682 protein-coding genes, 14 tRNA genes, 1 rRNA gene, 1 other RNA gene and 2 riboswitches (1 of these 700 cut by a window edge) are annotated in these 716,848 nt (G+C 43.6%); of the genes, 363 read left to right on the forward strand and 335 right to left on the reverse strand.

Translation table 11 applies throughout. From position 1 onward, the window contains the following. From rsxD to OMP94_RS00900, 5 genes are all read right to left on the reverse strand, one after another. A protein-coding gene (rsxD, locus tag OMP94_RS00880) for an electron transport complex subunit RsxD (RefSeq protein WP_266274964.1) crosses the window boundary here: on the reverse strand, positions 1-587 show its 5' portion. It extends 439 nt beyond the left edge of the window; only the first 587 of its 1,026 coding nucleotides appear in the window; it begins with the start codon at positions 585-587; its stop codon lies off the left edge, out of view. Next, the gene (rsxC, locus tag OMP94_RS00885; protein WP_266274966.1) at positions 587-2,137 is read right to left on the reverse strand and encodes an electron transport complex subunit RsxC; all 1,551 of its coding nucleotides are present in this window, start codon (positions 2,135-2,137) and stop codon (positions 587-589) included. The genes rsxD and rsxC overlap by 1 nt, the downstream gene beginning before the upstream one ends. After that, positions 2,137-2,694: an electron transport complex subunit RsxB gene (rsxB, locus tag OMP94_RS00890; protein ID WP_266274968.1), complete on the reverse strand. Its 558-nt coding sequence runs from the start codon at positions 2,692-2,694 to the stop codon at positions 2,137-2,139. The genes rsxC and rsxB overlap by 1 nt, the downstream gene beginning before the upstream one ends. A gap of 15 nt (positions 2,695-2,709) precedes the next feature. Next, positions 2,710-3,291, reverse strand: a complete 582-nt coding sequence (gene rsxA, locus OMP94_RS00895) for an electron transport complex subunit RsxA (protein WP_266274970.1) — start codon at positions 3,289-3,291, stop codon at positions 2,710-2,712. A 200-nt stretch (positions 3,292-3,491) separates the two neighbouring features. Continuing rightward, positions 3,492-4,568: a 3-deoxy-7-phosphoheptulonate synthase gene (locus OMP94_RS00900; RefSeq protein ID WP_266274972.1), complete on the reverse strand. Its 1,077-nt coding sequence runs from the start codon at positions 4,566-4,568 to the stop codon at positions 3,492-3,494. A 218-nt stretch (positions 4,569-4,786) separates the two neighbouring features. On the opposite strand from OMP94_RS00900, the gene OMP94_RS00905 reads away from it, so the two are divergent. Then, entirely contained in the window at positions 4,787-5,467 is a 681-nt protein-coding gene (locus tag OMP94_RS00905; protein WP_266274974.1) for a MaoC family dehydratase, read from the forward strand. A 7-nt stretch (positions 5,468-5,474) separates the two neighbouring features. Here OMP94_RS00905 and nhaD read toward each other — a convergent pair whose 3' ends face one another. The 3 genes from nhaD to OMP94_RS00920 all read right to left on the reverse strand — a co-directional run bounded on the left by nhaD (position 5,475) and on the right by OMP94_RS00920 (position 8,385). Continuing rightward, on the reverse strand, positions 5,475-6,944 hold the full coding sequence (gene nhaD / locus OMP94_RS00910; protein ID WP_416240442.1) for a sodium:proton antiporter NhaD: 1,470 nt from the start codon (positions 6,942-6,944) through the stop codon (positions 5,475-5,477). Positions 6,945-7,021: 77 nt separating this feature from the next. Continuing rightward, positions 7,022-7,495, reverse strand: coding sequence for a low molecular weight protein-tyrosine-phosphatase (locus tag OMP94_RS00915; RefSeq protein WP_266274978.1), 474 nt, complete (start codon positions 7,493-7,495; stop codon positions 7,022-7,024). Positions 7,496-7,497: 2 nt separating this feature from the next. Further along, on the reverse strand, positions 7,498-8,385 hold the full coding sequence (locus OMP94_RS00920) for a fructosamine kinase family protein (RefSeq protein ID WP_266274980.1): 888 nt from the start codon (positions 8,383-8,385) through the stop codon (positions 7,498-7,500). An 86-nt stretch (positions 8,386-8,471) separates the two neighbouring features. Between OMP94_RS00920 and rpiA the strand changes: the two genes are divergently transcribed. Continuing rightward, complete coding sequence (gene rpiA, locus OMP94_RS00925) at positions 8,472-9,164, forward strand: ribose-5-phosphate isomerase RpiA (RefSeq protein ID WP_266274982.1); 693 nt, start codon at positions 8,472-8,474, stop codon at positions 9,162-9,164. 46 nt (positions 9,165-9,210) lie between these two features. On the opposite strand, the gene OMP94_RS00930 is transcribed toward rpiA, so the two are convergent. Further along, positions 9,211-9,723 carry a peroxiredoxin gene (locus tag OMP94_RS00930; RefSeq protein WP_266274984.1) on the reverse strand — a complete coding sequence of 171 codons (513 nt, stop codon included), beginning with the start codon at positions 9,721-9,723 and terminating at the stop codon, positions 9,211-9,213. A gap of 133 nt (positions 9,724-9,856) precedes the next feature. Between OMP94_RS00930 and OMP94_RS00935 the strand changes: the two genes are divergently transcribed. Next, on the forward strand, positions 9,857-10,861 hold the full coding sequence (locus OMP94_RS00935; protein WP_266274986.1) for a Gfo/Idh/MocA family protein: 1,005 nt from the start codon (positions 9,857-9,859) through the stop codon (positions 10,859-10,861). A gap of 39 nt (positions 10,862-10,900) precedes the next feature. After that, a complete protein-coding gene (locus OMP94_RS00940; protein ID WP_266274988.1) occupies positions 10,901-13,144 on the forward strand; it encodes a diguanylate cyclase in 2,244 nt (747 codons plus the stop codon). Positions 13,145-13,146: 2 nt separating this feature from the next. Here the strand turns inward: OMP94_RS00940 and OMP94_RS00945 are convergent, their stop codons facing one another. The 6 genes from OMP94_RS00945 to mfd form a co-directional block, all read right to left on the reverse strand. Next, on the reverse strand, positions 13,147-13,866 hold the full coding sequence (locus OMP94_RS00945; RefSeq protein ID WP_266274990.1) for an SIMPL domain-containing protein: 720 nt from the start codon (positions 13,864-13,866) through the stop codon (positions 13,147-13,149). Between the two features lie 26 nt (positions 13,867-13,892). After that, positions 13,893-14,879, reverse strand: coding sequence for an alpha-L-glutamate ligase-like protein (locus OMP94_RS00950; RefSeq protein WP_266274992.1), 987 nt, complete (start codon positions 14,877-14,879; stop codon positions 13,893-13,895). Beyond that, entirely contained in the window at positions 14,879-16,387 is a 1,509-nt protein-coding gene (locus OMP94_RS00955) for an inactive transglutaminase family protein (RefSeq protein ID WP_266274994.1), read from the reverse strand. The genes OMP94_RS00950 and OMP94_RS00955 overlap by 1 nt, the downstream gene beginning before the upstream one ends. 18 nt (positions 16,388-16,405) lie before the next feature. Continuing rightward, positions 16,406-17,227, reverse strand: a complete 822-nt coding sequence (locus OMP94_RS00960) for an ATP-dependent zinc protease (RefSeq protein WP_266274996.1) — start codon at positions 17,225-17,227, stop codon at positions 16,406-16,408. Between the two features lie 74 nt (positions 17,228-17,301). Continuing rightward, entirely contained in the window at positions 17,302-18,063 is a 762-nt protein-coding gene (locus OMP94_RS00965) for a methyltransferase domain-containing protein (RefSeq protein WP_266274998.1), read from the reverse strand. Then, on the reverse strand, positions 18,063-21,518 hold the full coding sequence (mfd, locus tag OMP94_RS00970) for a transcription-repair coupling factor (protein ID WP_266275000.1): 3,456 nt from the start codon (positions 21,516-21,518) through the stop codon (positions 18,063-18,065). Before mfd ends, OMP94_RS00965 begins: the two co-directional genes overlap by 1 nt. 149 nt (positions 21,519-21,667) lie before the next feature. On the opposite strand from mfd, the gene OMP94_RS00975 reads away from it, so the two are divergent. The 6 genes from OMP94_RS00975 to OMP94_RS01000 all read left to right on the forward strand — a co-directional run bounded on the left by OMP94_RS00975 (position 21,668) and on the right by OMP94_RS01000 (position 25,112). After that, positions 21,668-21,880, forward strand: coding sequence for a hypothetical protein (locus OMP94_RS00975; RefSeq protein WP_266275002.1), 213 nt, complete (start codon positions 21,668-21,670; stop codon positions 21,878-21,880). Next, positions 21,881-23,719, forward strand: coding sequence for an excinuclease ABC subunit UvrC (uvrC, locus tag OMP94_RS00980; RefSeq protein WP_266275004.1), 1,839 nt, complete (start codon positions 21,881-21,883; stop codon positions 23,717-23,719). Between the two features lie 49 nt (positions 23,720-23,768). Continuing rightward, positions 23,769-24,326: a CDP-diacylglycerol--glycerol-3-phosphate 3-phosphatidyltransferase gene (pgsA, locus tag OMP94_RS00985; RefSeq protein ID WP_266275006.1), complete on the forward strand. Its 558-nt coding sequence runs from the start codon at positions 23,769-23,771 to the stop codon at positions 24,324-24,326. Positions 24,327-24,364: 38 nt separating this feature from the next. Beyond that, positions 24,365-24,440, forward strand: a tRNA-Gly gene (locus OMP94_RS00990). A gap of 74 nt (positions 24,441-24,514) precedes the next feature. Continuing rightward, positions 24,515-24,588, forward strand: a tRNA-Cys gene (locus OMP94_RS00995). A 305-nt stretch (positions 24,589-24,893) separates the two neighbouring features. Next, positions 24,894-25,112 (forward strand): Arm DNA-binding domain-containing protein, encoded by a 219-nt coding sequence (locus OMP94_RS01000; protein ID WP_266275008.1) that lies wholly within the window; start codon positions 24,894-24,896, stop codon positions 25,110-25,112. A 43-nt stretch (positions 25,113-25,155) separates the two neighbouring features. On the opposite strand, the gene OMP94_RS01005 is transcribed toward OMP94_RS01000, so the two are convergent. Further along, positions 25,156-25,659: a hypothetical protein gene (locus OMP94_RS01005; RefSeq protein ID WP_266275010.1), complete on the reverse strand. Its 504-nt coding sequence runs from the start codon at positions 25,657-25,659 to the stop codon at positions 25,156-25,158. Between the two features lie 652 nt (positions 25,660-26,311). Here OMP94_RS01005 and OMP94_RS01010 point away from each other — a divergent pair. The 10 genes from OMP94_RS01010 (at position 26,312) to OMP94_RS01060 (ending at position 36,766) form a co-directional block, all read left to right on the forward strand. Then, on the forward strand, positions 26,312-26,605 hold the full coding sequence (locus OMP94_RS01010) for an STAS domain-containing protein (protein WP_266275012.1): 294 nt from the start codon (positions 26,312-26,314) through the stop codon (positions 26,603-26,605). Positions 26,606-26,623: 18 nt separating this feature from the next. Further along, positions 26,624-26,992: a response regulator gene (locus OMP94_RS01015; protein ID WP_416240443.1), complete on the forward strand. Its 369-nt coding sequence runs from the start codon at positions 26,624-26,626 to the stop codon at positions 26,990-26,992. Positions 26,993-27,061: 69 nt separating this feature from the next. Then, positions 27,062-29,128, forward strand: a complete 2,067-nt coding sequence (locus OMP94_RS01020) for a chemotaxis protein CheA (RefSeq protein WP_266275016.1) — start codon at positions 27,062-27,064, stop codon at positions 29,126-29,128. 2 nt (positions 29,129-29,130) lie between these two features. Beyond that, a complete protein-coding gene (locus OMP94_RS01025; protein ID WP_266275018.1) occupies positions 29,131-29,610 on the forward strand; it encodes a chemotaxis protein CheW in 480 nt (159 codons plus the stop codon). 70 nt (positions 29,611-29,680) lie between these two features. After that, positions 29,681-31,885, forward strand: coding sequence for a methyl-accepting chemotaxis protein (locus OMP94_RS11300; protein ID WP_323135047.1), 2,205 nt, complete (start codon positions 29,681-29,683; stop codon positions 31,883-31,885). Positions 31,886-31,919: 34 nt separating this feature from the next. Beyond that, entirely contained in the window at positions 31,920-32,756 is an 837-nt protein-coding gene (locus OMP94_RS01040; protein ID WP_266275020.1) for a CheR family methyltransferase, read from the forward strand. After that, entirely contained in the window at positions 32,753-33,382 is a 630-nt protein-coding gene (gene cheD / locus OMP94_RS01045) for a chemoreceptor glutamine deamidase CheD (RefSeq protein WP_266275022.1), read from the forward strand. The genes OMP94_RS01040 and cheD overlap by 4 nt, the downstream gene beginning before the upstream one ends. A gap of 16 nt (positions 33,383-33,398) precedes the next feature. Continuing rightward, on the forward strand, positions 33,399-34,427 hold the full coding sequence (locus OMP94_RS01050; protein ID WP_266275024.1) for a protein-glutamate methylesterase/protein-glutamine glutaminase: 1,029 nt from the start codon (positions 33,399-33,401) through the stop codon (positions 34,425-34,427). A gap of 22 nt (positions 34,428-34,449) precedes the next feature. Then, positions 34,450-35,625, forward strand: a complete 1,176-nt coding sequence (locus OMP94_RS01055) for a methyl-accepting chemotaxis protein (protein ID WP_266275026.1) — start codon at positions 34,450-34,452, stop codon at positions 35,623-35,625. Between the two features lie 154 nt (positions 35,626-35,779). Further along, positions 35,780-36,766 carry a hypothetical protein gene (locus OMP94_RS01060; protein WP_266275028.1) on the forward strand — a complete coding sequence of 329 codons (987 nt, stop codon included), beginning with the start codon at positions 35,780-35,782 and terminating at the stop codon, positions 36,764-36,766. Between the two features lie 4 nt (positions 36,767-36,770). On the opposite strand, the gene OMP94_RS01065 is transcribed toward OMP94_RS01060, so the two are convergent. Beyond that, the gene (locus OMP94_RS01065; protein ID WP_266275030.1) at positions 36,771-37,754 is read right to left on the reverse strand and encodes a PA2778 family cysteine peptidase; all 984 of its coding nucleotides are present in this window, start codon (positions 37,752-37,754) and stop codon (positions 36,771-36,773) included. A 21-nt stretch (positions 37,755-37,775) separates the two neighbouring features. Further along, positions 37,776-38,156 carry a DUF6627 family protein gene (locus tag OMP94_RS01070; protein ID WP_266275032.1) on the reverse strand — a complete coding sequence of 127 codons (381 nt, stop codon included), beginning with the start codon at positions 38,154-38,156 and terminating at the stop codon, positions 37,776-37,778. A gap of 243 nt (positions 38,157-38,399) precedes the next feature. Here OMP94_RS01070 and OMP94_RS01075 point away from each other — a divergent pair, with 243 nt between their 5' ends. The 3 genes from OMP94_RS01075 to OMP94_RS01085 all read left to right on the forward strand — a co-directional run bounded on the left by OMP94_RS01075 (position 38,400) and on the right by OMP94_RS01085 (position 44,275). Continuing rightward, positions 38,400-38,927: a methanogen output domain 1-containing protein gene (locus OMP94_RS01075; protein WP_266275034.1), complete on the forward strand. Its 528-nt coding sequence runs from the start codon at positions 38,400-38,402 to the stop codon at positions 38,925-38,927. An 11-nt stretch (positions 38,928-38,938) separates the two neighbouring features. Further along, positions 38,939-41,449, forward strand: coding sequence for a putative bifunctional diguanylate cyclase/phosphodiesterase (locus OMP94_RS01080; protein ID WP_266275036.1), 2,511 nt, complete (start codon positions 38,939-38,941; stop codon positions 41,447-41,449). A 78-nt stretch (positions 41,450-41,527) separates the two neighbouring features. Beyond that, a complete protein-coding gene (locus OMP94_RS01085) occupies positions 41,528-44,275 on the forward strand; it encodes a CHASE domain-containing protein (protein WP_266275038.1) in 2,748 nt (915 codons plus the stop codon). Here the strand turns inward: OMP94_RS01085 and OMP94_RS01090 are convergent. Further along, complete coding sequence (locus tag OMP94_RS01090) at positions 44,254-45,294, reverse strand: TIGR01620 family protein (RefSeq protein WP_266275040.1); 1,041 nt, start codon at positions 45,292-45,294, stop codon at positions 44,254-44,256. The genes OMP94_RS01085 and OMP94_RS01090 overlap by 22 nt on opposite strands. Next, positions 45,291-46,703, reverse strand: coding sequence for a YcjX family protein (locus OMP94_RS01095; protein ID WP_266275044.1), 1,413 nt, complete (start codon positions 46,701-46,703; stop codon positions 45,291-45,293). Before OMP94_RS01095 ends, OMP94_RS01090 begins: the two co-directional genes overlap by 4 nt. A 99-nt stretch (positions 46,704-46,802) precedes the next feature. Between OMP94_RS01095 and OMP94_RS01100 the strand changes: the two genes are divergently transcribed. From OMP94_RS01100 to OMP94_RS01130, 7 genes are all read left to right on the forward strand, one after another. Then, on the forward strand, positions 46,803-47,309 hold the full coding sequence (locus OMP94_RS01100; RefSeq protein WP_266275046.1) for a MarR family winged helix-turn-helix transcriptional regulator: 507 nt from the start codon (positions 46,803-46,805) through the stop codon (positions 47,307-47,309). Positions 47,310-47,325: 16 nt separating this feature from the next. Continuing rightward, positions 47,326-47,781, forward strand: coding sequence for an SgcJ/EcaC family oxidoreductase (locus tag OMP94_RS01105; RefSeq protein ID WP_266275048.1), 456 nt, complete (start codon positions 47,326-47,328; stop codon positions 47,779-47,781). A 336-nt stretch (positions 47,782-48,117) separates the two neighbouring features. After that, positions 48,118-48,972, forward strand: coding sequence for a nitrate- and nitrite sensing domain-containing protein (locus OMP94_RS01110; RefSeq protein WP_266275052.1), 855 nt, complete (start codon positions 48,118-48,120; stop codon positions 48,970-48,972). Beyond that, positions 48,956-49,582 carry an ANTAR domain-containing response regulator gene (locus OMP94_RS01115; protein ID WP_266275054.1) on the forward strand — a complete coding sequence of 209 codons (627 nt, stop codon included), beginning with the start codon at positions 48,956-48,958 and terminating at the stop codon, positions 49,580-49,582. Before OMP94_RS01110 ends, OMP94_RS01115 begins: the two co-directional genes overlap by 17 nt. 225 nt (positions 49,583-49,807) lie before the next feature. After that, on the forward strand, positions 49,808-50,050 hold the full coding sequence (locus tag OMP94_RS01120; RefSeq protein ID WP_266275056.1) for a hypothetical protein: 243 nt from the start codon (positions 49,808-49,810) through the stop codon (positions 50,048-50,050). Between the two features lie 39 nt (positions 50,051-50,089). Further along, the gene (locus OMP94_RS01125) at positions 50,090-51,358 is read left to right on the forward strand and encodes an EAL domain-containing protein (RefSeq protein WP_266275058.1); all 1,269 of its coding nucleotides are present in this window, start codon (positions 50,090-50,092) and stop codon (positions 51,356-51,358) included. 28 nt (positions 51,359-51,386) lie between these two features. Continuing rightward, positions 51,387-52,898 (forward strand): diguanylate cyclase domain-containing protein, encoded by a 1,512-nt coding sequence (locus tag OMP94_RS01130; RefSeq protein ID WP_266275060.1) that lies wholly within the window; start codon positions 51,387-51,389, stop codon positions 52,896-52,898. 9 nt (positions 52,899-52,907) lie between these two features. On the opposite strand, the gene OMP94_RS01135 is transcribed toward OMP94_RS01130, so the two are convergent. The 4 genes from OMP94_RS01135 to OMP94_RS01150 form a co-directional block, all read right to left on the reverse strand. Continuing rightward, the gene (locus OMP94_RS01135; RefSeq protein WP_266275062.1) at positions 52,908-53,084 is read right to left on the reverse strand and encodes a hypothetical protein; all 177 of its coding nucleotides are present in this window, start codon (positions 53,082-53,084) and stop codon (positions 52,908-52,910) included. 142 nt (positions 53,085-53,226) lie between these two features. Further along, a complete protein-coding gene (locus tag OMP94_RS01140; RefSeq protein WP_266275067.1) occupies positions 53,227-55,182 on the reverse strand; it encodes a PQQ-dependent sugar dehydrogenase in 1,956 nt (651 codons plus the stop codon). 27 nt (positions 55,183-55,209) lie between these two features. Beyond that, positions 55,210-56,199, reverse strand: a complete 990-nt coding sequence (locus OMP94_RS01145; protein WP_266275069.1) for a zinc-dependent alcohol dehydrogenase family protein — start codon at positions 56,197-56,199, stop codon at positions 55,210-55,212. 45 nt (positions 56,200-56,244) lie between these two features. Beyond that, positions 56,245-56,850: a TetR/AcrR family transcriptional regulator gene (locus OMP94_RS01150; RefSeq protein WP_266275071.1), complete on the reverse strand. Its 606-nt coding sequence runs from the start codon at positions 56,848-56,850 to the stop codon at positions 56,245-56,247. 259 nt (positions 56,851-57,109) lie between these two features. Here OMP94_RS01150 and OMP94_RS01155 point away from each other — a divergent pair, with 259 nt between their 5' ends. From OMP94_RS01155 to OMP94_RS01165, 3 genes are all read left to right on the forward strand, one after another. Next, positions 57,110-57,712 carry a cysteine hydrolase family protein gene (locus OMP94_RS01155; protein WP_266275073.1) on the forward strand — a complete coding sequence of 201 codons (603 nt, stop codon included), beginning with the start codon at positions 57,110-57,112 and terminating at the stop codon, positions 57,710-57,712. A 15-nt stretch (positions 57,713-57,727) separates the two neighbouring features. Beyond that, positions 57,728-59,470 (forward strand): pyrroloquinoline quinone-dependent dehydrogenase, encoded by a 1,743-nt coding sequence (locus OMP94_RS01160; protein ID WP_266275075.1) that lies wholly within the window; start codon positions 57,728-57,730, stop codon positions 59,468-59,470. Positions 59,471-59,568: 98 nt separating this feature from the next. Further along, the gene (locus tag OMP94_RS01165) at positions 59,569-60,987 is read left to right on the forward strand and encodes a diguanylate cyclase (protein WP_266275077.1); all 1,419 of its coding nucleotides are present in this window, start codon (positions 59,569-59,571) and stop codon (positions 60,985-60,987) included. On the opposite strand, the gene OMP94_RS01170 is transcribed toward OMP94_RS01165, so the two are convergent. The 10 genes from OMP94_RS01170 to OMP94_RS01215 form a co-directional block, all read right to left on the reverse strand. Then, complete coding sequence (locus tag OMP94_RS01170; protein ID WP_266275079.1) at positions 60,974-61,387, reverse strand: group I truncated hemoglobin; 414 nt, start codon at positions 61,385-61,387, stop codon at positions 60,974-60,976. The genes OMP94_RS01165 and OMP94_RS01170 overlap by 14 nt on opposite strands. Continuing rightward, positions 61,387-62,220, reverse strand: coding sequence for a DUF3034 family protein (locus OMP94_RS01175; RefSeq protein ID WP_266275081.1), 834 nt, complete (start codon positions 62,218-62,220; stop codon positions 61,387-61,389). The genes OMP94_RS01170 and OMP94_RS01175 overlap by 1 nt, the downstream gene beginning before the upstream one ends. Continuing rightward, a complete protein-coding gene (locus OMP94_RS01180) occupies positions 62,180-64,525 on the reverse strand; it encodes an EAL domain-containing protein (protein WP_266275083.1) in 2,346 nt (781 codons plus the stop codon). The genes OMP94_RS01175 and OMP94_RS01180 overlap by 41 nt, the downstream gene beginning before the upstream one ends. Continuing rightward, positions 64,509-65,162: a methylamine utilization protein gene (locus OMP94_RS01185; protein ID WP_266275085.1), complete on the reverse strand. Its 654-nt coding sequence runs from the start codon at positions 65,160-65,162 to the stop codon at positions 64,509-64,511. The genes OMP94_RS01180 and OMP94_RS01185 overlap by 17 nt, the downstream gene beginning before the upstream one ends. 133 nt (positions 65,163-65,295) lie before the next feature. Then, a complete protein-coding gene (locus OMP94_RS01190; protein ID WP_266275087.1) occupies positions 65,296-65,985 on the reverse strand; it encodes a lytic transglycosylase domain-containing protein in 690 nt (229 codons plus the stop codon). Positions 65,986-65,992: 7 nt separating this feature from the next. Beyond that, positions 65,993-66,454: a CopD family protein gene (locus OMP94_RS01195; RefSeq protein ID WP_266275089.1), complete on the reverse strand. Its 462-nt coding sequence runs from the start codon at positions 66,452-66,454 to the stop codon at positions 65,993-65,995. A gap of 11 nt (positions 66,455-66,465) precedes the next feature. After that, complete coding sequence (locus OMP94_RS01200; protein WP_266275091.1) at positions 66,466-67,995, reverse strand: fumarate hydratase; 1,530 nt, start codon at positions 67,993-67,995, stop codon at positions 66,466-66,468. A gap of 2 nt (positions 67,996-67,997) precedes the next feature. Further along, a complete protein-coding gene (locus tag OMP94_RS01205; protein WP_266275093.1) occupies positions 67,998-69,710 on the reverse strand; it encodes a proline--tRNA ligase in 1,713 nt (570 codons plus the stop codon). 73 nt (positions 69,711-69,783) lie between these two features. Further along, entirely contained in the window at positions 69,784-70,119 is a 336-nt protein-coding gene (locus tag OMP94_RS01210; RefSeq protein WP_266275095.1) for a phenylpyruvate tautomerase MIF-related protein, read from the reverse strand. Between the two features lie 13 nt (positions 70,120-70,132). Further along, positions 70,133-70,588, reverse strand: coding sequence for a DUF4124 domain-containing protein (locus OMP94_RS01215; protein ID WP_266275097.1), 456 nt, complete (start codon positions 70,586-70,588; stop codon positions 70,133-70,135). 54 nt (positions 70,589-70,642) lie between these two features. Here OMP94_RS01215 and OMP94_RS01220 point away from each other — a divergent pair, with 54 nt between their 5' ends. Beyond that, positions 70,643-71,479, forward strand: coding sequence for an RluA family pseudouridine synthase (locus OMP94_RS01220; RefSeq protein WP_266275099.1), 837 nt, complete (start codon positions 70,643-70,645; stop codon positions 71,477-71,479). A 32-nt stretch (positions 71,480-71,511) separates the two neighbouring features. Then, complete coding sequence (locus OMP94_RS01225) at positions 71,512-71,700, forward strand: hypothetical protein (RefSeq protein WP_266275101.1); 189 nt, start codon at positions 71,512-71,514, stop codon at positions 71,698-71,700. Here OMP94_RS01225 and OMP94_RS01230 read toward each other — a convergent pair. Both OMP94_RS01230 and OMP94_RS01235 read right to left on the reverse strand, forming a co-directional pair. Beyond that, entirely contained in the window at positions 71,697-73,016 is a 1,320-nt protein-coding gene (locus OMP94_RS01230; RefSeq protein ID WP_266275103.1) for an MATE family efflux transporter, read from the reverse strand. The genes OMP94_RS01225 and OMP94_RS01230 overlap by 4 nt on opposite strands. Before the next feature lie 98 nt (positions 73,017-73,114). Continuing rightward, positions 73,115-75,133, reverse strand: coding sequence for a sodium-translocating pyrophosphatase (locus OMP94_RS01235; protein WP_266275105.1), 2,019 nt, complete (start codon positions 75,131-75,133; stop codon positions 73,115-73,117). A 490-nt stretch (positions 75,134-75,623) separates the two neighbouring features. On the opposite strand from OMP94_RS01235, the gene ppa reads away from it, so the two are divergent. The 5 genes from ppa (at position 75,624) to clpA (ending at position 80,081) form a co-directional block, all read left to right on the forward strand. Continuing rightward, complete coding sequence (gene ppa / locus OMP94_RS01240) at positions 75,624-76,163, forward strand: inorganic diphosphatase (RefSeq protein ID WP_266275107.1); 540 nt, start codon at positions 75,624-75,626, stop codon at positions 76,161-76,163. A gap of 75 nt (positions 76,164-76,238) precedes the next feature. After that, positions 76,239-77,075 carry a phosphoserine phosphatase SerB gene (serB, locus tag OMP94_RS01245; protein ID WP_266275109.1) on the forward strand — a complete coding sequence of 279 codons (837 nt, stop codon included), beginning with the start codon at positions 76,239-76,241 and terminating at the stop codon, positions 77,073-77,075. 70 nt (positions 77,076-77,145) lie between these two features. After that, the gene (gene grxD / locus OMP94_RS01250) at positions 77,146-77,457 is read left to right on the forward strand and encodes a Grx4 family monothiol glutaredoxin (protein WP_266275111.1); all 312 of its coding nucleotides are present in this window, start codon (positions 77,146-77,148) and stop codon (positions 77,455-77,457) included. A gap of 6 nt (positions 77,458-77,463) precedes the next feature. Beyond that, positions 77,464-77,790, forward strand: coding sequence for an ATP-dependent Clp protease adapter ClpS (gene clpS / locus OMP94_RS01255; RefSeq protein ID WP_266275113.1), 327 nt, complete (start codon positions 77,464-77,466; stop codon positions 77,788-77,790). Between the two features lie 32 nt (positions 77,791-77,822). After that, on the forward strand, positions 77,823-80,081 hold the full coding sequence (gene clpA, locus OMP94_RS01260; RefSeq protein ID WP_266275115.1) for an ATP-dependent Clp protease ATP-binding subunit ClpA: 2,259 nt from the start codon (positions 77,823-77,825) through the stop codon (positions 80,079-80,081). Positions 80,082-80,431: 350 nt separating this feature from the next. Here the strand turns inward: clpA and cobO are convergent, their stop codons facing one another. Next, complete coding sequence (gene cobO / locus OMP94_RS01265) at positions 80,432-81,037, reverse strand: cob(I)yrinic acid a,c-diamide adenosyltransferase (protein ID WP_266275117.1); 606 nt, start codon at positions 81,035-81,037, stop codon at positions 80,432-80,434. Between the two features lie 76 nt (positions 81,038-81,113). Next, a riboswitch (cobalamin riboswitch) is annotated at positions 81,114-81,310 on the forward strand. A gap of 54 nt (positions 81,311-81,364) precedes the next feature. Between cobO and OMP94_RS01270 the strand changes: the two genes are divergently transcribed. From OMP94_RS01270 to greB, 6 genes are all read left to right on the forward strand, one after another. After that, positions 81,365-83,194 (forward strand): TonB-dependent receptor domain-containing protein, encoded by a 1,830-nt coding sequence (locus tag OMP94_RS01270; protein ID WP_266275119.1) that lies wholly within the window; start codon positions 81,365-81,367, stop codon positions 83,192-83,194. Between the two features lie 138 nt (positions 83,195-83,332). After that, on the forward strand, positions 83,333-84,520 hold the full coding sequence (locus tag OMP94_RS01275) for an O-succinylhomoserine sulfhydrylase (protein WP_266275121.1): 1,188 nt from the start codon (positions 83,333-83,335) through the stop codon (positions 84,518-84,520). Positions 84,521-84,640: 120 nt separating this feature from the next. Beyond that, positions 84,641-86,377 carry a vWA domain-containing protein gene (locus OMP94_RS01280; protein WP_266275123.1) on the forward strand — a complete coding sequence of 579 codons (1,737 nt, stop codon included), beginning with the start codon at positions 84,641-84,643 and terminating at the stop codon, positions 86,375-86,377. Then, on the forward strand, positions 86,378-89,236 hold the full coding sequence (locus OMP94_RS01285) for a hypothetical protein (protein WP_266275125.1): 2,859 nt from the start codon (positions 86,378-86,380) through the stop codon (positions 89,234-89,236). 76 nt (positions 89,237-89,312) lie between these two features. Beyond that, complete coding sequence (locus tag OMP94_RS01290) at positions 89,313-90,647, forward strand: FAD-dependent oxidoreductase (RefSeq protein ID WP_266275127.1); 1,335 nt, start codon at positions 89,313-89,315, stop codon at positions 90,645-90,647. Then, complete coding sequence (gene greB / locus OMP94_RS01295; RefSeq protein WP_266275129.1) at positions 90,647-91,114, forward strand: transcription elongation factor GreB; 468 nt, start codon at positions 90,647-90,649, stop codon at positions 91,112-91,114. Before OMP94_RS01290 ends, greB begins: the two co-directional genes overlap by 1 nt. Positions 91,115-91,119: 5 nt before the next feature. Here greB and OMP94_RS01300 read toward each other — a convergent pair whose 3' ends face one another. Together OMP94_RS01300 and OMP94_RS01305 are read right to left on the reverse strand one after the other, a co-directional pair. Next, positions 91,120-91,737 (reverse strand): hypothetical protein, encoded by a 618-nt coding sequence (locus OMP94_RS01300; RefSeq protein ID WP_266275131.1) that lies wholly within the window; start codon positions 91,735-91,737, stop codon positions 91,120-91,122. Continuing rightward, on the reverse strand, positions 91,727-92,296 hold the full coding sequence (locus OMP94_RS01305; protein WP_266275133.1) for a hypothetical protein: 570 nt from the start codon (positions 92,294-92,296) through the stop codon (positions 91,727-91,729). Before OMP94_RS01305 ends, OMP94_RS01300 begins: the two co-directional genes overlap by 11 nt. Positions 92,297-92,489: 193 nt before the next feature. Here OMP94_RS01305 and OMP94_RS01310 point away from each other — a divergent pair, with 193 nt between their 5' ends. The 3 genes from OMP94_RS01310 to OMP94_RS01320 are packed head-to-tail and all read left to right on the forward strand — an operon-like array spanning position 92,490 to position 94,751. Continuing rightward, positions 92,490-92,891: a TraR/DksA family transcriptional regulator gene (locus tag OMP94_RS01310; protein WP_266275135.1), complete on the forward strand. Its 402-nt coding sequence runs from the start codon at positions 92,490-92,492 to the stop codon at positions 92,889-92,891. Continuing rightward, positions 92,881-94,095 (forward strand): zinc metallochaperone GTPase ZigA, encoded by a 1,215-nt coding sequence (zigA, locus tag OMP94_RS01315; RefSeq protein ID WP_266275137.1) that lies wholly within the window; start codon positions 92,881-92,883, stop codon positions 94,093-94,095. The genes OMP94_RS01310 and zigA overlap by 11 nt, the downstream gene beginning before the upstream one ends. After that, positions 94,095-94,751 (forward strand): DUF1826 domain-containing protein, encoded by a 657-nt coding sequence (locus OMP94_RS01320; RefSeq protein WP_266275139.1) that lies wholly within the window; start codon positions 94,095-94,097, stop codon positions 94,749-94,751. Before zigA ends, OMP94_RS01320 begins: the two co-directional genes overlap by 1 nt. A 58-nt stretch (positions 94,752-94,809) precedes the next feature. On the opposite strand, the gene OMP94_RS01325 is transcribed toward OMP94_RS01320, so the two are convergent. The 5 genes from OMP94_RS01325 to OMP94_RS01345 all read right to left on the reverse strand — a co-directional run bounded on the left by OMP94_RS01325 (position 94,810) and on the right by OMP94_RS01345 (position 102,422). Next, the gene (locus OMP94_RS01325) at positions 94,810-95,916 is read right to left on the reverse strand and encodes a PQQ-dependent sugar dehydrogenase (RefSeq protein ID WP_266275141.1); all 1,107 of its coding nucleotides are present in this window, start codon (positions 95,914-95,916) and stop codon (positions 94,810-94,812) included. A 12-nt stretch (positions 95,917-95,928) separates the two neighbouring features. After that, complete coding sequence (locus OMP94_RS01330; protein ID WP_416240444.1) at positions 95,929-97,563, reverse strand: protein adenylyltransferase SelO; 1,635 nt, start codon at positions 97,561-97,563, stop codon at positions 95,929-95,931. Positions 97,564-97,659: 96 nt separating this feature from the next. Further along, positions 97,660-100,413 carry a valine--tRNA ligase gene (locus OMP94_RS01335; protein WP_266275145.1) on the reverse strand — a complete coding sequence of 918 codons (2,754 nt, stop codon included), beginning with the start codon at positions 100,411-100,413 and terminating at the stop codon, positions 97,660-97,662. Positions 100,414-100,490: 77 nt separating this feature from the next. Continuing rightward, positions 100,491-100,925: a DNA polymerase III subunit chi gene (locus OMP94_RS01340; RefSeq protein WP_266275147.1), complete on the reverse strand. Its 435-nt coding sequence runs from the start codon at positions 100,923-100,925 to the stop codon at positions 100,491-100,493. Positions 100,926-100,931: 6 nt separating this feature from the next. Next, positions 100,932-102,422 (reverse strand): leucyl aminopeptidase, encoded by a 1,491-nt coding sequence (locus OMP94_RS01345; RefSeq protein WP_266275149.1) that lies wholly within the window; start codon positions 102,420-102,422, stop codon positions 100,932-100,934. 85 nt (positions 102,423-102,507) lie between these two features. On the opposite strand from OMP94_RS01345, the gene lptF reads away from it, so the two are divergent. Then, positions 102,508-103,644: an LPS export ABC transporter permease LptF gene (gene lptF, locus OMP94_RS01350; RefSeq protein ID WP_266275153.1), complete on the forward strand. Its 1,137-nt coding sequence runs from the start codon at positions 102,508-102,510 to the stop codon at positions 103,642-103,644. Further along, complete coding sequence (gene lptG, locus OMP94_RS01355) at positions 103,641-104,702, forward strand: LPS export ABC transporter permease LptG (protein ID WP_266275155.1); 1,062 nt, start codon at positions 103,641-103,643, stop codon at positions 104,700-104,702. The genes lptF and lptG overlap by 4 nt, the downstream gene beginning before the upstream one ends. Here the strand turns inward: lptG and OMP94_RS01360 are convergent. From OMP94_RS01360 to OMP94_RS01370, 3 genes are all read right to left on the reverse strand, one after another. Further along, positions 104,699-105,211, reverse strand: a complete 513-nt coding sequence (locus OMP94_RS01360) for a hypothetical protein (RefSeq protein WP_266275157.1) — start codon at positions 105,209-105,211, stop codon at positions 104,699-104,701. The two genes, lptG and OMP94_RS01360, sit on opposite strands and share 4 nt — an antisense overlap. Before the next feature lie 124 nt (positions 105,212-105,335). Beyond that, a tRNA-Glu gene (locus OMP94_RS01365) sits at positions 105,336-105,411 on the reverse strand. A gap of 22 nt (positions 105,412-105,433) precedes the next feature. Beyond that, positions 105,434-105,509, reverse strand: a tRNA-Ala gene (locus OMP94_RS01370). Between the two features lie 272 nt (positions 105,510-105,781). On the opposite strand from OMP94_RS01370, the gene OMP94_RS01375 reads away from it, so the two are divergent. From OMP94_RS01375 to OMP94_RS01410, 8 genes are all read left to right on the forward strand, one after another. Continuing rightward, a complete protein-coding gene (locus OMP94_RS01375) occupies positions 105,782-108,043 on the forward strand; it encodes an LPS-assembly protein LptD (protein WP_266275162.1) in 2,262 nt (753 codons plus the stop codon). Positions 108,044-108,158: 115 nt separating this feature from the next. After that, positions 108,159-109,424, forward strand: coding sequence for a peptidylprolyl isomerase (locus tag OMP94_RS01380; protein WP_266275164.1), 1,266 nt, complete (start codon positions 108,159-108,161; stop codon positions 109,422-109,424). Continuing rightward, positions 109,424-110,404, forward strand: a complete 981-nt coding sequence (gene pdxA, locus OMP94_RS01385; protein ID WP_416240438.1) for a 4-hydroxythreonine-4-phosphate dehydrogenase PdxA — start codon at positions 109,424-109,426, stop codon at positions 110,402-110,404. Before OMP94_RS01380 ends, pdxA begins: the two co-directional genes overlap by 1 nt. A gap of 19 nt (positions 110,405-110,423) precedes the next feature. After that, on the forward strand, positions 110,424-111,203 hold the full coding sequence (rsmA, locus tag OMP94_RS01390; protein WP_266275171.1) for a 16S rRNA (adenine(1518)-N(6)/adenine(1519)-N(6))-dimethyltransferase RsmA: 780 nt from the start codon (positions 110,424-110,426) through the stop codon (positions 111,201-111,203). Positions 111,204-111,426: 223 nt separating this feature from the next. Beyond that, positions 111,427-111,699 carry an HU family DNA-binding protein gene (locus OMP94_RS01395; RefSeq protein WP_266275173.1) on the forward strand — a complete coding sequence of 91 codons (273 nt, stop codon included), beginning with the start codon at positions 111,427-111,429 and terminating at the stop codon, positions 111,697-111,699. Positions 111,700-111,711: 12 nt separating this feature from the next. Then, positions 111,712-111,787: transfer RNA gene (locus tag OMP94_RS01400), tRNA-Val, on the forward strand. Positions 111,788-111,796: 9 nt separating this feature from the next. Beyond that, positions 111,797-111,873, forward strand: a tRNA-Asp gene (locus OMP94_RS01405). Between the two features lie 80 nt (positions 111,874-111,953). Further along, positions 111,954-113,849: a SurA N-terminal domain-containing protein gene (locus OMP94_RS01410; RefSeq protein ID WP_266275175.1), complete on the forward strand. Its 1,896-nt coding sequence runs from the start codon at positions 111,954-111,956 to the stop codon at positions 113,847-113,849. 30 nt (positions 113,850-113,879) lie between these two features. Here OMP94_RS01410 and OMP94_RS01415 read toward each other — a convergent pair whose 3' ends face one another. After that, the gene (locus OMP94_RS01415; protein ID WP_266275177.1) at positions 113,880-115,097 is read right to left on the reverse strand and encodes a dicarboxylate/amino acid:cation symporter; all 1,218 of its coding nucleotides are present in this window, start codon (positions 115,095-115,097) and stop codon (positions 113,880-113,882) included. Between the two features lie 87 nt (positions 115,098-115,184). Beyond that, positions 115,185-115,973, reverse strand: coding sequence for an enoyl-ACP reductase FabI (locus OMP94_RS01420; protein ID WP_266275179.1), 789 nt, complete (start codon positions 115,971-115,973; stop codon positions 115,185-115,187). A gap of 119 nt (positions 115,974-116,092) precedes the next feature. Here OMP94_RS01420 and OMP94_RS01425 point away from each other — a divergent pair, with 119 nt between their 5' ends. From OMP94_RS01425 to folC, 13 genes are all read left to right on the forward strand, one after another. After that, a complete protein-coding gene (locus OMP94_RS01425; RefSeq protein ID WP_266275181.1) occupies positions 116,093-118,234 on the forward strand; it encodes an ABC transporter substrate-binding protein in 2,142 nt (713 codons plus the stop codon). 82 nt (positions 118,235-118,316) lie between these two features. Further along, positions 118,317-119,090 (forward strand): flagellar motor protein PomA, encoded by a 774-nt coding sequence (gene pomA / locus OMP94_RS01430; RefSeq protein ID WP_266275183.1) that lies wholly within the window; start codon positions 118,317-118,319, stop codon positions 119,088-119,090. 12 nt (positions 119,091-119,102) lie between these two features. Further along, the gene (locus OMP94_RS01435; protein ID WP_266275185.1) at positions 119,103-119,999 is read left to right on the forward strand and encodes a flagellar motor protein MotB; all 897 of its coding nucleotides are present in this window, start codon (positions 119,103-119,105) and stop codon (positions 119,997-119,999) included. A 26-nt stretch (positions 120,000-120,025) separates the two neighbouring features. Beyond that, entirely contained in the window at positions 120,026-120,664 is a 639-nt protein-coding gene (gene leuD, locus OMP94_RS01440) for a 3-isopropylmalate dehydratase small subunit (protein WP_266275187.1), read from the forward strand. 24 nt (positions 120,665-120,688) lie between these two features. After that, a complete protein-coding gene (leuB, locus tag OMP94_RS01445; RefSeq protein WP_266275189.1) occupies positions 120,689-121,759 on the forward strand; it encodes a 3-isopropylmalate dehydrogenase in 1,071 nt (356 codons plus the stop codon). A gap of 16 nt (positions 121,760-121,775) precedes the next feature. Continuing rightward, the gene (locus tag OMP94_RS01450) at positions 121,776-122,798 is read left to right on the forward strand and encodes an aspartate-semialdehyde dehydrogenase (RefSeq protein WP_266275191.1); all 1,023 of its coding nucleotides are present in this window, start codon (positions 121,776-121,778) and stop codon (positions 122,796-122,798) included. Between the two features lie 34 nt (positions 122,799-122,832). Further along, positions 122,833-125,337, forward strand: coding sequence for a FimV/HubP family polar landmark protein (locus OMP94_RS01455; protein WP_266275193.1), 2,505 nt, complete (start codon positions 122,833-122,835; stop codon positions 125,335-125,337). A 10-nt stretch (positions 125,338-125,347) separates the two neighbouring features. After that, on the forward strand, positions 125,348-126,127 hold the full coding sequence (gene truA / locus OMP94_RS01460; RefSeq protein ID WP_266275195.1) for a tRNA pseudouridine(38-40) synthase TruA: 780 nt from the start codon (positions 125,348-125,350) through the stop codon (positions 126,125-126,127). A gap of 36 nt (positions 126,128-126,163) precedes the next feature. Continuing rightward, positions 126,164-126,778 carry a phosphoribosylanthranilate isomerase gene (locus OMP94_RS01465; RefSeq protein WP_266275197.1) on the forward strand — a complete coding sequence of 205 codons (615 nt, stop codon included), beginning with the start codon at positions 126,164-126,166 and terminating at the stop codon, positions 126,776-126,778. Further along, a complete protein-coding gene (gene trpB, locus OMP94_RS01470; protein ID WP_266275199.1) occupies positions 126,771-127,991 on the forward strand; it encodes a tryptophan synthase subunit beta in 1,221 nt (406 codons plus the stop codon). Before OMP94_RS01465 ends, trpB begins: the two co-directional genes overlap by 8 nt. Before the next feature lie 8 nt (positions 127,992-127,999). Next, positions 128,000-128,821, forward strand: a complete 822-nt coding sequence (gene trpA / locus OMP94_RS01475; RefSeq protein WP_266275201.1) for a tryptophan synthase subunit alpha — start codon at positions 128,000-128,002, stop codon at positions 128,819-128,821. Between the two features lie 17 nt (positions 128,822-128,838). Further along, complete coding sequence (gene accD, locus OMP94_RS01480; RefSeq protein WP_266275203.1) at positions 128,839-129,696, forward strand: acetyl-CoA carboxylase, carboxyltransferase subunit beta; 858 nt, start codon at positions 128,839-128,841, stop codon at positions 129,694-129,696. An 11-nt stretch (positions 129,697-129,707) separates the two neighbouring features. Further along, entirely contained in the window at positions 129,708-131,015 is a 1,308-nt protein-coding gene (folC, locus tag OMP94_RS01485; protein WP_266275205.1) for a bifunctional tetrahydrofolate synthase/dihydrofolate synthase, read from the forward strand. Here folC and OMP94_RS01490 read toward each other — a convergent pair. The 3 genes from OMP94_RS01490 to trmB all read right to left on the reverse strand — a co-directional run bounded on the left by OMP94_RS01490 (position 131,012) and on the right by trmB (position 134,905). Then, positions 131,012-132,820: an AMP-dependent synthetase/ligase gene (locus OMP94_RS01490; protein ID WP_266275207.1), complete on the reverse strand. Its 1,809-nt coding sequence runs from the start codon at positions 132,818-132,820 to the stop codon at positions 131,012-131,014. The two genes, folC and OMP94_RS01490, sit on opposite strands and share 4 nt — an antisense overlap. Positions 132,821-132,828: 8 nt before the next feature. Next, positions 132,829-134,148, reverse strand: a complete 1,320-nt coding sequence (locus OMP94_RS01495; protein WP_266275209.1) for an OmpP1/FadL family transporter — start codon at positions 134,146-134,148, stop codon at positions 132,829-132,831. A 67-nt stretch (positions 134,149-134,215) separates the two neighbouring features. Next, entirely contained in the window at positions 134,216-134,905 is a 690-nt protein-coding gene (gene trmB / locus OMP94_RS01500) for a tRNA (guanosine(46)-N7)-methyltransferase TrmB (protein WP_266275211.1), read from the reverse strand. 298 nt (positions 134,906-135,203) lie between these two features. Here trmB and edd point away from each other — a divergent pair, with 298 nt between their 5' ends. Beyond that, positions 135,204-137,027, forward strand: coding sequence for a phosphogluconate dehydratase (gene edd / locus OMP94_RS01505; protein ID WP_266275213.1), 1,824 nt, complete (start codon positions 135,204-135,206; stop codon positions 137,025-137,027). A gap of 26 nt (positions 137,028-137,053) precedes the next feature. Next, positions 137,054-137,686: a bifunctional 4-hydroxy-2-oxoglutarate aldolase/2-dehydro-3-deoxy-phosphogluconate aldolase gene (locus OMP94_RS01510; protein ID WP_266275215.1), complete on the forward strand. Its 633-nt coding sequence runs from the start codon at positions 137,054-137,056 to the stop codon at positions 137,684-137,686. Between the two features lie 71 nt (positions 137,687-137,757). Here the strand turns inward: OMP94_RS01510 and OMP94_RS01515 are convergent, their stop codons facing one another. Continuing rightward, entirely contained in the window at positions 137,758-138,033 is a 276-nt protein-coding gene (locus OMP94_RS01515; RefSeq protein WP_266275217.1) for a cupin domain-containing protein, read from the reverse strand. Positions 138,034-138,176: 143 nt separating this feature from the next. Between OMP94_RS01515 and OMP94_RS01520 the strand changes: the two genes are divergently transcribed. Both OMP94_RS01520 and OMP94_RS01525 read left to right on the forward strand, forming a co-directional pair. Beyond that, a complete protein-coding gene (locus OMP94_RS01520; protein WP_266275219.1) occupies positions 138,177-138,527 on the forward strand; it encodes a DUF3147 family protein in 351 nt (116 codons plus the stop codon). 78 nt (positions 138,528-138,605) lie between these two features. Beyond that, positions 138,606-139,013 (forward strand): DUF6647 family protein, encoded by a 408-nt coding sequence (locus OMP94_RS01525; RefSeq protein ID WP_266275221.1) that lies wholly within the window; start codon positions 138,606-138,608, stop codon positions 139,011-139,013. A gap of 3 nt (positions 139,014-139,016) precedes the next feature. Here the strand turns inward: OMP94_RS01525 and OMP94_RS01530 are convergent, their stop codons facing one another. Continuing rightward, complete coding sequence (locus tag OMP94_RS01530; protein WP_266275223.1) at positions 139,017-140,702, reverse strand: NAD-dependent malic enzyme; 1,686 nt, start codon at positions 140,700-140,702, stop codon at positions 139,017-139,019. Between the two features lie 142 nt (positions 140,703-140,844). Here OMP94_RS01530 and OMP94_RS01535 point away from each other — a divergent pair, with 142 nt between their 5' ends. From OMP94_RS01535 to OMP94_RS01560, 6 genes are all read left to right on the forward strand, one after another. Then, positions 140,845-141,177, forward strand: a complete 333-nt coding sequence (locus OMP94_RS01535; protein WP_266275225.1) for a hypothetical protein — start codon at positions 140,845-140,847, stop codon at positions 141,175-141,177. A gap of 102 nt (positions 141,178-141,279) precedes the next feature. Beyond that, complete coding sequence (locus OMP94_RS01540; protein WP_266275227.1) at positions 141,280-141,606, forward strand: hypothetical protein; 327 nt, start codon at positions 141,280-141,282, stop codon at positions 141,604-141,606. Positions 141,607-141,697: 91 nt separating this feature from the next. After that, positions 141,698-143,575, forward strand: a complete 1,878-nt coding sequence (locus tag OMP94_RS01545) for a peptide-binding protein (RefSeq protein ID WP_266275229.1) — start codon at positions 141,698-141,700, stop codon at positions 143,573-143,575. Positions 143,576-143,581: 6 nt separating this feature from the next. Then, a complete protein-coding gene (locus OMP94_RS01550; protein WP_266275231.1) occupies positions 143,582-144,964 on the forward strand; it encodes an ABC transporter permease in 1,383 nt (460 codons plus the stop codon). After that, entirely contained in the window at positions 144,957-146,153 is a 1,197-nt protein-coding gene (locus tag OMP94_RS01555) for an ABC transporter permease (protein ID WP_266275233.1), read from the forward strand. Before OMP94_RS01550 ends, OMP94_RS01555 begins: the two co-directional genes overlap by 8 nt. After that, the gene (locus OMP94_RS01560) at positions 146,150-147,811 is read left to right on the forward strand and encodes an ABC transporter ATP-binding protein (protein ID WP_266275235.1); all 1,662 of its coding nucleotides are present in this window, start codon (positions 146,150-146,152) and stop codon (positions 147,809-147,811) included. Before OMP94_RS01555 ends, OMP94_RS01560 begins: the two co-directional genes overlap by 4 nt. Here the strand turns inward: OMP94_RS01560 and OMP94_RS01565 are convergent. Next, a complete protein-coding gene (locus OMP94_RS01565; protein ID WP_266275237.1) occupies positions 147,803-148,435 on the reverse strand; it encodes an arylesterase in 633 nt (210 codons plus the stop codon). The genes OMP94_RS01560 and OMP94_RS01565 overlap by 9 nt on opposite strands. Before the next feature lie 29 nt (positions 148,436-148,464). Between OMP94_RS01565 and OMP94_RS01570 the strand changes: the two genes are divergently transcribed. The 5 genes from OMP94_RS01570 (at position 148,465) to OMP94_RS01590 (ending at position 153,268) form a co-directional block, all read left to right on the forward strand. Continuing rightward, positions 148,465-149,166, forward strand: coding sequence for an ABC transporter ATP-binding protein (locus tag OMP94_RS01570; protein ID WP_266275242.1), 702 nt, complete (start codon positions 148,465-148,467; stop codon positions 149,164-149,166). Beyond that, positions 149,163-151,649, forward strand: coding sequence for an ABC transporter permease (locus tag OMP94_RS01575; RefSeq protein ID WP_266275244.1), 2,487 nt, complete (start codon positions 149,163-149,165; stop codon positions 151,647-151,649). The genes OMP94_RS01570 and OMP94_RS01575 overlap by 4 nt, the downstream gene beginning before the upstream one ends. A 47-nt stretch (positions 151,650-151,696) precedes the next feature. Further along, on the forward strand, positions 151,697-151,927 hold the full coding sequence (locus OMP94_RS01580; protein WP_266275246.1) for a DUF2789 domain-containing protein: 231 nt from the start codon (positions 151,697-151,699) through the stop codon (positions 151,925-151,927). 73 nt (positions 151,928-152,000) lie between these two features. Beyond that, on the forward strand, positions 152,001-152,699 hold the full coding sequence (gene mtgA, locus OMP94_RS01585) for a monofunctional biosynthetic peptidoglycan transglycosylase (protein ID WP_266275251.1): 699 nt from the start codon (positions 152,001-152,003) through the stop codon (positions 152,697-152,699). Between the two features lie 116 nt (positions 152,700-152,815). Beyond that, positions 152,816-153,268, forward strand: coding sequence for an RT0821/Lpp0805 family surface protein (locus OMP94_RS01590; protein WP_266275253.1), 453 nt, complete (start codon positions 152,816-152,818; stop codon positions 153,266-153,268). 55 nt (positions 153,269-153,323) lie between these two features. Here the strand turns inward: OMP94_RS01590 and secD are convergent, their stop codons facing one another. Beyond that, positions 153,324-155,846 carry a protein translocase subunit SecD gene (gene secD / locus OMP94_RS01595; protein WP_266275255.1) on the reverse strand — a complete coding sequence of 841 codons (2,523 nt, stop codon included), beginning with the start codon at positions 155,844-155,846 and terminating at the stop codon, positions 153,324-153,326. A 29-nt stretch (positions 155,847-155,875) separates the two neighbouring features. Continuing rightward, positions 155,876-156,265, reverse strand: coding sequence for a hypothetical protein (locus tag OMP94_RS01600; RefSeq protein ID WP_266275257.1), 390 nt, complete (start codon positions 156,263-156,265; stop codon positions 155,876-155,878). Between the two features lie 235 nt (positions 156,266-156,500). Between OMP94_RS01600 and OMP94_RS01605 the strand changes: the two genes are divergently transcribed. Beyond that, entirely contained in the window at positions 156,501-158,213 is a 1,713-nt protein-coding gene (locus OMP94_RS01605; RefSeq protein WP_266275262.1) for a diguanylate cyclase, read from the forward strand. Between the two features lie 61 nt (positions 158,214-158,274). Here the strand turns inward: OMP94_RS01605 and dacB are convergent, their stop codons facing one another. Further along, on the reverse strand, positions 158,275-159,681 hold the full coding sequence (gene dacB / locus OMP94_RS01610) for a D-alanyl-D-alanine carboxypeptidase/D-alanyl-D-alanine-endopeptidase (RefSeq protein WP_266275264.1): 1,407 nt from the start codon (positions 159,679-159,681) through the stop codon (positions 158,275-158,277). Between the two features lie 205 nt (positions 159,682-159,886). On the opposite strand from dacB, the gene OMP94_RS01615 reads away from it, so the two are divergent. The 6 genes from OMP94_RS01615 to OMP94_RS01640 all read left to right on the forward strand — a co-directional run bounded on the left by OMP94_RS01615 (position 159,887) and on the right by OMP94_RS01640 (position 167,087). Next, positions 159,887-160,378, forward strand: coding sequence for a hypothetical protein (locus tag OMP94_RS01615; protein WP_266275266.1), 492 nt, complete (start codon positions 159,887-159,889; stop codon positions 160,376-160,378). Between the two features lie 75 nt (positions 160,379-160,453). After that, positions 160,454-160,789: a hypothetical protein gene (locus OMP94_RS01620; protein ID WP_266275268.1), complete on the forward strand. Its 336-nt coding sequence runs from the start codon at positions 160,454-160,456 to the stop codon at positions 160,787-160,789. 65 nt (positions 160,790-160,854) lie between these two features. Continuing rightward, a complete protein-coding gene (locus OMP94_RS01625) occupies positions 160,855-162,132 on the forward strand; it encodes a TolC family protein (protein ID WP_266275270.1) in 1,278 nt (425 codons plus the stop codon). A gap of 3 nt (positions 162,133-162,135) precedes the next feature. Beyond that, positions 162,136-163,356, forward strand: a complete 1,221-nt coding sequence (locus OMP94_RS01630; RefSeq protein WP_266275272.1) for an efflux RND transporter periplasmic adaptor subunit — start codon at positions 162,136-162,138, stop codon at positions 163,354-163,356. Positions 163,357-163,366: 10 nt separating this feature from the next. After that, positions 163,367-166,495 carry an efflux RND transporter permease subunit gene (locus OMP94_RS01635; protein ID WP_266275274.1) on the forward strand — a complete coding sequence of 1,043 codons (3,129 nt, stop codon included), beginning with the start codon at positions 163,367-163,369 and terminating at the stop codon, positions 166,493-166,495. Positions 166,496-166,517: 22 nt separating this feature from the next. Further along, positions 166,518-167,087 (forward strand): manganese efflux pump MntP family protein, encoded by a 570-nt coding sequence (locus tag OMP94_RS01640; protein ID WP_266275276.1) that lies wholly within the window; start codon positions 166,518-166,520, stop codon positions 167,085-167,087. On the opposite strand, the gene OMP94_RS01645 is transcribed toward OMP94_RS01640, so the two are convergent. Further along, the gene (locus OMP94_RS01645) at positions 167,084-168,004 is read right to left on the reverse strand and encodes a LysR family transcriptional regulator (protein WP_266275278.1); all 921 of its coding nucleotides are present in this window, start codon (positions 168,002-168,004) and stop codon (positions 167,084-167,086) included. The genes OMP94_RS01640 and OMP94_RS01645 overlap by 4 nt on opposite strands. Positions 168,005-168,098: 94 nt before the next feature. Here OMP94_RS01645 and OMP94_RS01650 point away from each other — a divergent pair, with 94 nt between their 5' ends. From OMP94_RS01650 to OMP94_RS01670, 5 genes are all read left to right on the forward strand, one after another. Continuing rightward, complete coding sequence (locus tag OMP94_RS01650; RefSeq protein ID WP_266275280.1) at positions 168,099-170,297, forward strand: TonB-dependent receptor domain-containing protein; 2,199 nt, start codon at positions 168,099-168,101, stop codon at positions 170,295-170,297. Between the two features lie 70 nt (positions 170,298-170,367). After that, the gene (locus OMP94_RS01655; RefSeq protein ID WP_266275282.1) at positions 170,368-171,489 is read left to right on the forward strand and encodes a PepSY-associated TM helix domain-containing protein; all 1,122 of its coding nucleotides are present in this window, start codon (positions 170,368-170,370) and stop codon (positions 171,487-171,489) included. Positions 171,490-171,525: 36 nt separating this feature from the next. After that, positions 171,526-172,077, forward strand: a complete 552-nt coding sequence (gene fae, locus OMP94_RS01660) for a formaldehyde-activating enzyme (protein ID WP_266275284.1) — start codon at positions 171,526-171,528, stop codon at positions 172,075-172,077. A gap of 183 nt (positions 172,078-172,260) precedes the next feature. Then, positions 172,261-172,668: a nucleoside diphosphate kinase regulator gene (gene rnk, locus OMP94_RS01665; protein WP_266275286.1), complete on the forward strand. Its 408-nt coding sequence runs from the start codon at positions 172,261-172,263 to the stop codon at positions 172,666-172,668. Between the two features lie 70 nt (positions 172,669-172,738). Beyond that, entirely contained in the window at positions 172,739-173,206 is a 468-nt protein-coding gene (locus tag OMP94_RS01670; RefSeq protein ID WP_266275288.1) for a hypothetical protein, read from the forward strand. Positions 173,207-173,248: 42 nt separating this feature from the next. Here OMP94_RS01670 and OMP94_RS01675 read toward each other — a convergent pair whose 3' ends face one another. The 3 genes from OMP94_RS01675 to OMP94_RS01685 all read right to left on the reverse strand — a co-directional run bounded on the left by OMP94_RS01675 (position 173,249) and on the right by OMP94_RS01685 (position 174,780). Continuing rightward, positions 173,249-173,554 carry a hypothetical protein gene (locus OMP94_RS01675; RefSeq protein WP_266275290.1) on the reverse strand — a complete coding sequence of 102 codons (306 nt, stop codon included), beginning with the start codon at positions 173,552-173,554 and terminating at the stop codon, positions 173,249-173,251. Between the two features lie 146 nt (positions 173,555-173,700). After that, the gene (locus OMP94_RS01680; RefSeq protein ID WP_266275292.1) at positions 173,701-173,907 is read right to left on the reverse strand and encodes a hypothetical protein; all 207 of its coding nucleotides are present in this window, start codon (positions 173,905-173,907) and stop codon (positions 173,701-173,703) included. 129 nt (positions 173,908-174,036) lie between these two features. After that, a complete protein-coding gene (locus OMP94_RS01685) occupies positions 174,037-174,780 on the reverse strand; it encodes a dienelactone hydrolase family protein (RefSeq protein WP_266275294.1) in 744 nt (247 codons plus the stop codon). A gap of 303 nt (positions 174,781-175,083) precedes the next feature. On the opposite strand from OMP94_RS01685, the gene OMP94_RS01690 reads away from it, so the two are divergent. Continuing rightward, a complete protein-coding gene (locus OMP94_RS01690; RefSeq protein ID WP_266275296.1) occupies positions 175,084-177,303 on the forward strand; it encodes an NADP-dependent isocitrate dehydrogenase in 2,220 nt (739 codons plus the stop codon). Positions 177,304-177,353: 50 nt separating this feature from the next. Here the strand turns inward: OMP94_RS01690 and OMP94_RS01695 are convergent, their stop codons facing one another. Continuing rightward, positions 177,354-178,757, reverse strand: a complete 1,404-nt coding sequence (locus OMP94_RS01695; RefSeq protein WP_266275298.1) for a TonB-dependent receptor — start codon at positions 178,755-178,757, stop codon at positions 177,354-177,356. A gap of 314 nt (positions 178,758-179,071) precedes the next feature. Between OMP94_RS01695 and OMP94_RS01700 the strand changes: the two genes are divergently transcribed. Together OMP94_RS01700 and OMP94_RS01705 are read left to right on the forward strand one after the other, a co-directional pair. Beyond that, positions 179,072-182,416: a PAS domain S-box protein gene (locus OMP94_RS01700; RefSeq protein WP_266275300.1), complete on the forward strand. Its 3,345-nt coding sequence runs from the start codon at positions 179,072-179,074 to the stop codon at positions 182,414-182,416. Between the two features lie 2 nt (positions 182,417-182,418). Further along, positions 182,419-183,423, forward strand: coding sequence for a response regulator (locus OMP94_RS01705; RefSeq protein WP_266275302.1), 1,005 nt, complete (start codon positions 182,419-182,421; stop codon positions 183,421-183,423). A gap of 72 nt (positions 183,424-183,495) precedes the next feature. On the opposite strand, the gene OMP94_RS01710 is transcribed toward OMP94_RS01705, so the two are convergent. Beyond that, the gene (locus OMP94_RS01710; RefSeq protein WP_266275304.1) at positions 183,496-184,137 is read right to left on the reverse strand and encodes a hypothetical protein; all 642 of its coding nucleotides are present in this window, start codon (positions 184,135-184,137) and stop codon (positions 183,496-183,498) included. 353 nt (positions 184,138-184,490) lie between these two features. Here OMP94_RS01710 and nirB point away from each other — a divergent pair, with 353 nt between their 5' ends. The 9 genes from nirB (at position 184,491) to OMP94_RS01755 (ending at position 197,345) form a co-directional block, all read left to right on the forward strand. Next, entirely contained in the window at positions 184,491-186,923 is a 2,433-nt protein-coding gene (nirB, locus tag OMP94_RS01715) for a nitrite reductase large subunit NirB (protein ID WP_266275307.1), read from the forward strand. Between the two features lie 9 nt (positions 186,924-186,932). After that, positions 186,933-187,238 (forward strand): nitrite reductase small subunit NirD, encoded by a 306-nt coding sequence (nirD, locus tag OMP94_RS01720; RefSeq protein WP_266275309.1) that lies wholly within the window; start codon positions 186,933-186,935, stop codon positions 187,236-187,238. 9 nt (positions 187,239-187,247) lie between these two features. Further along, positions 187,248-189,893 (forward strand): nitrate reductase, encoded by a 2,646-nt coding sequence (locus tag OMP94_RS01725; protein ID WP_266275311.1) that lies wholly within the window; start codon positions 187,248-187,250, stop codon positions 189,891-189,893. A gap of 136 nt (positions 189,894-190,029) precedes the next feature. Beyond that, positions 190,030-191,304 carry an alginate export family protein gene (locus OMP94_RS01730; protein ID WP_266275313.1) on the forward strand — a complete coding sequence of 425 codons (1,275 nt, stop codon included), beginning with the start codon at positions 190,030-190,032 and terminating at the stop codon, positions 191,302-191,304. Positions 191,305-191,431: 127 nt separating this feature from the next. Continuing rightward, on the forward strand, positions 191,432-192,253 hold the full coding sequence (locus OMP94_RS01735; RefSeq protein ID WP_266275315.1) for a nitrate- and nitrite sensing domain-containing protein: 822 nt from the start codon (positions 191,432-191,434) through the stop codon (positions 192,251-192,253). Positions 192,254-192,648: 395 nt separating this feature from the next. After that, positions 192,649-194,055, forward strand: coding sequence for a CmpA/NrtA family ABC transporter substrate-binding protein (locus tag OMP94_RS01740; protein ID WP_266275317.1), 1,407 nt, complete (start codon positions 192,649-192,651; stop codon positions 194,053-194,055). Between the two features lie 73 nt (positions 194,056-194,128). Then, positions 194,129-195,151, forward strand: coding sequence for an ABC transporter permease (locus OMP94_RS01745; RefSeq protein WP_266275319.1), 1,023 nt, complete (start codon positions 194,129-194,131; stop codon positions 195,149-195,151). Between the two features lie 8 nt (positions 195,152-195,159). After that, positions 195,160-195,951, forward strand: a complete 792-nt coding sequence (locus tag OMP94_RS01750; RefSeq protein ID WP_266275321.1) for an ABC transporter ATP-binding protein — start codon at positions 195,160-195,162, stop codon at positions 195,949-195,951. 206 nt (positions 195,952-196,157) lie between these two features. Beyond that, positions 196,158-197,345, forward strand: a complete 1,188-nt coding sequence (locus OMP94_RS01755) for an MFS transporter (protein WP_266275323.1) — start codon at positions 196,158-196,160, stop codon at positions 197,343-197,345. Here OMP94_RS01755 and OMP94_RS01760 read toward each other — a convergent pair. Together OMP94_RS01760 and OMP94_RS01765 are read right to left on the reverse strand one after the other, a co-directional pair. Then, entirely contained in the window at positions 197,342-197,869 is a 528-nt protein-coding gene (locus OMP94_RS01760) for a hypothetical protein (RefSeq protein ID WP_266275325.1), read from the reverse strand. The genes OMP94_RS01755 and OMP94_RS01760 overlap by 4 nt on opposite strands. 35 nt (positions 197,870-197,904) lie before the next feature. Then, the gene (locus OMP94_RS01765) at positions 197,905-198,477 is read right to left on the reverse strand and encodes a YqaA family protein (RefSeq protein WP_266275327.1); all 573 of its coding nucleotides are present in this window, start codon (positions 198,475-198,477) and stop codon (positions 197,905-197,907) included. 287 nt (positions 198,478-198,764) lie between these two features. On the opposite strand from OMP94_RS01765, the gene OMP94_RS01770 reads away from it, so the two are divergent. Together OMP94_RS01770 and OMP94_RS01775 are read left to right on the forward strand one after the other, a co-directional pair. Beyond that, a complete protein-coding gene (locus tag OMP94_RS01770; RefSeq protein WP_266275329.1) occupies positions 198,765-199,238 on the forward strand; it encodes a cupin domain-containing protein in 474 nt (157 codons plus the stop codon). 124 nt (positions 199,239-199,362) lie between these two features. Next, positions 199,363-200,334, forward strand: coding sequence for an HPP family protein (locus OMP94_RS01775; protein WP_266275331.1), 972 nt, complete (start codon positions 199,363-199,365; stop codon positions 200,332-200,334). Here OMP94_RS01775 and OMP94_RS01780 read toward each other — a convergent pair. Then, a complete protein-coding gene (locus tag OMP94_RS01780; RefSeq protein WP_266275333.1) occupies positions 200,331-200,507 on the reverse strand; it encodes a carbon storage regulator in 177 nt (58 codons plus the stop codon). The genes OMP94_RS01775 and OMP94_RS01780 overlap by 4 nt on opposite strands. Positions 200,508-200,564: 57 nt before the next feature. Beyond that, a complete protein-coding gene (locus OMP94_RS01785; RefSeq protein ID WP_266275335.1) occupies positions 200,565-204,113 on the reverse strand; it encodes an autotransporter domain-containing protein in 3,549 nt (1,182 codons plus the stop codon). A 316-nt stretch (positions 204,114-204,429) separates the two neighbouring features. On the opposite strand from OMP94_RS01785, the gene OMP94_RS01790 reads away from it, so the two are divergent. Beyond that, on the forward strand, positions 204,430-205,215 hold the full coding sequence (locus OMP94_RS01790; protein WP_266275337.1) for a response regulator transcription factor: 786 nt from the start codon (positions 204,430-204,432) through the stop codon (positions 205,213-205,215). A gap of 158 nt (positions 205,216-205,373) precedes the next feature. Continuing rightward, complete coding sequence (sugE, locus tag OMP94_RS01795; protein WP_266275339.1) at positions 205,374-205,691, forward strand: quaternary ammonium compound efflux SMR transporter SugE; 318 nt, start codon at positions 205,374-205,376, stop codon at positions 205,689-205,691. Here sugE and OMP94_RS01800 read toward each other — a convergent pair whose 3' ends face one another. The 5 genes from OMP94_RS01800 to OMP94_RS01820 form a co-directional block, all read right to left on the reverse strand. Continuing rightward, on the reverse strand, positions 205,692-206,195 hold the full coding sequence (locus OMP94_RS01800) for a YgjP-like metallopeptidase domain-containing protein (protein WP_266275341.1): 504 nt from the start codon (positions 206,193-206,195) through the stop codon (positions 205,692-205,694). Positions 206,196-206,313: 118 nt separating this feature from the next. Further along, entirely contained in the window at positions 206,314-206,601 is a 288-nt protein-coding gene (locus tag OMP94_RS01805; RefSeq protein ID WP_266275344.1) for a DUF3144 domain-containing protein, read from the reverse strand. Positions 206,602-206,640: 39 nt separating this feature from the next. Continuing rightward, a complete protein-coding gene (locus OMP94_RS01810; RefSeq protein ID WP_266275347.1) occupies positions 206,641-206,991 on the reverse strand; it encodes a cupin domain-containing protein in 351 nt (116 codons plus the stop codon). A gap of 594 nt (positions 206,992-207,585) precedes the next feature. Next, positions 207,586-208,008 carry a hypothetical protein gene (locus OMP94_RS01815; protein ID WP_266275352.1) on the reverse strand — a complete coding sequence of 141 codons (423 nt, stop codon included), beginning with the start codon at positions 208,006-208,008 and terminating at the stop codon, positions 207,586-207,588. Then, positions 208,008-208,352, reverse strand: a complete 345-nt coding sequence (locus OMP94_RS01820) for a winged helix-turn-helix transcriptional regulator (RefSeq protein WP_266275354.1) — start codon at positions 208,350-208,352, stop codon at positions 208,008-208,010. The genes OMP94_RS01815 and OMP94_RS01820 overlap by 1 nt, the downstream gene beginning before the upstream one ends. A gap of 135 nt (positions 208,353-208,487) precedes the next feature. On the opposite strand from OMP94_RS01820, the gene OMP94_RS01825 reads away from it, so the two are divergent. Together OMP94_RS01825 and OMP94_RS01830 are read left to right on the forward strand one after the other, a co-directional pair. Continuing rightward, positions 208,488-208,814 (forward strand): hypothetical protein, encoded by a 327-nt coding sequence (locus OMP94_RS01825; RefSeq protein ID WP_266275356.1) that lies wholly within the window; start codon positions 208,488-208,490, stop codon positions 208,812-208,814. Continuing rightward, positions 208,811-209,593: an SDR family oxidoreductase gene (locus OMP94_RS01830; protein ID WP_266275360.1), complete on the forward strand. Its 783-nt coding sequence runs from the start codon at positions 208,811-208,813 to the stop codon at positions 209,591-209,593. The genes OMP94_RS01825 and OMP94_RS01830 overlap by 4 nt, the downstream gene beginning before the upstream one ends. Positions 209,594-209,657: 64 nt before the next feature. Here OMP94_RS01830 and OMP94_RS01835 read toward each other — a convergent pair whose 3' ends face one another. From OMP94_RS01835 to bcp, 7 genes are all read right to left on the reverse strand, one after another. After that, a complete protein-coding gene (locus OMP94_RS01835; protein WP_266275362.1) occupies positions 209,658-210,131 on the reverse strand; it encodes a cupin domain-containing protein in 474 nt (157 codons plus the stop codon). Between the two features lie 272 nt (positions 210,132-210,403). After that, a complete protein-coding gene (locus OMP94_RS01840) occupies positions 210,404-211,414 on the reverse strand; it encodes a catalase family peroxidase (protein WP_266275364.1) in 1,011 nt (336 codons plus the stop codon). A 509-nt stretch (positions 211,415-211,923) separates the two neighbouring features. Continuing rightward, entirely contained in the window at positions 211,924-213,081 is a 1,158-nt protein-coding gene (locus OMP94_RS01845) for a ribonucleotide-diphosphate reductase subunit beta (protein WP_266275366.1), read from the reverse strand. Then, a complete protein-coding gene (locus OMP94_RS01850; RefSeq protein ID WP_266275368.1) occupies positions 213,081-215,948 on the reverse strand; it encodes a ribonucleoside-diphosphate reductase subunit alpha in 2,868 nt (955 codons plus the stop codon). Before OMP94_RS01850 ends, OMP94_RS01845 begins: the two co-directional genes overlap by 1 nt. A 322-nt stretch (positions 215,949-216,270) precedes the next feature. Continuing rightward, positions 216,271-216,798, reverse strand: coding sequence for a hypothetical protein (locus OMP94_RS01855; protein ID WP_266275370.1), 528 nt, complete (start codon positions 216,796-216,798; stop codon positions 216,271-216,273). Between the two features lie 135 nt (positions 216,799-216,933). Beyond that, positions 216,934-219,096: a methyl-accepting chemotaxis protein gene (locus tag OMP94_RS01860; protein WP_266275372.1), complete on the reverse strand. Its 2,163-nt coding sequence runs from the start codon at positions 219,094-219,096 to the stop codon at positions 216,934-216,936. Positions 219,097-219,266: 170 nt separating this feature from the next. Continuing rightward, the gene (gene bcp / locus OMP94_RS01865; protein ID WP_266275374.1) at positions 219,267-219,734 is read right to left on the reverse strand and encodes a thioredoxin-dependent thiol peroxidase; all 468 of its coding nucleotides are present in this window, start codon (positions 219,732-219,734) and stop codon (positions 219,267-219,269) included. Positions 219,735-219,849: 115 nt separating this feature from the next. On the opposite strand from bcp, the gene dapA reads away from it, so the two are divergent. The 7 genes from dapA (at position 219,850) to OMP94_RS01900 (ending at position 224,006) form a co-directional block, all read left to right on the forward strand. After that, positions 219,850-220,731: a 4-hydroxy-tetrahydrodipicolinate synthase gene (gene dapA, locus OMP94_RS01870; RefSeq protein ID WP_266275376.1), complete on the forward strand. Its 882-nt coding sequence runs from the start codon at positions 219,850-219,852 to the stop codon at positions 220,729-220,731. A gap of 1 nt (position 220,732) precedes the next feature. Next, a complete protein-coding gene (gene bamC, locus OMP94_RS01875) occupies positions 220,733-221,782 on the forward strand; it encodes an outer membrane protein assembly factor BamC (RefSeq protein ID WP_266275378.1) in 1,050 nt (349 codons plus the stop codon). Beyond that, entirely contained in the window at positions 221,782-222,543 is a 762-nt protein-coding gene (locus tag OMP94_RS01880; RefSeq protein ID WP_266275380.1) for an MBL fold metallo-hydrolase, read from the forward strand. The genes bamC and OMP94_RS01880 overlap by 1 nt, the downstream gene beginning before the upstream one ends. A gap of 18 nt (positions 222,544-222,561) precedes the next feature. Next, on the forward strand, positions 222,562-223,272 hold the full coding sequence (gene purC, locus OMP94_RS01885) for a phosphoribosylaminoimidazolesuccinocarboxamide synthase (RefSeq protein ID WP_266275382.1): 711 nt from the start codon (positions 222,562-222,564) through the stop codon (positions 223,270-223,272). 163 nt (positions 223,273-223,435) lie between these two features. Then, a complete protein-coding gene (pqqA, locus tag OMP94_RS01890) occupies positions 223,436-223,507 on the forward strand; it encodes a pyrroloquinoline quinone precursor peptide PqqA (RefSeq protein ID WP_081443609.1) in 72 nt (23 codons plus the stop codon). A 102-nt stretch (positions 223,508-223,609) separates the two neighbouring features. Continuing rightward, positions 223,610-223,681 (forward strand): pyrroloquinoline quinone precursor peptide PqqA, encoded by a 72-nt coding sequence (gene pqqA / locus OMP94_RS01895; protein WP_081443609.1) that lies wholly within the window; start codon positions 223,610-223,612, stop codon positions 223,679-223,681. A gap of 184 nt (positions 223,682-223,865) precedes the next feature. Then, a complete protein-coding gene (locus tag OMP94_RS01900) occupies positions 223,866-224,006 on the forward strand; it encodes a hypothetical protein (protein ID WP_266275384.1) in 141 nt (46 codons plus the stop codon). 36 nt (positions 224,007-224,042) lie between these two features. Here OMP94_RS01900 and metG read toward each other — a convergent pair whose 3' ends face one another. Next, positions 224,043-226,067: a methionine--tRNA ligase gene (metG, locus tag OMP94_RS01905; RefSeq protein ID WP_266275386.1), complete on the reverse strand. Its 2,025-nt coding sequence runs from the start codon at positions 226,065-226,067 to the stop codon at positions 224,043-224,045. Between the two features lie 162 nt (positions 226,068-226,229). Here metG and OMP94_RS01910 point away from each other — a divergent pair, with 162 nt between their 5' ends. Genes OMP94_RS01910 through OMP94_RS01925 form a run of 4 tightly spaced genes read left to right on the forward strand, consistent with a single transcriptional unit; the run spans position 226,230 to position 229,982 of the window. After that, positions 226,230-226,733, forward strand: coding sequence for a hypothetical protein (locus OMP94_RS01910; RefSeq protein WP_266275388.1), 504 nt, complete (start codon positions 226,230-226,232; stop codon positions 226,731-226,733). Next, complete coding sequence (locus tag OMP94_RS01915) at positions 226,733-227,323, forward strand: succinate dehydrogenase (RefSeq protein WP_266275390.1); 591 nt, start codon at positions 226,733-226,735, stop codon at positions 227,321-227,323. The genes OMP94_RS01910 and OMP94_RS01915 overlap by 1 nt, the downstream gene beginning before the upstream one ends. Further along, the gene (locus OMP94_RS01920; protein ID WP_266275392.1) at positions 227,320-229,260 is read left to right on the forward strand and encodes a fumarate reductase/succinate dehydrogenase flavoprotein subunit; all 1,941 of its coding nucleotides are present in this window, start codon (positions 227,320-227,322) and stop codon (positions 229,258-229,260) included. Before OMP94_RS01915 ends, OMP94_RS01920 begins: the two co-directional genes overlap by 4 nt. Next, positions 229,257-229,982 (forward strand): succinate dehydrogenase/fumarate reductase iron-sulfur subunit, encoded by a 726-nt coding sequence (locus OMP94_RS01925; RefSeq protein ID WP_266275394.1) that lies wholly within the window; start codon positions 229,257-229,259, stop codon positions 229,980-229,982. The genes OMP94_RS01920 and OMP94_RS01925 overlap by 4 nt, the downstream gene beginning before the upstream one ends. A 3-nt stretch (positions 229,983-229,985) precedes the next feature. Here the strand turns inward: OMP94_RS01925 and OMP94_RS01930 are convergent, their stop codons facing one another. After that, on the reverse strand, positions 229,986-230,798 hold the full coding sequence (locus OMP94_RS01930) for a class I SAM-dependent methyltransferase (RefSeq protein WP_266275396.1): 813 nt from the start codon (positions 230,796-230,798) through the stop codon (positions 229,986-229,988). 202 nt (positions 230,799-231,000) lie between these two features. Between OMP94_RS01930 and OMP94_RS01935 the strand changes: the two genes are divergently transcribed. From OMP94_RS01935 to OMP94_RS01965, 7 genes are all read left to right on the forward strand, one after another. After that, complete coding sequence (locus OMP94_RS01935) at positions 231,001-233,151, forward strand: HAD-IIB family hydrolase (protein ID WP_266275398.1); 2,151 nt, start codon at positions 231,001-231,003, stop codon at positions 233,149-233,151. Continuing rightward, positions 233,148-234,005 (forward strand): HAD-IIB family hydrolase, encoded by an 858-nt coding sequence (locus OMP94_RS01940; protein WP_266275400.1) that lies wholly within the window; start codon positions 233,148-233,150, stop codon positions 234,003-234,005. The genes OMP94_RS01935 and OMP94_RS01940 overlap by 4 nt, the downstream gene beginning before the upstream one ends. Next, entirely contained in the window at positions 233,998-234,870 is an 873-nt protein-coding gene (locus tag OMP94_RS01945) for a carbohydrate kinase family protein (RefSeq protein WP_266275402.1), read from the forward strand. Before OMP94_RS01940 ends, OMP94_RS01945 begins: the two co-directional genes overlap by 8 nt. A 14-nt stretch (positions 234,871-234,884) precedes the next feature. Beyond that, positions 234,885-236,840, forward strand: a complete 1,956-nt coding sequence (locus OMP94_RS01950; RefSeq protein WP_266275404.1) for an alpha-amylase family glycosyl hydrolase — start codon at positions 234,885-234,887, stop codon at positions 236,838-236,840. A gap of 27 nt (positions 236,841-236,867) precedes the next feature. After that, the gene (locus OMP94_RS01955) at positions 236,868-238,181 is read left to right on the forward strand and encodes a DASH family cryptochrome (RefSeq protein WP_266275406.1); all 1,314 of its coding nucleotides are present in this window, start codon (positions 236,868-236,870) and stop codon (positions 238,179-238,181) included. Then, entirely contained in the window at positions 238,181-239,650 is a 1,470-nt protein-coding gene (locus OMP94_RS01960) for a cryptochrome/deoxyribodipyrimidine photo-lyase family protein (RefSeq protein ID WP_266275408.1), read from the forward strand. The genes OMP94_RS01955 and OMP94_RS01960 overlap by 1 nt, the downstream gene beginning before the upstream one ends. Before the next feature lie 68 nt (positions 239,651-239,718). Continuing rightward, complete coding sequence (locus OMP94_RS01965; RefSeq protein WP_266275410.1) at positions 239,719-240,690, forward strand: calcium/sodium antiporter; 972 nt, start codon at positions 239,719-239,721, stop codon at positions 240,688-240,690. A gap of 50 nt (positions 240,691-240,740) precedes the next feature. On the opposite strand, the gene rimO is transcribed toward OMP94_RS01965, so the two are convergent. The 4 genes from rimO to OMP94_RS01985 all read right to left on the reverse strand — a co-directional run bounded on the left by rimO (position 240,741) and on the right by OMP94_RS01985 (position 244,760). Beyond that, on the reverse strand, positions 240,741-242,051 hold the full coding sequence (rimO, locus tag OMP94_RS01970) for a 30S ribosomal protein S12 methylthiotransferase RimO (protein ID WP_266275412.1): 1,311 nt from the start codon (positions 242,049-242,051) through the stop codon (positions 240,741-240,743). 75 nt (positions 242,052-242,126) lie between these two features. Further along, complete coding sequence (amrA, locus tag OMP94_RS01975) at positions 242,127-242,684, reverse strand: AmmeMemoRadiSam system protein A (protein ID WP_266275414.1); 558 nt, start codon at positions 242,682-242,684, stop codon at positions 242,127-242,129. Between the two features lie 9 nt (positions 242,685-242,693). Continuing rightward, positions 242,694-243,500, reverse strand: coding sequence for an AmmeMemoRadiSam system protein B (gene amrB, locus OMP94_RS01980; RefSeq protein WP_266275416.1), 807 nt, complete (start codon positions 243,498-243,500; stop codon positions 242,694-242,696). Positions 243,501-243,851: 351 nt separating this feature from the next. Continuing rightward, positions 243,852-244,760 (reverse strand): LysR family transcriptional regulator, encoded by a 909-nt coding sequence (locus OMP94_RS01985; protein ID WP_266275418.1) that lies wholly within the window; start codon positions 244,758-244,760, stop codon positions 243,852-243,854. A 115-nt stretch (positions 244,761-244,875) separates the two neighbouring features. On the opposite strand from OMP94_RS01985, the gene OMP94_RS01990 reads away from it, so the two are divergent. Continuing rightward, positions 244,876-245,457: an FMN-dependent NADH-azoreductase gene (locus tag OMP94_RS01990; protein WP_266275420.1), complete on the forward strand. Its 582-nt coding sequence runs from the start codon at positions 244,876-244,878 to the stop codon at positions 245,455-245,457. 9 nt (positions 245,458-245,466) lie between these two features. Further along, complete coding sequence (locus tag OMP94_RS01995) at positions 245,467-246,309, forward strand: pirin family protein (RefSeq protein WP_266275422.1); 843 nt, start codon at positions 245,467-245,469, stop codon at positions 246,307-246,309. A gap of 110 nt (positions 246,310-246,419) precedes the next feature. Here the strand turns inward: OMP94_RS01995 and OMP94_RS02000 are convergent, their stop codons facing one another. Continuing rightward, positions 246,420-246,836, reverse strand: a complete 417-nt coding sequence (locus tag OMP94_RS02000; RefSeq protein ID WP_266275424.1) for a hypothetical protein — start codon at positions 246,834-246,836, stop codon at positions 246,420-246,422. Positions 246,837-246,954: 118 nt separating this feature from the next. On the opposite strand from OMP94_RS02000, the gene OMP94_RS02005 reads away from it, so the two are divergent. After that, positions 246,955-247,461: a methylated-DNA--[protein]-cysteine S-methyltransferase gene (locus OMP94_RS02005; protein WP_266275426.1), complete on the forward strand. Its 507-nt coding sequence runs from the start codon at positions 246,955-246,957 to the stop codon at positions 247,459-247,461. Next, positions 247,462-248,106, forward strand: coding sequence for a DNA oxidative demethylase AlkB (gene alkB / locus OMP94_RS02010; RefSeq protein WP_266275428.1), 645 nt, complete (start codon positions 247,462-247,464; stop codon positions 248,104-248,106). A gap of 3 nt (positions 248,107-248,109) precedes the next feature. Here the strand turns inward: alkB and OMP94_RS02015 are convergent, their stop codons facing one another. From OMP94_RS02015 to OMP94_RS02025, 3 genes are all read right to left on the reverse strand, one after another. Then, entirely contained in the window at positions 248,110-249,114 is a 1,005-nt protein-coding gene (locus tag OMP94_RS02015; RefSeq protein ID WP_266275430.1) for an ArsJ-associated glyceraldehyde-3-phosphate dehydrogenase, read from the reverse strand. Positions 249,115-249,123: 9 nt separating this feature from the next. Further along, positions 249,124-250,158 (reverse strand): ACR3 family arsenite efflux transporter, encoded by a 1,035-nt coding sequence (arsB, locus tag OMP94_RS02020; protein ID WP_266275432.1) that lies wholly within the window; start codon positions 250,156-250,158, stop codon positions 249,124-249,126. Positions 250,159-250,228: 70 nt separating this feature from the next. Further along, positions 250,229-250,447 carry an RNA-binding S4 domain-containing protein gene (locus tag OMP94_RS02025; protein WP_266275435.1) on the reverse strand — a complete coding sequence of 73 codons (219 nt, stop codon included), beginning with the start codon at positions 250,445-250,447 and terminating at the stop codon, positions 250,229-250,231. A gap of 88 nt (positions 250,448-250,535) precedes the next feature. On the opposite strand from OMP94_RS02025, the gene OMP94_RS02030 reads away from it, so the two are divergent. Then, the gene (locus tag OMP94_RS02030; RefSeq protein ID WP_266275442.1) at positions 250,536-250,844 is read left to right on the forward strand and encodes a hypothetical protein; all 309 of its coding nucleotides are present in this window, start codon (positions 250,536-250,538) and stop codon (positions 250,842-250,844) included. Between the two features lie 22 nt (positions 250,845-250,866). On the opposite strand, the gene OMP94_RS02035 is transcribed toward OMP94_RS02030, so the two are convergent. The 3 genes from OMP94_RS02035 to OMP94_RS02045 are packed head-to-tail and all read right to left on the reverse strand — an operon-like array spanning position 250,867 to position 254,096. Then, positions 250,867-252,006 carry a sodium ion-translocating decarboxylase subunit beta gene (locus OMP94_RS02035; protein ID WP_266275444.1) on the reverse strand — a complete coding sequence of 380 codons (1,140 nt, stop codon included), beginning with the start codon at positions 252,004-252,006 and terminating at the stop codon, positions 250,867-250,869. 9 nt (positions 252,007-252,015) lie between these two features. Then, positions 252,016-253,779, reverse strand: a complete 1,764-nt coding sequence (gene oadA / locus OMP94_RS02040; RefSeq protein WP_266275446.1) for a sodium-extruding oxaloacetate decarboxylase subunit alpha — start codon at positions 253,777-253,779, stop codon at positions 252,016-252,018. Positions 253,780-253,817: 38 nt separating this feature from the next. Then, complete coding sequence (locus tag OMP94_RS02045; RefSeq protein ID WP_266275448.1) at positions 253,818-254,096, reverse strand: OadG family protein; 279 nt, start codon at positions 254,094-254,096, stop codon at positions 253,818-253,820. A 282-nt stretch (positions 254,097-254,378) separates the two neighbouring features. Here OMP94_RS02045 and OMP94_RS02050 point away from each other — a divergent pair, with 282 nt between their 5' ends. Continuing rightward, the gene (locus OMP94_RS02050; protein WP_266275450.1) at positions 254,379-255,755 is read left to right on the forward strand and encodes a ribonuclease J; all 1,377 of its coding nucleotides are present in this window, start codon (positions 254,379-254,381) and stop codon (positions 255,753-255,755) included. Here OMP94_RS02050 and OMP94_RS02055 read toward each other — a convergent pair. Continuing rightward, entirely contained in the window at positions 255,752-255,967 is a 216-nt protein-coding gene (locus OMP94_RS02055) for a hypothetical protein (RefSeq protein WP_266275453.1), read from the reverse strand. The genes OMP94_RS02050 and OMP94_RS02055 overlap by 4 nt on opposite strands. Positions 255,968-256,207: 240 nt before the next feature. Between OMP94_RS02055 and OMP94_RS02060 the strand changes: the two genes are divergently transcribed. Both OMP94_RS02060 and OMP94_RS02065 read left to right on the forward strand, forming a co-directional pair. Further along, positions 256,208-258,331 carry a molybdopterin-containing oxidoreductase family protein gene (locus tag OMP94_RS02060; protein WP_266275459.1) on the forward strand — a complete coding sequence of 708 codons (2,124 nt, stop codon included), beginning with the start codon at positions 256,208-256,210 and terminating at the stop codon, positions 258,329-258,331. 80 nt (positions 258,332-258,411) lie between these two features. Then, complete coding sequence (locus OMP94_RS02065) at positions 258,412-258,945, forward strand: glutathione peroxidase (protein WP_266275461.1); 534 nt, start codon at positions 258,412-258,414, stop codon at positions 258,943-258,945. On the opposite strand, the gene OMP94_RS02070 is transcribed toward OMP94_RS02065, so the two are convergent. After that, the gene (locus tag OMP94_RS02070) at positions 258,946-259,665 is read right to left on the reverse strand and encodes a 4'-phosphopantetheinyl transferase family protein (protein ID WP_266275463.1); all 720 of its coding nucleotides are present in this window, start codon (positions 259,663-259,665) and stop codon (positions 258,946-258,948) included. It lies immediately after the preceding gene. 252 nt (positions 259,666-259,917) lie between these two features. On the opposite strand from OMP94_RS02070, the gene OMP94_RS02075 reads away from it, so the two are divergent. From OMP94_RS02075 to OMP94_RS02290, 44 genes are all read left to right on the forward strand, one after another. Beyond that, on the forward strand, positions 259,918-260,619 hold the full coding sequence (locus OMP94_RS02075) for a beta-ketoacyl synthase chain length factor (RefSeq protein WP_266275465.1): 702 nt from the start codon (positions 259,918-259,920) through the stop codon (positions 260,617-260,619). Beyond that, complete coding sequence (locus OMP94_RS02080) at positions 260,612-261,394, forward strand: lysophospholipid acyltransferase family protein (protein WP_266275467.1); 783 nt, start codon at positions 260,612-260,614, stop codon at positions 261,392-261,394. The genes OMP94_RS02075 and OMP94_RS02080 overlap by 8 nt, the downstream gene beginning before the upstream one ends. A 10-nt stretch (positions 261,395-261,404) precedes the next feature. Continuing rightward, positions 261,405-261,635 carry a phosphopantetheine-binding protein gene (locus OMP94_RS02085; protein WP_416240445.1) on the forward strand — a complete coding sequence of 77 codons (231 nt, stop codon included), beginning with the start codon at positions 261,405-261,407 and terminating at the stop codon, positions 261,633-261,635. 56 nt (positions 261,636-261,691) lie between these two features. After that, complete coding sequence (locus OMP94_RS02090; protein ID WP_266275471.1) at positions 261,692-262,237, forward strand: hypothetical protein; 546 nt, start codon at positions 261,692-261,694, stop codon at positions 262,235-262,237. Next, on the forward strand, positions 262,234-263,916 hold the full coding sequence (locus tag OMP94_RS02095; RefSeq protein WP_266275473.1) for an AMP-binding protein: 1,683 nt from the start codon (positions 262,234-262,236) through the stop codon (positions 263,914-263,916). Before OMP94_RS02090 ends, OMP94_RS02095 begins: the two co-directional genes overlap by 4 nt. Further along, on the forward strand, positions 263,906-264,655 hold the full coding sequence (locus tag OMP94_RS02100) for a glycosyltransferase family 2 protein (protein WP_266275475.1): 750 nt from the start codon (positions 263,906-263,908) through the stop codon (positions 264,653-264,655). Before OMP94_RS02095 ends, OMP94_RS02100 begins: the two co-directional genes overlap by 11 nt. Continuing rightward, on the forward strand, positions 264,648-265,592 hold the full coding sequence (locus tag OMP94_RS02105) for a hypothetical protein (RefSeq protein ID WP_266275477.1): 945 nt from the start codon (positions 264,648-264,650) through the stop codon (positions 265,590-265,592). The genes OMP94_RS02100 and OMP94_RS02105 overlap by 8 nt, the downstream gene beginning before the upstream one ends. A 2-nt stretch (positions 265,593-265,594) precedes the next feature. Beyond that, complete coding sequence (locus OMP94_RS02110; RefSeq protein ID WP_266275479.1) at positions 265,595-266,002, forward strand: acyl-CoA thioesterase; 408 nt, start codon at positions 265,595-265,597, stop codon at positions 266,000-266,002. Continuing rightward, the gene (locus OMP94_RS02115) at positions 265,999-266,562 is read left to right on the forward strand and encodes an outer membrane lipoprotein carrier protein LolA (RefSeq protein ID WP_266275481.1); all 564 of its coding nucleotides are present in this window, start codon (positions 265,999-266,001) and stop codon (positions 266,560-266,562) included. Before OMP94_RS02110 ends, OMP94_RS02115 begins: the two co-directional genes overlap by 4 nt. A gap of 104 nt (positions 266,563-266,666) precedes the next feature. Continuing rightward, entirely contained in the window at positions 266,667-268,883 is a 2,217-nt protein-coding gene (locus OMP94_RS02120; protein ID WP_266275483.1) for an MMPL family transporter, read from the forward strand. Beyond that, positions 268,870-270,096, forward strand: coding sequence for an NAD(P)/FAD-dependent oxidoreductase (locus tag OMP94_RS02125; protein ID WP_266275485.1), 1,227 nt, complete (start codon positions 268,870-268,872; stop codon positions 270,094-270,096). Before OMP94_RS02120 ends, OMP94_RS02125 begins: the two co-directional genes overlap by 14 nt. Beyond that, positions 270,084-270,647 carry a DUF3261 domain-containing protein gene (locus tag OMP94_RS02130; protein ID WP_266275487.1) on the forward strand — a complete coding sequence of 188 codons (564 nt, stop codon included), beginning with the start codon at positions 270,084-270,086 and terminating at the stop codon, positions 270,645-270,647. Before OMP94_RS02125 ends, OMP94_RS02130 begins: the two co-directional genes overlap by 13 nt. After that, a complete protein-coding gene (locus OMP94_RS02135; RefSeq protein WP_266275489.1) occupies positions 270,631-271,812 on the forward strand; it encodes a beta-ketoacyl-[acyl-carrier-protein] synthase family protein in 1,182 nt (393 codons plus the stop codon). The genes OMP94_RS02130 and OMP94_RS02135 overlap by 17 nt, the downstream gene beginning before the upstream one ends. After that, positions 271,809-272,264, forward strand: coding sequence for a hypothetical protein (locus OMP94_RS02140; protein ID WP_266275491.1), 456 nt, complete (start codon positions 271,809-271,811; stop codon positions 272,262-272,264). Before OMP94_RS02135 ends, OMP94_RS02140 begins: the two co-directional genes overlap by 4 nt. Continuing rightward, entirely contained in the window at positions 272,261-272,986 is a 726-nt protein-coding gene (locus OMP94_RS02145; protein WP_266275493.1) for a 3-ketoacyl-ACP reductase FabG2, read from the forward strand. Before OMP94_RS02140 ends, OMP94_RS02145 begins: the two co-directional genes overlap by 4 nt. Before the next feature lie 127 nt (positions 272,987-273,113). Beyond that, positions 273,114-273,452, forward strand: a complete 339-nt coding sequence (locus tag OMP94_RS02150; RefSeq protein ID WP_266275495.1) for an ArsR/SmtB family transcription factor — start codon at positions 273,114-273,116, stop codon at positions 273,450-273,452. A gap of 16 nt (positions 273,453-273,468) precedes the next feature. Continuing rightward, complete coding sequence (locus OMP94_RS02155; RefSeq protein WP_266275497.1) at positions 273,469-273,999, forward strand: rhodanese-like domain-containing protein; 531 nt, start codon at positions 273,469-273,471, stop codon at positions 273,997-273,999. Between the two features lie 13 nt (positions 274,000-274,012). Next, a complete protein-coding gene (locus OMP94_RS02160; RefSeq protein WP_266275500.1) occupies positions 274,013-274,852 on the forward strand; it encodes a sulfite exporter TauE/SafE family protein in 840 nt (279 codons plus the stop codon). Between the two features lie 4 nt (positions 274,853-274,856). Further along, complete coding sequence (locus OMP94_RS02165; RefSeq protein ID WP_266275502.1) at positions 274,857-275,564, forward strand: MBL fold metallo-hydrolase; 708 nt, start codon at positions 274,857-274,859, stop codon at positions 275,562-275,564. 223 nt (positions 275,565-275,787) lie between these two features. Further along, on the forward strand, positions 275,788-278,184 hold the full coding sequence (locus OMP94_RS02170) for a PAS domain S-box protein (RefSeq protein ID WP_266275504.1): 2,397 nt from the start codon (positions 275,788-275,790) through the stop codon (positions 278,182-278,184). 247 nt (positions 278,185-278,431) lie between these two features. Then, positions 278,432-279,085, forward strand: coding sequence for a response regulator transcription factor (locus OMP94_RS02175; protein WP_266275506.1), 654 nt, complete (start codon positions 278,432-278,434; stop codon positions 279,083-279,085). 27 nt (positions 279,086-279,112) lie between these two features. Next, complete coding sequence (locus OMP94_RS02180) at positions 279,113-280,495, forward strand: undecaprenyl-phosphate glucose phosphotransferase (RefSeq protein ID WP_266275508.1); 1,383 nt, start codon at positions 279,113-279,115, stop codon at positions 280,493-280,495. A 326-nt stretch (positions 280,496-280,821) separates the two neighbouring features. Beyond that, positions 280,822-281,745 (forward strand): EpsD family peptidyl-prolyl cis-trans isomerase, encoded by a 924-nt coding sequence (locus OMP94_RS02185; RefSeq protein ID WP_266275510.1) that lies wholly within the window; start codon positions 280,822-280,824, stop codon positions 281,743-281,745. A gap of 10 nt (positions 281,746-281,755) precedes the next feature. Further along, a complete protein-coding gene (gene epsL / locus OMP94_RS02190; protein ID WP_266275512.1) occupies positions 281,756-282,964 on the forward strand; it encodes an XrtB/PEP-CTERM-associated polysaccharide biosynthesis outer membrane protein EpsL in 1,209 nt (402 codons plus the stop codon). Between the two features lie 35 nt (positions 282,965-282,999). Continuing rightward, complete coding sequence (locus tag OMP94_RS02195) at positions 283,000-284,022, forward strand: SLBB domain-containing protein (protein ID WP_266275514.1); 1,023 nt, start codon at positions 283,000-283,002, stop codon at positions 284,020-284,022. 10 nt (positions 284,023-284,032) lie between these two features. Continuing rightward, positions 284,033-285,433, forward strand: a complete 1,401-nt coding sequence (gene epsF, locus OMP94_RS02200) for a chain length determinant protein EpsF (RefSeq protein WP_266275516.1) — start codon at positions 284,033-284,035, stop codon at positions 285,431-285,433. A 41-nt stretch (positions 285,434-285,474) separates the two neighbouring features. Continuing rightward, the gene (locus tag OMP94_RS02205; protein ID WP_266275518.1) at positions 285,475-286,176 is read left to right on the forward strand and encodes a polysaccharide biosynthesis tyrosine autokinase; all 702 of its coding nucleotides are present in this window, start codon (positions 285,475-285,477) and stop codon (positions 286,174-286,176) included. A 75-nt stretch (positions 286,177-286,251) separates the two neighbouring features. Continuing rightward, positions 286,252-286,752, forward strand: a complete 501-nt coding sequence (locus tag OMP94_RS02210; protein WP_266275520.1) for an FxDxF family PEP-CTERM protein — start codon at positions 286,252-286,254, stop codon at positions 286,750-286,752. A gap of 132 nt (positions 286,753-286,884) precedes the next feature. Then, entirely contained in the window at positions 286,885-287,748 is an 864-nt protein-coding gene (gene xrtB, locus OMP94_RS02215) for an exosortase B (RefSeq protein ID WP_266275522.1), read from the forward strand. A 21-nt stretch (positions 287,749-287,769) separates the two neighbouring features. Further along, positions 287,770-288,462, forward strand: a complete 693-nt coding sequence (locus OMP94_RS02220; protein WP_266275524.1) for an exosortase C-terminal domain/associated protein EpsI — start codon at positions 287,770-287,772, stop codon at positions 288,460-288,462. Positions 288,463-288,516: 54 nt separating this feature from the next. Continuing rightward, on the forward strand, positions 288,517-289,554 hold the full coding sequence (locus OMP94_RS02225) for a nitroreductase family protein (protein ID WP_266275526.1): 1,038 nt from the start codon (positions 288,517-288,519) through the stop codon (positions 289,552-289,554). Positions 289,555-289,600: 46 nt separating this feature from the next. Further along, entirely contained in the window at positions 289,601-291,055 is a 1,455-nt protein-coding gene (locus OMP94_RS02230) for a lipopolysaccharide biosynthesis protein (protein WP_266275528.1), read from the forward strand. After that, complete coding sequence (locus OMP94_RS02235) at positions 291,055-292,257, forward strand: polysaccharide pyruvyl transferase family protein (protein ID WP_266275530.1); 1,203 nt, start codon at positions 291,055-291,057, stop codon at positions 292,255-292,257. Before OMP94_RS02230 ends, OMP94_RS02235 begins: the two co-directional genes overlap by 1 nt. Before the next feature lie 145 nt (positions 292,258-292,402). Further along, positions 292,403-293,416 (forward strand): glycosyltransferase, encoded by a 1,014-nt coding sequence (locus OMP94_RS02240; protein ID WP_266275532.1) that lies wholly within the window; start codon positions 292,403-292,405, stop codon positions 293,414-293,416. 9 nt (positions 293,417-293,425) lie between these two features. Further along, positions 293,426-294,625: a glycosyltransferase family 4 protein gene (locus OMP94_RS02245; protein ID WP_266275534.1), complete on the forward strand. Its 1,200-nt coding sequence runs from the start codon at positions 293,426-293,428 to the stop codon at positions 294,623-294,625. 9 nt (positions 294,626-294,634) lie between these two features. Further along, positions 294,635-295,891 carry a hypothetical protein gene (locus tag OMP94_RS02250; protein WP_266275536.1) on the forward strand — a complete coding sequence of 419 codons (1,257 nt, stop codon included), beginning with the start codon at positions 294,635-294,637 and terminating at the stop codon, positions 295,889-295,891. Further along, positions 295,888-296,964, forward strand: coding sequence for an acyltransferase family protein (locus OMP94_RS02255; protein ID WP_266275538.1), 1,077 nt, complete (start codon positions 295,888-295,890; stop codon positions 296,962-296,964). Before OMP94_RS02250 ends, OMP94_RS02255 begins: the two co-directional genes overlap by 4 nt. Further along, positions 296,957-297,973: a glycoside hydrolase family 5 protein gene (locus OMP94_RS02260; RefSeq protein ID WP_266275540.1), complete on the forward strand. Its 1,017-nt coding sequence runs from the start codon at positions 296,957-296,959 to the stop codon at positions 297,971-297,973. The genes OMP94_RS02255 and OMP94_RS02260 overlap by 8 nt, the downstream gene beginning before the upstream one ends. A 35-nt stretch (positions 297,974-298,008) precedes the next feature. Beyond that, on the forward strand, positions 298,009-299,094 hold the full coding sequence (locus OMP94_RS02265) for a glycosyltransferase family 4 protein (RefSeq protein ID WP_266275542.1): 1,086 nt from the start codon (positions 298,009-298,011) through the stop codon (positions 299,092-299,094). Next, positions 299,078-299,821 (forward strand): WecB/TagA/CpsF family glycosyltransferase, encoded by a 744-nt coding sequence (locus tag OMP94_RS02270; RefSeq protein ID WP_266275544.1) that lies wholly within the window; start codon positions 299,078-299,080, stop codon positions 299,819-299,821. Before OMP94_RS02265 ends, OMP94_RS02270 begins: the two co-directional genes overlap by 17 nt. Positions 299,822-299,824: 3 nt before the next feature. Further along, positions 299,825-301,804: an acyltransferase family protein gene (locus OMP94_RS02275; RefSeq protein WP_266275548.1), complete on the forward strand. Its 1,980-nt coding sequence runs from the start codon at positions 299,825-299,827 to the stop codon at positions 301,802-301,804. Positions 301,805-301,865: 61 nt separating this feature from the next. After that, complete coding sequence (locus OMP94_RS02280) at positions 301,866-303,032, forward strand: nucleotide sugar dehydrogenase (RefSeq protein ID WP_266276432.1); 1,167 nt, start codon at positions 301,866-301,868, stop codon at positions 303,030-303,032. A gap of 54 nt (positions 303,033-303,086) precedes the next feature. Next, positions 303,087-304,487, forward strand: coding sequence for a mannose-1-phosphate guanylyltransferase/mannose-6-phosphate isomerase (locus tag OMP94_RS02285; protein ID WP_266275552.1), 1,401 nt, complete (start codon positions 303,087-303,089; stop codon positions 304,485-304,487). A gap of 29 nt (positions 304,488-304,516) precedes the next feature. After that, entirely contained in the window at positions 304,517-306,004 is a 1,488-nt protein-coding gene (locus tag OMP94_RS02290) for a phosphomannomutase (protein ID WP_266275554.1), read from the forward strand. A gap of 65 nt (positions 306,005-306,069) precedes the next feature. On the opposite strand, the gene OMP94_RS02295 is transcribed toward OMP94_RS02290, so the two are convergent. Then, on the reverse strand, positions 306,070-306,843 hold the full coding sequence (locus OMP94_RS02295) for an FAD-binding oxidoreductase (protein ID WP_266275556.1): 774 nt from the start codon (positions 306,841-306,843) through the stop codon (positions 306,070-306,072). Between the two features lie 110 nt (positions 306,844-306,953). On the opposite strand from OMP94_RS02295, the gene OMP94_RS02300 reads away from it, so the two are divergent. The 4 genes from OMP94_RS02300 to OMP94_RS02315 all read left to right on the forward strand — a co-directional run bounded on the left by OMP94_RS02300 (position 306,954) and on the right by OMP94_RS02315 (position 311,187). Then, positions 306,954-307,859 carry a LysR family transcriptional regulator gene (locus OMP94_RS02300; RefSeq protein ID WP_266275558.1) on the forward strand — a complete coding sequence of 302 codons (906 nt, stop codon included), beginning with the start codon at positions 306,954-306,956 and terminating at the stop codon, positions 307,857-307,859. A 388-nt stretch (positions 307,860-308,247) separates the two neighbouring features. Next, positions 308,248-309,225, forward strand: coding sequence for a DUF1852 domain-containing protein (locus OMP94_RS02305; RefSeq protein WP_266275560.1), 978 nt, complete (start codon positions 308,248-308,250; stop codon positions 309,223-309,225). 24 nt (positions 309,226-309,249) lie between these two features. Beyond that, positions 309,250-310,278 (forward strand): methionine synthase, encoded by a 1,029-nt coding sequence (locus tag OMP94_RS02310; protein ID WP_266275562.1) that lies wholly within the window; start codon positions 309,250-309,252, stop codon positions 310,276-310,278. 78 nt (positions 310,279-310,356) lie between these two features. Beyond that, positions 310,357-311,187, forward strand: a complete 831-nt coding sequence (locus OMP94_RS02315) for a sulfite exporter TauE/SafE family protein (protein WP_266275564.1) — start codon at positions 310,357-310,359, stop codon at positions 311,185-311,187. 128 nt (positions 311,188-311,315) lie between these two features. Here OMP94_RS02315 and OMP94_RS02320 read toward each other — a convergent pair. Continuing rightward, a tRNA-Leu gene (locus tag OMP94_RS02320) sits at positions 311,316-311,400 on the reverse strand. A 128-nt stretch (positions 311,401-311,528) separates the two neighbouring features. Between OMP94_RS02320 and queA the strand changes: the two genes are divergently transcribed. From queA to ahpF, 10 genes are all read left to right on the forward strand, one after another. Next, on the forward strand, positions 311,529-312,560 hold the full coding sequence (gene queA, locus OMP94_RS02325) for a tRNA preQ1(34) S-adenosylmethionine ribosyltransferase-isomerase QueA (RefSeq protein WP_266275568.1): 1,032 nt from the start codon (positions 311,529-311,531) through the stop codon (positions 312,558-312,560). Further along, positions 312,557-313,291 (forward strand): RNA methyltransferase, encoded by a 735-nt coding sequence (locus OMP94_RS02330; RefSeq protein ID WP_266275570.1) that lies wholly within the window; start codon positions 312,557-312,559, stop codon positions 313,289-313,291. Before queA ends, OMP94_RS02330 begins: the two co-directional genes overlap by 4 nt. Next, entirely contained in the window at positions 313,288-314,082 is a 795-nt protein-coding gene (gene cysE / locus OMP94_RS02335; protein WP_266275572.1) for a serine O-acetyltransferase, read from the forward strand. The genes OMP94_RS02330 and cysE overlap by 4 nt, the downstream gene beginning before the upstream one ends. A 51-nt stretch (positions 314,083-314,133) precedes the next feature. Beyond that, a complete protein-coding gene (locus OMP94_RS02340) occupies positions 314,134-314,580 on the forward strand; it encodes an Rrf2 family transcriptional regulator (RefSeq protein ID WP_266275574.1) in 447 nt (148 codons plus the stop codon). Positions 314,581-314,583: 3 nt separating this feature from the next. After that, entirely contained in the window at positions 314,584-315,726 is a 1,143-nt protein-coding gene (locus tag OMP94_RS02345; RefSeq protein ID WP_266275576.1) for a cysteine desulfurase family protein, read from the forward strand. 4 nt (positions 315,727-315,730) lie between these two features. After that, positions 315,731-316,060, forward strand: coding sequence for a HesB/IscA family protein (locus OMP94_RS02350; RefSeq protein ID WP_266275578.1), 330 nt, complete (start codon positions 315,731-315,733; stop codon positions 316,058-316,060). A gap of 72 nt (positions 316,061-316,132) precedes the next feature. Further along, on the forward strand, positions 316,133-317,452 hold the full coding sequence (gene bioA / locus OMP94_RS02355) for an adenosylmethionine--8-amino-7-oxononanoate transaminase (RefSeq protein WP_266275580.1): 1,320 nt from the start codon (positions 316,133-316,135) through the stop codon (positions 317,450-317,452). Next, positions 317,452-317,625: a hypothetical protein gene (locus OMP94_RS02360; RefSeq protein WP_266275581.1), complete on the forward strand. Its 174-nt coding sequence runs from the start codon at positions 317,452-317,454 to the stop codon at positions 317,623-317,625. The genes bioA and OMP94_RS02360 overlap by 1 nt, the downstream gene beginning before the upstream one ends. A gap of 85 nt (positions 317,626-317,710) precedes the next feature. After that, positions 317,711-318,277 (forward strand): alkyl hydroperoxide reductase subunit C, encoded by a 567-nt coding sequence (ahpC, locus tag OMP94_RS02365; RefSeq protein ID WP_266275583.1) that lies wholly within the window; start codon positions 317,711-317,713, stop codon positions 318,275-318,277. A 79-nt stretch (positions 318,278-318,356) separates the two neighbouring features. Further along, entirely contained in the window at positions 318,357-319,928 is a 1,572-nt protein-coding gene (ahpF, locus tag OMP94_RS02370; protein ID WP_266275585.1) for an alkyl hydroperoxide reductase subunit F, read from the forward strand. A gap of 12 nt (positions 319,929-319,940) precedes the next feature. On the opposite strand, the gene OMP94_RS02375 is transcribed toward ahpF, so the two are convergent. Further along, a complete protein-coding gene (locus tag OMP94_RS02375) occupies positions 319,941-320,603 on the reverse strand; it encodes a response regulator transcription factor (protein WP_266275587.1) in 663 nt (220 codons plus the stop codon). After that, complete coding sequence (locus OMP94_RS02380) at positions 320,603-321,964, reverse strand: sensor histidine kinase (protein ID WP_266275589.1); 1,362 nt, start codon at positions 321,962-321,964, stop codon at positions 320,603-320,605. The genes OMP94_RS02375 and OMP94_RS02380 overlap by 1 nt, the downstream gene beginning before the upstream one ends. Before the next feature lie 421 nt (positions 321,965-322,385). On the opposite strand from OMP94_RS02380, the gene OMP94_RS02385 reads away from it, so the two are divergent. The 24 genes from OMP94_RS02385 (at position 322,386) to OMP94_RS02500 (ending at position 349,094) form a co-directional block, all read left to right on the forward strand. Then, entirely contained in the window at positions 322,386-323,405 is a 1,020-nt protein-coding gene (locus OMP94_RS02385) for an AAA family ATPase (RefSeq protein ID WP_266275591.1), read from the forward strand. Between the two features lie 5 nt (positions 323,406-323,410). After that, positions 323,411-324,304: a DUF58 domain-containing protein gene (locus OMP94_RS02390; RefSeq protein WP_266275593.1), complete on the forward strand. Its 894-nt coding sequence runs from the start codon at positions 323,411-323,413 to the stop codon at positions 324,302-324,304. An 11-nt stretch (positions 324,305-324,315) separates the two neighbouring features. Continuing rightward, positions 324,316-325,182, forward strand: a complete 867-nt coding sequence (locus OMP94_RS02395; RefSeq protein ID WP_266275595.1) for a hypothetical protein — start codon at positions 324,316-324,318, stop codon at positions 325,180-325,182. After that, a complete protein-coding gene (locus OMP94_RS02400; RefSeq protein WP_266275597.1) occupies positions 325,179-326,195 on the forward strand; it encodes a vWA domain-containing protein in 1,017 nt (338 codons plus the stop codon). The genes OMP94_RS02395 and OMP94_RS02400 overlap by 4 nt, the downstream gene beginning before the upstream one ends. Further along, positions 326,188-326,727, forward strand: coding sequence for an MxaK protein (locus tag OMP94_RS02405; protein WP_266275599.1), 540 nt, complete (start codon positions 326,188-326,190; stop codon positions 326,725-326,727). Before OMP94_RS02400 ends, OMP94_RS02405 begins: the two co-directional genes overlap by 8 nt. Continuing rightward, positions 326,724-327,665 (forward strand): VWA domain-containing protein, encoded by a 942-nt coding sequence (locus tag OMP94_RS02410; RefSeq protein ID WP_266275601.1) that lies wholly within the window; start codon positions 326,724-326,726, stop codon positions 327,663-327,665. The genes OMP94_RS02405 and OMP94_RS02410 overlap by 4 nt, the downstream gene beginning before the upstream one ends. Positions 327,666-327,695: 30 nt before the next feature. After that, positions 327,696-328,712: a vWA domain-containing protein gene (locus OMP94_RS02415; protein ID WP_266275604.1), complete on the forward strand. Its 1,017-nt coding sequence runs from the start codon at positions 327,696-327,698 to the stop codon at positions 328,710-328,712. A gap of 66 nt (positions 328,713-328,778) precedes the next feature. Continuing rightward, positions 328,779-329,276: a L,D-transpeptidase family protein gene (locus tag OMP94_RS02420; protein ID WP_416240439.1), complete on the forward strand. Its 498-nt coding sequence runs from the start codon at positions 328,779-328,781 to the stop codon at positions 329,274-329,276. 9 nt (positions 329,277-329,285) lie between these two features. Beyond that, positions 329,286-330,332, forward strand: a complete 1,047-nt coding sequence (nagZ, locus tag OMP94_RS02425; RefSeq protein ID WP_266275606.1) for a beta-N-acetylhexosaminidase — start codon at positions 329,286-329,288, stop codon at positions 330,330-330,332. Between the two features lie 84 nt (positions 330,333-330,416). Further along, the gene (dnaE, locus tag OMP94_RS02430; RefSeq protein ID WP_266275608.1) at positions 330,417-333,893 is read left to right on the forward strand and encodes a DNA polymerase III subunit alpha; all 3,477 of its coding nucleotides are present in this window, start codon (positions 330,417-330,419) and stop codon (positions 333,891-333,893) included. A 58-nt stretch (positions 333,894-333,951) separates the two neighbouring features. Then, entirely contained in the window at positions 333,952-335,055 is a 1,104-nt protein-coding gene (locus OMP94_RS02435; protein WP_323135048.1) for a PilT/PilU family type 4a pilus ATPase, read from the forward strand. Between the two features lie 61 nt (positions 335,056-335,116). Further along, complete coding sequence (locus tag OMP94_RS02440) at positions 335,117-336,073, forward strand: acetyl-CoA carboxylase carboxyltransferase subunit alpha (protein WP_266275612.1); 957 nt, start codon at positions 335,117-335,119, stop codon at positions 336,071-336,073. Positions 336,074-336,085: 12 nt separating this feature from the next. Further along, the gene (gene tilS / locus OMP94_RS02445) at positions 336,086-337,402 is read left to right on the forward strand and encodes a tRNA lysidine(34) synthetase TilS (protein ID WP_266276436.1); all 1,317 of its coding nucleotides are present in this window, start codon (positions 336,086-336,088) and stop codon (positions 337,400-337,402) included. Positions 337,403-337,502: 100 nt separating this feature from the next. Next, positions 337,503-339,140 (forward strand): CTP synthase, encoded by a 1,638-nt coding sequence (locus OMP94_RS02450; protein WP_266275614.1) that lies wholly within the window; start codon positions 337,503-337,505, stop codon positions 339,138-339,140. After that, positions 339,140-339,976 (forward strand): 3-deoxy-8-phosphooctulonate synthase, encoded by an 837-nt coding sequence (kdsA, locus tag OMP94_RS02455; RefSeq protein ID WP_266275616.1) that lies wholly within the window; start codon positions 339,140-339,142, stop codon positions 339,974-339,976. Before OMP94_RS02450 ends, kdsA begins: the two co-directional genes overlap by 1 nt. A 43-nt stretch (positions 339,977-340,019) precedes the next feature. Next, positions 340,020-341,297 carry a phosphopyruvate hydratase gene (gene eno, locus OMP94_RS02460; protein ID WP_266275618.1) on the forward strand — a complete coding sequence of 426 codons (1,278 nt, stop codon included), beginning with the start codon at positions 340,020-340,022 and terminating at the stop codon, positions 341,295-341,297. Positions 341,298-341,310: 13 nt separating this feature from the next. Then, complete coding sequence (gene ftsB, locus OMP94_RS02465; protein WP_266275620.1) at positions 341,311-341,595, forward strand: cell division protein FtsB; 285 nt, start codon at positions 341,311-341,313, stop codon at positions 341,593-341,595. Further along, positions 341,588-342,295 carry a 2-C-methyl-D-erythritol 4-phosphate cytidylyltransferase gene (ispD, locus tag OMP94_RS02470; protein ID WP_266275622.1) on the forward strand — a complete coding sequence of 236 codons (708 nt, stop codon included), beginning with the start codon at positions 341,588-341,590 and terminating at the stop codon, positions 342,293-342,295. The genes ftsB and ispD overlap by 8 nt, the downstream gene beginning before the upstream one ends. Further along, on the forward strand, positions 342,292-342,774 hold the full coding sequence (ispF, locus tag OMP94_RS02475) for a 2-C-methyl-D-erythritol 2,4-cyclodiphosphate synthase (RefSeq protein ID WP_266275624.1): 483 nt from the start codon (positions 342,292-342,294) through the stop codon (positions 342,772-342,774). The genes ispD and ispF overlap by 4 nt, the downstream gene beginning before the upstream one ends. Next, positions 342,774-343,829 carry a tRNA pseudouridine(13) synthase TruD gene (gene truD, locus OMP94_RS02480; RefSeq protein WP_266275626.1) on the forward strand — a complete coding sequence of 352 codons (1,056 nt, stop codon included), beginning with the start codon at positions 342,774-342,776 and terminating at the stop codon, positions 343,827-343,829. Before ispF ends, truD begins: the two co-directional genes overlap by 1 nt. A 40-nt stretch (positions 343,830-343,869) precedes the next feature. Continuing rightward, entirely contained in the window at positions 343,870-344,649 is a 780-nt protein-coding gene (locus OMP94_RS02485) for a DUF1223 domain-containing protein (protein ID WP_266275628.1), read from the forward strand. Positions 344,650-344,656: 7 nt separating this feature from the next. After that, complete coding sequence (cysG, locus tag OMP94_RS02490) at positions 344,657-346,051, forward strand: siroheme synthase CysG (protein WP_266275630.1); 1,395 nt, start codon at positions 344,657-344,659, stop codon at positions 346,049-346,051. A gap of 136 nt (positions 346,052-346,187) precedes the next feature. Continuing rightward, positions 346,188-348,521 carry a TonB-dependent receptor gene (locus OMP94_RS02495; protein ID WP_266275632.1) on the forward strand — a complete coding sequence of 778 codons (2,334 nt, stop codon included), beginning with the start codon at positions 346,188-346,190 and terminating at the stop codon, positions 348,519-348,521. Between the two features lie 69 nt (positions 348,522-348,590). Continuing rightward, positions 348,591-349,094, forward strand: coding sequence for a PepSY domain-containing protein (locus OMP94_RS02500; RefSeq protein WP_266275634.1), 504 nt, complete (start codon positions 348,591-348,593; stop codon positions 349,092-349,094). Here OMP94_RS02500 and nadC read toward each other — a convergent pair. Then, entirely contained in the window at positions 349,091-349,933 is an 843-nt protein-coding gene (gene nadC / locus OMP94_RS02505) for a carboxylating nicotinate-nucleotide diphosphorylase (RefSeq protein ID WP_266275636.1), read from the reverse strand. The genes OMP94_RS02500 and nadC overlap by 4 nt on opposite strands. An 84-nt stretch (positions 349,934-350,017) precedes the next feature. On the opposite strand from nadC, the gene ampD reads away from it, so the two are divergent. Continuing rightward, positions 350,018-350,569, forward strand: coding sequence for a 1,6-anhydro-N-acetylmuramyl-L-alanine amidase AmpD (gene ampD / locus OMP94_RS02510; RefSeq protein ID WP_266275638.1), 552 nt, complete (start codon positions 350,018-350,020; stop codon positions 350,567-350,569). A 54-nt stretch (positions 350,570-350,623) separates the two neighbouring features. Here ampD and OMP94_RS02515 read toward each other — a convergent pair whose 3' ends face one another. Further along, positions 350,624-351,244: an FKBP-type peptidyl-prolyl cis-trans isomerase gene (locus tag OMP94_RS02515; RefSeq protein ID WP_266275640.1), complete on the reverse strand. Its 621-nt coding sequence runs from the start codon at positions 351,242-351,244 to the stop codon at positions 350,624-350,626. A 253-nt stretch (positions 351,245-351,497) separates the two neighbouring features. Here OMP94_RS02515 and OMP94_RS02520 point away from each other — a divergent pair, with 253 nt between their 5' ends. The 22 genes from OMP94_RS02520 (at position 351,498) to OMP94_RS02625 (ending at position 374,877) form a co-directional block, all read left to right on the forward strand. Then, complete coding sequence (locus tag OMP94_RS02520) at positions 351,498-351,977, forward strand: SUF system Fe-S cluster assembly regulator (protein ID WP_266275642.1); 480 nt, start codon at positions 351,498-351,500, stop codon at positions 351,975-351,977. Next, positions 351,970-353,424: a Fe-S cluster assembly protein SufB gene (gene sufB / locus OMP94_RS02525; RefSeq protein WP_266275644.1), complete on the forward strand. Its 1,455-nt coding sequence runs from the start codon at positions 351,970-351,972 to the stop codon at positions 353,422-353,424. The genes OMP94_RS02520 and sufB overlap by 8 nt, the downstream gene beginning before the upstream one ends. A gap of 49 nt (positions 353,425-353,473) precedes the next feature. Then, the gene (gene sufC, locus OMP94_RS02530) at positions 353,474-354,232 is read left to right on the forward strand and encodes a Fe-S cluster assembly ATPase SufC (RefSeq protein WP_266275646.1); all 759 of its coding nucleotides are present in this window, start codon (positions 353,474-353,476) and stop codon (positions 354,230-354,232) included. Further along, positions 354,229-355,521, forward strand: a complete 1,293-nt coding sequence (sufD, locus tag OMP94_RS02535) for a Fe-S cluster assembly protein SufD (protein ID WP_266275650.1) — start codon at positions 354,229-354,231, stop codon at positions 355,519-355,521. The genes sufC and sufD overlap by 4 nt, the downstream gene beginning before the upstream one ends. A 5-nt stretch (positions 355,522-355,526) precedes the next feature. Beyond that, entirely contained in the window at positions 355,527-356,750 is a 1,224-nt protein-coding gene (locus OMP94_RS02540; protein ID WP_323135049.1) for a cysteine desulfurase, read from the forward strand. Further along, a complete protein-coding gene (gene sufU, locus OMP94_RS02545; protein ID WP_266275652.1) occupies positions 356,750-357,196 on the forward strand; it encodes a Fe-S cluster assembly sulfur transfer protein SufU in 447 nt (148 codons plus the stop codon). Before OMP94_RS02540 ends, sufU begins: the two co-directional genes overlap by 1 nt. 4 nt (positions 357,197-357,200) lie before the next feature. Then, a complete protein-coding gene (locus tag OMP94_RS02550; protein WP_266275654.1) occupies positions 357,201-357,536 on the forward strand; it encodes an SUF system Fe-S cluster assembly protein in 336 nt (111 codons plus the stop codon). A 395-nt stretch (positions 357,537-357,931) separates the two neighbouring features. After that, positions 357,932-359,692 (forward strand): PglL family O-oligosaccharyltransferase, encoded by a 1,761-nt coding sequence (locus OMP94_RS02555; protein WP_266275659.1) that lies wholly within the window; start codon positions 357,932-357,934, stop codon positions 359,690-359,692. Positions 359,693-359,962: 270 nt separating this feature from the next. Beyond that, positions 359,963-360,157, forward strand: coding sequence for a hypothetical protein (locus OMP94_RS02560; RefSeq protein ID WP_266275661.1), 195 nt, complete (start codon positions 359,963-359,965; stop codon positions 360,155-360,157). Positions 360,158-360,322: 165 nt separating this feature from the next. Beyond that, positions 360,323-361,426 (forward strand): type II secretion system protein, encoded by a 1,104-nt coding sequence (locus OMP94_RS02565; RefSeq protein ID WP_266275663.1) that lies wholly within the window; start codon positions 360,323-360,325, stop codon positions 361,424-361,426. A 179-nt stretch (positions 361,427-361,605) separates the two neighbouring features. After that, entirely contained in the window at positions 361,606-362,460 is an 855-nt protein-coding gene (locus OMP94_RS02570; RefSeq protein WP_266275665.1) for a prepilin-type N-terminal cleavage/methylation domain-containing protein, read from the forward strand. A 6-nt stretch (positions 362,461-362,466) separates the two neighbouring features. After that, a complete protein-coding gene (locus tag OMP94_RS02575; protein ID WP_266275667.1) occupies positions 362,467-363,486 on the forward strand; it encodes a prepilin-type N-terminal cleavage/methylation domain-containing protein in 1,020 nt (339 codons plus the stop codon). Beyond that, the gene (locus OMP94_RS02580) at positions 363,483-365,249 is read left to right on the forward strand and encodes a hypothetical protein (RefSeq protein WP_266275669.1); all 1,767 of its coding nucleotides are present in this window, start codon (positions 363,483-363,485) and stop codon (positions 365,247-365,249) included. The genes OMP94_RS02575 and OMP94_RS02580 overlap by 4 nt, the downstream gene beginning before the upstream one ends. Further along, positions 365,246-365,917 (forward strand): hypothetical protein, encoded by a 672-nt coding sequence (locus OMP94_RS02585; RefSeq protein ID WP_266275671.1) that lies wholly within the window; start codon positions 365,246-365,248, stop codon positions 365,915-365,917. The genes OMP94_RS02580 and OMP94_RS02585 overlap by 4 nt, the downstream gene beginning before the upstream one ends. Before the next feature lie 11 nt (positions 365,918-365,928). Further along, positions 365,929-367,572: a GspE/PulE family protein gene (locus tag OMP94_RS02590; RefSeq protein WP_266275675.1), complete on the forward strand. Its 1,644-nt coding sequence runs from the start codon at positions 365,929-365,931 to the stop codon at positions 367,570-367,572. Position 367,573: 1 nt separating this feature from the next. Further along, positions 367,574-368,791, forward strand: a complete 1,218-nt coding sequence (locus OMP94_RS02595) for a type II secretion system F family protein (protein WP_266275677.1) — start codon at positions 367,574-367,576, stop codon at positions 368,789-368,791. Between the two features lie 3 nt (positions 368,792-368,794). Beyond that, positions 368,795-369,226: a hypothetical protein gene (locus OMP94_RS02600; protein WP_266275679.1), complete on the forward strand. Its 432-nt coding sequence runs from the start codon at positions 368,795-368,797 to the stop codon at positions 369,224-369,226. A gap of 8 nt (positions 369,227-369,234) precedes the next feature. Next, positions 369,235-371,424 carry a DUF3438 family protein gene (locus OMP94_RS02605; protein ID WP_266275681.1) on the forward strand — a complete coding sequence of 730 codons (2,190 nt, stop codon included), beginning with the start codon at positions 369,235-369,237 and terminating at the stop codon, positions 371,422-371,424. 22 nt (positions 371,425-371,446) lie between these two features. Further along, the gene (locus OMP94_RS02610; RefSeq protein ID WP_266275683.1) at positions 371,447-372,790 is read left to right on the forward strand and encodes an ATP-binding protein; all 1,344 of its coding nucleotides are present in this window, start codon (positions 371,447-371,449) and stop codon (positions 372,788-372,790) included. Next, entirely contained in the window at positions 372,771-373,433 is a 663-nt protein-coding gene (locus tag OMP94_RS02615; protein WP_266275685.1) for a response regulator, read from the forward strand. Before OMP94_RS02610 ends, OMP94_RS02615 begins: the two co-directional genes overlap by 20 nt. Positions 373,434-373,655: 222 nt before the next feature. Next, a complete protein-coding gene (gene lexA, locus OMP94_RS02620; RefSeq protein WP_266275687.1) occupies positions 373,656-374,258 on the forward strand; it encodes a transcriptional repressor LexA in 603 nt (200 codons plus the stop codon). Between the two features lie 34 nt (positions 374,259-374,292). Beyond that, positions 374,293-374,877: an NAD(P)H-dependent oxidoreductase gene (locus OMP94_RS02625; RefSeq protein WP_266275690.1), complete on the forward strand. Its 585-nt coding sequence runs from the start codon at positions 374,293-374,295 to the stop codon at positions 374,875-374,877. A gap of 168 nt (positions 374,878-375,045) precedes the next feature. On the opposite strand, the gene OMP94_RS02630 is transcribed toward OMP94_RS02625, so the two are convergent. Further along, positions 375,046-375,135 (reverse strand) — tRNA-Ser (locus tag OMP94_RS02630). A 158-nt stretch (positions 375,136-375,293) separates the two neighbouring features. Here OMP94_RS02630 and OMP94_RS02635 point away from each other — a divergent pair. From OMP94_RS02635 to OMP94_RS02655, 5 genes are all read left to right on the forward strand, one after another. Then, positions 375,294-375,965, forward strand: a complete 672-nt coding sequence (locus OMP94_RS02635; RefSeq protein WP_266275692.1) for a Bax inhibitor-1/YccA family protein — start codon at positions 375,294-375,296, stop codon at positions 375,963-375,965. A 69-nt stretch (positions 375,966-376,034) separates the two neighbouring features. Then, positions 376,035-376,247 carry a DUF2892 domain-containing protein gene (locus OMP94_RS02640; RefSeq protein WP_266275694.1) on the forward strand — a complete coding sequence of 71 codons (213 nt, stop codon included), beginning with the start codon at positions 376,035-376,037 and terminating at the stop codon, positions 376,245-376,247. A gap of 4 nt (positions 376,248-376,251) precedes the next feature. Further along, complete coding sequence (gene moaA, locus OMP94_RS02645) at positions 376,252-377,262, forward strand: GTP 3',8-cyclase MoaA (protein WP_266275695.1); 1,011 nt, start codon at positions 376,252-376,254, stop codon at positions 377,260-377,262. Continuing rightward, the gene (locus OMP94_RS02650) at positions 377,255-378,073 is read left to right on the forward strand and encodes a formate dehydrogenase accessory sulfurtransferase FdhD (protein ID WP_266275697.1); all 819 of its coding nucleotides are present in this window, start codon (positions 377,255-377,257) and stop codon (positions 378,071-378,073) included. The genes moaA and OMP94_RS02650 overlap by 8 nt, the downstream gene beginning before the upstream one ends. An 8-nt stretch (positions 378,074-378,081) precedes the next feature. Next, the gene (locus OMP94_RS02655) at positions 378,082-380,238 is read left to right on the forward strand and encodes a GGDEF domain-containing phosphodiesterase (protein WP_266275699.1); all 2,157 of its coding nucleotides are present in this window, start codon (positions 378,082-378,084) and stop codon (positions 380,236-380,238) included. Here the strand turns inward: OMP94_RS02655 and OMP94_RS02660 are convergent. From OMP94_RS02660 to OMP94_RS02675, 4 genes are all read right to left on the reverse strand, one after another. Beyond that, complete coding sequence (locus OMP94_RS02660; protein WP_266275701.1) at positions 380,235-380,642, reverse strand: MazG nucleotide pyrophosphohydrolase domain-containing protein; 408 nt, start codon at positions 380,640-380,642, stop codon at positions 380,235-380,237. The two genes, OMP94_RS02655 and OMP94_RS02660, sit on opposite strands and share 4 nt — an antisense overlap. Continuing rightward, positions 380,642-381,046: an RNA-binding S4 domain-containing protein gene (locus OMP94_RS02665; RefSeq protein WP_266275703.1), complete on the reverse strand. Its 405-nt coding sequence runs from the start codon at positions 381,044-381,046 to the stop codon at positions 380,642-380,644. Before OMP94_RS02665 ends, OMP94_RS02660 begins: the two co-directional genes overlap by 1 nt. 56 nt (positions 381,047-381,102) lie before the next feature. Continuing rightward, positions 381,103-383,067: an acetate--CoA ligase gene (gene acs, locus OMP94_RS02670; RefSeq protein WP_266275705.1), complete on the reverse strand. Its 1,965-nt coding sequence runs from the start codon at positions 383,065-383,067 to the stop codon at positions 381,103-381,105. A 120-nt stretch (positions 383,068-383,187) separates the two neighbouring features. Further along, positions 383,188-384,708, reverse strand: a complete 1,521-nt coding sequence (locus OMP94_RS02675) for an aldehyde dehydrogenase family protein (RefSeq protein ID WP_266275707.1) — start codon at positions 384,706-384,708, stop codon at positions 383,188-383,190. Positions 384,709-384,865: 157 nt separating this feature from the next. Here OMP94_RS02675 and OMP94_RS02680 point away from each other — a divergent pair, with 157 nt between their 5' ends. The 3 genes from OMP94_RS02680 (at position 384,866) to OMP94_RS02690 (ending at position 391,688) form a co-directional block, all read left to right on the forward strand. Continuing rightward, positions 384,866-385,801: a helix-turn-helix domain-containing protein gene (locus tag OMP94_RS02680; protein WP_266275709.1), complete on the forward strand. Its 936-nt coding sequence runs from the start codon at positions 384,866-384,868 to the stop codon at positions 385,799-385,801. A gap of 83 nt (positions 385,802-385,884) precedes the next feature. Beyond that, positions 385,885-387,654, forward strand: coding sequence for an autotransporter assembly complex protein TamA (locus OMP94_RS02685; RefSeq protein WP_266275711.1), 1,770 nt, complete (start codon positions 385,885-385,887; stop codon positions 387,652-387,654). Then, entirely contained in the window at positions 387,651-391,688 is a 4,038-nt protein-coding gene (locus OMP94_RS02690; protein WP_266275713.1) for a translocation/assembly module TamB domain-containing protein, read from the forward strand. The genes OMP94_RS02685 and OMP94_RS02690 overlap by 4 nt, the downstream gene beginning before the upstream one ends. 68 nt (positions 391,689-391,756) lie before the next feature. Here OMP94_RS02690 and dksA read toward each other — a convergent pair whose 3' ends face one another. Then, positions 391,757-392,179: an RNA polymerase-binding protein DksA gene (gene dksA, locus OMP94_RS02695; RefSeq protein WP_266275715.1), complete on the reverse strand. Its 423-nt coding sequence runs from the start codon at positions 392,177-392,179 to the stop codon at positions 391,757-391,759. A 113-nt stretch (positions 392,180-392,292) separates the two neighbouring features. Here dksA and OMP94_RS02700 point away from each other — a divergent pair, with 113 nt between their 5' ends. Genes OMP94_RS02700 through OMP94_RS02710 form a run of 3 tightly spaced genes read left to right on the forward strand, consistent with a single transcriptional unit; the run spans position 392,293 to position 394,424 of the window. Continuing rightward, the gene (locus OMP94_RS02700; protein WP_266275717.1) at positions 392,293-393,066 is read left to right on the forward strand and encodes an HAD family hydrolase; all 774 of its coding nucleotides are present in this window, start codon (positions 392,293-392,295) and stop codon (positions 393,064-393,066) included. Further along, positions 393,044-394,228: a pyridoxal phosphate-dependent aminotransferase gene (locus OMP94_RS02705; RefSeq protein ID WP_266275719.1), complete on the forward strand. Its 1,185-nt coding sequence runs from the start codon at positions 393,044-393,046 to the stop codon at positions 394,226-394,228. The genes OMP94_RS02700 and OMP94_RS02705 overlap by 23 nt, the downstream gene beginning before the upstream one ends. Beyond that, entirely contained in the window at positions 394,218-394,424 is a 207-nt protein-coding gene (locus OMP94_RS02710) for a (2Fe-2S)-binding protein (protein ID WP_266275721.1), read from the forward strand. The genes OMP94_RS02705 and OMP94_RS02710 overlap by 11 nt, the downstream gene beginning before the upstream one ends. On the opposite strand, the gene cysZ is transcribed toward OMP94_RS02710, so the two are convergent. From cysZ to queF, 3 genes are read right to left on the reverse strand one after another with little or no spacing between them, the layout of a single operon-like run. Then, positions 394,405-395,157 (reverse strand): sulfate transporter CysZ, encoded by a 753-nt coding sequence (gene cysZ / locus OMP94_RS02715; RefSeq protein ID WP_266275723.1) that lies wholly within the window; start codon positions 395,155-395,157, stop codon positions 394,405-394,407. The genes OMP94_RS02710 and cysZ overlap by 20 nt on opposite strands. Beyond that, positions 395,150-396,433 carry an FGGY-family carbohydrate kinase gene (locus tag OMP94_RS02720; protein WP_266275725.1) on the reverse strand — a complete coding sequence of 428 codons (1,284 nt, stop codon included), beginning with the start codon at positions 396,431-396,433 and terminating at the stop codon, positions 395,150-395,152. Before OMP94_RS02720 ends, cysZ begins: the two co-directional genes overlap by 8 nt. A 3-nt stretch (positions 396,434-396,436) precedes the next feature. Continuing rightward, the gene (queF, locus tag OMP94_RS02725) at positions 396,437-396,826 is read right to left on the reverse strand and encodes a preQ(1) synthase (protein WP_266275743.1); all 390 of its coding nucleotides are present in this window, start codon (positions 396,824-396,826) and stop codon (positions 396,437-396,439) included. 59 nt (positions 396,827-396,885) lie between these two features. On the opposite strand from queF, the gene zipA reads away from it, so the two are divergent. The 5 genes from zipA to yjgA are packed head-to-tail and all read left to right on the forward strand — an operon-like array spanning position 396,886 to position 401,658. Beyond that, entirely contained in the window at positions 396,886-397,674 is a 789-nt protein-coding gene (gene zipA / locus OMP94_RS02730; RefSeq protein ID WP_266275745.1) for a cell division protein ZipA, read from the forward strand. After that, positions 397,661-399,676 carry an NAD-dependent DNA ligase LigA gene (gene ligA, locus OMP94_RS02735; RefSeq protein WP_266275747.1) on the forward strand — a complete coding sequence of 672 codons (2,016 nt, stop codon included), beginning with the start codon at positions 397,661-397,663 and terminating at the stop codon, positions 399,674-399,676. Before zipA ends, ligA begins: the two co-directional genes overlap by 14 nt. Next, positions 399,673-400,716, forward strand: coding sequence for an anthranilate phosphoribosyltransferase (locus OMP94_RS02740; RefSeq protein WP_266275749.1), 1,044 nt, complete (start codon positions 399,673-399,675; stop codon positions 400,714-400,716). Before ligA ends, OMP94_RS02740 begins: the two co-directional genes overlap by 4 nt. Further along, positions 400,713-401,129, forward strand: a complete 417-nt coding sequence (locus OMP94_RS02745) for a secondary thiamine-phosphate synthase enzyme YjbQ (protein ID WP_266275751.1) — start codon at positions 400,713-400,715, stop codon at positions 401,127-401,129. Before OMP94_RS02740 ends, OMP94_RS02745 begins: the two co-directional genes overlap by 4 nt. Before the next feature lie 4 nt (positions 401,130-401,133). After that, on the forward strand, positions 401,134-401,658 hold the full coding sequence (gene yjgA, locus OMP94_RS02750; protein ID WP_266275753.1) for a ribosome biogenesis factor YjgA: 525 nt from the start codon (positions 401,134-401,136) through the stop codon (positions 401,656-401,658). Between the two features lie 6 nt (positions 401,659-401,664). Here yjgA and OMP94_RS02755 read toward each other — a convergent pair whose 3' ends face one another. The 9 genes from OMP94_RS02755 to yhbY form a co-directional block, all read right to left on the reverse strand. Then, positions 401,665-402,864: an ATP-binding protein gene (locus OMP94_RS02755; RefSeq protein WP_266275755.1), complete on the reverse strand. Its 1,200-nt coding sequence runs from the start codon at positions 402,862-402,864 to the stop codon at positions 401,665-401,667. Between the two features lie 145 nt (positions 402,865-403,009). Next, complete coding sequence (locus tag OMP94_RS02760; RefSeq protein ID WP_266275757.1) at positions 403,010-403,687, reverse strand: response regulator transcription factor; 678 nt, start codon at positions 403,685-403,687, stop codon at positions 403,010-403,012. Positions 403,688-403,696: 9 nt separating this feature from the next. After that, on the reverse strand, positions 403,697-403,984 hold the full coding sequence (locus tag OMP94_RS02765) for a PepSY domain-containing protein (RefSeq protein WP_266275759.1): 288 nt from the start codon (positions 403,982-403,984) through the stop codon (positions 403,697-403,699). An 84-nt stretch (positions 403,985-404,068) separates the two neighbouring features. Beyond that, positions 404,069-404,476, reverse strand: coding sequence for a c-type cytochrome (locus tag OMP94_RS02770; protein ID WP_266275761.1), 408 nt, complete (start codon positions 404,474-404,476; stop codon positions 404,069-404,071). Between the two features lie 115 nt (positions 404,477-404,591). Then, positions 404,592-405,134 carry a glycine zipper 2TM domain-containing protein gene (locus OMP94_RS02775; RefSeq protein WP_266275763.1) on the reverse strand — a complete coding sequence of 181 codons (543 nt, stop codon included), beginning with the start codon at positions 405,132-405,134 and terminating at the stop codon, positions 404,592-404,594. Between the two features lie 113 nt (positions 405,135-405,247). Further along, on the reverse strand, positions 405,248-409,105 hold the full coding sequence (gene hrpA / locus OMP94_RS02780) for an ATP-dependent RNA helicase HrpA (protein WP_266276440.1): 3,858 nt from the start codon (positions 409,103-409,105) through the stop codon (positions 405,248-405,250). Positions 409,106-409,277: 172 nt separating this feature from the next. Further along, on the reverse strand, positions 409,278-409,739 hold the full coding sequence (locus OMP94_RS02785; RefSeq protein ID WP_266275765.1) for a pentapeptide repeat-containing protein: 462 nt from the start codon (positions 409,737-409,739) through the stop codon (positions 409,278-409,280). 21 nt (positions 409,740-409,760) lie between these two features. Beyond that, on the reverse strand, positions 409,761-410,360 hold the full coding sequence (locus OMP94_RS02790; RefSeq protein WP_266275768.1) for a nitroreductase family protein: 600 nt from the start codon (positions 410,358-410,360) through the stop codon (positions 409,761-409,763). Between the two features lie 15 nt (positions 410,361-410,375). Beyond that, positions 410,376-410,669 carry a ribosome assembly RNA-binding protein YhbY gene (yhbY, locus tag OMP94_RS02795; RefSeq protein ID WP_266275770.1) on the reverse strand — a complete coding sequence of 98 codons (294 nt, stop codon included), beginning with the start codon at positions 410,667-410,669 and terminating at the stop codon, positions 410,376-410,378. Positions 410,670-410,717: 48 nt separating this feature from the next. Here yhbY and rlmKL point away from each other — a divergent pair, with 48 nt between their 5' ends. Then, a complete protein-coding gene (gene rlmKL / locus OMP94_RS02800) occupies positions 410,718-412,937 on the forward strand; it encodes a bifunctional 23S rRNA (guanine(2069)-N(7))-methyltransferase RlmK/23S rRNA (guanine(2445)-N(2))-methyltransferase RlmL (RefSeq protein ID WP_266275772.1) in 2,220 nt (739 codons plus the stop codon). On the opposite strand, the gene OMP94_RS02805 is transcribed toward rlmKL, so the two are convergent. The 3 genes from OMP94_RS02805 to OMP94_RS02815 form a co-directional block, all read right to left on the reverse strand. Next, positions 412,934-413,686, reverse strand: a complete 753-nt coding sequence (locus OMP94_RS02805) for a ParA family protein (protein ID WP_266275774.1) — start codon at positions 413,684-413,686, stop codon at positions 412,934-412,936. The two genes, rlmKL and OMP94_RS02805, sit on opposite strands and share 4 nt — an antisense overlap. After that, positions 413,686-415,767 (reverse strand): polyphosphate kinase 1, encoded by a 2,082-nt coding sequence (ppk1, locus tag OMP94_RS02810; protein ID WP_266275776.1) that lies wholly within the window; start codon positions 415,765-415,767, stop codon positions 413,686-413,688. Before ppk1 ends, OMP94_RS02805 begins: the two co-directional genes overlap by 1 nt. A gap of 145 nt (positions 415,768-415,912) precedes the next feature. Then, entirely contained in the window at positions 415,913-416,392 is a 480-nt protein-coding gene (locus OMP94_RS02815) for a DUF6231 family protein (protein WP_266275778.1), read from the reverse strand. On the opposite strand from OMP94_RS02815, the gene OMP94_RS02820 reads away from it, so the two are divergent. The 7 genes from OMP94_RS02820 (at position 416,391) to OMP94_RS02850 (ending at position 420,807) form a co-directional block, all read left to right on the forward strand. After that, on the forward strand, positions 416,391-416,864 hold the full coding sequence (locus OMP94_RS02820) for a YcgN family cysteine cluster protein (protein WP_266275780.1): 474 nt from the start codon (positions 416,391-416,393) through the stop codon (positions 416,862-416,864). The genes OMP94_RS02815 and OMP94_RS02820 overlap by 2 nt on opposite strands. Then, on the forward strand, positions 416,854-417,285 hold the full coding sequence (locus OMP94_RS02825) for a hypothetical protein (RefSeq protein ID WP_266275782.1): 432 nt from the start codon (positions 416,854-416,856) through the stop codon (positions 417,283-417,285). The genes OMP94_RS02820 and OMP94_RS02825 overlap by 11 nt, the downstream gene beginning before the upstream one ends. 21 nt (positions 417,286-417,306) lie before the next feature. Then, entirely contained in the window at positions 417,307-417,777 is a 471-nt protein-coding gene (locus OMP94_RS02830) for a hypothetical protein (RefSeq protein ID WP_266275784.1), read from the forward strand. 72 nt (positions 417,778-417,849) lie between these two features. Then, on the forward strand, positions 417,850-419,142 hold the full coding sequence (locus tag OMP94_RS02835; protein WP_266275786.1) for a M18 family aminopeptidase: 1,293 nt from the start codon (positions 417,850-417,852) through the stop codon (positions 419,140-419,142). A 17-nt stretch (positions 419,143-419,159) separates the two neighbouring features. Continuing rightward, complete coding sequence (locus tag OMP94_RS02840) at positions 419,160-419,444, forward strand: hypothetical protein (protein WP_266275788.1); 285 nt, start codon at positions 419,160-419,162, stop codon at positions 419,442-419,444. Beyond that, positions 419,429-420,169: a DUF445 family protein gene (locus OMP94_RS02845; RefSeq protein WP_266275790.1), complete on the forward strand. Its 741-nt coding sequence runs from the start codon at positions 419,429-419,431 to the stop codon at positions 420,167-420,169. Before OMP94_RS02840 ends, OMP94_RS02845 begins: the two co-directional genes overlap by 16 nt. A 98-nt stretch (positions 420,170-420,267) precedes the next feature. Next, the gene (locus OMP94_RS02850) at positions 420,268-420,807 is read left to right on the forward strand and encodes a class I SAM-dependent methyltransferase (RefSeq protein WP_266275792.1); all 540 of its coding nucleotides are present in this window, start codon (positions 420,268-420,270) and stop codon (positions 420,805-420,807) included. On the opposite strand, the gene OMP94_RS02855 is transcribed toward OMP94_RS02850, so the two are convergent. Further along, on the reverse strand, positions 420,804-421,379 hold the full coding sequence (locus OMP94_RS02855; RefSeq protein WP_266275794.1) for a YigZ family protein: 576 nt from the start codon (positions 421,377-421,379) through the stop codon (positions 420,804-420,806). The genes OMP94_RS02850 and OMP94_RS02855 overlap by 4 nt on opposite strands. Positions 421,380-421,499: 120 nt before the next feature. Between OMP94_RS02855 and rapA the strand changes: the two genes are divergently transcribed. The 4 genes from rapA to OMP94_RS02875 are packed head-to-tail and all read left to right on the forward strand — an operon-like array spanning position 421,500 to position 429,966. Further along, the gene (rapA, locus tag OMP94_RS02860; protein WP_266275796.1) at positions 421,500-424,349 is read left to right on the forward strand and encodes an RNA polymerase-associated protein RapA; all 2,850 of its coding nucleotides are present in this window, start codon (positions 421,500-421,502) and stop codon (positions 424,347-424,349) included. 22 nt (positions 424,350-424,371) lie between these two features. Then, positions 424,372-425,598: an efflux RND transporter periplasmic adaptor subunit gene (locus OMP94_RS02865; protein WP_266275798.1), complete on the forward strand. Its 1,227-nt coding sequence runs from the start codon at positions 424,372-424,374 to the stop codon at positions 425,596-425,598. After that, entirely contained in the window at positions 425,595-428,708 is a 3,114-nt protein-coding gene (locus OMP94_RS02870; RefSeq protein ID WP_266275800.1) for an efflux RND transporter permease subunit, read from the forward strand. The genes OMP94_RS02865 and OMP94_RS02870 overlap by 4 nt, the downstream gene beginning before the upstream one ends. Positions 428,709-428,748: 40 nt before the next feature. Then, positions 428,749-429,966 (forward strand): TolC family protein, encoded by a 1,218-nt coding sequence (locus OMP94_RS02875; RefSeq protein WP_266275802.1) that lies wholly within the window; start codon positions 428,749-428,751, stop codon positions 429,964-429,966. Here OMP94_RS02875 and OMP94_RS02880 read toward each other — a convergent pair whose 3' ends face one another. After that, complete coding sequence (locus OMP94_RS02880; protein ID WP_266275804.1) at positions 429,967-430,632, reverse strand: transglutaminase-like cysteine peptidase; 666 nt, start codon at positions 430,630-430,632, stop codon at positions 429,967-429,969. Positions 430,633-430,637: 5 nt separating this feature from the next. Continuing rightward, positions 430,638-432,536, reverse strand: a complete 1,899-nt coding sequence (locus tag OMP94_RS02885; RefSeq protein ID WP_266275806.1) for a LapD/MoxY N-terminal periplasmic domain-containing protein — start codon at positions 432,534-432,536, stop codon at positions 430,638-430,640. Between the two features lie 190 nt (positions 432,537-432,726). Here OMP94_RS02885 and OMP94_RS02890 point away from each other — a divergent pair, with 190 nt between their 5' ends. Beyond that, a complete protein-coding gene (locus tag OMP94_RS02890) occupies positions 432,727-433,641 on the forward strand; it encodes an AEC family transporter (RefSeq protein WP_266275808.1) in 915 nt (304 codons plus the stop codon). Here OMP94_RS02890 and OMP94_RS02895 read toward each other — a convergent pair. Next, positions 433,626-434,372: a competence/damage-inducible protein A gene (locus OMP94_RS02895; protein ID WP_266275810.1), complete on the reverse strand. Its 747-nt coding sequence runs from the start codon at positions 434,370-434,372 to the stop codon at positions 433,626-433,628. The two genes, OMP94_RS02890 and OMP94_RS02895, sit on opposite strands and share 16 nt — an antisense overlap. A 2-nt stretch (positions 434,373-434,374) precedes the next feature. Then, positions 434,375-434,764, reverse strand: coding sequence for a group II truncated hemoglobin (locus OMP94_RS02900; RefSeq protein ID WP_266275813.1), 390 nt, complete (start codon positions 434,762-434,764; stop codon positions 434,375-434,377). A gap of 129 nt (positions 434,765-434,893) precedes the next feature. Between OMP94_RS02900 and fae (OMP94_RS02905) the strand changes: the two genes are divergently transcribed. The 5 genes from fae (OMP94_RS02905) to OMP94_RS02925 all read left to right on the forward strand — a co-directional run bounded on the left by fae (OMP94_RS02905) (position 434,894) and on the right by OMP94_RS02925 (position 439,504). Continuing rightward, positions 434,894-435,442 carry a formaldehyde-activating enzyme gene (gene fae / locus OMP94_RS02905; protein ID WP_266275816.1) on the forward strand — a complete coding sequence of 183 codons (549 nt, stop codon included), beginning with the start codon at positions 434,894-434,896 and terminating at the stop codon, positions 435,440-435,442. Between the two features lie 120 nt (positions 435,443-435,562). Continuing rightward, positions 435,563-436,087 carry a hypothetical protein gene (locus tag OMP94_RS02910; RefSeq protein ID WP_266275818.1) on the forward strand — a complete coding sequence of 175 codons (525 nt, stop codon included), beginning with the start codon at positions 435,563-435,565 and terminating at the stop codon, positions 436,085-436,087. Positions 436,088-436,109: 22 nt separating this feature from the next. Next, positions 436,110-436,685, forward strand: a complete 576-nt coding sequence (locus OMP94_RS02915) for a LemA family protein (RefSeq protein WP_266275822.1) — start codon at positions 436,110-436,112, stop codon at positions 436,683-436,685. Further along, the gene (locus OMP94_RS02920; RefSeq protein ID WP_266275827.1) at positions 436,686-437,582 is read left to right on the forward strand and encodes a hypothetical protein; all 897 of its coding nucleotides are present in this window, start codon (positions 436,686-436,688) and stop codon (positions 437,580-437,582) included. Then, complete coding sequence (locus OMP94_RS02925) at positions 437,582-439,504, forward strand: ATP-dependent DNA helicase (RefSeq protein ID WP_266275829.1); 1,923 nt, start codon at positions 437,582-437,584, stop codon at positions 439,502-439,504. Before OMP94_RS02920 ends, OMP94_RS02925 begins: the two co-directional genes overlap by 1 nt. A gap of 37 nt (positions 439,505-439,541) precedes the next feature. On the opposite strand, the gene OMP94_RS02930 is transcribed toward OMP94_RS02925, so the two are convergent. The 6 genes from OMP94_RS02930 to OMP94_RS02955 all read right to left on the reverse strand — a co-directional run bounded on the left by OMP94_RS02930 (position 439,542) and on the right by OMP94_RS02955 (position 445,136). Further along, positions 439,542-439,928 carry a DUF2237 family protein gene (locus tag OMP94_RS02930; protein WP_266275831.1) on the reverse strand — a complete coding sequence of 129 codons (387 nt, stop codon included), beginning with the start codon at positions 439,926-439,928 and terminating at the stop codon, positions 439,542-439,544. Between the two features lie 2 nt (positions 439,929-439,930). Continuing rightward, the gene (locus tag OMP94_RS02935; RefSeq protein ID WP_266275833.1) at positions 439,931-440,137 is read right to left on the reverse strand and encodes a DUF6494 family protein; all 207 of its coding nucleotides are present in this window, start codon (positions 440,135-440,137) and stop codon (positions 439,931-439,933) included. Positions 440,138-440,149: 12 nt separating this feature from the next. Continuing rightward, positions 440,150-440,533: a 4a-hydroxytetrahydrobiopterin dehydratase gene (locus tag OMP94_RS02940; RefSeq protein ID WP_266275835.1), complete on the reverse strand. Its 384-nt coding sequence runs from the start codon at positions 440,531-440,533 to the stop codon at positions 440,150-440,152. Positions 440,534-441,104: 571 nt separating this feature from the next. After that, positions 441,105-442,259 carry a cysteine desulfurase family protein gene (locus OMP94_RS02945; protein WP_266275837.1) on the reverse strand — a complete coding sequence of 385 codons (1,155 nt, stop codon included), beginning with the start codon at positions 442,257-442,259 and terminating at the stop codon, positions 441,105-441,107. 30 nt (positions 442,260-442,289) lie between these two features. After that, entirely contained in the window at positions 442,290-443,705 is a 1,416-nt protein-coding gene (gene ccoG, locus OMP94_RS02950; RefSeq protein WP_266275838.1) for a cytochrome c oxidase accessory protein CcoG, read from the reverse strand. 33 nt (positions 443,706-443,738) lie between these two features. Next, positions 443,739-445,136, reverse strand: coding sequence for a PLP-dependent aminotransferase family protein (locus OMP94_RS02955; protein WP_266275840.1), 1,398 nt, complete (start codon positions 445,134-445,136; stop codon positions 443,739-443,741). Positions 445,137-445,563: 427 nt separating this feature from the next. Here OMP94_RS02955 and OMP94_RS02960 point away from each other — a divergent pair, with 427 nt between their 5' ends. Genes OMP94_RS02960 through OMP94_RS02970 form a run of 3 tightly spaced genes read left to right on the forward strand, consistent with a single transcriptional unit; the run spans position 445,564 to position 449,834 of the window. Then, positions 445,564-446,853: an ABC transporter substrate-binding protein gene (locus OMP94_RS02960; RefSeq protein ID WP_266275842.1), complete on the forward strand. Its 1,290-nt coding sequence runs from the start codon at positions 445,564-445,566 to the stop codon at positions 446,851-446,853. A gap of 33 nt (positions 446,854-446,886) precedes the next feature. After that, complete coding sequence (locus OMP94_RS02965) at positions 446,887-449,541, forward strand: ATP-binding protein (protein ID WP_266275844.1); 2,655 nt, start codon at positions 446,887-446,889, stop codon at positions 449,539-449,541. Positions 449,542-449,591: 50 nt separating this feature from the next. Then, positions 449,592-449,834 carry a hypothetical protein gene (locus tag OMP94_RS02970; protein ID WP_266275846.1) on the forward strand — a complete coding sequence of 81 codons (243 nt, stop codon included), beginning with the start codon at positions 449,592-449,594 and terminating at the stop codon, positions 449,832-449,834. Here the strand turns inward: OMP94_RS02970 and OMP94_RS02975 are convergent. The 4 genes from OMP94_RS02975 to OMP94_RS02990 form a co-directional block, all read right to left on the reverse strand. Further along, positions 449,831-450,715, reverse strand: coding sequence for a helix-turn-helix transcriptional regulator (locus tag OMP94_RS02975; RefSeq protein ID WP_266275848.1), 885 nt, complete (start codon positions 450,713-450,715; stop codon positions 449,831-449,833). The two genes, OMP94_RS02970 and OMP94_RS02975, sit on opposite strands and share 4 nt — an antisense overlap. 285 nt (positions 450,716-451,000) lie before the next feature. Next, positions 451,001-452,050 (reverse strand): NAD(P)-dependent alcohol dehydrogenase, encoded by a 1,050-nt coding sequence (locus OMP94_RS02980; RefSeq protein ID WP_266275850.1) that lies wholly within the window; start codon positions 452,048-452,050, stop codon positions 451,001-451,003. 51 nt (positions 452,051-452,101) lie between these two features. Next, positions 452,102-452,455 carry a cyclophilin-like fold protein gene (locus OMP94_RS02985; RefSeq protein WP_266275852.1) on the reverse strand — a complete coding sequence of 118 codons (354 nt, stop codon included), beginning with the start codon at positions 452,453-452,455 and terminating at the stop codon, positions 452,102-452,104. Between the two features lie 77 nt (positions 452,456-452,532). After that, positions 452,533-453,033 carry a cupin domain-containing protein gene (locus OMP94_RS02990; protein ID WP_266275854.1) on the reverse strand — a complete coding sequence of 167 codons (501 nt, stop codon included), beginning with the start codon at positions 453,031-453,033 and terminating at the stop codon, positions 452,533-452,535. A 194-nt stretch (positions 453,034-453,227) separates the two neighbouring features. Between OMP94_RS02990 and OMP94_RS02995 the strand changes: the two genes are divergently transcribed. Continuing rightward, positions 453,228-454,127, forward strand: coding sequence for a LysR family transcriptional regulator (locus OMP94_RS02995; RefSeq protein WP_266275856.1), 900 nt, complete (start codon positions 453,228-453,230; stop codon positions 454,125-454,127). Between the two features lie 2 nt (positions 454,128-454,129). On the opposite strand, the gene OMP94_RS03000 is transcribed toward OMP94_RS02995, so the two are convergent. From OMP94_RS03000 to OMP94_RS03010, 3 genes are read right to left on the reverse strand one after another with little or no spacing between them, the layout of a single operon-like run. Continuing rightward, positions 454,130-455,056, reverse strand: coding sequence for a diguanylate cyclase (locus tag OMP94_RS03000; RefSeq protein ID WP_266275858.1), 927 nt, complete (start codon positions 455,054-455,056; stop codon positions 454,130-454,132). 44 nt (positions 455,057-455,100) lie between these two features. After that, positions 455,101-455,439 (reverse strand): Hpt domain-containing protein, encoded by a 339-nt coding sequence (locus tag OMP94_RS03005; RefSeq protein WP_266275860.1) that lies wholly within the window; start codon positions 455,437-455,439, stop codon positions 455,101-455,103. Beyond that, positions 455,440-458,415, reverse strand: a complete 2,976-nt coding sequence (locus tag OMP94_RS03010) for a hybrid sensor histidine kinase/response regulator (protein WP_266275862.1) — start codon at positions 458,413-458,415, stop codon at positions 455,440-455,442. Positions 458,416-458,627: 212 nt separating this feature from the next. Here OMP94_RS03010 and OMP94_RS03015 point away from each other — a divergent pair, with 212 nt between their 5' ends. Next, positions 458,628-460,400 carry an SLC13 family permease gene (locus tag OMP94_RS03015; RefSeq protein ID WP_266275864.1) on the forward strand — a complete coding sequence of 591 codons (1,773 nt, stop codon included), beginning with the start codon at positions 458,628-458,630 and terminating at the stop codon, positions 460,398-460,400. 246 nt (positions 460,401-460,646) lie between these two features. On the opposite strand, the gene OMP94_RS03020 is transcribed toward OMP94_RS03015, so the two are convergent. The 27 genes from OMP94_RS03020 to OMP94_RS03150 all read right to left on the reverse strand — a co-directional run bounded on the left by OMP94_RS03020 (position 460,647) and on the right by OMP94_RS03150 (position 485,630). Next, positions 460,647-462,518: a methyl-accepting chemotaxis protein gene (locus OMP94_RS03020; protein ID WP_266275866.1), complete on the reverse strand. Its 1,872-nt coding sequence runs from the start codon at positions 462,516-462,518 to the stop codon at positions 460,647-460,649. A gap of 85 nt (positions 462,519-462,603) precedes the next feature. Then, entirely contained in the window at positions 462,604-463,239 is a 636-nt protein-coding gene (locus OMP94_RS03025; RefSeq protein WP_266275868.1) for an arylesterase, read from the reverse strand. Positions 463,240-463,242: 3 nt separating this feature from the next. Next, positions 463,243-464,019: a TatD family hydrolase gene (locus tag OMP94_RS03030; protein ID WP_266275870.1), complete on the reverse strand. Its 777-nt coding sequence runs from the start codon at positions 464,017-464,019 to the stop codon at positions 463,243-463,245. Between the two features lie 28 nt (positions 464,020-464,047). Beyond that, on the reverse strand, positions 464,048-464,401 hold the full coding sequence (locus OMP94_RS03035; protein WP_266275872.1) for a PilZ domain-containing protein: 354 nt from the start codon (positions 464,399-464,401) through the stop codon (positions 464,048-464,050). Next, a complete protein-coding gene (gene holB, locus OMP94_RS03040) occupies positions 464,398-465,366 on the reverse strand; it encodes a DNA polymerase III subunit delta' (RefSeq protein ID WP_266275874.1) in 969 nt (322 codons plus the stop codon). The genes OMP94_RS03035 and holB overlap by 4 nt, the downstream gene beginning before the upstream one ends. Beyond that, on the reverse strand, positions 465,363-465,998 hold the full coding sequence (gene tmk, locus OMP94_RS03045; protein ID WP_266275876.1) for a dTMP kinase: 636 nt from the start codon (positions 465,996-465,998) through the stop codon (positions 465,363-465,365). Before tmk ends, holB begins: the two co-directional genes overlap by 4 nt. Next, a complete protein-coding gene (gene mltG, locus OMP94_RS03050) occupies positions 465,995-467,011 on the reverse strand; it encodes an endolytic transglycosylase MltG (protein ID WP_266275878.1) in 1,017 nt (338 codons plus the stop codon). Before mltG ends, tmk begins: the two co-directional genes overlap by 4 nt. Continuing rightward, on the reverse strand, positions 467,008-467,838 hold the full coding sequence (gene pabC / locus OMP94_RS03055) for an aminodeoxychorismate lyase (protein ID WP_266275880.1): 831 nt from the start codon (positions 467,836-467,838) through the stop codon (positions 467,008-467,010). Before pabC ends, mltG begins: the two co-directional genes overlap by 4 nt. 10 nt (positions 467,839-467,848) lie before the next feature. Beyond that, on the reverse strand, positions 467,849-469,090 hold the full coding sequence (fabF, locus tag OMP94_RS03060) for a beta-ketoacyl-ACP synthase II (protein WP_266275882.1): 1,242 nt from the start codon (positions 469,088-469,090) through the stop codon (positions 467,849-467,851). Positions 469,091-469,185: 95 nt separating this feature from the next. After that, positions 469,186-469,422 carry an acyl carrier protein gene (acpP, locus tag OMP94_RS03065; RefSeq protein ID WP_266275884.1) on the reverse strand — a complete coding sequence of 79 codons (237 nt, stop codon included), beginning with the start codon at positions 469,420-469,422 and terminating at the stop codon, positions 469,186-469,188. Positions 469,423-469,560: 138 nt separating this feature from the next. Beyond that, positions 469,561-470,304, reverse strand: a complete 744-nt coding sequence (gene fabG / locus OMP94_RS03070; RefSeq protein WP_266275886.1) for a 3-oxoacyl-ACP reductase FabG — start codon at positions 470,302-470,304, stop codon at positions 469,561-469,563. Further along, positions 470,301-471,242 (reverse strand): ACP S-malonyltransferase, encoded by a 942-nt coding sequence (gene fabD / locus OMP94_RS03075; protein ID WP_266275888.1) that lies wholly within the window; start codon positions 471,240-471,242, stop codon positions 470,301-470,303. Before fabD ends, fabG begins: the two co-directional genes overlap by 4 nt. A 17-nt stretch (positions 471,243-471,259) precedes the next feature. Further along, positions 471,260-472,216, reverse strand: a complete 957-nt coding sequence (locus OMP94_RS03080) for a beta-ketoacyl-ACP synthase III (protein WP_266275890.1) — start codon at positions 472,214-472,216, stop codon at positions 471,260-471,262. Next, the gene (gene plsX / locus OMP94_RS03085; RefSeq protein ID WP_266275892.1) at positions 472,216-473,235 is read right to left on the reverse strand and encodes a phosphate acyltransferase PlsX; all 1,020 of its coding nucleotides are present in this window, start codon (positions 473,233-473,235) and stop codon (positions 472,216-472,218) included. The genes OMP94_RS03080 and plsX overlap by 1 nt, the downstream gene beginning before the upstream one ends. A gap of 11 nt (positions 473,236-473,246) precedes the next feature. Further along, on the reverse strand, positions 473,247-473,426 hold the full coding sequence (gene rpmF / locus OMP94_RS03090; protein WP_266275894.1) for a 50S ribosomal protein L32: 180 nt from the start codon (positions 473,424-473,426) through the stop codon (positions 473,247-473,249). Positions 473,427-473,457: 31 nt separating this feature from the next. Then, positions 473,458-473,976, reverse strand: a complete 519-nt coding sequence (locus OMP94_RS03095; RefSeq protein ID WP_266275896.1) for a YceD family protein — start codon at positions 473,974-473,976, stop codon at positions 473,458-473,460. Positions 473,977-474,076: 100 nt separating this feature from the next. Then, positions 474,077-475,585, reverse strand: coding sequence for an amidophosphoribosyltransferase (purF, locus tag OMP94_RS03100; protein ID WP_266275898.1), 1,509 nt, complete (start codon positions 475,583-475,585; stop codon positions 474,077-474,079). A 3-nt stretch (positions 475,586-475,588) separates the two neighbouring features. After that, positions 475,589-476,095, reverse strand: coding sequence for a CvpA family protein (locus tag OMP94_RS03105; RefSeq protein ID WP_266275900.1), 507 nt, complete (start codon positions 476,093-476,095; stop codon positions 475,589-475,591). A gap of 104 nt (positions 476,096-476,199) precedes the next feature. Then, complete coding sequence (locus OMP94_RS03110; RefSeq protein WP_266275902.1) at positions 476,200-476,844, reverse strand: SPOR domain-containing protein; 645 nt, start codon at positions 476,842-476,844, stop codon at positions 476,200-476,202. A 19-nt stretch (positions 476,845-476,863) separates the two neighbouring features. Then, the gene (gene lon / locus OMP94_RS03115) at positions 476,864-479,296 is read right to left on the reverse strand and encodes an endopeptidase La (RefSeq protein WP_266275904.1); all 2,433 of its coding nucleotides are present in this window, start codon (positions 479,294-479,296) and stop codon (positions 476,864-476,866) included. Positions 479,297-479,428: 132 nt separating this feature from the next. Beyond that, complete coding sequence (clpX, locus tag OMP94_RS03120) at positions 479,429-480,700, reverse strand: ATP-dependent protease ATP-binding subunit ClpX (protein ID WP_266275909.1); 1,272 nt, start codon at positions 480,698-480,700, stop codon at positions 479,429-479,431. 26 nt (positions 480,701-480,726) lie between these two features. Beyond that, entirely contained in the window at positions 480,727-481,362 is a 636-nt protein-coding gene (gene clpP / locus OMP94_RS03125; protein ID WP_266275911.1) for an ATP-dependent Clp endopeptidase proteolytic subunit ClpP, read from the reverse strand. Between the two features lie 87 nt (positions 481,363-481,449). Beyond that, the gene (gene tig / locus OMP94_RS03130; protein ID WP_266275913.1) at positions 481,450-482,748 is read right to left on the reverse strand and encodes a trigger factor; all 1,299 of its coding nucleotides are present in this window, start codon (positions 482,746-482,748) and stop codon (positions 481,450-481,452) included. A 58-nt stretch (positions 482,749-482,806) separates the two neighbouring features. Beyond that, positions 482,807-482,891, reverse strand: a tRNA-Leu gene (locus OMP94_RS03135). Between the two features lie 300 nt (positions 482,892-483,191). Further along, the gene (locus tag OMP94_RS03140) at positions 483,192-484,112 is read right to left on the reverse strand and encodes a 5'-nucleotidase (RefSeq protein ID WP_266275915.1); all 921 of its coding nucleotides are present in this window, start codon (positions 484,110-484,112) and stop codon (positions 483,192-483,194) included. 18 nt (positions 484,113-484,130) lie between these two features. Continuing rightward, positions 484,131-484,700, reverse strand: a complete 570-nt coding sequence (locus OMP94_RS03145) for an NERD domain-containing protein (protein WP_266275917.1) — start codon at positions 484,698-484,700, stop codon at positions 484,131-484,133. A gap of 81 nt (positions 484,701-484,781) precedes the next feature. Beyond that, positions 484,782-485,630 carry a cation diffusion facilitator family transporter gene (locus OMP94_RS03150; RefSeq protein ID WP_266275919.1) on the reverse strand — a complete coding sequence of 283 codons (849 nt, stop codon included), beginning with the start codon at positions 485,628-485,630 and terminating at the stop codon, positions 484,782-484,784. Positions 485,631-485,752: 122 nt separating this feature from the next. Here OMP94_RS03150 and OMP94_RS03155 point away from each other — a divergent pair, with 122 nt between their 5' ends. Together OMP94_RS03155 and OMP94_RS03160 are read left to right on the forward strand one after the other, a co-directional pair. Continuing rightward, a complete protein-coding gene (locus OMP94_RS03155; protein ID WP_266275924.1) occupies positions 485,753-487,387 on the forward strand; it encodes an alpha-D-glucose phosphate-specific phosphoglucomutase in 1,635 nt (544 codons plus the stop codon). A gap of 6 nt (positions 487,388-487,393) precedes the next feature. Beyond that, positions 487,394-487,975 (forward strand): Maf family protein, encoded by a 582-nt coding sequence (locus tag OMP94_RS03160; protein WP_266275926.1) that lies wholly within the window; start codon positions 487,394-487,396, stop codon positions 487,973-487,975. 3 nt (positions 487,976-487,978) lie between these two features. On the opposite strand, the gene OMP94_RS03165 is transcribed toward OMP94_RS03160, so the two are convergent. After that, positions 487,979-488,383 (reverse strand): hypothetical protein, encoded by a 405-nt coding sequence (locus tag OMP94_RS03165; RefSeq protein WP_266275928.1) that lies wholly within the window; start codon positions 488,381-488,383, stop codon positions 487,979-487,981. Between the two features lie 136 nt (positions 488,384-488,519). Here OMP94_RS03165 and OMP94_RS03170 point away from each other — a divergent pair, with 136 nt between their 5' ends. Further along, positions 488,520-489,509 (forward strand): aminoglycoside phosphotransferase family protein, encoded by a 990-nt coding sequence (locus OMP94_RS03170; protein WP_266275930.1) that lies wholly within the window; start codon positions 488,520-488,522, stop codon positions 489,507-489,509. Next, on the forward strand, positions 489,506-490,177 hold the full coding sequence (gene murU, locus OMP94_RS03175; protein ID WP_266275932.1) for an N-acetylmuramate alpha-1-phosphate uridylyltransferase MurU: 672 nt from the start codon (positions 489,506-489,508) through the stop codon (positions 490,175-490,177). Before OMP94_RS03170 ends, murU begins: the two co-directional genes overlap by 4 nt. Here murU and argF read toward each other — a convergent pair. From argF to OMP94_RS03225, 10 genes are all read right to left on the reverse strand, one after another. After that, complete coding sequence (gene argF, locus OMP94_RS03180; RefSeq protein ID WP_266275933.1) at positions 490,174-491,070, reverse strand: ornithine carbamoyltransferase; 897 nt, start codon at positions 491,068-491,070, stop codon at positions 490,174-490,176. The genes murU and argF overlap by 4 nt on opposite strands. Positions 491,071-491,072: 2 nt before the next feature. Further along, positions 491,073-492,272 carry an aspartate aminotransferase family protein gene (locus OMP94_RS03185; protein ID WP_266275935.1) on the reverse strand — a complete coding sequence of 400 codons (1,200 nt, stop codon included), beginning with the start codon at positions 492,270-492,272 and terminating at the stop codon, positions 491,073-491,075. A 136-nt stretch (positions 492,273-492,408) separates the two neighbouring features. Beyond that, positions 492,409-492,990: a superoxide dismutase [Fe] gene (sodB, locus tag OMP94_RS03190; protein ID WP_266275937.1), complete on the reverse strand. Its 582-nt coding sequence runs from the start codon at positions 492,988-492,990 to the stop codon at positions 492,409-492,411. Positions 492,991-493,060: 70 nt separating this feature from the next. Then, complete coding sequence (rimI, locus tag OMP94_RS03195) at positions 493,061-493,543, reverse strand: ribosomal protein S18-alanine N-acetyltransferase (RefSeq protein WP_266275939.1); 483 nt, start codon at positions 493,541-493,543, stop codon at positions 493,061-493,063. A gap of 4 nt (positions 493,544-493,547) precedes the next feature. Further along, complete coding sequence (locus tag OMP94_RS03200) at positions 493,548-493,982, reverse strand: DNA polymerase III subunit psi (RefSeq protein ID WP_266275941.1); 435 nt, start codon at positions 493,980-493,982, stop codon at positions 493,548-493,550. Positions 493,983-493,988: 6 nt separating this feature from the next. Next, a complete protein-coding gene (locus tag OMP94_RS03205) occupies positions 493,989-495,521 on the reverse strand; it encodes a 2-isopropylmalate synthase (RefSeq protein ID WP_266275943.1) in 1,533 nt (510 codons plus the stop codon). Between the two features lie 73 nt (positions 495,522-495,594). Continuing rightward, positions 495,595-496,338, reverse strand: a complete 744-nt coding sequence (pssA, locus tag OMP94_RS03210) for a CDP-diacylglycerol--serine O-phosphatidyltransferase (protein WP_266275945.1) — start codon at positions 496,336-496,338, stop codon at positions 495,595-495,597. A gap of 116 nt (positions 496,339-496,454) precedes the next feature. Beyond that, entirely contained in the window at positions 496,455-497,468 is a 1,014-nt protein-coding gene (gene ilvC, locus OMP94_RS03215) for a ketol-acid reductoisomerase (protein WP_266276442.1), read from the reverse strand. A 37-nt stretch (positions 497,469-497,505) separates the two neighbouring features. Further along, positions 497,506-498,000, reverse strand: a complete 495-nt coding sequence (ilvN, locus tag OMP94_RS03220; RefSeq protein WP_266275947.1) for an acetolactate synthase small subunit — start codon at positions 497,998-498,000, stop codon at positions 497,506-497,508. Beyond that, the gene (locus tag OMP94_RS03225; RefSeq protein WP_266275949.1) at positions 498,000-499,742 is read right to left on the reverse strand and encodes an acetolactate synthase 3 large subunit; all 1,743 of its coding nucleotides are present in this window, start codon (positions 499,740-499,742) and stop codon (positions 498,000-498,002) included. The genes ilvN and OMP94_RS03225 overlap by 1 nt, the downstream gene beginning before the upstream one ends. Positions 499,743-499,912: 170 nt before the next feature. Between OMP94_RS03225 and pyrC the strand changes: the two genes are divergently transcribed. Genes pyrC through OMP94_RS03240 form a run of 3 tightly spaced genes read left to right on the forward strand, consistent with a single transcriptional unit; the run spans position 499,913 to position 502,000 of the window. Next, a complete protein-coding gene (gene pyrC / locus OMP94_RS03230) occupies positions 499,913-500,965 on the forward strand; it encodes a dihydroorotase (protein WP_266275951.1) in 1,053 nt (350 codons plus the stop codon). Positions 500,966-501,016: 51 nt separating this feature from the next. After that, a complete protein-coding gene (locus OMP94_RS03235) occupies positions 501,017-501,694 on the forward strand; it encodes a type 1 glutamine amidotransferase domain-containing protein (protein ID WP_266275953.1) in 678 nt (225 codons plus the stop codon). A gap of 27 nt (positions 501,695-501,721) precedes the next feature. Further along, the gene (locus OMP94_RS03240) at positions 501,722-502,000 is read left to right on the forward strand and encodes a peptidylprolyl isomerase (protein WP_266275955.1); all 279 of its coding nucleotides are present in this window, start codon (positions 501,722-501,724) and stop codon (positions 501,998-502,000) included. 55 nt (positions 502,001-502,055) lie between these two features. Here OMP94_RS03240 and dinG read toward each other — a convergent pair whose 3' ends face one another. From dinG to OMP94_RS03275, 7 genes are read right to left on the reverse strand one after another with little or no spacing between them, the layout of a single operon-like run. Further along, complete coding sequence (dinG, locus tag OMP94_RS03245; RefSeq protein WP_266275957.1) at positions 502,056-504,134, reverse strand: ATP-dependent DNA helicase DinG; 2,079 nt, start codon at positions 504,132-504,134, stop codon at positions 502,056-502,058. Beyond that, entirely contained in the window at positions 504,131-505,858 is a 1,728-nt protein-coding gene (recJ, locus tag OMP94_RS03250) for a single-stranded-DNA-specific exonuclease RecJ (RefSeq protein ID WP_266275959.1), read from the reverse strand. The genes dinG and recJ overlap by 4 nt, the downstream gene beginning before the upstream one ends. Continuing rightward, positions 505,855-506,775: a hypothetical protein gene (locus OMP94_RS03255; protein WP_266275961.1), complete on the reverse strand. Its 921-nt coding sequence runs from the start codon at positions 506,773-506,775 to the stop codon at positions 505,855-505,857. The genes recJ and OMP94_RS03255 overlap by 4 nt, the downstream gene beginning before the upstream one ends. After that, a complete protein-coding gene (hda, locus tag OMP94_RS03260; protein WP_266275963.1) occupies positions 506,765-507,463 on the reverse strand; it encodes a DnaA regulatory inactivator Hda in 699 nt (232 codons plus the stop codon). Before hda ends, OMP94_RS03255 begins: the two co-directional genes overlap by 11 nt. Before the next feature lie 7 nt (positions 507,464-507,470). Further along, on the reverse strand, positions 507,471-508,538 hold the full coding sequence (locus OMP94_RS03265) for an AI-2E family transporter (RefSeq protein WP_266275965.1): 1,068 nt from the start codon (positions 508,536-508,538) through the stop codon (positions 507,471-507,473). A 51-nt stretch (positions 508,539-508,589) separates the two neighbouring features. Then, the gene (locus OMP94_RS03270; RefSeq protein WP_266275967.1) at positions 508,590-509,138 is read right to left on the reverse strand and encodes a CDP-alcohol phosphatidyltransferase family protein; all 549 of its coding nucleotides are present in this window, start codon (positions 509,136-509,138) and stop codon (positions 508,590-508,592) included. Then, complete coding sequence (locus tag OMP94_RS03275; protein ID WP_266275969.1) at positions 509,135-510,175, reverse strand: DUF2066 domain-containing protein; 1,041 nt, start codon at positions 510,173-510,175, stop codon at positions 509,135-509,137. Before OMP94_RS03275 ends, OMP94_RS03270 begins: the two co-directional genes overlap by 4 nt. Before the next feature lie 59 nt (positions 510,176-510,234). On the opposite strand from OMP94_RS03275, the gene purM reads away from it, so the two are divergent. The 8 genes from purM to OMP94_RS03315 all read left to right on the forward strand — a co-directional run bounded on the left by purM (position 510,235) and on the right by OMP94_RS03315 (position 516,604). After that, positions 510,235-511,296 (forward strand): phosphoribosylformylglycinamidine cyclo-ligase, encoded by a 1,062-nt coding sequence (gene purM / locus OMP94_RS03280; protein WP_266275971.1) that lies wholly within the window; start codon positions 510,235-510,237, stop codon positions 511,294-511,296. Beyond that, on the forward strand, positions 511,293-511,871 hold the full coding sequence (gene purN, locus OMP94_RS03285) for a phosphoribosylglycinamide formyltransferase (RefSeq protein ID WP_266275973.1): 579 nt from the start codon (positions 511,293-511,295) through the stop codon (positions 511,869-511,871). The genes purM and purN overlap by 4 nt, the downstream gene beginning before the upstream one ends. Positions 511,872-511,875: 4 nt before the next feature. Continuing rightward, entirely contained in the window at positions 511,876-512,628 is a 753-nt protein-coding gene (locus tag OMP94_RS03290; protein ID WP_266275975.1) for a DUF3108 domain-containing protein, read from the forward strand. Next, positions 512,615-513,229: an NUDIX domain-containing protein gene (locus OMP94_RS03295; RefSeq protein WP_266275977.1), complete on the forward strand. Its 615-nt coding sequence runs from the start codon at positions 512,615-512,617 to the stop codon at positions 513,227-513,229. Before OMP94_RS03290 ends, OMP94_RS03295 begins: the two co-directional genes overlap by 14 nt. A gap of 60 nt (positions 513,230-513,289) precedes the next feature. Then, positions 513,290-513,856 carry a glycine cleavage system protein R gene (locus OMP94_RS03300; protein WP_266275979.1) on the forward strand — a complete coding sequence of 189 codons (567 nt, stop codon included), beginning with the start codon at positions 513,290-513,292 and terminating at the stop codon, positions 513,854-513,856. A gap of 30 nt (positions 513,857-513,886) precedes the next feature. Continuing rightward, the gene (locus OMP94_RS03305) at positions 513,887-515,260 is read left to right on the forward strand and encodes a PFL family protein (RefSeq protein WP_266275981.1); all 1,374 of its coding nucleotides are present in this window, start codon (positions 513,887-513,889) and stop codon (positions 515,258-515,260) included. Between the two features lie 60 nt (positions 515,261-515,320). Then, a complete protein-coding gene (locus OMP94_RS03310) occupies positions 515,321-515,638 on the forward strand; it encodes a DUF2845 domain-containing protein (protein ID WP_266275984.1) in 318 nt (105 codons plus the stop codon). Between the two features lie 129 nt (positions 515,639-515,767). Continuing rightward, the gene (locus OMP94_RS03315; protein ID WP_266275986.1) at positions 515,768-516,604 is read left to right on the forward strand and encodes a 23S rRNA (adenine(2030)-N(6))-methyltransferase RlmJ; all 837 of its coding nucleotides are present in this window, start codon (positions 515,768-515,770) and stop codon (positions 516,602-516,604) included. A gap of 12 nt (positions 516,605-516,616) precedes the next feature. Here OMP94_RS03315 and OMP94_RS03320 read toward each other — a convergent pair whose 3' ends face one another. After that, a complete protein-coding gene (locus OMP94_RS03320) occupies positions 516,617-517,525 on the reverse strand; it encodes a D-hexose-6-phosphate mutarotase (protein WP_266275988.1) in 909 nt (302 codons plus the stop codon). A 68-nt stretch (positions 517,526-517,593) separates the two neighbouring features. Beyond that, positions 517,594-518,076: a peptidylprolyl isomerase gene (gene slyD, locus OMP94_RS03325; protein WP_266275990.1), complete on the reverse strand. Its 483-nt coding sequence runs from the start codon at positions 518,074-518,076 to the stop codon at positions 517,594-517,596. Between the two features lie 431 nt (positions 518,077-518,507). On the opposite strand from slyD, the gene OMP94_RS03330 reads away from it, so the two are divergent. The 5 genes from OMP94_RS03330 (at position 518,508) to OMP94_RS03350 (ending at position 521,928) form a co-directional block, all read left to right on the forward strand. Beyond that, positions 518,508-519,206, forward strand: coding sequence for a pseudouridine synthase (locus tag OMP94_RS03330; protein WP_266275992.1), 699 nt, complete (start codon positions 518,508-518,510; stop codon positions 519,204-519,206). Then, entirely contained in the window at positions 519,127-519,501 is a 375-nt protein-coding gene (locus OMP94_RS03335) for an NUDIX domain-containing protein (RefSeq protein ID WP_266275994.1), read from the forward strand. Before OMP94_RS03330 ends, OMP94_RS03335 begins: the two co-directional genes overlap by 80 nt. Before the next feature lie 5 nt (positions 519,502-519,506). Next, complete coding sequence (gene mnmA, locus OMP94_RS03340; RefSeq protein WP_266275996.1) at positions 519,507-520,610, forward strand: tRNA 2-thiouridine(34) synthase MnmA; 1,104 nt, start codon at positions 519,507-519,509, stop codon at positions 520,608-520,610. Beyond that, positions 520,607-521,239: a high frequency lysogenization protein HflD gene (gene hflD / locus OMP94_RS03345; protein ID WP_266275998.1), complete on the forward strand. Its 633-nt coding sequence runs from the start codon at positions 520,607-520,609 to the stop codon at positions 521,237-521,239. The genes mnmA and hflD overlap by 4 nt, the downstream gene beginning before the upstream one ends. Positions 521,240-521,406: 167 nt before the next feature. Further along, positions 521,407-521,928 carry a cytochrome b gene (locus tag OMP94_RS03350; protein ID WP_266276000.1) on the forward strand — a complete coding sequence of 174 codons (522 nt, stop codon included), beginning with the start codon at positions 521,407-521,409 and terminating at the stop codon, positions 521,926-521,928. Between the two features lie 76 nt (positions 521,929-522,004). On the opposite strand, the gene acnB is transcribed toward OMP94_RS03350, so the two are convergent. Continuing rightward, on the reverse strand, positions 522,005-524,542 hold the full coding sequence (gene acnB, locus OMP94_RS03355; protein ID WP_266276002.1) for a bifunctional aconitate hydratase 2/2-methylisocitrate dehydratase: 2,538 nt from the start codon (positions 524,540-524,542) through the stop codon (positions 522,005-522,007). Between the two features lie 137 nt (positions 524,543-524,679). Here acnB and purB point away from each other — a divergent pair, with 137 nt between their 5' ends. From purB to OMP94_RS03375, 4 genes are read left to right on the forward strand one after another with little or no spacing between them, the layout of a single operon-like run. Continuing rightward, positions 524,680-526,047, forward strand: a complete 1,368-nt coding sequence (purB, locus tag OMP94_RS03360; RefSeq protein WP_266276004.1) for an adenylosuccinate lyase — start codon at positions 524,680-524,682, stop codon at positions 526,045-526,047. After that, a complete protein-coding gene (locus tag OMP94_RS03365) occupies positions 526,047-526,550 on the forward strand; it encodes a hypothetical protein (protein ID WP_266276006.1) in 504 nt (167 codons plus the stop codon). The genes purB and OMP94_RS03365 overlap by 1 nt, the downstream gene beginning before the upstream one ends. Before the next feature lie 13 nt (positions 526,551-526,563). Beyond that, entirely contained in the window at positions 526,564-527,343 is a 780-nt protein-coding gene (locus OMP94_RS03370) for a hypothetical protein (protein ID WP_266276012.1), read from the forward strand. Between the two features lie 27 nt (positions 527,344-527,370). Beyond that, complete coding sequence (locus OMP94_RS03375; protein ID WP_266276014.1) at positions 527,371-527,973, forward strand: nitroreductase family protein; 603 nt, start codon at positions 527,371-527,373, stop codon at positions 527,971-527,973. Positions 527,974-527,976: 3 nt separating this feature from the next. Here the strand turns inward: OMP94_RS03375 and OMP94_RS03380 are convergent, their stop codons facing one another. The 10 genes from OMP94_RS03380 to OMP94_RS03425 form a co-directional block, all read right to left on the reverse strand. Further along, positions 527,977-529,014, reverse strand: coding sequence for a GGDEF domain-containing protein (locus OMP94_RS03380; RefSeq protein ID WP_266276016.1), 1,038 nt, complete (start codon positions 529,012-529,014; stop codon positions 527,977-527,979). 34 nt (positions 529,015-529,048) lie between these two features. Next, entirely contained in the window at positions 529,049-530,257 is a 1,209-nt protein-coding gene (locus OMP94_RS03385; RefSeq protein WP_266276018.1) for an argininosuccinate synthase, read from the reverse strand. A gap of 53 nt (positions 530,258-530,310) precedes the next feature. After that, positions 530,311-531,093, reverse strand: coding sequence for a DNA adenine methylase (locus tag OMP94_RS03390; RefSeq protein ID WP_266276020.1), 783 nt, complete (start codon positions 531,091-531,093; stop codon positions 530,311-530,313). Between the two features lie 82 nt (positions 531,094-531,175). Beyond that, complete coding sequence (gene lpdA / locus OMP94_RS03395; RefSeq protein ID WP_266276022.1) at positions 531,176-532,942, reverse strand: dihydrolipoyl dehydrogenase; 1,767 nt, start codon at positions 532,940-532,942, stop codon at positions 531,176-531,178. Continuing rightward, on the reverse strand, positions 532,939-534,255 hold the full coding sequence (gene aceF, locus OMP94_RS03400) for a dihydrolipoyllysine-residue acetyltransferase (protein WP_266276024.1): 1,317 nt from the start codon (positions 534,253-534,255) through the stop codon (positions 532,939-532,941). The genes lpdA and aceF overlap by 4 nt, the downstream gene beginning before the upstream one ends. 2 nt (positions 534,256-534,257) lie before the next feature. Beyond that, positions 534,258-536,912, reverse strand: a complete 2,655-nt coding sequence (aceE, locus tag OMP94_RS03405; RefSeq protein WP_266276444.1) for a pyruvate dehydrogenase (acetyl-transferring), homodimeric type — start codon at positions 536,910-536,912, stop codon at positions 534,258-534,260. A 164-nt stretch (positions 536,913-537,076) separates the two neighbouring features. Beyond that, on the reverse strand, positions 537,077-537,631 hold the full coding sequence (locus tag OMP94_RS03410) for a sulfite oxidase heme-binding subunit YedZ (RefSeq protein ID WP_266276026.1): 555 nt from the start codon (positions 537,629-537,631) through the stop codon (positions 537,077-537,079). A 53-nt stretch (positions 537,632-537,684) separates the two neighbouring features. Then, a complete protein-coding gene (msrP, locus tag OMP94_RS03415; protein ID WP_266276030.1) occupies positions 537,685-538,641 on the reverse strand; it encodes a protein-methionine-sulfoxide reductase catalytic subunit MsrP in 957 nt (318 codons plus the stop codon). A gap of 8 nt (positions 538,642-538,649) precedes the next feature. After that, complete coding sequence (locus OMP94_RS03420; protein ID WP_266276032.1) at positions 538,650-539,258, reverse strand: DoxX family protein; 609 nt, start codon at positions 539,256-539,258, stop codon at positions 538,650-538,652. 70 nt (positions 539,259-539,328) lie between these two features. Further along, positions 539,329-539,625 (reverse strand): low-complexity protein, encoded by a 297-nt coding sequence (locus OMP94_RS03425; protein WP_266276034.1) that lies wholly within the window; start codon positions 539,623-539,625, stop codon positions 539,329-539,331. A 215-nt stretch (positions 539,626-539,840) separates the two neighbouring features. Here OMP94_RS03425 and OMP94_RS03430 point away from each other — a divergent pair, with 215 nt between their 5' ends. Together OMP94_RS03430 and OMP94_RS03435 are read left to right on the forward strand one after the other, a co-directional pair. After that, complete coding sequence (locus OMP94_RS03430) at positions 539,841-540,458, forward strand: RNA polymerase sigma factor (RefSeq protein ID WP_266276036.1); 618 nt, start codon at positions 539,841-539,843, stop codon at positions 540,456-540,458. Continuing rightward, positions 540,459-540,710 (forward strand): anti-sigma factor family protein, encoded by a 252-nt coding sequence (locus OMP94_RS03435; RefSeq protein WP_266276038.1) that lies wholly within the window; start codon positions 540,459-540,461, stop codon positions 540,708-540,710. Here the strand turns inward: OMP94_RS03435 and OMP94_RS03440 are convergent. The 8 genes from OMP94_RS03440 to OMP94_RS03475 form a co-directional block, all read right to left on the reverse strand. Next, positions 540,701-540,946, reverse strand: coding sequence for a DUF1244 domain-containing protein (locus OMP94_RS03440; RefSeq protein WP_266276040.1), 246 nt, complete (start codon positions 540,944-540,946; stop codon positions 540,701-540,703). The two genes, OMP94_RS03435 and OMP94_RS03440, sit on opposite strands and share 10 nt — an antisense overlap. Continuing rightward, positions 540,939-542,960, reverse strand: a complete 2,022-nt coding sequence (locus OMP94_RS03445; protein ID WP_266276042.1) for an ABC transporter ATP-binding protein — start codon at positions 542,958-542,960, stop codon at positions 540,939-540,941. Before OMP94_RS03445 ends, OMP94_RS03440 begins: the two co-directional genes overlap by 8 nt. Beyond that, positions 542,957-544,366, reverse strand: coding sequence for an ABC transporter permease (locus OMP94_RS03450; RefSeq protein ID WP_266276044.1), 1,410 nt, complete (start codon positions 544,364-544,366; stop codon positions 542,957-542,959). Before OMP94_RS03450 ends, OMP94_RS03445 begins: the two co-directional genes overlap by 4 nt. A 12-nt stretch (positions 544,367-544,378) precedes the next feature. Next, positions 544,379-545,335, reverse strand: a complete 957-nt coding sequence (gene ispH / locus OMP94_RS03455; protein WP_266276046.1) for a 4-hydroxy-3-methylbut-2-enyl diphosphate reductase — start codon at positions 545,333-545,335, stop codon at positions 544,379-544,381. Next, positions 545,335-546,423, reverse strand: coding sequence for a prephenate dehydratase (pheA, locus tag OMP94_RS03460; protein ID WP_266276048.1), 1,089 nt, complete (start codon positions 546,421-546,423; stop codon positions 545,335-545,337). The genes ispH and pheA overlap by 1 nt, the downstream gene beginning before the upstream one ends. A 2-nt stretch (positions 546,424-546,425) precedes the next feature. After that, positions 546,426-547,505, reverse strand: coding sequence for a 3-phosphoserine/phosphohydroxythreonine transaminase (gene serC, locus OMP94_RS03465; protein ID WP_266276050.1), 1,080 nt, complete (start codon positions 547,503-547,505; stop codon positions 546,426-546,428). A gap of 3 nt (positions 547,506-547,508) precedes the next feature. Further along, positions 547,509-550,088 carry a DNA gyrase subunit A gene (gyrA, locus tag OMP94_RS03470; protein WP_266276052.1) on the reverse strand — a complete coding sequence of 860 codons (2,580 nt, stop codon included), beginning with the start codon at positions 550,086-550,088 and terminating at the stop codon, positions 547,509-547,511. Between the two features lie 95 nt (positions 550,089-550,183). After that, positions 550,184-550,828 (reverse strand): ABC-type transport auxiliary lipoprotein family protein, encoded by a 645-nt coding sequence (locus OMP94_RS03475; protein ID WP_266276054.1) that lies wholly within the window; start codon positions 550,826-550,828, stop codon positions 550,184-550,186. A 108-nt stretch (positions 550,829-550,936) separates the two neighbouring features. Here OMP94_RS03475 and OMP94_RS03480 point away from each other — a divergent pair, with 108 nt between their 5' ends. Then, a complete protein-coding gene (locus tag OMP94_RS03480) occupies positions 550,937-551,452 on the forward strand; it encodes an adenine phosphoribosyltransferase (RefSeq protein ID WP_266276056.1) in 516 nt (171 codons plus the stop codon). Here OMP94_RS03480 and thiE read toward each other — a convergent pair. The 5 genes from thiE to thiC are packed head-to-tail and all read right to left on the reverse strand — an operon-like array spanning position 551,429 to position 556,811. Next, the gene (gene thiE, locus OMP94_RS03485) at positions 551,429-552,916 is read right to left on the reverse strand and encodes a thiamine phosphate synthase (RefSeq protein WP_266276058.1); all 1,488 of its coding nucleotides are present in this window, start codon (positions 552,914-552,916) and stop codon (positions 551,429-551,431) included. The genes OMP94_RS03480 and thiE overlap by 24 nt on opposite strands. A gap of 4 nt (positions 552,917-552,920) precedes the next feature. Next, positions 552,921-553,715 carry a thiazole synthase gene (locus OMP94_RS03490; RefSeq protein WP_266276446.1) on the reverse strand — a complete coding sequence of 265 codons (795 nt, stop codon included), beginning with the start codon at positions 553,713-553,715 and terminating at the stop codon, positions 552,921-552,923. 2 nt (positions 553,716-553,717) lie between these two features. Next, positions 553,718-553,930 carry a sulfur carrier protein ThiS gene (gene thiS / locus OMP94_RS03495; protein WP_266276060.1) on the reverse strand — a complete coding sequence of 71 codons (213 nt, stop codon included), beginning with the start codon at positions 553,928-553,930 and terminating at the stop codon, positions 553,718-553,720. Beyond that, positions 553,920-554,984 carry an FAD-dependent oxidoreductase gene (locus OMP94_RS03500; RefSeq protein ID WP_266276062.1) on the reverse strand — a complete coding sequence of 355 codons (1,065 nt, stop codon included), beginning with the start codon at positions 554,982-554,984 and terminating at the stop codon, positions 553,920-553,922. Before OMP94_RS03500 ends, thiS begins: the two co-directional genes overlap by 11 nt. An 18-nt stretch (positions 554,985-555,002) precedes the next feature. Next, complete coding sequence (gene thiC / locus OMP94_RS03505; protein WP_266276064.1) at positions 555,003-556,811, reverse strand: phosphomethylpyrimidine synthase ThiC; 1,809 nt, start codon at positions 556,809-556,811, stop codon at positions 555,003-555,005. 104 nt (positions 556,812-556,915) lie between these two features. Beyond that, positions 556,916-557,018, reverse strand: a riboswitch (TPP riboswitch). 96 nt (positions 557,019-557,114) lie between these two features. On the opposite strand from thiC, the gene OMP94_RS03510 reads away from it, so the two are divergent. Next, on the forward strand, positions 557,115-557,669 hold the full coding sequence (locus tag OMP94_RS03510) for a Smr/MutS family protein (protein ID WP_266276066.1): 555 nt from the start codon (positions 557,115-557,117) through the stop codon (positions 557,667-557,669). On the opposite strand, the gene OMP94_RS03515 is transcribed toward OMP94_RS03510, so the two are convergent. The 5 genes from OMP94_RS03515 to purL form a co-directional block, all read right to left on the reverse strand. Then, positions 557,666-558,172 carry a hypothetical protein gene (locus OMP94_RS03515; RefSeq protein ID WP_266276068.1) on the reverse strand — a complete coding sequence of 169 codons (507 nt, stop codon included), beginning with the start codon at positions 558,170-558,172 and terminating at the stop codon, positions 557,666-557,668. The genes OMP94_RS03510 and OMP94_RS03515 overlap by 4 nt on opposite strands. Before the next feature lie 18 nt (positions 558,173-558,190). Beyond that, positions 558,191-559,453: a bifunctional diguanylate cyclase/phosphodiesterase gene (locus OMP94_RS03520; RefSeq protein WP_266276070.1), complete on the reverse strand. Its 1,263-nt coding sequence runs from the start codon at positions 559,451-559,453 to the stop codon at positions 558,191-558,193. Positions 559,454-559,526: 73 nt separating this feature from the next. After that, positions 559,527-560,039: a DUF3280 domain-containing protein gene (locus OMP94_RS03525; RefSeq protein ID WP_266276072.1), complete on the reverse strand. Its 513-nt coding sequence runs from the start codon at positions 560,037-560,039 to the stop codon at positions 559,527-559,529. A 137-nt stretch (positions 560,040-560,176) separates the two neighbouring features. Further along, positions 560,177-562,363 carry a GGDEF domain-containing protein gene (locus tag OMP94_RS03530; RefSeq protein WP_266276074.1) on the reverse strand — a complete coding sequence of 729 codons (2,187 nt, stop codon included), beginning with the start codon at positions 562,361-562,363 and terminating at the stop codon, positions 560,177-560,179. Then, positions 562,363-566,247, reverse strand: coding sequence for a phosphoribosylformylglycinamidine synthase (gene purL, locus OMP94_RS03535; protein ID WP_266276076.1), 3,885 nt, complete (start codon positions 566,245-566,247; stop codon positions 562,363-562,365). The genes OMP94_RS03530 and purL overlap by 1 nt, the downstream gene beginning before the upstream one ends. Positions 566,248-566,325: 78 nt before the next feature. Here purL and OMP94_RS03540 point away from each other — a divergent pair, with 78 nt between their 5' ends. Then, entirely contained in the window at positions 566,326-566,775 is a 450-nt protein-coding gene (locus tag OMP94_RS03540) for an RDD family protein (protein WP_266276078.1), read from the forward strand. Here OMP94_RS03540 and OMP94_RS03545 read toward each other — a convergent pair. The 21 genes from OMP94_RS03545 to OMP94_RS03645 all read right to left on the reverse strand — a co-directional run bounded on the left by OMP94_RS03545 (position 566,772) and on the right by OMP94_RS03645 (position 587,711). Beyond that, complete coding sequence (locus OMP94_RS03545; protein ID WP_266276080.1) at positions 566,772-566,996, reverse strand: DUF2835 domain-containing protein; 225 nt, start codon at positions 566,994-566,996, stop codon at positions 566,772-566,774. The two genes, OMP94_RS03540 and OMP94_RS03545, sit on opposite strands and share 4 nt — an antisense overlap. After that, the gene (locus OMP94_RS03550; RefSeq protein ID WP_266276082.1) at positions 566,974-567,411 is read right to left on the reverse strand and encodes an HIT domain-containing protein; all 438 of its coding nucleotides are present in this window, start codon (positions 567,409-567,411) and stop codon (positions 566,974-566,976) included. Before OMP94_RS03550 ends, OMP94_RS03545 begins: the two co-directional genes overlap by 23 nt. 2 nt (positions 567,412-567,413) lie before the next feature. Then, positions 567,414-570,062 (reverse strand): aminopeptidase N, encoded by a 2,649-nt coding sequence (pepN, locus tag OMP94_RS03555; RefSeq protein ID WP_266276084.1) that lies wholly within the window; start codon positions 570,060-570,062, stop codon positions 567,414-567,416. Continuing rightward, positions 570,063-570,386 carry an NGG1p interacting factor NIF3 gene (locus OMP94_RS03560; RefSeq protein ID WP_266276086.1) on the reverse strand — a complete coding sequence of 108 codons (324 nt, stop codon included), beginning with the start codon at positions 570,384-570,386 and terminating at the stop codon, positions 570,063-570,065. A 5-nt stretch (positions 570,387-570,391) separates the two neighbouring features. Continuing rightward, positions 570,392-571,423: a WD40 repeat domain-containing protein gene (locus tag OMP94_RS03565; protein WP_266276088.1), complete on the reverse strand. Its 1,032-nt coding sequence runs from the start codon at positions 571,421-571,423 to the stop codon at positions 570,392-570,394. Positions 571,424-571,440: 17 nt separating this feature from the next. After that, positions 571,441-572,004 carry a dCTP deaminase gene (dcd, locus tag OMP94_RS03570; protein WP_266276090.1) on the reverse strand — a complete coding sequence of 188 codons (564 nt, stop codon included), beginning with the start codon at positions 572,002-572,004 and terminating at the stop codon, positions 571,441-571,443. A 42-nt stretch (positions 572,005-572,046) separates the two neighbouring features. Beyond that, positions 572,047-573,114: an iron-sulfur cluster carrier protein ApbC gene (gene apbC, locus OMP94_RS03575; RefSeq protein WP_266276096.1), complete on the reverse strand. Its 1,068-nt coding sequence runs from the start codon at positions 573,112-573,114 to the stop codon at positions 572,047-572,049. Positions 573,115-573,243: 129 nt separating this feature from the next. Continuing rightward, entirely contained in the window at positions 573,244-574,119 is an 876-nt protein-coding gene (locus tag OMP94_RS03580; protein WP_266276098.1) for a carbon-nitrogen hydrolase family protein, read from the reverse strand. 46 nt (positions 574,120-574,165) lie between these two features. Then, positions 574,166-574,753: a GNAT family N-acetyltransferase gene (locus OMP94_RS03585; RefSeq protein ID WP_266276448.1), complete on the reverse strand. Its 588-nt coding sequence runs from the start codon at positions 574,751-574,753 to the stop codon at positions 574,166-574,168. A 70-nt stretch (positions 574,754-574,823) separates the two neighbouring features. Continuing rightward, positions 574,824-575,231: a ketosteroid isomerase-related protein gene (locus OMP94_RS03590; RefSeq protein ID WP_266276100.1), complete on the reverse strand. Its 408-nt coding sequence runs from the start codon at positions 575,229-575,231 to the stop codon at positions 574,824-574,826. A gap of 138 nt (positions 575,232-575,369) precedes the next feature. Next, entirely contained in the window at positions 575,370-576,251 is an 882-nt protein-coding gene (speB, locus tag OMP94_RS03595) for an agmatinase (protein WP_266276102.1), read from the reverse strand. Beyond that, positions 576,248-577,414, reverse strand: a complete 1,167-nt coding sequence (gene nspC, locus OMP94_RS03600) for a carboxynorspermidine decarboxylase (protein ID WP_266276104.1) — start codon at positions 577,412-577,414, stop codon at positions 576,248-576,250. The genes speB and nspC overlap by 4 nt, the downstream gene beginning before the upstream one ends. Positions 577,415-577,468: 54 nt before the next feature. Continuing rightward, entirely contained in the window at positions 577,469-578,668 is a 1,200-nt protein-coding gene (locus tag OMP94_RS03605; RefSeq protein WP_266276106.1) for a saccharopine dehydrogenase family protein, read from the reverse strand. Positions 578,669-578,733: 65 nt separating this feature from the next. Next, a complete protein-coding gene (gene speA, locus OMP94_RS03610; RefSeq protein ID WP_266276108.1) occupies positions 578,734-580,677 on the reverse strand; it encodes a biosynthetic arginine decarboxylase in 1,944 nt (647 codons plus the stop codon). A gap of 109 nt (positions 580,678-580,786) precedes the next feature. Beyond that, entirely contained in the window at positions 580,787-581,842 is a 1,056-nt protein-coding gene (locus OMP94_RS03615; protein ID WP_266276114.1) for a succinylglutamate desuccinylase/aspartoacylase family protein, read from the reverse strand. Beyond that, complete coding sequence (gene rimK / locus OMP94_RS03620) at positions 581,842-582,747, reverse strand: 30S ribosomal protein S6--L-glutamate ligase (protein ID WP_266276116.1); 906 nt, start codon at positions 582,745-582,747, stop codon at positions 581,842-581,844. The genes OMP94_RS03615 and rimK overlap by 1 nt, the downstream gene beginning before the upstream one ends. Further along, positions 582,744-583,244 carry an ATP-dependent zinc protease gene (locus OMP94_RS03625; RefSeq protein WP_266276118.1) on the reverse strand — a complete coding sequence of 167 codons (501 nt, stop codon included), beginning with the start codon at positions 583,242-583,244 and terminating at the stop codon, positions 582,744-582,746. The genes rimK and OMP94_RS03625 overlap by 4 nt, the downstream gene beginning before the upstream one ends. 176 nt (positions 583,245-583,420) lie before the next feature. Next, positions 583,421-583,615 carry a hypothetical protein gene (locus tag OMP94_RS03630; protein WP_266276120.1) on the reverse strand — a complete coding sequence of 65 codons (195 nt, stop codon included), beginning with the start codon at positions 583,613-583,615 and terminating at the stop codon, positions 583,421-583,423. 110 nt (positions 583,616-583,725) lie between these two features. Continuing rightward, positions 583,726-584,196 carry a pilin gene (locus tag OMP94_RS03635; RefSeq protein ID WP_266276122.1) on the reverse strand — a complete coding sequence of 157 codons (471 nt, stop codon included), beginning with the start codon at positions 584,194-584,196 and terminating at the stop codon, positions 583,726-583,728. Between the two features lie 162 nt (positions 584,197-584,358). After that, a complete protein-coding gene (locus OMP94_RS03640) occupies positions 584,359-586,068 on the reverse strand; it encodes a PglL family O-oligosaccharyltransferase (protein WP_266276124.1) in 1,710 nt (569 codons plus the stop codon). Positions 586,069-586,127: 59 nt separating this feature from the next. Continuing rightward, a complete protein-coding gene (locus tag OMP94_RS03645) occupies positions 586,128-587,711 on the reverse strand; it encodes a tetratricopeptide repeat protein (RefSeq protein WP_266276126.1) in 1,584 nt (527 codons plus the stop codon). Between the two features lie 115 nt (positions 587,712-587,826). Between OMP94_RS03645 and OMP94_RS03650 the strand changes: the two genes are divergently transcribed. After that, positions 587,827-588,828, forward strand: a complete 1,002-nt coding sequence (locus OMP94_RS03650) for a metal-dependent hydrolase (protein ID WP_266276128.1) — start codon at positions 587,827-587,829, stop codon at positions 588,826-588,828. On the opposite strand, the gene OMP94_RS03655 is transcribed toward OMP94_RS03650, so the two are convergent. The 4 genes from OMP94_RS03655 to OMP94_RS03670 are packed head-to-tail and all read right to left on the reverse strand — an operon-like array spanning position 588,825 to position 591,566. Further along, a complete protein-coding gene (locus OMP94_RS03655) occupies positions 588,825-589,562 on the reverse strand; it encodes a DNA-binding domain-containing protein (RefSeq protein WP_266276130.1) in 738 nt (245 codons plus the stop codon). The genes OMP94_RS03650 and OMP94_RS03655 overlap by 4 nt on opposite strands. A 2-nt stretch (positions 589,563-589,564) precedes the next feature. Next, positions 589,565-590,425 carry a DUF692 domain-containing protein gene (locus OMP94_RS03660; RefSeq protein WP_266276132.1) on the reverse strand — a complete coding sequence of 287 codons (861 nt, stop codon included), beginning with the start codon at positions 590,423-590,425 and terminating at the stop codon, positions 589,565-589,567. Between the two features lie 36 nt (positions 590,426-590,461). Then, entirely contained in the window at positions 590,462-591,217 is a 756-nt protein-coding gene (locus OMP94_RS03665; protein WP_266276134.1) for a hypothetical protein, read from the reverse strand. Beyond that, on the reverse strand, positions 591,210-591,566 hold the full coding sequence (locus tag OMP94_RS03670; RefSeq protein ID WP_266276136.1) for a rhodanese-like domain-containing protein: 357 nt from the start codon (positions 591,564-591,566) through the stop codon (positions 591,210-591,212). Before OMP94_RS03670 ends, OMP94_RS03665 begins: the two co-directional genes overlap by 8 nt. A 153-nt stretch (positions 591,567-591,719) precedes the next feature. On the opposite strand from OMP94_RS03670, the gene OMP94_RS03675 reads away from it, so the two are divergent. After that, the gene (locus OMP94_RS03675) at positions 591,720-592,700 is read left to right on the forward strand and encodes an ABC transporter permease (RefSeq protein WP_266276138.1); all 981 of its coding nucleotides are present in this window, start codon (positions 591,720-591,722) and stop codon (positions 592,698-592,700) included. After that, on the forward strand, positions 592,693-593,502 hold the full coding sequence (locus OMP94_RS03680; RefSeq protein WP_266276140.1) for a ferritin-like domain-containing protein: 810 nt from the start codon (positions 592,693-592,695) through the stop codon (positions 593,500-593,502). Before OMP94_RS03675 ends, OMP94_RS03680 begins: the two co-directional genes overlap by 8 nt. Here the strand turns inward: OMP94_RS03680 and OMP94_RS03685 are convergent. The 3 genes from OMP94_RS03685 to OMP94_RS03695 are packed head-to-tail and all read right to left on the reverse strand — an operon-like array spanning position 593,499 to position 595,637. Next, entirely contained in the window at positions 593,499-593,816 is a 318-nt protein-coding gene (locus tag OMP94_RS03685; protein ID WP_266276142.1) for an RnfH family protein, read from the reverse strand. The two genes, OMP94_RS03680 and OMP94_RS03685, sit on opposite strands and share 4 nt — an antisense overlap. Continuing rightward, the gene (locus OMP94_RS03690) at positions 593,809-594,243 is read right to left on the reverse strand and encodes a type II toxin-antitoxin system RatA family toxin (protein WP_266276143.1); all 435 of its coding nucleotides are present in this window, start codon (positions 594,241-594,243) and stop codon (positions 593,809-593,811) included. The genes OMP94_RS03685 and OMP94_RS03690 overlap by 8 nt, the downstream gene beginning before the upstream one ends. A gap of 26 nt (positions 594,244-594,269) precedes the next feature. Next, positions 594,270-595,637, reverse strand: a complete 1,368-nt coding sequence (locus OMP94_RS03695; RefSeq protein ID WP_266276145.1) for a sodium-dependent transporter — start codon at positions 595,635-595,637, stop codon at positions 594,270-594,272. Between the two features lie 92 nt (positions 595,638-595,729). On the opposite strand from OMP94_RS03695, the gene smpB reads away from it, so the two are divergent. From smpB to OMP94_RS03725, 6 genes are all read left to right on the forward strand, one after another. Then, positions 595,730-596,203: an SsrA-binding protein SmpB gene (gene smpB / locus OMP94_RS03700; protein WP_266276147.1), complete on the forward strand. Its 474-nt coding sequence runs from the start codon at positions 595,730-595,732 to the stop codon at positions 596,201-596,203. A 50-nt stretch (positions 596,204-596,253) separates the two neighbouring features. Continuing rightward, positions 596,254-596,614, forward strand: a transfer-messenger RNA (tmRNA) gene (gene ssrA, locus OMP94_RS03705). A gap of 156 nt (positions 596,615-596,770) precedes the next feature. After that, a complete protein-coding gene (locus tag OMP94_RS03710) occupies positions 596,771-597,139 on the forward strand; it encodes a helix-turn-helix domain-containing protein (RefSeq protein WP_266276149.1) in 369 nt (122 codons plus the stop codon). A 404-nt stretch (positions 597,140-597,543) separates the two neighbouring features. Beyond that, positions 597,544-597,747 carry a cold-shock protein gene (locus tag OMP94_RS03715; protein WP_266276151.1) on the forward strand — a complete coding sequence of 68 codons (204 nt, stop codon included), beginning with the start codon at positions 597,544-597,546 and terminating at the stop codon, positions 597,745-597,747. A gap of 259 nt (positions 597,748-598,006) precedes the next feature. Further along, complete coding sequence (locus tag OMP94_RS03720; RefSeq protein ID WP_266276153.1) at positions 598,007-599,257, forward strand: mechanosensitive ion channel family protein; 1,251 nt, start codon at positions 598,007-598,009, stop codon at positions 599,255-599,257. A 90-nt stretch (positions 599,258-599,347) separates the two neighbouring features. Beyond that, the gene (locus tag OMP94_RS03725) at positions 599,348-599,809 is read left to right on the forward strand and encodes a MarR family winged helix-turn-helix transcriptional regulator (RefSeq protein WP_266276155.1); all 462 of its coding nucleotides are present in this window, start codon (positions 599,348-599,350) and stop codon (positions 599,807-599,809) included. 17 nt (positions 599,810-599,826) lie between these two features. Here OMP94_RS03725 and OMP94_RS03730 read toward each other — a convergent pair whose 3' ends face one another. Then, entirely contained in the window at positions 599,827-600,615 is a 789-nt protein-coding gene (locus OMP94_RS03730; protein ID WP_266276157.1) for a hypothetical protein, read from the reverse strand. A gap of 190 nt (positions 600,616-600,805) precedes the next feature. On the opposite strand from OMP94_RS03730, the gene pqqA (OMP94_RS03735) reads away from it, so the two are divergent. Next, positions 600,806-600,877: a pyrroloquinoline quinone precursor peptide PqqA gene (pqqA, locus tag OMP94_RS03735; RefSeq protein WP_081443609.1), complete on the forward strand. Its 72-nt coding sequence runs from the start codon at positions 600,806-600,808 to the stop codon at positions 600,875-600,877. A gap of 50 nt (positions 600,878-600,927) precedes the next feature. On the opposite strand, the gene OMP94_RS03740 is transcribed toward pqqA (OMP94_RS03735), so the two are convergent. After that, positions 600,928-601,239, reverse strand: coding sequence for a hypothetical protein (locus OMP94_RS03740; RefSeq protein ID WP_266276159.1), 312 nt, complete (start codon positions 601,237-601,239; stop codon positions 600,928-600,930). Positions 601,240-601,339: 100 nt separating this feature from the next. Between OMP94_RS03740 and OMP94_RS03745 the strand changes: the two genes are divergently transcribed. The 6 genes from OMP94_RS03745 (at position 601,340) to OMP94_RS03770 (ending at position 604,505) form a co-directional block, all read left to right on the forward strand. Next, a complete protein-coding gene (locus tag OMP94_RS03745; RefSeq protein ID WP_266276161.1) occupies positions 601,340-601,711 on the forward strand; it encodes a hypothetical protein in 372 nt (123 codons plus the stop codon). Positions 601,712-601,800: 89 nt separating this feature from the next. Next, entirely contained in the window at positions 601,801-602,619 is an 819-nt protein-coding gene (locus OMP94_RS03750; RefSeq protein WP_266276163.1) for an ion transporter, read from the forward strand. A gap of 70 nt (positions 602,620-602,689) precedes the next feature. Next, on the forward strand, positions 602,690-603,232 hold the full coding sequence (locus tag OMP94_RS03755; protein WP_266276165.1) for a lipocalin family protein: 543 nt from the start codon (positions 602,690-602,692) through the stop codon (positions 603,230-603,232). A gap of 9 nt (positions 603,233-603,241) precedes the next feature. After that, a complete protein-coding gene (locus OMP94_RS03760) occupies positions 603,242-603,748 on the forward strand; it encodes a GNAT family N-acetyltransferase (protein ID WP_266276167.1) in 507 nt (168 codons plus the stop codon). Positions 603,749-603,825: 77 nt separating this feature from the next. Further along, positions 603,826-604,017 carry a CPXCG motif-containing cysteine-rich protein gene (locus tag OMP94_RS03765; RefSeq protein ID WP_266276169.1) on the forward strand — a complete coding sequence of 64 codons (192 nt, stop codon included), beginning with the start codon at positions 603,826-603,828 and terminating at the stop codon, positions 604,015-604,017. A 92-nt stretch (positions 604,018-604,109) separates the two neighbouring features. After that, on the forward strand, positions 604,110-604,505 hold the full coding sequence (locus OMP94_RS03770; protein WP_266276171.1) for a hypothetical protein: 396 nt from the start codon (positions 604,110-604,112) through the stop codon (positions 604,503-604,505). Here OMP94_RS03770 and cmoB read toward each other — a convergent pair. The 3 genes from cmoB to tsaB are packed head-to-tail and all read right to left on the reverse strand — an operon-like array spanning position 604,502 to position 606,890. Beyond that, positions 604,502-605,473, reverse strand: coding sequence for a tRNA 5-methoxyuridine(34)/uridine 5-oxyacetic acid(34) synthase CmoB (gene cmoB / locus OMP94_RS03775; RefSeq protein ID WP_266276173.1), 972 nt, complete (start codon positions 605,471-605,473; stop codon positions 604,502-604,504). The genes OMP94_RS03770 and cmoB overlap by 4 nt on opposite strands. Continuing rightward, positions 605,473-606,204: a carboxy-S-adenosyl-L-methionine synthase CmoA gene (gene cmoA / locus OMP94_RS03780; RefSeq protein ID WP_266276175.1), complete on the reverse strand. Its 732-nt coding sequence runs from the start codon at positions 606,202-606,204 to the stop codon at positions 605,473-605,475. Before cmoA ends, cmoB begins: the two co-directional genes overlap by 1 nt. Continuing rightward, complete coding sequence (gene tsaB / locus OMP94_RS03785) at positions 606,204-606,890, reverse strand: tRNA (adenosine(37)-N6)-threonylcarbamoyltransferase complex dimerization subunit type 1 TsaB (RefSeq protein ID WP_266276177.1); 687 nt, start codon at positions 606,888-606,890, stop codon at positions 606,204-606,206. Before tsaB ends, cmoA begins: the two co-directional genes overlap by 1 nt. A gap of 77 nt (positions 606,891-606,967) precedes the next feature. On the opposite strand from tsaB, the gene OMP94_RS03790 reads away from it, so the two are divergent. Both OMP94_RS03790 and OMP94_RS03795 read left to right on the forward strand, forming a co-directional pair. Then, on the forward strand, positions 606,968-607,093 hold the full coding sequence (locus tag OMP94_RS03790) for a hypothetical protein (RefSeq protein ID WP_266276179.1): 126 nt from the start codon (positions 606,968-606,970) through the stop codon (positions 607,091-607,093). A 50-nt stretch (positions 607,094-607,143) separates the two neighbouring features. Continuing rightward, positions 607,144-607,380: a hypothetical protein gene (locus OMP94_RS03795; RefSeq protein WP_266276181.1), complete on the forward strand. Its 237-nt coding sequence runs from the start codon at positions 607,144-607,146 to the stop codon at positions 607,378-607,380. Here the strand turns inward: OMP94_RS03795 and OMP94_RS03800 are convergent. From OMP94_RS03800 to OMP94_RS03815, 4 genes are all read right to left on the reverse strand, one after another. Next, positions 607,377-609,566, reverse strand: a complete 2,190-nt coding sequence (locus tag OMP94_RS03800) for a YgiQ family radical SAM protein (RefSeq protein ID WP_266276183.1) — start codon at positions 609,564-609,566, stop codon at positions 607,377-607,379. The genes OMP94_RS03795 and OMP94_RS03800 overlap by 4 nt on opposite strands. Before the next feature lie 75 nt (positions 609,567-609,641). Continuing rightward, positions 609,642-610,229: a L,D-transpeptidase family protein gene (locus tag OMP94_RS03805; RefSeq protein WP_266276185.1), complete on the reverse strand. Its 588-nt coding sequence runs from the start codon at positions 610,227-610,229 to the stop codon at positions 609,642-609,644. 80 nt (positions 610,230-610,309) lie between these two features. Next, the gene (locus OMP94_RS03810) at positions 610,310-611,116 is read right to left on the reverse strand and encodes a spermidine synthase (protein ID WP_266276187.1); all 807 of its coding nucleotides are present in this window, start codon (positions 611,114-611,116) and stop codon (positions 610,310-610,312) included. A gap of 8 nt (positions 611,117-611,124) precedes the next feature. Beyond that, the gene (locus OMP94_RS03815; RefSeq protein ID WP_266276189.1) at positions 611,125-612,045 is read right to left on the reverse strand and encodes a DUF3530 family protein; all 921 of its coding nucleotides are present in this window, start codon (positions 612,043-612,045) and stop codon (positions 611,125-611,127) included. Positions 612,046-612,186: 141 nt separating this feature from the next. Between OMP94_RS03815 and rpe the strand changes: the two genes are divergently transcribed. Genes rpe through trpC form a run of 5 tightly spaced genes read left to right on the forward strand, consistent with a single transcriptional unit; the run spans position 612,187 to position 616,863 of the window. Next, entirely contained in the window at positions 612,187-612,879 is a 693-nt protein-coding gene (rpe, locus tag OMP94_RS03820; RefSeq protein WP_266276191.1) for a ribulose-phosphate 3-epimerase, read from the forward strand. Positions 612,880-612,939: 60 nt separating this feature from the next. Further along, complete coding sequence (gene trpE, locus OMP94_RS03825; protein ID WP_266276193.1) at positions 612,940-614,436, forward strand: anthranilate synthase component I; 1,497 nt, start codon at positions 612,940-612,942, stop codon at positions 614,434-614,436. 13 nt (positions 614,437-614,449) lie between these two features. Further along, positions 614,450-615,037: an aminodeoxychorismate/anthranilate synthase component II gene (locus OMP94_RS03830; RefSeq protein WP_266276195.1), complete on the forward strand. Its 588-nt coding sequence runs from the start codon at positions 614,450-614,452 to the stop codon at positions 615,035-615,037. Then, the gene (trpD, locus tag OMP94_RS03835; protein ID WP_266276197.1) at positions 615,030-616,064 is read left to right on the forward strand and encodes an anthranilate phosphoribosyltransferase; all 1,035 of its coding nucleotides are present in this window, start codon (positions 615,030-615,032) and stop codon (positions 616,062-616,064) included. Before OMP94_RS03830 ends, trpD begins: the two co-directional genes overlap by 8 nt. 1 nt (position 616,065) lies before the next feature. After that, positions 616,066-616,863: an indole-3-glycerol phosphate synthase TrpC gene (gene trpC, locus OMP94_RS03840; RefSeq protein WP_266276200.1), complete on the forward strand. Its 798-nt coding sequence runs from the start codon at positions 616,066-616,068 to the stop codon at positions 616,861-616,863. Positions 616,864-616,876: 13 nt separating this feature from the next. On the opposite strand, the gene crp is transcribed toward trpC, so the two are convergent. Next, positions 616,877-617,566, reverse strand: coding sequence for a cAMP-activated global transcriptional regulator CRP (gene crp, locus OMP94_RS03845; protein WP_266276203.1), 690 nt, complete (start codon positions 617,564-617,566; stop codon positions 616,877-616,879). Positions 617,567-617,672: 106 nt separating this feature from the next. Between crp and OMP94_RS03850 the strand changes: the two genes are divergently transcribed. After that, positions 617,673-618,092 carry an OsmC family protein gene (locus tag OMP94_RS03850; protein WP_266276205.1) on the forward strand — a complete coding sequence of 140 codons (420 nt, stop codon included), beginning with the start codon at positions 617,673-617,675 and terminating at the stop codon, positions 618,090-618,092. An 8-nt stretch (positions 618,093-618,100) separates the two neighbouring features. Further along, the gene (locus OMP94_RS03855; RefSeq protein WP_266276210.1) at positions 618,101-618,376 is read left to right on the forward strand and encodes a YcgL domain-containing protein; all 276 of its coding nucleotides are present in this window, start codon (positions 618,101-618,103) and stop codon (positions 618,374-618,376) included. A 42-nt stretch (positions 618,377-618,418) separates the two neighbouring features. Here OMP94_RS03855 and mutS read toward each other — a convergent pair whose 3' ends face one another. Next, positions 618,419-620,989 (reverse strand): DNA mismatch repair protein MutS, encoded by a 2,571-nt coding sequence (mutS, locus tag OMP94_RS03860; protein WP_266276212.1) that lies wholly within the window; start codon positions 620,987-620,989, stop codon positions 618,419-618,421. A 12-nt stretch (positions 620,990-621,001) separates the two neighbouring features. Here mutS and OMP94_RS03865 point away from each other — a divergent pair, with 12 nt between their 5' ends. The 8 genes from OMP94_RS03865 (at position 621,002) to OMP94_RS03900 (ending at position 627,551) form a co-directional block, all read left to right on the forward strand. Next, on the forward strand, positions 621,002-621,502 hold the full coding sequence (locus tag OMP94_RS03865) for a CinA family protein (protein ID WP_323135051.1): 501 nt from the start codon (positions 621,002-621,004) through the stop codon (positions 621,500-621,502). A 59-nt stretch (positions 621,503-621,561) separates the two neighbouring features. After that, a complete protein-coding gene (gene recA, locus OMP94_RS03870; RefSeq protein WP_266276217.1) occupies positions 621,562-622,605 on the forward strand; it encodes a recombinase RecA in 1,044 nt (347 codons plus the stop codon). Beyond that, positions 622,602-623,045 (forward strand): recombination regulator RecX, encoded by a 444-nt coding sequence (gene recX, locus OMP94_RS03875; RefSeq protein ID WP_266276219.1) that lies wholly within the window; start codon positions 622,602-622,604, stop codon positions 623,043-623,045. Before recA ends, recX begins: the two co-directional genes overlap by 4 nt. Beyond that, positions 623,042-625,645 carry an alanine--tRNA ligase gene (gene alaS, locus OMP94_RS03880; RefSeq protein WP_266276221.1) on the forward strand — a complete coding sequence of 868 codons (2,604 nt, stop codon included), beginning with the start codon at positions 623,042-623,044 and terminating at the stop codon, positions 625,643-625,645. The genes recX and alaS overlap by 4 nt, the downstream gene beginning before the upstream one ends. Positions 625,646-625,648: 3 nt before the next feature. After that, positions 625,649-626,869, forward strand: a complete 1,221-nt coding sequence (locus tag OMP94_RS03885) for an aspartate kinase (protein ID WP_266276223.1) — start codon at positions 625,649-625,651, stop codon at positions 626,867-626,869. Positions 626,870-627,083: 214 nt separating this feature from the next. After that, a complete protein-coding gene (gene csrA, locus OMP94_RS03890; protein WP_266276225.1) occupies positions 627,084-627,269 on the forward strand; it encodes a carbon storage regulator CsrA in 186 nt (61 codons plus the stop codon). A 55-nt stretch (positions 627,270-627,324) separates the two neighbouring features. Further along, a tRNA-Ser gene (locus tag OMP94_RS03895) sits at positions 627,325-627,415 on the forward strand. A 59-nt stretch (positions 627,416-627,474) separates the two neighbouring features. Continuing rightward, a tRNA-Arg gene (locus OMP94_RS03900) sits at positions 627,475-627,551 on the forward strand. An 80-nt stretch (positions 627,552-627,631) separates the two neighbouring features. On the opposite strand, the gene OMP94_RS03905 is transcribed toward OMP94_RS03900, so the two are convergent. The 8 genes from OMP94_RS03905 to OMP94_RS03940 form a co-directional block, all read right to left on the reverse strand. After that, positions 627,632-628,336 carry a DUF2726 domain-containing protein gene (locus OMP94_RS03905; RefSeq protein WP_266276227.1) on the reverse strand — a complete coding sequence of 235 codons (705 nt, stop codon included), beginning with the start codon at positions 628,334-628,336 and terminating at the stop codon, positions 627,632-627,634. A gap of 25 nt (positions 628,337-628,361) precedes the next feature. Next, a complete protein-coding gene (locus OMP94_RS03910; RefSeq protein WP_266276229.1) occupies positions 628,362-629,150 on the reverse strand; it encodes an outer membrane protein OmpK in 789 nt (262 codons plus the stop codon). A gap of 9 nt (positions 629,151-629,159) precedes the next feature. Continuing rightward, entirely contained in the window at positions 629,160-631,157 is a 1,998-nt protein-coding gene (gene siaA, locus OMP94_RS03915; protein ID WP_266276231.1) for a biofilm regulation protein phosphatase SiaA, read from the reverse strand. Positions 631,158-631,181: 24 nt separating this feature from the next. Continuing rightward, positions 631,182-632,003: a biofilm regulation diguanylate cyclase SiaD gene (gene siaD, locus OMP94_RS03920; RefSeq protein ID WP_266276233.1), complete on the reverse strand. Its 822-nt coding sequence runs from the start codon at positions 632,001-632,003 to the stop codon at positions 631,182-631,184. A 42-nt stretch (positions 632,004-632,045) separates the two neighbouring features. Next, positions 632,046-632,426 (reverse strand): biofilm regulation phosphoprotein SiaC, encoded by a 381-nt coding sequence (gene siaC / locus OMP94_RS03925; protein WP_266276235.1) that lies wholly within the window; start codon positions 632,424-632,426, stop codon positions 632,046-632,048. Positions 632,427-632,439: 13 nt separating this feature from the next. Further along, on the reverse strand, positions 632,440-632,979 hold the full coding sequence (siaB, locus tag OMP94_RS03930) for a biofilm regulation protein kinase SiaB (protein WP_266276237.1): 540 nt from the start codon (positions 632,977-632,979) through the stop codon (positions 632,440-632,442). A 147-nt stretch (positions 632,980-633,126) separates the two neighbouring features. Then, positions 633,127-633,606, reverse strand: a complete 480-nt coding sequence (bfr, locus tag OMP94_RS03935) for a bacterioferritin (RefSeq protein ID WP_266276239.1) — start codon at positions 633,604-633,606, stop codon at positions 633,127-633,129. A gap of 229 nt (positions 633,607-633,835) precedes the next feature. Next, positions 633,836-634,045 (reverse strand): (2Fe-2S)-binding protein, encoded by a 210-nt coding sequence (locus OMP94_RS03940; protein WP_266276241.1) that lies wholly within the window; start codon positions 634,043-634,045, stop codon positions 633,836-633,838. A 160-nt stretch (positions 634,046-634,205) separates the two neighbouring features. Between OMP94_RS03940 and OMP94_RS03945 the strand changes: the two genes are divergently transcribed. Further along, entirely contained in the window at positions 634,206-634,904 is a 699-nt protein-coding gene (locus tag OMP94_RS03945) for a response regulator transcription factor (RefSeq protein ID WP_266276243.1), read from the forward strand. Position 634,905: 1 nt separating this feature from the next. Here OMP94_RS03945 and OMP94_RS03950 read toward each other — a convergent pair whose 3' ends face one another. The 8 genes from OMP94_RS03950 to OMP94_RS03985 are packed head-to-tail and all read right to left on the reverse strand — an operon-like array spanning position 634,906 to position 642,710. Continuing rightward, entirely contained in the window at positions 634,906-636,204 is a 1,299-nt protein-coding gene (locus OMP94_RS03950; RefSeq protein WP_266276245.1) for a sensor histidine kinase, read from the reverse strand. 3 nt (positions 636,205-636,207) lie between these two features. Continuing rightward, on the reverse strand, positions 636,208-637,242 hold the full coding sequence (locus OMP94_RS03955) for an SAM-dependent methyltransferase (protein ID WP_266276247.1): 1,035 nt from the start codon (positions 637,240-637,242) through the stop codon (positions 636,208-636,210). Beyond that, positions 637,229-638,002 (reverse strand): DUF1295 domain-containing protein, encoded by a 774-nt coding sequence (locus OMP94_RS03960; RefSeq protein WP_266276249.1) that lies wholly within the window; start codon positions 638,000-638,002, stop codon positions 637,229-637,231. Before OMP94_RS03960 ends, OMP94_RS03955 begins: the two co-directional genes overlap by 14 nt. Then, entirely contained in the window at positions 637,989-638,585 is a 597-nt protein-coding gene (locus tag OMP94_RS03965; RefSeq protein WP_266276251.1) for a DUF2878 domain-containing protein, read from the reverse strand. The genes OMP94_RS03960 and OMP94_RS03965 overlap by 14 nt, the downstream gene beginning before the upstream one ends. Continuing rightward, complete coding sequence (locus tag OMP94_RS03970; RefSeq protein ID WP_266276253.1) at positions 638,518-639,783, reverse strand: SAM-dependent methyltransferase; 1,266 nt, start codon at positions 639,781-639,783, stop codon at positions 638,518-638,520. The genes OMP94_RS03965 and OMP94_RS03970 overlap by 68 nt, the downstream gene beginning before the upstream one ends. Then, positions 639,780-640,556 (reverse strand): DUF1365 domain-containing protein, encoded by a 777-nt coding sequence (locus tag OMP94_RS03975; protein WP_266276255.1) that lies wholly within the window; start codon positions 640,554-640,556, stop codon positions 639,780-639,782. The genes OMP94_RS03970 and OMP94_RS03975 overlap by 4 nt, the downstream gene beginning before the upstream one ends. Then, positions 640,546-641,808, reverse strand: a complete 1,263-nt coding sequence (locus OMP94_RS03980) for an NAD(P)/FAD-dependent oxidoreductase (RefSeq protein ID WP_266276257.1) — start codon at positions 641,806-641,808, stop codon at positions 640,546-640,548. The genes OMP94_RS03975 and OMP94_RS03980 overlap by 11 nt, the downstream gene beginning before the upstream one ends. Further along, positions 641,805-642,710 carry an acyl-CoA desaturase gene (locus OMP94_RS03985; protein ID WP_266276259.1) on the reverse strand — a complete coding sequence of 302 codons (906 nt, stop codon included), beginning with the start codon at positions 642,708-642,710 and terminating at the stop codon, positions 641,805-641,807. Before OMP94_RS03985 ends, OMP94_RS03980 begins: the two co-directional genes overlap by 4 nt. Before the next feature lie 141 nt (positions 642,711-642,851). Between OMP94_RS03985 and OMP94_RS03990 the strand changes: the two genes are divergently transcribed. Further along, positions 642,852-643,412 (forward strand): nuclear transport factor 2 family protein, encoded by a 561-nt coding sequence (locus OMP94_RS03990; protein WP_266276261.1) that lies wholly within the window; start codon positions 642,852-642,854, stop codon positions 643,410-643,412. Further along, the gene (locus tag OMP94_RS03995) at positions 643,409-643,954 is read left to right on the forward strand and encodes a chalcone isomerase family protein (RefSeq protein ID WP_266276263.1); all 546 of its coding nucleotides are present in this window, start codon (positions 643,409-643,411) and stop codon (positions 643,952-643,954) included. The genes OMP94_RS03990 and OMP94_RS03995 overlap by 4 nt, the downstream gene beginning before the upstream one ends. 2 nt (positions 643,955-643,956) lie before the next feature. Here OMP94_RS03995 and OMP94_RS04000 read toward each other — a convergent pair whose 3' ends face one another. From OMP94_RS04000 to ectA, 5 genes are all read right to left on the reverse strand, one after another. Beyond that, complete coding sequence (locus tag OMP94_RS04000; protein ID WP_266276265.1) at positions 643,957-644,853, reverse strand: TPR end-of-group domain-containing protein; 897 nt, start codon at positions 644,851-644,853, stop codon at positions 643,957-643,959. Next, a complete protein-coding gene (locus OMP94_RS04005; protein WP_266276267.1) occupies positions 644,838-646,280 on the reverse strand; it encodes an aspartate kinase in 1,443 nt (480 codons plus the stop codon). Before OMP94_RS04005 ends, OMP94_RS04000 begins: the two co-directional genes overlap by 16 nt. 36 nt (positions 646,281-646,316) lie before the next feature. After that, the gene (locus OMP94_RS04010; protein ID WP_266276269.1) at positions 646,317-646,718 is read right to left on the reverse strand and encodes an ectoine synthase; all 402 of its coding nucleotides are present in this window, start codon (positions 646,716-646,718) and stop codon (positions 646,317-646,319) included. 69 nt (positions 646,719-646,787) lie between these two features. Next, a complete protein-coding gene (gene ectB, locus OMP94_RS04015; RefSeq protein WP_266276271.1) occupies positions 646,788-648,122 on the reverse strand; it encodes a diaminobutyrate--2-oxoglutarate transaminase in 1,335 nt (444 codons plus the stop codon). Positions 648,123-648,163: 41 nt separating this feature from the next. Then, positions 648,164-648,682, reverse strand: a complete 519-nt coding sequence (ectA, locus tag OMP94_RS04020; RefSeq protein WP_266276273.1) for a diaminobutyrate acetyltransferase — start codon at positions 648,680-648,682, stop codon at positions 648,164-648,166. Positions 648,683-648,949: 267 nt separating this feature from the next. Between ectA and OMP94_RS04025 the strand changes: the two genes are divergently transcribed. Continuing rightward, complete coding sequence (locus tag OMP94_RS04025; RefSeq protein WP_323135052.1) at positions 648,950-649,525, forward strand: MarR family winged helix-turn-helix transcriptional regulator; 576 nt, start codon at positions 648,950-648,952, stop codon at positions 649,523-649,525. Here OMP94_RS04025 and OMP94_RS04030 read toward each other — a convergent pair. From OMP94_RS04030 to OMP94_RS04120, 19 genes are all read right to left on the reverse strand, one after another. Then, positions 649,522-650,568, reverse strand: coding sequence for an NADP(H)-dependent aldo-keto reductase (locus tag OMP94_RS04030; protein ID WP_266276275.1), 1,047 nt, complete (start codon positions 650,566-650,568; stop codon positions 649,522-649,524). The genes OMP94_RS04025 and OMP94_RS04030 overlap by 4 nt on opposite strands. A 111-nt stretch (positions 650,569-650,679) precedes the next feature. Further along, on the reverse strand, positions 650,680-651,624 hold the full coding sequence (locus tag OMP94_RS04035) for a response regulator (RefSeq protein ID WP_266276277.1): 945 nt from the start codon (positions 651,622-651,624) through the stop codon (positions 650,680-650,682). After that, positions 651,617-655,024: an ATP-binding protein gene (locus OMP94_RS04040; RefSeq protein ID WP_266276279.1), complete on the reverse strand. Its 3,408-nt coding sequence runs from the start codon at positions 655,022-655,024 to the stop codon at positions 651,617-651,619. The genes OMP94_RS04035 and OMP94_RS04040 overlap by 8 nt, the downstream gene beginning before the upstream one ends. Positions 655,025-655,208: 184 nt before the next feature. Then, entirely contained in the window at positions 655,209-655,778 is a 570-nt protein-coding gene (locus OMP94_RS04045) for a HupE/UreJ family protein (RefSeq protein WP_266276281.1), read from the reverse strand. Positions 655,779-655,801: 23 nt separating this feature from the next. Then, positions 655,802-656,410: an urease accessory protein UreG gene (ureG, locus tag OMP94_RS04050; RefSeq protein ID WP_266276283.1), complete on the reverse strand. Its 609-nt coding sequence runs from the start codon at positions 656,408-656,410 to the stop codon at positions 655,802-655,804. Between the two features lie 16 nt (positions 656,411-656,426). Beyond that, positions 656,427-657,104, reverse strand: coding sequence for an urease accessory protein UreF (locus OMP94_RS04055; RefSeq protein WP_266276285.1), 678 nt, complete (start codon positions 657,102-657,104; stop codon positions 656,427-656,429). Between the two features lie 6 nt (positions 657,105-657,110). Then, entirely contained in the window at positions 657,111-657,614 is a 504-nt protein-coding gene (ureE, locus tag OMP94_RS04060; protein ID WP_266276288.1) for an urease accessory protein UreE, read from the reverse strand. An 8-nt stretch (positions 657,615-657,622) separates the two neighbouring features. Next, complete coding sequence (gene ureC, locus OMP94_RS04065) at positions 657,623-659,341, reverse strand: urease subunit alpha (RefSeq protein WP_266276290.1); 1,719 nt, start codon at positions 659,339-659,341, stop codon at positions 657,623-657,625. Beyond that, positions 659,338-659,646, reverse strand: coding sequence for an urease subunit beta (locus OMP94_RS04070; protein WP_266276454.1), 309 nt, complete (start codon positions 659,644-659,646; stop codon positions 659,338-659,340). The genes ureC and OMP94_RS04070 overlap by 4 nt, the downstream gene beginning before the upstream one ends. 11 nt (positions 659,647-659,657) lie before the next feature. Beyond that, complete coding sequence (gene ureA, locus OMP94_RS04075) at positions 659,658-659,960, reverse strand: urease subunit gamma (protein ID WP_266276292.1); 303 nt, start codon at positions 659,958-659,960, stop codon at positions 659,658-659,660. Between the two features lie 20 nt (positions 659,961-659,980). Further along, positions 659,981-660,871, reverse strand: coding sequence for an urease accessory protein UreD (locus OMP94_RS04080; RefSeq protein WP_266276294.1), 891 nt, complete (start codon positions 660,869-660,871; stop codon positions 659,981-659,983). Positions 660,872-660,933: 62 nt separating this feature from the next. Continuing rightward, positions 660,934-661,623, reverse strand: coding sequence for an urea ABC transporter ATP-binding subunit UrtE (gene urtE / locus OMP94_RS04085; RefSeq protein WP_266276296.1), 690 nt, complete (start codon positions 661,621-661,623; stop codon positions 660,934-660,936). A gap of 19 nt (positions 661,624-661,642) precedes the next feature. After that, positions 661,643-662,389, reverse strand: a complete 747-nt coding sequence (urtD, locus tag OMP94_RS04090) for an urea ABC transporter ATP-binding protein UrtD (RefSeq protein ID WP_266276298.1) — start codon at positions 662,387-662,389, stop codon at positions 661,643-661,645. Then, on the reverse strand, positions 662,389-663,558 hold the full coding sequence (gene urtC, locus OMP94_RS04095; RefSeq protein ID WP_266276300.1) for an urea ABC transporter permease subunit UrtC: 1,170 nt from the start codon (positions 663,556-663,558) through the stop codon (positions 662,389-662,391). The genes urtD and urtC overlap by 1 nt, the downstream gene beginning before the upstream one ends. Before the next feature lie 17 nt (positions 663,559-663,575). After that, a complete protein-coding gene (gene urtB, locus OMP94_RS04100; RefSeq protein ID WP_266276302.1) occupies positions 663,576-664,499 on the reverse strand; it encodes an urea ABC transporter permease subunit UrtB in 924 nt (307 codons plus the stop codon). A gap of 114 nt (positions 664,500-664,613) precedes the next feature. After that, positions 664,614-665,864, reverse strand: coding sequence for an urea ABC transporter substrate-binding protein (gene urtA, locus OMP94_RS04105; RefSeq protein ID WP_266276304.1), 1,251 nt, complete (start codon positions 665,862-665,864; stop codon positions 664,614-664,616). A 60-nt stretch (positions 665,865-665,924) separates the two neighbouring features. After that, positions 665,925-666,266, reverse strand: coding sequence for an FmdB family zinc ribbon protein (locus OMP94_RS04110; RefSeq protein WP_266276306.1), 342 nt, complete (start codon positions 666,264-666,266; stop codon positions 665,925-665,927). Positions 666,267-666,281: 15 nt separating this feature from the next. After that, positions 666,282-667,505, reverse strand: a complete 1,224-nt coding sequence (gene fmdA / locus OMP94_RS04115) for a formamidase (protein ID WP_266276308.1) — start codon at positions 667,503-667,505, stop codon at positions 666,282-666,284. A 43-nt stretch (positions 667,506-667,548) separates the two neighbouring features. Further along, positions 667,549-668,667 (reverse strand): porin, encoded by a 1,119-nt coding sequence (locus OMP94_RS04120; RefSeq protein WP_266276312.1) that lies wholly within the window; start codon positions 668,665-668,667, stop codon positions 667,549-667,551. Between the two features lie 191 nt (positions 668,668-668,858). Here OMP94_RS04120 and OMP94_RS04125 point away from each other — a divergent pair, with 191 nt between their 5' ends. Further along, positions 668,859-669,350: a hypothetical protein gene (locus OMP94_RS04125; RefSeq protein WP_266276315.1), complete on the forward strand. Its 492-nt coding sequence runs from the start codon at positions 668,859-668,861 to the stop codon at positions 669,348-669,350. Positions 669,351-669,683: 333 nt separating this feature from the next. Here OMP94_RS04125 and OMP94_RS04130 read toward each other — a convergent pair whose 3' ends face one another. After that, a complete protein-coding gene (locus tag OMP94_RS04130; RefSeq protein WP_266276317.1) occupies positions 669,684-672,908 on the reverse strand; it encodes a hypothetical protein in 3,225 nt (1,074 codons plus the stop codon). A 309-nt stretch (positions 672,909-673,217) separates the two neighbouring features. Between OMP94_RS04130 and OMP94_RS04135 the strand changes: the two genes are divergently transcribed. After that, complete coding sequence (locus OMP94_RS04135; protein WP_266276319.1) at positions 673,218-674,426, forward strand: hypothetical protein; 1,209 nt, start codon at positions 673,218-673,220, stop codon at positions 674,424-674,426. Positions 674,427-674,447: 21 nt separating this feature from the next. On the opposite strand, the gene OMP94_RS04140 is transcribed toward OMP94_RS04135, so the two are convergent. The 14 genes from OMP94_RS04140 to uvrB form a co-directional block, all read right to left on the reverse strand. Beyond that, complete coding sequence (locus OMP94_RS04140) at positions 674,448-674,576, reverse strand: hypothetical protein (protein WP_266276324.1); 129 nt, start codon at positions 674,574-674,576, stop codon at positions 674,448-674,450. Positions 674,577-674,847: 271 nt separating this feature from the next. Further along, positions 674,848-674,924, reverse strand: a tRNA-Pro gene (locus OMP94_RS04145). A gap of 78 nt (positions 674,925-675,002) precedes the next feature. Continuing rightward, positions 675,003-677,363, reverse strand: coding sequence for a phosphoenolpyruvate synthase (gene ppsA, locus OMP94_RS04150; protein WP_266276326.1), 2,361 nt, complete (start codon positions 677,361-677,363; stop codon positions 675,003-675,005). 5 nt (positions 677,364-677,368) lie between these two features. Beyond that, positions 677,369-678,259: a pyruvate, water dikinase regulatory protein gene (locus OMP94_RS04155; RefSeq protein WP_266276328.1), complete on the reverse strand. Its 891-nt coding sequence runs from the start codon at positions 678,257-678,259 to the stop codon at positions 677,369-677,371. 242 nt (positions 678,260-678,501) lie between these two features. Next, entirely contained in the window at positions 678,502-678,867 is a 366-nt protein-coding gene (locus OMP94_RS04160) for a MerR family transcriptional regulator (protein WP_266276330.1), read from the reverse strand. Continuing rightward, entirely contained in the window at positions 678,851-679,147 is a 297-nt protein-coding gene (gene ihfA / locus OMP94_RS04165) for an integration host factor subunit alpha (protein WP_266276332.1), read from the reverse strand. The genes OMP94_RS04160 and ihfA overlap by 17 nt, the downstream gene beginning before the upstream one ends. Before the next feature lie 33 nt (positions 679,148-679,180). Next, positions 679,181-681,556: a phenylalanine--tRNA ligase subunit beta gene (pheT, locus tag OMP94_RS04170; RefSeq protein ID WP_266276334.1), complete on the reverse strand. Its 2,376-nt coding sequence runs from the start codon at positions 681,554-681,556 to the stop codon at positions 679,181-679,183. A 14-nt stretch (positions 681,557-681,570) separates the two neighbouring features. After that, on the reverse strand, positions 681,571-682,608 hold the full coding sequence (pheS, locus tag OMP94_RS04175) for a phenylalanine--tRNA ligase subunit alpha (RefSeq protein WP_266276336.1): 1,038 nt from the start codon (positions 682,606-682,608) through the stop codon (positions 681,571-681,573). Between the two features lie 96 nt (positions 682,609-682,704). Beyond that, positions 682,705-683,064: a 50S ribosomal protein L20 gene (gene rplT / locus OMP94_RS04180; RefSeq protein WP_266276338.1), complete on the reverse strand. Its 360-nt coding sequence runs from the start codon at positions 683,062-683,064 to the stop codon at positions 682,705-682,707. 15 nt (positions 683,065-683,079) lie between these two features. Continuing rightward, positions 683,080-683,277 carry a 50S ribosomal protein L35 gene (rpmI, locus tag OMP94_RS04185; protein WP_266276340.1) on the reverse strand — a complete coding sequence of 66 codons (198 nt, stop codon included), beginning with the start codon at positions 683,275-683,277 and terminating at the stop codon, positions 683,080-683,082. 28 nt (positions 683,278-683,305) lie between these two features. Next, the gene (infC, locus tag OMP94_RS04190) at positions 683,306-683,833 is read right to left on the reverse strand and encodes a translation initiation factor IF-3 (protein ID WP_323135056.1); all 528 of its coding nucleotides are present in this window, start codon (positions 683,831-683,833) and stop codon (positions 683,306-683,308) included. After that, positions 683,829-685,754: a threonine--tRNA ligase gene (gene thrS, locus OMP94_RS04195; protein ID WP_266276342.1), complete on the reverse strand. Its 1,926-nt coding sequence runs from the start codon at positions 685,752-685,754 to the stop codon at positions 683,829-683,831. Before thrS ends, infC begins: the two co-directional genes overlap by 5 nt. A 72-nt stretch (positions 685,755-685,826) precedes the next feature. Then, positions 685,827-685,903 (reverse strand) — tRNA-Val (locus OMP94_RS04200). A 48-nt stretch (positions 685,904-685,951) separates the two neighbouring features. Beyond that, positions 685,952-687,961, reverse strand: coding sequence for an excinuclease ABC subunit UvrB (gene uvrB / locus OMP94_RS04205; RefSeq protein WP_266276344.1), 2,010 nt, complete (start codon positions 687,959-687,961; stop codon positions 685,952-685,954). A 73-nt stretch (positions 687,962-688,034) separates the two neighbouring features. Between uvrB and OMP94_RS04210 the strand changes: the two genes are divergently transcribed. From OMP94_RS04210 to OMP94_RS04220, 3 genes are all read left to right on the forward strand, one after another. Next, positions 688,035-689,219 (forward strand): pyridoxal phosphate-dependent aminotransferase, encoded by a 1,185-nt coding sequence (locus tag OMP94_RS04210; protein ID WP_266276346.1) that lies wholly within the window; start codon positions 688,035-688,037, stop codon positions 689,217-689,219. A 62-nt stretch (positions 689,220-689,281) separates the two neighbouring features. Next, positions 689,282-689,357, forward strand: a tRNA-Asn gene (locus OMP94_RS04215). 79 nt (positions 689,358-689,436) lie between these two features. After that, positions 689,437-690,015 carry a hypothetical protein gene (locus OMP94_RS04220; protein ID WP_266276348.1) on the forward strand — a complete coding sequence of 193 codons (579 nt, stop codon included), beginning with the start codon at positions 689,437-689,439 and terminating at the stop codon, positions 690,013-690,015. Here OMP94_RS04220 and OMP94_RS04225 read toward each other — a convergent pair. Next, entirely contained in the window at positions 690,012-690,521 is a 510-nt protein-coding gene (locus tag OMP94_RS04225) for a retropepsin-like aspartic protease family protein (RefSeq protein ID WP_266276350.1), read from the reverse strand. The two genes, OMP94_RS04220 and OMP94_RS04225, sit on opposite strands and share 4 nt — an antisense overlap. 148 nt (positions 690,522-690,669) lie before the next feature. Here OMP94_RS04225 and OMP94_RS04230 point away from each other — a divergent pair, with 148 nt between their 5' ends. Genes OMP94_RS04230 through OMP94_RS04240 form a run of 3 tightly spaced genes read left to right on the forward strand, consistent with a single transcriptional unit; the run spans position 690,670 to position 693,533 of the window. Further along, positions 690,670-692,253, forward strand: a complete 1,584-nt coding sequence (locus OMP94_RS04230) for a hypothetical protein (protein ID WP_266276352.1) — start codon at positions 690,670-690,672, stop codon at positions 692,251-692,253. Between the two features lie 39 nt (positions 692,254-692,292). Next, positions 692,293-693,072 (forward strand): SDR family NAD(P)-dependent oxidoreductase, encoded by a 780-nt coding sequence (locus tag OMP94_RS04235; RefSeq protein WP_266276354.1) that lies wholly within the window; start codon positions 692,293-692,295, stop codon positions 693,070-693,072. After that, entirely contained in the window at positions 693,069-693,533 is a 465-nt protein-coding gene (locus OMP94_RS04240) for a YchJ family protein (RefSeq protein WP_266276356.1), read from the forward strand. The genes OMP94_RS04235 and OMP94_RS04240 overlap by 4 nt, the downstream gene beginning before the upstream one ends. 2 nt (positions 693,534-693,535) lie before the next feature. Here the strand turns inward: OMP94_RS04240 and OMP94_RS04245 are convergent, their stop codons facing one another. From OMP94_RS04245 to glyA, 14 genes are all read right to left on the reverse strand, one after another. Beyond that, on the reverse strand, positions 693,536-695,239 hold the full coding sequence (locus tag OMP94_RS04245) for a lysophospholipid acyltransferase family protein (protein ID WP_266276358.1): 1,704 nt from the start codon (positions 695,237-695,239) through the stop codon (positions 693,536-693,538). A 111-nt stretch (positions 695,240-695,350) separates the two neighbouring features. After that, a complete protein-coding gene (gene panD, locus OMP94_RS04250; RefSeq protein ID WP_266276360.1) occupies positions 695,351-695,731 on the reverse strand; it encodes an aspartate 1-decarboxylase in 381 nt (126 codons plus the stop codon). Between the two features lie 40 nt (positions 695,732-695,771). After that, on the reverse strand, positions 695,772-696,635 hold the full coding sequence (gene panC / locus OMP94_RS04255) for a pantoate--beta-alanine ligase (protein ID WP_266276362.1): 864 nt from the start codon (positions 696,633-696,635) through the stop codon (positions 695,772-695,774). Further along, positions 696,635-697,429, reverse strand: a complete 795-nt coding sequence (gene panB, locus OMP94_RS04260) for a 3-methyl-2-oxobutanoate hydroxymethyltransferase (protein ID WP_266276364.1) — start codon at positions 697,427-697,429, stop codon at positions 696,635-696,637. Before panB ends, panC begins: the two co-directional genes overlap by 1 nt. Continuing rightward, on the reverse strand, positions 697,426-698,085 hold the full coding sequence (locus OMP94_RS04265) for a deoxynucleoside kinase (protein WP_266276366.1): 660 nt from the start codon (positions 698,083-698,085) through the stop codon (positions 697,426-697,428). Before OMP94_RS04265 ends, panB begins: the two co-directional genes overlap by 4 nt. Before the next feature lie 2 nt (positions 698,086-698,087). After that, entirely contained in the window at positions 698,088-698,570 is a 483-nt protein-coding gene (gene folK / locus OMP94_RS04270) for a 2-amino-4-hydroxy-6-hydroxymethyldihydropteridine diphosphokinase (RefSeq protein WP_266276368.1), read from the reverse strand. Further along, a complete protein-coding gene (gene pcnB, locus OMP94_RS04275) occupies positions 698,570-699,937 on the reverse strand; it encodes a polynucleotide adenylyltransferase PcnB (protein ID WP_266276370.1) in 1,368 nt (455 codons plus the stop codon). Before pcnB ends, folK begins: the two co-directional genes overlap by 1 nt. A 57-nt stretch (positions 699,938-699,994) precedes the next feature. Next, entirely contained in the window at positions 699,995-700,558 is a 564-nt protein-coding gene (rnhB, locus tag OMP94_RS04280) for a ribonuclease HII (protein ID WP_266276372.1), read from the reverse strand. Next, complete coding sequence (gene lpxB / locus OMP94_RS04285) at positions 700,558-701,706, reverse strand: lipid-A-disaccharide synthase (protein WP_266276374.1); 1,149 nt, start codon at positions 701,704-701,706, stop codon at positions 700,558-700,560. Before lpxB ends, rnhB begins: the two co-directional genes overlap by 1 nt. A 1-nt stretch (position 701,707) precedes the next feature. Beyond that, the gene (gene ribBA / locus OMP94_RS04290; RefSeq protein WP_266276376.1) at positions 701,708-702,817 is read right to left on the reverse strand and encodes a bifunctional 3,4-dihydroxy-2-butanone-4-phosphate synthase/GTP cyclohydrolase II; all 1,110 of its coding nucleotides are present in this window, start codon (positions 702,815-702,817) and stop codon (positions 701,708-701,710) included. Continuing rightward, a complete protein-coding gene (locus tag OMP94_RS04295) occupies positions 702,814-703,458 on the reverse strand; it encodes a riboflavin synthase (protein WP_266276378.1) in 645 nt (214 codons plus the stop codon). The genes ribBA and OMP94_RS04295 overlap by 4 nt, the downstream gene beginning before the upstream one ends. A gap of 3 nt (positions 703,459-703,461) precedes the next feature. Continuing rightward, positions 703,462-704,559 (reverse strand): bifunctional diaminohydroxyphosphoribosylaminopyrimidine deaminase/5-amino-6-(5-phosphoribosylamino)uracil reductase RibD, encoded by a 1,098-nt coding sequence (gene ribD, locus OMP94_RS04300; RefSeq protein ID WP_266276380.1) that lies wholly within the window; start codon positions 704,557-704,559, stop codon positions 703,462-703,464. A 50-nt stretch (positions 704,560-704,609) separates the two neighbouring features. Continuing rightward, positions 704,610-705,083 (reverse strand): transcriptional regulator NrdR, encoded by a 474-nt coding sequence (gene nrdR / locus OMP94_RS04305; protein WP_266276382.1) that lies wholly within the window; start codon positions 705,081-705,083, stop codon positions 704,610-704,612. Between the two features lie 15 nt (positions 705,084-705,098). Beyond that, a complete protein-coding gene (gene glyA / locus OMP94_RS04310) occupies positions 705,099-706,352 on the reverse strand; it encodes a serine hydroxymethyltransferase (RefSeq protein WP_323135053.1) in 1,254 nt (417 codons plus the stop codon). A 104-nt stretch (positions 706,353-706,456) separates the two neighbouring features. Here glyA and OMP94_RS04315 point away from each other — a divergent pair, with 104 nt between their 5' ends. Then, positions 706,457-707,320, forward strand: coding sequence for an NAD(P)-dependent oxidoreductase (locus tag OMP94_RS04315; RefSeq protein ID WP_266276384.1), 864 nt, complete (start codon positions 706,457-706,459; stop codon positions 707,318-707,320). A 30-nt stretch (positions 707,321-707,350) separates the two neighbouring features. On the opposite strand, the gene OMP94_RS04320 is transcribed toward OMP94_RS04315, so the two are convergent. The 9 genes from OMP94_RS04320 to rho all read right to left on the reverse strand — a co-directional run bounded on the left by OMP94_RS04320 (position 707,351) and on the right by rho (position 715,867). Further along, on the reverse strand, positions 707,351-708,646 hold the full coding sequence (locus tag OMP94_RS04320) for an adenylosuccinate synthase (protein WP_266276386.1): 1,296 nt from the start codon (positions 708,644-708,646) through the stop codon (positions 707,351-707,353). After that, a complete protein-coding gene (locus OMP94_RS04325) occupies positions 708,639-709,826 on the reverse strand; it encodes an ATP phosphoribosyltransferase regulatory subunit (protein WP_266276388.1) in 1,188 nt (395 codons plus the stop codon). Before OMP94_RS04325 ends, OMP94_RS04320 begins: the two co-directional genes overlap by 8 nt. Positions 709,827-709,830: 4 nt before the next feature. Beyond that, on the reverse strand, positions 709,831-710,028 hold the full coding sequence (locus tag OMP94_RS04330; protein ID WP_266276390.1) for a DUF2065 domain-containing protein: 198 nt from the start codon (positions 710,026-710,028) through the stop codon (positions 709,831-709,833). Next, positions 710,025-710,897 (reverse strand): protease modulator HflC, encoded by an 873-nt coding sequence (gene hflC, locus OMP94_RS04335; protein WP_266276392.1) that lies wholly within the window; start codon positions 710,895-710,897, stop codon positions 710,025-710,027. The genes OMP94_RS04330 and hflC overlap by 4 nt, the downstream gene beginning before the upstream one ends. A 2-nt stretch (positions 710,898-710,899) precedes the next feature. Beyond that, positions 710,900-712,099, reverse strand: a complete 1,200-nt coding sequence (hflK, locus tag OMP94_RS04340; RefSeq protein ID WP_266276394.1) for an FtsH protease activity modulator HflK — start codon at positions 712,097-712,099, stop codon at positions 710,900-710,902. 87 nt (positions 712,100-712,186) lie between these two features. Then, positions 712,187-713,332, reverse strand: coding sequence for a ribosome rescue GTPase HflX (gene hflX, locus OMP94_RS04345; RefSeq protein ID WP_266276396.1), 1,146 nt, complete (start codon positions 713,330-713,332; stop codon positions 712,187-712,189). A 15-nt stretch (positions 713,333-713,347) separates the two neighbouring features. After that, on the reverse strand, positions 713,348-713,572 hold the full coding sequence (gene hfq / locus OMP94_RS04350; RefSeq protein WP_266276398.1) for an RNA chaperone Hfq: 225 nt from the start codon (positions 713,570-713,572) through the stop codon (positions 713,348-713,350). Between the two features lie 72 nt (positions 713,573-713,644). Then, complete coding sequence (miaA, locus tag OMP94_RS04355) at positions 713,645-714,562, reverse strand: tRNA (adenosine(37)-N6)-dimethylallyltransferase MiaA (protein ID WP_266276400.1); 918 nt, start codon at positions 714,560-714,562, stop codon at positions 713,645-713,647. Between the two features lie 45 nt (positions 714,563-714,607). Continuing rightward, entirely contained in the window at positions 714,608-715,867 is a 1,260-nt protein-coding gene (gene rho / locus OMP94_RS04360) for a transcription termination factor Rho (RefSeq protein WP_266276402.1), read from the reverse strand. 241 nt (positions 715,868-716,108) lie between these two features. On the opposite strand from rho, the gene OMP94_RS04365 reads away from it, so the two are divergent. Further along, the gene (locus tag OMP94_RS04365; protein WP_266276404.1) at positions 716,109-716,666 is read left to right on the forward strand and encodes a Slp family lipoprotein; all 558 of its coding nucleotides are present in this window, start codon (positions 716,109-716,111) and stop codon (positions 716,664-716,666) included. Positions 716,667-716,747: 81 nt separating this feature from the next. Here the strand turns inward: OMP94_RS04365 and rrf are convergent. After that, positions 716,748-716,848: ribosomal RNA gene (gene rrf, locus OMP94_RS04370) — 5S ribosomal RNA — on the reverse strand; the annotation flags it as partial.

The raw sequence follows: 716,848 nt of genomic DNA on the forward strand, positions 1-716,848 counted from the left end.
TAATCAGGCGAACGCATCATGCTGATTTGGGTTTTCATATTGTCTAGTGGTGTGGCGCCGGATAAAGCATCCATTCCCAGACCTTGCCATTGACCTGTAAAAATGACATTTAGCGCAGTCATAAAGCCAACAGGTTGATCAGCAAGACTATTCACGGGCAACCATGTGGTCATTTCGACTGGAAATGAAATCAGCAGAAGCACATAACCGATCATGGCGGGGTTAAACGGGTTGTAGCCCAAACCACCATATAAGTGCTTAGCAAAAATAATCGCAAAACTGATACCAATCACTGTCAACCACCATGGTGATAGAGGCGGAATGGCGATCGCAAGCAATACGGCGGTCACGACAGCACTACCATCACTCAAAAAAGGCTTAAGCGGACGTCCACGTAAACGTAGCATCAGGGCTTCGCTGGCAACTGCGGTCACAGCTGCAATCGTGATGTTAATGAGTACCGCGGTACCAAAAAAGTACACCATCACAACAATGGCTGGAATCAATGCCAGCAACACTTGCAACATATGTGAAGTGACACGGTTAGCGCCAGCCAAAAACGGCGGGCTTAGCCGAAAAATTGGCATTAGTTTTTCTCCTCGGCAGCCGTACTTTCATCCGATTTTGGTTGGACTTTATCGCCTGCTGCTTTCTCTTTTGCTTCCTTAGCTGCAGCAGCTTTTTTCGATGCTTCTAACGCGGCTTTACGCTGCGCTTGACGCTCTTCTTTTTCAAGACGCTCGCGCTCAAGTCGCTCTAAACGACTTTCATGACGTTCACGTGCTAAGTCTGATTTACGTTGCTCACGCTCTTGGTTCATGATTTCCGTTTTGGCAAAACGGAAATACGACACCAAAGGAATTTTGCTCGGGCAAACGTAATCGCAGCAGCCACATTCAATACAATCAAACAGTTTGTAATCACGCGCAGTATCAAACTCTTTTGAGCGTGAATACCAATACAACTGTTGCGGTAACAAACTTGCCGGACAAACATCTGCACAATCACCACAGCGAATACATGGCAGTGGTTCGCTGGCAGGCGCCACATCTTCAACACCGACCAAAATGCAGTTTGCCGTTTTGGTAATAGGTAATTCATCACCTGCAAGGCTATAACCCATCATTGGGCCACCCTGAATAAAGGGCTCATCAGGCTGACGACGAGTCTCACAAAATGCCAGCAGGTCACTGATTGGCGTACCAAACAGCGTTTCAAAGTTACCTGCATGTGGAACGTCCGTTCCGGTGACCGTCACAATTCGTGAAATCAGCGGTTCACCGTAATTCACAGCACGCGCCACAGCATAAGCTGTACCCGGGTTATGACAGACAATACCAATATCAATCGGTAAACCGTTACTTGGTACTTCTTTACCGGTCACCACTTGAATTAACTGCTTTTCACCACCTGTTGGGTAGCGGGTTGGCACCACCACAACATCAATATTTTTAAGTTCTGTACGCGCAGCCAAAGCCAGTTGCATTGCTGAGATTGAAGCTGGCTTATTATCCTCGATGGCAATAATCACTTCTGCGGCATTCAAGGCATGACGCATAATTTCAATACCATCAATAATGCCTTCAGCCCGCTCACGCATTAGCATTGTGTCGCAAGTGATGTAAGGCTCACATTCGGCACCATTGATGAGCAGCAAATCGACTTGATGATGCACACCCGGGTTGAGCTTAATGAAACTCGGGAAGCCTGCACCACCTAAACCAACAATACCGGCATCACGCACGATTTGACGGATTTCATGTGCTGATAAAGTTTTGTAATCGGCAACTGGTTGACGCTCAACCCACCGATCTTCACCATCAGTTTCAATAATCACACAAAGTGCAGATAAACCTGATGGGTGTGGAATAGGGCGTTCTTCAATGGCAACAATTTTGCCTGAAGTTGGCGCATGCAAACAGACTGATACGTGACCTTCAGCACGACCAATTCGCTGACCTTTTAAGACTTCATCACCGACCTCAACAACAGGCACAGCGGCTTCCCCGATGTGCTGTTGAAGCGGCAGGATCAGTTGTTTGCTAATAGGCGTTTTACGAATCGGCGTTTGCGTAGAACGTTTTTTATGACCGGGTAAATGCAAACCACCAGGGAAGTCACTAACTGGTGTCCGCATTAACCTTTACTCCGTTCTAACTTAACGTGCGATGGATCTGGCCAGCGCCATGTGTGTGGATTTGGTTGGGTTTCAACCATATCAATACAATCAACAGGGCATGGCTCAACACAAAGCTCACAACCAGTACATTCGTTGGCAATTACTGTATGCATATGTTTTGCAGCACCCAAAATCGCATCAACCGGGCAAGCCTGAATACATAAAGTACAGCCGATGCAGCGCTCTTCATCGATAACAGCCAACATTTTCGGCTTTTCAACACCGCACTCTTCATCAAGTGGTTTTGGTTCGACATCAAGCAAATCAGCTAACGCTTGAATGGTCGCTTCACCACCTGGTGGGCAGCGATTGATGTCGACTTCACCTGCGGCAATAGCTTCAGCATAAGGGCGGCAACCGGCAAAGCTACATTGTCCGCATTGCGTTTGCGGCAGGATCTTGTCGATTTGATCGACAATAGGATCGCCTTCAACTTTGAAGCGAATCGAAGCATAGCCAAGCACTAAACCCAGCACTAAGGCCAGCAATGTAATAGCAATAATTGCAGTTAACATATCTTTTGGCCGTCCTTAAACCTTAACCAGACCTGCAAAGCCCATAAATGCCATAGACATTAAGCCAGCAGTGATAAGTCCGATTGCTGCACCTTGGAAGGCAACAGGTACGTCGGCAGCTGCTAAGCGTTCACGCATCGCGGCAAAAATAATCAGTACCATTGAGAAACCAACAGCAGCACCAAAGCCATATAGCGCTGACTCTAAAAAGCCATGTTGTTCTTGGACATTTAACAGAGCCACACCTAATACCGCACAGTTAGTGGTGATCAACGGTAAAAAAATCCCTAATACTTGGTAAAGCAGCGGACTGGTTTTGTGTACAACCATTTCGGTAAATTGCACCACGACAGCAATCACAAAAATAAAGCTAATCGTCCGTAAGAACTCGATACCAAACGGTGCCAGTAAAAACTCATTGATGAGATAACTGCTGATCGAAGACAGGGTTAAGACAAATGTCGTGGCTAACGCCATACCCATCGCCGTTTCTAATTTGCGTGAAACACCCATGAACGGACACAGGCCGAGGAATTTCACCAGCACAATGTTGTTCACCAGAATGGTGCTAATTAGAATTAGGGCGTAATCGGCCATTTAATAACCTACTGATTTTCTCAGGAATTAACTTAAATTTTATCGTTAAAACTCATGTAAATACGGCCAAAAAGCCGTTTGTAAGCAGGGCATTATAACGCAGCAGAGCTAGTTTTCATAAGGCAAAATATTGATTTGCTTATTTAAAAAAGCTATTTAGACAATCAGTCAGAAGATTTTAAAACAATAAAGCCAGCAAACTAACTGGCTTTAACTGCCTTATTTTTTTCACGTCGGGCGCGAACTGCAGCAGCAAGCTCACGCAGTAATGGGGCACTGTCATCCCATGCCATGCAAGCATCAGTGATACTTTGGCCGTAGGTCAGTGGTTTGCCGGGTTCTGCATTTTGGCGGCCACCAACCAAATTACTTTCCAGCATTAAACCAATAATTCTTGAGTCGCCATTAGCTACTTGTGCAGCAACATCACGTACTACAGTTGGTTGCTGTACATGGCTTTTACCGCTATTAGCATGACTACAGTCCACCATCAATCGAACAGGTTGACCACTTTGCGAAATGACCTCAGCTGCTTCGTTAATGCTTTCAGCATCGTAATTTGGTTTTTTTCCGCCACGCAAAATGACATGGCAATCCGGGTTGCCTGTCGTCGAAAAAATCGCTGAACGGCCAGATTTTGTTACTGACATAAAGTGATGAGGTCTTGATGCTGACAAACACGCATCAACGGCAATCTGTAAGCCACCGTCTGTCGCGTTTTTGAAACCTACAGGGCATGACAAACCTGATGCGAGCTCTCGGTGAGCCTGACTTTCAGTTGTTCGTGCACCAATAGCGCCCCAAGAAACCAAATCAGCAATATACTGTGGGCTGATTAGATCAAGGTATTCAGTAGCAGCAGGGATACCCATTTCAGCCAGATCGAGTAACAATTTGCGCGCGATATGCAAACCATCGTTGATTTTGAAACTACCATCTAGGTAAGGATCATTAATCAGACCTTTCCAACCAACAACAGAACGTGGCTTTTCAAAGTAAACGCGCATGATGATATGTAAATCATCAGCCAACTCAGTCATCAAATGCTGTAAACGCGTAGCGTAATCACGTGCTGCATTTGGGTCATGAATGGAACATGGGCCAATAATGACAATCAGTCGATCGTCTTGTTGATGCAAGATTGCTTGGGTCGCACTACGGGCGTTAAAAACCGTCTCCGAAGCGGGTTCGGTCAGAGGTAATTGTTCATGTAACTGTGCTGGCGGCAATACTTCTTGAATGCCGACAATACGTAAATCATCTGTGCTGAAAAGCATAATTGATGACGCCCGAGGTCAATAACAAAGCCGTAATTGTACCTGCTAGGCCATGTTTAGGCTATGACGAGCCGGCTTCAAATTTACGGTTTTTTTGAATGACAATAAGTGACTGTGTCAATAATTTAGCTGGCACGTTAACTGCTTAACATAATTGCTAAGGACAAAGGTGTCAGAATTTATTCAATAAGCTATATTGAACCATGGAAGGAGCAGTTATGCGATTAGTTGACTCATTAAAACAAAGTCAGGAAAAGATCGAATCCATGAATGCCGAGTTTAGGCTGAAGGTGGAGGAGAAACTGCGTGATTGGCCTCAGCGTCTAAATCGCACTCTGACTGACATGCGTAATTTATCGTTGCCTTGGGGCCAATTATGGTTTTGGCATGATGAGGGCACTATTGCTGAGCATGAGCAATTAGACCCACAAGTAGCCATGGCGCAGGTTAAAGCACGTATTGAGCAACAAATGATCGATACGGTGGATATCGGTGAGTGGTTTACCATCAATCAAAAAAGTATCGACAGATTTGCTGCTGTAACAGGTGATCAGCAATGGATCCATACCGATCCACAACGTGCAGCGCAAGAGTCACCGTTCAAATCTACTGTGGCACATGGGTTTTTGACCTTGTCGCTTATTCCCATGCTGACCGACAGCGTAGATCCACATAATAATCCTTACCCAGAAGCGAAAATGATCGTTAACTCTGGCATGGAACAAGTTCGGTTTCTGGCACCGGTTAAACCGGGGATGCGAATTCGTGCTTGTAGCAAGATTATTGAAATGCGTCCCGGTCGTCGCTGGATTGAGCTGGTTCGCGAAGTCACCATTGAAATCGAAAACAGTAAACGACCAGCTTGTGTTGCCGCGCTAGTGATTCGCCTATATTTTTAAGCAAATCTTAGTTTAGCGGTACACCATTAAATAATGACGCGTTTAACCATAAATGCACCCAGATGCTGACGGCATAACCTAAAGCAATTGCCCAAATCCATTTTAAGTGGCCAAAGAACGTGTAAATACCCCGTGCTTGCCCCATGACTGCCACACCGGCAGCTGAGCCAATTGATAACAATGAGCCACCGACACCAGCCGTTAGTGTGACTAATAACCATTGACCTTGGCTCATTTCCGGCATCATTGATAACACCGCAAACATTACCGGAATATTATCGATAACCGCTGAGATAAGGCCGACCAAGATATTGGCTTGGGTTGCACCTAAATCACCATAAAGTAATTGTGAGCCAACACTGAGATAGCCGATGGTACCTAAACCGCCAACACATAAAATGATGCCGTAGAAAAACATCAAGGTATCCCATTCGGCTTGTTGTAATTGTTTAAAAATATTAAACGGTTGCTGAGATTGGGTTTCATCCTGCAAGTTAAATGGTGTTTCACCATCATTTTCACGGCGGCTAAGGTGTTTTTTGTCACGCATTTTAAGCACATAACCGTAAAGTTTTAATAATCCTAAACCAGTCATCATGCCCATGACCGGGGGTAAATGCAGATAATGGTGACCGCTGGCTGCCATTGCAATTGTCAGGATAAATAACCCGACCACGACAAATGCACCTGGCTTTAATAAGGCTTTCTCTTGAATAGGTAATGCCGCGACATTACGAATAGCTAATGACATTAACAGGGCAGGGATTAACCAGTTCACTAAAGACGGTACAAACAAAGCAAAAAACTCGGTGAAATCAAGAACGCCTTTTTGCCAAACCATTAAGGTTGTAATGTCACCAAAGGGACTGAACGCACCACCGGCATTGGCAGCAACGACGATGTTGATACAAGCAACAGCAATAAACTTATGATTACCTGCAGCAACAGTCATCACTACTGTCGCCATCAACAATGCTGTTGTTAAATTATCGGCAACAGGTGAAATGAAAAATGCCATTAAACCGGTTAGCCAAAAGACGCTACGCAGCGTATAGCCCTGATTGACCAACCAAGCACGAATACCGTCGAAAACACCACGTTCACCCATGGTATTAATAAAAGTCATCGCGGCTAGCAAAAATAAGAACAGCTCGGCGTATTCCAATAAGTTATGGCGGATCATGGTTGCCGCTGTGTGATGGAATACTGGATCAGATTGTTGTGCGTAAATGACGGCAATTAAAGCCCAAATTAAACCGGCTGCGATGATCACCGGTTTAGATTTACGCATATGGATTTCTTCTTCGAGAATGACCAAAGCATAAGCAACGAAGAAGATAGCTAATGCTGCAAAGCCAACCCAATGCTGGGTTAAATCTAAAAGCGCAATTTCAGCATCTGAAGCGAAACCAGCGATGGGTAATAACAACAAACTCCAAAAAACAGCCCATTTTGCACTCAAATGAGCCTTAATCATCGCGTTTAGTTTCATGGTTATGTTTGGCCGGTCATTAAAAATCGCTTAATCATACGCCCTGTTTGTGGAATCGCAAGCTACGAAGACATCACCTTTTGGTAAAAGCCTTCCGAGGCATCGGTCACCAAATCAAAGACGTGTTCAAAGCCTTGAGGACCGCCATAATATGGATCAGGCACATCACGCTCATTGCGTTCCGGCGCGTAATCTAAAAACAGCTGCACTTTGTGTTGATACTCAGCAGGGCAAGCACGTTGCAGAATCTGCAAATTGTCAGAATCCATCGCCAGAATGTAGTCAAATTCTTCAAAGTCGCTATTTGAAAATTTACGGGCACGGATGAACGATAAATCAATGCCGCGTTGTCTGGCTGTTTGCTGGGCACGACTGTCAGGTTGTTCGCCAACATGGTAGGCATGTGTGCCAGCTGAATCGACTTGAAAGTGATTAAAGGTGTTTTTTTGCTTTAACAAATGGACGAAAACACCCTCAGCCGTTGGTGAACGACAAATGTTGCCCATACAAACGAATAGTACTTTGATCTGACGCATGTTTATCCTTTTACTTCTGCTAGTAATTGATGAGTCATTGACTCTGCTTGGCCAAAGTAACCACCACCAAATAAGTTAACGTGATTAAGAATATGATAAAGGTTATACAAAGTCTTACGAACACGATAACCCGCATCAATATTTCTCACTGAGCGGTAACCGGCAAAAAAATCACTACCAAAACCACCAAATAATTCCGTCATCGCTAAGTCGGCCTCGGCATCACCGTAATAACAAGCAGGATCAAATATCACTGGCTGACCAGCATCATCGGCAGCAGCATTACCACTCCACAAATCACCATGTAATAAAGACGGCTGTGGGGCGTAGTCAGTGAAAAAAGCCGGCACATTCTCAATAAGCAGCTCACCATTTTTTAATAACTGACCACCAAAGCCTCGTTTGGCAGCAAGTTGGTATTGATGTCGTAAACGTTGCTCTTGCCAGAAAGTAACCCAGTCATGTTGTCGGTCATTTGGTTGTGGTGTACTTCCAATGGTGTTGTCCATCGACCAGCCAAAGTAAGGCTGACCCTTCGCATGTAAATGCGCTAACTGCTCACCTAAAGTTGCATTAGCCTTACCGCGAAGGCTGCCTAAGGGAATATATTCCAGCACTAAAAAGCTATCGCTGGCAGTGCGGCCATGGCAAATCACGGTTGGTACGCGAACCGCACTAATTACACTCATCTCCTGTAAACCGATGGCTTCGGCTGCAAACATCTCGGTTAAGTCAGGTCTATTGACCTTAACGAAAAAATCGCCAGCCGGTGTTTCTAATAAATAAGCACTATTTATACAGCCGCCGCCAATACTGCGACTACTAAATGGCTGACAATTGTCACCGGTTGCCAATTCAATTTCTGTGACGATAGCTGCTAAATCTGTCATAGGTAAACTCCGTGCTAGTTCCCGACTTTGTCATAGCAACATGATAAGCTGTGAAAATAATTTGCCAACCTGTCAGGAGTGCTTGAATGTCTACAGCAACACCGTTAAATCCCAAGCAAATGGTCGCTGCCGCGGCTGCCGAAATGGTTGAAAACGGCATGATTGTCGGCCTTGGTACCGGCTCAACTGCGAACTTATTTATTGATGCATTAGCAAATCGTTGTCGTGAGCAAGAGCTACAGCTTCGCGTTGTAGCAAGTTCGATCATTAGTCACAACCGCGCTATTCAAGCAGGACTCAGTGTAATGAGTTTGAGTCAACTGACAGGATTGGATCTGTACATTGATGGTGCAGATGAAGTTGCCCCAGATTTGAGTTTACTTAAAGGACGTGGTCAGGATTTGGTCCGTGAAAAGCTGCTTGCACATCATGCCGATCAGTTTGTGGTGTTGGTTGATGATTCCAAATTAGTAGACACAATAGGTGACAAAAATCCGATCCCTATCGAAGTGAGTCCAGAGAATGGGCAATTGGTCAGAACGGCTTTGCAACAAGCGGGTGGTAGTGGTGATTTACGCCTGAATGCTGCTGGTGATAACGTTTTTTACAGTGCGTCAGGTTCGTTGGTTTTAGACATGAAATTTACGGATATGACGACCAAATCATTAGATCAATTACTTTCCGCTTTGCCGGGTGTAGTTGAACATGGCATTTTTTATCAGTTAGCCAGTGATGTATTGATTGGCCGTGCGGATGGGGTAGAGCGCTTAACTGCGTAGCAAATTGATAACAGCAGCGCCAAGTGGCGCTGCTGAATAAACAATATTATTTTTTGAGTTCTTCTAAAATCGTTTCAGCTTTTGATTTGCCAAATTCGCCTGAGCCTTCAACACCCAGATAAGTGACTTCACCATCTTTAATGATCATGGCAAAACGGTAAGCACGAATACCCATGCCACCACCAGTCAAATCGCGGTCTAAGCCCAAAGCTTTAACATATTCAGCACTGCCATCAGCCATCATGCGTACTTTGCCAGCCGCATTTTGCTCACGACCCCATGAAGCCATAACAAAAGCATCATTAACTGATAAACACCAGATTTCGTCAGCGCCAGCTGCTTTAATGTCATCAGCTAACGCAACAAAGCCAGGTAAATGCTGTGCGCTGCATAGAGGCGTGTAAGCACCTGGAACAGCAAACAAGACAATAGTTTTACCTTTTGCCATATCCATCACATCATGCGGTTGCGGATTCATTGGGCAACCATTGTGTGGATCAAACTCAACACATTCAGTCAGCTTACCTGCAGGCAGTGTTTGTCCTACTTCAATCGCCATATTGTGCTCCTTGTCTTTTTTATAGGGCCTCCAGCATAAGCTAATACGCATTTTTTCTAAACAGTAGGTTTTGTGATAAGCAGGTTCATGGTTATGATGGCGATACTGTTTTTTCAAGGAGCTAATAATAGGCATGCAAGAATCACTAAAATGGGGTGTCCTTGGCGCCGCGCGAGTCGTCGAAAAACTGATTCCAGCCATTATCGAAGCGGATAATGCTGTGCTGGTTGCTGTTGCTAGCCGTCGTCAAGGCGCAGCAGCAGAAGCCATTGAAAAATACGCACAAAATCAGCCTGTTGAAGCACTAGACGATCCCGAATCCCTATTAGAAAGGGATGATATTGATGCGATTTATTTGCCAATGGCAAATGAGGAACATGCTGAATGGGCTTTGAAAGCCATTGCTGCAGGCAAGCATGTATTAATTGAAAAACCGATGGCGTTAACAGTAAAAGATATTGATGCGATAGCTGAAGCCGCCGATAAAGCGAATGTGACCGTGATGGAAGGTTTTATGTATCGCTTTCATCCTCAACATGAAGTGGTACGCGACATTATTGAGTCAGGCGAGATTGGTGAGGTGAGAACGGTTAACACTCACTTTGCTTTTCCAATGAAACCGGCACGTTTGTACCGTGTTAATCGCAGTATCGACAATGGTGGTGGTGCCATGTGGGATATTGGCCCATACGCTGTCCATACCGCGAGATTATGGTTTGATAAAGAACCAAAAGCAGCTTTTGCGATGGCACATTTGAACGAACACATTGCTGATTTAAGTTTGGCTGGGCAGTTTGATTTTGGTGATGGTTGTTTTGCGCAGTTTGAAATGAGCTTCCAACATGCTCGTCGCAGTACTTATGAAATTATTGGTACGCTGGGGGGCATTAAGTGTCATCAGGTTTGGCAGCCAGCAGATGAAGAGGCTGTTATTTCATGGTGGACTGAAAGTGGTAAACAAGAGCAAATCACTGTGCCAGCAGCTGATCAATTCGTCAGAGAAATTGAACACTTTTCTGATTGTGCACTGAACCGAAAACCGCCAGTACTTAGCATGCAAGATGCGCGAGGTAATTGCGCTGCCATTGAGGCTGCATTACAGTCATTACGTGAGCAGCGCTTGGTTACGATGGACTAAACTGGTAACGTCACGTTTAACCTAAATTTCGGCGAAAATATGGCACAAAAACGCAGCCCGACAGACTCCATATCTGGCATTCGCAGCAGACTTATTATGCTGGCGCTTTTGTGTCTTTTGCCGATGGCATTGTTACTTCTTAATGTTGCCAACGAAAACCGTCGAATTACTTCCCAGCAGGCAATCGATAATCTTGCTACGTATCTTAATCTCATTGATGATGATTTTGATGATACGGTTTACTCAGCTTCACAGTTGCTCGCTTCGTTAGCACTATCCCAGGAACAATGGTTAGCTCCCTCGAAACAATGTAATCAAAGATTTTTCAATCTAAACAGCCAATATAGTCAGTACAGCAATATTTATTCTGTAGCGCTAAATGGCGATATTGTTTGTAGTGCCACAAATAATGAATTGACAGCCAATTTGGCGGATAGAAAATATATTCAAGAGGCATTAGCAGGGAAGCCTTTGGCTGTTGGCGCGGCGACTTTAGGCCGACTTTCTAAGAAGGTCATCATGCCTGTTGCTGCACCGCTGACAAATAGTTTTGGTGAGGTTGTTGGCGTGATTGCAGTGAGCATTGGTTTGGATGATTTGCTGAATGAGCAACACACTCTGTTTGATATGCAAAGGAGCAGCCTTGGTAATATCACCACAACCTTATGGCAAACAGATGGTACGGTCCTCGCCCGCGTCCCTGACACCATCGCCATTACGGGAAAAGTTGCTAAAGATAGTGTGTTATTTAAAACCCTTATTGAAAACCTTGGAAGTCATAAAACATTAGAGGTGAAAGGGCTCGATGACCAAGCGCGTTGGTATGCTTTTACACAGATCGGTGATAGAGATTCAGAGCTGGTCATGAGCGCTGGTCTCCCCACAAAGGAATTGTTTGCGAATGCCGATGAGGTCTATGAACACACCATCATCGTCTTGATATCAGCAAGTATTTTGATTCTTTTAGGCTCTTGGCTACTAGCTGAGATTGCTGTAAGGAGACCAGTAAGTCGACTTGCAACATTAGCGGAGCAAGTGTCGGAAGGGAAGCGTGGCATTCGTGTCGGACGGATTTATGGTGCTGATGAGTTGGTGACCTTGGGTAAATCTTTTGATGAGATGGTGAGTTATCTCGAAAAAAATGAACGCGAACAGGAAATTACTCAAGAGGCATTACAACAGGCCAAACAGGACTTAGAAGGTAAAGTTCTGGAGCGAACATTGGCCGTTGAAACGGCCAGTCAGCAAGCCATACAACGTGCAGAATTACTTGAACAGCAACGGCTTGAAATTATCATCATGAATGAGTTGACCGACATGCTTCAGGCTTGTCATACCTTGGATGATAGTTGGCCGGTTATTGGTCGTTCATTAGAAAATCTATTTGGTCACTCTTTTGGGGCAATTTATACCTATCGTGATAGTGGCAATGCGTTAGTAACGGGTGTTCGTTGGGGCGAAACTAATAACAATCACTTTGACACCTTTAGTCCGGAAGACTGTTGGGCATTGCGACTGGGACGAGCTTGGTTTTATGAAGCTGATTCTCGGCATCCACCATGTGAACATTTAGGTGAGGGGCATAGTAGCGATTACATCTGTGTTCCAATGTTGGCAGATGGTAAAACCTTAGGTGTGCTGCATATTGAGTTGCAAGGTGATGATATGACGGAGCAGGCAACTGCCGAGCTGGCTCAAGCCGTGGCCGGTCGTTTAGCCTTGGCTTTATCCAATATCAAACTCCGACAGACACTTCGTAATTTATCAATGCGAGATGTATTGACTGGGCTTTATAACCGACGTTTTGTTGATGAGGTTTTTGAGAATGAAATTGCGCGTTGTCAACGAAATGGGAAGTCATTATCGGTGTTGATGATTGACGTTGATCACTTCAAATTCTTTAACGATACATACGGGCATGAAGCGGGTGACGTTGTATTAAAAGCGATGGGTGGTCTATTAAGACAACACTTTCGTAAAACGGATTTGCCTTGCCGATTGGGAGGGGAAGAGTTTTTAGTGATCTTGCCTGAGTGTGATAGTGATGCGGCAATGATGTTGGCTGAAGCGCTACGTCAAAAAGTCGCTAACTTAGCCTTGGTACATAAAGGCAAAAGCTTGAGTACAGTAACGGCTTCTATCGGTATTGCCAGTTGGCCAGTACCATTTGATGATGAAACCTTATTGTTTAATGCCGCAGACGCCGCTTTGTATGCGGCGAAAAATGCAGGCCGTAACCAGGTTAGGCTTGCCCAGCTTCCTGATACAGAGGCAGAAGACTAATCTTAGTCAGATAAGTAATACTCAATCGTTGAAACAACCCGAACATTTTTAATATGGGGGTTGTTGTTATCGCGAGCACTAATACTGAACTGGCCTTGTGAAGCACGTTTGATTTTGCCTAAGTGGCTATTAGAATCAGCCGCAAACTTTTCGGCGACTTCACGAGCATTTTGCGTTGCTTCCTCGATCATCTGAGGTTTGATGTCATTTAAACGGGTAAATAGATATTCACTTTGCGCTTGATAGTTATCGCCGCTTAATACCAAGCCTTGTTTACCTAATTCAGATAAATCTGATATTGCCTCACGAACAACATCAATATTGCTCGAATAAACGGTAACCGTTTGCGTTGCCGTGTAACGAAACTCTGCTCGACTATTGCCACCATATTGTTGTGCTGATTTATCAGTAATGGCTGGTGAGTTGACCGTAATTTCATCTGCTTTGATGCCCCTGTCAGATAAAAATTGGTTAATTTTCTGCGTGCCTTTATCCATTGTTTGATACAGACGATTTAAATCATTATCTGCCTCGGTGAAGAGGATAGGCCAAATCACCACATCTGCTGGATATTCGTGTTCTGATAAGCCTTTTACCGTGACGCTACGCTCAAGCTGTTTCATATCGAGCAAGGCATGACCGAGTAGCCATCCCAAAGCACTAAGCCCTAAGAATAAGCTAATACCTAAAATCCAAGCTGGTACGACACGTTGTTCTGACATATCAAGCTCCTTTGCAGGATAGTTTTTTAGCGTGCTGAGAAGTGCTCTCTCGCATAAGCCACGCGATCTGCTGGCTTCATGCGTTGTTTTTTGCCCAAGTTCTCAATGTGCTGCAGGCGAGGTAATAAGCCACGACCATTGGCAATTTGGATGGTTAAACCCGGACGTGCATTAAGCTCAAGCAACATTGGTCCTTGGAATCTATCAAGCACTATATCTGTACCTAGATAACCAAGCCCAGACATTTCGTAGCAAGAGACGGCCAAATTGAGTAGATCATCCCACTGCGGAATTTGCAGCGACATTAAGTTCACACCCGTATCAGGGTGAAGCAGAATAGGGCGGTCAAATTGCACGGCACGTAAAGCATGACCATCACCAATATCTAAGCCGACACCCACAGCACCTTGGTGCAAGTTAGCTTTACCGTTGGAGTCACGCGTCGAAAGACGCATCATGGCCATGACTGGAAAGCCTTTAAATACGATTACGCGGGTATCTGGAACACCTTCAAAACTGTAGCCACTAAAGCAATCATCAAAGTGAATCAGATCTTCTATAATGGCGACGTCTGGTTTGCCACCCAGTGAAAAAAGGCCGGCTAGAATATTCGAAACATGGCGTTCTAAGTCACCAATTGTTGCGTATTGGCCGTTGGACTTTCGGTAGCCACTTTCGTCTTGACGCGTGACCACTAAAATACCTTTACCACCTGAACCATTAGCCGGTTTGATACAGAAACCAGATTCCGGCGGCAGCACTTCAATCAGCTTATTGACACTGTGTTGCGTGCTTACAGTACCCAATAAGTCAGGCACTTTGACGCCAGCATCCAAAGCAATTTCTTTGGTTTTTAACTTGTCATCGACCAGCGGATACAAATGCCGAGGATTGTAACGGCTAATGTAAGAAATATTGCGCTGGTTCATGCCCAGCACGCCAATTTGTTTTAGCTTGCTGGGATGAACATATTTTTCTTTGACTTCTTTGAACCACTCAAGCGGGCCGGTCATTATTTTTCAGCCTCTGTCAGTGGTTTAAAACGTTTCAACTCCAGTAGTCGGTATCCAGTGTAGCTACCCGCCATTAAAGTCAGGGCCATCAAAATCAGCTGAATACCGAGGAAGTTAAAGGTCAGGTGACGAACTAAGTCATTGTTCATGACTAAGAAGGCAATAATGGCAACTGCCAACGAACCACCACCTTGCAACATAACTTCTTTAGCACCTTCTTCTTCCCACAGAATCGACATACGCTCGATAGTCCATGCCAAGATGATCATTGGGAAGAAGGTGATTTTCATACCTTCAGTTAAGCCAACTTTATAGGCAATAATCGAGAACATCGCAATCATGCCTATAACCATAATGATAACGGCGGATATTCGAGCGACTAGCAGCAAGTTGAGATGCGATAGATAGGAACGAATAATCAGACCTGAACCAACAATCAACAAAAAGCCGACCAAGCCAGTCATTAAACTGGTTTGAATAAATGCCAATGCAATCAGAACTGGCATAAAGGTACCTGAGGTTTTCAGACCGATGAAAATACGCATCAGTACAACCATAAGCACACCGACTGGAATTAACAGGATATTTTTAAACAGTGCCTGCTCTTCAATTGGTAAGTCATACAGAGAAAAGTTAAGTAACTCGCGGTCAGCAAACTTTTGATTTAATGCCACGCCAAACGGTTGCTCTTGGGCAATCATCGAGAAAGTAACACTTGAGTTACTACCACCAATCACTTCAAGTACAGGGCCAGACTGATACTGCCAAAGCATTAAGTTTTCTGGTTGGCCTTGCTTACCAGTTTTCGGGTCAAACAGGGCATATTTTTCACCATCAAAGACTTGCAGATAATCAATGAGTGATTGACGGCGGCGGCCATCTTCGAGTTCGAGTGCATGAACTTGGCGTGCTGGTACACCAGATTGTTGTAATAGTTGAACCAACCAAGCTGTTCTTGGCTTTACCTGTGATAGTAATTCAGCAGTTTGTTTTTGATTATTAAACTCAACAATCAGCTCACGTGCGAGTGTATAAGCCGATGCTGAACGTGCTGTTGCACCGTCCAGAATTTGTTGTGCTGCTGTCGCATAGGGTTCTTTTTCAAGGACCGCTTTAATCGCTGGCGGTGTTATTGGTTGTGATGGAATCGCATACGGATCGACCAACATATCAACTTTGTAATAAAGCGATTGGCTACCGCCTGCTTCACGAATAGACCACTCTACACGACGACCGTTAGCTCGCTCTTCATAAGCCAAACCATAGCCAGGGCTTGCCGTTTGTTGGCTGAGTTGAGTAAAGCCTGGTTGTGTGCCTGGAATGGCGAGTGAAGCAATCACTTCTTCACCATCAGCAACAAAGTCAACTTTGGCTTCTATTGACCAAGTTTGCCGGGTTTCCCCGGGTAACCAAGGTATATCCAACGCCATATGGCGGTGTAATGTCAGACCAATGCCGGCAATAAATAAGATACCGACCAAAACATAAAACGGCGTACGTGAAGCCATACTTTTCCTTAACGATTATTAATTATTTTCGTCTGCGTCAGGAGCTGATGAAGGACGATCTTCGAGTGGTTCTGGTTTTGGCTGATGGTAGCTTTTTGCCACATCAATCAAAGCGATATCACGCAAGAACTCACGACCTAATAAAATCGGGTAGGTCATTGATGACCGATCGGTCAGCGTAAATTCTGCGGTATCCGTAAAGGTACCAATTTTAACGGTCATCTCGACGACAGGACGGCGATCAAGCTCTTGGCTTGAAGCCTGACGAATGCGTGCATAACGAACTAAAGGCGCTTCAACTTCATAGCTATCATCGACATCATCATCTGGCACCATGTTAAAGCGAACCCACTTTTTACCATCACGCTCAAATTCAACAATGTGGTGAGCTGACAAGGAAGAGGTTGTGGCACCTGAGTCAACACGGGCACGGAAAACACGGTTAACAGCCTCTAACCAGATCCACTCAGTGCGACCTAAAATGATTTTGTTATCAAAAGTCGCCGGGGTAACGGCTGGGCATTTTTGTGATGCTTGGGGAGAGGGTAAAACTACAGGGGCAGGTTGCTCGTCTAATTTGTCAATAATCGTGACTAAATGTCTTGACGTGGCGGCTTGTGAGGTTTGAATTTCATTAAGACTTGCTTGATGTTTTTTCTGAATATCATTAACACCAGCGCAGTACTCACGCCATGTTTCTTGGATGCGGTTTTCTGATTCTAGTAAAGCGGTTTGCAATTTAGCGGGAGTGACCACAGGTTGTTGTGGTTCGGCTCGAATACAACCGCTGAGTACGACAGATGCGAGGACCAAAACAAGCGGGGTTTTAAACTTAACCATGGTATTCCTATGTATTGTCGGTTAACGCTAGCTAATGTCAGATAGCAAATGGCAAATTGTACGCTCTGACCGCATCAACTTGCGGATTTTTTTGTGAGCAAGTGCACATAGCGACCTAAATCACGATAAGTGGGCAGGCGACAGTATTGCTTTTCTAATTGATATAACTGGTCCGCATCACTTGCTTCGCGTGCGCTTCGCGATAAATAGTCACTAAAAACGCGAATGCCACTATAACAAACGATCTCAAAATTATTTTCCAGCAACCATGATGTAACGGCATGAGGAAATAAAGGATGAGGTGGACTCAATCGATTTCCTTCTCCAATATAACGGTCGTCAATAATAGCTGGCAAGCGCCAACCGCCTCGCAAGACATTTTGATAGACCATTGCATTACGGTTATAGAACATCAGAGATAAGTGTCCGCCGGGCTTCACTTTATCGGTAAGCACCTGTAACCCCTGCATGGGATCTGCTAGCCATTCTAAAACTGCGTGATTAATGACCAAATCAAAGGCGGGGAGTTTTGGTGCAAGGCTTTGGGCTGACTGATGATAGAAATCGGCGCTGAGATTTGCTTGATGAAATTGCTGCTTTGCAGATGCCAGCAGTTTCTCCGAAATATCACATAACGTTAACTGATGACCATGCTCTGCTAGCCACAAGCTCATTTGACCTAAACCACAACCAGCATCCCAAACTGAGAGGTTTGGTTGATTCGCAAGGTCGGCCAAATCCTCTTTCAAAATTTCAAGTCTAAGCCGGCCCTTGTCTGTGTTGTAAATCTTCTCGCTGAAACGATCGGCCAAATCGTCGAAGTTACGATCTTCCATTAGGCTGCTGGCTTTAACAGACTATCTAACAAGTTATCTAAAGCTAATATGCGACTATCAGCATCTGGCATATCGCCGGTAAACTTCAACTTATCCTGACCATCAAGCTTAAAGCGGGCTGGTTGTTTCTGAATCAGTTCGATAATCTTTATCGGTTCAATATTAGGCTGCTCGTCGAAAATTAAGCGGCCACCTTGGTCGTAAACATCAATTTTACGGATACCAATGGCTTTGGCTTTTAGTCGCATCTCATGAACAGCAAATAAGGTTTTAACCTGATCTGGCAGCAATCCAAAGCGATCAACCATCTCCACCTGTAATTCATGTAAAGCTTCTTTATCAGCCGCCGCAATACGTTTGTACAGCACCAGTCGGTTATGCACATCTGGCAGATAATCAGCCGGAATCAATGCCGGAACATGTAAATCGATTTCTACCATGTGACGGTCAATGCTATCGACCGATGGTGTTTTGCCAGATTTTAGGGCTTTGACGGCGCGTTCTAGTAACTCATTATAAAGACCAAAGCCGATTTCCTGCATTTGACCACTTTGTTCATCACCCAGTAATTCGCCAGCTCCACGAATTTCCATATCGTGTGTTGCTAAGGTAAAGCCTGCGCCCAAGTCCTCAATCGACTCAATGGCTTCGAGTCGCTTAATGGCATCTGGTGTCATCGCTTTTTGATGTGGTGTAATTAAATAGGCATAAGCACGGTGATGACTTCGGCCGACACGCCCACGGATCTGATACAACTGCGCCAAACCCAATTTATCCGCACGATCAATAAAGATAGTGTTGGCAGACGGGACGTCGATACCGGTTTCAATAATGGTTGTACAGACCAAGACGTTAAAGCGTTGGTGATAGAAATCAAGCATCACTTGCTCAAGTTCACGTTCGCGCATTTGACCATGGGCAATACCCACACGTGCTTCTGGCATTAAAGCTTCGATTTCGCGGGCAACACGGTCAATATCATCAACCTTATTATGTAAGTAATAAACCTGACCGCCACGTTTGATTTCACGCAGCATGCCTTCGCGAACTTTTTCAGCTTGCCATTGCATAACAAAAGTCTTGATTGCCAGACGTCGTGCAGGTGCTGTCGCAATAATCGACAAGTCGCGAATACCGGAAATAGACATGTTTAATGTCCGTGGAATCGGTGTTGCCGTCAGCGTCAGTACATCAACATGGGTACGGTATTTTTTTAGCTGCTCTTTCTGGGTCACACCAAAGCGATGTTCTTCATCAAGAATAAACAGGCCAAGCCGTTTTGGCTGAATATCTTGCTGCAATAATTTATGAGTACCGATGATAATGTCAGCAGTACCGTCACTAATGGCATCTTTAACACTATCGAGCTGTTTCTTACTACGAAAGCGCGATAAGACTTCGACTTTAACCGGCCAATCAGCAAAACGATCTTTGAAGTTTTCATAATGCTGTTGTGCCAGCAGTGTGGTCGGTACTAATACCAATACTTGTTTGCCAGACTGTACCGCCAAAAAGGCTGCACGCATGGCAACTTCAGTTTTACCAAAGCCAACATCGCCACAGACCAAACGATCCATTGGGGTATCAGATTGCATATCGGCTGCCACAGCATCAATCGCATCTTGCTGATCTGGTGTGGTTTCAAATGGGAACGCAGCAGCAAAATTGAAATATTGATCGTCGGGTGCAGACATGGGTTCTTTTTTATTGGCAGCCCGTTTGGCGTAAATATCTAATAGCTCAGCAGCCACATCACGAGCTTTTTCAGCCGCTTTACGACGTGCTTTTTCCCACTGCGATGTTCCGAGTTGGTGGAGTGGGGCAAGCTCAGGCGCAGCACCGGAATAGCGACTAATCAGCTCTAAAGAAGCTACGGGTACATAAAGCTTGTCACCTTTGGCATATTCAAGCGTGACGTATTCAGCTTCAACGTCACCGACATCAAGGCTTTGTAAACCTAAATAACGACCAACACCATGGTCTTCATGGACAACGGCATCACCGATAGTCAGCTCAGCAAGGTTACGAATGATGGCGTCGCTATCACGCTTTTTACGGCTACGACGGCGCCGCTGCATAACTTGCTGACCAAATAATTGGGTTTCAGCAATAACGGCAATATTTAAACTCGGGCTATATAAGCCACGCTCCATTGGCGCGACAGTAATACAGAGCGGTGCTGTTTCTTGTAAAAACGCATCCCAGTTATCAACGGGCTTAGGTTGTAATTGGTTTTTACGCAGTAAATCCAACAAGGTTTCACGACGACCTGCTGATTCTGCGGCCAGTAAAACGCGGCCATTAAAACCGACGAGGAAGTTTTCTAACGCTTCGCAAGGTTTATCTTGTCGTGAGTTCAGCGTTAGCTGTGGTGGCATAACGCTGGCGTAGTTGTGATTGCCAGCCTTTTGATCTAACTCGAAGTTTTGGCATTGCAAACGATGCCAGCGTTTGAATTGAGAAAATAAATCTTCAGCAGGTACAAAAACCGTTGTCGGCGGCAACAAAGGCCGCTCAGGATCAACGCGATGTTGACGATAGCGCTCTTGAATTTCAGCCCAGACATTTTCTGCGGCTTGGGCTGTATCGTTACTGTGAACCAGTAGCGTATTGTCTGGCAGGTAGTCAGTCAGGCACGCGGTTTCTTCAAAAAACAGAGGTAAGTAAAACTCAATACCGCCCGGTAAGTTACCGTCTGTGACTTCACGATAAATCAGGCTACGCTGTGGATCGCCGTCAAATGCATCTCTAAATTGCTGACGGAACAACTTGATATTGTCGTCATTAATTGGAAACTCACGTGCTGGCAGTAAATTGATTTCATTAATTTCATCAATCGAGCGCTGCGTTTCCGGATCAAATGTCCGCAGGGTATCAACTTCATCATCAAACAAATCAATTCGGTACGGGCGTCGGCTCCCCATTGGAAACAAATCAACAATGGCACCACGAACCGCAAATTCACCATGCTCAACAACTTGAGAGACATTGCGATAACCTGACTTCTCCAGCCGTAATCGCCATGAGTCAATCTCAAAAGTATCACCAACTTTTAGTTGTAAACGATGACCCGCTAAGAAATTCGGCGGCGCAATGCGTTGCATAATCGTGGCAACGGGTACCAACAAAATACCGCGCTGAAAATTGGGTAAATGCTGCAGGGTTTGCAGTCGCTCAGAAATAATATCCTGATGTGGTGAGAAGGTATCGTAGGGGAGGGTTTCCCAGTCAGGAAAATGCAGAATAGGCAGTTTATCCTGGCCAAGGTAAAAGCGAATTTCACTTTCCAGCCGTTGGGCACTCGCCATATCATCCGTAATCACCAACAACGGGCCATCGTGCTGGCGGGCCGCCGTAGCCAATAATAACCCTGCCGCACTACCATAGAGTTGTCCGGCTAATTGTTTGTCACCGACTTTGGCCGGCAATGCTGGTTGCAGCAGACTGACTGACAAAAACAAACCCCTTTTGTGGCTTAAATCTGAAAAGCGCGTTATTTTCCCATAAATTAGCGCTGCCGGCAGCTTGCTATATTTTGCATAGCACTGATCTGCTAGGTTGATAATGCTATATTCATGTTAACTGCAAAGGGGCAAACGTAACTATGAAACGGATTGAAAATGTTGTGCTGCTGAAAGTGATTGGTAGTTGTGAGCTCATCGCGGCACTGGCAATGTTTTATTTTTATCATGAAGATGTGCCAGCCATTATTGGCGGTTTGATTCTGCTTGGTTTGTCTGCCAACAGTTTTTATCAGGCGCATAAATGTTATCAACGCCAATACGATCCTAATAACAAGCTTGATTTATCGGAATAAATGTCAGAAAGCCAGCAACATTCACCAGCGGAATTTGATGCCGCAGGTTTCGTAAAAAGTTTGACCAGTCGTCCCGGTGTCTACCGGATGGTCGATGCCGATGGTACGGTCATTTATGTCGGTAAAGCCAAAAATCTAAAAAAACGTGTTGGCAGCTACTTTCGTAAAACAGGGTTAACCTCAAAGACGCGGGTCATGGTGGCACAGATTGCCCACATCGACACCACCGTTACCCATACCGAAAACGAAGCATTAATTCTTGAGAACAATCTTATTAAAGAATTGATGCCGCGCTACAACGTGTTATTGCGTGACGACAAAACCTATCCTTATTTATTAGTATCAGGCGACAAGTTTCCTCGGTTAAGTGTGCATCGTGGTGCCAAACGCAAAGTAGGCCGCTATTTTGGCCCTTATCCCAGTGCGGGCGCTGTTCGCGAAAGCTTAAACTTGCTGCAAAAATTATTTCCTGTTCGTCAATGTGAAGACAGTTACTACGAAAACCGTAGCCGCCCATGTCTGCAATATCAGATAAAGCGTTGTACTGGCCCTTGTGTTGGCCTTGTATCTGAAGAAGATTATCAACGCGACGTGCAGCACACCATTATGTTTTTGGAAGGTAAAAACCAACAGGTAATGGATGACCTCAGCAAACAAATGAATGAAGCTGCTGAGGCATTACAATTTGAGCAAGCTGCTGCCGTCAGAGACAAAATTGTCAGCTTACGTCGTGTTCAAGAGCGGCAATATGTCAGTGCTACACAAGGTGATTTAGATGTGCTTGCTGCACTGGTTCGTGATGGCATGGCGGTCGTTGAAGTTAACTTCATTCGTGGCGGTCGTAGTTTAGGAAGTAAATCTTATTTCCCTAAAGGCTCTGCTGATCTGACCGAAGCAGAATTACTGTCAGCCTTTATTCCACAGTATTACCTTGGCAAAGATGTACCGGTTGAAATGTTGCTCAGCCATTTGCCAGAAGATGTGACGTTATTACAAGAAGTATTGCAATCCGAATCCGGCCATAAAGTTGTCTTACGTCAACCACAGCGAGGGAATGCCACCCGTTGGCTGCAAATGGCGATGACCAATGCCGATATCAGTTTGACCCAGCGTTTGAGTAGTCGAGCTAATTTGCTGCAACGATTTGAAGCACTGCAAGATGCACTACAACTTGATGAGTTACCCAAACGTATTGAGTGTTTTGATATTAGTCATACCCGTGGTGAAAAAACGGTTGCGTCCTGTGTGGTGTTTGGCCTTGAAGGAGCAATAAAAGCTGATTACCGAAAGTTTAATATTGAAGGCATAACCGGTGGTGATGACTACGCTGCTATGAATCAGGCTTTAAGTCGTCGATTCACCCGACTGCAAAAAGGCGAGGGCAAGCGTCCTGATTTATTATTAATAGATGGTGGTAAGGGACAGATCAAAGAAGCCAGAGAAGTACTGGCCGAATTAAACTTATCCGACTTACCTATTTTGGGTATCGCAAAAGGCCCAGAGCGTCGTCCTGGCGAAGAAACTTTATTCTTAGTTGGCCGAGAGGGCGAAGTCACGTTAACGTCCGACTCACCAGCTTTACACTTATTACAACAAGTGCGTGATGAAGCGCATCGATTTGCCATCACCGGCCATAGAGCGCGCCGTGCCAAAGCACGTAAGACATCTACCTTAGAAACCATTCCTGGACTTGGTGCTAAGCGCCGTCAAAAAATTCTGCAACAATTTGGCGGCCTACAAGAAGTCCAACGTGCAGGTGTAGAGGATTTAGCGAGAGTAGAAGGCATAAGTAAAGCATTGGCGCAAAAGATATATGACAGTTTTCATGGCGACAATTAGCAACAACGAAGTGCTACCATAAGCCATCCCAACGAAAGACGAATCAAAAATGCTGAATATTCCTAATCTACTCAGTCTGCTGCGTGTGGCGCTGATCCCTGTCCTGGTTATTTTGTACTTTGTGCCACATACAAGTGCGCCGATATGGGCAACTGCAGTATTTGTCATCGCAGCAGTCACCGATTGGTTAGATGGTTACCTAGCGCGTAAATGGCAGCAGATGTCAGCTTTTGGTGCTTTTATCGACCCTGTTGCCGATAAACTTATCGTGGTGGTTGCTTTATTACTGATTTTATTTAAGACGCCCACAGCAATAATCCTTATTCCAGTCATAATTATCGTATTTCGTGAAATAACAATTTCCGCATTACGCGAATGGATGGCCGAATTAGGTGCCCGAAATGTCGTCAAAGTATCATCAATGGGTAAGTGGAAAACGACCTTCCAAATGATTGCCATTGGTTGTTTGATTTTCTATAAACCGCTGTTTGGTTTACCCATTTTTCAGATCGGTGTGGTGCTGTTATATGTGGCGGCATTGCTGACATTGGTCTCTATGTTGAGCTACCTGAAAGCTGCTTTGCCAATATTGATGGATAAGGGTTGACAGATAATTTTAACTGCCTATAATGCACGACTTCCTAAGCGGGAATAGCTCAGCTGGTAGAGCACAACCTTGCCAAGGTTGGGGTCGCGAGTTCGAATCTCGTTTCCCGCTCCAAGAACATCTAAAAGCCGCGGTTAGAAAATTACTACTGCGGCTTTTTAGTCTTGGCTTCTAAAAGACTCACCCTCGGCTGGGTGGCAGAGTGGTTATGCAGCGGACTGCAACTCCGTGTACGCCGGTTCGATTCCGACCTCAGCCTCCATTTCTTATCCCCAAATTTTATTCAAAAAACATTTCAATTTTTTGACATGTTTATTAGCCTAATCTCGACATTGGCTAATGTGTAAGTTTATTCAGCCTAATTTAGGCCTTCGGTTCGATTCACGCCACCTCCACCAATACAAAGTCTCATAGAGACCAAGAAAGACCATAAAAGCCTGCATTTATGCGGGATTTCTTGTTTCTGGCGTCTTTGTCTGTCCATTAAAATCCATTGATATCTACCCCAAAATGGGGGGGGGGGGGGACTTTGGGGCAACAGGAAGTTGGATAAATGAGTTGCCCCCAATGCCACTGATCAACATGAAAGCTAATAACGCTAAGCCAGGTATCAAGCCAGACGGCACAGCCACAGATAAAAGATACAAACTTACTGACGAAAAAGGTCTCTATCTTGAAGTTGCCCCCGGCGGAGGAAAGTGGTGGCGATTTAAATACCGCTTCGATCTTAAACTCTTATGGATAAAGTTTGTTGCTCATTTTCACCTCTCTTATTGCCATATTTAATGGCTGAAAGGTGTCTAGTAAATTAGTGGCGATTCACAACTAGTTATTTTTCAGCCACTGCCTTTGCATGGTCGCAAGCAACCTTTCTCTTTTTCTCTATACTAGGGTTTGTGGTTTGTCTGGCTTCGAGTGTGAGCAATGAGCATTTTTGTTTTGCTTCCCAAACTTCAGTTTCTGCTTCGCTTGGTCTAGTTATGGTTGCAGTGATAGGCGCATATGACACTGCTGCGGTGCAATACATATTTTTTAACTTTGTGTATTTCCAGTGATTTTGAGGGTGTTGATTCAAATACTGACAAGTATCAGTGAACATAGCTTTAGCTGCATTTGTACAAGATGAGTACTCGTTAATTAGCTCAGTTTTTTTGCTGATACAGACTGATTCAGGTTTTATTTTCCAAAGCTGATATTGGTAATCGATGTTGTGATCCTGATACTCCACAACTTTAGCTTGAAGCTCTACACCCATAACATCAGAGATGTGGTTATGAGTAGAAGTAGTCATAGCGTTGAGAAAAGAAGAAAAAAGCATACTGACTGGGTCCATGTCACTCGGCTTCCTTGTGATAGAATTTTCAACAGAGTTTAGCTCTAATCTGTAATTATTAAAATCTGCCAGATAGAAACCTAATGACTATTTAGGTATGGGGCAACTCCGATTTATGGAATTTTAAAAGTTACACAATATCAATGTGCTGGTTCTAGTATTGGAGGGACGCCTCCTCAATCTATTCTTAGCCCAAATACTTTGATTCGACGATCAGAGCCTCAACTACTTGCTGTCCCTAACTTCAACTATTCGGTTTAAATTTTTCGCTCTACTCCTTATTTTTGTTTTGCACTAATTTTCTGTTTAACAATTTCTTAAGAATATTTATCTATATTCATTTCATCATTGAGCCTAGCTTTCATTCTTAGCGAAGTACTGCCGCCTATCTGTGAGCCGACTGTAATTTTGGCGTTCATTCCAAAATTTATCAGCAAATAGGCAGATATTTGCATCAGTTGATCTTGATCAATGAGTTTAAAAGATGTAACTAATATGCTTAATATAGGTTTAAAGGTAGCTTGATAGTTAAACCTGTTTATAACGACAGCCTAAAAAGTAAATGATTTTTTTTAATAAATTTCGCTGTAATCGTTAAAGGTTGAGAGGTTTTTACCGATAGTTGTTACAGGACACGATAAAAGGCTAGGTCATGACGGATATGAAGACGATGTCATTAGGCAGAGAGTTAACAGTGGCGCAAGTCGCTGAGCTCTATATCAAGAGTCTTCAATTACTCAGTGAAGATGGTGGTTTAGAAATTGAGATGAGTGACTTGCAGGTGGTTGATGCTGCGGGTGTTCAGTTTTTATTAGCACTTTCTTTGACAGCCCAAGAGTCAGGCTTACAGTTAAGAATGTCATCACCCAGTCCCGCATTAATAGAAACTGTAGATGTTTTGGGCTTACGTTCAGAGTTGGCACAAATAATTCATGTAGATAATTGATATATCAAGGAAGGAGCAATTATGGCCAATATTTTGGCGGTAGACGATTCGGCATCAATGCGACAAATGGTCTCATTTACTCTAAAAAGTGCTGGCCACACTGTGCAAGAAGCTGCTGACGGTCAACAAGCGCTAGCACTCGCTCAGCGGCAAGTATTTGATTTAGTGATAACGGACGTCAATATGCCAAACATGGATGGTTTAACACTGACCAAAGAATTGCGTCAGTTAAGTGCTTTTCGTTTTACGCCAATTTTGGTGTTAACCACTGAGTCAAATGCTGAAAAGAAACAACAGGGCAGAGCCGCCGGTGCTACCGGGTGGTTAGTTAAGCCATTTAACCCTGAGCAGTTACTGGCAACAGTTGCTAAAGTTGTTCGCAGTTAGATTCGCAAGTCATGAACCGTCTCCAGCCAACATTTAAGTCTATGCTCAGTGAGGAGCTCAGGAGTTTTTATGGCTATTGATGTTGGACAGTTTCATCAGGTTTTTTTTGAGGAAAGCCATGAAGGTCTGACTCAGATGGAGTCTATCCTGCTGGAAGCTAATGGTGGGGAACCTGATCCAGAAAGAATTAATGCGCTTTTCCGTGTTGTGCACTCCATTAAAGGCGGCGGTGGGACGTTTGGATTTAATGATCTGACAACATTTGCTCACGCCTTAGAAACGTTAATGGATGCAGTGAGACATAATGAAATTCCATGGACGGACGCGATCATACCGCTGCTTTTAGAGTCAGTGGATGTGCTGCGCCATATTCTGCAAGCATTAGAAAGCCAGTCTGAAATTGATGAGTCGATTACGTCGGATTTAACGAACCGTCTTAATGCTGTGTTATCGGAACATGAGCTTGTTGAGTCAACAGCAACGGTGGAAACGACTTCAGCAGCTGAGCCTGAGTCAGCCACACAACGTTTTCTGATTGATTTCAAACCGTATCGTCAGTTGTTTCATACCGGCAATGATCCTGCCCGATTGTTTAAAGAATTGGCGGAAATGGGTGAGGTGTCCGTCACAGCGAATATCAGCGAGTTACCGAGTTTTACCGATTTTGATCCAGAAGATTGTTTCCTGAGTTGGCAGCTTGTCATTACCACCGAGCAAGATGAAGCGGCCATTCGTGAAGTTTTTGACTGGGTGGAATTAGATTGTGATTTAACCGTAACGCGTCAGGATGAATCTGAAGATAAAACTGACGAAACAGCGGTTATTAAGGAAGAAAAAGCTATTGTCGAAAAAGTGAATGACACCACTTCAAACAATAGCGATGAAGCACGAGAAACCAAGGCTGCCGCAGCTGCGCCTGTCAGTCATTCTATTCGCGTGGAAACTGACAAAATTGATGCATTGATTAATATGGTTGGTGAGCTAGTCATCACACAATCAATGCTCGCTCAAATGGGTAAAGATCTGAGTGAGCAAACGCCTTCAATGATCATTGATGGTATTGAGGAGCTGGAACGTAATACACGCCACCTGCAAGAAGGCATTATGCAGATTCGGATGTTGCCGATCAGTTTTGCTTTTAATCGGTTCCCACGCTTGGTGCATGACTTAAGCGCCAAGATGGGTAAAAAAGTGCAGTTAAAAACCAGTGGTGAACAAACTGAACTGGATAAATCCGTCATGGAAAAGATTGGTGATCCATTGGTGCACTTAGTACGTAACTCTCTAGATCATGGTCTTGAGATGCCAGATAAGCGTGTTGAAAATGGCAAACCTGCCACAGGCACTATTTTACTGAATGCTTATCAGCAGGGCGGTAATATTGTTGTCGAAATCAGTGATGATGGGGCTGGGTTAAATACCCAAAAAATTCACCAAAAAGCTATCGAAAAAGGACTTGTAGAGGCAGGTGATCATCTCACCGACGATGATATTCATAATTTGATTTTCTTACCCGGTTTTTCTACAGCGGATGAAGTCAGCGATATTTCAGGTCGTGGTGTCGGCATGGATGTGGTGCGTAAGAATATAACCGGCCTCGGCGGTAGTGTGGATGTGAAGTCTGCTGCGGGTAAAGGTTCGACTTTTACGATTCGCCTGCCATTGACGCTAGCAATTATGGATGGACAGTCGGTCCAGGTTGCCGATCAAAAATACATTATTCCCTTACTGTCTATTGTCGAGTCTGTTGAAGTCAAAACGGGGGATATCAAACAGGTCTCTGGGCGCGGTGAGTTGTATCGTCATCGTCAAGAGTACATCCCCGTTATTCGGTTACAGCATATTTTTCAGTTGCCGAAAGTACCTAAGATTTCGCAATACCCTGATTTATTGGTGATTTTAGAAGATGGACGACGCAAGTTGGGTTTGCTTGTAGATGATCTTCACGGTCAGCAACAAGTTGTAATCAAAAGCCTTGAAACGAATTTTAGAAAAGTCGCGGGGATATCTGCCGCTACTATTTTAGGGGATGGTTCAGTTGCACTCATCCTAGATATCACGGGAATTTTGCAGCTGCATAAACAAGTGTCTGTAAAAGAAATAACTGACAAAGATACTAGCGTACAAGAGGCATAGCCATGAGTGAATTAGCTCAGAATAATGCAGTAGAAGATAGCGAAAGCAGCGAATACTTAAGCTTTGTATTGGGTGAAGAGCAATACGCGGTCGAAATTCTGCAGGTGCAGGAAATTCGTGGCTGGCAGCCTGTGACGCCGATTCCCAATACGCCAGATTACTTCTGCGGAGTGCTAAATTTGCGTGGGGCCATTATCCCGATTATCGATCTGCGGTTGAGATTGGGCATGCCTTTTCTTGAACATACTAAAACTACTGTCGTTGTGGTTTTGAAATTGAAAAATGAAAACAAGATCGTGGGTCTTGTCGTGGATGCTGTGTCGGATACCCACCAAGTTGATAAGTCTGCCATTCAGCCAATACCAGAACTTGGTGCGGGTGTAGAAACGCAATTTTCAGATGGCTTAGTTGAACTCAGTGGGCAAATGGTGATGTTGATTAATGTGACCAGTCTGCTGATGAAAGACGGGAAATTTTTATAACAATTAATAGTTACATTCTGCTTCGCTAAGGAAAAGTAACGAAACGTTAATGTTTTGAAGGAATATTAAGATGGCTACAGAAATAACAAATGAAAAAAGTGCCCCAGAAGCATTTCAAGTGCCAGAAGATGCCATTAATACTGCATTAACTGCAGTGATGATGGTGGATAAGGATCTCAATATTACGTTTGCGAATAAGGCGACTATTAGCATGCTCACTGAGCATGAGGCAACGTTGCAGAAAAGCTTCCCTAACTTTCAGGTAAAAAACCTTGTTGGTAGCAATATCGATATGTTTCATAAACATCCTGAACATCAACGACGTATATTAGCCGATCCGTCCAATTTGCCACACCGAGCAGAAATCAAGCTGGGGCCTTTGAGCTTTAAACTGAATGTTTCGGCTTTAATGCGTAATGGCGAACATTATGGAAGCATGCTCGAATGGACTGACATCACCTCTGAGAAATTAGCTTTAGCAGAGACAAATAGTCAGTTGGATGCCATTAGTAAAGCGATGGCGGTTATCAGCTTTCATCCTGATGGCACCATTATCGAAGCGAATCAAAACTTTCTCGATGCGACTGGCTACACGCTCGATGAGATAGCAGGTAAACATCACCGGATGTTTGTCGGGCCTGAATACGGCCGTAGCCCTGAATACATGAAGTTCTGGAATGATTTGGCAGATGGCTCAGTACAAATCGGCGAATATCAGCGCTTCAAAAAAGATGGCAGTGAGCTTTGGCTGCAAGCCAGTTATAACCCGATCTTTGATTTGCAGGGTAAAGTCGTCAAGGTCATCAAATACGCTTCAGATGTCACAAAAAACAAACAAGATCGTGCCAACTTTGAAGGCCAGATTGATGCCATCAATAAAGCAATGGCCGTTATCAGCTTCAATATGGACGGCATTATTACCGATGTTAACGATAACTTCTTGCAAGCTGTTGGCTACAGCCGTGGTGAAGTGGTTGGCAAACATCACCGTATGTTTGTGCAACAAGATGAAGCAAATAGCTACGAATACAAAGCTTTCTGGGAAAAACTCAATCATGGCGAGTTTGTCGGTGGTGAGTTCCAACGTGTTGGTAACGGTGGCAAAGAGATTTGGTTACAAGCAACCTACAATCCGATCTTGGATGTAAATGGCAAACCAAACCGTGTAGTGAAATATGCTTCTGATATTACTGCTCAGAAGAAATTACAAATGGACGTGGATCGTGTACTGCAATCAGTTACATCAGTAATGAATGCCATGTCTAAAGGTGACCTGACAGAGCTGATGTCTGGCGAATTTGAAGGTGAGTTTGCGGATTTCCAATCAACTGTGAATTCAACGGTAGAAAAAATTGCCAGCATCGTGGAAGAAATTAACGAGACTTGTGTCAGCTTGGCATCAGCTGCCTCAGAAATTTCTCAAGGCAATATGGATCTCAGCCAACGCACCGAAGAGCAGGCTTCTTCTCTACAAGAAACCGCTTCTAGTATGGAAGAGTTAACCAGTACGGTTCAGCAAAACTCTGAAAATACGCGTCAGGCAGAACAGTTGGCAGCGAGTGCACGTGAACAAGCTGAAAAAGGTGGCGATGTTCTGAAAGCGGCAATTGAAGCAATGAGCCAAATTAATGCTTCAAGTAAGAAAGTTGCCGATATTATCGGGGTTATCGATGAGATCGCTTTCCAAACTAACTTGTTAGCACTTAATGCTGCTGTTGAGGCTGCACGTGCAGGTGAGCAAGGTCGTGGTTTTGCTGTGGTGGCCGCTGAAGTACGTAACCTTGCCCAACGGTCTGCAACTGCTGCTAAGGAAATCAAAGGACTTATCAATGATAGTGGCGAGAAAGTGACTGAAGGCAGCAAGTTGGTTAATCAGTCTGGTGCAACCTTGGAAGAGATTGTTATCAGTGCGAAAAAAGTGGGTGACATTATTTCTGAAATCGCGGCTGCCAGTGAAGAGCAATCATCTGGTATCGGCCAAGTAAATAAAGCCGTCAGTCAAATGGATGAAATGACGCAACAAAATGCATCCCTAGTTGAACAAGCGGCAGCAGCCAGTAAGTCAATGGATGAGCAAACCCAGGATATGCGAAGCCGACTATCATTTTTCTACACAGGTGAAGTCGAGCCTGAACCAGTTGCACCAGTTCGTCGTCAAGCGCGGGTGGCAAGTAGACCAGCATCACGACCTGTGACTCAGCGAGAAGCGCCAAGACAACGTCCGGTTAAACCTGCACCTGCGCAGCATAATGATGATGAGTGGGAAGAGTTTTAAACCTTAGTTTGATTGACTCTGCCAAGGAATTTGAGTGAAGGAACGTGAGCTCAACTTTACCGACAAGCATTTTCAACGAATCCGGGCTTTTATTACTAAGCAGACTGGAATCGTTATTAATGAGTCGAAAGTCGATATGGTTTATGGTCGACTATCTCGGCACGTTAGGCAGAAACACGGCGGCAGTTTTGATGCTTTTTGTGATGCGTTTGAATCAAATACTGACAATCATCAAGAAATTCTGATTAATGCTATTACCACCAATCTAACGGCATTTTTTAGAGAAAAGCATCATTTCAGCTATTTGCAGCAGCAGGTATTTCCTTACCTGCTCAAAGCAAACAAAGTTAACCAGAAGATTAGAATCTGGTCGGCGGGCTGTTCTACTGGTGAAGAACCCTATTCGATTGCCATGACCATCATGCAGGCTATTCCTGATTGGCGGAATTGGGATATTCGCATTTTGGCAACTGATCTGGATAGTAATGTCGTTGAAACCGGTCGTGCTGGTGTTTATAGCCAAGAGCGACTCTCTGGCGTTGATGAGTCGATGGTCAGACGTTTTTTCTTTAAAGGGAAAGGTGAGCAAGCTGGGCTTGTCAGTGTTCGCCCTGAATTAAAAGAGTTGGTGACGTTTAAACGACTCAACTTGCTCCATGAATGGCCGATGCGTGGTTCATTTGACGTGATCTTTTGTCGAAATGTGGTTATCTATTTTGATAAAGAAACACAACGCAAGTTGTTTCAACGTTATGCCGATATCTTGGCGCCTCAAGGTCACTTGTTTATTGGCCACTCTGAATCACTACATAACATTTCTGATGCTTTCGACAATCTGGGGCAAACCATTTACCGGAAGCTGCCAATATGAACCAAGCATTACTTCCACCGAAGCCTTTGCCGGGGTTCGAAAATATCAATCGATATTGGGATAAGACACAAAACTGTTGGGCCGCAAAAATTTTACCAGGTGAAGTCTATGTGACTCGTAATCCTGATGAGGTCATCGTCACCACGCTTGGTTCATGTGTTTCTGCATGTGTACGTGATCCGGTTATCGGGGTTGGTGGTATGAATCACTTTATGTTGCCCGAACTACATGATAATGGACACAACAGTTGGTTAGATCTGGCGACGCGTTATGGCAGCTTTGCAATGGAAGTGTTGATCAACGAAATTATCAAACAAGGTGGGCATCGGCAGCATCTTGAGGTGAAACTGACCGGTGGCGGCAAGATAATTCCTCATATGAGTGATGTGGGGCATTCTAATATTTTGTTTGCTGAAAACTACTTGGAAAGGGAGAGCCTGCAACTCCTAGCGGAGGATGTTGGTGGTGACTATCCAAGAAAAGTCATGTATTACCCTACTAATGGGCGTTTGCGAGTTAAAAAACTCGCATGCCTGAAAAACGACACTATTTATCTACGTGAACAACAGTACCAAGAAAATCTGGCGCAAATGCCAGATGGTAACAGCGTTGAACTCTTTGATTAGGTGAGTCTTAAAGACTATGGCAATTAAAGTTCTGATAATTGATGACTCTGCACTGATAAGGAAGCTGCTGACAGAAATCATCAACAGCGATCCAGCTCTAGAAGTCATTGGTACGGCCTCTGACCCATATATGGCTAGAGACAAGATAAAAACTTTGAATCCTGATGTTTTGACCTTGGATGTCGAGATGCCAAAGATGGATGGCATCACTTTTTTACGCAACTTGATGCGTCTAAGACCTATGCCTGTCGTCATGATTTCAAGTCTGACAGAACATGGTGCTGATGTGACATTAGATGCCTTGTCGTTGGGTGCTTTTGATTTCGTTTCAAAACCTAAGTTAGATGTGGAGGCACAACTAACCGAGTACACAGAAGAGATCACTACTAAGGTTAAAGCGGCGTTTACGAATCAAGCAGGTAAAGTCATAGCAAGACAACCCCAAACGATTCAGCCACTGAAACAAAGTCACCTGCGGACAACGGAAAAAATTATTGCCATCGGGGCTTCGACTGGTGGAACTGAAGCGATACGTGAAGTGTTGTGTGCAATGCCAGCTGATGCGCCAGGTATTGTGATTACGCAGCATATTCCTGCCGCGTTTAGTAAAGCTTTTGCCAATCGAGTGAATGGTTTGGCAGCCATGAACGTGTCAGAAGCCAAAGACGGTCAACAGATTTTGCCGGGGCATGCTTATATCGCTCCAGGCGATCAACATCTTTATGTCATCAAAAGTGGTGCACGCTACATTTGCAAATTAGATGATGGTGATCCAGTTAATCGGCATAAACCCTCTGTTGAAGTTTTGTTTGATTCTGTCGCTAGATCGGTAGGGCCTAATGCTATTGGTGTGATGCTGACGGGAATGGGCGAGGATGGTGCAAAAGCGATGGTGAGAATGCGTGAAGCAGGAGCCATCAACTTGATTCAGGATGAAGCGACTTCAGTTGTTTGGGGGATGCCGGGGGCCGCTTTTAAATATGGTGCTGGAACGGATTTGGTTCCTTTACAAAAAATGGCTGAGAGAATTATCAAGCTAGTTTGATTGTAATGTCAGGATGAGGTGGATGAGTATGAAGAATTTCTCGAAAGCATGGATGTTATTAACCGTCTTCTGGATGGCGCTGGCCTTTATTCTCGCCGGTTGGCAGATGAGCCTAATGATATTGCTGACCGTTTTATCTGCTTATTTTCTTAAAGCAGGTCAAATAGCCTCCCCAACCAATGAAAGTGGTTTAAATACACCCATTTCAGACCATGCTGCATTATCTGATTTACTGGCTGAATCAAGCAGGATTTTTAAAGAACAATTGACACATATTGATACCGAACAGCAACAGATCACCTCTCTCATTAATGATGCGATTGAAAAGTTGAGTGACAACTTCCAGGCATTAAATAGTCAAGCAGATTCCCAACAAAAAATATTTCAGCAACTTTTTCAGGTCAATACCTCCGAGGAGATGACGCTGAACGAGTTTGTCGTTGAAGTTGAGAAATTACTGAATTATTTCTTGGACATGATTATTCATACCAGCCAAGAAAGTGATCAACTCATGCATCACCTTGATGATACGTCAGTTCGCGTGAACTCCGTGTTGGATCGTTTGGGCGATGTAAAAAATATCGCTTCTAGCATTAGCCTCTTATCACTCAACGCTTCCATTGAGGCTGCGCGTGCCGGGGAGGCTGGACGCGGGTTTTCTGTTGTCGCGGATGAGATCAGAAAATTATCCATTTCTGCAGATAAGGTCAGTGATGAAATCAACCGTCTTAGCAGCGAGGTGAGTGAAAAGCTAACCAATGTCACGGCTGTCATGCATCGGTTGGCTTCGGATGATATGAACGTCGCCATCGAAGGCAAAGATAAAGTTACTAAGATGACCACTTTCATTACAAAAGAAAATACAACGATTCAGCAAGCGGTTAATGATAGCAATTCAATCAATGCAGAAATTAGCGTTTCAGTGAACCAGGCTGTGCAGTCGATGCAATTTGAAGATATGTGTCGTCAGTTGCTTGAGCACATTGGTAAGCGGGTCGCGACACTACAAGAAATTGTCGACTACACCAATGACATTGGTCACTCCATCGACTCAGTTGAAAAAGACCCAAGTGGTTATGCGGCAACGCTGGCTAATTTAAAAACTCGGCTTGAGTCGTTAGAGCCTAAATTACAGTACATGGCACACAAATCGGTTGATCAAAATAGTTTGGATAGCGGTGATATCGAATTGTTTTGATGAGTGAAATGGCTATCAAATGTATTTGAGCTTAAACTTACTAAAAAGCTAAGGCTTTAACCTGTCTTGTAACTGTTCGGTTTTTATAGAATTTTTCGCATTTTTTGGGCTAACGTTCATAATATGCAGAATTGATTCTTTTCGGAGTTGTTTCGTGTTGTTTGCCAAACCTCGTTTGTTGCTTGCCACTAGCCTTATTATTCTTGGATTAGGGAGTGCTCATGCTGTTGCAACTATGCAGGCTGAGTCGGTTGCCAAAGGATTAGTTGAGGCACTTGTTGCCAAATTAAATCAAAGTGGTTGGCAGGTGCAGGTAGGGGAGATAAACGCTAGCCCTTACGATCGTAGTGTCGATATTGAAAATATCCGTATTTTAGATCAACAAGGGCGAGCACACTCCATTGATGCCATTACCCTGAAAAATATTGAATTAAATGCTGAGCGTGACTTTATTCAATCAATGCATGTGGAAACCCGTGATGCGGTAGTGACACTGATTAAACTTACCGAGCAATCAAATAAGTTTAATGAGCTGCATAGCTATTTACAGGCATTAGGTATTAATAGTGGCCGTATTGGTCACCGTCAGTTACTGGCGCTTGATTATGACAAGAAAAGTGCCCAACTCTTTGTCTCAATGGAAGGCCAACTGCATCATCCAGCCGATAATCGCGCGATGCCTTTAGTCGACTTTCATTGGCAGAGTCGTTTTAGCAAAGTGCCTGATTTAAAGCAGCAACTACTTATGTTGGGTAACCCTGAAAATCGCGCCGCCTTGGCGATTCCTTGGACTAACTTATCTCTGATTTCTGGTGAGTTGTCTATTCAAGATCAAGGTGCTTGGGAGCCATTAATGCGCTCTGCTGCTGAGCAAAATAATATGCCGGAAGCGGCATTTCGTCAGAAGTTAAAACAAGACTGGCAAAATGCCGTAAACGAATGGCGCTTGTTGCCTGATCCATTAAAACTACAAGCAACTCAGGCTGTCGGTTCGGCTGTTGATAGTTCACAACCTGCGATGTTGTTAAATGTCGATGCCACCAATCAACAAGGTAACAGTATTGCCATGGCGATGATGACAACGATGATTAGCCCGATGGTGTTGACGCAGTTGTTTGATATTACCTTGGAAGCTGAATAAACGATTATTCAGGGCAACTAATCACCGGGCAGTTTTCGGCATTAGTTGCACTGCTTTGCTGCATTTCTTCAACGGTTGACTGGATATTAGTATCATCAGGTGCGAGTGTTTGTGCGCATTGGGCAACTTGTTGCGCCACGATATCACAGCCCATTGCTTGAAGTGTGTAGGCGCGGTTATTCCAAAATACGGCTGTATTGGGACGAGTGGTTATCAAATCTGCATAGATAGCATCGGCTTTATTGAATTGTTGTTGTTCAAAATAAAGATTTGCCAAAGCAACACCTGGCTGCGCTGACTCCGGCCAGTTTTTAATCGCAGTTCGGTAGGCCTCTTCGGCGGTCTTCGCATAACCCGTTTGTTGTAGATCGTAAGCAGCCTGCATCCAATTTGTTAATGTTGCGTCTGCGGGCAGGTTATCTGGTGGCATAATCACTAAGCCCCAGTAATCACTTCTCGCCCAAGTGCGCTCAAAAGTGGCAAAACTCGTTCGCCAGCGTTTGGTTTCACCAGAACGTAAAATCAACTCGTTATTAGCAACATCAAAACCTACAACAACGGCATAGTGCCAGAAAGGCATCCATTGATAAGACAAGTTTTGCATGACCAAAACGGGATTACCTGCTTCGATCTGAGCCAAAAGGGCGGTGAGTTTTGGTGTAATCACGTATGGCACTAGGCCTTGCTCACGTGTTGCTGCCACCATTTCTATTTGCAGGCTGCCTTGTTTTTCTGGGATATAAACCTTGTCGACCAAATCATCGGGTAATACATTTTTACCCCGATATTGCAAAACAGTTGCGAGTGCTGCTGGCCCACATTGATATTCGGTTTGCGGGTAAAAGGGCACATCACTTAATTCTTTGGCCGCATCGGCAAAACTTGAGGATGACAACGCTTTTGTCTGTGGCGTATGGCTACAGGCAGATAAAAAAAGCGCTATAAAAAAAACACCCAGCCGGAGCTGGGTGTTTAGGCTGTTCAGCATAAAAGACATCTAAACTAGTTATTAGCGAATAGGGTGTACAAACGGGAAGATGTCAGTTGCACCCAGTACGTCAGTCACGACGAATACAACAAAAATCAACACAGCAGCACCCAACACGCCGCTACCTGCAGGCATGTCAGCGATTTGTTGATTTAATTGTGCAACTTCCGCGTCAGTCATTTTGCTAACACGATCTTTTACAGTTTCAGGTGCAACGCCATAATCAAGCAGTTGCTGTTGTACGTCTTCACGATCCAATAAATCAGCAAGTTGCTGACGTTCCTGTTGAGCTTGCTGGGATTGAAGAAAGTCTGGTGTAGTGACCATTGCTGCCTGAACTGGCAGCGTTACAAAACCCATAAATGCCCATAGGGCAATCCAACTCATCCACTTTTGTTTCATAAAGCCTCCGTTGATTTTCATCAAACCTGACCTGTCACTTTATTTACCATAACAAAAATTTCGCGACCATTCTCGGCCAAATCCCGCTTTTTGTGGCATAGATCAAGTTTCCGGCTTAGTTGATCTTGATCAATAAAGTAATGGTTTAAGGTTTATTTTCAACAATCTTTAGCGCCATAATTGTCGTGTACAAGGTATATATAATAATTCTTATAAAGTGCGTGTTTACTGGGAGGCACGACCATGTCTGAGCAACCGCTATCTGATTTACCTATCTCTTTAGAGAGAGATGTTTTTCTAAGAACATTATTACGTTATCTCGCCGGTAGCCTCGAAGAGGTCATCGGTCTTGATGATGCGTCAGGATTTATCAGTTATGTCGGTCAGCAAATGGGGGACGATATTGACCAAACTTATCGACAAGCCATCGGAGCAAGTCAGCTAACAAGAAGTGAAGTAGCGGCTGTTTTGGTTGATTTAAAACAACGTATTCAAGGCGATTTTTATATCGTCTCAGAAGATGACAATAAGATTGTGTTAGCGACGCACAGTTGTCCTTTTGGTGACAAAGTGAAAGGCAGGCCATCTCTTTGTATGATGACGTCAAATGTATTCGGGACCATTAGTGCAAATAATTTAGGTTATGCGAAAGTCGTTTTAAATGAAACGATTGCTAATGGCTATGCAGGCTGTCTTGTCACAGTACATCTAAAACAAGGTATGCTTGCTGACAAGGATGATGGTAATGAGTATTTTCGGGGAACACCTTGAAGATAGCGTTATTGGATAAAATTTCTCGGGCATTTACCGAAGGGGTCATTTTTTGTGATCCCAACGGTTGTATTTTGCATGTCAATGCGGTTGGCAAGCGTATCCTGAGCGCACATCCCAATATATTGTCTTGCAATAATTTATCGGCTATTTCTCAAGCGCCAGAATTGCATTTCACAGAAACAATTGGCCGTTACATTCGCAGCGGTCAAATGACACCAATCCCTAAATTTACATTTGAAGAGACTTTCCGTCACTGCCACTTTGAGGGGATGCGAATTTCATCACCTGAATTAGAAGCCCCGTATTTGCTGCTGATTAAATTTTGGGACCAAACAATTCGTGTTGATAGGTTTGCCGCGCTGAATATGAGTCGCTTGGAAAACCAACAAAATCAGCAGCGGTATTTGGAGGCCGTCAAACAAAACGAATCCAATATGCGTTTAGCACTGAGTAGTACGCAAGAAAGTATTTGGATGTTAGATGTTGCTAACAATACGTTTGAAAGTGCGCTTATTTGGGAAAAAGTCCTGGGATTTGAGGGGAAACCGAGACCCATTACCCTAGAGAGCTTGCTGAGTAATTTGCATCCTGATGATTCGCCTTTGATGCAACGGGCAATAGACAGACTGATCAAACACGATATGGTGCTGGATATTCAATATCGAATCTTTGATCAACACAAACGTCTATTTTGGTTTCACTTACGCGGCCGGGCAACAGCAAGGGATAATGCAGGTAAGGCAATCACGGTTTATGGCCTACATAGTGATATTACTAGCACTAAATTAATCGAACAAAAACTCAGTGATACTGATGCCAGTATGAACAGTTTGCTGCGTTCGATGGTCGATGGGGTCTTCATTGCCAGACAAGAACGCTTTATTTTTGCCAACGAGTCATTACTCAGCATCCTGGGTTACAACAAAAATAGCTTTTTAGGCTTGCCTTTTGAGCGTGTTGTTTATTCAGAAAATTTAGATGTTTGGAAAAAACGCTACCGAGCACGGTTGGATGGGAGAACGGATATTCCATCACGTTTTGAAACACGTTTGATGAAGTCCGATGGTAAAACCATTTGGGTCGAGCTGATTTCGACACAAATTGATTATCAAGGCCAGTCATGTGTGATGGGAATTATTCATGACATTACCCAGCATAAAGCGAGTGAGCAGCTTATCTGGCAGCAAGCCAATTATGATGCATTAACAGCATTAGCCAATCGGCAATATTTCGAAACTTTATTGCATCAAAAAATGATCCGTTCTCAGCGGTTGAATACGTCTTTTGCGTTGTTATTAATTGATCTAGACAATTTTAAAGATATTAACGATACCCAAGGCCATGACAGTGGTGATCAGATCCTGCTCCAAGTTGCGCAGCGCCTTTATAGTTTGATCGACAATAAAGGCGTAGTTGGCCGTTTCGGTGGTGATGAGTTTGTCATGTTGATTGATGATATTGCCATGCTGGAAAGCCTAGAGTCAGCGTTATATATGTTGCTCTCAACGATTAGAGCGCCTATTGCTGTTGCAGCTGCGCAATATACCTTAACTGCATCAATTGGGGTCAGTATGTATCCTAGTGATGCTAATTCGCCTTCGGTGTTATTACGTAATGCTGATCAGGCCATGTATGTCGCTAAGCGTACAGGACGAGATCGTTTTATGTTCTTCACGCCAGATATGCATGTCGCCGCGAACAATAAAGTCGTGCTGATTAATGATATGCGTGAGGCATCGCTCGAAAATCAGTGGATACTTCATTATCAGCCAATCATTGATTTGCAGCAGCACAATGTGGCAAAAGCTGAAGCATTAATTCGCTGGCAACACCCAACTAAAGGCCTTATTCCGCCAGATGAGTTTATTCCGGTGGCCGAAGAAAGTGGCCTAATCTTGCAGATTGGTCAGTGGGTTTTGAATGAGGCTATTATCACGGCAAGAGAGCTGAGAGATAAAGTTTCAAAAAACTTCCAGATGACAATTAACCAGTCTTCCAAACAGTTCCAGCAACATGATGATCGTGTTCAGGAGTTAACCGAAATTATTGCGCAACACCAAGTTGAACCGGACATGATTGTCATAGAAATCACAGAAAGTGCCTTGTTTGATGCGGGTGAAGTAGCAACTAAAAAGCTTGAGAAACTCCGGGATATGGGCATTGAGGTTGCTCTAGATGATTTTGGTACAGGCTATTCATCCTTGTCATACCTCAAAAAGCTAGATATTGATGTGCTTAAGATTGATCGTTCTTTTGTTGGACAATTAGAACGGGATACAAATGATCAGATATTGGTCGAAGCAATAATCTTGATGGCGCATAAATTGGGCTTGAGAGTCGTTGCAGAAGGGATTGAAACACTTGAACAATTACATATTTTGCTGAATGCAGGGTGTGACTATGGACAAGGTTATTTATTCTCAAAACCATTGCTCAAACAGGACTTAGAGCAGTTTATTGCGCAATTTGTATGGCCGTTGCCGACTGAAGCGCCGAAACAAGTGAACAGACCACAATGAGATTGGCTTTTTACTGACAGTTTACGTTATGAATGATTCATATCTTAAACTTTTGATACGCGAACTAAATGGACCGTAATGAATTTTAAAAGCCGTTTCGCCCAAGCGCTCAGTTTTAGAGGGATAAGCCCTAGCAAAATATTACTTCCACTGTCGATCCTCATCATTGGTATTTTGCTCACGCTACAGCAATATTTTACGGATAAGCAGCAATCTAAAGAGACGTTAGAGGCTCGTTTCAATACATACTTTATTGAGGTTTCTCATCATGTAACCGAGAAAATTGAAGCCTATGAACAGATGTTAAGAGCCACGCAGGGTTTGTTCTATGCTAGCAGAGATGTCTCCCGCCAAGAGTTTCGTGCGTTTACGCAACAGTTACAAATAGATGTTTTTTATCCAGGGCTGCAAGGTCTGGGCTATGCCCCAATCATCAAAACGGCAGATCGTGAAAGTCATATTAAGTCAGTCCGTGAGAATGGTTTCCCCAACTATGATATGCATCCAGAGGGTGAAAGGGATTTTTACACTTCGATTTTATATCTTGAACCCTTTGTTGACCGTAATATAAGGGCGTTTGGCTATGATATGGCTTCAGAAGCCAATCGTCGTGACGCCATGTTACGAGCCCGAGATACCCAAGAAGTTGCCTTATCGGCTGGTGTGAAGTTGGTCCAAGATCTCTCTGGCGAAACAGCCGTTGGGTTACTGATGTATCAACCATTATTTAAGAAGAGCACCATTTTGGGTGGAGATTCGACTCAATATGTGCAATCCCATACCGGTTGGGTTTACGCTGTTTTTCGGATTGATGATGTTGTAGAAAATACGCTGCTCAATTCTAGCTATGAAGTGCCATTTAAAGTAACGGATATAACTGGGGGTAATCGACAACTGTTGTATGCCTCATCAGAAGCTTTTGATAATGACTTAACGCTGAGTTATAGCGTGAAATTGGGTGGACGTTTATGGCAATTTGAAGCGCAACCAAGTGAGGAGTTTATTCATAAATACCAACCTGAACGGTCATACCAAGATTTGATAGTAGGGTTTTTTCTTTCAGTATTAATGTCACTGGTTTTTTGGTTAGTCATTAATAGCCGTTTGCGTGCTGAGCGACGAGCGATGCAAATGACGCGCAAACTACGTGAGCAAAATCAACGTCTTTCGCTAGCGACCACTACTGCCCGGATGGGTATTTGGGATTGGGATTTTGTCGAAGAGAAAGTGTCACTTGATGGCAGCCTTCCTAAGTTGATGTTGGGAGAGACGGATAAAAAACATGTGATTAGCACAGCGTCTTGGCTAGCGAAAATTGAGCCGAGTGAACGGCCACGCTTACTAAAATCGCTCGATGACTGTATTGCCAATAACCAAGATCTGAATATCGATGTGTTGCTTCAGACTCCAAACGATGAAGATACTCGCATGGTGCAGTTTAGCGGGGCATTACGGTTTGATAATGCAGGTCAAGCTGTAGGTATGCTGGGGGTAAGCTTTGATATCACAGACAGTTGGTTTAGTCAGCAGCAATTAACGCTAGCAGAAGCGCGCTGGAAGCATGCGCTGGAGGGCAGTGGTGAAGGTGTCTGGGATTGGTCTACATCTGATGACAAAGTGATTTATTCATCAATGTGGGTAGACATGTTGGGCTTCGAAACGGGAGAGCTGCAGCAGCATTTGGACGAATGGACGGATCGTATACACCCTGCGGATAGAGCGGATTTCTTTGCCGCGTTAGATAGCATGTTAGATGGCAGCAAACCAGATTTACGTATTGAGCACCGTTTACGTTGTAAAGGGGGGAGCTGGAAATGGGTAATGTGCCGTGGCACGGTGATCGAGCGTGATGCTGATAACAATCCGTTACGTGCTGTTGGCACCATTAGTGATATCACATGGCGTAAAGAAGCTGAAATCACGCTACAAATGAGCGAAGAGCGTTTTCGTAATGCATTTGATACCGCAGCAATTGGTATGGCGTTGGTGGATTTGGATGGTCGTTGGTTAGAAGTGAATGATGCGCTGTGTAATATGCTTGGTTACTCAGAAAGTGAGGTATTGAAGCTAACCTTTATGGATGTAACACATCCTGATGACTTAGATCTTGACCAACAATATGTAGAGAAATTGATTGATAGTGAACTTGATCACTACCAAATGGAAAAACGCTATATCTGCAAAGATGGTCAGATACTGGATGCCTTATTGAGCGTATCTGTAGTTCATGATGAGCATGGCAAAGTGAAACATTTTGTCTCGCAAATGCAGGATATTACTGCTCGTAAAAATGAACGTGAGCGTATGCGTTTAATGGCGTTTTACGATGCCTTAACTGGGTTGCCGAACCGACGCTTATTTGATGAGCGGATCAGTCATGCCGTGTTAAGTGCCAGACGTAATCAAAACTGTTTAGCCCTTATGTACATCGATGTGGATCACTTTAAACAAATCAATGACAGCTATGGTCATGATATTGGTGATGAGGTGATTAAAACGGTCGCCAAGCTGATGCACAATGAATTGCGTGCGAGTGATACTTTGGCTCGATTTGGTGGTGATGAATTTGTTGTATTGTTGACCGACGTCATGGACAAGGATTCGGTGATGAAAGTCGCTGAAAATTTACGAGCACCATTTAGTGAACCATTAACTATTGGTGAGCAAAACATTCGTGTCACGCTCAGTATCGGTATTGCCATTTGGTCAGCTGAAACCGATGAAAATATCGCCAGCTTTATGAAAAAAGCGGATATCGCCCTATACGAGGTGAAAGCGAAAGGTCGAAATGACGTTGCGATTTATCAATCATCTGAGGTTGATTGATTACGCAGTTTACTCAAACAACTTTTGGCAATATTGCTTAAAAAACGGTTTTTAGGCAAAGCACCTTCGTTAAATGGCACAGGACGTATTTGTTGCATAGCACTGAAGCCAATACGCGCTTGATATAAACCAACGCCAACACCTTGGGCGACACTTCCTGCAATTTTGCCACTCAAGCCTAGGCTGGTTTTTTCTGCCATCAATGTCAGGCCCGCCTGGGTACTGTATGAAAGCAAAGCAACTTTACAAACACGTAAATTCAGTTGCCATTGGGCAATAGTGCCGAGCCTGACACCGTATAACAGATGAATTTGGTTAACCATTTTCAGGGTTTTCCAAACCACCCAAAGTGTATCGACAATAGCTAACTGACTGACCGCGACCAACATGGCACTTTGCACACTATCACGTTGGATTAACGCTAAAGCTTGATGATCAAGCTTATTGAAAAAATGCTCATCAACATGCTGAACAACCTCGCCATCATGTAAGTAATCTGGCAACTGCTGTTTGGCTTCTTGCAGCAGGCTATGATGCGGTGTCTTGGCATAAAGTTTATCCAGTTCAACTAACCAAGCCTCTTGGCGACCACGGCTTTGTTCATGACGCATTTGGTCGGCAAAGTCTTGGAGCTCATTGACACGACGTAACTGTCGACGACTTCGCCAACCTAGCCAAAGTTGCTGACTGGTTAAAACCAATAAAATGGCAACAAGCAAAGCAAATATGCCAGCTAACCAGACATTGTTGGTTAACAACTCTTGCATTAGCTGCCACCAGTCGTAGCCCATCCAAACAACTAAAACAGCAATAAAACTATAGCACCATGCTTTTAGACCCCAACGCGATTTGCTGGTGGGCAAAGTGATATCAATGTCTATGTCTTCACTAACCGAGGCTGGTAAGGACAATTCTTGGTGTTTGTCTTTACGTACTGTAAAAAATGTCTCTGGATCCACTGCTTTTGCGGAGCGAGATTTTTTAGGTTTGTCTTTAAAGTAGGGATCTTGTTCACTCACTGGAATTTGTCTCCAATCAAGTCGCGTAGCACTTTATCCATTCGAATATGGGCTAGCCGACCACCTATCGCTAAATCTGGGTTTACAGGTGGTTGTAATTCATGGGGCTGCCAGTTGCTGAACTCTTGCCATTGCTGGGCATCAGGAATAGCAGACGGAATAGGGGGGTGCCGTAATTCACCATAACGACCATCAACTAGGGTCGCGGTTAAATAATCTTGATGATCACTGCTACTTCTGACGGCTGCGGCAATTTCTGTTTCGATCTGAATCTTATTACGAACTGATTGTGGCGTGATGCGTTGAATGATGTCATCCATCAACTGCCTTAAGGCTTCATGTTGATGCATTAAGAGGCGATCAGGTTTGGATGCGAGAAATAGCATTTTCTCTACTTCTGGAAATAATAATTGCCGCCACTGTGACGTGTAGCCAGCGTTGTAACTATCGATAATACGACTGTAAGCCATCAACATGTCATCAAAGCATGCTTTGCCATGGCTTAAGGCTTTAACAACATCAATTAACATGACTTGTCGATCAACACCGGTAAAAAACTGCTGATAAAACGGTTTTACCATATGTTTTAAATAGTCTTGATAGGCATTTGCCAGTTGCTTAAATAAACTAGTTTCATCTGCCTGATTAAGCTGTGCTTCACTAAAGTCCTGCAAATTCAGCAGTGGTAATACCGTCGGTAGTGGTTCATCATCGGTTAATAAGGCGCGACCGGGTTGTAGCAATGTCAGGCCATGCATTTTGCATTGTTTGAGAAAACTTTGATATCGATTAAACAAGGCTTTAATTACTGCTTCATCAGCTTCTGCTAATGGATCTAAAGCCGCTAAATCGCTTAGAAATGTTGGGTCAATATCGGCCCGAGGTGCTTGCTGAATAAGTCGTGCAGTGTCTAAACACCAATCGCGATAACCCAACGACAACATGGGTAAATCAACTAACCATTCGCCTGGATAGTCCCGAATATCTAAGGTCAGATGACGCTCATCGCCTAATAAACTCGACCACACTGATTTTTGTTTAAAAGCAATATTTAGTCTGGCCCCACTCATACGGCGTGTTGAGTCAGGCCAACGCGGCGGTTCAGCAGATAGCGCGGCGATACCACCAAGGTAATCAAATAACGGTAAGCCCGGGATTGGATCAAGTTTTACCGCTAATAAGCGACCATCTCTTGCTGGTAGAAATCCACCTAATCCTGTGTGATGCGAGAATTTAAGTTGATGAATTAGACTGGTGAGAAAGGTGGACTTACCGCTGCCACTGAAACCACTGATGCCAATTTTGAGGTGTCGATCAAACGCCCGCTGAATCAAGTTTTCACTTTGATGTTGTAGCTGCTGAAGCTGCTGTTTGATTTGTTGACTTAATTGCTCGGCTTGGTTTGCCATGCTTTCCCCAAAGGTTAAAACTTAAGCATATCAGACAGCTAACTGTCGTGAAATTTCCCGGTTGACATAGTTAGCCAGCTAACTATAATGGGACGTACTATGTTGCAGCTTAAAGATCTGCCCGATAAAGAAATCATTCGTCGTTTTGCTGAGCGTTATCCTCAGGCAAATGTTGATGCGGTTCTGTCGTTCCTGAAAGTGCTCCAAGTCGGCACTGACTTATCCCTTGCCCTTAATCAATACCTCGCTGAGTTTGACCTGCTTCAGGGACGCTGGTGGGTGCTGATCTTGCTGATGCGTGAAGAGGATAAAAGAGCAACACCATCAACCCTCGCCGAAAAAGCAGGGGTTTCGAGAGCGACCATGACAGGGTTGTTAGACGGGTTATTAAAAGAAAGATTGATAAGCCGAGAACATGCTCTAGTGGATAGGCGCCAAATAGAAATTAAATTGACCCAAGCTGGTCAAGATAAGTTAGATGAGGTTATGCCAGGTTATTACGAGCGTGTCAGCAAGCTTATGGCCACAATTGATTCTGATTTAAACCAACAAATGATTGAAGCATTGACGATATTGCACAACCATCGTCAACTATTTTTTAACTAAGAGAGTGGAGAGGTTTATGAAAAAATTTGCTAAGTGGTTAGCAGCAGGTTCATTAGTATTGGCGTTGGCTGCCTGCGGTGAAAGTGCACCTGTTGATACACAAGCTGTAGTTGATAATGCAAATGAAAGCTGGAATGCAGCCTTCAACAGTAGCGATAGCGAAGCATTAAGCGCGCTTTATGCAGAACAAGCAACATTGTCAGCAGGTGATGGCAAAGTATTAGCTGGTCGTGAGCAAATCGCAGCTTTATTCCAAAGCTTTTTTGATAATGGTTTGCACAATCACAAAATTGAAACCATCGCGAGCTATGGTTCACAAGGCCAAATTAGCCAATTGGCTAACTGGTCTGCCGATGTAAATAACGAAGCGGGTGAGACAGTAACTTACAGCGGTATTTTAGTGACTGTACTGCAACAAAAAGCTGATGGTGAGTGGGAAGTCGCTTCTCACGTATGGAACATGGCACCATAAAGCTACTTAAACAGTAGAATAATCAAGCCGTCGGTTGCTTTGCAGCCGGCGGCTTTTTTGTTTGTCATGCACCAGATTAGCGCGACTTTTTGGTCAGTTAACCAAATTAATGCACTTTTTAGTTTGAGGTTTTTTGTAACCAATTGAAAATGAAGTAAATATTCTATGGCACGGCTTATGCTAAACATAAATCGGAGCCCAACGAAGGAGGCCAAGTCATGGGATATTTGATTGATGCGTTTTACCTGATTAAAGAACTGTTCAAGTTACTGTTCATGGTGATTATTTCCCCGCTGGGATTAGCGGCAGGATTCTTCTTCAGCTGGCAATAGAATCATGACATTGATGTCGATCAGCGCTGCCAGCGCACTGTTGTTTGGTTCTGCAGTACGCTGGCAGCAACAACAAACTTTGCAACATAAAAAGCTGAGACAAGGGCTCTATTACCTTTCTCAGCTTCAGCAACTAATTATGACTAGCCAACAGCATCGCGCTATCAGCAGCGCTTTTCTCGATGGCGATAGTAGTCTTCAACCCGAATTACTTACTTTGCAGCGACAAATTGATGCTTTTATCAGTGACAAAGCTAATCAATCGTTGCAAAGCTTTGCCCAGTGGCAATCATTTGCAGATCATTGGCCGCGACTCAAGCAGGCAGTGTCTAATCAATCATTACCTGTCAGTCAGCTATTAAGACAACACGTTGCCATGATTGATACGCAATTAAAGTTACTTGATGTCGTTTGTCAGCATTATCACCTCTACGATTTGATGCTCGATAACATGACACGATTACCCGATATTTGTATCGACACACTTCACGTCGCTGAGGACATTGCTCAAATGCGTGCTGTGGGCACCGCATTGTGTCTGAAAGAAGAGATGTCAGACGATATCGCCCTTAGATTGGTACATCGTTCACTCAGTGCACGCATTCGTGCCTTACTTAAAGATTTACATGCGATCCAAAACCCGCAACTGCACGTTGTATTAAACAACCATTTGCTAGCGATGCAAACTGAGTTGCAGCAACTCATGCAGTTAGTCGAAAAAGAATTGCTTGATACGAAACAGCGAGCACTTCCACCACAAAGCTATTTTAACGCGGCTACTCGACCAATTAATGCGGTACAGGATTGCTTTAACGTTATTACCCAATTCGCAGTGAATAATTATGCAAAACTCATCTAAGCCATTAAAAAATCATACTTTTTCGCATCACACTTTGTTAGTGAGTAATCAATCTGACGTGGTTGAATCCATTAGCATGGCGTTAGCGGACAGTGAGTATGCAATTCAAGAGCCGTTGCAGAGTTTATCTCAGCTATCAATCAGCCAACACCTCACCAATATGACCATGCTGATTATTGCTGTTGATCGCTGTGATAGTGACATGATGATGATGATCGAGCTGCTGCTTTCAGAAAAGCCTTTGCCTATCGTTATATTTACTAAAACGTATGATGCTGTAGCACAACAAAAAGCGATTCAAATTGGGGTCGCAGCTTTTGTGGTGGATGGTCTGCAAACCAGTCGATTACTGCCATTATTACAATTGGCGACCATTCGTTTTGCACAACAACGCAGTTTGATGGAACAAGTTGATACGCTTCGCACCCAATTGGCTGAACGTAAAATTATTGATCGTGCCAAAGGCTTATTAATGCAGCAACGCCAATGTAGTGAAGATGAAGCCTACAAGTTGTTGAGAACAACAGCGATGAATAAAAACATGCGACTTGCAATGTTGGCTCAACAAGTCCTGTCTGCAGCAACATTACTAGAACCTGCGCATAGTTAGTTTATCTGTGCACTAGGTTGGTGCGTGGTAAGGCTTGTTATGTCCAAAGCAAAGCAGTTTTCTTCCAGGTATATTCTCCCGGAAGCTATGTAACTGTTTATTATAAATGGGTATTTAAAGATATTGTGCGTATGGCATATTTTCTGCAAATGAATTAACAACTATCGGTATGTCGACGGTGACGGTGCGCGATATTCATTCATTGTTAATCATTTGGAGATGACATTGTTTAAAGCACTAACCTTTTTAAACAAAGCAGAACCCTTGGTCTTATCTGCCTTGTTATTGCTGAGTACAGCGGTCGTCAGTCTGTTTATGCATACCGCCTCAGGTGATGCTGAAGTGGTCAATGAGTCCGTCAGTATTGAGGTGCAGGCAGTAAGGAGTAGCCTGTTTGATACTGTTATTGATAACCAACTGGATGGTGAGCAAGGTCCGCAGTATGTTTCTGCTGGTCAATATTACTAAGGCCACCTTAATTAAGTGTGGCGGGCTGGAAAGTGAACCATGTTACAAACCGCAATTGCGAGTCAGGCGGCGATGCCTGAGGCGCTATCAAACGCACTAAACAACGCAACCGTTTCAGCTGATTATCGTCAGCTGACACTACACAGTCATTTTCAACCTATTTTTAGTATTTCCCATCGTCGACCTGTTGGTTATGAAGGGTTAATTCGATGTAAAAATAAACAAGGTGAAAATCTTTCACCTGTGGAAGTCTTGCGTATTCCTCAAAATAGTCATGACAATCTGGCGTTAGATCGCCTCTGTCGTCGCTTACATATGCACAACTTTAGCCGTCAGGACAGTGATGAAGCGTGGTTATTTCTTAACCTAAACTCACAATGTCTGGTTGCCCAACGTCCTGATGCAGGTTTTATGCAAACCTTGTTTGATCAAACGGGCATTCCTGCTCATCGGATTGTAATTGAGATCTTAGAAAGCGAAATTCAGGACCGTGAGTATTTAAAAGATCTGATCATTCATTTCAGAAGCCTGGGCTGCCTAATTGCTATTGATGATTTTGGTGCTGGTCACTCCAACTTTGATCGTATTTGGGAGCTAGCGCCTGATATTGTCAAAATCGATCGCAGTTTGATTTATGGCGCCGGTCAATCAAGCAGGGTAGAACGAATCTTAACCGGCATTGTTTCGTTAATTCATGAAGCCGGTAGCTTGGTGATTATTGAGGGAGTTGAAACCGAACAAGAGGCGCTCATTGCCATCGCGTCTAATGCCGACATGGTTCAAGGCTTTTACTTTGGTAAACCACAACCATCAATAAAAATTGAGAATAGCTTTGCAGCAACCATTGATACTTTGTTGGCTGATCAGCAATCCAAACGTTTTAAAAACAGTCACCGTTTGAATTTGCATTACAAAAAAATTGAGACCTTGTTCCGTCAAGCGGTGAATCACTTTGCAATTAGCAATGCCTTTGATATCAGCAGTAATTTGTTATTTCAGGACAAGCGTGCAGTGCGTTGTTATTTATTAGATGAAGCTGGCTATCAGATGGCCAAAAATGTCTATTCCCCGAATTATCAACAACAACTCGATAAACGTTATACGCCATTGTTATCGGGTGACAACGCAAATTGGTCACACAAACACTATCATTTCCGGGCAATTGAGCACCCCGGTCAAATGCAGTTCAGCCGGCCTTATTTATCGGTGGCTGATTCTAGAATGTGTATTACGGTGTCACAGACGGTCGTTGTCGATGATAAGTTGTATGTTTTTTGTTGTGATTTGGACTGGCAAGACGGCACATAGATCTTAGCCAAGGGAGGCTAGAGCACGGATGACTGATAGCTTGTTGGAAATTTTAAGGAAATATCGTTTCTTTTTATTGCCACTTGGTTTAGTGGTAGTGCTCGATATCACCTTATTAGCGATGAATTATGTGATTTCTTCTCAGCTCGAAGTTTCATCAAATCACATTAACATCTCTGGTCGGCAGCGGATGTTATCGCAGAAAATGACCAAAGATGCATTGCTGATCGATTTTCAAAAAGCCGGTGAACAAGCCGATCCTGAGATTTATGAGGATCTGAAAAACTCGGTAACGCTTTTTGATAAAACACTTAATGCTTTTTATCTTGGTGGTGTGACGGAATCAGCTGATGGCACTCTGGTAGAGATTGAAGCGGAGCAAAACAGTGCTATTCGTGAAACCTTAACTGCTGCGATAGTGGTGTGGCAGCCGTTACGCGATAAGTTATTGAACATTGAGCCGCAATCAGACATATCAGCGACATTGGTGCAACAATTAGCGTTAGATAATCTGCAGTTACTTGCTCTCATGAACACACTCACTAACCAGCTTGAATTTCAGGCAAAGCAACAAACTTACTTATTGCGAGGCCTGCAAACGATTGTTGTGATGTTGATCTTGTTGTCATTTAGCTTGGCAATTCATCGTTTAGTAAGACGAGAGCAGTACTTTCAGAAACTGATGGAAAAAAGCTCTGATATTGTGCTGGGAATCGACTCAGGCACGAGCAAAATCACCTTTATCAGTTCATCGGTAAAACATTTGTTGCAATATGATGAGCACTATTACTCAGGACAAAGTTTTCGTCGTTTGTTTACCGAAAAATCAGCTGAGCGTATCTCTCATTTATTACTACTGGCAAAACGTTATAAGCCCTTACCGTATTCACGCTGCGAGGTTCAGTTAATTCGTGCTGACAATGAGGTTATTGATGCCGAGATGTTACTTCAGGTGACACGTAGTGAAGATGGTAGAAGCAGTGAGTTAAGTGCAGACATTCGCGATATTTCTGAGCGTAAGCAGCTAGAAAAAGCGTTAACAGTAATGGCTCATACCGATAGCCTAACGGGATTGCCTAACCGCAGCCAATTTAATGATATGGCCGAACAGGCCCTTCATGATGCGCGCATGAAAGAGCAGGGTGTTGCCATGATGTTTATTGACCTTGATGACTTTAAGTTGGTTAACGATGAAAAAGGACATCACATTGGCGATGCGTTATTACAAGAAATTGCCTGCCGAATGAAAAGCAATTTACGAACAGCAGATACGGTATTTCGTATTGGTGGCGATGAGTTTGTGGTGTTAATTCAAAACATGCCGCCGCCGGCGCATATTCAACTTGTTGCAAATAAGTTGATTGATTCTTTATCTGAAAAAATCACCATTGATTCGCACGTCTGCCAGGTTGGGGCAAGTATTGGTGTCGCTCGCTACCCGAATGATGGTCAGGATATTGATGCGTTACTGCGGGCAGCTGATCAGGCGATGTATCGGGTCAAACAATCTGGCAAAAACGCGGTCGCATTTGCTGCCTGAGACGAAGGTCTAAATTGGCAGACGTGCGTTTTTCAACTCAGCTAAGGGATCCTGATGTGGTTTCGTGAGAGATATCCAGCGTTTTTTGCAGAACATAATCGCTTCTTGAGTCATCAATACCAATGTCAGTAGAAAAAGCACGACGGATGAGATGGCACGGATCAAGAAAATAAAGAATGAAGTCATAAATTCACCTGTCAATGAGAGACTGTTTTGACGGAGTGAAAAGTAACAAATAAGTATGACAATGATTTGAAGATAAGATGACAGAAATAAAAAAAGCCGATGTCAGTGACACCGGCTTTTTTGTTGCTTTGCTAAAGTTAGATTAGCGAATTGGCAGATACCAAAGCTCACCAGCTTTCATATCCGGTACCAAAAGATGTTTACCATCAATTGAGACTGAAATATCAGCCGCCGCTTTAAAGCCATCTCTTAGCAGTAATGGTGTCGCTTTTGGCTCAATCAATTGCCATACACGACCGTTGCCCCAATCACTGATATACAACATGCCGTTGGTATCACGAACAAGGCCATCAGCTGCACCAAAACCAGTGTTCACTTTCGTGACTTTTCCAGTGGAGATTTGCAGTGTGTATAAGTCACCGGTGCCAAAGTCAGCAACCAACATTTGATTGGCACCATCCATCAGCAAACCATTTGGTTTTTTCACGCCAGAAGTATCATCAATCACGACTGAGACTTTGCCATCTAGAGTGACTTTGTAAACGCCACCATTTTTGCCATCGTCTTCACCACTGTCTGAAACATAAATGTTGCCGCTACCATCAATCTCAACGTCATTAAGAAAGACTGGTTTGTCTGGGAAAGCTGATGCTTTGGCAAGGACTTCAGACTGACCATCCAGCGTAACTTTAACCATGTGATCTACATCAGAGACGTAAAGCACGTTGTTAAACATGTCGATGCCTTTTGGATCATTCAAACCATCAACTAAGGTTTCAGTACTGCCATCGGTATTAACGATAGTGACTTTACCATCACCTTTTTTACCAAACTCACCAATTTCAGTGACAAACAGACGACCATCGGGATGCGCGATAACAGACTCTGGCATGGTCAGCGTAGTCAGTGTTTCTGTACTAATATCGGTTGAATTGTTGCTAGTTGATTTACTAGCGGTTGATAGATTTTCAGCACCATAGCTCACACGGTAAATCACACCGTTGTAATCATCTGATACCAAAATTGAACCATCAGGCATTTGCAGAACGTCAGTTGGACGGCCCCAAGCTTCACCATCATTTAACCAACCTTCAATGAATGGCTCATAACCAACAGCTTGATTGTTGTCGTCGAATTTCACACGAACTAATGAATAACCAACTGGCTCGGTACGATTCCAAGATCCATGCTGGGTGACGATAGCATCACCTTTGTATTCCGCTGGGAACTGGTTGCCGGTGTAAAACTTAAAGCCCAAGTTAGCACTATGTGCTTGAAACTCGACCTCAGGGAAAGTCACGTCTTTTGGTGGCGTTTTATCGGCCCAATCAGCATGACGCTCTTTACCACCCGCATAGTATGGAAAGCCAAAGTGCATACCTTTTTCAGGTGCAGCGTTAAGTTCACCCGGTGGAATATCATCACCCATCATGTCAGTGTTGTTATCGGTAAAGTACAACACACCTGTTTTAGGCTGGAAGTCGATACCAACTGAGTTTCTGACGCCTTCAGCAAAGATTTCAGCATCCGAACCATCTGGATTCATGCGAATAATGCTGCCTTCGATACCTTCAACATCACAGATGTTACAAGGTGCTCCGACAGTCACATACAGTTTGCCATCAGGGCCAAAATCAATATAACGCCAGCCATGGTGACCTTTATCTGGCAGATCTTCGTAAATCACTTCACGCATTTGGGCAAATGGCAGGTTGAGATCAAAACCAACTGCCGAATAACGGGCAATACGGTTTTGTTCGGCAACATAAAGATTACCTTCATGCATCGCAACGCCATTACCCACTTTGAGATCGCTCAAAATCGTAATCACTTCATCGGCCTTACGATCTTTGTTTTTATCGACAACGGCGTAGACATTTTCGTAGCGTGTACCAACAAAAACAGTACCTGTTGATTGTCCTAATGCCATTTGGCGGGCATCGGGTACTTCAGCATAAACCTCAATATTGAAACCTTCGGGTAGCTTAAGCTTTTGCAAGTTTCGTTCGACATCAGCAACGTCAGCGAATGCGGCAGTTGAGGCAAGTCCAAAAGCGGCTAACAACATGCCAGCTAAAGGTGTTTGGGATAACTTCATGGGAACTCCTCTTTGATGGGAAACGGATTAAGGGGTGACAATGATCTTGCCGAACTGCTGGTTCGATTCGAGATATTGATGTGCAGCGACAATGTCATCCAACTTGAAAGTTTTAGCGATTACAGGTTCTAGGCTGCCATTAGCGAGCCCTTGTTCGATAAAGGCAACGCCACGTGACAATCGTGGAGCATCCTGTGTGAATTCAAATAAGGTGTAACCGCGTAAAGTCAGACCTTTGCCTAAGGCGGCAAAAAGTGGGAAAGGTGTTGATTCTGTGCTCAGAGCACCGTATACAAATATTTGTGCAAAAGGTTTGCAGGCATCTGCTAATTCATTGAGTTGTGGTCCGGCGACAGGATCAAACACCATATCAACACCATTACCATCCGTGATTGCGGTAACTTGTTCAGTAATAGATTGTGACTCAGTGATAATGACGTGGGCTGCACCATGTTGTTTTAATTGCTCAGATTTTTCGGCTGTCCGTGTAATCGCAACAGGAATAGCACCAACTTGATTGGCAATTTGAATCGCCGCTAAACCAACACTACTGGAGGCAGCGGGAATTAAAATTACTTGGCCTTGTGACAGTTGGCCTAAATCAATTAATGCACCCCACGCGGTGAGATATTGCATCCAAACGGCGGCAGCTTGTTCTGGGCTGATATTGTCTGGACGCTTAACGACTGCTGAAACAGGCACGATGGCTTGTTCAGCATAAGTACCGTACTGATTCATTGAAAACGCTGGAATAACACTGACCATATCGCCAGGTTTAAACGCACATTGGTTACTACCGACTGATTCAACGATGCCAGCGGCTTCATAACCAATTGGAGCAGGTGGATTGGGGGCTTCCAAATATTGGCCTGTTCTAAACATGGCTTCAGCGCGGTTCAGCCCTATAGCTTCTATGCGAATTTTGAGTTCATCGGCACCAGGTTCACCAATATTAAGTTCTTCTACTTGCAGAACTTCAGGACCACCTGTTTGGTGAAATCGAACGACTTTGCTCATATCTTCTCCTAAGGTGTTGTAACAAATGTGTTTCGCTGCCTGAATTTAGGCGGCAGTTTTTGACTGCCCGTTAGTTAGGACATGTTTGAAAATCAAGCTGATGAACGCTTCAAGGGGTGTGATGCTTTGGTGCATTTTTGCCCGAAGAATGGCGCCTTGCCAGCCAGATAATAAAAACTCGGCCATTTCCATCACATTGGTATCAGCGGGGAGTTCACCAACGAGCTGTGCTTCATTGAGACAGCGACTAAATTGCTGTTTCCATCCTTCAAAAACAGCATCAAGACGAGCACGAAACGTTTCATTTTGGGTGGAAAGCTCTTGTCCCAATGTGCCAATTAAACACCCACGTTTACATTGACCATCACGAATGCGAACCAAGCCTGCTTGCAGGTAATTATTGATACGTGCCAGCGGGCTGAATTTTTCATCAGATAAATACCCATCAATAACAATGGCGTATTCCGTAGCGGTTTCATCAATGATGGCTAGACCAAAATCTTCTTTGCTTGCGAAGTAGTAATAAAACGATCCTTTGGGAACGCCTGCTGTTTGCAGCACAGTGTTTAAACCTGTGGTGTTAAAACCTTGGGAACCGATAACGCGAGTGCCCACATCAATTAATAAGCTTCGAGTTTCTGCACGTGTCATAACTATTAGACCAGTCGTCTAGTAAAGATGGTTTTAATAATAGACCGGTCGTCTAGTAAATGCAAATGCGTTATGAAAAACAGTCTTGAAAGAGGTGTTTAGTAAGTGCATGGACTTTGCGCGCTACTTAAACTGATTACAAAATTCTAGGTAAGTTTAAGTAGGAACTGTCAGGTTACAATCGTTTACTAACGTTAATCTGTTAATCTGCAGTGAGGTAGCAAGCCAAAGGTGGTTTGCCATTATCAAGGAGCTTGTTATGAATCAAAGCACAACCAGTTTGCGTGACATTATGGGGCTTGGTCATCGACCAACAAATCTGTCCGATTCGGCGTTGATTATGGTGGATTGCCAAAATACCTACCGTACCGGTGTGATGCAGCTTACTGGCGTAGAGCAGGCCATTGTTGAAGCCAAAAAATTACTGCAACGTGCCAGAGATTTACAGATCCCAATCATCCATATTCAGCATGATGGTGGCGCAGGCTCGCCTTATGATCTTGATACTGATATCGGCAAAATTTCTGATGAAGTGGCACCGATTGATGGCGAGACGGTTATCACCAAAAACTTTCCAAATGCGTTTGTACAGACGCCACTTGATGAGCACCTAAAATCTTTGGGTGTTGAGAATATTGTGTTGGCAGGTTTTATGACGCACATGTGTATTAACTCTACGGCTCACGGCGGATTTAATTTGGGATACCATCCCACTATTGTGGCCAGTACAACAGCAACAAGATCATTAGTCACCCCAAGTGGTAAAGTTGTCCTTGCAGAACAAGTTCATGACGCTGCCTTGGCCGCAACGCGCGATTTATATGCTGCGATTGTAGATAACGTTGCAGATTTACCAGCCTGATAAAACGAGTTACCTATGAAATCAATTCGACTATTCGCAACATGTTTGGTTTTTCTTCCTTTATCGTTAATGGCTGCTGATATCGAATGGCCTATTTATGGTGGTAATGAATTTCATCATCGTCACAGTGAAGCAATGCAAATTGATACAAGTAATGTCAACGCACTAAAGCCTGCATGGACTTTTAAAACAGGAAAAGACGCCACTTTCCAGGTGACGCCAGTAGTGCAAGATGGCGTAATGTATGTTTCGCTGCCATTTAATGATGTTGTTGCATTAGACGCTGTTACCGGTAAACAAATATGGCGTTACCAACATGATTTGATTAAGGATTATCCAATTTGTTGTGGTCCTGCTAATCGTGGTGTTGCTGTCGGTCAGGGTAAAGTGTTTATGGGCACAATCGATGCTCGATTGTTGGCCTTAGATGCAAAGACGGGAAAAAAACTCTGGGATCACAGTGTTGTTGGTAAAAACCGTGGTGTGCAGGAAGATGCATCTAGTATCTCTGAGGATTTTGGGGAAACGTCGGGTGTGTCTAGTGCTGGTATCAATATGGCCCCTGTTGTTTATCAAGATAAAGTCATTGTGGGTATTACCGGTGTTGGCTATGGCTTACATTTGGAGTCACCGGATGCTGATGCACCGCTAGGCGCCGTTGTTGGTATAGCTGGTGATTATGGTCGTATGGGGTTTTTAGCGGCTTATGACATCAATACTGGTGAACAGGTTTGGCAGTTTGACACTATTAAGCGTAATGGTTGGGAAGGTAAGTTTACGCAACAAACTGCTGATGGTGTGCTGTTACCGCGTGATATTGAAACTGAAAAAGCGACTTTAGACCAATATAAAGATGCGTGGCGTTATGGTGGTGGGTCAGCGTGGAGCACACCCGTCATTGATTTAAATACCGGCATTTTGCACTTTGGTACGGGGAATCCGTCTCCTCAAATGGAAGGTTCATCAAGGCCCGGTGATAACTTATATACCAGTTCTTTAGTTGCTGTTGATGCCGCAACAGGGGCTTACCGTTGGCATTACCAGCAAGTACCTCATGATAGCTGGGGCTATGACGTGGCGAGTCCCCCAGTGTTATTTAATATCACATTGAATGGTGAACCCGTTCCAGTTATTGGTCAGGCTGGTAAAACAGGCTGGTTTTATGTACACGATCGCCGTAACGGCAAGTTTTTATATAAAAGTGAAGCTTTTGTGCCTCAAAACAATATGTTCACCTTGCCTACTGAAGAAGGTAATGTCATCTACCCGGGGGTTTTAGGTGGTGCGAACTGGTCACCGGTCGCTTTGGATGCAAAAAAACGCCAAGTTTATATCGCAGCATTACATTGGCCAGTGGAGTACAAGCTGCATGAGCTGGCTGGTGAAAATGGTAAGCCGGGACTTCGTTATTCCTCTATGGCACCACTCGATAAGTCGACGAGCTACGGTTTATTGACTGCTATAAATATTGATACGGGCAAAATTGTCTGGCAATACCAAAGCGATAATCCATTGATTGGTGGTGTATTGAGCACAGCTGGCGGTTTGGTGTTTACAGGTGAGGGCAAAGGTGAGTTAATGGCTTTTGACGCCACGAGTGGTAAAAAGGTCTGGTCAGCTAACACTGATGCGGGGGTAAACGCGCCACCCATTACTTACCAGATTGATGATAAACAATACATTGCTGTGGCAGCAGGTGGTAACAAGATGTTTGGTTTTCCAGCCGGTCAAAGTCTAAAAGTTTGGGCTTTACCATAAGCCGTTGTAGTGGTTTATTTAAACAATGAGACTTTGCTTATTGATATTCAAGGATGAGTAAAGATTGATAATGGGCTTCATTCCAAAATGAGCACTTAATGAATCGGATCAAAGCTCGCATAATGCTAATTTGTACCGTATTGGTACTCCTTACTGTTGTGGCATTACAAGTTAGCAATTGGTGGTTTATTCGTAACTACCATCAACAACAATTAGCGCCTCAAGTTGAGATTGCTGGTCACTTTCTCCAACAATACATAACCAGTCGTGAAACCAACTTATTACGTTCAGCAAGCGTTGTCACCCAGGACTTTGGTTTTCGTCAGGCACTTTCTTCTGCTGATTTACCCACCATTACAAGTATGTTGGATAACCATAGCCAACGTTTATCGGTGGACTTATTTCTCATCACAAAGCCCAATGGTGAGTTTGTTGCTAGTAACCATGAGCTGGCCTACTCCGAACTCCTACAGCATTGGTTTGAAAATGATGTCGTGGTGGGAGAAGGAAAGTTTGTTGTTATTGGTGGCAAATTATTTCGTTGCTTTATCCTGCCGGTCAATGCGCCTAGGTTGATTGCTTATGCAATGGTGGGCTACGAATTAAACACCGAGGTGTTACAACAATTACAAAATAAAACCGGCTTGGCGTTGCATTTTGTGACCCACAATGGACAAAAAGTCTTTAGTTCAATGCCGGAAAAATGGCTTGATTTAGCCTCTCAGCCAAGACGAGAACATCATTTACAGAAGATGTTGTCAGACAATTCAATGATCGTATCAGAGGCACTGGCTGGGGTTGATGAGCATTTGCCGATAAAACTCTATCTACAGCCTGATATGCGTTATTTTGATGATCAGTTTCAGCAGCTGCATTATCGTTCATTATTAACGACGCTTATCATTTTGGTATTAGCTGTTTGGTTGAGTTCAATGCTAGCTAGACGACTAGGTGATCCGCTGTCGGTCATGTATCAAGATTTGTTTTATCGTGCCAATTACGATCAATTGACAGGCATACTAAATCGCCCAGCGAGTTTACTCAAAATTCAAGAAGAATTAGGTCGGTTAAACCGAAGTAACTCATTGTATTGTATTGCTTTATTTGATGTAGACAAATTTAAGAGTATCAACGATAACTACGGTCATGCAGTCGGTGACGTCGTGTTGAAAAAGTTTGCTGATCGAATCAAACGTGCGATGCGTGAGTTTGATGTATTTGGTCGGTTCGGGGGCGAAGAATTTATTATTGGGATGGCTGTTTCACCTCTTGAGGCTAACATGGCATTTGAACGGCTTCGTCATATTATTGATGAAACACCAATAGATTGCCGTCAGCACAAAATAACCGTTACAACCAGTTGTGGTGTTTGTAGTTTCTCAGCCAATCAGCCACAACCAACTTTAGATCAAATCCTTGAAACAGCAGATAAAGCTTTATACCAAGCAAAATCAAATGGTCGAAACCAAGTCGTGTTTGCAGAACTCGCCCCAACTGTGGTTACTAACGATAAATAATGTCTTGTCGTAACGGTGCCAGTCTGGCAATCAAACGATTTTGTGTACGGTGCGGGAGCTGCTCTTTTTCCATTGCGTTGTACAAAATATCAACGACACGATTAAAGTGATTTTCAGTGATATCCATGCCGACGTGAATATCAACCATGTTATCGCCAGTGTATTGGCAAGGGCCATCACTAATCGCGCATAGATGCTCAGTGATTTTTTCACGAAAACGGCTAACATGGCTGTCGGCAAAGTAGGGGAAGATCACGGGATCAGCCGCGAGCCCATGAATAAAGTTGTCGACGATAGCATCGACGCCTGAAGCGCCCCCTAAATCGTCATACAAAGTGGTTTTAGGCTGACTTGCACATGCTGACAATAAGAAGATTGTGAATATCAAGAATTGCCGCATTAGAAGTATCCCGTGATCGAGAAGTAATTACCACGTTGTGATTTTGCGCCAGCAATATCACCCAAATCGAGATAAGCGGCGGTAAGGCTCAAGTATTTATTGGGAAACCAGGCAATAAAGACATTGTGCCAGTCGTCTTCTTTCAAACCAAGGTTGTCGGGTTTTTGTCGATATTCAACACCAATGGCAAGATGCCGACTCAATAAAATAGCAGTAGATGCTTCCAATACGGTTTCACGTTGACTACCACCATCAATACTACCGAACCCCAATAAACCAGTTTGGTTGGCCTCTGTAGAGCGCGCTGCAATGTTCCAAAACCAGTTATATCCTGCGATTGCACCGAGATGTAATTTGCTGGCGGCTAGGTAAACATCAGTACCGCTGTCTTGATCAGCCCCAAGTAAATTGGCGACCAATGGATCATCTAGCTTTTTGTATTGGATACCAAGACTAATTTGTGGCCACCGGCTATAAACAATATCGCCATATAAACGTACTTTAGCGCCCAGCACTTTTTGTTCGATATTAAGATCAAGTGCATCAACATGAAATTGTTGCTTGGCGATTGATAACTCAAGGCGGTCATAGAGACCGAGCTGGGCGCCACAAACATTGAGATGGTAGTTGTCGGTATTGCCGCGACTACAAAATACATTGGCGGCAATTTCATCGCGACTACCGTAACCAGCCAACTGCGCCCAAGGCACAAAGCCACCACCTGCAGCACCCTCAATCTGTGAAACACCCGGAGTGGCAAGTAACTTGCCATCTGCAGCCCAAAGGTGACTACTAAGTAGCAGCGAGAAAAGGCATATGAAAAGCCGCATCATTATCCTCTAACCAAGTTTGAAGTTGAGCCGAGGCCATCGGCTTAGCAATATAATATCCTTGTACGAAATCACATTGCATTTCTATAAGTATTCTCATGCTTTCTGCGTTTTCCAAGCCCTCGGCGACGACTTTTAGCCCAAGACTGTGGGCCATTCCGATCGTGGCTTGAACAATTTTTTGATTTTTATCTGACTTATCCAATGTCATGATAAATTCTTTATCAAGTTTTAATTCATCTATTGGAAAGTCTTTTAGTTTGGCGAGCGTAGATTGCCCTACGCCATAGTCATCGAGTGCGATTTTGAAGCCTATTTTTTTTAGTGTTTTAAGCGTCATTAAGCCAACGGCTTCATCGTACATAATGTCCCGTTCGGTGATTTCAATCGTGCAGTATTTAGGCGCTATACCGGCATGAATAATGGACTGTTCCATCATTTGGCAAAACATTGGATGACAGATATCTTCAGCGGAAACATTTATTGCTGCTTCAAGGTGGATACCTTTGTTATGCCATTCCCTTAATTGCCGTAATGTTTTTTGAATAACCCAGCGTGTTAACGGCACAATCAAACCAGCTTGTTCAGCGAGATTGATGAAAATATCTGGTCTCACATTTCCGGTGCCGGGACGATGCCAACGAATTAATGTCTCAACTGCCGTGACCGAATTATTAATCAAATTTACTTTAGGCTGAAAATGTAGGTAAAGCTCATTGGAATTGGCTTTGAGTGCGGTATTCAGCGCTTCAACCATAGCCAATTGTTCTAAACGTGCCTCATCCTGTCCTGGTTCGTAGCAATGCAGACGTTTGTGTTGGCTACGGGCAAAATCTGCAGCAATATGGGTGCGTCTTAAAATTGTCCGTTGAACGGTGCCATGATCTGGGTAGAGGGTGATACCACAATAAAAACGGAGTTGAATTTCAATCTCTTTGATCATAAGCGGTTGTTCAAGATGATTGAGAATCGTCTCGCAAAGTTGGTTTGGTATCTGACTGCCATCCAGTTCAAAAACCGAAATAAATTCAATACCACCCATACGCGCATGAAATTGTCGAAGCGGATATTGAGGCTGTTGTAAGCGAGCGGCAACTACTTCAAGGCAGGCATTGGCAAAGTCGGGGCCCAGCTGATCATTAATTTGGCGAAAGTTGTCGATATAAAAGGCGATTTGCATCGACTGATGCATGGTTGGCAGTTCTTTATCCAATAAATCGCGAAGCTTTTGATCGTTAAGTAGTCCTGTTAAACGATCATGCTCCGCCTGATAAAGAATTTGTGTTTCCCTGGCCTGAATGTTTTGCCCCATAAACATTAGGGCATCTGACAGTGCGGCTATTTCAATGCTGCTGTTATCAACCTCAACAGTCTGTTGATAATCACCCCGAGAATATTTGTCTGCGACTTTTACCAAGTCTCTGATTGGATTTGAAATACGTTTAGCGAAAAACAAGCCGAAGATAATGGTGCCAATCATAATCGCAAAGGTGACAGCGATGATTTTTAGCGCCAGTGCATCATACTCTTTGTAAATGGGGCGTAAATCGGCGGTTAAAATCAGTCTAACCGGATTACTTTCGGGGGTGAGTGTTATTACCTCAGTGTTGATAAAAGCAGGGCGAGACCAGAAAAATTTCCGATACCTTTTTTCATTTAACGCTGTTAAAAAATCAGTGCTTGTCTCTGTCATCTGAACACTGGTTAATAACAGCTTATCGTTGGTTAAAAAGCTTAACTCCATTGTGGTGAGATGAGTGAGCTTATCTAAGATCTGCTGGTTAATTTCAAAGCCAATCATCGTATAAGCAACCAGTCTGGGTGCCATTACGGGTTGAATTATTAATTGATACAAACGATTGTCGATACTGACTAATTGAGCACGGTTAGGTGTTATCTGCAGTGAGTTGGTGAGTTTACCGAGACTAACTTGATCCGTTTGGATCAAGCCGGAATTTGCAATTAAATTACCGTTAGGCTCGGTCAGGATCATGACATCAGCCTTAATTCGCGTGGCATGATTATCGAGCATGCTAATCAAGGTGGATTTGTCTGCGGTGGCTACCGCACTTTTAAAGCCGAAGTCAGCTGTTAAAACACTTGCAGCAGTATTAAGTAATTCTTCACGTGTGATGATGTATTCATTGAGAATATCTTCCGCGTTGTTTGTTCTTTCTATAATTTGTGCATTATTGAAGCTATTTGCGGACCACCATGAAGTCAGCTGGATGCCGAGTACGGTAACTAGGACAAGTACAACAAAAAGTAAGATTATTTGTTGTCTGATGCTATTAATCGAAAGTCGCACGGAAAGTGTCTTCAAAAGTATCACGTGGTGCTGGTGGGCTAGTTTCAATAGTCACTAAATAATGGTCTGTCCCCGGCAGTGTTGTCAGCGTATTGGTTGAGAAAGTGGCTCTTTTTTCTAGTGTTAAGCTCTGGTCGGCATGCCAAACAGTAAATTGCGTATCCTCTGAGATAACTGGTAATGAGGCTATACCTGTCTCATTAGTTTTCACGATACGCCTATCTTTAGCAACATAAATATAACCGACCATCGAGTCGTGAATATTGCAGCCAAGAACCACCACCCCAGCCTGTTCGAAAGCCACAGGGTTTTCAGGTCGGTCAGCGTAGAGTTTTAGTTCAAATTGTTTGGCAGAGGAAAAAGAGTAAACGTGATGACGGATATTATCGCTATTGGGAAAATCGACTAACTGGCCTTGATTAACGATCAGTAACTCTGGCACAAAAGTTTTATCAATTTGATCCATTATGGCGATGCTTTTATTACTGCCAACTTGAGGTGTATCACTTATCACTTCTATGACCGCATCAGAGAGGGGATTGCCTTGCTGATCTTGAACCATAATTGTCACGTCAGCAAATGCGTAAGCATGGCTTAAGGCCAACACTAAACTAACAAAGTAGTGAGAGATACGCATTGAGCACCCTGTAATATTTTGGTTAACATAACTAAATCTTATAGAACTCTATCACGACCTAGCGATGTTTAAGAATATTTAGTCAGCAATTTGCCTGCTTTTGATCTGAAGTCGCTATCCCAGATGCTTGCCTTTAACTGGCATTTTTATATCGCTGGTGCAAAATGCCAACACGTTCCACATAAACTTCAGTTTCGGCGTAAGGCGGAATACCATTAAAACGTTTAACCGCCCCAGGCCCAGCATTGTAGGCAGCTGTAGCCAGTTTGATGTCGTTGTTAAAGGTTTCTAACAACCATGCAAGATATTTCACGCCACCTTCGATATTTTGTCTTGCATCAAAAGCATTGATGACGCCCATATCTTTTGCTGTGCCGGGCATTAATTGCATTAGACCTTGCGCACCTTTATTAGATAAAGCATTCACTTTAAATGCAGATTCAGCATGGATCACGGCACGAACTAATGCTGGGTCAACACGATATTTGATGGCTAACTGTTGAACATCATCTTTGTAGGCATGCGTGTTAAGTGCAATCGCATACCAGTCAATGGATGAGCCCGGGTTACAGGCATAACAGTCGTAGCGCAGTACTTCGAAATCACCGGCCAGCGGTTTCTGATCTGAAAAGACAATCCCATCTCCAGCATTATTGATGGATTTGTAGATGATGGTTTGACGGCTAGTATTAACCGGCGTGTTTGATGGGCTACCCGTATTGGTAAATTCAATAGAACCATCAGCGTTGGTCACTTGGCGAATTTGGTTGGCCGCCAGATTAGCGCTGAATACAGCAGAAATTAGCAGGAGCAACCAGCGCATTGAATGACTACCAATACCGGCCACTGCTGCCAATGACTATGACGATAAGGCCAAGGATCAAATTGGCACGAACGAATTTACGGATTTTGTCTAAGGCATCAGCACCCGTAATCCAATCATGTTCAGCGACTGCCCATTTCAATTTACGGTAAGGATTAAAAAAGACATGCATAAACAGCAGCATCATCAAAATGCCTAACAGCAGCATGATGTGCACATGCATGCCGACACCATCCACACCACCAAAGCCGCCGAGTCGGATAATCATATAGCCGCCAGTCACGATGATAGTGATAATGCTGGCCCACACCCATGGAAAGAACCGAGAAAAAATATTTGCCCAAAGTGGTAAGCGATGCTCAGGTGCCAACAATATGGCGGCAGCTGGTCTGAGATGCATAAAGGCAAACCAAAGACCACCAACCCAGATAACACTCGCTAATATATGCAAACTAATGGCAATACCCATGGCTGTTCCTTTTATGTATTTACCGATTTAACGGGGATGCCAGCAATACGTTGCTGCCACTGTTTAGGACCTGTTTTGTGGATAGATTGACCGCGACTATCGACAGCAACCGTGACAGGCATATTTTCGACATAAAATTCGCGAATTGCTTCCATGCCTAAGTCTTCAAAAGCGATAAGCCGTGAAGACTTAATAGCTTTTGAGACAAGATAAGCAGCGCCACCAACCGCAATCAAATACACCGAACCATATTTCTTAATTAGCCCAACTGTATTTTCACCACGTTCTGCTTTACCAATCATGCCTAACAGGCCTGTTTGGGCCAGCATGGTTTCTGTAAACTTATCCATACGCGTGGCAGTGGTAGGGCCTGCTGGACCAACCACTTCACCCTGAACTGGATCAACTGGGCCAACGTAGTAAATAAAACGGTTATGAAAGTCCAAACCCTCTGGTAGCGGTTCACCATTGGCGAGGAGATCGGCAATTTTCTTATGTGCGGCATCCCGACCAGTTAAAAAATGGCCAGTCAGTAGCAAGGTATCACCCGGTTGCCATTGTTGAATGTCTGCGGCGGTAACGGTATCTAGATTTATATGACGAGTATTTTCGGCTGCCTGCCAAGTGATGTCTGGCCAATCATCTAATGAGGGTGGGGTAAACTCGGCAAGGCCTGTGCCATCTAAAACAAAATGTATATGGCGGGTAGCTGCACAATTTGGAATCATCGCAACAGGTAATGAGGCTGCATGAGTAGGGAAGTCATTAATTTTGACATCCAATACTGTGGTCAAGCCGCCTAAGCCTTGGGCGCCAATACCTAACTTATTAACCTTGTCGTAAAGTTCAACACGCAGTTTTTCAGCAGCAGTTTGAGGGCCGCGGTCAATTAAGTCCTGAATATCAATCTCATCCATCAAACTTTGTTTGGCCATCAACATGGCTTTTTCAGCGGTACCACCGATACCAATACCCAACATGCCTGGCGGACACCAACCAGCCCCCATTTTGGGGACAGTTTCTAATACCCAATCAACGAGGCTGTCGCTGGGATTTAGAATAGTGAATTTGGCTTTGTTTTCGCTACCGCCACCTTTCGCAGCAATATCAATCTCGACCTTGTCACCAGCAACCATTTCTACATGAATGACTGCAGGTGTGTTATCACCAGTGTTTTTTCGGCTACCAATCGGATCAGCAACAATTGAGGCACGAAGTACATTATCAGGATGCTGATACGCCTTACGAACACCTTCGTTGATGAGATCTGCTAATGGACGCTGACTTTCCCATTGCACTTGCATGCCGACTTTGACAAAGACATTAACGATGCCGGTGTCTTGGCAAATCGGACGGTTATTTTCAGCGCACATCCGTGAGTTAACCAAAATCTGTGCGATAGCATCTTTTGCTGCCGGTGATTGCTCACGTTGATAGGCTGCAAACATCGCATCAATAAAGTCTTTGGGGTGGTAATTGGCAATAAATTGCAGTGCCCCAAAGACGCTATCAATCAGATCTTGTTCACGAATTAATGACATGCTTAATTTGCCAGACGTTGTTGAATATTTTGCACAACATCATTTAATGCAAACTCAGCCGAATCGCCCGTTGCACGATGTTTATATTCGATAACACCGTTATCAAGACCACGCTCACCCAAAATCAGGCGGTGTGGAATACCAATCAGATCCCAGTCAGCAAATGCGACACCAGGACGCAAGCCACGGTCATCAATAACTACATCAACACCAGCAGCGATTAATTGCTGATAAATTTCTTCTGCTTGGTCACGTACACGTTGAGATTTATGTGCATTCACTGGCACTAACACGACTTCAAATGGGGCAATCGCAGTTGGCCAAACGATACCGCTATCATCGTTGTGTTGTTCGATGGCAGCAGCCACAACACGTGACACGCCAATACCATAACAACCCATTGTAATAACCTTAGATTGTCCGGTTTCGGTCAAGACAACCGCATTCATTTTTTTGCTGTAGTTTTCACCAAGTTGGAAAATATGACCCACCTCGATACCACGAGCGATTTCCAGTGTGCCTTGACCATCAGGGCTTGGATCGCCAGCGACCACATTACGAATATCGACAGACTCAGTTAACGGTACGTCACGTTCCCAGTTAACGCCGGTCAGGTGTTTATCATCGGCATTGGCGCCACAAACAAAGTCAGCCAGTTGTGCTGCTGCATGATCAACTAACACCGAAATTGTTAAACCAACAGGCCCCACTGAACCAATATTGGCACCACTAGCTGTCAGTACTTGTTCTGGTGTCGCAAAAGTGAGCGGGGCAGCAACTAATGGGTGTTTTTCTGCTTTGATTGCATTAAGTTCATGATCACCACGAACCACTAGGGCAACAACAGAACCTTCTTCTGCACCCTCAACTAACAGCGTTTTAACGCATTGGCTGGCATCAACATTGAGGAACTTGCTGACGTCTTCAATGGTGTGTTGTTTTGGTGTATCGACGGTTTGCATTGCAGCGGTGGCTGCTGGGCGTGCTGCCTTTGGTTTGACGGCTTCAGCTAATTCAACATTAGCTGCATAGTCACTACTATTACTAAAGGCAATGGCATCTTCACCTGAGCTTGCCAATACATGGAATTCATGTGACGCATTACCACCAATACTACCGGTGTCAGCTTGCACTGGGCGGAAGTTCAAACCGATACGATTAAAGATATTGCAATACGCTGCATGCATTTGATCGTAGGTTTCTTGCAAAGAAGCGTGATCCAAATGGAAAGAGTAGGCATCTTTCATAAGGAACTCACGAGCACGCATCAAACCAAAACGAGGGCGAATTTCATCACGGAATTTTGTTTGGATTTGATAGAAATTAACTGGCAGTTGTTTGTAACTACGAATTTCCTGACGTACTAAGTCGGTAATAACTTCTTCATGTGTTGGGCCATAACAAAAGTCACGCTGGTGGCGATCAGTGATGCGTAAAAGTTCAGGACCATACTTTTCCCAACGCTGACTTTCTTGCCATAACTCAGCAGGTTGAACCGATGGCATTAATACTTCTTGCGCACCGGCTTTATCCATCTCATCACGGACGATTGCTTCAGTTTTGCGTAATACCCGAAGGCCAAGTGGCAGCCATGTATATAAACCTGAGGCTAAGCGGCGGATTAAACCCGCACGCAACATCAGCTGATGGCTGACAATTTCGGCATCTGCCGGTGTTTCTTTTAATGTTGAAATAAGCAGCTTTGAGGTACGCATGAAAAAGCTAAAGTCCTGTTGAATATTATTGTTGTTGAAATACGGCAGAGCAGACTGCCATCAAATAAAAGTTCTAAAACGTGCTGTGATCCCAGCCCCAGTTTTGGCGCTCACTGTCAGTCATACTGATATAAGTGCGGCTACCACTGACACCGATTTGTTGTTCAATCATTGTGCATAGAGCATCTGAAAAAGCTCGTCGGTCACTCGGTAAACCTAAAGAGCGATAATCTAGAATGGCTGCCGGCTCGGTACTACCACCAAATGACATACTTGCTTTTTGTTCAATGGCGATCATGACGTAGCTTTCAGGTTTACCGCTTGCTTTAGCGACGGTTTGGCTGGCAACTTTCAGTAATGCGGCTTCGTCTTCAATAGTTTGATTGGTGACTATGTTTAAGTAAGGCATGGGCGTCTCCTAATTAATCACAAAACTCATCAATTTTGTTTTGGTAATCGCTAATTTTTTCTTGGCGTTCTTCTTCGGTTGGTCGCGTGACTTCACCATCAGCATTCATGACGCGTCGGCCAGGATTATTAAGATATTGCTGATAATTACTACGCGCAGTCTCGCAGTTTTCTTGGCGTAAAGCTTCAGCGGCAGCTTGCTGTTCTTGCGCTGCTTGTTCTGCTGCTTCTTCTGCTTCAGCGGCTTCTTGATTTTCGATTAAGGTCTCAATCTCTTGTTGAGCAGCTTCTGGAGCAATTGGTGGCGGCGGCGGCGTTTTGATTTCTTCTGCCGGACGATCTGCAGGCGGTTGTTGGCTATAATTTATCTGGCCATTTTCGTCTGTCCATTTATAAATCTCTGCATGTACCCAGAAAGGTAAGCTGCAAAGTAGGGCAAGACAGCAAACACGCAATTGCGGTATAACCATAACCAATCCCTTTTAAATAAAAGCTAATTCTACGCCAAAGCGCGCCATCATCAAATGTCAGAAAGTCCAAGCCGAGTAGAACTTCACCATACCGTCGAACAATCAGGGCAAACCGCTCTCGATTGTTTAGCTGAAATTGGCACATTGTCGAAGCAACAAATTAAGCAATGTATGGCAAAGGGCGCGGTTTGGTTACAAAAAGGAAAACATCAACAGCGCTTACGACGGGTCAAAAAAACAGTCAGTTCAGGGGAGCAGTTACACCTGTATTTTGATGCACATATTTTGGCACAAACGGTACCAGAGGTTTCGCTGGTAATGGATTTAAAGCGTTACAGCGTTTGGAACAAACCTGCAGGCATGTTGGCACAAGGCACTATGTGGGGTGATCACGGTAGTTTATTGCGAGTCAGTGAGCAGTTTTTTACCCCACCAAGGCAGACATTTTTAGTGCATCGTTTAGACAGAGAAGCGAGTGGGCTGATGATGATTGCCCATGACAAACAAGCGGCAGCATTATTGTCAGCGTTATTCCAGTCTCGAAACGTTGATAAACAATACCATGTCACGGTGCAAGGCAAATTAGATGTTGCAGAGAAAACGATCGATCAATCCTTAGATGGTAAAAATGCCAGTACCACGTTGAAGGTTCGCTCTTACGATGCTGAAACAGATCAAACGCAATTATTGGTCAGTATTGATACTGGACGCAAACATCAGATCCGTAGACATTGTGCATCAATAGGTCACCCCGTTGTTGGTGATAGTCGTTATGGGCAAGCTCATCCAGATGGGTTGCAATTGCGAGCCGTAAGCCTTGGTTTTGATTGCCCAATTACTCACACGAAACAAAGATTATCGTTGATTGACAATCACTTATCCCGGGCGTAACGTCAAAGTTGTACGCAACTGGGAGAATCATCATGAGCGAAATAAATAAAACAAATTCGCCCTCGCAGCTAAATCAACCTAACCGTCGCAAAATGACTCGCCGCCAAGGTGTTGATCGTCGAGAGATGTTTAGGTTTGATTTAACTAAGACTGATCGTCGTTCAGGGCATGATCGTCGTGATAATGCTAATAATAGCTGGGGTAGTGACGATCCAATCTAATCTGTGGATGCCAGTCGTAAGATTTTAGGGATATAGAAGCTCTGTGTAAGGCCGCGCGCGATAAAAAGCGCTATTAGGGCTGCCCATAAGCCATGGTTTTCAAACCCTTGCAGCAGATACCAAGTCGGTAGGTAAATAACCAATGCTGAAACCAGCATGCAGTCACGCATTTCTTTACTGCGGGTTGCGCCGACAAATAAGCCATCAAATAAATACGACCAAACGGCAAAAATAGGGGTAATCACAACCCACCACAAATATTGATTGGCGACGGTGATAACCGTATCTAAATCAGTCAGCAGTAAAATAATTTGCTGTCCAAAATTGGCATAAATAACCACAAACAATATCGCCATTAACAGTGACCAAAACCCCGTCATGAGTAATGCTCGTTTCAGCTCATCCTGATTTTTACGGCCAATGGCTTTGCCAGCCAATACCTCGGTGGCGTTTGCAAAAGCGTCCAGTACAAATGCCATCAATGTAATGAAATTTAATAACACGCTATTGGCTGCCAGCACCGTATCACCTTGACGTGCGCCCTGAGTGGTGAAAAAAGCAAAACAAAGAATGAGCACCAAGGTACGCAACATAAAGTTACCGTGTACCTCAAGACCACTAAAACCATGACGCATGTTTTGCCAGCGACGAGCAAATTGCCATGCTTGTTGGTTAACGCCATAACGAGTCAATAAAACAATACCAGTTATAAGACCAAGATATTCTGCAACGACAGAGGCTAAGGCAACCCCATCTACATGCATGCCTAGAACGTTAACAAGCAATAAGTCGCCAACAATATTGGCAACATTGATAACGAGAACCATAAGAAGAGCCGCTTTTGAAGCTTCACGACCTATTAGCCAGCCGAGAATTGCATAATTGATTAGGGTGGCAGGTGCACTCCAGATACGGATATCAAAATACAGCGCGGCATAATGCTTTACTTCATCGGAGCTATTTACCAACCATAAAGCAATATCACGTATTGGGGCCTGAATAAGTAATAGCCCAAACGCGATAAAAACCGCTAACCATACCGCTTGAAACAAAACGGCTTGCATCTGTTTGTCATCATTACGGCCATAGGCTTGTGCATTCAGGCCGGTCGTGGCCATTCGTAAGAAGCCAAAACCCCAAAACACAAAAGTGAAGATCATGCTGCCAATGGCAACAGCTCCGAGATAATGTACGGCCGAGAGGTGACCAACGACGGCGGTATCGACCATGCCTAATAAGGGCGTGGAAATATTCGCCAGAATCATTGGCCCGGCAATTCGCCAGATTTGTTGATGTGTGATGGTTGGTTTCGACAAAATGGAATTTTTATTGATTAAAAAGTCGTTTGATTATACGTGCTAATAAAAAAGGCCACGTTACCGTGGCCTTATAAATGAAGCGTCAGCTTCTCTTGTTAAACAAGGAGTGGAGCAATAACAAGACTGACGATCGCCATGACATTAATCAAAATATTCATTGATGGGCCGGAGGTATCTTTTAATGGGTCACCAACGGTATCACCAACAACATTGGCTTTATGAACATCGGAGCCTTTGCCACCAAGATTGCCCTGTTCAACATACTTTTTGGCGTTATCCCATGCACCACCCGCATTTGCCATCATGAGTGCCATCAAGACGCAGACGATTAACCCGCCACCTAACATACCGCCTAATGCTTCTGGGCCTAAGCCAAAACCAACGACAATCGGTGCTAACACCGCCAATGTGCCTGGCAAGATCATTTTTCGTAGGGCGGCGCGCGTCGCTATATCCACACATCTTGCTGTGTCAGGTTTGCCTGTGCCTTCTAATAGGCCCGGAATTTCTCGAAACTGCCGACGAATTTCATGAATCATGTCAAAAGCAGCATCACCAACAGCAGTCATGGTCATTGAGCTGACCAAAAATGGAAATATGCCGCCGATAAACATGCCGACTAATACCACAGGATTAGTGATTAAAAGCGTTAATTCACCGCCGCTTTTTGCATTAACTGTTTCGATATAAGCACTGATAATCGCTAAAGCTGCCAAAGCGGCTGCTGAGATTGCAAAGCCTTTACCTATTGCCGCTGTGGTATTGCCTAATGAATCTAATGAGTCAGTAATTTCTCGTGTTTCTTTACCCATTTCTGCCATTTCTGCAATGCCGCCTGCATTATCTGCAACCGGGCCGTAGGCATCGATAGCCATAGTGATACCAACGGTACCCAACATGCCTACAGCGGCAATCGCAACACCATACAACCCGGCAAAATGACTGGCTGTAAAGATAATCGCCGCGATCGTAATAACCGGAATGGCAACCGATTGCATACCAAGCGCTAGACCACCGATGATGATGGTGGCAGGTCCCGTTTCGCCGCCTCGAGCTAACTTTCGAACTGGCGCGCCGCCTGTGTAATATTCGGTGACTAGGCCAACGATAATGCCGCCAACAGCACCCGCTAATACAGCAAACCAAATATGGGTGCTGGCCTCTAAAAACTGAATGAGTAAGTAAGACAATAAGATAAAAATGATGGATGCACCCAAAGTACCAAACCTTAGGGCTGCATCAGGTTTTTTACTTGAGAAAGCTTTTACCGTAAAGATACCGGCGATTGAGCAGAGTATGCCTAAAGAAGCTAACGCCAGTGGCATAAACATTAGGGTTTGTTGACTACCACCACCTAACTCATTAATGCTTAACAGCGTCATCGTAGACGCAATCGCAATACCGGCAATCATTGCGCCGCAGTATGATTCAAAAATATCCGAGCCCATACCGGCAACATCACCGACATTATCACCAACATTATCAGCGATAACGCCTGGGTTACGGGGATCATCTTCGGGAATACCGGCTTCGACTTTACCCACTAAATCGGCACCGACATCCGCACTCTTGGTAAAAATGCCACCGCCAACACGAGAGAAAAGGGCAACTGATGATGCGCCCATACCAAAGCCATGAATGGTATGCGCACTGTGTGGATCACTACCGTAAAACAGGTATAACAAGCCAAGTCCCAGCAAACCCATTGCAGCCACAGTTAAGCCCATGATTGAGCCACCATAAAAAGCAACGGTTAACGCTTGGGCTGCACCATTATCTCGGGCAGCGACAGCTGTTCGGGTATTGGCTTTAGTTGCCGAATACATACCAATAAAACCGGCTGCTGCTGATGCTGCTGCACCAATAAAAAAGGCCAGCGCGGTGTGCCAGCCTAAATCAGAGAGTCCTAATGCAACAATACAAATGAGGCAGAAGATAGCGAGTCTTGAATATTCGGCTCGCATAAAAACCATAGCGCCTAAATGGATCTGGTCACCAATCTCAACGACCTTGCCACTCCCTGCGGCGGCAGCTTTGACCTTATTAAAAATCAGTAATGCACAGATAAGTCCGAGCACACCCAGTACCACTGGAACGATATTGATAGACCACATAGGCTGACCTCTTTGTCATTGATTAAACTTACATTGAAAGAAAACACTCCTGGTTTCATTTGTTATCCATTTTGCTGCCAAGTAACAGTTATGGGCGAGCAATAATAGACACAGGTTTTAAGTTATTGATAAATATGGTTATACCGCTATCAATAAGGGCTGTAAAGTCATCTGTAACAGGAATTAAATATTACGTTTGATGATTGTGGGTGAATGCTCCTGTCAACAATCGTGCTTATGGCGCTAATTTGCTGACACCCAAAATCTTTTCGTTGAAAAGCTTAAAACTTTAAACCCCGTTGCCATTTAAGCCCAGACAACAATTCTGACCATTGTCTTCAAGACTTCATCAACAAACAAAAAAACAATTATTGATAACGCGACGGCTAGGACAGCCGATGTTCATAACTTAGTCAGTTTAAGTTTAATAAACAGCTAGTTTCTTATATAATGAGCGGATTTATCTATCCGCACTTGGAGCGCTTAATCAATGAATCTGGACCGCGTCACTTCTGGCAAAAATGTACCTGAAGATATCAACGTCATTATCGAAATTCCTTCACACTCAGATCCTGTGAAATATGAAGTCGATAAAGAAACGGGTGCGTTGTTTGTTGATCGTTTTATGAACACAGCTATGTTCTATCCATGCAACTATGGCTATGTACCACACACTTTGTCTGACGATGGTGACCCGGTTGACGTTTTGGTTATCAGCCCATATGCATTGATCAGTGGTTCTGTTGTGCAATGTCGCCCAGTTGGTATGCTGAAAATGACTGACGAGTCTGGTGAAGATGCCAAAGTATTGGCTGTTCCTCACGATAAAATGTATGACGATGTTCAGGATATCGGTGATGTATCAAACCGCCTGTTAGAACAATTGGCGCACTTCTTTGAACATTACAAAGATTTAGAGAAAAACAAGTGGGTTAAAGTTGATGGCTGGCTTGGTAAAGATGCTGCCAAAAAAGAAATTATGGACAGTGTAGACCGTTTTAAAGCGGCGCCGGTCAAACCACAATTTTAATCGGTTTTTCACTTTCTAAAGCGGCGAGCTGATGTAAATCAGACTCGCCGTTTGTGTTTTATCAGGCAAATCAAAATGGCAAAATTAATTCTTCAGGGTTCTGCACTAACACAAGCCTCAGCAGCCGAGGTTGCTCAAGCTGTTCACGGCAAACTGACTTGGTGTGATAGTTATGCTGCGATTGAGGCTGATGTCATTGACGCTGAAGTACAACTGCTCCGTGATCAATTTCAATTCGATATTAATGTCGTACCGGCAACATTTGATCCAAAACAGTGCAAATTACTGGTGATGGATATGGACTCAACTCTGATTAGTATTGAGTGCATTGATGAAATTGCTGACTGTTTAGGCATCAAGTCTCAAGTGTCAGAAATTACCGAAGCGGCAATGCGCGGTGAATTGGATTTTGAAGGTTCACTTCGCCAACGGGTTAAATTGTTGGCCGGTTTGCCAGTAGAAATGTTGGAGACAGTCTACGAGCAACGTTTGCAACTCAATCCGGGTGCGGAAGTTATGCTGGCGGGACTAAAACAATTAGGCATTAAAACCGCATTGGTTTCTGGTGGCTTTACTTTCTTTACCGAGCGCTTACAAAAACGCTTAAACCTCGATTTCACGCAGGCGAATTTACTGGGTGAAGCAGACGGCAAATTAACGGGTGAAGTTGTCGGCGATATTTGTGGTGCACAGGCTAAAGCTGACTTTCTGTTGGCGCGTTGTAAAGACCTGAATATTCAACCAAATCAAACCATTGCTATGGGTGATGGTGCTAATGATTTATTGATGATGGCAGAAGCTGGTTTAAGCATTGCGTATCACGCCAAACCAAAAGTACAAGAACAAGCAAATACTGCGCTGAATTTCTGTGGGTTAGAAGGGGTGCTTGGCCTCTTGCAGCAGTCTATCTGACAGGCGTAGTCTTGAATTATCAGCAGATGAACTCCATCTGCATTACGAATCAATTAACGAGGTATTTTCAATGGATATTATGGAGCGTATCACGCAGGCAATTGAAGGCAATGCTGTGATCTTATTTATGAAGGGCACACCTGAGTTTCCACAATGTGGTTTCTCTAGCAGAGCATCTCAAGCAGTTGCTGCATGTGGTTCAGAATTTGCTTATGTCAATGTACTGGCAGATCCTGATGTTCGTGCAAATTTACATCGATATGCCGACTGGCCAACTTTCCCACAGTTGTACATAAAAGGTGAATTAGTTGGTGGTTGCGACATCATCATGGAACTGTACGAGTCAGGTGAACTCCAAAAACTAGTTGATGCGGCGAGTTAATAAAGAATGACTGAGAAATCGGTACCAGATTGGGCAGCGGGTAACGGCTTTGCTGTTGCGCCTTCTAAGCCCGAGCTCAAACAGCCACCTAAGTATCGGGTGATTATGCTGAATGACGACTACACGCCGATGGATTTTGTCGTCGAAGTGCTGGAAAAACTCTTTGATATGGGACGTGAGAAAGCGACGCGGACCATGTTACAGGTCCACACAGAAGGGCAGGCACTGTGTGGTGTCTTTACTTTTGAAATTGCTGAGGCCAAAGTAGAGCAAGTCAATAGCTATGCCCAGCACCACGGGCATCCTTTACAGTGCACCATGGAGCAAGAGTAACCACGGTGACCAAAATACAGGCGAAATGACGTATGTTAAGTAAAGAATTAGAGCACACGCTAAGTCAGGCATTTAACTATGCAAGGCAACGTTCGCACGAGTTTCTAACGGTAGAGCATTTATTGCTGGCTCTGTTAGAAAACGGTCAAGCGTTAGCCGTGCTAAAAGCCTGTGAAGTTGATATTGCCGCTTTGCGTCAGGACTTAACCGACTTTCTTGCCGATAATTTGCCGACATTGCCGGAAGATACCGAACGTGAAACGCAGCCCACTTTAGCGTTTCAACGTATTTTGCAACGTGCTGTCATGCATGTGCAGTCGTCTGGTGGTGAAGAAGTCACAGGTGCTAATGTTTTGGTATCGATTTTCTCAGAGCAACAGTCACAAGCGGTTTTCTTGTTACAAAAACAAGATGTCACGCGTTTAGATGTCGTAAATGCGATCAGTCACGGCACAATCACTGACACGACAGAACAAGTCAAAGATGAAAAACCAGCAGCTGAAGAGGCGGAAGGTAGTAGTGAAAGTAAAAGTGCATTGGCACTTTACGCCAGTAACCTGAACGCTGAAGCTGAATTGGGTCGTATTGATCCTTTGATTGGTCGTGCTCATGAGATTGAACGCACGCTTCAGGTGTTATGTCGTCGCCGTAAAAACAACCCGCTGTTTGTTGGTGAGGCAGGCGTTGGAAAAACGGCTTTGGCTGAAGGTCTTGCTAAACGCATTGTCGATGGCGATGTGCCTGAGGTACTCGAAGACGCAGTGATTTATGCTCTGGATATGGGCGCATTAGTTGCCGGTACCAAGTATCGCGGTGACTTTGAAAAACGTCTGAAAGCTTTACTGCGTGAAGTGAAACAAAAAGAGCACGCGATTCTATTTATCGATGAGATCCACACTGTGATTGGGGCCGGTAGCGCTGGCAACAGTGCAATGGATGCTGCTAACTTATTAAAACCAATTTTGGCTAATGGTGAGTTGAAATGCATTGGTTCAACAACTTATCAAGAGTATCGCGGTATATTTGAGCATGACCGTGCTTTAGCACGTCGTTTCCAAAAAATCGATGTGCCAGAGCCAACGATTGCTGAGACTATTGAGATCCTGAAAGGTTTAAAACCAGGTCTTGAGTCACATCACAATGTCCGTTATTCCAACGCTGCGATTGAGCAGGCTGCAGAATTAGCTGCACGTCATATCAATGATCGATATTTGCCTGATAAGGCGATTGATGTGTTGGATGAAGTAGGAGCTGCACAACGACTGCTACCTAAGTCACGTCGTAAGAAGATGATTGGTGTGGGTGATGTACAGGAAATTGTCGCGAAAATTGCACGTATTCCGACCAAAACAGTGAGTAATGCTGATAAAGATAACCTGCGTAATTTAGAGCCAAATCTTAAGCACGTTATTTTTGGTCAGGATGAAGCGATTTCGGCTTTAAGTTCAGCCATCAAAATGGCGCGCTCAGGTTTAGGTCATCCAGAAAAGCCAACGGGTGCCTTCTTGTTTGCTGGCCCAACCGGTGTCGGTAAAACAGAAGTCACACGTCAACTGGCGCATATTCTTGGCGTAGAGTTGATTCGCTTTGATATGTCGGAATATATGGAAGCGCATACTGTCTCTCGTTTGATTGGTGCGCCGCCGGGTTATGTGGGCTTTGATCAAGGTGGTTTATTAACTGATGCCATCATCAAACAGCCACATGCGGTATTACTTCTTGATGAAATTGAGAAAGCCCATCCAGATGTCTTTAACTTGTTATTACAAGTGATGGATCACGGTACATTAACCGATAACAACGGCCGTAAAGCCGATTTCCGTCATGTGGTGTTGGTCTTAACTAGTAATGCGGGTGCTCAGGATATGAACCGTACTGGTATCGGCTTTACCAAGCAAGAAATGCATCAAAGCGATGGTATGGAAGCACTGAAACGTACTTTCACGCCAGAATTTCGTAATCGTTTAGATGGCATTATTCAATTTAAACCACTAAGCCGAGATGCCATTCTTCGTGTAGCAGATAAAGCGGTGCTTGAGCTGGAAATGCTATTACAAGACAAAAATGTCACTATCGAAATCGATAATGAGGCACGTGAATGGTTGGCTGAACATGGCTATGACATCCAAATGGGTGCCAGACCAATGGCTCGTTTAGTACAAGAACGTATTAAACGTCCACTTGCTGATGAGTTGTTATTTGGCAAACTCAGCGAAGGTGGTCATGTACGTGTTCTGCTTAAAGATAATGAATTAAGTCTCGACATTGTTAACGAAACAGAGTCTGTTTAAATACCTTCTTTTAGTCCGGTAGTGTTCACTACCGGACTTTTCCTTTTGTGAGCTATGTCTCAATATTTAGTTTCAGCATAATAGCGTGCTAGCAAGTTATGCACCTGTTTCACAACTTCTTCACATAAGCTTATAAAAGGTACACCTAAGTGATTGATTTAAGGTGTTCGGTATGTAAGTTGCTGATATTTATGGGGTAATTAATATTGGTTATTTTTTGACCAATTTGTGACTGCCCCTGCAATAAGAACAACTTAGCGATTAACCCCATTGTTAACCACAGACTTATCCACAGAAAATGTGAGTAACTTTACAGTCTGGTTACAGTGACTAAAAAATTAGAAGTTTTATTACAGTTCGATGCCTTTCTGAGCACGAATACCGGCGCGAAAAGCATGTTTCACATCATCGATACGACTTACCGTATCGGAAGCTGCTATGACCGCCTCAGGCGCGCCTCGGCCTGTAATAATCACATGCTGCATAGCTGGGCGAGCATTAATATCTTTTAGCACCTTATCTGAATCGAGATAATGCATTTTTAAAACAATATTTAATTCATCTAATAAAATGACGCCGATAGTAGGATCGGCCAACATCTTTTGAACAATTTCCCAACCTTTTTCAGCTGAGCGTTTGTCTTGTTCAAGATTTTGCGTATCCCAAGTAAATCCATCACCGACCACGTGATATTCCACTTGTTTAGGAAAGCGGCGGTAGAAAGCTTCCTCACCAGTGCTCATCGCGCCTTTAATAAACTGGACAATACCAACTTTCATATCATGTCCAAGGGCTCTGGCAATCATGCCAAAACCAGATGAGCTTTTGCCTTTGCCATTACCCGTAATACAAAGCAGTAAACCTTTGTCTTTATCAGCCTGCTGAATTTGGCTGTCGACAACTTCTTTTTGCTTTTGCATGCGTTTTGTGTGGCGTTGACTTAATTCATTATCCATTTGCTTTCCAGCTGTAATTATTTAAAAAAGTTCCCAAAGCGGTACTATAAATTTGACAGGTACCTGAACGATGCCTAGTATGGCGCGCTCTCTAGGTGCATTGCGCTGCAATGTTAAACGGGAAGTTGGTCAAAATCCAACACTGCCCCCGCAACGGTGATCGTTGATTGATGACCCCTTATGCCACCGCATTTTAAATGTGGGAAGGCGGGATTATCAGGTTTCTAAACCACAACGTAAGTCCGGATACCGGCCTAAGAGTTCGCCACGACTTTTGTCGTGAATATCCAACTCGGATCGCGGGTGAGCGTATCCATGGGAGACAATATGTCCTATCCAAAAAATAACGGTCTGCGTTTAACTGCGCTGGGCCTGATTGCCTTTACGCAATTTATTCCTTCTATTTCACAAGCCGAATCTTTTGACACCCTAACGGTTACCGGTAACCGTATGCAAACGCCAACATTGTTAGCGCCCAGTTCAGTAATTACCCGAACTGAGATTGAACGCCTACAAATCGATGATCTACCAACATTATTATCTCGTCAGGCTGGTATTAGTGTGACCAATAGTGGTGGTGTTGGTCAGCAAAGCAGCATTTTTATGCGCGGTACGGAATCTGATCACACCTTAATACTAGTGGATGGTGTGAAATGGTATTCCGCGACTTCGGGGGGCGCTGCGATCCAAGATTTTCCTGTAGATCAAATTGAGCGCATCGAAATTGTTCGTGGCCCACGCTCAGGTTTATATGGTGCAGAAGCGATTGGTGGTGTTATTAATATCATTACTCGCCAAGGTAATGGTGAAACATCACCATTTTTTAGTGCTGGTATTGGTAGTGACAGTACCCAAAAAGTCCAAGCTGGCCTGCAAGGTGGTAACGAGTCAACCCGCTATAACCTAAGTGTGGGTCATTATCATACTGATGGTATTGATGCACTCAAAACAGCAGAACCGGATGACGATGGTTATCGTAATAAAAATATATCTGGCAGTGTTAACCATCAGTTGACTGATAAGCTGGCTGTTCGTGCAAGAGTATTTCGTGCAGAGGCCAGAAATGAATATGATGATGAATACAATCCTAACGCTAATATTCGGAATTTGAATACGCAGCAGGTATTACAGGTTGGCACCAACTATCAAGTTTCTGATAGATGGTCTATGGACATTCAGTTGGCTGAATCACGTGATAAATCAACCACTGAGCAAAACCGTGATAAAACCTCAGAATTTAATACCCGTCATCGTCAGATTGACATCAAAAATACGTTTCTCTTAACTGATTCTCAATTTCTAAATGTTGGCCTTGAGTATGCAGAAGATGAAGTTGATGGCACGGTCGACTTTATTGAAGATAGTCGTGATAACCGCGCTGCTTATATTTCATGGGCTGGTCAATATGAACGCCATAATTGGTTAGTAAGTGCACGTCATGATAATAATGAAGCTTATGGTAGTTACACTTCAGGTAGTGCGGAATGGGGCTATGAACTCACTGAAGATTTGATGTTTGTTGCTAATGCAGGATCTGCGTTTAAAGCACCGACGTTTAATGATTTGTATTACCCTTTTTCGGGTAATCCGAACTTAGCACCAGAAAAGTCTCGTACCTATGGGGTGGGACTTAAAGGGGCCCAAAACTGGGGACAGTGGCATTTAAATAGTTACCAAACAGAAATTCGTGATCTAATTACTTATTCAAGCTCTTCTTCTTCCATGGAAAATATAAACAAAGCACGAATTCGCGGCGTTGAGCTCGATTTGAACACCGTTCTAGCAGGCTGGGATTTAGGCTTGAATCTGGGATATGTTGATGCTGATGATCGTGAAACTGATGAGCGTTTAATTCGCCGTGCTCGTAAGACAGCTAACCTTCATGCGGATAAAGCATTCGGTGATTGGTCATATGGTGCAAGTTGGCGTTTGAATGGTGATCGTCGTGATCTAGCGTATAACAATGTAACTGGCTTCAATGACGAAGAAATCGTTGGTGGTCATGGTATTGTTGACCTGAGAATGGCTTATCAAGTCAATAATGATTGGACAGTCCGTTTAAATGTTAATAATGCATTTGATAAAGACTATGAAACGGTCTATGGATACAACAGTCTGGATAGACAAGTTATGTTGAGTGTTAATTACACGCCATAATCGATTTGGTTGTTTGAAAACGAAAAAGCCATATCTTACGAGGTATGGCTTTTTTTATTGGTACATTTGGATGTTTGCTGGTCACTGACCCATTGCATCCGTTAAAATCTTCGCTATTCCCTAATATTCAAAGACACCATGACCAATAACTTTTCTGATAAAGGATTTGCTACTCGGGCCGTTCGTGCAGGTCATTTGCGCACGCCTGAAGGTGAGCAATCTGAGCCAATTTTCCCAACTTCTAGCTTTGTGTTTGATAGCGCAGAACAGGCTGCTGCTCGTTTTGGTGGTGATGAAAAAGGCAACATCTATTCTCGATTCACGAACCCTACGGTGCGTACGTTTGAACAACGTTTAGCCGCACTGGAAGGTGGTGAGGCTTGTGTTGCCACAGCTTCTGGCATGTCAGCAATTTTGTCGACGTTTATGGCTTTGCTCGAGTCAGGCGACCATGTGGTGTCTTCTCGCAGCATCTTCGGTACTACCCGAGTGTTGTTTGATAAGTATTTGGGCAAGTTTGGCTTACAAACAGATTATGTTGCATTGACCGATTTGGCCGCTTGGGAAAAGGCAATTAAGCCGAATACCAAAGCGTTGTTTTTAGAAACGCCGTCAAACCCGCTCAACGAAATTGCTGATTTAGTGGCATTGTCTGCCTTGGCGAAAAAACATGACTGTCTCCTGATTGTTGATAATTGTTTTTGTACGCCAGCTTTGCAGCAACCACTGAGCCTAGGCGCTGATATCGTTATTCACTCGGCGACGAAATACATCGACGGTCAAGGCCGTTGTATTGGTGGTGCGGTGGTCGGTGATGCGCAACGTGTTGGTGAGGAAGTATATGGTTTCTTGCGTACTGCTGGACCGACCATGAGCGCTTTCAATGCATGGACATTTTTGAAAGGTCTAGAAACACTAGAGCTTCGGATGAAAGCGCATTCATCGTCGGCATTAGAATTGGCTACTTGGCTAGAGCAGCATCCAAAAGTTAACAAAGTGTTTTACGCAGGTTTAGCAAGCCATCCACAACATGCTTTGGCAGCGAAACAACAGTCTGCCTTTGGTGGCATCATTGCATTTGAAATTGCGGGTGGCCGTGAAGCTGCTTGGAAAGTAGTGAATTCAACACAGTGGATTTCTATCACGGCAAATCTCGGCGACAGTAAAACGACGATTACCCATCCTGCGACAACAACCCATGGCCGTTTAAGTCCAGAGGCAAAAGCTGAAGCGGGTATTAGCGATGGTTTACTGCGTTTGTCTGTTGGACTTGAGACTGTGGCAGATATCAAAGCCGATTTACAACACGGATTGGATTTACTTTAAATTTAGTAAGTAATGTGCTGATAATCGGCACAAAATCTGCATAGACATAGTTCCAACTTAAAGACATGTCAGAAAATTGGCTCAGATTCTGAGCCAGACTTCTGCAAATGGAAAATGACTATGCGGCAAATTTGCATCATTTTTAGCCTGTTAGCAGTGCTTTTACCGTTGTCGGTAAATGCTACAACACCCGACGTTCGTGTGGTGATTGATGTTTCAGGCAGCATGAAACAAAACGATCCACAAAACCTTCGGGCGCCAGGTTTACGCTTGCTTAGCGGTTTATTGCCGCCCGATAGTGCATCGGGTGTCTGGACGTTTGCCTCTCAGGTAAACATGCTCGTGCCATGGCAAAGTGTCGATAATAAATGGCGTGATAATGCAAATAGTCAGTCGGCCAAAATTCACTCGCGTGGCTTATTCACTAATATCGAGCAGGCGTTGAAAGATGCCATTTCGACGGCGCCAGAAAATAGTGATCGCGCGCGTAGTATAATTTTATTATCTGATGGTTTAGTTGATCTAAAAGCTGGTGAACAAGCCAGTAAACAATCACGCCAGCGCATCATTGATCAGTTATTACCCAAACTACAAAAACTTGGTTTTAAGGTGCATACCATCGCCTTATCATCAACTGCCGATCATGCATTGCTAGAACAATTATCTCTCGCAACCAACGGTTGGTATCGCCAAGTAGATACAGCCGATCAGCTTGAGCGTGTGTTTCTGCATTTGTTTGAACAAGCAACGCAACGCGATAACGTTCCCATTAAAGATAATTATTTCAGCATTGATACCAGTGTTGAAGAAATGACAGTGCTGGTTTTCAGAGAACCAGATTCTGCAGCGGCAACGTTAATACAACCCGATCAACAAGTGCTCTCCGAAGCACAGCGTAGTGACCAATTACGCTGGCAGCATGAAAAGCATTATGACTTGATTACCATTGAGAAGCCGATGGCTGGTGACTGGTTTATTGATGCACGTTTAGATCCTGATAATCGCGTGATGGTAGTGACTGATCTTCAGTTGGAAACCAATGAGCTACCGAATAATGTATTGGTTGGTGAGCGTTTTGATATGACGGCAATGCTGACCGAAAATGGTGAGCCAATTAGCAAAGAAAACTTCTTAGCTTTAGTTGAGACTGAGCTCCAGCAGCTAGATCCTGATGGCGAGACTTTAACGAGTGAATTAGCACGAACCGCTGAAGATGCTACCTATCGTGTTGAATTGGGTCAGTTATTTTCCTCTGGTCGTAACGATATTGTGATCACCGCCAAAAGTGCGACTTTTGAGCGCCAACGTCGACAATCAATAAATGTCGTAGCTGTACCTTTAAATATTGAAGTTACGCAACTTACTGAAGCAAATCGTAGCCACCGTTTAAGTGTCACGGCAGATAGTGAATTACTTGATTTAGATAGTTTAGAAATGACGGCACTGTTAACTGCGGCAGATAATAGTGAGTTTTCATTTAATGTCATGCGTCAAGATACCAACCATTGGCAGCTGACACTGGCAGAGTTACAACCAAGTGTTGATTACCAGTTATCACTGCAAGTTCGAGGTTTAACGCCAGCTGGTCGTGATGTGTTTTTACAGCCACAAACACTGACGATAAAAGATTCACAGCAACTGGTTTCGATTGACTCAGATGTTGCAAATATTGCCATTCCTGACGTTATAGAAGAGACCCCTGAGAGTGACTTACCGTCTGAAAAATCGGCTACTGAATGGTTATCACCAAATGTAATTTTAATGATAGGCAATGGCGTAATGTTATTACTGCTATTGGCCGGTATTTTGTGGTGGCGTCGTTATCAGCGACCACCTACCCCCGAGGAGATGTTGTAAATGTCGTTAACAGATCCGGTTTTTGAATGGTTAGCCTTTGAGCTGGCAGGCATATTTGCCTTGTTGTTTGCGTGGACATTAATCCGTTTAGTCCGCAAAAATAAACAGATCCGTGAGGATTCAGCCAAAGCGGTAAAACTTATTAAACAAAAGCGTGAGGGGAGACGCCAGCAACTTGCTGTCATTTTGCAGACGCAATATGGCTTGAATGGTGAGTCGTTAGAAAGTGAGGTTGAGGCCTTACAACAGCGTGAGCGTGAGCTAAATAAAAACCTGCTTAGCCTCTACGTTACCCAAAACGGTAAAACGTTAAGTGCAATGCCTGACCAAATGGAGTCACTGCTAAACGCTGGTCTCGCACTAATGTCACCACAACGTGAGAATGAAGAGCAGCGCCAACAATTACAAACACTAGCCGCAGAAAATGCTGAACTGACAGCGACAGTAAGTCGTTTGCAACAGGCACTTGAAGAACAGGCATTAGCCGCTGAAGTTCCTGTCGATGAGTTTAATGAAGAAACTCAAGAAACAGACGATGAAGTGGAAGTTGTAGAGGAAACGGTTTTTTCTGATGATGTTGTTATTGCGTCAGTTTCAACTAGTGAAGCAGAGCCCGAAAACATTGAAGAATCATCAGTATTTGATGATGAAACATTAATGGAGACTCAGGAAGCAGAGCAACTCTATGCTGATGATGTAAATCAATTGCTTGATGGGTTTGAAATTGAGCTTGCAGATGCTACTCGCAATAGTGATGGCATCAGCAACGAAGCGCCGACAGTTGAAGATATTAACGTTGATATGTCTGAAGACGCTGCGCCTTCTGAGGTAACTGATGTCGAAGCTTTTCAAGATGAATTGAGCGATAACGTCGAAGATAGTGTTGATATTAGCGAATTCTCTGATGAAGTTATGACTGATGAACTTCAGGAGACTGATGAGCCTGTTAGTAAGAGTAAACAAAGTAGCTTGAGTAATTTTGCGAATTCCAACTGGCAGCCTGAAACGCCTGATGTTTATGGTAAGTATGTCCCAGAGCTTGAGCCAGAAATGGTGGTAGAAGCTGAACCTGAAATTACAGAAACCAAACCAAAGGCCAGCCTGAAGCAGTTTATGAATAGTAGTTGGCAGGCAACTACGCCACCTGTTTATGGACTTCATGCATCGATTTCAGAACCGCTTGAAGAAATCGAAGAACTAGATGAATTAGCCGCGGTTACTGAGACAAACCTATTAGATGAAAGCTTAAACGAAGAGCCTGAAGTTCAATCCGCACAGAATGTTGCTGAAGAGTGGGTCGATTTTAATGAGTTTGATCTTGGTGTAAGTGGATCAGACACTGCTGCCGAAGCCGAAGCCGAAGCCGAAGCCGAAGCCGAAGCCGAAGCCGAAGCCGAAGCCGAAGCCGAAGCCGAAGCCGAAGCCGAAGCCAAAGCGGCGATCTTTGATGATGAAGAGCTTATTGCTGAGGAGTCAAAACACGGCGGTCCAACGGGGGTAGAAAAATATATTCAGTCGCGGCTAGAGTCTTCACCTGTTGATGACTCTGATGAAACGAGAGTTGATGACGAATTTACGGTTTCTTTGGCCGATAACCAAAACATTTCTGAAGACGCTGAAGTAGTTAGAAATGAGGCTGAAACTGAAGCCGACAAACTAAGTCGTTTGATGGCGCAGCAGTCGGAAGTTAATGAAGTAGTCGAGCCGGAAGTAGCAGAACCATCAACAAATTCAACAGAAGATCAAGCAATTGAACAGTTGGATGAATTAGCAAGATTGCGTCGTCGACTACGCGAAAAAACGGAAGCGTTAAAAGCGGCTAAACCGATGGTTGTTGAAGAGCCAGAAGTTAGCGTTGACGTTAATCAAAGCGAAGCAACGGATATTGAGCCGCTAAATGAAATTCCCAAAAGCAATATTATTGAAATGGCAGGGTTTAGTTCGATTGCCCAAGATAATGACATTTTGGTTGAGGACTCTGACACAGGCGTATCAGAGGAAGATATTGCCAATGAAATAGATGAGCCTGATGTTGAGGTGAATCAAGAGTGGGATTTATCTTCAAAGCTGCAAGCAGGCGAGGACTTTACGTCTAGTGATGTTGAGCTATCAACAGTTGAGTCCGAAAATGAAATTGAAGAACTGGACTTATCTGCCGAGTTTGAACTGCCTGAAGCGCATGAAGAGCTGACTGCGAATGAATCAGATGTTGAAACGTTAGATTTGTCTTCGGAGTTTGCTTCAATAGAAGATGATTTTGCTGAAGATGATGTTTTATTAGACGTTATTATGGAAGAAGGAGAGGCAGATGCCGCCGAAGCAGCATCACAGTCTTCTGAAGAGAATGAATTAGACATGGATGCCTTAATGGCCTCAGCATCAGAGGTTGATGAAGTTGATACGTTTGAGTCTGATTCAGTGCTTGAAGAACAAGTCAAAGTTGATGACGTTGAAAACAAAACTACATCAAATGATATTGATGATTTTGCTGCAGCACTGGCTGCAGAAGCCGCACAAGCAGAGCAAGAACGTTTAGAAACTGAATCTCAAATTGCTGAATTTGATACTGAGTTGCAGCCGCCATTACCTGAGCAGGATGCGCTCAGTGATTTGATGTCTGAAGTCGGGGATTTACAACGTTTACAACCGGCAACATCAGAGCAAAATGATGACTTGAATGCCGCAGCTGATCTGCCATTACCGGATAACGCTTCGCTTAATAAATTGATGGAAGAGGTTAGAGAGTTACAACAAAACCCTGACTTTAAACCTGTCGAAGAAAAAGGCCAGCAGGACTTGCAGCAGATCTTGTCGCACATTCCACGCTTTGGCGGTAACCGGGATGGTGGCAAAAGCTAATACTGATGTCGTTGATTTTTTAACGCAAACAGCGTCAATTTGGTAAAATTTCCGGCTGACTTCAGCTGGAATTCCTATGACAGATAAGATTCATCAAGTCGCCATTGTCGGTGGTGGTGTTTGTGGCACAGCATTACTTTATATGTTGGCCGAGTATACCGATATCAATGATATTGTTTTGGTCGAGAAGTACGACTCTGTTGCGAAAGTAAATTCGCATAGTCGCAACAATAGTCAAACGATTCATTGTGGTGATATTGAAACTAATTACACACTGGAAAAAGCCAGTAAAGTAAAAGCCGCGGCACAAATGCTGGTGAATTTTGCTAAGCGTTTGCCAGAAGCCGACAAAATCATTTTTAAATATCCAAAAATGGTTTTAGGTGTCGGTGAGACAGAGTGTCGATTGTTGCGTCAGCGTTACCAAAGTTTCCGCGAAGTTTTTCCAGAAATGAAGTTACTGGAAAAAGCCGACATCGGTGCCGTCGAACCTAATGTGGTGATGGCAAATGGCACTATGCGTCCAGAACCTTGTGTTGCCTTAGCGGTTTTAGATGATTACAGCGCGGTGGATTACCAGCAGTTATCACAAGCATTTGTTCGTGAAGCAAAAAAACACACAGATAAAAGCCTGAATGTGGTGCTCAATAATCAGATCGAAGACATCGTTGAGCAAGATGGCGTCTTTACCTTAATCAGCAAAGATAATGTTATTAAGGCGCGTAGCGTCGTTGTCTCAGCTGGTGGCCACAGCTTGTTGTTGGCTCAACAAATGGGCTATGGCTTAGAGTTTTCATGCTTACCTGTTGCCGGTAGCTTTTATTTCACACCGCAAAAACTTAACGGCAAGGTGTATACCGTTCAAAACGATAAACTGCCGTTTGCTGCTGTTCACGGCGATCCGGATGTACTGGTTGAAGGTAAAACCCGTTTTGGGCCTACAGCTTTATTGTTACCGCTACTTGAGCGTTATAACAGCAGCACCTTCTTTGAGTTTTTACGGGTATTGAGGCTTGATAGCCGTGTCTTACGCGTATTTTGGGATCTATTCCGGGTTAAAGATATCCGTAACTACATCTTGAAAAACTTCCTGTTTGAAGTGCCTTTACTACGACGTTGGTTGTTTTTGAAAGATGCTCGCAAAATCGTGCCATCATTGGAATTGAAAGATATCCAATTTGCTAAAGGCTATGGTGGTGTCAGACCGCAATTGATTGATAAAGCTAATGCCAAGCTGATGCTGGGTGAGGCCAAAATCAATCCAGGTACCGGCATTATTTTTAATATGACGCCGTCACCAGGTGGTACGAGCTGTTTGGAAAATGCAGAAAAAGATATGCGTATTGTGGCGACACGCCTGCAAGCGCAGATCAATGAAGCCAAACTGGAAGAAACTCTTCGTAACGTCTAATGGCTAGCTCGCCATATATCACACCAAATGGCATGTTCCTGATGAATCAGGAACTCAGCCAGCGCTGGCAACGCCGTAGAGAGGTTGTTCAAGCCTTAGCGGCGGCTGCGGCTGAGGGCGATCGCAGCGAAAACGCTGAATATATTTATCGCAAAAAAGAGTTGCGAGAACTTGACCGGCGTATTCGTTATTTGCAAAAGCGCATTCCGGATTTAAAAGTTGTTCACGATATCCCAGATAATCCCGATAAGATTTTCTTTGCCGCTTACGTGACCCTGGAAACAGAGAGTGGCGATGAAGTTGAGTATCGTATTGTCGGGCCAGATGAAATTGATCATGAAAAAGGCAATATCAGTGTTGATTCACCTTTAGCGAGAGCCTTGTTAGCAAAAACCGTCGATGATGAAGTCGTGATTCATATTGCCGATGGTCGTAAGCAATACTTTGTTGTCTCTATTCGCTACTAAGCAAATCAATATAGGCTTGCAATAACATCAAGCTTTTCCGCTTCAGGAAATTGCATTAAAGATACTGTAACGTCATCTGCACTAACGTTTAGGGCAGCTATAGTTTCAGTGAGTTCATTAATAACTTCAATGTGTTTTACGGTATTAAATTCGTTACGAATATAGTGCAAGGTACCGATATAAATCACCCCCGCATCTTTCGGGACATCGAAGTAAAAACCTCCCGGAAACCATAAACGTTCTTGCTTTAGCGCATCTAAGAACATGAAGCCGCCATTTAACCATGTAGTGCGCTTATCAAGCTCTACCATAAATGGCTGGCCCCACTGGACTTCAATCGTTTGTTGCCAATCTGATCCACCTAATTGGGCGCTAGCCGGTTGGTTGTTAGGCCCCGTTGCCATAAAAACGGTATTAATAATTCGCTCATCACCAACCACGTTCCAATGTGTTTGTTGCTCAATGTCAGTTAAAACCGATGGTGTTAAAACAAAGCGTCCAATGACCACAACTTTATTTGGTGATGATACTTGGCCTTTTGTGGTGTGTTGAACCATTTTTGGCATGCCACAACCGGCAATAAATAGCGCGGTTACAAGCACACATAAAATTTTAAATTTCATGGGCGCGAATCGCGGCGCGAAGGCGGGCTTCAATCTCTGGTTTATCAGCAGCATCTGGCAACATCGCTTTCAGCATGTCGTATTCAGATGGACCATTCTCAACAGGATAAATATCAAATTGGTCTTGTTCGAATAAGCCCGTGTCGACTTCGACTAGTTTATAAGCACCTAGGTTATACACACCAGGTTCGGTTGCACGGACACGACCAATATCATCACCTTGTTTACCAAAGTCATAGTTGTAAATGGTGTTGCCACACAGACCGATACATTTTCTGCCGGTCGCACTACTTAACCCAAACGAACCATTTGGAAATGCGAAAGAGTAATAAAGAAAGCCGCCTTGGAATTCGACAACTTTAACATTGAAATAGGGTAGATCAGTTTTGGGTAGATATTGATAAATAGTGACGTTATGTAACTCATTGGCATCTACATCGCTGATATCAAGCCAGCCATAAATTGCTGATCTATCTGCGAAATTGGTAACACGCTCACCACCTGGTGTGACGCATGCAGAACTGAGAAGGGCGAAAAAAGAGATGGCTAACCATTTCATGGGAATGTGCAGTCCTTTGTCTGAGTTTTTAAAAATAGTATGGCGTATATGAAAAGGCATTCCAATTCATTATTGGATTTTTATATGACTATTTAATTAATAATGATATGTTGTATCATATCTAGTGTTGAGGTTGAAAAAGACACGCACCAAATTATAAGGCAGGTAATGATGAATAAAAGTGATGTACCAAATGGATGAAGAAACCATTTTGCAGGCATCCGAAGCGGATTACATGAATGCTGAGCAATTAACTTTTTTTGATTTGCGGCTTCGCAAGCTTCGCGAACAAACCCTGCGAGAAATCGAAAACATCAAACAAGAAATTGGCCATGGCAATCAAGTCAGTGATGTGAGTGATAGGGCAACACTTGAAGAGGAAGCGATGTTGGTGCTGCGAATTGCTGATCGTAAGCAGCATCTCATCCGAAAAATTGATGCGGCAAGACAACGTATTCGATCTCATGAATACGGCTACTGCTTAGAAAGTGGCGAGCCTATCGGTATTGCCCGATTGTTAATTCGGCCGACGGCAGAGTACTGCACAGAAATTAAAACGATAAATGAACAACGAGAGGGCTCATATGAAGATTAATCCAAGCGCACGTTTACCGGTGACAGTTTTGTCTGGATTTTTAGGCGCTGGCAAAACGACGGTACTGAATCATATTTTGAATAATCGTGAAAATCGTAAAGTCGCTGTTATCGTCAATGACATGAGCGAAATCAATATTGATGCCCGCCAAGTGAATCAAGATGTTCAACTCAATCGCTCAGAAGAAAAACTTGTAGAAATGAGTAATGGTTGTATCTGCTGCACATTACGCGAGGATTTATTGGTAGAGGTGAGGGCGTTAGCCGATGCTGGACGTTTTGATTATCTGGTCATTGAATCTACTGGTATTTCAGAGCCATTACCGGTGGCTGAAACATTTACTTTTGCAGATGAAGGTGGTGTGAGCTTATCGGATGTCGCAAGTCTAGACACCATGGTAACGGTGGTTGATGCGGTGAACTTTTTACAAGATTTCCGTCTGGCAAAACCTTTGCAGGAAACAGGAGAAAGTCTTGGTGAAGTTGATGAACGCAGTATTGCAGATCTGTTGGTTGAGCAAGTTGAGTTCTGTGATGTCATTTTGGTGAGTAAAACCGATCTGTGTTCGACAGCAGATTTGCAGGAATTAACGGCTATCTTAAAAAGCCTCAATACCGATGCTGAAATCATCGCGATTGAGCAGGGTAATGTGCCGTTAGATAAGGTTCTAGGCACAGGAAAATTTAACTTTGAAAAAGCAGAGCAGGCGCCCGGTTGGTTAAAAGAGTTACGCGGTGAGCATATACCCGAGACCGAAGAATATGGCATCAGTAGCTTTAGTTATGTGGCACGTCGACCTTTTCACCCGAAAAAGTTTTACGACTTTCTGCATCAGGACTGGCAGACCGGCAAGCTTATTCGCTCGAAAGGTTATTTCTGGCTAGCCAGCAGACCTCAGTTTGCAGGTAGCTGGAGTCAGGCGGGTGGTATTGCGCGTTATAGTTTTGCAGGCATGTTTTGGAAAGCCGTACCTGAAACGCGCTGGCCAGATGATGAGGCCTCGCGTGAAGTTATTATGGAAAATTGGGTAGAACCTTTCGGGGATATGCGCCAGGAATTAGTGTTTATTGGGCAAGGGTTGGATGAGGCGGCTGTAACTTCAGCATTAGATGAATGCCTGCTAGATGATGAGTTGTTATTGGCTGGTAAGGACGTATGGCAAACCTTGCCAGATCCTTTTCCGGCTTGGCGTGAGTCAGATTAATGTCGGCGTTACTAAAATCAGCAGCGCCGATGAGCGCTGGCAGTTTGTTCGGTAAAACGCCAGGCGTTTTGGCCGATATTTATCGATCAGACATTAATTTAGTGTGTTGGCAACGGGGTGTGACTGAAGATTGGCACTCAGATCTGCATACGCTGATGAGCCGAACGGCACTATCGATAAGGCAAGTGGTTGATATTGATGACGCGACAAACACATTGGTTGACTTATTAAATCTTGATAAAGAGAGTGCGTTAATAAACGACTTCCAACAACTTATCAGCATGTTTGCCGATTTGTTTATGCTCAACCGGATTGGTGTACGTTTAGAGAAAATTGATAAGACGATGTGTCCAAGATTTCATACTGACCGATTAATTTGTCGGCTGGTCACAACCTATCTGGGTAATGGTACCCAGTGGTTGGAAAATAGTTATGTAGACCGCACAAAACTGGGTGCCGGTGCACAAGGTTTACCTGATGAGCACTCGGGTATTTATCAGTCTGTTAAGGATATTAATTCAGCGGTTGCGGGTGATGTGTTGTTATTAAAAGGGGATGGTTGGCCTAAAGCCGAAAACGCAGGGGTTATTCATCGCTCACCACCTGCAGAGTCAGACACGCCTAGACTTTTGCTAACGTTGGATTTTGCGGACTAGTGTTGCAAACCTTAACAGAAGAAAGGTGGGCAACAATTTGCCCACCTAAATTACTGGCTTATTTTGCTGGTGCGATTTGTTTGATGTCACCATTATCTGTTGCGATATAAATAAAGCCGTTTGGCCCTTCAATCACATTACGAATTCGTTCTTCGTTATCTTCAAAATAACGGTGCTCAGCGACGGGTGTATTTCCATCCATTTCAATATGGTTCAGATGCTGTAACACCATAGCACCTGTTAGTAAGTCACCTTGTAGGTCTGGAAACGCGTCTCCTTTGTATTGCACTAAGCCACTGGGGGCAATCGATGGGACATAAACTTTGACGGCATCTTCCATGCCTGACAGTTGCTTTTCACCAATAGATACTGGGCCCCAGTATTCTTTGCCCAAAGAGACTTCTGGCCAGCCGTAGTTTTTACCCGCCTTAATGAGGTTTAATTCATCACCACCACGTGGGCCATGTTCGATTTCCCATAACGTATCTGTGTCACGGTCGTAAAACATACCTTGCGGGTTTCGATGACCATAACTCCAGATCTCTGGATGGGCATTTTTACGTTTCACAAATGGGTTATCTTCAGGAACAGTACCATCCAAATTTAGACGTAAAACTTTGCCATTGTGACGTGATAGATCTTGAGCACCTTCACGTACACCGCGATCGCCAACTCCAAAAAATACATGACCATCATTATCAAATACGATGCGGCTACCAAAATGGCGGCCTGTATCTGTACGAGAGTCTGTGACAAACACGTCTGTCCATTCAGTTAAGCTGTCACCATCAAGTTTGGCTTTCGCTAATGTGGTCGCACCTTGACCATCGACATTTTTACTGTAGGTAAAATAAATCCAGCCGCTTTCAGCAAAGTCGGGAGCGGTTGCGACATCTAAGAAGCCAGCCTGACCACTGGTGAAAATATCTTCTGGCAAGCCTTTAATAGCTGTTTTTTTTCCATCGTTTAAATTAACGCGGTTTAAGCTGCCAGCTTTACTGGTGACCAAAAATTGATTGTCACTAATAAACGCCATACCCCATGGCGTACCTAAACCTTCGGCAACGGTCGTTACAGAAATTTCTGCTGTATCGAGTGGGGCGGCTTGAACTGCTCCAATGAGTGAAGTTAGACCTAATGCCAACAAACTCAAACGTTTTTTCATTCTAAACTCCTGTTAGGAACTACAAGACAACATTGAGCAGCCAGGCTTTTGTCTCGCCCAGTCCGGACGTTTGCCAGCATACTCATCGTATTCGGGTTGTTCGTCGTAAGGGTGTCGCATGATTTCAAGTAACTTTATGACTTCACTAAAGTCGCCCGCTTCTGCTTTATCAATCGCTTGTTGCGCTAAGTAATTACGCAATATGAATTTAGGATTAACCTGATTCATGGCGGCTTTGCGATCTTTGTCTTTAGTACCATCTTGCTGGACGCGTGTTTGGTAGTGTTTTAGCCAAGCAACAATGTCGTCTTTGTCAGCTTTACTGAGGCTCTCTGGTGCATAAAAAGCTTCATCGAAAATCGACAATAATTCCGTATCGTTTATGGCGGTATCAGGCTCGCAAGGTACATCAGCCAGACGACGATAAAAAATGGTCATATCGGTTTCAGTCAACATCAAGATCTTTTGCAGTTCTTGATTCAGCGGTTGATCTGTTTCTTCAATAAATTGCTTTAACCCCAGCTTATCAGCACGCATTTGTTGCCAATGTTGGTTATAAAAATCGACAAAATCATTGAGTACTTGGCGAAGTGGTTCGGCATCTTCAATAAGCGGATAAAGCGCATTACCAAGCTGCAATAAATTCCACTGGGCAATTTGCGCTTGATGGCCAAAACGATAGCGTTTGCCTCCGGCATCGGTGGTATTTGGGGTCCAGTCGGGATCGTAATTATCAATCCAACCATAGGGTCCGTAATCAATCGTTAAGCCGAGGATGGAGGTGTTATCAGTGTTGAGTACGCCATGCACAAAGCCAACTCGCATCCAGTGAACGACAAGTTTGGCGGTGCGTTCACTGATTTCTTTAAACCATTTCAGGTAGGTTTCGGTTGATGGCTCACCCAAGTGGGCAAAATGATGACGAATCGTGTAGTTAATGAGGTGTCTTAAATTATCGAGTTCACCACGCGAGGCAAATAATTCGTAGTTACCAATTCGCAAAAATGAGGGGGCTACACGGCACACCACGGCGCCGGGTTCGGCTTTTGGGCGGCCATCATAAAACATGTCACGAATCACATCTTCACCCGTCCCCACCAAACTTAATGCTCGGGTGGTCGGAACACCAAGATGAAACATTGCTTCGCTGCATAAAAACTCACGAACCGAAGAGCGTAAAACGGCAAGGCCATCAGCACTTCGTGAATAGGGTGTTTCTCCGGCACCTTTGAGCTGTAGCATTTGCAACTCGCCATGGCGATCTTCAACTTCCCCAAGGTTAATGGCGCGTCCATCGCCAAGTTGACCTGCCCAGTTACCAAACTGATGACCGCCATAACACATGGCGTGGGGCTGCATGCCGTCGATTAATGCATTACCGACAAAGACGTTGGTAAATTCCAGTGATTCACAATCATGAGGACTGAGACCAATGTCTGCTGCGACTTCGGGAGAATAAGCAATTAAATAGGGGGCTGTAACAGGCGTCGGCTTAACAAAACTATAGCAGGCACCTAAAACCTGTCGACGATGGTTGTCGAGGTCAGGATCAGCAGGAAGTTCGGAAACAAAGCGATCGTGAATGTGTAAATTCAGTAAGGCTTCGCCACGCGTGTCATTTGGGTTGATGTCTGTTGGTGTATTCATGTCAGCCATTACAACAAAATGCTGCCGGCATTAACACCGGCAGATTGTATTGTTATTGACTAACGCGGTTGCGGAAGGTTTCGCGAAATCGTGAATTTACGCTAACGCCTGACGTTGACTGGTTAATTGGTTCAATGCTTGTTCCATTTCAGCCAGTTTTTCACGCTCTTTCGCGACAACATCAGCAGGGGCCTTGGCAACATAATTTTCGTTACTCAACTTGCCACTTGATTGCTTGATGATTTTGTCTAGCTTAGCAATTTCTTTGTCTAGTCGCGCAACTTCGGCTTCTTTATCAATCAGGCCTTCTAATGGAATCAGAATTTCCATTTTACCGACCAGTGCAGTTGCTGCCGCTGGTGCTTCGCCCACTAATAATTCAACAGACTCAAGGTTTGCCAATTTACTTATAAAGTCACGGTTTTGCTGTAAACGTTGCTGATCAATGTCAGCAGCGTCTTTGAGTAATACGGGCAGTTCTTTTTTCGGCGAAATGTTCATTTGTGAACGAATTGAACGGATACCGGTGATGAATTGCATCACCCATTCCATTTCAGCAACGGCTTCAGAGTCAATCTTGGTTTCATCTGCAACCGGGTAAGCTGCATTGATAATGGTTTCGCCATCTTTACCAGCTAATGGTGCAATGGTTTGCCAGATTTCTTCTGTTATAAATGGCATAAAGGGATGCGCCATACGCAAAGTCGCTTCTAAAACGCGAACCAAGGTGCGACGCGTACCACGTTTGGCTGCATCACTTGCAGTATCACTATTCAGAACCGGTTTCGACAGTTCTAAATACCAATCACAGTAGTTATCCCAAACAAACTCATAAATCGCCTGCGCTGCTAAGTCAAAGCGATAGCTATCAATAGCTTTGGTGACGGTTTGCTCAGTTTGTTGCAAGAGCGAAATGATCCAACGATCAGCTAAGCTCAACTCAACATCTGCATTAGTAACACCAGTGTCTTGACCTTCGGTATTCATCAAGACATAACGTGCTGCGTTCCAGATCTTGTTACAGAAATTTCGGTAACCGGCGATACGGTTCATATCAAAATTAATGTCACGACCTGTTGTTGCCAGTGAAGCAAAAGTGAAGCGTAGCGCATCCGTACCGTGCGGTGCGATACCTTCTGGGAATTCTTTACGGGTCGCTTTTTCGATTTTGGCCGCCAGTTGTGGCTGCATCATGCCGCTAGTACGTTTGGTAACCAATGTTTCCAAATCAATACCATCAATAATGTCGATAGGGTCGAGTACGTTACCTTTCGACTTCGACATTTTCTGACCATGCGCATCACGAACCAGACCGTGAATATAAACTTCTTTAAATGGCACATCACCAAGGAAGTGAATACCCATCATCATCATGCGGGCAACCCAGAAGAAGATGATGTCAAAACCCGTCACCAGCACACTACCCGGATACCATGTTTTTAGCGCCGCATCATCAGCTGGCCAGCCTAATGTTGAGAATGGCCAAAGTGCTGAAGAGAACCAGGTATCCAAGACATCTTCATCTTGCGTAATAACCACATCATCAGCCAATTGGTGTTTTTGACGAATAGAGGCTTCGTCTTCACCAACATAAATATTGCCGTCGGCGTCATACCAGGCTGGAATACGGTGTCCCCACCAGATTTGGCGAGAGATACACCAATCTTGAATACCGTCCATCCAGTTATAGAAGGTTTTATCCCAATTACCAGGAACAAATTTCACCTTGCCAGATTGAACAGCTTCCACCGCTGGCGCAGCCAAAACATCCGCTTTGACATACCATTGGTCGGTTAATAATGGCTCGATAACAGCGCCACTACGATCACCACGTGGCACCATTAATTTATGATCTTTAATGCCGTCTAACAGACCTAGTGCTTCTAAATCAGCAACGATTTGTTTACGCGCTTCATATCGATCCAAGCCCTGATATTTTTCAGGTGCATTGTCGTTAATTGCTGCATCAATTGTGAGAATGTTGATAACTGGTAAATCGTGACGTTTACCCATTTCAGCATCGTTAAAATCATGTGCTGGTGTAATTTTGACGCAACCGGTACCGAATTCGAGATCGACATAATCATCAGCAATGATCGGAATTTCGCGACCAACCAGTGGCAGGGTAATGGTTTTACCGATCAGGTTTTGATAACGGGCATCATCAGGGTGAACTGCAACAGCCGTATCACCTAGCATGGTTTCTGGACGAGTTGTCGCAACAACAAGGTGACCACTGCCATCAGTTAAGGGATAACGGAAATGCCAAAGATGACCGTTTTCTTCTTCTGATAAAACTTCCAGATCAGATACAGCTGTATGTAAAACCGGATCCCAGTTAACCAGACGTTTACCACGGTAAATCAAGCCCTCGTCATAAAGCTGAATAAAGACTTTTTGCACGGCAGCAGATAAATCTTCATCCATGGTAAAGCGGTTACGTGACCAGTCTAGTGATGAACCAAGACGACGTAATTGGCGAGTGATGTTACCGCCAGATTCTTCTTTCCATTCCCAAATGCGATCGATAAATTTTTCACGACCCAAGTCATGGCGCGTTTGGTTATTGGCATTTAGCTGACGCTCGACCACCATTTGCGTTGCAATACCCGCATGATCGGTACCTGGTTGCCAAAGCGTGTTATCGCCTTTCATGCGGTGATAACGGGTCAACAAATCCATGATGGTATTGTTAAAACCATGACCCATGTGCAGGCTGCCAGTGACGTTGGGTGGTGGCAACATGATGGCGTAAGGTGAGCCTTCGCCTGAAGGTTTAAATTCGCCACGTTGTTCCCAGAATTGGTACCAACGTTGTTCAATGGCTTCGGGGGTGTAGGTTTTATCCATGGATGATTTGTCGTGTTATTGGCAAAGAAAAGCGGGCATTATACCCGCTTGCGATGGTGCCGGTCATGGTCGCTGTATCAAAGCGTGTGGGTTTCTAGTTGATAACCCCGATCTTGATAAAACTTATAGCGCTGTCGACCGTGTTGTTTGATGTTTTCATTGTCATCAATAATTTCTGCCAGACGTTCAAACTGACTGAAAAATAAAGGCTGCTGAGGATGTAAGTTAATTAAAACATCCATTAGTCTTGGCGGTGCTTTAGCACCATGACTGATTAAGATTGGCGCATTGATATTGTTGGCATCTGCCGACTCAATAACTTGATGTGGCACAAAACTATCCGCACGAAAAGCCCACAAGGCTTTATCCATCTCTGCTGATTGTTCAGCATTTTCGGTATAAATAAAAACCTGATGACCTTGTTGCCAAGCTTTTTCCGCGAGCCGACAGGCAAATTGCTGTCGGCTTTGCGGATCTTGCGATTTGAGCAGGTAAAAGCTAACTCGTGTCATACGAGTTTATTCACCTAAACGGTTTAACAGATATTGCATCAGCAGGGTGACAGGGCGGCCTGTTGCACCTTTATCTTTGCCACCACTGTTCCAAGCCGTACCCGCGATATCCAAATGTGCCCATTTGAATTTTTCGGTAAAGCGCGCCAAGAAACAGGCTGCCGTGACACTGCCAGCTTCTTTACCACCAATGTTGGCGATGTCAGCGAAGTTGCTGTCCAATTGTTTTTGATAGTCATCCCAAATCGGTAACTGCCAAACACGGTCAAAACTGTCATTACCAGCTTTAATTAAGTCATCAGCTAGATCTTGGTTATTGGCCATTAAACCGCTCGCTTTGCTACCTAAAGCAACAATAATTGCGCCCGTTAGGGTAGCGATATCGATAACTGTATCTGGATCAAAACGCTCGCTGTAAGTCAGTGCATCACACAGGATCAGACGACCTTCAGCATCGGTATTTAAAATCTCAATGGTTTTACCTGACATGCTGGTTACAACGTCACCCGGTTTGTTGGCATCACCGTCTGGGAGGTTTTCAGAGCTTGGAACAACACCAATCAGGTTAATTGGCAGTTTCAATTCTGCAACGGCTTGTAACGTACCTAAAACACTGGCTGAACCACACATGTCGTATTTCATTTCATCCATGCCTGGTGCAGGTTTCAAAGAAATACCACCGGCATCAAATGTTAGACCTTTACCGACCAGAACAACGGGTTTGCTGTCACCGCCACCACCGTAATTCATCGTGATGAGTTTTGCCGGCTGACGACTGCCGCGGGAAACCGATAATAACGACCCCATACCCAACTCAGCCATATCTGCTTCTTCGAGCACATCGACTTTAATTGAAGGATATTGCTGACCAATTTTGATAGCTTGATCGGCAAGGTAGGTTGGGGTGCAAATGTTACCTGGCAGGTTGCCTAACTCACGAGCTAGGTTCATACCATGACCTGTCGCAGCACCAGTTTTAGCGGCTTTTTTATACGCCGATAAGTTAGCGTCGGTTGCCAAAAAGCCGAGTTTTTCTAGTGGTTTGTCAGTTGGGGTAAATTTACTCTTGGTTTGGCTGTATTGGTAAAGCGCCAACTCTGTATTCATTGCTGTTTGACGAATATTCCAAATGTCATCACGGTTGTTAACCGGAATTTCTGCAAGACAACTAATTGCTGATTGCGCCGCGGACTCATTCAGCCATTTTGCCATCGCTGTTGATGCGCTATTAAAGTCGTTTTCAGTGGTTTTACCTTGTTTACCACCACCAACTAACAAGACACGAGGGCTATTGATACCAGATAAGTCTTGTAGCAGTAACAGTTGACCGGCTTTACCAGCAATGTCGCCACGATCAAAACAACGCTTTAATGCGCCTTGGCTGGCTTTATCAAGGTTTTCGGCTGAAGGGCTTAATTGACCATCCTCAAAAACGGCAACGGCAATACAGTCGGTTGCTTGCGCTGATAAAACGTCGCTGCTTACAAAATACTGCATGAATTTCTCCTGTAGGTGTAGATGGTTTAGACTGCGCTTTTATTATCGCGATTTGTGACCCTATTCTAAACAAGACAGACCAATAATGCCCGTGCTTCGTCAGTTATTTGCTGTTCCATTCAGCTTGATAGACCGCTATATGCTGCGGGAGTTTTTGCTCAACCTTATCGCAGTGGTTGGCGTATTGTGGCTTATTTATGTCGCTACGCGGTTTGCTCGTTATCTTGCTGATGCCGCGGTGGGGAACTTACCTGCCGACGTTATCTTCAGTTTGTTATGGCTCAACTCTTTGGGCGCTTTATCGGTTCTCCTACCCATCGCAACGTTCCTTGCCGTTTTATTAGGCTTGGGTCGCATGAGCGCCGATAACGAACTGACGGTCATCGCTGCCTGCGGTATTCCGGGAAATCGTGTTCGCCGAAATGTATTGGTTTTTTCCGGTGTTATGGCCACGATTGTGGCGGTATTAGCTTTATTTATAGTGCCTGATGTTCTTTCAGGGCGATATCAACTCGAACAAAAAGCCAAAGTAACGGCGAATACTACCGGCCTAGTTGCAGGTAGTTTTAAAGAAAGCCAGCGAGGCGACTGGACCTTTTATTCTCAAGGTATTAGTGCTGAAACAGGTCAACTACAAAATGTTTTTATTGAGATCCAGCGCGAGCCAAAACCTCTCATTTTCCGGGCTGACCGTGGTCACTTTGAAGTCGATCCGAATAGCGGTGATAAATATCTGATTTTAGAAGAGGGTTACCGCTACGAAGGTGATGCCGGGGATCGTGATTTTGTCATTGCACAATATACCTCACATAGTTTGCTGGTGGAAAAAGGTGGTCAACAGCTATATCGCGAAAAAGCGAAAGCCACTCCAACATCAGTGCTTTTAGCACGAGGCAGTAATGAAGACTTGGCTGAAGTGCAATGGCGGGTAAGCAGTGCGGTGATGACTGTTATTTTAGGTCTTATAGCCATGACCTTATCTCATGCGGGACCACGACAAGGTCGGTATGCGGGCTTAATGCCAGCGGTTTTGGTTTATATCATCTATAGCAATTTAGTCGGTGTGAGTCGTGCTTGGGTTGAAAAAGGGGATATGTCGCCCTGGTTTGGTCTGTTGTGGGTGCATGTCTTAATGTTGTTTATTTGGTGGTTATTAACAAACCGACAACAGATAAGCCGTAAATTGCGATCACGAAAACTGAAGGAACAGCCAGCCAAATGATTCTGCAACGTTACATCAGCAAAACCATCATAACCAGCACATTACTTGTGCTCTTGGTGCTATTGGCGCTGTATACCTTTATGGATTTTATCGCCGAGCTTGATGATTTAGGCGAGGGTAGTTATGGCTTGATACAAATCTTGTCGTATCTTGCTATGACCATGCCGAAACGAATATACGAGCTATTACCGATCGCCGCTTTGCTTGGCAGTGTTTTGGGATTAGGCACTTTGGCTAGTCAGAGTGAGCTTGTGGCGATGCGTGCGGCAGGCGTTTCCGTCGGCGCTATTAACAAAGCCGTTATGTTTGTCGCGTTGGTATTACTGGTTGCTGCACTGTTTGTAGGTGAAGTATTACGGCCGATTGCCGAACAAAAAGCGATGTCTCTTCAAAACTTAGCCAAGACCGGTACAGAAGGCGCGCAGTCTGAATATGGTTTTTGGACACGAGATGGTGAGCACTTTAACCATATTGAACGTATTCATAGTGATGGTCGTTTCGAAGGCATCAAAATTTATGAGTTTGATGAGAGTCATCAATTGAGAATGGTCACGCGTGCAGCATCAGCACGTTATGACGAGGGCGAATGGGAATTAAGCGACGTTGTCCAAAGCCAAATTGATAAAGCGGGTATCGAGGTTCGGTCTATCGCTAGGGCGAAATGGCGCTCAAGATTAAACCCAGGAATGCTGAATATTGTTGTCGTTCCACCTGAGTTCTTGCCGGTATGGAGTCTGTTGGACTATGTCAGCTATTTAAAAGAAAACCATCAGGCTGTTAGTCAATATCAATTGGCTTTCTGGAGCAAAGTCATGATGCCATTAAGCTCTGCGGTAATGGTGTTTCTAGCGGTGCCATTCATCTTTGGACCACTAAGAAGTTCTCCGGTGGGCGCTCGAATTTTGGCGGGTGCTTTAGTGGGGATAGGGTTTCACTTATTTAACCAAACCTTCCAACATATCGGCTTAGTTTATGGCGTATTGCCATGGCTGGCAGCTTCATTACCCACCATCATCTTTGCCATCATCGGCATAGTAATGATTCGGCGAGTTCGCTAATTCAAACTGATTTCGCGAACTGCATCTTCGTTGCCATATTCTGCTAACAATGAGGCAATCAACTCATTATTGGTTTCGACTAGCGATGCAGCATTAGCGTAGGCATCGACATTGTTATCTCTAAAAGCAATCATCAATTGCGAAGCGATAGTACCCACAGCATTGAAAGCATCGATTGCTGCTTTAGCGTTCTCAATTTCGGCTGGCGCTGACGCTAACAAGGTTTGGTAATAACTAGATTGGGCGCTGTAATTCGGTGTAAAGCCGCGTAAATGCCAGACATTAAACCCCCGCGGATCACGCTTTTGTTGATATAGCTTATAAAAAGTAACCAGCGACTCTAATTGATTGTAATAGTCATCAGCGACTTGGCTGGTTAACTCGGCCACATTACTTTCTGTAATTTGCTGGATGTCGTTTTCGTCTGCATAAATTGGCTGGCTGAACATAAAGGCGGGTAAAAAAGCAGCAAAAAACAATCTAAAAAAGTATCGGTGAGCAAAAGCCATTTTGGTAATCCTAGTCTTAATTTGAAAGGGATTATTGAGGAGAGGGGGCTTATTTGTAAACCGTAGAAACAAAAAAGGCACCGCTCTGCGGTGCCTTTCGAGTAAGCCAATAAGTTGGCTAATATGGCGTCCCCAAGGGGATTCGAACCCCTGTTACCGCCGTGAAAGGGCGGTGTCCTAGGCCTCTAGACGATGGGGACCTAAAACTGTTTCTTTCGGTTTTGGTGGAGCTAGGCGGGATCGAACCGCCGACCTCTTGCATGCCATGCAAGCGCTCTCCCAGCTGAGCTATAGCCCCGAAAGGAAGCGCACACTATAGGGATTTGGACCTTAAGTGTCAACAATATTTTTGAAAAAAAATTCATGTCGGGCGGCATTAGCAGGCGCTTAACAAGGGGGTATTGTATCGTGATAAATATAAGTTATTGATGTGTTGGGTGAAATTAAAATTGCGCATCGTATGGTATGGCTGAGATTTGATGATTGGCTTTGAGTATGCGATAAATTGAAGATTAATTATTAGTCATTGGCGGCGCTAGTTAGGGCCGTGTCAGCTGTTTGAGGATACACATGCGCAAATTAATGTTATTAACTGCTGGCATTTGTGCCTGCTACGGCCAAAGTAGCTTTGCCTTCGACAATAATATTCTTCCTGCCCGATGTGATCGCCCCGATAACGATTTTTTCTTACCTGAAGGATTATCTCCAGATCTTAGCGAAGTGAATGTCGACGCAGATAATGCGCAGTTTGTTGAAAATGGCACATCCGTATTCACAGGTAATGTTGAAGTTTTACGTGGTAATCAAAAACTTAACGCTAATAGAGCAACCTATAGCCGTCTATATCAAGAAGTGACCGCGCAAGGCGATGTCACGTTGCGTGACAGTGACATGTATATAGAAGCTGAACAAGCAGAGTGGTCTTTATTAGATGATAAAGGCGCGATGATCGATGCCGAATATCGCATTCGTCTGCAAAATGCCCGGGGTAATGCGAGTTCGGTCTTTCGCCAAGGTACAGCAAAAACAGATTTAAAAAACGCAACCTACACGACGTGTGCAGAAGATGATGAGTTCTGGATTTTAGAGGCTGATGAAGTCAACCTTAACCATGAAACAGCGGTCGGTACGGCAGAAGATGTGGTTTTGCGTATGAAAGGCGTGCCAATTTTTTACACGCCTTATATTAGTTTCCCGTTAAGTGATGCACGTAAATCTGGTTTTTTAATCCCATCAATTGGTAATAGTGATGAAACCGGTTTTGATACCAGTATTCCGTATTACTGGAATATTGCCCCTAACCAAGATGCCACTATCACACCGCGTTATATGTCTGACCGTGGTTTATTGTTGAGCGGCGAATATCGTTATTTAACTGAAAACTCAGAAGGCACGTTAGATGCGGGTTACTTGAGTCGTGATAGCCTGCGCTATGACGGTGATGAGTTAAATCCTTATTATGATGAAGCACGTAACCATTTCAGTTGGCAACATCAAGGACGTTTCAATTCACGTTGGTCGAATGTCGTTGATTACAACTATGTGTCTGATCGTAACTACCTAGAAGATTTCAGCGGCAATCTAAGCCTGAGTAGTACCACGCATTTACGACGCATGGCGCGTGTCAATTACAGTGGTGATATTTGGCGTTTTGGCGCTATGGCACAAGGCTTCCAAACATTATTTGAAGATGTTCAGGAACCATACAAACAATTACCACAGTTAACACTTCGTGGTTTCTTACCCGATCAAGCGTTGGGTTTAACCTATGAACTTGAGACTGAATTCACGGCGTTTGATAGTGATGATCGTGTGACGGGGCAGCGTTTTGATTTTGAACCATCAATCAGTCTGCCGTGGGGTAATGCAGGGATGTTCGCTACGCCACGCGTAGCAATTAAACAAAGTAACTATTCTTTGGACAACCTTGAGCGGCAACCTCAATACCAAGAAAGCTCAATTAGCCGAACCGTGCCAATTCTAAGTATGGACAGTGGTTTGGTTTTTGAGAAGCCGCTGAAATTTAACAAAAAAAACTTTATTCAAACTTTGGAGCCTCGCGCATTCTATTTGTATATACCTGAGCGTGACCAAAGTGATATTCCGTTGTTTGATACCAATTTGCGGACATTCACCATGGGAAGTTTGTTTAGCCATGATCGTTTTACTGGTCCTGACCGTGTTGGTGATGCAAACCAATTATCGCTGGCGTTAACGAGTCGAATTATCGATCAAGAGACTGGTCGTGAACGATTGGCAGTGACCTTAGGGCAAATTCAATATTTTGATGACCGCAATGTGACGTTGCGAGCTAATCAGGCGAGTGAAGATCGTAGCGACTCAGATTATATCGCTGAGGTTATTGCCAGTATTACCAAGAACTGGACTGCAGCTGCCCAGTTACAGTGGGATCCAGATCAAAGCCGTACCTCAGTTGGCACAACCCAACTTCGTTACCGTGGTGATAACGGCGGAATCTTCAATATTTCACACCGTTACCGTCGAGAAGGTGAGCTGGATACACAATTCAGTAACATTATTGGGTTAGAACAAGTCGATATCTCTGCCAGTTTGCCAATTAACGACACTTGGAGTGTGATAGGTCGTTACTATCGTTCATTAGACGATCAACGTACTTTAGAAACATTGGCGGGTGTGGAATACAACAGTTGCTGTTGGGCGACACGATTTGTTTTCCGTGACTACATCAATGACGTTAGTAGCGAAGATCGTAATACCGCATTTTTTATCGAGATCCAACTGAAAGGTCTGGGTAGCTTTGGTAATAAGACCGATAGCTTGTTGCAAGACAGCATAATCGGCTACGAATAAAGTCAACTTTCGGTATGATGTTTGGTCAAATTGTTCTGCAGGTAACCTTAATTCAATATTCTGATGTAGGTAATACCGCATAATCTGAAATCCTAAACGGAGTACAGCATTTTTCATGATTAAGTATGTAATCGCCGGCCTGTTATTAGCTGGCAATGTAATGGCCGCACCGCTGGATCGGATTATCGCCGTAGTTAACGAAGATGTGGTTTTGGAAAGTGAATTACAGGCAATGACGCAAAATGTGCGTCAGCAAATTCGGCAACGAAATGGTGCAATGCCATCCTCAGATGTCTTACGCAGACAAGTTCTGGAACGTTTGATAATGCAGCGAATTCAACTGCAACGTGCCGAACAAACGGGTGTTCGTGTCTCTGATGATGCACTTAATGCTGCTTTAACTCAGATCGCTCAAAACAATAATATGACGCTCAGAGAGTTCCGTGATGTTATTGAGCAAGATGGTTATCGTTTCACTGATTTCCGTGAAAACATTCGTGAAGAAATGATCATCACACGTCTGCGCAAGGCACAAGTTGAAGACAGCATTGTCATTTCTGAACGTGAAGTCGATAACTTTTTAGCGACGCAAACTCTGCAAGGCGAGGCTGAAACTACCTATCGTCTGCAACATATTTTGGTTAGTGTACCCGAGGCCGCTTCACCAGAAGATATCCAAGATGCCGAGCAAAGATTAGCCCAAATCCAAACCTTATTAAGAGATGGTGGTGACTTTGCTGAAGTCGCTGCAGGGTACTCAGATGGCCAAAATGCATTAGAGGGTGGAGAGCTTGGTTGGCGTAAGCAGGGTGAATTACCATCATTATTTGCTAATGTGGTACCGACTTTAGCGAAAGGTGAAGTCAGTGATGTTATCCGTAGTGGTAGTGGTTTTCACTTGGTTCGTGTTGCTGATAAGAAAAGTGAAGAAACGCATTTGGTCAGTCAAACATTAGCTAGCCACATTCTGCTCAAAACGACAGAAGTTATGAGCGATGAAGAAGCACAAAGTCGCCTAGAACAGTTACGTGAGCGTCTGTTGAATGGCGAAGATTTTGCTGAGCTTGCTCGGGCGCATTCTGAAGATACTGGGTCGGCAATTGAAGGTGGTAGCTTAGGCTGGGTGAGTCCTGGTGTGATGGTTCCTGAGTTTGAAGAGAAAATGAACGGTTTGGCTGAGGGTGAGATCAGTGATGTTTTCCAGAGTCGCTTCGGTTGGCACTTAATTAAAGTTGAAGACCGCCGTGAAGAAAATATGGCAGAGGAATACAACCGTAACCAGGCGCGTGAACAATTACGTCAACGTAAAGTAGAAGAAGAATTAGAAAGCTGGTTACGTGCTTTACGTGATGAAGCTTATGTTGAATATCGCGAATCTTGATGACAATTAAGAGACTAGCCATCACGGCTGGTGAGCCAGCGGGTATTGGCCCCGACTTGGTATTAATGCTGGCTGCAAATAACTTTGAGCATGAATTGGTTGTTATTGCCGATCCGCTATTATTATCTGAGCGTGCCAAGCAACTTGGTATTACAGTTGAATTAATCCCGGTCAATTTAAAAGAACCTGCTGTAGCAAGTCAGTCAGGTGTCATTCGATATTTGCCTGTCTCTTTAGATTCGACAGTAACAGCAGGTAAATTAAATTCTGCAAATGCATCTTATGTTTTAGAGACGCTTAGGATTGCTGCCGAAGGATGCATGATAGGCCAATTTGATGGCGTGGTAACTGCCCCTGTTCACAAAGGCGTAATCAATGATGCCGGTATCAGCTTTAGTGGTCACACTGAGTTTTTTGCAGAACAAGCGGGCGTTGATAAAGTCGTTATGATGCTGGCAACGCCAGAGTTACGCGTGGCACTTGCCACAACGCATCTGCCATTAAACAAAGTTAGTGAAGCAATTACCCAGCCTGAACTGACTCAAATCATCAATATTATTCAACATAGTTTGCAACAACAATTCGACCTCGCTCAGCCCAAAATAGCGGTTTGTGGTTTAAATCCGCATGCAGGAGAGGGGGGCCATCTTGGTCGAGAAGAAATTGATGTTATCGAGCCCGTTATCCAGTCTGCAATGAAGGCGGGTATCGCTGCCTCAGGTCCATGGCCTGCCGACACGATTTTTGTTAAAAGCCGTTTGGATGATTATGACGTTGTGTTAGCGATGTATCATGACCAAGGGCTACCAGTGTTAAAGCATCAAGGCTTTGGTGAAGCAGTCAATATTACGCTAGGCTTACCTTTTATCCGAACATCAGTTGACCATGGCACCGCATTAGATCTAGCAGGAACTGGTAAAGCTGAAGTCGGTAGTTTGGTTGCTGCGGTTAATATGGCGTTATTAATGTCATCACATTAAATAGTGAGTCAAATTTTAGATGTACCCACAAGCTAGAAAACGTTTCGGACAAAACTTTTTACAAGATGATGCCATCATTGATTCAATTGTTGCGGCAATTAGTCCCGAAGGACATCAGCATCTTGTTGAAATTGGTCCAGGCCGGGGGGCATTAACAGCACCGTTGTTGGCTTCAGGTGCACAGCTTGATGTTATCGAATTAGATAGAGATCTTGTTCCCCTTTTGCAAAATCAATTCAACACCGCTGACAATCTGACGATGCACAATGCGGATGCGTTGCAATTTGATTATCGGCCGTTAGCTGCTGATGGTAAAAAGTTACGTGTGATTGGCAACTTGCCATATAACATCACAACGCCACTACTTTTCCACTTATTGTCTCAATCAGAAGTGATTGAAGACATGTGTTTTATGTTGCAGAAAGAAGTAGTTGAGCGCATATGTGCCGCACCAGGTAGTAAACAGTACGGTAGGCTAACAATTATGTTGCAATATCAATGTGCTGCTGAGAGCCTATTTAATGTGCCGCCAGAAGCATTTGAGCCAATGCCTAAAGTGGACTCAGCAATCATATACCTACAGCCGAGACAACAGCCTCTAGCTGGGCAAGTTGATAGTGAGCAACTTAACAAACTTGTGACACAGGCTTTTAGTCAACGCCGAAAAACAATCGCTAACACATTGAAAAAACTAGTAACTATTGAACAGCTTGAAGCCGCTGAAATAGCACCTGAACAGCGACCAGAAACTATATCTATAGAACAGTTTGTTCGCTTGGCCCAGATAGTCACGGATTAACTGACAAAATTTATGTTGCTAAGCTGCGGCTGTTTTCGCAGAAAGCATTGATAGATCTTGCTTTAGACCTTGTTCACAAATCCATTTAAATAACTGGTTAAAGCTCTTTCATTGTCTTGACACGCTGATTTTGCTGTAGTTAGATACACACAACCAATAGGCCCGTGGAATGGCGGCGATTGGGACTCGACGAAAAATATATAATGACATGAGGAATTAAGCTGTGAATAAATCTGAATTAATCGATGCAGTTGCTGCAGCTGCAGATATCTCTAAAGCAAAAGCGGCACAAGCAGTTGATGGTGTAACTGCTGCTGTCACGAAAGCCCTCAGCAAAGGTGATCAAGTTACTTTGGTTGGCTTTGGTACATTTTCTGTTCGTGAGCGTGCAGCTCGCACAGGCCGTAACCCACGCACTGGTGAAGAAATTAAAATCGCAGCTGCAAAAATTCCTGCATTTAAAGCTGGTAAAGCTCTGAAGGATGCTGTAAACTAGTCGTTTTTCTTGGGGTGCTTAGCTCAGCTGGGAGAGCATCGCCCTTACAAGGCGAGGGTCGGGGGTTCGAACCCCTCAGCACCCACCAGGAATAACAGGAGCGGTAGTTCAGCTGGTTAGAATGCTGGCCTGTCACGCCGGAGGTCGCGGGTTCGAGTCCCGTCCGCTCCGCCAATACGAAAGAAGGCGCATTCAATGCGCCTTTTTTTTTGCGCTGAATTTGACGCAATTTCATACATTAAAGGTTCGTCTTTATGTTGCATTTCATACGTGAAAAAGCCCAAGGGTGGGTTGCTTGGTTCATAGTTGGTCTGATTAGTATCCCGTTTGCTTTGTGGGGCTTAGATTCATATTTAACGGGCGAAACAAGTGTGACAGTCGCCACTGTAAATGGTGAAGAAATCACACAAGCAGATTTGCAACAGTCCATTCAGCAATACCGCGATCAAATGAGAAACACCATGGGTGATGAGTTTGATCCACAAATGTTTCAGGGCACCGCTGTTCGTTTAGCCATCATTGATGACTTAATCGAACAACGCTTATTACTTGATGCTTCTCAACAACTTGGCCAGCGCGTTCCTGATAGCCAAATCGCACAATTTGTACGTAATACCGAAGCTTTCCAAGTAGATGGCCAATTCAACTTGGAACAATATCAAATGGTGTTAGGCCGTGCTGGTTACACACCATCTATGTACGAAGCGCAATTACGCCAGGATTTACTCAGCCAACAATTAGTGCAAGTTATTGAACGTAGTGCTTTAGCCTCAAATCACGAGGTTCAGCGTTTATTACGCTTAGAAAACCAACAACGTGAAATAGCATTTGGTGTTTTACCGTTAAGTCAGTACCTAGAATCTGTTTCTTTAGATGAAGGTGCTGCACGTGAATACTATGAGGCGAATCAAGCTGCTTATACAGCACCTGAACAAGTCTCCATTAATTATTTACGTCTTTCAGCTGCAACGTTAGCTGACGAAATCAATGTAGATGATGGCGAACTTAAATCATTCTATGCTGACAACCGTGATCAATTTGTTGGTCCTGAGCAAAGACGTGCGAGTCATATCTTAATCGAAGGTGATGATGAGCAAGCAAAAGCTAAAATTGAAGAGATTGCGCAAAAATTAAAAGAGGGGGCTGATTTTGCAGAATTAGCAAAAGCCAACTCACAAGATCCAGGTTCAAGTGAGCAGGGTGGTGACTTAGGTTATTTCCAGCGTGATGTGATGGATGCTGATTTTGAAGCAGCAGCATTTGCACTAGAGGTTGGTGAGGTTTCTGAGCCAGTTAAGACAGAGTTTGGCTACCACTTAATTAAGGTGACTGATATCAGTGCTCCTGCCGGTGAAGACTTTGATGCTGCGAGAGAGAAAATCGAGCAACAATATCGTCTGCAAACGTCACGTAAGCAGTTCTACGATATGGCAGATCAATTAGCTAATCTGACATATGAAAATCCTGAAAGCCTTGATATTGCAGCCGAAGCATTGGGTTTAACTATTGAAACAACCCAATTATTTACTCGTAATGGAGGTAGTGATGATGTCACGTCATCTGCAGAGGTTATCGAAGCAGCATTTAGTGATGATGTTTTGAATCATGACTTAAATAGTCAAGCTCTTGAGCTTGGTGAAACAGACTTAATTGTTATTCGTAAAGAAAAGTATATTCCCGAAACACCACTTTCTTTTGACTCTGTAGGTCCTGCAATCGAAGAACAATTGCGTTATGAAGCTGCAGTTGACATGGCTGTTGAAGCTGGTGAAGCGAAAGTTGCTGAAATTGAGAATGGTAGTGCTGCAGATAGCGTGTTTGATGCTGGTCAATGGCAAGCTGCTAAGTTCTACGGTCGAGATAGCGAAGAAGTCAGTTATCAAGTTTTAGCGCATGCCTTTGCTATGCCATATACTGAGTCACAATCAGTGAGTGGCTTTACCGCTGAGAATGGTAATTACATTGTTGTGGTTCTGATTGATGTTCGTGATGGTTCAGATGCTGATGCGACAGAAGAGCAAAGACAAGGCATGACGATGAATTTGGCTCGCTTAAATGCTAATAGTGAGTTTGAATCATTTGTTGCCAGTTTGCGTGAAGCAGCTGATATTGAGATCTTCGAAGATCGTGTTGCTTCAGTAGCCCAATAAATTCTTCTTTAATGCGATAAAAAAGGCGCTTTAAGCGCCTTTTTTATTTATTCTGTGTCCAACTACCGCTGCACCAACTGTATCGCCCCAAACATTCACTACCGTTCGAAAACGGTCCAAGAACCAATCAACGGAAAGTAATAAAGCAATACCATCTAAAGGTAGACCAACTGCAGAAAGCACGATAACCATGGTCACCAGACCCGCCTCAGGGATACCTGCTGCACCAATAGCTGCCAGCGTGGCAGTAATAAATACAATGCATTGTTGAGCGAAGGTGAGTTCAATACCATATGCCTGAGCGATAAATAGGGCTGCAGCTGCTTCATAAAGTGCTGTGCCATTCATGTTTACAGTGCTACCTAATGGCAAAACAAACTTCACCGCTTTATCACTGACACCTTCTTGACGTGTATTTTCCATGGTTAATGGCAGTGTGGCGCTGGAACTGGCGGTACCAAATGCTGTTAACAACGCCTGACTTAAGCCTTTTAAATAGTTTAAGCCTCTACCCGTCAGCAATTTGAGAATGATGAACAGCGCAATAAAATGCACGAGTAATGCCGATAAAACCGTTACCACATGCATACCAACGGCTTTGATTTCGGCAAAAAATTCTGGGCCACCACCTGCCTGACCTAATCGTGCTGAAATAAGGGCAAATATACCAATAGGCGCCAAGTACATCACCCAAATAACCAGTTTCATCATGGCTTCATTGATGCCATCGAAAAGGCTAAATACAGGCTGGCCACGAGAACCTAACGTGCTTACAGCCAAGGCAAAGATAATGGCAAAAACAATAAGTGGTAGTAATTGCGTATTAGCGGCCGAAGCAATTAGATTTGGCGAAACCATCGACAAGACGATGTCCGATATTCCAGTGTCTTGTTTTTCGAGGATATAGGTGGGGACTGACTCATTGGACAGACTAATTCCTTCACCAGGTGCTATCCAGTTGACCATTAATAGTCCAATCAATACAGCAAGACCGCTGGTAAAAACGTAATAACCAACGGTTAAGCCGCCGAGGCGACCCATTTGACGAACGTCACCCAGCGCGCCAATTCCACTGATTACTGCTGCTAAAATTAGCGGAATAATGGTCATTTTTAAGGCGTTGAGAAATAGCGTGCCGAGCCAGCTTATTTGCTGGCTGAATTCTGGAAAAAACCAGCCACTTAAAACGCCACCTATAGCGCCGATAATAATGCCAAGCAATAAGATAGTTGCGTGTTTAGGTGACATGGTTAAAGTCCCTTAATTTTGTTTGGTCAAAAAAAAACAGGGCACTGAGTGCCCTGTTTTATTGTTGTTAAACCTTCATGGTTAAACTTACTTATCACCGATACCAACAATGTTGTAACCGGCATCAACGTAGGTAATTTCACCGGTAATACCTGACGCCAGATCAGAGCATAAGAAAGCACCAACATTACCGACTTCTTCAATTGTGACGTTGCGACGTAAAGGGGAGTTGCGTTCGCCGTAAGCTAACATTTTGCCAAAATCGCCGATGCCAGCAGCCGCTAATGTCTTGATAGGACCGGCTGAGACAGCATTAACACGAATACCTTCCGGACCCATTGAATAAGCCATGTAGCGTACGGTTGCTTCTAAAGCTGCTTTAGCAACACCCATCACGTTGTAGTTATCGATAGCACGTTCGGCGCCGAGATAACTTAATGTCAGTAATGAACCATTACGACCAGCCAACATTGATTTACCGGCTTTGGCTAATGCAGCAAAGCTGTAAGCACTAATGTCGTTAGCCATTGAGAAACCTTCGCGGGTTACGCTATCAACAAAGCTGCCTTGCAGTTGTTCACGTGGGGCGAATGCTACTGAGTGAACGATGCTATCTAAACCATCCCAATGCCCTGACAATGAATCAAAAACACCGTTAATTTCTTCATCAGAACTCACATCGCAAGGAAAGATCAGCGCTGGGTTTGCGCCACATTCTTCTGCGATCTTTTCTACACGGGATTTAAGTTTGTCATTCTGGTAGGTAAACGCTAGTTCAGCACCTTCACGTGCCATGGCTAGGGCGATACCCGCAGCAATAGAACGGTTGCTGGCTACGCCTACGATTAAAACGCGTTTGCCCTGTAAGAATCCCATGGGTGTCTCCTGAAAAGATAAAGGCAGTTAAATTACCCGATTTTGCCTTTTTCTGAAAGAGGCAGTAGCCTCACAATCTGGCTATAATCAAGGCGTGTTCAGCAGAAAGTCGGAGAGTTATGCGTATTTCAGGTCTGATGGTGTTGGTTTTTATTCCATGGTTATTCGGTTGCGACCAACAAGCAGTTAATTCGCCATACCCCGATCCTGATGCTGACGAAACTGTCATGTATTCGTCATTCAATCTGCGTCCCAAACATCTTGACCCTGCGCGATCCTACAGTGCAAATGAGTCACTGATAACTGGCCAAATATATGAGCCGCCATTTCAATACCATTATTTAAAACGGCCTTATCAATTAGAGCCCTTAACTGCAGAAGCTCTGCCGGAAATCACTTTGCTTGATAGTCAAGGTGAGCCTTTACCTAATGATGCTGATCCAAATGATATTGCGTTTAGTCGTTATACGATAACGATTCGCCCAGGTATTGCTTTTCAACCACACCCAGCATTTAGCCGTGATAAGCAAGGTAATTTTTTATATCACCAGCTTAGCGATGCTGAGGTTGATGATATTTCAACTCTGAATGATTTTAAAAAGCATAGTAGTCGTGAGTTACAGGCACAAGATTATGTTTATCAAATAAAGCGTTTAGCCCATCCACAAGTTCACTCACCCATTTTAGGTTTGATGAGTGAATACATTGTTGGTTTACGCGACTATGCCGAATTACTTGGCCAAGAATTGGCTGAAGGAAAATCAGTAGATCTTCGCGACTATCCATTGGCCGGTGTTAAGGTGATTGATAAGTATCGTTATCAAATAACGGTGTATGGCCAATATCCTCAATTAAAGTATTGGCTTGCCATGCCATTTTTTGCACCAGTACCATGGGAAGCGGTGACCTTTTATCAGCAACCGGGCCTGCAACGTAAAAACATGACCTTGGATTGGTATCCTGTTGGTACTGGCCCATATCACCTGATTGAAAACGATCCTAATAGACGCATGACATTAGTGAGAAACCCTTTCTTTCATGGTGAAAGATATCCATCTGAAGGCTCAGCTGGTGATAAAGCTGCAGGTTTACTCGTTGATGCCGGTAAGACAATGCCCTTTATCGACAGAATCGTGTTCACATTAGAAAAAGAAAGTACGGCGTATTGGAATAAGTTCTTACAAGGTTATTACGATATTAGTGCGCTCACCTCAGATAGTTTTGAGCAGGCAATTAATATTTCACCCTCTGGTGACTTTGGGTTGAGTGAGAGCATGAAAGAGCTTGGCATTGCTTTGCACTCAGCTGTCGGCACAACGACGTTTTACATGGGCTTTAATATGCTGGATCCCATTGTGGGGGGGTACACAGAAAAAGCGCGAAAGTTAAGGCATGCTATCGCTATCGCTGTTGATCAGGAAGAAAACATCAGTATTTTTGCAAACGGCCAAGGTATTCCTGCCCAAGGGCCAATTCCCCCCGGCATTTTTGGTTACAGAGATGACGAGAGTGGTATCGACAATTATGTCTATGACTGGGTCGAAGGTGAGCCAAGAACAAAGTCGATTAAATACGCGAAACAATTACTCGCTGAGGCGGGATATCCCAAAGGGCGTGATGCCGAAACTGGCGAGCCGTTAGTACTGTATTTTGATGTCACTAATCGTGGTCCAGATAGCAAAGCGCAATTTGATTGGGTGCGTAAGCAATTTCAGAAACTAAATATCCAACTTGTGGTTCGCAGTACTGACTACAATCGATTTCAGGAAAAAATGCGTAGTGGGAATGCACAGATTTTCCAGTGGGGGTGGAGTGCAGATTACCCCGACCCTGAGAACTTTTTATTCTTACTATATGGTCCGAATGGCAAACGTTTTTACAGTGGTGAAAATGCCGCTAACTATCAAAGTCCTGAATTTGATAGTCTCTTTGAGCAAATGCGTTTATTACCCGATGGCGATGCGCGTCAGAAGGTAATAGACCAAATGGTTGAAATCGCGCGTAACGATGCGCCGTGGATTTGGGGTTTTCATCCTAAGCGATTTACCTTGTTTCATGCGTGGAACAAGAATATCAAAACCCATTTGATGGCCAATAATACGATGAAGTATCAGCGGATTGATGTGACGCTACGCGATAAACTTCAGAAAGATTGGAATCAGCCGACTTGGTGGCCGATAGTTTTGTTTTTGCTAATGCTCATCATAGCCATATTGCCAGCATGGCGTTTGTATCAACGACGAAAATATCAAACGCGCTAAATTAGCTTGCATACCTGTTTGTTTCTAATCTCATTGGTTAGAATAAGTTTTTGCCGCGTCATCATTAAGGGAGTTATGTATCGTGGATTTAGCGACGCTACTGGGTTTTTTAATCGCCTGGACATTAATCATTCTGACAATTGCGTTAGGCGCCGCTGCCAGCACATTCCTGAATATGCCATCATTTCTTATTGTTTTTGGTGGCACCTTTGCTGTTGTAATGATGCGATTCACCCTGAAACAATTTATTAACTCGATTAAAACTACCTCAAAAGCGTTTCTTCACCGCAGTGTTCAACCTGATGAGATCATTACAGAAGTAGTCCGTCTCGCTGGTGTCGCTCGTAAAGAAGGTTTGTTGGCATTGGAACGCCAAGAAGTCTCCATTCCTGCATTATCTTTAGGCATCAGAATGTTGGTTGATGGACATGAACCAGCGGTTGTCCGAAAAGCGTTGGTGACAGAAATGAACGAAACCATTAACCGTCATCGAATTGGTCAACAGATCTTCCAACAAATCGGTGATGCTGCACCGGCGATGGGCATGATTGGTACCTTAGTCGGTCTGGTGCAAATGTTATCGAATATGTCAGACCCAAAAGCAATTGGTCCGGCCATGGCTGTGGCCTTACTTACCACGCTTTATGGTGCAATGATCGCCAATATGTTTGCATTGCCTATCGCGGATAAACTCTCACTAAGAAGTAATGAAGAGATGATGAATAAAAACATCATTGTCGAGAGTGTGATGGGAATTCAAGAAGGTCAAAACCCTAAAGTACTTGAAGAGCTTCTTAAAAATTATTTGCCAGCTTCAATGCGCGAAAGTGACGCTGAACCCGCTGGAACAGCTTAAGGTTAGCTCGCGATGGATGTCGAAACAAATCGCGTAGCGCAACAAGCCAAAAAAGGTTTACCAGCCTATTTGGCAACGTTTGCTGATCTGATGTCACTGCTAATGTGTTTCTTTGTCTTGTTGTTGTCATTTTCAGAAATTGATGCATTAAAGTTCAAAGAAGTCGTTAAATCAATGGAAAAGGCTTTTGGTGTCCAGCGCGATATCGTTGCTAATGAAATACCGCTTGGCACGAGTATTATTGCGCAAGAATTTAGTCCTGGAGAACCGAGACCAACGCCTCTGAATGTGGTTCAGCAAGAGACAATTGAAGATCCGCGTGAGGTGTTAAAAGTGACTATGGATGCGGAGGCGGCTGTTGAAGAAATCGCCAGACAAACCGCAGAAGAAGCGGAAGAATTCAAAAAAGCACTAAAAACTGAGATTGAAGATGGGCTTATTGAAGTTGAAAGTGAGCACAATCGAATCGTTATTCGAATCCGTGAAAAGGGTTCGTTTCCCTCAGGTGACGCAACGTTAAACCCTAACTTTGTACCTATCTTAAAGACGATTCATGATGTGCTCATTGAAACGGATGGCTTGATCGCAGTTGCCGGTCACACCGATAATATACCGATCAGCACGGCACGTTATCGTTCTAACTGGGAGCTTTCGACTTCGCGAGCAACCTCGGTTGTTCATGAGTTATTGAAATATAACCAAATCCCTGCCGAGCGTTTTATGTTGGAAGGCTATGCCGATACGCGGCCTTTGTTGCCTAACGATAGTGCCGCTAACCGTGCGCAAAACCGTCGTGTTGAAATTATTGTACTGAAATCGCCAATCGATAGTGGTGTAACCCAATCTATTGATGAGTTACGCAGACAGTATGATTCGATTGAGAGTGAAGTTCACACGATACAGCAATAGCTGTAAGGCAAAAGCTTGAGGATAAAATGCAAAAAATTTCTGTAGAAACGGGTGTCGTCATCCCTTTAGATAGACCCAATGTCGATACTGACGCGATTATTCCAAAACAGTTTTTAAAGTCGATCAAACGTAGTGGTTTCGGCCCTAATTTGTTTGATGAATGGCGTTATCTAGACCATGGTGAACCTGGTCAAGATTGTGCGAATCGCCCAAAAAATCCTGAATTTGTATTGAATCAGCTTCGCTATGCAGGCGGCACGATTTTGCTGGCTCGTGAAAACTTTGGCTGTGGCTCAAGCCGTGAACACGCTGTTTGGGCGCTGGCCGATTTCGGTATCAAAGTGATCATTGCACCAAGTTTTGCTGACATCTTTTTCAGCAACACCAGTAAAAATGGCATTTTGGCGATACCATTGGATGAAGCCACCGTAGATGCGTTGTTTGCAGCAGTTGAAGCCAATCCTGGTTATCAATTGACTGTTGATTTGCCATCACAAGAAATTCAGTTAGCAAATGGCGATAAAATCGCCTTTAGCATTGATAGTTTTAAAAAGCATTGTTTGTTGGAAGGCCTTGATGATATCGGCCTGACTTTACAACACACTGATGCTATCAAAGCCTACGAAGCTCGCCGTCAGGATGAAGCACCTTGGCTATTTACCTAATTTTAAATTTTAAAAGATACAAAAATGACACAAAAAATTGCTGTATTAGCCGGTGACGGTATTGGTCCTGAGATCGTTGCTGAAGCTGTAAAGGTTCTTAACGCCCTACAAAAAGATGGTTTAGATATCACGCTGGAAGAAGGTCTTATCGGTGGTGCGGCGTATGATGCAACTGGTACGCCATTACCTGCTGAAACTCTGACATTGGCCAAAGAATCTGATGCGATTTTATTAGGCGCTGTTGGTGGCTATAAATGGGAGTCACTAGATATCAGTGTTCGTCCAGAAAAAGGTTTGTTGGGTATTCGCTCAGAATTAGGCTTGTTTGCCAATCTACGCCCGGCGTTACTTTACCCACAATTGGCTGAAGCATCGACACTGAAAGCGGATGTCGTTGCTGGTTTAGATTTGATGATCGTACGTGAGCTGACTGGCGGTATTTATTTCGGTCAACCACGTGGTATTCGCACATTAGAAAATGGCGAAAAACAAGGTTTTAACACGCTGGTTTACAGTGAGAGTGAAATTGAGCGTATTGCCTGTGTGGCATTTGAAACAGCGCAACAACGTAACAAACGTGTTTGTTCAGTAGATAAAGCTAACGTGCTGGAATCAACTGAGCTTTGGCGGAATACGATGGAACGCATCAGCAAAGATTATCCAGATGTCGAATTGAGCCACATGTATGTCGATAACGCGGCAATGCAATTGGTACGTGCGCCAAAACAATTTGATGTCATGGTCACGACCAATATGTTTGGTGACATTTTGTCTGATTGCGCATCAATGCTGACGGGTTCTATTGGTATGTTGCCATCGGCTTCATTAGATGCAAACCGAAAAGGTATGTACGAGCCAATCCACGGTAGTGCACCGGATATAGCTGGACAAAATATCGCGAATCCACTGGCAACGATTTTGTCAGCTGCTATGATGCTGCGTTATACCCTGAATCAGCCAACCATGGCTGACAGAGTCGAACAAGCAGTCAGCGTGGTTCTGGATAAGGGGCTGAGAACTGCAGATATTTTCTCAGCGGGCATGACAAAAGTTTCGACCGCTGAAATGGGCGATGCCGTTGTGGCAGCGCTGTAATAAACAAAGGTGAATTGTGACTAAACAAGTAGATGTAGCAGTAGTTGGCGCCACTGGCGCAGTCGGTGAAGCCATGCTGGAAATTTTGCACCAGCGTAAATTCCCGGTTGGCAAAGTCTATGCACTTGCCAGTGAACGTTCTGCTGGTAGTACAGTCCAGTTTGGCAATAAATCACTGATCGTTGAAGATTTGGCTGAGTTTGACTTTTCTAAAGTCCAAGTTGGTCTGTTTTCACCAGGCGCAAGTGTTTCTGAAATTTATGCACCGAAAGCCGCTGCGGCAGGTTGTGTGGTTATAGATAACACTTCACAGTTCCGTTATGACGACGATGTGCCATTAGTGGTGCCAGAAGTAAATCCTGATGCGATTGCCGGCTACAAGCAACGTGGCATTATTGCCAACCCAAACTGTTCAACGATCCAGATGTTGGTTGCCTTAAAACCAATCTATGATGCGGTTGGTATTAAACGTGTCAATGTGTGTACTTACCAAGCAGTATCGGGCAGTGGTAAACCAGCGATGGATGAACTGGCTAAGCAAACTGCTGCACTGTTGAATGGTCGTTCTGTAGAAGCAGAAGTTTACCCAAAACAAATCGCTTTTAATGTGTTGCCACAAATCGATGTGTTCATGGATAACGGTTACACCAAAGAAGAAATGAAGATGGTTTGGGAAACCAAAAAAATCATGGGTGATGACAGCATTCAGGTGAACCCAACCGCTGTACGTGTTCCAGTTTTCTTTGGTCACTCAGAATCTGTTCATATCGAGACTCGCGACAAAATTACTGCAGAACAAGCGATGGCGCTTTATGAAAAAGCCCCTGGTGTGGTGTTATTAGATGATCGTAAAGACGGTGGTTATCCGACCGCAGTCACCGAAGCATCTGGTCAAGATCCAGTGTATATCGGTCGTATTCGTGAAGATATTTCACACCCTAATGGTTTGAATTTATGGGTGGTTGCGGATAATGTTCGTAAAGGCGCGGCATTAAATAGTGTGCAGATTGCTGAAGTTCTGGTAGAAAAATATCTGTAGCCAGTCTCTTGGCGTGCATGGAAGGACGGAATAAATGACGCAAAAACGCATTGTCAGTTTGTCAGTTGTAGCTGCTTTAGGGCTGCTTAATCCAGTCACTTCTTGGGCATTTGGTCTGGGGCAGATTTCGGTGAAATCAGCCCTTAACCAGCCCTTTAATGCTGAAATACCCGTTACGTCACTAAGGGCAACTGAACAAGGCAATCTAGATGTTAGATTAGCGTCAACGGCAGATTTTGACCGAGCCGGTATCGATAGAAGTCTTTTACTGACCCAGCTGCGTTTCGAAGTAATTGAAAATGGTGCCAATGCACGTATCAAAATTACCTCCCAAGTTCCGATTAAAGAACCATTCCTCGACTTTCTAGTGACTGCTTCGGCAGGAGAGGGTCGTATGTTACGTGAATACACGGTATTACTCGATCCGCCATCAGAAGTTTACCAACGCTCGACTACCAGCACCCAAGTGGCACCAAGCAGACCGACAACGAGTTCTGTACCAACAAGTCGCCCAAGTGCAACCGTAAATAGTTATCAAGTACGTCGTGGTGATACGTTGTGGCAAATTGCCCAAAACACCAAGCCTGCTGCAGATATTACGGCTCAGCAAATGATGATGGCATTATTGAATGCTAACCCAGATGCTTTTCAGTCAAACAATATCAATAGTCTTAAAGCCAACGTAACGCTGCAAATTCCTGATGCTGCAACGATTCGTCAGTTATCCGCTGCAGAAGCTACAGCAGCCGTTCAGACGCAGTCAACACAATGGCGAAACCGCTCACAGCAAGTTGTAGCGCCAGTTGCACCAACTCCTGCCAATGAAGCGCCAGCTGTTACAGAACAGGCAGCAATTGAATCAGCCTCAGAGACAGAAGCGACGGACCAACAGCCAGTTGATGATGGTTCACGATTGAAGTTAGTAGCTGCCGCTGAAGATGGTGAGTCAGAAGCTGACCCTGATCAGCTTGGTGACCCAGAAGTACGTCGATTGAATGAGCAGCTCACTTTGGCTCAAGAAACAATCGAAGCACAAACACAGGAAAATATTGATTTCAAAGAACGTATGGACGCCATGGAAGCCCAAATGGAAACCATGCGTCGCCTGTTATCTTTGAAAGATGAAGATATGGCTAGACTTCAAGCAATGCTTGAAGAGGAGTCAGTGACAGGTTCGGATGCCGCACAACAACCATTAGCGGCGCTTAATGCTGAAACAGCTGATACCAGCGAAAATTCGGATGTTGATACGACAACGGACGTTGCTGAAACGCAATCAGAAGTTGCAAGCCCTGTTGTAAACGACCCTAATAAACCTGCAGCGGCAAGTTATTTAGACAATGCCAAAACATTTATTGGTAATTACATTCTTGAAATTCTGTTGGGTGGCCTTTTAGTTTTACTGCTGGTTTGGTTAGTCATTAGAAACCGTCGCCAAGAAGAAACCTGGGATGAGGCCGTTGCTGAGGTCGAAGAAGAAAATCCAACTACACAAGTAATAACCGAAGCTGACGTTCTTGAAGATAACGATGCGACTGTTGCTGTGATGGCTGCTAACGCTGAACCTGTCGAAGCCACTAAGACCGTTGATGAACTCGTCGAACAAGCAGATATGTTTGTTGGTTATGCTGATTATGTACAAGCAAGAACGGCACTAGAACAAGCACGTCAGATGGCGCCTGATGATAAGTCTGTTGCGACTAAATTGTTATTTGTTTTATTCAAACAAAATAAATCAGCTGATTTTGAACAAGTGCTTGTTGACAGTGACATCAACGAAGATGATGCGCAGTGGGATGATGTTCGTACTTGGGGCTTAGCATTAATGCCCTATGATGCACGATTCCAATCAGACTCAGATGATAACGTTGATGATGTTATTGAAGATGACATCCCTGAATTGGATGAAACGACAGAAATCAATCTAAACCTTGATGATGTCGACGAGACAACGCAAGAAGAGATTGCTGAGCCAAAAGTTGATGACGATGGTGCTATCGACTTTGACTTGTCGCAATTTCAAGCTGATGTCAGCACAGATGATAATGAGCCTGAATCGATAACACCTACTGTTGAAGAACTTGAAGAAGATAACTTCGATGATCGCTTACAAGTACGTGATACCTATGTAAGTGAAACAGTGGATAGTGACGATATCACGCCAATTTCGCTTGATATTGATGACACTGACACTAACGATGTGTCGTGGGAAGAAGAGCCTAAACAACCAACTTTACGTGAAGATGTTATGCCCATTTCACTAGATTTGGATGATGACTCTGATGCCGTTGATGACATCGCTGAACCACAGCAAGCCGATATTCAAGAGCTAGACTTAAGTGATGTTCAAGATGACTTAGATTTTGACTTAAGCGGCTTTGATGAAATCGATGAAGCTGAAACGAAGCTAGATTTAGCTGCAGCCTATGTAGATATGGGTGATCCTGATGGTGCCCGTGGTATTTTGCAAGAAGTGCTTAATGAAGGCAGTGAAGAGCAAAAAGAACGAGCACGGACATTGCTCGCGACGCTAAACTAACGGTTCACTGATGCGGATTGCCTTGGGCGTCGAATACGACGGGACATTATTTAACGGCTGGCAAGCGCAACCGAACCAACGCACTGTTCAAGGCACACTAGAAGCAGCCATTTCGCAAGTCGCAAATTGTGACACAACGATTCACGCTGCAGGTCGGACTGATGCTGGTGTTCATGCGCTAAATCAAGTTATTCACTTTGATACCGATGCAGTGAGAAATGATCGCAGCTGGTTATTAGGCGTTAACGCAAATTTGCCCAATGATGTTGTTGTCAACTGGGTAAAACAAGTCAATGACGAGTTCCATTCTCGGTTTTCAGCTCAGCGTCGACAATACCGTTATATGGTATTAAATCGTCTTAGCCGCAGTGCAACCCAACATAAACGAATGTGGTGGTTTTATAAGCCACTTGATATCGAACAAATGCAACTAGCAGCCAACCGGTTGTTAGGTCAGCATGACTTCTCGGCGCTTCGTGCAAAAGAGTGCCAAGCTAAAAGCCCAATAAAAACCTTGGATGCTATTACGGTTACTCGGCGAGGTGATTGTATTGCTGTTGATGTTGTGGCGCGTTCATTTTTACATCACATGGTACGTAATATCATGGGGGTGCTTACTGCTGTTGGCGAGGGAAAACAGCCTGTTGATTGGGTTGATGCTGTAATAGCCAGTAAAAACCGTGATAAAGCAGGCGTAACTGCACCGCCTGAGGGCTTATACCTTAGCGATGTGATTTATCCTGACGAGTACGCATTGCCAACAGTGTCAGCTTTACCAGTGCTCTGGTAAAGTAGTGGGTCAATATTTGGAGTTTAATGACTCACGATGAGAACTCGTGTCAAAATTTGTGGCATAACACGTCGGCAAGATGCTGAATTTGCGATAAAAATGGGTGCTGATGCCTTGGGCTTTGTCTTTTATGCAGAGAGCCCAAGAGCTGTCACTATTGCGCAGGCAGCCGAAATTTGTCGCGGCTTACCACCTTTTGTTAGCTTGGTGGGCTTGTTTGTCAATGCGAGTGTTGAGCAAATTGAGGCAACAATTAAAGATGTTCCGCTGTCATTGTTACAATTCCATGGTGATGAGACACCGGCTTTTTGCCAGCAGTTTAATCATCCATATATGAAAGCTGTCCGTATGCAAACGGCAGATGATTTAACCAATGCAGCAGCCGACTATCAACAGGCAACGGCATTGTTATTAGATACATTTAAGGCTGGTGTGCCGGGTGGAACAGGGGAAACATTCGACTGGTCTATGGTGACACCAGTTGATAAGCCAGTTATTTTGGCGGGTGGCTTGTCAGATGCCAATGTGGCATCCGCTATTAAGCAAATACGCCCTTACGGGGTCGATGTCAGTGGTGGCGTCGAGTCGGCAAAGGGAATAAAAAATGAAGAAAAAATACGCGCGTTTATGCAAGAGGTAGCTAATGCCTGAAAATCTGAGCAAAGATTATTACCAGCACTATCCAGATGCCCGTGGGCATTTTGGACCATACGGTGGCCGCTTTGTCGGTGAGACACTGATGGGGGCTATTACGGAGTTGCAGGAAGCTTATCAGCAATATCGTAATGATCCTGATTTCTTGGTTGAAATGGATAAAGACTTGGCTGACTTTGTTGGTCGTCCTTCGCCAATCTATCTTGCTGAAAACTGGACTAAGAAATTAGGTGGCGCGCAAATCTATCTTAAGCGTGAAGATCTTAACCATACTGGTGCACACAAGGTAAATAACACCATTGGCCAAGCTTTATTGGCTAAACGTATGGGCAAAACACGCATTATTGCTGAAACGGGTGCAGGTCAACATGGTGTTGCCAGTGCAACGGTAGCGGCGCGTCTTGGCCTTGAGTGTGTTGTTTATATGGGCGCTGAAGACGTTGAGCGTCAAGCACAAAACGTTTATCGGATGAAGTTACTGGGTGCGACAGTTGTACCGGTTACTTCAGGGTCTAAAACCCTCAAAGATGCATTAAACGAAGCTTTACGTGATTGGGTAACTAACGTTGATAACACGTTCTATATCATTGGTACAGTAGCTGGACCGCATCCATATCCAGCGATGGTACGTGATTTTCAATCGATTATCGGTCGTGAAGCCAGAGCACAAATGCTGGAACGCACAGGTAAATTACCTGATGCATTAGTTGCCTGTATTGGCGGTGGCTCGAATGCGATTGGTTTGTTCCATCCCTTTATCGAAGATGAATCTGTTGCCATGTATGGTGTAGAAGGGGCAGGTCACGGACTTGCGACCGGACAACACTCAGCGCCATTATGTGCTGGTACGCCAGGTATTTTGCATGGCAACCGTACCTATTTGATGCAAGATGCTGCGGGTGAAATTATTGAAACACACTCTATTTCAGCTGGTTTGGATTATCCTGGTGTTGGCCCTGAGCATGCATGGTTAAAAGACATTGGTCGTGCAAATTATGTTGCTATTACCGATGACGAAGCATTAGCTGCTTTCCATGATTTAACGCGTTCTGAAGGCATTATTCCGGCATTAGAAACAAGTCATGCCCTTGCCTACGCTAGCAAACTCGCCCCAACCATGAGCAAAGATCAAAGCATCCTGATCAATGTGTCAGGTCGTGGGGATAAGGATATGCATACCGTCGCGGCAATGGCCGGTCTGAGTTTTTGAGGTATTAAATGAGTCGAATTAGTCAGTGTTTTCAAGGCTTGCGAGCTGATGGTCAAACGGCGTTAATTCCCTATATCACAGCTGGCGATCCTGAGCCTTGGGTAACCGTGCCTTTAATGCATGCATTGGTTGAAGCTGGTGCTGATGTGATTGAATTAGGCGTGCCTTTCTCAGATCCTGCGTCTGATGGTCCGGTTATTCAAAAAGCCTGCGAGCGGGCTTTGCAAAATGACGTTTCGCTCAATCATGTGTTGGAAATGGTCAGTCAATTTCGTGATAAGAACACGACAACACCTGTTGTTTTGATGGGATATGCCAATCCATTAGAAGCAATTGGCTATAAAACTTTTGCTGAAAAAGCACAAAAAGCGGGTGTTGATGGTGTGTTAACTGTCGATATGCCACCTGAAGAATCAGAAGCGTTTCGGGCTATTTTGGATGAGCACGAAATTGATACAATCTTCTTAGTTGCGCCAACAACATCACCAGCACGCATGAAAATGATTGCTGATGTTGCCAAAGGTTTTATTTACTACGTATCAATTAAAGGTGTGACGGGTACAGCAGCTGTTGATGTAGATGAAGTATCGGCTAAGCTGGACCAATTGCGCAGCCTAACTGATCTGCCTTTAGGCGTTGGTTTTGGTATTCGTGATGGTAAGTCTGCTGCTGCCGTTTCGACCGTTGCTGATGCAGTTGTTGTGGGTAGTGCGCTGATTCGTTGTGTAGAAGAACATGCAAACAGACCACAGGAGATTCCTGCGGCTGTTGCTAGTATGTTGGCTGAGATGCGCCACGCAATTAATGCCCGTGATATGGCGAACGCCTGAGATTTGAGGAAATAACAATGAGTTGGTTTGAAAAATTAATCCCTTCAAAAATCCGTACCACAGGTCGTAGTCGCTCTGTTCCAGAAGGGGTTTGGTGCAAATGTCCTGAATGTGACAACGTTTTATATCGTGCTGAATTAGAACGTAATTTGATGGTTTGTCCTAAATGTGATCACCATCAACGTATTAATGCCAGAGTGCGACTGCAAAGCTTTCTTGATGAAGACGGTCGCCAAGAAATTGGTACTGAGGTTAAGCCAATTGATACGTTGCGATTTAAAGACAGCAAGCGTTATAAAGACCGTATTGTTCAAGCGCAAAAATCTACCGGTGAAAACGATGCATTGTTAGCCATGCAAGGTAAATTAAAAAGCTTACCTATTGTTGCTGTTGCCTTTGACTTTAGCTTCATGGGCGGCTCAATGGGTTCTGTTGTTGGTGAAAAATTTGTTCGTGCAGCCCAAGTTGCATTAGACAAGAAAATCCCACTAGTTTGTTTCTCAGCAAGTGGTGGTGCGCGTATGCAAGAGGGGTTGTTCTCTCTTATGCAAATGGCTAAAACGAGTGCTGTTTTAACGCAATTAGCTAACGCCAAAGTACCATTTGTATCGGTAATGACTGACCCGACAATGGGCGGCGTCTCTGCCAGTTTGGCAATGTTGGGTGATATTAATGTCGCTGAGCCAAAAGCTTTAATTGGTTTTGCTGGTCCTCGCGTTATTGAACAAACTGTTCGTGAGAAGCTTCCAGAAGGTTTCCAACGCAGTGAGTTTTTGTTGGAGCACGGGGCGGTTGATTTAATTATCAATCGACGTGATATGCGTGATCGTCTGCACAACTTGCTGAGCATGATGCAACAGCGCACTGTCGCCTAAGCCGCACTTGTATGCGATTTAACAGCTTGCCTGAATGGCTGGCCTGGCAAGAAAAACTTCACTTTACTGAAATCGATCCCGGACTGACGCGTATTGCTGCAGTTTGGGAGCGCTTGTCTACAGGTAAGCCCTTACCATTTAAAGTTGTGACCGTTGCGGGTACCAATGGTAAAGGTTCATCCGTGGCTTTAATGACAGCGATTTTGCGTGCTGCTGGTTATAAAACCGGTAGTTACACCTCGCCACACTTACTGCGTTATAACGAGCGTATGGCGGTAAATGGCGAGCCAAGTACCGACGCACAAATTTGTCAGGCTTTCGCACAAATTGATGCAACTCGTGGCGAGATCTCATTAACCTATTTTGAATTTGCAACCTTAGCTGCTGCTCTGATCTTTATTGATCAAAAAGTTGACGTCGCTATATTAGAAGTTGGTATGGGTGGACGCCTCGATGCTGTCAATTTATTTGATGCTGATGTGGCCATCATTACCCCAATTGGCCTAGATCACATGCATTGGCTTGGTGATAATCGAGAAAAAATCGGTGCAGAAAAAGCCGGTATTTTGCGAGCAGGAAGACCTGTTGTTTGTAGTGAGGTGTCACCGCCACAAAGTGTTTTAGATATCGCAAATACCTTAGCGGCGCCGACATATATTGCTGGCCGTGACTATCTATATCATCAAACTAGTGACTCTTGGTCATGGCAACAAAAAGATATAGAAGCTTTTCAACAATTGCCTAGGCCTGCACTCAATGGTGAATACCAATTGCAAAATAGTGCGGCTGTAATTATGGCTGCACAATTACTTGCTCAAGAAGGCTTGGTAAATATTAACGAAGCAGCCGTTCGAAAAGGTTTAACAACGGTAAGACTGTCTGGTCGTTTCCAAGTTTTAGATGGGCCAATTCAACGTATTTTTGATGTGACCCATAATCAGCAGGGCGCTGAAAACCTTGAACGACTTTTGCTTGAAGCACCATGTCATGGAAAGACATTGGCAGTGATTGCAATGTTACGTGACAAAGACAGTGCAGCCGTTTTTACAGCCTTACAGACGGCTATCGATCATTGGTATTTGGGTGGTCTAACTGGAGAGAGGGGGCAAACTGCCAAAGACCTCGCAAACGGCTTAACTGCAGCAGTAACAACTGCGCAATTTAGTCAGCAAGATACCGTAGAACAGGCTTATCACTTAGCTATGCAACAAGCAAAAGCAGGTGATCGTGTTTTGATTTTTGGTTCATTTCATACCGTTGAAGCAGTGATGAGGCAAATTCCAGAATTAATGTCTGAAGGTTTAGCAGCTTCAGCTTAGTCTTTGCCATCAAATAACGCAGCAATTTCTCGCTGATATCTTGTCATTACCTCAGCACGTTTCACTTTTAATGTTGGCGTCAGTAAGCCATTTTCAATTGTCCAAGGCTGTAAACTCAAACAGACCCGACGAATACGGGCATAAGCAGGAAAAGCAGCCAGTGCTTCCCGAATCAACTTGATGACATACTGGTGTAGCTTTTTATCTTCGAGGCTACTATTTTGCATTGGATCTAACCCTAGAGACTGGGCTAATTCGGGCCATTGTTCACCATCAAATACAATTACAGCTGCAAGATATGATTGGCCTTCGCCGACAACTAACGCTTGCTCGAACAGTGTATTACTAACGATTGCTGACTCCATATCAGCAGGTGGTACTTTTTCACCGTTACTAAGCACCAGAATATCTTTGATACGACCAGTAATATAGATATGCCCGCTTTCTGAAATCTCTGCCTGATCGCCAGTGTGTAACCAACCTTGTGGATCGATCGTTTGTGCCGTGGCTTTATGATTATTCCAGTAACCAAGCATATTGCCCGGACCTTTTGCCAAGAGCTCTTGCTGTTCGCCTATTTTGACCTGAACGCCTTTAATCGGCAGGCCGACACTTGCTGGCTTATTGTTATCGGGCGGGTTCACACTAATAACAGGACTTGTTTCGGTGAGGCCGTAACCTTGAACCAGATTTAATTGCAAACCAATAAATAGTTTGGCTGCATACTCTGGAAGAGGGGCGCCTCCTGTAACAGCTAATCTAAGACGGCCACCCATGCGTTGCTTAAATGTGCCTACTACCAATTTGTTGAGTACTGGCCATAATAATTGGCTCAGAGACCAACGTCGATGGCCTTGTTGCCAGTGAAATCGTTGCCAACCAACTCGAACAGCTAAATTAAAGATTTGACGTCTCATAAAGGATTGCTGGCGAAGTTTTTGTTGCAGACGATCATGAATACGCTCAAAAATTCGGGGAACGGCAATCAATATAGTTGGTTGTACTTGCTTTAAGTCTTCAGCTAAGAGGGGAATGCTACGCGCATAGGCCACGCTTGAACCGGTCATGATTGGTAAGTAGTAACCCGCCGTTCGTTCTAATGAATGAGATAACGGCAAGAATGATAAAAACAGATCTGATGGATATATATCCATAAACTGCAATGCACCAAAAGCCACGGACAGCATGTTTTGATGACTGAGCATCACGCCTTTGGGACGACCTGTTGTTCCAGAGGTATAAATAATAGAAGCTAATTTATGACTATCTAAAGTCTGCTCAATTAAGGGACGGACAGGCTGACGAATAAATTCTTCACTGCTAACAGTCGCGATCTCGCCGTGCTCAAAATGGCTAGGATTTTGCAAAATAACTTTTTGCAAAGCATGTTGTTCACTAAGTGCAGATTTGAGTAAATGCCATTGCCGGTTGGATTGCAGTAAGACCAGCTTCACGTCTGCATCTTCCAGAATAAATGCCATGTTATCTGGCCGGTCATCTGGGTACAATGGAACGACAATCAACCCCAAACTTTGGGCTGCTAAATCAAAATAAACCCACTCTTTACAATTTCGGAGGTTTAAAGCAACCCGGTCTCCGGCTTGAAGGTTTTCTGCTAGCAGAGCTTGCTGCCAGCGAGCCATTTCAAAAGCGGCTTGCCGCCATGTTAAGTATTGCCAACTATTTTCATTGGCATCAAAAAAGCGATAGGCGGGATCGTTGGGCGAGCGGCGAACACGTTCAAAAAATAAGCCGGGTAGGCTGACAGCGACTTCCGGACTGATGTAATCGGTTTTTTGTTGCATAACAGGTGTTAATCAAACAACCAACGTACTTGAACACCGACAATATCTACATGCGTACGGAACTCACCTTGTAAGCGGTAGCCTTGTTCGTTTACTTCATCGACTTTACTATCTGACATAAACAAATGTGCATAGGCGGCATCAATCATCAGGTTGTCGCTGTAGGCATAGCTGGCACCAAAAGCAACCCATTTACGATCATTGTCGGCAATACGTGGGGTGCGACGTTGGGCGCTGGGTACAGGCGTTTCGTCATAGGCAATGCCTGCACGCCAAGACCAGCGGTCATTTGGTGTGTATTCAACACCCAGACCATAACGCATGGTGTTTTCCCAGTCTTGGTCTTTTTGTGAGTTAAGTCTCTCTACATCAGACTCGATACGTAACTCTTCAAAACGGCTCCAACGTGTCCATGTTGCATCCGCCATTACCACCCATTGGCTGTTAATTTGATGATGGAGTGCCAAGGAGACTGACTCAGGTAACGTTACACGGCCTTCGGCTTTACCATTTTGGAAGCCTCCACCATTAGCAACAGCCTGTACTGTTGGGTCATTAGGAATTCGGAACTCACCTTTACCTTCTAGATCATGGGTGATTTTTGAGCGGTAACTTAAGCCCGCGCGGGTTGCCTCAGTGAACTGATACGTTACGCCAAGGTTATAACCCCAGCTCCAGTCATCTGCGGTAACTTTTGCCTGACCATCAAAGTTTTGTGGTTGAGCGCATGGACCAACAGCTGCACGCAGACATGCAGTCCCAAAGTCCACTGCTTGTGATAATTCAATATCAGCATATTGCAGATTAATACCCGCGCCGACAGATAATTTATCTGTGGCTTTAAAACCAAAAGACGGGTTGATATTGATGGTTTTTAAATCTGAGCGACGTGCATGGTAACGACCTACCCAGTCATCGCTGTAATCGGTAACTAGACCAAACGGTGCGCCAACACCAATCCCCAAAACCAGTCTGTCATTAACAGGATGTGCGTAATAGAAATTAGGTACGATCGCGCTTTCCGTGGCATTACCGTTATCACCACCAGTGATATCACCTAAACCACTGGGTAATGTTGCACTATCTTTATCAAACTTGGCGTATGGCGCAATGAAATTGGCGCCAAAAATCACTTCTGATCTATCTAATTGGGTTAGGCCTGCCGGATTAAAAAAGATAGTACTGGCATCGTCTGCAACCGCGGCACTACCTGAAAATGCACGGCCTAAACCGGTAATACTTTGTTCGAGAATGGCATATCCAGCAGCATATGCTGAGGAAGAACCTGCTCCTAGCAGTATCAATAAACTCAATCTGGACAATGACATGGCGCATAAACCTCGAAACACATTAAACTCGTATTACGCTAATGCAAGCGCCACATCAAAGCAAGTTTTATTTATGACGCTCGAACAGTAAATCCCAAACACCATGACCTAATCGGTGACCACGCTGCTCGAATTTTGTCAGCGGTCGGTAGTCAGGTCTTTCAATATAACCATCAAACGTTCCGAGGTTGGTGAAGTCTTCACTGGCTGATAAATCCTGCAACATTTGTTCAGCGTAATCTTGCCAATCTGTCGCCATATGTAAGTTGCCACCAACAGCAATTTTTGCTGCTAACACATCTACAAAAGCCGGTTGAATAATGCGGCGTTTATGGTGACGTTTTTTATGCCAAGGATCAGGGAAATACAGTTGCACACGATGCAGTGCGCTATCTGCAATTCGGTTTTTTAGCATGGCTACTGCATCAGTACAGGCGACCCGTACATTTGTTAACTTACGATCATCAATCGATTTCAGAAGTTGACCCACGCCAGGACGGTGAACTTCAACACCAATAAAATCCATATCAGGTTGATTAGCAGCCATTTCGGCTAATGACGCACCATTGCCAAAACCAATTTCGAGAACTTTAGGGTTATCGCGGCCAAATAGCGCGTTAAGATCTATTGGCGTTTCGGCATCATCGATTCCCCAAAGCGGCCATAAATTGTCTAAGGCTTTTTGTTGTCCGGGGGTTAAGCGGCCTTCACGGCGCACAAAGCTCTTAATTTCGCGGCGCGGTTTTTCAGATTGCATAAGGATTTTGCCATTCACAAAAATGCCGCATATCATACCCGAGTTGGTAAATTTTCGGGGATTTGCCCAAGATGCAATCAGTAACGACGGTAAAAGCTCAAGTCCTTATTAGCCAGTCGTTTAAAGCCATTGCTAGTCCCAGATTTACCAGTCAAAATAGGGTTGATCGTGCCAATTTGGCTGTCACAGGCTATAATATTGGGTCTGGTTCGACAGTTCTGATGGATTAGCGCTGCGGTTCCAATAGCGGCCTCGGATCCAAAAACTACGAAAACACAAGCTACGAGAGAGACATAACATGGTTCATCCGGTCTTAGAATCGCTCACCAATGAAGTGATCGAGCGCAGTAAAAAATCGCGCACAGCCTACTTGGCGCGTGTCGATGAAGCTGCCGGTAAAGGTCCACATCGCCTAACGTTGGGTTGTGGCAATCTGGCGCATGGTTTTGCTGCATGCCCTGCCAGTGAAAAGTCAGACTTGGCAGGTAATATTAAAGCTAATGTCGGCATCATTACTTCGTACAATGACATGTTGTCTGCGCACGAACCGTACAAAGATTTCCCACCGATTATTAAAGAAGCTGCTCGTGAAGCGGGTGGTGTTGCGCAGGTTGCCGGTGGTGTACCCGCCATGTGTGATGGTGTGACACAAGGTCAGCCAGGTATGGATTTGTCTTTGTTCAGCCGTGACGTCATTGCTATGTCAACTGCTGTCGGTCTCAGCCACAACATGTTCGACGCTGCGATGATGCTGGGCGTATGTGACAAAATCGTTCCTGGTCTTCTGATTGGTGCATTAAGCTTTGGTCACTTACCAACTATTTTTGTCCCAGCAGGTCCAATGCCTAGCGGTCTGCCAAATAAAGAAAAGGTGCGTATACGCCAGCTTTACGCTGAAGGTAAAGTCGGTCGTGACGAATTACTAAAAGCAGAATCTGAGTCTTACCATAGTCCGGGTACATGTACTTTCTACGGTACGGCGAATAGTAATCAGATGATGGTTGAGATCATGGGCTTACACTTGCCTGGTGGTACATTCATCAATCCAAATACACCTTTACGTGATGAGCTGACTAAAGAAGCGGCTCGCCAAGTATTGAAATTCACTGCTTTAGGTGATGATTACCGTCCGATTGGTCACATGATTGATGAAAAAGCGATTATGAACGCCATCATCGGCTTGTTAGCTACGGGTGGTTCAACAAACCACACAATGCACATCGTCGCGATTGCTCGCGCAGCCGGTATCATCATTAACTGGGATGACTTTGACCGTCTGTCACAAATCATTCCACAAATGACTAAGGTTTATCCAAACGGTAGCGCTGACGTTAATCACTTCCAGGCCGCAGGTGGTATGGGCGTGTTGATTCGTGAGCTGTTGTCAGCAGGTTTATTGCACGAAGACATTATTACCGTTGGTAATGAAAAAGGTCTGAGTCAATACACCCAAGAGCCAAAACTGATTGATGGCAAACTGAAGTGGCAGGAAGCACCAGCGAAATCATTAGATCCAGAAGTTATTGGTAGCATCGCACAACCATTCTCTAAATCTGGTGGTGTTCACGTTATTAAAGGTAACTTAGGTCGCGGCGTTTCTAAGATTTCAGCGGTTGAGCCACAACATCGTGTTGTCGAAGCACCAGCTATGGTCTTTGATGATCAGGATGATGCGGTTGCTGCATTTAAACGTGGTGAAATGGAAAAAGACGTTATTGTCGTTTTGCGTTTCCAAGGTCCTAAATCAAACGGTATGCCAGAGCTTCACAAATTGAGCTCACCTTTAGGCGTACTGCAAGATCGTGGCTTTAAAGTCGCCTTGGTCACGGATGGTCGTATGTCTGGTGCTTCAGGTAAGGTACCTTCTGCGATTCAAATGTGCCCAGAGTCTGCTGATGGCGGCCCACTGACACGTATTAAAGATGGCGACATGATTCACCTTGATACCGAAAAAGGCATCATGAACGTATTGGTCGACGAAGAAGAATTTAACTCACGCTTGTCTTGCATGATGGCAAATACTGAACATCACTACGGTGCAGGTCGTGAACTGTTTGATAGCTTCCGTGCTGGTGTGTCTTCTGCAGAAGAAGGCGCTATCAATATGTTTAACGTCGAATAACTTCACCGAATAATCAGGAAAAACAAATGAGCAGAACCATTCACGAAATCATGAAAATTTCACCGATTGTACCGGTGATGGTTATCAATGATGCAGATCACGCTGTACCTCTGGCTAAAGCTTTGGTTAAAGGTGGCCTGAAAGTATTAGAAATCACTTTGCGTACTGATGCGGCTTTAGAGTCAATTCGTCGTATTAAAGCGGAAGTGCCTGATGCGGTTGTTGGTGCAGGTACCATTATCAATGTTGAAACATTGAATGCTGCTATCGATGCGGGTGCAGAATTTATCGTGAGCCCAGGCACAACAGATATATTGATTGATGCTGCTCTGAAAACAGGTGTGCCATTGCTGCCAGGTGTTGCTAACCCAAGCGAAGCAATGCGTTTATTAGAGCGTGGTATTACTGCTATGAAATTCTTCCCAGCTGAAGCTGCGGGCGGTGTACCGATGCTGAAATCAATTGGTGCGCCAATTCCACAAATTACATTCTGCCCAACTGGCGGTGTCAGCCAGAAGAATGTTAAGTCTTACTACAGCCTACCAAATGTTGCTTGTGTTGGTGGCTCGTGGATGTGTGCTGCTAGCTTGGTTGAAGCTGAAAACTGGGATGAAATTACCCGTTTAGCTGCTGAAGCGATCGATTTAGCAACAGCTTAATCTGTAGCAATTATCGCTAATAAAAAAGGCATCCTAGGATGCCTTTTTTGTTTTTGGACTAACGCAAAATACTAATCGTAGCTGTAATGCTTTTTCAGTGTTTTGGTGACTTTCCACATGCTTTTCAGACCCGCTGGGAATTCAGCATAGTCACCTGGCACGATAGTAACTGGTTGACCGCCATCTGGTGTGACGACAATTTCGCCTTCCAAAATATAGGCTTTTTCAGTTTCATCGAAATCCAAACGGAATTCGGTTACTGGACAGTCCCAAATTTCCCAACCTGGGATTCCTCTTTCTTGAATTTGGGCCTGAGTAAGATTTTTCTCAATAATAATTTCTGGCATAACAATCCTGAAGTGCTTAAATTGGAAGGAACGCACAATGCGTGTTGTGCCCACAAAGCAGGCATGTCAGCAAATGACTTGCGGATCATAGCAAAATCCACCTGTTACGGCGCATAAAATTTCGTTTCTGACGGAGGTGACGGATGGCTTGGCTGATTAGTAAATATATTATTACAGCGGGGATTGTGGTCTTACTCTCAGAAATTGTTAAACGCAGTGAGAAATTTGGTGCGTTGCTTACTGCCTTACCGATAATTGCTTTACTGACTATGTTTTGGCTTTATGTTGAGCATCAGCCGAATGAGAAAATCGGTCAGTATGCGGTTTACACCTTTTGGTATGTCTTACCGACGTTGCCGATGTTTTTGCTATTTCCATTTTGGTTACATCGTGTAGGCTTTTGGGGGGCAATAGTCATATCAATATTAATAACCATTATCGCAATTTGGTTATTAGCACTGTTATTAAAACCGTTTGGCATCATATTGTTATAAAGCTCTCGCAAATTATTTCGCTTTGATGACAAACGGCGCATAATCAAACCATCTTGTTAACTCAGCAAGGAGTTACAGATGGAAACATTATTGCTGTCTTTACTTGGCTGGTTATATCAACACACCGACTATGATGACATGGTGGTGTTACCCAATATCACCGTCACCGAAGTGGCAAACCTTTGCCAAAACTATGGTGTTGATTCCTTAGCCGATTGCCAAGCCATGCAACTCAAAGGCTTTTATAACGAGCAGCGAACGATTTTTCTGCATGCCGATTTCCGACAAACGAACCTTCAAGATCAGTCTTGGTTAGTTCATGAGTTAGTCCATTATCTGCAGTGGAAGCAGGGTGCTAATCAACAATGCTGGGGAAAGCTAGAAGCTGAAGCTTACCAAGTACAAGATGCTTGGCTACAAGCGCATGGTATTAATGCCCAAACCGATCCGTTTAAATTGATCATGTTAGAAGCCGCTTGTGATTAGCGCTTAAAGGCTGACTCTTTGGTAATGACGGTAGCTGGGTTGCCAGAAATGCTTATCAATAGCAGCTTTCAATTCACCATCATTCAGTGTCGGTGCTAAGCCATCTTGAAATGCTTGTTGGGCGACGGCAAAAGCGATTTGCTCACTAATCTGCCGGCTTTCGGATAATGGTGGTAATAAGGCTCTTCCATTATCTTGTTGAGCAGCTTTAGCTAAGACTGCACTCGCCACCATTAGCAAACTATCGGTAATACGTGAAATATTGGCAGCAACAACCGCAAGACCTAACCCCGGAAAAATATAGCTGTTATTGCACTGGGCGATGGTGTGGTGCTTATCATTTAGCGTAACGGGTAGAAAAGGGCTACCGGTTGCTACGAGTGCGTTACCTTCAGTCCAACGTAAAATGGATTCCGGCGTCGCCTCGATCTGTTTTGACGGATTGCTCAGTGGAAAAATAATTGGTTGCTTGCAGTGGCTGTACATGGCTTTAATCAAGGTGGCATCAAATAGTCCTGCCTTTCCTGATACACCAATTAAAACAGTTGGTTTAACGCCATCGACAACAGTTCTTAAATTAGCGCCTACGTTGAGACTATACGCCGTTAATTGACTGTTACTGGTTGCAAGTTTTTGCTGGAAGTTTGGCAAGTCTGGCAAACCCTCGGTGAGTAAGCCTTGGCGATCAACCATAAATATACGTTCGCGAGCGGCTTTATCGGTTAGCCCTTCAAGCTGCATTTGTTTGATGATCTGCTCTGCGATACCACAGCCAGCAGAGCCTGCACCAGCAAAGACGATGATCTGCTCTGATAGTTTTTCTTGTTTTTGATGACAGGCTGACAGAAGAGTGCCAACTGCAACCGCAGCGGTGCCTTGAATATCATCATTAAAACAGCACAATTTATCTCGATAACGCTCTAGCAATGGCAGCGCTTTGCTTTGTTCAAAATCTTCAAATTGTAAAAGGGCTTCTGGCCAACGTTTTTGTAATGCCTCTATGAACTGTTCGATAAAAGCATCATATTCTTCGCCGGTAATTCGCGGATGCTTCCAGCCAATGTACTGTGGGTCTTCAAGTAAGGTTGGATTGTTGGTGCCCACATCTAACATGATGGGTAATGTATAAGCGGGACTGATACCGCCGCAAACCGTGTATAGCGAGAGTTTGCCAATGGGAATACCCATGCCACCCACACCTTGATCTCCTAAGCCTAAAATACGACTACCATCAGTGACGACGATAACTTTGACATGTCGTTTGGTGGCGTTATGCAGAATGGCATCCAAATTATCGCGGTCTGGATAGCTAATAAATAAGCCACGGGCACGGCGATAAATCTCTGAAAAACGCTCACACGCATCACCCACAGTGGGGGTGTAAATAATGGGCATCATCTCTTCGAGATGTTGGCTAATCAGATAATAAAATAGGGTTTCATTGGTATCTTGTACGCTACGTAGATAAATATGTTTATTGATAGGTTCGGCGCAACTTTGGAATTGTAAGTAGGCTCGTTCAGCCTGATCTTCAATAGATTCATAACGTGCTGGTAATAAACCATTTAGATTAAATGCTTGGCGTTCTTCAGCTGTGAAAGCCGTTCCTTTATTTAGCAACGATGTCGCCAATAATTGCGGGCCTGCGTACGGAATATAAATGGGATCCTGCATTGAACGAGTGACCATTACAGCTCCTAAGCATGAGAGTAGATATAAATACCAAGCATTGTCAGAAATCTGTCTATAACCGTACTCTTTTTGAAAGTTGACGTGCAAACTTCTGCATCGCATATTAGCCGGATATTAATAACAAGAGAGGGGAGCTGAAATGAGGTTACGAGTTTTTTCCAGTATGGCGCTATTAATGAGTGCTAGTGCTGCGTTCGCCGGGGGTAGTAATGAGGTTGCTTCGGTGAGTTGTGGTGTGAGTGCGGCGATAGAAGTCGGTATGACTCCCGCAGATGTAAAAACACTATGCGGTCAAGGTTGGCAGCCAAGTTATATCAGTGAACACATTCGTGCGCGCAGTGATGGCACTGAAGATATTTTTCATAAATGGCTAGTTCATCCAACTGGCTTACCTGAGACTCATGTTGTTCTCAAAAATGGTGAGGTAGTCCGAATCTTTACTAACAACATGACGCCATTACCATCCAAATAAAATTAGTTCACAGCAACTTCACAAAGTGCGGGATATTTTTGTTCACAACCAAGTCCTAGTAACAACGCGACAAGGTGTTAATTGACATATCTGGGAGCAAATATGCACAAGATTGTTCTTAGCTCGCTTATCGCGGGTTTATTGGTAAGCACTGCGGCGATTGCCCAGCCCCCTCCGCCTGAAGCGGAGATGGATAACCAGCAATGTCTAACCATATCTGCGTTAGCTGGTGATTATTATCATCACAAGCAAGCAGGTAAAACCAAAGAAGAAGTGCAACAAACATTGCGACCAGAATTTATGAATGATGAGTTTATTCGCATGATTGATTTGGCCATTAATTTGGCCTATACCTTTCCAGATGGTTTGCCAGAAACCGAAGTTGAAGCGAAAGTTTATGAAGGATGTGAAAAACATCAAACGCCATAATCAAAATTAAACTTGGGTATGGGTTGATATTCACTAGTCAATCTGCACAATAAACCTTGTAATAAGAAGCGGCACTAAGGCAAAAATAACAATGAAAAATGGACAGTCAGGGATAAGTCGTCTTGGGTTCTGGTTAGGCATCACATTAGTTGTGATTATGCTTATCCTCGTGATGGTGCAAATAGATAGACAGTGGACGCGGATGGATGACATGCGTCGTGTCATGGACGAACAAGCCAAAGATATTCGTAGTAGTCGCACAGTATTAAGAGAGTTAGAACAAGCACTTCGTAACGGCCAGTTTAATTCCGGTAACGTTTCTGCGTCTCAGCTGGGTGCTGAGATAAAAGGCGATGCTTTTGATCGCGCACGTCGGGCCTTGGAAAACGATGATTTTGCCCAAGGTGACTGGTTACGTTTGGCTTTTGCCAGTGGCTTAAAAACGCTGACCCCTTTGGTCTCTGCTGATGCCTATTCCTCGGATGTTCAAAACTATGTGTTAGAAACATTGTTAATCCGCGATCCAGATACTTTGGAATGGAGCGGTTTACTTGCTAATGACTGGCAAGTTTCTGAAGATGGTTTAACGATTACCTTTACCTTAAAACGCGGCATCAACTTTTCCGATGGTGAACCTTTAACGGCCAAAGATGTGGCCTTTACTTTCGAATTTATCATGACTGAGGCGATTGCTGCACCGCGTGCTCGTGCTTATTTATCGCGTATTGCCAGTGTGACGGCGTTAGATGACTACACAGTCGAATTTGTGTTTAGCGAGCCTTATTACAATAGCCTGCAATTGGCTGGTGGACTGGAAATATTGCCAGAACATTTTTATCGTCGTTATTTAGACAGCCCACGTGAGTTTAATGAAAGTCGGGGTTTGTTAATGGGCTCAGGTCCATATCGTTTAGCCGATCCAGAAAACTGGACACCCGATCAAGGCGCCGTCGAGTTGATTCGAAATGCTCGTTATTGGGGGCCTGTTGAAACCTCATTTGATCGGGTGCTTTGGCGAATTATTGAAAATGATAGTGCACGGTTAACGACATTCCGTAACGGTGATATTGATATTTATAATGCTTTGCCTCGTGAATATGAAAAGCTGTTGGAAGATAAAGCGATCACGGAGCGTAGTCAGCATTTCGAATATATGAGTCCAACGGCCGGTTATAGCTTTATTGCCTGGAATCAAACCCGCGGCGGCGAGCCATCACGTTTTGCTGACAAACGGGTACGTGAAGCAATGTCATTATTGACTGATGTTGACCGTGTTCTTGATGAGATTTTCTTAGGTTATGGTCAGCCAGCAGCAAGTCCATTTATGGATGGTTCTGATCAACATGATCCTGCAAATATGCCGATGCCGCATGATATTGAAAAAGCTAAGGCTTTACTTGAAGAAGCTGGCTTTATTGATCGTAATGGTGACGGCATCTTGGAGTCAGAAGCAGGCGAGCCATTTTCTTTTGAACTGACATTCTTCCAAGATAGTGACGATACCCGTCGTATGGTGCTGTTCTTACGAGACATTTATGCCCGTGCCGGTATTGTCGTGAAACCCAAGCCGACTGAATGGTCAATTATGGTCGAAAATATTCTGCAAAAGAATTTTGATGCCATTACCTTGGCTTGGACATCGGGTATTGAAATCGACATTTACCAAATGTTCCATTCAAGCCAAACCGTTGAAGGTGGCGATAACTTCATTAACTATAAAAACCCTGAGTTGGATAAAGTGATTGATGCCGCTCGGGCTGAAGTTGATGAAGCAAAACGTATGAAGTTGTGGCATGAAGCAGAACGTATTTTGGTTGAAGACCAGCCATACACCTTCTTGTTCCGACGCAACACCATGGCGTTTGTTGATAAGCGAATTAAAAATCTTGAAAAAACAGGATTAGGATTAAACCTAATGTCTGTGCCTGTTGAGATTTATGTTCCGGCTGATTTACAAACACAGCGATAGTTTTTAATGCTGAATTACTTATTACGCCGACTATTGCTTATGGTACCCACCTTGCTGGGTATCACACTGGTCGTATTTGTGGTGATGGCTGCGGCACCAGGCGGTATTAGTGCCCAATCTTTGGTTGACGGTATGGAATTGGAACCTCAGAGCCGTCAAGCGCTAGAAGAGTACTACAACAAACTTTATGGGCTCGATCAGCCAGCACCGGTTCAATACGCTCGTTGGTTAAACAATATTTCCCCAATTGGCTTTGAACGAAATCCAGATGGCACTATGGGCGCTTTTTCATTGTGGAAGGGCATCGATTTGGGCACCAGTTTTCGTTATGGCCGACCGGTAACTGACTTGCTGGCTGAGCGACTTCCCATCACCTTGTTGCTTAACCTCATTTCGATACCCCTTATTTATGCTTTGGCGATTGGTATTGGTGTTCAAGCGGCGCGAGATAGAGGCGGGCGTTTTGACGTTAGCTCTAATATTTTCCTATTAGCGCTTTGGTCGGTACCGAGTATGCTGGCGGGCGTTTTATTTATTGGTTTTTTTGCTTCTGAGCAGTATTGGCGATGGTTCCCAACCGGTGGCTTAATGCGCCGAGAAACTGCGAGTGAAACTTTCCTGCCATTATTTTCAAGCTTTACTGATGTATTAATTGTGTTTGCCTGTGTTGCCGTCATCACTTTGCTATTGATTCAAGCTGTGCGTTACCTCAAGACAATGCACCGACAGTGGTTAGGTCTTGGTTTAGGCGCTGTTTTAGGTTTTATGATGGCGACCGATCTGCAAGGTCAATGGTTTAGCTTGCTACATGTCTTTTTAATGTTGGTGTTGGCGGCATTAATGCGTTTGTTGTGTGGCCTGCAGAACTTACCCATGCGACTTATTATCGCGGGCACATTAGGCCTCGCATTAGGCCTTGGTTTGGCAGCGGCTTTTGGTGTCACTGCATTACAAAAAGGCTATTTGTTTGACCGTTTCTGGCACTTGGTTTTGCCAATCATTGCGTTGTCATATGGTGGTTTGGCTTTCTTGGCAAAACTCACTCGCTCTTCATTATTAGAGAACCTAGCTGCCGATTATGCCCGAACGGCCAGAGCCAAAGGTGTTGATGAGGAATCGGTATTGTGGCGACATGTGTTTCGAAACTCATTGTTACCGCTCATTACCGTATCCGCAACGCTACTACCAAGTTTGTTGGCGGGCTCTGTGATTGTAGAGAGTATTTTTAGTATCGATGGTATGGGTAAGCTCGCGGTTGAAGCAGTACAGACTCGAGATAGAGAGCTAGTGCTATCGGTCACGTTAATTTCTGGTGTACTGACCTTAATTGGTTATTTGTTGGCTGATATTGCCTACGCCATCGTCGATCCGAGGGTGAGTTATGACTGAGCAAACATCAGCAAAACTTGCACAACAACCCACAAAGCCATGGATAAAACAGGTGTTATCGGCGTTACTAAAACGTCATAGTGCACGTTTAGGCATTATTTGGATTGGCATTCTGGTATTTATCGCCACATTTTCGCCGTTCTTAGCCAGTAGCCATCCGCTTTATATGGTGGTGGATGGACAGTCATCGAGTCCGCTGATGCGTCATTTGTCAGTACAAGACTGGGTTTGGTTATCTGCGTTTCTAGCAGTGTTAGTGGTGTTGAAGTGGGCTAGGCCGCTATGGCAAAAGTTGGTGGTTTGGTTTGGGTTGGTTTTAATCAGTTCGGTCATTGCTAATTTGTTTGTTGCGCCACCTAACTTGGTTATCTATGAGCAATATCGAGAAATGCAGGCTGAAGGAAAGATAGATAGCGTGATTTATGCGCCTATCCCATATTCGGCAAAAGATTATTTGCGAGACTATGCTGATACCGGCATTGAGGCACCACTTGAAGCCGAGGGGCGGACGCATTGGTTGGGTACTGATGAAAACGGCGCTGATGTGGCCTCAAGGATGATTCATGCTTCACGTATTGCTTTGGGTATCGGGTTTATAGCAACCGGTATTGCCTTGGTAATCGGCACCATTATTGGTGGTCTGATGGGCTATTTCTCAGGCATCATCGATATGATTGGGATGCGCCTTGTTGAAATTTTTGAAGCCATCCCGACTTTATTTTTACTGTTATCCTTCGTGGCGTTTTTCGGACGCTCTATTTATATGATGATGGTGATTATCGGGATTACCGCATGGTCCGGTTACGCCCGTTATGTTCGCGCCGAGTTCTTAAAACTTCGTCAGCAAGATTTTGTGCAAGCTGCCGTTGCTTGTGGTTTGCCGCTTCGATCGATTCTGTTTAGGCATATGTTGCCAAATGGTTTAGCACCCTTACTGGTTGCCACTAGCTTCGGTGTGGCTTCTGCGATTTTGGCTGAAGCAACGTTGAGCTTCTTGGGGCTTGGTTTAATTGACGATCCATCTTGGGGCCAACTGTTGAATCAAGCTGTGCAGTCATCAACTTTTAATTGGTGGCTTGCGGTATTTCCTGGTGGCGCAATCTTCATGACAGTGTTTGCTTATAACCTACTAGGTGAGGCTTTGCGTGATGCGGTTGATCCACACACCAACCGGAGCCGTCAGGCATGAAGCTGCTCGAAATCAATAATCTGAGCACTGATCTCGGTGGTGAAGGGCAGTGGAAGTCAGTCGTTAAGCAGCTCAGCTTAAGTATCATGCCCGGCGAAACCTATTGTTTGGTAGGTGAGTCAGGTAGTGGTAAATCTGTCACGGCATTATCCATCATGGGCTTGTTGCCGGAAAAGCGCTTTCGCCACCCTGAGGGTAGTGTTCGTTTATTTACGGATGAGCATCCAGATGGTTTATCGGTATTAGGTGCCGATAACGAACAAATGCGTCAGATTCGCGGCAGTAAAATTGCCATGATCTTTCAAGAGCCAATGACCTCTCTGAATCCAGTTCAGACAATTGGTGAGCAACTTGATGAAGCTTTGCAGTTGCACCGGCCTGACTGGTCGGCAGAAAAGCGTAAACAATGTGTGCTTGAAGCGCTAACTGAAGTACGTATCCCAGAGCCTGAAAGTCGGATTCGCGAATATCCGCACCGTTTATCTGGTGGTCAAAGGCAACGTGTCATGATCGCCATGGCGCTCATCTGTGAGCCAGCGTTATTGATTGCAGATGAACCGACTACGGCTTTGGATGTAACCGTTCAGGCCGAAATCCTTAAGCTGATGAAAGAGCTGCAACAGCGTTATGGGATGGGCATGTTATTCATTACCCATGATTTTGGTGTGGTTGCGAAAATTGCCGATAAAGTGGGGGTTATGCGTTATGGAGAGTTGGTTGAAACAGGGGCAACTGCCGATTTACTCCGAAACCCACAACATCCTTATACGCAAAGTTTGATTGCTGCATTACCTGAGAGATTACCAAGACCAAAGCGTCCAGAAAAACACCCTCAAGCGTTATTAGAAGTTAAAGATCTCGCCGTACACTTCCCTGTACGTCGAGGCATTATGCGACGTGTAGTTGATCATTTTCGCGCGGTGGATGGTGTGTCTTTCTCTGTGAATGCTGGAGAAATTGTCGCGCTAGTTGGCGAGTCTGGTTGTGGCAAAACAACCTTAGGCAGAGCGATCCTTAGACTCCAAGATGTTACCCATGGCGAGATTTTGTTAAATGGGCAAAACATTACCCACCTAACGTCAAAAGAAATTCGTCCACTACGTCGCCAAATGCAAGTTGTATTTCAAGATCCTGGTGCGAGTTTAAACCCACGGTTACCGATTCATACCTCGTTGGTAGAGCCTATGCGAGTGCATGGTATTGGTCAGGATGATGCCGAGCGAACAGATAGGGCGGCAAAATTTTTAGAGCGTGTGGAAATGCCAGCAGATAGTCTTTGGCGATATCCTCATGAGTTTTCTGGTGGTCAGCGTCAACGTTTGGCTATCGCCCGTGCTTTGGTGTTAGAGCCAAAGTTTATTCTCTGTGATGAAATCACCTCTGCTTTAGATGTTTCAGTGCAGGCCGGTATTTTGAAGTTATTACGTCAATTGGTTGATGAAGAAAATATTGGCATGCTGTTCATCACCCACAACATGGGTGTAGTCGATTATTTAGCTGATCGAATGTTGGTCATGCATCAAGCTAAGTTTGTAGAAACTGGCGAAACTCGTACGGTTATGCAAACGCCAACAAGTGATTACACGCGAACATTATTGGATGCGGTTCCACGCCTTGATGACAGCTTTCTTGCAAGTGGAGCGTTACAGTCAGTCTAATAAACTGGCCAATGCTGGCCAAATATTATCCAGAATTTTGGGTTGAGCCGCTGCGGTTGGATGAATACCATCCGCCTGCATCATGCCTTCATCGTCATAGATATCGACCAACATAAATGGCAATAAAGCCGTATCGTACTGTTCAGCCAAACTGCTATAGATGTTACGAAAAGCTTGGGTATAGGCGGCCCCGTAATTGGGTGGGATTTCGATACCTAATAACAGCACACGGGCATCCGCTTGGGCTAATTGAATCATGTCAGCTAAACGCTGTTTGATAGCCGAAGGTTGAAAGCCGCGTAAACCATCATTGCCTCCGAGGGCAATAACCACAATTCCGGGATTGTGTTTATCGAGCAGGGCCGGTAGGCGGCGTAAACCGCCATCAGTTGTTTCACCGCTGATACTGGCATTAACTACTTGCCAGTCTCCCGCTTCAGACTGCAATTTTTGGCGAAGCAGGTTGACCCAACCAGCATCATTGTCGATGCCATAGGCGGCACTGAGACTGTCACCTAAAACCAGCATTGTTTTGTTATCGTCTGCATACGCCGCTGGCGCTAACAATAGATAGGTTAAAGTCAGTAAAGAAATGAACTTTTGTAGTAATAATCGGGTTCTCATAGCCAAACATACTTTTCCAAGAGGTAACAATGACCATTGATAGACCAATAAAAAGTGCTGATGACTGCATGATAGATATTCATTCGGTCAATCACGTGGTCTCACCGGGTGGCGAACCCTTACAGATTTTACAGGATGTTTCGCTGCAAATAGTACGCGGAGAATCAGCAGCCATAGTCGGTAAAAGTGGCTCTGGTAAAACGACATTACTGGGTTTGATGGCTGGATTGGATGTGCCCACCAGCGGTGCGATTTATCTGGATGGCGAGCAGATAAATACTTTGAGCGAAGATGAACGAGCCAAGTTACGTGCTGACCGTGTTGGTTTTGTATTTCAATCATTTCAATTGTTACCGTCACTGACCGCTTTAGAAAATGTCTTGCTGCCGCTTGAGCTGGCCGGTATTGATTACGCCAAACAGCAAGCAATGGAATTACTTGAACAGGTTGGTTTGGGTAACCGGTTACAACACACACCAAGACAGCTTTCAGGTGGTGAACAACAAAGGGTGGCAATTGCCAGAGCTTTTGCAGTCACTCCTCGTGTGTTATTTGCGGATGAGCCGACCGGTAATCTTGATACACAAACCGGTGCACAAATCACGGATTTGTTGATGACGCTCAATCAGCAGCAAGGTACGACCTTGGTTATGGTGACCCACGATGACCAGTTAGCCGAACGTTGTGACAAACAATTCCAAATAGATGCCGGTCGCGTAAAAACATCATGATAAAAGCGCTCAAACAAGCCGCGATTTTGCGAGATATTCGTTTACGTCAGGTTAAAGTTATTTTGGCTGCGGTGATCATTGCTGTTGCCACCGTTGCGACCATCAATTTATTTGCCAGCCATTTGCAGCAAACCTTGTTGCAATCAGCCAGTAGCTTTTTAGCGGCTGATAGGCAAATGAGTTCGCGAAGTACGGAACCTGTCGCTGACCAATGGCGACAACTTGCTGAGCAAACTGGTTTGCAAGCCAGTGAAATAAGTCAGTTTTCAACGATGTTATCGGTTGGCGATTTATTTCAATTAGCCTCGGTAAAAGCGGTCGATAGTCAGTATCCGCTTCGAGGGGAAATTGAGTGGCAAGAAAACTTTGATGCTTCAAGAACCATGCTGCAACAAGGGCCACAAGCTGGCGAGATTTGGTTAAATCCCCGCTTAATGCGTTTGTTGGAAATCTCGGTGGGGGATGAGGTAACTATTGGTCAGTCATCGCTGAAAGTTAGTGGTTTGCTGTTACGTGAACCTGATAGTGGGTTTAGTCTGTCAGCCTTTGCACCACGGGCAATGATGCATATCGATGATGTGGCTGCGACCAATGTTATTCAGCCGGGGAGTCGGGTGCGTCACCGTTTATTATTGGCGGGTGATGAAGCTCAGCTCAGTGCATTTGAAACGCAAGCACAGCCGGTTATTGATAGTGGTGATTATCGTTGGCGAACGGCCAAAGATGGTGAGAGCCTTGGTGAATCACTGAATAAAGCAGAAAACTTCTTGATGTTGGGTGGCAGTCTTGCTGTGTTATTAGCCGTTGTTGCTATTGCGGTTGCCAGTCGTGAATATGCACTTCATCAACGAGATACCGTGGCTTTATTAAAAGCGTTAGGTGTTACAAGTGGCGTTATCCGACAGTTATATTTTGTGAGACTGCTGGTTTGGGGCGTATCGGCGACCGTCTTGGGATTATTAATCGCCATACCATTTGCGTGGTTACTTGCCTCAATGACAGCACAGCTGATGGAGCAACCACTCAACTTTGTGATTGATGTCGCTTCTTTGTGGCCTGCCTTACTAACCGCGATTCTTGTGTTGATAGCTTTTGCCTTACCTCCAATTGATAGACTTCGTCTGACATCAACCATGCAGGTGCTACGAAGTTTGCCAGCTATGGATAAAGGCTTTTTAGCCAAAGATCTGTTGGTAGCAAGCATCCTGGTGTTTGGTTTGCTGTGGCTTTTTGCTGGCGAGTTAAAACTGGTCTTGTCATTGTTAACTGGGCTTGGTGTCTTACTGCTGGTGATTGTCTTGGTTGGCTGGGTATTTGTTCGCAGCATTCGAACTATGGCTGGAGGCAGTTCTGCATGGCGAAGTGCTATTGTGGCTTTACACCGCCATCAGCAAGCGACTTTGTCACAGCTTGCTGTGTTTGCCATGACCATGATGTTGGCAGCAACACTGATATTAGTGCGTTCGTCATTATTAGCTGATTGGCAGGCGCAATTGCCTGAAGATGCACCTAATCATTTCCTTGTGAATATTGCCCCTGAAATGGTGCAAGACGTTGATGATTTCTTAAGTACCGAGGCGTTGTCACGCAGCCCTTTATATCCGATGGTTCGCGGTAGATTGACAGAAATTCGTGGTGAGCCAGCACAAGACGTGGCGCTTAATCCTGACGATGATGAACTGCGGCGTGAATTAAACCTAACCTCGGCATCAAATTATCCGGAAGATAATAAAATTGTGGAAGGCGAGTGGTATGACGCTGACGCAACCGATGAGTTATCGATTGAGCAATCATTAGCAGAATCTTTGGGCATTAAGATTGGCGATCAACTGGGCTTTACTGCAGGTAGCGAGCAGTTCTCAGCAACAGTAACCAGTATTCGAAGTGTGCAATGGGACTCAATGCAGCCTAACTTTTTTATCATGTTCCCTGAAAATGGTCCGCTCAAGCCTTTATCGGCAACCTACTTAAGTAGTTTTTATTTACCGCCGGGCGATAAAACAGTTTTGAATGATTTTGTCAGACAGTTTCCAACGGTTTCGGTGTTAGAAATTGATCACATTATTGAGCGTATTCAAGAAATCATTCAGCAAGTCACACAGGCAGTTGAAGCGATTTTATTACTTATTTTGCTGGCTGCTGTGGCCGTAATGGTTTCCGTGGTGAGTGCCACTATGAGTGAGCGGCAGCGAGAGGGTGCGTTAATGCGAACCTTGGGCGCGAGGCAACAATTATTGGTTAATGCCACTATGATTGAGTTTGCTTTGATTGGATTCTTTGCGGGCTTAGTTGGGGTGTTTGCAGCCGAAGCCGCAGTATGGGCATTACAATATCGTATGTTTGAAGGCGAATTCCGATGGCATTGGCCGGTGGTCGTTTTCTTGCCATTAATGAGTAGTGTGATTTTAGCGTTGCTTGGGCGTTTGCAATTGAGACCTGTGTTAACCGTTTCTCCGATGTTGCTGCTTCGCCGTTTGGAATAATCATCGTCTTTGGGTAGGCTGAACCTTACATTAGTGAGGAGAAAAGCATGGATAACCAGTTTCATACGTTGGAGAACCTGTTTACACAGTTAGGCTTGGATAACGACCCTCAGGCAATTCGCCGGTTTATTCATCTGCATCGTTTGCAAGAATATGAAACCATTGAAAATGCGCCATTTTGGACGCCAGCTCAAGCCGCATTTATCCGTGAGTGTCTCGCAGAAGACTCGGATTGGGCGGAAGTGGTTGACCAGTTAAATGCCCAATTACGACTTTAAGGATAGATATTGTTAGCGAGCTTTCGCTTTTATCGTATGATGCCCACCTATTTTTCTTGAGAATACGGTCACCGTGTTACGAAAATTTTTTCGCCGTTTAATGCGTTATCTATTGATCATGATTGCTGGCCTATTTGTGCTCAGCATCTTAGTCGTACTGCCGTTTAAATGGTTAAACCCGCCAGTGACAATGGTCATTGCCGACCGTTGGTTATCGCCCGATTATGATTATCCGATTCGAAAAGAATGGTTAGATTGGGACACTATTCCAAAACATGCGGCACTGGCCGTGGTGACTTCAGAAGATCAGCGCTTTCCAAAACATATTGGTTTTGATGTTGATGCAATTCAGCAAGCATTAAAAGAAAGAGAACGTCGCGGTGAGTTACGTGGTGCCAGCACTATTAGTCAGCAAGTCGCCCGTAATATGTATTTATGGACTGGACGTAGTTGGGTTCGTAAAGGTATCGAAGCTTGGTTTACTGTGCTGATTGAGTTTATCTGGGGTAAACAACGGATCCTCGAAATCTATCTCAATATTGCCGAGTGGGGGCCGGGTATTTTCGGGCTAGAAGCTGCTAGCCAGTATCATTTTGGTAAATCAGCGACACAGCTGTCACCGATGCAAGCGGCTCTGCTTGCTGCAACGTTACCAAGTCCATTGCGATACGATCCGGCGCGTCCTGCCAGTCACTTATATCAACGTGCCCAATGGAATTTGCAGCAACAACGCAAATTAGGTGGTCCAAACTGGCTAGCCAATCTGTCTTAGGCCATCACCAAAGCGCTGAGACTGTGAGCTGTGACCTAGTCTCCATTTCACTGGTCAAAGTAGAATATAGACATGATGCGATCCGATAAAAGTCATCAAAACAAAGAGGAAAAGCTATGAAAGCAAAATTAACGTTGATTACTGCCTTAGCTGTGACGCTTACACTGGCTGGTTGCCAAAATATGAATAAATCGACTGTTGGCGGTGCCGTCGGTGGTGTTGCGGGTGGTGTCTTGGGCTCAAATGTCGGTGGTGGTAAAGGTCGCACCGCAGCTATTATTGCAGGCTCATTATTGGGTGCCGCGTTGGGCAGCCACATTGGCGCTGAAATGGATGAATTAGACCGTCGCCGTGCTAATGATGCGCTGGAAACCTATCCAACTGGTCGTACTAGTAGTTGGAACAATCCAGATACCGGTGCCCAATACAGTGTGACGCCAACACGCACTTATGAAACAAATGATCGTCCATGCCGTGAATACGATATGGATGTCTATATTGATGGTCAGCGTGATGTGGTGAAAGGTACAGCTTGCCGTAATGCACAAGGTGAGTGGGTTAACCAGTAAGACCTATCATCATGATGAAAAAAGCCGGCATAGCCGGCTTTTTTGTTTCTATGGTTTATAAAATAGCATCCAGTTTACGTTGCATCTCTTCTGGAGACAGTCTTAACTGTCGCTGTCCTTTTTGCTTTCTTTTTTGGGCCAGCAAATACAGGATAGGTGCTGCAATAAACACCGACGAACTTGTGCCAATCACAATACCGAACAACATCGGTAATACAAAGCTGGCTACAGCGGCACCACCTGCAATCGCCATCGGAATAAGCGCTAAGAAGGTCGTCACCGAGGTAAATACAGTACGTGTTAACGTCGATGAGATACTCTCATTGAGCACTTGCAACATTGGCTTGTCAGGCGTCGCTCGCAAGTTTTCACGAACCCTATCAAATACCACCACTTTGTCATTAACTGAGTAACCAATTAACGCCAGAAGTGCTGCTACAGCGGTTAAATTAAACTCCACGCCAGTCAAGGCAAAAAAACCAATTGTTTTGGTTAAATCCAAGGCAATAGTGATGGTGGCTGCCATCGCAAAGTGATATTCAAATCGTATCCAAAGATAAGCCAGCATACCCATTCCCGCCAGAATGATAGCTAAAATAGTGGCATCTTTAAAATCACCACTCACTTTAGGGCCGACCATTTCAACGCGAGGAAATGTTGCTTCTGTTGAGACTGACTGAACGGCAGATTTCAAATGACTAATCTGCTCATCACTGGCCATTGTTGAAGTTTCTTCGGTTGGAATACGTAGTAGATAATTACCGTCTTTGCCAAACTCTTGCAGTGTTACTTGCGACATTTGCTCTGCTGCGAGTGCATCACGAAGCTCACCTACTGTGCTATCTGGAGCATGGACTTCAATAATGCTGCCACCGCTAAAGTCGATTCCGTAATGCAAACCTGGCTGAATAAACAAACCAATAGACGCGAGTGACAACACTGCCGAGGCAATAAGCCCAAAGTAGCGACCACGCATAAAGTTATGTGTTTTGCTGCTCAGTTTATCAATGGCTTTGATACCTGAAATCGCCAGTCGTTTGCCTTTAGGAAACTTGCTTACACGCCACTCCATGATGAGACGCGTGACGGCGATAGCCGTAAACATTGAGGTTAATAAGCCAATCGCCATGGCAATCGCAAAGCCACGAACCGGGCCGCTACCAAATAAAAACAGCAGGCTGATTGCGATGAGGGTTGTGAGGTTAGCATCTAAAATTGTGCTGTAAGCACGACGAAAGCCAGCATCCAACGATTTAAATGCTGATTGACCACGATCTGATTCTTCACGAATACGTTCGTTTATCAGAATATTGGCATCAACCGCCATACCAATACTCAGAATGATCCCAGCAATACCTGGCAAAGTGAGTGTGGCGCCAAGCAGGCTCAAAACACCAAAGATAAGGCCGATATTGATAGCCAAGCTGGTGCAGGCGATTAATCCCCAACCGCCATAAATAACCAACATAAATGCAAAGACTAGTGCCGCACCAATCAAACCGGTAATGACGCCCATTTTGATTGCATCACTACCTAGATCTGGGCCAACCGTTCGCTCTTCAATCACATTAAGTGGCGCAGGTAATGCACCGGCACGTAACAATACCGCGAGTGAATTGGCTTCACTGACTGTAAATTGGCCACTGATTTCACCACGACCACCGGCAATGACACTACGAATAACAGGGGCAGTGACGACTTCATCATCAAGTAAAATCGCTAGTTGCCGCCCAATATTTTTTTCAGTCATCTCGGCAAATTGGCGAGCACCATCACGATCCAAGGTAAAGCTAACAACAGGCTGCTGCGTTTCTTGGCTAAATATCAGTTGAGCATCTTGAATATGTTTGCCCTCAAGTGCGACACGTTGCTCAAGTTGATAGGTTTGTTTGTCTTTATCATGAAATGTCAGCAAGTCTGCTAGGTCTTCAGTGCCGTCAGAGGCCCAATGAAAGGTCATTTTGGCCGTAGTCCCCAACAGGTTTTTTAGATATTCCGGATCATCAACACCAGGCAGTTGCACGATAATGCTGTCTTCACCTTGGCGACTGATACTTGGTTCTGTTAGCCCAGTTTCATCAAGACGCTGTCTTACCACTTGCAAGCTTTGATCCGTTGCATCTTTGATTAAGCTGGCACGGTAGGCTTTAGTCGCACGAATGATGACGCTATTATCCGTTTCATCAAGTTGATACAGATCCAAGCCACCATTAGGTTCCGTCAATAACGGCTTTACTAGTTTTTCAAGTTGCGAAAGTTGCTCTGGATTTTTAGGCGTTAATTTAACGCCGTGGCTGTTGCTAACTGGTTTTTCGATAAACAGGCGTGCTTCACGTAACACATCAACCATTTGATTGGTTAATTGTTCATGTTCGTTTTGTAATAGTGTCTCTGTGTCGATAGCGAGCAGTAAATGGGAACCACCACGAAGATCTAATCCAAGCGAAAGGGTGTTGTTGCTATACCAATCTGGCAGAAAGTCTCGGGTTTGCTCTGATAAAAGACTTGGCAATGCGCTGAGCAAGCCAATAACAATAACCAAGCTGTAAATAACAGCCCGTCTTAATAGGGTTTGCATATTTCATCCTCAAAAAATTTCGTTATAAATCAGGCGAAATTTGCTTGAGGTGCAGCGCGTGGCTCCGGTAAGAAATAAGCGATAAGACCAACACGAACAGTACTTAACTGCTGTGTGGTTGGGTCGTGCAGCGAACAGCATAACTGTAATTGCTGCTGATGGAGTAACGGTAAATCAGAAGAGGGATCGTGATCATTGCCGGCAACATCGAGCTGACTATTTTGACCACTACGTTGAATTTCACGATGAAATACCTGGCTAGCAACTTCTGCTTCATTCTGCGCTGAGGTAATGCTGTTACCAATTGATAGTGTTGCAGAATGTAATAAGCCGATACTAAGTAGAAATAGACCCGATAGACCAGCTCGCCAAATTCTGGCGATAAAATAATTCAATTGCTGGTGGGAAAAGTTGGACATAGCCACTTCTTAAAAATTTCTGCGTGATTGTCTCGCTGGCTTGAAAATTAGTCAATGTTAGCGTGATGTAGTAGTCTTCAAATTAAACAAGTAATTTGGATTCCTGAAAAAGCGTTTTGTGAGCAGCTGCCGGTCGGACTCAAACTTGGCTGTGCTATGATGCTGGCTTGTTTCTTTGACTGTTAGCAAGCCTCAGAAACCCTTAAATTTTGTTAGGTTTGTCTTGCAGGTTATTGTGTTTAAAGATTTTTCCAAACCATTATTGCTAATGATGTTGCTTTTGATAAGCAGCGTTTCTTATGCTGATCCGATACCTGTTAGCCGGGTCAGTACAGATGCCATCGGCCAATATGCTGAAGTCTTTTTTGAGCCAGGCGAACACTTGGCAATTGATGAAGCCCGTTCGCTATTTGATGAAAATGGCGGTGTGAGACTTGGTGAGAATATTCTTAGCTTTGGCATGATTTCATCGCCTCTTTGGTTAAAGTTCAGCATTGATAATCCCACTGAAAAGTCAGTTGAAAAGATCTTCTCAATCGAAACATCCTGGCTTAATGCTTTATCGATTTACATCTATCAAGATGACAACCAACTCGCTAAATATGCCATGGGTGATGAGTTGGTTCAGACTGACCGACCGGTAGACAGTCGTTTTTACGTAGTTGATTACGATTTTGAACCGGGCTTAACCGAAATCTATGTTCGGGTGGCTGGTACAGATCCCATGTTGTTACCCATTTTTCTTAATGACCGTAAAACCTTTGCAAAACGGTTTGAGATTGAAGATTACAGCTACGGAATTTTATATGGCGTGTTAGGCGCTTTAGCGTTCTACAACCTGATGTTATTTGTCAGTTTACGCAGCGTTCCACACCTAGCTTATACGATTTATTTACTGACCTATATCGCACTCAACCTGTCATATACCGGACATGGTTTTCGTTGGTTTTGGCCTGACAATACCTACTGGCAACAATGGTCGAACCCGGTGTTAATGATCGCTGGCGGTGTCGCCATGATGTTGTTTGCTTGTTGTTTTTTAAATATTCGAAAAACCCTGCCTAAGCTGTTTTGGATTGTCGTCGGAATAACAATCGCCATCCTAATAGCATTTGGGGCGGCGTATTACCTGCAACAGATACAAACGGCTTTAGTTCTGGGCTTTGTATACACCTTTATTTATTCGGTATTGATGATTGTGATTGGGGTGTTGGCATTTAAGGCTGGTAATCCATCAGCCAAATATTTTCTGCCAGCCACAACGATTGTTGCCATTTGTGCTGCTGTTACGGTGATGACAATTTGGAATGTGTTGCCATATTCAGTATGGGCTTACCGTAGTGCTGAAGTGGGAATGGTCATCGAAGCTTTGTTATTAGCCTTAGCTTTAGCAGATCAATTCCGGCGTGGCGAAATCAAACGTATTTTTGCTGAAGAGCAAGCGCGAAAAGACCCATTAACCGGGCTTAATAACCGGCGTGCATTTCAGGAGCAAGTCAAAACCCTTTGGCAGCATTGTCGTCATGAAAAACTGCCTGCCGCTATCATCATGATAGATTTAGATTTCTTCAAAAAGCTTAATGACCAACATGGTCATTTATTTGGTGACCGAGTTTTACAGGCAACGGCACAGCAATTACAGGTCTCATTGCGTGATGGCGATGTATTAGCGCGTTGGGGCGGCGAAGAATTTATTTTATTTATGCCCGATACCACCACGGATACTGCTGAGGTGGTTGCAGAAAGAATCCGAGAACGTATCTATGGCATGGTCAATAACTTCCCCGAAATTGCTTCTTTGACGTTAAGTGCCAGTCTGGGTGTTGCCGACTCTCGTGGTGGAGCAGATTCATTGGATGCATTAATAAAACAAGCTGATGATTGCCTTTATCGAGCCAAAAAAAGTGGCCGAAACCAAGTTGATGTCATGCTTTACTCTGTCGCTTAAAATGGCTTCTTGTAGATAACAGTGTCATAAAAAAGCCCCGTATTAACGGGGCTTTTTTGAATTAATGCTTGTTGTATAGACCTTCGTAGAAATCACGTTCAAATACGCGAATAGGTTTTCGTGCGACATTACGGTTTTTACTGGATGGATGATAGTTACTAATAATTTGTACAAACAATAGCGACTTACCCGAGCTGGTTTTTATGCGACCAGCCAAATTATAAACGCCGTACAGTGAACCTGTTTTCGCAGCGATTTGGCCTTTTAACGGCGCATTTACAACACTTGGACGCCAACGTAATGTCCCAGAAACACCCGATACCGGCAGTGTTTCAACCATGCCGGCTTCGGGGTGATTAAAAATATACTGCACAACTTGCATCAAGTGCTTTGGTGTCATTCGGTTATTACGTGATAAACCTGAGCCATCAACAATCACAGCATCAGCTAGATTCACATTGGCTTTTTCTTTAAGAATCGCTTTGACTGCCGCTGCACCGTTTTCAAAGCTACCTGGTTGCTTGAAATACAGTCTACCCATAGTTTTAAGCAAGTTATCAGCGATCAAGTTATCCGATTTTTGCACCATTTCATCGACTAACTCAGGTAATGGATCTGACTGATGGCGGGCGATAACTTCACCTTTCACCAGATCATTCCGAATGATCGCGCCATTCAGTGTAATGCCAGCACGTTTTAATTCTTCGTACAGGACTTTGATCATTAGCTCTGTTGGATTTTGTACGGCCAGATGAAAACTGACTGGAAGACGATGGGTACCAACACAGCCTCCGACAGTGTATTCATTGTTATCGTTGGCTGATAATTTCGGTTCACAGTCGATGTTGTCGGTATTTAAGCCTTCCATCAGGATCATATTGCCGGCATCCATTGAGACCAAGTCTGATGCAGTGGCTTTGACAGCCGTAATGGGGGGCTCTGAGGTTGCTGACAGTTTGCCGTAAACACAGTTGCCATTCATTGATAAGGCACTTGATGGTGCGCTGTAACAAACACCCATAATGTCCCAAGGCACACCAATGGCACGCTCATAATCATCAAAAGCACTACCATTTAAATATAAGTTGCCAGTAATTGTGCTGGTATGGATTTTAAGGCGATCGATTAGTGTTCTCAGGTGAGTACGGGTAAAACGTGGGTCACCGCTGAACCGAAAAATGACATCGTTTTTATTGGTTTCAAGAGTGGTTTCAAAACGAAAATCTTTTGGCAAATAAAGTTTTGCGGCTAAACCTGTAACCAATTTTTGAAGACTCGCAGGTTGCTGGAAATGATCAGCGCGCTCAGCGTATACCGTTTTACCAGTCTTGCTATCGATAACATAAAGTGCAACATCAGCACCTTCTGGGGTCGGACTTGCGGCGAGCGCTGGATGTTGAAAAGTAGGGTTGGCTGAAGCTGTGAAGCTGGTCAGAAGCAGTAGTGCGAGTATTAAATAGTGTTGCATACAATCCGTATTAGACAGCGTTTAGAAAAAATAAAAGCCAAGCCTAGCATGAAATTGAGAACACGATTTAAAATCCCCAAACCTTTACTTTTAATTACTCAAGTAGAAGTTGGCTAGTGTGACAAAACTCCTTTTTAGCCAAGTTGCTATTGCGCTAACCCTGTTCGCTTTTGTGCCGTATTTTTTTCAGATAGTGCGAAAACAAGTGCGGCCACATGTTATTTCGTGGTTAATTTGGGGGATCGCGACAACAGTCATTTTTATCGCGCAGTTGGGTGATGGCGCGGGCGTTGGCGCATGGCCTGTTGGTGTATCGGCCTTATTGACTTTAGCGGTTGCATCTTTAGCTTTTTACTTTCGCACTGACACGCATATTGATAACAAAGATAGGCTGGCTTTTGCTTTTACCCTATTAGCCTTGCCGCTGTGGTACTTCACTAGCGAACCACTTTATGCATTGATTATTCTCAGCTTGGTCGACTTGAGTGGTTTTATCCCGACAATTCGAAAGATTAATCGAGACCCTTACACTGAATCAGCTGTATTTTTTGCGCTGTTTGCATCACGGAACTTATTCATCTTGTTGGCTCTCGAACATTATTCTGCGGTGACGATGATGTTTCCATCTTTAATCGGGTTAACCTGCCTGTCCTTGATTGGTTACATGTTGTTTCTTCGCGGACAGCAAAATAGGTGATTATCTTAAATCGGACATTTTGCAAAGTACTGATATAAACCGCTAAGATGATGTGGTCTTGATTTGGGTAAATGTATGACACAGTCGTTTTCCATTATGCGTGTCGCTTTTTTGGTGCTCTGTTTGGTATTTACCAGCAGTGCCAGCGCGTATCTGCATATTGGCGAACATCATCATTCTGATGAGGCGGGTTTATTGCATTACCATAGTCCAAGCCAGCATCAACATGAACATGCGCCTAATCAGCAAGACACCGAGCATGAACATCACTTCCATCTTCATATGATTGGTGATTTGGTCGATTATCGAGCAGAACTCGTTGACGAAAATGTTCAGGCGACGGCTCCTGAGCTTAGCCAACGATTAGCTCTATTGTCTTATGCGCCACCGATCCCACCACCCAACGCCTAATCCATAAAACCAAATTCTAATTTTTGTTTGCTGAGTCAAAACACTCAGTTTTATGGAGTTGAACTATGTTCAGGCAAATCTTCTGCCGTACACGACCTCAGTGGTTGTTCGGTATTTTATGGTTGTGTATCGCACCAATTAATCTGGCTTTTGCTGAGGTTTTAACGACAGCAAAAGCGGTTGAAAAGACCTTACGTTTTAGTCCTGCGTTACAACAGTTTCCATACCAGCAACGAGCTTTAGAGGCTGATGCTTTACAAGCTGGTCTTAATCCAAACCCAGTATTACAAGCTGATTTAGAAAACGTTTTTGGCTCTGGTAATAGCCGTTTTTTAGCGGGTGCAGAGTTGACACTTTCGTTGAGTCAGTTAATTGAGATGGGCGATAAACGTCAGCAGAGAATAAATGTGGCGAACGCCCAAGTGCCAGTATTACAACAGCAATACGAAGTGCAAAGAATGGATGTCGTTGCTGAGACACTTCGGGATTATTATCAGGCGCTGAGAGTTGATGCCATGTTGGCTTGGAATCAGCGACGTATCTCAGAGCAAAAAACGGCGGTTGAGGTTATTCAACGCCGAGCTCGTGCTGGTGTGGTTGGTGATGCCGATGTTTTACGAATGCAGCTCAGGTTAAGCCGTGCTGAAAATCGTCAGCAACAATTAATCAACGAACGCGAGTTGGCGTATCAAAAGTTAGCGGCGAATTGGTTAGGTGAAGTGGATTTTACCGAGCTTGCGGGCGATCTCGCTGCATTACCGGCATTGCCTGATTTTAGCCAGCTGGCATCTGCTGTTGAACAAACACCACAGTATCTTCGAGTACAAGCACTGAGTCGTTTAAGAACGGCGCAAATTGCATTAGCCGAGGCCAATGCGGTTGCTGATATCACTGTTGGTGCAGGTATTCGCCGAATGGAAGCAACTAATGACAATGCGCTGGTATTTAGTTTTTCGATGCCCTTGCAGATCAATAACCCTAATCAGGGCAATATTGCTCGCGCCAACGCCATGTATGAGCAGGAATTACAGGAAGTTGCGTTAACTAATAACCAAGTCATCATGGCATTGCGAGAAATTCACATGGCAATGACCAATAACACAGCCTTGGTAACGGCATTAAAAACTAATCTTCAACCCGTAGCCAAGTCGTTATTAGCTAGCACTGCCAAGGGCTATGAACTTGGACAATATGGTGTTTTGCAATGGGTGGATGCTCAAACCGAGTTATTCGCTGTTGAGCGCGAAATTATCGAGGCGCAAACCGCTGTGCATCTCCAGTATCTTGAATTAGAGCGTTTGAGTGGCAGAAGCCTTAATTCTCAAATGACAAATGAGGAATAAATCATGAAGTCATATTTATTTGTTTTGGCACTGTTGTTTCATACGCCGTTATTTGCTGCAGGTGGACATGCTCATGATGATGCGGCTCATGAAGAGCTTGCGGAGGGACCCCATGGCGGTAGATTACTGGAAAGTGATGTGCTTAATCTGGAAGTGACTATTTTTGAGTCGGGGATTCCACCAGAAATGCGTGTTTATCCTTATTCAAAAGATGGAAGTCCGCTAAACCCTGATGAGGTTATGATGACAGTGAATCTCAATAGAACAGGCGGACAGCAGGATCTCATCGATTTCAGCCCAGAAGCTGATTATTTATTGGGTGATACCGAAGTCGTCGAACCGCATTCTTTCGAAGTAGAAGTGAACGCAAATTACCAAGGTGAAGACTATCATTGGCACTTTGAAAGTTTTGAAGGGCGAGCAGAATTAACGCCAAGAACTATCAAAGCATCGGGTATTCAAACTGAAACTGCAGGATCGCAGACAATTCATGTTCGTAATGCTTTATTTGGCGTGATTGCCGTTGCAGAAGATCGCTTGTTTAATATTCACGCGCCTTACCCGGGTATTGTGGAAGCAGTACATGTCAAAACGGGCGATAAAGTAGGTAAAGGTCAGAAATTACTGACAGTTCGTAATCAGCAGACGTTACAAACCTATGCTGTAACCAGCCCTGCAAATGGCGAAGTGACTATCCGGCTGGTCAAAGCTGGCGATCATTCATCTATTGGTCGTTTGTTGCAAATCAGTGACCTCAGCAAAGTTTGGGTCGACTTATCGATGTTTCCACAAGATATTGAGCAACTTAAAACGGGCATGCCAGTAACGGTTTCAGATTTACACGGTCATGAATCTGCTGAAGGGAAAATCGAATACATTTCACCCAAAATGACTGGCGGTCATATCGCTCGGGCACGCACTGTTATTGATAATACAGAGGGTATTTGGCGACCAGGCATGCATATCAACGCATTAGTTTCTGTCGAGAAAACAGATGTGCCATTAGCTGTGAAACGCAGTGCGCTACAAACCTTTCGTGATATGGATGTTGTGTTTGCTCGTTACGGTGATACTTTTGAAGTTCGCATGGTGAAGCTTGGTCGTAAAGACCAAGACTATGTTGAAGTATTAGGTGGTCTTGAACCCGGAACAGAATATGTGACGGACAATAGTTATTTGCTCAAAGCGGAAGTGTTGAAAGACGGCGCTTCACACAGCCACTAGGAGCAATAGCATGATTGATTATATTGTTCGATTTGCTGTTCAACAGCGTTGGCTGGTAATGCTGCTGACGTTGCTGATTGCGGGGTTAGGGATTTATAACCTTAACCAGTTACCGATTGATGCTGTACCCGATATCACCAACAATCAAGTGCAAATCAATACGCAACTGACAGGGTATTCGCCACTTGAAGCCGAGCAACGTGTGACGTATGTCGTCGAAAATGCGATGGCTGGTCTGCCTGATCTCGAATACACGCGTTCTATTTCTCGCTATGGATTGTCTCAGGTCACGGTTGTGTTTAATGACGATAAAGATATTTATCTTGGTCGTCAGCAAATTGGTGAACGTCTGCAAAGTATTCGTGGTGAATTACCTCCCGGTGCTGAACCTAAACTTGGTCCAGTTGCCAGTGGTTTGGGTGAGATTTTTACCTATGCAATTAGTGCCAAGCCCGGTGCTGTCAATGCAGATGGCCAACCCTATAGTCCTGAAGATTTACGCACGATCCAAGATTGGATAATTCGTCCTCAATTAGTCACAGTTCCCGGTGTTACTGAGATTAATAGCGTTGGTGGATATGAGCGTGAATATCAAGTCGCGCCAAAGCCCGGAAAATTACTGGCCTACAAAGTGAGTATGTCAGAGCTTGCCGAAGCGCTTGAGCGAAATAACCAAAATGTTGGAGCCGGTTATATAGAGCGTCATGGAGAACAGTGGCTCGTCAGATCGCCGGGGCAGCTTCAGTCTTTAGAAGACATTGGTAATGTTGTTATCACCAAATTGGATGATGCGCCTGTTCGGGTCAAAGATGTCGCAGACGTTAAATTTGGCCAACAGTTACGAACAGGTGCAGCGACTCAGAATGGGCAGGAAACAGTATTAGGTACAGCCTTTATGCTGCTTGGTGAAAATAGCCGTGTTGTTGCCGAAGCAGTAGCTGCCAAGCTTGAGCAGGTGAATAAAAGCTTGCCAGAAGGCATTGTTGCCGAAGCAGTTTATAACCGTACGACGCTAGTCGAAAAGACCATCAAAACAGTCCAAAAAAACCTGTTTGAAGGGGCGCTGCTAGTTATCGTTATCTTGTTTTTATTACTGGGTAATGTCCGTGCAGCATTAATAACTGCACTTGTTATACCGCTGAGCATGTTGTTTGCGTTTACCGGCATGGTCAGTAACAAGGTATCTGGCAATCTGATGAGTCTAGGTGCTATTGATTTTGGTCTGGTTGTCGATGGTGCCGTTATCGTTGTGGAAAATGCATTACGCCGTTTGGGTGAGGCACAACATCGTTTTAATCGATTACTGACATTATCTGAACGCTTACAAGTAGTTACGGATAGCACCCGAGAAGTATTTAATCCTGCCGTATTTGGCGTGTTGATCATTATGCTTGTGTATTTGCCTTTATTTGCACTCAGTGGGGTTGAGGGCAAAATGTTTCAGCCAATGGCATTTACTGTTATTGCAGCATTAACGGGGGCATTGTTGTTTGCTGTGACTTTTGTGCCTGCGGCAGTAGCGATTTTGGTCACTGGTAAAGTCTCTGAGAAAGAAAACATATTGATGCGAGGCGCACGTAGGGTCTATGCGCCAGTGCTTAGCTTGGCATTAAAAATGCCAGCCTTATTGGTGGTTGGTGCAATTATCTTAGTTATTGGCGCGTTGCAGGTCGGCAGTCGTTTGGGCAGTGAGTTTTTGCCTAAGTTAGACGAGGGTGATATTGCGCTGCATGCCCTAAGAATCACGGGAACAGGGCTGGAACAGTCTGTTTCAATGCAAAACCATCTTGAAACCGAGATCAAAAAACTGGGAGAGGTTGAACGGATCTTTTCCAAAATTGGTACGCCAGAAATTGCAACAGATCCTATGCCACCGAGTGTTGCTGATACTTTTCTCATTATGAAGCCCCAAGAGGAATGGCCTGATCCAACGTTAAGTAAAGCGGCATTCTTAAGTAAATTACGTGAAGTTGTTGAAGCAGTTCCAGGCAATAAGTATGAGTTTACTCAGCCTATCGAGATGCGCTTTAACGAGTTGATCGCAGGTGTTAGAGCAGATGTCGCTGTGCATATTTATGGTGATGATCTCGACACACTTAAGACTCTAGGAGAGCAAGCGACATCGGTATTATCAGCTGTTGAAGGGGCTAGTGATGTTCGCATGGAACAAGTATCCGGTTTGCCGATGTTATCCATACAGCCACAACGGGACCATTTAGCGCTGTTAGGGCTTGATATTGTGACTTTGCAAGATGCTGTTCAAATGGCAGTTGGTGGTAAAGATATTGGAATGATTTATGAGGGCGACCGTCGTTTTCGATTGGTTATTCGTTTAGATGATGAGTCACGACAAAACGTTGATTATCTGAAGAAACTCCCTATCGCATTACCTGCTAATGGGGATCCTGATTTGTCATACGTGCCACTTGGCGAAGTTGCCGATATTGTCGCGATTAATGGTCCAAATCAAATTAACCGTGAAAATGGTAAACGTAATGTCATTATCAGTGCTAATGTCAGTGGTCGAGATCTTGGCTCTTTTATTGGCGATACCCAGCAACAAATGATGGATAATTTATCTTTACCTTCAGGCTATTGGTTTGAGTACGGCGGTACTTTTGAGCAGTTGGAGTCCGCCTCTAAACGCTTGATGTTGGTTGTGCCCATTACCTTATTATTAATATTGGTTCTGTTGTTTAGTGCTTTTAAGTCTTTAAGAGATGCGTTATTAATCTTTTCGGGAGTATCGCTTGCTCTCACGGGCGGTATTATCGCCCTGTGGTTACGCGGTATGCCGTTATCAATTTCGGCAGTGGTTGGTTTTATAGCGTTGTCAGGCATCGCTGTGCTGAATGGCATCGTGATGTTGTCATTTATCAAGCAGTTACGGGAATCGGGGTTAGCATTAGTAACAGCTACTTATGATGGTGCCATGCAGCGACTAAGACCTGTTTTGATGACAGCATTAGTTGCTAGCTTAGGATTTTTACCGATGGCCTTAAATACCGGCGCAGGTGCCGAAGTACAAAGACCGCTTGCAACCGTTGTGGTTGGCGGTATCATTTCTGCAACCTTACTCACGTTAGTGGTTTTACCCGCGCTGTATTTGTTGGCAAATAAGTTGAGCCGACAGTCTTAAAACCTTTTCAATCAGGAACATCATGAGCTTTATTTCGATCATTTTTATTGGTTTTGCCATGTCGACAGACGCGTTTGCAGCTGCCATTGGTAAAGGGATCGCGTTACGTAAACCCAGTATTTTTACTGCTTTAAAAATTGGTGTGATTTTTGGCGTTATCGAGGCAATTACACCAGTAATTGGTTGGTTGATTGGTCAAACGGCTACCAGTTTCGTAGAAGAATGGGATCATTGGATTGCGTTAGTGTTGTTGTCAGCACTTGGCTTACATATGATTCACAACGGCTTAACTGGTCATGCCGATGGTGAAGAAAGTGAAGATGATAAGCCCAAAGTGGGCATTGTCCGCCTAGCATTAACGGGGTTGGCGACCAGCATTGATGCCATGGCTGTTGGTGTTGGCTTGGCGTTTTTAAACGTCAACATTTATCTGGTTGCAGCTGTGATTGGCTTTTGCACATTCCTGATGGTCACTATCGGCGTGATGTTGGGCCGAGTTCTCGGTCAGAAAGTGGGCGATAAAGCCGAAATCGTTGGTGGTCTGATTTTGATTTTTGTGGGCGTCATGATTGCCGTTGAACACCTCGGCTAATCTTGCCAACTGAGTGGTATATGCTGCTTTAAGACACGGATGAATTCTTGGCTACGTTGCGTTAAGTGGCCGTAGGGATACATCAGCCAAACCGGCAGCTTAGGACCAGACCAATCTGCTAAACAACGTTCCATGGTGCCGGGGTGCGCTTTTAAGCGCATCTCGGCCAGCCAGTTTGGAAAAAAGCCAACACCATTACCACGAACAATGGCATCTCCCTGTAATACCAATTGATCGGCACGTACTTTCGATAACGTAACATTCAGTGCCATGACCTGTTCATCAATATGTTGTAAAACGACTTCGCTACCTATCTGTCCTGGTGTATCAATCCATTCGTGATGTAGTAAGTCGCTCGGATGATCAATTTGATGTGTGGCTAAATAGGCTGGGCTGGCATAGATCCCCTGCGTTAAGTGACCTAGCAACTCATGGCGTAAGCCATTTTCTGGGGCATGGCCGATCCACAACACAATTTCTTCGATATCTGTGGCGACAGGTGCTTGATAGCACGTTCGTATTGATAACCGTAATTTAGGATGCTCATCCATAAAATTATTGATGAGGTTACCTAACCAGCCTCGGGTAAAACCATCATGCATGGCTAATGACAATAAGCCGCTAACTTCATCCTGAAGTGTTTCTAACTTACGTTCTAAGTCAGCTGAGAGAGCCAATTGCTTTTGGCAATACTCAATAAACACCATGCCAGCCGGAGTAGGCAATAAGCGATTAGCCTCACGCCGAAACAATGGTTGCCCCAAGTTAGACTCAATGAGTTTTAGGTTTCGACTAACCTTAGACTTAGTTGTACCAAGCTTTTCAGCCGTTTTCGTCATATTTCCTGAGCCAGCTAACTCTATCAATGTTGTGGCTGTTTGATAATCAGGAATAACGCGACTTTTTTGCTGTTCCATATTCTGCAACACGATGTCCTTTAAATGTGGGTGGTATTGTACATGATAATCATTATCATTCGCGTTTTTTACGGAAAGTTTGCAGGAGTCGCAAATGCAACAGAGAGTTGTATCAAGTAGTATCGCCCTGGCATTGATGACAAGTAGTTTTGCCGCCATTGCTGCTACTGATGAATCTGTCCAGTTAAACGATCTGGTGGTGAGTGCATCAGGTTATGAACAAAAAATCACCGAAGCACCCGCCAGTATTAGTGTTATTACTCGTGAACAGTTACAACAAAAACGCTTTGCGAATCTTGGGCAGGCCTTAGAGGATGTTGAGGGTATTGATGTTCGTCAAGGCACTGGCAAAACAGGTGGTTTAAACATCAGCATTCGTGGCTTACCTAGTGATTACACTTTGGTGTTGATTGATGGTCGTCGTCAAAATGCTGCTGGTGATGTGACACCTAATGGTTTTGGCTCAACGCAAAATAACTTTATTCCACCATTAGCGGCAATTGAGCGAATCGAAGTCATTCGCGGTCCGATGTCAACACTTTATGGCTCTGATGCCATGGGCGGTGTGATTAATATCATTACCCGTAAAGTCGGTAAGGAGTGGGGCACGTCGATGACATTAAGCAAAACGTTTAATGAAGATCGTGATTATGGCGATGACAGCATGATTAGTCTCTACAGTAGCGGGCCGTTAATCGAGGACACTTTGGGGTTAACATTACGCGGTAATATTAATCGTCGTGATGAGTCCGAGCTGTATTTTGATGATGGTACCTTGGTTAATCAACGTGGTGCTGCGCCTGTTGAAGGTCAAAACTACACCATTGGTGCCAAACTAGCTTTTACCCCAAATGAGAATCATGAGTTTGCAATTGATTTAGAACGAGGTCGGCAGGTATATGAAAATGACAACTGCCAGTTAGGTACCTTAGATGGTTTCACACGGACTTGTGAGCCAGACCCGGGTGTTGCAAGTGGTTATTCAGATCAGTTGCGTTTTGAGCGTGACCAAATTGCTTTGTTACATACTGGTGATTTTAGCTTTGGTCGTTTAACGTCTAGTTTAATGCATAACGAAACCGAGACCATTGGACGTACTTTACCGGGCGCTATCGGTGCCGATATTGGTATTCCTGGTAGTGTTGCTGGCGATGCACGTGGCTTAGTTGCTACCAATATTGTTTTTGATACGAAACTGGTTACCCAATTGACCGATCAACATCGTCTAACGCTGGGTGGTCAATGGTGGGACTCTGAACTTGAAGATGGCATCGCCTTAGAAACATTTGAGCAAAAATCTCATGCGTTTTTTGCTGAAGATGAATGGCGTTTCCACCCTGATATGGCATTAACCGTTGGTGCACGTTATGAAGATCATGAAGCGTTTGGCAGTCATATCAGCCCACGTGCTTATTTGGTCTGGAACACCACAGATTATTGGACTGTGAAAGGTGGTGTTAGTAAAGGTTATAAAACCCCATCTTTGAATGACTTACACACGGGGATTAATGGTGTTGGTGGTCAAGGAACATCGTTAAGTATTGGTTCGCCAGATTTGGAACCAGAAGAAACCACCAACACAGAAATTGGTGTGTACTTCGATAATTTCGAAAACTTCAACTTTAACGTTACCGCATTCCACAATAAGTTTGATGACAAGATTGCTCAAGGTAATGCATTAGCAAACTGTTCATCAGCCACTAACCCAAATCTACCAGGGTGTGTCAGCTTTGGTTCAATGTATACGCAAGATACATTTGACCAATTGGTCAACGTAGATGAAGCAGTAACAAAAGGTATTGAGCTTGCTGGTCGTTGGGAATTTGTCCCCAACTGGTCGATTGCGGCTAACTACACTTACACAGACAGTGAGCAAAAGAGCGGTCCAAATAAAGGCTATGCTTTAACCAACACCCCAGAACATATGTTCAATTCTAGTTTGAACTGGGATGCCACTAATAAATTACGTCTTTGGCTGAAAACCGAATATCGAAGTAAACGTGAACGTTTCTTAAGTGATTACGATGATTTAGCAGCATCACAGCAGGCTGTTTATGATGCAATTGGTGACGAGTTGAAAGCTTATACACTGTTCCACTTGGGCGGTGCGTATAAGATTTCTGATAAAACTACATTGAATGCAACAATCTACAACCTGTTTGATAAAGATTTCCTAGATGGTCGAAGTTATAACGGCGGTTACGCGTCATATTACTTTGACAGCTTCCGCTCAATTGCTGGGACTGCCGAACCTGGACGTCGTCTCTGGTTATCGATTACCACTGAGTTTTAATGTCATTTCATAACCTTGTTAGTGCCGTCTTCGGACTGCACTAACTTTTTTGTATTTAAAGAAAAGAAAAATGCGGAAATTTTTATTTGATGTTCACTGGTTGCTTGGCATCACTGCTGGCTTAATTATTACGATAGTTGGCGTAACGGGCGGTATGCTGTCATTAGAGCGTCAAATATTACAGTGGATGAATCCCGGTATTATCACGGTGACGCCAGCAGGTTCATCGCTATCTCCTGAACAGTTATTGGAAAAAGTGGCGCAACAGGCTACTGATAAAACGATTGCCAATTTAACGCTGTACCCAGAAGCAAACTTAGCTGCTGAAGTGAGGTTCGCACCATTACCGGGGCAACGTCGTGGTGAACAGCAATACCTGAACCCTTACTCTGGTGAACTACTTGGTCAACCTGTGGGACGAGAATTTTTTATTGATGTGATGCGCTTACACCGTTGGTTGTTGGCGGGTGATGTGGGTAAACAAATTGTGGGTGCTTCGACTGTTATTTTGATCGTGTTGAGCCTGACGGGGATCTATTTTCGATGGCCAAAGGGCAAAAAACGTTGGGGTTGGCGTTACTGGTTAACATGGCGAAAAGGTAAGTCAGGCCGGCCTTTTTGGTGGCAAGTACATGCAGTTGTCGGCACTTGGGTATTGCCTCTGTATATCCTTGCATGTGTAACGGGGTTGTATTGGTCTTATGAGTGGTATCGAGATGGTTTATACCAATTAACGGGTGTCGAACGACCTCAACGAGGCGGCCCAATGGCGCCAGTGCCGTCAGCTGCTGATGCTTCAATCAACACCTATTGGGCGATTTTTCAGCAAGAAGTTACTGACTATCAAAAAGCCACAATTGATTTGCCTGTTGGGGAACAATTTTCAGTTAATTTTCTATCCGCTGATGCTAAACATTTACGGGCGAACAGTCGTTGGCAGTTAGATACTCAGACATTAAATACGAATCAGGCTTTGTTTAACGATAAACCTATCGAAGAGCGCTTAATAACAAGTATGTTGCCACTGCACTCGGGGGAGTATTTTGGTTTTGTGGGGTTAATTGCGATGATGATTGCGAGTCTATTAATGCCGTTATTTTTTATTACCGGTTGGTATCTCTACCTAAGTCGGAAGAAAAAGCAGCGTCAGGCGAGTGAAAAAAAACAGACTGCTAATCTCAGAACAGCCTAAAATAGCGTTCCTCATATTTATTTATTGGAGATTTCTATGTCAGAACCTGTTTGGTTTAGAACCGCTGAAGCAACTGTGTTTGCCAGTGATGATCAGGGCACCGATGCCATGCCGGAAATTTTGATTGGTAGCACCAAAGGCCCAGCGGGTCATGCATTTGCCAATCTGATGGGCCAAACAGAAGGGCATACACGTATGTTTGCCATTCGTGCGACCAACCAGCAGGTTAAACCAGCAACCTTGATGGTACCGAAAGTCACTATCAAATCAGGTAGCTATGTTGCTTTGTTTGGTGGCCCGGTTCAGTCAGCGGTTGCAGATGCTGTTCTTGACAGTGTTATCGAAGGTGTCATCCCTAAAGAACACGCGGATGATTTGTGTATTGTTGCCATGATCTGGATTTCTCCAGATGCTGCGGCAAACCCAGATGTTGATCGTAAAGATATCTACCGCACAAACTACGAAGCAATGAAATTAGCTATCAAACGTGCAATGAGCGATCAGTCAACCATTGATGAGTTAATCGCTAACCGTCATAAAATTCACCATGAAATGTATAACCCAGAAACAGGTGAATCTCTTTGGTAGTCGGGTATATAGCCTGAACACTAAAAAGCCTCGACTTGTTCGGGGCTTTTTTATGCCTGAGTACTTGTAATAAAAAACGAATCTGCCATGATGGAGCCATCGTCTGTTCTGGACGATAATTTTCCATATAACTAAATATTTTAATGCTGGGATGAGACCCATCGTTATTGAGTGAGTAATGTTATGCAGAAACCTGATATTGTCATTTCAGAAATCGATTTAACACGCATCGAAAAGCTGTTGGCAAATATGCCAAAAACGAACGCCATTCGCATTGCTTTGGAAGAAGAGCTAGACCGTGCAGATATTGTTTCACCAGAGGAAATGCCTGCGAATGTAGTGACCATGAATTCAACGGTCACGTTTTCGCTAAATGATGCTGGTGAAGCGTTTACCTTTACCTTGGTATATCCGCAGGATATGCAAGAGAACGGAGAAACCATATCTATTCTTGCGCCAGCAGGCAGTGCCATGTTGGGCTTAAAAGTCGGCGATAAAATCAGTTGGCCTTCAGCTGATGGCAAACCGCTAATGGTCAGTGTTGCTGATATTTCCTATCAGCCTGAGCGGGCAGGGGATCTGCATCGCTAATGTTGTAGTTTGTATTCCTGTTAACGATTGTGATAACTAGAAGTTAGTCAATCCAAGCGAGACAGTGAATATGGCGAGCAATCAGATTGAGCAAAGTATGACAGTGTTAGCCCGGCACCGACTTAAGGCTTTAAAAGTCGCACTGGCCGGGCGTGGCGCTGATTTAAACCTAGTACAAAATACCTTTCATCAACTAACCGGTTTAACAAGTCTTAGATTTGTGCAAAATCATGGCTTGAGTGACGAGACTTTTCGTGAGCTCAGTATCATTGATAATTTGGCAATTCTGAATATTCAGCATTCGCACCCTGAAGTGTTGGTGAAGTTTTCTCAAGAGTCCCAGCAACTAGCGCGTTACATTGATATGCCGGCAAGGGAGTTATTGGACTTAATCTTTAAAGAAGGTGCGCGCTTTCACAATCAAGAAGCAGTGTCGGTCGCTATTCATCGTGGTTTGATTGATGATATTCAGCATGAAGCAGCGGCTTATCAAAGATTAGCAGATAAAGAGCAGCGTCAAACTAAAAGCGAGACTTGATACAATCATGCATAAAAAAGCCCGGTCATCCGGGCTTTTATTTTAACAGTTGCCTTTTTTGGCTTGGCCTGGCGGGCAATGACCTCTATGACCATCGTCAATATAAACACGACCATCATGGTGATCGTGGTGATGATCATCACCATCAGTTGTAACGGCAGCACCCGTACCAGCACCAATAGCACCACCTATGATAGCGCCTTCACGTCCACCCACTTCGTTACCAACAGCAGCACCTAAGCCACCGCCGATAGCACCGCCAACAGCGGCATCGAGTGTTTCTGAACTGTCTGCCATCACAGGCATTGCAGTAAGTGACATTGCTAACATTAAGTACTTCAAATTCATTGGTAATCCTCCATGTGACGGGATTGTCGAAAAGCATTTTTACAGGAATTTTTCCTGGGCGCTTTAACTTATGTCATGACCGGCTGGTTTTAGTGTGAACTTGTTCAAGTTATTGATTAAATTTACTTTAATTTACAAAGCCGGCGTCAGGGTTTACGGAAACGAATATCGATATGTAATGAGTCAGCTGGTATTTCTCGTTTCAGCTGCCAACCCTGCAGCAATACAAAATCGAGTGCTGTGGAGTAGTCATCAAAACTTTCATCAATGGTTTCAATGCCATTGTCAGTCTCGACAATGACCTTAAACATATCGTTATTTGCTAATGGTTCGATGCTGGCTTGTGGTTTCAAAAAACTTGTCCATTTGCTAATCACATAAATAACAGAACATATCAGTTGTGAAAATTATGTCAGTGCTACTTTATGTGAATGGTGAACAACAAAGTGCACTTCCTTATGCACTTTATGCTGTCGAACGAATTAACGCAGTGTTCGACTAAATAGGTTCAACGCCAACTGATAACCAATCATGGCAGTTTGTGCGTCATAACGACCGCCATCACCTTCATCACGCATAAACGCATGTTCAGCATTAAACTCATGCCAAGTAAACGTGATATTGGTCTCGTTAAGTTTTTGGTGGATGAGGTCCAACCCTGCTCGTGGCACATGATTGTCTTGTTTACCCCAAATCATCAACAACTCACCTTTGATGTCATCCAGACGTTCCATGCTGTGTTGACCAGGTTTATTTGGGATTTTTTGAATGTGTAAGTCGGTCGCATAAAAACAAGCCGTGCCTTTTACTTCTGGTTGTAACGCTGCACGGAAAGCTAAGTGACCACCGATGCAGTAACCCATTGCACCAATATGGCCGTTGCACCATGGTTGTTGTTTAACGAAAGCAATCATCGCTTCGTTATCAGAGTCATAGCCTTGAACATCTTTAGCTTCTTTATCTGCGTTGCCTTTGTCACGGCCAGCATCGTCATAACCCAAGACGGTACCAATTGGGTTTAGCTCATGAAAAACTTCTGGCACTAATACCGCGTAACCATGGCTTGCCATCAAACGTGCTGCACGCTCAATCGGGCCTGTTTGTTGGAAGATCTCAGAGTAAAACAAAATGACAGGGTAACTACCTTCACCAACAGGGCGATGGATATAAGTACGCATGACACCGGTTGCGGTATCCAGATCGACAAAATCGCTTTGAATTTTCATGTTGAGCTCTTATTTTTAAATGGTTTAAACGATATCAAAGCCGCTATTGTATAACGGCTAGGCCGTTTCCTGCAGATGGGATACGTTATAAATGAAGGTAATTACAGTGGTTTTACTGTTGTGTTCAGGAAATCGCTGACAGTTCCAGTATAATTCTCTGCATCGAGCACAGACCTCGTAGGTAGCTGCATTAACGTTACCGGTTCAAAATAAAAACCATGATTGCAATGTTGCAATAGTTACCTGCTTTGCCTTCTATGGCAGCAAGAGTGTCTGTTTTAAGTTGATAGATTAGGAACCAGAATGTCTAAGATTATTTATACAAAAGTTGATGAGTCTCCAGCTTCGGCAACATATTCGTTACTCCCCATCGTCCGTGCATTTACCAAGCCGGCTGATATCAGCTTTGAAATCAGTGACATTTCTCTTGCAGGTCGCATCATCGCCAACTTTCCAGAAAACTTAACCGATGAACAACGCATTCCTGATCATCTCGCTGAGCTGGGAGCATTAACGCAAGATCCGGCAACCAACATCATCAAATTACCGAATATTTCAGCATCGATTCCTCAGCTGAAAGCGGCCATTAAGGAGTTACAGGGTAAGGGCTATAACTTACCTGACTACCCAGATGCGCCGAAAAATGACGAAGAGCAAAGCGTTAAAGACCGTTATGCCAAAGTACTGGGCTCAGCAGTAAATCCAGTGTTACGTGAAGGTAACTCAGATCGTCGTGCACCTTCTGCTGTTAAAAATTATGCACGTAAAAATCCACATTTTATGGGCGAGTGGCATGCGTACTCAGCTACCGATGTCGCCCATATGGATGCCGATGATTTTTATGGCAGTGAAAAATCAGTGACATCAAATTCAGCTGATACATACAAAGTCACGTTTATTGATAACGCTGGCCAAGAAACCGTTTTAAAGAAAGCGATTCCAGTATTAGCCGGTGAAGTTGTTGACGCAACGCGGATGCGAGCAAGCAGTTTACAAGCGTTTTATGCTGATTCGATTGCTAAAGCCAAACAACAAAATGTGCTGTTATCACTGCACTTGAAAGCCACGATGATGAAGGTGTCTGACCCCATCTTGTTCGGCTTTGCTGTCAAAGTGTATTTCAAATCCTTGATTGAAATACACGCGGCTTTATTCGACGAATTAGGTGTTAACTTTAATAATGGTCTGGGCGATCTTTACAGCCGTTTAGAAAACGTTGATCCCGAAACCAAAGCACAAATCGAAGCGGATATTGCTGCTGTTTATGCAGAGCAACCTGGTTTGGCGATGGTTGACTCAAATAAAGGCATCACCAATTTCCACGTTCCGTCAGATGTTATCGTTGATGCATCCATGCCAGCCATGATTCGTGCTGGCGGTAAGATGTGGGATAAAGATGGCCAGCAGCAAGATACTTTGGCAATGATCCCAGATCGTTGTTATGCCGGTGTATATAAAACGGTTATTGACGATTGCAAAGCTAAAGGTGCGTTAGATCCTGTCACCATGGGGACGGTGCCAAATGTTGGTTTGATGGCACAAAAAGCCGAAGAGTACGGCTCACATGACAAAACCTTTCAAGCTGCTGCGGATGGCAAAATTATTGTTACCAACGAGCAGGGTGAAACTGTATTTGAGTTTGATGTTGAAAACGGTGATGTATTCCGTATGTGTCAAACCAAAGATGAGCCAATTCAAGATTGGATCAAACTGGCTGTAACACGTTCACGTTTGTCTAAAACCCCAGCTATTTTCTGGTTAGATCAAAACCGTGCTCATGACGCACAACTTATCAGTAAAGTGCATCAATACTTACCTGATTACGATACCTCTGGTCTGGATATTCGTGTGTTAGATCCTGTTGTTGCGACACAAATTACGCTTGATCGCATGCGTTCAGGTAAAGACACAATCTCAGTTACCGGTAACGTATTACGTGACTACAATACTGACTTGTTCCCAATTTTAGAACTAGGTACATCAGCTAAAATGCTGTCTGTTGTGCCATTGATGCAAGGCGGTGGTTTGTTTGAAACAGGTGCTGGCGGTACCGCGCCAAAATTATTGACCCAATTGATTGAAGAAAACCACTTAAGCTGGGATTCTCTGGGGGAATTAATGGCGTTGGCAGCTTCATTGGAGCATTTGGCAAATACCCAGAACAATAACAAAGCGATGGTTTTGGCTAATACCTTAGATGCTGCAACGGGAAGATTACTTCAAGAAAACCATGCACCAAAAGAAGCGACTGGTGACTTGGATAATCGCGGCAGTCATTTCTACTTGGCACTGTATTGGGCAGAAGCACTGGCTGAGCAAACAGATGATGCTGAGTTAAAAGCTGTCTTTGCACCAGCAGCCAAAGCTATGCGTGAAAGTGAAGTTAAAATCATTGCAGACTTCACGGCTGTGCAGGGTAATAAAGTTGATATGGGCGGTTATTACCTACCTGACGACGAGAAGATGCTCAAAATCATGAGACCGAGCGAAACCTTTAATCAGATTTTGCAAACATTGTCTTAATCCCAAAAAAGCCCTCACAGAGGGCTTTTTTTTATGGATGAAAACTTTATTTAAGCCGAATAACCAAATAATTTTTGTGATTTGATTTTATCAGCAACCACCTCAGGGACGAATGCCTCCCAACCTGTTGTGTTGTTGGTAATCATATGCAATACATCTGGCGAGAATATACGAAGGTAGTCTTCATTAAACGACGTGATTTGCTCTAGTAAGTTGCCTTGTTTTAAATACTCGTAGAGGTGAACTTGTTTATCGTCAACTTTCAAATTGTCGACTTTAAACAGCGTGCCAGTTTCGGCATCTTTAAACGGGTAAATATAGAGTTTGACATTGTGTTTAAATAATCGGCCAAACGCTTCCAAAATGCCGCCATTCAGTGCGACGTAGTATTTATCGTTAAAAAGTTCGACCAGACTGTGAGCCCCCATGGTTAGACCAATTCGTCTGTCTGTATATCGAGATAAATAAGTCGCTAACCGGTAATATTCTGGATAGTTGGAGATCATGACCGTATGGCCTGTTGCCTCTAATACATCTGCCCGACAAATAAAGTCTTCAAGGTCGATACCATCGTCACCACTGTGCAAATTATGCATCGTGATTTCCATGATTGAGACTGTTTCATTGGGTGGTGAGTTATCTTCAGCCTCAAATTGCTTTCTAGCTGCATTAAGCATATCTATATTGACGTGGGTTACCGGACGGAAACGACCACGCTCAACCAAAATATTCTTCTTACGAAGATGCTCAGATGGCTGCAATACTTTGCCATCGGCAGAAAACATCGCAGCTTCACTTAAACCTAGCTGAACCAGCCGTAGGCTAATCACCCGATTATCAACATGTAAAAAGGCATCACCGTGTAAATCAACCATATCCACCTCAATACGATCGGTAGAGAGGTTATCGAGTAATGATTTCACCAACATATCGGGATTATGGCTGTAGTAAAAAGCGCCATAAATCAGGTTAACGCCAATAATCCCCAAGGCTTCTTGTTGAAGTGCATTTTCGTTATCGAGCATGCGTACATGGATGATGATATTACTAGGCGCTGCATGCGGGCTGGTTTGAAATCGAATACCCAGCCAGCCATGACATTCGTTGGTGCCATGGTAATTGCGTGCAGAGACCGTATCAGCAAAGGCGAAAAAGGCCGTGTCATCACCGCGTTGTTCATTAAGACGCTCAAGGTTAAGGTTATATTCCAACTCAAGCATGTCTTCTAAACGTTCACGACAGACGTAGCGGGGGGCTTTTCCGTAAATATCATCACTAACTTTCATGTCGTAAGCAGAGATACTTTTGGCAATCGTGCCAGCAGCACCGCCAACACGGAAAAACCATCTCACCACTTCCTGTCCAGCACCAATTTCAGCAAATGATCCATAACGAAGGTTATCAAGGTTAACTTCAAGAGCTTTGGCACCGGCAGTTAAAATCTTGCTTTCCATAATGTTTCGCTACTCCTTGTGGTAAAAGTTGGGTCTGTGAAATAGGTTGTTTTTTACATAGGCTGCTAAAAAAGTGACCTCTTTCACATGATGTCGACGCGTCAGTCACTACTATAAGCACATTAACAAAGGAATTTATCCCTTGCTAACTCACTTGTTTGCTGCGGATACTTGTATGCAACTAAATCATGGGCGAACAATTTTGAAGAGTGGTTTAGTTTGTAATGAAATTGCCGTTAACATGTAAAACTTGGCAATATCCCAATTGCTTTAGTTCACCTTAGACGTTAAGTAGCTGAATATCGGTAAAGAAAATGGAATGGTTTGATAGTTTTTTTATTACTCATCATGAGTATGCAGATCACATCGTAGGTAGTTACAACTACACACTTGTTGCATTTTCGATAGCCATTTCTGCTGTTGCTTCATTTATGGCGCTTCATTTTGCGTCAATGGCAAAGATTATCACTACCAAAGGTCAGCGCCATATCGCCATTATTGCTGGAGCATTCTTAATGGCGGGTGGCGTTTGGTGTATGCATTTCGTCGGCATGATGGCTTATGACATGGGCATGCATGTCACCTACAACATACCGATAACACTCATTTCTTTTGTACCAAGCCTGATTGCTTCCTACATCACCATAAGGATTTTGACCAATCCTGGGTTAAGGTTGAAGCAAATCGTCATGGGTAGTGTCTTGGTCGGTGCCGGCATTGGTCTCATGCATTACATTGGTATGGCAGCCATGGAGATGGATGTTGAGCTGCAGTACATCCCAAGTTGGTTTGTTGCATCCATCATCGTTGCTGTGGTGTTGGCTTTTGTTGCGCTTACGGTACGTCAATATCTTCGTCGCTACTGGCCGGCTGCACCTATTAATATCATCGATGGTTTAAGTGCCGTGATTATGGGCTTGGCTATTTCAGCCATGCATTACACAGGCATGGGGGGCGCACGATATCTCAGTGATACGACTGAGATGATTCCACATGTTGAAGGTGAGCACCTTCATCTGTCTTACACCGTGACGTTGATCGTTTTATTGTTATTAATGCTTGCTGGTACAACAGCCTCAAAGCTTCGTTATCGTCAATTATTGTTAGAAAAAACGACCAGCGAGCTTCGTTTAAAAACGATTATGGAAACAGCGGTTGATGGCATTGTCACTATTGATACTGATGGCATCATTCAGGACTTTAATGAATCAGCACAAAACATTTTTGGTTGGCAAGCTGAAGAGGTGATTGGTAAGTCTTTCATGATGTTTGTCCCTAAAGAAGCACATTCTGAGTATGCAAGTTATTTAGAAGATTTTAAAAACACAGGTAAGACACAGCTAACGGGGCAAGCTCGAGAAGTTCTGGCGCTGCATCGTAATGGCAATACTTTTCCGATTCGTCTCGGTGTTGGCCATGTTTACCAAAAATCGTTTGGCTCATTATTTGTGGGGTTTATCACAGATATTTCTGAGCGCTGGGCGATGGAAGATAAACTCCGCAAGAGTGAAGAACAATTCAGCTCGCTTATCAAGAATATTCCTGGTGCGACTTTCCGTTGTTTGATTGATGAGTACTGGACGGCCATTTTTGTTAGTGATGCTGTTGAAGACCTCAATGGCTGGGCGCCTGAAGACTTTTATAACAAGCGAATACATTTTGCTGATTTGATTCATCCCGATGATGTTGAAAAAGCAAATCAAGCAGTTGCAAAAGCCCTGGAAGATAAGTCCAGTTACACCCTTGAATTTCGCATGCAACATAGGGATGGCCATTATGTGAATGTCCTGGAAAATGGCACGATAATGGAAGATTCTCATGGCGAATTGTGGATTGATGGCTTGATTTTAGACATCAGCGAGCGAGTAGAGATGGAAGAGAATTTACGCTCTGCCAAAGTTATCGCTGAGCAATCTGCTGAGAGTAAAGCCCGCTTCCTTGCCAATATGAGCCATGAAATTCGTACGCCAATGAATGCAATCATTGGTTTTACCGACATCCTTATTGATGCAGATGATCTGGCTGGCGAAAATCAGAAACATCTGAAAACTATCAGTCAATCTGCACGCTCATTAATGCACCTGCTTAATGATGTTTTGGACAGTGCCAAGCTCGAAAAAGATAAGGTTGAATTAGAAGAAACGCCATTTGATTTAACACGGCTTGTTGATTCGGTCATTTCAACCCTTTGGTTACAGGCTAAAAATAAAGGGCTTTACCTTAACTTTGAAATGCAACCAGCTATTCACACCGCCTACATTGGTGACGAAAATCGACTGCGTCAGGTCTTACTCAATATTCTCGGCAATGCAATTAAGTTTACTGAAAAAGGTGGCGTCACACTGTTGGTATCAGTGACAACTGATAAGAAAATTCGCTTTGAAATACAAGACACCGGTATCGGAATGAACAAATCCACTTTAGAGAAAGTGTTTGAACCTTTCTCCCAAGCGGACGCATCAATGAACCGTCGATTTGGTGGTACTGGTCTGGGTACCACCATCTCAAAGCAACTGGTTGAGCTAATGGGCGGCGAATTAAAAGCCACCAGTGAAGTGAATGTTGGTAGTGTGTTTTTCTTTGAAATTTTGCTGCAACAAACACGCGCTTTACCTGAGAGCTCAGCTGAAAATGGGTTGTTTGCTTTACCTGTACTGAAGGTCTTAATTGCTGACGATATTCCACAGAACCTGACGTTATTGTCATTGCTATTAAAACGACAGAAGCATGAAGTTTATCAAGCCGAGAATGGCGAACAGGCCATTGCAAAATTTAAAGAGTTGCGTCCAGATATCGTACTGATGGATTTGCAAATGCCGGTGATGGATGGCTTTACTGCTGCCAAAATGATTCGTGAGTTTGAGCATGAAAATGACTTGACTGAGACCCCGGTTATCGCATTAACAGCCAGCGTATTATCTGATGATCGCGTTGAGGCTAAAGATGCCGGCATGAATGGTTTTGCCAATAAACCTATCGATTTAAAAGCACTCACTGCTGAAATGGCCAGAGTATTAGGACTACTTGACGACAATACAGTAGCGTCGATAGATAGTGATAACAAATCAGCTAACGAGCTTAGTCAGATTGATGTCGAACAGGGCACTTCATTGTGGGGAGATAAAGCCACCTACATAAAAGAAATTCAGCGATTTATCTCAGAGCATGAAAACGTTGGCGAAAAGCTCGACAAACAATTTGCTGAAGAAAAGTATGAAGAGTTGGGCCGTTTTACGCATAACCTGAAAGGTTTAACCGGTAACTTGGCGCTTCGAAAACTGTATTACTTTTTTACGGCTCTTGAGCAGCATTTAATTGAAAAAAATATGGCTGCATCAGAACAAGTTATTGTCGACATTAAAGCGGCAATAAACGTATTAATTGATGAGTTAGCCAGTATTGGCGACCTCGCTCTTGCTGACACTTCTGAGGATAGGGCAAAACTGACAATTGAAGAAAGTATGGCGATGGTTAATAAGCTGATTAGCCTGTCAGAGATGGGCGAATTAGATGAAACTATGGTCGATAATTTGGTTGGTGGTATAACATCAGACTTACATAGTTTGGCGGTAGAGGTGAAAAATGCCATCATCAACTTTGATTTTGCTGCTGCCAAGCAACATTTAGTTGCGCTTCAGCATGAGCTTACACGTTTATAAACATGACTATAAGTAATGCGACAACACCTCGGCTACTGATTGTCGATGATGAACCCACAAACTTGAGAGTACTCAGGCAAGTACTTCAAGATCCTTACAAATTGTCTTTTGCTCGCTCAGGGCAAGATGCTTTGGACCTGGTCGCTAAAGAACCTCCGGATCTTATTTTATTAGACATCATGATGCCCGAAATGACAGGGCTTGAAGTTTGTAAACGCTTAAAAGCGGATCCTAATTACGCACACATTCCGGTTATTTTTGTTACGGCTTTAGAAGATAGTGTTGATGAGGCACAAGGCTTTGAGGTTGGGGCTGTTGATTACATAGTGAAACCTATCGTGCCATCAACGGTATTGGCGCGGGTGAAAACGCATATCTCTCTGGTACGTGCAGATGAACTCAGAGCCACACAGATCGATTTGATTCAACGTCTGGGACGAGCGGCTGAGTACAAAGATAATGAAACGGGTTTGCATGTTAAACGCATGAGTCATTACGCCAAGATCATTGCCATGGCCTATGGTTTTGATGAGTTTACTGCTGACGAATTAATGATGGCAGCGCCAATGCACGATATCGGCAAAATTGGTATCGCCGATAATATTTTGCTCAAACCGGGCAAGTTAACGCCCGAAGAATTTGAGGAAATGAAAAAGCACACCTTGATAGGCGCCGAAATCTTAGCGAATTCGCGTTCACGTTTGATTAAATTAGCCCATACCGTGGCGATAGCGCATCATGAAAAGTGGGATGGCTCCGGTTATCCAAATGGACTTAAAGGTGAAGAAATTCCAATTGAAGCGCGGATTGTGGCTATTGCAGATGTCTTTGATGCTTTGACCAGTGCAAGGCCATACAAAGCCGCCTGGAGTGTTGAGGATGCGATTGAGTTTCTCCAATCTCAGGCAGGTAAACATATCGATCCTGCGTTGCCTGATATTCTAGTAGCCAATCTACCGGAAATTCTCAAAATTAAAGCGAAGTTCTCAGAAGAAACTGAGCATTGAACTTTAGCTAAAAGACAGAATAAAAAAAGCCTTCGATTAAGAAGGCTTTTTTTATTGGTGCATTAATGCAAACTATTCTTCTTCAACCACTTCACTATAATCTTCACGGTAGCTGATACCCGCACCTTTTGGCTGCTTATGCAGGACCATACTGTTGTTACCAATGGTGATTTTGAAGCTATCTTCTTCAACGTCTGATACTTCGTACTGGGTTAAATCAATAAACAGCATATTGCCACTGAGACGAGCGATACTGTCATCAGGCTGCACCCAATAAGTCTTTTCATCTTCATAGTAGGTGACTAATTCTGAGTAAGTCGCCATACCTTCTTCTGACTCGGTAAATGTCATCGCAAAAACAAATTCACCTTGTTCGCCAATCCACGTCGAGTCTGCCAGCATGCTGTAGTCAATACCCCGCGTCATGGTGAAATCACCGGTATGTAAGTTGCCATCTTCTTTTAATGTCAAAAAGTGGTTTGGTAAATCCATATCACTGCTTAAGGTGATGACATTATCCGTACTGTCATACTGATAGTGTGCAGTCGCGATGTCTTCGCCACCTTTATTAATCTGTACTTCACCACCTGGCATAAACTCATAGCTGGTCAAACCATCTGGCTCAATAAATCTGCCATCAAAATCTTGACTATCACTACAGGCAATCAAAGCTGCTGACGCGCCGATGGTCAAAAGCCATGCGAAGGATTTCATCAGATATAACTCCATAGACAATATAAATACTCAGGGCAGAGGATACCTTGATTGCCTGGCCTCGCAAAGTTATCACCATGAATTGTTGAGTGATTAAACCGAGGGGAATGTGTTTTTGTTTGTCAGAAGATACAAAAAAACGACTTGGAGTGGCTCGCACATCTGAGTATGAGGTGAATAAAGTCATATTTAGTGCCAGTAAAAATGATCAAAAATAGTGCAAAAAATGAAAAATAAAGCACCAAATTTGAACGTTATAGATGTGTAGAAAAATAAAATCTTTAAAAAACAATAGTATAAAATTGGCACGTAACTTGCCGTATGTAGATAAAAATATACATTCGGAGTGGTCAATGAAAGAGAAGTTAGTCCTCATTGGTAATGGTATGGCCGGTGTGCGAACACTTGAGGAGCTTTTAAAGCTGGCACCAGAAAAGTATGACATCACCGTTTTTGGTGCCGAACCTTATGGCAATTACAACCGAATCATGTTGTCACCTGTACTGGCGGGCGAGAAAAAAATTGATGAAATCATCATCAATGATCGTGATTGGTATGCCGACAATGACATTACCTTGCATACCGGTAAGACGGTTACCAAGATTGACCGGACCAAACGTCAAGTCATCGCTGAAGACGGTACGGTTGCAGACTATGATCGATTGCTTTTGGCGACTGGCTCGAATCCCTTTATTTTGCCGCTGCCAGGTAAAGATCTTGAAGGTGTGATTAGCTTTCGAGACATTGCCGATGTTGATTTCATGATAGAAACTGCCCGCAATCACAAAAAAGCTGTGGTTATTGGTGGTGGTTTATTAGGTCTTGAAGCAGCAAATGGCTTAATGATTCAAGGTATGGATGTCACCGTGGTTCATCGTAGTGATGTACTGATGGATATGCAGCTTGATAAACCTGCATCAGAATTGATGTTGTCTGAGCTGGAAAGCAAAGGCATGAAGTTCTTGATGGAACATGACACCACTGAGCTAAGTGGTGACAAGCGTGTAGAAAGAATTCATTTTCGTGATGGCACCTCTGTAGAGGCTGATTTGGTGGTCATGGCAGTGGGGATTCGCCCAAACATCGCACTTGCACAATCAGCAGGTATTCATTGTGAACGCGGTATCGTTGTTGACGATACGCTGCAAACATTTGACCCACGTATTTATGCGGTAGGTGAGTGTGTACAGCATCGTAACCAGACATTTGGTTTGGTCGCGCCATTGTTTGAGCAATCAAAAGTGTGTGCGAATCACCTTGCCCAAATGGGGATTGCCCGCTTTATGAGTGCGGTGACATCAACCAAGTTAAAAGTCACTGGTATCGATTTATTTTCTGCTGGTAACTTCAACGGTGATGAAAATACCGAAGATTTAATTTTCAAAGATGCCGCACGTCATATCTACAAAAAGCTGGTCATTCGTGATGACAAGCTAGTCGGTACGGTGTTATTTGGTGACACGGTTGATGGTGCTTGGTACTTCCAGTTAATGCGTGATGAGACCGATGTATCGACTATGCGTGACAGCATGTTGTTTGGTCAACATCATCTTGGTGATTCAGGGCACGGTGCCAATAATGCTGCTGATGGTTTAGCGGATGATGCCGAAGTGTGTGGTTGTAACGGGGTTTGTAAAGGCGATATCACCAAAGCGATTAGCCAAGAAAATCTGTTTACGCTTGATGAAGTGCGTGCCCATACCAAAGCGTCTGCTTCATGTGGTTCATGTACCGGTTTGGTTGAACAAATTTTAGCATCAGCACTAGGCGGTGATTTTTCAGAAACACCGAAGAAGAAAGCCATGTGTGGATGTACTGAACTGACCCATGATGAGGTCAAACAAGCCATCAAAGCCCAAGAGCTGAAATCAATTCCTGACTTGATGGAAAAACTGGAGTGGAAAAACGCTGATGGCTGCCATAGCTGCCGCCCTGCATTGAACTATTACCTGCTCAGTGCTTGGTCTAAAGAGTACGTTGATGATCCGCAATCACGATTCATCAATGAGCGGGTGCACGCCAATATCCAAAAAGATGGTACTTACTCTGTGGTGCCACGGATTTGGGGCGGTGTGACCAACCCTAGAGAATTAAGGGCAATTGCAGATATTTCTGATAAATACCAAGTGCCAACGGTAAAAATAACAGGTGGTCAGCGTATCGACTTACTTGGTATCAAAAAAGAAGATTTACCCGGTATGTGGCAAGACCTAAGTGATGCTGGTTTCGTCTCTGGTCATGCTTACGGTAAATCACTGCGTACCGTGAAAACCTGCGTTGGTTCTGAGTGGTGTCGTTTTGGTACACAAGACTCAACAGGTCTGGGTATTGATATCGAAAAAATGACTTGGGGCTCATGGACGCCGCATAAATTCAAAATCGCGGTATCAGGTTGTCCACGAAATTGTGCCGAAGCCACCATTAAAGATTTTGGTGTGGTTTGTGTCGACTCAGGTTACGAATTACACATCGGTGGTAATGGCGGTATCAAAGTAAGAGCCACTGACTTTTTAACCAAAGTTGCAACAGCTGACGAAGCCAAAGAATACACCGCAGCCTTTATGCAACTGTATCGTGAACATGCACATTATCTAGAAAGAACAGCACCATGGATTGAACGCGTTGGCCTTAACTTTGTGAAGGAAAAACTGGTTGAGGATGACGATAACCGTAAAGCATTGGCTGCTCGTTTCCATGAGTCACAAGAAAATGCACAAGTTGATCCTTGGGCAGAAGAAGCAGCGAAAAACCGCCGTGCTTATATTCCAATTAAACAAGTCGTTTGAGGTAAAAAGATGAACTGGACTGAAATCGGCGCGTTGACAGATATTCCTGTTAAAGGCTCTCGTGTTGTTGCGACCGCCAATGGTGATATCGCGATTTTTCGCACTACCTCTGATGACGTATTTGCACTGACAGATCGCTGCCCGCATAAACATGGGCCTTTGTCACAAGGCATTGTTCATGGTGATCGTGTTACTTGCCCATTACATAACTGGGTTATTGATATGCACTCAGGTGAAGCCATGGGCCCTGACGTTGGCTGCACCAAAAAGTTTGAAACCAAAGTGGAAAGTGGCGTTGTTTACTTAGCCCTATAGGAATCGATTTTGACTCAGCAAAAACCTGTCTTTACAACCTGTCCCTACTGCGGTGTTGGCTGCGGTGTGCAAGCCACACCTAAGTCAAACGGCACAGTAGCGATCAAAGGTGACACCTCGCACCCAGCCAATTTGGGGCGTTTGTGTTCGAAAGGAGCAGCGTTAGGTGAGACAGTAAAATTAGATGGTCGATTGTTATATCCGTATGTCGATGGTCAGCGTGTCAGTTGGGATAGTGCGCTTGATACTGTCGCGAATGGTTTTCAAAAAATCATTAATGAACATGGCCCAGAAGCCGTGGCATTTTATGTCTCAGGGCAATTGCTGACCGAAGACTATTACGTTGCCAACAAGCTAATGAAAGGTTTTATTGGTAGCGCCAATATTGATACCAACTCACGCCTGTGTATGTCATCGGCAGTGGCGGGCTATAAACGGGCATTTGGTTGTGATGCGGTGCCTAATAACTATGAAGATCTGGAACAAGCGGATCTGCTGGTTATCGAAGGCTCAAACACCGCTTGGTGTCATCCTGTGGTGTTTCAACGGATAACCGCAGCAAAACAAGCTAACTCAAAGCTAAAAGTCATTGTGATCGATCCGCGTAAAACGGCGACCTGTGAAATCGCTGACTTACATTTGCCATTAAAGCCCGGTACTGATGCGGTCTTGTTTAATGGCTTATTGAATTATCTGCGTCGTGAAGACTATCTGGATTGGGGATTTCTTGAGGCGCACACCGAGGGCTTTTCTGCGGCGCTAGCCAAAGCTAAAGATACTGCCGGCAATGTGCCAGAAGTAGCTAAAAACTGTGAGTTACCTGAGCAAGACGTGGCTCGATTTTTTCAGATGTTTGCGTCAACCAGCAAAGTCATCACCTTGTATTCACAAGGCGTTAATCAGTCATCATCTGGTACAGATAAAAGTAACAGCATCATCAACTGTCACTTAGCAACTGGCCGAATTGGTCTACCGGGTATGGGGCCGTTTTCAATAACAGGTCAACCCAATGCCATGGGCGGTCGTGAAGTGGGTGGGTTGAGTAATCAATTAGCCGCACATATGGATTTAGATAATCCAACTCACCATGATTTGGTGTCACGCTTTTGGCAAACAGACAATCTAGCCAATCAAGCCGGTGCGAAAGCCGTGGATATGTTCCAAGACGTTGCCAGTGGCAAGATCAAAGCGATTTGGATCATGGCAACCAATCCGGTGGTCAGCATGCCAGATGCTGATGCTGTAAAAAATGCATTAGCAAAATGTGAGTTAGTGGTTGTTTCAGATTGCGAAGCCAATACAGATACCACGCAATACGCTAATGTTTTATTACCAGCACAGGCGTGGGGTGAAAAGGATGGTACGGTAACCAACTCTGAACGTCGTATCAGCCGCCAACGCCAATTTTTACCTTCACCAGGCGAAGCGAAGCCTGACTGGTGGATCATCAGCCAAGTGGCTGCACGCTTAGGTTTTGAAAAAGCATTTCCTTATAAGACAGCAGTACAGATTTTCCGTGAACATGCTGCGTTATCTGCTTTTGAAAATGAAGGCAGCCGACTGTTTAATTTGAGCATGCTGACCGATATGTCGGCGTTGGAATACGACACACTTCAACCAGTGCAATGGCCGGTCACCAAATCAGCACCCGCAGGCACGCCACGTTTATTTGCAGATCGTCATTTTTATACCGAAAGTGGCAAGGCACGGATGATTCCGGTCGAACCAAGATTGCCATTTCATGCAACTTGTGAAGATTACCCATTGATTTTGAATACCGGTCGTATTCGCGATCAATGGCACACCATGACAAGAACTACTCGCGCCCCTCAGCTCAATACCCATATTGATGAACCTTTTGTACAGATTCATGCGGTAGATGCTGATAAATGGCAGCTTGAGCAAAATGGACTCGCCGAACTAAGCAGCCGTTGGGGACGTATGGTCGTACGCGTATCAATTACCGCAGAACAACGTCAGGGCAGTGTGTTTGTGCCTATGCACTGGAATCAACAAACCGCCTCAATGGCCCGTGTTGATGTATTAGTGGCACCTGTCACTGATCCAATTTCTGGACAACCGGAATCCAAACATACCCCCGTGAATATCAAGCCATACCGACCAAGTTGGTACGGGTTTATTTTTTCTCGCCAGCGCCTACAAATCGAATCACCTGAATATTGGGTCAGTATTCGCGGCGAAAAATTCTGGCGCTACGAATTAGCAGGACTGACAACACTGAGTGATCCAATGAACTGGGCCAAACAACTCCTAGGTGAAGAAGGGGAGTGGCTGGATTTCATGGATAAGAAAGCAGGCCGTTATCGCACCGGTAAGGTGGTCGATGGTCGCTTAGAAGGTGTTGTTTATGTCTCGCCCAAGCCTGATTTGCCTAGCCGTTCATGGCTGAGCCAACTGTTTCAGGCGGAAAAGCTTTCTGATGCCGAACGTATGAATTTACTGATCGGTAAACCCACAACAGGACAGGTCGATATTGGTCGTGTCGTCTGTGCTTGTTTTGGGGTTGGTGAAAATACGTTATGTCAGAAAATTGCCAACGGTGAAGTTGGCTCTGTCGAAGAAATTGGACAGAAATTAAAAGCAGGTACCAACTGTGGTTCCTGTATTCCGGAGTTAAAAAAATTATTGGGTTAGGGCCCGCATACCCTGACGCAATTCTTAGTGACACATTTTTGCTGGTCAACTGCATCGTCGCAGGCACTTTTAAATTATTTAGCAATGAAATCATGGCTGAAAGAGCTCAGCTGTGCCTTTTATAAGGAAAAAAAAGATGTCGATGTTACAAAAACCAGTATCTCTGGCAGTGATTGCTGCCGGTTTAAGTAGTATGAGTGTAGCCAGCAATGCGATGGCGGAAGATGCTTTTATTGAAGCTTTGACGGGTGGCAAAGTAAGCTTTTCTGCCCGTGCCCGATATGAGCACGTGGATCAGGATAATGCGTTAAAAAATGCTGAAGCACTGACTTTACGCACCAGTTTAGGCTATAAAACTGGCGCTTTTCATGGGTTTAGTGGTTTTATTGAATTTCAAGATGTTTCACATCTTGGTTCAGACCGTTTTAATGCTGCGGGCACCAATGGTGAGCCAGATTACTCGGTGGTCGCTGATCCAGAAGGTACCGATGTAAATCAGGCCTATTTGGCATTTAATGGTTTTGATACCGAGTTTCGTTTCGGTCGTCAGGAGATTACTTACCGCCAAGCACCGTTTCACCGCTTTATCGGTAATATTTTATGGCGTCAAAACCATCAATCATTTGATGCGTTTTCCGTTACCAATAAATCATTTGAAAACTTAACTTTGAACTACGCCTATATTGATGAAGTTCATACAATTTTTGGTGATGATAAAACCGATGCGGCGGCATTGATCTTTGATGGTGATATCGCCATGGATAGCCACCTGTTTAATGTTCAATACACTGGCCTGCCAATTGGTACTTTGGAAGGTTATACCTACTTGCTGGATTATGAAGATTCAGCATTAGATTCTGCTTTCTCACGCGCCACTTATGGTGCGAGATTATCCGGTGCAAAACCATTAAATGATGCATTCACCATGGTTTACACCGCAGAGTATGCAACACAAGACGACTATGCTGATGGAGAAATGGACCAGCAAGATTACTACCTGCTTGAGTTAGGTACGAAATACAAAGGTTGGTTAGTTAAGCTGTCACATGAAGTACAAGAGGGTGATGGCACATTTAGTTTCCGTACACCTTTAGGTACTAACCATGCTTTCCAAGGCTGGGCGGATATGTTTTTGGCGACACCAACCCAAGGGCTTGAAGATACGTTCGTGACGGTTGTGGGCAATGTGTTCGGTGCCAAACTGGTTGTGGCTTACCATGATTTTGAAACGGACGAAGGCAGCTTAGATGCCGGTAATGAATTGGATGTGATGTTAAGCAAAACATTCAATAAACATTACACGCTAGAGTTGAAATACGCTGACTATAACGCTGATTCAGAATACTCAGCTGTTAACCCAATGTCAGTGGATACGGAAAAATTCTGGCTGACAGGCTCAATTAGTTTTTAATGTTCTACCAAAAACCGGATCAGTTCTAAAAAGGCTGATCCGGTTTTTTTATTGCCTTTTACTTTCATTATCCCCCCGCTGAATGTAGATTATTGCTTGCAACGAGCGAGATGAAACATTCACACCAATGAACTCATTAACCCCAGATGATCGTGCGCAAATCAAAGCTGGTTTGCACCTCATCAAATACATTCAAAGAGTCATCGTACTGGCGCAGCAGCACCGTGGTATGAGTAATACTTTGATGCAGGGGAACGAGGCATTAAAACCAGAGTTACTCGCCGTACAAACAGTGCTTGATCAACTAGTTTCCAACAAAAGCAGAAAAAATGTACGCATAAAAAGCGAACTGAAAGTTTTCCCTGAGTGGAAATTAGTCGCCAAGGCTTGGCCAAAACTCAGAGATAACGCACTCTCAAAGGAATGGCAGGTTCATACGCTGTTTCGCGAGCACAATGTCCTGATTGCCAGACTACTGACGTTACTGGAAGAAGTTATCCAGCAATATCATTTGCAAGCCATCATGTTGGATAAGGTTAATCACGCGCTAACGGTTTGTGTGCATACCCTAAAAGTTGCTGAAAACATCGCCCAACTTCGTGGCATTGGTTCAGGTGTCAGTACTAATCCTGTTGTTGAAAACAGCGATAAGCTGATGCTGGACTACTTGCGTAATTCCGTTGTTGAAAACAGTGATCTGTTATTTAACGAGTTAATGCAGATCGCCACACCATTCCTGAAAAAACAGTTGGCCATGTCTAGCCAGTCGATTCGCGACAGTCTCAATACCTTGCTCAAAGCCATTGATGGCATGATGCTTAATCAAGCCGAATTTAATATGTCGACAAAGCAATTCTTCAATATGGCGACGATTCCAATTGATGGCTTACAAGTCGTCTTTAATCTCATCATTAACACCATCGCTGAACAATACGCCATCACCGTTTAAACGATAGTTTGTTGTTCACAATTTCCATAATCTGATGCATTTAGTGGGCAGTTTTTGCTGACCGAGAATCTTTGCTCAGAGACTGAGATATTTCAGAAAGTACCCATAACTTATTATTCTGCAAGCAGACGAAGAAGCACCGTAAACATTCATAAGACAAATATTTGCACCATTTCTGTGCGTAAAATGTTGTTAGGTCAGGTTTTAGGCTTAAAAAATTAACTGTCTAACTTTTATATGTTATTGATAGTAAAGTATTTAATTTTGAATATTTATATGTGGCATAAATAATGCTTTTTTACTTACGAAAAAATACAAAGGTGTATTTAGCTTGACCAAACGACCAGCAAAAAATATGCGATTTGATTCATCAGAAATTATTTATCTTGGAGTTTATGATGCAGCCTAAATTCAAATTTTTAACCCGCATTAATCTTGCGAAAGTTATTGCGAGCGCTGGTCTGATTTTTTCGGCCAGCTTATTACCAACCTCATTTATCCATGCAGCACCTGGCGAAGTCGAAAAACCAGATCTCAAGTTTGGCTTTATCAAACTGACCGACATGGCACCTTTGGCGATTGCTTACGAAAAATTCTTTTTTGAAGACGAAGGTTTGTACGTCACCCTGGAAGCACAAGCAAACTGGAAAGTACTGTTAGACGGCGTTATCGATGGCACTTTAGATGGTGCTCATATGTTAGCGGGTCAGCCATTAGGTGCGACGATTGGTTTTGGTACTAAAGCAGACATCATTACTGCCTTTAGTATGGATCTCAATGGTAACGGCATCACAGTTTCAAATGATGTATGGGAACAGATGAAACCAAACATTCCTGTTGGTGCTGATGGCAAACTTCAACATCCAATTAGCGCTTCTGCTTTAAAGCCCGTTGTTGATGCGTATAAAGCAGAAGGTGAGTCCTTCAAAATGGGCATGGTGTTTCCAGTCTCAACCCATAACTATGAATTACGTTATTGGTTAGCTGCTGGTGGTATTCACCCTGGTTATTATGCGCCACACAAAGGTGATGTCAGTGGTCAGTTGCAAGCAGACGCTTTGTTATCAGTAACGCCACCACCACAAATGCCTGTGACAATGGAAGCGGGCACCATCCATGGCTACTGCGTTGGTGAACCATGGAATCAACAAGCTGTGTTTAAAGGTATTGGTGTGCCTGTGATTACCGATTACGAAATCTGGAAAAACAACCCAGAAAAAGTATTTGGTGTCAGCAAACAATGGGCAGAAGAAAATCCAAATACCCATATTGCCGTTGTCAAAGCGTTAATTCGTGCAGCAGCGTGGTTAGATGAAAATAACAATGCTAATCGCAAAGAAGCCGCAAAGATCCTGTCTCAAAGTAACTATGTTGGTGCTGACTACGAAGTCATTGCCAATAGCATGACCGGCACGTTCGAATACGAGAAAGGCGATAAGCGTGAGGTACCGGATTTCAATGTGTTCTTCCGTTATAACGCTACCTATCCTTACTACAGTGATGCCATCTGGTATCTGACCCAAATGCGTCGTTGGGGTCAAATCTCAGAAGCCAAACCAGATAGTTGGTACATGGATATGGCAAAACAAGTTTATCGTCCAGATGTCTATGCCATCGCCGCTCAAGAGCTGATTGAAGAAGGCAAACTGCCAGCGTCAGCATTTCCTGACTTTGCAACAGAAACCGGTTTTAAACCTGCTCAAACTGAGTTTATTGATGGTGTGACTTATGACGGTACACAGCCAAATGCTTACTTAGAACAGTTTCCAATTGGTTTAAAAGGTGATGCGCTTGTTGAATAAGCGGCATCAAGAAACAGTCATCCCGCCTGAACAAGGCGGGGTGTTTAACTCTCAATCAAGATGAAGAGCCATTATGAAAGATAAAACAATACGCTTTCTCGAATTGATTGGTTTTACCTGGTTTGTACCGGTAGTGAAGCTAGTCTCTGGTGAGTCCCCAAAACACCAACTACAACAATTAGCAAAAATGGTTGGGGTGCCTTTATTTGCCATCGTGGTATTTCTATTTTGCTGGCACATTGGTGCTGCAAAAATTATTACCAGCCTAGGTCAAGTGCCAGGCCCAACACAGGTTTGGGAGCAAAGCGGCGTATTACTTGATGAACATCATCAAGAGCATGAGCGTGAAGCGGCTTTTTATGAACGTCAGGAAAAACGCAACGCCGATAAATTGGCTAAAGATCCTGAAGCCGAAGTCACGATCCGTCCTTACACCGGTAAAGCGACCTTTATTGATCAGATCTTCACCAGCTTATTTACCGTATTTGTTGGCTTTTTATTGGCCACATTAATTGCAGTGCCAGTCGGTGTCATCGCGGGTTTGTCTGACACGATTTATTCGGCTTTAAATCCACTTATTCAGATATTTAAACCCGTATCACCGCTTGCTTGGTTACCGATTGTGACCATGGTAGTCAGTGCATTATATGTTTCTGATAATCCCATGTTTGAAAAGTCTTTCGTGACTTCAGCGATTACTGTGACCTTATGCTCTTTATGGCCAACACTTATCAATACTGCGGTCGGTGTGTCGTCTATTGATAAAGACTTAATTAACGTTGCCAAGGTATTACGTCTTAACTACATCACCACCGTCTGGAAAGTCGTTATTCCAGCATCCATCCCGATGATTTTTACGGGATTACGTATCTCTCTAGGTATCGGCTGGATGGTGCTGATTGCCGCAGAAATGCTGGCTCAGAATCCGGGCTTGGGTAAGTTCGTTTGGGATGAGTTCCAAAATGGTAGCTCAAGTTCATTGAGCCGAATCATGGTGGCGGTATTAACCATCGGTATTATCGGTTTCATTCTCGACCGATTCATTCTGAGCTTCCAGAAATTTTTCTCATACGATAAAAACGCGGTCATTCGCTAGGAGTCAACATGGATAAGTATCTTAATATTGATCACGTCAGTATCGATTTTCCGACACCGAATGGCCCGTTTCGCGCCTTGAATAACGTCAACCTGAAAATTGATAAGGGCGAATTTGTCAGCATCATTGGTCACTCGGGTTGTGGTAAATCTACTGTGATGAACATCGTTGGTGGTTTGCATAAAGCCACAGAGGGCGGGGTGATTCTCGAAGGTAAAGAGGTTAATGAACCGGGTCCTGATAGAGCGATTGTGTTTCAAAATCACTCGCTATTTCCATGGCTGACTTGTTATCAAAATGTCGAGTTAGCCGTGAAATCGGTATTTGGTAAAACCCGTAGCAAGCAAGAAATCAAAGACTGGGTTGAGCACAATATCGAACTGGTCCATATGAGTCATGCCCAACACAAAATGCCAGCTGAAATCTCTGGCGGTATGAAACAGCGTATTGGTATCGCCAGAGCATTATCCATGGAGCCGAAAGTTTTACTGATGGATGAGCCGTTTGGGGCGTTGGATGCCTTAACTCGGGCGCACCTCCAGGATTCATTGATGGAAATTCAGGCGGAACTGAATAATACCGTCATTATGATTACCCATGATGTTGATGAGGCAGTATTGCTGTCAGACAAAATTGTCATGATGACCAACGGCCCCGAGGCAACCATTGGTGAAGTGATGGAAGTGAAACTCCCACGACCACGCAAACGTTTGGAGTTGGCCGATCAAGCCGATTACAACCATTATCGTTCAGAAGTTATTCACTTTTTACATGAGCGTCATGCACGCAATGTTGCCTAAGTTTTGAGTAAGCTCCTAGCAAGTTAATTGTCGGACTTGCAAAAGTAATTAGCCCCTTAATTGGGGCTTTTTGCTGTTAACTGATAAGCTGGGGATTCCAGTTAAGGCTGGTATTCAATGAAGAATTGCTGCCTTTTTGACAATCGGTAACGGCACCGTAACCACATCTGTGTTACATTGCGCGCCATTCTTCAAGATCCAAATGTATGACTTCCTCAAATAATTCATCTTCTTATTCACTCATCTGGGTGATTTTTGCTTTGGCAATTGGTGGTTTCTGTATCGGCACAACTGAGTTTGTCGCTATGGGACTAATTCAAGAAATCGCACTCGACTTGGATGTCTCAATTCCATCTGCTGGCCATTTCATTACTGCTTATGCCTTAGGCGTAACGGTTGGGGCGCCAGTATTAGCGATTTTGGGTGCGAAACTACCTCGTAAAAGTTTATTACTCGGATTAATGCTGTTTTACGGTATCGCCAATGCCTTTACCGCATTAGCAAATAGCCCAGAGACAATGCTTATCAGCCGGTTTATCGCGGGCTTACCGCATGGTGCTTACTTTGGTATTGCCTCATTAGTCGCAGCAGATTTAGCCGGCCAACATCGCCGTGCCACAGCCATTGCCCAAGTGATGATGGGTTTAACCATTGCTAATGTGATTGGTGTGCCGTTTGCGACGTGGTTAGGTCAGTCATTTGGCTGGCGTACCGGTTTTGAGTTTTCTGCCATGATTGCATTGGCAACCATCCTTGCCATCAGCTTTTTTGTACCCCGCATTAAACCACATGCCACGGCCAGCTTCCGTGCCGAATTGGCCGGCTTTAAAAACATCAACATGTGGCTGACACTGGCGATTGGCGCTATTGGTTTTGGCGGTATGTTTTCGGTTTACAGTTATGCATCGCCGATTTTGACCGAATACACCGGCGCCAATATTAAAGTTGTGCCGTTTGCCTTAGCCGTATTTGGTACCGGCATGGTGATTGGTGGTTTGGTGGCCGGCTGGCTAGCAGACAAACACCTTAATAAAACGATTGTTGGTGTTTTGGTCAGCTCGTCGGTGGCTTTTGTTATCGCGGCGCTTAGTATGAATCAGCTATACAGCGCGATTGCTGCTTTATTTTTAATAGGTTTCACCGTCACCGGTTTGGCTGGGGTATTACAGATCCGGTTAATTGATGTGGCTGGTGAATCTCAAGCTTTGGCAGCTTCATTAAATCACTCAGCTTTTAATGTCGCTAATGCCTTAGGGGCATTTTTAGGTGGCTTTGTGATTAGTCAACAAATGGGCTGGATTGCGCCTATCTGGGTCGGCTTATTTTTGAGTCTGGCAGGTTTGGCTATTTTTAAGCTGGCATTAAGTGTGGAACTGCGCACTGCCAGAGTTTAAGAGAGCGGAAACGCCATTTCAGCATAGTGCTGTCCGTAGACAATCTCAACGCGTAATCGGTCACCGGGTTGGGCGTACTTTAGCGGATCAGTGACCTCACTGATCCATTGTGCTGCCTGTTTTTCTGGGACATAATTGCACACATCACCGACAGCCCAATGGAAATAGACTTCTTTACGTTTCTTTTCGGCCAGTAACTGTTTATCGGTGGTTTCTGGAATAGGGATATACGAGCTAAAAATTTCTAAGCCACCTTGCTGCTCTGGATCATCAGCAAAAAACTCTAATGAAATATCCCAGCCACGCACTAAACCGGCATCACTATCACCACGCTCAATACTAAAACCATACATAGCCAACGTATCTGATGATAATACGGGCAATACTTGTAAGGCAGCCTGCACATTTTTGATTGCTTGCTGATCTTGTTCTGATAAACCATCAAGGGCTAACAACCAGTCGCCGAGGGCAATAGCGGTTTGTAAAAGTGGTTGATGATCTTGGGTGAGCTTAATATGGGGCATGATGATTTCTATAACGATTTAAAAAAGCTTGGTGGCTAAAACAATAAGATTAGCCAAATGATGATAACGCCAACGAGTAAGCCTAGCGTGACTTTAAATTTATGGCGTTTAAATAAGTCTTGAGCGGCATCGCCAAATTGCCAGACCAGCCAACCCACTGCGGCATATCGAAGCCCACGAGCAATAAGAGTTGCGACCAAAAATAAGGTAAATGAGTAGCCTACAGCACCAGCAGCCAACATCGCTAACTGAAAGGGAACAGGGGTTATCCCAACACTCAAAACATACCAAAACCCATTGAGATTCATTTGGTGTTTTACAGTTTGAAATTGCTCGGCAGTCCACAACAACTCAACCAACTGTGTGCCTATGGCTTCAAAGATAAAAAAGCCAATAGCATAACCAGCAATAGCGCCGATAACACAACCCAACATAGCTGCCATGGTAAGCATCCAAATCTTTTCTCTGCGAGCCTGCATTGCTGGAATTAAAACGGCTTCAAGCGGGATCGGCACAATCAGCGATTCAAGCAATGACGCTAAGGTCACGCCCCAAAATAAATGGCGAGAGTGAAGAAGTGGCTCTATAAAAGCCCGAAGCTTATTCAAAAGAAAATCCTAAAATTTGGCTCAAAAAAAATCCCCATGCCTGGGGATCATTCAATGAAATAAATCTGACGCTAACTATTGTACCGATCTGTGATGCATAAGTTCTTTTCAAGGCGTAATACGCGTAACTGATTATTCAAATAGCTAAAGCCAAATTCCTGATAAAAATTAAGCATTATCCTGATTAGTTCGCGTGTTTATTACCAGTTATTAAATTCGCTGTCTTTGTAAAAATTTACCTACTCAATTGCTTTTATTGAGCATGTAACTTCTTTAGGAGAAAAAGAATGAGACTGTTGTTAATGCCGTTATTGTTTTTGATGAGTTTTGCTACGTTTGCTAACGATATGATTGAGCGGATGGCTGTTGATGAAATGCAATCTTTCCGTGCAGACGATATTGTATGGAATGATGAGCCGTTATTACCACCTGGTGCGCAAAGCGCCCTAATTATTGGCGATCCGTCAAAACCGGGGGTATTCATCGCATGGCTTAAATTTCCAGCAAATTATCCAATCCCTGCACATACACATCCCTTTACTGAGGTTATCACGGTGTTAAAAGGTAGTTTAGGTAATGGTATGGGGGAAGTCTTTGATAAGTCTTCAGGTGAGACGCTTCAAGTTGGTGAAAGCTTTGTCTTGCCAGCAGGACATGCTCACTACGTTTGGACCAATGAAGAAGAAACCATTGTCGAGCTTATTGCCACAGGCCCATGGGACATTAGCTATATTGACCCAGAGGATGATCCTCGTCAGTAATTGTCACATTCTACGCTGTGGGGCTGAGTGACCGCAGCGTGCAATAACGTGGCTGCTAAAGTTGTTGTCGTTGGGAAGTTTATTTTAAATAAGTATAATGCTTGCCTATTTTTATAGTATCCGAATGTCCATACTAAACTTCCTTAAGCAAACTGCCCTGTGGCTTGGTATAGAGCAAAATAAAACAAGTCACAGTGAGAAGCTGATCTCTACACTGGGGGCAACGATAGGTATTGCCCTCACCATACTGTTGACGCAGTGGATATCTAAATTCATACCTTTAAGTACAGAAGCGGGGTTGTTGATAATCGCTTCTTTTGGGGCAACCGCTGTGTTGGTTTTTGCAGTGCCCCATGGTGCGCTGTCTCAGCCATGGCAAGTATTAGCAGGCCATCTGTTATCAGCATTTGTTGGTGTCAGTTGTGCTTATCTGATGGGTGCCACTGTCATGTCAGCAGGTCTGGCTGTCGGGCTCTCTGTCGGCGTGATGTATTACGCCAGATGCATTCACCCTCCAGGTGGTGCGACAGCACTAAATGCTGTCATGGGGGGAGCGGCCATAACAGACTTGGGTTATAGCTACCTCGTCACACCGGTGCTACTAAATGTCGGGACTATCTTGATAGTAGCGTGTTTATTTAATGCATTATTTCACTGGCGCCGTTACCCGGTACATTTAGCATCATTTGGCTTAAAACCCCAGAAAACGCCTTTTTCTGACGAAGATTTTCCACTAACAACAGAAGACTTTAATGCCGCAATTCGTGAGCTGGATTCATTTGTTGATCTCACTGAGGAAGGGCTAAGTGAGCTCTTGGAAAAAGCGAAACTCAATGCGGCTCAACAGAGTGAGCATCCAGAGAAGATAGTCGCTGGTCGTTTTTACAGTAATGGCAAAATTGGCTACCAGTGGTCTGTTCGGATGGTGATAGATAGCGGTATAGAAGGGCACAAAAATGACGTCATTATCTATAAAAATGTGGCTGGCAGCGGGCTTTATGAAACGGGCATGTTAGACCGAGAAGCATTTCGATACTGGGCAAAGTATGAAGTTTATGAACATAACGGTATTTGGTTAAAAGCCAATAAAAACTAATTTTTTGTGAGCAACTCTTGGTCTTTTTTTTGAACGTCGCCACGTTCGATATGTGTAGTCTCAGGCGCTTTAATAGCGAGTCTGACTTGGTTTCCTTTAACGCTAATCACTGTCACAGAGACGCTTTTACCGATTAAAAACGCCTCCTTGGGCCGTCGCGTTAGAATTAACATTGCATCTCCTTGTGCTTAAGCAAATCTATTCATGACGCGCCATTGTTCCATTAAGGTTTAAAACACCACTCTCAAACTGACATTGGCATATTCGTCTTGATAGCCGTTTCGGGTAGTGATGTTATAGCCTGCTGAAATATCGGTGCCATTGTTAAGCTGATAACGTGCCGAGACACCGGCATCGTATTGCCACTTAGCAGGTTTAATACCCCGCGTTTTGAACTGAGCACCGCCACCGGCAAATGCAGCGGTTAAATCTGAACGGTCAGCCATCGCGTCATAACCGACACTGGCACCCAGACCCACAGACCAGTCATTAGCAAGGATATGGTTAGTTCTTACCCCCAACCCCATCAGCAAACTATCAGCACTGTCATCTTCTACATCTAAGCTGAAGAGGGCGCTGCCTGATTCACGATAGTCATCGACTTTGACATAAGTGTAATCAGTAAACAGATACGGACTCACCGAAGTGGTATCACTCAGGTTAAATCGACGGGCGAGTTCGGCGCCCAATTGGGTATGCCAGCTGTCGTAATCCGCTTGTGCCACATCACCATTAAAAATCACCCGTCGACTGTCATAATCAGACAAACCCATGCCGGCTTTGAGTTTGAGGGTTGTGGTGTCATCGATTGTTTTGGTGGCATAGAGACTGGCGAGATAACTATCGACTTTGACATCTTGCGAGCCACTACCGGCACGGCTTTCAATCTTGCTATCGATATAAGAGAACGCCATACCCACATTTAAGGAATCGGTGAGGGCTGTATCAGCCCCTAATGCCATACCATGATTATCAATGTCATAACCAGACACACGATGGCGCTGGTCTTGGTCAGCCCAACTACCGAATGGGGTAAACCAGACATGTTTATTGGTGATGAGGTTGTTTGTTATTGCTGCTTGACGAGAATCAACCACGCGGCTGAAGGAGTCGACGATATCGGTGGTGGCCTGTGCGATGGCACCTGACATGGCTGGCAGAACCGATTCCACTGCACCGGCAACTTGTTGTTGGGTGGCAAGGGGTAATAGGGCACCGGCAATAGGGCTAAACGGATCATCAGTAATGACGTTATCAAGTGTGGTTGCCGCACCAAAAGTGGCGGGATTGGTCATTTGTGATAGTACCGAGTTTGTTGCTGATAAAGACAGGGTTAAATCGATGGTATTACCATCTTGTACAGCGCCAAAATCAAATAATCTGGAGTTGTCGGCAACGTTAAAGCTGCCATCAGAGACAAGGGTGCCTGCTGTGACTACATCTTCAAGTAGACTGGTTGAAAACGCATAATTGGGGTCTGTCACATCGACAAAAATAGCGGCATTGGATGCAAATGTGGCGGTACCGGCGACATTTAAGCGGCCAAACGTCGAATCATCAGCAACACCGAGAGACAATACACCGGCGTTGGTTTGAGTGTAATCTCCACCCAGCGCTAAGGTGTCGCCGCTATGAATATCCAGTACACCACCGTCAGTGGTGAGTGTGCCGCGATATCCGGTTAAGTCACCGGTAAAGCGAGTCGTGCCGGCCAATAAATCAACTTGACCATAATTACTTGAACCTGAAATATCAGAAGATAACTGGTAGTCAGTCTCGGTGTGATTCAACACAAGGCTACTTGTAGCAGAAATCAATACAGTACCTGTTAATGTACCTGCACCAACAGCCGTCTCACCACGCGCGGCGCCAATATTGAGGGTTCCTGATCTATTTTGTAAGGCTTCGTTACCAACTTGGTATGCTGTCGCACTGACACTGGCGCCATTACTAACGGATAGAGAACCATTATCATTGTCGAACCCAACACGTATATTTCCAGTGCTTTCCAGGCTGGAACCAACCCCATCAACCAATACATGATTATCATCATCAATCAAAAGAAAATTGGTTATTACTCGGCCGCCATCCGTGACCCTTAATTCACCACCACCATTCTGATCTACAGTAATACTATCGGCTCGTAAAAGTGAGCTCGCGCCATCAACCTTAATAAAGCCTGAAGAATCAATAGGGCCACCACCGATGGTCAGTATGTCGTTAGTAATAAATGTACCGCCATTGGTGATATGAAGTTCGCCGCGTATACTTGAGCGGTAGTTAACGGTCAAACTACTATCTGTACCATCGATATTCACGATACCGGTACTGCCGGCTTGGCGACCTAGAAAAAAATAATTACCAGTGGTCACACTGCCGCCATTGGTGATGTTTAGCTCGCCATCGCCATAATTACCAACCGTGAGATCAGCAGCGTTAGTCCAACTGCTATCCACGCCATCAATGTTCAGCGTACCTGAACCGCCTGCATTAGCACCCAGCGTCGCATTGTTTGTTTCGACTGCGCCACCATTGGTTATTGATAACTCGCCATCGCCAGATACGCCTAGTAACATATCGGCTGTACTCAACAAAGAATCCGTTCCATTAACAAAGATTGAGCCAGTACTGCCAGCCACATTGGCAATAAATAAATTACCGCCCATAGTCGCAGAGGCACCATTATTTAGTTGAAGTGAACCATTGCCCTCATCACCTAAAATCATGGTTGTTGCGACAGCAAGCTCAGAATCAGCACCGTCAATTGTTATGACACCATTACTTGACGAAAGATCTCCTACATGGACGTTATTGGCTGATACAGCACCACCGTCAGTGATATTAAGTTGACCATTGCCCTGCTCACCAACCATAAGTTCAAGGTTGATCGTTAAACTGCTGCTAGCCCCATCCACGACAACAAGACCATTACTATCTGTTTGGGCGCCAATGATGGCGTCGTAGGCACTCACGTCACCACCATTGGTAATACTTAACTCACCATTACCTGCAACACCAGTGGTAAGGTTATCGAGAATAGTCCAACTACTATCCGTACCATCAACGGATACCAAGCCAGTTCCACTCGTGGACTGACCAATACGGGCAAGTGCGCTATCAACGCTAGCGCCATTAGTGATTTCGAGGGTGCCATCTCCAGCATTACCAACTGATAACACACCGGAATCAAAGATTGAGCCGCTGCCATCAACAGTGACAAGGCCAGTGCTGCCTGCTAAATCTCCGATGAAAGTGCTACCGCTAACATCTGCATCCCCACTGTTAGTTATATTGACGGTGCCATTACCTTCAGAACCAACGGTGAGGATTGTTGTTGTAAAAAGCGAGTTATCAACATTTAACAAGCCACTACCCGTTGGTAGTCCACCTAAGCGTGTCTGTCCGGCAACTAAAAGGCTATTGCCGTTATAAACGCTTAGAGTGCCACCATTATCTAAACCAAGTGTTAAGTTGGATATGGTATGCGATGAGTTTCTGACTTCGGCTTCGCCGCCGTTATTGATGCTTACGTCCACATTACTCGGAACAACGCTTCCGATATCCCAGTTTGCTCCATCATTGAAGTCGCCTGTGTCACCAATCCATTTTGCCGACCATGCCGTATTGGACTGAGCAAATATGCTTGTTGTGATAATGGTTGCAGCGACTAGCGGTGTAGGGCGGGAAGCATTGTTTTTGCTTTTTCCTTTAGCAAGTTCACTGACGGCGATCCAAGTCTGAAGCGTGTCACTCCAGAGTGTTTTAAAAATTCTGTTCATATTCGTCTTTACGTTGTCATTACCAGTGTGGTTGAACATGAACGGTTAATTAGCGAGAGTTGCATCCATGCTCTGAGCCGTGCATTATCGATATGTAATGCAGCATATTTCCCTTTATCGCCGACAATCTTGCCAAAGTTTGGTCAAATCGAAGTTTTTTTCAAATTATTGGATTGTCATTCGGCGACAACAAACGGCTTATAGCAGCTAGGCTGGTTAATAAAACGTTTGTTCATCAGTGCATGTTAGGTAAATGCAAACTGCTGTGATAGTCACTGATCAGTGACACTTTTAGTTGTTGAGAGTAGAAACGGACATGGAAGACATTCAAAAAAAAGCGATTCACAATCTTTGGGATGAGATGGCTGCAAGTAGTGCATCACGTTCACTGGATATGTTGGATACGACTTTAGGCAAGCTCGCCAACATTGTAGGCGCTCAGCAAGCCTACTGGATCGGTGCGCTGCGTATTGATGCGATTGCTGATAATGATCCGGCTTATGGCTGGCGGGCACGTCATAATTATTATCTGAAGCACACTGCCGAAAGAGAGGCGGTACGCAAAGAGCATTATCGTCGTCTTGACAGTGGTCAGGTTGACCCAAGCATTCTGGCAAATATCAAACATGCCGGTAATTTTAGGGTGAATATCAAACATGAGATGGTGCCACCAGAATGGTTTGAGTCAGAGTTTTATAAAACGTTGTTTGTGCCGTTTGAAATTCGTGACGTGATCTTTGTTGCCACGCCAGTTAGCCCTGATGTCGAATCATGGATGGTGTTTGAGCGTTGTGGTGATGATGCTGATAATTTTGGGGAAATTGAGCGCCAACTGCTCGACTATGCGTTACGTCCAACCCAATGGTTTCAAAAGCAACTTACTTTGCATCATGGGATCTACCTTGCCGAAGAAACCCTGACACCGGCTGAACGTCGCGTGTTAAGTGGACTGTTAACTGACAAAACCGAAGCTGAGATTGGTGAGGAATTGAGTTTAAGCCAAAGTACGGTTCACACATATTGTGTTCGTATTTGTCGCAAGTTTGGTGTGCGTGGACGTAGTGGGTTGATTTCATTATGGCTGGGTGAAACGCAAGATTAGGCTGCGTTTGATAACGCTGACGAATCTCAATCAATGTCACGGTTGAGTTCGCTAATTGCTAACTAAAATCCGCTGTGCTAGTTTACGCGCCGACGCTTGGGGACGACCCCAAGATGTTTTGTTAACTAGCGGGGACGACCCCATTTTGAGGTGTCGTTATGAACTGGTTAATTCTTATCTTTGCAGGCTTACTTGAAGTTGTTTGGGCAGTCGGGCTCAAATATACCGAAGGTTTCTCAAAGCCAATTCCCTCAATAATCACCATCGCGGCCATGCTGGCGAGCGTTTATTTTCTGAGCGTTGCGATGCGGTCATTACCGTTAAGTATTGCTTATGCCGTGTGGGTTGGTATCGGCATGATTGGCGCTGTGATTTTTGGTGTGTTGGTATTTAAAGAGCCTTTAACACTATTTAAGCTGGTGAGTTTGCTGCTGATCACAACAGGTATTATCGGGCTAAAGCTGTCATCAGCTTAATTATTGGTACAGCTCACCAAATAACGCTAAATGCGTGAGATAGAGGCGGGTATCAAACTCTAGTTGATGGTAGTTAGGCTCCATGTGCATACAGAGTTTGTAAAACGCTTTGTTGTGCTCTTTCTCTTTCAAATGCGCGAGTTCGTGTACCACAATCATGTTTAAAAACTCAGGAGGAGCGGTTTTGAAAATGCCGCCAATCCGCATCTCGTTTTTGGCTTTGAGTTTGCTGCCTTGAATACGTGTGACGTAAGTATGTAAGCCCAATGCATGATGTAATACATCTAATTTGTCGTCATAGATAACCTTGCTTAGCGGGCTGGATTGGCGCAGGTATTGGTTCTTTACGTCCATGACAAAGCCATACAGGGCTTTGTTGGTTTTGATGTCATGTGTCTCTGGGTATTTCTTGAGTAGAAACTGACCTAGCGTTTTGTTGGCAACCGCTGTTTCGACTTGGTCGAGTACCGGAGCAGGGTAGCCATTGAGATATTTTAGGTTCATAAGCAGATTGTTTATTGGCTACCGGATTGGGTGATGTTGAAGGCTATTTTACGAGATTGAGGCAGATACAAAAAAGCCGACTTAAAGCCGGCTTTTTTAATGACTGTGTGACCAGCGCTTATTTGGGATTGTACTCATCAAAGCGATCGATGTATTCATCGAGATTCGTCACCATCATTTCTGCAAAACGCTGAGCGAAATACTCAATGATTTTGTCTTTTTCCTCTTTTAGCTGTTCAGCACTTTCAAATTGCGGTGCTGTGCTAAATACATTAAAACGTGCGGCAGAAAACAGTAATGCCGAATTTACATTTTCGGCTTCTGTGTCTTGATGCTGCTGGTTAGCAAGGTCAATAAACTCATCACAACGTTGTTGAAACGTTTTTTCAGGGGCGTTTTCGCTCATTTTCTCTCTCGTTCGTTATAGTTAGTTTTGGTATTTGGATTAACCAAAAATAGACTTTACACGATTGACCAAAATTTTCACCCGGCACAAGAAACATTTAATGAATTTGCCGTCTGCGTGTTTGAAGTGTTTTTTGAAGTTTTTGGTCACTTCCCATGTGCCTTTGAAGCCATTTGGGAAAATAACCAAATCACCGGCTTTAAAGCTCACCGCTGGGCTGCCATCTTCTGGTGTCATCACACATTCACCCTCAAGGATGTATGCATATTCAGTGGTGACAAAGTGCCAAGGAAAAATTGAGACTTCTTTTTGCCATGTCGGCCAGTGTTTCACGCCGAGTTTCTTCAGTTTAGCTTCGCTTGGGTTGCTTTCTACGATGATTTGTTTCATGTCACTGCCTAATCTATTCACACCGACAATCGATATGATTTCAAGGGAAAGTAGGGTACGTGATTAGCGGTGATTTTCATAGAAAAGATGCCTCTTTAAGCAGTTAACCATGCAGCATCTAAGTCCGACAAACAAAGTAAAGTTTCATGACTATTAAAAGAGCTTTTGATAAAGGTGCTAAGGCTGATGACTCTGCGAGAAAGTAACAAATCCCATGTTTTAATTAATTTTATCTGGCCTCTATAGATTTAATTGATAGTCACCCGAATGATGAGGTAACAGCGCCTGATTGAGGCAATTAAAAGAGAAGGTATCTCAGAAAAAAAAGCTTTATTTGCGGCATTAGAACCAATGAAAAAAGCTAAATTTCAAGATGTAAATTGCTGGTGTAAGAATTAAAGCTTTGTGGTTTATGCAGTGGACAAACTTGAAAAGACCTATCAAGTTATTTTAGACGACCGCTAATCTAGCGATTGAAGAATGCGTTAGATTGCATTAGAAAATAACAATAAATGGCTTTTTATATTGTGTCTACTTGGCTCTAGACAATAGAAAGTCGAGGTAAGTAGTAGTCGATATTTCCTAATTAAAAATTTATTCTCGCAGTGTTTTCCAGGTTAATGAATCGATACTTCTGGAGAGTTGAGCACTTTCCCTAAAAATACACTCCCCAGATAAGTTTGAAAAATCTCCGTTTCTTCTCGCAAAAACTGTATAACCAATTACTTCACTTTCAGTAGCAAAAACGATCACATTGTGACTATCTGATTTGAGAGCATTTGTGTGCTTGTCAACATTCCATTCAAACCCTAAGGCCTCGCTACTTTGCTGATTGTATGGGCCAAAAAAGCAAACTTTTCCCCACTCATCTCCTGCTAAAGTTGAAAAATCTATCGATTGTCCTTTTGTTTCTTGCAACGCATTGAAAATTTCATCTTCTAATACACTTGATAAAAGGTATTGTTCACTGCAACCCAACAATGGTCCCAACATGATTAAAAGAAATTTTCTAATCATCAATCTTGTTGTTTCATAATTTCTTTATTATCAGCCCATTTCAGCATTGCATCTAGAACAGGACATAAAGATTGACCCCAGTCCGATAATCGGTATTCAACTTTGGGAGGAACTTGTTCATATACCCTCCTAATAACAACACCATCTTTCTCAAGCTGACGCAATTGTTGACTTAACATCTTCTGGGTGATGTTTGGTATCGATGCTTCTAACTCAGAAAAACGAAGAATTTTCCCTCCAAATAAATGAAATAAGATTAATAACTTCCATTTTCCCTCTAATATTTTGAGAGCTTCTTCAACACCTGCTGCTGCAGTAAATGGTGTCCAGTTTTTTTCTGCCAAGTGATGCGTCCTTAAGCCAATAAAACCATATAACTTACTAATAAGTAAGTACATTACTTTTCTGTGCGTACTTGTTTTCTTATGACCAAAGTTACATTCTTTTTCTATAAATTGGAATTTAATAGGAAGATAAGCATGCTCACTGAACTACCTTTGCCAATACAATGCTTTTTCAATGCCGAGACTGTTAGCCCAGATGCTGTAGCAATGTGCTTCGATAAAAATGGTGAGGTTAAGGATGAAAAACAAACGTATAGCGGATATGACGCAATTAAAAAGTGGCATTATGAATCTACAAAAAAATATAGCTACTCAGTAACGCCTATCAGTTTTGATAATATTGCCAACCACATAATCGTGTTATCAAAGGTCTCTGGTAACTTTGACGGTAGCCCAATCAAGCTGCGGTATTTTTTTAGTTTAGTTGGTAACAAAATTTCTTCATTGGAGATCTGCCAATGAGTTTTGAACTAAATCTCAATTCAAAAAAAGCCTTAGTAACTGGCTCAACAGGTGGGCTCGGTGAATCAGTAATTAAAAATCTAATGGATGCAGGCGTTGATATTATTGCAACAGCAAGGTCTAAACCAGAACACCTTGATGATAGTGTCAACTTTATATCCAGTGATCTTTCTAGTGCTCGTGGTTGTGATGAGCTGACTGAATCAGTTATTCAAAAATTTGGCTATGTAGATATTCTTATACACATTCTAGGCGGATCTTCAGCACCATCTGGAGGTTACGCGGTACTTGATGATGTTGAGTGGGAAAAGGAAATTAATCTTAATCTCATGTCAGCGGTTCGTCTCGACAGAGCATTAGCGCCTGTAATGGTTTCAAGAAAGTCAGGTGTCATACTTCATGTAACCTCGATTCAAAACCGACTCCCTTTGCCAGAATCAACAACAGCTTACGCAGCCTCAAAAGCTGCATTGTCCACGTATAGTAAAAGCTTATCAAAAGAGATTTCACCTAAGGGGGTTCGTGTTGTTCGTGTTTCGCCTGGCTGGATTGAAACAGATGGAGCTATCAAACTGGTCGACAGAATTTCAAAGGGTTCTGAAGTAAGTTACGAACAAGCACGACAGATGATTATGGATTCTTTGGGAGGGATTCCTCTGGGGAGGCCTGCACAGCCAGCTGAAGTTGCAGACTTAATAACATTTTTGGTCTCATCACGGGCATCATCAATTACGGGCGTTGAATATGTAATTGATGGCGGAACAATACCTACTGTCTAAATTCCACTATATTCATTTCTATATACATCATGGACGCCTAATGATTTAGGCGTCCTTAACGATGTTACTTTCTTGGATCATCACTAGGGTTGATGTAGGTTATATCCCACGGACCAGTCGCTATCAGTTCAACGATAGTCTCTTCACCATTTGTCCAAACATAGTGGGCGTGCCCGGCGGGAAGTACAAAACTTTCACCCACATTTAATGTTTCACCTGATTCTTTATCAAAAACCTCTCCCATTCCATTTCCCAAGCTTCCTTTAAGTACTGTAATAACTTCTGTAAAGGGGTGAGTATGAGCTGGGATCGGATAATTAGCCGGAAATTTCAACCAAGCAATAAAAACGCCTGCTTTAGATGGGGCTCCAACGATAAGAGCACTTTTGGCACCTTTTGGAAGTAAGGGTTCATCATTCCAGATTATTTCATCAGCACGAAATGACTTCATTTCTTCCGCAGTCATTCGTTCGATAGAGTCTTGAGCAAAGACAGAGCTAGTTATAAGCAATAAGATGGAGGATAGATAATATTTCATTTGCATTTTCCTTAATTTTAGCTATGGATATAGGGAAATGTTATTTTTCCAAACATGATGAAAATACTCACCTGTTAAATGCATCAAATCTTATAAGGAAATGTCTTTTAATTAGTAAGTATTTTCCTTGATGTTTTTTTTGGTTAAATTTTATGTTGTTGATTATTTTTTTATTAAAAATATTGTTATCAATAATAAATCTATTTTTGATGTTGGTTAAACAAAAAAAGCACCATATTGGTGCTTTTTTGTGAACCTGAAATCGTTATGAATTAATTTCCAGATAGTCTTCTTCCAAAGCTAACTGCGTAAGCGCCAGGCCTGCTTAGAAGAATTGGATCATTGCTTGGTTCAATCCCCTCAGGCAATGCAAGAGGGTTAAACATGTTGTCTTTTTCAAACATGACAGCATCTTTAACCATACCTGTTAATGTAATTGTTCCAAGCTCCACCTTTTCTCTTGAATCAGGCCAAATAACAGTGGGGTCATCAATCGGGTCGCCATCTTCTGATAATTGAACAAAAATTTTGTATTCAATATTGGCGTTACTTAGTTGTTTTGGTAGACCAGCCATAAGGTAATCTTCAGATAAACCTTCTTGTTCTTCTTCAGTCAAAAAGGCCGTTCCTACAGTTGGTTCTATAAAATACCTGCCATATCTTTCTACACCAGCATCATTTATGAATTTAAAAGCATTGACCCCATAAAATGGTTGTGTAGCAAAACTTTTAGGAGGCAATTTTGGTATTTCAACGAAGGTTTTAGCCGCTGGATGTTTGTCTAAGAATAATGCTATTGGTGACGGGGAAGGAGAGTCAGGTGATGTCTCCGCTATCGCCTTTAGCAAACCTAAAAAGTCTTCTGGTGTTGCTGCTGGGAAGCCATTGACAGAAATACAAACCAAATCTGTATAACCTTCATCTCCTAAATCGAATCGTATAGCCATTCCTTTAGGAAAGGAGCCGGGATTGTTGTCACCAATATTTGGTACGCCAGTGGCATTTGAGTAACGAACTATAATTGGACTTGAGCTGCCAACAAGGTGCAGAGCATTACTGATGCTTTTAGCTGTTGGGCTAGGCGTGAAGTAGCCCTCGGCAACGACTCCTTTCGCATGATTTTTTCGAATGCCGGGATGTTCTCCAGCAAGTTCAGTCATTGTGTTAACAAGTTGTTCTATTACTGGTGTGTCTTGTTCGGTTGCCGATACGACAATTGTATGTAGTCCTAAAGCAATTCCTGCAGCAATATTAAAAAATGTTTTTCCGTATTTAATCGACATAACTTTCTCCAAGTTAAGATGATGTGATTATAGGTGTTGGAATGAATTCCTATTGCCAGAACCAGCTTCGTCTTTGAAGTGTAATTAACTCTTAAATAGGTTATTAATTATTATTTAATTAATTAAATATAATCAATATGATTATTTAACTTTGTAACCCAGTAGTTTCTCTTATAAATATAAAGGAAATTCCTTGGTTTAAAGTTGGCTAGATAAATATAAAGGAAATAGTGTTAATGAGATTCTGTTAAGTTCAGACTTTTTTAGACGATTAACAGCCATTCAGCAAAAGGTTATTTTGTGCAAAGAATCGGTGGCTTTTCGAATCAAGAAAACAGATGACGTTGATAGGGCTCTCAACTTCATAGAAGTTAATTAAATGGATTATCTTTAAGCGCTTATTACTGTCGATAGTATTTTAAGGTAGTAAAGCTGCAATTTATGATCTTTACTATAGTACTTATAAAAAAGCCGACACAAATGTCGGCTTTTTCGTATTTAACTTCTTATTAGTCCCACTTCAGACCGCCACCGGTTTGGTACTCGGTGACTTTGGTCTCAAAGAAGTTCTTTTCTTTACGCATATTGGCTTGTTCATCCAGCCAAGGCAGGCTGGCTTCAGCGCCTGGGAACGGTTCTTCAAAGCCAAGCTGTTTGGCACGGCGATTGGCGGTGTAACGGAACTGTTCGTGATGCGCTTCTTTTGAGTAACCCAAGATTGGGTCACGCAAAATGTAGCCTGCGTAGGTGGCTTCGGCTGCGTCTGCTTCTTCAAACATGGTCTGAATTTTCTTCGGATCCAGTTTGACGTTTTCTTCTTTGATGATTTGCTTACAAACGCGAATACCAAATGACGCATGCATTACTTCATCACGCATGATGTATTGCAGCTGCTCGGCAGTACCTTTCATCAGGCCACGACGTTGCAAAGCAAAGATCGGTGAGAAGCCATTATAGAACCAGCTACCTTCGAAAATACCCGCGAAGAACGCGTATGACATCACGAAGTTTTCGAGTTCGTCTGGATCACGCAGATCGATATCGCTACGCAGAACGGTATTTAAACGATCATTAGCCAGCTTAATCTTTTGGTAAATCTCAGGTACCACACGGTAGCGGTTGTAGATTTCTGCTTGGTCGAGACCGATGGTTTCGATGCAGTGCTGGTATGTCCATGTATGTAATGCTTCTTCATACACTTGACGCGCTTGGTAAATCTGTAACTCTGGCGCAGCCATTTTTTCCATAACTGCCAGACCAATGTTACGCATTGCCAAGATATCGGAAGTGGTCAGGTATGAGAGTACATTTTCATATACGTGACGTTCTTCCAGCGTCAGTTTGTGACGATAGTCGTGCACGTCCTGCGCCATGTTGATATCTAATGGTGTCCAGTGGTTTTTGTTGGCATTTAGGAAGTAGTTCCATGCCCATGGATACTTGAACGGTGCCAATTGGTTAATGTCAGCTGAACCGTTGATAACACGTTTGTCATCAACGTTGACCGGTTTAGCATTGGTCGGCGGTAATTCGCTGATTGATGCTTTTTCCGGTGCTGGTGTATCCAGTTCATTAGCCGCTTTGGCAGTGGCCGCGGGTGCGGCCGGTTTGTCAAAGTCGTCTTCTGTCGCCGTGACCGTGGCGAGCGGATCGTCCCAATTCAACATTATTGGCAAGCCTCGCAGTCTGGTTCTAGGATTGAACAGGCTTTTGGCGCGTCTTGTCCTTCACCTGAAATAAAGTCTTCTTCAACTGCTTTAACCGGTTTCAGTGCCGGTGGGGCAGTTGGTTTTGGTGTGCTGGCCGATGTTGGTGCCGCTGAGGTTTTCTCTTGACCAGTCGCACCCATTGAACGGAGGTAGTAAGTGGTTTTCAGACCACGTACCCACGCCAGTTTGTACAGGTTATCCATTTTCTTACCTGATGGTTCAGCCATGTACAGGTTCAAGCTTTGTGCTTGATCAAGCCATTTTTGGCGGCGTGATGCAGCTTCAATCAACCAACGTGCGTCCATTTCAAAGGCAGTGGTGTACAGCGCTTTGAGTTCAGTTGGTACGCGGTCAATCGCTTGCAAGCTACCATCGTAGTATTTGAGGTCATTGATCATGACTTCATCCCACAGGCCGCGTGCTTTCAGGTCTTCAACCATGTATGGGTTGATGACGGTGAACTCACCTGACAGGTTCGATTTAACAAACAGGTTTTGGTAAGTCGGCTCAATTGATTGGCTGACACCGCAGATGTTTGAAATCGTCGCTGTTGGCGCGATTGCCATGGTGTTTGAGTTACGCATGCCTTGGCGTTTGATTTTGTCACGCAGGGCAGGCCAGTCCATGGTTGAGCTTTCGTCTTGTTGCAGATACTCGCCACGTGCTTCTTTCAGGAGCTTGATAGAGTCGATTGGCAGAATACCTTTGCTCCATAAGCTACCCTCGTATGACTTGTATTTACCACGTTCTGCAGCTAAGTCAGACGATGCGTCGATAGCATAGTAGCTGATAGCTTCCATTGAATCATCGGCGAATTTAACCGCTTCTTCTGAGCTGTATGGCATACGCAGTTTGTACAGTGCATCTTGGAAACCCATGATGCCAAGACCAACAGGGCGGTGCTGCAAGTTAGAGTGACGTGCTTGCGGTACGCTGTAGTAGTTGTACTCGATAACGTTGTCCAGCATACGCATGGCTGTTTTCACCGTGCGGTTCAGCTTTTCTTTATCCAGTTTACCGTTTTCGTCGATGTGTCTAACAAGGTTGACTGAACCTAAGTTACAAACCGCGATTTCTTGGTCTGAGGTGTTCAGTGTGATTTCTGTACACAGGTTTGAGCTGTGAACGACACCAACGTGTTGTTGTGGGCTACGCAGGTTACATGGGTCTTTGAATGTGATCCATGGGTGGCCTGTTTCAAACAACATACCTAGCATTTTGCGCCACAAGTCAGTAGCAGGCATGGTTTTGAAGTTACGAATTTCGCCACGAGCTGCTTTTTCTTCGTACTCGTTGTAGGCTTTTTCAAACGCTAAACCAGTCAGATCATGCAGATCTTCAACTTCTTCTGGTGAGAACAGCGTCCATTGGCCTTCTTCAGCAACACGCTTCATGAATAAGTCTGGGATCCAGTTTGCTGTATTCATGTCGTGGGTACGACGACGGTCATCACCGGTGTTTTTACGCAGATCTAGGAATTCTTCAACGTCGATGTGCCATGTTTCTAAGTAAGCACAGACCGCACCTTTACGTTTACCACCTTGGTTAACGGCAACAGCAGTGTCGTTAGCGACTTTCAGGAACGGTACAACACCTTGTGATTTACCGTTGGTGCCTTTGATGTGTGCACCCAGACCACGAACACGGCTCCAGTCGTTACCCAGACCACCGGCGTATTTAGACAGTAGGGCGTTATCACGCATTGCACTGTAAATACCGCTCAGGTCATCAGGAACCGTTGTCAGGTAGCAAGATGATAATTGTGGACGCAACGTACCTGAGTTAAACAGGGTTGGCGTTGAGCTCATGAAGTCAAAGCTAGACAGCAGGTTATAGAACTCAATGGCACGTGCTTCACGATCAAGTTCATTGATAGCCAGACCCATCGCGACACGCATATAGAATGCTTGTGGTAATTCGAAACGGGTACCGTCGTAGTGAATGAAGTAACGGTCGTACAGCGTTTGCAGGCCAAGGTAAGTAAAGTTGAAGTCGTTTTCAGCTTTCAGTGCTTGACCCAGTTTGTCTAAGTCAAACAGGCTCAGTTCGCTGTCGAGCAGTTCGTGTTCGATAGCCGTTTTGATGTATGACTTGAAGTACTCTGGGTATTGATCAGCCATTTCTTGTTGTGAGGCTTGGCGCGGTGTATGGAATACAAAGCTCAGCGCTTCACGACGGATGCTGTCCATCAGTAAACGTGCTGCCAGTGTGCTATAGGCAGGATCTTTTTCGATGAATGTACGAGCAGCCATAACCAGTGCTTTTTCGACGTCTTTTTCTTTAACACCATCGAAAATGTTGCGTTGGGTATCACGCAGGATTGCAGCGCTATCGACTTCAGCCAGACCTTCACACGCTTCTTCAATCAGATTACGCAAACGTCCAACATCTAACGGCTGGCGAGTGCCGTCTGCTGTGGTGACGTGTAATGTTGATTCGTTAGCTGGTTGTGGATGTTTCTTTTCTTCTTCAGCACGTTTTTGTGATTGCTGCTCACGGTAAACAACATAAGAGCGGGCGATTTTGTATTCACCAGCACGCATCAGTGCCAACTCAACTTGGTCTTGGATATCTTCGATATGGACAGTGCCACCATCTTCCAAACGGCGTAATAAATTTTCGCTGACTTGTTTGGTCAGTTCGGCAACGGTTTCGTGAATACGTCGACTATCTTTGGCGGCATCGCCTTCAACGGCCAAAAATGCCTTAGTCATTGCTACGGCAATTTTGCTACTGTCAAAGTCGGTTACCTTGCCATTACGACGAATGACTTTATAACCGTTTTCGGAGGAGGGTTGAGTGTATGTTGCTGCTTCGCTCGCCATAAGGATATCCCTGCGTTGTGTGGTAAAGGCTGAAATCATCAAACCACAACAAATTGTGGTTGTGAATAGATTGAACCACAAGATAGTGTGTTTTTAAAGCATGTGCAAGGGGATTAGCTGCACATAAATTGTGCATGATTTGTGGATAACTACAGTGGGATCAGGACGCAGCCCAAACGGGCTGCGCGATCCACTGAAAGTGATCATTTTGGTGCCGCTAAAAAAATTTTTTTTAGCGATGCTAAGGATCAATCACTTAGCTTTTTTGATCTGCCTAGATCAAAATTTGCAAGCCCTAAGTGTGGTGCGCGATGCGCAAGAATTAGCTGGCTTTGCTGACGTAAATTGCCTTGTCTTCCAGAATTTCACTCGCCAATTCGGTCGCTTCACGATTATTGGTGTGCACGATGACCGTCCACTGATTTTTGCGGCTAGCTTCGATAGTTTCCGTAATAAGCGGATCATGATTTGGTCGCAGCGTTAACGCACCCGCAGCCATCATGCCGATAAACAAACCCAATAAACTCAATACGGCAATCGTCATGATTGGGCTTGCTTGAGTGAAGGTTGGGCCGGTGGCTGTCAAAATGCTGGCGAAGATGATACCAGCAAATAAACCGATAAGTCCTAATACACCGTGAGAGCGCACCATGGTTTTGGCATAACCATGACTTTCTGGCTCAATTTTTTGGCTGAGCTTAGGATCATTTGGCTTAATGATATTGATGAGTTTGCTTGTGAAATGCCCGGCTTTGAGTAATGCATGCCGAGCATCACGTGCTTCAGATTCGTTTTTAAAGATAGCCGCGACTTTCGACGGATAATCTTCTTGAACAACATTGACTGCCATGATGATGTCTCCTTTATTTATGTGCAGCCAGCACAAAATGAAAATGACATATACCTAATGTATAGAGGCAACTTGGCAGATTTAAAGTTCTTACGCTATGACAGAATCCTCATTTTCTTGAAATAAACTACTTAATTAACGGGCACTTACTTGGAACACACCAACCAATTGGTTCAGTTTTTGTGCTGTGTTACGTACCGATGACGAACGGTATTGCAGGGCATTCACCGCACTTTGTAACTGATCGGCTGAGGCACCCACCTGACGTGCCGTATCACCATGCACATGGCTGTTGTGGTCCATTTGTTTGATGGTTTCAAAGATCTTTTCAACCAGTTGATGCAGCTGACCGTTTTCACTGTTGTTTTGCTGGGTCATCTTCAGATTACGATCAACGTTTTCAACACCGCTTTCCATAAAGTTAACCGCTTCCTGGGTTTCTTGTTGCATACCTTCGATCATCTTGCGGATTTCATCAGCAGAGTTAGCAGTGCGTGACGCCAGATTACGCACTTCGTCAGCCACTACTGAGAAACCACGACCATGTTCACCGGCACGCGCTGCTTCAATCGCAGCATTTAATGCCAGCAGATTGGTTTGGTTAGTGATATCAGTAATAACACTGATGATATTGCTAATTTCTGAGGTACGCATATTCAGTGATTTGACAGCAGTTGCTGTGGTTTCAACGACGTTCAAGATCTCTTGGGTACCGCTACGCGCACTTTCATATTGCTGACGTGCTTGCTCAACCACATCATCCATGGCTTTTTTCATGGCTTCGGCGGTTGTTGATGCCTGACTGATATCCTGAATTTGTTCATTAATCAGGGTAAGCATCTTATTGATGGCTTCAGCCACTTCACCAGAAACCTGATAGGCCTCGCGGTTGGTGCTGAGCATCGCATCATTGGTGATACGGACATCATGACTGGTACCGATGACCTGACCGACAATGCCATCGAGATTATCGATAAAGCTGTTGATCCAGCGGCCCATATCGCCCGTTTCATCTGGAACCAGTTTGTTATTGTCTAAACGCTGACTCAGGTTACCTTCACCTTCGGCAATTTCTTGAATAACCCGTGTCATCTGATTAAGACGATCGGCCAATTTCTTGGTTTGTGATTTACGCATCCACAGGGCAATCAGCAGTAACATACCGACTGAAATACCATCGATGGCTAATTGTGGCAGGGTAGTGAAGTAGTGCAATGCGCTGTTCACACCTAACAAAGCCACCATGCCAGTGACAAAGCCTTTCATTAACATCGCACTGACACTACGGCGACGATAGACTTCTTCAAGGTCACCTTCACACATCATGCCCCAGCGATCTGGCGAGCCTTTTAATTGGAAGGTGACACCTTTACCGATAACCGGAATATGTCGGTAATCAGAGTAACCCGGATAAGTGACAAACAGGTTTTGACCATTTTTGATGGTTTCACGAACCCCCGGATGTAATTGACCGGTAGCAGGATCTGTAAAGCGAATTTCAAATTCAGTTTGTTGATTAACCTTAACGACACCAAACTGCGTATGAATACCGCTTTTTAGGTTTTCACCATGTGAAAACGAGTTATCTTCAAAACGGGAACGCGAAAGGGCGATACCTTGCTGGACGGTGCTATCAAAGCGCGACTCCACCATAAAGATGTAGTTATCACCGGACTCTGGATAGATATGACCCGCTTCACGCTGTATCAAATCACTCATCACGTCATTTGGGATGCGACCACATAATACGGCTTCAGTTTTACCATTCAATTTGATTGGCTGATAAAACATCAGTGTGACAGCATCATGGAATTTAGAACTTGAAGGACCAATCTCTAAAGTCATGTTGTCGACGTAAGGACCGTGTAAAAAGCTTTCTTCTAGGCCTTTTGCTAATGCTTTTTCGCAAGAACGAGAGCTTGAGACTTTACGGCCGATATGTGAAGCATGTGTTGAATGCAGAACTTCACCTTCAGGGCATACGACAAACAGTTCAGAAAAGTCACCCTGGCTTTTCAGCGTGTCTGCCAAGAGCTGAGCATCAACACTTGGATAGCTCTCAGCGAGCGTTTCCGAAAGTTGCTCCATTTCTTCCCAGATACGATTTGACCATTGCTCAAGAATTTTTACTCGTGTTGCCGCAATACCCTCAAATGTATGCTCGACATCGGCATAAATATCTTTGTTTAAAAAGCAGCTCCATGCCATTTTAAATTTGCCGGTAGCGCCAAACCATGGCAGCCAGCTTCGCTCACTTCGGCTTAATTGCATTTGAGCGCTTTTTAAATTTTGCGACATGCACTTACTTCCTAATTGGTGTAAATAATTAATAACAAGCAAAACTCGCGCCAAAATAGAACATCGTAAAGTGTTGATTTAAATATGAAGAGAGCAGTTTGCGCACCATAATGGCGCGCAATATACATGTGCTTGATATGATGCGGTGCAAAACCGCATTAATAGTGGGGTTAAATTGATTTGATAGCGGTTAAGACTTCTTCAACGTGACCTTTGACTTTAACGCCGCGCCATTCTTCACGGAGAACACCTTGCTCATCAATCAAAAATGTACTGCGAACAATCCCCATATATTCGCGACCATAAAGTTTTTTCAGCTGGATCACACCAAATAAATTACAAACGGTTTCCTCTTCATCAGATAGTAAGTCAAAGGGAAAACATTGTTTGCTCTTAAAGTTTTCATGTTTTTTGATGCTGTCGCGGGATACACCTAAAATCACGGTGTTTAGTTGTTCAAACTCAGCAATGTGATCACGAAATTGTTGACCTTCGAGTGTGCAGCCAGGTGTGCTGTCTTTGGGATAAAAATAAATTAAGACGTTTTCACCGCGCAGCGATGATAAAGAAATGTTTTTATCGCCTGTACTTGGCAGTTCAAAATCAGGCACTGGGTTATTAAGAGTCACTTTGCTCATTGTTTTTATCCTTGGCTTTAGATTGAATTCTTTAAATCGTGAAGTCAGTCCGATCTTGTCATCCTGAGACCGGCAAAGTACCATGCCAGTTTAATTTTCTCGGAGTCCGACAGATATGTTCAGTGGCAGTATGGTAGCACTGGTAACCCCCATGCGTGCAGATGGCTCGCTGGACAGTGATAGCCTGCGCAAACTGGTCGAGTTTCATATCGAAAATGGCACCGATGCAATCGTGGCTGTCGGTACGACCGGAGAATCAGCAACACTCACCGTTGAAGAACATTGTGATGTTATCCGCCAAGTAGTGGAGCAGACCAATGGCCGTGTTCCTGTTATTGCTGGAACGGGCGCAAACTCAACTGCAGAAGCTATCGAGCTTTCTCAGTGTGCGCGTGATTTAGGTGTTGCTGCCGTCTTGTTGGTAACACCTTATTATAATAGACCAACGCAGGAAGGCTTATATCTACACTTCAAAGCAATAGCCGAAGCTGTTGATATCCCTCAAATTTTATATAACGTCCCAAGCCGTACGGCTTGTGATTTATTGCCTGAAACCGTGGGTCGTCTTGCCAAAATCGATAATATCGTTGGTATAAAAGAAGCCACGGGTGATGTGCGCCGTGTTCAGTTAATCAAAGACCTTGTCGATGATAAATTTGAGCTTTACACCGGTGAAGATGGCAATACAGTTGATTTTATTTTGGCTGGTGGTAAAGGTGTTATTTCCGTCACAGCCAATGTCGCCCCTAAACTTATGCATGAAATGTGTGTTGCAGCAATTGCAGGTGAAGCTGACAAAGCACGTGCAATCAATGATAAGCTTGCGCCATTGCATCAAACTTTGTTTAGTGAAGCGAACCCTATTCCTGTGAAGTGGGCGCTGCATGAAATGGGCCTGATTCCCGAAGGGATACGCCTGCCTATGACGGTGTTGTCGGAACAGTTTCATCAACCGGTTCGTGATGCGTTAGCATCGGCCGGGGTCTTGAATCCATAAAATGAGTGAACATTTATCAATGAACGCAAAACGTTTAAAAACAAGTGCTTGGCTAGTCGCCACTACGTTAGCTGTTAGTAGCTGTGGAATGCTGCCATCGCTGGAAGAAGTCGCCCCGGATAACACGCAAAAATATCGTAAAGCGGAAACCATGCCGCCTTTAGATGTGCCGCCTGATTTAAGCGTCAATCGTATTAACGATAACATCGCTGGTAACGAAAATCGTTCGGCTACATATTCTGAATACGAAGAAGCCGCAACCAACCCATTAGCTGCACGTTACAACATTCTGCCTGATGAAAAACCTGCTTTGGCAGGTACTGAAGGTAACCGTCATCTGGTAGTTCCAGGTGAGCCTGATGTCACTTGGCAGCGTATTGAAAATTTCTGGTCAACACGCGATATCGATATCGCTCGTCAAGAACGTCGCATGGGGTTGATGGATACCACTGCTGACGCTGATGGTTATGCCTATCGTCTTCGTATGGATAAAGGTGATGTGAACCGTTCATCACTCATCTACTTAAACGGTCGTGATAGCGACAATGCCAATGTCACTAAAGACGAAGCTATGCTCCGTCAATTAGCTGATTTCTTGGGTATTTTGTATCAAGAAGATAAAGCGGAATTAGCCGCTAGTCAGCCACAAACATTAACTAGCACAATGCCTAAAGTCGTCTTATTAGACGAAGGCGAAAACATGCAGGCGCTGCAAGTTGATCAATTATTCAGTGATGTTTGGGATCGTGTAGGTCGTGTTCTGGATAGTCGTGGTTTCGCGGTTGAAGATCGTGATCGTTCACGTGGTCTGTACTTCGTTCGTTACCTCGACCCATTCTTAGAAGCTGAGCAGCAAGAAGAAGGTTTCTTCAGTGGTCTGGCTTTCTGGCGTGATGATGTTGAAACTTCACCTGAAGAGTACTACTACATTCGCTTAGGTTCTGAAGGTGATAGCACACGTATTACCGTTTTAGATGCCGAAGAAGTTCGTAGTAAGAGTGACACCGCTAAACGTCTGTTGGCGCTGATTCAGGAACAACTGACGCAATAATGCAGTTTGCCTCTCTTGGCAGTGGTAGTCGTGGTAACGGCACACTGATCCGCGAGGCAGACACCATGATTCTGGTGGATTGTGGTTTTTCAGCGAAAGAAGCTGAAAAGCGACTCCACCAGCATCATTTAAGTGCGAAAGACCTTGCCGCAATAGTTATCACTCATGAACATGCTGATCATATTCAGGGTGTTCGGGTACTTGCCCGTAAATATCAAATTCCCGTTTATGCCACTGCTGGCACAGCTGGTTGTTTAGCCGCCGATGTTATCGACTTGGTACATGAATTTAGTTGTCATGAGTCTTTTACGATTAACGATCTTAATGTACAGCCTTTTCCTGTACCACATGATGCGCGTGAGCCAACACAATTTGTGTTTTCTAATGGCCATACCAAATTAGGGCTTTTGACAGACGTAGGCAGCATTACGCCCGTTATCGAAGCAGCGCTAGATGCCTGTGATGGTCTGCTATTAGAAGCAAATCACGATTTGATGATGCTGGCCAATGGGGATTACCCAGAGTCATTAAAGCAACGTGTTGGTGGACGCTTTGGTCACTTAAATAACGTGCAATCTGCCACATTACTTGAGAAAATTAACACTTCGCGTTTGCAGCATATTATTGCCATGCATATCAGTGAGAAAAATAACTCTCCTGATTTGGTTTTGCCTTTATTTGCTGATGCACTTAACTGTACGCAAGATTGGATCGGTATTGCCGATCAAGATGCCGGTTTTGGCTGGCGAGAACTAACTTAACGCTTAACGGAATTTCCCATGGAAAAACGACAAGAACTCTACGCTGGTAAAGCAAAAAGCGTCTTCGCGACTGATGATGCTGATTATGTAGTACTGAGCTTTCGTGATGACACCTCAGCTTTTGATGGCGAAAAAGTTGAACAACTTAGCCATAAAGGTGAAGTAAATAACAAGTTTAATGCCTTCATTATGCAGACGCTAGCTGATGCTGGTATTGAAACGCATTTTGAGAAACTGCTGAACGATACCGAGTCAGTTGTTAAACGCATGAACATGATTCCAGTTGAATGTGTTGTGCGTAATGTTGCTTCGGGCAGTTTAGTTCGTCGCTTAGGCGTGGAAGATGGTATGGAGCTAAATCCTCCCGTCTTCGAGTTTTTCTTGAAAAACGATGCACTGCATGACCCAATGGTCAATGAATACCACATCGCAACATTTGGTTGGGCTACCGATAGTCAAGTACAACAAATGAAGCAACTTACTTTTAAAGTAAACGAAGTGTTGAAAAAGCTATTTGCTGATGCCGGCATGGTGTTGGTTGACTACAAATTAGAGTTTGGTGTCTTCCATGACCGCGTCATTTTAGGTGATGAATTCAGTCCTGATGGTTGCCGTTTATGGGATGCTGAAACACGCAAGAAACTTGATAAAGACCGTTTCCGTCAAGGCTTAGGTGGTGTTATCGAAGCTTATGAAGAAGTTGCCCGTCGCATTGGTGTACCTTTGTAGTGCTCAGTTTATAAAGTGATTAACCAAAGCCCGGCATGTCCGGGCTTTGTTGTTTTGGGCTCAGGATTTTTCTGAGCTAAATTAGGTAAAACTCGCTATTGCTTGATGTTGATTATGCGTAAATTAGGAAGCATAGTAATTTTTAACAACAGGAGATGGCGTTATGTGGACCAAACCAGAATACTCAGATATGCGTTTCGGTTTTGAAGTAACAATGTACATCTGCAATCGTTAAACATGACTAATTATCAACCGTCAGAAATTGGTTTTATGGATTGGCTAAAGCACCCAATGCAGTGCACCTGTCCAATTTGTAGTGCAAATTAAGGAGCTCATTATGTGGACTAAACCAGAATATTCAGACATGCGTTTTGGCTTTGAAGTAACAATGTATATCTGCAATCGTTAATCAAGCTTTATAAATACAAAAAAGCCTCGCTAGTGCGGGGCTTTTTTTGTTTGAAATTCAGTTAAGTGAACTTGTTCAACGAACCTGATGTGCACAACCGTTATGATATGGCTACAATGAAGCTGACACATTAGTGATTCACTAATGTGTTTATAAAGAATTTATAACAAAGGGAGCGATATCTATGCGGCAAATGATGATTTTGCTGGCAACCGTGATGGTTATCAGTGTCAGTGCATGTCATAAAGTACACAAACCCATGCCACCAGGTCATGATCCGGATGGTCCTGGCAATAGTGAGAATGCTCCCGGCCACAATAAATAGGCCAAAAAAAAGCCCCGATTGTTCGGGGCTTTTTTGTTATTTAACGCGCATACCGGGCGTGGCACCATCATCCGGATTTAAGATAAACAAATCTTTACCACCAGGACCTGCCGCTAAGACCATGCCTTCTGACATACCAAATCGCATCTTACGAGGGGCTAGATTAGCGACCATGACCGTGAGTTTGCCAATCAAGTCTTCAGGTTGGTAAGCCGATTTGATACCAGCAAAGACCTGACGTTCACCGGCGCCGATATCTAAAGTCAGTTTCAGTAATTTGTCTGCACCTTCGACATGTTCTGCATTGACGATCTTGGCAATACGCAAGTCGATTTTGGCAAAGTCATCAAACTGAATTTCATCAGCAATTGGATCGATATAGCTTGCTGGCGCTTTGTTAGTGATTTTTTGTTCAGCTTGCAGAGTTTCGCGAGACTCTTCGATGATGGCATCGATTTTATCTTGTTCCACACGTGTCATTAATGGTTTGAAAGCATTAATGGTTTGGCCTAACAGTGGCGTATTGATATCAGCCCAAGTTAGTGGGGCAATATTCAAGAAGGCTTCTGCCTGCTCAGCTGTTTTTGGTAATACCGGTTTGAGGTAAGCCACCAAAACGCGGAACAGATTAATACCCATGCTGCAAATTTGCTGAACTTCAGCATCTTTGCCTTCTTCTTTAGCAACAACCCAAGGCTTTTGCTCATCAATGTACTGATTCGCTTTATCAGCCAGTGCCATGATGTCACGCATAGCCTGACCAAACTCACGCTGTTCATAACGCTGAGCAATATTGTCAGCTTGCTCAGTAAAGCTAGCGAATAACTCTGGGTCAGCTAAGGTATCTGTTAATTTACCGTCAAAACGTTTGTGAATAAAACCAGCACAACGACTAGCGATATTGACAACTTTACCGACTAAGTCAGCATTGATACGGCTTTGGAAATCAGCAAAGCTTAAGTCGATATCATCAATACCACTACCCAGTTTGGCAGCAAAGTAATAGCGCAAATATTCTGGGTTGAGGTGGTTCAGATAAGTACGGGCTTTAATGAAAGTGCCGCGTGACTTAGACATTTTCTTACCATCAACAGTTAAGAAGCCGTGCGCATAAATGCGGTTCGGTAATCTGAAACCGGCACCTTGGAGCATGGCAGGCCAAAACAGCGCGTGGAAATAGATAATATCTTTACCAATGAAATGCACCATTTCGGTTTTACTGTCGGCGTTCATGAATTCATTGAAATCAACACCGCTACGATCACAATAATTCTTGAAGCTGGCTAAATAACCAATCGGGGCATCCATCCAGACATAAAAGAATTTGTTCGGGGCATCTGGAATTTCAAAACCAAAGTAGGGCGCATCACGTGAAATATCCCAGTCTTGCAAACCTGACTCAAACCATTCGCCAAGCTTACGACCAACTTCAGTTTGCAGATGATCGCCTTGCGTCCATTCACGCAGTAATGACTCAAAGTTACCGAGTTTAAAAAAGTAATGTTCTGAGTCTTTTGTGATTGGGGTTGCACCAGAAACTGCTGAAACAGGGTTTTTCAGTTCGGTCGGATCGTAAGTAGCACCACAAGCCTCACAGTTATCACCGTATTGATCAGCAGCACCACATTTTGGACATTCGCCACGAATAAAACGATCCGGCAGAAACATTTCTTTTTCTGGATCGTAAGCTTGGCTGATGGTGCGGCTTTCAATATTGCCGGCATCGCGGTTTGCTAAATAAATTTGGCTGGCTAAAGTGCGGTTTTCTTCGCTATGGGTGCTGTGATAATTATCAAAGCCGATAGTGAATTCAGCAAAGTCAGCTTGGTGTTCTTTGCTGACATTGGCAATTAATTGCTCTGGTGTGATGCCTTCATTTTGCGCACGCAACATGATTGGTGTGCCATGCGCATCATCAGCACAAACATAGTGAACATCATGGCCACGCATTTTCTGAAAGCGAACCCAGATATCAGTTTGAATGTATTCCACTAAGTGGCCGAGGTGGATTGAGCCATTGGCATAGGGTAAAGCGCTGGTGACCAGAATTTTGCGTTGCATGTATAAACCGAAATTAAGGGCGTTAGAAAACCGTCAAAGATACCAGAATTCGCGCATTGACTCTATTTTGTCAGTATTTTGCGGATGTGTTTGAAAAGTGCTGTGGATTACATTAGATTGGCAAAAACACAACTTATTCGGCGTTATGCCTGAGGGGCCATAATGGATTTAAGTCTGCACGATATTCATGCTGACTCGATTGACTTGGCATTAGATAAAGCGCGGCAATATCGGTCATTACTTGAACCCGAAATTGCAGAAAGCATTTGTCTCGATGTGCTTAACATTGATCCTTACAATCAGTCGGCGTTAGTTATATACATCTTGGCCTTGACTGACCAAATCAGTATCAGTGGCAGTCAGTCACCTTTTCAAGCCATCGAAAACGCCATTTCTCAATTGCAAAGTGATTACAAACGGCTTTACTACACTGGCATTTTTCACGAACGCCGAGCCAGATTTATGTTGTCGCAACCGATGTCTCGTGCCTTTGCTTACGACTATTTTGTAAAAGCCCTTGAGTGTTATGCCCAAGCAGAAAAAATGCGTCCTGAGCATAATGATGAAGCTATTCTGCGCTGGAATAGCTGCGTAAGAACTATTGAAAGAGAAAAGCTACAGCCAGTGTCTGAGCATGACCAAGTCTTGATGAGTCGGGAAAGTTAATGGCGTTGTTACAAGTTAAAAAGCGCCTCATGGCGTTAGCTGGGCTCGTGTTAACAGCCTTTTTAGTGTTTCACATGCTCAGCAACTTGAGCTTTGTCAGCCCTCAAGTATTTAATGACTTTTACGCTTTCTATAATCACCCATTAATTCGTTGGCCTTTATGGTTACTGGTGTCAGCAGCGTTATTGATGCACGTTATCGTGGCGGTGCAAATTCGTCTGCACAATGCCAAAGCGCGACCCGTTGCATACAAACACCGTCAACATCATTGGATACCGTCATGGTTGGTGACCAGCGTGATTAGCTTTATTTTGCTATTTATCATCTGGCATATGGCGCAAATGTGGTCTTTTACCGGTGATGATATTTACCAACAAACACAAAGCTTATTTGACTGTGGTTGGCAGTTACTGATTTATCTCGGCGGTTTAGCGTTGATGGCAATGCACTTATTGCACGCTTTACCCAATGTTTTACAAACCTTAGGCAAGACTTCAAAACAATGCCTATGGCTGAGTTCAGCAACGATTGTGTTGTTAATGTTAGGTTTTGCAGTAGTGCCGGTTTTAGCCTATTGGAGCGTGCAATGAGCGACGAAATGCAACTCGACGGTCATTGCCCAAAAGGCCAACTGGATCAACGCTGGACACAGCATAAATACAATTTACGAGTCGTAAGCCCAGCAAACAGAAAACATTACCGTGTGATTGTCGTAGGGACTGGCTTAGCGGGCGCATCAGCAGCGGCATCACTTGCTGAAATGGGCTATCAAGTTAAAACATTTTGTTTTCAAGATAGCCCGCGTCGTGCCCACAGTATTGCGGCACAAGGAGGTATTAATGCCGCGAAAAATTATCACAATGATGGTGATAGCGTCTGGCGGCTTTTCTACGACATGATTAAGGGCGGTGATTTTCGGGCTCGTGAGTCAAACGTGTTTCGCCTCGCAGAGCTTAGTACGGCGATCATTGATCAAGCTGTCGCTCAAGGTGTGCCATTTGCGCGCGAATACAGTGGCTATTTAGCCAACCGTTCGTTTGGTGGTGCACAGGTTTCGCGGACGTTTTATGCGCGTGGTCAAACCGGTCAGCAGTTACTTTTGGGTGCTTATCAGGCGATGAGTCGGCAAATCGCCGAAGGGCATATTGAGCATCATTCTAGGACGGAAATGCAAGACTTGATCATGATTGATGGTCAGGCCAAAGGCATTATTACGCGTGATTTATTAACCGGTGAACTGACCAGTCACTTAGCTGATTGTGTGCTGTTGTGTACTGGTGGTTATAGCAACGCGTTTTATCTCTCTACCAATGCGAAAGGCTGTAATACTTCGGCTATTTGGCGTGCCCATAAACACGGTGCGTTGTTTGCTAATCCTTGTTTTACGCAGATCCATCCAACCTGTATTCCACAACATGGTGAATTACAGTCCAAATTAACCTTAATGAGCGAATCACTTCGCAATGATGGTCGGATTTGGGCACCCAAAAATCCGGCTGATTGTGGACGCGACCCACGTGAGATTTTAGAGCACGACCGTGATTACTTCTTAGAACGAATGTATCCCGCATTTGGCAATTTAGTGCCAAGAGATATTGCTTCGCGAGCCGTTAAGCATATTTGTGACGAGGGCCGTGGTGTTGGCCATGAAATTAATGGCCAGAAGTTAGGTGTATATCTGGATTTTGCTGATGCCATCAAAGAGCAGGGCGCCGACGTCATTAATGAAAAATACGGCAATCTGTTTGAGATGTACCAGCGTATTACTGCCGAAGATCCAACCCAAGTACCTATGCGTATTTATCCTGCGGTGCATTACACCATGGGTGGTTTGTGGGTCGATTACAACTTAATGACCACGATTGATGGTTTGTTTGCCGGTGGTGAAGCCAACTTTTCAGATCATGGTGCAAACCGTTTAGGTGCGAGTGCATTAATGCAAGGCTTGGCGGACGGCTATTTCATTTTACCGGCGACGATTTCAGATTATTTAGCGCGTCAAAAACCGCTTAGTGATAATGATTATCCTGAAGTAACCCAAGCCATGGCCGAAGTACGTGCACGGCTCGATTTATTATTAAAAGCACCAGAAGCCAAATATTCGCCAGATCATTTTCATCGGCAGCTTGGCAAAATCCTGTGGGATAACTGTGGTATGGCCAGAAATGCAGACGCTTTAGGAAAGGCCGTTGGCGAAATCACCGATTTACGCAAACAATTTTGGCGGCAAGTTAAAGTCACCGGTGATGATCAACAAATCAACCAGACACTTGAGCGCGCAGGTCGGGTAGCTGATTTTATGGAGCTTGCTGAGCTGATGTGTCTTGATGCACTACAACGTGAAGAGTCATGTGGTTGTCATGCAAGGGTTGAGCATTTAACGCCGACAGGTGAAGTACAGCGCCGAGATATTGATTACTCTTATGTCTCCGCTTGGCGTTATACCGGTAATGTCAGTAAACCTGAGCTGATAAAAGAACCGCTACATTTTGATTTTGTAAGTCCAGGCATACGGAATTACCAATGAATTTTATTTTGCATATTTGGCGTCAAAATTCGCCACAACAGACCGGTGAGTTTGTGCGTTACGAACTGGATGTTGCTGAGGATTCATCATTCTTGGAAATGCTCGATGCCTTGAATGAACATCTCATTGAAAAGGGTGAAGATCCCGTTACCTTTGATCATGACTGCCGCGAAGGTATTTGCGGTAGCTGTAGTTTGGTCATTAATGGTGAGCCGCATGGTCGCCATAAAGCCACGACTACTTGTCAGCAATATATGCGTGATTATCAAGATCAAAATGAGTTGTGGATTGAGCCTTGGCGGGCAGCGGCATTTCCTGTGATTAAAGATTTGGTTGTGGATCGCAGTGCGTTTGACCGTATTATTCAGGCGGGTGGTTATATCCCTGTTCGAACCGGTGCCGCGCCTGAGGCGAATACACAACCTGTCGCCAAACCTGTTGCTGATAAAGCTTTTGATGCAGCAACCTGTATTGGCTGCGGCGCCTGTGTAGCGGTTTGTCCAAATGCTTCTGCAACTCTATTTATTGCAGCCAAAGTCAGTCATCTATCTAGCCTGCCACAAGGGCAATTAGATAATAAACGGCCAGCAAAAATGCTGGCACGTATGGAAGCAGAAGGTTTTGGTAGTTGCAGTAACTATCGTGAGTGCGAACGTGTATGTCCTAAACAAATTCGCACTGACACGATAAGCACCATGAACCGATTGTTATATCGTGGCTAAGGCTTACTCTGGCTTAACGAATTTCAAAGTCATTCGATCACTTTCGCCAATTGCTCTGTATGCTGCTTTATCTGCCTCATCGACGCGAAGATTAGGCAGTAAAGTCCAGACACCGTTTGGATGATCTGTATCGTCGTTAGCATTTGCATTGATATCGGATTTAGCAACTAACTCAAAACCGGCTTTTTCGGCTAATTCAATAACTAAACTTTCAGTTAAATAACCCGTTTTTTTCATCGTGGCGAGATCAGTATCTGGTTTAGCGCGATGATCGGTTACCCCTAAGATGCCGCCCGGCTTTAACGCATTAAACATAGATACAAACGCTTCATCTGCGATATCACCTTGCACCCAGTTATGCACATTACGGAAAGTCAAAACGGCATCTAGTGAGTTATCTGGTGCGATTTGCCAGTGGCCGGGGCCAAACTCAATGATGCTGACATTGCCCAACTCATTAACGTTATTGGTTAGCCAACTGTTATAAGCCTCACGAATGCCATGTCGCCAGTCTGGGCCCATATCATTAGGAAAGCCTGCGGCAATCAATGAACCATCGCCTTGTTTTATCCATGGCGCAAGGATTTCGGTATACCAGCCACGCCCAGGCCAAATCTCAGCCACTTTCATATCCGACGTTACCCCAAAAAACGTCAGCGTTTCATAAGGATGACGATATTGATCTCGGGCACTGTTTTCAGCGTTACGCTGCTCATTGACAATGACATCTTTTAATTTTGCATCTGCCAAAACTATTGTTGGTGCAGCAATTAGCAAACTACAGCTCAGAGTTAACGCATTCATCGTTTTTGACATGATATTTCCGAAAATTATGAACAATCTGCCTTTTCCGACCAGACATTGAGCAAATAGTTTGCCGATTGATTTGTCTTCTGCCGGTAGAGCAGGTAGGTTTATTAATAGAATCAAAGTGAGTGTTTTTGCCTAAGCTATGGCGATGCGCTTCTGTTCACTATCAGGAAGGTGGTGAAGCTTAACTGGAGAACAACGCAACCGTATGAAAGACAACGCGACACCTTTGTATATTGCACTTATCAGTGTTCATGGCCTAATCAGAGGTGAGGACTTAGAACTTGGCCGTGATGCAGATACCGGTGGTCAGACGCTGTATGTGCTAGAGCTTGCCCAAGCATTATCCGAACAACCCAACGTTGCCAAAGTCGAGTTAATAACGCGTCTTATCGATGATGACGCGGTTGATGATGACTACGCTGCCCCGATTGAACAAATCAACGATAAGTTAAGTATTGTTCGTATTGAAGCAGGGCCAAAGGGTTATATCCATAAAGAACAACTTTGGGAACATATTGATAGTTTTGCCGATAATCTCGTCAGTTATTTCAGACACCAAGATTCGCTACCGACATTAATTCATAGCCACTATGCAGATGCAGGTCTAGTTGGTGCGCATGTTGCTAATCAGCTTGGTATTTCACTGGTACATACCGGTCATTCTCTTGGTCGTGTCAAAAGACGGCGTTTACTAGCAAGCGGGGTAGATACCACGCAACTTGAGCTGCTGTACAACATGGGCAGACGTATAGAAGCTGAAGAAATCACCTTGGCGACAGCCGAGCAGGTGATAACCAGCACCCATCAAGAAATCGAAGAACAATACGAGCTATATGATCATTATCAACCGGAAAAAATGCGTGTTATTCCACCGGGAACCAATGTTCAGCAGTTTATTCCACCGCGTGGAGATGAAGAACATACCGAGCTTTATGAGACATTAACGCGCAGTCTCACCAATCCAGATCGACCATTAATTTTGGCCTTGTCTCGACCGGATAAACGTAAAAATATCGTGGCTTTAATGACGGCGTATGGTGAAAACAAAGCGCTGCAACAGATGGCAAATTTATTAATCATTGCGGGTAATCGTGATGATATTGAAGAGCTCGATAATGGTGCCCGAGAGGTGTTTCAAGAATTGCTCATTGCCATGGACCGCTATGATTTATATGGCAAAGTCGCAATGCCAAAACATCATCGACGGGATCAAGTCCCCCAGATTTATCGTATAGCGGCGGCTAGCGGTGGCGTCTTTGTAAACCCTGCCTTAACCGAGCCTTTTGGTTTAACCCTGATAGAAGCAGCAGCAAGTGGTTTACCGATTGTGGCAACCGAAGACGGTGGGCCCAGAGATATTATGGCCAACTGTGGAAATGGTGAGTTAATCGATCCATTAGAAAGCACAACTATCAGCGATGCTATCGAAAAACTTTTATCTGACAAAGCCTATTGGCAGCAATGCCAAAAGAATGGGCTTAATGGTGTCCGAGCCCATTATTCTTGGCAAGCGCATGCGCAGAAGTATCTTGAATTAATACAGCCGATTGCTGAGAAAAATGGTCGTCAGCAGCTGCCAGCAGTTATTCGGAGTCCATCACGCGTCGAGAGAGCTTTGGTCAGTGACCTAGATTTAAACCTGCTTGGCGATGATGCTTCGCTAAAACAGTTAGTGGATTTAATGCGGCAACATCGTAAAACCACTAAGTTTGTGATTGCGACCGGTAGACGTCTTGATCAGGCGCTGAAACTGATGAAAAAACACGGTATCCCCGAGCCAGATATTTTGATCACCAGTTCCGGTAGTGAGATTTATTACGCACCTAAACTCACCCCTGATACCGCATGGGCCAAACATATCGATCATTTGTGGCAACCACACAAAGTGCGTGAGTTACTTGAGGGGTTATCAGGACTTAGTCGTCAACCTAAAGAAGAGCAGAGTCAGTTTAAGCTGAGTTATTTCATCGACCCACAACAAATTAACTTCGAGGAAATTAAACGGTTATTGCATCGGGAAGAGCAATCGGTACATGTGCAAATGGCCTTTGGTCAGTTTTTAGATATTTTGCCTTTACGTGCCTCTAAAGGGATGGCGTTACGTTATGTTGCTGATCGTTGGCAGTTACCGCTTGAACGTATTTTTGTTGCCGGGGGCAGTGGCGCAGATGAAGACATGATGCGCGGTAATATGCTCGCTGCTGTGGTGGCAAACAGGCACCATGAAGAATTGTCACAGCTAGAAGATACCTCCCATATTTATTTTGCTAAAGCTGCCCATGCAGCGGGCATTTTAGAAGCATTAGATCACTATCAATTTTTTAAAAATGAAAAACAGGACATCAATCCGCTATGAGTGAACGTTTGTTGTTGTGTACAGATATGGATCGGACTGTTATTCCAAATGGTATGCAACCTGAGCATGCACAAGCGCGGCGTCGTTTTCGTGCGTTTTGTCAGCAAGAAAATGTGCTCCTTGCGTACGTTACCGGACGTCATCGCCAGTTAGTTGAAAAGGCAATACGAAGTTATCACCTGCCTCAACCAGACTATGTCATCACTGATGTCGGCACTAAAATTTATAAAAAGCATCAAGGATGGCAGGAGCTTGAAAGCTGGAAGTCAGAAATTGATAAAGATTGGAATGGCCATAGCCACCATGACTTAAAACAGATTTTAAAAAGTATCAAAAGTCTGAAATTACAGGAATTGAGTAAACAGAACACACATAAACTCAGTTATTACCTGCCTTTGTACCAAGATAAAACACCCGTCATTCAAGAGATGCAAAAGCGTCTGGAAAACGAGGGCATTAATGCCTCTGTGATGTGGAGTATTGATGAGCTCACCAATATTGGATTGATTGATGTGTTGCCCAAACATGCCACTAAATTGCATTCAATCGAGTTTTTACAATCGCAATTAGGCTATGAGCATGACGAGGTTATTTTTGCGGGTGATAGTGGCAATGATATGCCGGTATTAGCAAGTAATGTGCAATCTATTTTGGTCAACAATGCCAGTGCTGAAATTAAGACCTTGGCATATCAACTTGCCAGTGATGCTGGTCGCTTAGAACAGCTTTTTATCGCTAGGGAAGATGGTCCGCTTGGGATGAATGGAAATTACAGTGCAGGCGTTTTGCAGGGTGTTTGGCACTATGCACCAGCATTTCGTCACACACTACAAACGGAGACATTCTATGACTGATTCAGCCAAGCTTTTGGTTTTTGGCGAAGCTTTATTTGACTGTTTTTCTGATCAGCAGAAGTTAGGTGGTGCGCCGTTTAATGTCGCTTGGCATTTGCAGGCATTAGGTGATTCACCACTATTTGTTTCCAGTGTTGGTGATGATGAATTAGGTCAGAAGATCCAATCTGCTATGCAAAAATGGCAAATGACTCTTGATGGTTTACAAGTTAATCAAACATACCCAACAGGCACCGTCGAGGTAACGTTAAAAGGCAGTGAGCCGAGTTACGACATTAAAGATAACGTTGCCTATGACTTTATTGATAAAGCCAAGCTGCCAACGCCGCGCAATGATGCCGTTGTTTATCATGGTAGTCTGGCACTGCGTCACCCTGCCAATCAACAAGCTTTAAATCACTTAACACAGGCCCCCACGGTTTCGGTATTTGTTGATGTCAATTTACGCTCGCCATGGTGGGATAAAGAATCGTTATTTGGCTGGCTTGAGCGTGCTCGCTGGGTCAAATTAAATGCTGATGAGCTGGTCGAGTTAGGATTTAACTCTGCCGACATTGAGCAAGATATGATTCGTATGCAAAGTCACTTTCAACTCGAACAATTGATTGTGACGCAAGGTGAAAAGGGCGCAATGGTGCGCTGTAATGATGGGCAGTTGTATCAGTTCCCCCCCGGTAAAGCAGACAGTGTGGTCGATTGTGTTGGTGCCGGTGATGCGTTTTCGGCAATGTATATTCATGGCTTGTTACAAGGTTTGCCAATATCGCAGATTTTGCCAAAGGCACAATCGTTTGCCGCTGCCGTGGTTGGTTTGCAGGGCGCATTTACTGATGACACTGAATTTTATCAGCCGTTTATGAGCTAAGACTTTTAAAATTTATGTACGAACAACAATCTCACTCTTTACTCAATGCCATTCTTAATCAGATTGAGCCGGAATTTTCCCGGGTCGATCTACGGTATTTCTATACCCGTCTGGGCGCTAACTTTTACGCGATACATTCCTTGTTTGAAAAGCTGTATGGCAAAAGGCCTGACTTTGCTGAGCAAGCGCAACGTCTGGTTGAAACAATGGCAAGGCAATACATCAATCGCTCTGAGGAATTACGTCAGCTAGATATTGAGCGTGAGCAAGACTATAACTGGTTTCTTAGTCAGAAGTGGGTAGGTATGGCCATGTATGCCAATGGTTTTGCCAAAAACCTGCAAGGCATGCGCGAGCATTTGCATTACTTCCAAGATTTAGGCGTCAACTTACTGCATATCATGCCAATCATGCGTTGTCCTGAAGGCAAAAGTGATGGAGGTTATGCGGTCAGTGATTTTAGGCAAATTGACCCGCGTGTCGGTAATCTCGATGACTTAAGTGAGTTATCTGCCGATATGCGGCAACGTGATATGTTGTTGGTGCTTGATGTGGTACTCAATCACACGTCTGATGAACATGAGTGGGCAGAAAAAGCCAAAGCAGGTTATTCGCCTTATCCGGATTATTATTACACCTTTGAAAACCGTCATGTGCCGGATATGTTTGAGCAAAGCATGCCAGAAGTATTTCCAGAAACTGCGCCCGGTAATTTTACCTGGAATGAACAGATGCAACGCTGGGTAATGACGGTTTTCAATGAGTATCAGTGGGATCTGAATTACAGCAATCCTGCGGTATTTATTGAAATGCTCGATGTGATTTTATTCTGGGCAAATCAAGGCGCTGATATTTTGCGTTTGGATGCTGTGGCATTTCTATGGAAGAAAATTGGCAGTGCCTGTCAAAATGAACGTGAAGCCCATCTGATTTTGCAGTTAATGAAAGATTGTTGTCAGGTGACGGCACCGGGTGTGTTATTCATTGCTGAAGCAATTGTGGCACCCGTCGAAGTTATCAAATACTTTGGTGAAGATGCGGTTATCGCCAAAGAGTGTGAGATCGCCTACAACGCGACTTTTATGGCGTTAATGTGGGATGCGGTCGCCACCAAAAATGCCAAGTTGCTTAATGAAGGTATCAAGAGTCTGCCGGTGAAGTTAGAGCGGGCAACATGGCTTAATTATATTCGTTGTCATGATGATATTGGTTTAGGCATTGATGATCGCGATATCGAGCAGGCTGGCTATGAACCGTTCCAGCATCGTCGTTTTTTAATTGATTACTTCACTGGAAAATTTGCTGATTCCCATGCCAAGGGCGTGCCTTTTGGGCAAAACGATAAAACCGGTGATACCCGTATATCTGGATCATTGGCTTCATTGGTAGGGCTGCAATATGCAATTGAGCAGAACGATCCGAAAGCCATTGATGAATCAATTAAGGTCATCTTATTACTGCACAATCTGATCTTGTCTTTCGGTGGTCTGCCATTGCTTTATTACGGTGATGAAATCGGCACAATCAATGATGAAAGTTATAAATCTGATCCCGTCAAAATGGATGATTCGCGGTGGGTTCACCGACCATTTATTGATTGGCAAAAAGCCGAGTTGAGACACAGCTCGGGCACGGTTGAATATGCCATTTTCAGTCAGTTAAAAACCATGATTGCAGTGCATAAAGAATTAGAGGCTTTTGCTGACTTTAATAACCGTGAATTATTAGACGTGACTAACCCGCATTTATTTGTGTTTGAGCGCTACCACATTCAAAAACCAAGCGAACGCGTATTGTTAGTCAGTAATTTTGACGCGAACCCTCAAATGCTTGAGTTGTCAGAACTAAGTCAATGGTCATCACCACAAACAGATCAATTGGTTGATGCTGTTACCGGTCAACGTCCAGAACAGTTTGATAATGCGCTAGTTGTGCCGGGCTATAGTTTTTACTGGTTAGTTGAGCAATAGTTTTCTAAAGAGCGAGCGAGGGTGTGAATGTCGAAGACCGGACTTTTCTGGTTTCAAAATGATTTGCGTTTGCATGATCATCCCGCGCTTTGGCAGATGCAACAATGCGATCGTCTGATTTGTGTCTTTTGCTTTGACCCCAATTGGTATCGACCCAACAGCTTTAATGCAAAAGCGATGGGTAAAATACGAGATACATTCTTAAAACAAGCCGTTGTAGATCTTTCAGCACAACTCAAAACTGCTGGTCAGCAACTATTGGTGATTGAATCGCGTCCCGATGAAGTCATAGCTGAGTTGATTGCGCGTTATCAAGTTTCTATTGTTGGTCAAAGTAAACATCCCGGCGTTTATGAAAATCGCTATTGGCAACGGCTAAAGCAGCAATTTCCCGATACCCATTTTTATCAGGTAGATTCCGCCACACTTTTTGATGAGTCAAATCTGCCTTTTTTACTGCCTGAGTTACCTAAAACATTTAGCCAGTTTCGAAAGTTGGTTGAGAAACTTCCCGTTAACAGACCATTGGCAACCATCACGCATTTACCCGCATCACCAGATGACTTTTCTAGCATAGATAACTTCACCTTAGATGACATTAACAGCCATTTTCCTGGTGGAGAACAAGCCGCCTTAGCACAGGTGAAAAACTATTTTGATAGTGCTGCACCAGCAAGTTACAAAGAAACGCGAAATGAATTAGATGGCTGGCAAAATTCCAGCAAGTTTTCGCCATGGTTAGCCCAAGGCAGCCTGTCAGTTAGAACCTTATTTGCAAGACTAAAAAGTTACGAGCAAGAAAAAGTCGCTAACGAATCAACTTATTGGCTGTATTTTGAGTTGTTATGGCGAGAGTATTTTCAGTGGTATGCACACCAGCATAAAAATAAGTTATTTGATTTGCATGGCATTACAGGCAAAACAGGCCGAGCTTGTTATTACCCTGAACGCTATCAACGTTGGTGTCATGGCAATACGCCTTATCCATTAGTGAATGCATTGATGAATGAACTCAACGAAACCGGCTACATGAGTAATCGTGGTCGACAAATAGTCGCCAGTTGTTTTATTCATGAACTCAAGCTCGATTGGCGCTTTGGTGCTGCCTATTTTGAACAACAACTAATTGATTATGATGTCGCCAGTAATTGGGGTAATTGGCAGTATATTGCAGGCGTTGGTGCTGATCCGCGTGGTGGACGTCACTTTAATATTCAGAAACAAACAGATCAGTATGATCCGAATGGTCATTTCATCAGCAAATGGCGTGGCGATAATGGTAATACCGTATTAGATTCAGTTGATGCTGCAGACTGGCCAATCATGCCGCCAGGTCGCTAATGGCGAAACAGCAGATAAATATCGTTTGGTTTAAGCGAGATTTAAGACTCAGTGACCACGCGCCGCTAGCGGCTGCCTGTCAGCAAGATTTGCCGATTCTGTTTTTGTATATCTTTGAACCAATCCTGCTTGATGATCCGCACTACAGTGAGCGTCATTGGCGTTTTGTATGGCAATCGCTCTCCGATATGAATCATCGTCTGAAACGCTTTAATACGCAGATCAATATCGCCAAAGGCGACGCATTAGCGGTATTTGAGACATTAAACCATTCATTCCAAATACATACACTATACAGTCATGAGGAAATTGGACTTGATAATACTTTTCAACGAGATAAGACATTAGCGAGATTTTGTGAACAAAACCGAATTAGTTGGTTAGAAACACCGCTCGGTGCAGTGATGCGAGCTGCCAAAGATCGCGATGACTGGGATAAACACTGGCATAGCGTAATGCGCGCAGATATGGCTGCGCCAGCGATGAGACAAGCCCGTTTTATCAGCGCGCCTGACTTAACAGCGATAAAGCCAGCCGAAAGTTGGCTTTTACCACACCCACAAATGCAAATAGGGGGTGAAAAAGCAGCGTGGGAAGTATTGGAAGACTTTTTTATAGAGCGTGGCCAAAATTACCATCGTCACATTTCTAGTCCCTCTTTAAGTCGAGAGGCATGCTCGAGAATGTCACCTTATCTGGCATGGGGCAATATCAGTCTCAGACAGATGTATCGCCGTTTGCTGGCAGACTGGCAAAAGCCCGGTTGGCGCCGTCCATTGTCAGCGTTGTCTTCAAGGCTCCATTGGCATTGTCACTTTATCCAAAAGTTTGAAAGTGAGTGTGCAATGGAGTTTCGCCCAGTGAATCGAGGTTATAACGACTTTCCCTGGCGAGCGGGAGAAAAGGCTGAAGAAGATTATCTGCGCTGGGAGCAGGGTGTAACAGGCTACCCATTGGTTGATGCATGTATGCGATGTCTTGATGCGACGGGATTTATTAATTTTCGTATGCGAGCGATGTTAGTGAGTTTTCTTTGTCACCAGCTACTACTGGATTGGCGACGCGGTGTTAACCACTTAGCGCGACTATTTCTCGATTTTGAACCCGGAATTCATTACCCACAGTTTCAAATGCAAGCAGGAGTGACGGGAACCAATACCATTCGTATTTACAATCCTGTGAAACAATCTGAAGAACAAGACCCTGACGGTAAGTTTATTCGTCGTTGGTGTCCTGAACTGGCTGCATTACCAAATGATTTAATTCATTCCCCATGGCAACTAACGCCAATGGAGCAGCAGATGTATGGTGTCGTTTTGGGACAAGATTACCCGCATCCTGTTGTTGAGCTCCAGACTTCTAGTAAACAAGCGCGTGAGACATTATGGTCTTGGCGTAAACAGCCTACTGTAAAGCAAGAAAACCAACGAATATTACGTCGACATGTCCGTTTAGACAGTCGGCGCTAATCAGATTTGCCGGTTAGACTGTCTGCCATGATAATAGGCGCCATAATTTTTAATCAGCGGAGTTAACAATGACCTTGGCATTTGCAGCCGTAATCGTTGGATTAGTATTTCTTGTCTGGAGTGCCGACAAATTTATCGAGGGTGCTGCGGTTACTGCAAAGTATTTCGGGATGTCACCGTTATTGATCGGTATGTTGATTATCGGTTTCGGTACCTCAGCGCCAGAAATGGTGGTGTCAGCATTAGCATCAATGCAAGGTAATCCCGGTATTGCATTAGGTAACGCCTATGGTTCAAACATCACCAATATTGCGTTGATATTGGGTTTAACGGCGGTCATCAGTCCAATTCTTGTTCACTCACAAGTGCTTCGTAAAGAAATGCCAATTCTGATTGGTGTGACAGCCTTGGCTGCATTTCAATTGGCTGACGGCCAGTTATCAAGAATGGATGCAGTGGTCTTAATGGTCGTGTTTTTCATCATTATGGGCTGGAGTGTTTACCAAGGGATGGGTGGCAAAACCGACAGCATGGGCGATGAAATGCAGGGCGAGGTCGATGCCTACGATATGCCGCTTAAAAAAGCGCTGTTTTGGTTAGTCACTGGGCTCATTATCTTAGTACTAAGCTCACGGTTACTGGTGTGGGGTGCTGTTGATATTGCTGTCGCACTGGGTGTGAGTGATCTTATTATTGGTTTGACGATTGTGGCTATCGGTACGTCATTGCCAGAGCTTGCTTCATCCTTAATGGCTATTAAGAAGGGTGAGCACGATATGGCAATTGGTAATGTGATTGGCTCAAACTTGTTTAATACGCTAACCGTGGTCGGTATCGCTGGCTTAATTAGCCCGATGGCGATTGATCCTTCTGTACTTAGCCGTGATGTCGCTGTGATGTCTGGTTTAACGTTATTGCTGTTTGTGTTTGCTTATGGCTTTAGAGGACGTCAGGGTAGAATCAATCGTATTGAGGGTAGCATCTTATTAGCTGCATTTATTGCTTACACAAGCTATCTCATCACGACCGTTATTATCTAAATGGTTTCACCACTGTCTGGCATTCGCCAGACAGTGGTTATTCATCTTTTTTAGACTAGATGTGCCCACATATCGTGCTCATCAGCGTCTTCAAATTCGACTTCAACAATATCACCAACTTTTAGGTGTGTTGCGTTATCAATAAAGACTAAACCATCGATATCAGGTGCATCTGCACGGCTTCGGCCTACAGCACCTTCTTCAACAACTTCATCAATGATGACCCAATCGCGTTTACCAATCTTGGCTTGTAAACGATTGGCACTGATTTCTGCTTGCTTAGCCATAAAGCGAGCGAGGCGTTCTTCTTTCACACTTTCTGGCACAGGATCTGGCAATTCATTCGCTACCGCACCCTCAACAGGTGAGTATTTAAAAGCGCCAGCTTTATCTAATTGTGCGGCGTCTAAGAAGTCGAGTAATTCTTCAAACTCTTCTTCTGTTTCACCCGGAAAACCAACGATAAAAGTACTTCTCAGCGTGATTTCTGGACAGATTTTCCGCCATGCCTGAATACGCTCTAGGTTATTTTGTGATGACGCTGGGCGTTTCATCAGTTTTAAAATGCGCGGGCTGGCATGTTGGAATGGGATATCAAGGTAAGGCAAGATTTTGCCTTCTGCCATCAATGGAATAACATCATCAACATGCGGGTAGGGGTAAACATAGTGCATACGTACCCAAACACCCAATTCACCTAATGCTTTGGCAAGCTCTGTGAAACGCGTAGCAATTTGTTGTCCTTGCCATTCGTATTCCGCGTATTTCACATCGACTCCGTAAGCGCTGGTATCTTGCGAAACAACAAGAATTTCTTTTACACCCGCATCAGCCAAACGTTTAGCTTCAGCAACGACTTGGTTAACTGGACGACTGACCAAATCACCACGCATTGAGGGAATGATGCAGAAAGTACAACGGTGATTACAGCCTTCTGAAATTTTCAGATAGGCATAGTGACGAGGTGTTAGCTTGATGCCTTCTGGTGGCACTAAACTGGTGAAAGGATCGTGTGGTTGTGGCAAGTGTTTGTGAACTGCGCCGACAACTTCCTCAAGGGCATGAGCGCCTGTGATTTCTAGAACTTGCGGGTGTTTTTCTCGAATACTGTTATCGCGGCTACCCAAGCAACCTGTAACAATAACTTTGCCATTTTTGGCAATGGCTTCGCCGATACTATTTAATGACTCTTCGACAGCCGAATCAATAAAACCACAGGTATTTACCACAACTAAATCTGCGTCGTCGTAACTGTTAGAAATGTCGTAACCTTCGGCGCGAAGTTTGGTAATGATGCGTTCGCTATCCACGAGCGCTTTAGGACAACCAAGGCTGACAAATCCGACTTGAGGGGCTTTCATGTGCTTGACCTGCAATACAAAAAATTGGCGCGTAGTTTAACGGTTTTTGGGTTTGTCGTGTGATTTGTATGGTTATTAAAACGATTGCGTTTGATAGACCTGAACCCGAAGATTGTCAGGCCATTCGTCTTCACTTAAACCCGCCTTACGTTTGAGTTGTGTCACGAAATCTTGTTTGTTGGGTAACTGTTGCCATGTGTGCGGTAGAAAAGTGGCTTGTTTATCACCAATAGAAAAAATAACGCCATCGACATTGGGTGTTAGTTTGTTGAGTAAGTCCTGTTGATCTTTGACAAACAAAGGCTGGGGTTCTTCTAAAACAGAAATATGTAATTCGCAGTGAACCCATTCAGTCGCTGTTAGCGGTTCAAAACGGTAGTCATTAAAGCCAGCCGAGAAGCCATTATTATTTACATCCTCGGCTAGTGAACGGTGAGGATTAAGCGTGCCGATACAGCCACGCAATTCACCACGTTTATGGATAGTGACAAAGCAGGCGCCAACTTCTCGTAATGCGGGTGGCAAGTGACTGATATCGGGCTGCGGAGGCCGATCATGTTGCAGACCAAACTCAATTGCCGCAGCCGCGATATCTCTCAACTGATGTTGTTCGGCTAGCGTTAAACTTCGCATAACCTATAACTATTCAAATACATAGGCACCATAACCTACCACGCTGTCTTTTTTACCCGCTGTGTCGCCAGAGTTACATAAACTCAAAACCTTGCCAGTTAAATGCTGCTGCCGGGCATAATCAATAAAGCCTCGAATGCCAACATAACCACACGCGTGATAGGCATCAATGTCATTTTCATCAAGACTAATAATGGCTTGTGAAGTGAATTGATCAATACGTCGTGCACTTTCGTAATCAAGGTAGTGACTCAGGTCTGAACTGACGACAATCAAAGTATCGTCAGCATCATCTTGCATGGCTGTTTGTATTGCTTGGGAAACAGCGCTAGTATTGGCATCACCGGTAATAATTGGCACAATTTCAAATTGGTCGAGTACGTATTGTAAAAAGGGCAATTGCACTTCGATGCTATGTTCGGTCTCGTGAGCACTTTCAAAAAAACGCACACCTTCGAGAGCTGATAAGCGAGCGATAGCCGCTTTATCAACGGCAACACTGCCGAGTGGTGTGGCAAAATAATCAGCAGCTGAAATAGCGATACCTTTAAAAGGCACACGATGAGAGGGACCCAAGACGATCACGCGCTGGATCTGCTCTTTAAAGTGTTGAAGTAACTGATAGGCTTTGGCAAATACTTTACCGGCATAGCTATATCCGGCATGTGGCACAATCAACGCTCTAGGAAAATGATGACTTGCGTGAGGCAGCGAAGCAAACTGCTGGCTAAGCAAGGTTTCCAATTCCGTGGCCCTGGCCGGATAAAACAAACCGGCAACTGCGCTTGGGCGAATGGTCGGGCGAATCGTATTCATGACAATCCTCCTCATTCAGGCATATTTTAAAGTTACTCTGCCGACATCCTAGGCAGAGCCAGATCCGGCTCAGAAGTGATGTTCTAACCTTCTAAATATCGGATCAACGAGTATCTCCCCACTTGCTAATAAATTCAAGTGTCTGTTTTAAATGATAAAACAAGCGGTTTAGGCGCTAACCTGTTAAGCATTGGCAGACAAGGCTTTGGCTAATATTTGGCTTTTGAAAATTTTATTTATGGCAATTTTTTTCAGTGTGACATAACGCAAATTTTACTATTTTTAAAAAAAGTAACTGCGAGCTTCCTTTTGAACTTGATGCTTGTGGGCAATTTAACAAGTATCAAATCATTAGCATTGTAACCATGGGCTATTGTCAGCGAAGGTTTCTTGTAGAAACTCAATTAAGACTTCACATCTTCTTGGTAAATAACGGCTGCCAGGCGTCACAGCATAGATTCCGACGGTATCATTGGTCTGGAATTCATTGAGTACTCTAACTAATTGACCACTATTAATGGCTTGATAACAAATGAAGTCAGGAGATCGAATAATCCCACGACCATTAACGGCTGCTTGGCAGAGAAACTGACCATTATTTGCAAGCATGCCACCGTTAACTGCTACTTCAATGGATTCGCCATTTTTTTGAAACGCCCAACTCTCATGGCGGCTACGGTAATGCAATGTGGTATGGCCGTCATTTAAATCTTCGGGTTGTGACGGATAGCCATGTTCTGCCAAGTAGTCAGGGCTAGCACAAACAATAATGCGGCTTTGAGAAAGGCGTTTGGCGCGCATAGATGAATCAGCGAGTTGTTGGCTGATGCGGATAGCTAAATCAAAACCATCCGCCACTAAATCCACAAATTTGTCACTAAAATCCACATCCAGTTCAATTTGCGGATGACGCTGTTGAAAGGTCATTAACGCAGGCGCCATATGTTCAAGACCAAAAGTTAATGGCACCGCAATTCGTAGTCTGCCTTGAAGCTCATTTTTGTTTTCAGCGACTCGGGCTTCTGCTTCAGCAATATCATCAAGTAATCGCAAACATGATTGGTAATAACGTTGCCCCGCCTCAGTAAGCATTTGGCGACGGGTTGTGCGTTGCAGCAGCGTGACATTCAGTCGCTTCTCTAATTCTTTTAAGCGTCGACTTACCGCCGATTTGACGGTATCTAATTGATCAGCCGCCTTGCTAATACTCCCGGCTTCAACGATCCGCTTAAAAATCTGCATATCTTCGACTGGATTCATTTTATTGTTCTAATAATGTGGACAATAAGTTCTTTATATCATGGTTTTTATAATTTTTTGTAACGATAAACTTATCAACGTGATTAATTTATTTCGTTTGCATAGGAGTTAGATCATGGGTAATTCAACCGTTTTACTAGTAAATGCGAGTAGTCGCTACCAAGACTCATTAACACGCGTGGTAGCCACTGAAATTGCACAGCACCTTGCTAAGCAAAGTGACTTACTACTTCAAGAGCGTGATGTTGCGACAGGTTTACCTTTTATCAATGAAGAATGGGTCAATGCCAATTTCACTGATCCATCAGAGCGCAGTGATGCACAAAAGCAAACATTGTCTCAATCAGATTTGCTGGTACAAGAGTTACAAAGTGCTAACCAACTCGTTATTGGTGTACCTGTTTATAATTTCAGTATTCCGGCCACACTTAAAGCTTGGATCGATTTGGTCGCAAGAGCAAGAGAAACATTTCGTTACACTGAGAATGGCCCTGAAGGTTTGTTAAAAACGCATAAAACTTGGTTGGTCGCTGCATCAGGTGGTGTGCCTATCGGTAGTGATATGGACTTTGCCACACGTTATTTACGACAAGTTTTAGGTTTTTTAGGCATTACTGATGTCACCGTTGTGAATGCGAATGATTGGGTCAATAATCAGGACCGGCAACAGCTGTTAGCTGATTTGCCTGTAAGTTAGGAGATAGACATGACACAAATACGTGAAGTTAAAAAATGGATTCGTGGTCAAATGACCTCAGATGGCGCTGGAGTAAGTTTACGTCGACTGATCGCCTCTCACGAATTGGACATGCTGGATCCTTTCCTGTTGTTTGATGCGTTTGGCAGCAGTAATCCTGATGATTACATTGCCGGTTTTCCACCACATCCACATCGTGGGTTTGAGACTGTTACTTATATGCTTGCTGGAAAAATGCGTCATGAAGACAGTGCCGGTAATGCCGGTGTAATTGAAACCGGTGGTGTGCAATGGATGACAGCAGGTAAAGGCATCATTCACTCTGAAAAACCTGAGCAAGAGCAAGGACTATTGGCTGGATTTCAGTTATGGGTCAATTTGCCAGCATCACAAAAAATGATAGCGCCTCGTTATCAAGAGATGCCAGCTAAAGACATTCCTGAAGAAATTCATGATGATGGTTTGCAAATTCGGGTTGTTGCGGGTGAGACGAAGCAGGGCACACAAGGTGTCATTGATAATAGTTTTATCGAACCTGTGTACTTTGTGGTGAATGCCCCTGTTGGCAGTGTGCTTAATGAACAGGTTCCAGCTAGTCACAACGGCTTTGTGTATGTTGCTAAAGGCCGTGTGCAAATTGGTAGTCGTGAAGCGAGTGTGCCAGAGAGAAGTTTGGCAGTTTTAGCTGAAGGTGACAGTGTTCAGATCCGTGCCGAAGAAGACAGCATATATATTGTTGTTGCTGGCAAACCATTAAATGAGCCTGTAGAACGCGCCGGTCCATTTGTCATGAACACAAGAGCACAATTGGAACAGGCATTTGATGATTATCGAAACGGACGTTTTGCTTAAGTGTTAAAACACAACTCAAGTCGCGCCTGAAGAAAACCGGATTTCTAAGGGCGTGTATCTTGAGAAGCTAAAGAGTTTTTAATCATTTTGTTATTTAGCGCAAAGGCTAATTACTCAGTAGCTTCTGTTTCAGTTGGTTCACGGCTGATGATTTCATGTTTAATGAACTCAAGATTTTCAGGAACAGGATCACAACTGGTTGCTGGCGTTCGACAACTCGCACAAGCGTAAGCATGCCAACTGGCATCAATAACTTTATCTCGTAACTCTACATCTTCGATTTGCCCAGCGGTTCCAATCATTGAGCGAGCACGGGTCAGGATGAAGTCATACATACCCTTGCATTGCATCATTTGAATTGGATCTTCGGTATCTGTGTATTGCTGATGAATTTCCAAACCAGCTTGATAAAGGTATTTCATCTCAACATAGACAAGTTTGAGAGGATCACCTTCGCCAAGTTGTGAAACTGCACCAGCATTGCTGAGTGCTGGAATCAAAAGAAAAAATAGCGCCCATCGCTTCATTGTTTTCTCCCTAATTTATGTATTTATTTTTGTATATTACAGAGGCTGTGTGAATTATGTGCATAGTGTCAAGTTTTTCGGCTTAACGATAACTGAATGACAGCGTACAATTTCAGTTATGGATCACGCTGATAATATTGAATATCAGATCGGGCTTTGTAGTCTCGGCCCTGTTCTGGTTGCGGCATCTAAACAAGGAATTTGTGCGGTACTGTTAACGGTACCAGGTGCAAGTCTTGTTGATGATTTATTAAATCGTTTCCCCGAGGCTAAACCAGCCAAAGACAATGCACTAATGGATTATCTTCAGCGTGTTATTCACTATATAGAATCCCCCGACCAACCCATTGAATTGCCACTTGATATGCAAGGTAGTAATTTTCAACAGCAAGTTTGGCAGGCTTTACGACAAATCCCATGCGGTAAACAAGTGAGTTACTCTGAACTTGCAGCTCAGATAGGCAAACCCGGCGCATTTAGAGCCGTTGCCAGTGCCTGTGCAAGAAATCCATTAGCTGTCATCGTACCCTGTCATCGTGTGATACATAAATCTGGCTCGATGTCTGGTTATTACTGGGGTGTAGCAACCAAACGTGCTTTACAAGCCCGTGAGGCCAAATTCTGAGTGAGTACAGGTGATTTATTTGCTCAAGATGCGCCATGTATCGAAATCGCGGCCGATGTTTATCTTCTAAAACAGTTCATCTTGCACGATGCTTCAGCACTGATTACTGAGATAGAAAAAGTTTTTCAACAAGCGCCACCAAGAAAGATGTTAACGCCAGGTGGCTATTCAATGTCAGCAGCAATAAGTAATTGTGGTAATTATGGTTGGGTGACTGACAAAAATGGTTATCGTTATAGTCAGCAAGATCCGTTAACTGGTAAACACTGGCCGATGATGCCTGCTTTATTTAAAAGGCTGGCTAGTCAGGCTGCTGCACTAGCGGGTTTTACAGATTTTCAACCTGATGCTTGTTTAATCAATAGTTACGAACCCGGTAGCAAAATGGGCTTACATCAAGACAAGGATGAGTTGGATTTTAATCAACCTATCGTGTCTTTCTCTCTGGGCTTACCCGTTACCTTCCAGTTTGGTGGAAAACAACGAAATTCACCTAAACAAAATATTGAGTTAAGCCATGGTGATGTCATTGTCTGGGGGAGGCAAAAGCGGCTTAACTATCACGGAGTATTAACGTTAAAAGTTGGCGAACACCCAGTGATAGGTGCTCGGAGAATTAACTTAACCTTTCGACGTGCTCGCTAGTGATTAGCTAGCTAAACCCACTTTTCGAGCAAGCTCCATGGTTCGCATGCTATAGCCATATTCATTGTCATACCAAGCAAATACTTTCACTTGGGTTTGATTTACAACCATGGTCGATAAGGCGTCGATAATGCTTGACCGTGGATCACCACGAAAATCTGATGATACGAGTGGTTTTTCTTCATAACCGAGAATGTCTTTAAGGTAAGTGTCGGCAGCATTTTTAAGTAATGAATTAACCTCATCTGCTGAAGTTGGGTGGCTCACTTCAAAAACACAATCGGTTAGCGATGCATTAGCAAGCGGTACTCGAATCGCGTGTCCATTCAACAGTCCTTTCAATTCTGGAAATATTTCAGTTATGGCCGTTGCGCTTCCCGTGGTGGTTGGGATCAGATTATTGCTCGACATCCGGGCACGGCGTAAATCTTTATGGGGCGTATCCAAAATGGATTGGGTATTGGTTAAATCATGAATGGTGGTAATCATGCCGTGCTTGATACCCAATTTCTCATGAATCACTTTAACGACAGGGGCAAGACAATTTGTCGTACACGAAGCGGCTGTGACAATGCTATGTTTGTCGGCATTAAATAAATCATCGTTTACGCCCATTACGACATTTAATACGCCGTCTTGTTTGACGGGGGCTGTCACTACAACACGTTTTACACCTTGTTTCAGGTAAGCCTGTAATAAGTCGGTATCACGCATTTTTCCAGATGCTTCAATGACTACGTCACAAGCAGACCAGTCAGTGTCTTCGATTAATTTGTTATTGCTAACTGTTATCAGTTTGTCATTGATGATGATGTTGTGATCTTTGGCACCTGCTTGGTGTTGCCAGCGTCCATGTACCGAGTCGAAGTTTAAAAGGTGTGCCAAGGTTGTAGCATCACCAGCAGGATCGTTGATTTGCACAAACTCAATTTCTGGCCAAGTCCAAGCTAGACGAAGACATAAACGACCGATGCGGCCAAAACCATTAATACCTACTTTAATTGTCATTGAGTTGCCTTAATCAGATGTGGTTTTGTCTGGAAACCATTGTTGTGTACGGTTGGCGAGATAAACCAAGCTAAGCATGACCGGTACCTCAACAAGTACGCCCACAACTGTAGCTAATGCAGCGCCAGAGTTCAGACCAAAAACAGAAATGGCAACAGCCACAGCCATTTCAAAAAAGTTTGAAGTACCAATCAGGCATGCAGGGGCTGCTATGTTGTGTGGTAAGCGCATTTTTTTGGCAGCAAAATAGCCAAGCGCAAAAATACCATAGGTCTGTAGTAACAGTGGAATAGCAATCAACAAGATGATGAGCGGCTGCGCCAAAATCGTTGTGGCTTGCAGCCCAAATAACAATGCAACGGTTGCTAATAAACCGAGAATTGACCAAGGTTTAATGTGGTGTAAGAAAGATTGTAATGCTGCTTCACCGGCTTTATGAATAATACGTTGACGCGTGATGATGCCGGCAATCAGAGGTAAAACCACATAAAGCAGTACCGATAACAACAGTGTTTGCCAAGGCACTGTTAAGTCGGTAACCCCAAGCAAGATACTAGCGATCGGCGCAAAGGCGATGATCATGATCACATCATTAAGTGAGACCTGAACCAAAGTGTAATTGGCATCACCTTTAACCAACTGGCTCCAAACGAAGACCATAGCAGTGCAGGGCGCAACGCCCAGTAAGATCATGCCTGCAATATATTCATCAGCCGATTGCGGATCGACCCAGCCAGCAAAAAAGACTTTAAAAAATACCCAACCAAGTGCTGCCATCGTAAAAGGTTTGATAAGCCAATTTATGACCAGCGTTAATACAATCCCTTGCGGTTTTTTTGTCACGTCTTTGATGGCTGTGAAGTCAACTTGCACCATCATCGGATAAATCATTAGCCAGATAAAAATGGCAATGACGACATTGACATGGGCAAACTCAAGACCGGCGATAAATTGAAATTGTTCGGGAAAAAATGTGCCTAGTGATAGCCCCAAACCAATGCTTATACTGACCCAAAGTGTTAAGTAGCGTTCAAAGATGCCCATGATTATGCCTTACGAAAATTGGCTTTTAGGTTTAGGTAATTTCATCCCGACTTACCTAAAAAACGATATGTTATTCGACGAGCTGTAAAACCTCATCACCTAGTTGGATTTGATCACCTGCAACTAGTTTACGAGCTTTGCGAGTTTCGACTTCACCATTGACCAATACATGACCATCGGCGACGAGTTGTTTGGCTTCAGCACCACTACTGGCGAGGCCTTCAAACTTAAGCACTTTAAATAAAGCAACTGGACTGGTGTGGAGTTTAACTTCAGTAATGTTGGACATTGCGTTACCTTGAAATAAGAAATGCTAATTAGCCGATGTTTTTTCTTGTGAAATCAATACATAATCGCCAAGTCTAGGGAGGGCGTCTATGAAGTTGATTGTTAATTTAATGCAGTTACTCATTATCGCGGTACTGCTTTACCCATTTTTTTATTTATGGGAAACCGATCGTATCGAAACAGTGTGTAAACGCTATGAAGTGGGAATGTCACCGACAGAAGTGACGAAACAAGCGGAGCGTTACTTTTTAAAATGGCAAGAATTGCCAAAGTCTGATGATAACTGGCATCTGCAAATTGTATCGCGCGCCTCTTTATCAGGCTATACCTGTGATATTCATGGGGTAGGTAACAAGATGGCGTCTGCCAGAGTGGCAGAGGGTGCGGGTAGCCAGTAAAACCGGCTACCCACGAACATCCTTACATTACGGTTGAAGCGTAATTAATCAAGATACCTGCAGCTACAGCAGAACCAATAACGCCAGCGACGTTTGGTCCCATTGCGTGCATCAGCAAGAAGTTATGTTTATCAGCTTCTAAACCTAGCTTATTAGATACCCGTGCTGCCATTGGAACAGCAGAAACACCCGCAGAACCAATCAATGGGTTAATTGGTTCTTTGATAAGTTTGTTTAAGATCTTGGCCATGATAACGCCTGATGCGGTACCAATTGAGAAGGCCGCCATACCCAGTAACAAAATACCAAGTGTGGTTGGGTTCAAGAATGACTCGGCATTTAACTTAGAGCCAACAGCCAGACCCAAGAAAATCGTGACAGTATTAATCAAAGAGTTTTGCGTGGTGTTGCTTAAACGATCAACAACCGCACATTCTTTCATCAAATTACCAAAACAGAACATACCTAATAGTGGTGCGGCATCTGGCAGTAAAAAAGCGACCAAAATTAATAGCAACAATGGGAAGATAATCTTCTCGCGCTGTGACACTTCACGCTGCTGATGCATACGGATTTTGCGTTCTTTTTCTGTAGTCAGGGCACGCATAATCGGCGGCTGAATTAATGGCACCAAAGCCATGTATGAGTATGAAGCAACCGCAATCGCACCCAGTAAATCTGGTGCTAATTTACTAGCAACATAAATAGATGTCGGACCATCTGCACCACCGATAATACCGATAGCAGCGGCATCAGCCAGACTGAAATCGAAGATGCCAATCGCCGATAGTAAAACGGCGCCCATTAACGTGGCGAAAATACCAAACTGTGCTGCAGCACCTAAGAATAAGGTTTTCGGATTAGCAAGAAGTGGCCCGAAGTCGGTCATCGCACCGACACCCATAAAGATGATTAATGGGAAAGCACCACTTTCGATACCAACGGTGTAGAAAATATGCAAAATACCGCCAACTTCAGCCAATCCTGCGCCAGGGATATTTGCTAAAACACCACCAAAACCGATTGGCACTAACAGCAAAGGTTCAAAGTTTTTCTTGATGGCAAGGTAAAGCAGCAACATGCCGATCAAAATCATGATGCCTTGACCCAGTTCCATTTGATGCAGGCCGGTGGCATCCCAGAGTGTTTGTAATTTTTCCATGGTAAGCCTTTATGAAATGGTTACAAGGACGTCACCCACCTTAGTGGTATCGCCCGGTTTAACAAATACACCCGAAACGGTGCCTGATTTTTCAGCAACGATTTGGGTTTCCATTTTCATGGCTTCCAGAATCAGCAGTACGTCACCTTCTTGAACAGCTTGGCCGCTGCTGACTAATACTTTCCAGATGTTGCCAGATAGTGGTGCTTTAACTGGTTCACCTTCGCCTGCGACAGCTTTTGGCTTGCTAGCAACTTGGCTGATATCACCGCCCTCATTAACTTCAACAACGTATTGTTCGCCGTTAACTGAGATTGTGTAAGTCTCAGAGCCACCAGATTGTGCACGAGCCGCTGCCGCTGCTGAAGCCAACGTTGGTGCTTTTTCAAAGGCATCTGGGTTACCACGGTTTTTCAGGAATTTCAGTGCGGTTTGATGGAACAGTGCATAGGTCAGCACATCATCAATTTTTTGATCGCCGTCTTCTAGCTTGAAGCCTTCTTCGGCAGCCAAATTTTCTAACTCTGTGGTTAGGCTATCAAGTTCTGGCTCGATATTGTCTGCTGGACGGCAAGTGATAGGTTGTGCACCTTGGAGAACACGTTCTTGCAAGGCTTTATCAAATGCTGCAGGTGCAGCACCATATTCACCACGTAGCAAACCTTGAGTTTCTTCAGTGATGGTTTTATATCTTTCGCCGGTTAACACGTTGATAACGGCTTGTGTACCAACGATTTGCGATGTTGGTGTCACTAAAGGAATAAAGCCTAAGTCTTCACGAACGCGAGGAATTTCTTTTAATACCTCATCCATACGGTCTAAGGCATTTTGCTCACGCAGTTGGTTTTCCATATTGGTCAACATACCGCCTGGCACTTGTGCGACCAAAATACGTGAATCAACACCACGCAGTGAGCCTTCAAAGGCCGCATATTTCTTACGAACTTCACGGAAATACGCAGCCACTTCTTCAAGTAGCTCAATATTCAGGCCGGTATCACGTTCGGTGTCTTGAAAAATGGCAACAACTGATTCAGTCGCTGAGTGACCATAAGTCATGGACATTGAAGAAATCGCGCTATCAACATTGTCGATACCTGCTTCAACACATTTCATGATGGTGGCGGTAGAAAGACCGGTAGTTGCATGCGATTGCATGTGAATAGGGATGGAGATAGTTTCTTTCAGACTTTTAACTAATTCGTAGGCTTTGTAAGGTTTGAGCAAACCAGCCATATCTTTAATACATAACGAGTCGGCGCCCATTTCCTCGATGCGTTTGGCCATGTCTAGCCACATTTGCAAATCATGCACTGGGCTGAGTGTGTAAGCCATGGTGCCTTGAGCATGTTTGCCGGTTTCTTTAACCGCTTTCAGGGCAACTTCTAAATTACGTGGGTCGTTCATCGCATCAAAGACACGGAAAACATCAACACCATTTACTGCGGCACGCTCAACAAATTTTCTGACCACATCATCAGCGTAATGGCGATAGCCTAAAAGATTTTGACCACGTAACAACATTTGCTGTTGGGTGTTTGGCATTGCGGCCTTAAGGCTGCGGATACGGTGCCAAGGATCTTCACCTAAATAACGAATACAGGCATCGAATGTAGCACCGCCCCAGCTTTCTACAGACCAGAAACCAACTTGGTCCAGTTTGTCGGCAATTGGAAGCATGTCATCAAGACGGAGGCGGGTAGCGAATAAGGATTGGTGTGCATCTCGCAATACGACATCGGTAATTCCGAGAGCTTGCTTTTGGTCAGTCATGGTGGGGCCTTAAACAGTAATCAGTGACGGAGAAAGCATTATTTATGCTTGGCGCGATAGCGGTGGATGGCACCTGAGAGAACACTTATCAGATTGGCATCTTTAGGCGGGCTGCTAGGTTCTGTTGAAATACCAACAACCGCGGTGGGTTGTGGAATACCTTCAGCAGGCAAGATACCAACGCGTTTTTCGTAAAAGGTGATAACCCGAGACATCAGGGCGGTCACCATTACCAAAACCGTTAGAAAAACAAAAACAAACCCCATACCAATAAGCATGAGATTAAAACCTTCGGCGATTAACGCATTTGCGTCCATGTTCCGTCTCCGTATTGAGGACGGCTTAACTATCCAATCTCACTAAGGCAAATTCTTTGCGTAATCAGATAGTTAAACCAAAACAGCCGCACATTATAGCATTCTTGAGGCTCGAGACCTATTTTGCAGTACAAATTAATAGTTTGCGGTAGTTCACATTAAAATACAGTCGATATTTAATGTGCAAATTAACCAACAAAGCCACTGACTTAACCTATTGTCATCCTTATACTGTGAGTGTTTTTCGATTATGTGATTATTGAGCAAGGAGCATTTTGGCAGATGACGCCCAGCAGTGAAGATTTATGGTTTTTGCCGTTAGGCGGCTGTGGTGAAATCGGGATGAACCTTAATCTATATGGCCATAATGGCCGCTGGTTAATGGTTGATTGTGGTGTTACCTTTGAGTCTGACACCGATGAAGATGGGCTGCCAATGAGTGGTAGTGCCCATGTGCAAATGGCTGATCCGCAGTTTATTGCTGAACGTCATACCTTGCTGGATGGTTTAGTGATAACCCATGCTCATGAGGATCATGTCGGTGCCGTGGCGTATTTGTGGCCTCAACTAAAATGCCCGATCTATACCACCGCATTTACTGCCGAAATATTACGGCGAAAACTTGCCGAAGCGAATCTGTTAGAACAAGTTCCGCTGTTTATCGTCGACCCGTCCGAGAAAAGACAGGTTGGTGTTTTTGAACTCAGTTGGTTGAAGCTGACACACTCCATTCCTGAACCATTTGCGTTATTGATCTCAACCCCAGTTGGCAAAGTCTTTCACACTGCAGACTGGAAGCTAGATAAAGCACCTGTATTAGGTTTGCCGTACAACGCCGCTGATTTTCAGGCACTAGCCAAAGCTGAAGTGAATGCCATGGTATGTGATTCGACTAATGCCAATGTTCAAGGTTGGTCGGCAACAGAGGGCAGTCTGCATAAAGGCTTGTTAAAACATATCGAGCAGGCCAAAGGGCGAGTTGTTGTTACGTGTTTTGGAAGCAACATTGCCCGTTTGCATACGCTTGCCACAATTGCGCAGCAAACCGGTAGGCATCTTGGTTTATTAGGCCGCTCATTATTAAATACGGTCTCCGCCGCGAAATTTACAGGGTTTTGGAATGGTGTTGAAACCTTAGTTGATCCATCACATTTGGGGTACTTACCAAGGCATACGGTTTTATTGATTGCGACAGGTAGTCAGGGAGAGCCACGCACAGCGCTGAATCGTTTGAGTATGAATACCTTTCGAGATCTTCAATTGGAACCTGGCGATACCGTTATTTTTAGCTCGAAGGTCATCCCCGGTAATGAGCAAGCAATCGAGGCATTAGTTGAGCGCCTTAAAGCAATGCAGATTGATGTTATCGATGAAAGTAATAGTGCATTGCCGATACATGCATCAGGACATCCCGCAGCAGATGAATTAAAAGCCATGTATCAATGGGTTCAACCTGATTGTGCTATTCCGGTTCATGGCGAAATGATGCACATGAAAGCGAATGCGAATGTGGCTAAAGCGGTTGGCGTTCGCCAGCAATTAGTTGGTCAAAATGGCGATATGTTTTATATCGCGCCCGCTATCGGCATTCGGCGTAATGCCGTAAAAACGGGGCGACTTGGTCTGAAGCCTGGTGGCAAGCTTGTTAAAGTTTATTAAGCTTTAGCATCCAGCATCGGGGTCCGACGGTCAGCCGAAACGCGACGTTCAATGACCGGCTTTTGCTTTTTCTTACGGCGGTCACGACGACGGCGTCTATCCTCATTAACAACCCACGGACTATCTGTGGTTAATGTCTCTGGCTTGCGGACACTTTCACTAGGTGGCGCGTAACTATAGCTGTGTCGATAAACACGCGGTATCTCAATCATACTCGCTACTCAAATTATCCCTACAACAACGCTATCGGTCTGATTTTAAATAACTTTAATTAAATGTGAGATCTCTGTGAAACCCTTGTGACAGAAAGGTTATGGGCGATATTGTTGCGTTTTATCAAAAGGAATGAGTAAAAATCAGATGAATATTTAAATGTTTTTAAAGGGCAAATTTCCCGATGCAATCAGGTGTAAAGTTAAGTATAAAAACCTACGGTTCGATAGGAGAGAGAAATGGCCAGTGTATTAAAAACAACCCACCACGGTGGTTGCCCGCATGATTGCCCTGATACCTGCTCAATGGTGTATCACGTTGAAAATGGAAAACTTGTCAGCGTTAAAGGAAATGCTGAGCATCCAATGACTCGTGGCGGCCTATGTGTAAAGCTCAAAGACTATGAGCAGCGTCATTATCACCCTGATCGTCTATTACATCCTATGCGTCGTGTTGGTCCTAAAGGTAGTGGCCAATTTGAACAAATTACTTGGGATGAAGCCTTAGATGAAATCACCACTCGTTGGCAGGCAATTATTGCTGAGCACGGTCCTCAAGCCATCATTCCTTATAGTTACCTAGGTAATCAGGGACTTGTTCATGGATTAAATGGCGCTGATGCCTTTTTTAATCGCTTAGGTGCCACTGTCTGTGAACGAACTTTCTGTGGGGAGGGGTCCTGTACAGCTTGGTTGTTAACTGTTGGACCGACGGCAGGTGTGGATCCTGAAAGTTTTATCCATGCTAACTACATTATTATTTGGGGCTGTAACTCTGTCAGTACCAACCTGCATCACTGGCATATCGTTAAAGATGCCCAAAAACGTGGTGCCAAAGTGGTTGTCATTGATCCGTATAAATCTCGCACAGCCAAAGAAGCGGACTGGCATATTGCGCCACGGCCAGGGACTGATGGTGCACTTGCGATGGCAATGATGCATACCATTATCGAACAAGGTCTACATGACGCTGACTATGTAGAGAATTACACAGTGGGTTTTGAGGCATTGGCTGAGCGCGTTAAAACACGTACACCGGAATGGGCTGCTGAGATCACTGGAATTCCTGCCGAAGATATTCGAAAACTTGCTATTGCTTATGCCACTACACAGCCAGCCGCGATTCGTCTGGGCGTTGCCCTAGAAAGAAACTATGGTGGTGGTCAGGCAATTCGTGCAATTACCTGTTTGCCAGCATTAACAGGGGCATGGCGTCATGTTGGCGGTGGTGCATTACAGTTTCCTGTTTGGGAGCACCCGTATAAATTTGATGTGATTTGCCGACCAGATTTAATTCCTGAAGGGACACAAGTCGTTAACGCTATCCAGATTGGTCGTGCTTTAACTGGCGAACTTGATTTGCAAGTGCCGATTAAATCCATGATGTGTTGGAATGCTAACCCAGTAACCCAAGCTGCTGAAACCGACAAAATTGTTGAAGGTTTGATGCGTGAAGATCTATTTATGGTGTCTGCTGAACATTTCCTGTCAGATACCGCGTCTTATGCTGATATCGTTCTGCCTGCCACAATGGGCGCTGAACATGAAGATATGGTGCTCTCATGGGGGCATTTATATCTCACTTATAACGAAAAATGTGTTGAAGCACCGGGCGAGGCTCTACCTAACCAAGAAATTTTCCGTCGTTTAGCTGCTAAAATGGGGTTTGAAGAAGATAATTTCAAATGGTCAGACAGTGAGTGTTTAGAGCAATACGTTGATTGGCAATCACCAGCCTGTGATGGAATTGATCTTGAATACCTACGTCAACATGGTTATGCCCGTTTAACTGTGGGTACACGTGATGACCGAGCCCCCCACAAACAAGGTAACTTTCCAACGCCAACTGGCAAATGTCATTTCGAGGTGGAAGGGGCAACGAATTTCGTTGCAGGCCCATTCCGGCAAATGTATGACGGTTTTCAGCCGGGTGAGGCGTTAGATAGTCTCCCAGACTATGTTCCTTCCCGAGAAACGCCACAAACCAATCCAGAATTGGCAGAACGTTACCCGCTCAACATTATTTCGCCTAAGAGCCATGGCTTTTTGAACTCTTGTTACGCCAATATGGATAACAAAATCAAAGCACAAGGTGAGCAGTTTGTATTGATTAATGCATTGGATGCCGAGCTACGCAATGTGCAGCAAGGCGACAAAATCCGAGTATTTAATGACCGTGGCGCGTTTGAAGGTGTTGCCCAAATTACTGATGATGTGAACCCCGGGCTTGTCGTGGCAACATTAGGGTATTGGCGTCAGTTGAACAAAGGCACGGTAAATTGTGTCAGTTCCGCTGAATTTGTAGATATGGGGCATGCACCAACCTTTACTGACAATCTTGTGCAAGTTGCTTTGGTTGATTAGGGAGTCAACTTTCTGATTGAAAATGAGTCATAAGATGATTGAAAGCTTATAACAAAACCTCAATCAGAAAGGAAACTACCATGCGTAAATTATTCTTGGGTTGTATGTTGCTGATGCCTTTTTCGGTGATGGCTGAGGAACAATGTCCGGCGTTTCTCGATTATGAGTTACCTAAGTTGCACGCCGACGAGACAGTAAATCTATGTGATGTTGCCGCGGGTAAACCGTTATTAATTGTTAATACGGCCAGTCATTGTGGCTACACGCGTCAGTTTGAGGGCTTGGAATCATTACATCAGCAATATAAAGATAAGGGTCTGATGGTGGTGGGTTTTGCCAGTAATGACTTTAATCAAGAAGCCAAAACAGAAGAAGAAGCGAATCGTGTTTGTCGTGAAAACTTTGGTGTGACTTTCACCATGATTGCCCCGAGCTTTGTGACAGGCCAGCGAGCTAACCCTGTTTTTCAAGAAATAAACAAACAAAGCCAACAGCCTAGCTGGAATTTCAGCAAATACGTTGTTGATGCAGAAGGCAACGTGGTTGCAGCGTTTCCAAGTAAAGTCGAGCCAGATAGCAAAGAAATGCAACAGGCTATCGAGTCGGTTCTTTAATCACTCAATCCACTCAAACGCAGATGGCCGCCAATTAAAATCAAGGTTAGGTGGCGAGATGTTTTCTTGCCACCAAGCAATAGATTGTTGGTTGGTGAAACAGGTTAGAGCATCTATTGCTGAATCAACAAATAAAGCCAGCTGGTAACTTTGGTTAGTCAGATCAATTGACGTATAGCTGTTACTTTCACGGAGTTTTTGTACGGGAATACCCGATAGCGAAAGTGTATCTTGTTGCTTAGGAAAGGCTTTGAAATAAGCTTCTTTCATTGTCCAGCTTGTGTAGAAACTGTCAGGGTTTGGATGCTGTTGAAAGTCGTTAAACTCTCCGGCCGACATAAATAACGCGGCAGTTTTTAACCAGTCACGTTGTTGCTTTATTTCGATATCTACCCCTACGGCAACATCGGCTAAAGCCAATCCAATCCAATCCTCACTGTGCGACAAACTAAAAAGAATATTGCTCGGTAAGTTTATGATTTCAGGTGGTAAGTTACCTTGCTCAATGAGCTGCCAAAAATGAAGTGGTTTATCGAAGTGCTGAGATAACGCTTGGCGAATTAATAGTCGACTAACGAGATAAGTGTGCTTTCTTTTAATGGTTTTAATTTTGCTCAAGCGTGTGAGCTCTGAATTAGATAACCATGAGGGTGACGTACTGCTTGGCAATGGATTTATTTCACTGGTATTTAATAACCAAAGCTTTGCAAAATTAGCCAATTGTTATCTCATCATCTTTGGATTTAGGGCTTTCCCTTATAGCCGCGACTAAGACGACCAAGGCAAAATCAGTATATTGCATCGCTAGTATCGTCTCAATTTAGCATGCTTGCATTAGTGAGACATCAACGTAAAATCAGGCCGGATATGTTTTACTTCGCCTATTAACGATGCAAAGTAGAACCCAATAATAATAAATAAGCGAGTGAGGGACGTTGTGTGATTGATCTTAAGCTGGAGTCCTGGTCAGCAATGGCTCCTGGCATAGAGGATATTGATGCATGGCGTTTTTGGTTTTCTAACAAAAACGACGAAGGGCGCGATGAAATACCACCGCCCAAACTTAAGCAAATATCGCCTATGTTAAGACGTCGTTTTACGACATTAGGCAAATACGCAGCAACAGCGGCTTTGGCTGAAATGGCAGAAGACAATATGTTGCCAACCATTTATGCCTCCAGACACGGTGATACGCCGTTAACACTCTCGCTATTACTAGACATTGGCCGAGGTGATGATTTATCACCAACCAGCTTTAGCCTTGCTGTGCATAATGCAGTTGGTGGTCTGTTATCTATTGCCAGAAAAGATGTTTCCCCTATGACAGCAATTGCCAGCACGGAAAACTTACTGCTGGCAACACTCCACGAAGCGGTGGCTCAACTAGAGTCCTATGAAAAAGTCTTGTGTGTTGTCTATGACGTACCGTTACCGGATGTCTATGATGACTACGCAGATAGTTTGCCATTTCCAGTCGCGTTGGCTTTTGTATTAAGTCGCAGCGATGCAGAGGGGATTTCACTTAACTTAGTACCAAACGGGATGCCAGACAATGTGGTCTCATCTGAGCAATGTTTATTAGATTTTATTGCTTTCTTGTCAGGAAATACGCAACAAATATCTCTGACAACCAAAGCACAGCAATGGACGCTGGCTAGGTTAGAGAATGCTTAAGTTTTTTGAACGTCTATGGCGATTGATAGCAACAGCTATCAGTTTTGTTGTATTTGGTCTCGGTGGTTTAATAATTTCGCTGGTATTGGCACCAGCTATTTATGTGGTATCACCTAACCAATTAATACGGCACCGGCGTGGTAAAGCCTTATTACATTATGCATTTCGTTTGTTTCTTCAAATATTAAAATGGCTGGGTGTGTTAACTTTTGAAGTCCATGGCCTTGAGAAGTTATCAAAAGCCCAACTGGTATTAGCCAATCATCCAACATTAATTGATGTGATTTTTTTGATGGCGATGGTACCGAATGCCAGTTGTATTGTTAAAAGTAGCCTGTCGAGAAATTTATTTACCGGCAGTCCGGTCAAAAGTGCAGGTTATATCATTAATGATGACTCAGCCCGTGTCATGACTGATGCGGCTGCAGCAGCATTTTCAAATGGGGAAGCATTAATTGTTTTTCCCGAAGGCACAAGATCTAAGCCTGATAAACCCCTAACGCTAAAACGTGGCGCAGCCTACATAGCCGTTAAAACCCAAGCTGATGTGACATTGGTGTTGATACGTTGTGAGCCAGTTACGCTGGTAAAGGGGCAAGCTTGGTATAAAGTACCGATGACAAGACCACACTTTACGATAAGCGTGACGGGGGAATTTCCTACCGATTCTTTCGTGGCAATGGAAAAACCATCGGTGGCCGCACGTCAAATGACTTTAGCGTTAACCAATTACTTTAATAAGGAGATAGGGTTAAGTGAGCGATCTACATACTGAAATTAAACAGATGATCATCGAAAGTCTCGATTTAGAAGATATCGAAGTAGATGATATTGATAGTGATGAGCCTTTATTTGTCGATGGCTTGGGACTCGACTCAATTGACGCCCTAGAAATCGGTCTGGCATTACAAAAGCAATATGGGATCAAGTTAAAAGCGGACTCTGCTGAAACTCGCCAACACTTTGCCAATGTTAGTGCACTGGTTAAGTTAGTTGAAGAACATCGAACTAAGTAGTTTTTTCAATTTGTGCGAGTCCTAAATACGGCTAACCAATACCTATGTGGTAATACATGAAGGCAATTTTCCGGCTTTTAATCATACTGCTATCGGTTGCCTATCCCTTTATCGTCTATTGGGGCTTAAGTCAGCAGCACCAATCTATCGTCATGGTATTGCTCTGTGCTTTATTGCTCAGCCGTATCGTATTAGCGAAGTCCCGAGCAGAACGCAGCATGGTTGTCGCGATGACTGTGATAGTCGCTGTGGTGCTGTGGTTTAACAAGGATGTTGGTTTGTTGTTTTATCCTGTCATTATAAATTTGCTGTTCTTGATGATGTTTGCAGGTAGCCTCGTTGTGGGTATGCCAGTTATAGAACGTTTAGCACGTATTCGAGAGCCCAATTTGCCACCTGAAGGTGTTCGTTATACAAGACGAGTCACCTATGCATGGTGCCTATTTTTTGTCCTTAATGCAGCTTTATCAATGCTTACGGTTGTTTGGGCAGATCCTCAGATTTGGCTGCTCTATAACGGCATCATCGCCTATTTTTTAATGGGCGCTATGTTTATTGGTGAGTGGCTGATTCGACGACGTGTAAGAGTTGCTACACCATGACGATAAAAAGACGTTTATCCCAATGGTGGGCTGTAACAGACAACACTATCGTTGCAGTTTCTGCTGATGAACAGGTTGATTGGCAAAGCTTTCAACAAAATGTCAGTGACTGGGTTGCTGTGCTTGCCGAACAACCAGGTAACAAGTGGGCGGTATATCACGATGATGCCTGTCAGTTTTTGGCGATGGTGTTTGCCTTATGGCAAGTGGGTAAAACGGCAGTAGTTGCTGGTGATAACTTAACGGGTACGGAAACACATTTACAGTCTCTAGTAGATGGCTTTATCGGTGAGTTTCATGCTGCCACGTTGCAACCAGCAGCAAATGCAAAGCCATCAACTTGGCACACATTACCAAATGATTTCGTAGCACTGAATTTGTTTACTTCAGGCTCTACCGGCCAGCCTGAAATGGTTAAAAAAACCATGATGCATTTAGAGCAAGAACTGGATGCGCTCACAGACTTTATTAGTGAAGAAGATCACGTCACCTTAGCCACAGTGAGTCATCAACATTTATATGGGCTGACATTTCGGTTATTGCTGCCATTTTGTATGCAACAGCCTTTTGCTAAATGTTTGCTGGCGTATCCAGAAGATATTATTCAGGCGGCTAAAGCACACAAGCGATTTAGTTTAATTTCTAGTCCGGCGCATCTAGCCCGGATGACACAAGATCAAGACTGGCAATCAATTAGTCAACGATGCGTAAAAGTGATTTCTTCAGCTGCCCCATTACTACGCCAAGATAGTCTCGATGTCTCGACTTATCTTGAGGCTGATGTTTTAGAGATTTATGGGAGTACTGAAACGGGAGCGATTGCTTGGCGTTGTCAGCAAAAAACTCAGCAAGATGCGTTATGGCAACCATTGGCTCATGTCGCTGTTATGGCAAACCCAGATCAAACCATTATGGTAAAACTTACGGCAGAAAAGGCAGAGATTCCGCTTGCCGATCGAGTTGAGTTTAAGTCTACGGGAGAGTTCAAGTTACTTGGCCGAAAAGATCAGATCGTCAAAGTTGAAGGTAAGCGATTATCACTCTCTGAGCTAGAAGATAAGTTATTAGCACTTGGCTTATTTGATGTGGTAAAAGCGCTTGTTTTAAACCGAAAAAGACATGAAACGGTGATAGCTGCAGTGCTATCTGAAGTTGGACAAGAAGTATTGCGCAAACAAGGGCGAAAGGCTTTTGTAAGTTATTTAAAACAACACCTTGCGATGCACTTTGAAAGTGTTTTAATACCAAGGCGTTGGCGGTTTGTGTCGGCGTTGCCAACCAATAGTCAGGGAAAATTAACCCTTCAATCCGTGACTGCCTTGTTTGATAAAACTGATAATAAGTGGCCGATTTTGTTGGCGGAGAAAGCCGAGGATGGGGTCATTTTATTGTCCTGTTCATTGCCCGAAAATCTGACATATTTTGATGGCCATTTTGCCGAACAGGCGGTTTTACCTGGTGTTGTCCAAGTGCATTGGGCCGCCAAATATGGCCAAGAATTTTTTGCGATCAAAAGTGCTTTTAAGCGACTTGAGGTCATCAAGTTTCAGCAATTGATGTTACCCGGTCAGCTGTTTACTTTATCGCTTCGTTTTGACTCCGATAAAGCCAAATTACATTTTATGTATGAATCAGACAGCGGTGTGCACTCATCAGGGCGAATTTGCTATGGCGACTGATCACACTTTTCAGCCGGCCATTGTAGTGCCGGTTTATAACCATGAAGTTGCTATACCGAACACACTGAGTAATCTTTTGAAAAGTGGTTTGCCGATTTTGCTGGTGGACGATGGCAGTGATTCGGTTTGTGAGCAGGTTTTACAAACATTAGCTACAGAAAATAGTGAGCGGGTCTTTTTACACCGTTTACCTTATAACTCAGGTAAAGGCGCCGCAGTTAAAGCGGGGCTCCGGTGGTTGGCGAATGCAGGGTATAGCCATGGATTACAAATTGATGCTGATGGTCAGCACGATGCCAATGATGTACCAAAATTTATTGCAGCAGCTGAGTCAAACCCAGAGCACGTGGTGACTGGCTATCCGCAATATGATGATTCTGTGCCATTGGTGCGGTTTTATTGTCGTTATTTAACACATGTGTTGGTGTGGTTAAGCACATTGTCGTTTGAGGTTAAAGATACGATGTGTGGTTTTCGTGTCTATCCGATAAAGCCGATTTTGCCATTACTAGCTAAGTGTGGCGATCGAATGGATTTTGATTCAGAAATCATGGTTCGCTGGGTGTGGTTGGGTAACAACGTCACCAACTTACCAACCAAAGTACATTACCCGAAAGATGGTGTTTCTCACTTTCTATTATGGAAAGACAACAGCCTGATGACATGGATGCATATTCGTCTGGTATTTGGCATGTTAATTCGTTCACCCAAACTGTTATGGCGGAAATTACGTGGCTGATTCAGCAAGACATTGGTCTCGAGTAACCGAGTCAGGCACGGTGCTGGGCATGCGAGTTTTGTTCGGTATTTATCGGGTTTTTGGACGCTGGGCTTTTCGAGTATTTCTGTTCCCCGTTATTGGTTATTTCTATTTAACCAATAAACGTGCACGGCAAGCTTCAAAAACGTATTTGCATAAACTCCGCGAGACTTATCCAGAAATACCGCCGCAGTCATCTTTTAAGCATCTCTGGATGTTTGGAGAGATGGTGTTAGATAAATTATTGGTATGGATGGAGCATATTCGCTTTTCAAATATTCGTTATCACAGTGATGGTGTTTTTGAGGCGACTCGACAAAAGCAGCAGGGTGGTCTGATTGTTATTTCCCATCTGGGTAATACCGAGATATGTAATGCACTGGCCTACCAACAAGGTGATATCAAACTCACGGTGTTGGTTTATAACCAGCATGTTGAAAAATTTAATGCCTTGATGAAACAAGTCGGCGCGATGGAGCAGGTTGAGGTCTACCAAGTCACTGATATGAGTCCGGCGTTTGCCATGATGATGGCTGAGCGTGTTGAGGCTGGTGAATTTGTGGTGATTGCTGGCGATAGAACTCCGGTTACCGGTCAGCAGCGAACATCAACGGTGAACTTTTTAGGTTCACCAGCAGCCTTTCCACAAGGTGCTTTTATTTTGGCGAGCTTATTAAAATGTCCCGTGTTTTTGATGTTTTGCCTAAAAACACAAGGGCGTTACGACCTGCACATTGAATGTTTTTCTGAGCAGTTAAAGCTTAATCGTCAACAACGCAACATTTTGCTAGATAAAACCGTTCAGGATTATGCCGATCGTCTTGCTGACTACGCACGACGGGCACCGCTACAGTGGTTTAATTTTTATCCATTTTGGGAAGTCACCACCTCAAACCAAGTCGAAAACAAGGAGTGAGTGTGATTGAAGCCGAAGCAATAATAGAAATACCGTTTCATGATGTTGATGTTATGCACATCGCTTGGCATGGACACTATGTAAAGTACTTTGAGATCGCGCGTTGTGTGCTGCTCGATAAAATCGACTATAACTATCCGCAAATGAAGTCTTCTGGCTTTGCTTGGCCGGTCATTGATTTACGTGTTCGTTATGCCCACCCGTTACATTTTCAACAAAAAATCAAAGTGGTTGCCAAGTTGGTTGAGTGGGAAAATCGCTTAAAAATTGAATACAGCATTCATGACTTAGTCACGGATAAAAAATTGACGCAAGGTTATACCGTACAAGTGGCGGTAAATGTCGCAACACAAGAAATGCAGTTTGTATCGCCAGCCGTATTAGGGCAGAAAGTTGAGGCCATGTTATGAAACGCCTAATACTTGCCTTATGCCTGCTGCTAGCCGTGACCACGGCCAATGCTGAGTTATCTTATGAGTTGTTGGCTAAGCTGACAGATGCCCCACAAAGTCTTTCAGGGAAATTCCAACAAGAAAAAACTTTGACTGAGTTTGATGTTTCCATCATGTCCAATGGCCATTTTGTTTATGAGCGAGATGCGTTTATTGAATGGATAACAGAAGCGCCAATCGAGAGTCAGCTCAAAATGACACCCGATAGTATTACGAGCCACCAAGGTCAGTCAGAAATGCTGAGTATGGATAGTCAAAATAATCCAGCCGTTAAAGTCATTAGCCAGATCTTTTTTGCGGTGATGACGGCTGAGTGGGATACCTTGGCAGATTATTTTGATGCTGTTGGTGAGCAACAAGATCAACGTTGGACAGTCACATTAACCCCAAAAGAAGATACCTTGCGGCAAACCATCAGTGGTGTCGTATTACAGGGTGACAAACTGCTCAAAGAAGTGACACTGCTAGAAGCTAATGGCGACAAAACCCATATTAAGTTTAGCGATTTAACGCAGTGACTGGGAATAGCACATTAACAAAAACACTGGCCGTTTTCTGGCTGGTTGTGATTTTAGCAATTGCGTTTATCGCGTTTAGTAAAAAGCCAATGCTGGACACCAGCATGATGAGTTTACTGCCAGCATCAGAGCAACAGCCAATCGTCAAAACCGCAGCCGAACAAATGGGCGGTGCATTTTCCAAGCGTTTAATCATTCTAGTTAGCAGCGAAGATAAACAGGCTCGTCAACAAGCCGTTAAACAAGTCGTAGAAAAACTCAGTCCTATTGAACAAGTTGAGTCTGTGATCTGGCAACTGGATGGTTTGGCTATTCAGCAAAGCCAGCAGGCTTTGTTTGATTATCGTTATGCCTTATTGACAGATAGTCTGGTTGACGCCATTGATGCCGATGAAACAGGCAGAATTCGCGAGCAAGCATTGGGGCGGATCTTGAATCCAATGGGCATGTCCTCAACACGGCTGGTGGATGATCCTTTTGGTTTAATGGCAACTTGGCTTGAGCAAAAAAGTGTCGATATATCGATTGTGCCTAAAGATGGATTTCTTGGACTTGTCAGAGCCGATAACACTTATCTTGTTGTGGTGAATCTGGCTGCTGACGCGTTTTCAATGAATACACAGCAAGCTGTATTAAGTGCCTATCAGCCGTTAATTCCTGAATTAGCCGACACTGGTGTCACCCTCGAAAGTGCCGGGCTCATCATTCATGCGGATGCAGGTGCCAGACAAGCCAAACAAGAAATGTCGACCATTGGCTTAGGCTCTTTAATCGGCATTATTGTATTGATGTTTTGGGTGTTTAGAGGCTTTAACATCGTTGGTTTAATGATCTTGCCGGTTGTTGTTGGCTGCTTTGTGGCAACGTCAATTGCCTTTATGATTTTTGATCGTGTGCATATTGTCACTTTTGCTTTTGGTGCAGGGTTAATTGGTGTTGCCATTGATTATGCACTGCACTATTTATGTGAAAGGCAGGTACAAGATTCCGTTCTTAAACGAATTCTGCCGGGACTATTATTAGGCTTATTATCAAGCGTGCTGGCGTATCTTGCTTTGGCAATTACCCCATTTCCGGGGCTGCGTCAGATGGCTTTGTTTTCTGTTGCTGGGTTAATTGCTGCATGGTTAACGGTTGTGTTGTGGTTGCCATTGTTAACACGAAATATCCAAGCAGATAGCTTTCATGCCGCTGAGAAGTTAGCCAATTGGCAAGCTAAGTTACCTAACTTGGAACGTTATCCAAGAACGATTGGGCTGTCACTTTTGCTTGTCACACTATTGGCGGTATATCTGATTGTTCAGGGCAAAACCGAAGATGACATTAGATTGTTGCAAACCTCCCCACCTAGTTTGATTGCTCAAGAGCAACGTGTGCAAAACTTATTAGGCGTACATAGTGGTACGGCGTTTATGTTGATACCGTGCACAGCGTTAGATGATTGTCTTAAAAAGGAACAAGCACTTAAACCTACGCTAAAGCAGTTAAAGCAACAGGGTAGAATAAATCGTTATCGTTTGGTCTCAGATGAGGTACCTGCATTATCAGAGCAAGATGCAAATGTTGCGCGAGTAACAACGCTTTATGAAAATGAATTAAACGGCTTGCTGTCACAGCTGGGTTTACCAGAATCGATAACCCAACAAGCTATGGCAAGCTTAGCCGCAGACTCTGAGAAACGCTTGGTGCCAGAACAATTAAATCAAGCACTGTTTAATCCAACCGCTGGCCTCATCATAAACAGTGAACAATATGGTATAGCAACGGTCGTTAGTTTCTCGTCACCTAAAAAGCTAAATGGTGATGAACTGGCTTTATTACAGCAGGCTGTGCCCGACATTATTTTGGTGGATCAGGTTGATGCTATTTCATCATTAATGGCAAACCACCGAGAACAATTGTTAGTCTGGGTGTCATTAGCCTATTTGTGTGTATTTGTGATTTTGGCATGGCGATATAAACAAACAGTTTGGCGGATTTTATTACCGCCATTGTTGGCATCAACATATACGCTGTCGATATTAATGTCTTTGTTGCCAGGTATTAACCTGTTTCACTTAATGGCGTTGATATTGGTATTGGGGATTGGCGTTGATATGGGGATATTTTTGACCGAAACCCGCCATGCCGCCCAAACATGGTTAGCGGTGACGTTATCGGCACTGACGAGTTTACTCGCATTTGGTTTATTGGCATTAAGTTACACGCCGATTCTGATGCATTTTGGTCTGACAGTATTATTTGGACTTACTTTCGTCTGGATCTTGTCGACATTATTGCGACAAACACCAGAACAAGGAGGACACGTTGAAACAAGATAATTGTGATGTGATTGTTATTGGTGCTGGTCCTGCTGGTGCATTAGCTTCGGCACTGTTAAATCAGCGTGGTTATCAAGTCACAGTACTTGAGCGTTCTCATTTTCCCCGGTTTTCAATCGGTGAAAGTTTGTTACCGCAAAGTATGAGCTTTCTTAATGAAGCGAATATGTTAGATGCTGTTAAAGACGCTGAATTTCAGTTTAAAAATGGTGCAGCATTTAGTTGTGGCGAGCGTTATGAAGCGTTTGATTTTACCGAAAAGTTCAGTGAAGGTTGGGGGACAACCTTTCAGGTACAACGTGATCGATTTGATAAGGTTTTGGCTGATACCGCAGAAGCGCAGGGTGTAACAATTCATTATGGACAGACCGTAACCGACTTTACCTACACTGATGAACACGCAACCGTTTCCGTTGAGGATGAAAGCGGTGAGCGTTATCAGCTAACGGCCAAGTTTGTTTTAGATGCCAGTGGCTATGGTCGCGTCTTACCACGGTTGTTGGATCTTGAAAGACCAACTTCATTCCCATCTCGTACCTCATTGTTTACCCACGTTGAAGATCGTATTTCGCACCCCGACTATGATCGAAATAAAATTCTGATAACCGTTCACCCTGAGTTTCAAGATGTTTGGTTTTGGTTAATTCCGTTTAGCAATGGTCGCGCTTCAGTTGGTGTCGTTGCGGAACAAGGGTTTTTAGCAGAACGTGCCGGTGATAATCGCGATAAACTGCAGCAACTCATTAGCGAATCAGGTTGGATGGCTGAGTTACTCACTGACGCCGATTTTGATACGCGTATTGGTGAAATCACTGGTTATGCCAGTGATGTCTCGCAAATGAAAGGGGATGGTTATGCCTTATTGGGTAATGCTGGTGAGTTTTTAGATCCGGTATTTTCATCGGGAGTCACTATCGCTTTTAAGTCAGCAAGTTTGGCTGCTGAAGTATTAGATAAACAATTGCAGGGTGAAACACCTGACTGGCAAACCGAATTTGTAGATCCACTACAGCGCGGCGTAAAAACCTTCAAAACCTTTGTTGAAGCTTGGTATGACGGTCGATTACAAGATGTCATTTTTACTGAGCAAGATAATCCGCCAGTAAAACGAATGATTAGCTCAATTCTGGCTGGCTATGCCTGGGATAGTAAAAATCCTTATGTAAAAGACAGAAGCCGTTTAACAGTGTTGGCGGAAATATGTCGCAGCTAACCATGCGGTATTACTTGGTAGCACTATTGTTACCGTTATTATCTGCATGTGGTTTGATATCTCATAAAGTAAGTCATAGCACCGATTTGATGTTGTTACCACCATCATCAGCGCCACAGTTTGGCATTCAGCAGCAAAAAGTCACGGTAATTCGTGAGGGTAAAAAACAGCAATTTCTGGTGTTTAGTGAATTCACCAAATCGATTGTGAAAGTGGCTGTATTAGTGCCAACCGGACAACGATTGCTGACAATGCAATATGACGGCAGCGAATTTACCGTGCAAAACGATACCAATACGGTGTTTCCGGCCAAAGATATTATGGCCGTGATGCAGTTTGCTGTTTGGCAGCAGGATGCCATCATGAAAAACTACCTTGAACGGGCAGGTTGGCTGGTATCTATCTCTGCCGAGCAAAGAGAGCTACGTCAGCAACAACAAGATGTTTTAGTTGTGCAAATTCAAGACGGTCAGATTGAGATCCAGCATCTACTGCATCAATACCAAGTAATTATCGAACCATTAGAGGCCAGCAGTGGGTCAGAAAAATAATGTGTATTTAAACGATGTTGGCGTTTTGTGTGCCATTGCCAGCGATAAGGCAGCGTTAACCGAGGCATTAATTAACGAACATGGCCACAACATGGTTTGGACTGATGCCTATGGAACCGAAGCGATCCCTGTCGGCAAGTGCCAGCAACCATTACCTGAAATACCCCTTAAAAATGCATCGTGGCAAAGCCGTAACAATCAAATTGCACTGGCGGTTTACCAACAAATTCAATCTCAAGTTGAGGCCGCTATTAACGAATTTGGTGCTGATCGTGTTGGTGTCATTATCGGCACCAGTACATCAGGTATCGGTGATGCCGAACCTGCGATGAAAGCATATGTTGAGTCTGGTAGCTTGCCAGATGGTTATCACTATAACGTCCAAGAAATGGCTAATACCGCTGAGTTTATTGCAACAGTGGCGGGCATTTCTGGGCCGGTATATGGCATTTCAACGGCATGCTCGTCAGGTGCAAAAGCACTAGCTTCAGCAAAAAGACTGATTACTGCTGGTATTTGTGATGTTGTGATTGCTGGTGGTGTCGATTCACTTTGCAAACTCACCCTTCAAGGTTTTTCAGCGTTAGAAGCCGTGAGTAATGAAGCCTGTTTACCGTTTAGCAAAAACCGTCGAGGGATCAATATTGGTGAAGCGGGTGCCTTGTTTATTGTGTCGAAAAAGCCTATCGGCGTTTCTTTATTAGGGGTTGGGGAAAGCAGTGATGCTCACCATATTTCTGCCCCGCATCCTGAAGGTAACGGCGCTGAACAAAGCATGCGTTTAGCAATCGCTGATGCCGGTTTATCAGAGCTAGATATCGACTACGTTAATTTGCATGGCACAGCGACAGAACTCAATGATCAAATGGAATCTATGGCAATAGATCGCGTTTTCCCAAATGGTGTTTTTTGTAGCTCAACCAAGTCAATCACGGGGCATACTCTAGGAGCGGCAGGGGCACTTGAAGCAGTAATTTGTTGGATTAGCGTCACCGAGCCTAACTTAATGCCAAAGCATATTTGGGATGAAGTCGCTGATCCGGATTTACCTGTGCTTAAATTTGTTAAATCAAGTAAAGCCGAAAGTTCAGTGAATTATGCATTGAGTAACTCGTTTGCCTTTGGTGGAAATAACATGTCGCTTATTTTGGCGCGCTTAACATGACCGATACCTACATCATTGATGAGCTAGTGCCACACTCCGGAACAATGTCATTGCTTACTCAGGTGACCAGTCATGGTGATGATTGGTTGGAAGCCGAAGTAGATATCACTCAGGCAAGTACTTTTGCTGAAAAAGACGGCGTGCCTACTTGGATTGGTGTTGAGTATTTAGCCCAAGCCATTGCGGCTTTTTCAGGTGTTCAGCAACGTAAACAAGCTGCGGGGCCAAGAGTAGGGTTTTTGCTGGGAACACGCAAGTATGAAGTTAATAAAACATTTTTTAACAATGGGTTAACGTTAAAACTTCGCGTGGAACGTGATATGGTTGGTGACAATGGTCTACATGTTTTTAATGGCTTTTTAACAGGGCCTGACGGTTTACAAGCGACGGCCAAGTTAAGTGTCTTTGAACCAGAAAATGCACAACAATATATGAAGGAAAAAACATCATGATCGACACGGTTTTAGTTACCGGATCGAGTCGAGGAATTGGCAAAGCTATCGCCTTGCAATTGGCCAAAGATGGTTTTGATATTGTTTTGCATTGCCATAGTAAGCGAGCTCCTGCTGAGGAAGTTGCTGCTGAGATATCTGCAATGGGACAGCAGGCACGCATCCTACAATTTGATATTGCTGACCGGCAACAATGTGAGTCGACGCTGCTTGACGATGTTGAGGCAAACGGTGCTTATTTTGGCGTCGTTTGTAATGCGGGTTTGGCTAGAGATAATGCTTTTCCTGCAATGCCGGGCGAGGATTGGGATCTGGTCTTACGTACCAATCTTGATGGTTTTTACAATGTGTTACAGCCATTAATCATGCCAATGATTAAGCGCCGAAAAGCAGGGCGTATTGTCACATTATCTTCTGTTTCTGGCGTTGCCGGAAATCGCGGTCAAGTTAACTATAGTGCCGCCAAAGCTGGGATCATCGGTGCTACCAAAGCGCTGGCGATTGAGCTTGCTAAACGTAAAATCACGGTTAATTGTGTTGCACCAGGTCTTATCGAAACAGATATGACGGAAGATGTTTTCATCGAAGAAGCGCTAAAAATGATACCTATGCAGCGTGTTGGAACGGTTGATGAGGTTGCTGCAACGGTTGGTTTTTTAATGTCTCCGGGCGCTGCTTATATTACGCGCCAAGTTATTTCCGTCAATGGTGGGATGGTTTAGTCCACCCAAGAATCTTTATCTTTAAATAAGTTTTAGTCCATTTGCCCAAATCTACATTTTATATATTAGGTATTGCTAATTTAGAATATTCTAATATAATGGCGAGGAAGTGATTTGGAGAAGCCTTATGGAACACCAGCAAGAAAATGTTTCGCCATTTAATCAGATGACAGCCCATGCAGAAGCTGCAGCTAACTTATTGAAGAAAATGAGTAATCCTCATCGATTAATGATCTTGTGTGCTTTGGCAACTGGCGAACGTTCCGTAAATGCACTGAATCAAAAAGTGATGCTCAGCCAGTCAGCACTTTCCCAGCACTTAGCAAGTTTGCGTGAGGCGGATTTAGTAACAACACGCAAAGAAGGCCAAACCGTGTATTACCAATTAAAAGGTGACGATGCGATCAAAGTGATTGCTGTTCTGCAAAAGATTTATTGCCCAGATATGGCCGCTTCAAAGGCCTAAATTAAAAGGAAAAGTCATGAATAAAACCATTCGTGCCAGTGAATTATTTGCTCAATCTAAACCAGAAGACTTGTGTTTAGTTGATGTTCGCACGGCTGCTGAAGTGCGCGCCGAATCATTACCCGGTGTGATTGCGATGCCAGTTGATTTGCTTGACGTCGCCAAACTCCAAGCAGCACTTGATGCTCGTGGCAATACTGATGAACCGGTGTATTTGGTCTGCCAATCTGGTAAGCGTGCTCAGATCGCAGCCGACAAACTTGAAGGCAAGTTAAAGCAACCCGTCATTGTGATTGAAGAGGGCATGAATGCCATCAAACAATGCGGTGTTCGTTGCCTACAAGGTAAAACGTCAGCAATAAGCTTAGAGAGGCAAGTACGGATCACAGCCGGTGCTTTGGTGTTACTTGGCGTGATGTTGGGATTTGTGGTTCATACCGGTTTCTTTGGGTTAAGTGCATTTGTTGGGGCTGGCCTTATGTTTTCGGGGATTACCGATACCTGTGCCATGGGCATGTTAATCGCCAAAGCGCCTTGGAATCGCTAAAGGCGATTTATTTATGCTGCTGTTAATTGGCATTGTTATCGGCTTGGTATTGGGTCTAACCGGCGCTGGCGGTTCAGTATTTGCTGTACCGTTGTTGCTTATCGTTGCTGGCTTAGATATGCACCAAGCTATCGGCTTGTCACTGTTAGCTGTTGCCGCCAGTGCCATTTTCGGCAGTTTACGGTTTAGTAATAGACAACCTGTTCTATGGATTCCGGCATGGATATTATCGATATCCGGTATTGCCATTGTGCCGTTTGGCCAGTGGTTGGCATTACAGTTTAATGAGTCGACTTTAATTATCGGCTTTAGCATTCTTGCTGTGTTGATTGCCATACGCATGTGGCGGTTGGCCGTTAATGAACCCGCTTTATCTGCGATTACCCGTGCAAGTGATTTAAGTAATGAGAATGCCAGCGGTTTATTGTGCCGGTTAAGCCCAACAGGGCAATTTCAAATGCGGCCTCGATGTGTCAGTGGTTTATTAGTCGGCGGCATGTTGGTTGGGCTGTTATCTGGCTTATTTGGTGTTGGTGGTGGCTTTTTAATTGTGCCGCTGCTGTTATTTCTCTCTCAGGTCAACATGATGCAGGCCGTCAGTACCTCGCTGATCGTTATCAGTGTAATCAGCACTATTGGCTTTATTAGCCATGTGTTACTGGTTTGGCAAAGTGGCGAAGTATTGCCAGTAGCATGGATGATTTGGCTGTTAATTGGCGGCATTAGCGGTATGTTTTTGGGGCAAAAGCTGACGCATAAAATTGCGAATGCCAAATTACAAAATCTATTCGCGTTTACCTTATTTTTCATGGCGTTAACAATGGTGGCCTTTCATTTTTTAGTGGGTGGGTAAGCTAATGATTTTCAGACAATTATTTGATAAAAATTCCAGCACTTATACTTATCTTCTGGCTGATGAGCTCAGTCGTGAGGCTGTGTTAATTGATCCTGTCATTGAAGAAACTGACAGTTATCTTCGATTGCTTAGCGAGTTAGACCTGCACTTAAAAGTCGCTATGGACACTCACACCCATGCAGATCACATCACCGCGCTGGGTAAATTACGAACAGCGACAGGCTGTCAGACATTGATGGGCGTTCAAGCAGGCTCAGCCTGTGCCAGTGGTCAATTTGTTGATCAACAAGTGATAGAGGTGGGTCGGTTAAACATTAAAACCATCCATACGCCAGGTCATACCGATGATTCGTATAGTTTTGTCCTAGAAGAAGCAGGACAGACCTATTTATTTAGCGGTGATACCTTATTGATTCGGGGGACAGGGCGCACTGATTTTCAAAATGGTGATGCTATTGAGCAATACCACAGCTTGTTTGATGTATTACTGACATTGCCTGATAACACCTTGGTTTATCCCGGCCATGATTACAAAGGCTGGATGGTCAGCAGCATCATCGAAGAAAAAACGCATAATCCAAGGCTACAAGTAAGCAGTGCCATTGAATATAAACAGCTGATGGATAATTTAAACTTGCCTAATCCAAAACTTATGGATGTTGCCGTGCCTGCAAATAGAGCTTGTGGTAACAGCATTTCTCAAAATTGAAGATTTCGCCCCAATTTAGGGGCGAAACAGTTCACAAAACCTTAACTTAGCCGCAACCTTTGGGTATGTTGGCTTTCAGAATGTTGTTACTCTATGAGCTTTGTGTTCATTGCTGTAGATAAAAATAGCTGTTTTGTCTCGGTTATTTGAACAATCCATTTTGAAGCTAACTTGATGTTACTAAAGTAAAACATCAGGTTAATAAGGATGTTTATTTTTCTGAATGAATCCGATTAATGCAGATGCGTCTGTCAAAACACATCTCGGTATCACTCTTGCCGTCATTGTTATCGCGGCAATAGGGAATCTGTTTGATTTCCCTGATATTCCCGTTCCAGCAATTGGATTTGAACTTAGCGTTAGTCTTGCTGCTGTCCTGCGCTATAACTACAAAATCATTCCAGCCATATTTCTAGGTGTTTTAATCTCCCAAACATTACTTTACTCACCGCCATTAATTGGTCTTGGGATGGCAATTTCATGCATCGTCGCTTCATTATTGGGGCGCTGGAGCATGGTGTATTTTGATCATTTTGATAACAACCTAGAAAACCGTGACAGTGTCATCAGCCTGTTAATTTGGGGCAGTGGTATTGCTGCGATGATTTCAACCTTAGGTTGTTTACTGTGGTTGGATACCTTTAATCCAGGTCAGCAAGTTAGCTTTCAAGCATTTATCCATACGTGGATGTGGACAGCGATGGGGGTGATTTTAATCGGTCCACGATTGCTGTTATTGGGTAAACATCACTTTGGTAAGGTGCATTACGATAAACGCCAAGTGCTGTGGTTAATTGCCATTATCACGTCTTGTCTGTTGGTATTTACCGATATTTTTAGTTATGACGTTTTAGGCCATTTATTTTTACCGTTTGTTTTCTATCCGTTAATTGTTTGGGGTGCTCTGTATGTTGGTTTAAGTGCAGTTTATACCGGCGTATTTCTGATCTTTATGGCTACTTATGGTAGCTATCACTCGGGAATTGGTTTTTACAGTTACATCTCTGAAGGTATTAATTTAGAGATTTGGTCATTCATCATGTCATTGCTTATTACCGGCTTAGCGGTGGGGATCAGTCAGGTACAGCGTGAAAAAGCTGAGTGGAAAGCCGCCAGTAGTCAGATGGATGATTTGCTGTCTCGTACATCAATGACATTAAGAACGTTATTGATGCTCCAATGTAAGACGGCGGTTAACGATGTAAAAGGATGTTATTCAGCAATATTTTTGGTTGAGCAGCCCGGTAAATTGAAATTGGAGTCTCAATACAATTTACCCGAAGCATTTATTAAACCTTTCTCAACATCGGATTTTTATCAACTTGATTCACCGATTCGTGAGTGTTTTATCCAAGAAGACGTTGTCAGTTCAGTAGAAAACCCAACACGGTGGCTACATATGAATTCGGATGTGCCGCATTGGGGCGGTGTGCATTGTTTTCCGATTTTGGATTTGTTCCATAAACCGCTGGGTGTTCTCTGTGTTTTTTATAGCTCGACGGCACGTTTTCAGTTGGCAGATTTAGAAACATTACAACGGATTGCTTATCAATCTTCATTACTAATTGTGCGAAAACGGGCTGAGTTAGCAGCGGAGAAAAAGCACCGTGAAGTCGAAAATGAGAGAGCATTTTTAAGAGCTATCATCGATGCTAATCCCGATATGATGTTTATCGAGGATCACGAACGTAAGCTAACGCACACTAATCGTTCCTTTGAGGCCTTAACAGGCTTAGATCAAAAACAAGCACTGGGTATGCCGTCTGAAGATGTGTTCTCACGTAGCTTTTCATCACTAACATCAAATATGAGCTGGAAAATCTTACAGGGTGAAGCTGGCTTATTACGTGAAGAAGTCTGGATCAGAAAACCAGACGACTCAGCGATGTTATTTGACTTGGTTAAAGCACCAATGCGGGATATCGAGGGCAATATACGCGGGGTCATCAGTATTGGTCGCGATATTACCGAGCAACGTGAGGTCGAAGCAGAGCTTGTCACCATTACCGAAGATCAGCAACGGTCAATCGGCCAAGAGTTACATGATGGCGTTGGCCAGAAAGTGGTTGGCATTTCGTTTTTAGCGAAGTCTTTATCTCAAGTTTTGAAACCGAAACTACCGGACATGGCGGATAAAGCTGAGACACTCGCAACTCAGGTGAATGAAGTCATCTCTGAAATTCGCCGTTTAGCGCGAGGACTATTACCCATTGAGATCGAGTCGAACGGACTAAATGCCGCGTTGGAAAGTTTTAGTCGAAACACCTCAAAGACGTTTAATGTTGATTGTCAGTACAAGCCTGATGGTGAGGTCTTACTCCAAGATCGAATTGTTTCATTGCACTTATTCCGTATTGTCCAAGAAGCGGTAAATAATGCGATAAGACACGGTAAAGCCACTCAAATTGACGTGATGCTGAAAGTGAGACCCAATTTGTTGTCGCTGACAATTAAAGATAATGGTCAAGGTTTTGACCATGAAATTTACCAACAAGGAAATAAATTGAGCGGTGTTGGTTTACAGTCGATGGTTTACCGCGCTAAGCTTATTAAAGCCAAAGTGTCGTTCTCAAAACCGGCTGATCAAGGGTTTATCGTCACAGTTTTCAGGCAGTCTTAAAAAGCGCGCAGAAGCGCTACAGCAAAGCCAGTTACGCTAGCTGGTTGATTCAATTGGGAAAATTTTCATCATTTTTCTTCTTTTTTTTCCGTTTTAACAATCCCCCTTTTGCGGTATGGCTAAAAAAGGCCTTACCAATTTTAACTACAGGATTTCGTTTTGTTAGCTCAATAACAAGACACAAGTCACATCTGAATTTTTTTCGGAATGATAACTTGTGGGTCCTTTTGGTAACTGAGGGAAGTACATGACCGATGAATTAATCAGAGTCATGCTGGTTGAAGATCATCAACTGGTTAGACAAGGCATGTCTCTACTAATCAATGAACAAGATGACATGAACGTTGTTCATGAAGCGAGCAACGTCAATGATGCCAAACAACATCTTCAGTCTGCTGCTAGCAGTATAGATGTGGTGATTGTTGATATTTCGCTGGATGGTGTATCCGGGTTTGAATTAATTAAATGGCTCAAAATTCACCACCCACAATTACCTTCTCTAGCAATTTCGATGCACGATGAGCTTTTATACGCTGAGCGTGCCATTCAAACGGGTGCAAGTGGCTATATCATGAAGCAGGAAGCTTCAGACAAAGTTATTCAGGGAATACGCACCGTTCATTCCGGTGGAATCATGCTGAGTGATTCAATGCGAGCCAAGATGGAGAGTCCCGATGGCAGCAATAACAACTCAGTTATAGATAATCTGACTTATCGTGAATACGAAGTCTTTCAGTTGCTAGCCCAAGGTAAAACAACCAGTGAAATAGCAAAGCTGAATAGCCGTAGCGTGAAAACAATTGAGGCGCATCGAGCCAATATCCGGAAAAAACTGGGACTCTCAGATGGTAATGCTTTAATGCGATATGCAATCCAAATGCATAGTGAAACTACCACCTAATAAAAATTAAATATAAGGAATCCAGGAATGGCAACTTTGCCTATTATTACCCACGGTAACCTTTCTCTTACCTCATTACTAAAGCATGTTATTGAACCTGTTGTTGCCGCTCTGACACTGATGTCGGTGGTAGCTTTTTATGGGTATGCATTCAATCTTAAATACACCATTTTATGCCTGTTGATTTTGGTCATTACCTATCCCGGTGAGTGGATCACATCAACAGTGCAGCGTTTTGCTAGAAGATTGATTTCTTCTTGGCTAATTATCGTCATATTACTGTTACTGCTCGGCTACGGTACGGAAACACTTCAATACTACCCAAGAGAAGTCGTGATGACGTGGGTGATACTGACGCCGATTACCGTGTTGGTAACCAGCGTTCTTATCAAGATGATTGTCGGTAGTATCCAAATTGTTAAAAGTGGTAACAAAAAAGCTATTGTTATCGGTGCAAATGACTTGGGTGGGACTTTTACTTCAAGAATGAACAACGATGAATTTAATATGATTAATGTCGTTGGCTTTTTTGATAACCAGGCATCACTGCCAGTACTCCGAAATACCGAAGTACCATTACTCGGTGATATGTCAGATGTCGCCAACTACTGTAAAACGCATCAAGTCGATAATGTTTATATCGCGTTACCAATGGCAGCTCAGCCACGCATCTTGCAGTTGTTAGATGATCTGCGTGATACCACGGTATCGATTTACTTTCTGCCTGACTTATTCCTGTATGACATGATTCAAGCAAGAATTGATACGGTTAACGGTGTGCCAATTGTCGGGGTATGTGAAAGTCCGTTCCTTGGTGTAAATGGTGTCATCAAACGTATTAGTGACATTGTGCTGTCTGCGATTATTTTGGTGATGATTTCACCCGTTCTGATTGCGTTAGCCATTGGCGTGAAGATGAGCTCTCCGGGGCCAATTTTGTTCAAACAATTCCGTTATGGCCTCGATGGCAGCAAAATTCTGGTTTATAAATTCCGGTCAATGCGAGTCCATAAAGCTGAGGAATTTGTGAAACAAGCGACCAAGGATGATGACCGTATTACCAAGTTTGGTCAGTTTATTCGTAAAACGTCACTCGATGAGCTGCCACAATTTATCAATGTGTTTCAGGGGCGGATGAGTATTGTTGGTCCACGTCCACATGCGGTTTCGCACAATGAGGAATACCGTAAGCTGATTAAAGGCTACATGGTAAGACACATGGTTAAACCCGGCATTACGGGTTGGGCGCAGGTTAATGGTTATCGCGGTGAAACAGAAACACTCGATAAAATGGAAAACCGTATCCGTTTCGATCTGGATTACCTACGACATTGGTCGTTGTATTTAGATCTTTGGATCATTTTGAGAACGGTAATGGTCGTTTTCAGAGGGGACGAAAACGCCTATTAACCCCAGACCAAGCTGGTCAGCCAATGACGGCGTATCTGGTCTTTGATGATGATTTCATCTTTGACCGATATGCCGTTTTTTTATTTTATTTTAATGATTTAGTCGTAGCTATCCGCTCCACGTAATGCTTATAACAAGTCAGTGTGAAGCAGCTTAAACCCTACAATTAGGGGTTTCCCCTATATCCATTTAGGGGGTGATCTCTCATCATAGTCTCCATTCAAATACCACTATTTCGACAATTATGCATGGTTTAACGGTAATAATTTTTTATTGTTTCCATGACTACTTTTTTCGAAACGCGACATGATAAAGGGAAAAAACTCATGAGCTCTACACTACGCTTTCGACTGCTTTCAGCTTTGATCATTATTTTCTTGGCAGGCTGCGAAGACACGACTCCAAAAGAAAACACGCAAGTCGTGGCAACGGTAAATAATCAAGAAATTACAGTTCACCAGTTGAATCAAGCCATTAGCACCATGGGCGAACAAGCCCAAACAGCAGATATGCAAAGTATGCGTGAAGCTGTACTGCAAAACATGATCGTACAAACATTGATGCAGCAAGAAGCGAATAAAGCTGACTTAGATCGTGATCCCCAAGTTATGCAGTCAATTGAAGCGGCTAAACGTCAGGTGCTTGCATTAGCCTATATGCAACAGTACACAACCATTACACCATCAGTTTCTGATACAGATGTAGAAGCATACTACGCGTCAAATACTGATTTATTCGCGAATAGAAAACTGTTTGTCTATGACCAGGTTACTGTGGCGTCTGATTCACCTAAGTACATGGATGCACAAAAGAAACTACAGCAGATTGATGATCTGAAAAACTTCACGGTTTGGTTAGAGAATAACAACGTTACGTTTACTACCATTACCAAAGCTAAGACATCAGAAAATATCCAACCAAATTTGTTAAAAGCGCTATCCACCTTGGATGTAGGCCAAGTTGGCTTTTTAAATCTGGCTGACGGTCTGGTCATTATCGAAGTGAAAGATAAGCAACAACAACCCGTTAAACTTGAAATGGCTGCACCTGCCATCAAAACACACTTGCAGAATCAACAACGTAAACAACAAGTTGAACAAGTTGTTGCAATGTTAAAACAAGACGCTGTTATCAAGTACAGCGATGAATATCAGCCAGCATCGGCCAGTGACAACAGCAATGCATCTAACAACCAAAACGGTGCCGATTTAGATGCCTATATCGAGAAAGGTTTAGCAGGTATCGAGTAAAACAAACTGCATGAAACACTTGTCAGTAAAAATGCCGATCATTGTGCTTGGCTTATCACAATTACCACTGGGTTCAGTGCTCGCCGCTGAGAATTCATTCACCCCGTATTTCAGTAGTGGTCTGGTTTATGACTCAAACCTGTTAAGGATTGACGATGACTTCACTGGAAGTGTTGGTGGCAGCACTGGTCGATCTGACGTTCTGAAAAAGAACTTGTTAGGGATGAATGCTAAGTGGCATTACTCACGCCAGCAGCTGCAGGTCAATGCGGCAATTAGTGATAACGATTTTCAACGCTTCAGTACATTGGATTACAAAGGTAAATACCTTAAAACCCAATGGAACTGGCAGCTTGGTAATTACTTAAACGGTAATGTTGGCCAAACGTTTAATCGAGCTCTAGCGAGCTTTAATGATATCCGTGGTTTGTCAGGCAACTTACGAGATCAGCAAAACTATTTCTTTAACCTGAACTGGTTAATTCATCCGCGTTGGGAAGGTAAGTTTTCCTACTTGGGTAATGATGTTCAGTATGAAGAAGAGATTCAACGTATTGGTGACTTTGAGAGTGACTCGGTAGGTATCGGTATTGATTACAAAACGCCAAAACAAAGTCGTATTGGTTTGATGTTGACTAATGAAGAGGGGCGTTATCCAAACCGTACGATAACTGAGATCAGTACGATCGATGATGGCTATAACCAAAACTCGGCGTCATTTAATATCGATTGGAAATACAGCTTTAAAACTAGTTTCCAGTTCCAAACGGCTTATGTCACCCGTGAATACGATAACGTGCCAGAACGTGATTACGATGCAATCGATAAACGTATCAGCATGACCTACAAACCAACTTTTAAAACACGACTGAAAATGTCGGTGTTTGAAGAAACCCATCCACGTGATGACTTACAAGCTAGTGTCAGTGAAAACTTTGGTCAAAGTGTTGAAATGGCATGGGTGCCAACGAGCAAAATTTCACTCAAAGCAAATTACCGTTGGGAAACTCGAGAAGATCTTGATAACCCCGGTTTTGTTATTGGTCCGGTCGATCAGCGAGAAGATGAAAATAATAACTTCTCATTAAGCTTGAACTACGAGCCACACCGTAGTTTGGATTTTTCAGCCGGTTACCAAAGAGTAAAGCGTAACTCGACGATTCCTTTCGGTGATTTTGATGCGGATATTTTCAGTCTAACCGCAACCCTCAGAATGTAATCGCATTTCCAATTTGAATAAAAGACGAGTCTGATATGAAAAAACTAATCTTCATTCTAATGCTATGCACCTCAACATTGCTTTCAGCGGCTGATAATCCGCTAGGAGCCGGGGACATGCTTCGTATCACCGTACATGACAACCCAGATCTCACGACCGAGACTCGGGTAACTAGTGATGACACTATCAATTTCCCGTTAATCGGTACCATTGATATTGCTGGTAAGTCAGTGCCACAAGTTGAGAAATTGATTGCTCAACAACTTGAGAGTCAAGGGTTTTTACGTAAACCCCAAGTCAATATTTTGGTGACCGAATTTTTAAGTCAACAAGTCTCTATTTTAGGCAATGTGACCCAACCACAACGGGTGCCGCTGCATCGTGATGTCACTTTAACCGAGCTGTTAGCAATGGCGGGTGGTATTACTCAATTGGGTTCGGACACGGTATCTATAGTGTCAAGTAAAGGTGAACAACCGGGTAAAGAAAAACTAAATGTGACAGAGATCATTAATGGTGAACGTGCAGATGTCATCGTATCGCCAGGCGACATTATTTATGTTCACGGTCTACAAGTATCGGTATTGGGTGCAGTCAATAGCCCTGGTAAATACCCAATTACAGATGAATCAGTCACTGTATCAGACTTTATTGCACTGGCCGGTGGTATTGCCTCATCAGGTAGTGATGAAGTAACGGTAACCACAAACCGGGTGGGTGAAGAAAAGCACAAAACCATTGATCTGAATGCGATGTTTACCGGCGATAGCACAGCACAAAACATGTTAGTTGAAGATGGTGATGTCATCTATGTGCCACGTGAACCTAAGTTTTATATCTACGGTGAAGTGAACAACAGTGGTGCCTATCGTTATGAAAAAAATATGACCGTGTTCCAAGCATTGGCGATTGGTGGCGGTTTGTCACCACGTGGTACGGAAAATGGACTCACCATTAAACGCAAAAATGCTGAGGGTGAGTTTGAAACCCATAAAGTAGATGGAACGACGATCATCAACAAAGATGATGTTCTTTACGTTAAAGAAGCCCTCTTTTAAGGAATAGTAAATGAGCATAAATCAGTTACTCACAATACTTCTTGCCCGCAGAGTAATCATCATTGTGGTCTTTGGTTTGACGGTACTGGCCGCAGCAGCGGTTACTATGATGTTACCGAAGACCTACTATGCTAGCTCTAGTTTGATTATTAACTATAAAGGCACGGATCCTGTTACTGGACTCAGCATGCCAGCCCAACTGTCAGCGAGTTATATGTCAACACAGGTGGATGTGATTTCAAGTAAAAATGTGGCCTTAAGAGTCGTCGAGCAATTAAAGCTGGATGAGACCCGTTTTGCGATTGAAGCTTTCCAAGAAGTGGTCAACGCCGAGGAAAATGCCAATAAGGATCTTAATATCAGAGATTGGCTGGCAGGTGTGTTGCAAAACAAACTGGTTATTCGTCCATCACGTGACAGTAGCGTCATCGAAGTCGGTTACACCGGTACCGACCCTAAATTCGTTGCTACTGTGGCTAATGCATTTGCAACAGCTTATGTCGAAACCAACTTACGTTTGAAAGTAGAACCTGCTTTAGAAGCTGCTGATTGGTTTAGTGGCAGACTGACGTCTTATCGAAATGAACTGATTGATGCCGAAAAAGAACTAGCTGCTTACCAAGCAGAAAAAGGTATTGTCGCTTTAGAAGAACGTTGGGATGTTGAAAACGCCAGTTTGGCGCAACTCTCTGAAGAGCTAGTTCGTGCACAAGCTGATTCATTGGAATCCAACTCTCGCAGTGTCGAGGCAAGCTCAGCTGATGCTATTGAAGAGAATCCAGATATTTTAGGCAACACGTTGATTCAGAGTATGAAAGCTGATCTGAATAGTGCAGAAGCAAATCTGGCTAAGGTGAATCAACAATTTAATGTTAACCACCCTAGATATCAGGCCGCACTGGCTGAAGTGAATAATCTTAAAGCTGACTTGCAGCGTGAAGTGGAACGTGTGACGGGGGGGCTGACCAATACGGCTACGATTTCTGACAAACGTGTTGAAGAACTTGAGTCCGCTGTAGCAGTACAAAAGCAACGTATTCTCGAGTTGAACCAGCAACGTGATGAACTGGCTGTTTTAAAACTCAATGTCGATAGTGCTCAGAAAACCTTAGACACTGCACTGGAACGTTTCAGCCAAACCTCAATGGAAGGTGAAACCAACCAAAGCGATGTATCTGTTCTGACACAAGCTACAGCGCCGATTTATCCAAGCTCACCAAATGTGAAGCGTAATTTCTTTTTAGCTTTTGTATTGGGTTTCATTCTAGCGATTGGCTCAGCTTTATTCCTAGAACTATTAACGCCACGGGTTCGCTCAATTGAAGACATCGATATGCCGGTATTGGGCGTATTGAAGAAAAGAAAAGATCAGCATTCATCGCCAACGACGGGATTACTGGCACAGCAATGATTGTTAGCTCAGCAACCATTTAATTAATCGAGACCTGAGTTATGACGCAATCACTAAATGATGAGGATGACATGAACGTAGAATCAAAGCAGCTTAGCTACAGAATCTTGCCGCCGGATAGTGCGGCAATCGATCCTGAAGTTTTTGTCGCATTTACCCTGGACGGTGCAGAAGTTGAAGAATATCGTGCCCTGAGAACCCAACTGTCATTACGTTGGTTTGAGGGCAATAGAAAATCTCTATTGTTCACCTCAACACGAGATGGACAAGGGGCGAGTCATACCGTTGCCAATCTGGCGATTTTGTTTTCACAGATGGGTCTTAAGACGATCTTAATTGATGCCAATCTACGAAACCCCGTACAGCATGATTTATTCCGATTGGATAACAGCAAAGGCTTAGCCGATTTGCTGTCTAGTAAATCCAACGAAAATCATATTCAAAAGGTGAGGGGGTTTGAGTATCTGCATGTCCTCACAGCAGGATCATCTTTGCCTAACCCTCTTGAATTATTGTCGATTAAGAATTTCTGGACTGCTGTTGAACAGGCCTATGACATTGTCTTAATTGATTCGCCGCCAGCACTTGAATTCTCTGATGCACAGCTGATTGCATCACAGGTTGGTGGTGCTGTGATCGTGGCACGTCTCAATGACACGAAGAAATCTGATCTGAAAAAACTCGAGCAGCAATTAGAAATCGCTAAGGCAGCAAAAGTAGGGGTAGTCCTAAAAGATTTTTAGGGGTTTGGAGCATATATCTCTAGTGGTGGCTTGATTATCATTTTACTTGTACATCACACCATAAAGGAGAAAGCCATGAAAAAATTCTGTGCACTAAGCCTGCTTCTATTGGCAAGTCCATTTGCTAACGCTGCTGTTGAATTCGATGGTACAACCGAAATCAATACCGAAGAAACAGCCTATACATTTGCCAACGAGCCAGTAGACATCAGTTTTGATTCAGCTGGTAACTACACTAACTACTATTCATTCACATTAACATCGACTGAAGATGTCACATTTAACTTTGACTCTTTTGGTATTAATGGCAATGAAGGTGTCCTTAACTTAACAGTCAGTGGTCCAGATGGTATTTCACGTACCTTTGGTAATGGTCAAGGCGAAGGTACGATTACTTTCAATGACTTAGCCCCTGATACTTACCTGTTACAAGTTGATACAAGAACAATGGATAACGGTTCTTACACCTTATCTTCATCTGTATCACCAGTGCCTGAGCCAAGCACATTAGCCTTAATGATGGCTGGTTTAGGTCTTGTCGGTTTTATGAGCAACCGTCGTCGTCAATTTGTTTGATAACTATCAAGCAAGCCTGAATCAATAAGGTCTTATAAACACCTTTTGTTTTGCCAGCATGGCTGCTCTGAACGAGGAGAGCATGCTGGCAAGATAAGATCTTAACGATAACTTAAGGCTTCTCCAAAGAGAATGACAACAAGTCAAACATATTCGGGTTATTACGATAACGAACACTTAAAGTGGCTGGTTATCGTAATAGGTCTGATGGTCATGTACCTGCCAACGTTTTATAACTTGTCAGGTCGACTATGGCAGTCAGATGACCATGCCCATGGTCCGTTTGTGCTGATGGTTTCACTGTTTTTGTTTTGGCAAAAACGCGATGTGTTGCTCAACAGCCTAAACACTAATAAGCAGCCGTTGTTAGGCGGTTTGTTTTTTCTCTTCGGTTTAACGTCGTATCTGTTAGGTCGTTCACAAGACATTCTGATTTTGGATGTGGGGTCACTGCTCCCCATGGTCATGGGGTTAATCCTTATGACCAAAGGTTTCAGAGCCTTATTAGCAGTGTGGTTCCCGGTATTTTTTTTGTTGTTCTTGCTGCCGATACCGGGATTCATCCTTGATGCCGTTACTTTACCGATGAAGATAGCGGTGTCTTACGTGGCAGAGTCAATTCTGTATTGGTTTGACTTTCCCGTGGCACGCAATGGTGTGGTGCTGTATGTCGGTCCATATCAATTATTAGTTGCTGATGCCTGTGCCGGTTTGCAGACGTTGATTTCTTTGGAAGCCCTCGGCCTGTTGTATTTGCATTTGGTAAAGCATGACTCGTTTTTACGTAATTGCTTATTGGCAGTGGCCATTATCCCGATTTCATTCACTGCGAATGTGATTCGTGTTTTGGCTTTGATATTGGTGACCTACTACTTTGGAGACTCAGTAGGGCAATCTTATTTACATGATTTTGCAGGGTTATTTTTGTTTGTTGTAGCACTGTCGCTCATCATTTCATTCGATACCTTGTTGTCAAAATTTTTGAAGAATGCCTAACGGAGAAGGTGAGCAAGAACTATGTCGTGGTTAAAGGTAAGCGTTGTCTCAGTCCTCATGTTGATGACCGCAACACTGGCGGTCTGGGCAACGCCTACTGATTACTTAGTGAATATCAAGCCTCGCGAGCCGTTGACGAAAGTCATTAAGCCAGCGATAGGCAATTGGCAGTTAGATCCAACGAGCCACGTACTGATTACCAGTGCGGTATTAGACGAAAAGTTGGCAAGTGCTTATACGGATGTGATTAGCGAAACCTACTTTAACAAGGAAAACCAGAAAGTGATGTTGTCGGTTGCCTATTCAGATAATCAGCGAAATGGCTTAGCAGTGCATTTGCCTGAGGCATGTTACCCAGCACAAGGTTTCGAAATACTCGAAAAAAGAGAGCTGCCTGTAACGTTGAATAATGGCAGACAACTCAATCTTACTTATATGAAAACGAAAAGAGGAAGTCGTGTTGAACCTTTGGTTTATTGGACCATGGCAGGTGAAACACTGTATCGAAATGACTTTGAAAGAAAGCAAGTCTCAATCAAGTACGCACTCGACAATATTATTCCAGATGGGCTTGTTTTCCGAGTTTCCACCATCAGCGCCGATGATGAAATGGCATTAGACATGATTACTGACTTTGTCAGGGACTTTGACAGCAGTTTGGCCGAATCAGATAAACCCAGATTTTTTGGTACTGAATTGGCTCAATTGCAATAAACAAATAGTCATTAACCGTCGTTTTACCCCATTAGCAACAGAAAGAATTTAACTATGGAAACATTGGCTAGAAATGTCATTTCGTTGGTCCCAGGACTGAAACCATTACTTAAGGACAGTCGAGACCGCCTTAAACGTACCGTGTTACGTTATCGCTGCTTCCGTTATGAGCAGAAAGCTAACGCCAAACATATGGGCTGGCGACATGCCGGTACCGTGAACTATGCCAAGCGTAGTGCTGAGCTGATTTTCTGGTATCACAAACTTGAAAAAGGCATGTGCTTACCACCCGAAAACCGCCGTTTTTTTGGCCAATATCCGGCACAACAAACCCTCACATTATTAAGAAAATGGGAAGCTGATGGCCTGTCATGTGATGAGCCAGTCTATAAAGCTGCAATTGGTGTACTCGAAGGTTATCGTGACTTTGTAATTAGCATTGATAACCGTACAAGCGAAGCTGAGCAAATTTTAGCTGAGGTGAATCGTTTTCTATCAGCACATAAAGACAGTGATGATATTTACAAAACGCCAATTAACTTTAGACCGCTCGAAGAAAATGCCTTTGAGGTTTTGCAGTCACTGGCATTGAGCCGTCGTAGTACCCGTAATTTCAAATCACAAGCGGTACCAATAGAGATTGTTGAAAAGGCAGCGAAATTAGCTCAGTTAAGCCCTAGCGCCTGTAATCGTCAGCCTTGGCGTGTGCATCTATACCAAGACAAAACCCATATTGAAGAAATGCTGAAATTGCAAAATGGTAATCGTGGCTTTGGTCATACCATTCCGATGCTCGCGGTGATGTGTTGCGACATGGGCGCATTTTTTGATGCGACCGAACGTAATGAACCAGCCTTAGATGGTGGTTTGTTCTTAATGTCATTTCTTTATGCATTACAGTCAATGGGGTTAGCCACGTGCTGCCTAAACTGGTGCGTTGAGCCCCAACAAGACCAACGTGGTCACGAAGTGGGCGCCATCCCCGAAAACGAAAAGATTTTAACTTTCCTGGCCATTGGTTATGCCGCGGACGATACCGTGGTGCCACTATCTGCTAGAAGACCATTAACTGATCTTATCGTAGAGCACTGATCACAATGGAAGGGAAGTTCACGATGCGTCAATCAGGAGTGGTGCAATGGGGTTAGCCTCAAAAGCCGCCCGTGGTGGTGTGATCATGATGTCTGGTCAGTTAGGCAAAGTCATTTTGCAGATGCTGAACCTGATCATATTGGCGCGTTTGCTACAGCCAGAAAGTTTTGGTTTGGTTGCCATGATCGTGGCTTTATTTGGTGTTGGCGAGATCATTCGTGATTGCGGTTTATCAACAGCCGCCATTCAAGCCAAAGAGCTGACTCATAAACAAGCCAGTAATTTGTTCTGGGCCAATTTACTGATTGGCGCGGTTTTGACTCTGGTTGCTTATTTATTGGCGCATACCATTGCTGATTTTTATGAGCGTGTTGAGTTGATTGAGATTGCACAGTTTTTATCAGTGATTTTTTTAATTAATGGCGCGGCTTCTCAGTTCAAAGCGAAACTAAACCGTGATCTTAAGTTTGGCTTTTTAATTACGGTTGAACTGATGGGTACCTTGATAGGTATCGCTATTGGTATCTATCTGGCTTACAGCGGCTATTCGTATATGGCCATTGTGTATCAGCAAATTGTTCAAGCGATTGTGTTCTTGGCCTTATATGCCGTGCTAGCGCGTTGGAAACCCGGTTTACCAAAACGTGATGCAGGCACAAAACAACTATTTTCATTTGGTTGGAACCTGATGGGCGCCCAAATCTTAGGGTACTTTTCTAAGAACATGCCTGTCGTGTTAATTGGCTATAAATTTGGTGCGACACCACTTGGCTTTTTTGAACGTGCAATGCAGATTTTAATGATGCCGCTTAATCAATTAAGCGCGCCATCACAAGCTGTCGCCGTACCTATTTTGTCTCGTTTGGAGAACGAAAATCAGCAGAAATACAATGATTTTCTGGTGTTCGGGCAAAACATCATTGTGCACCTTATTAGTTTTGGTTTAGTGGTTATTGTTACCCAAACCGAACGCTTGGTAACACTAGTGCTTGGGCCTCAGTGGGTTGAACTGGTGCCGATTTTCCAAGCGTTATCTGTCGGCGGTGTGTTTTTGGTTTTAGGCTACAGCAGCTACTGGGTTTTTCTCAGTAAGGGCATTACTAATCAGCTGTTTAAATTAAGCCTAATCACGCGACCAATGATTATTGCCATTACTGCATTAGGGGTTTTGGGCAGCACCACAACAGTTGCGATGTGTTACTCGCTTGGCTTGGGACTGTCATGGTTATTGGGCGTGTACTGGTTAAAAGATACCGGTATCCCCGTTAAACGCATGATTGTTAATCCGATCGCCGTAGCTGCGGTGTATTTCTTATCAGCGTTTATTTCTAATCAACTAATTGCCAATTTTGATCTTGGCTTGTTTGACGGTATCGCCTTGGGTTGGTTGGTGCTGATGGGCTGCATCGTTGTTGCTTATGGCATTTTGCCCATATTCCGAGATAGCGTGAATCAGCTTTTTCAGCTGCGAAATTACTTTAATAAGGTGAAATCAGCTTAATGAAACACATCATTAAAAAGTGTATTCCAAGCACCTTCATCAACGTCACGATGGGACGGTTTTTACTGTTGACCATGCAGTGGCAAGTGAAAAATGGGGTGCGACCAGATACCTCAGCATTAATTGCAGCACCAGGTGGCGGCAATATTGGTGATCAAGCCATGCTGGAATCTTTTTTGCACAATGTCGATGGCAAAAAACTCATCATCACCACTAACCATAATCCGGTAACGATTCCATCTTGTTATGCGCTCGACGTTGAAGTCATCAAGATGCCGGGTTTGATTTACGGTGAGCCACATTCATTCACTCGTGACTTTATTAAGTTTGTTCGTTTGTTACCTAGTCTAAAAACACTCTCGGTGACTGGTGCTGATGTGATGGATGGGGGCTATAACCCACATGCTTCAGCGATGCGTGCTTATGTCGCTATGTTTGTTGCGAAGTATGGTGTTGCCTCGCGCATCTTAGGATTTAGTTGGAACACGAAGCCCCATAAAAAAGCAATTACCGCACTACGAAGTGCCGGTAAGGCAGGGGTGCAATTATTGGTTCGTGATGCCATTTCGCATAAACGTCTAAATGATTTGGCTATCAGCAATACCGTATTAACAGCGGATGTGGTGTTTTCAAATGCGCGTCAACAAGAGCAGGGGATTGATGACATTCTTGCTTACTGTGACGGCAAGAATGTGGCCTTGGTTAATGCCAGCGGTTTGATAGCTAAAGATATCGATCAAATTGAAGAATATCGCGCCATCATCAATAAGCTGACGGCTGAGCAATATACCGTCGTTCTATTACCACACGTCATTCGTGATGGCGCCAATGATCTTAGTGTATGCAAAGCTATCGCTGACCTTTATCCCGATGTTTATTTTGTCGACAGGTTACTCGAGCCTGACCAGATCAAGCGTTTGGCAAAAACGGCCAAGCTTGTTGTGACGGGGCGAATGCATCTGTCGATCATGTCAATCAATGCTGGAACACCTGCCATTGTTTTATCGACCCAAGGCAAAGTTGATGGCCTGATGGCGTTTTTCTCACTGCCTGAATTATCACTTGAACCAACAGCCGGGTTTGGTCAAAAGGTCGTGGCTTTAATTGATCAAGTGCAGAACAACTATGAAAAGTATGCCGACAGACTTGCTGACAACATTGAAAGTGTTCGTTTGTTATCGAAGAAAAACTTTCAGCAATGATGACGTGGCTTACTCAACAAAACGATGAATTCGGTTTAGCAATGCTGCGAAGCCGAGTGAGCAGTGCGTTTAACAACGTAGTGCATTTGATTACAGCATTACCAAAGCAATGCTGTGGTGTTTTTCAATTAACCAGAGCGGACGGATGAAAATACTTTTTTACCCAGAACCTGACGGTGCGAATGAATACACGTCAAACATGGTTAACCATATCGAAACCGTAAGCGGTGAGCGATTGTGTTATGCACCTAATATCAAGGATATCGTGTTACGTCCCAGGCAGACCTTTCGCTATAAGAAATACGATGTTGCGATCATTAATTGGCTGGAAAACAACCTGAGAAGTGAGAGCAAAAAGTTATATTTGTTCGGCATTTTGAAGTTCTTTGTTTACATCGTGTATTTCAAGATTGCTGCAAAGAAAACGGTGTATGTCAGACACAATATGACACCTCACGATATGCCTCGCAGGCATGCCAAAATTAGTCGAAAAATTATCGATTTTGCCCTGCGGTTTTTTGACAAAAAAGTGGCGCATTCTGGTCACCTAGAAGGTGAGGATTATTTCTATATTCCACATCCTTTATATGACACCCGTGTCGATGCCACGGTGATCAATGATAACTCTGAAGATGCTTACTATTTAGTATTTGGCAGGGTAGAGCGTTACAAACAAATTGACGCAATTTTGGCTAACTGGCCAGACAATGAAAAACTGCTGATAGCTGGTCCCGCCTCAGATCATGATTATGTGTCTGAGCTTTTGAAAATGGCCAAAGGCCGTAATATCAATTTCGATATTCGTTTCCTGCCTGATGATGATGTATCGACGATCATGTCGGAAGCTAAAGCCATCATTTTGGCGCACGACGCCAGCGAAATGATCGTCAGTGGCAGCTTCTTTCACGCCATTAGTTACGGTGTTCCCGTTATTGCTTCTAATCAATCTTTTTTAAATTGGCTGAAAGATCACAAAGACTTTAGCGGTCTTGCTTTATTCAATTCGGTACAGGAATTAGCTGAGGTGATTCGTCAGCCAAATGTACCCAACAAAAACATCATTTTGTCTGAATCTGCCTGCTTATTTGGCGACAGTGCAGTGCAATCTAATTTGCGACAGCTTTTTAAAGAATTAAAAGCTGACACCAGTCGAGCGTGAGGAATTGAGATGAGAAAGTATTGCATCGTTGCAGCAGCATACCCGCCTAATATTAAAGGTGGTGGTGAAAAATCGACCCAATTATTAGCAAAAGGCTTATCAGCCTTAGGTAATGATGTAACCGTACTGACGATTGATCATGAAGAAGGTCAGTACATGGACAATGATGTACTGGTTAAAACAATTCGCACGCCAAATATTTACTGGAATTTCAAACATACTCAGCCTGCACATAAAAAGCTGATTTGGCACTTTAAAGAAAACTTTAATCCTCAGGCAATCCAGACGATCGAGTCTAAACTTGAGTCGATTAATCCTGATGCAGTTATCACCAGCACCATTGAAAACTTTGGAAATGCTGCTTGGGAAGCCTGTAACAAACTGAATATCCCGGTTGCTCATATCCTTCGGAGTTATTACACCTTGTGCTTTAAGGGCACGATGTTTCGTAACGATAAAAACTGTGAAGGTCGTTGTCTTGGTTGTCAGGTCGGCACCATGGGACGGGTGAACAGTGCTGGCAAAGTAAATGGACTGATAGGTATCAGTGACTTTATTTTGCAAAAGCATATCCCGTATTTCAAAAATGCGATGAATACGGTCATATTTAATCCCGTAGAAACAGCTACACCAGCCCATCAAGAACTAGATAATTCTGAAAAAGTCTTTGGTTACCTTGGGCGTATTGAACCGGAGAAAGGCGTAGAGCTGTTATTACAGGCATTTCAAACATTACCTGAAGACTACCATTTGAAAATTGCTGGTACGGGGAAAGAAGAGTACGTCCAATATCTGAAAGACAAATACCCATCAAATCGCATCACTTTTCTAGGTTGGGTATCGGCTGATGAAGTGTATCAAGCGGTTAATTTTGTCATTGTGCCTTCAATGTGGAATGAGCCTTTTGGCAGAACGGTCATTGAAGCTTATGCCCAAGGGGTTGCTGTTATTGCATCGGCAAGAGGTGGTTTGAAGGAACTCGTTGTTGAGGGTGAAACCGGCCAGCTGTTTGAGCCTAATGATGTTGAAAACCTAAAAGATGCTTGTCTTGCTGCTGTGAGCAATAACTTAGCTTCGGCCGAGGTTAGCCACAAACTGAAGCAATATGCTGAGCAATTTTCAGTCAGCAATATCTCTGTCCAATACGACGTATTTATCAATCAAATGATTGACGCTTATGAAAGCGCCCATCGAACGGTATTGGTGTAAAGGGCACAGATGGCTTATCAATACACCACGATGAACGACAATCAGCCCGTGTTTAAAAATCACGGTAACAGTCTTGGTATTGCTGGCTGGTTAGTGCTGGTTGCTATTGCCTTTAATGCGGGCTTGGCGATGGTTAATGCCCATGTCATGACATTAGGTTCAGCACATGTGGCATTAACTGAGATTTTGATTCTCGGCACATTGTTAGGTTATTTACTGCTTAACCTGAAAAAAATCCCCGAAATTCTGCCGCATGTGCTGTTCCTATTGGGGATCACGTCATTATCATTGTGGGTGATGCTCACTAATGATGCGATGTTCATCAAAATCCTGCGAGATAGTTTGATTATCGTGGCGTTTGTTTTATTGGGCACATTGCTCAATAGTCAGCAGGTCATCAAGGTGTTCAAAATCATGATGTTGGCGGTATTAGCCATTGCCGTTATCGAGATATTTGCAACTGATATCTACGTCATGATGTTTGAGCCAGAGCAGTATTTTTATACCACGCGCGGTATTGAGCCTTTTGAATATAGTGACTCAGGCTTATTTAGAAACTCGCTGGGTTATAGCTCGCGTTTTTCATTTAACTTTTTGTCATCACACCGTATTTCATCGCTGTTTCTAGAGCAGGTGTCACTCGCCAACTTTACGATGGTGACGCTGATTTTCTTGATGGGATTCAGTAAATACTTAAGCAAACGTGAAGTCTTGTTTTTCTTGTTGGGCAGTATCTTTTTGATTTTGGTTAACGACACACGTACTGGTGCTGTGTTTGCCTTGGCAATGATTCCTTTGTTTTATCTGGCACCGTTACTGCCACGGTGGTTAGCCGTGACATTTATTCCCGGCTTACTACTCTTTGCCATTATCGTGTTTTATGACCCGACACAAACATCTTTATCGGATTCATTTTCAGGTCGTATTGGTTTCACTTTGTATCTATTGAATGAAGCCGACTTATCAACATTACTGATGGGGAATTTGGAGGGCATAAATAGTGTTGCTGACAGTGGCTATAGCTACATTATTTATGCAACCAGCATCTTTGGTTTGATTCTGTATTGGCTATATGGCGCACTGATTGTTCGCTCTGATGAGGCATCCAGCAAACGCTGCGTCTTTGCCATCAACGTATTTATTGCTTTGAATCTGATGATTGGTGCAGCGATTTTCACGATTAAAGTGGCAGCACCTATCTGGATCATGATGGGGTTCCTCTATAAACAAATGCATCAATCTGATGATGTAGAGGCTAAATCATGAATGCACAACTGAGACAAGTTGGCCCTGATTACGCCAAGATGATTGGCATCATCTTAGTGGTATTCGGTCATACCGTCAGAGGTCTGTTCAATGCCGGTATTTTGCCTGCTGATAGTGCATTTTGGCTGAATGTCGATAGGGCGATTTATCTGTTTCACATGCCATTATTCTTTTTCCTTTCTGGCATGTTTATCCAGCAAACATTGGCGAAAACAGAATTAACAGATTTCTTTAAACGCAATGTGTTGATTTTCATCGTGCCCCTGATCTTCTGGTCATATACCCAATCGGGTATTCAGTATTTTGCAGGCGGTAGCGTTAATGTCGAGCGCTCGTTGACCTACGTATTACAAGCACCATTTCCCCCAAAACAACAGTTCTGGTTCTTATGGGCGTTGTTTTTAATTTCTTGTTTTTCAGCGGTCATATTAAAGCTGATCAATGGCAAAACCTTGCTGTCGGTTTTAGCACTAATGGCACTGGCGGTGATGAGCCTGGGTAGCAGTGTTGGTCTCTCAGGTATTACTTACAAAATGGAAGGTCAGACCTTTGGTGAGGCAGTGTTTTTCTTCCCTTATTTTGTGATGGGAGTGCTGATGGCAACACCGACCGTTATGAAGTCAGCATCTACTGCCTTCAAGATCTTGTTGGTCTTTGCTGCAACCGTCATCTTTTACTTAGTCAGCTATCAACAAACTAACGCGTTTTATTACGTCTTTTCGTTTATTGCGGTTTACACCTGCTACCAATGTTGTGCTTATTTAGGTGAGTCAATTCAGGCGCGTTTGGCGAGTAGCGATAAGCCAAGCCCTTTATTACAAAGCCTGCATAACGCACTGATTTTTATCGGTATGAACAGTTTTATTATTTATCTGGCGCACATCATTCCAGAGGCCGGTATTCGCGTTGTTTTAATGAAACTGGGTATCGATGACCCAATCACACATATCACGGCGGGTACGTTATTTGGCTTGTTTGTGCCGTTATTACTGATTCCTGTAAATCTGCTTCTGGTGCGTTACTGGAAGTCAGTGAATTACATTTTCCCAATTAGAAGGATGAAATATGCGTAACCCTAAAAGTTACCGAGTTCTACTACTAATTGTCAGTTTCTTAACGCTGACCTATATGATGCCAAGCCGTGCTGAAGCGCCTTTGGCTGGTGTGAATTTCCCAGGGCCAGGTATTGCTGGACATGTCTTTCCAGGTCAAAAAGACAAAACCTATCACTTCCCCAGTGAGCAAGATGTCAAAAGCTATGCAGACTTTGGTTTTAAAGTGATTCGCCTCGCTTTTACTTGGGAGCGTTTACAACCTGAGCTTAATAAAGGTTTCAACGCACCGTATTTGGCTGATATCGATAAGTTTGTCGAGCAAGCAGCTAAATATGATTTGTTAGTTGTCCTCGATGTACATAACTACGCCCGTTACAAAGGTGAATTTATCGGTAGCAAAGAAGTACCCGTTGAGGCGTTTGAGGACTTTTGGCGCCGTATGGCAAAACACTACATCGGTCAGGAGCATGTCATTTTTGGCCTGATGAATGAGCCTTTTAAACAAGATGCCAAGACTTGGTCAGAAATGGCACAAAGAGGTGTTGATGCGATTCGTGAGGCAGGTGCCGTGCAAAAAATTCTGGTGCCAGCCACGTATTACTCTAGTGCCGCACGCTGGTTACACAAACACGGTGAGTTTTCTAATGGCCAAGTGTTGAAAAACATCAAAGATCCGCAAAACAACATCGTCTTTGAAGCACACCAATATCTTGACCAATATTCAACTGGGCTTGACGACAAATGCGTGAGCTCAAAAGTTGGCGTAGAGCGTTTAACGGCCTTTACCAAATGGCTTAGAGACAATGGTTTTCAAGGTTTCTTAGGGGAGTTTGCTGCCGGTAAAAGTGATGTTTGCCAGCAAGCCTTAAACAATATGTTGCAGTACATGCAAGACAACAGTGATGTTTGGTATGGCTGGACATACTGGGTAGCAGATCCATGGTTTGAAGGTTACCGATTCAATATCTATCCAGCGGACAGTTCTAAGTCACCGCAGTTGAAGGTATTGGAATCTTTTATTCAGTAATCCTGTAAGTACAGATCGAGAATAGGAATTTGGCTATGAAAATTTTGCATATTGTTCGCCAATTTTCTCCGAGTATCGGGGGCTTGGAAGATTATGTGCTGAATCTGTCCTTGGAACAGAAAAGTCTGGGTCATGAGGTGGGTGTGTTTACTTTAAACACCAACTTTCAAACAGAAGAGCGTTTAGCAGATGAGTCGGTTGTTAATGGTGTACCAGTAAAACGTTTTGCTTGGTTTGGCTCAAAGCGTTATCCCATTACGCGTTTTCCACTAAAAGAACTTAACAAGTTCGATATCGTGCATGTTCATGCCGTGGATTTTTTTATCGATTATTTGTCGATGCTGAAACGTGTTGGACTGCTTAAAGCCAAATTGGTATTAACGACGCATGGCGGTTTTTTTCATACGCCACAACAGCAGGCGCTGAAGAAACTCTTTTTTAAGACCATTACCCGGTTTACGCTGCGTCCAGTTGATGTCGTATTCACAATAAGCAACAACGACAAAGCACTGTTTGAGCAAATCAAAGATGACTGTCATCTCATTGAAAATGGCGTGGCATATCAAAAATTTGGTCATGCTGGCGCATTACAAAGTAATAGCGATTTTGTCTATTTAGGACGCCTGAGTTCAAACAAACGACTTGATTGGCTCATTGAAGCGTTTAGCCAATTGGCACCCGATGGTAGCAAGCTGAAAATCATCGGTAATCGCGCCACGGGTGATGCTAAACAGTTAGAAGAACTGGTGATATCTCTGCATGCCCAAGATCGGGTAGAGCTATTGTTCAACATCGATGATGAGGCGATTCGTGAGCATATTGAGTCGTCACGTTATGTCATTAGTGCCTCTGAATATGAAGGTTTTGGCCTTAGCGTTATCGAGTTGATGTCATATGGCTTAGTGCCGTTTCTATCGAGCCAACCAGACTCATTTAAAGGCTTTATTTCACAGTCTGGCGTTGGCGAATTATTCACCTATGAACACACGGATTTTGAAGCCAGTTATTTATCACTGGTTAAGTCATGGTCAGTCGACGAAGTCGAAAAATCAAAACAATTTGCCGAGAGATTTTCTTGGAAGTCAGTAGCGAGGAGCATTGTTGATGGCTATGCAGTCTGAAAAACCGTCAAAAATCGAGCAGATTTTAAGTAAGCTCACTATTTATGAAAATAGTGTGGCTTGTTTGAATGATCTCAAAGCCACTAAAGCATCACCGGGCTTTACCTCTGTGGGGTTTTTGAATCAACACGGTGTCAATTTGATGCTGGAAGATGAAGCGACTTTTGCGAGTTTTCTAAGCCTTGATTATCTGCTGCGTGACGGTATTGGGGTAAGCCTTGCCTTACGCTATTTTTCGATGGCTGAGGGTGCCAATTTAAACGGTACGGATTTTATCCCGCAAATGGTTGATACCTTCAATGACACGGATACCGATTATTACGTTTTAGGCACTCAGTCTCCATGGCTTGAAGTGGGGAGTGACAAATTACTAGAAGGCCGAGCTAAAGCGATTAGAAATGGTTTTTATCCGATAGATGATTACATCACTTTCCTAAAGCAAGAAATTGATCCAACACGTTTTAGTGTCATCGTGCTTGCCATGGGGATGCCTAAGCAAGAGGTGCTAGCTAACCGGATAAAAGCTGAACTGAGTGGCAATGGTTTGGTGATTTGTGGTGGTGCAATTATTGATTTTTATGCAGATCGTTTTAAACGTGCACCAGCATGGGTTCAGAAATGTTCACTTGAGTGGTTATACCGTTTAGTAAATGAACCAAAACGTTTGTTTAAACGTTATGTCGTCGGTATTCCCGTTTTTTTATACAGAATCGCATTTCGGGCATAAACCTTGGAACATATTCCTAGCAAAATTCCTTTTAGAGAAGATATCAACGGCCTAAGAGCTTGGGCTGTGATTGCTGTCGTCTTTTATCACTTACCGTTTAGCTACCAGCTATCGGGTGGTTTTGCCGGTGTTGATATTTTCTTTGTGATTTCTGGCTTCTTAATGACGTCAATCATTTTGGGTGGCTATGAGCGTGGTGGTTTTTCACTTGGCAAGTTTTATATGTCGCGTGTTAGACGGATCTTGCCAGCATTATTGTTTTTAGTCGTAACGCTACTCACGATGGGCTGGTTTTTATTAACGACGCCCGATTATCAAAGCCTGTCAGAGGAAGCGGCAGCAGCCTTAGGATTTGTGTCGAATATCCATTACTGGGATAACGCCGGTTACTTTGATACCAGCTCAACAGAAAAGTGGTTGTTGCATACTTGGACGTTGTCAGTCGAAGCACAGTTTTATTTGCTATACCCCATTTTCTTGATGTTAATTCACAAGCTGACACGTTCACAGAAAGTATTGTGGACAGTGCTTTTGCTAGCCTTTTTAGCGTCGTTGACGCTTAACATTATCGTGGTGCATTTTTATCCCATCCCAACGTTTTTCCTGCTGCCTTCTCGTGGCTGGGAGTTATTGGCTGGTGGCCTTGTTTATTTAACACCGAAAATTTGGCCAAACGTCGTGAATAGCCAGCTTAGAGCGCCAATGTTTTACCTTGGCTGGGCATTAATTATTGGCAGTCTATTGCTGTTAAACGAATCATTGTTGTGGCCAGGCTATTGGGCGTTATTGCCGGTGCTGGGTGCATCATTGGTGATTCTGGTTAATCAACCACAATCCGTATTTACCCAAAATGCCGTTTTTCAGTGGTTAGGTGATCGTTCTTATTCATTGTATCTATGGCATTGGCCGGCAATCGTGCTGCTGTTTTTTATGTCTGTCGAGGCCAGCAATATGGCGATTATGTTGGCACTGATTGCCAGTGTTGCCATTGCACATTTCTCGTATCAAGTTATCGAGACTCCGACCCGTAAAGTGTTTTCTGGCTTGCCATTAAAGAAAGAAGTCGCGGTCATTTTTTCAACAACCGCGTTATTGGCATTAGTGGCAGTGAACTTTGCCAATACACATTTAGATGGGCGAATTGATCAACAAATAGAGCAAATCGCCTATCAAGCAGAAAATAAAAACCAATTTGAATGTACAAAAATAAACGCTTTCAACAATGAAATGCCGAGCTGCATTTATGGTGATAGTAATAATATCGGCGCCATTGTGGTGGGGGACAGCCATTCAACATCGCAAGTTACGGCGATTGCCGAGGCTGCAAATAAACATGGTTATGGCGTAGCACATTACTACCATGATAGTTGCCCGACTTTATCGGGCGTCATGCTTGCCGATTGGTTACAAAACTACCCACAAGATAAATGTGCCAACTTTGTGAAGTGGGTTAATGCAGAGCTCGATAATTACCCGCAGCATATTCCAATAGTCATTATTAATCGCTTTGTGTTTATGTTTGGATCATCGGTTGATAAACGGCCAGCCGTTTATTTTGATGCCGTTTATCCAAGTAATGATTTGCCAGCTTTTCACCAAGAAGTGAATGACGCCATTGTTGAGACGTATTGTGCATTTGCAGACAAGCGTCCAGTGGTGATTATGAAGCCAACGCCCGAGCAAAACTTTAACGTTGCCAAAGAGGCTTCGAGAGAACTGCTTTTTTATAACGAAATGCCTGATTACGCCGTCACGATGGAGCATTACCAAAAACGTAATAGCACCATCTTGAAAGCACTTGAGCAAACCAGTCAGCAATGTGATGTCACCTTGCTGGATCCCATTCCCTTTCTTTGTGACAACGGTGTTTGCCCGGGGATGATCAATGGTTTGCCTATCACCACTGACCGACATCACTTTAATGAGTACGGCAACAAATTATTAGTGCCACTTTTTGATCAGGTTTTTAACGTCGAAGGTTAAAAACAAAAGTTGGTAGTGGAAGAAGTTAAATGAATTTTTTAGCAATAGGAAAAAATAAATGATGAAAATAGCGATAGCTGGCACAGGTTACGTGGGACTATCTAATGCTGTTTTACTGGCACAACATAATGAGGTTGTGGCGTTAGATCTTATCGCTGATAAAGTTGATCTTATCAACGCTAAAAAGTCACCGATTTCAGATGCTGAAATAGAAGACTTTCTGGCTAATAAAAGCCTGAATCTGACAGCAACGCTTGATAAGCATGCGGCATATGAAAATGCAGATTATGTGGTGATTGCAACGCCAACTGACTATGACCCAGAAACCAATTATTTCAATACGGGGTCGGTCGAGGCTGTCATTAAAGACGTGATGGAAATTAATCCTTCAGCCGTCATGATAATCAAATCAACAGTGCCTGTTGGTTATACCAAAAACATCAAACAGACTTTAGGCTGTGAAAACATCATTTTCTCGCCAGAGTTTTTACGTGAGGGTAAAGCGTTATACGACAATCTTTATCCATCACGCATTATTTTGGGTGAAGACTCGCCAAGAGCAAAAGCGTTTGCGGATATGTTGGTGGAGGGCGCTCAGAAAGAAGACATTCCCGTCTTATTCACTGAGCCAACTGAAGCTGAGGCGATTAAGCTTTTTTCTAATACTTACTTAGCTATGCGTGTTGCCTATTTTAATGAGCTGGATAGTTATGCTGAGATTAATGGCATTAACAGTCGTCAAATCATTAATGGCGTTTGTCTGGATCCACGTATCGGTGATCACTATAACAATCCTTCGTTTGGGTACGGTGGCTATTGTTTACCGAAAGACACCAAACAGTTATTGGCCAATTACCAGAATGTGCCTAACAACATCATTAATGCCATTGTCGATGCCAATACCACGCGTAAAGACCATGTGGCAGCCAGTATTCTTAAATTAAAACCCAAAGTGGTCGGTATTTATAGATTAATCATGAAGTCTGGCTCGGACAATTTCAGAGCATCATCCGTACAAGGCATTATGAAACGAATTAAGGCCAAAGGGATTGAGGTCATTATCTATGAGCCTGTCTTACAGGACGAGACGTTTTTTAATTCACAAGTGGTTCGTGATTTTGAGGAGTTTAAATCGAGAAGTAGCGTGATTATTGCGAATCGGATGGTTGATGACATTCGTGATGTCGCTGACAAGGTCTATACACGTGATTTATTTGGTAACGACTAAGGCCAATTCCTTCCTACCAGAACTTATTGATATTGAAATAACTAGGAGAATCCTATGATTCCAGTTGTCATGTCAGGCGGAAGCGGTACACGTTTATGGCCGCTTTCCCGAAAAAATAAGCCCAAGCAATTTTTGTCATTGTTTGGTGATGAAACGATGTTTCAACAAACATTAATGCGTCTTGATGGTATTCCGGGTTTAGAACCGGCCACCATCGTATGTAGTAATGACCACCGATTTATGGTGGCAGAGCAGCTTCATGAACTTGGTGCAGAATCATCGACAATTATGTTGGAGCCTGTACCAAGAAATACGGCGCCGGCATTGGCTGTTGCAGCATTACAAGCAACCAGTAAAGGTGACGATCCCATTTTATTGGTGTTAGCTGCAGACCATGTCATTAGAGATGTTCCTGCTTTTCATAAAGCTATTAATGACGCTAAAGAGCAGGCTGAGCAGGGCGCATTAGTGACGTTTGGTATCGTGCCGACCGAACCGAACACCGGTTACGGTTATATCGAAGCGACGAAAAAAGACACCATCAGCGCCGTTAAGGCATTTGTCGAAAAGCCAGATTTAAAAACGGCTGAACAATATGTGAGCTCTGGTAAGTATTACTGGAATAGTGGCATGTTTATGTTTAAAGCATCTACGTTATTGGCCGAACTTGATAAATATTCGCCAGATTTACTGATTGCTTGTCATGACGCTTTAGAAAATGCGAATCCTGATTTGGATTTTATTCGCCTTGATCAAGAAAGCTTTGAAAGAAGCAGTGCGATTTCAATTGATTATGCGGTTATGGAAAAAACCGAAAAAGCTGTTGTCGTGCCTTTAGATGCAGGCTGGAGTGATGTCGGTTCATGGTCTTCTTTATGGGACTGTGCAGAGCAAAGTGAAGACAATAATGTGACTTATGGTGACGTGATGCTTGATGGTGTCACTAACTCCTATGTCCATAGTCAAGACCGTCTGGTAACTGTGTTAGGCCTCGACAATGTTGTGGTTGTTGAAACGGTTGATGCGGTTATGGTTGCCAGTAAAGACAAAACCCAAGATGTGAAAAAAATGGTTGAGCAACTGAATGATTCCGAACGTTCAGAAGCCGAAAACCATCGTCTGTGTTATCGCCCTTGGGGATTCTATGACTCGATTGATAATGGTGACCGTTTTCAGGTCAAACGTATCAGAGTAAAACCGGGGGCCTCACTCTCATTACAAATGCACCACCACCGTGCGGAGCATTGGATCGTTGTGACTGGCACAGCCCAAGTGACATGTGATGATAAGGTGACTTTGTTGTCTGAGAATGAGTCAACTTATATTCCACTGGGCAAAACTCATCGTCTTCATAACCCTGGCCAAATTCCTCTGGAAATTATTGAAGTGCAATCTGGTAGCTATTTGGGTGAGGACGACATTATCCGTTTTGATGATAACTATCATCGTGATTAAAACCGTATAGGCAAATTAGAGACTGTGTAATGAAAACCAGTATTCAGGATTTAATGAATCAATCAGGTGTGAGTTTCGGTACCAGTGGTGTACGCGGACTTGTTAGCGATATGACAGACAAAGTCTGCGTTGCTTATGTCACTGCCTTTATGCAATACCTGCAACAAAATGAAATGGTGGCACCTGGGGACAATGTCGGCATTGCTGGGGATCTTCGGGAGAGTTCACCAAGAATCATTAAAGCTGTGGCGGCAGCCTGCAAAATGATGGGATATGAGCCAATTTATTACGGTTTAATCCCATCACCGGCACTGGCTTTATTTGGCATTACGCAAAAAATGCCGACCATTATGGTCACAGGCAGTCATATCCCTGATGATCGTAATGGCATGAAATTCAACACCCCACTGGGTGAAATTCTTAAACAAGATGAGGTGGGGATCAGACAACAGCTGGTTGAATTACCTAGAGGCTTATTTGATAGCAATGGTTATTTGGTTGCAGAGCCAGAAATGCCATCTGTTCGAAATGAAGCTCTGGAGCATTACGTAAAACGCTATGTTGGCTTTTTCCCAAGCCAATGTTTGCAAGGCAAACATATCGGTTTATATGAACATTCGTCGGTTGCTCGTGTTGTTTTCCGTATCATACTTGAATCACTTGGCGCCCAAGTCACCTCACTAGGTCGGTCTGATACTTTTGTTGCCGTGGATACTGAAGCCATTAGACCTGAGGATACGGCCGCGGCGTCACGCTGGGCACAACAACATCATTTTGATTGTATTGTCTCGACCGATGGTGATGGCGATAGACCGTTAATCAGTGATGAAAATGGTCAATGGTTACGCGGCGATATTGCTGGAATTTTGTGTGCTGCATATCTTCAGGCAGATGTAGTTATGACTCCGGTAAGTTGTAATAGCGCCGTTGAGAAAAGTCAGTTATTCAGTAAAGTCACCAGAACAAAAATTGGTTCGCCATACGTTATTGCGGATATGCAACAAGCGCAGCAAGAAATGCCAGGTTCGAGCATTGTTGGTTACGAAGCAAATGGTGGTTTTCTGCAGCTCACCGCTGTGCAACGTGATGGTAAAACCTTAGCGCCACTGCCGACAAGAGATGCGGTTATTGTTGCTTTGTCTGTAATTCTGGCTACTGATGAGCAGCAGTGTGCTATTTCAGAACTGGTTGAAAAATTGCCATCCCGATTTACCTATAGTGATCGTTTAAAACAATTCCCTACCGAGTTGAGTCAGGTACGTTTGGCACAGTTTGATGCTGATGATTGGCAAATGGTTTGTACAAACATCAAAAAAGCATTTCCTTTTGTCTCAGCGCCCATATCTGTTGATAAAACCGACGGGGTCAGAATCACGTTTGATAATGCCGATGTTGTTCATCTTAGGCCATCGGGAAATGCACCGGAACTAAGATGCTATACCGAGTCTTCTTCAGCGGTTGCGGCTAAAAAGCTTAATGAAATTTGTATTGAGCAAATGGCTTCGTGGAAAAGCTAAAAGAAATGACGTTTTGTTAAGCAGGTTTACCAACCGTAAACCTGCTTATACGTTATGAATAAGTATTAAGTTCTCGGCGCATATTGAAATGCATCTGAATAACAGTTGTTTTCTTTCAATCCAATGACAGCAAGTTTATCAATCGTGCCATAAACCATTTGTGGCGAACCGCATAGATAGACTTGTACATCACTAAGATCGTCATAGTCCTGTTGGATAACTTCATATATGTAACCAGAACGACTGGACCAGTCTGGATGGGCTGATTCGAGGATAGGGGTAAATGTCAGGTTTTGATTGTTTGTTAACCAATCTTGAAACTCGGTATGTAAATAAAACTCATCGGCGTGTTTGTTAGACCAATAAATGTTTACATCAGCATTTGGCTGTTGTCGCAAAATAGTTTCAATTAAGCATTTTATCTTCGCAATTCCCGAGCCTGATGCGATCAATAAATGTTTTTGGCTGAGGTTAGTTTGCAGAAAAGCTTGCCCCATTGGTAAGGTCACTGGGATGGCTGCTTCGACATTTAATAACGCAGCAATACGATTTAAAACCTTATCGGAAAATTCACTGTTATTTTGGATGATAAGTTGTAATCGGTTTGGTTTTTCTGGGTCAAAGCCATTAGCAATTGAATACAGCAAAGGTTGTAATTGACCGTCACCATTTACGTCTAACGACAGCTGAAGATGCTGGCCTGCATAGTAATCCAAGACGGAACCCTCCGGCGATGCCAATTCAATCTGGTAGGTATTGTCACTAAGAGACGAAATTTTCGTAACCTGACAGGCATGGATAACAATGGGTTTTTCTGGGTAGCCAATAGCTGTATTCATTTTAAGCTCATGCGGGGTGATTCAGTAATTAATGAGCGACAGAATAAAGTACTTAATTTATGAATAAAAATGTTATATTTTCACATAACAATTAATTTTACTCATACCTTATGATTGAACGAATCCACTTAAAAGTTGTTTATGCCGTTGATCAGCATGGTTCGCTAACAGCTGCTGCCAAAGAATTACATCTCACCCAGTCAGCGCTCAGTCATACGATGCGTAAATTGGAAGATAACCTAGGTACGGATATTTGGTTACGCGAGGGTCGAAGCTTGCGGCTTACCCAAGCGGGGCGATATTTATTAAATATTGCCGAGCGGGTTTTACCTTTATTGGGTCATGCTGAAGAAAAGCTAAAGCAAATAGCACAAGGTGAGCGAGGAACATTACGTATTGGGATGGAATGCCATCCTTGTTACCAATGGTTATTGAAAGTGGTTTCGCCGTTTTTAGCTGCCTGGCCTGATGTGGATGTCGATGTAAAACAAAAATTTCAGTTTGGTGGTGTTGATGCGTTGATGGATTATGAAATCGACTTATTGGTGACGCCAGATCCTATCTATAAAAGTGGCCTTTGTTTTAATCCTGTTTTTGATTATGAACAAGTTTTGGTTGTGCCGGTTCATCATGAACTGGCCTCTCGAAAATACGTTCAGGCAGAAGACTTACGTGACCAAGTATTACTGACATATCCCGTAGCAACCGATAGGTTAGATATCTATACACAATTTCTTAATCCTGCCGAAGTTGTTCCCAAACATCATAAAACTAGCGACACGACAGAAATCATGCTGCAAATGGTTGCGTCAGGTCGGGGTGTAGCTGCCTTACCGCGTTGGCTTGCAGAAGAATATTGCCTCAAACTCCCGCTAGCTGTTGTTCGCCTGGGTAAGACGGGTATTGCTAAACAAATCTATTTGGGAACGCGGGAAGGCGATGATGACATTGAATATTTGAAGTCATTTATTGATTTAGCCAGCAGCTTTAAACACCCATTAGGCTTACCGTCATAATCCTTAAATGCGCTGTATATCAGCGCATAACCTGACTCAAAAGTATCTTTTCAGCTTATCAAATGGCTATTTGGACATGTTTTTGTGAGTGCTAAATAATGTCTGTAGCCATTGTTTGATTGTCTCATCGTAATCTTTCTTATTCGTTAACCATGAGCGAATCTGGCGACTCACGTGCCAAGTTAACGAAAACCTTTAGTGTGTTGCATGAATAAAAATCATTATTTCATGAGATAAAATCAATTTTTTTCATGGTTTGGTGCCTGTATAAAGTGCCTTAAATGCAATCGCGTTAGCGACTCAAACTTCCTGCTAATCCAAGAATTGAGGTTTGATTTGAGCAGATTGCTAATAACTCAGGTACAGCTTAAAACAGGGAACAGAAACCATGAGCACAGGCTTCCAGTACACAATCAAGCGCATTCGTTTTGATGAAAATTATCAACCATCAGACAGCACGCGAATCACCACCAACTTCGCGAACCTAGCGAGAGGTGAGCGTCGTAAAGAAAATTTACGCAATGCCTTAAAGATGGTTGATAGCCGCTTTAATGCCCTAGCTAGCTGGGATAACCCAAAAGGTGACCGTTATAGTGTTGAGCTGGAAATTATTTCTGTCGATATTGATGTGGAAGGCAATGGTGCAAATTTTCCATCTATAGAGATTTTGAAAACCTATATCGTTGATCATCAAGCCAATAAACGTATTGAAGGGATTGTTGGTAATAACTTCTCGTCATATGTGCGTGACTATGATTTTAGCGTCCGTCTTTTGAAACACAACGAAGGGCAATCTTCGTTTAGCATTCCTGATAACTTCGGTGATTTGCACGGCAAACTCTTTAAAGACTTTGTTAACTCAGAGACTTACCAAGAAAACTTCAAGAAGCCGCCGGTTATTTGTCTCAGTGTCTCAGATAACAAAACTTATCACCGCACAGAAAATCAGCACCCGGTTTTAGGTGTTGAATATGTGCCAAATGAATCTTCGCTGACAGAAAAGTATTTCAAAAAAATGGGCTTTGCCGTGCGTTACTTTATGCCGCCAAATAGCGTTGCCCCTTTAGCGTTCTATTTCTTTGGTGACTTACTTTGTGATTACACCAACCTTGAGCTGATTGGCACGATAAGCACAATGGAAACCTTCCAGAAAATTTATCGGCCAGAAATTTATAACGCGAATGCGGTGGCCGGTAATTACTTTCAACCAACTTTGAAACATGCTGACCACTCGCTGACACAAATTGTTTATGACCGTGAAGAGCGAAGCCAGTTAGCTGTCAAGCAGGGCAAGTTTGCTGAGGAATACTTCATCAAACCTTATCAAGCAGTGCTTGAAAAATGGTCTGAAAGTTACAACGCATAAACCTTAAAGTTAATGAAAGATAAAATGAAAAAAATATTACCTACGTCAACGGCTGGAAGTTTGCCAAAACCCTCATGGCTGGCAGAGCCAGAAAAGCTATGGTCACCATGGAAATTAGAAGGGCAAGCATTAATAGATGGCAAACATGATGCTTTGCGTCTGTCGCTACAAGAACAGCAACATGCTGGTATTGATATTGTGAGTGACGGTGAGCAATCACGCCAACATTTCGTAACCACGTTTATTGAACATCTTGATGGTGTTGATTTTGAAAAGCGTGAAACAGTAAAGATTCGAGACCGTTATGATGCCAGTGTGCCAACCGTTGTTGGTGCAGTGAGTCGGCCAAAGTCAGTATTTGTTGAAGATGCGAAATTTTTGCGTAGCCAGACGGATCGGCCTATTAAATGGGCATTACCTGGTCCAATGACAATGATTGATACGCTTTATGATGCGCATTACAAAAGTCGCGAAAAATTGGCATGGGAATTTGCCAAAATTCTTAATCAAGAAGCGAAAGAGCTAGAAGCTGTCGGTATCGATATTATCCAATTTGATGAACCCGCATTTAACGTGTTTTTTGATGAGGTGAATGATTGGGGGATGGCGACATTAGAACGGGCTGTTGAAGGTCTCAAGTGCGAAACAGCCGTTCATATTTGTTATGGCTATGGCATAAAAGCCAATACGGATTGGAAAAAATCTCTGGGATCCGAGTGGCGCCAATACGAATCGATATTCCCGACGTTGCAACAATCTAGTATCGATATCATTTCATTGGAGTGTCACAACTCACATGTACCGATAGAGCTTATCGAGCTATTAAGGGGCAAAAAGGTCATGGTGGGCGCGATTGATGTTGCCAGTGACCGAATTGAAACGCCAGAAGAAGTCGCTAATACGCTAAGAAAAGCCCTACAGTTTGTCGATGCGGATAAACTTTACCCATGTACTAATTGTGGTATGGCACCATTACCTAGAGAGCTTGCTAGAGGTAAGCTTGATGCATTGAGTGCCGGAGCCGAGATTATTAGAAAAGAGCTTTCAGCATAATCTTATTATTAAGCACGCGGTAGGTTAGACATTAGCCTATCGCATGTTTTTGTTTACTGAAAAAAGAACCTGAACGGGATGAATGTGATCGAATTTTTAACCGCTAATTTAACGACCGTAATGGCTTTATTTGCAACAGGCGCCTTTGCTGGTGTTTTAGCAGGATTGTTAGGTGTTGGTGGCGGCATTGTGATTGTGCCCGTGCTGTTTTTCTTGTTTCAGGGCTTTGGCGTCTCTGCAGACTCAGCAATGTTAATTGCAACAGCCACGTCGCTTGCTACTATCATTCCGACCTCAATCAGTTCAATACGATCACACAAGAAAAAGGGGAATGTGGATTTTGAACTGCTAAAACGTTGGGCTGGTTTTATTTTTATTGGCGTGTTGTTAGGCAGTTGGTTAGTGACGCGTATCGATGGACTGTGGCTAACCATGTTGTTTGGCGTAATTGCGACTTTATCAGCGCTCAATATGCTGTTAAGAACGAGTAAATCTGCACTCTTTAATCAATTGCCCGGAAAAGTAGGGCAAACCTTGCTCGGCACATCAATTGGTTTTTTAAGTTCCATGGTAGGAATTGGTGGCGGGACGCTTACCGTACCAATCTTAACGATTTGTAACTATCCGGCGCACAAAGCAGTGGGCACAGCAGCAGCAGTAGGGTTAATTATTTCCTTGCCAGGTGCACTGACCATGCTGCTATTAGGAACTACCCCTGTTGATGCACCCGTCGGTACCTATGGTCTAGTCAATCTAATCGGTTTTTTATGTATCGTGCCACTTACCGTGCTTTTTGCACCGCTAGGTGTCGCGTTAGCCAGTAAGTTAGATGCCGTAAAACTTAAGCAAGTTTTTGCCGTGGTGCTGCTCATTACGGGATTAAGAATGTTGGCTGAACTAATTTTGTAGTTTGGCCAGACGAGATGAAAATCGCTTGATAGACGTTCGCTATCAACAAATTAAAAACTTGGTTTGGAATTTAGCTGTTTGGATTCATACAGCTTTAATGGGGTAGAAAACCCCAATAATGATAATTTTGGTACCGAGGGCGAGAATCGAACTCGCACTTCCGAAGAAACCGGATTTTGAATCCGGCGCGTCTACCAGTTCCGCCACCCCGGCAACCAAGCTGCGCATTATAACGAGGCATCGCCGATATTAAAAGGCGTTTATGTCATTTATTTGTCATAAGTGTCGAAATTAGTGATTAAGCCTAACGATTTAGTCGGGTGCTCTGCTATGATCTCGGCATGCAACGTACCGACTTCCAGTTTGATTTACCTGATGAACTTATCGCCCAGTATCCTGCCGCTCAGCGTGCGGCCAGTCGTCTTTTGACGCTGAATGGCAACACGGGTGAGCTAAGTGATAAGAAGTTCTCTGACTTTCTTGAGCTACTGCAGCCTAATGATCTATTGGTGTTTAATAACACCAAAGTGATACCCGCTCGCTTATTGGGTGAGAAAGAGACGGGTGGAAAGGTTGAAGTTTTGGTTGAGCGCCTGTTAGATGATAATCAGGCGCTGGTGCATATCCGAAGCAGTAAATCACCATCAGCCGGTCGACGCCTAACTTTAGAAGGCAATGTTGAGGTTGAAGTCTTAGATCGCCGCGATAATCTATTTATCATCCAATTCTTGTCGTCTGAGCCTGCTGTTTCATTACTGCAAGAATATGGTCGTATGCCTTTACCACCTTATATTGAACGTGAGGTGGATAAAGCCGACTTAGCACGTTACCAAACGGTTTATGCCAAACACGTTGGCGCCGTGGCTGCACCGACAGCGGGCTTACACTTTGATGAAGCTCTATTACAGAAAATTAATGAGCTTGGTATTGAAACCGCAGAAGTGACATTACATGTTGGCGCGGGAACATTTCAGCCAGTTCGAGTTGATGATATTCGTACTCACCAGATGCATGCTGAACGAATTGAAGTAACTAATGAGGTATGCCAGCAAGTTAAAGCTACTAGAGCGCGTGGTGGCCGTGTTATTGCTATCGGCACGACTAGCGTTAGAGCATTAGAGAGTGCATCTCAAACCGGTGAGATTCAGCCTTTTAGTGGTGAAACCGAGATATTTATTTATCCTGGATATCAGTTTAAAAGTGTTGATGCCATGGTCACTAACTTCCATTTGTCGGAGTCAACGTTATTAATGTTGGTGTCGGCGTTTGCTGGACGAGATCACATTATGGCTGCTTATCATCATGCCATTGCCGAACGTTATCGATTTTTTAGTTATGGCGATGCCATGTTTATTACCCGGAAAACACTATGACCCAGCTAGAAAAAGTACGTTTTGTATTAGTTGGTACAACCCATCCAGGCAATATTGGTGCATCAGCTAGAGCCATGAAAACCATGGGGCTCAGCAACTTGCATTTGGTTGCGCCCAAAATCTATCCAAGCGCTGAAGCGACTGCTCGGGCTTCTGGTGCGGATGATGTGTTGGCAAAAGCCCAAGTACATGAAACATTGGCTGATGCATTAGTCGGTTGTCAGCATGTTTTTGCCATGAGCGCACGCCTGCGTCACTTTGAAATGCCATTATTAAATCCGCGTGAAGCTGTGGAAAGCCTTGAAAAGTTTGATGACGATACCCAAATAGCAGTGGTATTCGGGCGTGAGCATTCAGGCTTATCGAACGAAGAAATTGATCAGTGCCATACGTTGGTGAATATTCCTGCCAACCCAGAATACAGCTCGCTGAATCTGGCTGCTGCAGTGCAAGTATTAGCATATGAACTGAGAATGAGTTTTAAACCAGTAGTGGATCCGGGCCGAATTGGTGAAAAGCGCGAAGCAATTGGTGCGGAAGATATGTTCCATTTATATGAGCATTTCGAACGCAGCCTTGAAACCATTGGCTTTTTGGACCCCGAAAACCCACGTTATTTAATGCGTCGGATTAAACGTTTATTTAACCGTGCTGATTTGGACCGAAATGAAGTGCAGATTTTGCATGGAATTTTGCGTGCTGCCGAAACCAAAGCGAGGAATGCAAAATGAGCGACACCGAACAAGTCAGCCGTTGGCAACGATTTAAGGAAGATATTTACTGCGTTTTTGACCGTGATCCTGCGGCGCGTAATGTCTTTGAGATCGTCACGACTTATCCGGGTGTTCATGCTTTGACCATGCATCGTCTTAGCCATTGGTTATGGAAAAAAAACTGGCTTTGGTTGGCACGTTTCAACTCAACGATTAGTCGCTGGTTTACCGGTATTGAAATTCATCCAGGTGCCAAAATTGGTCGCCGCTTTTTCATTGACCACGGCATGGGCGTCGTTATTGGTGAAACCGCGGAGATCGGCGATGACTGCACTTTGTATCATGGTGTGACCTTAGGGGGTACATCATGGAAAGGTGGTAAACGTCATCCTACGTTAACTAATAATGTTGTTGTCGGTGCGGGTGCCAAAGTATTGGGACCTATCACGGTGAATGATGGGGCTCGTATTGGCTCTAACGCGGTTGTCGTCAAAGATGTTGCGGCTAATGAAACAGTTGTCGGGATTCCAGGACGTGTTGTTCGTAGCCAAAAAACGCCGGATTTACAGGCCCAAGAAAAACTGGCGCAATCAGTTGGTTTTGATGCTTACGGTGCAACCAATCAAACACCAGATCCAGTGGCCTCAGCCATTCATGGTTTGATTGAACACATCCACATGACGGATAAACGTGTTGAGCAATTATGCAAGACAATTCAACATCTTGGCGGACAAATTCCAGATGTTGATATGCCAACATTGGATGGTTGCGAGTTGGACAAGGACAACAAGTCGTCTAAAGTTGACTAAAATAGTCGGGTATGGAAAACTTACGCTGTTATTTTTAAAGCGGAAATTCCCATGCGCCTCACGACAAAAGGTCGTTACGCCGTCACAGCGATGCTCGATTTAAGCCTGAACTACGGTACAGGTGCCATCACACTGGCGGATATTTCAGAGCGCCAAGGTATTTCGCTCTCATACCTTGAGCAATTATTTGCTCGTTTACGTAAACAAGGTCTTGTAAGTAGCTCGCGAGGTCCAGGTGGTGGTTATCGTCTGAGTCGAACCTCAGAGAGTATTACCGTATTGGACGTGATTTCGGCTGTTGATGAAAAAGTCGATAGCACCCAATGTCACGGCAAACATAACTGCCATGCAGATGAGCAATGTGTCAGCCATGAGTTATGGGAAAGTCTCAGCGATCAGATCCGTACCTATTTAGCTGGCATCACGCTGCACCAAGTCGTCAGTGATTATCAGCGCACTCGCACTGGTGAAAAAGTCATCAAATTCGATATTCGCTAAACCATGGCGTTTACGTATTTAGACCATAATGCTGGCACGGCATTAGCACCGGGCGTATTAGATGTCATGTTGCCTTATATGCGACAGCAACAAGGTAACCCATCGAGTAGTCATCGTTTTGGCCGTTTTGGTCAAGCTGCTTTAGATACAGCACGTGCTCAAGTTGCAAAGTTAGTTAATGTTGAAGCCAAACAAGTTTGGTTCACGAGTGGTGGTACCGAGTCTAATAATCAGGCGTTAATGGGCATCACCAGTCAGTTTGATGGCGGCCGAATCCTTGTCAGCAGTATTGAACATCCAGCTGTGTTAGAACCAGCCAAACGTTTGGCCAAATTAGGTTTTGAAGTCGTGGAAATTCCTGCAAATGCAGCAGGGCAGATCACAGCATCAGCATTGGCTTCAGTATTAACTGACGATACACGCTTGGTATCTGTAATGTGGGCGAATAATGAAACTGGTGTGATTCAGGATATCGCTAGTTTGACAGCATTAACTAGAGCGAAGGGAATCGTGTTTCACTGTGATGCGGTGCAAGCGGTTGGCAAATTAGACGTTGATTTCCAACAAGCTGGTATTCAGCTTATGAGTATCTCAGCTCATAAATTCGGTGGTCCCAAAGGTATTGGGGCTCTTATTGTTGATAAACAATTAGACTGGCCAGCGTTTGTATTAGGTGGTGGTCAGGAAAACGAAAAACGCAGTGGTACTGAAAATGTGGCTGCAATAGCTGGTTTTGGTGCAGCGGCGGAATATGCCCAACAGCATTTAGCTGAATACCAGTCGCACTGCAAAATGTTGCGTGAAGCACTTGAAGCAGCATTGAAAAAACTGCCCGGCGTCACCATATTTGCAGAGAATAGCCCGAGACTGCCGAATACGGTTTTTTTTGTGTTGGCGGGCTTTGATTCTGACACCTTATTAATGACATTAGACCGACAAGGATTTTCAGTCGCTAGTGGTTCTGCTTGTGGCACTGGACGCCAAGTCCCTAGCCATGTGTTAACTGCAATGGGGGTTGATGAGAACACAGCGTTAGGTGCAGTCAGAATCAGCGTGGCAGCAGACAATACTGAGAAACAAATACAACAACTGGCTGTTGTATTAGAAAAAGAAGCCAGTCGCTTTAATCATTTATTGAACAGGTAGCAATATGACAATTACCCTGACAGAAACAGCCGTAAAACGTGTGCGTGACATGGTGAGCAAACGTGAAGGTGGTGTTGGCCTGCGTATTGGTGTGGTGAAAAGTGGCTGCTCAGGCTATAGCTATGCATTGGATTATGCTGATTCAGTTGCCGACAACGATGCCATTATTGAACAAGATGATGTTAAAGTTGTGGTCGATAAAGACAGTTTGCCAATGTTAGAAGGTATGGAATTAGACTTTGTTAAAGAAGGCTTGAATCAAAGCTTTAAATTCCGTAACCCGAACGTGACTTCAGAGTGTGGTTGCGGTGAAAGCTTTAGCGTCACTAAATAACAACGTTAATTTACGTTAACTAGCTGCCCGCTATTGCGGGCAGTTTTGTTTTAAAGACCTTACAGTAACGCTATGAATCAATTAGATAATTTGGCTTTTGATGCTGCCCATCTTTGGCATCCATACAGCAGTGTGATGAATCCACCTTTATTACATGAAGTCGTTTCTGCTGATGGTGTGTATTTGACCTTAAAAGACGGTCGTCGGGTGATTGATGGGATGTCGTCTTGGTGGTCAACAATTCATGGTTATAACCACCCAAGACTGAATCAGGCTGCCAAAGATCAAATCGATAAAATGGCACATGTGATGTTCGGTGGGTTAACGCACGATCCTGCTGTCAGTCTGGCGCGTCGATTAATCGATATGACCGATGAATCCTTACAGTATGTCTTTCTGGCAGATTCAGGTTCTATTTCGGTTGAAGTGGCCATCAAGATGGCACTTCAATATTGGATCGCTCAAGATGTCACTGATAAACATACACTTTTAACTGTACGTAGTGGTTATCACGGCGATACGTTTGGTGCCATGGCGGTCTGTGATCCTATTAATGGTATGCACAGTAAGTTCTCTGGCGTATTACCCAAACATATCTTTGCTGCAGCGCCGACATGTCGGGACGATGCGGATTGGCAAGACTCTGATATCGCCGAAGTTCGCAGTATCCTTGAAAAACAGCATCAGCAAATAGCAGCTGTCATTATTGAGCCCTTGGTTCAAGGCGCAGGGGGCATGCGTTTTTATTGCCCGCGCTACTTACGTGAATTACGTAAACTGTGTGATCAGTATGGTGTCTTGTTAATTTTTGACGAGATTGCAACGGGCTTTGGCCGAACTGGTAGTTTATTTGCTTATGAAGAAGCTGGTGTCGTGCCAGATATTCTTTGCGTCGGTAAAGCTTTAACCGCTGGCTATATGACGCTAGCAGCAACGATTTGTAATCAAACCGTTGCTGATGGGATTGCAGCAGATGGGCAGGGCGTTTTAATGCATGGACCAACCTTTATGGGTAATCCACTTGCGTGTCGTGTTGCTTGTGAGAGCCTTGATTTGCTGCAGTCGTATGATTGGCAAGCATCGGTCAAAACCATTGAAAGCCAATTAAAACAACAACTATCGCCATTGGCTGAACATGAAATCGTAAAAGAAGTTCGTGTCAAAGGGGCGATTGGGGTTGTTGAGTTAACGATTACTTTGGATGAACACATGTGTTGGTTACCCAAGTTTATTGTTGACCAAGGGGTTTGGATTCGACCATTTCGTCACATGATTTACATCATGCCCCCCTATATTATTAGTAAAGCGGAACTTCAGGTTTTAACGCAGGCAATTGGTAACATGGTTGAAGCGATAGCAAATGCCGAACAAAAAACATTGGTGACTGATTAGTGGAAGTGAAATACGCAATGCAGCGTGTTTATCCAGCTTTAGCTGACAATCATTTACAAGATACATTTGCCGTGGTGAATAACGACGGCAATGGTATAAAAACCTTTGAAGGTGATACTTCAGAGGTTTTTTTATGCGGTGAAACAATTAATCGGATTAAGCGATTAGTTTAATTGGATTAAGTTGTTTGACCATTCGTAGGTCGGACACTAGAATGCAAATTGTCCTTTCCGACAAAACAATTTAAGGGAGTTTTACATGTCAACTTTAATCAATACTACGATTAAGCCATTCAAAGCGACTGCTTACCACAACGGTGAGTTCGTGCCAGTTAGCGATGCTGATCTGAAAGGTAAGTGGTCTGTTGTTTTCTTCTACCCAGCTGACTTCACTTTCGTTTGCCCAACTGAACTGGGTGATCTGGCTGATTACTACGACAAACTGCAAGAAATGGGTGTTGAAGTTTACTCAGTATCTACAGATACACACTTCACTCACAAAGCATGGCATGACGCTTCTGAAACAATCAAGAAGATCAAGTTCCCAATGATCGGTGACCCAACTGGTGCTATCAGCCGTAACTTTGAAGTTATGATCGAAGAAGACGGTCTGGCTCTGCGTGGTACTTTCGTTATTGATCCAGAAGGTTCAATCAAAGTATGTGAAGTTCACGATCTGGGTATTGGTCGTAGCGCGAAAGAACTGGTTCGTAAAATCCAAGCTGCTCAATACGTTGCATCTCACGATGGTGAAGTATGCCCAGCTTCATGGCAGCCAGGTGAAGAGACTCTGTCTCCTTCATTAGACTTGGTTGGCAAGATCTAAAAAAACGGCTTAACAGTCGACTGGTCCGGGCTTCGGCCCGGACTTTTTAAATAACAGAATTTTTACAGGCAGGTGCCTTATGTTGGATGCAAATATTGCAACGCAGTTGAAATCTTATCTGCAAAACTTACAACGTCCGGTTGAGATCGTTGCGTCACTCAATGAAACGCCAAAAGCCGCTGAAATGCGTGAGCTTCTGGTGGAAATTGCTGACATGTCAGATAAAGTCACACTCAATGACCGCGATAATGATGCCCGACAACCTTCTTTTCGCATTAAGCAACCGGAAGGTCAGGAGCAAATTCGCTTCGCTGGTATTCCGATGGGACACGAGTTTACCTCGTTAGTCTTAGCGTTATTGCATGTTGGTGGCCATCCACTTAAGACTGAGCCTGAAGTTATTGAGCAAATTAAAAATCTCGATGGCGAGTTTCACTTTGAAACCTATATTTCATTGTCATGCCAAAACTGCCCAGAGGTAGTGCAGGCATTGAACTTGATGGCAGTGCTTAATCCTAAGATTAGCCACACGATGATTGATGGTGCCTTATTCCAAGATGAAGTGAATGAGCGTCAAATTATGGCAGTGCCTACCGTCTTTTTGAACGGTAAACAGTTTGGTCAAGGTCGTATGAGTTTGCCTGAAATTCTTGGCCGACTGGATACTGGGTCAATCAAGCGTGAAGCTGAAAAAATCAGTAAAAAAGAGCCATTTGATGTGTTGATCGTCGGTGGTGGTCCTGCAGGTGCCTCGGCTTCAATTTATGCTGCACGTAAAGGTATTCGTACCGGTATTGTGGCTGAACGTTTTGGTGGCCAAGTGATGGATACCATGGCAATCGAAAACTTCATTTCAGTGAAAGAAACTGAAGGTCCGAAGTTGGTGGCGGCGCTAGAAGAACACGTCAAAGAATATGAAGTTGATGTGATGAATCTGCAACGTGCAAGCAAGCTGACCAAAAAAGGATCGATGGTTGAAGTTTCACTCGAAAGTGGCGCGACACTGCTTAGTAAATCTGTCATTTTGGCAACGGGTGCTCGTTGGCGTGAACTGGGCGTTCCAGGTGAAGCAGAGTATCGCGGACATGGTGTTGCCTATTGCCCGCATTGTGATGGTCCTTTGTTTAAAGGTAAACGTGTTGCAGTTATTGGTGGTGGTAACTCTGGTGTTGAGGCAGCTATTGATTTGGCAGGTATCGTCGGTCATGTCACATTGATCGAATATGCTGATCAATTAAAAGCTGATGCCGTATTGCAGAAAAAGCTGCATAGCTTGAATAACGTTGAAATCATCATTGGTGCACAAACGACAGAGATCACTGGCGCTGATAAAAAAGTGAACGGTCTGAAGTACAAAGACCGGGCGACAGGTGAAACACACCATGTTGAAGTCGCAGGTGTTTTCGTGCAAATCGGTTTGATACCAAATACTGATTTCTTGAAAGACACGGTGAAATTGAGTCAGTACGGTGAGATTGAAATTGACTCACACGGCGCGACATCAATGCCCGGTGTGTTTGCGGCTGGTGATGTAACAACAGTACCTTACAAGCAGATCATTATTGCCATGGGTGAAGGTTCGCGTGCTGCATTAGGTGCGTTTGATTACCTAATTCGTAATGACTTTAATGAAAAGGATGAAGCGGCCTAGTCCGTTTAGAGCTCAATCTGCCTCGTCAATTAAATCACGTAGATTTAATAGCTTCATGCGAATGGCGAGGCGGGTGAGTTCAATATCTGAGCTCACATCTAACTTACGTTTAATGATGTAATGTGAGTTGGAAACCGTTTTGGGGCTGATATTTAATATCTCGGCGATTTCTTGATTGCTTTTGGCTTCGAGCAACAATCGTAAAATCTCAAACTCCCTGACCGTCAAATCATCTAACCGGGTTTGTTCGTGACCCAACTTCTCTAAAGCCAGTGCCTGTGCAATATCGGGGCTGAGACTCAGCTTGTTTTCCATGACTTCAAAAATGCCACGAATCAGTAGAGAAGGATCACTGCTTTTGGTGATATAACCTAATGCGCCAGCACGCGTTGCCTGCAACACAAAACTTGGGTTCTGATGCATGCTGAACACCAAAATTCTTGCCTGTGGATCATATTGTCGAATGCGTGAAATAGCCTCTAAACCACTTTGGCCCGGCATTGAAATATCCATGACCACCACATCTGGTTGATGAGTTTTGTATTGCATATACGCTTCGTGTCCATCACGAGCATCCGCAACGACTTCTAGTTTGGCTTGTTTTTGCAATAAGGCTCGATAACCCTCACGGACAATGGCATGATCATCAGCAAGTAACACACGAATAGTTGCCATTAATCAAACTCCTTTTGCGTGTGGATAGGCAAACGAATCATCATTTTTAAACCATTACCTTGATTGGCGGAAATATTCACTTGGCCACCTAAAGCACGAACACGTTCGTTAATTCCGAGCAGTCCCATTCCCATCGATTGTTGAATTTTGTCGTTATCTGCCAAGCCATTATCCTCAATCATAAGCTGTAAAAAACCGGTCTCTGGACTGAATAGATGAATCAACGCTTTGGTTGCCTGCGCATGTTTGGCAATATTGGTCAGTGCTTCTTGAACAACACGATAAATATTAACGGGCAGGGGAGCAGGAAGATCTTGTAGCGGTGTATCTATTAGTAATGTGATTTGCGTCTCGTTACCGCGGCGTTGATGCCAACTCTTAATCAGTTTTTGTAAGCTTTTCTCAAGCCCGATTTCATCAACTTCTGTTGGCCTTAGACGCGTCAGCAAGTTTCTCAGCGTGACCATCATGTGTTCGGTAATACGGTTAATACTGTCAAGTTCAGGTTGGATCTCTGGATTATCATTTTTAGCGGTTTGGCTGATACTGGTGGTCATCGCATTAATACCAGCCAGACATTGGCCAAACTCGTCGTGTAGCTCACGAGCGATATAGCGATGTTCCTCTTCCTGTACATTCATGAGCTTCATCGCTAACTGCTGATTTTCTGCCAGTACCTGCTGTTGGCTGGTGGCAAGTGCATTAATAGCTTGTGATGTGCGTCGCCATTCAGCGATATCAAAGGTAGGGATTCGAGTTTCTAAATGACCATCACGCATTTTTTCCAAACCACTGACAATCAATGTGGCGGGTCTTAATAGTCGGTTGATGGTCATAAAGATAAAGAACGATAAGGCCACGATGCTAAATGACAATACACCGAGCACAGCACGTAAGTTATGCCAAGCCCGAGCCGTTTCTACATGACGGTTCAATGAAACAAGAATGGTTCCGTAAGTCACGGCATTAAAGGAAAATCGCCGCGTGGCCTCATAATCCGGCGAAAATAGACTGCTATATAGACCACCAAACCAGAGCGGCCAACTACGTTCAGACTCATCCACTTCACTACACATGCTGCGCCGGCGGCTTTCACTGCGAGACAAAAATTGAATACAAGAGCCGGGCAAGCCATTCATATCCTCCCAAAGACGAGTGCTAGGAAAGGGGGTTCGGTAGTCATAGCGAGTGTAGTTTCGAAGTAGCTCTTCGGTCATATGCTGATTAATACGTTTGGCAGTTGAGTCTGCCTGGAACATCGATTGTTGATTAGTTTCATACAGCACATAGGCAGCACTTATCAGCACACTAAATAATGCGATAAGGAGAATTCGAGCAAATAGCTGTAATTTTAAATTCATTGAATTGTATTTATCGGTAACTAGGTAAGCAGTCTAGGCAGTAATTGGTTTGGCGCAAAGTCATAAATGTGGTCACGGGAAATTTGCCCGACACTCTGAGGCAAATATCGGCTGTGACAAGCTGGGAGAAACGGTCTAATACTTAACACCAAGGCTTGGCAGCAGGTGTTTGCAAAATAGTGATAAATCGAAATGTAAGCACCGAGTCTAGCGGTTTCTTATCCGATTAAATGATGTTAGATTCGAGACAGGAATAACAGCTTAAAGGTAATGGCACGCTTCGATGCCAAGCCCCAAGAGCGACAAGAACAAATCCTTAGTATGGCAATTATCATTACCATTGGTTTTTGCGTGGTTACTGAGGCTTTATTCACCAAAAATATAACTGTCAGTAAGACAGACACATAGAAGGGGAGCATAAATGGCTGATTTGCAGCATCTTGAAGTTGCGCGTGAACATGCGCTGGCCTTGGAAAAGGTCGTTAACCAAGTCGTTATCGGGCAAGAATCAGCAATTCGTCTGATTTTGATTGCTTTGCATGCACGTGGACACGTATTACTTGAAGGTGGCGTTGGTGTGGGTAAAACCACATTACTACGTGCTTTCTCTAAAGCGCTTGGTGGGGCGTTTGGCCGTATCGAGGGTAGTGTCGATTTGATGCCTAATGATCTGCTGTACAGTGCTTGGGTAAATGCTGACGGTAAACCTGTCATCGAGCCAGGCCCTCTGATTAATCATGGTGAAGAAACAGCCGTATTCTTCTTTAATGAAATCAATCGTGCACGCCCTCAAGTTCAGTCTTTGTTACTACGTGCTATGGCTGAGCGAAGTGTTGATGCTTTTGGTAAAGAATATCGCTTCCCGCATATGGTGGTTTTTGCTGACCGTAATGCCGTTGAAAAAGAAGAAACCTTTGAGCTCAGTGCCGCGGCACGTGACCGTTTCTTATTTGAAATTAATATCAGTCGTCCAGAAGATGATGCACAACGACGTAAATTGATTTTTGATCCGGCTTTCCATGATGTTGATGAGCTTTTGTCATCGGTTTCTGAGCCATTGCTGAATTACACAGACCTTAATGACCTGGATAAACAGATTCAGAAAGCAATTTTCGTTTCACCGGAAATTGAAAACTACGTTGTCCGTTTATGGGATGCCAGCTGGGAGCCACATAAACTAGGTATCGAGTTAGAAGATATCTTCGTTGAAGATTTAGTTGTTGCCGGTGCCAGTGTACGTGGTATGTCTGCCATGGTGCGTGCTGCCAAAGTCTGTGCTTGGTTAAATGGACGTGATCACGTGTTACCAGACGATGTTCATACGGTTCTGTTACCAGCCTTAACGCATAGGGTCTTTTTGTCGCCGGTATATGAAGGTCGACGTGAGCAAATCATGCCTAAATTTGTGCGTGCTTTGCGTGATCACATCGCGACGCCTTAATCATCATGGCCTCGCGTGACCACCTGCAGCCGCAGGAGTTTTTCTATCGGTTTCCAGACAAAGTGTTTGGCCATGTGCCCGGTGCCCATAGTGGTACGGCTTTAGGCAGTGGTGATCGTTTTGCTGGTTTTGCTGATCTGTTTGATTACCCCGATCCTCGGCGTTTGGATATTCGTGCCAGCTTGAGAATGCAAGCGGCTGATGTTACGCAGAGCGAACAGCAGCGCTGGTTGGTAAAGCGTTATCAACAACGTTCTTCTATTACGTTATGGCTGTTGGCTGATTTAAGTCGTTCGATGACCGTTGCCAGCGTTAATCATGAGCGTATTGCGAAATTAGCTCACATGGTTGCCCATAGTGCGATTGGTTTTGGTGATCAATTTGCTATGGCCGGCTTTGATGCCATCTGGCGTCAAGATGTATCAATAATGCCAACTCGGCAACGTAGTATGCCGGCACTTGCGGTTGAAAAAATTATGGATTCAAAACCGCCAGAAGCCGCTGGTGCTGAAGGTCTATTTCATGCCGCTGATCTGATTAATAGTCAGCGAGCAATGGTTTTTTTGGCTTCAGATTTTTGCTGTGATATCGAGTTAGTTGAGCGAACATTGAGAAAACTCGCTCATTACACCGTTATTCCGATTGTTTGGCGGCATGATGATGTTGATCATTTTCCATCTCATGCAGGCTGGACTGAAACACGGGATGCCGAGACGGGACAACGTCATAGTGTTTGGATGCGACCAGCAATCAAAAAGCGTTGGCAAGCACAAATGAAAGAGCATTTTGACAAGCTCGATGCGTGTTTCCGCCGCTATCAATTTAAGCCGTTATATGTTGAAGGGGAAGTAACGCCACAACAATTAACGGAATACTTCTTTGCGATGAAAAAATCTTAGGGATGCCGACCATGCGTGTTTGGGTTTTGTGTTGGATGTTGGCGCTAAGCGCTCATGTTTATGCTGATGAGACAGCGAATTTGGTTGATGGTCAGCAGGCGACGATTAATGTGGATCGTAGCTGGGGCTTATTGATTGGTGATGAAATTACGGCAGAGGTTACTTTGCCTGAATCATTATCAATCAACCCAGATAGCTTGCCGCAACGAAATAAGCGTCATGGTGCTTGGTTGTACTTGCGGGATAGTGAGTTAAGCGACAATAAAATTTTGATGCACTATCAGGTGTTTAATGTGCCTGCTGAAAATCGAGAAGTGGCAACGCCTGTTTTTGAAATCAGAACAACTGATGGCGGATTTGTCAGCATTCCAGCCACACCTATTAAGTTGGGTTCTTTTTTAGCTTCTGAAAATGCGGATGCCAATGGTCGTTTTGTGCCTCGTGGTGACATGATTTTGCAGCCATTTAATGATGCCAAGTTATACCAACAACTTAAGTTAGCGTTGTTATTACTCATCATCAGTACGACTATTTGGTTAGCTTGGCACTTTGGTTTTCGTCCACGTAAACGTTTGCCATTTGCACATGCGGTGTTTGAGCTGAATAAAATGCGTTGGTTAGGTCGTAAAGATACTGATGCCGCCAGTCGTAGTTTGCATCATGCTTTCAATCAAAGTGCCGGAACAGTGCTGGTTGCCAGTCGCTTGGAAAAATTATGGCAACAATGTCCTTGGCTAACACCGGTAAAAGCCGATATTGAAAGTTTTTATCGGCAATCTGCTGCCCATTATTTCAGTGCAACAGGTGGTGAAGCCAAAAACTTTGGCCAACTCTTGAGCCTGGCACGTGCCTGTCGTGCACAGGAGAAAATGGCATGATGCTATTGGGTATGCTGTGGGATAAGCCATTGTGGTTGCTGATGCTGCCACTGGCCTTATTGCCATGGTTTAACCATAACCTTGATAAAACGGTTGCTTGGGTGCAGTTAGTGCCTGTCGATCCGTTATCAAGAGTTATCAGTAATTTACTGAAATTATTGGCTTCTTTAGTCATTGTAGGTTTGCTGTTAGCTTTGGCAGATCCTGAAATGCCAGAACAAAAAATTGAGCGTCTTGGTGAAGGTGCTGAGATTGTCCTATTACTCGACAGAAGCCGAAGCATGGACGATCCGTTTGCTGTCAAAACACAGGCTGCTTCAGTAAGTGTTGGTGGTGACAATTCAAAGCGCAGTGTTGCAAAAGATTACCTGAGTGAGTTTGTTAAAAAACGTCCAGACGATCGCTTTGGCTTTGTTTTCTTTAGTACCAAAGCGATTAACCTTTTACCGCTTACTTACAGCAAAGAGTCAATTTTGGCGACGGTTAAGGCAAATGCACTAGGTAAAGGTTTATCTGATACCAACATGGCTGAGGCATTGTTGAGTTCAGCCAGAATGTTTGAAGGCGAAACCTATCGAGGTGCTCGTATTGTTTTATTGGTGTCAGATGGCGGCCAGTTACTGAGTAATGATGCAAAAGAACAAATCACTCGTCTCTATAATGAGATGAATTTAAGCATCTATTGGATTTATCTCAAATCTCGTGTGGAAATGACGCTTGAACCAAAAGATGGCGAAAGTGCATTGTGGACGGATATTCCTGAGCGGAAGTTGCATGACTACTTCAAATCAATTGGCGTTCCATATCGGGCATTTGAAGCCGGTTCACTGCAAGCTTTTGCCGATGCTTTAGACGAAATTGATCGTCAGCAATATCAAACATTATTAGTACAAGAAACCTTGCCACATGAACCTAAAGCTGATCTTTTCCTATGGCTGGCATTGTTGGCAATGCTGTTTTTAGCTGCATCACATTTGTATACCTTCTGGGGAGTGAGAAAAGCCCATGAATAAATTGCTCGTTGCTGCCCATTGGGCGTTGTTGTTAATCATCACGGTAAGTATTGTCTGGTTGTTCGGCAGTAGTTATCAGCTATGGCAACAGGCGAAAATTAATGACTACATTACCAACCCAGAATCTCATGACTTTATTCCTGATGATGCCCGTGGCCACTTTGCCAAAGCGAATCAATTAGTGCAGCAAGATGAACCTGATTTAGCGTTAGAGCAGTTAACTTTAGTTCTAGGTTATGAAGGTAACTCACTGATGAAAGATGCTTATTTTAATCGTGGTAATGTCAATCTACGAAAAGCACTGGAAATGACAGCATCAGATGCGCGTTTGATTCCATTAGTTGAATTAGCCAAGCAAGACTATCGAAGTGCCTTGTTACTCGAACCCGAAATGTGGGATGCACGTTACAACTTAGAAGTTGCTCTACGGATTGTTTCTGAAGATCCCGATAGCGACAGTGACTTTGATAAAAACGTGATCAGCAGTCAGCGTTCGATTGAAAGTAAAGCATTTAAGGTCGACTTGCCATGACACTGAGTTATCCTCGCCGCATCCTATTAACAGCGATAGCGATGTCAGTGGCCTTGCTGCTGATTATTGCTGCTTTATGGATGCCACCGGTACCACGTGATATCAAGATCATGGATAGTCTTTTTGTCATTGATATTACCGATAGTATGAATGTCGAAGATGCTGAGTTTGAAGGTGAAACGATGCGTCGTTTGGCATGGGCTAAAGAATTTACCCGTCAGACTTTATTAGAAATGCCTTGTGGGGCGCATGCAGGTCTCGCTATTTTTAGTGAAGCAAGAACATTGGTGTTGATGAATCCGGTTGAGGTTTGTGCCAATTATCATGATTTGACGCAGATGCTGGCACAAATTAATGCACCAATGGCTTGGGCACGATCAAGTGAAGTATCAAAGGCTATCTACACCTCAATTCGCCAAGCTAAAGACATTGAGCCAGAACCTAATATCGTTTTCATTACCGATGGCCATGAGTCGCCACCTATCCATGAAAGTTTATTTCCAAAATTTCAAGGAACACCGGGTGAAATCAAAGGTTTGATTGTCGGTGTTGGTGGCAATGATTTATTGCCCATACCCAAAACGAATGAGCAGGGTGAAATCGAGGGCTTCTGGGATGTAAATGAAGTCATGCATGTTGATGTCTACGCCTCAACGCGTGGTGATATGGCTGAGCAAAACCAGCAAAAACCGCGTACCGAGCATTTGTCATCGCAGCGAAAATCGCATTTAGAAACACTGGCAAACCGAGTTGGTTTCGACTTTGTATCATCACCCAGCTCACCAGCCAAATTGGTTAGCCGGATTCGTGACAATGCCGATACACGTGAATTGACCGTCGACTATGATTTATATGGATGGTTATCTGGTATTGCTTTGATTCTAGTGTTGCTAGTGTTCTTACCATATCGTTGGATTGGTTTGGCAAATGAGAGTTAATCATCTTATCCTGCCAAATTGTGTCGGGCTGTGTTCGAGCTAAGCTGGACCAAGCCTGAATACTTTTTATTGTTGCCTTTGGCACTCTTACCTTGGTTTGTGCATAACCAAAGTAAAACGATTGTATGGTCAAAGTTACACCCAGTTGATGCTTTATCAGTTTGGCTAGCTTGGCTTTATAAATGTCTGGTTGCTGGCGTCATTACATGTTTAATAACGGCGCTTAGTGGCCCTTATCTGCCTGAGCAAAGTGTTCAGCGCTATGGCGAAGGGGCAGAGTTTGTCGTGTTACTTGACCGTAGTCGTAGCATGGACGAAATTTTTGCCAGACCACCACTTAATACGCTCCGTAATGAACGTCGACGTTTCAAAAGCAAACGTGTTGTCTCAACGGATTACTTAGTCGAATTTGTAAACGGTAGGCCTAATGACCGTTTTGGTTATGTCTATTTCAGCACGCATGCTGTTGAAATCTTACCTCTGACTTATAACAAAGAAGCTGTGCTTTCGACCATCCGAGCTGGCGGTTTAGGTAAAGGCATTTCAAAAACTGATATTGTCGAAGCGTTGCAGCTTGCCGCGAGCATGTATCAAAAAGAAACCTATCGTGGTTCTCGGAATGTATTGTTGATTTCGGATGGCGGGCAGATCTTAACGACCGATCAAAAACAACAATTGAAATCCACCTATGAGCAAATGAATCTCAATTTGTATTGGATTTATTTACGTTCAGTCCGAGGGATGACGCTCGATAAAACCTCACAAGACAGTATCTTGTGGCAGGATTTGCCAGAGCGGAAACTGCATGACTTTTTTAAATCATTGGCAATCCCATATCAAGCTTATGAAGCAGGTTCTTTAGAAGAATATGCTGATGCCATTGCAGCCATAGATAAACAGCAATATCTCCCTTTAATTGTTGATGAACGTATTCCAAAAGAAGATAAATCAGCAATATGGCTGTGGCTGGCAATGTTTGGTCTTATGATTTTAACGTTAACTGTATGGTACCAATATTACGGTGTTCACCGAGCGTATCGACGTTAGTCAGGATCGCTTTATTGACGGTGCTTTGCTATGGTAGCCGCCATTGATTCGACAACTGGTTAAGCCATGATGGACTTTCAACCTAAACAGTTTTTACAGATCCGTATTGATGAACAAAAATGTTATCTGTGGTCAGATGGCAAATGTTTGTTTACGGCACCTGTTTCAACAGCCTTGAACGGTGTTGGTGAGCAAAATGGTTCAGGTAAAACACCATTAGGCTGGCATCAAGTACGCGCTTGTATTGGCGAAGGACAACCTATCAATACTGTATTCCGAGGCCGGCGACCAACTGGCGAAATCTATTCTGAGCAATTAGCTGCATTGCATCCCGATAGAGACTGGATATTAACCAGAATCATGTGGCTGAGCGGACTAGAACTCGGAAAAAATCGTCTGGGCAACGTAGACTCCATGCGTCGATATATCTATATTCATGGCACGCCAGATACCGAGCCAATGGGAAAACCGCTTTCTCATGGCTGTATCAGAATGCGTAATGATGCTGTTATTCAGTTATTTTCAATGGTGAAGCCGGGACTGCCGGTGTTAATTGAAGCATAAGGAAACAATATGACCCTCGGGCCTTTAATGATTGATGTGGCGGGATATTCGCTGACAGAGGTTGAAAAAGAACGTCTTCAGCACCCGTTGGTCGGTGGTGTGATTTTGTTTAGTCGCAATTACGAGTCGCCAGAACAAATTGCTGAATTAACATCCTCAATTCGCCGTTTACGTGATCCACATTTACTCATCGCTGTTGACCATGAAGGCGGCAGAGTGCAGCGTTTCCGGAAAGGGTTTACGCATATTCCACCAGCTGGGGCCTTAGGTAAGCACTTTCATAGTCATCCAAGTCACGCCTTAAAACTTGCTGAAACAGCAGGTTGGTTAATGGCGGCAGAACTACGTGCAGTAGGTGTTGATTTTAGTTTTGCACCGGTACTCGACTTAGACTATGGCGTTAGTGAAGTGATTGGTGATCGTAGTTTTCATCGCGATCCCGATAGCGTCAGTAAATTAGCTGCGGCTTATATTCAAGGGATGAAATCAGCATGGATGTCTGCAGTTGGAAAACATTTCCCAGGTCATGGCGCGGTGACCGTTGATTCGCATAAAGGTTTACCGATTGATGAACGTCATTTTGAAGATATCTGGGCAGAAGATATGGTGCCATTCAGACGTTTGAGTAGTGTCTTAGCGGGCGTTATGCCAGCCCACATCGTGTTTACGCAAAGTGATGATAAGCCAGCAGGCTTTTCACCTTTTTGGGTGCAAAAAGTACTACGGCAAAAGATTGGTTTCCAAGGTGCCGTATTTAGCGACGATTTAAGTATGGCGGGCGCTGCTGTTGCAGGTAATGCCGCAGATAGAGCAGAGGCGGCATTAGCTGCTGGCTGTGATATGGCTTTGGTTTGTAATGATCCAGATGCCGTTGATTTAGTGTTAGATAACTTGAAATGTGAAGCGCAGCCCTTACGTCATATGCGTTTATTACGTTTACATGGTCGACACCCTATGACTTTGGGGGAGTTGCATCAACAGCCTCAGTGGAAGCAGTCGGTTAATTTATTGGCAGACTTGCAACCACCGTCAGAACCACAATTAACACTGGTCTGAAATTTTTAACATTAGTTCACCGTTTATAGGGTGCGGCAAGTGCTATGATTTGCACTTGTTCACCTGCAGGTTTTAGCTTCATTCATGTCTTCATTTGTTCATCTGCATCTGCATACCGATTATTCACTAATTGATGGATTGGTACGTGTAAAACCGCTTATCTCTGCAGTCGCTGCTGCGGGTATGCCGGCGGTCGCCATTACTGATCAACATAATCTATTTGCTGCCGTAAAAATGTACTCAGCAGCGATGCAGGCGGGTGTGAAGCCAATTATCGGCGCGGATTTACGTTTGCGTGATCCTCAGGATAGTAAAAATAGTCTGCGCTTTGTGCTGCTTTGCATGAATATGACCGGTTATCACAACTTGTCACGGTTACTGTCAAAGGCCTATATGGAAGGCCAACACCTTGGTGTGCCGATGCTTGAGGCTGACTGGTTGGAGGGACAAACCGAGGGGCTTATTTGTATTAGTGGCCGTGAGGGTTTTACCGGACAAGCCATTCTTAACGGTAGAGAAAATGATGCTTTAGATATTGCGAAACAATGGGCAGATATCTTTACCGATAGATTTTATCTTGAGCTTACACGAACTGGCCGAAACGACGAAGAGCGCTTCAATCAAGGCGCATTAGCCATTGCTGCGCAATTAGACCTGCCGGTTGTCGCCAGTAATGATGTGCGGTTTATCACGCCAGACCAGTTTGAAGCCCATGAAGCTAAGGTTTGTATTCACGATGGTCGTTTATTAGACGATCCACGTAGACCGCGTGATTATTCAGAACAGCAGTATTTACGAAGTGCTGAAGAGATGGCACAGCTGTTTTCTGATATTCCTGAAGCACTGGAAAATACGGTTGAAATTGCTAAGCGTTGTAATTTACAACTCACTTTAGGTGAGCATTACCTGCCAGATTTTCCAGTCCCTGAAGGCATGACCATTGAACAGTTCTTCTCACAAGAATCTGCCAAAGGTTTGGATAAACGTCTACAAGTTTTATTTCCAGATCCTGAAGACCTCAAAGCGCAGCGTGATCGGTATGATCAACGACTGCAAGTTGAGCTCGATGTTATCAATGAAATGGGCTTTCCGGGTTACTTCCTAATCGTTGCTGACTTCATTCGCTGGGCAAAAAATAATGCTGTTCCAGTAGGTCCTGGGCGCGGCTCTGGTGCGGGTTCACTGGTTGCTTACGCTTTAGAAATTACTGATCTTGATCCACTTGCGTACGATCTGCTGTTTGAACGTTTCTTAAATCCGGAGCGGGTATCGTTACCTGACTTTGACGTCGACTTTTGTATGGATGGTCGTGACCGGGTTATCGAATATGTATCCCAACATTATGGACGTGATCACGTTTCTCAGATCATCACCTTCGGTACCATGGCCGCCAAGGCCGTATTAAGAGATGTGGGACGTGTGTTGGGTCATCCTTATGGGTTTGTTGATCAATTAGCGAAGTTAGTGCCGTTTGAATTAAAAATGACACTGACCAAAGCTCTTGAACAAGAGCCACAACTTAAAGATCGCTACGATAAAGAAGAAGAGGTTAAAACCCTCATTGACCTAGCCTTACAGCTTGAAGGCTTAACACGTAATGTCGGTAAACACGCCGGTGGTGTTGTTATTGCACCTAAAGAACTGACGCATTACACGCCGATTTATTGTGAGCAAAATGGCGCTGGCTTGGTATCGCAGTACGATAAAGATGACGTCGAAAGTGTCGGTCTGGTTAAGTTTGACTTCTTGGGTCTAAAAACACTGACAGTTATCGATTGGGCTGTTAACAATCTGAAGACCTTATTGCCACCAGATGACTTTGCCAAAATTGATATTGCCAATTTACCGCTCGATGACAAACCGACTTACGACTTATTAAAACGTTGTGAGACAACAGCGGTTTTTCAGCTCGAATCGCGCGGTATGAAAGAGCTTATCAAGCGCCTTCAACCAGATAATTTCGAAGATATCATCGCCTTGGTTGCCTTGTTCCGACCGGGTCCATTGCAATCAGGTATGGTTGATGACTTTGTTAACCGAAAACACGGTCGCGCCAAAGTCGATTACCCTCATCCTGACTTGGAGCCAGTGTTAAAACCGACTTACGGGGTTATTGTTTACCAAGAGCAAGTTATGCAGATTGCTCAGGTACTGGCTGGATATAGTCTTGGTGGCGCGGATATGTTGCGTCGCGCCATGGGTAAGAAAAAGCCCGAAGAAATGGCCAAGCAACGTCAAATCTTCTTGGAAGGTGCCCAAAATCGACAAATCGAAGAGACTCAGGCAGGGCCTATTTTTGATTTGATGGAAAAGTTTGCCGAGTACGGTTTTAACAAATCTCACTCGGCAGCTTATGCTTTAGTTGCCTATCAAACGGCTTGGTTAAAAGCCCATTATCCAGCGGCATTTATGGCTGCTGTGTTGTCTGCTGATATGGACAATACCGATAAAATCGTTGGTCTTATCGATGAATGTCGCGATATGAAACTAAACGTGCTGCCACCTGATGTGAATCACAGCAAAATTCAATTTACGGTCGAAGATGCCAATACGATTCGCTACGGTATGGGTGCCATTAAAGGTGTTGGTGAGTCTGCGTTAGTTGGCATTGTTGCAGAGCGCGCTGCAGGTGAACCTTTCTCATCTTTATTTGATTTTTGTCGTCGTGTTGAGTTGAAAAAAATCAATCGCCGCGTCATGGAATCGTTGGTCAAAGCAGGGGCTTTTGATTCACTTGGTGGTCATCGCGCCAGTATCGAAGCAAGCCTTGGCAGAGCCATGCAAATTGCCGAACAACATCGTCGGGATGTAGATAGCGGCCAAAACGACTTGTTTGGCTTGTCAGCACCTGATCCACAGCAAAATAACAACACCAATGTTTTGGATGATGTGCCAACTTGGTCTGAAGAGCACTTATTACAGGCTGAAAAAGAAACATTAGGATTATATTTAAGCGGCCATCCTATTGATCGTTTTGTTGAAGAGCTGAGTTTGTTTATTCCAAAACGAATTGCTGATTTGGATGCACCCGAATCAAAAGGTTATCAGCGAAATGAAAAACCGGTATTAACGGCTGGCCTCATTGTTGCTATTCGTACCATGAAATCCAAAAATGGCAGCCGAATGGCATTTATTACCTTGGATGATCAAACTGCGCGCTTGGAAGTACGCGTCTTTGCTGATGTCTATGAGCAATATCAAAGTGTGATTCAACCAGACAAACTTGTCGTTATTCAGGGCAAGATAGGCCAAGATAACTTTACTGGCGGGCTTGCGGCGACAGCTGAGTCTGTTTATGACATGCAAAAAGCTAGAGAGCTGTTTGGTAAGGCACTACAGTTAAAAATTAGTCCGCCAGAGGACCCGCAATGGGTGACGAAATTGCAGGGGTTAATTGCACCATTTGCCGGCGGCGTGATGCCGCTTGAATTGCAATACCGTAACCATGATGCAGAAGTTGTTATTCAGTTAGGCAGTGACTGGCAGGTAACACCAACGGATACTTTGTTAAAGGCCATGACAGACTTGGCTGATAACGCTATGGTATCAATCAGGTATTAATGATTTTCTGGGAAGATCGGGTTAATAAAAATAATCGTGATACATGGGAGTAAATAGCGTGGACATGACCCCTTACCTCAAATTGATGGCAGAAAAACAAGCGTCGGATATGTTTTTCTGTACCGGCACGGAGCCACAAATAAAAATCCAAAAAGTGATTCGTCCAGTCGGTAACAAAAAGCTTGGACCTGGCGAAGTGAAAGACATGGCCTATTCACTGATGAATAGTGAACAGGCTGAAGAGTTTGAAGAAACACTTGAGATGAACTTTGCCGTGCCCTTATCGGGTGTGGGTCGTTTCCGGGTAAACATCTTCCGTCAGCGTGGTGAAGTGTCGATGGTTATTCGCTTTATCCGCACCCATATTCCAAACTTTGATGAAATGAACCTACCTGATGTTTTGGGTAGCGTCATTATGGAACACCGTGGCTTAATCTTGGTTGTTGGTGCCACAGGTAGTGGTAAGTCAACAACGCTGGCTGCCATGATTGGTCATCGCAACCGTAATTCCAGTTCTCATATTTTGACCATCGAAGATCCATTGGAGTTTGTGCACACTCACGATCGTTCAATCGTGCAACAACGTGAAGTCGGTATTGATACGTTGTCTTACGAAAATGCATTGAAAAATGCATTACGTGAAGCGCCTGATGTCATTTTGATTGGTGAGATCCGTGATATGGACACCATGAAACATGCAATTCAGTATTCTGAAACGGGTCACCTATGCTTAGCAACATTACATGCCAATAATGCTAACCAAGCATTAGATCGCATTTTGAATTTCTTCCCTGAAGTGATGCACCGTCAATTACTGATGGATCTGTCGCTAAATTTGCGCGCCGTCGTATCACAACGTTTATTACCTACTAAAGATACGGGAACACTAGTCCCAGCAGTAGAGGTAATGATGTCATCGCCATTTATCAGCGAGCTGATTAGCAAAGGTGATATTGGTGGCATCAAAGCGGCAATGAAAGAGAGTAGTGAGCCTGGTACGATAACCTTTGATCAGGCTTTGTTGAAACTTTATAGTGACGGCAAAATTACCGAAGAAGAGGCATTACGAAACGCCGATTCACGTAATGATTTGAGTTTAGAAATCCGGTTGAATAGCAGTCATGATGATGATGGAAACGAGAGTGAGTTAATTCTCAGCTAAAAGTCCATCGCAATGAGTGTGTATAATTCGCCTTATCCCAAAAATAATAGGTCCTTTTGTAATGCAGTTAAATTTCCTTGACTACGAGCAACCGATTGCAGAATTAGAAGCAAAAATCGAAGAGCTTCGCTACATGAGCAATGACACGGATCTCAATATCACGGAAGAAATCCAGAAGCTGAAAGCTAAAAGCGAGTCGCTGACCAAGTCGATTTTTTCCTCATTAACGCCTTGGCAAGTGACACAAATGGCGCGTCATCCACAGCGTCCTTACACTCTGGATTACATCAAGCATCTCATCACCGACTTTGAAGAGTTACATGGTGACCGTACTTATGCTGATGATGCGGCTTTAGTTACCGGTATGGGCCGTTTTAACGGTCAACCAGTGATTGTGATTGGCCATCAAAAAGGCCGTGATACCAAAGAGAAAGTTGCGCGTAATTTTGGTATGCCGCGTCCAGAAGGTTACCGTAAAGCCTTACGTGTGATGAAACTGGCTGAACGCTTTAACTTACCCGTATTAACATTTATTGATACGCCAGGTGCTTATCCGGGTATCGGCGCCGAAGAGCGGGGTCAAAGTGAAGCGATTGCCCGCAACCTATTTGAAATGGCACAACTGAAAACACCAATCCTGAGTACCGTTATCGGTGAAGGTGGCTCAGGTGGCGCTTTAGCCGTTGGTGTTGCTGATCACTTGATGATGCTGCAATACAGTATTTATTCAGTTATTTCTCCAGAAGGTTGTGCATCAATTTTGTGGAAAAGTGCTGAAAAAGCATCTGACGCCGCAGCGACTTTGGGCGTAACTTCTGAACGACTCAAATCACTTAAATTAATTGATGAAGTGATTAATGAGCCATTGGGTGGCGCACACCGTGATGTTGACTTGATGGTCAGCAACATGAAAAAAGCCATCAGCACTAAGTTAAAACAACTTCAAGCAATGCCTGTTGAAGAACTCATTAAACGCCGTCAAGCGCGCCTGATGGAATACGGTGCATTTGAGGGATAGTTTTACTGCGTGATGATTAACACGCAGCAGCTTGTTGCTAAATTACAGCCCTACCTGAATGGCCAGCCTTTATGGCTGGCTTTCAGTGGCGGTTTAGATTCCACTGTTTTAACGCACCTTCTGGCAAATTCTTTTGACGATTTGCCATTACGACTGGTTCACGTCAATCACCAACTAAATCCCAACTCTGGCCAATGGGCAAATCAGTGTCAGCAGTTTGCAGATACACTTGGTTTACCCATTACAACACTTACTGTTAACGTCGATTTATCATCCGGTGCGAGTCTTGAAGCTGCGGCTAGACAAGCGCGTTATGACGCTATTGCTAGGCATATTGGCGATGATGGCATTTTAGTAACGGGGCAGCATTTACAAGATCAAGCTGAAACCTTGATGCTGCAATTACTGAGAGGGGCGGGTAATCGTGGATTATCGGCGATGTCATTTGCCAGTAAATGGCACAAGATGACGATTCTTCGACCATTGCTACAAATCGAACAGTCCGAATTGGTGGCTTATGCCACTCATCATCAATTGCCTTATGTTGATGACCCAAGTAATGATGATGACTCGATTCAGCGTAATTTTTTACGTCATAAAATTTGGCCATTACTAAAAACACGTTGGCCAGCCGTTAATCAATTGCTATCTCGTAGTGCCGATCATTTACGTGAAGCGCAAAGCTTGCTCGATGAAATGGCTGAGTCAGACTTAAAACTGATTAGTGCTAATTTTGTAGAGAAAACCTTATCGTGTTCAGCTTTGTTAGCATTATCACCAGCAAGACAACGCAACGTATTACGTTATTTTTTACATCTAACTACCAGCCCATTACCGACAACCGTAATTTTGCAGAAAATTATTGATGAAGTTTGCGCTGCAAAACTTGATGCACAGCCATTAGTGCAATGGTCTGGTAATGAAGCTAGACGTTTTGGTGACAAATTGTATGTTCAAAAGTCATTGCCTGAAGTACCCCCAGATTGGTTTACAAACATTAATAAACCCTCGTCAGTAGGCTTGCCAGACGGTCGTTACCTTGATTGGAAAAAGGTGAGTTCAGGGATTAAGCAAGGGTGTTTTGATGCGGGACTGACTGTCCGATTTCGTCAGGGGGGCGAGAAAATTCAGTTAGCAGGGCACTTGCATAGACATGATTTAAAAAACTGTTTGCAGCAATGGCAAATTCCGCCTTGGCAACGCGTGCGCTTACCTTTGCTATTTGCGGGGGAAGAGTTACTCGCTGTTGCAGATCATGCAATCAGCGCAAAAGCTCTGACAGCAGAGGGTGAACAAGGCTGGTGGCCTTTCGTGCGAGATGCAGATTAGACAGATTTTTAATTGAGCGAAAAGGGCAATTCTGATACTTTATGTGCTTATTTGCGCGCTGCCATTCCGGCCTGCCTAGAAAAGTTGAAATCTCCAATATATGACTAAATTTGTATTCGTCACTGGTGGTGTTGTGTCATCCCTTGGTAAGGGTATCGCAGCTGCATCACTGGCAGCCATTCTGGAAGCTCGTGGCTTAAAAGTCACGCTGGTTAAATTAGATCCTTATATCAACGTTGATCCGGGTACCATGAGCCCGCTGCAACATGGTGAAGTGTTTGTAACCGAGGATGGTGCTGAAACCGACTTAGACTTGGGACATTACGAGCGTTTTATCGATGCCGATATGACAAGTCGTAATAATCACACTACAGGTCAGATTTACGAAAACGTTATTCGTAAAGAACGTCGTGGTGAATATTTAGGTAATACCGTTCAAGTTATTCCTCACATTACTGATGAAATCAAACGTTGTATCTTTGAAGGTGCGGGTGATGCTGATGTCGCCTTGATTGAAATCGGTGGTACGGTGGGTGATATCGAGTCACTACCGTTCTTAGAAACCATTCGTCAGATGGCAACAGAGTTAGGTCGTGGTAGAGCTTTATTCTTGCATTTAACGCTTGTGCCTTACATCAGTTCTGCAGGCGAAATTAAAACCAAGCCTACTCAACATTCGGTAAAAGAATTACGAACTATCGGTATTCAACCAGACGTGTTGGTTTGCCGAATGGATCGTCCACTACCGGAATCAGAACGTCGTAAAATTGCATTGTTTACTAATGTCCCAGAACACGCTGTTGTTTCTTGTGTCGACGTTGATAGCATCTACAAAATCCCAATGGAATTACATCGCCAAGGTTTAGACGAAATTGTCGTCAAACAATTGGGTATTGATGCGAAACCTGCCGATTTAAGCCAGTGGCAAGAAGTTTATGAAAGCTTGAGCAACCCTCAGCATGAAGTAAATATCGCGATGGTCGGTAAATATATGGAGCTGACCGAAGCTTATAAATCACTGTCAGAGTCTTTGATTCATGCTGGTATCCACACACGTACCAAAGTGAACGTGCAATATGTGGACTCTGAGTTAATCGAAAAACAAGGTACTGATTGCATCAAGGATGTAGATGCTATTTTAGTACCGGGCGGTTTTGGTAAACGCGGTGTCGAGGGCATGATCCAAACTGCCCAGTTTGCCCGTGAAAATAATATTCCATACTTAGGCATCTGCTTGGGTATGCAAGTAGCAGTTATTGAATACGCACGCCACAAAGCCGGTTTAACGGGTGCGTTTAGTACAGAGTTTGATCTGAATTGTGAACACCCAGTTATTGGTTTGATTACTGAGTGGAAAAAAGAAGACGGTAGCGTTGAGCAACGCAATGAGGCATCTGATCTGGGCGGCACCATGCGTCTAGGTGGTTACCCATGTGTCTTAACCGAAGGCAGCAAAGCGCGTGAGATTTATGGTCAAGCCGAAATCATCGAACGTCATCGTCATCGTTATGAATTCAACAACAACTACAAAGCGCAATTAGAGCAAGCGGGTCTTGTCTTCTCAGGTATGTCCCAAGACAACAGCTTAGCAGAAATGATTGAGATTCCTGGTCATCCTTGGTTTGTCGCATGTCAGTTCCACCCTGAATTTACATCAACGCCACGTCATGGTCATCCGTTGTTTGAAGGCTTCATTAATGCTGCCAATACCAATCGTGATGTGCGGGGTAGAAGCTAATGAATTTATGTGGTTTTGAAGTTGGCGAAAAGCAGCCACTGTTTTTGATTGCCGGTACCTGTGTCATTGAAAGTGAACAAATGACACTTGATGTTGCAGGTCAACTAAAAGAAATCTGTGACAATCTCGGTATTTCGCTTATTTATAAGTCATCTTTTGATAAAGCAAACCGTACTTCGACCAAAACCTATCGTGGTCCTGGTTTAGAAGCCGGTTTAAAAGTACTTGAAGAAGTCAAAAAACAATACGGCCTGCCAGTATTAACAGACGTTCATGAAGACACGCCTTTAGCAGAAGTCGCTAGTGTTGTAGACGTATTACAGACACCAGCTTTTCTGTGTCGTCAAACAAACTTCATCGTTAATGTTGCTAGCCAAGGCCTACCGGTTAATATCAAAAAAGGTCAGTTCCTTGCGCCATGGGACATGATTCATGTCGCCGAAAAAGCAAAATCAACTGGCAACGAACAAATTATGTTGTGTGACCGAGGCACCTCTTTTGGTTACAACACGTTAATTTCTGATATGCGTGGTTTGGCGACCATGCGTCAAATGGACTGTCCTGTTGTTTTTGATGCAACGCACTCAGTTCAACAACCGGGTGGTCAAGGCGGTAAAAGCGGTGGGCAACGTCAGTTTGTACCTGTTATAGCGAGAGCCGCAGTTGCTAGTGGTGTAGCAGGGGTATTTATGGAAACTCACCCTGATCCTGAAAAAGCCTTAAGTGATGGACCGAATTCATGGCCGCTAGGCCAAATGCAGGCTTTGCTAGAAACGCTGATCGCCATCGACAAAACAGTCAAACAACAAGATTTTATTGAAGATCAGTTTTTATAATCGAGCAAAACCGGCTTTGGCCGGCAATTGAGCGGAGAACAAAATGAGTAAAATTATTGACGTCCGGGCACGCGAAATTCTGGACTCACGTGGTAACCCAACTGTAGAAGCCGATGTAATTCTGGCGAGTGGTGCCATGGGCCGTGCTGCGGTCCCTTCAGGCGCATCAACTGGTGAACGTGAAGCAGTAGAACTGCGTGACGGCGACGCTAGCCGTTATTTAGGTAAAGGTGTTAAGAAAGCGGTTGAGGCTGTTAACACTGAATTACGCGCTGCGGTTGTTGGTTTGGATGTAACCGACCAAGAAGCATTAGACCAACGTCTTATTGATACTGATGGCTCTGCAAACAAGCAACGTTTAGGCGCTAATGCATTATTGTCTGTTTCTTTAGCAAGCGCAGTTGCTGCTGCTGATGAAAAAGGTTTGCCTTTGTATCGTTATCTTGGCGGTGACAATGCGCGTACTTTGCCAGTACCTATGATGAACATTGTTAACGGTGGTTCACATGCTGACAATAGCGTTGACTTCCAAGAGTTCATGATTATTCCAGCTGGTATGCCAAGCTTCTCTGAAGCATTGCGTGCGGGTACTGAAATTTTCCACGCGCTGAAATCAGTATTGAAAAAACAAGGTTTGAATACCGCTGTTGGTGATGAAGGTGGTTTTGCACCAGATCTGAAATCAAATGAAGAAGCGATTGAGCTGATTCTGCAAGCCATCGATAACGCAGGTTATAAAGCAGGTTCTGACATCATGTTGGCATTAGACGTTGCCAGCTCAGAATTCCACAAAGATGGCGAATACTTCCTACAATCAGAAAACAAACGCTTAAGCTCTGAACAAATGGGCGATTTGTTAGCTGACTGGGTTTCTAAATATCCAATCATCAGTATCGAAGACGGTATGGATGAAAACGATTGGGCTGGCTGGAAATACCTGACTGACAAAATCGGTTCTAATGTGCAATTGGTCGGTGACGACTTGTTTGTAACAAACACAGAAATCTTGAAGAAAGGTATCGATCAAAACATTGCTAATGCCATTCTGATCAAGCTGAACCAAATCGGTACGCTGACTGAAACCCAGAACGCATTAACCATGGCTGCTGCTGCTAAATACGGTGCCATCATGTCTCACCGTAGTGGTGAAACTGAAGATACCTTTATTGCAGATTTAGCGGTTGCAAGCCAGTGCGGTCAGATCAAAACAGGTTCACTGTCACGTTCTGATCGTGTTGCGAAATATAACCAATTACTGCGTATTGAAGCTGAACTGGGTAGCAATGCTTACTATCCAGGCATGAAAGCTTTCCAACGTTAATGCAGGTTAGGCTATGAAGCCAGTGATGATCTTGCTGATCGCTATTATGGTGGTTCTGCAGTATCGTCTCTGGCTAAGCCATGACGGTCTGCCGTCATTACTCCGTTTGCATTATGCTGTTGAAAAACAGCGCCAAGATAATGAAAAACTGGAAGAGCGAAATGCTGTTTTAGCAGCAGAAGTAGCCGATTTAAAGAGTGGTCTTGATGCGCTTGAAGAACGTGCTCGTAGTGAGCTCGGTATGATCAAGCCGGATGAAACCTTCTTTCATGTAATCGAACCGCAAACGAATGACTGAACAAGTCTGGGCAATCGTTCCGGCTGCCGGCAATGGCAGCCGAATGCGGGCAAATCGACCAAAGCAATATCTCCAACTGCATGATAGACCCGTTATTATGCATACGCTTGAGCGTCTGGCGAGCCACCCCAAAATTTCAGGTGTGGTAGTGTCCATTGCTGATGACGATCCTTACTGGCAATCACTGCCAATTCCACAAGAATGGCCAATCCATTGTGCGACTGGTGGTGCCGAGCGCTCAGACTCGGTATTAAGCGCACTGAATCTTCTCAATACCATAACTCATGATGATCCTTGGGTATTGGTGCACGATGCTGCACGCCCATGTCTAAGACATGAAGATATTGATTTGATGTTGAGTACACTGTCACATGATGCTGTTGGCGGCATATTGGGTATACCCGTTACTGAAACTGTTAAACGGGTAGATAGTCAAAATCGCATTATCGAAACCGTTAGTCGTGATAATCTCTGGCGAGCTGCAACGCCACAGATGTTTAGGCTAGATAATTTGCGAAATGCCCTTGAACATACACGTCAGGCGCAATGTAAAGTCACGGATGAAGCAAGTGCGATTGAATATGCAGGTTATCAACCTAAGATGGTAGAGGGACATGCCGATAATTTAAAAATTACTCTGCCACAAGACTTAGCGTTGGCAGCATTATATTTGCAACAGCAACGTGGAGAGTGTGAATGAGAGTCGGTCATGGTTACGATGTACATCGTTTTAAGGAAGGCCCAAAGCTAATTATTGGTGGCGTTAACATTCCACATCCTATGGGGCTTGAAGCTCACTCGGATGGTGATGTGCTGATCCATGCTATTTGTGATGCTATTTTAGGTGCCGCTGGTCTATGGGACGTCGGTCATCATTTTCCGGATACAGACCATGCTTATGCTGGTATTGATAGCCGAATTTTATTACGTCGTGTTGTTGCCGATATTCATCATTTGGGCTGGCAAATTGTCAATATTGACAGTACTGTCGTTGCGCAAAACCCAAAACTATCGCCGTATATTCCACAAATGCGTGAATTGCTTGCAGAAGATATTCGTACCGAAGTAAGTGCAATTAACATTAAAGCAACGACTACTGAAAAACTTGGTTTTACCGGGCGTGAAGAGGGTATTGCTGCGCATGCCGTTGTGTTATTGGAACGGGATCGTAGTTATTAATGATGGATTTTAGCCAGCTCCACCGAGTTGCCGATATTGCTGGTTGTCAGGCAACCATTCGTGCAACTGAAGCCGATTTTCATGTTGCTGAGCAATTGCCATTTACACCAGAAGGTGTGGGCAGTCATGTCTGGTTGTATGTACAAAAAATTGGTACCAACACTGACTGGTTATCCCAGCAAATCGCAAGATTTGCTAACGTTTCGCCAGTTGCCGTTGGGTATGCCGGGTTAAAAGACCGTCATGCCGTTACCTGCCAATGGTTTAGCGTTAACTTGCAAGGCTTACCTGAGCCAGACTGGTCTCAGATTGAAGGTCCAGAACTCACTATCCTCAAGAAAGTTCGCCATAGTAAAAAGTTAAAACGAGGTGCCTTGGGCGGTAATCAATTTAAATTACGTCTGACGCAGATTCAGGGTGATAAAGCCCTTTGGCAAGCCAATCTTGAGCGGGTCGCAAAGTATGGTGTGCCAAATTACTTTGCGGAGCAGCGCTTTGGTAGACAAGGATTAAACCTTGTTAAAGCTAACGATTGGTTTAATGGTGGTCCTGCACCGCAGAAGAAAAATCAGCGTAGTATGATTATTTCGGCAGCGCGAAGTTGGCTTTATAACTTGGTGTTATCTGAGCGTATCAAACAGCAAAATTGGAATCAGGCATTGGCTGGCGATATCATGCTGTTAAGTGGTACTCGTGCGAGTTACTTCTTAGCTGAAGCGGCAGATGATGTTATTGAAAAACGACTGTTAGAAATGGATATTCACCCAACAGGCCCTCTTTGGGGTAAAGGTGAAGCGCCGAATAAATTGCAAAGTTTAGCTCTAGAAAATGAAGTTCTAGCTGACTGGTCTCAATGGCAAACATCACTCGAAGGACTTGGTTTAAGCCATGAACGACGTGCATTAAGATTATTTCCAGAAAATTTCACTTGGGAGTTTTCGGATGATGATAGCTTGACCATTGCTTTTGATTTACCTCCGGGGAGTTATGCAACGGCGGTATTAAGAGAGTTGGCGTTGATAACTGACGCTAGTGGCAGTAAAACTGATATTTAATATTGTCGAACGTATCAGTTAAGGTTTTGGGAGCAATGCAATGCAAATTCTACAAAACACAATACTGATTCTATTACTTGCTTCACCATTGGGTGCTATTGCTCAAGAGTGGCAAGCAAAATCGACCGACCATCATACGGCGTTACTTGAAATGTTTGTTTCTGAAGGGTGTGGCTTATGTCCTGCTGCGGAACATTACGTTAATCATTTGCCGGAAAAAGGTATTACAGATGATGAACTTATTGTTCTAACGTTTCATATTGATTACCTCAATAGCAAAAAAGGCTGGGTTGATAAATTTGCAAAGCCAACGTTCAGTGAAAGACAAATTCAGTTAGCGCATCTAAACCGTTATGAAAATATCTTTACCCCTGAACTCGTAGTGAGTGGGGAGACAGTTCATAGCTGGGAAGAGCAATTAATTGATGTGGTTGGCTTTTTAAATCATTACAAATCTGAAGCAGATATTTCACTGAATATTGAACAAAAAACATCTGATAATTTAATAGTCGATGTCTCATTGCAGCTTCGAGGCGAAGAGAACCGTGAGTTCAGTAAACTTTATTTAGCTGTGACCGAAGATGATGTGTTTAGTGAAGTCCGAGGTGGTGATAATGCAGGGCGGGACTTTAATCATCAGAACTTAGTTCGCACATGGCTAGGGCCATTCGATTTAGCAACTGATGGCAGTACAAATATTCAACAAGAGATTAGTTTGGCAGATGATTGGCAACAAACGTCATTAACGGTGGTGGCAGTTGTACAAAATCTATCTGATGGTTATGTATTACAAGCACTTGCGGTGCCTTTAGAGAGATAGTTCCATAATGGAGTTTTTACCAATTTTTATCGACCTCAAACGAGGCAGTTGTTTGGTGGTTGGTGGCGGTGATATCGCGGCTAGAAAAGCAGCTTTATTGCTTAAAGCGCAAGCAAAAGTAACCATTATTTCGCCAGAAATATCTCTTATGACACAACAACTGTTGGGTGCCCCAGAAAACTCTGGTCGGGTTCAATGGTTAAAAGCCAATTTTGGTCCTGATTATCTATATGCACAGGTGTTAGTCATTGCTGCAACCGATGATAATTCGGTTAATCATGCTGTATATCAGGCTGCGAAAAAACGTCGTATTCCAGTTAATGTCGCTGATGAGCCGACAATGTGTGACTTTATCTTAGCCTCAATCTTAGATCGTTCACCTATCGTCGTTGCGGTATCTAGCGGTGGTCAGTCACCGATATTGGCTAGACAACTACGCGCACGTTTAGAAACGCTTATTCCACCAAGTTATAGCCGTCTGGGTAATTTAATGGGGGAATATCGTCAGGCGGTAAAAGATAAATTTAAAAAATTAAGCCAGCGTCGTCGTTTTTGGGAGTCTGTCCTTCAAGGCCCAGTTGCTGATCATGTTCTAGCAGGCCGTGATGCCTTAGCAGAAGAAACGTTAAAAAAACTTATTGAGATTGATAACCCTGACGAATTTTCACAAGGCGAAGTTTATTTAGTAGGTGCTGGTCCCGGTGATCCTGATCTGCTGACATTTAAAGCTTTGCGTCTAATGCAACAAGCTGACGTTGTCTTTTATGATCGATTGGTCAGTAAAGAAGTATTGGATTTAGTAAGAAAAGAAGCCGACTTAGTTTATGTGGGTAAACAACGTAGCTGGCACTTTAAACGTCAGGATGAAATTAATCAGCTTTTACTTGAACATGCCCAGCAAGGTAAACGGGTATTACGTCTAAAAGGCGGTGATCCATTTATCTTTGGTCGTGGTGGTGAAGAAATTGCCACATTAGCTGATCACAATATTCCTTTTCAGGTGGTGCCAGGTATTACGGCTGCCTCGGGGTGCGCATGTTATGCGGGTATTCCATTAACTCATCGTGACTATTCGCAAAGTTGTATTTTTGTAACGGGACAGCTCAAAGAAGGTGAGTTGGTCTTGAACTGGCCTGCCTTAGTACAACCAAGACAAACTGTGGTTGTTTATATGGGCTTAGCCGGTCTCCCTGAACTTAGTAAACAATTACAGGCACATGGCATGTCGCCTGATATGCCTGCAGCTTTAGTTCAACAGGGGACAACCGAACATCAAAAAGTATGGGTTTCAACTATCGCCGATTTACCTGAACTCGCAGAGCGTGAACAGCCCGTCGCACCGACATTATTGATCATTGGTGAGGTGGTGCAACTTCATGGTCAGTTAGCTTGGTTTAATTAATAAAATCAATAGTTAAGGAGCGTTACTTCAAAATAGGAATTTTTCCTAATCCCTTGGCATATAAGGCCATGCTAGCATCCCAACAGCTTATTTTTAAAAGCTAAAGATAACAAAACAATTATAACTGGGAGAGAGTATGGCTATTCCGTTTCGGCGTAGGGTTTTGCCTGCGTTATTGATGTCGGCGTTGAGTGCATCTATGGCTGCACACGCTGAAGAAAGTGTTGAACTGTCTAACATTGAAGTTATCAGCACTACACCAATTGGTGGCGTTGGCTTAGAAGCAGATAAAATTCCAACCAAAACACAATCTGCAAGTGCCGATGATATTGAGCGTATTCAGAGCTTAGATATTTCTGACTTAATGAATCGCACCATGGGCAGCGTAAATATTAGTGCTGCACAAAATAATCCGTTCCAACCTAATTTAAATTACCGTGGTTTTACTGCTTCACCATTGGTGGGTAGTGCCCAAGGTTTATCTGTTTACATGGATGGCGTTCGTGTTAACGAACCTTTTGGTGATGCAATTAACTTTGAATTGTTGCCAGAATCAGCCATTGCCAGTATGGACTTAGTTTCAGGCTCAAACCCAGTGTTTGGTTTAAACACCCTAGGTGGTGCGCTGTCTATTAAAACCAAAAATGGTTTTACCAATCCTGGCCATAGTTTAGAAGCCTACACTGGCTCATTTGGTCGTGATTCAGGCACGATCGAAAGTGGCGGTAGTGATGGTAACTTTGCTTACTTTGTGACAGGTTCGATTACCAAAGAGGATGGCTGGCGTGACTACTCTCCATCACGTGTTGAGCAATTCTTTACAAACTTAAGCTATGCAAACGAAGATACCACTTTAGATTTTGGTATCACTGCAGTTGATAGTGATTTGAATGGTAACGGTGCAGCCCCCGTTGAGTTGATTGCACAAGACAGAAATTCAGTCTTTACCCATCCAGATAACACACAAAACGAAATGCGTATGTTTACCTTAAATGGTACACATTGGCTTAATGAATCTACCTTATTAGCAGCGAACACTTATTACCGTAAGAGTGACCGTAGCTCATTTAATGGTGACGGCGGCGAATTTGAAGCCGATGGCGGAGGTTTCTTTGTTGACGATGATGGTTTCGTTCGCACCAGCGTCGGCAATATAAACGTTGCTGATTTCAATAATCCTAACTTTGATGTAGAAGTTGAAGATGATGAAATCGAAGGTTTAGGTCTTAACAATCAAAGCCAAACTGATCAGGATAGCTTTGGTTTCGGTTTACAAACAACATCATTCAACGACTTATTTGGCAAACCAAACCAGTTAACGGTTGGCGTCTCGTATGACAAATCAAAAGTTGATTACACCGCTAGTTCAGAAATTGCATATTTAACAGAAAGTCGTGGCACTCAAGGTACTGGCGTATTTCTTTTAGATGAACAGGTTAATGGTAAAGTTGATACCGATACTTACAGCATTTTCTTCACCAATACTCATAGCTTAACTGACCGTTTGGACTTAACAGTTGGTGGTCGCTATAACTGGATCGCCATCGATATTTCAGGCACCAGTAAAGCTGGAACACAAGATCTTAATGAAAGCGGCAATACACACGATTTCAAACGCTTTAACCCAAGTGTTGGTTTGACATATGCTTTAGCAGAAAACCTCACTACTTATGCAAGTTATAGTGAATCTAACCGTGCACCAACACCATCAGAACTCACTTGTGCTGAAGGTGGTGAAAATGCCTGTGCATATCCTAATGCTTTCTTAGCTGATCCACCGCTTGATGATGTTGTTGCCAAGACAATTGAAACAGGTTTACGTGGTTTCCATAACGGTATTAACTGGTCTGCGGGTGTTTTCTATACAGAATTGGAAGACGATTTATTCTTCTTTAACGATGCAGATGAAGATTCTCCAGTCTTAAACAAAGGTGTTTTCGATAACATTGATAAAACCTCACGTACCGGTTTGGAATTGAGTGCAAATGGTCTGGTTAATAAGTTTAGCTGGTTTGCACATTACGCCTACATTCGTGCTGCATTTGAAGATGATTTCTCATATAGCCGTGAAGTAGACGAAGAAGATGTGATCTTCAATGTTAGCAAAGGTGATCGTTTACCTAACTTGCCAGAGCACAACATCAATATCGGCTTTGATTATGCCTTTAATGAAAAAGTGTCTTTAGGTACGACAGCTAGCTATCGCTCAAGCCAATATTTCCGTGGTGATGAAGCGAATGTTGATAAGAAAATCGAAGGTTACACTGTGTTTAACTTGCATGGTCGTTACAAAATCACTAAGAACTTCGAATTGTTTGGTCGCGTAGACAATGTATTTGACCATGAATATGAGTCATTTGGTCTATACGGTGAACCAGGCGAAGCAGGTTTGGAAGATCTTGAAAACCCACGCTTTGTTGGTCCAGGTGCACCTCGTGCAGGTTGGATTGGCTTCAAGCTAACACTGTAAAGTAACTCTAAGAGGCCGCGAAAGCGGCCTCTTTTTTATGTAACAAACTAGATTAAGACAGGGATTAAAATGCAGGCAGTGATATTGGCTTTACTGGCTACGACATCAGTTCAGGCTGAAGCGTTTGATAAAACTAAGGATAGTTTTGAGATTTGTATGCAGGGTGTATTACTAGAAAAGCCCGGACAAATCGTCAAAGTTGAAAAGAAACTCGAAGATGGTATGTACGTTTATGAGTTTGATGTAAGAGGTGACGGTGGTTTGGATTGGGATATCGAGTGTGTGCAAGCCACTGGCGAAGTATGGGAAGTCGAACAAAAAGTTCAAAACCCTAACGCACCAATTTTTAAATCTAAAGTAAAAATCGGTGAAAAAGCTGCCGGGAAAATCGCATTAAAAACGTATCCCGGGATTATTCGTGAAGTGGACTATGAAATCGAGTCAGATGGTACTGCAGTTTACGAGTTCGATATCGACACGACTGATGGCCGAGAAATGAATGTTGAAATTAATGCCACAACAGGTGAAATCGTTGAGGCAAATGAAGAAATTTGGCAAATCGGTTTTGATTAAATAAATCGTAACGACAAATCCAGCGCACGAATGTCTTTTGTTAATGCGCCAACAGAAATGCGATCGACACCAGTCTCGGCAATAGTTCGAATATTGTCCAGACTGATCCCGCCTGATGCTTCAAGTAAAGCCTGAGATTGATTGGTGGATACGGCTTGACGAAGCATTTCAATTGAAAAATTATCCAACAAAATAATATCTGCTTGGGCAGCTAATGCTTGCGCTAATTCATCAAGGCTTTCAACCTCAACCTCAATAGAAATGCCCGGATGAAGATTACGGGCCATTAACACTGCTGCGCCAATATTGCCTGCCGCTTGGATATGATTTTCTTTAATCAAAATAGCATCAAATAAACCAAAACGATGGTTTACGCCGCCGCCACAACGAACAGCGTATTTTTGCGCCATACGGTAGCCTGGAAGTGTTTTTCTGGTATCTAATAACGCAACGGGTAGGTCACTCAATGCATCTGCATATTGACGGGTTATGCTTGCTGTCGCGGATAGGGTTTGCAAGAAATTTAATGCCGTGCGTTCACCTGTCAAAATATGCCGAGCACTCCCTTTGATTTCACAGATTGTATCGTTGGCGGCTAAAACATCACCGTCTTGTTTGAACCAAGTTATTTCAATGCTTTGATCTAATGATTTAAACACAGTAGTTAACCAATCACTGCCACATAGAACCCCGGCCTCGCGACTAATTAATTTGGCATGTGCAACGCTATCTAGCGGTATTAAATCTGCAGTGAGATCTTGCTGGCCGACATCTTCTAATAGCGCCAGTCTGACTTGTGATTGAATAAACTCTGCTGGGATTGGGTTGATCATTGGCATGACAAATTCTTTTGTAAATCAGCATAGGGTAACTGCTTGGCGTTTGATAATCTATTCACAAAGGTTTTAACAAGTGGAGATAGGGTGAATATTAATCGTCAAAATGGTTTGTTGAGTCACGCTGAACAATTGCCATCACCAAACTTTGATGAGCGACCGAATGCTTATGATATTAGCGGTATCGTTATTCATAATATTTCTTTGCCACCGCAACAATATGGTGGAAGCTGGATCGCCGACTTATTTTTAAATCGTCTTGATCGTAACGCTCATCCTTATTTTGCAGAGATTGCGGATTTAAAAGTGTCGTCACACCTATTGATTCGTCGTGATGGCCATATTCAGCAGTTTGTACCATTTCATCAACGGGCATGGCATGCGGGCCAATCTTCATGGGATGGTCGTGAACGATGTAATGACTTTACTGTTGGTATTGAGATGGAAGGGGATGACTTTAGTCCATTTACCGAAGCGCAGTATCAACAGTTAAGCCAAGTTATTTTGGCTCTTCTAGAAACGTATCCGCATTTGAGTGTTGAACGTATTACGGGTCATGAGCACATCGCGCCGGGTAGAAAAACGGATCCCGGTCCGCATTTTGACTGGTTATATCTACAGGCGCTTTTGCAGGCATAAAAAAACCGCCCAGCTTGCACGGGGCGGCTTTATTCAAATATTGACGAGATTTAATTACTTAGTAATCGCAACTAACTCAATATCGAATACCAATGTTTCGTTTGGACCGATTTTGTCGCCAGCGCCTTGTGGGCCGTATGCCAGGTTACCTGGAATAACGACGCGCCATTTAGCACCTTCTTTCATCATTTGTAACACTTCTTGCCAACCACGAATAACACCGCCAACTGGGAAGGTTGCTGGTTCACCACGGTCATATGAACTGTCAAATTTTGTACCGTCAATCAAAGTACCTTCGTAGTGGGCAATAACAGTATCCTCAGCTGTTGGTGTTGCACCATCACCGGCTTCGATGATTTCGTATTGGATACCGCTTTCAGTTGTTTTAACATTAGGGTTTTTAGCGTTAGCTTCCATGAAAGCTTTAGACTCAGACTGCTTTTTGTTCATGATTTCAGCCAGTTCTTGAGATTTCTTTTGTTGAAACTCACTGATGACTTTTTCAGCAGTTGCTTGATCCAGCTGTGGCTGTTTTCCATCAAGCATGTCTTGTACACCGGCAGCAAACGCATCGATATCTAATTCAACACCTTCAGACTTCATATTTTGTCCGACTTGAATACCAAAAATGTAGCTGAGTTTTTGCTGATCTGAATCGAGTTTGGCTTGTGCCATTACATTTGCTCCGAATAACAAGGGTAAAAAAGCGATAAGTTTCAATTTCATTGTCTGATAACTCTCAGTAATTATAAGAATAAAGTTTGCATCAGTTAGTAATCGTAAAGACTACGAAGTTCACGACGCAAGATTGTCGCATATTTTTTACTGCTTTACAGGCTGCTTCTGTCTGAATAACTGACTATTACACTTGGTTATTCAGTCAATTGATACTATAATGGTACCAATTGGAGGGCAACATATGCTGCGCATGGGAAAACTAACAGATTACGGCATCGTGCTGATGAGTTATCTCTCTGCCAATCAACAATTGCAGCACAGTGCACATACCTTGGCTGATGCTGTGCAAATGCCATTACCAACAGTACGTAAAGTCTTAAAAGCTTTATCAGCTGGTGGTTTATTAAATTCAGAACGTGGCGCACAGGGTGGTTATAGCCTGAGTCGCGATCCACAAAAAATTTCGGTAGCCGAGATCATCACAGCGATTGAAGGGCCTATCGCGTTGACAGAGTGTGTTAGTGATCATAGTCACTGTGAGCAAGAAACACACTGTGCGGTGCAGACAAACTGGACGCAAATTAATAATGCCGTTTTTCACGCATTAGATGAGGTCAAGTTGTCTGATATGACCGTGCCTCAAGCGCTAAGTGATGTGCGACCGATACAGTTTTATCCGTCTTTTAAGACGACACAAGTTACGTTACAGGATGGTGGTCATCATGACTGAACAAACCCAAACACAACAACTAGAAGCGATCACTGGTCGTGAATATAAAGCGGGCTTTTTCACGGATATTGAAGCAGAAAGTTTGCCACCCGGTTTAAACGAAGATGTGATTCGCCAGATCTCAGCAATCAAAAACGAGCCAGAATTTATGCTGGAATTTCGTTTAAAAGCTTATGAATACTGGCTAACACTTGAAACGCCAGAGTGGGCACACGTCAATTATCCTGAAATCGACTATCAAGCGGTTAGCTATTACAGTGCACCGAAGAAAAAAACGGATGGTCCTAAAAGCCTAGATGAAGTAGATCCAGAACTGCTGAAAACCTATGAAAAATTAGGTGTGCCACTGGATGAGCGTGCACGTTTGGCGGGTGTTGCCGTTGATGCTGTTTTTGACAGTGTATCGGTATCAAATACTTTCAAAGATACTTTAGCCAAAGAAGGCATTTTATTTATGCCGATTTCTGAAGCGGTTCATGAACATCCAGAACTGGTTAAGAAATACCTAGGCAGTGTGGTGCCATACAAAGATAACTACTACGCGGCATTAAACTGTGCAGTATTTACTGATGGTTCGTTTGTATATATTCCAAAAGGCGTTCGTTGCCCAATGGAATTATCAACATATTTCCGAATTAATGCGGCAAATACCGGGCAGTTTGAACGTACCTTAATTATTGCTGATGACGACAGCTATGTTAGCTACTTGGAGGGCTGTACTGCACCAATGCGTGATGAAAATCAATTACACGCTGCGGTAGTTGAGTTGGTCGCTATGGATCGTGCTGAGATTAAGTACTCAACCGTACAAAACTGGTATCCAGGTGATGAAAACGGTAAAGGTGGTATCTACAACTTTGTAACCAAACGTGCCGCATGCCGTGGTGAAAGTTCAAAAGTGTCATGGACGCAGGTTGAAACTGGTTCAGCGATCACTTGGAAATACCCAAGTGTTGTTTTACAAGGCGACAACTCGGTTGGTGAGTTTTATTCAGTTGCTGTGACTAACAACATGCAGCAGGCTGATACGGGTACCAAGATGATTCATCTGGGTAAAAACACCAGTTCAACCATCATCTCTAAAGGTATTTCTGCAGGTCGCTCATCAAATGCCTATCGTGGTTTGGTTCGTGTTGGCCCTAACGCAGAGAATGCGCGTAACTATACAGAGTGTGACTCATTGTTGATGGGCGATAAGTGTGCAGCACATACATTCCCTTATATCGAGGTGAAAAACCCAACGGCACAAGTTGAGCATGAGGCTTCAACATCGAAAATTAGTGAAGACCAATTGTTCTACTGCAAACAACGTGGTTTGGACGTTGAAGATGCGGTTTCGATGATTGTTAATGGTTTTTGTAAACAGGTTATTCGTGAATTGCCGATGGAATTTGCCGTCGAAGCACAAAACCTGCTTGGCCTGTCATTAGAAGGCTCTGTTGGTTAACCACACCACGCACACACAAATACGAATTTAAGAGTTAAAGAATATGAAAATGCTGGAAATCAAAAACTTACACGCGAATGTTGATGGCAAAGAAATTCTGCGTGGTATTAACCTGACGGTCAATGCTGGTGAAGTTCACGCCATTATGGGACCAAATGGTGCTGGTAAAAGTACTTTATCTAACGTTTTAGCTGGCCGTGAAGGTTATGAAATCACCGAAGGTGAAATCATCTACAAAGGTGAAAACCTGTTAGAGCTGGAACCAGAAGAACGTGCCCAGCGTGGCGTGTTTTTGGCATTCCAATATCCTGTTGAGATCCCAGGTGTTAGCAATATTTACTTATTGAAAGCGGCATTAAACGCTGTTCGTAAATACCAAGGTCTGGATGAAGTAGATGCTATCGACTTTTTGACATTGGTTCGTAGCAAGATGGAACTGGTCAAAATGGATGAGCAATTCCTGCACCGCAGTGTTAACGAAGGCTTCTCAGGTGGTGAGAAAAAACGAAACGAGATTTTACAAATGGCGTTACTTGAGCCATCACTCGCTATTTTGGATGAAACCGACTCAGGTCTAGATATTGATGCGCTTCGTATAGTCTCTGAAGGGGTTAATGCTCTGCGTGCAGAAGATCGTTCTATTGTCATGATCACGCATTATCAGCGTTTACTGGATTACATCGTGCCTGATGTTGTTCATGTATTGTCTGAAGGTCGAATCGTTAAGTCTGGCGACAAAAACTTAGCTAAAGAACTCGAAAAATCAGGTTATAGCTGGGTTAAAGATGAAGCAGGTCAGCCAGCATGAAGCAGTTAACCGAATTTCATACAGACTTTTCTTCAGTTGCAGAAATGCGCTGGGAAAATGGTCTGACAGACGAAACTTGGCGGCGCCTACGTAAACAAGGACAACAACAGTTTGCCTTGAAAGGTTTGCCGAGCAAGAAAGATGAAGACTGGAAATACACTAGCCTTTGGCAACTGACCCAGCAATCGTTTAATCACGATGTTACTCAGCCTGGTCAGGTTGTGGTGAGTGATTGGCAGTTGTTAACCGATGCTTATCAATTAGTGATTGTTGATGGCCATGTCGATTTTACGGCTTCAAGTTTAAATGGCTTGCCTGAAGGCGTGACAGTTAAACCATTGTCACAGTCTTTGGAAACTTCAGCTAAATACTTGAATCAGCAAATTGATATTGAAAAAACCGGCTTTAACGCGCTCAACACCATGTTGATGAGTGAAGGTGTTTTCATACATGTTGCTGCCGGCGTCAAATTGAAAAAGCCAATTGAATTGTTGGTAATGAATTCTGGTGCAACCAAAGATTTAGCGGTTCATTTACGTAATGTTGTCGTACTTGAAGAATCTGCCCAAGCTAGCTTTATTGAGATTTATGCGAGTAAAGAGGGCGATGCTGGTTTAACCAATGTTGTCACTGAAATTGATTTGGCAGACTCAGCAGAACTGTTTCATTACAAATTACAGCGTGAATCTTTAAATCATTTTCATGTGGCGACCATGGCGGCTAACCAAGCTGCATCAAGCCAATGGCATAACCATAATGTGTCATTAGGGGCACAATTGGCACGCAATGATGTTCACAGCAAGATTTCAGGTGAGCAAGCCCATGTCACCATGAATGGTTTATATCTGGTTGATGGCGAACAGCATGTAGATAACCACACGCGTATCGATCACAGTGTGCCAAATACCACCAGTGAAGAGCTATATAAAGGTGTTATGGATGGTAGAAGCCATGCGGTCTTTAACGGTAAAGTTATCGTTTATAAAGATGCACAAAAAACAGACGCCAACCAAGCGAATCAAAATCTGTTGCTGTCACGTGGGTGCGAAATTGACACCAAACCAGAAATGGAAATCTATGCCGATGACGTCAAATGCGGCCATGGTAGTGCGGTAGGTCAGATTGATGAAGCAGCATTATTTTTCTTACGTTCACGTGGTTTAACTGAAACCAGTGCACGTAGTTTGCTGACTTTTGCATTTGCAGCTGATGTTATTCAACGCATCGAAGATAAAACTATCCGGGATGCGATTACCAAAGTTATTGAACAGCGTTTACCAAGAAGTTGAGGTTTATGTCTGCATTGAATTTACAAGCGATACGCGCTGACTTTCCTATCTTGCATCAGGAAGTTAACGGTCATCCGTTGGTTTATCTTGATAATGCGGCGAGCAGTCAAAAGCCACTGCAAGTGATTGATAAAATTAATGAATATTATCATCATGATAACGCCAATATTCATCGCGGTGTTCACAAGTTAAGCCAGCGGGCTACAGATGCTTATGAACTGGCACGCAGTAAAGTTCGTCAGTTTTTACACGCACATTCCGATAAAGAAATTATCTTTACTCGTGGTGCCACAGAAGCTGTTAACTTAGTGGCTCAGAGTTATTTGCGACCGATTTTAAGTGCTGGGGATGAAATCCTGATTTCTCACTTAGAGCACCACGCGAATATTGTGCCTTGGCAAATGCTATGTGAACAAACGGGCGCTAAACTCAAAGTCATCCCAATGACACAATCGGGTGAGTTGGATTTAACTAACTTTGATGAGTTACTAACCAATAAAACCAAATTGTTGGCAGTAGGACAGGTATCAAACGCTTTAGGTACGGTAAACCCTGTTAAAGACATGGTTGCTAAAGCCCGTGCGAAAGGTATTGCTAGCCTTATTGACGGTGCTCAGGCTGTGCCGCATATGCATGTTGATGTGCAAGATTTAGATTGTGACTTTTATGTTTTTTCCGGTCATAAAATGTTTGCACCAACTGGTATTGGTGCTCTGTATGGTCGTGAAGAGTTATTAAATGCCATGCCGCCTTACCAAGGTGGTGGCGATATGATCTTATCGGTCAGCTTTGAAAACACTATCTACAACGAATTGCCATACAAATTTGAAGCGGGTACACCGCATATTGCTGGTGCGATTGGTTTAGGTGCGGCGATTGATTATATGTGGGCAATCGGTATCGATAATATCGCTGCCCAAGAACATCACTTATTGGCTTTAGCCACTGAGAAAGTAAATGCCTTATCCGGTGTTGAAATCATTGGTACCGCTAAAGATAAAGCCTCGGTATTGTCATTCATGATTGATGGCGTACATCCTCATGATGTCGGCACTATCTTTGACCAACGCGGAGTGGCAATTAGAACGGGTCATCATTGTGCACAGCCTGTTATGGAGTTTTACGATATTCCTGCTACGGCTCGCGCCTCATTTGCGTTTTATAACAACGATGAAGATGTCGATGCCCTGATTAAAGCCATTATCAAAACACAGGAGCTATTTGCCTGATGAGCGATTTACGCGACCTTTATCAACAAGTGATCATGGATCACAACAAAAATCCGCGTAATTTCCGTGAGATTGATGACGCCAATCATTTTGCACATGGAAATAACCCATTATGCGGTGACAAGCTTGTGGTCTACCTCAAGTTGGAAGATGACAAAATTGCTGATGTCAGCTTTACCGGCAGTGGTTGTGCAATCTCTAAAGCGTCTGCCTCATTAATGACCGAAGCCTTAAAAGGTAAAACAGTTGCTGAAGCTGATGCCATTTATGAGCAAGTACATAAAGTCATGACGGGTGAACCAACAGAACGTAATTTGCTGGGCAAACTTGAAGTACTGAGCGGTGTCAAAGAATTTCCGGCACGCGTAAAATGCGCCACCTTGTCTTGGCATACTGCCCATGCTGCTATGGACAGTGATCACGATATTTCGATCACCACAGAGTAAGTATATGAACGAAAATGCTGTACAACCGATAACTGCGGATGAGTTGAAGGATGATGTGATCGAGATGCTTAAAACCATCTACGATCCTGAGATTCCAGTAAATATTTATGAGTTGGGTCTGATCTACAACATTGATGTCAGTGATTCAGGCAACGTTGTAATCAAAATGACCTTAACAGCGCCTGGCTGCCCAGTTGCCCAATCGTTTCCTGGTGATATTGAAGGGAAAGTAGGGACTGTCGCTGGCGTCAACAAAGTCCATGTTGAACTTGTTTGGGATCCACCTTGGACACGAGATATGATGTCAGAAGCTGCCCAATTGCAGCTCGGCATGTTTTAAGTCTAACGACCTGAACTTAAGAGACCCGCTTCGGCGGGTTTTTTTATGGCAAAAAAAAGCTGCGAGTAAAACACCCGCAGCTATCAAAAATGGCCATCGCTGACCACTGGGATAACTTCTAATCTATGTAAAAGACTAAGCTGAATTGAAGTTAAGGCTGATGATAAGCCGCTGATTCGTACTTACCTATAGGAATAATTCATTTTTATTAGCAAGTAAGATATTTGTTTCTTTTTATAACTATTTAAGCTATTGATTAAATAAAACTTCTTAACCATTTAGCATTGAATGTAGTTTATGTCAGACTGAAAAATCAGGATTATTTCCTAGTGTTTCATGGGTAAGAGTTCACTTATCATCCCTAGCTCTTTTAAAAGCTTAAAGTGTTCTAACCCATGTCAATTCAATCAGCGGATCGCTCTGAACTTTCAGTTATACAAAAATTAACTACCGTATTTCTTGGAGCAATGGTTTTTGTACCATTTTTGGTTTGGCATCATAGACAGCCGTTATCTACGTTTTACCCCGAAGTGATAACAATTGCGTTTGGCAGTCTTGCATTGGTGTGGTTTCTTTCGTCTAAAAGTTGGCAAGCTTTAAAGCTTCCCCTAAGTGTATTACTCCCAGTCGTATTAATTTTAATTTTACTAACGCAGTTTAGTGTTGGTATGCATACCTATTGGCAAGACTACTTCTTAACGGGTGCTGTTTTGTTATGGGCTGCTTTCATGATGATATTAGGCAGAAATATCAATCAAACTATTGTGATACCAGCTCTAAGTTGGGCCATATTTATTGGTGGTTTGCTCACCACCTTTTTAATGCTTATACAGCTTAATGAATGGGTTAGCGTCAGTTGGATTTCACCTCATGTGCGTGGTGGTTATGCAGCGAACATTGGTCAAGTTAATCATGCAGCAACTTATCTAGCGATGGCGGTAGGCTCTCTAATCTTCTTGTTACAAACTGACCGCATAAAACTCCCTGTTTATCTAATTTCGATAATTATCTTGTTAATAGGACTGGTTCTGACAGGGCAAAGAATGGCATTACTGTATGTGATCACGTTTGCTTTGTTTGGACCGTTGTTATTACGCCATCTAACAAACAAACCATATAGTAATTGGTGGATATTTTTGATCCTGCCAGTATTTTTAATACTCAATTACCTCATTCCAAATATCCTTTCTGAGGTAAATAGTTCGCCGATACAACGTGTCGTAAATGCTGCGACTGGAGAGTCCACACGCATACTATTATTGCAACAAGCATGGCAAATGTTTACTGCAAACCCTCTGTTAGGCGTTGGTAGTGGTGGTTTTGGCTGGCACAACTTTCAACTGACAGAACAATATCCGGGGCTAACCGGATATGCCGATAACGCTCACAATATTATTTTTCAGTTATTAGCTGAATATGGTGTCTTTGCTGGTATTGCTTTGCTCTTACTTGCTGGGTTTTGGATTGTGGGCCAATTCAAAGTCAAACTCACAGCTGAAGGGGGCTGGATTTTATTTACGCTCGCTGTTTTAACACTACACAGCCTGCTTGAGTATCCTCTCTGGTATAGCTATTTCCTGGGTATTGCCGCTTTAGTTATTGGTATGGGGGATAACCGAAGTTATCAACTTCCCACAATAAAGTTGGGCAGACCACTGGCGGCGGGTGTTTTGGTTTTTTCGATATTTATCATTGGTGGTGTCATTAAGCAGTATCACGAGTTAGAAGGGTGGTATACCGATCGTAGAAACGGTGAAATGACAAATGAAGAAGCCATTGATTTTCTTTATATGTTGGCAGAAAGACGAGATAGCTCACTTTTTGCCCCATTCTTTGACGTCATTATTGTCCGTGCATTACCTAATAACGAGGATGTTGCCCAAGATAAGCTCGCGATGAACACAAAATTCATGCATTTTTTGCCTGGTGAAATTGAGGTTTATGCCCAAGTCGACTTGCTGGTAAAAACAGATCAACACAATGCTGCAAGTGAACAGTTAGGAAAGGCAATAAGACAATTCCCTGAATTGATGGACTGGTATTGGAAACATATGACGCGTGCATTATTAGTTGATCGTGATACACGCTACTTTCCGCTAATCCAGCAACTGCAAGTCTATCAAGATGAATATTTGGGTATTAAGGACTATCAATAGCGATATTTGGCAAATAAGTCATGGATGACTTCAAATAGGTATTTCTTTTCTTTATCGGGAATAAATTCCCATTTTCTCTATTGTTTTCGCTTATTTAGAAAACACATCTAAAAAATCTCCTTAGTTTTAATCCCCGCAATATATTTGGCTTTAGTTAGGAATAATTCCTGTTTTGTGATTTGGGACACATTTTGGGAATTCTTCCTATAGGGAAAGTTTTCCCGGTTTGGTTAAATCTGTTTCACCGAAACCAAGGGAGTTATCTGCAACATGTCATCAATTAACCAAGCTGAACAACAGCCGATCAAATCCAAGCTGCTGGAACTGGTGGATGATGTCCTTGCACATGACGGTTATGGGGATATTCGGGTTGAGGTACGGATCCTCAAACGTCATCAAAAAGAAGTCATTTTGCATTGTGGTAAGCAGTACCGGTATGTCATTGATACGCCACAAACGGCGTAATTCATCGATGCCATCGCTGCGTAAAAAGCACTGATTACCGCACAACAAAAAACTGTGATGACGAATTGAGTGTGTTGGGGACACATCAAATTTAATAAAACCTAAATAAACGAGTGACCAACAAGCTGTTTGGGGCGGCTGCGGCATCAACCAGAGAGAAATAATATGAACATCCAACAAATAAAATCGGCGATTGCCAAATTCCGTAAAGCGGATATGTCGATGATTAAAGATGAAAAACTTCGCGCTAAAGGTCAAAAACTGCAAGCAAAAGAAAAAGGTTTCACCTTACTTGAGCTTTTAGTTGTTATTACCTTATTAGCGATTCTGGCGACTGGTGCATTGGTTGCTTATGACGGCACTGGCGACAAAGCTCAATCAGCTAAAGCTGCTCATACTGTTGCTGTTATGGATCAAGGGGTTCGTGCGTTTAAAGCAGTGACGCAGGCCTACCCAGATCAGTGGGATAACCTTGCTGATCCTGTTGATGCAGATACTCCTGCCGGCGGAACGGATTATATACCTGAGGGATTACAAAATATTTTAGGTAGTTTCAATCTTGCAACTGCAATGAGCGACACTCTGAATTATGACCTTGAAGAATATTTTGATGACGCTTTTGGTATGGAAGAGATTCAACATGTCTTTGGTGGTGCTGATGGGTTAAATGGGGTTGCACCAAACCGTGCCCATAATGAAGGATCTAACCCTCCAACAACAACAGGTGGTGCGGTTGAAACCGAATATGGTGATTTTGCTGCAACGGGCATTCAAGGAACAAATACAGTTGAGGGTGTTCCAGCATATATTTCCATTTTGGCTTCTCAAGCTGAAGCAAGAGATGGGGCGGCAATGGATTGTTCTGTTGGTGATGTAGCAAATAGCATTAATACAACATGGGCTGGAACAACAGCTGATCCTTTAGTCATCAACTCTATTAATGATGCGTTAAGCACACAGCGTTGTAATTTGGTTCTTGCATTAGGGTTTGGTGGTGACGCTGCACAAAACACGGTTGACTCAGCGGCTGGCGTTGTTCAGTCACCAACATACAGTAGTGTAAATGTTAACCCTGCAGAAAATTATGCCCGATACGTTGGCTTATTCCTTCTTGCACGTGGCGAAAAGGCTGACAACGCAACTGGTTTTGGTAATGGTACCAGTGTTTTAGTACGAGATAATTTCCTGCCACGTCCACGACTGCTGGGCTTCATTGACACCGAAGGTAACACTATCGATGCCAATATCGCGGCAGCAACTCAGAACTAATTTACAAACTTTGTAGATTTAAACTGAAAAATGAGGGGCGGGTTATGCCCGCCCTTTATTTCTTAAGAGCTTGTTGTGCTAAGTGCTCCCCATTTATCAGAACCAGTTTTTAACCATTGATCGCGACAAAACACAGGACGTGATTGGCAACATCAATATACGCAGACGGGAACAAGTAAATGCGGTTTTTATTGTTTATCCGGTATCGTGAAACGAATCATCTGGCTTGCCAACGTTCGTCGGGCTTTACCTTAATCGAGTTATTACTCGTCATCAGTTTATTAGCTGTATTGGCTATCGCGGCCATTAATGCTTTTGATGGTAATGAAGAACAAGCGCGTTACAACATCACTCGTCTAGAAATGGTGGAATTGCAAAAAGCGTTACTGCAATTTCGTCGTGATACAGGTGAGTTTCCTTGTAGAAGTTTCCGAACCGGTGTGTATTCACTTAATACGATTATTGATCCGGATGATGGCCCCGCTAAATATTATCTCGCTTACCAAGATCAGCCTAATTTGCCTGAAAACCCTGATACGGTTAATGGCAGCGACTGGGAAAAATGGTGCCAGGAAGCATTTAGGAATTCTGCTGGCCGTGATATCGCCAGTAATGCGCTTTATATGCTGAATGATTTCCCCTATTTTGCTGCTGACTTCCCAAACTTGTTATGGAATCGTGATACACAAAAAGGCTGGAATGGCTCCTATATAAGTCTGGAAGGCTTAACTGATGGCTGGGGGAACCCTTACTTATTGCTCGATCCTGAACTTGATTACAGTCAACACTTTGCTTGCCTAAATAATAGTGGCGCCTATGCGGTCATTGACGATGATTTATATGATTGCCAATCACTTACCAATGAATCTGTTCCTGCCAATTACAATCTACCCGCTAATGTTGTACGCATTGTCAGTACCGGTCCTAATGGTGATCCAGACAGTCTACGTGGTGACTATTCAGATCTTGCTAATGATGATCTTTGTGCGCCAGCCGAGGGCAGCGATGATTTAGTGCTGTGTTTATTGCGGTGATTAGTGATGCCTGAAACACGCCCAAGCCACTCAAAAAAATGCTTGATGCAGCAAGGTTTTACCTTATTGGAACTTGTACTGGTTTTGTTTCTCATCGGGTTATTGGCCTCAGCTGGGCTTTTATTTACTGAAAATTTAGAAAGTCAGGCGAAATACGAAGAAACGCAAAAACGTATTGAATTAATTCGGCGCGCCATCGTTGGAGATCTGACCCGAACTGTGAACGGTGGTCCCGAACTCAGTGGCTTTGTGGCCGATGTGGGGCGGTTGCCACTGTGTATTAAAGAGTTGATTGAACTAGGAGATCCTGATGATGATCCAGATCAGTTTAAGTCACCTTGTGCCTCGGATGATGCATTTAATTTAAGAGTTTGGCAGATAGATTCAGATACAGGTGTTGGTGCTGGCTGGCGTGGGCCCTATATTTCATTAAATGCAGACAAAGATGGTGTGAAACGTTTCCGTGATGGTTATGGTAATGGCGAAGATGCGGATATTAATTTTGGCTGGAACTGGCAATTAGCCACTGGCATAAGTGAAGTTGACACCATCGGCCTGACGCCGCCGTTAAGTGCTGTTCAAGCGACAAATATCCATTTGAAAAGCGATGGCTTTGATATTGATGCAGGTAATGATGAAGTGCCTATTGATGGCAGTGATTTTCTTACAGGGAACGATTGGTTATATCCAAGTGGTGAAACCAATCAGTCAGAAATTGATTTGAGATTCGCCATTACGGAAGCGTTGTCAGCTGAAATTACTGTAAAAACTTTCCTTGAAAGAACTCTGGTTAACCCCGCCTTTTTAGCGGAGTCCTTATCTAATTCACCGGATACTGATATTACATTTCCAGTTTCGAGCGTTGGTGTTGGTATACCCAGGAAAGTTATTTTTGATAGAAATTTACCAATGGGCCGTTATTTATTTCGATTAGATTGCCCTGTTTCATGTGTACCTGACAGCTATGTAATTACCATCTTACCCCGTCAAACCATCGCTCCGCTTGAGTTTCGGATAATCCCATGAATATCATCGAATTAGTCAAAACGCGTTTATCTGCGATTAGAAATAAACAACTTATGGTTTGTGAGTGGGACACACATCGTATATCTGGGACTGTCTTTAATCGTAAAGGAAAAACCATTGGGGTTGTTGCTAGTGCAGAGTCAGACCTGATTGATCCAAGTGATGCATTTGCCGATGTCGTTCACAACTTAAGACAAAATGGTTGGGAAGGGCGACAAGTTGTTGTGTTGACACCGTCAGCAATGAGCACGGTTGTTGAACTACCTGTTAGTCCTAAAAAACCAAAACCTATTCCACAAATGCATGAGCTTGTTCGGTGGGAGGTTGAGCCATTATTAATGCAACACCAGTCTCAGTGGACGTTAGGCCAATTAATGGAAGCCAGAGGTTTACTGACATCTGAACAAGTAAGTGAAATACAAAACGCACAAAAAAAAGCAGCCCAAGCAATTGGTGGTGTGAGACCTGATCGTAATTCTTTGAAACGGTTTGGCGATTTGGCTTTTGATATGGGCTATGTAACTCAAGAGCAAGTCCAATCATTATTTGTACTACAGGAATGGTTGCGTGGCGAAGAAGATGTTGTCCAGTGTGGCTGGTCTGCACAAGGCGAAGTCGATGATGCGCCGGGTGTTTGGAATTGGTTGGTAACAGCGACTTATGCCTCATCAATTCAACGTTGGGAGTCCTTATTAGCATCCCATCATTTATCACTTATCGGTCTGATGCCTTTGACGGGCAATAGTGTTGGCCTGATGAGAAATAATGATAAAGCTAGCTTATTAATTGATGTAACGGCGCCAATTACAAGCGTTACTAAAATTAATAAGCAACACAAAGTTGAGTCAGTTAGGTACTTCATTAACCGAAGTGCTTCGATGCTAGAAGCTTGTCTTGAGGTTTATCACGCTGAAAACACGCATCAGCATCCAGCTATTAATCTAGCTGCATCTGCAAGTCAATCAAGTGAGCTTGCAACAACATTCTCAGCCGCGATTGGTCATGATGTGAATTTAGTGCCAGATCAGAATATTGAGCAAATTTCTCCCGGTGCATTAGCTGCTGCACATCATGTTTTTAAATTAAAACACGGTGGACGAGTTTCTCTCATTCGTCCAAATGGTCCACTCCCACCTACATGGCACCGTCAAGAAGTGCAATTTGCCAGTGTTTTGGCAGGATTTTTATTAATCGTGTTCGTGGCCGAAACAGTCATGTTCATCGACCATCGGCAGGTTTCTATACAAAAAGCGGAGATAGATGCTCGGGCGAAAGTTCTCGATGAAGCAATTGCACGTATAAAAGCACAACGTGCGGCTATTGATGTACGAAAAGCAAAGTTAGCTGCAACGCAAGAAAGTCAGACACGTATGGAAGCACGCTTACGCTTTTTTGGTGAGCAATTACCCGATAGGAGATTGATTGTTCAGGCTATTTTGGGCGTTTTGCAAAATACGGTTAATGAACAAATTATCGTTAATCGTATTGATGAAATGGGGCGTCGAGTTGGCATTCAACCTGCAGCGCCACAGCCAAACAGACCGGGGATGGTTGAGCTTGATAATTTTAATGTTGATGCTTGGGCTGTCACGGAAAGTGCTGCTCAAGAGTTTGTACAAAACATGAAGTTAGCCGTAGCGCAGTGGAGTATGGATGTTCGCGATATTCAGGTCATGGAAAAAATTGGCCCGATGAATATGGCTGGGTTTTCAGTTTCTATGAGCCTTATCCATGTTTCCGCTAAACCTAAGGAAGCGCTATGACTATCAAACAGCTGAATCAGCGTGAAAAAATCTTGGCCATTGTGATTCTAATTGTCTTGTTAATCGGTGGTTATGTGTCTTTACGATTTGAGCCAAGGCTCACCGAAATAGAAAAACTTAATAATCAAAAAGATGCCACGCTGACACGAATTTCTAAACTCGAAATTCCTGAGGAGCCCAGAGAAAGTATCGCCGAAATTAATGCCGAACTAGATGACTTGGAAAAGGCATTAATCGCTATCAAAGAAAATGCTAAACAAATTGAAGAGCAGTTGGCGCCAATTGATTCACAAGAGTTGAGGGTTCGTATATCTGAGTTAGCGCGTGACAGTGGTATTCGTATTCGTGTCAATCAAGTCTTTAAAGCTGAACCAATCAGTATTGTTGAGAAAAATGGCCGACCGAAAGAGCCCGTAACTAAGCAAGAACTTATTCCGCCTTATGAATTTAGTTGGATTAACAAATTAGCACCTAATTCAATGTTTCATCGCCCAATGCAACGCCTCGAAATTGATGCTGATTATCCGTCTTTAAGACGCTTTATCCATGGACTAGATAACCTCCCATATCAGGTTACGGTCGTTCGGATGAATATTGAAAAGCTTGAGGTGGCGCCATTACGGGGCATGTCACAACTTCTTAAATCTGAACTTGTGCTGGCGCTTTGAGTTAATTCGCTATGGCAGTAACTGACGAACAACTCATCAAAGCTGGTTTGGATACCGGTCTATTAGAACAAAGCACAATTGATGCTTTACGTGCTGTTTCACGCCGTCAGCGACAACCAATACTGGCTAGCGTGTTGGCAAAATACCGTATTCCATTATCTGCTTTATATAGAGCTGTAGCTGAACAGGCTGGATTGGTGTTTATGGATGTCACTCAGGGGCAAGTTAATGTACCTCTGAGTAAAAAAATGCCGGCCAGTTTGATTAATCGTAAACAACAACTTGTTCTGACACAGGCAAATGAAGATTACTTAGTTATCACTGATCCATTCGACCGCGCAGGGCTAGATGCTGCTGAGCGACTCATTGGTCAACATGTAAAAGTGGTAATGAGTGATCCGGAATCATTACGGCTGCTTATCAAAAAATACTTGTCAAATACGGCAGTAGCTCAAGTGACAGATGCCAACAGTCCTGATACAGACTTGATTAGCCTCTTGGACAATATTTTTCGAGATGCCTATTTAAATCGCAGCTCTGATATTCATATGCAAACAGAAGAGGATGGATTAAGAGTACGTTTACGCGTTGATGGTCGTTTGGTGGATTACCCTATTGAAGCAGATCAATCTGCAGCCGCCGGTTTAATTTCACGCGTTAAGGTACTGGCAGGATTAGATATTGCTGAACAGCGTATGCCACAGGATGGTGGCTTTTCGTATTATCTAGCACCACCTGTGGACTTGGAATTCAATATACGTGTGGCGACAGCGCCAACTCGATTAGGTGAGCGGATCACCATGCGATTGCTAGGTCAGGAAAGCGTGGCGTTAACACTCACAGATCTCGGTTTTCTGGATAGTGATTTGCAGGAGTTTCGTAAGGCAATTCACCAGCCTTACGGGATGATTTTGCTTACGGGGCCAACGGGAAGTGGTAAATCGACAACCTTATTTGCTGCATTACAAGAAATTAATGCCCCCGACATTAATATCATGACGGTTGAAAACCCCATTGAGTATGTCATTGATGGTGTTTCACAAATCCAAACCGGCCCCAAAATTACTTTTGCTGATGCATTGAGATCATTGCTTCGACACGATCCTGACGTGTTGATGGTTGGTGAGATCCGTGATACCGAAACTGCTGATGTTGCTGTAAAAGCGGCAATGACTGGCCATATGGTTTTTTCAACATTACACACCAATAATGCGATTAGTGCTGTCACACGTTTGGTCGATATTGGTTGTGAACCGTTCTTGATTGGTTCAACCATGACCGCTGTTATTGGCCAACGTTTAGTGCGTCGTTTGTGTCAGAACTGTGCAAAGCCTCGTCAAGCGACTAAACACGAGTTAGCGTTATTAGGACAAGCCGATGATGTTGAAGTGTTTGATGCAATCGGCTGTGCGGTTTGTCAGGGTAAAGGTTTTAGCGGTCGCCTAGGTTTATTTGAAACCTTATGGTTTGACGAAAAGTTAGCGCGGCTAGTTGCTAAAGGTGCTGATGAAGAAACATTAGAGAATCAAGCAGGTAATAAGCTTAAGTTTATGTGGCAAGACGGGTGCGAGAAAGTCTTGCGAGGACTAACAACCCTGGAAGAAGTACAAAACGTTGCCCCCGTAAAATCCTTAGCAGTGATAGAGGCCAACTAAGATGCCTTTATTTGCCTATCAAGTGTTAACTGCAACTGGGGATGAGCGCTCGGGTCAATTACAAGCCGATAACGTTAATCAAGTTGCTCAAAAACTTCGGGATCAAGGGCTTCGTGTACTAAATATCGCTGAACGTCGACAACGCGGATTTCTTGGAGAAGAGAGCTTTGCTGATTGGTACGCGACACAACGCTCCGTATCTAATGACGCCTTAATATTCTTTTATCGACAAATGGCTTTTATGTTACGTGCGGGTTTGCCATTAGCCGAATGCTTGGATCTATCCAAAAACCAAATTGAAAACCCACGACTAAATTACGTTGTGCGAAAAATGCATCGTGATATTCAAGCTGGTAAATCACTCTCAGATGCACTCAGAAAGCACGAAGATATCTTTACCAATATTGCGATTAACCTCGTCGTCGCTGGTGAAAATACCGGTGAGTTAGATGCCATCATGGAGCGTTTGGCTGTCCACCTTGAGAAAAAATCCCAGCTTCGCAAACAGATGATAAATGCCATGATTTATCCAGTCATTGTTGTGTTGGCTGCGATCGGCGTTGCTACTTTTATGGTGGTGGCTATCATTCCGAAATTTGCGGATTTCCTTCAAGGGCAAGGAAAACCTTTGCCCGAGTCTACGCAGACATTAATCGATACTGCTGCATTTTTGCGTGAAAACGGCTTAGTCATTATTGGCATCGCTATAGCCACAATTATTCTCATGCTGATTAGTAATCGGACATACAAGGGACGTCGCGTTTTTGATCGACTTCTGCTTGAAGTACCGGTATTTGGCAGGATGAACATCTTTGGTTCAATGGCGCAATTTACCTGGGCGATGTCTATTTTGTTGCGAAGTGGTATCACGATTTTCGATGCTTTGAAGATCACCTCAGAGTTGATTGTGAATAAAACCTATGCAGACAAAATGCTTAAAGCTTCCGAGAGTGTTTTCGCAGGTAAAGATCTGTCGGGGAGTGTCGCCCACCCCAAAATGCCACCACTTGTTATTCAAATGATTGCCATTGGCGAGCGAACAGGTTCTTTAGACCAAATTCTCCAAGAAATGGGTATTTACTACCAAAGCTTATTGGAGATCGCCATTAAAAGGCTTACCGCGATGATTGAACCCGTGATGATTTTGGTCATTGGCGGCATGGTCGGCTTTGTTTACTACGCCTTTTTTCAGGCCCTATTTGCATTGGCTGGAGGATAAGCCGTGTTTGCCAAAAAGTACTTAATTTTGATGATGATCATCATCACCTTTCCCACGTTTGCTTATGACCCAATGGGGCTAGGTGAGTCTTCTCAAGTTTCAATTCGAGATCCATTTACCCCTAGCGCGTTGATGTATGAGCAGGCTGGGACATTATCAAACATTGGCAGTGATGCATTTGGCTTTATGCCTGGGGATGTTCCAGATACAAAAGTCCCAACAATGCGACTAAAAGGCTTAATTAAAGAAAAAGACACTGGTGAACAAATCGCTTTGCTTGAGGTGACTGGGCGAGGGGTATACATGGTGAGGGAGGGCGATGAAATCAACATCGACCCAAGTAAACCAGCGAGCGCTATTCGTATCTCAGATATAACGCGCTTAAGCGTCACCATTGAGACCGGCACCTTAGGTCGGATCCGCGTTTTAAGATAGTGATAAAAATGAATTTAAATAAAAAACTAATCAGTGCATTGATTATTGCCGGACTAAGCGCAAGCTCTCCTCAGCTTTATGCGGAACCATCAAATGCTTTTGCTGAAAACAGTGCTGTAAATATAGAAAGCACGGATGTTTGGATTTCGGAAGTAGAGTTTAATGATGCGAGTATGTATGACGTCATTCGCACGCTCTCTGAAATGAGTAATAGCAACATCATTGCAACACCTGCTGCGGCAAATCGAAAAGTAACCATACACCTAAAGAATGTAACGATTTTAAATGCCGTTAAATCAATAAGCCGAATCAGCGATCTTTGGTATCGCTATGATGAAGACACCAATACGTATCGATTATTAACGCGTGAAGAATATAGTCAGGATCTCATTGTTAGAGAAAGCGAAAATATAGAGATATTTCGTTTACTGAATGCAAATGTCTTAGTAATTGCCCAAGCAATTGAGGATTTATTTGGTCAACGGGTGCGTTTGTCATATGGCTTACCGCCAGCTTCAAATGCATCTAATGGCAGTGGTTCTTCTGGCGGTATTGGCTCACGAGGTGGAAATGTCAGAAGTGGTAATTCTTCGGTAAGAAATAGTCGTTCGTTTAATAGCGGCGGATTCGGTAATAGCCGGGGAAGTAGTCGCGGTGGTATTGGCAATACACTGGAACAGTCGGGTTCAACAATTGATTCTGCAGACCTAACGGTAGATCAAATTGAGCAAATAGCGCAGTCCTTGGAAATGAGCGGTGAAAGAAATGTCACTCAATCAGCACTCCAGCAAGCGACGATTCAATCTCAGCCTATCTTTGTCACCGTCAATAACGAACACAATATGATTATCGTTCGTTCTGATGATAAATCGGTCTTAACGGGTATCCAAAAATTAATTGATCGGATGGATATTCCCGTCCCTCAAGTGATGTTAGAAATGCGAATTTTAAATGTAATTCTAGGAGAAGACTTTAACTCAATTTTTAACTTTGAAATTGAACGTAAAGATGATGGTGAATTCATTAACTCAAATATTTTGGGTAATAACTCAATTAGTAATGCTGGCACGTTTGTTTATGAGATTCTCAACGGTCGTTTACGCGCCAATATTGAGTTTTTAGAGGAAAACAACCGAATTCGGGTCTTATCTAACCCAATGGTGGTTGCATCAAATCATCGTCCTGCCGAGTTATTTATTGGTGAAGAAACCTTGTTAACACAAGGATTTAGTTTCTTTCCTGCTTTGACTGGACCTAATGGCAACATTATTCAACCAGCATACGTGCAAGCTGATGTTTCAAGGGAAGATATTGGTATTACTCTCAGAATTACACCGAGAATAAATGGTGATGGCACAGTTGAGCTGGATATTGAGCAAGAAAACTCATTGGTAAACCCCGGTGGTGGCACAATTCCTGTTGGTGATGGTGATGGAAATGTTCGTAATTTACCTGTCGATACAGTGGATACCGCAAGGCTAACTGGAACGGTTATGGCCATGGACGAATTAACTGTGGCAGTTGGTGGTTTGATTCGTACAAGTAAAAATCGTAGTGAACGTAAAGTGCCGCTGTTGGCAGAAATTCCATTATTGGGACGTGTTTTCACATCAAGTATTGAGTCCGAACAAGATACCGAGACTGTTTTATTGATTACCCCAAGAATTATGAATGTGCCCACTGATAGTGAAAATATTCGTACCAGTGAAAATCGCTTCTATCGTAATTTCAACCGCGATTTTCCCGAACCGTTACCATTTGATAATCGTTTTATCTATAAAGATACAGCTGCAGAGCAAAGTGACTACATTCCTGATGCGCAGCAATCAGCAGTATTTCAAGATATGACTAACTATGCCGCGCAAATCGTTAGAACGCCAGATATTCAGCGTCCTGATAGCCATCAATATAAGGTGTTAGATGTCATCCCTATTGCTGCCGGGTTATTTAACAACCCAGCAATCAAAACGGTGCCAATGAATAGCTGGCAAAAAGGCAATTTATATGTGACGGCGGTACAATTGTTCAACCGTTCTGACCGCCCGCAAGATATTGATGCATCACAAGTCAATGGTGGTTGGTTAGCCGCGACAATTGAGAATAGTCGTTTAGATGCCAATGGTGAGGTGAAATCCGTCTCAATGATGTATTTGGTATCGCAACAACCATTTGAAGACATGTTGCCCTTGTTACATTAATGCTTAAAAGGCGGATGATTCTGTGAGTTTAAGAGGCTTAATTAATGTCAGGATTTTGATCATTGTTTTTTTGATCCTGATGGCCGGTGGTTTGTTAACAATCTGGCAGGCCAGGCAAGCTGTTGAAAGGGAAGTTAACTCATCTTTTAACTTGGCTTTGCAAATGATTGACTTAGGCTTTAGTCATTTGTCTCGAACGCCACTTTCTGAATATGAGTGGTTACAGCAAATTAGTGCCATCCAACAAACTCGCCATATTCATATTTCAATTATTAATGATGATGGGGAAGAAGTGGAGTGGTTCGTCAATGATGTGCCATTTGACGATGAGATCCCACCGCAATGGTTTATTAATATCGTTAGTACCGATTACCCGGAAGCTCGTTATCAAATCAAACTAGCAGACGGCAGAACTAAAGAAGTCGTGGTGAGAGCTGAACCTATTGATGAAATCGCGGAAGCGTGGGGTGAGTCTCAAGCGTATTTCTGGTCGGTTGTGGCGATGATGGGGGTCATTTTTCTCGCTATTAACGTTGTCTTTAACTCGATGTTAAGAACCGTGCACAGCATCGTTGTCGGTTTACGACGTGTGGAGTCTGGTCAATATGGTAAAAAACTACCTAATTTTTCCATTCGTGAATTTGATGTTATTGCCAATGAAATTAATAACTTAACGGATGCGCTTAAATCTGCTCGAGATAGTAATCAAGCGTTGGCTCGTCACACAATGCAAATACAGGAAACTGAGCGGCGAACATTATCTCGCGAGTTACATGATGAGATGGGGCAGTCACTTACCGCCATTAAAGCGATGGCTGTGACGAATAAAAGTGAAAATGCCGACAATAAACAAATTTCAGATTCAATTATCGAAATTTGTACGCACTTATCAGGTGTTGTTCGTTCAATGATGCGAACATTACACCCATTGAGTCTTGCCGATCTCGGCCTTGGTGCAACATTGACTGATCTGGTTAATGAATGGCGTCGTCGTTATCCGGAGCTTCAGATCGAGTTGCAATATGACGAGCGTTTAGATGATGTCTCACATGAGCTGGCAATTCATGTTTATCGAATTGTTCAAGAATCTATTACCAACGTTATTCGACATGCTAATGCCAGTAAGGCTTCGATCAAGGTGATGAAAGAGGGCGGTACAACATCACCGCGCGTCGTGATTCGAATTAAAGATAATGGCCAAGGCGGTGAGACTAATGTTGGCGGATTTGGCGTTTTAGCGATGCGTGAACGTGTTGAAAATATGGGGGGGCGGTTTCGTTTTGAATCGGCTCCGGATCAGGGCGTAAGTGTCCAGGCATGGATGCCAATCATAGAGAACAAAGTGAATGAATCAGAACCAGAATAAAATTGATGTACTTTTAGTTGATGACCATGCTGTCGTGCGAGCAGGGTTTCGTATGCTGCTGTCATCACAACCTTTTATCGGCAACATTGTTGATGTAGATCGCGGTGAACTTGTTTGTCACGAATATGAGCGCAGCCATCCTGATGTGGTCGTAATGGATCTCTCTATGCCAGGAATAGGTGGTTTAGAGACCATTCGTCGCCTTAAAAGACAAGATCCACAAGCAATCATTTTGGTTTACAGCATCCATGATGAGTCTGTATATGTGGAACGTGCAATTCAAGCCGGTGCAAAAGGTTATGTGACCAAAAATAGCGCTGCTGAAGTTTTGGCTGAAGCGGTATCAACAGTTATGCAGGGACGTCGTTACATTGATCCAGAAATTTTGCCGAGCCTTGATGATTTCAAGCAACCGGCCGATACACTGCATTACGGCCAAGTGATTGAGTCTTTATCACCACGAGAATTTGATGTCTTTTGTCGTACTGCACGTGGTATGACTGCTCACGAAGTCGCCGCAGAATTACACCTTGGTTACAAGACGGTAGCCAATTACAACACCACCATTAAGAATAAATTGAATGTAAATACCACAGCAGATCTTGCCAATATTGCTGTGGTGCTAGGCATTATCAAACCCTAAAACCTATCTATATACATTAAGTTTAAAATATATCCATATGTAAAATAAGTATTTATATGTGAACTTATTAGCCAAAAAAGCCAGCAATAAATGCTGGCTTTTTTGTATTAAGCTCCTCACTAAACACATAAAAATAAAGCTTGATTCGCTGCAGTTTATTCTATAAATTTTCTAATTATCTAAGTTTGTTCTAAATAACAAGTTGTGATTGGAGAAACCACTATGATTACCCAGCGTGGCAGAGACACACTGAAATTTATAGAAAATTACATGCGTGAAAATGGCTATGCACCAACGATGGAAGAAATAGCAGAAGGACTTGGTATCAAATCTGTTGGTAGTGCACATCACTATGTAGATCAATTACTCAAGGCTGGTGAATTAGAACGTATGGACAAACGTAGTCGAGGACTACGACTTAAAAACATCACTGATGATGAAGAGCGAACGATTTTGCCAGTGATGGGAAAAATAGCCGCTGGTCGTTTAATCGAGGCAGTACCTGATGAGTCTGAAATTGATGTTGGGGCGATGTTTGCCGGCAGTGGACGATATGTACTCAAAATCTCTGGTGAGTCGATGATAGGTAAAGGAATCATGCCCGGTGATTACGTTGTTATCGATGGTAAGAAACAAGCCAAAGATGGTGATGTTATTGTGGCATTAGTTGATGGGTATGATGCGACACTCAAAACCATGCTTTTAAATAATGATGGCACGATGACATTAATGCCGGCCAACCCTGATTTTGAACCTGTAACGCTAGCGGGTGAGCGGGTGAGTATTCAAGGTGTTGTTGTCGGACAAATGCGTACATATCCATAAGATTTATCTATTAAAATTTGTTAGAGGAAGTTTCATGTCGAAGATATTGATTATTAATGCTCATCATTATTATCCATTCTCAGAAGGACGGTTGAATGAGACCTTGGTCAATAAAGCTGAGCAAATACTGTCAGCAAACGGACATGAAATTAGAACTGTCAAAACAGAGCATGACTATGACATCAGTGAGCAGGTAGAGAATCATCAATGGGCGGATGTCATATTGCTGCAATCACCGGTTAATTGGATGGGTGTACCGTGGTCATGTAAAAAGTATATGGATGATGTATACAGTGCTGGGCTTGAGGGACAGCTTTGTAATGGTGATGGTCGTACTTCAGAAGCGCCTAAGGCCAATTACGGTGGTGGTGGTACGCTAGTTGATAGCAAATATATGCTGTCTCTGACATTCAATGCGCCTGAAGAAGCGTTTAATAATACGTCGGAATACCTTTTCCAAGGCAAAAGTGTCGATGACCTATTTTTTCCTGTACATATGAACTTCAGGTTTTTTGGTATGCAGTCTTTACCGACATTTGTTTGCTTCGATGTGATGAAGAACCCACAAATCGAAAATGATTTAATGCGTTTTGAACAGCATCTAAATGAATTTATCTAAGATTTTGGCCCATATGCGAGTTTGGTTACGTTCTTGCAGAAACGAAGTTTCGTAAAACTTCTGGGCAGTCTCGCTGAACTGCTAAGGAGATAAGGAAGGCAAGATCAAAAAAGGGCGTATTCACTATGTCTTTGTTTAGACAAGAAAACACACCCTTTAAAGATTATTTGGCGGAGGGTCAGGGATTCGAACCCTGGATGGTCGTTAAACCATGCCGGTTTTCAAGACCGGTGCATTCAACCGCTCTGCCAACCCTCCAAGCTGCGAAATGATACAAGGATTGATTGCAGGTGACAACCGCTAAAGTGAAATTTATCAATGCTTCGCGAAGACTTGTTATTTAGAACTTATCCGGTAGGATACTGTCTGAATTATTTACAAAACGTCAACCCTCGAAAAGGAATGGAGACAAACTGATGAATTATGATTCGCAAACCACGGTTGTTCGCTCGCAGCAATCGGTTCTGCAAACCAATAAGCTGCTTCGTAACACCTATGCTTTATTAGCAATGACGCTTGGCTTTAGTGCCGCTGTAGCTGGTGTATCAATGGCGCTTAATCTGCCGCATCCAGGCATCATCATTACTTTATTAGGTTATTTTGGTCTGTTGTTTTTAACCGCTAAGCTTCGTAATAGCGTTTGGGGATTGGCGGCAGTATTTGGTTTAACAGGCTTTATGGGTCTTACTTTAGGTCCAATCATTAGCGCATATATGAGTTTGCCGAATGGTGATCAAATCGTCATGCAAGCATTAGGCGGCACCGGCATCATCTTCTTAGCGCTGTCAGCCTATGCGATTAAGTCTGAAAAAGACTTTAGCTTTATGGGCGGCTTCCTGATGGTTGGTATTCTGGTTGCGTTTTTGGCTGGCCTAGCGGCAATCTTCTTTGAAATGCCAGGTCTGTCATTGGCTGTATCTGCGATGTTTGTTTTATTGATGTCAGGTTTGATTCTGTATGAAACCAGCAACATCATTCATGGTGGTGAAACCAACTACATCATGGCGACAGTAACGCTTTATGTCAGTATCTATAACTTGTTCACTAGCTTGTTACACCTTTTAGGTGCTTTCTCTAGTAGTGATTAATCTGACTAATAACGATTAGTTACTTATGAGCCCCGCTAGTCGGGGCTCGTTTGTATTTGGGAAATCATCATGCAGAAAAATCTTGGTAAGTGGGATAGTCGAATAAGAATTGTTGTTGGTAGCGTTATAATAGCCCTAAGCGTGTATCATCAAAGCTTATGGGGTTTATTAGGCATAGCTTTGTTATTGAATGGTTTGACCCAGCGCTGTGGTGGTTATGCTTTATTAGGGATTTCTACCGCAAAAAAATGTCCAATTCGAGAGAATCCAAAAGATACTTGAGTTAATGAGCGAGCAATTACCAACACAATTAGTGGATCGATTCGGCCGGAGGGTGACATATGTTCGTATGTCTATCACTGACCGTTGTGATTTTCGTTGTGTTTACTGCATGGATGAAGAAATGCAGTTTATGCCGCGCGAACAGTTATTAACGTTGGAAGAGATTGTTCGATTACTCAAAGCTTTTTGTGAATTAGGTGTCGAGAAAATCAGAATTACCGGTGGTGAGCCACTAGTGCGCCGAAATGTTGATTGGTTAATAAATCAAATTGGTGCGCTTAAATCTTCTACATCACTTAAAGAACTGAATCTCACGACTAATGGTTCACAGCTTCCCAAATATGCCGAATCTCTAGCCAAGTCTGGCATGGACCGCATTAATATTAGTCTCGATTCATTAAACCCTGAACGCTTTAAAGCGTTGACTCGGACAGGAGATCTTGCAGATGTGCTAGCAGGTATCGAATCTGCTAAAAAAGCGGGTTTTAAACGTATCAAACTGAATGCGGTCATTATGAAAGGGCGTAATGATGACGAGATCTGTGATCTTGCTCAGTTTGCCATAGATAATGACTTAGATATTTCATTCATTGAAGAAATGCCGCTGGGCGAGGTAATTCATCAGCGCAGTGAAAGCTTTTGTAGCAGTGATGAGGTTTTAGCAGCGTTACAAGCGCGTTTTAATTTACAACCGAGCATAGAATCAACCGGCGGACCATCTCGGTATTATCAACTACCTGACAAACGCAGCAAAATTGGTTTTATCTCACCGCATAGCCACAACTTCTGTAGTAGCTGTAATCGTGTTCGTGTCACTACTGAAGGCCGGTTATTGCTATGTTTAGGGCAAGAGCACTCAGTTGATTTGCGACAAGTGATGCGTGCGCATCCTGAGGATGATTTGCGTCTTAAACAAGCTATTATCAAAAGTATGGATATTAAACCTGAAGGCCATGAATTTGATATCAAGGCGCAGCCTATTATTTTCCGTCACATGAGTGTCACGGGTGGCTGATAGCAAACTTCTCCGTCCCACTCTAAGTCAGGCTGGCATTCATCAATTACATCAAACCACGGTGTTAGATGAATCGGGCGAATCTCGGGAAGTATCGGTTACTGGCGAACGACCGTTAACAATTTATCTGGATAAACGTGAAATAGTTACTTTGATGACGCTTGGCGCCGCGCCAGAATGGCTGACATTAGGTTATCTGCGTAACCAGGGGTTAGTCGATAACATCGAAGATATAGAAAGTGTCCAAGTCGACTGGGATGTTGAAGCTGTTGCGGTGACAACCCGGCGTGCCAAAGATAACCTTGATGATTTGATGTCCAAACGCACAGTCACCAGTGGTTGCGGGCAAGGCACCATGTTTGGCCATGTGATGACGTCGCTTTCGAAATTAAAATTGGACTGTCCGAGCTTTACTGCTGATCGTATTTATCAAGTTCTGGAAAACCTTAGAGAACACAATGAGGTCTACAAGCAGGCTGGTGCTGTTCATGGCTGTGCACTCTGCAGTGATCAACAAATAGACATTTTTATTGAGGATGTTGGCCGCCACAATGCCGTGGATGCCATATCTGGCTGGATGTGGTTAAACAATGTCAAAGGTGCCGACAAAGTTTTTTATACCACCGGCCGACTCACATCGGAAATGGTGATTAAAGTCGCCCAAATGCAGGTTCCACTTTTGTTATCACGTAGTGGTGTAACAGAAATGGGGCTTCAAATCGCTGAGCAAATTGGTATTGGCATGGTAGCCAGAGCGAAAGGAAGACACTTTTTAGTATATACAGGGAAAGCCAAATTTAAGCCCGAATAGGAGACTATATGGCTTTACAAACACCACCAACACAAGTTGAGTCGAGTGATAATGGTGGAAAACTAGCACTTCGTTTTAGTCTGATGATTGGCATAGGCACAACCGTGTTATTGGCAATTTTTGCAGGTCTCAGCTTGCAATTTTCGCCTCTAAATATTGTGACAATTGGCGTTTCCCTTGTATTAGCCATTGGCTTTGGCTTTTTTTGTGGTTCAAGCATTAAAGCGCAACTTCAAAAACAACGTGCTGATTTCACAGCACAGGTTCAGATAATCAATGAAACGCTGCCGTTGATTGCAGCAAAGCGTTATGAAAAAGTCTCCGAGCAGTTATCTTCATTAGATGATGGACTGTTAATCCTTGAAATAGCCTCAATTCGCGAACACTTAATCCATATTGCATCGACAGCCACAAAAGTCGATGAGCAAGCTGCGAAACGCGTTCGAGAGAGCTTTACTGAAAGTGATGAGCTCCGTCATCAGCTGGCTCACCTAAACGAACTGATTAACAACGCACAAATGTTGATCATGACGGTGAATGCTAAGCATGAAGTTAGATTTTTTAACAAATATGCCAGCGATGTGACTGGGACAAAACCTGAAGACATTACGGGTATTGGAGTAGGTAACTTATTGTCATCTACTGACTGGAATGAAACGAAACATTATTACGATTCATTGTTGGCCGGTAATATCAAAATGGCCAATCAAGAAACAGAAATCATTGATGGTGATGGCCATTTACGTAATATCTGGTGGTTACATTCGATGCTTGATGGTGACCCCGAAAATCCTATTATTCTCTCTGTAGGCCATGATGTTTCTGAGGATAAAGACGTTGAAAAACGCGTCGTTTGGTTATCAACTCATGATGCATTAACTGGGCTAATGAGTGCTGCAAAATTCCAAGAAATTTTTGTTGAAAGTCTCAATCAAGCTCAGCGTTATGACAAACATAACACCTTGTTATATTTGCATATTGACTTCCCGCTGTATCAAAAAATAGACAACCATCTCACTCAGCAAATGACGGATGAAATGCGTGTCAGTGTTGCTGATGCATTAAATCAGCTCATTCGTCAGACCGACACATTAGCCAGAATTAATGAGCATGATTTTGCCATTTTGCAATTTGAAACGACAGATGAAGGGCGGCAACGTTTCACAGAGAAAATCCTGCATAGAATTGATGAGCTGAAATTAATCACACCTAAGAAACATTTGCCTATTTCAGCTCATATCGGCGTTATTGATTATCCATATGAATCATCAGATGCCAGTGAGTTATTCGCATTTGCTGAGCTTGCCGCTGTGCGAGCCAAACACCATAACTCTAAGTCCAGTGGTTACCATGTGTTTGAACCAAGCGAAGAGACCGCAAGTGATTTAAAACAGCGTGTTTTCTGGAAAAAACGTATTCAAAAAGCAATTGAAGACGAAAAATTTGTGGTCCATTACCAACCCATTGTTGCCTTGGGTACGACAAAAACGGTGGGGTATGAAGGCTTTTTGCGACTATTGGATGAGGCGACTGGTGAAGCCATTCCTGCTGGCAAGTTTATTGAGATTGCTGAAAAACAGGAGCTTATTGAGCAGATCGATAAGCTGGTGTTAAAGCAGGTTTTCTCATCAGCGGCGGCCAATCGAGATACAGCAAGACAACAGTATTTTGCGATAAATCTTTCACGTTCATCGCTGGAGCCGAATAAGTTATTACCAATGCTGAAAAAACTTCTAACGCATTACAAGTTGTCGGGTAGACAAATTGTCTTGGAAGTTAGTGAGGATATGGCGGTAAATGAGACAGATACACTGAAGTTATTAATGACAGCCGTGAAACAGCTGGAAGTAAGATTCGCTATTGATGACTTTGGATTTGACGGTACTTTATCGAAATATGGCTTTTCATCATTCTCGCTGTTACAACAATTACCAGTTGATTATGTGAAGATTAATGCGCGTTTTATTCGCGACTTAATCAATAACAGCCATGATCAACTTTTTGTAAAAGCTTTGGCTGAGGAAGCTAGATTACGTGGTGTTAAAACGATAGCCGCTGGTGTCGAGAGTGATGAGGTCATGACATTGCTGCAAAGCTACGGCATTGACTATGCTCAGGGTTATTTTATTGGTCACCCATCAGCAAGTTTGGAAAGTAATCACTAAGTACGCGTTTTGGCTTGTTCCCAGAGTTTATCCATTTCAATGAGCGGAAGCTCAGCTAAGCTTTGGCCGAGAATATTTGCCTGCGTTTCGATGTAGTAAAAACGCCTGTAAAACTTCTGATTTGTTTGTTGCAAGGCGAGTATGGGATCGACATTCAAGTGTCGCGCTAAATTGGTGATAGCAAAAAGTAAGTCGCCAATCTCACCTTGTAGTTTATGGTGATCTGATTCAGCAATCTCAGCAGCTACTTCATCAGTTTCTTCATGTATTTTGCTGATAATGCCACTGACATCAGGCCAATCAAAGCCAACCGATGACGCGGCTTTTTGTAAGGCTACAGCGTAATGCAAAGGAGACTGTACGGTCTCAACACCATCTAATAAAAATGTTGGTTTGTCTGTCATTAACCGCGTGTGAATTTAATGATGTGACGACGATCCCGTTTGCTAGGGCGACCTTTTTGTTCACGAAAACCTAAAGGCTCATTTTTGAGTTGCTCACGCAGTATTTCACGTTTTGCAGCACTTTCAGGCGTTTCTTGGTACATATTTTGGGCTTCTGAAGCAGGGCGACGTTGTTTTTCAAGTCCGGCTACTTCAATCACAAAACTATAAGGTGGTTTAGAGATTTCTAAGGTATCGCCAAGATGGACATTACGGCTGGGTTTTACACGGTTACCGTTGATATGGACTTTACCACCATTGATTGCTTCCACCGCTAAGGCACGTGTTTTAAAAAATCGCGCAGCCCAAAGCCATTTATCAATTCGTTGTCCGGCAGTTTCGTTATCTGATTTGTCTTGTTTCATATTAAGTCAGTGTAAAGCCGCTTATCACTGTCAAAGCCGATAAGCGGCGACACCGATTAAGCTTTGCCTTGCAGTTGTAGCAGGATAGATTCGTTCTCTAATGTCGACGTATCCTGAGTGATTTCTTCACCTTTGGCAATGGCGCGAAGCAAACGACGCATGATTTTGCCCGAGCGTGTTTTCGGCAAGTTATCTGAATAACGAATTTCGTCAGGTTTTGCGATAGGACCGATTTGATCTGATACCCAGGCACGAAGCTCATTGGTCATTTGCTCGTCGACACCACCTTCAGGACGATCGCCTTTTAATACGACATAGGCAAATACCGACTCACCTTTAACATCATGTGGTTTACCAACAACGGCAGCCTCAGCAACGGCTTTGTGAGCGACTAATGCTGACTCGATTTCCATTGTGCCAAGACGATGACCTGAGACGTTTAATACGTCATCAATACGTCCCATGATCCAGAAATAACCATCTTCATCACGGCGAGCACTATCACCGGCAAGGTAATATTTACCGTCAAAGTAAGGCCAGTAAGTGTCTTTATAACGTTGGTCATCACCCCAAATGGTTTGAATCATTGAAGGCCATGGTTTACGAACAACAAGGAACCCACCTTGGTTTGCTTGGGTGATTTCTTCACCATCGTCGTTGACGACAGCGGCATCGATACCAGGAAGTGGGCGTGTGCATGAGCCAGGTTTGGTCACAGTCACACCCGGCACTGGGGCAATCATGTGAGCACCTGTTTCAGTTTGCCACCATGTATCAACGATTGGGCAGCGAGACTGACCAATAACTTCGTAATACCACATCCATGCTTCTGGATTAATTGGCTCGCCAACGGTGCCCAATAAACGCAGTTTTGATAAATCGTAGGATTTTGGTAATTCATCACCCACTTTCATTAAAGCTCTAATGGCTGTTGGTGCTGTGTAGAAGATTGTGACGCCATGACGCGCACAGACATCCCAGAAACGGCCAGCATCAGGAACAGTCGGTACACCTTCATAAATAATCATGGTGGCGCCCGTTGCCAGTGGGCCATAGGCAACATAGGTATGACCGGTGATCCAGCCTACGTCAGCAGTACACCAAAAGACATCTGACGATTGAATATCAAAAACCCAACGCATAGTGGTGATCGCATTCAGTAAGTAACCAGCAGTTGAGTGTTGGATCCCTTTCGGCTTACCAGTTGAACCTGAAGTGTAGAGTAAAAACAATGGATCAGCGGCATTCATTGGTACAGGAGGGCAGTTGTCTGACTGACCATCTTCTGCATCATGCCACCAAATATCACGACCTTGTTGCATCGACACGTCATTACTACAGCGTTTGAATACAATGACCGTTTCTACGCTTTCACAACCTTTGCTTAAAGCTTGATCAGTGGTGTTTTTCAATTCAACAATTTTACCGCCGCGATGACCACCATCTGCAGTAATAACTACTTTTGCAGCGGTATCTTCAATACGATCTTTTAATGCCTCAGATGAAAAGCCACCAAATACCACTGAGTGGATAGCACCAATACGGGCACACGCCTGCATTGCGACAACTGCTTCGCTAATCATTGGCATGTAAATAATGACCCGATCGCTTTTATTAACGCCTTGGGCTTTTAAAGCATTGGCAAAAATACAGACTTTTTGGTGAAGCTCTTTATAGCTGATGTGACTAACATCGCCAGGCTCACCTTCAAAAATGATCGCTGTTTTATCGCCATTTTCAGCCAACTGACGATCTAAACAGTTATACGACACATTTAATTCACCATCGGCGAACCAACGGAAAAATGGAGCATTACTGCTCTCAACGGTTTGTGTGAATGGCTTGAACCAATCAATTTCCTGTTTTGCAATCTCAGCCCAGAAGCCCTCATGATCAGCATTCGCTTTTTCATACAAACTGGCTAATTTATCTTCTTGTAGTGCACAGCGACGTACAAAAGATTCACTGGGTGGAAAACGACGGTTTTCCAGTAAGGTTGATTCAATATTTTCCTGAGCCATCAGTCTTACCTTTAATTATTATCTAATGGAAGTGTACTGTTGTGGGCAGAAGGCCACAAATATAAAAAACTCTCCCGAAAGCATAACTTAGGGGAGAGTTTTCAGGTTTACAGCAGTGATTTAGAAGAAACCGAGCGGGCTTGTGCTATAGCTGACCAGCAGGTTTTTCGTTTGTTGGTAGTGTTCCAAAACCATCTTATGGGTTTCACGGCCAACACCAGATTTTTTGTAACCACCAAATGCAGCATGAGCTGGATAAGCGTGATAGCAGTTAGTCCATACACGACCAGCTTGAATACCACGACCCATTCTATAAGCAAGGTTCATGTCACGAGTCCACACGCCAGCGCCAAGACCAAACTCGGTATCGTTTGCAATTTCTAGTGCTTCAGCTTCAGTTTTGAATGTTGTTACAGAAACCACTGGGCCAAAGATTTCTTCTTGGAAGATACGCATTTTGTTATGGCCTTTCATCAGCGTAGGTTCGATGTAGAAACCTTTACCAAACTCTTCGCCAACTTGCGCAACACCACCACCCATTAACAGTTGAGCACCTTCAGTTTTACCAATTTCAACATAACTTAAGATTTTATCGAACTGTTCTTGTGAAGCTTGGGCGCCAACTTGCGTTTCAGTGTCTAACGGATTGCCACGTTTAATCATTTTGGCGCGTTCCATAACAACTGAAATGAAGTCGTCGTATATACTTTCTTGGATAACGGCACGTGAAGGGCAGGTACAAACTTCACCTTGATTGAAGAACGCCAAGGTCATACCTTCAGCACATTTGTTAATGTAATCTTCTTCTTGCTGCATGATGTCTTCAAAGAAGATGTTTGGTGATTTACCACCTAACTCAACGGTTGAAGGGATTATGTTATCTGCAGCGTATTTCATGATCATCGAGCCAACTGGTGTTGAACCAGTGAAAGCAATCTTAGCAATACGAGTGCTAGTACCTAACGCTTGACCAGCTTCACGACCAAAGCCATTAACAATATTTAATGTGCCTGGTGGTAATAAGTCAGCGATGACTTCAATCACTTTGAGGATTGAAACAGGTGTTTGTTCAGCAGGCTTCATAACGATGCAGTTACCTGCAGCTAATGCTGGAGCCAATTTCCACGCAGCCATCAAAATTGGGAAGTTCCATGGAATGATCTGGCCAACAACACCTAATGGCTCATGGAAGTGATAAGCAACGGTGGTTTCGTCGATTTCCCCCATAGTGCCTTCTTGCGCACGAAGACAGCCAGCGAAATAACGGAAATGATCCGCAGCTAAAGGAATATCTGCGTTTAGAGTTTCACGAACTGCTTTACCGTTATCCCAAGTTTCTGCAACCGCAAGCATTTCAAGGTTTGCTTCAATGCGATCAGCAATTTTCAATAGGATGTTGCTACGTTGAGTAACCGAGGTACGACCCCAAGCATCTTTTGCTTTGTGAGCGGCATCTAAGGCTAATTCAACATCTTCAGCAGTTGAACGGGCAACTTCACAGATAACTTCACCTGTAACAGGTGTAATGTTTTCAAAATATTGGCCTTTGACTGGGGCTACCCATTCACCACCAATAAAGTTATCGTAGCGCGACTTAAAGGAAACGACGGCACCATCTGTACCTGGTTTGGCGTAGATCATAGTTTCTCTCTCTTAATAGTTATAAGTGTGGCTTTATAAAGACGCCAGCATAAAGCTGACGCCGAAAACTGCGCTTGACCATTATTCCCAATTACTTGACTTATAATCCAGAACAGCAGCAGAATCAACGTTAACTCCATGTTGTAGATGCTTTTTTATGCTTAACGACAAAGTGCCATTTATCAATGAACGCCGCGAAAAACGTCAGCTTTTGGTTGAAAACAAGCTGACTTTTGCCGGTCCAGAAACTGAGTTGAGTATTTACGATACTTACCGCTCAGCGTCGGGCGTCGGCTTAGATGCAGATCAAATTTTGTATTGCGGTATGGTCAGTGGCAAAAAAGTGATGCATGACGCATTTCACGCACAAGGTGAATTATTTTTACCGCATGAATCCTATGTGTTACCTCCCGGTGGTTATGTTGAAATTGATTTTCCCGAAGCAAGCGAACAGCAGCCAACTACTTGCCTGACAATCGAAATTTCACGTGAGCGTATCGAATCAATCTCAGATCGTATGCGTGGATTAACAACATTAGATGTACCAGAGCATAACTGGTCATATGAACCTCGCATCATTCACAAACATCACACCCAAGGCACACAGCAACTATTAGAAAAACTGGTAGGTTTATTCGTCAGTAATGACCCAGACAAAGAGATCATGGTCGATCTTGGTGTTTCAGAGTTAGTGACTCGCATACTTCGTGAGCAGGGAAGGGAAGTATTATTAAGCTATTGTCAGCAAGTCCCTGACAGTAATGGTATTACGGCTGCGATTCATTGCTTAGAGCAAAATATCAGCGCGCCTTTAGATATTGATCAGTTGTGTCGTAAAGCCTGCATGAGCAGAAGTCGTCTTTATGTCGAGTTTAAGAAACAACTCGGTTGTACACCGGGTGAGTTTCAACAACAAATTCGCTTAAAGTTAGCAGCAGAAGCGATCCGCAATGGTCAGAGTATTACGGAAGCCTGTTACAGCTTTGGTTTTAATGATCTCAGTCATTTTAGCCGCCGTTTCAGTCATTTTTTTGGTTGCTCACCAAGTAGTTATCGAAAACAAAAAGACTTGAGCCCAATCTCAATCGACTAAGCCCGCAAACAACCTGCGTTTCAGGCTGTCATAATACGAACCTAACATGGTTAATGAGGACCATCACCCAAGGTTTGTGTTTAATGCGATTGATTTCTCCCAAAATCTTGTTTGTTTTAATCGCCGGTTTTTTCTGGAGTGGCTTCATATATGCCGAAGAGAGCAAATACGAGGCAGTCAAAGCAGAAATTGAAATTACGGTTGAAGGGGTTAACGACACCATCAAAAAAAGTATCATTGATGGTCTGACGATTCATCGTCAAAGACAGAGTGAACGATTATCTGAGCGGTTAGTCGAGCGTTTGCATCGTGCAGCACAAGCTGAGATAACCCAAACGCTTAGTGTTTACGGATATTACAACCCTGAGATAAATCCATCGCTTACGCAAACTGAGCCACGTAAATGGCTGGCGAGTTATCAAATTGAAGCCGGCAAACCGGTTCGAATCACTACGTTAAATATAAAAATTCACGGCGCGGCAGAACAAGATGTCGCTTTTCAAAACTTCCTGGCTGACTTTCCGTTAAAAATTGATGAACGATTTCGTCATAGCCGTTATGAATCAGCGAAAAAAAGTTTACTGAGAATTGCTGCTGAACGGGGATTTTTTGACGGCAAATTAACCTGTAATAAAGTTGAGGTAGATACAGAGAAAAACTCTGCAACTATATGTTTAGAATACCAATCTGGTGACAGGTATCGCTTTGGTGAAATCCAATATCCCGATACGGTAGTATCTGAAGATCTGATGAAGCGGATCACCCCATTTGAAGCTGGAGAACACTATAGAGCAGATAAAGTTTTAGCGCTGCGTAACAACTTAAACAACAGTGGCTATTTTTCTGAAACCAATGCCCGAACATTAATTGAGCTGCGTCATGATGGCATCGTACCGGTCACCATCGAAGTCACACCATCAAATAAACACCGTTATAGTGCAGGCCTTGGTTTTGGTACCGATACCGGCGCAAGGGGAAGCCTTGGTTGGCAAAATCGTTATGTGAATGATCGTGGCCACCAGTTATCAGCCAATATGCGTTTATCTCAGATTTCCAATCGTATTGGTGCTGATTATCAGATGCCATTTTGGAGCGAAAATATTCAACTGGTTGGTGTAAATACCGAGTTTCTTCAAGAAGATACTGATACCAGTGAAAAACGCAGTTATACACTTGGTACCTACTACCAACGTGAAAGATGGGGCTGGGAAGAAACTGGCAGTATCAAATTACTACAAGAGGATTTTGATATTGCTGACGAATCAGAATCAGCGTTATTGCTTATTCCAGGAATAACATTTGCCAAAACGTGGGCTGATGATTCTCTATATACCAGACAGGGCGGGCGTCTTAGCATTGCATTGAGCGGCGCCTCAGAATCGCTACTATCCGATATCTCATTTGGTCAGGTAGTATTGACCGGTAAGTACATACAAGGGTTAACGAAAAATAGTCGTCTAATCACGCGTGCTCAAGTTGGCGCAACAAGTGTTAGCGATTTTGATCAGTTACCTAGTTCACTGCGGTTTTTTGCCGGTGGTGACAATAGTATTCGTGGCTTTGATTATGAGTCACTCGGGCCTGAAAACGACAAGGATGAAGTAGTGGGGGGACGCTATCTTGCAGTTGGCAGTATCGAGTATGAACACATGTTCCTCGGGGATTGGGGGGGCGCTGTGTTTACTGATTTCGGTAATGCCTTTAATGATTGGTCAGATCCCATCGAATATAGTGTTGGTCTCGGTGTTCGTTGGCGTTCTCCGGTAGGACTTATTCGAGTTGATGTTGCACGTGGATTGTCTGACGAAGATAAACCTTTTGCACTTCACATTGTGATAGGGCCGGACTTATGAAACGCCGTCTAATCGCCATCACATTAGTTAGCCTGTTACTGCTATTTATTGCCGCCGCCTATTGGCTGTTAGCAACACAGTCTGGTCTTCAAACGAGTTTACGTTTTGCCCAACAAGCAGTACCCGGATTACATATCGGTAATGCCCAAGGCCGCCTATATGACGGATTATTACTCGAAAGCATTCAATATGCACCTGAAGAAGGCCCAAAAGTTGAAATAGCAAAAATTGACGGTCAATGGCAGCTTTGGTCATTACTGAGTAGTCGGTTTATCGTTAATCAACTCCATATCACCAAACTTCACGTTACCTTGCCTGAAACTGAGGAAGACCCGAGCCCCGTTGTTGAAGAACAAGGGATGTTTGAATTGGCTTTACCCATTGGTATCCACATTCGCTCCCTGCGGATATATGACGCTAAGCTAACGCAACCTGACACTGAGATAGTGTTATTTAATCGTCTCGACACCTCAATTCGGTTGAGTCATGACAGATTAACGATCTCATCATTTAACCTGGTTCGTCCCGATTTAGCCGCAACATTAGTTGGTGATTTACAGCTGAGTGGTCAATATCAGACTAACCTCAATTATGGTTTGCAAATAAATCATGCTGATTGGGGACCTGTGGACGTCACCGCGACCATTAATGGTGATTTAGATAAATTTACCCTAAGACAACAGGTCGGCGAGCCATTTGCTTCTGAACAAGTTGTCACGGTCAATAATGTGTTGAATGACCTTAAATGGCAGTTAATGGTCGTTGGTGAATCATGGATGCTAGAGCAGCTTGTTCCAGAGCAGACAGGCTATCTTGAAGCTTTTGATGTATCGGGCCATGGTGACTTAAAGTCAGCACATATCGCATTTAATTCGGAATTAAATGACTTACAGCCAGATTTACCTTCCTTGTTATTAAGCGGCAATTTTAATAGTGATGATTTGCAAAACTGGCTGGTCGATACCAACCTTACAATCAATGAAAATGCTGATTTAGTGGTTAGTGGTAGCGTCAATATTGCAGATAACGAAAACCCTGCCTTTGCTTTAACAAGTCGATGGGAAGGCATTAGTTGGCCTATAACTGATGACGAGAAGATCGTTGAAGATGCACAGGGCCAAATCCGTCTGACCGGGGCTTTAAAAGGTTATCAAATTACTTTAAATAACCAGGCACGAGTCTATGACGAACAGCTTTCAATCACCAGCCATGCAAACGGTGATTTAGGGCGTCTCACAATTCATGAAATACAGGTGCAGCATGCAGCCGGTGAATTAACGCTAGATGGTGATATGCAATGGCAAGATGAGCTTAAGTATAAGTTAAAAGCCAATTGGCATGACTTGACGATACCGGAAGCTATTAGTGAAGTTAAGTTACAGATCCTCGAGGGCAATTTAACGCTCGAAGGTGATGACAAACAATTAAATGCGGCATTAGATAGCCAAGTAGATTTTGATGAACAGCGCTATCAAGTTCGGCTGCGTGCGGATAGTCCACAATTACAAACCGCTGATATTAAGTTGGATGTGTTATTGCCAAAAGGCGCTGTCGGATTTGCTGGTAATGTATCGATGCAAAACACACCAGAAGCCAACGGTCGCCTAACGTTAAGGCAGTTTGACCCAAAGTTATTCGTTAAAAACTGGCCCGGAAATTTAAGTGGTCAGGCCGATTTCAGTTTTAAACAAACGGCGGAAAGTTTGCGAGAAATCGCCCTTAAAGACTTGGTGCTCAGTGGACAGCTTCGTGAACGAGCATTTCAACTCAATGCTGACGCCAATATGGTCAACGAGAGTGTGACACTGTCTCGATTTGATTTAAAAACAGGCCAATCATCAGTTCAATTAAGCGGTCAATTACAACCAACATTAGATGCTAAATGGCAGTTAGTTTCACCAAATTTAAATGATTTCCTACCAGAACTAACCGGAACGATGGAAGGGAGCGGCAATATTGCAGGTGAACTTTCTGCGATCCGTTTAAAGGCAAATTTAGCGGGTAGTGATATTCACTACGAAGATATGGCGATCAACGAAGTAGTGGTAGAAGCGAATGTCGATCTGTCAGGCCAGAATCAAAGTGGCATTTCGATCACGGCAAATAATATTCATGTTGCTGAGCAAACAATCGATAACCTCGCTTTGACTTTAAATGGACAGCGTCAACAGCATCAATTGCAAGTTGATATTGAGTCGCCAATTCTTAATCTTGCATTACTGGCAAATGGTAGTTTGAGTGATTCGAATCTTTGGCAGGGGCAGTTTCAAACACTGAGTTTCACCAATCCTGATTTTGGCGAATGGTATCTGTCCGAGAAAGATAAGGTTTTACTGTCAGCTGAATCACAAAATATTCCTCGCCACTGCTGGCAATCTAATACTGGCAATGTTTGCCTTGAAGCTATCAATAGTGACAAAGGTTGGCAGGCGCAGGGTGAGTTAGCGTCGATTCCATTAAGTTTATTTGAGCGTTTTTATCAAGATTACGCAAAGCTCACCGGCGAATTAACTGGTCGCTTCTCCATGTCTAGCGATGACCAGAAAAACTATATTGGTGAGGGAAAATTTAATCTCAATAATGGCAGTTTACAGTTAACTGGCGATGGCTTTAGACAAGCTGAACCTGTTGATATCAAAACATTGTCACTTCAATATCAAGTTGATAGTGAAAACTCAGCTCTAGCGATGACTATTGCGCCTGATATTGCAGGTGTTTCACCGCTAGAAGCACGGTTACAGACCCTACCTTTAAAAGAATTTTTAGCTGAGCCGTCAACCAGTCAACTGGCGATGCAATTACAAACCGCAATTGATGATCTATCGGCTTTAAATTTATCGCATCCTGCTATCGAGCGACTTGAAGGCGCATTTAAAGCGGATCTGGATATCAACGGTAGTCTAGAAAAACCAGAAATCGATTCGATGTTAAGCCTACGTAATGCTGAAGTTGGTTTAAGTGATTTGGGCATCACTTTAACGGGATTAAATGCTGATATCAGTGGCACTCCGCAAACAGGCATCAATTTCTTGTTACAAGGCCAATCAGGTGATGGTGCTTTCGAATTAGATGGTGAATTGTTATTGCCAGAAGAGGGGTGGCAGTTTGCAGCAAATATTCAAGGTGATCAGGTTTTGTTAATGAATATGCCTGAAGCCTATGTGATTGCTTCACCAGATTTACAACTGGCGTTGGATGCGGCTTCAGCGGCGCTTAAAGGTAAACTCAGTATCCCAGAAGCGCGTTTAGAGCCAATGCAATTTAATATGGCCGTAAGCCCAAGCAAAGATGTGGTGATTGTTAACAAGCCGCAAGAAGAAGCTTCAGTGTTACAAACAGACATTGATATCGTTGTCAGTTTAGGCGACAAAGTACAGATCCGCGCCGCAGGCTTTCAAGGTGACTTAAGTGGTGATTTAGCGGTTAGTGGTGATGCCGGTGAGTTATTGCTTGGTGATGGCGAAATAACGCTCGATAAAGGCAGTTATGTCGCTTATGGTCGTACTCTCACTGTCAATAATGGCAAAATTCGCTTTTCTGGTGGTGCGATCGATAATCCAGACTTAGATGTAAAAGCAGTACGAAAACTAACGGATGTCACCGCTGGGATTCATTTAACTGGTCCAGTTGATAATCCTCAAGCAACTTTATTCTCAACGCCATCGATGGGGCAGGATGATATTTTGTCCTATATCTTGATTGGTCGACCGCTTAATGAAGCCAGTGCCGGGGATGGTGCAATGTTGGCTTCAGCTGCAACCACACTAGGTATTCAAAACGGTAATGCTTTAAGCGGAGAGATAGCCAGTACCTTTGGTTTAGATAGTGTTGCTTTTACTGGCGATAGCCCTGAAACAGCAGCTGTGAAAATTGGTAAATATCTCTCACCTAAACTGTATATTGGCTATGGCATTGGCGTATTAGAGCCAGTAAGCACCGTACAAATGCGTTATGAGTTAAGCAAGATTTGGACATTACAAGCAGAGTCTGGCACCGAAAGTGGTGTGGACTTGCTGTATATCTTTGAGCGCTAAACGGTCAGCATAAAAAACCCCGCAAAAGCGGGGTTTTTACCGATCCCTAGTATGAGGTTTCGAGAATCTTAAACGCGATTTTTCTCGCGAATTTCATCTAATGTTTTGCAATCAATACATAAAGTCGCTGTCGGACGAGCCTCTAAGCGACGAATACCGATTTCAGTACCGCATGATTCGCAAAAACCGTAATCACCTTTATCTAAATCGTTCAGTGATTCTTCGATTTTTTTGATCAATTTGCGCTCACGATCACGTGTGCGTAGCTCCAGCGTAAACTCTTCTTCCTGCGTTGCGCGGTCATTCGGATCAGGAAAGTTGGCGGCTTCGTCTTGCATGTGATGAACAGTGCGATCGACTTCTTCCATCAGCTGTGCGCGCCATTTTTCAAGGATGGTACGGAAATGTTTTTCCATATCCGCGTTCATGTATTCTTCGCCTTCACTTGGCTGATAAGGACTGAAGTTAACGTCGCCTTGACTTGCGTCCATCTTAAAAAACCTCATACTTTCTATAAAAACAAGGGCGCATCTATAGCAGATGCTTGAGGGTTGTGCAAAATAATCGGCATATTCTAGCGCAAAAATTGATGGAAAAACGATTTATGAGTGCATTAAAAGCGGTTATTTTCGATGTGGATGGCACATTGGCTGAAACAGAGCGTGACGGGCACCGTGTCGCCTTTAATCGCGCATTTATCGATAATGGTCTAGATTGGCATTGGGATCCGATTTTATACGGCGAATTGTTGGCCGTAACTGGTGGGCGCGAACGAATTCGTTACTATCTGGAAAACTTTCATTTGCAATGTGGTTTTAATGGCGATCCATCCGCCATTCTAGACAAGGTGCATGGTGATAAAACTCGCCACTACGGCCAGTTATTGAATGAGAAGAATATTCATCTTCGCATTGGTGTTAAGCGTTTAATCAATGAGTGTCGTGAAGCCGGACTTCGTCTTGCTATAGCAACGACAAGCATGCCGGAAAATGTACGCGGTTTAATTAAAAACACCTTGGGTGATGAAGCCATTCACTGGTTTGATTGTATTGCCGATGGCAGTAGTGTCGGGCCCAAAAAACCTGCCTCAGATGTTTATCATTATTGTTTAGATAAAATGAGTCTTTCGCCTGAGGATTGTTTGGTGATTGAGGATTCTGCGAATGGCTTACAGGCGGCGCTTGGTGCAAACTTGCAAACCCTGATCACAACTAATAATTACACTGAGTCGGAGGACTTTACCGGTGCGTTGAGTGTCATTAATCAGCTTGGCGATCCAAATGAGCCAACAACCGTTATTGCTGGGCAAGCGATTAGTGATAACTACATTTCTGTAAATACATTAAGGGAGCTTCATGGCAAAGCATTTGCCTATTAGTCAGCGTGCGGAGAATATTGCGCCGTTTCATGTGATGGATATTCTGGGGCGTGCGAAAGCGCTAGAAGCACAAGGTAGGGATATTATTCATCTTGAGATTGGTGAACCTGACTTTCCAACACCACAGCCGATTATTGATGCTGGTATTAAATCGCTACAACAACAGCAAACTTTTTACACACCGTCACTTGGTTTACCAGAGCTTAGAGTGGCCATCGCGGGTTGGTATCAACAGCGTTATGGCGTAACCATTAGTGCCAATCGTGTCGTAGTCACGCCAGGCGCGTCTGGCGCATTATTACTGGTGATGGGGGCATTATTAGAACAAGGCAAAAATGTGCTAATGGCTGATCCCGGTTATCCCTGTAATCGCCACTTTGCTAGTTTTGTTTCAGGCAAAGCCAAATCAATTCCAGTTGATGCCAGTTCTGATTTTCAATTAACACCACAACATATTGCTGAATATTGGGATAAAGACAGTCAATTAGCCCTAGTCGCATCTCCATCAAACCCTACAGGGACAGTATTAGAAAAGCCTGCTTTAAAAGCGCTAGCAGAGGCTGTCAAAGCACAAAACGGTACCTTGATTGTTGATGAGATTTATCATGGTCTTACCTATGACAATATCGATTTACCTACGGCGTTATCCGTCGATGATGACGCCATTGTCATTAATAGTTTTTCCAAGTTTTTTGGTATGACTGGTTGGCGCTTAGGTTGGGCTATTGTGCCCGAGGCGCTGGTTGAAGTGATGGATAGATTGGCTCAGAATCTTTATTTAGCAGCACCTACCGTTGCACAATATGCGGCATTAGCTGCATTTGACAACCAAACTTTGGCAATGCTTGAATCGCGTCGCCAGCTTTTAGAACAGCGAAGAGACTTTTTGTTACCCGCCTTATCCGAGCTAGGCTTTAAGGTCGCCGGTAAACCGCAAGGTGCATTTTATTTATATGCCGATTGCAGTCAGTTATTAAATGATGAAATCCCCGACAGTATGGCGCTATCCAAATATTTACTTGATAAAGCAGGTGTTGCGATTACACCCGGTAATGACTTTGGTTCACATTTGAGCCATCAATATTGTCGTTTTGCTTACACTAACGATATTGCCCGAATGACAATGGCAATCGAGCGAATCAGAGACGTAAATGGCAACTGAAGATCCAGAAGAAATCATTTGTGATTGTAGTGGTACCACACGCGGCAAAATTTTAAGCTTTGTCGCTCAAGGTATCGTTGATTCCGATACCATTTCACGTAAAACCGGTTGTATCTCAGGTTGCGGCTCTTGCGACTGGGAGATTGAAATGCTGCTAGATAAAGCGGTTCAAGATCTTACGTCACAGGATGACTAGGCAAACTTTTTAAACGCTCAACATAAAGTTGTGTTGCACCGGCTGTTGCTGCGGGGATCACCAGAAAGTTAATGATGGGGATCATCGTTGCGCCCAGCGTTGTCATGCCAAATCCTAAAGCCAAGCCTCGTTTTTGTCTTAGTAAAGCGCGTTGCTGCGGAAAGTTTAATAAATGATTGCCTAAAGGGTAATCATGATAATCCAGCGCCAATGTCCAACTTGAAAAGCCAATCCAAAGTAGTGGGGCTATGAGGTTTAGTCCCGGGATCCACGAAAGCAGCAGTAAAGGCAGCATCCATTTCAATAAATAGCCTAATTTTCGAAGTTCGTTCCAAATCATTCTTGGCGTATCAGCAATTAACTGAAGTGTGGTTTGCTCCGGCGGTGCTTGATTCGATAAACGTTTTTCAACAGCTTCAGCTAGCAAACCATTAAAGGGCGCCGCTACGATATTGGCTAAAATGGTAAAAGTGAAAAACACGATAATAATAATTAGCACTGCGAATAATGGCCAAAGCAGCCACATCAAAATATTACTTAACCACTCTGGTAACCATGTTGGTGTCAGTGCCGTCATCCAGTAATCAAATTGACTAACGCCATACCAAATAGCAGCGCTAAACAGCAGGGTATTAATCAAAAGTGGAATAAACGCAAAACGCCGGACGCCGGGTTGATTAATCAGCGAAAAGCCATTTATTAAATAACGTGCACCACGTATAAAATCACCCACGGTTCACCTCAAAGTTGTTTAAGCCATTTTTAGCCAGTAATGCCGCGCCAAATGCTGCTTGTGTATGGCTTGCATTGGCAAATGGGATATTGAGAATATGTTGTCGGATCGTTGTCCAAACTGGGTTTTGTGCACCACCACCGACGGTTCTTATTGATGTTGGTGTTGTGCCCGTTAACAGCTGTAATTTGTCGTAACCCGCTTTTTCAATATTAGCGATGCCCTTGAAAATGCCATGCAAAAACAGGCTATCACGCTCAGGTCGAGGCGTTAAGACAGCTTGCTTTTCAGGATCCGCAACTGGAAAACGTTCACCAATTTCAATCAACGGATAATAATCTGGCGGTGTTTGCTTAACATCAATTTGGTGAGATAACGCGGTTATTTGCTCGGTAGTAAAAAACGACTTTAATACTGCGCCACCGGTATTTGAGGCGCCGCCGACTAACCACAAATCACCCAATTTATGACTGTAAACCCCAAGCCCCGCAGAAAAAACAGGCTTATCGGTAATCATTTTTAAGACTAAGGTTGAGCCAATAGAGCTGACGGCTTCGCCAAGTTTGGAGACACCCGTTGCGATAAATGCCGCCATGCTATCGGTCGTACCGGCAATGATCTTAGGAGGCGTTTTTTGGGCTAAACCCAGTAATTGCATGAGTGTTTCAGACATTTTGCCAATCGGTGTGCCAGGCGCAACGACTTTGGGCAGATGCTGTTGAGAGGTAATGGAGGCAATCCAATCTGGCCAACATTGGTTTTCAATATCAAAGCCTGATTTGAGGGCATTGTTGTAATCAGTAATCCCGACATCACTGCCTAATTGCATATTTATCCAATCAGCTTGATGAACAAGATAATGCGGTGATGTGATTTGATGATAACTTTGCAGATAAAGCAGTTTAGCTAAGCCACTACCAGCGCCAATTGCCGCAGACTCTTTTGGGGCGAACGAACTGATTTGTTGGTTATAGTCGTTTGCTATCGAGTCGTTATAGAGCAACATCTCGGTGAGTGGTTCACCATTAACATCACAAACTAAAACAGAGCCAGAGGTAGCATCAACTGCAATGGCACTGATATCAGTGTTCTGTAGCGTGTCTACCGCATCTTTAAGTAGTTGGTAAACAAACTGCCATTGTTCAGTTGGGGTAGGGTAGGTTTGACCAGTAAACTGGCTATGTTTTTCAAAAACGACAGATTCTTGTTGATTGATAGCAATGACTCGGCACCCGGAGGTGCCAAGATCAATGCCCAGCCAGACGGTGTCAGGCATTATTTAAGGTAGAACTACCGGTGTTGGTGCAACCCAGCCTTCTTTGCGGTATTCGGCAACCACATTGGTATAAACACCGCCACGAACATTAAAAATGCCCGTTACACGCATAAAACGTGGATTAGTGACTGCAACCAAATCATCCAAAATTTGATTGGTTAATTTTTCATGGAAACCGCCTTCTTCACGGAAAGACCAGAAGTACAGTTTCAGTGCTTTTAACTCGACGCATTTCAAATCAGGTACGTAGTCGATCTTAATTGTGGCAAAATCCGGTTGACCTGTTTTAGGACATAAACAAGTAAACTCCGGTGTTTCAATGTGAATGGTATAATCGCGCTCTGGAGCTGCGTTATCAAAGGTTTCAAGTTGTTTGCTTGGTTGCGTGGACATCGGTAGTCTCTATGGTTTAAACAAACCCGTATTATCCCTGAGTTGGCAGATTAAATTAAGTGTTAGAAATCATTGTATTGATCATTGTCGTGTTGATAGCCATCGCTGTTGTTGGTTTTGTCAGCCATCATCGAAACCAAAAATTAGCGAGTGAATTTGAGCGCGAGCTTGAACATGAAGACGCTGCCAGCGGCGATTTTCATGCGCGCTACGATGATGTTTTTAAGCGCGAAGATGATGCGGTTTATTACGATGATGATACGGTCACTCCTGATACCGATGATGAAACAGAAGACAAAGTCACAATAACGCAACGTGAAGTAACCGAACCAGAACCATTCGTAGAACCAGAACCAGAACCAGAGCCAGAGCAAGCTCCCGTTGCAGCTGAGATTGAACCAGACTGGGATTTAGTGATTGCCTTAACTTTGATGGCGCCTGCCGATCGTTTATTTACAGGGCGCGCGGTTAAAAATGCACTTGATAATCAGGATCTGCACTTTGGTGATATGCAGATTTATCACCGTTACGCTGTTGGTAGTCGCAAAAACAGCCTATTTAGTGTGGCGAATATTCTTGATCCCGGTACTTTTTTACCGGCTGAATTAATTTCGATGAAAACGCCGGGTGTATTACTTTTTGCCAAGCTCCCTGGGCCGGTAAATGGACTCGCCGTTTTGGATGCGATGCTAGATTGCGCGAATCAAATGGCGGAACAATTAGACGGTGTAGTGTGTGATGAAACCCGTCAGCCGCTAACGGATGCTTCACTGGAAAATATGCGTTCACGTATTTTTGAGCTCAATTTACAACTACAAAATAACGCTCGCCCATATGACGATCTCTGAGGCCATCCAATCACGCGTCGCCGAGCTTCGCGAGACAATTAACGAACTGAATTTCCAGTATTACAGTCAGGATGAACCCGGTGCGAGTGATGCGGAATATGATCGGCTTTTTGCTGAACTCAAAGCGTTAGAGTCACAATATCCAGAATTACAGACGGTTGATTCCCCGACGCAACGTGTTGGCGCAGCGCCATTAACAAAGTTCACTCAAATAACACACAGCTTGCCGATGTTGTCGCTGGACAATGTTTTTGATGAAAGTGAATTAACGGCATTTGATCAACGCGTTAAAGATCGCCTTAATAGCGATCAAAATATTACCTATGTTGCAGAGCCAAAACTTGATGGTTTAGCTATTAGTATTCGCTATGAAAACGGCGTTTTGGTTTATGCAGCAACTCGCGGTGATGGCACTGTGGGTGAAGATGTCACAGCAAATGTGAAAACAATACGTAACGTTCCATTAAAGTTACAAGGCGATAACATCCCTGATGTTGTTGAGTTACGTGGCGAAATCTACATGCCTAAGGCTGGATTTGAACGTTTAAACGAACAGCAACTTGCTGAAGGCAAAAAAATCTTCGTAAACCCACGAAATGCAGCAGCAGGTTCACTGCGCCAATTAGATTCGCAAATTACGGCGAGTCGCCCACTTGCTTTGTATTGTTACTCGTTAGGTGATGTCGAGGGTATTGAACGTCCGGAAAGTCATCAACAAGCCATGGCGATGATTGCGGGGTGGGGCGGTGCTGTTTGTCCAGAGATTCAAGTGTTACATGATGTGAATGCTTGTTTTGATTACTTACATCAATTAGCCGAAAAGCGTCCAGAATTGCCCTATGAAATCGATGGTGTTGTTTTCAAAGTAAACGATACTAATCTACAAAACCGGCTTGGATTTGTGTCGCGAGCACCTAGATGGGCAATTGCCTATAAATTTCCAGCACAAGAGGAAATGACGCAGGTTGAGGCCATAGAAATACAAGTTGGTCGTACGGGAGCATTAACGCCTGTTGCACGCTTAAAACCAGTATTTGTTGGTGGTGTCACAGTGAGTAATGCCACGTTGCACAACGAAGATGAAGTGCGTCGTAAAGATGTACGTATCGGTGACACCGTCATTGTGCGTCGTGCTGGCGATGTTATTCCAGAGGTTGTTGGTGTTGTTGCTGCTAAACGTCCTGACAATGCCATTGAGTTTGTTATGCCGACGCAATGTCCGGTATGTGATTCTGATGTTGAGCGTGCTGAAGGTGAAGCAGTAGCGCGTTGTAGCGGTGGTTTATACTGTGCTGCGCAACGTAAAGAAGCACTAAAACATTTTGCCTCACGTAAAGCCATGGATATTGATGGCTTGGGTGATAAGTTGGTTGAGCAGTTGGTAGATGCAGAATTAATTAAGGATCCCGCTGACTTATTCCAATTAACTGTTGAGCAGTTGATGGGCCTTGATCGAATGGGGGAGAAATCAGCCGGTAATCTTGTGGCTGCACTTCAGGCTGCTAAACAAACCAAATTTGCCCGTTTTCTTTATGCATTGGGAATTCGAGAGGTTGGTGAAGCGACAGCAAGAGCTTTGTCACTGCACTTTTTAGATCTGCCAAGTCTTAAACAAGCTACAGAAGCACAATTATTGGAAATCGAAGATGTTGGTCCGGTAGTCGCACAACATATTGTGACCTTCTTTGAACAGCCTCATAACCTTGAAGTCATTGATAGATTATTAGCTTCAGGTATTGATTGGCCTGAAGAAAAACCAGCTTTTGCTGATTCCGAATTAAATGGCAAAACTATCGTATTAACCGGCACCTTAGTGAATTTTTCGCGAAGTGAAGCGAAAGAAAAACTATTGGCTTTAGGCGCTAAAGTCGCAGGAAGTGTATCAGCCAAAACTGACTTTGTTGTCGCTGGCAGCGATGCGGGTTCAAAATTAACCAAAGCCGAATCTCTTGGTATTACCGTTGTAGACGAAGCACAATTACAACAATGGATTAGCTCATGACAGCTGTTGCTGAAGCCATCAAAAAGGTCGCCACAGGGCCACACTTAAGCAAAGACTTATCACTTGAGGAAAGTCGTGATGCGATGTTGGAAATTCTGACCGGGAAAGTTGATCCCGTTCAAGCTGCCGTTTTGCTTATCGCACTTCGTATGAAGCGCGAAACCGATGATGAAAACCTTGGCATGTTACAAGCTTTGCAACAGGTTACTGGGCAAGTTGAACTGGATTTAGCCGATGTTTTATTAATGGCTGATCCCTTTAATGGCTTTAATCGTCATTGTCCTGTTGCTGCATTCTTACCAGCTGTTTTGGCTGCTTGTGGTCTGCCAACGGTGTCGCAAGGTGTTTATGAAATGGGGCCCAAATTTGGTGTTACCCATGCCAAAGTTTTAGAGGCGGCAGGCTTACCAATCAATCTGACGACTGAGCAGATTCAGCATCAATTGCAAAACGTAGATTGTGGTTGGGCATACAGTGATCAGGCGCAGACTTCACCAGCGATCTTTGCACTTCAACATTTGCGTAAGTTAATGATTAAACGGCCGAGTATTGCGACATTAGAAAAGCTACTTCTGCCTGTTAAAGCGAAACGCACCCATTTGATGGTTGGGTTTGTACATAAAGCCTATCCGCCTGTTTTGGATTTTTTAGCGAGAAATATTGGCTTTGATACTGCCTTTATTATTCGGGGGCTTGAAGGTGGCGTAGTGCCAACCATTCGCGAAACGTCGATGAATCATTTGATGCATGACGGTACATTACACCCGATGCCAATTCACCCAGCTGATTTTGGTATTGAGCAAGAAACACGTGGTGTCATGGCGGCAGATGAACAGCCAACAGCGAAAGAAACAGCAGCATTGGGTTTAGCGGCTTTAAATGGTGAAAAAGGTGCTGCCCGCGACGTATTGATACTCGGCGGAGCCATGTCTTTATTACAATGTTATGGCCATGAGTCACCACAAATGGCTGCGGATATGGTTCGTGAAGTGTTAGATAACGGTAAAGCCTTAAAGCATTTTAATCAGGCCAAACAATGATCTTTCAGCAGACCTTACAATTTGCGACTAATGGCCGCAGTACGCAAAACATCACACAAGATGTCGACCGTATTATTCAACAATCAGGTATTCAAACTGGCACCTGTCATGTGTTTGTTCAACATACCAGTGCTTCACTGATGATTTGTGAAAATGCCGATCCTGATGTACGAGTCGATCTTGAGACTTATATGCAGCATATCGTTCCTGATGGTGATCCTATGTTTCTTCATCAAGACGAAGGTCCTGATGATATGAGTGCACATATACGGACAGTATTAACCAATCCTGATTTAACTGTTCCGGTCATCAATGGACATAGTGCATTAGGTATTTGGCAGGGAATATATTTGTGGGAACACCGTACCCAACGCCATCAGCGTCGGGTTATCGTGACAGTACAAGGTGAATAAGGTCATGCAAGACGATTGGGATAATGAGTTGGATTATGATGAGTTTGATGAATCGGAAGATTTAGTCAGCAAATCACAAATCAAACGTGAGTTAAATGAATTAAAGGATCTTGGTCGCGAACTGATTGCGTTACCAAAAGATGAACTGCTTAAATTGGATTTGCCTGAAAACCTGCAAGAAGCCGTATTAACTGCACATGGATTGCAAAAAGGGGCATTAAAACGTCAAACAGGTTATGTCGGTGGCTTAGTTGCTAAAAGTGACTATGAGTCGATTAAAAAGCAGCTTTCCGTGCTGAAACAACCGCAACGTGAAGCCAAACAACGACTGCATCAACTAGAAGATTGGCGTGACAGACTATTAGCTGGTGATAATTTAATTGTGACGGAACTGCATAATCAGTTTGAAGATTTTGATGGTCAACATGTACGCCAATTAGTGCGTAACGCGAAGCGTGAGGCTCAACAAAATCAGCCACCGAAGTCTGCAAGATTATTGTTTAAATATATTCAGCAACTATCTGATTAAAAAGGTTTATTGATCAGGAATTACGATAATAAAGCAGGCGCCGCCAAGGTGGCTTTTTTCTACCTTGATGGTGCCTTCGTAAGCTTCCACAATATCACTAACTATCGCTAATCCAAGACCATGACCTTCGACTTGTGTATCAAATCGACGGCCACGTTTGATGATATTTTTGCCGGCAAGTAAGGGAATGCCATTACCATCATCTTCAATGCAGATAACCACTTGTTGGTTCTTGGATTGAATGACGATATTCACCTGCTTTTTACAGTATTTGTATGCATTTTCTAGTAAGTTACCGAGCAACTCATACATATCGTCTTCATCGGCATGAATGAAGGCGTCGCGTTCAATCTCAAATTGACTATGGATTTCTTTCTGCTGATAGACCTTTTTCAGCGAACTGATGATTTTGTGGCTAATCTCACCAAGCGACACTGGTGCTAATAAATTGCTTTTACCCTCTGTCGCAGCTCGCTGTAGTTGGTAATCAACCAACTGATTAATTCGTTGTAACTGCTCTTGGCCGATGTTTTTGAAATGGTCAAAATCCTGACTGTTATCAAGCTCTGTTCGTAATACAGCTAAGGGCGTTTTAAGACTATGCGCTAAGTCTGCAAGTGAATTTTTATAACGCTGGCGACGACTTTGCTCGTGGTCTAACAGATTATTAATATTTTGCGTCAGTTGCTGTAATTCCATTGGGTACTCACCCGTGAGGCGAGGGTGTTCACCGGTTTCAATGGCATGTAAATCTTTAGCTGCACCGGTCAGTGGTCTAAGGCTCCAACGTAAAATTAACCACTGCGCGATAAGTAACATTAGCCCTGTACCACCGAGCCAATACCAAAGATTACGTTGGAAGTCGGCGGTCTGCGCCTCCAGCATCAGTTGGTCTTCAGCAACATTAATGGTGTAGTCAAAGCCAAGCCCATGATCATTTTCCCAAACAACACCAAAAGCCAAATTGCTTAGTTTCATGCCATTGTGAAGCTCAATAACTGAGTATTGCTCAACAGATGGTCCTGGATGAAAGGGAAGTGCTAGAAACAAGCCAATGGCAGATGGCGACTGCCAGATAACTTGGTCACCACTGGTAATTTGGGCATACAAACCCGAGTTTGGGATCGAAAATTTTTGCTCTAATAATTTCTCCGGCATCATCAATTCACCAGTATTGGTCAATTCGGCAGCCGTTAAAATTGTCATAACATAGCTATGTAATCTCTGTTTTTGTGCTGTTTCTGCATTGCTTTTAAAAGCGTTATTAAGACTAAAAGCGGATAAACCTAAAAACGCGCCAAGTACCAGAGATACGGCTATTAAGAGACGGTTGGAAAGGGATAATCGCGGGTTAATCACGAGGCAAAGTTAGCCTATAACCGCGACCACGCAGGGTTTCGATTGGATTGATATCTTTATCCGGGTCCAGTTTGCCACGAAGCCTTTTAACAAATACCTCGATAACATTACTGTCACGATCTTGATCCATTTCATAAATGTGATCGGTGAGTTCTGTTTTTGAGATAACTTCGCCAGCATGCAGCATTAAATAATGTAGCAGGCGATATTCGTAAGCAGTCAGCTCGATAGGTTCTTGATTAAGAAAAACCTGTTGTGAGCTTGGATTAAGCTCAATCGGACCACAACTTAAGGTTGCGTTTGCCCAGCCAGAAGCACGACGGGCGAGGGCATTAAGTCTTGCTAGTAATTCTTCAAAGTGGAATGGCTTAACCAAATAATCGTCAGCACCAGCCTCAAGCCCGACGACTTTATCTTGCCAGCGACCGCGTGCGGTCAGAATAAGGATAGGGTATTTCTTGCCTTGCTCGCGTAATGATTCGATAACTTCAATGCCAGAGAGTTTAGGTAGCCCTAAGTCAACAATAGCAACGTCATAAGGGTATTCGCAGCCCATAAAAAGGCCTTCCTCGCCATCAGCAATCGCATCAACGGTCAAATTATGGCTTCGCAGTAATTGTGCGGTTTGTTCGCGAAGTGAGGCTTCATCCTCAATTAACAAAATACGCATGGAAGTTATTTACATCCTTTGGCCGGTATCTCGGTCAATTCGGTAAGTTTTTACTTTGCCATCAACGTGCAAAACTTTGACACGGTAAACGTTATGATCGTAATACAGCTCTTCTTGAACAGAAAGCACTCGTCCGCCAGTTTCAACACGAGCTAGTTCAGCTGCCGTGTTTTTCGTTAACGGTAATGCGATATCGTTAACGCTGGTACCTGGCTCAGCATCATCCGGTAAATGTTTCGCTATTGATGGCATGGGTGCCAACATTGTAAGTATTAGCAGAGTATGCAGTAAACGCATGACAGACCTTAATTATTTCTCTTTAAATAGTAATTTTTATATTTATATGCAAATGCCTAGTGTTAACTTAAAGGCATTTAAACATTATTGTGCTTTTTCTGGCTTCACAGGCCCAATTGCACCATCGGCTCGCGCCTTTAGGTAACGATAAATATCTTCGCGTCCTTTCATTACCTGAGGATTTCCCGACCACGCTGGCATCATACCAATTTGGCCCATTTTTCCTTTAGCAACGACCTCTAAAAATGTCTCATAAGTAATTTTATTTAGACTTTCAGCAAGATTAGGCCCAGCTAGACCTTGACCGAATGTACCGTGACAACGAGCACACCAATTTCGGTAGAGCGTGTATCCCTTAAAGGTATCCGCATCTACTTGGTTACCATTTTTTACGGTATAGGGTTGTACTTGGGCATGCGCACCAGATACCGATAACGCAAACAAGCTCACGCCAATTAGTATCTTTAGCCGGTTTAAATTTGTATTAACCATAAATTATTCCTTTAACGGTTTTACAAGCATGCTTTTACAAGTTAATCACTATAAGGTGAAAAGCAATACATTTTATACGGGATTTGCCGCATCCCTGCGGTGAAATCCCTAAAAATTAATAATAACGACGTGAAGGTTTAGCTACTACGTCAACTGGTATGAATTTACCAGGGTGATGTTCCATAAATGTCGTGTAGTCACGACCTTTATAGCGATAGCCAACTTCATAACCATCAATACGTTGTTCGTAGCGATCTTGGTAATGCACATCGCATTGCTCACGGTAACTATAGTCACCACCACGATACTGATTATTCATATCACGACCGATAGAACCACCTAATAAGGCACCCGCGACAGTCATTGCTGTTTGGCCACTACCTCCGCCAAACTGATTACCAATGACACCACCGATAATGCCGCCAGCAATAGTGCTGGTATAAGACTGTTGTGGACTACGGCGGTAGTCTCGGGTTTCATAACATTCGTGAACTGGAGTAGTGACACGAACATCGGTATAAACAGGTTCGACCCAAGTGACCTTGGCACGATCTTGACCACCTTGATCGTAATGTCGATATTTATCGCCAGCCATTACTGCTGATGAAGACAAGGTCAGCAGTGTTACCATGCCTAATGTTGTTATTGTATTTTTCATCACAGCGCTCCTTTTCTTAGCTGTTGGTTGCAGATTAACAATCTGTAACTGAACTATGACTGAACGCTTTGTTAAATTGGGTAAGGTTTTTTAAATTTGTATCAAGGGCTTTTTCAGCAGCTTGACCATTGTTTTTCAAGTCGTTTTGCAGAGACTGATTGGGCTGTTCCAACTTCTTGAGCAAACACTGAAATCCGAAACTCTTCAATCATCCAACGGTACTCATCACGTTCTACAGATGGGGCGCGATGAATATTCTGTAAGTATCGACGCCAGTGTGGACTGACCTCATTTTGTCTTTGTTTATCTTTGGCTGGATCTGTTTTTAACTTATCAAGTCGTAGACCAATTGCACGGAAGTAAGCCGGTAAACGTTTTAACGCAGCATCAGGTAAATCATGAACAAAACCTTGGTACAACAAATGTTGCAGCTGTTCACGAATATCTTGCACTGCATGCATTGCTGCCATTGGCAGGCTACCTGATAAACGTTTAGCAATCGCGTGATACTCTTTGAGCGCCTCGGCTATCACCGATGCTAAATCCGTTGCCGTATTTATAAGATGTTTACGCTCTTCAGCGAGCCGTTGTTCGAACTCTGCTTGGCTTCGTGGCCATGGTCGGTCGAGTAAAAAGCATCGATCAACAGCAACTTGAATCAAATCATTTTTTAATTGTTCACAGGGTGTTTGATCGCTTTTGTTCTCGTCATATGGCGAAGGCGGCACATTGGCATAATGCAGGCACATGGTTTTGATATCTGGCAGTTGTTTTTGCAGATATTTAACTGTGTCTTTTTCCGCCAGCATAAATAAGCGTCTTAACCCCTTAAAGGTTTGCGTATCGGCCTGGGCTTGAGTATCTAACAGTGTCAGATCAACATGGTCACCTTTATCTACCAATGCAGGGTAGGCAGTGATTTCAATACCATTTTGTTCCATAACAATCGTGGCGGGTAAATCCCCAAAAGACCATTGGGTCAGCCCGGTTTTTTCATATTCACTATCGGGCATTTGACGGAAGCTGTCAGCGGCTTCATTGGCCCAATCATTTTTTAACTGGCCAAGATCACGGCTTTGCTCAAGCAACTTGCCGGTTTCATCCACTAAGCGGAAATTCATCTGTAGATACAGCGGTAATTCTTCCAAGCGCCAGTCGGCGGGCTTGATATCAACACCCCTTAATTTACGCAGTGCCTCACTTAAAGCAGGCAGCAGGGCACCTTGTTCTGGTGAAATCAAATCCAAAGCTCGGTCAGCAAACTGCGGTACGGGAATAAAGTGACGGCGTAACGACTTTGGCAACGACTTGAGTAAGAAAATGACCTTGTCTCTCAGTAGACCTGGTACCAACCATTCATATCGTTCAGGTTGCGTCTGGTTTAACAATGAAAGTGGAATCGTCTGGGTAATACCGTCTTGCTGCTTGCCCGGCTCAAAATGATACTCAAGTGGCAATGCCACACGATTCACCATTAACTGATCAGGGTAGGCATCAATGGTGACCTGATCAGCTTCATGCTGCATCAAGGCTTCACGAGTTAAAAACAGCAAATTTGGCTCTTTTTGCTGTGTCTTTTTACGCCAACGCTCGAATCCAGCACCATTAACAATGTCAGCCGGCACGCGTTGTCGATAGAACTCAAATAAAACATCGTCATCAACAAGTACATCTCGACGACGTGATTTATGTTCTAAAACTGCAATATCTTCAACAAGCTGCTGATTATGTTTAAAGAACGGTGCATTACAGTTGAAATCACCGGCAACTAAGGCCTGACGAATAAAAATTTCGTTTGATAAAGCGCGATCGACTGGGCCGTAATGAATTCTGCGTCGCGTGACGATAGGCAAGCCATAAAGTGTAACGCTCTCAAATGCCACCACTTGTGCTTTTTTCTTTTCCCAGTGTGGATCACTGTATTGACGATTAACAAGATCGCCAGCGACAGGTTCAATCCACTCAGGCTCAATCTTGGCAACAATCCGAGCATAAAGTTGACCTGTTTCAACTAGCTCAGCGGCCATAAGCCATTTAGGACCTTTTTTATGTAAAGCAGAGCCTGGGAAAATTTTCAATTTGAGGTTTCTTGCCCCGGTGTAGCTATGTTGATCTGCTTTAGAGGCAATATTACTCAGCAAACCACTCAGCAATGCTAAATGGATAGCCATGTAATCAGCTGGCTGTTGATTAGGCTTAAAGCCCATCTGCGTAATTTGTACATGGAGCTGCTGGTATATATCCAGCCACTCACGAAGTCTCAAGAAAGACAGAAAGTTTTCTTTACAGAATTTCCGTAACTTGTTTTGAGATAAGTGTTTACGCTTATCTTGATAGAGCGCCCAAAGCTTCAAAAAGGCCAAGAAATCGCTACGTTCATCTTGATACTTTTTATGCGCTTCATCAGCGGCTTGCTGCTTATCCATTGGCCGCTCACGCGGATCTTGAATACTTAATGCACTGGCAATAATCAGAACTTCTTCAAGACTATTTTGGGTATTGGCTGCTAACACCATACGGGCAATACGGGGATCGATTGGCAATTTAGCTAATTGACGACCGATATCGGTAATTTGTCTTTGTCTTGTAACCGCACCAAGTTCTTCTAGAAGACGATAACCATCGTTAATCATCTTTGGAGGTGGTGGATTAATAAACGGAAACTTTGCCGGATCACCGAGTTTTAATGCCGTCATTTGCAAAATAACGGAGGCAAGATTCGTTCGCAGAATTTCAGGATCGGTAAAGTGAGGCCGTGCAATAAAGTCATCTTCATCATAAAGACGAATACAGACACCTGCTGCAACACGACCACAGCGCCCTGAACGCTGATTTGCACTCGATTGTGAAATCTTTTCAATAGGTAGCCGCTGAACTTTATTTCTAACGCTGTAACGACTAATACGCGCTAAGCCAGGGTCTACGACATATCGGATACCCGGCACGGTCAGTGACGTTTCAGCAACGTTAGTGGCTAAGACGATGCGACGTGGACCACCGGTTTTAAAAACACGATTTTGCTCTGCCGCAGATTGGCGGGCGAATAGGGGCAATATTTCGGTATTTGGTGGATGATGTTTTCGCAATGCTTCAGATATATCACGAATATCGCGTTCACCTGATAAAAACACCAGAACATCGCCCGGGCCTTCTTTACACAGCTCATCAACGGCAGCGACGATACCTTCAACAAAGTCATAATCTTCACTGTCTTCATCTTGGCTAAGAAGCGGGCGGTAGCGCACTTCAACAGGATAAGTACGGCCACTAACTTCAATGATCGGCGCATTATTAAAATGCTCAGAGAATCGCGTGGTATCAATCGTTGCAGAAGTAATAATCAGCTTTAAATCTGGACGCTTAGGTAGTAGCTGTTTTAAATAGCCCAGCAAAAAATCGATATTAAGGCTGCGTTCGTGAGCCTCGTCGATAATGATGGTGTCGTATTGGTTTAGAAACTTATCGTTCTGCGTTTCGGCAAGCAGAATACCGTCGGTCATCAGTTTGATATAACTGCTGTCAGCACGAACTTGATCGTGAAAGCGGACTTTATAACCAACGGCTTGGCCAATTTCTGAATTGAGTTCTTCCGCAATACGCGTCGCTACAGTACGAGCGGCAATACGACGCGGTTGAGTATGACCAATTAAGCCGCCAACACCACGACCGATATCTAGGCAGATCTGCGGTAATTGCGTGGTTTTACCCGAGCCTGTTTCACCACAAAGAATAATGACCTGATTGTCAGCGATTGCCTTAGCAATTTCTTCACGTCGGCTAATGACCGGTAAGTCAGCATCAAGCGTTGGTTTAGGTCTATTGGTAAGTCTAGTTTGATATAAGGCAGCAGATTTACTGATTTGCTCAGTGAGTTGCGAAAGCTTTTTTTCATCAGGCTGCTGGTTTTGCTTAAGCGCATTCAAATTACGCTGCAGTCGATGCCGATCTATCAGCATAGTGCTAGACAGCATATTTTCGAGTTGTTGCAATGTGGATGTGGTCAAAAGAAAAACCTACTAGCCTGTGTGATGCGTTTTGACGGCATAGTATAAAGAAATTTCTCGACTTGGTTTGTAAGTCGCAGATAAAACAAAGCCCGCCGAGTGATTTACGCGACGGGCTTTATTAGTTTTGTTAGAAAGATTAGCAGCCGCTGTTGTTAACGCTGCCATCTGGCATCGTGGTATTACAAAACGTTACACCACGGGTTTCCGTTTCTTTCATAGAAGCGCCAGTTAAATTCGCGCCTGTTAAGTCACTAAAAATCATTTGTGCGCCATCAAGGTTGGCATTTTTAAGATTGGCATCAATCAAAATGGTGTAGTCCATTAAGGCGCCTTGCAATTGTGCTGACTCAAGATTTGCACCATGCATTTTTGAGTGGGTGAACCAAGCACCTTTCAGTTTGCTGTTTTGCAGATTAATCTGCTTCAGACTTGATTCGCTTAAATCCGCACCGACTAAATCCTTATCATTTAATGGCGCTTCATTAAGCGTGCAATGGTGACATTGGTTTTCTTTCAACAGGCGCTTTAGATAAATCTCTTCATAAGCGAGCGCACTGGTACTGACCAATAATGTCGTCATTAACAAAACTGATTTCATGCTTGTTCTCCGAACTTATAATTAACGGCTTTTTTGCCAACCACCATGAAAAAACTGTTCAGCTAATGGACGACGTTCTCTAGGGCTAAGTTCCCGATCCATTTGTTCGGCATCAAGTTCATCCAGTGGCGCAGAGTGACCAATGGCAATCATTGACCAAAGTTGCAAATCTTCGGGCAGATCAAATGTTTCGCGTAATTTATCGCCCATAAAGCCACCCATTTGATGCGACATTAAGCCCATCGATGTTGCTTGCAAACATAAGCTGACACTTGCAGCGCCAGTGTCATAGCCAGACCAACGATTCGGTTTGTCGTTGTGGCTAAATTTATCTACTGATGCGGCTAAGATCAGAACAGGCGCATTTTTCGCCCATTGTTGATTACCTTCAACCAAGCAGTTAAAAGCCTGTTGCCAACTGGCTTCATCATGGAATCTATCCCAAATGATAAAACGCCATGGGGCATCACCAAAACAACTTGGTGCCCATCTCGCTGCTTCAGTCAAAGCAATTATTTGCTCTTCAGTAACCGGTGTATTGGCATCGTAAGCACGACCACTCCAACGTTCAGCGATCGTTTTATCAATAGCTACGGCAGTATCTGCTGGTTTTTGAATCATAAGACCCTCTATAAATTAACGTGGCAGGCTGATTTTTGGTTTTTCTGCTGGGCGGTAAAAGCCACCAATATGCCCAATTACCATGACAAGATCTGACTTGGTTTGTTCGGCAATTTCATCAAGCATCACTTTACGATCTGCGCGTTCTTGTCCACTAACGCGCACTTTAATCAGTTCGTGGTGTGATAAAGCTTGTTCAATTTCGTTAATAACAGCAGGGGTCAAGCCACTATTGCCAATCATTACAACTGGTTTTAACGAGTGGGCTTGGCCTTTTAAAAAGCGTCGTTGTTTGTCATTCAATGCCATGAGGTGGTCACCTGTATTAAAATGTGGCGATTATATCAGGATAGCCGTATGACCCTACACAAGTTCACTGTCACTGCTGCACGTGGCATGTTGCCTTTATTGACTGCTGAACTCGAGCAGTTCGGTATCACAAAACTCAAACAAGAAGCTGGTAGCGTTAGGTTTACCGGTACCCTGAAACAAGCTTACCAAGTTTGTCTGTGGTCACGTGTTGCTGTTCGCGTATTGATGCCGATAGGGCATTTTGCTGCTGAAACACCTGAGCAACTGTACGCGGGTATCCAGACTATCAACTGGTCGGACCATATTGCTGCTGAAGATGCGACGTTAGCGGTCGATTTCAATAGCTTTCGCTCAAAAATCAATCACACCCAGTTCGGTGCCCAAAAAGTTAAAGATGCCATCGTTGATCAGCTTCGTGAGCAATTTGGTCATCGTCCATCAGTTGATTTATTTCAACCGGACTTAAGAGTTAACGTTTACCTCAAACATAACCAAGCTATTGTCAGCCTCGATTTATCCGGTGACAGCCTGCATAAACGGGGATATCGCGTCCAAAATACCGATGCGCCCTTAAAAGAAAACTTAGCGGCTGCAATTTTGTTGACGGCGCAATGGCCTAGTCTGGCAAGACAAGGCTGGGGTCTTGTTGATCCAATGTGTGGTAGCGGCACATTTTTGATTGAGGCAGCCATGATGGCTGCGGATATCGCACCAGGTATGCTTCGAGATTACTTTGGTTTTCTATACTGGCCACAACACGACAAAACCGCTTGGCATGAATTAAAAGCCGATGCAGAGCGTCGTCGTTTGAGTGGCTTAGCACGTTTGCCCGTTATCAAAGGTGGCGATCAAGATCCACAAGCTGTTAAAGCTGCCCAAGCGAATATTGCAGCAGCAGGTTTAGCAGAACATATCGAAGTATCAGAACGTCGATTACTTGATTGGACAGCAGTCAGTCGCCAACTACCAAATCAAGGCTTGTTAGTCTGTAACCCGCCATACGGTACGCGTATGGGTAATGTGCATGAGCTGCATTTCTTGTTTGAGAGTATCGGCAATATTTTGCAAGAAAACCTGCCAGCGTGGCGTAGTGCAGTCATTACCGATAACGCCAGTTTAGGTAAATTTACCGGGCTGACGTTATTTGATCAGGTGCCGTTTGATAATGGCCCAATTGCTTGTGAAGTCTTGTATTACCGCGCCGTTGATAGCCGGGCTACTAGTAAAAATGCACGTCCATCTGCATCAGCTTGGCCACAAGCAAATAAATATGAAGAAGAGGCTGAAACACCTCAGATTCATGCACCAGTAGAGCGCTCTGAACAAGCACAAATGTTTGCCAACCGTTTACAGAAAAATGTTAAACATTTAGCAAAATGGGCACGTAAACAAGGTTTAGATTGTTATCGTGTCTACGATGCCGACTTGCCAGACTATGCCGTTGCTATCGATATTTATGGCGACAAGGTGCATGTTCAAGAATACGCGCCCCCTGCTGAAATTGATCCACTTAAAGCCAGTCAACGACTCGATGAAGTCATGCAAATCGTGCCGGAAGTTTTATCTGTTTCCCGTCAAAACGTAGTTTTAAAGCTACGTCAACGCCAACGGGGCAGTAATCAATACGAAACACAAGCTGCATTAAAACAACGTTTTGCGGTCACCGAAAACGGCCTACAGTTTTGGGTGAATTTAACGGACTATTTAGATACCGGCTTATTCCTTGATCACCGTTTGACACGTCAATATTTGATGGAAAACGCACGGGGCAAATCGTTTCTAAATTTATTTGCGTATACGGGTAGTGGGACTGTTTATGCCGCAGCAGGTGGCGCGGCATCATCATTAACGGTTGATATGTCTAATACTTATCTGCAATGGGCGCAAGACAACCTGCAATTGAATCAACTTGATGGTCAACAACATCAATTTATCAGAGCCGATGTCATCGCTTGGTTGGATAAGGCGATTGCTGATGGTTTGCAGTTTGATTTGGTGTTTGTTGATCCGCCGACATTCTCAAACTCAAGCAAGATGTCGGATATTTTTGATGTGCAACGAGACCATGTTTCGATGCTGTCGAAAATTGGTCAATTAGTTCGTCCAAATGGCCAAATTGTGTTTTCGACCAACCGTCGTGATTTCAAATTGGATGAAGTCGCTTTAAATACCTTTGTGATTAAAGATATGACCAAAGCGACCTTGCCAACGGATTTTGCTAGAAACCCTAAGATCCATTACTGCTGGTCGTTAACCAAAAGCTAATTCAGGCTGCTTAAAGTCTGTTTGATTTCTTGCCATAGCTCGGCATAGGCTTTGGCAACGGGTGTATTGGCAGCAAATTCCGATAAAGGCGCTCTAAAATCGCCCATTCGCTCAACGACTGCGGCATAAGGGATTGCGGTTTGTAGCCCATGTTTGAGCATTTTAGGAGGATGCGCGAGCATCACCCGGTGTAGCGAACGACGTCTATCAACCATGTTAAAGAAAGCATGTAGCCGTTTTGGTTTCAGGCTGTGTTCTTTGAAAAAGTCACGTGTTTGTTCAAAGGTTCTGAGAGACAGATGAGTAGGTATTAACGGCAAATACAGGGCATCGGCCGTAGCAAAAATCTGCTCACTTAGCGTTGAAAAACTCGGCGGACAGTCCAAGATAACTAATGCATATTTCTCGCTGAATGGGGCTAATAACTTTTCAACGGGATTGGTTTTGCTATCCATGCCGGCCAACAACACATCTAATTGTCGGAACGCAAAGTCAGCCGGAATAATATCTAAGTTTGGATAATCGGTATCTTTGACCAATTCACCAATTGCGGTTTTTCCGGCTAAGACTTTTTTCGGTTCGCTCTTGGATTTGGCTTTACGTTGCAACAACCAACTCGCGGCACCTTGTGGATCTAAATCCCAAAGTAGGGTGGGGATACCTTCATTTGCCGCATGCCAAGCAATATTAACGGCGGAAGTTGTTTTACCAACACCGCCTTTAAGGTTAAAAAAAGCGATTTTTTCCATTAGATAGTGGCGGCCATCGCTTCTAATAATTGTGTTTGAGCAGAGATGGTCTCATCAGCTTCTGTATGGTCAACGCGTTTGTAACGACCATCAGCAGCCAAAATCCACGCTTGAGAATTATCAGCAAGATATAGCTGTAAATCATCAAAAATACGCTGACGCAGCTTCTTAGACTCAATTGGGAAGGCAGTTTCAACTCGGCGTAGCAGATTACGTTTCATCAAGTCGGCACTACCACACCATACTTCTTGCTCACCATTGTTATGGAAATAATAAACACGGGTATGTTCAAGGAAACGACCAATGATGCTGCGAACTTGGATGTTTTCAGAAACGCCTTCAACACCTGGTTTCAGCGTACAAATACCACGAACGATTAAGTCTACTTTTACGCCCGCCATCGATGCACGATAAAAGGCTTGTACCATTTCCGGCTCAACAACCGCATTCACTTTCATAATGATATGCGCTGGGTGACCATTTTTCGCATGCTCAATTTCGCGTTCAACACGCTCTAATAAACCGGTATGCAATGTAAACGGCGCATGCAGCAATTTATTCATTTTCGGCACTTTACCCAAGCTGGTGAGCTGGATGAATAAATTGTTTACATCTTCGCCAATGTGTTTGTCGCAAGTAAGCAAACCATAATCGGTGTAAATGCGTGATGTACTGCGATGATAGTTACCTGTTCCAAGGTGAACGTAGCGTCTTAACTTGTTACTTTCACGACGTAAAATTAACAACATTTTGGCATGAGTTTTATAACCCACAATGCCATATACCACGTGTGCACCGGCTTCTTGTAATTTTGCAGCTAAAGCAACGTTGGCTTCTTCATCAAAACGAGCACGTAACTCAACGACAACCGTAACTTCTTTACCCGCATGTGCTGCAGCAACCAGCGCATCTACGATGGGAGAGCTGGCGCCAGTACGATAAAGGGTCTGTTTAATGGCCAAAACACTGCTATCAGCGGCCGCTTGTTTAATGAGATCAACAATAGGGCCGAATGACTCATAAGGATGGTGCAACAGATAGTCATGTTTTTTAATGCTGGCAAATAAATCGACATCACCGGTCATGCCACCCGGACGACCTTGGGTGAATGGTTTAAATTTGAGATCTGAGCGCTCAACTAATGAATGTAAGGCTTGTAGACGGCTCAGGTTAACTGGCCCATTCACCAAATAGACGTTGTCTTGGTGCATACCGCATTGTTCACGCAGGAAATTCACCATATCTTCTGGACAGTTATGGGCGATTTCCAAACGCACCTCATCACCATAGTTACGATGTGTTAATTCATCTGCAATGGTGGCTAATAAGTCACTGGTTTCCTCGGTATCAATGGCTAAGTCACTATTACGAGTAACCCGAAACTGGTAACAGCCTTTTACTTTCATGCCAAAGAATAAGTCTTCAGCAAACGCATGAATAATTGATGATAAGAACACAAAGCGATATTGGCCCGGCTCACACATTTCAGAAGGTAACTGAATAACGCGTGGCAATGCACGTGGCGCCTGCAAAATCGCGTAGCCTCGGTCACGACCAAAAGCATCTTTACCTACTAACGAGACGATGAAGTTTAAACTCTTATTGAGTAGGCGAGGGAATGGGTGTGCTGAGTCCAAACCAATTGGGCTCAGAATCGGCAAGATTTCCTCTTGGAAATAATGTTTAAGCCACTCAGAATGTTCTTGTGTCCACATAGCACGAGGCATAACCTGAATACCTTGGTTTTCAAGCTCAGGTAGCAATACCTCATTAAGCACACTGTATTGTTCTTCAACGAGTTCATGGGCACGTTGTGCAATCAACCTTAGTGCCTCTTGTGCACTGATTTGATCAGCTTCCAAATAGGGGTCACCAATTTCGATTTGTTGGATTAAACCTGCAACACGGACTTCAAAAAACTCATCAAGGTTGGTGCTCGAAATACACAGATAATTGAGACGTTCCAGAAGTGGAACATTTAGATCTAGTGCTTGTTGTAGTACTCGCCAGTTAAATTCCAGCAAACTCAACTCACGGTTGAGAAATAAGTCTGCGCTATTCAAATCAATTGGTGTTTGCATATTGTCGAGTCTAGATCCATTTAATGACGGGACGATGGGCGGGTGGATATTTCCAGTTTGCCAAAGTTTCGGGAAGCAATGTTGTCGCTAATATTTACCTGCTGGCGAGTCTAGGTACATTTAGTGACAATTATATGACAGCGTTTTACCACCAATATTTGCCAAAATTCTCAGGGTTTGCCCAAAAACGACTGTTTAACCACTCACGTTTTGGCTGGTAACTTTCAATGGCATAACTAAAAACTTGAAGACCATCCTTACTGGAGACTACCAAGTGTAAACCGAGCGCTAAGAAATCAGTCAGCTGCCAACCTTGTTGCTGCGCTTTTTCGGCATCGCTTATTAAAATTATATGAGGCGCAAATACATTTCTCAGTGAACCTAACCATTTCTGACCATCACTAACTGACATGGTTTCGGTCAAGTCACTGATAATGGCCACATCTACATTATCCAAATCCGTGAGTTGTTGTTGCTGAAATGGTGTTGTCAAACGCCGTGATCTGGTATCTTGATGCACTTGAACGCATGCCGCGGCCAGATCGCCAGCCAGCAATAAGCTATTGGGCGAAAAGGCCTCAATAACCGGTTTAAGTAATTCACCAAGAGCATTTACATCATTCATGACAGATCAGCATAAAACATCTGCCGATTTCTGGAAACACAAGCGCCTTAGCGAAATGAGTCATGAAGAGTGGGAATCACTCTGTGATGGTTGTGGTCGCTGCTGTCTTCATAAGCTCGAAGATGAACAAGATGGCCGGATGTATTACACCCGCGTGGCTTGTGACCTGTTAGATATTAAGCAATGTCGTTGCAGTGATTACGCCAATCGACAAACGCGTATGCCTGATTGTATTCAACTGAGTGTCGAACAAGCGCATTACTTTGACTGGTTACCTGATACTTGCGCGTATCGTTTATTGTCAGAAGGTGAACCTTTACCCAACTGGCATCCATTAGTGACCGGTGATCCACAATCAGTCATCACAGCAGGTGTTTCGGTACGTGATATCGCAATTTCAGCGGATAAAGTCACAGATATTACCGAAGAAGTCATTGCTTTAAATAAGCCACGTTTTCCGCATGACACCTGAAGAAAGCCGTGAATTTACAGCCCGACTAGAGCAAGCGGCATTAACACTGCTTGAGCTTGAGATTTACCGCAAACCCGATGATCTTGCGAGACGCTTTGGTTTACCAGTTCCGGTTGTCCGCTATTGGTGGCGAAATACTGATGAAGAAACCCATCCTGTTGATCAAAGTGCATTATCTCCGCGTGAAGTGAAAGTCATTCGCAAAGCCAGCCAAACTTTAGAAGGTTGGGAAAAGATAAAACGTTATCGACCACCTTGCGGTGCACGCATGCCCGGTGGCAAACTCTGTAAACGTAGTGTGGCGATTCGGCCACCCGAAGGTTGGGCATTTGGTGCATTAGCCAATCGCTGTCGTCTTCATGGTGGATTAGCCAAACGAACCCGTAAGTTAGTCAGCAACGAAGCCGACTCTGAAGAGTAAAGCCATCTAAGGAGAGGTTGCATGCTGGATACTACCGAACTGCTTGGTCAAATCGTCCGTTTGTGTGCGGAACAAAAAACGGGAACGCTCTTTTTAACCACCCGCGAAAACAAAGCCTGTCATATCGTTTTTGAAGAAGGCCGTATTGTCGCAATGGCCTATGGCACAGTTCGTGGTGCTGATGTTGCTGATATCTTGCCGCGATTAGTGATTCAGGCCAGCCAGTTCAACAGTGCTATTACTATGCCTTTAAGTAGTCGCGCTAAGCTTGAAGATGACAGTAATATCTTTGATAAATTGGGTTTACGTCGCTCATCGAAACAGCCCGAAATTGTTCACCACCATCATAGTCAACGTGTTTACCGTGGCCATGTCATTCAGGATGAAGATGCGCCGGCAGTTATCCCTGAACCTGTCAAAGAAGCCGAACCGGAACCTGAAAAACCGCGGAAAAGTAAACGTATTTATCGCGGCCAAGTAATCGAAGACTAAACTGTGGCTGTGGTTTAGCTTAAAAATCGTTACTATGTGTCGCCTGAGTCAACCAAAAAGCAGAATGACACTATGCATGCAACCGCAGCAGAATTTAATCAAGGTTTATTAAGTTTTATTGACCATTCGCCAACGCCATTTCATGCCGTTGCCACAATGGTTGAGCAACTTGAGTCGCAGGGCTTTATCGCACTCAAAGAATCTGAGATTTGGGGCGAGTTATCGCCTGGCCGTTATTATGTTGTTCGTAATAACTCATCAATTATCGCCTTCCATCAACCAAGCAAATCATTAGCTGATACCGGCTTTACGATGGTCGGCGCCCATACCGATAGCCCATGCCTCAAAGTAAAACCTAAACCTGGCAAAGTGGCTAATGGCCTCTGGCAGCTGGGCGTTGAAGTTTATGGCGGTGCATTACTTAATCCATGGTTTGATCGTGATTTGTCTTTAGCTGGTCGCGTTAGCTATCTTGATAGAGATGAGCAATTGCAGCACGCTTTAGTGAATTTTGAAAAACCAATAGCTGTTATCCCGAGTTTGGCAATTCACTTAGATCGTGAAGTTAACCAAAACCGTAGCGTTAATCCGCAACTGCATTTACCGCCTATCATTATGCAAACAGAGCCGGGTGAAACGCCTGATTTTAGAGCTTTGTTGGAACAACAACTGACCAGTCAGTATCCAGATCGTTATATCGGACAAGTCTTGGATTACGAGATTTGCCTTTATGACACCCAGCCATCAGCAATGACTGGTCTTAACGATGACTTTATCAGTGCGGCACGGCTAGATAACTTATTAAGTTGCTACACCGGCTTACAAGCATTATTAGCCAGTGACAGCGAAAAGCCAGTTATGTTGATTTGCACTGATCATGAAGAAGTGGGCAGTGTGTCGACATCGGGGGCCCAAGGCACCTTTTTACAGTCTGTTTTACAACGATTAGCGCCTTCATCAGAGGCCTATGCACGATTGGTTGAACACTCATGGCTTATCTCAGCAGATAATGCCCACGGCATTCATCCCAATTACGCTGATCGTCATGATGCCAGTCATGGACCATTACTGAATAATGGTCCGGTTATCAAAACCAATGCTAATCAACGCTATGCCAGCAACAGTGAAACCAGTGCACGGTTTAGACAAATATGTCAGCAAGCTGATGTGCCTGTTCAAGACTTTGTGGTGCGTACCGATATGGCATGCGGCAGCACGATTGGCCCGTTAACTGCGGCGCAAATTGGCGTAAAAACAATTGATATCGGCGTGCCCACTTTTGCTATGCACTCTATTCGTGAATTAGCCGGTAGTCAGGATGCTTGGCACCTGTACCGTGCTTTAAAACATTTTTTTAATAAATAACAAGGAACAAACAATCTATGTCAGAAACTGTTGATGAGTTGACCGTGACCTATCACGAAGGTGATGTGATGACAGTAAAGGAGCTGGATAAAGTCGTCCTGACAAAAGGCGCTTGGGCAACGGTAATGTTTCGCTATCAAGACTTGGATCGTAAAACAGGTGAATTTGGCCCTGACAAATACACCATTCGTCGTTATCAAAAACGTAACGGTGAATATGGTCAACGTTCGAAATTCAATATTTCAAGTCGTGATCAAGCACAACAAATTGTCACAGCTTTAAGTGAATGGATGAAAGACTAAGCCGTATGAATAAAGGTTTGTTAACGAACCTGATTGCCGGCGCCATTGTCGGGGTAGGGCTTATTTTACCTACCCCTTGGCGTGAGCCTATTTTATCTACGGGCTTATTTGCTCTGGCAGGTGGTTTGACCAACTGGCTCGCCATTCACATGTTGTTTGAAAAAGTGCCTGGTTTATACGGTTCAGGCGTTATTGCTGCAAAATTCACCGCTTTTCGTGAAGCGATTGAAAACCTTGTGATGCAGCAGTTTTTTTCACCAACACAAATTCATCGTTTTATTGATGATTTACATCAGCAAGAATCAAAACAGCTAAATTTAGAAGCAATCATTGATTCAGCTGACTTAACGCCAGCTTGGCAATCACTGGTCGACACCATCAAAGCCTCTTCATTTGGCAGCATGTTGGCGATGTTTGGTGGCGAGAAAGCATTAGAGCCATTGAAAGAACCTTTCATTAGCAAAATGCAGGCAGCAATGAACGACATTGCGCATAGTGACGATTTTCAACAACGATTAAAAGCCCAGGTAGGTGGCGACAATACAGCTGACACCCTACATCAGCAAATCGCACAAATTGTCCATCAACGTCTGGATGAGCTGACGCCTGACATGGTCAAAGACATTATTCAGCAAATGATTCGTCAGCATCTTGGCTGGTTGGTGATTTGGGGTGGTGTTTTTGGTGGTGTACTCGGCTTATTCGCTAGTTTTATACCTGTTTAATGGAAGTCACAGAGTGTTGCCGCCTTTGTGCTGCACCAACCACTTATTTTGCTTTCGCTCGAAAACGTCATTTTGTGCAATGTCAGCAATGTCATTCCGTGCAGGCAATTACCGAAGAGTTGCCGGATCCAGAGCGTGAAAAAGCCCTATATCTAACGCATGAAAATGATGTCGATGACCCACGTTATCAGGAATTCGTTTCGCCTGTCACTAACGCGATTTTGGCTGAGCAAACCAGCGATAAAAAGGGGCTAGATTATGGTGCAGGTCCCGGACCCGTTATTGCTTATCAGCTAGCTAAAAAAGGCTTTGATATTACGCTTTACGACCCATTCTTTCATATTAATAACAACGCGTTAGAAGCCAAATATGATTTTATTATTAGCTGTGAAGTCATTGAGCATTTCCATCAACCGGCTACTGAATTTGCCCGTTTAAGATCACTCTTAAATCCCGGTGGTCGCTTATACTGCATGACCGAGCTTTTTTGTGAGTCACTGGATTTCCAAAATTGGTATTACAAAAACGATGCAACCCATGTGCAGTTTTATCACGCCGATAGTTTGCCTTTGATTGCCAAGCAATTTGGTTTTAGCGACTGGCGTCGGGAAGGCCGCTTAATTGTTTTTACGGCTTAAGCAAACTGCTGTTTTATAGCCTCAGCCTCACTGGCCGGCAAACTAATAATCACGGTGACTGCATCGGTAAATTGCTGATCAATAATTTCACCTCGACATTGTTTTAATTGATATTCCAACATCTGTAATTGGTTGTAATTAATGTGTAGCGTTAATTGCTTCATTTCGACGAATGGCTCTAGCTTTGCCGCAGCAATTGCATCTTTGGCTGCATTGCCATAAGCCCTAGTTAATCCGCCAGTTCCTAATTTCACACCACCAAAATAACGAACAACAGCCACCACAGCGTTTATCAGATTTTCGCCTTGCATTGGGGCAAGAATGGGCCGGCCGGCAGTACCTGATGGCTCGCCGGCGTCATAAAACCGCTCAGTAATAAAACCTTCAGGCTGACGGATCCGCCACGCAAACGCCAAATGGTTAGCATTTGCATGTTGTCCGGCAATTTTTCTTAGGTGTTGCATCGCTTGTTGTTCTGAAGAACAGGGCAGAGCAAAGCCGATAAAACGGGATTTTTTGATTTCGCTATCCACCATAACTGGGGCAGCAAGGACTTGCAGAGATGAGGCCATGGCGATCGGAATACGTCAGGTGCTATAGGAAAAAACAAGCTGACAATTTACCATATCCCGTCAATTTGCCGAGTCTTATCAAAAGAATCGCCATACTTTATCAATTAGTAGGAAATCGGTTTGTCAGAAGAATTTGCCATTGGCCAACGTTGGGTCAGTCACAGTGAAGCAGAATTAGGTTTAGGTATTGTTGCGGCTATTGATGGCCGACGACTACAAGTAGATTTCCCTGCGGCTGAAGCCAGTCGCATGTATGCCATCGATAACGCGCCGCTTAGCCGTGTAAGCTTTCAAGTTGGCGAACATTTTAAAGATGCTGACGGCCGCAAAATGACGGTCAAAGAGCTTCAGGAATTTAATGGCTGCATGATGTATTTAGCCGAAGATCCTGAAGGTCAATTACATACTGTTCATGAAATGCATCTGCATAGTGCTGTGCAATTTAGTGAACCACAACAGCGTTTATTTGCTGGGCAAATCGATAAAAATAGTCAGTTTGAACTGCGACTTAAAGCGCTAGAACACCATCATCGTATTCGCCAAAGTCCTTTATTTGGTCTCATGGGCGCGCGTGCACAATTGCTGCCGCATCAGTTTTATATTGCCGCAACGGTTGCTCAACGCTATGCACCGCGGGTGTTGCTGGCTGATGAAGTTGGCCTTGGTAAAACCATCGAAGCCGGTTTAATCCTGCACCAACAATTGCTGACTGGTCGTGCACGACGTGCACTGATTGTGGTGCCAGAAAGCTTGCTTCACCAATGGTTGGTTGAGATGCTTCGACGCTTTAATTTGAGTTTTACCATTATCGACTCAGAGCGTTTTATTGCTTTAGAAGAATCTGAATCTGGTAATCCATTTGATAGTAGCCAACTGGTTATAGTCTCGCTACAAAACTTACAAGCCGATCCTGCAATGCAGGAGGCAATGCTGGCTGCACAATGGGATATGTTAATTGTCGATGAAGCCCATCACCTTCATTGGCAACCGGATAATGCCAGCGAACAATATCAACTGATTGCCACGTTAGCTGAAAAAATCGCCAGTGTCTTGTTGCTAACAGCAACACCACAGCAGCTTGGGCTTGCGGGTCATTTCGCACGTTTACGTTTGCTTGATCCGCAGCGTTATCATGATTTATCGGCATTTGAACAAGAGCAAAAAGACTATGCGCATATCAATGCACTTTTAGAGCAATTACTCGATCATCAATCTGCAGAAACATTACAAAATGATGCTGCGTTAATAAAAGCGCTTAGTGACAAGCTTGACGACCGTTTATTAACCAAATTACAGCTAGCGGATGACTTTGAAAGTGCTCAACAACAAGCCAAACAACAGCTTTTAGATCAATTCGGTACTGGCCGATTACTGTTTAGAAATAGCCGCGAAACAATTACTGGCTTTCCTGAACGGCAATTAATTACTCACCCATTAACTTGGTCAGAACAAGTTGATAGCAGTACATTACAAACCATGCTGCGCCCTGAAACCGCATTAGGTGAAAACTGGCTGCAAACTGATAGTCGGGTAGCGTGGCTGGTGTCTTTTTTAAAAGAACAGCGCGGTCAGAAAATTCTTTTAATTTGTGGTTTGGCAGACACCGCAGAGCAACTAGAACAATTTTTACGGGTTCAACACGGTGTCCGTAGTGCCGTATTCCATGAAGGCATGTCGCTACTTAACCGCGACCGTGCAGCCGCTTATTTCGCTGATGATGAAGAGGGTGCTCAGGTCTTAATCTGTTCAGAAATTGGTAGTGAAGGGCGTAACTTCCAGTTTTGCCATCAGTTAATTTGCTTTGATCTACCGTCTAGCCCTGATCTGCTTGAACAACGCATTGGTCGTTTGGATCGCATCGGTCAGCGTCAAACCGTACAAATTCATGTGCCTTTTTATCAAGATAGTTCACAGCAACGATTATTAGACTGGTATCACCAGGGCATTAATGGTTTTGAGCAAGTACAGAAAACCGGTGAGGCTTTGTTAGCAGAGTTCGCTGAACCACTCGCATTATTACTCGCTACTCCTGAAGACTCAGCAGCCGCTGAAACACTTATCAAAGACACCGCTGCGCGCCGTGTAGAACTCAATTCAGAATTACAAAAAGGTCGCGACAAATTGCTTGAAAGCCATTCTTTTGATGCTGACGTCGCAGAGCAAGTTTTGGCTGAACTTGAAGCAGTAAGTCGACCTATGGAGTTAGCCGACTTTATTTCAGACTTTAGTGATGCGTTTGGTGTTGAACACCAAATTCATAGTGCGGACAGTGTGATCCTGCAAGCCGGTGACCAAATGCAGCAACATGATCTGCCCGGGTTACCCGAAGATGGCATTACCGGTACGTATCAACGTCATAAAGCATTATCACGTGAGGATATGGCGTTTTTTACTTGGGAGCACCCCTTAGTTGCTAATGCATTAGATGCTGTAGTCAGTAGTGATTTAGGTAACAGTACGTTTTGCACACTCAGTAGCGAAACATTACCTGCGGGTAGTTTATTACTTGAGGCAGTGTTTAGCTTTGAAGTCAGTGCGCCGGCGACGTTGAATATTCCGCGTTATCTTGAGCAACAATGCCAACGTTTGCTGGTTGACGAAAAAGGCCGAGACTTAAGTGCCACCATTGAACAATCTCAACTGGCTAAAGAAGCCGGCCGAATTCCTAAAGCAACCACCCGACAATTAGTGAATCATGCACGTTCAAGAATTGAGAGTTTGTTAACACTGGCGAATAAACAAATTGATACCTTAACCAAAGATTGGGTAACGGCGGCCGAAGACAAGGCAAACCAATTACTCGATAATGAGTTATCACGATTACAGCAGCTGGCTCTGCGTAATAACCATATTCGACCTGAAGAAATCAGTTATTTAGAAAAAATTAAGGCTGATACACTTAAAGCATTGCAATCAGCCCAATGGCGACTAGATGCGATTCGGGTTGTGATTATTACTGGGGCAGATTAAACGCTAATAAAAAGGAAATATTATGCGGCGTTGGGGAGTAGCTATTTTAATTTTAGGTGTCGCCATCCTAGGCTTCATCTGGCTTAAAAACTCTGCTCCTGAAACGCCTGCAGCATCTCGTCAGCCTCCAGCGGTGAGCGTCAATACGCTAACGATTCATAAACAAGCCATATCACCGCAGGTAACACTCTATGGTCGTTTAGAGTCACCTGTAACGAGCACGCTTACTGCTGCGGTTGAGGCAAATGTGACCGCTTTAGTTCATCTCGAAGGCGATACCGTTTTAAAAGATGATCTTTTACTGTCTCTTGATGAAACCGAAGCCAATATCGTTTTAAGACAGCGTCAGGCTGATGTCGCTGAAATAGAAGCGCAAATTGCTACTGAAAAAGCCCAACTCAAAAATAACCAAGCCTTACTGGCGACACAGCAAAGCTTATTATCTTTAAGCGAAAAATCTGTAGAGCGGGCACAAACACTGCAAGATCGAAAACTGGGTTCACAATCCTTAATTGATGAGGCCATGACGGGGCTACAGCAGCAACAGCTGGCAATTCAACAATTGCAATTTGCCATTGCCGATCAGCCTCTACGTCTTGCCGCCCTCAATGCATCTCTTAAGCGCGCACAAGCGTTGTTAGATAAAGCGGAAGTTGATTTACAACGCACCCAAATCAAAGCGCCATTTGACGGTCGTATTGCAGATGTCTCCGTTGCCGTTGGTGAGCGCGTTCACGTCGGTGATAGCTTGCTACGTATTTATGATCCAACGCAGTTAGAGTTAAGAGCCTTAATTCCTGAGCGTTATTTACCTGTGGTTCAGCAGGCATTTTTTGCGGATAAGGCAGTTATTGGCCATACCCAGCAAGATAATCAACAACACCAATTCAAATTAAGACAATTGGCAGGACAAGTTCAGGCCAACACCGGTGGTAGGGAAGGGCTATTTAGTCTACAAGGCAGCACCAAATTGTTGGCACTGGGTAGTTTTATTAGTTTGCAACTTTCGCTACCTGTCATAGATGATTTGATTGCACTGCCATTTAGTGCTTTGTATGGGCTAAATTCAGTTTATCGGGTAACAGATGGACGAATGGAGTTACTCACCATTGAAAAAGTGGGTGAGCGAAGCCTTAATGATGGTACACAGCAATTATTAGTGCGCAGTGCTGAGATTAAAGAGGGTGATCAAGTCATCACCACACAATTACCGAATGCCATTAACGGCTTGGCTGTAAACCCACAATGAGCGAGGTTCATCGCCGTGATTTGATTGGCATTTTTGCCCAGCACCGTGTTGCCAGCAATTTGCTCATGATCGTCATGATTTTGCTCGGAACATTGGCGTTAAACCGTCTCAATACTCAGTTTTTTCCAACTTTTGCACTTGATGTCGTTAATGTTCGTATTGAGTGGCGCGGTGCCAGTGCTGAAGATGTTGAGGATGCGATTACCCGCCAAGTCGAGCAGGAGTTGAGAAGTGTCGATTTTGTAAAAAAGATGACCTCAACATCCTCCTACGGTATGTCTGTCGTGAACTTGGAATTTTATGAAAACACCGATATGGGGCCGGTGTTAGATCAGGTAAAAGATAAAGTAGCGCAGTTACGCAATTTGCCAACTGAAAGTGAAATACCTGAAGTTACATTGGTTACACGCTATGAGAGTGTTGCCAGAATTTTGCTCAGTACTGATGGAAAACGTCAGGAGTTACGAGAGCTTGCCCAACATTTCGAGCGTGAATTGCTAGACCGCGGAATTTCTCGGGTAAATATCACAGGTTTGCCTGAAGAAGAAATGGCCATTCAGCTTAGTAACGCTGACCTATCAGCATTAGGCATGAGTTTTGATGAAGTGGCGAATCGTATAGCCATGCTCAGCCAAGATTTGCCTGCCGGTGAAATTGGAAATAACGAAGCTGCCAGACAATTACGTAGCCTTGACCAACGACGGACAGAACAGGCCTTTGCCGAGCTGCCATTGCAGTCTGACTTTAATGGTGGTTTGTTAAAACTTGGCGATATTGCCGATATCGAGCGGCGACCACTTCGTAATCAAGTTGCGCTTTTTCACGAGGGTCGTCCCGCGGTTGAACTAGAGTTGCAACGTGCAGAAAATGCCGACTCGCTTAAATCTGCAAGAATTCTGGAAAACTGGCTCAATGAACGGCAGCAACAATTGCCATCTGGCGTACATATGCAAGTTTATGATGCCAGTTGGCAACTAATTGCAGAACGTATCAATTTATTATTAAAAAATGGCTTAGGCGGCTTGGTGTTGGTACTGGCGACACTGTTTTTATTTCTGCATGGCCGTGTTGCATTTTGGGTTGCAGTTGGCATTCCTGTTTCATTTATGACGGCGTTATTTGTGTTGTACCTGCTTGGCGGCAGTATCAATATGATTAGCTTGTTTGGCCTCATTATGGCACTAGGTATTATTGTTGATGACGCCATCGTTGTTGGTGAGGATAGCTTTACTCACTACCAAAAAGGCGAGGGTTCTTTAACTGCCTCGGAAGGTGGTGCAAGACGAATGTTGGCGCCGGTTTTATCGTCATCATTAACTACCATCGCTTCTTTTATACCGCTTATGCTGATTAGCGGTGTGATTGGCAATATTCTGTTCGATATTCCATTTGTGGTTATCTGCGTCATCATTGCCTCATTAATTGAATGCTTTTTGATTTTGCCTGGGCATTTACGCCATAGCTTTTTAAAAATGCATCATACAGAGCCATCTAATTTTAGACGGCGTCTTGATAATGGCTTTGACTATATTCGTGAACAGCTCTTTCGACCAGCCGTCACCAGTGCCGTTAAAAATCGTTGGATAACCGTTAGCATCGCACTATCTATGCTTATTCTGGCCGTTGGTTTATTGGTAGGTGGCCGAATCAGTTTTACCTTTTTCCCATCGCCCGAAGGCACCACCGTACTGGCTAACGCCCGGTTTGTTGCTGGTACACCGCAGTCTGAAGCTACAAAGTTTCTTCAGCATCTAAATGAGTCACTTGATGCGGTCAGAAAAGAGTTACCTCAAGATGTGGTTGAATTAGCCGTTAGTAAGTCGGGTACCGCAGAAACAGCGGGGGGAATGAGCAGCGGTCAAAACGATGAGCGTTTTGTGTCCATGCAGCTCGAACTGATTTCACCTGACCAGCGCGAGATGCGAAATCAGGAATTTATCAATCACTGGCGTGAGCAAATTCAGATACCGGCTGGTATGGAAACCTTTACGATTTCAGAGCGGCGAGGGGGACCTCCTGGCAGTGATATTGATGTTCGTTTAAGTGGCGCAGATGCCCCAACGTTGAAACAAGCGGCTCAGGATGTTGCGCGTCATCTCACCAGTTATGCCGGTGTTAGCGCAATTGAAGACGATATGCCATTTGGTCAAGAACAATTGATCTATCAAATTAATGGCCAAGGCGCCGTAATGGGGTTGACGGTTGATAGTGTCGGGCGTCAGCTACGTGCGGCATTTGATGGACAATTGGTACAGATCTTCCAAGATGGTGATGATGAAGTTGAAGTACGGGTCATGTTGCCTGAGATTGCTCGAAATACGCAGGCATCATTGGAACAATTTCAAATCCAGTTACCTAACGGCAGCAATGTGCCGCTTGGTTCAGTCGTTGATCTCAGCTCTCAACGAGGCTTTGATGTATTGCGCCATACCAATGCGCAACTGGCAGTACATGTCACCGCTTCCGTTGATGCATCAGTCAATAATAACAACCGTATTTTGGCCGATCTGGAAGCGAACTATTTACCGCAACTAATGGGGCAATACGGCATTCAGTATGCGTTTGAGGGGCGTGCGGAAGAGCAGGCTGATACGCTGACTGATATGCGTCACGGCGTCATTTTAGCGTTTGCTCTGATTTACATCGTATTGGCTTGGGTATTTGCATCCTATGGTTGGCCATTGGTGGTCATGACAGCTATTCCATTTGGTTTAATTGGCGCTGTAACAGGTCATTGGTTAATGGGCTTAGATCTGACCATTTTGTCTTTATTCGGGATCTTTGGTTTAGCGGGCATTGTGGTGAATAACGCCATTATCTTGGTGACTTTTTTCAAAGAACTTCGCCAACAGGGGTTTGAAACTGATAAAGCGATTGTCGAAGCTGCTGTTCTACGGCTTCGCGCTGTATTACTTACCTCACTTACGACTATCGGTGGTTTAGGCCCTTTACTCTTTGAAACATCACGACAGGCACAGTTTTTGATTCCGATGGCGGTATCGATTTCATTTGGGTTGATGTTTGCAACGGTACTGGTGTTATTGGTTATACCGGCATTACTGTCTATCCATGAGTCGGCGGCAGGTAAACTAATGCCTGAGAGAAATTAAGCTGCTAGGCTATCAACATAATAAAAAAACGGAACTTACTATGCGCTCGGCACTATTAATGACGGCATTTATGGCTGTTGCAACTCCCCTAACAACCTCTGTTGTCATGGCAGATACGCCAATCACACTAAAAACGCTGACGACGTATGTTTATAACCAAGCACCGGCAAAACAGGGTGAGGCAAGTTTGCAGCAGTTAAGTGACGCACGTAAAAATCGCGCATCAACGTTATTTGCCGATGCTGCCACCATTAGCTTTAACCATTACAACGATGGTGTCGGTAGCGGTGATGGTTTACGTGAATATGAAAGTGCCGTTTCCATGCCGCTTTGGTTACCAGGCCAAAAGCGACAGCAACAAAATTGGTCACAAGAAATTGCTAATCAATTACCGTATTACCAACAACGTTTACGCTTACAAGCATCAGGTATTGTTCGTCAGCATGTTTGGCAAGTGATGCAGGCCGCTGCGCAAGTTCGACAAGCTGATTCAACACTCGAAAATGCACAATCTATTCTTGATAGTGTGAGTCTACGTGTTGAGGGTAGTGACTTGCCCGAAACGGAACTTTTGCTGGCTCAAAGCCATTTGCTGTCGATGAAAAACAATCGTCAACATGCACAAAATCAACTTCAACAAGCCATGAACCAGTACTTTTACCAAACGGGTCAGCGTGAATTACCCGCTGATGTTGAAGAGTCGCTCTCTGCACAGCGCAATATCACCGTTGAACATCCCATCCTTGCCGAGTTGAGCCAGCAAGTCACAACGTTAAGAAGTGAAATGCAAAATGCTCGCTATGCCAATGCCGTTAACCCTAGCGTTTCTGTTGGTGTTAAACGTGAGCGTGGCGCAGGAAATGAACCGTTTAATAATAGTCTTGGCCTTGGTTTAACCTTGGCTTTAGGTGACAAGCCTTACAGTGAACCAGCTATTGCCGAAGCGGCAAAAGCGATGTCTGATATTGAAATCGAGCGTCAACAAATTAAGAGACAGTTAGAAGCCCAATTGTTGGCTCAGTTGGATCAGTTGGCCTCACAACAAGCCCAACAAGATATGCTTAAAGCACAATATGACATAAGCTCAGCTTATTTAGAGCGCCAGAAAAAAAGCTTTGAATTTGGCCAGATTGACCTAATGACCTTGCTTAGAGTCGAGGCACAGACCTACAACGATCGTGCACAAATTCAAATGTTAGAAATTTCGATTGGTCAGACAATAGCCGAAATTAATCAAACACTTGGCGTGACTTTGTAATTAAATATTACCTTCACTCATACGCTTTTCGAGATCTTTCCAAAGCGAAAGTCGTGAAGCATCACCAACACGCTGACCTTCACCACGGGATTTGGCTAACCACAAGCCAGCACCGTTAAAGCTGTAAACCGGTATCAAGTCGCCGCGACGACTCGCTGGTTTGATTTCAGTGATGAGGTTATCCAGTACTAATGGGATAGCACGGTTGTTTTCGTAGTAGGTCAAAACCATGTGCGCCTGACCAATCTCTACGGCTTTAACGTAGGTGATACGTAGCTTTTCTTCATCAACACCGAGTTCTTTGAGCGTAAAGTATTTGCCTATCGAATAATCTTCACAGTCACCAGCACCAACGGCCAACATTTCTGCTGGTGTTGCCCAGTAATCTTCTTGCCCCCATAAATTAATGTCATCAATAAACATGACATTACTGTTGAAAAACTTATTGACCACTTCAAGCTTTTCTAACTCGGGTAAATCTTTGGATTCGTTGATTAATTTTTGCCAGTCTTCAAATCGTTGGCGAGCAAAGCGATTATATTTATTTTCAACTTTGGTAAGAAATGCCTCGGAAAAATCAAGCTCCGCCCACAGCGGCCATGACAGCAGTGTAAAACTGCTGAGCAGGGCCACCGCAACAAAGCGTGATGTCCGACTCCGTGACATATTATTTAACGACTAACACCGAACAGGTTAGCTTGTTGGACGTATTCAAAGTCGCCATCGTTACTTACACCTTCAGCAAGCACTTTGATTTCCAGCAAGTTCGCCACTTCCTGAATAATATCTAGGAAGTCAGGTTTACTTGTATGCTGGCGAATATCTGTAGTGAGATCTCTAGCAAGGCGAATGTAGTTAATATGAAGTTCTTTGATACGTTCAACAGGAATGACATCACTGCTGTAACGTTTCAATAGTGTTGTCGCCCCTAAATCACGAACAAACTGACTAAAGCGGGCAAATGTTGCTTCACCTTTGGCAGCGGCATAAGCCGTGACACTAAATGCCAACAAGTTAGTCGGCAATTTAAATTGCTCTAAACGCTCACGTAACCATTCATGGAAATCTTTCGATGCCACAGATTTCATTGAGAGGTTAATAGTCACTGGGCAAGAAACTTTATGTTCTTCCATCGTGGTTAAAATTTTATTCACAATCGTGCGATCTAGCTGTTCAACCAAACCGAATTCTTCGGCCATTGAGAAGAAGGTACCAATTGGCAGTTCTTTACCATTTTCACCACGCACCACAGTAAAGGCTTCCATCATTACCTGAACTGGACTATCGCCGTTGTAGTTATAGGCCTGATTAGTAAAGGTAATTTCCGGCGTATTGTTGTCGATAGCATGACTAATAGCCGCTTTCCAAGCTTGTTCGCTAATTGAGCTAACAGAGTCAGCTTTAATCGCATAAGCATTTGTACCGACCAATTTAGCTTGTTCATAAGCTTCGATAGCTGCGGGCAGCAGTTGATCAAAGTCACTACTACGACCAAAACCAACAATACCGATATGTAATAAGTCTTCGTCGTCGTATTGTTGGCCAAGATTATTGATAGATTGTTTTAAGTCATTAGCAAAGCTAGTAATTTTCGCTTGATCACTGCCGGTATATACAATCGCAAACTCAGAACCATATAAACGATAACTTTGGACTTTCCCTGAAGTTTGCTGTTTCAACATGTCAGCAAAATCCATTAGCAGTTGATCAACGGCTTGTTTGCCTTTATCACGACCAATACCAGCTAGATCATCGAATTTAATATAAAGAATGTGGCCACTTTGACCACCTGATAGCGCTGTTTTTACATCAACAGTAAAGGTTTGTTGGTTAAGCAAACCCGTTAGAGCATCACGCTTCAAACTATCGCTAAGATTTTCAAGCTTGCTATTCAAACGAGCAATCATGCCACCAATCTTGCCAGACATGCTGTTCATAGATTGGGCAACGTTTTTCACTTCACGTGTCCATGGCATCTTATCAATCGTGACAAAATTACCAGCGGAAATTTCGTTGGCTTGTTTTTGGATATCTTTCAATGGCTTAAGCGTCAGTCTTAATACCGCAACCAGTAGGACAATGGCAGCTAAAAAGATCAGCAGTGAGTATTTCAGTGTCGATTTAAATTGTTGATATAGTTTCAAATAACCATAACCAGGGTTACTAGTAACAGAGAGCGTGCCGCTGATATTCCAACCTGAACTAATTTCCGAAACAGCCGTTGCGGTCCGTAATGGCAACATATCAATCAGCCAATTTGGCACACCATCAATTTGTTCTGGGTTGGATAACACCACTAGTGTGTCGCCATCCACATTTACTAAACGCATCTCTTTGTAATAGCCGGTATCAAAGATCGCATTCATCATGGTTCTTAAGATGGGGTCTTGTTCATCAGTCATATGCGGACTGAGTGATAAGCCAAGTGATGTGGCGGTATCTTGCATATGAATTTCAGATTCAACCTGCAGGTAGCTGCGAATATTGCCCATGCTCAAGGTGAAATTCACTGCAAAAACAATAAAGAAGATCAAAGTAACCAGAATTAACAACTGCTTTGAAAGTGACATAGCACATCCCCAAGATAGGCGATTGAAACGACAATAAAAAACCGGCTTTCTGCCAGCGGTATTCTAAGAGCCTAACAATACCTTGCCACCCAACGCAGAGCAAGCAATAAAGGCGCTTTCCAGATTGGTTTCTTTTGTTTTTAATGGTGGATTGCTACGATCACCTTTTTTCTGGCCACAGGTTCATCTAATGCTGACAGTTTTAGCCCAAATGGCGTTATTAATTGCCTGTGGTGCCATCTGGCAAGTGCTTGCCCCAAAACATATCCCGGCACCAGCACATAGACGGGCATTAACCGATCTGGTGTTTTATATTTTGTTGCCGGCATTAATCATTGATGTCATCTGGCAAACAGAATTGTCAGCAAGCTCATTACAAATATCATTAATCGCCATGACAGCATTAGCTGGCGCAATAATGACGATGTGGCTGGTTTTACGTTTTATTCCTGTTAACCGTCAGCAAACGGGGGCGTTGTTACTCGCATCAACCTTTCCGAATGTGACTTATCTAGGCTTACCTGTTTTGGATAAAGCATTAGGTGATTGGTCTAACTCATTGATTTTGCAATATGACTTGTTTGCTTGCACACCAGTACTGATGACCTTTGGGATCTTGCTGGCACGTCACTTTGGGACGTCTGATACATCAATGCATCCTGTAAAAGCGTTACTCAGAATTCCACCGCTTTGGGCCGTTACGATTGCCGTTTTGCTTAACGCATTTGATGTGAGCCGCCCGTTAATTATTCATGACGCATTACAAACGCTTTCGGGCGGTGTGGTGCCGCTGATGCTGATTGCATTGGGGATGAGCATTCGTTGGCAAAGTTTGCATGTTCGGTTATTGCCGTTGTTACTGCCCATTGTTGTTATCAGTTTGTTTGTCGCGCCAGGGATTGTTTGGACAGTAACGCAATTTATCGATATGCCAATGCAGATTGCCCAAACCGTTATTTTGGCAGCCGCTATGCCGACTATGGTATTTGGTTTTGTGATTTGTGAGCAGTACGGACTTGATAGTGAGCTTTATGCCGCAGCGGTTACGTTAACAACAATTGTGTGCCTAATCAGCTTACCTTTCTGGTTTCATGTGGTGAGTTGATCCTGCCAATGAAAACCTTTGGTCATAATGGCGTTTTTCAATAACAACATTGCTTCCAAAACCAAAGTCTCATCACCGCGTAGACTCATTTCGATATGAGGTGGCTCGCCAAGGTGTGGCAAGCTGGATAGTTTAAGCGTCGGGTAATCATGGTCAATTTTCACCATGTCCTCGAGTAGATCTGACTCACGACCACCCACCACATAAATAACCTGTTCGAAAGCAGGGCGTTGATTGGCTAGTTTTGGATATAAATTATCTAAAATCCATCGACACATCGGCCAGGACATTTCAGGGAAGCCGGGCATAAAGTGAAAATCCCCCATGCTAAACCCAGGCACTTGATTCACAGGATTGGGGATTAACGTCGCGCCTTGAGGTAAATGGCCCATCAGTACTCGGTTTGGATAAGCCCGTTCGGCGAATTTATTTTCAATAAGTGCAATCGCTTCTGCATGCGGTGTGATGGGTACGCCAAAAATTTGGGCAACGGTTTGGCGGGTTCTGTCATCAGGTGTCGCACCGATACCGCCAAAGCTAAAGACCAGATTCCCCTCGGTCATGACAAACCGAAGACATCTTTCTAATTGCTCAGGGTCGTCACCAACCATTACCACATTACTGAGTTCAAGACCGCGCTCAGCCAATAAACCTTTTAAATAGTCAAAGTGCTTGTCTTGCCGTTTGCCACTTAAAATTTCATCACCAATGATGAACGCAGTAATATTCATAGTTACTCCGGTCGATTTCGCATAAAGTCTGCTGTTTGTGCAAACGAGCCCATCAGCTGCTCAGCAAACAATTTATCCAAGTTTTGTTTTTTTAATGCTTGAGCCATGCAGTACAACCACTGATCACGTTCTTCGATACCGATAGAGAAGGGTAGATGTCTGGCACGTAGCCGTGGATGTCCAAACTTTTCCACATATAGTTGTGGTCCACCTAACCAACCGCTAAGAAACATAAATAATTTATCTTCACTGCTCTGAATATCTTCAGGATGCAATTTGCGGATGAGATCCGTTTGCGGTGTATCCGACATAATTTGATAAAAGTCTTTTACCAACTGCCGAACAGCCGTTTCGCCGCCGATCCGCTCATAAGGTGTATCAATTTGGCTCATTTATTATCCTCGATAAAAGAAGCAGTTTAGCGGCCTCAACGCCAGTCTTAAAGAGTTTGTAACTTGCGACACTTAATATGGATGGGGATAATTAACCGTTTTACTAAGAAATCAAAGGAGCAAAATCCGATGAGTGACAAGATTGTTATGCGTACTGGTGAATCCCTAGTTGCAGGTGGCCCACCGTTTACCGCTGCAGAACCAGAAGTCGTTATTGGTGAGTTAGACGGTCCATTCGGTACTGCGTTTGCAACACTGATGGGTGACCAAGTTCAAGGTCACTCACGCGTATTGGCATTGATGAACACTGATATGCAAGTACGTCCTGCGACATTGATGGTGAGCAAAGTTACTGTTAAGAAAACCGCTTACACCAACATTCTTATGGGTACTGTTCAAGGCGCAATCGCTAACGGTGTTTTGGACGCTGTTCGCAACGGTACGATTCCTAAAGATAAAGTTAATGATCTGGGTATCATCGTTTCTGTTTGGTTAAACCCAAGCATTACGACTGTTGAAGATCTGGATCATGAAGCATTGTTTAACATCCATCGTGAAGCAACACGCCGCGCGCTGGAAAAAGCAATGAACAATGAGCCAAGCATCGACTTCTTGTTAGAAAATCAAGAAAAACTGGTTCACAAGTACTACCAAAAAGAATTAGACGCTAAAAAATAAGCGCTAATGCTTGATTAAGCGGGCAAATTTAAACAACAAGTTTAAATCTCTCGCTCAATAATTAGACGGTCTGGCCGCTATTGCGATCAGACCGTTTTTTTTGCTGTGTATAATGCCGTTATGACTGAAGCTGCCAAACCCGGTATTGATTTATATTCAATTGATAAACTGATGCATGAAACGCGTCAGTTAGCCGCCCGTTATCGGCAAACCACTGGGACAACATTACCTGTCACAGGTGAAATCGCGCGGTTTGATGCAGCAAAAGCTCTCAACCTCACCTTATTAGATGATGCCAGCCTTACTTACGACGCTATCGGTAATGATGATCGTGAGGGGCAACGCATTGTTATTAAAGGTCGCGCTTTATTTGATGAAAGTCGTTCATCAACCCCAAGAATTGGTCAGATAAACCCACAACAAGAATGGGATCGCGTGGTTGTGGTATTTTTTGATGATAATTACCAGCCTATTGATATTTATGAAGCGACACGTGAAGAAATCGAAGAAGCGTTAGCTGGCAAAGAAAGTAAAAATAAAAAGCGTGGTGCAATGTCAGTTGCTCAGTTTAAAATCATTGGGCAATTAGTATGGACAGCCGAACAGGGCGTAGAAAGCGAAGTTTGGGATAATCAAGCCAGTTAATGGCAAAGCAGGAGAGCACTAAATGGGTATTGCCGAGTTTGTGATTTTGGCGATTATCGCCGTCATTATTGTTTATACCATTGTGGTGTTTAACCACCTTGTTACCTTAAAACATAATGTTAAAAAAGCCTGGTCTAATATTGATGTATTGTTAAAACAGCGTCATGAAGAGCTCCCTAAATTAGTCGAAACCTGCCGTCAATACATGCAGTTTGAGCAACAAACGCTCGAAAAAGTCATGCAAGCACGTAGTGCCGTTTCACAAGCCCAAGCACGTGGTGATGTCGGCGCTTTAGGTTTGGCTGAAACCGAAATGCGTTTAGGACTGGGCAACTTATTTGCCGTTGCTGAAGCCTATCCAGAGCTAAAAGCCAATGAGTCATTTCAGCATCTTCAACAACGTATTAGTGGCCTAGAAAACACCATTGCTGATCGTCGTGAGTTCTATAACGAGAGCGTTAATATCAACAACATCCAGATTGAACAGTTTCCTGATTTAATCATTGCTGGAATGTTTCGTTTCCAAGCTTTTGAATTACTTGTATTTAGTGAAAAAGAAACGGCTGACGTAGATATCAAGTCATTATTCCAGAGTTAAATGCAGCAATTTATAGAAAACCTTGCCGGCATCATTGCTCAGCTAGATTTCGGTGAGTTTGTATTTTTTTCCCTTTTTATTCTCGCGATTAGCGCTTATGCCTTTTATCGGCTTGTTATTGCATTAAAGCGAGGCCGCCTCATTTCCGGCCAACCCACTGCAAAAATCCGTTCCGCCACACAAGGTTGTGTCGAATTAAATGGCCAAACCGAGTTAATGCCAGGCCCACCCATCGTGTCACCGATATCGGGCAGACATTGTGTCTGGTTCCGCTATGTCATCGAGCAAAAACAAAGCTATTACGATGGCAAACAACAAAAAGAACGTTGGGTTGTCGTACAAAAATACCGAAGCGATGCCTTGTTTCATTTACGTGATGAAACTGGCGTGTGTATTGTCGATCCCGATGATGCTGATATTTTGCATGCTGAAAAGCGTAGTTGGCATGATCCAATAAATCGTAACCGTCGCTATCAAGAGTGGTTTATCACTGAGCGCCATCCAATTTATGCCTTGGGTTGGTTCCGAAGTATCCAAACCGCCAGTCAGCAAATCATGCGTGAACAAGTGAGCCTTTTATTAAGAGAATGGAAGCAGGACTTTCAAAGTTTGTTAAAACGTTATGATCGAAATAATGATGGTGATATCAGTGAACAAGAATGGCAACTCGCAGTAAAAGACGCCAATGACCAGATCCGAAGAGAACATTTGGCACAACCAAGCGATGCCGTTCATGTGCTCGGTAAAGGGCCGAGTAATAAACCTTTTATTTTGTCTGCTGAGCCAGAGTGGCGTTTACTTCGTCATTATCAATGGCAATTTTATATTGCGTTAGTTGGCTTTTTAGCGACTGGCAGCATTTGGGCTTGGGCACTAAACATTCGTCAGGGTTGGTAATGCATTCAGATATTCAGGCCGTATTTGCTGATGACGGTTTACTAGCAAGACAGATCGATGGTTTTCAACCTCGCACACCTCAGCAGGAAATGGCAGAAAAAGTTGCTGAGGCATTACAAAATGGCACGATACTGATTGCCGAAGCCGGAACTGGCACAGGCAAAACATTTGCTTATCTAGCACCCGCAATTTTGTCCGGGCAAAAAGTATTTATCTCAACCGGTACCAAAAACTTACAAGACCAACTATTTAATCGGGACTTACCGACTTTACGTAAAGTGCTGGGTGTACCGTTTCAGGCTGCTGTTTTAAAAGGGCGTAGTAATTACCTTTGTCATCATCGCTTAGGCCTCGCTGAACAAGATGATGCTTTGCTCTATCAGAGACCACTACTTCAAAACATTCGTAATTGGGCTGAACAAAGCCATAACGGTGATTTGAGTGAAACAACATTATTAGATGATGCAGCAAGTCTATGGCCAAGAATTACCTCAACAGTTGAAAACTGTTTAGGTCAGCAGTGCCCCGAATATCAAGACTGTTTTATCGTCGAAGCTAGACGCCAAGCGCAAGAAGCCGATTTAGTCGTCATCAATCATCATTTATTAATGTCAGACTTTGCTTTAAAAACTGCGGGGCAGGGTGAGGTTTTACCTAATGCAGATGCTTTCATCATTGATGAAGCACACCAACTGCCAGCAATCGCCGGACAGTTTCTTGGCCATCGTTTTAGTAGTCACCAACTAGCTGAATTGGCGCGGGATGTCAGTCAAGAAATGCAATCAGCAGCGGCTGATATGTCAGCGCTTTCGGAAGAATCTGAAGCATTATTAAACAGCTTACAGCGTTTACGTATTTCTATTGGCTCACAAGAGCAACGTAGTCCTTGGCAATACTTTGTTGAGAATGCTGAAACGCGGGATGAGTTTGCCAAAGTCATGGAAAAACTCGACCTACTCAATGAGTCATTAAAACTGGCTGCTGAAAGAAGTCAGGGGTTAAAACAGTGTCAGCAAAGAGCTGAAAACCTATTGAATTTAATGGATTTGTTTTACGACAATCAAAATGATGAGACTCTGGTTTTTTGGTTAGATAATCGATCATCCGGATTTGTCCTACACGCCACACCATTTGAAATCAGCGGACACTTCCAAAACTGGTTAGAAGAAAAACCAGCTGCATGGATATTCACCTCTGCAACCTTAACTGTGGCAGGTCAATTCAATCACTTTAGTCAGCAATTAGGCATTTTTGATGCTGAAACAGCACGCTGGGACAGCCCGTTTGATTATCAAAAACAGAGCCTGCTTTATATGCCGACAGTACCGGTTGAGCCATCATCGAGCCAATATAGTCAGCATATTGCTGACATCGCTAAAGATGTTATTGCGCTAAGTGAAGGACGAACATTTTTACTGTTTACCAGCTACAAAACCATGCATGAAGTGGCCGCATTATTAGAGGATTCAGAATATCCGTTAATGGTGCAGGGGAGTGGGGGCAAAGCCCAACTGCTTGATGCATTTAGAGAACATGGTAATGCGGTATTGCTTGGTACAAGTAGCTTTTGGGAAGGTGTTGATGTTCGCGGCGAAGCATTGAGATGCGTTTTGATAGATAAAATTCCTTTCGCATCACCCGGTGACCCGGTACTTGAAGCCAGAATAAATAACTTAAAAAACCGTGGTGGTAACCCTTTTAGAAGTATTCAAATACCATCAGCAGTCATTCAATTAAAACAAGGAATAGGCCGGTTAATTCGTGATAAAGCAGATTATGGTGTTTTGGTGTTGTGTGACCCACGCTTTTTAAGTAAACCTTATGGCAAGGTCTTTTTGAGAAGTTTACCGGCTATGCCAATCACACAAGATATCGAAACAGTCGCTAATTTTTACCAAAATATCGATGACAACCTAGCATAGAAAAACTTTAGATTAATCAAATAACGCTTTGTAATTACTAGTTTAAATCTATCGCATATTGCTTTAACAAATCGAGCGGTACTATTTCAGTGGCGCGCTGATGCGTACTAGCTAAATAGACTTTTGGCGCCATTTCAAAACGTTGAGCCTCAAGCCAGCGGGCAGCACATAAACACCATCTATCACCTGCTTTTAAACCAGGAAAACCAAATTCTGGAACGGGTGTTACTAAGTCATTACCACGAAAACGAGAATACTCAAGAAACTCAGACGTCACAGACACACAAACCGTATGTGAGCCCAAATCACCATCACTTGTATTACAACAACCATCTCTGAAAAAACCAGTCATTGGCTCTGTACCACAGGTTTCGAGCTTTTCGCCTAACACATTAAGGGCAGGGGCTTTATCTAAAGTTTCCATATTTAACTCAGTTTAATTTGGCCAGAGATATGATGGTGCAAATCCAGATCGGGTATGGACACGGAAATCTTAATGGGGAGCGTTTCATTACCAGATAATTGTTGAGTATCAATCGCAGCAAAAATGGTTTGTTCAATTTCACGCTTCGCACTGACACTTACTTTCTTGAGAAACTGACGAATCTCACTATTTAAGATTTCCTCGTCCATGTTTACCTCAGATTAATCGTATTTCAGATATTTAAAACGAGCGTCATCGGGCGTGCCAGTTAATGCGCCACCTTCAGTTCCTGGTTGCCACATGACAACATCTTCGATTTTACGAGCAAGTTCGAAATCTTTATCGGTAATACCTTTGGCAGCATGATTAGTGAGCTTCACAATCACAAACGCGTATGAAACCGTAAGGTCAGGGTGGTGGAAAGCAGCTTCTGCTAAATGACCAACAGTGTTAACGACCATCAAAGTACTTTTCCAACCACTGGTTTTGTATTTACGACGGATCCAACCATTTTCAAGATGCCAGTTAGGTAACTCCTCAGACAAACGTTTCTCGACTTGCTCATCGGAATAGGTGGTTTCGTTTTCTTGTTCACGCCAGCTCATAGCTAAACTCCTTAAAAGATAAATCTCAGTGTAAAACCGCAAGGTATTAATTGGAAGTAATTACCCAATGCAAGCACTGGTAAATTTGTTTCAAAACGTAAAATCTGAACAGAAATAGGACGTCCATCCCCTTAGATTTCAAATTTCGCTTTGTGAATACTTACATTGCTTATTGAATATATTCTTCCTTTCATTATTTAACATAATATATATTATACGAATAAACATACTGGAGGTTAATGAGGTTCAAATTGACCCGATTTTGGCTTTTAAATTGATTGTGCGATTTCTATTAAATCACAAGAAAATTGATGAATGCTTTGTCTAAAACGCATGTTCAGAATTTAAAATCTGATTGTCTTTTGAGTGCCAGCATCTTCAATAATTAATTTTCAAACAATTAAGGATGCTTTGAAATTTGGTTGTGGATGTTTACCTATGTCTAAAAATAAACTTTGTTTGCTCAATCATTTTAATTAGGAAAACACCTCGAATGAGATAAGAATTCGATATTCTTGATAACTCACTCGGTTCTAAGTCGCCATTAACATTATCGATGGCGATATAATTATTAGGATGGACTTAACTGCTTTTTAAGTATATTTACCGCATCTACTATCTGCTGTTCATCTGAGTACCGGCCCAGACTAAATCTAATAGATGACAATGCATCATCAACACTTAGCCCGAGCGAGGTTAAAACATGTGATGGCAAAACCATGTCACTATTACAAGCAGAACCAGTAGATGCAGCAATATTTGGCTGAATACTATCCAATAAATCAGGTGCAATAATACCGTTAAATTTGACGTTGATGTTGCCAGGATGCCGCTGTTCGGTATCACCATTTATCAGGTAATCGATACCTGAAAGGTTCAGTTGTTCGATGAACTTTTCACTTAGCATTTTTAGTTTTGGACGATTAACAGAAGATTCATCCGCAGTTATTTTCAATGCCTCAGCCATGCCAACACATAAATCTGTTGGTAATGTGCCTGAACGTGCGCCACCCTGCTGGCCACCGCCATGTATAAAAGGTGGCAATTGGGCTTGAAGTAAGGTTTTGATATACAAAATACCAATGCCTTTTGGTCCATAAATTTTATGACCTGACAAACTTAAGGTATCAACGCCCCACTCTTTTACTTTGATATCAATGGCTTCTGGTGCTTGTGCGGCATCACAGTGAAATAAGGCACCAACGTCATGTGCTTTATCAGCTAAGGACTTAATATCCTGAATAACCCCAATTTCGTTATTGACTGCCATGATGCAAACCAAAACAACATCATCAGATAGCAACGATTGATATGCATCGAGATCAATCAGACCCGAAGATAAAACGGGAATTTCTTTTACGATGTACCCCAGTTTATTGGCATAAAAATACGCCGCATTTTTAACGCATTTATGCTCAATGGCACTAATTAAAACGGTCTTACGGCCACGATTTGCGTTATCAAATAAAATACTGGCGATTGCATGATTGTTTGACTCCGTAGCGCCAGAGGTAAAAATGACCTCTTCTGGCTCGGCGCCAATAATCGTTTCGATAGTCGTTCTGGCTTTATCGACAACCGTCGCAGCTTGCTGACCAGCTACATGTTGGGCTGCGTGAGGGTTGGCAAAATAGGTATCGCTGCATTGCTGCATTGCTTTTTTGACTCGCTCATCCACTGGTGTAGATGCTTGATAATCAAGATAAATTAAATCGCCAACTCTCACTCAAATTTCCCACGTTAATACTTTAGTTGTCTAAGGTGTCATAAAAATAGTGTCATAACTATCTAGCACCTCTGATGCACCAATCTGTTTGGCCGAAAATTGTATGGCATGAAGTTGCTCATCAACTTGATAGCCCTCGGGTAACCGAACCAGTGCTGTTACAGGCACAATTCTACCCGGTTCGACGGTAAACGTTTCGTCCAATCCTGTGGCATAAGCACCATTTAGTCCTGAAATTTGATATCTAACTCTCATTGGTGCATCAGTTTTATTAAGTAATTTTAACGTGTATTTGTTTTGAATATCGCCATTACTCATTTGGATATACAAGGGTTTACGTTCTGGTACCACAGTAAATTCTGTATCCGAAAAACTGGTAAAACCATAGACAACACCAAACACCGTACACAACATGATCATTCCATACACTAATGCCCGTGGTCGCTTCATTAGTGGCACTGAAGATTTACCGCGATGTAATTCTTTATATGAAGCATAACGAATCAAGCCGCGTGGTTGTTTGATCTTATCCATGATGCTGTCACAAGCATCAATGCATAAACCACAGGTGATACAGCCTTCTTGTTGGCCTTTACGAATATCAATGCCCGTTGGACAAACCGCTACACACAATTTGCAATCAATACATGCACCCTGACTTGCTGATGCTTGGCGAGAGAGTTTGCCTCTTGGTTCACCTCTATCTGCATCATAAGCAGGTAAGACAGTGTCTTGGTCATACATCACACCTTGTAGCCTTGCATACGGGCATAACCAAAAACACACTTGCTCACGCATAAAGCCGGCAAACCAATAGGTAAAAAAGGTAAAAATGGCTAAAGCAACCCAAACCGGCGTTGCGACATCAAAGTTAATAACATTTCGCCATAACTGAAATGCATCGGTAAACCAGGCAGAAAATGTTATACCTGTTAGCATGGCAATCGCTAGCCAAAGAATGTGTTTAGTGAATTTTCTCGCTACCTTATTTATAGACCAAGACGAGGCCTGAAATTTCGCACGTTTTTGCGGTGTATCACCTTCAAGTTGGCCTTCAATAAAACTAAACACTTCCGTCCAAACGGTTTGAAAACAGAAATAGCCACAAAATACTCGGCCCGCAATGCTGGTTGCAGCCGCCAGTAAAATGGCGAAGAACAATAACGTCAGAGACAACACCCAGATATCTTGTGGAAAGATAGTAGTGCCAAAGATATGGAATTGTTGATTCGGAATATCAAACAAAACCGCTTGTTTGCCATCCCAACGAAGATATGGGCCTAAGAAATAGATTAACCAAACACTCATGCCAAAGTTTTTCAGTGTCCGATAGCGACCTTTCATGCGTTTAGGGACAACTCTGCCCTTTTCACCTGTATTTACTTCCCACTCAGCAAGCTCGTCATAGACTTCAACTTTAATAGGAATATCAATTAACTTAGTCATGTGTTTTCCTTCTAACCACGCTGGGCAGAATGTCTAAATAATGAATTTCGAAGTGGGTAATTTGCTGTCGTATAGCTCTGCCAGCAGTGATAACCCACGACTCAGCTCGGCATGTTCACAAGGCCCACCAAGCGAAACCCTGACAGCTTGAACATGACTTCGCGTGCTAACAAAAGCCGTAGACGGAACAACAGACACCCCTACTCGCTTAGCTTGTTCTGAAAAATCTAAAGCACGCATCCCTTTCGCTAATGGCAGCCAAAAATGTGGCGCAGCATGATGTGTTTGTAATGCATTACGTTTGAAAATACTGGCTGCTAACTGTTGGCGTTTTATGTTTTCAGCTTTTACAGCTTGAGAAATTGCATTGATACGACCACTACGTATCCAATTGGCCACCACGGCACTCATTAAGGGGGGTGCCATAATGCTGCTCACCCTAATTTCTTCTGTCAAAGCCAAAATATCACTGACTTCAGGCGCGACAACATAAGCGACACGAAGTGCGGGGGCTAAACACTTTGAGGTGGTTGCTATATGCCAAGTGAGTTCTGGTGCAAGACTATAAAAGGCTGGCAATGACTCATCTAAAAAGGCGTAGTAAGGATCATCCTCAATTATTTTCAGCTGATGATGCTTAGCGAGCTCAGCAAGATCCATCCGCCTATCAAGTGTTAATGTTGCTGTCGTGGGGTTATCAATATTCGGTGTGAGATACAGTGCATCAGGATGGTACTTATGAATAATGTCTGACAATGCATCAGGCACAATCCCTGAAGCATCCATTTCGACACTAAAAACATCCAATCCCAACTGATCGGCAATAGAGATAAAACCAGGATAACAAAGCTCAGGTGCAACTATCGATTTAACACCTAAGCGTTTGAAATGACTTAATATTGAATAAATCGCACTATGTGCGCCGCTGGTAATCAATACATTATCAGCGTTGATATCAGGCAGCTTTTGACTCAGCCATAGTTTGGCGGCTGCACGATCTTCAGGATGCCCAGCCGTTTCTTGATAACTTAAGTGATGCAGAGGTTTTGTAGATACAGCCGCTAAGTCTTGTAGTGATTTGTCAATTTCTAGTTCAACTTTGATATCAAGTGGGCTTGATGGATTATTCATGCTCAAATCCAGCGGTTTGCCTTTTATTAGCTGCGTTGAGCTGTAATGACTAAACGCTGTCTGAGCAATAAAAGTACCGCTACCCGTTTGGGCTTCAATCAAACCACGTCGTGCCGCTTCTTTCATAGCCCGCGTTACGGTTGTCAGATCAATCCCCAAACTATTAGCGATCTGACGTTGTGGTGGCAAACGATCGCCAGGCTTTACAACGCGGTTTTTTATATCCGATTCGAGAGCTTCAACAACCCCAATGTATTTCACACGGGCACTGTCAATAATATGTGGCTGCCATTCGGTCATTTTGTACCTCAAATAAAGGCAAACAAGATGACTAAAAGCTATTCCCCAACGCTTATGTATGCAATAAAAACATACAGAATTTGTAAAAATAAGCCATTGTATGGATTGTCTTTTTGCTTTCTACCTACAATTTCGCTTTATAGTCTCTCTGCGAAAAATGCATTTGCGCAAATACTTCCTTAGTTATTCTTAAAAAATATCAGCATGACGATAGTCGTTTTTACTAAAGTTTAAAAGAAAGCCTCTATGAAAACGTAAGTCACTATTTCTAAAAACTAAAACAGAAAGCCATAACTATTTAAAAAGCGTTTACGGTTTTACATACCACCTTTTTGATTAAGATCATTGATCAATAACCCACTGTTTAATATGCTCCTAATTAAGCACAATAACAGTCCGCAGTACCGAATTCATTGAGGATAGTGGTATGGGTGATTCAGCAATCATGACAACTGAGCAACAATCACGTCGTAAATTTTTAAAACGTACGTCTAGTTGTGCTGGCGCCCTGTTACTCTCAAGTAAAGCACCATTTGTTTTTGCCAAGAAAAAAACCACACTTCGTGTGATGGGAACCCACGTAACGCTTCAAGAAGAGCTTCGTCAGCAAGCAATGTCAGACTTGGGTATTGAGCTGATTTTTGAGCCAGGTGGTGAAGCAGAGTTGATTCAAAAAGCCACCACACAGCCAGAGAGTTTTGATCTTTACGAACAATGGACTGATAGCATCAGACAACTTTGGCAGGCCAATGCCATCCAAGCAATAGAAACAGACAGGCTTACTTACTGGGACGAAATCAATAACATTTCGCGAACCGGACGTATTCAACCCGATGCCAAGACCGGTCTTGGTGATGCGCCGTATAAAATCCTAAACATTCAAGATGACGGCAGTCTTGGCGAGAAATTTACCGGTAAAATCAGCTTCTTACCGTATGTTCATAATGTAGATTCTTTTGGCTATAACACCGATATTATTCCCCAAGGTACCGCCTACGATACGGAAAGTTGGTCTTGGTTGCTCGATGAAAAATGGCAAGGAAAAGTCGGTATCGTCAATGCCCCAACCATCGGTATTTTTGATCTGGCATTAGCGGCACAGAGCAAAGGTTTAATGCAGTTTCAAGATATGAGCGATATGACTATTTCTGAAATAGACACATTGTTCTCAATATTGATGGAATACAAAAACCAAAATCATTTTTCAGGGTTTTGGAATTCTGTTCCTCAGTCGGTTGATTACATCACAAGTGGCCGAGTAGCCATTCAAAGCATGTTTTCTCCCGGCGTTTCTGCAGCAAACGGTTTAGGCACTCCCGTGACTTATGCTGCACCAAAAGAAGGTTATCGTGCTTGGCATGGCGTAATGTGTATGTCACGTGCTTGTGATGGTCATGTTAAAGATGCCGCATATGAATATATGAATTGGTGGTTAAGTGGTTGGCCTGGCGCTTTTATTGCCAGACAAGGGTATTACATTAGTAATCCAGAGCGTTCACGCCCCCTACTTGATGACAATGAATGGGGCTATTGGTACGAAGGCAAAGAGACAAATGTCGCCTTAAAAGGCACTGATGGTCGTATCTCCGTAAATGCAGGGGAAGTCAGAAATGGTGGCTCTTACACCAAACGATTTAGTAATGTCGCTATTTGGAATACCGTCATGCCTAACTACGACTATTCATTACAAAAATGGTATGAGTTTCTTTTGGCTTAACCCAAACTTTACATGCTAAAAAACATAGACAACTTGAGCTTAAAACAACGCATTTTTTTGGGTTTTTTTAGTCTTGTCACCATCAGCATTATCATCGTTGTGCTGAATACCATTACCTTAAATAGTACGAAATTACTTTTTGACACCTATAAAAAACATGCAGATTTCAACCAATTAGTCAGCTTAATTCAGCAAGACATTACTGAGCTTAACCGCAAAATTCTCGCCTTCAGACTAATCGAATCCTCATCAACTGATGGCATCAACAAGCAACTAAAAAGCTTAAATAATAAAATCGAGCATATTTCTACTGAGTCCAGCTATACACAACTGGCATCTAGTTCAGATATCAAAATACTGACTCAAAGAACCGGCGACTTACAAAGCAAAGTTTCACGCCTGGGGATTGAAAAACAAGCTCTTAAATCCAACCAGACTGCGCTGTTTGAGCAACACAATCAAGCGATTAGCTTAATCAAAGAAGCTATCTCCAAGCCTATTAATCAAAATGAGGCGCAGATCAAAGCCCTGCTGTTAGAAGTTAAAGCACTCATTTATGAAATTCGTGCTTTGGAGATGAGTTATTTTAGGAGCCGAGAAAATAACATTAAAGAGTCGCTGCAAGACCGGTTTGATACCTTAAAACCTATTGCAGCGGAATTGGCATCACAGCATCAAAACTTACCATCATTGTTACCCATTTTAGAGACGTTACAGGCGTCTTTTTATACCGCAGTACAAGCCGATAGAAATTTCGTCTTTTTAGTAAATGTGGTTATTGCTAGTGATGCAAGTGAGCTAAGTCGGGTTGCCGAAAAGCTTGTAAATGAGTCGATATTTCATCAACAGTCATTTGCTATTAATACTGAGAAAAATTATCAAAGCTATCAATGGCTAGCGATTATGGCATCGATCATTTTGGTCATCATTGCCTTTATGATTACAGGCCGTTTAACAGGGGCAATATCCCGACCAATCAGCAAGATAACCAGTACTTTTGATGATATCTCAGCTGGCAAAAACGTTGAGCAAATCCCGGGGCAAGATCGCACAGATGAGATAGGTAACTTAGCGCGTTCAGCTGCATTATTTAAACAAAAAGCCGATCAAACGGAACGCTTAGCAGTGACGCTACAATCACGGGAAAAAGAACTTGAGCAAGCTCTAGACAAAGCCAGCAAAGCCACAGAAGCAAAAAGCCTATTCCTAGCGAATATGAGCCACGAAATTCGCACACCAATGAATGGCATTATCGGCATTTTGACTTTACTTAAAGACAGTCGGTTAGATCTGCAACAGCAGTCTTATATTGAGCAAGTAAATCAAAGTGCCGCCGCCCTACTTCGTATCATTAATGACATCTTAGACTTTTCTAAAATTGAGTCCGGTAAGTTAGAAATCATTGAATCTGAATTTGATTTAATTGAGACCTTAAATGACATCGCCAAAATTATTGAGCCGAATGCAAATACCAAAGGTTTGGAATTTGTCTGTCCAAATGGTCATATAAAACCGCTTCGATTATTAGGTGATGCCATTCGAATTCGGCAGGTTTTGATGAACTTATTATCGAATGCCGTTAAATTCACCGATACAGGTGCTATCCGACTTCATATTGATTTGGTTGCAGAAACTACCGACATAATTGATCTACAGTTTTCGATTATTGACACAGGCAACGGTATTTCGGCCGATAAACTGGACAAACTCTTTCAACGTTTTAGCCAAGTTGATGAAAGCCTGACTCGAAAAGTGGGTGGCTCAGGGCTTGGACTCGCGATTAGTTACCAGCTCGTTTCGTTAATGGGTGGCAATCTAAAAGTAAAATCTGAACCTAACATCGGTAGTGAGTTTTATTTCCAGCTCAGTTTTAACAAAGTTACAGAATTGGCTCAGCCAAAACTACCGAATAAAGATTGGCAGTTTTATAGCTGCACCCACGCTAAGACCTTATCGGAATATCTTGCATCACTTTTCGAGAATTGGGGCATACCTCTAATCCATAATGATTCCGCCAAAACCTTACTAATAACTCTGAATGATAGTGACCGCAATGTCCTACTTTTGGATTCTAAGGTGCTTAATGAACAAGCAAATCAAGACGAGCTTATGGGGCTGGATAAAACCAAAACGAAGGTCATTATCCTGCACTCACTTGCTGATACAGCCAACGCTGAGATAATCAATAAACTCGCTGATAAAGTGCTGACCAAACCCGCCAGCCAAATTGAAGTACTGAACGCTCTTAACAGCATCACACATCAAAATGTTGAAGCTAAACCCTCAGAAAATAACCTTAGCGATAAATTACCAAGATTAGATTTAACAATCCTTCTGGTTGAGGATGACTTTATAAATCAAACTGTTGCTAAAGGTTTATTACAAAAAACTGGAGTCAACCTCACCATCGCCAACAACGGTATTGAAGCCTTATCGATGCTTAGCGAAACCAAGTTTGATCTGGTTTTAATGGATTGTATGATGCCGGAAATGGACGGTTACCAAGCCACACGAAAATTACGCAGTGGTGATGCAGGCAAGTTAAATAAAGACGTTACCGTTATTGCCCTTACTGCTGATGCGATGCGCGGCGCAAGAGAAGCGTGTATTCAAGCGGGTATGAACGACTATATACCTAAGCCAATTGATATCATCGCGCTGACCGATATGATAAAAAAATGGCAATGAGTTTTTGATTTCACTCAACGCTAAAAATTAACCTTAACAAGGACGTTAACATGTCAACTGTTGAAAACAACACAACACCACAGGCAAAAGTACAAATGTTTTTGGTGATGGCAGTCGTGTTATCGAATTTGGTCACATTCGGCATTTTATACTGGTTTAAAATCAGTATTTTTGAGCATTTGGCCATCGCATTTGCTGGTTTCGTATTACTTTCTTTTGTTGAGGTGGGTTATCTCAACTTTATTCAAAAGTTACGCCAACGAAATGCTAATAATCTTAGTGATAATGCCTAAAAAGAACGCTTAAGCCATAACGCCATCAAAGCAGCACGACTGTTCACATTAAACTTTCGGTAAATACTTTTGACGTGATTGTGTGTGGTTGCTGATTTCTGGCCAAGCGATTCGGATATTTGTTTTTCGGTGAGTTCACTTAACAGTAAATGCATGACCTTACGTTCGGTGTGGGTCAGTGGTTTTTCAGCAATCACCAAGCCATGACTTAAAGCCAATTGGCTGTAAAACCACTTAAGACCGCGTAATGCATATGCGGCAGTAGCGATATCTTGTTTATTAAATGCAGGCGCATCACCAATCCGATTAAAGCAAAAATGCATTTCTAGATCTTGATTGATAGGTGTTGAAATAAACAAAGCGTCAGTCACATTACGGCTTTGGTAATAAATTTTGTAATGGATACTGTCAAAAAAAGCCGGCGATACTAACTCTCTTAATAGAACACTTCGAAACTCACCCGCCCCTTCGGTGTGTTTGATAGCCACTTCACTAATGGCATTCATATCACCCGCATTCATATTACGTTTTGCGGATTCATAGATCTCATTATCAACTGGCAGTTCTTTATAAAAATAAACTGGACCAACACGCCAGCCTCTTAAGCTATCGATCGTGTGATCGACATCATCTAATCGAATACTGGAAAGCCAATAGCCATGATCGGCATTGATAAGAGAACTAATCGAACTTAATAGCACTTGTAGTGCTTCTTCGGTATCACTAATTGGAAAACTAACTAAGTTATCCCAAAGTTCGTGGACTTGTTCTTGAGCTGTTTTGTGTTCTAGAGACTTCATAGGTTTGTTCTGTATTAGCACTTCGGTCAAATTGCGTTCAACAAACTGATTTGTTGAAGTGCAATAACGTGTTTCAAACATAATGCCTCCATGCGTTTAACTATTTCAAACTCTCTTTGCATGGTGTTTAACTGCAGACAAAATAGAGTAATTCAGATACGACTTTGCATCACAATAGCCAATCTAACGATATTGTCAATAAATATAACGACCTAGCAGAAATAAACAAGTTTCGTTGTTTTCTATAAAATCCTCCAGAAAATATAGCTACATTCGATACAAAAAAAGAGCATGCCACCGACAGCAGTGAACATGCTCTTTCTGTAAAAATTTATTTATTCTGAATCAATAAGTTAAGCCAGAAACTTAAACTGCTTCAAGTGAGCTCATATCGATAACAAAACGATGTGAGATATCCCCTTCTTCAAGCTTTTTGTAAGCATTATTGATTTCATCGATTTTGATCATTTCACAATCTGGGTGGATGTTATGTTTGGCACAGAAATCCAATACTTCCTGAGTTTCAGCAATACCACCAATTAAAGAACCAGCAATACGACGACGACCAAAAATCAGAGGGAAAGTCATCGGTTCGTTCAGCGGACCAACCTGACCAACGATAACCAACGTACCATCTACATCTAACAATGGCAGGTAAGATGTCACATCATGTTTCACGGGAACAGTATCAACAATCAGATCAAAATGATTAGCCGTTGCGGTCATTTCTTGCTCATCACTTGAAGCTAACATTGATTTAGCCCCAATACTTAGTGCTTCTTTTTCTTTAGATTTACTACGACTAATCACGGTAACTTCAGCGCCCATTGCCACAGCAAGTTTAACGGCCATGTGACCCAAACCGCCTAGGCCAATAACACCAACACGGCTACCTGGACCAACATTCCAAGTACGCAGCGGTGAATACGTTGTGATACCAGCACAAAGGATCGGTGCCGCTTTTGCCAAATCTAATTTGTCAGAAACACTTAAAACAAATTCTTCACGAACAACAATGTGTCTAGCATAACCACCTTGGGTGATTTCCCCAGAAATGCGATCTGGCGCACCATAAGTTGGCGTCATACCTTCACGACAGTATTGCTCTTCACCATGGTCACATTGATCACAGTGTTGGCAGCTATCAACCATACAACCGACAGCAACATGTTGTCCGACTGAAAATTTGGTTACTGCTGAACCAACTTCAGTCACCCGTCCGACAATTTCATGTCCCGGGATCAATGGATAAGATTGTGGGCCCCAGTCACCGTTTACAGTATGTAAATCGGAGTGACAGACACCCGAGTACAAAATCTCCATAGCAACATCATTTTCACGTAATTCTCTACGTTCAAAATGAAATGGCGCTAACGCTGCGCCTTCAGATGGTGCGGCATAACCAATTGTTTTCATAGCATTTCCTCTATTCGTTGAAAATTCACGATATCGACTGTGATTCCCTGCCTAATCAATGAGCTCAATGGTGACATCAAGACTACCTGACTGACTCAGCACTTGGAGATTGTTATCAATATGTCCCAACCGAATTAAACCAGCTGAGTGACCAAAATCTTTATAAAAAATGGCGAGATTACCCCAGGGTTTGTAATAGGCAATATCCCCCTTACGTGGTGAATAACCTGAAGCTGCGCCATCGGTTGATAGGGCCTCAGGCAACACCACAATTTTTTCGGTTTGATGAAAGTCATCAAGGGTCACTGTCAACGGCAATAGTTTGATGAAATCACGCGATGCAGCACTGTCATCTAAACTCGCGACGAGTGATGATGTGCCTGTTGTGATTTGAACTTTCGTCAAAGCCTTGTCTCCAGCAAATGTATTTGTGGCTGTTAATGACATACCAGTGATAATGACTAATTTTTTAAACACTAACGTTACTGTAAATACTGTTCGTCAGTTACGGGCTCAAGCCATTCGACATTAGTACCTTCAAAGACTTCTTGTACCGCGATATGACTCATACCTGTAGTGCTTGTCGCGCCATGCCAGTGTTTATGATTCGGTGGACACCAAATCGAATCACCCGCATTGACGATGACTTTTTCACCATCTTCACATTGTGTCCAACCTTGGCCAGAAGTCACAATTAATAACTGCCCTTTGGGATGGGTATGCCAATTTGTGCGAGCGCCAGGCTCAAATGTGACTAATGCTGATGTGATGCTTGATGGCTCTTGAGCTTGCAATAAAATCGGATCAATTCTGACATCACCGACAAACCATTCTTTCGGCCCTTTCACAGATGCCTGAGAACCATTTTTGTTATGAATCATGTGTTCCTCCTTTGCTGCTTTATGCGTATCGGCCATACCAGACAATGGTATGAAGATGCTCAAACCTAATAATACGCCGAGCGTTAACGATTTACTTTTCATGCTGATGACAATTCCTTTAGTTGATTCTGCTTAATTTCAATCGGCTTAACTTATCTTGCTAGTGATCTTAAGAGGTAGTTAGCTAGCTAACAACCATGTTTAATTCATTGAATCCATGAATTAAAAACATCAATAAACTAATAAATAGCGTTTTTAATATGTTTTAATAGCAAAACACCTTGTTGGATTGATAAATGAAACGCGAAGAACTCAGTGACTTGATGTTATTTATGTGTGTTGCCGACGAGAAAAGTTTCACTCGTGCAGCAGTTCGTCTTGATGTCTCCCAGTCAGCCGTCAGTCATGCTGTAAGACGGCTCGAAGCATCGCTCGGTTTAAAGCTACTCAACAGAACCTCAAGACGTGTATCCACAACCGAAGCCGGTGAAAAATTACTAGCGACGCTACGCCCAGGCTTTAGTGATATCAGTGCCCGTATAGAAGAATTAAAAATGCTGGGCGATGCACCCAGCGGGCTCGTTCGGATAGCAACCAGTAAACCGGCAATGCAATCAGGCTTATGGTCAAAAATCTCGAAGATCTCGCGTGATTATCCAGAAGTACAAATTGAATTAAGCCTTGAAAGCAGACTGGCAGATCTAACGGCAGATAGATTTGATGCCGCGATTCGATTAAGAGAGTTTATTAGTCCAGATATGGTGGCAATTAAGGTTGGCCCTGATATACAAATGGCCGCTGTTGCATCACCTGATTACCTAGAAAAACACGGTATCCCAGAAACACCAGCCGATCTCGATAATCATGCATGTCTAATCTTACGTTTTAGCCCAAACGCGTCGCCTTATGACTGGGAATTTGAAAAAGACGGCGTGAGTATCGAAAAGAAAGTAAACGGCCCGTTTATTTTTAGCTCAAGCGGCATTTGTGCAGAAGCGGCCAAAGAAGGCCATGGCATTGCTTTTGTGACCGAGCCAGAAGTCAGCGAGGATATTAAAAAAGGTTTACTCAGAAGAGTATTAGCGGATTGGTGCCCAAGTTTTGATGGGTATTACCTATGTTATTCAGGACGCCGTCAGGTAAGTTCAGCACTGCGTTTAATCATTGATAGACTTCGCTATACCGAAAACCATTAATTTTATTCGGGCGCTAACTGCCCTTCTTTATTAATGGCACGAATAGCAAATGCATTTCGGCCATTATTTTTAACGCGATATAACAAATCATCAGCTAACGTTAGGTATTTATCAGTACTAAAACGTGGGAGTTGATTGTTAATGACAAGGCAACCAAAACTCATGGTCGCCGACACGAGTTCCATCTCATGATGAATCACTAAACTCCTAATCGCTTTCAGTAAACGTTGGAGTATGACTTCAATTTCGTGACGATTGGCTTCGCAATAAATCAAAAACTCTTCGCCGCCTAATCGTGCCACTGTTTCAAATGGACGCACTAGGTTTTTTAATGTTTTGGCGACCATCAGCAATAACTCATCACCTACACTGTGACCGTAGTTATCATTGACCTTTTTAAAGTGGTCAATATCACACATGATGAGACAATGCTCTGTGTTGGGCGAAGCACGAAACAGTCTTGCTATGTGATTATCAACATCGTTAAGCCCAGCCCGGCGATTTAATAAACCGGTCAATTCATCTGTATGCGCCAGCTGAATATATTTCTTCTGGGCATCAACCAAACGTTTTCCGACTTTTAGCCGTGCCATAAAAAGGCTGCCATTGACTGGCTTTTCGATAAAGTCATCGGCCCCGAGGTCAAGCGCAGTTAACTCAATATTTTCTTGATGACTTGAAGTCACCATGATGATGTACGGACGAGGAATACGCTCTTGCTTACGTATTTCTGCACACAACTGTAAACCATCAATCTCTGGCATCATCCAGTCGATGACGATGATTTCAGGTGGCGTTTCTCGCTTGGATAATAAAGCTAACGCCTGTTCGGCACCATCGGCAGTGATTGGATGATAGCCAGCCTTTCTCACGAAAGCGCTTAATATCTCTCGCTCAATGGGGTTATCGTCAATGATCAAAACATCCATTATTAGGCTCTATTTGAGTTAGCAAATTCGGCCGACATAATGCTCTATGCCGTTTCAACTAAAAAAGTATCAATTTCAGCAGTTAGCTGGGCAAGCTGCTCTGAACTTGCGAACGCATTGTCTTGCCTTGCTTCTTCTTCAATGACTTTTGCTAGGCAAGCGACTCTCAATGCCCCAACAGCTAAAGCACTGCCTTTAATTTTGTGCGCATGAAGTTGTAATGCATTAACATCATTTTCTTGTGAGGCCTGCTCTATTTCTTGCACTGTCAAAGGTGCGAGTTCTTTAAAGTGAGAAATTAAGGTACTCAACAATGACTCATCATTCATTAATCGAGATAAGGCTGTTTGTTTATCCCATACCACCAAGTTTGGATCATCCATTCACTTCCCCTCCTTTAGGTACTTAGCCAGCATATTAAATAAGCTCTCTGGCTCGATTGGCTTAGATAGATAATCATCCATACCCGCAGCGATACACAGTTCCTCATCCCCGCGTAAGGCATTCGCCGTAAGTGCGATGATAGGTATTGATTTCTTTGTTTCACCTGCACTCCCTGCTCTCACTTCTCTGGTCGCGTTATAGCCATCCATTACTGGCATTTGGCAGTCCATCAAGACCAAATCAAAACTATTTTGGCTAATCATGTCGATTGCTTCTTGACCATTTTTCGCATTCGCCACCGTTAAGCCATTTTTCATTAATAGTGCATTCACCACTTCGCGATTAATCAAATCATCTTCAACAACCAACACATGGCCTTGTAATGCCGTTAATGACAAGGAGGCCTGATGAGGTGTTGCCGACAAGTCACCATTGGCAATCTTATTTAAGGCGTTAAATAACTCTGATGGCGAAACTGGCTTAATTAAAATGCAATCCGGTAACTGCATTACCACGTCAGAAGGGTCGAGATTAGAGGACTGTAAGAAAATAAGCCCTTTTAGCGATGCCTTTAATTGGTTTAATAGTTTGATATTAGCATCGGTTAATAATGTTAAGTCAGCTAATAAAATCACATTGTCTAATGACTGAGATGAGAGCAAATCAAGGGATTCAACTCGTTCACAATTGACCCGCCATGATGATGCCATTTCATGAAGAATTTCAAACTGAACACCTGTTTTCACCAGTGTCACTAATTGAATATCCGAATCAAACTGTGGCAGCGGTTTCTTCGTAACACTTGCCAGGTCAAATTTTAGCTGGATGGTAAAGGTGGTGCCCTCACCGACTTTAGACTCAAGTGCTACCGTGCCATTCATCATATTGACTAACTCACTGGTAATGGCAAGACCCAGACCTGAGCCAGACTTTTCACGCGTGGTAGATGAATTAAACTGAGAAAAACGCTCAAAAGCTTGCACCACAAATTCATCAGTCATACCAATTCCGGTATCGACAATCGTCAACGTGGTATAGACAATATCGTTATCATCGACAACAAAATCCGCTCTAACGATAATGTGACCAGACTCGGTAAATTTAATCGCATTCCCTACCAAGTTAATCAAAATCTGTCTTAGACGAACAGCATCACCGATGATTTTCAACGGTGAGGAAATACCACTCGGACAATGCAGCTCAATCCCTTTTTCTTGAGCAAGAGGCTCTAAGGTTCTTCCGACATCAAGCATGACCTCTTCCAGATCAATTTCTTGCTCAATTAACTCAAGTCGACCGGAGTCAATCTTAGAAATATCAAGAATGTCGTTGATGATTCGTAGTAAAGCTTCGGCACTCTTTTTAGATTGCTGGGTAAAGTGTTGTTGACGTTCATCAAGTTGCGTATCCGACAATAAGTGCAACATCCCCATAATGCCATTAATCGGTGTGCGTATTTCATGACTCATATTCGCTAAAAAGTCAGCTCTAGCCTTGGCATTTTGCTCTGCTTTAATCAGTGCATCTTCTTTGAGTTGCTCAATCGCTTTTAATGACGACACGTCACGGACAATAGCCAAGCTATTTGTCACATTACCCACTGGGTAAATACTTAAATTGATATCAACATCCAGTAGTGCGCCACTTTTACACAGTGCCTGGAAACGTGAGCCAGTCCCCATGGGACGTACGCCTGTTTGTTTACTCGCTTGCTCTCGTTTGTTGACGTGCTCTTTTCGTTTATCTAGCGGCACCAACTTTTCGATTGGCTCACCAAGCAACTCCATTTCAGTGTAGCCAAACATATGTTCAACTTGATTATTCACATAGGTGATGATCCCTTTGTCATCACAAATCAAAATGGCATCTGGCGCCGCCTCAAACATAGACAGCATTTTATTCTTTTCTTCGGTTAACTGACGCGAAATGCGTATCCTCGTTAACACCAAGCGTCTAAATAACAGCGCTAGTACGATACTGATAACGCTAATGACTAAAAATACTTTATTTGCTCGATGTGTTATCGCTGCTAAACTTTCGTTTAACACTTCGGGGTCTTTAACTGCAAGAACATTGATATAAGAAGACCGTGGAGAAAAAACAACAGATTCAAAGCCTTGCAGCTCATTATTAATGCGAAGCGAGCTTACGAATAAATCATCAACAAGCAGACCATCAATTTCGGTACTTAATAACAATTCAGCGTACAAATCGGGATACAATTGACCTAAGGTCATATTTGCCCTCTCTGTATACATAAAGCCCCAAGTGACATCATCAGGCCCCATCAACCAATATCCAGCTTCATTCACCAGCCAAATATTCATTTTTCGTTTTAGCTTAGTTCGTATCTCACTGATATCGTCAAAGATTTTGGTCAAATCGACATTTAAAACAACAAAACCAAGTTGTTGTTGATTTTGATCATGAAACGGCATTATGACGCGAATGGTGGGTTGATAAGGTATTTCAATCTCACCATTTTCAACATTCAAATCAATGTCACTGATCCAGATTTGTTTGCTGCGTAGTTTAAGTGCTTCACGTACGTAGTAGCGTCCCGCTTTGTTTTGTAATAACGCATCTTCAATGATCTTAGCGCCAGAGGGTGTTTTATCAACACGTAAAACTTCTTGACCGCTATTATCCAAAACCCGAATCTGGTCATAAAAGCCATTTTGCGAATCGATCAATGACGCAAAGTGCAAGCTATCGACTTTTGGGTTTAAGCCCCCACGCTCAACGAGATCGACAATATATTTAATATCTAAAACAGGTTTTTCGAGAGATTTAGTCAGGATGTGACTGGCTTGCGATAAGAAGGCTTCTTGGCTGAGTTCGATATCAGAAAATAGTTTATTTTTTTCGTTCTGAAACCAAAACCAAGCAAATAAAAAGTTAACGGACAGGATCGCAATTATTAAACCAACAATAGTGGTATAAGACCTTGAGCGACTGGTCAGATCAGTTTTCAATGGTATTTGCCATGGGTTCTCATAAGTTCATTTATACCTTCCAAATACGCCATATAGCAAGTAATTCAGGGAGGTATTCATAAATAACTTTTTATATTCTTAAAACGCCAAGATCCATATCCATAAAAGTTATATCTATATGGAAATTCATATTTTCAAATGTGATTAACGTTAGTGGCATTATGTGCCAATTTTTATAGGTAACATAAAGTATGGATTGGCAGGGTTGGTTCACCATTGCAGTGACAATTAGTGTTTTATTAACACTGATCTTGAGCAAAGTTCGCCCACATATTGCGATGCTTTGTGGTCTTACCGTATTACTTTTGGCCGGTATTATTAATGATACGCAGGCTTTTGAAGGGTTTAGTAATAGTGGTCTAATTACCGTGGCAGCGATGTTTGTTGTTGCTGCTGGTCTTCATGCTTCGGGTGGCGTGGATATATTTGTTAATTCGCTTTTGGGTAAACCCAAAAAACTCCGTCATGCCTACTTGAGAATCTATGCACCAGTTATCGTCTTGAGTGCTTTTCTCAATAACACCCCTGTCGTTGCCACATTGATTCCTGGCTTATTGGCATGGTGTAAACGTATTAACATCAATCCATCCAAAGTCATGATTCCGCTGAGCTATGTGGCGATTTTAGGGGGTACGTTAACGTTAGTCGGTACTAGTACAAACCTAATCGTAAATGGCCAATATGTCGCCTTAACCGGCGAACAAGGTTTTTCCATTTTTGCCATCACGATTATTGGTCTGCCCGTCGCTATCGCAGGTCTGATTTTTATGTGGCTGTTTTTTCCTAAATGGCTACCTGACATTAGTAAAAATCATGCTTTTGAAAATGTCCGTGAATTTACTTTGGAAGTGATGGTTGAGCCTAATGGCCCGCTGGTTGGTCAGAGCGTACAAGCTGCCGGTTTACGTGATCAAAAAAGTGTTTACCTAGTTGAGATTGAACGAAATGGCACGTTATTAACCGCTGTTTCATCCGAACAACGACTTGAAGGTAGTGATCGATTGGTCTTTGCTGGTGATACGCAAGGTATCACTGACTTACTGCGTATACGTGGGATCATAGCTTCGACGTCAGAATCTGAATCCAGTGTTTTAGCAGCCGAAAGACCAGAGCGTAGTTTGGTAGAAGCCGTTGTCTCACCGCATTGTGCGGCAATTGGTGAAACAGTACGTAATGCAATGTTCTTAGAGCGCTACGGTGCCGTCATCATGGCCGTTGCACGTAATGGTGAACGGATCCCCGGCAACTTGAGCAATATCAAATTACAAGCAGGCGATACCTTATTACTGGAAGCCCGCCCTGCTTTTGTTACAAGGCAACGCTACAACAAAGACTTTTTATTGATTAATGATATGGGTAAAGAGTCGCCCAACCACGATAAGGCGTATTTAGCATGGGCAATTTTAATTGGTGTCATTACCGCAGCAGGCTTTGGTGTGATTAGTATGTTAACGGCATCAATGGTTGGTGCCACATTGATGATTTTGACTGGCTGCTGCTCTGTTAACCAAGCAGAGCGTAGCTTGGATTTAACGGTAATTCTAACGATAGCTGCATCATTTGCCTTGGGTACGGCATTACAAGAAACCGGGGTTGCCAGTTATTTAGCAAGTGGCATTGTTTCGTTGAGTCAAAATCAGGCATGGCTGATGTTGATCATGACTTATATCGCCGTATCGATTTTGACCGAAGTGGTTACCAATAATGCGGCAGCTGTTTTAATGCTGCCGATTGTCTTGGGTATTACCCAACAGGCTGGCATTAACCCAGAGCCCTTTGTCTTTGCCATCATGATGGCGGCATCAGCAAGCTTTGCGACGCCGCTTGGATATCAGACTAACCTGATGGTTTATGGTCCCGGTGGTTATCATTTCCGGGACTTTATTAAAGTTGGTCTGCCGATGAATATTTTTATTGGCGCTGTAACAATCGCGACCATCTTATTCATCTGGCCACTTCATTAAACGGCAGTATTAGTGACAACGCTTTTGACGAATATTTCATCTCACGCCATTTAGGCTATATCCAATTTAAAGACTTGGAAATGAGGCATGTCAGCAAGCGTTACACCAATAACTGTCAGTGCAACAAAACGACTACCCTGCAGGGGATGCACTAAAAACTGTTCAAACTATTCAATTTGTGAGGGCAAGCCTTGGCGTTTAGCTGAAACCAATCCAAAGCCTGCCCAGCAGGGAAAATAACAATAATTAAACCTTAAATTTTTGTAACTGTGCTTGTAGATCTTTTGCTAGCAAAGACAGGTTATTACTCGTTTCGGTAGTTAGTTTCGTGCTTTGGGCGTTTTCTTCAGCCACACCAGCAATACTATTAATATTACGATTAATTTCTTCTGATACTGCTGTTTGTTCTTCGGCTGCACTGGCAATATGCGTATTCATGTCACTGATAGCATTTACCGCCTCAGTAATTTCATCTAAAGACTGACCGGCAATTTCAGCTTGTTTAACGCTGACTCTAGCCTGCTCTGTGCCTGACGCCATTACACTGACAGACTTGTCGGCACTACCCTGCAGTTTCTCGATGATTTTTTTGATTTCTTCAGTCGATTCTTGGCAGCGTTGCGCCAATACCCTGACTTCGTCAGCAACCACAGCAAAACCACGGCCAGACTCACCGGCTCGAGCTGCTTCAATCGCTGCATTCAGCGCCAGTAAGTTGGTTTGTTCAGCAATGTTTTGAATAACGATTAACACACTCCCGATATCATTACTCTCTCTTTGAAGATCTCTGATTGACTCGGCACCAAACTCAACTTGCTCTGCCAGCTTTTTGATGCCCTCAATCGCTTCACGAACGACGTTTTTACTCTTAAGCGCTTCCTGTTCGGCAGACTTGGACGCATCGGCAGCTTGGGCAGCATATTGGGCAACTTCTAATGCCGTCGCTGACATTTCATTCATTGCCGTTGCCACTTGCTCACTGTCACTTTGCTGCTGAGTAACACCTTGCTTGGTTTGCTCACTGACGACAGCCAATTGCTCAGCCGACTTTTTAACATCATTTGAAGAAACGATGACACCACGAATGACATCGGTGAAAGCCTGCATCATGTTGTTAAACACTTCTGACATCTCGACAATCTCATTATCACCATCAAGATGTGAACGAACAGTCAGATCGTTGTTCAACCGAGATTGCTTCATGATATCTGCGAGTTGCTCAATTGGCCGATTAATACTTAAACCGATCCAGAAAAGAACACTCAGTAAAACGGCAATAATAACTAGAGCAACAACAATACTTATTAAAATAATGTTATCAATTTTAGCCGCAGCGACCTCTGATAAATGGTTTGAGATGTCGGTTAGATGTGCTTCGCTTTGATGAATAATGTTGCGTAAATCACCTAATAAACCTGATTTACTATCAATGCCCTTTTGCTCAGTAGCTGCAACCAAAGACATAAAATCATTTCGATAAGCGGTCATCAGCTCGGTTAAATTTTTCTGTTCATATCTACCAATATCACTGGAGATTAGGCTGTTTTGAAATACTTGAAAGTTTTCTACAAAAGCTGTTTGGTATTTCAAATCAAGGCGCAACATAAAATCTTTTTCGTTGCGCCTTAACGTCAACATGTCTTTTATTAAGGTATCGTCACCTATGTTATTGAGCCTTGTCTCAGCGACATGAACTGACTCTCTTAGATTGCCATAAAGCCCATCTGTAGGGGTTAAGCCAATTTGGGTTTGTAACGTAACTAAGCTATTAAAGACAGACTGATATTGTTCAAATATTTCAGCTAATTCAGTTGTTTTATCATTGGCAATATTTTGGTCAATCAACGTGGTATGCAACTCATGAAGCTGTTGCTCCATGATGTCAAAGTGTTTGTTGAACTCTTCCTGATACTGCAAATCATTACGTGCCAAGAAGTCTTTTTCGTTGCGACGTAAGGTCAGCATGGATACTTCAACCGACTTATTCAATACGATGGCATTTTTTATGGCAACAACGTCACGAATGGAGATTTCCATTAATAGAATTAACGTGATAATTCCAACAGCCACCAAAGCACTTACCAGTAGTAATCTGGCTTTAATTGAAATTTTATTCACGATATTTCTCCACCCAAAAGAAATTGCATGTAATGCCTAAAAATTAGCGGCATTTAACATGCAAACTTTAAATATTGCTACAACTTTATTGTGACAGTTTGGTGACGTTTACAGCGCCTGACTCGGCGAGTTTTTCGAGAATTGCTTGTGCCATCATTTGATAGCCATCAGCATTGGGATGGATGGGATCAGATTTAAGCTTTGGTGAGCTCAACACATCGGAAACGATGTTTTTCACAAGATTTAGCTGATAAGTCTCAGCGAGTTCCTCGTAAAATGCTGGTGGACTGAGCAAAATACTAGGTTCTGGAACAGAAACAAGTATCACTTGGGCGCCACTGGCTTGGATGGTTTCAATCATGTCAATCAGATTATTTTTGGTCTGCGCCTGATTTAACTTACGGATTAAATCGTTACCACCATGACATAGTATGACCAGTTGTGGCTGAACCTCTGTGAGAACTTCTGGTAATCGATTTTTACCTTCTTCACTGATTTCACCTGGAACACCCGAATTAACGACAGTCATGCTCAAGGCATCAGCTAGCAAAGCTGGATAACTCTGCGTTTTATCAGCGCCAGTGCCGTAAGTCAGGCTATCGCCAAAGGCCAGAATAGTCGCATTACTTGGCAAACTGGGTATGGGATGCGAAGCTTCACAACCAGCAACAAATGCAATTAAAAACAACCCGTATGCTATTGTTTTTAATTTATTTTTCATTATTTAAGCTGCTTTAGTTGATGGAAATAACTGATAAAAATTCTGCGTGGTTTGTTCAGCAATTTGAATAACTGGCTCACCTCGTAAGTCAGCCAAAAACTCTGCAACATGCGTTACAAACACTGGTCTATTGGTTTTGCCACGGTGAGGGACCGGTGCCAAATACGGCGAGTCGGTCTCAATCAAGATACGATCTAACGGCAGTTTTTTTGCCACATCTTGTAATTCTTTAGCACTTTTAAACGTGACAATACCTGACAGCGAAATGTAAAAGCCAATATCTAAAGCACGTTTGGCTGTTTCCCAATTTTCAGTAAAGCAATGAATAATGCCACCGGCATCACGTGCATCATGCTGTTCGAGCATCGTCATCGTGTCTTCGCGAGCTTCACGGGTATGAATAATCAATGGCTTTTGGGTTTGTTTTGCCGCTTCGATATGCACTCGGAAACGTTCACGCTGCCAAGCAAGATCGCCTTCTGAACGGAAATAATCCAACCCAGTTTCACCAATAGCAATAACTTTCGGGTGGCTGGCTACATTCACCAGTTCTTCAATGGTGAATTGTTCGTCGGCATCAACATTTGGATGAATACCAGCACTTGCTGTAACCGTTGGGTATTTATCAGCAATTTGCTGGACTTCATCACAGCTTGCTTTATCAATTGCGATACACAGAATGTGTTCGACTTTATTTTCGATAGCTTCAGCAACCATAGCGTCAATGCCGCCCGGCTCATCTGCCAACAAATTTAAGTGACAATGGGAATCTATAAACATATTTTTGTGAGCGTCAATGTAGCGGAAACTACATTGAGTATGTGGCTTTATCTGATTTGAGTTTATCAACGAGGTAGTTTTCGATTTTGCCGCGTACCACACTGGCACTGCCATCAATATCACTGAAGTGCACACCAATACCAGCAGCTTGATTGCCCTGTGCGCCAACAGGTGTGATCCAAGCGATGGTACCAGCAACAGGGATTTTTTCAGCTTCGTCCATCAAGCTCAGCAGAATGAAAACCTCTTCTCCCATCTGGTATTCCTTATTCGTAGGAATAAACAGACCGCCATTTTGTAAAAACGGCATGTAGGAGTGATACAGCATATTATGGTCGCTGATTTTCAGTGAAAGTATGCCTTTTCTTGGATTCATGCTCATAAAGAAACTCGACTCAGCGATGTACTACTTGCTTGACCTGTACGACCAATTCGCATTACGGAAATCATAAAATCTTCTATTAACAAGGTCTTGTTGTAGTTATTACTGGAAGATACTAGCTTTATTGTTTGTTGTATGCAATCCATAATCTGCCATAAGCCGCGTGAATCTTGAGATTCAGGCTGCGAAATAAGCTTATTTTTCATGCTGTACTGCAAAATGTTTAAGACCGTCAGCAAATCATGCTCTTGCCAAAGACTACTCATTTGAATCGGATTGGCTTTTCCAGTCAATAATTGCTCAAAATCTGCGTTAACCTGCGCACATAACTCGTCATAATTTGCTTCAAGCATTTGCTTAATCATCAACGGCGCGCCCTGAGATAGAGGCAGTAGCTGTTGTAACTGCGTTTCAGAAATCGCTATCTGTTCCCCTTGAAGCCAAGATTTTGCTTGTTCAAGTGACGGTGATTGCATTGGCCATAATTGGCAACGACTTCGAATCGTAATTGGCAACTGCTGCGGTTGACTGCTCACTAAAATAAATAATGTTTGAGCGGGTGGCTCTTCGAGCAACTTTAGAAGACTGTTGCTGGCATTGTTAGTCATCTTATGGGCTGGGTGTAAAACCACGGTTTTCCATGCAGCGATATTTGAGGTCAAAGACTGCTTCTCAATCAATGCACGAATCTGCTGGATTTTGATGGTTTTGTCGCCCTCTTCGGGCTCAATCAGCAGATGATCCGGGTGTGCCTGTGCAGCAAACAATTCACAACTATGACAACGACCACAAGCCTCTGTCTCAGCTGGAGACTGACACAAAACATATTTAGATATCGCTAACGCTAGCTCTGTTTTGGCTAGTCCTTTAGGACCTGTCATCAAGATGGCATGTGGCAGACGTTGAAGTTGCCGGATATTGAGAAACTGCTGCCATAAAGGCTGATGCCATGGGTAATTAATCATGCTTTGGCAGTATCTAGCAGTTGGTCTAATTGAGTTGATAACTGTGCTTGAATCGCTTCAATCGTTAACGCAGCATCAATGATCTTAATACGGTTTGGTTCTGCTTCAGCAAGTTGTAAATAGTGTTGACGGACTTTATCAAAGAAGCTGTGTTTTTCTTGCTCAATACGATCTTTGGCATTACCGCGGGTTTTGACACGCTGCTGTCCGGTCTCAACAGGCAAATCAAACAGGAAAGTGATATCTGTTGAAATTCCTTGCAGACTCCAATCAGCTAGCTGCTGGATACGATTACTATCAATACCGCGGCCACCACCTTGGTAGGCGTAGGTGGCATCGACAAAGCGATCTGATAATACCCACTGTCCACGCGCCAAAGCTGGCAGAATTTTGTGTTGAATATGTTGAACACGTGCCGCAAACATCAATAATAGTTCAGCATCGTCAACTATAGGTTCGTCACTTGGTGTTAACAAAAGCGTACGGATTTTTTCACTTACTTCTGTTCCACCCGGCTCACGAGTAACGACAAGATCAACACCACGCTGACGTAAATACTCGGCAATAAAAGCAAGCTGTGTGGATTTACCCGCCCCTTCTATGCCTTCAATACTGATAAATTTACCGTTCATCGATTTAACTGGTACTTGCGTACGGCTTTGTTATGTTCACTATAGGTTTTGGAAAACTTATGACGGCCTTCTTCACCTGTCGCCACAAAAAATAAATACTCACCATCTTTAGGGTGTAAAGCCGCATGGATAGCTTCTTTACTTGGTAGGCAAATCGGCGTTGGCGGCAGTCCATGACGGGTATAGGTGTTATATAAAGTATCGGTCCGTAAATCTTTACGGCGAATATTGCCATCGTAACTTTCACCCATACCGTAAATCACGGTCGGATCTGTTTGTAAACGCATGCCTTTCTCCAAGCGTCTAACAAACACACCACTGATTTCATCCCGCTCTTCTGGCACGCCCGTTTCTTTTTCGATAATCGATGCCATTATCAAAGCTTCGTAAGGACTATCGTAAGGTAAGTCGTCAGAACGTTCAGACCATGCAGAATCAAGCTCAGATTGCATATTTAGATAAGCACGACGTAGAAACTGAATATCGGTGGTGCCTGCTGGAAATTTGTAAGTTTCAGGTAAAAACCAGCCCTCAGCGTGGTCATCGGGAAGGTTTAATGCAGCGGCCACAGCAGGCAAGTCAGCCAGTTCCTCTGTGGTGACGATTTTGGGGTGTTGACGCACTTTCAATAACAATTGTTGTGCCGTCATTCCTTCAACAATAGTCAGGCCATATTGGACAACTTTACCATCGACAAATTGTTGTAATAACGCGGGCAACGTCGTACCACTACTAATGGCATATTCACCTGCTTTGATTTGGTTTGCAGTACCTTGATAACGACCGTATAAATCTAAATAGATACTTGGCGTAGGGCTTAAACCCTCTTGAAATAAACGCTGGCTAATACGGCTTAGGTTATCACCAGGTTGAATGGTGAAAATCGTTTCTTCATCCACTGAGGTTTGAATTGGCGTATTGAGAAATCGTTGATATTCACTCCATGCATAAAGCAATGGCAGGCCCAACAAAAAAACAATAAAGAGTAATTTAAGCGAAGCAGAAATTTTCATGGGTGCATTATTGCTTGTGACAACCAATGCTGCAATTTTTGTGTCACTAAGCCATGAATCCAAGTCTTATCGATGCCAATAATTTTTGTTACGGGCCAGATACCTATCACACTATTACAAAGGAATACTTCATCAGCATGAAGTAAATCATCAAGACTTAATTTGCACTCTTTTACGCTAATACCATGGGATAAGGCAACATTTATTATGTTTTGACGCATCGTGCCACGAATTCCGCATTCACTTAAATCAGGTGTAAATAACTGACCTTTTTGCACCAACAAGATGTTGCTCATGGTGCCTTCAATGAGTTCACCTGCTGTATTAAGCATTAATCCTTCAGCAATGGTCGGATCACGCCATTCATTTCGTGCTAACACTTGCTCCAGACGATTTAAGTGCTTGATGCCAGCGAGTTGCGGGTTAATTGCTAATCGCTGCTCACAAAGGCGCACAGTCACACCTGATTGATGACTTTCCGGATAGATTGGGAATGGATGACTGCTGACAATTCGTGTTACTTCAACGTTTTCAGCATATTGATAACCGCGACCACCAACACCACGGGTAATGATTACCTTAATAACAGCGTTATCTGTGAGATCTGCCGTGACTTGTTTAAGGTCTGCTTGGATTTGAGTTAGATCAACGTCTTGTAATGGTAAATTCAAACGTTGGCAGCCACGTTCTAACCGCTGCAGGTGTGCATCTACCCATTCAAGTGTTTGATTACGATAGGCGATGGTCTCAAAGAGTCCATCGCCATATTGTAAACCTCGGTCCCCTACTGCGATTCTGTCTTCGGGTTGCCCGTTAATCAGAATCATTACTTCAGGTTTAGCTAAGTTTGCGGAAAATGACAGTACCGTTGGTGCCACCAAAACCAAATGAGTTTGACATGGCAACCTCGATCTTCATTTGACGAGCAGTATTTGGAACGTAGTCCAAATCACAACCTTCGTCTGGGTTTTCCAAGTTAATTGTTGGCGGTGCAACTTGATCACGTATGGCTAATACTGAGAAAACAGCTTCAACACCACCTGCTGCACCTAATAAGTGACCAATCATTGACTTGGTTGAGCTTACTGCAACAGATTGTGCAGAATCGCCTAATGCGGCTTTAATCGCCATAGTTTCTGCGATATCACCCGCTGGTGTCGAAGTACCGTGGGCATTGATGTAATCAATTTGATCTGCATTCAGGCCAGCATCATTCATCGCATTTCTCATACAACGTGCTGCACCCTCACCACCTTGTGATGGCATCGTCATGTGGTAAGCATCACTGCTCATACCACTACCTGCCAATTCAGCGTAGATAGTCGCACCACGTTTCACGGCATGTTCGTATTCTTCAAGAACCAAAACACCGGCGCCATCACCCAGTACAAAACCATCACGGTCTTTATCCCATGGACGGCTCGCAGCTTGAGGATCATCGTTACGAGTAGATAATGCACGTGCAGCAGCAAAACCACCTAAACCAGTACGTGAAGTAGCCATTTCAGCACCACCCGCAATCATGACATCTGCTTCACCATACTGAATCATACGACCAGCAGCTGAAATACAGTGTGTACCTGTAGAGCAAGCGGTAACGATGGCTGTATTAGGACCTTTCATGCCGTACATGATCGACAGATTTCCCGAGATCATGTTGATGATGTTACTTGGCACGAAGAAAGGTGAAATTTTACGAGGACCGCCACTAAGGAAGCTGTCATAACCAGATTCGATACCCGGTAGACCACCGATACCAGAACCGATTGCAACACCGATACGTTCGGCATTTTCATCAGTGACTTCCAGACCAGCGTCTTTAATCGCTTCTACTGCCGCAGCAATACCATAATGAATAAAGGTATCCATTTTTTTAGCATCTTTGCGAGAGATGACGGTTTCAACATCAAAATCTTTGACGCTAGCACCAAAACGAACTGAGAAGTCACTGACATCAAAACCAGTAATAGGATTGACGCCACTTTTACCAGCAACGATATTGGTCCAACTTTCGGCAACTGATAAACCGACAGGTGTGACAGCACCCAGGCCAGTCACAACGACACGTCTTTTAGACATTTGCTTTCCTCATGCAAATCGGGTGTTCAGATATAACATAGCCGCCTAGCATGCTTGACACACTAGACGGCTATAAAAGAAGCGCTGTAACCGTATTAAGATTGGTTAGCGTTAATGTAAGCGACGGCTTCTTTAACTGTTGTGATTTTCTCAGCTTCTTCGTCTGGGATTTCACATTCAAATGCTTCTTCAAGAGCCATTACCAGCTCAACAGTGTCCAGTGAGTCTGCGCCCAGGTCATCGATGAATGAAGCATCAGCAGTTACTTCATCTGCATTGACGCCAAGCTGTTCGACGACGATTTCTTTTACGCGAGCTTCGATATCACTCATAACTAAAATTTCCTTTGGTAGTTAAGTACAAACAACGTGCAGGCATTTTATAGTGCACGCATCGCAGAGACAAGCCAAAACGCTTTTGCTATATCATTACTGCGTTTAAAAACCGCAACCATTAATGGTTAACGGCGCTTAATTCATATACATGCCGCCATTAACGTTCAATGTTTCACCGGTAATATAACCGGCTAATGGGCTGGCTAAAAAGCTTACAGCCGCGGCAATTTCTTCAGCTTCACCTAAACGTTTCACTGGAACATGGTCCAATAAAGCCGCTTTGTGCGCTTCTGGTAAATCTTTGGTCATATCCGTATCAATAAAACCTGGTGCAATACTGTTAACCGTAATACCTCGTGCGCCAACTTCACGCGCTAATGATTTACTGAAACCAATAACTCCGGCTTTAGCCGCAGCATAGTTGGTTTGACCAGCATTACCCATGACGCCTACAACTGATGTAATGTTGATGATACGACCCCAACGCGCTTTAGTCATCGCGCGCATGCAACGTTTGCTCAGTTTGTAAATTGGTGTCAGGTTAGTATCGAGGATGTCATTCCACTCCTCGTCTTTCATACGCATCAATAAATTGTCGCGAGTAATACCAGCGTTATTAACCAAAATATCTGGTGCGGCAAACTCTGCTTCTACTTCACTGACAACACTTTCAATTGCATCAGCATCAGTCACATTTAATACAACACCCTTGCCTTTGATACCTGCTTCTTGCAGATAAGCAGAAATAGTTGCTGCACCGTTTTCAGACGTTGCCGTACCAACAACCGTCGCGCCTTGTTGACCTAAGCTCAAAGCGATTGCTTTACCAATGCCACGAGTAGCACCTGTTACCAGTGCTGTTTTTCCCTCTAAACTCATGCGCTCTCTCCTGCTAATTGTTTTGTTTTTTCTAAGCTTGCCACATCAAATAATGGCTGCGCGTTAAGATTTTTATCAATACGTTTTGCAAGGCCTGCCAAAACTTTACCGGGACCGCACTCAACTAATGTATCAACACCTTGCTCCGCCAGATAAGCAACACTTTCAACCCAACGAACAGGACTGAAAAGCTGTTTGGCTAATAAAGAGCGGATTTCGTTAACATCAGTTGTGCTAGTGACACTGGCGTTATGAATAACAGGAGTTGTTGGTGCTTTGACGTCGATAGCGGCAAGTTCAAGGGCTAACTTTTCAGCCGCTGGCTGCATTAATGCACAGTGTGAAGGTACGCTAACAGGCAATAATAATGCACGTTTTGCGCCAGCAGCACTTGCTAAATCAATTGCTTGATTGACAGCTGTTGCCGCACCAGCAATGACAACTTGCCCCGGTGAGTTAAAGTTAACCGCTTCTACAACCCCGTGAATGCTTGCTTGTTTACACAAGTCGATAACTTGCGCATCTTCCAAACCAAGAATAGCGGCCATAGCGCCTTCACCAGCTGGAACAGCTTCTTGCATTAATTCGCCGCGTTTGGCGACAAGTTTAATGGCATCTTGGAAATCAATAGCACCCGCTGCAACTAAAGCAGAATATTCACCAAGGCTATGGCCAGCTAGGAATGTCGGTTGAAAACTGTTTTCAGCTTGCCATACACGCCAAACAGCAATACCCGCAGCTAACATCGCTGGTTGCGTTTTATCTGTTTGGTTGAGATCTGATTCGGGTCCATTTTGGACTAATTGCCAAAGATCGTAGCCCAACACTGCTGACGCTTCAGCAAAGGTTTGTTCAACAATTGGGAAACTAGCGGCCAAATCAGCAAGCATGCCGATTGATTGGGAACCTTGACCGGGGAAAACAAAAGCAGATTGCATGTTTACGTCCTAACTCTTTAAAACTGGATTAAAGCTGAGCCCCAGGTAAAACCGCCACCAAAGGCTTCGAGCAACAGTTTTTCACCGCGCTTGATTCGGCCATCGCGGACAGCTGTATCTAGAGCTAAAGGTATAGATGCTGCCGAAGTATTACCGTGCTTATCAACCGTAACGACAACGTTATCCATAGACATATTCAGTTTACGAGCCGTCGCCGCAATGATACGAACGTTAGCTTGGTGTGGCACTAACCAATCAATATCGTGTTTTTCTAATTGGTTGGCTTCCAGTGTTTCATCAACAATCTGGCTCAATGTTTTAACGGCAATCTTGAATACTTCGTTACCCTGCATATCAATATATGCGGCATCTTCAGTAGGTACAGCACCAGGACCTTTCGGCACGTGAAGTAAGTTGTTGAAGCTACCATCACAATGAATATGTGTAGATAAAATACCAGGCGTTTCTGAGGCTTGTAAGACAACCGCACCAGCACCATCACCGAATAAGACACAGGTATTACGATCAGTCCAATCGATAATGCGTGAAATTGATTCAGCACCGATGACTAATACGTTTTGTGCGCTACCCGTTTTGATAAATTTATCCGCAACGGTTAATGCGTAGACAAAACCGGTACAAACCGCTTGAATATCAAATGCAGGAGAACCATGGATACCTAATTTTTCTTGTACCAGCGAAGCTGTACTAGGAAAGGTTTTAGTCGGTGTGGTTGTTGCGACAATAATCAGGTCAATATCCTGATTAGAGATCCCTGCAGCTTCGATAGCTTTCACTGCTGCGTTGTAGGCCAAATCCGTTGTTGTTTCATTATCAGCAACAATGTGGCGTTTGATAATACCTGTGCGTTCTCTAATCCATTGATCACTGGTATCGACCATTTTCTCTAGATCTGTATTACTCAGCTCTTTTTCTGGCAAGTAACTACCGGTACCAATAATTCTCGAATACATCAAAGCACTTGCCCTTCCTGCAGTGTTTCTAAATGACGGCTAATATGCTTGGGAACATCTTTGCGCGCTTCGATAATTGCGATATCAATCGCATTGGCAAAAGCGAAACTATCTGCACCACCATGGCTTTTGATAACGATACCTTGTAAGCCGATAAAATTGGCACCGTTATATGCACGTGGGTCTAATTCTTTACTAAAGTGTTTGAGAACAGGATAAGCAACTAAAGCAGCAAACTTGGTAAACACATTACGTTTGAATGAATTACGCAGGTAATGACGAATCATGTGCGCAACACCTTCACTCGCTTTCAGCAATACGTTGCCAACAAAGCCATCGCAAACCAGAACGTCAACTTCACCTTTATAAAGGCCATCGCCTTCAACAAAGCCAATGTAGTTGAGATCGGTATCAGCTAATAAACGTGCAGCTTCTTTGACACGTTCACTACCTTTGATTTCTTCAGCACCGATATTCAGCAAACCGACAGTAGGCTGTTTTTTGCCATCAACAAGCTCGGCAAGCACAGAGCCCATTAATGCAAATTGCACTAAATGTTCGGCGCTAGAATCAACGTTGGCACCCAAGTCCAACACATAAGTGTGGCCTTTCATTGTCGGCAACGCGGTAACGATAGCGGGACGTTCAATGCCAGGTAATGTTTTTAACACAAATCGTGCTGTGGCCATTAAGGCACCAGTATTACCGGCACTGACACAGGCGGCTGCAACATTCTCTTTAACAAGATTGATAGCAACACGCATGGAAGAATCTTTTTTACTGCGTAAAGCGCTCTGTGGTGCCTCATCCATTGCCACAACTTGAGAAGCGTGGTGAATGGTAACTCTGTCTTTATCTACAGTAGATTGCTGCGTCAATGCAGCTTGCAAAGTGGCTTCGTCACCAACCAAAATCAGTTCTACATCATTGTGCTTTTGTAGGGCTGATATGGCAGCGGGGATCACAACCTGAGGTCCGTGATCCCCGCCCATTGCATCAATAGCAATTTTAAGCGTCAATGACTTACGCCTTATTCACTCTTATCAGCAATAACTTTACGACCACGGTAGAAACCGTCTGCAGTCACATGGTGACGACGGTGCAGTTCACCTGAAGTGCTGTCAACTGACAGTGTAGTTGCGCTCAGTGCATCGTGTGAACGACGCATGCCGCGACGTGATTGACTCTTTTTACTCTTTTGGACAGCCATGAAGGTAACTCCTAACCTAAATCTAAAAAACTTACTTTTTGTCTTTCAATGCAGCTAATACTGCAAATGGTGAAGCTGCTTTATCAGCTTCTTTTTCCTGCTCACCTGACTGCCAGACATCTTCTGGCAAACAGGCATTTTTATGTTTTGGCACAATCGGCAATGCCAAAATTAATTCATCTTCAACCATTTGGGCCAGGTCGACATGCTTTGCATCGTCGATGATCCAAGGCTCATATTGTTCAGCTAAGCCTTCAACTTTTCCTTCATGGCGGATGATGCCTAATAATGCTGGTACATCTAAATCCAGCGTCATTGGTGACATACAGCGTTCACAAATTAATTGAATGCTTGTTTTGAAACGACCTTCCATAAATGGTAAGCCTGTTTCATCAATATCAAACAACAAATCGACATCAACCATACCTTCATCTGTCACCAAAGACTCAGCTAAACGAGGCATTGATGACAATGGAATTTGTCCGCTCAAACGTAGGCCGTTATGGGCGAAACGAAACGGATCAATTTCTTTGGGCAATTGCTGATGCATAATCGACGGGATTATATAAGAATTCGCTGTAAACAGCAAAGCATAAGCTGCTTAAAGTAGCAGCCCTGCTTTGCTGAATACAAAATAGGACATTTAAGGTTTAAGCATCATTGTGTAATTCAATGATGGCATTCCCTTGATTGCTTTTATGTTTAGAAGAATCATTACGTAACGCATCGATATAGTAGAGATAATCTGCATCAATATCGCCAGTGATGTACTCACCATCAAAGCATGAAGTATCGAAGCGTTCAACATCACTCTTCTTGTTAATCGCAGCGACCAAATCTGCTAAGTCTTGATAAATCAGTTTATCAACACCCAGTTCTGCTGCGATCGTATCAACATCACGATTATGCGCAACGAATTCATGTGGTGATGGCATATCAATACCATATACATTTGGAAATCTTACTGGCGGTGCAGCAGAGGCTAAGTACACTTTCGCAGCACCCGCATCACGCGCCATTTGAACGATTTGCTGTGAGGTTGTACCACGAACAATTGAGTCATCTACTAATAAGACATTCTTACCACGAAACTCAAGGTCAATCGCATTAAGCTTTTGTCGAACAGATTTCTTACGTTGTGTTTGACCCGGCATGATAAAAGTACGGCCGATGTAACGGTTTTTAATGAAGCCTTCGCGATAGATAACACCTAAATCATAGGAAAGCTGTAATGCCGCACTGCGACTGGTATCTGGAATAGGAATAACTACATCAATATCGTGATCAGGCCACTCACGTAAAATCTTTTGCGCTAACTTTGTCCCCATCCGCATACGGCTCTTATGAACAGAAATGCCATCCATCATTGAGTCAGGACGTGCAAAATAAACGTACTCAAAAATACACGGTGACATCACTGGGTTTTCAGCACATTGCTGAGTGTGTAATTGTCCATTGGTATCAATAAATACACACTCACCCGGCGCGATATCTCGCATCAGTTCATAATCAAGCGTATCAATAGCGACACTTTCAGAGGCAACCACATATTCTTTGCCCTTATCTGTATCACGTTGACCGATTACAGCAGGACGAATGCCGTATGGGTCACGGAATGCCAGCATACCAACACCAGCAATCATCGCAACGGCAGCATAGGCACCTTTACAACGTTTGTGCACTTCACGAACAGCGTTAAAAATATCTTCTGGTTGTGGCTGTAATTTACCGGCAGTTTGTAACTCGTGAGCCAATACATTTAATAAGACTTCTGAATCAGAGTCAGTATTTAAATGGCGACGATCACTTTTGAATAATTGATCTTTAAGTGCTTTGGTATTGGTTAAGTTACCGTTGTGGGCCAAAGCAATACCGTATGGTGAGTTGACGTAAAACGGCTGTGATTCAGCTGATGTTGAACATCCGGCCGTTGGGTAACGAATATGACCAATACCCATATTGCCTTTAAGGCGAATCATATGTCGTGTATGGAATACATCTTTAACTAGCCCGTTATCTTTACGCAGGTAAAAACGGCCTTCATCATCACAAGTCATGATACCAGCAGCATCTTGTCCACGATGTTGCTGAACTGTCAGACCATCATAGAGCGCCTGATTGACCTCTGAATGTCCAACGATACCAATAATTCCGCACATATATCAGTCCTGCCAGGATGAGTTGAAGTTAATATGAGTTGCAATGTCGTCCGGCAATAAGCCAACAACCCACATTGCCAGTTGTTCGAAGTGTTCAATTAATAACGCGTTTTGCCACCAATCATCTGATGGCATTGGTGTCAGACCTGCAATCAGTACGAGCAAAGTAACAATTGCCGCACCACGCAATAAACCAAAAATCACACCAAGGGCCCTATCTGTTCCCGTTAAACCTGTTTTTTCTACCAACTGTGAAATTAAGTGATTTACTAGTGCACCCAGAATAAGTGTCACTACAAATAAAATAAAAAATGCCGCAAACATCCTGATTGACGGCGTATCGACGTAAGGAATCAGTAAGCTTGCTAAGTGCGCATGAAACATCAACGCAACCCAAAAAGCTAATATCCAGCTAAGCAGTGACAAAACTTCACGAATAAAGCCACGTACGATACTTATTGTGGCAGAGAGCAAAATGATGCCGATGATCAGAAAATCAACCCAGTTCATAGATACTCCGCGCCACACTGCGAATTAAACACGGTATTTTACCAGATTGTTTCAGTCGTACCCAACAAGCTTTAACACTAAAAACCTTGAAAAATGGACTTTCGTTATTGGGTAAGAACTTGCGCATTCATACCTTGTTGTTTGATTTTTGCAGCAGTTGCATCGGCTTGACTACGATCTGATACCGCAGGTAAACGAACCCGATAAATCTGGCCGCTAGAAGTCTGACTGGTTTCGATATAGGGTTTATAGCCCATCTGTTCGACTTTGGCTTTAAGTGCCTGCGCATTGGCTTGAACAGAAAAACTACCTAATTGTATTAGCCAACTATCACCGGATTTAGTCGGCGTACTCGTTGATGTAGGTTTAGGTGCTTCAGGTGCTGGTTTAGGTGCCGGTGCGACCACTTCAGGTTTAGGCTCTGGCTTAATAGTTTCAGGAGCTGGTTTTGGGGCAGGAGCAACCTCAGGTTTAGGTGTTGGTACTGGCTCAACTACCGGCACTGATGGCACAGCAACGATACTTTGCTGTGTATCTGCATCAACCATGGTTTCACCATCATCGACAAAGGTTTCGACTTCGTCATCAATAGGTTCAATAACAGAAGAAAATTCGATGGGCTCCGGAATCTCAAGCGTTTGTTGACGTTCATGCTCACCAACTTTGCTCAATACTAGATACGCCAACACAGCGATAAACAGTATCAGTAAGCCTGCACCAATTAGACGTTGTTGTTGAATCGGGCTCATCGAATTCTCCGTTTAGAGATTAATGCCTTTTTTGAGTATTCACTTCGTGAAAACCTGATTTTTCATTCGCCATTACAGCGGGAGACGCTTCAGGCTCCGATCTTGGTGATGGCATTGATTGTAATGCAACTTCAAGTACTTCATTAATCCAGCGGACCGGAATAATAGTTAAGCCCTGCTTAACATTCTCTGGTATCTCACGAAGATCTTTAACGTTATCATTTGGAATCAATACCGTATCGATACCACCGCGGTGTGCAGCAAGTAACTTTTCTTTCAAGCCACCGATTGCTAATACTTCACCACGTAAAGTGATTTCACCGGTCATCGCAACATTTGCTTTCACAGGGATACCGGTAATAGCAGACAGTAACGCTGTACACATACCAATACCGGCACTTGGACCATCTTTTGGTGTCGCGCCTTCAGGTACGTGAATATGCAAATCATGGTTTTGCATATAGTCATCAGCAATACCCCAATCTGCAGCACGTGAACGCACGACTGTTGTTGCAGCTTGAATTGACTCTTGCATAACATCACCCAGCTTACCGGTATAGCTTGCTTTACCTTTACCCGGCATGATGGCTGACTCAATCGTCAATAACTCACCGCCCACTTCAGTCCAAGCAAGACCAGTCACTTGACCAATGCGGTCTTTTTCTTCTGCAATACCATATTGATAATGGTATACACCCAGATAGTCTTCTAAATTATCTTTGGTAACTACGATCTTATCTTTTGGTGAATCAAGTAGGATCTGTTTCACCAATTTACGGCAAATCTTAGAGATCTCACGCTGTAAATTACGCACACCTGCTTCACGGGTATAACGACGGATAATTTCCATCACCGCTTCGCTGCTAATTTCTACCTCATCCGCTTTCAAACCATTATCTTTAATAGCTTTAGGCAGCAGATATTGCAAAGCGATATTCAATTTTTCATCTTCGGTATAACCAGCAAGACGAATAATTTCCATACGATCGCGAAGCGCATCAGGAATATTCAAAGTGTTTGCAGTACAAACAAACATGACATCTGATAAATCGTATTCCACTTCGAGGTAGTGATCAGCAAACGTCGAGTTCTGTTCTGGATCCAATACTTCTAATAATGCTGATGCTGGATCACCACGGAAGTCTTGGGCCATTTTGTCGATTTCGTCTAATAAGAACAGCGGGTTTTTCACTTCTGTTTTTGAAATGTTTTGAATGACTTTACCTGGCATAGAACCAATGTAGGTACGACGGTGACCACGAATCTCAGCTTCATCACGCACACCACCCAAGGCCATACGTGTAAATTTACGGTTCGTTGAACGGGCAATTGACTGAGCAATAGAGGTTTTACCTACACCTGGTGGGCCAACTAAACACAGAATTGGGCCTTTTAGTTTTTTAACGCGTTTTTGTACCGCTAAATATTCAAGAATACGGTCTTTAACTTTCTCTAAGCCAAAGTGATCTTCATCAAGCACTTGTTGTGCTTTTCCAAGATCTAAGGTGACCCGTGAACGTTTTTTCCAAGGTACTTCAAGCAGTGACTCGATGTAATTACGGACAACAGTTGCCTCAGCCGACATAGGCGACATCATGCGCAGTTTTTTCAGCTCAGACTCAGCCTTTTCACGTGCTTCCGTTGTCATCCCAGCATCAGCAATCTTTTCTGCCAGATCATCAGCTTCATTACCTGACTCATCTAACTCACCAAGCTCTTTCTGGACAGCTTTGAGTTGTTCGTTCAGATAATATTCGCGCTGACTTTTTTCCATCTGTTTTTTGACGCGGCTACGAATACGTTTTTCGATTTGTTGGATATCAATTTCTGACTCGAGGTACGCCATCAGTTTTTCGATACGCGCTTTAACTTCAGCCATTTCTAACAGCTGTTGCTTGTCTTCCAGCTTTAAAGTCATATGCGCTGCAACGGTATCTGCCATTCGAGCAGCTTCTTCAATGCTTGATAAAGAGGCAATAACTTCAGGTGGGATCTTTTTATTAAGCTTGACGTATTGCTCAAACTGGCTCAGCAACGTGCGCATTAATACATCTGCTTCACGCTCTTCAGGTTGTTGATCCTGTATCAACGTGACTTCGGCTTCAAAGAAATCATTGCTGTTATCGTAAAGTACGACTTGGGCACGCTGCGTACCTTCGACTAATACTTTTACTGTGCCGTCAGGCAGCTTAAGGAGTTGTAAGATGTTAGCCAAAGTACCTGTTTCATATAGATTTTCAGTACTCGGCGAATCTTCACCAGAATCTTTTTGGGCAACCAGCAGAATTTGTTGATTGTCATCCGTAGCTGCTTCCAGTGCTTTAATTGATTTTTCACGACCAACAAACAACGGAATCACCATGTGGGGATAAACCACCACGTCGCGCAGCGGTAAAACTGGGACTTTACTCAAAGAATCTTCGGTAACAGTGGTTTTTGATTCATTTTCCATCAAGCGGACCTCACTTAACATGCTAAATAGCATGATTGATTACATTTGCTGTTTATATGGGGACAGCCAAATAGAAATCAAGCAATCAATTTAACGATTGCTTGATTTCTTAAGCTTTAAAGAACGAGGCGTTTATTTTTCGCCTGCAGCAAGGTCTTTGCTGTGATCTTGATACATCAAAATTGGTGAGTTTTCACCATTAATAACGCTTTCATCAATGACCACTTTACTAACATTTTCTAACGATGGCAGGTCAAACATTGTGTCTAACAAGACATTTTCAATGATAGATCGTAAACCACGGGCACCAGTCTTACGCTCCATCGCTTTGCGGGCAATGGCACGTAATGCATCGTCACGGAACTCAAGTTCACAATCTTCTAACTCAAACAGTTTTTGATATTGTTTGGTGAGAGCATTTTTCGGTTCGGTCAGAATTTGCACCAATGCAGCTTCATCAAGTTCATTCAGTGTTGCTACAACAGGCAAACGACCAACAAACTCTGGAATTAAGCCATATTGAATCAAATCTTCTGGCTCTACCGTACGTAACGCTTCACTAAAACTCTTTTGAGTTTCAACACTTTTCACATCAGCAGAGAAACCGATGCCACCTTTGTGGGTACGGTTACGAATAACCTTATCAAGCCCAGCAAACGCACCACCACAGATAAACAAAATCTTGCTGGTGTCAACCTGCAAAAACTCTTGCTGTGGATGTTTACGACCACCTTGTGGTGGTACCGATGCAATCGTGCCTTCGATCAATTTCAAAAGCGCTTGCTGCACGCCCTCGCCTGATACATCACGTGTAATTGATGGGTTGTCAGACTTTTTAGAGACTTTATCTATTTCATCGATATAAACAATGCCAGTTTCTGCTTTTTCGACATCGTATTCACATTTCTGTAACAGCTTTTGAATGATGTTTTCAACATCTTCACCGACGTAACCGGCTTCGGTTAATGTCGTGGCATCAGCCATAGTAAACGGCACGTTAAGTTGTCTAGCGAGAGTCTCAGCTAATAACGTCTTACCACTACCTGTCGGGCCGATTAACAAAATGTTACTTTTTGATAACTCAACATCGTCAGTTTTTTGACCATGACGGAGACGTTTATAGTGGTTATAAACCGCAACTGACAAAACGCGTTTAGCTTTTTCTTGGCCAATTACGTAATTATCTAACGCCGTATTGATCTCATGTGGTGAAGGTAACTTAGCTTCTGCAGGGTCAACCTTCTGCTCCTGCATTTCTTCGCGAATAATATCGTTACATAGTTCGACGCATTCATCACAGACAAACACAGATGGGCCAGCAATTAACTTTTTAACTTCATGCTGACTTTTACCGCAGAAAGAACAATACAGTAATTTATCGTCGTTTTTCTTGTCGTCACTCATCGCGTTACATTCCTACTGTTGGGTTTTCAAGCTTTTTCGTCAGGACGTTTCGTCAATACCGAATCAATTAGACCATAATTTGCGGCTTGTTCACCATTCATAAAGTTGTCACGATCGGTATCTTTTTCGATTGTCTCAATATCCTGACCAGTATGATCCGACATAATTCGGTTCAAACGGTCACGAATACTCAGAATTTCTTTTGCATGAATATCAATATCCGATGCTTGACCTTGGAAACCACCTAATGGTTGGTGAACCATAATTCGTGAATTAGGTAATGCAAAACGCTTGCCTTTTGCACCAGCAGTTAATAATAAAGCCCCCATGCTCGCCGCCTGACCAATACATAACGTACTAACATCAGGTTTAATAAATTGCATGGTGTCATAAATTGCCAAGCCCGCAGTGACAGCACCGCCCGGCGAATTAATATACAAATGAATATCTTTGTCAGGATTCTCAGACTCTAAAAACAGTAACTGTGCGACAACTAAATTGGCCATGTGATCTTCGACTTGGCCAACCAGAAAAATCACCCGCTCTTTTAATAATCTTGAATAAATATCGTAAGAACGTTCGCCCCGAGAAGTTTGCTCGACAACCATCGGTACCAGCGCATTGCTAACTGGTTGGGTTTCACCGGTAAAGATTTTGCTCATAAGAATCCTGTCATTAAGCCAAAAAAATAAGCCCGTGCCCAAATTGGATGAGCACGGGCTTCTTCTGTCATTTTACGGTTACTTTAATTATTTCGCCGCGTTCATTACTTCGGTAAATGAAGATGTGCTCTCAGTTACTTTAACATGGTCGTAAATCCATTCAACAACCGCGTCTTCAACGACCATCATTTGGATTTCAGAAAGTTTGTCCTGATTGCTCGTGTAGTAGTTCACTACATCTTCAGGATCTTCGTAACTCGCAGCAATAGCATCAATCGCTTCTTTTACCTTGGCTTCATCTGGTTTGATGCCATTGTCAGAAATGATTTTGCCGATTAACAGGCTTAATTTGACACGTTTTGAAGCACTGTCTTTGAAAGTTTCAACTTCAAATGGCAAGCCATCAACGTTAACACCTTGTTGGCGTAAGTTGTTTTTCGCTTGTTCCATTAGATAATGTGCTTCACGTTCTACTGGCGCTTCTGGCAATGCAATTTCGTTGTTTGCCGCAACTTCATCCATTGCTTTACGTTTGTTAGCAGCTTTCAATGCAGCAGCTAATTCGCGTTCCATATTGGCGCGAACTTCTTTTTTCAGTGCAGCAAGACCACCTTCAACACCACAAAGCTCAGCGAAATCTTTGTCTAATTTAGGCAGTTTTTTCTTAGCAACTTCTTTAACAGTAACCGCGAACTCAGCTTTCTTACCACGCAGGTGCTCTGCACGATAATCTTCTGGGAAAGTCATGGTAACCGTTGTTTCTTGATCAGCTTTAGTACCAATCAGTTGCTCTTCGAACTCAGGCAACATGTTGCCACTACCGATGATGACTTGAACGCCTTGGCCTTTACCACCTTGGAACTCTTCACCGTCGATGCTGCCAACGAAATCAATCGTTACGCCATCTTCTTCTTTGGCTGCGCGTTTCATTGGTTCCCAAGTCGCGCGTTGCTCACGAAGAGTTTCAAGCATAGTGCTGACATCATCTTCAGTGACTTCAGCAACTGTTTTTTCTAATTTGATGTTGTCTAGCTTGAGGTCGCCAACTTCAGGAAAGATTTCGTAGTTCAACGTATAAATCAGTGCTGAGCCTTCTTCTTTCATACTGTCAATGTTAGGGGTGTTAGCAGGATTCACTTTTTCCTGATTAAAAGCTTCACGCATGCTTTCTTGAACCACTTGGTCAATCACTTCACGACGTGCAGCTGGACCGTGGGTCTTAACAACCATACTCATTGGGACTTTACCAGGACGGAAGCCTGACATTTTGACGTTAGGGCGAATTGACGCTAAACGTTGTTGAACAGCTTGTTCGATGTTTGCGTCTTCAACGGTGACCGTCATTTTACGGCCTAATTCGCTGACATTTTCTACAGTAACTTGCATTCTTTACCTCAAACATGGGGGATCAGAATATTGTTGGTTGAGACCAGCAATTTCAAAATGGTACGAGAGGAGAGACTCGAACTCTCACAGGTTGCCCTACTGGAACCTAAATCCAGCGCGTCTACCAGTTCCGCCACTCTCGCAATGTGTTATCAGATATACCGTAATATCTAAACAAGTCGGCTATTATAGCCAGTTCAACTTGGCAACACTAGCCTTGTTGATTTAAAAATCAAAATCCCATATTTGACTGCCGGCAAAATAATTGAAAGTGTTCAATATTTACTAGCAGCAAGAACGCTGAAATATTAACTTTCAGCAAACCTTGCGTTTGCCAAATCAGCGATATTGGCCGGCATTATTATGGATGTTGGCATGCGAAGCAAGTTTTAATGTCACGATAAAAACATACTTAGCCTTATCTTACTGCCAACATTACAGTTTTATGAATTGTTTTGTGTCTTAGTTTGGTTAGCAATACCGTGAGGAACATGTCCGGTCGCGACATGGGCTTTTGCTGATTCACAATGTTGCTCTTGGTCATCGAAAAAAATATCGGCACCAAATGACTTTAAAAAAGGCCCTTTTTCCATACCACCTAGGAATATCGCTTCATCAATACGAATCCCCCACTCCCTGAGTGTGCGAATAACGCGCTCATGTGCTGGTGCAGAACGTGCTGTAACCAAGGCAGTTCTAATTGGCGCTTGGTTTTCAGGGTATTCGGTTTGGATCCGGTTTAGCGCAACCAAAAAATCTTTAAATGGGCCACCCGACATCGGTTGTCTTGCCGTCTTTTGCTCATTTTGGGTGAAAGCTTCTAAGCCTCGTTCTTTGAAGATACGCTCTGACTCATCAGAGAACAGAACTGCATCACCGTCAAAAGCAATACGCAGCTCTTCGAACTCAGAGTTGTTACCAACATTACTCGGAAATATTGTAGCAGCAGCGATACCCGCATCTAGTGCCATACGTACATCTTCAGGACTTGTTGATAAAAACAAACTCGCACTAAACGGCGCAACGTATCGATATGGACTGCTACCAGAGGTGAATACTGCTCGACTAATTTTCAGTTCGTGGTGCTGAATAGAATTAAATACACGTAGCCCAGTATCGGCACTATTACGGGACAACAAGATGATCTCGACACGCGGTGTTTTTGGATTGTTGTCATTAAGCGCCAGTAATTTTCTAACTAGATTAAAGGCCCCGCCTGGTGCTAATGGTACATCTTCATTTTCAATTTGATATCGGCAATAGGCTTCAGTGCCCTCTTCCTCATAAATACGATGACTTTCATCAAGGTCGAACAAGGCACGAGAAGAAATAGCAACAACTAATGGTTTTGCGGCTTCACTCAATGGTGGGCCTCCCAATAACTATGAATGATGATTCGCTATATTCAACAATGATTGCCAACTACTTTGCAATGGCTGTTCTGGTAAAGCAGCTTGTTTAAATAGCGGCTGGAGATCGTTATCTAAAGTACTCAGCGACGAAACGTTATCTGGCTTACCTTTTGGAAAATTACAGTGTCCGGTAAAAACGACATGGGTAAAAATCGGCGTTTTCGGCACAAGTAAAGACAGAGACTGCTGCACATGTAACAAATGCGTTAAAGGATTAGCAAATTTATAACTGCGGCCGCCTACCAATTGAGTCCATTGTTCAATTTTTTCAGCGCCAAATAGATGGCCATTAACAGAATATTGGTGAAGGATTAGCAAGCCTTGTTTTAATTTGATAAGTCGTTCGATTTCTATCAAACCACCCATTCCATCAGGAATAAGAATGCTATTAGCCTCATCAATCTGGTGGGGTTTCAAAATTTTCTGAATTTTTTGTTCTGCACTTTTATTGCGTGTTTTGATTCGAAGGAAAAGCCAGGCAACCAATAAAATCAATAGTGCAATCAGCACGATACTTTCAATCAACCATGAATCTAGCAAGCAACCACCTCCTTAATCGAGCCGGGATTATACGTTTTTTGCCGCTTACTGTGACGTTTTGATGACAATCAATACGAATAATTATGCGTTTTCAGCATGCGGATAAATCATGACTTCCGTATTTTCTAGATGCCCCAAAAGATCTGACTCAATTGCAGTACAAACATCACTCACCTGAGCCAGTGGCAGATCACCTTTCATGACTATATGCATTTGGATAAAAACCTGTACCCCTGCTCTTCGTGTCCTCAAGTCATGTACACCGATAACAAACGGATGCTTCATCACCAATGTTTTGATTTCATCACGTGTGGCTGATGAAAGCTCTTTATCCATGAGTAAATCAATGGCTTCTCTGAGTATCTCCCATGCACTGTGCAAGATATACATCGAAATCACCATAGCCATGATGGCATCAAAGTATTGCCATCCCATTGCCGTCAAGCTAATAGCGACAATGACACCAATATTCAATAAAAAATCAGTCCGATAATGCAGGGCATCAGCGCTGATGGCTGTTGAGCCAGTTTTTTTAACAACATAGCGTTGAAAGAGTAATAACAAGCCGGTCACAACAATACTTAACAACATTACCCATATACTTGCCTCAATGGCATCAGATATGGGGTGTGGATGAAATAAACGTTGCACCGAACTGTAAAACAAGAAAATAGCAGAGAGACCAACAATACAAGCTTGGCAAAACCCCGCTAGTGCTTCGGCCTTACCATGACCAAAACGATGTTCAGTATCAGCTGGCTGTAATGCATGATAAACAGCGAACAAGGTAATAACCGACGCTAACAAGTCCATACTAGAGTCAGTTAATGTCGCCAACATACTGACCGACTCGGAATACCACCATGAAAGTGCTTTTGCAGTGATCAAAATCACAGCCGTTAGCACCGAAGCATAGGTGGCAAGCCGCATTAAGCTTGCTGAACTGTATTGAGTGGTTGCCATGTTGTCAGTATAGTGCTGATTAAAAGATATGCATCCAGCATAACCAAAAATGACGCATTATGTGCAGCTAACTTTGCCACAGGAATACCATGAATATACGCACCGTTAAGAGCTCAGCATTTACTGATCAACGTCCCGGTACATCTGGTCTGAGAAAAAAAGTGACTACCTTTCAAACACCGCACTATTTAGAAAACTTTGTGCAGTCGATGCTTGAGTCGGTTGGAGATGTTAAAGGTAAAACATTAGTTGTTGGTGGAGATGGTCGTTTCTATAACGAAACAGCTATTCAAATCATCGTCAAAATGGCAGCCGCCAATGGCGTTGGCAAATTGATAATTGGTCAAAATGGTCTGTTATCAACACCTGCTGCATCATGTGTGATTCGAAAAACCCAAAGCTTTGGTGGCATTATCTTGTCAGCCAGTCATAATCCTGCAGGTGAAAATGGCGACTTTGGTATTAAATTTAATGTTGCAAATGGTGGCCCTGCCCCAGAAAAAATCACTGAGGCTATTTTCCAGCGAAGCCAATCTATTAGTGAGTATTACATTCTTGATGCAGACGATATTGATTTAACGAATATTGGCCAGCAACAAATTGCAGATTTGAAAATCGACATTGTTGATCCCGTTGCGGATTACGCGGATTTGATGGCTGAGATTTTCGACTTCCCTGCCATTCGCGCCTTAATTTGTAATGGCCGCTTCCAAATGCGTTTTGATGCCATGCATGCCATTACAGGGCCTTACGCTAAAGAAATCTTGGAAAAACGACTTGGTGCTTCTTTAGGTGCGGTTATGAATGGCGAGCCCAAACCAGATTTTGCGGGAGGGCATCCTGATCCAAACCTGACTTATGCTGAAGAGTTGGTTGAAGTTATGTACGCAGATGACGCACCTGACTTTGGTGCTGCATCAGATGGTGATGGTGACCGTAATATGATCTTGGGCAAACAGTTCTTTGTAACCCCGTCTGACAGCCTTGCCATTATTGCTGCGAATGCCAGCCTGATTCCAGGTTATCAAAAAGGTTTAGCGGGTATCGCACGCTCAATGCCAACCAGCCAAGCCCCAGATCGTGTTGCTGAGAAGCTCAATATTCCATTTTTTGAAACGCCAACCGGCTGGAAATTTTTCGGTAATTTATTGGATGCGGGTAAAGCCACTTTATGTGGTGAAGAAAGCTTCGGCACTGGCTCTGATCATATTCGTGAAAAAGATGGTTTATGGGCAGTGTTATGTTGGTTAAATATCCTCGCTGCAAGACAACAATCGGTCGCCGATATTGTTGAGCAACATTGGAAAAAATACGGCCGTAACTACTATACCCGCCATGATTATGAAGCCGTTCCATCAGAAAAAGCGGGCCAAATTATTCAACAATTGACTGATAAGTTACATAAGTTGCCTGGCAAGATTTTTGGTAATCGCACTGTGAGTTACGCGGATAACTTTAGTTACCGAGATCCTGTTGATAATAGCCTGTCTGAAAAACAAGGCCTACGTATTGGCTTTGATGATGGTGCCCGCATCATTTTTCGCTTATCTGGCACCGGCACTGAAGGCGCCACCTTACGTGTCTACATTGAAAACTTTGAAGATGCCGAGGACAAACTTGGTCAAGATACCCAAGTCGCTTTAAAAGATCTGATTCAACTTGCTGATGAGCTTGCACAAATCAAAGTCTTAACTGGCCGCGCTCAACCTACTGTTATTACCTGAGGGATTATGCAACCGATTATTTTAGGCTCGAGCTCACCTTATCGAAGTGAGCTGTTAGCCAAGCTACAACTGCCATTCACTACTTCATCGCCAGATATTGATGAATCTCCATTAGTTGGCGAATCACCGGCTCAGCTGGTTTTAAGATTGGCAGAAAGCAAAGCAAGAAAAGTAGCCGAAACCAACCTATCAGCATTAGTTATTGGTTCCGATCAAGTCGCCCTTTTGGATAACACCGTGTTAGGTAAACCTGGCAGTGTTGAACGTGCAGTTGAGCAGTTAAAAGCCGCCAGTGGTAAAACCGTGACGTTTTTAACCGGACTTGCACTTTACAATGCTGCTACGCAACAAATGCAGTCTTTGGTAGAGCCGTTTGAAGTGCAATTCAGACAACTGTCAGAAGCACAAATACGACGTTATATCGAATTAGAGCAGCCATTAAATTGTGCTGGCAGTTTTAAATCGGAAGGTTTGGGCATCAGTTTGTTTAATGAATTGAGAGGCAGCGACCCTAATACATTGATCGGCCTACCTCTCATCAAGCTGACGGATATGTTGGCTACGCAAGGCGTAGAAGTTTTGGGTTAATCCCTACTCAGCGGCTGGTTCAGCATTACTTGCTGCCGCAGCTTGGGCAGCTAAGTTGTTCATTGTTCTTGCCATTAATTGGCGTGCAGCACGTGAACGCAGGCTTTTTTTCATACCTTGGGTTAAGTTTTCATCTACTTCGTTTTCAGCGAGTAGTGCTTCTAATTCATCAAGATGTGTTTCACATGAAGACATTATCTCATCGGCATTTTGTTGTGCATCTTGACCATTTTGGCTAGCGCGTAGGCGGCTTTCCATCATGCACTTGTTATAGCCTGTAATGTGCGCAGACATTTGTTGCTGAGCTTCTGCTGGCATATCGCCAGGGATTTTATTTGCCTCTGCTTGGGCAAATATTGGCAGACTCATTAAAACGGTAAGGCTTGCAGTAATAACAACTTTTTTCATGATTCTCTCTCAATTATGACTGGTTCATTAAGACAGTATTTATTATCAAAATTATCCCCGGACTCGACGATACTATACACTTTGGCCTTTATTGTCTGCCGGTCAAAAACTGGTCACGTAGTAATTTAAGGTAATTATGTCGGTTTCAGAAGATAAACGTTATTCACTGCTGCACAACTGGTTAGAAACACAATTTTCTGGTCAACCTTTTACGTTAACCACTGCATCTAGTGATGCCAGTTTTCGACGCTATTTTCGTGTCAGCAGTGATAACAAAACATGGATTGTTATGGATGCACCGCCTGAGCACGAAGATGTTGAACCGTTTATTCGCATCGCGACATTACTTGATGATAACCAACTACCTGTTCCTAAAATTTACCAACAAGATTTAGCTAATGGTTTTTTGCTTTTGAGTGATCTTGGTAGCACGCCCTACCTTTCTGTGCTCAATACGAAAACTGCCGAAATGCTTTATCAAAAAGCGATTGATTGTGTTATCCAAATGCAATTAATCGATAAACCTAACGATTTACCTGATTACGATAACGCCTTGTTAAAACGTGAGTTAACGTTATTTGATGAATGGTTTTTAGATCGTCACCTGAGCTTAACAAAACCAACGTTTGTAGATGACTTGTACCAATTTCTAATCGAAGAAGCGTTAGCTCAACCACAAGCTTTTGTCCACCGTGATTATCATTCGCGTAACCTCATGCTTCAGGCTGATGAAACGCCTGGAATTATTGATTTCCAAGATGCTGTTTGGGGCGCCGTAACTTACGATTTGGTTTCTTTACTTCGCGATGTATATATCCAATGGCCAACAGATTTCGTGAAAAGTTTACTTGTTTACTATTACGAGCAAGCCATTGAACATGGCATTTTAGACAAATCGACAAGCTTTGAAACACTACAACGTTGGTTTGATTTAATTGGCCTTCAACGTCATTTAAAAATACTTGGTATCTTTTGTCGTTTAAATTATAGAGACAACAAACCAAATTATATTAATGACTTACCACTTACTCTTAATTATGTTTTTGAGGTATGTGAACGCTACCCAGAGCTCAGTGAATTACTAAGCCATCTCCAACAACCAGCAATCAAAGATAGAATTTTATGAAGGCTATGATTCTCGCTGCTGGTCGTGGTGAAAGACTACGACCACTGACAGACAAGACGCCAAAACCACTTTTAAAAGCAGGTGGCAAACCATTAATTGTTCACTTAATTGAGCGACTGGTTGCGGCAGGTTTTGATGACATTGTCATTAACTATGCTCACCTTGGCGAGCAGTTTCCAGAACAGCTTTCAGATGGTGCACAGTGGGGAGCTAACATCAGCTACTCACCAGAGTTAGACGGCGGACTCGAAACAGCCGGCGGCATTATTCGCGCCCTACCGCTTCTTGGTAATGAGCCTTTTTTAGTGATTAATGGTGATATTTGGACAGATTTTGATTTTGCTTCACTACGTAATAAATTAGCTGACAAAGCGCTGTGTCATTTGGTTCTAGTGCCAAACCCACCACAACATCCTAATGGTGATTTTCATCTAACTGATGACAACCAAGTCGAACCTGTTGGCGACAATCAATATACGTTCAGTGGGATTGGTTTATATCGGCCAGCGTTATTTGCGGGCTACGATGATTCAAAAAGACCTTTAAAGCCTTTACTGCTTGAAGCGATGGCTCAGTCCCGAGCATCGGGAGAGTTACATAATGGTGAATGGTCTGATATTGGCACTGCCGAGCGCTTAAAAGCGCTCGACGACCAGTTAAAACTTTAAGCGCAAAGAAACTCTAATAACGCTTTTTGAGCATGTAAGCGGTTTTCAGCTTCTTGCCAAACAACGCTTTGCTCACCATCAATCACTTCAGCAGTCACTTCTTCACCGCGATGAGCTGGTAAGCAGTGCATAAAGAGTGCATCGCTTGCCGCTAAAGCCATTAACTCACTATTCACTTGGAATGCAGCAAAAGCTTGCTCGCGTTTACGTTGTTCTTCCTCTTGGCCCATACTTGCCCAAACATCAGTTACTACTAAGTCAACATCTTTAACGGCTTCGGCAGGATCGTTAAATAGCCGAATTGTAGCGTCCACTGAGTCGACAACTGATGCTTTTGGTTCATAACCAACAGGCGTTGCAATATTCAGGGTAAAGCCAAATTGTTGCGCCGCGTTAATGTATGAATGGCACATATTATTACCATCACCAATCCAAGCAACCGTTTTACCTTTAATATCACCACGCAGTTCAAAATACGTTTGCATATCAGCTAATAACTGACATGGATGAAAATCATCAGTTAAGGCATTGATAACAGGTACAGATGAATATTTTGCAAAGGTATCAATCTTGGCATGTTGAAAAGTACGGATCATAACCGCATCAACCATGCTTGAAATGACGCGAGCAGAGTCCTCGACTGGCTCGCCGCGACCTAGTTGCGTATCGTCTGGTGATAAAAAGATAGAACCACCACCAAACTGAATCATTGCTGACTCAAAAGAAACACGCGTACGAGTAGATGACTTTTCAAAAATCATCGCCAATACTTTGTTTTTCAGTGGCTCATAAATTTCACCACGATGCTGCATCTGTTTTAGTTCGATTGCCCGGTAGATCAGGGTATTTAATTCTTCAGGGCTTAAATCCCGTAGGGTTAAAAAATGTCTCATTTTCAGGCAACACTCTCAACTGCATGTTCAGCCAGAAATGCTTTCACTAAGCTACTGACTTTATTAACTATTAACTCAGCCTCTTCATCATTAATGATCATTGGCGGTAATAAACGAATAACTTTCTCTGCCGTCACATTAATTAATAAATGCTCGGCTAACGCGGCTTTTATTAATGGCCCACAAGGCTGGTTTAACTCAATACCAAACATAAACCCCGCTTGGCGAATCGTTTTAACACCTGGCAATTTGCCTAATTGTTCTTGGAAACCGGCCAGCATTTTGGGAGCAAGCTTGTTAACGTTATCTAATAACTTTTCAGACTCGATGGTTTCTAAAACCGTTAATGCCACTCTTGATGCGAGTGGGTTACCACCAAAAGTAGACCCGTGATTACCAGCTTCTAAAATGCCAAGTGCAGGACCTGCAGCCAAACACGCACCGATTGGCACACCGTTACCTAAGCCTTTTGCTAAGGTCATGACGTCAGGTATGACATTTTCACTATGTTGGAATGCAAACCACTTACCAGTCCGGCCAATACCTGTCTGAACTTCATCTAGCATCATCAACAATTTACGTTGCGTACATAACGCTCTAACTTGTGACAAATATTCTGGCTCAGGGACTTTGATACCACCTTCACCTTGAATTGGCTCAAGCAAAACGGCAACAGCTTCTGGCCAATGGCTAATTGCCATTCTCAATGCATCAATATCGTTAAATGGGACACGAACAAATCCCGGCACTAATGGCTCAAAGCCTGCTTGAACTTTGACATTACCCGTAGCGGTTAACGTTGCCATGGTCCGGCCATGGAAACTACCATCCATCACAATGATAACGGGCTTATCGATGCCTTTACTGTGGCCATATTTACGTGCCAACTTAATCGCTGCTTCATTGGCTTCAGCACCCGAGTTACCAAAGAAAACCTGATCCATGCCCGATAAACTAACTAATTTGTCAGCCAGTTTTTGCTGCATTTCGATGTGATAAACGTTGGAGGTATGCACCAAAGTTTTAGCTTGATCAGTAATCGCCTCTGTAACTTTAGGGTGACAATGCCCTAAATTACACACAGCAATACCACTAAGCGCGTCCAAATAACGCTCACCTTGGTTATCAATCAGCCAGGCACCTTGTCCCTGCTTAAACGTTACATCTAAACGACCATAAGTCGGCATGACGCTATTTGTCATGGCTTGTACTCCCTGCCTGCCGGCATTGCATCACGATATTTTTTAACCACTAACAAACGAAAAATGGCAGCTTCGCGAGAAACTGCCATATCCGGTAACACTTGTTTTATTAACGGCGCATCATTGCGCCTGTTATTTATGCCGCGAAGTTAGCGGCAACAAAGTCCCAATTAACCAGTGCCCAGAATGATTCCAAATATTTTGGACGGGCATTACGGTAATCGATGTAATAAGCATGTTCCCAAACGTCACATGTTAATAGTGGTGTTTGACCAGCTGTTAGTGGGCAACCAGCGTTGCTTGTGTTAACAATTTCTAAACTGCCATCTGCATTTTTGACTAACCACGTCCAACCTGAACCAAAGTTAGTTGCTGCAGATTTTGTGAATTGTTCTTTGAACTCTGCAAAAGAACCAAATTTACTGTTAATTGCATCAGCCAATGCACCGTCAACAGCATCTTTGCCGTTAGGTGTCATGCTGTTCCAGTAGAACGTGTGGTTCCAGATTTGTGCAGCGTTGTTAAAGATGCCACCACTAGATTTAGTGATGATATCTTCTAATGTTTTACCTTCAAACTCTGTGCCAGGAACAAGGTTGTTCAGGTTAGTCACATAGGTTTGATGATGTTTGCCATAGTGAAATTCAATGGTTTCGGCGGAAATATGTGGTTCCAGCGCATCGTTAGCGTATGGAAGTGGTGGCAATTCAAAAGCCATGTTAAATCTCCTCGATTAAGTCCGAAAGTAAACGTTCAAGTCTAAGGCAGGCGCGGTGTTATGGCAAGTTTTAAGCGGGAATGTTTCCGCTTGAAAAAAAATTTTCGTCATCGTTAAAAAGCATCATTCCCATTAGAACAGCATCTTCCCGCCCCTGCACTGCTGGATAATAACCGCGTCTTATGGACATTTCGTTAAACCCCATAGATAAATACAATGCCTGAGCGCGGCGATTACTACTTCTAACCTCTAACACCATTAAGTTAGATTGTTGCGAAACTGCTTTATCAATCAAACCATTAAGCAACCTTCTACCAATCCCCTGCCCTTGCCGATCAGGTCGAACGCAGATATTTAATAGATGTGCTTCATCCAAAACCTTTTGCACTAATGCAAAAGCAATTATTTGTTCGTTATCCCTAAAAACCCATGCTTGATGGCCTGCCTCCAAACTATCTTGAAAGTTCTTGAGGCTCCATGGGAATTGGTTCGATGCAGTTTCAATTTTATGGACAGCTGGCAAGTCCACTTTGCGCATTACTTCTAGCTGCATTTTGTTAAACAGCCAACTCTTTCAGACGACACAGTGCTTGCCAAACTTGCGACTTCTGTTCGGGATTCGCTAATAGAGCTGATAACGCTGGCAACTCTAGACTGACGTCCTGTAAAACATGGCTTTGTACTACTGAGCTATCACCAAAAAACCATAGCTGTTTCGGCACTATTACCTCACCAGCACTAACGTTAATATCTGCCATGCTTACTTCACGAATCGCTAATGCCATATTTCGTAAGACATTCATGATATTTCGCATCAATTGCTGCTCAACAGGCGATAAAGTGGATGGGCTACAAAGCCAAATTTCTGAAGACGTTGTTACACTTACGTTTTCAGCTAGTTCATTAATTTCGACAGCTTCAACCGTGCGCTCACGCCAAACAGGTATACCCATTTCAGCTAACGCCCAATGTTGTTGTTTTGACAACTGCATCCAGTATTAAACCTGCGGGTGCGCCCGCTCAGTACCTAATAAAATCTTATTTAAGGCATTGATATAAGCTTTGGCTGAAGCGATAACAATATCAGTGTCCGCGCCTTGACCACTGACGATTCGACCACCTTTTTCAAGTCTGACACTTACTTCGCCTTGCGAGTCAGTACCACTAGTGATGTTATTCACAGAATACAGTTGTAACTCAGTACGGCTTTGCACAATTGACTCAACGGCTTTAAATACCGCATCAACTGGACCACCACCAGACATTTGCGTTTGCAATTCCTTACCGTCCAATTCCAACGTTACGGTGGCAGTCGGTGTCTCGCCTGTTTCACTGCATACTTTAAGTGCAATTAAACGGATACGCTCATTGTCTTCAGCAAGCGTATCACTCACTAAGGCCTGAATATCTTCATCAAATACTTCGTGCTTTTTATCGGCAAGCTCTTTAAATCGAGTGAAAGCAACGTTTAATTCTGCTTCTGATTCTAATTCAATACCCAGCTCTTGAAGGCGTGAACGAAAAGCATTACGACCAGAGTGTTTACCAAGAACCATGCGGTTAGTATTCCAGCCAACATCTTCGGCACGCATGATTTCATAGGTTTCACGGTTCTTTAACACACCATCTTGGTGAATACCTGACTCGTGGGCAAATGCATTGGCGCCAACAATGGCTTTGTTGGGTTGAACCACAAAGCCCGTTACGCCAGACACTAATCTAGATGCAGATAAGATCTGTGTTGTATCAATACGTGTATCGCATTGGAAAACGTCTTGGCGCGTACGAACAGCCATGACGACTTCTTCTAAAGACGCATTACCAGCACGCTCACCTAAACCATTGATCGTACATTCTACTTGGCGTGCACCATTCATAACCGCAGATAGTGAGTTTGCAACAGCAAGCCCTAAGTCATTGTGACAGTGCACAGAAAAAATGGCCTTATCACTGTTTGGAATACGTTCACGAAGGTTTTTGATCAAATCACCAAATTGGTTTGGCAAGTTGTAACCAACCGTATCAGGTATGTTTAGCGTTCGTGCACCTGCATCAATAACAGCCTCTAAAACACGACACAGAAAATCTAAATCACTGCGACCTGCATCTTCTGGAGAGAACTCAACATCATCGGTATATTGACGAGCGCGTTTGACCGCTTTAACTGCATTTTCAACCACTTGGTCAGGCGTCATACGAAGCTTCATCTTCATATGGATTGGTGAAGTTGCAATAAAGGTATGAATACGCGAGGCATTTGCCCCTTTTAATGCTTCACCAGCACGATCAATATCAGCATCTAATGCACGTGCCAAACCGCAAACACGACTGTCTTTAACGGTATTCGCAACGGCTTGAACCGCTTCAAAGTCACCAACACTGGCGATAGGAAAACCTGCCTCGATAATATCGACACGCATACGCTCAAGCGACTTAGCAATACGGACCTTTTCATCCTTGGTCATTGAGGCGCCAGGGCTTTGCTCACCATCACGCAAAGTGGTATCAAAAATAATCAGTTGTTCGCTCATGTTCTTCTCCGCCACGCAAATGCATCCATTCTGTGACTAAAAATTGTTTTTATTAGTTGTTATTTTAACGTAGCTATTTGCTCTGTGCCCGCTCATTACGGTGTTTACGCAGTTGAATAAGTGTCAGAAGTGGGCCTGACAAAACATAAATCATAAATGCCGAAAACAATACAATAGGTGGGTCGATAGCGATTAAAGCGAATAGTAATACCAGCCCTAAAATCACCATAAATGGGACTTTGCCGCGTAAATCCAGTTCTTTAAAGCTGTGATAACGCACAGTGCTTACCATTAAAATTGCTGTTGTAAACGTCAGTGGTACGGCAACAGTGGTCAATAAACTCATATCCAAAGTGTATTTGTGGCCCAACCATACCCAACCGGCAATGGCCGCTGCGGCAGCAGGACTGGGTAAACCTTGGAAATAACGTTTATCGGCAATACCAACTTGTGTGTTAAACCGCGCTAGTCTTAATGCACCGCACGCTGCATAAATGAAGGCAATCATCCAGCCGAATTTACCCATATCGGATAAAGCCCACTGAAACATAACCAAGGCAGGTGCCAGTCCAAATGCCACCATATCCGTCAAACTATCGTATTCAGCGCCGAAAGCACTTTGGGTATTAGTTAAACGAGCAATACGACCATCAAGACCATCCATGATCATGGCAACAAAAATCGCAACTGAGGCAGTCGCAAAATCGCCACGAATGGCAGCGACAATGGCATAAAAACCAGCAAATAACCCTGCCGTTGTAAATAAATTAGGCAACAAGTAAATACCGCGATTTTGTTGTTGGTCAGCGTTAGCCATGAAAACTCCCAAAGTTAACTGAGGATGTGTCTACGTATTATGACAGTGGCAACCCGTAGATACAAAAAAGGCCGGTGGCTTACGCGACCGGCCTTATTTGATGACTTAAACGTTAATTAGTTTTTGCTCTTATCAACGATTTTTTGAATCCAAGGCATCATTTCACGCAATTGAGCACCAGTTTGTTCAATTGGGTGCTCAGCGTTAATGCGACGCATTGCAGTCATTTCTGGATATCCAGACTGACCTTCCTGGATAAATTGTTTAGCGTATTTACCTTCCTGAATATTTTTCAGGGCTTCACGCATTGCCCAACGGCTTTCGTCGTTGATAACACGTGGACCAGTAACATACTCACCATACTCTGCATTGTTAGAGATTGAGTAGTTCATGTTGGCGATACCGCCTTCATACATCAGGTCAACAATCAGTTTTAATTCATGCAGACATTCGAAGTAAGCCATTTCTGGTGCATAACCTGCTTCAACCAGTGTTTCGAAACCTGCTTTAACCAGTTCAACCGCACCACCACACAGAACTGCTTGTTCACCAAACAGGTCAGTTTCAGTTTCGTCGCGGAAAGTTGTTTCGATGATACCAGTACGACCACCACCAACAGCTGAAGCGTAAGACAATGCGATAGCTTTGGCTTTGCCAGATGCATCTTGTTCGATAGCGATCAAATCAGGAATACCACCACCTTTAACGAATTCACTACGTACTGTGTGACCTGGTGCTTTAGGTGCGATCATGATGACATCAAGATCTTTACGTGGAACAACTTGGTTGTAAACAATCGCAAAACCGTGAGCAAATGCCAAAACAGCACCGTCTTTCAGGTTTGGTTCGATTTCATTTTTGTAAAGTTGCGACTGGAATTCATCAGGCGTCAGAACCATAACTAAGTCAGCAGCTTTAACTGCTTCACTAACGTTGTCAGAAACGTTCAGACCAGCGCCTTGTGCTTTAGCAATAGATGATGAACCTGGACGCAGTGCAACAGTGACATCGACACCAGAATCTTTCAGGTTACATGCGTGGGCATGACCTTGTGAGCCGTAGCCGATGATCAACACTTTCATGCCACGGATAATCGACAGATCACAGTCTTTATCGTAATAAATATTCAAGCTCATTTTTGGTTCCTTAGTTTAAATTTTGCGTCGCTTACGCGTGCAAGCTTCTGTCACCACGTGAAATACCAGAAACGCCACTACGGACAGTTTCCAGAATTTTGTGCTCTGACAAAGCTTCGATAAATGAATCAAGTTTGCTGCCTGCACCTGTTAATTCAATAGTGTAAGCAGTTGATGTGACATCAATAATTCGGCCGCGGAAAATATCACTTAAACGTTTGACATCTTCACGCTGATCCATCGTGGCCGCTTTGACCTTGATCAACATCATTTCCCGTTCGATATGTGGCCCTTCACTGAGTTCCATCAATTTCACCACATCAACCAGCTTGTTCAGCTGCTTGGTAATTTGCTCAATAATACGATCAGTACCCGTGGTCACAATCGTCATTCTTGAAAGAGAAGCATCTTCTGTTGGCGCGACTGTCAACGACTCGATGTTATAGCCACGAGCTGAAAACAAACCGGCTACACGTGATAAAGCACCGGCTTCATTTTCAATCAAAATCGAAATGATATGGCGCATTATGACAACTCCCGCTCTGGATCTTGTGGTGGCTCACAATGTGGAGACATATGCATCTCATTGTGCGCTTTACCTTGGGCAATCATTGGATAAACATTTTCCGTTTGATCGGTCACGATATCGAGGAAAACCAAACGGTCTTTCAACGCAAAGGCTTCTTCAAGTTTTGAACGCAGATCTTCAACGCGCTCAATGCGAATACCAACGTGACCATATGACTCAGTTAATTTAACGAAGTCAGGTAATGATTCCATGTAAGAATGCGAGTAACGGTTTTCGTAGAAGAATTCCTGCCACTGACGAACCATACCCAAGTAACGATTATTTAAGGCAACAATTTTAACTGGTAGGCCATATTGCAAACAGGTAGATAACTCCTGAATACACATTTGGATACTACCTTCACCAGTTACACAGATAACGGTTTCTTTGGGAAACGCTAACTGAACGCCCATCGCAGCCGGCAAACCAAAGCCCATCGTGCCCAAACCACCAGAGTTAATCCAGCGATTAGGTTTGCTGAAACCATAGTACTGCGCAGCCCACATTTGGTGCTGACCAACGTCTGAAGTTACATAAGCATCACCTTTGGTGATCTCATGAACCATTTCGATAACAGCCTGTGGCTTAATTTTGCTGCTATTACGATCGTAGCTCATGCATTTCTTGCTACGCCAATCGTTAATGAGCGCCCACCAAGCATCAATAGCATCTTTTTCTGGCTCGACTTTGCTGAGTTCTAACAGATGATTCATATCATCTAAAACATCAGCTACACCACCAACAATCGGAACATCTACCGTGATCGTTTTTGAAATTGACGATGGGTCAATATCAATATGAATAATTTTAGCGTCTGGGCAAAACTCAGCGATCTTGCCGGTTACACGATCATCAAAACGTGCACCGATGGCAATCAAAACATCGCACTCATGCATTGCCATATTGGCTTCATAAGTACCATGCATACCCAACATACCAAGGAACTGTTCGTCGTCCCAAGGAATTGAGCCCAAGCCCATCAGCGTGCTGGTGACTGGATAACCCAGCTTTTTAACAAATGCACGCAGTTGTTCTGCCGCATTCCCCAATACAACACCACCACCGGTGTAAATCATTGGTTTTTTAGCAGACAGCAATAGATCTACCGCACGTTTAATCTGACCCGGATGACCTTTGGTTGTTGGCTGGTAAGAACGCAGCGAAACACTTTCAGGATAAACGTAAGGGATCTTGATGTTTGGATCAGTAATATCTTTAGGTACGTCAACGACAACAGGCCCTGGACGGCCAGTCGTTGCAACATAAAAAGCCTTTTTAACTGTCGCAGCCAAATCGTTAATGTCTTTAACTAAAAAGTTATGTTTAACGCATGGACGGGTAATACCGACAGAATCGACCTCTTGGAATGCATCACTACCGATGTTTGCTGTTGCAACCTGACCGGTAATAACAACCATAGGAATAGAATCCATATAGGCTGTTGCAATACCAGTAACGGCATTTGTTGCGCCAGGACCTGACGTAACAAGCACGACACCTGGTTTACCTGTCGCGCGCGCATAGCCATCAGCAGCATGCGTTGCAGCTTGTTCATGACGCACGAGGATGTGCTTGACCGCATCCTGATTGTACAGCGCATCGTAAATATGCAGCACTGCACCACCCGGATAGCCAAACAAAAACTCAACGCCCTCGTCTTTTAGACAATGGACTAGAATCTCGGCACCGCTTAATTCCACGTCTTCCTCTCTCGAACCGCCGTCGCGATCAGCTTCAAAATATCAAACGGGTAAAGTTACTTTGTCTAGTGTTTAAGGTCAAGAAAAACTGGCTCTAAAAGCAGTCATGCCGCCATTAACCGATTAATTCTCTACTATGTAAACTCAACGCTATGGCATAATGCTGAGCCATGAAATCAACACCACAAAAAACACTCACACTTACTCGCCCTGACGATTGGCATTTACATTTGCGCGACGATGCGGCACTAAATCGCACCGTAAACGATACCGCGCGCCAATTTGCTAGAGCGATCGTAATGCCAAATTTACGCCCTCCGGTCACTACCACGCAAATGGCGTCTGAATACCGTCAGCGTATACTCTCTGCACTTGACGTTGCGGCTGATTTTGAGCCGTTAATGACACTCTACTTAACTGACAACACCCCTGCTTCAGAAATTGAATCTGCGGTAAATAGTGGTTTTGTAAAAGCCGTTAAATTATATCCAGCAGGTGCGACAACCAACTCCGATGCTGGCGTAACTGATTTAAAACATTGCGCTGCAACATTAGAAATGATGCAAAAGCTTGGTCTGCCGTTACTGATTCATGGTGAAGTCACAGACCACGATATCGACATCTTTGATCGTGAAAAACGTTTTATTGATGACAAACTCATCCCACTACGACGTGATTTCCCCGAGCTCAAGATTGTCTTTGAACACATAACCACTGCAGATGCCGCGGAATATGTAGCTGAAGCGGATGAATATCTTGCTGCGACCATTACCCCACATCATCTGCTTTATAACCGTAATGACATACTGGTCGGTGGTATCAGACCGCACTATTTTTGCTTACCAATTTTAAAGCGTAATGTTCATCAACAAGCTTTGAACAAAGCGGCGACCAGTGGCAGTACAAAATTTTTCTTAGGAACTGATAGTGCACCCCATGCGCAAAATGCCAAAGAAAATGCCTGTGGTTGTGCCGGTATATACAGTGCACACGCTGCCATTGAACTTTATGCAGAAGCTTTTGAAGCGGCTAACGCCTTAGATAAATTAGAAGCCTTTGCAAGCTTCCATGGCCCTGATTTTTACGGTTTACCTCGTAATCAAAGTCAAATCACTTTGCACAAACAACCGTGGAAAGTGCCAGATTCATTGGCGTTCGGTGATACACAGTTAATTCCGCTTCGGGCTGGCGAATTAATTAGCTGGAAGCTTGCTGACTTGTAATTAATTTAAGCATCCCCACCTTCCCTAAAACAATAATGTTTTGGAGGGTTTATGAAAATCTTGATGGTATTAACTTCCCACGACAAGTTGGGAGATACCGGTGAGAAAACCGGTTTTTGGCTGGAAGAACTGGCAGCGCCTTATTATGTTTTAAAAGATGCTGGTGTTGATATCACGCTGGCCTCACCGAAAGGTGGCTTACCACCGCTTGATCCGAAAAGTGACTTACCTGACTTTCAGACAGAAGACACGAAACGATTTGTTGATGATGCGATTGCACAACAACAATTAGCCAACACGGTATCTTTAGCGAGTATTGATGCTAGCGCTTTTGATGCGGTGTTCTATCCCGGTGGTCATGGTCCATTATGGGATTTAACAAACGACAAACATTCGATAGAGCTAATTGAGTCACTTATCGCAGCAAATAAACCTGTTGCCAGTGTTTGCCATGCACCAGCGGTTTTATTGAAAGTGAAAAATACTAATGGCCAATCACTAATTCAAAACAAGAACATCACGGCTTTTTCTAATAGTGAAGAAGATGCCGTGGGTTTAACAAACGTGGTGCCGTTTTTATTGGAAGATGAAATTAAACAAAGTGGCGCGGTGTATCACAAAGGTGAAGACTGGGCATCATTTGTCCAAGTTGATGGACTCATTATTACCGGCCAAAACCCTGCTTCCTCAGCAGAAACAGCTAAAGCTTTACTTCAACTGCTGTCTTAAGAACAGCTTATAACTATAGGAATTAAAATGACAAAAGCAACAGCACGACACATCTTGGTAGAAAGCGAACAGATCTGCAAAGAACTGAAACGTGAAATCGAAGAAGGTGCAGATTTCGCTGACGTTGCAAGAGAACATTCTTCTTGCCCATCTTCAGCTCAAGGTGGTGATCTGGGTGAATTCGGTCCAGGCATGATGGTGCCAGAATTCGACAAAGTCGTTTTCTCTGCGCCAGTTAATACTGTCCAAGGTCCAGTCAAAACTCAATTTGGTTACCACTTGTTAGAAGTGACAAGCCGTAGCTAAGAAATGGTTAAACCATTAACAAAAAGCCCGCTTTAAGCGGGCTTTTTTATGTCCTTTATTCAGTGACCAGCTGATAATCGGGTAAATTCTCTAACAGTTTTCGACCGTAGCCCTTAGTCAGTAAGCGTCTATCCAATATCGTGATATGACCAGAATCGGTCTCCTTACGCAGCAAACGACCGCATGCCTGAATTAACTTCACGCTCACTGCAGGCAAAGATAAAGCCGTAAACGGTTGGCCACCTTTAGCAATGATCCATTCTTGTCTGGCCTGCTCAATAGGTCGGGTAAAGACAGGAAACGGTAACCTTGTAATCACCACATGCGTACACAAAGATCCTGGCAAATCGACACCTTCAGCAAAACGGTCCATGCCAAACAAAACACTACCCTTACCTGCTTCAATACGTCGACCATGTTTTTCGATCATCTGCTTTGGTGATAAACCATCACCTTGCATCAAGGTAATACCCGTCAATTGTCTTGGTAAACGCTGATAAACAAACTGCATGACCTCTCTTGAGGTAAATAAAACAAGCGTTGCTTCATCAGGATCAATAATGTCAGCCAACTTTTCTGCTAATTCCTTTTGCCAAGCGAGTGGCGCTTGATTGGGTAAATACCGCATTTCCGGAATGTGGAGTTTTGCCTGTTTCTGGTAAGCAAAAGGTGATGGCACAGCCAAAAAGTGACTTGCATCAAAAGCTTGCAGTCCACAATCAATACGAAAACGTTGAAAGCGTCCTAAACCACGCAAAGTTGCAGAAGTAATCACCACCCCATAGGCCCGTTGCCACAGGCTTTTCGCCAGAAAGCTGGCAGCAGTCATTGGTCCTGCGTGAATCAAAACTTGCATTTGTTTTTCATTTTTTTGTAGTGCCAGCCAACGCACATTGGGTGGTTTATCCTCGGTGTCTTCTGTTAAGAATAAATTTAGAAAGTCGATTAAATAACCAAAGATATTTTGTACCGTACCGACTTGCGGTAATAACGCTTCGCCCAGACGGTTAGGGATTTGCACTTTCTCAATCCCCTCACGCAGCCATTTACCCAATAAGGTGTAGTGTTTGTATATCGTATTGGCCTGCTGCACTAGAGCCACCATCGGCACTGTCAACGCTGCAAATAACTCACCATTAGGAAAAATCCGTGGTTCAGAGACTTCACCTGCACTCATCGCACCGACAATATCGGCAGACTGTAAAAGCGTTTCCGTTTGCTGCAAAACACTGTAACAAGCCGGTAAATCTCGACGCAGATCTTTGAACATATAGCCAAAATCTTGCTGCCGAAAAGCCAAAGCTGAGGGTAATTTTTTCAGCGCTTTGTCAGCAGTTTCAATTGTTTGATAAAGCTGCAAAAAATCTAGCACTTTTGCCGCATGATCTAGCGCTTTTCGCGGTAAGTTATGTGCTTCATCAAGAACCAGAATGGTTTCTTCAGGGTTGGGTAGAACTAATCCCCCGCCCAAATCGGCGTCACTTAATAATACATCGTGGTTAACCACCGCGACTTGCGCATTGGTTAACTCACGCCGTAATTGATAATAAGGACACGGTTGATAATAACGACAGCTCTTACCCACACAGCCTTCAGAGTCTGTAGAAATCTCTGACCACAACCCAGGATTGATAGGCTGATCACAGCTATCACGATCACCATTCCAAAGTTGTTGCTGCCAGTCATCCCATAAACTTTGACCTTGCGCCTGCCATATTGCTTGCTGGTATTTATCATCAATATCTAGGCTCAAATCCCCTTGCTGCGGGCTATTTACCAACTGATCTAACCGGCTTGGGCATAAATAACGGCGGCGCCCTTTAATTTGTACAAACTTTACAGACTCCGGCATGGCTCGAGAGAACTGCGGTAAATCTTTAAAGATCAACTGTTGTTGTAAGTTCACCGTGGCAGTACTGATAACCAACAACTTTTTTTGTTTGAGCGCCGTATCGATGGCACCACTCAAATACGCGAGCGTTTTACCAACACCAGTAGGCGCCTCAACGACAGCCATTCGCTTGCCAGCAGGTCGCTGTAAGCTCTCATCAATAAAACTGGCCATTTGTTGCTGTTGTGGACGAACATTAAAATTCGGGATCTGTTCGCTTAGTTGTTGATAAACGGTACTCATGAATCAACTGGCCACACAGTATCTACTAACAACTGCAAACTTTGCTGCTGACGAAACTCATTGATATCTAGGCGATAAAGCAACATCACTTTTTGGTTGATTGTCATCCAAAATGGCGCAGTTTGTTTAAATGCCATGGCGGTTACAACACGACCATCAACTAGGCGAATGGTCATTTTTAAATGATCTTGTTGTTGTCCAACATGACGAAAATCAATAAGCTCAAACTCACCATGAAATTGCGGCTCTGCAAAAAGCTGCCCCCATGGAGCCAAAACAGGCAGACGTGCAGCCAAATCAAGATTCATATCCGTAATTGCTAATGCACCATCACTAAACCGTTTTTGGGTAAAGGTATCTTCATCCACAAAGCGCTCAATGGAATGGTGTAAAGCCTTTTGAAAGTCATCAAAGTTCGCTTTATCAATGGTTAAGCCAGCCGCCATAGCATGGCCACCAAATTTATTAATCAGTCCTGGCACCTGACTATCAACATGGGCTAATACATCACGAATATGAATACCGCTAATCGAACGTGCAGAGCCTTTTAACTCGCCGGGCTCACCCTCTGCAAAAACAATTACAGGTCGGTGTAGTCGCTCTTTGATACGCGATGCTAATAAGCCAATCACACCTTGATGCCAGTCGGCTTGATATAAAGTAATAATTGGCAACTGCTCAGCGTCTGGCAATGCAATGTGATCCAACATTTTAAGCGCCTGTTGCTGCATTTCTTGCTCAACATCACGTCGTTGCAGGTTGATATCGTCTAACAATCGGGCACTTTGTTCGGCAAAAAAACGATCATCGGTCAGAAGAACTTCAATGCCCTGCCCCATGTCTTCCATCCGACCAGCCGCATTTAACCTAGGCCCGATTGCAAACCCCAAATCTTGAGCAGACAGTCGTTGCCTATCTTTACCTGAAATCGTTAACAATGCCTGAATACCTGCGCATGCTTTTCCTTGCCGCATTCTGGCTAAACCACGCATCACCAAACTTCGATTTAACTTATCCAATGGCACCACATCCGCAACGGTTCCTAGTGCTACTAGATCAAGTAACTCAATCAAACGTGGTGGTGTTAACTGCCGCGCAGAAAACCAGCCCTGTTGATGGAGAAAGTTGCGCAAACCTAACAACAGGTAAAACGCCACACCAACACCCGCTAATGCTTTTGAAGGAAAAGCGTCGCCCTGTTGATTTGGATTAAGGATCGCGTCAGCATCAGGTAAATCTTCACCAGGTAAATGATGATCGGTAATTAGCACGTGCATACCGCGCTGCTTGGCAGCATGCACACCGTCAATACTGGCAATACCATTATCTACTGTGATCAATAAGTTTGGTGTATTTTCGCTGGATAATTCATCCAAAAGTACCGGGGTGAGCCCATAACCATGAATAAAACGATTCGGCACTAAAAACGATAATTTAGTTAGGCCAAACTGCTTTAATCCTCGCATTAAGACTGCTGTACTGGTCGCACCATCAGCATCAAAATCACCAACGATGAGGACTGACCAATCAGATTCAATGGCTTTTTGTAATAAAGCACAAGCGGCCGGCATACCTTTCAGTAAATCAGGCGATGGCAATTCTGCTAAATCAAACTGTAAATCACTCTCGCTGTAGACGCCTCTTGCTGCAAATACACGACGTATCACTTCAGGCCAGTCATCAGGCAGTTTTTGCCAGCCATCACTATTTCTGACTTCAATCATAACCAGCTTCGCCAACGACTTAATTGAAACTGCCCGAGTCTTGGCACCTTAATACTGAGACTTTTCAGGCGGAAACGTCTTAATTGTTGCCATAGCGGCGAAAATATATCTGCTTCCAGTTTGCTTAATTGCGTATGCCAGTCAGCATCAATATCAAAGGCCGGAAGTACGATTAGGTTTTGCCCTTGTGATACTGCTGAAGCTGTCTCAGCTATGGATGACTGCCATGACGTTTGCGTTTGTTTGGTCAGCACAGATAACAGCGGATGTTCACCGCTTACCAAAGCCCAATGACTTTCCAGTGCCAATGGTTTAGCCCCAGAAAACCACACAGCGTTGATAGGTAATAGTCCATTCGCTTCACGGGCTTGATTCACCGGATGTTCAAACAAGGTCATTTGAATTTCATTCATTAACCGGCGCCAGTCACCTTGATTATCACCAACCGGTAATTTGTCATTGATGGATTGCCCTTCGAGTTGCTCAATTGCAAACCATTCAAGGTTTGGCAATTTTGGTAACTGTAATCCCCAATGCTTAGTGGTGCTCGTCAGCCATTGCCCTTGAAATGTTTCGACTAGAGGCAGTATCGCAGCCTGTAATTGTGTTGCTTCATCTATCGTCACATCAATATCTTGATGAAACAAACGTAAGCAATCACGATCTGGGTGCAAATAACAAAGATCGGCACAGAGCGCGATTTGATCTGAAAAGCGTAATTTAGCGAGCGGTGAGTCTTGTTGCTCCGGTTGACCGAAGCATTCAAGCATTAAACTGGTTTCGTCTTTGGTGTTTGCCAAAAAACGACTTTTTCCGAGTAACTTGGTTAATGAAGCTGGCCAAATACCCCGATTGATTTGCTGTAAAACACTTGAAGCGCCCGGCCAAATAACGATGACCATGGCATCAGTTGCCATGCTGCATCACCTCTTTAACAAACGGGATAGTCAAACGACGCTGTGCTTGCAGAGAAGCATGATCAAGCATTTGAAGGACATTAATTAAAGACGGCATATCACGGCCATAATGCCGTAATAGATATTGTGCCACCTCTTCAGACAAAATGAGACCACGACTCTGCGCCTGTAAAATCAGTGCTTGTTGTTTTAAGTCATCATCCATCATTGCTAATTGGAAAACTAACCCCGTCGCCAAGCGCGAACGCAAATCAGCAAGCGTAATGGTAGATTGAGCCGGTGGGTTTTCCGCCATGATTAACAGCCGCTTTTGCTGCAACCTCAGTTCATTAAAGGCATGAAACAATGCTTCTTGCCAAGCAATGTCACCTGCAATCGCTTCGACATCATCACAACAGATAACATCAGCATGCATGAGCGACATCAATACACTTGGTTCAGCCGTATCACGAAGCTCACTAAAGTTGAGGTAAGCCACGCTCGTTTGCTGCTGGATTGTTTCGGCAATTGCTAAACAAAGATGTGTTTTACCTGAACCTGACACACCACAAATATAAAGAAAGCCGTGCCCTTCCCCTTGGCAAAACTCATCTACGGCTTCGCGTAATGTCTCATCACTAAACAGAAAGTTATCTAAGCGATAAATTTCTTGTGGCGAAATACGTAATGTCAGTTGTTTATGGGCCATGCTTGCTTTATGAATATAAGTGGCTGTTTACATAACGATCATGTGCATGGCGTAACAACACCATTACCACTGCTGCGACCGGTAAAGCCAATAAGACGCCGATAAAACCAAATAGACTGCCACCTGCCATTACGGCAAAAATAACAGCAACCGGATGTAAACCAATTCGTTCACCCACAAAACGCGGTGTTAACACCATGCCTTCGATTAACTGTGCAAAGCTAAATACGCCAATCACATACAGAATGGGTAACCAATCTTGGAATTGGAGGTAGGCCGCTAATCCGGCCAGAACGATACCGACCAATAAGCCAAGGTATGGGACAAAACTCACCACACCAGCAACAACTCCCAATAAGATGGCAAGGTCTAAACCAATAAAGGTTAAGCCGACGCTATAAATAATTGCCAACGCCAACATGACCATCAACTGGCCCCGTAAAAAACCTGCCAACATTTCATCACACTCCAACGATAACTCAGTGATTTTTTCGGCATGTCTGCGTGGCAAAAGCTCACGAAAACGGGCAACCAATAAATCCCAATCACGTAATAAATAGAATGTGATGACAGGTATCAACACTAAGTTAGTTACAAAGCCAAGTAATGCAATACCCGAACGACTTAGGTAACCAAACACGTCACCGGCCATTTTGCCGGCCTCAGACCAGTAGTTTTTTAATCCGTCTTTGAGCGTATCGAGGTTAATCATCTCTTTAGATAAGCCCAACATTTGCAATAACGGATCAATACTATTTTGTAACTTATCGATGTAGCCCGGCATTTTCTCGAACAATGACGCTATCTGACCACCCAATAATGGGATCAGAATCAGAACTGAAATCACTAGAACAAGAAATAAACTGCTAAAGACAATGACAACTGACAAGGTACGGGACAAATTCCGCTCTTCAAGACGGTCTACGAGTGGATCACCGAGGTAGGCTAATAATGCGGCCACAAAAAATGGCATTAACACATTGGCAAGTTGATAAAACAAAAAGCCAAACAACAATAGAGAAGCCAATATCAGCCATTTATTGCTGTCTGAAATCAGCGGTTGTTTTTCTGTCATGTTTGCCTCAATTATCCATTTTCAGGAGGCTACCACGTAGCCCGTGCGAACCTATTTGCGTTGACGCCACGCACTTAAGCCCCAGACCATGACATATTCACTGCCACTATTTATAACACTGGCAACAACAAGCCAAATTCCGATAGTTGTCACGGCATCAAGCTCTGAAAACCACTGCGCCTGAACCATCACCAAAAGCACCAGCAGGATCTGTAGCAAGGTGTTGATCTTGCTGCTCCAGAGTGGTTTCAACTCAAACTCACCGAAGGCATTATGGTAAGCGAGCGCCCCAATTACAATGACTAAATCACGGCCCATCACTAAAAAAAACAGCCACCAAGGTAATAATTGCAAGTAGCTCAACGTGGCAAAGCTCGCAACTAAAAGTAATTTGTCAGCAATAGGATCAAGAATTGAGCCAAGCCGTGATTGCCAGTGATAATGTTTGGCTAAAAAGCCATCCAAGCCATCCGAGATTCCAGCAATAGCAAACAAAAGTAATGCTAAACGAAAATCAAATTGCAGCATTGCCCAGACGACTGGACCGATCAGTACGATACGAAAACAGGAAATTAAGTTCGGAATATCGCGATAGGTCAAGGCACAAACCGGAATTGTTCAACTTGGCTATCGGCAGGACTGTCTTGCGATTCAAGTTGGCCATCAAACGCCAATAGTTCGCGAAATTTAGTCTCATCACCGCTTAAACCGATGTCTAACGTTAAAACCTCATTACGCATATTAACGACTTTAACTGAATCAACCGCTTGCATATTATTAAAGTATGCAAGTAAGCGACTGTAATCTTGATAGTTTTTAACGTTGGTAATTTGTATCGATAATTGCTGCGCCTCGCCCATTTTCTGAGCAAAACGTTGACCTAAAATATCTGCTAATTGATGTAAACCTTGTGTCAGAGATTGAGTAACATCACCCTCACTTTGCCAACGTTCAACGTCGTTATTCATTAGTGCCTGCCAACTGATACCAGCTTGACTATCACTACCACGTAGCTGTGCACTGACAATAATCTTAGCGCCATAACGCTCAGAAGCAGCCTTTACCGTTTCGTTATTATTGGTCCAGATATCGCTAAAACTGATTTGCGTCAGATCCTGCAAATCCATTACCGGCATGTTCACTGGCAAGCCACGCTTTTCTGAAATGTTGTGAATCGAGTCTGTCAGTGACTTATCATCATTATCACCAATTAAGCGTTGTTGACCACCAATATCCGTTGCTAGCCAGAGTAAAATCTCAGGACGATTTTCACTCCACGTAGGTAAACCGATGGCTTGTAAGGCGTTATCAATTCGTTGCTCATCAAAAATAAACGTGACAGCTAATTCTTCAGGCGTCGTTAAATCAGCATCTTCATTCGTTTGTTGATAAGAATATTGTTCTACATATCTATCGGCATCGGCCAGTAAGGCTGTGATATCCGCGTCGTTTACTGTTTTACGATTACCCACAATCTTAACGATGACTTGTTTCAAAGCTTCTGGCGCAACTCGGCTACGATCTGCCTCACTTTGTGAAGCAACTGCCACTTGAGCTTGATAGAGATTAGGAACTGGTGCGGCCAAGAGCTTGGTCGCAAAGAAAAGGAAAAACAGCACGGTTATTAATCGGGTCATTGTGGTATTCTAGCACGCTGATTTTCTTGTGTGACGCCCATTATTCTCAGGACTTAAGCATGACCAATTCCGTTGATTCTAATAATCCATCAACTACTTCACTCAGCTACCGCGACGCTGGTGTCGATATCGAAGCAGGTAACGCACTAGTTGACCGTATTAAACCTTTGGCAGCTAAAACAAAACGTCCTGGCGTAATGGCGGGCTTAGGTGGTTTCGGTAGTCTTTTTGAGTTGCCATTGGATCGTTATAAAAATCCGGTGTTGGTCTCAGGAACCGATGGTGTTGGTACTAAGCTACGTTTAGCAATTGAGTCTGGTATTCATAACACGATTGGTATTGATTTGGTTGCCATGTGTGCCAATGACATCGCTGTATTAGGTGCTGAACCCCTCTTTTTCCTAGATTACTACGCTACCGGTAAATTAAACGTTGATATCGCAACTGATGTGGTTGCAGGTATTGCTGAAGGTTGTCTGCAATCTGGTGCAGCATTGGTTGGTGGTGAAACCGCCGAAATGCCAAGCATGTATGAAGAAGGCGACTACGACTTAGCTGGTTTTTGTGTTGGTATCGTTGAAAAAGATGGTGTCATTGATGGCAGTAAAGTGGCTGCTGGTAACGCCATTATCGGTATTGCCTCGTCGGGCCCACACTCAAATGGTTATTCATTGATCCGTAAAATCATCGAGCGTAGTGGTGCCAACCTTAACGATGCATTTGATGGTGCAACGTTGGGCGAAAGACTGTTAGCACCAACAAGAATTTACGTTAAACAACTTCTGCAACTTAATGAAAAAGTTGATATTCATGCACTTTCCCACATCACTGGCGGTGGTTTAATCGAAAATATTCCACGCGTTTTACCTGAGGGTGTTGTAGCCGTTATCAATGCAGCTAGCTGGCAGCGCCCTGCTGTATTTGATTGGTTACAAACTAACGGTAATGTTGTTGATCACGAAATGTACCGTACCTTTAATAATGGTATCGGCATGGTCGTTGTTGTTGACGAAAGCCAAGCGCAAGAAACAGTAAATACCTTAATTGCATTGGGCGAAACGGCAATGCAAATTGGTCATATCGAAGCATCTGATGCTAGCGAGCGTGTGATTATCCGATGAAAAAAGCACGACTGGTCATTTTAATTTCGGGTCGTGGTAGCAACATGCAGTCAATCATCCGTGCCATTGAGGCGGATGAACTGTCAGCAGAAATAACTGCGGTTATTAGTAACCGACCCGATGCTGCTGGCCTTGACTCAGCTGCCAATGCAGGTATTGCCACACAATTACTCGACCACAAACAATACGAAAGCCGTGAAGCTTTTGATATTGAGCTTGCCCGTGTCATTGACAGCTACCAACCAGATTTCGTTATTCTGGCTGGCTTTATGCGAATTTTGACGGCTGATTTTGTGGAGCACTTTGCAGGCAAACTTATCAATATCCATCCGTCGCTATTGCCAAAGTTCAAAGGCTTACACACGCATCAAAGAGCCATTGAAGCTGGGGAAAAAGAACATGGTGCAAGTGTGCATTTTGTCACAGCAGAGTTGGATGATGGCCCTGTAATCTTACAAGCCAAAGTACCCGTAATGGCTGATGATACAGCGGATACTCTCGCTGCCCGTGTACTGATTGAGGAACATAAGCTGTATCCAGATGCCATAAAGCTATTGATACAACAAGGCGCTTAACTTTATGAGACAACTGCTGACCGGCTTATTTTTGCTGCTGTTGGCAACGCGTTTATACGCTGAACCGTTGCCTGATTTTCATGCAAATTATCAGGTTGAGTTAAACGGCATTCAAGCTGGTGAACTCAAACAAACCCTAACAACTGATGAAGCAGGACAACGGAAGTTTGTTTCAAAAACCCAAGCGAAAGGCATCTTCGCATTTATAAAGCCCGATATTATTGAAGAAACCAGTCTTTGGGTTTATCACCAAGATAAAATTCGTCCTATGTTTTATCGCTATTCACGTGATGGCGGCAAGAAAGATAAAACGCTCACCATGGACTTTTACTGGAATAAGTTAAAAGTACATATTGATGATCGTGAGCAACCTTGGGATTTAAAACTCAAACGCAATACCCTCGATAAGCTGGTCTACCAACTTCAAGTCATGCACGATTTGGAAAATAATCGCGATAAACTGACCTACACCATTGCCGATGGTGGCAAACTCAAAAAGTATGAAATTATTCGTCTAGGCGAAGAAATCATTGATACCCCATTAGGTAAAATCGCTGCCGTAAAACTCACTCGAGAAAGAGACGCCGATAGCGATCGCAAAACCACATTATGGTGTGCCCCCGAACTTGGTTATTTGCCGGTCAAACTCGAACATATCGAAAAAGACGATAGTCGCTTTACTGCATACCTACGTAAGCTAGAAGGTATACCTACCGACGTTTTCCAACCAGAAGTCACAGCCAATGTCACTCAATAACGCCGAGAAAAAGTTTGAAATCATTGCCGAAGATGCCGTTTTTAAAGGTTATTTTGGCGTTAACGAAGTCACCGTAAAACATACACTTTATCAAGGTGGCTGGAGCGCCCCATTAACCCGCGAAGTCTTTCATCGTGGCGAATGTGTTGCCGTGATTTTGTACGACCCAATCAAAGACGCTGTGGTGCTTATTGAGCAATTCCGTGTGGGTGCACTGCAATTTAATGATGAGCGTGCTTGGTTAATTGAAATTGTTGCTGGCGCAATTGAAAAAGGCGAAACACCTGAAGCGGTCGCCCATCGTGAAGCAATGGAAGAATCTGGCTGTGACATTCAAGCGTTAATCAAAATCAACGAGTTTTTCACCTCTCCGGGCGGCACTTCAGAGTTATTACATCTTTACTGCGGCAAAATTGATAGCAGTCATGTCGGTGGTGTACACGGTCTTGATCATGAAGATGAAGATATTGCCGTGTCAGTCGTGCCATTTGACGAGGTCTATCAATTACTTAATGAGGGTAAAATTGTCTCAGCCATCCCCATTATTGCTATCCAATGGTTATTTATTAATCGGCAGAAGTTACGTGAACAATGGTCATAACACCAAAGTAACAACGATATACCCAAGCCAAACACTCTAGCCCATTTTAAAGGTAAGCAAATGAATAAAGTTTTGATTTCCGTGTTGGGAAGTGATCAACCCGGCATCATGGCCAACGTCGCAACTGTCATTCAGCAACGTCACGGCAATATTGAAAATCTCAGCCAAACTTTATTGGAAAATGTATTCGGGGCATTGCTTCTCGCCTCTTTGCCTGAAGGCGAAACGCCAGCCGAATTACAAAAAGCCATCCAAGAGGCATGTGGTGAGTTGGGTTTATTTATTAATGTGCATGCATGGGATGAACACACCACGGATTGGCAACAATCCAAGCCGGAAACGCAGCCATACATCATTTCTTGCATCGGGCCGGATAGACAAGGTTTAGTGGCGGCTGTTGCCAATGCCTTGTTTAAACACAGCGTTAATATCACCAATATCCAAGCTATTTTCAAAGGCGGTAAAAACCCAATGGATAACCTGATGGTATTTGAAATTGATGTGCCTAAATCAACAGTGATGGATGATTTGCGTGACGATTTAAATGTCATTTCTCAAAAGCTAAATCTTGAGATTAGTGTTCAGCACCGCAAAATCTTTGAATCTGTCAGTAACATCCTCAATTAAATTCGCGAAGCCAAAAAATCAGGAATTTTTATGCTTAATCAAAAAGACATTATTTCAACACTGCAAATGGTTCGCGAAGAAAATCTGGATCTGCGTACCGTCACGGTGGGTATTAACCTAACGGATTGTGTCAGTGATGATATCAACACGTTCAAACGCAAGATTTACGACAAAATTACGCGTTATGCCGGCAAGCTCGTATCGACTTGTCAGCGTATCGAGCGTCGTTATGGTATTGAAGTTGCCAATAAACGTATTTCAATCAGCCCGATTGGTGTTGTAGCCGCGCCCTTCTCTTCCGAACAAATGGTCGAAATTGCGTTAACTCTAGACAAAGCGGCTGATGAACTGGGCATTGATTTTATCGGCGGCTTTAGTGCACTGGTCGAAAAAGGTATGAGCGCCGGTGATCGTGCATTAATTGATGCTATTCCCCAGGCCCTGACACAAAGTAAACGTGTTTGTTCATCTGTAAATGTGGCAAGTACCCGAGCCGGTATCAATATGGATGCCATTAATCGCATGGGACATGTGATTAAAGAAGCCGCAGAATTAACAGCAAAAGATGATGGTTTAGCTGCGGCAAAATTGGTGGTGTTTGCCAATATTCCGCAAGATGTACCTTTCATGGCGGGTGCGTATTTGGGTATTGGCGAAGCTGATGCGGTAGTGAGTGTCGGTGTAAGTGGACCCGGCGTTGTCAAAGCAGCTTTAGAGCGTGCGCTGGCTGAAGATGATCATATGGATTTAAGCCGTGCGGCTGATGTCATCAAACAAACCGCTGCACGTTTAACCCGTGCAGGCGAGTTAGTCGGTCGTGAAGTTGCTCAAATTTTAGGTTTACCATTTGGTATCGTCGATTTATCTCTGGCGCCTACGCCGAATAAAAATGACAGTGTCGGTGAAATTTTTGAAGCAATTGGTCTACCTGCAATGGGCGCACCGGGCAGCACGGCATTTTTAGCTATGTTGAATGATGCGGTTAAAAAAGGTGGTGCGTTTGCCAGCTCACATGTTGGTGGTCTTAGTGGTGCATTTATTCCTGTCTGTGAAGACTTGAGCATCGCAGACTCAGCGAAAAATGGCACATTAAGCCTAGAAAAACTCGAAGCGATGACCGCAGTTTGCTCGGTTGGCTTAGACATGGTTGCTTTGCCTGGTGATACCTCTGCCGAAATGCTTTCAGCCGTTATTGCTGACGAAATGGCGATTGGTGTTATCAATAAGAAAACAACTGCAGCACGCCTTATCCCAGCGCCGGGTAAAAAAGCAGGAGATCACGTTGTATTTGGTGGTCTATTAGGTGAAGGCCCAGTTATGGAAGTTAATCTCGGTAGCCAAGAAAATCGCTTTGTTCGTTTAGGCGGTCGCATTCCAGCGCCAATTCAAAGTTTGGTTAACTAAACACATCAGCGTTGGTCATGGATCACCAGCGCTTTACTTACTATTTATGGAGAACTAACAATGAAATGGATCTTGTTGTTAACACTGTTGGCCAGCCCATTAGTTCAGGCTGACATCACGTTTAGTGAAATGAACTCATATCGCTGTGGCAATAAGCTGATACAAAAAGGAATGACCAAACCCGAAATCATGACAGCTTGCCCACGACTAAAACCAGTGGATAAAAAACAATGGACTCGTACTTACAGTACGTTTTTCAATAGTTATCACCGGCATTATGAAGGATGGGTTTATCAGCAATATGGCAAATTTGATGTCTGGGTTGTGTTTTATCAAGGACGTGTCATTGAAATATTGCAAACAAATCAGCGTAGTTAAGCCATTAATACAGATTTCCACGCTGCCTAACTGAAAAGTGGTTATGATTTGTCGACCTTGCCATCAGCTGAACGTTAGCAACGCAAATGCTGACCGTAGATTTCTGGAAATTTAATTGGAGCTTTGCCGTTGTTAAGTTATCGCCACGTCTATCATGCAGGTAACTTTGCTGATGTGTTGAAACATATTGTTTTAACTGAAATTTTGCAGCACTTAATCCAGAAAAATAAAGCCTTTAGCTATATTGACACGCACTCTGGCGTCGGACTATATAACTTAAGTTCAGAACCGGCAGAAAAGCTACAAGAATACCGAGGTGGTATTGGCAAACTCAACGAAAGTGACTGGCCGGAATTGGCTAACTATTTTTCTATCATTAAGCAGTTTAATACTGCGGGCTCTTTAGATTTTTATCCGGGCTCACCTTTATTCGCACTTAATATGATGCGCTCTCAAGATCGCGCTTGGTTATTTGAGTTTCATAAAGAAGATGTCAGGTTACTTGCTGATAACTTGAAAACGGATCCTCGCGCCCAAGTCTGGCATGAAGATGGACTCAAAGGACTTGGCAGATTGTTACCACCGATATCCCGCCGCGGCTTAGTGTTAATTGATCCATCATATGAAATTAAGTCTGATTATGACCTGGTTTGTCAGACGGTAATTCAAGCCCACAAGAAGTTTGCCACCGGAATTTATGCTATTTGGTATCCCGTTGTGGAACGTACTCGCATTGAGCGAATGGAAAAATTACTTGTCAATAGTGGGATTAGAAATATCCAACGTTTTGAATTAGCTTCTCAGGCAGACAGCCTGGAACTAGGAATGACCTCATCTGGCATGATTGTCATTAATCCACCATGGCAGTTAATGACAACAATGAAAGCCTTATTACCTAAGCTGACAAAAGCACTAGCTGTTGATGACGGTGCTTTCTACAAAGCCGATACCTTAGTCACTGAATAAATCAGCCGCTTATTAAACGTAGTCAGTGAGACTGTATTCAGCAACCAGTGTATGCGACTGACCTGGCGCCAGTTCAATACTATCTTCTGTCGCATTGGCCGTTTCAACACAAACGAACTGTTGATAGGCATCATTCGGCATGTCCATCAGTAACATGGCCTTATTCCACGGGTTCCAAACCACAGTTGTTTTGGAACCTTGGCTTTTAATAATCACCTGACGTTGCAAAGATTCATCTTCGATATACGTTTCCGATGGTGCTTTTTGATAAATACGATCTGTTTCTGACACAAAACGAACTTCACCAATCTGATACTTTTCGGCAAAGTTGAGCGTTTTATCTAAATAGTGGTGTTTATCGAGCCCCCTTAAATGTAGACGCTCAATATCTCCCACATTGAAATAAGTGTGTAAGGCTTGTGAGATAACAAAACTCTCGTTATCAACGTTATGGGTAGTCAGTGCCATTTTAAGGCTGTCACCAATGGTGACCTTAAAGACTAAAGAAAAATCACAATGCCAATATTTCCGGCTGGTTTCATTTGGTAATAACTGTAATGACACGACGATATCGTCATTAGCATTTTTAGTTGTTGAAATGACCTGCCAAACCTGATTACGAGCAAACCCATGTGCAGGCCGGCCATGACCACTTGGATCATCACCAAACCATGGCCAACAAATCGGCACACCACCGCGAATAGCTTTGCCACCACCATAAATGCTATCTGGACTGAGATATAACAAATCTTCATTTGCCGCTGCCGGTTTAAAGGATAAAACCTGTGCACCATAGGTTGATAACTGAGCCCGAGACTTTTCGGTTTCAATATCAATCATAACCGTGTCATTAGGGCCAGCTGAAAAGCTTAACGCCCCTGGAATTGCAAACTGTTGATTTAAATTTTCGATGTCTTGCATTTTGAAATATCTCAAACAAAAAGACGGGCACAATGCCCGTCTTTAGGTTACTGCGTTAACAGTATTTTTTAGTGGTGATGACCACCTTCACCATGAACATGACCATGTTCTAATTCTTCTTTTGTTGCTTCACGAACTTCGCGAATCTCAACATCAAAGTTCAGATGAACACCAGCCAGTGGGTGGTTACCATCAACAGTAATGGTTTCAGCACCAACTTCAGTAACAGTAACTAAAACTGGGCCTTGGTCAGTTTCAGATTGAAATTGCATACCCACTTCAACTTTATCAACACCGCTGAATAATTCAGCTGGTACTTCTTGTTTTAATGCTTCATGGCGTTCGCCGTAAGCTTGTGCAGGTTCAATGCTTGCTTTAACGCTATCTCCAGCTTCTTTACCAGCTAATGCATCTTCCAAACCTGGAATGATGTTACCAGCGCCATGAAGATATGCCAGAGGACCCGCGCCTTCTGAACTATCAATAACTTGGCCTTCGTTGTTGGTGAGTGTGTAATCGATAACAACGACTACATTATCTGCAACTTTCATAACTTCTCCTAAGATGTGTTGGGTAACAGCTGCAGCATTATCACTACAACTAAGCATACCAATGATTTGTATGAGGCTACATTAACCAAATTGGTATGCCGTACGCCATTAACCATGACGCTGTTCATTGCCAAAAAGCTCGTCGCTAATCAGCACTAATTCAACAATGTTGCTACTTTCAGTAACTATTCTGGCAATGCTGAAACCAGTCAGCATGTGATTGCAAAAATCATTATTGAGTCCAGGATTTTCATCTATTTAAAAAAATAGATTCAACCTGTTATCCAGCTATATTGGTACGGTTGATGAAATATCAACCCTGATGTTTATTACATTCAGCAAAACGCTAAACTGCTATGCTGAACACACGAAAACCAATACGTCGAAAAATAAAGCCGCTATTTTAGCATTATCCTAGGCCACACTTCACCATGACCAAACTGATCGCCTTTAATAAACCTTATGATGTTCTTTGTCAGTTCACTGATACTGAAGGACGTCGAACGCTTAAGGACTTTATTGATATTCCTAATATTTACGCCGCAGGCAGATTAGACCGCGACAGCGAAGGCTTGATGTTGTTGACGGATAATGGGCAGTGGCAAAAACAAATCGCTGATCCCAAAGATAAAATGGTGAAAACCTACTGGGTTCAGGTCGAGAATATTCCTGATGCAGTCGCTTTAAAACGCTTGCAAGATGGTGTTCAACTTAAAGATGGACTCACCCTTCCAGCAAATGCTCGGTTAATCGATCCGCCTAGAGTATGGGATCGTTCGCCACCAGTTAGGTTTCGACAAAGCATTCCGACACAGTGGTTAGAAATTCAGATTAGCGAAGGCAAAAACCGCCAAGTTCGTCGTATGACGGCTGCTGTTGGTCATCCAACCTTGAGGTTAATTCGCGCGGCAATTGGCCCTTGGCAACTTAACGAACTTTTACCCGGAGAATGGCGCGAAGAAAGTGACAAGTCCGTGTTAAAATGCGCCGATGATTTGGACACCAAGAACCACCGTAGCCGCCGTCATCGAACGGGATCAAAAATTTCTGATGGTAGAGGAACGCATCGGCAGCGCCGTACGTCTCAACCAACCAGCCGGTCACCTCGAAGACAACGAAAGCCTGATTGACGCGGTTATCCGCGAAACACAGGAGGAAACTGCTTGGCAGTTTCATCCTGAAGCATTGGTTGGCGTTTACCGCTGGCGTCATGAGGCATCACAAGAAACCTATATCCGCTTTTGCTTTACTGGCAGCCTTGGGGATTTCCTTGATACACCGCTCGACCCGGATATTACTCAAGCGGTTTGGTTAGATAAACAAACCATGCTGGATCGTGCCAGCCAATTTCGTAGCCCACTGGTTATGGAGTGCTGGCAAGACTATTTAACAGGCAAACGCTTCGATCTTGATTTACTGAAATAAATCCTATGGCAGATATGCAAAAAGTTGTCGTCGGACTTTCCGGCGGTGTTGATTCTTCAGTGTCAGCTTTATTGTTAAAACAACAAGGTTACGACACCGAAGGTCTATTTATGAAAAACTGGGTCGACTTCGCTGATGAAAGTGAATGCACTATCGAAGAAGACCGCAAAGATGCTATTTCAGTAGCCAATAAAGTCGGCATCCCATTTCATGAAGCAAACTTTGCCATGGAGTATTGGGATTTTGTCTTTAAGCACTTTCTTGATGAATACAAAGCCGGCAGAACACCAAACCCGGATATTTTGTGTAACCGTGAGATCAAGTTTAAAGCGTTTCTAGATCATGCAATGGAACTGGGTGGTTACCTGATTGCCACGGGTCACTATGCTCGGGTAAGAGAGATTGACGGCGAGTTTCAGCTGCTCAAAGGGCTAGACAATAAAAAAGATCAAAGCTATTTCCTCTACACGCTTGGTCAAGCGCAATTGTCACGTACCCTATTCCCATTAGGTGAATTACCTAAGACGGAAGTACGTAAAATTGCCGAGCAAGCTGGCTTTATCACTGCGGACAAAAAAGATAGCACGGGCATTTGTTTTATCGGTGAACGCCGTTTCCGTGAATTCTTGGGCCGCTACATCCCTGCTCAACCGGGTGAAATGCGCACGCCAGAAGGTGAGTTAATTGGCCAACATGCAGGCCTTATGTACTACACCCTTGGGCAACGCCAAGGTCTTGGTATTGGTGGTCGTAAAAATAGTACGGGCGAGCCTTGGTTTGTGGCCGGTAAAGATATGGCAACACGCACGCTTTACGTTGTGCAAGGTGAACATGAATGGCTTTACAGCACTGAACTTCGTGCTGAGCAATTATCATGGGTCGCCGGTAATGCACCTGAATTGCCACTGCGGGCTGCTGCTAAAACTCGCTATCGCCAACCCGATCAAGCATGCACAATAGATCGTGATGCTAACGGTCAAATTGTCGTTACTTTTGATGACAAACAACGTGCCGTCACGCCCGGTCAATCTGTGGTGTTTTATTTGGATGATATTTGTCTTGGTGGCGGCATTATTGTCGATACCAATGCACCTGGTATGCATCCATGAGCCAAAACAATCCGTACCAAGATAGAGTGATTGCCCTTGCCGGTCTGATGCAAGCCGTATCACTTGTTCAAAAAGTGGCTGAGACGGGTCAAGTTGATAACGATGAATTAGCCACTATGCTCAACAGCTTGTTGGCAATTGAAGCCTCATCGACGATTGATGTCTATGGCAAGCTTGAGAACCTTCGCACTGGATTGTATGCATTTAATCAGCAACTCACCAAAAAGAAGTCACCAAGTGATGTCATGTTGCTACGTTATGCCATTGGTTTACTGCATTTAGAGCGTAAGTTAATCAAACGCCCTGCAATGCTGGATTTGATTAGTCGTGAAATCGAACAAATACCTCAACAAGTCGACTATTTTGGCAGCTTAACCAGTCCACAGGTGATCGCAAGATTTGCAGGCATCTACGAGCGAACGATTAGCGAGCTAAAACCTGTCGTAAAAGTGTTTGGTGACGCTGGCCATCTGCAACAACCTGACAATGTAAATAAGGTACGCGCCCTATTACTGGCGGGTATTCGTGCAGCTGTGTTATGGCGGCAAAAAGGTGGCAATCGTTGGCAGTTTATTTTTGCCAGTAATAAATTGCTCAACACCTGCTCCGAATTATCAAAATCTATTTAGCGATCTATCATCCTCCTCGCTATCAGTCTTGAGGTAGCGAGAAACCATTCTGTTTTATCTCTGTCATAAGAAAATCTTAATAAAGCCTATTTATCATGCGCATCATGATCTCTTGTTATAGGTGTTAATGGATTTCAATTATGATTTTTGTAAAGGAGAACAGTTAAATGTTGCATGATTCCCCCAGCCGATATGGCATCGTCACCCGTTTTTTTCATTGGTTAGTTGCCATCCTGATTATTCAGCAATTTTTTAAGTTTGCCGATCGTATTAATGAGGGTGAACATTGGTTAGGTGATACTTTTGGGCCATATCACGTTTCGATTGGTGCGGTTTTATTCATACTGATGATTGCACGACTCATCTGGTCTGCAATGCAAAAACAACGCCCTGCCCCTAATGGCCAATTGGGTAAGCTTGCTAAAGGCGGCCATCATTTAATGTATTTCTTGGTTATCACAATGCCACCATTGGGTGCTTTGTATATTCATGGCAAAGGTTATCCCATTAAGGTATTTGGCTACGAACTGATTGCGAAACCTGATGGCAAGCCTGAATGGGCACATATGATTGGCGAATTACACAGTATTTTTGCTTGGGTGCTAGTGTTACTGGTAATCGCTCATATTGGCGCGGCCATTTATCACCATGCAGTTCGCAAAGACGATACGTTAAAACGCATTATCTAAAACTGTATTTATTACACACATAAAAAAAGGCTGTTTTCTTATCGAAAACAGCCTTTTTTGTTAATGCCCTACCGAATTAACTAGTAGCGGCTTGTTTGTACTCTTCCATTTCATGGAAATTCAAATAGCGATAAATCTCATCAGCCATTGGTTGAATACCAGCTACTTTCTCCAAGTATTCAGCGACGGTTGGGATTTTACCCATACTCGCAACTACTGCCGCTAACTCAGCAGATGATAAGTAAACATCGGCGCCATTACCTAAACGGTTAGGGAAGTTACGTGTTGAAGTTGAAACCACTTTGGCATTATCAGCAACACGTGCTTGGTTACCCATACAAAGTGAGCAACCTGGCGTTTCAGTACGCGCACCAACTCGTCCAAAGGTATTGTAAATACCCTCTTCAGTCAGTTGATGTTTATCCATCTTGGTTGGTGGTGCAACCCACAGTTTGACCGGCAAGTTACCCATATTTTCCAGTACTTTACCTGCTGCGCGGTAATGACCGATATTCGTCATGCAAGAACCGATAAAGACTTCATCGATTGACTCACCAGCGACTTCTGACAACGGTTTAATATCGTCAGGGTCATTTGGGCAAGCCAACAATGGCTCTTTGATTTCACTGAGATCAATTTCGATAACTGCTGCATATTCAGCATCGGCATCTGGTGACAACAATTGCGGATCAGCAAGCCAAGCTTTCATTGCATCGATACGGCGCTGCAGTGTTCTGGCATCTTGGTAACCATCAGCGATCATCCATTCCATCAATGCGATGTTTGAATTCATAAATTCAATGATAGGTTCTTTGTTCAAGTGAACGGTACAACCATTTGCTGAACGTTCAGCTGAGGCATCAGATAATTCAAATGCTTGCTCAACTTTAAGGTTTGGCAGGCCTTCGATTTCTAATACACGACCGTTAAAGATATTTTTCTTACCTTTCTTCTCAACTGTCAGTAAACCTTGCTGAATTGCCGCATAAGGAATGGCGTTAACCAAATCACGCAAGGTAATACCTGGTTGCATTTCACCTTTAAACCGAACCAATACCGACTCAGGCATATCCAACGGCATGACACCTAAAGCCGCAGCAAAGGCAACCAAACCAGAACCTGCTGGGAAGCTAATACCAATCGGGAATCGAGTATGAGAGTCACCGCCCGTACCAACGGTATCCGGCAAAATCATACGGTTTAACCAAGAGTGAATAACACCGTCACCAGGACGTAATGAAACACCGCCACGTGTGCTGATAAACTCAGGTAATTCGTGTTGCAGCTTGATATCAACTGGTTTTGGATAAGCGGCAGTATGGCAGAAAGACTGCATCACCAAATCTGATGAGAAGCCCAGACACGCAAGTTCTTTTAGTTCATCACGGGTCATGGCGCCAGTTGTATCTTGTGAACCAACCGTAGTGACTTTAGGCTCACAATACGCACCAGGACGCACACCTTCGACACCACAAGCACGACCGACCATTTTCTGCGCTAGGGTATAACCTTTATCACTGTGATCTGGCTCAACAGGACGCTTGAATACGGTTGATGGCTCAAGACCTAGAGTTTCACGCGCTTTATCAGTTAAACCACGACCTATAATTAATGGAATACGACCACCGGCACGCACTTCGTCTGGTAATGTGGTTGGCTTAATCGAGAATTCTGACAATACATCGCCAGCGGCATTCACAATCTTACCTTCATAAGGTTTGATAATGATGACATCACCAGTTTCCAGATTGTCGACATTACACTCAATCGGTAATGCACCCGAATCTTCAGCTGTGTTGAAGAAAATCGGCGCAATATTGTTACCTAAAACCACACCACCCTGACGTTTGTTTGGCACGTAAGGAATGTCATTTCCCATGTGCCACAGCACTGAGTTAATTGCCGATTTACGTGATGAGCCAGTACCGACTACATCACCGACATAGGCAATTGGATGACCTTTTTCTTTTAGCGACTCGATAGTGTCTAAAGCGCCTGGCATTTTGCTGACCAGCATCGCTTTAGCATGCAATGGAATGTCTGGACGGCTCCAAGCTTCGGTTGCTGGCGACAAGTCATCGGTGTTGGTTTCACCCGGTACTTTAAAGACCGTAACAGTAATTTCTTCTGCTAACTGTGGACGTGATAAAAACCACTCCGCTTCAGCCCATGACTTTAAAACGTTCATGGCGTATGGGTTATTGGCTGATTTCTCGACTAGATCATGATAGGCGTCATAAACCATGACCGTTTTTGACAATGCTACTTGTGCAGCATCCGCCGTCACATCGTTATCGAGCAGCGAGATTAATGGTGCGATGTTATAACCACCCATCATCGTGCCAAGTAATTCCGTCGCCTTAACTGCATCAATAAATTCACATTTCGCTTCGCCTTTTGCCAGCGCCGCTAAAAAGCCAGCTTTCACATAAGCGGCTTTATCAACACCAGGTGGTACCCGGTGGATGAGTAATTCTAAAAGTGCATCAGTATCGTCAGATTTTGGCTGCTTTAACTGTTCGATAATGTCAGCAACCTGTACCGCGTCTAAAGGTAAAGGCGGTAAGCCTTCGGCAGCACGTTCTTCTACATGATTTAGATATTCTTTTAGCACGCAATTTGCTCCACGTTATGTCGTTTGGTGCGACTATTTTAGCGCACATTCCGTTATTTCACCGAATCAAATCCGGTTTTAACGATGAGTTCTGCTATAATTTTGCCCACATTTCAGTATGTTTCTACGGAGTTTTCATGGAATTAACCGCACTGACCGCCATTTCGCCGGTCGATGGCCGCTATGCCGACAAAACCAAAGCCTTGCGCCCTTATTTCAGTGAGTATGGCTTGCTCAAAGCCCGCGTTGAAGTTGAGCTACGCTGGTTACATTTGCTTGGAGCCAATGCAGGGATTCCGGAAGTTCCAAAACTGAGCGCCGACGCTGAAGCATTTATTAACGACATTATTAATAATTTCTCAGTTGATGATGCACAAGCGATTAAAGATATCGAGCGGACAACTAACCACGATGTTAAAGCCGTCGAATACTTTATTAAAAACAAATTCGCTTCCAATAGCGAATTAAATGCAGTTAAAGAGTTCGTCCACTTTGCCTGCACTTCTGAAGACATTAATAACACTGCTTACGGCATCATGCTTAAAAATGCACGTGAGCAAGTTATTTTGCCTGAGATGGATAACATCATTGCTGCATTGCAAAAGTTAGTTCAAGAACATGCTGCGACTCCGATGATGTCACGTACACATGGTCAACCTGCTTCTCCTACAACTTTAGGTAAAGAAATTGCCAACGTTGTGAAACGTCTTGAACTACAACGCACCCACGTTGCTGCTGTATTGATGTACGGCAAAATGAATGGCGCTGTTGGTAACTATAACGCGCATTTATCAGCCTATCCAGATGTTGACTGGCCGATGATGGCGCATGCTTTTGTGACTGGTTTAGGTTTGCGTTGGAATCAATATACAACGCAGATTGAACCGCATGATTATGTGGCTGAATTGTTCCAAGCGATGATCCGTTTTAATACAGTTTTGATCGATTTCTGTCGTGATATCTGGAGCTACATTTCTATCGGTTATTTCAAACAAAAAACCGTTAAAGGTGAAATCGGCTCATCAACGATGCCACACAAAGTTAACCCAATCGATTTCGAAAATGCTGAAGGTAATCTTGGCATTGCGAATGCCACGTTTGATCATTTGGCTATGAAATTACCTATCTCTCGCTGGCAGCGTGACTTAACCGACTCAACCGTATTACGTAATATCGGTGTTGGTTTTGCCCACTCTTTATTAGCCTTTAGCTCAGCATTAAAAGGGATTAGTAAACTTGAAGCAGCGCCAGAAGTGATGGCTGCGGATTTAGATGCTAATTGGGAATTATTGGCTGAGCCAATTCAAACTGTCATGCGTCGTTATGGCATTGAAAACCCTTATGAAAAACTCAAAGAGTTAACTCGTGGCCAACGTGTTAATAAGGAAATCATGCAAGCCTTTATTGAAGATTTGGATATGCCAGAAGAAGCAAAAAATGCTTTGAAAACGCTGACGCCAGCTACCTATATTGGTAATGCAGTAGAACAAGCGCGTAACTGCTAATGACAGATGCCACTGCTCCTGTACAACCTCAACGTCAGGTCATTGAGGGCCGTCAGAATGCAGTGGCTGCTTGTTTACAACTGGTAGAACAAGCAAAACGAGAAATCTGTTTTTTTGCCCCATCTTTAGATAAACATTTGCTCGATAATAGTGCTGTGCTAGAAATAATTAGCCGCTTTGCACGATCCAGTCGCTTCAGTCAGGTACGTGTATTAGTACATTCAACCAATGACGCGATTAGCAAAAGTCATCAATTACTTCCCCTAGCCCAACGTTTGAGCAGCCATATTGCCATTCATCAATGTGATCGAGATGATCAAGACCAGATTCATCTTTGTTTATTAATTGACGATAATTCCGTTTTGTACTGCGCTGATCCATTACGTTATCAGGGGTATATGGCGACAGATGATCGCGCTAGAAACCTACAGTTGAAACAAGCCTTTGATGCCATGTGGGCGCGTAGTCAACCAGATCCACAATCACGTCGTTTACATATCTAATGAAGGGCTAACAATGAAGCAAATTTTTAGCGCTATTTTATTTAGTTTGTGGCTATTACCCGCTTGGGCCGTCACAACAATGCATACGATTGAGCTTAAACATAGTACGCCCGATCAAGTATTACCAGAAATCACGCCGCTATTGCCCGAGGATGCGGCTATCAGTAGTTTTAATAACACGATTCTTTTGCGTAGTGATGGTGCCACCTTTGAAGATGTGCAACGCGTATTAGACGTTATAGATAAGCCACAACAAAGTATTACGGTCACTGTTCTACGAAGTAAGCAAGTTTTGAATTACCAGCAACAACATAGCAACCGAATCAATATCGATAACCACGGTGCTGATGTACAAATAAATCGCTGGTCGACAAGTGATAGTCGCGACCGTGGTATGGAAATAGCATCACGTGGTCTAGCTGGAGAACCAATACAAGTCCAGACTGGAACCTTGATTGCCAAGCAAGAACAACTTGTTTTATTTGGCCATCATGGCGGAGCAGTTCAGCAAAACACCACGTATCTCCCTATCGAAAATGGCTTTCAAGCGGTGGTGAATGTTTTGGCCAATAAACAGGTTCGCGTAGAAGTTTTACCTATGTTTGCTGAATATGATGTTCGCACAGGTAATGTTGAGAATAGTCAGCTTCTCACCACGATAAATAGTTCAGCCAATAAATGGACATTAATTGGTCAAAGTGGTGATCGTGAATCATTTAACCAGAATGGCAATACCTATCGCAGCCACCGAGATGAACACGAATATATTTACCTAAAAGTCGAACTGAATTAATTATTTAAAAGAGGTTTATTAATATTTATGGATGTTAAAGAAGCTATCCGTAGCCGCCGCTCAGTAAAACACTATGATCCAAGTCATGTAATGAGTGATGCGGAAGTACAAGAGTTAATGGAGCATGCAGTACTATCCCCTACTGCCTTTAATATCCAACATTGGCGTTTTGTTCAGGTTGCAGATAAACAAAAAAGGCAGCAAATTTTTGAGGCCGCTTGGGGTCAAGCCCAAGTCGTTGATGCTTCAATGCTGCTGGTATTATGTGCCGATCTTAATGCTTGGGAAAAAGAGCCGCAACGCTATTGGCAGCATGCACCACAAGCAGCGCAAGACGCTATATTACCTGCCATCGAAAACTACTACGCAAACCATCATCAAGGCCAGCGTGATGAATGTATTCGTTCAGCAAGTATTGCCGCTATGAATATTATGTTGATGGCAAAATCGATGGGGTATGACACGTGCCCAATGGACGGTTTTGACTTTGATAAAGTCGCCAAAATCATTAACCTACCACACGATCATATTATCGTAATGATGATTACGGTGGGTAAAGCATTGCAGGAAGCTAGACCAAGATCTGGTCAATTAGCACTGGAAGACGTTTTTCTTAAAGACGGATTTTAAAAATTAAATAATGGGTGGTGGCGCTTCACTAACATTGTTGCGCCCTTGCCGCTTCGCCATATACAGCGCACGATCGCTGCGCTGCATAAAACTATCAACACCTTCACCAGCGACATAACGCGCGACACCGAAAGACATCGTGATCACACCCAATGGTTCATGCGTATCTTTACGTTGAATACGTTTTCCAGATATTTCATTACGCAAAGTATCAGCAATGGCTCGGGCGTTTTGCAACGAGGTATTCATTAACAAGATAGCGAACTCTTCACCGCCATAACGAGCAACTAAGTCACGCCCTTTTAGACTACCGCGTAAGGTGTCAGCAACAACCCGTAATACTAAATCCCCAACCAGTTGGCCGTGCTTTTCATTGAGCGCTGAGAACATATCCAGATCGCAGAAAATCAGCGATAAATCCATTCCTGTTGCATCAGCATCAGCACATGCTTTGGAAACTGCATCATCAAATGCTTTACGGTTGGCTAGCCCTGTCAAAGTATCTTTTTTGGCTTCACGGCGTGTTTCATCTAGCTGTTTTTTGAGTACTTCAACTTCAGTGACAGCGGTATTAAGACGCTCGCTTAGTAATTCACCAGCAGAAACAATTAAACGCGTTTCGATAAGAATCTCTTCAACCAAATCATGTAACTGCTGTTTTGACATGTCTGGTTGAAGACGTGCCAACATTGAATTTAGTTGATGATTGCTTTTGTCTGTGGAATTAACACCGGTATAGACAAAGTTAAGTACTTGCTTGAGTAAACGGCCCATTTCTTGACGCATTTCAAATAAAGCATGACGATCTTTCTCACGATCAAAAAAACGCTCATATAAATCACGACTTTGTTGTTCAGTAAGACGGCCGGTTTCAGCTAGTTCGGCATCTAATGCATCCATAAGATTGGCATTATTTCCCGATACGTATTCATACCAAACGGCATAGTTTGCAGGCGTTGTGGCGATTCCATGCTTTTTCATCATGGAAATCGCCAAACGCATGTATTCCGCAGTACGTTCTTCGTATTCGGTGTAATCCATTTATGTCTTGCCTGTCAGCCTTCTTGGCTAAAATTTAACGTTTCTTACCTGCGATTTTTAGACGTAATGCATTCAATTTGATAAAGCCTTCTGCGTCTTTTTGATCGTAAGCACCTAAATCATCTTCAAAGGTGGCAATTGACTCATCAAATAAACTGTCCGTTGCTGAACGTCTTCCGACCACGACAACATTACCTTTGTATAGTTTTATTCTGACATCACCGTTAACAGTTTGTTGTGACGCATCTATCATTGTTTGCATCATTTTTCTTTCTGGTGCCCACCAGTAACCGTTATAAATCATGCTGGCATAACGTGGCATCAATTCATCTTTCAAATGCGCGACTTCACGATCAAGTGTCAATGACTCAATGGCACGGTGAGCACGAAGCATGACGGTACCCGCTGGAGTTTCATAACAACCACGAGATTTCATACCAACATAACGGTTTTCAACAATATCTAAACGACCAATACCGTTTTCACCAGCGACTTTATTCAAATAAGTCATGACTTGTGCAGGTGTCATGGCTTCGCCATTAATGGCAACGATATCACCTTTTTGGTAGGTTAATTCCAGATAGGTTGGTTTATCAGGCGCATTTTCTGGTGATACCGACCAACGCCACATTGACTCTTCAGCTTCTGCCCATGGATCTTCAAGAATGCCGCCTTCATAAGAAATGTGCAGCAAGTTGGCGTCCATTGAATAAGGCGATTTCTTGCCCTGCTTCATTTCAACAGGAATGCCATGTTGTTCAGCGTAATCTAGCAGTTTTTGACGTGATAACAGGTCCCATTCACGCCATGGTGCAATAACCTTAATGTTTGGATTTAAGCCATATGCGCCTAATTCGAAACGAACCTGGTCATTACCTTTACCTGTGGCACCGTGAGATACAGCTTGTGCCCCCGTCTCTGCAGCAATTTCTACCAAACGCTTAGCGATCAGTGGACGCGCAATTGAGGTACCAAGCAGGTATTCACCTTCATAAATGGCGTTGGCACGAAACATTGGAAACACATAATCTCGTGCAAACTCTTCACGTAAATCTTCGATATAAATCTCTTTAATACCCAAAGATTGTGCTTTAGCACGAGCTGGCTCAACTTCTTCACCTTGGCCTAGATCTGCCGTAAACGTTACGACTTCACATTGATACTTATCCTGTAACCATTTCAGAATAACTGACGTGTCCAAACCGCCGGAATACGCCAGAACGACCTTATTAATATCAGACATTGGGGAAGATCCTGTAACTTGAAGAGATAAAGTTTTGTAGTTGGAATATTGTATCAAAAACCACGCAAAGCCAGCACTTCCTTAACGGCTTTACGTGATGTAGTTTTGCAACTAATTCGACGTGGTGCATCCACATAACGCAGCTTAAAACCTAACTGACGGTATAGCTTACAAATTCTTGGTGTTGCTTGATTAGATAACACCACAGGGCCAGTATGTTGTGCTAACCACTCTGCGAGACGTTCTTGATCCTGCCACTCGAACCCTTGCTGGGCATATTGCCGAAAAGGCACATCGTATGGCGGATCCGCATAGATAAAGTCATTATTTTGGATATCTAGTTGCTCAAAGTCAGTGTTAGTAAATTGCCATTGTGACAACACCGGCTGATAGTCGGCAAAATCCGTTAAATAATGAATCGTTTTGTAACGACCGAAAGGTACGTTGTAACCGCCCGATTTATTAAATCGGCACAGGCCGTTGTAGCCAGTTCGGTTGAGATAATAAAAAAGCTGGGCGCGTTGCTTAGGATCTTGCAGCTTTTCATTAAACTGTTGTCTATGCTGATAGTACAGCGCCTCATCATTTAACAAACTGATATCCATTTTCAACCCAGTTTTGAGCTGCTGATAAAAGTTGATGAGTGCGGGATTAATGTCGTTGAGTAAGGCCTCTTGCGGCTGTAATCCAAGGGCGACAGAAAGACCGCCACAAAACGGTTCAACAAGACGTTTGTCACTATGGGGACGCCATAACTTTTGTAACACTGGCAATAACCAGCGTTTGCCCCCCGCCCATTTTAGTGGTGGGCGTAATGACGTATTCACTTCGGACATTAAGATTCGACGATTAGATACAGACAAGGGCTGACCAAATTGGCCAACCCTTGTGGTGTTTCAAGCAACAAACCTTGCTGCATTACTTAGAGTGCAATGTTTGCCGAGGCGGCATCAAATCAGTGATGCTACCTTCAGCCATTTCAGCTGCAAAGCCGAATGTTTCAGACAATGTTGGGTGTGGATGAATTGTCAAACCGATGTCTTCAGCGTCAGCACCCATTTCAAGTGCAAGTACTGCTTCAGCAATCAATTCACCAGCATTTGGCCCAACAATACCGGCACCAATCAGACGACCCGTTGATTTTTCAAATAATGCTTTGGTCAAACCTTCATCACGACCAAGGCTCAAACTACGGCCACTAGCTGCCCAAGGGAAAGCACCTTTAACGTAGTCAATACCCTGCGCTTTCGCTTCAGTTTCATTTAACCCCATCCAAGCAACTTCTGGGTCTGTATAAGCAACTGATGGAATTGTCAGTGGTTCAAACACGGATTTCTGGCCGGCAATCACTTCAGCAGCCACTTTACCTTCGTGAGTCGCTTTATGCGCCAACATAGGTTGACCTACAATATCGCCAATCGCAAAGATATGTGGCTGATTAGTACGCATCTGTGCATCAACTTCAATAAAGCCCCAGTCGTTCACTTGAACGCCCGCCGCTTCTGCATTGATTAACTTACCGTTTGGCGTACGACCAACTGCAACTAAAATCTTGTCGAAAGATTGCGGCTCAGGTGCTTTATCACCCTCGAACGTTACTTTCAGGCCTGATTTCAATGGCTCGATTTTGCTGACTTTGGTATTCAGATAAATCGCTTCGTATTGCTTTTCAATGCGCTGATGTAACGGTTTAACGATGTCTTTGTCAGCACCAGGAATCAAGCTATCTTGTAACTCAACAACCGTGATTTTTGAACCCAACGCGTTATAAACAGTCGCCATTTCCAGACCGATAATACCGCCACCGATAACCAGTAAGCTTTTCGGCACATCTTCCAGATCTAACGCATCAGTCGAATCCATCATGCGAGGATCGTCATTTGGGAACACTGGAATTTTCGTAACGCGTGAGCCTGCCGCAATAATGCAGTTATCAAAACTAATGGTTTTGTCACCGTCCGCAGTTGTCACAGTCAGACTGTTGGCACTGCTAAACTGACCTTCGCCTTGAACGATTTCAACTTTACGTTGTTTCGCTAATGCTTTCAGACCACCAGTTAGCTTGTTAACAACACCATCTTTCCAGCCGGCCAGTTGTTTTAAATCAACTTTAGGGGCGCCGAAAGTCACACCATTTTCTGACATGTGTGAAGCTTCGTTGATGATTTGTGCTGTATGCAGTAATGCTTTAGATGGGATACAACCCACGTTTAAGCATACACCGCCAATGCGCTCATGGCGTTCGACCATGATGACTTTTTTACCCAAGTCAGCCGCACGGAAAGCAGCAGTATAACCACCAGGACCGGAACCTAAAACCAACACTTCGGCGTGCATATCACTATGGTCTGGCTTAGGTGCAGCTTGTGGCGCAGGTTTAGCTTCAGTCGCTTTTTCAACTGGTGCTGGTGCTTTTTCAGCAGGCTTATCAGCCGACGCATCTGCAGTATTAGTTTCAAGCTTTAAAATTACATCGCCTTCACCAACTTTATCGCCAACAGACACCAACAGCTCTACGATTTTACCGCTAGCTGTACTTGGAATTTCCATAGCTGCTTTGTCAGACTCAAGCGTAATGATGTCTTGGTTATTGGTGATTTCATCACCGACAGCAACCAGTACCTCGATGATCTCAACTGCGTCAAAATCACCGATATCAGGGACTTTTACTTCCACCAAACTCATAACAAGACCTTCCGGATATCAGACAACATTTGGCTCAGCATAACGGTAAAGCGTGCACCTGCCGCACCATCAATAACACGATGATCATATGAGATTGATAACGGTAACATCAGGCGTGGTACAAACTCTTTGCCATTCCAAACAGGTTTCATTTGATGACGGCTAACACCCAAGATAGCAACTTCAGGGGCATTAACGATTGGCGTAAAGAATTGACCGCCAATACCGCCTAAACTTGAAATTGAGAAAGTGCCACCCTGCATGTCTTTGGCACTCAAAGCACCATCACGAGCACGTTTACTAATTTCGCCTAACTCACCAGCAAGCTCCAAAAAGCCTTTTTTATCAACGTCTTTAATGACTGGGACCATCAAGCCATTTGGTGTATCAACGGCAACACCAATGTTGTAGTACTTTTTGTAAATCAGACTTTCTTTGTCTTCACTCAGTGAAGCATTGAACTCTGGATATTGTTTTAAGCAAGCCACAACAGCTTTCATAATGAAAACCAGCGGTGTCAGGTTCACACCTTTTTGCGCTGCCATATCTTTGTTTTCTTTGCGGAACTGTTCTAATTCCGTGATATCGGCTTCGTCAAATTGTGTAACGTGTGGAATATTCAACCAGCAAGCATGCAAATGCTTACCAGAGATTTTCTTAATGCGAGACAACTCTTCGCTATTGGTTTCACCAAACTGCTCAAAGTTAACCACTGGCACCGGTGGAATACCACTGCCTTGTGCTGCAGGTGCAGCCGCTGGTGCTGATAATGCTTGTTTAACGAATTGTTGAACATCTTCTTTGGTAATACGGCCTTTAGTACCTGTACCAATAACGGATGTTAATTTCACCCCAAGCTCTCTGGCAAAACGGCGAACTGATGGAGAAGCATGCGCACGTTTCTGACCAGATTTGTTATCCGGTGCATAAGGAATAACTTCATCGGCGCTGACAGTTGCAGTAGGCGCAGGTGCGGCTTCTGCTTTGGCAGGCTCAGCTTTTGGCGCTTCTTGAGGTTTAGCCGCAGCTGGTGCTGGTGTTTCAGCAGGTTTTTCTGCTTGTGGTGCATCACCGCTTGCTTCAACCAATGCAATCACATCACCTTCACTGACTTTGTCACCCACTTTGACTTTCAAAGTTTTGATAACACCGCCGAATTCTGCAGGAATACCCATCATCGCTTTATCAGACTCGATGGTGATCACTTCCTGATCAGCACTAATTTCATCGCCTTCGGCTACCAGTACTTCGATAATTTCAACGCCGTCAAAGTCACCGATATCCGGTACTTTCAATTCAATTAAATCTGCCATGATTACGCCTTAACTGGGTTTACTGCATCTGCATTGATTTCGTATTGCTTAATCGCTTTTTCAACCACGTCATATTTGATATCACCTTGGTCTGCTAACGCGTTTAACGTTGCAACAACAATGTGATGACGATCAACTTCAAAGAAGCTACGCAGTTGTTCACGAGTATCACTACGACCAAAGCCATCAGTACCTAATACGGTGTAGCTGCTCTTAACCCATGGACGGATTTGCTCAGCATACATACGCATATAGTCTGTTGCAGCCACGACAACACCTGGTTGCTCATCCAAGCACTCAGAAACATAAGCACGTTTCTTGGGCGCAGTAGGATGCAGACGGTTATGACGTTCAACGCTCTGACCATCACGAGTCAATTCGTTAAAGCTTGTTGCACTCCAAACGCTGCTTGATACTTTCCAGTCGTTTTCTAACAGCTCAGCTGCTGCTTCAACTTCACGCAGAATCGTACCACTACCAACCAATTGTGCTTTCAGCTTGTGTTTACCACCCGCTTTCAATTGGTACAGACCTTTAATGATGCCTTCTTCTACACCCTCTGGCATTTCCGGATGAGTATAGTTTTCGTTCATTGCCGTCAGGTAATAGAAAACATTTTCCTGTTTTTCATACATACGGCGCATACCGTCATGAACGATAACAGCAACTTCATAAGCATAGGTTGGATCGTAGCTGATGCAGTTAGGTACTGTGTTTGCCAAGATCATGCTGTGACCATCTTGATGCTGCAGACCTTCACCATTCAGCGTTGTACGACCAGCAGTACCACCAATCAAGAAACCTTTCGCTTGGATGTCACCGGCTAACCAGCACAAGTCACCAACACGTTGGAAACCGAACATCGAGTAGTAGATGTAAAACGGAACCATATTGACGTTGTAGTTAGAGTAAGCCGTCGCAGCCGATACCCATTCAGACATCGCACCCGCTTCGTTAATACCCTCTTCCAGGATTTGGCCTTTGGTATCTTCGCGATACCACATGACTTTGCCTGAGTCTTCTGGCTCGTACATTTGACCTGAAGATGAGTAAATACCAACGCTACGGAATAAACCTTCCATACCAAAGGTACGCGCTTCGTCAGGTACGATTGGTACGATATTTTTGCCAATAGACTTATCACGAATCAACGCTGTCAATACACGGACAAATGCCATCGTAGTAGACAGCTCACGCTCGCCACTTGACTTTAAGACCGCATCAAAAATCTTTAAATCTGGAATCGTTAAAGCTGGTGCGCTGTTGTTACGTTTCGGTAAGAAACCGCCTAACTCTTCACGACGCTTTTGCAGGTACTCTTTCTCTGGGCTGCCATCTTTCAGCTTGATGTATGGGATCTTATCAATTTGCTCATCAGAAACTGGAATATTGAAACGATCACGGAAGCGTTTCATTTGTTCGATTTCGAGTTTCTTCTGTTGGTGAGTGGTGTTCTGACCCTCACCCGCTTCACCCATACCGTAACCTTTGACTGTTTTCGCTAAGATAACAGTTGGTTGACCTTCATTATCAACAGCACGTTTGTAAGCTGCGTAGATCTTACGTGGATCATGACCACCACGGCTCAGATTCCAGATATCTTCATCTGTCATATCTGAAACCATGTCTAACAATTCTGGATACTTACCAAAGAAGTGTTGGCGAACATACGCGCCATCTTTTGCTTTGTAGTTTTGATATTCGCCGTCGACAACTTCTTCCATGCGTTTTAACAACAGACCATGTGTGTCACGGGCCAACAGCTGATCCCAGCCACTACCCCAAAGCACTTTGATGACATTCCAGCCAGCACCACGGAATAAAGCTTCTAATTCTTGTACGATCTTGCCGTTACCACGAACCGGACCATCCAGACGTTGCAAGTTACAGTTAACAACGAAAATCAGGTTATCGAGTTTTTCACGACCAGCCAGTGTGATGGCACCTAATGATTCTGGCTCATCCATCTCACCGTCACCCAAGTAAGCCCAAACATGGCGGCCACTGGTTTTAACGATGTCACGGTGTTCCATGTATTTCATGAAACGTGCTTGGTAAATAGCGAGAAGCGGACCTAACCCCATTGAAACTGTTGGGAACTGCCAGTAATCAGGCATCAACCAAGGGTGTGGGTATGAAGACAGACCTTTACCGTCAACTTCAAAACGGAAACCGTCTAACTGTTCTTCTGTCAGGCGACCTTCAAGGAATGAACGTGCGTAGATACCTGGTGATGAATGACCTTGGAAAAAGACCATATCCGCACCGTTACCGTAGTTATCACCTTTAAAGAAGTGGTTAAAACCAACATCATATAAGGTTGCAGCAGATGAGAAGCTGGCAATATGACCACCGACTGAACCAGGTTTCATATTGGCTTTAACAACCATCGCCATCGCATTCCAGCGAATGTACGAACGTAGTTTTTGTTCCATGGCTTGGTCGCCTGGAATACGTTCTTGTTGGTCAAATGGGATTGTATTTACATATGCTGTGTTAGCACTGTAAGGCAGATTGATGCCGCTACGACGCGCCATATCAATCAGTTTTTCAATTATGAGGTGGGCTTTCTCTTCGCCGGCGACTTCAATGACGGACTCTAACGCATCCAGCCATTCTTGTGTTTCCTGTGGGTCTTGATCGACAAAATCAGTCATAAATACCTTCTTAAGATCTAAAAACGCCGTTAATAACAACGCAGCATTGTAACAGTTTTTGCCAGATTTCATCCCCTAAATGGCTGCTACAGCTGATTAGGCAACAGCTTGATCACAGGTTATCCACAGATAGGTCGAGATAAAATTTGTGTTACAGCAGATACTTAAGTTCGCGCAAGGGCTACAGTCTTAAAAATTTGACGATAAATTCTGACAGCAAACAATAGCGATAAAATCACTATGTAGATGACCGGCTCCGTAATATCGGCCTTCACTAGCATCAGAAAATGTAGACATGACAGCGCTGCCACGACATAAGTTAGCTTATGTAACTGCTTCCACCGCTGTCCACCAAGGCGTTTCATCATTTTGTTGGTTGAGGTGATAACTAATGGTAACAATAGCAGCATGCTGATGAAACCAATAGTGATGAACGGCCGCTTAATAATGTCTTTAAGTATTTCAGTCCAATCAAAAAATTGATCGAGCCATAAGTACAAAAGCATATGAGTAACGGCATAAAAAAACACAAATAAGCCTGCCATGCGGCGAAATCGGATAATTTGATTAAAGCCCGTTAGCCATCGAATAGGCGTTAGCGTTAATGTCAGTAATAAAAATCGTAATGCCCAGGTACCTGAATCGCGAGTTATGGCCTCAATTGGATTTGCACCAAGCTGATCGGTAAATAAAGCGTAAGTCAGCCATATTGCAGGCACTAACGCTGCAATAAAAAAAAGTACTTTAAAGTGACTGACCCGCAACATATTGCTTAGAAATACTTTCGTAAATCCATGCCATCGTAGAGGCTTGCAACCTCTTCACCATAGCCATTAAACATTAAGGTTTCTCGCTTTAGAAACTCACCAATTCGGCGTTCACGTTTTTGGCTCCAACGAGGATGATCAACTTCCGGATTCACATTGGAATAAAAACCATACTCACCTGCATTGGCATGCATCCAAGCGGTTAACGGCATTTCTTCGACAAAGCGAATTCTGACAATCGATTTAATACTTTTAAAACCATATTTCCATGGCACTACTAGGCGTATCGGTGCACCATTTTGCCCTGGCATTTCATGCCCGTATAAACCTGTCGCCAGTATTGTTAATGGATGCATAGCTTCGTCGATTCTAAGACCTTCGATATACGGCCACTGTAAAACCCGGCGGTTTTGCCCTGGCATTTGTTGTGGATCAAACAAGGTGGTGAATTCGACAAACTTAGCATTCGCATTGGGTTTGGCCGCTTTTAAGATGTCAGCCAATGGAATACCAATCCATGGAATCACCATAGACCAGCCTTCTACACACCGCATACGATAAATACGTTCTTCGAGTGTTTTCCCTTTTAGCAACTCGGTATATTCGTAATCACCCGGATTATCACATTGACCATCGATTTTAATCATCCAGGGTTTATTGGGATCGGGGAAATCCGCAGCTAAAATCGCCGGTGATTGTTTATCAGTACCAAACTCATAGAAGTTGTTATAGGTCGTGATGTCTTGGTAAGAGGTTAACTTTTCCTCGGTTGAAAAATCACTGTTTTTAACATTCTCAATGACCTCCCCAGTTGGTTTTGTCTCGGCAAAACCCGGTGTTGCCATTGCTGCTGTGGCAAGCCCCATCGCACCGTTGATAAATTGTCGACGGTTAAGAAAAACATTGTGATCAGTTACTTCAGACTCAGGTAACTGCCATGATTGTTTTTTTCGGATAAACATTGTGCCCCCTACTCGACTTTTTTAGCCAACCAGTAATCAATACTGAGATAACGCCCCGCGCCCATGAAAAATAGCGTCACGAGCATGATGAAATAAGTGGCTGCGAACTCAATACCGTTATTTAAAACGACAAAATTTCCATATTCAGTTAACCAACTGTAATTGCCATGCTCCTGCAAAATATCTTTGGCACGAGCTAAGCGTTCAATCGCCTCAGGCGCATGAGCCGATGCAAACGCACTACTTGGGTCATGGATCGCCTGCCAGCCATTTTTCCAATGCACACTAAATGCAGCGACCAGCATCGTGACCATCAAAGGAATACTGATCCAACGCACCGCTAAACCAAGCAATAACAAAATGGCACCAAAATATTCTGCGCTCCAGGCCAAATAAGCCATCAACTCAGGGAAAGGTAATCCCAATCCCCAATCAGGATTGGCAAACCAATTAATCGTGCCTTGTAATGAACTATTTGGATCAAGTGGATTCCACTTATTGTTTGCCGCGACCCAAAATACAGGTACCAGATACAACCTTAATAAAACTGGTGCAATAAAATCGACTGCGCGCGTTTTATTAAGTATTGACTGAAGTTTATTTAATATATTTTTCATCGTGTGGCCTCTGCCCTTAAACAAACAAGGGCTCGGAGGAGCCCTTGTTGATATTGCTTAACAAAGGCGATTACTCACCACCACACTTGGCTTCACCGCATTTACCTTCACCATCTTTTTTCATGTCTTCGCCACATTTGGCTTCACCACATTTACCTTCGCCGTCTTTTTTCATTTCTTCGCCACATTTGGCTTCACCACATTTGCCTTCGGCATCGTGTTTATCAGCGAGTTGCATGTAGCCACTAGACAGCTCGGCACTGGCAAACGGGTTGCTGTCAGCATTTGCCATTGGAGATAAAGCCAAACCCGCTGTAAGCGCGACACCGGTTGCTAAAGCGATAGAAGTTTTTTTGCTTGTTGCCATGAGATACATCCTTTATAAATTTGCAAAAACCAACCGATAAAATTACCGGCCTTAACAACTAGACTCACAACAAATCGTTTTGTTACAGCTTTTTTTTAAAAAACAATAAGCATCTGTTTTTAGTAATTCATGAGCGATTTTTATCAACCGTTGTGTGTATGATGAGTGAAGAAAATGAACGCCTATCAACATTGCGTTAAGAAACTTAAGGGAATATGACGACTCATCCAGACAATCCATTCGCTGATGATAAACAGCTTATAGATGCCTTACTGTCTGGTGATGCCGCTGCATTTGATTGGTTAGTCAGTCAACATCATAACCGGATGCTGGCAATTGCAAACAGCATCATAGGTGAAGCTTTTGCTGAGGAAGTTGTTCAGGAAGCCTGGCTCTCTGCGATTAATGGTCTGGGTCAATTCGCTGGCCGAAGCAGTCTATCAACCTGGTTAATACAAATTACAGCAAATGGTGCAAAGTCACGCTTGCGCCGTGAGAAGCGGAATGTATCGCTTGATGAGGGTTGGGATGAGCAAGCGCATGAAGCGCGCTTTGATCATACTGAGCATTGGCGGCAGAGCATTCAACAATGGGAGCTGGCAACGCCTGAAGCCATCGCTGAAAATAGTGAGTTGTCCGCCATCATCGAACAGAGCTTTGCACAATTGCCACCCTTACAGCAATCCGTTTTGATGCTGTTTGATCTCGAACAAACCCCAATGCCAGAAATTTGTAACATTCTAGATATCAGTGCATCTAATGCACGTGTACTACTTCATCGTGCACGTGCGACGATTCAACAAAAAATTGCTAAATATCAGGACCCAAAATAAATGCTCAGTTGTAAAGAAGTAGCTGAACAAGCCAGCGACCATATAGATCAGCATCTCCGATGGGATCAACGGCTACGCTTTAAATTACATTTACTGATTTGTCGAAATTGTCGACGTTATGTCGCGCAGCTACGTTGCACGATTGAGAGCTTGCAGAAATTACCTATTAAACAAACGCCTCAACCAACTGAACAGCACAAATTACTGGCCAGTCGGTTGCGTGAGCAGGCGCGTAAACAAGATTATTTTTGATATTTATCTTTCCACTCACTATACGGCATTGCATATACGTATTCGCGAGCCCCGTCATAATCCATCTCAACACCTTTTTCTTCAGCCGCAGCTAAATACCACTTAGACAGACAGTTACGGCAAAACCCAGCCAGATTCATCAGATCAATGTTTTGGACATCTTTACGTTCTTGTAAGTGAGCCAATAGACGACGAAATGCTGCGGCTTCTAATTCTGTTTGTGTTTGCTTATCCATGATTTTCCGAATTTTTATATAAATAACAATTAACCACATGACCATTACCTAAGTCAGTGGTTTCAGGGTAGTCCAGTTTACATTCTGGCATCGCCTCTGGACACCGTTGGTGAAAGTGACAACCTGTAGGTGGATTTGCGGGTGACGGTAACTCACCACTGATACCGACAGGTGGTTCACTACTTTCAATTTCCGGTACAGCAGCCAATAAGGCTCGGGTATAGGGATGTTTTGGCTGCGTTAATACCTGCTCGCGGCTGCCTTGCTCAACAATTCGTCCCAAGTACATCACGGCCACACGATGGGCTAAATAATCCACTACGGCGATATTGTGAGTGATAAATAAAAACGATAAACCAAATTCATGCTGAATATCGCGCAGCAGGTTTAACACCTGTGCCTGTACTGAAACATCTAAAGCACTAGTTGGCTCATCACAAATAATGACTTCAGGCTCAGCTGCCAGCGCCCTAGCAATACATAATCTTTGACGTTGGCCGCCAGAAAAAGCATGCGGATAACGATTTTTGATATCAGTACGAAGCCCGACGCGTTCAAGTAACGTATCAATATGCTCATCACGTTCAGCCACGGTCATTTTCCTAAACCGTGAGTGCAGCCCTTCCTCCAAAATATGCCTCACCGTCATTCGCGGATTCATCGAGGAGTAAGGATCTTGGAAGATGATCTGTAAGGCGTTTCTGATAGGTTTAAGTTGACGGTTTGAAAGTTTATTTAACGTTTTTCCTTGAAAACGCACGGCTCCAGAGGTCACCGGAATTAACTGAAGGATGCCTTTCCCTACGGTACTTTTTCCGCAACCTGATTCACCGACTAACGCTAAGGTCTCAGCAGGATGTAGTGTCAAACTTAAGCCATCTACGGCTTTTACTTGCCCAACTTTACGCTGCAAAATTCCTTTACGAATTGGAAAGTGAATCCGTAAATCTTTTACTTGAAGTGCTGTTTGTTTAGCAGGAATAACCTCAGATAATTTGGCAATTTCAGGTTTATGGTCAACCGATGACAGCTCTTCTGGCGCATTGTGCGGATCAAATAAATGGCATCGAACACCATCATCAACTTGCCCAAACCAACTCGGCAGTTTCTCCTCACAAACTGATATCGATTTATCACAACGATCAGCAAATCGACAGCCAGTAAAATGCTGATTTAACGGCGGTACCGTACCTTTGATGACTGACAATCGCTGATCCCGCTTCTGCGCACCGGGCAGCGCTGCAAATAGCTTTTGTGTGTAGGGATGACGAGGTTGAGCAAAAAAAGCATGTCGATCTGCTGCTTCGACAATTTGTCCGGCATACATAACGGCTACTCTATCTGCCATTTGAGCAACCACACCTAGATCATGGCTAATAAGCAAAATTGCCATGTTTTTGTCACGTTGAAGTTGTTTGAGCAAACCTAATATCTGGGCTTGGATGGTTACATCTAAGGCCGTTGTTGGCTCATCTGCGATTAATAATTCAGGCTCACCAGCCAATGCCATCGCAATCATTACCCGTTGTTTCATACCACCAGATAATTGATGTGGATACTCTTTTAAACGTCTGGTCGGATCAGGTATTCCGACATCATCTAAAAGTTGCATACAGCGCTTTTGTATTTCAGCAGCCGTTAATTTGAAATGCCAACGTAAACTTTCTGACAATTGTTGACCAATGGTCAGTACTGGATTTAAAGAGCTTTGTGGCTCTTGGAAAATCATCGCGACCCTACGGCCTCGAATATGCTCCATTTGTGCTTCAGATAAGCGCAGTAAATCAACGCCATCCAGTAAAATCTCACCAGCCGTAATGTTACTCGCTGGTTGTGGATTTAACCTTAATAGCGATAAAGCCGTCATGGACTTACCGCAACCCGACTCACCTAATAAAGCAAACGTCTCGCCTTGATTGATTTCAAAATCAATACCATCAACGGCACGAAATGGTGCCTCACCATTACCAAACCAAGTTTTTAAACCCTTAACTTGTAATAATGCTGTACTCATCGGCTTGCCTGCATACGTGGGTCAAAAGCATCACGGACAACATCGGCAAATAAATTTGCAGCTAAGACAAGAATGAACATAGAGATAAATGCTGCCGTTAATGACCACCAAACCACAGGATCTCTTGCCATTTCTAAACGAGCGCTATTGATCATATTGCCCCAAGAAATCATTGTGGGATCGACACCAACCCCAACGTAAGACAATACAGCCTCGGCCAACACCAGCCCACTAAAGTCGAGTACGACCGTTATCAAAATGATATGCATCAAATTCGGCAAAATATGACGATGCAATATCGTAAAGCCATTCACACCAAGTGCTCTAGCCGCTAAGACATATTCAGATTCACGAAGTTTTAAAGTTTCACCACGGAGGATTCGACACAAGCCTGTCCAACTGGTCACACCAAGGATTAAACAGAGGAATAAAAGCCGGATATCTGCGCGTTCGGCCGCTGTAGCAAAGCTTTCTGGGTGATTATTGATATACACCTGCAGCATTAACACAGCTGCAGCGATGAGTAGTACACCGGGAATAGAGTTTAGTGTCGTGTAGATATATTGGATGATGTCATCAAGCCAACCCCGAAAATATCCGGCCGCAATACCCAATAAAATCGCCAGCGGCAACATTACTAAGGTCGTTAAGGTGCCAATCATAAGACCTGTACGAATACTTTTTAGTGACTGATACAGGACATCTTGGCCGACTTTATCGGTACCCAAAACATGGTAATACTGTCCTAAGTGAATAAGATTAAAGCTGACCAGCAGGATTAAAAATAACGTTAAGTAGATTGTTCTGACAGGGAAAACACTCTCGCCGCTTAACCATTTTTTAGCCGTTGTTATAGTGCTTTTTTTCTGCCGAGAACTAAACTCAACAACCATTAACGCCATAATCGCTAGTGTCGTGACTAATGCCCAGAAACTACTAGTCATTATCCGCTCCGAAATATCCGACCATTTGGCATCAGGATCGGCTAAATGCCGTCCACCATAACGCAGGGGTGGATAGCCGTGGGTAAGGTTACCGTCCAGCATTTGCATTTCACGACTAAATAACCGGGTAGCAAATGGTGCAGAGTAAGTTTTCTCGACTTGAGTATGAAGTGGCGTAACTAAGACATCAAAGACACTTTTTACGTGACTGTCATAATGCACTTCATCACTGCCAGATTGGGCAGGTAAAGCACTTCGAAAATGTAGGGAATCCAATAAACCGATGCTGACGTAAACCGACAGCACCATAATCGCTATCACCCCACGTTTACGGGTAAAAACATGTAGCCATGGCGCACGAAGGTGCGGTTTACGTTGGATATAAAAGACGCCAGCCCCAATAACGGCCAGCAGGCTGAAGATTAGAATGTCCGTCCACAATAAAACCGGCAAAAAGGGCATAAAGCTCCTGTTTTAAATTTTTAGACGGCTTATATCTACTTTTAATTCCTTGGGCAGTGAGAAGGCAACATTTTCCTGTTGACCATTGTCTTCTTGCACATCTTCAATACCCAGCGCCTGCAAACGTTTGACGACATCTTGAACCAGTAGTTCAGGTGCCGATGCACCAGCAGTCAAGCCCACAGTTTCAATATTCTCAAGCCAAGCCGGATCAATCTCGTCAGCGCTATCAATAAGGTAAGCCGTAGTGCCTAACTTGTTGGCTAACTCTCTTAAACGGTTTGAGTTTGAACTATTTGTTGAGCCAACGACCAGAACCAAATCACATTCTTGCGCCAGACGTTTTACGGCATCTTGACGATTTTGCGTGGCATAACAAATATCATCTTTGCCCGGTCCAATAATATTAGGAAAGCGCTCACGTAAAGCATCAATAACAATCGCAGTATCATCGACTGATAAGGTGGTTTGTGTAACAAAAGCCAAGTTGTTGGGATCTTTAACCTCAAGCTTTGCAACATCCTCTGGCGATTCAACCAAGTACATTCCACCCTGCTCGGCTGAGTATTGCCCCATGGTGCCTTCAACTTCGGGATGACCGGCATGACCAATCAAAATACATTCGCGGGCGACTTTTTCGTGGCGAGCAACTTCCATATGAACTTTAGTCACTAATGGGCATGTTGCATCAAATACTTTCAAACCACGTTGCTTGCCTTCATTTTGCACAGCACGCGATACGCCATGAGCACTAAAGATTAGCGTCGAATCATCTGGCACATCCGTCAGCTCTTCAATGAAAATAGCACCTTTATTACGTAAATCATTGACTACTGTACGGTTATGCACGACTTCGTGACGTACATAGACCGGAGCACCGAATAATGTCAGTGCGCGTTCGACAATATCAATTGCTCTATCCACACCAGCACAAAAACCACGTGGATTGGCCATCAATAATTTCGTCATTACAACACCGCCTTAGGATATGAGCCTAGAACTCTAAAGACTGAAGACTCATCTTCAAGTTTATTTAATGCTGTGGCAACTGCCTCATCCTGACAGTGACCATCAATATCGATAAAAAACACGTATTCCCACATGCCTTTTCGGGATGGTCGTGACTCAATGCGACTCATACTAATACCACTATCAGCTAAAGGCTGTAGCAGTTTTTGTAATGCGCCTGGTTTGTTTTTGGTTGAGACCAATAAGGCCGTTTTATCTTCGCCACTGGCACTCACTTGCTGACTACCGATAACCAAAAACCGTGTGGTATTACCAGCTTCATCTTCAATATTACTGGCAAGAATTTGCAGACCATAAATGGCAGCAGCATTACTCGCGGCAATCGCTGCAGCAGATTCATCCATTTCAGCAACACGGCGCGCTGCTTCAGAATTACTATCTAACGGAATTAGTTCAGCATGCGCCAACTGATCACCGAGCCACTGACGACATTGCGCTAAGGCTTGAGGGTGAGCATAGACTGTTTTTACTTGGCTTAAATCAGCAGCTTTACCAAGAAGATAATGATGAATTCGCAATGACACTTCGCCATTAATTTTTAATGGTGAACTGATGAAACGATCCAAGGTGTGGCTGACGACACCCTCTGTAGAGTTCTCAACAGGCACAACACCGTAACAAGCATATTCAGTTTCAACGGCGCTGAATACATTGGCTATTGTACTTACAGGTTGAAACTCAGCAGAACCACCAAAATGTTTGAGTGCAGCTGCCTGCGTAAATGAGCCCTCTGGGCCTAAATAAGCAATACGAAGCGGCTTTTCGGCTGCCAAGCAAGCAGACATAATCTCTCTGAACAAACGCGCCATTTCCTTATCGGCTAAAGGGCCTTTGTTGCGAGCCATCACATTTCGCAAGACCATCGCTTCACGCTCAGGGCGATAAAAGTCACTTTGATCGCCAACAGATTGCTTTATTTCAGCAACTTGATGGGCAAGCGCGGTCCGTTCATTGAGCAGTGCCTGAATTTTTTCATCGACTGCATCAATTTGCTGACGCACATTTTGCAAAGCTTTTTGTTCTGACATCCTTAACCGAACCTACGCTCGAATTCCGCCATAAAGGCAATCAGTTTATCAACGCCCTCTTCTGGCATCGCGTTGTAGATACTAGCGCGCATACCACCAAGATCGCGATGACCTTTTAAGGTTAATAAACCTTGTGTCGCCGCCATTTGCAAAAACTGCTTGTCCAGACTGCTATCGGCTAATGTGAAGGGAATATTCATCCATGAGCGATAACGCGGATCAACTGGATTAGCGTAAAAATCACTACCATCAATAGCAGCGTATAACTTAGTCGCTTTACGGCCATTAATTTCGGCCATGGCTGACAAACCACCTTGCTGCTTCAACCATTGAAACACCAGACCAGCAAGATACCAACTGTAAGTTGCAGGTGTGTTATACATTGATGCATTGTCAGCATGAATTTGATAATCAAACATCGTCGGTGTGCCCGGTAATGTTTTACCCATCAAATCACGACGAATTATCACAATACACAAACCTGCCGGGCCAATATTTTTCTGGGCACCGGCGTAAATCATGCCAAAACGATTAACATCGACAGGTCGCGATAAAATCGTCGATGACATATCCGCAATCAGCGGGGCCTTACCCATTGTTGGAATATCATGAAATTCCACTCCATGAATGGTTTCATTAGGCGTGTAATGCAGGTAAGCGGCATCATCTGATACTTGCCAATCAGCAAAATCTGGAATGGTCGTGTAGTGACTTGGTTTAGCGTCAGCAACGACATTTACTTCACAGTAACGACGGGCTTCGTTAATCGCTTTTTCTGACCAAGCACCGGTGTTGGCATAGTCCGCTCTATGGGCACCCCGCAGCAAGTTCATTGGGATCATCGAAAACTGGCTTGATGCACCACCTTGCAAAAATAGCACAGCATAATCATCCGATATGCCCATAAGCTCACGAAGATCGGCTTCAGCCTGTTGTGCTATTTCGGTATATTCAGGTCCACGATGGCTCATCTCCATCACTGACATACCTGAACCGCGCCAATCGAGCATTTCCTCGCGCGCTTGTTGCATTACTGCATCCGGCAACATGGCCGGACCAGCACTAAAGTTATAGGCTCTCAAGGCTTACTCTTCTGCTAAATCTTCAACATCTGCTGAGTCAACAGCATCACTATCTTCGTCTTCGATGACGCGTTCTACACCCACCAATTTTTCATCTTTGGTGAGGTTTATCAGTCTTACACCCTGGGTATTACGGCCTACCAATGACACATCTTTAACTGGGGTTCTTACCAAGGTACCGCCATTGGTAATCAACATGATTTGATCTTCATCATCAACCTGGACTGCACCAACAACTTGACCATTACGAGCAGAGGTTTGGATTGAGATAATGCCCTGACCACCACGGCCTTGAACACGGTACTCTTCAAGATTGGTACGTTTACCGTAACCAAACTCGGTTGCCGTCAAGATTGGACCTTCAGGACGGGCAATGATCAAAGAAATGATCTTCTCACCGTCAGTTAACCGCATACCACGAACACCGCGCGAGACACGGCCCATTGAACGGACATCGGTTTCGGGGAATCGGATAACTTTACCGTTGGTGCTAAACAACATGACATCAGATTGACCATCAGTCAGTGCCACATCAACCAGTACATCGTCTTCTTTGAGATCAACAGCGATGATACCGTTAGCACGTGGACGCGAGTAATCTACTAAAGGCGTTTTCTTAACCGTACCGCTTGCTGTTGCCATAAAGATAAATTTATCGGCTTCAAATTCACGAATTGGTAATACCGCGTTGATCCGTTCACCCTCTTCTAATGGCAACAAGTTAACGATTGGTTTACCACGTGCAGTACGACCACCTTGAGGTAATTCATACACTTTTTTCCAATACACTTTACCGGCGCTTGAGAAACACAGCAGCGTGTCATGCGTATTGGCAATGAAGAGATGCTCAACGAAATCTTCATCTTTCATGGAGGTTGCGGCTTTACCCTTACCACCACGACGTTGCGCCTGATATGTATCAAGCTGTGTGGTTTTCGCGTAACCAGCATGAGACAAAGTAACGACCATCTCTTCTTCACAGATAAGATCTTCTAAAGTGAGATCTAAATGTGCATCAAGAATTTCAGTGCGACGTTCATCACCATATTCTTCGTTGATAGCCACCAATTCCTGACGGATAACCGCCATCAAATTATCGGCATCACTCAGAATCGCTAATAACTCTGCAATTTGATCTAATACTTCACGATATTCTTGCAAGATTTTGTCTTGCTCAAGGCCTGTCAGACGATGCAGACGCATATCCAAAATCGCCTGTGCTTGCACAGGTGATAAGTAATATTGACCATCGACTAACCCAAACTCTGATGCCAAATCTTCTGGGCGTGATGCTTCAGCACCAGCAGCGCCGAGCATTTCCAGAATCATTTCGCTACGCCAGCCGCGAGAAACTAGGCTTTCTTTTGCTTCAGCTGGGTTTGGAGAGGCTTTGATGAGTTCGATAACTTCATCAATATTAGCTAATGCCGTCGCCAAGCCTTCTAAAATGTGGGCACGCTCACGTGCTTTGCGTAGTTCAAAGATCGAACGGCGCGTTACGACTTCACGGCGATGACGAATAAATGCTTGTAATACTTGTTGCAGGTTGAGTGTACGTGGCTGACCATCAACAATAGCCACCATGTTGATACCAAACACGGTTTGCAATTGCGTTTGTTGGTAAAGATTATTAAGAATAACTTCGGGTACTTCACCACGTTTTAAAACGATAACCATCCGCATGCCGTCTTTGTCAGACTCATCACGGAGGGCTGAAATACCTTCGATTTTCTTCTCTTTAACCAGCTCAGCAATTTTTTCTAACAGACGCGCTTTATTAACCTGATATGGCAATTCGTTAACAACAATGCTTTGTTGACCTGTTGCATCATTGGTTTCAATATCAGCGCGAGCACGCATGTAAACACGACCACGACCTGTTTGGTATGCCTCAGCAATACCGCGCGCACCGTTGATAATAGCAGCTGTTGGAAAGTCTGGGCCCGGTACATATTCCATCAAACCTGCAACATCAATGTCTGGCTTATCGATCATCGCAATACAGGCATTGAGAATTTCAGTCAGGTTATGAGGCGGGATATTCGTTGCCATACCGACCGCAATACCTGAAGAACCGTTAACTAACAGTGCAGGAATTTTTGTCGGTAAGACTGCTGGCTCTGATTCTGATTCATCGTAGTTAGGGATGAAATCAACAGTCTCTTTATCAAGATCCGCCAGCATTTCATGGGCAATTTTCGCCATCCGCACTTCGGTATAACGCATGGCCGCCGGCGGATCACCATCCACCGAACCAAAGTTACCTTGACCATCCACCAGCATGTAGCGCATCGAGAATGGTTGCGCCATACGAACCATCGTGTCGTAAACAGCTGTATCACCGTGTGGGTGATATTTACCGATAACGTCACCGACAATACGCGCCGATTTTTTATAGGGGGCATTCCAGTTGTTGCCGAGTTCTCGCATGGCATACAAAACACGACGATGTACTGGTTTCAGACCGTCACGTACATCTGGTAGCGCCCGACCGACAATTACGCTCATCGCATAATCGAGGTAGGACTGCTTCATCTCCTCCTCGATGCCAATCGAGTCAAGTTCCAGCGCAATCTCAGACATTCAGTTTTCTTCCTAAAAAATGGGGTCGCGGATGATTGTTACAAAAGAATGAATATTACCACTCTTGCCGAATTACTGCACGACTAAGGAAATGGCTAGGGTGACCCAGCTTTTGCAAAATAATCGCTTAAATCAATCTCCAGCGTGGCGAGAATCTCTTCAAGACCATTTTTCCAACCGGTTACAACTTCTGATGGACGGGTTTCATCGATGTCTGCATCTACCCTGAAACCGGTTTGAAACAACATCTTACTGTCAGCATCGACGCCAGCAGGACTTAGGAAAAACTGCATTTCGACCACGGCAGTTGGCGAATGTGCGGGACGCGCATCACCATATAATTTGGTTAAGGCACTTTCTAAAACTAAATCATGCGGTTCATTTGGATCAGTTACGACCTTACTAAATAACCCGCTTTTGGCTAACCAGCGCTCCATTTGCGCAGTAAACATTGGCTGAGGATTGGTTAACAACTCATGAGGCGGTTGTGGTTCATATTGATTTTCGCCAACACGAAACATGATTGTCGCCTGACGATAATAGGGGGCAACCCGAATAGGTTTGATTAATAAGACACGGTCTTGCGCAAACTGCGGCGCTACATTTCCTCTATCAGCTTCGATGATATATAGCCTGGGTTGCGAAGCGTATTCATCAGCCTCTCCGCCACCGAAACTAAAGCAACCAGATAGAGTAAGCACCAAAGCCAATAACAGAATTTTTTGCCAGACAGTACGCACAGAGATCAACACTCCCTAACCAAGAAAAACCCTGCTTATGCAGGGTTCAAAAAACTATCGCTATAATAACGGTCAGTCGCCATTAACCTCAATAAGCAGGAGAGTCCTTTGGAAACATTAACCGCGCATATTCGTGATATTCCAGATTTTCCATCCGAAGGCATTATCTTTAAAGACATCACACCACTACTTCGAAATCCCGAAGCTATGCGTTTAGCGGTTAATGCGCTCATTCTTCCTTTTCAGGATCATCCTGTAACTGCTGTTGCCGGTATGGAAGCCCGTGGTTTTGTTTTTGGTGCGCTTGCAGCACAAGCGCTCAATGTTGGCTTTATTCCATTACGTAAACCCGGCAAATTACCGCACGATACACATAGTGTTGATTACGAACTGGAATATGGCAGTGCAGCATTAGAAGTCCACCGAGATGCCATTCAATCCGGTGACCGTATTCTTATTGTTGATGATGTACTTGCCACCGGTGGTACGGCATTGGCTAGCTGCCAATTGGTTGAAGCATTAGGTGGCGATGTTGCTGGTTGTACTTTCCTATTAGAGATTGGCCCGCTTAATGGTCGACAAAAACTACATCAGTATTCTTTACACAGCGTTCTGCAAACTTAGGTTGACCTCTTCTGGCCATAAGTTTAATAAATCACGACATACGGTTTCATAGTCATCGGCCTTAGTAATTGCAGAAATCATTGCAACACTGCCAACACCGGTTGTTTTAATCGATTCTGCTCTAGGCACATCTATGCCACCGATAGCCACTAACGGAATATCTTCAACGATAGTCAGCCACTCTCTTACTCGTTGATGGCCTTGCGGTTGCCAAGGCATCTGTTTACTGTCTGTTGCATAGACAGGCCCCAAGGCTAAATAACTCGGATTTATCGTCAGTGCCCGCGCTAATTCCCAATACGAATGCGTTGAAACGCCTAGTCTGATATCGGCTTTAGCAATCTCTGTGATATCTGCTTCATGTAAGTCTTCTTGACCAAGATGCACACCATAAGCACCAGCCTGAATTGCAGCCTGCCAATGATCGTTAATAAACAAACGACTCTCTGGATATTTATGCGCTATTGAAACGGCTCTCTGGATTTGCGCTGTTATCAGCGTTTGGTCTTCACTTTTAACACGCAGTTGTACGGTACGAATACCCGTTTTCAAACATTTCTCAACCCACTCGGCTGAATCAACCACTGGGTAAATACCAAGCTCAGGACAGTTTGGAAATTTAATCGCGGTTTGGTGAATACCCGCAACGCTCATATCAATGCGCGGCAATAAGTTACGGCTTAATTGTAACGGTTGATGCGAAAGCACATGATAAGGGCCAATCACTTTTGCATTTTGATAGCTTTGATTTAGATAAGTACGTCCCAATACAGTGGCATCACGCAGTGAATGCCCTAAAGCTAAATGACTGGCAATGGCCGACGCCAAGACACAACCCGTCCCCCTCACTACGTATTCATAGCGGTCTGTAGTGATATAAAACTGTTCGTCCTTGTCTTGAAAAAAATCACTGCATGATTCTTCAGAATCATGTCCGCCTTTGACTAAGCAAGCAGCTAGTCCACTGTTAGACAGTTTATACACAGCAACTTGATCAGATGTTTCACCAGATAACTTAATTAACTCTGGCTTATTCGGCGTTAACAACGTTACTAGTGGCAATAACTGTTTACTAATCGCATCAATGACTTGTTCGTTAACACCATGCCCACCACTACTTGCAGTTAATACGGGATCTAAAACTACCGGTATTGATTTACCCGATAACCACTTTGCAATCACGGCGACGATTTCGTGATTAGGCAATAAACCGATTTTGATAGCAGCGATCTCAAAGTCAGCAACACAACATTTAAGTTGCTCTGTAAAGTCATCAGCAGATAAAGCGTTAAGCGATATCAAACCTTGCGATGTTTGCTCTGTTAAACACGTCACCAACGGCACTGGATGTAAACCAAGCTGACTCACTGTTTGGATATCTGCGGTTAGCCCAGCAGCGCCTTGGGGATCTAAGCCACCGATTAATAAAACTGCTTGCTTCGTTATTGTATTGTCACCTGTCACAACATTAACCTTGCTGCCAAATCGGTTGGTCTAATGTTGGCGTACTTGGTTTGGCTTGTAAGCGTTTGGGCATAATGCCTGCTTCATAGGCTAGACGACCAGCATGAATGGCCTCTTTAAAAGCTTGGGCCATTACTTCTGGTGATAATGCTTCAGCAACCGCGGTGTTTAATAAAATCCCATCGAAACCTAACTCCATTGCCATCACCGCATCTGAAGGTTTACCTATACCGGCATCTACCAATAAATTCATTTCCGGTAAACGCTCACGTAATACAGTTAATGCATATGGGTTTAACAACCCCTGTCCGGTGCCAATTGGAGCGCCCCACGGCATTAAGACCTCACAGCCCAAATCTGCCAGTTTTTGGCAAAGCACAAGATCATCAGTGCAATAGGGAAAAACTTTGAATCCTTCTTTAATCAAGGTTTCCGTAGCTTCCAGTAAAGCAAAGGGATCGGGCTGTAAATTGAAACTATCACCTAAAACTTCTAACTTTACCCAATCCGTCTCAAATAATTCGCGAGCCATTCTTGCCGTTTTTACTGCTTCCGCAGCACTGTAGCAACCGGCTGTATTCGGTAATAAATGACACCCTAAGTCTTCAATCATTTGCCAAAACTGTTGACCGTTTTGACTATCACTAGCTGTTTGCCGACGAAGCGAAACAGTGATGACCTCAGCACCTGAAGCCTGAATAGCATCACACATGACTTTTGGGGACGGATACAAAGCCGTACCAATAAATAAGCGACTATTTAGTGTCTGCCCATAGACTTGCCATTGATTGGTTTGCATCATTAACCTCCGCTAATGGGTGACAATATATCGATACGGTCCCCATCATTAATTAGGCATTCTGACAAAGCTGTTTTCGGGATCACCGTATCGTTGACCACCGCGACAAAGCGACCTTTGTTAAGGCCTTTAGACGTGAGCAGTTCAGATAAACTTTGTTCTGAATACGATGACATTTGCTCGTCATTTAACGTGATATTGATTTCAGTTGGCATAAGCAGCCATATCCTGTTTTTCGGTGATCATCGTCATTAGCTCCGAGACCATATACGGGCCTAATAAGAAACCGTGGCGGTAAAAACCATTAATCTGATATCCCCAAGATGTTGTTCGAATACTTGGCAGGTGATCTGGGAGTGCTGGACGGCAATGAGCACGCATCTCTAATACTCTAGCCTCAGCAAAGCCTTTATCAATGGTGTAAAGCGCAGACAATAATTCCATTGCACTACGCACACTGATATCACTTCGATCTGCTGACTCAATCACCGTCGCACCAATCACATATTCATTATTGGGTCTGGGTGCCAAGTAGATGGGATAACGTGGATGCAGTAACCGCACACAATGTGCGATATCAACTTCAGGCGCATGCACACGTAAAACCTCGCCGCGAACACTTCTAAGATCAGCGATATCTTGTCGACTTCCATTGCCACGGCAATCTAAGGTCATATCAAAAGCTGAAAAAGGTTTATGTAGAGCCTCTCTACAAACCTTATCAAGTGACTTCTCATCCATCTGTGTCAGCGGTGGAATTTGATGCCACTCAGCTTGTTTCTGCAGCATTTCACCGATGGCTTTAAACAACTGCCGATTGTCTAAACACGCCTCATGCTCAAACCATAAGGCTTCATTAAAACTCTCCGCCAATGCCGGTGAATATTGTGCAACCGTGTCCTTGTCTAACCGCTGGAAATCACCGGGTTCAAGAATATGTTCTGCACGTAGCCGATAACGTTGTAATTCACTCTGATCACCGCTGTGAGCCACAACCATGGTGCCGCATTGGGGGAAAAACACCGGAGTTGTTAATTCCGCTAACCAATGACGCCATAATGACAAACTCTGTAAGCCCTGATCTCGTAGCGTTTTGCTATCCGTCACAGCTTCAGTAAATGGTGCAATCATTGATGCAGCAATATAACCGGCACTATCGGTACCGGTCATATCATCACTGGAGAGAATCGTGACTTCATGACCGGCAGCCAGCAAACGCCAAGCTGCCAATCGCCCCACTAATCCACTACCAACAATCAGAATGTTCATGCTTGAAGATTTCAGCGCTTAGACTTGCTGATAAATCTTACTACCGCCCGCTTTGAATTCCTCTGACTTCTCAGCAAACGCTTCTTTCACATCGTGAGAGATCTTCATTGAACAGAATTTCGGGCCACACATAGAGCAAAAGTGAGCAACTTTGGCTTTCGGCTGCGGCAACGTTTCATCATGGAATTCACGAGCGGTATCTGGATCAAGGCCCAGATTGAATTGATCTTCCCAACGGAACTCAAAGCGTGCTTTTGAAATCGCATCGTCACGGATTTGAGCACCCGGGTGACCTTTAGCCAAATCTGCCGCATGCGCCGCGATTTTGTAGGTAATGATACCTGTCTTAACGTCGTCTTTATTTGGCAGACCTAAGTGCTCTTTTGGTGTGACATAACACAACATCGCCGTACCAAACCAACCAATCATGGCTGCACCAATACCCGAGGTAATGTGGTCATAACCAGGCGCGATATCTGTTACTAATGGACCTAAAGTGTAGAAAGGTGCTTCTTTACAGACCTCTAATTGCAGGTCCATGTTTTCTTTGATCTTGTGCATTGGCACGTGACCCGGGCCTTCAATCATGACCTGTACATCATGTTTCCAAGCGATATCGGTCAATTCACCTAGAGTGCGTAATTCCGCAAACTGCGCAGCATCGTTGGCATCAGCCTGACAACCAGGACGTAAGCCATCGCCTAATGAGAAAGACACGTCATAGGCTTTCATGATTTCGCAAATTTCTTCAAAGTGCGTGTACAGAAAGCTTTCTTGGTGATGCGCTAAACACCATGCTGCCATGATCGACCCACCTCGCGAAACGATACCCGTTACCCGATCAACTGACAGTGGAATATGGGCTAAACGAACACCTGCATGAATCGTAAAGTAATCAACACCCTGCTCTGCTTGTTCAATCAGCGTGTCACGGAAAACTTCCCAGCTTAAGTCTTCGGCAATACCGTTTACTTTCTCCAGTGCTTGATACAACGGTACCGTACCAATTGGCACTGGCGAATTACGGATGATCCATTCACGGGTTTGGTGAATATGTTTTCCTGTCGACAGATCCATAACTGTGTCGCCACCCCAACGGGTGCTCCAAACCATTTTCTCGACTTCTTCTTCAATCGAAGATGTGGTGGCAGAGTTACCGATATTGGCGTTGATTTTGACCAAGAAGTTACGACCAATAATCATTGGCTCCGCTTCTGGATGGTTGATGTTGGCAGGAATAATTGCACGACCTTCGGCAACTTCTTTACGAACAAAGTCAGCCGTGATGTGATTGGCAGCACCTTCCGGTAATTTGCCTTCCGCTTCCATGGTTGCACGACCCATGCTTTCACGAATAGCAATGTATTCCATTTCAGGAGTAATAATGCCCTGACGAGCGTAATGCATTTGGCTTACGTTTTGGCCGGGTTTAGCACGACGAGGTAAACGACGATGCGCAAACAGCGGAATATCAAACTGCTGCTCATCTTGTTCACGGGTGTATTTTGATGTGAATTCACTTAAGGTTTCGGTATCACCGCGCGAATCGATCCAAGCTGCGCGAATCGGTGGTAAACCTTGTTCGATGTTGATTTCAGCGTTAGGGTCGGTATAGATACCTGACGTATCGTAAACCAGCACAGGTTCGTTTGGAGTACCCGGTAATTGTGGATCACGATTAGGTGTGTCGGTCAGTTTGATTTCGCGAAAAGGAACACGAATATCATCACGACTGCCTCGGACATAGACTTTTTCACTGCCGGCTAATGGCGCAGTACTAATACCACTCCGTTCGCTAATATCGATAATTTTTGGATTGGCTGACATACGTTTCCCCTCGATTGAATAAAAAAGTCGGGGAAATGAAAACGTTGCGCGTCAGCGAACAAGAATAAAGCATACACGGCGGCTACAGTCAGACATTAACTATACCGGTACACCGGCTTGTTTCCTACGGAGGTCTTAACCTCTTCAGGTTCAACGGGTTTCATCTCAGCCACATCTGAAAAACAGTGGGCACCCCGACAAGTGTTTTTTCATCGTAAATCAAAATGAAGATGGGATACAAGTCCAATTTCACCTAGCACTCTGGCACAATGTCAGCAATAAATTCGATTGGTTTTAATCCACATGTCTCGCGATAAATCCCCTGAAGATGACGAGTTTGCTTTGTTTCGGCAAGAAATGCGTGACGCTGAACCGTTGCGACAAGATCCTCGGGTGACACCCAGTCGTGAATTACCCAAAGCTGTTGTTCGCAAAAGAAAAATTGAATCAGAAGCAGAACCACTTTCCGCGTTTTCGGATATGTTTGCTGACAACGTTGTGGGTAATGAAGAGGTGCTTGAATTTCGTCGTCCCGGGATTCAACACAAACAATTTGCCAAGCTACGTAGCGGCAAAGTTCACATAGATGCTGAACTGGATTTACATGGTATGACGGCAGAGAAAGCCGAACCCATCCTTTCTGTGTTTCTTGAACAATGCCAACAACAACAAATTCGCTGTGTCAGGGTAATTCATGGCAAAGGCTGGGGCTCACGCGACAATCGCCCCGTTTTGAAAAGCAAAGTAAATCACTGGCTTCGGCAAAGTGATGCTGTTTTAGCATTTTGTAGTGCGACGATTGAAGATGGTGGTAGCGGCGCTTTATATGTTTTATTAAAACGTCAGTTTACTGACTAAACTGAGTTAGTTTTTTCATTAAGCGAAATTAAAGATAAGAACTGCTTTTCCGGCGCTGTTTCCACAAATATCTCAGCCGCATTTTCACTCTCAAACGCGGCATTTATTGTGACATTTTCATAAAGCCAGAACACATATCCCTCATGTTCTACGCGATATCGCCAGTCATACTGAAATTGATACCAGCCCTTTTGCATTTCGACCAATAATTGTGGCTCAATTGCCGCCTTTAAAGTGGTTTTAAATTCAACTTTTCCGGTTTGTAAGTCAAAACGAAAACGGTCAATTAATAAAAAATTATTAATCAGCTGGAATTGAAGCCGGTTACCTAATAAATCATCGCCATGATGATCAATAATAATGTCATTTTCAGTATCAACAAATGTTGGCTTTTCACGAAGCTGATAACCATTTGGTAGTTGCGATCTGAGTTGTTGGGCTTCTTCTGATAATTGGGATTTATCCCATTGTCGGGTAATGATTTGTAACGTTAGTTTTGCCATAAGTCTTATTGCTGAGTATTAACGTACGCAGTTTTTGCCACTGTTTTTTGCCCTGTACATTGCTTCATCAGCGGCGCGAATTAATGATTCAGCATTAGTCCCCTGCTCGGGATACATTGCGACACCAATACTCGCCGACATCTCAATGACGTCATCATGCCAATAATACGGGTGACTTAATGCAAGCCTAATTTTTTCGGCAACACTCCAAGACTGGAGGCGGTTCTCAATACCAGCCAGCAGAACAACAAATTCATCGCCACCAAAACGAACAACGGTGTCAGCACTTCTCACACAGCTACAAATGCGTATTGCCACTTCTCGTAGTAAGGCATCACCAACGCTATGACCATACTGATCATTCGCCTGTTTAAATCCATCTAAATCTAAATATAAGATGGCAACATTATGTTCTTCGCGACGTGCTAGCGTTAACGCTTGTAATAGTCGATCGTGTAATAGCTGGCGGTTTGGCAGGTCGGTTAATCCGTCATACAAGGCCATGTACTGAAGTCGGGCCAACATTTGTTGTCTTTCTAACGCATAACTTAATTGGCTAGCGACAAAGGTCAGTAATGACTCTTGATTAACTTCAAGGTTTGCCAATAACGGCGTTTTAAATGAGACTCTACCAAGCTCTTTGTCGCCAACGGATAAAGGTTTTGAAACCTCGATGCTCGTTGATAACGGATCATCATTCAAACCAAGTAATACACTTTCACTCGGCTGCCAGTTGCTATCACTGGTGAAAATCACTTTTAAGCCTTGTGTTTCGTAAACAGCCACACAGAAATCTAGGCCGGGAATAAAGTCACTAAGAATATTTCGAAGTGGCAGGTAAATCTCATCCAATTGTGACTGGCTATGAATGACCTCAGACACCGCTAATAGCGTTTGTTGCATCGCTTCTGCGCACTTAATACGGCTGATATCCCGAGCGACACCTAAACGTAATTGATGCGCTTCTGACCAACTGGTTGACCACATCAAATGCACGATTTGACCATCTTTGCGAATATAACGATTATCGAAGTTCATTACCGCATGCGTTTGCATAACGTCTTTGATACTTTGAAAAGTTTTATCTTTGTCGTCTGGATGCACAAATTCCAGCATTTTTCGGCCAATCAGTTCTTCTGCTGTGTAACCCAGAACCTGCTCAGCACCTTTGCTGGCATATCGGATAGTACTATCCTCGGCAACGGCAAAAAACGCATCGAGTAATAGATCAACTTCAGCTGGTAGCGGATTGAAAATATGAGTTTTTATATCAGGTTGCACTAAGTCTAAACCTTGACGTTATGTCCATTCATTATAGTCTGGAAGTCATCAAGCTAATAGCGCCAACTGATAATTACGGTTGCCAATCTTTCAAATCACGCACAGCGTATTGAACAGCACGCTGCCAGGCTTTATTTGTATTACCGCGAAAATCAAAGGCTTTTTTCTTTACTAATTGCCCTGTCTCAACATCTTTAATTTCAATATGCAGGGTTGAAATTAAATGACTCATCCTAAAGACATATGGCGTCATCACCCAGTTTGCATTGTATTCATCAGCAATTGATATCTCACAACCATTACAATTTTGGATTTTTTGTTCTGATTGTAATGCACCAATTTCTGCAAGCGCTTTATCGTCATTAATCACATCAAATCGTGTGTCATCTTGCAGCTGTTCCCTTAGGTCGCTACTAAAAGTATTTATCTTAGCTATATTGTCTTCCTTATCCCCTGTTACAGAGCTATCACCTGTTATTTCGAAATCCATGACTAGGGTTTTACCAAGATGCTTTTCTGACGCTAATGCGATATTCGCTGTTAAACCAACAGATATGGCAAAGGTTAGTACAGATATTATTTTCATGTTTGTGAGACCTGTCTCTAAATGACAAGGTTCAACGTAACAATTCACAGCGTGGCTGTTAAGGTAGATTTGACTGAGAAATGTATGATATTTGCCCAGTAAATTTAGAGAAAAAGACTACTTCGTATGCAATGTAGCTAAGCGTGAAGTTGATTTGGGGTATCAAGATCATTACTGACAATAACCTGATTTCGTCCATTTTGTTTGGCACGGTATAAGGCTTTATCGGCGGCGAGCAATAAACTGTTTATTTCTGTAGTTTGACCTTGCAGGCTGGCAATACCAATTGATACGGTGATGGCATCTAACACCTTTCCTTGATAACTGATTTTTTTATCAGCCACTTTGGTTAATAACGCTTCAGCACGATTTAATGCATCCTCCGGTGACGCGCCGGGCATTAAGACAACAAACTCCTCACCACCGAACCGGCATGGAATATCGGTTTCACGGAAGTGCTCTAACATGATATTCGCCACGGTTCTAAGTGCCATATCGCCCGCATCATGACCATGCAAGTCATTAAAGCGTTTGAAGTGATCAATATCACAGATAAGTAATGCCAATGGCGAATCGCTTCGTAATGCGATTTGTTGTTCCCGCTGTAATGCTTCATCAAAGTAGCGACGGTTTTTCAAGCCTGTTAACGCATCTTCAAATGACATGATTTGTAGGCTTTCACGCAGCTTAATACTACTTAAGGTGATCTGCAGCCTTTCAACAACACGACGGCCAAATTGATCCATCAGTTGTTTTGTTTCTTCGTTATCAGTTTTATTACGTTCTAAGCAGTCGATATAAATAAATGGCGTGATTTGACCCTGAATATCTTCAACATCAATAAAGTAACGTGTGACCGTCGGGTCAACAGTAACCAAGTTTGGAGAAACTAGGTCTACGCGTATTTCACGTGGCGCCAAAATTTTTGGCAATCGCTCACAAACCATTAATCCTGCTTCATGTAAATCAACACTGGTTTGGAGTGCACTTATCAGTTCTTCTAATTCCAGACTATATTTGTTCATCTGGGCTAATTGTTGTGACCGTTCAATTTCTCGGTCTGCATATGCCTGTAAGCTTTCGGTTCGTTCCGTAACGCGGCGCTCAAGCATTTGGTTCATCTCATGCAGTTTATCCTGCATTTGTTTGTAGTGATGTAATGACACCGAAGCCACAATCATCGTGAACAATAACGCGCCCAACTCCATTGGAAAATCAATCCACGGCACAACACTATGGGCAATCAACATATCAACCAGCAAAAACACGGCTAACAATACAAAAGCCAGCATCACTAACTTCTGTTCGCGACTTAACAATGAAAATTGGCGACGAACAATCAATAACATCACCGTTGCCGAAAATAGCAGCAACAAGTCAAATATTGGGTAAAAAACGGCAAGATTGGCGACCTGCATTAACGATAAGGTCAAAGCCACGATCCAGTAGATCCCATGCATCCAAGCAAGCGATAAAAACCACTGTCGCTCCCGCGCCTGACACCAATGACTTAATAACATGGCGAGAAAGATAGGCATGGCAAAATAACTAAACGCAGCGATATAGCGTTTTAGCAGTGGTGCGTTAAAAACGAGTTGCGCTGATAATGCTTCACCGATAATCGTGCCTGCTGTAGCCAGTGCAAATAAACCTAGATACATAAAGTCTTGGCTATTTTGACGCATGCAGGCAAATAACAGTGCCATTAACGCTAATAGGACGCTAAATGCCGCAATAATGAGGTCATCAACACCACCACGTAACAAGTGAAGCTGTAGCATACTTTTATCGATTATCCAGATATCGCCCCACATACCGATATCGGTGTAATCTGAAAAGATTTTTAACGATAGAGTTTTACCAGCAAGTTCGTCTGGTAATGGAATGGCGTGCCATGGCCAGCCTTTAAAAGATGGTGACTTATCGGCTGTGACCTCTCCAAACTGGTAAATTTTTTCGCCGTCTATATAAGCAGCAACCGTGAGATCGATGCTGGTAACGTAAAAAACTGGATTGTGATAATGGCCTTCCGGCAGTGTTGTCCGAAACCAAACGTAACTTTGGCCGTTTCGGTCAGGAGGTGAGGCTGGGAAGGCAATAGGCTGCCAGTTTTCAGGATTTTGTAATTTGGGATCATCAATATCGACATCACCCCAAAAATATTGCCAATCTGCACCTGACAAATCTTGGGTATCTGCTGGCGTCGCAGCAGCGGCAATATTTGAAATTAAGAAAAAGCCTAACAGCCAAAACAAGAAAATAACTTGCCTTGGCTGCCAGACGGCAACGCCCCTGCTAGAAATCAGCTGAGGCAGTCGCGACATTATCCAACCCAGCGTCGTGCATTGTGGAATAAACGTAACCAAGGTGAATCTTTACCCCAGTTATCTGGATGCCATGAGTGCTGAACACTGCGAATAACACGCTCCGGATGCGGCATCATGATTGTGACGCGACCATCGGTTGTGGTAAAACCTGTTTGGCCTGCTGCAGAACCATTTGGATTAAATGGATAAGCTTCGGTACTTTGACCATAGTGATCAACAAAACGTAACGCCATTAGTGCTTTTTCAGCGTCGCCATTTGCCGTGAAATCGACACGACCTTCACCATGAGCAACCGCAATCGGCATGATTGAACCCGCCATACCTTGTAATAAGATTGATGGTGAATCAGTGACTTCAACCAGTGAAAAACGTGCTTCAAACTGCTCAGACAAGTTACGGTTAAAGCGTGGCCAATGTTCACTACCTGGAATCAGCTCGGTTAGTTGTGACAGCATTTGACAACCATTACAGACACCTAATGCAAAAGTATCTTCGCGGTTGAAAAAGGCAGCAAACTCATCACGAGCACGGGCATTAAACAACACGGTACTTGCCCAACCACGACCAGCGCCCAGTACGTCACCGTATGAGAAACCACCACAGGCAACTAAGCCTTTAAAGTCGGCCAGTGTAATACGACCTTCGACAATATCACTCATGTGAACGTCAATTGCCGTGAATCCAGCATGATCAAATGCTGCAGCCATTTCTAACTGACCGTTAACACCTTGCTCACGCAAAATAGCAATCTTCGGCCGGTGACCGCCGACAATAAATGGTGCGGCAACTTGCTCGCTGATATCAAAACTCAGCTTGGCAAAGAGACCCGGATCATTTTCATCATTTAAGGTGGCGAACTCTTGCTCAGCACAATCTGGGTTATCACGCAGTGCTTGCATGCGATAGCTGGTTTCAGTCCAGAAACGTTGTAATGTCGCACGTTTCTGCTTCAATACGCTTTGGCCGTTAACCTGAATTGCAATATCTTGTGACTCACTAGGCGCGCCAATTAGATGGCTGTGCTTATCTAGCGCAAATTGGGCCAGAACTTCCAAAACAGTGTCTTGATGCTCAGCACGAACCTGTATGACCGCACCTAACTCTTCGTTAAACAAGACCGGTAAGGCATCACCCAAGCCATTCAACTCAATATCTAAACCACAGTGGCCTGCAAATGCCATTTCACACAAGGTGGTCGCCAGACCACCATCACTGCGATCATGATAGGCAAGCAGTAAACTGTCCTGTTTCAAGACTTGCATGGCCGCAAAGAAATTTTTCAATGTTTTGGCATCATCAACATCTGGACCTCTATGGCCTGTTTGTTGATAAACCTGTGCCAATGCCGAAGCGGCTAAACGGTTATGGCCGTGTCCTAAATCGATATAAATTAATTTGGTGTCACCTAAGTCTGTGCGTAATTGCGGTGTTAAGGTTTTGCTGGCATCAGTCACAGGTGCAAAGGCACTGATAATCAATGACAGTGGCGATGTAACGGCTTTAGTTTCGCCCTCTTCCTGCCACACAGTCTTCATTGATAAAGAATCTTTACCAACTGGTATAGCAATGCCTAACTGTGGGCATAATTCCATACCCACTGCTTTGACAGTGTCATATAGCAATGCATCTTCACCACCATGACCACAAGCAGCCATCCAGTTTGCTGACATCTTAATATCACCCAGTTTAGCAATATCAGCAGCAGCAATATTCGTTAGCGCCTCACCAATCGCCATACGGCCTGATGCAGGTGCATCAATAACGGCTAATGGTGTACGTTCGCCCATCGACATTGCTTCACCCAATAAACCGTGGTGATCTGCCAAAGTCACGGCGCAGTCAGCTACCGGTACCTGCCATGGACCAACCATCTGATCACGTGCAACCAGGCCAGTAATACTGCGGTCACCAATGGTGATTAGGAAACTTTTGCTACCGACTGTTGGTAATTTTAGAACACGCTCCAACGCCATTGGTACAGTGATGCCATCTAGTTCCAATTCTGGCTTTGGCTTGCTGTGATGTTTAACATCACGCAGCATTTTAGGCGGCTTACCTAACAGCAATGACAACGGCATATCGATAGGATTATTTTCAAATACCGCATCACCTAACATTAGGTGTTGTTCATCTGTCGTTTCACCCACAATCGCCCATGGGCAACGTTCACGCTCACAGATAGCCTGAAACACTTCAACATCGTCTGGGCTAACACCTAAAACATAACGTTCTTGCGATTCATTACACCAAATTTCCATTGGTGACATGCCCGGCTCATCATTTGGAATGACACGTAGTTCGAATTTACCACCACGACCACTGTCATCGACTAATTCTGGGAAGGCATTCGACAAACCACCGGCACCAACGTCATGGATGGAGACAATCGGGTTTTTGTCATCTAACGCCACACAACGGTCAATAACCTCCTGACAACGACGTTCCATTTCAGGGTTGCCACGCTGAACTGACGCAAAGTCTAAACCTTCTTCACTAGTACCAGAGGCGACAGATGATGCTGCACCACCGCCGAGACCAATTAACATTGCAGGGCCACCCAGCACGATTAATTGCGTGCCAGGTTTCATCAGATGTTTTTCAACGTGTTGTGGACGGATGGTGCCCATTCCACCGGCAACCATGATTGGTTTGTGGTAACCACGCACTTCAAAACCACTATCAGATGGCACATTGGCTTCGTATGTACGGAAATAACCACACAGGTTTGGACGACCAAACTCATTATTAAACGCAGCACCACCAAGTGGGCCATCAATCATGATTTGTAATGCAGAAGCCATACGAGCAGGTTTACCGTATGGGATTTCCCAAGGCTGTTCAAAGCCCGGGATATGTAAGTTTGAAACGGTGAAACCAGTCATACCGGCTTTTGGTTTAGAGCCACGACCAGTTGCACCTTCGTCACGAATCTCACCACCGGCCCCCGTTGCTGCGCCCGGGAATGGTGAAATAGCGGTTGGGTGGTTGTGGGTTTCCACCTTCATCAGAATATGTTGGACTTCACCTTCATAGCAGTAATGGTTGTCGGCCATATTGACCTGAAAACGATGGCTACGAGGGCCTTCGATAACTGATGAGTTATCGTTATAAGCTTTAACAACACCCTCTGGATGTTGTTCATGTGTGTAACGAATCATGTCAAACAAGCTGCGTTCTTGCGGCTTACCATCAATGACCCAATCAGCACGGAAAATCTTATGGCGACAGTGCTCTGAGTTTGCTTGGGCAAACATCATTAGCTCGATATCGTTCGGGTTACGATTTAATGCTGAAAAGTTATCAAACAAATAATCAATTTCATCATCAGCCAGTGCCAAACCCATATCAATGTTGGCATTTACTAATGCTTGGCGGCCACCGCCCAAAATATCTACAGATAACAATGGTCTCGGCGCTGTATGCATAAACAATTGTTCAGCATCATCCACATCGTCAAAAACCGACTCAATCATGCGGTCATGTAGCTTAGCGGCGATTAGCTGTTTTTGTTCTGCGTTAATCGCATGTTTGGTTTGCACAAAGAAAGCAATACCACGCTCAACACGCTTAACATCGACAAGGCCACTGTTATGGACGATATCAGTCGCTTTACTTGACCATGGTGAAATTGTGCCCGGACGCGGCGTGACAAGTAACAGTGTTTCATCACTAGCTGCGACAGAATCTTTACTCTCAGCAACCAACAATGTTTGTAATGTCGTTAAATCTGATGCTGACAATTGGCCGTCATTTTCAATCTCAGCAAAATAACGATATTCGCTGCGTACCCCAGTGATATCAGGTAATTCAGCGCGCAATCCACGCAGTAATTTCTCGATACGAAACGCAGAAAAAGCCGATTGGCCGATCAGATGCAACATTTGAAACCCGATTCACAGAAAACGAAACCGAATATGATACTTTATAGGCCATTTTTAGCCCAATAAAATTGAGCCACTATGTCAATCACTGCTTCAACTATTCAACGCCCTAGCCCGCTTCGCCTGCTTGGCATCTTGCTATATGACTCATTACTGCTGTTATCCGCGCTAATGGTGGCTGCTGGTATTGCTGTCGCTTTTAATGGTGGTGAAGCAATTGGTGCGCGCAATCCGTTCTTTTTTATCTATCTACTCGGCGTTGCCTTTGTATTCTATGGCTGGTTTTGGACCCATGGCGGCCAAACTTTAGGCATGCGCGCATGGCAGGTCTATTTGATAAGTGGCAATCAAACCGGCATTAATTGGCAACAAGCTGGATTACGTTTTGTCGTGTCGATTTTTTCTTGGCTGCCCGCCGGGTTAGGCTTTGCTTGGCAGTGGTTTAGTGCCGATAAATTGAGCTGGCATGACATCGTATCAGGCAGTGAACTTGCGCTAATCAAGCGTGAAAAAAATGCCAAACCTTAACCAATACGCTCGATTGATTTGAGCTTGTTATTAGTATCAATCAGGATTTGAAAACGACCACTGATACCATGCTGACCAATAAATCTTCTGATATGGGATGCGGGAAACTGGATTGATTGACCGCTATCTGTGACCACACGTACCGATAATGCTTCGCCTCGGTAATAACGCATGGCCTGATCACGGCCAACTTGCATGCTAAATGTTAACTTTCTGTCCACTCACCAGAAAACCTGCAAATAAATCCTGTAAATCTGCTATCGCTTTTTGTTTTTCCTTTTCAGGATAGGCAACCGCTTTGCCATTTCCCCACACTGGCGCAGGCCAAGCTGGATCATCCTTAAATCTTGCAATCACATGCACATGTAGCTGTGGCACTTGGTTACCCAAAGCTGCCATATTCATTTTATCGGCACCGGTAAGGTCTTTTAGGCGCTCGGCGACAAATGAGGTTTCTTGTAATAGCAGTTGCTGATCTTTCATCGACAAATCAAACATTTCACTCATTTGTTCACGACGCGGCACCAGAATTAACCATGGGAATCGCGCATCATTCATCAGCAAAATCTGGCAAAGCGGCAGATCACCAACCTCAATAGTGTCATTAGCTAACTGCTTGTGTAATGAAAACGCCATGATTAACTCGCAAGATATTTGTTAACGATTTCAAACACATCAGAAGACAGATCGGGTTGTTTTGCGATCGACTGTAATGCTGAGCGCATTTTTTCCTGGCGTGCTTCATCGTATTGACGCCATGAGTTAAATGCACCTAACTGACGTGCAGCAACCTGTGGGTTGAGCTTATCCAAGATCAGAATTTGCTCAGCTAAGAATTTGTAACCACTGCCATCTTTAGCATGAAACTGTGATGGGTTATTACGACAGAATTGGCCAATCACGGCACGCACATTATTCGGGTTTTTGATGCTAAACGCTTCGTGTTGCAACAAGCCTTTTACACGATGCAGTGTACCCGGCAAGGTTGATAAAACTTGAACCGTGAGCCATTTATCAACCACTTGGCGGTCATGTTGCCACTGATGGTAAAACGATTGTAATGCCTGTTGGCGTTCAGAGCCGTCAACATCCACCATTTGCCGTAAACCTGCCAACAAATCAGTCATGTTGTCTGCTTGCTTCATTTGCTTAAGACAACGTTGTGTCTGCATTGGATCTTTGGTTGCCATCAGATATGACAGACAAATATTTTTCAAACTACGCTGCGCCATATCCTCAGCCGCAAAGCGATACTCTCGTTTCACATTAAGCTGTTGATATATGGCTTCAAATTGCGCTTTTAATGCTTTTGCAATCGCAAGCTCTACCTGCTGGTGCACGGCATGAATCGCATCAACATTAGCGACATCCATTTGCGCCGCTAAATAGTTTTCAGTTGGTAACGACAACATTCGTGCCGTTAGCGCCGGATCTTGTTCCACTTGTTTTAGAACTGCCCGTAATTGTTCAATTAACAAGTCTGGCACTTCAAGCGATTTACCCGATTGATAATCAGCAACCATGGCTAACATGACGTTGATAAATAACGTCTGACCGGCATCCCAACGGTTAAAGCTGTCAGCGTCTTTGGCCATCATAAATGCAAGTTCAGCATTATCTCGAGGCTGATTTAATTTAACTGGCGCCGAAAACCCACGAAGCACCGACAAATATGGCAGCTCATCGACATTGATAAACGTAAATGTTTGGCTAGCTTCGGTTAATAACAGAACTCGCGTTTCTGCATCCGAGGCGTTTGTTTCGCCTTGTAATTGAAGTGCCAGACTTTGTCCTGATTGACCAATAAGACCAACTGCCACCGGCATCATAAACGGTAATTTTTCAGTCTGGCCTGGCGTTGAAGGGCAAGTTTGAGACAAGGTCACACTGAAAGTTTTCGCTGCTGCATCATAGTTACTTTCGACTGAAAGTGTCGGTGTACCAGCTTGTGAGTACCAACGTTTGAATTGGCTTAAATCAAGTTTATTAGCATCTTCAATAGCAGCAACAAAATCATCGGTTGTCACTGCTTGACCATCATGACGGTCAAAGTAAAGATCAGTGCCTTTACGGAAGCCTTCATCACCAGCCAATGTTTTTAACATTCTGACGACTTCGGCGCCCTTCTCGTAAATCGTTACGGTATAGAAGTTACTGATCTCGATATAACTGTCGGGACGGACAGGATGTGCCATTGGACCAGCATCTTCTGCAAACTGCATACGACGTAACATATCGACATCATCGATACGTTGTACTGCAGCAGAATTGAGATCAGCACTGAATGACTGATCCCGCATAACAGTAAAGCCTTCTTTCAGGCTTAACTGGAACCAGTCGCGACAGGTAACACGATTACCAGACCAGTTGTGAAAGTACTCATGACCGACAATACTTTGAATGGTATAGAAATCAGCATCTGTAGCCGTTTCTGGACTGGCTAAAACGCAGGCGGCATTGAAAATATTCAGGCCTTTGTTTTCCATCGCGCCCATATTGAAATCGTTAACGGCTACGATCATAAAGACATCTAAATCATACTCACGGCCGTAAGCTTCTTCATCCCAACGCATCGATTGTTTTAGTGACGTTAAAGCATGGTCACACTTATGGTGATTTTCAGGATCAACAAAAATCTGCAGTTTGACCTCGCGACCACTTTGCGTGGTAAAGCTATCTTCCTGGCAATACAAGTCACCAGCAACCAAAGCAAACAGATAAGCTGGTTTTGGATGTGGATCATGCCATTGCACCCAATGACGGCCATCAGCCGCTTCGCCAGCCGCTTGCTGATTACCGTTTGATAACAAATTTGGCCAACTCGCTTTGTCAGCCTCAATCGTGACGGTAAACACTGACATCACATCAGGACGATCTGGGTAATAAGTAATCCGACGAAAACCTTCGGCTTCACACTGCGTGCATAAAATCGAGCCCGAGTGATACAAGCCTTCTAACGCAGTGTTTTGATCAGGGTAAATTTCAGTTTCAATTTCCAGCGTAAATTGCTCAGGGACTTTAGGCAGCATCAGCTGATTATCAGAGCGTTGATACTGGTTTGCACCCAGCGTATCACCATCTAATTTGATCGACAATAATTTTAACTGCTCACCATCTAGCTTTAATTCCCCACCCTGACCTTCAGGATTACGACGCATCATCAGTTTGCTACTGACAATGGTTTTTGCAGGATCTAAAGCAAAGTGCAACGTGACGTTATCAACCAAATAAGCAGGTGGTTGATAATCAGCTAAGCGAATCGTCTGCGGCACCAACGGGGCGTTCATTTATCGTAAATCCTCAATTGTTTTAATCGGCCAGCATTCATAAGCAGGCACTTCATAGGGGTGTGCAAGTAACAATGCCGTGATAACTGGTTTTAAAATGTCATCAGGGCAAATCACTTCGACACGATATTCGTTAACTTGTTCAATTTCACCTTGTTGACCAATAAACGGCTGACTACCGTCAAGTGGACGAAATTGACCTGTGCCTAGTGTTTCCCAGCTACAGCTATCATAACCATTAAATTGCCCCGCGCCCGCATCAAAAATGGCTTTTTTGACACGCTCTTTGTGGGTTTCGGGAACATAAAAAACCAGTTTATACATATACGTTACCGCCATGGCCACTGTTGGGCATAACCATCACCACCAATCGCCAATACCGAATTATCGTTATTTCTAAAGCTGACCGCTTGGATAATGATGCCTGGACTCAATTCATTTTGCCTGGCGACTTTCCAGCATTGTTGTTTATCACCGTTTGGCAAACGCCAAATACACACGCGCTCGTTACTATGCCCCGTGATCAGTAAAGTGCCGTCGGCGGAAAAGTTAACTGCGGTTGTGGTGTAATCGAAGATTGGGAAATTTGGTAGTGGCCATTCTTTAGGCCACGGCGAGGTGCGAAGGCTTGCTTGTAAATCACCATTAGGCATAGCCCACAAATGGGTTTGGTCAGTATCACCTGCAGTAATAACAAAACGACCTTGCGGCTCGAATTTGACTAAGTTAACGCGATTATGATGTTTCCAACTATGGAGCTGCTCGCCGGTTTCAATGTTCCACAGACGTGCCATGAAGTCGTCACCACCTGTTAGTGCGAGCTTCCCATCAGGAGAAAAACTTACCGTATTAACTGGTTGATTAATTTCAGAGTTGATTGGGCTGCCATCGTGAACAAATATCTGTCGAACTTGGTTAGCAGCGATATCAAAATAAATGGCTGTATGATTCGCCAAGGCAATCAATAAAAAATCGCCTTCGGGTGACAAATCAATGTCGTTAACACGCATTGGAAATGCTAAACGGTTAAGGGGCTTCCCAGAATCAATATCCCAAACCAAGACTTTGTCATATTCGACGGTTGCCGCACGTTTTGCATCCGCAGAAAAAGCAACAGCTTGTGTGCCAATACTATTATCTGCATTATTTTGCCAATCGTATTTGATTTGGTTAGTGGTTGTATCCCATAGGCGCGCAGCCGTATTGGTGCTGCCTGACAATAGCAATTGACCATCGTTTGAAAACTCAGCGGCATAACTACTCTTACTATGCCGCCACTGCGATATATCAGGAGATGGCGCCTCACAAGCCGACAATAAAACGGCTAAACCAGCAATAACAGGGATTGATAACCTTGGCATCAGCATCCCTATATTGCTCAAGATCTTGGTAACGTTACGCCGCTCTGACCTTGGTATTTACCACCCCGATCTGCATAAGACGTATCACAAACTTCGTCAGATTCAAAAAACAACATTTGTGCCACACCTTCGTTGGCATAAATTTTTGCTGGTAATGGCGTGGTATTAGAAAATTCTAATGTCACTTGCCCTTCCCATTCAGGCTCTAGTGGCGTGACATTAACAATGATGCCGCAGCGAGCATAGGTGGACTTACCTAAGCACACCGTCAAAACATTACGTGGAATGCGGAAAGTCTCGACCGTACGTGCCAGCGCAAAAGAGTTTGGTGGAATGATACAAACATCAGAATTCACATCGACGAAACTATTGGCGTCGAAGTTTTTCGGATCCACAATCGCCGAGTTGATATTGGTAAAAATCTTAAACTCAGTTGAGCAGCGAACATCATAGCCGTAGCTTGATGTGCCATAAGAGATAATACGGTTACCATCACGCTCACGAATTTGGCCCGGTTCAAAAGGCGAAATCATGCCCTGCTCAGCCATCCGGCGAATCCATTTGTCTGACTTAATACTCATAAGTACTCACAAAACCCTTTGTCAAAAAAACCATAATAGCGATCAATCGTTCTTAATCACAATATTTGGGAATGCAGCAGAATAATCTTTACCTTGTTTCGCCAAGTTCGCAGCGATTCGACGAGCGATTGCTCTGTAGGCCATCGCAATATCACCATCAGGATTTTTCACGACTGTTGGCTCACCATTATCAGCATCTTCACGAATATTAATATCTAAAGGCAGGCTACCCAACATGTTCACGTCGTATTGCGTTGCCATGGCCTGACCACCACCGGCACCGAAGATGTGCTCTTCATGACCACATTGGCTACAGATATGGGTGCTCATATTTTCAACAACGCCCAAGACCGGCACTTTGACCTTCTCAAACATCTTCAAGGCCTTACGCGCATCAAGTAAAGAAATATCTTGAGGCGTTGTTACGATTACGGCACCACTGACAGGGACTTTTTGCGATAACGTCAATTGAATATCACCGGTACCTGGTGGCAAGTCGATAACCAAATAATCTAATGACTGCCAGTTGGTATCGCCAAGCATTTGCTGTAATGCTTGTGTGACCATTGGACCACGCCAGATCATTGGCTCTTCTTCATCGATCAGAAAACCAATTGACATACTTTGCAAACCAAAGCTTTCAATGGGCTCAATCGTTTTACCGTCAGCAGATTCTGGACGTTGGGTTGTACCCAACATGCGTGGCTGGCTAGGGCCATAAATATCGGCATCAAGAATACCGACTTTGGCGCCTTCTGCTGCCAATGCTAATGCAAGATTCACCGACGTTGTTGATTTACCCACACCACCTTTACCGGAGGCAACGGCAATAATGTTTTTCACATTTTCCAGCGCTGGCACACCCTGCTGAACTTTATGTTTAATCACTTTAAAGCCAACAGACACATCAGCATTCACACCATTGTCAGCCAATAGTGCTTTGATTTGTGATGCTAATTCGTCTTGATAGCCTTTGCATGGATAACCAAGTGTCACGGTGACGTTATCACCATCAACTTTGATAACCGCTTTACTCTCTGCTAACGACATTTCGGTAGAGGGATCGATAAAGCCTTCAATCAATTGCTTCACTTGCTCGGGGTTGGTCATGCTGACTCCTGAAAAACCAAATATTTGTTTCGTATTTTACGCCTTGCCCTCAAAGGCTTCATCCACACGGTGAGTGTGGTTATCCCCATCTCAGACAAAAAAACACCGCATTAATGCGGTGTTAGAGAGTTATTTAGGCGCGTTGAGTGTTGTTTGTTTTGGCCAGTCACGGTAATTAAATACCTGACCTTCTTGGCGAACGCGGGCAATTTCCGCTAAATCCAAGTCGGCATATACCCAACCTGGCTTATCACCTACACCTTCAACAAGGATGCCATTATCTGGAAAACCGTAATCAACTGGCGTGTAAATGCTGGCACGACCAGTGTTGACATCAACGGCTTCTGACCATGCTGCTTTACCAAATGTTGGTGACTGCACGACATAACATTGATTTTCTAATGCGCGCGCCTGGCAACCGATACGCACACGATAAAAACCTGCTTCGGTATCAGTACAGCTTGGTGCCAAAATCAAATCTGCACCGGCTTTAACTTGCTGGTTAGCAATTAAAGGAAACTCACTGTCGTAGCAGATGTTAATGCCAATCTTACCGATGTCAGTTTCTAGCACTTTAATATCAGCGCCAGCATTAATCAGCCATTGCTCATTTTCAAAGCGTGTCATGATCAGTTTATCTTGAAAACCAACCAGACCGTCTGGGGAATAAAGATTCGCGCGATTACGGAATGAACCATCGGTTTGCAGAACAGGGAAAGTACTACCCAAAATCATCAAATCGTATTGACGAGCCAACTCAACATGTAAGTCTTGCCACTGGGCATAAACATCTTGCATCGCATGCAATTGCTGACCTAAGTCTTTGTAAACTGACTCACCAAATAGTGATGCCAATTCCATACTGCCGTATTCTGGGAATACCAATAATTTGGCTTCTACTTCCGCAGCTTCTTTTACCCACTGGTGTAATTTTTCAGCAAAATCCGTCCATTGGTTAAAAAAACCAATGTCGTACTGCGCCGCAGCGACTTTTACTTTACTCATCAAAATTCCGAATATCTGACCTGCTTAGCTGCAGGCGCAATAAAACTTAAAGGGCTTTCATCCAGAAAGTCATTGGCTTTGGTGACTCAATGTCTTCGCCAATTTCTTTCCAACTAAAGGTGGTATGTAGTTCTGGATGCTTCTCATAACCACGTTTACGCCAAAAATTGTCTAATGGTTTGAAACCTGCTGGGCGACGTGGGTGATCTTCAGGGCGTTGAACACCACAAAAACAGCTATGAGTATAACCACCTAGCTCACGAGCATGGGCTTCACGATGATCAAAAAAGGCAACACCAGCACCTTGACCACGATATTTAGAAATTAAAACCGACTCACCACAATAAAAAATCTTATCGACATCAAGACCCGCTTTAATAAACGGCGCCTTTACTTCATCAGTTTCATATTTCAGTGGAATACCAGTTGACGCACCAACAACTTTATCGCCATCGAAAGCCAGCACAATGACGCTGTCTTTACATTCGATGTAGGTTTGTAAGTAACGTGCTTCGTATTCGGTATCGCCATCATACAAATACGGAAAGTCTCTAAAAACTTCGATTCGTAAACTGGCTAATTCAGGAATGTATTGTTTAAGTGCTTCGCCCGAAAGACGTTTCAATTCCAGCATCATAAAACTCGGTTAGGATTTGTGACGGGAATACGATGCCGCCATAGGCGGCACCGCAATTCAGGTTTGATCAACCTACGACTTGTTTGATCCAGTCTTCCAGGTTGTAGTAGTTAGTGATGCGAGCAACTTTGCCATCACGGATTACAAAGAAAGCACCTGCAGGCAGGTCATATTTTTGACCAGCAGCTTCTGGCAAACCTTCGTCTGTGCTTAAGTATTCACCCAATACTGTGAATTCAACTGCAGCACGGTCACCAGCATCGTTGGTTGTGATTGAGATATCAACGATTTGCTCTTTGTAGTGAGCGTTCATGCGATCCATAAACGCAGAGAATTTTTCTTTACCAACTTCACGGCCGCCTTGGTTAACGTCATGGATAACGTCATCAGTCAGCATTGCCAAAAAAGCGTCCATATCTTGACGATTAAAGGCAGCGTAATAGTCTTGCAGCAAAGTAACGGTTGCTTGGTTCATGGTGCAGATCCCGTGGATTAAAAAAACGGCGGATTTTAGCGTGTAAACACTTCAAAGAAAAGCAAAAAGTGTAAATTCGCTGCTCAGCCTAACTCACCACTGAAATCAGATGTTGATTATGAAATTGACGTCATCGACTCAGTTACGATGACGCGCAGTAATTCCCATTAACTTATAGGTCAACAAAGATGCTGCAAAGTCGTAAGCATGGAAGCCTTCGATTGGCGCAAACTCCATAATGTCGAAACCAATGATTTGTCTTTGCTTGGCGACAGACTCAAATAAATTTAGTGTTTGATACCAGCTCAAACCACCCGGCACTGGCGTACCAGTTGATGGAAACACACTTGGATCCATGCCATCGACATCTAATGTAAAGAATACTTTTTCTGGAAAATCATCAGGTAAGGTAATGCTATTAATGTTGTTTGGCACTAACTCATCACTGTCTTGGTAATAAACACCAAAGTCTTCACGAACTTGTTTTTCTTCTTCACAGTAAGCACGAATACCTAGTTGATACAGTGGAATCCCCATATCAACGGCACGTTTCATAACTGAGGCATGACTCAAAATGTCACCTTCATAGGCGTGACGTAAATCGCAGTGAGCATCGATTTGCACAATACCAAAGTCATCAATACCCGCGGCTTTTAAGCCTTGAATAACGCCGTAGGTCACTGAATGCTCGCCACCCAAAATAACCGGAATACCACCGTTTTTAATGATGTTGGCGGTTGCACTCGCGATGTTTTCCATCACCTGTTCAGGGGCAACACTGCAATCAACTGGTGGGCAGGTGTGGATTCCTAAATCACAAGGACTCGATTTACCATCCCATTTTTCTAACTGCCAAGAGGCATTCAAAATCGCCGATGGCCCTAAATTGGTACCACCTCCGTAAGAAACTGTTTTTTCATAAGGCACTGGCAATACATGAAACATTGCCTGTTGAGGATGTCCCTGATCAATCTCAGAACCAAGGAAAATTGGGAATTGTTCGTCCAGTTCAACACTCATGATAAACGCTCTTTAAAATCTTCATAACCGAATGTCTTAACGACTTTCAGGGCATCGGTTTCGCTATTCCAAATTGCTAATGAAGGCAATTTGGTGCCATTAAATGTGGTGGTCTTAACCATCGTATAGTGACCCATATCTTCAAAAACGATACGTTGACCAATTTCTAAAGGCGCATCAAAACTGTAATCGCCAATAACGTCACCAGCAAGACAGGTTAAACCACCTAAACGGTAGGTATGGGCTTTTTCTTCTGGCAGTCCTGCGCCGGTAATGTCTGGACGATACGGCATCTCTAACGTATCTGGCATATGACAAGTTGCAGACGTATCTAAAATTGCCTGATTTAGGTGGTTCCAAGTGATATCGAGTACTTCACAGCTCAAGACTCCCGTGCCGATAGCAACAGCCTCCCCCGGCTCAAGGTAAACAGCAACATCATGGCGCGCTTTAAATGCTTTGATTAAATCCACTAAGCCATCGATGTTATAGCCGGGTGCAGTGATGTGATGACCACCGCCAAAATTCACCCACTGCATTTGTGGCAGCAAATGCCCAAACTTCTCTTCAACGGCTGTGACCGTCCGCTCTAATGGTTCAAAGCCCTGTTCGCACAAAGTGTGAAAATGCAGGCCACTGATACCATCCAATAACGACTCATCTAGTTGCGACAATGGAATACCAAGACGTGAGCCTGGTGCACATGGATCGTAGATTGGCACGGCGCCTTCTGAGTGTTCTGGATTAATCCGTAAACCAAACGTCAATTCAGACCGTTGTTGCTGCATTTCCAGACATTCATCACGAAAACGCCGCCACTGGCCACATGAATTAAAAACTATGTGATGCGCAAAGGTTAATAACTCAGTGATATCTTCTTGGCTGAATGCAGCCGCAAAAACATGCACCTCACCACCATAGGCTTCGTGACCTAGACGTGCTTCATGTAAACCACTCGCACAAGTACCACTTAGATACTTTGCTGTTAATGGCGCCAAAGACCACATTGAAAAGGCTTTTAATGCAGCCAAAACTTTAGCGCCACTACGGGTTTGTACATCATGCAAAATACGTAAATTTCGCTCAACAGCGACTTCATCAACAACAAAACATGGTGAAGGCAGCCGACTTAAATCAAGCTTAGTAAAATCTGTAAATTGCATTAAATATCAAAAACCTAAAAAGTAAACTTAAACTAAAAAATATTTTTCGGTTGCTTATTTATCGAGGTCGAACGTATCCAGCTCGACAACATTCCATGGCAAACCATATTCATTTAAATCAGCCATGAATGGGTCTGGATCAAATTGTTCAATATTCCAAACACCCGCTTTTTTCCATTTACCTTCCAGCATCATTTTGGCGCCAATCATCGCCGGTACACCGGTGGTATATGAGATAGCTTGTGATTGAACCTCAGCATAGCAATCTTGGTGATCTTTGATTTGGTAGAGGTAAACCGTTTTGGTTTTACCGTCTTTAACACCCTTAACAATACAGCCAATACAAGTTTTGCCTTTGGTACGCGGACCTAAAGTTGATGGATCAGGTAACAATGCTTTCAAGAATTGGATTGGTACGATTTGTTGACCATTAAACTCAACAGCTTCAATACCGGTCATGCCAACATTGCCTAACACTTCAAGGTGTTTCAGGTAGCTTTCACCGAAGCTCATCCAAAACTGGGCACGCTTCAGCGTTGGGAAGTTAACAACCAATGATTCCAACTCTTCATGATACATACGGTAAATATTGTAGGTACCAACATTTTCAGGACAGCTAAAACTCGCTTTCTTCGACATCGCTGGTGTTGTGACAAACTCACCATTTTCCCAGTGACGACATTCAGCTGTGACTTCTCGAATATTGATTTCTGGATTGAAGTTGGTCGCAAATGGGTAACCGTGATCACCACCATTCACATCGATAATATCCAGCTCATGAATTTCATCGAAGTAATGCTTCGCTAAGTAAGCAGTAAATACATTCGTTGCACCGGGATCAAAACCGCTACCTAATAAAGCCATCAAGCCTGCTTTTTCAAATTTTTCGCGGTAAGCCCACTGCCATTTGTATTCAAACTTAGCCGTATCAAGCGGCTCATAGTTGGCTGTATCCAAATAATCAACACCGGCTGCCAAACATGCATCCATGATGGTCAGATCTTGATATGGCAAAGCAACATTGATGACTAAATCTGGTTTTTCTTGATTTAGTAAAGCCGTTAACTCAGGCACATTGTCAGCATCGACTTTTGCGGTACGAATTGGGCGTGATAACTGCGCCGCAATCGCTTTACATTTGTCTTCATTACGACTGGCCAGCACGATTTCTGAAAAGACTTCTGGTAACTGAGCGCACTTATGGGTAACTACGCCGCCGACGCCGCCGGCACCAATAATCAATACTTTAGACATAGCAATTAAAATCCTTGATTAAAACTTAGCTATAACGCAAATGGGTGAAAAATTGATGAATCTAATCATCTTTCAAAAAAGGTGTAACCATTCAAGCTGTCATTGAAAGCACGTAGCATTTGCTGGCGCATAGAGACTGAAATTTTACCGTCACGAACCGCCTGCTCAGCAAGCTTGCGGAACTGCTCCTGCATGACTTTAGGGTCGTACTCAACGTAACTCAAAACGTCAGCAATACTGTCACCATGGAACTCACGGATAAAGTCAAAGCTGCCATCTTCGTTAATATGGACACTGACAACGTTGGTATCACCAAACAAGTTATGTAAATCGCCCAAGGTTTCTTGGTAAGCACCGACCAAAAAGACGCCAAGGTAATACTCTTCACCTTCTTTTAATGGGTGAAGTGGCAGTGTTTTATGAATACCGTCTTCATAAGAAAACGAATCAATCTTCCCATCACAATCACAGGTCATATCCGCCAAAACAGCCGCACGCGTTGGTGCTTCATTTAAGCGATGAATCGGCATGATCGGGAATAACTGATCAATTGCCCAAATGTCTGGTAATGACTGGAATAAGCTGAAGTTACCGTAGTAAATATCAGACAGTAATTCAGGTAGGTTTTCGAGTTCAGCAGAAATACGGCGTGCTTGTGGCAGCAACTCAGAGATTTTCTCCCAAATCGCTAACGCCAAGTTTTCAGCGAGTGCACGATCTCGCAATGTGGCCTGACCATGATGGAAAAGCTCACGTAGCTCATCACGGTAGTACAACGAGTCGTTGTAACACTCTTGGAGATTCTGAACTGTTACATTATTCATGACCGAGTACAGATTAATAATCATGTCATGACTATCTTCTGGTGCGGCTTCTGGAATTTTACCCGGCTTATGATCACGCACTTCCAGTACGTTAAATAACAGCATTGAAGAGTAAGCAACCAAAGCTCGACCCGACTCAGAAATAATCACTGGATGTGGAATTTCGAGTGGATCTAAACACTCTTGTAGTGTCTCGATGATATTGTAACAGTACTCATCCAAACCATAGTTCATTGAGTGTGTGCTATTTGAGCGCGTACCTTCATAGTCAACCGCTAAACCACCGCCCAAGTCGAGGTAGCCCATAGGCGCTCCCTCTTCAATCAAGCCAGTGTAAAAACGGCAAGCTTCCATAACACCACTACGAATATTACGAATATTCGGGATCTGCGAACCTAAATGACTATGTAATAACTGCAGGCAATGCAGCATGTCAGCTTGTTTAAGCTGTTCAACGACTTCTAATAATGCATTTGTAGACAAACCAAAGATCGAGCGATCACCGCTGTCACCATTCCAGTGACCTTCCACTGTTGACGCAAGGCGGATACGCATACCGATTAGTGGGTCGATACCCAATGCTTTACTACGTTCTAAAATGGTTTGTAATTCAGTGGCTGTTTCTAAAACGAAAAAGCACTTAATACCCATCTGACGCGCATAAAGTCCAAGTTCAATGAACTCTTCGTCTTTGTAGCCATTACAGATGATGAGACTATCGTGATCACGTAACTGTGAAATCGCAATAATCAGCTCAGCTTTACTACCGGCTTCTAAACCATGGTGATAACGACGACCGTAATCAGCAATCTCTTCGATTACATGACATTGTTGGTTAACTTTAATCGGGAATACACCACGATATTGGCTTTGATAACCAGCATCTTCAATGGCGCGAGCAAACGCTTCGTTGATTTGAGTAATACGAATATCAAGCAGGTTTTCGATACGCAGAACCGCAGGCATATCAAGGCCGCGTTCTTTCATACCATTGACGATATCCAAGATAGAAACTTGGACATTCTTTTCGCCAATTTTTAAACTAACAACGGCATTACCCTCATCCGAAATATCAAAATATTCCGCACCCCAGTCACGCACACCATAAAGCTTACTACTTTGTTGTGCATCCCATTCAACGGGTAGATCTGTTGAATTGGAATCGTGGGATTGGGCTTGTGTCATCAGTTTGACCCCCTTTGGTATCAGGTAAATCGCGGAATTGTCACTATTTTAAAGCAAAAATGCAAAACAATTATGACACTGGCAAAGCTAATGCCAGCAAGGCTTTTCGTTAAATGATTGGCATCTCTTCGGGCACACTGGTATCGGTTGCTGGATCGAGTCGAATATTAAATGCCTCGACTGAGTCAGCCACTTCATCTGGCCGGTTAAATCGCGCAATGTGAAATAAGGCTTCCCCCTCATTCACCAATGGAATATTAGTTCGTCCAATGATGACACCACTACAACTGGCCTCAACCATGGTTTCAGTGGTTTCGCCACCATAAGGCGCGGCCACCATCCCCAAACAATCGCCTTTTTTAACATGAGCGCCCATGGGAACTAACATACGAAAAATACCACTTTGTGGCGCTCTAACCCAGGTACTGCTGCGCGCTACAAATGGTTCGATTGGTTTTAACTGTTTGCCGGTGTTAGCTGTTAACATGCCAATCTTGCGCATCACTGCCAAAACACCACGCACACCAGCACGAATTGCCAACTCATTAAATCTTAATGCTTCACCAGCCTCATACACGATAACTGGCACGCCAGCTTCTTGGCAGGCAAATCTTAATGACCCTTCAATAAGGCCTGAGTTCACAATCACTGGCGCATTAAACGCGCGGGCCATTTCTTCGACACCCGGACTATCTAATGCCGCACGAATTTGTGGCAGATTATCTCGGTGAATGGCAGCAGTGTGTAAGTCGATACCATGGGAACACTTATCAACTACTTCACTCATAAATAGATTTGCAAGTCGTGCAGCGAGAGAACCTTCTTCAGACCCCGGGAAACAACGATTTAAATCGCGTCTGTCAGGCAAATAACGTGATTGATTGATAAAACCATAAACATTAACCACGGGGATGGTGATTAACGTGCCTCGCAACCCTTTTAGCCGTTTACTGCGAATCAGCCTACGGATGATTTCTACGCCAACAATCTCATCACCATGAACGGCACCAGAAACAAACAGAACGGGCCCATCACGACGACCACGAATCACTTGTACCGGCATACTTAACGCCGTGTGCATGTAGAGATCCGGCAGCGGCACATCGACAATTTTGGTTTCGCCAGGTTTGATTGCCTTACCGGCAATAATCAAATCCTGCGCCATTAACCGCGACCTCGGGTTTTGGTATTACCCAACTTAGCGTTTTTTTCGGTGAATTCGATTATCTGCGTAGCAATATCTTTGTTGGTAGCAGTCTCAATGCCTTCCAGTCCTGGCGAAGAGTTAACTTCCATGACCACTGGACCATGGTTTGAACGCAGTAAATCGACACCACAGACGTTTAAACCCATAGTTTTTGCCGCTCTCACAGCCGTTGCCCGTTCCGCAGGCGTAATGCGAATGAGGTTAGCCGAACCACCACGATGTAAATTAGAGCGAAATTCGCCCTCTTTTCCTTGACGTTTCATGGCAGCAACCACTTTATCGCCAATAACGAAACAGCGAATGTCGGCACCGCCTGCTTCTTTAATAAATTCTTGAACAAGGATGTTAGCTTTCATGCCCATAAAAGCTTCGATAACACTCTCGGCAGCAGCTTGTGTTTCGGCTAATACAACACCGATACCTTGTGTGCCCTCAAGCAATTTAATGACCAGCGGCGCGCCACCAACCATTTTGATTAAGTCATCAACATCATCGGGACGATGAGCAAAACCGGTAACCGGTAAGCCGATACCTTTACGAGATAATAATTGCAGTGCACGTAATTTATCGCGAGATCGACTAATCGCGACAGATTCGTTAAGCGGGTAAACCCCCATCATTTCAAACTGTCGAAGTACAGCTGTACCGTAAAAGGTGACAGATGCACCGATACGCGGAATAACGGCATCAAACCCAGTTAAATTTTCACCTTTGTAATGCACTTCAGGCTTCATCGAGGTGATGTTCATATAGCAACGCAAAACGTCTAAAACATGGACCTCATGACCGCGCGCCTCAGCAGCTTCAACTAATCGCTGCGTCGAATACAACTTAGGGTTGCGCGACAAAATGCCTATTTTCATGCAGATTCTCCATTCGGCACACTACCCGACTGCGCCTGAATTACATCAATGAGATTTTGCCCTGCCAGATAAGACAGAGTGGGATTAACCACTATATTACCAGCGGTCATTGCGGTTCGCCCAAGTAACATTCTAAAGCGCATCGTATCGCGATTGGTTAACGTCACTTCAATGGGAAAACTGCTTTCACCAATTTGCAGTAATGTTTTGATCACATAGCGTTTTTCGGTATGACCACCAGAGTCAGTGACATCGCGTTCATCTAAAACGGGTGCTTCACACCACACTTCAGTTTCGGTATCCCCTTGATTGGGATGAACTCCAAAGCGCACCCAAGTCAGATTATCGCGCTCGAACGGTATAACTGAAAATGCATGGATAGCTGAGGTACGTGCGCCAGTATCCACTTTGGCTTTAATTTCATTGATACCTAATTCAGGCAAAGACAACCATTCTCGCCAGCCAACAATAATATGGCCTGATTCATCTCTATTCATATTTATAGTTGTTTGAAGTGAATAATAGACAAAACATAAACGAGCTTGGTCATTAATGCCAGGAAAAATGGCAGGTAAATGCTTTTGGGCGAGCGTGAAAAACGATGCGTTTTGGTTGCTATTGATAAAGCGAAAAACTTGAGGATATGAATTTGAGAAATGATTTAACTAGCCAATTAATCAAGCATATTTTTGTTCCAGTCTTTAACACCTTGCTCAATATTGGCTTTTTCTTGTGCCGCTTGATTACCTAAACCACTTAAGAAGTTAACAATACCATCACCAAATTTATCAGCAAGTATATTGCCAGTCATAACTACAACCGTTGCCATAATGATTACGTAAATATGAGCCACTATTGTTCGCCACATAAAGTCTCCAATCAAAACAAAACTTAGTTTAGATTAGCCAATATAAAAAAGCCCCAGATTTTCTGGGGCTTTTTAGGGTTTCTACTTCTACAAACTAAACTGAGTTATGTTTAGGTAGAAGGTTTAAATTTTGCAGGGATAGTGCCGCCTGTTGCATCATCAGGAACAGACCAGCGCATACCAGTAGTTGTACAATTGCCAGTGTAAATAACTGTCGAGTTTACTGGAACACCTGAACTACCACCGATGGCTTTGTATGTAATAGTTACAAGAGCTTGATCTGTGTTTGGAGTACCTGGAGCAATTACAATGGATGTCACAACGTCTGTATCAAACTCAGTACCTGCGTCAGTTGTACCATAACCGAATGCAGTATTACTTGTACTTGCACCTAACGTTCCTTCACTACAGGCAATACCTAATGCAGTTCGAGCAGGAGCAGACATACTTACACCCTCTTGGACTTTGGCACGGATTGTGTAATCTTGGTAAGCAGGTAATGCAATTGCAGCCAAAATACCGATAATCGCAACAACAATCATCAGCTCGATTAATGTAAAACCATGTTGAACCTGTTTCATTTTCTACTCCTTAGATTTGAGAAAACAGCAAAAACTCTAAATTTTGCTCAAATTTGTATAAGCCAAATCCGTACCAACTTTTAACATATTGTTTTTATTATAATTAACCAATAGTTCTTAACACAAAAACATCACCAGAACGTCACAAAGCGACAATTAATGTCAGTATTTACAAAATTCAACTGCGTTTTGAAACCTTGTTTCTTCTGGATAAAGGAGAAGTGCTTGGTGTGCATTACTACAGTAATTAGTTTTATCACCTAAAAACTCGTAAGCATCAACGAGCTTAATAAATAAGTCGACATCTGGTTGTGAAGCTTTTAACTCTTCTCCCCACACTGTGTAATAACGCACATTATCCGGTAAACCACTCTGAATACTTGAATACAGAATTGCACTAAGATCAATCCAACGCGCCTGATCGCCCAAATATGGGTTTTTGTATGCGTAAGGCAAGGGGGTATCCATTTGCTCACCCTGATAGTAAAAAACAAAATCCCAATTTGCTCGCAAAGTATGTGCGTAAAAAACAATAAGTAATGAAGTAACAGAAACAACAGTTAACCTAGTTAAGTTAATTGCCGCTTTAGTAATGCCAATCTGTTTAACATTTGTCTTATGGTTTAACAACGAATAAATAATGATAATAAAAACGAACCAATGGATTACTGACATATAAAAGGGTAGCTCTACCTGAGTATGTAACGCCATTGGTAACAACATCCCTGCAGATAATATCGCTCTATTGGTTGATGTTTTCACACCAGCTAAAATCACTCCAATTACAACGAGAACCATTCCAATAAATGCAATAACACCACCTTCTACAAGCCATTGAATGATCTCGTTGTGAGGGTGACTTACATATTTTGTGAGTAATTTTGCTTCGGGATTTTCGGTATAAAACTCTGGTTTGGCAAATTGCCATGCCGGACCAAAGCTGCCAATACCATGTCCCACCAATGGTGACTCAGCAATTAATCCCATTGAAATGGCATACATGCCAAGCCTTGCTTCGCCAGAGTAACCAGACTGCATCGCCCGCGCCTTATCAACGAGACGATCTCCACCCGGCATATTGGCACCACCAAAGAACCCTATAACAACAGCTAACAACAAGGCTTGGGATACTTTGTTTTTATTTAATTTGGTGACGACTACAGGTAGAACAACGGTTAACGAGATGATTAAGGTTAAAGTCCCTATTCTTGAACCTGATACACCAACAATGAATGCTGCCAACAAAGTGGCAATAATCAGTACCCAACTTCTTAAATTAATCCTTCTAAATGCCGGTCGTGTGGAGAGATAAACCGAAATCATAATGGCAGTGACCTGGTAGGTCGCCATGTTATTGATTTGTTGAAATAAACTTGTCGGAATGCCCTTTTCACTTTTAGGTAAAAAGAACGGCATATCAAGCTTTAACCAGATTTGCATTAAGCCAATAACACTAAATATCAATGCAGATATCACAATGATAAATAACAGCCTATCAACCCTAGCTTGACTAAGACGCGCTTGAAATAGAGCAAAAAAGAACGCTAAACCGCCCCAGATGAACAAAAGACGAAAGAGCCATTTCAAAGGCTGTTCAACGCCTGCAATAAAGCCACTGAGTGTTGCCAAAATGGGAAAGGCAGCAATCATCCATAGGTATTTGGGCAGAACGTATTCACGTGTTTTTAAAACTTTAAGAAAACTGTAAGAAATAAAAATGGTTGCTACTAACCAAATGGTGATGTTGTGAGGAATCCGTAATCCCTCGCCACCTAAGTTAGGGTGGTAATACAATGACGCCAACAGGAACAGTATCGCCAACATGATCTCCGCTGGCGTCCATCTGAGGTATTTCGTAACTGCTTGCGTCATGCTGATTTCCTTGCATATTAGATAAGTTTTTTCTGAGCCAATCACAGACAACTTGTTGTTTAGACCGATGGTTTTAAGTCAAAGGCAATACAAATTCTTTCTTCATTTGAGCTAAATGGAATGGTGCGATGAAAAACCGATGACGGAAACATCACAACATCACCGACTTCTGGTGCAATGGTTTTAGTTGTGAAGTTGTCATGCTGCTTCGGGTAATCATCGCCATGCGTGGATAACTCAATACTCCCCTCATGCTCATGCGTTTTGTTTTTGGGTAAAGACAAATATAACGAACCGCTTACCCAACCTTCTTCATGAATATGAGAGGTCAAATGGCCACCGGTTTTCATTTTGACGTACCAGGCACTCGCAATCACAGTCTGCTTTGGAAAACTCTTCACGAATATGCAATTTTCGCCTTTAAAACTCACACGATAACGATTGATTGCATCAACAACGAGTTCACCCACTTTTTGAAAAGAGGCTTCTGGTCGTTTGAAAAGATTACCGGCACTTTGCACACCATTGTGTAAGCGGCCCTGACTTTTTTCTTCGATATCCGCTTGTTCAATATCCGCCAGCAATTGCTTAAGTAATTCGCTATCACCTTTAAGCTCTGGAATATCTAGATGACAAACAAAATCCAGCGGATTGGGACAAAAGTTATAGTCATTATCGGTGCCAAAATTTTCAGCATAATGACCTGTTAAGGTCGCGAGGAATGGCGAGGTATGTTTGGTTTTTTTGAGTTTATCCAAACCCGCCTTAAACTCATCAAACTTGCTAGTTTTGTACAGGCAGTAAAGCATTCGCTCTTGCCAGTCCGCGTACTGCGATTTTTCGAAATACGCTAATGCTTGTTCCAAATCACCACTGTCATACAGATAAACCGCCAAACTATAATTTGCCAATGGCAATGTTGGATCTAATCTAAGCGCTTCTTTGTAGGCGGCCACGGATTCATCATAACGCCCTTGATCACGCAGGACTTCACCAATATTACTGTGCACTTCCGCATAATCAGGGTTTAAAGCCAATGCTTGGTTATATGCCTCAATAGCGTCAGCCAATCTGCCCTGATTTTTTAATACCGTACCCAAGTTAAAGTACATCTTGGCATCTTGATTAAGCTGTAATGCTTTTTTATATGCCGCTTCAGCCTCAATAGATTTACCCTGCTCTTGAAGACAAACACCAAGGTTGGCAATCGCCTCAAAAAAACCGGGCTGTTGATCAATTGCTTTTTGGTAGGCCTCCGCAGCTTGAGCAAACTTGCTTTGATATTGCAGTGCAAAACCTAAGTTGTAATACGCATCCGTAAAACCGGGCTTGAGAGTTACTGTCTTTTTATAAGCCTGAATGGCTTCATCTGTTCGATTTAAATTGGTTAACAAAATGCCTAGGTTAAAATGCATTTCCGCAATACTTGGGTCAATTTCCAACGCTTTACGAAAAGCCGCCACGGCATCTTTGAATTTATTCTGTGCAGCAAGCGCATTACCGTAGAGATTGTGAGCAACGAAAGCGCCGGGATAATTTTTGGTCAATTTTTTCGCCGCAGCTTCCGCCACAGCAACTTGACCACTATTAAGTGCGTCAATAACAGGTTGAACTTCTTGGCTGCTTGGTTGGCGCATTGTCATTGGGCGTTTCATATTGTTATTACGGTTTATTAATCAAGCACACGAATGTATAACAGCATGCCAACAGGGGCAAGCTTGCTACCCAAAAACGAATTAAGAAAATAAAGGTTAGATAATGGATACAGTGACACAGGCACTTTTAGGTGGTGCCGTTGGTTACCTTGTTGCCGGTAAAAAAGCGCCGAGAAAAGCACTGTTAACAGGCGCAGCCATTGCTGTTTTGCCAGATCTTGATGTCTTTATTAGTTACGCTAATGATTTAGATAAGATGACTTTACACCGGAGTTGGACGCACTCTTGGTTAATTCAAACTTTGCTTGCGCCCATTCTGGCATTACTCATCAGTTATTTTGACAAAACGATCAGCTGGCAACGCTGGACAGTCTTAATTTGGCTTGCCTTAGTGACACACTCGGCACTTGATGCTTTAACAGTTTATGGCACGCAGTTATTCTGGCCGTTTATGCCTCACCCCGCTTCTGGTGGCAGTGTTTTCATTATTGACCCTATATACAGCTTGTTATTGTTGGCTGGTTTTATTGGCATCTTATTTTGGCCATCGATTAAATCACGAAAGCTGATGTTGACGGTGTTTAGCCTAAGCATGGTTTATCTAGGCTGGGGATTAACCGCACAGCAATGGGTTACCGCCCAAACCAAAACGACACTTATTGAAAACAATATCAATTACCAGCATTTCCAAGTAAGTGCAGCACCCTTAAACACACTACTTTGGCGTATCGTGGTGGTAACGGAAGACAAATATTATCAAGGCTTTCGCTCAGTTTTTGATGGTGATGCGCCACTAGTTTTAACTGAATATGATCGCGGCATTGAGGCACTGTCTGTCTTAAGCGACTCACCAGCTTTAACCAGAATTGAGTGGTTTACACGTGGTTTATACAAAGTCACCCAAACTGATGAGCTTATGATCATTAGCGACCTTCGCATGGGAATGGAGCCTTATTATTTCTTCAGATTCCGTGTGGCGACATTTGATGACAACGAGTGGCACTTAGTTGAACCCAAACAAGTGCCTATGTTTAGAAACTCAGCAAATGGACTTCGTTGGGTTTGGCAACGAATTTGGCATCAGCAAGTTGAAATGAAGCCTTAATAAACGATGCCTTTGGCAAGCCAATCTTGAATCATTTGACGGGCTCCCTGCTCAACCGCTTCAGGACTAGGGTCTTGTAATTCAGCGGCAATGTTTGCTGCGGCTTGTTGCCCGGTTAAACCACTTTCAATGTATTCCAAGAGACGGGCACTTACCGCATTAAATTCTATGAACTTTACTTGATCATCCTCGTTTCGATAGACCAGTAAAAAATGTGGTGTTTCTGATATCGCATCAGGTTGATATTGCGGACTGATCTTATGTACAGGAAAGTCATAAGCTAATAACCATGCCAGTCGTGATTGCTGTAATGGTATTGTCAATACATCATCACCATCGTTCAACTTTCTAAAGCAAAACTCTGTGTTGTCTATACCAAGCGCTAACTCTACCCATTCGTAATGCGCCAAGGCTTTAATGAAAATTGGATCCGCTGAGGTATCCCTTTCGTTTTCCAAATACTCAATAAACTCACGAGCGATTTGGTTAAATAAAGGGCGCTGACAACGATGGCGAATCATAAAATCACGAATCATGGCCTGCCATTGCTCTTCCGTCAGCAAGCTTTTCAGAACAGGGAAAGCGGTACTGCAAAAATTTTGAATATTGTTGAAAACCAAACGTCGATAAATTGCCATCCGACGATCTTCGATATTTTCTGGTGCGGCACTGTTTGGATCACGAAGATGTCCGGCAAATGCCATCTGAACTTGGTGAAATTTAGCGGCTGTCATCGTTATACGCCCACTACCTGTTTTAGCTTTTCATCATCTTGATAGCTTCGAATTTGTTCTACTTCTGCAAATAAGGTTTGCAAATCAGGGATATTAAAATCTCGCTCCAACAAGGTCGGCTTAACGCCATGTTGTTGGTAACAATAAGCCAATAAATCCCAAACAGGCTCAATAACATCCGCACCATGGGTATCAACAATCAAATCAGCTGCTTCGTTGTTATGCCCAGCTATATGCATATAGGCAATACGGTTGCTATCGATGGCATCAATATAAGCTTTTGCTGAATAACGATGATTGATGCTGTTTACGTAAACATTATTAATATCTAGCAATAAGTCACAGTCTGCTTCGGCCAAAATCGCGTTCACAAATGTCAGTTCGTCGAGTTCTTGACCCGGCGCGGCATAGTAAGAGACATTTTCGATAATTAAACGACGCTGCAAAATGTCTTGTACTCGGCGGATCCTATCAGCAACGTAGTGAACGGCTTCTTCTGTAAATGGGATTGGCATCAAGTCATACAAATGCCCATCATCACTACAATAGCTGAGATGCTCGCTATATAAACGAACTTGGTGAGTATCTAGGAAAGTTTTGATACGTTTAATGAAGTCTTCATCAAGTGATGTTGGTCCACCAATAGAAAGTGACAAACCATGGCATAACATGGGGTAACGCTCAGTAAAAGCACGAAGTTTTTTACCAAGCCTGCCGCCCATTTCTAACCAGTTTTCTGGCGCAACTTCTAAGAAGTCTACGGGAGCGTTTTCTATGGATAGCAGCTCATCCATAAATGTCCGCCGCAGTCCAAGCCCAGCACCTTGTACACCATTCATTGAAATATGATTTATCGTTTCCATACAGCTAGGACGTCTATCCGATAGTTTTGTTACAAACTATTTTTCTTCGCTGATTTCAAACATGCTGCGATCAACACCAACGTTTCCGGTTTGCTCATCATAAAGATAAACAATCGCCTTGTAGTGCCCCGGCTTAGTGATTGTCGTTTGACCACTAAACATCCCTACCGGACCTATAAACTTAAGTGCTACCTCATCGATTTTTTCATCATCCTGCATGATGATAGCTGTGGCTTCATAGTTTTTTGCTTGCCAATGACCATCATGGGTAATCGGGCAACCACATAACAACGATGCTTTAGTCATAATATCGACTTTACCGCCCTCGATTACTGACGTCCAAGCATCAACAATAAAACCTGTCATCGAGAGCACAATGCCATCGCCGACAATATCTTTGCCCGGTACTACCCAACTCGTCATTGAGGTTTCTTGCAATGCCTGACGATATCCATAGGGGCCAATTAACTTAAATCGTAGTAACCGCGGCGAGTCTATATCGACAGTCGCTAAATAACCTGCTGTTTTCGCATCCGTTTGACGTTCGCCACGCTGAATAGGATTTTCAATCAGTACTTTAGTATCGCCGGTTCCGCCTTTGATCCAGCCTTGGTCTAAAATCTCACCAGTTTCAGCATCTTCAACTATCGCTTTAATACCACCGACACTGCTGCCAATAAATTTAGAATCAACGGCTTTAGCACGCACCATAATTTGCGTTGGCTCTGCTAATACTGGGAAAGAGACCAATAAAGTGAGACCTGCTAATAAACTTGTATTTAATTTACGCATCGTTATCACCTGCTAACCAAGCATCATAACCACCAATAATCGACACAGCGTTGGTATAACCTAACTGTTGAAGTGTAGCCGTTGCCAGTGCGCCACGACCACCAGACTTACAGTACACAACGATAGATTGGGTTTTATCGGCAAATTCAGGATGATTTGCTATCGAGAATTCTAGTAAGCCGCGTGGAATATGCACAGCATCATCAATATGACCTGCCGCATATTCGCCTGGCTCTCTAACATCTAAAGCAATGCTGTCTTCATTAAGCATTTGTTGAGCCTGAGAAACACTCACTTCTTGGATCACAGCCTTAGCTGCCTGCACCAAATCCATTGCTGTTTTTGCCATGTCGAACTCCTAACTTGTTAATTCAAACTTAAGACCAGCATATCAACTAATGGTTTTAGCACCATGCAGTTAAGCTGGTCACTGTTACAATACTGACCATCGTAACCGAAAATACGTTGCTGTTTAGGCGATGTATTAACTAATTGGATAGTTATGCTGGCTTATATTATTAGGCGCATCCTCTACGCCATCCCTATTTTAATTGGCGTCAATGCGCTGACCTTTGCTTTATTTTTCTTGGTTAATACGCCAGATGATATGGCACGTATGCAACTAGGTGATCGTTATATCCAACAAGAAGCGGTTGATGTTTGGAAGGCTGAGCGTGGTTATGACCAACCACTGATTTGGAATAGTGAAGCAACAGGAACCGATAAATTCACACAAACAATTTTCTTCGATAAGTCGCTCGCCCTCTTTGCTTTTGAATTTGGTCAAGCTGATGATGGTCGTGATATTGGCCAAGATATCCAAACTCGTATGTGGCCAAGTCTTGCCATCGCGATTCCGGTGTTTATTGTCGGTTTATTGGTCAACATCACCTTTGCCATGTTGATGGTGTTTTTCAGAGCGACTTATATCGATCTCGGTGGCGTTATTCTCTGTGTGATGCTGATGTCGATTTCCAGCCTGTTTTACATTATTGGTGGTCAGTTTTTGGTCGGTAAATTAATGCAGCTCGTACCCGTGTCAGGGTTTGCTGATGGTATTAATGCCATTAAGTTTATGATTTTGCCAGTGGCTATTGGCATCATTTCTGGTATTGGTGCCGGCGCACGTTGGTATAGGACTTTATTTCTAGAAGAAGCTGTTAAAGACTATGTCCGCACAGCACGTGCTAAGGGATTATCTGAGCTTCGCGTATTATTTGGTCATGTGCTTAAAAATGCCATGATTCCGATTTTGACTGGCGCTGTGGTGTTAATTCCGACCCTTTTTATGGGTAGCCTAATTTTAGAATCTTTTTTTGGTATTCCCGGTTTAGGTAGTTACACCATTGATGCTATCAATGCACAAGACTTTGCGATTGTCCGGGCTATGGTTTTCTTAGGCTCTGTGTTGTACATAATTGGCCTGATTTTGACCGATATTTCTTATACCTTGGTCGACCCTCGAGTTCGTTTGAATGATTGAGTTACAAAAGTTGAATTTACGTCAGCAGGCGCTTGCCATTTTATTAATTGAAAATGCAGCAGATAAAGCTATCGCTACCAGAGCTTTAGCAACATCTTGTCAGCAACATGGTTATGAATTAACGCGAGAGAAACTTACTGCACCGCATGTGCCGGGACGACCTTCGCAACCCGAGCTAGTGAACCCTAAAAATCTGCCAAGACGTCGTAATAGCAGCGAAACCGGCCATGCCAGTTTAATTCATGCCATTTGTCATATTGAGTTTAATGCGATCAATTTGGCTTTGGATGCTATCGCAAGATTTGAAGATATGCCTGAGGCCTATTACGCAGACTGGCTACAAGTAGCAGATGAAGAAGCAAAACATTTTCAAATGCTCAGTGAACATTTGGCAGATAGTGGCTTTGCATATGGCGACTTTTCCGCCCACGATGGTTTATGGGAGATGGCGCAAAAAACCCATCACGATCCATTGTTGCGTATGGCTTTAGTGCCAAGAGTTTTGGAGGCGCGCGGATTAGATGTCACCCCCAAAATGATGGAAAAACTCACCAAAAGTGGTGACCACCGAGCGGTAGAAATCTTAAACGTTATTTTGGAAGAAGAAATTGGCCACGTCGCAGTCGGCACACGTTGGTTCAACTATCTGTGTGACCAACGTTCTCTCGAACCGTTAAGCACATTTACAGAGCTTCTTGAAAGCTATTTTGATGGCGCGATTCGTGGCCCCTTTCATATCGAGGCCAGACAACAAGCTGGATTTACCGAGGCTGAATTAGCGTGGCTTGAACAGCAACGTTAATCTTCAGCTTGTTCTGCTTTTTTCTTTTTTTCCATCTCGGCTTTTTGTCTGCGTGATTCTTTCGGATCAGCAATCAGGCCACGATAAATTTCGATACGATCTTTGTGATGCAGGGTTGCATTTAGCTTACAGATTTTGCCGAAGATCCCGACTTTGTCTGAGCTTAAATCAATTTGGGGATAACGTTCCAAAATCCCCGAACGTTTAATCGCCTCTTCAACTGTAGTTTCAGGCGAAATTTCTATAGATAAAATTTGTTGCTCATCCGGTAAAGCATAGGCAACTTCAACGGTGATAACTTCCTGCTCAGCCATACATTTCTCTTGCTCGTTTACAAAAAGCTTCTACTAAAGAACCTGATATCTGTGTAAATACCGGGCCTAATGCTAAATCTAGCAAACGAGTAGAAAACTCAAAATCCATATCCAATTGAACACGACAGCCCTGGTTTTCACCAATCGGTGAAAATTGCCAGTGCCCTTCCAAATGTCGAAAAGGCCCATCGATTAACTCAATACGAATTGACTCATTGGGAATGAGCATATTACGTGTTGAGAACTCATGATGAATGCCGCCTTTAGCAATATCTAGCGCTGCGCAAATAACTCGGTCGTTACTACTAATAATACGACTACCGCGACACCACGGCAGAAATTGTGGATAGGCTTCCACATCATTGACCAAATCAAACATTTGCTGTGGTGAGTACTTCACCAGCGCACTGCGGGTAATGGTTGTCATTAGAGTTGAATACAGACCTTCGTTTATTAAAACAAAATGCCGATAAGATTAGCGAAGACGATAAAAATCGCCGCCGGCGCAATATACCGAACCAGAAAGCGCCATCCATGGAATAGAAATGCAGGTTTTGCCGCCAACTCATCCTCGCTGTTGGCACGACGCATTACCCAACCGGCAAAAATTGCGATGAGTAAACCACCTAAAGGCAACATGATATTGGCTGTCAGATAATCGAGCAACTCAAATGCAGTCTTGCCTGCAATCGTCCATTCACTACCAATATTAAATGAAAATACGGTGAGTAAACCCAATAACCAAATAATACCGCCAACCCAAATACAGGCATTTAAGCGTTTCAGCGAAAAGGTTTCGACCATCCACGTGACTACCGGCTCAGCAAGTGCAATACCGCTACTTAATGCCGCAAAAAATAACAGGACAAAAAACATTCCGCCAAAAATGGCACCATTTTCCATATGGCCAAAAGCAATGGGTAAGGTCTCAAAAATTAAACTAGGTCCCGCACCTGGCGACATACTGTTGGCAAACACTAATGGGAAAATCGCAAGACCAGCCAAAATCGCAACCGCGGTATCCATTAGCGATATAGCCAGTGTCATTCTAAAAATAGACGTTTTTTTCGGTAAATATGAGCCATACACCATGATGGCGCCCATTCCCAAACTGAGTGAGAAAAAGGCATGTCCCATCGCGGTTAACACACCATTAGCCGTCAATTTAGAAAAATCGGCATCAAATAAAAAGTGCACAGCATCATCAAAGTAACTGCCTTGTTGGTAGGCATACCAAACTAAGACCAGCAAAATCGCAAATAACGCAGGCATCATAAAACGAACGGATTTTTCTAAACCGCGCTGTACACCGCGACTGACAATCATCATAGTTAGAACGAGAAAGATGGTGTGCCACGCCAATAATTTTTCGGGTTCACTGACTAGCTCAACATAGATGCTTCTGGCGCCATCAGCAGTAACGCCCTCAAACGTATTCGCAAACGTCCGAAATACATACGACATCGCTTGGCCAGCGATAACACTGTAATAAGACAGGATTAAAAAGCCGGCAAGCACCCCCATCGCCCCCAAATATTTCCATGCTGAAGAACGCTTATCATCCTCAGCTAAGGTTTGGAGGCTATTCATGGGGTTTTGGCGGCCACGACGACCGATGAGGATTTCCGCCATCATGACGGGCACGCCAATTAAAAAGATACAAAGCAGATAAACAAGAACAAATGCACCGCCACCGTTTTCACCGGCAATATAGGGAAATTTCCAGATATTACCTAAGCCAACGGCCGCCCCTGTCGCTGCCAAAATAAATGCCCAGCGACCAGTCCACTCTCCATGCATCGATTTAGCGGGTCTGTTCATAGAAAACCTTGCTAGCAAAATTCACTCGATTTTGGGGGAAATCACAAAAATGCTCAAGCCAAGCGGTAAAACGCTTCTGTATAATGTTACTCATGGCAGCTAATAAAAAATCAAAACAACCTGATAATACGATCGCCCAGAACAAAAAGGCCCACTTTGAGTTTTTCATTGAGGAGACCTTCGAAGCTGGCTTGGTTTTACATGGCTGGGAAGTCAAAAGCCTCAGAGATGGTAAGGCCCAGCTTAGCGACAGTTACGTATTAATCCGTGATGGCGAGGCATGGCTTGCCAATGCCTTAATCACCCCACTCAAAACAGCATCAACACACATTGTTCCTGCACCACAGCGCGATCGAAAATTACTGCTAAATCGACAAGAATTAAATAAGTTAATTGGTTCAGTCGATCGCAAAGGTTTCACACTAGTTCCGCTATCGATGTATTGGGTTCGTGGCAACGCAAAGCTAAAAATTGCGCTCGCAAAAGGTAAACAATCACACGATAAGCGAGCATCAATTAAAGAACGTGACTGGCAACGAGACAAAGCCAGATTGTTCAAAAAATAATTAACCACTGGTTGAAAAACCGCATAAGCGTTACAATTTAGATTACCTAGGGGGGCGACCTGGCTTCGACGTGGGTTACGAAACCTAAGGTGCATGCCGAGTACTTCAGTTTTTCTCGTAAATCAAACTGGAAAAAAATAGTTGCTAACGATAACAACTACGCACTAGCTGCTTAATAACCAGTGAATGCCGTCCGACCAGAGCCGTGCTTGTGCGTCTGGAATCGGGCGTCGACTCTCACAAGATCGTCTCAACATATGCTTGGTATGAAGGGACTAAAACTTTACAAGATCGCTTCTTGTTTTCCCTGTTCATCGGGTAGCCTGAAGTTAAATTAATAGATGGAATAAGCATGTAGAGCTGAAGGCAGAGGATTTGCGGACGCGGGTTCGATTCCCGCCGCCTCCACCAAATAAAAACAACCACCTTCGGGTGGTTTTTTTATATCTTACTATTGAGCATTTCAAACGATGTTTGTTAATTAAACTTGCTTTTCACATTAGCCCACCGCATGATTTGCCTATCAATGATCTAACTGGGACGACATCAATGGCGACGGAAAACAGTTTGCTCACACTTGATAAAAAAGAACATAAAAAGCTATTAAAAATTTCAACAGTCGACCACGCAGATGCTGCCCGCGCTAAAGCATTATTAGCACTTGCTGATGGCGCAACACAACTTGCTGCAGCTGAACAATCAGGCCTCACCCTTCCGCAGGTTCGCTATTGGCTAGGACGCTTTCGCAGTAAAAGCGTTGCTTGCTTCACCAGCCTTAATTTAGAAACCGTCAAACCAAAGAAATTAAAGAAAGCGAAAAAAACCAAAGCGGACAAAAAGCCTAATAAAACCGGTAAGTCTAAAAAAGACAAATCATCCGCTAAGAAAAAGTCTGACAAAGACAAAAAGGCCAAGAAGAAAAAACCAAAAAAGTAAATACGATTCAATAACTTACCTTGAAATCAACTCCTAATTTGATTGTTAACCAACCGACTCATTCTTGTTGTTCGCTAGTTTGATGCTAAGTTCAAACCCTTATCGCTAAGCAATCCTTTCTCTACCTAACGAGAATATTGCTTATTGATTACTATAATGAATGTTAATTATTTGTTACAAAAAACAATTTTTTTGTTGACTCACTGTTAATATGCTTTGACTTTCCCCAAAAAGCGCTATAGTCTTTAGTTGCTTGCAAGTTTTACCGAGATTTGTTTTCACGTTCGATGTTTCCGCTTTAGTGCAACACCTTTAAGAGTACTCGTCCTGTTATCAAACCCCCGCGTCACTTACAGCATACCCGCTCTTAACGAGCATTTTAAGATTTAGAATAGGACGACATTATGTCAGCTACTGGTACAGTTAAATGGTTTAACGAAGCGAAAGGCTTTGGTTTTATTGAACAAGAAAACGGCCCAGACGTTTTCGCTCACTTCCGTCAAATCCAAGGCGATGGCTTCAAAACTCTGACTGAAGGTCAACGTGTATCTTTCACCGTTACCCAAGGTCAAAAAGGCCCACAAGCTGAAAACATCGTTGCGCTGTAAGACGTAAAGATATTTGCTTGAGAAAAGCCCCGCTAGGCGGGGCTTTTTTTTGCCCAATCCTAAGGGCAATTTTATCCGCACTCGTTTTGACAAGAACGGTGTATTTTTGTCATATCCGATAACTCGATTTCCATTTAACCGACTTGTTGCTTGATAACCAGCAACAGCTCTTTTACATTAATGTCTTTTGCGTATTTAGGCTGAGATGATGGATTTACAAAATATAAAAGAAATATTGGATCATTCGCTGGATACCGTCATGAATTGGGCCAGCAGTCCAGTATTCTATTCTCAGCTTGGGCTCATCGTACTTGCCTGTGTTTTAGGCTATTTTGTTGCTTCTTTTGTCCGTAAAAATATCCCATTACTTCATCATGCGCCAAATGCTGGACCACTGATGAATTTACGGCAGTCCATTTATAACAGTCGCGATCTGGTTTTACCATTGATGTTTATATTAGCGCTATCTTTAACCGCTGATATAAGCAAATCCATTTTAGGCAAAGATGGCATCGTTACGATTGCCATGAGCTGGGCTGTCGTTTTTATGCTCTACAAAATCATTGATAGATTGGTGCATAAAGCTTTATTCAAAAAACTGGCTTACTGGGTACTGCTACCTGTCGCCGTGTTGCACCTATTTGGCTGGTTACCTCCTGTCGTTGCTTATCTTGAAAGCATTTCGATTCACGTGGGTAATATTGAAATCTCAGCTTATGGCGTTGTTCGCGTCATCATTTTTGGATCTATTCTTTTCTGGCTTGGCCGTTTATCAAACCACGCTGGTCAACAAATCATTCGCAGTCAGGAAGACTTGGATGTTGGCACCCGTGAGGTATTTGCCAAGTTATTCCAGATTGTTTTGTTCTTCCTAGTATTTTTACTGCTGTTACAAATCATGGGGATTAACCTCACCGCGCTTGCCGTATTTGGTGGTGCGTTAGGTGTTGGTTTAGGTTTTGGTTTACAGGCGATTGCCTCGAACTTTATCTCTGGGATTATTTTATTACTTGAGCGCTCACTCAGCGTTGGTGACTACGTTGAGATGGAAGATGGTCGCAAAGGTGTCATTCGTGAGTTGAATATGCGGTCCACAACATTAGAAACCTTTGATGGCAAAGACATCATGGTGCCAAATGAGCAATTCATCACCACTAGCTTTACCAACTGGACACATAAAAATGTTAAGCAGCGTTATGCCCTTGAGTTTCAAGTTGCTTACAAAACAGACCTGCACTTCTTATTTGATTTAATTCGTAAAACGGTCTCAGCTCACCCACAAGTCATTAGCGGTGATGATGTACCAATTGAAGAACGTCCAGATGCTGAAATTGCGGGTTTTGGTGACTCTGGTGTCGATATTTTGGTTGAGTTTTGGATGGATGGTATTGATGACGGTGAAAATCGTGTCGGTGCAGATTTGTTATTAATGCTCTGGGACGCATTTCATGAGCATGATATTGAAATTCCATTCCCGCAACGTGAGGTTAAAATATTGAACCCCAGCTAAGGATTTGGCTGAACAATATGGTAATCTAAAATACTTGTTAAAATTGTGTCTTTGAAAATCTGAAAGCACATCTTAGTGATAGGGAAAATCATGTCAGAATACGACAATCTGAGACTAGACAATCAACTTTGCTTTGCCCTTTATAGTGCAACAAATGCAATCACGCGCGTTTATCGTCAGTTATTGGATGAGCATGATTTAACCTACCCTCAGTACCTAGTATTGGTCGTATTGTGGGAAAAAGATGGTATTGCTGTGCGTGACTTAATGAAACGCCTCAAGTTAGATTCAGGTACCCTTTCACCAATCTTAAAGCGTCTCGAGCGTGCAGGTCTTGTTACCAAACATCGTAATGATATTGATGAACGTGTTGTGCGTATTCAGCTCACTGATAAGTCAAAACAGCTCCAGCCCTTGGTTGCTGAGATTCAAAAACAAGTTGCTTGCCAAACCAATCTCAATAATGAAGATTTTTTTGCCCTTCTTAACAAGCTACACCAGCTTGCTGACACGTTAAATAAACGAGAGTTAAGTGATAGTAAACATGCTTAGTAATAACTAAACCAGCTTTACCAATTACTAATTTTTCGAAATAGTTGCCAACCTATATACAAAAATAAGAACGGCATTAATACCATCACCAAAATAAACTCAGCTAAGAGATAGATAGCAGCCTCAACACCTTGCTCTGCTTTTGACTCTATCGCTTGCAGTTTGCCTCGGATATCAAAGCTCTCTCGCATACCTTGATACCACTTACGGTCTGTTTCGATATCATCTTGTTGTAAGCTCTGAATTTCTTGCTGAGTCATGTTCAGTGTTGAAACCGCTTGCTCACGATCGGTATCTAGCCAGTTTTGCACTTGGTTTGCTGTAATTGCAGTGATGGGCACAGCTAATCGCAAAATACTAAGGATTACCACACACCGAAGCATATTGGTTTGTAATCGTTGACTTGAACGACCTAGCCATAAAATAGCCGTTGTAATCAAAACCAATGCAATGAGCAGGCCTCGAAATAGTTCAACATCACCTGCTGATAAAAGAATCTTTTGGATACCGATTGATGCAGAAGCCATCAATAAAACAAAAGAGACTTGCTCAATCAAATCATTGAGTGGGTCTAATACTTGACCAGGGGTCAAGGTTACCCCTACTCCCATTGGTTCAATGGCAAGTTCGGTGCCTTGCACCACCGAAATTAATGCATTCAAACCACGGGCTAATGCATATACCGTTAGCGTTACTTTCAACATCTCGTTGAGTTGTGTGCTGGCGAATTCTGTAAATGGAATACATGCTAAAACGAGCAGTATCAACATTAGAACTAATGACCAACGGCGGCGATTCATCGTCATAAAAACCTCTATAAAGCCTCGCGCTATCTTAACTTAAATGACTAACTTACATGTCCCATGTGACTACTCAGGAAAATCCTGAGATCAATCAGGGGAATCACTGATGTCAGATTTTAATCAACGGCGTAAATTTGAAATTGTGAGCTTGGAGAGACAAGCGCTTTTACTTAACGTTTTGGAGGATTTAATCATGTGGACTAAACCAGAATATTCAGACATGCGTTTCGGTTTCGAAGTAACAATGTACATTTGCAACCGTTAATTCCTAGCGTATGCAACTTAAGAGCCCCGTTTAACGGGGCTTTTTTGTATCTAATCATCTAACTCATAACGATGATCGGGTCTTTTATCTGACTTATCTTCATTACTCGCATCACGCAGTCCCCAGAAATAGCAAAAAATCAGTAATAGATAAAACCAAATTAATCCATCTTCATTAAGAACATTCAATAACGCCCAAAAAGGCACAATATAAAACACAGCATTTAATGCAATAGCCCAGAATTGATGAAAACGCTGGCGAGCTAAATCATATAAAAAGCCAGCAAACATGCCGGTCATATAACCGCCAACAACCGCTAAAATTAATAACAAGACGATGCCTGTACCACTTAGTTTAATCATCGCACACCTCAAACTTACATTTCACAGAGTGCTTAATTCACATTGTCATCGTAAAACAAAACCAGCATGATTAAGAGAGCACAATTTAGAGGAAAATTCCATGGCACGGTTAAAGTACCTACTGTTGTTGGCCAGTATTCTTGTGATGGGTTGTGGTAAAGACGACTCAGAGACTTTAGTAACGCAAACTGACCCTGTGGAACAACTTGCTCAGTGGTGTTACGCAGACTGGGCACAAAAAGACTGGACTCTGGGCGATAGCGAAGTCCTCGCTAAAAATAATGAAGCCTTTAGTGGTGGCATTCGCAAAGTTTGCCAGGCCCGAGCCGAATTGTATGCTGAAGGATACGATCTCTATCCATTTATTGCTGACAACAGTCAACGCGAAATCTATGCACTGGTGTTTACTGCATCAGTCGATGAAATCAAGTCCCATCTACGCTCACACCTACCCGCTTTACAAAAAATCTAAACGTAAAAATTCGTTTACAAGCTAGTCGAATCGTTTTTTTGACTCTATGATGCTCGGCATTTGTCAGTATTTCCAGAGTTAGAAAATAGATGCACCCATCACCGCAAAAGGCATTTAACACCTTTCAATACTATTTTGAGCAATTACGACACAACCGGATTTTTGAATTGGTTGTGGTCACTGTCATTATCTTTTCAGCATTACTGGCTGGCGCCAAAACCTACGAGCTCCCATCCAGCATGTCGCAAATGCTGTTATGGATGGACTATGCCATCACCCTATTTTTCCTGATTGAAATCACCATTCGATTTTTGGGTGAAGCCAATAAGAAGGAATTCTTAAAAAGTGGCTGGAATATATTCGACACGTTGATTGTTTTAGTCAGTTTAATTCCAATTGAAGACAGCGAACTTGCCTTTATTGGCCGTTTATTACGAATCTTTCGCGTATTACGAATGGTCTCCATCATCCCTGAACTTCGACACTTATTAAACTCACTGCTTAAAGCACTACCGCAGCTCGGTTATGTTGCTTTGATGATGTTTATCATCGTCTACATCTTTGCTGCTATCGGTACCACATTTTTTGCCGATATCAACGAAACTCTCTGGGGTGATATCGCTATATCAATGCTGACCTTATTCAGGGTTATGACGTTTGAAGACTGGACTGACGTCATGTATGAAACAATGGCCGTATATCCATTTAGTTGGATCTTTTATCTGGTCTTTATCTTTTTAAATACTTTTGCGTTTTTAAATATGCTGATTGGTATTGTCGTCAATGTCATGGAACAAGAGCGCCAAGAAGCTTATCAACAAGCTCATAAAAACGATCCGACAATTTCAGACTTATCCAACCAAATTAACGAGCTGAAACTAATGATTCAGCAACAATCAAAAAGCTAGGTACTAGCTGCTATTCTTCACATACGGTTCACAATGTCCTTGGCATTGTGACCCTTTTTTGTGGAGTAACATGATGTTGTCATTGCGTCTTATTGGCTTAACTTGTTTAAGTATTCTGATGGGCTGTAGTTCAACTCATACTCCTATTCGTACTGAGTCCCAAGTAGATCTCAACCGATTTATGGGTGACTGGTACGTCATTGCTAACATCCCAACCTTTATTGAAAAAGGTGCGCATAATGCCGTTGAGTCCTATGCTATGAATGATGATGGCAGCATCGCAACGACATTTCGCTTTCGTAAAGAGAGCTTTGATGGGGAAATAAAAATGTATCACCCTACTGGTTACGTCACCGACGATCCATCAAATGCTATTTGGGGAATGCAATTTGTTTGGCCGATTAAAGCCGACTACCGTATCGTTTATATTGATGAAAACTATACACAAACCATTATTGGTCGTGAGAAACGTGATTACGTATGGATAATGGCGAGAACACCGACCATACCAGACGCTGACTACCGTGAGTTAATATCGCTACTTACTGAAGAAGGCTACGATACGAGCCTGATTCAAAAAGTCCCTCAGCAGTGGCCTGAAAAATCTGAATAAAAGAAAATCGTGACCGAAACACAACATTTAACGCTAGTACCTGAGCTTGCTACAGATAAAGATATCGATGATTTACATTACCTACTAAATTTCTGTGCAAAATCGATGGCAGATCAAGGTATGCAACACTGGCTTGGCGTTTATTCGCTGCAAGCTGTTAATGACAACTTACAACATAAATCCGTTTATAAATTATCTTTCGAAGAGCAATTAGTCGCTTGTGTGGCACTATCCCAATCACCCGCAACGTATTACAAGGATTGTTGGCCAGATGCACCACGGGCAGATTATTACCTAACCATGCTTGCTGTCGTGCCAAATTACCAACAGCATGGCTTTGGTAAACAACTGGTCCAATTTTGCCAATCATTAGTGCCTCACGGTAAAAGCTTGCAATTAGATGCCGTAGCGCATTACCCTGCTCTATTAAATTTTTACCGAAAGCTCGGTTTTGAACAAATCAATCAAGGCATTGGCCTTGGAGATAAACGTTATTTATTTCAGTGGCTTGCTTAGGTCACTCAGCGTAAAAAGAATGAAACTTATCTCTGTATTAATGTTTCAAACACGAAAAGGTAAATAAGGCCATAACCATGCAAGCACTTGAAGAGCATTGGATTAGTTGCCCCTATTGCGGCGAGTCAATCAGCGTTTTAATCGATTGCAGCATTGTTGACCAGCAGTACATCGAAGACTGTCAGGTATGTTGTAGGCCAATTGAGTTTGCTGTTTATATTGATGGTGACAATGACGTTAGCATCAATGTAACAACGGATAATGATTAAAAACTTTAAGGAAAATTATCCTGTTCTTAATGGGATAGTTCACTCATCCAAGGACAAGGAGATAGGTTTTTAATAGACGTTGGATGCCAACGATGGAAAAAATATTGATAAACCAGCAATTTAACGCCACTGGCGTACTATTGTTATTATGTCTCTTTTTGCCTCAAGCCCAAGCTTCTCTGGACTTGTTGGCAGGTGTTGAGGCTGGTATCGAAACCGATACGGCCATGACAACACCAGATCTCGAACGCACTCAACAAGCCCTTTCTAGCCAAGCATCAGATACACCACATGCTTGGTTAAATGATGATACCGGTATCGCTTACCAAATCGATATTAAAAGAAGTTACAGTTTTGGTAGTTATCCATGTCTTGCCTACGATCTCACCATCACTAAAGACGATGAACAGGACATCAAATCCCTTGAAGCTTGCCAACACCGCAGCGGCAAGTGGATATCAGTCTCTCCCGGTTCTATGGCGCTTTAGCGAGGCGCATCAGCTATAAATACAGCTCGTTTAGGACCTGGGTAACCTTCAATCGTTTTCGTATTATCTTTTGGATCTAAAAAGTCCGCCAATGACTCAAAGGTCATCCATTCCGTTGCACGTTGTTCTTCAACTGTCGTTTCGGCAACATTTACACAACGTACGTTTTTAAAACCGCATTTCCTTAGCCATAATTCCATCGTGGGTACGGTTGGAATAAACCAAACATTATTCATCTTGGCATAACGTTGTTCTGGCATCAGCGTCATACCCAACTCACCATCAATCACCAAGGTTTCTAGAACAAACTGTCCCCCCGGTTTCAAACACTGACGACACTCCATCAAATGCGCCAGCGGTGAACGGCGATGGTAAAGCACCCCCATTGAAAAAACAGTATCAAAAAACTGTAGATCTTCAGGCATGTGTTCAATGCCAATCGGCAATACAAAATGACGATCACTTTGGATAAAGTGCTGCATGACTTGATACTGCATGGCGAATACCCATGTCGGGTCAATCCCCATAACCATCTGAGCATCTTCACCGACCATGCGCCAACCGTGATAACCATTACCGCCACCAACATCCAACACAACCCGATTCTTCAGCGGTTTGATATGCGGTAATACCCGATCCCACTTCCAGTCTGAGTGCCACTCAGTATCAATTTCTATATCAAATAGCTGATACGGCCCTTTCCGCCATGGATGAAACTGTTTGAGCAATGACGTTAACGTTTCACTAGGGAAGTCGTCCAAGTCGTCTGCTTTACCAATAGAAACCATATCTTTTAAATTAATAATAGAAGGTTTCACCCTAGGTAAATCAGCTATCGCCTGTTGCCAAATTGGCATTTTCCCATGACGTTCCGGATGTAATTTCGCTTCAACTTGTGATTGCAGTTGTTGACGCCAAGCGCCCTGGCCAGCTTGATCTAGCCAATCGTAGAATGTTTGATAAACCATTATTTAATTGCGATAAAAGATGCGAAGTTAAAGCATTGAAACCACTGCTCCACCTGACTAAACCCTGCTGTTAAAAAACGCTGGCGATGTGTTTCCGCCGTTTCAGGAATGAGGACGTTTTCTAAAGCACTACGTTTTTGGCTGATTTCCAAATCACTGTAGCCATTAGCGCGTTTAAAATCTAAATGAAGTTCTTGTTGAAACAACTGACTCGGCACTTCTGTAAAGGCAAGCTTTTCAGACAGGATCATGACACCGCCGGGCAATAAGCCATCATAAATTTTCTGAATGATGGCGTCACGAGACTCTGGCGCAATAAATTGCAGCGTGAAATTCATCACTACTACGGATGCTTTTTCGATAACACTATCAACAATATCTTCCTGCTTCAAAACTACGGGAACACGGTTATTATCTTCGCCCATGATGCGCTCAGCACGCTCTATCATGGCTGTTGAATTATCAATGGCAATAATTCGACAACCCTCAGCCTTGACTCGTTGACGCATCGATAAAGTCACCGCACCAAGAGAACAGCCCAAGTCATAACAGTCACTATTAGGTTTTGCATAGTGGCCGGCAATAATGCCGATATTGGAGATCAAGGTACCGTAGCCAGGGACTGAACGTTGAATCATGTCAGGAAAAACATCTGCCACACGTTCATCAAATCGGAAGTTGACCATTTTTGCCAACGGCGAAGCATAAATATTGTCGGCTTTGTCGACCATTATTGTTCACCCTTCTTCTTGGCTACATTATTTCTTAAATACACTGGCAGCGCTTGTTCAGCAGAGATTTGTAAACCTTGTTGATACTGGTGTTTGGCGAGTAGCAACATCGCTTCAGCACTCGGTAAAAGTGTGCTATCAATGTCAGACAATCTGTCTTTGATAGCTAGCGAAATTTGCGATTCATAAACTGCCCAGCCAGTGCCAGCGGCAAACCACGAGTCTTTATCATCTGATAATTTTACTAACTCAGGCGCCAATACCTGCTCTTCTGAAACCGCTACAGCAAGTCCATCTTGAATGACAAAATCGGCGTGATAGACCTCACTCATCCGCGCGTCCATGGCAACACTAATATGGGTAACGCCATGCTTTAAATAAGCACTCTGCGCTACAGCAGCCAGTGTTGAGATTGGTAATACCGGTAACTCATGGGCAAATGCCACACCCTGTGCAACAGCCACACCAACACGAACCCCGGTAAACGAGCCAGGCCCTCGACCAAACACTAAACAGTCAATGTCTTTTAATTGGCAACCAGCTTTGGCAAGCACCTCATCCAACATACTTAAAATACGCTCGGAATGTCCTCGCTGAGTAACCTCATGGACGGTGTGCATGGCGTCGTTAAATAATATTGCCGCACTGCAATTTTCAGTACAGGTATCTAAAGCAAGCAAGTTCATCGGATAGTCATTTCGCTGTCATAGGTCAGTCACAGAGCGGCATTATAATTCAAGCACTTGTTGCATAGGAGGCGACCATGTCTTTAATTATCGATTTCATCTATGTAAGCCGTGAATTATTACGCTTACTGTTTGTGGTGATGACATCACCTTTTGCCATTGTTGGCAGTTTGTTAATGATGGGAAGCGTTAGCTGGCAATAACACTAACAATCTGAATACGTTACCATAGGTCCAAAGCCAACGGAGGACCTATGGCACTAATTCATCAACAAGCAATTGCATTTATCCGTGATGACGATTGGCATAATGCTCACGAATTAATACAAACCGTTAAAGACCCTCTGGCCTGTTTAATTCATGGTTTTCTACACCGCCAAGAAGGCGATTTAGGTAATGCTAGCTATTGGTATCAACGGGCTGGTGAGCAACTTGCCCAAATACCAATTAAAACCGAACTCGAACGATTAGACGCCCTCGCTCGCCGTTAACGTTTACGACTACGTTTAGCTGGGGTTTTACCCGATTTGCCACGCACATGTTGAGTACGGAATTGTTTAGCAGCCATAGCTGGTGTAACCGCTTTACGACTTACCCGACGGCCTTCGCCCTGCTCACCTGTACCTGCTGGCTGATAAGTTGGTATAAGGTGTTTTTTACCATTACCAATCAAATCGGCACGACCCATATTTTGCAGCGCTTCACGTAACATCGGCCAGTTTTCAGGATCGTGATAACGCAGAAATGCTTTGTGCAGTCGACGTTTTCTCAAGCCTTTTGGTACTTGAATGTCACCGCCAATACGACGCACTTTATGCAGCGTATCTTTACCCGAGTGATACATTGCCGCGGCCGCAGACATCGGTGATGGTAAATATGCTTGTACCTGATCTGCCCGGAAACCATTTCGCTTCAACCACAGCGCCAAGTTCAGCATATCTTTATCAGTCGTACCTGGATGTGCAGCGATAAAATAAGGGATCAGATATTGTTCTTTACCGGCTTCTTTTGAGTACTTCTCAAACATCTGTTTGAATTTATCGTAGGTACCAATGCCGGGCTTCATCATCTGCGATAATGGCCCTTCTTCGGTGTGTTCTGGTGCAATTTTCAGATAACCACCGACATGATGTGTAACCAGTTCTTTAACATACTCTGGTGATTCAACCGCTAAGTCATAACGTAAACCAGAAGCAATCAAGATTTTTTTGATACCCGGTAATTTACGTGCCCGACGATAAAGATTGATCAGCGGTGTATGGTCAGTATTTAAGTTTTTACAGATACCTGGGAATACGCATGATAACCGGCGGCAGCTAGCTTCAATTTCTTCGCTCTTACAAGCAAGACGATACATATTCGCGGTTGGGCCACCCAAGTCGGAAATAACCCCGGTAAAGCCTGGCGTGGTGTCTCGAATCGCTTCAACTTCTCTGATGATCGAGTCTTCACTACGACTTTGGATAATGCGTCCCTCATGTTCAGTTATCGAACAGAAAGTACAACCACCAAAACAACCCCGCATGATGTTGACTGAAAAGCGAATCATTTCGTAGGCGGGAATATTCATCTGACCATATTGCACATGCGGGACACGGCTGTATGGCAGATCAAAAACAGCATCCATCTCTTTGGTAGTTAAAGGTATTGGCGGTGGATTCAGCCAGACATCCCAATCACCGTGCTGCTGCACAAGTGCTAGTGCATTCCCTGGGTTTGTCTCTAAGTGCAGAATTCTTGATGTGTGCGCGTAAGTGATTGGATCATCTTTCACCTGATTGTAAGCAGGTAGGCGAATTACGGTCTTATCTGCATTACGTGGTGAAACACGATGAATTTTAATGACGTTGGTTTTTGGCTCAGGTGCTACCGTTTGCTCGGCAGTTTCCGCTTGTGAGGTTTCACAAGACTCTGGCGTTTGCATCTGATATGGATCAATCGGTGGATTCAACTTACCCGGCGTATCAATGCTGGTTGAGTCTTTCTCCCACCATCCTTCACGACGACTGTGTTTGGTTAAAAATGCAGTGCCACGAATATCAGTGAGCTCACTTACGTCTTCACCATTGGCTAAACGGTGAGCAATTTCGACAACTTGACGTTCGCCATTACCGTAAACCAGTAAATCAGCTTTAGCGTCCATAATGACACTACGGCGAACTTTTTCTGACCAGTAATCATAATGCGCAATCCGACGTAAACTGGCTTCAATACCACCCATTACAATCGGCACATCTTTGTAGGCTTCACGACAGCGCTGACTGTAAACGACAACACTTCTGTCTGGACGTTTACCACCCTCACCACCTGCGGTGTAAGCATCATTACGTCGAATTTTCTTATCTGACGTGTAGCGATTCACCATGGAATCCATGTTACCGCCAGTCACACCCCAAAAAAGATTTGGTTTACCAAGCTTTTTGAAGTCTTCGGCACTTGTCCAATCTGGTTGGGCAATGATCCCTACACGAAAACCTTGTGCCTCCAACAGGCGGCCAATTAGCGCCATACCGAAACTAGGATGATCAACATAAGCATCACCAGTCACGATAATGACGTCACAGCTATCCCAGCCCAGCGCGTCCATTTCAGCGCGGTTCATTGGCAACTGTTTGGCGACGCCAAAGCGCTGTGCCCAGTATTTACGGTAGGAAAAAATGTCAGGAGCGGCGTGCATAGACCCTCAATGCGCAGCAGGCAAAAAAATCAAGGGGTTATTCTATCAAACTGCGGTTAAAACCGCTTTGGAAAATCAATCCTGCCGATAAGCAGCAAGTTCTGGCAGGCTATCAATAATAATGACCGGCGTGCCGTGGCTAACATACTTTTGTAACTCTCGGATTTCACTGTTTCGGAGTGCGATGCACCCTTTGGTCCAGTTCGACATCTCATGAATGTCTATTTTTTCCTGTGTTTCGCTACCAATACCATGAATACCAATCAAACCACCTAAAACGGTGTTCTGGGGTGGTAATTCGTTATACAAATGTGCCCCAAGAATACGACGATACTCTTTACGATCAATCAATCCCGATTTAAGCGCATTTTTGGCATCGTTCATGTTTGGATAATTTAACTGCATGAAAGTCAGGAACTGATTACTACTCCGAACTTCATGAATGCGGTAATAACCTTTTGGCGTTTTACGATCACCCTCACGCACTTTGGCTTGTCTACCACCACTGCCAAATGCAGCATGAAATGTCTTAATCGTGTTTTTGTCTTTTTTGATAAGCAGTTGGTTTTGATCACGGACAATAACGATTTCAATTCCGTCACTAGAAGCGGCTGCTGGCAAGCCCATCGCCAAACACATTAATAAGATAACTGCACGCCACATAGTTAACTAACCTTATCCAAAAAACTTTTATGTATTTTTGTCATAAAAAACATCAATTGTCACGCCTAATATACTTATTTTTATAGAAATAACCGCGTCAAAAAAGACTGATTTTGGCGTATTAGTTGCTGTAACAACTGTGGTAGTCCGATTTGCAAACTGTCTTCCATTTGTTCTGCAAGTGGTCGTAACTTTTTTAACTGTGATGGATTTACCACCTGTTTCATCGCTAAGCCAATCACATTACCTTTGTCCGCAACCGGCAAGATTAAGCTTTGGTCTTCAAAGCTCTGATTAACTAACTGCATGGTCCGATTAAAAGCAGATCGATTGCTGCCCCATAAGTTAATGCTCATCACACCTCGGGAAGATAACACTCCAGCACACGCATCAAAGAAAACTTGGGCATCAACACTTAATGCCATGCCTTCATGGTCATATGCATCGACCAGCAGTACATCAAATTTTTGCTCACCTTGATAAAAAATCTCACTTATTTTCTGATAACCATCATCACGATAAATCATCAGGCGAGGATCATTTTTGGGAACCCCAAAAAACTGTTGAGCAACATCAATCACATCCTGCCGGTACTCTATGACCGTGATCTGGCAGTTTGGATAGTGATACAACAAAAACTTAACAAGAGAACCGCCACCTAACCCAACAACCAGAATATGTTTTGGAAAAGGGTTAAACAGCAAACAAGCCATCATTGAGCGGGTATAACTCAACTCCAAACGATGTGGTAACTGGAGGGACATACTACTTTGGCGGGGAAAAGTGCCGAAGTGTAAAGAACGTATATCGCCAATATCGACAACTTCGATAATACCTTCATCACTACTGCGTTGAAGGACAACTTGACCGCCATAATATAGCTGCATACAGATCTTTAGTTAGCAATAAGACGACGATACAGCCAACTGTGTATCTGCTTACCTAGCGTATTCTCAATTCCAGTGAAATCGCGATCGGCTGCACTGACAATTCGCTGACTATATAAATCATTGCTGGTTAAACGTAAGTTGCTCAATCTCGTTACAGCAGCTTGTTTTAAAGACTGGTTAACTTGGCGCCCCATGATGTCTAAAACAGGGACTCGGGTTGCTAATAATCGCTCCGAGGTAACGGCCTCATCTGCACTGATAATAACGAGCGCTTTTAGCTGTTGAGGTTTGAACGTTAAGGTATCGATTGCAGTTTCAACCCCCATACCATGTCCGATAATAACAACACTTGGTGGATTTTTAGCTTGGATCCAAGCTAAAGCAGCATCCATCCGCTCTGCATTACTAGGCACCTGCAAAGCACTAGCAGCTTTCCCATCTTTATTTTCTGTTGGCTGACTTTCTTGATTACTTGCTAGCTCAGTGCTGGTATCAGTCACTGAATTTTCGTCTGGCGCTGCAGATTCGCTAACGTCACCGCTAGTTGGCTGGGTATCTACAACTTCAGCAGACTTATCTGTTTGCTGTTGGATTTGATGGTTTAGGGATACGGCAAGCGTATCCCATCCATACAGCGTTAAATCTTCACGAAGCTGATGGATTAAAGGACCATCAATCTGCGCAGACTGGTCATGCAGTATTAATACAGCACCTCGCAAACCACCTAGCCTTTGCGGTAAGTACGCAGCAGCAATACTGGTCTCACCCACCGCTAACTCAAATCCACCTTCAATTTTGCCACCGGCCTGCACGATGCCAGCAGGGTCTTGTGTTGCTTCTGTTGTCGGCGCTTCGGTCACAGCACCCGCTTGTACTTGGGTCACAAGCAACAAACTTAACATTGCTGATAATATGAATCGTTGCAAGGTATTCTCCGGTTAGCAAACGACGAAATAACTGCCCTCAGTATAATCACAGTAGTTATCTTTCAAAAGCTGAAAATTAGCCATTTTTGGGGTAAAGTAATGGGTTTTGAATCTGCATACTAAAAATAGTGAGAGACCGTTATGGCTGAATTTAAAATTGCTCCATCCATTTTATCTGCTGACTTTGCTCGCCTTGGCGAAGAAGTCGTCAATGTACTAGCTTCTGGTGCTGACATTGTTCACTTTGACGTAATGGATAACCACTACGTTCCAAACCTGACAATTGGTCCATTGGTTTGTGAAGCTTTGCGCAAGCATGGCGTTACTGCTGAAATCGACGTGCATTTGATGGTTAAACCTGTTGACCGCATCATTCCTGATTTTGCAAAAGCAGGCGCTAGCTACATCACTTTCCACCCTGAGGCTTCAGAACACATTGACCGCAGCTTGCAGTTAGTTAAATCAGAAGGCTGTAAAACAGGTTTAGTGTTCAACCCAGCGACACCACTGTCATTGGCTGAACATGTTTTAGATAAAGTTGACCGCATTTTGTTAATGTCTGTTAACCCTGGTTTTGGTGGTCAAAAATTTATTCCACACACGCTGGATAAACTACGCCAAGCTCGCAAAATGATTGACGAAAGCGGCTACGATATCGATTTAGAAATCGATGGCGGTGTAAACGTTAATAACATTCGTGAAATAGCAGAAGCTGGTGCTCGTACTTTTGTCGCTGGTAGTGCGGTATTTGGTGCAGCGAACAGCAGCGATCCAAACCAATACGAAACCGTTATTTCTGCACTGCGCGCTGAATTGGCTCAAGCCAAAATCTAAATCGCGTCAGGGATTAGATACATGCCCGGCCTCGTGCCGGGCACAATTTAGAAGCCAATCATGAAACAGGCACAATTTAATCAACTCGCCGAAGCTGGCTATAACCGAATTCCGATTGCTCGTGAAGTACTCGCTGATTTGGATACGCCACTTAGTACCTATTTGAAACTTGCTGATGCACCCTACTCTTACCTGTTTGAGTCAGTGCAAGGTGGTGAAAAATGGGGTCGGTATTCCATTATTGGTTTACCGTGCAAACACATCATCAAAATTTTCGGCTCACAGATCCGAGTCTTTAAAGATGATGAATTGGTTCAAACCCATATTAAATCTGATCCCCTTAAATGGGTTGCCCAGTTTCAAGATAGCTTCAAAGTGCCTGAAGTTGACGGCTTGCCAAAATTTAATGGCGGCTTAGTTGGCTATTTTGGCTACGACACTGTTCGTTATGTCGAAACACGTCTTGGTGATGCACCATCAAAAGACCCATTAGGTTGCCCAGATATCTTATTAATGGTGTCTGATGAGTTGGTTGTTTTTGATAATTTAAGCAACCGCTTGTACCTCATCGTGCATTCAGATCCAGCTGAGGCAGATGCGTTTGAAAAAGCCAATGCCAAGCTCGATAGTTTGATTAAAACCTTACGTGAAACGACGGCATCAGCTAAATCATCATCCAAAACGACAGAAGTTAACGAACAAGATTTCGTTTCTGGCTTTACCCATGATGGGTTTATCAACGCAGTTGAAAAAGCCAAACAATACATCACCGATGGCGACATCATGCAGGTGGTATTGTCACAACGCTTATCAATTCCTTTCCAAGCTGCCCCGATTGATTTGTATCGCGCATTACGGACGTTAAATCCATCACCTTACATGTTCTATCTGAACTTGGAAGATTTCCACGTTGTTGGCTCTTCACCAGAGATTCTGGTACGAATGGAAGACAACGAAGTCACGGTTCGTCCGATCGCTGGAACCCGTCAGCGTGGTAAAACAGCTGAGGAAGATAAAGCATTAGAAGAAGACTTATTATCCGATCCAAAGGAACTAGCTGAGCATTTAATGCTTATCGATTTGGGTCGTAATGATATTGGTCGTGTCAGCCAAACCGGTACCGTTAATCTTACCGACAAAATGGTTATTGAACGTTACTCACACGTGATGCATATCGTATCGAATGTGACTGGTCAGGTTGTGCCAAACATGAGTGCATTAGATGCCCTCAGAGCAACCTTCCCGGCTGGAACTGTCAGTGGTGCCCCCAAAGTGCGTGCAATGGAAATCATTGATGAGCTAGAGCCAGTTAAACGCGGCGTTTATGCTGGTGCAGTGGGTTATTTATCATGGTCTGGCAATATGGATACTGCGATTGCGATTCGTACTGCAGTTATCAAAAACGAACACCTCCACATTCAAGCTGGTGCAGGTATTGTTTACGACTCTGTACCTGAGTCTGAATGGCAGGAAACCATGAACAAAGCCCGCGCGATATTTCGTGCTGTTGCAATGGCCGAAGCCGGTTTACAACCGCCTTCTTCTGAACAGCGCTAACCAGGACTAGCCCATGTTATTGATGATCGACAACTATGACTCTTTCACCTACAACCTTGTGCAATATTTTGCCGAGCTTGGGGCGGATGTTCAGGTTAAACGCAACGACCAGATAAGTATCGCTGATATTGAAAGACTTAATCCCGCTCAAATCGTGATTTCGCCGGGCCCATGTACACCCAATGAAGCTGGTGTATCGCTGGACGTTATCAAACACTTTGCAGGTGTAAAACCCTTGTTAGGTGTTTGTCTTGGTCACCAGGCTATTGGTCAGGCTTTTGGCGGTGATGTTGTTCATGCACGTGAAATTATGCATGGTAAAACCTCACCCGTTTACCACGAAGATTTGGGCGTTTTTAAAGGCCTCAACAATCCTTTACAAGCCACCCGATATCACTCTCTGGTAGTCAAAAAAGATACCTTGCCTGATTGTTTTGAAGTAACGGCTTGGACGCAAAAAGACAACGGTGACCTTGATGAAATTATGGGGATTCGCCACAAAACATTGCCAGTTGAAGGTGTTCAATTTCATCCTGAATCAATTCTGACTGAACAAGGACATCAGCTTCTGAAGAACTTTTTGGATGAACACCATGGCTGAAAAGGTTATTACACTTCCACAAGCGATTAAGCGCGTTATGCAAGGCGAAAACCTTGCTGAGCAGGAAATGCTTGAAGTTATGAATACCATCATGACCGGTCAGGCAACGGATGCACAAATAGGTGGTTTTTTGATTGGCCTTGCAATGAAAGGTGAAACAGTTGATGAGATCACCGCTGCCGCTAAGGTTATGCGTGAGTTAGCAACACCTGTTTCAGTAACAGGTTCACCGGTAATTGATACTTGTGGTACTGGTGGTGATGGTGCCAGTAGTTTTAACGTTTCAACAGCCAGTGCTTTTGTGGTTTCGGCAGCCGGTGCCAAAGTAGCCAAACATGGTAACCGCTCAGTATCCAGTACCTCTGGTAGTGCTGATGTGTTAGAAGCAGCCGGTGTTAATCTCGATCTAACCGCAGACCAAGTTGGTCATTGTATTGCCGAAGCCGGTATCGGCTTTTTGTTTGCCCAAAAACATCATGGTGCAATGAAGCATGCCATTAATGCCCGTAAACAAATGGCTGTCCGCACCATCTTTAACTTACTAGGTCCATTGACCAATCCAGCCAAAGCACCACACCAAGTATTGGGTGTTTACGACGCTAAGTGGTTAAGACCAATGGCTGAAGTACTGAAAAACCTTGGCAGCAAACATATTCTTATTGTGCATGCTGAAGATGGTATGGATGAAATAAGTATTGGTTCTGATACTTTGGTCGCTGAATTGAAAAACGGTGAAATCCAAGAATACCGTATCAAACCAGAAGACTTTGCTTTGCAACGTGCTGACATTAGCCAACTGACCGTTAATGACGCACAACAGAGCCTAGATATCATTAAAGGCATTTTTGCCGGCCAGAAAGGGCCTGCTCGCGACATCGTTGTGATGAACGCGGGTGCTGCTATTTATGCTGCGGATATTGCACCAACTTTAGCGCAAGGTATTACCGTCGCCCAACAAGTCATCGATAACGGTAAAGCCCAAAATAAACTCGATGCACTTATTCAATGCAGTCAACAAGTAAACTGATATGACCGACAAACCCGATATTCTGAAAAAGATCCTTGCTCGTAAACAGGAAGAAATTGCTGAACGTAGTGCAAGAGTGCCACTCATTAAACTTCAAGAACTGGCAGAAAATGCAGATCCTGTCCGGGGTTTTGTTGAGTCAATGCAGGCAAAGTTAGCAGCAGGAAAAAGTGCCGTTATAGCTGAAGTAAAAAAAGCCTCACCAAGTAAAGGGCTGTTACGTGCTGACTTTCACCCTGATGAAATCGCCAAATCTTATGAAGATGGTGGTGCTGCATGTCTATCAGTTTTAACTGATCAAGACTTTTTCCAAGGTCATGAAAGCTACCTGCAACAAGCGCGTGAAGCCTGTAACCTGCCGGTTATTCGTAAAGATTTCATTATCGACCCATACCAAGTCTTTGAAGCTCGTGCGATCAATGCCGACTGCATTTTGCTGATTGTGGCCGCACTTGATGACCATCAGTTAGAAGAGTTAAGCCAATTGGCTATCCAACTTGATATGGACGTTTTAGTAGAAGTACATGACGCCGAAGAGTTACAGCGTGCCTTGGCCCTGAACTTACCGCTAATTGGTATTAATAACCGTGATTTACGGACATTTGAAACCAGTTTAGAAACGACTACTGAACTACTGAAAATGATCCCCGATGAAACCATCGTGGTTACCGAAAGTGGTATTCACACACCGAATGATGTAGCACTGATGCGTGAGCATGATGTGAATGCTTTTCTGGTTGGTGAAGCCTTTATGCGCGCCGATGAGCCAGGTCAGGCGTTAAGCGAGTTATTCGCCTAACGCCAAATAGTTATTAACCTGCTTGTTTGTTGAGGTGCATCCCTGAACGGCGGTGTTCCTCATCATATAAGATGACGGTTTTGCCATGCGCCCAGAGTAAACCTTGCTCTTGTAACTCTTTAAGAACACGGCCCACCATCTCACGCGAGCAACCAACGATTCGGCTGATTTCCTGACGCGTCACCTTGATCTGCATACCCTCTTCATGACGCATTGCATCAGGTTGAGCAGCTAATTCTTCAAGTGCTGCTGTAACACGACCCGCGACATCCAAAAATGCCATATCAGACGCTTTTCGTGTGGTACTTAACAGACGACGTGCTAACTGCTCAGCTAAGGTTTGTAGCAACACTGGGTAGCTGTTTTTTAGCTGTGTGGTCGCCATGCTACGAATTTGTTGATAACTGATTTCTTCAGTTCTACAGTCACTGCGAGCACGCACTGTCACCATACGGTCGCCGACTTCCGAGAACAAGCCGATTTCACCAATAAAATCACCTTGATTTAGATAAGCGACGATAAGCTCTTCGCCTTCTTCATTTTCCATGCAAATACTAACTGAACCCTCGCGCAGATAATAAAGTTTATCAGCAGCATCACCAGGGCGAACAATGATGGTTTTTGCGGGATAATGTCGGCTATGACAATGTTGAAAAAATTCAGCCAGACCGGCTTCGATTGCTTTATGTTTATGATAATCCATCGTTTTTCCCATCGCCGACATGGCGAATCATTACGAACAAATTCTGTCCAATGCTGACGAATATGGCAAAATTGTGACTATTTAGCAATTCAAAACAGGTATCACAATGAAAGCGCGGGTCAAATGGGTTGAAGATGTTTTGTTCTTGGGACAAAGCGGCACAGGACATACCATAGTGATGGAGGGTCCAGCTGATTCTGGTGGTAAAGACACAGGCATGCGTCCGATGGAATTGTTGTTACTCGGCATGGCTGGTTGTACTGCTTATGATGTCGTTGGCATTCTGAAAAACTCAAAACAAGACATCAGTGATTGTGTTGTCGCTGTTGAGGCCGAGCGTGCTGATGAAATGCCAAAGGTGTTTACTAAAATTCATGTCCACTACACCGTAACAGGTAAAAACGTGAAACCAACTTTTGTTGACAGAGCAATCAAACAATCAACAGAAAAGTACTGCTCTGCTTCAATCATGCTTGGCAAAACAGCAGAAATTAGCCATACCTTTGATATCGTTGAAGTTGAGTAAAGCTGATTATGGAAACGTTTATTTACAAAAGCCGTAAGCGTGAAGAACTCTATCTTTACCTTGCTAACCATGATGATTTTTCTGTCGTACCAGAAGATTTAATGGCATCGCTGGGTAAAGAGCCTGAGTTTGTTATGAAGTTAACATTATCCGAAGAACGTAAGCTGGCTCGTGAAGATGTTCGTAAAGTAATGCAAAACCTTCAGGAAAAAGGCTTTCATCTACAAATGCCGCCTCCAGCTGATTTAATATTACAGCGTGAGCGAGCAGGTAAACCGCATTAAAAAAAAGCCCCTTCAGTATCAACTTTAGGGGCTTTTTAGTACTTAGTCCTTCACAAGCTTTTTCAATGCATAGAGCTTTTCAAGCGCTTGTTTGGGTGTGAGCTCATCAGGGTCAAGACTTCTCAATGCATCAATAATTGGCTGATGAATATTGTCTTGCTCAGTTACCTTGAATAAATCTGCTTGAGGCTGCGCCGTGCTATCAACTAGTCCACTAGACTGTGATTGTTCTAATTGCAGCAGCTTTTGTTTCGCCGTTTGAATAACATCTTTCGGCACACCGGCAAGCTGCGCTACCTGCAACCCATAACTTTGGCTGGCGGCCCCCGGTTTTAGCTGATGTAAAAATACGATTTTATCGCCATGCTCAATTGCATCTAAATGCACATTAGCCGCTTTTTGATAAAGCCCCGGTAACTGCGTCATCTCAAAATAATGTGTCGCAAATAAACAATAAGCGCCGATATCTCGAACTAGTTTCTCTGCGCAACTCCATGCCAGCGCCAAACCATCAAAGGTGCTGGTTCCCCGCCCTACTTCATCCATGAGCACAAGGCTATTCGCTGTCGCGTTATTAAGGATATTTGCTGACTCATTCATTTCAACCATGAATGTCGAACGCCCTGCAGCTAAATCATCACTTGCACCAATACGGGTAAAGACTTGATCAACAGGTCCAATTTCAGCGCTGTCAGCCGGTACAAAACTCCCCATATAGGCCAAGATAACGATCAGAGCAGTTTGTCTCATGTAGGTTGATTTACCGCCCATATTAGGACCGGTAATAATCAACAAACTTTTTTGCTGATTAAGTTTTAAATCATTGGCACAAAATGGTGTGTTTTGAATGTATTCCACAACTGGGTGACGACCAGCATTTATTTCAATAGTCGCTCTATCAGTAAGCTTTGGCTGAACATAATTTAACTTTTGTGCTCTTTCAGCCAAATTACAAAACACATCCAATTCAGCCAGCGCTTGAGCATTTTGATGGAGAGCGGGCAAATCGCCTTGAATGACATCAAATAATTGCTCATAAAGCTGCTTTTCAAGAGCAAGCGCTTTACCTTGAGCACTGAGTACTTGTTCTTCGTATGCTTTTAATTCTGGCGTTATGTAGCGCTCAGCATTTTTTAAGGTCTGTCTACGCTGATAGTCCAATGGCAGCGTCACATCATGTGCACGGCTCATCTCAATATAAAAACCATGCACCTTGTTATAGCCAACTTTTAACGTACTAATTCCCGTGCGCTGACGCTCTCTCAGCTCTAACTGTGAAAGATAGTCGCTGGCGTTAAGGTGTAGCTCACGTAATCTATCAAGCTCACTATCGTAGCCTTCAGCAATGACACCACCATCTCGAATGAGTAATGGTGGTTCTTCGATAATTGCCCGTTCCAGATGTTCTCTAAGCTCAGTAAACTTACCTAATTGGCGATCAAGATTTTTTAACAGGCCAGTATCAAACATTGCCAACTGCTCATGAAATGTTGGCAGCGTTTGTAGCATTACTCTTAGCTGGGTAAAGTCCCTTGGCCTTGCCGAGCGCAGCGCCATACGCGTGACAATTCGCTCAATATCACCCAACGGCTTTAATAACGTCTGTAGTGGCTCAACCTGTTGGCTATCAATTAAGGACGCAATACTGTTTTGACGATTAACGATAGTTTGTTGCTGGCGTGTTGGCTGCAATAACCAACGTCTTAACAAACGCCCTCCCATTGGTGTCAGTGTTTTATCAATGACCGATAGCAGCGTGTGTTCTTTGCCACCCGATAAATTAGTTTCTAACTCAAGATTTCGTCGTGACTGTGGGTCGATTTTAATAAAGTCTGTGGTTTGCTCAACACTCAGACTTCGCAATTGTGGCAATGCTGATTGTTGCGTTTGCTGAGCATAATTAAGTAAACAACCTGCAGCCTGAATCGCTAGAGGCATGTGTTCACAACCAAAGCCCTTTAGGTCTTGTGTAGCAAAGTGTTCGCACAAACGACGCTGCGCGGCCTCAGCATCAAAGTGCCATTCAGGTACTGACCGCCATTGTTTTTCAAAATGGTTTAACTGCTCTCTAGCCGAATCATCAGCCAAAATCTCAGCGGGCTTTAACCTTGCCAATTCGGCTTGAAGGGCGCCACTATCCTCAAGCTCGGTTACCCAAAAACGGCCGCTACTTAAATCAGCAGCAGCCAGACCAAAACCTTTTTTACTGGTCGCAATCGCCAGCAAAATGTTATCGCGCTGTTTATCCAGCAAGGCATCATCGGTCAATGTGCCAGGTGTCAATACGCGCACGACTTTTCGTTCTACAGGGCCTTTGGAGGTACTAGGGTCACCAATTTGTTCACAAATGGCGACTGACACACCCGCTTTTAACAGTCTCGCTAAATAGCCATCAGCAGCATGATAAGGAATACCCGCCATTGGAATTGGCGCGCCATTACTGTTGCCGCGAGCTGTTAAAGTGATATCGAGTAACTCTGCAGCTTGATGCGCATCGTCATAAAAAAGTTCGTAGAAATCGCCCATTCGATAAAACAGCAAGATATCTGGATGTTCAGCTTTAATGCGCAGATATTGCTGCATCATCGGGGTATGATTGGAAATGTCTTTCATCGATTTTCAGTTATGCGTATGCCAACAATTGCAGATGACACACTTTATCAACTCACTGAACAACTGGCGACCGAGTTATTAAAACGAAACTGGCAACTGGTTACCACTGAATCCTGTACCGGTGGGTGGTTAGCTAAGTGCTGCACGGATCTAGCAGGCAGTTCGGCTTGGTTTGGCGGGGGCGTCATCAGTTATACCAATGCACTAAAACAAGCTCTGCTAGGTGTTAAAACTGACACGCTCAGCCAATTCGGCGCAGTAAGTGAAGCCGTTGCGACTGAAATGGCTGTCGGTGGCTTAACCAACCTTGGTGGTGATATTAGTGTTGGTATCAGTGGTATTGCCGGACCGACCGGTGGTAGTCCCGAAAAACCTGTTGGACTAGTCTGTTTTGGTTTTGCCAGCGCAAACCAACAGTTTAGTAGCAAACAACTATTCGATGGCAATCGTGATGAAATTCGGCGTCAAGCTATCGCTTTTGCCTTAAATCAGCTCATCAAAATGCTAGAGTGACAGTCGCTTGTATGTGATAATCCGTCATTCTAAAAAAATTCAGTCTCAGGGGTAAGCAAATGGATGAAAACAAAAAGAAAGCGCTAGGCGTTGCCTTAGGTCAAATTGAAAAACAATTTGGTAAAGGTGCCGTGATGCGTTTAGGCGATGGAAGCGCCGCCCGTGACATCTCTGCAGTCTCTACTGGTTCAATTGGTCTTGACGTTGCACTGGGTATCGGTGGCTTGCCACGTGGTCGTGTAATCGAAATCTACGGCCCAGAATCATCTGGTAAAACCACATTAACCTTGCACGCCATTGCTGAAATGCAAAAACAAGGTGGTACTGCGGCGTTTGTCGATGCTGAACATGCTTTAGATCCTATCTATGCTGAAAAGCTCGGCGTAAACATCGATGACTTATTGGTTTCTCAGCCTGATACCGGTGAGCAAGCCTTAGAAATCACCGACATGTTAGTACGCAGTGGTGCTGTGGATATTGTTGTTGTCGACTCAGTTGCGGCTTTAACCCCTAAAGCTGAAATTGAAGGTGACATGGGTGACAGCCATATGGGTCTACAAGCTCGTTTGATGTCACAAGCCCTGCGTAAGCTGACTGCCAACATTAAACGTTCAAACACACTGGTTATTTTCATCAACCAAATTCGTATGAAAATCGGTGTGATGTTCGGTAACCCTGAAACAACCACCGGTGGTAATGCACTTAAATTCTACGCATCTGTCCGTCTTGATATTCGTCGTATTGGCGCCATTAAGAAAGGTGATGAAATCCTCGGTAACGAAACACGCGTTAAAGTCGTTAAGAATAAAGTCGCCCCGCCATTTAAACAGGTTGAGTTCGATATTCTCTATGGCGAAGGTATTTCACGTGAAGGTGAGTTGATTGACTTAGGTGTTAGTGAAAATATCGTAGAGAAGTCAGGCGCTTGGTATAGCTACGACGGTAATCGTATCGGTCAAGGTAAAGATAATGTCCGTCAATATCTGAAAGAAAACCCTGACATGGCGGCTGATATTGAAGCCAAAATCCGTGCTGTTATGCTGCCAAAGAATATCAAGGCGAAACCAGCCACTGATGAGGCAGATGCTGAATACGAAGCGTGAGCCGACGTTCCAGTAATCAACAAGCTATAGGCTTACTGGCACGACGAGAACACAGTGCCAGCGAGCTGAGAGCAAAATTAGAAAAATATCAGCATGATGATGTAGATATTGATAAGACGCTAGACTGGCTACAAAAAAACGATTTACAAAGTGATTCTCGATTTACTGAGGATTACATCAGGCACCGAAGCCAACGAGGTTGTGGTGAGCTTCGAATTCGCCAAGAGCTAAAACAGCGTGGCGTGAATGATGACCTGATAGCTGAGGCATTACGCTTGGCAGATATTGATTGGTTTGCGCTTGCAGTTGCAGTACGATGCAAGCGTTTTGGCGAGCAGACACCCGCCGATTTTAAGGAACGTGCGAAACAACAGCGTTTTTTACAATACCGGGGGTTTACTCATGAGCAAATTACAGAAAGTTTTAATCACAACACATGAAAACAAGCGCTGAAATCCGCAAATTGTTCCTCGACTTTTTCGCCAGTAAAGGCCATGAAATTGTCGCTAGCAGCCCATTGGTTCCAGCTAATGATCCAACGCTGTTGTTTACCAACGCCGGTATGGTGCAATTTAAAGAGTTATTTCTCGGTCAGGAAACACGTAAATACACGCGAGCAACAACGACCCAGCGCTGTGTGCGTGCAGGTGGTAAACACAACGACTTAGAAAATGTTGGTTACACAGCGCGTCACCACACATTCTTCGAAATGTTGGGTAATTTCAGTTTTGGTGATTATTTCAAACGCGAAGCGATTCAATATGCTTGGGAATTTCTGACCGTTACACTGGCATTACCACCAGAAAAACTCTGGGTAACCGTCTTTGAAGAAGATGATGAAGCAGCAGATATCTGGTTAAAAGAAATCGGTATCGATCCACAGCGTTTTTCACGTATTGGTGCCAAAGACAACTTCTGGTCAATGGGTGACACAGGTCCATGTGGCCCTTGCTCTGAAATTTTCTATGACCATGGTGCTGATGTTGCCGGGGGCCCGCCTGGCACACCAGAAGAAGATGGTGATCGTTACATCGAAATTTGGAACTTGGTCTTCATGCAATTCGACCGTTCCGCTGATGGCACACTAACGCCACTACCTAAGCCTTCTGTTGACACAGGTATGGGCTTGGAACGTCTAGCAGCGGTACTACAGCACCAACACAACAACTACGACATTGATCTGTTCCAACGCCTGATTAAAGCCATCACTGATTTGGCAGGTATCTCAGATACTAGCCACACTTCGGCTCGTGTTGTTGCTGATCATATTCGTTCTTGTGCATTTATGATCACAGATGGTGTTCAGCCATCAAATGAAGGCCGTGGTTACGTTTTACGTCGTATTATTCGTCGTGCTATTCGTCACGGACATAAGCTAGGTCTAAAAGAAGCATTCTTTTATAAGTTGGTTGCACCGCTGGTTGCCGAAATGGGTGATGCTTTCCCAGAGTTGGCAAAAGCACAACCATTGGTTGAGCGTGCATTAAAACTTGAAGAAGAACGTTTTGCAGATACTTTAGATAACGGCCTGAAAATTTTAGACCAAGCCATTGACGCCATGGCTGACAAAGAGATTCCGGGTGAAACTGTTTTCTTACTGTATGACACCTATGGCTTCCCTATCGATCTAACAGCCGATATTGCCCGTGAGCGTGATTTAACTATCGATATCGCTGGCTTTGAGCGTCATATGGAAGCGCAACGTAATCGTGCACGCAGCGCAAGTCAATTTGGCGGCGGTTTATCAGAAAGTCTAGTTATTGATGGCGAAACGGTTTTTACTGGCTACGACCACACGCAGCAAGAAGGCAAAATCACGGCTATTTTGGTAGATGGTGAAAACGTTGCTCAATTACACGCAGGCCAGCAAGGCATCATCGTATTAGACAACACCCCTTTCTATGCCGAGTCTGGTGGTCAGGTTGGTGACTTGGGTGAAATCAATTCTGCTGGTGCTCACTTCACTGTTACTGACACCCGTAAGCAAGGTAAAGCCTTTACGCATATTGGTGACTGTAAACACGGAAGCTTTGAAGTTGGCCAAACTGTTTTAGCACATGTTGACGAGCAAAATCGTCAAGCAACTGCATTAAATCACTCTGCTACGCATCTTATGCACGCAGCATTAAGAGAAGTTCTAGGTGATCATGTCACCCAGAAAGGTTCATTAGTAAATGCTCAGCGCCTACGTTTCGACTTTTCTCATTTCGAACCAGTCACTCCAGAACAACTTCGTGAAATCGAACGTCTGGTAAACCAACAAATTCGTGTTAACCATGCAGTTGAAACACGCTTAATGCCAATTGAAAAAGCCCGTGAAAGCGGTGCGATGGCGCTATTTGGTGAAAAATACGACGATGAAGTTCGTGTATTAAGCATGGGTGAGTTCTCAGTTGAACTGTGTGGTGGTACGCATGTTGGTAGAACTGGTGATATTGGTGTTTTCAAAATTTTAAGTGAAGTCGGTATCGCTTCAGGCGTTCGCCGAATTGAAGCCGTTACCGGTGATACTGCTCTTAACTATATTGAAGACTCAGAAAACCGTCTGCGCAAAATTTCAGACTTGGTTAAAGCCAAGGCAGAAAATGTCGAGGACAAAACTGCGCAACTGGTTCAACGCACGCGCCAATTAGAAAAAGAATTGGAGTCTTTAAAAGCCAAACTTGCTAGTAGCGCTGGTCAAGATTTAGCCGCTGAAGCTAAAGACATCCAGGGCGTCAAAGTCCTTGCCGCCAAGCTTGACGGCGTTGATGCCAAAGCTTTGCGTGATGCTGTTGACCAGTTGAAAAATAAACTCGGCAGTACTGCGATTGTTCTGGCAACAGTTGAAGATAGCAAAATCACATTAATTGCTGGTGTCAGCAAAGATCAGACTGCTAAAATTCGCGCCGGTGATTTGGTTGCACATGTTGCAACACAAGTTGGTGGTAAAGGTGGTGGTCGCCCTGATATGGCTCAAGGCGGCGGTAGTGAACCAGAAAACTTATCAAAAGCGCTTGATTCGGTAACTGATTGGGTTGCCAGCAAGCTGGAAAATTAAATAATGGCGCTTATCGTACAAAAATACGGTGGAACCTCAGTCGGTTCTGTCGAACGTATCCAAGAAGTAGCAAAGAAAGTCACGAAATATCGTCAAGACGGACATGATGTGGTTGTCGTTGTCTCTGCAATGAGTGGCGAAACCAACCGTTTATTGGCGCTTGCTAAAGATATCAATCCAGATCCACGTGGTCGAGAATTGGATGTCCTTTTGTCTACTGGTGAACAGGTCACAATCGCCCTACTCAGTATGGCTTTGGCAGAAATGGGCACGCCGGCTCAATCTTACACTGGTCCACAAGTCCGTATTTTGACTGATGATGCGCACAATAAAGCTCGTATCGTTCAAATTGATGACGACAAAATGCGTGCAGATTTAGCAGAAGGCAGAGTTGTTGTGGTTGCAGGTTTCCAGGGTTGTGATGACCAAGGAAATATCACTACCTTAGGTCGTGGTGGCAGCGATACGACTGCTGTTGCTTTGGCAGCCGCATTAAAAGCTGACGAATGTCAGATTTATACCGATGTTGATGGTGTCTATACAACTGACCCTCGCGTGGTACCAGAAGCACGTCGTTTAGACCGCATCACTTTCGAAGAAATGCTCGAAATGGCCAGTCTCGGTGCCAAGGTTTTACAAATCAGATCTGTCGAATTTGCCAGTAAATATAATGTCCCGTTACGCGTCCTATCTTCATTTACAGAAGGTGGTGGTACGCTGATAACGTCTGAGGAACAAGAAATGGAACAAGCGCTAATTTCCGGTATCGCGTTTAATCGTGATGAAGCCAAGTTAACTATTCTGGGTGTACCAGATCAGCCGGGCGTTGCTCATAAAATTCTTGGCCCTATTGCCAAGCAAAATATTGAAGTTGATATGATCATTCAAAATACTGGTCATGATGCAACAACCGACTTCACTTTCACTGTTCATCGTAATGACTATCAAACTGCATTAAAAATATTGCAACAAATCGCAACCGATTTAAATGCGCGGGAAGTAAATGGTGATGAACATATCGCTAAGATTTCTCTGGTTGGTGTCGGAATGCGTTCGCACGCGGGTATTGCAAGCAGCATGTTTGAGTCTTTGGCTCAAGAAAATATCAATATCAGCATGATCTCAACTTCAGAGATTAAGATCTCAGTTGTGGTTGATGAAAAATATCTTGAACTCGGTGTACGCGCGCTACACAAGGCTTTTAACCTCGAACAGGGTCAGTAACGCATTGATCTCAGGAAGTATTTCCTGTCGATTCCGTTAAAACTTGCTGTTATACTTGTACACAACTGTTTTTCAGACAAAGTTACCTGAAACCTCAGTTAAAAGAGACAGCAAGATCTCTATAGGGATAAAACAGGAATCATGGCACGAGGCCATTACACGTAAGGGAATAATCCCTACCCTCGTAGCCAAAATACAGAGTAAGGGGAATACCATGCTTATACTTACACGTCGCGTTGGAGAGTCACTGATTATTGGTGATGATGTTGTTGTGAACGTTCTGGGTGTCAAAGGCAATCAAGTTCGAATCGGTGTCGATGCCCCTAAAGACGTCACCGTTCACCGTGAAGAAATCTACGATAGAATTCAAGCAGAAAAAGATCAATCTAGCACCGGTTAATTCGGCATTTTCACTAGCCAAATCCATCTTTTCTGGTATAATGATCGGCTTTGATGGAGAGCTGGCCGAGTGGCTGAAGGCGCGCCCCTGCTAAGGGCGTATAGGCTAATACCCTATCGAGGGTTCGAATCCCTCGCTCTCCGCCAAATTACTTACTTTTATCGTTGCTAGAAACATCATTTAAAAGTATAATTTACCGTTTACAGCGCCTGTAGCTCAGCTGGATAGAGTACCTGGCTACGAACCAGGCGGTCGCACGTTCGAATCGTGCCAGGCGCGCCACTTTTTATAAGTACATTCAAGCAGTTATCAGTTTATCTGGTAACTGCTTTTTTGTTTCTCGCGTTTATAAATTCGACATATTAATTTGCCGCAATATAGCGACATTTTGGATAATTAGAACAACCTAGAAAAGTTTTCCCGGTTCCCTTTCCTTTCATGGCTTTTCTAGCCAATAAATTACCACCACACTTAGGACATGATGTTGGTACTTCTGACATTTCACCATCGAGTTCTGGCCGTAAGTAAACTTTCAAATTATTGTCATTAGGCTCATCAACAATCGGGTTTAAATTACCAGGCATAATCAGCTGGGTTAGCTGCGCTTGAATATCCTGTGATTGGTAACCTTGTCTCGCAGGTAATCTTAATAATGGAAGCTTGGCGACTGTCATCACTTCTTCTAGAAATTTGTCGCGAGCCTGTCTGGATGAGTTTGCATGACTGGCATCATCAAGCTCTATCGCACAAATTATTTCCGCCGTTTGTTTATCCACTAAAACAAAGTCGAGATGTTTAGATTGAATCCGGTTAAACGCGGTTCGCCAACTGCTTTTCGGTATACCTTTATGGACATTAATCACGTCCGCCAAACGAACTTTGGCATGAATATCATATTCAGATGAAACGGCTAACTTGAGTACATGATGAAATGAAATTTCCGCAGGTGTCAGAAGTGCTGTCACCTTAAAATACGGCAATGACTTTAGATTCTTAACATCGGGGATTTGCTTTATCGCAAATAAAACAATGATGACCAGTAGTGTTAGTAGGATGAAAACTTCCATGTTTATCAATTCCCGAATTATTGAATTAGAATCGCCACACCGCTAATGCCTGGGCTGTATGCTCGTCTACATCATCACCGAGCTTGTTTTGCCACCATTGATATTCAACACCTAAGTAAAGTTTATCTGCTTTATTGAATAGTGCATGACCGGCATCCCACCTGAACTGTGGCTGCGCCAAGATCCAATGTCTTACAGGTAAACCTAGTTCATTATGCCGGCTGCCAATATATTCAATATGTCCCACGATTGAGAACCGTTGTTGCCCGACTTTAAACGGTAAGCCCCAGTTAACATCAACCATGTAACTATCAGATTCAGCAGGTGCGCCGCCAGCTGATAAACCGCGATTATCATCAATATAAGCCGTAATATCCGTGTTCAAGAAAGTAAATGCTGGCACATTCCATGAAAACCTAATGCCGGGTAGATATTTTCGTACTTTGGCATCATGAGCATAGTTTATACCAGCAATCAGGCTCATATCTTTCACTGGACCGAAAGCAAAGTTTTTACCGGTTACTTTACTCAGACTCAGCGAGCCGTAGTATTCCAGATAAAAGTCTTCATCATTAAAACCATCTTTTCGATCGTCATCCAAATAGTCGATGAATAGAAAGTTTTGGCCATATTGCCAACCACTGGCATGCTGAAAGGTCAGAATATCGGTTGTACTTCTCTTGCCACCTACAAATCCTGGGCTCTTGATTTGCCCATGTTGGTAATGCAACTCGTTAATAGACCAATCAAAGGCAAAACTCGTCACTGGTAGACTAAGTAAAGCCGATAAAACACTCAGTTTTAATATTTTCATAATTGAGTGTTATTTAGTCGGTGGAATGGTAAAACCAATAACGCAAATGTCGTCCCTTTGCTCATACCGATTATCCGTCCATTTATTCAGATATTGCATGATTGCTTTATCTTGCTCAGGCAATGATAAAGCATTTGCTTGACGAATTGCGTCAGCAAATTCGTCCAAACGTAGACCATAGCCATGATCACCGCCGGGCTGATCTAAATAGCCATCTGTGGTCATGTAGAAATGTGTATCTTTACAGTCTGTAATGACGGTGTCAGTAAAGGTATGCACTCTTCTACCAACCAATGGACGACGTGCACCTTTATACTGGGTGAGTTCATCATTTCGCCATGCATACAATGATAGTTTGGCTCCTGAGAATTTCACTTCATCATGTTCAGCATCAATAATTGCTAAGCCGGCGTCCATATTCGTTGCCAAACCACGTGGTAACTCGAGGTCCAATAACATGCCACGCAATACTTCATCCATTTTCTGGAGAATTTTCGCAGGTGAATCTAAGCCATGCTCACGCACAGCATGATCTAACGCCGCTCTCGCTAACATTGTCATCAATGCACCAGGAACGCCATGACCAGCACAATCAACAATGGCAACCAGATGTTGTTTATCTGCTTGATGATATGCATAGAAGTCACCACCAACGGTATCTCTGGGGTGCCAGACAACACAGCAACTGCCGGGTAAACAACGCTGCATGACTAAATCAGGCAAGATGGCTTGTTGAATCAAGCGAGCATAATCAATTGAGTCGTTAACCATTTTATTAATCAACTCAATCTCACGATTACTGTTTTCGAGCTCTCTCGTCCGAGCACTTACCTTAGACTCGAGCTCATTGGTGTGCGATTGAATCGTTTTCACCATCTGCGCAAATGCACGTGACAAATCACCAATCTCATCTGTCGATTGCACCGGTAGACTGACATCATATTGGCCTTTTGCCAGCGCATTTGCCGAGCTTTGTAGTCGACTCAATGGCTGAATCAACATGCGTTGAACAGCGAAAGCCAATGCCACAATAATGAGCAAGATAACAGCAACAACCCCAAACATAATGCCGTACAACCAACGCTCGCTAACCACCTCTGCAACATTGAGGTTAATCAACGACGCGACATACCAATTTAACTCTGGAATATATGAGGTCACCAAAATATGAGGCTGGTTGTTGACCGTTACGTCCAACAATTGAATTGCATCTGGATTGCTATTTCCAAGCAAAGCCTTTGCCGCATCACGATCTTTATCTGCTAATAATTCAAATACTTGCTTACCTTCACTCTCTAAACCGGCTCCACTACCAAAAGCAATAAGAGATGCATCAGGATGCGCTTGAATGTATCCCTCTTGATCTAACGCCATGGTAGTAACACCCACCTCACCCGTTTGCAGCAAATCGTCAACAAAACGGGTTAAATCAAGGCCAGTGCCAATCATGCCAAGCGTTGAACCATTTTGGTCTTTCACAGGGATATTGAACCAAACACGCGTAGTACCTAACTGGAGGTCAGGGTTTACATTGATGTTGTAATCTCTGGTGTCTTTAATGATATTAAAAAACCAGCCATCATCTGGGTTACTCTCAGATAATTGATAATCTGGTGCTTTATCGTTTGAGCCTAACTCATTGAAATAATAATTTTTGCTTTTGGCATGAATTGCAAAATAGGCCTTGTCGCGAAAACTCTCCATATAGGATTGCGCTTCATCAAAGAAGATATCAGCCTTTTCAGAATTACTTTCATCGGCAAACCATGCTTTAGAGAAACTTGCCTTTGCAAACTGCTGACTCAACACCAACTCGCGGTCAACTGGAGCACGAATTTTGTAACGATTTAGTTCAGCAAGGTTTTCGGCATAAGCAGCTGCAAGACTTTTATGTACCTGTTTAAATGCCTGCCAAGTAATCAGCGTAGCCGGAATGAGAATAATCAACAAAACCAACACTAAAGCTGCCATGGCTTTGTTGCGTAAGCCCATTTTCAATATTGCCATTCTTCTCTCCGACGCCTGACAATATCAAGCAACTGTCACACGATTACGACCTGATTGCTTGGCTTGATACAAAGCATCATCAGCACGTTTAATCGTTTCATCAAAATTTTCATTTGCCCGAAAGGCAGTTAAACCCGCACTAAAAGTAATCGTATCGATAACTTTGGTTTGCGTGGGTTTATTAGGTAAGAAATGCGGCCAATCTGTCTCAATGACCTTTTGTAAAATCCGTTCTATCAAGATCTTGGCTTCAGTGACATTAAGCTCGGGTACGATAAGTAAAAACTCTTCCCCACCCCAACGGCTACAAACGTCTGAAATACGTACGCCGGTTTTAAGAATACTGGCAAACTTCTTCAAGACTTTGTCACCAAGCTCATGTCCGTAAATATCATTGATAGCTTTAAAATGATCGATATCAATTAATGCTAAACAAAACTGAACTTGCTTGCGCTTATAGAGTGCTTGGAGTTCTTTAAGCCTATGAATAGCAAAACGACGATTGGGTAGTTCTGTCAGCAAATCATGTTGGGCGTGATATTCCAACTGCTCATTCACATCAACCATATTTTGTTGATACAAATCTGAGATCCGCGCGATTTTCTGAAGTCGACGTAATTGCTTACCAAACTGTTCTTGCAGCTCGACGTTCTTATCGTAGGAAAGACCATCAAACGCATCAGCAATTCGCATCAGCTTTTGCAGCTGCCGCTTATGATCTTGCGACTCGTCATAAAGTCTTTTTAAAACAGGTACCAGCGGATTATCACGTAATTTTGGATCCAATAAGATTTTCTCAATCTCTGGATCTTGCTCTACTTTGGACTTTTCGTTCTGATTAGCCAAGGGTTATCTCGCTTCAATGCTGCCGCGCCGCAGCATTTGCATTTACTTAGGTTCTATCTTGAACGGAAACGAGCAATCTTCCATGAACTCTTCCACCATATCCACCACACGTTCATTGCGAGGGTCATAAAACCAAATAACTTCTACCTTCTTCCCTTTAAGGTAGGCATCTTCCATCATGTCAAACAAATCCATCATTGCTTTAACACTACTGGTATTCATGTAAGCAATTTGAATATGCATAACCAACGTGTTGTCAGCAGTCGCTAAAAACTGTTCAACCCATTCAAAGACTGGCGCAAAAAACTCATATGAATTTTCTGGGTAGGAATCACCTTCAATGGTGAATAAGCCACTGCTCGGCTCAGCATTCAGTTTTGGAGTATTTTTAGTCTGCTCTAAAAAAAGCGTATTAAGTTTCATAGTGTAATTAAATTCAGATAGTTGCGAGTATGCTTAAAAAAGCTTTTCCTTGTTCTGCATCTGTCAATGAACACGAAATCGGGTTTGATGCTTTGCGGCTAATATCAATTAGACCCAAGCCGGCACCAGAAGCACTATTTTCTTCCCGAGGTTCACGCAGTTGCTTTTTGAATGCAGCTTTAAGCTGCACTTTGTCCATTGCTGCTAAATCGTTAATTTTTTCGACTAAACTTTGACCATCATTTGGCTCAACAATATTGCCAGCCATCACCTGGTAACCACCTTCACTATGAGCAACAACAACAGTGGCTGAGCTTTGAATCTCAGAATACCCCTGTTTCTTGGCATAGTGTCGAATGTTTTGTGTAAGCTCGATATAGACACCAAACACATCCATAGCGAGGCTGGGTTCTGTTGCTTCAGTTTGCAAATGGTTTTTTAGTGCGTCACCTAATTCTTGGATAAGACCACTTGAAATCGGACCATTGAAGCATAACAAAATGTTTTTTTCATTTAGCTCCTGTCGTAGCGTCAATAGGTTAATTGATTGCATAAAGCATCCTGATAAAAGCTCACGATTTAAAGACTATACAACATAAACATTATGTCGAATGTGCACTAAACGGCATATTATATTTGAAAACAAAAAATCCCGGACAAAATGCCCAGGATTTCTTGCGTAAAAGCGTTTTTATTGTGCTTATTCGGCTTCTTTGACGATTTGCGCTTGGTGGTAATTTTCAATACCCATTTTATCGATTAAGCCTAGTTGTGTTTCCAGCCAATCAACATGTTCTTCTTCTGACTCAAGAATGTGTTTAAACAAATCACGGCTAACATAGTCACCTACTTGCTCACAGTAGAGGATGCCTTCTTTTAAATCTGGAATAGCATCCATCTCTAAAGCCAGATCGGCTTCCAACATTTCACGGGTATTTTCACCGATACGCAGTGCACCTAGATCTTGAAGGTTAGGCAAACCTTCTAGGAACAAGACTCGCTCAGTCAACATATCTGCATGTTTCATTTCGTCGATTGACTCATGATACTCATGCTCATATAAGTTTTTCAGGCCCCAATCCTTGTAGATTTTGGCGTGTAAAAAATATTGATTAATGGCAATCAGCTCGTTGCCTAAAACTTTGTTTAATAACTCAATGACTTTTTTGTCGCCTTTCATAGTGCTGTCCTTCGTTTAAATTGCATATAGCGATTATCGTCGATTAAAACCAAAAGTCAAAGATAACTTGTTGATATAAAAGGCAAATGAAAACGATTAGCATCTGTACTAAAATGCAGGCGTTATTCTGAACGAATGTCAGATATATTTTTAGCGGTAATTGAAAGACTTAGCGATTGCTAATTTTTTTCCCTAGGAAGATTTCCTAGTGATAAATGCAAGTAAAGCGTTATGAATAAATCGCTGTCATCGGCACAGATTGCGCATCGTTTGATTGCGTCAAATGCTGTTGTAACTGGCGATTAACTTTAAACTGACATTTGCCACAGCAGCTTGCGGCACCGGTGGTTTCACGGACTTTCTCCAAGGTATCAGCACCATCATTAACGGCGTTTTTAATCGCTTGGACATTCACATTGTTGCAAACACAGATAATCATGTAAGCCACCTATAAAGACAATGATGCAAATGATAATGATTGTTATTTAATTAGTCAATTGATTTTTACGCGCCTTTACATTTGTAAAACAAACTTGCTGTAATTGTTTTAAAGTCTTAACGTGCCAATACTTACCCGTGCTTCATTTTAAAGGCGATTCATGAAAATACCTGCGGCTACCATCTTAATCGTTGAAGATCATCGTGATTTAGCGGCCAATGTGGGCGACTATCTCGAAGCTGGTGGCTTTACCGTTGACTTTGCGGCTGATGGTGTGAGTGCTTTACAGCTTTGCGAAGAGAATCACTATGATGCCGTTGTGCTCGACATTATGTTGCCGGGCTTAGATGGTTTTGAAGTGTGCCATAAACTCCGCCAGCAGATGCATTTGAACACGCCTATCATCATGTTGACGGCCAGAGACACGATAAACGATAAAGTAAATGGTTTTGAAGTCGGTGCTGATGACTATCTCATCAAACCTTTCGAATTACGAGAGTTAGAGGCGCGACTAGTGGCTTTGATCCGTCGTCAACGTGGTGAACTTGAGGGTGCTAAATTACAAGTTGGCGATTTAAAGTTTGATTTAGAAACAATGCGTGTCACGCGAGGGAATGTAACAATCAAGCTCTCCCCTATTACACTTCATATTCTTCGCATCCTGATGCGTGAATCGCCTAAACTGGTCACACGTGAACGATTAGAGTCTGAAGTCTGGGGTGACGATGCGCCTGATAGTGATACTTTACGCAGTCATTTATATAACCTACGTAAAAATATCGATAAGCCCTTTGAGCAACAACTTATGCATACCATACCTGGTGTGGGTTATAAGGTTTGTCTACCTGAAGATTTATAAATCAAAGATTTCTAAATCGTGCATTCGGAAAATGCACACTGACTTCTGTGCCCTCGCCGATTTTGCTTGATAGCCTTAAACTCCAGTCATAACGGTTACAAAGTCGCTTCACAATCGTCATACCGATGCCATAACCGGGCGCCCCGTTATCTTTTCCACGATAGAAAGGTTTAAATAACTGGTTAATCTGGGTTTTATCCATACCAATACCACTATCCGCCACAGAAAAGCCATCTGATTGAATACGTATAGTGACACTGCCACGCAAGGTGTAATTAAAGGCATTTCGTAATAAGTTACCAATCAAAATCGGTAAAACCCGCTCAGGTGCGTCCACAATGAGCATGCCAGACTCTTCTACATTAATGCTGATGGCTTTGTCGTGATGAATCATTTGCAGGTTTTCTAGTTCTGCAGTGATAAGGTCATTCACAATCACCTGCTCAGATGGTAAAGATTGTGCCTGTTCACGCGCCAACAATAATAAGGTCTCAATCAAAGACTCCATATCGTACAAAGTACGATACATACGATTCACTTCAGCCGTTGCTGCATCACCATACTTACGCTCAACTAATTCAAGCGCTCCACGAATTACAGCAATCGGCGTACGTAACTCATGACTGACATCACGTGTGAAATTACGCTCTCTCTCCACGAAGTTTTCTAATCGCCCGGTAAAGTGATCTAAGGCACGAACTAAACTCGTCACCTCTTCATCAGAAATCTTACGAATATCTCCTAAATCGAGCTGTGGCAAATTGCCATCTTTAAAATCAACCTGTTCAACCGCTCGTGACAACTTAACAATAGGCGAAATAGCTTTATTTGACTGACGATAGGCAAACCAAGCCAACAAATAAAGTACAACCAGCACGAGTGCCAACGGTAATATCCCGAAGACGAGTGCCAACCGAGATACTTTCATCTCATCGAAAATGAGAAACAAACGTTGCCCAGCTTTATCTTCAACAAAAATAATCGGCTCTTGACCATTCATCTGGGCACGTTGTAAACCGGGTGACAGGTTTTGTAGTGGTAAAGGCAACTGCTGTAAATCGTTAACTGGCGAAATATACGCCCTAAGATTCATGGTATCTGGCAACGGAAAATTTGGATCTTCACTTCGTTTTAACCAAAAATGCTCAGCCTCACCCTCAAGCGCAGCGCGTACCAAAATATCTTCCAGTGTCGCTTTGGCAGCAAATACACCACCAAGTGTGACTAAACTAATCAAAACTATCTGAATTAAGAAAACCTTAATGAGTTTTGATTGCAGATTATTGTTGGCTTTTGCCATCCGTTAATTCACCTGCTTTTGGAACAGGTAATGACCAACTAACCACTCACTACCCTGTCGATAGCCAAATAATTCAGCACAAGCCATAAAGAATAACCGCCAACGCTGTAACCAGATTTTGCCCTGTCCTTTACCATAAAGCTCATCAAAAATCTGAATGATTTCATCACTGTGTTTATCCGTATTTTCCAGCCAAGCTTCAGATGTCTTTTGATAATGTTGGCCGTTCACAAGCCATTGCTTTTCGATCTTCAAAGTATCTTGAAAATGCAGCAAGGTATCTGCGGACGGCATCAAGCCCCCCGTGAAGAAATAACGTCCCATCCAGTTATCATCACCCTCAGTTTCAAAGGGATAAACCACACTCCGATGACAAAAAATGTGCACAAATAATTTACCATCGACACGTAACCACCTGCCGATCTTGTCAAAAAGCTGCTGATAGTTACGCATATGTTCAAACATCTCTATTGAGACGACCCGATCAAATTGCTCATTCAGTTCTAACTGGTTTACATCTTGGGTAATGATGCGAAGATTTGACAATCCACGTTCGTGAGCTTGCTTTTCAATATGCAGACGCTGAGAGTTTGAGTTTGAGACCCCAGTAATTCTTGAATACGGAAAGCGTTCAGCCAAATACAGGGTTAATGAGCCCCAACCACAACCAAGTTCTAAAATATCCTGACCATTTTCAAATTGGCCACGCTCAACATACCGCTCAAGCATGGCTTGCTCAGCTTCCTCTAAAGACAGCGTGTAATCATCCCACCAGCAACTACTGTATTTGAGATGTTTACCCAACGCTAACTTATAAAAGGCAGCAGGCACTTCATAGTGCTGTTCATTGGCTGCATCAGTCTCAATAGCGATAGGACTTTGTCTTAGCATCTCGATACAACGCGCTTTAAGCTCGCTAGCTGCCTGCAAATCATCAGCACACTCGTCTTGAAGACGTTGCTTTAATAGTCTTCTAATTCCCATGCGAATGACTACATCAGGTAACAACCTTTTTTCGGCAAGGTTAATGGCTGACATGTTTTTTCCTCCAGGGAATAAATGGGCTAGTTGTGTGTTGATAACGTTTATAAGCTTCACCACGACTACGAATAGCCTGCTGTTCGGTATAAGGAATTCCGGTCACAAAATACAAAAATAACAGCATCACTAGTGGCGCAAACCACAGCCAGATGCCGTTCTGCACGCCGACTGCAAGTAGTGGATAGGCAAACCAATGTAACCACTCAAAAAAGTAATTAGGGTGTCTTGAGTAATACCAAAGCCCTTGCTCACAAACCTTGCCCTTGTTTGCAGGATCTTGTCGGAAAGCTTGAAGTTGCTTATCTGCGATAGTCACGCCAGTAATCACGATAAGTATCACCATGACGCCTAAATACTGTGGCAAAGCAAATGTCGATATCTCACTTTGACTTAATAAATAGACTGGCAGTGCAAATCCCCAAGCCAATAAGGCCTGAAATTGGAAAAAGAAAAAGTGATAAAAACCTGCTTTTGCTCCCCAATACTTTCGTAAATACCGGTATCGACCATCCTCAGGTTCACCAACAACACGTTGATATAAATGCCAGCCCAGTCTGAGATACCAAAGTCCCATAATGAAACCTGCTGTAAGCCTCAGGCTTATCGTTCCTTCTCCCCAAAAGGCATAAACAAAAGCTAGTCCACTCAGGCTAAATGCCCAAAGCACATCAACAATCCCTGCGTTTTGTGTTTTTTGCTGCCACAGCCACCCAAGCAGCATCACCACTGATATGACTGCCAAACTAAACCAGAGCATACACATCATCCTGTTCTTGTTTACGCCAGCGCTTTGCTAACAACATGAGTAAAGGCACAGCAATAGCCCATGTAATAGCTGTAACCATGATGAGCATTTCAGGTTGCAGCCAGTTTAAGGCACCTATCTTGTGGCCAGCGTAATAAGAAATGGGACTACCGATCCCGGCAAAAAGCACCGTCAACAAAGGTCTGTTGATTAACCAGCCAAGAGAGTGATTTAAAATAAGGGCAAAATTTACCCACAAACATAAAATCCACCACGGCGCGATGTGAGCCCATGTTTGGGCGTTATAGGCCATTAGCCCCGTTACAGAGTATGTACTATCAAGCATTATTCCAGTCAGAACTGCCGCAATAATGAGTTTGGCATCTGTTTTCGGTAAATCCGTTAACAGAAAGTGCAGCAAAACAAAAAACATCGTCATTAATATCGCTGGCAAATTATTATCCGCAGCGCCAGATAAGACACACACCAGCCAACTAATTTGAAATAACACAAAGTTGATGAGGTTTTTACTCAACACTTGCTGGTACCCATTGCGGTCGACGGTTTTGGTTCTTGCTAAATAAAAGATGGACATCAGCAATGCTTCTCTCAGCAAAACCGCCCTCACAGTAGCAAAGATAAAACTCCCACATGCGAATAAAACTATCTGGATAACCTTGCTGACGAACCGTATCCAACTGCGACATAAAACGTTTTCGCCACTCAGCCAGCGTTATGGCATAACTCGGTCCAATATCTTCTAAATTGGTGAGCTTTAACTTTGCCTTAGCTGCGGCATTTGTCAGAACGGTAACACTCGGAATAAAGCTGCCAGGGAAAATATAACGCTTAATAAAATCAACCGATTTCACCGCTTGCTCATACCGGTGATCTTCAATGGTAATCGCCTGAATAATTGCCAGCCCATCATCTTTTAAAAGCTGACTACATTTCGCAAAGTAACCTTCTATATAGTGGTGACCAACCGCTTCGACCATCTCGATGGAAATAAGCTTGTCGTACTGACCAGTTAAATCTCGATAATCTTGAAGTAGAACTGTGACTTTATCTTCTAAGTTAGCGGCTTTGACTCTTGCCGTTGCGTAAGCATACTGCTCTTTAGAAATAGTCGTCGTCGTGACTTTGCAACCATAGTGACTCGCTGCATAGACTGCGGCACCACCCCACCCCGTGCCGATTTCCAATAAGTTGTCATCTGTAGTTAAAGCTAACTTGTCGCAAAGGCGTTTGAGTTTATTCGCTTGGGCTTGTTCGAGTGATTCATCTTCTCGGTAATAAAGCGCCGAAGAATACATCATCCAGTCCCGATCAAGAAACAATTCAAATAAATCGTTTCCGAGATCGTAATGGGCAGCAATATTTTTACGACTACCTTCATGACTATTACGATTAAAGTAATGCCAACCTTTCATTAGCCAACCAGCAACACGAGCTAAACCTTTCTCCATGTCATCGGTTAAGTCTTGGTTTCGAACCAAAATTCGAACCAACCCAGTTAAATCACTGCAATGCCAATCACCAGACATATAGGCCTCAGCAGCTCCCACACTTCCACCACGGACTACAGCCTCAAAAAAACGGTGGTCATACACCGTAAGATTGACCGTTAAATCAGCCTCACTATCACCTAATTCATAAACTGCATTTGCGGTATGAAGATAGATACAACCCTGACGAATTTGACTGAGTTGGTTGATAACCAGCTTTTCGTATAGCCTTGCAACTCGACCAACTTTCTCTAATTTATCAGCCGTAGTTACCTGACGATTCATAGGTCCTCTCCCTTAGCCGACGCTGTCTGTTTTTGTTGCGTATTTGGATGGTTAAAAAATGGCGTTTTCTTTAACCAAAGACGAAATGCCTGCCAATAAATTCGCCATAGCACGGCCAACGTTTGCATAGGAAAACGTAGCGGCAGTCGACGCATATTTTTTGCCGTAAATGGCTGAAACTGCATCTTTAATGTGGCATCAAACTGCGGCTCATCATCTTGATTAAGTTGCATATTGATCCAAATAGCATCTTCTTCTAGTTCAAACTGCCACTGATAGTGCATTGCCATCGGCATAAATGGTGAAACATGAAACTGTTTGTCAAAATCAAACGTTAATGGCTGTGTTTGACCGCTTACTTGCAGCACATAAGCATGGCGCTCGTTCCATGGCGTATTATTAATTTCAGCCACGATATACTTGAGGATGCCATCAGATGAGCAAAAGTAAAATGTTACCGGGTTAAAAATGACGCCCAGATAACGGGGATGCGTCAACACCTGAACTTGTCCGACAAATGGCTCGTTATAACTTTCTTCAATCAGTTTCGATACAGCCGTTTTTAACTCTTGGGCTGGATGCTGCAAGTAATCACGACGATAAAAGCTTATAAGGTTAAAACGCTCAAGTGACCAAAAGCGTGATTTTGCAAAGTGTGCTGGCTGCTTATCTAAATCCATTAACAGCATGGCAACCGGATATTGGAAACGGTGCGTATTAGGTAAATAACGCTGGTGTTGAACCCAGCCTTGATAAATACCATCAGGCAGCATCAGTGACTACCTCGGCTGTTTCACCTAATGCCTCGATAACACGTAGAGCGCTTTTCACACCATCTTCATGAAACCCCCAGCCCCAATAAGCACCACAGTAATAGGTATGTTGTAAGCCTGTGATTTCTGTCCAACGTTTTTGGGCACTTAATGTCGATGCGTTATACATCGGATGCGAGTAACGCCTGCTCAGAAAGACTTTGGCTGGATTAATTAAATGCTTACTGTTAAGTGACACAATAAATTCCAGCGGTGCATCTATATCCTGAAGCGTATTCATGTGATAACTGACTGTGCATTGTGTTGCCAGATCCGGAGAGACACGAACATTCCAGCTGGCCCATGCATTGTGATTACTGGGCAAAATTTGCTTATCAGAGTGCAACAGCATTTCATTTTGCTGATAACCAATGCCCCCTAAAATTTCTATCTCACTTTTGCTCGGTTTATCTAATAAACGTAAAGCTTGATCTGAGTGGGTTGCGATAATGACTTTATCAAAGCGTGTTGTTTCGCCATTAACCCGTAATGTCACACCATTTGCATCACGACTGACACTTTGCACAACAGCACTGGTGTGAAACTCGGCATTCGATTTGTTAACCAGCTTTTCGACATAACGCTTTGAGCCATGACTAATGACTCGCCATTCAGGTCGTGCTGTCAGGTTTAACATATTGTGGTTATGCATAAACTGAACAAAATAGCGTGCTGGAAATGCCTTAATAGAGATACTTGGGCCCGACCATAACGCACATGCCATAGGCAATAGATGATCATTAATAAACACTTGGCTGTATTTATTAAGTTTCAGATAGTCACCTAAGGTTAGCGAATCATCATCTGTTTTGAGTAGCTTTGGCGCCTCTCTATAAAAACGTACTAAATCCCAAATCATTCGATAGAACTTTGGATTTATCAAGTTGCGTCTTTGACAGAAAAGGCGGTTGATATCAGTAGCGTTGTACTCTAGCCCTGAGAGTAAATTTGTGACACTAAAGCTCATCGTCGTAGGTTGGCTTTTAACATCAAGTTCATCCAATAAGCGACTGAAATTAGGATAATTCTGTTTATTAAACACAATGAATCCGGTATCAATGGGATAGACTTTTCCCGCTACGGTCAGTTCATGAGTATCGGTATGACCACCTAGATAATTACCCGCTTCGAACAAACTCACCTGATGCTGTTTACCCAAGTAATAGGCAGCTGTGAGTCCTGAGATACCGCCACCAATAACTGCTATTTTCATGACGTTCTCACTTCACGGCGAGTTAATGGGACTGTTCTTATTCCCCAAATAAGCCCAACCTTTTCCATTAATTTTAAGAGATAAAAACTGATATCCACTTCCCACCAGTAAAATCCCTGACGAGCCGAAACGGGATAATGATGATGATTGTTATGCCAGCCCTCACCTAAGGTGAGTAATGCTAAAAAAGCATTGTTTCTACTTTCATCACCTGTTTGATAACGCTGCTTACCATAGCGATGCGCTAATGAATTAATCGAAAGCGTCGCGTGAATCAAAACCACTGTAGATACAAAGTACCCCCAGACCAATAGCTGGCCTCCCGTTGTTCCAAGCTCTGGTTGCAGATAAGCCAAAACCTCACCCAACACGAATAAACCAACCGCCAGCAACACTGGAACAAAAATATCGAATCGGTCTAACCAACGAAGCTCTGGATACTTACGTAAATCCGTGACGAGTTCATAGTCAGCTTGAAAATGACTGTCTGACAAAAACCAGCCCATATGACTCCATAAAAAACCTTGTTTAGGTGAATGTGGATCAGTGTCTTTATCAGCATGACGGTGATGTTGACGGTGATGAGCAGCCCACCACAATGGCCCACGTTGTGTTGCACTAGCGCCGAGTAAGGCAAAAATAAATTGCACAGGGCGTGAAGTTTTAAATGCTTTATGAGAAAAATAACGGTGATAAAACGCCGTAATAGCAAACATACGTATTAGATATAAGGCGATAGCAATCGCAACTGCTGTCGCAGAAATCCCCACCCAGAACACTGCTAAACAAGCCAAATGTAGTGCAATGAACGGAATGATGCGTAGCCAATCAACTTGACGGTTGCCCGAACGTGCGGGGGTATACGCCGTGCCGTTATCGAACCATCTAATTATTGATTTCATTTGGAAACTCTCATGTGTGAGTGCAATGTAGAGTGGTGTACGTGAATTGTATGTGAAAGCCCAGCCTGCTTTGTTTTCACCGCATTTTCACAAGTCAGCAGTTTAACTGGTAGCAATTAAATCTGTTTCGGTGACGTGATTTTGAAGATTAAGCAGTTATACATCTCCCTACCGTTTTTACTTGTCCTTTTAGGTTCTTGTAGTAACAAACCTAATCAATCAGCGTACTTTGACGCTTACCAGCAATCACTCAAAGATACGACGCCTGTCGCCGTCAATAACAATACAGTAGCTGATTTCAGTCGTATTTTTGCCAATATTCAAAGCGACAAACTGGCTAGCCTTGTAGAGGAGCTCTATGCCGACAGGTTTTATTTTAACGATACATTTCGCACCATCAGACATAAGCAGACGCTCATCAACTATCTCACCGAAACGGGTATAAACGTTGATGCACTAGAGGTTGAAATTCAAGATATTGCCAGAAGTGATAACGAAGTTTATGTCCGATGGACAATGTATATGGCATTTACTGTGATGGGAAAAATGGTTGAAAGTAATTCCATTGGTATCACCCATTTACGATTTAATGATGATGGAAAAATCATTCTGCATCAGGATTATTGGGATGGTGCTGACGCGTTTTATCAACACTTGCCCATTATTGGTCTTGGTTTAAGACATGTTAGGAGCAAGCTTTGAGAGCCAAATTTTTTCTGTTACTGATGTTAGCCGCAGCCCAAAGTCATGCAGCTGAGTTTGAACCGCATTATCAGCTTGGGGCACAAACACTGACTTTATGTTCACAAACACCCATGAAGAAAATGCTTTTTAACCTTGGGGATGTGGCTTTGTATGCCAAAGATTGTGCCATAGTGACGGCCGACACACTCACCTCACAACCAGTTCATTTAACGTTTAAGTATGAACGTGCCTTTGATGGCGATGATTTTATTGAATCATCGGATGTGTTGATTAAACGTAATACGGCTCAAGTGGAATATCAGGCGATACAAAGCGACTTAAATGCATTTAATGCTAATTACCAAGCTATTGCTGATGGCGAACGTTATGACATTGGTTGGTCAGAGGCGACCGGATTGGTTTTGAGCAAAAATAACCGACAGCTCAGTCAGAGCAATTCAGCTGAACTTGCGGGTATCTATTTTCGGATCTGGTTTGGCAAAGATCCTTTTAGTAACGCAATGAAAAACGCCCTACTCCAGGGCGCTTTAAATCGTTAAGTTTATTCTCCGCTTGGGAACAAGATTTTCTGTAATCCAGGGTGTTCTTGTAGAGGCTGTAAAGCGGGATCCTGCGTAATTTCCTCACGATAACTTTCGCTGCGGCTAATGGCCTCTTTCAAGTAGAACAAGGCTTCTTCGTATTGGCTTAGCGCCGTATATGAACAGGCAAGCTGATAAAACGCATGGCTATTTTCTGGATCAATCAATAACGCTTGATGACAAAGGTTTGAAGCCCATTGAGGCTCACCCAATTCCAATACCGCATCAGCTTTGTAGGTTAAGGCTTCACAATCATCACGCTTAATCTTCAAGATCTGATCGTAGATGCCAATCTTATGGGCAGCACTATGTTCCTGAGCTGCGCGCAACCACAAAGATTGCAGTTCTTGGGTACGCTCAATTTCCTCGCGGTTTTCTTCGATATGCAGCGTTTTTTGATTTAGCTGTTGCTCAATCGCATGTAATCGTTGCTCATACTGATTTACCAACTTAGAAATTTCTTCATCAGCCAGTGAGTGAACACGCTCGCGAATTTCACGAATTGATGTCCAGCCAACCAACACCAAAATCGATGTTGCCCCGGCAATCAGATAAAAGAAATAAGTGACCGTATTGGTTGAGTAACTTACCGCTTTATCTACTGCGTTAATTTCTCTATCAACGACTTGCTGCATCATTTCATGACGCTGTGCAGCCATATCTGTTCGCAGTTGTTTAAGCTCATCTAAAACATATCGCTCAATAAACGGTGAATAGAGCGGCTCATTTAAAGCCTCAACTTCGGCTTCAAACTCAGCGACTTGTGCATCAGGCAATGGCGTGACCTGTACTGGCGAGTCATCCGCCAAAACAGGTGTCGCCAAAAACATCAGCAGGGCTATTAACCGGCTAGACATATTGCTCGTCCATGGTCATGCACTTCCACCAGATGGCTATGCAAACTCTTAATCGCATCACCATAATCATCTTCATCAATAATGAATTGCATATCAACTTGACGCATCGACTGATGCATTGCCAATACACTGATATTTTTTTCAGCTAATGCCGCTACCGTTTTAGCCAAAATACCAGGAATTTTCATATCACTACCAATCGCCGAGACAATTGATACCTTCTGCTGATTGATCTCCGCTTCCGGAAAACTTTCAGTCAACGCATCACGAATACGACGAATCGTCTTCAGATTGGTTGAAAGGTAATGGGTAATGGTATTGGCATTAATATCCTTAGAAATAATGTGCGCCTTGAACCGACGAATCTGACTCAAGATCTCATTATCATATTGATGGATATTGCCAGCCATGTCCTGATCAAAGACTTCAAAAGCAAAGACACCTTTACAGCCTGCGATGATCTCAACACATGGCTTACTGCTGACATAATCACCCGTAATCAGCGTACCCGCATGTTCTGGCTCGAACGTATTGCGCACGCGAAGTGGAATATCATTCTGACGCAGACCTTTGGCAGCTTTAGGATGAATCGCTTCCATGCCTAAATTCGCTAACTGATCAGCCACATCATAATTAGTGCGGCCAATCGGTACGGCGTTGTCTTCACCCACTAGTCGCGGATCAGCACTACTTAAATGAAACTCTTTATGAATGATGGCTTCGTTGGCTTTTGTCAGAACAGCAATTCGACTAAATGTCATCTCACTGTAGCCACGATCAAACGTCGACATCAAACCAATTTCACTATGGGCATAACCTGTCACAATCGGTAGCTGCGTTGCCAAGTCAATCTTGGCAAAAGCCTTCTCAATACGTGCATCCAGTGTCATATGTTTGTCAGTTTGCCAACCTGTCAGATCAACAAATACTGCGTTAATGCCATCTTGTTTGAGCAGTTTCGCTGTATTCCAAGCGCTATGTGCTTCACCGATACTAGCTAACATTTCGCGCACGGTTGCCAAGTGCTGATCTAGAGCAAAGTGACCATGCTGACATAGGCGTTGCAGATCAGCTAATACACGATAAGCATCATCTAAACGCTCAATGATAAATTCATCAGCTTCAGTCGCTAGCTTAGTTTCACCAAACAGATTCTTATTAATAGCCAAAATTTCAACTTTCAGCTTATCTAAAGCCTCCTGCCAGCTGTCATCATTGACGCTGTTGGCAAACTCAGCATAAACACCTGCCTGCCCATTTTTCTTGTGTTCTAACAACAGATTGGTAATACCGCCATAAGCAGATACTACAAAGATACGTTGGTACAGGCTTTCTTCGTGTACTGGTTTGAGAATGATATTGTCGCGCACCGCAACATAATCACTCATCGAGGTGCCGCCTATTTTTTCAACGGTATGAAAACTCATAAAGGACTCTTTCGTCTTTTTGTTTGTTTTAAAAGATCAGGCAACGGTTTCAGCATCCAACTCGTAAGCGCCTTCGGCGTTATGGACTTCTTTACCGTTTAATGGTGGGTTAAACACACAAGCGAGTTTCAACTCTTTAAATGCACGCAGCACGTGACGGTCATGTAGGTTCAGGTTGTAAAGCGTACCCGGTGTGATTTTGTAAACTTTGCCGTCATCCAGTGTTTCAACTTCACCTTCACCACTGATGCAATACACTGATTCTAAATGGTTTTGGTAATGCATACGGAAATCAGCGCCCGCATAGATAGTCGTAATGTGGAATGAGTAGCCCATGTTGTCGTCTTTCAACAGCATGCGTGTGCTTTCCCAGTTACCATCTGGTGAAACGATACGACGATTTGTTTTTTCGGCTTCTTGTAGTTGTCTGACAATCATTTTTGTCTCCCATTAATTTAGTTATGAAACGCAGGCGGCCGACTGGCCGCCGCGAGGAGAGTTGGGCCATTAACCGTTGTTCGCTTTGCTCACTTCTTCACTGACTGAGTAATCGCCTTCGAAGAAATCTTTTTCTTCAGGGATAGTGTCAGCTTTAGCGCATACTTCCTTGATTGACTGCTCCAGAATTTCAATACCTTTCTTCAGGTTTTCATCACTGATCGTTAGTGGGCACAGGAATTTCACAACATGATCATCCGCACCACTAGTTTCGATAATGAGGCCTTTCTGGAAGCATTTACGCGTGATTTGGCCAGCTAATTCACCATTAACACAGTTGATACCACGGAACATGCCACGGCCATGTGAGTTAAAGTTGCCTTCACCATATTTGGCAACGATTTCGTCAACGCGGTCGGCGATAAATTGACCTTTACGCTGTACTTCCTTGGCAAAGGTATCGTCTTTCCAAAACGTATCGATAGCTGCTTTTGCAGTGACGAACGCATGATTGTTACCTCGGAACGTACCGTTGTGCTCACCTGGTGACCATTGGTCAACTTCAGGTTTCATTAGCACGACGGCAAATGGCAAACCGTAACCACTCAAAGATTTAGATAAAGTCACGATATCTGGGTAAATACCCGCTTCTTCGAAACTGAAGAATGTACCTGTGCGACCACAACCTGCTTGGATATCGTCAACAATCAGCAATACGTCATGACGCTTACAAACATCTGACAAACTACGTAACCAAGTCATAGATGCTGCGTTAATACCGCCCTCACCCTGTACTGTTTCAACAATGACTGCTGCAGGTTTATCAACACCACTACTTGAGTCAGACAACATTTTGTCTAACAGATTAGTAGTATCAAAATCGTCACCTAAGTAGCCATCGTAAGGGATACGAGTAGAACCATGTAACGCGATACCAGCACCACCACGGTGAGTTGAGTTACCTGTAACCGACAGTGAACCTAAGCTTTGACCATGCCAGCCATTAGTAAACGACACGATGTTTTCACGGCCTGTTTTCTTACGCGCAATTTTTAAAGCGGCTTCAACGGCGTTGGTACCTGTTGGGCCGGTAAACATCACCACGTAATCTAAATCACGTGGTTTTAAGATATTTTCATTGAAGCTTTCTAAGAACTCACCTTTAGCACGGCTGTGTAAGTCTAAACCTTGGGTAATACCATCGCTTTCAATGTATTCAAGCAGTTTCTTTTTAAACGCAGGATGGTTGTGACCATAGTTCAACGAACCTGCACCAGCTAAAAAGTCGATATATTCGTTACCATCTAAGTCATAGATGATTTCACCTTGAGCCCGGTCAAACACCCGTGGAAATGCTCTCGCATATGAGCGAACTTCCGATTCAATCTCTTCAAAAATTTTCATAAATTTCTCCTAAGTTATATTACGGGTAGCGCCTGACCGGATCAGGCGTTAATAGCTTTGAAAGGGCCAACTTTCACCAACATTTCCGTTTTATGTTGGCCGGCAAAATGTTTGTCTTTATCGAAATGAACGTCACTATCGATTTGGGTATCGAGCTTACGTGCCAAACCTTCAAAAAGAGCCCATGAAGCCTTGTTATCTGGCGTAATTGTTGTTTCGATACGTTTGATGTCTTGGTTAGATGGTCTTGCCAAAATACTTTTGATCATTTTGGTTGCCAGACCTTGTCCTCTGGCTCGCTCACCCACCGCGACTTGCCAAACAAATAATGTGTCGGGCTGCTGGGGCAAACGGTATCCAGAGATAAAACCTGCTACGTCACCATCTAATAATGCCGCTACTGATGTTTCAGCAAAGTGACTGGCTTGCAGCAAGTTGCAATACATTGAATTGGTATCTAGTGGTGGGCAATTTTCAATTAGTTGGTGAACTGAAGCACCTAACTCAGCGTTAGGTTGCACAAGTTCGATATCAAGCGTTTTCGCTTTTGGCTGTGTCATTATTTATTTAACTCTATTATTTATAGAACAATTAAATTATTTAATTAAAAAATCACAAAAACTGTCATTAAATCTTAATATTTATTATTTAACAGCATGTTAGCAATCAAGTTAAATCTATAGTACACTAAACATTATTAAAAACCAAATCGGATTTTTAAATGGCATCTTTAAAGAGGTCATTAGAATATAGTAGTGATTAAGTTTGTGAGGACGTGCAGTAAATCGAATTGATGCTGTAACCAAACCTAGAAAAAGTGGGACAATATGCTGAATCAATTACAAATAAATACTGAGCAGATTGATGATCTGGGTCTCAGTAATTCTGAAAAGGAACATTTGTTGAATCACATTGAAGAAGTGTTGGTCGCTTTACGGCGCGTGATACGTGCAACTGATTTGCACTCTAAATATTTGGTTAAGACAACCAGCCTGACTGCCCCGCAAATTCTGCTGTTGCAAACGCTGCGTGATAAAGGCCAAGTCACTATTGGTGAATTGGCAACGGACATGAGCCTGAGTCAGGCAACCGTTACCACTATTTTGGATAGATTGGAAAAACGTGAGTTGGTTTATCGTAAACGCTCTTTAACCGATAAACGAAAAGTCCATGCCTACCTCACAGATGCCGCACTAGAAATGCTCAAAAATGCACCGATCCCCTTACAGGACCGGTTCACGCGTGAGTTTAGTAAGTTGCAGGAATGGGAACAGACGATGATTATTTCGTCGCTAAAACGTGTTGCTCAGATGATGGATGCACAACATATCGATGCCTCCCCTGTACTTGATGTGGGTGGCTTACTTGATAGACAAGATGCCAGCCCTGAGTCAAAAAACTAAGGTGATGGATTCGGCTGTTGTTGGTGAATCGCTTCAATCCTAGCCAATACGTCTTCTGACAACTCTAGGTTTGCACTGGCGATATTGTTTTTTAGCTGCGCCATTGTGGTTGCCCCAATAATGGTTGAAGCATTAAAGGAACGGCTATTTACATAAGCTAATGCCATTTGAGAGGGATCTAACGAAAACTCATTAGCTAAATCAACATAAGCCCGTGTAGCGGCAACTGCTTGCTCATTACTATAGCGCGCATAATGTGGCCATAAATTAAGGCGTGCATTATCTGGTGCTTGATTGTCTAAATACTTACCCGATAACACACCAAAACCAAGTGGCGAGTAAGACAGCAAACTGACCTTTTCTCGATAACTAATCTCGGCACAACCGACTTCATACGTGCGGTTTAATAAACTATAAGGATTCTGCACTGAAGCAATTAATGGCAGATCTAAAAGTTTGGCAGCATTGATAAACGACATGATGCCCCAAGGCGTTTCATTGGATAAACCAATATGACGGATCTTCCCGGTATCAACATGTTTTTGAAGTGCTTGGAGCGTTTCAGCGACAGATGTCATTTCTGGCTCATCAGTTGGATCTTTAAAGCCTAACTTTCCAAAGTAATTGGTTTGACGTTCCGGCCAGTGTAATTGATATAAATCTAAATAATCTGTTTGCAGTCTCGCCAAACTATCGTTCAACGCTTTATCAATATTTGCCGCATCAAAGCGACTTTGACCGCCACGAATATGTGGGATCCAATCAGGCCCTGGCCCCGCTATTTTACTCGCGATAATGAAGTCATCACGTTTGCCACGTTGTTTCAACCAATTGCCAACGATTTTTTCGGTGGCACCATAGGTTTCTGCTTTTGGTGGAATGGCATATAGCTCTGCGGTATCAATAAAATTCACGCCTTGGGCAACAGCATAATCTAATTGCTCAAAGCCTTCGGCTTGCGTGTTTTGTTCACCAAACGTCATGGTGCCCAAACAAATCTCACTGACTTGTAGGTTGGTTTGGCCTAATTGATTAAATTTCATATTACTTCTTAGTTTTGAATTTTAAGACGTTATACAGCCATGAATCACTGCACATTTGTAAGGCAGCTTAATAGAAAGTCACGGTGAAAGTCTATTTGAAAGGCAGTATGGCTAATTAATATTATTGCCACTCACCGAGCGTAACTTATTTACTGCAAGCGATGCTGCTGAAGTACGTGTTTCGACGCCAAGCTTGGTTAACACATGCTCCATATGTTTATTAATGGTTCTAGGGCTAGTACCTAAAATCTCACCAATACTTTTATCGGTTTTACCCAGAATCACCCAATGCAAAACTTCAGACTCACGATTAGTGAGATTAAACACCGCACGTAATGCTTCGATTTGAGCGGTTTCAGACTCTTCACGAAGTAGGATCAGCCACTGATCTTCACTGTGCAAATCTGCTGCTGTAAAAATCAGTCGTCCACTTGGGTTATTGATTATCAGCGGACTGATTCTAGCCTTTCCACCTTGATGTAACTGGTTGACCCAATTACGCAGTGCTTCAGGCGTTTCTGGTTGCATACCTTGATCATCTGTCTCCAGATAATTACCCATCAGCTGTCGAGCGAGAGGTGTTTGCCAAACCACTTTGCCCGAATCGGGCAACACGGCGATAGCAGCCTGACCAAACGCATCTAATGCACTTTGCGTCTGATTAATCAGTTTTGAATTTTTAAGGTGGGTCTGAATTCGCGCAATAACCTCAATCGGACTCAGCGGCTTTGTCACATAATCAATACCGCCCGCAGCGAAACCGGCAACCACATGCTCAGATTCGGTTAACCCCGTCATAAAGATAACGGGAATATGTCGCGTATTAAGATCTTTCTTTAATTGTTTACAAACGGTGAAACCATCCATCTCAGGCATTAAAGCATCTAATAGAATCAGATCTGGACTCGCATCCATACTGATTTGGATTGCAGACTCACCATTATCAGCCACCATGACGGTATAGCCTGACTCCACTAAAGCATCATGTAAGAGTGCCAGCGTATCTAATGAGTCATCTACAACGAGAACAACGTAACTATTTACACTCTCAGACATTCTCTAACTGCTCTTCGATAAACTTTTTCATCTTACTTAATTGAAATTTGGCCGCCATATCACTGACTTCACTGATAAAACGGTTACAGGCAAGCTCTTGTAGCTCAATATCTTTAATTAATTGTCTCACACCTACGAGATAGCCAAGGTTAATCATCTCCAGAAGTTCTTTTAAAGTTGCTTTTGGTGGCAGTTGATAAGGGGCATCAATGGCTTTGGCTTCAACTACGTCAGACTTATTAATCCACTCTAATTCTAAGCGCTCACCTAACCAACTAATTAGCTCGAATAAATTAACCGGCTTCAGGATAAAGTCTTTGTCACGAATACCCGAATCATTTTCCAAGTTTTTATCAAACGCATTGGCTGAAATGATGCCAATCTTTACCTTAGATTTATGCACATTACGGATTAGGTGAATGGTTTCCCAACCATCCATCTCTGGCATGGCCAAATCCATAAATATGATTTCAGGATTAAAGTCGGGATAAATACGAATACAGTCTGCGCCAGATGCGGCCTCTTTCACTTCAAAACCTAATGGTGATAAGACATTAACCAGTAACTCTCGATCAACAGGCTCATTATCAACCACTAAAATTCGCCGACGAGGGCCTTTATATCCCACAGGCATTTGATTGGTAATGACGGGTAAATCACCTTCAACGCGAACCGATGGCAAAAACAAACGAATATTAAATATTGTGCCAACACCCACTTCACTTTTCACCGACAGCACACCGCCCATCAGTTCAGTAAGCAGCTTACAAATGGTCAGCCCTAACCCTGTTCCGCCTACATTTCTCGCTGCACTGCCACGAACGAATGGTTCGAATATTTTTTCCAGCTCTGCCGCTTTAATACCAGGCCCAGTATCTTCGACTTCTATCGATAAAAACTCACGGGCATGTTTCAAACGTAATTTAATGCCGCCCTGCTCCGTATACTTAACAGCGTTACCGATAACATTAATCAATATTTGACTTAAACGTTTGTGATCGGCTCGTACAACCTGAGGTAAATCAGAGCTGATGTCGTACTCAAAGGTGAGCCCTTTGTTGATCGCTTGCAATTCAAACATACTGATAATCTGTTGAATATAATCAGGAAAATGTAACGACTTAGTATCAAACTTAAGCTTACCACTCTCAATACGGGCAATATCTAACGTGCCTTCAATTAATGACAACAGATGCTCGCCACTTCGTAAAATGACTTTGATGGCATTTTTGTTATCTGCCTCAATTTCCGCTTTGTTATCCAATAATTGGGCGTAGCCCAAAATACTATTTAGCGGCGTTCTAAGCTCATGACTTATCCCAGTGATATAACGGCTTTTCGCTTCGTTAGCTTGCTCGGCAACCACACGAGCACTTTGTAACTCTGCGTCAGTTAATTCATGAAGTTTAATTTCGCGCTGTAACAAGTTGGTTTGGTGAATTGACTCTTGTTGGGCGACATGGCGACTTTGTGAGGTAAGCAATAACCACCAAACAATGATGCCACTGACAAGCACCATCGCCGAAAAGGCTTTTAAAAAGCCAACCTGAATCTCTGGCAGTATATGGGCAATATTGGCGGTGGTTGTCAGCGAAATATGCAGATAGATAAGACCAAAAATGGCGGCTAAAAATGACACTGTCATAGTCATCAGCAAGATGTAATGACCAACCCCACTTTGAATATAGCCCCAAAGCGACCTCGGCAAAATCTTAGTCATCAATGACTGGAACTGTGAGTCCAACTTAGCATGAGGTTTACAGGCATCATTACAACGAGCGTCTAGGCAACAACATAACGAGCAAATAGCACCCTGATAGGCTGGACAATAAGCAACATCATCCACCTCATATTCACGATCACAAATGCTACAAACTTCTTTCGTTTTTGCCGGACGAAATTGATGAGGTTTACGCGCTAAATAATATTTTCCCTTGGTCCACCAAGCGATTAATGGCGAACAAATTAACGCTGTAAACATCGCGATAAATGAAGAAAATGATTGCGCTTCAATCCCGAAAATTCCGACAAACGATAACACTGACAATATCGATGCTATTGCCATCGTGCCGACACCGACCGGGTTAATGTCGTATAAGTATGCTCTGCGAAACTCGACACCTTTAGGACTTAAACCTAGCGGCTTATTGATAACCAAGTCAGCAACCACGGCCGTTATCCAAGAAATCGCAATGTTGGAATACAAGCCGAGGATTTGTTCTAAGGCCTCGAAAACATCCAACAACATCAACATCGTGGCAATCATGACGTTGAATAATAGCCAGACAACACGCCCCGGATGGCTATGGGTTAAACGAGCGAAAAAGTTAGACCAGGCCAGTGAGCCAGCATAAGCATTTGTAATGTTGATTTTTATCTGAGATAAAACAACAAAAAACACCGTCACAGCCAGTAATACATCAGCATTATCAAACACATAGCTAAATGCTGTGTGATACATATAGGTTGGATTAATTGCCTCTTGAGCAGATTGACTGGCCGTAATGACTAAATAGGCGAGTAACACCCCAGCAAACATTTTGATCATGCCGATAAAAACCCAACCTGGGCCAGCAGCAATAACACCCAAATACCAACGCAGTCTGTTTTCTTTCGTTTTTTCTGGCATAAAACGCAAAAAGTCGACCTGCTCACCAACTTGAGGGATCAAAGCCATGCCAATAGCGATAGCCGTACCAAACATATAGATGTTAAAGCCGCTGTCGTAACCAGACGCACCCGCAAAGTTTATTACCCCTCTGACGGTTTCTGGTTCTTTGATAAAAATAACGACAAACGGCAATATCATTAAGAACAACCAAACCGGTTGGGTAATCATCTGAATTCGACTGATCAGCGTCACACCATGGGTTACCAACGGGATGATCACAACGGCGGAGATCAGATACCAAACCTGTATGGGAAAATCGAAATACATACTCAACGCATAAGCCATGATGACGGCTTCTAATGCGAATAATATGAAGGTAAAGGTCGCGTAGACAAATGAGGATATGGTCGAACCAATGTAGCCAAAACCCGCACCACGGGTTAGCAAATCCATATCTAAACCAAACTTTGCTGCGTAATAACTGATTGGCAAGCTGGTAAGGAAAATAATCAGGCTGATAGTCAGAATTGCCCAAAAGGCATTCACAAAGCCAAAGTTAACGGCAAGTGCTGCACCGATAACCTCTAAAACCAGAAAGGAAATGGCGCCTAAAGCGGTATTGGAGACACGAAAAATTGACCACTTACGGAAAGCATGTGGCGTAAATCGTAACGCATAATCTTCCAGCGTTTCGTTCGCAACCCAAGTATTGTAATCACGGCGAATTTTAACAATACGTTGCGGTGCATTATGTTCTGATGATTCCATCAAAGCATCATTGTTACTCAAGATGACTTCCTGATTAGTTTTATCCAGTTACAAGAATAGCAACCAGAAAAATCACTATTGGATGACATTCATTCATCCAATGGCATCATAACGTATGCGTAGGTTTACGTTATCTACGTAATATTACGTATAGATCGTTTTATAGTGAATACCGGGGCAATAGCCCCGGCACCAACTTTCCTTTTTAAGTGAACAACAAATAGGTGCCACTTAGGGTTAACAGCGTGGCCAAACCACGTTGGAGATATAAGCCAATCGTATTTTTAAACGTCGCAAGATAAACACCTGCTCCTAATAACAACATTGTCGCTAGGATGATGCCGCCAACCGCAGCAAAACCACCGCCTGTAGCAATCATTTCTTGGCCATGAACAAAACCATGTAAAACCGCGAAAACACTCGCTAAAATCAATTGAACTACCGTATTAATTTGCGTGTTTAACAAAATAACTAAGCCCATTGCTAAAACACTCACCGCGATAGCCAATTCAACAAATGCCATACCAGTTAATACCGCGCCAAGAACGATACCGACCAACATAAACAAGGTGAATTGAACAGGCACTTGCCACTTGGCTGCTGTTTGCGACTTACCCGCCCAGTAACCAACCGCCAGCATCACAAGCAAATGATCAATGCCGGTGAATGGATGACTAAATCCCCCTGCAAAATTAGCAATATCATGGCCCGGATGCGCTAATGCGATACTTGGAAAAAGTAAGGCCGCCAGCAGTGTGTAAAAAGATTTTTTCATTTTTTCCTCTCTTGGTTGAGCGGTTAGTTCAACATCAAACCTTGCTTTTCAATAAAGGCAATAATATCTGCCAGCCCGTCTTCTGCTTTTAAATTACTAAATACAAAAGGTCGTTCACCACGCATACGTTTAGCATCACGATCCATCACTTCTAATGACGCACCAACCAATGGCGCTAAATCGGTTTTATTAATGACGAGCAAATCTGACTTGGTTATACCCGGGCCACCTTTACGTGGAATCTTCTCACCAGCCGATACGTCAATAACGTAGATAGTCAGATCGGATAATTCAGGGCTAAACGTCGCTGCTAAGTTATCACCACCACTCTCAACAAATACGATTTCTAATGGATCAAAACGTTTGCTTAACTGAGCAACCGCTTCAAGATTCATGGATGCGTCTTCACGGATGGCCGTATGCGGGCAACCGCCAGTTTCAACACCAATAATACGATCGGCAGACAAAGCTTCGTTGCGTGTTAAAAACTCCGCATCTTCTTTGGTGTAAATATCGTTGGTGACGACTGCAATGTTGTACTTATCACGTAACTTCTTACATAAAGCTAATGTTAAAGCGGTTTTGCCTGAGCCAACTGGCCCACCAATACCTACGCGTAAAGGTTCTTTCATCTTAACGGTCTCTCAATCAGGATCGAAATAATCGGGAATACTGTGTTTCATGTCGGCAGCCAGCAATGCTCAGTGCCGGACAAAAATTGTGGATGTCATCATCAGCAATTTGCATGGACTCTTCGACCAACGCCGGAATCATCTTAGCGAGGTCGGACAAAATACGTTGTCCAGCGACCTGCCCTAAAGGCACGGCTTTCATAACTGCACTGACTTGGTTTTCTAAAAATGACCAAATATAGGCATGTAGAGTCTCTGCTAATGGGATTTCCCATTGCCAAGCACTGGCTGCATACATAGTTGGAAAAGCTGGCTGTTCCATTGACTCACTAAAAGCCAACACATTATCAGGCCACGTTGCTAAGTCGCGCTGTAGTCTTAACAGTGAATACGCCATTTGCTGCGTTTCAGCCAAGGCTTCACTACTATCACGCCCAGCTTGGTAAAAGTCATCCCAAGCTTGTACTTGCACGGTATCCATTTTTTGCCACGCCTCAAATAAACGACGTAACACGGGTAATTCAAAATTGACGTAATAGATCGACATGACATCGCCAATCCATTGTTTAGCTGTATCAACATCACGAACAGCCTGGGTTTCAATAGCCCACTCTAAACCTTGTGAGTAACTATACGCTCCCACTGGCAGCATCGGGCTGGCAAGCTGAAGAAGTCGTGATAATGACGCCGTCATAAAATGTTAATGGCTATGTCCATGATGGTGATGGTGGCTGTGAACATGATCGTCATCATCGTGATGATGGTGATGTCCGCCACCAGAGTACGCGCCCGATTCAGGTTCAAATGGCGCTTGTAACTCTTCAACCTGCACACCAAGTCCTATTAACATGTCTTTTAAAACGTAATCTGACTCAAGCTTTAACCAGCCATCACCAATTTCCAAAGGCACATGACGATTACCCAAATGATAAGCCGCACGGGTTAAAGCATGCGCATTAGTGGCAGTCACCTGCATTACTGATTGATCAGCAGCAACAACCTTAATCACTTCACCGGTATCGGCTTTGAGGTAATCACCGCCGCGTAAAATGGTGCCACGTTCCATAAACAAAGCGGCCTCAGTGCCGGACTGTAAGGTAACGCGAATACGGCTCTTTTGCCGTAAATCAAAGCTCAACGCGACAACATCATCAATCGTTGTATCACTATGAATATGAGAAAGCTTGGTCGAAAAAGACAGCATGTTTGTCCTTAGAATAAAAAGTAACGTTGAGCCATCGGCAGCTCGACCGCAGGCTCACAAATCAGCAATTCACCATCAGCCAACACTTGATAGGTTTCTGGATCCACGGTTATCTCAGGCGTCGCGTCATTCAACACCATATCTTTTTTACTGATGCTCCGGCAGTTTTTGACTGCAACCAGTGGCTTTTCTAAACCTAACGCTTGCACATCAGGGTTATTCAGGGCGGCTTGAGAAACAAATGTCACTGAGCTTTTTAATGCTTTGCCATAACTACCAAACATCGGTCGGTAATGGACTGGTTGTGGTGTCGGGATAGAGGCATTGGGATCGCCCATTGCTGCGGCTGCAATCATGCCGCCTTTCAAAATCAACGTCGGTTTCACACCAAAAAATGCTGGACGCCACAAAACCAAATCCGCCAACTTACCTGTTTCAATCGAACCCACCGTATCTGAAATACCATGGGTAATCGCTGGGTTGATAGTGTATTTAGCAATGTAACGTTTCACCCGGTAGTTATCGGCATCACCGTCATTACTTGCCGCATCTTCTGGTAAAGCGCCACGTTGTAACTTCATTTTATGGGCTGTTTGCCAAGTACGAATCACCACTTCCCCTACTCGGCCCATTGCCTGTGAATCTGATGACATCATGGCAAATGCACCGGTGTCATGCAGAATATCTTCAGCTGCAATGGTTTCACGACGAATTCGCGACTCAGCAAACGCAACATCTTCGGCAATGGAAGGGTCAAGGTGATGACACACCATCAACATATCCAAATGCTCATCTAAGGTATTGACCGTAAATGGTCGGGTGGGATTGGTTGAGGAAGGTAAAACATTACTTGAGCTAATGGCTTTGATAATGTCTGGTGCATGACCACCACCCGCCCCTTCGGTATGAAAGGTATGAATAGTGCGGCCTTTGAATGCATCCAAAGTGGTTTCAACAAAACCTGACTCATTTAAGGTGTCTGAGTGAATGGCGACCTGAATATCCATTTCTTCTGCAACTGACAAACAGTTATCAATCGCTGCTGGCGTGGTACCCCAATCTTCATGAAGTTTTAAGCCAATAACACCAGCCGTCACTTGCTCTCTGGCAGGCTCAGGTTTAGAGACGTTACCTTTACCGAAAAAGCCCATATTCATTGGGAAAGCTTCAGCGGCTTCAAGCATACGATGAATATGCCATGGCCCCGGTGTACAAGTTGTTGCATACGTCCCTGTTGCAGGCCCGGTTCCGCCGCCAAGCATCGTGGTGACACCTGACATTAAGGCTTCTTCAATTTGTTGTGGGCAAATCCAGTGAATATGACTATCAATACCACCAGCGGTGAGAATCATACCCTCGCCAGCAATAACTTCAGTACCGGCGCCAACAGGAATAGTGACATTCGGTTGGATATCGGGATTTCCGGCTTTACCAATTGCCCAGATATTGCCGTCTTTAATAGCGACATCGGCTTTGATAATACCGGTTACCGCATCAATGATAAGCGCGTTGGTAATGACGGTATCGGCGATTTCATCAGCACATAATTGTGATTGGCCCATACCATCACGAATGACCTTACCACCACCAAACTTTACTTCTTCACCGTAGGTCGTGAAGTCTTTCTCAACTTCGATCCATAACTCGGTATCAGCTAGGCGAATTTTGTCGCCAACGGTTGGGCCAAACATTTCAGCATAAGCTTGGCGGTCAATTTTTAAGCTCATGACAAGGCCCCCATGACTCTACCTGCAAAACCATAAACCTGACGTTGGCCTGATAAAGCCACTAATTCAACTGTTCGCATCTGACCTGGTTCAAACCTCACGGCGGTTCCAGGCGCAATATTTAACCGAAAGCCGTAAGCCTTATCACGGTCAAACAGCAACGCATCATTTACTTCAAAAAAGTGGTAGTGCGAGCCGATTTGTACCGGTCGGTCACCACTGTTTGAGACATCAATGGTTATCAGCTCACGATCTTCATTCATCGATAACTGACCGGGTTTCACTCGCATTTCGCCTGGAATCATCGTCATCGTCCTTAAATAATCGGGTTATGTACTGTGACCAACTTAGTACCATCTGGAAATGTCGCTTCCACCTGAATTTCGGGCAACATTTCTGCAATACCATCCATCACGTCATCTCGTGTTAATAAGGTCGCACCGTAATCCATCAGATCGGCAACGGTTCTGCCATCTCTTGCCCCTTCCATAATGGCTGCAGAGATAAAGGCCACCGCTTCTGGATAATTAAGCTTTAAACCACGATCTTTACGCCGCTCAGCCAATAGCGCTGCGGTAAAAATTAATAACTTATCTTTTTCTCTAGGGGTCAATTCCATTGCTTGTCAGCCCTTATCAATTAAGTGGACCAAATGCGTGGTCGGCTAGCCTCGCGCTCGCCATACCAAGGACGCAAATAGTGCCAAATTTTTTCAAAATACATTTTTGCTTCTTGGGCACAGCTACCCATATAACGTGCTGTAAATATCTGGGGTAATGCTGACACACCATAATCTGCTTTTGACGTCAGGGTGATGTCCTGACATTGCTTCAATACTTCAGCCGGCGTCTCACTAGCAGCAACCACTAAACTACCGAAGACAACATGTTCGTGAAGTCCAGCCATTGCCGTTAACAATTTACTGTTTGGGTTCATTAAAGCGGATTCATTCCAAATAAGCTTGTCTTCACGTCTGATTTGTAATTTTTGACGAAATTGGCCGGTCTGCCAACGCTCGCCACTGGCTTTGCGGCCTAAACAAACCACTTCCCAGCCAGCAAAGACAGCTGACTTGGCTAAATTCACTTGGGTATTTAAAACGACATCTGCACTATCAAATACGATATTTTCCTGTGGTAACCATTCAAGGCGTGCATTGTCAGCCACATTGATCACAATATCTTGGCTGGCTTGTCGTCCGAGTGATTTGTACCACTTAGTTGCCCCCGGTGTCGTTAATAATGCTGATGACTTTGAGGCCATATCAACACCAAGAAAGAGATGATCACCACCAGCGACACCACCTGGCGGATGAATAATCACACCATGTGCTACGTCAGGGCCTTCTGGGTAAAGGATTTTTTGCAGTACTAGCGGACCATGATGTTGCCTGCGCGCCAGTGTTGATTGATTTGAGCGGTGGTCAAACATCAGTTTCAGACTGGCATCCCAGCCAGTCATCAACTGATTTGAGGTATGACTAACTACTTTTTCTATTAACGGTAACGCTGATTGCGAGCGCACATTCATGCCAACACTCTCCTACATGTTGCACATAGAGCAACACATTTGTGCGCCAATAACAATAGAACTTATACCGTCAGGTACTTTTTAACCATTGCCGCATCTACGTTTTCACGCAGATCTTCATGGATAAACTTACCTTTCTCAATCACGATAATTCGATCTGCGATCTCCATGGTAAAGCTCAATACCTGCTCAGAAACAATGATGGTAATTTCACGCATCTGACGAATTTCATTTAAGACTTTGGCAATGTCTTTAATGATTGATGGCTGAATACCCTCAGTCGGTTCATCTAACAACAATACTTTTGGATTGGTCACCAAAGCACGGGCAATCGCCAACTGTTGCTGCTGACCGCCTGACAAGTTACCACCTTTACGATGACGCATATCATGTAGCACAGGAAACAATGAAAAGATGTCATCCGGAATCGATTTCATTTTCGATACTTGTAGACCCGTTTCAATGTTTTCCTGCACGGTTAAGGTTGGGAAAATCATCCGGCCTTGTGGCACATAAGCGATACCATTAGCAACCCGCTTATGGCTTTCCATGCCATTAACATCAACACCTTCAACAGAAACTTTATCAGCCTGACTTGGCAGAATGCCCATCAAAGATTTGAACAGTGTAGTTTTACCCATACCATTTCGGCCCATGATTGCCAGCGTTTCATTCTTATTGACGTTAAAGCTGATGTCGTGAATAACCTGGCTCTGACCATAACTAACTTGTAAATTTTCTACTTCAAACATGGTTAATCTCCAGCGTTAATCAATGACCAAGATAGACTTCGATGACTTTTTCATCCGCCTGAACTTTTTCCATAGGGCCTTCAGCAAGGATTTTGCCTTGGTGCAATACAGTGACCTTACGGGCTATTTTCTTGACGAACTCCATATCATGTTCGATAACAATCACCGAACGGTTTTCACAGATACGGTTTAACAGTTCCGCCGTTTCATCACGTTCCTTGGCGCTCATCCCTGCGACCGGTTCATCTAACATGAGTAGCTCAGGGTCTTGCATCAACAACATGCCGATTTCTAACCATTGCTTTTGACCATGACTGAGAATAGCTGCTTCTGTATCCAATAATTCATCTAACTGGATGTCTTTGGCCACCTGATTAACACGTTCAATGACGGCATCAGTGGTTTTGAAAAACAAGCTACCAAACACACCACGACCTTCTGGATAAGACACTTCTAGGTTTTGATAGACCGTTAGGTTTTCATAAATCGACGGAGTCTGAAACTTACGGCCAATACCTGCACGAACGATTTGATGTTCAGCCATCTTGGTCATTTCAGTATTTTTAAAGCTGATAGAACCGCTACTTGCTTTGGTTTTACCGCAAATCAAATCCAGCAAGGTGGTTTTACCGGCCCCGTTAGGACCGATAACCACACGCAGTTCATTTTTGTCGATATACATATTTAACGAATCAACTGCTTTAAAGCCGTCGAAGGAAACCGTCAGGTCTTCAATGGCCAATAAAAAGTCGGTATTTGTGCTCATTATTTGGCTCCTTCAGCAGTCACTTCAGTGTCAGTGGTTTCTGGTGCTTCTAACTTTTCTTCCGGCTTTTTGCTTTTGCCCATCAGCGGACGTAGGAAAGGTACTTTTGGTGCGTACTTATTCCAGATACCCGCTAAACCATTCGGGAAGAACATCACCACCGCGATGAACAAACCGCCCATCAGGAACAACCACAATTCAGGGAATGTTTCTGAGAACGCTGTTTTACCGGCATTCACTAATAAGGTGCCGTAAACCACACCAATCAGTGACATACGTCCACCTACTGCCGCGAAGATAACCATTTCAATTGAAGGCACAATGCCGACAAATGACGGTGACATAAAGCCAACCTGCAGCGTAAACATCGCACCACCGATTGCTGCAATCACTGCTGACACACAGAAGATAAAGATTTTGAAGTTAGATACGTCGTAACCAGAGAAACGAACGCGGTCTTCTTTATCTTTCATCGCCAATAACAATTGACCAAACTTACTGCTGAGGATGAATTTAGCCACCATAATCACGCCTAACAACAAGAAGGCATTGATGAAGTACAACAAGTATTTCGCTTCATCAGTACGGATATCCCAACCATTTAAAGTACGTAAGTCAGTAATACCGTTGATACCACCTGTGTAGCCTTGTTGACCGACGATTAAGACTGTCAGGATGACAGCGATAACCTGCGTGATAATGGCAAAGTAAACACCACCTACACGGCGCTTAAACATCGAGTAACCGATGATGAAAGCAAATACTGCCGGCACCACAAAAATCGCCAGGATAGTAAAAGCAAAGCTATCAAAGGGTACCCAGAACCAAGGGAGTTCATACAACTGGTTCCAGTCCATAAAGTCAGGAATACCTGGCGTAGTTTGGATGGCTGTGCTTTCTGGATCAGATGCTTCCAGTTTTAAGAACATGGCCATCGCATAACCACCCAAGCCAAAGAAGATCCCCTGCCCCAAACTCAAGATACCGCCGTAACCCCATAGTAAGACCAAGCTCACTGCGGCAAAGGCATACGTTAAATATTTACCTACCAAGTTCAGTCGGAATAAATCCAATGCCAGAGGCAAAATCACCAAGATCAGAAGGGCTAGAATCGCAATCGATATCGCACCACTTCGACCGCCTAATAATCGTTCATAGACAAAATTCATGAGTTACTCCCTACTGATTATTTACGAACTTTGATGGAGAACAGACCTTCAGGGCGCATCATCAAAATGATAACCAGTGCCAGCAAGGTAAATACTTTCGCCATCGAGCCGCTGATGAAGAATTCCAAGATGGATTGCGCTTGCGCGATAGTAAATGCTGATGCGATTGTGCCGAACAAGCTGGCAGCACCACCAAATACAACAACCATGAAGGTATCAACGATATATAAAGAACCAGAGGTCGGACCTGTCGAAGCAATTGTCGTAAAGGCTGCACCAGCGATACCCGCAATACCGCAACCTAATGCAAATGTCAGACGATCCACTTGTTTGGTATTAATACCAACCGCGCCACTCATTACTCGGTTTTGGGTGGTTGCACGAACATTCAAGCCCCAAGTTGAGCGGTACATCAATAAGAACACAGCAACAGTGACTAATGTTGTCAGACCCAATACAAACATACCGTTAATAGGAATGAAGATTGATTCTGTTGGTGTCCAAGAACCCATCAGCCAATCCGGTAATGTTGGGCTCACTTCACGTGCGCCGAAGATTGAACGGAATGCCTGCTGCATAATCAAACTCAGACCCCATGTCGCTAACAGCGTGTCCAAAGGACGTTTGTAAAGGTGCCTGATGAGTACAAATTCTGTGAGATAACCAAATAACCCCGCCACAAAGAATGAGGCCACAATGGCTATTAAGAAGTAGTAATTCATTAACTCTGGGAAATACGTTTGAGTCACTACTGAGAGCAAGTATGTCGTATAGGCGCCCATCGCCATAAATTCACCGTGGGCCATGTTAATCACGCCCATTTGTCCAAATATAATCGCCAATCCCAGCGCCATTAGCAGTAACACGCTGAAAAGACTGATCCCGGCAAAGCCCTGCATGGCTAAAATTGAGGTCAATTCCTGTATTGAATACTCACCCATAACGGATACTCCGTAGTTTTCTGTTAATCAAAGGGTTGTTTTGTTGGGGACTGGCTTTCACAAGTTGGGCTGGCCGAAGCCAGCCCGTTTTACTGTGAAACTTACAGTTAAGGCCTATTGGTAACCTTCTGGGAATGGATTTGGTTCGATTAAATCCGATTCATAAACAACGGTTGCCTGACCATCTTTGTTCCACTGACCGATGCGGGTTTTACTCCACAAGTGGTGGTTAGGATGCAGTTTGACGTAGCCTTCTGGCGCAGTATCAAGCTCGATTTCGCCAGTACGTGATACTTCAACCACTTTATCGATATCGAAGCTACCAGCTTTCTCAACCGCAGCTTTCCACAACCATGGGCCAAGGTAAGCAGCTTGTGTTACGTCACCGATAACACTGTCATCGCCGTGCATTTCTTTAAATGCTTTTACGAATTCAGCATTGTTTGGGTTATCCAAGCTTTGGAAGTACTTCATTACTGAGTAGAAACCTTCCAGGTTTTCACCACCGATACCTAAGACTTCGTCTTCAGTAACAGACAGTGTTAACAGTGTTTGCTTGTCAGATGTAATACCTGCAGCATTCAACTGCTTGAACCAAGCAACGTTACTACCGCCCACAACCGCAGCGAAGATAACGTCAGGTTTTCTCAGACGGATTTTGTTGATAACAGAACCAAATTGCGTATCACCTAATGGTTTGTACTCTTCACCTACAACTTTACCGCCCAGTACTTTTTCGATATGGATACGTGCGATTTTCATTGAGGTACGAGGCCAGATGTAATCTGAACCAATCAGATAAAACGTTTTAGCGTCTTTTTCTTTAGCAACCCAATCCAGACCTGCCAAGATTTGTTGTGTCGCTTCTTGACCTGTGTAGATTACGTTTTTAGATTGTTCCAAACCTTCATAGAACGTTGGGTAGTACAGCAGACCATTTTCTTTTTCGAAAACAGGCAACGCTGCTTTACGTGACGCTGAAGTCCAGCAACCAAATACTGCTGCAACGTTGTCATTTACCAACAATTTACGAGATTTTTCAGCGAATGTTGGCCAGTCACTAGCACCATCTTCCTGAATGATTTCGATTTGACGACCAAGAATACCGCCACTCTCGTTGATCTGTTTAATGGCTAACTTTTCAGCTTCTTGAGCACCTGTTTCACTGATAGCCATGGTGCCTGTCAGTGAGTGCAAAATACCAACTGTTACTGTGTCATCAGTAACCGCCAAGCCTGTTGTGTTGACGTCAGCAGTCGGATAATCCGCTGCTACTGCGCTGGTAGTAATGAAGCCAGCAGCTACCATTGCACTTAACAGTGCGCCGGTTTTTCCCAAGAACTTTCTTCGACTAAAGTAACTCATCGTTTATCTCCTGATTGTCAAAAAATGTCGAACAGCGTTGTTCATTTCGTTAACGGGTGATCAATGTCCGATCATCCAAGGTCTTGCGGTTTTCTTGGTCTGCATTTGCAAACCATTAGGGTTAGATTTGGCAGCCTGACTACCGCTGTCCGACTTGCAGGTATGTGTTCCTGAACACCCACAACTAGAACGTCTTACTTTTCTCGGTTCATGTGCAGATTTTTCATTTCGCTCATTAGCAACCCGAGTGTTGCGATCCATCAGTGCCAGATAAGGAGCCGAAATAATCCGGCTTGCCATCTCGCCACATTCAGGACAACTCACCGATTCACTGGCTTCACTCATTTTGCGTAATGCGGAAAACTCACCACATTCAGAACAACGGTAGTCATAAATTGGCATAACCAAACCCCTTGCTTAGGAAGTTGAACTCAAGTCACTGCCCGGGGTGACAAACTCAATTGGGCCATCAACAGAAGGATTGATGTCAAAGTCAAAGATCTCTGTCGGGATCCATAACGTGGCACAAGCATTCGGGATATCAACCACACCACTGATATGACCTTGAACCGGCGCTGTACCTAAAATCGACAAGGCTTGTTCACCCGTGTAACCGAATTTCTTCAGATACTCGATGGCGTTCAAACACGCTTGGCGATAAGCAACATGAACATCCAGATAGTGCTGCTTGCCTTGTTCGTCGACAGAGATACCTTCAAACATTAAGAAGTCACCGTAAGTCGGTACCAGTGGGCTGTTTTTGAACAATGGGTTCTTGATGCCGTACTTCTTAACACCGTCTTTGATCAGGCTAACTTTGATATCTAAATAACCTGCCATTTCGATGGCACCACAGAATGTGATTTCACCATCACCTTGTGAGAAGTGAAGGTCACCCATTGATAGGCCACCGTCTTTCACATAAACAGGGAAGTAGATTTTCGAACCTTTGGTCAGATCTTTAATGTCACAGTTACCGCCATGCTCACGTGGTGGCACAGTACGCGCACCTTCTTGAGCAGCTTTCACTGCTTCATCACCTTTCAAACGGCCCATAACAGCAGCTTGTTGTTCAGGTGGTAATGCCAGTGGTGGCACACGATCAGGTTCAGTTGCAATCAGCTCAGCTTCACGCTTATTCCACTCTTCCAACATTTCGCGTGATGGCAAACAACCAATCAGACCTGGATGCATAATGCCGGCGAATTTCACGTTAGGAACATGACGTGATGAGGTGTAAATACCATGGAAATCCCAGATTGATTTACGTGCTTCTGGGAAGTGGTCAGTTAAGAAACCACCGCCATTCTCTTTAGCAAAGAACGCATTGAAACCCCATTGTTGGTCTTCAAACGTACCAACATCGAGAATCTCAACGACCATCAAATCGCCTGGTTCTGCACCTTCAACCCCGATTGGGCCACTGAGGTAATGCACCTGCAGCAAGTCAACGTCACGAATATCATCCGCACTGTCGTTGTTATCAATCTGGCCACCGGTCCAGTCCATACACTCAACACGGAACTCATCACCGGGTTTGACCATAGCGATCATGGGCAAATCTGGATGCCAGCGATTATGGATCTGGCCATCCTGCTCCCATGGTTTCTTGTCAAAATCGAGTTTTACCAACGTTTTCATCTCTATCTCCTACTTTGGAAAACAAATTTGCCTAGAAATGCGATTAGAATTGCAGCTGCATTGAAACAACGAATTGGTCTTGATCAGCTAAACCTTCTCTTTCCAAGTCGCGATACACAGCTGTAACAGATGCGTTATAGCCATCCATGAAGTAGTTCAAACCAAAGTCAGTACGTTCGGTTTCACCAGCGTCAGAATCAAAGCTTTGGTAGCGAACGAATGGCATGAATTGTCCCCAACCAATTTTTTCTTTGAAGATAAAACCAGTACTTACGTAGTACGCATCACCTTGTTCTGAAAGGAAGACATCATCAGTGTCGTAGTCAAAGTAGGCAGCCTCAAGAGACACCGCACCAGCAGCGACTTTTTTCTCAACTAATAAGTCAACAGTCCATTGAGAGTAGTCACCAACATCTGTTGCAGAAGCAGCGCCATCACCTTTATGACGACCCGCAACACCAATGGTGAAGATATCTTTGGTACCTAAGTAATTACCTGTGCCGTAATAACCTGGCTCTTTATCCCAGAAGCTGTATTGCAAGCGTCCGGCATACATCAGGTCATCATCTTGATCTGGGTTGTTATCGACATCAGCAATACCGCTGAACTCGAAAATTTTGTCGGCTTCGAAAGCACCGAAAGAGTACGCAAGACGTTGGTCAAAAGCAGTTGCAACTAATGCCACACCGTCATCACGACCGATAGTGCCGCCATTCCAACCATAACGTGCAGTAATATTTGCCCAGTAGCCATCACCTGATGTGTAATAAGGACCTGCCATGTTGGCACGGCTACTTGGTGACAAGAAACGACCAGCCCATAAAGCCATATCAGGTGTGAATTGGAAAATACCAACAGCATCGATAACTTGGAAAGTATCGTTACCACCCGACTTTTCTGAGTTAAACATCCCTTTGATGTATTTGTTCAGAGAACCTGAGAGGTATAAACGTGCACTATCCAATTCGAAGTCGTTACTATTGCCACCATCATTTGCAGCGTCTTCTAAATTGCTATAGCTAGCACGCATACCAAAACCGACGCTTACATACTGATCTTCACCAAATGTAATCGTACCGGCCGCATGCGATGCCGTTGCAGGCATCAAGGTAGCAGTAGAGGCCAAGGCGACCAAACTAGCGATCTTGTTCAATTTTTTCATTTTCTTCTCCTGAAAGACTCACTTGATAAGAGTGTTGTTGAATTCGCCTCGGTGCTCTTCAACTAAACAGTCGAGAGCCATACTAGTCAGGAGGGGGTTGAGCTTAAATACGTCAAATTGCGTACATGACTGCGTAGTCGTTTCGGTTAATCTGTCAGCACTGAATTAATACAAGAACTTAAGGAGTAGTCATGAAACCTTGCGTCAACTACGTATCAGGCACATTGCTATTAAGTAGCCTGCTTTTATTAACAGGCTGTGGTGCAGAGTTCAGTTATAAACGCGGCGCCCAAGCCCCAGACTTTCAAAATGAGAAACAGCGCTGTGAAACTTCAACGTCTACTGAAACTGAACTTGATCAATGTTTAGAAGAAAAAGGTTGGTTAGTCGTTAGTCCAGATAAACCATTTCTGCCATTAAGTCGTGGTGAGTCGAAAACAATTGCCGTTGCTGGCGATGTCATGGAGGAAATAGAAGAATCTAAACCCGTTGATCCACTAGAGCCACTCGAAGTGAACTCATGGTGGCGTTTAGGCGCTGGCCCAGAGCAGTTAATGACAGATAGTGAAAACTGCGTAGCTGAGCTCGGTGAAGAACACTCACCAAAAGCGAATATGAGTCTTGTAACGAGAGGATTAATTGCCTGTATGCAAAAAGAAGGTTGGGCAGTGTTACTTAAGTAACTTTCAGATAACAAAAAGCCCGTAAGGCTATTTAGCTTTACGGGCTTTTTGTTATTCAATTTGGTCGGGACAGAAGGATTTGAACCTTCGCCCCCTTGCACCCCATGCAAGTGCTTTACCCTTACTTTTCAATAACTTAAACAATTTTACGCGGAAAAGAAGCAATACTTATGTACTTGTTTTGCCTAGTTTTTATATTTTGTTTCCGCGTACTTTCTGCAACTAATCCTGAACGATACGCTCAATTTCATGACCACTTTCGCCCAAACTCACCATCAAAAGAAGGTATCACTTTGAAGTTACATTCCGAGATAGTTAGTCTGAATGTATTGTTTAGTTAGGGAGCTTTTTTCTCTGAGGATCTATCTTGTAACCTTCAGGTAAAGGCTTGAATATGTCACCAGTCTCGGGCCATCTTTTGGCACGGCTTTGGAAAGCTCTCAATTGGTCTATATCTAACGTCACGGCCACACAGTAGTCATTATCACCACCTTTTAACCTTGCTAGATCGCGCCTAAAAGATTCTCGAGCAGGTGATCGAACTCGACTGTCTCCATATTCGCGATTATTTACAAGAACAGAATACGCATGTATGTCAAGCGCAGATGATTCTACGAGAGATGAGAAGGTATCCAAGTCTCGATTCCAGGCAAGGACCATAAGTGCATCGACATTACCTTGGAATTTGAGACGTGATTTTGCGTTTTGTATTTCAGAACAAATCATGACTCCAAAATGAAAATCATTGTGCATATAGACAGGCTTGAATGGTTTTGGGTAGCCAGCCAGTTTAGGGTTCTGCCAGACCTTCCCATACTTCGAGAATAATTCTTTGTCCTCACCAACAGCAGGCTCCCACTTTGGCTGCCATATTCGAACGGAAGACGGAAAACCTAGACGATTATCACTGAGTACCAAATATGCTTCACTAAGTAGTTTATTGTCAGGAAAATGTCGATACTCGGTTCCTGCGATCAAGCTGATACCTAGTTTAGTCAGCCTGTTACCTATGCTATCTACCCACTCAAGGGGCACGGAGAGTTCAGGAAATATCACATAGTCAGGTTTTGGATTTAGTCCTATAGCTTGATTTACAACAGAGGAAATACGTCGGTATCGTTCTAAACTTGCGGCTCTCTTGCCCGAAGCCATTAACGACCAGTCTTTATCACTGGTTTTTATATTGGTCAAAACAACTACAACCTTGTTTTTTTTCTCTGTACCAATACTCAGCTTTCGTTTGATATTACTCGTGGCACGTTCCTTCTCATCCTGCTGGGCCGCAAGTAATGTCGGTTTAATCCATACACCTCTAACCGCTCTTACGTATTTTGCCCATAGTACAGCCGGATCGTTTTTTGGATCGTCTGCCTCAGTTCTGTTTTTATATAAACCAACACACTCTGGAACCAGCTCTGCAATCTCAGCCGGGTGATAAGGTCTAGTTGGAAATAAATAAGGCAAATAGTTTTCACCCTTTGTGTCACCATCCTTGAGTTTTAACAGACGCTTTTGTCTGCTCTTGTTGATAAATTCTTTCAAATCATCAGTATTCAATAACTGTGTATCTGAAAAAGCATTCATTATCTTTCTATCATCTTTTAACTTTCGTGATTTAATCAAAAGCTTCGATACTGCGTCAGTATTCAAAATCCTTTTGTATGGCTCTTTTGACAAGTCACATCTGGCTACCAATACTGCCTTCTCGTAGAACTGCTCGCTTGTTAAGCCCGCCAGAGGACTCTCCCCAAAAGGGCCGAGCTCGTCAAACACATAATCAATGAATAACTCTGCAAGCCTTCTTTTTCTTGTTGGACTAAATAAACTTGTTGGATTGTAGTGTTTGAGTGTGGCATCAATAAAGCACCATGTGAGAGTCTGTCTCAGGCGCATCCATAACTTTGCACCCGAAGTCGTCTCCTGACCATTTATAAAAATTAGTTCTCCTTTAGTTACTTCTTCGGACAACTCATCAAGGGCATCAAACGCCTTTAGTACAATTTTTTCTGCCTCTGCCCATTCATCAAGACTGACTGCAAAACCCAGCAACCTAGGCAAGTAGTTGTAATGCTGGAAAAGCCTGTCTGGACGAAGGATATGATCATGAGCAAATTGATAAAACTCTGAACGCTGTGTTTTCCACTCGTTTGACGGTAGATCTCTAGCGAGCGACTCTACATGTCTTAACTGCAACGCCCAACCAAGTCTTTTGATTGTAAGACCGTCGGCTTTCCTTAAGGTATCTGCTTGTTCACTAACTTCACCTGCAGCCGATAGTACTCTAGCAGCTGTAGAATCATCGATGTGATCAGGAGAGGGCATTAAACGGTGCTCACTCGACAACTCATAAATTTCTTTTTCGATACTATCAAGCAGATCTTTCCCACCCTGCCCCTGAAGTATGAACAACTTTTGTTTTCCAGCTTGAAGCGTTATCTCAGATTCAGCTTGAACATCTGTACCTTGGTCAATTTGCCAGACATCATCTGTCTTTGATGACGATAAATCAGTGAGATAGAGGTATTTCTTACCAATACGCTCTTGAATAAACCGCATCAAATCGAACGCATTCTCGATTGTTCCAGGATCACGGAGTACGAGGAACATGTCATCCACATATCGTCCATAATGGACAGGGGTAAGCTTTTCTTTTATCAGCCTATCCCAGGTGTGAAGAACTACATTTGAAATAACTCTTGAAACTGTTAGACCAATTACAAGGCCTGCAGGAACTTCACTTTTAGAAATATTTGCCTGCTTTGTAAACTTGCCGGCCTCCTTAGACCATAGCTGAAGAAAATCTGCTAGCTGTTTTGTGAATGATTTTTCTGCTTCGTTGAGAGAGAGTCCTAGGGACTTTTGAAGGCCCTTCGAAGCAATAGCTGCGGGGTCTATGAAGTGATAGTAAGTTTTCAAGTCCAGAGAAGCAGCAATAACATTATGTTCTTCATCCAGCTCATTACGAATTGCTTTTAACCCATCAGCACGCCATTTTTGATAAGGCTGATAATAAGGCAGGAATGAACCAACTGCAGTTATGTGAAAAGGTCGCTGTTTATTTTGAGCAATTTCTTCATCATTTCTGACTCGTCGTAGCCTAGCACCGTAACAACTATCATCAAGCTTGGCATCAAATTTATGCCCGATCGTATTTATCCAAAGAGCGGAGATGATATAAGTATCAACAGGAAAGTCGCCTATCACTCGAAACTCTGGGATAAGCTGATTATTTTTTTTCAGACTCTCAAAGGCTCTCTCGGGACTTGAGAAATGAATATGCCCGTTTGAAGCATTATTTTTTGGCTTAAAGCCAAGTTTTTTTGGCGACAGTCTGAAATCACCCAAAAAGGCAGCATCTGAAGAAAAACCGCTATTTTCTCTTAGAGATGCAAGCAAGTTATTCAAGTTTTCAAGCAGGTTTTCCTCATACTCAGCGAACTTAATTGCGGATGGGAAAGTATTCTCAAAAAAGCAATCAGCCTTCGCCTTTCGGTAAGCAACGATTAAGTCTTCAACTGAAAGCTGTTCCCATCCATTGAACTCTGCCGTATAGGTCATGCCAGTTCCTTCTGTATTTTTAGTTTTAGTAGTTACACGCGTTCGTTCAGTCTTACTTTTTACATATTCCAAAAATCTAGCTTTAACTGAAAATCAAGATTTGTTTATTTTAGTAAGCTTCGTTTGAACTAGCCGGCGATCCATAAAGCTTTTCATGCTAATAGTGAACTTTATCACACGAAGCAAACCTCTTGGGACACGTCCACATACGTGATAATGTTCGAGTCCTAAGACTCCCTATAAGAGTGACTTTATCAACACAATGCTTTGGCTAAGATTGCAATGACAATACTTAGGTGCTGATCAATCATGGATGAATCAAAATCTCACAAAACATTACATCAAATGGCCGAAAAATTTCGAGTCCCAGATAAGAGTTTCCCCAGCATTTACTTACCGTCAACTCATGTTGTATTCAAACTATTGGGTCTGCCGCATAACCTACCTTTGATGCTTGAAACAATTGAAAACCAGTACGACCTTGAATCGAATCTGACTAGGAGCATCAAAAATAAAATGGTGACAACGGGTGTTTCGATGAAGCATCGAGACAGTTATTACAATCTTGTGAAACAAGTTATACCCGATGATTTTTTATTCCATGAGTGTGAACTAACAGAAGTATTGAATAGAAGTAATACTGTCGGAAGTAATGCGGGAGCATGGCTAAATATAATCGAAGGTTTCTGTCACTCAAAGGGCAGATTTCATGATTTAGACAAACCAGTGATTGATTTTATAAAAACTCGAGCACACATAGACCTAGTATTTCTAGAAACATCTAAGAATCGTCAAATTAGTAGTGAAGACTTTATAACTCAAACCAGATGGGTCTGTGAGTTCATAAGATCAAATATGAATGTACCAAAAGAAACAATTGACAGATATCTGCATTCAGTTTCAAAAATACAATCACCCGGAGATTACTCAAGCTTCGAGCATGAGGATGTATTAAATATTCTTCGGTTCAAAATAAGTTGTGAGATAGATTTTTTCTTGGCTGCTACGGCCATCTATGACTCATCAATCGATAGAACTTTTCCTGAGTTAAATCTAAGTCAAAACTATCAGAAAATCCTACTCAAATATGCTAAGGAAGATGATATAAGAACCATAACCGAGTCCATACTGTGTGTTATGAAAGACTATTATGAACCTTCTTTGTCATGGAGCGGCCTTGCAAGCTACCTGAGTTGTGCAGAACCTAAGACTACCCTCAACAAATGGAGAAAAGGTAAAGAAGTTCCAAGCAAATACCAATTCTCTAGGTTAATAGAGAATTTAAATTTGGATTCTGATCTTGAAAGGTTTGTAATCTACCAATATTTCAAGGCATCAGTTATGTTCGATAGACTCATAGAAAAATGGCTAAAGTTGACTGAAAAAATTTCACTCGAATTTAAACCACAAAACATCATCATTGATGATAACGACAGGATAGAGTTAATCAAGTGCATCTTCCTACATGTGGAGAACTATTACGACTCATTTGAAATAGAAAACCACCAGCCAGAGTGACTGGTGGTTCCAATCTATTGATTAGTCATCATTGAATAAGTAATCATCATTATTTGGGTTATGTCCATCAGCCCAATCATCTAGATCTTTATCATTATTTGGATTGTTAACATCTGACCACAGATCGTTCTCTTCCTTTGACATCGACATAATTTTCTCCTTGATTTCAATTTAACAAAATCTCTGCTTATGCAGGATCTATGTGATTTATCGATATAAATCACAGGAGAAATTATGTTGAAATTCTCTTTTCGATAGGAGGGGGGAAAATGTTCCAATGAATTTGGGATATTGAAGGAGTTTATTTCTAGAACTTTATCAATTAGTAAGAAATTGACAACCAAACACCGGTTGTTTCCGCGTTTGTTTCCGCGTAACGCAAAAACTGTGTGCTTAAAATTTCGTAACTTATTGACTTAAATGGTCGGGACAGTAGGATTTGAACCTACGACCCCTTGCACCCCATGCAAGTGCGCTACCAGGCTGCGCCATGCCCCGACGTAATCTTTTAAAGCAAATGATGTGCTTTGGGAAAGTGCGGCATCTTATCAGATGCCGCATTTAATCTACTAGCTTTTAGTGCTTAGACAGACGCTGCCATGTGCTAACAACCGTATCAGGGTTTAACGAGATACTGGTAATACCACGGTCAAGCAACCATTCTGCAAAATCTGGATGATCTGATGGACCTTGACCACAGATACCGACATATTTGCCAGCGTCACGGCAAGCTGTAATCGCCATATCCAACATCGCTAATACAGCTGGGTTACGTTCATCAAATGTACGCGCAACCAAAGCTGAGTCACGATCCAAGCCTAAAGTCAGCTGGGTCATATCATTTGAACCAATTGAGAAACCATCGAAGTATTCGAGGAACTCTTTGGCCAGTACAGCGTTAGATGGCAATTCACACATCATGATTAAACGCAGGCCATTTTTGCCACGCTCTAAACCATTTTCTTTCAGAATCTTAACAACTGATTCCGCTTCATCTGTTGTGCGAACGAATGGAATCATCAATTCAACGTTGGTTAAGCCCATTTCGTCACGAACACGTTTCATTGCTTCAACTTCAAGTTTGAAGCACTCTGCGAAATCGTCAGAGCTATAACGTGATGCACCACGGAAACCAATCATTGGGTTTTCTTCATGTGGTTCGAACAGCGGACCACCAATCAGGTTAGCGTACTCATTCGATTTAAAGTCAGACATACGAACGATAACGGTTTCTGGGTAGAACGCTGCTGCGATTGTAGATACACCTTCAGCGATACGGCTAATGTAGAACTCAACAGGATCACCATAAGCAGTGGTACGCTCTTTGATGGCTTGTTTAACTTCACCTTCCATTTCGTCAGCATTCATCAGTGCTTTCGGGTGAATACCAATCATGTTGTTGATGATGAATTCTAAACGCGCCAGACCAACACCTTTATGCGGCAATTGTGCAAAACTAAATGCGCGATCAGGGTTACCCACGTTCATCATGATCTTCACTGGCAGTTCAGGCATGTTGTCGAGTTCTTCGACTTTATGCTCAAACTTCAACATACCGGCATAGATATTACCTTCATCACCTTGGGCACAAGAAACCGTTACGTTTGTACCCTCTTTAACTTTCTCAGTTGCATCACCACAACCAACAACCGCTGGAATACCTAATTCACGAGCGATGATAGCTGCGTGACAAGTACGGCCACCACGGTTGGTGATGATGGCTGATGCACGCTTCATGATTGGCTCCCAGTCTGGGTCAGTCATATCTGTTAACAGTACATCACCGGCTTCAAATTTTTCCATTTGCTCAAGGCTATTCAGCAAACGAACTTTACCTTGACCAATTTTGCTACCGATAGCACGACCGACAGCCAGTAACTCACCTTTCTCTTGCAAAGAGAAAGACTCACGTACGTTTTTCTTAGTACGGCTTTGAACCGTTTCTGGACGCGCTTGAACGATATAGATACGACCATCATTACCGTCTTTAGCCCACTCTACGTCCATTGGACGTTGGTAATGTTTCTCGATGGTAACAACCATTTCAGACAGGCTTTGAACTTCTTCATCAGTCATACAGAAGTGCAGACGCAAATCTTCTTCGACATCGATTGTTTTAACTGGGTTTGATGATTCACCTGAGTAAACCATCTTAATAGCTTTTTGACCGACTGTACGACGTAAAACAGCTGGACGACCTTCGGCTAGCGTTTGTTTGTGTACGTAAAATTCGTCAGGGTTAACAGCACCTTGAACAACCATTTCACCAAGACCGTAGCTTCCCGTTACGAATACAACATCACGGAAACCACTTTCGGTGTCTAATGAGAAAGCAACACCGGCACAAGCGATATCAGAGCGAACCATTTTCTGGACACCAGCTGATAAAGCAACTTCACTGTGATCAAAACCTTGGTGATCACGGTAAGCGATAGCACGGTCGTTGAACAGTGAGGCAAACACTTCACGGATTTGCTTTTTGATGTTGTCTAAGCCAGAAACGTTCAAAAATGTTTCTTGCTGACCAGCGAAAGACGCATCAGGTAAATCTTCTGCTGTTGCTGATGAACGAACAGCATAGGTTGTTTCTGAGCCGTATTCTTTTTCCAGACCTGCGTAGGCTTCATCAATGGCTTTTTCCATTGCTTCTGGATAAGGAATTGTCATAATCCAGTCACGGATTTCTTGACCTACTTTTTGCAGTTGAACAACGTCATCTACGTCTAAATCACGCAGGCGATCATTGATTTTGTTTTGCAGGCCATCATGAGCCAAAAACTCTCTGTAAGCATCAGCGGTTGTTGCAAAACCACCAGGGACAGAAACACCTAATGGCGCTAAGTTTTGCAGCATTTCGCCTAAAGAAGCGTTTTTACCACCAACTCGGCCGACATCCTCCATGCATAACTGATCAAGAGAAACAACATATTCGGTCATGACTACTACCTTGTTTTTTTAGATTTATTAAATGTAATCGTCGATTCGCGAATGCGTTCACGGGCAAGCCCTAATGAACGAACCACGCGGCTGGAAATTTCTTCAATGGAGGTATTGGTGGTATCAAAGACCGGGATGTCCACCTTTTCAAACATTGACATTGCCTTATTCAACTCCGCCTGACAGATTTCTAATGATGAATAATTACTGTCTGGACGACGTTGACGCCGAATTCGACTTAACGGGACAGGCTTAATAGTCAGACCTGCCAGCTTGTGCTGATGAATCTTCAGATAATCTGGTAATTCTTCAGCTTCGAGATCTTCAACTGTAAGCGGGTAGTTGGCCACTTTCAGTGAAAAGTTCATAGCCAGATACAAACTGGTCGGTGTTTTACCGCAACGCGATACACCCACCAAAATAACATCGGCTTCTTCATATTGATCAGGACGAATACCATCATCATGCGTAAGTGCATAATCAATAGCATCTAAACGACGCTGATAGGTCGTGTCACTGATTGAAATTCGGGAAACACCTTGCTTCTGAGAAGATTGCATGCCCAGAAAATTTTCCATGGAGCCAATAAAGCTATGGAAGAGACTGATCACATAACCGTCACAACTTTCTATTATAAATTGTGCTTCATCATTGACCAAGGTGCTAAAGACGAAAGGTTGAAATTCTGACTCTGCACTCAGCGCATTTATCTGCGCGCGCGCATCTTCAGCCTTCTCTGTAGTATCTACAAATGCCAGCGTGATGGTTTCAAACTCTATATCCGGAAACTGCGCTAACAAGCATTTACCGTAGGATTCCGCGGTTAAACCTGTTCGATCAGATACGAAAAAGACGTTTCTAACTTCGCTGTTGTTGTTATCTGCTGCGTCGCTCATTCGGTAATGATGTTCCGAAACCTATATCTTGATCAACAAAAAATTCAGTTATGTTTCAATAAACTCAACGAAATTGCATAACTGAAAAGTAAGTATTGCAGTGCAATATCTCTTTAGCGGAAACAATTGTAAATGCTCCTTTCCCCTAAATCGGTTTTACACATTTTGGTGAAACCACCCTATCTACAAAAAAGCCCCGTAGGCTTAGCCTACAGGGCTTTTCTTCGGTATGCTTGATTTGGTTAAGCTAAAAGCGCTCTTAGCGATTCTAACTCATCCAACATTTCCGCAATAATCCGTTTCTTGTTTTGGTCTGGTGCTTGAGTCACTTCCGGTTTGCTGTCCGTCTCAAGTTGCTGACGGGCACCACCGATAGTGAAGCCTTGTTCGTATAGCAAACCACGAATCTCACGGATTAAAACAACGTCATGACGCTGATAGTAACGACGGTTACCACGACGTTTAACAGGCTTTAATTGTGAAAACTCTTGTTCCCAATAACGCAAAACATGTGGTTTAACACCGCACAGTTCACTTACCTCACCGATGGTGAAGTAACGCTTGCCGGGGATAGCTGGTAGTTCGTTGTTATTACTTGCTTCTAGCATAACTGTCCACCCTCGCTTTCAATTTTTGACCGGGACGGAAGGTCACTACCCGACGCGCGGTGATTGGGATTTCTTCACCGGTTTTTGGGTTGCGGCCAGGCCGCTCATTTTTATCACGCAATTCGAAATTACCAAATCCTGATAATTTCACCTGATCACCCTGCTCTAAAGCAGCACGTATTTCTTCAAAAAACATTTCTACCAATTCTTTGGCTTCACGTTTATTAAAACCAAGCTCTTCGTAAAGTTGCTCAGTCATATCGGCTTTGGTCAGTGCCATTACTACCTCTTGTTGTTCTTTGTTGACCCGATATCAGGCTCTGATCACCGCACCAAGCGACGACTCAAGATTCTGTCTAATCTGCGTCATTAACGCATCGACTTCATCGTCGGTCAGGGTTCTTTCACTATGCTGGATTCGGAAAGCAATGGCTAAACTCTTCTTGCCTTGCTCGATCCCGTCTCCAGTATAGACGTCAAATAGTTGAAATGTTTTAAGAATATCAGAGTCGATAGACTTCAAGCAACGCTGTATTTGCCCTGCTGTTACTGTTGCATCAACTAACAATGCTAAGTCACGACGTATCATCGGATAACGTGATACACCTGAAAATTCAGGGACTTGTGCAGATAATACCGCAGAAAGCTTTAATTCAAATACAAAAACTTTACCGGTAACATCCAGTGTTTTGTTCAGTTTTGGATGCAATGCACCCAACCAACCAATCACTTCACCATTTTTGCTGATCTGAGCTGTTTGTCCCGGATGCAGTGCCGGATGCTCAGCTGCTGCGAAATTGACTTCACCACCAGCTAAAGTCAATAAAGCTTCGACATCAGCCTTAGCATCGTAAAAATCAACCTTTCGAGACTTTTCAGACCATTGCTCAGCTTGCATGTCACCGTAAATCAAACCACCAACCCGTTGCTCTTGGATGATGTCTGATTTATCACCGTTAAATACGCGACCAATCTCAAAGAGTTTGACACGCTCTTGTTGGCGATTGAGATTGTACGTCAGCGCTTGAACCAATCCTGGCCACAATGACTGACGCATAACCGATAAGTCGGCTGAAATCGGGTTAGCAAGCGCAATTGGGGCTGTTTCATCTACGGCAAAGTGCTGATGAATATTTGGATCAACAAAGCTGTAGGTAATCGCCTCAAAATAACCACGATCTACTAACAAATCCTGCAGGCGCTGTGTTTGTAATTGATGCTCAGAAATACTGGTGCTCAATACACTTGCTTGCGGACGCGTTTGTGGCAATTTGTCATAGCCGTATAAGCGACCCAACTCCTCAATCAAATCGACTTCAATTGATAAGTCAAAACGGAAACTAGGCACGATTACTTGCCAGCCTTCATTAGTGACAGTTACATCTAAACCCAAACGGTTTAATTTCTCAGTGACGTCATCAACAGCAAGTTCGATACCCAAAACTCGTTTAATGCGATTTGCACGCAGCGTAATTTGCGCAGGTTTTGGTAATGCTGCTTCACTCGTTTGTTCGATAACTGGACCCGGCTTACCCCCGGCTATATCAATGATCAGCTGAGAAGCTCTTTCGATAGCCATTGGCGCAAGTGATGGATCAACACCACGCTCAAAGCGATGAGAAGAGTCTGTATGCAAACCATAACTTCTGGCTTGTCCGGCAATCGCATCAGGCGTGAAAAAAGCAGACTCTAAGAAAATATCAACAGTATCATCACCAACCGTACTCGCTTGACCGCCCATGATTCCGGCAAGCGCTAGAGGCCCTTTTTCATCTGCGATCAACAAGCTGCTTGGCTGTAAGGTAATTTCTTGACCATCTAGTAATCTTAAAACTTCACCAGATTGAGCAAAACGAACATTAATACCACCATCGATTTTTGCTAAATCAAAGGCGTGCATTGGCTGCCCTAATTCCAGCAATACATAGTTAGTAATATCAACGATTGCGCCAAGGCTTCGTAAACCGCTGCGACGCAGTTTTTCTTGCAACCACAATGGCGATTCAGCTGTTGGGTTTACGCCTTTAACAACTCGACCTAAATAGCGTGGGCAAGCTTCATCTGCTGTTACAGAGACAGAAATAACATCCTCAGAAACAGCTGGCACAGGTTGAATATCAGGTGCCGTTACGTCAGTTTGACTAATAACACCAACTTCACGTGCAATACCGGCGACACCTAAGCAATCACTACGGTTTGGCGTTAAATCAACTTCAATCATCGTGTCATTGAGTTGCAGATAGTCACGAATATCAACACCAATTGGCGCATCAGCCGGTAATTCCATCAAGCCGTCAGCATTTTCTACCAAACCCAATTCTTTGGCAGAACACAACATGCCGAAAGATGGCTCGCCACGTAGTTTGGCTTTTTTGATTTTAAAGTTACCCGGTAATACCGCACCAATGACCGCTACAGGTATTTTTAAGCCTTCTCTAACATTGGCGGCACCACAAACGATGTGCAATAACTCATCGCCTGCGACATCAACTTCACAAACGCGAAGTTTGTCAGCATCTGGGAGTGGAACAACAGACTTAACTTGACCAACTAGCACACCTTCAAAATCACCAGCCACCGGTGCAACGGCATCAACTTCAAGTCCGGCCTGCGTTAATTTGGCAACAAGGGTATCGGTATCAAAGTTAGGGTTAACCCACTCACGTAACCACTTTTCACTAAACTTCATTGTCAGCCACTCACTTATTTAAATTGGCGTAGGAAACGCAGGTCATTTTCGAAAAATAGACGCAAATCATTTACGCCATAACGCAGCATAGCTAAACGCTCAACGCCCATACCAAAAGCCAGACCTAAATACTTTTCACTATCGATATTGACGTAGTCGAATACTTTTGGATGCACCATGCCGCAACCTAAAACTTCCAACCAACCAGTATGGCTACAAACACGGCAACCTTTACCATCACAAATGACACATTCGATGTCAGCTTCGGCTGATGGCTCAGTAAATGGGAAATAGGATGGACGGAAACGCACATTTAAAGGCTTTTCGAAGAAAGCTTGTAAGAAATCCGCCAAAATACCTTTCAGATCAGTAAAGCTGATATTTTCATCAACCATCAAACCTTCGACCTGATGAAACATCGGTGTGTGGGTTAAATCAGAATCACAACGATATACACGACCCGGCGCAATAATGCGTAATGGTGGTTGTGCTTCTTCCATCACACGAATTTGAACCGGTGATGTGTGCGTACGTAACAGCAACTCTGCGTCAAAATAGAATGTATCGTGCATCGCACGTGCAGGATGCGTTTCAGGAATATTTAGTGCAGTGAAATTATGATCACCGTCTTCAATTTCCGGACCTTCAGCAATTTGGAAGCCGATTTGACGGAAATAACGCTCAATACGCTGTAATGTTCGGGTAACAGGATGTAATCCACCTACTTCGCTATTACGCCCCGGTAGACTTACATCGATGGTTTCAGCAGCCAGTGCCGCATTTAATGCCGCCTCGCTCAACACTTTGTTGCGACTTTCAATTAGAGCAGCAACATTTTGCTTGGCGATATTAACTTCTTTACCGATAACGGGCCGTTCTTCAGCACTGACATTACCAAGCGCTTTTAAGTAAGCGGTGATTTCGCCTTTCTTACCCAGATAGGCGACCCGAAGATCATCCAATTGTCGGATATCGTCAGCTTCTGCAATTGCTCGCTCAGCGCGTTCAACGATTGTTTGCAAAGCCTGTAACTGTGATGCCAGTTCAGCCATATTTCCTCCACGAGGATCCATCAGAAACAAAAAAGGGCCGAACAAACGGCCCTTTTCAGCGTACTTATCATGTGATTCGCTACGCGCGAATCAACATTACTGTGCTAATGCCGCTTTAGCTTTTTCAGCGATAGTGGCAAATGCCGCGCTATCGTGAACTGCGATATCAGCCAGTACTTTACGATCGATTTCAATCGCTGCTTTCTTCAGACCGTCAATCAAACGGCTGTAAGACATACCGCACTCACGAGCAGCAGCATTGATACGTGCGATCCACAATGTGCGGAATACACGTTTTTTCTGACGACGGTCACGGTATGCATATTGACCGGCTTTAGTAACGGCTTGAACCGCTACACGATAAACATTTTTGCGACGGCCGTAATAACCTTTGGCCTGTGCAATGACTTTTTTATGGCGAGCACGTGCTGTGACGCCGCGTTTTACTCTAGGCATGGATTAGCTCCTCGATTACAGATTAGGCAACATCTTGCGGACTGACAAATGATCTGCTTTACAGACTGTCAGCGTTGAGCGTAATTGACGCTTCCGCTTAGTGCTTTTCTTGGTGAGGATATGGCTAGTAAACGCTTGAGCACGTTTAAATTTGCCACTGCCGGTGCGCTTAAAACGCTTCGCTGCACCGCTATGGTTTTTCAATTTGGGCATTTGGAACTCCGCATTGTTTAGTTAAAATTTATTTTTGTTTACTTGGCGCCAAAACCATAATCATTTGTCGGCCTTCTTTCTTCGGACGTTGCTCAACGGTCGACAGGTCTTTGAGATCTTCAGCTACTCGTTCAAGTAGTTTCAGGCCTAAATCCTGATGTGCCATTTCGCGTCCACGAAAGCGCAGACTAACTTTAGCTTTGTTGCCGTCTTCGAGGAAACGAGTCAGGTTGCGTAGTTTTACCTGGTAGTCTCCTTCTTCCGTCCCTGGTCGGAATTTGATTTCCTTTACCTGTATCTGTTTTTGCTTTTTCTTAGCAATGGCCTTTTGTTTATTAGCCTCAAACACATACTTGCCGTAATCCATAATACGGCACACTGGTGGTGTTGCCTGAGGGGCAATTTCCACCAAATCCAAATCCGCTTCTTCGGCCAGCTCTATAGCTCTTGCCAGTGGCAAGATACCTAACTGATCGCCGTTTGCGGCGGTAACACGTACTTCTCTGGCTGTAATTTCACCATTCAGCCGTTTTTGATCTGTAGCGATGTTTTTAATCCTCTAAAATAATTCGACCGCGGCGAGCAACGTCCTCATTAAGCAAGGAAACGAAGCTCTCAAGCGACATTGCGCCTAAATCTTCGCCCTTGCGGGTACGTACTGCCACGGCATTGTTTTCTGCTTCGCGCTCACCCACAACGATTAAATATGGGACGCGCCGCAATGTGTGCTCGCGTATTTTAAAGCCAATCTTCTCATTTCTCAAGTCTGTGTCGGCTCTAAATCCCTGATTTTGCAATTGTCGGGCGATCTCTTGGGCATAATCCGATTGTTTATCAGTGATTCCCATGACGATGACTTGTCTTGGTGACAGCCATGTTGGGAATGCTCCAGCATATTCTTCGATCAAGATACCAATGAAGCGTTCAAGTGAACCAAGAATCGCACGATGCAACATAACAGGGACTTGTTTACTGCCATCATCAGCGACATAAGTCGCATCTAAACGACCAGGCATTGAGAAATCGACCTGAATCGTACCGCACTGCCAAACACGACCTAAACAATCTTTCAGTGAGAACTCAATCTTAGGACCGTAGAATGCACCTTCACCTAGTTGCAGATCCCAATCGAGACCTTTAGCGTTTAATGCTTGCTCCAGTGCATGCTCTGCTTTATCCCAAACCGCATCACTACCTACGCGATTTTCTGGGCGTGTAGATAACTTGACGATAATTTCGTTAAAGCCAAAGTCTTTATAGACCTCAAAAAGCAAATCAATAAATGTTGATACTTCTGATTGAATTTGGTCTTCAGTACAGAAGATATGCGCATCATCTTGCGTAAAATTACGCAGACGCATCAAACCATGTAGCGTACCTGATGGTTCGTTACGATGGCATGAACCAAACTCAGCCATACGCAATGGTAAATCACGGTAGCTTTTCAGACCTTGGTTATAAATCTGAATATGGCATGGACAGTTCATCGGTTTCACCGCGTAATCACGGCTTTCCGAATGCGTGGTGAAAATCATGTCACCAAACTTGTCCCAATGGCCTGATTTTTCCCATAGACTACGATCAACGACTTGTGGCGTTTTAACTTCTTGGTAATCGTTTTCACGCATAACATTGCGGATATAGTTTTCCACTTCACGAAAAATACGCCAGCCATTGTCATGCCAGAAAATCATACCAGCCGCTTCGTCCTGCATATGAAACAGGTCAAGGCTCTTCGCTAATTTACGATGATCACGTTTCTCAGCTTCTTCTAAGCGATGTAAGTAAGCTTTTAATGCTTTTTTATCTGACCATGCTGTGCCATATACACGTTGCAGCATTTCATTCTCAGATTTACCGCGCCAGTAAGCACCGGCCAGTTTCATCAGTTTGAAAGCTTTCAGCTTGCCTGTGCTTGGGACGTGAGGGCCACGACACAGATCCATGAATTCGCCTTGGCGATAGACAGATAAGATTTCGTCTTTTGGAATATCTTCGATGATTTTGGCTTTGTACTCTTCGCCCATTTCACGAAAGATATCAATCGCAGCGTCACGAGGCACTTCTTCACGTACAACCGGTAAATCTTGATTTACCAAATCTTGCATACGCTTTTCGATTTTTTCTAAATCCTCAGGTGTAAAACCTTTTGGATAAGAAAAGTCGTAGTAGAAACCATCATCGATAACAGGACCAATCGTGACCTGAGCTTCTGGGTAAAGTTGTTTTACCGCTTGTGCCATCAAATGGGATGTTGAGTGACGAATGATATCGAGACCTTCTTCATCACGCTCGGTGATGATCGCAACGTCGGCATTATCATCAATAACGTGGGAGGTATCGACCAGTTTGCCATTTACTTTGCCAGCAAGGGCTGCACGAGCAAGTCCGGCACCAATATCATTGGCAATATCAAAGATTGTGACTGGTTTGTCGAATTGACGCTGACTACCGTCAGGAAGTGTGACTGAAATCATGATTCATCCTTGGTTGTGGCCGATACGAGGAGCCTAAAAACCAAAAAAGCGCTCAAGGCGCTTTTGGAAAACTGGTAGGCACGAGTGGATTCGAACCACCGACCCCCACCATGTCAAGGTGGTGCTCTAACCAACTGAGCTACGTGCCTGCCGTGAAAGCGCGAAATTATACGCAGTCAGACCGATAATGCAAGCTTTTAAACCACGACTGGTCCTAAAGCCAATTTACGCACTTGTTCAAGTTCATCACGCAGTTTTGCGGCCTCTTCAAACTCAAGGTTTTGGGCATGTTTATACATAGCGTTTTCAATCTGTTGGATACGTTTAGCCAACTGTTGAGGTGAAAGGCTGGCATATTTGGCATGTTCTTCGGCGACTTTCTGTAACTTTTGTTTACCCTCTGCTGATTTCGCATCATCCATACCGCCGCGGATCGATTTCACAATACCTGCCGGTGTAATGTTGTGCTCGAGATTGTGTGCCATTTGCTTTTCACGACGACGCTCAGTTTCATCAATTGCACGTTGCATAGAGCCAGTAATCTCATCAGCATAGAGAATGGCTTTACCATTTAAGTTACGTGCAGCACGCCCAATGGTCTGTATTAATGAACGATCACTGCGTAAGAAGCCTTCTTTATCGGCATCCAAAATCGCCACTAAAGAGACTTCAGGAATATCTAAACCTTCACGAAGCAAGTTGATGCCCACCAGCACATCAAACTCACCTAGACGCAAATCACGAAGGATTTCTACTCGTTCAACAGTATCAATATCAGAATGTAAGTAACGAACCTTAACGTTATGCTCACGAAGGTAATCCGTTAAATCTTCTGCCATCCGTTTTGTCAGTGTTGTCACCAGTACACGTTCATTAACCGCTGTGCGACGATTGACTTCTGACAACAGATCATCAACCTGAGTACCTACCGGGCGTATTTCTACGACAGGATCGACCAAACCTGTTGGTCTGACGACTTGTTCGACAACATTACCTGCGTGCTCAGCCTCATATTTGCCCGGCGTTGCCGAAACGAAGATGGTTTGTGGGGCTTGCCTCTCCCACTCTTCAAACATCATTGGCCGGTTATCAAGTGCTGAAGGTAAACGGAAACCATAATCGACTAATGTTTGTTTACGCGAACGGTCACCTTTATACATGGCGCCAATCTGTGGAATCATCACGTGACTTTCATCGATGACCAAAATCGCGTCATCAGGTAAATAATCAAATAAGGTTGGTGGCGCGGCACCGGCAGTACGACCAGATAAGTGTCTTGAATAGTTTTCGATACCATTACAGTAGCCAAGCTCAAGCAACATTTCTAAATCAAATCTGGTGCGTTGTTCTAAACGCTGTGCTTCGACAAGTTTGTTTTGATCAGTTAGCTCTTTGAGTCTATCGGCTAATTCAATTTTGATGGCATCAATAGCTTTCAATAAATTTTCGCGTGGCGTGACATAGTGCGTTTTGGGATAAATTGTGATGCGACTCAGACGTTGCAACACCTCTCCTGTTAAGGGATCGAAATAGCTAATTTGCTCTACTTCGTCATCAAAAAGTTCAATGCGAACAGCATCGCGTTCTGATTCTGCTGGGAAGATATCAATCACCTCACCACGCACTCGATAAGTACCACGTGCTAACTCAATATCATTCCGGGTGTATTGCAACTCAGCTAATCGGCGCAAGATATCGCGCTGATTAACAACGTCGCCTTGAACGAGGTGTAACACCATCGATAAGTAGGCGTCTTTTTCACCCAAACCATAAATACAAGAGACGCTCGACACGATAATCGCATCACGCCGCTCCAACATCGCTTTGGTTGCAGACAAACGCATTTGCTCAATTTGTTCGTTAACCGAGGCATCTTTATCTATAAATGTATCGGAAGACGGTACGTAAGCTTCTGGCTGATAGTAATCATAGTAAGAAACGAAATATTCCACCGCGTTGTTGGGAAAGAACTCTTTCATTTCGCTATAAAGTTGCGCAGCGAGTGTCTTATTTGGTGCTAAAACCATCACCGGACGCTGCACAGCTTGCGCAACATTGGCCACCGTGAAGGTTTTACCCGACCCAGTCACCCCGAGCAGGGTTTGCCACATTTCACCGTTATTCAGGCCTTCAACCAGTGATGCTATCGCAGTAGGCTGATCTCCCGCAGGTTGAAACTCACTGACTAACTCAAATTGTTTTTTCATAGGCTTTAGCAATATTCGCGATTGTCGTATATTACGAGGTTCTCAATTTAATTGTTTTTTCGAAGGTTTTATTTTGACTACCAAACTCTCACAGCGCGTTCAAAGCATCAAACCATCACCTACTTTAGCCATCACCGCACGCGCCGCGGAATTGAGAGCCGAAGGCAAAGATATCATTGGCTTAGGTGCTGGTGAGCCTGACTTTGATACCCCAGAACACATCAAAAACGCTGCCATCACTGCGCTTAACAACGGTCAAACCAAATATACTGCTGTTGATGGTACTGCTGATTTGAAACAAGCCATCATCAAAAAGTTTTCAAGAGATAACGGACTAGATTATCAGCCAAATCAAATCTTAGTCTCATGTGGTGGCAAACAAAGCTTTTTCAACCTTGCCCAAGCATTATTAGATGCAGGTGATGAAGTTATCATCCCGGCACCTTACTGGGTGTCATACCCAGATATGGTGTTATTGGCTGAAGGTACGCCTGTCATTATCGAAGGTGACATCGATCAGCGTTACAAAATTACGCCTGCACAATTAGAAGCGGCAATCACTGAAAAAACCCGTTTATTTGTTATTAACAGTCCATCTAATCCTTCAGGTATGGCTTACACCAAAGCTGAACTTGAAGCACTGGGCGAGGTGCTGCGTAAACATCCAAATATTCTCATTGCTACGGATGACATGTACGAACATATCTACTGGGCTGATGAACCGTTTGTAAATATCGTGATGGCCTGCCCGGATTTATATGAACGTACCATCGTGATGAATGGTGTCTCCAAGGCTTATTCAATGACTGGCTGGCGTATTGGTTATGCCGCAGGTCCTGAAACATTAATCAAAGCGATGAAAAAAATTCAGTCGCAAAGTACATCAAACCCGACTTCAATTTCGCAAGCTGCGTCAGTTGAAGCATTAAATGGCGATCAAACTTGCATTGAAACAATGTTAGTTGAGTTTAAAAAACGTCATGATTTTGTCGTTGCTGAATTGAATGAAATGGACGGCGTCACAGCATTATCTACAGATGGAACGTTTTACGTTTTCCCAGACATCAGTGGTGTCATTGAAAAAATGCCCGGTATAAACAATGACATGGAGTTTGCCGAAGCATTATTGAACGATAAAGGTGTCGCGGTTGTTCCGGGTAGTGCCTTTGGTCTACAAAACCATATGCGTTTGTCTATCGCGACCAGTGAAAGCAATTTACGTAATGCGCTTTCTCGCATCGCTGACTTCATTGGGTGAAATTAATTGCTGATAGGCCTTGACCCATAAGGCTCAAGTCACTATCATACGCATCTTTCTGTTCCCCGATAGCTCAGTTGGTAGAGCAAATGACTGTTAATCATTGGGTCGCTGGTTCGAGTCCAGCTCGGGGAGCCAAATGATTTTAAAAAGCCTCAGTAAGCATTGCTTCTGAGGCTTTTTTGTTTCCGGAATATCAAATCGAGGCAATCGCGTAATGACCTATTTAGAAGAACTCATTTCGGCGATTCAATTCTCAGGTGAATTGTTTCCAGCTAATAAACCTGTCAATGCAGCAGGTGCTGACGGCATAAAGCAATTCTTTGAAACGTTCACAACGCAACCAGAATATGATCCGTTATTTCAGCCTGGTGGCGTCATTCATAGCACTGCTTTACGATTTATTGAGTCTTACCCCCAACCAATTGCGACAAACGGTCTTGTGGCCACACAAGCCTTTCTGGAAGAGATCCAACAAAAAGTGTTTGGTGCAGGTTTCTGGGTTGGTCTAACGGTTGGTGACGTCGTGTTTAATGGCAAGCCCGTTTATGACACCTCACAAGCATCACTGAAAGCAGATGTAGAACAAGGCAACACCAAAAACTTTCATGCTTGGTTAACCTTCGGCAATCTTCAGATCATGGATTTAAGTGTTATTTCCATGTTGCTTGATAGCAAGACTGCCAGACCAGCGGATTTTAAAGACAAACGCTTGTTATCAACCAAGCCACGAAAAACGGCCAAGTTACAACACAAGCCTATAGTTGTTGCCAACGACTTCTTAAATAAACGCTAGTACAAAGACGGGACTCGCAGCGTCAATGTGCCTTCACGTTGTGCCATTTCCAGGTGTTTCATAAAGCTCATTCCCAGTAACACCACGTCATCATGCATGTGCGGATTAATATTGGCTGAAATATCTTGCAAGGTAATGCCACCAAGCGACACTTGATGTAAACGGGTTTGATACACGGTAATAGTTCCGTTAGCGGTACCAACAGTAATAGGTCTGCCTTGTTGCAGTTCAGCTTGCTCTGCAACGCTCGCAGGTACACTTATTGTTGTCGCTCCTGTATCAAGTAAAAAAGTGACTTCATGCCCGTTAATAAAGCCGGGCGCAACATAATGCCCAGCTCTATTACGTTGTAAAACGACTTCAGTCTCGGCACCCAAATTCGAAGAAGCCAAATGTTTATCACGCTTGGCAATAAAGCCATTAAAGAAAAGCGTTAATGAGCCCATCAACAATAACCAGAAAATGACTGTCATCACATTGGATGCGCCAGACTGTTTGAATCTCATTATTTTTATTGGCAACAACTTATTTCCCTACCATTTAAAGATTTACGTCATGTGTCTACAACGTTATTAGTGACAAGCTTTGTCGGTATTTATTCGTTGATAACGTAGTCAAATGATAACGTATCGGCTGAAGTGCTATCCTCTGCCCATGCAAACCAAACTAACAATACTATTTGGCCTACTACTTTTAATAACAGGCGCACTGGCAGAACAGACAATAGCAGCGCCTCAAACGCCGTTATGGTCAAATGATTTAAATCCGAGAATAGTCACTGGTAATTGCAGGGTTTGTCCCCTTTTACCCCGGACCAAGTGGTATTTTACCGATGAGTGGATTGCCGTCAGCGCCCAGACATCCCTACCAGCAGATATCTCATTACCTGATTGGCTTGAAGGCGCGCCTTGGATAGACATGCCGCCACCTATTTGGATTGGAAAACCCGATGCGCTAAGTGACGTCCTGATTGATAAGCAATCTGCACAACTTACCTTACCAAACCAGCAAGCTCAGGCTTGGCAAATCATTGATAAGATTCCACAAAACCAAAGTTACTGGAATGAAGACACCGCCACTTTTTTTAGTAACAAACCACTCTCTATACGCGGTGAAACGCAAGCAAATACCTTTATCGCACAAACTATCTGGCCAATGGAATTTGCTATTACAGGGACTCAGTTACAACCACTTTCAAACGATGAAACTATTGAAGATTGGGTTAGAGCAGATCAAGGTGGTGTGAATCAACCGCATACCGATAGGCTTATCTGGCAACGAGATGAAAACGCTACAACTAGTGCGCAAGGCAAACCAGTTTTGGCATTAATGCTAAATGGTGCACAAGGAGATGACCATGAAGCGTTAGCCGGGCACTTCGCATTGGTAACAGGTACATTTCAAGCTAAAGGTCATTATCAGGACTGGCTAGTTAATAACTTCTATAGTTTGGATGTGGTCAGTGAAAAAGGCATTATCGCTGCCGTCACGCCAATGGATAAATATTTAGCCGATCTCAATAGTGGTCAAAACTATTACCGCCCCTCTTATATGCTTGTTGCCACTTTAAATGATGCTGCACCGGCTTATCAGGTACAGCAATCTATGAATCAAGTGATGCAACATTTTTACCGCCATACTTTTCAATATCAGCATGCCGATCTGAACTGTACCGGCATTAGTATTGATGCATTAAAAGCTTTGGGATGGCATGCACCAGAACAAGGTAATAGTGGATTACTGCTGGCTGTTGGCGCCTACTTCTATAGTCTGGTGACCGATGGGTTTGATTTTCGCGCAGCACGTCAGCTTTATGATTATCTAATGACTGAAACCAGTCGTTTACTTCCTGCTGTTGCTTTTGATGTATTAAGCCAAGATATGTTGAATATTGTTCAGCAAACCAAATCTGAAACGCTCACAGAGTTTGAACAACAACTTGCCGATAATATCGATGCCATCTGGCTGGTTAAAATCCCACAAATTCCATCCAGTCGTGCTTTTGGTGATGCGCCAGTGTTCAGTTTTCAAGAGTATCTGGATATCACACCAGCCAATCGAGATGACTGGGTCACTATTCAATTACCGACACAACAATTACCCGAAAGCCTAAATACTACTCAGCCTGTAAATAAAGCGCCTTTTTTTGTGCCATGGCCAGTAATGCTTATTTTTATCGGTTTGTTGCTTTTGATAATCAGCGTTATTCAGCACTTTCGCCGCCAGCAGGTTAAATAGACTGACAAATACTCGTCACCATTAATTTATAATAGGTTTATGCATAAATTCGACATCGCCATATTAGGTAGTGGTTGGCTGGGCCTACCTTTAGTTCAACACTTCAATCAACAAGCAAAACGTGTCGCCGCTTCAACACGACAGTTAATGCGCTTTCCACAAATTGAAGCAGCAGGTGGGCTCCCCTTTCTCATTGACATTGAAACGTCTAATGATCGGGGTGACTTTCTAAACGCCCCTATTTTGATTATCAATATCACGTCAAAAAACACCGATGCTTTTGCTTACCTTGTTGAGCAAATTGTAAAGAGTGCTGTAGAAAAAGTTCTGTTGATAAGTTCAAGTTCGGTCTACCAAAACTTGCAACGCGTTGTTACCGAAGATGAAGGGGCTGAAAACCCAGTTAGTCCACTATTTCAAATTGAGCAGTTGTTTCAACAAAGTGATGGCTTTGAAACGACCGTTTTACGCTGTAGTGGTCTTATTGACAGTCGCCGTCATCCAGGGCAGTTCTTTCGTCACGGTAAGCAAGTTAAACAACCCGACGCACCGGTTAACCTCATACATCTCGATGATGTGATTGGCATTATTGATAGCATCATTCGGCAACAAACATGGGGGCAGGTTTTTAATGCCAGTGCGAATACCCATCCGACCAAACGGGAGTTCTATCAGTATGCGCGTTCTTTATTAGGGATGGAGGCACCGGACTTTGCTGAAAGTGATGAGCAGCCATTTAAAATTGTCAGTAATGAAAAAGTTAAACAGCTACTCGGCTATCAGCTTCAACATCCTGATCTGTTAAAAATTAAATTATGAGCCAAGCAGATAACTGTCCCTGTGGTAGTCAGCTTAAATACGCAGATTGCTGTCAGCGACTGCATTCAGGAAAAGCGAAGGCTTCAAATGCAGAACAACTCATGCGATCTCGTTATAGTGCCTTTGTACAACAAAACATCGACTATCTCATTGATACGCTGCACCCAATGCAGCGACAAACGGACGATAGAGAAGTCTTACAGCAAACCTGTCAAAACACGCGCTGGTTAGGATTACAAATTGTGAAAAGCCAAGACAAAAAAGACTCAGCTAAAGTCGAGTTTGTCGCGTTCTATGAAGATAGTCCTATCGGCCAACTTCATGAACGATCCAACTTTACATTAGAAGCTGGCCAGTGGTTTTATCTACATGGTGAGTTTTTACCGGCGATAAAACTGGGTCGCAATGACAAATGTATTTGTGGCAGTGGCAAAAAACTCAAACACTGCCACGCACCGTAACCTTACTCACCTAAATAACGTTTGCGCTTATTGTCGCGAAGTTTATGTAAATCCACCATAACCAAACCATCAATACAGTGGCCAAAGTTTGCATCAACATTAAAGTCGATGAAACGTACACCACCTGGCTCACAGACATCGGCATATTGTTTATACAGGGTTGGTACTGTTACCTGCATATGTGTTAACTGCTCTCTCATCAACACAAAGTCAGTTTCCGCACTGCCTTCAAATGTCGCATTAACCCTGTCCAGCATTTCCGCATCCATTAGGTAAGGTGTACGCGCAATAGCCAAATTATCGGCATCTGCAAAGTAACGGCGGTAATACTCCACAATTAACGCTTTTCCAAACTCAGGGTAACTATTACTTAAGCTCACCGGTCCAAACAAATATTGCACTTCTGGAAACTGCTTGAGATAGGCACCAATGCCATACCATAGATAATCTAGACTTCGTTTTCCCCAATACTTAGGGCTAACAAAGCTGCGACCTAACTCAATTCCCTTTGCAAAATAAGGCTGCATTTTGGCTTGGTAATCGAATAACTCTGCCGAATAAATCTCGCGACCGCTGTCATGAATTCGACCCACTTCACCAATGCGGTAAGCACCTGCAATTTCAAGCTCTTGTTCATCCCACAATATCAAATGACGATAGTCACGGTCATACTGATCGAGATCACGCTTTTTACCTGTGCCCTCTCCCACCTGACGAAACGTCATTTCACGAAGGCGACCAATTTCTTGCATCACGGCTGAGTCAGGTTGGTAATCGAATAGATAAATCTTCTTCTGATCTGCCGTTTCACCGAGTAGTAATGCCGACTTCAACTCTTGTTTAATTGCACGTCTATCTTGTGGATGAGCAATGGTATTTTCTGTTGCAAATAATGGCTTCTTGCCTTTTGCCAAACGATACAAATGGCGACGAATTAATTTAGCTTTTTCAGCTTTAACTAATGGTAACGCTTCAATTTGAGCGTATGGGATCGGCGCGCCAACGCTGATTCGCATGGTTTTTGAGTTTTGGTTAAACATCTCGTGCGCTAGCATCATACCTGACAGTGGTTTGTATACCATTGACGCGCTATAGAACAATGATGAATTACGTGCACCAACATAAACCGGCAAAATTGGCGCATTGGTTTTCTTGGCAAAGTTTAAAAAGCCGCTATTCCACTTGCCATCTCTCACGCCACTTGGTCGAATTCGAGAGACTTCACCAGCAGGAAACACAATCACCGCTTCATCACGGTTTAAGCTGTCTATGATCTTAGTCACACTACTTTTACGTGTAGATTTAGATAAGTTATCAACCGGTAAAAATAACGGACTTAAAGCATCGAAATTCAGCAACATGTCGTTCGCAACGATTTTGACATCACGACGGACTTCGCCAACCATTTTTAGCAATGATAAACCGTCTAGTGCACCTAAGGGATGATTCGCGACAATCACCACACGACCCGTTGCAGGGATGTTATTTCGGTGACGGTTGGTAATGCTGTAGCTGAAATTAAAGTAATCTAAAACTTCATCAATAAAGTCAAAACCAGTGAGCTGAGAGTGCTGCTCTAAAAAACGGTTAACTTCTTGTTCGTGAGTGAGGCGTCGTAAAAAACTTAACGTAGATTTTTTGATCCACGGTTTGCTGTGTTCAAATTTGGGGAATTTTTGTTGAACGGCTTGTTCGATGTTCAGCATGTATGTGCTCTAAGCTATTGAATAAACAATAGCTTAGAGCAGTAATATGACCGTTTGATAACGGTTTAATGACAGATAGATGACAGGCCGAAAGCCTGTAAAAATCAGGTTTTAGGCAGCTTGAACAGGAATGGCATGACGCATGTGCGTAATGTCATTGTTTTCGTTCAGATAAACTAAAGTTGGTTTGAAGTTTTCGACTTCTTCCGCTGCCATCGCCGTATATGCACAAATGATAATACGATCGCCTGGAGAGGCTTTATGTGCTGCAGCACCATTAACTGAAATAATGTTTGAACCATCTTCAGCGCGAATTGCGTATGTCACAAAACGTTCACCATTGGCGACGTTATAAATATGAATTTGTTCATATTCACGAATACCGGCAGCGGCCAGTAATTTACCGTCAATCGCACAGCTACCTTCGTACTCTAATTCAGAGTGCGTTACGCAGGCGCGATGTAATTTGGCTTTTAACAGAGTCAATTGCATATCGAACAAATCTTTTTAATAAGCCGCATATTATCGCTGTTTAACGAGAAGTCGACAAGCCAACAGCAACATTGTCTATCAGTCTGACCTCACCTAAGCGCGCTGCAACTAGAATTCGAAGATCTTCATTAAAATCAGAATCAAAAGGCATAAGGTTATCTGCGCGGCGTACTTCAAGGTAATCAACTGAAAAACCATAATCAGTCAGTGTACTAATCGCTGTCTCAATATCAGCTTGTATCGTCTTTTCCCCCGCCTTCAGCTTCGCTTTAAGCAAGTTTAGTTGCTCATATAACTTTGGGGCAATTTGTCTGTGTTCGCTTGTTAGACGATTATTACGTGAGCTCATCGCTAGGCCATCAGCTTCCCTATGCGTTGTACCGGCAATAATTTTGACGGGTAAGTTGAAGTCTTGTACAAGCTTATGAATAAGCAATAATTGCTGATAATCCTTTTCACCAAATACCGCGATATCCGGTTGCACCATGTTGAATAACTTGGTCACAACTGTGGCGACACCATCAAAGTGTCCCGGACGTTCTAGGCCACACAATTTGTCGTCCATTCCCGGTACATGTACAAAACTATGAAAATCCAGCCCGGCTGGATACATGACTGTGCTGTCGGGTTGAAAGAGTAAGTCACAGCCACTATCACTGAGCAACTGGATATCATTTGCTAAGGTGCGCGGATATTTTTCGAGATCATTGGGATCATCAAACTGCATGGGGTTTACAAAAATACTTACCACGACTTTGTCTGCAAATGCCGCTGCCTGCTTCAGCAAAGACAAATGACCATCATGCAAATTACCCATTGTTGGCACGAAGCCAATGGTGAGGTTTTGTTCGCGCCAGATTTTAAGTTGAGCGCGAAGGCCTTTGAGGCTTTCTTCTATTTGCATTAAAACTGTTGCTCAGCAGTGGGAAACTCGCCTTGTTTGACGGCATCAACATAACGGCCAATTGCCGCAGGAATGTGACCCATATCAGCGAGAAAATCATGACTAAAGCGCGGACGCTTGCCTGGCGTTAAACCTAACATGTCGTATAACACCAGCACTTGTCCGTCACATGCTTTACCCGCGCCAATACCAATGACTGGAATAGCCACCGCTTTGGTGATTTTTTCAGCAAGATCTGCTGGCACACATTCTAAAACCAACATGTCAGCACCGGCTTCAGCTAATAAGATGGCTTCTTCAACCATCTTGGCAGCCGCATCGGCTTCACGTCCTTGAACGAAGTAACCACCCAATCGATGTACCGATTGCGGTAATAAACCTAAGTGAGCACATACCGGAATACCACGCACTGTTAATGCTTTGATAATCGGGGCAAACTCAGTGCCACCCTCTAATTTAACCATTTGAGCGCCGCCTTCGGCCATCAAACGTGCAGCATTACTGATCGCTTGATCAATATTGGCGTAACTCATAAAGGGCAAATCGGTCACCACGAAGGCTTTCTCGGTACCTCTGACCACATTACGGCTGTGATAAATCATGTCATCAACCGTTACAGGCACAGTACTTTCTTGACCTTGGATAACCATCCCCAGTGAGTCACCAACCAGAATGACTTCTACACCGGCCTGCTCTAAAACATGCGCAAAGCATGCATCATAGGCAGTTAAAACAGCGATTTTCTCTCCCGCTGCTTTCATTTTTCGCAAACTGCTTAAAGATAAACGACTCATGCTTTCGCTTCTTTTATCGGTAACGGATTGTAGTACTGTCGACCACTCTGCAACGTGCAGATTTGATCCAGCAATTGCTGGTAATCCGCTTCACTATTTACCAGGTCAATTTGCTCTGCATTCACAATCAATAAGGGTGAGGCATCGTAATAATGGAAAAAGTCTGCGTAGGTATCCGCCAGTCGTTTTAAATAAGCATCTTCGACATGCTGTTCATAACTGATACCGCGTTGGCTGATACGTGACTTTAAGACCTGTAACGGTGCCTGCAAATAAATCACCAAATCTGGTGTGCGATGATGCAAGGTCATATTGTCATAGACCATGTTGTAGAGGGCTAACTCATCATCATCCAATGAAATTTGGGCAAATAAACGATCTTTTTCCAGCATAAAATCTGCGACATGCAAGCTGGTAAACAAATCGTCTTGTTGTAATGTTTGTGCCAACTTAACGCGTTGCATCAAAAAACTGAGCTGCGTTGGTAATGCCGATTGTTTTGGATGCAAATAAAACTTTTCCAAAAACGGGTTTTGTTCGGGAGCTTCCAAAAGCGTATTACCACCAAAACTCTCAGCCAAACGTTTGACTAGATGGGTTTTCCCAACACCGATTGGTCCTTCAACAACAATGTAGTTATGTGGCAAATTTTTCATGACTAAAGTTGTTCCAATTTTTCTAATGCACCACGTGGACATTTGGCAGCAATAGCCTTTAACGAGTCTTTTCCTGGAATAGTGATATCACCAGCAATTTCCATTAAGGGATAGACCACAAACTCACGTTCATGTAATCCAATATGTGGCACGACAAGACGTTCATCTTCTATCATTTCCTCGCCGAAGAGCAAGATATCTAAATCCAACGTTCGCTCACCCCAATGTCTTTTGCGCTCACGACCATGTTGTTGCTCAATCGCCTGTAAGGCATCTAAAAGAGCATGGGCAGATAATTCTGTTTCCAGTAAAGCGACGGCATTTACATAATCAGGTTGATCCTGAGGCCCCATCGGTGCGCTGGAATACAAAGACGAAGCTTTAATCAACGAGGTAGACGGTATCGACTGTAAATCTGCTATTGCTGACTGTACCTGTTTTACAGGCTCAGCCAAGTTACTACCAAGACCGATATATGCCTGCATTACTCTGCTCGTTTTGCTGCTGGTTTTCTGCGACGGCGACGACGTGGGCGACGCTTAGGCTCAGCTTCCGATTTACTCAGCGAATTCACCATATTGGTTTGTTCGCTAGCAGTCGCTTGCTGAAATGTAGTCCACCAATCCGTTAACTCTTGGAGAGGCTCGCCCGCCTCAGCGCGTAACGCCAGAAAATCATATCCAGCACGGAATTTAGGCTGCAATAACAAAGCAAAAGCACGTTTGCCTTGTCGACGAGCCAGTCGAGGTTGCAAAGCCCAGATATCACGGGTCACTAAACTAAAGCGTTTAGGAATCGCGACGGTTTGAATTTGCTCCGCCAGCACTTCTCCAGCCGCACGTTGCATCGCCGGAATGTCTGGCATGGATTGACTTAATTCAATCCAACGCTGACGAAGCGGTTCCCATAGTAATGCCGCAAACAAAAAGGCTGGTGTGACGGGTTTATTGTTGGCCAGACGTTTGTCAGTGTTCTCCAAGGCTTTCATCAATAAAACCCGAGGATAATTGTCCGACTCTTGATGTAACAAAGCAGCGGTCTGAGGGTAAAGGTAATCAAACACACCGTAATGACACAACAATTCATGTGTCACAGCCGCTTGACCACTTAAATAAAGCTTAAGCGTCTCATCAAATAACCGGGCAGGTGGAATATCACTTAAAAGTGGTGCCAACTCTCCAATTAAAGCTTCGGTCTCAGGCTCAAGCTTTAAGCCAAGTTTGGCCATAAACCGGATAGCACGAAGCATACGAACGGGATCTTCACGGTAACGGACTTGCTTGTCACCAATCAGGCGAATCATGCCCTGTTGTAAATCGGCAATGCCGCCGGTGTAATCGACAATCGTAAAGTCTGCGATGTTGTAATAGAGTGCATTTACGGTGAAATCACGACGCCAAGCATCTTGTTCTAATGAGCCGTAAACATTGTCTTGCATGATTCGGCCATCCACCTGATTCTCTGCTTCAGGTGGCGCACGGAAAGTCGCGACTTCAATAATTTCATCACGACCAAAACGGACATGGACCAGTTTAAAACGTCTGCCAATTAAACGACTGCGGCGAAACAGTTTATGTACTTGCTCGGGTAACGCATCAGTTGCGATATCAAAGTCTTTGGGTTCATAACCTAACAATAGATCTCGTACACATCCACCAACTAGATAGGCTTCAAAGCCAGCCTCATGAAGTGTATTCAGGACTTTTAACGCACTTGGACTAATCAGCTTACGCGATATGTTGTGATCGGCACGGGGAACAATAAGTGGTGCTGCCCCAGCTGCAGCTGCACGGCTTTTTTTACCGGCTTTGACCTGTTTGATTTTATTAATTAGGTTATTGAATGACAGCATAAGTGCCGAATAATACCATGGCATAAGGGTTTAACAGCAATTTGAACGCCTTTTTATTTAGATATTTAGCGCCAATTGAACGGGTTTAAATGATTTTCTGTGAATATCAGATGGTCCTAAATGCATTAAGGCTTGTTGATGCGCCGCCGTTGGGTAACCTTTATGCTTGGCCAAATCATATCCTGGGTAAAGTTTATCTAATGTAACCATTTCTTGATCGCGTGCGACTTTTGCCAAAATTGATGCCGCCGCAATCGCTTGATCATGTAAGTCACCTTTGACAATGGTCAAAACTGGGTACGGTAATTCAGGTGCATGAATACCATCAACATGTACCTTTTCAGGTGTGACAGACAAAGCCATAACTGCTCGCTGCATTGCAAGCAGGCTTGCTTGAAGAATATTTAATTCGTCGATTTCTTCAACTTCTGCACGCCCCAACGCCCAACTTAAAGCGCGCTCTTTAATAATCGGCACTAACGCTTCTCTGCGCTTTTCTGAAAGTTTCTTAGAATCGGTCAAACCTTCAATAGGCTTGCTTGGATCTAGGATAACAGCAGCAGTCACAACTGGCCCAGCTAGAGGGCCCCGCCCTACTTCATCTACACCTGCGATTAACATCAGTTCGTTTCGTTGATTAAACGTAAAACAAGATCCGCTGCATTTTCAGCACCGCCAGCAGGCCCCAGTGCAGTCAGCACTTCTTGTTGAATATTTTCAGCGCGCTGCGGGCTTTGTGGGTGCGTTAACAAGTCGGTCAATAATTGTTCTAACCTAACATCAGTGACATCGTCTTGCAGTAACTCTGTGATGAGTGGCTTACCGCTGACAATATTACACAAACCGACATAAGGAATTTTCACCAGTCGTTTTAAGATGCGGTAACTCCAAGGTGAAACTTTGTATGCGATTAAATGCGGTGTGCCTAATAAAGCAATTTCTAAGGTAACCGTACCAGAGGCCGCGACTATGGCATCACAAGCTTTCACCAAATCATAAAAATCACCGCTTATGATTTGTACTGGGAGTCGACTTTTATCCACATATTGCTGGATATACTCACGCTCAATACCCGGCGCCAGAGGTAAAACCACCGTAATATCAAAATGACGCTGTTGTATACGTTCCGCTGCCGCCAGCATGATGGGTAATAAAGCATCAATTTCACTTCGGCGACTGCCCGGAAACAATCCCACAACGCGTTGCTGTGTTGAAAGGTGAAACTTTTGCTTTGCTGCGTCTTTATCCAGTTCACTATGAACAGCATCCACTAGTGGATGCCCCACACATGTCACCGGCACATTGGCTTCTTGATAAATCGGCACTTCAAATGGAAACAACACCGCCATATGATCAACGGTTTGTTGAATTTGTTTAACCCTACCGGCACGCCATGCCCAAACCTTTGGGCTAATGTAATAAAGGACGGGAATACCTAACTTCTTGGCTTGTTTTGCCAGCTTTAAATTAAAGCCGGGATAGTCCACTAAAATCAGTAAATCTGGCTTATCTCGTTTCAGGCGATTTACAGTTTCGTTAAAAATAGACTTGATCTTAGGATAGCGCTTGAGGACTTCGACCAGTCCCATAACGGCCAATTCAGCAAAGTCCTGAACAATATCAGCACCAGCCTCTCTCATTGCGTTACCGCCGATACCACCAATATAAAGATGTGGTGCTTTTTGCTTTAAAGCTGATACAAGTCTCGCGGCATGAGCTTCACCAGAAGCCTCACCGGCAACAATAAATATCTGCCGATCGTTTGCCATCTTACTCCTCCAAATAACCAGCTAACTCTAGACCAAAGCCTGAGACGCCCGTCAATTTAGTCGGTGTACCGATAACCCGCATTTTTTTTATCCCCAAATCAGCCAGAATTTGTGCACCGACCCCAAATGTCCTTAAATCCCAGCTGGTTTTAGCCGATACTTGGCTTTGTCCCAAGTCTTGCTGCTGGTAACGGGCAATTTTGGTTGCTAACTGTTTATTTTTCTCAGGCTGGCGCAATACCACGAGAACCCCTTTACCGGCCGCTTGAATTCGACGCATAACTTCAGGTAAAGGCCAGTGTGAAGGCTCACGCAATGAGGCTAATAAATCGCTGAGTGGATCAGCCATGTGCACACGAACCAGTGTTTCTTCATCCGGACTAATATCACCATAAACCAGTGCAAGATGAACTTGAGCATTTACACCGTCTTGGTAACTATGCAAAACAAAATCACCATATTCTGTTGGGAATTGGCATTGTGACAATGACTTCACCGTCATTTCATTTTGCAGACGGTAGCTAATCAAATCGGCAATGGTGCCAATTTTCACATCGTGTTCTTTGGCAAAAGCTTCCAAATCTGGTCGTCTTGCCATACTGCCATCATCATTTAATATTTCGACAATGACAGCAGCAGGTGATAACCCTGCTAATTGGGCTAAATCACAACCCGCTTCGGTATGTCCCGCTCTTGTCAGTACACCACCAGCCTGTGCTTTTAAGGGAAAGATATGACCTGGTTGTACTAAGTCTTCAGGTTTGGCATTAGCAGCGACAGCACGTTGTACCGTTAATGCTCTATCGGCAGCAGAAATACCCGTTGTAACCCCCTCTGCTGCTTCAATAGATACCGTAAAGTTTGTCGAATATGGTGTTTGGTTGTCCGTCACCATTAATGGCAAACGCAGTTGACGGGTACGCTCTTCAGTCAGCGTTAAACAAATCAAACCACGACCATACTTGGCCATAAAGTTAATGGCCTGTGGTGTCACTAATTCGGCAGCCATCACCAAATCGCCTTCATTTTCGCGATCTTCGTCATCCATAATGATGACCATTTTGCCGGCTTTGATGTCGGCGAGAATTTCTTCAGTGCTGTTTAATTTCATGTTGCCAAATAGCCGTGCTGTTTCAAAAAGTCAGGGGTAAGTTTGCTCTCTTGAGCAGGCAATAAACGTTCAAGATATCGTGCGATCAAATCCACTTCTAGGTTCACTTTAATGCCGACTTTATAGTCTTTGATAATGGTTTCTTGAAGTGTATGCGGAATGATATTCACTTCAAAACCTTTTGCCGTGACTTTATTCACGGTCAAACTCGCGCCATCAATACAGATTGAACCTTTTTCAGCGATATAACGTTGCAGTTCAGAAGGCACGTTGACTGCGATTTGCCACGAGCGTGCGACTTCTTTAATGCTATCGATTTGTCCCAAACCATCAACATGACCACTGACAAAATGACCACCCAGGCGTTCACCTACGGCAAGGGCTTTTTCTAGGTTAACTTGGCTACCAGTTTTTAATTGCGCCAAACTGCTTCGCGTGATCGTTTCTTGTGAGACATCAAATGAGAGCTGCTGATTGTCCATATCAACTACAGTCAGGCAAACACCATTAATCGCAATACTGTCCCCCAGTTTCACATCACCACAATCTAGCTTGCCAGCATTAATCACCAACTTCAGATCGCCGCCTTTAGGTTGTAATGCTGTGATTTCCCCCAACGCTGCAATAATGCCCGTAAACATGCTTTAAAATTCCTCGTTATAAATTGGCAAAGCGGTGATCCGCCAATCCTGACCAATAGGTCGCATATCAGTTACCTGCAAATCGATGTTTTGGTCCATACGAATCATGCCCGGCAGATTAAATACTGCCCGTGCATCACTGCCCATTAACTTAGGCGCAACATAAAACACCAATTCATCAATTAGTTTTGAACGCAATAAAGCGCCATTGAGATCGGCGCCAGCCTCAACCATTAACTCATTTACTTCGCGTTTTGCTAAAACCGTTAGTAAAGCGGCTAAATCTACTTGTTTGTCTGGGGTCGGCAGGACAACAGTTTCAATATCAGGTCGGATGACTTTATCGCCAGCCGTGGCTAACAACACCTTTTCACCACCTAAAATTTTGGCTTTGACCGGCATTCTTAAGTCACTATCGACAACAACACGCAGTGGTTGGCGAACATGTTCAGGATCGGGATACCAATCGCCTTGGGGACGAACATTTAACATTGGATCGTCAGCTAAAACGGTACCGATACCGGTCAAAATAGCGCTACTTCGCGCACGCAGTTTTTGAACATCCAAACGCGCTTCTGGCCCTGTTATCCATTTGCTTTCACCTGAGGCCATGGCCGTACGGCCATCCAAACTCATAGCAATTTTACTGCGCACAAAAGGGCGACCAATGCGCATCCGTTGGCAAAAACCTGGGTTTAGTTCTTCTGCTTGTTTGGCGAATAAACCTTCATGGACTTCCATACCCGCCTGACGCAAACGTTCTATGCCAGTACCAGCAACAATAGGATTAGGATCTGTCATTGCAACGAATACACGCTTAATGCCAGCGCGGATTAATGCCTCTGCACACGGTGGTGTTCGACCAAAATGACTGCATGGCTCAAGTGTCACATAACAATCAGCGCCTTGAGCGGCTACACCTGCTGCATTTAGCGCATTAATTTCGGCATGCGCCTCACCGGCACGATGATGCCAGCCTTCGCCAATAATGCGACCATTTTTGACGATAACACAACCAACACGGGGATTAGGATCTGTCGTGTATAGCCCTCTTTTCGCCAATTGCAGCGCATGGGCCATATATTGTTCATGTTCACTCATGCTAGCAATCTCCTAGTTGATTGACTAAGCGCATAAGTAGTGTTTTTCGCTTAGGATTTATTTTGGGACTCGTCACGATTTTTCATGCGTTCGATTTCTTCACGAAACGCATTAACATCTTGAAAGCTTCGGTAAACAGAAGCAAAGCGAACATAAGCAACTTCATCCAGTTCGCGCAGTGCCGCCATGACCCAGTCACCGACTAGTCGACTTTGTACTTCACGTTCACCAGTTGCCCATAATTTGCGGGTAATCGTTTTGACAGCATTATCAATGGCATCAGTACTGACGGGACGCTTTTCTAAAGCACGCATCAGACCTGCTCGTAACTTATGCTCGTCGAAAGCTTCGCGTGAGGCATCACGCTTTACTAATCTTGGCAGACTAAGCTCCGCCGTTTCGTATGTTGTAAATCGTTCATTACAACTTACGCACATCCGCCGACGGCGAATGGCGTCACCCTCTGCGGACAGCCGAGAGTCCACCACTTTGGAGTCGGCTGTTCCACAGAAAGGGCAACGCATTATCGATACTCCGGTTTACGCGTAAACCGGTAAACGGCTGCAGATTTCACTGACTTTGCCACGTACCGATTCGATAACAGTGGCATCACCACGGCTATCAATAACATCACACATCCAACCTGCTAGGTCAGTACAATCTTGCACGTTAAAGCCACGTGTTGTTACCGCAGGTGTACCGATACGGATACCTGATGTAACAAATGGTGATTGTGGATCATTTGGAACCGCATTTTTATTAACGGTGATATGCGCATCGCCTAACCATGCATCAACTTCTTTACCCGTCAGGCCTGCTTCGATAAAGCTAACCAAAAACAGATGGTCATCTGTGCCTTTAGACACAACATCATAACCACGTGCCATAAAGACTTTAGCCATTGCTTGCGCGTTTTCAATAACTTGTTGTTGATAGCTCTTGAACTCACCCAGCATTGCTTCTTTGAAAGCAACCGCTTTAGCTGCGATGACATGCATCAACGGACCACCTTGGAAACCAGGGAAAACAGCTGAGTTCAGCTTTTTCTCGATTTCAGGGTTTGATTTGGCCAAAATCAGACCACCACGTGGGCCACGTAATGTTTTATGTGTAGTCGTTGTGGTTACGTCAGCAATTTGTACTGGGCTTGGGTATAAACCCGCCGCAACCAAACCAGCAACGTGCGCCATATCAACTAACAGGTATGCGCCAACTGAGTCTGCGATATCACGGAATTTTTGCCAATCGATAATGCGTGAGTACGCAGAAAAACCAGCAACAACCATTTTTGGCTGATGCTCTTTGGCTAAACGCGCAACTTCTTCATAATCAATTTCACCAGTTTCAGTGTTGATACCGTAACTGACAGAGTTATAAATCTTGCCTGATGCGCTGACTTTGGCACCGTGGGTTAAGTGACCACCATGCGCCAGACTCATACCTAAAATGGTATCGCCCGGTTGCAATAACGCCAAATAAACTGCCGCGTTAGCTTGTGAACCTGAGTGCGGTTGCACGTTTGCGTAATCAGCACCAAAAAGTGTTTTAGCGCGTTCAATAGCCAGATCTTCTACCGTATCAACGTGATCACAACCACCGTAATAACGTTTGCCCGGATAACCCTCGGCATACTTGTTAGTCAGTGAACTACCCTGCGCTTCCATTACACGTGGGCTGGTGTAGTTTTCTGAGGCGATCAGTTCGATATGATCTTCTTGACGCTGCACCTCTGCAGCAATCGCGTTAAACACTTCATCGTCAAAGTCTGCGATGCGCATGCTTTTTTTGTACACGGTATTCCCCTGTCACGTCTGTAAAATGCTTGCGTATTGTATCTCACAACACAAGCTGCATCTATGTCAGAATGCTTTTTTACCAAGCAATAAAGGAAGATGTTATGCAGATTGCGATTCTTGGTGGTGGCCTGATGGGGCAAGCCATGACAGAACGCTTGTTGGTAGAACAACAAAAAGTCACTGTTTTCAACCGCAGTATCGATAAAATTCAAGCGCTTAAATCATTAGGTGCTTCGGTTACTGACAACGTGCTAGAAGCCGTTAATTCCGCAGATTTATTGTTGTTAACGCTAAGCGATGCGACAGCCATTGAGTCGGTGTTAGCGAGTATTCCAGCTGAAAAACTTGCTGGTAAATTACTCATTCAAATGGGTACTATTGGCCCGCAACAATCACAACAAATTGCCGAAAAATGTTTGGTGGCAGGTACCGCTTACCTTGAATGCCCAGTATTGGGGAGTCTGCCTGAAGCGCGCAGCGGCAACCTCATTCTTATGGCTGGTGGCGCCCATGCCGACTTTGAAAAAGCATTACCTGTATTGCGTTTACTGGGTAAAAAACCACAGCTTATCGGCGAGGTTGGCCAAGGTGCAGCAATGAAATTGGCGATGAATCAACTTATCGCTGGTTTGACAGCGAGTTTCTCTCTCAGCCTAGGTCTAATTGAAAGCCAAGGGATCGATACTGAACAATTCATGGGCTTATTAAGAGAAAGTGCACTTTATGCCCCCACTTTTGATAAGAAGCTTGAACGCATGCAGCAAAGGGATTTTGCTAATCCCAACTTTCCAACAAAACATCTCACCAAAGACACACGTTTGTTTCTTGAAGTAGCTGAGCAATTACGTTTGGACGCAAGTGGTTTGGAAGGCGTTTTGAAACTGCTCGATAAGACAGTATCAATGGGGCTAGATAATACCGATTACTCTGCTATTTACGCTGCTGTTTCACCAGATCGGAAATAAAAAAATGCCCGCATAAGCGGGCATTTCATTTTATACAGCGAGTAAGTCTCGGCGGATAATTGTTTCAACGCGATCTGGGCCGGTTGAAATAATATCAATTGGCACACCAGCCAACTCTTCCACTTTCAGAATATAGTTGCGTGCATTTTCCGGTAACTTATCAAATTCGGTGATACCCAGAGTTGATTCTTGCCAACCTGGCATATCGATATAAACCGGTTCACAGCCTGTAAACTCATCAGCACTCAATGGCAAAATATCAACGGCTTTACCATCACGCTCATAGGCAACACAGAGGCGAATTGTTTCTAAACCATCTAAAACATCAAGCTTGGTTAAGCAAAGACCTGTAATGCTGTTAATCCAGCTAGCACGATTTAAAGCAACCATGTCTAGCCAGCCACAACGGCGATCACGGCCTGTTGTTGAACCTTTTTCATGACCGCGCTCAGCCAAGTGTTTACCAACACCACAACTCAACTCTGATGGGAATGGACCCGCACCAACACGGGTTGCATATGCTTTGGTGATACCAAGTACATAATCAATATGACAAGGGCCAACACCAGCACCGGTCGCACTACCGCCTGCAGTTGTATTTGAAGACGTGACATAGGGATATGTACCGTGGTCGATATCCAATAGTGCACCTTGCGCACCTTCAAACATCACACGGTCACCATTCAGGTGGTATTGCTGTAATAAGGCAGGAATATCAGCAACCATGGCTAATAAAGTGTCGCGCATCGCCAATGTTTCAGCTAATACTTGCTCGAAATCAACGGGTGCAGCTTGGTAGTAATTAATCAGTGCAAAATTATGGAAGCTCACCACTTCACGTAATTTTTCTGTGAAGCTTTCAATATTTTTCAAGTCACCAACACGTAATCCACGGCGAGCAACTTTATCTTCGTAAGCAGGACCGATACCACGACCAGTAGTACCAATCGCAGCTTTACCACGGCGGGCTTCACGAGCCTGATCCAATGCCACATGGTATGACAGGATTAATGGGCAAGCGGCACTGATTTTTAAACGGTCTTTAACCGGCACACCACTCGCTTCCAAAGCATTGATTTCTTTTAACAATGCTTCTGGCGATAACACCACACCATTACCAATCAAACATTGTACATGGCTACGTAAAATGCCTGATGGTATTAAATGCAAAATGGTTTTTTTACCATCAATAACCAGTGTATGACCAGCGTTATGGCCGCCTTGAAAACGTACGACAGCTGACACGTTGTCCGTTAATAAATCGACAACCTTGCCTTTACCCTCATCGCCCCATTGGGAACCGATTACTACAATATTTCTAGCCACGTGTGTTTCCTAGTTCAACCACCTGCCAGTGGCCATTTTGTTGGATCAATTGTTTGTTACAAACTGCATCTTCACCAGATAAATCGTAAATCACGATTTGACCAGCTTCACGCAATGCTTGAACAGCTTTATGCTGTGATTCATCATCAGCCCAGACGACTGAGATTTTATCTGTTGGCTTATCATCCTCAGGAAACTGGGTTACCAGTTTCTTCAGATCGAGACTGAAGCCAGTTGCAGGTTGTGCATAGCCGAAGTCTTCACCGATATCATCATAACGTCCACCGAGCGCGATAGCTTGTGCTGAATCAGGCTGATAGGCCGCAAAAACGACGCCAGTATGATAGTGATATCCACGCAGCTCTGCCAGATCAAAGTTGACACGTAAGTCAGGCAAACGGATTGCGAGCATGTCCGCAAGTGACTGAAGTGTTTTTAGCGCACTTTTAACTGTTTCAGGTGCATTTACCAATAACGTCTCGGCACGCTCTAATACAGTTTGGTCACCATTTAACTCAGACAAACTCTGCAACATGTCACGTTGTTGGGTTGGCAGATTAAAGTCGTTTAATAACTGCTCAATCTCTGCCGCCGCTTTACGCTGTAATGCTGAAAATAGTGACTGCTCTTGCTGTTCATCAAGACCTGCAGCATCAGCTAATCCACGATAAATACCGACATGACCAATATCCAAAGAAAGCGGCCCTTTAAGCCCGCTGATTTTCAGCAACTCGACCATCAGCTGCATGCTTTCCATGTCGCTTTCAGGTCCAGCATGACCATAGATTTCAGCACCAAGCTGGATAGGGTTTCTGGAAGAAACTTGGCCTTCAGGAAGCGTGTGTAACACACTGCCGATATAGCATAAACGTAAGACGTCAGACTCACCTCTTAAGCGGTGGGCTGCAATGCGCGCTACCTGCGGTGTCATGTCGGCACGGATGCCTAACAATCGACCTGATAACTGATCAATCAGCTTAAAGGTCTGTAGATCTAGAGTTTTTGCAGTACCTGTTAATAAGGAATCCAGATACTCAACTAATGGCGGGACAACCAATTGGTAACCCCAACTTTGCATGCGGTCCACCAATAAGCGGTGCATTTTTTCAAGTTGCGCTGCTTCTTTAGGCATCAACTCATCGATACCTTCAGGCAGCAGCCAACTTTCTCTGATGCTCATAACGTCAATTTACCCAATATAAAATAGCGAGGCCAACCAACATGCTGATAAGTCCTACCCAACGTAGTTGTGTATCACCCATCGCAATGACTTGTAACAGTGCCCGACGAAATGCCGAGGGATTCAAAAACGGCATGATGCCTTCAATAATCAGCATCAATGCCGTTGCCAGCCATAGGCTGTGAATCAGTGCATCACTCACTGTGATGAGGTATCAAGGTCACCAAAACGCTTAAAGAAATCACCTTTTGGTTCAATAACCATTAAGTCGTCACCTTGGAAGATATTTTGGTATGCATTCAGACGGCGATACAGTGAATAAAACTCTTCATTCTGACCATAGGCGCTTGCGTATACATCTGTTGCCGTTGCATCACCTTCGCCTCGCAGGCTCTCTGCTTGACGACGCGCTTCTGCCAAAATAACGGTACGTTGACGATCTGCATCTGAGCGAATTTTTTCAGCTTCTTCAGCACCACGTGAACGTAAGTCTTTTGCTACACGCTCACGCTCAGCTTGCATACGTGCAAATACTGAGGCACTGACGTCTTGTGGTAAATCGATACGTTTAATACGTACATTGACGATTTCGATACCAAACTCTGCCGACGTTTCATTTGCAGAGCGCATCAAGCCAGCCACCATTTGGTCGCGATCACCAGATACTACTTCTTGGATGCTACGACGACCAAACTCGGCTCGCAGACCATCTTTAATGATTTGCGACAAACGTAGTTTGGCATTTTCCTCATCACCGCCCATTGAACGGAAATATTGAGCTACGTCTGAAATACGCCATAGAATGAACGAGTCAACGATCAGGTTTTTCTTTTCGCCGGTCAAGTAACGGGCTGGGGTAGCATCTAAACTTAAGATACGGCCATCAAAACGGCGCACTTGGTTTACAAATGGCATTTTGAAATGTAAACCAGGCTCGTAATCAGCACGCTCAATTTGACCCAGTTTCAATAGGATGACGCGTTCACGTTCATCAACAAAGAAAACAGAAGCACTGATCGTCACCGCTAAAATGAATGCGATAAAAATAAATAGATTAAATCTAGATTGCATGATTATCGACCTCCTCGGCTACGTGCATCATTGGCAGCATTGCTGCTATTGGTGCTGTTGCCAGCAGGAAAGTTTAATGAGTCCAAATCCACACGTGTTGGGTTATTACCCATTGAAGAACTCCGATTGCCCATACGATCCAGCGGTAAATACAATACGTTATTACCATCACTATCGATATCAACCATTACCTTATTAGTACGTGAGTAGACTGATTCCATAGTATCGAGGAACAGACGCTCTTCAGTAATAGATGGTGCTTTGTTGTACTCGGTCATGACCTGTAAGAAACGGCTAGTGTCACCATTTGCTTTGGCAACAACTTGGCTTTTGTATGCTTCCGCTTCTTGAATAATACGGAAAGCTTGACCACGCGCACGAGGAATTATGTCATTTGCATAAGCTTCAGCTTCGTTTTTCTGACGAACTTCATCTTCCCGAGCCTTAACAACGTCAGCAAAAGCATCTTGTACCTGCTCTGGTGGCTGAACGTCTTGCATGCTGACACTGGTGACACTCAAACCAGTTGCATGATCATCAAGCATTTTTTGCAAAATTTCTTCGGTACGTGTCGCGACTTCACTACGACCTTCGGTCAATACAAAGTCCATGGTCGATTGGCCAACAACTTCACGGACAGCACTTTCCATCATTTGACGTAAAATAGTATCTGAAGCACGAACATTAAATAGGTATTGTGCAGCATCTTTTACGCGATACTGACCAGCAATTTTCAGATCAACGATATTTTCATCATTGGTGAGCATTAACGACTCTGACAAAATACTACTTTCAGGACGAGAGCCAGCACTACGATAACCAATTTCTACTGAACGAATGTTTTCAACATTTACCACTTCAACGTGATCAATAGGGTATGGGAAATGCCAGTGAGGACCAGGCATTGTAGTTGTTTGGAACTGCCCAAAACGCATAACTACGCCACGTTCAGCAGGTTCAACAATGTAAATCCCCGACAGTAACCAAACGATAAAGATAATTGCTGCGATAAGGCCTAAACCAAATGAACCGCCGCTGCTGCTTTGATTATTACTCGGTTGTTGACCGCCTTTATTGCCGCCAAACAATCCACCTAATTTACGCTGAAGATTCCGGACGACTTCATCAAGATCTGGTGGGCCATCGTTTCCACGTTTGCCCCATGGATCTTTGTCACCGTTACCGGGTTCATTCCAAGCCATGTAATGCTCCAAAAGAGATAAATTTCGATTACGTATTAAACGTGACTATTTTACGGAGATGATTGCCAATGGCAACCAAAACCGGCTTTAATTCACAGGTTGTGCATAAGGTTCGTCAGCTGGAAAATATTCCTGTAACGCCTGACGTAACAAGTCTAACCCCGCGCCAGTGTGGGCGGATAACCATAAACGTTTGATTTCACCATGTTGGTCACGTTCTAACCGTGGTTGCGCATCATCTAATTTGTCTATTTTGTTGTAGACAATCAATTGTGGAACATCTTGCGCACCAATCTGATTCAAAACATCATCAACATGCGCCATCAACTCATCACGATCCACTGCTGCTGCATCAACAACATGTAGCAGTAACTCTGCATCACGTGTTTCTTCTAGTGTCGAACTAAAAGACTCCACCAAGTCATGTGGTAGCTGTCTGATAAAACCAACCGTATCCGCCAAAATCAGTTGCTGTGTATCAACCAGACGTAAACGACGTAAAGTTGGGTCTAACGTGGCAAACAAACGGTCATCAGCATATACCTCAGCTGAGGTCATTTTATTAAACAACGTTGACTTACCTACGTTTGTATATCCAACCAGTGAGACAACAGGTGTGCCACTTCGTTGACGAGAACGTCGGCCCTGATCACGTTGTGAGCGAACTTTATCCAGGCGTTTTTTTAGAGACTTAATGCGGGCGCCTAATAAACGTCTATCTGTTTCAAGCTGCGTTTCACCCGGACCACGTAAGCCAATACCACCTTTCTGACGTTCCAAATGCGTCCAGCCACGAACCAGTCTTGTCGACATATGTTGTAACTGTGCTAACTCAACTTGAAGTTTACCCTCATGAGAACGCGCTCTACGCGCAAAGATATCAAGAATGAGACCTGTACGCCCTAGTACACGACACTTGAGTTTTTGCTCAAGATTACGCTCCTGACTTGGTGAAAGTTCATGATTGAAAATCACTAATGAAGCATGATTTGCTTCAACGGCCAACCCGATTTCATCTGCTTTACCTGAGCCGACAAACAGTTTGGCATCTGGACGATGACGTTTACCAGTGATATCAGCTGCGATATTTGCCCCTGTTGAATTAACAAGCTCAAGAAATTCTTCATGGGTTTCTTCAAAAGCCAGTTCATTCAAATTCATATGAACTAAAACGACGGCATCCTGATTCTCATCATTGGAAAAAGCCGCATTACTATCTGGGCGGTCAAACAATCAAGTTACTCCTAATTATTCTTCAGAGGTGATAGAGACATTCCGTGCAGGAACAATCGTCGAAATGGCATGTTTGTAAACCATTTGATTTACCGAGTTCTTTAACAGAATTACAAACTGATCAAATGAATCAATTTGTCCCTGAAGTTTGATGCCATTAACCAAATAAATCGACACCGGTACATTTTCACGTCGCAAGGCATTCAAAAAAGGATCTTGCAGGGATTGGGCTTTAGCCATCAGAACACTCCGAAGTTGTTATTATTGTTAATCGTTTGCATTTACAGCATTCTAAAAGCCTGTACAAAATCGTCAAGCATTATCACCTGCTTGTAATTGTTGTGCGATGAATGCCATCACTGAAGACACAGGCAACGTATCCCCGCTATCAAACCAAGTTGCGGCTTTTTGTGCTCGTAACCAAGTTATCTGTCTTTTTGCCATCTGTCTTGTTGCGATAATCGCTTTATCGATAAATGTTACTTCATCAATAAGGCCATCAAGATGCATCCAAGCTTGTCGATAGCCGACAGCTCGTATTGCTGGTAACCCAGCATGGCAATCGCTACGAGATTTCAACTGACGAACCTCATCGAGAAAACCGTTGCTCATCATTTCTCGGTAACGATTAGCAATTCGCTGATGTAAAACATTACGTTGAAAAGGTGCTAATACGATGTCAATTGACCTAAAAGGTAAGTCTGCCTGTGTTTCCGAAATTAACTGACTCATAGGACGACCAGTAAGTTCGTAAACTTCTAACGCGCGTTGCAACCTTTGTGGATCTGTCGGACGTATGCGCTTTGCACTTTCAGCATCAACCTGTTCAAGTTGTTGATGAAGATAAGCCAAACCGAACTCTGAAGACTGTTTTTCAAGTCGTTGTCTAACATCGGAATTTGCAGGAGGTAATGCAGCAAGTCCGCGCTGCAAACTATTAAAGTACAGCATGGTACCACCGACTAATAACGGTAGCTTTCCACGCTCGGTGATATCGTGCATTAATTGCAAAGCATCTTCTCGAAATTGACCAACAGAATAGACTTCTGTTGGTTCAATAATATCAATTAGATGGTGTTTTACAGCAGCACGTTCTTCAGCACTTGGCTTGGCGGTGCCAATATCCATACCTTTAAATACTAGCGCAGAGTCAACACTAATAATTTCTACAGGTACTTCTTGGGCAATTGCCAATGCCAATGCTGTTTTGCCAGCAGCCGTCGGCCCCATTAAAAAAATAGCCGGCGGCTTTACATGTGAGTGCTCAGAAATAGGTTAGCCCTGTTTCATTGAGTCAAAAAATTCCATATTGGTTTTGGTAGACTTCAGACGGTCCATCAAAAATTCCATAGCTTCAACTGGATCCATAGGTGCCAGAATCTTACGTAAGATCCAGAGTTTTTGCAGATCTTCGTCGCTTGTCAGTAATTCTTCACGGCGTGTACCTGAGCGAGTAACATTAATCGCAGGGTAAATACGACGATCCGCCAGTTTACGCTCAAGCAAGGCTTCCATATTACCGGTACCTTTAAACTCTTCGAAAATAACTTCGTCCATACGAGAGCCAGTTTCGATAAGCGCTGTTGCAATAATTGTTAAGCTACCGCCCTCTTCGATGTTACGAGCAGCACCAAAGAAACGTTTAGGACGTTGCAAAGCATTTGCATCAACACCACCGGTCAAAACCTTGCCTGATGATGGTGCAACCGTGTTGTATGCTCGCGCTAAACGGGTAATTGAATCGAGCAAAATTACAACGTCATGTTTATGTTCAACCAAACGTTTTGCTTTTTCAATAACCATTTCGGCAACTTGTACATGACGCGTGGCAGGCTCGTCGAAAGTACTTGAGACCACTTCACCACGAACTGAACGTTGCATTTCAGTTACTTCTTCAGGACGCTCATCAATCAACAGAACGATGAGATCACTTTCAGGATAGTTAGCGGTTATTGACTGTGCAATGGCTTGCAAAATCATTGTTTTGCCAGACTTGGGTGGCGCAACGATCAGACCACGTTGACCTTTACCAATTGGAGCTGCCAAATCCATGATGCGGGCAGTTAAATCTTCAGTACTACCATTACCACGTTCAAGGTTAAAACGCTCATTTGGGAATAAAGGTGTCAGGCTCTCAAATGGAACTTTGTTTTTTGATTTATCTGGTTTTTCATAGTTGATTTCTTCAACTTTAACCAAGGCAAAGTAACGCTCACTATCTTTAGGTGGGCGAATTTTCCCTTTGATTGTATCGCCAGTACGCAGATGAAATCGACGAATTTGGCTTGGTGAAACGTAGATATCATCAGGGCCAGCAACATAAGAGTCTTCTGGCGATCTTAAAAAACCAAAACCATCAGGTAGTAACTCAAGTACGCCTGTTGTAAAGACATCCTCGCCTTGCTTTGCATGGGCTTTAACTAATGCAAAAATAAGTTCTTGTTTTCTGTTTCTAGCCAGGCCTTCAAGATTCATGGAAAGCGCAAGTTCCATCAGCTCAGCAGCTGATTGGCGTTTGAGTTCTGTCAGATTCATGTATTACCTAAAATGGGAGTTTTGATTTAGAAATGCCTTAGAAAACGTACAGAATTGCACGTCGATGTGAATTTTTAATGAGGATGTATCTGGAATTGATAGTAAGAATAGCAGTATTGCTACACCACGTCTAGCATGTAACTAAATAAATTTAATGACTTTTATTCAAAAAGTCACCAATTTGCAATTTAAAGGGATTTTTTTTGTCCAACCGTTACGTTCAATTTGCTTGGAGAGGACTATGCGATTTGGTTTTATTTTACTTTCGGTCAGCATTCTAGCAGCCTGTAGTAGCGTTCCTCAGAATATTAAATCCGCACCTACTAATGATGTTCAGCTTAATCAGGTTATTGCCAATAAGTCGATTACCGAGGGGAACTTAGTTAGATGGGGTGGTGAGATTGTTAGTGTTGAAAATGCAAATGATATGACGTTTATCGAAGTTGTCCAATTCCCACTCAACCATTACGGAAAGCCTGACACATATGAGGATAGTCAAGGTCGTTTTGTTGCTCGCACGTCAGATTTTTATGATCCTGTCGTATACAAAGAAGGTAGATTAATCACTTTTACGGGTGTGGTGGCAGGAGAAACGGCGAATCGCAAAGTTGATAATAGATCTTTATTGATGCCAATTATTGATGTGAATGAAAGTTACCGTTGGCAACGTACAGATCGGAGTTCTAGGGCCTATTACACAGATCCTTTCTATTCCCCATATGACAGTTTTTATTATAACCACTGGTATGGAAACCCTTGGCATGGCCCAAGATTTGGCTATCGTTTCTACTATCATTAAACAGGGAAACAATTTTTATAGATTTTTCGAAGGCGAAAAAAAAAGCCCGACTCGTTTAGAGTCGGGCTTTTTAGTATTAAAGCCTGGCAGTGTCCTACTTTCACATGGGAACTCCCACACTATCATCGGCGCTGAGCTGTTTCACTTCTGTGTTCGGGATGGGAACAGGTGGGACCAACTCG

Source organism: Methylophaga sp. OBS3 (genome assembly GCF_026319325.1).
GTDB lineage: Bacteria > Pseudomonadota > Gammaproteobacteria > Nitrosococcales > Methylophagaceae > Methylophaga.

Bases quoted from the DNA above. Each gene is read 5' to 3' on its own strand.
- rsxC (WP_266274966.1), bottom strand. From the start codon at position 2,137: ATGCGGACACCAGTTAGTGACTTCCCTGGTGGTTTGCATTTACCCGGT.
- rsxB (WP_266274968.1), bottom strand. From the start codon at position 2,694: ATGTTAACTGCAATTATTGCTATTACATTGCTGGCCTTAGTGCTGGGT.
- rsxA (WP_266274970.1), bottom strand. From the start codon at position 3,291: ATGGCCGATTACGCCCTAATTCTAATTAGCACCATTCTGGTGAACAAC.
- OMP94_RS00900 (WP_266274972.1), bottom strand. From the start codon at position 4,568: ATGCTTTTCAGCACAGATGATTTACGTATTGTCGGCATTCAAGAAGTA.
- OMP94_RS00905 (WP_266274974.1), top strand. From the start codon at position 4,787: ATGCGATTAGTTGACTCATTAAAACAAAGTCAGGAAAAGATCGAATCC.
- nhaD (WP_416240442.1), bottom strand. From the start codon at position 6,944: ATGATTAAGGCTCATTTGAGTGCAAAATGGGCTGTTTTTTGGAGTTTG.
- OMP94_RS00915 (WP_266274978.1), bottom strand. From the start codon at position 7,495: ATGCGTCAGATCAAAGTACTATTCGTTTGTATGGGCAACATTTGTCGT.
- OMP94_RS00920 (WP_266274980.1), bottom strand. From the start codon at position 8,385: ATGACAGATTTAGCAGCTATCGTCACAGAAATTGAATTGGCAACCGGT.
- rpiA (WP_266274982.1), top strand. From the start codon at position 8,472: ATGTCTACAGCAACACCGTTAAATCCCAAGCAAATGGTCGCTGCCGCG.
- OMP94_RS00930 (WP_266274984.1), bottom strand. From the start codon at position 9,723: ATGGCGATTGAAGTAGGACAAACACTGCCTGCAGGTAAGCTGACTGAA.
- OMP94_RS00935 (WP_266274986.1), top strand. From the start codon at position 9,857: ATGCAAGAATCACTAAAATGGGGTGTCCTTGGCGCCGCGCGAGTCGTC.
- OMP94_RS00940 (WP_266274988.1), top strand. From the start codon at position 10,901: ATGGCACAAAAACGCAGCCCGACAGACTCCATATCTGGCATTCGCAGC.
- OMP94_RS00945 (WP_266274990.1), bottom strand. From the start codon at position 13,866: ATGTCAGAACAACGTGTCGTACCAGCTTGGATTTTAGGTATTAGCTTA.
- OMP94_RS00950 (WP_266274992.1), bottom strand. From the start codon at position 14,879: ATGACCGGCCCGCTTGAGTGGTTCAAAGAAGTCAAAGAAAAATATGTT.
- OMP94_RS00955 (WP_266274994.1), bottom strand. From the start codon at position 16,387: ATGGCTTCACGTACGCCGTTTTATGTTTTGGTCGGTATCTTATTTATT.
- OMP94_RS00960 (WP_266274996.1), bottom strand. From the start codon at position 17,227: ATGGTTAAGTTTAAAACCCCGCTTGTTTTGGTCCTCGCATCTGTCGTA.
- OMP94_RS00965 (WP_266274998.1), bottom strand. From the start codon at position 18,063: ATGGAAGATCGTAACTTCGACGATTTGGCCGATCGTTTCAGCGAGAAG.
- OMP94_RS00975 (WP_266275002.1), top strand. From the start codon at position 21,668: ATGAAACGGATTGAAAATGTTGTGCTGCTGAAAGTGATTGGTAGTTGT.
- uvrC (WP_266275004.1), top strand. From the start codon at position 21,881: ATGTCAGAAAGCCAGCAACATTCACCAGCGGAATTTGATGCCGCAGGT.
- pgsA (WP_266275006.1), top strand. From the start codon at position 23,769: ATGCTGAATATTCCTAATCTACTCAGTCTGCTGCGTGTGGCGCTGATC.
- OMP94_RS01000 (WP_266275008.1), top strand. From the start codon at position 24,894: ATGCCACTGATCAACATGAAAGCTAATAACGCTAAGCCAGGTATCAAG.
- OMP94_RS01005 (WP_266275010.1), bottom strand. From the start codon at position 25,659: ATGGACCCAGTCAGTATGCTTTTTTCTTCTTTTCTCAACGCTATGACT.
- OMP94_RS01010 (WP_266275012.1), top strand. From the start codon at position 26,312: ATGACGGATATGAAGACGATGTCATTAGGCAGAGAGTTAACAGTGGCG.
- OMP94_RS01020 (WP_266275016.1), top strand. From the start codon at position 27,062: ATGGCTATTGATGTTGGACAGTTTCATCAGGTTTTTTTTGAGGAAAGC.
- OMP94_RS01025 (WP_266275018.1), top strand. From the start codon at position 29,131: ATGAGTGAATTAGCTCAGAATAATGCAGTAGAAGATAGCGAAAGCAGC.
- OMP94_RS11300 (WP_323135047.1), top strand. From the start codon at position 29,681: ATGGCTACAGAAATAACAAATGAAAAAAGTGCCCCAGAAGCATTTCAA.
- cheD (WP_266275022.1), top strand. From the start codon at position 32,753: ATGAACCAAGCATTACTTCCACCGAAGCCTTTGCCGGGGTTCGAAAAT.
- OMP94_RS01050 (WP_266275024.1), top strand. From the start codon at position 33,399: ATGGCAATTAAAGTTCTGATAATTGATGACTCTGCACTGATAAGGAAG.
- OMP94_RS01055 (WP_266275026.1), top strand. From the start codon at position 34,450: ATGAGTATGAAGAATTTCTCGAAAGCATGGATGTTATTAACCGTCTTC.
- OMP94_RS01065 (WP_266275030.1), bottom strand. From the start codon at position 37,754: ATGCTGAACAGCCTAAACACCCAGCTCCGGCTGGGTGTTTTTTTTATA.
- OMP94_RS01070 (WP_266275032.1), bottom strand. From the start codon at position 38,156: ATGAAACAAAAGTGGATGAGTTGGATTGCCCTATGGGCATTTATGGGT.
- OMP94_RS01075 (WP_266275034.1), top strand. From the start codon at position 38,400: ATGTCTGAGCAACCGCTATCTGATTTACCTATCTCTTTAGAGAGAGAT.
- OMP94_RS01085 (WP_266275038.1), top strand. From the start codon at position 41,528: ATGAATTTTAAAAGCCGTTTCGCCCAAGCGCTCAGTTTTAGAGGGATA.
- OMP94_RS01095 (WP_266275044.1), bottom strand. From the start codon at position 46,703: ATGGCAAACCAAGCCGAGCAATTAAGTCAACAAATCAAACAGCAGCTT.
- OMP94_RS01100 (WP_266275046.1), top strand. From the start codon at position 46,803: ATGTTGCAGCTTAAAGATCTGCCCGATAAAGAAATCATTCGTCGTTTT.
- OMP94_RS01105 (WP_266275048.1), top strand. From the start codon at position 47,326: ATGAAAAAATTTGCTAAGTGGTTAGCAGCAGGTTCATTAGTATTGGCG.
- OMP94_RS01110 (WP_266275052.1), top strand. From the start codon at position 48,118: ATGACATTGATGTCGATCAGCGCTGCCAGCGCACTGTTGTTTGGTTCT.
- OMP94_RS01115 (WP_266275054.1), top strand. From the start codon at position 48,956: ATGCAAAACTCATCTAAGCCATTAAAAAATCATACTTTTTCGCATCAC.
- OMP94_RS01125 (WP_266275058.1), top strand. From the start codon at position 50,090: ATGTTACAAACCGCAATTGCGAGTCAGGCGGCGATGCCTGAGGCGCTA.
- OMP94_RS01130 (WP_266275060.1), top strand. From the start codon at position 51,387: ATGACTGATAGCTTGTTGGAAATTTTAAGGAAATATCGTTTCTTTTTA.
- OMP94_RS01135 (WP_266275062.1), bottom strand. From the start codon at position 53,084: ATGACTTCATTCTTTATTTTCTTGATCCGTGCCATCTCATCCGTCGTG.
- OMP94_RS01140 (WP_266275067.1), bottom strand. From the start codon at position 55,182: ATGAAGTTATCCCAAACACCTTTAGCTGGCATGTTGTTAGCCGCTTTT.
- OMP94_RS01145 (WP_266275069.1), bottom strand. From the start codon at position 56,199: ATGAGCAAAGTCGTTCGATTTCACCAAACAGGTGGTCCTGAAGTTCTG.
- OMP94_RS01150 (WP_266275071.1), bottom strand. From the start codon at position 56,850: ATGACACGTGCAGAAACTCGAAGCTTATTAATTGATGTGGGCACTCGC.
- OMP94_RS01155 (WP_266275073.1), top strand. From the start codon at position 57,110: ATGAATCAAAGCACAACCAGTTTGCGTGACATTATGGGGCTTGGTCAT.
- OMP94_RS01160 (WP_266275075.1), top strand. From the start codon at position 57,728: ATGAAATCAATTCGACTATTCGCAACATGTTTGGTTTTTCTTCCTTTA.
- OMP94_RS01165 (WP_266275077.1), top strand. From the start codon at position 59,569: ATGAATCGGATCAAAGCTCGCATAATGCTAATTTGTACCGTATTGGTA.
- OMP94_RS01170 (WP_266275079.1), bottom strand. From the start codon at position 61,387: ATGCGGCAATTCTTGATATTCACAATCTTCTTATTGTCAGCATGTGCA.
- OMP94_RS01175 (WP_266275081.1), bottom strand. From the start codon at position 62,220: ATGATGCGGCTTTTCATATGCCTTTTCTCGCTGCTACTTAGTAGTCAC.
- OMP94_RS01185 (WP_266275085.1), bottom strand. From the start codon at position 65,162: ATGCGTATCTCTCACTACTTTGTTAGTTTAGTGTTGGCCTTAAGCCAT.
- OMP94_RS01190 (WP_266275087.1), bottom strand. From the start codon at position 65,985: ATGCGCTGGTTGCTCCTGCTAATTTCTGCTGTATTCAGCGCTAATCTG.
- OMP94_RS01195 (WP_266275089.1), bottom strand. From the start codon at position 66,454: ATGGGTATTGCCATTAGTTTGCATATATTAGCGAGTGTTATCTGGGTT.
- OMP94_RS01200 (WP_266275091.1), bottom strand. From the start codon at position 67,995: ATGTCATTAATTCGTGAACAAGATCTGATTGATAGCGTCTTTGGGGCA.
- OMP94_RS01205 (WP_266275093.1), bottom strand. From the start codon at position 69,710: ATGCGTACCTCAAAGCTGCTTATTTCAACATTAAAAGAAACACCGGCA.
- OMP94_RS01210 (WP_266275095.1), bottom strand. From the start codon at position 70,119: ATGCCTTACTTAAACATAGTCACCAATCAAACTATTGAAGACGAAGCC.
- OMP94_RS01215 (WP_266275097.1), bottom strand. From the start codon at position 70,588: ATGGTTATACCGCAATTGCGTGTTTGCTGTCTTGCCCTACTTTGCAGC.
- OMP94_RS01220 (WP_266275099.1), top strand. From the start codon at position 70,643: ATGTCAGAAAGTCCAAGCCGAGTAGAACTTCACCATACCGTCGAACAA.
- OMP94_RS01225 (WP_266275101.1), top strand. From the start codon at position 71,512: ATGAGCGAAATAAATAAAACAAATTCGCCCTCGCAGCTAAATCAACCT.
- OMP94_RS01235 (WP_266275105.1), bottom strand. From the start codon at position 75,133: ATGTGGTCTATCAATATCGTTCCAGTGGTACTGGGTGTGCTCGGACTT.
- ppa (WP_266275107.1), top strand. From the start codon at position 75,624: ATGAATCTGGACCGCGTCACTTCTGGCAAAAATGTACCTGAAGATATC.
- serB (WP_266275109.1), top strand. From the start codon at position 76,239: ATGGCAAAATTAATTCTTCAGGGTTCTGCACTAACACAAGCCTCAGCA.
- grxD (WP_266275111.1), top strand. From the start codon at position 77,146: ATGGATATTATGGAGCGTATCACGCAGGCAATTGAAGGCAATGCTGTG.
- clpS (WP_266275113.1), top strand. From the start codon at position 77,464: ATGACTGAGAAATCGGTACCAGATTGGGCAGCGGGTAACGGCTTTGCT.
- clpA (WP_266275115.1), top strand. From the start codon at position 77,823: ATGTTAAGTAAAGAATTAGAGCACACGCTAAGTCAGGCATTTAACTAT.
- cobO (WP_266275117.1), bottom strand. From the start codon at position 81,037: ATGGATAATGAATTAAGTCAACGCCACACAAAACGCATGCAAAAGCAA.
- OMP94_RS01270 (WP_266275119.1), top strand. From the start codon at position 81,365: ATGTCCTATCCAAAAAATAACGGTCTGCGTTTAACTGCGCTGGGCCTG.
- OMP94_RS01275 (WP_266275121.1), top strand. From the start codon at position 83,333: ATGACCAATAACTTTTCTGATAAAGGATTTGCTACTCGGGCCGTTCGT.
- OMP94_RS01280 (WP_266275123.1), top strand. From the start codon at position 84,641: ATGCGGCAAATTTGCATCATTTTTAGCCTGTTAGCAGTGCTTTTACCG.
- OMP94_RS01285 (WP_266275125.1), top strand. From the start codon at position 86,378: ATGTCGTTAACAGATCCGGTTTTTGAATGGTTAGCCTTTGAGCTGGCA.
- OMP94_RS01290 (WP_266275127.1), top strand. From the start codon at position 89,313: ATGACAGATAAGATTCATCAAGTCGCCATTGTCGGTGGTGGTGTTTGT.
- greB (WP_266275129.1), top strand. From the start codon at position 90,647: ATGGCTAGCTCGCCATATATCACACCAAATGGCATGTTCCTGATGAAT.
- OMP94_RS01300 (WP_266275131.1), bottom strand. From the start codon at position 91,737: ATGAAATTTAAAATTTTATGTGTGCTTGTAACCGCGCTATTTATTGCC.
- OMP94_RS01305 (WP_266275133.1), bottom strand. From the start codon at position 92,296: ATGAAATGGTTAGCCATCTCTTTTTTCGCCCTTCTCAGTTCTGCATGC.
- OMP94_RS01310 (WP_266275135.1), top strand. From the start codon at position 92,490: ATGGATGAAGAAACCATTTTGCAGGCATCCGAAGCGGATTACATGAAT.
- zigA (WP_266275137.1), top strand. From the start codon at position 92,881: ATGAAGATTAATCCAAGCGCACGTTTACCGGTGACAGTTTTGTCTGGA.
- OMP94_RS01320 (WP_266275139.1), top strand. From the start codon at position 94,095: ATGTCGGCGTTACTAAAATCAGCAGCGCCGATGAGCGCTGGCAGTTTG.
- OMP94_RS01325 (WP_266275141.1), bottom strand. From the start codon at position 95,916: ATGAAAAAACGTTTGAGTTTGTTGGCATTAGGTCTAACTTCACTCATT.
- OMP94_RS01330 (WP_416240444.1), bottom strand. From the start codon at position 97,563: ATGAATACACCAACAGACATCAACCCAAATGACACGCGTGGCGAAGCC.
- OMP94_RS01335 (WP_266275145.1), bottom strand. From the start codon at position 100,413: ATGGATAAAACCTACACCCCCGAAGCCATTGAACAACGTTGGTACCAA.
- OMP94_RS01340 (WP_266275147.1), bottom strand. From the start codon at position 100,925: ATGACACGAGTTAGCTTTTACCTGCTCAAATCGCAAGATCCGCAAAGC.
- OMP94_RS01345 (WP_266275149.1), bottom strand. From the start codon at position 102,422: ATGCAGTATTTTGTAAGCAGCGACGTTTTATCAGCGCAAGCAACCGAC.
- lptF (WP_266275153.1), top strand. From the start codon at position 102,508: ATGCCCGTGCTTCGTCAGTTATTTGCTGTTCCATTCAGCTTGATAGAC.
- lptG (WP_266275155.1), top strand. From the start codon at position 103,641: ATGATTCTGCAACGTTACATCAGCAAAACCATCATAACCAGCACATTA.
- OMP94_RS01360 (WP_266275157.1), bottom strand. From the start codon at position 105,211: ATGGCTTTTGCTCACCGATACTTTTTTAGATTGTTTTTTGCTGCTTTT.
- OMP94_RS01375 (WP_266275162.1), top strand. From the start codon at position 105,782: ATGCGCAAATTAATGTTATTAACTGCTGGCATTTGTGCCTGCTACGGC.
- OMP94_RS01380 (WP_266275164.1), top strand. From the start codon at position 108,159: ATGATTAAGTATGTAATCGCCGGCCTGTTATTAGCTGGCAATGTAATG.
- pdxA (WP_416240438.1), top strand. From the start codon at position 109,424: ATGACAATTAAGAGACTAGCCATCACGGCTGGTGAGCCAGCGGGTATT.
- rsmA (WP_266275171.1), top strand. From the start codon at position 110,424: ATGTACCCACAAGCTAGAAAACGTTTCGGACAAAACTTTTTACAAGAT.
- OMP94_RS01410 (WP_266275175.1), top strand. From the start codon at position 111,954: ATGTTGCATTTCATACGTGAAAAAGCCCAAGGGTGGGTTGCTTGGTTC.
- OMP94_RS01415 (WP_266275177.1), bottom strand. From the start codon at position 115,097: ATGTCACCTAAACACGCAACTATCTTATTGCTTGGCATTATTATCGGC.
- OMP94_RS01420 (WP_266275179.1), bottom strand. From the start codon at position 115,973: ATGGGATTCTTACAGGGCAAACGCGTTTTAATCGTAGGCGTAGCCAGC.
- OMP94_RS01425 (WP_266275181.1), top strand. From the start codon at position 116,093: ATGCGTATTTCAGGTCTGATGGTGTTGGTTTTTATTCCATGGTTATTC.
- OMP94_RS01435 (WP_266275185.1), top strand. From the start codon at position 119,103: ATGGATGTCGAAACAAATCGCGTAGCGCAACAAGCCAAAAAAGGTTTA.
- leuD (WP_266275187.1), top strand. From the start codon at position 120,026: ATGCAAAAAATTTCTGTAGAAACGGGTGTCGTCATCCCTTTAGATAGA.
- leuB (WP_266275189.1), top strand. From the start codon at position 120,689: ATGACACAAAAAATTGCTGTATTAGCCGGTGACGGTATTGGTCCTGAG.
- OMP94_RS01455 (WP_266275193.1), top strand. From the start codon at position 122,833: ATGACGCAAAAACGCATTGTCAGTTTGTCAGTTGTAGCTGCTTTAGGG.
- truA (WP_266275195.1), top strand. From the start codon at position 125,348: ATGCGGATTGCCTTGGGCGTCGAATACGACGGGACATTATTTAACGGC.
- OMP94_RS01465 (WP_266275197.1), top strand. From the start codon at position 126,164: ATGAGAACTCGTGTCAAAATTTGTGGCATAACACGTCGGCAAGATGCT.
- trpB (WP_266275199.1), top strand. From the start codon at position 126,771: ATGCCTGAAAATCTGAGCAAAGATTATTACCAGCACTATCCAGATGCC.
- trpA (WP_266275201.1), top strand. From the start codon at position 128,000: ATGAGTCGAATTAGTCAGTGTTTTCAAGGCTTGCGAGCTGATGGTCAA.
- accD (WP_266275203.1), top strand. From the start codon at position 128,839: ATGAGTTGGTTTGAAAAATTAATCCCTTCAAAAATCCGTACCACAGGT.
- folC (WP_266275205.1), top strand. From the start codon at position 129,708: ATGCGATTTAACAGCTTGCCTGAATGGCTGGCCTGGCAAGAAAAACTT.
- OMP94_RS01490 (WP_266275207.1), bottom strand. From the start codon at position 132,820: ATGCAACAAAAAACCGATTACATCAGTCCGGAAGTCGCTGTCAGCCTA.
- OMP94_RS01495 (WP_266275209.1), bottom strand. From the start codon at position 134,148: ATGTCATTGTCCAGATTGAGTTTATTGATACTGCTAGGAGCAGGTTCT.
- trmB (WP_266275211.1), bottom strand. From the start codon at position 134,905: ATGCAATCTGAAAAACCGCGCCGCGAAATTAAGAGCTTTGTGCGCCGT.
- edd (WP_266275213.1), top strand. From the start codon at position 135,204: ATGGTTCATCCGGTCTTAGAATCGCTCACCAATGAAGTGATCGAGCGC.
- OMP94_RS01510 (WP_266275215.1), top strand. From the start codon at position 137,054: ATGAGCAGAACCATTCACGAAATCATGAAAATTTCACCGATTGTACCG.
- OMP94_RS01515 (WP_266275217.1), bottom strand. From the start codon at position 138,033: ATGCCAGAAATTATTATTGAGAAAAATCTTACTCAGGCCCAAATTCAA.
- OMP94_RS01520 (WP_266275219.1), top strand. From the start codon at position 138,177: ATGGCTTGGCTGATTAGTAAATATATTATTACAGCGGGGATTGTGGTC.
- OMP94_RS01525 (WP_266275221.1), top strand. From the start codon at position 138,606: ATGGAAACATTATTGCTGTCTTTACTTGGCTGGTTATATCAACACACC.
- OMP94_RS01530 (WP_266275223.1), bottom strand. From the start codon at position 140,702: ATGGTCACTCGTTCAATGCAGGATCCCATTTATATTCCGTACGCAGGC.
- OMP94_RS01535 (WP_266275225.1), top strand. From the start codon at position 140,845: ATGAGGTTACGAGTTTTTTCCAGTATGGCGCTATTAATGAGTGCTAGT.
- OMP94_RS01540 (WP_266275227.1), top strand. From the start codon at position 141,280: ATGCACAAGATTGTTCTTAGCTCGCTTATCGCGGGTTTATTGGTAAGC.
- OMP94_RS01545 (WP_266275229.1), top strand. From the start codon at position 141,698: ATGAAAAATGGACAGTCAGGGATAAGTCGTCTTGGGTTCTGGTTAGGC.
- OMP94_RS01550 (WP_266275231.1), top strand. From the start codon at position 143,582: ATGCTGAATTACTTATTACGCCGACTATTGCTTATGGTACCCACCTTG.
- OMP94_RS01555 (WP_266275233.1), top strand. From the start codon at position 144,957: ATGACTGAGCAAACATCAGCAAAACTTGCACAACAACCCACAAAGCCA.
- OMP94_RS01560 (WP_266275235.1), top strand. From the start codon at position 146,150: ATGAAGCTGCTCGAAATCAATAATCTGAGCACTGATCTCGGTGGTGAA.
- OMP94_RS01565 (WP_266275237.1), bottom strand. From the start codon at position 148,435: ATGAGAACCCGATTATTACTACAAAAGTTCATTTCTTTACTGACTTTA.
- OMP94_RS01570 (WP_266275242.1), top strand. From the start codon at position 148,465: ATGACCATTGATAGACCAATAAAAAGTGCTGATGACTGCATGATAGAT.
- OMP94_RS01575 (WP_266275244.1), top strand. From the start codon at position 149,163: ATGATAAAAGCGCTCAAACAAGCCGCGATTTTGCGAGATATTCGTTTA.
- OMP94_RS01580 (WP_266275246.1), top strand. From the start codon at position 151,697: ATGGATAACCAGTTTCATACGTTGGAGAACCTGTTTACACAGTTAGGC.
- OMP94_RS01590 (WP_266275253.1), top strand. From the start codon at position 152,816: ATGAAAGCAAAATTAACGTTGATTACTGCCTTAGCTGTGACGCTTACA.
- secD (WP_266275255.1), bottom strand. From the start codon at position 155,846: ATGCAAACCCTATTAAGACGGGCTGTTATTTACAGCTTGGTTATTGTT.
- OMP94_RS01600 (WP_266275257.1), bottom strand. From the start codon at position 156,265: ATGTCCAACTTTTCCCACCAGCAATTGAATTATTTTATCGCCAGAATT.
- dacB (WP_266275264.1), bottom strand. From the start codon at position 159,681: ATGCAACACTATTTAATACTCGCACTACTGCTTCTGACCAGCTTCACA.
- OMP94_RS01620 (WP_266275268.1), top strand. From the start codon at position 160,454: ATGACACAGTCGTTTTCCATTATGCGTGTCGCTTTTTTGGTGCTCTGT.
- OMP94_RS01625 (WP_266275270.1), top strand. From the start codon at position 160,855: ATGTTCAGGCAAATCTTCTGCCGTACACGACCTCAGTGGTTGTTCGGT.
- OMP94_RS01630 (WP_266275272.1), top strand. From the start codon at position 162,136: ATGAAGTCATATTTATTTGTTTTGGCACTGTTGTTTCATACGCCGTTA.
- OMP94_RS01635 (WP_266275274.1), top strand. From the start codon at position 163,367: ATGATTGATTATATTGTTCGATTTGCTGTTCAACAGCGTTGGCTGGTA.
- OMP94_RS01640 (WP_266275276.1), top strand. From the start codon at position 166,518: ATGAGCTTTATTTCGATCATTTTTATTGGTTTTGCCATGTCGACAGAC.
- OMP94_RS01645 (WP_266275278.1), bottom strand. From the start codon at position 168,004: ATGGAACAGCAAAAAAGTCGCGTTATTCCTGATTATCAAACAGCCACA.
- OMP94_RS01650 (WP_266275280.1), top strand. From the start codon at position 168,099: ATGCAACAGAGAGTTGTATCAAGTAGTATCGCCCTGGCATTGATGACA.
- OMP94_RS01655 (WP_266275282.1), top strand. From the start codon at position 170,368: ATGCGGAAATTTTTATTTGATGTTCACTGGTTGCTTGGCATCACTGCT.
- fae (WP_266275284.1), top strand. From the start codon at position 171,526: ATGTCAGAACCTGTTTGGTTTAGAACCGCTGAAGCAACTGTGTTTGCC.
- rnk (WP_266275286.1), top strand. From the start codon at position 172,261: ATGCAGAAACCTGATATTGTCATTTCAGAAATCGATTTAACACGCATC.
- OMP94_RS01670 (WP_266275288.1), top strand. From the start codon at position 172,739: ATGGCGAGCAATCAGATTGAGCAAAGTATGACAGTGTTAGCCCGGCAC.
- OMP94_RS01675 (WP_266275290.1), bottom strand. From the start codon at position 173,554: ATGAATTTGAAGTACTTAATGTTAGCAATGTCACTTACTGCAATGCCT.
- OMP94_RS01685 (WP_266275294.1), bottom strand. From the start codon at position 174,780: ATGAAAATTCAAAGCGATTTTGTCGATCTGGATACCGCAACCGGTGTC.
- OMP94_RS01690 (WP_266275296.1), top strand. From the start codon at position 175,084: ATGTCTAAGATTATTTATACAAAAGTTGATGAGTCTCCAGCTTCGGCA.
- OMP94_RS01695 (WP_266275298.1), bottom strand. From the start codon at position 178,757: ATGGAAAGCAAGATTTTAACTGCCGGTGCCAAAGCTCTTGAAGTTAAC.
- OMP94_RS01700 (WP_266275300.1), top strand. From the start codon at position 179,072: ATGGAATGGTTTGATAGTTTTTTTATTACTCATCATGAGTATGCAGAT.
- OMP94_RS01705 (WP_266275302.1), top strand. From the start codon at position 182,419: ATGACTATAAGTAATGCGACAACACCTCGGCTACTGATTGTCGATGAT.
- OMP94_RS01710 (WP_266275304.1), bottom strand. From the start codon at position 184,137: ATGAAATCCTTCGCATGGCTTTTGACCATCGGCGCGTCAGCAGCTTTG.
- nirB (WP_266275307.1), top strand. From the start codon at position 184,491: ATGAAAGAGAAGTTAGTCCTCATTGGTAATGGTATGGCCGGTGTGCGA.
- nirD (WP_266275309.1), top strand. From the start codon at position 186,933: ATGAACTGGACTGAAATCGGCGCGTTGACAGATATTCCTGTTAAAGGC.
- OMP94_RS01730 (WP_266275313.1), top strand. From the start codon at position 190,030: ATGTCGATGTTACAAAAACCAGTATCTCTGGCAGTGATTGCTGCCGGT.
- OMP94_RS01735 (WP_266275315.1), top strand. From the start codon at position 191,432: ATGAACTCATTAACCCCAGATGATCGTGCGCAAATCAAAGCTGGTTTG.
- OMP94_RS01740 (WP_266275317.1), top strand. From the start codon at position 192,649: ATGATGCAGCCTAAATTCAAATTTTTAACCCGCATTAATCTTGCGAAA.
- OMP94_RS01745 (WP_266275319.1), top strand. From the start codon at position 194,129: ATGAAAGATAAAACAATACGCTTTCTCGAATTGATTGGTTTTACCTGG.
- OMP94_RS01750 (WP_266275321.1), top strand. From the start codon at position 195,160: ATGGATAAGTATCTTAATATTGATCACGTCAGTATCGATTTTCCGACA.
- OMP94_RS01755 (WP_266275323.1), top strand. From the start codon at position 196,158: ATGACTTCCTCAAATAATTCATCTTCTTATTCACTCATCTGGGTGATT.
- OMP94_RS01760 (WP_266275325.1), bottom strand. From the start codon at position 197,869: ATGCCCCATATTAAGCTCACCCAAGATCATCAACCACTTTTACAAACC.
- OMP94_RS01770 (WP_266275329.1), top strand. From the start codon at position 198,765: ATGAGACTGTTGTTAATGCCGTTATTGTTTTTGATGAGTTTTGCTACG.
- OMP94_RS01775 (WP_266275331.1), top strand. From the start codon at position 199,363: ATGTCCATACTAAACTTCCTTAAGCAAACTGCCCTGTGGCTTGGTATA.
- OMP94_RS01780 (WP_266275333.1), bottom strand. From the start codon at position 200,507: ATGTTAATTCTAACGCGACGGCCCAAGGAGGCGTTTTTAATCGGTAAA.
- OMP94_RS01785 (WP_266275335.1), bottom strand. From the start codon at position 204,113: ATGAACAGAATTTTTAAAACACTCTGGAGTGACACGCTTCAGACTTGG.
- OMP94_RS01790 (WP_266275337.1), top strand. From the start codon at position 204,430: ATGGAAGACATTCAAAAAAAAGCGATTCACAATCTTTGGGATGAGATG.
- sugE (WP_266275339.1), top strand. From the start codon at position 205,374: ATGAACTGGTTAATTCTTATCTTTGCAGGCTTACTTGAAGTTGTTTGG.
- OMP94_RS01800 (WP_266275341.1), bottom strand. From the start codon at position 206,195: ATGAACCTAAAATATCTCAATGGCTACCCTGCTCCGGTACTCGACCAA.
- OMP94_RS01805 (WP_266275344.1), bottom strand. From the start codon at position 206,601: ATGAGCGAAAACGCCCCTGAAAAAACGTTTCAACAACGTTGTGATGAG.
- OMP94_RS01810 (WP_266275347.1), bottom strand. From the start codon at position 206,991: ATGAAACAAATCATCGTAGAAAGCAACCCAAGCGAAGCTAAACTGAAG.
- OMP94_RS01815 (WP_266275352.1), bottom strand. From the start codon at position 208,008: ATGATTAGAAAATTTCTTTTAATCATGTTGGGACCATTGTTGGGTTGC.
- OMP94_RS01825 (WP_266275356.1), top strand. From the start codon at position 208,488: ATGCTCACTGAACTACCTTTGCCAATACAATGCTTTTTCAATGCCGAG.
- OMP94_RS01830 (WP_266275360.1), top strand. From the start codon at position 208,811: ATGAGTTTTGAACTAAATCTCAATTCAAAAAAAGCCTTAGTAACTGGC.
- OMP94_RS01835 (WP_266275362.1), bottom strand. From the start codon at position 210,131: ATGAAATATTATCTATCCTCCATCTTATTGCTTATAACTAGCTCTGTC.
- OMP94_RS01840 (WP_266275364.1), bottom strand. From the start codon at position 211,414: ATGTCGATTAAATACGGAAAAACATTTTTTAATATTGCTGCAGGAATT.
- OMP94_RS01845 (WP_266275366.1), bottom strand. From the start codon at position 213,081: ATGTTGAATTGGGACGATCCGCTCGCCACGGTCACGGCGACAGAAGAC.
- OMP94_RS01850 (WP_266275368.1), bottom strand. From the start codon at position 215,948: ATGGCGAGCGAAGCAGCAACATACACTCAACCCTCCTCCGAAAACGGT.
- OMP94_RS01855 (WP_266275370.1), bottom strand. From the start codon at position 216,798: ATGGCAGTCAATGTTGTTCAAGAAGATTATCCGTCGAAAGTCGCGGCT.
- OMP94_RS01860 (WP_266275372.1), bottom strand. From the start codon at position 219,096: ATGTCGCAAAATTTAAAAAGCGCTCAAATGCAATTAAGCCGAAGTGAG.
- bcp (WP_266275374.1), bottom strand. From the start codon at position 219,734: ATGAGCAAAGTGACTCTTAATAACCCAGTGCCTGATTTTGAACTGCCA.
- dapA (WP_266275376.1), top strand. From the start codon at position 219,850: ATGTTCAGTGGCAGTATGGTAGCACTGGTAACCCCCATGCGTGCAGAT.
- bamC (WP_266275378.1), top strand. From the start codon at position 220,733: ATGAGTGAACATTTATCAATGAACGCAAAACGTTTAAAAACAAGTGCT.
- OMP94_RS01880 (WP_266275380.1), top strand. From the start codon at position 221,782: ATGCAGTTTGCCTCTCTTGGCAGTGGTAGTCGTGGTAACGGCACACTG.
- purC (WP_266275382.1), top strand. From the start codon at position 222,562: ATGGAAAAACGACAAGAACTCTACGCTGGTAAAGCAAAAAGCGTCTTC.
- OMP94_RS01900 (WP_266275384.1), top strand. From the start codon at position 223,866: ATGCGGCAAATGATGATTTTGCTGGCAACCGTGATGGTTATCAGTGTC.
- metG (WP_266275386.1), bottom strand. From the start codon at position 226,067: ATGCAACGCAAAATTCTGGTCACCAGCGCTTTACCCTATGCCAATGGC.
- OMP94_RS01910 (WP_266275388.1), top strand. From the start codon at position 226,230: ATGGATTTAAGTCTGCACGATATTCATGCTGACTCGATTGACTTGGCA.
- OMP94_RS01915 (WP_266275390.1), top strand. From the start codon at position 226,733: ATGGCGTTGTTACAAGTTAAAAAGCGCCTCATGGCGTTAGCTGGGCTC.
- OMP94_RS01920 (WP_266275392.1), top strand. From the start codon at position 227,320: ATGAGCGACGAAATGCAACTCGACGGTCATTGCCCAAAAGGCCAACTG.
- OMP94_RS01925 (WP_266275394.1), top strand. From the start codon at position 229,257: ATGAATTTTATTTTGCATATTTGGCGTCAAAATTCGCCACAACAGACC.
- OMP94_RS01930 (WP_266275396.1), bottom strand. From the start codon at position 230,798: ATGTCAAAAACGATGAATGCGTTAACTCTGAGCTGTAGTTTGCTAATT.
- OMP94_RS01935 (WP_266275398.1), top strand. From the start codon at position 231,001: ATGAAAGACAACGCGACACCTTTGTATATTGCACTTATCAGTGTTCAT.
- OMP94_RS01940 (WP_266275400.1), top strand. From the start codon at position 233,148: ATGAGTGAACGTTTGTTGTTGTGTACAGATATGGATCGGACTGTTATT.
- OMP94_RS01945 (WP_266275402.1), top strand. From the start codon at position 233,998: ATGACTGATTCAGCCAAGCTTTTGGTTTTTGGCGAAGCTTTATTTGAC.
- OMP94_RS01950 (WP_266275404.1), top strand. From the start codon at position 234,885: ATGTACGAACAACAATCTCACTCTTTACTCAATGCCATTCTTAATCAG.
- OMP94_RS01955 (WP_266275406.1), top strand. From the start codon at position 236,868: ATGTCGAAGACCGGACTTTTCTGGTTTCAAAATGATTTGCGTTTGCAT.
- OMP94_RS01960 (WP_266275408.1), top strand. From the start codon at position 238,181: ATGGCGAAACAGCAGATAAATATCGTTTGGTTTAAGCGAGATTTAAGA.
- OMP94_RS01965 (WP_266275410.1), top strand. From the start codon at position 239,719: ATGACCTTGGCATTTGCAGCCGTAATCGTTGGATTAGTATTTCTTGTC.
- rimO (WP_266275412.1), bottom strand. From the start codon at position 242,051: ATGAAAGCCCCTCAAGTCGGATTTGTCAGCCTTGGTTGTCCTAAAGCG.
- amrA (WP_266275414.1), bottom strand. From the start codon at position 242,684: ATGCGAAGTTTAACGCTAGCCGAACAACATCAGTTGAGAGATATCGCG.
- amrB (WP_266275416.1), bottom strand. From the start codon at position 243,500: ATGAATACGATTCGCCCGACCATTCGCCCAAGCGCAGTTGCCGGTTTG.
- OMP94_RS01985 (WP_266275418.1), bottom strand. From the start codon at position 244,760: ATGAATCCAGTCGAAGATATGCAGATTTTTAAGCGGATCGTTGAAGCC.
- OMP94_RS01990 (WP_266275420.1), top strand. From the start codon at position 244,876: ATGGGTAATTCAACCGTTTTACTAGTAAATGCGAGTAGTCGCTACCAA.
- OMP94_RS01995 (WP_266275422.1), top strand. From the start codon at position 245,467: ATGACACAAATACGTGAAGTTAAAAAATGGATTCGTGGTCAAATGACC.
- OMP94_RS02000 (WP_266275424.1), bottom strand. From the start codon at position 246,836: ATGAAGCGATGGGCGCTATTTTTTCTTTTGATTCCAGCACTCAGCAAT.
- OMP94_RS02005 (WP_266275426.1), top strand. From the start codon at position 246,955: ATGGATCACGCTGATAATATTGAATATCAGATCGGGCTTTGTAGTCTC.
- OMP94_RS02015 (WP_266275430.1), bottom strand. From the start codon at position 249,114: ATGACAATTAAAGTAGGTATTAATGGTTTTGGCCGCATCGGTCGTTTA.
- arsB (WP_266275432.1), bottom strand. From the start codon at position 250,158: ATGGGCATCTTTGAACGCTACTTAACACTTTGGGTCAGTATAAGCATT.
- OMP94_RS02025 (WP_266275435.1), bottom strand. From the start codon at position 250,447: ATGTCCAACATTACTGAAGTTAAACTCCACACCAGTCCAGTTGCTTTA.
- OMP94_RS02030 (WP_266275442.1), top strand. From the start codon at position 250,536: ATGAAGTTGATTGTTAATTTAATGCAGTTACTCATTATCGCGGTACTG.
- OMP94_RS02035 (WP_266275444.1), bottom strand. From the start codon at position 252,006: ATGGAAAAATTACAAACACTCTGGGATGCCACCGGCCTGCATCAAATG.
- oadA (WP_266275446.1), bottom strand. From the start codon at position 253,779: ATGACTGACCAAAAGCAAGCTCTCGGAATTACCGATGTCGTATTGCGA.
- OMP94_RS02045 (WP_266275448.1), bottom strand. From the start codon at position 254,096: ATGGACGCAAATGCGTTAATCGCCGAAGGTTTTAATCTCATGCTTATT.
- OMP94_RS02050 (WP_266275450.1), top strand. From the start codon at position 254,379: ATGACGCCCAGCAGTGAAGATTTATGGTTTTTGCCGTTAGGCGGCTGT.
- OMP94_RS02055 (WP_266275453.1), bottom strand. From the start codon at position 255,967: ATGATTGAGATACCGCGTGTTTATCGACACAGCTATAGTTACGCGCCA.
- OMP94_RS02060 (WP_266275459.1), top strand. From the start codon at position 256,208: ATGGCCAGTGTATTAAAAACAACCCACCACGGTGGTTGCCCGCATGAT.
- OMP94_RS02065 (WP_266275461.1), top strand. From the start codon at position 258,412: ATGCGTAAATTATTCTTGGGTTGTATGTTGCTGATGCCTTTTTCGGTG.
- OMP94_RS02075 (WP_266275465.1), top strand. From the start codon at position 259,918: ATGGCTCCTGGCATAGAGGATATTGATGCATGGCGTTTTTGGTTTTCT.
- OMP94_RS02080 (WP_266275467.1), top strand. From the start codon at position 260,612: ATGCTTAAGTTTTTTGAACGTCTATGGCGATTGATAGCAACAGCTATC.
- OMP94_RS02085 (WP_416240445.1), top strand. From the start codon at position 261,405: ATGATCATCGAAAGTCTCGATTTAGAAGATATCGAAGTAGATGATATT.
- OMP94_RS02090 (WP_266275471.1), top strand. From the start codon at position 261,692: ATGAAGGCAATTTTCCGGCTTTTAATCATACTGCTATCGGTTGCCTAT.
- OMP94_RS02095 (WP_266275473.1), top strand. From the start codon at position 262,234: ATGACGATAAAAAGACGTTTATCCCAATGGTGGGCTGTAACAGACAAC.
- OMP94_RS02100 (WP_266275475.1), top strand. From the start codon at position 263,906: ATGGCGACTGATCACACTTTTCAGCCGGCCATTGTAGTGCCGGTTTAT.
- OMP94_RS02115 (WP_266275481.1), top strand. From the start codon at position 265,999: ATGAAACGCCTAATACTTGCCTTATGCCTGCTGCTAGCCGTGACCACG.
- OMP94_RS02120 (WP_266275483.1), top strand. From the start codon at position 266,667: ATGATGAGTTTACTGCCAGCATCAGAGCAACAGCCAATCGTCAAAACC.
- OMP94_RS02130 (WP_266275487.1), top strand. From the start codon at position 270,084: ATGTCGCAGCTAACCATGCGGTATTACTTGGTAGCACTATTGTTACCG.
- OMP94_RS02140 (WP_266275491.1), top strand. From the start codon at position 271,809: ATGACCGATACCTACATCATTGATGAGCTAGTGCCACACTCCGGAACA.
- OMP94_RS02145 (WP_266275493.1), top strand. From the start codon at position 272,261: ATGATCGACACGGTTTTAGTTACCGGATCGAGTCGAGGAATTGGCAAA.
- OMP94_RS02150 (WP_266275495.1), top strand. From the start codon at position 273,114: ATGGAACACCAGCAAGAAAATGTTTCGCCATTTAATCAGATGACAGCC.
- OMP94_RS02155 (WP_266275497.1), top strand. From the start codon at position 273,469: ATGAATAAAACCATTCGTGCCAGTGAATTATTTGCTCAATCTAAACCA.
- OMP94_RS02160 (WP_266275500.1), top strand. From the start codon at position 274,013: ATGCTGCTGTTAATTGGCATTGTTATCGGCTTGGTATTGGGTCTAACC.
- OMP94_RS02165 (WP_266275502.1), top strand. From the start codon at position 274,857: ATGATTTTCAGACAATTATTTGATAAAAATTCCAGCACTTATACTTAT.
- OMP94_RS02170 (WP_266275504.1), top strand. From the start codon at position 275,788: ATGAATCCGATTAATGCAGATGCGTCTGTCAAAACACATCTCGGTATC.
- OMP94_RS02175 (WP_266275506.1), top strand. From the start codon at position 278,432: ATGACCGATGAATTAATCAGAGTCATGCTGGTTGAAGATCATCAACTG.
- OMP94_RS02180 (WP_266275508.1), top strand. From the start codon at position 279,113: ATGGCAACTTTGCCTATTATTACCCACGGTAACCTTTCTCTTACCTCA.
- OMP94_RS02185 (WP_266275510.1), top strand. From the start codon at position 280,822: ATGAGCTCTACACTACGCTTTCGACTGCTTTCAGCTTTGATCATTATT.
- epsL (WP_266275512.1), top strand. From the start codon at position 281,756: ATGAAACACTTGTCAGTAAAAATGCCGATCATTGTGCTTGGCTTATCA.
- OMP94_RS02195 (WP_266275514.1), top strand. From the start codon at position 283,000: ATGAAAAAACTAATCTTCATTCTAATGCTATGCACCTCAACATTGCTT.
- epsF (WP_266275516.1), top strand. From the start codon at position 284,033: ATGAGCATAAATCAGTTACTCACAATACTTCTTGCCCGCAGAGTAATC.
- OMP94_RS02205 (WP_266275518.1), top strand. From the start codon at position 285,475: ATGACGCAATCACTAAATGATGAGGATGACATGAACGTAGAATCAAAG.
- OMP94_RS02210 (WP_266275520.1), top strand. From the start codon at position 286,252: ATGAAAAAATTCTGTGCACTAAGCCTGCTTCTATTGGCAAGTCCATTT.
- xrtB (WP_266275522.1), top strand. From the start codon at position 286,885: ATGACAACAAGTCAAACATATTCGGGTTATTACGATAACGAACACTTA.
- OMP94_RS02220 (WP_266275524.1), top strand. From the start codon at position 287,770: ATGTCGTGGTTAAAGGTAAGCGTTGTCTCAGTCCTCATGTTGATGACC.
- OMP94_RS02225 (WP_266275526.1), top strand. From the start codon at position 288,517: ATGGAAACATTGGCTAGAAATGTCATTTCGTTGGTCCCAGGACTGAAA.
- OMP94_RS02230 (WP_266275528.1), top strand. From the start codon at position 289,601: ATGGGGTTAGCCTCAAAAGCCGCCCGTGGTGGTGTGATCATGATGTCT.
- OMP94_RS02235 (WP_266275530.1), top strand. From the start codon at position 291,055: ATGAAACACATCATTAAAAAGTGTATTCCAAGCACCTTCATCAACGTC.
- OMP94_RS02240 (WP_266275532.1), top strand. From the start codon at position 292,403: ATGAAAATACTTTTTTACCCAGAACCTGACGGTGCGAATGAATACACG.
- OMP94_RS02245 (WP_266275534.1), top strand. From the start codon at position 293,426: ATGAGAAAGTATTGCATCGTTGCAGCAGCATACCCGCCTAATATTAAA.
- OMP94_RS02250 (WP_266275536.1), top strand. From the start codon at position 294,635: ATGGCTTATCAATACACCACGATGAACGACAATCAGCCCGTGTTTAAA.
- OMP94_RS02255 (WP_266275538.1), top strand. From the start codon at position 295,888: ATGAATGCACAACTGAGACAAGTTGGCCCTGATTACGCCAAGATGATT.
- OMP94_RS02260 (WP_266275540.1), top strand. From the start codon at position 296,957: ATGCGTAACCCTAAAAGTTACCGAGTTCTACTACTAATTGTCAGTTTC.
- OMP94_RS02265 (WP_266275542.1), top strand. From the start codon at position 298,009: ATGAAAATTTTGCATATTGTTCGCCAATTTTCTCCGAGTATCGGGGGC.
- OMP94_RS02270 (WP_266275544.1), top strand. From the start codon at position 299,078: ATGGCTATGCAGTCTGAAAAACCGTCAAAAATCGAGCAGATTTTAAGT.
- OMP94_RS02280 (WP_266276432.1), top strand. From the start codon at position 301,866: ATGAAAATAGCGATAGCTGGCACAGGTTACGTGGGACTATCTAATGCT.
- OMP94_RS02285 (WP_266275552.1), top strand. From the start codon at position 303,087: ATGATTCCAGTTGTCATGTCAGGCGGAAGCGGTACACGTTTATGGCCG.
- OMP94_RS02290 (WP_266275554.1), top strand. From the start codon at position 304,517: ATGAAAACCAGTATTCAGGATTTAATGAATCAATCAGGTGTGAGTTTC.
- OMP94_RS02295 (WP_266275556.1), bottom strand. From the start codon at position 306,843: ATGAATACAGCTATTGGCTACCCAGAAAAACCCATTGTTATCCATGCC.
- OMP94_RS02300 (WP_266275558.1), top strand. From the start codon at position 306,954: ATGATTGAACGAATCCACTTAAAAGTTGTTTATGCCGTTGATCAGCAT.
- OMP94_RS02305 (WP_266275560.1), top strand. From the start codon at position 308,248: ATGAGCACAGGCTTCCAGTACACAATCAAGCGCATTCGTTTTGATGAA.
- OMP94_RS02310 (WP_266275562.1), top strand. From the start codon at position 309,250: ATGAAAAAAATATTACCTACGTCAACGGCTGGAAGTTTGCCAAAACCC.
- OMP94_RS02315 (WP_266275564.1), top strand. From the start codon at position 310,357: ATGAATGTGATCGAATTTTTAACCGCTAATTTAACGACCGTAATGGCT.
- queA (WP_266275568.1), top strand. From the start codon at position 311,529: ATGCAACGTACCGACTTCCAGTTTGATTTACCTGATGAACTTATCGCC.
- OMP94_RS02330 (WP_266275570.1), top strand. From the start codon at position 312,557: ATGACCCAGCTAGAAAAAGTACGTTTTGTATTAGTTGGTACAACCCAT.
- cysE (WP_266275572.1), top strand. From the start codon at position 313,288: ATGAGCGACACCGAACAAGTCAGCCGTTGGCAACGATTTAAGGAAGAT.
- OMP94_RS02340 (WP_266275574.1), top strand. From the start codon at position 314,134: ATGCGCCTCACGACAAAAGGTCGTTACGCCGTCACAGCGATGCTCGAT.
- OMP94_RS02345 (WP_266275576.1), top strand. From the start codon at position 314,584: ATGGCGTTTACGTATTTAGACCATAATGCTGGCACGGCATTAGCACCG.
- OMP94_RS02350 (WP_266275578.1), top strand. From the start codon at position 315,731: ATGACAATTACCCTGACAGAAACAGCCGTAAAACGTGTGCGTGACATG.
- bioA (WP_266275580.1), top strand. From the start codon at position 316,133: ATGAATCAATTAGATAATTTGGCTTTTGATGCTGCCCATCTTTGGCAT.
- ahpC (WP_266275583.1), top strand. From the start codon at position 317,711: ATGTCAACTTTAATCAATACTACGATTAAGCCATTCAAAGCGACTGCT.
- ahpF (WP_266275585.1), top strand. From the start codon at position 318,357: ATGTTGGATGCAAATATTGCAACGCAGTTGAAATCTTATCTGCAAAAC.
- OMP94_RS02375 (WP_266275587.1), bottom strand. From the start codon at position 320,603: ATGGCAACTATTCGTGTGTTACTTGCTGATGATCATGCCATTGTCCGT.
- OMP94_RS02380 (WP_266275589.1), bottom strand. From the start codon at position 321,964: ATGAATTTAAAATTACAGCTATTTGCTCGAATTCTCCTTATCGCATTA.
- OMP94_RS02385 (WP_266275591.1), top strand. From the start codon at position 322,386: ATGGCTGATTTGCAGCATCTTGAAGTTGCGCGTGAACATGCGCTGGCC.
- OMP94_RS02390 (WP_266275593.1), top strand. From the start codon at position 323,411: ATGGCCTCGCGTGACCACCTGCAGCCGCAGGAGTTTTTCTATCGGTTT.
- OMP94_RS02395 (WP_266275595.1), top strand. From the start codon at position 324,316: ATGCGTGTTTGGGTTTTGTGTTGGATGTTGGCGCTAAGCGCTCATGTT.
- OMP94_RS02400 (WP_266275597.1), top strand. From the start codon at position 325,179: ATGATGCTATTGGGTATGCTGTGGGATAAGCCATTGTGGTTGCTGATG.
- OMP94_RS02405 (WP_266275599.1), top strand. From the start codon at position 326,188: ATGAATAAATTGCTCGTTGCTGCCCATTGGGCGTTGTTGTTAATCATC.
- OMP94_RS02410 (WP_266275601.1), top strand. From the start codon at position 326,724: ATGACACTGAGTTATCCTCGCCGCATCCTATTAACAGCGATAGCGATG.
- OMP94_RS02420 (WP_416240439.1), top strand. From the start codon at position 328,779: ATGATGGACTTTCAACCTAAACAGTTTTTACAGATCCGTATTGATGAA.
- nagZ (WP_266275606.1), top strand. From the start codon at position 329,286: ATGACCCTCGGGCCTTTAATGATTGATGTGGCGGGATATTCGCTGACA.
- dnaE (WP_266275608.1), top strand. From the start codon at position 330,417: ATGTCTTCATTTGTTCATCTGCATCTGCATACCGATTATTCACTAATT.
- OMP94_RS02440 (WP_266275612.1), top strand. From the start codon at position 335,117: ATGCAGTTAAATTTCCTTGACTACGAGCAACCGATTGCAGAATTAGAA.
- tilS (WP_266276436.1), top strand. From the start codon at position 336,086: ATGATTAACACGCAGCAGCTTGTTGCTAAATTACAGCCCTACCTGAAT.
- OMP94_RS02450 (WP_266275614.1), top strand. From the start codon at position 337,503: ATGACTAAATTTGTATTCGTCACTGGTGGTGTTGTGTCATCCCTTGGT.
- kdsA (WP_266275616.1), top strand. From the start codon at position 339,140: ATGAATTTATGTGGTTTTGAAGTTGGCGAAAAGCAGCCACTGTTTTTG.
- eno (WP_266275618.1), top strand. From the start codon at position 340,020: ATGAGTAAAATTATTGACGTCCGGGCACGCGAAATTCTGGACTCACGT.
- ftsB (WP_266275620.1), top strand. From the start codon at position 341,311: ATGAAGCCAGTGATGATCTTGCTGATCGCTATTATGGTGGTTCTGCAG.
- ispD (WP_266275622.1), top strand. From the start codon at position 341,588: ATGACTGAACAAGTCTGGGCAATCGTTCCGGCTGCCGGCAATGGCAGC.
- ispF (WP_266275624.1), top strand. From the start codon at position 342,292: ATGAGAGTCGGTCATGGTTACGATGTACATCGTTTTAAGGAAGGCCCA.
- truD (WP_266275626.1), top strand. From the start codon at position 342,774: ATGATGGATTTTAGCCAGCTCCACCGAGTTGCCGATATTGCTGGTTGT.
- OMP94_RS02485 (WP_266275628.1), top strand. From the start codon at position 343,870: ATGCAAATTCTACAAAACACAATACTGATTCTATTACTTGCTTCACCA.
- cysG (WP_266275630.1), top strand. From the start codon at position 344,657: ATGGAGTTTTTACCAATTTTTATCGACCTCAAACGAGGCAGTTGTTTG.
- OMP94_RS02495 (WP_266275632.1), top strand. From the start codon at position 346,188: ATGGCTATTCCGTTTCGGCGTAGGGTTTTGCCTGCGTTATTGATGTCG.
- OMP94_RS02500 (WP_266275634.1), top strand. From the start codon at position 348,591: ATGCAGGCAGTGATATTGGCTTTACTGGCTACGACATCAGTTCAGGCT.
- nadC (WP_266275636.1), bottom strand. From the start codon at position 349,933: ATGCCAATGATCAACCCAATCCCAGCAGAGTTTATTCAATCACAAGTC.
- OMP94_RS02515 (WP_266275640.1), bottom strand. From the start codon at position 351,244: ATGGCACAAGCCAAACTCGATTCAGATCAGCAAAAACTCAGCTACATT.
- OMP94_RS02520 (WP_266275642.1), top strand. From the start codon at position 351,498: ATGGGAAAACTAACAGATTACGGCATCGTGCTGATGAGTTATCTCTCT.
- sufB (WP_266275644.1), top strand. From the start codon at position 351,970: ATGACTGAACAAACCCAAACACAACAACTAGAAGCGATCACTGGTCGT.
- sufC (WP_266275646.1), top strand. From the start codon at position 353,474: ATGCTGGAAATCAAAAACTTACACGCGAATGTTGATGGCAAAGAAATT.
- sufD (WP_266275650.1), top strand. From the start codon at position 354,229: ATGAAGCAGTTAACCGAATTTCATACAGACTTTTCTTCAGTTGCAGAA.
- OMP94_RS02540 (WP_323135049.1), top strand. From the start codon at position 355,527: ATGTCTGCATTGAATTTACAAGCGATACGCGCTGACTTTCCTATCTTG.
- sufU (WP_266275652.1), top strand. From the start codon at position 356,750: ATGAGCGATTTACGCGACCTTTATCAACAAGTGATCATGGATCACAAC.
- OMP94_RS02550 (WP_266275654.1), top strand. From the start codon at position 357,201: ATGAACGAAAATGCTGTACAACCGATAACTGCGGATGAGTTGAAGGAT.
- OMP94_RS02555 (WP_266275659.1), top strand. From the start codon at position 357,932: ATGTCAATTCAATCAGCGGATCGCTCTGAACTTTCAGTTATACAAAAA.
- OMP94_RS02560 (WP_266275661.1), top strand. From the start codon at position 359,963: ATGTCATCAATTAACCAAGCTGAACAACAGCCGATCAAATCCAAGCTG.
- OMP94_RS02565 (WP_266275663.1), top strand. From the start codon at position 360,323: ATGAACATCCAACAAATAAAATCGGCGATTGCCAAATTCCGTAAAGCG.
- OMP94_RS02570 (WP_266275665.1), top strand. From the start codon at position 361,606: ATGCGGTTTTTATTGTTTATCCGGTATCGTGAAACGAATCATCTGGCT.
- OMP94_RS02575 (WP_266275667.1), top strand. From the start codon at position 362,467: ATGCCTGAAACACGCCCAAGCCACTCAAAAAAATGCTTGATGCAGCAA.
- OMP94_RS02580 (WP_266275669.1), top strand. From the start codon at position 363,483: ATGAATATCATCGAATTAGTCAAAACGCGTTTATCTGCGATTAGAAAT.
- OMP94_RS02585 (WP_266275671.1), top strand. From the start codon at position 365,246: ATGACTATCAAACAGCTGAATCAGCGTGAAAAAATCTTGGCCATTGTG.
- OMP94_RS02590 (WP_266275675.1), top strand. From the start codon at position 365,929: ATGGCAGTAACTGACGAACAACTCATCAAAGCTGGTTTGGATACCGGT.
- OMP94_RS02595 (WP_266275677.1), top strand. From the start codon at position 367,574: ATGCCTTTATTTGCCTATCAAGTGTTAACTGCAACTGGGGATGAGCGC.
- OMP94_RS02605 (WP_266275681.1), top strand. From the start codon at position 369,235: ATGAATTTAAATAAAAAACTAATCAGTGCATTGATTATTGCCGGACTA.
- OMP94_RS02615 (WP_266275685.1), top strand. From the start codon at position 372,771: ATGAATCAGAACCAGAATAAAATTGATGTACTTTTAGTTGATGACCAT.
- lexA (WP_266275687.1), top strand. From the start codon at position 373,656: ATGATTACCCAGCGTGGCAGAGACACACTGAAATTTATAGAAAATTAC.
- OMP94_RS02625 (WP_266275690.1), top strand. From the start codon at position 374,293: ATGTCGAAGATATTGATTATTAATGCTCATCATTATTATCCATTCTCA.
- OMP94_RS02635 (WP_266275692.1), top strand. From the start codon at position 375,294: ATGAATTATGATTCGCAAACCACGGTTGTTCGCTCGCAGCAATCGGTT.
- OMP94_RS02640 (WP_266275694.1), top strand. From the start codon at position 376,035: ATGCAGAAAAATCTTGGTAAGTGGGATAGTCGAATAAGAATTGTTGTT.
- moaA (WP_266275695.1), top strand. From the start codon at position 376,252: ATGAGCGAGCAATTACCAACACAATTAGTGGATCGATTCGGCCGGAGG.
- OMP94_RS02655 (WP_266275699.1), top strand. From the start codon at position 378,082: ATGGCTTTACAAACACCACCAACACAAGTTGAGTCGAGTGATAATGGT.
- OMP94_RS02660 (WP_266275701.1), bottom strand. From the start codon at position 380,642: ATGACAGACAAACCAACATTTTTATTAGATGGTGTTGAGACCGTACAG.
- OMP94_RS02665 (WP_266275703.1), bottom strand. From the start codon at position 381,046: ATGAAACAAGACAAATCAGATAACGAAACTGCCGGACAACGAATTGAT.
- acs (WP_266275705.1), bottom strand. From the start codon at position 383,067: ATGGCTCAGGAAAATATTGAATCAACCTTACTGGAAAACCGTCGTTTT.
- OMP94_RS02675 (WP_266275707.1), bottom strand. From the start codon at position 384,708: ATGATCTACGCCAAACCAGGTACAGATGGTGCCGTCGTTTCCTTTAAG.
- OMP94_RS02680 (WP_266275709.1), top strand. From the start codon at position 384,866: ATGCTTAACGACAAAGTGCCATTTATCAATGAACGCCGCGAAAAACGT.
- OMP94_RS02685 (WP_266275711.1), top strand. From the start codon at position 385,885: ATGCGATTGATTTCTCCCAAAATCTTGTTTGTTTTAATCGCCGGTTTT.
- OMP94_RS02690 (WP_266275713.1), top strand. From the start codon at position 387,651: ATGAAACGCCGTCTAATCGCCATCACATTAGTTAGCCTGTTACTGCTA.
- dksA (WP_266275715.1), bottom strand. From the start codon at position 392,179: ATGGACGCAAGTCAAGGCGACGTTAACTTCAGTCCTTATCAGCCAAGT.
- OMP94_RS02700 (WP_266275717.1), top strand. From the start codon at position 392,293: ATGAGTGCATTAAAAGCGGTTATTTTCGATGTGGATGGCACATTGGCT.
- OMP94_RS02705 (WP_266275719.1), top strand. From the start codon at position 393,044: ATGGCAAAGCATTTGCCTATTAGTCAGCGTGCGGAGAATATTGCGCCG.
- OMP94_RS02710 (WP_266275721.1), top strand. From the start codon at position 394,218: ATGGCAACTGAAGATCCAGAAGAAATCATTTGTGATTGTAGTGGTACC.
- OMP94_RS02720 (WP_266275725.1), bottom strand. From the start codon at position 396,433: ATGCCTGACACCGTCTGGCTGGGCATTGATCTTGGCACCTCCGGGTGC.
- queF (WP_266275743.1), bottom strand. From the start codon at position 396,826: ATGTCCACGCAACCAAGCAAACAACTTGAAACCTTTGATAACGCAGCT.
- ligA (WP_266275747.1), top strand. From the start codon at position 397,661: ATGACGATCTCTGAGGCCATCCAATCACGCGTCGCCGAGCTTCGCGAG.
- OMP94_RS02740 (WP_266275749.1), top strand. From the start codon at position 399,673: ATGACAGCTGTTGCTGAAGCCATCAAAAAGGTCGCCACAGGGCCACAC.
- OMP94_RS02745 (WP_266275751.1), top strand. From the start codon at position 400,713: ATGATCTTTCAGCAGACCTTACAATTTGCGACTAATGGCCGCAGTACG.
- yjgA (WP_266275753.1), top strand. From the start codon at position 401,134: ATGCAAGACGATTGGGATAATGAGTTGGATTATGATGAGTTTGATGAA.
- OMP94_RS02755 (WP_266275755.1), bottom strand. From the start codon at position 402,864: ATGACAATTTTAACGGCTGCCGAATTGACCAATACTGGTGAATTGATG.
- OMP94_RS02760 (WP_266275757.1), bottom strand. From the start codon at position 403,687: ATGCGTATTTTGTTAATTGAGGATGAAGCCTCACTTCGCGAACAAACC.
- OMP94_RS02765 (WP_266275759.1), bottom strand. From the start codon at position 403,984: ATGCGTTTACTGCATACTCTGCTAATACTTACAATGTTGGCACCCATG.
- OMP94_RS02770 (WP_266275761.1), bottom strand. From the start codon at position 404,476: ATGGTTAATACAAATTTAAACCGGCTAAAGATACTAATTGGCGTGAGC.
- OMP94_RS02775 (WP_266275763.1), bottom strand. From the start codon at position 405,134: ATGAAAAATACAATAACAACATTAGGCATGGTAACACTGCTGACCTTG.
- hrpA (WP_266276440.1), bottom strand. From the start codon at position 409,105: ATGCTGTCTAGCACTATGCTGATAGATCGGCATCGACTGCAGCGTAAT.
- OMP94_RS02785 (WP_266275765.1), bottom strand. From the start codon at position 409,739: ATGAAATCAGTTTTGTTAATGACGACATTATTGGTCAGTACCAGTGCG.
- OMP94_RS02790 (WP_266275768.1), bottom strand. From the start codon at position 410,360: ATGATTCAAAAACCAGCAGATACTGCCGTAGCTATTGATAAAACGATC.
- yhbY (WP_266275770.1), bottom strand. From the start codon at position 410,669: ATGGCATTGAATGACAAACAACGACGCTTTTTAAAAGGCCAAGCCCAC.
- rlmKL (WP_266275772.1), top strand. From the start codon at position 410,718: ATGACCCTACACAAGTTCACTGTCACTGCTGCACGTGGCATGTTGCCT.
- OMP94_RS02805 (WP_266275774.1), bottom strand. From the start codon at position 413,686: ATGGAAAAAATCGCTTTTTTTAACCTTAAAGGCGGTGTTGGTAAAACA.
- ppk1 (WP_266275776.1), bottom strand. From the start codon at position 415,767: ATGCAAACACCAATTGATTTGAATAGCGCAGACTTATTTCTCAACCGT.
- OMP94_RS02820 (WP_266275780.1), top strand. From the start codon at position 416,391: ATGACAGATCAGCATAAAACATCTGCCGATTTCTGGAAACACAAGCGC.
- OMP94_RS02815 (WP_266275778.1), bottom strand. From the start codon at position 416,392: ATGAATGATGTAAATGCTCTTGGTGAATTACTTAAACCGGTTATTGAG.
- OMP94_RS02825 (WP_266275782.1), top strand. From the start codon at position 416,854: ATGACACCTGAAGAAAGCCGTGAATTTACAGCCCGACTAGAGCAAGCG.
- OMP94_RS02830 (WP_266275784.1), top strand. From the start codon at position 417,307: ATGCTGGATACTACCGAACTGCTTGGTCAAATCGTCCGTTTGTGTGCG.
- OMP94_RS02835 (WP_266275786.1), top strand. From the start codon at position 417,850: ATGCATGCAACCGCAGCAGAATTTAATCAAGGTTTATTAAGTTTTATT.
- OMP94_RS02840 (WP_266275788.1), top strand. From the start codon at position 419,160: ATGTCAGAAACTGTTGATGAGTTGACCGTGACCTATCACGAAGGTGAT.
- OMP94_RS02845 (WP_266275790.1), top strand. From the start codon at position 419,429: ATGGATGAAAGACTAAGCCGTATGAATAAAGGTTTGTTAACGAACCTG.
- OMP94_RS02855 (WP_266275794.1), bottom strand. From the start codon at position 421,379: ATGGCCTCATCTCTGCAAGTCCTTGCTGCCCCAGTTATGGTGGATAGC.
- OMP94_RS02865 (WP_266275798.1), top strand. From the start codon at position 424,372: ATGCGGCGTTGGGGAGTAGCTATTTTAATTTTAGGTGTCGCCATCCTA.
- OMP94_RS02870 (WP_266275800.1), top strand. From the start codon at position 425,595: ATGAGCGAGGTTCATCGCCGTGATTTGATTGGCATTTTTGCCCAGCAC.
- OMP94_RS02875 (WP_266275802.1), top strand. From the start codon at position 428,749: ATGCGCTCGGCACTATTAATGACGGCATTTATGGCTGTTGCAACTCCC.
- OMP94_RS02880 (WP_266275804.1), bottom strand. From the start codon at position 430,632: ATGTCACGGAGTCGGACATCACGCTTTGTTGCGGTGGCCCTGCTCAGC.
- OMP94_RS02885 (WP_266275806.1), bottom strand. From the start codon at position 432,536: ATGTCACTTTCAAAGCAGTTGTTAATTCTGGTTACTTTGATCTTCTTT.
- OMP94_RS02890 (WP_266275808.1), top strand. From the start codon at position 432,727: ATGCTGACAGTTTTAGCCCAAATGGCGTTATTAATTGCCTGTGGTGCC.
- OMP94_RS02895 (WP_266275810.1), bottom strand. From the start codon at position 434,372: ATGAATATTACTGCGTTCATCATTGGTGATGAAATTTTAAGTGGCAAA.
- OMP94_RS02900 (WP_266275813.1), bottom strand. From the start codon at position 434,764: ATGAGCCAAATTGATACACCTTATGAGCGGATCGGCGGCGAAACGGCT.
- fae (WP_266275816.1), top strand. From the start codon at position 434,894: ATGAGTGACAAGATTGTTATGCGTACTGGTGAATCCCTAGTTGCAGGT.
- OMP94_RS02910 (WP_266275818.1), top strand. From the start codon at position 435,563: ATGACTGAAGCTGCCAAACCCGGTATTGATTTATATTCAATTGATAAA.
- OMP94_RS02915 (WP_266275822.1), top strand. From the start codon at position 436,110: ATGGGTATTGCCGAGTTTGTGATTTTGGCGATTATCGCCGTCATTATT.
- OMP94_RS02920 (WP_266275827.1), top strand. From the start codon at position 436,686: ATGCAGCAATTTATAGAAAACCTTGCCGGCATCATTGCTCAGCTAGAT.
- OMP94_RS02925 (WP_266275829.1), top strand. From the start codon at position 437,582: ATGCATTCAGATATTCAGGCCGTATTTGCTGATGACGGTTTACTAGCA.
- OMP94_RS02930 (WP_266275831.1), bottom strand. From the start codon at position 439,928: ATGGAAACTTTAGATAAAGCCCCTGCCCTTAATGTGTTAGGCGAAAAG.
- OMP94_RS02935 (WP_266275833.1), bottom strand. From the start codon at position 440,137: ATGGACGAGGAAATCTTAAATAGTGAGATTCGTCAGTTTCTCAAGAAA.
- OMP94_RS02940 (WP_266275835.1), bottom strand. From the start codon at position 440,533: ATGAGCTGGCGTGAACAAGAAAACGAAACCACCTATTCCGATGAGCAA.
- ccoG (WP_266275838.1), bottom strand. From the start codon at position 443,705: ATGACTAAGTTAATTGATATTCCTATTAAAGTTGAAGTCTATGACGAG.
- OMP94_RS02955 (WP_266275840.1), bottom strand. From the start codon at position 445,136: ATGACCGAATGGCAGCCACATATTATTGACAGTGCCCGTGTGAAATAC.
- OMP94_RS02960 (WP_266275842.1), top strand. From the start codon at position 445,564: ATGGGTGATTCAGCAATCATGACAACTGAGCAACAATCACGTCGTAAA.
- OMP94_RS02970 (WP_266275846.1), top strand. From the start codon at position 449,592: ATGTCAACTGTTGAAAACAACACAACACCACAGGCAAAAGTACAAATG.
- OMP94_RS02975 (WP_266275848.1), bottom strand. From the start codon at position 450,715: ATGTTTGAAACACGTTATTGCACTTCAACAAATCAGTTTGTTGAACGC.
- OMP94_RS02980 (WP_266275850.1), bottom strand. From the start codon at position 452,050: ATGAAAACAATTGGTTATGCCGCACCATCTGAAGGCGCAGCGTTAGCG.
- OMP94_RS02990 (WP_266275854.1), bottom strand. From the start codon at position 453,033: ATGAAAAGTAAATCGTTAACGCTCGGCGTATTATTAGGTTTGAGCATC.
- OMP94_RS02995 (WP_266275856.1), top strand. From the start codon at position 453,228: ATGAAACGCGAAGAACTCAGTGACTTGATGTTATTTATGTGTGTTGCC.
- OMP94_RS03000 (WP_266275858.1), bottom strand. From the start codon at position 455,056: ATGGATGTTTTGATCATTGACGATAACCCCATTGAGCGAGAGATATTA.
- OMP94_RS03005 (WP_266275860.1), bottom strand. From the start codon at position 455,439: ATGGATGATCCAAACTTGGTGGTATGGGATAAACAAACAGCCTTATCT.
- OMP94_RS03015 (WP_266275864.1), top strand. From the start codon at position 458,628: ATGGATTGGCAGGGTTGGTTCACCATTGCAGTGACAATTAGTGTTTTA.
- OMP94_RS03025 (WP_266275868.1), bottom strand. From the start codon at position 463,239: ATGAAAAATAAATTAAAAACAATAGCATACGGGTTGTTTTTAATTGCA.
- OMP94_RS03030 (WP_266275870.1), bottom strand. From the start codon at position 464,019: ATGTTTATAGATTCCCATTGTCACTTAAATTTGTTGGCAGATGAGCCG.
- OMP94_RS03035 (WP_266275872.1), bottom strand. From the start codon at position 464,401: ATGAGCATGAATCCAAGAAAAGGCATACTTTCACTGAAAATCAGCGAC.
- holB (WP_266275874.1), bottom strand. From the start codon at position 465,366: ATGATTAATTACCCATGGCATCAGCCTTTATGGCAGCAGTTTCTCAAT.
- tmk (WP_266275876.1), bottom strand. From the start codon at position 465,998: ATGAACGGTAAATTTATCAGTATTGAAGGCATAGAAGGGGCGGGTAAA.
- mltG (WP_266275878.1), bottom strand. From the start codon at position 467,011: ATGAAAATTTCTGCTTCGCTTAAATTACTCTTTATTGTTTTTTTGTTG.
- pabC (WP_266275880.1), bottom strand. From the start codon at position 467,838: ATGATTCTGATTAACGGGCAACCCGAAGACAGAATCGCAGTAGGGGAC.
- fabF (WP_266275882.1), bottom strand. From the start codon at position 469,090: ATGTCTAAAAGACGTGTCGTTGTGACTGGCCTGGGTGCTGTCACACCT.
- acpP (WP_266275884.1), bottom strand. From the start codon at position 469,422: ATGAGTGATATCGAAGCTCGCGTAAAAGAAATCGTCGTCGAACAGCTT.
- fabG (WP_266275886.1), bottom strand. From the start codon at position 470,304: ATGAGTTTAGAGGGAAAAACAGCACTGGTAACAGGTGCTACTCGTGGC.
- fabD (WP_266275888.1), bottom strand. From the start codon at position 471,242: ATGCAATCTGCTTTTGTTTTCCCCGGTCAAGGTTCCCAATCAATCGGC.
- OMP94_RS03080 (WP_266275890.1), bottom strand. From the start codon at position 472,216: ATGTATTCGAGAATTATTGGTACCGGTAGTTACTTGCCAGAAAAAGAG.
- rpmF (WP_266275894.1), bottom strand. From the start codon at position 473,426: ATGGCTGTCCAAAAGAGTAAAAAGAGTCAATCACGTCGCGGCATGCGT.
- OMP94_RS03095 (WP_266275896.1), bottom strand. From the start codon at position 473,976: ATGCATCAGCAATTGCCCAAAGAAATTGATCCGTTTCGTTTCGCCCAT.
- purF (WP_266275898.1), bottom strand. From the start codon at position 475,585: ATGTGCGGAATTATTGGTATCGTTGGACATTCAGAGGTCAATCAGGCG.
- OMP94_RS03105 (WP_266275900.1), bottom strand. From the start codon at position 476,095: ATGAACTGGGTTGATTTTCTGATCATCGGCATCATTTTGCTCTCTGCC.
- OMP94_RS03110 (WP_266275902.1), bottom strand. From the start codon at position 476,844: ATGAGCCCGATTCAACAACAACGTCTAATTGGTGCAGGCTTACTGATA.
- lon (WP_266275904.1), bottom strand. From the start codon at position 479,296: ATGGAAAATGAATCAAAAACCACTGTTACCGAAGATTCTTTGAGTAAA.
- clpX (WP_266275909.1), bottom strand. From the start codon at position 480,700: ATGAGTGACGACAAGAAAAACGACGATAAATTACTGTATTGTTCTTTC.
- clpP (WP_266275911.1), bottom strand. From the start codon at position 481,362: ATGAGCAAAATCTTTACCGGTGAAACCCAACCAGTTAGCAATGCGCTG.
- tig (WP_266275913.1), bottom strand. From the start codon at position 482,748: ATGCAAGTTACTGTAGAAAATGTCAGCGAATTAGGCCGTAAAATGACG.
- OMP94_RS03150 (WP_266275919.1), bottom strand. From the start codon at position 485,630: ATGCGGCTTGCCACCTATGCTTCGGTGCTAACGGCTGTGATTTTGATC.
- OMP94_RS03155 (WP_266275924.1), top strand. From the start codon at position 485,753: ATGAATATACGCACCGTTAAGAGCTCAGCATTTACTGATCAACGTCCC.
- OMP94_RS03160 (WP_266275926.1), top strand. From the start codon at position 487,394: ATGCAACCGATTATTTTAGGCTCGAGCTCACCTTATCGAAGTGAGCTG.
- OMP94_RS03165 (WP_266275928.1), bottom strand. From the start codon at position 488,383: ATGAAAAAAGTTGTTATTACTGCAAGCCTTACCGTTTTAATGAGTCTG.
- OMP94_RS03170 (WP_266275930.1), top strand. From the start codon at position 488,520: ATGTCGGTTTCAGAAGATAAACGTTATTCACTGCTGCACAACTGGTTA.
- murU (WP_266275932.1), top strand. From the start codon at position 489,506: ATGAAGGCTATGATTCTCGCTGCTGGTCGTGGTGAAAGACTACGACCA.
- argF (WP_266275933.1), bottom strand. From the start codon at position 491,070: ATGAGACATTTTTTAACCCTACGGGATTTAAGCCCTGAAGAATTAAAT.
- OMP94_RS03185 (WP_266275935.1), bottom strand. From the start codon at position 492,272: ATGACAAATAGCGTCATGCCGACTTATGGTCGTTTAGATGTAACGTTT.
- sodB (WP_266275937.1), bottom strand. From the start codon at position 492,990: ATGGCTTTTGAATTGCCACCACTTCCATACGCTAACGATGCGCTGGAA.
- rimI (WP_266275939.1), bottom strand. From the start codon at position 493,543: ATGCAGCTAGAAGTAATGCGCAAAGTGGACTTGCCAGCTGTCCATAAA.
- OMP94_RS03200 (WP_266275941.1), bottom strand. From the start codon at position 493,982: ATGCAGTTGTCAAAACAACAACATTGGGCGTTAGCTGAAATGGGTATA.
- OMP94_RS03205 (WP_266275943.1), bottom strand. From the start codon at position 495,521: ATGAGCGAACAACTGATTATTTTTGATACCACTTTGCGTGATGGTGAG.
- pssA (WP_266275945.1), bottom strand. From the start codon at position 496,338: ATGGCTAACGCTGACCAACAACAAAATCGCGGTATTTACTTGTTGCCT.
- ilvN (WP_266275947.1), bottom strand. From the start codon at position 498,000: ATGCGCCATATCATTTCGATTTTGATTGAAAATGAAGCCGGTGCTTTA.
- pyrC (WP_266275951.1), top strand. From the start codon at position 499,913: ATGAAATCAACACCACAAAAAACACTCACACTTACTCGCCCTGACGAT.
- OMP94_RS03235 (WP_266275953.1), top strand. From the start codon at position 501,017: ATGAAAATCTTGATGGTATTAACTTCCCACGACAAGTTGGGAGATACC.
- OMP94_RS03240 (WP_266275955.1), top strand. From the start codon at position 501,722: ATGACAAAAGCAACAGCACGACACATCTTGGTAGAAAGCGAACAGATC.
- dinG (WP_266275957.1), bottom strand. From the start codon at position 504,134: ATGAGTACCGTTTATCAACAACTAAGCGAACAGATCCCGAATTTTAAT.
- recJ (WP_266275959.1), bottom strand. From the start codon at position 505,858: ATGATTGAAGTCAGAAATAGTGATGGCTGGCAAAAACTGCCTGATGAC.
- OMP94_RS03255 (WP_266275961.1), bottom strand. From the start codon at position 506,775: ATGGCAACTGATGCCATGGTCATCGTTATTTGGCCGGGCGCTTCAAGT.
- hda (WP_266275963.1), bottom strand. From the start codon at position 507,463: ATGGCCCATAAACAACTGACATTACGTATTTCGCCACAAGAAATTTAT.
- OMP94_RS03265 (WP_266275965.1), bottom strand. From the start codon at position 508,538: ATGACAGAAAAACAACCGCTGATTTCAGACAGCAATAAATGGCTGATA.
- OMP94_RS03275 (WP_266275969.1), bottom strand. From the start codon at position 510,175: ATGACCCGATTAATAACCGTGCTGTTTTTCCTTTTCTTTGCGACCAAG.
- purM (WP_266275971.1), top strand. From the start codon at position 510,235: ATGACCAATTCCGTTGATTCTAATAATCCATCAACTACTTCACTCAGC.
- purN (WP_266275973.1), top strand. From the start codon at position 511,293: ATGAAAAAAGCACGACTGGTCATTTTAATTTCGGGTCGTGGTAGCAAC.
- OMP94_RS03290 (WP_266275975.1), top strand. From the start codon at position 511,876: ATGAGACAACTGCTGACCGGCTTATTTTTGCTGCTGTTGGCAACGCGT.
- OMP94_RS03295 (WP_266275977.1), top strand. From the start codon at position 512,615: ATGTCACTCAATAACGCCGAGAAAAAGTTTGAAATCATTGCCGAAGAT.
- OMP94_RS03300 (WP_266275979.1), top strand. From the start codon at position 513,290: ATGAATAAAGTTTTGATTTCCGTGTTGGGAAGTGATCAACCCGGCATC.
- OMP94_RS03305 (WP_266275981.1), top strand. From the start codon at position 513,887: ATGCTTAATCAAAAAGACATTATTTCAACACTGCAAATGGTTCGCGAA.
- OMP94_RS03310 (WP_266275984.1), top strand. From the start codon at position 515,321: ATGAAATGGATCTTGTTGTTAACACTGTTGGCCAGCCCATTAGTTCAG.
- OMP94_RS03320 (WP_266275988.1), bottom strand. From the start codon at position 517,525: ATGCAAGACATCGAAAATTTAAATCAACAGTTTGCAATTCCAGGGGCG.
- slyD (WP_266275990.1), bottom strand. From the start codon at position 518,076: ATGAAAGTTGCAGATAATGTAGTCGTTGTTATCGATTACACACTCACC.
- OMP94_RS03330 (WP_266275992.1), top strand. From the start codon at position 518,508: ATGACCAAACTGATCGCCTTTAATAAACCTTATGATGTTCTTTGTCAG.
- OMP94_RS03335 (WP_266275994.1), top strand. From the start codon at position 519,127: ATGGTAGAGGAACGCATCGGCAGCGCCGTACGTCTCAACCAACCAGCC.
- mnmA (WP_266275996.1), top strand. From the start codon at position 519,507: ATGGCAGATATGCAAAAAGTTGTCGTCGGACTTTCCGGCGGTGTTGAT.
- hflD (WP_266275998.1), top strand. From the start codon at position 520,607: ATGAGCCAAAACAATCCGTACCAAGATAGAGTGATTGCCCTTGCCGGT.
- OMP94_RS03350 (WP_266276000.1), top strand. From the start codon at position 521,407: ATGTTGCATGATTCCCCCAGCCGATATGGCATCGTCACCCGTTTTTTT.
- purB (WP_266276004.1), top strand. From the start codon at position 524,680: ATGGAATTAACCGCACTGACCGCCATTTCGCCGGTCGATGGCCGCTAT.
- OMP94_RS03365 (WP_266276006.1), top strand. From the start codon at position 526,047: ATGACAGATGCCACTGCTCCTGTACAACCTCAACGTCAGGTCATTGAG.
- OMP94_RS03370 (WP_266276012.1), top strand. From the start codon at position 526,564: ATGAAGCAAATTTTTAGCGCTATTTTATTTAGTTTGTGGCTATTACCC.
- OMP94_RS03375 (WP_266276014.1), top strand. From the start codon at position 527,371: ATGGATGTTAAAGAAGCTATCCGTAGCCGCCGCTCAGTAAAACACTAT.
- OMP94_RS03380 (WP_266276016.1), bottom strand. From the start codon at position 529,014: ATGGATTACACCGAATACGAAGAACGTACTGCGGAATACATGCGTTTG.
- OMP94_RS03385 (WP_266276018.1), bottom strand. From the start codon at position 530,257: ATGTCTGATATTAATAAGGTCGTTCTGGCGTATTCCGGCGGTTTGGAC.
- OMP94_RS03390 (WP_266276020.1), bottom strand. From the start codon at position 531,093: ATGTCCGAAGTGAATACGTCATTACGCCCACCACTAAAATGGGCGGGG.
- lpdA (WP_266276022.1), bottom strand. From the start codon at position 532,942: ATGAGTTTGGTGGAAGTAAAAGTCCCTGATATCGGTGATTTTGACGCA.
- aceF (WP_266276024.1), bottom strand. From the start codon at position 534,255: ATGGCAGATTTAATTGAATTGAAAGTACCGGATATCGGTGACTTTGAC.
- aceE (WP_266276444.1), bottom strand. From the start codon at position 536,912: ATGACTGATTTTGTCGATCAAGACCCACAGGAAACACAAGAATGGCTG.
- msrP (WP_266276030.1), bottom strand. From the start codon at position 538,641: ATGTTTATCCGAAAAAAACAATCATGGCAGTTACCTGAGTCTGAAGTA.
- OMP94_RS03420 (WP_266276032.1), bottom strand. From the start codon at position 539,258: ATGAAAAATATATTAAATAAACTTCAGTCAATACTTAATAAAACGCGC.
- OMP94_RS03425 (WP_266276034.1), bottom strand. From the start codon at position 539,625: ATGGCAACAAGCAAAAAAACTTCTATCGCTTTAGCAACCGGTGTCGCG.
- OMP94_RS03430 (WP_266276036.1), top strand. From the start codon at position 539,841: ATGACGACTCATCCAGACAATCCATTCGCTGATGATAAACAGCTTATA.
- OMP94_RS03435 (WP_266276038.1), top strand. From the start codon at position 540,459: ATGCTCAGTTGTAAAGAAGTAGCTGAACAAGCCAGCGACCATATAGAT.
- OMP94_RS03440 (WP_266276040.1), bottom strand. From the start codon at position 540,946: ATGGATAAGCAAACACAAACAGAATTAGAAGCCGCAGCATTTCGTCGT.
- OMP94_RS03445 (WP_266276042.1), bottom strand. From the start codon at position 542,960: ATGAGTACAGCATTATTACAAGTTAAGGGTTTAAAAACTTGGTTTGGT.
- OMP94_RS03450 (WP_266276044.1), bottom strand. From the start codon at position 544,366: ATGCCCTTTTTGCCGGTTTTATTGTGGACGGACATTCTAATCTTCAGC.
- ispH (WP_266276046.1), bottom strand. From the start codon at position 545,335: ATGACGAAATTATTGATGGCCAATCCACGTGGTTTTTGTGCTGGTGTG.
- pheA (WP_266276048.1), bottom strand. From the start codon at position 546,423: ATGTCAGAACAAAAAGCTTTGCAAAATGTGCGTCAGCAAATTGATGCA.
- gyrA (WP_266276052.1), bottom strand. From the start codon at position 550,088: ATGTCTGAGATTGCGCTGGAACTTGACTCGATTGGCATCGAGGAGGAG.
- OMP94_RS03490 (WP_266276446.1), bottom strand. From the start codon at position 553,715: ATGCAAACCAATCAATGGCAAGTCTATGGGCAGACACTAAATAGTCGC.
- thiS (WP_266276060.1), bottom strand. From the start codon at position 553,930: ATGCCAACTGAAATCAATATCACGTTAAATGACGAGCAAATGTCATCG.
- OMP94_RS03500 (WP_266276062.1), bottom strand. From the start codon at position 554,984: ATGAACATTCTGATTGTTGGTAGTGGATTAGTGGGGCGATTGGCAGCT.
- thiC (WP_266276064.1), bottom strand. From the start codon at position 556,811: ATGTCAGCCAATCCAAAAATTATCGATATTAGCGAACGGAGTGGTATT.
- OMP94_RS03510 (WP_266276066.1), top strand. From the start codon at position 557,115: ATGTCTCGCGATAAATCCCCTGAAGATGACGAGTTTGCTTTGTTTCGG.
- OMP94_RS03515 (WP_266276068.1), bottom strand. From the start codon at position 558,172: ATGGCAAAACTAACGTTACAAATCATTACCCGACAATGGGATAAATCC.
- OMP94_RS03525 (WP_266276072.1), bottom strand. From the start codon at position 560,039: ATGAAAATAATATCTGTACTAACCTTTGCCATATCTGTTGGTTTAACA.
- OMP94_RS03530 (WP_266276074.1), bottom strand. From the start codon at position 562,363: ATGTCGCGACTGCCTCAGCTGATTTCTAGCAGGGGCGTTGCCGTCTGG.
- purL (WP_266276076.1), bottom strand. From the start codon at position 566,247: ATGTTGCATCTGATCGGCCAATCGGCTTTTTCTGCGTTTCGTATCGAG.
- OMP94_RS03540 (WP_266276078.1), top strand. From the start codon at position 566,326: ATGTCAATCACTGCTTCAACTATTCAACGCCCTAGCCCGCTTCGCCTG.
- OMP94_RS03550 (WP_266276082.1), bottom strand. From the start codon at position 567,411: ATGGCGTTTTCATTACACAAGCAGTTAGCTAATGACACTATTGAGGTT.
- pepN (WP_266276084.1), bottom strand. From the start codon at position 570,062: ATGAACGCCCCGTTGGTGCCGCAGACGATTCGCTTAGCTGATTATCAA.
- OMP94_RS03560 (WP_266276086.1), bottom strand. From the start codon at position 570,386: ATGTATAAACTGGTTTTTTATGTTCCCGAAACCCACAAAGAGCGTGTC.
- OMP94_RS03565 (WP_266276088.1), bottom strand. From the start codon at position 571,423: ATGCCAAGGTTATCAATCCCTGTTATTGCTGGTTTAGCCGTTTTATTG.
- dcd (WP_266276090.1), bottom strand. From the start codon at position 572,004: ATGAGTATTAAGTCAGACAAATGGATTCGCCGGATGGCTGAGCAGGGC.
- apbC (WP_266276096.1), bottom strand. From the start codon at position 573,114: ATGACCAACCCCGAGCAAGTGAAGCAATTGATTGAAGGCTTTATCGAT.
- OMP94_RS03580 (WP_266276098.1), bottom strand. From the start codon at position 574,119: ATGAGTAAAGTAAAAGTCGCTGCGGCGCAGTACGACATTGGTTTTTTT.
- OMP94_RS03585 (WP_266276448.1), bottom strand. From the start codon at position 574,753: ATGCTGGAATTGAAACGTCTTTCGGGCGAAGCACTTAAACAATACATT.
- OMP94_RS03590 (WP_266276100.1), bottom strand. From the start codon at position 575,231: ATGAACCAAGCAACCGTTACTTTGCTGCAAGACTATTACGCTGCCTTT.
- speB (WP_266276102.1), bottom strand. From the start codon at position 576,251: ATGAGTGTTGAACTGGACGAACAATTCCCAATTTTCCTTGGTTCTGAG.
- nspC (WP_266276104.1), bottom strand. From the start codon at position 577,414: ATGCAATTTACAGATTTTACTAAGCTTGATTTAAGTCGGCTGCCTTCA.
- OMP94_RS03605 (WP_266276106.1), bottom strand. From the start codon at position 578,668: ATGTCTAAAGTATTGATTATTGGTGCCGGCGGCGTCGGCGGCGTAGTT.
- speA (WP_266276108.1), bottom strand. From the start codon at position 580,677: ATGACACAAGCCCAATCCCACGATTCCAATTCAACAGATCTACCCGTT.
- OMP94_RS03615 (WP_266276114.1), bottom strand. From the start codon at position 581,842: ATGGCGCAGGATTTGATTATTGCCGGTAAGGCAATCAAACCTGGCGAA.
- rimK (WP_266276116.1), bottom strand. From the start codon at position 582,747: ATGAAAATAGGCATTTTGTCGCGCAACCCTAAGTTGTATTCGACGCAG.
- OMP94_RS03625 (WP_266276118.1), bottom strand. From the start codon at position 583,244: ATGAATAGAGATGAATCAGGCCATATTATTGTTGGCTGGCGAGAATGG.
- OMP94_RS03630 (WP_266276120.1), bottom strand. From the start codon at position 583,615: ATGTGGCGAACAATAGTGGCTCATATTTACGTAATCATTATGGCAACG.
- OMP94_RS03635 (WP_266276122.1), bottom strand. From the start codon at position 584,196: ATGAAACAGGTTCAACATGGTTTTACATTAATCGAGCTGATGATTGTT.
- OMP94_RS03640 (WP_266276124.1), bottom strand. From the start codon at position 586,068: ATGACGCAAGCAGTTACGAAATACCTCAGATGGACGCCAGCGGAGATC.
- OMP94_RS03645 (WP_266276126.1), bottom strand. From the start codon at position 587,711: ATGACAATGCGCCAACCAAGCAGCCAAGAAGTTCAACCTGTTATTGAC.
- OMP94_RS03650 (WP_266276128.1), top strand. From the start codon at position 587,827: ATGGATACAGTGACACAGGCACTTTTAGGTGGTGCCGTTGGTTACCTT.
- OMP94_RS03655 (WP_266276130.1), bottom strand. From the start codon at position 589,562: ATGACAGCCGCTAAATTTCACCAAGTTCAGATGGCATTTGCCGGACAT.
- OMP94_RS03660 (WP_266276132.1), bottom strand. From the start codon at position 590,425: ATGGAAACGATAAATCATATTTCAATGAATGGTGTACAAGGTGCTGGG.
- OMP94_RS03665 (WP_266276134.1), bottom strand. From the start codon at position 591,217: ATGCGTAAATTAAATACAAGTTTATTAGCAGGTCTCACTTTATTGGTC.
- OMP94_RS03670 (WP_266276136.1), bottom strand. From the start codon at position 591,566: ATGGCAAAAACAGCAATGGATTTGGTGCAGGCAGCTAAGGCTGTGATC.
- OMP94_RS03675 (WP_266276138.1), top strand. From the start codon at position 591,720: ATGCTGGCTTATATTATTAGGCGCATCCTCTACGCCATCCCTATTTTA.
- OMP94_RS03680 (WP_266276140.1), top strand. From the start codon at position 592,693: ATGATTGAGTTACAAAAGTTGAATTTACGTCAGCAGGCGCTTGCCATT.
- OMP94_RS03685 (WP_266276142.1), bottom strand. From the start codon at position 593,816: ATGGCTGAGCAGGAAGTTATCACCGTTGAAGTTGCCTATGCTTTACCG.
- OMP94_RS03690 (WP_266276143.1), bottom strand. From the start codon at position 594,243: ATGACAACCATTACCCGCAGTGCGCTGGTGAAGTACTCACCACAGCAA.
- OMP94_RS03695 (WP_266276145.1), bottom strand. From the start codon at position 595,637: ATGAACAGACCCGCTAAATCGATGCATGGAGAGTGGACTGGTCGCTGG.
- smpB (WP_266276147.1), top strand. From the start codon at position 595,730: ATGGCAGCTAATAAAAAATCAAAACAACCTGATAATACGATCGCCCAG.
- OMP94_RS03715 (WP_266276151.1), top strand. From the start codon at position 597,544: ATGTCAGCTACTGGTACAGTTAAATGGTTTAACGAAGCGAAAGGCTTT.
- OMP94_RS03720 (WP_266276153.1), top strand. From the start codon at position 598,007: ATGAATTGGGCCAGCAGTCCAGTATTCTATTCTCAGCTTGGGCTCATC.
- OMP94_RS03725 (WP_266276155.1), top strand. From the start codon at position 599,348: ATGTCAGAATACGACAATCTGAGACTAGACAATCAACTTTGCTTTGCC.
- OMP94_RS03730 (WP_266276157.1), bottom strand. From the start codon at position 600,615: ATGACGATGAATCGCCGCCGTTGGTCATTAGTTCTAATGTTGATACTG.
- OMP94_RS03740 (WP_266276159.1), bottom strand. From the start codon at position 601,239: ATGATTAAACTAAGTGGTACAGGCATCGTCTTGTTATTAATTTTAGCG.
- OMP94_RS03745 (WP_266276161.1), top strand. From the start codon at position 601,340: ATGGCACGGTTAAAGTACCTACTGTTGTTGGCCAGTATTCTTGTGATG.
- OMP94_RS03750 (WP_266276163.1), top strand. From the start codon at position 601,801: ATGCACCCATCACCGCAAAAGGCATTTAACACCTTTCAATACTATTTT.
- OMP94_RS03755 (WP_266276165.1), top strand. From the start codon at position 602,690: ATGATGTTGTCATTGCGTCTTATTGGCTTAACTTGTTTAAGTATTCTG.
- OMP94_RS03765 (WP_266276169.1), top strand. From the start codon at position 603,826: ATGCAAGCACTTGAAGAGCATTGGATTAGTTGCCCCTATTGCGGCGAG.
- OMP94_RS03770 (WP_266276171.1), top strand. From the start codon at position 604,110: ATGGAAAAAATATTGATAAACCAGCAATTTAACGCCACTGGCGTACTA.
- cmoB (WP_266276173.1), bottom strand. From the start codon at position 605,473: ATGGTTTATCAAACATTCTACGATTGGCTAGATCAAGCTGGCCAGGGC.
- cmoA (WP_266276175.1), bottom strand. From the start codon at position 606,204: ATGGTCGACAAAGCCGACAATATTTATGCTTCGCCGTTGGCAAAAATG.
- tsaB (WP_266276177.1), bottom strand. From the start codon at position 606,890: ATGAACTTGCTTGCTTTAGATACCTGTACTGAAAATTGCAGTGCGGCA.
- OMP94_RS03790 (WP_266276179.1), top strand. From the start codon at position 606,968: ATGTCTTTAATTATCGATTTCATCTATGTAAGCCGTGAATTATTACGC.
- OMP94_RS03795 (WP_266276181.1), top strand. From the start codon at position 607,144: ATGGCACTAATTCATCAACAAGCAATTGCATTTATCCGTGATGACGAT.
- OMP94_RS03800 (WP_266276183.1), bottom strand. From the start codon at position 609,566: ATGCACGCCGCTCCTGACATTTTTTCCTACCGTAAATACTGGGCACAG.
- OMP94_RS03805 (WP_266276185.1), bottom strand. From the start codon at position 610,229: ATGTGGCGTGCAGTTATCTTATTAATGTGTTTGGCGATGGGCTTGCCA.
- OMP94_RS03810 (WP_266276187.1), bottom strand. From the start codon at position 611,116: ATGCAGCTATATTATGGCGGTCAAGTTGTCCTTCAACGCAGTAGTGAT.
- rpe (WP_266276191.1), top strand. From the start codon at position 612,187: ATGGCTGAATTTAAAATTGCTCCATCCATTTTATCTGCTGACTTTGCT.
- trpE (WP_266276193.1), top strand. From the start codon at position 612,940: ATGAAACAGGCACAATTTAATCAACTCGCCGAAGCTGGCTATAACCGA.
- OMP94_RS03830 (WP_266276195.1), top strand. From the start codon at position 614,450: ATGTTATTGATGATCGACAACTATGACTCTTTCACCTACAACCTTGTG.
- trpD (WP_266276197.1), top strand. From the start codon at position 615,030: ATGGCTGAAAAGGTTATTACACTTCCACAAGCGATTAAGCGCGTTATG.
- trpC (WP_266276200.1), top strand. From the start codon at position 616,066: ATGACCGACAAACCCGATATTCTGAAAAAGATCCTTGCTCGTAAACAG.
- crp (WP_266276203.1), bottom strand. From the start codon at position 617,566: ATGGATTATCATAAACATAAAGCAATCGAAGCCGGTCTGGCTGAATTT.
- OMP94_RS03850 (WP_266276205.1), top strand. From the start codon at position 617,673: ATGAAAGCGCGGGTCAAATGGGTTGAAGATGTTTTGTTCTTGGGACAA.
- OMP94_RS03855 (WP_266276210.1), top strand. From the start codon at position 618,101: ATGGAAACGTTTATTTACAAAAGCCGTAAGCGTGAAGAACTCTATCTT.
- mutS (WP_266276212.1), bottom strand. From the start codon at position 620,989: ATGAAAGACATTTCCAATCATACCCCGATGATGCAGCAATATCTGCGC.
- OMP94_RS03865 (WP_323135051.1), top strand. From the start codon at position 621,002: ATGCGTATGCCAACAATTGCAGATGACACACTTTATCAACTCACTGAA.
- recA (WP_266276217.1), top strand. From the start codon at position 621,562: ATGGATGAAAACAAAAAGAAAGCGCTAGGCGTTGCCTTAGGTCAAATT.
- alaS (WP_266276221.1), top strand. From the start codon at position 623,042: ATGAAAACAAGCGCTGAAATCCGCAAATTGTTCCTCGACTTTTTCGCC.
- OMP94_RS03885 (WP_266276223.1), top strand. From the start codon at position 625,649: ATGGCGCTTATCGTACAAAAATACGGTGGAACCTCAGTCGGTTCTGTC.
- csrA (WP_266276225.1), top strand. From the start codon at position 627,084: ATGCTTATACTTACACGTCGCGTTGGAGAGTCACTGATTATTGGTGAT.
- OMP94_RS03905 (WP_266276227.1), bottom strand. From the start codon at position 628,336: ATGGAAGTTTTCATCCTACTAACACTACTGGTCATCATTGTTTTATTT.
- OMP94_RS03910 (WP_266276229.1), bottom strand. From the start codon at position 629,150: ATGAAAATATTAAAACTGAGTGTTTTATCGGCTTTACTTAGTCTACCA.
- siaA (WP_266276231.1), bottom strand. From the start codon at position 631,157: ATGGCAATATTGAAAATGGGCTTACGCAACAAAGCCATGGCAGCTTTA.
- siaC (WP_266276235.1), bottom strand. From the start codon at position 632,426: ATGAAACTTAATACGCTTTTTTTAGAGCAGACTAAAAATACTCCAAAA.
- siaB (WP_266276237.1), bottom strand. From the start codon at position 632,979: ATGCAATCAATTAACCTATTGACGCTACGACAGGAGCTAAATGAAAAA.
- bfr (WP_266276239.1), bottom strand. From the start codon at position 633,606: ATGAAAGGCGACAAAAAAGTCATTGAGTTATTAAACAAAGTTTTAGGC.
- OMP94_RS03940 (WP_266276241.1), bottom strand. From the start codon at position 634,045: ATGATTATCTGTGTTTGCAACAATGTGAATGTCCAAGCGATTAAAAAC.
- OMP94_RS03945 (WP_266276243.1), top strand. From the start codon at position 634,206: ATGAAAATACCTGCGGCTACCATCTTAATCGTTGAAGATCATCGTGAT.
- OMP94_RS03950 (WP_266276245.1), bottom strand. From the start codon at position 636,204: ATGGCAAAAGCCAACAATAATCTGCAATCAAAACTCATTAAGGTTTTC.
- OMP94_RS03955 (WP_266276247.1), bottom strand. From the start codon at position 637,242: ATGTCAGCCATTAACCTTGCCGAAAAAAGGTTGTTACCTGATGTAGTC.
- OMP94_RS03960 (WP_266276249.1), bottom strand. From the start codon at position 638,002: ATGCTCTGGTTTAGTTTGGCAGTCATATCAGTGGTGATGCTGCTTGGG.
- OMP94_RS03965 (WP_266276251.1), bottom strand. From the start codon at position 638,585: ATGTCCATCTTTTATTTAGCAAGAACCAAAACCGTCGACCGCAATGGG.
- OMP94_RS03970 (WP_266276253.1), bottom strand. From the start codon at position 639,783: ATGAATCGTCAGGTAACTACGGCTGATAAATTAGAGAAAGTTGGTCGA.
- OMP94_RS03975 (WP_266276255.1), bottom strand. From the start codon at position 640,556: ATGCTGCCTGATGGTATTTATCAAGGCTGGGTTCAACACCAGCGTTAT.
- OMP94_RS03980 (WP_266276257.1), bottom strand. From the start codon at position 641,808: ATGAAAATAGCAGTTATTGGTGGCGGTATCTCAGGACTCACAGCTGCC.
- OMP94_RS03985 (WP_266276259.1), bottom strand. From the start codon at position 642,710: ATGAAATCAATAATTAGATGGTTCGATAACGGCACGGCGTATACCCCC.
- OMP94_RS04000 (WP_266276265.1), bottom strand. From the start codon at position 644,853: ATGTCTAGCCGGTTAATAGCCCTGCTGATGTTTTTGGCGACACCTGTT.
- OMP94_RS04005 (WP_266276267.1), bottom strand. From the start codon at position 646,280: ATGAGTTTTCATACCGTTGAAAAAATAGGCGGCACCTCGATGAGTGAT.
- OMP94_RS04010 (WP_266276269.1), bottom strand. From the start codon at position 646,718: ATGATTGTCAGACAACTACAAGAAGCCGAAAAAACAAATCGTCGTATC.
- ectB (WP_266276271.1), bottom strand. From the start codon at position 648,122: ATGAAAATTTTTGAAGAGATTGAATCGGAAGTTCGCTCATATGCGAGA.
- ectA (WP_266276273.1), bottom strand. From the start codon at position 648,682: ATGACACAGCCAAAAGCGAAAACGCTTGATATCGAACTTGTGCAACCT.
- OMP94_RS04025 (WP_323135052.1), top strand. From the start codon at position 648,950: ATGCTGAATCAATTACAAATAAATACTGAGCAGATTGATGATCTGGGT.
- OMP94_RS04030 (WP_266276275.1), bottom strand. From the start codon at position 650,568: ATGAAATTTAATCAATTAGGCCAAACCAACCTACAAGTCAGTGAGATT.
- OMP94_RS04035 (WP_266276277.1), bottom strand. From the start codon at position 651,624: ATGTCTGAGAGTGTAAATAGTTACGTTGTTCTCGTTGTAGATGACTCA.
- OMP94_RS04045 (WP_266276281.1), bottom strand. From the start codon at position 655,778: ATGAAAAAATCTTTTTACACACTGCTGGCGGCCTTACTTTTTCCAAGT.
- ureG (WP_266276283.1), bottom strand. From the start codon at position 656,410: ATGAAAGAACCTTTACGCGTAGGTATTGGTGGGCCAGTTGGCTCAGGC.
- OMP94_RS04055 (WP_266276285.1), bottom strand. From the start codon at position 657,104: ATGACGGCGTCATTATCACGACTTCTTCAGCTTGCCAGCCCGATGCTG.
- ureE (WP_266276288.1), bottom strand. From the start codon at position 657,614: ATGCTGTCTTTTTCGACCAAGCTTTCTCATATTCATAGTGATACAACG.
- ureC (WP_266276290.1), bottom strand. From the start codon at position 659,341: ATGAGCTTAAAAATTGACCGCCAAGCTTATGCTGAAATGTTTGGCCCA.
- OMP94_RS04070 (WP_266276454.1), bottom strand. From the start codon at position 659,646: ATGATTCCAGGCGAAATGCGAGTGAAACCCGGTCAGTTATCGATGAAT.
- ureA (WP_266276292.1), bottom strand. From the start codon at position 659,960: ATGGAATTGACCCCTAGAGAAAAAGATAAGTTATTAATTTTTACCGCA.
- OMP94_RS04080 (WP_266276294.1), bottom strand. From the start codon at position 660,871: ATGAATGTGCGCTCGCAATCAGCGTTACCGTTAATAGAAAAAGTAGTT.
- urtE (WP_266276296.1), bottom strand. From the start codon at position 661,623: ATGTTTGAAGTAGAAAATTTACAAGTTAGTTATGGTCAGAGCCAGGTT.
- urtD (WP_266276298.1), bottom strand. From the start codon at position 662,389: ATGAGCACAAATACCGACTTTTTATTGGCCATTGAAGACCTGACGGTT.
- urtC (WP_266276300.1), bottom strand. From the start codon at position 663,558: ATGAATTTTGTCTATGAACGATTATTAGGCGGTCGAAGTGGTGCGATA.
- urtB (WP_266276302.1), bottom strand. From the start codon at position 664,499: ATGGGTGAGTATTCAATACAGGAATTGACCTCAATTTTAGCCATGCAG.
- urtA (WP_266276304.1), bottom strand. From the start codon at position 665,864: ATGAGTTACTTTAGTCGAAGAAAGTTCTTGGGAAAAACCGGCGCACTG.
- OMP94_RS04110 (WP_266276306.1), bottom strand. From the start codon at position 666,266: ATGCCAATTTATGACTACCGTTGTTCTGAATGTGGTGAGTTTTCCGCA.
- fmdA (WP_266276308.1), bottom strand. From the start codon at position 667,505: ATGAAAACGTTGGTAAAACTCGATTTTGACAAGAAACCATGGGAGCAG.
- OMP94_RS04120 (WP_266276312.1), bottom strand. From the start codon at position 668,667: ATGAAAAAATTGAACAAGATCGCTAGTTTGGTCGCCTTGGCCTCTACT.
- OMP94_RS04125 (WP_266276315.1), top strand. From the start codon at position 668,859: ATGAAACCTTGCGTCAACTACGTATCAGGCACATTGCTATTAAGTAGC.
- OMP94_RS04130 (WP_266276317.1), bottom strand. From the start codon at position 672,908: ATGACCTATACGGCAGAGTTCAATGGATGGGAACAGCTTTCAGTTGAA.
- OMP94_RS04135 (WP_266276319.1), top strand. From the start codon at position 673,218: ATGGATGAATCAAAATCTCACAAAACATTACATCAAATGGCCGAAAAA.
- OMP94_RS04140 (WP_266276324.1), bottom strand. From the start codon at position 674,576: ATGTCGATGTCAAAGGAAGAGAACGATCTGTGGTCAGATGTTAACAAT.
- ppsA (WP_266276326.1), bottom strand. From the start codon at position 677,363: ATGACCGAATATGTTGTTTCTCTTGATCAGTTATGCATGGAGGATGTC.
- OMP94_RS04155 (WP_266276328.1), bottom strand. From the start codon at position 678,259: ATGAGCGACGCAGCAGATAACAACAACAGCGAAGTTAGAAACGTCTTT.
- OMP94_RS04160 (WP_266276330.1), bottom strand. From the start codon at position 678,867: ATGCTAGAAGCAAGTAATAACAACGAACTACCAGCTATCCCCGGCAAG.
- ihfA (WP_266276332.1), bottom strand. From the start codon at position 679,147: ATGGCACTGACCAAAGCCGATATGACTGAGCAACTTTACGAAGAGCTT.
- pheT (WP_266276334.1), bottom strand. From the start codon at position 681,556: ATGAAGTTTAGTGAAAAGTGGTTACGTGAGTGGGTTAACCCTAACTTT.
- pheS (WP_266276336.1), bottom strand. From the start codon at position 682,608: ATGGCTGAACTGGCATCACAGTTACAGGCTTTGCAAACAATCGTTGAA.
- rplT (WP_266276338.1), bottom strand. From the start codon at position 683,064: ATGCCTAGAGTAAAACGCGGCGTCACAGCACGTGCTCGCCATAAAAAA.
- rpmI (WP_266276340.1), bottom strand. From the start codon at position 683,277: ATGCCCAAATTGAAAAACCATAGCGGTGCAGCGAAGCGTTTTAAGCGC.
- thrS (WP_266276342.1), bottom strand. From the start codon at position 685,754: ATGATTTCAGTCACACTTCCTGACGGTAGTCAGCGTCAATTCGACAAA.
- uvrB (WP_266276344.1), bottom strand. From the start codon at position 687,961: ATGAAAAAACAATTTGAGTTAGTCAGTGAGTTTCAACCTGCGGGAGAT.
- OMP94_RS04220 (WP_266276348.1), top strand. From the start codon at position 689,437: ATGACCTATTTAGAAGAACTCATTTCGGCGATTCAATTCTCAGGTGAA.
- OMP94_RS04225 (WP_266276350.1), bottom strand. From the start codon at position 690,521: ATGAGATTCAAACAGTCTGGCGCATCCAATGTGATGACAGTCATTTTC.
- OMP94_RS04230 (WP_266276352.1), top strand. From the start codon at position 690,670: ATGCAAACCAAACTAACAATACTATTTGGCCTACTACTTTTAATAACA.
- OMP94_RS04235 (WP_266276354.1), top strand. From the start codon at position 692,293: ATGCATAAATTCGACATCGCCATATTAGGTAGTGGTTGGCTGGGCCTA.
- OMP94_RS04240 (WP_266276356.1), top strand. From the start codon at position 693,069: ATGAGCCAAGCAGATAACTGTCCCTGTGGTAGTCAGCTTAAATACGCA.
- OMP94_RS04245 (WP_266276358.1), bottom strand. From the start codon at position 695,239: ATGCTGAACATCGAACAAGCCGTTCAACAAAAATTCCCCAAATTTGAA.
- panD (WP_266276360.1), bottom strand. From the start codon at position 695,731: ATGCAATTGACTCTGTTAAAAGCCAAATTACATCGCGCCTGCGTAACG.
- panC (WP_266276362.1), bottom strand. From the start codon at position 696,635: ATGCAAATAGAAGAAAGCCTCAAAGGCCTTCGCGCTCAACTTAAAATC.
- panB (WP_266276364.1), bottom strand. From the start codon at position 697,429: ATGAGTCGTTTATCTTTAAGCAGTTTGCGAAAAATGAAAGCAGCGGGA.
- OMP94_RS04265 (WP_266276366.1), bottom strand. From the start codon at position 698,085: ATGAAAAATTTGCCACATAACTACATTGTTGTTGAAGGACCAATCGGT.
- folK (WP_266276368.1), bottom strand. From the start codon at position 698,570: ATGCAGGCATATATCGGTCTTGGTAGTAACTTGGCTGAGCCTGTAAAA.
- pcnB (WP_266276370.1), bottom strand. From the start codon at position 699,937: ATGCTGTCATTCAATAACCTAATTAATAAAATCAAACAGGTCAAAGCC.
- rnhB (WP_266276372.1), bottom strand. From the start codon at position 700,558: ATGTTAATCGCAGGTGTAGATGAAGTAGGGCGGGGCCCTCTAGCTGGG.
- lpxB (WP_266276374.1), bottom strand. From the start codon at position 701,706: ATGGCAAACGATCGGCAGATATTTATTGTTGCCGGTGAGGCTTCTGGT.
- ribBA (WP_266276376.1), bottom strand. From the start codon at position 702,817: ATGAAATTAAACAGCACTGAAGAAATTCTCGCCGACATCAAAGCCGGC.
- OMP94_RS04295 (WP_266276378.1), bottom strand. From the start codon at position 703,458: ATGTTTACGGGCATTATTGCAGCGTTGGGGGAAATCACAGCATTACAA.
- ribD (WP_266276380.1), bottom strand. From the start codon at position 704,559: ATGAGTGAACATGAACAATATATGGCCCATGCGCTGCAATTGGCGAAA.
- nrdR (WP_266276382.1), bottom strand. From the start codon at position 705,083: ATGCGTTGCCCTTTCTGTGGAACAGCCGACTCCAAAGTGGTGGACTCT.
- OMP94_RS04315 (WP_266276384.1), top strand. From the start codon at position 706,457: ATGCAGATTGCGATTCTTGGTGGTGGCCTGATGGGGCAAGCCATGACA.
- OMP94_RS04325 (WP_266276388.1), bottom strand. From the start codon at position 709,826: ATGAGCATCAGAGAAAGTTGGCTGCTGCCTGAAGGTATCGATGAGTTG.
- hflC (WP_266276392.1), bottom strand. From the start codon at position 710,897: ATGCAATCTAGATTTAATCTATTTATTTTTATCGCATTCATTTTAGCG.
- hflK (WP_266276394.1), bottom strand. From the start codon at position 712,099: ATGGCTTGGAATGAACCCGGTAACGGTGACAAAGATCCATGGGGCAAA.
- hfq (WP_266276398.1), bottom strand. From the start codon at position 713,572: ATGGCTAAAGCCCAATCCCTGCAAGATCCTTTTTTGAATGCCTTGCGA.
- miaA (WP_266276400.1), bottom strand. From the start codon at position 714,562: ATGGGGCCGACGGCTGCTGGCAAAACAGCATTGGCATTGGCAATTGCC.
- rho (WP_266276402.1), bottom strand. From the start codon at position 715,867: ATGAATCTGACAGAACTCAAACGCCAATCAGCTGCTGAGCTGATGGAA.
- OMP94_RS04365 (WP_266276404.1), top strand. From the start codon at position 716,109: ATGCGATTTGGTTTTATTTTACTTTCGGTCAGCATTCTAGCAGCCTGT.